We start from the raw sequence: 922,746 nt of genomic DNA on the forward strand, positions 1-922,746 counted from the left end.
GCTGATCGCCGAAATCGAGCACGTGGTTGGCGGTCACCGCGACAATTTGGATGGCATCATCGGGCGGCAGGTCCGCGCCCAGCGCACGCCCGACATACAGTGCAGTCGGCAAGTCCGAGTCGTGGGTGCTGCGTGTGTTGAGTGTCTCGGTCAGGTCGCCGGCATCAAACACGACGACCTGACCGGTGAGCGTAGGATCGGTCCACAGCGCGTCGATAATGATGACGCGGTCGTAACCGACCATCTGCTCCATAAGCGTGATTCCCCCGACAGACAGTTCGATGACGTCGATACCGCTGTCGGCGGGAAGCACGTTTCTAACATGCTCTGCCGTCAGCACGCCGACACCGTCGTCCATCAGAATCGGATTGCCGAGTCCGATGACCAGAACCTTCGGAGTCGTGCGTGCGTTGGACGTGGTCATGTTACTTTGCCTGCGTGTACTGCTCGCGCCGGTCGATCACTGTGCCGTCCGCGTCGCGAACCACGACCTCGAGCGGCATTTGTCCCGGCAGCGAGTGGGTCGCGCAGCTAAAGCACGGGTCGTAACTGCGGAACGCCATCTCCACCATGTTCAGGATGCCGTCAGTGACCTGACCCTTGTGGATCAGCGAACTCGCCGCCTTCTTGATGGTGTACGTGATGGGCGCGTAGTTGTTGGTCGTCCCGACGATCAGATTGACCTTGGTCAGGATGCCGCGCTCGTCCGCCTCGTAGTGGTGAGTGAGCGTGCCGCGCGGCGCCTCGACGGTGCCGATGCCAACGGTCGGCGTTTCGGTCGGGATAGTGCGCACGTTCGGGCTGGTGATCTCTTCGTCCGTCACCAGTTCGACCATGCGCTCGGCGGCGTACAGCAGTTCGACCAGACGCGCCCAGTGGGTTGCCAGCGTGTGGTGTACCGGCTTGCCGCCGAGCGTCGAGAAGAACTCCTCGTAGGCCTCCTGCGCCTTAGGCGTCGCCATGCCGTCGGCGGCGTTCAGGCGGCTGAGCGGCGTGCACGCATACATGCCGCTGTCCTTGCCATCCGTGAAGCCCTTCCAACCGATGACCTTGAGGTACGGATACTTGAGATAGGCGTAGGGTTCGACATGCTCGGCGATGTGTTCGGTGTAATCCTGCGCGGCGTACTTGGCGAACTCGTTGCCGTCCGGGTCGACCACGCGGATCTTGCCGTCGTAGAAGTTGACGCGGTTGTTCGCATCGACCAGCCCCATGTAGTACGTGTGCTGCGTGTAAATGTCTCCCACGATCAGGTCGACGTAGGCTTTGTTCGCCAGCACGATGTCGCGGAAGATTTGCAGCGACCACATCGCGAACTCGACGTTGGCACGCGCCACCTCCTCGATGAACGTGCGCTCCTCTTCGTTGATCGCTTTGCTCATGCCGCCGGGTAGGCCGCACACCGGATGAACCGCGCGTCCGCCGATGATCTTGATGACCTCGTGGTTCGTCTTGCGGGTGTTGATGACCTTGAGCCCGGCTTCGGTGCCGACCTTCGCCACCACGCCGAGGATGTTGCGCTGCGCGGCAGGGGCGTCCGGGCCGACGACGAAATCCGGCCCGCCCAGCGCGTAGAAGTGCGTCGTGTGATCGGTGCAGTAGAACGCGCTGTAGAACAGCTCGCGCAGTTTCTTGGCTGCTGACGGCGGATCGACCTTATAGAGGTCGTCGAGCGCCTTGGCCGCGGCCATGTGATGCGCTTCCGGGCACACGCCGCAAATCCGGTTGGTGATGCGCGGCATCTCTTCTGCGGGACGCCCGATGCAGAACACCTCGAACCCGCGCAGTTCCGGGACCTGGAAGTAGGTGTTCTTCACTTCGCCGTCGTCGTCGAGGAAGATTTCGATCTTGCCGTGACCCTCAAGCCGGGTGATGGGGTCGATGGTGATGCGCCGCTTGGTTGTTTCCATGACGGCCTCCTAGTCCTTCAGCTTGGGGTCGAGTTGTGGGATGTCGAGCACCGGAACGGCTTCGACGTGCCCGTTGTGCCGTTCGAGATGCGTGCGGCGCAGCATCGAATGGGCCAACCCGAACCGGTAGAAGTAGCCGGCAGGGTCGGGCAGGGTGTCGAGTACGGCGTCGATCTCTTCCGGCGTCTTGGCGTCAATGACCGATGCCAGCGCGGTGATCAGCTTGGCGCCGCCGTCGATCACGCCCTCGTTCGGCCCATAACAGCCGCGGCAGCCCATGTTGACACTCGGGCAAAGCGCCCCACAGCCCGCGCGGGTCGCGATGCCGGCGCAGAACAAGCCCTGATCGAGCAGGCACTTGTGCGGGTCGGGGATGATCTCGTACGGGCGATAGAACCGCGTGATGCGCTTTTCTTCACGCTCGCGCGGGCACTCGTCGCATACGGTGACGTCCATGCCGACGACCGTCCCCGGTGGGGGAAGCTCGCCGGACATGACCGCCTCGACCAGCGCCTGAATCCATTTTGCCTCGGGCGGGCAACCCGGCAGGTAGTACTCGACCGGTACGATCTGATCGAGCGTCCTGACCGTGTTCCAGAAGCCGGGGAGTGTCAGCCCGCCTTCTTCGACGGCGATTTCCTCAATGGGGATCACACCGTCTGGATTGTCGACCGTGGGCGCCTCTTTGTAGATGTAATCCATCATGCGCTTGCGGTCGGTGAAGTTCGCCAGACCGGGCATACAGCCTTCCATGGCGCAGCTTCCGAAGGCGACCATGACCTTCGACTTGCGCCGAAGCAGATGGGCCATCTCGGCGTTTTCATCGGTGCGGATAGCGCCGTTGAACAGCGTCACCAGAATGTCGCCGTCGGCCAATGCTTCGACATCCTCCTTCTTGAAGTCCATCACGCAGGGCCAGAACACGATGTCGAAGAAGTCGGCCACCGCGAGGATCTTCTCATGCAGCGCCAGAATGGCAATCTCGCAACCACCGCATGACGATGCCCAGTAGATCGCAAGTTTCGGTTTATCGGCCATGTGCTGCCTCCGGTTCGGGAACGGGCGGCGTGCGTGGCATCAAATCGTCGATGTTGTCCTGCCACGTTAGCGGCCCTAGCCGGGCGATGCGCTCAGTCATTTCTTTCACAACTTCGACAAAGACGATGCCTTGCGACGCCGACGCCCATCCGAGCTGAACGCGGTCGGGATGGACTCCTAACTGCGCTAAGGTACGGCGCAGCAGCGCGACGCGGCGCATCGCTTTGTAGTTGCCCTCTTCGTAGTGACACTGACCGGGATGGCAGCCCATCACCAGCACGCCGTCTGCGCCTTCACGCAGCGCCTTGATGACGAACGTCGGGTCAAGGCGGCCAGTGCACATCAGGCGTATGTCGCGCAGTGTCGCGGGATACCCGAAACGGCTTGTTCCGGCGAGGTCCGCGGCGCGGTACGAGCACCAGTTGCACAGGAACCCGATGATGACGGGCGCGTTGGTGCCCCACCCGGGATGATACTTGCTGTAATCCTCCATGGCTCGCCCCTTCTACACCGGTTCCGGCTGCATGAACGTGACCTTTTCATTGCCGTTGGGTCGAACGTCCCACAGTAAGCCGTCGATTTGCGACATGATCGAGTCGAACGTGAAGTGCTGGCCTTCGATGACCTGACTCGGACAGGCGGCGACGCACGTCCCGCAGCCTTTGCACAGCGCCGGGTTCACGCGGCTGACGCCGAGATCCGAGAGGAAGTCGATCGCGCCGTACGGGCACAGGTTGTTGCAGATGCGGCAGCCCGAGCACCGGTCCTCGTCGATGCGCGCCCTGACAGGCTCGACCTCCACTTCTCCACGGCCGATCAAGCTGAGCACGCGCGCGGCGGCGGCTTCACCCTGCGCCACGCTGGCGGGGATGTCCTTCGGACCTTGGCACGTACCGGCAATGAAGATGCCCTCGTTCATCGTTGCGACAGGGTCGAGCTTCGGGTGGCGTTCGGTAAAGAACCCGGCGTCGGAACAGCCGATCCCGAACATGTGCGAGACGATGTGGGCATCATGCCGCGGTTCCTGACCGACCATCAGAATGACCATATCGACCGGGATGCGCCGCTGCTTGCCGATCAGCGTGTCCTCCGCCTGTACGATCAGCTTGCCTTCTTCGCCGGGTTTGCGCGCGGCGTCGGTTACCTCGGCCGCGCGTCCGCGGATGAAGTGCGTGCCTTCTTCCATCAGCCGGTTGTAGAACTTCTCGTAGTCCTTGAAGGCGGTGCGCATGTCGATGTAGAAGTTGTAGACCTCGGCGTGCGTCTTTTCCTTCACCAAGTGCGCGAACTTGAGCGCGGCCATACAGCACGTCGCCGAGCAGTATTCGTTGGTGTTCTTGTCACGGCTGCCAATGCAGTGCAAGATCGCTACGCTGTGCGGCATGGTGAGTCCATCGCGCAGCACGACCTTTCCGGACGTAGAGCCGGACGAGTTGGTCATGCGCTCGAATTCCATGCTGGTAAACACGTTGGCAAGCCGGCCGTAACCGTACTGCGGCAATTGGGTCGCGTCGAACAGGTCGTAGCCCGTCGCCAGCACGATGTTGCCGACCGTCACGATCACGACTTCATCTTCTTCCTCGAAGTTGATCGCACCGGTCGGGCAGAACTTCTGACAGGCCTTGCAGCGGCCGTTCTTGAAGTAGATGCAGCTTTCGGTGTCGATCACCGGGTACTTCGGGACCGCCTGCGGGAAAGGACGGTAAACCGCCGTCCGGTAGCCCAAGCCGGCCTCGTAGACGTGATCGACAACCTTGGCCGGGCAGCGCTCCCAACAGTCGCCGCAGCCGGTGCACAGTTCGGTGTTGATCTTACGTGCCTTCTTCCGAATACGGACCGTGAAGTTGCCGACGTACCCGTCGACCTTTTCGACTTCGCTGTACGTCAGCAGTTCGACGTTCTTGTGCATGCCGACTTCGAACATCTTAGGGGTCAAGATACACGCCGCGCAGTCGAGCGTCGGGAACGTTTTGTCGAACTGCGCCATATGCCCGCCGATACTCGGCTCGCGCTCCACCAAGATGACCTTCTGGCCGGCGTTGGCGATCTCGAGCGCGGCGTTGATGCCGGCGATGCCGCCGCCAACCACCAGCGTGACCGGGTTGATCGGGGCACGGAACGGCTCAAGCGGCTGGAGCTTCTCGGCTCGGCTGACGGCGCCGCTCACGATCGACTTGGCTTTCTCGGTCGCGGCTTCCTTATCGTCCTGGTGCACCCAACTCGCGTGTTCACGGATGTTCGCCATCTCGAACAGATATGGGTTGAGGCCGGCTCGCGAGCACGCCCCGCGGAAGGTCGGCTCGTGCATGTGCGGCGAGCAGGCCGCGACGACCACCCGCGTCAAACCCTTCTCGCGAATGTCGGCCTCGACAAGCTCCTGTCCGAGGCTGGAGCACATGAACTTGTAGTCCTTCGAGACGACCACGTTGGGCAGCTTGCTCGCCCATTCCGCGACCTCCTCGACGTTAACCGTCCCGGCGATGTTGTGGCCGCAGTGACAGATGTAAACACCAATCTTTTCATCGCTCATGATTCATCTGCTCCGTTGCTGCCCGGCATCGGCAGGGCGTTCTTGTCGCGCCGTTTCGGGCGCTGGCGAGTCTGCTCGGCCGGGTGACCGATGGTCGCTAATGCCGGGCCGGCGGGAACCACTTCTGCACCGAAGCCGAGGTCGGCTTCGTTCAGGCCGAATGCGATGCCCATCAGTTGCGTGAAGAACAGGACGGGGATGTGATAGTCCGTGCCGAACATCTTGTTGACTTCGGACTGATAGGCGTCGAGGTTGAGCTGACACATCGGGCACAGCGTAACGATCGCCTGCGCGCCGTAGTCAGTCGCGTTCTTGAGAATGCGCCGGATCAGCTCGTAGGCCGTCTCTTCGCTGATCTGCGTCATGTGGCCGCCGCAGCAGTGGGTTTTCATCGGGAAATCCACGACCTCAGCGCCCAGCGTGGTCATCAACTCGTCAAGGTGCGTCGGGTATTCGGTGTTGTAGCCGGTTTCCGGCCGGACGATCAGGCATCCGTAGTAAGGCGCGACCTTGAGCCCTTCCAGTGGCTTGACGACCTTCTCCTTGACCGCGTCAAAGCCCACATCCTCGACAACGACATCGAGCAAGTGCCGTACGCGTACCGAGCCGGGGGTGTAGGAAAGCCCGCCGGCGCCCAACGCCTGACCGACCTGCGCGTTGAGGTTCTTGTACTTGCGCATGTAGTCGTTGGTCTTGCGAAGGTTGAGGAAGCACGCGCTGCATGGCGCCACGACATCCGCGCCGCCGTACTGGCTGTGGGCCAGCGACAGGTTGCGCGCTACGAGGCTGTAGGCTGGGAGTTGATTGACCGAGAAGTACTCGGTCGCCCCGCAGCAGTTCCAGTCGTCGATCTCGTTGAGGCGGATGCCCAGCGATTTGGAGACCACCTGCGTCGAGTCTTCGTACGCGTATGCTGCAGACTTCAGCGAACAGCCGGGATAATACGTGTAGGTGAGTTCACGGTCAGTCACGTCACACCTCCTGCCCGGCAAGCTGCTTGGCTTTGCTGAGTATCGCGCTGAGCTGCGGCATGTTCTTGATCTTCTGCGGCGTCATGTGCAGGCGGCCCTTGCGCAGCATCTGGAACCCCAGCCCTCCTTTCCGGACTGTGGCCAGCGGATGGTGGACGAGCTGGAAACGGGTCGCCAGTCCGAACTCGAAGCTGCGCCCGTACTGCTCGACGTAACCGATAAAACTCTCGGAGAAGGGGGCGTGGGCATCCTGATGGTAGTGTCCAGCCTGTATTGCCTTCTGCTTCAGGGTGTACATCAGGTCTGTGATGGGGATGTCCTGCGGGCACCGCACCGTGCAGTAGTAGCAGGACACGCAGAACCACGGGGTGTTACTGGTCAGCACGTCCTCGTCCATGTCGGCCATCAACATGGCGAATAGGCGCCGCGGGGTGGAATCCATGTCGCTCGCGGAGGGGCAAGAGCCCCCACACGTGCCACACTGCAGGCAGCCAATCAGCGTCTCCCCGCCGGGGGTTTCGGCCATGACCTGATCGAGCAGTCGTGTGGATGACGGAGTCGCCATACGTACCTTCCTCTACTCCTTGTGCCCCCGCGCAGTCGCATAACCAGCTGCGCTACGGGAAGCGGTTCAAGTCCGCGAGGAAGATCACGCAATAAGACGAGTGATCGCAACAAATATCGTAAAGAGCAAAACTACTTCCTCTATTCTATGACTATCGACTTGCAGCGGCTTTTCCCGTAGTGATGAACGTCACTCACAGCGTATGACATAAATCCGCTGTAAGTTTGCGTCTCTCGTGTTCGTGCGGAGCACGCATCCGGCTGCTGGGGTGTGGCATTCCACCAACGTGCGACCATAAGTCCGGACGGCCGGCGTTCTCGTGATAAGATTCAAGAATAGTGGACATGCAGCGGCAATTGGCCGCGTTGGGCATGTTCGGATCTCCGGAGGCCCTATGAACAATCGGATCCTCGTCACCTACGCGAGCCGGTACGGTTCAACAGCGGAGATTGCGCAGCGGGTCGGCGACGTGCTGGCAAAGCGTGGATACGCCGTCGATGTGCTGCCTTTGGCGGAGGCGACCGCGCCGGGAGACTACGACGGGTTCGTGCTGGGCGGGGCAATCTACTCCGGGCAGTGGCCGCCGGAAGTGTGCGAATTTGTCGGCAGCAACGAACATCTTCTGCGTGACAAGCATGCGGCACTGTTCGTTGTCGCGATTCGCCTTCGCGAAGCGGGCGAAGAGATGCGCCAGTCTGTCCTCAGTACCATCGACACCTGCCGGGTGATGGTCGAACCGGACACGATCGGTCTGTTTGCGGGGAAGATCGATTATGACACGCTGTCGCCGATCGTGCGTCTGCAGGTGCAGACCAAGAATCTGCCCGAAGGTGATTTCCGCGACTGGGCGGCGATCGAGGCGTGGGCCGACGAAGTCGCGGCAGCGTTCAAGCAGCCGCTGCCGGTGGAGCCAGTCGGCTCACCGACCGCGGTGATGGCTGCACCGGCGCCTTGTTGCAGCTGAAGGCAGCGATCAAAGCGGCCGCGAGCTATCCTCGCGGCCATTGAACGTCAATGCTTCGTAGACGGACGTCGGTGCTTAACCCGCGCCGATGGCGCCGCAGATGTGCACGTCGATGCCCATTGCGGCGAACATCGCGGCTTTGGCGGTGAGTGCATCATCCGCCGCTTGCGCGGAAGGCGCATACACGACGTTGAGGTGGTTCGCCTTGTGGCGCGCCATCATCTGATCGCGAGTCACGCCGTGCAGCACCGCGTGCATGATTGGCCATTCCGGCGATGTCGCCTGCCAGCGCCGCTCGGTCTCCTCGTAGGGAAGCTCGACCACTGATGCGCGGCCGAGGTCCGCATGCAGGCGTCCGTCCATCACAAAGACGCGGCTCCACACGATTTCGCCTGCTTTGCTGATCCCTTTGAGCGTGCCGCCCCCCAACCGGAAGTACATCGGATTTTGACGTTCGCTGAATGCGCCCGCGTATCCGCCGATGAAATGCGACGCCGGCGCGGAGCCTGAGATCAGGAACACCCACACGAAATCGTCCACGCCGTCGCCCGTGTAATGTTGACCCCAACGCACGTCGTGGAGAGTCGTCGCGGGATCATAACCTAGGGCGTTCCAGATACGATTGGTCACGAGTGCGTCGACCGCGCATCCTTCGTCAACCTCGTTGAAGTGGGGCAGCGCCTGACCGGCGTACAGCTCGTCGCCGGTGATCTCGTGAAACACCGGCGGGCGCTCGACATTGTTGAGCAGACCCTCGGCGAGATCGGATGCCGGAACCATATCCTTCAACCCTTGTTGATACTGGATTCCGATCGCGTCACAGCCGAAATCATTCGCGATGCGCAGCGCAGCGATGTACATCTTGAGCTGAGTCAGAATTTGCGCGTCGGTCAATTCGGTCGCCTCGTCGGTGCCGGTGACGAAGGTCATGCCACGGGTCTCCAGCCAGTTGCGGCACGCGAGTGCTTCTTTGTCCGGCACGCGATTCATCGCGGCCACCAGCGCCGACTGGCTCAGTCGTTCCTTGTAGATACCGGTTGGGTTCAGCATCTCGTCGTCGATGATCGCGTTGTACATGCCCATACAACCCTCATCGAACACGCCGATGATGGCCTTGCGCTGCTTGAGTTCTGCCGCCAGCCGCTGGCCGAGCGCAAGTGCGTCTGCGCTGCCACTCCCGTCCCAATCGCGGACGTGGCTGACATCATGCGTGATTACGCCTTCGCGCAGCCACTGACGCAGACCGTTGACGAAATACGGGTCGGTGAAGTCCTCGCTCCAGAGCGTGCTATAGCGCACGCCCATCTTGGTGAGCGATCCATTCAGGTTGAGCATGCCGACCAATCCGGGCCACTGTCCGCTCCAATTGGCGAGCGTGAGGATCGGGCCGCGATGGTCGCGCAGGCCGGCCAGAACATGATGGCTGTACTGCCAGACCGCTTCCGCGACGACCAGCGGCGCGTCGGGGGAAATGGACTGGAAAACATCCATGCCCATACGTTGGCTGTCGATAAAGCCGTGCTGGAGCGCAGCGTTGTAGGCGTGCGCACGCCGAATCGTCCAACCCTCTTTGGCGAACGCTTCGCCGATACGCTGTTCCATATCGGCTTGTGCCGGCCAGCATTTCTGATTAGCAGAAAGTCGCAGATCGCCGCTTGCAACAAGAACAACTTCATTGGGTCTAGACTGTATGTCATTCATCGGGTCGTGTCCTGACTACCGAAACAGTTGAATGCGGCCTCGCATATACACCGATGATAACGCAGCACGCGCAGGTCGGCATGACGCCAATGATCCCGGACCGCGTTCGACCTCGACCTGCGCGGCAAGCGCGAATACATAGAGGCAATCCTTTGCGCCATGGGTGGCATGAAGAAGGCCCATTTCAGCCGAAGCGAGGGCGCGCACAACAGCATTATTGGGTGTACGCCCCCATGACACCGGGAAACGGTCCGCTGTACAGTTGTCGGAAGGGCTACCGAATCGAGTTACAGGGAGCATGTCGGTCATGAATGCGAAGCGGGTACTCACAGTCCTGTTGATGTTCGCCGTGAGTTTCATGGCGCACGGACAAGCTGACAAGCCGGCCAGACTACGGGTAATGCAGCTTTCGTATGTGCTCGATGTCAGCGCGCTAGTTGATGTCGCGGTCGATGGCAACGTACTGTTCGAGGAGATCAGCTTTCCGTTCGTCACAGACTACGTCGTGTTGGCGCCGGGAGAGCACGAGCTGACGACATCGATCAGTGGCCGGGACGACTACGTTGCATCCCTGACGCTGACGCTGGAGGCAGGCACCGACTACTTCGTTATTGTCGAGGGCGACTACGCGCAAGGCGTGAATTACATGGTCATCGTACTCGGCATCCCACCTGATAGCCCCGCGCAAAGCGCTGCAATCGTGGCCAACCTCACCTCGCTCGCGATCACGGACCTTGCAGTCGACGACCAACTCGTCGTCGAGAGTGTCACACCGGGCGATTACGCGACACTCGCTCTCCCGAACGTGGAATTCGCGGTCTCGGGCAGTTTTGGCGACCAATCCTACAGCGAGACCTTCACTCCACACTCGAACACCCGACAGATTATCGCCGTGCGGCAGCAGCCGTCCGGCGAGCCGATGCAGATCTACGATCGGTCGAGCTGGCTGTCGGTCGCGGACTATCTGCGCTCGGTCGAAGAAGGCGCGCAGTTCTCGCGCGTTGCTGCGGCCATCGTCGCGTCAGGCGCGCTCGACGCCCTGAGCGACGATCATGCGTTCACGCTGTTCTTGCCGGTAAACGGTGCGCTGGACGGAGTCGATCTGCCGACAGATGCGGAAACATTGATCGCCCTGTTGTCCGATCACGTCGTTATCGGCAGTCTGTCGCCGTACTTGCTGCCCCGAAACGCGACGGTGACGACCCTCTCCGGGGCCGTGATCGCGCCCGATTTCGGCTCGACCCCTAGCGGCTACTGGGAAATCGACGGCGCACCGATCCTGTGGGACATTCGACTCCCCAACGGCGTGATCTACGGCATCGATGGCGTGATCGACCTGTCCCGGTAGCGCGCCTAGCCTCATACCCGTGCGGATTTCCCGGCCGCTCTGGGTGCACAGCCTCATGACACCGGGAAACAGCCCCCTGTACCGTAAACGGTGAGCGCCAATGTGCTCACCGTTTACGGTACAGGAGACAGCATCATGTGGAAGAAGCTCGGCCGCTTTGGTCTGATGTGTGCCATCCTCGCGTTCACACTCGTGGGCATGGTCGCGGCTCAGGCAGAAATTCCTTCGGTCACGGTGACGATTACGGCAGATGGACTAACCGCGCCGGGAGCCCTGCCGGAAGGTTACGTCAACGTGACATTCGACAACACATCGGAAGCGCCGTTTGTCGGTGTCGTGTTCCAGCTCAACGACGGCGTCACGATGGACGATGTGTTTACGTCTATGGCGGAAGGCGATCCGATGGGGTTCCTGCCGCTGGTCCGGCTGAAAGGCGGCCCCGGCGTCATGCCCGGGCAGTCTGTCACGATGACCTACGCGCTCGAAGCGGGCAACTATGCGCTGCTGAACTTCTTCGGCGAAATGCCGCAGGTGGCCGCGTTCAACGTCACCGAAGGCGAAGATGTCACGCAGGTCGAGCCGGCCACCGACCTAAACGTGGTCATGACGGACTTCGTCTTTGGCCTGCCCGCAACCCTCCCCGCAGGCAGTAGTGTTTGGCAGCTCATCAACAGCGGTTCGCAGTGGCATGAACTCGCCATCGCGCCGGTCGACGCCGGCACGACCGCCGAGGACGTGCTCGCGCTGCTGGCTGAAGGCGAGGAGTCGACCCTGCAGCAGTTCCCGATCCTGATGCCGATCGAGGCCGGCGGCACGGTCTGGGTCGACGTCGACCTCCTGCCCGGCACGTACGCCGTGATCTGCAACCTGCCCGATCTGGCGAACATGGAAGACATGCACATCCACTATGACCTCGGCATGATCCAGATCGTCACAGTGACGGCAGATACCGTCACCTATACCGACCCTAACGGCCTGTTCACACTGGATTACCCGGCGGCGCTGACGGCGGTGCGACCTGATCTTGCGGCAGAATTCGGGCTGCCCTTCCCCAGTGTCGCGTTTGCCGACAGCGACGACACCCTCGACTTGTCCACGACAGCGCAGCTTGTCCCAGAGGGGGGCTGGGGAATCGCCGCGATATTCATCCCGGAAGCGTTTTTCACCGCGATGGAGATGCCCGAAGATGCGCCGCTCATTGATCGGGCAACGGTCTTTGTCCCTCAGGAGGGCAATGCTGAAGGTTTGGTCGTGGCGGCGATAAACGAGATCACGCTGGCGAATGGCGCACCGGCAATTCAGGCCGAAGGCGCGGGAGAGACGGAGGACACCTATGTCGTGTTCACGCAAGCGGGCGATGGACTCTTTGTGATGGTGTCGATGATCTCAGCGCCAGGTGGGCGCACCGCCGAAATGGTGGATGGTTTGATGACGGTGGTCAACAGCATCCAGTTCACCGGCACGCTCGAAGACATCATGGCGGGTATGGACGGCGAATAACGAAATTGCACATAGAATGATGGGATGGGCGGCGGTGAGCTGCCCATCCGAGCGGAGTAGTCGCATGGACCGAACAGCCCAGATCCTGACGTTGCGCGACGGGCGTACGCTCGGCTATGCCGAGTGGGGCGACCCGAACGGCAGACCGGTCTTGCTGTTCGGCGGCAGCACCAGTTCGCGTCTGCTGCGCCCATCCGACACCGCCTCACTTACCGAGTCCGGAGTCCACCTCTATACGTTCGATCGTCCCGGCACCGGATTGAGCAGCAGGCAGCCAAACCGGACGCTGCTCGACTGGCCGGCAGACGTGCGCGACTTCGCTGATCAGAAGCAGCTTGGCCGCTTCGCCGTCATTGGCGGTTCACTGGGCGGCGCCTACGCCGTCGCGTGCGCGTATGCGCTGCCCGATCGCCTGATCTGCGCCTCGATCGTCAGTGGAGTGGCCGGCCTCGACGATCCCGACGTATTCGCATCACAGAATCGGGCGACCCAAACGTTGACGCGCATGGCCCAGCGGAATCCGAAGCTGTTGGCCTTTCAAAACAGCATGTCCCGGCCGTTGATTAGCAGCAGGTTCGGCAAACGTATGCTGCGCGCCGCGCTTGGCAACCTGCCCGCCAGCGATCTGGCGCTGCTGGATCGTCCCGGCGAGATGGACATCATGCACGAGAGCGTGCGCGAATGCCTGCGTCCGGGTGGCTCAGGCGCCGCCGACGATATGCGGGCTGTCGTGCTGGACTGGGGCTTCAATCTGGAAGACATCGAGACGAAGGTGTTCATCTGGCAAGGCGAGGACGACCCGCAGGCCACCCCAGCGATGGCGCGCTACATGGCGGCGCGGATTACCGACAGCGAGACCCGGCTGATCCCCGGCGCGGGTCATCTTCTGATCATCAGCCACTGGCGCGACATCGTGGCTCAGCTCGTCGGCTACTGGCGCAGCAAAGAAGTGTGAGACAGAGGAATTAGACCCATGCACATCGCGATCTTCGTTTATGGCACGTGGGGCGATATCCGGCCGCACGTCGTGTTGGGAACGGCGCTTCAGAAAGCGGGTCATGAGGTTCAAGTCGTCGCGTCGACGGGCTACGAAACGTGGGTGCGCGAGCGTGGGTTGGGCTTCTATCCCTTGACGACCGACGTCAACACCTTCACTCGAGAGAACGCGGCGCTCATGGATGCGGGCGTTGTGCGGCAGCTTCAAACCCTGCGAACGCGCATTGCGCCGATCTTCATGCAGATGGGACTCGAAGTGATGGAAGCGACCCGCGAATCCAACGTGCTGTTGACGGTCGAGTTCGGTCTCTCGCTCCTGTTCGACGTGGTGAAGGCCAACAACCTGAAGCCGATCTTCATCAACCCGGCACCGATCAACCCGACGCGCGCGTCGAATACTGTTCTGCCTGCTCGGCCGGGGTGGTTCCCCTTTGAGGGGTGGTACAACCGCTTCGGCTATACGGTGCTGCGGCAGTCGGCATGGCGGTCACTTGGCGGGGCGCGAAACGCGCTGGCGAAACAGCTCGGACTGCCGAAAAGCGGCTACCGGGACTTCCGCGCCCTAGTCGATACCGCGCCTGCGCTGACGACCGTAAGCCGGCACATCTTCCAGCGTCCGTCGGATTGGGGCGATCACTGGCAGGTGACCGGATTTCTCTTCGATGACGATCCGGATTGGACGCCGCCGGCGGACTTGGTCGACTTTCTGGCGGCGGGCGAAGCGCCGGTGTATGTCGGGTTCGGCAGTATGCCGGACGCCAACCCGGAAGCCACCACGCGAACCATCCTGAGCGCCGTGCGGCAAGCAGGCAAACGGGCCGTGATCCTCACCGGGTGGGCCGGCCTCGGCACGGAGGATGTGCCGGAAGACGTCTACATCCTCAAGTATGCGCCGCATCACTGGCTGTTTCCGAAGATGTCGGCGGTCGTCCATCACGGCGGCTCGGGCACGACTGCGTCTGGAATGCGTGCGGGTGTGCCCACGGTTATCGTGCCGCATGTCGGCGATCAAGGGTTCTGGGGAAGGACGGTCAAGGCTCATGGTGTCGGCACCGCGCCGATCCCGCGCAAGAAGCTGACCTCCGACAACTTGGCGGCGGCGATCACGGAATCGACCACGAGCCGCACTCTACAGGCGAACGCGCTGGCGCTCGGCGAGAAGATCCAGAGGGAGGATGCCCTTGCAGACGCGGTATCGTGGATGGAGCGATTCCTTACTTAGCGGCTGATTACGCAGACCCGGAAACGACCAAGGCTATGAAACGAACACGCAAGGTAGACCGCCGCCTTTGGCATCAAGGGTGGATCTCGCCATGATCGCGATTGAACGCCTTCCCGAGTCGTGGATGCGATTCGGAATCATAATCCTGTGCATCATCGGTGTTGTGATGCTGCTTATCGGCATACCCATCCGTTATGAGGCGCTGATGCAGGTGTGCGACGGACCGGAGTGCGCGCGTCGCGTACTGACCACCGGCGACCTAGCCGCAGTGGCCGACATGGGATGGACACAGCAGGGGTACGCGCTGTTCCAGCTCGCGACTGAACTCACGTATCTCGCGGTGATGGGGCCGCTGGCGGTCTTCCTGTTCCGCCGGCGCGATTCGCCGCAGCGCCACATGCCTGTGCTCACCGCCTACATCCTCGTGGCGCTGGCGACGATACTTATGCCGGAGATCACGCTGGCGTTGGCGCGGTCGGGCAACGGATGGTACCTCCTGTATCAGGTCGTCAAGTCCGTGGCGATGCTCGGGTTCTTCCTGTTTCTTTTTACATTCCCGGATGGTCGGTTTGTACCCGGGCGGCTGCGCTGGATGCTCGTGGTCCCGGCCGTAAGCGCCGGCATCTGGCTCGTTACGGGACTGCCGGAGTGGGATCAGGCCGAACGCACCGGAATCATGCTCACAATGGCCGTCTTGTGGACGGGCGTGATCGCGCAGATCTACCGCTACCGCACGACCTCATCGCAGGAAGCGCGCCAGCAAACGAAGTGGCTGCTCTTCGGTCTCCTCCTGGTAGTCATCGTGAACTTTGTATGGGTCATCGCGTTTCAATTCCTCCCACAAGGCGAGGACGATGCCGCTGGATCCCGGGTACTGTTCAATACCCTCGGCTTTCTCGTCCTGATGACCGGCCCGCTGTCGATCGCCATGGCGCTCACGTTCGGCATCCTGCGCTACCGACTGTGGGACATCGACCTCCTCATCAACCGCACGCTGGTCTATGCGCTGTTGACCGTCGTCGTGGTCGTGCTGTACGCCGCCGTCGTCACCGTGCTGAGTCAGGTGACACGCGGCGACAACACGCTGCCAGCGTTCGCCGCCGCTGGCGCGATTGCCGTGAGCTTTCATACTATTCGGGAACGGATTCAGCGTGCGATCAACCGGCTCATGTTCGGTCAGCGCGACGAACCACAAGCCGTGCTGCTTGAACTCTCAAACCAACTTCGAGCCGCCGTGCTGCCCAAAGACTTGCTGGAGTCCAGTGTCAACACCGTCGCGCGCACGCTGCGCGTCCCGTATGTGGCCATTGCCACTCAGCGCGGCGAGGCGCACAGCATGCAAACGGCGTTCGGACAAGATCGGACGCCGAAGCACGCGTTTCCGCTGATCCACCAGAATGAAGTCGTCGGTGAACTCGTGGTCGGTCAGCGTTCGCCCGGCGAACCGCTCAACCGCGCGGATCGGGCTGTTCTGGAGGGGATTGCCCAGCAGTTGGGCGCGGTCGTCTATGCGGTACGCCTGCAAGCCGACCTGCAAGCCGCCCGCGAGCGTCTCGTGCTCACCCGTGAGGAGGAACGCCGTCGAATCCGGCGCGACCTGCACGATGGATTAGGCCCGGCACTCGCCAGCCTGCCGCTCAAGATCGACGCGGCGATCGACCTGATGGAACAGGAGCGTCCTACCTCGGTGCGCTTGCTGGACGACGTCAAGCGTCAGTCGCAGCAGCTTGTCGCCGACGTTCGGAGTGTGGTGCACGATCTCCGCCCGCCGTCGCTTGACGAATTGGGGCTGGTCGAAGCGCTGCGCGCCGGGCTCGCACAGCTCGGTGCTCAAAGCGGCGGCCCGACCTTCAGCCTCGACGCTGATCGCTTGCCCGACGTCCTATCGGCAGCCGCCGAAGTCGCGACGTATCGGATTGCGCTCGAAGCCGCGACCAATGCGCTCAAACACGCAAACGCCAGACACTGTTGGATTACCTTGGGCGTGACGGGCGCAAACAGACTCGCGATCACGATCGAAGATGACGGGATCGGCATGCCGGCGACGATCGTACCGAACGTCGGACTGCGATCGATGCGTGAGCGGGCCGAGGAACTTGGCGGCACGTTCCAGATCGAGGCGGGCGGGCGCGGCGGGACCCGCATCGCTGGGACGATTCCCCTCCCGGAAAGGAATCATGCGCCATGAGTGCGCAACCGATTCGCCTGATAATCGTGGACGACCATACGCTCTTTCGCGAAGGACTTCAGGCGATATTCCTCACGGCAAGCGACATCGAAGTCGTCGGCGTAGCGGCCAGCGGCGAGGCCGCGGTGGAGCAGGCCGGTAATCTGAGGCCCGATGTCGTGCTGATGGACATTCAGATGGGGGGCATGAACGGCATCGAAGCCACACGGCGGATTCTGTCTGATCTACCGGATGTCAAAGTGGTCATGTTGACGATGCTCGAGGACAGCGAGTCGCTCATGGCGGCGATGGCCGCTGGCGCCGTGAGCTATGTGCTCAAAGGGGCAGACAAAGCCGAGGTCTTCCGTACGATCCGTTCTGCCGCAGCGGGAGAAGTCTTGTTCGGGCCGGCCATCGCGCGCCGTGTGACGGACTACTTTCGCAGTCTGAACAGCGTATCGCGGCGTGGCGATTCGCCGCCGGTTCCGTTTCCCGAACTCTCCGAGCGCGAACTCGAGGTGCTGGACCTCATCGCACGTGGGCTGAACAACCATGAAATCGCCTCGGCGCTCTATGTCACGGTCAAGACGGTCAGCAACCACATCTCGAATATCTTCAGCAAGCTGCACGTCGCAGACCGCGCACAGGCGATCGTCAAGGCACGGAACGCCGGACTGGGCGGGGAAAACGCGCGATGAACGATGACGAGCTTTGGAAGCCCGATCGCGTCGAAGCCCTCTATCAACGCTTGGCCGATACCGTCCGCGCACGCATGGAAGGCACGATCCGCCGGGAGTCTGAAGAGGATATGTGCATGTTCGATACCTTGTTTGAAGACGTTCTGCGTAACGAGAACGTCGGCCTGAGCCGCGCCGAACGCGAACGCCTCTATCTTCTCCTTCTCAATACGCTGTAATGGGGCAGCTGCCCTTGCTTACCCTACTGGCAATCGGATCGCGCGGCGACGTACAGCCGATCGTCGCGCTTGGGCGCGGGCTGCTTGATGCCGGATATCGAGTTCGCGTCGTCACGCTCGAGAGCTTCGAACCGATGGTGCGCGGGCAGGGGCTGGACTTCTTCCCGATCCCGGGCGACGCCGAAGCATTGACGCGCGAGATGATGGTCAATCAGATGCAGGGCAAGGGACTTCGTCTTCTGACCATGTTCCGCGGGATCATGCGCACGTTCGGCGCGTTGGCATCGCAGTACGAGCGCACGTTTGCGTCCCCTGACTTGCGTGACTCTACGGCGATTCTGAGCCAACTGCCGGGCGGCCTCTATGGCTACGACCTCGCCGAAAGTCTGGGCGTGCCGTATATCGCGCTGTCGGTGATCCCTCAGGAAATAACCGGGGCATGGCCGCTTGCGCTGCTGCCGATGCAGGCGTCCTTTGGCGCGTGGTACAACCGCCTGACGTATCGCCTCGGACAGCAGCTTGCGTGGCACCCGTTCCGGCGGTCCATCAATCGCTTTCGCCGTACACTCGGGCTGCCGCCGGCGTCCTTCTGGTGGGGCAATATGCGCCGTATGAGTTGCGAGCGAGTGCCGGTGGTGCAAGGATTTAGCGCGCACGTCATTCCTCAGCAGCCGGACTGGGGCAGTCACGTTCATACTACGGGCTACTGGACGCTGGACGAACACGACTGGCAGCCGTCGAAAGAATTGCTCGCCTTTCTGGAGTCGGGTAATGCTCCCGTGTTCATTGGATTCGGAAGCATGCCGGTCGCGGATCCGCAAAAGACCACCGCGCTGATCTTGGACGCGCTGGCGCGCTCCGGGCAGCGTGGCGTCCTCCATGCCGGTTGGGCGAATCTCGGTACGGCAGCCTTGCCTGACACGGTGTTTGGGCTTTCCTACGCCCCCTACGCGTGGCTCTTTCCGCGCATGGCGGCCATCGTGCATCACGGCGGGTCCGGGACGACAGGTTTGGCGCTGCGATCGGGGTCGCCCTCGCTGGTGATCCCCTTCACCGCCGATCAGCCATTCTGGGGCCGGCGCACGTATGCACTTGGTGTCGGCCCGGCTCCGATTCCGATTGCGACACTCACCGCTGAGAATCTCGCAGCGGCCATCAGCGTGATGGTTCACGACAGTGCGATGAAAGCGCGCGCGATCGCGCTGCGAGACGCCATGTCGGGGGAAGATGGCGTTCAGTCTGCTGTGGACGTGATTCAAGCGGAGCTTTCCGAGCGCCGCACCATGCGCTGAGATCCTCAACGCCGCGGCAGGGTTCGGTGCCCGGCCTAGATGCCATTTCATCTCGTACTGGCGTGCCCCCGGGAAGAACCGGGTGTGAGCGCTTCAGCCGGACCTATCGCGAGGAAGTGCTAGACATGCATCTATTACACTCGCTCAAGGAGGTTCGCCAACTGACTGACTCATGAATCGCCCGTTACAATCACAACCGACCGGATGACGCACTCAATGGATTGCCCCTTGCTTGTTACGCCGCATCGGCCACGGTAGATTCCACTTCTGACCGGTTGCAAAGACGGGGTAGTGACCACCAGTCGTCCTTCGGGTAACTGGCGGGAATGCCCGGGCATGTTGGCGGGCGGCGGGCATCCGCAGCCCGCGTAGCGTTCGCTCCAATGGCTCTTTCCGAGCGAAGAAGCGCAAGGCTGTGTCCGTTGCCGTCGGTCAACGAACCGACAAAGGCCGCGGGCGCCTTCGACTCGGCGTGATGAGCCGCGCGATGTCCTGCAGATCGGCAGACAACTCTTGAATTGCGTCGGAGAGGTTCACACGAGATACTCCCCACTGAAGATCGAATGCTTGTATTTCAGCGGATTGTCACGCAATGACTCGAACTTACCCGCTTCGTCACCCTAAATCGATAGATCACCGAGGGTGCCGAACGACAACAGATCGTAGTGCTTGACCTATGGACGAAAACCTGAATCACTACCTGTCACGGTGGAAATTGTCCGATCCGCAGCTGCTGGCGCAGACCCCGACTAGCCACGTCTATACGGTCACCCGCGCGGGGGATACTCTCGTCCTGAAGCTGCTGACCGAATACGGCTGGGAAGAACAGCGCGGCGCGGCGGCGCTGCGTCATTACGATGGGCATGGGGCGGTGCGGCTGTATGCGGCGGATGAGCACGCCCAACTGCTCGAATATGCGAGTGGCGACGACCTGATTTCGCTGGTCGAGCGCGGCGATGATACGGGCGCGACGCGCATCATCGCGGAGGTGCTGAACCAGCTTCACGGTGTGGCACAGGGCAAGCCGGCTGATGGCGTCTTTCCGCTAAAAGACTGGTTTCGGTCGTTATTCGCCAGAGCGGCGTCGGAGGATAACTCGATTTTCGCGCGGGCAGTGCCGGTTGCCGAGCGTCTGCTCAACGCACCGCGCGACGTGCGCGTACTGCACGGCGACGTTCACCACGGCAACATTCGCCAGAGCGCGCGCGGTTGGCTCGCGTTCGACCCGAAGGGGCTGGTCGGCGAACGCACGTATGACTGTGCCAATACGCTCTGTAACCCGTTTCGCGGACAGCCGGGTTACGACCCGCTCGTTCACAATGAGCAGCGATTGCTGACCAACGCGGGTATTCTGGCGGACACGCTCGGCATTGAGTTTCGGCGCGTGCTTGCGTTCACGTATGCCTACGCGTGTTTGAGCGCGAGCTGGTCGCTGGACGCTCGCGCGGAATCGCATGCGCGATGGGCGTTGAATATTGCCCAGATTATCGAGCCGCACCTCGACTAGTCAACGTCAAGTAGCGGGTACCTCGGACGTACATCGCTGATGATTCACACTTGGCCCGAGGGCGCCGGGCCGCCTCACCCCGCGTCGCGTATGTTCCGGTGCCTCTCTCGGAGTGGAGAAAAGAGTGTCCGCGTTGGCTGCCATCGGTCAGCTCGCCGGTGAAGTCGTGGGGGACGCCAGCGGGCGATTGGCTGGGATACTCGCCGCTTGACGCGAGCTCTTGGCGGTCCTTAATGCGTTCGTGCACATTGAGTTGAAGCACGCCTACCATCGCGCGGCTTTGAGGCGTCGGACCGCTGATTCGCACATCCGGCACAAGGCGAAAACGGACTGTCCGCTGTAATGCCCGACGAGGGTATGACGTATCGCAGTCAGTCGACGCGCGCGGTTTTCTGCGGCAAGGCAATTACTCGAACGTCTCGCCCGATGGCCCCGCGAGTGCTCGCTTCAATGCGTCCATGTAGTGCGCCCGCATCCGATAACTCACTTCGGCATCGGGCGCCAGCCCTTCTGCTGCATGCGTGACCCGCGGGTACACGGCCAGTTCGGTGGGGACGTCAGCCGCCATCAGGCGCTGAGCGTAGGTAATGATCTCATCCCGGAACAGATCAAGGGTACCGACACGCAGGTAAGTCGGAGGCATGGCGCTGACATCTGTCGCGCGTGCCGCCGCGGCGTAGGGCGATACGTCCGTTCCATTGTGATTGCCGAGGTAGAGTCCCCAAGCGTACAAGGACACCTTGCGGTAGATCATCTCGGCGCTGGTGCAGGGATCGCTGAAGGGTTAGATACGAGAAACCCTCGGCTGCGATGATTTGCGTGTGCCGGCGTGACGCAACGTTTTGAGACATCGTCGCGTGGCCGTTTGGGCGTGTTGTGATCGGGCTGCTCCGCGCCTTACGGTACATCCGGGCGATTCAAGGTGCGCTGATTCGGATGCGTCATGCAGCACATGAATCCCAGTTGGACCCGGCACGCGCGCACAGCCGGTCGCCGCTTCGCGCATCGAAGATCGTCACAGGTAACTGAAGCGCGTTTCACACGCGATCGCAGAGCTGTGATCCACTTCATTGCGTACAACATACGGCTTGCTATACTCGCACGATGCTCGCGCCCATCGTCGCCACCAAGCTGTTCATTCCACCGCCGCGAGCGAAGGATGTCTTCCGTCACGATCTGATCCAGGTTATGGGCGGGGGGCAAGACCGAAAACTGACCTTGATCTCCGCTCCTGCCGGCTATGGCAAGACGACGCTGGCAAGCGCATGGATCGCTCAGAGCCAAATCAAGGTGGCTTGGTACTCGATCGATGTCGCGGACAACGATCCTGTACGATTCTGGGATTATGCTATCGCGGCGATCCGGACCGCGTTTCCGGGAACGGGCGAGCAGACGCTCACGCTCCTCCACGAACCGCAGCCGCTGCCGATCGAAACGATTCTATCGACGCTGATCAACGAGCTCTCGGCACTTCCTGATTCAGTTGCGTTGGTCCTCGACGATTATCACGTCATCCAATCGTCGGACGTTCATGACGGGCTCGCGTTTCTGGTCGAGCACATGCCGTCGCAGCTCCGGCTCGTGATGACGACCCGAATCGATCCCCCGCTTCCGCTCTCGCGCATGCGCGTTCGCGGCGACCTGCTCGAAATACGGAGCGCCGATTTGCGCTTTCCGCCACCGCAGATCGCGCACTTCTTCACGAATGTCATGGGGCTGACGCTCTCAGCTGAGGACATTGCGGCGCTGGATACGCGTGTCGAAGGGTGGATCGCCGGACTGCAGTTGGCCGGTCTCGCTTTGCAAGGGAAGAGCAACCCGGCGGAATTCATCGCTTCGTTTGCCGGGGATCATCACTATGTGCTGGACTATCTGGGCGACGAGCTCCTTGATCAGATGCCGGATGCAATGCAGCAGTTCTTGCTGCAAACCAGCGTCCTTGAGCGGATGAACGCCGAGCTTTGCAACACCATTCTCAACGTCGCAGACAGCCGGGCTGTGCTGGATCACCTAGAGCGCAACCACTTCTTCGTCGTCGCGCTTGACGACAAGCGTCAATGGTATCGCTACCATCGCCTGTTTGGGGACTTCCTTCGTCACCGACTGGGGTTGAAGTATCCGGACCGCGTGAACGAACTGCACCAAAGGGCTTCCCAGTGGTTTGAGCAGAACGGCCTTCTGTCGGAGGCCATTGACCATGCGCTCGCGGCGCGCGACCACAGCCGGGCGGCCGCGCTAATTCAGGGGATTGCCGAGCTGCTCATCTGGCAGCGTGCCGAGCACAATACGCTGCTTGGCTGGTTGAAGGCGCTGCCGGACAGCGTCCTTCAAAAATATCCGCGTCTCTGTCTGTATCACGCGTGGGTACTCTATCTGACAAACCAGATGAGCGCAGCCGAACAGCGCATCCGGGATGCCGAGACTGCGTTGAGTCTCACGCCCGGCAATCAGGATCCGACGACCGCGGGGATGTTGGCTGCAATCCACAGCACGTTGACCGCCGTGCGCCATCGGTTTCCGGCGACGCTCACGCTGGCCCGGCAAGCCTTGGAACTCCTGCCAGAAGAGGCGGTCAGTTGGCGCTGCATGGCGGCGATCAATCTGGGCGTGACATGTGCGTACATTGGAGACGTTCAGGAGGCGACGGACGTCCTCTCGTATGCGATGGAGCTGAGTCAGGAAGTCGGCAGCGCCTTCGCGATGGTGTCTGCATTCTGGCATCTATCGTCACTGCAGTTGTCGCAACTGACGCTGCGTGCCGCCGAGAAAACCTGCCAGCAGCTAGAGAATGCGGCCCGCCTGCCGGGGTTGCAGCGTTTCCCAACCGCTGGTTATATGGTGCTGTTGTTGGGAGAGATCCATATCGAGCGCAACGAGCTTGTCGCAGCAGAGAAGTATCTGCAGGAGAGCGCTGAACAGATCAATCCGGAAAGCTTCCCGATGGCGCTGCTGCGGGCTTACGTGGGACTGTCGCGCCTCAAGACGCTGCAAGGCGATCTGGTAGGTGCGGGGGAGTTCTGGGAACTTGCGGAGCAGCTGGAACGGATGAGCAAGCTGCAAGGGCGCTCGACACAGCTCTCGATTGCGCGGGCGCGCCGGTTGCTTGAGCAGGGCGATTATTCCGCGCTCGACAAATGGGCGGCGGAAAACCAGTTGGGAGCCGATGACGCGATCGGTTACGACCGCGAAGGCTACTATCTGATGCTGGCGCGGTTGTATAGCGCCGTTGGGACGAAGATTGACAGCGCGCTTCATCTTCTGGAGCGACTGGTCAAGCAGGCCGAGGGCAGTCGACGTGCCGGAAGCATGATCCGCGCGCTTGTCTTGCAGGCTGTTGCGTACGATATCGCCAACGACCGTCAGAGCGCGGTGGAGTCGCTCGTGCGCGCATTGGTGCTTGCAGAACCCGACCAACCAGTTCGTGTCTTCGTCGATGAAGGACCATCTGTCGCACGGCTGTTGGAGGCGGTTATCGATTTGCAGCGGAACGGGCGTCTTCAGCCGTCTGTCTCGACCGATTACATATCGCGGTTGCTTGCGGCGACGGCGAAACGAAGCCAGCCACCAGCAGTGTCCCGTCGTCCGGTGGGGCACGTGCACGACGCGCTCAGCCTGCGCGAGGTGGAAGTGCTGCGCTTGCTGGCGGACGGACTAGACAGTAACGAAGTTGCGGAACGTCTCGTAATCGCTGTTGACACGGCGCGCAAACACATCAAGAACATTTACAGCAAGCTGGGCGTGCACAGTCGTTGGGAAGCCCTAAAGCACGCCGAAACGCACAGGTTGCTCTAGCGAAATACCCAACGTGGGGTATGACACTACCCCACGCCAGCGCGTACCCTGAGGTTGTTCAACTCGAATTGTTGTCCAATCGCAGGAGGCACTGCAATGGCGATCGAACCCATCTCTACACAACAACGCAATCCCGTCAACGCGGGCAGTCATGACGCCCCCGGCGCACGCGCAGCGCAGGCCGAGGCTCCTCAGACGGCGGTGCAAAAGCGGCGTCCATTTCGCTGGCTCGCCAGGCTTATGGTCGTTGTGCTGGGTCTGATCGCGGTCGGAACCGTCTACGAAGCTTTGGCAGAGCGTGCCGACATCGGCGCCTATCCTCCGCCGGGCCAGATGGTCGACGTCGGCGGATTCCGCATGCACATCCGCTGTATCGGCGCTGGCAGTCCGACGGTCGTCATCGACGCGGGCTTGGGCGATTGGTCCCTCGCATGGAGTGTGGTGCAGGCGCAGGAGGCGGCGACCACACGGGTTTGTGCGTACGATCGCGCCGGCATGGGGTACAGCGAAGCCGGTCCTCTGCCGCGCAGCGCGGAGCAGATCGCCGCCGAACTGCATACCTTGCTGGAGCGGGCCGGCGTCGCGGGACCTTACGTGATGGTCGGTCACTCGTTGGGCGGGTTGCCCGTGCGTGTCTTTGTCCACACGTATCCAGCTGACGTCGCCGGCGTCGTGCTGATCGAATCGATGAGCCCTCGACAGATGGCCGAGCCGTCGGATGCGGCCGCACGTGAGGCTGTAGGAACCTCCGGCGGGAGCGCCGTTCCGTCGCTGCTGGCGCGCATCGGATTGGTGCGGTTGCTGGCCGACCCCTTCGGTTTTGTACGCGATCTACAGCCCGAGGCACGAGCTGCATTTATCGCTTTCTCTGTAACTCCGCGATCGGTCCAGGCGTGGGCAGACGAAGGCGCAGCGCTGCCGATGAGCCTTGCACAGGCGGGTTCGGTGACGTCCTTCGGGGACCTGCCGTTGACCGTCCTGACCGGGAGGCTAAACCAGCAGACGGGCTGGCAAGCGATGCAGGCTGAGTTGCTTCAGTTGTCGCCGAACAGCCAGCAGATCGTTGTGGAAAACAGCGGACACAACATCCAGATGGATCAACCCGAGGCCGCCGTCGAGGCGATTGTCAACATGGTCTCGCGGGTTCGATAACCGCTCGCAAGACCGCGGCGTGCGCGAGGCAAGGTATAGAGTGCTGTGCCTCGCGCACTCTCCTCCAACATCTGACCGCCCGAATACGACAACATACACGAGGTGTGCAATGGCACTGGCAACATGGTGGGCTTCTGATCCCCTGCTCCAACTCGCTCCGCTACCGGGCTTTCAGGTCGCGCTGGCCGGCGATGACGAACACTTGGCCGCCCTCAATCGCATTTCCGTAGCGAACGTGAAGCAGCGCCGGCGCGCCGGTCACGTTCCGTATCTGGGGGTGGTGGGTACAACGGCGGTGACCTATGGCTGGATGGCGACACGCGAGGCCTCCATCGGCGAGCTGGACCTCACGTTCTCCGTCGCCCCGGGCGATCGCTATCTATGGGACTTCGCCACCCTGTCCGACTGGCAAGGACACGGGTTGTACCCGCGGCTGTTGAACGCGATCGTGCAGATGGAGCATGCCGAACGGTTCTGGATTCTTCATGCCCCGGAGAACCTGCCATCGGGGGCGGGAATCAAGAAAGCGGGCTTTCAGGCGGTAGGGCAGCTTTCGTTCCAACGCGACAACAGCCTCGGACTGATTCCGCTAGGCGACCCCGACCGCGCACGCATCGGTGCGGCCGTGCTGGGTGTCCCGCTGATTGCGACGAGCTTGAGCCCGTGCTGGCGCTGTGTCGAACGCGTGGTCTGCACATGTCAACGCGATCCCGAACGCTGCTCGTGTGCGGTTCAGGTCCGATCTTTCCCCACGACAATACCCAACGTGGGGTATGACACTACCCCATCTCCCCGACTACCGTAGGGATAGTCACAACGCAGACGATCGCGACGACCCCATTCACAGCAGTTAGATGGACGAGGCAGCGATGTCCCACCCGAAACGCGTCTACACTTTGCTCGGTGTCCTGATCCTCACGGGCATCCTGTCCGTCACTGCACCTGCGACCACGGCATCCGCGGAGAGCTTTCCGCTGCAGCAGGTTGATCGAGACAGCATCGATGCCTATGTTCGATCCAGAATGCAGGCCGCCAACATTCCCGGTCTGGCACTGGGTGTGGTGCGCGGCGACGAGATCGTCTACTTGCAGGGATACGGTATTGCCGGCGCGGATGGGCGACCGGTGACCGGACAGACTCCGTTCATCCTCGGTTCGACCACGAAGTCGTTCACGGCACTGGCTGTAATGCAGCTGGTCGAAGCTGGCCGAATTGACCTCGATACACCCGTTACCGCGTATTTGCCGTGGTTTCGTACGAAGGATGCATCAGCGTCAGCCCAGATCACCGTGCGCAATCTCCTGCATCAGGATAGTGGGCTGCCTGAGTTGGAAGGTCGTCAGGGCCTTGGGCGCAACGACCAGAGCGATACGGCGCTGGAGGACGGTGTACGCGAATTGTCCGGCGTGACGCTCCGCCACCCCGCCGGTCAGCACTACGAATACTCAAACCTGAACTACAACATCCTGGGCCTGATCGTGCAGACCGTGTCAGGGATGTCGTACGAGGAGTACATCGACTCTGCGATCTTCGCGCCGCTCCAGATGAGCCACAGCGCGGCGTCACCGACACATCCAGTCGCAGCGGGCCTCGCCACGGGTTATCGCTACTGGCTCTTCTGGCCGGTTGCGTTTGATGCGCCGTATCCACGCCACATGACTCCATCGGGCTTTCTGATGTCGTCGGCAGAAGACATGGCCCACTATTTGATCGCGCAGCTGAACGGCGGGGTGTACGGCGATGAGCAGGTACTGACTCGGCAAGGAATCGAGACACTCCATACTCCGGGTGCGCGGATCGGCGCTGAGAGTTCGTACGGCATGGGGTGGGTGGTTGAGGGGCAGCCCGGATCGACCAGACTGTGGCACAACGGGGACGTCAGCAACTTCCACTCCAATCTGCTGCTGCTGCCTGAACAGCACCTCGGGATCGTCGTGTTGGTTAACATTGGCGGCTTTCTCAACAGCAGCGCCATCAACATTCCGATCGAAGGCATAGCCGAAATCCTTGTCGGCAGCGGCCTGACCGCACGCACGAATCCGCCGGTGTCGGTCATCTCGCAGACGGTCATGCTGGCAGTGCTACTCGTCCCTGCACTCTGGGTCGCTGGATCCTACGCCTCGGTACGACGCTGGCAGCGCAATGGCGATCTGCCTCCACGTGGCCCGCGTCGTTTCTGGCAGTTCTATCTGCCGCTGACCATCGACGTGCTTCTCGCTGTATTCGCCTGGTTCGTCGTGCCGGCCCAGTTTGACGCGTCGATGGAGACCGTCGCGCTGTTCGCCCCTGACGCGTTTGCCGTCATCGCGATCGTGACCGTCGTGTCGATTGGCTGGGCAGTGGCGCGCACCGTCCTGACTCTTCATCCGCGGCGTTCGGGAGGTTATGCATCCGGCTGAACAACGAGCGCAACCCTATCGAACGAATTGTGAAGTCAGTCCGGAGTAGCTCAGCACATGTTGAGCAGCATAGAAGGTGGGCGAGTGCCATGTTCGTGAAGATCAGAATCAGAGGTCGCTTGAGGCAGGAGTGGTCGGATTGGCTCGAAGGGCTGGACGTCTCGCCTCAGGCCAACGGTGAAACGGTCTTGAAAGGATCCCTCACCGATCAGACGGCGCTGCTCGGACTGCTGAACCGCATTCACGGCCTCAATCTTCAGCTCATCGCCTTGACGATCTCGGAGCACGCGCCAGCGAACCACCGATGATCAATCACCACCCGTTAACCAGCAAACATAACCCAATTCAGGACAATGCTCACGAGGAGGAGCAAACAATGAACAACACAATGAAAGCCATGGTCTACAACCGCTACGGATCTCCGTCGAATGTCCTTCATCTTACGGAGGTCGCAAAGCCAACCCCGGTAGACAACGAAGTCCTGATCAAGGTCTACGCGACATCGGTCAATTCCGCTCAACTGCATCTCATCAGAGCCGATCCGTTCCTGGTCCGCATGAGCACCGGGATGCTCAAGCCAACCAAGACCATCCCCGGTGCCGACGTTGCCGGGCGGGTTGAGGCAGTCGGCAAGGATGTCAAGCGATTCAAGCCGGGCGATGAGGTCTTTGGCGACTTATCGAGCTGCGGCTGGGGAGCGTATGCCGAATACGTGTGTGCGGACGAAGGCGCGCTGATGCTGAAGCCTGCCAACATGACCTTCGCGCAGGCCGCTGCGGTGCCTCTGGCGGCTGTTACGGCGCTGCAAGGCCTGCGCAAGGGTCAGATCAAGGCGGGTCAGAAGGTCCTTGTCGTTGGCGCATCTGGCGGGGTGGGGTCGTATGCCGTGCAGATCGCCAAGGCTCTGGGCGCAGAGGTCACGGGCGTTGCCAGCACGAAGAAGCTGGACATGCTTCGCACGCTAGGCGCGGACCATGTCGTCGACTACTCGCAGGAGGATGTTACCCGCAGTGGCCAGCAGTTCGATCTGATTTTCGATGCCGCGGCTTTTCGTCCCTTCTCGGCGTATCAGCGTATCCTGAGCCCCATGGGGATCTACGTCTTCGCCGGGGGATCTACGTCCGGCATGTTCCGTACGATGCTGTTTGGGTCGATGCGCTCGAAGAGTGACGGTCAGCAGTTCGTGACCTTGAGGGCCGGCCCCAACCTGACCGATCTGGAGTTCGTGAAGGATCTCCTTGAAGCGGGCAAGGTCATCCCGTTCATTGATCGGTGTGTCCCGTTGAGCGAAGCAGCAGCGGCGTTGACCTATGTCGAAGATCGTCAGGTGCGGGGCAAGGTCGTCATCTCCATTGCGCAGGATCGGGACAATTAGCCCGGTTACAGGCAAGTCGTCGGAGAGAGGGTTACAGGCAAGGTGTTTCGCGAAGAGACACCTTGCTTGATTCTGATCGACAGCCAAAGTACAGAAACGGCGACTGTTTCAGTGTGCGCTCTGTTTCATAAGGCGTCGATGCGCATACGTGCCATCGCTCACTGTGCGCTGCCACACTAAAGACTTTGTGTTGCCTTGGTGCAGGTCTATACTTGATGTATCTCCGTCCCAATTATCGCCACCAAGCTCTATCTCCATCCGGCAGGGCGCAATCTCGTTCCCCGTGTGCGCCTCATCGAACGGCTCGATGCGGGCCTCCAGCGCAAACTGACGCTGATCTCCGCCCCGGCCGGGTTCGGCAAGACCACTTTACTGAGCGAGTGGCTCGCTCACATCGGAGTTTTCGCCGCTTGCCTTTTACTCGATGAAGGCGACAACGACCCTGCACGCTGGCTGCGTTACCTTATCGCCGCTCTGCAGCGTCCCGTCGAACACCCCGCGCACGCTCCCCAGCCCGTCGTGCAGCATCCAGTCCCACGAGGCGTCCGGGTTGCGCTGGGCGAACATCCCCAGCGGACCGTGCATGTAGTGGGTGACGTCCGACCCTGCCTTCGCCCCGATCACCGCCGGCAGCCCGCGCTGCACGTCCAGCACGTGGCGCGTTGTCGATCCGCTGGCCGTATGCGCGATGCGCCGAACATCGAGCGCATGTCATGTCCGTTCACGGCTTTGCGGGAGTCAACGCGCCCTCACGCTCGTAATTGACGATCAGGACTCCGCGTGGCGATACACTGCTCTCCGTGACCTCAAACGCCGCCGGAACGGTGCCGTCGGCAAATAGTCGCTTGCCGCTGCCTAACGTCAGCGGATAGATCTTGAGCCAGAACGCGTCGACCAGGTTATGCTTGATGAGGGTCTGAAGCAGGTTTCCGCTCCCGTAAACGTGAAGATTCGGCCCGGATTGATCCTTCAGCCTCGCCACGTGTTGTGCAATGTCGCCGCTGAGGAACACGGACGGTTGCCACGTATGAGAGAACATGGTGTTCGAGGCAACGTACTTGGTCGCTGTGTTGACCCCAGGCCATAGGTTCGAATGTTTCGGCCAGTAGGGCGCCCAGATGTCAAACGTCTTGCGCCCAATTAGGAGATCGAACGGCATGTTCATCTCCCGGCGTATGACCGCTCCCAGCATGTCGTCGGCATAGGGGCCGACCCACCCGCCATACGCGAAGCCACCGCTGGTGTCCTCCTCCGCTGCGCCCATCGACTGCATAACACCATCCAGGGAGACATGGGAGATTGCGATAACGCTTCTCATGACCGGGCTCCTTCGACAGCCGTTAAACCGGCGTCCAGCATAGCACGTGCGTTCGATGACTGGGAAGGTCTCGGCTTCGACGCCAGACACCGCGCGCGCAGATACACCAGCCTGTTGCCACCGGTCAGCTCACCGGTGAAGTCGCAGTATAGCTTTTATTCCCAATCGACGACGTGCAGCACTTCATCGGTCCAGTACATCAGGCGTGTTCCGTCTCTACTGACTATGGCACGACCGAAACACGTGGGCATCTCGAGTTGTCCGACAGGCGTTGACGCGGGACAGTAGGCGTTGTGTGCGCCATTCGCGTACTTGCAGGATATCACTGAGCGATGGGGCACCAGCGATCAGCAAGGGCAGAAAAGCAAAGACCGCCAGCAATTCTAGCGGTCTCGGCTCAGGAAGCCGTTCGGATAACTTCCTTTCGTGCGGGAGGGACAGGATTCGAACCTGCGAACCGGGTATAAGCCGGTTAACCGCTTAGCAGGCGGCCCCATTCGACCACTCTGGCACCCCCCCAAGATTTGGGACTTGCGGTCTGGCTAAAGGCGGAGGGAGTGGGATTCGAACCCACGGTAGCGCGGTGCGCTACGTTGGTTTTCAAGACCAATGCCTTAAACCACTCGGCCATCCCTCCATCCAGGCAGATCGGCCAAGCGTGAGCAGTTTAGCACAGCCTCACAGGCGGGTCAATGGGGCCTCGCGTGGCGTCCGCGTGATGGGGGTACAATAGAGGCGCTCGTGCCGCGCTTGATCCGGATGCTATCGTGGACGCTCTGCTGCTAATCGCCATTCTCCTGTATCTCATGTTCGTCATTTACGCCGCCAATCAGGTGCAGGCCGGCGTGTGGGAACCCAACATCATCCGCCTCTGTTTGATGTCGTTGGTTGGCCTGTTGTTCATCCTGGCGCCGTGCAGTCTTCAGGCGTTGATCCTCAGCAGCGATCCGGCTCTTGCCGGGCAGTTCACGCCGGTCAGCCTTCCCCATGCGCTGTTCGTCGCGGTATTCGCGGGTGGCGCTGCCTTGTTCTCGTATCAGCTCGTCCAGCGCCCAGAGCTGCGCGTGTTCGTTTCACGGTACGTCAAGCAGTTCAACCCCGACTCACCGGTACACTTGACGGCGATCGTCATGTGCCTGCTGGCACTGTCGGCCGTCGCGTTCGAGTTCATGCTCGCCGGTGGAGTCTCCGGCATTGCCGACTCCTACGCGCAGTCGGAAATCTCGCTGTGGTCGAGTGTTCTGGAGACGGCCTTGTTGACGGCAGCAGCGTTTCTCGGGGTAGGTTTCGCCATACGACGTGGCGGGTTGCCGTCGCTGGAACGGCTTGGGCTGCGCATCCCGACGCAGAACGACGCGATTGCCGGCGTGGCGTTAGGCATCGCGCTGTACGGTGTCTCGGCCATTTTCAGCGCGGTGTGGATCACCTTAAGCGACCCGCAGACGTTCGCGGAGCAAACGCGGGCGACGCAGGAAATCAACAGCCAGCTTGCGTCACTGCCGGTCGCAATTCTGGTCGGCGGCGGTGCAGCCATTGGCGAGGAGATCTTCATCCGCGGTGCCCTTCAGCCCATCTTCGGCCTCTGGCTGACGAGTGCATTCTTCGCCTTGCTGCACAGCCAATACCTGCTGACTCCCACGCTTGCGCTGGTGTTTGTGCTCGGGTTATCGTTCGGCAGGTTGCGTCAACTTCAAAGCACGACCGCGGCGGTCATTGCGCACTTCGTCTATAACGTGATCCCATTTGTGCTGTTCGCGTTTCAAGGGGGAATGAGTTGATCCGTACGTTCATCGTCGCGGCGGCGCTGTGGGTGGTCGCTGGCAGTGTCGCCGCACAGCCGGGGTCGCCGCTGGACCTGCCGACGGCTGTTCCGATCACGTTGACCCCGACAGAGACAGCGTCGCCCCCCAGCACCGCCACCCTAACCGCAACGTCTACGCCAACCGATACGCCTACGCCCACCGCGACGCGCACACCGACCGCAACCGTCTTTCGGACGCCCACCATCCATCCTTCGATCACGCTCGAGCCTGTGATGCCCGAGGTGCGCGCCGAAGTGCTGTTCCCGCTTGGCGTGGCCTTCGACGTGCGCTTCCGCGCGCCCGCCGCCGGCATGGACTGGGTGATCTACACGTGGGAGCAGGGCAGCGCGCGCGACCGGGCAACCGTCGACCTCGACAACATTGTCATCGGAGACGATGGTTGGGTGCGTATGACGGTGCTGTGGGAAATCCCCGCCGATCCGCCCGAGCCGTTCGTGCCGCTGACGTTCACATGGGCGTTTCAGCCGACGGCGCAGGCGCTTGAGACGGTCGCGATCGAAGTCGTCCTGACCGACCAACGCTTCGAGTGGGACGTGCTCCAACTCCCTGACGACGGAATTGCGATCGCCGTACCAGAGGGCGCGGTAACGACGGCCGCGATTGCCGCGCAGCTTGACCGTATCCGGGAGCTAATTGGGCCGACGAGTCGAGAAATCCCCGCGATGAAGCTGGCCCTTTTCGACTCGGCACGCGGGTCCAATGCCTGTACCGAGAATCCTGATGTCCAGAGCATCGTGTTGGCCGAGCGCCTCCCTTGCCGGATTACCGACGCGGACCGGATCTACGATCGGACGCGCTGGGTTCGACTCACGGCGCCGCGCCTCAGCGGAACGGTTGCGCAGGACGTGATCTCGGAATTTGTCATGCAGCGGGTGTTTGCTGAAGCGTTCGAGGCAGACACGACACCGCAATGGTTCAAAGTGGGGGCCGCGCAGTACTTCTCATCGGTCGGCAAGGCGCAGGCGCTGATCTCCGTGCGTGATGCCTTCCGCACCAACCGTCTGCTGCCATCGCTGGACGCTGCGCCTACCGACCCCGTTCGCGAATCGTTGTGGCGCGACCAGAGCTTCGGATGGGTCGTGTATATGACCGACCAGATCGGTCGCGACGGACTGCTGGCCGTCTTTGACGCGATGACCGATGGCGCCACGCTTGATGAGGCGTGGGCGGCAGTTTCAGGCGGGCAGACGACCGCCGCAATTGGGGCGGGGTGGCGAGCATGGATTTTCACGCCGCAGGCGGACATCGCCTACAGTGCGCCGCCGTTCGGCCCGCCGACGCCCACCGTGCGGCCTTCGCGAACCTTTACGCATACGCCGACACCGACCGAGACGTTCACGCCGTCACGCACGCCGACCGACACGCTGACGCCCACCGTCACCTTGACGTATACGTCAACAACGGCCAGCGGCTTCGCGCCGCCGACCCGCGCGCCGTCGCTGACACCATCCGATACCCCGACAGCCACCGCGACCCCGCGCCCTGCCGAGGTCTTCGAAGTCCCGTCGGAAGCCGAGCAGACGATGCCGACGGCAGCGATCGTCGTGGGCGGGCTTATTGCGGCTGCCGTCGTGCTGATCATCGCGATAACGTTGATTCTGCGCAGACGCTGAACGACGTACACTAGCGGTTATCGGACAACACGCAGATACACGGGGAAACATCACATGCCGGTAGACATCGGTTGGAGGGCAGGCAAGCGCCTGCTTGGCGTTCGCTACTACGGAAAGGTCGTCGCTGACGACGTGCGCGCGCAAACCGAACAGATGGGGGTGTTCGTCAAAGAAGGAGTCGCGCCGATTCACATGGTTATCGACGCGTCAGGCATCAGCGGTGTGGGGATCGGGTTGGGCGACCTGCGTTCGCTTTCAACGCCCAACTTCCCGGAAATCGGCTGGATGGCGATCATCGCGCCCAACGCCATGTATCGCTTCTTCATCTCGATCGGCGTGCAGTTCTCGCGCGGGCAGTACAAGTTCGTCAACTCGCTCGACGAGGCCGAGCAGTTCCTGATTGAGCAGGACGCGACGCTCGAGGCCGTCCTCGAGGCATAGCTCGCAGGGCAGCGGAACACGACCCTAGCCGCCGCGCGGTTATCCGCTACGATTCATGCGCCAGACGAACCGAGGCGTATGATGATCAACCTGTATGAATTGACCCGTCCCGAACTAGACGCGCTGTTGACAAGCTGGCAGCAGCCCCGTTTTCGCGCGGGGCAGGTCTGGTCGTGGCTGTATGACAAGCTGGCGGCCGACTTCGAGTCAATGACCGATCTGCCGGAGTCACTGCGCCGGCAGTTGAGTGAGACGTGCACACTCGGCGTGCTGCGCATTGCCGCCGAACGCACCAGCACCGACGGCACTGCTAAGCGTGTCTACGAACTGCCGGACGGGCAGCTCATCGAATCGGTACTGATGCCGTATGACGACGACCGGCGCACGGCTTGCATCAGCACACAAGCAGGATGTGCGATGGGCTGCGTGTTCTGCGCAACCGGCCAAATGGGATTCGCGCGGCACCTGAGCGCAGCGGAAATTGTCGAGCAGGCGGTTCACTTCGCGCGCCAGCTTCACCGCGAGGGAGAACGGCTCTCGAATGTCGTCCTGATGGGCATGGGCGAACCGTTCCACAACTACGATGCATCGCTGGCGGCCGTGCGCCGTTTGATGGCCGACCTCGGCATCGGCGCGCGGCACATCACCATCAGCACGGTCGGGTTGGTGCCGCAGATTCGCCAGTTTGCCGACGAAGGGCTGCAGGTTCGCCTCGCGATCAGCCTGCACGCCGCGACCGACGAAGAACGCTCGGCGCTGCTGCCAGTCAACAAGCGCTACCCGCTGGCCGATCTGCTCGACGCATGCCGCGAGGTTGTGGAAAAGACGGGTAGGCGCGTAACGTTCGAGTGGGCACTGATTGCCGGCGAGAACGATTCGCCTGAACAGGCTCACGCGCTGGGCAGCTTACTGACCAACCTCAACTGCCACGTGAATCTGATCCCCTTGAATCCAACCGGCGGCTACGCAGGTCGTCCGTCCGACCCGGCCGCGGTGCGCCGGTTCATCGAGATCCTCGAAGCGTATCACGTTCCGGCGACTGTGCGCGTCAGGCGTGGAATCGACATTGACGCCGGCTGCGGGCAGCTCAAGGCGGCGGTGCTGAGGCAGCGCGGTCGCGTTGGCATCGAGGACATCGACTAACGTGCTCACCGTCGGGGATGCGCTCGGGCTGGCCGTGTTCTCTGGCGCGCGCTGTGTCGCCGGCACGGCAGGGCTGGGCCGTGTGGTCCAATGGGTGCATAACGTCGGCGTGCCGGACGCGGCTAACTGGCTCAACGGCGGCGAACTAGTCCTGACGACGTACATCAATATGCCGCAGGACGCCGACGCGCAGGCCGCGTATCTCAGCGCAATGATCGACAAAGGGGTTGCCGCGCTTGGGATCGCCGTCGGCCGCTATACCGATAGCATCCCCCAGCACCTGTGCGACCTCGCCGAGTCGCACGGGTTCCCGCTGATCGCCGTGCCCTTCCAACTGCTGTTTGTCGATATCGCACGCACGATCAATCAGGCGATTGCACAGCGCGACCTGCGCGCGGCGCTAGACATCCATCAACGCCTGACTCGGCTTGTCATGCAGGAGGCCGGGCTGACCGAACTGGCGGTCACGCTGGCAACGCTGGTGCAGCAGTCGGTCAGCATTGAAAACGACCGCTTCGAGGCGTACGCGAGCCACAACCTTGCGCCAGTGGACGAGGCGCGCCGCTATACGCAGCAGCAAGGGCGCACTGACCCGCGGCTCGTCGCCGCGTTGGAGTCGCGCGGGTACCTGCCGGAAATCCGGCGCACGCTGCGCCCGATCATGCTGCCCAAAATGCCCGATGTAGGACTGGAGATGGAGCGTATCCTCGCACCGATCGTGCTGAACGGCGAGGTATACGGCTATCTGTGGATCATCGCGGACGGCAGCCCGCTGACCGAGCTTGAACGGATGGCGGTCGAAAGCGGGTCGACTGTCGCGGCGTTAATGCTGCTGCGCGAAGAACGCGCTCAGCGCGCTGCCGTCGAGGAACGGGCCGAATTGGTCACCCGTCTATTGTCGCCGCGCGCGATCGAGCGCGAGGACGTGTACGCCGACCGCGCCGCGCGCTGGGGGCTAAATTTGCGGGCGTCCTACCGGGTGGTTGTGGTCAATGGCGTCCGTCCGCCGCTGAACCCGCTGCTGGCACGCACCGAGCGGTGGCTCCAAGCGGCCGTTCTGAACGGTTTGGCGGGCATAAGCGCCGACCAGATCGTGCTGTTGGTCGAGGATTCGCCGGCGCTGGTGGATGCTGTGCGCCAGTGGATCGCCCAGATCGGGCCAGAGCGCGATGAAGTATGCGCTGCGATCAGCACGGCCGGGCGTGGGGTGTCTTGGGCTGCGCACGGACTAGTCGATGCGCAGGACGCGTTGATGTTGGGCGGACGGCTGGGCGACACCTCGTCGATCCTGTCCTGCGACGACCTGAGCTTTCCGCTGACGCTCTATCGCGCCGGGCCGGCAGCGCTCGACTCCAATCCGCACGTGCCTGCGCTGCGCGACTTACGCGCCGAGACGGGCGCCGACCTGTTCCACACCTTGCACGTCTATCTTGAACAAGGCGGGAGCGGGGTCGCGGCGGCGGACTCGCTGCACATCCATCGGTCGACGCTCAATTATCGTCTGGGCCGGATCGCCGAGGTCACCGGCACGGAGTTGAGCGACCCGCGGCAACGACTCGCGCTGCATACGGCGATCGTGCTGATGCTGCTATTCGATCCCGACGATCTCGCCTAGCGTGCACCGATGCGCGAATACCTTGATGCCATTCTTGAGGCACACGGGCTAGGGCGGGCTGGTCACGTGACACGTCCGGCCGACGGGTGTAACAACCCGATCTACGTCATAGACGATCGTTATGTCGTTCGTTTTGACGGACTCTTCAGCGCCGACGAGACCGACCCCGAAATCACCACACGCTTTGCCGGCGAGGCGTGGGTGTATGAGACACTTCGCAAATTCGACCTGCCAGTGCCGGACGTGCTTGCACTGGACGACCGGCGGACAGTCGCGCCGATGCCGTACATGGTGATGACATACGTGCCCGGACGCGCGGCGATCGAGAGCACGGCGTTGACAGCCCGTCAGCGTCAGGCGGTGGCTCGCGACGTGGGGCAGTTTCTCGCACGGATGCACAACGCGATGTCGTTCGATCAATTCGGCAAGTGGCATCAACTGCAAGACGGGACGCACATGGCGGCATGGGCGGAATGGCCGACGTCCTTCCTAGAGCGTTACGTGGACTGGTCGGAAGAACTCGGCGGTGCGGCAAGCCCCGATCTGGTGCGCGATATGCGGGCATTGGTGAACGCCGCGCGACCGGCGTTCGAGCAGGTGACGCGGGGTGTTATCGCGCACCGCGACGGACACCCCGGAAACATGCTGCAAGTTGACGGACGGCTATCGGGTGTTGTCGACTTCGAGTGGTGGATGGCCGCCGATCCGGCGTGCGATTTCGCTGTGGACGACCAGTGGGAGCAGTTTGGAGCAGGGTGCGTCGATGCGCTGTACGAAGGCTACACGTCGATCCGCCCGCTGACGCCCGGCCATGCCGAAAAGTCCCGCGTTTATCACTTGCTGCGGGACTTCGACGACATTGTTACGCGATTTGCCGCCGGCGATCGTGCGGCTTCGCAGGCGGCGGCGCGAGATCTGCGCACTAAGCTCGGTTGATCGCGGCTCGGATTTCGCGGGCGGTCTCGCCGAAATCGGACGTAAACGCATCCTCCGGGTGGCGCGGGCGGCGGATCGTCACCGGAATGTCCGCGACGATCTGTCCGGGGCGGCGGCTCATCACCAGCACACGGTCGGCCAGCAGGGTCGCCTCAGTGATGTCGTGCGTAACCATCAACACCGTTTGCTGCTCCCTGCGCCACGCCCGCAGCAAGTCGAAGCTGACTTGCTCGCGGGTGAGCGCGTCGAGCGCGCCAAACGGCTCGTCGAGCAGCAGCACGTGCGGCCGCTGCGACAGCACCCGCCCCAGCGCGACACGCTGCGCCATGCCGCCGGACAGCCCGCCCGGGTACGAGTTCGCGAACTCCGTCAGGCCCAGCATTTCGAGCAAGGCGTCGACTGTCTCCAACCGGTTCGCGCGGTCGACGCCTGCCAGCTCGAGCGGGAGCGCCACGTTGTCGCGAACCGTCCGCCACGGCATCAGTGTCGCGTTCTGGAACATCAACCCGATGCGTGGAGACGGCCCGCGCACGGTGGTGCCCTCCAGCCGAACCGCGCCCGCAGTCGGTGCAAGCAGTCCGGCGATCACGTTGATGAGCGTGCTCTTGCCGCAGCCGCTCGGCCCGACGAGGCACACGAACTGCCCGGGCGGAATATCGAACGACAGCGGACCGAGGGCGGGCAGGGGCTCGCCGTTCGGCTGTGTGAAGGTCACCGATAAGCTGCGGATTTCGAGCACGATGTGCGCCTAGTTCTCCGGCGTGGCCGCGATTGGCGGAGCGACCTCGTAGTCGATGCCCATCGGGACGTAGCCGTTGGTGTACGCGCCGGTCACGTCGAAATCGGCGGGGACGCTGCCCATCAGGGCCATCACGTCGCGCGTATTGAGCCACACATCATCGTTGATGATCCCGGTCAGCGGATGATCCCACAGATCGATCGTCGCCAGCAGTACCTCGAACTGCGCGAGTTCGGCGGGTTCGAACGCCTCGCGCAGGGCGTCACGGACTTCGACGCGTTTCTCGGCGAATGCCTCGGGGGCAGGGAAGGTGGCGAGCAAAGCGTCGAACTCGGCGGCGTAACCCTCAAGCGCGCTGACGAGTGCCTGCGACTGAGGTAGGTTTTCGACATGGTTCAGGCTGTGCAGGTAGGCGCGGGCGGGGTTGGTCGCCGTGTCGAACACGCCCTGATCGAACGCGATCGTCACCATCCAAAGGAGGTCGCCCTCGTTCTCCACCACAGTTTCGTTGGTGACGATGCCGTTGGAGGCGATATTGGCGATGTCGGCCACTTCCAGAACGGTGATACCGGATACGTCTCCACATTCCCCGGCGTCGATCCGGCGCTGGATCTCGAGCGGTTCGTTGTTACTGTAGACGACCGCGGCGTCTACGCCACCGGCGCACAGGATGTCCGGCGCGACATAGCCGATCGACTCAAGCTGGAGATCCGCTTCGGTGAGACCGGCGCTGGCGAGCAGCGCGGTGAGTGCGGTGTAGTTGGCGCCGAACGGCCCGGGAATGCCGACGCGCAGGCCGGCCAAGTCGTCGGGCGAGTCCATTTCGACGCCGTCGCGGGCAACCACGGCGACCGGGTACTGCATGAACCATGCATAGACATAGACCACCGGGATGTCGGCGGCGCGCGCAAGCAGTACCTGCTCACCGCTGATCAGCCCGAACTTTGGCTCGCCCTGTGCGATCTGGATCACGCCGAGATTCTCGTCGCCGTGCTGAATCTGCAGATCGTAACCCGCCTCGGCGAAGTAGCCCTCTTCGATGGCGACGTACAGCGGCGCGAATTGAACGTTGGGGATGAACGAGGCAAAGAACGGCAGTGGCTGAAGCGGCACATCCTGCGCGGCTGAACCAAGCCCGGTCACGGCAAGCAAGAAGACGAGCAGTAGGCGAAAACGGGATGTCATGCGCAGCTCCTCACAATCGGTAGACTCATTCGAACTGCTGCCAACGCAGCAAGCGGCGTTCCATCATCGTCACAAGGCGGTACAAGCTGAGGGCCAGCGTGGCCAGCAGGATCACGGCGACGAACACGAGCGGGATATCGTACTGCGAGAGGCCCAGCCGCACGAGATGCCCCAGTCCGGCGCTGCCGTTGATCAACTCGCCGACGACGGCGCCGATCACGCTCAACGTCGCCGCGGTCTTCAACCCGGTGAGCAGCACCGGCATAGCCGCCGGCACCTCAAGCTTGACGAACATCTGCCGGCGGGTCGCCTGCGAGACGCGCATCAGATCGACCAGCGTCGGCGGCACGTTGCGAATTCCGACCACCGTGCTCATCAACATGGGGAAGAACACGATCAGCGCGCTGGTGATGGTCTTGCTGGTGATGCCAGGAAACCAGATGACCAGCAGCGGGGCATAGGCGACGACTGGCGTCGACTGAAGCGTGACGATGATCGGCGAAAGCACGTCGTCCAGCAGCGGGCTGTGGGCGATGACGTAGCCGAGCGCGACGGCGAACAGGACTCCGAACCCTAGCCCCGACAGGACCTCGACCACGGTCGTCCAGATGTGCGGCCACAGGCGGCCCGAGCCGAACCAATCGACGAACTCGGCCCACACGGCGGCCGGCGCAGGGAGTTGATAGCTGGGGAACGCTTTCGACATCACGAGCAGCTGCCACGCGATCAGCATCAGCCCGAGCGTGACGATCCCCGCGTAGCGGCGGATCGTGCGCGGGGCGACGCGGCGGCCATAGCGCACCGGGATGCGCGTCAGGCGGACGAGCGGAAGCGGGAACTGCATCAGAAAACCCCGTTCAATACGACCGGGGCCGAGTGGGGGAGAACCGCATGCCGCCGGAGACGGCCAACATCATACCATGCGCGCATGCGAACTGGCAGCACAAGAGCGCCGTGGTACGGTACGTCCGGCGTACAGCGACCTTCTCCCATCCGGACTGTAACCGTCGGCCCCGGACTTACACCGGATCAGCCGCCGCTTCCGGTGTCCCGAATGCAGCGGGTCGCGGGCTGGGGGACGCTTATGCCCCGTCACCGCCGGTAGGGAATTCCACCCTGCCCCGAAGGTCTGTCGATTGAGTCGATCATATCACGACAATGGCGCGGTGCGTACGAACGGTGCGCCGGAACTTATGAGACGTTTAGCGAGGACGCGGCTATACTGATCAACAGAGTGTGACGACGGTGCTTTGGAGAGGATTTGCCGATGCGACTCCGCGCGGTGATCGCGGTGCTGGTGTTGATCGCGGCGGGCTGCCAGTCCGGGTCCCAGACCCGCGAGCCGATCGGGACGGTGACGCGGCCGGAATTGGTCGGCCTGATCGACTGGGAACGGTCGCCGCTGGCGGTCGTGTTTCGCGCGGAGGTGACGGCGGCGGACGCCAACGCGTTCGAGCGCCGCAACGACGTGGCAGACTGCACGATCTACGGCGACAACCGCGTCGTGTACACGCCGCCCGGCGGGCTTGCCGGACCGGTCGTGTTCCAGTCCGTCAGCGACGAGGCGATCCGGGTCTTTGTCGAAGAACTCACGCTGATCTACCAGTTCTACAATCGAGGCAGCGGGTTGGATGCGCTGGCGCCGGAAGACCGTCCGCCGTTCATCGAGACACTGCTGCTGGTGGTCAACGGGCAAGCGCACCGGGCCGATGCGCTCGGCGCGCTGCCGGATGGCTACTATCGGGACGTGGCCGAACGCTGTCGTGCGGTCGCCGACTCACCGGCCGAGCTGATCCCGGCGGCAGGCTATGTGTCGGTGCGGCCGATCACGTATAACCCCGAGCGCTCCAGCGTCGAGTGGGAATTGCCCGGCGAACTGAATCTGGCCGCGCTGACCCCCGACGAACGGGTGTGGGTTAGCGGATCGGCGATGCAGGACCTGTGGCGGATGCTGCGGATCTACGGCTCGGACGTACAGATCACGCAGGGTGAAGCGACGCTGCAAGCCGCCGTCGAGGTGCCGGGCGTGACGCGCTTCTCTCCGCCGCGGCCGTGAGTGCTGCGCCGACCATGCGTGTATAAGTGGACTGCTGCGACTTTTTGACATAAGGACGAATGCGATGAAGGTGCTGGTCACAGGCGGGGCAGGGTATATCGGGAGCCATGTCGTTTACCGGCTGATCGAGCGCCGGCACGACGTGACCGTGTTCGACAACTTGAGCGCCGGGCACCGGCAGGCGGTACATCCGCAGGCCACGTTCGTGCAGGGCGACCTGCTCGACATGGCCGAGTTGACGGCGACGTTCGACGCCAACCGGCGCGACGGCGCGCCCCCGTTCGACGGCGTGCTGCACTTCGCCTCGCACATTCAGGTCGGGGAGTCGATGCGCGATCCGTTCAAATACCTGCGCGACAACGTCAACGCGATCACCAATCTGCTCGAAGCGTGCATGACGACCGGCGTCGACCGCTTCATCCTGTCCTCGACGGCCAACCTGTATGACGCGCCCAAGCGCATCCCCATCACCGAGGACGAGGCGCTGATCCCCGGCAGCGTGTACGGCGAGACCAAGTACATCGGCGAGCGCTACCTCATGTGGATGGAACGCATCTACGGCCTGAAGTACTGCTGCCTGCGCTACTTCAACGCCAGCGGCGCGCACCCCGACGGCATCATCGGCGAGGACCACCGCCCGGAGACGCATCTGATTCCGCTGGTGCTTCAGGTTGCGCTCGGCCAGCGCCCGCACGTCGACGTGTATGGCACCGACTACGACACGCCGGACGGCACGGCGATCCGCGATTATGTGCACGTGACCGATTTGGCCGACGCGCACATTCTGGCGCTGGAGGCGCTCAAGGACGGCAAGAGCCGGGTGTACAACCTCGGCAGCGGGAGCGGCTATTCGGTGCTGGAGGTGATCGAGTCGGTGCGCCGCGTGACCGGCCACCCGATCCCGGTCAAGGACGCGCCGCGCCGGGCGGGGGATTTACCGCGTTTGGTGGCGGACAGCACGCGCATTAGCGCCGAGCTGGGCTGGGAGCCGATGTACGACACGCTCGACCGCATCGTCGAAACGGCCTGGGCGTGGCACCGGGATCATCCGGACGGGTATGGGGGGTAGGGGGACCAGAGTAAGGGGAGTCTGTACCAAGCTAGTACGTGGCCGGCAACTCGCTGTTACTAAATGAACAGCCGGTAATCGTAGGGTGGTGAGCCGAATCGCTCGAGCAGAAGACCGATTCGTGAAATCATTCCGGCAGTCTCTATTGTGGCTGGCAATTTGCTATACAGATCCATGTTGTTCCAATTCATCTTCGTAAGTCCAAGGATCTCTTGGGCCAACACGGCTAACGATGACGATCCCGCGTGTCTCGTTACTTGCAACGGGGTGGGAATGTGACGTCCGCCCAAGAAGTAGCGCCTCCCAGGGATCACCGCTTCGGTAACACCATGCGTCCAAAGCAGGGCACGCTTCGACTCCAGCAATATCGCTGTACCTCGTCGGATTGGGAAGTTGTCTGCTTGTAAATTACCATTCCTTGACGGGGTGCATGCGGTGAAGCGCAACGCGTGGTCGCTAGATATCTCGATCATGTCAACGGAAGCAATACCAGCGAACCCTTCGGTAAACCCAGCTACCTCGTCCCGTGTGAACCTAGTGTTCTTATGAATGACAATCCGCTTTGGCAGGCCTCGGCCAGCATGATAGAGTAGCTGTTGTGTGTTTTCAGCGGAGCGTCGTGCATCTTCACGTGACAGGTGAGGATTCTTTTGCCGATCGAAGAACGGATCCTCAACTTTACTCAGGCGATAGCCCAGTCCCAACCCGGCCGAGTCGAAGATGTGACTGCAACCCACAACAATTTGCCTTCCCTTTGGTGCGTTCCGAACGATCGAATAGCCTACGCCCATAAAGGCAGTATCTGCGTCTATGCTTTCAAGCGCCCACGGCGTGCGAAGCGCCTTTACATAAATTGCGAGACTCAACCACCACTTGATTCTGCATTGGTCGGGGTAGTTGATGGGTTTGTCGCGTAGGAATTGGGTCGCCACGCCATTCTGGACACAATACGCCTTTATTGAGTCGTGAAGGTCGAAGTACTCATGATCAACATCGTACCTAGTCCATTTCTCCCAGCGATCAGGAACGTAAATGATAATAGCTTTTGCTGTAGAACCTGCTCGTATACTGTCAATTAGCCTCAAGATGTGCTGATGAAGCATGCTCGCGCCTGAAACTACGTCGAGACCCTCATCAATTTCAGGGCACTCCAGCCAAAGATTGTCGGAAGGCTGAGGTATCCGAAGCGGGACTCCAAATGCCGAGCTGAAGCCGGGGTACTCCAGCAGATATTCGTCCTGTTGACGCCGTGGCTTTACACTAAATTGAAACGAGTTTAGAAACGTAGAGACTCGAGGTGTATCTAGCTTGGGACAGATCACGGCCAGTTGTATTTCTCGGCCGAGGACTCCGTCATTCAGTCGAAAATCATAAGGCTGATTTCGAGCCAATCCTCTAATTGGGTGAACGTCCTTGACGAAACCATCACCCTGCATGTTTCTGAAGACTAACGAGGGATCTCTGTACTCCGTTCCATGATGGCGTATCTGAGATTCGAGCGATTTCGGCAACGATATCGAGTTCTTCGCTCGAAAAGATGAGACGGTTGCTAGTGATGGTGATGATGCGTGGACTCGAAATTTCCAGCGTGCGCCTTGTGTTGGAAACTCGATTGTAGTTGATCCCGCTGGAAAGAGTTTATTGATCCAATCAGATATCGCCGCGTGATATTGGCCGTTATATTGTTTGGCCGTTAACTGGTAGTTGATCTCACGATCCTGATCGTTGGAAGCTGGATCGCCATTCCGTAGAAATCCCTTCATGCGGGGGGTAAACGACAAATACACATGATTGCTGAAAGTGCGAAAGTTAAGGACAACAGCATCGTGTATGTCAACAACGGTACCGCCCAGATTGACTGTCTCAGAAGACCTTAGGTTCCAGAGCTGCCAACTCCTGTGAAACCTGCCCATGCCAAGGTTTATCTCGGCTGAGAGGTACTTGCTTATCGCCTCTAGCAGGATGCCTGTAACAACGCTGTCCTCAAACTGAAGTTCTTTGGTGTCAATGTGCGTAATCGACACTTCAGTCGTAATTTGGCTGCCAAATGCCTGCCTAATATCGTCAAGCGTTCCTAGGGCTAGGACTTTCCCTTTGAGGAAACCCGCGGCAATTCTCCTGTCACCAATGAACGCTCGGATCTGCTTCCACGGGCTTTCTGTAGTCGACATCGAAACTTCAAACTGATATAGCTCTGCAGGGCACTCAATTTCGACGGCATTACTTCGAATAACAGCCGTTGGGGTGCCAGTACCTACTGAGAAAGGCGCTCCTGAGGTTGACTGCCGCTGAATTGCCTGGTTGCGGAGTGCATCTGCGCGATCTCGGAGTTCTGCCTGCAAGCACACTGTCCCGAGCCTAAGCATTACATCGTCAAAGCCCTCTGTTGAGATGTAGAACGCCTCGCGGTTGTTGGCCGCTGCCGTCTCAAGAAGAGTTATCACCGCATCATCTGGCTTCTCATTATCGTATCCACACCAGAACAATCTTCCGTTGCCAGGGGCTGCGTACGCTTGGGACAAACCGGACATCACTGACAGATCACGGCCACTGTATCCAATAACGATTAGATCGGTGTCTCGCAGGTGACGTACGAGGTGCGCTACGAACTCACTCTCCATTGATCTGACTTCTTCGGCCGTGTTCTTGAGTGCATCGTACCTGTAGTCTCCGTGGAGATAGACGTGGAGCAACTCATTGGCAGAGGGCTTTCGCTCTACTCTGTTTCTTGTATCCATTCCGGCTTCAATAATGGTGATCTGGGGATTGGTCATCGACCCCGCAACACGGGGCACTAGGCCATCAAAATTGGTTGTCCACACAGTGTCAACTACCCCAGAAAGGGCAAGCAGACACAGCACCTTGTAACCTACAGACGGTTTCGCCTGCCTGCTTAGCGATTGGAAGAACTTTGCCCTGTCGCTTGGGATTGGATAACATTTCTCGGCATAATAACCATACTCCTCGTTTGCCCCAAGATCTGGATACTCTTCTTGATCATTTAGCCAACGTTGTATCTGATCCCGCACTGCCTGGAGGGCAAGATTCGAAAGCTGATCCCTCAGACTAGGATTCTGTGAGACGACTATGCTTCGCTTCCACTGCCAAATGCAGTCGATAGCAGACGGAATGCCGGAGTTGACTGAAGCACCAGCTCCCAAGAGTATCGAGTACGGAGAACCTGTGTTGACTTCAACTGATCGAACCAGTGCATCAATAGTGAGTATCTTCAGCAAACCCTTAGCCTCGCCTCCTGCCATTCACCCCATGCGAAACCGAATTGCCATGTACCACGAATCTCGACCGCGGAGCACAAATCATCCACGCAGGCGATAGACCAGACATCTCCAAAAGATTCAGGTTTATGCGAAACTAATGTTATCACGAATCTTGGCTGGGTGATCAAGAGGTTAACGTGTGCACCAGGAATCTATGCACTTGCTACACCTACTCCTCTAGCGTGCTCGTGTCGCCTTCGGGCTGACCCAGTGCGCGGGCCTTGAGCACGCGGCGCATGATCTTCCCGCTGCGCGTCTTGGGCAGCGACGATACGAATTCGATCTTGCTCGGCACCGCGATCGGCCCGATCTCGTGGCGGATATGCGCCTTGAGCGCCTCGGACAGCTCCTCGCTGGGCCGCTGGCCGGCCACCAGAATGCAGTACGCGTAGATGATGTTGCCGCGCACGTCATCCGGGATACCGATCACCGCCGCCTCCGCTACCGCCGCATGGCTGACGAGGCCGCTCTCGACCTCCGCCGTGCCAAGCCGGTAGCCGCTGACCTTGATCACGTCGTCCACGCGCCCGATGATCCAGATGTAGCCATCGTCGTCCTTGCGTGCGCTGTCGCCGGCGAAGTACCAGCCCTCGTGCGAGAAACGGCTCCAGTACTGCATCTCGTACCGGTCGGGATCGCCCCAGATCGTGCGCAGCATCGACGGCCACGGCTGTTTGATCACCAGCAGGCCGTCCTCGTTGGGGCCGCACGGATTGCCCTCCTCGTCCACGACGTCCACGACGATGCCGGGGAAGGGGCGTGTCGCGCTGCCGGGCTTGAGGCCGACCACCGGCATCGGCGTGATCATGAAGCCGCCGGTCTCGGTCTGCCACCACGTGTCCATGATCGGGCAGCGTTCGCCGCCGACCACGGTGTAGAACCACTTCCACGCCTCGGGGTTGATCGGCTCGCCGACGCTGCCGAGCAGGCGCAGGCTGGAGAGGTCGTGCTGGCGCGGCAGGTCGTCGCCGTAGCGCATCAGGCCGCGGATGGCGGTCGGCGCGCAGTATAAGATCGACACCTTGTACTTCTCGACAATCTGCCACCAGCGGTCGTTGCCGGGGAAGTTCGGCGCGCCTTCGTAGATCACGCTGGTCGCCCCGAGGATCAGCGGGGCATAGACGATGTAGCTGTGCCCGGTGATCCAGCCCGGATCGGCCGCGCACCACCACACGTCGTCGTCCTTGATGTCGAACACCCACGACAGGGTGGTCGAGGTATAGACCTGATAGCCGCCGTGCGTGTGCAGAATGCCCTTCGGCTTGCCGGTCGTGCCGCTGGTGTACAGGATGAACAGCGGGTCCTCGGCGTCCATCTGCTCGGTGTCGGCGTCCGGGCTGGCGGAGGCCATCACGTCGTGCCACCATTGATCGCGGCCCGGCGTCATGTTTACGTCCTGCCCGGTGCGCTTCAGGCAAACGACGTGCTCGATGGTCGGCGACTTGGCGGCGGCCTCGTCGGCGATGTCCTTGAGCGCGACGATCTTGCCGCGCAGCCACGCCCCATCACAGGTGACCAGCACGCGGCTCTTGGCGTCGTTGATGCGATCGGCCAGTGACTGCTCGCTGAAGCCGCCGTACACGACGCTGTGCGGCGCGCCGATCTTGGCACAAGCGAGCATCGCGACGACGATTTCCGGCACGCGGCCCATGTAGATCGTGACGACGTCGCCCTTCTTGACGCCCAGCCCGCGCAGCACGTTGGCGAACTTGCCGACCTGCTCGTGCAGCCAACCGTAGGTGATCTCGAGCGCGTCGCCCGGCTCGCCTTCCCAGTAGTAGGCGACGCGATCACCCTTGCCTGCGGCGATGTGCCGGTCGAGCGCGTTGTGCACGATGTTGGTCTTGGCGCCGACGAACCACTTGAAGAACGGCGCGTTGGAGCGATCGAGCACCTGCTCCCACGGCGCGAACCACTCGAGCGCCTCGGTGGCGCGCTTACCCCAAAACGCCTCGATGTCGGACACGGCCTGCGCGTAAAGCGCCTCGTAGTCTTTGATCGTCGCGACAGCCTTGACCTCGTCGGACGGATGGAACCACTCAGAATTGTGCAGCGTAAACTCGTCGCTCATGACGGCACCTTTCTAGGTAAGTCTTTTTGTGGGTCTGGCTTGCCCTGACTTTAGCGAGAGAACAGGCTTTTGGCAAAGAACCACAGGTTGGCAGGGCGCTCGGCAAGGCGGCGCATCAAGTACGGATACCACGCCTCTCCATACGGCACGTAGACGCGCACCTGATACCCCTCGGTAGCGAGCTCGTGCTGGCGCTGCGGGCGGATTCCGTAGAGCATCTGGAATTCGAAACGTTCGGACGGGGCGCTGCGCGTGTCGATGCTCGCCTTAGCGGCTACGATCATTTTCTCGTCGTGGGTGGCGATGCACAGATACGCCGGCGGCGGTGCGGCGAGGTACTCGTCGACGATCTCGCGGTACTGCTCGTCTACGTCGCTTTTCTCCGCAAAGGCTACGGTTGGCGGTTCGAGGTACGCGCCTTTGCATAGGCGGATGTGCGCGCCTTCGCTGGCCAGCGCGCGCATGTCGTCCTTGCTGCGGTACAGGTAGCTCTGGATCACAGTGCCGACGTTGGTGAATCCGTACTCGTCGCGCAGCGTACGGTAGATGCGCAGGGTGCGCTCGGTGTAATCCGACGACTCCATGTCGATCGTCACCGGGATATTCCCCAGCGACTGGGCCAACGACAGGATCTCGCGCATGTTGCGGATGCACAGGTCTTCGCTGATATCGAGGCCGAGTTGGGTGAGTTTGAGCGAAACGCTGGCCTGCAGCTTGTCGGCGGCGATGGCGTTGAGCAACGCGACATACTCGGCCACGACCGCCTTGGTCTCGGCTTCGTTGAGCACGCTCTCGCCGAGGTAGTCGACGGACACCAGCAGCCCTTCGGCGTTCAGCTTGCGGGTCACGTCGATGACTTCAGATCGCTTTTCACCGGCGACGAAGCGCCGCGCCACGCGCCTTGCAAGGAAGAAGCGGGACATTAGCGCACGCGCCCAACGGGCGGCCGAAAGGTACAGCAGAAAACTGCGCAGCATACGCACTCCTCGCGCGCGAACGTCAGCGAACGCGGTTGATTATACGGAGTGTCGCGCCGATTCGGGAGGCGGGAGGATCAGATTCCGGGCTTTCGGCCGTTCATGCTGACCGGCAGCATATACGCCGACTGAAGCTGAGCTTGCAGCGAGTCGCGATCGACCCGCGATGTCAGGTCGAAGCTGATCGGCGAGACCGACACAAGCCCTTCGTGCAGCACGGTATAGATGTCGCTGTCCGGCTCGGCCGTCGACGGGTCGAGGTTCTGCGAATAGCCGACAGCGCCGTCAACCGTGAGGTCGCGGCGCGGTGGCCGCACCGGCCAGAACAGGCGCTTGCGGCTGATGCGGGTGACCTTCCACGGCGTCTCAGGCGTCGCACGGGCCGGCACTTCGACCTTGAGCACATCGACATCGGCCGGGCGCTTGTTGCCGTTGAGCAGCCATTCGCCAAACATGCGGACGAAGTGGGCGGCGGTGCTGAAGTCGACCTCGCGCGAGTAGGTCAGGTGCAGGTCTTTCGGGACTTGCAGCGACGCGGCCAGCGCCGGAATTCCGAGGCACGCAGCTTCAATCGTCGCGCCGACGGTGCCGCTGATGGTGACGCCGTTCCCGACGTTTTCGCCATAGTTGATGCCGCTGACGACCAGCGACGGCCAGCGTGGCGCGACTTCATAGACACCGTGCTGCACCGCTTGCGCTGGCGTGCCGTTCACGGCGTAGCCGGTAATCTCGCGACCAGCGATAGTGAGGGTGCGCTCGACAATGTTGCCGCGGCTGGTGATCGGCATACTGCGCGCGGTGCCGCTTTGTTGTTCGGCAGGCGCGACGATCAGAATGTCGGCGACATCCGCAAACGCGCCGGCCGATGCCCACAAGCCGGGGGAGTCGATACCGTCATCGTTTGTGAATAGGACTAAAGGGCGTTGAACTGACATCGTTGATCCTAAATCCGCGAGCGGTAGAACGAAACGTCACCCGCGGGTTTCCTCAGCATAAATCCAAATGTTAAATCCCAAGTATTAAAGATCCTTAAACATAGCGCGGCCAAGGCGTGATCATTGCGTTATCGACACACGTCAACCGGGGCGTTGATCGCGCCAGATCGGGACGTTGCCCAGCGCCCGCGACACGTAGATCGCTGCGTTGGAGAGCGGCGTATCGGCGTCGTCGTCGGCCATCGGTTCGACGGCATTCTTGATCTTGTGTCCGTTCTTCGCGCCGAGATCCAGTTCGTCCTCGATCGTGAGCATGTGCCTGAATGATTCAGGACCTACGCGCAGGTTGATTTCCGCGTGCTGTGACATCAGACGCTTGCCGCGATGACTCAACACTTCCGAGACGTATACGCTGTCGATGGCGCGCGACGGCACCGCCCACGTCGTGCGCCTACCCAACCGTGCGGAAATCGAGGACGTCGCAGGATCGACGACGATACGGGTTGGCTGACGGGCGATCTCGACGCTGTTCTTGATAATCAGGAAGACCAGTATTGTCGCGACGAATATGCCCATATACGGCAGCAGGTGGGGTGCGGGCAGCAGTGTTCCCGCGTTCGGCAGCGCCAGTTCGACGGTGAGTGACAGCACCGAAACGGCAATGAATACAACGGTCCACAAGCCGTACCACAGAATGCGGCCGACACGGCTGCGACGCCAACGGCCCGCCAGCGCGAACTCGAGCACGTCACCGGCCTGATGCAGCTCCCAAGTGCCCAAGTCGATCGGAAGCGGTGGCAGCGGTACAGGCTCTGCCGGCGCGTCATCGCTCGGCAGCGCTTTTGGGGGTATGACTTTGAGGGGCAGCCGCGTGACCCGTGCAAGCGCCTGTGCGGCCCGATTGGCAGCGAGGTTGTGCCGCGCGCCGTCCTCATCCTGCCAGCGTACCAGCTCCACCCAGCGCGACATCCGCTGCGCGGCAAGCTCCGGCTTGACCACGAACCCGAGCTGCCACGCCATCAACGTCGGCGACCAGCCCAAGACCACGCTTTTCAATTCGTTCAGCGTGACGCCGCCTGCCGGCAGTTTCTGCAGCCGATTGAACTGAGGGCTAGAGGTCAGCGTTCCGTCGATGACGGCTTCAAAGATGACTCTGCGCAGTCCTTCTGCTAGATCGACCGCCACCCAACGATCCGGATGAAGTTCGACCGATACGGACTGATCTGCGCTGACGACGGTGAATTGCGACATAAGAACGACGACTCTGAGGCGGGTATAGGCAAACAACGCTTGAAGAAGTGGTCGCTATTATCGCACAATCGCACATGATGACTAGTTGAATTTGTTTCGCGGGGAATCGAGGCGACATTGCGCGTTCTGCTGCAGCGAGTAACGCGGGCACAGGTAACGGTTGATGGCAACGTAACGGGTGCGATCGAGCACGGGTTCGTGGCGCTCGTCGGCATTACGCACACCGACACCGAGGCCGAGGTCGATGCTCTTGCCCGCAAGACGGCGGTTCTGCGCGTGTTTGACGACGACGACGGCAAGATGAACCGGTCGATTCTGGACATTGGCGGGGCGGTGCTGGTCGTGTCGCAGTTCACGCTCTACGCTGACGCTAAGGGGCAGCGCCGCCCCTCGTACTTGATGGCTGCCCGGCCAGAACAGGCAGAGCCGATGGTCGCGTTGTTCTGCCGCAAGCTGCGCGATCAAGGTGTACAGAAGATCGCGACCGGCGTGTTCGGCGCAATGATGCAGGTGGAACTTGTCAATGACGGCCCGGTGTCGATTTGGCTCGACAGTGTCGATCACACGAGTGCGGCCAAGCAGCAGTAGACGCGTGAACATCGGTTCCTAACGCTAATGGCCCGTGACCCACGCCCGGGTTTGAACGTATACTGAGTTGTGACTTACGCAGCGAGCAAGGGTTACCACGTGCGCAAGCTCCTCGTTCTTGTGTTGGCTGCGGTCGGCATCTTTGTCGGGTGCCAGCCCCAGCAGGCAACTCCTCCCGAAGACCCGATGAGTCTTCTGCAACGCGCGGCGGACGCCGTGCGCGGCGCTCAGACCTTTAGACTCTACGTAGAGCAGTCCGGCGATAACTACGTCATTCCGGTCGTGTTGGGCGGGGGCGTCGTCAACGTTCAGTTTCGGTTCGCGCGCGCGCAGTATGTCAATCCCGACACGCTGCAGGCCAGCGTACGCATTGTCACCGAATCGTTCCCGCGGCTTGCGATGGATGTCGAGGTGTTCAGCATCTCGGCAGAACAATGGTTCCGAGTATCGCAGCTCGACTGGGTGAAGGAAGACTTCGCGCCCGGCTTTAACCCGGTGGCGCTGATTGCTGAGGACAGCGGTTTTCAGGCCGCACTGACCAGCCTTGTAGACCTGGACTATCTTGGCCGGACAATCCTCGAAAACGGCGTGCAGGTCCACCATTTGCGCGGCGTGGCGAGCGGGCCAAAGGTAAGTGCGCTGGTCGTCGGCCTGCTCAACATACAGGGTTTACTGCCGCTCGAGGTCTTCCTCGACGCCGAGACCGGTTTCCCTGCGCGCCTGATCCTCGAACTGCCCGGGACCGCGCCGACTGCTGCAGACGAGCCGACCCGCTGGACAATCAACGTCTACGACATCAATCAGCCGGCCGATGTCGAGCCGCCGAACGGAGTGGACTGGACGGCGCCAGCGATTGTCGCACCGGCCACCAACGCGACCACACGGATCCCTGTCGAGGCGCTGGCGCAGCTCGGCATCCTTGCTTTGGTTCTCGGCACCGCAATCGCTGTCCCGGTACTTCTGTGGCCGCGACTGCGGACTGCGACCGCAGCACCGGAACAGCCCGCTGCCGTCCGGCCATGGCTGATCGTTGCGATCGTAAGCGTACCGGTGTTCATCGGGGCGCTCGACCTGACGGTCGTGTCCGCGTTCCTGCCGGAACTCATCGTCGATCTCGAGATTCCGCTGCAAACCGGACTCGACGATGCCGCATGGATCGTCAGCGGCTATCTGCTGGCGTATGCCATAAGCATGACGTTTATGGGGCGCGTGAGCGACCTTGTCGGACGGCGGATGGTGTATGTCGTTTGCCTCGGCGTGTTCGCGGCAGGGTCGATTCTGGTCGCTGTGGCGCATCTCGGCCCAACCGACTTCTTCCACAGCCTTGCGCTCCGCCTCGGGCAGGTGCCTGACCGGCCGAACATTACGCTCGCCGTGATCATTCTCGGTCGTGTGGTGCAGGCGCTAGGCGCCGGGGCGCTCGTACCGGTCAGCCTCGCGCTGGTCGCTGACGTGTTCCCGCCGATGCGTCGCGCGAGGGCCTTGGGCGTGATCGGCGCCGTCGATACGCTGGGCTGGGTGCTGGGCCACCTATACGGCGGGATCGCAGTGCAGTTCATGCCGTGGCAAGGATTGTTCTGGATCAATGTGCCGATTACCGCCGCCGCATTGGTGTTGATGTTGGTCGCCCTGCGTGGCGTGCCGGACGTGCGTGAACGAAGCCGGTTCGATTTCGTCGGTGCGCTCTTGATCGTTCTCGCGCTTGCCGGGCTGACGCTCGGCCTCGGCGCAAACATCGAAGTGGGCGTCGATGTATCCGGCTTCGAAGACCTTTCGCCGCTGCCGGCATACGCCGCACCGGTGCTGCTCGGCGCGGCGTTGAGTTTCATCTTGTTTATTTTCGTCGAACGACGGGTTAAGTCGCCGTTGATCGACTTGAAGATGTTCCGGCGAAGGGCGCTCTCGGTCGGACTGCTGGCGAACCTGTTCGTGGGGTACGTCTTGTTCGTGGGTCTCGTGACAGTCCCGATTCTGGTCAATGTCCGTCTGGAAGGCACATCGACGTTGCAGGAGACGGCGCTCGTCGTGGGCCTGATGTTATGCGGCCTAACCGTGCCGATGGCGATGGCGGCCTTCCCCGGCGGGTGGCTGAGCGAACGGATCGGCGCGCGGACGACGACCGTTGCAGGCTTGTTGATCGCCGCGTTCGGATTCGTGTTGGTCTGGCAGACATGGACCTACACGGTGTCGGATGCGCTGGTCGTCCTCGAAATGATCATCATCGGGGTCGGTATCGGCTTGACGTTCTCGCCGATCAGCGCGTCGGTTATTGACACTGCGGACGAGCATCATCGCGGGGTAGCGTCTGCGCTGGTGATCGTGCTGCGGCTCGTCGGCATGACGCTCAGTGTGTCGACGCTGACGGCACTGGCCCTCACGCGCGTGAACGCGCTGCTATCGGAGCGCGTCGGGGTTGTCCAGGGGCTAGAAGACATCAACGCCGCCGCGCAGATCACCGTCGAGGTATTGGCGGAGGTTGGACTGATCGCAGCAGTGCTGTGTCTGATCGGTGCGGGCATCGCGCTGCTGCTGCCGAACACCCGCACGAGTGGGGGGCAGTAGGGGCCGCGCGAAGGCACTTTGCTCTTGACCGCTCACCGCGATTGTGCTATCTTCTACAGCACATTGCGGGTGTAATTCAGTGGTAGAATGTCTGCTTGCCATGCAGAATGTCACGGGTTCGAGTCCCGTCACCCGCTCAGCACAACCCCGGCACACGCCGGGGTTTTTGTTTGCCTACGGTAAGTCTTCCGTGTCGTCGGCGCTGCGCCGGCGGATCGGCTGATCGTCCGGGTGCAGCGCACTGCCGGAGTATCCCATGTCGCGCAGGCGATCGTGTTCCAGCGATTCGAGCTGTGCAGCGACCCTACCGTAATCGGCAGGCGGGATTGGCCGGTCGGTGCCGTCGGGGCTGCGATAGACGTAGCCCGTGCCTGCGCACCAGTCGCAGTCGCCTGACTCGCCGGTGAAGTCGTCGGTTAGCCAGCCATATCCGTCGCACGACGGGCACCGCACTATGGAATCCGCCATCTCAGCCTCCGGTGCTGCCCGCTGGGATGTTTAGCGGCACGTATGGCCCCTGCGCCCACCAATCGGGGAACGGCTCGTAGTTTTCCGCGCTGAAGTACCAGTCAAAGATGCGCCGGGCGATCGGTGCGCTGACCTGCGATCCTTCGAGCGATTGGCTGACGACGATGGCGACTGCGATCTCCGGGTCTTCGGCCGGGCCGTAAGCGACAAACCATGCGTTCGGATAACGGGCGGTTTGCGCCGTGCCGGTTTTGCCGCAGATACGGTAGGGCGCGTTGTCGAATCGGATGTAGGCTGTACCGAGGTCTTCGTCAGCAATCGCGCCGCACATGCCAGTCTGGATTTCCTCCAGTACGCCGGGTTGGAACTCGATCGTATTGAGGACTTCCGGTTCGAAGGTCTGCGACACCGCTGCACCGTCGAAGCCGCCGACCTGCTTGACGATCGTCGGCTTGTAGACCGTGCCTCCGTTTGCGAGCGTCGCGACCACCACCGCCATTTGAATCGGCGGAACTGACACGTTGCGCTGGCCGACGGCGATACTGATGGCCTCGCTGGTGAAGCTCGGCGTGTCGAGGTCGGCGGCAGCTTCGACCGCCCCGGTGAAGATGCCATACGGTTCGCCGAGACCCAGCATGCGCGCATATTCGGCGAGCTTGTTGCCTTCGGCGTTGTATAACTCCGCCCCATACTGCCAGAAGAACGGATTACACGATGCCATAATCGCCTCTGCCGGCGTGATGTCGCCTGCCGGCGGGAATCCGTCGGTCTCGCGCCAATCTGGGCGGCTGTCGACGTCGTCTCCGACTGGGCGACCCTCCCAACGTAAGCCGCAGGTGAAGACGTCTCCCGGAGAGACAATCCCTTCGTTTAGAACCGCCGTCGCCGTAATTAGCTTGTAGACCGAACCCGGTGCGTAGCGCGACTGTGTCGCGTGATTGATGAATGGCTGGCGTGTATCGGCACTGACCTGCTGTAGCAGCTCGACGCGGCGAGCCGGTTCAGGCGACGTCGGATCGAACAACAGCGGGTCGAACAATGGAAAGCTGACCATCGCCAGAATCTCGCCGGTCTTGACGTTGAGCACCACCGCTGCGCCGTCGGCCGCGACCTGCGGGCTGCCCCATGTCGGGTACGCGAAGTCGTAAGCGTCCGCCATCGCCTGCGCCACGACCAACTGCAGCTCGCGGTCGATCGTCATCTGTACCGGTGTCGGCGCGCTGCCGCCGATGCTGGAGAATTCGCGCAAGATAACGCCGCCGGGCTCGGTAATGCGCAGGGTGCGCTCTGGCGTGCCTGCCAGCGCGCGCTCGAACATACGCTCGACGCCGCCCTGACCGATCAAGTCGCCCGCGCTGTAGCCGAGCGCCTCGTACTGCGCCTGCTGGTCGGCGGTGATTTGTCCGACGTACCCGGCGACATGCGACATCGCGTTGTTGCCATAATACGTTCGTGTTTCGCGGTCGAGCGTGATGCTCACGCCGCATGTGGACGTCAACGCGGCCTGATTGGCGTCGTAGACCTCGGCATTCAGCTCGGCCAGATAGAAGATCGTCTCCGGGAAGTTGGCGGCGAACAAGAGGTCAAAAGCAACGAACGGCCGGCGGGTCAGCCGCGAGATGAGCGCCTTGCACCCTTCTTCGTCCGTCATGTTCGCGCGCGCAGTGTACAGTGTCACCACGCGACCGCGCCCTGCCACGATCCGGCCGTTGCGGTCGTACAGGTTGGCGCGCGGGGCAAGGTCGCCGTCCGATGTCAACTCGCCGGTTGACGGGAGTTCGGCGAAAATGTCCATACTCGACCACGCCACACCCCAACGTCCACCATCGTTGACGAGGCGCATCGTCCGGCCAGTGTCGACGATCTGCCCGAACAGGCCGGATTCGATCGTCACGTCGTAAGTGACGGCGGCTGTCAGCCCTTGAAGATGGATATCGCCAACCGAAAAGTCGACGCCTTCAAGCCCCATCGCGGTGTTGGCAACGGTGTAGCGGTTCGAGAAGACCTCTTGCGGATACGTCTCCTGGCTTTGCCGGCTGAGCAGCGCCCACATCGCGGCGCTGTCAGCGCGATCCCAAGCGGTCAGAAATGCGTCGACCGTCTGACGCGCGCCCTCGTCTTGCGCAGAGAGCGGAACGACCAATGCGGCCAGCAGCAGCACGGCGGCGATCGTTCGGAATGCACGGGCGATGCGCATGCAGCCTCCAAGTCGTGCGGACATTCGGTAGCAACTATAGGGTGTGCGCCCCGCCGAGTCCAGCCGTTTGTGATATGATTGAAAGACGATTAGACAACGATTTCTGGGTGTTGTACCGCATGGCGCGTGTGATCATCTGTGTACTTGCGGTGCTCGTGCTCGGTGCGTGTTCGCTCGAACTTGAGACTCCGGCAGCTGGCGATGGAGAGATCGGGCGAGTTCACTCAGTGATTGACGGCGATACCATTGACGTAGATTTGAACGGTGAGACCGTCCGCGTGCGCTATGTCGGCGTCAATACGCCAGAGCGCGACGAAGTGTGTTACAGCGATGCAACCCGCGCCAACCGCGCGCTGGTGGAACGCCAGACCGTGCGTCTGGTGACCGACGTCAGCGACACCGACCGGTTCGGGCGTCTACTGCGCTACGTCTACGTAGGCGACACGTTCGTCAATCGGCAGCTGATCGCCGATGGTTGGGGCGAGGCCGTCCGGTATGATCCTGACGTGCGCTTCTACGATCAGTTCGTGCAGTTGGAGAGCGAGGCCGAACGTGCCGGCCGCGGTTGCCACCCGACTGGGATCTTCAATGATGGATCCACAACCCGCTAACGTTACACCCGATGTCGGACCTGACGCGGCCCGGCTTCGCGTGCTTTCAGGTCAGCGCAGACGCGTTTGGCTGTTGTTTCTGGCGGGTTTTGCCGTGTTCGCAACCGTCTTGACTGCGGTTGTGGCTGCAGCGGGACCTCACATTGGAGTGTTAGCCAATCTGGTTGCGATTACGGTCTGTTTGGTTCCGCTGCTTCTCGTGTCGTTTGCGGTCATGATCGGCACGGCGGCCGCGATTTGGGGCGTCGGGCGGCTGGATGCCGCCGCTGTGCGCCAGACCGCACGCGCGGAGAACGCGGCTGCGGATCTCGCTGAGCGCACGCGCGATGTCGCGCGCGCTGGCGGATCGCGGTTGATCGGTCTGTCGGCGGCCGTTGAACGGCTCGCCCCCCTCTGGAATATCTTCGATAGTGAGGAGACGAAAGGAGACGGTGATGGAGCCAAACGCGCAGCGGATGACACGCCTGCCCACCCGTAACGGTCCGGTTAAGTCCACCAATTCGGCTGAGAAACGCTCGCTAGTCGGCTACCTCTTGGGGGGAGTAGGGGGGCTTGCGCTTGGTCTGCTGAGTACGTACTTTTTCCGCCGGGCTTCCCACGAAAACGAAGAGGGTCCGCAGCCGATCCAGACTGCGCAGTTGTTCGGGCTTGCTCTAACGCTGCTGACGGTGCTGCGCCAGATCGCGGAGATGGGCAAGCCGCCTCATAGACGGGGAAGAGGATAGTTCGCTATGTGTGGACGATTTGTACTGACTGCCGATGCCGAGACTTTGCAGATGGCGTTCGATCTTGAGACCACGCCAGCCCCGCTGGTGCCGCGCTATAACATTGCGCCGACTCAACCCGTCGCCGTCATTACCAACGCGGCCCCCAAAGAGCTGACATATCATCGCTGGGGGCTTGTACCTTCGTGGGCGAAGGATATTTCGATCGGTAGCCAGATGATCAACGCGCGCGCCGAGACTGCGGCGGAGAAGCCGTCGTTCAAGAATGCGCTGCGCCGCCGCCGCTGTCTGATCCCGGCCAGTGGGTTTTATGAATGGCCAAAGAAGGGCCAAAACCCGCTTTTCATTCACCTTAAGGACAACTCGGTGTTCGCGTTTGCCGGCCTGTGGGAAATCTGGCGCAGTCCCGACGGTGACGAACTGCACACGTGCTCGATCCTGACGACCGAGCCTAACGACTACATCGGCCAGTTTCACAATCGCATGGCGGTCATCCTGCCGCGCGACCGCTACGCCGATTGGCTGTATGACGGCGAACTTCAAGCCGCGGAAGCGCTGTCGATTCTGACGCCAGTAGACGAAGACAAGATGACGGCGTACGAAGTGTCGAAACGGGTCAACAGCCCAGCCTTCGACTCGCCGGAGAACATCGAACCGCTTGGCACACAGGCGGGCTTGCTGTAATGCGGTTGGCCGTTGCGCTTATCCTGGTCTTCGCGCTGGCGGCATGCGAGGCGACGACCGTCCCACCCGCGCCGGTGACGCTTGACGCGCCGCTGGCGCCGGTTGCAACCCCGGTCGCACCGGCAGGCACGCCGCCTACGCCGGATCGGCCGACGCTGACGCTGGTGCCCAGCAATACACCGTTTGTCCCGCCAACTTCCACCGTGACCCTTGCGGCAGGCCCGACCGATGAACCGCTGCCGACTGACGACCCCAATCAGGTCGTCGTTACGCTGAACCCGCTGGTGATCACCGATGTCGAACCGCCGATCCGGATGCGGCTTCCCGAAGGCTGGACGACTGCGTCAGACGCCATCATCCTCCCGGAGTTTGACGGCTCCGGAGTGGTGCCGTTCGGCTACTATCGAGGTCCGATTACCGGTGGTACGGGCGTGATCACCGTGCTTTATGGGTTTCCGAATCTCGTGTACGGATACGGAGACCGCAGCGCTAACGTGTATTCCGACGCGCTGCGCCTGCTGTTGTTCGCCGTCATCGAACCAGAGTGCGAGTACTCGTTCGATGAAGAGCGCCCGTTCCGCATGGGCGAGCTCGCCGCGCGCGGCACGTACTATGCCGCCGACGACTGCCCGGACGGGCTGCCCAGCCTCAAAGGATGGTTCGCGGCGTTCAACGTCGAAGGACTGAACATCGCCGTTTATGCGTACGTCGAGCCGCTGGAGGCGTACGACGGCCCGGGCCGGGCCGAATTGGCGGCCATATTCGACAGCGTCACGGTTGACTTGTCGCTGCTTGCCACCGAGACTCCAGCACCATAACACGTGAGAACGTAAGGAACGCCCAGTGAACTGGATGAAACGAATCCTGCTGCTTGGCGCTGTATTGGGTTGCATATTCGCCCCGGCGCTTGCTCAAACAACCGAAACGCCGCCACCCGACGGCACGACCACGCCAACCGAAATCCTTGCGACCCTGCCGCCCCCCGAGCGCCCAACCGCGCGCACGACGCTGAGCATCGGGGCCATCGACGTGCAGTTGTACTTTGACGATATCAAGCAGGGCGGGGTGGGTGTGATTCATGTGGTCGGAGACGGGGTCACGGCGGCGCGCGCCGAGTGGCTGGGCGACATCATTCCGTTCTTCCCCGCCCGTGACGATGGCCTGTTCGCGATCCTGTCTGCCAATATCGAGCAGACATCTCGCGAGTACGACCTGACCGTGTACGTCGATACCGCGGTGGGGACGTCATCGGCGTCGACGCGTGTTCGCGTCGGGCAGGGCGGATTTGTCCGCAGTACGTTCACCGTGCCAACCGACCGATCGTACCTGATCGATCCCGAGATCGAGCGCGCAGAGTTCGCGCGGCTGTACGCCGTGTTTGAGGACAACATCGCGCCGAGACAGTGGGACGAGACCGGCTTTGCGATGCCGATCTTTGGCGAGTATACGTCGCCGTTTGGCGAGCTGCGCCTGTTGAACGAGGTTGTCGAGACGCGCCATACCGGATGGGACATGCGCGCCACTGTCGGCGTCCCGGTACAGGCTTCTGCGGCGGGAACAGTGGCGTTTGCCGGGGTGATGGACATCCGCGGCAACTACGTGATCGTCGACCACGGCCAAGGCGTGTTCAGCGGATACGCGCATTTCTCGCAAATTCACGTCACGCGCGGCCAAGAGGTCACCGCAGGTCAGGTGCTCGGCATGACCGGGAACACGGGGCGCAGCAGCGGGCCGCACCTGCATTGGGAGATGAACATCAACGGCGATTGGGTCGATCCGCGCACCGTCTCGCGGACGTGGCTGCCCTAACGCGACGCTAGTCTCGCTCGTCGAGCGCCGTGTAGCGCAAGAATGCGCGCTCTTGCTGGGTGATCTCGTCGGGGAAATCCAGATCGACCGCCGACTCAAGAATGCGATAGGCCTTCTTGATATAACCGCGTACCGTGCTCAGGCCGATTCCGAGTTCATCAGCGACCAGATACGCCGGCATACCGCCGAGCCACAGCTCGAGCGCCTCTTTGACGCGCGCGGTGAGCTGAGGAAATTTCAAACTGGGCGGAAGCACCGAGGCACGCTGCAAGCGCGGCGGGACTCCACGAACCGCACGCACAGCATCGGCGACACCGGGCGTAACGGTAAAGTCCCGTTTCTCTGAATACACGATTGCCCATCCGATACGCAGGTTGACCTCATGCTTGAGCAGGAAGGCCTTAGCGCCCTTGTCGGCTGCGGCAGCGACAAGGTCGAGGTCGAGCTGTTGGGCAAGGCACACGACGCGGCAGCGCGGCAGTTCTTCGCGCAGCTGTTCAAGCGTACGGCGCAGGTCTCCCGGGCCACCGACATGATTGGCGTCGATCAGCAGGTAGTCCGGTTGTTCGGCAATCGGTACCGTCTGCAGATGCCGCCACATGCCGTCGAGGCTGTCGGTGCGCAGGGTGACGCGAGTGCGCCGATCCCATGCCAAAAACGTATAGATCGCGTGGCGCGCATACGTGTCCGGATCGTAGATCAGCACTTTGAAGTTATAGCGCGTGATCGAGGTCATGGAAGCCCCCCGGCGTGTTACAAGTCCCCCGGAAGTATACGACCTTACGGCCCGTGTCGCAAAACCCGCCTAAGCCCGGCGCCAGTCCGGCGGGCGGTTTCGGATGCGCCACAGCACTCCGGCGGGATAACCGATCATCTTGGCGATATCGCCGACAACGCGGATTACGGGAACCCACAGCGCGGCTTTCAGCATGTCGAGCGTCCCGGCATAGGGCAGACCGCGCAAGACCGCTGGCAGCCGTGACCATGGCCGGCGGCAGTACGCCAGAGCTCCAACAGCGAACAGGCCCCACGCAATTGGGTGAACGACGAATCCCGCCGCAGCGATCAGCGGCGCGCCAACCACGTAGGTTGCGTAGCGGATCGCGTGACGTTTACGCCATAAATCGGCTTTACCGTCGCCGCGGGCGTAGAGTCGGTACTGCTTGTAAAACGCGCGCAGCGAGGTGCGCGGCCGGAAGTAGACGAGCGCGTCGGGCGCGAACGCGAACGGGCCGGCGATGTCCCGCATACGAAAATCGAAGACCAGATCCTCGCAGTAGTCGAGCCATTCCGGGTAACCGCCCACGCGTTCCCACGCGGATTTGGTGAACGCCACGCTGCGGCTGCTAGGAAGGAATGTGCTCGGGTCGATGTCCGCACGCTGAGGCAGGACGGTGGCGCCCATTGCCGCCTCGAACACCGTATGAACATCCGGCAGGAAGAAACCGGCGACGCACTGTACTGCCGCGTCGCCGTCGAACGGGGCTGTGAGATGCTCAAGCCAGCGATCGGTCAAGCGCACACCCGCGTCAGTCGCGGCGATAACATCCCCCGACGCCGCTGCGATGGCGAGATTGCGCCCCCGGCTGATATTCGCGCCATGCTCGATGCGCAGCAGAATTGGCAGTCGATCGGCGTAGCTCTCGATGATCGCCGCAGTTCGATCCGTGCTGCCGCCGTCAACGATAACGATTTCGTCCGGCACGCGCGACTGTGCCGCCAGCGACTCCAAGAGCCGCCGGATCGACTCGCCCTCGTTGAGGACGGTAGCGATCACAGAAACGCGCATGAACGGGCCTTTCGGCTTCGCAGCTAGGCGCGGTGCCGCTCTGCGAACGCCTGATGGAACGCGATGATCGCCTGCGTACCCTTATGGTAGAGGTCGAGGCTGAAGTGCTCGTCTGGTCCGTGCGCGCCGTCGGTGCTCAATCCAAATCCCATCAGGATCACGGGGAGGCCAAGCTCGCGCTGAAAGTCGGAAACAATCGGGATACTGCCACCTTCGCGCATGAACACCGGCCGGCGCCCCCATGCTTGCGTATACGCATCGATCGCGGCCTGCATCGCTGTCGAGTCGCGTTCGGTCAAAGCCGGGTCGCCGACATGGAGCAGCCTGACCTCGCTCTTGACGGTCGGCGGCGTGATCTGCGCGACATGCGCTTTGACCTTCTCGTAAATGTCATGGGGTTTCTGATCGGCCACCAACCGGCAGCTGATCTTGGCCATCGCCTTCGCGGGCAGCACGGTCTTCGCGCCGGCGCCGGTAAAGCCGCTCAGCATCCCGTTGACCTCCAAAGTCGGTCGTGCGCTGACACGCTCGCGCAGGCTGTAGTCCGACTCGCCCCACGGAGTCGTCAGTCCGGTAGCGCGCGACCAGTCCTCGTGCGCCCACGCCGTCTTCGCCAGCTCGTCGCGTTCTTCGGCGTCGAGCGGGCGCACGTCGTCATAGAAACCGGGGACGCTTACCGCACCGTCGGGATAGTGCAGCTTGGTAATGATTTCGGCCAGCGCCTGAGCCGGGTTGTGCACCGTGCCGCCGAAACCGCCGCTGTGCAGGTCGGTCGCCGGCCCCTGAACGTGGATCTCCATATAGGCGAGGCCGCGTAGTGCATAGACGATCGAGGGCTGCTCGGCCGAGTAGATCGACGTGTCCGAGATCAAGCAAGCATCCGCCGACAAACGGTCTTTGTACTCGGCGACGAACTGCCCGAGGTGGAGCGACGAAATCTCTTCCTCGCCTTCGAAGATGACCTTGATGTTGACGGGAAGCCCGCCTGTGTTGACGAGCGACTCGATGGCGTTCAGATGAGCGACAACCGGCCCCTTGTCGTCGGTACTTCCGCGTGCATACAGCACGGCATCTTTGACGACCGGCTCGAACGGATCGGTCGCCCAGCCGTCGGCCTCGCGGTCGGCGGGTTGAACGTCATAGTGCCCGTAGATCAGTACAGTTGGGCGATCGGCGCCGGCGGTCAACCATTCGCCGTAAACGATCGGGTGACCGTTGGTAGCGATCAGCTCGGCGGTTGGGAAGCCGATGCGTTTCATCTCGTCCACCAACCATTGTCCGGCGCGCTTGACCTCTCCCGCCAACTCCGGTGTGGTGCTCACCGATGGAATGCGCACGAGGTCGAATAGCTTTGCATTAAACCGGTCGGCGTGTGCCGCGGCGTACTCCTGAGGGGACATGAGGGCTTCCTGTGTCATAACCCGCGAAACAGGGTAGCATTATAGCAAATGGATCGTCCTCAAAAGGTGCTGAATGTCCGAGACGCTGAACCTGTCTCCAGATCATCTCGCCGTGATTTACCGGGTGTCCGGGATGATGAATTCCAGTCTCGACTTCGACACCGCTCTCGAAAACATCATGGGCGCGGTGATGACTGTCGTCAACGCGGAGCGTGGCTTCATGCTTCGCGTCGACGAAGCCACCGGCGAACCCAGTGTGCTGGTGGCGCGCGGCCCGACGAGTGATACCGAAGGCTACAGCACGACCATCGTCAATCAAGTCATCAAGACGCGCCAGCCGATGCTGACCAACAACGCGCAGTTTGACGACCGCTATCAGCCGGGCCAGAGCATTATCATCCGCGGCCTGCGCGCCATCTTGTGCGCTCCGCTGATGATTAAAGACCGGTTGATTGGCGTGATCTATGTCGACACCTCGATGCGCGCCGGAAACTTCACTCCCGGCGACCGCGATCTGCTGGGCGCCGTTGCGGCGCATGCGGCCATCGCGCTTGAGAATGCCCGGCTGTATTCGCTCGCTGTCGAACAGGGCCGCCTGATGCGCGAATTGCAGATGGCGCGCGAGATCCAGGAGTCGTTGCTGCCGCAGCACATGCCGCAGATGCCGGGTTACGAGATTGCTGCGCACTGGGAGTCGGCGCGCGAGGTGGCCGGGGACTTCTATGATGTGTTCGCGCTCGGCGACGACCATTTCGCGGTTGTGATCGCCGACGTATCGGACAAAGGCGCGCCGGCCGCGCTGTTTATGGCGGTCGCGCGGACGATGATCCGCACGATGGCGCACGCCGGGTTGACCGCGCTCGACACCCTTTCACGCACCAACGACCTCATCCTCGAGGACGCCGAGAGCGGCATGTTCGTGACGGTCTACTTCAGCATGTATCGCACCGGCGGCGCGGTCGAGCACGTCAATGCCGGCCACAATCCCTCGATCCTCTACCGCCACAACGAGAAGCGTGCATTTCTGCTTCCGCAGGGCGGGCGCGCGATCGGGTGGTTTCCGGACAATCCGCTGCGGCGTGACGAAATCCGCATGCAGCCCGGCGACATCTGCGTGTACTACACCGACGGCGTCTCCGAGGCGTCCAACAAATCGGATCACATGTACGGCGAGGAACGGCTGATCGCCGCACTCCAGCGCAGCGCACACCTGCCGGCTGATCAGATCCTCACGGCGATTCTGAAGGATGTCGATACGTTCTGCGAGGACGTCGACCCGTTTGACGATCAGACGCTGGTTGTCGTACGCTTCACCGGCTGAGCGCAACGTCGACCCGGCACCGGGGTTATGTGATTTGATGCCACAAGTGATCAAGTCCCCCTATGGTTTCCAGTAGCAACAATCAGAACCTACAAGCCTTCCGATGGGTTCTCATCGCCGCCGGTGTAGCCATCACGTTTGCGACCCTGTGGGCGATTCGCAGCATCCTGCTGCTGACGCTGGCGTCTGTCGTGCTCGTCGTGCTGGTGACGATGCCGGTGCGTTTTCTCGCACGCTACAACGTGCGGCGCGGGCCGGCCATTGCGCTTTCGCTGACCGCGATGACCGCTATCGTGCTCATGCTTGGGCGTGTCATGCTGCCGGAGCTTATCGAGCAGTTCAACACGCTCACCACCGAAATCTTGCCGGAGGGCGTGGTTCAACTCATCCAGAGTATCAACGAAGCTGAGCTGTTGGCGCCTGCGCCTTTCCCGTATCACATCTTCGACCATGCCGCGAGCTATAACCCGACACGCTGGGTGATGTTGGTCGCGCAGCCGTTGGCGTATCCGGACAGCTTCCTATATGAGTCGCTGCGCCCGCTGATCGAAAGCGTGCGGGTTGACGCGGACTTGGTCAACGAAGTAGCGCGTCAGATTGCGACGGCGATCGGTCAGATCGGCGTGTCGGTGCTGCCGTTCGTCGGCGATGTCGCCAGCACGGTGCTCAGCGCGCTGATCGTGATCTTCTTGAGCCTGTATTTCTTGATCGATCCCGGCGGCTATGCCGAAGGCATGATCCGTTTGTTCCCGATGTGGTACCGCGAGCGGGCGCGCACCATCATGTCCCAGATGTACGACTCGGTGCGGGGCTGGTTGGAAGGGACGTTCATCTCGATGATTTTCGTCGGGGTAGCGAGCTGGCTTGGGCTGAGTTTGTTGCAGCTTGAACAGGCGGCTGCACTGGGTGTATTGGCGGGGCTGCTCTCGTTCGTCCCGAACTTCGGGCAGCTGGTCGCCGTGATCGCCGCGATCGTTGTCGGCGTAGTGCAAGCGCCGGGCAGCGTGGGGTGGATCATCGTTGTCATTTACGGTACGTCCTTTGTGCAAAGCCAAATCTTTACGCCGCTGCTGTTCGGACAAAGTATCCGCATTCCCCCCGTACTTGTGCTGCTGGGCCAGATCGTGTGTGGTTCGCTCTTCGGCTTCTTAGGGATTTTGCTGGCCGTGCCAATCACGGCAATCTTCCAGATCCTTGTGCGCGAGGTCTATGTAGGAGATGTGCTGGGCGATCGTTCGGGGGCGCGCGGCTCGTCGCGCGGCCAGCAGACCGAGAAATCGCCCGCTGCGGACGACGGAAGCGAACTGGCGGCCGACACGGCCTGACCCTGACATTTGTGATGAACTTCGCAAACTGCCCTTGACACGGGAACGCTGAGGACTATAATGCCGCCCTTGTCGCTCAACTGCGACGTTAACAAACGACCGAACAGAGGATGACGGAGCGCGCGAAACGGCGGGGCTTCCGCCAGCGCGTACTCGTCGACGCATCGAGTGGTTGTGGGGCCGCAACGCGACAACCGAGACAAGCGCACTTGCTTGGGCAGATATCCCAATTAACCCAAAACAGTTTAAGAAACTGTTGAAAATGGGATTGACTCTCCAACGCGAGGATGCTAACCTGTTGGTCCCGCGCCGAACCGCCGCAGGTGGTTTTGTGCGCGATGCAGCTTAACAGCAGAAGAGTGAGACAGAAGAGCCCCGAGGTCATGAGAGGTCATGGCCTTGAGAAATTGATGGAGAGTTTGATCCTGGCTCAGGATGAACGCTGGCGGCGTGCCTAACACATGCAAGTCGAACGGACCCTTCGGGGTGAGTGGCGCACGGGTGAGGAACACGTAGCTTACCTGCCCTCAAGACTGGGATAACCCTGCGAAAGCAGGGCTAAAACCGGATAAGCTCACGAGGTACAGAGGCCTTGTGAGAAAATCTAAGGAGCTTGAGGAGGGGGCTGCGGCCCATCAGCTAGTTGGTAGGGTAACGGCCTACCAAGGCGACGACGGGTAGGGGGCCTGAGAGGGTGACCCCCCACACTGGGACTGAGACACGGCCCAGACTCCTACGGGAGGCAGCAGTGAGGAATATTGCGCAATGGGCGAAAGCCTGACGCAGCGACGCCGCGTGGACGATGAAGGTCTTCGGATCGTAAAGTCCTTTTCTGCGTGACGAGGAAGGACGGTAGCGCAGGAATAAGTGTCGGCTAACTACGTGCCAGCAGCCGCGGTAACACGTAGGACGCAAGCGTTATCCGGAATTACTGGGCGTAAAGAGCGTGTAGGCGGCACGGTAAGTCAACCGTGAAAGCTCCCGGCTAAACTGGGAGAGGTCGGATGAGACTGCCGAGCTAGAGGGTCGTAGAGGGGTGTGGAATTCCGGGTGTAGTGGTGAAATGCGTAGAGATCCGGAGGAACACCAGAGGCGAAGGCGGCACCCTGGACGACACCAGACGCTGAGACGCGACAGCACGGGGAGCGAACGGGATTAGAAACCCCGGTAGTCCGTGCCGTAAACGATGTGCACTAGATGTTCGGTCCTCTACGGGGGAGTGAGCGTCGCAGCCAACGCGGTAAGTGCACCGCCTGGGGAGTACGGTCGCAAGGCTAAAACTCAAAGGAATTGACGGGGCCCCGCACAAGCAGCGGAGCGTGTGGTTTAATTCGAGGCTACGCGAAGAACCTTACCTGGGTTTGACATCCCCTGACGGCGTATGAAAGTACGTTTCCGAAAGGCAGGGAGACAGGTGCTGCATGGCTGTCGTCAGCTCGTGTCGTGAGATGTTCGGTTAAGTCCGAAAACGAGCGCAACCCCCGGGTCTAGTTACAAGTGTCTAGACCGACTGCCTGCGACAAGTGGGAGGAAGGTGGGGATGACGTCAAGTCAGCATGGCCTTTACATCCTGGGCTGCACACGTGCTACAATGGCGCGCACAATGGGAAGCAAGACCGCGAGGTGGAGCAAATCCTGAAAGCGCGTCGTAGTTCGGATTGCAGGCTGCAACTCGCCTGCATGAAGCTGGAGTTGCTAGTAAACGCAGGTCAGCACACTGCGTTGAATACGTTCTCGGGGCTTGTACACACCGCCCGTCACGTCATGGGAGCTGGTCACGCCTGAAGTCGGGAAGGTAACCGAAAGGAGCCTACTGCCGAAGGCAGGGCTGGTGACTGGGACGAAGTCGTAACAAGGTAGCTGTACCGGAAGGTGCGGCTGGATCACCTCCTTTCTAAGCACAAATGGGGTGGGAGCGAAAGCTTACTGCCCGACCAAGCAAGACCCATCCGGGTCATGGTGCTCAAGACCGAAGGTCTCGTCTGTCTCACTGTTCTGCTGTTAAGCACAGCAGTTTTTCAATTTCTGAGTGGTTTAGCTACCTCACGGTGGCGTGGAGCGCAAGTTCCAGGCTACCGCCGGGCAGATAAACCGGCGCAGGTTAACAGCCGAATACGAGTAACGCGATACACGCAAGGGTGAAGCGGGGAGCGATGTGCTCCTTGCATCATCACTGTGTTCTCGAACAAGGAAAGTAAGGGCACACGGGGGATGCCTTGGTGTCTAGTGCCGACGAAGGACGTGGTACACTGCGAAAAGCTCTGGTCAGGGGTGTGCACCCGCGAGCAGCCAGAGATGTCCGAATGGGGAAACCCGGTCCGGGTCATGCCGGATCACGCTGAAAAGCGAGGGAACCAGGCGAACTGAAACATCTAAGTAGCCTGAGGAAGAGAGAGGATTCCGCGAGTAGTGGCGAGCGAAAGCGGAACAGCCCAAACCGGTGGACGCGTTCCACCGGGGTTGAAGGACTGACGGAAATCTGCGGAAGCGAAGTAGAAGGGCTTGGGAAAGCCGACCGAAGAGGGTGAGAGTCCCGTACACGCAGCGAAAGCAGAGGGTCAGAATCCTGAGTACCACGCGGCACGCTAACCGCGTGGGAAGCTGGGGGGTCCACCCTCCAAGGCTAAACACACTAGACGACCGATAGTGCAAAAGTACCGTGAGGGAAAGGTGAAAAGAACCCCGGCGAGGGGAGTGAAAGAGACTCTGAAACCGTGTGCTTACAACCAGTCAGAGGGGCAGCGATGTCCTGATGGCGTGCCTTTTGGAGAATGAGCCTGCGAGTGAATAGGTGTGGCAAGCTTAAGGCAGTAACAGCCGGAGGCGAAGCGAAAGCGAGTCTGAACAGGGCGGCCAGTCGCACTTATTCGACACGAAACCGGGTGAGCTATGCATGGGCAGGGTGAAGCGTGAGTAACATCACGTGGAGGCCCGAACTCACGTTTGTTGCAAAAAACGGGGATGACCTGTGTATAGGGGTGATATGCCAAACGAACTCGGAGATAGCTTGTTCTCCCCGAAATAGCTTTAGGGCTAGCGTTCGATGTCAGTGCCGGAGGTAGAGCACTGGATGGGCTAGGGGGCGTCCAGCTTACTGAACCCAACCAAACTCCGAATGCCGGACACTGAAAGTCGAGCAGTCGGGCTGCGTGAGATGAGTTTCGCAGTCGAGAGGGAAACAACCCAGATCCACCGCTAAGGTCCTGGAGTGTGTGCTAAGTGGGAAACGATGTGACCGTGTTTAGACAGCCAGAAGGTTGGCTTAGAAGCAGCCACCCTTTAAAGAGTGCGTAACAGCTCACTGGTCAAACGCGGTTGCGCGGAAAATGTAACGGGGCTCAAGCACACCACCGAAGCGAGGAATGCGAAAGCATGGTAGGGGAGCGTTCTGCGGGCGGAGAAGGCGAACTGGAAGGTTCGTTGGAGCGCGCAGGAGTGCGAATGCAGGCATGAGTAGCGAGAACACTGTGAGAACCAGTGTCGCCGAACCTCTAAGGTTTCCGACGGAAGGTCAGTCCGCGTCGGGTTAGTCGGGCCTAAGCCGAGGCTGAAAAGCGTAGGTGATGGACAAACGGTTAATATTCCGTTACCGGTTGCAGGGGAAAGTGGAAGGTCAAGGGAGACTCAGCCGTCGCAGTGGATGACGGTGGTAAGCGGGAGAGCCCGCGATGCCGTGCGCAAGCAAGAAGTGAGAGGTACCGAGATCCAAGAAAAGCCACAATCCATCGAAGCAGCCGCCCGTACCAGAAACCGACACAGGTAGAGGGGTAGAGAATACCAAGGCGAACGGGAGAACCCTCGTTAAGGAACTAGGCAAAAAGGCCCCGTAACTTCGGGAGAAGGGGCGCCTCCGAGAGGAGGCCGCAGTGAAGAGGCTCTGCCGACTGTTTACCAAAAACACAGGTCTCTGCGAATGCGAAAGCAGACGTATAGGGGCTGACGCCTGCCCAGTGCCGGAAGGTTAAGAGGAGGGGTGCAAGCTCTGAATCTAAGCCCTGGTGAACGGCGGCCGTAACTATGACGGTCCTAAGGTAGCGAAATTCCTTGTCGGGTAAGTTCCGACCCGGCCGAAAGGCGTAACGAGTGGAGCACTGTCTCAACGAGGACCCGGCGAAATTGAAGTACGTGTAAAGATGCGCGTTACCCGCAGCAGGACAAAAAGACCCTGTGGAGCTTTACTCTAGTTTGCCATTGCGCTAGGACGTTGATTGTGTAGGGTAGCTGGGAGCCAAGGAAGCGTGCGCGCTAGCGTGCGTGGAGGCAGCGATGAAACACCAGCCTGTTAACGTTTTGGCCCTAACCTACGTGTGACAGCACGGGGACAGTGGCAGATGGGGAGTTTGACTGGGGCGGTCGCCTCCGAAAGTGTAACGGAGGCGCCCAAAGGTTGGCTCAGGCGGAATGGAAACCCGCTGAAGAGTGTAAAGGCAGAAGCCAGCTTGACTGCAAGGCCAACGCGCCGAGCAGAGACGAAAGTCGGGCTTAGTGATCCTACGGCCCTGAGTGGAAAGGCCGTAGCTTACCGGATAAAAGCTACCCCGGGGATAACAGGCTAGTCTCGTCCAAGAGTTCATATCGACGACGAGGCTCGGCACCTCGATGTCGGCTCATCGCATCCTGGGGCTGGATAAGGTCCCAAGGGTTGGGCTGTTCGCCCATTAAAGCGGTACGTGAGCTGGGTTCAGACCGTCGTGAGACAGGTCGGTCTCTATCCGCTGTGGGCGTTGGGAGTTTGAGAGGATCTGTCCTTAGTACGAGAGGACCGGGATGGACGAAGCGCTCGTGTGCCGGTTGTCACGCCAGTGGCATAGCCGGGTAGCGAACTTCGGAGCGGAGAACCGCTGAAAGCATCTAAGCGGGAAACCGGCCTCAAGATGAGACTCCCCCTGAGACCGCATGGAGACGACGTGCTGGATAGGTCGGACGTGGAAGCGCAGCAATGTGTGGAGCGAACCGATACTAATGGTCGAATGACCTTGTTCAGAATGCGTGGTGATGCAGGGAGCAGATCGCTTCGCGCACCGGAGCGTGTGGAAAGTTACTCGTAGACGGCAAACAAACCGCAAAACGAATACCCGACCTCGTGAAAAGGCGAGGGAGGTGTGTTGGTGGCTAGAGCCGCGGGGGTACACCCGGTCCCATCCCGAACCCGGAAGTTAAGCCCGCGAGCGCCGATGGTACTGCACTGGCGACGGTGTGGGAGAGTAGGCCGCTGCCAACTCATCTTCCTCGCTTTTCTATTTCCACACCTCTCCCCTATTCAACCCCAAGAAGCAACCAGCCGCCAGTTAGGCGGCTGACACGAAGCTGAACCACTGGTCACGAATCGCGGGGCATGCTATCGAGCCATGCAGCGCTCGCGCGTGATGAACCGCGGCACCTTCTCATCACTCTCAACTTCCTACCTAGAGGACGTGTGTGCGCTCCATTTCGGCGTAACCCGCAGCACACTCGCGCCAGGCCTCGCCGAGCCGCTTGAATCCGACTTCAATGTCTTCGGGGCGGTGCGCTCCATAGTTCAGACGTACCGAATACGGGTCGGCCTGCCCGGCGTAAAAGATATTCCCGATGGCGTATCCAACACCGCGCTGCACTGCCGTCAGATACAGTTCGGCCGCCGTCGGCCCTTGATTTGGAAACCGTACCCATAGATACAATCCGCCAAGCGGCGTACGAAACTGCGTGCCAGCTGGGAAGTGCTTGCGAGCGGCCATTACGGCGATATCTCGCCGACGCTTAAACTCGCGGTTGTTGCGCTGAAGCTGCTGCGCCATTACACCCCGCTCGAGCATCAGATGAATTGCGCGCTGGTTCAGGCCCGGTGTCGAAATGTCCGCCGACTGCTTCACACGTACGATCCGTTGATGATGCTTGCTGTCGCTGATCACGTATCCGATACGAATCCCCGGCAGGAGCATCTTTGTAAACCCGCTGGCGTGGATAACGACGCCGTACTCATCGAGTGCACGCAGCGGCGGGATATGGTCGCCCTCATAGCGGAATTCGTGATATACGCCGTCTTCAAGAATCGTGACGCCGTACTGCATTGCTAGATTGATCAACTGACGCCGGCGATGCAGCGGCATGACGACACCGGTCGGATTCTGGAAGCTCGGCATGACGTAAATCAGACGCGGCTGGCGTTCGGCGATGAAAGCCTCGAGAATATCGAGCCGGATCCCGTCTTGGTCGATGGGGATACCCACGACGTTGAGCCGGCGCGTTCGCGCGATGTCCAGCATTCCCAGATACGTCGGATCCTCGGTGACCAGCGTCTCGCCCTCAGAGAGCAGGGCCTGAATAACGAGGTCGAGCGCTTGCTGGGTGCCGCCAGTGATCAGGATGTCACGGGTCGTGCAGCGAATGCCCAACGCGCTCACATAGTCGCGGACGGCGTTGCGCAACGGGCCGTATCCCTCTGGCGCTTCGTATCCGAGCGCACGCGTGCCGTCCCGCTCGAATACCGTGTTCATCGCGTCGCGAAGGTACTGCACAGGCAGCATCTCAACCTGCGGCGCACCCTGGCCGAAGTAGATCACGCCGGGCTGGCGCGCCATTCGCATCAGATCGCGCAGCGAACGATCGCTGCTGTTGGATTGGTCCCTAATGGAGTGAATCTGCGGACGCTCTGCGCGCTGTTCGTTCGTAACCTCACGCGCCACGAACGTGCCACGGCCGGCGTGTGCACTCAAGTAGCCCTCGGCGCGCAATTCGGCATAAGCATTGACGACGCTGATCCGGCTGATCCCAAGCGAATCGGCCAGTTCGCGGCTTGCCGGCAACCGCGAACCGGACGGCAGCGAGCCGCTGTCGATCTGTGCGCGGATGTGACGTATGAGCTGTCGGTAGATTGGCTCCTCGCCCTCTCGATCCAATGTCGAGGCAAGCTGTGACACGTTGAACATCGGTTAAATTCCGTCTATCTGATTGAATGAGTCCATTTCGGCCCATTATGCAACAAGATTACGATTGTGTACACAAAAGGCGCTCAAGAAGAGCGCCTTGCTGGTGCTGATTGTGGCTCCCAACACCTATCGGTGTCGCTTAATCAGTTGGATCAACTGCTGAATGCTCAATTCCGGTAGGGCGTGGCTCATGACCACCCGGTGCACGTTCGGCCCGTTGACGGGGATTGCGACATCTGGCGCATCCGCGACGACGAAGATTGGCTTCTCCCGGTTGTTGAAATGCCGCACAACCTGCTGCACAAACGGCGAGCGCATCGCCGCAAACGTTGCGATGACGATCAACCCCCAGCATTCCAAGCGCGCCTGATCGATCGCAAGGCGCCAATCATCCGAACCCACGGGAAGATACTGCTCGACCCAGACGGCCATCTGAGCGTCGTACAGCCGGTTAAACACCGGCGCGACCTTTGTCTCCCAATCGGAACGGGTGTACGCCATGAACAGGTGATTGACGAGTGCGCCGCTGCTCAATCCAGTCCCGACGCCGGTCGCTTTGAGACGATCCGTAAGCGTCGGAATGCGCGGAGCACCGGTCTGCAAGCGCACCGTGCCGGTATCCGTACGGTCCTGCAGCACGGTCGTAGCCTGCCGCCGATCGAGAAGCTGATCGGGAGTCATCGTGTAGTACATCGTGATGGTCTGGCCGATTCGGATGATGTCCCCCGGCTGGATCGGCATCTCGGCGGTGAGTTCGACGTCGTTCAGTTTCGAGCCATTCGTCGACCCGACGTCCTGTACGGAATAACCGGAACCGCTCCGAACCAGCTTGAGGTGCAGGCGGCTCATTTCCGGTTCCAGGATGATGATGTCGTTCATCGTGCCGCGCCCGATCAGAATGGTCTCGCCCTGAAGTGGGTGAACGGTCCTATTTGGCTGACCTTCGATCGCTACGACCAGATACGGGATGCCGGTTTCGGTTTCATCCATCTGCGAAGTGACGACCTGGTACTCGAGTGTGATCGAGTCGCCCAATTCGATCAGGTCGTTATGCTTCAATTCCCAGCAGTCGTTCACGCGCTGGCCATTGACGAAAGTACCGTTGCGGGAGTTGAGGTCGCACAACTCGTAGCCGTTGTCCACCTTGGACAAACGGCAGTGATCGCGGCTAACCTCGTTGTCGTCAATGATGACATGATTACGCATGCCGCGGCCGATCATGACAATATCCCCGCTTACCGGGAATGTTTGTCCGACCTTTGGCCCTCGACGCATGACTAGCTGGGCAGGCATGAAGGGTGACCTTGGTTCAACGCTAAGGCGCGCATAAGCGATACCAGTATAACCATGACGCGGAGGCGCACGCAATACGACGCGGCTTTCCCCGTGTATTCGCCCAATTATGACACACTTCGGCCCGGTTGACGTTATGAAACTTTAACATATCACTACAATGCAAACTGACCCGAGTCGAGTTCTTCTTGCATCCGCTTGGCGAGGGCCGGATTGTTTACGGCGAGTTGGGCGTTCACCCATTGCGAAAGGCCATGGAGTGCCGCGACGAATTGCTCGTCGCGGTCGAATTTGCCTGACCGGATCGATGCGCACAATGCCGGTACAAGCGCTGCCGGTGCGCGCTCGTCATCGCCCATCAGCACCGAGAGGACGTCGCTCTCGACTTTGGCAAGCTCAGATGCTGCGCCGATCTCGCGCGCTGCAACACGCAGCAGGTTGAGGGCCACCAGCGTTTGAAAGTAGAGCTTGGGCTCGCCTCGCACGACAGGAATGACAGCAGCCTCGATGTGGTGCCGCACCGCATCGATTAGCTCTTGAAGCATCGGCCGGTCGGTCATCTTGTCACCTTTGCCGGGAGGCGCTTGATCAGCGCCAGTGCCTCGGCTTGCATGTCCAGAGAACGCCGCCCCAGGCTGGCAAGCTCTACGCTTGGATCTGCACCAGACAAGTGGCGCTGTGCCTGGCTTAGGCAGATCACAGCCCACCGAACGTTGCCGAAGACCTCCCACCAGTCCACTGCCGAGCGGTCAACCTTCACGCCGCTCGCCTGCTCATAGTCGGTCAAAAACGCCTCGCGTGTCGTCAAGCCTGCCGCCCGCAGCGCGTCGCTGCCGAAGCGCCAATCGCGCATACACAGGTAGCCGAGTTCTTCAGCAGGGTCGCCTACATGGGCAAATTCCCAATCGATTACGGCGGTCAGTCCGTCCGGACCCACCAACAGGTTCCCCACCCGAAAATCGCCGTGGACGAATGTGATGCGCTGCGGCATGGGCACGTTGAGGACACACCATCGCAGCGCAAGCTCCAGCGCCGGAATATGCGCGTCTAGCGAGTCAAGCACATCGTATACGTCTGTGATGGCGTTTTGTGCAGGATTGTCAGAGGAGGGCCTGCGCAGAAAAGCCAGTGGTTCGGTGTGCCAGTCCAAGCTGTGGATGCGCGCAAGTTGCCGTGCCATCTGCTGGGGCAATACCGCACGCGCAGCGGCTAGTTCCGGCGATGTCATCACCTTGCGACCGATCGACACGCCCTCGACATAATCCATGATGAAGAACGGAAAGTCCAACGGCTCGCGAGAATCGCACAGCCAGCGCACCCGCGCACAGGCGATATCGTGGCGATACGCAGCTTGCATTAAGGCGAACTCCTGGGCCCGGGTCAACGCAGACTCGGTCATCGTGGTTGCCAGGTCGCGGCGCATCACCAGTCGTTCGCGGGTTCCGTCAGCGTAGGACGCGACGAACGCCCAACTGTCGCGGGACGCGCCTCCAGCGAGCGCTTGCAGGTCGCTCACCTCGACCGACACGCCTACCATGTCGGTCAGGTATTTGCCAAGGCGCTGCGCAAGGTCGCCGTGTTCCATGCTGGTCCTTCTACTCGGGTCGCGATGAGCTGTTCACAGGATACAATTTGTTCCAGCGCGAGCCGCACACGAATTGGGGAGCGGATATGTATGACTTCAGTATACCTACTCATATTCAGGACCTTGTAACGCGAATTCATCAGTTTCTGAAGGACGTCGTCATCCCGCTCGAAGCGCATGCCGGCGAAGATTCGGAAGACGGCCTCCCACTCGAACGCCTCAAAATTGCCCGCGAGCAGGCCAAGGCGGCCGGGTTGTGGTGCCCCACCATGCCGACCGACCTCGGTGGCATGGGTCTGTCAATCACCGAGATTATCCCGGTGTTCGAGGCCGCCGGGCGCAGCCTGCTCGGCCCGCTCGTCATGGGCTGCGCCGCGCCGGACGAGGGTAATTTGCACCTGCTGCACATGTTCGCCAACGCCGAACAGCGCGAGCGCTACCTCAAACCGCTTGCGACGGGCGAGACGTTCTCGGCCTTTGCGATGACCGAACCGGCGCCGGGAGTAGGCAGCGACCCGTCCATGCTCAAGACGACGGCGCACCGCGACGGCGATCACTGGGTCATCAACGGGCACAAATGGTGGACGACCAACGCGACGCAGGCCGATTTTCTCATCATCATGGCGCGCACCGACGACTCGGGCGGAAGATCGAGTGCCACGCTCTTTCTGGCGCCGATGGACACACCCGGCATCGAACTCGTGCGCAACATCCCACACCTCGGCGGGCCGGACTTCGGGGGTCATGGGGAGATTCGATTCAACGGATTACGACTGGGCGACGATGCCGTGCTCAGCGAGGTTGGCAGTGGTTTCGCGCTGGTGCAGGCTCGGCTCGGCCCTGCCCGACTCACACACTGCATGCGCTGGACGGGCATCGCGCAGCGCGCGCTGGAGATCGCAGCGCGTTACGCCAATACGCGTGAGGCCTTCGGGACCACGCTAGGCGGTCATCAGGCGGTTCAGTGGATGTTGGCCGATAGCGCGACCGAGCTGCATGCTGGGCGCCTCATGATGCAGCACTGCGCATGGCTGATTGAAAACGGCAAAGACGCGAAGCAAGAAATGTCGATGTGCAAGGTGCATGTCGCTGAAACCGTCAATCGGGTGCTGGACCGTGCGATACAGATATGCGGCGGGCTGGGGATCAGCCGCGATCTGCCGCTGGCACAGTGGTACGAGTCCGCGCGGGCGTTTCGCATCTATGACGGGGCGAGCGAGGTTCATCGAATGGTCGTCGCGCGCCGCATCCTGAAGGCAAATCGTGAGGCTTAGGCTAACTTCAGGCCGACTTCGACAGTGGTCCCGGTGTTAGGTGCGGACTGAATCGCGCATGTCCCGCCGTACAAATCCGCCAACCGGCGGACAATGGCCAATCCCAGCCCGACGCCCTGCTGCTCGAAAAGGTTGCGCTGAAATTGGGTATAGGCGCCGATGTTCTCTAGTTCACTGGGATACATGCCACGCCCTTGATCGGAGATAGTCACGATGTAGTTGTTATCGCGCACGAAGGCCAATACTTCGATCGGCGTACCGGGCTGCGAGAACTTGCACGCGTTGTCCACGAGTTCTGATGTGAGCTTGTGGAGGTTGTCGCTGCTTGCTGCTACCGGAACGCTCGAAATCTCGTGTCTGAGGTCGTCGAGGCGGTCATGGGACTTGCAGACCTCAACCGCGGCGTCGTAGATTGACCCGCCCGGATTCTCGGTCCGTTCCCGCGAGACGCCGTCTCGGCGCGCCCGATCCGCTGCTGTCATCTCAAGCTGTGCGTAAAATAGATAGTTCTCAACGAGGCGCTGAAGCCTTCGGCCAGAACGCTCGATGATGCGGGCGACATTCTGCACGCGCTCGACCTCTAAGCCGGCGGGATGATCCATCAACAAGAATTCGGCGCAGCTCAGGATGCCGGTTAGGGGCGAGCGCAGCTCGTGGGGCAGAGCATGCACGATGGTCTTGCGCAGGTCGTCCAGACGGTCGTCAGTGCGGTGCTTGATTTCCTCGCGCCGGCGCAAACGGGTTGCCACCGTGTCGAGCAGTTCGCGGTGCGTGAAGGGCTTGGCAATGTAGTCGTCTGCCCCGTGCGACATCCCCTTGCGTGCACTCGCGCGGTCGGCAAGTGCGGTCAAAAACACGAATTGCGTATCGGCTGTGCGGGCAGAACTCCGCAGTTCGAGCAGCACGTCCCATCCGGTGATGCCCGGCATCAATACGTCGCACAGCACGATGTCCGGATTGTGCTGCTGTGCCAGTTCAATGCCGACCATGCCGTTCGGCGCGTCGATAACGTCGTAGTCCTCGTACGACAGAATCTCGCAGATGTTGCTGCGGATATGGTCCTCGTCCTCGATGACCAGAATGAGAGACATGAATTTGGTTTACTCCGTTAATCGATTACCAGCCCCACGTGCCGGCGCCGCCCTTGAACGGCCCGACGACGTCGGAGGTGATCCACCCGCCGTAGAAATCGCCGGGCTGCGCTTCGACGGTTTCGCCGTCCACCGTGCAGCGATCCATGCGACCGGCATAGAATGCGATGTATCCCGCAATCGGCTCGAACCCCGGCGCTGGATCGAGATAGCCCCACGCCGCATTTGGTTCGATCCGATCGCCTACCGCGACCGCCCAATACGTCGCGCTGCCTTTGAACTCGCAGAAACTCGTACGCGGCGTGCGCTGCAAGTACTCCATCCGAATGTCGGACTGGGGGAGGTAGTACACCGGCGGGTGACTGGTCTCCAACACGCGATACGCTCCAGTGGTGTCGGCCAGCGTAACCCCTGCGATTTCGATGACGATTCTCTTCGATACCCGCTCGACTCGGGGCGGACGCGGATAGTCCCACACCGACTCCTGGCCTTGCGTGGGCTGTATACGCTTGGGGAAGATCATTGCGAACTCGTTGTGACAACCCAGCAGAAGACTGCAGTATATCAACCGACCTTCCTATTGTCGTCAACGAACGCCGCAGTTTAGAATTAAGATTCCCCGGGCGAGAGCGATTCTTATGTCAGTAGCCGACGAAATTAAGGCGAGACTCGATATTGTCGCCTATGTACAGCAGTACGTCCCGCTCAAAAAGGCGGGCCGGACGTACAAGGCGTGCTGTCCGTTCCATCAGGAGAAGACGCCGTCGTTCGTGGTCGATCCGGTGCGGCAGACGTGGCGCTGTTACGGGTCCTGCGCCACGGGTGGCGACGTGCTCAACTTCGCCATGCGCCAGCACGGATGGACCTTCACCGAGGCTCTGCGCGAACTCGCCCAGCAGACTGGGGTTCAGCTCAAGGCCCGAACGCCCGAACAGCGCCAAACCGACGAACGGCACGAATTCCTGCGCGGCCTGCTGCATTCTGCTGCCGAGCAGTATCACCGCTGGTTGATCCAACCCGATACCGTGCCGGGACATCACGCACAGGCCGCCCGCTCCGTGCTCGACTACGCACGGGTCAAGCGCGCGTTGAGCGACGAGACGCTCATCAAGTTCCAGATTGGCTTCGCACCTCCGGAGTGGTCGGGGCTGCTGACCACCATGAAGCAGATCGGCTACACCGAGGACGACATGATCGAGGCGGGAATGGCGGTCCGCAGCGACGCCGGTCGCATATACGACCGTTTCCGCAACCGGCTGATGATTCCGATTCGCGACGATCGCGGCCGTGTGATCGGGTTTGGCGCGCGTGCGCTCGATCCTGATGACAACCCGAAGTATTTGAACACACCGGAGACGCCCGTTTTCAACAAAAGCCGGACGCTGTTTGCGCTCGATACCGCGAAGGGCGCCATCCGCGACAGCGGCGCCGTCGTAATTGTGGAAGGCTACTTGGACGCAATCCAAGCGCAGCAGGCGGGCTTCGGAAACGTCGTCGCGCAGATGGGGACGGCACTTACCGACTCGCAGCTACAGCTCGTCGCACCGCGATACGCGCAGCGCGTGCTTTTGGCGCTTGACAGCGATGCTGCCGGCCAAAATGCCACCATGCGCAGCCTCGAAGTCGCGCGCCGGGCGCTGAGTCAGGACTTTGCCGGCCGCATGCAGATCGATATGCGCGTGTTGTCGATCCCCGGCGCCAAAGACCCCGACGACCTGATCCGCGAACAGCCCGAACTGTGGCCGCAGATTGTGGACGAAGCGCGCCCGGTGGCTGACTTCGTGATCGAATTCGAGACGCGTGACCTGTCGCCGCATGCGACGATCGTCGAAAAAGAAGCGGCGGCACGCCGCATCCTGCCGCTGCTGATGGCGTCCGAGCGTGAGCTGTACCGACAGGACAACCTGCAGAAGTTGGCTGCGCACCTGCGGATTGCCGAGAAGACACTCATTGGATGGGCTGCCTCGCAGCCCGCAGAGCCGAAGCCTATACGTCGTGCGCCCTCGCAGCCTGCGGCGCGCGATATGGCCCCCCCACCGGAGTATGACGAGTTCGGCGATCCCATGCCGGTCGACGTCGGGGTCGACGTCGCGCCGCCCGCGGCTCAACCGGCCCCGCGCATGCCCGCCCCGCAGGACGATCTGGCGCTGGAACGGTATTGCCTGCGCCGGCTAATCGAACAGCCCGCCTGGGCCTATGCGGCGAATCAGCGATTGCGTACGCTGTCCGAAGATAACCCGGCGCTTTCCGACGGGCCGCTGTGCGATCTGACCGACGAAGATTTCCTCGACAGCACGCATCGAACGATATGGTTGGCGATTCGCGGCGCGCTGTACACGGCGCAGGCCGAGCCGGCAGCCCACATTGAGAAGCGGCTCGACGCCGACAGCGCGGACGTACTGGCAGGGCTGCGCGCGTCCGACGCGGCGCACGTTCGTGCAAGTATCAAAGAACGGCTTGATGGGGACGCCGCCGCGCTTTGGGATGAGTTGAGCAAACGCACAGCGCCGGCATTCGACGCGAAAGAGGACCTGGTCGTCGCTGTGCTGCGGCTGCGAGCGGTGCGGATCGGCCGCGATCGTGAATCGCTGGCTGCACTGCTGGCAGAGTCCGAGGGCGACCGGGGGGAAACGCGGCGGCTGATGGCATCGTTGAACGTGTTGGCTCAGGCGGTGCGCCAACTCGACGCTGAACTGTCTCGGCGCATACGCTAGAATAGTCCGCACGCAGAGGGGGTGCGTTCATGCCTGATCCAAACGACTACGGCGACGATATTGATTTCAATGAAGATTTCGAGGAGGTTGAGTCGCCCGAAGAGGACGACGATCTTGATTCGATATCGCCGTCTGTCAGCGATGATGTCGACTTTCAGCCCGGTGCCGAAGAAGAGATCGAAGACGACCTGACCGAAGTACAGATCGATGCCGTCGTATCTACCGACGACCCGGTTCGCATGTATCTGAAAGAGATCGGCCTTGTGCCGCTGCTCGACGGGAACAGCGAGGTGTGGCTGAGCACACAGCTTGCCGCCAACACGATGCTGCAGTCGTTTACCGACAGACTCTCGGCACCGACAGTGCACGCCGGGTCGGATGATCCGGGGCTGCCGGCGCCGCACGAAGTCGTCGAGCTTGCGTATCACACGATTCTGCACAGCTGGAGCGAGATTCAGAAGCGGGCCGCTGCGCTGAAGGTCGAGGAACCGGATATCTTGCGGTTGATCGAAGAAGTGCAGGCCATCGCTGGCGGCGACCAGCCGGAAGGTAAGTCGTACGTGCGCAGCTACCTGCGTCAGCGCGATTGGGGACGCGACGAGGCGTGGTCGGACTATGCCACGCCGATTTTCGAGTTCATGCAGGGCTTCTACTTCGTGCCCTCGCACCTGCTCATCCAAGTCAAGTCCATCGTCCGCAAATCCGGCGAGCTTCCAGATGCCTCCGTGTTCAGTCGCTTACTCATGGATGACGAAGACGCGGTCGAAGACCTGCCTGCGATCTTCGAGGACATCGAACGCCGCGCGGAATTGGCGAGCGAGTCGCTGACGCGAGCGAACCTGCGATTGGTCGTCAGCGTGGCCAAACGGTACATGGGCCGCGGGATCAACTTCCTGGATCTCATTCAAGAAGGCAACATCGGGCTGCTGCGCGCCGTCGCGAAATTCGACCACACCAAGGGGTTCAAGTTCAGCACGTACGCAACGTGGTGGATCCGTCAGGCGATCAGCCGCGCGATTGCCGATCAGGCGCGCACGATCCGAATCCCCGTTCACATGGTGGAGACGATCAACCGGCTTGTGCGGGTGCAGCGCCAGCTTCTGCAGCAGAATGGCTCGGAGCCTACGGCGGAACAGATCGCGCTGGAGATGGATTTCTTGACGCCGGAAGAGACGAAGGCGATCAAGTACCTGAAAGAGCAGGGGATCCCGCTTGAAATGGGCTTGCAGCGCAAGCTGCGCCGCGCCGCGCAAAAGGTGCGGAAGATCCTCCGTGTGAGTCAGGAGCCGCTCAGCCTCGACCAGCCCGTCGGGCAGGAAGAAAGCAGCCAGTATGGGGACTTCATCCCCGACGATAAGACACCCGGGCCGGCGGAGTCGGCGACCCGTCAGCTCCTCAAAGAGCAGATGCAGCAGGCACTCGGCATCCTCAGCGACCGCGAGCGAGAAGTGCTCGAGATGCGCTATGGCCTTGTCGACGGTCAGGATCGCACACTTGAAGAGGTCGGCCGCTATTTCGGCGTTACGCGAGAGCGCGTCCGCCAGATCGAGGCCAAGGCGCTTCGCAAGTTGAGGCACCCGACCCGCAGCCGCCAACTGCGCGACTACCTTGATATGTAGCGATGGCCCTTCCACCGCCAACCTATTGCCCGCGCTGCGCCGCCGAACTCGTCACGCGTGAGGAAGGCGGCCGCATGCGGCCGGTGTGCCCCAACTGCGGCTACGTGCATTATGTCAATCCTGTTCCAACGGTCGGCGTGCTGATCGAGATGGACGGCGGCATTGTATTGATTAGGCGCGGCCACCCGCCGCATCAGGGCGAGTGGGCATTCCCGAGCGGCTATGTGGAAGCCGACGAGCGACTTGAAGAGGCGGCCGTTCGCGAAGCTGAGGAAGAGACCGGGCTGCAGGTTGAAATTCTCGAGCTAACCGACCTGAACAGCTACCCGGAAGGACCCCCGGCTAGCGGAATCATGGTGTTCTACCGCGCACGGCCGGTTGGTGGCGTGCTTCGCGCGGGAGACGACGCCGCCGACGTGCGCGTATTCGCGCCGGACGACGTGCCGCTAATCCCGTTTCGTACGCATCGCGAGGCGCTGGCCCGCTGGTTCGAACGCGCGGGCGTCGCATCACGGTCTCAGTTCGGTGAGCGTGTCGAGAGCGATGTCATCGTGCGGCCCGCGCACTCAGCAGACTTCCAGCAGGTGCTCGAACTGATCCGAACGATTCCGTCCAATCGCGAGCTTACGGATGGTCAGTGGGAGGCCGCGCGACAGCGCCTGCGCGAGGACTTGTCGATCGTGACGCTGGTTGCCACGACGCCACAGCAGCCCGAACTGATCATCGGGTGCGTCGTCATGAGCACGGCGCGCACGCTCACGTCGGGATACGGAGTTATCAACGATACCGCTGTCCTGCCCGCCTTCCAGCGGCGCGGGATCGGTGCGGCGCTGCTGGAAGGGTGTATGCGGCGCGCCGCGGAACTCAACCTCAACACCTTGATCGTCAACGAAGAGCGCGCCAACGAGGCCGCGCGCCGGTTCTACGAGTCGGTCGGGTTTAGCGAAAGCCCGGCGCTGCTGCTCAAACTACGCTGAGTTCTACGCCAAGTCTCATGGCGTATATACGCATCCGTAACGATGCGCCGTGCTACACTGTGCCACGAGACTCAACCCGCGCATCGGGGACGTGCGCGACCGGGGGCCATGTTCAAAGATATCTCCGATCTCATACGTTTTAACCCGCCGCAGCTCGGCTATGGCGTCGCCGTTACAGATATCGACGGAGACGCCGAATTCGAGTTCGTGGTCGCCGGCAACAACTTCCCCAACCGCGTCTTGAAGTGGAATGGACGCGCGCTGGTGGATCTTGTCGACCCGGTGTTGGCCGACAGCCAGCGTCAGGCGATCGGCGTCGCGGCGGCGGACATCAACGGCGACGGCCGCGAAGAGATTTATGTCATGAACACCGATACGTTTGGAGGACGCAAGCGCTTCGGTGACCGGCTGTTTCTGAACCGCGGCACGCGCTGGGTCGACCTGTTCGACCTTGAAGAGAATCAAGGGGTCATGAACCTCACGGCCGGACGATCGGTCGCATGTGTCGACCGCGACGGCAATGGACGCTACGGGTTCTTCGTCGCGAATTACGGCGGGCCGATGCGCTTCTACGAGCTTAACGACGAGGGATTCGTCGTCGATGTGGCGAGTAGGGTGGGCGTCGACCTGACGTCCGGCGGCAGGTCGCTTGTCTCTTTGCCGTTGGTCAGCTCGCGCATGGACGTTTTCGCCGGCAACGAACGCGGTGCGAACTTCTTGTTTCAGAACAACGGCGACGGCACGTTTATCGAGATCGCCGAGCGCGTCGGTGTCGCTGACTCGCTCGAAAACGTGCGCGGGGTCGCGGTACTCGACGCCAACGGCGACGGTCAGCTCGATCTCGTCTACGGGAACTGGGAAGGCCCGCATCGGCTGTTCGTGCGCACTCCGCAAGGGGTATTCCGCAACGTTGCCCCGCCCGAGCTGGCGCTCCCGAGCCGCGTGCGAACGGTCATCGCCGCCGACTTTGACAACGACGGCTACGAAGAGTTGTTCTTCAACAACATCGGCGAGCCGAATCGACTTTTCGGGTTCCGGGACGGCGAATGGACACGGCTAAATCCGGGGGCGGCCATCGAGGCTACCGGTCTCGGAACCGGCGCCGCTGTCTGCGACATCAACCGTGATGGCCGGCTCGAACTGCTGATCAGCCACGGTGAGTCCGCCATGCAGCCCGTCACGTTATACGCGCCGCACGCCAACCTCAGCCATTGGCTCCGGATCCTGCCGCTTACCCAATACGGCGCGCCGGCGCGCGGCGCGATCGTCAAGCTGCATATGCGCGAACGGTCGCAAATCCGCGCGATCGATGCCGGCAGCGGCTACCTTTGCCAGATGGAACCGGTTGCGCACTTCGGTCTCGGACCCGAGCCAGACGACGAACTTACTGTAGAGGTCCATTGGCCGTCCGGCGCGCATACGATCCTCGACATTGCGCAGATCGACCGAATGTATTCTGTCGAACACCCTGAATAGTCCAGCCCAAAGATGAGAAATGAGCACCGTTACGGTGCTATAGGCAGGACGGCGGCGGACGGTCCATCGCCGTCCGTGTTCATGGTGCCGAGCAGTATAGCGCTGTTGTCCGGCGCGAAGTTGAGCGACAGCACGGTTTGCGGGGACGGGAGCGGCACCTGCTGGATCGTTGTGCCCGTTGCGCGATCGACCACGATCAGAGCGTCAGGGTCGCGCGCCACGGCGGCGATCAGCGTACCATCGCGGCTGACACCGATGGTTAGCAGCCGATCGGCGACGGTGGCGATCAGCCGATCGGTTCGCGACTCGATATCGTACTCGTGCAGCTCTCCCGAGCGCAGCATGTACACCAGTGTACGGTCGTCGGCGAAGGCCATGCGCGCGATCGAAAGCAGCGGGATATCGCCTTCGCTCTGGCGTGCGGTGAACCAATCGAGCGTTTCGATGTCCCGAACAACGATCTCGTCGAACCCGTTGGCTGTCGCGTAGCGCGTGCCGTCGGGTGCGAGCGCGGCCGCAATCGCAGAGGCGCGCATGATGCCTTGCGGCTCGCGCAGTATGGCGCGCAGTTCGCTACTCCTCACGAAACGCCGGCCCGCCACACCGGTGAAAGCCCCGGACGTCACATCGACGAGCAGCAGCAGGGGCTGTACGCCGGTTGTAAGCAGAGTCAGGGTGTTTCCGTTAGGCAGAAATCCGAGCGTCTGCGCATCAAACTGGAGCGTGGAATACGTAGCGAGCAGCGACCAATCCGCCGTGTTCCAAAGCGCGATGTCGCCGTTCGCGTGGACGACGGCCAACCGCGTACCATCGGCGGTGAAGGCGACCGACGTCGCGATATCAACCGGGCCATCAAGCGTAGTGACGACCGAGTTGTCGCTGAGGCTGATGATCGTCAGGTCGTTGGGCAAGTCCATGTCTGCGACGAGGACGGCGCGCGCATCTGTGAATGCGACGGCGACGGTTCCGTCAGGCGAGGCGACTGCCTGCGAACCGTACCCTTCGACCGGCAGCGGCACCAGCTCGGGCTGCGCCGATGCCGCTGCCGATCCCAAAACAATACAGGCGAGAAGTAGGACGATCTTGCGTCGTAGCATGGTTCTCTCATTCATGTTCCCAAGCAGCGCGTGGTGCAACGTTAGCATATCTTGAAATCTCGCGCTGCTGATGCCGCGACTTCGCTTTACGGCCGTACACCCATGCGCTATAATCCGACCCATTCGAGGTGGGAATTTAACCGGGTGTCAATTTGACAAGCTATCCCGGTTATGTTAACCTCGCCTCGGCTAATTGTGCGAAATTGAACAAACGAAATCCGGGGGCTAGCCAATGGCTCTACAGCAGTTTGCGCCCATCGCCGTAATGATCGTTGTGGCGGTCGCTTTGGCGTTCATCATCCTGATGATTTCGCGCGTGTTCGGCCCACACCGGCCGACCTCGCGCAAGACTGCGCCGTACGAGTCCGGTATGAAGCCGATAGGCCCGGGTACGCGCCGGATGCCGGTTAAGTTCTACCTCGTCGCCGTCCTATTCATTCTGTTCGACATCGAAGTGATCTTTTTCCTCCCTTATGCCGTCGTCTTCCGCGACCTCGGCATTTACGGGTTGGTGACGATGGGCCTGTTCTTATTCATCCTCACGGTCGGCCTCGTATACGAGTGGAAGAAGGGCGCGCTGGAATGGGAGTAACACCGAAGCTCGGTAACCTCGGCGTTGTTACGACGACGCTTGAAACGGCAATCAACTGGGCACGCACGGGTGCGACATGGCCGCTGTTGTTCGGCCTCGCGTGCTGCGCCATCGAATACATGAGCACGCAAGCAGGGCGCTACGATCTGGCTCGCTTCGGCATGGAGCTGAACCGCGCCAGCCCGCGTCAGGCCGATCTGATGATCGTCGCTGGCCGCGTGACGCGCAAGATGGCCCCGGTCGTGCGCACCCTGTACGATCAGATGGCCAGCCCCAAGTGGGTCATCAGCATGGGCGACTGCGCCTCGTGCGGCGGTGTCTATAACAACTACGCCGTCGTGCAGGGCGTTGACGAGATCATTCCGGTCGACGTGTACGTGGCCGGGTGCCCGCCGCGCCCCGAGCAGCTGATGCACGGAATCCTCACCCTGCAGGAGAAGATCAAGGGCGAACGGATTCAGGAGTGGGCGAGCTAATGGTCAACATCGATCCCGCCAAGAATCCGGTTGAGGTTCTGAATTCCGCGATCCCGGGCGTTGTCCAGGATGTCGTCGAGTTCGCGGGTGAGACGACGATCGTCGTCGACCCGCAGCAGATCATCCCGGTGATGCGCGTGCTGCGCGACACGCCGGGACTCATCTTCAACTTCATGAGCGATGTGAGTGCAGTGGATTACTGGGAACCGGGCGGTGTATACGACCGGCCCGGCCGGTTTGCCGTTTGCTACCACATCTATTCGATGCTCTACAACGTGCGCCTGCGCGTGAAGGTTTACCTCGATGAGGACGAGCCAGAGGTTGAGACTGTCAGCACCGTTTGGCCGGCGGCGAATTGGCTTGAACGCGAGGCGATGGATTTGATGGGCATCACGTTCCTCAATCATCCCGATCCGCGGCGGCTGCTGATGCCGGACGACTGGCACGGCCACCCGCACCGGCGCGATACTCCGCTGGGTTACGAGACCGTTCAGTTCTCGTTCAACGCGGAAGAGATCATGAAGCACAAGCCGTTCGCCAAAGAGTAGGGTGAGTGACTGATATGGCTGTAAACACGGCTTCGGACGCCCCGATCACCGAGTGGCAGGGGAGCATCGAGGACATCAAGAATCTGGTGACCGAGCGCGCCTTGACGGGCGAGACGATGCTGCTCAACATGGGCCCGCATCATCCGTCGACGCACGGCGTGCTGCGCCTGCTGCTTGAGCTGGATGGCGAAGAGATCGTCACCTGCCTGCCGGACATCGGTTACCTGCATACCGGCATCGAGAAGACCATCGAGAGCAAGACCTACGAGAAGGGCGTCACCTGCACCGACCGTATGGATTACCTCTCGCCGATGTCGAATAACGCCGTCTTCTGTATGGCGATCGAGAAGCTGGTCGACCTCGACGTGCCCGAGCGCGCGCAGGTAATCCGCGTAATCTGCCTCGAACTCTCGCGTATTGCGAGCCATCTGGTGTGGCTCGGTACGCACGCGATCGACCTCGGCGCGATGAGCGTCTTCCTCTACTGCTTCCGCGAGCGCGAGAAGATCCTCGATATGTTCGAGATGCTCTCGGGCCAGCGGATGATGGGAAGCTATCTGCGTCCCGGCGGCGTGTGGCGCGACCTGACCAGCGACTTCATGCCCGCGCTGGAATCATTTCTCGATGACTTCCCCCGGCGTGTTGACGACTACGAAAAGCTGTTGACGTCCAACCCGCTGTGGTTGGATCGCACGCAGGGGATCGGCGTGATCGAGCCGGATGTCGCGCTGGCGTGGGGTATCAGCGGCGCGAGCCTGCGCGGCAGCGGCGTCAACTGGGATATCCGCAAAGCCATGCCGTACAGCGGCTACGAGCAATACGACTTCGACGTGCCGCTCGGCGAACACGGCGACGTCTACGACCGCTACATCTGCCGCATCAAGGAAATGCGCGAGAGCCACAAGATTCTGCGGCAAGCCGTCAAGCGACTGCCGTCAGCCAGCGGCGGATTCCGCAGCGACAACCGCAAGTTCGTGCCGCCTCCGCGGGCAGAACTCGGCCAGAGCATGGAGGCGGTTATCCACCACTTCAAGCTGTGGACGGAAGGTTTCAGCGTGCCGGATCAGGAAGTGTACGTCGCCATCGAAAGCCCACGTGGCGAGATTGGCTGTTACCTGCATGGCACCGGCGGAACCAGGCCGCGCCGCGTGCATTTCAAGACACCGTCGTTCATGCACATTCAGGCGATTCCTGAAATGTCGCGCAACCACATGATTGCCGACTTGGTGGCGATCGTCGGGAGCATCGACATCGTGCTGGGCGACTGCGACCGCTAACCCGAGGAGATCGACTGCCGATGAACACGCTGCAAGAGAAGTACGCAGATCGCATCGAGGCGACGCTTGCCAAGTATCCGGACAAGCGATCGGCTGTCATGCCGCTGCTGTACATCGCGCAGGAAGAGTACGGCTGGGTCAGTCCCGAGGGAATTCAGGATGTCGCCGAGGTGTGCGACATGGACCCGACGCAGGTCCAATCCATCGCCGGCTTTTACACGATGTACTCGGAAAAGCCGAAGGGGCACTATTGGCTTCAGGTCTGCACGGATCTGCCCTGTGCGCTCAAGGGCGCCGACAAGTTCCACAAGGAACTGAAGGAGCATCTCGGAGTCAGCGAAGGTGGCACGACCGAAGACGGTATGTTCACGGTCGAGCATGTCATGTGCCTCGCCGCCTGCGACAAGGCGCCGATGCTGCAGTGCAACTTCCACTACTACGAGAACCTCGACATGGAAAAGATGAAGGTCCTTCTGGAGCAGTGGCGGGCCGAAGTCAACGCGCAAGCGAACAAGTCGTAACGTAAGCCACAGGGTGAAGGTGCGCGTATGAGCCTCAACATTCTATTCCGCGAAAAGGACATCCCGAACATTCGGGAGTTCAGCGTCTATAACAAGAACGGCGGCTACGAAGGGCTGAAGAAGGCGCTCGGCATGAGCCGCAAGCAGGTGATCGACGAGGTCAAAGCGTCGAATCTGCGCGGGCGTGGTGGCGCAGGTTTCCCGACTGGCGTGAAATGGAGCTTCATCCCGCAGGACAACCCGATCAACTACGTCGTCGTCAACGCCGACGAGAGCGAAACCGGGACGTTTAAAGACCGTCAGATCATGGAGAACAACCCGCACCAGTTGATCGAAGGCGCGCTGATCTGTGCCTACGCGATCAAGGCCGCGGCGGTCTACATCTATCTGCGCGGCGAGTTCTGGGATGTCGCGCACGAGCTCGACAAGCACATCGCCGATGCGCGCAAGGCTGGGCTGTTCGGCCCGAAAGGCAAGCTCAAGGACGCAGACGGCAACCCGTTCAGGATTGACGTGTTCACCCATCTGGGCGCTGGCGCGTACATCTGCGGCGAGGAATCAGCCCTGCTCAACAGCCTCGAAGGAAAGCTGGGTCAACCGCGCGTGCGTCCGCCGTTCCCCGCCAATAAGGGCGGCGGCCTGTATGCCGAGCCTACCGTGGTCAATAACGTCGAGACGCTGGCTAACGTGCCGTGGATCATCAACAATGGCGCAGACGAGTACAAGAAGATCGGCGTGGGGACCAGTACCGGAACGAAAGTGTTCTGCTTGAGCGGCCACGTCAAGAACCCCGGCAACTACGAGCTTCCGTTCGGGATCACGTTCCGCGAACTGCTTTACGACTACGGCGGCGGCCCGCTGGACGGGCGCGAGTTCAAGGCGATCTTGCCGTCCGGTGGTTCCGGCCCGATCATCCGCGTGACCGACGAGGTGCTCGACACGCCGCTGACCTACGACGACCTGCGCAAGTTCAACTCGATTCTCGGCTCGGCGTCGGTGATCGTCATGGACGACACGACCGACATCGTATGGGTGGCGTCGAAAGTCACCAAGTTCTTCAAGCACGAGAGCTGCGGCAAATGCACGCCGTGCCGCGAGGGAACCTACTGGCTCGACAAGGTGCTCGACCGCATTCTTGCCGGCGAAGGAAAAGAGTCCGACGTCGACCTGATCATGAGCGTGGCGAAGAATATGCAGCCTACGACGCTGTGCGCGTTGGGCGAGTTCGCCGCCAACCCGATCATCTGGACGATCAACGCCTTCCCCGAGGACTTCAAGGCGTGGGTCGACGGAAGCAAGAAACCGGCTGAGGAGAAGGCTGTTGCACGCCCGGCCAGAGGCCGTGCGGCGACCGCCGCAACGCCCGCCGGCGACTAGATTTGGCGATGTCCGACTCGTCGCTGTGGCAGCGTCTGCGGGGATGGATCGTACCGTCCCGCGCCGAACGCCAACGGGAACTCGTGAGTCGGATTGAGGCGCTAACCCATGCGATCGGGTTGGACGCCAATGCCGCGGTGTTGTGGGTCAGCCGCGGCGAAGCGCTGCTCGCACTTGGGCGCGCGAAGGAAGCCGCCAGCGACTTTCAGCGAGCGCTGACGCTGGCGGAAGAGGATTTGAGAACGGAATCTTGGGGGGTGGTCGCGCAGGCAGTCCGCGATCGCGCCCTACTCGGGCTAGAGCAGTCGCAGGACAGCATCCGGGCTGCGCGTGCGGGGCAGAAACGGTAAAGGGTTGACCAGCCAATGGCAGAACAGAAACGCGTCACGATTACCATTGACGGCAAGGCCTATGACGTACCGGCCGGGCAGAATCTGGTGGATGCCGCCAAGAACGCGGCGGACAACGACATCCCCGTATTCTGCTATCACCCGAAGATGGCGCCTGTCGGCATGTGCCGCATGTGCCTAGTCGAGATGGGCACGGCAGAGCGCGACCCGAACACGCGCGAGGTGGTTCACGACGAGAACGGTAACGTCAAAGTCCGTTGGATGCCCAAGCTGCAAACCGCTTGCACGCAGTCAGTCAGCGACGGCATGTTCATCCGCACGTCGACGGAGCAGGTCATCGACGCGCGCAACAACATGCTCGAGTTCTTGCTCACCAGCCATCCGCTGGATTGCCCGATCTGCGACAAGGGCGGCGAATGCCCGCTGCAGAACTTGACCATGGCGCATGGTCCCGGCGTGTCGCGCATGGATTACAGCGACAAGATGCACTTGGACAAGCACGTCCCGTTGGGCGATTTGATCTTCCTCGATGAAGAACGCTGCATCCAGTGCGCCCGCTGCATCCGTTTCCAAGACGAGATCGTCGGCGACGATGTGTTGGCCTTCCACGAGCGCGGCCGCAGTCTGCAAATCATTACCAACAGCGACCCCGGCTTCGACACCTATTTCAGCGGCAACACGACCGACATCTGCCCGGTTGGCGCGCTAACCACCGCGGACTTTCGCTTTGGTGCGCGCCCGTGGGAATTGACCGAAGTCCCGAGCATCGACCCGTGGGACGCCGCCGGTAGCAACATCAGCTTGAGCACCCGCCTCGACCGCGATTTCGGCGGCCGCGCGATGATCAAACGCGTGATGCCGCGCCAGAACGAGTGGGTCAACGAGATTTGGATCAGCGACAAGGTGCGTTTCGGGCATCATTTCACGCGCGCCGAGGAACGTATCAGCGCGCCTCTGCTGCGCAGCAATGGCAACTTGAACGAGGTGAGCTGGACTGAGGCACTCGACACTGTTGCCGGTGCGCTCAAGGCTGCCAACGGCGACATTGGTCTGATCGTTGGCAGCGGTGCAAGCAACGAAGACCTGTGGGCGCTGCGACAAGTGGTCAACGGGCTGGGCAGCGAGCAGTTGGGCGCGTGGCCAGTGACGCATACCGGCGGCGATTTGATCACGCAGGTCGGTGTCGGCAAGGGGACGAACCTCGGCACGCTCGGTAAGGGCGATGTCGTGCTGATCGTCGCCAGCGACCTCGAGGAAGAAGTGCCCATCTGGCGTCTGCGCATCAAGCAGGCGCACGACCGCGGCGCAACCGTGATTGTCGCCAACGCCCGCAAGACCCGCATGGACGACTTCGCATCGCACACCTTCCGCTATGAGGCCGGCAAGGCGGCGCATTGGCTCGCCGACCTGAAGAAGTCTGCGCCCGCAGCCGCCGATGCAGCCAAGTCGGCAGCGAACCTAATTGTGCTGACCGGCGCCGAGGGCCTCACGCTTGAGGGTCATGCTGCCCTGATGCAGGCCGCGGCGAACCTTCTGATCGAAACCGACCACGTTGGCAAGCCCAACAACGGCTTGCTTTCCACATTCCCCGGCGCCAACGGCGTCGGCCAGTACTACTTCGGTTTCACGCCGGAGCAGTCGCTGGCGATGGCCGCCAAGCCGCCGAAGGTGCTGCTCGTTGCGCAGACCGATATTCTTGCCGACGACCCGACTGCGGCCACATGGCTCGAAAAGGTCGAGACGGTCATCAGCTTCAGCATGCTGCCTGATGGCATCACTGCGAAGTTCGCAAAAGTCGTGCTGCCGATCCAGAGCTTCGCCGAGCGCGACGGAACGTTCACCAATGGCGAGCGGCGCGTGCAGCGGTTCTATACCGCGCAAGGCCCGGTCGGATGGGCGCTGCCGCTGTGGCAGATCGCGACCCGGCTTGGCGAGAAGCTCGGGCAGGGCAATGCGAAGTTGTCCGCCGCCGCGGTGATGAAGGAAATCGCCGCTTCGGTACCGGCGTTCGAAGGCATGGACTACCGCGCGCTGAGCAGAGTCGAGAAGCAGTACCCGGATATCGGCGGGTCGGACAACTACTACTACGGCGGTACAGCCTACAAGAACAAGGGCGGTCTCGGTATGGTGATCCCGACCGCGGCCGACAGCGGCGACTCGGTGAAGGCCGGGAAGGTCAACCTGCCTGACGTGCCAAAAGCCGCGAAGGGCGAGTTCGTCATCATCCCGGCGACCCGCCTCTATAACCGCGAGGCGCAGTTCAAGCCGAGCACGTTGGTGCACCCACGCGTTATGGTTCCGTACGCCGAGATCAACAGTGCCGATGCCGCCAAACTGGGTATCAACAGCGGCGACGTCGTGCAGATCAGCGCCAACGGGGGCAGTGTCCGCGTCCGGGCGCACGTCAACGGCGGCGCGCCGGAGGGCAGCGTTGTGCTGCCGCGCCACCTGACCGATGAGCCTGTTCCCATGGCAATCTCCGTGGGACAGGTCAGCAAGGTCTAAGAGGAGACGGTCTGATGATGAGTCGCAAGATTTTCGGAATACCGCTGCCGTACATCCTCGGCGCACTGCTGGTGGGCCTGATCGTCACCGTCATTTTGATCCTGACGGTGGGCGTCGGGTTGTACAACATGCTGGCGGACGGGTCGTACAACACACCCATCGCCTGCGAGCAAAGCGAAGGCTGTCGTGTCCTGCAGCCGATCATCTTCATCCTGCTGTTCGTTGTGATCTTGCTCACCGGGTTTGCGTACACCACCTTGTTGGAGCGCAAGTTCATCGCGTGGTTCCAACAGCGCGTTGGGCCTAACCGGGTCGGCCCCGCCGGGCTGCTTCAGCCCGCTGCAGATGGCGTGAAGTTGATCTTCAAAGAAGATATCATGCCGGCGAAGGCGTATAAACTTGTCTACTTGCTGGCGCCCATGATCAAAGTCGTACCTATTCTGATCGTCATGGCCGTAACCCCACTCGGGCCGCGCGTGACGATCCCGTGGTTCGACGGCCTGTGGTACAACATCCCGTTGTTTGTGGCCGACATCAACGTCGGAGTCTTGTGGATCCTCGCGATCACCAGTATCGCGACGTATGGGGTCGCGTTGGCCGGGTGGTCGAGCAACAACAAGTACGCGATGCTCGGCGCGCTGCGGGCGACTGCCCAGATGATCAGCTACGAACTCAGCCTCGGTCTAGCGATGATCGTCCCGGTCATGCTGGCCGGCACGATGAGCGTAATCAGCATTGTCGAGGCGCAGGCCGGGTCGCCGCTGAATTGGTTCGTCTTCCAGAACCCGCTGGCGGCCGCCATACTGATGATTGCGCTCTTGGCCGAGACCAACCGCGCGCCGTTCGACCTGCCGGAAGCCGAGCAGGAATTGACCGCCGGATACATGACCGAATACAGCGGCATGAAATTCGCGATGTTCATGATGGCCGAGTATCTCGGCATGATCGCGTCGAGCTTGATCGCCGCGTCGCTGTTCTTCGGCGGCTATCACTTCTTCTTTGTCGAAAACGCGCCGTTCCTCGGCCCGGTGTTCATGATCGCCAAGGTGATCCTGTTCCTGATCGGGTTTATCTGGATCCGCGCCACGCTGCCGCGCATCCGTTACGATCGCCTGATGAGCTTCGGCTGGAAGGTCCTGCTGCCGCTATCGCTGCTGAGCGTGGTGTGGACGGCCGTCGCCGTGGTCATCGGGGACGCGTTCGGGCCGGTGGGCTACGCGATCGTCTCGGGCGCCCTGTTCGTGCTGCTGATCGGCGGCGCTTACTTCGCCTTCTTCCGCAAGCCGGAGGCCGATCCCGACGAAGGTGATGTCGAGTTCGACCCGGTGATCACGGGCGAGCGTCGCAGCCCGGGTTGGGTAGCCCTTCAGGCGATCGGCGGTATGCTCTCGGTACCATTCGTGCTGTACAAGAACACGATTGGGCTGTTGGATAAGCTGGCGACCCTCGCACCCGAGGACAAGCCGAAGGACAACGCCATTGAACCGACCGCCTCGGGCGATTCGTCCGGGGCCGGCGGCGCCGACTAGAGTTAGGGGACCAGACAGTCATGAATGTAATTCGCGGGTTTGCCACGACATTCAAACACCTGCTCGAAGAGCCGACGACGTTTAATTATCCGGAGCAGGTGCGCCCGTTTCAGGAGCGCTTCAAGGGGCGTCATCACCTGCGCCGCTACGAGAACGGCCTCGAGAAGTGCATCGGCTGTGCGTTGTGCGCAGCAGCCTGCCCGGCCGATGCGATTTGGGTTGAGGCGGCCGAGAATACCGACGAGGAGCGTTACAGCCCCGGCGAACGGTATGCCAAGACCTACGAGATCAACATGCTGCGCTGCATCTTCTGCGGTTACTGCGAGGATGCCTGCCCGACTCAGGCGATCGAGCTGGGCCACGAGCACCGTATGAGCTACACCGATCGCCGCGATGCGATCTACACCAAGCAGATGCTGATCGACCCGGTTCCGGAGGGCGGCCGCGAAACGCCGCAGGAGGTCGAGCCCGGCGCGTACAATCGCTCGATTCCGGACATGGAGAACCCGCTCTAAAGCGTCGATTTGAGGGACAAAGGCAGCGCCGGAGCATTGGAACTCTGGCGCTCCTTGTGTTAAACTGCACAAGCCGCTGAGGCCCGCGCAAGGAAGAACTGGCATGATTGAAGTCTACCTGTTTGGCGCCGTTGGTGTTTTGCTGATCACCACCGCCGCGTTGATGCTCTTAAGCGAGAACGCTGTCCACAGCGCCTTGTTTTTGATTGTCAACTTTATCGGCGTTGCGCTGCTGTTTCTGATGCTCGAAGCGCCCTTCCTTGCGCTCGTTCAGATTGCGGTCTATGCCGGCGCCATTATGGTGTTGTTCTTGTTCGTCATTATGCTGCTCGGTGCTGAGAAAACGGGCCGCGGCGCATCTATACGACGGTTCCCATGGTTGGCCCCACTTGCGATGGGGCTGACCGTTTTCTTCATCATTGCTGTCGGCTGGGCGATGACGCAGGGGCAGATCGACAGTCGGCAAGCGCCGCCGGGCAATGGCGTCGTGCGCTTCGTGCATGCCGCCCCGGCAGAAGCGATCGAACTGGCACAAGCGCCAGCAGCCGAAGAAGCCGCCACTAGCGAGACGCCTGCCGAAGAAGCACCGGCTGAAGAGACCGCCGCCGACACCGTACCGACCCGTCCTGATGTCGCCCCGCTGCCGGCCGACCGTGTGTTCACGCTCGCCGTGGACGGTGAGGTTATTGCGGATGCGTTCGCCTTTGGCGACGCCACCGACTTTATCGACCTCGAACCGGGGTCCCATACGGTGAGTTTGGCGAACGCCGACGGACAAGAGGTACTTTCCGCACAGCTCGATGTCGAAGCCGACGCGGTGCTGAATGTCGTTGTTGCCGGCGAGACGGCGTTAGACGTTATCGTCGCGCCACAGACCACTGAATCCGGCTTGACGATCATCAACGCCAATCCGTCTCCAAGTGTTTTGGAGATTGGCGATTTGCAGAACCCGCTGTTTGACGACAGTCGCGTCGTCAACCCGGTCGTCACGGAACTCGCTTACGGTCAGGCGGTGGAAGGACTGGATTACCCGCCGGGCTTCACCAACTGGATCATCTTCGAGGCGGGGCGCGCGGAAGCCGTTCAAGAAGGCAACACTGCGCCGGTGCTGTTCCGCTTCTCGGAAGTGATCGCACCGGCGGCGGGTGCTGACGGTGTGTATGTGTTTTCGCCGGATCGCCGGCCAGACGGCAACTTGCGCCCGATCGTGACCCCGCTCGATTTGTACGCCGCGACGCCGTTCGGTTCACCGAATGCGCTGGGCGAGCAGTTGTTCGTCGGGTATTTGCTGCCGTTCCAGTTGGTCGCGATGCTGCTGCTGGCAGCGATGGTCGGCGTTATCGTGATTACGTATCGCGGCGAGCACGTTCCGAAGCCGTCGCGCACGACACGCCGTAAGGTGAGCCGTCCGCTCACCAGTGTGATTGCGAGCCAAACCGGGGCCGAGCTGACAAGCGGCGCCCCGCAGCTTCCGGAACGTTCGGAGACTCCGGCTGGCGATTAGCCGGGCCGCTGCAACGGGGGAATGGACGAGATGGTACCAACTGAGGCATACGTCATCCTAAGCATGGTCCTGTTCGCGATGGGCACCATGGGCGTGCTCCTGCGGCGCAACGCGATCGTCGTGTTCATGTCGGTCGAATTGATGCTCAACAGCGCCAATATCGCGCTCGTGGCGTTCAGCCGCCAGTGGGGGCAAGCAGACGGTCACCTGTTTACATTCTTCGTGATGACCGTCGCCGCTGCCGAGGTCGCGGTTGGCCTAGCGCTGATCGTAGCGATTTTCCGCACCAAGCAGAGCATCAACATCGATGAACTGCACCTGATGGAAGGTTAAGCCGGATATGCAGAGTCTCGCGCTCATCGCGCCGCTGATTATCCTCCTGCCGTCGCTCGGCACGTTCATCAATTTCTTCTGGGGGCCGAAGCTCAACGAGCGTTGGTCGTCGCTGATCGGTATCACGGCCTCGGCGTCAACGTTCGTGGTGTGGCTGGTGCTGTTCGCGTATTTGAACGGCAACTACTACCAGCCGGCGATCGTCGACCCGCCGATTCTCGACGGCTGGATTCGCATCCCGTCGATCGGCCTCGAGATCCCGTGGCAGCAGCGTATCGACACGCTGAGCATGGCCATGATGGGCTTCGTGACATTTGTCGGCACGCTCATCCACATTTACGCCAGCGGGTACATGCACGGCGATCCGCGTTTCTCGCGGTTCTTTGCGTACCTCAATATGTTCCTCGCCTTCATGCTCATCCTCGTGTCGGGCAACAACTTGCTGATGATGTTTGTCGGCTGGGAAGGCGTGGGTTTGTGCTCTTACCTCCTCATTGGCTTTTGGTGGGATAAGAAGCACGGTGTCGGAATCAAGAACTCCAACGCAGCGCGCAAGGCGTTCATCGCCAACCGCGTTGGGGACTTCGGCCTCCTGATGGCGATCTTCCTCGCCTTCTGGACGTTCGGGACGCTTGACTTCTACAAGCCGACCGAGGTTACCAACCCGCACATGATGGAAACGCTCGCTTCTGGCGGCGGACATGGCGAGGAAACTCCGGCGGCTGAAGAAGGCGACCACAGTGAGGAAACCCCGGCCGGCGAGGAAGAGGGCGAAGGCGACCACAGCGGTTCAGCCGCACTGATGGTGTCGCTGACTTCCGACCTGACGCTCGAGCAGGAAGGCGACCACGGCGAGGAAGCCGCGGACAGCCACGGCGAAGAAGGCCACGCTGGGCCGGTGATCGAGCACACTGACAATGCGCACCTCGCGTTCAACCAATTGGGCATCTTTGCACAGGCGGAGAAACTGGCCAAGCTGGGCGAAGGCGAAACGGTCGACCGGGGCGATGGCACCACGATGGGCCGGATGGTCAACTTCGGCGCATTTGAACTCGATATCGACACCGTCATTACGCTGATTACGTTGTTCATGCTGCTCGGCGCAGCAGGCAAGAGCGCGCAAATCCCGTTGTTCGTCTGGCTTCCGGACGCGATGGCTGGTCCGACGCCGGTTTCGGCGCTGATCCATGCGGCCACAATGGTGACCGCCGGCGTCTACATGATGGTGCGCGCCAATTCGTTCTTCTACCTCGCCGAGTTCTCGTCACTGGTCGTGACGATTGTCGGTGTCTTGACGGCCATCATCGCCGGATACATCGCGATCGGCCAGTTCGACATCAAGCGCGTGCTGGCGTACTCGACGGTGTCGCAGCTTGGCTTTATGGTTGCTGCGGTCGGCATCGGCGCGTACGGCGCGGCGATGTTCCACATGATTACCCACGCGTTCTTCAAGGCGCTGTTGTTCCTCGGCAGCGGTTCCGTCATTCATGGCGTCGAGCACGGGCATCATCACGCGCACGAACACAAGCACAACGACCACGGGCACGACGAGCATCACGCCGAAGAATTCGACCCGCAGGACATGCGCAACATGGGCGGTTTGCGGCGCAAGATGCCGATTACGTACGCAACGTACCTGATCGGGACACTCGCGCTGGCCGGTCTGTACCCGTTCGCGGGTTTCTGGAGCAAGGACGAGATCCTTGCCGACAGTTGGATTGCCGCCATTCAGGACGGCAAATTCGCTGGCTTCATCGCGCTCGGATTGTTTGCCGCGGCCGCGCTCACGGCGTTCTACATGTGGCGTCAGATTGAGATGGTCTTCCACGGTAGCCCGCGCACCGAAGCAGCCGAGCAAGCCAGCGAGAGCGTGTGGACGATGACCGTACCGTTGATCGTCCTCGCGGTGCTCAGCCTGCTGGGCGGCTTCCTCAACATCCCGTCGGGCATCGGCCTGTTCAGCTTCGGCCTTCAGGGCATTTTCGGTGAACACACGTTATCGACGTGGCTGGAGTACAGCGTGCTGCACCTGCACGTCGCGTCATTCCAGCCGCTGATTGCGATCATCTCGCTCGTGTTAGCGGTCGCCGCGATCATCCTTGCCAACCGCATCTACGGGGCCAACAAGGCTATCAACAGCGAGGGCCTCGATCCGCTGGAGGCCAACCCGGCATCGCGGCGTGTCTTCGCACTGTCGAACGCGCGCCTGTACTGGGACGAGATGTACGACCGGCTGTTCATTACGCCGTTCAAACGGGTCGCAGCCTTCTTGGCGAATGTCGTGGATTGGGCGTTCCTGCACGATTACTTCCACGACACGGTGATCACGAAGGGCTTCAACGGGATCGGCCGTCTGCTCAGCCAGCCGGTGGATCTCGGCATCATCGACGGTACGGTGAACGGATTTGGACGTCTTGCGCGCTGGATCAGCGGCGGGTTGCGCCGCACGCAGACCGGATACGTGCGCGTTTATGCGGTGGCGCTGTTGATCGGCGTCGTCGCGGTGATTGTATTCATGCTGCTGCCTGTGCTTCAGGGCTAAGTGAGGGGTTCCGATGGATGTGACAGGGCTTTCGCTCGTAACGGTGGTGCTGTTTCTCCCCATGGTGGGGTTCAGCATCCTGCTCTTTATGAACGAGTCGACGCAGCGCCAGGCGATCAAATGGACGGCGTTCGGCTTTACGATTGCCACCCTCCTTGGTGCCGTCTTGCTGTGGTCGCAGTTTGACTCGTCGAACCCCGGCCTCCAGTTCGTTCAGCGCAACGATTGGCTACCGACCTTCGGCGTCAGCTACTACGTCGGCATCGACGGGGTGAGCTTGATCCTCGTGCTGCTGACGGCGTTCATCATGCCGTTGGCGGTGCTGGCGAGCCATGTCAGCCACATCTTCGAAGAGCGCGGCCGCGAGAAGCTGTACTACATGTTCATGCTGCTGCTCGAATGGGCGATGCTGGGCGTGTTCGTGGTGCAGGACCTTGTGGTGTTCTACGTGTTCTGGGAAGTCACGCTGGTGCCGATGTACTTCCTCGTCGGAATCTGGGGCGGTGAAAACCGCGTCTACGCGGCGATCAAGTTCTTCCTGTACACGATGGCCGGCTCGATCCTTATGCTGTTGGCGATCCTGTACGTCGGCAGTCAGGCCGGCACGTTCGCGCTGCCGGAAATCACGGCTGCAGTTCAATCCGGTGCCCTGACCTTCCCGTTCGACGGCCTGCTCAGCCCGCAGTCGTTCCTGTTCCTCGGCTTCTTCATCGCCTTTGCGATCAAGGTGCCTATCTTCCCGTTCCACTCGTGGCTGCCAGATGCGCATGTGCAAGCGCCGACCGCGGGTTCGGTCATCCTGGCCGGCGTTCTGCTAAAGATGGGAACGTACGGCTTCATCCGCTTCTGCATCCCGATGTTCCCTGAAGCGTCGGTCGAGTGGGCGCCAATCATCGGCCTCTTGGGCGTGATCGGCATCATCTACGGCGCGTGGGTCAGCTACGCGCAAACCGACATCAAGAAGCTGGTCGCCTACTCCTCGGTCAGCCACATGGGTTTCGTGGTGATCGGCATCTTCGCGCTTAACGCGCAGGGTCTGCAGGGCGCGACGATCCAGATGGTCAACCACGGTATCAGCACCGGCGGCTTGTTCTTGCTCGTCGGCATGCTGTACGAGCGCCGTCACACCAAGGCGATCGACGCATTCGGGGGCATCTGGAAGGCGCTGCCGCTGTTCGGCGCAATCAGCCTTGTGATTACCCTAAGCTCGATGGGTTTGCCCGGCTTGAACGGGTTCATCGGCGAGTTCACGATCCTACTAGGCACGTTCGGAAGCTCGGTGCTTGGCTTCGGCTTCGCGCTGTTCGCCACGCTCGGCGTGATCCTCGCCGCGGTCTACATGCTGTACATGTTCCAGAAGGTGTATCTGGGCGAGCTGGACAAGGAAGAGAACAAGAACCTTCCTAAGCTGGTGTGGCAGGAGATCGCCGTACTGGTCCCGGTACTCGTCATGATCTTCTGGATCGGCGTGCAGCCCGCCGTATGGTTCACCATGCTTGACGCTTCGACCAACAGCGTAGTCGCGACGGTCAGCCCGTTCCTGCAGCAGGTTGCGCACATCGCGCCTGCTGTCGCAATGCTTCCGTAAGGGGAGGAGCATGGATATTCCAAGCTTTGCCGACCTGAATCTGGGCGTCACCCTGCCCGCGGTCTTCCTCGCGCTGGGGACGACTGTCCTGCTGCTGATCGACGTATTCCTGCCCAAGGAGCGCCGTCACCTGACGGCGTGGTTCGCGCTGGCAGGTGTGCTAGTCAGCTTCGTGCTCACGCTGCTGAACTTCGGCAGCGGTGAGACGGCGTTGGCGGGGATGTTCGTCGCGGATTCCTTTACCGGCTTTATGAACTTGATCGCGCTGACCGCCGCTGCGATCACGATCCTGCTCAGCATCGACTACCTGAAGCGCACAGGCAACGCGCGCGGCGAGTTCTACTCGCTGCTGCTGCTGAGTACGGCCGGCGCCATGTTTATGGCGAGCGCCAACGACCTGATCGTCGTATTCGTCTCGCTTGAGCTGCTCTCGATCCCCCTGTACATCATGGCGGCGTTCCGGCTCAACAACGCCAAGAGCGAAGAGTCGGGCATGAAGTACTTCATCCTCGGCGCCTTTGCGAGTGCGTTCCTTGTGTACGGTTCCGCCCTGATTTACGGCGCGACCGGCACCACGAACCTGCCGGAAATTCTTGCGTCCGTTTCCGGGATCGTGGCGGAAGGCAGCAATGCCATCTTCTACCTCGTCATCGGCGCGGCGCTGATCGTGGTCGGACTAGGCTTCAAGGTGGCCGTCGTCCCGTTCCACATGTGGACGCCAGACGTGTATGAAGGCGCCCCGACGCCTGTCACCGCGTTTATGAGTGTCGGCGCGAAGATCGGCGGCTTTGCGGCGCTGCTGCGCGTACTAGTGACGGCACTGCCGCTGCTGGTCGCCGGTCAGGCCGCCGAGCCGATCTGGCAGAACACGATCATGATCGTCGCCGCCTTGACGCTGATCGTCGGAAACTTCGTCGCGCTGTCGCAAAGCAACATCAAGCGCATGCTGGCATATTCCTCGATCGCGCACGCGGGCTACATCCTGATGGCTGTTGCGGCGGCGGCAAACCCCGCCACGGCCGACTCCGCGACTCGCGGCGCGCTGGTCTACCTGCTGGCGTATACGTTCACCAACCTCGGCGCATTCGCGATTGCGTTGGCGATCGAGAAGAACGACGGCACCGGCACCGACCTCAAAGACTTCGTCGGTCTTGCCCGCAGCAAACCTGTACTGGCGGCGATCATGGCCGTCTTCATGTTCAGCCTGACGGGCATCCCGCTAACGGCCGGCTTCACCGGCAAGTGGTTCGTCTTCCAAGCGACGATGGAGGCGGAGTTGATCCCGCTGGCGGTTGTCGGCGTGCTGACGAGTGTCGTGAGCGCGTTCTACTACGTGCGCATCATCGTTAACATGTACCTCAGCGATGGCGAGGGCGATGAGGCCGCAGGCGCGACTCCGTTGGTCAATTGGGCGGTGTATATCTCGTTTGCCGGCACGCTGCTGCTCGGGCTGTTCCCGGTCCTCGCGACCAACCTGACTCAGTCGGTTACGCTGTTGGCTAGCACGGTACCGTAGCGCCCGCCTGCTCCGGTTCGGAACCCAACGCCCTCTGAACCCGTATGAGGATTCAGGGGGCGTTTTCTATGGGGTGTATAGATGAACGACCTGACCATCGATTCTGAAATGCGCCGGCGGCTGTCGGTGAACCGTGAAGGCAACCTGACCAGCGATCAGTGGCTCAAGCTGAGCTTGGTCCCGCTGACCGCAATGCTGTTCGTGTTCGTCCCTGCCGTGCTGCTGTTGACCATGCGATTCCGGGCGGCGGGCTTTGGCGTTGCGATGATTGGCGGCATCGGCCTGATGCTGGTGTTCGTCACGCAGCGGCTTGCGCAGTATGCGCGTCTACCGTTGTGCTACGAGGTGATGACGGCCGCCGCGAATCTCGACGCGGTTCAAAAAGGGACGTTCGATTTCGTCGACGAACGGGACGAAATCGTGCGCTTCACGCGCCACCTGACGGCAGGCTTGACGACGCGAAAAGACCGACCGTATCACGTCTACTACGTGACCGATGGGCGAAGCCGTGTGCTGCTCAGCCTCGCGCCCTACGTTGAGGGCGAGGCGCGCAGTTGGGAACCAACAGCGGTGTTCAAAGCGCGTTACGACAAGCGCGTGCAGGAGAAACCCAAGGGCAAACCCAAGCGGCGCTAGGCCGATTCAAGACGGTTGGCTTCATCCCACAAGTCATCGGCATACGGCTTGAACTCCGGGCCGAAGTCGTACATCTCTTGCGCATACTCACGCAGCAATCGCGGCGAACGCCCGCTCAGCGAGATGAGCTGTTCGTACATCGGGCTTTTGAGTTGCACGGGCAAAAGGCGCTTGGTGTCGAGCGCAAGCGCGGCCCGAATGTCCTCGGCCCGGCGGACGCGCCCGAGCGCTTGATGGAACAGTTTCTCGGCGCGTTCGAAGTCGCTTTGACGGGCGCGAACCCCGAATAGTCCGAGGTAGTGATATGTCGCTTCGGGAAGCGTGGGTGGGGTGATCCGCGAAGGCATTGCGTGTGTCTCCCTGCGGGGTTACGGTACGATGCGCCGCCGTACGGCGTGCGACGGTTGCAATTCTAAAGGAAAACCGCGAGAATCTGAATGGACGTACCGCGCATATACCGGGCCAACCCATACCGAATGTCAGATCGCACTCAACCGCTGCCAATCGCGCTGCTGCGGTGGCACGACCCCGAAACCGGTGACGAGCACTCTACCGACCTCTATGAAGGGGCGCGGCTGACGATTGGCCGCGCAGCCACCAACGAGATCTGCATCCCACAGCATCATGTCAGCCGGCAGCACGCCCAGATCGAGTATCAGGATGGCATGTTCCTGCTGACTGACCTGGGTAGTGCTAACGGTACGTTCCTCAACGATCAGTTGATCACGACACCAACCCCGCTGATGGCTGGCGACCGGATTCGCCTCTACACGCCCGAACTCGACTTTGTCGCCGTCACGTCCGAAGAGACCACCCAAAACCGCATCTCGACGGCCTTGGCCGCCGTTAATGACAGCGGCATTGTCGGTGTTCCGCGATTGATCTTCCTAAGCGGACCGCAAAAGGACGATACGGTCATCCTCAGCATGGAGGAGATCAAGATCGGCCGTGCGACACACAATCACAATTGGGAGATCGGTATACAGGATCCGTCGGTCAGCAGGCCCCATGCGCGGCTTGCGCGTATCGACAATGCGTGGGTCGTCTACGACCTCGGCAGCGCCAACGGCACGCAAGTTAACAGCGTGAAGGTCACCGAAAAAGGCAAAGTGCTGTCGGATGGCGACGTGATCACGTTCGGCAAAACGATGATGCAGTTCCGCACGCTCTAGCAATCAGTCGCGTACCAGCGTTACCACACTGTCCAGATAGTAGGTCTGTGGCGATAGGTCGATGGGCTGAACCGAATCGACGGCGTATCCGTACCGGACAAGGCGCTTGATGTCACGGCCTAGCGTCGCTGCGTCGCTGCTGACGTACACAATCCGGCGCGGTCGCAACTGCTGGCCGAGGGAATCCATGACGGTGAGGCTGAGACCATCCGACGGCGGATCGACGATCACGGCGTCAGGCGTTGACGCTGCCGAGGACTGGAGCACGTTTTCCACCGTGTCCTGGATGACCGTAACCCCCAGATCGGCTGTATTCTGCGCTGCATCCGCGGCTGCGGATGGATAGCTCTCTACTGCCGTAACCTGCGCGCCGAGCTTGGCCGCGCAGGCAGCAAACAGACCGACACCGCAGTACAATTCCAGCACGAACTCCCCGCCTTGCAGCGCCAAGCCGGCCTCTACCGCGTCAACCAGCGCGTCAAGCTGTTCGTAGTTCGCGCGTATCGCGCTACCCGCGGTGACCCGATACGGCCGCTCATTGACCATGACCGTCACGTGCAGATCCCCGATCAAGTTGACCGGCGTCAGGTCTGGCAGGATCAGGTTGACGCTTGCGGTGAAATCGAGCTCCAGCTCAGGGGCGTCTGCCTCGTCAATCACCGAGAGCACCATCATCGGTGCGCCTTCGGTGCCACGCACAAGCCGAACGCGCTCGATCTTTGCATCAGGTTCGAACTGAACCTTGCTGAGAACCTCTTGCAGTTCGGGGTGCAAGATGAGGCACGTCTCGATGACGACTTGGCGATCGTTGTCGAGCGAGGGCAGGGCGAGGCCGTCCGGGGTGATGGTGAAGCTCAACGAACTGGCGTACTGCCACTCCGATGGGCTGCGGATGATCGGCCTCAGCGTCCGCTCAAGAGTCGCCTCGTCCATTTCGCCGATCCGCATGAGCTGGTCGGCCAGCACGTCCTGCTTGAGCAGCAGCTGCGCATCATACTGAATGTGCTGCCACTGGCATCGCCCGCAGCGGCCCGGCCCGAAGTGCGGACACTCCGGGTACACGCGGTCGGCGCTGGCGTCGAGTAGGGTGACGCCTTCGGCGAAGAGCGCGCGACCTCGCGAGTCGACAACTCGAGCCTCGACACGCTCACCCGGGATCGTATACGGTACGAACACGACCTGCCCGTCCACGCGGCCGAGCGCGCGCCCGCCGTTGGCCATCGCCGTCAAATCAACCGTGATGATTTCGCTGCTTGGGTGTTGGGTCACGGCCGGGGGACTTTGAAGCCCTCTTGCAGCACAGCGGCCATGATCGCTTGGATTTCGCGCGGCATGTAACCGTCCTGTGCGTTGAGCAGCAGTTCGACACCGTTGTAATCCACCATCAGCTGATACGTATAGGGCACAGGGCCTTCGTTGATGATCGGGCCCAAGAAGTTCGCCTGAACCGCAAACAAGTTGACGGAATTGAGTACGTCGTTCAGCGCGCTGATCGATCTCAGATCGAGCTGGCCAGTCGCACCGTTTCGCGTCACAGTGCCGTTCGAGTCAATGATGATGGTCTCATCCAAGGTCTGGCCGGCTTCATCGGTCGGGCCACCGGTGCGGACGAGAATCACACGCGAGAACTGCGTTGCGCGCTCGGGGTCGACCGTCCCTTCCGCGACTAGTGTTCCGACACCGCCGGGGCGCGCGCCACCGGGATCGGGGACCTCCAGCGTGGGGATCGACGCCGGATCGAGTGTCGGCGGGCGCACGCTGGTGGGGAAATCATTCGGCACCAGCGGCTCGGCGGACGGATCGGGAGTCACGTCCTGCGCCTCGGCCGTGGGCGTCGGATTGTCGGTCGCGGCCGGCGCGCCGCCATCGCACGCCGCCAATACGACTAACGTGACCCATGCAAGCAAGAGTAGGGTGATCAAGCGACGAGATATCATGCGTTCAGTGTGCCGCAAAACAGAGGCGTGGGCAAGTTAAGTTTCGTGATTCTTGGTGGGGATGTATAATACGCGGGGATTGCGGCTGAACGACGAGGACGACCCGATGGGCTGGATGACGCGGATGCGCACGGTATTGTGGAGCGCGCTGATTGTGGTTCTGGTTGCCGGTGTGCTCGTTGCGGGCGCGCAGGAAGGCGATCAAACCGCAACGGAACCCGCGTTCGAAGCTGCAGTTCGGGCCGATCTCGAACTGTTGGCGGAAGAAGCCTACGGTGCCGGAATCCGGCCCGAGACGTGGACAGGAAACACTAACCTCGAAGCAGGCAACTACCTCGCGGACTTGTTCTATGACAACGAACAAATGGCCGACCGGGTATTTGGGCTGGGTGTGCGCCCGGACAACTGGTTTGGGGCATCCTCGCCGACCCCGTCGCTCATCGTCCGCAACATTCGCCACGACCTTGAACTCATCGCCGCGGAATTTTACGGCAGCAGAACAGCGCGCCCGGTGGAATGGATCGGCGCGCCGGCTATTGTGCGCTGCGACCGCGCACTACAGAACATCGTTCTCATTCTGGACCGCGACTACAATATTCAACCCGACACCGTCGAGGCTGTGCTGGACTATTGCACCGTCGTGAAGGCCGAAGTCGAAGATCGCATCTTTGGCGAGCTTCTCGACGATAGTATCGAGACGACGTTTACGCCGGAGTTGATTGGCGGCCTGCGCGGCGACCTCGAACGCCTGGCGGACGAGCGCCTCGGCCTCGACACCCGTCCGGACGGGTGGATCGGCAACCGCGTCGACGGGTCGCCCACGTTCATCAGCGACGTGTTTATCGACCTTGACACGCTGGCCGACAACCAGCTCGGACTGGATATTCGACCGGAGGATTGGGTCGGCGTGATCAGTGCGTCGCCGCTCGTGTCCTACCGCAGCATTCGGCTCGACATCGAGACGCTCGCCGACTTGACATTGGGCGAGGGCGTGCGCCCGCGCGGGTGGCAGGGGATCAATCCAGTTGTGCGCTGTGATACGACGCTGCAAACCCTGGTGACCTTGCTGGAGGCGCGCGTAGGGCCGATTGCCCAGGGCGTCGATGCGACACAGCCCGATAATGACATTTACTGCGGCCAACTGGCCGAACTCGCCATCCAGACCGCTGAGATCGAGGTGCAGCTCGAAGAGATCACCGGTGAGGTCGACGACGACTTGCTGTTCGAGTCGCAGAACGCGTTTTCCTACCTCGACGTAGCGGCGCTCGAATACATGGGCGTGATGCCGTTCAACACCGAATTCCGTCCGTGGTTCCGCAACTTCCAAGAGTCGAACATGATGTTCGTCACCGGTGACGATTTCGCCGTGTTCATCGACCGGCGTTGGACGACCATGCCGGAGGAGGCGTTCCGTTTGCTGCCCAACCTCGAGGGCCGGCGTCCGCGCACGTTCTGCGACGCCACGTGGTGCAACGGCCCGCAGCCGACGCCGACGCCCACCGGCTCTGGCCCGATCATCGCGCTGTTCGAGGCCGCGACGCCGGTCGCCACCAGCGAATCGGTGCCCACCGGCCCGGTCCCTGTCAACAAGACGCTGGTGACATGGAATAACATCCGCGTGACATACATCGTCGACAACCCGACCACCCGTGCGGTGCAGGTGGCGCTCGAAATCTGTGCGGAACCCGCCCAGATCACCTGCGAGCCGGTGTTGAACGTGTACGACGGTAACGCGGGCATCTTCAAGCCGATCATCCAGCAGTTCAACGGCCTGAATGTGTTCGAGTTGAACTACGGCTATCAGACGAACGTCATCGTTGAAGGTGCCACGCGCTACAGCCGCGACATCTTTATCAGCGAACCGGGACTGCGTTAGCAGTTCGCCCCGACCGATTATTGCGGGCCGTCACAACGACGGCCCGCTCTGTTTTTACAGGATGCACGCATGGACTTTGTTGCGGTTTGGTTAGGCGGGTTGGCTGGCATCGCAATACTCATGACTTTCGCATGGCTGTTGAGCCTGCGGCTCAACGATGCAAGTATTGTCGATATCTTCTGGGGAATGTGTTTTATGACGGCCGCGGTGGTTTATGCCGCCAGCACGCCCGCTGGCGACCCGACCCGCAAGGCGCTGTCGCTGATCGCCGTACTGGTGTGGGGCGCGCGCCTCAGCCTGCACATCGGCGTGCGCAACTGGGGTAAGCCGGAAGACTATCGCTACGCGGCGTGGCGGAAGCAGTACGGTGATGCGTGGTGGTGGCGCAGCGCACTCCAAGTATTCGCGCTGCAAGGCGTGTTGGCGTGGCTGATCAGCCTGCCGATCGCGGCGGCGCAGTTCAGCGCCACGCCGACGGGTCTGCTCGACGCCGTCGCAATGGTCGTCTGGGCGGTCGGATTTCTGTTCGAGGCCGTTGGCGATGCACAGTTGTCGGCGTTTCGACGCAACCCGGCCAACAAGGGGAAGGTCATGCAGGCTGGCCTCTGGCGCTACACGCGCCATCCGAACTACTTCGGCGATGCGGTGCAGTGGTGGGGGCAGTATGGACTGGCGCTTGCGGCCGGCGGCTGGTGGACGATTCCTGCGCCGATCTTGATGACGTACCTGTTGCTGCGCGTGTCCGGCGTGGCGATGCTTGAGCGGACGATCAGCGACCGCAGGCCAGAGTATGCCGAGTACATTCGCCGGACTTCCGCGTTTATCCCGCGGCCGCCGCGGCCGTAAGTCTGGCCCGGGTGCAGGCGCGTCCTGACGCGCTTAACCGAAGCGGCCGGAAATGTAATCGGCGGTCTCTTTCTGCGCGGGCCGGCTGAACAGCGTGTCGGTCTGTTCGTATTCGACCAACTCGCCCCACCGCGTATCCTTGCCGCCGCCCAAGTCTTGACTGCGGATGCTGTAGAACGCGGTGAAGTCGGAGACACGCTGCGCCTGCTGCATGTTGTGCGTCACGATGATGATCGTGTACTCCTGCTGCAGCTCTCGCATCAGCTCTTCGATGCGCTGCGTGGAGATCGGGTCGAGCGCCGAGCACGGCTCGTCCATCAAGATGATCTCCGGCTCGATTGCGATGGTCCGCGCAATACACAACCGCTGCTGCTGTCCGCCCGACAATGCCATGCCTGATTTCTTGAGGTCGTTCTTGACTTCGTCCCAGAGCGCAGCGCCTTTTAGCGATGTCTCGACGATTTCGTCGAGATGCGCCTTGTCGCGCACGCCGAGCAACCGCGGACCGTACGCCACGTTGTCATAGATCGACTTGGGGAACGGGTTAGGCTTCTGGAACACCATGCCGATGCGTCGACGAACCTCGACTGGGTCGATGTCGGACCCGTACAGGTTGCGCCCGTTGAACCGGATTTCGCCGGTGACGCGCGCACCCGGTACGAGGTCGTTCATCCGATTGATGGCGCGAAGCACGGTCGACTTGCCGCAGCCTGACGGTCCGATGAAGGCCGTAATCCTGTTCTTCGTTATCTCTAGGCCTGAGACGTGCACAGCGCGATACGAGCCGTAGAAGAATTCGGCGTCCCTGATCTCGATGGCGGCATCGTTGGTGGAACTCGGCATGGTACTAGACCCTCTGATTCACAGCGCGGTTGCGCAGATAAATGGCAACGGAGTTCATGGTAAGCAGCAGCACCATCAGCACGATGATGGCGGCACTGGCGTTGAAGCGAAACAGCTCGTCGGGCTGCCCTGTCCACGAGTAGATTTGCATCGGCAGGACGGTGAAGCGTGAGCCGGGGCCGGTTGGGTCGGTGTTGATGAACGTCGTGGCGATCCCGAACAGCGGCGCGGTTTCGCCAATGGCGCGGGAGAGGCCCAAGATCGTGCCGGTCAGGATGCCCGGGAGAGCCGACGGAAATACCTGCCGTGAAATAGTTTGCCAGCGGGTTGCGCCGAGGCCGTATGACGCCTCGCGAATGGTGGACGGAACAGCGCGCAGTGCTTCGCGTGCATTGATGATGATGACCGGCAGAATCAGCAGCGATATCGTCAAAGCGCCCGACGTGATGCTGCGGCCGCTGGTCACGCCCTCGAGCGTCCGGACGAAGATGGTCAGGCCCAACATGCCGTATATGATCGACGGCACACCGGCCAGATTACGGATGTTCGTTTCGATGATTCGGTTGAACCAGTTTTCGGTCGCGTATTCTTCCAGATAGATCGCCGCGCCGACGCCTAGCGGAAATGAGATCAAGACGGTCAGGAAAAGGAGCCACGCGGTACCCATGATCGCCTGGCGAATGCCTGTCTCAACTGGGCGCGACGAGAGCTGCGAGGTGATGAACCGGGTATCCAACCATGACTTGAAGACGAGTTCCGAGTCCGGGTAGTTCTCCGATACCTCATGTTCGATCGCCGCCCGGTTGAACAGGCTTTCGTGCAGCGGCCAACCCTTGTCGATCTCGGTTTTCACAATTTCCGCATCGATGATCGCACGCAGGACGTCTTCGTCCAGGTTGAGACCGAGCAGTTCGGTGAAAGCTTGGTTGCGTTCCGCTTCGGGAAGCTGCGTCGGCAGTGACTCGCGATACGCTTCCGGTACCTCGCCGTCGATGCTCTCCCCCAACGTCAGGCCGGTGAACGCCGCCGGATCACCCCTGTACAGGTTGTCGCGCACGATCACGAGCAGGCGACGCGGAATGTTCTCAAGCAGCACGGCCGCCAGTTGTGGCGACGACAGCTCGGCGAGCGGACGCTCGGCCAACGTATCCGGGTCGACTGCGTATCGCTGCGCCACCAGCCCGAACGCTTGATTAACGACGTTCAGCAGCAGCAGCGCAAGGACCACGATCGAGACAACCAGCGTAGCGAAGTAGATCCGCTGCATGGAGCGCGCGCGCGTGTTCCGCCGGTCGACGTGTGACCTGTAGACTCCCGAGTCGATCAGGTTTGGCATGTGCCTTAGTACCTTTCGCGTAGGCGGCGCGATATGAAGTCGCTGACGATGTTGAGCGCCAGTGTCGATAGGAACAGTGTCATGCCGACCGCAAAGATGCTCGTATAGTCCAGCGAGCCGTAAGAGATATCGCCGGTACTAATGCGCGCGATGTGGCCGGCCATCGTCTCGGCGCTCTGCCGCAGGTCGAACGTAAAGTTCGGGCCAGCGCCCGCGGCCAGCAGCACAACCATCGTCTCGCCCACTGCGCGCGACATGGCGAGTATGATCCCGGCCGAAATTCCGCTGGCTGCCGCAGGCAGCACGATTTTGGCGGTCGTTTCGAGGCGGGTCGCGCCTACGCCATAAGACGCCTCGCGGAGCGAGCGCGGCACGGCGCTGATTGCGTCCTCGCACATCGAGCTGATCAGCGGAGTAATGAGAATGCCAACAGTGATCCCTGCCGCCAGCATGTTCAGCGAGTTCAGCGAACTGCCGAACAGCAAGTTCTTCAAGGTCGGTGTGACGAACGTGAGGGCGAAGAAGCCGTACACGACGGTCGGGATGCCGGCAAGGATCTCGAGGATCGGCTTGAGCGTATTGCGTACGCCGGGTCGGGCGTACTCGCTCAAGTAGATCGCCGCACCGAGGCCGAGTGGAATGGCGACCGCCAGCGCGACGCCGCTGGTCAGCAGCGTGGCGGTGATCAACGGGAGGATGCCGAATTCGCCACCTTGAGGCTGCCAGAGCGTGTTGGAGATGAACTCGCCAAACGTTACGTAGTCCGGCAGCGCGATATTGGCCCCGGCACTGTGATCGTTGATCACCGAGCCTTGCGCGCCGCGCTCAACCGTGAGGATGTCCCCTTCGATCGCGGTAACAAGCATGATCTCGGCGTCGACTTCGATCTCTTCGCCGACTGTGAAAAGGTGACCGAATCCCTCGCTAACCACAAGTGACGTGTCGTCTGGAGGCAGCGCTTCCGCGACCTTTGCGAGGTCCTCCGTCATGGGAAAGATTTCGGCGCCTGCCGGGTGGGCCACTGCGTGCGTTTCCACTAGCCCGCGCGCCACGTCGACCGACGTCCTGCTGCGCGTCGTGATGCGCATGATTTCGCTGCCGACCAGCAGATACTGCTGGTTGCTGAACTGGCTGCTGTCCGCCAAGTACTCGATACGGAACGATGTTGCGCTTTCGCCGATGGCCGTAGTGAGCCGCGCCAGCGGTTGCTCCGCGGCGACCGGCTGACGTGCAAAGACCCATGTCCGGGCCTGAAAGAACGTGATCGTATTGCCGACAAGGACGAGGACGATGCCAATCGTGGTGAAGATCGAAACGATCCCGCATGCCATCAGAATCGCCCGAATAAGGTCCTCGCCCGGGCGGAAATGACGGGTCAGGTCGAGATCTTCCGCGGCCTTGAACACTTCGAGACTCGGTGCGACTGGAAGCTTCTGAGATTCGCTACCTTGCATTCTGGATCCCCCAACACCTGCAAGACTAAGTTCTCAAGACATGAAGAAACATAAGTTCATAACGATCACTCCAAGCACAGGAGGGGAGCGTGCCTCGAAGCACGCTCCCCCAGAGCAGAGGCCGATTGCTGGCCTCTAGCGTGAATTACATCGAACCGCTTGAGGTGTTCACCAGCGCCACAGCCAGCAGCTTGGCGACGTTGAAGACATACGGATTCGCCGGGAAGTAGCCGGTCGTGTCGATCGCATCCGGTACGCGGCCCATGTAGTAGAGCAGGTACTGGCCGACATGCGGTTTCTCGGCGATGACGTCGGCTGACGTGTAGATGAACAGCGGACGGGCCAGAACGTAAGCGCCGCTGGCAACGCTGTCGGCAGTCGGGGCCACGCCGTCGACCGCGACCAGCTTGATGCGGTCAACGTTCTCAACGTAGTAGGCGTAGCCGAAGTAGCCGATTGCGCATTCGTTCTGCGCCACACCGTCCAGCAGGACGTTGTCGTCTTCGTTCAGGTTGATCTGACTGGCGGCAAGGATCGGAGCGGTGTCCTCATCGAACACGACCTCGGTGAAGAAATCGAACGTGCCGCTGTCGGTGCCCGGCGAGTACCGGACGATCTCGCACTCGGGGAAGCCGGGGCGGACATCGGCCCACGTCACGGCGGTCGAGAAGGCAAGCGCCAATTCGGCAAGCGTCAGATCGTCGGCCCAGTCGTTGGCGGGGTTGACCACCACCGACAGACCGTCGTCGCCCACGCGGAACTCGACCGGAACGCGGCCGTTAGCGGCGCAGGCATCGATCTCGCTCTGGCGGATGGCTCGGCTGGCGTTGGCGATGTCGCTGGGGATTTCGGCTGCGCAGAAGCGCTCGTAGCCGGCTCCCGAACCAATGCTGTCCACAGTGATCTCACCCGTGAAGCCTTCGGCAGCGAACTCGGCAGCGATGAACTGGGATACCGGGAACACCGTCGAACTGCCGGCGTTGACGATGTCGCCAGTTACGTCTGCGGCGATGATCTCGGGGACTGCGATTGGAGGAACGATGACGCTGTCAATCACGTGGACGACGCCGTTGCTAGCCATCACATCTGCGGTTATGACCTGCGCCTGATCGGCATACACGCCCATGTCGTTGACGGTCAAGGTAATCGCGGCGCCGTTCACCGAGGCAACCGGGCCGGACACGACCTGATCGCTGCTTACGGCTGCACCCGCAACCACGTGGTAGGTGAGGACCGCGGTCAAGACTTCCGGGTTCGAGGTCACGTATTCGACGACGAAGTCGGGCAGCGCGGCGAACGCGTCATTGGTCGGGGCGAACACCGTAAACGGACCTTCACCGCTCAGCGTTTCGACCAAGCCCGCGGCTTCCACCAGACTGACCAGCGTCGAGAGATCCGGGTTGCTGGCAGCCAGCTCGACAATGTTCTGATCTTGAGCCATAACGGCGCCCGAAAGTGCAACCGCGATGACCAGGATTACCGCTAGTACACGAAACTTCTGCATGTGACTCCAGCTCCTCGCTAGCTTTGTACGTAACGTCGCGGTCAGGTCGTCCACGACTTCGAGCGTATGCTACCGACAGTTGTTTAACGCGCGGGGGCGGCCTATTTAAGACCTGAATCGAGCCGCCTTAACGTAAGCGCAAAGTCGGACCAGCGTCTTTAACAGTGTCTGAACGCCCCGATGATGCCTCGATTTCGAACCCAGCCACTTTAGATTGCGTATTACGTTGAAGATGGCTAGCGGTAGGCACGTTGTATCCACCCACTTTCCGGTGGTTTACAGAACGTCACTTATCCGTTACGCTGTCTAGGTGCTAGGATAGTCCTATATGGTTCATGAAGGGTCAACATAGGACCATTTCCGGCATTGGAACATTCTCAAATGTTCAAAGTCCGTTAGACTCAAGTACAATAGTCGTCTGCACACTTTCAGGAGAACGCGATACGTGGCAGTCAGTGCTTCCGCCCCCCATCTTACGCACCTGATCAAGCGCCCGGATTACGATCTTCAGGACGCCATCCAATCGAATCGTCTACGCGGACTTTGGCGGTTGATGACCGGTTACCGACGGCACTACTTCGGGGCCATCGGCGCTCAGGCCGTCGCAGTAGGCGCCAAGACAACGGCGCTTCTGCTGCTGAGCCTGTTCGTCGACGAAATCCTGTTTCGCGACGACATGATGACAATCGTGCCCTTCATCGCGCTCGGCTTCCTGCTGCTTGCGCTGACCGAAGGCGGCGGGTCATTCACAAGCAACCGGCTTGCGGCGCAGACGTCCGAGGGCGTTACGCTGCGGCTGCGCAATTACCTGTACGATCACTTGCAGCGGCAGACCTTCACCTATCACGACACCCACCCGACCGGCGATCAGGTCCAACGCGTGACGTCGGATGTTCGCGCGATCGGCGCGTTCTTCACCGAACAAGGCGTGTGGATGGGGCGCATCGTGCTCCTGTTCGTGGTCAACGTCGTCGCGATTGCGACGATACACGCTCCGCTCGCACTGGTTTCGTCGCTGGTAGTACCCATCGTGGTCCTCGTCTCGCTGTTCTTCTTCAAGCGCGTCAACAAGCGTTACGAGGAGATGCAGACGCAAGAGGCCGTCGTTTCGACGCGCTTGCAAGAGAACTTGACCGGCGTGCGCGTCGTCAAAGCGTTCGCGCGGCAGAGCCACGAGATGGAACGTTTCGATCAGGAGAACTACAAGCACTTCCTGAAGGGGCGTCGTCTGCTGATCATGCACTCGCTGTTCTGGCCGACCACCGACCTGCTGACCGGTTTCCATCAGATCATGGTGCTGTACCTCGGTGCGCGCCTGGCCCTGAACGGTGAGATAACCGCGGGCCAGTTCATCGCGTTCGCCGGCATGGTCGTCTACGTGATCCACCCGATGCGCAACCTTGGCCGTCTGATCGTTCAGGCGTCGGCGGCGATGGTCAGCTACGACCGCGTCATGGAGATTATCCGCAGCCCGCGCGAGCCGCTGGGCGAGACCGATACGCCGCCGGTTCCGGCCATCAAGGGCAGCGTCGAGTTCGACCACGTGTCGTACGAGTACGAGCGCGGCCTCCCGGTTCTCAGTGACGTGTCGTTTGAGGCTAAGCCGGGCGAAGTCGTCGCGTTGATGGGCGGCACGGGCAGCGGCAAGACAACTGTCATCAACCTGATGATGCGCTTCTATGAACACTCTAAAGGGCGCATCCTGATTGACGGCGTCGACCTCAAGGAATACCCGCGCGACTTCCTGCGCCGCAGTATCGGCGTGGTCGAGCAGGAACCGTTCCTATTCAGCCGCACCATCAAGGAGAATATCCTGTACGGCGTGGACAGGGCGGTCACAGACGAAGAAGTGTACGACGCGGCGCGTGCCGCGGCGATCCACCACGTGATCGAAAGCTTCCCACATGGCTACTCGACCATGGTCGGCGAGCGCGGCGTCACGCTCTCGGGCGGGCAGAAGCAGCGCGTGGCGATTGCGCGCACACTGCTGAAGAACCCGCGTATCCTCGTATTGGACGACGCAACATCTTCAGTCGACAGCGAGACCGAGGCGGCCATCCGCGATGCTATTCGCCAGCTGCTTCCGGGCCGGACGGGCTTCATCGTCGCACATCGCGTGCAGACGGTCATGAACGCCGACAAGATCATCGTCTTCGACAAGGGCCGTATCGTGCAGATGGGCACGCACGACGAACTGATCGCACAGGACGGCTTCTACCAGCGCATCTTTGACATGCAATCGCGCATCGAGGAAGAACTCGAGAGGGAACTCAACGCATGAGTGAAGTCGAACGTTTCGAAGAAGAGGAATTCAGCAGTCAACTCAACGGCGGAACGATCCGCCGTTTGATCGGCCAGCTGAAGCCCTACCGACGCGCTGTCGCCGTGTTCCTCGGTGCCGCGATGGGCGTGAGCCTGTTTGAGTCCTACTTTACGCTGCTGACGAAGCGCATCGTCGACGACGGCATCGTGGCGAACAACCCGGACGTATTGTTGGGCCTCGTGGCGCAGTACCTCGGCCTTATGGTGATCTTCTCGGCGATGGTGTTCACGTTCATCTACGTGTGCGGCATCCTCGGACACCGCGTGCAGTACGACATGCGCAAGCGCATGTTCGAGCACCTTCAGCGCCTGTCGTTCAGCTACTACGACCGCAAGCCGGTAGGCTGGATCATGTCGCGCCTCACCAGCGACCCCGAACGCGTCGCCAACGTGTTGACGTGGGGCTTCTTGGACGTGACGTGGGCGATCACGAACATCACGATGTCGCTGATCTTCATGGCGACCATCAGTTGGCAGCTCGCTCTGATCGTCGCGCTGCTGATGCCGATCATCATCCGCGTTGCGATCTGGTTCAAGCAGCGCATTCTGGTCGAGTACCGCAACGTGCGTAAGCTGAACTCGATGATCTCGGGCGAGTACAACGAGAGCATCACCGGCATCCGCGTGATCAAGTCGATGCGTCGCGAGAACAAGAACTTGGACGAGTTCAGCAACTTGACGCACAACTACCACCGCTCGGCTTACCGCGCGGCCTACATGTCGGCGCTGTTCCTGCCGACCGTGCAGATCATCAGCGCGATCGCCGTTGGCGCGGTGGCGTGGTACGGCGGCTGGCAGGTCAACACCGGCCTGTTGACCATCGGTGGCATTCAGGCGTTCGTCAGCTACATCACGTTCATGATGTGGCCGGTGCAGGATGTCGCGCGCGTGTATGCCGACCTTCAGCACGCGGTCGCCTCGGCCGAGCGCATGTTCTCGCTGCTCGACAGCGAGCCGGAAGTCGTGGACAAGGAAAACGCAGCCGACCCGAAGACTCTGCTCGGCGAGATCAAGTTCGAGAACGTCGACTTCTACTACGAGCCAGAGAAGCCGGTGCTCAAGAACTTCAGCTTGACCGTCAAGCAGGGTGAGACGATCGCGCTGGTCGGCGCGACCGGCGGCGGCAAGAGCACGATCGTGAACTTGCTGTGCCGGTTCTACGAGCCGCGAGCAGGCCGCATCTCGATCAACGGGACAGACTACACCGACTTCACGCTGCATGGTATCCACAGCCGTATCGGCATGGTGCTGCAGACGCCGCATCTGTTCAGCGGGACGATCCGTGACAACATCCGGTACGGACGCCTGGACGCCACCGACGAGCAGATCGAACAGGCGGCACAGGTGGCGGGCGCGCACGGGTTCATCTCCGCCCTCGAAAAGGGCTACGATGAGGAAGTCGGCGAAGGCGGCATCCTGCTGTCGGTCGGGCAAAAACAGCTTCTGAGCCTGGCACGCGCCGTACTGGCCGCGCCGGAAATCTTCATCATGGACGAAGCGACGTCGTCGGTCGATACGCTGACCGAAGCGCTTATCCAGCAGGGCATGGAGCAGATCATGAAGGGACGCACGAGCTTCGTGATCGCTCACCGTTTAAGCACGATCAAGCGGGCCGACCGCATTATCGTCGTCTCCGAAGGTCAAATTCAGGAGATGGGCTCGCACAGCGAACTGCTGCGCAAGAAGGGGTACTACTACAACCTGTACACCCAACAGTTCAGGCAGGAACTGGAACGCAGTTACGATGACGTGTTCCGCGTGTCCAGTGACGATGAATCGTCCGAGGAGTCGCTGGAAAAGGCCACGGCCTAGGTTGCGGCTTAGGAATTGTAACGGCGGGGCGTCCATCATGGGCGCCCCGTTTGCGTTCCGCGAACGCCGCGTGACCGCGACTGCGCAATCGCGGTACAATAGAACGATTGTTTCGGTAAATCCGGGGTCTGACCGTGCGGCGACTCGATGCGTGGCTCAAAGAGCATCCTGAACTCGTGCCGCTGATGGCGCGGCGCTGGGGACTCAAGCTGGAAAAGCGCAGCCAGAACGATCCTGAGGCGGTAGCCAAACAGATGCTCGAAGCCGCTAACGCGACGCGGGTCTACGACAGCTTGTCGCAGAAGGAGCGCGACGCGCTCAAGATGCTGAACGGCTCCGGCAACCGGATCGCCCAGCTCATGTTCAGCCGCCTGCATGGCGACGTACGCAAGATGGGCGCGGGCCAGATCGAGCGCGAAAAGCCCCACGAGAAGCCGGCCAACACGAGCGAGTCGTTGTATTACGCCGGCTTGATCGGGCTTGGGATCGACAAGCTGTCGTCCGGCCTCGGTCCGATCGTATACATCCCTGACGACCTCGCGTCCGTGCTGCCGTTCAGCCGTACCAGCTACAACCTCGATCCCGCTGCCGCGACACTCGAAGACCTCGAAGAAGACATTGATTTCGACGAAGACGAGGAATCAGACGAGGATTATCCGGAGGAGGAGGCGCCGGTACAGGCAGCGGCCCCGCGTGCGACTGCGCCAACGCCCGCCCCATCCCGTGAATCCAGCCCACCACCAACCAGCGCACCGGGGCGAATCCGCAAGCTGGACGGCGTCGAGAACCCGCGCGCAGCAGACACCAGCCTCGTCGACGATCTGACGACACTGTTGGCGTTCTTGCAGGTCATGACCGTTCGCATCAGCGGCACGTACGCGTTGGACGAAGCAGCGCGGCAAGTCCTGCGCCGGCAGCTCATCGTCAACGATCCACAGCGCCTCACATTTCTGTTCCTGCTCGGCATCTCCTCGGGCATGATCTATATCGAAGACGGTGTCGCGTACACCCAGCGCGATGTCGCACGGCCGTGGTTGGAAGCCAGTCGCGCTCAGCAAACGCAGCAGCTTGCACAGGCGTGGCGCACTTCAACCGACTATGTCGACCTGCTGCACGTGCCGGGGCTGAACGTCGAAACCGAGGGCTGGTCGTACGATCCGGTGGCCTCGCGTGGCGAGATTCTGAACCTGATTCAGGGCTTTGTACCCATTGACGCGGCGTGGGCAATCGACGAGTTCATCAGCGCGGTCAAGGACCGAGAGCCGGCGTTTCAGCGCCCCGGTGGCGACTTCGACTCGTGGTATATCCGCAGCGAGTCGGGCGACTACCTGAGCGGATTCGAGGATTGGGATGCCGTCGACGGCGCGCTGCTCGACTTTGTGATCACACAGCCGCTTCATTGGCTCGGGTTGCTCACGTTGGGCGACAATGCCGTGCAGCTAAACGCGTACGGGCGCGCGTTTCTCACCGATCAGCCGTTCCCGTCGCGCGCCGATGCCGACGAAAGGCCGACGCTCGACAGCGATGGCGTACTGCGTGTTAGCCGTGCGTTTTCGCGATTCGACCGCTTTCAGATCGCGCGCTTTACCACGTGGGTGAGTCCGGCCACGGCCGCCAAGCCGTACGAATACCGCATCGACGCGGCGGGCATTCAGCGCGGCGCGGCACAGGGGATCTCGACCGACCGGATTGCCAAGTATGTGCAGCGGGTCATGGGGCTGGAGCAGCTACCGGATACCGTCGCGCAGCTGCTGCACGTGTGGAAAGCAGGCGCGCAGGCGGACGTCTGGATCGAACAGGTCGTCGTCCTGCGCACGACGTCTATCGAAGTACTTGACGCGATCTGGGATAAGCCGCAGTTCAGGCGCTACCTCGGTGCACGGCTGGGCGATACCGCCGTGACAGTTCGCGCCGATCAACTCGAAGCGCTCGAGGCTGCGCTCGGCGCTGCCGGGATCGACGTCCAGCGGTCATAGATCGCCGGGGCCTACGCCCTGCTGCGGCTCCGGCGTCGGAACGAATTCGCCGGTAAGCTCGCGCACGTCCCAGACGCGGGCGGTGCCGTCCCAACCCCAGCTCAGCACGTGATCCTCACTCCGGTTCCACACCGCGCCGGTGACCAGCAGGTCGTGTCGAAATTCGCCCAGTTTCGCGCCATCATCCGTCCACAGGAATACGCTGTCGTATGACCACGAGAGGATGCGCGTTTCGTCGCTGCTGAAGCGCGCGCCCTCGACCCAGTCGATGTGCCGCAGGGTGAGCACTTCATCGCCGGACTGCGCGTCCCAGACCTTTGCCGTGTCGTCGGCAGACCACGAGAGGATGCGCGTTTCATCGGCATTCCACACGGCGCCGTCCACGAATGTGCGGTGCGGAAGGGTCAAGCCCGGCGCGAATGCCCCCTGCTGCCATACTTGGACGCCGCGTGACATTGTCCACGCCAGAACGCGGTCTTCGGTTGCTGTCCATGCCGCGCCCAACGCATCCCGCCCAAAGGCCTGCTCACTTAGGCGCTCCCCGGTCGAGGCGTCCCAGATCGTCGCGGTGCCTGCCTCGGCAAACGTCAGGATGTGCGTGCCGTCGTCGCTCCACTGCGCCGAGCGCACCACCGAGCGATGTTCGAGCCGGAGCTGCGGCTCGCCTGCCAGCGACCACTCGACTGCCGCGTCGCCACCCCACGATAGGATCGACTCGCCGTCCGGGGCGAAAACGACGCCGCGCACGGGGGCGGTGTTTTCGAGGCGCATGATCGGCTCCATGTCGTCAACCGACCACAGTCCGATGACGCTTGCGTCCGTCCACGAAAGGAACATCTGGCCGGAGCGATCCCACGACGCGCCGCGAACTGGCGATCCGTGATCGTAGACACGCGCAAGCTCGCCGCTCGCGTGATCCCAAAGCCGCGCCGTTCCGTCTTCCGATGTCGTCAGAATGTAGGTTTCATCGGGCGACCAGCCCGCCCACGTCACAACCGCATCATGCTCAAGCATCATCGCCGCGCTCTCTGCCCCCGCCGATCTGCTCGGCACAAGTAGTAGCAAGAGAAGTGCGGCCAGTACCAATCTCGTGTGGCTCACAGCGGACATCCCGTGGAAGTTCGTCAACCTGCTATACTACGCAAACGTATTCCGGCGAGTCCGCACGCGAACACTCCCGGACACCGATCGCCTCACATAGTACGATGGAATCGTGGTCAGCCGATGAGAAATGCGCATGAGAGGTTCTTGAAGGAAGTACTAATCGACGCTGATACGCTGCAGGCGCGCGTCGCCGAACTCGGCGAGCAGATCAGCACCGACTACGCCGATGACGAAGACCTGATTCTGGTGTGCATCCTCAAAGGCGGGGTGATGTTCCTAACCGATCTGGCGCGACATATCAACGTGCCGCACGAGATGGATTTCATGGCGGTGAGCAGTTACGGCCGAGGCGCACGCCAAACCTCCGGCGACGTTCGGATCGACATGGACTTGTCCGTCTCGGTGTCTGGCAAGCACGTCCTGATCGTCGAGGACATCATCGACAGCGGTTACACCCTGAGCAAAGTGATCGAAATGCTCAAGACACGCGGCCCGATCGACATTCGCATTTGTACCCTGCTCGACAAGTCGAGCAGGCGCAAGGTCGAGATCAAGGTCGACTATGTCGGCTTTACGATCGAGGACAAGTTCGTGTTCGGCTACGGGCTCGACCTCGACGAACGGTTTCGCAACTTGCCGTACATCGGGGTGGTAGACCTCGAAAAGCTGGGAATTGCGCCCAAATGAGTGGTGTGGTGCCGCGTCAGCCGGTGCGCCCGCTGATCTGGCCGGACATTGTTCTCGATCTCGCCGAGTCGCTGGCGGATTATCCCGAACCCATCTACGTGGTCGGCGGCGCTGTGCGCGATGCCTATTTCGGCCTTCCCGTCAAAGACCTCGACCTCGTGACGCATCGTGGCGCGACCCGATTGGCACGGCTGATCGCGAACACGCTGCACGGCGATGTGTACGTGATGGATGCCGAGCGTGACGTTGCCCGGGTACTGCTGGAGAGACCGGAGGGGCGACTGAACATTGACGTGGCGGCGTTGCGCGCCGACGATCTCCAGGGCGACCTGCGCGAGCGCGATTTCACGATCAACGCCATGGCCAGCCCACTTCAGGGGGACATGACCCTGCTGATCGATCCGATGGACGGCGAGACCGACCTGCGGCAGAAGCTGATCCGCCGCTGCAGCGAGCAGAGCCTCACGTCCGACCCCCTGCGGACGCTGCGCGCCGTCCGCCTGAGCTTGCAGCTCAACGGACACATCGAACGCGAGACGCTGGCCGATATGCGCCGACACGCCGGCGCGCTGTCGACCGTATCGCCGGAGCGGCTGCGTGACGAGGCCGTTCGTGTATTGGCCGGCATCAAGCCTTACGCTGCCATGCGCATTATGAGCGCGGTTGGACTGCTACCCGCCGTGCTGCCGGAGGTGTCGGTGCTCTCGTCTGCCGATCGCGACATGGTGTTCAGTGTGGTCGAACGACTTGATCAGATCCTCATTGCCATTAGTCCGCAGCGCAGCGACAATACCGCCGCCGCCTTCGGGCTGGGGGCGTTCGTGGTGTCGCTCGATCGCTTTCGCGCCGCATTGCAGGCGCACATCTCGGTGCAGTGGGCTAACGAACGGCCGCATCGCGCGCTGTTGATGATCGCCGCCGCACTTGCCTGCTCCATGTCCGACGCACCCTCGGTGGTCGAGCCGATGTGCGAACGGCTGCGTCTTAGCAATCCGGAACGGGCGCGGCTGACTGCCGTTCTCCGTGCCGACCGCACGTTGGTGACCGATCTGGAACGCCCGCTTGACGACCTGATGCTTCACCGGTACTGGTACGGGCCGCGTGACGCGGGCGTCGATGCGGTGCTGATCGCGTTGGCCGAGGAACTTGGCCGCGCTGGTGTAGCGTTGGATCAGGATCGGTGGGTACACGTGTTGGAACGCGCGCAGGTGATGCTTGAAGCGTTCTTTGTACGATCGGCCGAAGTGGTCGAGCCGCCGGCGGTGATCGACGGCCATACGTTAATGGCGACACTCGATTTGCGCCCCGGCGCCGTGGTCGGCAGGCTGCTTACAGCAATTCGTGAAGCGCAGGTTGTTGGACGCGTACACGATGCGGAAAGCGCGCTTGCCGTGGCCCGCGAGGTGCTTGGCAGTTAGCAGAAGTTAAGGCTGCGGCTTGTCCTCGTTGGCGCGCAGGTTGAGGCGTAGTTCGGCGTCGTCTTCCGGCACCATGAACGTCATCGCGATTCCGATCGGGTTGCGATCGCGTTCCGGCACCTTCTCGATCAACGACCACGGCATCAGTACCATGCGCGCGTAATCGGCGATACGGTCGGGTTCATAGCCGACTAAGTCGGGGAGGTTGTGCTGCTTGCCCCAATCGGTGTGGACGAGCTGGCGCACCACGAGGCGAGCAATCGAGATACGCGGTGCAAACCGATCGCCGCGTGACGTGAAGCTCAAGGTGAGCTGACCGAGATCGATCTTGGGCCACATGCCGGGTTTTGGCGTCATCATGATGGTGTCGATGGGCACCGGTGGCGACGTCACGCCGAACTCGGCGATCAGATCGTCCGCGGCGGCCTCAAGCTCAGGAAACATCATGAAGGGGAATCCTCTGCGTTTTCGGGTGCAGCCTCGGCGTGATGCTGGAAGAACCACAGCAGCGTGCTTCCGTACCGTCGTTCATCATAAGGCGAAAAGTGATTCAACGCTATAGGCGCGCGCTCCTTAGGGTCGATCTGCACGACGATCACACCGCCGGGCGCAAGCCACTGGGGAGTCGCATCCAGCGCGTGCAGCGTATCCGCCCACAAGGTGCGGTACTGCGGCGGAGCGACATAGATCACGTCACACGGCGTTACCGGCCCGGAGAGGACTTGAAAGGCGTTGGCGCGGCGCACTTCGGCGCTGCCAGCGAGGCCGGTCGTCTTGAGGTTGTCGCGGATCGTATCGATCGCGCGGCGCTCGAGGTCGACAAAGATGCAGTGTGCGGCTCCCCGGCTGAGCGCCTCGATGCCGACAGCGCCGGTACCGGCAAACAGGTCGAGCACCTGCGCATCATAGACTCTACGGCCGAGGATGCTGAACAACGCTTCTTTAACCCGGTCCATAATCGGGCGGGTCGTATCGCCGGGGACGAGTTTAAGCCGGCGGCCCTTGGCCGTCCCGGCAATCACGCGCGTGCTCATGGCGTGCCGCGCTCCACGGCCGTACGCGCGGCTTTCAGATTGCCGTGCGGTACGGTTACCGGCAGCGGCCTGCCGCATCCTACGACCAAGCGGCGGTTACCCATCGTATGAAGGCTGGCACGCACCGCTTCGCGCACACCGGATGGCGTTCCCGCGCGCATGTCCAGTTCCGCATCGAGTCCGCCGAGGATTGGGCCCGACCACATCGACCGACCTGCAGCCAGATCGGTTTCGCTGGACCGGTCGTCCCACGCAACGAGGGTCGCAGGTAGCCGCGCGAACAGGCGCGTCATCGCGGCCGCGCCTGCGAGGTACGCGATCCGGAGCCAAACGCCCTTTGGCGCGCTGGACAAGAGCGCCGAGTCGCCGGGGAGGCCAAACGACTCATACTCTGGTTCGGACAGGACGGTGCAGTCGGCCAGCTCGCTGACCAGCGCAATACCGCTTACGGCCGTACCGCGTAGGGAATCGAGAAACCGAACGGTCGACTCGGTCAACGTGTTCAGCCCAGTCATAAGGCGATCAGGGCGGAGGCGCAAATGCCGGATAAGCAGCTCGCGCCCAACCAATCGCTCGGCTTGTGTCAGCGGACTCAGGACACCGACAACCACCGAAACGCCCGTCATGCGCAGCCCGTCGATCACACCAGCGATGGTTTCGGTCAGCCGCCCCAGTTCGCCTTTGGATGGATCTGCGGGGCGCAGATCGGTCCAGTCAAGCGAACGGCGGATTGGCCTGCGAACGGCGATGCGTTCGCCGTCAGGTGCGCCGCGCCATTCTTCCTGCAGGCCGTAATCGCCGCCGGCAAAACTCCACGGCGGCGCGATCATGCACATATCCCAGTCGTAGCGCAGTTGAAAGTCGACGATGGCCTGCGCATAGTCGGCGGAACGCAAGTCATCGCCGGGAAAGGGCCGCCACACGGCAATCGGCGCTCGGTCGGCGGCTTCGCCCGCGAGCGTCCGTTCCAGCCGTTCGCGCTTTTCCATGACCGGATCGTGTTTCGGGTTAGGTCTCTGCTAGGCGCTGCTGCAGCATGCGAATAAGCATCATGTACCGGTCGTCGCGGGTTGTCGTCAGGTCGTTCGACGTCGCACCATGACGAATCTCGGCCAACATCTGCTCTGACAGCGTCTTGGCTTTCTCGAAGCTAGCCTTGGCACCCGCTTTGTCACCGCTGGCCCGCTGGGCCATGCCGAGGCCATAGTAGCCGTCGATGTTCGTGTTGTCGGACCGGATGATGTCGTTGAAGGTGCTGATTGCGGCGGAGTACTCGCCCCGAGACGCTTGCGCCCACCCGTCGCCGATCTTCTGATAGTAGGGATCGTTGTTGTTGCTGCTCATTCGTGAAGTCACCACCATGCTGTCATGCGCGCGGAATGTCGCGTGATTGTACTCGCAACAGGCAAAATGGCCAACTGATTCTATTCGCCACCCACGGCGATCACCTGAGGGAGGAGCAGCGTACGGCGTTCAGTGCCGCGGGTATCGCGGAAGCCAATCCGTTGCCCCGTCGAACACAGCGCTTCGCAGGCATACGCCGACAGCGCGACCTGATAGATCCCCGGCGGTAGGTCCGATGGAAGGCTCACGCGCCGCATGTCGCGGATCAGCGTTTCGGCTGGCCAGAGCCGCGAGGCGATCAGGCCGGGTGCTTGCGGGCCTGACAACAGCGCCCATGGTTGTTGATCGAGGTCGACAAGCTCCGCTGCAATCGTGACATTTTGGCCCGGCGCCAAAGCCGCCATCCAGAACAGCTCGAGGCTCAACATGCCGCCCGGTACCGGTGCGCTGCCGTCGATACGATAGGCCACTAGCGAGATTGGCCCGGCGTCCGCGCTGAGCAGCGATGCGTCCGCGAGTGAAGACAGACGGTCGGCGCGCAAGGCGATAGGCGCATCGGGAGATGCTGTGAGGAGGACGGCCGCGATCAGCGCCAACACGGCGATGCCGGTGAGTCGCGCTTCAGATACATCATAGCGAGGAAGCTCGCGGACGCGCGACCCTGACGTGAAGTGCACGATTGCTGCAAGCGCCACCGCACCGAGGCCGACGAACACCCACGCCAACCACTGTGCGGGAGTCACGGACTGTGCGAGGATAAGTGTTGCGCTTGCCGTCTGCGGAATGGCGATACGTATCAACCCGGTTTCCGGGTCGCGTTCGGTCGCCAGTGGAACGCCGTCAAGATACGCCTGCCAGCCCGGATAATGTGCCTGCGAAACAACGACAGTCTGAGGAGACATCGCCGACACTTGCCAAGCGCTGGCATGACTCTGTGTATAGATCGGTGTCACGCGGACGGGCGCACCCGGGCGAATGCGGACGAGCAGCGGCTGACGATACGACTCGACGAGGTTGGGATCGGCCCGTACTGGTTCGACCAGCGTTGTCGGGATAGCTTGCCCGGGGGGCAGGATCGCCGCGCCGAGGCCCTGCTGCTGGTGAGCGATCTGTGCGGTTGGTGAAAATTCGGTCGCGGTACCCACGCTAGAGACGAGCCAGACCGGCGCAGAGCCGACCGCCAGCCCGATCATTACGGCCGGGACGAATGCCCGGCGCAGTGCAGAAGGAAGCCGGTAACGCCACTCTGCCGCCGCTCCGGCCAACATGGCAGCGGCCGCATTGACGCACAGAAACCACCATGTTGCGGGCTGCACGACCGCGCCGACAAGGGTGCACGAGAGCAGTAACGCCGCAAGCACGATCGAGCCGCGCCGGGCTCGCTTGCGTGCCAACGTCAGCAGCCCGAAGCCTGCAAGCGCGAGGGCCGGGAGACCGGGGCCAAAGACGGGCGCCGGATTCAGCAGCGCAGGATCGTGCAACGTGATCGGAACGAGAAGATCGGTCAGCCTGAAGACCCGATCGTCGGGTATCGGGTTGTCGATCCACGTGACGAAACTGCCGTGCATCAGCGCGGGCAGCCAGAATGGCGCGAACAACATCGCTGCCGTGCCGATGCACGCGGCGACACGCACGGCAGCGACACGATTGACGAATAGCGCATAGGCGAGCGTCGACACGGCCGCGACAAGGGCGAGCGATGGATGCACGGCTGCTTGTAGTGTCAGCCCGACCGTGAGGAGTATCACGGAAACCCGCGTCGGCGCTTGCACGATACGGGCGCCTGCCCATAGCACGCTGGGAACCAGCGCCGCACTTACGACAAGCGGCAGGTCGCCGAGCGTGTGAGGCGCGGTATGGCCGACGAATGGACTGAGCACGTAGACCGTGGCTCCCAGCACAGCCGCCGTGGGCGAGACCAGCGCGCGTATCCAGCCGTACATCGTCATGGCTGCCAGCGCTAATGCTGCGGACAGGACAGCCGCCACCGCTGCCGACGTATCCCCGGTGAATAACTGCTCGACCACTGCGGCTAGGTACGCGGCCCCTTGAGGTATATGACTCGGGACCGGCGCACCGTAGCCGAAATTGGAGTGAGCCGACCAGCGCGGGAGGATCTGGCCCTCGCGCAGCGCGGCCGCAAGGTCCGAGGTCATGAACGCGCTGTTGTACAGGTCGGACACCACCGGTATGCCGGGGCGCACGATGATCGTCCACGCCATCGCCAAGCCGATCAAGCTTGTGAGCACGAAGCCCCAATCGATCTGGCGGCGCGATTGGCGCATCCATTGAGGAAGTTCGGCAGGGGTTGCGACCTCGTATTGCATAGCGTGAGTGTACTTCGTTTGCGCGCGTCGCACAGCGTCCTGCCTTGATCGCATCGGGTGCGGGTGCTATGCTGACAGCGAAAATGCCCGCTTGAGGGGTTATGCGAGTCCGCAACGCGACTTTAGACGATCGGGATGCGCTCCAACGCTTGTATGACGAACACTTTGCGTTCGTCCATTCTGCAGACCGGCGCGTGCGCCGGCAGACGAAAATCGACTGGAGCGACCGGTGGGATGGTGCGGTTTGGGTCGGAGTTGTCGACCGGCGTGTGGTCGGGTATGTGTCCGGGTGGCTGCGTGACGATGTGGAATGGGGCCCCACGGTATGGGTCGACCACATGGCGCTTGACGCCCATCACCCGTATCCCGGCCTCGGGCGGCTCATGATCGACACAATTCGGGCCAAGGCCTCCCGGTTCGAGTGCCGCTGGATCGTCGCCGACGTTCCGCGGGCTAGCCCAATCGAACAGGCATTCTGGTTAGCGCTCGGCGCGCACCGTGTGAATCGACGCGGTGCGCCCGGCTGTGATGTGATGAGACTTGCGATATGAGACTACGAGTCGCCGAAGAACGCGACATTGAGAAAATCGGCGGGATGTGGGAGAAGCTGGCGATGCTCCACCACGACCTCGATCCGGCCCTGCCTCCGGCAGCGATGGGTGGGGGGCGCGTCTACGCCCGCCGTCTCGCCAGCCGCCTCAACGATCCGTTGACGCGAATTGTGGTCGTCGAGGATGAAGACCGTCTCGTCGGCTTTGCGCTGGCAGTGATCGTGGATGTCATTCCCGATATGTTCGTACAAGAGAACAGCGGCTTGCTGGCCGACATCTTTGTCGAGGAGACATACCGTCGTTGTGGCGTAGGTCGGTTGATGGTGGACGACATCAAGGGATGGCTCAAGGCCAACGGCGTACGTCGGTTCGAGTGGCACGTCGCGGAGAAGAATCCGGCTGGACGCAAGTTCTGGGAGGCCATGGGTGGCGAACGCGTGATGGTCAGGATGAGGGCAGGCACCGGCTGACATGCGCGTTCTGCACCCCGTCACTCAGCGCGAGCATCTCGTTGCATCGGGCGTTTACCGCTACACCCGCAGTGGACAGCAGCTTGCCGGTTCCGAGCACTTCAGCATCCATGCCCTGCCGGACGGGTCGTGGTTCGTGCGCATCGATTACGACTGGCGCGACCTCGACCGCACCAGCCAGTTGATCGAGGCGTTGTACGATCCTGCGAGCGACGGGGGGAGGATTCAGCGTGTGGCGGCACAGCTCCATGCGCCGGATGGGATTCGCCGTGAAACGTTCGATTTCCACGCGCGCGCTGCGCTCGTTGGCATGAGCTCGCCAACCGGCGACCGGCAGGACGTCGAGGTCGCGCTTCGCGAAGGATATGTCGTGCTGCTGCTCAAGACAGCGCTGGTTGGAATACAGGTCGCGCGCTGGCCCGTGGCCGACGACGAACCCGTCATGGCATTCTTCGGGTATCGGACGCATCGCGGCGAGCCACTAATCTTGGATTCGCGCCGAATGCAAGTTGGCACCGACCAAGTCACCATCGCCGGTCGGACCTACGAGGCTGCCGTATTCGATGTCGACGGTGAGTTCACCCAACGTGTGTGGGCGACACCGCAGGGCGTCGTCTTGCGCAGGCAGATTGGCGAGATGGACATCCGGGTAGCGAACTTGGCGCTCGGCCAGAACGGAACGGTCGCATGATGAACCGCTTGCGCCGCTTCGGCGACATGCTCGGCCCGCAGCGCCTGACCGCACTTTTTTGTTGCTGGCGATCACGGGTCTGGCGAGCCTCATCCTCAACGCAGTGACCGGCCCGTGGGTGGTCACGGTACAGTCCGTGCTGCTTTTGGTGTTCGTGGGCGGCGCCGTCGGCATCATATTCTCCGCGCTCGACCCGTTCGATCGCGGCCGCTGGTTCGGCATCCTTACGCCCGCGTTCGGCCTCGTCGTGCTCGGCACGACGGTGTTCTACCAGCAGGCCGGGCTGTTCCTCGGGTTGGCGTTCGGTTGGATTGTCGCGGCGCAGTTCATCTTCAACCCGCGCGGGCCGATGGCCTATCAACAGGCCGTCAAGGCGATGCGCAAGAGCGACTATGAGACGGCCACCAAGTCGTTGGACGCGCTGATCCGGCAGGAGCCGAAGAATCCGGGTCATTACCGCTTCCGCGCCGAAATCCATCGACTCAACGGCAAGTTCAACGCGGCTAAACGCGATTACAAGAAGCTCATCGAGCTTGGGCCGGACCACGCCGCCGTCGGCTACAACCTGCTCGCCGAAGTGCATTTGCAGGCGGGCGAATTGAACGACGCGCTGACGGCGGGACGCAAGGCGTATGAACTCGCGCCGGACGAGTGGGTCGCGGCATACAACCTCGGCATGGTCGAGGACCGGTTGCGCATGAGCGAGGACGCGCTCACTCATCTCGATGCCGCGATCGAAACCGGCGTCCCTGATGCGCGGCACCGCCTGCTCATCCACCTGTATCGTGCGCGGGCCGCCGTGCGTCTCGGCCAGAACGAGCGCGCCGCGCAGTCACTGGACGATCTCAGACACGAGCGCCGCGCGCTGAAGGAATGGCGCAAGCTGCTGGCGTCCGATCAGGCGGACACGCTGCGCGCCGTTATTGGCAGCGACGTCGAAGCCGCCGAGCGCCTGATCGACGGCGAGCTTGAGTTGTCTGCATTGGGGAACTGACCATGAGCCGCCGCCGCCTGTTCGTCTATATCGGGATTGTCGTCAGCGGCGCGTTCGCGCTGCTGGGCGGTGTCGTGTTCATCGTGGGCATCCTCGCTGAACTGATCGGCCGAACCGAGCCGCAAGCCGGTGTCTCGCTTTCGGTTCAGTTCGCGCTGACCGGCCTATGTTTGTCGGGGGCCATGTTCGCGCTGTTCTTCGGGCTGGTCGCGGCGCTGATCGCACGGCAGGCACGCGAGCGCGGCGCGGGCTATGGTGCGGCTTACCGGTTGATCGAGTCGCTGCGATTTCGCGAGGCTGTGCCGGTGCTCGAACGGATGGTGCGTGAAGGCAATACCTCCAGCGAGGTGCTGATGATGTTGACTAGCGCCTACGGATATTCCGGCCAGTTCGGCAAAGCGCAGTCGACGGCCGATCAGGCGGTGCAGATCCACCCTGAAGACGCGCGCTCGTACATTACGCTGGCGACCGGTTACCGGCTGCAGGGTGCGTACGACGAAGCAGCTAGCGCGCTCAAGCAAGCACTGGAACGCGACCCGGATCAGGCCGTGGTATGGGCCGAACTCGGGTTTGTCCAGCGCTTCGCCGGCCGCGCCGATGAAGCCGTTCAGTCGTTTGAACGCGCCGCGCGCGATCCGCTGCCGCCGATGTACAGCGTACGCGTGAACTTTCACCTGACGCAGGCGTATCAGGCACAGGGCGACGCCGAACGGGCGGTACGATGTGCGGCACGCATGATGGCCGCGCGTGACGGACTGGCCGTATGGCAGGCCTCCATTCCGGCGTTGGCCGGCACGACCTACGGCACGGCGCTTCGCTACGAGGTCACCGATATCGACCGTGCGCTGGAAGACGCCGAGTCGGGCAGCGTGCGCTAACCATGCGCTTCGGCCGTATTACGACCGCCGTCTTTACTCAATTTCGCGCTTGGGACGGCGCAAGCCGTTCGGCGTTCATCCTTGCGCTGGTGTTGTTCGTCGTCGTGCTCGTGCTTGGCGGGCGCGTACCGCCCGAACAGCGCACGGCAGTATGGATCGGGCTGATCGGGCTGTTGGTCGTGATGCAGGGCATATTCCTGTACGCCAACCGGCACATGGTCACCGATGTCACGCGGGCGCAGCGGATGATCCTCGCGGGCGAATACGCCGACGCGATTGCCTTGCTTGAGCCCGCCCGCCACGCCGAGAAGCCCGACCCGCGCGCGCTCGTGCTGCTCGGTAACGCCTATCGGATGTCTGGCGATACCGTGCAGAGCCTCGAAATCCTGACAAAAGCCGTACAAATCGCGCCGCACCTTCAATTCGCTCGCTACAGCATCGGACGTACACTTATGGCGAATGGGCAGTATGCAGATGCCGCCGAAGCATTCGGCGCGGCCTTGGAACGCGGTGCGCCCGAGTTCGTGCAGGTCGATCTTGCCGAGGCGCGGATGCGCGCGGGACTTCCAGTCGCAGAAGTGGCGGTCAAAGACGGCGAATCGCACGTTACACTTATGGCGGCGTTGATCGCATGGAAAGGCGGTGGGGCGGCCCCTGCCGTCGATTTGATCGAGCGTGGGCTGGAACCGATCGCGCGCAATGCCGAGCGCTTCGCCCATACGCCTTATGGCGCCGCACTTCAAGCCGACGTGAATGCTCTGAACGCACTGCTCGCAGAAGGGTAGGGACACAATGGCCACTTTCTTCTTGAGCCGGGACGGCAACATCTCCGTCTTTAAAGTCGGGGTAGTAATTGCCATTGTCGGTGGCTTGCTCGTGGTGGGCGGGTTCATCCTCGCCTCAATCGAGCAGAACACGTTCCGCTCGCCGCTCGAAGTACCCATTCCCCCCGAGACAACCGTTCTCGCGACAGATGAGCTGTCCCCGGCCAGCCGGCGCATTTTCTACGAGAGCTTGCTTGAACCGGAAGATGTGTTTCGGTATTACGATCGGTTGTTGGCTGAGCAAGATGGAGTAGACATTAATGACCCGAATCGCGAACGGTGCATCCGCAATCCGTCGCGCGGCGATTTCGAGTCCTACACGCCCGGCGACGGCAGTGTGCCGTTCGAATACCGCTGCCTATTCCAGCAGATTTCGCTGCTCGGGATCGATAAGGCGACGTTGATCACCATTCAGCCGGGCGTGCGCAACGATGCGACCGGACAGAACTTCGAGGGTACGACGCGAATCGACTATGAGCAGTACTGGGAACCCTAAACCGGCGGCGGATACGCCACAGGCAAAGCGCCGCGGGTGGGGCGGGATTACACTTGCTGCGATCCTGATCGTGATTGCCGTGCTGGTCGGTGTTCAGATTCTTGGCGTGCTGTACGGCTTGCTGTTTCCGCCAAGCCCGCCGGTACCGGACTCGTTCACGCTCCTGCAGTCGACCAGCCCCAGCTACGGCGTTGACGACTGGCTGTATGCCTCCAGCGAGGATGCGTGCCGCGTCGTGCGCGACTTTGAGCGTGCAGGCGCGACGTGCACGGTCGCTCCGGGCGTATGCGACAGCGGTTTCGTACAGATGGACGAGCCGCGTGCCGGTGCAAACATCGCACGCTGCTCCGGCGAATTCCGCTGGTCGATTTTCGCGCAGCGGTACTTTGCCAACATCGCTGGCGGCTACGGCGACGATCAGCCGACCCGTATTCGTGTCGAACGCGAAATCTTCTGGACTGGCACGATTCCAGAGGCCGCACCGGTGCAGCTCAGCACGCCGGGCCTGCCGCCGCTCTCGACGCCCGTGCCGTAGCACGCCCCAATTGCACGGTATTTCGCCTGTTATCACGTCCAATTCTGCGCGATAATTCGCACATACACGGTGGAGTCTGCCGTGTTTTGAATCGTTACGACGATCCACAGAGTAGTCCAGAAATGGGAGGTGCGCCCGTGACGCGTGGCCCTCAACCGGTTCACGCATCGCGGAAGATTGCTCTCCGGGTTCGCAGTACTGTCGTCACATCTTGACCTGTCGAATCCAAGGAGCAGTTCACCGCGATGTTTGAAGCAGTCAGTCCTAAGGTCGATGTCCAGAACGTCGAGCAGACGATTCTCGAGTTCTGGCGTAATAACCGCATTTTCGAGCGCAGCATGTCGCAGCGCGAAGGCGCGCCGCGTTGGGTCACGTACGAGGGACCGCCGACGGTCAACGGCACGCCGGGCGTCCATCATGTATTGGCGCGTGCCTTCAAGGATATGTTCCCCCGCTATCGCACGATGCGCGGCCAGTACGTGCTGCGCAAAGGCGGCTGGGATACGCACGGCCTCCCTGTCGAAATCGCCATGGAGAAGGAACTCGGTTTCACGCGTAAGCAGCAGATCGAGGATTACGGCATTGCCGAGTTCAACGCCAAGTGCCGCGAGAGCGTGTTGAGCAACATCGGCAAGTGGGAGCGCTTCACGGAGCGCATGGCGTACTGGACCGACATCCCGAACGCCTATGCCACGCTGAACAACTCGTACATCGAGAGCGTGTGGTGGGTGCTCAAGCAGCTCTTCGAGAAGGGCCTGATCTACAAAGGCTTCCGTACCGTGCCGTTCTGTACGCGTTGCGGCACGCCGTTGAGCAGCCACGAACTGTCGCTCGGATACGACGACATCAAAGATCCGTCGGTATTCGTGCGGTTCCCGGTGAAAGATCAGCCCGGCGTGTACTTCCTCGCGTGGACGACGACACCGTGGACGCTTCCCGGCAATGCCGCGTTAGCCGTTGGCGCCGACATCCAGTACGTCGAAGTCGAAGGTCCCGCAGTTGAAGGCGGTACCGAGCGTCTGATCCTTGCCGAAGCCCGCCTGAGCGTACTGCGCGACCGTGACGCTTATACTGTCGTGCGGCGTATGACCGGGCGCGATTTGGTCGGCATGCGCTATGTGCCGTTGTACAGCTTCATCCCGGTCGAGCAGGATCACGCCTATGTCCTGACCGGCGACTTCGTCAGCACGGAAGACGGCACCGGCATCGTGCATATCGCGCCGGCCTTCGGCACTGACGACCTGCGCGTGGGGCAGGAGTACGGCCTGCCGTTGATCCGTACAGTGACCAGCACCGGCCACTTCATCGACGAGGTCGAACCTTTCGCGGGGCTGTGGTTCAAGGACGCCGATCCGGAGATCATCACCGAACTCAAGCGGCGCGGGCTGATGTACAAAAGCGAGAAGTACGAGCACAGTTATCCGCATTGCTGGCGCGACGGAACGCCGCTGATGTACATCGCGCGCGACTCGTGGTACATCCGCACGACCGAACATCGCGATACGATGGTGGCGCTCAACCAGACGATCAACTGGGTGCCGGGGCATGTCCGCGACGGGCGCTTCGGCAACTGGTTGGATGAACTCAAGGACTGGGCGCTCGGCCGCGAACGCTACTGGGGCACCCCGCTGCCGATCTGGATCGATGATCAGACTGGCGAAATGTTGTGTGTGGGCAGCGTGAAGGAACTCAGCGCGTTGGCCGGTCGCGACCTGTCCGATCTCGACCTGCACCGCCCGCATGTCGACAACATCACGTTCCCGAACCCGAACGGCTCGGGCGGGACAATGCGCCGTGTGCCAGAAGTCATCGATGTGTGGTTCGACAGCGGCGCAATGCCTGTCGCGCAGTGGGGCTACCCGGCCTCGAATCAGGCGATGTTCGAGGAGCAGTTCCCGGCCGACTACATCTGCGAGGCGGTCGATCAGACGCGCGGGTGGTTCTACACGCTGCACAGCATCGCATCTATGACGTTCAACAGCGTGGCGTTCAAGAACGTGATCTGCCTCGGCCACATCCTCGACGGCGAAGGCCAGAAGATGAGCAAGTCGAAGGGCAACGTCGTCGACCCGTGGGACGTGATGAACGCGCACGGATCGGACGCGATGCGGTGGTATATGTATACTGCCGGCCCGCCGGGCGAACCGCGCCGATTCTCGATGGATCTCGTAGGGGACGTCGTGAAAAAGTTCTGGAGCACGATCTGGAACACGTATTCGTTCTTCGTCACGTATGCCAATATCGCGGATTGGTCGCCGGCGTCGGGCGCGCCGCCCGCTTCCGAGCGTGACCCGCTGGATCGCTGGCTGCTCGCATCGCTTCACAAGCTGACGCGTGACGTCGGCAGCGCGTACGAGACGTTTGACGTTCCGGGAGCAACGCGCCCCATTCAAGCCTTTGTCGAGGATCTGTCGAACTGGTACGTCCGTCTTAGCCGCCGCCGCTTCTGGGATGGCGACGCGAGTGCCATGGCGACGCTGTATGAAGCGTTGGTCATGTTGAGCAAGCTGATGGCGCCGGCCGTGCCGATGCTCGCGGACTACTTGTACCGCGCACTGGTCATGCCGTTCGATGCGACCGCGCAAGAGAGCGTGCACCTCTGCGATTGGCCGGCATACGATGTGTCGTTGATCGACACGGCCGCCTTGTCCGAGATGGATCTCGTGCAGCGGCTGGTCAGCCTCGGCCGGGCCGCGCGGGATAGCGTCGAAATCGGCGTACGTCAGCCGCTGGCAAGCGCGGCGTTCGTCACCCGTAACGCGCAGGAACGGGCGGCGGTCTCGCGCCTGACGGCGCTGATCGAGAGCGAACTGAACGTCAAACGCGTTGAGACGCTCGACGGCGCTGACGATGTCGTGGAGTACAAGCTCAACCCGCTGCCGCAGGTGCTTGGCAAGAAGTTCGGCAAGGACTTCCCGCGGGTGCAGAAAGCGCTGCGCGAAGGCGCGCCGCAGCAGGTGCGCGCTTGGGCGCAGCAGTTGAACCGCGGCGAGACGGTCGTTGTCGAACTGGACGGGCAGACCTTCGAGGTCTCGCCCGGCGAGTGCGAAGTCAAGCAGGGCGCGGCACAGGGCTTCGCCGTGGCCGAGGAGGCCGGCCTGTTGGCGGCAGTCGATACGCGGCTCAACGACGACCTGATTCAGGAAGGGTTGGCGCGTGAAGTCGTACGACGTGTGCAAGCCACCCGGCGCGATGCCGACTTCAATGTCGAGGATCGTATCCATCTCGTCTACGAGGCGTCGGAAGGCCTGGCGCGTGCCATCGTCCGCTTTGCCGAGTACATCAAGGACGAGACGCTGGCCGTGACGTTGGAGGCGGCCACGCCTTCCAACGGTTTCTTCCGCGCGTCGTTCGTGCCGGACGACGACCCCAAGAAGGATACGTCGGTACGGGGCGAAACGCTCACGCTCGGGGTCAAGCGCGCCGTCTAATTGGCAATCCTGACCAAAGTCAAAGGCGGATCACACCACGTGATCCGCCTTTCTTGTCTGGTGCTGTGACCCGATTTGTGTATTGTCACTAAATAGGTTGCCGGATTTTCCGTATACTAGGCAAAACTCGCCAAGCAGCCCAACTTGCTATACTGGTTGGATGTACCGACTTGGGTGTTAGAAATGACCGATTCCAACACAGTATCGCTGCAGTACTTGCTGCGCACGGCGCTGCCGCCCGAGACCCGGCTTGTCGCGGGGCCTCCGGACGCTCAGATCAGTTGGGCCGTGGCGCTGCGGGCACAGCCCCCTGCCGACAACGAGCTGTATGGCGGCGAGCTGGCGCTGGTGCAGATGGATCTGCTGCGCAGCTTTGAGAGCCGCCTCAGCGTGACCGAGGTGGTTCAGCGCCTTGCGGACGCCAATGCTGCGGCGGTCGCGCTGCGCTTACGCGAGGACGTGCCGCCTCAAGCATTGAGCATCGCCAACCAGCAAAATGTCGCGTTGATCGTGCTGCCGCCGGATTCCAACATGGCTCGCGTCGAGCGCGAGGTCAACCGGCTGATCGTCAGCGGCGCAGCGCAGGTGACTCAGCGCGCGATCGAGGTGCAGCGCGAACTGGTGCGCGCGGCCGCAGAGAACCGCGAATTGGGCACGCTGCTGCAGATCATCGCGCGGGCGACCGGCAAAACAGTCGTCGTCCACGACGACGCCGGCGTGCAGACCGAGGTCGCGTATGCTGCAGGCCAGCGCCGCCCAATGACCGGATCGAGGGGTGCCGCTGCCGACTCGGCGACGATCGAGAGTTTCCAGCGTTGGCTCCAGCGCGAGTCGTCAAAGGCGCTACACAACGTCGTGTCCAGCCCGCTTGGCTACACCACCGCGCTTCAGGTCGAGAAGCGTGTAGCAGGATTCCTTTCGCTGGTCACGGGCATGTCGACGCTTGACGAGTTCGACCGATTGGTCTTGACCTACGGCGCGGAAGTCTGCGCGGTGCAGTTGGCCAAGACGCGCGCCATTGCCACCGCGGTCGAGCAAACGCGCGGCGACTGGGTGCAGATGTGGCTGTCCGGCACGTCTGCCGACGACGACATGCTGATGGCGCGCGCCGAACAGTCCGGCTTCGACCCCGACGCGCTGTATGTCACCGCGGCGTTTCGGGCGGTGTCGTCGTCCGGCATGCCGCTTCCGTTGGACTCGTTGATCGGGTTTGTGCGTGACGACCTCACGCGGCGGCAGATCGAATTTGCGACAGGGCAGTACGTCGACTTGATCGTGCTGTTGTATCCCCTCGATTCGCCGCAGGCGCTGGCGCGTGCTCGCCAGCAGATCGAATACCTACGCGAGCAGTTGCAGGTGCGCGCACCCGGCGGAGTCGTCGCTGCCGGCATCAGCCGCCCGGTTCAGGGCCTGCATGACCTGCGCGACTCGTATCGTGAAGCGAAAGACGCCCTGACGATTGCGCAGCAGCTCGGCGATGTCGACAAGTCGACGTATTACGGCGACTTGAAGCTGTATCAGCTCCTGCTGGGCGTCAAAGACCGCAGTTTGCAGCATCTCCGCCGCTTCTACGAGGAGGCGTTGGCCCCGCTGGTAGAGCACAACGACCGCAAGCAGGGCGACTTGATCCGCACCCTCAACGGCTTCTTCGATGCCAACGGCAACCTCGCCAAGGCGGCGTCCGACCTTGCGGTACACCGCAACACGCTGGTGTACCGGCTGGATCGCATCAGCGAACTGACCGGCCTCGACCTCAACGACCCGGAGAACCGGCTTATCCTGCACCTCGCACTCAAAGTGCAGCGCGTGTTAGCAACGCTGCCTCCCAGCTAGCCACGGCGGTTGAACGCCGCCGGACCGCACGGTATCCTCTAGCGGATTGGGAGGGTGCTGCATGACGAAACCGTGGCGCGTTCATCTCGCCAACTCCGCAATTGTTCATGTCGATCTCGTGCCGGGTAATCCCGAGCTGGTTGTTGCGTGGGCGCAGGACGGCATGGCCGCAGTCTATGACCTCGAACGTGGCAACGTCTACGGCACCGCGAACTTCGCCCTGCCTGACGGTCACGCTGAACGCTGGACGTACCTGCAAGGGTTCAGACTGCCGCACGTCGCGCGGTGGAGCCATGCGTGCAAGCCGCCGGTACACGTTTGGTCGATTGGCAAGCATGCCATCATCCACACCGGGGACGCGTCGTTCATGTTGTACACCGGCCCGGACGAACGGCCCAAGACTCTTACGTTTGATATCGAGCCGGACGCGTTCGCCGTCGATGCGGCCGCACAGATCGTGGCCGTGCTCGATTCCAAGGGCGCCCTGCTGATCGGCAAGATCGGTGGCGCGATCAAGACGATTAAGCCCGGTCTGCAACCTGCCGACGACCTACACTTGCTGCTGCAAATGAGTCCCCGGACACACCGGCTCGTCGCCAGCGACGGAACGCGGTTGGTGGTGATGGACGGCGGAAAGGTGAGCAGCAGGCGCGACCTGCATTATGCGTGCAGCAGCCTTGCACTGTCGCCCGATGGTACGCGCTTGATGACGTACGACGCCGACAGCGGTGTACTGCGAATGTACGATCCGGACGGGTTGAAGCTCACGCATCAACGGTTTGCAATCGACGTGCTGAGCGCGTCGGATGAACGTCAGCTGGTCGGATTCGCCGAACTGCCGCCAGTCAATGCGGCGCTCAGCGCTCTTGGGCTCGACGACAACGGTAGGTTCGCATTCGCGGTGTTCGGGCAGGTGTGCGGCGCGCATATCTCGCATCTGACGCCGACCGACACAGCCGCGGTCGTTGCGCCGCCGTCGACTGTTGATGCACGCAAGAACGCATCTGCACAGCCGCTTAAGACGGTGGCAGCGCCGGCATCGGCACCCAAGCCAGCGGACTCCAAGACGAACGCCGGATCGTCCTTCGCCAGTTCACCCGAATCGAAGAAGTCGGATCCGCCGGCGTCATAGCTCGCTGCAATCCCACATGAAACCACAGCGGGCGCAGCGAACTTTGCACGCATGCCGATAGACCGGTGCATCGCACGCCGGGCAGACCTCCGCAAGCGCGTAGTTGGGCACCGGCGGGATCGCTGGCCGCGGGTCGCGCTCAGTCGTCACGAGGTGCAGACGATGAACGGTGTGCTCGGTATCGGGGGCGTTGGGTTCGTGTGCTTGCATGCTGACAGAGTAACGGAAATCGCTTCAGGCCGCAACGCGAAGCCCTCCAAATACGTATGAATCCCATAGACAACTGCGGATTATGCAGGTGCGCCACGCGCTGGTCGCCTGCTGTGACGATACGATAGGGCAAGGACGAAAGCCATGACGTACTACACGGAAAAAGCGAAGTTTGACGATGTGATTCGCCCCGATTCGGGCTTCTACAGCGATCAGGAGCTGACGGGCTGCGGCGCGTATATTGGCGCGTCGGTGCAGTACCCGCTGGTCGGCGGCACGCCGACGTGGACTAAGCTGCTGATTGGCGCGGTGCTCAACTTCATTCCGTTCTTCGGGTCGATGGTGGTTGCCGGCTATGCGCTGCGCGCGACACGCCGCGTCGCACACGGCGACTACATGCTGCCCGAATGGGACGACTGGGTGAACGACTTCGTCCGCGGCCTGATCGTGACCGTCGGTGGGTTCGTCTACGGCCTTCTGCTGATGTTCTCGATGGTGCTGGTGGTGACGATCCCGGTTCTCATGATCTTTGCGTTTCCCATGATCATGTATCCGATCGCCAAGTTTGCGGTCACCGACGACGTTACGGCATTTGTCGATGTCGTTGGGGCGTACCGCGCGGTGTTCACCCGCCCGATCGAGGCGCTGATCGCGTCGCTTTCGTTCTACGTCGTGGCTCTCGTGTTCAGCGTCCTGATTGCGGTTGGGTTCGTGCTGCTGTTTGTCCCCGGCCTCATGATGGCGTTCGGTCTCACACTGGCCGTCGCATTCCAGACCGGATTGTACGGCCGGATGGCGGTCGACCGCTAAGCGAGACCACACCTAAACGCAAACGGCGCATCGTGTTGGATGCGCCGTTTTGTTTGAGGCGACGGCGGGAATCGAACCCGCGATAAAGGTTTTGCAGACCTCTGCCTTACCACTTGGCTACGTCGCCGTAGTTTCGTCATTATAGTGGAGTCTCGTATCGTAGGCAAGACGAACCACGCCTGCCACGAACTCTTGTCACCAAACCGTGACCAGCATCATGCGTTCGCCGACGGGGCAATGCGCTGGGCAAGCTGCGCGGCGGTGATCTCGGCTTCGACGTTGAAGTTGTACATCGCGCCTTTGCCCTTGTAGTATAGCCCGACCTGAAACAAGCCGGGATATCCCCGGAGTTCGCGTCGGGTCGGTTCGAACTGCGCGTCGATCGCCGGGCCGACGTCATACGTGCCGCGATACGAGAGCTTCGCGTAGTCGATGTCATAGGGCCGGCTGTTGAAGCGCCTCGGCCACCCCTGATCGTCGCAATCGAGTTTGAGCCCTTCGAGGAATCCAAGCGCTGGACGGTAGCCGGTCGCCACGATCACGGCGTCGATCGCGTGTGTCGAGCCGTCGGTGAGGATCACACTGTCCGTGGTGAAGCGCGCAGGCCCGTCGACGCAGACCACCTCACCGCGTCGCACAGCAGGGATCAGCTCGCCGCCACGGACCGCGACCGCGCCGCTTGTCGATCCTTCTTTCGGCGTTTTGATGCCGTGCAGCGCCGATTCCGGAAAGCCGAGCCTTTCGACGTAGTCCAGAAATGGCTCGCGGATGCGTTCGGGGAGCCAGCGAGTCGCCAGCATCCACGCATGTTTGCTCAAGCCCAACGGATAGCGCCGCCTGAGGGTGATTCCCGTCCGCATGCTCAACAGCGCAGGCTGTGTCGGCCCGTTACGCTGACCGATCTCCAGCGCGATATCGAGGCCGCTCGGCCCGTTGCCGACGATCAGGACGCGTTTGCCGGCAAACGGCTCCGGCCCGTGATAGTCGTGCGCGTGAATTCGATAGCCCTGAAACTCAGTCAGGCCGGGAACTGCAGCCGTATACGGGTTGCTGAATCGTCCAGTCGCAATCACGACATTGCGGTAACGTTCGTGGCCACGGCTTGACGTGACCTCCCACTCGTCGCCGGCCTGCTGAAGGCGCGAGACGTCGACCCCCAGCGTGATGTTGAGCCGATGCGCGTCGGCGAATCGTCCGACGTATCCGTGGTACTGCCTGCCGGTCGGGAACTCGCCCCACGAGAGCGGAAAGCGCCGGCCCGGCATGTGCGAGAAGTAGCGCGTGGTATTGAGGCGAAGCGAAGGGTACAAGCTGGCCCATGTCGAAGCAATGATGTTCGCCCGGTCGATGATCTCGTAAGGCAAGCCGTACTGTTGTAGGAAGTAGCCTGTGACGATCCCCGCCGGGCCAGCACCGATCACCAGAATCGGGTCGGATGCGTGATCGTTAGCCGTTGACTTCACTGAGGTGCATTCCTATAATACTCGGACGCGTTAGCCCGTTGGGCTATCTTTTTTCGTCAGTCATCTAGTTGAGGAGACGCCCGATGGGTCCCCTTCCCAAGCGCAAGATCTCGAAGGGTCGTCGTGACCGCCGGCGTGCCCATGACGCGCTCTCGCTGAAGCATCTCGTCGAGTGCGATACGTGTGGTGAGTACCACATCGCGCACCGCGTATGCCCGAAGTGCGGTTCATACCGCGGCCAGACCATCGTTCAGGTGACGACCGAGTCCTAACAGGTCGTCAGCGCAAGACCGTTTGCGGATCGCCCTGCTCAACCGAGCAGGGCGATTTTCGATTCCGCAGTTCCTACAACGACACGACGCGCGCCGAACCAACGGCCTTCGCCAGCGCGTTCCGCGAGTCGACCACCAACCGCGCCGTCGACTTGACGTGCGTGTAGTCGATCGCGGTGTGATCGGTCACCACGACGACGCAGTCTGCTTCGGCAAGGAGCGCATCACTGTACGGCGTGCTGGACAGTTTGCGTCCGTCTTCGAGCCGCAGGCTTGAGACGTGCGGGTCGTGGTAGACGACGTTCGCGCCCTTCTCTATCAGCAGCTGGAGGACGTCAAGCGCCGGGCTTTCGCGCACGTCGTCGACGTCCTTCTTGTACGCGACTCCCAGCACGACAACCCGTGAGCCGCGCACGGCCTTGCCGTCGTCGTTGAGCGCGTCTGATACCTTTGTGACAACGTACTTCGGCATCGACGTGTTGATCTCGCTGGCCAGCTCGATGAAACGCGCCGTGTAGTTCAGCGTCTTGAGCTTCCAGCTCAGGTACAACGGATCGATCGGGATGCAGTGGCCGCCCAGACCCGGGCCGGGGTAGAACGGCATGAACCCGAACGGCTTCGACTTGGCCGCCTCGATCACTTCCCAAACGTTGACGCCCAACCGGTCGCACATCAGCGCGATCTCGTTGACGAGGCCGATATTGACCGCCCGGAACGTGTTCTCCAGCAGCTTGACCATCTCAGCCGACGTCGGCGACGACACCGGAATGACGTGATCGACGGCAGTACTGTACAAGGCAACTGCGACCTCCGTACACGCGGGCGTCACACCGCCGACGACCTTTGGCGTATTGCGAACGCCATAGGTCGGGTTAGACGGATCGATACGCTCGGGCGAGAAGGCGACGAACACATCTTCACCGGCCTTGAATCCGGCGTCCCGGAACTTCGGCTCGATCAACTCGTCGGTGGTACCGGGGTAGGTGGTGCTTTCGAGGACGACGAGCAAGCCTTCATGCGCCACCTCGGCGACGGCCTCGAGCGACTGGATGACGTACGACATATCCGGGTCTTTGGTCTTGCGCAGCGGGGTGGGCACGCAAATGCTGATCGCGTCGACCGTCTCAAGATCGCGGTAGTTGGTACTGGCGACGAACTTGCCGCTCTGCACCAACGGCGCGAGACGTTCGCTGGGGATATCGCCAACATAGCTCTTGCCGCTGTTAAGCAGCGCAACCTTCTCCGCGCTGACGTCAACACCGACCACGTGAAAACCGACTTCTGCGAACTCGACCGCAAGCGGCAGACCGACATAGCCGAGGCCCACGATTCCGACCCGCGCGTCACGCGTGCCGATCCGCCTCAGCAGTTCCTCTTTGTGAGACATTGGAAAGACAGTCCTTCGATCAGACGAACATAGCGCGATTATAGTGCCTAGATTTGCTCGAAAGAACGGCCAAAGTAGGCCATTGTGTCGGCTACCGCCGGCTGGGCCACGGTGAGCAGGACAGTGCCGTCGTCTCCTGCACGGGCGAGCGCAAGCGGAATGGCGGTCGCAATATCCGGCGCGAATTCGACGCCGATGGTTCGCCCGGCCGAGGCCAAAGCGGCCCGCGCGGCGGAAAGCGCCGTTGACTCGTCGGGGAATCGTATCGTGATGTTACGCTCGCTCGCTGTCAGGATGAGGTGATCGGCGGCGGATGCCATCAGCCGGTATGTCGCTTCGATATCGCGGTCGGTCGGTACCGCCCCGACGATCACGAGCGGGTGTGTGATGCGCGCCCGAACGCTGTCGAGATAGACGTGCAGCGACAGCGGATTGACCGCGCCGTCGACAAACACCTGCGGCCGATCGCCCAGCTTCTCGCACCGTCCCGGCCAGATGGCGGCCTCCAGCGCGGGAATCGACTGCGGGACAAAGTCCCCCCACGATACGCCCGGGCGTGTAAGTGCAGTGTGCAGGTGATGCGCCGCATGCAGCGACAGGCCGGCGTTGTCCACCGCGTATCGTCCATAGAACGGCAGACGTGCGATCCGATCGGAGTCCGGTAGCTGCATCAGTACGCCACGCTCCCAATCGCCCACGTACTGCCCCAGATCGGACGAATCCAAGAACTGGACGCTGGCCCCGATGCGCTCGGCTTCAAGTCGGATTTCCGTTTCGGCGTCGGGATGCTGTGGCAGGCTCAGGCCATAACCGCCCGGCTTGAGGATGCCCGCCTTGTGCCATGCGATGCGCTCGATCGTCGGACCGAGGTAACGCGTGTGCTCAAGGACCATTGGCGTGAACAACGACAGTCGGTTCGGCACGAGAATGTTGTCGTCAAATCGGCCGCCGCGGCCAACCTCGATCACGGCCGTGTCCACATCGTTTTCATCGAACCACGTCAATGCCAGCGCGAGGAAGATGCCCTGCGGGCTGAGATATGTACCGGCAGGCAGGTCCGCGACGACCGCGTCGACCGCGGGCGCGATCCGATCGACAAGCCGCAGGAAGTCGCCGGGCGGAATCGCTTTGCCGTTCACGCGAATCCGCTCGCGGTAGCTGATCAGGTGCGGGCTGGTGACGGTGCCGACGCGATGGCCAAGCTCGCGCAGGATGCGCGCGGTGAGGATTGTCACCGAGCCTTTGCCTTTGCTGCCGGTAACGACCGCGTACTCGCGCTGACGGCGCGGAAGGCCGAGGCGTTCCAGCAGCGCACGAGACGGGGCGATTTCCCGCGTGTTCTCATCGAGGCCGCGCGTTTGCCAACCGCTGGCGGCAATCGACTCGAAGATATACGTTACGGCGTCGGTTTCGTTGTCGAACCGCATGCGATGCGCTCTGGTTCGCGAGGATTAGCTGAACGGATAGATGTCGATGCCGAGCGCGGTCGCGGCCGCGACGATCAGCGGCGCGATCAGCAGCGCCGGCAGGAAGTTGGCGACGCGCGGACGCTTGATGTCGAGCAGGATGAGCGCCAACCCGATCAGGATCAATCCGCCGGTAGCTGTCATCTCGGTCACCATCATCTCGCTCATGAACTGGCCGGCGAACGAGCCGACCAGCGCGAGGCCGCCCTGAACGATCAGCACGGTGAACACTGTGAACACGACGCCAAGCCCGAAACTCGCGGCCAGCGCCAGCGCGGCAAATCCGTCGAGCACGCTCTTGATCAGAAGCTGCTCGAAGCCGATCGGCAGGCCCATGCCATCCTGAATCGAGCCGAGGATCGTCAGCGGGCCGACGCAGAACAGCAGACTGGCGGTGACAAAGCCCGTGATGAACCGCTGACGCGCGCTGTTGATAGCTTGTGCGTCGTCTGTGTCGGCACTAGAACGCCCGCCGACCCGCCGCTGCAACCACGCGGCGAGGCGATCCAGCGCGGCGTCGATGCGCAGCCATTCGCCAAGCAGGCCGCCAATAGCGATGCTGAACAGCGGAATAACGATGTTGCCTGACGATTGGCCGTTGCTGATGCCAACGATGAGCGTGACGAGGCCGAGGCCGGTGACGACCGTCTCGCGCACCCGAGTCGGAAAACGGTCGCCGATTAGCATGCCGAGCACGCTGCCGATCAGGACGGTCAGCGCGTTGAGAAGTGTGCCGCCCATGCGGGCCGCGCCTTTCGCGTGCGAACTACTCCGATGCGGACGAGTTGGCGAGGCGCTCCGCGTACTGGCGCTTGAAGTACTCCAGATACTCGCCGGTCTTGATCTTGCGCCACCACCACTCGTTGTTGACGTACCAGTCGACCGTGGCTTGCAGCGCGCGCGGCCAATCCCACTGGCGCTTCCATCCCAGCGCGCGCAGCTTGGCCGCGTCCATCGCATAACGCCGGTCGTGGCCTTCGCGGTCGGGGACGTGACGGATCAGCGAGCGCGGCTTGCCCACAGCGTCCAGCATGGCGTGGACTACGTCGATGTTGAACTGCGTGTTCTCGCCGGCAATGTTGTACGCCTCACCCGATTTGCCGTGGTGCAGCGCGACGTCGATGCCGGTGACGTGATCCTCGACGTACAGCCAATCGCGCATTTGCCTGCCGTCGCCGTAGACCGGCAGCGGGCGCTCGTCGATGGCCTCGGTGATGAACAGCGGCAGCAGCTTCTCGGGGTACTGATACGGGCCGAACGTGTTGCTCCCGCGCGTAATGACGGTGTCCATGCCGTGCGTGACCTGATACGAACGCACCATCAGCTCGCCGCCAGCCTTCGCTGCCGCGTACGGGCTGTTGGGCAGGAAGCGGTCGTCCTCGACCGACAGACCGCTTACGATGTCCCCGTAGACCTCGTCGGTGCTGACCTGAAGGAATCGGCCAATGCCGTGCTTCTTGCCCTCGTCGAGCAGGATGTACACACCGACCACGTCGGTATGGACGAAGGCATCAGGGGCGAGGATGCTGCGGTCGACGTGCGACTCGGCGGCGAAATTGACGATGGTGTCGATGTCGTACTGCTTGAGGATGTGGCTTACCGCGGCGCGGTCGGCGATGTCGGCGCGCTCGAAGCGGTAGTTCTCTTCGTCGTCGATGGGCAGCAGATTGTCGAGATTGCCGGCGTAGGTCAGCTTGTCCAGCACAATGATGTTGTAGTGCGGGTACGTCTCGACCATGTAGCGCGCGAACGCGCTGCCGATGAATCCCGCCGCGCCAGTGACCAGAATGTTCTTCATGAGTCGCTGCCCTTCTTCTTCGGTGCGGTGGTGCTTGCCTTAGGCTCGTCCTTCTTCAGAACATGCGTCAGGAGCGCTTCGGCCACGCCGTCCTCGTCGTTCGACGGTAGCACAGCCTTGGCCGCGGCCTTGAGCTTGGCGTTGCCGTTGCCCATCGCCAGGCCGTGCCCGACAAGCTGGATCATCTCGATGTCGTTTTCGCCATCGCCGATGGCCATGACATGCGCCGGCTCGATCTTCATCTCCTTGAGGAGCAGCTTGAGGGCTGTGCCTTTCGACGCTCCCGTGGGCAGCAGTTCGACCGCTTCGGGGATCGCTTGAGTCAAGCGTGCCGATCCGCCGATCATGTGGCCGAGCTGCCAGCGCAGGTGCGTGATCTGCTCGACCGAGCCGCCGCAGAACATCACCTTGTTGATCGGCGTCGTGTCCAGCAGATTCTGAAGCGGGCCGACGACTTCCGGCAGCGGTTCGTCGTAGTGCTCGGTCAGCACGCGCGCCTCGGTAGTCATCCGGCGGGCGAGGATGCGCTTACCGCTGTAGCCAATGGCCTGCAGGCCGCGGTCTTCGACAAACGTGATGACCCGGCGCAGCAGATCGACGTCCAAGGTGCCGAGGTGCTTTTCGGTGCCGTCCGGGTAGGTGATGACCAGCCCCTGCACGAAGATGCCGGGTGTCGTGAAGCCGACTTTCTTGTAGATCACGTCGGCGGAGTTGCGTGTCTTGCCGGTGGCGATCACGATGTGGACGCCCTGCTCGTGGGCGCGCTTGACCGCGTCGGCGGTCTTGTCGGTGAGCTTGTTCTTCGACGTCATGATGGTACCGTCGACGTCGATGGCTACGAGCTTGATGTCGGGCTGATTCGGCATGCTCCCTCAGATCGTTAGTCGACCCGGACGACCGAATTGTCGCCGAGGTTCATCTTGTAGGCATTGGGTTTGGTGTTGTTGCGCGTCAGCGTCACCTTGCGCCCAATCAGGCTTTCCTGCAACCGCGCCGGCAGGTCGGTGATGCTCGACTCTTCGAGCACGATGCTGCGCTCGATTTCGCAGTTGCGGACGGTCACGTGGTGGTAGATGCTGGTGAACGGGCCGACGTAGCTGTCTTCGATGACGGTATGCTCGCCGATGATCGCCGGGCCGCGAACGGTGCTGTTGATGATGCGCGCTCCGGCCTGAATGGTCACGCGCTTGTCGATCTCGCTGTTGACGATCTCGACATCCGGTGCGATGGCGGGGCGCAGCTCATCCAACACCGCGGCGTTGGCCTCCAGCATGTCGATCGGCTTGCCGGTATCGTACCACCACCCGCCGTGGACGTACGGAAACACCGAGCGACCGTGGTCGATCAACCACTGAATTGCGTCGGTGATCTCGTACTCGCCGCGCTTGGAGGGTTGGATCGAGTTCACGGCTTCGAAAATGGTTGGGTCGAACATATAGATTCCGACCAGCGCCAGATTGCTCGGCGGGTCTTGCGGCTTTTCGATCAGGCGGCGAATGCTGCCATCCTCGCGCAGGTCGGCGACTCCGTAGCTGCGCGGGTTTTGGACCGCCTTGAGCACGATCTGGCTGTTCCATGCGCTGTCGGCAAAGTCGCGGATCAGGGTATGAATGCCGCCCTCGATGCAGTTGTCGCCGAGGAACATGACAAACCGGTCGTCGCCCAAAAACGGTTCCGAAATCTTGACCGCATGCGCCAGTCCATCGGGACTGGGCTGTTTGATGTAGGTGAGGTTGACGCCGAATGCGTCACCGTTACCGACACGGTGCATGATTTCGTCGGCGGTCGGGTCGCCTACGACGATCCCGATGTCGGTCACGCCGGCATCGCGGATGGTCTCGATGACCCGCACCAGCACCGGCTTGTTCGCCAGCGGCACGAGCTGTTTAGCCAGTGTATAGGTCAGCGGGTAGAGGCGTGTGCCTTTGCCCCCGCTCAGAATTAGGCCCTTCATGACCTGTGTCCCTTTCGCGTTCGGCTAGCGGTAGTCGGCACGGCGTTCGCGCGGGGCATCGGTCAGCACGGCGCCAAGCACACGCACATGCACGCGCTCGAGGGCTTCGGTCGCCCGCGCGAGATGGTCGCGGCGCGTGCTGCCCGCCTTGGCGATCAGGATTGCGCCGTCCAGCCGGACGCCCAACAGCGCGGCATCGCTAACGGCTAGCGCCGGCGGAGCGTCGAAGATGACATAGTTGGCGCGCGCCCGCAGCACGCCGATGATGTCGTTGAGGCGCGGGTTGGCGAACAAATCGGACGGACTGAGCGTGCTGGTGCCTGCCGGCAGCAGCGACAGGTTTTCGACCGCCGTTTGGACCAACGGCGGGTTGGACATCGCCACGTCGTCCGCAAACATCTCGCCGAGTCCGCGTGCGTTGTCCACTCCCCAAATGCGCTGCTGCTGCGGCTTGCGCAGGTCACCATCGACGAGGATTGTGCGATGGCCGGCAAGCGCAAACACGGCCGCCAGATTGGCCGTCGCCTCGCTCTTGCCGTCCGCGCCCTGCGCCGACGTGACGACGAAGGCCGTTACGGGCCGCGTCTGATCGAAGTTCATGAGATTGGCGCGCAGCGTCCGGTACGCTTCTGCGGCCGGGGAGCGCGGATCCTTGAGGGTGATCAGGTCTGGTGCCGCCATGTCTACTCCTTCGCAGATGGTAGCGGAATGGTCGCGAGAAGCCTGCCAAGTGCGAAATCGCCCGGCGACTTCAAGACGCGCAGCCGCCGACGTTCTAGCACGAAGATGATAACGACGCCGAGTGCGAAACCACCAACGGCACCCAACAGCATGTTCGCAGTTGTGCGCGGCCGGTACAGCGTGTAGCGCGGGAAATCCTGCGGCGTGGCGATGATCCGTTCGTTGATCGGCAGTTCGTCGTTCTGCCGGTTGCGGACATCGATCAGCTTCAAGCCCCACGCATAGGCGACCGTGTTCGCCCAGTCGCCGCTCGCGTCGTTGACTTCGATCCGGATCAGCGATTGATCGGGAATGGCCGAAATCTCGGTGCCAGCCTTGAGCGCCTCGGCGCTGATGCCCATGCCGAGCTCCTCGACGATTTCGCCGGCGATGTCCGTGCTGCTGAGATAGACGACGTACGAGCGCAGAAGGGCCGCATTCGCCGCACTGATCCCCTGACCGGATTGCGCCGGCTCGAAGATGACCTGCATGCTCGAGCGATAAACGGGGTCTTGGCGCGCGCTATAGAGCAGCATCGCGCCCGCGCCGAGCGCCGCACAGAGTACGACGATCCAACCGCGTTGTACGACGATCCGCCCGTATTCGAGCAGGCTCAATGCGCGCTAGCCCTCATCCACCGCCAAACGCTGTCATTCTACCCGTGCCAGCGGATTGCGGTAGGGTTAGCCTGACGTGTTGGCGCAGCGTGGGTCAGGCGTCCTGAGTCTCGTGCTGTCTAAGGAACGCGATCGCTTCGTCGTACGTCTTGAACCAGAGGATGTTGTTGCGCCGCGTGATGGCCGACAAGGTGCGTCCGATCGTTTGTGCCAGCGGTGTCGAACCGACGACGAGCCACTTGTCGAGCTTGTGATGCTGGAACACGCCGTCGAGTGCGCCGCGCAGGGTGTCCGTCAGCGGGAATGTGGGGCGTTCGCGCAGATCGACGAGAATGCAGAGCGGCTGGGGGGTTTGGTTGAGCAAGTCGAGCAGCACTTTGAATGCGGGAATGACGTCTTCGCGCTTGACTGCCGCCGCCCACCAAAGTTCTGCGGCAGGCAGGCCTTCCATCATCGTTGCGGTAACCGTACTCATGTAGGCATCCTCTAGAACAGCTTGCCTTTACGATACTCCCGCCTTCGTGTGATTCGCATTGAGTTTGCACAATGCGGCGAGAATTCATCTTTACGAGGCGTTGACAATCCGGTGTACACTAGAGACATGAGCGAGGTTATTGCCACCAACGAACGTAAGTCACGTTCCGACGCATTGCGCAATCACGAGTTGATTCTGTGCACCGCGCGCCGCCTGTTCGACGCGGATGGTGTCGGCAACGTCACAATGTCGGCCATTGCCGAGGCCGCCCAGATCGGCAAGGGAACGCTGTACCGCCACTTCCCCGATAAGTCGGAACTCCTGTTTGCTTTGATCGAGCATGAGTCGCAGTCGCTCGATGCGGCTGTGACCGAGCGCATCCAGAGCGGTGCGTCGTCAATCGACATGCTGCACTGGTTTGTCGATCAGGCGCTCGACTACGCGCTGCGCAACAACAGCCTCTTGTGCGAGGCCACGAATCACGCGGCGGGGGCCAGCCTAGGCCACCATTCGCGGGTATGGTGGCGCGACGTATTCTCGCGGCTTTTCGCTGCCGCTGGCGTCGCGCCTGATGAGGCATCGTACGCCGCGGATACGGTCTACATGATGCTCGATGCACACACCCTGTATTTCCAGCTCAATCAACTGGGGTACGACGTGGCCAGCATTCGCCGCAACCTGCACACCCTCATCAACCGCATCCGCGCGTCGTAACTCCGTGAGAATTCAATAAGCGGACACCGGTCCGTTTCCTAAGGAGCCTCTAACGCCCTTTTGCGCTGCCTGTGTGCTATTCTTTGTGGCGTAGCGGACTGTAGTCCGTTTATACATCACACGTACCCACAGGAGCATCAATCATGGCTGTTTGGCAGTTCGATCAGACCCATACCTACGCCGCCTTCACCGCCCGCCACATGATGGTCACCAACGTGCGCGGCCAATTCCAGAAGGTCGACGGTGTGCTGATCTATGATCCCGAGAACCCCAACGCGTCGACGGTAGAGGCGATCATCCACGTCAAGTCGATGGCCAGCACCGGCGTAGAGCAGCGCGACAATCACCTGCTCAGCCCGGACTTTCTGGATGCGGAGAAGTACCCGACGATCACGTTCAAGAGCACGAGCGTGAATGTCGATGGCGACGAGGGCACCGTGACCGGCGACCTGACGATCCGCGATGTGACGCGCAGCGTGACGCTGAAGGTCGAGAAGGCCGGCCAGCTCACCAATCCGTGGGGTCAGACGGTCGCAGGATTTTCGGCTAGTACAAAGATCAACCGTGAAGATTTCGGCCTGACGTGGAATATGGCACTTGAGGCCGGCGGCTGGCTCGTCGGCAAGGACGTCAAGATCGAGATTGAGGCCGAGCTGATCCTTGTGACCGAACCCGCTCCCGAAAGCGCGACGAACAGCTAGCACCTCATTTCTCCTGTCAAACACAACGCCCCGATCGCATCGCAGTCGGGGCGTTGTTTGTTCGCGGCACTGGCCGAATCAGACACGTTCGATCAATGTCACCAGCGCCGCGGACGAGTTAACCGGCATGGCGGCGGCCTCGCGGTCGATTCGTTTGATCAGGCCGCACAACACGTCTTTCGGCCCGAACTCGTAGAACTGCGTGATGCCCGCCGCGCGCATGACTTGTACCGACTCGGTCCAGCGCACAGACTGCGTGAGCTGTTGTCCGAGCTCGACCCGCACGGCCTCGGCGCTTTCGAGCCGCTCAGCAGTGACGTTGGCGATTATTGGAGTTGTTGGGGCCGCGAAGGGTGTCTCACCGACCGCCGCATTGAAGGCTTTGGATGCCGATTGCATCAGCGGGCTGTGCGCGGCGATGCTTACCGCGAGCTTTATGGCGCGCTTGGCTCCGGCGTCCTTTGCCAGCGTCATACCGAGTTCAAGCGCCGCATCGTCACCGGAGATGACGACCTGCCCGGGACAGTTGTCGTTTGCCAGCACCAGCGGCCGGCCCGCCTGCTCTGACGCCTGCGCGCACACCGACCGCACGACATCGGCATCGAGGCCGAGGATGGCGGCCATTGCACCGGGCTGCTGACGGCCAGCTTCCGCCATCAAGCGTCCACGTTCGCGGACCAAACGCACGCCGTCCGCAAACGCCAGCGATCCGGCGGCGGTCAGCGCGGTCAACTCGCCGAGGCTGTGACCGGCGACCAGCGCAGGAGCCGCATCGGGCCGCGCCTGCTGTAACGCGCGCAGCAGCGCGACACCCATCACGTACAACGCAGGCTGTGTATTGATCGTGTCGTTCAGCGCGTCTTCTGGGCCGTTGGCGCACAACGCGGCGAGATCGAAGCCGAGGATCTCCGAAGCCTCCTCGAAGGTCACGCGCGCAGCCGGGTAGGCCGCGATCACGTCCGCGCCCATGCCGACGGCCTGCGATCCTTGCCCGGGGAAAACAAACCCACTAGTGCTCCACACGGTCATTGTGCTGCTCCTCGCTTGAAGGTGGATGTTACTGGCATGTCTCAGTCATTTGTACCGCATCGGTATGCGGCTTGACGGTCACGACAATCGCTTCGTCCGGATAGAACGCACCCAGCAGGCCTTCCATGACCGTAATCGCCTGCGCCTGCGCATCGTCGAGGATACCCTGTTCGAGTGACTGATTTCGGAAATAGCGCACGGCAAAGCGGCGAGCCTGTACGTCGAAGTCCGGCGCAGGCGCGGCGAACAATCCCGTCTCGCGCGAGGCCACATAGGACTCCGATTCGTTCAAGAAGCAGTCGAAAAGCTCAGGTGGCGGCAGCGTAATACTGATCTGCTCGTTGGTTACGACCACGTCATCGTCGGAAAGCTTGCTTACGTCGATGCCGGCGGTGATGTTGCCGACTGCGACCAACACCAACTGATCGCGGTACAACCCGGCCAGCAAGGGCGGAAGGTCGCGTTCGGTGGTGATAATGCTGGAGTACGTGTAGCGCACGGTCGTCAGCTCGCTCACAAGGCGGATGCGCTCAAGCACGGTCGTCATGGTGATCGTCGGCGGCTTGTTCGGGTTGATGATAAAGTCCAGAATACCGAAGCGCACCAGGAACAACGCGAAGAAGAACATCAGGACGAGCAGCAGCACGCTGATGATCGTCCGCCGGCACCCGCCGAACGGGCCTGCACGCGGTGCTACAACTACGATCTTCTCTTTGTCTGCCACGCCTCACATCCTCGTCTAACACGCATTCGCTATGATACATGGTGAGCGCCAAACCGCCATGTCGGTGGCGGCGCATCGTACCTGAATACAGTACGCAGCGCGGGGCTGCAAAGGTTCACGATGAGTCATCCTGCAATAGTCGCCGTATTCGACGGCCACTGCGTGATCTGCCAGACGACGCGCCGAATCGTCGAAGCGCTCGACTGGTTCAACCGCATTGAGTTCCTCGACTTGCACAATCACGAGCAGGTTCGGGCGCGCTTCCCGCAGATCGACCACGCCGAAGCGATGGGCGAGATTCACGTCATTGCAGATCAAAACACCTATCGCGGCTATCGGGGTACGCGCCGGATGATGCGCGCCGTGCCGCTCGGCCTGCCGCTGTGGGTCGTGATGCGCCTGCCAATCATCGGCGATTGGGTCGGTCCGGCGCTGTATCGCTTCATCGCGCGCCGGCGCTACGCGATCAACCGGTTGTTTGGCGTCGACCTCAGCGAAGGCGACTGTGCCGACGACGTCTGCAAGATTCCCGGGCGCGAGGCGCAGAAGTGAGGAATCGTGCCGACAACGTCCGCAGTTGGACGATCGAAGAACTGATCCTGATCCTGATGCGCCAGTTCAAACGCCTCTTGGCCGAACGCGGCGCAGACCTGAACGATGCCCAGATGCGCGACTTGGCGCAGGCCGTCGCCGACAATCGCGGAGGCTCGACCGACGACACGCTCTCAACCATTCGCAATGCGTTGAACCGGGTGACAGCCGAGAGCGAGGCACTGCTCGCCGGTTGGGGGCTGACCTATACGGAGTCGCTGAAGACGTCGATGGAAGACATGCCGGGCTGGGATACCACGGCCGACTTTCTAAGCCTCGCAAACGAAAAGGTGAATGCCGAATTGCGCATTTCCGCAGGCTCGGCCCTGCGCCTACTATTGGGCGAAAGCGAGGCGCTGCGCAACGTATTGACCACGGCCACGCACGGCGCAGGCGATCCCGAAGATGTCGACGCCGTTATCGCGCTGCGCGCGATGGCTCACTTCTTCGGTGCGGATGCGACCGACTCGAAGGGCGTCCTCGAGGCTTCCGAAGCATGGCTTACCGCTAACGGCAGGTGACCGTGGGCTGTTGCGCGCGCGCCTGAACGCGCTCGAACTCCGCGACAAACTGCGCCGCCAGATCGGCATCAGCAATCAGGACGATGTTCTCGTCGTTGGTATCGGCGGCGCTGTTCGAGAAATTGAACGAGCCGAACACGACGATCTCATCGTCGATGATGAACACCTTGTGGTGCAAACGGTAGGGGTTGCCGTCGATCCGAATGTCCAGCCCGGCGCAGCGCAGCGGGGTCATTTGTGAGAACGATGTGTCCGCGCCGATGGTTTCGAATACACCCTCGACCTCTACGCCGTCCTCTGCGCGTTCGAGGATCGCGTCGCTCAGTTCTTCGAGCGTAAACGAAAACGCCATGAACTTGATCGACGACTCGGCGGCACTCAGCGTTTCAACAAGTACCGGGACGATGTCTGCCTCGGGTGCAAACAGCACCTGAACCGACGTGTCGTCGGCGATGAACGCCGCGTCGATGACCTGCGAGCGCTTGCGGCTGAATTCCCGATCGATGTACATCTCCTCGAACTCGGCTGTATAGGCCTCGGCGGCGCGGCGAAGCCGGAGCGCAACCATGTGATTATTGTTGCGATAGATGCCGTTCTGAGTGTAGTTCATCGAGCCTGTCCAGACCGTCGAGCCGTCGAGGATCATGAACTTGTTGTGCATCAGGCTTGATTTCTGATCGTACACAATCGGAATACCGGCATTGACCAGCGCATCGATCGTAGTATTGGAGTCCTCGATGGTATGTTCATTGTCCGAGACCATCCGCACGCGCACGCCGCGATTGTGCGCGGCGATGACAGCTTCGGTCAGGGCCGGGCTGTTCCATTCGAACGCCGCAATGTCCAGCGTTGCCTGAACTTGACCGATCGCAGCGACCAGCGGCATCTCCGCGCCGTTGTTGTAGTCAGCCGCATCGCGCGACACAGGCGCGGCGTTGAAGTACACCTGCCAGAAGTCTTTGCGCGCGCCGAACCCCTTCTGAACATTGAGTACTTCGAGCGTTTCCGGGCCGGGGATGTCGGCGATGGCAGTCGGCGGGGGAGGCGTCCAAGTCGGCGCACCTGTCAGCGTTCCAACGATGTCGACGCCGGTGAGCTGAGAGATAACGGCGGCGGCGACCAGCAGCACCAGCGTGAGCAGGCCGATCTGCGGGGTACGGGAGCTCGACTTCTGCTGGCGGGTGCGACGGGTCATGCACTACTCCTTGTCATCTGAGGTCTTGGCAGCCCGTGCATCCTCGAACGCACGGCGAAGCATATCGAACAGGTTGCGCGGCGACTGCGATTCGTCCGAGGCCGATTCGGGAGACATGTCCTGCACGTCGTGTGCGGCCAACTCGGGTTGATCGGAAGACGTCATAGGTTCCTCGACGGTTGGTGCAGGTGGCGCGATCTGTCCCTCGGGCTGAGGCGTTGGCTCACCTTGCGGTGTATATGCAGCTGCAGAGGGTTCGACGATCGCGTCTGCTGCTGGGACGGGCGGTTCCGGCTGAGCGTGCGGAGCGGCCTGAGCATCCATCGAGGCGGCGGAGGGTGCAGCGGCAAGTTGTGCCACCAACGTCGGTCCGTCGGTAGAACCAGATTGGATCAGCGCATCGACCGGCGTCGAAAGCGCGAGTTGCGATGCTAGCGAACGCAGTTGGTCTGCGCGTTGAGCGATTATCTCGGTGTCGCCCGCGGCGCTGGCGGCGACATAACGAGCCATCGACTTGAGTAAGCGGCGAAATGTAGTAAATGAATCCTCGCCATCGGCGCTCTGGGCATCGGCGCGGCTGAGCACGTCGGGAAGCTGGCTTTCTGCCCATTTGAGGAATGGGCCGGCCGTCTGGTCATCGAGATCCGCCGCAAGTGATTCGTCGGTATATAGGAGTTCAAGCGCGGTTTGGAGATCCATACGGCCCCCGTATAATTCCGGACTTCATGATACCACACGGGGAGGCTCAACACGCGTTGAGGAGGTGACATGACACGTATTGCAGTGCTGTCCGATATCCATGGGAATCTACCGGCGCTCCGCGCCGTCATGCACGACCTCGAGTCATTCACAATCGACCACGTTGTCGTCCCCGGCGATGTCATCAATTGGGGACCGTTCAACCGCGAGGTGATCGAGATCGTGCTCGACCGGCACTGGACGGTGATCCGAGGCAACAACGAGTACTACCTGCTCGACTACGACACCGACCGGCAGCCTGACCACTGGCGCACCTTTACGATGCCGCAGTGGCTCCATGGGCAGATGGAGCCGTACGTCGACATTATCGCCGGGTGGCCGGACACAATTCAGCTCCGCTACCGCGACGCTCCGCCGATCTATATGACGCATGGCTGGCCGGGCAACCCTTGGCGCGCTCCCCATCCGCTTGTTTCGCCTGAAGACGCCGAGCGTCAGCTCAGCAGCGTCGCCGAGACGTGGATGATTACGGCGCACAGTCACCTATGGCTCAATGACACGTTCGGCACGCGGCACATCTTCAACCCCGGCACGGTCGGCGTGCCGCTGGATCGCGACGTGCGTGCGAGCTACATGCTTCTGGAAGGCGACGATCGAGGCTGGCGCGCGACCTTCCGCCGCGTACCGTACGATGTCGACGCGGTCGTGCGCGAATTCGAGCGGCAGCAGTTCGTCGAACAGGTGGGGTCGGTCGGCCGTCTGGTCATCAAGGAGTTCGAGACGGCGCGGCTGTGGATGTACCCGTTTAATGCGTGGTACACGCTCCACCACCCCGGCACCAGTATGCGGCAGAGCGAGATCGACGCGGCCGTGGTCGACGCGTTCCTGCAGACCGACACCGACGATTTTGTGCCGCCAGAGTATAAGGCCTACAACCTGCGACCGTTCCCGTCCTAAGGCAAAAGGTGGAAACAATTCCGCGCTCGGTGCTACACTGGCCTATATTGGTCCGACAATCCACCGGCCGGTTTGACCCGCATGAAAGAAACCGACGCGATTATCGAGCGCATCAGCGCGATCAACAGCACGCATCAGCACCTCGAACTTGCCGTCGACGAGTCGCTCAAGTCGATCAAGGTCGGCCAGTATCTGATGGTGCGTGTGGGCGACCATTGGGATCCGTTCCTGCGGTCTGTCTGGTATCCGGTCGACATCATGCGCGACGGCAAGCTGGTCATCGAGCGCCCGCTGACCGAGACGTATGACGTCGGGCAGACCGTCAGCACGATTGGCCCTGCAGGCGATCACTTCCGATTCCGCAAGGGAATCCGCCACGTCCTCTTGATTGCGTACGACTGCCCGCCAACGCCGCTGATCATGGTGATGCCGTGGCTGATCCGCAATAACATCGCCGTGACACTGGTGCTGATCGGGTCGGCGATCGACTACGAGATCCACCACCTGCCGCCCGAGGTCGAGGTCATCGAGGGTGACACTGACCTGAACTGGCCGAATCAGGTAGTCACGGTGGGCGAGTCCGATCAGGTGTTTGTGTGCGCAGCACCGGACGATGAACGCTATCGCTTCTCTCGCGTCATGGCCAAGTTCCGCGAACGTCGCCATCAGCTGCCCAAGAACTACTTGTTCGGCGTGTTTCAGGGGTTTGCCTGCGGGCTGGGGATGTGCGACGTATGCGCAGTGCGCAGCCTCGAAGGCTTGAAACTCGCATGTATGAAGGGGCCGGCGTTCGATCTGGCGACCCTGCACCTTGAAGTCACACCGGCGCCGGTTGCGCCTGACGAAGGAGGCGGCGATGCAGCGTGAGCTGACCCGCGATCTGATGATCGGCACCCAAACCAAGCAGCCTTTCACCATGTCGACTCGAGTGATGAACGCGGCCGGCATCCTCGGCTTTGGGGACGTGTTCTCGAACCTCTACAACCTCGACCGGATCGGCGCGATCGTCACCAACCCGGTGACATGGTCGCCGCGTCAACCGGCGCTCGGCCCGCGCATGATCGTCAAAGAAGGCGGCGTGATGCTGCACACCGGCCTTCCCAACGGTGGCGTCAAGCGCGTGATCCGCGACTACGCAAGCCTGTGGCAGATGTTAGGCGCGCCGGTCGTGATGCATCTAATGGCGACATCCTCGCGCGATTTGCAGCGCAGCGTCGAGCGTATTGAGTCCGAACAGTCGCTGGCGGGCGTCGAGCTTGGCCTGCACGACGACATCACGTGGCGCGATGCGCAGACCTTTGTGCGCGTCGCACGCGAGCGATGCGAAAAGCCGATCATTGTGCGCCTGCCATTCCCGGGCTCGGGCGACGTGGCGCGCGCTGCCGTCGAAGGCGGCGCCGATGCGTTGGTGGCGACTGCACCGCCGCGCGGCACGGAGCGCGACCCGCTTTCGGGTCGTTTGATGCGCACGCGCATTTACGGCGGCCTCGTGCGCCCGATGGTGCTGCGGGCAGTTGGCAAGCTCGCCTCGCAGTTCCCGGACGTGCCGATTATCGGGGCGGGTGGGATCCTGTCGATGGAGGACGCGCGAAACTACCTTGATGTCGGTGCGGCGGCTGTCCAGCTTGACGCGGCGCTGTGGGTACGTCCCCGGCTTCTGGAAGATATCTCGCGCGATTTGGGCGGCGCGACCGTGACCCGGCGTACCGACTCGCTGCCAGACGAGTGGCGCCCGGGCATGGGGGACACCGAGGCGGAAGCGCTCGGCCTGAAATAGCCACATGACCGCGCTCTTCTCGGTGGTGATCCCGCACTGGAACGGCATCCGGTTTCTGCCCGACTGCCTCAATGCGCTCGCCAAACAGACCTATCCCGGGATCGAAGTCATCATCGTCGATAACGCATCCGAAGACGGGTCGCAGGCGTTAATCCGCGAGCAGTATGCGTGGGTGAAGCTAATCGAGCTACCCGAGAACCGCGGCTTTACCGGCGCGTGCAACGCGGGGATCGCAGCCTCGCGGGGTGAAGTCGTCGCCTTACTTAATAACGACACTGAGGTCGATCCGAACTGGGCCGAAGCGGTAATGGATACCTTCGCGCGGCATCCTGAGATCGGCTCGGTCGCCAGCAAGATGCTGCTGTTCGACAAGCGGGATCACCTGCATACCGCGGGCGACACGTTCAGCCGCGACGGGCGCGCGGGCAACCGCGGCGTGTGGCAGCGCGACGAAGGCCAGTATGACACCGAGGAGTACGTGTTCAGCGCGTGCGGTGGATCGTCGGCCTACCGACGCACGATGCTGGATCGGATCGGCGTTCTGGACGACACCTTCTTCTTCCTGATGGAGGATGTCGACCTCGGCTGGAGGGCGCAGTTGGCGGGTTGGCGGTGTCTTTACACGCCTAGAGCGGTCGTGTACCATCATCTTTCGGCGACCGGCGGCGGCGTTACTGCCAGTTACTATGCCGGCCGCAACACGCTCATCCTTCTTGCCAAGAACCTGCCCGCCGCGCTGTGGCGTCGATACGGCGGGCTGATTTTGAGGGCGCAGGTCAAAGAGGGATGGAACGCCTTACGAGCGTGGCGGGGCAAGGCCGCGCGTGCACGCCTTCGGGGGATGCTGGCGGGCCTGTGGCTCGCGCTGACCATCTGGCCGGTACGGCGGCGCGTTCAGGCGACCCGTACCGTCTCCATCGAGTACTTGGACAGCCTGCTGCTTCCGCCTCAGCCATGAGCGCCGCACAGGGGAGTGAATCGTTGAACGACACACCGCGCCCGTACCTTTCGATCGTGATTCCTGCCCACAACGAGGAAACGCGGCTTCCCCGCGCACTCGAGCGAATCGACGCGTTTCTCAAGACTCAACCGTATACGGCCGAGGTCGTGGTCGTCGAGAATGGCAGCAGCGACCGGACGTTCGAGGTCGCCCGCGAGCATGCGGTACGCCTGCCGTATGTCCGCCCGATGCAGGTCGATACGCGCGGCAAGGGTTTGGCCGTGAAGGCCGGCATGTTGGCGGCGACCGGCGACTTCCGTTTCATCTGCGACACCGACTTATCGATGCCCATTGAGGACATTGTCCGCTTTCTGCCCCCACAGACCGAGGGCTACGACGTGATGATCGCCACCCGCGAAGGGCCGGGCAGCGAGCGCGTGGGGGAACCGGCCTATCGGCATTTCATGGGTCGAATCAACAATTTCATCATCAAACTGTTCGCCGTACGCGAGTTTGAGGACACGCAGTGTGGCTTCAAGATGTTCAACCGCGCCGCAGCCGACGACCTGTTCGAAGTGCAGCTCATGACCGGCATCGGGTTCGATGTCGAGCTGATCTTTATCGCGCTGCGCCGGGGCTACAAGATTAAGGAAATTCCGATCACTTGGTACTTCGACGCCGACAGCCGTATGCGGCTGGTTCAAGATTCGCTGCGCATGCTGCAAGAGATCTGGCAGATACGGCGCAACTGGAGCAAGGGCCTGTATGCCCGGCGTGGGAACGACGGCTAGCCTGTCGATCGAGCGCGGCCTGTGGGCGGAAGGCTGCCGCTGTATCACCGGAATCGACGAAGCGGGGCGCGGTGCGTGGGCAGGGCCGGTTGCCGCTGCTGCGGTCGCGCTGCCGGCAGGGCATGAACGGGACCTAATGACGGTGTTGGACGGCGCACGCGACAGCAAGACAATGTCGGCCGCAGAGCGCGGCCGGCTCGCGGGCGTCATCAAAACGACTGCGCTGGCGTGGGGTATCGGCAGCGCGAGCGCGGCGGAGATCGACGAGATCGGGATTGTGCCGGCGACGCGCGAGGCGATGCGCCGCGCGCTCATCGAGCTGATCGGCAGCGGTACGAGTCCTGATGTGCTGCTTCTGGACTACATCACACTGCCCGAGTCGCCGGCAGCGTGCCGGCAGATCAGCCGCGCCAAGATGGACGCGCTGTCATTGAGCGTGGCGTGCGCCAGCATCCTCGCCAAAGATTGGCGAGACGGGGTTATGGCCGAGTTGGATGAACTACACCCGGGTTACGGATTCCGGACCAACAAAGGGTACGGCGGCGACAGCCGGTCGCTCCACCGGCGCGCGCTCGATGCGCTCGGTCCGTCGCCGCAGCACCGCATGACGTTTAGGCCGCTTGTCCAAAGGCGGCTGTTGTGAACGTCACGCTGGTGCACGACTGGCTCAACCAGATGGGCGGGGCGGAAGACGTGCTGCTCGAACTTGCGGCCATGTACCCGGAGAACCCGATCTACACCAGCATCTACGATCCGGCGCAGCTTCCCGCCGCGTTCGACGCGCTCGACATCCGTCCGCTCTGGATGGATCGCCTGCCGTCGGTCCACCGCAAGCACCAGCGCTATCTGCCGCTGTACCCGTTAGCGTGGGGCGGCTTCGAGCCGCCGCCGACTGATATCGTGTTGACCAACAAGTCGGGATTCTGTCACGGATTGCGCAAGCCGTCGGGTGCGGTCCACGTGTGCTATTGTCTTGCGCCGACGCGCTACGTATGGCAGTTCGATGCCTACATTCAGCGTGAAGGATTGGGTCGCGCGACGAGCGCCGCGCTTCGCCCGCTGATCTCGATGCTGCGGCACTGGGATTATGCTGCGGCGCAGCGAGTCGATCACTTCGTCGCGATTTCGACCGAAGTGCAGGAACGGATTCGTGCGTATTACAACCGCGAGTCGAAGATCATCTATCCGCCGGTCGATACGACACGCTTTTCGGCGGCACGCACCGACATTATCGGCGACTACTACCTGATCGTGTCGCGTCTGATCCCGTACAAGCGGATCGATCTGGCGGTCGCGGCGTGCACGAAACTGGGCGTGAACCTGAAGATCGGCGGTCGCGGTCGCGATCTGGATCGCCTCAAGGCATTGGCTGGGCCGACCGTCGAGTTCCTCGGCTATGTGCCGGACGACGATTTACCCGATCTGATGGCACGCGCTAAGGCGTTTATCTTTCCCGGCTTCGAGGACTTCGGAATTACCCCGGTGCAGGCGCAGGCCGCCGGCCGGCCCGTTATCGCATACGCGTCTGGCGGCGCGCTCGATACGGTCGTGCCCGGACTGTCGGGTGTCCTGTTCGAGGAACAGACTGTCGATTCGCTGGCAGATGCGCTGTCGGCCTTTGACGCGACGGCGTACGACCCGGCGGCGATGCAAGCGCATGCGCGCACATTCGACCGGGCAGTGTTCCGCGAAGAACTGGCGGCATTTGTCGCGTCGGCATGGCGCGCTCGCGACGGCTGATCGTATAATGGAACTAACTTGAGCCGGAACGGACTTGTACGCTAAGGATACATGAATGATGAGTCAGGCACGTTCCCCGCTTTCCAGTCAGGAGCGCCAGCAGATTCGCGCGCTGGCACGTTTCCTCTTGTTCGTGCTGATTGCCATCGCGTTGGCGGCGGTCGCGATCTCCGTGATCGTCAGCCTCGTGAACGGTCAGCCTGACGCCATCGTGGCGACATCGACGCCATAGCCGGTGCCGCGCGATTTCCAGCCCAGCGCCGAGTGGCGGGCGCGCATGGAACACGACTGCGGGTGCGCCCTGCCCGCAGAGGCTCGCGAGGCGATCGCGCTGTTCAACGCCGGCGAATACTACAAACAGCATGACGCGTTGGAAGCGCTGTGGGCGGCGACGGAGTCACCGGTTCGCGAGTTGTATCGCGCCATCCTGCAGATCGGAATTGCGTATTATCACGTCGAAGGCGGCAACTGGCGCGGCGCGCTGAAAATGCTGGATCGGGGGCTTCGCTGGGCGGACTTCGCACCCGAGACGTGCCAGGGTGTCGATGTCGAGGCTCTGCGTCGGAACGCGCGCCGCTTACGCCGGGCGATTGCCGAGGCTGGGCCAGACCGTCTGGACACCGTAGATCGTGCGCTGCTGACGCCTGTCCCGATGGTCTAGCGGGGCGCTACTGCTCGACGTAGAGCGACTTAATGTCGGCGTCCGTGAGGGTGTCCGAGTCCGCACGGTCGGCAAGCCGCTGGCACATGGCGTACATACGGTCGATGGTCGGGCGCGGCACGATGCCGGAGCCAATCGGCTGGTCGAGGAATAAGGCGCCGATGCCGCGAATGGGCAGCACTACGTAGATGCGCAAGTTCTTGATGCTGGTGTTCGTGCTGGGGGCCTCGGTCGGGTCGATGAACGTGTTGTTGCTCAGGACCAACTGCCCGCTCGAAAGCGCGCGCCGCACAAGGCTGTGCATATACTCGCTGATGTCTGGCGAGGCCGTACTGTGGCTGTCGAGCACCGCATGCTCAACCAGCGCGCCTTCGCTGTCAAACGCATAGGCACGATCAACCCGCGTTTCGCCAATCGCGAACCGAACCATCCGCGTCAGGACATTTTCAGACATGGTTCCCCTAATGCATCGGCGCGCAGCCGGGTTTTCCCAATGCGAGCATAGTACCACATTTGGCCTCAGGCTGACTACGCCCCCAACCAATGAGGGCTTGGGCGTGTCCTCAGGAGATGCTCACGGTCGTCATGATATAATCGGCCGCTGTTGTGAACGTATGGCTCCGCTTCGGTGAGCTTTTCGGGAGGTTGTAATGATGGGTGGCATTGGCGGGTTACTCGGCGCAGTTGCGGCCGTAGCGTTTCTTCTGTTCCTTGGTGGTATCGGCTTGATCGTCGTTTGGTCTTCGCAGAACCGCCCCGTACGCGGGCTGATTCCGCTGGTGGTGATCGCTCTGATCGCGGGTCTTGGTCTGTCGCTCGTCAGTCAAGGCGTGATCGTCGTCGAGCCTCAGCAGGTCGCGGTCGTATTCCAGACGTTCACCGGTGACCTCGATACGCCGCGGCGCTCCGGGACGCACATCATCGTTCCAGTGCTGCAAGAAGCCACGATCTACCCGATCAGCTTCCAGCAGTACACGATGTCCGGGGTTGCGGAAGAAGCCTCGAGAAGTGGAGACGATGCCGTTCAGGTGCGTACGATCGACGGCCAGGAAGTGCTGCTGGATGTGACCGTCATCTATCGCATCGACCCGCAGAACGTCAATATTGTGCACGAACGTTGGCAGAATCGGTATGAGGATGACCTGATCCGCCCGGTGCTGCGCGGCTTCGTCCGCGATGCGGTGAGCGGTTTCCGTGCCGAGGCTGTCTATGCCGACAGCCGTACGGTAATTCAAGAGGCGATCGAAGAAGCCACACGTCAGCGGCTTGAAGAAGAAGGCTTCGAGGTCTCTGACCTGATTATCCGCAACGTGACGTTCAGCAACGAGGAATTCGCGCAGTCCATCGAGCGCGTGCAGATTGCCGAGCGGCAGGCACAGGAAGCAGCCTTCCGCGTACAGCAGGAAGAGCAGGAAGCCGAGCGTGTGCGCGTGACCGCGCAGGGTGCACGTGACGCAGCCATCGCTCGCGCTGAAGGTGAGGCGGAAGGAATCCGCTTGCTCGCACAAGCTCAGGCCGAAGCGCTTGCGCTCGTGAGCGAACAGCTTGCCGCCAACCCGCTGCTTATCCAGTACGAATACATTCGCAATCTGTCGGACAACGTCGGGATTGCGCTTGTACCCAGCAACAGTCCATTCCTGTTCGACCTTGAGTCGCTCTCTAACGCGGCGACGGCGACGGGCGGCAATTAGCTCGCTCGGCCAGCCCGTCGTGGGAGGACTCAACAACCTGATATCTCACACCCCGTCCGGTCAACCGGACGGGGTTTCACGATGGGCACATAACACATGATCGACGAGAAGTCACTCAAGACTCTGGAATATCACAAGGTCCTCGAAAAGCTGATCGAGTTCACGTCTTTCAGCGGCAGCGCGGAGTTGGTGCGCGAACTGCGCCCGACCGACCGCTACGACGAGGCAGAAACATGGCAGCGCGAGACAGCCGAAGCCCGCGCGATGTTCGCCGACAAGGTCAACATCTCGCTTGGCGGCGTCTTCGACGTGCGCGACCTCGCCATCGGCGCGCAGCGCAGCGTCATCATCGAAGCGTCCGACCTGCTTAGCATCCGGTCGACCATGCGCCGCGCAACGACCATCAAACGTTCGTTGGGCCGCATGAAGTCGATGTATCCGATGCTGTCCGATCTGGCACAGCAGGCCGAGGAATGTATCGACCTACAGGATGCAATTGCAGCGGCGATCGACGACAACGCCGAGGTGAAGGACACGGCGAGCGCGCGCCTAGCGGTCATCCGGCGCGATCTCAAGATCGCGTTCGACCGTCTGCAGACGAAGCTCAACCGCCTCCTCAACTCTCACGCCAAGTCCGGTTTCCTGCAGGAACAACTTATCACGCAGCGTAACGGACGTTATGTCATCCCGATCAAAGCCGATCACAAAGGCAAGATTCCTGGCATCGTGCATGACTCGTCGTCATCCGGCGCGACCCTGTTCATCGAGCCGATCGAAACGGTCGAACTGAACAATCAGTGGCGCGAGCTTCAGCTTGAGGAAGAGAAGGAAATCCGCCGGATACTGCTGGCGCTGACCGATCTGGTATCTACCGACAGCGAGCGCATCGTGCGAACAGTCGAGGTGCTGGCCTACCTCGACCTCGTTTTAGCCAAGGCCCAGTATGCGGATCGAACCAAGTCCACGGAACCGACGCTGGTGCCGTTCATGGCCAAGCGTGGATCGTCGCCTGCGACTGAAGGGCGGCACCCCGGCAGCACGATCGAGCTGCGCGGCGCGCGGCACCCGCTGCTCAAGGGCAACGTTGTCCCGATCGACGTGGAGTTCGATGCCGACACATGGGTGCTTGTCATCACCGGCCCGAACACTGGCGGCAAGACGGTTGCCCTCAAGACCGTCGGCTTGATGGTGGCGCTGGCGCAAAGCGGGATGCATCTGCCAGCGGAGTTTGCCAAGCTGAGCGTGTTCGACGCGATGTTTGCGGATATTGGCGACGAGCAGAGCATCGAACAGTCGCTTTCGACGTTCAGCTCGCACTTGACCAATACCATCCGCATCCTCGACGCGGTCGATCAACACTCGCTCGTGCTGCTGGACGAACTGGGCGCGGGAACCGACCCGACCGAAGGCTCGGCGCTGGCCCGTGCGATCCTCAGCCACCTGCTTGATCGGCAGGTGACGACAATGGTCACTACGCATCACCCGGAACTGAAGGTCTACAGCGTCGAGACGCCGGGCGTACGCAATGCCAGCGTCGAGTTTGACCTCGAAACACTCGCGCCGACCTACCGCCTGATCGTCGGGTTGCCCGGGCGCTCGAACGCGCTTGCGATTGCCCGCCGGCTTGGGCTGGGCGAGTCGATCATCGAAGCGGCGCGGGGCATGGTTGCCACCGAGGACTTGATCGCCGACGATCTGCTTGACGAGATCCACCGCACGCGCGAGATGATCCGCCGGCAGAACGAAGAGGCCGCCGCCCTGCGTCAGGAATTGCAGGAGCAGCGGGATTCGCTGCAAGCGCGGCTGGACAAGATTGAAGACGAACGGCGCGACATCATCAACGCGGCACGCCGCAACGCCGAGACGGAATTGGCCGAGCTTCAGCGCGAGATTAAGCGCCTGCGCAGCGACATGCGCACGGCCGGGCTGCCTCTCGATGCGCTGCGATCCGTGCAGATGGGGGCTGATCGCCTGAACTCCCAGAACAGCGCGCCGGTCGAAAACGTCACCGAAGCGGTCGAACGCGACGAATGGCATCCGCGCCTCGGCGATACGGTCTGGTTGGCGACACTCAACATGGAAGGCGTCGTCACCGAGCTGTCGGGCAGCGATGTCGTTGTGCAGGTCGGCAAACTACGCGTCCGTGCCGACATCGGCGAACTGCAGAAGCGCGACGCCAGTAAGAAGCGCCAGATGAAGCGCGGTCAACCGCGCGTGTATGCCGAGACCGAGCCGAGCGTTCCGCGCGGAAAGTCGCCGGGGTTGGAGCTTGATCTGCGCGGGCAGCGAGTCGAAACGGCGTTGGAGCGGGTTGATTGGTACGTGGATGCGGCCTACAACGCGGGTCTGCCGTTTGCGCGGATCATCCACGGCAAAGGTACGGGCGCGCTGCGCAAAGCGGTGCGTGAGTTTGTGGAGTCCCATCGGCTGATCAGCAAAGTCGAAACCGCGCATCCTAACGAGGGTGGCGACGGCGTAACGATCATCCACATGGTGCCGACCACCTAGCGCTTACCCAACGTCGGCTGTTCAAACGACTGCCTCGTGCGTATTATTACGCTCAGGCAGTCGTTTTCTTTCCCCACGGGTACATGGTTCGTTTTCTGCTTTCACTGATTATCGGGTTGGTCATCGGTGTCATCGTTGGCCTTTACCTCGGCTGGTTCCAATTTCCGGTCGAGTATCTAGATAGTCCGATCAGCAGGCTCGACCCGCAGTATCGCGACACCTACACGGTGATGATCGCCAACGGCTATCGCAGCGACGGCGACGCGCTGGCAGCCATCGAGCGGCTGCGCGTGTTGGGCGTGCAGGACGTGCCCGATTTCGTCTACCAGCAGGCCGAGCGCTACATCGCCAACTCGCGCGATCTACGTGACATCCGCGCCCTGATCGCGCTCAGCGAAGGGCTGGGCCGCACCTCTGCGCAGTTCGACTCCTACCGTCAGGCGACGGTGCCGGAGGGGGGATGAGCGCGCAGATTCCGCGTGACAGCCGATACTACCGTCCGCGCCGCGCGCTGTCGTGGGGAGCGTTGATCTTCGGGATTCTCGCGGGATTGGCCGGCGGATTGTACTGGGCTTGGCAGGTCGCGCCGGTCGAGGAGACCGACACGGCGCCGTGGCAGTTGAACGCCCAAAGTCGCGCTGACTATGTCGTGGCGATCATGGTCGGCTATGGATACGACGGCGACCTCGGTGCGGCGGTGGCACGCTTGCTTGACCTGCGCCCGCAAGGCGATCCGGTGCAGTACGTCGCCGATGTCGCGTGCGACCTGGCGCGCTCGGGCTATGTCGACAGCGCCAGCGGCGAGCGCGCGATCCGCACCATGATGACGTTCTACCGCAATCAAGGGCGGGCCGGATGCGCCGACCAGCTCATCCCGCTGTTCGTGGGTCCAACTCCGACCCCGCCGTCCACCGTATTTGAAATCCCGACCCTGCCGCCCCCGCCGACCAAGACCGCCACGCCGCCATCCGACGTGGGCGATCCGGGCAGCACGCCAGTGCGGGTCGTGCCGACGGTGGTGCCGCAAGGCGCCTTCGATATCGTCCGGCTTGAACGGTTCTGCGATGCGGACACGCCGGGCCTGATTACCGTGCAGGTGCAGGAGCGCGATGGAACTCCACTGCCCGGCCAGCGCGTGCGCGCAAGCTGGCGCGACGGCGAGAGCGTGTTTGTAACCGGCTTGAAACCTGGGCGAACACGTGACTACGCCGATTTCGTAATGGAACCCGGTATCGGCTACACCGTCGATATGCCCGGCCAGAGCGATCCGTCACAGGTGATCACCAGCGAGTTGTGCAACGACGCGACGGGCCAGAACACCAATTCATCGTACCGGGTGGTGTTCCGTCCTTCATTCTAGTTGCTCGATCCGTCTTCGGCCAGCATACGAGCGAGAAACGCCTCGACCGCGTCACGCGCCTCGATGCTGCCAGTCACCGCGAACTTCTCGATGAATCCGTGCGGCGCTCCGTCGGGATACAGCACCTCGACCGTCACGCCCACATCGGCTAATCGCTCCGCGTAATGCTCGCTCTCGCTGATCGGCACGATGTTGTCAGCCGTGCCGTGAATCACGAGCGTCGGCGGTTCGCTGCCGTCGATCCACGCCAGCGGCGACGCATCGGCCCATGCCGCCTCAAGCTGTCGGGAACCAAGTTCAAGCAGATTGACCCCAAGATAGCCGCCGGTCACCCGCTTGAGCAAACCGCACCGGGCGGTGCAGGTCGTGAGGTCTCCGTACATGTAGTACGTCACCGCGGCACGGAACGTGAATTCGTTGGGCAGTGCATACGCGCAGCCGTCCAGCAGCGCGGGAAGGTCGTCGTGTGCGGCCAACAGGGCGGCGGCGTTGCCCCCGGCCGACTCGCCGATGATCGCCACCCGCGATAGATCGAATGGGTAGCCGTCCGGGTTGGTCGTTGTCCACGCCAACGCGCACACCACGTCGCTTATCGGCGTCGGGTAGGGGTGAATGGGCGCGAGTCGGTACTGGGGCGTCACGACCGCGTATCCGCGTTCAGCGAAATACGCCGCGTATGGCGCGAGGATCTCCTTGCGGCCAGCGACGTACCCGCCGCCGTGGATCATGAAAATCACGGGCAGGTCCGCGTCCTGAGGATAATCGGCGGGCAGGTAAACGTCCAACACCAACCGTTCATCGGCGGTGCTGAACGCGTGCGTAACCACCTGCACGGCAGGCTGGGGTTGGGCAAGCGCAAAGCCGCTGAGCGCCGCCAGAATCAACGCAGCGAGGCGATTCATTCGAGTGATACGGTTTGCACATCCTGCTTGACGTAGATGCGCGTGCGATTCGGCACGTCATGGAACACGTGCGTTCCGGGACCGACCTGCGCGCCTTCGCCGACCTTAACGCCGGGCATGGTCATCACATCGACCGACAGGAACGCGTCCTGACCGACAATCGCGCCAAGCTTTGACAGACCGGTATCGACGCGCGCGCCCTTAACGATCGTCGGAACGGGTCCGCGATCCATCCGTAAATTGGCGGTTGTACAGCCTGCGCTGAAGTTCACGCGCGGGGCGAAGATCGAGTCGAGGACCCGGCACGCGTGCAGCGCACAGTTGTCGGCCACGTAGCTGCGCGCGACCTCGGTGGTGAAACCGACGTCGACGTGATCCAGCACCATCGAATTGCGCACGAGCGCGTTGTTGCCGACGATCGACCCCGCGCCGACGTAAGCCGGGCCGACGACCGCTGCACCGGGGAATATGCGTGCGTCCGGACCGACGTACACATTCCCGATCAGCGATGCCGTCTTGGCGACGAACGCGCTGGGGTGGACGTTTTGACCATCAATTTGGCCGAGGAAGAAGTTCATCACGTCGAGCACGTGCCACGGGAACTTGAGCGCGGTCCACTGCCCGCTGTACCGGACGACGTAGTACGGGTGATCGGCCATCAACCGATCCATCGCGCGTTCGTAGTGATCGTCTGGCGTGGCAGCACGCGCGTATTCGGCCTCGATGGCCTCGATCAACCGGGCTGCATCGGCGTGGATGTGGGCCACGATACTGACGAGATTGCTCGGACGATTCTCCGCGCCGGGCTTCTCGACCATTCCGGTGATGCGGCCATCGCCGTCGACGATTAGATAGCCGCCGGGAAAGTAGTCCTCGCGCTCGACTCCGGCTAGATACGACCGCGACGGGTCGGCGCGGTAGCGGTCGAGCATTTCTAGATGGAGCGAACTGTCGGTCAAGTCGTGGACCTGTGTCACGTATATCGCTGGATGTTCCGACAGCGGCAGCACTTCGCCTGCGCGTAGCAAGGCGTCACCCATGCCCTTCGGCTCGGGCTGTGTGACGACTTGAACCCGCAGCCCTGACACGCGCGACGTCATGTCGCGGATAAGGTCGGTGTTCTCCGGGTTGCCGACAATCACGACGTCGCCGAACCCGAGTGCCGAGTAGCGCTGAAGCTGGTAGATCAGGAGAGGGTGTTCACCGAAACGGATCAACGACTTTTCGCGCAGCGGCCACATCCGCGACGACGCCCCTCCAGCAAGAACGATCAGATACGGTTTCTGCATAGGTCCACTTGTCCTCAGGTGCATCAAGTTGCGCGCGCGTTCAGCCCGCTGTAGATCAAGAAATTCTCAAGTTGGGCAAGATCATGGTCGCTCTGGGCGGCCGAGTGCGATTCGAACAACAAGCGCCCGCCGAAGTCAGCAATTTCCTCATTATTCCACAGGGCGCGATAATACATCAGGGCGTCCGCATCGAGATCCGCATTGCCACCTGCCTGCCGGTATCCCGCCAGAACGAGGTTGTTGGGGTCGGCGAAGAACACCAGATCGCGCTCTTTGGGCGCGTAAAGCATGTCGTCCCAGTCGATTAAGTACGGCTCAGGTCCAAACAAGATGTTGCCCCATGTCGGGTCGCCGTGGCAGACGACCATCGGAACGGATACTCGTCGCATCTGTTCCGCGGCGTGCCTGAGCTGTTCGATCTCGCGACGGAGCGCGCCCTCACACGGCAGCAGGAGGATCGCCGTAGCGTGGTGTACGGGATCTTGACTCTCCAATGCGGCAGGCAGCGCATCGAGCACGTTCTGCGCGGTATCGGCAGCCGCAGTGGAGAAATGCTCCGAGGTCAATGGTACGTCGAGCGACGCGGCGTGGATCTTCGCAATCAGTCTGCCGATCGCGACCGCCTGCTCCTCCGTCCACTCCTGCTCGCGGAGAGGCGTTGCCAGCAGATACGGAAAGAGCGCTGCGTCGAATCCGCCAATCCGAAACATCAAGCTCCCGGCGCGGGTCGGAACCGCGGACACCACGCGATCCGTGTTCAACGTCTCTCGAAGCGCCCGGCACGCGACGAGACGTTCGAGCAGCGATTCGTCCACGCTGCCGTAGATCTTGAGATGGAACGCCCCCTGTGCGCTGGCGACTTTGAAGCCCCAAGCCTCCTCGCCGCCGCGCACGAATGTCAGAAGAGGGAACTCGAACTCGAATTCATCGTGCAGGGCGGCTTCGATCGCCTTGGTGGGTATCGGTGGAGGAGTGCGCATGACTCGTCGGGGTGGCGTCGGGGTCGTGCAAATAAAGATGGCATAGACTATAGCGTGTTTCGGCAACGATTGGACGCGCCTTACCGATGTGGATCTCGCTCGACGGGCCGACCGCCAACGTATTCGGATACCTGCTGCCGGCCTATCCACTGCTGATCGGAACCGCCTGCACAGCGACCGCGCTGCTGGCACTGGCCCTGTATGCCGGATCGTGGGCGCCGCAGCGGGTGGCGACGATGGTGCTCGTCATGGCGGCGGGCGCAATTGCCGCTGGCAGGGTCGAATATGTGTTGTACAACGCGCAGTTCTTCGCTGACGACGTCGGAGTGGCTTTCAGCGTGGCGTCCGGCGGCCTTGAGCCGCGCCTTGCGCTGTTGGCGGCGGTCGCTTTGGGGGTGGCGTGGACGCGCCGAGCCGGTAAACCGGTCCGCCCGCTGTTGACCGCACTTGGCAGCGGGCTTCCGCTGATCGCGTTTGCGGCGTGGTGGGGCTGTGCCGCCGCGTCCTGCGCGTATGGCGTTGAGGTCGACAACCTGCAGAATTACCCGTCGTGGCAGGTCTGGGAAGCCGCCGGCGAGTACTTGATGGTCGCGCCGCGCTATGCCGTTCAGCCGCTTGGCATGGCGGCTTCCGCTGTGACAATTGCTCTCGTGCTATGCCTGCGTGCGCTTGGCGTTCGCGGCGCGAATCTGCTGGCAGCGGCCGTCATCCTTTGTTTTGCAGGCAGCTCTCTCCTCGGCGTCTTAAGAGGCGATCCGAACCCCATGCTGGCGGGGCTGCGGCTCGACCAGTGGGCCGATCTTGCCGCATGTACGGCAGGCGTTGCGGTCCTGATTGCCAACCGCAGATCGCGCATACGGGCCGCGTAGGGTGAGCGCGCAGGGAGCCTCGTCAGGTTCGCTATACTGAAAGTGGAGCGACATCTCAGAAGGGGCAAGCCGTGTACCGGAGACTGGCGACCGCGTTGTGCGCACTGCTGCTGACGTCTTGCGCCAGCATCGGCATTCCACAGCCGACGCCGACCGTCGCGCCGACGTTGACCCCCAGCGCCACGCTTGCGACAACGGCAGTTGCGCTGGTGCCGTCACGTACCCCGCGCCCGACGCTGACCAATACGACCCGACCCAGCGCCACGACCTCGCCACAACCCAGCACGACCCCGTCGCCCGAGCCGAGCGCGACCGCGGCGCCCAGTATCACGCCGTCGCGGACGGCCACGGCGACTCCGACGCTCAGCCTGACCCCGACAGCTTCACCGACCAACACGGTCCCACCGACAAATACGCCGTTGCCCACGCTTGGCCCGACCAACACATCCAGTGCCACGCATACGTTCACGCCGTCTCCGTCGGCATCACCGACGCCGACTGACACACCCACGCCTCTGCCAACCGAGACCCCGAGCCGTACTGCGACGTTTACCCCGTCGTTGACGCTCACCCCGCAGCCTACGGCCACGATCACGGCGACATCCAGCTTGACCCAGACGCCCAGCGTGACGGCGTCGATCACGGCGACACTGACGCGGACGCCGAGCCATACGCCGCAAGAAGTCGCCCCCACCATCGTCACTGTCGATCCCTTTTTCACGACTCCGGCAGCGACATGGACGCCGCGTGATACCGATACCCCCACGCCGACCGTGTTGTTCACACCGCCGGGGTTGACGATCGAAGCACCACCGGCCGTGACGCTCGGACCATCCGACATCGCGCCGGAGTCGCCGCTTCCGACGTTGACCCCCGGATCGGGCGATTCCAGCGCGCCGGAAGCGACCTCGACCCCAACGCTCACGCCGCCGCCGCGCGTGCCACCCGTAACTCCACCGCCGACCCTGTCGGTTGCGCTCATACAGGTGCTGCTGCCGCCTCCCGAGGCGGTCGGCGGGCTGCCGTTCCAAGTCGATCCCGGTGCCCTCAGCGCCGCGTCGCAGTTTGCAGAGTCGCCGTCGGACTATCAGCCGTTCCGCGTCCCCAACCCGGCCCGGCCCGGCGAGGCGATCGTGACTGACGAGTTCGGCGTGATGTACTGGGAGGTCAACGGTCAGCGCCGTGGTATGCCGGCGCCGTTTACGTCGTTCGGGCCGGGAAGTCTTGAGAACAGCGACAAGCTGGTGACGGCTGCGTCGTGGTCGCCGGACGGGTCGAAGATCGCGTTCGTTGTCGACAACCCGCAGCGCGGCGATGCCAACGACGGCGTGTGGTGGTGGGATACCGGCACCGGCGAGGCTTATCAGGTCATGCACAACTGCCGGCGAAACGTGCGCAACTGCCCGGACTTCGTGAACGCCGAAGGCGATCCGTACGTCAACCCGCCGGTGGGCGAACCCGAAGACTTCAACACCGGATGGTACGCGGTGTCGGTCAGTTGGTCGCCAGATGGAACCCGTTTGCTGGCGCGTTTGCGCATTCGAGAGGATGAACGGCTGGCGTTCATCGTGCTGCCGCTGGCCGCCGACGGCGAGTTCAAGAAGTTGCGCCGCGACGTGTGCAAGTACGAGTTCAGCGACTGGGCGTCCAACAGCCGGGCAGTCATTGTCGGTGGCCGCGACGCCACCGGGCAGCAGGTGCTGGGCGTGGTCGAAGTGCCGGAGAACGTGCCGCTTGATGGCGCAGTGGCTTGTGGCGACATCCGTCCGCTGGACACTACCGGCGCCAATACCGTGCGTGTCACCCCAGCCGTCTCGGTCTCGGGTACGCTGCCATCCGGTGTGGTCGAAGGGTCGGAATTCGAGGCAGGGCAGGAGTTGGTCGTGGCCAGCCCGAACAGCGAGGGCCTGAACCTGCGCACCGAACCGAACGCAGACGTCCCTAACGTCATCCGATATCTGCTCAACGGCGAATTCGTGCGCGTGCTGGCAGGGCCCTTCGATCAAGGCGCGCTGCGCTGGTGGCGGGTACGCACGGCGCAGGGTGAAGAAGGGTGGATTGTGAGTGCGATCGGCGGCACGCAAGTGCTCCAGATTGCGCCGTAATCACCCGCGCGATCATCGCTATTTTGTGCTAAAATTGAGGGAAAAGAGCGTCGGCTGCTCGCAGCCGCTCAACCCAAAGGACACCCATTCGTGGAACTCACCTGGTACGGCCACTCGTGCTTTCGCTTGACCGAGCGCGGAAGCATTTCCATCGTTACCGATCCCTACAGTGAGGAAATCGGCTTACCGCCGCTCAAGCTCAAGGGCGACGTCGTAACGGTCAGCCACGACCGCCCCGGCCACAACTGCGTCGATGCGGTTAAGGGCGCAAACTACGTGCTGCGCGGCCCCGGCGAATACGAGGTCGGCGGCGTGTTCATCTACGGCCTGCCGATGCACTTGGCTGATGACGACCGCACGCACCGCAACGTCGGCTATCAAATCCAGTACGGCTCGCTGTCGGTGCTGCACCTCGGCGATCTGGCGCACGTCCCCGACCAGTCCACCATCGAGACGCTCGGTGCGGTCAACGTGCTGCTCGTACCGGTCGGCGGCGGCAGCAGCTTGCGCGCCAGCATGGCCGCCGAGGTCATCGCGCTGATCGAACCGAATTACATCGTGCCAATGCACTATATGCTGCCTGACCTTACGGTGCTTCTCGACCCGGTCGACAAGTTCTTGAAAGAGATGGGGGTGAGCAAAGTGCAGGAAGACGATACACTTAAGGTGACGTCCGGCAGCCTGCCGGAACAGCCGCAGGTGATTTTGCTACGCCCGCAGGTGTCTGCCGGGTAGCGAGGAGTATGCGCCATGAGCGTAAAGCTGCTGATGAAGTGGGACATCAAGCAGGAACAACAGCAGGAGTACTTTGAGTTCGTCGTGCGCGAGTGGGGGCCGGGTTTATCGCGCTTAGGGCTTGAACTTATCGGTCTCTGGCTGACCACATTCTCCAGCGGCGACACGCCACAAATCATGGCCGAAGGCTTGACCGACGACCTTGCATCGATGCGCAAGATTCTCAAGAGTCCCGAATGGCAGCGGCTGCACGAACGGCTTCTCGAGTGCGTCACCAATTACAGCCAGAAAGTCGTGCGAACGTCCGGCGAGTTTCAAATCTGAAGGCCTGAAAACACAAACGCCCGCGTCGAACGCGGGCTTTGTTGTTTTATTGGGCGTATTCCTTTGGGGTCAGTCGGCCGCGGCGGCGGTGGACGGCGCAGCGCTTTCGGCCGGCTTAGAGGTCGGTTCAGACGCGGCAGGCTTGCTCTCGGTCTTGCTTTCGCCGCTTGCCTTGCCGTTTCTACTGCCCTTCGCGTCGGTCGTGTAGAACCCAGAGCCCTTGAAGATGACCCCCGCGTTCTGTACGACTCGCACGACCTTCTGTCCCGTTGCCGGATCGACGGCCAGAGCCTCGTCGGAGAACGATTGGCGGACATCAAACAACGTGCCGTCTTCACGGCGATAGGTATATACCGGCATCGGTCCTGTGACCTCACCCACTCATGGCGATTGTGAAACCTTGAATCTATCCACTATGATTCACTACTTTGGCGCTGACGTAAAGTGATCGGTGCAAAATTCTGATGCAGTTTTTATGCCATTCGGACTATTGAGGGACGTTTCGTGAAGCTCGGCATCATCACCGCAGAGATAGACTCCCGCAGCGGATGGGCGCAGTACTCGCTCGAACTGATCGCCGCGCTGCGCGAGCACGGTGTCGACTTGACGATTGTCGCGAGCAAGTCCGCTGCCGCTGCCGATTTCGCGATTCTCCCGCCGTTGGCGGAATCCCGGCCCGGACTAGTGCTGTCGCTGCTGCGGTCGCATGGCGCGGCCCGCTCGGCGCTGGCCACCTGCGATGTCGTTCACACCTTCGTCGAACCGTTCGCGCCGCTTGGCGTACGCGCAGCGGGTGCGCGCCCACACGTACTGACGGCACATGGAACCTATGCCGCGCTGCCGTCGATGCGCCGCTGGCCGATTGGCGCGCTGTATCGAAGAGCCTTCGAGCGGTCGACGGTCGCGTGCATCAGCAGCCACACGCAGGACGTGCTGCGCCAGCATGCTCCCGGCGCGCGCTCGGTCGTCATACCCAATGGGGTCAATGCGCAGGCATGGCAGGACGCGGCGCAGGGGGTGACACCTTTCGAGAAGCATGGGCCGATCCTGCTGTTCGTCGGGGCGGTCAAGCGGCGTAAGGGTATCCTGCCGCTGATCCGCGCGATGCCGGCGGTCCTAAAGCGTGTGCCGAACGCAACTTGTGTCGTGGTCGGATCGCTGACGTCCGAGCCGGAAACGGGGTCGGAAGCGGGCCGCTTGGTGGACGAACTGGGCTTGGCTGATCGCGTGCGGCTGATGGGGCACGTCGCGCATGCCGATCTTCTGCGTTGGTACAAGACGGCAGACGTGTTCGTGATGCCGTCGATGAACGACGGCCCTCGGTTTGAAGGGTACGGACTGGTGTATCTCGAGGCGGCGAGCCTCGGCGTGCCCTCGATCGGGACATGGGAGTGCGGCGCGCGCGATGCCATCGACCACGAAACGACCGGCCTGCTCGTCTCTCAAGCGCGTGTCGATGAGGAACTGCCTGCCGCGATCGTCAGCTTGCTCAGCGACCCGGACCGGCTTCGCGCGATGGGCGCCGCCGCGCTCAAAAAGGCAAATCGCTCGACGTGGCGAGATGCGGCGTCTCGGTATGTGGCGCTCTACGAGTCCGTACTAGAGGGTGCACCGTGAAGATCCTCGTACTTAGCGACCGGATTCCACCGGAGAACAGCGGTGGCGCCGAGAAAGTCGCGTGGACGTTTGCGCAAGGCTTGGCGTCACGCGGGCATGACGTCACCGTGCTTGCCGCGACCGACAAGGCCGTGTTTGAAGACTTGCGATCCGGCATCCCGGTACACCACGTTCATGCACGTTGGCGGCCGCGCTTCGCCGCGTACTGGTCGCTCTATCACCCGGGCGTGGCCGCACAGGTGGTCGCGAAGCTGGACGCCCTGCGGCCCGACCTCGTGCTGGCATTCAACATTCACACCGGGCTGACTTATCATAGCCTGACGCTTGCCAGACAACGCGGTATCCCCGTCGTCCACCACTTGCAGGACGCGATGACGTTCACCTACGGCAAACTGATCCACTTTGCCACGCCGGACGCCCGCTGCCCGGTCCGGCCCGAGCAGTATCGACTGCCACTGTTCTATAACCTGCGGAACTATCGGCTGCGCTACAACCCGCTTCGTAACGCGGCGATCCGCCGGGTGTTGGTCGGGGTCGATCGGTTGACGTGCAGCAGCGCGGCCCTGCGCGACGCGATCGTCGCCAACGGCGGGCGCGCGCCGGACGTCGTGCATCCCGGCGTCGACGCCGCAGCATTCGACGCGACGCCAGATGTCGTTGCGAAGCTGCGAAAGCAGCTCGGCCTCGAGGGCTGTAAGGTGATCCTCGTTGCCGGACGGCTGACGCCCCTCAAGGGCAGCGTCCAACTGCTGCATGCAGCCCGGCGCATCTTCCCTGACCGGCCAGACGCGCGCCTGCTGATCCTGACGCGCGCAACGCTGCCGCAGCAGGGGTTCTCGGATGACGCGTTCCGCGACGTGCTTCCTCAGATCGTCATGGGCGGGTGGCTGGAAGGCGAGATGCTGGCGGCCGCGTATCAGCTCGCGGATGTCGTCGCTGCGCCTTCGATCTGCCTCGACGTGTTCCCGACCGTGAACCTCGAAGCGATGGCGGCCGGCAAGCCGGTGGTCGCCACGTGTTTCGGCGGTTCGCCGGAAGCGGTTGCAGACGGCGTTACCGGCCACATTGTCCAACCATTTGACACCGTGGCCCTGTCCGGAGCGCTCGCGGCCTTGCTCGACGACCCCGCGCGTGCGGCCGCCATGGGAGCGGCGGGGCGTGCGCGTTTCGAAGCGACGTTCACCGCGCAACACGCCGCATTACGAATGGACGAGGTATGCCGTTCGCTTGTCAGCGGGAGCTGATCGTGTAGAGCGATGCGGAGCCGGGGCCGGGCTGCCACCATGCCAGCGTCAAGTCGCGCTCGTCGTCCACTGTCAAGTTCGGCCCTGCGATCAGGTTCGATGGAAGCGATGTGATCTCCTGCGCACCAACCAATGCCCCTGCCCGGAAGTACAGCACATGAAGGCGCAATTCCGTTATCGCTGCGGCGGCCAAGATGTCGTATTGACCGTGCGCCGGCGCGATCCAACTTGCCTCGGGCGCGCTGGCAAGCGAGGCAGCTTGAAAAGCAACACCGTGATTGAATCCGGTCTGGAACGGCTCTTCGCCCATGATGGGCGCGACCGGCGTGGCCGATCCCCAGTCCGTGCGATCGAGCGCGCCGGATACGATCAGCGCACGCGCGTACCCGACACTGGTCAGCGTATGGAATACGACATATCCGTGAGACTGGTCGATACCGGCACTCAGACCTGACAAGAGATCGCCGGTCGCCCCTACCCACGGCGCCGCGCTGACTCGCACCGGCTCGCTTAGGCCGGTATCGACGAGGCGCGCACGATACAGATCTTGGGTCTCCCCTTGAAGCCAGAACAACATCACGTCGCCATTGTTAAGCGCCGCCAGTGCCGGATAGTCGGCGTCAAGCTGCAAGAGCTGAGGCACACGGGGGCGACCGGCGTCATCGAGGCGGCTGGCTACCAGTGTAGGTTCGCCGCTGACGACCGCGCTCCAGACCGCCCAGGCGCCACCTTCAGGCATGTCAACCAAGTCGTAGCGCGTCACCGCGCTGTTCGATACCGCCAGCGCACCGAACAGCGACGCACCCTGCCGGTCGACTTGAGCGGCATACAGCGTACTGATGCCCGAGGCGTCACGGTCGATCCATGTAGCCAGCAGGCGGCTTGACGGAAGCCGTGCCAGCTGCAGACTGCGTGGCTGAGATGCAGCGATCTCGGTCTCGATGCGCTGAGCGTCGTCGTAAAGCACAAGCCGCTGCGTGGTGCCGACGGACTCGAACGCTGCGAAAGTCGTGTGTGTCCCGGTGGCAACTGCCGCTGGCGGGTCGATACTCGGGGCCGTCGTTAAGGCCGGGGCAAATCCCCACGTCGTCGCGAGTGTTGTTGCAGGCAGGCTCAAGGATGAGGCGGACGACGGCGTACCGGGCTCTGGCGCGCACGCGGCAAGGCTGAGGCCCGCGAAAGCAAGCGCAAGCAAAGTCCGCCGGACGCTAGACCTCGGTAAGGGGCGCAAATCCGTCCGGCCCGGTGTAGCGCACCGGCTTGGGTGCATAGTAAGCGATGGACTTGACGACGTATTCGGCGGCCTCGTGCGACAGATTCGTCAGTACCTGCTCTTCGCGCCCGAAGTACAGCGCCACGTGATATCGCTCGCCTTGCATCACGAGATTGCGGACGATCCAGCCAGACGGGCCTTTTTGACGCGCGGCGACGGCGACTTCGACCTCTTCGACGTTGTGCCACGGCACAACATCACCATTGACGATCACGTCGGTGCTGGCCGGATCGAATGCACGGCCGAGCGTCTCGCGTTCGCGTTCGCTCAAATTGTCGAGTGTGGGCCGGTAGTTGATTCGCTGTAGGTAGCTCATAAGCGCTTTCGCTTCATGGTCAGCGTGCGACGACATCCACCAAGATGATTGCTTCGTCGCTTCGGGTTCCGTCGGCGCGATAGGCGATCGCGTGCAGTGTGTGCCCGCCCGGCGTGCCCGCAATCCAGTTCATCGCGGCGCGGAAAGCCGGGACGGCGAAGCCGTCGGGCTGGCCCTCGTTGATCTGGATGTTGTCGACCAGAAACTCAACGCGGGCGATTCCAGACGTCTCGTCCTCGGCGAGGATGTCGACGGTAATCTCGCTGTCTTGCGCGATGCGTGCGTTGTTCTCGGGAAACAGAAAACGGACCCGGGGGATGTCGGGTGTCGGGACGGGGGTCGTCGTGGGTTCGGCTAGCGTGCATCCACCGAGCAGGGCCGCGACGACGAGCAGAATTGCGATCGCTGAGAAAGCAAATGGGGTGCGCATACACACCCCATTATCGGCAGGCAGTTCAGACGTGGCAAGTCTGGGTTAACGTACTCGGCGCGTGCGACCGTTGCGCTCCGGCGCTTCGTGCTCGCCCACGCCCACAAGATCGTCCGATTCTTTGAGCGCCAGCATGCCGCGTAGTTCGAACAACTGGTCGCGCAGGGCCGCGGCCTTCTCGAACTCAAGGTTGGTCGCCGCCGCTTTCATTTCCTTTTCTAGCTCCTTAGCCAGCTTGTGTAGATCGCTCTTCGCCATGGTCGTCAAGTCGTGCTGCTCGGCGTCGTGAAGGACACTCCCGGCCTCTTCCGCCGCCATGATCTTGACGCGGTCGGTCAAGTCGCGGATCTGCTTGACAATGCTGGCGGGAATGATTCCGTGTTCCTCGTTATACGACTGCTGGATCGCGCGGCGGCGCTCGGTCTCGCTGATGGCGTTGCGCATACTGTCGGTCATCACGTTGCCGTACAGAATCACGCGGCCTTCGATATGGCGGGCGGCGCGCCCGATGGTCTGGATCAGCGCGGATGTGCTGCGCAGGAAGCCTTCCTTGTCGGCATCGAGGATTCCGACCAGCGACACCTCGGGCAGGTCGATACCTTCGCGCAGCAGGTTGATCCCGACCACCACGTCGTACACGCCCATGCGCAGGTCGCGCAGGATTTCTACGCGTTCGAGTGTCTCGACCTCGGCGTGGAGGTAATGCGCCTTGATGCCCATTTCGTTGAAGTAGCCGGCCAGTTCTTCGGCCATTCGCTGCGTAAAGGTGGTGACCAGCGCACGCTGTCCCTTCTTGATACGTGCAGCGACTTCCTGCAGCAAGTCGTCAATCTGTCCCTCGACCGGCCGGACTTCCACAATCGGATCGACTATGCCGGTCGGGCGGATAATCTGCTGCACGACGTTGGTGCTGTGTTCGCGTTCGTACGGGCCGGGTGTCGCGGTCGTGTAGACCGTGAAGCCCATGCGCTCCTCGAACTCGGCCAGCTTCAACGGCCGGTTGTCCATCGCGCTCGGGAGTCGGAATCCGTAATCGACCAGTACCTGTTTGCGCGAGTAGTCGCCGTTGTACATCCCGCGTATCTGCGGCATGGTCATGTGCGACTCGTCGATGACGAGCAGGAAGTCGTCGGGGAAGTAGTCGATCAACGTGTGAGGTGGCGTGCCAGCCATCCGTTGTTCGAGATGGCGCGAATAGTTCTCGATGCCGCTGGTGAAGCCGACCTCGCGCAGCATCTCGAGGTCGTAGCGCGTCCGCTGTTCGATGCGCTGCGCTTCCAGCATCTTGTCCTGCGACTTGAAGAACGCGATCTGCTGTTCCAGTTCCGCCTCGATGTCGTTGACGGCTTTCTTCAACTTCTCTTGATCGGCGACGAACTGGGTTGCCGGAAACACGACGACCACGGGCTGCTCGGCCAGAATCTCGCCCGTCAACGCGTCGAAACGCGTGATGCGCTCGATGTCGTCATCGAACATTTGCACGCGGTACGCGGCATCCTCATAGAACGGATGGATTTCGAGGGTGTCGCCGCGGACGCGGAAGCTGCCGGGGGCCAGATCCATGTCGTTGCGCGTGTACTGAAGTTGAACGAGCCGGCGCAGAATCGCCTCGCGGCGCATGGTGTCGCCGACGCGCAGCTCGAGGATGTACTTGCCCCACGTCTCGGGATCGCCTGTGCCGTAGATGCACGACACCGAAGCGACGATCAGCACGTCGCGGCGGCTGAGCAGCGCGGCCTTCGCGGCAACACGCAGGCGCTCGATATGGTCGTTGATCTCGGTCTGCTTTTCGATGAACAGGTCGTAGCGCGGGACGTAGCTCTCGGGCTGATAGTAGTCGTAGTAGCTGACGTAGTATTCGACGGCGTTGCGCGGAAAGAACTCCTTGAACTCGGCGTAGAGTTGGGCTGCCAGCGTCTTGTTGTGCGCCAGCACCAGCGTCGGGCGTTGAAGCTGCTGGACGACGTGGGCGATGGCGAACGTCTTGCCGGTGCCTGTCGCGCCGAGCAGCGTCTGCTGGCGGTGCCCGTTGTGGATCCCGTTCACCAGCCCTTCGATCGCGGCCGGTTGATCGCCGGTGGGTTGAAAGTCGGAGACGAGCTGGAACTGCTGGTTCATGGCGTTCCTCCGCTAGAATGACGAACGAATGTTCGCAACCGGATGGACGATTGTACGCCATCTCCATCCCGCAAGCCAGACTCAAACGATGGGTTGTTTGACCGGATGGGAACAATTCGGTACTGTGATTCGTCTAGGATGATGTGATACCGAATCGTCGCATCGTCGACTGTGGAGACTATTCGCATGCCGTCAGTTCAATACGAGACACAGCAAGGCGTCGTGAGCGTAAGCATTGAACGTGGCAGCGACGGGCGCGTTACGGCGACGGTGGGCGAACGAACCTATCAGCTCTCGGCGGAGCGTACCCAGTCCGGCCGATGGGTGCTGGACTTCGACGACCGCACGGTCCAAGTGGCGACCGCGGCAGACGGATCGCGGCGGTATGCGCAGGTAGTCGGTGGGCCGGTGTACGCGCTCTCGATCGCCACGCCCTCCGCACGTCGCCGCGCGTCGGCGGGTGCAGAGGCAGGCCGGCTTACCGCGCAAATGCCGGGGCAGGTGGTCGACGTTCTGGTCGAACCGGGGCAAACCGTGACCGCGGGCCAACCCTTGATCGTGCTCGAAGCGATGAAGATGGAGATTCGCGTCGGCGCGCCATCTGACGGCGTCGTGCGCGAGGTGTTGGTCAAGGAGGGCGATGTGGTCGAGCGTGATCAGCAGCTTATCCAGATCGACGCACCGGACTCCTAGACTCGCTCGGCGCTGAGCAGCAGGCCCGAGAACTTTGCGCGATACAGCGCGTACTTCTTCTCGTGGTCGAACAGTTTGAACACGTCTTTGGTTACGGAGAACTCCGCGCCGCCGACGCGCAGCAGATAAGTCACGATACGGCGGTTGACCGGCTTGACGACGCGCTCCAGCGGTCCGCTGAATATGCTGGTCGTGCCTTCGCGAATATCGGCTGAAAGCCGCAGCCAATAGCGCGCAAAGGTGCTCATTACGACGGTGGCGCATACCGTCAGGCCGAGGCCAATCACGGTCAAAATGGCCGATCCGCGCAGTCCGCCGAATAGGCACAGGCTGGCCGCGAAGGCCAGCGCGACCACGATTCCAGTTCCGGTGAGGATCGAGCGTTGGCGGCGCAGTCGAAGGCGGTCAAGCTGCATCTCGCTCAATTTTCCGGTACGGTTCGCGGAGAGATCGTCCAAAGTGAATTCAAGCTCACGCATGAGCGCGGTGTCTGGCATAGAGAAGTCCGTTGTCCTCATCGCTGGCCGACCATTGTACAATCGGCGCGGACTGGCGGAAGAGACATTTGCCTGATGAGCATTATTCTCGGCATCGAAACATCGTGCGATGAAACCGCGGCGGCGGTCATCATAGACGGGCAGCGCATCGCGTCGAACGTCGTTGCGTCACAGGTCGACCTGCATGCGCAGTACGGCGGCGTATACCCCGAGGTTGCGTCGCGTGCCCACGTCGAAGCAATCGACCCGGTCGTCCGGCAGGCGCTGACGGATGCGGCGCTCAATGTCGACCGACTTGACGCCATCGCTGTCACGCGCGGTCCGGGCTTGGTCGGTTCGCTGCTGGTCGGGATCAGCTACGCCAAGGGGTTGGCGCTGATGTCCGGCAAGCCGCTGTTGGGGATTAACCACCTCGAAGGCCACATCTACTCGTTGTGGTTGACCCAGCCGCTGCAGGAGGCGAACTTTCCTGTCGTCGTGCTGATCGTCAGCGGCGGCCACACCGAGCTGGTGCTCATGCGCGACCACGGCGTCTATGAACGGCTTGGCGGGACGCTGGATGACGCTGCAGGCGAGGCGTTCGACAAGGTCGGGCGCGTGCTCGGACTGCCGTTCCCCGGCGGCCCGAATATTCAGCGGGCGGCAGAGGCAGGTCAGCCCGACGCGTATCAGTTCCCACGGGCCAAGCGCGATCAGTCTTTCGACTTCAGCTTCAGTGGGCTGAAAACGGCCGTCCTGCGCGAGGTGACGCGGATGTCTCCAAAAGGCCCAGACGGCGAGAAAGGCGCGACGCTCAGGGAAGGCGTATCGGTCCCCGATGCGGCGGCGAGCTTCCAGGCCGCGCTCGTCGATGCGCTTGTCGAAAAGACCGTGCGCGCTGCGCAGACCTACGACGCCAACGAAATCCTGCTGGCCGGTGGCGTCAGTGCCAACGCGCTTCTCCGCATGCAGATCAAGGACGCTGCGCAGCTCCCGGTACGCTATCCGCCGTTGAACCTGTGCACTGACAACGCGGCCATGATCGCGGCTGCGGCGCACTACCGGTTTACCGCCGGTCAGCGCGATTCGATCGCGTTCGACGTGCTGCCGACGTGGCCCCTCAGCCACCTCAACCATGCGCCGGTTGACGCTTAGCCTCGCGGCTGTCGTACTCCTATCCAGCATCGTCCTGTCGCGATCGACTGCCGATTTCGACCCTTTCCGCGCGGAAATTCTGGCTGACGCAGAGAGCTTGGCATTGGTCGGCGGCGCGGTCGTGATCGTAGACCGCGGCGAAAGCCGGGTGTGGACGTTCGGCACATCTGACGCCGAGCGCCGAATCCCGGTCGATCCCGACACGCTGTTTTCGACCGGATCGATTGCCAAGCCGCTGATCGCATTCTGGCTCGATCAGCAGCAGTTCGACACCAGCATTACGCTGAACGCGCTGTGGCCCGACCTCGAAATCGGCCAAGCCGGGTTGGTGACGGTCGCGCAAGCCATTGACCAGACGTCGGGCTTCCCCCGCGACGATTCTGCGTGGGTCGGGCGCACGGTCGATCCCGAGGGTGCGGCGGCGATCCTGCGTCAATACACACCTGTCGCCCCGGCTGGCGAGCGTTTCACGTACAACTCGGTCGTGTTCGCGCTGGCTGCGCGCGGCGCTGCACGTGACCTCGGCATGGCCATCCCGTGGATGCCAGACGGCGAGCGGCCCGCGACGCCGTTCGAGCTGGCCCTTGCCGGTGATCTCGCTGCGATCGAGTCGTTCGACCACGGCGTGATGTCCGCCGCAGTCGATGCGCGCGTGAACGCCACGCAGCTCGAGGCGCTCCTTCCGGATCTGATCGCATGGGCCAACGACGACGGATCGGTTCGATTGGGCGGGGACGCCCCGGAGCGTTCGTGCTGCCCGCTGGGCCGCTCGTTGCGTTACGCGAACGGGTGGTTCGTCGAACAGTTCGAAGGCTACGACGTATTCTCGCATCTGGGCAGCGCGATCGGCGGCACGGCGGTCGTCATGGTTGTCCCGGAACTGGCGCTTGGCGTGGCGGTTCTAGTCAACCAAGACCACAGCGAGGCATTCGTGCATGCCACGCGTTACAAGATTGTATTGCGTGCATTGGGGCGGGATACGCGTGCGGCCGACGTGCTCGTTCGCAGAGCACAGGCGCAGCGGGCAGCATGGGCGGCGCTGGCTGCGGAACTGGGCGTGGAAGGCGAGCCAATCGGGTACGGCGCGCTGACCTGGCCGACGGCGACCGTACCAGGGTCGGACCGCTGCCGGATCGTGCTGCGCGGGCCGCTGCTGGGGCAGTATATAGGCACAGACTGTACGAAACCTTAATTCGTTGAGGCGCGCATCGTGTGGCACGCGTCCTACGACGTGTTATAGTATCCACTATGGACGATGATCGCCTGCGCGAGTGGCTGCGTGGCGCAAAGCTGCGCGGACTAGACGGTTTGCTGCGGACCTCGCTTGATGTCGGGGGGCTGTGGGGGCCGCTGGCAGCCCAAATGCTGTATGTTGGCGAACCGATGCTGCGTCACGTCCTGCGCGGCGCGCCGCTGAACGATCTGGCGGAGTCGCTCGAAACGCCTGAAGGGGTCGCAAGACTCCGTCAGTGGTTGGATCAGGACTAGGCCGCACCCAAGGGGGGAAGGGTTGGATACAACAACTCAGGTCTTGTCGATCTTGGCGATATTGATCGGCCTGATCGTGACGGCGGTTGTGCCACAATTCGTGCGCCGCCGCCGCGATGCAGCGACGCTGCGCCGTCAGGCTGCTTATGCGGCCCTTCCAACAATGGCGACCGCCGCGGTTGAGGCCGGGCAGTCGATCATCGTCGGAATGGGCGATGCGGGCGTCGGCGGCGAGTCGACGCTGTTGGCGATTGCCGCAGAGGCCGTCGCCTATCACACCGTAGCGGTGGCTGCCTACGGCGATCGCATGCCGGCCGTCACGACCAGCAGCGGCACCGGCCTGCCGCTGGCGATCGAAGCCGTCCGTGCGGCGTTTCGCGATCATGGCATGCCTGTCCCGAGCGGCTCGACACGCTGGATTCCGGCGGGGCCGCGTTCATTGGCGTACGCCGCGGCGATGACTGCCTATGTCTCGGCCGATCGAAGCCCGACACAAATCATGGTCGGCCGGTTCGGGCCGGAAATCGCACTTGTCGGCGAAGCCTCGGTCCGGCGTGGCGCTCCCTTCATCGGGGCAACCGACCGGCTGGACGGGCAAGCGGTCGCTTACGCATTTTCGAAGACTCCGCTGATCGGCGAAGAGCTGTTCCAAGCGTCGGCCTATCTCTCCGACCGTGCTGTACGCCGTGGCGAGGCCGCGGCGATGGACATCCTGCGCTGGCTGCTGATCGCCGCGGTGATTGCCGTGGCGGCGGTGCGCATCGTCGGCGCGGGAGGTTGAGATGCGCTTACGGTTTGGCGCGGTGCTGGTCACCGCACTCACGATTGGCGTCGCACTCGTAACACTGGTCGGCCTGCTGGGCACCAACATCGGCCCGATTTCCGGGCAAATCGAACGCTTCGGCATCACAGATTTCGCACGCTTGCTCCTTCAGTTCGCGGCGGTCACGGCGGCGGTCGCGGTGCTGGTCGGTGTTGTCAACTTGATGGGTGTCCACCTGAGGCGGACGCGCCGCCGCGGGCAGGCCCTCTACAGCGCCGTGCTGATTCTATCGTTCGTCATTGTCCTCGGTTTCGGTATTCTCCCGCGCGACAATGAGGCGCGGGCTGCAGTCGACGCCGTGCAGATCGCGCTGGAAACGGCGTTCTCCGGGCTGGTGCTGTTCTCGCTGGTGTATGGTGCGGTGACAATTGCGAACCGCCGGCCAAGCTGGGCCAGCCTACTGTTCGTTGCGACGGTCGTCACGGTGCTGGTCGGAGCGCTGCCACTGCGCGGGCTTGAGCCGATTGCGACCGTGGCGGACTGGCTCAACCGTGTTCCGGTCGACGCCGGTGGACGGGCGATCTTGTTGGGCATCGCGCTGGCGACTGTGATTGCCGGCGTGCGCGTGTTGATTGGGCAGGGTCGTGCAACACGTGAATAGGCAGGGGCCGGCATGAACGACGAATTCGACCCAAACTGGCTTGACGACTCGGATCAGCCATTTTCGGCAGATGATGGTGGTATGGACTGGCTTGATAGTATCGGCGGTGACGGCGAGAAGACGCCTGAATCCGAAGATATCGGCAAGCCATCGACCGGCGAATTTGACTTCGAGACGTTTGCGTTCAGCGATGCTGATGCGGGTGAGGATAGCAGCGCATGGCTGGCGGATTTGTCTGACAACCCGTTCGACGTCAAGCCGACCGAAGAGCCCAGCGAAGACCCGGGTGAGATCCCCGATTGGCTGCAGACCGATTCCGAAATTCCCGCGTATTCAACGCCCGAGCCGGCGCCTGAGCCTGCCGCCGAGGATTTCCCCGACTGGCTGAACACCAGTGAACAGCCGGCAGCAAGTACGGGTGAACCGGAGCCGGAAGACGCCGGAGAGATGCTGGCCCCGTGGCTGCGCGGTGCCGATATCGATGAAGAGGCGCTGGACAAGCCTGCGGGAGAGCGCGACTCCGGCACGCTGCCGACATGGCTGCAGGGCGCCGACGACCTCGGGGCGGAAGACGCCAATGCCTTCCAAGCCTCGTTCGATGACGTGGAATTCGAGGTCGAGGAACCGATCGAAGAGTCGGAAGACCTCTCTTGGATGACCGAAGCAGACGATCAGGCGGACGCGCAGTCCGACGAGCTGGCGGCCCTCCTGTCGCAAGGCGAGGGCGATGCTGGCGTGGACGATCTGCTGTCCGGCTTACTGCAGCCGACCGATGCGCAGGGCGAGGGCGACGTCGACTTGCTTAGCCTGCTGTCATCGAGTGGTGGCGATTCGGGCGCGCTGGCAAAGCCGGGCACCGGGCCGCAAGGCGACATGCAGTTTGCGGAAGACGACGATTTCCTTGCGTTCGACTCGTCACGGCTCAATTTCGACGAACTGCTCGGTCCGAACCCGATCAGCCGGCCGGCTGACATGGAACTACCCGAGTCGAACATTCCCGACTTCCTCAGCGATGTATCGGTCAGTGAAGTGAGCGCGGCCGCCTTTATGCGGCAGCAGCAAGAAGACCGTCCCATCGAGGAGCTTCCCGACGATTTGCGGGCACTACTGGACGAAGGCGTGACCGCCGTCACTGCCGCGCCGGGGGCGCCTGTTCCGCCGCCAGTGCTGGTCACCGAGGCGCCGGCGGCCAAACCGTCGCCGGGCCGTCGCGAGGACAAAGGGTCGCGCGGGACCGAGCTGATGCGGTCGATTGCCGCGTCTGCCGGGACTGCGCAAGGCGCGTCGGCCCAACCTGTGCGCGCACGCCGCCGCCTGCGTTACAACGTGCCGCGCCTGTTGATCGCTGCGTTGGTCGCTGCTGCGGTGATCTTGCCGTTCCTCGACGTATTCGAGTCGCTGCGGTTTGTGCAGCTTCCGCCGGTCTTATTTGGCGAGAAATCGCCGGCCGAGGCCGCCTACGCCATAGTTGACGAACTGTCCGAAGGCGATGTGATGCTCGTGGCTGTCGACGCGTCGCCGGGCAGCTTGAGCGAGATCGGCGGGGCGATGACGGCTGTGATTGCGCATGCTCGTGCGCGGCAGGCGACGCCGGTGATCGTCAGCACCGATCCGGTTGCTCTCGTCGCGGCTCAGCGCATGCTCGAAGGCGTACTGCCGGAAGATACGCGCAGCAAGCAGATCATTTTCGGCCGCTATCTGCCGGGCGATTCGCTCGGTGTGCGCGACTTAGCAGAGAATCCGCGGGACGCTCTTGCGTTCGATCACGACGGGCACCCGACGGATCTTGAGATTGGCAGCGTCGCCGACCTTGACTTGGTCGTCATCGTAAGCGACCGAGCCGACGGTATTCGGCAGTGGTCGGAACAGCTTCAGCCGCTCATATCGTCGCCGCTGGTGTTTGTGGTGTCGGCGTCAGCCGAGCCGCTTGCACGGCTCTATGCCGACAGCTACGGCGCGCCGTACGTGGTTGGCCTGCGCGACAGTATCACCTATCGCTCGCAGTTGTCTGCCTACAGCGGCCCGGACGGCTTGATCGGCTTCGGCATCACACCGTCCGCCACGTTCACGTCCACGCCGACACCGACCAGTACGTTCACGCCGACGCCGACCAATACGCCGACGGCGACCAACACGCCGACTTCGACCCTTGAGCCAGCGGCGGCTCAGGCGACAGCTGATGCACTGGCAACCGCCCGTGTGACGCCGACGTTTACCTTTACGGCGACCAACACGCCGACCGCGACGGCGACGGCGACCGCGACGAGTACACCGACACATACGCTGACGCCGACCAATACGGCGACGCCCTCACGCACGCCGACGATCACGCCATCGCCGACGTTGACTTTTACGCCTTCGGCGACGTTCACCGCGACGTCTACGCCGACCGTGACACCGACCGATACGCCGACGGTTGAGCCGACGACCGGATCGACGCAGGCAGTATCGGCGACACCATCGCGTACCCCCTCCGCCACAGCGACTACCGGCCCGGCGGCCACCTCCACACCGACGCCCACGCCGACCAGTGCCGCCACCGATGATCTGGTCGCGGTCGTCATCGCACCCACGCGCATCAACGTGCGCGCTGGCCCGGGCACCAGCTTCCCGGTGATTGGCTCCGCCGGCCCGGGCGACCGCCTGCCGGTGCTCGGTTTCAACGAAGCTCGGACGTGGGTCAACGTGGAAGTGCTCGGCCCGCGCAGCGGTTGGGTGAGCGCATCGCTCGTGCGCATCGAAGGCGACACCAGCGCGATTCCGGTCGTCTCCGTGCCGAGGCCGGCGCTCGGCATGTCGGTCAACGCGCAGTTCGCTGACGCGGACGAGATGGATGAAGCGCGTTACAGCGCGATCTATGTCGGCGTGGTGGTATCCGCTGCGCTGATCATGATCGGGACGATCATCGGCGTCATTCGCGGCATCGCCCGCAGGAGGAAGTAGGTCATGCCCGTCTCCGAAATCGGCCTCTGGGCGGGCTTCATTCTGACGCTGCTGGTGTTCAGCGCGGTGTTGGGCGACAACATTCTGTACCGTCTCGCCGTGTACGTGTTTGTGGGCATGTCCGCCGGCTACGCGGCCATCGTGACGTGGAACAGCGTGCTCGTGCCGTGGATCCGTTCGACCATCCTCAGCGGCGAACCGCTGCGTGTCGTGCTTGGCGTGATTCCGCTGGCCTTGGGCGGGCTGCTGCTGTTCAAGTCTTCGACCCGCTTGAACCGGCTTGCCGGCCTGACCATGGCGCTGCTGATCGGCGTCGGCACCGCTGTCGCACTGATCGGCGCAACCAGCGGCACGCTCGTCCCGTTGACGCTGGGCGCGACCCGTCCCGGCCTCGACCTGCCGAGCTTTCTGGTCTCGATTGCCGGCGTGGTGTGTTCGCTGGTGTACTTCCAATATCTCGCTGTGCGAACGGCAGACGGGGGCAGCAGGCGCAGCCTTCCGATCTCGACGCTGGCCTTCTTCGGGCAGGGCTTCATCGTGATTACGTTGGGCGCGCTGTACGCTGCCGCGATACTCAGCAGCCTTGCCGTGTTCAGCGACCGTGTAGCGTATGTTCTCGAGTTTCTCAAGCTGGGTGGGGGATAACCGATGTCGATCCTCGCCGTAGATTTCGGGAGTGTACACACACGCGCCGTCCTTATCGATCAGGTTGACGGGACTTATGAGCTGATTGGCTTTGCGCGTACCCGTACGACGGATGGATTCCCCGCGTACGACGTCAAGGTCGGGCTCGATCGAGTTATCCAGCAGCTCACCGCATCGACGGGTCGTCGCTTCGTCAACGACACCGGCATGATCATTACACCGGAGCAGCAGGATCGGTCCGGCGTCGAGTCGTTCGTGATCACCGCAAGCGGCGGCCGTCCACTACGTGCCGTGATTGTCGGCCTGCGTGAAGACGGCAGTGTCGCCGCGGCACAGCAGGCCCTCTCCAACACGTACGTTGACGTGGTCGAAACGCTGTCTCTCGAGGACGGACGCGATCGTGACGAGCGGCTCAATGCCGTGCTGCACGGATATCCAAACATCGTCGTCATCACGGGGGGTGTCGAACACGGCGCCAGCGAGAGCGTGATGGAACTTGTCGAGAGTGTCAGACTGGCCGTAGCCGTCATGGACAAGCGCCGTCGCCCGCAGATCGTATATGCCGGGAACAGCAAGCTGGCTCCGCGTGTCACTGCGGCTTTTCAGGGTATCGGTGAGGTTGCGCTTGCGGCAAACGTACGGCCCGCCGCCGCCAAAATCGACGTGGCCCCGCTGCGCGCGCAGATGACCGAAGCGTTCAACCGGTTTGCAGAAACGCGCAGTTCAGGATTCTCCGATCTGGCGGCGCTTTCGGTCGGCGGCGTTCAGCCGACGGCGCGCGGGTACAGCGCGATCGCGTCGTATTTCGCCCGACTCAACGATGCGCGCGTCATCGTCGTCGACATTGGCAGCGCGGTCTCGATTATGTGCCGCGCAACCCCGCGTGAGTCGCAGTTTGCGATCCGCACCGATCTCGGGGTGGGCCACAATGCCCTGACACTTTTGAACACGGTCGATCCTCAGGACCTGCTGCAGTGGCTTCCATTTGCCGGGGCAGAAGAGGCGCTCCACACACACGTTTACAACAAGTCGCTGCGACAGGGCATCGTTCCATTTTCGCTGCGCGAGTCGTTTGTCGAGCACGCACTGCTTCGCACAGCGCTCAGAGAGATCGCTGAGTCTATCGGCGCTGGGCGCGGTCAGGCAGCGGATTTGGTCGTATTGGGTGGCGCAAGTATCAATGAGACTGGGCGGCCCGGCTATAGTATCTTGCTCGCCCTCGACGGGCTTGAACCGGTCGGCGTCACGCGCTTCTTGGCCGACCCGTACGGACTGACTGCCGCGCTGGGCGCGGTGGCTGGCCGGCGGCCCGACGCGGCCTCGCAGGTCGCGGATGGCAACGGCTACGCAAGTTTAGGGACGGCAATTAGCGTCGGCGGACGTCCCCGCTTTGACAAACCCGCGGTTGAAGTCACGGTGGAGGCCGACAACGGCGCCAAGACCACCGTGACGGTCAACGGCGGCCATCTTGTACGCATTCCAGTTCCAATTGGCGTAACGGCTGTCGTTCGCGCCCGAGTCGTCGGGCGCGGGCTTGATATCGACGGCAGTCGCAGCCAACGGTTCAAGGTGTACGGCGGCGGCGCGGGAGTCATCATCGACGCGCGCGGCCGGCCCCTTGCGCTCGATATGCCCGATGACGTCAAAGCCACCTTGATGCTGCAGTGGATCGCTGAAGTGACCGGCGACGAACCGCGTCCGGTCGAAATGCTTGGTGGCGGGTCGACGTTGTTCGGCGAACGACGCGCCGAAAGCCCGACCGAACCGTCGCGCGTGCGCCAGCGCCAGTCTCGGCGCGACCGCCGGCGCGGTAAGCGCCAAGAGCCGGAGGCCGAACCGGAACCGGACTTCGGCGACAGCGACACGACTATCGAGGATTTGCGCAATGCACTATCCTGAGCAGCGCCCAATCGTCAAGCTTGCGGTGATCCAGCGCCGCGTGACGCTGCCGGAGCAGGCAAGCGGCCTCGTCACCGTGCTGCCTGACCAGCGTGTCGATGTGCGCGACGTAGTCGTGCGCGGGCTGGTCCCGGGCGAACATCTCGTACTGGATGCAAAGGCGTACTTTCGCCTGCGTAAGGCGGAAGATCTCGCGCCGCTGCTCAGGGTGCGGGCCGACGATGAAGTCGATGAGATTACGGTGCTGGCGGGTAAAGAGTCGGGCCGTGGGCGCAAGTTATACTCCCCGGTACGCGGCCGGGTTGCCGCCATTGTGAACGGCCTGATTCTGATCGAGCAGCTCAACGACGTGCTCGATCTCGAGGCCGGTGTGCGCGGTCGCGTCAGCGACGTACAATCCGGTCGCGGCGCCGTGATCGAAGCGTCCGGTGCATACGTGCAGGGATTCTGGGGCAACGGTCAGCGCGCGATCGCCGTGCTGCGGGGCGAAGCAAGCACCGCGCTGGAAGATCTCGACGCCGACCAGTTCTCGTCGCCCTTCCACAACGTAATCGTCGTGGTGCGCCGTGGAATTACGCAGCGGATGATCAATGCGGCGCGTAATTTGGGCGTGTCGGGCCTCGTGGGGCCGTCCATGCCGGTATCGTTGTTGGGGCATGCGCTCGGCCAGCCGTTTCCGATCATGTTGACCGAGGCGTTTGGTGAAACACGCGTCAACCGCACGCTCAATCAGTGGCTGATCGAACACGAAGGTTCGCAGGTCGTTTTGGATGCATTCGAGCCGACCCCGTGGGATACACGCCGGCCGGAGATCGTGATGACCATCGCCCCGAAACCGGGCGAAACGCCGGTGCGCCCGAACTTGATGCTGACGCTTCGACCCGGTATGACCGTCCGGGTGATCGGCGCGCCGTATACCGGTATGTCTGGCGTAGTGTTAAATTTGCCAAGCGACCCGGTTTTGTTGGACAATGGGATGCGATTTGTGTGTGCCCAAGTCGAGTTAAGCAGCGGAGAGCGCATTTTTGCACCGCTGGCGAATATTGAGGTGAGCGGGCGGTAACTAGCGGGACTGCGGCCGTTCGGCCACCACCAGCGAGGAGACGGGAATGACCAACCGTAACGATGACGACTTCAACTTCGACGACGATCTGTTCGGCAGCGACTCCGGCGGGGCGGGCGACAGCGAATTCAGCTTCGACGATTCCGCTTTGGATGAACTCGGCGATATTGGAGAAGACGAGTTCTCGTTCGAAGACGAAGGAGGCGGCACTAACCGGACGTTCGTCATCCTTGCCTTCCTGATCATTCTGCTGTTCATCGCGGGCGTGGTCGCGATCATCTATTTCGCGCTGAATCGTGGGCCGACCGAAATCGACGTCACGCGCACTGCAATTGCTGAGTTCAACTCAACACAACAGGCGTTCCTTGAAGAGACCGGCACGGCGTCCGCGCTTGACGCGCGTTCGACCGCAACCGCAGCGGTGATCGCCGTGACGTCGACCGCCGAGGTGAACGCACTGTTGGCGACGGGTACCGCGCTGGCTATTCAGCAACTCGAGACACAAGGCGTATTCTTGACGCAGCAAGCCGCGACCCAAGCCATCATCGGGGCCACGCAGACGGCGCTGGCACAGCCCACGGCGACTCCTTCTCCTGATCTGACGCAGACTGCCGCGGCCGTGCAGACCGAGCTTCCGCCGCTCGTTGCCGCAACGGCGTTGGCGCAAACGCAGATCGCGGCAGATGCCGCTGCAACGGCGGCACAGGAAGCGGCCAATGCGGCCGCAACGTCGACGCAAGCCGCAGCGGAGTTTGCTGCAACGGCGACCCAGCTTGCCCTGCAGACGACGTTAAGCTCTGAGGAGGCGACCCAGCGCGCCATCGACGCGGCCAACGCCGCAGCGACCGCTGCCGCCCTGCAGACCGAACAGGCGGCTAACCCGCCGACAGCCACCGGTCAGATCACACCGGGCGGTATCAGCCCGGCCGACGTGCTGATGACGGCGACGGCTTTGGCACAGACCTTGTCGCCACAGACACCGGTATCCACGCCGGGTACAGTCGGGACACCGTTCCTTATCCCGACACTGCTGCCCGAAACCGGTCTGTTTGACGATATCACAGGCGCCGGGGCAGGGGGTATCGGCTTGCTCGCGTTGATCGCGCTCGGTCTCGTCGGTGTGATCATTGGTGCGCGCCGACTGCGCAAGTAACCGCCTATCCATGCACTATCGAAAGAGGGGCGATCCACCGCGGATCGCCCCTCTTATCTTGCATTCGAATGCGACTCATACCCTCGCCACTTCAACCACTTGCGAGAGAAACATCTGTGAGTCTCTCTGCGCCCAGCACGTCTCGCCTAGATGCGGCTGCGCACGTCCTCAACGGCCGAACGATACTTTGCGACGTTGGCCATCTTGATGTCCTCATAACCCCGGATCATATCGGGCAGCCGCGCCAGTTCGACCAGCGCCGCATGATTGGACGCGTCGAGGTCGCCGAGGTGGCGTGCAATCAGCGCTCGATACTCATCGATCAGCGCGCGCTCGACGCGTCGCACCTTCGCATAGCCAAATAGGTCGAACGGCGTCCCGCGCAGCCGCTTCATGCGCTTCAACAGGCCCAAGCCGGGATTGAACCACTGACCGAGTTTCAGTTTGCGCTTCAAGCCCCATCCGCGCAGCAGCGGCGGGTGTAGCAGGTATGACGTCTTCGCGCTCTCGCCGAACTGCTCGGCCAGCTCCGCCTTGACGTTATCCTTGAGGTGGAGCCGTGCGACCTCGTACTCGTCCTTGTAGGCCATCAACTTGAAGAGATAGCGCGCGACAGCTTCAGAAAGCGCAGACTCGCCCGGCAGCGCTGAGCGCTCCGCATCCGCGACCTGTTTGACGAAGTCGACATACAACTTTGCGTATGCGGCGCTCTGATACGCGATGAGTTCCGGTACGCGAATCGAGAGCAGACGCCGCAGTTCGCCTTCGGCGCTTACGCCGTCTACCAGCGACTGCGCTTCGGCGCTCAGGGGTGTCACGTAGGTCAGATCGCCGGCCCGCTTGGTTGGCAGCGCCTCGACCCATCCCGGCTCAATCACGTTGCGACGACCGACCCGGAACGCCTGTATGTTGGCCTTGACGGATACACCGTTCAGCTCGATTGCCTTTTCGATCGCTTCCGCAGTAACCGGAATGACGCCACACTGGTACGCCGCGCCGATCAGCATTAGGTTGGCCGGCATGTGCGAGCCGAACAGCGACTCGCTGAGCGCGATGGCGTCGAAATACACGTTAGCGTCGGGCGATGTGAACTCGTCAATCGCATTATGCAGATGCGCCATGCGCGGGTAGCCGACCTGAGTCGACGCGACCATCTGACCGGTCGGCACCATGCTCGAGGACACGATCGCGACGGTCTTACCGGGCTGGGCGTGGATCAGGTTCGCGTGCGACGTGCCGGTCAGCAAGTCGAACACGATGTACCCGTCGGCACTCCCGCGCGACAGCTTGTTCGATACGTCTGACGGGCCTTCAAGGAACTTGAGGTGGCTGACAACCGGGCCGCCTTTCTGGCTCAAGCCGGTCTGATCCAGCGACAGCACGGCTTTTCCGTCGATCAACGCGGCCGTACCGAGAATCTGGTTTACCGTGACGACGCCCGTGCCACCGATGCCCATCATGTACAGATTGGACTCGCCATTGACACGCAGCGTCGGCTCAGGCAGGGCCACGTCGACCTCGTAGATCGCGTGCGCGCGCTTGCCGTTCTGCGCCGGTTCGACTGTGATGAAGGCCGGACAATCGCCCTTCAGGCACGAATAATCCTTGTTGCACGACGACTGATGAATCTGCGTCTTGCGACCAAACTCGGTGTCGACCGGAAAGACGCTGAGGCAGTTTGACTTCTCGCCACAGTCGCCGCACCCCTCGCACACTGCCTCGTTGATGAAGACGCGGGTAGGCGGCTCGGGGATCAGGCCACGGCGCCGCTTGCGGCGCAGTTCGGCCGCGCAGTACTGATCGTGGATGAGCGCCGTAACCTCCGGCGCTGCAGCCAACACGAGCTGCGCTTCCTCGATCCGGTCGCGGTGCCACACTTCGACTCCCTCGGCCCATGTCGCATGGGAGGGGTAGTCCTCGGGTTCGGCCGACGTGACGATCATCTTCCCGACGCCTTCAGCCCGCAGAAGCTGCGTAAGCTGCCACACCGGAATCTGAACTTCAGGTTCCTGCCCGCCGGTCATCGCCACGGCGGAGTTCCACAGGATCTTGTAGGTCAAATGCGCCTTGGCGGCGACGGCTTGACGAATCGCCAGCGTGCCGCTGTGGAACAGCGTCCCGTCGCCGAGGTTCTGGAAGATGTGCTCGGTATCGGTAAACGGCGACGCGCCGACCCACTGTGCGCCCTCGCCACCCATCTGCGTCAGGCCGAAGATCTGATCTTTAGCCCGATCCATCAGCAGCGTCATCGTGTGACAGCCAATGCCTGCGGCGATCACCGCCCCTTCAGGGACGTTCAGCGTCGACGTATTGTGTGGACAGCCCGAGCAGTAGTAGGGCGTGCGTGCGAGCAGCGGCAGCGTCGTCGGAAGGGGCTGCTTGGCGATTTGATCGAGCCGGTCGTTGAGCACTTCACGCGGGATGCGTTGAGTCAACCGGCGGTAGAGAATGCCGGCGACATCGTCGCTGTCCAGCTCCCCGTACGGCTTGACCAATGGTCGGTCGTTCTCGTCGGTCTTGCCGACCACCTTCGGCCGGACGGCGAGATTGAAGAGCGCATCGCGCACGAATCCCTCGATGAACGACCGTTTCTCTTCGATCACGACGATCTCTTCAAGGCCGTCCGCGAACTCGCGGATCAGCGCCGTGTCGATGGGCGACAGCAGGCCGATCTTGAGGAGGCGGATGCCGTAATGGCGCAGCGTATCGTCATCGTCGATGCCCAGCTCGATCAGGGCTTGCCGCAGGTCGTAGTAAGTCTTTCCAGACGCGACGATACCGATCCAGTCGTCGCCACCGCGGACGACCACCTTATTCAGCCGATTCGCTGCACCAAATGCGCGGGCTGCTTCCAGCTTGCCCTCGATCATTTCGCGCTCGGTAGTCAGCGAATACGGGGTGAGAAGCTGCGGGAACTGCTGCGCGGCCCACGGCTTCCCACGGTACTCGAAGCCCGGATCGACGATCGGGTTGCGATCCTTGGCGATTTCAACAGTCGCGAATTCATCGGCGACGTTGGTCACGACCTTGAAGCCGACCCATAATCCGCAGTAGCGCGAGAGTTCGAACCCGTAGTGTCCCAAGTCGAGCAGTTCCTGCACATTGCCGGGGAACAGGATCGGCATCATGGCGTCGTAGAACTGATACTCGGTCGCAGACGGAAGGGTGGACGACTTGGCGTTCGGATCATCCCCGCCAAGCGCCAGTACGCCGCCGTATTTGCCGACGCCGGCGAAGTTGGCGTGCTTGAAGGCGTCACCACTGCGATCGACGCCGGGCGCTTTGCCGTACCACATGCCGATGACGCCGTCGTAGCGCGGGTTCGGCAGCAAATTGGCGAGCTGGCTTCCGAACACGGCCGTCGCGCCGAGGTCTTCGTTGACCGCCGGCACGAACCGCACGTGATGATCTCGCATGATCTGCTCTTGCTGGCCAAGCAGCAGGTCAAGCCCGCCGAGCGGCGAACCGCGGTAACCTGAGATGAAGGCCGCGGTGTTGAGGCCGCGCCGGCGGTCGGCACGGTGTTGATCCAGCGGAAGCCGCACGAGTGCTTGCGTTCCGCTTAAGACGATGATGCCGTCTTCCTGCAAGTATTTGGCATCAAGAGAGAAATCGGGTTTCCCCGTCAATTTGCGTTTGATCTTATGGTGTTTTTCGTGTCCCGGAAGTTCACCGGGAATCGGCTGTATCTGCTCGGTCATTCGCTCCCCAGTACACCCTGACCTCGGTCAATCCCATACTATCAGATTTTGTGCAACCTGCCAAAACAGGCATCATCACTTCTGTACGAATACGGCCGCTCGCGCTTGTGGACTATGACGACTCCGAATGCCGGCCAGTGACCGACTCCAGAAAGCCGACGATGCGCTGTGCCGATCTACCGTCATGATCCAGAGTCGGGTTGTAGATCGTCACGTCGATTCCGACACAGCTCGGCGACGCGATCATCGGACCGACAATCGCTGCCAGTTCATCCCAATCGAGTCCGCCGGGTATCGGATAGTCCACAGCCGGGAGCGCCTCGCTGGACAGTACATCGAGATCGAGGTGAAGCCAGAACCGCGCGACACGGTCGAGGAGCGCACCGAGCGCCGTGCGTCCGGCCGTCGACGCCTCTGCCAACCCGTTGATCGCCTCGGCGGGAATAACGATCGCGCCGGGCGGTGGGTTGGGCGATCCGTCACGCCGAGCGGCGTCTAGGTCGCGCGTGCCGATCAGCGCAGTATGGCGAGGACGGATCATCGGGGCGTGCCCGGAAAGCGCCGTCAGTTCGGCCGGGCCGCTGCCGGTGACGATGGCGAGGTCCATGTCGGCGGCTTCACCCGTCGGCGAGCTGATGCCGTCGTAGCAGTCGGCATGACCGTCGACGAAGACCAGACCGACATCGTCGCCGTACAACCCGTTCAAGGCCGCCGCTGTTCCGATCATCAGCGTGCAGCAACCGCCAATTAGCAGAGGGCGCTGACCGCCCGCCAGTAGATCGTGCACGGCGTCGCGGATTACGTGTGAGACTGCGACGACTTGCCGGTAGCCGATCATGCCGGTGGCAGGATCGCGTGTTGGATCGTCAATGCGAATCGGGAGGTCGCCGAGGTCGGGCAGTCCGAGGTGCGTAACGAGACCGGCCGCGCGTAAGGCGGCCGGTGCACGTTCACATCCGGCGAATATGCCGGTGCAGTCGATAGGAAGACCGAGGACAACCGTCGGCCCGGTCATCCCGCGGACGGCATCAGGCTCCGGGCGGCGGACACGACGTGTTCGGCTGTCAGCCCGAACGCTTCGTATAGCACTTCGTAAGGCGCGCTAGCGCCAAAGTGGTCGATGCCGATGGCGATGCCGTTCGCCCCGACGAACTTCTGCCAGCCGAGCGTGACACCCGCCTCAATACTGACACGGCGCGTAACGGATGGCGGGAGCACGCTGTCACGGTAGACGGCGTCCTGCTGGAGGAACAGCTCCCAGCACGGCAGCGAAACCACGCGAGCCTTGACGCCGCCCTCAGCCAACTGGCGCTGCGCGTCAAGAGCGATGCTGACCTCGCTACCGGTCGCAAGCAGGATGACATCTGGCGTGCCGTCGCTGTCGGCCAAGATGTAGCCGCCACGGGGGACACCGGCGCGTACGCGGTCGACTTCCGCGATGACCGGTAAGTCCTGCCGCGTTAGGCACAACACGGCCGGTCCGTCGACGGTCATCGCCGCCTTCCATGCTGCCGCCGTCTCGTTTGCGTCTGCTGGCCGGAAGACATGCAGGTTTGGAATCGTACGCAGGCTCATCACGTGCTCGACCGGCTGATGAGTCGGGCCATCTTCGCCAAGACCGATGCTGTCGTGCGTGAAGATGTACGCGGCCTTTAGCTTCATCAGCGCGCCGAGGCGAATCGCCGGACGCATGTAGTCGGAAAACGTCAGGAACGTAGCGCTGTACGGCCGGACAATGCCGCCGTGCAGGGCGAGGCCGTTAACGATCGAACCCATCGCGTGCTCGCGGACACCGAAGCGGATATTGCGAGCGGCTGGGGAGCCTTTCGCTGTGTGCTCTGCGCCGGAGATCAACGTGCGTGTGCTGCCCGCCAAATCGGCGTCGCCGCCGACAAACGTCGAGATGTGCTTGGCGATGGCGTTCAGTACGGTGCCGCCGGCGACGCGTGTCGCGGTCGCCTTCGCGGCGTCGAATGCCGGAATGTCGGCGTCCCAGCCTGCTGGGAGTTGCTGGCTCATCAGCAAGTCCCACTCGTGCGCGAGGTCAGGGAACTCGCTGCGCCACGCATCGAACTTGGCCTGCCACGCGTCTTCAACGTCGCTGCCTTCGTCCTGCGCCGAACGCATCAATTCGAGAACATCGCCAGGGATATAGAACGGCTCATGCGGCCAGCCATAGGCCTGCTTGGTCAAGAGAACTTCGTCCGCGCCGAGCGGTGAGCCGTGCGCCTTTGACGTGCCGGCCTTGTTGGGACTGCCGTAACCGATCACAGTCTTGATGATGATCAGCGACGGTTGATCGCTGTGGGCCTGCGCTTCTTTGATCGCGGCGTCAATGGCGTCGACGTTGTTGCCGTCGCGCACCGTGACGACGTGCCAACCCCACGCTTCATAGCGTCCGCCAATGTTTTCCGTGAACGCGATATCAGCCGGGCCGTCGAGCGTAATGTCGTTAGAGTCGTACAGGAAGATCAGCTTGCCGAGGCCCCAATGGCCGGCAAGGGCCGATGCTTCCATGCACACGCCTTCCATCAGGTCGCCGTCGCTGACCAGCGCATACGTGTAGTGATTGACGATCGTATGGCCGTCGCGGTTGAAGTGCTTGGCGAGGATCGCCTCTGCCAGCGCCATGCCGACGGCATTGGCCGCGCCTTGACCCAGCGGACCGGTCGTCGTCTCGATGCCGGGTGTGGCGAAGTTCTCGGGGTGGCCGGGGGTCTTGCTGTGGAACTGGCGGAACGACTTGAGGTCGTCCAGCGAGACATCGTAGCCGGTAAGGTGCAGCAGGGCGTAATGCAGCATCGAGCCGTGCCCTGCGCTCAGGATGAACCGATCGCGGTCGGGCCACGCGGGATTGGACGGGTTATGGCGAAGGTGTCGCGCCCACAGTGCATAGGCCATCGGCGCAGCCCCCATCGGGAGGCCCGGATGTCCGCTGTTGGCTTTCTGGACGGCGTCGATGGCGAGCGTACGTATCGTGTTGATCGCCTTACGCTCAAGCTCTGGTGATGGTGTCACTGTACGATCTCCGTTACAGCAGCAGTCGCATGGGGTTCTCGATCAGGCCCTTCAAAGCGAACATGAACTGACCGCCTTCGGCGCCATCGCTGACACGGTGGTCGACGCTCAGGGTGATCTTGATTCGCGTTCCGGCCGCTACCGTCCCGTCCGGTTTTACCACAGGTACTTTGCGCCCGCTGCCGATGGCGAGTACGCCGGCTTCCGGCGGGTTGATGACGGCGGTGAACTGATCGACGTCGAACGGGCCGAGGTTACTTGTGCTAAACGTCGCGCCTCTTGTGTCCTCGGGCTTGAGCTTGAGTTCGCGCGCGCGGTCGATCATCTCTTTGTTCGTTTGAGCTAGGGTGCTCAGGGACACCTTGTCGGCGTCCTTGGCGACGACGTAGATGACGCCGCCAACGTTGGCCGGCGCGACCGCAATGCCGATGTTGATGTGGCTGTGACGAACCATCTTCTCGCCATAGTAGTGCGTGTTGAGGTTCGGGAACTGACGCAATGCAAGCGCCGCGGCCTTGACGATCATGTCGTTGACGCTGATCTTGACACCCTTGTCGCCCAACGACGCGTTAAGCTGCGCCCGCAGCTCCAGCAGCGGATCGAGGTTGTACTCGCTGGTGACGTAGAACGTCGGAATCTGCTGGTTGCTCTCGGTCGTGCCGTTGGCGATCGCCTTGCGCATGCGCGACACGTCTAGCAGTTCGACCCCGTCCGCATCGGCCGGAATCTGGCGCAGGCGCACGATCGGGATGCCGGACGGGTCGCTAAATGTGCCGGACTGCGGAGCGGCAGCGGCGGTAGGCTTGGCGGACGGCGCCGCAGCAGGGGCAGCGCCCGGCTTAAACGACTCCACGTCGGCGCGAATAATGCGCCCGCCCGGGCCGCTGCCCGGAACCTGCGCAAGGTCGATGCCCTTGTCTTTGGCGATATTGCGCGCCAGCGGCGACGCCTTAATGCGCCCGTTCTCGGCCGTCGCGCCGTTCGTGGGTGCGGGCGCAGCGGGCGCCGGTTTCTCGGCCTCAGGTGCGGGGGTGGCTGCGGGCGTTTCGGCCTTGGCGGGCTTCTCGGGCGCTGGCGCTGCGGCAGCGCCGTTCGCGCCGATCTGCCCAATCACGGTGCCGCTGGAGAGCTCTTCGCCGATCTCGCCCTCAAGTGCCGTGATCGTGCCATCAGCCGGAGCTTCGACCTCTACGGTCGCCTTGTCTGCCTCGAACTCGGCGATGACTTCACCCTTTTTGACCGTGTCGCCGACCTGCTTGAGCCAATTCAGCAGCAGGCCGTCCATGCTCAGTACGATGTCCGTCATTAGAGAATCTCCTCCACGGCATCTAGGACTTTCTGGACGTTTGGCAGCGCCATCAATTCGATCTCGCGCGCAAACGGCAGCGGAACATCCATTGCCGACACGCGCTTGATTGGCGCATCCATATAGTCGAAGCAGTTGTCCTGAATCTGCGCGGCGATCTCGCTGCCGAAGCTGTACATCGGCAGGCTCTCCTCGACGATCACGGCGCGGTTGGTCTTCTTGAAGCTCTCGAACACCAGGTCCAGATCAAGCGGCCGCAGCCAGCGCAGGTCCACGACCTCGGCTTCGATCCCGTCTTTGGCAAGTTCTTTCGCGGCCGCAAGCGACCACTCGACACCGCGCGCGTACGTCACGAGTGTGACGTGCCGGCCTTCGCGTTTGATGTCGCCTTTGCCGATCGGTAAGGTGAAGTCAGGATCCTCGGTGACCGGCCCGGGCTTGGGATACAACGCAATGCTCTCGGTGAACAGCACCGGGTTCTCGTCGCGGATCGAGGCTTTGAGCATCCCGTAAGCATCCGAAGGCGTGGCCGGGCAGGCGACGTACAAGCCGGGGAAGTGCGCGAAGATCGGCTCTGGCGTGTGGCTGTGGGTGGCGGTTGCCTGATTGCCCCAGCCCGACGCGGCGCGGATGACGAGCGGCACGGTAAATTGGCCGTCGAACATGTAGTGGACCTTGGCGGCATGGTTGACGATTGCATCCAACGCAAGAAACGCGAAGTTGATCGTCATCATCTCGGCGACCGGGCGAAGCCCCGCCATCGCCGCGCCGACTGCCAGACCGGCAATCGCCATCTCGCTGATCGGCGTGTCCTTGACTCGCTTTTCGCCGAATTCATCCAGCAGGCCTTGTGTGACGCGATGCGTACCCTGCCAAGCGCCAACTTCTTCGCCAAAGACAAATACACGTTCGTCTCGAAGCATCTCCTCGCGGAGGGCAATGCGCAGCGCTTCGCGCATCGGCATGTTCTTGGAAGTCATATTTGAAGGATCTCCCGTTCGCGTGGGTGCTAGTCGACGTAGACGTTGCTGATGAGGTCTTCGTAGGTCGGGTCGGGGCTGTTCAGCGCAAACTCGACCGACTCGTCGACCGCTTGTTCACAGGCTTCGAAAATGCGTTCCAGCTCAGGCCCGATGTTCTTGTATTTGTCTTCGAGCATGCGGCGGAACAAGGTGATCGGATCGCGGTTTTGCTTCCACTCTTCGAGTTCCTCGGCAAACCGCTTGTCGTACGACTTGTCCGACACGCCGTGGCCCTTGTAGCGGTATGTCAGTGACTCGATCAAGACCGGCCCGTTCTGGCGTGCGTGCGCGACGGCATCGCTGACCGCGTCGTAGACTGCCATCACGTCCTGCCCGTCGATTCGCCCGCCGTCCTTGATGCCGTACCCTTCGGCGCGCATGTGCAAGCGCGTTTGGGCCGTCGAATCTTCAATGCGCGTGCCCATCGCGACGAAGTTGTTCTCGATGATCCACACGATCGGCAGCTTCCACGCCCCGCTCATGTTGACCGCTTCATGGAAGTAGCCGTTGTTGCTGGCGCCGTCGCCGATGAAGCAGATCGTGACCTCGTCGGTGTTGTTGTACTGCGAGGCAAATGCGATGCCCGCTGCCAGCGGCAGGTGACCGCCGACGATGGCGTAGCCGCCCCACATGCGGTGTTCTTTGCTCGCGATGTGCATCGACCCGCCCTTGCCGCCGCTTACGCCGTCCTTCTTGCCCATCATCTCGGCCATGATCGGGTTCGGGTGGACGCCTTTCGCCAATGCGATGCCGTGGTCGCGGTAGGCGGTAATCACATGATCGTCAGGCCGCAGCGCGGCGAGCGCGCCGACGCCGGTAGCTTCGTGCCCGCTGTACAGGTGCATGTAGACGCCGGTAATCTTCTTCTCCTGATACAGCTCGTCGCATCGCGTCTCGAACAAACGGATCAGCACCATTTGCCGATACCATTCGAGAAGCGTTTCTTTGTTCGGCTTTGCCATTGAGAATCCCCAGTCGCCAACGCCCCGCGCTGCACGCGGGCAAGGTCCGGAATCAAACGCGCTAAGTTTACCCGACGGCGGGAGGCCGGTCAAACGCCAACCGACGCATTCCCTACGTCATCGTAGGCAAGAAACGGACCGGTCGCGTGTTGTCCGGCAAGGCACAACGCTCATACAATGAGGGCATGATGGACGGTACTCAACGCTGGAGGAAGACCATAATGCGCCAGAAGATGCTGCGGATTCTCGTACTGAGCCTTGCTTTATTCTCAATCGTAGCAGTAGGGCCGGCAGCGGCGCAGCAGCCCGCCGCAACGCCACTGACCGATGCGGGAGCGACGGCTGATCAGCGACTGCGGGCGCTTCAGCTCAACCCCGAGGTCGTGGATGTCGTGGCGATTATTCCCAACAACGTGCTGCCCAGCGCGCTGCTGCGGGTGGTCAAACCGGATATCGACGTGTTCGAGCCCGACCCCACTCGGCCGTCGCGTTATGCGCAGGTCGATACGTTCGGCACTTTCACGCTGTTCACAGGCGAACAAGGCGAGGGGCTCCCTGCGCCATTCACCCCGTTCGCGCCTGCGGATCGCGCCTCGAACGACAAGCTGGTGACAGCCGCTGCATGGACGCCGGATGGCAGCACGTTGGCCGTTGTCGTCGATAATCCGGAACGCTTGGAAGCCAGTGAAGGCATTTACGTCTGGGAGCCCGGCGTCACCGGCGCCAACCAGATCTTCCATAACTGCCGCCCCGGCGCCGCCAACTGTCTGTTCTTCGTGAGCGCGCAGGGCGACCCATCGAACTGGTACGCTCGCAGTCTGTCGTGGTCGCCCGACGGCGAGCAGCTCCTCGCCCGCGTGTGGATGGCAAATCTGGAGCGTGACGGCTTCGTATTCCTGACACGCACCAGCGACCGGACGCAGCGCGGCCCGATCTGCCCGTACGAGTACAGCTCGTGGACGCCGGATGGCGGACACGTGATCGTGAGTGGGCGCGGCGAGACCGGCGCGGCGGTGCTCGGTCTGATGATCGCCGGTACGTGCGACGAGGTTCTGTTCGCGCAGGTGTCCGGCTCGATGTGGTTGCAGCACGGAGTTGCGGACGCCAACGGTTCGATTTTTGCATTGGGGCGCGCAAGCTACGACGCCGGTCCGATCCACATCGTCGACGGCGAGGGCGGTGTTCTCACCGAGCCGATCGGAATGACATCACCGGTCGAAGTGCAGTGGAATCCGACCGCCGACGCCGTGTTCGTTCGCACCGAAGACGGGCGCGCATACATCGCCTCGGTCAGCGGGCAGGTCATCGACGTGACCGAGTTCGTCGGTGAGGGTGTTCACGTTGCATGGATCGCACTGGCCGGATAACGACTCGGATCCAAACAAGACGACCCGGCATCAACCGGGTCGTTTTGTGTTCAGCGCTGATTTCCACCGCGATTACGCGATGGTCACTTCGTCGCACAGGTAAACGTCTTGAATGGCATTCAGCAGCGCAGCGCCTTCGGCCATCGGGCGCTGGAACGCCTTGCGCCCGCTGATGAGACCGGTGCCGCCGGCGCGCTTGTTGATAACCGCGGTCTTGATGGCATCCGCGAAATCGTTGGCGCCGCTGGCGCCGCCGGACGAAATCAAGCCAATGCGGCCCATGTAGCCGTTGGCGACTTGATAGCGGGTGAGGTCAATCGGGTGATCGCTGGTCAGTTCGCTGTAAATGCGCTCGTCCAGCTTGCCATACGACGAGCCGCCGGTGTTCAGCGCCTTGAACCCACCGTTGTTCTCGGGCAGCTTCTGCTTCACGATGTCGGCCTGAATCGTCACACCGAGATGATTGGCCTGACCGGTCAGGTCGGCGCTGGTCTCGTAATTGGTGCCGTTGACCTTGAAGGCGTTGTTGCGTGTGTAGCACCACAGCACGGTCGCCAAGCCGAGTTCGTGTGCATACGCGAAGGCCTCGGCAACCTCGATCAACTGGCGCGTGCTCTGATCGCTGCCGAAGTAAACAGTCGCGCCAACGGCGACGGCGCCCATATCCCACGCCTGCTTGATCGTGCCGAACATCACTTGGTCAAACTTGTTCGGGTAGGTGAGCAGTTCGTTGTGGTTGATTTTGACCATGAACGGGATGCGATGCGCGTATTTGCGCGCAACCGCGCCGAGCACGCCGAACGTCGACGCGACAGCGTTGCATCCGCCCTCGATCGCCAGTTCGACAATTTTGGCGGGATCGAAGTAGTCCGGGTTCTTGGCAAACGACGCGCCGGCGGAATGCTCGATGCCCTGATCGACAGGCAGGATCGAAAGGTAGCCGGTGCCGGAAAGCCGACCGTGGTCGAACATCTGCGCGAGTGAGCGCAGAACCTGTGGGTTGCGGTCGGTCTGGGTGTAGACGTCATCGACGAACGACGGGCCGGGCAGGTACATGCGCCCCTTGTCGATCGTGGTGGACGCGTGGTTCAGGTAGTAGTCTGCGTCACCGCCGAGTGCCTCGGCGATGCGGTCGATTGTGTACGTCTGTGAAGCGGTGGCGAGTGCCATAATGTGGTGGTCCTTCCCCTACGTGGCTTGCGGGATGCGGTCAAGTATACCGCCTCAATGGGTCGCCTCAAAGATGGAGCGTGCGCGCGAACGCTATGCAGGCAGAACCGCCACCAGTTCGATCTCGATACGTGCGTCGATCGGTAGGCGGGCGACCTGTACCGTAGAACGCGCAGGAGGCGAGACCGGGAAGTATTCGGCATAGATCGCGTTCATGTTCACGAAGTCGTTCATGTCGGCGAGGAACACGGTCGCCTTGACGACGTTGTCGAACGTGCATCCCGCGGCGGCGAGAACGGCCTTCAGGTTGGCGAACACCTGACGCGTTTGGGCCTCGATGCTCGGGCCGGCGAACTGTCGCGTGACCGGATCGACACCGACCTGTCCGGCGGTATACACCACCCCGTTGGCGATCACGGCATGGCTGTATGGACCAGCGGCAGGCGGCGCCTGATCGGTATGGACGATTGTCTTCATCGTGATGCCTCCGAGTTAGTAGATAAGATACGGTCAAGTTCGCGCTGCACGAGGAAGGGTTGTTCGTCGCGCAGCAGCGGCAGGCGGGCACGCGTGCGTGTGACCTGATTGAGGTCGATCGCCTGCGTAACCAGCATTTCGTCGAAATAGTGGCCGTGGGTGAGAAACTCGCCGTTCGGATCGACGACCGACGACCCGCCCCAGAAATTCTTGCCGTCCTCGTAGCCGACGCGATTGCAGTGGACGACGTAGTTGGTGAAGAACGATCCGTATGCCTGATTGGTCAGCTCGACCCAACGAGAACTGCCCAACCGGTCGCTGGCGTCGAGGCCGCGTGACGGACTGGCGCTGTGCAGCAGCAGCACATCGGCGCCGTCCAGCCACAACAAATACGGTGGGCTGACATGCCAGAAGTCCTCGCAGATCAACATGCCGACGCGGCCGAAGCGGGTGTCGAACGCGCGGATCGACTCGCCTTGATCGAAATAGCGGCCTTCGTCGAACATCGCATAGGTCGGCAGGTAGACCTTGCGGTGGACGTGCACGCATTCGCCTTGTGACAGGTAGGCGGCGGCGATGTAGTAGCGGTTGCGCGTATCGCGCTGTACGAACCCGAACATCACGTCGATGGCGCGGCTCGCGTCCAACAGCCGGCCGAACACGACGTCGGCCGCCGTTGCTTTGATTGCGACCTCCGGCACGAGATCTTGCACCTGATATCCTGTCAGCGACAGCTCCGGAAACACGATCAAGTCGACGCCTTGCGAGATAGCCGTCTCGATGTACTGCAAGTGCTTGTCGAGATTTTCGGAGACGTGCCCGAGCTTCGGGTAGATTTGGGCCAAACCGATGTTTACGCGCATGGGCGTGCCTTAGGGTTGTGTTTGCGTGCTGTTGATGCACAATCTACCCTATTGCGGACGGGTGGGCTAGGGACGGCTGTGACACGCTTCCTCACATTGGACGACGCGGCGGCGCTGATCGAAGACGGCATGCTGCTTGGAATCGGCGGAATGACGATCTATCGGCGTCCTGTCGCCTTCGTGATGGCCATGCTGAGGCGGGCCGGTCGCGCGCGAAGCCTGACGCTGTTTGGCTTCACTCACGGCTATGAGGCCGACCTTCTGGTGGGCGCGGGCTGTGTGACGGCAGTGCGTTCGTGCTATTTCGGCCTCGAATCGTTCGGCTTTGCGCCGATGTTTACGGAACGGGTGAGTCGCGGCGAGGTGCGGGTCATCGAAGAGACTGAGGCGAGCATCGGGTGCGGTCTCCGTGCCGCGACTGCGGGCATCGGGTTCATGCCGTCGACCGCTTGGATCGGCACCGACCTGCCGAAACTACGGCCCGATGTCGTGACCGTGACCGACCCGTATACCGGCGAAACGCTGACCGCGTTCCCTGCCATCCACCCGGACGTCGCCGTGCTGCACGCGCTCGAGGCCGACCAGTACGGGAACGTCGCGATCAACCAGAACGTCGCGATCGACCTCGAACTTGCCGCTGCCGCGAAGACCGTTATCGTCACCTATGAGCAGCAGGTCGAACGGCTTGAAAAAGCGCCTGACCGGATCATCCTGCCGGGCGCGGTGGTCGATGTGGCGGCGCTTGCGCCGCGCGGCGCGTGGCCGACCAGCTGCTACCCCTTGTATCCTCTCGACGGCGGAGCCCTGATGGCCTATGCAGATGCGTGCAACGCTGGCGAATTCGACGCGTATGTGAAGCAGTTGATTGCACGCGCCTAGTGTCGCGGCGTGCGCCATCCGGGCATCGTACTACTGAACGCTCATCCTTTCAGTCGATAGACTGCGACCGGGGTATACACCGGCCCGCCCCCCGTCAACTTGCTTTCGTACAGTGTGAATTCTGTCACCGGAAACGGTTCGCTCGACAGGTTTGCGTGCAGCGCGAGGAATCGCCGCGCGGCTTCGGCCACGGCGGCGCTGGCGTTCGGCGTGCGCGCGAGCGTGACGTGCGCCGAAAACGGCCCGTCGTCGGCCTGCAACTTCAGCGGGGCGAGCGCGACGTTGATCGATTCATGCAGCGATCCGAGCGACGCGGGTGCGCTCAGGCCGGCCCACAATACGCGCGGCGGCTTGCGCAGATTGCCGGGAAACCGTCCGACGCCCGTGATGGCAAGCTCCATCGGCGGGCCGGTCACCGCAGCGAGGGCGGCCCGTATCTCGTCGCTCTTGTCCGTCTCGCCGATGAACCGCAGTGTCACATGCATGTGAGCCGGCCTGACCCAGCGCGCTCCATCGAACTTTCCCGGCAGTGCAGCCAAAGTCCTTTTCACGGTCTCGGGCAGGTCGATTGCGACAAACAGACGCATCCTACAAATCCCATTCCGTATACTTTTTCGGCGGTCCGACCGTTCCCCGCACTCTACGCTATTCCAATTCTAACTTGCAACACGCGCCGCGCCGTCCTACACTGGAATGGCTACCAGAACAGCCGGGGGAGCCCGCGCAAGTGGGCTGAGAGGGTGCGTAACGCCGCACCGACCCTTGTACCTGATCCGGATCATACCGGCGTAGGGAGTGTGTCGATGAACGCGTCCGATCGCTTCAACTACGCCGCTTGGGTCACCCAGCGGCGTTTGATTTTGATTGGCGTTCCTCTGGCTGCGAACCGCTGTGGAGGAATCGCATGAACCGTCTTGTGCTCGTAATCGTCTTGCTGCTGGCCGTGCTACCTGTGTATGCCCAGCAGGATCCGCTGACGCTCGTCACCTACGACAGCTTCAGCGTTAGCGAGGACGTCCTCGCTGCGTTCACCGATCAGACCGGCATCGAGGTCGAGATTGTGCGCTTGGCCGACGCCGGCGCGATGGTGAATCAGGTAATTCTGACCAAGAACAATCCGCTTGGTGACGTTCTGTACGGGATCGACAACACGTTCTTGAGCCGTGGCCTGAACGCCGGCATCTTCGAACCTTACGAGTCGTCGGCGCTGGCTGATGTCCCCGAAGCGTTCGTGCTGGACCCCGACTTCAACGTGACGCCAGTTGCCTATGGCGATGTGTGCCTGAACTACGACGCGGCGTACTTCGGCGCGGATGGTCCGCCGCTGCCGACTTCACTCGTTGACCTGACCGAACCCGAATTTGAAGGCACGTTGGTGGTGGAGAATCCTGCTGCGTCGTCGCCCGGTCTGGCGTTTCTGCTGGCGACCATTGCCGCGTTTGGCGAAGCGCCGGACACTTACAACTGGCAGGAATACTGGGCGGACCTCGCGGCAAATGACGTGCTGGTGGTCGAGGGGTGGACCGAGGCCTACTACGGCGAATTCAGCGGCGCCAGTGACGGCGAACGTCCGCTAGTGGTCAGCTATGCGAGCAGTCCGCCCGCCGAGGTCTACTTCGCCGACCCGACGCCGGAGACCGCCCCGACCGGCGTCACGCTCGCGGAAGAGGCGTGTTTCCGTCAGATCGAGTTCGCCGGCATTCTGACCGGCACCGATCAACGCGCCGAGGCGGAGGCGTTCATCGATTTCATGCTGGGCCTCGAGTTTCAAGAAGATCTGCCGCTGCAAATGTTCGTCTTCCCGGTTAGTCCCGATGCCGAGCTGCCTGATGTGTTCGTGGAATACGCCGTGATCCCCGAGAATCCGGCCTCGATTGCGCCGGACCTAATCGAAGAGAAGCGCGAGGAATGGATTCAGACGTGGACGGAGATCGTCCTGCGCTGACGACTGGCAGTATCTTTACGTCACGCCAGCCAATGCGGGTGCCGTGGCGTACGCTAGCGGTCGTCCCGGTCGCATTTCTAGGAATCTTCTTCGTCTATCCGCTGGTCGTGGTGCTTGCGCAAAGCTTGACCGACCCGGCCGGCGGACTGGACTTGTCGGGCTTCGCGGAGATCGTGACGTCCGCGTATTACCGCGAGACGCTGTGGTTTACGACGTGGCAGGCCGTGCTGTCGACGGTCTTGACGGTGGCCGCTGCGCTGCCTGCTGCGGTCGTGTTCGTGCGCTTCAAATTTCCGGGCAAGTCGCTGCTTATGGCGCTCGCGACGCTGCCGTTCGTCCTGCCGACGGTCGTGGTCGCTGCCGCCTTCGACGCGCTGCTGGGCGACAGCGGCCTGCTCAACAGCGGGCTGATGGCCGTGTTCGGGTTGGAGTCCGCACCGGTGCAGCTTGAGCGTACGCTCACGCTTGTGTTGATCGCCCACGTCTTCTACAACTTCGCGGTCGTGCTGCGCATGATCGTGAGTTACTGGTCGAACCAGTCGCCGCAGATCGAGGAAGCCGCGCGCAGTTTGGGGGCGGGGCGGTGGCAGTTGTGGACGCGGGTGCGCCTCCCGATGCTAGCCCCGGCGATCAGCGCGGCATCGGTGCTGGTGTTTATCTTCACGTTTACCAGCTTCGGAGTCGTCTTGATCCTCGGCGGACCGCGGTATTCGACGCTTGAGGTTGAAATCTATCGGCAGGCGCTGAGCATATTCGACCTTCCGGTCGCGGCGGCGCTGTCACTGGTTCAGATCGGCCTGATGTTCGCGATGCTGCTTATGTATTCGCGTTTGCAGCGGCGGATCACCGTGCCGCTGCGCGGCGAGGCGTACGTGTCGCGCGTGCCGCATTCTTGGCGGGCCAAGTTGGGCGCGCTCGCGGTGATCGTGACGATGATCGTGCTGCTGCTGGCACCGTTGGCGGCGCTGATCGTGCGGTCGCTTACGACCGCCGGCGGGCTAGACAACTTCACGCGGCTAGCACAGAACCCGCGCGGATCGATCCTGTTCGTCCCGCCGCTGACGGCCGTCGGCAACTCGCTCGTATTCGCCTCCGTCGCGACGGTGCTGGCGGTCGGCTTAGGGTTGATCACCGCGGCACTGGTCAACGCCCGCCGATGGCGCTGGCTGGATGCGCTTTTCATGCTGCCATTAGCGACCAGCGCGGTGACGCTCGGCTTCGGCTATCTGATCGCGATGGGCAATCCACCGCTTAACCTCCGATCAAGCGCAGTGCTGATTCCGCTCGCTCACACGCTGGTGGCGCTGCCGTTTGTCGTGCGGGCGGTGTTGCCGGCGCTCCAGCTCATCCCCAACAACGTCACCGATGCCGCGCGAGCGTTGGGGGAGGGCCCGGCAGGCGTGTGGCGTCGGGTTCGACTACCGATCATCGGACGCGCGTTGGTGGTGGGCGCTTCGTTCTCGTTCACGGTAAGTTTGGGCGAATTCGGTGCGTCGCTGTTCATCGCCCGGCCCGACACGCCGACGATCCCGGTGGTGATCTTCCGGTTGTTAGGACAGCCCGGCGCAGCCAACTATGGACAGGCGCTGGCGATGAGTGTCATCCTGCTTGTTGTATGCGGCGCGGCGTTTGCTATTATCGAGCGACTACGAATCAGCGTTGCGGGTGTATTCTAGGTGTAGTGCCGTTGACCGGGCCAACGTCCCGTACCCTTATCGCAACGGCACCGTAACAATGGTATTATCGTACCGCGTTCAGCACGAGGCGCGGCTAGCGGAACACAGCGACTATATGCGAGTTCTCATCATCTCCGACATTCATGCCAACGTCACCGCGTTCGAAACCGTCTTGCGGGACGCCAAAGGCCAGTGGGATTACGTGTGGTGCCTCGGAGACGTGGTCGGTTATGGCCCGGACCCCAACGAGTGCGTGAATAAGCTGCGCGAGCTTCCACACCTCTGCCTCGCGGGTAATCATGACTGGGCCGTGCTCGACCGGCTCGACATCCGTACCTTCAACCCCGATGCGCGCCGCGCGGTCGACTGGACGCGCGAAAGCCTGACCGACGAGAACTTGCAGTGGCTCGAAGCGCTGCCAGTCACGTTCGTCATCGGCGACTACACGCTGGCCCATGCCAGCCCGCGCGAACCGATTCTCGAATACATACTCGAGACCAAGACAGCGGCGGACAACTTTCCGCACTTCGAAACACCGTACTGCGTCGTCGGGCATACGCATCAGCCGATGATCTACGAGCTGTTCGGCAGTTTTGGCGACGTCTCGATGAATCGTCCGGTGTATGGCCAGCCCCGCACGCTCAACGGCCGCCGGCAGATCATCAACCCCGGTAGTGTGGGGCAACCCCGTGACGCGGACCCGCGCGCCGCCTACTCCATCCTCGACTTTGAACATAACGTCTGGGAGCACCGCCGCATTCCGTACGATGTGTCGGCCGTCCAGCGCCGGATGCGTCAGCACCGTATGCCGGATCGGCTCGTCGCCCGCCTCGAACTGGGTATGTAGCGCGTGGAATCGCACGACCTCCCCGCCGAGGACATTAGCGGCAAGATGCGCGACTATCTTGTCGAGATTTACCGGTTGGCCGACCGCCTTGGAAGCGACGGCGAGTACGTCAGCACGTCCGCCTTGGCCGACTTGCTGCTGGTGACGCCGCCCGCCGTTAACCGGATGGTCAACCGCTTGCGCTCGCACGGACTCATCGAACACGCGCCGTATCAGGGGATACGTTTGACCAAGGCCGGCCAGCGCGAAGCCCGCATCCGCCTGCGCGGTCACCGGATCGCCGAGGTGTTCCTCGTCAACGTCATGGGATTCGGTTGGGAGACGATCTTTGACGAGGCGCAGCGAATGAGCACGGGCTTGACCCCTGCGCTGCTCGATCGCATGTACGAGATGGCTGGACGGCCGCAGACCTGTCCGCATGGCGAGCCGATCCCGGACACTGACGGCAATCTGCTGCCCCTCGACGATGTCACGTTGGCGGACGCGCAGACCGGCAAAAGCCTAGTGATCACGCGAGTTACGACGCGCGAATCGGATCGGCTGCACTACCTCAGCGCGCTCGGGCTAGTTCCCGGCGTCGAGCTGGTCGTGCACCATGTCGCCCCGTTCAACGGTCCGATGCAGCTCAAGCTGCATGACGAATATCGCATCATCGGCCACAACCTCGCCGAGCAAATCCGCGTACGCAGCGACTAGCCGAATCGAAAAACGGCGGACATCCCAATGTTCCGGGATGCCCGCCGCCTTTGCGGGGCGTTTACTCGTCCTTGATGTCGATCTTGGACTTGGTGCCGCCCTGCGCCACGTCGTCATCGGTGATTTCGCGGACGACTTCGATCTTCAGGCGCGCGACCGTGGCACCGACTGCAGCGATGATCGCGCCGATCGGGCCAGCCATCAGGCCGAGCACCGTACCGGCAATCGCGCCGACCGTCAAGGTCGTGTCAATCAGGACGCGGTCGTCAGCGGTTTTGATGATCAGGCGGCGGACGTTGCCCTGGCGAACCAGTTCCTGCACGCGTTCCACGACCTGATTGCCGACGCCTTCCAACTCTTCCGTGATGGTCTTGGCCGGCTTGTTCTTTTCGTCGCTCATGGTTAAGCTCTCCATACGTTGCGTTCGTTCGATCCTTGCTATACTAATCATACGCAGGGTCGGCCAGAAAGTTGCAGGCCAACCGTGTCCAAATTACGGCGGCCATCGGCGTGGAGTGTCTCATGAAGCGATCTTTAGTAGCAATGCTGGCTGTCCTGCTGGTGGCCAGCGGCCTAACCCTGTTCATTGCGCCAGAGGTGTCAGCCCAGCAGGTCGGTACCAACTGGATCGGGTCGTTCTGGAACAATACGGATCAATCCGGCTCGCCGGTTGTCACGAACGAGCCATATCCGAACGGCGTGTACTTTAACTGGGCCAGCGGCCCACCCTTGAAGGATCGCAGCACCCAGCCGGTCGCAGGTGTCAACGCAGACAATTTCTCGGCGCGCTTCATCTCCAATCAAGTGTTCGCGCAGGCCGGGACGTATACGTTCACCGTATATGCGAACGACGGCGTTCGGGTCACGCTCAATGGCCAGATCGTCCTCAATCAGTTCATTCCGTTTACGGGGACGTCGCCGAACTACGCAACGTACACCTTTACACAGACCGTCTCGGCCGGCCAGAGCCTCGACTTTGTGATCGACTATGTCGACTTCACCGGCGATGCGATTCTCGTGTTCCAGTGGGGTGTCGCCGGGGGCGGGTTCACGACCCCCACCGGCCCGACGGCGACGGCTGTTCCGCCGGCGCTCGGCAGCGTCAACCGTGTGCGCGGTCTGGCCGTGCGCACCGGGCCATATCTTGGCGCATCGATGGTGGCGGTCGCCCGCCCCGACAACGCGTATCCGGTGCTCGAGAAGAACTTCGACGAGGGTTTGTTCCCGTGGTACAAGATCCAGGTCGGCGATCGGATCGGCTGGTCGTCCGGGCGGTACCTCGAGGTGACGGGCAATCTGGATATCGTGCCCGAAACGCAGACGATCTTCGATCAGATCGATAACCCGACCGACCTGCCGCCGCGCTTGGATGTCATCGGCTATACGCGGTCGGTGATGAATATTCGCCGTCGCCCGAGCGAGCGCACCCAGCTTCTCGGTCAGGTGCCGTGGGGTGACCCGGTTCGCATTATCGGCCGCACGGTGCAAGGTGGGATGAATTTCTGGCTGCACATCCAGTACGAAGGAATCACCGGGTGGATCTATGCGCCGTACGTCAAGATCGAGGGGCTGATCGACGCCGTACCGATCCGCTAGAGAGCGAATGACACGAGAACGGGGTGCGACCGCGCACCCCGTTTCGATTCCTGCTACTTGACCTGCCAGAGCCTTACGCTGCCGTCCGCGGATGCGGTGGCGAGGCGCGTGCCGTCGGGCTGAAACGCGACATCGTTGACGGCCGAGTCGGCGGCGACGATGCCGACGATCAGCGCCGGCGAAGCCGGATCGGTGACGTCCCACACCGTCATTATTCCGTCCTGACGTGCCGCGACGAGGATCGGCGCAGTGGGGCTGAAAGCGACATCCGTCACCCAGTCGTTAACCTCCAGCGAGGCGATCTGCACGCCTTCGAGCCACAGAGTCACGTTGCCGTCGTCGCCGCCCGCGGCCAGCAGCAGACTGTCCGGCGCGTAAGCCAGCGACGTCACGGTCGCCGGGTGAGCTAGCGATGCAAGCACGGTGCCGTCGTTGGCGTCATACGTCAACGCGCCGGATGCGGGGAAACCGCCGGCGACCGTGATCTGCGCGCCGTCCGGGCTGTAGGCGACCGCCGTCACGCGCAGCGCGCCGACCGGCAGCTCGAAAAGCACGTCGCCGGTGGCTGCGTCTGCGACGCGTACGCGCCCGTCGCCGACGCCAAATGCGATGCGAGTGCCATCAGGGCTGATGGCGAGATGCTCGATCACGGCGTCGTAGCCGGTGATCTGCGACCGGACGGCAAGCGTTTCGTCCGATGTGTCCCAGACGATCAGGGTGCGGTCCCAACCGGACGTGACGGCGAAGTTCTCAGCGAACGCGGCGCCCTTCACAAACGAGAAGTGCTCATACGATTCGCTGACCTGCTCGCCATCCGCAAGCGACCACAGCCGTACCGACGTATCTTGACTGGCCGTCAGCAGGAGGGCCCCGTCCGGGCTGAACGCCAGCGCATTCACAATGTCCGGCGTCGAAAGCTCCGACGCGAACTGTAATCCGCCTGCCGTTGCCGGGGCGATCGGGGCAGGCGTGGCGGTCGCCTGCGCCGACGCGAAGCCGGCAACGAGCGCGGCAAACGTCACCGTGAGGAAGATCTTCTTCATTTAGCGTTCTCCGCTGTGCTTCAAGTGCGGGCCGAGTAGGGCGATGAATTCGTCCCATTTTTCTTCGTGGACGCCGTGCCCGCAATCGGCGACGATTTCGAGCTTGCCATGCGGCAGTCGGTCGAGGTAGACCTGCGCCGCCTCTGCCGGGTTGAGCGTGTCGCGATCGCCCAGCAGCATCAGGACGGGGCAAACCACGTGATGGGCGTTGCGCAGGCTGAGGTCGCCGCCTGCGTCGATCATGCCCTTGTAGCTCTCTTCCCATTGCTTGGTAAATGCGGCCCGGTTTGCGATGCCGTGCATTTGCACTTCCTCCGGCGTGATCCAGTCTCCCGGATATACCCGCACACGATCGCGCGAGAGCGGGCTGAGGTAACCGGTCGCGCCGATGGTCGTCACCGTGCGAAAGTGCTGCGGGGCGAGGCCGGCAGCGACCAGCGCGGCCTCTCCGCCGTCGGAATAGCCGATCAAGTGGACCGGTCCGGGATCGACCGCTTCCAAGTACGCCACGATATCGCGCGCGTCGGTCTCATAGAATGCCGGCGGGAACGCGCGCGGCTTCGGTTCGGAATAGCCGTAGCCGCGCAGGGTTAGGCCCAGCACGCGGTACGAGGGCTTCAGCCATTCGATCAACCGGCCGAATTGTTGCGACGCCGTCCCGACGAGGCCGTGCACGAGCAGCACCGGTTCGCCGGTTCCGCCGGTGTCGAGGTAGTGCAGGCGTGCGCCCGTTGACGTTTGCGCAAAGGGCATCGCCTACCTGCCTGTGTAGTCGCGCAGGTAGAGGAAATCATGACCAATCGTACGGCTGCCCAATTTGGCGACGTTGGGCATCGTCCGCTTGTAGTGGTTGATCTTCACACGCGCCCAAACCGACTTGACGAAACCCGCGTCGAAGCCCTCACTGACGACCTGCTCGACGGTATAGCGTTCGTCGACCAGCAGGTAAAGCACTTGATCGACGTCGTTGTAGGTAAAGCCAAGCTCGCCCTCGTCAGTTTGACCCTCCCACAAGTCTGCCGAAGGCGGCTTGTCGATGATCTGTTTCGGCACGCCAATGTCCCGCGCGATCTGGCGCACCTGTGCCTTGTAAAGATCGGCGATCGGTTGAAGCGCAACGCCGCTGTCGCCGTAGATCGTAGAGTAGCCCAGCAGGAACTCAGTCTTATTGCTGGTGCCCATCGGCAGCAGGCCGCGCGCGGCAGACTGGTCGTACAGAACGACCATGCGCATGCGCGCCATGATGTTGCCGCGGCGGATGTCCGACATATCGGGGAACTGGTGGATGAGCGAGTCGGCCATGTCGGTGATCGGCACCGTAATGCTCGGTATGCCGAGGTCCGCGATCACGGCTTCAGCATCGACCATGCTGCTCTCTGACGATGTGCGATAGGGCATGCGCACCGCCAACACGTTTTCCGCACCGAGTGCTTCGGCGCTCAGGTAAGCCGACAACGCCGAATCGATCCCGCCCGACAGGCCAAGCACGGCACCTTTGGCCCCGGCCTTCGCAATCTGATCGGCGATGAAGCCGGTAATCATACGCCGTGCAAGTGCGGTGTTGATCTCAAGACGGTGCAGCAGGTCCGGCATGCCATCTCACTCCATGGTGTGCGCCGTGGTCAGCATAGCATAGGGCCGCCGCGCAATACAGGGACGACGGCCCTACGGTCTGCCGGCACGACTCGGCGCAGTTTGAATTTACCGGCGGCCGACTGCCTGAGCGATGAAGTCGAACGGATACGGCCCGGGCAGGTCGCTGACGTCGTCGAGGCGCGCGCGCTGCTCGTCGCTCAGCGCCCAACCGACCGACTTGAGATTGCTCTCAAGCTGCGAAATCCTGCTCGCGCCAATAATCGGTGCCGTGACGCCGGGGCGATCCTTAACCCAGTTGAGCGCGACTTCCGCCGGCGTACGCCCTAGCTCGGCAGCGACCGCCTTCAACGTGTCGATGACCGACCACGTGCGGTCGTTGTCGTAGACTTCCCATCGCTCAGACCAGTTGTTGGTCGTGGCTTTCTCCACGCGTGACCCTTCCGGTAGCGACTGCATCCCGCGCGTGTACCGGCCAGTCAGCCACCCGCCACGCAGGGGCGACCACGGGATGATGCCGAGACCCTCGTTTTGGCAGACCTCGACGATCTCCCATTCGAGCGCGCGGTCGAGTAGGTTGTACAGCGGCTGAAGGCACACGAAAGGCTGCCAGCCGTTGGCGCGGCTGATGTCGACCGCTTTCTGAATCTGATGCGCCTTGTAGTTGCTGACCCCGATGTATCGCACTTTGCCCTGTTGGATCAGCAGATCGAGCGTATGCAGGGTCTCTTCCAGCGGTGTGATCGGATCCCAGCAGTGCACTTGATACAGGTCAATCACATCGACCTGCAGGCGGCGCAGGCTGGCCTCGACGCCGTCCATGATGTGTTTGCGGCTCAGGCCGATGTCGTTCGGGCCGCTCCCCATGCCGAACCGCACCTTGGTTGCGATGACGAAATCTTCGCGCCGCTTGCCCTTCAGCCATCGACCGACAACTTCCTCGCTTCCACCCTGCGAATACACGTCTGCGGTGTCGATGAAGTTGCCGCCCGCCGCGGCGAACATATCCATCATCACGTTACTGTCAGGTTCGCTCGCTTCTCGGCCAAACGTCATGGCGCCCAAGCACAATTCGCTGACCTTCAAGCCAGTACGTCCTAGCAACCGATACTCCATGAGAGTTTCTCCTAGCATCTGTACTCGTCGAGCTCGCATTTCGACTGTCACTATACCGCACGGCGCAAGCGCGGTGGCATGGCCTGACCGGTTGAGGGTTGGTGTTATTGCGCGGATTTCGTTTCTGAATATGATCTAGTCATCGTGTGAAAATCGAAATAGACGCGCGCGGAAGACCAGACCTTCGGGATGATGCGCCGAGGGTGACGTTGATGAGTCGGTCTTGGGGTTTCTTGGGTTCGCTCGCGCTTGTGGTTGGGCTGCTGTTCACGTTGTCGATCGATGCCAGTCGTTCAAGCGCGACCAGCGTCCACTACAATCTCTCCGAGGCTGAACGGGCCGAACTGGATCAAGAGTTCGCCACCAGTACGCCGGAGGACAGCGGCGACATCCGCGCCATTAACACCGCCACCAAGACCAAGACTCCGACGCCCACGCGCACGCCAACCCCGATCAACGTCGGCAACTTCGTGTGGGACGACCTCGATCAAGACGGTCGGCAGGATGCCGGTGAACCCGGCTTGGCCGGTGTAGTCGTGCAGCTCTGGAACAGCACCAAGACGCTAATGATCGACACCGACACGACAGATTCCAACGGAATCTATCAGCTTGTTGCGCCCACGCCCGGCAGTTACCGCGTCCGCGTGGTGCTGCCGTCTTTCAATGATCAGTTTACGGTCAAAGACAATGCAAGTGCCGGTGACACGCTGGACAGCGATATCAATCCGTCCGGGACGAACCTCGGGTTTACGGATACGTATGTGTTCGCGAGCAATCTGATCTCGATCGTGTCGATTGACGCCGGCATCATCAAGTACCGTACGGCGACCCCGACTCGCACACCGACACCCATTAACATCGGTAACTTCGTGTGGGACGACCTCGATCAGGACGGCCGACAGGATGCCGGTGAACCCGGCCTAGCGGGTGTTACGGTGCAACTCTGGAACAGCGCCAAGACGCAGATGCTGGATCAGAAGACGACGAACGCCAGCGGCAACTATACGGTTGTCGCCCCGCTTCCGGGCGACTATCGCGTACGGATTGTGCTGCCATCCGCGTTCGATCAATTCACAGTCAAGGACAACGCGACTGCCGGCGATACGCTCGACAGCGACTTTAATCCAACGGGAACGAATTTTGGCTTTACCGACATCATCAGCATCGCGTCGAATGTGATCAGCATCGCCAGTATTGACGGCGGAATCATCAAGTTCCGCACAGCGACCCCGACGCGCACCCCGACGCCCATCAACATCGGCAACTTCGTGTGGAACGATCTGGATCAGGACGGGGTGCAGGACGCCGGCGAACCCGGCCTGAACGGGATTACCGTGCAGTTGTGGAACAGCACCAAGACGGTGATGTACGACCAGAAAGTGACGAACGCAAGCGGGATCTATACAGTCGTCGCGCCGCTGCCGGGGGACTATCGGGTGCGCGTACTGCTGCCTGCTGGCGCGAGCTTTACAATCAAGGACTCGCCAAACGCGACGGACACGACAGACAGCGACATCAACACGAGTATTATCAGCACGAACTTCGGCTACACAAACGTCATTACGATCGCCAGCAATGTGATCAGCATCTCGAGCATCGACGCCGGAATCAAGAACGTTTCGGCCACACCGACCTACACCAAGACGTTCACCAAGACCCCGACCAAATCACCGACTCCAACCGCGACGGCCACCGATATGTTCAACCTTCCGCATGACGCACTCGCGTTGTACGGCAAGAGTGAGAACAAGTTCGCTTTCATCGACACGCTTGAGAATAAGCCGGACTCATCTCACATTACGAAGATCTCCAACAACGCCCCCATCAAGGGCAAGTTCATCATGGGCGATTGGAACGGGGATGGCCGCAAGACGCCCGGATTGTTCAAGTCGGGCATGTTCTGGTACACCAACTCGATTAGCGCGAGCGCCACGTGGTCGAACGTGTGGATGGGGGACTTTGACAAGTATCAGATCGTCGCCGGGCGCTTCTCGGTCATCGCGCCGAACGACTGTTTCGGTATCGTCCACATCAACCACGGGCAACCCAGCGCAGGCTACCCGCTGTATTTCACATGCGATCTGTCGCAGCTTAACCCGCCCAACGGTTTGGCGAGCCAGTGGCTCAACTTCGACCTGCCGGGTTCGGGCAAGGTGCAGTTCATCGCCGGTGACTGGGACGGCGACGGTATCGACACCATAGGTGTACGGCGCGCCGGCCTCATCGAGTGGAGCAACATCGTTCCGACACTCGGAACGGCCAATCCACAGGCAAGCCAACAGTTCGGCATGCCGCTGACCGAGTACTACGGCGATATCATCGCCGGTGACTGGAATGGCAACGGAATCGATACGTTCGGCCTGTGGTACAAGCAGAAGGGCAAGCTGTACTATCGCGACGACCTCCTCGCGAACCAGACATCCTACCTCAAGCAGAAGGTCAAGAAACCAGTTGGCATCGCTGCGGCATCCGCGTGGCGGCCCTCGCCGATCACGCGCGTCGAGACCGTGCCGGTACCGACTGCGCAGGCGACGGCGCCTGCGTCACAGGTCGAAGTGCCGACCGTACAACCGACAATCACACCGACGCCGTTCTACTTCCCGACGATCCTACCGTCGACTCCAAGTGCGGAACGTACCGTACTGCCGCTGATTACGCCGCTTCCGCCTGACGAGGAAACCGGATAGCGGGAATCGACTTGCGTTTGCATGACAGCTAGATAGTTCGCGGCTCGCTGGCAGGTTCGAACTGCACTTTGTTGGAGTTCCGCCCAGCGCGTGTTAACATGCCGGCGATCGCGCATCTTCACGGTTCCCGTAACATGGACGCCTTTCAACTCAAGATCAGAGACGAAGAACATCATCAACGGTGCGAGCACTTGCTCGACGCCATCCAGCGCCACGGTTACAGCGGCGCGGTTCTGTTCGACCGCGACTACATTGTCTACTACTGCGGATTCGCCTTTATCCCCACCGAACGCCCCATCGCGTTCGTCATGAACAGCAAAGGCGAACGCGGTATGCTGGTGCCGCGCATGGAAGTCGAGCACGCGCAGGCCAACGCGCTTATCGATCACATCTCTCACTATGTCGAGTATCCCGACGACCCGCACCCGATGGTGGCGCTCGGCAAGCTTCTCGACGAGATGGGGGTGACTGGCGACATCGGCGCAGATCAGCCGGGATATCCCCGAATCTACGGGTATCGTGGGCCGCTGCTCAGTGAACTTCAGACGGCACGGCCGATCACCGTGCACTCGATCACCGACGACGTCGAAGACCAGATGATGATCAAGTCGCCTGCGGAGATCGCGCTGCTGCGCGAAAGCCTGCACTGGGCGAATCTCGCGCTGCGGCTGTTGCAGCGTTACACCCGACCCGGCTTGACCGAGACCGACGTCGAACGTCGGGCCAGCGACGAAGCCACGCGCGCGATGGTCGATGCGATCGGGCCGGTATATCGCGGGTTGAGCATGGTCACTGCCGGTGCGTATGCCATCTACCGTGGCCAGATCGGACGCAGCGCGTCGATCCCGCACATGCTGGCCAACAACATTACGTTCGAAGTCGGCGACGTCATGGTCGGAGAGTCGACCGCGCCGATGTGGGGCTATATCTCGGAACTTGAGCGGACGTGGTTCCTTGGCCGTCCGTCCGACGCGCAAAAAAGGCTGTTCGATCACATGATCGGGGCGCAGGACGCAGCGTTCAAGGCGTTTGAGACGGCACGCTTGACGTGCGATGTCGACAATGCGGTGCGGGCATACTTCGCCAAGCACGACTTGCAGCCGTATTGGCGGCACCATACCGGGCACGCCATCGGCCTTCGGTCGCACGAAGGGCCATTCCTCGACCGGGGCGACAAGACCGCCCTCAAGCCCGGCATGATCTTCACGATTGAGCCGGGCCTGTATGCACCGGACATTGGCGGGTTCCGGCATTCCGACATGGTGTTGGTCACCGAGGGTGGCGCTGAACTGATGACGTTCTATCCGCGTGACCTCGACAGCATGATCATTCCGGTGTAATCGCTGTGGGGAAGTTTGTCCTTCGCAGAGTCCTGCAAGCGATACCGACATTCCTCGGGATCACGGCGATCGCGTTCATCATCATGGTGTCGGCGCCCGGCGACCCGATATCGCTGATTACGTTTAATCCGGCGCGCGATCCTGCGGCTATTGCCCGCATGGAACGGTCGTTGGGCTTGGATCAGCCGCCAGTCACTCAATACGTGTACTGGCTGGTCGGCAACGACTGGACCACGATTGATGTGGACGGTGACGGGGTCGGCGAAACCCCCGGCACGCGGCAGGGCCTGCTGCGCGGCGACCTTGGCCAATCGATTCGTTTCAAGCAGCCCGTCCTGAAGCTGATCGCCGAGCGCATTCCGGCAACCCTGCAGCTAGCGCTGGTCTCGCTGGTGGTCGGATATGGCATCGGTATCGGGCTTGGCGTGCTTGCCGCCGTGTTTCACAAGACGTGGGTCGACTGGTTGATTCGCGTCATCAGCGTAATCGGAAATGCGATACCGCCGTTCTGGCTCGGGCTGGTGTTGATTATCATTTTCAGCGTGCAGCTTGGCGTCCTGCCGATGGGTGGCATGCGCGACATTGCCAGCCGGGGCGGCTTCGATCTCGGCGAGACATTCCGTCACATGCTGCTCCCGGTCTTCGTGTTCTCGCTCAATACGGTGGCGTTCGTCTCTCGTTTCGTGCGGACGGAGCTGCTAGAGGTATTGGCCCAAGACTACGTGCGCACGGCGTACGCGAAGGGGCTTACCAATCGAACGGTATGGCTGCGACACGCAGCGAAGAACGCGCTTATCCCGGTGGCGACCTACGTCGGTGTGTCGATCGGCACGCTGCTCAGCGGTGCGGTGATCATCGAGCAGGTGTTCGACTGGCCGGGAATGGGGCGGCTTGTCGTAAATGCCGTATTCAACCGTGACTACCCGCTTGTAATGGGATCGGTGGTCATCGGGGCGATCATGTTCATCATCGGCATCATCTTCTCCGATTTCCTGTACGCGCTGCTCGACCCGCGCATTCGCTTGAAGTAGCGAACGATCCGAAAGAAGTACCATGTCCACGGTTGCCAACATCAACGACGAGACGCAGGACAGCAAGGCCCGTTCGCTGTGGCAAGACGCGCTGAAGCACTACGTGCGCGATCGATTGACCTTGTTTGCTTCCATCCTGCTGCTGCTGATGACGCTGGTCTGCTATTTCGCGCCGCCTGTTCTCGAAGACCTGCTCAACGTCGACGCAACGCGCACCAACACACCGGCCAGCTTCACGGCGCCGGGCGTTGACGGACACGTGCTCGGCACGGATCACCTCGGCCGCGACCAGCTCATCCGTCTGCTGTATGGCGGGCGGGTGTCGCTGGCCGTTGCCTATACCTCGAGCATCATGATCATCCTCATCGGCGTATCGCTCGGATTGCTGGCCGGCTTCTACGGCGGAGTCATCGACGACGTGATCACGTGGTTGGTCAACACGCTCAGTTCGGTCCCATCGACTCTGCTCTACATCGTGATCGCGGCAATCTGGCAGCCGCCGGTAGAGTGGATGATCGTCATCCTTGCGCTGCTGGGGTGGGTGGGTACGAGTCGTTTAGTCCGTGCTGAGGTGTTGTCGATCAAGGAACGCGAGTATGTGTTGGCTGCGCGGGCGCTCGGCGCGTCCGACTTCCGGCTGCTGGTCAGTCACATATTCCCGAACCTGATGTCGATCGTGATCGTCACCGGGTCGATCATCGCCGGCAATCTCATTCTTGTCGAAGCCGGCTTGAGCTATCTTGGCGTGGGCGTGCAGCCTCCGACGCCGACGTGGGGCAATATGCTGACCGACTCGCGCACGTATTTCGTGCAGGGCGTCCATCTGGTGATCTGGCCCGGCATCTTGATCCTCATTACGGTCATGTGCTTCTATTTGATCGGCGACGGTCTGCGCGATGCGCTCGACCCGCATCAGTCGCGGCACAGTAAAGCGTAATGCGTGCCCGAATGCGCCGCAGTCTGCTGGCAGTCGTTCTGCTCTTGTTGCTCGTGTCGTGCTCATCCAGCGGCTCGCGTGACGGCGAGCCGCTTCCGCTGACCCAAACGTTCGATCGAAGCCCGAGCGGCTTCGAATTCAAATACCCGACCGACTGGGACTACACGATTCCGATGCAGGGCGTGTTGTTCGCGGGACCAGTCGATGTGCTGGGCGGGGTCCCGGGTCCGCTGCTTGTGGTGCAGCGTGGCTTGCCGATCTCGATCCCGGGCAGCCTATCGGGTGCGCTGAACTCCTACTTGGAGGCCGGACCGCTCTCCGAACCGGACAACTGGCGCATCACGATTGAAGAGCGCGATACGACGCTCGACGGCCGACCAGCCCGGGTCGTCGATCTCGAAGGGTCGGAAGGACCGGAAGAAACCCGCATTCACTCGCAAATCATCGCCACCGCGTCGGACAACACATTCGTATACATGTTCATCCTCACCGTTCCGGCCAGTCAGCGCGACCGATTCGAGCCGACACTGCTGGCAATGCTTGAGAGTGTCCGCATCCTCGAATAAGGATTCTGTCGACTTTTTGTTGCGCATGCCGCCTCTTGGTTAGAATTCGCGTAATGCGGCCCCGTTCACTGTCGGATCCTTCGGCCGCAGTCAGAGGAGAGGCTCAACATGAAACGCGTTCTTGTCGTCCTAGCTTTGCTGGCAGCGGTCGTCATGCCGCTGTCGGTCATGGCCCAAAGTTCGGACACTATCGTGATCCGCGGCTTTGGCAACATCGCCACCTTCAACCCGCATATGACCAATGACGGTGCCTCGTATCAGGCGTTTTCTCTGCTGTTCCCCGCGCCGTTCCTGACCGACAGCTTCACGGGACAGGCGGTCCCGGGCTTGACGTCTTGGACGATTTCGGACGACGGCTTGACCTACACGTTCTCGATTGATCCGGATGCAGTGTGGAGCGACGGAACGCCAATTACGGCCGACGATATGATCTTCTCGATCAACGCGGTCAAATCTGACGTCAATACGGTGCTTGAGCCGAATGTCGCCTTGATCGATGCGGTCAACAAGATCGACGACAAGACGTATGAAGTTGTGTTGTCGGGCAATGATTGCTCGATTCTGAGCAACCTGAGCGCGATCCGCTTCGTGCCGGCACACAAGTTCGCCGGAGACTTCAGCGACTTCGAGGCCAGCGCGTTCTGGAACAATCCGGATGTCAGCGGCGGCCCGTACATCCTCGAAGAATGGGCGCCTGACGAGGGTCAGCGCTTCCGTGCCAACCCGGATCACTGGGCAGGCGAGCCGAACATCCCGTTCCTCGTGAACCGCGTCGTTGGTGATCAGGCAGTCGCCGTTCAAGGCATCCAGTCGGGCGATCTGGACTACACGTACTTCCAGGGCGACCTGTTCCAGCAGATTGCCGACACGAGCAACTTGCAGTATCAGTCGTTCTCCGCGCTGTCGGTCAACTTCCTGTCGCTCAACTGGGCAGACCCGACCAACCCGCAGTCGGCGTATGACGATGCTGGAAATCTGGTCGAGCAGACCCCGCACCCGATCTTCAGCGATCCGGCCGTGCGTAAGGCCGTGGTGATGGCCTTCAACATCGAGGACGTCATCTCGACACTCGGCGGCGCAGAGGGCGGCACACCGCTAGTCGGTCCCGTGGCTCCGGTTCTGACGTGGGCGTACAACAGCTCGATTTCGCGCCCGGACTACGACCCCGAGGGCGCTGCTGCGCTGCTTGAGGAAGCGGGCTGGGTTGACAGCGACGGCGACGGCGTTCGTGAGAAGGACGGCCAACCGCTCGCCTTCACGATCTCCTACAGCAACATTCTGCAGCACTTCGAAACGACGGCGCTGGTTGCGCAGGATCAACTAGAGGCCATCGGTTTCGATGTCGAGTTGGAGCTGGTCGAGTGGGCCAACTACATCGACCAGATTTACCTCGGTCAGGCGTACGATGCGACCCCGATGAGCAACAGCGGTGGCACGCAGACCCCGGACCCGAACGACTTCATGTCGCTGGTTAACAGCCGTGAGGACCTTGTCGGCGCGGGCAATAACCTTGCGTCGTACGTCAACCCCGAAGTCGACGCGCTGATCGACGCTGCGCGTTCGCTGCCGGGCTGCGATCCTGCTGCGCGTGCCGAGATCTACTACCAGATCCAGCAGTTGACGCAGGATGACGTAGCGTACAACTTTACGTACGTGCCGAACATCTTCCACGTTGCCAATAGCCGCGTCGGCAACTTCAACCCCGGCCCAGCGTGGGTGTTCTACGGATACACTGCGTACATCCACGAGTGGACGCTTCAGTAACGACGGCTAGCCAGAAGTCACAACAGCGGGGCGGCAGGGTATCGCCGCCCCGGCTTGTGGTTTCGTGACGGTTGAAACCCACAAAGCATTACAACCGACACTTGTCAGCATTTCCTCAAAATGTTGACCAGTGCATAGCTTCACGATATGCTCATCAGCCACCATCCTCAGTGCGATGGCAGTGTTACGTGAAAACGAAAGGTTATTGATCCATGCGCAAATCAGCTATAAGAATTGCGGCTCTCGTCCTTATCGTCGCGATGACGATGGGGACGTTCGGGTTCGCAGTCGCCCAAGAGGGTGACACGCTCAACATCCTGTACTGGCAGGCCGTTTCGACCATGAACCCGTACCTCTCCGGCGGTACGAAGGACATCGAAGCCGGCTCGCTGGTGCTTGAACCTCTGGCTCGCTACAACGAGCTGGGCGAGATGGTTCCGTGGCTCGTTGACGAGATCCCCACTGTCGAAAACGGCGGCGTCTCAGAGGACCTGCTAACGATCACCTGGACTCTCTCTGAAGGTCTGCTGTGGTCGGACGGCACGCCGGTGACCTCGGCGGACGTTGTGTTCTCATGGGAATACTGCACACACCCGGATGCGGGCTGCAACGCGCTTTCGAAGTTCACCGACGTGACGAGCGTTGAAGCGGTCGACGATCGCACCGTCACGATCACCTTCGGTGTCGCCAAGCCGTTCCCGTACGGTCCGTTTGTGGGCGCCGAAGCGCCGATTATTCAGGCAGCACAGTTTGCCGACTGTGTGGGCGCGAACGCGCAGAACTGCACCGATCAGAACTTCTACCCGATCGGTACCGGCCCGTTTGTGGTAACTAACTTCCTCGCCAACGACGTGGTCGAGTTCGCGGCGAACCCGAACTACCGTGAAGAAGGCAAGCCGTACTTCCAGCGCGTCGTCTTCAAGGGCGGCGGTGATGCAGAATCTGCGGCCCGCGCCGTGCTCGAGACCGGCGAGTTCGACTACGCGTGGAACCTGCAGGTCGTCCCGCAGATCCTCGACCAGATGGTCGCTGCGGGTCAGGGCCAACTCGTCGTATCGTACGGTACCAGCGTCGAGCGTATCCATATCAACCAGACGAATCCGGATTCCGAACTGGGTGACATGCGCTCGGTGTGGGTGGAAGATGGCTCGAATGCGCATCCGTTCCTGCTGGTTCCCGAAATCTGGCAGGCCATGTCGATGGCGATCGATCGCGATCTGATCTCCAGCCAGCTTTACGGCGCTGCCGGTCAGGCCACCTGCAACCTGCTGCCGGCCCCGGCGGCTTACGCCTCGCCGAACAACGATGCATGCCTGGTTCAGGACATCGCTGGCGCGAACGCGCTGCTCGATGGCGCAGGGATCGTCGACAGCGACGGTGACGGAATTCGTGAGTACAACGGCATCCCGCTGGTTGTGCTGTACCAGACGTCGACTAACGCCGTTCGTCAGGCCACGCAGGCGCTGATCAAGGACTGGTGGGCACAGATCGGCATCGAGGCGGAGCTGCGCAACATCGATGCGGCGGTGTTCTTCGGCAATGATCTTGCGAGCCCTGACACCTACGGCAAGTTCTACGCCGACCTCGAGATGTTCACGAACAACTTCAGCGGTACCGACCCCGAATCGTACATGTCGCAGTGGACGTGCGCGGAAATCGCTAGCCCGGATAACGACTACTTGGGCAACAATATCTCGCGTTGGTGCAACCCTGACTACGATGCACTGGTCGTCCAGATGTCGCAGACCGCTTCGCTCGAAGAGCGTGCTGCGCTGGCGATCGCGATGAACGACATGATCGTTCAGAGCGGTGCGATGATCGGTCTGGTGCATCGCGGTGACGTGTCGGCGATCAGCAACTCGCTCGAAGGCGTGCTGATGAACAGCTGGGACTCCGAGCTGTGGAACGCAGCTGACTGGACGCGTGGCAACTAGTACGCGGTGCGTGCTATAGCCTCAATGCAGTAATCGATCCCGGGGTGGGCCTGTCGGTCCACCCCGGGCCGTACTGTGCACTTAGGTATTCGCAGTGTTCACGAGGCAGTGACGTGTCGAAATTTATCCTGCGGCGGTTGCTCATCGCCATCCCAACCCTGTTCGTCATCAGCTTCGTCATCTTTGCCGTGCTGGAACTGTCGCCAACAGATCCGACAGGCAATCTGCCGCTGACGATCACGCCGGCGGAGCGCGAGAAAATCCGCGAAGCGCTAGGGGCGAATGACGCGTTTCATGTCAAATACCTGAAGTGGGTCGTGCAATTCGTGATCAACGAACCCCTCAACATCCTCGAGGCGACGACCGGAATCAAAGTCGGGGACTACGAGAACCGTCTGCGTTATCCGTCGTGGCAAACGCGCAGCCCTGTCATCGATCTGGTGATTCAAAGGCTGCCGCAAACGCTCTGGGTGGTCGGCACCGCGTACCTGCTCTCGGTACTGATCGCAGTACCCATTGGGGTCCTCTCAGCGTACAAGCCATATTCGATCTTTGACCAGGTCGGGACATTCTTTGCCATTGTCGGCTACTCGATACCCACCTTCTTCACAGGATTATTGTTTATTATCATCTTCAGCGTGAACCTGAAATGGTTCCCGTCAGTGTATGACACGACACATCGTGTCACCGACATGCAGAGCCTGCTGATCCAACTTCGGCAGATCTTCATGCCGACGCTGGTACTGGCGCTGTTCTTTACGGCGCAGATCAGCCGGTTCACGCGTTCGTCGATGCTCGAAAACCTGAATCAGGATTACATTCGGACGGCACGTTCGAAAGGCATTTCCGAGCGTACGGTGATCATGCGCCATGCCTTGCGTAACAGCCTGATTCCGGTCGTGACGCTGGTCGCGCTTGGAATCCCGTCGATCTTTCAAGGCGCGATCATCACTGAGCAGATATTTCGTGTCAACGGGCTGGGACAGCTGCTGATTATTGCCATTCAAGGCGGCGACCTGCCGACTGTGCAGACATTGACGTTCATCTTCGCTGTGCTCATCGTTCTGTTCAATATCGTGGCGGACGTGCTGTATGCGCTGCTTGATCCGCGCGTGCGGCTAAGTTAGCACTGTGGTTGGCCAACTATGACAGCATCCGAACCTGTAAACTCAAACATCGCTGCGGCAGCAAAGCCCGTTGCGCTTCAGAAGGCGGTCAAATCCCGATCGTTATGGTCTGACGCGTGGCGGCAGTTCCGCCGTCACCGTATGGCCATGGTCGCCTCAGTCGTGCTCGCTGTCATTGTCGCGATGGTGCTGGTGGGTCCGTATGTGTGGACGATTGATCCGACCCAGGTCAACATCGTCGACTCGTACTCCAACGGTTCGCCTGCGCATCCATTCGGGACTGACAACCTTGGACGCGACACACTTGCGCGCGTGATGCAGGGTGGCCGCATATCGCTCGCGATCGGCGTATCTGCGATGGCGATCTCGATCACACTAGGTGCACTTGTGGGGCTGCTGTCGGGGTACTTCGCTCGCCTGGATGGCCTCTTGATGCGGCTTACCGACATGTTCCTGTCGCTGCCGCTGCTGCCCCTGCTGCTGGTCATCACCATGTTGTTTCGCGACCCACTGCGCAAGACGTTCGGCACCGAGGCCGGCATCTTCATCCTCACCGTCACGATCATCGGCGCGCTGAACTGGATGACGACCGCGCGGCTCGTCCGTGGCGAGGTCTTGGCGATTAAAGAGCGCGAGTTTGTGCTGGCTGCTCGCAGCGTCGGAACATCCGACCTCGGCATTATTCGCCGGCACATCCTGCCGAACGTGATGAGCCCGGTCATTGTCGCGGCGACGTTCAGCATCGCCAGTGCCATCATCACCGAATCGGCGCTGTCGTTTCTCGGCCTCGGCTTCCCGCCCGACTTCCCGACGTGGGGCCGCCTGCTGTTCGACGGTAAGGACTTCATGACGCTCATCCCCGCGCTGGCGATCTGGCCCGGGACGATGATTTCGCTGACCATCCTGTGCGTCAACTTCATCGGGGACGGCCTGCGCGACGCTCTCGACCCGCGCCTGCGTGAGTGATAACGGCAGGCTGTTGGGGCTCGACAGTGCGCGAATCAAAAACAGCGCACCGTTTCACACGGTGCGCTGTTCTTTGTGTCAGGGTGAAGCCTAGCGGCTGGCCAACGGGACGTAGTTCCGTTCGGTGGCGCCGCTGTAGACCTGACGCGGGCGATTGATTCGGGTGGTCGGATCTTCGCGCATTTCCTTCCACTGCGCAATCCAGCCCGGCATGCGGCCGAGGGCGAACATCACGGTGAACATGTCGGTCGGGATGCCGAGCGCACGGTAGATGATGCCGCTGTAGAAGTCGACATTCGGGTACAGCTTGCGCTCGACAAAATAGCCGTCGGCCAGAGCAATTTCTTCGAGATTCTTGGCAATGCCCAGCAGTGGATCATTAATGCCAAGTTCGTCAAGCACGGCGTCGGCGGCGCTCTTGAGGATACGCGCGCGCGGGTCGAAGTTCTTGTAGACGCGATGGCCGAAGCCCATCAGGCGGAAGCCCGACTCCTTGTCCTTCGCCATGTCCATGTACTTCTTGTAGTCGCCGCCGTCGTGGTGGATCATCTCCAGCATGTTGATGACTTCCTGGTTCGCGCCGCCGTGCAGCGGGCCCCAGAGCGCCGAAATGCCCGACGCAATCGAGGCGAACAGGTTGGCCTGACTGCTGCCGACCATGCGGACGGTCGACGTGCTGCAGTTCTGCTCGTGATCGGCGTGCAAGATGAGCAGCAGGTCGAGGGCGCGCGCAATCACCGGCGAGACCTTGTACTGCTCGGACGGCACGGCGAACATCATGTGCAGGAAGTCTTCGGTGTAGTTCAGGTCGTTGCGCGGGTAGATGTACGGTTGCCCGATCGACTTTTTGTAGGCGAACGCGGCCAGCGTCTTGGCTTTCGCCAGCAAGCGCGCGATATTCAGGTCGACGATCTCAGGATCGAGCAGGTCGGGGTAGTAGGCCGACAGCGACACGATCATCGCTGACATGATCGCCATCGGGTGCGCGGTCGGCGGGAAGCCCTCGAAGAACTTCTTCATGTCTTCGTGGATCAACGTGTGATAGGTCAGCGACTTCTGAAACGAGGCCAGTTCCTCGGTGTTCGGCAGCTTGCCGTAGATCGTCAGGTAGCACACCTCGACGAAGTTCGAATGCTCGGCAAGCTGTTCGATCGGATAGCCGCGATAGCGCAGAATGCCCTCTTCGCCGTCGATGAACGTGATCGCGCTCATGCACGAGCCGGTGTTGCCGTAACCCGGATCGTAGCTGATCGCGCCGGTCTTGGCGCGCAACTTGGTGAAGTCGATGGCTACTTCGTGTTCAGACCCTTCAATAACCGGAAATTCATAGTCCTGCCCGTTAAGCGATAGTTTCGCAGTGCTCATGGAAAGCCTTTCCTTTCGCAAACTCTCGATCCCTAGACTGACATAAGCGTAATGGGATGCCGCTGGTTCAGACAAGGTAAATCGACATACGAATAACCGGACAAATTGTACCATTCTTGCAATGCCTGAGTGGATTCATGTGATGCCTGAAGCAGGACCGCGAAAGCCGTGGTCCGGTTCGCAGTCGGCGGAAATCTCACGCACTGCCCATGTTTTTGCGTTCTACTGGTTCGCACGCGTGCCAAGCACATGGGAAGGGAGCTTGTCATGAGCGAAGATCCTCGGGGCGAGCGTCATTGGAGCAAGCACACCGAGTACCTGAAATCCCTCATCACAGCCGAGAACAGTGCCATCATCAGCGACTTTGACGGCACGTTGAGCGCGTTTGCGGAACGACCGGATGGTGCCCGAATTCATCATCGCTCGCAAAGCGCGCTTGACCGGCTGAACGAGGCTGGCGTGCGGATTGCCTTGATTTCGGGCCGTGCGGTGGCCGACCTTTACAGCCGCTTCCCCCGCGATGAGATCATCTACTACGGTAATCACGGCTTCGAACGTTGGCGCGGTGGGGCGGAAGCGCCTGACCCGGGCGAGGACAACGCGCGTGCAGCCATCGCGACGTTGATCGACGCGCTGGATTTCAGTGATCTACCCGGAGTTATTGCCGAGCCAAAAGGGATGACGGCGACGATCCATTACCGGCTTTCGCCTGATCCGGCCGAAGTTCGTCACGCGATCGAAGACCGGTTGCGCCCTCTGACCGATTCGCTGGGACTGCGAATATCTCCCGGGCAGATGATCTGGGACATCAAGCCGGCAGAGCCGATCGACAAAGGCACGGCGCTCAGGTCAGTCATCAACGAATGCGGCTTACGTTCGGTGATATTTCTCGGTGACGATGTCACCGACTTGGCCGCGATGGACGTGCTGCGGGATATGACGGCGCACGCCAACGAACTACGCGGGGCTTCCGTCGGCGTCGTGCATCCGGAAAACGGCCCGCCCGATCTCGGCGACCACTGCGAGTACTTCGCTGAAGGTACCGACGATGTCGCCGACTTTTTGACATGGCTCGCGGACTGTATGCGCGCATAGCGGCGCGTATGGCATTATCACGCACCCATTGAATGGAGGAAAATCATGGCGGACGACTCCTCGCCACATCTGATTATCGTGTCCAATCGCGGCCCGTACGCGTTCCACAGCCGGGACGGGGAACTGGTGCCGGAGCGTGGATCGGGCGGCCTAGTGACCGCCATTATGGGCGTCGCCAAGACACAGGACGTGTTGTGGATCAGCTATGCGCTGAGCCGCGGCGACCGGCGGTGGGTCGCCCTGCGTGGAGACGGCGTTCATGCGATGGACGACATGCGCGTCCGCCTTATCGCGCCGGATCCATCCTCGTATAACGCCTACTACAACGTCATCAGCAATCCACTGTTGTGGTTTGTCCAGCATCAGCTCCACGATACGCCGCGCACGCCTGTGCTGGATGCCAGCCTGTGGCAAGCCTGGCAGGCATACGCCGATGCGAACAAGCGGCTCGCCGATGCAGTTGCGCAGACCGTGTCGCAGCTCAGCGGCCCCGTGATCGTAATGCCGCAGGACTACCACCTCTATCTGATGCCGCGCTACCTGCGCGAGCGTCTCGGCAACCGGGCAGTGATTCAGCCGTTTTGCCACATCCCGTGGCCCGGCCCGGACGCATGGCGTGTGCTGCCTCTCAAGATGCGCCGCGAGATTGTCGAATCGATGTTGATGGCGGATCGGTTCGGTTTCCAGACCGGCCGCGATGTCCGGCGCTTTATGCAGACGGCAGCCGATGTACTGCAGGGCGTCGCGGTGATGGAGAAGCAGCGCATCCTGACGTATCGGGGGCAGGTGCTTGAAGCCGCCCACTATCCGATTTCGGTCGACGTGGACGACCTATTGACCCGCCGCGAGACACCCGAGGTGAAGGAATACGTCCGCCAGATCAACGCTCGTATCGGCGATCGCAAACTGATCTTGCGCGTCGATCGCGTCGAACCGAGCAAGAACATCCTGCGCGGATTCCTCGCCTACCGAAACTTCCTGCGCGAGTATCCGGAGTTCCGGCGCAAGGTCGAAATGCTCGCGCTTCTCGTTCCCAGCCGGACAGAGGTCATCGAATACAAGCACTACCTGCGTGACATCATGGCGCTGGTCGGCGAGATCAACGCCACGCTGGGCGAGCCGGATTGGGAACCGGTGCAGCTCATGCTCGGCAACAACTATGACCGTGCCGTGGCGGCAATGACCCGCTACGACGTGCTGATGGTGAATCCCATCGCAGACGGGATGAACCTGGTCGCCAAGGAGGGGGCTGTACTCAATCAACGCAGCGGGCAGATCATACTATCCGAGGAAGCGGGGGCCGCAGAGGAACTCGGTGACGCGCCGCTGCTGGTGTCGCCCTATGACGTGTACGGCATGCGCGAGGCGATCAAGGATGCACTGACGATGAACGACGCCGAGCGCAACATGCGTGCGACCCGCTTGGCGGAGCAGGTGCGGCAAAACGACATCCACCAATGGTTCGGACGGCAGATCGAAGACGCGGTGCGCGGTGCGCGCTAGGTCAGGCATGCGCGCACCGCGACAACCGGTACGGTAACTACACGTACGTCGGCAGGAAGCTGCCGTGCGCCTCGATCAAGTCGTCGACGAGCGCCCATATCTTGTCGAGGGTCAGTTCCGCGGAAGTGTGCGGGTCCAGCATTGCGGCATGGTAAATGTGCTCGCGTTTGCCTGTAAGCGCAGCCTCGACCGTCAAACTCTGCACGTTGACATTGGTCTGCATTAGCGCGGCCAACTGCGGCGGTATCGCGCCGATCGTTGTCGGCTGAATGCCGTTCTTGTCGACAAGGCAAGGAACTTCGACCGCGCACCCTTGCGGCAGATTGTCGATTATGCCGTGGTTGGCGACGTTGCCGTAGATCACGCGCGGAATGCCGGTCTCCATGCTGTGAATAATGAGCGACCCGTATTCGACGCTGCGCTCCACGTGAATTGGAGCGTTGCGGTCTTCAAGCTCGGCGCGCAGCGCTTCCCAATTGGCGATCTGCACCTCGCAGCGGCGGATATACTCGTCAAGCGGGATGTTGTACTCCTCGATCAAGTCGGGGCGATCGCGCTTGATGAAGTAGGGTGTGTATTCGCTGAAGTGTTCGCTCGACTCGGTGACGAAGTAGCCGAGTCGCGTGAACATCTCGTAGCGCACCCGGTTCCAGTCGGGCACGCGCTTCTCTTCGACGACCTTGCGAATGAGCGGATATAGGTCTTGTCCCGTGTCCTTGTGCTCGAACTTGAGGTAGAACGCCATATGGTTGATGCCGGCGACGAGGTAATTGATGTCGTCTAGCGGGACCCCAATATCCCTGGAGAGTTCGTGCGCGGTGTGCGGTACGCTGTGGCACAGCCCGACGTTGGCGATATTCGAGCCGCGGTCGAGCGCCCACTGATTCATGCACATCGGGTTGACGTAGTTGATGAACAGCGCGTTAGGGCAGACCTCTTCCATATCGCGCGTGATATCCAACAGGACGGGAATGGTGCGTAGACCACGCATAATTCCGCCGATGCCAAGCGTATCGGCAATGGTCTGGCGTAGACCGTACTTCTTGGGCACCTCGAAGTCGATGACGGTGCCGGGTTTGTAGCCGCCGACTTGGATCATGCAGATGACGTAGTCGGCGTCACGCAAGGCTTGCTTGCGGTCGGTGGTGGCTGTGATCGTCGGCCGAGCACCGAGCGCCTCGGCGACCTTATGCGCGACGACCTCCGAGGTATGGAGCCGCTGCGGATCGATATCCATAAGCCGGATGTCGCTGTTGGCGAGCTCCGGGAAGCCGAGGATGTCCCCCAGCAGATTCTTTGCGAAAACTGTACTGCCCGCACCGATCAGAGCGATGTTTGCCATGCTGCGCGCGTCCTTTCCAAGGCGCTACTTCCGATCCACGACATAACTCACAGAGCCTTCCGGCTCGACATGCATGTGATACGACGCACCATCCGGCCACGTAATACGAAGTCTCTCAACCGCTACGCCCTCGGGGACGCCGAAGTGCGCGACCGAGGGGTCGCCGGAGAGGTAACCACTCCCGCTGCGAATCGTGCGCGTCATCGTCCCGACGCCGGTGTCGAGACGGATAACGGTACCGATCGCTTGCGGATTCATCGTGCCCGACCATCCAACATCGACCAGTATGTGCCGTCCGCCGCACAACTCGTTCTCAAACAGACGGGCCGCACTGAGCAAATTGTTCACGACGATGTCCTGATCGCCGTCGCCATCGAGGTCTCCGATGGCCATACCGCGTCCGCTCGCGGTGGAGTCCAGTGCCCAGTCCGGAGCTGGGACGAATCGACCGCCGATATTTCGAAACGCTTGATTCTCCTCCACCAATTCGCCGTTGGGCAGGTGTCCAAACAGGTCAGCAGCGATCATGCCGTTGACGACGTAGAGGTCGGCAAGGCCATCTGCATCGAAGTCGGCGAATTTCGATGACCAACTCCACCCTGTGGCGCTGATGCCAAGCTGGTCGGCGAGGTCACCGCTCACATTGATCGGCATCGTGCGCAAGACGTTTTGCATGACCTGTGGGTCGTCCTCGACCATCGGGTGCGCCATCATCGACTCCATGACCGGGCCCCACGCGGCCATCGTCTCGTCATCGTGCGAATAGGGCATCATGTCTGCGGCGTAGAGTTCGAGCCGGCCATCGTTCTCGAAGTCGACTGCGTCGTAGCTCATCGTGCTGTGCGTCATGATCGAAAACGGCTCGGTCTCGACCCATTCGCCGCGCCACAACCACGCGCTATCGACTGGCCCGAAGTCGTTTCCGACCAGCACGTCGAGCTGATTGTCGCCATCGATGTCGAAGAAGTACGTCACGAGTCCCTGTGCGTTTTCGGAAAGGCGCGACGCGACAAACTGCCCATCACGCTGTTCGTAGTAGGTGACGCCGGCGCGTCCGCTCAGCATGAACGAGTCGCGTAGTTTCATCTCGAGCTCCGCGTCGTAGCTGCTCGTGACGAGGTCTAGGTCACCATCGCCGTCCACGTCTGCCCATGCCATCGAATACGCCTGACGCGTGACGCCGTTGAGCGGCGTGCGAACGAACTGCGGGCGCCCCGTGTTGTCCAAAGAACCCGTCGAACGGAGCCACATCGGGGCGGCGAGCTGTGTCGTCAGCGTTATATCTAGCCAGCCGTCACCGTCGACATCGACTGTGTTTACCGCGCGGGTGGGCGTCTGTACGTTGATGCGTTGAGTAGTGAATCTTAATTCGCCGTCGTTCCACAGGACCGTGATCTGGGGCAGCAGATTGGCGAACACGATATCAAGATCGCCATCCTTGTCGAGGTCGCCGAGCGAGACCCCGGCGCCATTGCTCTCGAACATGACGACGGGGCGAATACTGGTGTCGGTCACGTGGTCAAGCTCGTGTTCGGCGAACCGCGCGCTGCATGAGCGATCCGGGGAAATCGGGGCCGAGACGACCGAGACACCGTCTTGAGCCGCCACCTGCGCAGAGAGAAGAACAATCGAAATCGTCAGAAGAAGGAAAACGTGCGTCAGCCTGTGTACCGATGCGAGGTGTATGTTCATGATGTCTGCCTATTCGATCTGGTTGTCCCGTCGATGCCGCCCGATGACTGGTGCCGGGCGGCATCGTCGGATGCCGGTCCTACGTTGGGTTTGAGCGCAGCCTGACATGCCGAACGTGCGGGAACTGCACCGCACGCAGGTTGACGGCCCGCACGTCAGATCGGCGTGCGGGCCGTTCAAGGGTTCTCTAGAACAAGCTGTTGACCTCGTCGTTGGCGGCAGGCAGAATGTCGGCGGCCGTCGCCTGACCGAGCATCACCGCATCCATCGCTTCCGTCATGATGGTGTTGATCTCACCGGCGTAGTCGGTGATCGGGAAGAGGAACGTGCCGCCCTCTTCCGCCGCCTGCTCGGTAAACGCGCTCACGTCGATGCCGTTGTCAGCACGCACCTGCAGCGACAGATCGGCCGCAGACGGGATAGCCGGGAAGACGACGCCGGACTCGCCAACGACAGTCTGGCAGGCCTCGGACGCGAGGTACTTCACCCACGCCCACGCCTCTTCCGGGTGATCCGTGCCGACATAGATCGAGTCAGCCAGACCGTTGAACATGCTCTTGCGGCCTTCCGGACCGGCCGGCAGCCGGGCGAATCCAACTTCGAAGTCGCTGCCGAGGTAGCTGCCGATCATCCACGAACCGTCGATGTTCATCGCGAGGGTCTGCGCCTGGAACAGGGCCAACGAACCGAGACCGGAGCGATCTTCGTACGGCGGCATGTAGCCCTTCTCCAGCGACAGATCGGCCCACCACTGGATCGTATTGATGAAGCGCTCGTCATCGTAGAAGTACGTATCGCCCCACGTGCCGTTGTTGTGCACCCAGCCCGTCGAGTTAGTGAACATCGACCATTCGGTCTGGCCGTACGGGTTGTTGCCAACCTGGCCGCCGTAGCCGTACTGAACGACATTGTCCTTGTCGAAGTCGGCGCTCAGGCCGTTGTTGCCATTGGCGTCGATCGAAAGCTGGGCGATGACCTGCTCGAAATCGCCGCCGTCCTCGTAGTTCCACGTCCACGAGTCGAAGATGGCCGGGTCAATGCCCGCCGCCTCGACCATCGCGACGTTGTAGATGACCGCGACCGTGTCCCAGTCCTTCGGCAGGCCGTAGCGCGCGCCGTCTTTCGTCCACAGGTCGGCGAGACCCGGGTAGTAGATGTCGGTCGCGACACCGTCGCGCTCGACCCACGGCTGAATGTCGTAGATCTGACCGAGTTCAACGAATTCCGGGTACTTCGCCAGATGATTCGTGAACACATCGGGTGCGTCGCCGGAGACAAAACCGGTCGTGATGCCGGTCCAGTAGTCATCCCAGCCGAGCTGATCGACTTCGACCGTGATGCCCGGGTTCTCGGCCATGAAGTTGTTCGCGCAGGTCTGGTACGGCGGAAGTTGGTTAGTGTCCCACAGCCAATAGCGGATGGTGACGTCCTGCGCGCTCACTGCGCCGATGACCAGCATCAGGGAGAGCGCCAAGACGACGAACGAGTACTTGCGAATGGATTTCATTGCTTGCCTCCAAGGCTTACTAACGTATGCAATCAAACGCGCTGCGCTCAACAACGCGGTGACCCCGAGAGTGGTGATGCGTGAGACTCATTTGAAACCGCTGAACTGGATCGAGTCGACAACGCGGCGGCCCAAAAAGATGAACAGCAGCATGGTCGGGATGATTGCGACAGCGGTTCCTGCCATCAGTCCTGTCCAGTCAGGCGCGCCCTGTGGCGTCTGCTGACGGAAGATTCCAAGCGCTACGGTCAGTACGCGGACGCTTTCATCACGCCCGACGAGCAGCGGCCACAGGTACTCGTTCCAACTGCTGATGAAAGTGAGGATGCCCAGCGTGAGGATCGGCCCTTGTACCAGCGGCAGCGCGACACGCCAGAACACGCCGAGCTTTGTCGCGCCGTCCAGCGTCGCCGCTTCGACCAGATCCTTGTTCAGGCTCAGGAAGAACTGGCGCATGAAGAACACCGCAAAAGGCGTCATCAGGAAGAACGGTGCCACGATACCGGGGATCGTACCGATCAGGTCGAGCTGACGCACCAGTACGAAATTCGGCACGAACACGACGATCGCCGGAACCATAAGCCCCGTGAGATAGAGGAAGAATATGACGTCACGGCCGGGGAACTTGAGCCGGGCAAACGCATACGCGGCCATCGTGCTGAACAGCGTTTGACCGACCGTGATCAGCGTCGACACGATGAACGAATTGCGCATGTACAGGAAGAAGTTCAACTGCCCGGCTGTGACGCCGGTGCTTCCTTCCGTGCCGACGTACTCAGACGGATCGATGAACCCAAGCACGCGCTCGAAGTTGAACGTCGTGAACTCGGTCGGAAAAAGCGATGACGTGTTGGTGAACACAGTCTGCGGTGTGGTCAACGCGGTGCGCAGTACCCACCAGAACGGGAACAACACGATTACAAGCAGCACCCCGACGACAAGGATCGTGAGCGCGTCCGAGATGCGGCGGTTACGAAGTGCGCGCCGATCTGCGTCTTCAGTGCTGGGAACGGTTGGCGTAACAACGGCCATCATCGGTCTCCTTTAGCTGTAATCCGCAAGGTCGGACTGGTTCGAGCGCAAGTACCGCATCTGAAGCAGCGTGACGCCGACGAGGATGATGAACAACACAACCGATGCGGCAGTCGCACGGCCCATGTTGATCCGACGCTCGAAGACCTGCTCGTAGATGTAGTAGATGATGGTGCGCGTGGAGCCGACCGGGCCGCCGCCGGTAGTCACGGCGATCGTGTCAAAGACCTGAAACGAGCCGATGACCGACGTCACAAGCACAAACACCAGCACGGGCCGAAGCAGCGGGAGCGTAATGCCGAAGAACTGCCGTGTGGCGTTCGCACCGTCGATCGCTGCCGCTTCATACAGCGACTTGGGGATGGTCTTCAGGCCGGCGTACACGAGGATGGCCGTGTAGCCGACATGCCGCCAGATATTGACCATCGCAATCGATGGAAGGGCCTGATCCGGCGAGCCGAAGAAAGGCTGATCTTGGATGCCGACCGTGTTGAGGACCACATTCATGATCCCGATCGACGGGTCGAGGATCCACAGCCAGAGCAGGGCCACAATGACGTTCGGCATCAGCCACGGCAAAATCACCAACCCGCGCAGTATCGACGACAGCGCTACACTGAACCGGTCAAGCAACACCGCGATCAGCACGGCGAGGACGGTTTGCAGCGGGATGTTCCAGAGCACATAAGCGACGGTTGTCCCTAATGAGCCCCAGAAGCGCGAGTCGCCAAACAGGTATTCGTAGTTTCCAAACCCGACGTATTCGGCTGGGGTCAACAGATTCCACTCGTAGAAGCTGATGAACAGCGCGCGAACGGCCGGCACGGCGAGAAAGATCGTGAACCCGATCACGCTTGGCAGGATGAGCACATAGGCCAAAAAGGTCTCGTGATCGGTAAGCAAGCGGATCAGACGCTGAAATAACGACGGTTGATCCAAGACACTGTGACTGGTAGACGACGCTGTCATAAACTTCTATCCCCCTCCCTAATTGACCCTACCTTGGCGCTGCCGCACCGCATGACGCGCGGATCACCAACTCTGTTTCCAGCTCTCGATAGACAAACTGGTTGGATTTGCCTTCGATCATGTCAAGTAGTGCACTCGCGGCAGCGCGCCCCAATTCGATTTCGGGCGCACGGACGGTTGTGAGTGCGGGAGTGAGGAATTCGGAGAAGCGCATATCGTCATAGCCGACGATGGCTATGTCGTCGGGGACTCTTACGCCCGCTTTCGCGCAGGCATGCAGTGCGCCGAGTGCCATCATGTCGTTCATCGCAAAGATGGCGGTAGGGGGACTAGGGTGAGCGAGGATCTGTTGCATCGCGGCAGATCCGGTATCCGGATCCATACGCCCCGATACGACGAGACTCATGTCGATTTCCAGCCCATTCGACTCAAGGACCGAGCGGAACGCGCCGAACCGTTCACGCATATGGTCGTTGTCAATCGGGGTATACGGGATGCAGCCGATTCGGCGGTGTCCCAGCGAGACGAGGTGCTGGGTCAACGCGCGAATACCCCCGCGGTGGTCGATGCCCACGGAGGGCAGGCGATGCTCCTCAAAAGTATCGAGTACAACGATCGGGTAGCCATCACCGTGAAGCGCCGACAAGATCGGACTTTTGGCGCGGACGTTGACCATTACCACACCGTCAGCCTGTCGGCCGCGCAGCAGGTTGTTGACAATGGTCAGATCCGCACCGGCGGGGATGCGCTCTACGAGCAAGCGGTAGTCCTGCTTGCCGGCAACATCGATAAGGCCGGTCATCACGTTCGGGATGTACGGATCGCGGAAGATTTGTGCGTGGGGGTCATAAAGAACGAGCGCGAGGACGTTCGATCTGCCTTGAACGAGCGCGCGTGCTGCGGCTTGCGGAACGTATCCCAGACTTGTCGCGGTCGAAAGCACGCGTTCGCGCGTAGTGTCGCTGACGTTGATCGATGTGTCGCCGGCAAGGATGAGCGAGACGGTGGTCTGGGAGACCCCGGAAGCATCTGCCACTTGTCGCTGCGTAACGCGTTTACGAACCACGGCCAACAATCTCTCAATCAAATAATACGTATTACTAATGCGTATTATCTTAAGTCACCCGCGGTTCCGCAAATGAGAGTTTCATGAGTGAGTGATTCAGGTAAGGAAGGTGGGACTTCGTTATCGATCGCTACGTCGCTGTATCGAGGCCGAACGTCGCGGTGTACACGGCGAGCGTGCTGTGCGCGGTCCGCTCCCATGTGAACTGGCCGACGTGCGCCCTTCCGCGCCTCGAATAGTCGGCGCGCAGTGCTGCGGAGTCGAGCAGGCGTACGATGGCATCCGCAATATGGTCCGGGCTTCGCGGGTCGACGCTCAAGGCCGCATCGCCAACCAATTCGGGCAGAGACGATGTGTTGGCGGCGACGACCGGCGTTCCGCATGCCATGGCTTCCAGCGCTGGAAACCCGAAACCCTCGTACAGTGATGGCAGCACGAACACATCGGCGATGCTGTACAGCGTCACCAGATCGTCGAATCCAACCTCGTCGAGAAACACGACATTGTCAGCGAGCCCGCGCCGTCTAACGTGTTCCACCAGCCGCTGCCGTTCGACATCGAACTGCGGCCGGCCGACTTTGACCAGCAGCGCGTCGGGATGCGCGCCACGCACGATCTGAAACGCGTCGACCAGCGCGCTCAAGTTCTTGCGCGGCGCTTCGGAACCGACGTACAGCACGAGCGGCGCGCCGTTGGGCAGGCCGAATCGCTTCCTCTCAAGTTCGACCGCTGGAAGAGGGCGAAAGCGCGTGTGATCGATGCCGAGGTGAACGACGTGAATGCGCTCGTCACTGATATTTAGAACGTCGATCAACGTATGCTTCGTATATGCCGAGTCGGCGACGATCGCATCGGCTCTGTTGAGGTTGCGCATGGCCAGCGAGTCGAAGAAGCGCTCCGCACGGTGGCGATAGTGGCTCAATTCGGGCACGTTTCGCAGCATGTAAGGCAGGATGTCGTGTACGGTAATGACCGTCCGTTCCGGACGCCGAAAAGTGAGCGTGGTGCCCAGCGTTTGCGAGGTAAGGTGTACGATCGTATCGGAAGCGTCCTGAACGGTCAGGGGGTACGAGCGAAAGAACGCGGAAACGTCGTAGCCGAGCGCCTTTGCAGCGCGCGCTACCCAACCCGGAATTGGCGTCGGATCGGGCGAATCCAGCGATGAGTCCAGGCCAGCCGCCTGATACGCGGCGTGCAGTTGTCGCGCATAGTTTGAGATTCCGCTGATTTCGCCGGCGTTCTTGGCGATGAGTTTGACGCGCATTGACTTACGCCCCCGCCAGACGTGTGGGATGATGGCTCATGATGGCATTCGCCTTGACACATGGGGTTCGAATTCGCACTCGTACGGAGTGCGAGGTATGACACAGACCGTTGCCTACAGCGAGGATTATAGGGTATTCCGTCGTTCCGCGCGCGCCGACGTGAGCTTCGGCTAAACGATGCGCTGATTGAACTCTACGCGCTCGCCATCGGGCCCGAGGATATTGAAGTAGCGGACGCCATTCTCCCAAAATGGCAGAAACACCGGCTCGGACTCGAGCGGAGACCACCCCTCTTCTAGCACGATGCGGAATGCAGCGTCGACATCGGCAACGTCCAGCGCAACATGGTCGATGTGGCCGCTCCGGCGCTGCCGAACTTCCTCCAGCTCTGCGCCGCACAATTGGTAGAGTTCGAGAGTCAGCTTGTCGAGCTGCATCATTACAACCTTCACGATCCCGTCACGTCTGGGCAATTCGCGGTACATGGCTTCGACAAAGCCGAGACGTTCGTAGAAGGCTTTCGACCGGACGATGTCGGTCACCGGCAGGCCGATGTGCTGAAGCCCTCGCAGGTTGGCGCCGAACATTTCTTATCCTCCAGCCTCATCAACGTCCGTATACATCGTCATGGAACGGAGCGAGAATGCGCTCGATTTCGGCCAGCATGTCAGGGGTTAGCTGCCAAGTGGCACTGGCGGCATTCTCCTCGATATGGGCAGGCGATTGCGCGCCGCAAATGACCGATGTCACGGCGTCCTGATGGATCAGCCAGTTGATCGCCACCTGACTCAGCGGTTTGCCGATCTCGGCAGCGAACGCGACAAGTTTCTGGCGAATCGCATAGTAGGTGTCAAAGTTCGAGCCGGACAGCTTTGGGTTGGCGGAGCGGACATCGTGTGAGTCGAACTGGCCCGCACGTTTGAACGTGTCGGTGAGCAGCCCCTGAAACAGCGGGCTATACGGGAAGAACGCCATGCCGTGCTGCGTACAGTAGGGCAGGATTTCTGCCTCTGTGCGGTATTCCAGCGGGATGCTGTGGTACTGCACCGGGTTGCGCTCAAGCAGGTTGTACAGCCCTTGATGCGACACGATCTCACCATAACGGCGCGCCTCGTCCATTTGTGCGACGGAGAAGTTCGATACACCGATGTGGCGAATCTTGCCCGCCTGTTGAATTGCGTTGAGCACCGCCATTGTCTCCGCAATGGGCGTCGACGGATCGGGCCAGTGGAGCTGATAGATGTCGATGTAATCGGTATCGAGCCGATCGAGGCTGTCGTCGATTTCCTGCCTGATACGATCAGGCGACAGGTCGTTGACGATCACACCATCGGCGTTCCACTTCAGGCCGCACTTGCTGGCGATCACGACACGGTCTCGTCTGCCGCTCAGTGCGCGCCCGAGGATCGTCTCGGCGTGACCGAACCCGTAGACCGGCGCGACGTCGAAAAACGTTACGCCGAGTTCGAAAGCGCGATGGATCGCGCGGATCGACTGCTCGTCGTCGCTTCCATTCCAGATCGCGCTGCCACCGGCTGCCCAACAACCGAAGCCCACGGCGGAGAACTGGATATCGGTACATGCGACTGTTTTGGTCTTCATGCTCTACGACCTTCCTCTAGGAAACGATCGTACACCTCAGGATTGGCGACGTGTTCCGGTCGTTGCCCGGTGAGCACGGCCAGTGCGTTCTGCGATGCCATCAGGCCCATGCGCAGGGTCGTCTCTTCCGTGGACGAGCCGACGTGCGGCGTGGAGATGAAGTTCTCGAGCGCTAACAGCGGACTGTTTGCTGGAGGCTCGACCGCGAAGGCGTCGAACGCGGCTCCGGCCAGATGGCCCGATTGCAGCGCTTCGAACAGCGCTTGCTCGTCGACAATGCCGCCGCGCGCGGTGTTGATGAGGAACGATCCGGGCCGCATTCGGGCGAGGCGCTCCCGGTCGATCAAACTGCGGGTTTCCGCAGTCAAAGGCAGGTGCAGGCTCACGATATCGCTGTCAGCCAGAAGCTGGTCGACCGAGGATGGCCGCGCGTTCAGCCTTTCGAGGATGTCTTGAGGCGGCGGATACGGGTCGTAGAAGACAACCGTCATACCGAACGCGAATGCAAGTTGGGCGACCCGCTGACCGATGCGCCCCATGCCGAGGATTCCGAGTGTCTTTCCGGCAAGTTCGCGACCTTTTAGAAGCGACCAGTCGGCGCGGCGCATCTGGCGATCCTGCCGCGGCAAATTGCGCGCCAGCGCCAGCATGAACCCGAGGGTCAGCTCCGCGACGGCGTTGGTGTTGCCACCGGGCGTATAGGTGACGACAACGCCCCTGTCGGTTGCCGCTGCGAGGTCGACGCGGTCATACCCCACGCCATAGCGGGACACCACCTTCAGCCGGTCGGCCCGTGACATTACGTCCGCGTTCACATCGTCTACGCCGAGGATAGCCGCGTCAATCCCGGCAATCAGGTCGGCAAGTTCGGCCGCCGAGTGGGGGTGATCGATCGGGCTGTTGACGATCTCGCAACCCGCGTCACGCAGTATCTGCTGGTGCGGGCCGTCCAGCTTGCGAAACGAACGGGTGGTGACCAGCACGCGCCAGTGTGTCATGGTTGATCTGCCTTATCCGTACTTGGGATTGTCCGCAACCTCTACGTGACCGCCAGCCTCGAGGATTAGCTTGCGAAACCCGTCCCGCTCGATGGTCCCGTAATCGTGGCCGGCATCACCTGCCCACGCCGCGAAGAACACGAACGGCACGGTGCCAATGTTGACGGTGCGATGCGCCCAATAGGGCGGGACGTAAGCGGCGGTGCCCGGTTTCATGAACTGCACGTCGGTGGCGCCTTCTTGTGTTTGCATCACCAGACACCCGTCGCCAGACAGGCCGAGGTACACCTCGCCTTCTTCCCGCCGAGCGTGATAATGCCCTTTCGTCATGTGGAACTCGTCGCCGACTTTGCCCGGATGGATGACGGTCGTGCAGTGCAGGATATGGCCTGCTTCCTCAGGCAGCGTCGTGACGTACACCTCGTACAGCAGGCGGTCGCCCTCGTCCGCGAGGATGCGCTCGACAGCGCCGGTATCGGCGAACATCGTCCGCATTTGACTGAGGTAGCGCTTGATAATCCCTGTCTCGGGCGTAAACACGCCGGTCCTCAGGTCAATCTCGGTCTTGAACGGTTGCAGGATAGCCATTTATGACCCTTTCTTGCCCAGAGCGTGCGGGATGTTGAGCCAATTCTGCTCGAAACCTTCGATCCACGCCTGTGTCAGCGGCGAGTCGTTCAGCCGCATAAAGACGTCGTACTGCATGACCAGTACTGGTGCGCCAGCGCGGAGGACGGCTTCGGCTTGTTCCGGGCTGCGGATCGAGGCGGCGGCGATTTGTGTCGTGACGCCGTGTCGCGCGTACATTGTGGCGATGTCGGACACCAGCCCATACGCGTCCACGTTCGCGTCCTGAATACGCCCGATGTACGGGGCGACGTAGGCCGCACCGGCGCGAGCTGCCAAATACGCTTGATTGAGCGTCGCAATGGTCGTGATCAGCGGTCTGAGGCCCTCGTCAGCGATCCTGCGGGCCGCCGCCATTCCGGCATGCGTGGCGATCAGCTTGGGGTGGATGTTGGGTGAAATCCGGCGCAGGTTGTCCATCTCGCGCAGGTAGTCGTCAGGGGTGGGGCCGTGAAGCTGCACGTAGAGCGGCACATCGACACTGCTGCACACATAGGCGACGACATTTTCAAGCGTACGCCCGTCGGCCGTCCAGCGTTCCATGATGGCCGGGTTGGTCGCGATGGCATCGGCGAGGCCGTAGTTGGCGGCCTGAATGGCCTGCTCGGGGGTGCCCTCTATCCAAAACTCCATGTTGACCTCCAGCCTATGCACTGCGAATCCGTCGGATCAGCTCCAACGTCGCTGCCGTCAGGTCTGCGATTTTGTCGAATGCGCCGGCCTTGATCCACCCGCTCTGAATAAGCTGGCTGCCCATGCCGACACACGCCACGCCGGCATCGAACCACTCGCGCAGGTTCGTTTCGTCCGGGGTGACACCACCGGTCGGCATGATCTTGCTCCACGGCCGCGGCGCAAGGACGGCTTTGACAAACCCCGGGCCACCCACCGCACTACCGGGGAACATCTTGACGAACTCGGCGCCGTGCTCCTCGGCGGCTGCGATGGTGTTGAGATCGCCACAGCCCGGGACGTACGGCAGCTTCCTCCGATTGCACATGCGCGCAACGGCCTCGTTGAACGTAGGCCCGATAATGAAGTTGGCGCCGTGGGCGGCATACAGCGCCGCGGTCGCTTCGTCCTCAACCGAGCCGACCCCGACGATCATAGTCGGGTGATTCGCCCGGCAGTACTTGACGAGCTGCGAAAACACTTCGATCGCGAAGTCGCCGCGGTTCGTGAACTCGACGACGTGGCTTCCCCCGGTCGACAGCGCGCCGACGACCTTCTGTGCGACGTCGGCGTCCGGGTGGTAGAACAGCGGGACCATACCGTCTTGAAGGATGGTGTTGTAGACAGTCATGCGATCGAACTGAGCCATGTTTGAAGTTCCTTGTTAACTTGGGCGAAGAGCAGATGCCGCTTCGTCGAGGCGCTTGAACACATCGGGTGTGAGCTGCAGGTGGAACACTTCGGCGATGACTTGTGTCCAACCGTGCAGGAAATAAACCCAACCGTCTTCGATCACTAAACCGCGCTGTGCGGCTTGCCGTTCTGCTTGGTGCATGAAGTCGAGCGCGCCGCGGTAGTTCAACTCCCACACGTAGCCGCCAAGCGGGAACGCCCCAGCGTCGGAGATCGGCGAGCCGGGGCGATCCTTGCCGAGGCCGGTGGCATTAATGACCAGCGATCCCGCGGGCAGATCTGCCATGAGCCGATCGTTTTCGGCAGCGGACTGGGTCAACCGATACTCGAACTCGATCGGCGTATTCAGCCGCGTGTGAATCTCCTTCAGCGCGTCAATCCGTTCCTGCGCGATGTCCGCCATGATCATGCGTGGAGGATACTCCCCCGTGTTCGACCGTTCGGCAAGGAAGATGCTAATCGCAATCGCCGCGCCGCCGGCCCCGAGGCATAATACATGCCCGCCGCTCTGGCGCCAGTGGTCGGCTGGAATGAAGTGGTCGAGTGCCAAGCCGGACGATATCGGGTCTTTGGCGTGCCCGCACAGTTTGCCGTCCTGCTTTGAAATTGACGAGATTTCGCCACAGATATCTGCGTAAGGATCGAGATAGTCGAACAGGTCGCGGCACGCTTCGAGCAGGTCGATCTTGTGAGTTGTCACCAGCGCGCCACGGGTCATCGGGTCGTCGCGAATGTGCTCGACGATCGAACGATAAGTGTCCGCCGGCGCGTGAATGGGCGCGTCGTAACCGACGATCTGCGCACCCAACCCGAGGATCTCAGACCATTTCGGGAAGACGCTCATAATGGATGATTTGGTGGTTGTCACCCCGATGAAGTACATGGTGGGTTGACGCTGTGGCGCAAGCATGGGGGCACCCTTAGGTTACATCGCGGCGATCTCGTCGTAGATCGGTTCTAGCGCCTCGTAAAGCCGGTTAAAGATCGGGTAGGCGCGCTCGTATGTTGCTTGCGCCGCCGGATTTGGCCTAACCGTCGACGCGATTTGGTTCATCGATTCGATCATCTCGAAGCCGGGGTACAGGCCGACCCCGACGCCGCCGACCAACGCCGCGCCCATCGAAGTCGCTTCTTCGAGGATCGCGAGACGGTGAATCGGGATGCCGTAGACGTCGGCCATGATTTGATTCCAGACCCGCCCGGCCGCGCCTCCGCCGATCACGCGCATCGCGTCAATGTGGGTACCCTGAGCACGAAACGCATCGAGAATGACGCGCAGGTTCATCGTGACGCCTTCCAACACAGCCCTAAGCATGTGCGCGCGCGTGTGTCGTATCGTCAATCCGACGAATCCGCCGCGCGCATGCGGATTCCAGCGCGGGCTCCGCTCCCCAAGCAGGTAGGGGAGGTAGAAAAGCCCCTCTGCACCGGGGGCGATCTTTTCGATCTCGAGATTGATGAGCTCGTAGCTGCTGATGCCAAGCCGGCTTGCTGCCTCCTTTTCGAAGGTCGCGAGTTGGTCACGCGTCCACTGGTATGACGCGCCTGCGGCCTGCATCGTGCCGGTTGGCATGACCATGTCGGGGATGACGTGGCCGAAGGTAAACGTCCGGAACTGCGGGTCGAAAATCGGCTTGGGCGTCGACACGGCAATCCATGACGACGAGCCAACGTAGTTGTAAGCAGAGCCTTCGCGGATAACACCGGCGCCTGCCGCCGCACATGCGCCATCACCGCCGCCGATGACGACTGGCGTGCCAGCGGCGACACCGACCTCGTCGGCTATGCCCGGCAGCACCGCACCAACCACCTCGACCGACTGCCGAAGCGCCGGTAGTTTTTCGATCGGGAGGCCAACGGCATCGAGGATCGCCGCCGACCAGGTACCGGTGCCGAGGTCGTACAGGTTCATACTCGACCCGTCCGAGGGATCGGTGACGAATTCCCCCGTCAGGCGCGCGACGATTGAGTCTTTGGCGTGGACGAACTTGTAAGTGCGGTCGTAGAGGTCGCGCTGGTGCTCGCGAATCCAAAGGATTTTCGCCAATGAGTACGACGCGCTGAGGCGATGCCCTGTGATACGGTAGACATCCTCGAATGCGACCCGCTCCCCGATCCATTTCTCTTGCGCCAGCGAGCGCTGGTCGGCCCAGATAATGGCGTTGCGCAGCGGGCGGGCGTCTCGATCAAGCGGGACTGCGCCCATCATCTGCCCACTGAAGGTGATGCAGGCGATGTCGTTTTTGGCAACGCGCGTTTCGGCGAGCAGCCGCTGCGTGGATTGGCAAACGGCCTTCCACCAATCGTCCGGATTCTGCTCGGCCCATCCGGTGTGCGCATATTCGGTTTGGTAAGGGTAGAAGTTCGCGCCGACGAGCCGGCCCTCGCGATCGTATAAAGTCGCCTTGTTGCCGGTTGTGCCGAGGTCATGCGCGATGATGAATTGGGCCATGATGCGTGTCTCGCATAGAACGAACTGCTTGACAATCGTATGCCGTGTACAGTATATTCCACGCAACCTGTAATTACAAGTCATTAGGGGCTATAACAAGTGTTAGATGCCCGCGACACAGTCTTTGCCAACCATCGTATAGACCCACTTAAGCCGGTCCCGTATCACGTGCAGGTATATCAGGCGATCGAGCAGATTATCGGCGCGTCAATGCGCCCCGGCGACCAGCTCCCCGGCGAACCGCGCCTATGCGAGCTGTTCGGCGTTAGCCGCACGGTGATCCGTCAGGCGCTCGATCAACTGCTGCGTGACGGATTGATTCTGCGCGTCATGGGCAAAGGCACGTTCGTGGCCGAGCCCAAGATCCCCGAAGGGCTTGTAGGCAGCGTGTCCGGTTTCCACGAAGACATGGTCGCTAAGGGCTACACGCCCGTGTCTCGCGTGCTGTTGCAGCAGCGGGTCAAACCGACCGTCAAGGTCGCCCGCAACCTCGAAATCAGTGCCAGCACCGACGTGATCGAACTGCGGCGAGTTCGTTATGTCAACGGCATTCCGATCCAACTGGTGTCGAATTACCTTCCGTATGCATCGTGTCCATCCGTATTGGATGCCGATCTGACACATCGGTCGTTGTATGGACACATGCGCGAGAAGTACGGCCTCGAGATCGCACGAGGGAAACGGATTATCGAAGCGGTACTCGCCAACGAAGAGGAGTCGGGCCTGCTCGAAGTGCCGATCGGTGCCCCGCTGTTGGTGGTAGACAGCGTCAGTTTCCTCGCAGACGGCACGCCGATTGAGTACTACCACGCCGTCCACCGCAGCGACCGTGCCCGGTTTGAGATCGAGGTCGCGCGGTCACGTCCGTAATTCATGTACGAGAGCACCACTGCCGGAGCCATCCGCGGTGTTCACCCTGACGGATTGAGTGAATGGAGTTCCTAGTTGAAGCGATCTTGTCCGAACGTTCCTACCAGCAATACCTCAAGTACTGTGCACAGGAGATCTACAATGCGTAAATTCACTGTCTTTGTCTTCGTCGCGGCACTGCTCGTGCTGAGCCTCGGCGTTACCGCGCAGGGCGAGTTTGCCGGCCAGACCATCGTCGTCGTCACCCAGACTGGCCGTTCGATCGGCGGACCGGTCGAGGACTTTGCCCCCGAGTGGGAAGCGATGACTGGCGCCGACGTGCAGCTTCAGCAGTTTGCCTTTGGCGAGCTGTACGAGAAGATGATCACCGCCTTTGAGACCGGTTCGATCGACTATGACATGATGATCTTCCCGGCCGACTGGGCAGGCGACTTCATGGCCCCGGGCTACCTTGAACCGATGCCGCAAGAATTACTCGATGCCCTTGAGCCGGACGACATCATCCCGCTGTATGCCGACCGGATCACGGCGTGGGGCGACACCGTATATGCACTTCCGTACGACGGTGACTCGCACATGATGTACTACCGCAAGGATCTGGTGAACCCGGAAAGCCCGTACGCCGCTGAATTCGAGGCCGAGTATGGCTATCCGCTCGATGAGCCCCAGACTTGGGATCAGTACTTCGACATCGCGACGTTCTTCAACGGCCGTGAGGTTGAGACCGCGGGCGAAATGCTGCCGATCTACGGTGTCGCCGAAGCCCAGCGTCGTAATGCCCAGAGCTACTGGGTGTATCTGTCGCACGCGGCCGGCTATGCCAAGACCCCGGGCAATCCGTGCTTCTTCTTCGACTGCGCCGATATGACGCCTGAGGTCAACAACCCCGGCTTCGTGCGCGCGCTGGAAGAATACGTCGCGCTGCGCGCCCTCGGCCCGGAAGAAATGATCAACTGGGACGTGGCGGACACGCGCGTTCAGTTCCCGGCGGGCATTAGCGTCTTCAACATCGACTGGGGCGACGTGGGCCCGATTTCGTACAACCCTGACGCGTCGGTCATCGTCGGTGATACCGGCTTTGCACCGCTGCCCGGTGGTACCGAATACTGGGATTCGCAGGCGGATGCGTGGGTAACGCCGGAAAGTGGCGTTAATCGCGCTCCGTTTATCGCGTTCGGTGGCTGGATCATCGGCGTGGCCGCGGACAGCGATGTCAAGGAAGCTGCGCTCGACTTTGCAGCCTTCATGGCGCGTCCGGAATTGGTCCGCCAGCTCGCGACCATCCCCGACACGGGTATCAACCCGTCGCGTTACAGCCAGCTTAACGTCGAAGACGTCTCGCTGTGGGTCGAGTCCGGCTTCGATGAAGAGGGCGCCGTGGACTACCTCAGCGCCATCCTCGAAGGCATCTCGCACCCGAACTATGTGCTCGACATCCGTATCCGCGGCAGCGCCGAGTACCTGAGCGTCCTCGATACCGAAGTCGCCCGTGCGCTGGTCGGTGAGATCACCGCGCAGGAGGCACTCGACAACGTGGCCGCGCAGTGGAACGACATCACTGACCGTCTTGGTCGCGAAGAACAGCTTGCGCAGTATCGCGCCTCCGTGGGTTACGGCGAGTAGCCGTTCAGAATAGTTGGCCGTTGGGGTGTGCATCTAGCACACCCCAACTCTTCATCCCACGGAGGAACCTAATATGGCGCGCCAAGCAAAAGCCGGAGATGCACCGTTCGACCGAAATGTTGTGATGAAACGCGTTTTTCTTTCGCCGGCGATCATAATTTTGCTGGCGCTTTCGATCTTCCCGCTGCTGTGGTCGCTGGGCATGAGCGTCACCGATATCCAGCGTGGCGACAACCGCGGTGCCGCTGCTGCGGCTGAAGCAGGCGAGGACTCCGGGTTTCTTGGCCTCGGGTTCAACATCACGCTTCAAAACTATCAGCGCATGTTCAGCGATCAACGCCTGCATTCGACAATACGCAATACGCTTGTCTTTGTGTTTTCAGGTGTGACCATACAGTACGTCATCGGCTTTGGCCTCGCGATGGTGCTCAATCAAGACTTCCGAGGGCGCAGCATCGTCAGGGTGATCTTCCTCATGCCGATGATGATGAGCCCGGTGGCGGCGGCGTATGCCGGGCGCATGATGTTCGACTCGAGCATTTCGCCGCTGGCGCAGTTCCAGCGCACGCTCACCGACACGTTGCAAGGTATCGGTGCGATCCTTCCGGGGACATTTCTGGATGACGCTGTCGTTCGCATCCCGTGGCTGACCGACGCGGGGTGGGCGCCGGTCACTATGGTGCTGATCGACAGTTGGCAGTGGATTCCGTTCGTCACATTGCTGCTGCTTGCCGGCATGCAGACCATCCCCGACGAATTGTACGAGGCGGCCAAAGTTGACGGGGCGAATTCGCTGCAGATTCTGCGCAGCATTACCTTCCCGATTCTGCTCCCGATTTCGGCGACGGTCATCCTGATCCGCGGCCTCGAAATCTTCAAGATCATCGACATTATCATGGTGACGACAGGCGGCGGACCGGGCAACGCGACCGAGTCGCTAACGATGTACATCTTCGACACGGCGTTGACGTTCGGCAACTACGGCTATGCCGCGTCGATCTCGTTTGCGCTGCTGGCGACGGTCATCCTGTTCGCCACCGTGTTCCTCGCCGGCATGCGACGCATCACGCCCCGATAGGAGGCCAGCATGAGACGCAATCGCAGCTTCCTCCATTCGGTCGCGCTGTACGGCATCGTGATCTTCTGGTGCTTTATCGTCCTGTTCCCGTTCTATTGGATGCTCTCGACTTCGTTTAAGACCCAGATCGCCGTCAGCCGTGGGCCGCGCTACGTGCCGCAGTTCGAACTGCCGTTTATAACGGTGACCAACGAGGACGGCGAACAAGAGCCGTTCAAGACGCCGGGCGACTTCACGCCGACGCTGCAGCATTGGAACGATCTATTCACGCGTGACCGCGACGAGGTCGTGCGTCACTTTCGCAACAGCTTGATTGCGGCGACCGGCAGCATGATCTTCTCGATCATCATCGGCTCAATGGCTGGCTACGGCCTGTCGCGCTTCCGGTACTACTGGGCGCGCTTGGGCTGGGACAACGACAACATCGCGTTTTGGATCGTGTCGAACCGGTTCCTGCCGCCGGCGTTGTTCGTGGTGCCGTTTCTGCTGCTGTACTCGACGCTGGGGCTCGTCGATAAGCACTTCGGCCTGATCCTCGCCTACACGATGTTCAACGTACCATTCGCCGTGTGGATCATGCGCGACTTCTTCAACGGCCTGCCCGAAGAGCTTGAAGAAAGCGCAATGATCGACGGCGCGACGCGCTGGGTGGCCTTCATCCGCATCGTACTGCCGTTGAGCGCGCCGGGCCTCGTGGCGGTCGCCATCTTCTCGTTTGTGTTCTCGTGGAACGAGTACTTGTACGCGTTGATGCTCACGAATTACGAGGCCATCACGATGCCGGTGCTCATCGCCGGACAGAACAATACACGCGGCATTCAGTGGTGGTTTATCTCCGCGCTGACGCTGACAGCCGTGGCGCCGGTGGTGCTGATCGGCCTTGCGCTGCAGCGGTACATCACGCGCGGCTTGGTCTCGGGAGCGATCAAGGGGTAGGCATCGCTCCGACCGAGACGGTATGAATCAACCGGCCCTGCCGAAAAAGGCAGGGCCGGTCTCTTGTTCCGAATTCCGGAGGCGCCTACTTAATCCCTGAGTGCATGAAGCTCTGGATGAACTGGCGCTGGAAGATCAGGAAGATCAACAGCAGCGGCGCCACGATGATCAACGTCGCCGCCATGATCAGGCTCCACTGCGCGCCGATGTCGGTCAACTGTGTGAAACGCAGCAAGCCCATCGTCAGCGGGCGGGCGTTGTCGCTGGTGACGACCAGCGGCCACAGCAGCGAATTCCAGTGGAAGCTCACACTGACCAGCCCGAACGCGATCAACGTCGGCCGGCTCGGCGGCAGATAGACGTGCCAGAGCAGGTGATACCAGCGGCACCCGTCGATTTGCCCGGCCTCGACCAGCTCGGTCGGGACTTCGAGGAATGCCTGGCGCATCAGGAACGTCCCGAACGCCGAGCCGAAGTACGGAATCGCGATTGCCAGCGTCGTGTCGTACAGGCCCAGCTCGCGAATCGTCACGAAGTTCGGCACGAGAAGGCTGGCCGTGGGAATCATCATCTGGGCGAGAATCAAGTAGAACAGAATCTTCTTGCCCGGGAATTCGAAATGCACGAACGCAAACGCCGCAAGCGGGATCGTGACGAGCTGCACGCCGAGGGTCGTCAGCACATACTGCAGCGTGTTCTGGTAGTACGATCCGGTCAGTCGGCCGTCTTCGATTCGCGGGAAGAACGGGGCCAGTTCGTTGACGATCTGATAGCTCTCGGTGGTTAGGTACTGGCCGAACCAGATGTCGCCGCGCCCGAGCGCGTCGTTTCGCGGCCGCAGAGATACGACGATCGCCCACAGCACCGGGATCGCCCACATGATGCACAGCGCGACCGTCAGCCCATTGACGAACCACTTTGAATAGCTGCGCGGTTTGGCCGGTCGAGCGCTCACGGTGGCAATGCTCATGCGCGTGCCTCGGTCGAACGTTCGGAGAGGAAGAAGTTGCTCAGCGTGAATACGAGCAGCAGCAGGATCATGACGACGGTCAGCGCGTTGGCGAACCCGTAGTTTTGCAGGATGAACCGCTGTTTGTAGATCTCGTACAGCAGCAGGTCGGCCTCTCCGGAGACGAGCTGATACGTCAACACCAGCGCGTGGTCGATGTTCTGAAACGCGCTGATGACTGCCACCACGCTGACGAACAGAGTCGTGCGGCGCAGCAGCGGCAGGGTGATTCGCACCGTCTTGACCCACCAGCTTGCGCCGTCGAGGTCCGCCGCTTCGTAAATCTCTGCCGGCAGGTTCTGCATGCCCGCCAAGTAGAAGATCATCAGGTAGCCCGCGTCCTTCCAGATCGCCACGATTATCAACGATCCGAGCGCAAGGTCCTTGTTGATGACCCAGTTCTGCGGGCCGGAGTAGCCAAACACTTGCAGCGCGCTGTTAAACAGGCCGTAGTCGGGTGTGAAGAAGAACAGCCAGATCGTCGCGGCACTGACCATCGGCAGCATGGTCGGGTAGAACAGCGCGACACGCGCCAACCCGATCCATTTCGCGGCGCGGTTGACCATCATCGCAAACAGGAACGCGAGCGCCATACTGGCCGACACCGTGACTACGGCGTATAGAAGCGTATTGCCCAACACGCGGAAGAAGATCGCACCCTCGTCGGTCGAGGGGTCGAACATGGCACGGAAGTACGCAAGCCCGACATCATGCGGGCCGCGTATGCTTCGACTCTCTACCTCAATGCCCGGCAGGTTGAGATCAGTTTCGCGCGCCCGGTCAGGGCGGCTGGGGTGGTAGTAGACCTGACTGCTGCGGATGACCTGAAACGTCGGGTAGATCGTGAACAACACGACGAACACCAGCGTCGGCAGAATCAGTAGATACGGCAGCGGACTCACCCGCTTGCCACGCCAGCGCGGGGTCCATTGGTGTGCAGCCATCAGGTCACCGTTTCGTCGCGATGCGGAGGACGACCGAGGAAACGTGACGGGCAGGGGGTGTACTGCCCCCTGCCCGAATCAGGTTACTTGAAGATCGCGAGGATCGAGTCGGCGCCTTCTTGTGCAGTCGCCATGGCATCGGCCGGAGCGACTTCACCGTTCAGGACGGCGAGGATTTGCGTGTGCAGCAGAGTGCGGACGTCATTGAGCGACTGGACCGAAAATTCACGCACGGCCGAATCCAGCATCGAACGGGCTTCGTCGACCTGCGGGTTGGCCGCGGCATATTCCGTCCACGCGTCAAGCTCGAAGCCGCTGTCGCGCGTGTTGTAGTAGCCGGTCTGGATGCTCCAATCGACAGTTTGCTCGGGAGCGGTCAGCCACTGCACGAAGTCCCACGCCGCCTGCGCGGTCGCGTCATCGATGCCGGCCACAAGGTACATGTTGCCGCCGCCGGTAACGGTGAATGCGCCGCCATCTTTGCCCGGCACGCCGCTCACGCCAACGGTGAAGTCAGCGTTACTGAGGATGCTGCGCAGCGAGCCGCTGCTGTGCACGATCATTGCCGTCGAGCCATCGGCGAACAGACCGGGCGCGTCGCCCCAGTTATCCTGCACGCCGTCGGGGGTGGCGCCGTAGGCTTGATACAGGTCGATCCAGTATTGCAATGCGCTGATGACGCCTTCGTTATCGAAGAACACCTCGACATCGCTCTCCGACACGATGTTCTGGCCTGCGCCCGCGGCGAACGGCTGGAAGACCCAATACGGCCAACTGTTCGGGATCAGGATGCCCTCGCGGGCATCGGTGGTGAGCGCCTGCGCCGCAGAGGCGAGTTCTTCCCAGTTTGCCGGGACGCTCAATCCTGCCTCGGCGAGCAAGTCGGCGTTGTAGTACAGCAGCACGGTCGACCGCTGGAAAGGCAGACCGTAGAGTTCGCCGGTGCCGTCGCCGTCATAGTCGTAGTAGCTGTTGGTTAGCCACGTCGGCGTGAAGTCGGCGAGGTACTCCTCGGACGCAAATGCGTCCCACGACTGGATAGCTTCGGCGTTGACGAGGTCGTAGATGTCGGTGGCCAGCATGATCGCGAGGGCCGGCAGATCGCCGCCACCTTCCTTGACGGTTAGCAAACGGTTCTTGACGTCCGCGTAGCCGCCTTCGAACGACCATTGGATGTCGACACCGGGATTGTCCGCTTCATACGCTGCGGCGTATCCATCGAGGATCTGCGTTACCGGGCTATCGACGGCGATGGGGAAGAAGATTTGCACGACTGTAGCGTCCTGCGCCTGCACCGCCCCAAGGGGAACGACCAGCGCAAAGACGAGCATAGCGATGAGTAGCATCCGATTCTTCATGTCGAAACATCCTCCAAGGAATTGGCCGACATTCCACAAACTGCCCCGGTGCACAGCGCAGATTATAGACCCCGGACCTATGCTCGGCTACTAACTTGAGGAGACCGAACACAACGTTGGACTTGGCCTCAATAACAGAACCGCCGGACCCATAAGGCCCGGCGGTTCACGCATTAACGTCTAGTGGTGCGGAAGCGTTACCAGCCGCGCTGGGCGATCTTCTGCTGCTCGGTCATCGAATTGACGCTGATGCCGACCATCGCCTCGCCGAGGTTCCGGCTGACCTTCGCCAACACGTCCGGGTTGTTGAAGTGAGTGACCGCCTCGACGATCGCCTTGGCGCGCTTGGCCGGGTCGCCGCTCTTGAATATGCCGCTGCCGACGAACACGCCGTCGACACCAAGCTGCATCATCAGTGCGGCGTCTGCAGGCGTCGCCACGCCGCCGGCGGCGAAGTTGACGACCGGCAGGCGGCCGAGTTCGGCCGTCTCCTTAACCAGCGCGTACGGCGCTTGGATATTCTTGGCGAACGTGAACATCTCATCCTCGTCCAACGAGGTCAGGCGGCGGATTTCGCCGAGCATCGTGCGCGCATGGCGCACCGCTTCCACGACATCGCCGGTGCCGGCCTCGCCCTTGGTGCGGATCATTGCCGCGCCTTCAGCGATACGGCGCAGCGCCTCGCCCAAATTGCGCGCCCCGCAGACGAACGGGATCTTGAACTTGTGCTTGTTGATGTGGTGCTCCTCGTCGGCGGGGGTGAGCACTTCGCTCTCGTCGACATAGTCGATGCCGATCGCTTCGAGGATCTGCGCTTCGACGAAATGGCCGATGCGCGCCTTCGCCATCACGGGGATCGTGACGGCCTTCATGATGCCTTCGATCATGTCAGGGTCGCTCATGCGCGCGACGCCACCGTGCGCACGGATGTCCGCCGGGATGCGCTCGAGCGCCATGACGGCGACCGCGCCCGCGTCTTCCGCGACCTTGGCCTGTTCAGGGGTGACGACGTCCATGATGACGCCGCCCTTTAGCATCTGCGCCAGCCCGCGCTTGACCGTCTCGGTGCCGGTCTCTCCGGTATTGTGCCCGTTGGTGTGTGTAGACATTCTTCGCAACCTGTGTACTCTCTCGGTCCTTCCACCCTAGGCTACGAAACCATGCGGTTCAACTGTATGTCCACGTATTACCAATGCCACCGGTTTTCGCTGAGAGTTGTTTGAAAGTCGATGGTTGACAGATGGCGACGAACGGATAGCGCGTCGTTGCAGCGGCCATCGACAAAGTTGCACTATGGATCGACGCCGGCACGATGTACTCTTGCGGCGTTCGACGCTCTACGCCAAGGATCTTCCATGCGACGCGATCTGCCGATCATCGCGCTGCTGTTCTTTCTGCCGCTGATCCTGTTCTGGCCGCAAACAGGCGGTGGGATGACGCTGCTGCCTGCCGAAAATCTGTATCAGTGGGAGCCGTTCTACACTTACCGGGACGAGGCTGGCGCGCCCGATTTACCGCACAACCACCTGCTGAGCGACCTCGTGCTGCAGAACATGCAGTGGAAGACCTTCACGCGCGAGCAGTTCGCTGACGGCGAAATCCCGTTGTGGAACCCCTATCAGTTCGCTGGAGTTCCGTTTCTCGCTGCCGGTCAGCAGCAGGTGTTGTATCCGCTCGGCGTGCTCTACCTGATCCTCCCGCTGGCGGCCGCGTACGGCTGGTTTACCGTCATCCATTTGTGGCTGGCGGGCGTGTTCATGTTCTGGTTTGTCCGCGCGTTGGGGACGAGCCGATTTGCCGCTGTGCTCGCGGCGATCACGTATCAATTGTGCGCGATGCTGGTGACGAGCGCCGTGTTTCCGATGATTATCGGCGCGGCGATCTGGCTGCCGTTGATCCTGCTGGCCGTCGAGTACATCATCCGGGGCAGGACACTGGCGGGCCGGACGGCTTCGCCGCTGTGGGCCGCTGTAGGCGCGCTGGCGGTCGGGTGCAGCGTCCTCAGCGGGCACGCCGAGTTGACGATTTACACCCTGTTGATCGCCGGTTATTTTGCCGGAGCGCGCTTGCTGGGGCTGCTGCTGACACGTCAACCTTCCCGGCCAATTCTCGGCAAGGCGGGATGGCTGCTCGGCATGGTCGCGGTCGGCTTGTTGCTGAGCGCGGTACAGCTTGTGCCGCTGGTCGAGTTCGTGCAAACCAACTGGCGGGCGGAACGCAGCAGCTTCGAGCAGGTGTTGAGCTATGCCCATCCCGCGCGCGATCTGATTCAGTTCATCCTGCCGAACTTCTACGGAAGTCCGGCACACCACGCGTACTTTGACTTGTTCGGCGGAGAATGGCAGCCTGCGCTGACCCAACCCGATGGTCTGCGAGTCATCGACTGGGGGATCAAGAACTACGTTGAGAGCGCGCTCTACCTCGGGATCCTGCCGTTAGCCGTCGCGGCGTTCGCGCTGCTTGCGCCGCGGCAATCTGAGCGCCCGCCGTACCGGCTGATCTTCGTGGTGCTGGGCGCGGCCAGCCTGACCTTCATGTTCGGGCTGCCCACGTATGCCGCGGTGTACGCTCTGCCGGGGATCAACCAACTCAATACGCCGTTTCGCTGGATCTACGGGCTGACGGTCGCTGTCGCGATATTGGCCGCGCTGGGTGCCGATGCCGTCGCCAAGAACCGTGCGCTCGCCCGCTACTTTGGCTGGGCGTTGATCGGCACAGGCGGGACGATGACCGTAGGGCTGATCGCCGCGCGCGTCACGTTCGATCTGTGGGCGCCAGTCCTCGAACCCATCATCATGGGCATGGAGAAAGCCAGCGGCGCGTTCAGCGACATGGCGATGTTCTTCAGCTACCAAGCACCCAATGTGTTGATCCTCGCAGCGGCGACGGCTGGCAGCGGATGGGTCCTGCTGCGCCTGTTCGGCGACATTGACCGCGTGCGACCGGTTACCGTCGGCGCAATTGCACTGCTGGCGGCTGACCTGATGCTGGCGTCGTGGGGCTTCAACGCGGCCAGCGATCCGGCGCTGCTAGAGTACCGTCCGCCCGCGCTGCAGGTCCTGATTGAACAAGGCAACGACGGACGATATCTAGTGCTCAACCGCGACGGCCAGCGCGACATTCTGCAAGCCAACATGACGCTCCGCGACAGACTCGGTGACGTGCGCGGTTACGACAGCATCATATCGTCGCAGTTTGTTGCGTACATGCGTGAGGCGTACCCGCAATCTCAGCTCGACTTCAACCGAATCTCCGCGCTGTACGGATGGATGGACGTTCCCGCAGTTCTCGGCAGCGCGCGCTTCCAACTGCTCGGCGTGCGTCACATCGTGACACATCTCGACACCGAGCTTGATGTCGCAGGATGGGTGGAGGTCTACAGCGACCGCGCGGTGCGGATCTACGAAAACGAGCAGGTGCTGCCTTTGGCGGCTGTACTGCCGCCAGACGTAGTAGCGAGGCCCCTCGACCAGCCACTTGAGCCGGCGATGTTCATCGACAATGCGGCGCAGCTCGTCTCCGATACCGGCCGCGAGCGCGTATACACAATCAATCCCACGGGTGAATCGATACTGTTCGTCAGCGAGACGTACGCACCGGGCTGGAAGGCGTTTGTGCGCGCTGCCGGCGCCCCGGAGACCGACGAACGGGAAGTGCCGGTTGAGCGCGTGTTCGAGAACTTCATCGGCGTCGCGTTGAACGATCAATCGCCGGTCGACGTGCGCCTGATCTACAGCCCGTCGAGTTTCCAGATCGGGGCATTCGGATCGGTGATTGGCGTGGCGCTTACCGTGCTGATGGGCGGAGTCTGGGCGTGGCGTGCGCTGTTCGACCGCCGCCCCGACGCCGGTGGCACACGCCTGATGCGCAACACCGTCGCGCCGATCATGCTGAACTTGTTCAACCGCGGGATCGACTTCGCGTTTGCGTCCGTGATGTTCCGCATCCTTGGCCCCGAGCGCGCGGGCGAGTACTACTACGCGATCGTCATCTTCGGCTGGTTCGACATCTTCACCAACTTCGGCCTCGATGTGTACCTGATCCGCGAGGCGGGCCGACTGCGTGAACAAGCCGCGGCGCTGTTCTCCGGCACGACCCTGTTCCGGCTGATCCTCGCTGGCGCGGCGATTCCTTTACTGCTGGCGTTTCTGCTGATTCGTCAGGCGCTGGCCGACCCTCTGAGCGGCGCCGTTCTGCTGACGATTGCGTTGTTCTATGTCGGTCTGATTCCCGGCAGCTTCAGCAAGGGGCTCACCTCGCTCTACTATGCGTTCGACCGCGCCGAATACCCGGCCATGGTGACATCGCTCACGACCATCAGCAAAGTGACCGGCGGAGTCATCGCGCTCATGCTGGGCTGGGGAATTGTCGGGCTGGCGGCCGTGAGCATCGTCACCAATGTCATCACGTTGGGCGTGCTGCTGTGGGGCGCGCGCGACATCCTGCGGACGACGCGTGGCGCCAAGCCGAACCTGACCGCCGTTCGCTCGATGGCCGGCCAAAGCTGGCCGCTGATGCTCAATCACTTCCTCGCCACCGTGTTCTTCCAGATCGACATCGTCATCCTCGAAGCGATGAAGGGCGAGCGGGTCGTCGGGCTGTACCGAGTGGCGTATTCATGGCTGCTGGCGATCAACGTCGTGCCGGCGTTCTACACACAGGCGCTGATGGCGACGATGAGCCGGCAGGCCGCCGATGACCGCGCCGCACTCCGTACTACGTACCGCATGAGCATCAAGCTGCTGGTGGGGATTGCGCTGCCTCTCGCAGTGACGTTCACCATCTTGGCCGAGCCGCTCACGTGGCTGCTCGGCGGATCGGCGTATCTCCCCGACGGGCAGATCGCCTTACAGATCATGATTTGGAGCATCCCGATCGGCTGGATGAACAGCCTGACGCAGTATGCGCTGGTCGCGCTGGACTTACAGCGCCGCGTGACGCGTGCATTTGCCGCTGCGTGTGCGTTCAACATCGTCACGAATCTGATTCTGATCCCCACATACAGCTATCAAGCCGCCGCATTTACGACGATCGCGTCGGAACTGGTGCTGTGTCTATACTTCGCGCGACTCATGCATGTCGGCGTCGGCGCTGTCGGCTGGGTCGGCATGTTGTGGAAGCTGTATGCCGCCGCCGGGACCATGCTGATGGTGACGCTGGTCGCCTCGGCGATTGCCCCGAATCTGGCTGCGGTGATGGTCGGCGGGGTGGCCTATCTCGCGGTGTTTGTGCTTCTTCGCCCGTTTGAAGCGGACGAGCTTGCGCGCCTCGGCCCGATGCTCCCCCGACGCGCCATGCGGCTTCTCGGCGGGGCAGCAGTGTAGCCAACCGGAGGCCTGATGACGCTGCTCTACTTCCCGATGTGGCAGGGTATGGGACGGGCCTGCACGTTAGAGCCCGCTGCGCGTGCCTTGCGCGACCATCTGGGCGATGCTGCCGAGACGATTGCGGTCCCAGTAGACTCCGCTGGTGACCTGATGGAACGCAGCGGCGTGATCGGACTGGATGTGATCGCTCGCCAACTCCGTGACGCGCAGCACGCACTGGAGATGCACGAACCACAGCGTCTTGCGACACTCGGCGGGGACTGTGGCATTGAGGTCGCCACGATCGGTTGGCTCAACAGCCACCTTCACGGCGATCTGACCGTAGTCTGGTTTGATGCCCACGCCGATCTCAATACCCCGGAGTCATCGCCTAGCGGCGCGTTTCATGGGATGCCGCTGCGGACACTCTTGGGTGAAGGCCCCGAAGTCCTCGCGCCGCTCGTGCCGCGGCCACTGTGGCCAGAGCAGGTGCTGATGGTCGGCGTACGCGAGTTCGACCCGCCGGAAGCCGACTATGTCGCCGACAACCGCATGCGTGTGTTTCACCCCCAGCGCAATGCTGCCGACACCGATTCGCTTTTCGCCGCGCTCACAGCGCTCGGAACGCGACCGGTCTACGTGCACTTCGACCTCGACGTGCTTGATCCCGCGGGTTTCCCGTACACCGAATTTGCGACCGCAGGCGGTCTCAACGTATCGGATGCGGTTCGGTTGGTCGCGCGCATCCTCGACCAGTATCAGGTCGTCGGGATGAGTTTGACCGAGTATGCCGACCCCAACGGCCACGGGCTTGATGAAATCCGCCCCTTGCTAGAGCAATTCGGCCGGGTTGCGCGGGGTTAGCGCCGCCGGACGGTCAACGGCACGCCCGGGCGGGGCTCGATCGTTGCGCCCATGTGCATGTGTGGATGGGCCGGCCCGGCGCTGAGGTCAAACCGCTGAAGGACCCGTGCGATGATGACGCGGGCCTCAATCTGAGCGAAATACGACCCGATGCAGTTGCGCTTGCCTCCCCCAAAAGGCAAGAACGTGTACGGCGCAATTGTTGTGCCGGGCGCAAAGCGTTCGGGGTCAAAGCGATTGGGGTCCGGCCAATACCGTGCATCGCGCTGCGTCAGAAAGATTGAATACACAACGCGCGTGCCTTTGGGAATCACATAGTCCCGGAACAGCAAGTCGAGGGCGGCCTTCCGGCTGCCGAGGTGTGCCGGCGGATACAGCCGAAGGGTTTCATCGACCACCTGACGCAGGTACGTCAGCCCGGCGAGACTGTCCGCAGTGGGTGTGCCGGTGCCAAGTACGCTGTCGATTTCCGCCACGCACCGCTGGCGTACGTCACTGTGCTGGCCGAGCAGGTGAAACGCCCACGCCAGCAGCGCCGTGATAGTGTCGTGCCCGGCGATCAGCATCGTCATCATCTGGTCGCGGATGTTGGCCTCACTGAAGCCTGACCGGATCATCAGGCTGAGCATATCGTCGCGGGACGGGTCGGCGTCCAGTTCGGCGCGGCGCTTGGCGATCATGCCGGCGAAGTACGCGTCCCACTGGGCGATGGCGCGCTTGTAGCCGGGGCGCGGTACGCCGCTCCAGAACAACCACAGTCCGGGTGAGATGAAGTCGACCATCTTGAGCAGCGGGTTCCACAGCGGCGGCATGTCGGGCCGGTGATCGACGTCGAACAGCGTGTCCAACAGGATAAGCAGGGCCATCTTGCGGACTTCGACAAGCAGGTCTTGTCTGGAACCGTCCGGCCACGAGTCGAGCACGCGATCGGTGCAGCGCACCATCGCATCCACGTACGACTCGATCATGCCTTTGTGCATCGCCGGTTGAAGCTGACGGCGTGCGTCGTCGTGTGTGGGGCCGTCTTCCACCAGAATCCCGTGCGACAGAAGCTGCGTGATCGGGTCGGTCTCCATACGCCACAGCAGGTTGTCGCGCTGTTCGACCAACACCCACCGGCACGCTTCGGGCCCGGAGAGCATGACCGGGTTGAACCCGGGCGCGTTAACGCGGAAGATGTCCCCGAGTTCATCGCGCATGACCGGTAGTGCTGCCATGACAGATCGTTCGCGGATGATCGCACGCAGCGCCTTAAGGCCGATCTGAGGCGTCGGGGTGGGGATGATTGCGGCGGACATGCAGTGCGGTCCTTGCGTGGTGGTGCGATCCGCCGGTTATTATCGCACGCTTCGGTTTGCAGTCTACGCAAAAAAGCCCCGGCAGACGAGATTGCCTGCCGGGGCGATGTTGTGGGGCTCGACTGAGGTTCCTACTCGTTGCGGCCGAACAGGCGCAGAAGGAACAGGAACAGGTTGATGAAGTCGAGGTACAGGTTCAGCGCGCCGTAGATGCTGACCTTCAGCACCATATTGCCGTCGTTCTGGATCGCCGGATCTTCGGCCATGCGCTTGATCTTCTGCGTGTCATAGGCGGTGAGACCGACGAAGATCAGGACGCCGAGGATGCTGATGATGTAGTCCAGCCCGCTGCTGCCGAGGAACAGGTTGATCAGCGATGCGACGATAATGCCGATCAGGCCCATCATCAGGTACTTGCCCATCGACGTCAGGTCGGACTTGGTCGTGTAGCCGTACACCGACATGATGCCGAACAGGATCGCAGTCGAGCCGAACGCCTTGAAGATCGTCGCGTCGGTGTACACGATCAACACGGACGACAGCATGACGCCCATGAGGCCTGCGTACAGCATGAACAAGCCGGCAGCCAGCGTCGGGCTGAGCCACTTACGCGACAATCCGATGCTGAGCACAATGACGAGTACGAACGTGCCAATGACCGAGCCGATCAAGAGGACTGGGCTGAGCCAAATACTCTCACTGCCGGTGGCAATGGCAGTCTCGATCTGGTTGCTTACGAAGAACGCAACGAATGCCGAGATGGCTAAGCCCAAGAACATCCAGACGTAGACCAAGCGCATCACGGAATTCATGGTGATGGTGCTTACCGGGCTGCTGGCGATCGCATAATCGCCGCCCGGCTGCATCCCAATGGGGGAGTCGTTTCTAAACAGAGCCATTCCAATGTCTCCTACCTCAGACTGACGACGCCATTATAGCGAGAAATTGTTAACCCGCCGTAAATTCCGTTTCGGCGCTACCCAAGAGTTTGGGGTTGTCAAAGCACCCAAAAGTTGTCCGGCGTCGTATTCCCTGTATAGTTGAGTTGGTGTGCGCGATACGCAAAGGGGAAGAAATGCGGCGCGGGACCATTTTCATCATCCTGTTTGTGTTGATTGCCGCGGCGCTCGTAGCCGCGACCACGCTGCTGCGCAGTCAACCACCTGTGGAAATCGATGTCGCTGTCGATCCGCTGGCCGAGCCGTGGCTGCGCGCCGCCGCGCTGGAATTCAACACGTCTGGCGTGACCGTCGGCGTGGGCCGCCCTGTGCGCGTCAACGTCATCGTCGCGCCGGGGATGCAGATCCTCAACGAGCCGTGGTCGTCGAACAACCACCCGGACGGCTGGATTCCGGCGTGGTCGGCCTTCGCGGCTGCCATTCGTATGTCCGTGACGACAAACACCGAGGCGCTGTCGCTGGCGCGCACGCCGTTGGTGTGGATGCGCGACGCGTCCGACGATAGTCCGATTAGTGCCCTGACGTGGGACGGTGTGCAAGAAGCTGCCGCCTCAAACCGTATCAACATCGCGTTTTCGTCGCCGTCGCTTTCGGTGCAGGGTTTCGCCGTGCTGTTGTCCGGCGCGGCGGACTTTCACGACTCGGGCGTATTGGCCGACGCGCAGCTAAACGATCGGGCGATGCGCGATTGGCTGCTTCCGGTGATCGAGAGCGTGCCGAGTTTCAACACCATCCCCAATGACGTGGCGCAGTATGTCGCCGGGCCGCAAGGCCGCACCGTCGACGTCGCGATCGGGCCGGAAAGCCAATGGCTGACCTCGCTGAGTGTGCTGGCACGCACCTATACGCCAGAGTTCGCTTATCCCGACTATCCGGTGATGTTCGATTTTCCGTACATCACGCTGTCGAGCGTCCAGACGACCGACGACGAGCGCGCCGCTTCGCAGGCGTTTGCGGCGTTCCTGCTGAACGGCGCGCAGCAGGGGGCGCTCGACACCTACGGACTACGGCCGGCAGTGGGCGAGCCAGCCGAGACGTCTGACGTGTTTATCGGCGGGGAGCGGTACGGGATCATGCGCCAGCTTCCAGTCAATCAGGCGATACAGCTTCCGCAGCCCAGCGCCATTAGCGGCCTGCGCCAGTGGATACTCAATAACGGCGGCTAGCCGGTCCCATGGTCGGTTTTCGAAGGAGTCATCGCATGTCGTTCAAACGGATAGTGCTCGTGATGCTGCTTGCGGTCGTCGTCCTCAGCGGATGCGATCAGGGTGGCGGATCCACTGGCGGAATTCCTGCCAACGCCATCCAGATTTCGATTGTCTATTCGCCCGAGTTCGCGCCGTTCATGCCGGGGCTGATGGATCAGTTCAACACGGCATACGCGGAAGGGCGCAACCCGGTCACCGGGGCGGCACTTGCGTCAGGCGAACGTCCGATTCACATCACAGGTCGAGACGGCTCGTCGGGCACCGTGATGCAGGGCATCGTCAACGCCATCATCGCGCCAAACAACCAGAATGTTGAACGCCCGACGATCTTCTCGCCGTCGGTCAGCCATTGGCTCGCGCTGGCGAATTTCCAGAGCGGCCGCCAGTTGTTCGACCTCGCCGATACGCAGGCGACCGCCCTCGCGCCGGTCGTGATGGCGATCTGGGAGAGCCGCCTGAACGCGATTCAGCAGACGGTCGGCTATGACGAGGTCGGTTGGGAAGAACTGCTGCAAGTCCTGAACAGCCCGAACGGTTGGCAGGACTTCAGCCTGCCGAACGCGCGCCGGCAGGTGTACTACGGGCACACCGACCCGTACGTCAGCTCGACCGCGCTGTCGACGCTGATCGCCGAGTTCTATGCGTCTGCGCGGACAAATGGCTTCACGGGCCGCGTGCTGACGCTCGACGAGGTGCGTGACGAGGATGTGCAGGAAGGCGTGCGGAACATCGAGCAGTTGATCCGCCACTACTCGCGCCGCACGACCGAGTTTCGCGAGTACATCGCACAAGGCACCGAGTATCTCGATTTCGTCGCGCTTGAGGAGAACGACCTGATCTACATCAATCAGGGCAAGACGTCGCTCAAGCCGCCTGAGCGCCTCGTGGCACTGTACCCCAAAGAAGGCACATTCTGGCACGAGCACCCGATGGGCATCGTCAACGCCGACTGGGTTACGGCCGAGCAGCGTGAGGCCGCGCGAGTCTTCGTCGACTTCATGCTGACCGAACCGGTTCAAGAACTCGTGATGGAGAACGGTTTCCGTCCGGCCAACCCGGCCGTCGAGCTGGCGTTCCCGTTCGTGCCGGAAAACGGGATCGATGTCGATGGACCGCCGGAGGTGCTGAACGTCCCCGATCCGGAAGTCATCGCCGAAATTCAGCAGAGTTGGGCGTTCGTCAAGAAGCAGGCCGACGTGCTGCTGGTGATCGACGTCTCCGGCTCAATGGACGGCGACAAGATCACGCAGGCGCGGGCCGCCGGGGAGGCGTTCATCAACGCCCTCGAAGTCGATAACCGTGTGGGCCTAGCCGTCTTCAGCGACGACTACCGCGAGCTTGTCCCCATGAATCGGCTGGAAAGCAACCTGAATCAGGTCCTCCCAGCGGTTCGCAACGTGCGTGCTTCCGGCGGTACCGAGCTGTATCTGGCGGTGCAGCGCGCGGTCGAGCAGATGTCGGCGATCGATGACGATAACCGTATCCGCGCGGTCGTGATCTTGAGTGACGGCCAGGACACGGGCACGCAGGGAACGACGCTGGCCGACGCGACCCGTGCGATCAGCGCGACGCGCGAAGACCTGAACCCGGTCATCGTCATTCCGGTGGCGTACGGCAGCGATGCCGACATCAACGCGCTCAACGCGATTGCCCGCGCCAGCGCGACGCGTGTCGCGTCTGGCGATCCGTCGAACATCGGGGCAGTGCTGGACATCATTTCCAGCTACTTCTAGGGTGGTCTTACGCGGCTGACTGGCGATCAATGTGTGACCCAGTCAGCCGTTTTCTACCGTACGCTTGACCTATCCCGGCAGATGACAACGGATAGGAACCGGTGTATCCGTTATAATGGCGCCGTTGAATGACCGGATTGAGGATGCCATGCGGGATCGGCGCCCCGTCGACGAACTCTCGATTGAAGAACTAGAACGCATTCTAGCCATCCGCAAGCGCGAACAGCGGATGCAGCGGCTTCAGCGGCTGAAGCAGGATGGCCGTGTTATGCACGCTGCGGCTGCTCCGGCCGAGGCCAATCCACAGAGCCTGCCGGTACAGGCCGCCACGCCCGCACCTGTACAGAAGTCGCCGGCCGCACCGCCGAGACCGGTGCCCCAGACATCGGAGCCGCGCTTCGAAGACGATCTGTTTACCGAGCGCCCGCCGGACGACCCCGAACGTGCGGCCCAGCGCAAGAGCGCTATCAATCGTATTCTGTTGGTGGTTGAGATTGCCGCTGTCGTCGGGCTGCTTTTCCTCGGCACGGGCATGATCATGTCCATCAGTGCGTTGGAACAGGAGACGCGCGCGGCGCAGGAACTGGCAAATCAGCAGCGCAGTGCGGGCATCCCCACGCCCCAGCCCACGTCGATCCTAACTGTCCGCATCGAAGACTATGTGCTGCCGGGCGGGCATGTCATCGAAGCCGACGATACCGTACGCTTCAACCTCGAAGAGTTTATTGACGATGTCCCCGCGCATCTGCGCGTGGCAGTCCAGCAGCAGGTGCTCCCGGTGAACATTGTCCGGCCGCCCGAGACGCCGGAGACCGCACGTTCCATAAGTATTCCTCGGCTCAACCTCGATCAGTCGATCGTACAAGGGACCGACTGGGAAGCCCTGAAGGAAGGCGTAGGGCAGGTGCAGAACGGGGCGTATCCCGCAGCGGCGACTGGCAACGTCGTGCTGGCCGCCCACAATGACATCTATGGCGAGCTGTTCCGCGACCTCGACCAGATGCGGGTGGGCGACGAGTTTACGGTCCGGACGAACTCGCGCACGTTCGTCTACCGTGTTCGTGAGGTTCGGATTGTCGACCCGACCGACACGTATGTGATGGACGATCAGGGTGTGCCGACAGTGACCTTGATCAGTTGCTACCCCTACCGCGTCAACAACAAGCGGTATATCGTAGTGGCAGACCGCGTCGACAACGCGGGCGCATAGAGCAGACAAAGGCACATTACACATGCCACCGAAGAAGAAATCTAGCGGCCAGAAGCGGATCAACAAGGACGTTCTCGAGCGCGCACGTCAGCAGGCCCGAGCGCTCGAAGAGCAGGACGACGACTCGGTTGCCGAGAGCGTGGAACCCGCCGAGCCGGTTTCACAGACGCCCGCGACGGCAGCGTCGTCAGCGCCAGTGCGGCGGAGTGTCTCGACGGCCAAACGCCTCCGCGAGAAGAACGAAGAAGCGCGTAAGAAGGCACTCACCGCCGAGGAGATCACCGAACTTTTGGCCAACCCGACCAAAGTCGTGACCTCCGATGAACTGCGTGCGCAGTACGGTTTCGTGTTAGCCGACCTGCGCAGCATGGGCATTTTGGCAGCGGCATCATTCGGGGTGTTGATCCTGCTGGCGCTGGTGCTGCCGCGCTAAGCGGGTGGTTGAGAGCAGTGAGGTTCGGCCAATCTCGACGACTGTTGAACAGTCCGAAACCCGGGACTAATTGCGCCGGCTTTCGAACGTTGGCCTAGTTGACCGTGGAGCAAGGGGTGATCGGAGATACGCAGGATCGTTGGAGCTCCGTCCCGGCCTTTGCAGGCTTGGATGACGTGAGTCTGCGCCGCATCAGCGCTGCTGGTCATCCGCATGCGTTTCAGGCGGGAGCCGAGATCTTCTGCGAAGGTACGGCGTGCGCGGGCCTGCACATCGTCACCGAAGGGTTGGTGCGCATCTACCGCATCAGTCCGGAAGGGCGTATGCACACCCTCAGCCTGCTGCGCCCTCCTGCGACGTTCAACGAAGTCGCCGCTGTGGATGGCGGCCCGAATCCATACAACGCCGTGGCCGTTACTGCAAGTGAAGTCGTGGTGATCGGCCATCACGCGTTGGTGGAACTGTTGGCGGAAGACTCCGCGTTCATGGCGCGCACGTTACAGTGGATGGCGCGCGTGAACCGCGACTACATCGAACGCCTCGAAGATATGACGTTCCGCAGCATCCCGTCCCGACTCGCCAAGCTGTACCTGCATGAGACAACCTACGCCGATCAAATCGGCGAATCACCGTCGCGCTTATCGCAAGAGGAAATCGCAGCGATCCTCGGCACGACGCGCGAGGTGGTAGGGCGCGCGCTGCGCGCGCTGCTGAACGCCGGCCTGTTGAAGAAACGGGGACGGCTCGTATTTGTCGCCGATCGTGAGGGACTGGAATGTCTCGCGGAGTCGAACGTCATGCCGCAGGCGATCCCCGAACGCTGACGGCCAACGCTTGCAAAACCGGCACATAAAAGACACACTTAGGCGACGACTTAACGCTGCAGGGGTGGCCGGCGATGAGTGAGCCGCGCGTACAGCGGGTGCTTTCCAGCGACGACCAGATCGCACCGAAGAAATACGAGTTTCGAATCGATTCTCGGCGCCTGATTGTGCAGGTCGAGCCGGATCTGATTGTCGGAAGGCGGCAGAATGACGAACCGGACGACGACGTCGATATCGACCTCGGCCGGTTCGGCGCGGGCGAACAGGGTGTAAGCCGCAAGCACGTGCAGCTTCTGGTCGAGGCCGGCGACGTATTCGTCACCGACCTTCAAACGACCAATGGCACGCGCCTGAACGGAAAGACCTTGCGCCCCGGTCAGCCGTACCGCTTGCGGGACTCGGACGAGCTGGAACTCGGGCGGTTGCGCCTGACGGTGCGGTTCATGTGGACGTAACCCGCGCACGAGCGCAGGTCGAAACGCGACGATAGGATCGAGTGTGTATCGCAGCTTCACGGATCGGCTATTAGGCGGGGTATGCGGTGGGATTGCCGGCGCATTCCGTGTCAACGGATGGATTGTGCGGGCGTTGTTCGCCGTTGGCGCACTGCTGACGTCCGGGGCGGTCGCGCTGTATTACGCCGCGCTTTGGCTGGCGATGCCGCAGGGTTCGCTGGTGGTCCGGCGCGGCGGCTTCATGTCGACCCTCGCCGTACTGCTGCTGGGCGTCATCATCGTCGGTGGATGGATCGCCGAGCGATATAACCTGCTGCCGATGCCGGCGGGCCAGAGCCTGTATCTGCCGGTCGTCGTCGCCGTCTTTGGGCTGATCCTGATCTTCCGGCAGGTGAGGGCGTAATGCGCGGTCAGCGGAACTTCCTCATCGGCCTGTTGGTGCTGGGTGTCGGCGTGGTCCTGATCGGGCAGGCGCTCGGCGTGTGGCCCGCCGGCCTCGGCGATCTGCTGCTGCGCGCGCTTCCGGCGATACTGGTCGCGCTTGGTTTGGGTGCCATACTGCGCGGGCGTGTCCCGTTCGCCAGCATCATCGCTCTCGCGATTACCGCGTTCATCGTCGTCAATATCGCGCTGGTCGCGTTTTCAGGTCGTGCCTCTCAACAGCGTACCGATCAGACCGTGGTCGTGGCAGAAGCCGTCAGCCCGAACGTGACGCTCGTCAGCATTGAGATCGCGCTGCTGTCGTCGGATCTCGACCTGGTGGCCGACACCAGCGGACAGCGCATCGTGAGCGGGCAGTTCGTCGGCAGCACTGAGAGCGCGGTGGATGTAACGTACGCGGATGACGGGACCGGGCGTGCGGTCTTGAGAATCACCGAGTCGCAACCCAACCCCTTCCCTGATCTTGAGGATGTCGGGCGCGGGCAGCTCGCGTTGACTCTGCCGGCGGGCGTCGGGCTGGATATTGCCGTGCGTGTACAGCAAGGCGCCGCGACATTGAACCTCGACCTGCTGGATCTCGAACGCCTGAACCTTGACGTCGTGCGCGGCGATGCAATCGTGAACTTGCCGGATTACCAGCCGCGTTCGCCGTCCGTCACGGCTGACCCGACCGCCCCGATCGGAACGCTGACCGTGGCAGACGGAGGCATCACAGTGGCCGTGCCCAGCGGTGTCGGCGCGCGGTTTGAACTCAATCGCGCTGGCAGCGGGATAGACCCCCAATACGACGCAACACTGTACAATTATCTGGTCGGTGATGTGCTCGAGTCGCGCAATTTCGACCGGGCAGCAACTCAACTGCGCTATGTCATCAGTGCGCGTGGCGCGATTCGCATTACCGAGATTGCCCGGTAGCACCCTTTTCACATTGTGAGTGGACTTATGCGTGAATCGTCTGGCGGCATTCACGGGATGCGCGCGTTCCTCGTGGTCTGGGCCGGTCAAGTCGTGTCGCTGTTCGGCACCGGTATGACCCGCTTCGCAATCACGCTGTGGGCGTGGGAAAAGACCGGCGAAGCGACTGCGCTCGCGCTCGGTGGCTTCTTCGGCTTCGTGCCGGGGATCATCCTGAGTCCGATCGCGGGTGCGCTGGTCGACCGCTGGAACCGCAAATTGGCGATGATGGTCTCGGACCTCATGGCGGCGGTGTCGACCGGCGCTCTCTTGTTGATCGTCTTATTGGCGGGCGCCGAGAAACTCGAGTTGTGGCACCTCTACGTGGCGCTTGCAGTCGCCAGCGCGGGGGAGGCATTCCAGTTCCCAGCATATTCGGCGGCGATCAGCACGATGATCAGCCCATCGCAGTACGCGCGCGCCTCCGGCCTGCAGAGCATCGCTGAGACCGCCTCTGGCATCTTCTCCCCCGTGTTAGGCGGCGTACTGTATGTCACCATTGGCCTGCAGGGCCTGCTGTTCATCGACATCGCGACATTCCTTGTCGCAATCGGGGCGCTGCTGATCGTCCGCATTCCGCAGCCAACCCGCACCGAGGCGGGCGTTGAAAGCCGGTCGGGCGGGTTCTGGACGGAGGTGATGTACGGCTTCAAGTACATCAAGGATCGGCCAAGCCTCCTCGGGCTTCAGCTCGTCTTTTTCGGCATCAACCTAACCGCGTCGTTCGTATTCACCATCATGCCGGCGCTCATATTGGCACGTACCGAGACGTCGCTCATTCCGATCCAGAATTCGACCCTTCCGGCAGTGGTGTCGGCGGGACTGAGCGATGGGGTCCTGCTCACAGGCGACAAAGTACTGCTCGGCGCGATCTTGGCCGTCGGCAGCGTCGGGGGATTGGTCGGTGGCCTCTTCCTCAGCGCATGGGGCGGCCCCAAGAAGCGCGTCCACGGGGTGCTGATGGGCATGTTCGGTTCGAGCCTGCTTGGGACAATGGTGATGGGCCTCGGACAAGTTGGTGTCGTGTGGGCGATTGGCGCGTTCTTCGAGTCGTTCTTCATTCCGATCCTCAACGGGTCGAATCAGGCGATCTGGCAGGCTAAGGTGGCTCCTGACGTACAGGGGCGGGTGTTTGCCGTTCGCCGACTCATCGCACAGATTTCGGTGCCATTGGCGATGCTGATGTCCGGGCCGTTTGCCGACTTGATCTTCGAGCCGGCCATGCAGCCGAGCGGTGCCCTTTCAGGTGCGTTTGGCTGGCTCGTAGGCACGGGATCCGGCGCGGGTATATCGCTGATGTTCGTTATCGCGGGTATACTCGGCATGATGATTGCGGCCGCCGGCTATCTCGTGCCTGCGATTAGAGATGCCGAGACCATCTTGCCCGATCACGCGATGGCGGCGGCGACCACCTAGACGGGAGGCCCACAGTGGCGAACCCAGCGGCTCTGCGACTGCATGTTCGCGGCGAATCTGAGGCTTTGGATGTTGTCGTCGACGAAACGCCGCTTGCGCTGGGACGGCGCGACAAAGACAGCGGCGTCGCACCCGGTATCGACCTCGGGCCATTCGGTGCGCGGCGTCATGGTGTGTCCCGCCATCACGCCGATCTGTTCAGCATTGACGGGGCGGTCTACGTCGAGGATCTCGGCAGTCGCAACGGCACGTACGTGAACGGCGAGCGCATCGCCCCGTATGTCGAGCATCGACTGTTTGACGGCGATTGGCTTCGCCTCGGGAAGTTGAATTTGCTGGTCAACTACGTCGACTGACGCGAGCTACGTACCGAGGATCCCCGCGATATCTTCCGCGGCGCGCTTTGCGGCATACAGGACGTAAGCCATGCGCGCGTCCTTCTCGGCCAGCACTGCCAGCGAGGCGCGACCGGCCGGATACACCACCATCACACCTTCTTCGGCTTCCATCATCAGGCGTTCCAGATCGCCTTGAGCGAGGCGTCCGAGCGTACGCTCGGCGAGGCTGATGAGCGTTGCAGACATGGCGGCGACTTGCGGACTGCTGGTTGGATTCTCGTGCGGGTTGTCTTCGTTGCCGGGTGGAAATGCAGCCACCAACAGCCCGTCCTTGTTGACGATCACCGCCGCCTTCACGCCATCGACAATCGCGTAGAGCGTACGGAGTTTCTCCTCAAGGGCGTCGCTTCGGTACTGCTGTTTCCGCATAACGGCCTCGGTCCATGCAGCCATGTGAGAGAGTCTGTTCAAAAGTGTACCACGTTACGCGCGGCGCAAGCACTTAACTCTACGTTCGTGAAGTGAGGATCGTCCGCGCGTCTTCGTCGGCCAGCGTGCCGAGGTAGTAGCGGTCGGCTTCGCTGAGAGGCGCCTTGAGCAGCAAGTCGGGGCGGTTGTCCCACGTGCGGCGAAGCTGCTGCCGTCGCCGCCAGATCGCGACGTCAGCGTGATTTCCTTGCTGAAGAACGGCTGGAACGGCCAGTCCATTGTACTCGGCTGGCCGGGTGTACTGCGGGCCTTCGAGCAGGCCGTCCGCGTGACTGTCGCGTTCATGGGCGCCTTCAGCCCCAAGCAGACCCGGCACATGGCGCATCACTGCGTCGATGACGACCATTGCCGCAAGCTCGCCGCCAGTCAGTACATAGTCGCCGATGCTGATCTCGTCGGTGATAAACAGGTCGTGGGCACGCTCGTCAATTCCCTCGTAGTGGCCGCATAGGAACACGAGCCGATCGTGCTGAGCCAGCTCGCGCGCGACCTCATGCGAGAGGAGCCGGCCCTGCGGTGACAAGTAAATCACAGGCGGCTTGTCCTCACCCAAGACGGCAGACACCGCGCGATCGAGCACGTCGACGCGCAGCACCATCCCGCCACCGCCGCCGTAGGGTGTATCGTCAACGGTGCGGTGGCGGTCGGTCGACCAGTTGCGGATGTCGTGGGCTTCGAAGGACAACAAGCCGCGGTCGCGGGCCTTCCACATCATGCTGCTGTTCATCGGCCCGTCGAACATTTCCGGGAACAGAGTCAGGACGTCAATGCGCATGACTACTTTCTGCCGAGCAAAATGCGCAAAGTCGCGGATGTCTCCTGCACGCGCCGGCTGTTCAGGCTAAAGCACTTGTTAAGGTCACGCCGGCGCTCGTTCAAGTAGCCTGCGGCAACCAACTGGCGCAAGTGGCGCGACGCGGCCGACTGGCTGAGGTTGAGCATGTGCTGGAAGTCCTGCGAGCACAACTCGTTGTGCTGCGTCAGCAAGGACAGGATGTGAAGCCGCGTGTCGTCTGCGAGTGCCGCGAGCTGGGTCAAGAGGTCGCGCAAGCTGAGCTCGGTGGACACGTTGGCAATCCCTTCCGGTACGCGCGCGCCGAAGATGAGGTAGGTTCGGCCCGCTTGGTCCGGTCCCGAATGCGAGACGTACGGACCGGTATGCAGCGACGGCACAAAGATGATCTCGTTGATCTGTTCTTCGTTGTGCAGGAAATTCGTCATGTCGCGCCCGGTGACGGCTTGAATAGCCTCCAGCGGGGTTAGGTCGGTCAAGTCGAGCTGGTCGAATAGGGCGACCGTCTCATACAAGACCGGGCGCGAGCGTTTCCACTCGTCGGCGAGGTATAGATCCCACATGCGCTGCAAATGATCGGCGAGAAACGCCCCGCACCGCTCCGGCGCTTGCAGCATGTCGAACGCCGCACCCACGTGCTCGGGGTCAAGTTCCTCGCCCTTCGCCGCCATGTGTTCGACAATATGCTTGACGAAGGTGGCACGGTTGGCCATCAGCTCGTCGACACTGACACCCATGTGCTCGGCAGTCTCGTCGATGTACTGGGCGACCGCGTCGGCGAAATCGTGGTGCCGCATACGCTCGATCAGATCGGGGAATTCCAGCGGCTCGTCGCTGAGAGGGATCATGTCCGCAAGGATACCGGCGACATGGTTGTCACGGGCGATCTCTGGGCTGAAGCTCGCCGCGGTGGCGGCGATCCAATCGCTTAGGCCTGAGCGCAAGTCCGCCATATTCATCAGCAGCATGGAGTTGATGAGCGTGCGTGCGGGGTAGACGGCGACGCGCACGGGCACGGTGCGGGGAGCAAGGACAAAATCGGTGCGAAACATAGTGGCGAATGCCTCCGTTATTCCGGTTTCCCGCAATTGCGAATAAACGCAAAAACAGCGTAACACGGATTGCGATGCGAGTCAAACGGTCGCCGCGCGGTGCCGGCATGGAACGAAAAACCCTCGCCTTCTGAGAAGCGAGGGCTGAACTGTTCGGAAGGAACTGCGGACTAGCTGGCGATCTTTTCGGCCTGCGCGTTGAGCGCGTTTTGCCGAGCGGTCGGGTGCAGCATCACAGCGATTGCCGCCTGAGCCGCTTGTTCGGCATACGACCACTGCCCGCCGTTGGGGTCTTCATCGTGATAAGCCGCGCACCCGATCAACCGTGCGGCTTCCTTACACAGATCGCTGACGATGCTCAGGTCGATGACATCTTGGCGCTTCCACCACTGGTTGACGACCTCGCCTGGTGCCTGAAGCACGGACGTATCGAGCAGTTCGGCAATCGCTGCCTGTTTGTTGAGGATGTCGCGGAACAAATCCCACTCGGCGCGCGAACTACCGGGTTTCAACACGGAGTGACGCCCATACTTCGCCTGATAGCGCGCACAGAGCGCGACCAACTCGGCGCTGTGACAGGCGATGTCGAGTGCCTTCCGTGTATCCATCGATGCCTCCCGGTAGTGTTAAATCTATATGTAGTGTTTAACACAGATTTAACCCATGATAGCACGATTCGGTAGGCTGTAAAGCAGGCAGAATCTGCGCGTTGGTTCCTGAGTCCTTACGGGTACTTGCGATTCAGCATGCGCGCATAAGGAATGGTCTCGCGGACGTGCTGCAGCCCGCAAATCCAGGCGACAGTGCGCTCAAGACCGAGGCCGAACCCCGCGTGCGGTACGCTGCCGAAGCGGCGCAGGTCGAGGTACCAAGCGTATGCATCGCGGCTGATGCCGATGGTCGACACACGCTGGTCGATCAACTCCGCGTCCCAAATGCGCTCGCTGCCCCCGGTGATCTCTCCATACCCCTCCGGCGCCAGCAGATCGACACTGCGGCACACTTCGGGGCGTCCCTCGACCGGCTGCATATAGAACGCCTTGACGGCGCTCGGGTAGTGATAGACGAACACAGGCCGGTCGAACATCTCGGTCAGCGCCGTCTCGTGCGGGCTGCCGAAGTCTTCTCCCCACTCGATCTTGAGCAGTTCCTTGAGTTCAGGATCGTCGGTCTGTTCGCGCAGAGTCGTCAGGCGCTCGACGGCTTCGTCGTAGCTTATGCGCGGGAACGGCGACACGATCGACTCCAGTTTCGCCACGTCGCGCTCGAGCAGCTCAAGTTCGGGACGGTGGAGTTCGAGCACCCGCTGGACGACCGCCGTGATCATCTGCTCCTCGGTGTCCATCAAGTCCTCGAGCGAGTAGAACGCCATTTCCGGCTCGAGCATCCAGAACTCGATTAAGTGGCGACGGGTCTTTGACTTCTCCGCTCGGAATGTCGGACCGAAGCAATACACCTTGCCGAACGCCATCATGTTGGCTTCGTTATACAGCTGGCCGGTCTGAGCCAGATATGCCGGTTCGCCGAAGTAGTCAAGCTCGAAAAGAGTCGTCGTCTCCTCGCCGGCGGCGGGTGTGATGATCGGTGTATCCACGAGCAGGTAGCCGTTGTTGTCGAGCCAGTTACGCAGCGTCGCCACGATTGTGGCACGAATGCGCAGGATCGCCCACTGGCGCGAGGAGCGCAGCCACAGGTGCCGGTTATCCATCAGGAATTCCGTTCCGTGTTCCTTCGGGCCGATCGGATAGTCCTGAGTGACCTGCAGCACCTCGAACGTCTTGATGTCCAGTTCGTACCCGCCGGGGATACCCTTGGCGCGCTCGTCCTTGCGGACCGTGCCGGTCACGACGACCGACGACTCTTGCGTTGCTTTGTCGGCGCGGTCGAACTCGTGCTCATCGAGGTTCGGCTTGAACGCAACGCAGTTGAGGATGCCGGTGCCGTCTCGCAGCAGCACAAACGCGAGCTTGCCCTTGCCGGTCTTGTTGTACACCCAGCCACGCACGGTCACGTCCTGCCCGACGTGCTCGGCAATGTCACGAATCGCGATTACAGGCGCCACGGCCCGCTCCTTTACAGTCACGCTGCTGCGAAAACGCCGGCATTATATCATGCACTAGGACAAGGTGATCTTTGGCAGGGTTACACATGTGCAGATCGCACAAAACTGCGTTACCCTTGATTCAACGCGAGTCATCAAGCGCGTCTAATTGCACCTTAAATCGAATAGGCGAAAATCAATGTTGTATCGTTTGGACGGAGGATAAGAAGATGCTCGGACATAGTCCCGCCAATTTCCACGTCGAGTATATGGATGTTGCACAGCACTGGTCGCCGGACTCCGAACGCTACGGCGGTGGAGACTGCCTTATTACGTTGATGCTGCATGGCTGGGAACTTGACCGCACGGTACTGATGGAATACAAGTGGTTCGGCGGAAACCGCCGTGTTCGTGTTTATCACTGCACGCTGACCCGTGCAGGAGACCGTCTGGTCATGCCCGTTGTGCACAACCCGTACGTCAACCGCTTGATCCGTACGATGCAGCTCACGGTCGAGCCGTTCGAGACGGGGAAGTTGAGCCGTGCCCAAACGGCGTAGCGGGCACGGTGTGATGTGAAGGCAACGCGACCTTTGTCGTTGTACGAGTCATCCTGGCAAGCGTAAGTTGAGACGCTGAAGCGCCCGCTCAGCAATAATACCGATCGCGCCGGCGATCGCCCGCGTCACGGGGGCGCCGCGTCCCGCCGCGGTGCTTTCCCCTGTTCTGTTCTGTGCAGACGAGAAAACAACGTTTCTCAATTGCGTTAGCGCGCGTACGGTCGTCGGAAAACGCGCCGCAGCTGCGGCGTCGATCGGCCCGTTAAGGCTCGCGCGGAACGGCACGCATCACGTCTGTCGCTCCCAAGTGCAGCGCTTCGGGCTGGATCCAGCGAAGAATTGGCCGGTCGTCCGCGAAGTGGAAGACAAACTCGTGGCGCTCCGCTCCCCCGACGAGCTGTGTTGAGAGGTGGAACGCTGCCTCGTCTACATCCCATGATCCGCGTGCGGCCCACTCGCCATAGTCGGTCGGTGTAACGCGCCAGACGCCGTCAAGCCCAGCCCGCAGCGTCATCGCACTTTCGTCCTCGTACTCGAACGTAACGGCGCCTTCGTTGGTGCTCATGAACGAAAGGCCGTAGCCGACCAGCGCGCACGGACGTGCGACGCTAACTGTGTGTTTGGCGGGCCAGAAGCTGGTGTGTATCGGTCTCAGCAGATGAAACGACATGCCACTGACATCGAACGCGATGTCCGGCAGCGGCGCGCGCGGTGCTGCTGACGGCATCGCTGCCCGCTCAACCGCGGCGCGCAGGGATGCGTGCACGGCATCGTCTGCCGGTAGTTCCGTGTCTGACACTGCGGCTGCTAGGATTCTGCCCTCGATGAGTTCGTACGGAATCGACTCGTAGACCTGTTCTGACGTACTCCCGTAGCTGGTGACGACAACTACCATATCGATTGCGGGCGCAACGGCGATGAACTGCCCACCCAGTCCAACCGCTGCATATAGAGAGGGTTTGAACAGCCACCAGTGATAGCCGTACCCGGTACGGTTCTCTGCATCGTAGAAAGGACACCTGCTCGGATCGGCACACCGTACGAAGTCGACCCAGGCTTGCGACACGAGTCGCTGGCCGTTCCACACGCCGCCATTGAGATACAAAGCGCCAATGTGTGCCATATCGTGAGGAGTGAGATGAAGCCCGAACGACCCAAGCGGCATGCCGACGTCATCCGTCCACCACGTGTAGTTCGTGATCTCCAGCGGTTCAAATAGAACCTCGTCGGCGAACTGCCACAGCGGCTTGTCGATTGAGTTCTGAATCGCGCCGAGCAAAAGGCACGAGTTGAGGTCGCAGTACTCGAACCGTCGATAGGGCGGATAGGTCGGCCGGCTCTCGGCGAACAGCAGGTCGGCGACAAACGCAGTGGCATCGCCGGAGTCCATCGCAGCACACTCGTTCCGGAATGTCGAACTGCACGAGATCCCGCTGCTCATCGCGAGGAAGTCGGCGACCGTGGCGGACCGCGCAGCGAGGTTGACTTCATCCGGCGCGAACTGTGGAAACAGCTCGATGATCGGCTGGTCGACCGAGTCAATCAACCCACGGTCGATTGCGATCCCGACGAGCGTAGCAGTCACGCTCTTTGTTGCCGACCACAGTTGATGCGGTCGGTCGGGCGTGTAGGGGTAATAGTAGACATCGAGCACGATGTGTCCGTGACGGACTACCGTAAGGCTATCGAGCGGAAGCTCGGCATCGTCGATGAACTGGAGCGCGTCCAGGAGCAGGGCCGAGTCCATGCCCTGCTGCTCAGGTGGTGAGACGGGCCACCCTGCAGAAGGGCGTGATAACTCGTCATCGGCCAGTGTCGGCGGGGTAACAGCCAAGGCGAATACGAGGCCGACTGTTATGAGTAGGGAACACGTTCTCATTTCGGTTCCCTCCTAGAGTGCAACGGATGGGGCGGCGAACTGCGGGTATCGACTGCCGCCCCATACTCTTCAACTTTGAATGAATCTGATCGTATCCAGTCGTCAATCGGAACTGCCGTCATTCACGCATCGACGCCTGAACCTGTTGCGTCGTTAGCGTTGCAGCGTGTACCCAGCCAACGAATGCGCGCTCGCCGTCGAAACGCATGTTGAAGAGCTGTCGATCATCGTTGCCAACAGTCCTCAGTTCAAATCGGAAGCTAACAGGCCCCTCATACCAGGCGCCCCGTGCAGCCTTCATACCAAACTCGGTCTCAACTGTTCTCCACACGCCATCGAGTCCGATAGGTATAGACATCTCCGAGCCGTCCGCGTAGGTGAGGGTCAGAACCGCTGTGTCCTCCTCGTCAAACGTGATGCTGAACGAGGCGATGTCGAGCGGTTGCCCCGAATACAAGTCGCGCTCGGCTAGCCAGAAGTGTGCATGCAGCGGGCGCTTGAAGTCGTACATGTGGCCGCTGATTGCACTCGCGATTTCGGGCAAGGGGGCTGGTGCGCCAGGCACCGGATTTGCCAAGATAGCCACTTCGGCGCTGAGCGCGCCATAGGCTTCATCGTCGACCGGCAGCGCCTCATCCGATGCAACTGAACCGAGGATGCGGTCTAGAAACACGCCGTATGCAATCTTCTGCTGTGCGGGATCCCAATCAATTCCGGGGCTGGTGATAACCCCGACGATATCCCTGTCTGGATTTACCAAGAGCATCTGACCCGTTAGATCCCACGACACGTATGTGCCAAAGTCGACCAAGAACCAATGGTGACCGAACCCCACATGGATGGGGTAGGATACATTGGCCGCTCCCATTGGCTGCTCAAAAAGACAGCTTTCAGGATCGACGCATGTGACAAAATCGATCCACGATTCTGAGACGACATCATTGTCCTCCCACTGTCCGCGGTGGAGATACAGGTAGCCCAGCTTAGCCATGTCGTACGGCGTGAGCCAGAGTCCTGCGGCGCCGAATGGGACATCCCGTTTGTCAGCCATCCATGTGTAATCTTGAATTCCGATTGAGGCAAACAGCTGGTTCTCTGCGAACTGCGGGACTGCATCAACAGTAACGTCCGATAGCACGCCCATCAGCAGGTCGGAATCGAAGGTGCAGCCGTTGTCAAAGACCTGTCCGTTCTCCAGATTCCGGCGGCCCTGAGCAGCGATCAGTTCAAACCTTGCCACCGCTGGATAGTCCGACGCTAGCGCATCGGGCTCGATGTTCAGCCAATCGCAGTAGAATCCACTACTCCACGCCAGCAACTCGCCAACCGTCACACCTACTGCCGGATTCAGCTCCAAAGGAAGAGCAGCGTTGGGGAGCAGCTCGCGTATCGGCTGATCGAGACTCGTGATCAGACCTTGGTCCATCGCGATGCCAAGTAGTGTGGCAGTGAATCCTCTTGTAGCACTTGCGAAATGATGCTTCATGTCCGCGGTGTACGGATAGTAGTAGGCGTCGAGCACCACATAGCCGTTGCGGATGACGGTGAGGCTGTCGATCGGCAGCGCTTCGTCTTCGATGTATTGCAGGGCCTCGAGCAGTTTGGCCGAGTCCATGCCTTGTTCTTCGGGGGTGGAAGTGCGCCACTCCGCACCCGGGAAATACGTGTCGTCTTGTGCGGTGGCTGGCAGTGCCAGTGACAGCATCGCCACCACACCCAATAGAACTGCCCAGCGGATACACGTTTTCATGGCGGTTCCCTCCTGAAAACGAAAAAGACGTTACGCGCTGTGGCAGGTAACGTCGGTATTCTGATGGTTATGTGTCAACAGCGCGGGGCAACCGGGCTAAGAGCGATTTGGCGCTCTACACTGACTTTATTACAGATCGTCTTACGCGTCTTGAGTCCAACACGACCAACACAGTGATGCGCGGAGGAAACCGCTCTCCGACGGGTAGCGGCTGAATGCGGCAGACTGTGACGAACCAGAGTGGGTCGATTAGGCCCGACGGCGATCGAATCTGAAGATTAGGATTGTCAACATTGCCGTGAGTCCGACAAACGAACCGACCATCAGCCACGCCCCGACGCTCGACCAATCGAAGTCGCTGTTGGAAAGGATGGCCGCGATCACGATCAGGACGAGCGAGCCGACCTGCGCCTGTAGGAGGATTCGCGCCGAACTCCACCTGCCGTCGCGCGCGATTCCGATCCCGACGACACCGGGCAGGACGAACAGCGCTGACATGACACGTGCAGTCAGCGGCGTCAGTGTCCACGGCCAAGACGGAATGAGGGTTGCAGGCGAGAGCATGAGCACGATGCTCACTACAGACAGAACCACGCCGATACTGCCAAACGCGAAGCGCACCGAGTTTGACAAATCGGGTTTCGGTACAGGCGCGCCGGCGCGCGCCACGGTGCGGTTCCAGTACCAGACGCCGACAAGAATTGGCGGAAGGCCGAGGTACAAGATGGCCCACAAAATGAACGCGATGTGCCCGGGCGTGAACCGATCCCAATGGAGCACGGTCGCGATGCCAAGGTAGGTCGCAAACGAAGTCACAGCCGGAAGCCCTAATGCCACGGTGTGCCATTGGCTTGCCCGAGCTACGCGGGCGAAGTAGTACACGCCGCCGAGGTACGCGGCCCCGAGCATCATTGCGGTCATGTGCGGGCGGACCGGCCACGCGAAGTGCTCGCCGCTGCTATCGGGGAACAGATAGAGGACCAGCCACGCGACGAACAGAAACGGGATGATAATGATGGCTAGAACACGCGTGACGGGCAAAACCCGATCCAAGCTCGGGTACCGGACGTTGCTGGTGTGGGCTGTCATGTCGTGCCTCAACAGGTGAAGGTTTAGCGCGCGGTTTGTCGTGCTGTCTCAGCGGGTGCTGCAAACATGCGGATACATTATCGCTGTTGCGCGATTCACGCACTATGGATTCACACCGGGCAAGACGGACAGACTGCACTCGACCCGTCCGAGCGGAGCACGGCGACCTACGTGTTATGATCTGTACCGGTAGCCGAGCTGACCGGAATGGCGCCGCGAACGAGCTCCATAACCGCGAACGTTTCTTCGCACGGGCTCGACGGTACGACAATGCCGGCACGCAGCGAATCGAGAGTGAACATGACGCAGTACATTGGGATCTTGACGGCGGGGGGCGACAGTCCGGGCTTGAATGCGGCTATTCGCGGCGTGGGCAAGACAGGGCAGAACGTCTACGGCATGCAGATTATCGGCTTTCGCGACGGCTTCCGCGGCCTCATGGAGAACCGGACCGTCACGTTGAACAGCTCGGCACTCTCGGGAATCCTGACCATCGGCGGCACAATTCTGGGGACAAGCCGCGACAAGCCGCAGAAGATGCCAATCGGCAACAAGACGATGGACATGACCGACGTGATGGTAGAGACCTACCACAACCACCATCTGGACGTGCTCGTCTGCTTGGGCGGTGGCGGCACGGCGAAAAACGCATATCACCTCATGCAGCACGGCCTCAACGTCATCACGCTGCCCAAGACGATCGACAACGATGTGGCGATGACCGATGTCACATTCGGCTTCGATACCGCACTCACGATTGCCACCGAGGCGATCGACCGCCTGCACAGCACCGCTCACAGCCACCATCGCATCATCGTCGTGGAGGTGATGGGGCATAACACGGGCTGGCTGGCGCTCGGCGCCGGGATCGCCGGTGGTGCGGATGTGATCCTGATCCCCGAGATTCCTTACAACGTCGAAAAGGTCGCTAGTTCGATCCGGCAGCGTGTTCGGGACGGCAAAGCGTTCAGCATCGTGGCCGTGTCAGAGGGTGCGGTCCCTGATGACCTGAGTATGCGGATCGAAGAAGTTGCCAAGAATGGCAAGGATAAGAAGAAGAAAAAGGCAGCGCTGGCCGAGCTTGAAGCCGAGCGCATGAACAGCACCCAGCGTCTGACACAGCAGCTTGAGCAGCTTACCGGGCTGGAGTCCCGCGTGACGATCCTCGGTCACGTGCAGCGCGGTGGCATTCCGTCGGCGGCGGATCGTCTGCTGGCGACGCGGTTGGGGGCGGCGTGTGCCCGTTACATCCACGAGGGACTGTTCGGAGTGATGGTCGCCGCCCGGGGTGATTCGACCGAGCCGGTTCCGCTGGAGCAGGTGGTCGGCAAACGCAAGATCGTCCCGCTGGATCATCCGTGGGTCGAAACGGCGCGCAGTCTCGGCGTCAGCCTCGGGGATTAGGAGAGCACGACAGCCGCGTCAATGGTCCTGAAGCCACTGCAGCGCAGGGGCCATCAACTGCGATCCAAGGGTGTTGACCTCGTCGGTATCGTAGTTGCGATAGTAGCACTCGACTTTCATCACGAGTGCGAGATGCAGTGTGTACAGGTGACAGCGCACGTCTTCGTCGCGGGTGAATGTCGTCTTTCCGTATGCCTTCAGGGTTTCGGTCATGCCGCCGAACGCCAGCGCACGGAACTGCGCTTCCATCAGCGGGTCGCCCCAGAGCGCGCGCTCGAAATCGACGATGCCGGTCACTCGGCCGTCCCTGACGAAGAGGTTCAGGTTCCAAGCGTCCCAGTGAACCAACTGCGGCACGACGACCTCATCGAGTGATGCAGCGTGTCTGAGAACGGTCGAACGGATCGCTTCGACGGGAAATCCCAAATCGGCGGATTTCCGCTGACCATCGCCCAGCACCGAATTGACGATTTTGATGAACGCCTCGCGCCATGTCGTGCCGCGCAGATCAGGGTTGCCGTCGTATCCGAAGGTGGCCCCAGTGAAGCCGTTGATCGCGCGGACGATCACGCCGATCTGATGGTCGACCTCCACTCGAACGGATTCGGCAAGCGCGCTGTAGACGTGTTCCAGATTGTCCCCGGCGACTTTCTCCATGAAGAAGTAGTCCGAGTCGCATGTGTCACGCGCGGTGTCAAACGAATAGATGTGCGGCACGGGGATGGCCGGGTTCTGGGCCACCAATCGCATCGTTTCGACCTCGGTCGTCATGATGTTCTTCTCGTAGGTCAGGACATCGGCGCCGACCGGCGGCGCGATCTTGAGGATGACGCTCCTGCCGTCGGAAAGCCTGACGTCATACGCGGCGTTGAACCACCCCCCTTTGAGTTCGGTCACCGACTCGGGCGCCGCGTCGAGCGTAAGGCCGTCGAAAGCCCGCTCGACCATCCGGGCGATCTGTTCGCGAGTCTTCTTGTTCTTCGTCTTGCTTTCCATCGTCGCAATCTTTGTGTGCGTTTGCTTCTCGTCATGCTGTGAAGCGTGAGTGGATTAGCCCGTCAGCGCCTTTGGACGGTACTGCACGGCTTCGGCGACGTGCGCCATCTCGATCGTATCGCAGTCGGCGAGGTCGGCGATCGTCCGCGACAGCTTCAGCACGCGGTGATAGGCGCGGGCACTCAATTGCATGCGCTTGACCGACAGGTCGAGCAAGGCTTGAGCTTCTTTGGTCAGCGGGCAGAACTCGGCGATCTCGCTCACCGTCATGTCGCTGTTGGTTTGCAGCTTGGGATGATCCGCGAACCGCTGCGATTGACGCTGACGGGCGCGGGATACGCGCTCTCGAATCCGGCTGGACGGCTCGGCCCGGTCGCTGCCCATCATCTTCTCGTGCTCGACCCGTGGCACAGTGATGTGAATGTCGATGCGATCCATAAGCGGGCCGGACAGCTTCGATTGATAGCGCTGCACCATGTTGGGCGAGCACGTGCAGGGCCGGAGCGTATCGCCGAAATACCCGCACGGGCATGGGTTGCGCGCGCCGATCAAGATGAAGTTGGCGGGCAGTGTGATGCTGTTGCGTGCCCGGCTGATCGTCACGACCCGGTCCTCGACCGGCTGACGCAGGACTTCCAGCGTAGGCTGCGGCAGCTCCGGCAGCTCGTCAAGGAACAGCACGCCCCGGTGGCTCAGCGTGATTTCACCGGGCTTAGGCGGATTACCGCCACCGATCAGCCCCGCCTGGCTGATGGTGTGGTGCGGCGCGCGAAACGGGCGCTGCCGGATCAAGGGCTGATCGGCCGAGAGCAGATCGACCACCGAATAGATACGCGAGACGTCCAGCGCTTCTTCGATGTCGAGCGCCGGCAGGATTCCCGGTACGGCGCGTGCCAGCAGTGTTTTTCCGACACCGGGCGAGCCGGTCATCAGTAAGTTGTGGCTGCCAGCAGCCGCGATTTCTAGCGCGCGCTTGACCTGTTCCTGCCCCTTGATGTCGGCGAAATCCACGATGCCGTCCGGTACGCTGTCGTCATCGCTGAATGGTGTCGGGGGTGTCGCCTCAAGCAAGTGCATGCCGTACATGTGCTCGACCAGCACCGCCAATGACGGCACGGCATAGACCGTCAGACCCTCGACCAATGCGGCCTGCGGGGCGTCTTCCGGTGCGCAATAGATCGTCGTGATGCCGTTCTGCACGGCGGTGTATGCCATCGGCAGCACGCCTTTGACGTGCCGCACGCTGCCGTCGAGAGAGAGTTCGCCAATGAACATCGCATCGCGCGTGGGTCCGGCAGGCATCTGATCGGTGGAGACCAGCACCCCGACCGCGATGGCGAGATCGTACACCGGGCCCTGCTTCGGCAGGTCGGCCGGTGAGAGGTTGACGACGAATACTTTGGGAGGGAATTGCAGACCGCTGTTCTTGATCGCGGCGCGAACCCGTTCGCGACTCTCGCGCACGCCGGCGTCGGGCAAGCCGACAATCGTGAACATTGGAATACTGCCGCGCGGGTTGAAGTCGGTCTCGACCTCGACGATATGCCCGTCAAGACCTTCCAGCGCACACGCCTTTACCACAGACAGCATTCGAACGTCCCCACTTTGCGACACGACTCGGCGGGGCAGTATATCACGACATTGCGGTTCCAAGACTCTGAGTCGAAGCTCGTATGCCAGAAATCAGCAGTCACGTTCAGATCATTACGGAGGCGGAAGCCGGACGATCTGATTGGCGCAGTGGACCACCCGCTCGGCACTCGAATAGGATGCCGCGATGTTGTCCGGCGGTTGGTAGTCGCGGCACTGCAACGCAGCCTCGCGGTTTTCGGCGATCACGGACTCGGCCCATGCGTCGCAAACCTCAGGCCACGTGTGGAGAATGCGTTCGCACCCGATCGACAAGTCCGTCCGCAACTGGCCTTCCGCATCCAGTCCGAGGGCTGACCCAATGAGGATGATCCCGACCAAGGCAAGGAACGCGGCCACGAGCAGCCACGTCGGCACAAGCCGGCGTTCTCGCGGCGCCCGTCCGATCCGTTCGAGGGCGGTGAACGCCAACGGGTGGTCGATCTGTTGAAGGAGTGCCGCGGCCTCATTGACCCGACCGGCGCGGTAGAGCGCGTGCGCGGCCTCGAAGTCGCGCAAAATCTGCTCGTGGTGGGGTGATGGAGTGTCGACCACAACGCAAGTCCATCTCAGGAGTCCAGCGAGGCAGCAGACAGTGTAACATGCCGCTATGGTCCATTGTAATTGACGCGTTGGCAACCCCGCCACAAACCCAACGCCCATCCGAATGCAAGCTCGTCGTAACGTCGACTGTGCAGCGTCACGGGGGCTTTCACCGTGGTTAGCTCGGATACCGCGAACTGACTCTGGACCTGTTCGGCCGAGCGATTATAATGATCCGACATCTCACCGCGCAGCACGCCCCGACGAACACTTGCGTAGAGGCGTCAAATTACCGTTTACAGCGCACAGCCGTGTGTGTATAATGCTCGGCCTGTCGTGCTCGGCTTGTCTAGGGACCGTCACTCATGAAGGTATCAACGTCCATCAAGACCCGCTGCCCCAAGTGCCGCGTCATCAAGCGCCACGGCCGGGTCATGATTATTTGCTCGAATCCGAAACATAAGCAGCGGCAAGGGTAAGGTTTAGCTATGGCGCGTATCGAGGGTGTCGACCTTCCGCGGAATAAGCGGGTCGAAGTTGCACTCACCTACATTTTTGGAATTGGGCCGACCCGCAGCAAACAGATTCTGGCTGCGACCGGCGTGAATCCGGACACCCGTGTGCAGGACTTGACCGAAGCGGAAGTACAGTCGATGCGTGAGTTCATCACTGGCAGCTTCGTGGTCGAGGGCGACCTGCGCCGCACGGTGTTGTCGAACATCAAGCGTCTGCAGGAGATCGGGTCCTACCGCGGTCTCCGTCACCGCCGGATGCTGCCGGTACGCGGCCAGCGTACCCGGACCAATGCGCGCACCCGCCGTGGTGTCCGCAAGACGGTCCCGGGCCGTGGTCGCAAGAAGGGCGGCAAGAAGTAACCGGCGTTTGAGATAGGGCTGTGCGGCGGGTTCCCGTAGTGCGCGGCCTTTGTCTATCCGTTCTCATGTTGATGCGCCCTGGGACATGACAGGGCGCATCGTGGCGTAATACCCTTTCTGGAGGAAGTATGGCACGCGGTAAGCAGGGGGCCAGCAGCCGTAAGGCGACCAAGAAGGTCGTAAAGAATATCCCTTACGGTCAGGCTCACATCTTTGCCACATTCAACAACACGATCGTGTCGATGACCGATCAGTCCGGCAATGTCGTGGCCTGGGCGAGCGCTGGTACATCCGGCTTCACCGGCAGCCGCAAGAGCACGCCGTATGCGGCTCGGCTCGCGGCACAAGCCGCCGCCGATTCGGCCGCGGGTCACGGGATGAAGGAAGTCGACGTGTTCGTCAAGGGCCCCGGCCCGGGCCGCGAGTCGGCCATTCGCGCCATTCAGGCCAGCGGCTTGAAGGTGCGGTCGATCACCGACCAGACCCCGGTGCCGCATAACGGTGTACGTCCTCCGAAGAAGCGCCGCGTCTAGTCTGCTGCTGCTTCTGTTGGGATACGCATTTACCTGTTCAAGGAGGACACCGGCGTGAATCTGACCCAAATGGTCTTGCCGCATAAAGTCGAAAGCGACGCGGCAACGCGCAATTATGGTCGCTTCGTCATCAGCCCACTCGAAAAGGGCTTCGGTCTGACGTTGGGCAACGCCCTGCGCCGTGTTCTGCTGTCATCGCTGCAGGGCGCGGCGGTGACCAGCATCCGCGTCAGTGATGTGCATCACGAATTCTCCGCGATCCCCGACGTTCGCGAAGACATGACGCAGCTGATCTTGCAGGTCAAGCAGCTTCGCGTGAAGCTCGACGGCGAAGCCGCGCGGCTCCGGTTGGAGCATCGCGGCGAAGGCATTGTGACGGCGGCCGACATCCGCTGCCCGCCCGAAGTACAGATCATCAACAGCGACCTGTACTTGTTCACCGTCGACTCCCCGAACGCCCATCTTGAGATGGAGTTTGAGGTGCGTGCAGGCCGTGGCTTCAGCCCGGCGGAAGAACGCGGCCGGCTTCCGATTGGCGAACTGCCGGTCGACGCCATTTTCAGCCCGGTCAAGCGCGTGAAGTTCGAAGTCGAACCGGCACGCGTCAACAACTTGACCAACTACGACCGGCTGATCCTCGAGATTTGGACGGACGGCACGATCCGCCCGCAGGATGCGCTTGCGCAGGCTGCGCAAATCTTAATGCGCCACCTGTCGGTCATCAGCGGCATGGATCCGACGTTCGATCAGTACACCCAGTTCGAGGCGTACGACGAGGCGCGCGAGCCGCTGCAGAACAGCAAGCGCTCGCAGCTTCACGACAAGATGATTGAGGAACTCGACTTGAGCGTTCGCGTGTTCAACTCGCTCAAGCGTACGGGCATCACCACCATCGGCGATGTGTTGGAGATGCTTGACCGCGGGTCCGACGCAATGTTGGCGATCCGCAACTTTGGTGAGAAGTCGCTCGACGAGCTGGTTGAGAAGCTCCGCGAAAAGGGTTACCTGCCATCGGAGCAGACCGAAGGCGAGTCCGAGTAAACACGTTAGGGACGGCGAGGAAGAATCATGCGTCACCACATGGCAGGAAAGCGGCTGAGCCGCGACACCGGGCATCGCAAGGCACTCCGCCTGAACTTGACCCGCGCGCTGCTCACGCACGAACGGATTGAGACCACACTGGCGAAGGCGCAGTTCGTGCGCGCCAACGTCGAACGGACGATCACGCTGGCGAAGCGCGGTCTGGCCAAGGCGGAAGCCGCGCAGCGGCCCGAGGCCGGCGTGCATGCGCGTCGTCTGGTCGCCAGCCGGCTCGGCAACGACCGCGAGATCGTGCAGAAGGTGTTCGATGTGCTTGCGCCGCGCTATGCAGAGCGCCCGGGCGGATATACCCGGATGTTCAAGCTGGGGCCGCGCAAGGGCGACAACGCCGAGATGGTGCTGATCGAACTGGTCGACCGCGGCGAGGCCGGCGCGTAGGACTCGTGCGCTATCGCGCGACCGTCGCCTATGACGGGCGAGCGTACTGGGGGTTTCAGCGACAAGCCGGAGACTCCCCGACCGTCCAAGGCGCGATCGAACACGCACTTGAGCAGATTACCGGCACGCACACCACGGTAATCGGCGCGGGACGAACGGACAGCGGTGTGCATGCGACGGGGCAGGTGATCGCCTTTGACGTGGAATGGGCCCACGGGCCCGCGACCTTAACAAAAGCGCTAAACGCCACACTCCCGACGGACATCAGCGTTCGCGACGTGTGCGAACGGCCCGGTTTTCACCCGCGATTTGATGCGCGAAGCCGGCGCTATCGTTACACGGTGCACACCGCCGACGTCCGCGATCCACTGCTTTGGGGCCGCGTATGGTGGCTGTCGCAGGCGTTGGAGATCGAGGCGATGCAGGCATGCGCGGCCAGCGTGATCGGCACGCGTGACTTCGCCACGTTCGGCCACCCGCCGCAAGGCGATAATACGGTTCGCACCGTGTTTGTCTCGCAGTGGAGCCAACATGCGGCGCCGATCGCGGGGGAGTTGTACGTTTACGAAGTCGAAGCCAACGCCTTCTTGCACCACATGGTGCGGCGGTTGGTCGGCATGATGGTCGATGCCGGGCGGGGTTGGATCAGCCCGGATGCGTTTCAAGACAAAATGCGCGCGGCAGACCTGAGCCTTGCGCAGCGCACCGCACCTCCCCACGGACTCGTCCTTGAGGCGGTGCGATATGACGACTAGAATATCGGGTCATTCAGTTGGAAGCGGTGAGGCGCTCGAAGCCCACCCGGAGGTAACGATGAGAGTCAAGACGTTTGTAACCACCCCGGCGGATGTCGAGCGCCGTTGGTGGGTCGTCGATGCGGAAGGGCAGACCTTGGGCCGCCTCGCGACGAAAATTGCTGCTGTCCTGCGCGGTAAGCACAAGCCGATCTTTACGCCGAACCTCGACACCGGCGACTACGTGATCGTGATCAATTGTGACAAGATCGCAGTGACCGGCAACCGTCTCGAAGACAAGATGTACTACGACTATTCCGGCTTCTTCGGCGGCATGAAGAAGGAGCGGATGAAGGACAAGATGGCCCGCCAGCCCGAGCGAATCGTGGAGTTGGCCGTGAAGGGCATGCTGCCGAAAGGCCCGCTGGGCCGTTCGATGGCGAAGAAGTTGAAGACGTATGCCGGCCCGGATCATCCGCACGCCGGGCAAAACCCCGAAGTGCTGAAGTAGGAGAACGGGCAAAATGGCTTCTCAGTATTATGAAGGTGTCGGCCGCCGCAAGGCTGCTTCCGCACGTGTCCGCATTTATCCCGGCGGCACGGGCAACTACGTCGTGAACGAGCGCGATGCGTCGGAATATCTGACGCGTCCGGGCGACATCGAGATCAGCCTCGAGCCGCTGCGGGTGGTCGGTCAGGAAGGCAACTACGACATTAGCGTGCACGTGTACGGCGGTGGTGTTTCAGGCCAGCGCGATGCGATCCGCCTCGGCGTGGCGCGCGCCCTGCTCGAGGTCGATGCCGACTTCCGCGGCCAGCTCAAGCCGGCCAAGCTGCTCACTCGCGATGCCCGCGTGAAGGAGCGCAAGAAGCCGGGTCTCAAGCGTGCCCGTAAGGCGCCGACCTACACCAAGCGTTAAGCTCGCACGCGAGCCGATTGATGCAATTTCAAACAGGCAAGGTCGTCCCCGATCTTGCCTGTTTTGCGTAATGCCGCAGCACAAGAAAGCGAGTTGAGCCATGTCACTATTGCCGCCGATGACCCGGGTGTTGGCCCGGCGGCCGGCGACCACATTTGCCGAAGGAATCACGACGCGCGGTCATCTAGGTGTTCCGGCGTACGAGGCGACCGTACAGCAGTTTGACGCCTACCTCGAAGCGATGCGAACGTGCGGCCTTGCGGTGACGACTCTGGACGCCGATGATCGCTATCCGGACGGACACTTCACCGAAGATGCCGCCGTGATCTTCGGCGATACGGCATTCATCTGTCGTCCCGCGCTGGCGAACCGGCGCGGTGAGGAAACGGCGATTGCGCAAGCGCTAGCCGGGCTGAATCTGGTGTATTCTAGCGGCGATGGCGTGGCGATCGAAGGCGGCGATGTGCTGTTCTGCGAAGATCGCGTGTTGATTGGTCTGAGCAAACGAACCAACCGCGCCGGCGCCGAGCAGCTTGCCGAGGCCATTCGCGACCGGCTTGGTTCCATACCGGTTGTGTGCGTGCCATTCGACAACGTGCTGCACCTCAAAACCGGTCTGACCGAACTCGCGCCGGGTGTTCTGCTCCACGACCCCGCCATGAAGTTGCACGAGCCGATCACATTCGCGAAAGTGATTACGCTTCCGATCGAGGAGGGGTACGCGGCATCGGTTCTTCCGATTGATCGCAGCACGATCATTATCGCTGATGGATATCCCGCGGTCCGCACGCTGGCAGAACAGCACTACGCTAACGTCATCGCGCTGGAGATGTCCGAGTTCGAGAAGATGGACGGCGGGCTAACCTGCCTCTCTCTCCGCTACTAAGGAGCATACGGGCCAATGTCGATCACTATCGCAGGGCTGGGGCCGGGGAGAGCTGAAGATATTACGCGGCGCGTATGGTCGGTGATCGAGCAGGCAGATACGGTTGTGCTTCGAACCGAGCGTCACCCGTGCGTGCCGGATCTGCCGATCCGTGGGACGCGCATCGCGTGTGACGATCTCTATGAAGCCCACGCGGCATTCGCCGATGTCTACGCGGCGATCGTGCAGCGCGTGATCGGGCTCGCACGTGATGGCGCCGTGGTGTACGCCGTGCCGGGTGATCCGGCAGTCGGCGAGTCCACAACGGCCATGCTGATCGACGCCGCGCGCGCGGCCGGAATCGGCGTCGAAATCTTGCCCGGCATCAGCTTCATCGAGCCGACGCTCGCGCTCGTCGGCGTCGACGGGATCGACGGAATTCAACTGCTCGACGCGCTCGTGCTCGGCGCGATGCACCACCCGCCGATCAACTCGGATGCGCCCGCGCTCATCAGCCAAGTCTACAGCCGACAGGTCGCCAGCGACGTAAAGCTGACGCTGATGAACCAATACCCGGACGAATTCGAGGTCGTGCTGGTACACGCGGCAGGTTCAATGGACGCACACGTCGAGCGCCTGCCGCTGTACGAAATCGACCGCAGCGCACACATCAGCCATCGCACCTCCCTGTTCGTGCCGGCCCTCGGTGACATGTCGAGCTTCGAACGCTTTCAGGAGATCATCGCCCACCTGCGCGCCCCCGAGGGCTGCCCGTGGGACAAGGAGCAGACGCACGAGTCGCTGCGCCGGTTCATCGTCGAGGAGACCCACGAGGTGCTCGACGCGATTGATCGGGGCGATTGGTCCGCGCTGGCGGAGGAATTGGGCGACGTGCTGCTGCAGGTCGTGCTGCACACCCAGATAGCGATTGACGACGGCGAGTTCCAGATGAGCGACGTGCTGCGCGCCGTCAATCACAAGATGATCCGCCGCCATCCGCACGTATTCGGCGATGCCGTCGCCAACAACCCCGATCAGGTCGTGACCAACTGGGAAGCGATCAAGCAGGAGGAGAAACAGGCGAACGGCAACCCGCAACCTGCGTCGATCCTCGGGGGTATTCCAGTAAGCCTCGCGCCGCTCGCGCAGAGCTATCAGCTTCAGCACAAGGCGGGCAAGGTCGGCTTTGACTGGCCGAACATCGTGCCCGTCTCAGACAAGCTGCGCGAAGAGCTGGACGAGTTCCTGAAGGCGGAAACTCCCGACGACCGGCTTAAGGAACTCGGCGATATCCTGTTCGTGGTCGTCAACCTCGGCCGGCACGTCGGTATCGACGACCCCGAGACTGCGCTGCGCCTGACCAACCTCAAGTTCCGTACACGCTTCCAAGCGGTCGAGGACGCCGTGCTGGCGAGCGGCAGGCCGTGGGCCGACTTCACGCTCGACGAACTCGATGCGTTCTGGAACGCGGCCAAGGCACGGGGTTAGTGGCTTGAAAGGCCATCAGTCGCGGAAAGTTCGGTACGCTTCATTTCAAGCAGGTCGTAGACGATCCGCTTTTCGATTCCACCTTCAATGACGTCAACGGTGACATAGCGACAGTCAGGCGACTGTCCACGAAACGCGTATCTGTCAAAGACGACTTCGCGCTCTATCACGGCAATCGTTTCGCGCAGCAGTGGGTCTTGAACGACCAAGGCTCGATCTGTTGCATGATATCTGATTCGATACTCGCACCCGAATGGCGAAGCGATGCGTCGTCGTTTCAAATCGAGTTCGGCTTCGGATACCGGTTGGCCGTCTGAGCGGCGTACAGATATCAGCTCCCCAGTTTCAAGTCTGTAAACGCGGAACTCAAACCCGAAGTCGAACTCGACAAGCCCGGATGCCAGGTCCCACGTCACGCTCTCATACGTCCAGCTTCGCGTCCAGCCAATCGTTTGGACTTTGAGGAACTCAAAGGTACGAAAGGACTCCGCAGTATCGAGGTTTACGACAAATCCGCCAAGCCGTGTCGTATACGCCGCAAAACGATTTGACGGGTCGATCTCGAACTGACGGACTTCAAAACCGGAAAGGTCGAAGACGATACGCCCGTCAACTGGATCGATCACTCGTAGGTCCTCATCGCGATAGGCGCTGACGACCAAGTAGCGACATCCCGGCGACCAACGTGGTCTGAAATCACCGCCAAAGGACGAATTGCTTTCAAATTCGAACTCGTATGCAAGCACGCGCAGCACGTCTGACGTTCCGGCGTCAATAAGCAGGATTCTCTTCGTCTCCGGCTCCAAGATTACGCGCGCGTTCTGCATGAACGAACGTACATTCTCTCTGTACTCGACTACTCGCGTTCCATAGGTGTAGACCCTGTAGTTTGTAGTGACGCATGGATAGTTGGAGCGTTCCACGGGAGCTTGCACTAAATAACCCGAGCTGCTCAACTCCCTCGGCCGGTTGAACTGATCGGTCAGGCCGACAAGCGCGCCGCTCGACATGTCATAGGCGGCGGACCCGAACGGCGGGATCGAAAGTACGCCGACGATCTGGTTGGCAGCATAGTCCCAGCGCACCGTGCCGGGCCTGAACGCCCGCGAGTTGCCGTCCGCTTCGCTTGTCAGCCAGACGTCGCCGCCGCCCAGATAGTGAATGTAGGCGCCGAACCGCGTCTCGACCAGCAGGCGCGTGCTGTTGGTATCCCACGTGAGCGGGTAGGGAATCATCCGCGCGCCTTCAAATACAGCGATCTCGCCGCCGTTGACCAGGTCGTAGACGACTGACGTATAGATCGTCACTCCGCGGTCGTCCGGCATGCCGTATGCGACGGAGACGTACTGGCATTCGGGCGACCAGCGGCCGACAGCGATGTCCGCGCCCGTGCGCTGATCGGTCAGCAGGCGGACCTCTGCACCGGTCGACCAATCGACAACGGCGGTCCGGCCGGGCTCAGTGCGGACAAACCAGTTGCGGTTGAAGAACACACCGCCCGAGTACGGGCAGTTGGCGGGGATGCCGTCATCCTGAGCAGCAGTCGAAATGAATGGACCAATAAGGAGAATAATCAGAAGTAAGGAGCGCACAGCGGTTCTTCCTTGATGAGCGACTTACTTCAATACTATCCTTGCCTTGACGCGCACACATTAACGAAGTAAGACCACGTCGCACACGATAACCCTACGAACAATCAATGATTAAAGGATGTCGCCAAGGCGAACGGTTAGGGCTGCACCTTCACCAGTTGCGGCACTGCAGGCGGAGTCGTCGGCAGCCAAACGACAAACGTTGTACCGTGGCCTTCGCCGGGGCTCTCGGCGTGGATGCGCCCGCCGTGGGCCGCGATGATCTCCTTCGCGATCGCCAGCCCGAGGCCAGTCCCGCGCCGTGGTCCGCGCGCCTTGTCGACCTGATAGAAACGCTCGAACACCCGCGATAGCTCGTCTGCCGGAATCCCGATGCCGCTGTCGCGCACTGCGATCTCGACGCCGTTATCGAGCGCGCGCAGCGCGATATCGATATGCCCGCCTTCGGGTGTGAAGTTGATTGCATTGCTAATCAGGTTGGTGATGACTTGCGCAAGGCGGTCGCCATCCACGGCTACGATCAGATGACCGGGCGTCGTGACGTTGAGCTGGACCTTCTTCTTCTGCGCCACAACTTCCAGCCGCTGCGACAACGCCCCCACCAAGCTCGACAGATCGATCCGGTCGAGATGCAGCGCGACTTGTCCGGCTTGAAGACGGGCCAGATCGGTCAGCTCGCTCACCATGCGGGTCAACCGGTCGGCTTCGCTGTAGATCACTTCTGCAGCGACGGCAGGCTCGCGCACTGCCCCGTCGATAATGGCCTGTGAATACCCCTGAATGGACGTTAGCGGCGTCTTGAGATCGTGGCTGACGTTGGCGAGGAAGTCGCGCTGGGACTGCTGGGTGCTTTGAACTTCGTGGGTCATGGCGTTGAACGCTTCGGCGACGGCGCGCACCTCTTTCGGCCCGCTGTGTGGCAGCTTGATGCCGTAGTCGCCCTTCGCCAGCGACTCGGCCGCGCGCGCAACAGACGCCAACGGTTTGCTGATCTGCCGGCTTATCAGCGCGGCCAGAATGAACGCGAATACCATCCCGATGATCGCGCTCTGGATCAAGGGGCCGGCGAGCGACGCGCCGAACTCGGCCAGCGCGTCGTTCAGCGTGCGCGTCGAACGAATCTCTGCCAGCACGGCGGTGAAATCGCGCACGCGGGTGCGCAAGCCGATGAACAGCCACTCCGCCCCTGTCGTCGTGTCAACGAAGCTGCCGAAGTATCCCTCGGCCAATTGCAGCGCAGCGAAGCGCGTATCGAGGCGATAGTTTGGGTCGCGTTCGAGACTGATCCCCGTGCCTTGCTCGAGCAGGCCGGCGGTGTCGAACTGAACGGTCGCCTCGGTGCTGTCGACGATCAGAATGCGCGTGTCGTTGTCTTCCGCAGCCTGCACGAGCTGCGCCAGCGCTAGTCGGCCGGTTACGCCGGGGACGACCTCGTCAAGGATCAACCGAGCGACCGACGCCAGCCGCTGATAGGACGTCAGCGGCGGCTCCGGCCGGCTGCTGATGAAGACCAGCAGCGCGCCGACGATCACCACCAGCGTGACGACCAGCAGCAGAAAGTAGGTGGCAAACAAACGCCAACGCAGCGACATCAGCGCGACTCCAGCTTGTAGCCCACCCCCCACACGGTCTCGATCGTGGGCCGCATGCCGTCCAGCTTGTGCCGCAGATGGGCAATGTGCACGTCGACCGTGCGGGTTTCGCCGGCGAAGTCGTAGCCCCAGACAACTTCGAGCAAGCGTTCGCGGCTGAATACGCGGCCGGGATTGCGCGCCAGCACGAGGATCAGGTCGAACTCCTTCATGCGCAGATCGACCTCCCGTCCGTCCACCATGATCATGCGGCGGTCGGGGTCGATCGTCAGGTTGCCGAGCGTGACAACTTCCGATGTCGGTGCGGACTTGCGGTCGGTTCGGCGCAGAATGGCCTTGACGCGTGCCAGAAGCTCGCGCGGGTTGAACGGTTTCGTCAGATAGTCGTCGGCGCCAAGCTCAAGGCCGACGATCTTGTCGATGTCGTCGCTGCGGGCGGTGAGCATAATAATGGGCACGTCGCTTTGGGCACGCACGCGCCGGCATATTTCGAGGCCGTCCATACCGGGCAGCATCAGGTCGAGGACGATCAGGCTTGGCTCGTGTTCGACAATATGGCGGAAGCCCGCCTGCCCGTCTGTCTCGTGCTTCACGAGGTAGCCGTCCTGTTCGAGGTACATGCGCGCCAAGTCGATGATGCGCTGCTCGTCGTCGATTATCAGGATCGTCTCAGTCATTGGCGCCTCTCAGGTCCGCGAGCCACGGCATCAATGCCTCGGCAAGAATGCGATTGCCGTTCGGATTCAGGTGCATATCGTCCGCGTAATAGAGCGCGGTCGCCACAGCCTCGGGTTGGCTGAATACATCGGCGGCGTCGAAACACGGTACGTCGATCTCCGTGCAGAGCGCCTGCATCGCCTCGCGCGCAGACGTTAGCTTCGCGAGCTCATCGGGCCCCATCACCGGTACGGTGATGTCCGAATAGACTTCTTCGCGCGTGGGGATCATGACCACGGCCAGCGTGCCACCCCATGATTCGACGCGCGCTTTGGCGTCGCGCAGCGCAGCCCGCGATTGCTCCAGCCCGTACTGCGTTTCGGCGCGGGTCATATCGAGGGCGGTGAGTTCGTACTGCTTGCCAAACTGCAACATGCCGCCCGGATACGGGGCGCTGTAGCGCGGCTCGTATGCGCGGTCGCCCGCAGGCAGTCCGGACCATGTGCCGGTCGTTAGCAGTTCCAGTACCGCACCGATAACCGTATTGCGTGCGATCCACGACCCGCCCGTGTCGGCAGATTCGTCGGTCGTCATCGGGTCGATGTCCCCGCGCCACGCGTGCAGCACGTAGTCGTCATAGAAGTCGTTGCCGAAGAACTGCCAGAGCACGATCGGTGGCTCGAGCGGCGCCGCAAAGTCCTCGATCATGCGCGCGTGGCTGAGGCTCCCGGTGACCGGCGTGCTCAGGTTGACGATCTGATCGCCGGACAGTGCGGCGAGTTGGTCGACCCAGCAATCGGCCTGCTCGGTGAAGCAGAAGCCGAACGAGTCGCCGACGACCACGATATCCGGCGCAAAGTCGACCGGCGCCGTTCGGAACCCGATTCCTTCGTCCGCGGGCAGGCCGTCGTCCCACAACTTGTGGGTCGTCAGGCTGAACGACACAGACGGGCTACCATACTGGAGCGCATTGTCGATGCCGGGCCGAAGCGCGTAGAAGTGATCGCGGTTCTCGCGCCACGCCGGCGTCCAAGACTCGCTGTAGGGCTGACCGGTCGTTACGTAGCGCGCCACCACACCGATCTGGCCGGGCAGGCGCGGCGCTGCCACCCGCAGTACAACTTCGAGCAGCCCCACGGTGACCGCGGCGATCACGACGATCCGGAACACGACAGACAGGACGCGGCGCATGCTATTCACCGAAGAAGTAGTATTCCATGATGTCGCGCACCAGCGGCGCCGCGACCCCCGAGCCTTCGCCCGCGTCCTCGACCACGACGACGACGGCGATCTCCGGCTCTTCGCGCGGCGCATAACCGGCGAACCAAGCGTGGGTCGTCGTGCCGGGCAGATTCTGGGCGGTACCGGTCTTGCCGCACACGCCAATCGCCTGCAGCGGCGAGTCGACGAACTGGTACTGTGCCGTGCCGGTATAGGCGGTCGTCACATCACACATGCCCCGGCGAACCGTATTCAGAACCTCGTCGCGTACGCCGATCTGTGAGAGTACCTCGGGCTGCGCCACGTAGCTGAAGTCGTCGAACAGGCCCGCCTTCTGCACGATGTACGGCTTGAGCAGATCGCCGCCATTGGCAATTGCGGCGGTCAGGCGGACGATCTGCAACGGCGTGACTTCGACCTCGCCTTGACCGATCGCCATCGACACGGCGTCAATAAACGACCACGGTACGCCGGTCTTGAGCCGGTATGAATCCGGGTCGCCGATGTTCCCGGCATCCTCCGGCACGTCCGTCAATCCGGTCGGCTGGCCAAGCCCGAACTGACGCAGCAGGGTCGGCATGAGGAACGGGTCGCGCAAATTCATCTGGTAGCCGACTTCGTAGAAATACGGATTGCAGCTGTTGGTTACGGCGCCAGCCAAGTCGAGCGTGCCGTGGCCGCTTGCCAGCCAGTCGGTGCGAGTGATCCCGTTTCGCGTCCACGATCCGCTGCACGAGAAGCGCGTATTGACCGAGTACACGCCTGATTCGGCCACGGCCATCGATGTCGCAATCTTCATCACCGAGCCGGACGGATAGCGGCCCTGCGTTGCGCGGTTGAGCAGTGGGAGTCGCGGATCGGTGCCGGTTTTCTCGATGATCTCCAGCGCCTGCTGTCGTCCGATCGACGGGTTGGGTGTGAACGCGTTGCCGTCGTACGTCGGGTAGCTCACCATGGCGAGGATTTCGCCCGTGCGTACGTCGATGACGATCGCCGCCGCGCCTTTGCTCTGCCGTCCCCACGTGTCGGCGTTCTGCGCGTAGGCGGTACTGATAAGCTCCAGTACGCGGGCCTGTAGGCTGGTATCGATGGTCAGCCACACGGCCTGCGCTTCTTGCGACGGGCGAACGCCTAACGAGCGCAGGCGCGTGCCATTCGGCAGGTCGAGCACAAGTTCGACGCGAGGGCGGCCCCGCAGCACCTCGTCCCAACTGCGCTCGATGCCGCTGCGGCCGAGGATCGAGTCCTGCGGGAAGCCCTCGCGGACGATCGCCGGTACGTTTTCGGGATCCACGTAGCCTACGCTGCCGAGAATGTGCGGCATGAGGCTTCCGTCCGGGTAGCGCCGGGCGGGGCGATTCCCGAATGTCGCCGCGCACTGCTGTTCAAGCGTCGTCGAATACTCGTTGTATGCGGCTGGCTCGATCAGCGCGATCTCGTTGACCCAGTCGGGGGGTGCAGCGTTCAAGCGTCGCATAATGACGTCTTGCTCGACTTTGGCCGCAGACGCCAGAGTAGAGACGCAGCCCGCCTCGTCGCGAATGCTGCGGCGCACGATGTTGACCGTCACAATCAGCCGGTCGTCTTGCATTGCAAGCACAATCCCGCTGCGGTCGTAGATGTTGGCACGGTTGACCGTCGCCGTAAGCAGACGAAGCTGCGCGCCTTGTTCCATTTCGCGGAAAACGTCACCCGGCGACCAAGCGACACGCCATTTGCGCTCACGGTCGTCAAACACGAGCGTCAGCTCGCGTTCGGGATCGGTGAACGTCCCGAGCAGGTCCGTTGTGAATGTCGCGTCGTACACGATCACGGCGACGCGCGGCGTGCTTGCATCGCGTGCGATCGCCAGTGGCCGGATCGTCAGCGCCGCGAGGGACATTGTCTCGGCAGCGTTCTCGTAGACCGCGCGGAACTGTTCGAGCGGTGTCGCGTCACGCGTGCCAAAGCTTATGAGGCTGTGCATCGTCCCGTAGTCTGAAGACTGCCATGCGAAGAGGAACGCATTCGCGGCGCGTTCGGCCTCGTCGAGGGTGAATTCCTCTGGGGTAGGCGAAGGGAATAGAGTCGGGAGCGGCTCAGTGTCGCTTTGCACGGGCTGGCAAGCCGTGAGGGCAGTGCAGATGAGAAGAGCGACTAGTGCAAGACGACGCACAACAGGGGTACCTTTTGAGTCCGGGGTTCGTAACCGAGCCGCAATCCTAAGTAAACCACACTTGGGCCTGTACGTCGGCTCGGTGGCAGGAATTTTACACACGATTTACGATTATAAGCCTTGACGGTGCGCATGCGCGATGGATCGAAAGGCGAAGCGTGGGAGAAGCGTACAGAGGACGAGCCGACGACCGCCGCTTTCGCGGGACACAAGCTGACATCACGTACAGTCTGAAACGGTGTGTTCACGCTCAGGAGTGTGTGCGGCGCTTGTCGAGCGTATTCGACAATCAGCGTCGGCCGTGGATCGACGCGAATGGCGCGTCGGCTGACGACGTACTTGAGGTCGTGCGACACTGCCCTTCCGGCGCCTTGCACGTCGACCGGCACGACGGCGGCCCCGAAGAATCCACGCCGACCGCAAACGAGGGTGTGCTGTGGGCCAACGGGCCGATCCAACTGACGGGTGATCTGCACATCGTCGGCGCGGGCGTTGACGTCGAGGGCGAGACGCGCGTTACGTTGTGCCGGTGCGGTCAGTCGAAGAACAAACCGTTTTGCGACAACTCGCACAAGGACATTCAATTCGTCGCCGAGGAGAAACCGCGTCCAGACGTGTCGCCTTTGACCGAACGCGAAGGCCGGTTGACCGTGACCGCACACAGCCGGGGTCCGCTGCAGTTGAGCGGCCCGCTTGAACTGCGCGGCTCCGATGGATCGCTGCAATACGCCGGGAACGAGTCGTGGCTATGCAGATGTGGGGGGAGCAGCAACAAACCATTCTGCGACAGCACGCACCGTCGCAACGGGTTTGCGGCCGACTAGTTCCTGCTTGCGCCGCGCGCGCTCTGCGTGCGTTCGCCGGACATCAGCACGACACCGCCTTCGCCCCGCGCTTGTTCAGAGGCGGCGACGAATGTCAAGTAGCCGGCCTGTACCGTGTGCTCACCTGGTATAGTGAACTGCGCCGTTCCTGAATTGAAGGTGGCTTGGTAGAGGCGAGGACCGAGACTGCCGACCATCACTAAGCCGATCGACGTGCCGTCGACTGCATTAACCGGACCGACGGTAACCGTCAGCGATTGGCCTGCCGCGACGAATCCGGGCAAGTGAATGGGCAGATCGCCCGTAAGGGGCAGCGCCGACCGACACGCGGCGAGCACCAGAACTAACATCAACGCCGCCTGCCAAACCGTGCGTCGGATGGGCAGATGGCGACTCGTCATCGTCCGCGGAGTTGTGACGATGGGCAGCGGATACGTACCGACCGAAAACCTGTTCATTGGCTCCCTTTGTAGAAGAGGGACGCGGCACTCTCTCACCGCATGTTAACCTAGATGCGGCCGACATTGGAAGTCTTACGCCTATTCCCTGCCCGTCATACTTGAGAACCGCATGAGAACGTGTCTTGACAGCGCCTCGGCTGACTGATAGGATAGCCGCTCAATCTAAGCCGGGGCCGCACCCTCGTCAGTAGGCAATGACGACCCCGAACCGAGTGTATGTGGCGAAAGTGCATCGGCATGCCGTTGCGGCTCGTCATTTCAGGAAGCACCGGGCGAACGGCGCAATTGCCGCAATTCGCCCGTTTGCGCGCCTGAAGCCAGCTACGGTACGAGTGATTTCAGCAGGGAGTGTTATGCCTACCATCAATCAGTTGGTGCGTAAGGGCCGCCAGTCTAAGAAGAGCAAGACCAAGGCGCCCGCACTGCAATACACGCTGAACGCCTACTCGCAGAAGCGGACGCGCCGCCGCAAGGGTGCCCCGCAGAAGCGTGGCGTTTGCACTGTCGTCAAGACGATGACGCCCAAGAAGCCGAATTCGGCGCTGCGCAAAGTCGCCCGTGTTCGTCTCTCGAACGGCCTCGAAGTCACGGCCTACATCCCCGGCGAAGGTCATTCGCTGCAGGAGCACAGCGTGGTGTTGGTTCGCGGCGGCCGCGTGAAGGATCTTCCCGGCGTCCGCTACCACATCGTGCGCGGCACGTTGGACTCGGACGGCGTGAAGGGCCGCTTGCAGGCCCGCAGCAAGTACGGCGCAAAGCGGCCCAAGGCCGGCGCTGCCACCGGTAAGAAGTAGCGAGCAGGTGTAACGATGCCAAGACGTAACAGCCCGCCGAAGCGCCAAGTTGCGCCGGACAACAAGTTTCACAGTGTGCATATCACGATGTTTATCAACCGCATGATGTACGGCGGCAAGCGCAGCACCGCCATGGGCATCATGTACGGCGCGATGGACATCATCGAAGAGAAGATGAACCGCAACCCGCTCGAGGTCTTCGATCAGGCGCTTCGCAACGTGACGCCTGCTGTCGAGGTCAAGCCTCGCCGTGTCGGCGGCTCGACATATCAGGTTCCCGTCGAAGTTGACACCGACCGGGGAGTGTCGCTGGCGATGCGTTGGCTGTTGGCCAATTCGCGCTCGCGGGCTGGCAAGGGTATGCCGGCCAAGCTCGCCGCCGAACTCATCGACGCGGCCAACGGTCAGGGGAATTCGATCAAGAAGAAGGACGAGACCCATCGCATGGCGGAGGCCAACCGTGCCTTCGCGCACTACAAGTAACACATTGACGATCGAGTGACAGCAGAGACAGGGCATGTCGAAGCAAACCGAGACTAAGCTGGACCTCGCAAAGGTCCGAAACATCGGCATCATCGCGCATATCGATGCCGGAAAGACCACGACCACCGAGCGTGTGCTGTACTACACCGGTATGGTGCATCGCATCGGCGAGGTGCACGATGGCGCCGCCACGACGGACTATATGGTTCAGGAGCGTGAGCGCGGTATCACCATCACCTCGGCGGCCGTGACTGCGGCGTGGAAGGGACACCAGATCAATGTGATCGACACCCCGGGCCACGTCGACTTCACCGCGGAAGTGCAGCGCTCGCTGCGCGTTCTCGATGGTGGCGTCGTCGTGTTCGATGGTGTCGCCGGTGTCGAGCCGCAGTCGGAGACGGTGTGGCGGCAGGCGGACGAATATCGTGTCCCGCGTATCTGCTTCGTCAACAAGATGGATCGCGTTGGCGCCAATTTCGCCCGCTGCGTACAGATGATCACCGACCGCGTAAACGGCAATCCGGTTCCCATCCAGATGCCATACGGCGAGGGCGATCAGTTCAAGGGAATTATCGACCTGCTCAAGATGGAACTCGTCACCTATGGCGACGATCTCGGGCAGGACATCCAGCGTCATCCAATCCCTGAGAGCCACCGCGAACAGGCCGAGACGATGCGCGCCGAAATGGTCGAGAAGATCGTCGAGAACGACGAATACTTGACCGAGAAGTACCTGATGGAAGAGGCGATCAGCGACGATGAGCTGATGGGTGCCCTGCGCGCAGCTACCATCGCCGGCAAGATTCAGCCGGTGATGTGCGGTTCGGCGCTGAAGAACAAGGGCGTCCAGCTCATGCTGGACAAGGTCGTCGAACTGCTGCCCTCCCCGCTGGATATCCCGGCGGTTACCGGCATGCATCCGAAGACCGAGGAGGCGCTCGAGCGCAAGGCTGAAGACTCCGAGCCGCTTGCAGCGCTGGTTTTCAAGATCATCACCGATCCGTACGTCGGCCGTCTCGCGTTCGTGCGCGTGTACTCCGGCGTCCTGCGGACTGGCACGACGGTCATGAACACGACGAAGGGTGCGCGCGAGCGTATCGGCCGTATCGTTCGCATGTTCGCCGACCGTCGCGAAGACATCACCGAGATCCATGCGGGCGACATTGCCGCGATCCTCGCGCTGAAGGAAACCTTCACCGGTGAGACGCTGGCGGCGCCTGATCATCCGATCGTGCTCGAGACCATCAAGTTCCCCGAGCCTGTCATCGAAGTCGCCATCGAGCCGAACAGCAAGGGCGATCAGGAAAAGATGGGCGAGGCGCTGCGACGGTTGGCGGAAGAAGATCCGACCTTCAAGGTCGAGGTCGACGACTCGCAAACCAAGCTGCGCGGCATGGGCGAGCTGCATCTCGAGGTGCTGGTCGACCGCCTGATGCGCGAATTTGGCGTGCAGGCGACCGTGGGCCGGCCACGCGTGGCATACCGTGAAACGATCACCCGCAGCGCGCGGATCGACACGATCTTCAAGCGGCAGTCGGGCGGTTCGGGCCAGTATGCCCGCGTCGTCGCCGAGTTTGAGCCGATGTCGGACGAGGACATCCGGGCCAGCAAGGACGGCTTCGCGTTCGTGGACGAGATCAAGGGCGGCTCTATTCCGAAGGAATTCATCCGCCCGACCGAGAACGGTATGCGCGACGCCATGCAGGGCGGCGTGCTGGCCGGTTACCCGCTCGTTGGTGTTCGTGCGCGCCTTGTCGATGGCGCGTCGCACGAGGTCGACTCGAGCGAAATGGCATTCAAGATCGCCGGTTCGATGTGCTTGAAGGAAGGCGTCCAAAAGGCGCATCCGGTGCTGCTCGAGCCGACCATGAAGGTTGAAGTTGTCGTTCCTGACGAGTTCACTGGCTCGGTCGTAGGCGATCTGTCGAGCCGTCGCGGTTTGGTTTCAGGCATGGAACCGCGCGGTTTGGGTGCGACCACCATCAGTGCGGCGGTGCCGCTGGCCGAGATGTTCGGCTATGCGACGAACCTGCGCAACATCACGCAGGGGCGAGGCACGTTCACGATGGAGTTCGACAAGTACACAGTGGCTCCGAACAGCATCGCCGACGAGATCATCAAGTCGGGTCGCTAATCGGGGCGCACGCCACCATCGAATCGTTCGTAGGCTAAGTTCAGACGCCATAAGCAAAGGATAGGACGCACAATGGCTGGGAAGTTCGATCGCAGCAAGCCGCACGTGAACATCGGCACCATCGGTCATGTCGACCATGGCAAAACGACGCTCACCGCGGCCATCACCAAGGTGCTCGGCATGAAGGGCAAGGCCGAGCGCATGAAGTACGATGACATCGATAACGCGCCGGAAGAAAAGGCCCGCGGTATCACCATCAACATCCGTCACGTGGAATACGAGACCGACGCGCGCCACTATGCGCACGTGGACTGCCCGGGCCACCGTGACTACATCAAGAACATGATCACCGGTGCGGCGCAGATGGACGGTGCAATCCTCGTCGTCAGCGCGCCTGATGGCCCGATGCCGCAAACCCGCGAGCACGTGCTGCTTGCGCGTCAGGTGGAAGTGCCGGCGATGGTCGTGTACCTCAACAAGATCGACCAGATGGACGATCCAGAGCTGCTCGAGCTCGTCGAGCTCGAACTGCATGAACTGCTCGAGAGCTACGGGTTCTCTGCCGATACCCCGATCATTCGCGGTTCGGCGGTGAAGGCCAACGACTCGGACAGCACCGATGTCAACGCGCCGGAGTATGAGTCGATCCTGAAGCTGATGGACGCGGTGGACAACTGGATTCCGACCCCGGCCCGTGATACGGAAAAGGCGTTCCTCATGCCGGTGGAAGACGTGTTCACCATTCAGGGCCGCGGTACCGTGGTGACCGGCCGTGTTGAGCGCGGTACCCTGCAGAAGGGTATGGAAGTCGAGATCCTCGGCCTGCGCGAAGAGAAGATGAAGACCACCGTGACCGGCATCGAGATGTTCCACAAGGAACTCGACTCGGCCGTCGCAGGTGACAACGCCGGTATCCTCCTGCGCGGCACCAAGCGTGAAGAGGTCGAGCGCGGCATGGTTCTGGCCAAGCCGGGTTCGATCACGCCGTACCGCAAGTTCATGTGCCAGGTGTACGTGCTGAAGAAGGAAGAGGGCGGCCGTCATAAGCCGTTCGTCAACGGGTACCGTCCGCAGTTCTACATCCGCACCATGGACGTGACCGGCACCATCACGCTGCCCGAAGGCGTCGAGCTGGTCATGCCGGGCGACGATGTCAACCTGCAGGTCGAGCTGATCATGCCGGTGGCGCTCGAGAAGGGCTCCAAGTTCGCCATCCGCGAGGGTGGTCTGACCGTCGGCGCTGGTGTCATCACGGACGTGATTTCCTAGGCCTCGCGGTCCGGGAAGACGAAGACGCTCAGATGCCGGGAGGCGCGCAATATCGCCTCCCGGCATTATCTCACGAGAAGATGGAGGCTGGCCGCAGGCCAGTGAGGTTAGCACATGGCGATTAAGAACAAGATCCGTATCCGGCTGAAGGCGTATGACCATCGGGTCCTCGACCAGTCGGCGCAGCGGATTGTCGACACGGCAGAGCGCGCCGGTGCACGGGTGGTCGGGCCAGTTCCTCTGCCGACGAAACTCGAGCGTTTCACCGTGCGTCGCTCGACCTTCATCGACAAAGATTCGCACGAGCATTTCGAAATCCGCACGCATTCGCGGCTGATCGATGTGCTTGAACCGGACAGCAAGACGATTGAGAACCTCACCCGTCTGAACCTGCCGGCCGGCGTCGATATCGAGATCAAGCTGTAAGTCACCCACCAACGCGCAACGCAAGCGGGTATAGTTCCGGCCCGCCGCTGCGGGTGTACGGGCCAGTACGCTGAGACAGATAGGGGGCGGGGACACGCCGAAGATCCCCGGCGCAAGAACGCGCAGCACCCCGCTGGAGGCAAACCGAATGAAGGGCATGATCGGCAAGAAGATTGGCATGACGCAGGTCTTTGATGACAACGGGAACGTCGTTCCCGTGACCATCATTCAGGCCGGCCCCTGCCATGTCACACAAATTCGCAGTAAGGACAAAGAAGGCTATGTCGCCGTGCAGCTTGGTTTCGCAGAGACCAAGCCGACCCGGCTGACCAAGGGCCAACTCGGTCACCTGAAGCGCAACAACCTGCCTGCGCTGCGCTACCTGCGCGAGTTCCGCATCAAGGACGGTGATGTGAACGTTGCAGAAGGGCAGGAGATCACCGTCACTGTGTTTGAGAAGGGCGAACGGGTCGACATCGTCGGCACGTCGAAAGGCCGCGGGTTCGCCGGCGCGATTAAGCGCCACGGCTTCCACCGCCAGCCGAAGACTCACGGTCAGTCCGACCGCGAGCGCGCGCCGGGTTCGGTGGGCCAGCGTTCCTTCCCAGGCCGCACGCTGCCGGGCCAGCGCATGGCCGGCCGAATGGGCAACGAGCGCGTCACGATTCAAAACCTCGAGGTCGTTCTGATCGACGCCGACAAGAACCTGATCGCCGTGCGCGGTTCGGTTCCCGGCGCAAAGAACGGCATCGTGATGATCAAGCCGTCCGTGAAAGCTCGTACGAAGTAGCGCGGGCGAAAGGTAACGGAGGGTATGACAATGCAGTTCCCGGTTAAGGATGTGAACGGCAAGCAGGTCAGCACGGTCGACCTGCCGGCCGAGATTTTCGGGATCACCCGTGAAGACCTCAACGTCGGTTTGATGCATCAGGCGTACGTGCGCCAGATGGCAAATGCGCGCCTCGGCACGCACAAGACCAAGACCCGCAGCGAGGTCAAGATCAGCACGGCCAAGATCTATCGCCAGAAGGGAACCGGTCGTGCGCGCCATGGGTCGCGCAACGCTCCGATCTTCGTCGGCGGTGGTAAGGCCCACGGACCGATCCCGCATAAGTACACCAAGGACATGCCCAAGAAGATGGTGCGCGCGGCGCTGCGTAACGCCCTGAGCGCGGCCGTCCTCGACGAGCAGTTGGTTGTGGTCGACAAGTTGAGCGTTTCGGCGCCCAAGACGAAGGAAGTCACCAAGGTCCTCAATGCTCTGGTCGGCAGCAGCTCAGCGCTGGTCCTGCTGGCTGAGCGCAACGAGAACCTCGAACGCGGTATCGGAAATCTCGACCGCGCCTTCTACCTGCGGGCGAGCTACCTGAACGTGCGCGACCTGCTGACGTATGACAAGGTTATTGTGCCGCTTGACGCACTCGACGTGCTGAAGAGCTGGCTTGGGACGGAGGGCTAAAGACGATGCCCGATTTGCACCTGTATGATGTGATCCGCCGCCCGGTGATCACCGAGAAGACGAATGTGATGACCGAGAACAACCAGTACGTGTTCGAGGTCGCACCGAACGCCAACAAGGTTCAGATCAAGGAAGCGGTGGAAGTGATCTTCGACGTTGCAGTCGTCAAGGTCAACACGATGGTGATGCCGTACAAGCGCGGCCGCCGCGGTCGGAAATTCTACCGCCGCACGCAGCAGTGGAAGAAGGCAGTCGTGACCCTCTCCGAGGGCGACACGATTAGCCTGTTCGAAGTGTAAGGGGCGGAGACATGCCGGTTAAGGTCTACAAGCCCACCTCGGCTGGCCGCCGAGGAATGACGGGCCACACGTTCGAAGAGATCACCAAGAGCAAGCCGGAGCGCTCCCTGACGGAGTCGCTTCGCAAGCGCGGTGGTCGCAACAATCAAGGCCGCGTGACGATCCGTCACCGGGGTGGTGGTCATCGCCGTCGCTACCGCGTGATTGACTTCAAGCGCAACAAGTTCGACTGCAAGGCGACCGTAAGCGCGATCGAGTACGACCCCAACCGCAGTGCGCGTATCGCGCTGGTGGAGTACGAAGACGGCGAGAAGCGTTACATTATCGCACCGCTCGGCCTCAAGGTCGGCGATGTGATCGGCAACGGGCCGCAGGCATCGCTGCGCCCGGGCAACGCGCTGGCGATCGCCGACATTCCAGTCGGCACGCAGATTCACAACATCGAGCTGAAGCCCGGCAAGGGCGGCCAGATGGCGCGCTCTGCGGGTGTCTCGGCGCAGCTGATGGCGAAAGAAGGCACGTACGCGCAGGTTCGCCTGCCGAGCGGCGAAGTTCGCCTTGTCCACGAGCGCTGCATGGCGACCATCGGGCAGGTCGGCAACGTCGATCATGGCAACGTGAACTTCGGCAAGGCTGGTCGCAAGCGCTGGATGGGCATCCGCCCGTCGGTTCGCGGTATCGCCATGGACCCCAACAGCCACCCGCATGGTGGTGGTGAAGGTCGCAGCGGCATCGGTATGAAGGCGCCCAAGACGCCGTGGGGTAAGCCGGCCCTCGGCAAGCGTACCCGCAGCAACAAGCGCACGAACCGTTTCATCGTGCGCCGGCGCGCCTAGTTCGGTTGGTCAGTGAGATAGGACGAGGACTAGGAAAATGGGTCGTTCGCTGAAAAAGGGACCGTTCATCGATCCCAAGCTGCTCTCGAAGGTCGAGAAGCTGAATACCGAAAACAAGAAGGTGGTGATCCGGACGTGGAGCCGGGCGAGCACCATCTTCCCGCAGATGGTCGGCCACACCATCGCCGTGCACGACGGCCGCCGCCATGTGGCGATCTTCGTGACCGAGAACATGGTTGGCCATAAGTTGGGCGAGTTCGCCCCGACGCGTACCTTCAAAGGTCACGTCGCGAAGGAAAAGAAGAAGTAGGAGCGAGGACAAATGGAAGTGCGTGCATACACGAAACATCTGTCCATCTCCCCTCGCAAACTGCGTCTGGTCTGCGACAAGGTGCGCGGCCTGAATGCGCTGCAAGCGCAGACGGTCCTGCGCTTCATGCCCCAAAAGGGCGCCGAGATGGTCAGCAAGACGCTCGCGTCGGCAATCGCCAACGCCGAGAACAATCTTGATCTGGACCCGAACAATCTGTTCATCTCGCAGATCTTCGCAGATGAGGGGACGCGCCTGAAGCGAGTGAAGGCAGGCGCACGCGGCCGGTACAAGCCGCGCGTTCGCCGGATCTCACATCTGACGGTTGTGCTGGGACAGCGGGAGAACAGCTAATGGGTCGTAAAGTTCATCCGGTAGGGTTCCGGCTCAAGGTCAACCGGGATTGGGATTCGCGCTGGTACGCGGAGGGCCCCGAGTACGTCGATCTGCTGAAGGAAGACCGCAAGGTCCGCAAATTCATCAGCAAGGAAGCGGAAAAGGCCGGTGTCTCGCGCATCGAAATCGAGCGGTTCCCGAATCAGGTTGTGGTGACCATTCACACCATGCGGCCGGGAATCATCATCGGGCGTGAAGGCAAGGCCGTCAAGAAGCTGCGCGCCGACCTCGAGACACTGACCAACAAGAAGGTCAAGGTCGAGGTCAGCGAGATCGACAAGCCGGATCTCGACGCCCAGTTGGTGGCCGCCAATATCGCGGGGCAGCTTGTCCGGCGCATTGGTCACAGCCGCGCCATGAAGCGTGCGGTGTCGCAGGCGATGCGGCTCGGCGCACAGGGCATTCGTATCGAGGTGAGCGGCCGTTTGGCCGGCGGCGATATGAGCCGCCGCGAGATGGTCAGCGAGGGCCGCGTGCCGCGTAACACGCTCCGTGCGTCGATCGACTTCGGCAAGGCGGAAGCTCTGACGACGTTCGGCCAGCTCGGCATCAAGGTCTGGATCTACAAGGGCGAAATCCTGCAGCAGGACAACACGCGGACGGACGAGAAGTCCGGCGTGTACGTCAGCTCGTAGTCGGCTGAGCCGCGTCCTCGCGTAAGGAAAAGGAGCAATCAAGCATGTTGATGCCTAAGCGCGTCAAATACCGTAAGCAGTTCCGCGGTCGCCGGAAGGGCACCGAGCTGCGCGGCGCCGCCGTTCAGTTTGGCGAATACGGCCTGCAGGCCCTCGAGCCGATCTGGCTGAGCAGCCGGCAGATCGAAGCGGCCCGCCGCGCGATGGTGCGCTACATCAAGCGCCGCGGCAAGATTTGGATCCGCGTGTTCCCGGACAAGCCGATCACCAAGAAGGCCGCAGAGACCCGCATGGGTTCCGGCAAGGGTTCGGTGGAATACTGGGCCGCAGTTATCAAGCCCGGACGCGTCCTGTTCGAAATGGGCGGCGTGGACGAGCAAGACGCACTCGAAGCACTGCGCCTGGCGGCGTTCAAGCTGCCGTGCAAGTGCAAGATCATCAGGCGGATTGACCCGATCAGCGGTCAGGAGGTCGGCTAATGGTGGACATCCGTGACGTTCGCAAGATGTCCGATGAAGACATCATGAACGCGATCGAGGACAACCGCGCCGATATGTATCAGCTGCGCCTTCAAAAGGCCAACGGCGAACTCAAGAACGAAAACCTGCTCCGGCAGAACCGTCGCGACCTCGCGCGTTTGAAGACGGTGCTCACCCAGCGGCAGGCCGGCAGCCCGCAGAAGGGGAATTAGCGATGGCAAACACTCGCCGCCGGTTGGTCGGGCGCGTCGTCAGCAACAAGATGGAGAAGACCGTCGTCGTTGCGATCGAACGCCGCAAGATGCACCGGGTATACAAGAAGATCGTCGTCTCGACCCGGAAGGTCATGGCGCACGATGAATCGAACGAAATTCAGGAAGGCAGCGTCGTTCGCATCGTCGAGAGCAAGCCGCTCAGCAAGAACAAGCGCTGGGTGGTGGAAACGGTGCTCGAGACGCCTGAGCTGATCGAGACGAGCAGCGCGGAGGCGTAAGTCATGATCCAAACTGAGTCTCGACTGAAGGTGGCCGACAACACCGGTGCGCAAGAACTGCTGGTGATCCGCGTGCTTGGCGGATCCCGGCGCAGGTACGGGTATGTCGGGGATATCGTGGTGGCCGCTGTCAAGCAGGCCACGCCGCAGAGCAGTGTCAAGAAATCCGCTGTGGTGAAAGCCGTGATCGTGCGGACTGCCAAGGAATACCGCCGCGACGACGGGTCGTACATCAAGTTCGACGACAACGCCGCGGTCATTCTGGCCGACGACCTGCAGAACCCGCGTGGGACGCGCGTATTTGGCCCAGTGGCGCGCGAACTTCGTGACAGGGGTTTCGTCAAAATCGTATCGCTGGCCCCTGAAACGCTGTAGGAGTAGTTGATATGCAGCGCATCAAGAAAGGGGATACCGTCGCGGTTATCGCCGGTCGCGATATCGGAGAGACGGGCAAGGTCCTCGAGATCCAGAAGAAAGACAATCGCGTGATTGTGGAGGGCATCAACCTTCGCAAGCGCCACCGCCGTGCCCAACAGGTCGGCGGCCGGCAGATCCCGGCGCAGATCGTAGAATTCAACGCGCCGATCGACCTGTCCAACGTAATGCTCGTTTGCCCGTCCTGCGGCAAGTCCACGCGTGTGGGCTATCGCTTCAAGGACGACGGCAATAAGGTCCGCTGGTGCAAGAAGTGCCAGCAGGACATCGATTAGGCCGGAGCGAGGTAACCCATGGCTGAGACCAAGACCGTGCCGGTGCTGCTCGCTCGCTACCGCGAAGAGATCGCGCCGGCCATGATTAACGAATTCAAGTTCGACAACGCGATGCAGGTCCCCCGCATCGACAAGGTTGTCATCAACATCGGAATGGGCGAGGCGATGGACGCGCCCAAGATGCTGGACGCTGCGGTCGAGGACCTGCGCCAGATCACCGGTCAACAACCGGTTATCACGCGCGCCAAGAAGAGCATCGCGCAGTTCAAGCTGCGTGAAGGCCGTGCGATCGGCGTCAAGGTCACCCTGCGCGGTGAGAAGATGTGGGCGCTGCTCGATCGGCTGATCAACGTCGCCCTGCCGCGTATCCGCGACTTCCGCGGCGTGCCCGCCAAGCTCGACGGCCGTGGTAACTTCACAATCGGTCTGCGCGAGCAGTTGGTGTTCCCGGAAATCCAGTTCGACAAGATCGACAAGGTCCGGGGAATGGAAATCACGATCGTGACCACTGCCCGCAACGATGAAGAAGGCCGTCGGCTGCTGAAGCTGCTCGGCATGCCCTTCCGCGAGAATTAGGACGGTAATCGATGGCGAAGAAGTCAATCGTCGTGCGCGAAACGCGGCGTAAGTATCAAGTGCAAGTGCGCAACCGCTGCAACAAGTGCGGGCGTCCACGCGGTTATATCCGCCGGTTCGGCCTGTGCCGTATCTGCCTGCGCGAAATGGCCCTGCGGGGCGAGATTCCCGGCTTGGTCAAGTCGAGCTGGTAAAGGGAGCGAGATACCATGGTGAATGATCCGATTGCCGATATGCTTACGCGCATCCGGAATGCGCTGATGGCGGGCAAGCCATCCGTCTCGATCCCGGTTAGCAAGCTGAAGCTGGAGATTGCGCGTATTCTCCACGAAGAAGGTTTCGTCGATGGGTACACGGTCGGCGAGGAAAAGCCGTTCGGTCTCATCCACATCGAGTTGAAGTACTACGGCCCCCGCCGCTCGCGTCGCCCGGTCATCACCAATATGACGCGCGTCAGCAAGCCCGGCCGTCGTGTATACCGTGGCAGCCGGGACCTCCCGCGTGTGCTCAGCGGAACCGGCATCGCCATCATGACTACGCCCCGCGGCGTCATGACGGCGGCGCAGGCTCGTCGCGAGCGCATCGGCGGCGAAGTCATCTGCTACGTGTGGTAAGCGAGGGACTGACGATGTCGCGAATTGGAAAGATGCCAATCGCTATCCCGCCCAAGGTCGACTTCAAGGTCGACGGCCGGGAGGTGACGGTAAAGGGCCCGAAAGGCGAATTAAAGCACACCATCCCAGAGGGTATTTCCCTTGAAAAGGGCGACGAGGGTGTGTACAACGTGGTTCGGTCGAGCGAAGCCCGGCAGGAGCGTGCGCTGCACGGTCTTACCCGTGCGCTGATCGCCAACATGGTGACCGGCGTGTCGACCGGCTTCCGCAAGACTCTGATCATCGAAGGGACCGGCTATGTCGCAGAAATGCGCGGCAGCAAGCTGGTTATGAAGCTGGGTTACTCGCATGAGATCCCGGTCGATGCCCCCTCCGGGATTTCCTTCGATGTCCCGAGCGACCGCAGAGGCACAGTGCTGCATATCGATGGTTTCGATAAGCAGTTGGTTGGGCAGGTCGCTGCTGATATTCGCAAACTCCGCCCGCCCGAGCCGTACAAGGGCAAGGGTGTGCGTTACGTCAACGAGACGATCCGTCGCAAGGCTGGCAAGGCCGGCAAGACCGGAAAGAAGTAGGGTGGGGCGTAGACAATGTCCGAAAAGACCAACAAGCACAAGCGCAATCAGCGTGATCGCCGCCACGCCCGTGTACGTTCGCGTATCGAGGGTACAGCGGTACGCCCGCGTCTGAACGTTTTCCGCAGCCTTGCCAACATCTATGCGCAGGTGATCGACGACGAGGCCGGCCGCACGCTGGTCTCCGCCTCGACCATCGACGCGGACGTCCAGACGCAGGCCAACGGCAAGAACAAGAAGGACGCGGCGAAGATCGTCGGCAAGATCGTCGCCGAGCGCGCCAAGGCGGCCGGGATCACGCAGGTGGTCTTTGACCGCGGTGGTTATCGTTATCATGGTCGTGTCGCGGCGCTTGCTGAAGGCGCCCGTGAAGCCGGCCTCGAATTCTAGACGAATCGGAGGAACGCATGGCTGACAAGCGCGAACGGCGCGATCGGCGCGACCGCGACGAAGAACGTGAAGAACTCGACGAGCGCGTAGTTGACATTACGCGCGTCGCCAAGGTGATCAAGGGCGGCCGGCGCTTCGCCTTCCGCACGGTGGTCATCGTCGGCGACAACAAAGGACGTATCGGCATCGGTGTCGGCAAGAGCCGCGCCGTGCCCGATAGCATTCGCAAAGGCTCCGACCGTGCACGCCGCCGCATGACCAAAGTGTCGTTGAGCGGCAGCACCGTCCCCCACGAGGCCACCGGCCGTTGGGGTGGTGCCCGTGTGCTGGTCAAGCCGGCGGCGCCCGGTACCGGCGTTATCGCGGCCGGTGGCGTGCGTGCCGTGCTCGAGGCGGTGGGCGTGCATGACGTGCTCACCAAGTCGCAGGGCAGCCCGAATCTGCTCAACGTGGCGATGGCGACCATCGACGCGCTCAAGCAGATGCGCAGCGCCGAAGAACTGGCGGCGATGCGTGGCAAGCCGGTCGATCAGATGCGCCCGTTCTGGGAGCGCGCTGCCCGGCAAGTTGCCGGCACCGCGCCGGCCGAGGAGGCGAAGTAATCGATGGCAAGCGACAAGAAGCTCAAGATCACGCTGGTGCGCAGCCCGATCGGCTACACCAAGAACCAGCGTGTCACCGCAAATACGTTGGGTCTCCGTAAGCTGCATGCGACGGTCACTCACAACGACACCCCGCAGATTCGTGGCATGATCAACGCGATCAGTCACCTGCTGCAGGTCGAAGAAGTCGAGCAGGAAGGCTAGGGTCGACATGAAACTACACGATCTGAAGCCCGCAGAGGGCGCTACGCGCAAGAAGACGCGCGTAGGCCGCGGTATCGCGGCAGGCAAGGGCAAGACCGCAGGCCGCGGCACCAAGGGCGCTGGCGCCCGCTCGGGTAAGGGCATCCCCCACTACTTTGAGGGCGGTCAGCTTCCGCTGGTTCGCCGTCTGCCGTTCAAGCGCGGCTTTACGAACATCTTCCGCATCGAGCATCAGGAAGTCCATCTGGGCGACCTGAACGGCTTCGATGCCGGCACGACGGTTACCCCGGCCATGCTGGCCGAAGCGGGACTGATCCGCAAAGCCGATCAACCGGTCGTCATTCTTGGCAACGGGGACATCGACCGGGCGCTGACGGTTCAAGCCCACCGCGTGACCAAGAGCGCCGCCGAGCGGATTGCGAAGGCGGGTGGCACGGTTCAGAAGCTCGAGTACCTAGTCACCGGTGCCCGCGCGACCGTCAAGAAGATGCGCAAGGAAGACCTCGCTAAACTGGCGGAGAAGGCCTAAGGATACTGACGACGGGTCGGAATCACGGTTCCGGCCCGTGCGTGTTTCTCTCACTTAGGCGACCTAGAGGAATTGAACCATGCTGCAAGCGTTTCGTAACATCTGGAAGCTTCCAGATGTCCGCAACAAACTGCTGATCACCGGGCTGATTCTGCTCATTTATCAGTTCGCCGCGCACGTGCCGGTTGTCGGTGTCGATCCGAATGCCCTGCAGTCGCTGCTCCAGCCCGGCGCAACCGGCGCCGGCCTGATCAACGTGCTGAACCTGCTTTCGGGCGGTGCGGTGCAAAACTTCAGCGTGATCGCGAACGGTGTGTATCCCTACATCACCGCGTCGATTATCCTTCAGCTGCTCATCCCGATCATCCCGCGCCTGCAGGAACTGCAGAAAGAGCCGGGTGGTCGCGATACCATTACCCGTTACACCTACTACCTGTCGATCCCGATGGCGCTGCTACAAGCGTTCGGACAGATCCAGATCTTCAATGCGCTGCTCGGCACTCAGCAGATCATCCCGGGGTTCGCCAGTAACTTCTTACTGACGGTCTCGGTCCTGTTCAGTATGACTGCCGGCACGATGTTTGCGGTCTGGCTCGGTGAGTTGATCACCGAACAGGGCATCGGCAACGGTATCTCGCTGATCATCTTCGGCGGTATCGTGGCACAGGCACCGGGCAACCTAGCACGGTTGGTCGCTGATACGGCAATCTCGCCGATCTGGAACATCGCGCTCTTCGTCGCTATCACGCTGATCAGCATCCTCGTGATCATCTTCATTCAGGAGGGTGAGCGGCGAATCCCTGTTCAGTACGGCAAACGCGTACGCGGAAGCCGCCAATACGGCGGGGCGCGCACGTTCATCCCGATGAAGGTCAACCCGGTCGGCATGATCCCGCTCATCTTCGCTCAGGCGATCGTGACGCTGCCCGCGGTTGTCGTCAGCTTCTTCCCTGAGGGCGCGGTCGGCAACTCCATACGCGACACGTTCGGCAACCAACAAGGGTTGCTATACTGGGCGTTCTTCTTCTTCCTGACCGTGTTCTTCACGTTCTTCTATGCGGACGTGATGATCGGCAATCAGGATTTGGCGAGCAACCTGCAGCGTAACGGCGGATTCATCCCCGGCACCCGACCGGGCAAACCCACGCAAGAGTTCATCACCCGCGTGACGCGCCGAATCTCGCTGGTGGGCGCCGTCTTCCTCGGTGTGATCGCCATCATGCCGGGCGTGGTCGACCTCGTCAACTCGGTGTTGTTCAGCGGTGCGTATACGGCAGGCGCATCGGCCAATGCGGCCAGCGTTCTGACCGGTTCGGGTCTCATCATCCTTGTCGGCGTCGTCATCGAAACCATGCGGCAGCTGGAAGCGCAGCTCGTGATGCGCAACTACCGCGGCTTCATGAAGTAGCCGGCATCGATCAGCAGTACATCTCGCGCTCGCGCTGCGGACACCGTGCCGGGCGCGAGCGTTTTGTTTTGCATGACATAAGGTGAGCACGACATGGGCGACCTCTTTCTGTTGATCGTCGGCGTTCAGGGCAGCGGCAAAGGCACGCAGGCTGCCTACCTTACCGAGCACTACGGCATTCCACACGTCTCTACCGGCGACCTGTTCCGCGCCATGCGCACCCGTACCGATCCGCTCGCGCAGCGCATCCAAGCGGAAATGGCGGCCGGCAAGCTGATCGACGATGCCACCACCAACGAGGTGCTGAAGGACCGTTTGGAGCAGCCCGATGCGGCACACGGCGCCCTACTCGACGGCTATCCGCGCAATCTCGTACAGGCGCAGTTTCTGACCGAGTACCTCGCCTCGCGCGGGCAGAAGCTCAACGCCGTGCTGCAGCTTGAACTCGACCTGTATACGGCGTTCAAGCGCAGTTTCGGGCGGGCGACTGCGAAGGATGGCCGTGCCTACAACTACTACAGCAAGGCCGAAGGCGTCTCGTGGTCGATCGAGCAGGATCCCGACAAGGAGTTCCCGCCCCGATTGATCGGGAAGGTAGACTCGACCGGCGAGTTGCTGAATCGCAGGCCAGACGATGCCAATGCCTTTGGCGTTATCGAACGGATCGAGAAGTTCTTGAGCGAGACACAACCCGTCCTGCCGTATTACCGCGAGCTTGGCTTGCTGCGTTCGGTGGACGCCAGCCTTGCGATTGACGAGGTGCGGCGCAGGCTGGTCGAGATTATTGAGGCTGTTCGATGAAGCTGTATCGCCCGCAGCCGCACGTCACGATCTCGCTGAAAGACGAGTCGGAGCTGCGGATCATGCGCGAGGCGGGGCGAATCGTCGCGAAGGTGCACGAGGCCGTCCGTCCGCTGATACGGCCCGGCGTCTCGACCGGCGAGTTGGATCGCGTCGCCGATCAGGTGATTCGCGATCACGGCGGCGTGCCGGTGTTCATCGGCCAGCAGAAGCCGAATTCGCCACCCTATCAGTTTGCGACCACGGCGTCTGTGAACAATCAGGTCGTTCACGGCATCCCGAGCGACACGCAGATCCTCAACGACGGCGACATCATCAGCCTCGACACCGGCGTGCTGTATCAAGGCTTTGTCGGCGACAGCGCGTGGACGTACGGCGTGGGTGAGATCAAGCCGAGCGTTCAGCGCCTGCTCGATACGACCGAGCGCGCGCTCTACGTCGGGATCGAACAGGCCGTCGTCGGGCGTGAACTGCGCGACCTGTCACGAACAATCCAGCAGTACATTGACGCGCAAGGCTACGGCATTGTTCGCGAATACACGGGACACGGGGTCGGCACCAAGATGTGGGAAGAACCGCAGGTACCAAACTGGTGGCCGCGCAACGCCAAGGGACGTTTGCAATTCGACAATGTCAAGCTCGTGGCCGGCATGACGTTCGCCATCGAACCGATGGTGTGCTCGGGGACCGGTGACGTGCGTGAACTTGACGACCACTGGACGGTCGTGACCGCTGACAACTCGTTGTGCGCGCACTTTGAACACACGGTTGCCGTTACCGAACGCGGCCCGCTAATCCTGACGACGCTGTAGCCGGCTACGCCGGGGTCAACCACAGATACCCATACGGTGGCAGCGATACTTCGCCTGAGAGCAGGTCGCTATCTGCGTCGAGCGCGTTTCGATAGGCTCCAGAACCCGGCAGGGTGATGGGGAGCGGTTCGTCGCTCAGGTTGTGCAGCGCCAAGAAGCGCGTCTCGCCCTCGGTACGCCAGAAGCAAAGCCCCCGGCTGGGGACTTCCTGCAGCCAGTCGAGACGGCCAGTCGCAAGTACCGGGCGATGTTTGCGCGTGGCGATCATGCGCTTGATCGTCCACAGCAGCGACGACGGATCGTTGCGCTGCGCCTCCACGTTAACGCTGGAGAATCCGAACTCGGGATCTTCGATCGGCGGTGCATAGAGCAGTTCGCGCGCCGCAGTCGAGAAGCCCGCGTTGGTGCCGGCTGTCCACTGCATGGGCGTACGTACGCCGTTGCGGTCCTCAAGGTAGATGTTGTCGCCCATGCCGATCTCGTCACCGTAGTACAGCACGGGCGAACCCGGCAGCGTAAACAGCATCGAGTTCATCAGTTCGATCTTGCGCCGGTCGTTGCCCATCAGCGCTGCCAGGCGGCGGCGGATGCCAAGGTTGAGGCGCATGCGCGGCTCCGGCGCATAGAACTCCCACATGAAGTCACGTTCCTCCGGCGTCACCATCTCCAACGTGAGTTCGTCGTGGTTGCGCAGGAATGTTGCCCACTGTGTGTCGGGAGGGATCTGCGGTGTCTCGTTCAGGATATCGACCACGCTCGACCGGTCGCCGCGTGCCAGCGCCATATACAGGCGCGGCATGACGGGGAAGTGAAAGCACGTGTTGAACTCCGGTGCGCTCGATGTCCCGAAATACGGGATCAAGTCGCGCGGCCACTGATTCGCCTCGGCAAGAAGGATCGTGCCCGGATGGCGCTCGTCGACGAAACGCCGCCACTCGGCGAGAATTTCGTGCGTTTCCGGTAGATTCTCGCAGTTGGTGCCTTCGCGCTCGATCAAGTACGGCACCGCGTCCACGCGGAATCCGTCGATCCCCAACTTGAGCCAGAAGTCGATGATGCGCAGCATCTCGGCGCGGACGGCGGGATTGTCATAGTTCAGGTCGGGCTGGCTGCGGAAGAATCGGTGCCAGTAGAACTGACCGCTGCCCTCGTCCCATGTCCAGTTCGACGGCTCGGTGTCCAGAAAGATGATGCGCGTGTCCGAGTACTTGTCGTCGGTATCGCTCCACACGTACCAGTCGCGCAGCGGCGATTCCTTCGAACTGCGCGCTTCCACGAACCACGGGTGATCGTCCGACGTGTGGTTGACCACCAAATCGAGAATGACCTTGATGCCCCGCCGGTGCATTTCGTCGACCGTGAACTTGAATTCCTCAAGATGGCCGAACTTCGGCAACAGGCCGTAGAAGCTCGAGATGTCGTACCCGTCGTCGCGCAACGGCGAAGGATAGATGGGGGTGAGCCACACACAGTCGATACCAAGCCATTCGATATAGTCAAGCCGTTGTCGAAGGCCGCGCAGGTCGCCATGTCCGTCGCCATCGCCGTCGGCAAATGCGCGCGGATATAGTTCATAGAAAATGGCGTTGGTGGCCCACGACATTCGAATACTCCGATCCTGACTCAAGAATAGGAATGAAGGTGTCTTCGCATTGGCAAGGCTCAAAGTTTGCCATAGCCTGGCCGGCGCTACAAATGATGCAGGCTGGAGACGTACTCGATGAGCGGTCTTAGGTCGGGTTCCTGCCCCTGCCGCGTCCCGATCGGATCGCTCATAGTGTCGTCACCGAGCAGGGCATGCGCGACGTTACGCCAGCCATGGGCGAGAGTTTCAAGGTCGTAGCCGCCTTCCATCGCAAAGACGATGCGCCCGCCGCACAGCACGTCGGCCATGCGGATCAGTTCGCGCGTTAGGCGGTCGTAGCCAGCGAGGCTAAGGCGAAGCTGCGCCAATGGATCGCGCCAGTGCGCGTCGAAGCCCGCCGAGACGATGATCAACTCGGGCTGAAAGCGCCGGGCTGCAGGCCAGACGATCTCGTTATAGATTCGGGCGAACCCGTGATCACCGACACCGGCAGGCAGCGGAATGTTGATCGTTGTTCCGCGCCCGCGTCCCGCGCCGACTTCCTCTGCGCGCCCGGTGCCGGGGTAGAACGGATACTGATGCGTGGAGACAAACAGCACATCCTCGTCGGCGTAGAACATATCCTGCGTGCCGTTGCCGTGGTGTACGTCAAAGTCCACGATGAGGACGCGTTTGATCCCATGCACACGCTGCGCATGTTTGACGGCGATCGGGACGTTACCGAGGATGCAGAAACCCATACCGCGCTCGGCCAGCGCGTGGTGTCCCGGCGGGCGCACTGCCGCGATCGCATTCTTCGCCTGACCGGTAAGTACGGCATCGACAGCCAGCACGACGCCGCCGGCCGATAGCCGCGCGACTTCGCCGGTTTCAGGCAAGGCGTACGTGTCCGGGTCGAACATGATTGTGCGCTCCTGCACCGGCAGCACGCTCAGCATGGTGCAGTAACTTGGCGTGTGAACGGAGCATATCAGTTCTTCGCTCACTTCATCCGGCGTCAGTTTCAACAATCGTGCGGCCAGTCCGCTTGTCTCAAGCTCGCGCCAAACCGCCTTGATGCGGCCGGCATGTTCGGGGTGGCCGGGATAGTCGTGATCGATGTAAAGCGGATGCGTGACGTAGGCTGTCGTCATGGTGAATAAGTCTCTCTAGCCGGCGTGCGGCGACGCGGCACAATAGCGACCGTCCGCGCGGGGGAGTGAGGCGGTCGAAGCAATTCTAGCACACGGGTGACGTACGCCTGCATCCCTACTTGACCAAATGGCGGCCCCCGCCAAGTTCGGCGACCGGGCGCTTGATGATGTACTCGAACCCGTTCATCGGGATGACTTCGGTCGTCCGGTAGGTGTGATCGATGGCTTGCAGAACCGGTACCGGATAGAACTGGGCGCGCAGGATGATCGCTCCGAACTGCTGGCGGTGGATCATCCGGATGAGCTCGGTCCCGTCGTACTGACCGCGCAGCCAGATGTTCAGCAGTTGGGTGGGATTCGACACGACATCGCGTCCCGCGCGGAAGCTGAACCCCGCCTCCTCGCTCAGCACCGGCAGTTCCGACTCGCGCACGATCGCGGCGATACGCTCGGCGTTTTCGTGATCTTGCGCGGTAACGAGATGCCCGATGTCGGAGTACCCGCCAGCAATCCGGCCCGCGGAGTCGTAGAACCCGTTGAGCGCGTTAGGTTCGATGCCCCACCACGCCGCAAGGTCGGAAAAGACCGGCCCGATCGTCGGCATCTTGAGCACGGCTCGCCCGTAGCCGACAAACAGCAGCGGCACCACGATCAGCGCCGACGCCGTTATTGCGGGCGCGAGCGGGCGGAATACGTTTAGAATGCGGGACAAATAGTTGAGCGGCAGCTTCAGATCGCCCGACAACCAGCGGCTGAACAGGATACCGCTCAGGATACACAGCGCGGCGACCGACGTCGCGAAGTAGCTGTCGCCACCGCCCCATGTCCCCGACGAGAACCCGCCCAGCGTGACGGCAATCACGAACCACACGGCGTAGAGCGAAATGCGGTCGAAGTAGATTTCGTAGACAATCAGGACGGCAGCAGGCACGATCAGGAAGCCGTGCAGCGCGAACCATAATCGAAACAGCCCCTCGACCTGCGGCCAGAACGTGCTGTTGACGTTGGCGACGATCGCTTGTCGCCACCATTCGCCGCCTGTGACGACGTACAGGCCGGCGAACACGGCCGCGCCGACAGCCCCGAACACGACGCCCCACGCAATTGCGCGGCGCGGGTTGCGCAGGAAGAGCCATACCAGTACCGCGATCGCGCTATAAGCCGCAAGCTGCTTGGTATATCCGGCGAGAATCAGCATCCCGAATCCCGCTGCCGTCAAGAGCCTTCGCCGGCGGCTGAAGACAAGGTGCTCGGCGCTGGTCAGCAGCACGACCGCCAGCGCCTCAAACATCACCATCGTCATGTGCTGGCGCAGCAGCGGTCCCTGCCGATACGTGATGTTGGACGCGAGAAACGCGAGGCCGGCCAACAGCGCAATCACGACTCGGCCGCGACCTGTGCGCCGCACGCCGTCACGGTAAATCGCGTAGGCGATTGCAGCGGCCGTAACCAGCGTACCGAGGAACCCGAGCAGGCGACCATACCAGTACTGCGGCCCGAACGCCCACGCGAACGGGATCGCCATGACGTGAAACACGGGCGGATAGTTGCTGGAGTAGAACGGATACGGCTCGACATCCCGATACGGTGATTGGCCCTGCGACATCAGGATCGTGTCGTAGAGCTCGAAACCTTCACCCTGATCGTAGTCGAACGGGAAATTGATGAGGTTGTTGGCGTAGACGACATATACCGCCAGATGGAATGCCATCACCACGAGCGCTGCGCCGATCAAGACCCAATGGGTCGACCGAAGAATCCGGGTCATTGACGCTTAGGCCTTTGCGCGGCCAAGCGGAATCAATGTCAGGCCGAGCACCGCGCCGACGCCCAAGGCGATCATGCCCACGCGCTGTGCCGGACCGATCCCTTGGTCGGACTGGCGGATGATGTCATACGCGATGAGCGCCCCGTTTCCAAGCAAGCCGACGGCAACCAGCGTCAGCCCGAGCAGGCGTTTGCTGAAAGTGAACTCAAGGGAAAACAAGTGTCTCATGCGCGTCCTTCGTCGAGCTTCTGACTCAGTGTCTTCAGCTTCTGTCCCGTCTCATACCAGCTGATGTCGCTCAAGCCGAGCTTCTGCCGGATTTCCGACTCGGGCATACCGGCACGCAGATCGTTGAGCGCGCACGTCCAGCGGCAAATCTCGAACGAAAGCTTAAACTTCAGTCCGGCGCGATCCCCGACAGCCGCAAGCACGTATTCGAGGTTGCGGGCCGTGCAGTCAAAGATGACCTGCGAGGGATGGTACTGGGACATGTACGCGTCATACAGCCCCAACCAGCGCGACGACACCGGGATCTTGCGCTCCTTGAACACGTTGCGCACCTTGAAACGGACCTCAAGCTCAGGGGCGGCGGGGTTGTCGCGCAGGACGTGCACGGGGGTCAGCTTCATGGCTTCGCCCTTCTTGATGCCGGTCTCCAGCAGGAGAGTTAGAAGCATTTCGGGCCGCGTATCCGGCTCTTTGCCGCGCCGGAACGTGAACATGCGCGATTCGCGCATACAGTCGGCAAGCTGCTGCTGCGTCAACACGTCCGACAAAGGCGCCGGCCCGCTGCGCTGTAGAATCTCTTTGGCCGGATCGAAACGGATCGCTTTCAGGTCGTGCAGCCAACGGAAGTACACCTTGAGCGTCGTCACCCTGCGCGCGTAACTCTTGCGGCTGCACGGTACGCCGCGGCCAAACTCGAGCCAGTTCAAGAACCCTTCGAGATCGCGTGTGGTGATCGTTCCGACCGGCGTCCCTTTGCCGAGATGCTGGCCGATCAGATCGAGATCGGCGGTGAAGGCTACGACGGTGTGGTCGGACTTGCCCTCTACTGTCAGGTGATCGGCAAACAATTCCCACGTTGCGTTGAACGGTGTTTGCGCTGTGATGTCCTCGGCACGGGTCGGGAAGTTCTGAAACAGCGGCAGTTGGCGATCGTTCATGTCACACCGCCTGCCGCGCAGAGATTGTGCCATACTTGTCGTGCTCGAGTAGGTCGGCGCGTGTGCGCTCGTCACGGCTGATGACCGACGGACTGAACGCAATATCGAACGCTGACGCAAATGCCGCGGCGATCGCGTCTGCCGACTGCTGCCACGTCACGTTTCGGCCCAGTGCTTCGGACAGCGTTACGGCGCGCCGGCGCACCTGAATCCGCGCGGCCTCACGCGTCTCATCGTCAGGGTAGGCCAGGGCATCACAGATGCGGGCAAGGTCTCCCGTGAGTGGCAGGCTGCCATGCTGCAGCAGTCCGTGCCGCCGCCGGACCTGCGCGCTGCCGATCAGCTTGCGGCCCTCGACGGTGATCTCATAGTGTGACGGGACTTCGAAGCACACTGGCCCGGGTTTGGCGGGCGAAGGTTCTCCGCGGCGCTCGGCGTGCGGGTCTGCTCCCAATGACTCGACTGCGCGCATCAGCGCGGCGCTGATCTGGCAGTAGCTGGTGACGATGTCGAGCGCCGACCACGGATGGTCCGATGGTACCGATACGCTGTAGGTCAGTTCGTCCGTGTGGAGGATGGCACGCCCCCCGGTCGGGCGGCGCACGATATTCCAACCTTGTAACACGATCCGGCTGTGATCCGCATCGGTCGCCTTCTGCCCGATTCCGAGCGACAAGCACGCGGGACTCCACGCGTAGAGCCGCAACGTTGGCGGTTGATCGCCGCGCCCTACGGCCTCGAGGATTGCCTCGTCTACAGCCATATTGCGCATACCAGACGCGGGCTCATCATAGATTAAGCGCCATTGACGCGATTTTTCGCTCAACCTATACTCTCCCTTAGATGACCGTAGTGTACTCACTCGCTCGGCCATCGCCAAGCATGGGTAAATCATGACGTCGAAACCACCGAATCCAGAACGCCAGCCATCGCCAGAAGACACGCTGGTCAGCGGTCGCACCGTCATCTCTACAGACGCGGGTCAGACCATCAAATCTGACATTGTCCCCCACGCGCCGGAGGTGATTCGCCTGCCACGCGCCGACCGTGTAGTTGGTGCCGGGGTGGGTCCGATGCCGACCCAGCCGAGCACGCCGCGCGTCAACCTGCCGCTTCCGCCGCCAGTTCCCCGGCCGAACAGCGCGCGCCAGCGTGCCTTCCATCGTCAAGCGTATGCCCGCAAGCCGGGCGGCGAATGGGCATGGTTGGTGATCGGTGCGGCACTGTTTGGCGTGGCAGTCGTCGTGAGCCTCGCGATGGTCGTGCTGGTTCGCACGGCGCGTTCGACGCCTGCGATCGTACCGACAAGCGAGTCGCCTATCATCGCGGCGTTGCCGACCCCTATCACATTTTTCAACGATGGTGGTCTGCTGGCGATGGGACAGGCCATCACGTTCGAGGACGGCACGCGCGTCATTCTCGAACCGTGGGACGGCCAATCTCGTCTTACCGTTCTGCTGATGGGTATTGACCGCCGCCCGGGCGAGCGCGGCCTGAGCTTCCGCACCGACACGATGATCTTGCTCAGCCTTGACCCGCAGACGGGCAACGCCGGCATGTTGAGCATTCCACGCGATATGTATGTCGAAGTGCCGGGCTACGGAGCGCGCCGCATCAACGAGCCGATGGTGCTCGGCGAACTGCGGCAGGTGGGATACGGCCCGCGCTTAGCGATGGAGACCGTTCAGTACAATCTCGGTATCCGCGTCAATCATTACGTGGTCGTCGACTTCAACGCCTTCGTCACGATTGTCGATGCCTTGGGGGGTATTGAGGTCGATCTGGCCTATACGATCAACGATCCGCTGTATCCGAACATGAACTACGGCTACGATCCGTTCTTCCTGCGTGCAGGTCATCATGTGCTAGACGGCATCACAGCGCTGAAGTACGCGCGCACCCGCCACGGCGACAGCGACATCAAGCGCGCCGAGCGCCAGCAGCAAGTGATCCTCGCCGTCAAGGACAAGGCGACCAGCCCGGAGATGATTCCGCTGCTGCTCGCCAATGCCGGTCAGTTGTGGACGGCCGTACGCGACAACTTCTATACCGATATGTCGCTCGAACAGCTCATCCAACTCGGGCTGTACATCAAGGATCTGTCGTTGGAGAACATCAACCGCGGCGTGATCGACTTCTCCTATCTCAGCAACTATACGACAGCCAGCGGCGCTGCCGTGCTGATCCCGAATCGGGCACGCCTCGGCGGGTTGATGGCACAGGTCTTCGGTACGACCTACAACCAGTAGGCAGTCACAAGAACGCAAACGGCACGGGATAATGCCCCGTGCCGTCTTTATTCAGAACCCCGCAATGCCGTGTGCCACTCTGTTTGAACCTGCATGTGCAGGTGGGAAGCTTTCCCCCGGGTCGCGTCTTGGCCACGCAGGCCTATCACGCTTGCCAGTGAAATGAGCCTCCCGTTTTGTGGGTGTTGGCCCAAACGCGATATGACATCACGCACATCGCAGGATACCGCAGTTATACCAGAATCCCGCCCCCGCAACAATATGGAGTACGGGGGATAATTGCCGACCTTAAGGCGCAGTGGCCTCACCCTTCTCGGGCAGCGGCGCAAGGCGGATGAACAGCTCCTCCAACTGGCCCGGTTCGGCCGGCGACGGGGCGTGTGCCATGACGTCGAGGCCGGACTGCGTCTTCGGGAACGCCGTGACTTCGCGGATGTTGTCGACCTGCGCGAACAGCATGACCAGCCGATCGACGCCCCACGCCATGCCGCCATGTGGCGGAACGCCGTACTCGAACGCTTCGAGCATGTGCCCGAACTGCTCGCGCGCGTGCTCCATTGTCTGCCCGATCAGCGGGAACATCTTCTCCTGCAATGCGCGGTCGTGGATACGGATGCTGCCGCCCCCGATCTCGTAACCGTTGCAGATCAGGTCGTACTGCGACCCGCGCGCCTTGCCCGGGTCGGTGTCGAGTAGCGGGATGTCTTCCGGCATGGGCATGGTGAACATGTGCTGGGAGGGGTCCCACCGCTGATGTTCTTCGTCCCAGTAGAACATCGGGAAGTCGATGATCCACGCAAAGGCGAGCTGCTTGGGATCGGCCAGTTCGAGCGTTTCGGCCAGCGAGCGTCGCAGCTTGTCTACAGCCGCCCACACCGTCTCGCGCTTGTCAGAAAGGAACATCAGGATGTCGCCGGGCTGCGCGCCGGTGCGCTCGAACAGCGCCAGTTTCTGCTCAACGGTGAAGTACTTGCCGATCGGGCCTTTGACTTCACCGGTCTCGTCAAGCGGAAGCGCCATGTACGCCAAGCCCTTCGCGCCGATCGTGCGCACAAGGTCCTCGAGCTCCTTCATCTGGCGCTTGAGACCCTCGCCGCTCAGAATCTGCGTCGGGTCGTCGCGCCGCACGTGCAGCCCCGGTCCGCGTACGACCTTGATCGGCTTACCGGCTTCGGCGTTCTGCTGAAAAATCGGGAATGCGCTTTGCCCGGCGATGTCGGTCACGTCGACCGCTTCGAGGTCATAACGCAGGTCGGGCTTGTCCGACCCGTAGGTTTCCATTGCTTCGGTATACGTCAGGCGGCGCAGGGGCCGGTACTTGAGCGGCATGTGCGGGACGACGCTATCGCACAGCGCGATCACCATCGCCTCCATGATCTGTATGACGTCCTCGCGTTCGACGAAACTTAGCTCCATGTCGAGCTGCGTGAACTCCGGCTGACGGTCGCCGCGCAGGTCTTCGTCGCGGAAGCAGCGCGCGACCTGAAAGTACTTCTCGTAGCCAGCCACCATTAGAAGCTGCTTGAGCTGCTGCGGGGATTGCGGCAGGGCATAGAACTTGCCGGGCTGCAGACGGCTTGGCACGAGGAAGTCGCGCGCGCCTTCGGGCGTGGTCTTGAACAGGATCGGCGTTTCGATTTCGATGAACCCTTGACCGTCCAAGAAGTCGCGCAGGAACTTCACCGTGCGGTGGCGAAGCACCATGTTCTGCTGCATGTTGGGGCGGCGCAGGTCGAGGTAGCGATACTGCATACGGCGCAGTTCGTCGATGTTCTCGTCACGATTGATGAGGAACGGAGGCACCTTCGACGCATTGAGGATTTCGACCCGGTCAGCCACGATATCGATCGTGCCGGTGGACATTTCGGGGTTGTCGGTGCCCTCGGGGCGGCGGCGGACGGTGCCGTGGACCTGCAGCACAAACTCCATGCGCGCCTGATGGCACACCGCGTGTGCTTCCGGCGTCGTTTCTTCGTCGGCCACGATTTGCACCAGTCCCCAGCGGTCGCGCAGATCGATGAAGATCAACCCGCCCTGATCGCGGCGACGATTGACCCAGCCCGCCAACGTAACGGTTTGACCGATGTGCGATTCGCGCAGTTCTCCGCAGGTGTGCGTCTTCATCATGGGTAAGTTCCGAGTGGGTGTACGACAGGATTACGGCGCATCAGGATAACACGTGCGCCAATAGACGACTAGGCGGGAGATGGAAACTCGCTGCCGAGCCATAGCATTTCGCGCATTTTGATGAACGGCAGCGCCTCGTTCGCGCGGCCGGCTAGTACACCCGGAGCAGCAATCCCTTTAGATACGCGCCTTCCGGAAAGGTCAGGGCGACGGGGTGATCTTCGCCGGGGCCGAGGTGGCGCAGGATTTGCGCCTGCCGGCCCGCGTCGGCCAGCGCGCCGAACACGATCTTCTGGAATAGGTCCTCGCTTATGGCCCCCGAGCACGAGAACGTCATCAGGTAACCGCCCGGCTTGATGATCCGGAACGCGCTCAGATTGATGTCTTTGTACCCGCGCGCGGCCTTGTCGACCTGCTGCTTATTCTGCGCAAATTTGGGCGGGTCGAGCACGACGACATCGAACTGTTCGCCAGCCTGATGCGCCTCGCGCAAGTACGAGAACGCGTCGGCCTCGATCAATTCGCCTTCGCTCTGGTTGAGCTCGAAGTTCGACCTCGCCAGCGCCAGCGCGTCGGACGACGAGTCGACGTTGACGACCTCGGCGCCAGCCAGTGCCGCGTGAACGCCGAATCCACCGGTGTAGCTGAACACGTTGAGTACACGCGCCGGCTTGATACGCTCGATCAATGTGTACAGCAGGCCGCGGTTGGGTGCTTGATCAAGGTAGTGGCCGGTTTTGTGCCCGTGGCGCACATCCACAAGTAAACGCGCGTTTTCCTGAATCTCGATGTGTTCAGGGGGCGCTTCGCCCCACAGCACACCGACCGACGGGCGAAGCCCTTCGAGCTTGCGGACATCGACATCCGAGCGCTCGAATACGCCGCGGGCATGCGTGAGGTGTGCTAGATGCTCGGCCAGCTCGGCCTTGCGCTGGTCGATGCCGAGCGTCAGCGCCTGCAGGACGAGCCAGTCGCCGTAGCGGTCGACGATCAGGCCCGGCAGGTAGTCGTTCTCCGCGTTGACGAGCCGGTATACGGCCCGCGGCCCGCGCTGCGGGCGATGACTGCGCGCGGTGACCGCCCGCTGCAGTTGGGCGTGCCACCATGAGTCGTCGATCGGCTCGTCGCGCCACGTCAGCAGGCGCACGGCGATCTGCGACTTCGGGTTGTAGTACCCACGCGCCAGCCACTCTTTTGCGCTGGATTGCACGTCTACGATGTCCCCGGACTGAGGATCGCCGGCGATGTCGGCGATGGCGCCGCTGAACACCCACGGATGCTGATTGCGGACGGGCTTTTCACGCCCGGCGACCAGAGTGATTTGGTTCACGTTATGCTCCGAATGCGAGGATCAGCGTTCGCACGCTGAGCACGAGGATGAGAAGGCCGACCAGCAGCATCATGCGGCGCACCGGGAGGCGTTTGCACAGCAAGGCAGCGAGCGGAGCCGCCGGCACGCCACCCAAGATGAGCCCGAGTACGGGCGTCCAGTCGAGCGTATGCGCCACCGTCGCAAACGTTGCCGCCTGCGCCAGCGTCACGAAGAACTCGGCAATACTTACGGTGCCGATGACTTTGCGCGGATTGTTGCCGTTGACGACCAGTGTTCCGGTGACGATGGGGCCCCACCCACCGCCGCCGATCGAGTCGAGGAATCCGCCGGCCGAGCCGAGAATGGGCGTTGAGGTCCGTCGCCAAATCAACGACGTGGACCCGAGCGACCGGTAGATGATGAGGCTGCCGAGGGCGGCCAAATAGACCGCAACGACGGGCTTGATGACGTCGGCCGGGATGTTCGAAAGCAATGCCGCTCCGATCACGCCGCCGAGGATACCGGCGACCGACAGACGAAAGAGCAGGCGCTTATTCACGTTGCCGATGCGATAGTGGGCGTAGCCCGATGCCGCGCTGGTGAATATCCCCGCGGTATGCGTAGCCGCGCTAGCCGCCACAGGGGGCAAGCCCGCGCTCAGCAGCAGCGTGGTCGATGTCGTCTTGTAACCCATGCCGAGGCTGCCGTCGATCAACTGGCAAACGAAGCCGATGACGGTATAAATCAAGAGTGTTTCCAAGGGGCCTCAAGATGACCTGCTTCGAGAATCGAACCAACGGTACTGCTTGCCGGCAAGACCTGCAAGACACGGTTTAGTAACGGCACACCGGCGCTGAACGCCCTTGTCCTGAAGGTCGGGCAGACCGCTGCCGCGATGTGACGTACAGTGTCTCACGATGGATCGCCTTGCGTCCTGTGACAATGATCACGCATAGGCGGTGCCGGACTACACTGGCTGGTCTGCTGCCGCCGTCATACCCTGAGCAATGGTGACAGTGTCGCGTCCCAGTTGGTCATTGTTGAAAGGACACGCGATGATTCTGCAGATTCTTCTCCTACTGCTTGGAGCATTGGCACTACTCCTCGCAATCGGTTGGCTGGGTCTGCAAGTCCCTTCGCCACCGTTCGAGCTCCCTACCGCAGGCGCGGATCCGCGCCGCGTGCCGATCCCGGCCGGACTACCGTCTCCGGTCGAACGATACGCGCGCATCCTGTTTGGCGAGAGCATTCCGGTCTTTGACACCGCGATGATTACCGGGCACGCCCGTCTTTCGCCATTTGGGCTGCCAATGCCAACCCGCTTCCGGTTCTACTATGATGTCCGGCGCAGCAGTCACTATCACGAGATTCATGTCACTTGGTTTACCCGACCAATTCTGCGCATCCACGAACGGAACCTCGAGGGTCATGTAACGCTTCACTTGTCGCTACTCGGGAGCGTTGACGACCAACCGAAGACGAACCGTGCCGGAATACAAGGGTACTGGGCGGAAGCGCTCGCGTGGCTGCCTTCCATCGTCCTGACCGACTCTCGCGTCCAGTGGGTCCCGATCGACGAGACATCCGCCCGTCTGATGCTGCCCGGTCTGGATGACGTCGAGGCGTTTACCGTACGATTTGACCCCAATACCGGCTTGATGACTGACGTCGAGACGATGCGTTATCAGGCGGAAGAACACACTGAACGGTGGCACTGGCACAACTCCGTCAGCGCGTGGGGCACGGTCGACGGTTTGCGCGTCCCGACGGCCTCGCCATCGCGCTGGAACGACTCCAAGCCGTGGGCGACATGGATCATCGACCACATTGCGCTGAACGCGGATGTGGCGGCGCGTTTCGCCCGATTCGGCGGCGAGATTACGTCTGCGGCAGGAGCGGCGCCTAGCCCGCAACCATCTGCTTGAGTCTCGCCTCGTCAATGATCGGCACGCCAAGCTGCCGCGCCTTGTCGGCCTTGCTGCCCGGCGACTCGCCCATAAGAACGTAGCTGGTCTTCTTGCTCACACTGCCAGAGATCTTCCCGCCGTGCGCCTTGATCATGGCCTCGGCTTGCTCGCGGCTCAACGTCGGTAGGGTACCGGTCAATACGAACGTTAGCCCGGCCAGCGAGTCCGACTCCGTCACCGGTGCGGCCGACGCGAACTGCACGCCCGCCTCCTTCATCCGCTGGATGAGATGGGCGTGCAGCGGATCGCTGAACCACGCCGCGATATTGGCGGCAAGGATCGGTCCGATGCCTTCGACTTCCTGAACTACATCGGGAGAGGCGGCGGCGAGCGCGTCGACCGTATGGAAATGGGCAGCGAGCGATTCCGCGACTGTACTGCCGACGCCATCGATGCCGAGTGACGACAACACCTGCGCCAGCGGCCGGCCTTTCGCTGTATCAATTGACTTGAGCAGATTCTCGATGCGCTTTTCTGCGAAGCCGTCCAGCCCTTGCAGGTCCTCTGCCGTGAGCGCGAACACATCCGCTTCGTCTTTGATCAAGCCGCGATCGAAGAAGAGCTTGACCGTCTGCGGTCCCATTCCCTCGATATCCATCGCCCCGCGTGAGACGAAGTACTCCACCTGCCGGAACACGCGCTCAGGGCACTGCGGGTTGGTGCAGTAGTAATCGACCGCGCCCTCCGGCTGAACCACTGGCGAGTCGCAGTGCGGGCAGCGGTCGGGCGGCGTGATCGGCGTCTCGTCACCGGTGCGCGCGTCGAGGATTGGACCGATGACGTACGGGATGACGTCGCCGCTGCGCTTGATCACGACGCGGTCTCCGATGCGGATATCGAGGTTCCGCACAAAGTCGTAGTTGTGCAGCGTCGCGTTGACGACCGTGACGCCGCCGACGAACACCGGCTCAAGCTGGGCCGTCGGCGTGAGCTTTCCCGTTCGTCCGACGTTGTGGGTTACGCCGACAAGCGTTGTCGATGCCTCCTCAGACGGGAACTTGAACGCCGTCGCTCCGCGCGGGTCTTTTCCCACAACGCCCAACTCGGCCGCGATGCGCAGGTCATTGACCTTGATCACCAAACCGTCGATCTCGTAGTCGAGTTGGTTTCTGCGGGATATCCACGTGGGTATCTGCTGGATAATGTCGGAAAGTGTGGGAAAGTGTTGGGAAGACTGTGGGATAGTAAAGCCAATATCCCGCAGGTATTCCAACGTTTCCCACTGCGTGCGTGTGGGATAACGGTCCGCAGCGACGATGGCGTAGATAAACGCGGTCAGCGGTCTGCCTGCCGTGATACGGGAATCTTTCTGCTTTAGGGTGCCGGAGGCCGTGTTGCGCGCGTTGACGTACAGCGGCAGACCCGCCTCTTTCTGCCGTTCGTTCAGCGTGGCGAAGTCGTGCTTGAGGAACATTACCTCGCCGCGCACGACCAGCCGAGACGGCACGTCGCGCGGCGATGCGGGATTCGCTGGAATCCGCAGTGGGATACTGCGGATCGTGCGGACGTTCGCCGTCACGTCGTCACCGACGAGGCCGTTGCCACGCGTCGCAGCGCGCGTCAGCACGCCGTTCTCGTACGTGATGACGAGGGTCAACCCGTCGAGCTTGGGCTCAAGCGTATAGTCGAGCTGCGTATCGGCCGGCAGCAGCCTGAGGTTGCGCTGCTCCCACTCCTGAATCTCGTCCTCGGTGAAGCAGTTCGACAGGCTCAGGATCGGCGCGGCGTGGGTGAGCTTGGGAAAGTCGCCCTGCAAGTCGCTGCCCGCACGCTGAGTCGGAGAGTCGGGCGTGATCAGCTCGGGATGGGCGGCCTCGAGCGCGACCAGCTCGTGATACAGCCGATCAAACTCGGCATCCGGAATAATCGGCGCGTTGAGGATGTAGTACCGGTAGATGTGCTCGTTGATTTCCTTGCGGAGTTCTGCGGCGCGTTCGGCGTCGTTCATCGGCCAGTCCTCAAGGCAGGGTAGCGGGTTCAAGATAGTTGGAGGCCGCCCATCCGCTGCGGCCCGAAGACGGATCGTCGATGCGCCACCACGTCAAGCCATCGGCTTGTGACGGGCCGTCGCCGATGATGAAGTAGGAACCTTCCGGCGCGCGGAAAAGGATTTGCGTGTCGACTACTCCGGGCTGACTGCGCACGTTAAGCTGTTGATCGCCGACGTCGACAACTCGAATCGTCTTGCCGATGGCGATTTGCTCCGGGGTCGGCGTAAAGACGATCGGCGGCAGGGTGGGGCCGATCATCGCAAGCTGGCTGGCGCGGGTTTGTTCGACCACCAGCACAGGAGCGCCGGCTTCGAGTGGCGCCGACTGCGCCGTAAGCAGCAGCTCGGGTGGCGCTGTGCGCACGACCAGCGTGATCGGCGCTGCAGGTGGCGTTTGGCCGCCCAGCGCGAGGAACGCGGCAACCGCGCCAGCAACACACAGAAGCGTTATCGCCGTCACGGCCGCGCACGACCAAAGCGGCGGCATCAGGCCCGGCGGACGGGGTGAGGGCGGTGCGTGCATTTAGCGGCCGCGCCCCTTGGCCCACGCGAGAAACTCGTCGGCGGACAGTGCATTCAGGACATCGCTGGCGGCTACCCAGCCTCGCCGTGCCGTCAATACGCCGTACGGGAGATAGTGCAGTTCCGTTGTCCGGTGCGCGTCGGTGTCGATGGCAATCTTGATACCCATTTCGACCGCGCGGCGGGCGTACTGCGCTTCAAGGTCGAGCCGTTGAGGGTTACTGTTGATTTCCAACGCTGTCCCGCTGCGCGCTGCGGCCTCGAACACGGCATCCATGTCGAGGTCAGCCGGTTCACGGTCCGGGATCAGTTGGCCGCGCGGATGCCCGATCAGGTCGACGTGCGGGTTTTCCAGCGCGTTCAGAAGCCGCCGCGTGATCTGCTCGCGAGGCTGCCGCAAGCTGACATGCAGCGAAGCCACAACGAAGTCGAGCTGTTCCAATACGTCGTCAGGGAAGTCGAGCGATCCGTCGGCAAGGATGTCCATCTCGGTGCCGTGAAACACGCGGATGCGCCCGTTCATCTCGGCGTCGACCTTGCGGACTTCCGCCTGCTGTGCCAGCAGACGCTCAATTGAAAGCCCGTTGGCGATGACCGCACCGCGCGAATGATCGGTAATGACGATGTACTTGCGACCTGCGGCCAGAGCCGCTTCAGCCATCTCGCGAATTGATGCGCTGCCATCGCTCCAGGTCGTGTGCATGTGCAGGTCGCCTTGCAGCGCGTCCAACGTCACGAGATCGGGCAGCGTGTTGGATTCGGCGGCGTCGATTTCGCCGGCGTCTTCGCGCAGTTCGGGCGCGATCCACGGCAATCCGACCTGCGCGAAGACTTCTTCCTCTGTGGCGCACAGAATTTTCGGCGCGCTTTCGATGATCTGCCGGTTGTCGTCGACCGGGCTGAACGCGTGCTCGTTGAGGCTCAATCCGCGCTCTAGCGCGCGCTCGCGCATGCGAATGTTGTGCTGCTGGCTACCGGTGAAGTAGGCGAGCGCCGTCCCCCAACGCTCCTTCTCCAACACGCGCAGGTCGACTTGCAGCCCATTGACCAACTCGACCGAGCTCTTGGTCGGACCTTGTCCGAGAATACGAGCGACGCGCTCCTGCGAGACGAACGCCTCCATCACGGCCGGCGCATCGTCCATGGACTTCACCGCGACGAGCAAGTCGACGTCGCCGATCGTCGGGCGCCCGCGTCGAATACTGCCGGCGATCGCACCTTCGACAACTTGCGGAAGTCCTCGCAGCGTGTCGAGGATTGCCTCTGCAGCGGGATACGCTTGGCCCAGCGGCGTTCGTCCGGTACGGCGCGAAAGCATCTCGATCCCGGCGATGATGTTGGCCTCGGACTTCTCGCCCATCTTGGGCAGGTCGCGCAGGCGGCCCGACCGCGCCGACTTCTCGAGGCTGGCGAGGTCGGTGATCCCGCGTTCTTTCCAGAACATCGCGGCCTTCTTGGGACCTACGCCATTAACGCGCATCACGTCGACCAGCGTCGCCGGGATTTCGGCGGTGAGCTTCTCGTAGAACTCAAGCTTGCCGGTTTCCAGCAGCTCTTCGATCTTCTCGGCCAACGTCTTGCCGATGCCGGGGACTTCGGTGAGGCCGCCTTCGCGCGCGATTGCTCGCAGGTCGCGCGGGACCTCGCGAATGCTTTCCGATGCGCGCCGGTAGCTGAGGACTCGGTGGATGATCTCTCCCTTGATTTCCAGCAGATCGGAGATTCTCTCGAACAGATCGGCAATGTCTCGATTGGTCAGGGTCACGGGGTGCTCCGCGTTGGCTGATCGCTGGCAGAATTATACCAGTTTACCGAACGGTTGTGCGGTTTTGCGCACGGAATCGCGTGGAGTGTTATACTCGCTGACGAACCGGCTAACGCAAAGAAAGGGCCACGTGCATGAGCGAACAAGTCGTCGACAGTTTGGTTGCTAACGAATTTGCGGTTGAACTGGACGGCACTCCGGTTGCTGGAGTGTTTCGCGTATCCGGGCTGACTCTGTTCAAGACCACCGTGGACACGCCCTTGGTGATTACCAAGATGGTGCAGCGCGACCCGGCTTCCGCGTTCAACAAGTGGCTCAAGGAGACCCTGAACGCAGTCGGAAAGGCCCCGACCCGCACCGTCGCGATCGTCGCAATCGACGACGGCGTGCCAACGCGGAAATGGATTTACTCCGACGCGCACGTGCAGTCCGTAACGTACTCGGATTTCGATACGGCTTCGTCTGAAATGGTGGAAGAGCGGGTCGTCCTGCATTACGGGTCGGTCACGCACGAATGGCTGACCTAGTCCCGTCGACGACCCACCCGGACTGAGCTTACGCCGGCGTCTCGGATTGCCCGACCAGCGCCTTGATCTTGGAGTCAATTAGCGACAGGCATTCGCCCGGTTCGGCGTGCCTGCCGATGTCGTGCTTGCTGAACACCTTTTCTCCGTTGACGCTGACGTCGAAGATGCCTTTGGTGCTCGGCACAAGGCGGAACGATCGAATATGGACCTCGAGTTCGCGTGTCTTGACGACTTCTTGGATGAGAGCAAGAGCGCGGTCTTGGTAGCCGCATGGGGCACAGTAGACAAGCTCGATATCGACAATACCGTTTTGCATCTGGTTTCTCCTGTGACTTGGTATGGCAAGCCACAACCGTACCAGCCTTGACTTGGTGCGACATGAGAATGCCAGACCGCACCGTGCGGGTTGATGGAACGCCGGATTCGCTTATCATTGGGGCTCTATCACCACGGACGAGACGACATCCACACGGCTAGGGGAGTACATGAACACGATTGATTTCCGCAGCGATACGGTCAGTCATCCGACCCGAAAGATGCGCGAGGCGATGGCCAACGCGGTCGTTGGGGACGATGTCTACGACGAAGACCCGACCGTTCATGCGCTCGAGGCCGAGTCGGCCGCGTTGTGTGGCAAAGAGGCCGGACTGTTCGTGTCCAGCGGCACTCAGGGCAATCTCGTATCCGTGCTTGTTCACTGCGGGCGTGGCGACGAGGTGATCCTCGGTGACAAAGCGCACACCATCGTCTATGAAGCAGGTGGCATCGCTGCACTGGGGGGTGTTATCCCGCACACCGTGCCGGTACATCCCGACGGAACGATGGCGCTTGACGACATCCGCCGTGCGGTGCGCGGCAACAACGTACACTTTCCACGCACCAAGTTGATCGCGCTGGAAAATACGCAGGGCACAGTCGGCGGGATGCCGGTCAGCGTGGAATTTACGCGCTCAGTGGCCGAGATTGCGCGCGAACACAAGCTCAAGCTGCATATCGACGGGGCGCGCATTTTCAATGCGGCGGCAGCGCTGGGCGTTAGCGCCAAAGAGCTTGTGGCCGACGCCGATTCGATGACCTTCTGCCTGAGTAAAGGGCTGTGCGCGCCGGTGGGGTCGATTATCGTAGGCGACCGCGCATTCATCGACGAAGCGCGCCGCGTGCGTAAGATCCTCGGCGGTGGCATGCGGCAGGTCGGCGTGATCGCTGCGGCTGGGCTGGTCGCCATCCGCGAGATGATCGACCGCATCCCAGAGGATCATGCGAATGCACGCACGCTTGCGCACGGCTTGTCCACGATCCAGCACATTCGTGTCGATCTCAGCCGCGTCAAGACGAATTTCGTGATGTTCGACCTGCTTGAGAGCGCGCCGGTAACGCCGGACGAGTTCGTCGCGCGGCTGCAGCGCGACCACAACATCTGGATGCGCCCATATCCCGGATTCAAGCGCACCTTCCGTGCCGTGACCCACTATTGGATTACGCCTGAGCGCATCGAGCAAACGCTCGGGGCCGTGCAGGAACTGCTGGCATGACGCCGTACGACGACCCGTCGCCGGATCCCTATCCTGAGCCCGCTTACGACGACTCGTACGACGAACCGTATGATGAGCCGTACGATCAACCTGACGCGACGGCCGAGCCTGAACCGGCATATCGCCAGTACCGCAGCACGACCGGCGATCCGACCTTCGGCTTTCTGCTGGCGCTCGCCGTCAGTATTGGACTTGCGCCGCTGATCGGAACCGGCGACCCCGCCTTGCGCTATACCTTGAGCTGGGGCGTGCTGGCATTGTTCGGCGTCACGGCGTGGCTGCTTGGAAACCTCAAGCCGATCGGACGCGAGCACCCGGAAAATATCGTGTGGGGCGTCGGGTTTGGCCTGCTGATCGGCGTGCCGGTGCTGCTGTTCGGCAGCGGACTGCTCGGCGGAGCAGTAAGGCGGATGTTCGGGACCATGACGGCAGGTGAACTGCTGGCGTTCCTGATCTTCGTAATGCCACTGGCCGAGACGCTGTTCTTCCGCGGAATTCTGCACGGCTCGCGCGCATTTTGGATGGTCGCCATCATGAGCGCGTTCTGGTCGTTCATCCTGTATCTGCCGCTGCTCGATATCGCAGCGTTTCCATTGGTCGCGGTCATTATCACGCTGATGCTCGTGCTGCTCAACATCATGTACGGCTACGTGCGAACGCGAAACGGCATGGCAGCTGCGTGGATCGCACAGATTGTCGCGAACATCGTCGTCTTCTTCGTACCCTACCTCGTGTCGTGACCGCAGCGCGCGGTGTGCTATACTCCCTATCAGAACATTTGAGTGATGATTGCCGCTTGAGATGGAGCCCGCCCGATGAAATTCATCGAAGCACCGACGACGTTCTACCTCGGCCGACAGTTTGACCCGCAGTCCAGCCGTTTGACGGACAACGTCGTGTATTACGACAGCCGCGATTTGACGACGCATGCGGTTGTGCTGGGGATGACCGGAAGCGGCAAGACAGGCTTGTGCATCACGATGCTCGAGGAGGCCATCCTCGACGACCTGCCCGCGATTATCATCGACCCGAAGGGCGACATCACCAATCTGCTGTTAGCGTTCCCCGATCAATCCCCGAGCGAGTTCGAGCCGTGGATCAATGTCGACGATGCTAGGCGCGCCAACATGAGCGTGCAGCAGTTCGCCAGCGACGAAGCAAGGCGCTGGAAGGCAGGGCTTGCCGATTGGGGAATCGTGCCTGACCGGGTGCGCTGGCTGAAGATGGCAGCCCGCTACAGCATCTATACACCGGGTTCCGACGCGGGCCTACCGATCAGTATTGTGGCGTCGCTCGCCGCGCCACGCGGTGGTTGGGCCGGCAACGAAGAGTTCCTGCGCGAGAAGATCAACGCCGTGACCACGGCGCTGCTCGCGCTGATCGGCGTTACTGCCGAGCCGGTCAAGGATGTCGAACATGTCTTGATCGCCAACATCTTCGAGCACAACTGGCAGGCCGGCCGCGACGTGACCATGCTCGACCTGATCGCGCAGGTCAAGACCCCGCCGTTCACCATGCTCGGTGCGCTGACCGTCGATCAGGCGATCAGCGAGCGACAGCGCTCCAAGCTGGCGATGGCCCTGAACAACATCATTGCCGCGCCGTCGTTCAAATCGTGGACCAGCGGCGAGCCACTCGACATCCAAAGTCTGTTGTATCAACCGAACGGCCGGCCGCGCGTGAGCATCTTTTACCTCGCGCACTTGCCCGATGCCGAGCGCATGTTCATTATGACGCTGCTGCTGGAAAGCATGATCGGCTGGATGCGCCAGCAAAGCGGCACGACGTCCCTCCGCGCCCTGCTGTATATCGACGAGCTGTACGGCTACTTTCCGCCGTATCCACGCAATCCGCCGACCAAATCGCCGCTAATGACGCTGCTCAAGCAGGCGCGCGCGTACGGCCTTGGCCTCGTCCTCTCGACGCAGAATCCGGGCGACCTCGACTACAAGGGATTGACCAACGCCGGTACTTGGTTCATCGGAAGGCTGCAGAGCGATCAGGACCGCGATCGCGTGCGCTCGGGCTTGCAGGCGCTCAGCGAAGGCGGACTGGACATGCGCGAGGTCGAACAGCTGATCGCGGAGATTCCGCCGCGCGTGTTCGTCATGCGCAACGTTCACGACACCGACGGAAGCGTCATGGTGCACAGCCGCTGGGCGATGAGTTATCTGCGCGGCCCGCTGACGCGGCAGCAGGTGATGGCTATGATGCGACCCCAACGTGAAGCCCTTCCGCCTGCACCGCCGCCGCGGGCAACGCCACCCCGTCCCGGGTTCGCACCTCCGCCCGGCGGCTCGTCAATGCCTCCGCCGCCCGGAGCGTTCGCGGCACAGGCGGCCGTCCCAATCGCGAAACCTGCTCGGCCTGCACCGTCAAGCGCCCAACCGTCGAACGGGTTGCTGCCCGCCCCGCCGCCGCTGCCGGCCGCAATCGTGCAGTATTTCTTCCCGGCGACGATCGCCGCGCAGCAGGCTGTCATCAACTACGATCAAGCGAACGGCGTACGCGCGCAAATGACCAGCCAGCCGCTGCTGGTGTATCGTCCTGTGCTGGCTGCGCAGGCGTCGGTGCGCTTTGCCGACAAGCGTGCCAACGTATACACCGCGCGGACATTCGCGTACTTCGTTCCAGAACTTGAGCGCGCCGGCCTGGTACAGTGGGAGAACTTCGCCGCCGAACCGGTGCGTATGGAAATGCTCGCGTCCCAGCCGTGGGAGGGAGTCTCGTACTACCTGCCGATCACCAATGGAATGGCGGATAGCAAGCGCCTCACCGAGCTCAAGCGTGATTTCGTCGATATGTTGTACGGCACGGCACGGCTGAACGTCAGGCTGAACCCGGTATTGAAGGTGTATGCCGATCCGGACGAGCCGCTCGGCGCATTCGAGGCGCGCGTCAAACAGGCAGCTCGCGAGAAACGCGACGAGGAAATCGACAAGATCAACCAGAAGTTCGCAACGGCAATGGATCGCCTCGAAGAGCGCAAGCGGCGCAAGCACGTCGAGCTGCGTTCCGAGGAGCGCGAGCTCGCCGCACGCCGGCGTGAGGAAATGTTCACCGTGGGCGAGAGTCTGCTCAGCCTGATGCGCGGGCGTACGACATACACTGTGTCGCGCATGAGCCGGGCATCGCGCTACCGGACGATGACCGACGAGCGGCTCAACGAGAGCAAGTTCTCGATTGACGACATCGAACGGCAGATGGGCGAGCTGGAAGCCGAGTACGAAAGTGCGTTACGCGAGGCCGGCGAGCGCTGGGCGCAAGCTGTCGAGCAAACGCAGGACTCGCCCATCTCGCCACTGAAGAAGGACATCTATCTCGAGGTGTTCGGTGTCGGGTGGCAGCCGAATTGGATGGTGGCCCTCGACGGGCAAACGGTGCTTCTGCCCGCCTTCGCGTGATACAATCGCCAGATGCCCACGCCGTTCAGCCATCTCGCCGTAGCCCGGCGGCTCCTCGAAGAGCCGATACTCGCCGCCGATCAACGATCGCTGCTGCGCCGCGAGCTGCCTGCGTTCTTGCTTGGCAGTGTTGCCGCAGATGCCCGTATTGAAGCTGGCGCACCTCGTGCGGCCACTCACTTCTACGAATATTCACAGCACATGACGGACGAGATGCCGTGGGAAGCCATGATGCGTCTCAACCCGTCGCTGTGGGAACCGTACGATGACGCCCACGCTGCGTTCGTCGCGGGATACGTCGGACACCTATCGATGGACGAGATCTGGTCGCGACAGATGGTTGGGCCGCACTTCGTCAACCGCGACTGGTCTGACCGCGAGCATCGTTGGGTGATGCTGCACGTCATTCTAATTGTGATGGACGAGCGCGATGTACAGGCCATCGCGAAAGGGCAGGGTGAGGCGCTCAGTTCGGCACATCCGCGGGCGTGGGCACCGTTCTTGCCCGATCCTGACTTGATCCGCTGGCGCGACCTAGTCGCCGGACAGCTGCTGCCCGGCGGGCGCAGCCTGACGCTGGACATCTTCGGGCCGAGGGCGGGGCGGACGGCAGACCAACTGCGGCAGCTACTTGACGATCCCGGTCGGATGCATAGCTCGCTGTGGCGATACATTTCCCAAGATTTCCTCGCAGAGACGGAGACCGCAATGTACGCTCACGTGGTCTCGCAGGTGGCGCTGTATCTCAGTCAGGCGACGATTCGCGTGCCCTAGCCGATCGCTCCACTGCGGCCAGCAGCGCCAGCATCCCCCAACCAAGAATCGCAAACCGATCCCAAATCGGGATCGCGTCAGTCAGGCCGAACACGGCGTGACTCAGAAGCCCGGCACACAGTGCCCTCGCGGCTGCACCCTGCCGCCGCGTTCCAGACGCGACGACGTACCCCACTGTGACACCTACCGACAGCGCCATCCAACCAAACACGATCAACCCCGGTATGCCGAGGTCGGCCGCGAACTGGAGCGCTTCGTTGTGCGGATGTGGCAGCAGCACGTGCTCATAGCCGGGGGTTGGGTACTCGGCGCGCAGGCTGCGGTAGAGGGCAATTCCGACTCCTGTCCACGGATGGTCGGTCAGCATCCGGTTGGCGCGCTCCCACATCACCGCGCGGTGCTCCAGACTGTTGCGACTGGGCCGGCCCGATACGGCGGCAAGCGCGTCTGCGCTCGCTGCTGGTGCCAGAAGTACGGCAAGGTTGCCCACTAACAGCACCGCGCCCGCGACGAGGACTGCCCAACGTATGCGTCGCAGCGGAACAACCGCAAACATGACGCCTGCGCTCGCGCCAGCGATGCCTGACAAGCTTTGCGAGAGAAAAAGAAGAGCTGCCAAGGCAGCGAACATCGCGGCGGTGACTACCGCATGCCAACCAGTCACGATCCGGTACCGGACCAGCGCGAATAGGGCGGGTACGATCCACGTCGCCGCGCCCGCCCACTCATTCGGATTGAAGCCGCCCGGCCATGCCGGAAAGTCCTGCCAGCGCGGGAACAGGACGGTGATGTTGGAGAATACTGAAGCTTTGCCCGTCCATTGTATGGCTGTGAAACCCATCATGAAAACGATTAGGACCACACCGACAATTGCCCATTTAATGAGGGTTCGAGCTGTGCGGTCCTGCCACCACAGTGGAATACGCAGCACCATCCACATCCCGATTGCAGGTCGAAACAGCAGAATCCAGCCGCGTGTCGCAAATGGAGCCGTATACATGCTCAGCACGTATAAGAGTAGTAGGGTAATCGCAGGGAGCGCTAATCGACTGCCGTACAGAGGCTTTCCAGCGCGGCCATGACGCATCAAGTCGTAGACAACTAGAATTGTCGCTGGGATCAGTAGGAATACCCAGTGATCTCGCTGAGGACTTGGTAACCAATGTGTTGCACTCAGCGCAATCCATAGGCTAAACTCAATTACGTAGTTGTAACTGCGATGTACCGATGATTCGTTCATGCTGCATTCATCACTTCATCACAGGCAGGAACGAGCTGACGGCTACGGGAACTTGAAATGACTTGCATCGTGCACACCAGAATGAAAATTTGGATTTGCACATCTAGGCCATACGATGGTAACGTAGAATCAAACTAGAATATCGGTATTGCGACAACTAGCAAATTGTTTCAAGGCGCCAACACTCCGGGGGAGTCTCAAATGAAGAACCTTACTGCATCCTCGTTTTCGCTATCTGCATTTCTGCAACGTACTCAGGGCAAGAAGGTCGTCCTGATCTATCCGTGGTCAAACCTCAAGACTCAATTTCTTTCCAGTTACCTCGACCAAGCCAAGGACGGCATATTGTACTATCGTGTCCCTGGCGAAACGGTAAACTTGGTGGACTGGATCGACGGAATGATCAAGGAGTTCCGCTCTGTCCTCGGCGACAAATTCGGGAAGAAGACCACCGCTGCCTTGTCTGAGCGGATACCCGCGCATATCGGTGAGGCGCTTGCCTCCGACCTCGGTACAGTGGTCAAGTCCGAAACGATCCTCTATCTAGACGACCTCGATCAGATCGACTTTGACGACGAGTTCAACCATTGGGCACAGGCGTTTGTGAGCGCGCTGCCCGAAAAACTCCAGCTCGTAGTCAGCGCGCGGATGCTCTCGCGTCATCCGTGGGATCACATGGTCGCGTCCGGCGAAGCGGTCGTTATCGGCGTCGAAACCCGCAAGAGCGCAATGGCATTCACGGTCGACTCGGACGGAAGACCGCAGCTCGAGTGCTACGCGTTTGGCCGTGGCAACATTCTGCTGAATGGCAAGCCGGTTACGACGTGGGAAGGGACGCTGCCGCGTACGCTGGCCTTCTTCCTCATCGACCATCCGCTTGTGACCCGAGACGAGATCTTTCAGGCGTTCTGGCCGGATCTCAGCGTGAAAGACGCAACCAACGTGTTTCACGTCACTAAGCGCAAGGTCAACGAGCGAGTGACGAACCGAATTGACGACGGCAAGCAATATGAACTCACGCAGTACACCAGCGGGTTCTACGTTGCTAGCGAAAAACTCGTCCGCCACTACGATGTTCAGGAGTTTCAAGAAGCGGTACAGCAGGCGCTGGTCGCTACCGACGACCGCCGCGAGCAAATGCTGTATCAGCGCGCGATCGACCTGTACCGTGCTCCGTTCTTGCAGACGGTCAATCAACCGTGGGCGAACGACCGTAGAGACGAGCTGAGGCGGTTGTACGCAGTTGCGCTGACGGGCATGGGCCGAATCTTCCTGCGCAAGGGCGAGATGAACCGCGCGCTCGGGTTCCTGTCCCGGGCCGCGCGCGAAGCGCCGGAACGCGAAGATGTGCACCGCGACGTGATTAGACTGTATCTTGAATTCGGCATGATCCACGAGGCGCGGCAGCAGTACGACGTCATGGAGCAGGTGCTCTCGTCGTCGATGAACTTGCAGCCAACCAAAGAAAGCCGTGCGCTGCTGGAGAGCATCAAGGCGCGCAGTTAGCAGAAACGATCGGCGCGCTGGCCGTGTTGACAAAGCCCGGCCAGCGCGCTATGCTACCTTTCAACGCGATATCTTCAACGACGTCGAGTCGGACAAGTACGCCTTGTAGCGACAGCACAGAGAACCAGCGGTTGGTGTGAAGCTGGTCTGATCGTCAAGGCGGAATGGCCCGAGGAGTCGTGAGTGCGAACACTATGGTTAGTAGCGCTCTCCGGCAGCGTCCCGTTATCATGACGCACGATATCGGCCGATCAGCTGGCCCGTATCGCAGAGCGCCTGCGGCTAAGCCCGTGGGAAGCAAGGTGGCACCGCGGGAACCCTGTCTCGTCCTTGATGGCGAACGGGGTTTTTTGTTTGCTGAATATGGAGGCGCAGAACATGGCTTTCGCACCAAGCCTGACCCGCGAGCGTGCCGATATCGTGCCGCGCCGAGATGAGGCGCTGGATCTGTTCCAACAAGGCGATCTGCTGCCGGTCTACCGCCGGCTGCTTGCCGATCTCGAAACGCCGGTTTCCGTCTACCTCAAACTCAGGCAAGCCGGCCAGCCCGCGTTCCTGCTCGAAAGTGTCGAAGGCGGGGAGCAGGTCGGCCGCTATTCGTTCCTCGGCGTGAACCCGCGTGTTGTCATCACCGTCAAGAACGGCGTCGCGACGCGTGTCGAAGGCGGCCAGGCGACGCGGACGCCGCTGGCACCGGGCGCCGATCCGCTGCATGCGATTAAAGCCGAGTTCGAGGCGGTGAAGCCAATACGTCTGCCCGGCCTCCCGCGATTTGTCGGCGGCGCAGTCGGCTTCGTCAGCTACGATGCCGTGCGCTACTTCGAACGCTTGCCGGAGACGGCCGCACACGATCTCGACGTCCCCGATTTGGCCTTTATGATCCCGGACACGTTGGTCATCTTCGACCATGCCAAACGCACCCTGATGGTGCTGACCAACGCACACAATAGTGGAAACCCCGAGGCCGCCTATCAGGACGCGGTGCGCCGCATCGACCAAATCGTCGCCGCGCTTGGGCGGGCCGTGCCAAACGTGCCGGTGCTGACAGACGCGGCCTCGACCCCGCCGGTGTCCAACGTGACTCAAGAGGAGTTCGAGGCGCGTGTAATCGCCGCAAAGGAGTACATCGCGGCGGGCGACGCGTTCCAGATCGTATTGTCGCAGCGACTGAGCCAGACGACTGCCGCGTCGCCCATCACCATCTACCGCGCGCTGCGGGCATCCAATCCATCGCCCTATATGTTCCTGCTCGATTTCGGATCGGATTTCGTGCTGATGGGTGCGTCGCCGGAAATGTTGGTGCGCCTCGAGGACGGGATCGCCACTACACGGCCGATTGCGGGTACACGCCCGCGTGGACGCACCGAGGCCGAGGATGACGCCTACGCCGAGGAGCTGATGGCGGATCCGAAGGAGTTGGCTGAACACGTCATGTTGGTCGATCTCGGGCGCAACGACATCGGTCGCGTCTCGGAGTACGGCAGCGTCAAGGTCACGCGCATGATGGAGGTCGAGCGCTACAGCCATGTGATGCACATTGTAAGTCAGGTGGAAGGGCGCGTGCGGCCCGGCGCGGATGCTTTCGATCTGCTGCGCGCGGTGTTCCCTGCGGGGACGCTCAGCGGCGCACCCAAAGTCCGTGCGATGGAAATCATCGAGGAACTGGAAGGCACGCGCAGAGGCACTTACGGCGGCGCAGTCGGCTATTTTAGTTATGATGGCTCGATGGATACATGCATTACGATCCGCAGCCTGCTGATGCAGGGGAGCCAAGTGCACTTGCAAGTCGGGGCAGGCCTTGTGGCTGACAGCGACCCAGCGCGCGAATACGAGGAGACCCTAAACAAGGGCAAGGCACTTGCCGAGGCGATACGATTTGCTGAACGGGGCTTGATGTAATGCCAAGGAGAACCCTGCAATGACACTCAAGCGAGTAATCTTTGTCCGTCCCGGCGAAACCGACTGGAACCACGCCGAACGTTGGCAGGGCTGGCTCGATACGCCGATCAACGCGCATGGGCAGCAGCAGGTCGAGAAGCTCGCGACGCTAATGCGCAACATCGGGATCGCCCGGCTGTACACCAGCGATCTGCGCCGGGCACGCCAAACCGCCGAAGTCATCGGCCAAGCGTGCGGTGTCACGCCGATACCCGATCCTCGCCTGCGTGAACGGAACATCGGGCGCTGGCAGGGCATGAAACTGGAGGAGGTTCACGCATGGTTCCCCGACCAGTACGAGCATTACGTCAATGATCGGTACACGTTCCGGATTCCCGAAGGCGAAACGCTGACGGATGTCGGCGACCGGATGGAAGAAGCATTCCACGAGATTGTCGCGGCGGGCGATGTCGAGACTATCGCGATTGTGACACACACCGTGTCAATCCGCGTATTGCTTTACCGGCTGATTCCCGGCTTCGACGCCGAGTCCGCGCGCCTCGGCAACAGCTCGGTCACGACGATTGAACCTAGCGCTACGGGTTGGCGAATCGTGGTCGCCAACGACATTTCGCACCTTGAAGGACTCGAAAGTCGCATCGCAGTGGAACTGGAGGACCACGGTTCATGATCCTCGTCATCGACAACTACGACAGCTTCACTTATAACCTCGTACAGTTCCTCGGCGAGCTGGGCGCGGACATCCATGTCGCGCGCAACGACGAGATTTCGTTGGGCGAGATCGCACAGCTTGATCCGAGCCACATCGTCATCTCGCCGGGGCCGGGGACACCGGACGACGGCGGCATATCGCTGGCGGCAATCCGCATGTTTGGCGAGTCCCGGCCCGTGCTCGGTGTCTGCCTCGGGCATCAGTGCATCGGGCAGGCATACGGCGGGATCGTCCACCGCGCCGGGAAGCTGATGCATGGCAAGACGAGCGCTATTCACCACAACGGGCGGGGCTTGTTCGCCGGCCTACCGAACCCGTTCACGGCGACACGCTATCACAGCCTTGTGGTAGACGAACGCACGCTGCCGGACTGTCTGGCGGTCACGGCGCGTACGGACGACGGCGTGATCATGGGCATGCAGCATAAGACACTGCCCGTGTACGGCGTACAGTTTCACCCCGAGAGCATACTGACGGTTGAAGGGCCGCGTATGCTCAAGAACTTCCTCGAACTTACATCGGTGCTGGCATAGGAGAGCGCACGTGACACAACGCAAGAACAGCCTGACCGGGGTCAAACCCTCGGGCACACCCCATATCGGCAACTACCTCGGGGCGATCCAACCCGCGCTGGAGTTGAGCAAGACGTATAAGGCCCACTACTTCCTCGCGGACTATCACGCGCTGACTACGATGCGCGACCCGGCGGAGTTTCGCCACGCGAACCATGAGCTGGCCGCGACGTGGCTGGCCTGCGGGCTCGATCCCGATGACGTTGTGTTCTACCGCCAATCCGATATTCCGGAGATCTTCGAACTGACGTGGATTCTCGCGTGCAACGCACCAAAGGGTCTACTGAACCGTGCCCACGCCTACAAAGCAGCGGCCGACGCCAACACCGAGACGGGCCGCCTTGTCGACGACGGCATCAACATGGGTCTGTACAACTACCCGATATTGATGGCCGCCGACATCCTGATCGCTGACACCGATCTGGTGCCGGTCGGGCAGGATCAGAAGCAGCACATCGAGATCACGCGCGACATTGCGATTGCGTTCAACGCCGTTTACGGCGACACGCTGGTGCTGCCGGATGGGCTGATCAGCGAGGAGGTGGCGACGATCACCGGGCTTGACGGACGCAAGATGAGCAAGAGCTACGGCAACGTGATCCCGCTGTTCGCGCCGCCCGACGAATTGCGCAAAACGGTCATGCGGATCGTCACCGACTCGCGCCGGCCAGAAGACCCGAAAGACCCGGATCAGGACAACATTTACGCGATCTACAAGCACTTCGCGGCGCCTGAACGCCTGGCAGAGGTGCGTGCACTGTACCTCAACGGCGGGTTGGCGTACGGCAAGATGAAGGCCGAGCTGTTTGAGGTGCTGAATGCGTATCTCAGCCCGATGCGTGCCAAGTATGATGCATTGATGGCTGACACCGCGCAGATCGACGCTATTCTGGCCGACGGTGCTGTCAAGATGCGCGAGATCGCCGCGGGAGTCATGGATCGCGTACGGGCGGCAGTCGGAAAATCCGCGGTACCGACCGTGGAGAAGGTGAGGGGACAGTAATGGAAACACGTCAAAGGATGGACATTCAGAGGGCGATCGACGTGATCGGCCGGTTCGGCCACTTGAGCGTGGCCGATGCAGAGGCCGTGATGGACCAGATCATGCAAGGCGAGGCGACCGACGCGCAGATCGGCGCGTACTTGATGGGCATGCGCATGAAAGGCGAAACGCACGACGAAATTACCGGCAGCGCTCAAGCGATGCGCGCTAATGCGTCGTACGTGCCGACCCGTCACAACAAGTTCGAACTGCTCGATACCTGTGGCACGGGCGGAGACCGCAGCGGGACGTTCAACATCAGCACCACGGTGGCGTTCGTGGCTGCTGGGGCTGGCGTGCCGGTCGCCAAACACGGCAATCGCGCGGCGTCCAGCAAGTGCGGCAGCGCTGACGTGCTGGCCGAGTTGGGCATCAGCCTCGACCTCACGCCGGAAGCGGTCGGTCAGGCAATCGACGAGGTGGGGATTGGCTTCTTGTTCGCGCCCAAGCTGCATCCCGCGATGCGCTATGTCGTCGCGCCGCGTAAGCAAATGGGCCTGCGCACGATGTTCAATCTGCTCGGCCCGCTGACCAACCCCGCCGGCGCACGCAATCAGCTTATGGGCGTGTTTGCGCCCGACTTGACCGAACTGTTGGCGACCGTGCTCGGTATGTTGGGCAGTCGCTCGGCGATGGTGGTTGCTGGATACGGCGGTGTCGATGAACTGACCACCACCGGCCCGAACCGCGTGAGCCACTTCGTTGACGGCGAGGTCAACTCGTATGAGCTGGACCCGCTCAAACTCGGTTTCCGTGCTGCGTCGATCAATGAACTGCTGGGTGGCGATGCGCCTGAAAACGCCAAGATTCTTCGCGGTGTCCTCGCAGGCAAGATCCACGATGCGAAGCGCGAGGTCGTGCTGCTCAATGCGGCGGCGGCGCTCGTTGCGGCCGGCAAAGTGAGCGACATTCTCGATGGCGTCGAGATGGCGACACAGTCGATCGACAGCGGCGCGGCGTTGGGCAAGCTCGATGCATTGATTGAGTTCTCGCGATCGGTATCCGCATGACGCAATTCGTCGCGACGGGTTCGGTGCTCGACAGAATCCTTGCGCACAAGGTGGGCGAGATCGACGCACTGCGCCCCCGCGCGGCCGACATTCGTCACGCTGCCGAACTGGCGCCGGCGCCACCGCCATTCGCGGCGTCGCTGCACAAGCCGACGGTCGCTCTCATCGCCGAGGTCAAGCGCGCGTCGCCGTCGAAAGGTCTGCTGATCGAAGACTTCGATGCGGTACGCATCGCCCGCGAGTACGAAGGGAACGGCGCGTCGGCAGTGTCCGTGCTGGCCGACGCAGAGTTCTTTATGGGCAGTCCGGACTTTGTGCGCGACGTCGCCGTTTCCGTCAGCCTGCCGGTGCTGTTCAAGGAATTCGTGATCGACCCGCTGCAAGTCGATCTGGCATGTTCGCTCGGCGCGAGCGCCGTACTGCTCATCGTCGCTGCGCTTGAAGATGTCCAGCTTCGTGACCTGTCGGCCCATATCGCCGCGCTCGGCATGGACGCGCTTGTCGAAGTCCACGATGAGCACGAACTGGAGCGCGCGCTGCGGATCGGCGTCGGGGTAGTCGGGGTCAACAACCGCGATCTCAAGACGTTCCGCGAGGATTTATCCATAACAGAGCGCCTCGCCACGCGACTGGATGGCGGGGTCACGCTGGTGGCGGAGAGCGCGATTCGGAGCCCCGACGATGTCGCGCGTATGGCACGTGCAGGGGCGCATGCCGTACTCGTCGGAGAAGGCCTTATCAAAGCCGCTGACCGGCCCGCAAGCGTGCGCCAGTATGCCAGTATAGAGCGCCCGGAGGTGGCGTCATGAAGGTCAAGATTTGCGGGGTTACGACGTTGGAAGACGCGCTGTTTGCCGCGAGGAGCGGCGCCGACATGATCGGGTTCAATTTCTGGCCGCGCTCCAAGCGATACATTGCAACTGCGGCCGCGGCGGAGCTTTGCGACCGGCTCCGGTCGCATCTGGGCGACACGTGCCCAGCCCTCGTCGGCGTGTTCGTCAATGCGGTAGTCAGCGACATTTCGCGCGTCATGGATGTCGTGGGCCTCGACTACGCTCAACTTTCCGGCGACGAGTCCGACTCGGTACTGCGCGAACTGCGCGGGATCGCATTTAAGGGCATCCGTCCGGCAACGCTCGCGCAAGCCGAAGAGGATTACTCGTACTTTGCGCCGGTCATGCCTGACGATCCAGACATGCCGTCGCTGCTGGTCGACGCGTCCGTAAGCGGGGAGTATGGCGGGACCGGGCAGCAGGCGGCGGACGAGATCGTACGGTGGCTGGTCGGGAAGGCCCCGCGTTTGCTGTTGGCCGGCGGCTTGACACCGGCGACCGTTGTGGAGCGCGTTCGCGCGTTTCACCCGTGGGGCGTTGACGTGGCAAGCGGCGTCGAAGGCGATCTACCGGGGATCAAGGATGCGCACAAGGTGGCCGCATTCATCGCGGCGGCACGCAGCGCGGCGTAGTCACTAGACCAAGCAAGGCGTTAGGAGCAAGCGACCATGGATCAGTACATCAAGACCGGGCTGACGGACGTGCCCGACGAACGCGGCTACTACGGCGAATTTGGCGGTCGCTTCGTGCCGGAGACGCTGGTCCCGGCATTGGACGAGCTTACTGCGGCGTACACCGAGGCGATCGCCGATCCGGCCTTCCATGCGGAGCTGGCCGAGCTGCAGCGCACGTACGTCGGCCGTCCCACGCCGGTGACCTATGCGCGCCGGCTGAGCGAGCAGTTGGGCGGCGCGCAAATCTACCTGAAGCGCGAGGACTTGGCGCATACGGGCGCACACAAGATCAACAACGCGCTCGGTCAGGCCTTGCTCGCGCGCCGAATGGGCAAGCAGCGCGTGGTCGCGGAGACGGGTGCCGGTCAGCACGGGGTCGCCAGCGCCACGGTAAGTGCGCTGCTTGGCCTCGATTGTCACGTCTACATGGGCAGCGTCGACATCGCACGGCAGGAACCCAACGTGTTCCGCATGAAGCTGCTGGGGGCCGAGGTCATTCCGGTCGAAAGCGGCACCAAGACGCTCAAAGACGCCATCAACGAGGCGCTGCGCGATTGGGTGACCAACGTGCAGACGACCTTCTATTTGCTCGGGTCGGCGCTTGGGCCACATCCATACCCGATGATCGTCCGCGACTTTCAAAGCGTGATCGGACATGAGGCGCGCGCGCAGATGCTCGAAATGGCAGGCAGGCTACCTGACGTGTGTATCGCGTGCGTAGGCGGCGGCAGCAACGCCATCGGCCTGTTTCACGCCTTTCGCGACGACGACGTCGAGTTCATCGGCGTCGAGGCCGGCGGGTACGGAATCTCGAGCGGTCAGCATGCCGCGCGCTTCGCCGACCCGGTCATTGGACGGCCCGGTGTGCTGCAAGGCACGCGCTCATATGTCATGCAGTCCCCGCAGGGGCAGATCTTGAACACGCACAGCATCTCTGCCGGCCTCGATTACGCCTCGGTCGGGCCGGAGCACGCCTTCTTGCGCGACACCGAGCGCGCGTTCTACACCTATGCGACCGACGAGGAAGCGCTCGCGTCCCTGCAAACTCTGAGCAGGACCGAAGGCATCATCCCGGCGCTGGAGAGCGCGCACGGGTTGGCCGAGGCCATCAAGCGCGCGTCGTCGATGCCGCGCAGCAGCATCATCCTCGTCAACCTGAGCGGGCGCGGCGATAAAGACTTGAACACTGTCATGTCCGCTTTGGAGATCGAGTAACGTGGTCGTCCTCGATGCCGCGTCAGCCTTGTTCGTCGATGCCGGAGGGCGCGTGCTGCTGCAGAAGCGCGACGACAGACCGGAGTTGGCATTTGCCGGCATGTGGACGTTCTTTGGCGGCGCGGTAGAGGCGGGAGAGACGCACGAGCAGGCCGTGTACCGCGAGGTGGCCGAAGAGTTGGGCTGGCACGCCCCGAAACTTGTCTACTGGACAACACAGGTGCGCCCGCACGTTACCGCGCCGGATACGCATGTCGTTCATAACCATATCTACGTCGGGCGGCTGACCGTGTCGCCGGCCGACCTGACGCTGGGCGAAGGGCAGGCGATGGCGCTCTTCGATGCCGATGCCGCCGTGTCGATGGAACTGGCATTCTGGCAGCACGAGCCGCTGCGCCGCTTCTTCCGTGATTATGCCGCAGGCACGTTGGAGATACCCGAATGACTACCCTACCACGCGAAGCCACCGGAGTCGCCGCCGTTGACGAGATGTTCGAACGCGCAAGCAGCGAAGGCCGCGCGGCTTTCCTTCCGTTCGTCATGCTTGGGTATCCCACGCTCGAGGAGTCGATCGATACGATCGTCCGAATCGCGGCGCTGGGCGTCGACGGTTTCGAGATTGGCGTACCGTTCAGCGACCCGCTGGCTGACGGTCCCACCATTCAACACGCGTCGCAAGTCGCGTTGGAGAACGGCGTGACGATCGAGATGGGACTTCAGGCCATCCGTGATCTCCGTGCGCGCGGCGTTAACCAACCCATGCTGCTGTTCACCTACCTCAATCCGGTGTTGGCTTACGGCCCGCGCTTTGCGCACGACTTGGCCGAGGCCGGCGCTGACGGGCTGATCTGCCCCGACCTGCCGCCGGAAGAGGCGGCGCTGCTAACGGGTATGCGCGAGCACGATCTTGCCCAGCCGTTCTTCCTCGCGCCGACCAGCAACGAGGGACGGATTGACGCCGCTGCCGGGGCCGCGCGCGGGTTCATCTACGTCGTCACCGTGACCGGCATCACCGGCGCACGCGCCGAACTTCCGCCTGAGCTGAACGACTATATCGGACGTATCCGCGCACGGACATCGACTCGGCTTGTGCTCGGGTTCGGCATCAGCACGCCGGAGCAGGTGCACACGCTGCACGGCTTGCTCGACGGCTACATCGTCGCAAGTGCGCTCATCCGCAAGGCGCCGGAAGGCGTGGACGCGGTTGTCGACCTCGCCAGAACGCTCAACGACGCGCGTCCGTAAGCGAAGGACTTGTGCAAGGTGTACGGAATTTGAAGGAGGCCGCCCCAACTGATTGACACGCCCCATCCGCCGCGATAAGCTCTGTGCCCATCGTTCGCCTGTGGGAATCCGCGCGTGTCGCACGCATCCTGCCGCACCTACGCCTATTATTACTTTACGGGCCACATAGGGGCAGGTTCGGCGTTGACCGCTGCGCGGAGGACGGCTCGCTAGAAGCGAACGTACACCGGAAATGAAAGGCGCAGAGCACAACGCTCTGCGCCTTTTTTGCTGGTTGGAGGGGATTGGGCGATGTCTCATTGGAGGAAGTTTCCATGATGGTGCGGGGCGTGCGCGGCGCAACGACGGTGGCGGTGAATCGCGCAGACGCGATCGTAGACGCCGCGGCCGAACTGTTGGCGGAAATGATCGAAGCGAACGGAATCATCGAGGACGAAGTGGCCAGTGTGATCTTTACCTCCACACCGGATCTCGACGCCGGTTTTCCGGCGCCGGCGGGCCGCAAGGTCGGTTGGTCGCGAGTCGCGCTGCTCGGGATGCAGGAATTGGGCGTGCCGGGGGCGACCGAGCGTACCGTGCGCATTCTGATCCACTGGAATACCGGCAAGGGCCTCGATGACATCGTTCATGTGTATTTGCACGGCGCACAGGCGCTCAGGCCGGACTTGACGCAGCGCCGGCAGGCGCTGCAAAGCGAGACCGTAGGCATAGACCCTGAAGGGGATCGATCATGATCATCTTGATGGCGGGCGAAAGTTCGGCAGAACACGTCGCGGCAGTTGCCGCTCAGGTTGAGCAAGACGGATACACCCCGCATGTGTGGTCGGGCCAGCAGACGATCGTCGCCGTCGTGGGCCACAGCGCCACACCACTGACACCTGCCGTCTATGAGCAAATGACCGGCGTCGAAAAGGTCACGCCGACGCGCGTCGCCTATACGCTGGCAAGCCGCCAGTTTCATGCCGAGACCACGCAGTTCCCGCTGAACGGCAGCAGCGTAGGCGGCGACAAAGTGCTGGTGATCGCCGGGCCGTGCTCGGTCGAGGGGCGTGAGCAGATTATCGAAACTGCGTGTGCGGTCAAAGAGGCAGGGGCGACCGCGCTCCGTGGTGGCGCATTCAAGCCGCGTACTTCGCCGTACAGCTTTCAGGGCCACGGCGAGCGCGGTCTACAGTGGCTGGCCGAGGCGCGCGAAGTGACCGGTCTGCCGGTCGTCACCGAGGTCATGGACCCGCACTTGGTCGAAATGGTCAGCCAGTACGCCGACGTGCTGCAAGTGGGCGCGCGCAACATGCAGAACTTTACGCTGCTGAACGCCGTTGGCCTCAGCCGTAAGCCGGTGCTGCTCAAGCGCGGGATGAGCAGTACGGTCGAGGACTTGCTCATGGCGGCGGAGTACGTGCTGGCCGGCGGCAATCATCAGGTGATGCTTTGCGAGCGGGGCATCCGTACGTTCGAGACGGCGACGCGCAACACGTTTGACCTGAACGCCATTCCTGTCCTCAAGAATCTCACACATCTGCCCGTGATCGCCGACCCGAGCCACGCGGTCGGCAAGAGCGAATACGTTGAGCCGGTCGCAAGGGCGGCGGTTGCGGCAGGCGCAGACGGGCTGATTGTGGAAGTGCATCTCGATCCGCCCAATGCGATGTCGGATGGCCGTCAGAGCCTGACCCCGGCGCAGTTCACCGCGATGATGCAGGCCGTGCGGCGGGTGGCCGCCGCGGTAGATCGGAGCGCATGACCCCATGGGGTTTGCATCGAAACAGCTTACCGTTGTTGGGCTGGGCCTGATGGGCGCTTCACTGGCGCTGGCGCTGCGCGGTTTTACCGATCAGATCGTGGGCGTGGATGTCGATCCGGTTGCGCGTGCATACGCGCTGAACAACGGCATCACCGACCGCGTCACGGACGACCTGCGCGAAGGTGTGCGCGACTCGGACGTGGTGCTGATGTGCGCACCGGTGCGGATCATCACACGCCTCGTCAGCGGACAAATCGGCTCGTACCTGCGCTCGAACACCTTGCTGATGGACATTGGGAGCACGAAGCGTGACATCTGCGACGTAATGGGCCGGATTCCGATTGGAATTCAGGCGGTTGGCGGCCATCCGATGACCGGCAAGGAAGTCAGCGGCATCGAGAACGCGGATGCGACGCTCTACGTCAACCGGCCTTGGGTGCTGTGTTCGACACGTCGTACCACCCCTGCGGCACGCATTCGGGCGCTGGATCTGGTCGAGGCGGTTGGCGCGATTGCGATCGAGATGGACGCCGACCGGCATGACAAAGTCGTCGCGGCAATCAGCCACCTGCCGTATTTGCTGAGTGTGTCGCTGGTGGCGACCGTGGCCAACGCCGCCGGAAAGACCCCGGAAGTATGGGACCTTGCGGCTGGCGGCTTTCGCGATACGTCCCGCCTTGCGGGCAGCGATATTCGCATGATGAGTGACATTCTGAGCACCAATCGGCAGGCGGTCGCCACGCTGTTGGCGATGTTCCGCGTGCAGTTGGGCCTGTTGGAAACGATGTTGATCGCGCAGGACGAGGAACAACTGACGGAAGCTCTGACGCCGCTGCGCGAGACGCGCATGGAATGGTCGGCAACGTACGAGAAGAGGACGCATGGCACGCGGAGATAAGCAGTGGAACGTGCGACCGTCGCCGGCGTTAGCCGGGACGACGACAGTCCCCGGGGACAAGTCGCTCAGCCATCGGGCCGTGCTGTTCGGCGCATTGGCCGACGGGACAAGCAGCGTGCGCGGGTGGCTTGCCGCTGGGGACACCGAGGCGTCGCTATCAACGATTCAGGCATTGGGTGTGCGCGTGGAGCGTCACGACCTCAACACGCTGACGATTTACGGCGGGGCGCTGCAGCCACCTGCCGGGCCGCTCAACCTCGTCAACGCCGGCACCGGGATTCGCCTGTTGGCCGGCATCATGGCGGGTCAGCCGTTCGCCAGCGTGCTCGACGGCAGCGAACAGCTTCGCCGCAGGCCGATGAAGCGCATCATCGAGCCGCTTAGCCGCATGGGTGCGCGGATCACGTCCAACGACGGGCGCGCGCCGCTGCGCATTGAGCCCGCGTCCCTGCACGGCATCCATTACGACATGCCGATGGCGTCAGCGCAGGTCAAGAGCGCGGTGCTTCTCGCCGGGCTGTTTGCCGAGGGCGACACCGTGCTGACTCAGCCGGGGCCGGCCCGCGACCACACCGAGCGCATGTTGACGGCGATGGGGGCTGATCTGACGGTCGATGGCATGACGTCGCGCATCCGGCGCGGCGGGGCGCTTCGCCCGTTCGACATGACCGTGCCGGGCGATGCGTCCAGCGCCGCTTTCCCGATCGTTGCGGCGGCAGTTGTGCCTGACAGCGATATCACCCTGACGGGCGTCAACCTGAACGACACGCGCACCGGGATCATCGACGTGCTGCGGGACATGGGCGCGGACATCACGGTGACAGAAACCGGACTCGAAGCGGGCGAACCGGTTGGCACGATCCGCGTGCGCCACGCGCCCCTGCGCGCAGTCGACGTGGGCGGCGAAGTTGTGGTGCGGATGATCGACGAATTCCCCGTGTTCATGGTCGCCGCATTGTGCGCCGAAGGCACGACCACCGTCCGAGATGCGCAGGAACTGCGCGTCAAAGAGACCGACCGGATCGCCGTGATGGCGGGGAGCTTCGCAAATTCGGCGCAGAGATCACGGAAACCGAGGACGGATTCTCAATTGCAGGGCCGCAGACGTTGCAGGGCGCGACGGTCGACTCGCACGACGACCACCGGATTGCCATGAGTTGCGCAGTTGCTGCGCTAGTCGCCAGCGGCGAGACGGTCGTGCTGGATGCCGGGTGCGCCGCCGATTCGTTCCCCGGCTTTGCCACGATCATGGCCGCGCTGGGTGCTCCGATTGTCGAGTTGGCTGGAGGTGGGCATGCCGACTAAGGTCGGAATCATCGGCTGGCCGCTGACAACAACGCTCAGCCCCGCCATGCACAACGCAGCGTTCAGGGCGCTGGGCATGGACTGGGAGTACGACGCGATGGCGATCCCGCCTGACATCGTGCGCGAAGGCATTCTCGAGCCACAGCGGCACGGATATGTGGGGCTGAACGTGACGATCCCGCACAAAGAAGAGGCGATGAAGTACGTGACGCCTGACGATGTCGCGCGTGCCGTCGGGGCGGTCAACACGATCGACCTGCGCGACATGACCGCGACCAATACCGATCTACTGGGGTTTCTGATGGACCTTGCGGCGCATGGCATTGACGTCTCAGGCAAGCGGGTTACCGTGCTTGGGGCGGGCGGCGCCGCGCGATCGGCGGTGGTTGGACTGTGCGGCGCGGGCGCAGACGTGCGCGTGGCGAGCCGCAGCCTCGACAAAGCACGTATGATGGTCGCCAACCTTGCCTTGAGCAATATCCGGCTTTCGGCGCGAGCGGTCGACATCGCCGATCTTGCGGCCGAGCCGACAGATGTGATCGTCAACTGCACGCCGGCTGGGATGCTGCCGGAGGTCGACGCGACGCCGTGGCCGGACCCGGTGCCATTTCCAGAGCAGGTGATTGTCTACGATATGATCTATAAGCCGGCCCGCACGCGTTTGATGCAGCAAGCCGAAGCGCACGGCGGCCGTGGCGTCGGCGGGCTGGGCATGCTGGTCCATCAAGGCGCGGCGGCCTTTGAACGTTGGACGGGAGTCACCGCGCCGGTCGACGTCATGTTCGAGGCGGTGCGGGCGCAGTTGGGATTGAATGACGTGAATCGTTCCGGGAATGACGAGGGCGCGCGCCGATGAGCGTACTCCGCTTTTTGACCGCTGGCGAAAGCCACGGCCCGATGCTGACCGCTATCCTTGACGGGATGCCGGCCGGCATCCCGTTGACCAGCGACGATATCGACGTGCAGCTTGCGCGACGGCAGCAGGGTTACGGCAGCGGCGGCCGTATGCAGATCGAGAAGGATCACGCGCGCATCACGGCAGGGGTGATGGCTGGACTCACAACCGGTGCGCCGATCGGCCTGTTGGTCGAAAACCGCGACTTCAAGAACTGGAAAGAAAAAGACATCGAGCCGATGACCATCCCGCGCCCCGGCCATGCAGACCTCACCGGCGCGGTCAAGTACGGCTACCGCGACCTGCGCCTTGCGTTGGAGCGTGCGAGCGCGCGAGAGACGACCATGCGCGTTGCCGTCGGCGCGATCTGCCGTAAATTGCTCGCGGAGTTTGGGATTGTGGTCGGCGGCTACGTGACGCAGATCGGCGGCGTTCGCGCCGAGCTTCCGGGCAATCTGACCTATGCCGAACGGTTCCGTTTGGCTGAGGAGTCGGATGTGCGGTGCCCGGTGGATGACGTCTCGGAGCAGATGCGCGAGGCGATCCGGCAGGCGAAGATCGACAAGGATACGCTGGGCGGGGTGATGGAACTCGTCGCGCTCAACGTCCCGCCGGGGCTGGGGGCGCACGTACAGCACGACCGAAAGCTGGACGGCCGCATCGTCGGCGCGATGACCAGTATTCACGCCATGAAAGGCGCCGAGATCGGCGACGCGTTCGCGCAGGCCGGGATGCCAGGGACGCGTGCGCATGATGCGATCGATTCGGTGGACGGCCAGCTCATACGGCGCACAAACCGCGCTGGAGGACTGGAAGGCGGCATCACCACTGGCGAACCGATCGTTGTGCGGGTCGCGATGAAGCCAATCGCGACGGTGCTTGCCGGTTTCGACTCGGTCGATCTGACGACCGGCGAGCCGACGCCGACGAAATACGAGCGCAGCGATTTCTGCGCGCTGCCGCGTGCCGTGCCGATCGGCGAGGCGATGCTCTCGATCGTGCTGGCGGACGCACTGCTCGAAAAGCTCGGCGGCGACAGCATCGAAGAGATGCGCCCGCGCTTTGACAGCCTGCGGCGCAGCCATATCGAGGATCTGCCGATGGACGCGAGACCGTGGCGCTTCGGGTATGAGTAAGCCGGCGAATATCGTGTTGACCGGATTCATGGGTACCGGCAAGTCGACAGTCGGGAAACTCGTTGCTGACGAACTGCGCATGTCGTTCGTCGACACCGACACGTTGATTCAGTCGCGTGCCGGACGCGCCATTCCGGCCATCTTCGCCGAGGACGGCGAGGCCGTGTTTCGCGCGATGGAGCGCGACGTTTGTGTCGAACTCGCCGCCCAGCATGGGCTTGTGGTCGCAACCGGTGGCGGCATGCTGGTCGATCCGCGCAACCGGGCGGCATTTGCAGCTACAGCGCTGATCGTGTGTTTGTGGGCATCGCCAGGCACTATCGCGGCGCGACTTGCTGGGAACAGCGGGCGGCCGTTGGCTGCTTCATGGCGTGCGCTCCTCGAACAGCGGACGCCGATCTATCGACAGCTTCCGCACCACCTCGACACGACAGGACGTGCGCCTGAAGACACCGCACAGGAGGTCATCGCGCTGTGGCAGTCATCCTGACCGTCCGGTCGCCGGACGGCGACTATCAGATCGTGATAGAGCGCGGAGTCGCGCGACGCGTCGCTGAGTTCAGTGCGCATCCGCGTGTGGCCGTCACGACCAACACCACCATCGCTCCGCTTCATGCGCAGACCGTCCTTGATGCGCTGCCGACTGCGCGTCTCGTCACGATGCCTGACGGCGAGCAGTACAAGACGCTGGCGACCGTCGAGGCGCTCTACCACGGCTACGTACAGGCAGGGTTGGATCGGCACGGCGCGGTCCTCGCACTCGGCGGGGGCGTTGTTGGAGACACGGCAGGGTTCGGGGCCGCGACCTACTACCGCGGCGTCGACCTGATCCAGATGCCCACGTCGCTGCTGGCGATGGTCGACAGCAGCGTTGGCGGCAAGGTTGGAGTCGATTTGCCCGAAGGCAAGAACCTCGTCGGCGCGTTCAAACAGCCAACCGTGGTGCTGATCGATACCGACTTCCTCGCGACGCTGCCGGAGGTCGAGTGGCGATGCGGCATGGCGGAAGTCGTCAAGGCCGGCTTGATCGGCGATCCGGCGATCCTCGATCCGTCGTTGTGGACATCGACACGCGCCGAGGACCTGATCCGACGTGCCGTGCAGGTCAAAATCGACATTGTCGAGGCCGATCCGTTCGAGAAGGGCGTACGCGCATATCTCAACCTCGGCCACACGTTTGCGCACGCGCTCGAGACGGTGACGCACTACGGCTGGCGCCACGGCGAGGCGGTCGGGCTCGGGCTGGTCGCCGCTGCGCACCTGTCCGCAGGACTCGGGATGTGTGACACGAGTCTGCCTGAACAGGTCGAGGCGTGGGTGCGTCAAGTCGGGCTGCCGACGCGACTGGGCGATGTCTCCGCTGATACGCTGTGGGATGCGATGGCGACCGACAAGAAATGGCGCGCAGGCCGTTCGCGCTTCGTGCTCATGCATGGCCCGCAGCATGTTACAGTAGTCGAGGACGTGCCGCGAAGCGCTGTCCTTGAGGCATTGGACAAAGTGAGCTGATGCGATGAGCCGCAAGATCCTGGTCCTTCACGGCCCCAATTTGAACCTGCTCGGTGTGCGCGAACCGTCGGTCTACGGCACGACGACCCTTGCCGACATCGATCGTGTATGCGGGGAGGTGGCAGCGCGTTACGGCGTGTCCGTCGAGTCGAAACAGTCGAACCACGAAGGCGCACTGGTCGATGCGTTGCACGTTGCGCGGACGTGGGCCGCCGGCGTCATCATTAACGCGGGCGCGTATACGCACACCTCCATAGCCCTGCGCGACGCCATCAGCGCGGTACAGCTCCCTACGGTTGAGGTGCATCTTTCGAACGTCCACGCGCGCGAGGCGTTCCGACATCAGTCGATGATCGCGCCGGTGTGCGTCGGGCAGATTGCCGGCTTTGGATGGCGCAGTTATCCCTTAGGTGTACAGGCGCTGCTGGAGTATCTCGAGATTCCGCTGCTGGCGGTGACTGACAGATGAGTGTTCTTTGGTGATAATTGACAATGCGTTGGCGGGTCTGGTCGGACAAGTGGACCGTTGGCGCAGTGATATTGCACAGCTAATCTCGTTACGATAATCGAGCCAGTCAGGGCATATTGGTGATGTTTGACAAGTCCACGATCCTCAGCACCGTCGAAAGCCAAAGTGTCGATTTCATCGACTTGTGGTTTACCGACATTACCGGTGAAGTAAAGAGCGTGACCGTGCCGGCGTCGCGCTTGCCGCGTGTCCTGGATCAGGGCGCGCACTTCGACGGTTCGGCGTTGGACGGCTTTGCGCGTGTAGCCGAGAGCGACATGCTGCTGGTGCCCGACCTGCGCACGTTTCGGGTGTTGCCGTGGAGCAGCGGCGGGACGACGGTCGCGCGGCTGATCTGCAGCGTACACACCTTGAGCGGCGACCCGTTCGTCGGCGACCCGCGCACGGTACTGCAGTCTGTGACAGCGGAAGCGCGCGACATGGGCTTCACGTTCGAGACAGGGATGGAGCTCGAGTTCTACCTGTTTAAGACGGACGGCGAAGGCCGCCCGCTGCTGGCCGCCACGACCGATGAGGCCAGTTATTTTGATATGTCGGGCGAGGCGTCACAGGCGATCCGCCGCGCGATGATCCGCGTGCTTGCGCAAATGGAAATCGGCGTGACGTCCGCTCACAGCGAAATTGGCAGCGGGCAGCACGAGATCGACCTGATGCACGACGAGGCGCTCGTCTCGGCCGACAATCTACTAACGGCGCGGGTCGTGTTGAAGCATGTCGCCGCGGAACACGGTCTCCACTGCACGTTTATGCCCCGTCCGCGCGGAGACATGCCCGGGTCTGGCATGCACACGCATCAGAGTCTGCACGCCGTGGATGGCGGCGCCAACGCGTTCGCAGACCCGGGCGACCAATACGGGTTGTCGTCCATTGCAAAGCAGTTCCTTGCCGGTCAGCTGCTGCATGCCAAGGCGATGTGCGCGGTGCTGGCGCCGCTCGTCAACAGTTACAAACGGTTGGGCACGAGCATTGAGGCGCCGGTGCACATCACTTGGGCACACATCAACCGCGGCGCACTGATCCGTGTCCCGGCGACCAGCGCCCGCCTCGAACTGCGCTGCCCCGATCCGAGCGCGAACCCATATCTGGCATCGGCTGTGATGCTTGCCAGCGGCCTTGACGGTCTCCGTCAGCACGCCGTCCTTCCCGCCCCCCTTGAAGAATCGATGGTCAATGTCGCGGCCAAACGCCGTCAGATGCCGAACATCCTGCCGCGCTCGCTCGGTGAAGCGCTCGACGAGTTGGAGCAGGACGACATTGTTCTCGGCGCGCTGGGGCCGTATGTCGGGGATCGCTACCTCGAAGCCAAGCGGCAGGAGTACCGCGAGTACAAGCGACAGGTAACGCGTTGGGAAGTCGAGCGATATATTACCCGGTATTAGGCAGCGTCAAGCAACCAGTGGATAGTGCTGCGCCGTCCGTCGTACATTCCCATGCGAGTAATGAGGGTTAGCGGTTTCTCATCACTCAGCACGTCACTCTAGTTACTGATTGCGACCCTGTGGATTTCGCGCAGAGCTGTGTCGCCTTCGGCTTGACGCACGACCAGCGATAAGCTGCACCCCCCGGCGCCGAACGATGCAGCGAGGATCGGGATGTCACCCAGCGCTGCGAACAGCTTCGCCGTCAATCGGGGTGCACTGTTGATACCGTCGCCGATGGCGGTCACGATGCTGACCTGTTCGACATGCCAGCGCATGGATTGGCCGGTCGCGTTGAGCTCGTGTGAGAGCGAATCTACTAGTGCGCTTACCGCATCCGGGCCGGCGCTGGGCGGAACGACGCATGTGATGAACGTGCGCTGCGCCGATTGGGTCGCGATCATCACGTCGGATGGTGTGCCGATCTCGCGCTGCATGTGCTGGTCGATCAGCTTTGCAATCTCGCCGTAGGGGCCGGAACGGTCAATCGCGAGGGACACGCCCGCAATCTGCGTGACGGACTTGATTCGATTGTCGGACGCAGCCTTGGCATGCACCACGGTGCCGGGAAGCTGGGGCTTGTACACGTTTTTCACACGAAGCGGAATCTGGTTCTGGCGCAGGGGCGCGACCATGCGGGCATGCAGGATGCGGGCACCGAAATACGCGAGCTCCGCCATTTCGGCATAGCTCAATTCGCGTATCACGCGCGCGTCGTTTACTTCGTGCGGATCGGCAGACATGATGCCATCGACATCCGACCACACCCACACCTCGGTGGCCTTCGTGCCTACGGCGATGATCGACGCGGTGTAGTCGCTGCCGCCTCGGCCCAACGTCGTCGGCTTGCGGTTGGGCGTCGCGCCGATGAACCCGGTTAGCACCGGCAGGATGCCGCGCTCGAGCATCGGGCGTAGGTCGCGGTCAATGCGTTCCTGCGTCAAAGCGAGGTTTGGGGTGGCCGCCCCGAAATTGGCGTCCGTGATGATGATGTCGGCGGCGTCGATGGCGACCGCGCGCAGGCCATGCTGGCGCAGCAGCACCGCGACGATCAAGGCGGCAAGGCGCTCGCCCATGCTCACCGCCGCATCGAGGTTCTCGGCAGAAAGCGCGTCGCGGTTTTTCTGGGTGATGCGCTGAAACGCACTCAGCAAGTCGAACAACAGCTTATCGAGGTCGGCTTGCAGCGCAGCCAATTCGGCCTTGCCGAGCGCCAACCCCTCAGCAAGCGCGAGATGCCGCGCGCGCAGATTCGCCGCGATTCGACGGTATCCGCGCTCGTTCCCAAACTGCGCCAGATGCGCCGCATCAATCAGCGCGTCAGTCACGCCGTCCAGCGCGCTGACGATCAACACGACATGATCCCACTGTGCTGCCTCGTGCAGCACGATTCCGAGCATTTGGGACAGCGCCGTTGTCGTGCCGACGCTTGCCCCACCGAATTTCATGACCAAAGTCGTCATCGAGTTCGCTTTGCCGCGCCTGGCCGCGTGGCCGCCTCCCGTTGTTCCAGGATGGGATTAGACGCTATAATCGCCACTGGCCCACCGGCCATCATCGTGACACAGACCAGCGATGCGGCACCGTACACCGCGCCGCGTGTGCGCTGGATTATACGGGTGAGACTTTCTCTATGGCAAATGCGAATGCTCCCGCCGCCGTTGCGGAACGTGCCGCAGGCGTGCGCTTCACAAAGGTTGGCAAGCTCTACTACTTCGACTACTCCGAGTATCCCGATCTTCAGCCGGGCGACTTCGTGATTGTCGAAACCGTGCGTGGTCGTCAAATGGGACAGGTGATGGGATTCACCGTGCCTGACGCCGGCCGCGATCTCAAGCCGATCCTGCGCCCCGCTACGCCGCGCGACCTCGTGCTGCGGCAGGAGTGGGAATCGCGGCAGGACGAGGCGCTGCAAGCGTGTGTCGAGCGCGCCAAGGAAATCGGCGGACTGCGCGACGTGCGTTTTCATGCCGCGCAGTACAACTATGACGGCAGCCTGCTGACGTTCCTGTTCAGCGCGGAGGATCGCGTGAACACGCAGCGGCTCTCCAACGACCTCAAGCGCCAGTTCGACACGGCGATCGAATTTCGGCAGATCGGCCCGCGCGATGTCGCCAAGCTGCTGGGCGGTTTTGGCGCCTGCGGCGAGCTGCGCTGCTGCTCAACGTTCCTGACCGACTTCAGCCCGATCAGCATCAAGATGGCGAAGATGCAGGGGATCTCGCTCAACCCCGAAGAGATCACGGGCATGTGCGGTCGTCTGCGCTGCTGCCTCGTGTATGAATACGAGCAGTATGTCGAGGCGCGCAAGCACCTGCCTAAGAAGGGCAAACGCATAGGAACGCCGCTGGGCGTGGGCAAGGTGATCGACCTTCAGCCGTTGGCCGACTTGGTGACGGTGTACATCGAAGAACAGGGTGTCAAGACGTTCACGCGCGAGGACCTGATCCCGCTGGACGAACTCGAAGCGCTGCAGCGCAAGGCGCAAGAGCCGTGCACCAAGCACGGCGAGGGCGAAGCGTGCGATTGCGGCCAGAAGCCGGGCGAGCGCAATCAGGACAAGCAGGGCAAGAAGAGGTCGGGCAAACGCAATGACCGACGCGACAGTTAAGCGCGTTCTTGGTGTTTTCGCTCACCCGGATGACTCCGGTTTCTTCTGCGGCGCATCGTTGGCGCGCTGGGCGGCCCTCGGCGCGCATGTTGTGATCGTCGTCGCCACCAGCGGTGGCAAGGGCAGCGCCGATCCGACGATGACCAGCGACAAACTGACGGCGATCCGTGAGGAAGAAGAGCGTAAAGCCGTGGCCGAACTCGGCGCGGCGGAAGTCGTGTTCCTTCGCCATACGGACGGCGAGCTCGAACCGAATCTGAAGCTGCGCCGCGAGATCACGCGGCAGATCCGGCGGGTCAAGCCCGACCTTGTGGTGTCGCTTGATCCGACGGTGTTTTGGTGGGGTACGGGCGGCATCAATCACCCCGATCACCGGGCGATTGGCGAGGCGACGCTTGCCGCAGTGTTCCCGACCGCGCGCGACCGTCTAAACTTCCCCGAACTTGAGGTTGACGAAGGACTGGACGTACACAAGACGCCGCTTGTTTACATCTCAGGTACGGCCGAGCCGAACGTGATCGTCGACGTTACCGAGTATGTGCGTGTGAAGTTGGCCGCATTGAAGCACCACGTCAGCCAGATTGCCGATTACGATGCGATGGTCGAGCGTATCACTAATCGTATGCTCGATCCGAGCGCCCCGCCGGATCAACCGCGCTATATCGAGCGCTTCCGCGTGATCACGATAGGATAATCATCATGAGCAAGATCGACTTTGTACCCGAAGCCGAGGCCCTGCGCGAGGAGATGATCGCCGTACGGCGTGACTTGCACATGCATCCCGAAACGGCCTTCGAGGAGGTTCGCACGGCAGGGATTGTCGCGGAGACGCTGTCGTCGCTCGGGCTGGAGGTCCAAACCGGGGTCGGCAAGACCGGCGTCGTGGCGATGCTTGACGGCTCGGACGATGGGCCTACGGTGCTTGTCCGTGCCGACATGGATGCACTCCCGATCGTGGAGGCGAACAAGGTCGCTTACGTCTCACAATCGGCGGGCAAAATGCACGCCTGCGGCCACGACGCGCACACGGCAATCGGTCTCGCTGTCGCGAAGATGCTCACCAAGCACAAAGACCGGATCCACGGGCGGGTCAAGTTCGTTTTTCAGCCCGCGGAAGAGATTGCAAGCGGGGCGCAGGCCATGATCAAGGACGGGGCGCTGGCCAACCCTCGGCCTGACGTCAGCCTTGGTCTGCACGTTTGGAATTCGCTCCCGGTCGGCAAGCTCGGCGTAGCCGACGGGCCGACGATGGCAGGCTCTTCCCTGTGGACGGCGACAATAACGGGCAAGGGATCGCACGGCGCTGCCCCGCATCTGGGTATCGATCCGGTGGTGTGCGCTGCGCACATTATCACCGCCCTGCAGTCGATCGTCGCGCGCAACGTCGATCCGATGGACACGGCTGTTGTCAGCGCGACTCAGGTCCACGCCGGCGACACGCACAACGTCATTCCGCAGACCGCCACGCTGACCGGCACGATGCGCGCCTTCAAGACCGAGGTTCGCGATCTGGTGACGAAGCGGATGGACCAGATTATTCACGGGGTTGCGGCTTCACTGGGCTGCGAGGCGGAATTCCATATCGAGCACCGAACTGGACCGGTCGTCAACCATGCCGATGTCGGCAGCCGCTTGCGTCCACTCTTCAGCAACATCGTAGGTGCGGAGAATCTCGACCTTACTACGCGGACCATGGGGGGCGAGGATATGTCGTTCTTCATGACTGAGGTGCCGGGCATGTTCTTCTTCGTGGGGTCCGCCAACGAGGCACGTGGCCTGAACTACGGTCACCATCACCCGCAGTTCGACATTGACGAAGACGCGCTGCCGCTTGGGGCGGCGTTGCTGGCGACAGCGGTCGCGGAGTATGTGATACCGGAATGACCGACTCTGTGGCACTCGAGTGGATCAGCGGCGACGGGTGGCTTGTATTGGCCGAACCCGACGATGACCCGTCGGGCGCGCTTCGGGCCAGTGCGTTGCATAAGCTTGGCGCCGACCGCGGGTTTGCGTTCCTCGGCCTCAGCGAATCGACCGGGGATGCCGAGATGGCCGATATGGAGGACCTTGGCGCGCCGACTGCGTACTTGATCAACGTAATGACCGAGGACGACGACACCATCGTGCGCAATTTGCGGGATGTCGGGCTCATCATGATTGATCCATCGGCCGACCCGCGCCGCATGCTCGACGCGCTCATCGGCACCACGTCGCTCGCAATGCGCGACGCTTACCTTCGCGGTGCGGTCGTCTACGCGGAAGGCCCATGTGCGTCATTATTCGGCGCATGCTGGCGATCGTCCGGTGGCGCGCTGCACGAAGGCTTAGGCTGGATTAGTGACGCCCAACTCGTGTTTGGTGTCGCCGATCAGGCGGAACTGCGCGCCACTGTCCGTCCAACGTTCGATACGCGCCCGCATACCGTCGCACTTGGAGTTCCGAGTGGATCGGCGCTCGCGCTCGGTCCCTCAGGCCAGATCGAGGTGTGGGGGCCGAACCCCATTTCCGTAACGCTCGGGCCGGGGATGATCCAGAACCCCACCAAGCCCTCCAACTAACGTCAGCCTGCATTTCGAGTTTACGCCGGGGAGACTGGCATGCCTGTCACGATTATTCTGGGCGCCCAATGGGGCGATGAAGGGAAAGGCCGTGCTGTTGACTACATCAGCGCGCAGGCCGATGTAACCGCACGCGCGACGGGCGGCGACAACGCCGGTCACACGCTCAATGTCGGCGAACGCCTTCTGAAGCTGCACCTCGTGCCGTCAGGAATCCTGCACCCGCATGTCGCGTGTGTATTGGGCAACGGCATGGTGATCAACCCGGTCAATCTGGTCAAAGAAATCGACGAACTGCGCGAATTTGGTCTGGACGTGTCGCCGGAACGGCTCAAGGTCAGTACGCGGGCGCACCTGATCACGGCGGCACATCTTGCGCTGGATCGGGCCAGCGAGCGTGAGCGCGGCGACGGCAAGATTGGAACGACCCTACGCGGGATCGGCCCAGCCTACAGCGACAAGGTCGACCGGCGGGGGATACGCGCTGGCGAAATGATCGACGTCGAAGCGTTTGCGCAGCAGCTCGAAGATGCCCTGTCACGTACCAACGCCGATCTTGCCCGGCGTGGTGCCGACCTGATCGACGTCAGTGGGGCCGTCGAGCGGTATGTCGAGGCCGCATCTCGCCTGCGCCCGTATTTGACCGACACGTCGACGCTCATCGACGACGCGCTGCGGGCCGGAAAGCGTGTTGTGGTCGAGGGTGCCCAAGGCACGCTGCTTGACGTGGATTTCGGCTCTTATCCGTTCGTCACCAGCTCCTCGCCCACGGTCGGCGGTGCGCTGACCGGCCTCGGCTTCGGCCCGACTCACGTCGATCGCGTCGTCGGTGTGGCAAAGGCGTTCTCGACGCGGGTTGGGAGCGGCCCCATGCCGACCGAACTCGACGGCCCGCTGTCCGACCGGCTGCGTGGGACCGGCGCCAACTTCTGGGACGAGTACGGGACGACCACCGGGCGCCCCCGCCGCGTGGGATGGCTCGATGGCGTGATCTTACGCTATGCGTGTGTCATCAATGGCTTTACCGAACTGGTGCTGACCAAGCTGGACATTCTCAGTGGATTGGAGTCACTCAAGATTTGCACCGCCTATGAAATCGACGGGGAGCGTACGACCGAGGTCCCCGCTTCGATCGAAGAGCTGGCGCGTGCGATTCCGGTCTACGAGACGTTTCCCGGCTGGGCAGAGGACGTAAGCGGCATGCGCCGCATGAGTGATATGCCCGCCAACGCCCGGCGCTACCTCGATGCGATTGCCGAGCTGTGCCGAACCCCGATCGACGTGGTCAGCGTCGGGCCGGAGCGCGCGCAGCTTGTCCATTCGTAGGGCGTACCGTGTTCAACTACCCCGGCGCTTTCGATCCATTCGCTTCCCGGCTGTATCCGCCGCAAACTGTCGTGTCGCTGGTACCCAGCGTCACCGAGTCGCTGTATGAGTTGGGCTTAGGGTCACGTGTGTTGGGTGTCACCGACTACTGTACGCGCCCGGCCGAACAGGTCCGGTACCAGACGCGGCTAGGAGGGACGAAGAACCCCGATATCGCCAAGATCGTGGCGACCGCTCCAGAGCTTGTGATCGTGAACGTCGAGGAGAACCGCCGCGAAGACGTCGATGCAATGCTGGCAGCAGGCCTGAACGTGTGGGTTACTCATCCGCGGACGGTTCGCGATGCGATCAACCTGCTGTGGACGATCATGTCGGTGTTCGAGGTGCCTGAGCGCTCGGAGCGCGTGCGTCACCTCGAGCGCATGTACGACTGGGTGTCGAGCGCGACGCGCGCCAAAGAGCAGGACGGCAAACTTCCAACCGTGTTTGTGCCGATCTGGCTCGACCCGTTGATGACGTTTAACGGCGACACGTACATTCATGACGTCCTCCATGTGTGCGGCGCGCTGTCGGTGTTTGTCGACCGCGAACGGCGGTATCCGCTGGCCGCCGATACCGGGGAAGGCGAAGCCTATGCGCCCGATGATCCGCGAGCTGCGGGGCGCGATGTGCGCTATCCGCGAATTCGGCTTGACGAGGTCGAGGCGGCACAGCCAGATATCGTCTTGCTGCCTGACGAACCATTCCAGTTTGACGAACAGCATCGAAGTATGTTCGAATCGTTAGATACTCCCGCTGCGCGGTTCGGGCGAATACATCTGGTGGATGGTTCCCTGTTGACGTGGCATGGGACTCGTCTGGCCGCTGCCCTGCAAGAGCTGCCGATATTGCTTGAGGTACCTGATGTCGACTCCCCCCGATGATCCGCGCAGCCACGGGCGCACGCCACCGACTCAAGAGACCCTGCTGGCGGCGCTTCACGAGATACGCTCAGCAGCCAACGCCGGCCTTTTGCACGTGAGCCAGATTGCCTCGGCCGGCGAGCTGGGCCGGCAGCAGAACGACCATCAGCGCGCCGCACTCCACGCCGTTCAGTCGATCCTGCGCGTCATTGAACACACGATCGGCCTGCCGTCGCATCGACCTGCAGCACGGGCAGCAAACGAACACTGGAATGCGCTGGAGCACTCCGACCCGCTCGACGATCGCTTCCAAGACGCGCCGGTCATGCTGGACGACCGGCAGGGCCGCGACGACCAGATGATCTCCTGAGACCCTAACGCACGGCGCACGTGTGCGCTACAATACGCGTGAGAAACCCCTGAGCAGAAGCTGACGCTGCTTGCGTTGGCTTGTGACGATTTGTACAATGGCAGCATGACTGTGGGAGGTCCCTGTGAAGCGGTTGGCCCTGCTCATCCTGATCTTGGCAATTCTCGGTGCAGGCGGCACGCTGACGGCGCTGACAGGCACGGACTGGTCGGCGACAGCGCTGCCGGGCGCCAAAGTACAATGTGCCGACCCGTCGTGTTCGGTGTTTCTCGCCGAGCCTTGGCAGGCGGGCCAGTTCATCCTGTTGGTGGGGTTCATCCTGTTCAATATGATCGGCATCGGCGCAACGCTTGCGATTGTGCTGTGGTTCCTCAACAAGCAGGTTGCCACCGTTCGGGCGCAGCCTTCCGCCAGCGCAGATCAAACGGCTTCGATCGAGAAGGCGTAGGATCTCAGCCTCGGTATTCGCACGAGGAGTAACATCGAATCCATGGCGACACAAAGTCCATCGCAGCGACCACGCCTGTTTATCAGGCTCGCGCTGACGACTGCACTGCTGACGATCGGACTGATCCTCTTTGGCGCCGTAGTCCGTGTGACGGACAGCGGCTTGGGCTGTAATCGTGACTGGCCGTTGTGCGGCGGCACGATTTTCCCGCCGCTGGACAACCTGACGGCGTGGATCGAATGGCTGCACCGGCTGTTCGCCATTCTGATCGGCTTGTTGGGCGTCGGTATGCTGGTGACGGCCGTGCGAGCTTTCCGTCAGCGGAACCGCGCCGTACTGTATGGGACAGTGGTAGCGGCAGTGCTGTTTCTGTTCCAGAGCATTCTCGGCGCGTTGGTGGTCAAGCTCGACCTGCCACCCACGATGGTGACAGTTCATCTAGGCACGGCGATGCTGCTGCTCGCGGCACTGCTGTTTGCGTATGTCGGGGCGGTGTACCGCCCGTCGGCATCCTACAGCCGCGATCACGTGAGTTGGCTGATGTTTGCGACGGCGGGTGTGTCCCTGCTGATCATCCTTACCGGCGCGCTGGTGCGCGGCGGTGGAGCGACGTTGGCGTGTATCGACTGGCCGCTGTGCAACGGCGAGGCGTTTCCGTTTGAGCAAGGCCCACTGCAAGTCGTGCACATGACCCATCGCTACGCGGTGCTGGCCTTGGGCGTGCTGTTGGGGCTGCTGGTGTGGTACGTTTATCGCTCTGGCCGTCCGTCGCTCTCGCGGTGGCTGGCGGTCGCTGCGCTCGTCTTCTACGGATTGCAGGCTGCGGTCGGGGCGCTGTTTGTCCTAATGGCAGCGGCCCCGCTGTGGGGAACCCTGCATGTGGGTTTGGCGGCTTTGACATGGGCCGCGCTTGTTCTCGTCTCGATTATCGAGACTGTCAACACGGGCTGGGTGAAGCTCGATAATCGTGAGGTGGAATGGCATCAACTGTCCGGGAGCAAGCTCCCCAGCTAGGTGACACACTCCGCAGCTATCTGGCGCTGGCGAAGCTCCGGATCGTGCTGCTGCTGGTGTTTACAACGGTTACGGCGATGTTCATCGCGGCCGATGGCGCGCCGCGAGCCGACATCCTGATCTTGACGACGCTCGGCGGGGCGCTTGCGGCAGGCGGGGCCAGCGCGGTCAACCAGTTCTGGGACCGAGATATGGACGCGAAGATGTCGCGCACCGCTCGTCGCCCAATTCCGGCCGGGCGCGTGTCCCCGACCAATGCCCTGATCTACGGTATTGCGCTCATCGCGTGGGCGACGTTTATCCTCTCGATGGTGAACTGGCTCACGGCGCTGTTGGCGCTGGGCGGGGCGTTCTACTACATCGTGATCTACACGATGATTCTGAAACGCAACACGGTCGTCAACATCCTGATCGGCGGTGGAGCAGGGGCGATGCCCGTGCTCGTCGGTTGGGCGGCAGTCACCGGGACCGTCGGCTTCGAGGCGCTCATCCTGTTTGCGATCGTGTTCTACTGGACGCCGCCGCATAGCTGGGCATTGGCGCTGCTGGTCAACACAGATTACGCCCGCGCCGATGTCCCGATGATGCCTGTGGCGCGCGGTGAAGAAGCGACGCGACAGCAGATTCTGCTGTACTCGGTGCAGCTTCTGTTGGTATCGGTGATGCCGTTTTTGTTCGGAACGCTCGGCGGGATCTATCTGGTTGGTGCGGTCGTGCTGGGCATCGGGCTGGTGTACATGTCGGTTCGCTTGATCCGGCTGAAGGACAAGGCCATCGCACGTGCGACGTACAAGTACAGCACGTCGTATCTCGCCTTCCTGTTTCTGTTGATGATTGTCGACCGCATCCTGCTTTAGCGCGTGCGGCGTCGGTCCCGAACACCGGGCCGTCGAAGGTCAGGACATCCCGAATGAGTAACCAAACGACTCGCAAGACATCGGTCTGGCCGGTAGTGGTCGCTGGCCTGTTTCTAGTCGGCTTTGCCGCGCTGTTCGTCAGCGAACTGCTGCAGTTGAGCGGCGGAGAATCTGGCTTGCCACCTGCCGACGAAACGCTCTCTTCGCAGACGTATCAGGAAGTCGTGGATGCACTGCTGGTCGACGCCGATGCCGAACGCGGGGAATCGCTTGTGCAGCGTTACGGCTGCGTGGCCTGTCATACGGGTGCAGGTGCGGATAACCGGCTGGCGCCGTATTGGACGGGCCTCGCCGACCGCGCAGCGGAGCGCCACCCGCCGCTATCCGCCGAAGCCTACCTCTATGAGTCGATCGTGTACCCCCGCGCGGTCGACATCGAAGGGTATACTGGCAACATGCCGTTGATCTATGGAAGTCAAATTCCCGAAGACGATCTCGGCAGCATCATTGCTTATTTGCTGACGTTTCGGGGCGATTCGGATTGAATCTTGACGCGCTGACCCTCTCGGCGCTGCTAGACGAATTGATGGATGTCATCGTCGGTGGACGAATTCAGGATGCCATCGACGTCAACGACGATTCGGTCGGCCTCGAGATCTACGCGGACCATCGGCGTCACTACCTGTACCTCAGCGCCGACCCGCAAACGCCGCGCGTGCATCTCGTCACGGACAAGCTGCGCCGTGGCCGATCTACGCCGACTCAACTTGGTTTGCTGCTGCGGCGCTATGTCGAGGGCGGGATGCTCACCCACATCCATCAACCGCCGTGGGAGCGCGTGCTGCACTTCGAAATCCTCGGCCCTGAAGGCGAATGCACGTTGATCATCGAGCCGATGGAGCGGCGGGCGAACCTGCTTCTCGTTCAAGACGGCACTATCCGCGATTGTCTGCGCCGCGTGGGATCGTCCGAGAACCGCATGCGTGTGAGCCTGCCCGGAAAGCCCTACGTCGAACCCCCGCCACAGGTTGGCAAGTTCGACCTGTTCGACATCGACGTAGAACAGATCGCCGACCTGTTCGCTGGAAATACCGACGCCAAGCTCAAAGCGTCGCAACTGCTGTCCCGGCGCGTGTTGGGCGTATCGCCGCTGCTGGCCCGCGAGATTGTGTTTACCGCGCATGGCGACACCGATATCCTCGCGCAGCACGTCGAAGCGGATGCTCTGTTCGAGGCGTTGAGCGCCTTGACTGCACCGCTGAAGGCGCGTGAGTGGCAGCCCGGCATCGCACATGACGAACGCGGTGTTACGGCGTTCACCGTGTATCCGCTAACCCACGTGGACGGCTGGGAGCGGGTCGATACCGTCAGCGAGGCACTGTCAACGTATTACGGCGCGCCGGTTGGACCGGAGGCTTACACGGCGGCCAAATCGCCGATCCGCACGATCATTGAGGAGGCAACGGCCCGGTTGTCGGCAAAGCTCGCGTCGCTGAACGAGTCGATGACCGACGATAGCGAGCGTGAGCTGCTCAAGCTGTCGGGCGAGCTGGTGCTGGCCTATCAGTATGCGATTCAGCCGGGACAAACCGAACTGAAGGCCGAGTATGAAGTTGGCAAGCCACCGTTAGCGATCAAGCTCAACCCCGATTTGACGCCGGTCGAGAATGCTCAGGCGTACTTCGCACGTTACAACAAGGCCAAGCGCGCCCTTGAAGACGTCCCCGGCCTGATCGCCGATACCGAAGCGGCGCTTCAGCACCTTGCCCAACTGCAGACCGATCTCGATCTCGCGTCCAACTGGCCGGAGATCGACGAGGTGCAGTCGGCGTTGATGGGGGCGGGATTCGCGCGGCGGGGCACGCTGAAGCGGCTCGGCGGCGGGACCAGCAGCGGTCCGCTGCGGTTGGTCACGCGCGACGGGTTTGTCATCTGGGTGGGACGCAACAGCCGCCAAAACGACCTTGTGACGTTCGGCAAAGGCAGCCCGGAGGATTTGTGGCTGCATGTGCGCGGCGTACCGGGCGCGCACGTCGTGATCAAGATGGACGGCCGCGCGATCCCCGACGACGTTACCACCGTTGCCGCGTCGATTGCCGCGCATTACAGCGCCAAACGCGGTGAGGCGAAGGCGCCGGTGGATGTCACGCGTGTGAAGTACGTCAAGAAGATCAAGGGCGCGGCGGCGGGAATGGTGACGTATCGCAACGAGACCACGCTGACGGTCGACGCGCAGTCCGAAAAGTCGTTCGAAAAGGAGCTGATGTTGTGAGCAAGCACGGTTTGAACAGCGACGCCCTGCGGATAAAGCCCGGCCATTCGGTCAAGCTCAGCCAGATCGACCCGCAGGGAGATGCCAGCCTCAACAAAGACAAGACGAAGTCGGTTACTGAGTCGCTTGAAGACGAGCTTTATGAACTGCAGTCGCGGCTCTATGCCGAGGGAAGGCAATCCCTATTGGTTGTCTTGCAGGCGATGGACGCGGGCGGCAAAGACGGGACAATCAAAGCCGTGTTTCGCGGCCTAAACCCGCAAGGCGTCGTCGTCACTCCGTTCAAAGTGCCGACGCCGATCGAACTCGCGCATGACTTTCTATGGCGCGTGCATCAGCGCGTGCCGGCCAAAGGGCAGATCGGCATCTTCAACCGGAGCCACTACGAGGACGTGCTGGTCGTCCGGGTGAACCAGCTGGTCCCCGAGAAAGTGTGGCGCGCCCGCTACAACCAGATCAACGAGTTCGAGCAGCTGCTTACCGAGTCCGGCACGCGTGTCATCAAGTTCTTCCTGCACATCAGCAAGGATGAACAGAAAGAACGCCTTGTCGACCGTCTCAGCAGTCCGGACGAGCAGTGGAAGTTCAGTACCGGCGACCTGCCTGTGCGCGAGCGTTGGGACGATTACATGAAGGCTTATGAGGATGTGTTCGAGCAGTGCAGTACCGATCGTGCGCCATGGTACGTCATCCCCGCCAACCGCAAATGGCAGCGCAACTACTTTGTCACACGCATCCTGATCGAGACGCTCAAGGATATGAACCCGCAGTATCCCGATCCGGAGCCGGGTCTGGACAAGGTCGTCATACCTGACTAGTGGCTTGTGATCCGTCGTGCCGCTTCGAGCACACTGCCGGCACTGATGTCGGTCACACACGGGTGATATTCGGGCAGGTCGGAGCCCCAATCGAGTACTCCGCAGCCCAAACAGGCGATGTCTGAGGTCAACACCGCGTGCCGGTCGGACGGACCCCACGTGCCGAACTCATGCACACGGGCTGGGCCAAACAGCGCTACGGTTGGTGTGTTTACTGCGGACGCGAGGTGAATAGGCCCGCTGTCCGGCCCCAGCACAACCAGTGAACGCGCGAACAGCGCCGCGAGTGTGCCGACACTCGTTTCACCTGCCGCAACAACAGCAGACGCTGACATCAATTCGGCGATATGCCGGGTCATCGGCAGTTCGTGTTCGCGGCCCGTCAAAACCACCGTGGCATCGAGTTGTTCGCTGAGCGTATCGCCCACCTGCGCCCAGCGCTCGTCCGTCCATTGTTTCGTCCATGTCCCGCTGCCGGGATGAATGCACACGATACGCGCATCAGCCGGCAAGCCACTGCGGCGAAGCAGACTTGACGCGTCATCGTCGTCGAGGCTGGAGAACGGATAGTTCAACCCCATCGCGTCGGCTTGGAGCGCACCTGTCCACGACTCGACCAACTGCAAACAGTTGACGACGGCATGTGCATTCTGAAACGGAATCCGTTCGTTCAGGAACGGGGCCACGTCCGGCAGGTCGAACCCGATCCGGCGCCGGATGCCGGCGAGATGCGCCAACATCGCCCCCCACCAGTGATCCGGCCTCAGAATCACGGCGCTGTCGTAACCGATCTTGCGCAGCATGCGGCTTGCTGTGACGGCCTGCACGTACGGCGAATGCGTGTGATGTTCTTCCGAGCGGCCGAAACCGGGGAAGGGGAGTGTCAACACACGTTCAACCTCGACTACGTTCTCAAGCACGGATGCAGCCCACGGCCCAACCAATGCATGCAGTTCGAGGTCGGGGCGAGCGGCCTTGAGCGCACGGATCGCGGGAAGCGTCAACAGCATGTCGCCGACGTGGTCGGGCCTAATGAGCAGCACGCGCCGGCTAGGACGCATGGGCGCGAAACGCACGTGTGCGACGATGCTGAGGAGTCTCCGGCGCAAGAGGTGCTTCAACGGCGGTTTGCGAAACGCCTCGCTGAGGGCGATGTTGCGGGCGGCCAGCGTGTCTCTATCCAATTCCGGCCTCCCGATAGGCGTTGGCAAGCGGGGCTGCAATGGCCTGCCACGAGTAGGTTTTGTTCACTACGGACATCGCCCGTTCTCGCATCGAAGCGGCGCGCTCCGGTTCGACAAGGACGCCCACGATGTGTTTCGCTAACTCGTCGGCGTCGTCGGCAATCAGCATACTGCTGCGAGCCTCTTCGGTCAGCCCTGCCGCGCCAGTCGATGTCGACACGATCGCGCAGCCAGCCGCCATGGCTTCAAGCAGTTTGAGGCGTGTGCCGCTGCCCATCCTCAGCGGTGCGACGTAAACGGCGGCAGCGGCGAGGTACGGCCCGACCTCCGGCACGAAACCCGTGACCGTCACGCCGTCGACTTCGCGCAGGCGATCGAGCCGTGAATGGGGCTGCTGACCGACGATCATGAAGCGCGCAGACGGGACGCGTTTGCGCACAGCGGGCAAGACATCGTCGGTGAACCACAACGCGGCGTCGACGTTCGGCCGATAATCCATTTTTCCGGTAAACACGATCGTGTTCGGGAAAACGTTGGGTGCGGGCGTGAGATTCGAGTAGTTGGCTGGGTCAATCGCGCTTGGAACGACGGCGATCGGGCGATCTGGACCCAACGCCGTAAGCGCGTCGGCATCCTCCTGTGACACGGCGACCACGAGATCGGACTGCGCCATCATCGCGTGTTCAAACCTCGCGATGCGACGCGATTGCACCCACGAGTAGGCCGCCATCGGCCAGCGCCGGAATTCAGATGCGTCAATGCCGGAGATCACGCGTTGAAGCCGGTACTCGGCGTTAAACGTATCGAACACACGTTTGAGCGACGGTGCGGCGTCGCGGACGATTGCAAGCGTCCACGCCATCTCGATGCCCTCGGCCTGCACGAGGTCGAACGTGTCGTGTTTTAGCATGTCGTGCAGCGAATTCGTGTAGTCATCGGAGGCGAGCCGGCTGGCGATGTCTGGCCGGCCGGTCACCAAGGAACGGATACGCTGCAGGAGCGTACGGTGAGGCGGCTCGCACACGCGAACGTCACGGCACAAATCTACTAGCGGTGTAGATTTCCAGTCGGTGCCCGGTTCGCCGTAGGTCAGCAGCGATACGCTGTGCCCGAGGCTGTGTAGGGCACGGATCAGGCTCAGGACGCGCAGTGCCCCGCCGGAGGTGGCAGGGTAGGGCAGCGCCGACGTCAGAAGCAGTACGTTCATGCGGCCACCACACGGCGGTACGTTTCAAGCGCAATGCGAGCGGAGCGTTCCCACGTGAAGCGTGATGCACGCTTCAGGCCCGCTTCCCGCTGGTCGTCCAGCCAAGCCGCGTCTTGACCTGCGACGCGACTGATCGCGTCAGCAATCGACTGCGGATCGTCGGGATTCACCAGAAGCCCGACCCCATCGACCACCTCAGGCAGCGAACCGCGGTCGCTCACAATCGGGACGGTGCCGCACGCCATCGCCTCAAGTGCCGGCAGCCCGAAGCCCTCGTAATATGCGGGCAGCAGCAGCGCCCGCGCTCCACTATACAGGGCAGGAAAGGCCGACCATGGCGCGCCGGGAATGTGAATCACGCCCGGAGTGGATCGGATTGCAGCCATGGAACGCTCGGCAAGCCAACCCTCCTCACCGACGATAGCCAGCAGTGGAATGTCTGTGATCGACTCGCGCGCGATCCGGTAGCCTTCGCATAACCCCTCGATGTTCTTACGCGGGCCGATCGTCCCGACAAACAGCAGATAGCCCGGCGTCAGGTCAAAGGGTGCTAGTCCTTTCGCGATGTCGTTGGCTTTGAGTGGATGAAACGCAGGATCGACGCCGTGATACTGCACGGTGATCCTGTCTAGCGGGACATTCAGCAGCTTGATCAGATCGTCACGCGTGGCGTTACTCACGGCGAGGATGTGATCGGCGTGTTCGACTGCCCACGCGATCTGATCGTTGTAGTAGCGCTGGCTGTCGGCCGTCATCTGGTCGGGATACCTCAGGAACGCCAAATCGTGCACAGTGATAACGTGCCGGCGGCCCCCTCGCCACGGCGGAATGAAGTCCGGGCTGTGAAGGACGTCAAACCTACCGCGCAGCAGTTCGGCCGAAAGCGCGATGCGCTCCAGCCGGTGATGCGGCGGCGTCCATGCGGTGAGGTGGGGAAGGCGCGGCTCAAGGAGTTCTTTGGCGCGGCGGCTCTGTACGATCGTCAACTGCTCCGGCGGATTCAAATCCACGATGGCAGAAGCGAGCGCCCGGATATAGGTCGATGTCCCACCGGCGCGGTAGGCGGTAAGTCGGGCGTCGAGGCCGATTCGGTTCATGCGCGTAGTATACGGCGCGCAACTTCAAGCGGCTAGGGGACGCGCACGGACGGGTCCGGTCCGACAAACGCGCTCAGGAGTTGGTCGATGGTGCCGTCGTTGAGCAGCACCAGCAGCGCGTTGTTGACGTGGTACAGTACGTCGCGCCGGTCGGCACTGACGGCGCCGGCGTAGAACTCGGCGGTGAGGTACTCGGCATGGCAGCAGGCTGCGATCTGACTGGCGTACTGCCTTGCAGTCATCGCGTCAATGATTGCGGCATCGGCCACGACGAATTCGGTCACGCTGCGAAGCGCAAGCTCGGCCGACTCGAACGTCACGACAGTGAGGTCCAGCACGCGGCGAGACCATCTGCGCGCTTCGGTATGGCCACGCGCCCCGAGTTCCACCGCGACGTGCTGACCAGCTAGGCTCCACCCTGAGTCGATCTCGTCATGGCTGATCAACACTAGGCCATCGTTGAGATACCCCCACGTATAGTACACGTCGGCTGGCACCACGTCCGCAACGCGGATGGCCGCGAAAGAGACGTCGGCGACATGCGTGCGCACGGCGTCGTACGCACTGTCGAAGTTGACCATCACGAACCGCGCCTCCAATCCAAGATGCGCCGCGACGGCCTTACCCAACTCGATGTCTACGCCTACGAAGGTGTCGCCTACGATGGACCCGAACGGCGCGTAGCTGGGGTCGATTCCGATGGTCAGCGTGCCGTCCGGAAAGACCTCGTCAACAGGCCCGACGCGATCTTGCTGCACCCACCACAGGGCGATCGTGAAGACAGGCAGCGCGAGCAGCCAACTGCGCCGGCGCAGCGTGCGGAGAAGCCCCGGCGGAATCACGGTGCGCTCCCCGTCGCATAGGCTTGCAGCGCGAAATACAACGGTTTGAGGTCGAAGTCGGTGGTCGCCAAGACGAACCCGTCGGGATAGCTGTTGGCCGGTGCCGGATAGCGAAATACCCACATACACTGTTTGATCAACCACGGCCAGTGCTCGCCCGCCCATCGGTAGGCATCGAGCGTGTTCGTCACGCGTTGAGCCGGGGTGACGGCGCCTGCCCAGCGCGGGTGATCGTTCCAACCGAATTCGGTGATCCACACGCCCATCGCCTCCAGACCGTATTCGACCAACACTTCGCGCAGCAGTTCCACGCGCCGGAAGTTGAGGCGGTCACGCGCCGGAGAATCCATCGCAGCCGACTGAAGGCCGTAGCTGTGCACCGCCAACCCATCAAAGTGCGATGCAGCGCCGGCGTCCAGCATGCCGCGCAGGTACAGTACATCCTCCAAGCCGGTCGTACTGCCGGCGGGTTCCAACGTCGGCGCTAGCGCCCCGGCAAGGATCGTCACGTTAGGCGCAGTGGCACGCACCGCTTCCGCGGTAGCGGCCAGCAGCGCCGTATACTCCACCGGATCGACCGGACGGAAGCCCCACTCGAACGTGAGGTTCGGCTCGTTCCAGACGATGATCGCCGCAAGGTCGTCGCGGTACCGCGACGCGAAGCGGGCGGCGTAGGCCGCGAAATCGTCATACGACTCGACTGGCAGTTCGTTGAACGTGGTCGGTGTGTCATCCTCGCGCTGACGTGCCCATTCCGGCACCAGCCCGAGCCGCGCGATCACACGGATGCCTTGATTGCGTGCGTGCCGGAAAATCCGATCCGGTTGGCTCCAGTCGTCCAGTCCGCGGCTTCGTTCGACATACGCCCACGGGAAGAATTCGACGATCGTGTCCGCGCCCATCTCACGAATGGCGCGCAGGGTTTGCTGCATGCGAAACTCCGGCACCTCGTCGATCAGACGGGTATGGATGCACAAATGTGGCGCGGTTGTCTCGACTGCTTGTGGCGGGTCCAGCGCGACATGCTGGGGCGCGGGTGCGACTTGCGCGATCAGCCATAGGGCCGCAAAGCCCTTCAGGCACCACACCGCGGTGTTGAGATTCAGCCAGCCCGGCCAGCGCCAAGTCCGCCCCGCGAATCGCATCGTCAGCCTTACGTGTCGTCATCTACGGCTGAGAGTACGAACAGGGCCGCATATCTGTCAACTCGTGAAGGGCAATCGTCGCTAAATGGTTGTCGTCGCGCCGGGTGTCGTATGCTATGCTGGCCTTCGAACACGTACACGAGGTGACTATGCTGTTCTCCCTCAACTATTCCACGGAGATGGCGGCCCTGCTGCGATCGGGCGAAATCGAGGTCGATCGCATCAAGTGCCCGGAGTGGCCCGACATGATCGCTGAGGCCAGCGCATACGGGCAGGTCTACGTGCACTTCAAACTCATGGCGGGGCAGGGGCTGCTCGCGGCCGCCTTGCTCGACAGCGTTGCCAAGTTCCGGCAGGAAACGGACACACCGTTCGTCAACACACACATTGGTCCGTCAGCGGCGCTATACCCACTGCCGAGCGACCGGAAGGCCGCCAAGGACGCGGTGCGGCGCTCGTTTGACCAACTCTCCGAACGGTTCGGGCCGGACGCCGTTATTGCGGAGAACGTGCCGTACCCCGAGCACTCGAGCAGCGACAAGGCCGCGATCGGCGTCGAACCGGAGTTCATCAGCGAGGTGATCGAGGAAGCCGGCGTCGGGCTGCTGCTGGACATCGGCCACGCGCGCCGCGTCGCCGAGCATTGGGCCATCGATCCGCGCGTATACATGAGTCGGCTGCCTGTCCACCGCTTGCGCGAAATCCACATTACCGGCCTCGGTTACAGCCCGCGAGGTACGCGCGTCGATCACATGCCAATGCGCGACGAAGATTGGGATCTGCTGCAGTGGGCGCTGGACAACGTGCAGAGCGGGAATTGGTCCAAGCCGTGGTCAGTCTCGTGCGAGTACGGCGGCGTCGGAGAGCCGTTCCGCTGGCGCAGCCGAGCCGACGTGATCGCGCGTGAAGCACCGCGCATGTTGGCGATGGTGCGCGCCGCACAGCCTGTGGCGGTGTCGCAGCTGAAGCCTACGGGTGAAGCGTGATGTCAACCCAAGTGGTACGCCCCGCCTCGACCACGACCGTCTCGCGGAAGCGGATGCGTCCGTTCGTCTCGCTGACGATCACGTCGTAGTCGTCGGCCTCGAGGTCGCCCAACGTGAAATCCTCGCGCCAGGCCGGATCCCGATTGATGAGCGGATCTGCAGAATATGTGTAGGCATAGCGCGGAATGCCGCCGGTTAACCCAGCACGCCGTACGATTACCGTGAGTTCAGTCGGGATTGTTCCGTCCGGATTGCGCACGCGCCCGGCGATCATCCCATAGCCGGGATAAGGCAGAATCCACCAGTCCGGATTGCGAGACGATCCGAAGCTGTCCGGGTTGCCCACGCGCACCTCGAGGTGCAAGTGCGGGCCGAACGCGACACCGGTACCGCCGACCACGCCGATCTTGTCGCCAGCCGCGACCCGCTCTCCGGTTTCGACGTCGACGCGCTGCATGTGCCCGTACAGTGTATAAACCGGCAGTCCGTCGAGAGACAAGATGTCGTGCATCAGAATCACGAGATTGCCGTAGTAGTTCGGGATCGGGCCAAACAGTCGCGTCCGGTCGTCGCCGGCGTAATACACCGTGCCGTCTGCGACCGCCAGAATCGGCGTGCCGCGCGGGTTCTGGATGTCCACGCCATGATGGATGGGCAAGCCGCGCAATTCGCCCATGCCGTATGGATATGTGCGGTCGACGTAGTCGACTTGCTCGCGTGTGAACGGCCGCTGAAACGCGAACATATCCACTGGGGCCAGCGTCGGCGTGAGCGACGGAGTCAGCGTATCCGTCGGAACCGGCGTTAGTGATGCCGTCGCGGTCGCGGTTGCCGTGTGGGTCGCCGTACGTGTTGGTGTCGGGGTATAGGTGAGCGTCGGCGGAACGCTGGTGGTGGGGATCGGTGTCGCGAGCGCGACACCTTGCACGGTAGGGGGGACGGTGACACGCACCGCCGTCGCGGCCTGCTCAGGCCGGCACCCGGCCAGAATCAGCACGCAGACGCAGAATATGAGACGACGCATCAATTACTCGAAGGGAACAGGACGATAGTCTCCGGTTGTTCGGCCGATGCGCGCCTCAAGGATGAGATCGGCCGCGGCCGCCGGCAATTGTAAGGCGGACAGGGCCGCATCGACTAGGGCGCGCAGTGGCGCGAGTCCGATCAACTCCGTGCGTTCAACTCGATGGCCGCGCGCCGCAGCAGCTTGGCGCACGGCGTCCAATGCAGTTAGCATGCCGGTTACGCGGAAGTCGATCAGGTTCATCGAGACCTGCGCGGTGCCGTTAACGAGCAGTCCCAGCGCCCGTACGCTTGGCATACCGCCCCCGGACTCGCGAATCTCACGCGCGATTTCCTGCGCGACCGACACATCGCCCGTATCCAGATACGCGTTGAAGGCGATCAACGGTCCGCGCGCGCCGACCGCAACGGCGCCCGCCGTTCCAAGCACGGCTGGACCGTAGTCCGGTGTGCGACTCGGGTCGGAAGCGATCGTCTCGACGAGCGCCTCGTACGGGTCGCGGCGCACCTGCGGCAGTGTGACCCGATCGGGCCGGAGCGCTGCCGCGTCGTAGAGAAACACCGGCAGCCCAAGTTCGGCGCCGACGCGTGCACCCAACGTTCGGGCGGCGGTGGCGCACTCCGCGAGCGAGACGTCACGCAGCGGAATCAGCGGCACGACGTCGGCCGCGCCGATGCGTGGATGCACGCCCGACTGTCGGCGCATATCGATCAGAGCCGCCGCTTCCTTGACGCCGCGAAATGCCGCCTCGGCAACGGCGTCGAGGCCGCCGACGAGAGTCACTACGGAGCGATTGTGATCGGCGTCGCTGGATACGTCGATGATGCTGGCACCGGGGACACGCATGGCGTCGACAATCGCCGAGACAATCTCTTTGCGCCGCCCCTCGCTGAAGTTCGGGACGCATTCGATCATCGGCATTGGGCTATCCGGGCTCATCCTCGATCCGGGGCGGCTCGCTTCCGGGCGGCAGGTCATCGAGCCCTCGTTCGGCTAGGCGCCTGATCGTGGCTTCGCCCAGTTCGCGGTTGTTGAGGCGATCGTACATGCGCGGGTTGGCGGTGCGGTCTACTGCATAGCGCCAGCGGTCGCGCCCGACTTCACGCAAGACCGAACGGCAGTTGTCGCAGCGCACGACGTGCTTCGTGGTCGGAATGCCCATCGAGCGCTCGCTGCGCGCCTCGATGTGCAGTTTGCCCTCTCCACACACCGGGCACGTGTCGACAACGAAACCGGCGGCGTAGCGGCCTGCGGCAGCAGCCCCGCGCAAGTAAAGCCACACGTAGCCGACGATCAACAGCAGGCCAAGCCCGGCGAACACAAGCTCTGGCCGAATACCGCCGCTGTCGTCACCCGACGGCGACGATTGAGATGGCACGGGAGTCGGACCAACAGGGGGCGGCGTAACGGTGATCACCGCCGCGATTTCAGTCTGGGCTGGCGTCTCCGATGGCGCTGCTAACGTCACGTCCTCGGTCGCAGTCGCAACGGGAGGCTCAGTTGGCGTCTCAGTCGCCGTGGCCGGAACGTCTGTTGGCGTGTCTGTCGCTGCCGGAGGTTCCGTCAGCGTCGCCGTAGGCGAAGGCGGGATATCGGTCGGTGTATCGGTTGCCGTGGGCGGCGCTGGTGAGGGTGTGCTCGACGGGACCGGCGTCTCCGATAGCGCAGGCGTGGCCGCCTCATTTGCCGCAGACGTTTCGGTTTGTCCTACCGAAAGGGCGCGTTCAGCCGTCTGTGAGACATCCACAGTCGCCGTTGGAAGCGGCGTATCAGTTGCCATTTCCGTTGGCGTTGCCGATGCCTGCTCGGTGGCTGTCTCGGTTGGGGTATTCGTCGGCTCAGATGTCGGGGTGAATGTGGCTGTTGCGGTTTCGGTGGGCGACTGTGTCGCAGTGGCCGTCGCGGTATCGCTCGGCGATGCGGTGGCCGTTAGCGATGGAGTTTCTGTAGGCGTGTCGGTTACGGTCGACGTCAGCGTCGACGTGGGCTCGGCCGATGCTGTTTGCAGCAGCGCAGACTGGAACACGGCAGCCGCGGTGCCCGTCTGATCGGGTGTGGTGGTCGCCGTGTTGGTCACCGTCGGCGTCGCTGAGGGGGTCTCAGTGGGTGTGTCGGTCGCCGTTGACGTCGCCGTGTCAGTGGCGGATGGCGTAATGGTCGGCGAGTCGGTGGCAGTCGCGGTTGACGTCTCGGTCGCCGTCGCGGACGGAGTGATCGTCGCCGTTGCGGAAGGCGACTCGGTCGCGGTTGCCGTGTCGGTTGGTGTCGATGTTGGCGTGGCCGTCGCAGTATCCGTCGCTGTCGGTGTGAACGTCTGGGTGGGCGAGTTGGTCGGTGACGGGGTTGCCGTCGCGGTGTTCGACGCGGTAAACGTCGGCGTCGGAGTCGGAGTATCGGTTGGGGTATGGGTAGACGTCGTCGTATTCGACGGCGTGAACGTCAGCGTCGGGGTGAGTCGGTTCTCATTCAGGACAGGCAGCGCTTCGAGATCGCTCGTCCAGTACGCAAGATCGGCGCGAATCCACGCGAAACCTTCGCTGTCGCGGATCATGACCCACGTGGAGTTCTCGTTGCGACCGACGGGCTCGAGTGGTTCACCCGGATACAACTGGCCCAAGCGCAAGTAGGTAATGCCCGGACCGGCGCGCAGGTAAGCGCTCACGGCCGATACGCGGACGTAATCGCCTTCCGGCGTGTTGGTCGGGAAGAACAAGGTCGCTGTGGCCGGCCCCGGTTCGATTGTTGGAGTGACGTTGGGCCCGATCACCGGCAGCTCGTCCACATCGACAGCCCACAGTACGAGATCGCGGCGAATCCACCCAAAGCCGCGGTTGTACCGCAGCAGCACCCACGTCGCGTCTTCGTTGCGGCTGACGGGAATTAACACGGCGCCGGGCACGACCTGCCCGACGGGGATGTAGAACTCGCCGGGACCCCCGCGCACGAAAGCGTCCTGCACCAGCAGAATACTCGACTGAGGCAGTGGGGTGATCGGTGGCGGGGTTTGGGCGCTGAGCGGCAGAAGCATCGCCACGGCGGCGAGCACTACGAGACAGGCCACGAGCAACCAGCGGAGTCTCACTGAACGTTCCTTAACGACACGCGCGCCAAGATCGTAGCACAGCGACCGCCGGCGCGCTAACCCTCCATCATATCGCCTTCGATGAGGAACTCGATCGGCGTTGCTGCGTTGACTTCATCAGCGAATAGACGGACTTGCCACCGGCCCGGTAGGAATTCGACATCCTGTGGCGTGACGTAGAACCAGATGCAGATTTGTTCCTGATCGCGGGGGGCTGTCCATGCATCGGTAAACACGAGTTCGTCATCGCGATACCACTGCGTGCGAAATACCGTCCCTGCGCGCAGATTATAGGCAATCCATGTGCCGTACAGGCGTGGCTCACCGGGGCCAAAGCGCGCCCGCGGTTCAAGCACGCATCCGGTCGCAGAGTCTACGATGGTCGTTGCCCCGGTCGAGACGTACAGGCGCTGCCCGACTTCGATCGGCCCGGTGATCGCCGACGGGTCGAACGTACTGCCCTCCAATTCCGGCGTCGGGGTCACGATCAGCATGAGCGTGGCGACCAACTGCACATTGATCCCGGCGCCCGCCGCAGATTCGGTGGCGAGCGCGGATACGCTCTCGACCATCCCGCTTGCTTCGGCGGTCATCATGTCGCCTAGAGTTGTCAGTTCGGCGGCCGCCGCCACGTTGCGCGCCGATAGCGTCGCAGCCGTATCTTCGCCGGCAAAGGCAGCACACCCGGCCATCGCCAGCGCGGCGGCAGCCAGCCCAATACGCGTCGTGAGAGTCTTCATCGCACCCGATCGACATTGTCGTGTCGCTGCATTGTAGCCCTTCACTGGATATGCGCCAGACCGGATGACAACCTTAACACGCGAGGAAAAGTCCGCTATCATGGCCCGCGTTTGGATACCGACAGACCTTCCACGCAAAACCGGAGCCACGTTCGATGGATACTCGGCGCAGACAGCGCACTTACGCAATCTTTGCGATCGTTATGGCGGGCCTGATGGGGCTGACCGCGATTCTGCCGGCACTTGCCCCGCAGACGGCCCCACAGCAGGTCATTGAGCCGACAGCAACACCTCAGCCGACCCTCCCACCGCCACCGGCGGATTTGTCGGCCATTACCTTTGACAACGTGTACCTGCATCCGTCTGCGTTGTTTCTCGTGAACTACCCGGATGGATGGGAGCCTGCGCGTCCGTCGAACAACGGGACGCAAGTTCAGGTTAACTTCGAGAACAACGAAGCCCTCAGCATCATCGAGACGTACGTCGAATACCCGGCCGAGCCGCCTGCTAACCTGCAGGACTTGAGCGCGCGCTACGACCAGAACACGCTTCAGCGTGGCTGGAGCCGGTACAACAGTTGGGCGGAGGTCGATCGCACGCTCGACACTGAGCGGAATGCCGTGGTGATCGACTTCGAACTTACGCTGCGCTCCCAGCCGTATCTCGCCCGCCACGTCGCAAGACTGACCGGCGACGGCCAGATCTACGTTACGCGCGTGGTCACGCCGAGCAATGCGCGTGCGCTGCTGCTCGATCTGTTGGCCAAGGCCGAGGGCTCGATTGCTCCGGTCGAACTCTATGAGGGTACGCCGATCCAGTGGAACGGCTACTACAGTGCAGAAGACAACGTGGTTATCCGGTATCCGAACAACTGGATTCTGCGCGATGGCGGCCCCGGCGAGCCGGTCACGATCGAAGGTTCGGGACAGGGCGTGCTGCGCATCGAGAGCGTCGCCGGTACGGTGATTGCCGACGAGGATGCCGCCCGCGAATTTGTCGCGGCGCTGCGCCCAGATGCCGAAATCCGCACGGTTGAGGCCGTCGAGCGTAATGGCGGCAGCGGCTTCGCCGTCTCATACGCGTATCGTACGCTCGAGGGCGAACCACAGAGCGCCGTCACCGTTCTGCTTAACGACGCCGACGACACGCTGCGCGTCGCTACGGTGCGCGTGCAGAACTTCGACGTCGACCTTCTGACGACCGAACCGACCGTCGCTGCGGTGACCGATGCCGCAGAGGTCGCGCGCACGTTCAACCTCTCGACCGGCCTCGGCTTCCCGGCATCAGATGATACGACCGAGGTCGCCGGGTAAACCTGCGCGTCCCGTCAGATAACCCCAATGACAAGGGCAGGCACTGTGAGGTGCCTGCCCTTGTTTGTTGTGTACCGGCGAAACGTCCTTTAAGATACTCAACAGGGGGTGACGATGCTTATTGACCTGCACGCCGACCTGTTTCTAAGCCCGGCCGATGTCTGGATCATGCCAGTCAGCACGGCAGGGGCGGCCAGCACTGAGGTGGCCGCTGACTTCAAGCGGTTTTTCCCCTCTGCGCTGGCGCAGTATCGCCTTGCCTGCGAAGTCGGGGACATGAAGCCGGGATCGCTGCTGTACCTGCGTGGCGATGGCGTCGACATCCTCGCGCTGCCGATCCGGCGGCATTGGCGCTCTGCTGCTGATGCGGACATGCTCGAGGCAGGACTTCAGAAGCTGGCCGACCGCTGGCCCGATCTCGCTATTCCGTCACTCGCGTTACCACGTTTCGCCAGCGCAGAACTGAACTGGGACGAGGGTGTGCGCCCTTTGCTTGACACCTATCTCGACCCGCTGCCCATTCCGGTGTACGTCCATCACAACCATCCGACGGACATGCGGCGCGGAGTCCGCCAGATCGAACAGCGCGTCACTCATACGCATTTTCGGCCGCCGTTCGAGCAGTTCTGGCGCGACCTCGGCCGCGTGATACGTACCGTATACGGGAAGTTCAGCACCCCAAGCGGGGAGGCGTTTCGCGCTGCGGTTGAGACTGGCGCACGGGTACGCCGGCTCGTCGTGACGCCGGATCGCGGACCGGCTTATGCGTTCTCGTCCGCCGTGCTGAGCGACTTTTGGACACAGGCGTTACACGCACGGCTTGTCTTCCCGCATCAATTGACGGGCGGCATGGAGCAGGCAGCATCCTATGTGTTTCCTGTGCTTGCTCAACTCGGCTACCTATCGACCGTGCGCGGCACGATGAGCGGCCGCGCAGAATCGGATGCGCTGCTCTTCACGCCGCCCGCGCCCAAAGGCACGACAATCCTCGCGGTGGAGGTCGCGCCATGATCGAGGCCGGCGCACGCATCTTCATCTCGTACGCCCGTGATGACGCCAAAGCGCTCGCGCTGCGCCTGCGCGACGACCTGCGCGCGGCGGGCTTAACGGCCTGGATGGATGTCGCCGATATTCAGGGCGGGGACAACTGGGCGCGCACAATCGAGCGCGTGATCGAGAGCTGCGACGTAGGGCTGGCGCTGTGCAGCCACAAGTCGTTTCAGTCGACGTACTGCCGAGCCGAACAGATGCGGCTCCAGCGCAAGGGCAAGCGCATCATTCCGCTGCTGGTGCAGTTGGACGCGGAGATTCCGCTGCACCTCGAACATCTCAACCGGCTCGACTTTTCGCAGCCTTCTCAATATGCCGAGCGCCTGCGCGACCTCTTGAGCGACCTCAATGTGGGGCGCGCGTTCGCAGCCTTGGGTGGCGACGACGTGCCAGAGGCCGGGCGCTCTGTATTTCGTCCGTCGCGGCTGCGCCGGCTTTCTGTTCCAGAAAAACGCGATGCGCCAGCCTTCAGGCGGGCCCTCGCCGATCTGCGGCGCGAGCCATGGCTGGGCGGACGGTCGTGGTGGACGTACTTCCTGTTTCACTATCTCGACATCGAAGCGGTGGCGAGCGTGCTGAATCAGGGCAAGCTGACAGCGCCACGTGCGCGCGGAACGCGCCGCTCGCAAGACGACACGTTGGGCCTGTACTTTCGCCCGCGAACGCCGGATATGTGGTTCCGCGAGGGTGTGCTGCAGGGTACGCCGCACCCTGAGCGCATCGCGGTGCCGGTGTGCCTGCTGTTCGACCTCGAGTCGACCATTTGCCTACCTGCGGCCCGCTTTACGTCGGGCGACCCACAGGTCGTCAAGCGCTCGTCAGCGACATCCGGTGCGCTGGCTGAGATGCCGTTCGAACTGATCTATCATGACGAAGCACCGAAACCGGCGGAGAAAGACGAAGTGCTGCGCAGCCGGCGCGCTCAGGTGCTTGTACCGTCTCCCTTGACATTGGAATCGCTGCAGCTCATCTGGTGCCGAAGCGACGCCGAGGCGGAAACGCTGAAGAGCCAATTGACAGATACCGCCCGGGATCAGTGGCGCCAGCACATCGTCGCACGGGCCGACTTTGCGTTGTTCTTTCGCAGAAGCGCCTACGTAGATCGCGTACTGCCCACCGCCGACGGTATGCTCGTCACGTTCTGGCCCGGCGAATTGGACGACCCGCATCGCGTCGAGATTCACCTCCAGCGCGCTGGCGGCGACGTGCGTGTGATAGAGCTACCCGCGCACGATTTGCGCCAGCCTGTGCGTATCGGCGGGCCGCCGGGATGGCTCGAAGACGGGGGCGAAGTTCGCGTAATGCTCGACGGCGCGCTCGGCGCTCGCGTGCGCTTCGAGCCGTTCAACGGCATCGTGTGAGGACTACAGCGGCGTGGACGATACTTGTCGCAGCACGGCCCGCAGCCCGAGAATCACAGACACGCCGGGGAGCCAGATCGCGCCGAACAGCGTGAACAGCGCCGCAATTGCCGCGACCTGATTGATCGAGTCGTCGCCAATGATCGGCGCGGAAAACGCCACGCTCGCGCCGATCAGGAACGCCATCATGCCAGCGAACCACGTCCCCCACGGGGGGTCGACGCGGACGTCCCCGACCAGATAGCCGTAGGACGTATCCTTGCGAAACCACAGCATGGCGAGGCACAGCCCGATCAATCCGACCACCAACCCGCGCGACTCGAGATCGATCGCGCCGAGGTCGAGCTGACGATAGACGAGCGCGATGGCTGCGAATCCCACGACCACGGCTTCAGCGGGCTGCATGAGGAGTGCTTCGCCGCGCGCTAGCGGCGTCCGCGATCCGATCAGGCCAACACCTCCGATCAAGGCGACCACCCCGATGCCGACGATGAGGAAAAGCGTCGGATCGGTGAGAGTCGGGCCGGGGATGTCGGTCAGAATAGGCGCGTAACGTACCCATGTTCCCCAGCACACGCCGATCAACGCTGCAAGCGGGACAAGCAGACGCTGCAGCGGCACCGCGCGCAGCATAACCAACCACAGCAGCAGCATTCCCATGAACAGTAGTGCGTGGCTGCCCATCGCACGGGTAACCAACGTACGCGGAATGTCGATCAGCGTGAACTGCGGATTGACGACGAGTGCGTAGAGCAGGGCGGCTAGACCACCGAGCGGTGCGACGCCATACAAGTCGCGAAGCCGCCAGCGGATGGCAAGATCGACGAGGGCGTATGCCAGCACGCCGTATCCGGCAAGGGTCAGGATCCAGTCTATGACCGAACGATCGGGCGGATACGACCACAGCAGCACCTCTGCGCCGATGGCCCAGAGGATCGCAAGCAGCAGACGCGGCAAGTGCCGCGCCAACTGCGGCGCCAACCCTGTTGGGATCATCCGGTCGTCTTCATCCCCGCCGCGATGCCGTTCACGGTCGCGAGGACGGCTTGCAGCGTATCGTCATAGGCGGGCAGATCCGGGTGCATCATGCGCAGGTCGGCCAGCAGCGCAACCTGAATGAAGTTGAGCGGATCGACGTACGGGTTGCGCCGGTCGATCGAGCGCTGCATCAATGGTGCTTTTTCGAGCACGCTCGTTTGGCCTGTGATGCGGCAAATCCAGTCGCACGTTTGCGCGTGCTCGCTTTCGATCTTGTTGAAGATCTCGTCGCGCAGCTTGGCGTCGCTCACAAGGCCGCTGTACAAACGGGCGATCCCCATATCGGCCTTCACGACGTCGAGCTGTACGTTATCGATCAGCGCCTTGAAGAACGGCCAGCGCTCGTACATCGTCTGCAAGGTCGTTTCGCCGTCAGGGGAGTCGCCGCAGAATGTCTTGCACGCATGCCCGACACCGTACCAGCTCGGGATGATCGCGCGGCTCTGCATCCAGCTAAACACCCACGGGATCGCCCGAATTGACTCGAAGCCGCCCTTGCTGCGCTTCGCGGGCCGCGAGCCTATGGGAAGCTGGGCAAGCTCGTTGATCGGCGTGGCTTCGTGCCAGTAGGTCAGAAAAGACGGCGTCTCGTAGACGAACTTGCGGTAGTGCGCGCGGCTCAGCTCCGACAGCGTGTCCATTACCGAAAACCAATGCGGGTCGATCCCGTTCTGCGGCGCTCCGATGGCGAGGATGGACGCATTCACGACCTGCTGGAGGTGACGGTAGGCGATGTCGGGATTGCCATACCGGTAGGCGATGACCTCGCCCTGTTCGGTAATCTTGATCGGCCCGGTCATCGAGCCGGGGGGCTGCGCGAGGATAGCACGATTAGTCGGGCCGCCGCCGCGCCCGATGCTTCCGCCGCGCCCGTGGAACAGGCATAGCGTTACGTTGTTCTGCGCGCACAGTTCAGCCAGTTCGCGCTGTGCCTGATACAGGTTCCAGTTCGACGCGACGTATCCGCCGTCCTTATTGCTATCGGAATACCCGATCATGACCTGTTGAATGCGCCCGCGCTTATCGAGATAGCGGGAGTAGACCGGATTGTCGAACAACCCCTGCATCACCGCTTTCGACCGCTGCAAGTCTTCTACGGTCTCAAACAGCGGCACGATGTCGACATGATCGGCGATACCGACCTCGCGCGCCAGCAGCAGCATGGCGAGAACGTCGCTCTGGTTCTGCGACATGCTGGCAATCACCGTATCGATCGCGCGCGGGCTGTGCTGCGCGTGGATGTCCGCGATCATGCGCCAAGTGGCGATCACACGATTTGTCGCGTCGCTGAAGGCAAGCTGAACTGGCAGCAGCGGGCGCGAATTGTCGATTTCGCGCGTCAGCAGGGCGATGCGCTCGGGCTCGGGCATTTCTGCATAATTGTCCGCCATGTGATAGCGACGAAAGACTTCGGTCAAGGCTGCGGTCTGTAGGCGGGCATCCTCGCGGATTTCGAGCGGTGCGAGATGCATCCCGAACAGGCGGACTTTGAGCATCAGCCGCTTGAGCGTACCCTCGGCGGCATGCACGCCGCGATTGTGATAGAGGCTATCCCACATGACCTGCAAGTCGTCGAGCAGCTCGTCGCTGCGGCGATACTGGCCATTCGCTAGCCGGTCGCTGATGCGCTGCAGATATTGACGGTACATTTCGCCGGCATAGCGGCCAGTGAATGGGTTCGATATACCGAGCCGCAGCAGCAGTTCTTCAGACACTGGGGCTTCGTCCAGTGACTGAGTCTGCCGGTCCCGCAGGTACTCGACCTCAGCCTGATACACCGTGCGCGCCCGTTCACGCATGACGTTAAGCGCCTCACGCGTAACGTCCGGCGTGACGTTCGGATTGCCGTCGCGGTCGCCAGCAATCCACGAGGCGAACTGGATCAGCGGGGCTGTGCCCGACCAGTCGTGAAGAGGAAAATGCCGGTTCAGGCTGTCGAGGAGGTCGAGATGCAGGTCCACCGTCACGTCCATCACAAAGCGCGTGATGAAGAATAGGCCGAACTCGACCTCGTCCATCACGGTCGCGCGTTGGGCGCGGTTGGGGCGCGTCTGCCAAAGCTGTTCGATTCGGCGCAGGATGTCGCGCGTCACCTGCGTCTGCTCACGAGGCAGCAGAGTTTGGCGCTCCAGCGCCGACAGCAGCTCACTGACGTCCGCGAGTTTGATCAGCACTTCCTGCCGTTTGGCTTCGCTAGGGTGGGCTGTAAAGACCAAGCGCACGCGTACGGAGTGTAGTAGTCGTTCGACTGCCGCGGCGTCACTGCCGGCATGCTTTAGGTCGAGGAGAGCAGAGTCGATCGTTTCAGCGAGCGTGCCGGCCGCTTCGCGCTCGCGCAGCACGCGCACGCGCTGGTGATCTTCCGCAATGTTGATGAGCTGAAAGTAGTTGGCGAACGCTTTGATCAAGATGCGCTTGTGTTCTAGCGGAAGCCTCCGCATGCGTTCAAGCAAGCGATCGGTCTCTGAGTCTTCGCCGGCGCGGCGCGCCTTGGCCGACATCCGAGTTTCTTCAACGAGGTCGAACGCTTCCTGCCCGTGCTGTTCTCGGATGACCAGACCGAGCAGTGAACCCAAATACCGAATGTCGCCGCTGAGCGAACCTACGGCGTCCAGAAGTTTCGGATCGAGTTGAAACATGGGATCCCGTTTACTGTTCTCACCCTTACGGTTCGGACTGGAGTGTGTCAGCGGTCATCAGTTCGCCCGGCGGGATAAAGGTGAATTCCGGGACGGACGCACCCGCAAGCATTTTCATCATAACTGATACTGCCGCAGAGGCGTACACCGTGCGCCCCGCCTCGACCGTTGCCTTGAAATACTTGCCTTCGCGGATGTAGCGCTGTGCCAGCACCTCGGCGTCGACGCTGCCGATGAGTACGTCATCGTATGGCACTCCGGCCGCCTCAAGCGCTTCCAACGCACCGAAGCCCCCGGCATCGTTAATGGTGAGAATTACGTTGAACTCGGTACCGTCGTTGAGCAGCGTCTCGATCGACTCTCGCGCCCAGTCAGGTGTGCCGCCCAGCACGCGTGCGACAATCTCGGCGCCTGGCGCAAACTCGAGTAAGCCTTCGATCATGCCGTCGGCGCGTTCCTTGACATCCGGCAAGTCGTCGTACGTCAGTACGACGACCTTCGCTGCGCCATCGAACCGATCGGAGACCAACTGCCCGATGTACTCGCCTGGGGCACGACCAAGCAGCGTGGCATCCGTCAGGACTTGCACGCCTCCATACTGCCCCATGTTGGACGCTTGCGAGACGAACGGGATGCGTGCGCGCCGGATTTCTTGCATAGTCGGTGCGATCAACTCAAGATCCAGCGGGCAAAGCACGATGCCTGTCGCATTGTCAGCGATCGCGCGCTCCAACAGCGTGAGCTGTTGATACGCGTCGCTGTCCGGGTCGTACACACGTGTCGAAACCCCTGCTTCGCGTGCGAACTGCGACAGTTCGCGCGTCAGTGCCGCGTGATACTCACTCGAGGTGTTGCATGGAATGAGAGCGATAAATCCGTCAGTGCCGAACACTGACTGCGCGATCTCGATTTCGTCTTCGGTCGGCAGATAGTCCTCGAGCCTGCCGCTCTCACCCAGCCGAATCTGGTCCGGGTCGTAACGGGGCCGTGACGCGATGGCCGTTCGGGTTTGAGACAGCGCGACCGCCTGTTCCGCGGTGGCCGCCGCCGCCAGGTTGGTGGCCGCCGTGGCCTGCCGTTCCTGTTCTGTTCGAACCAGCAGCAGCGTTACGCCCATTACGGCTACGATCAAGGTGACGATCGCTACGATTAGCCCGGTACGCAGACGATCCTGCGTCACCTGAATCGGCTGTGTCCGATTGATCACCGTATCCGCTGGCCGCGGGAACGAGAGTGTCGAGTGTTTGCCGACGGCTCTGTTGAGGTCAGTCGCCATATCTCGAACCGACGCATACCGGTCTGCCGGCGCTTTGGCGAGGGCGCGCAGGACAACCGAGTCGAATGCCGGCGGCAGGGACAGATTGCGCTCCGAGGGGGCGTCAGGATGGGTCTGCAAGTGTTTGAAAATGACCGGGATGACGTCCCCGTCAGACGATGAAAATGGGGGTGTTCCGGTCAACATTTCGTATAGGAGGCAGCCGAGCGCGTACACGTCCGAACGGAAGTCGAGGGCCTCGCCCTTGAGCTGTTCGGGCGACATATACACCGGCGTGCCCATGATCTGACCGGTCTTGGTGAAACCCGCCTCCGCGTCGACCAGCTTGGCGAGGCCGAAGTCAGTCAGGTAGGCATTGCCTTCCTCGTCGAGCAGAATGTTGGAAGGCTTGATGTCGCGGTGAATGATGCCCTTGCTGTGGGCGAGCGCAAGCCCGTGCGCGAACTGCTGGAACAGGCCGATGGCGTGCTCGTAGGGCATCGGGTCGCCTTTGAGCAGGTCTTCGAGCGAGCCGCCGCGCAGCAGGCGCATTGCCAGATACGCGTATTCGCCGGTGATTCCGTAGCTGTAAACCGGGAGGATGTTGGGATGCTCAAGCGACGCGATCAATTTGGCTTCCGACGCAAACCGCGCGGAAAAATCGCGGTTCTTGTCGGCCACGTCGTTCATCCGAATGACCTTCAGCGCGACATCGCGACGCATCAAGGGCTGTTCGGCACGATAAACGGTGGCCATGCCTCCGCGCCCAACGACTTCCTTGACGGTGAACTCACCGATTTGCTTGCCGATTAGGGCGTCGTGCGCCATGGTACTTTGATGCCTGTGCGATGTATCGACGCATGACGCGTGAGTATACCGATTGCGTGCGGCGATTCCAATTCGGGTGACCTACCGGCCCCTCGTCAATACCGACAGGCGTCTTTATAATGGCCCACGAGACCAACCACACGAGGACTGAGGTCTGCCAATGGCGGGGAAGCCCCTCAATTTCCAGCAGGTCATTTTGAAGCTGCACGAGTTCTGGGCCACGCACGACTGCGTGATCTGGGAACCGTATAACGTTCAGGTCGGCGCGGGCACGGGTAACCCGGCCACATTACTGCGCGTACTGGGCCCCGAACCGTGGCGAGTCGCGTATGTCGAGCCGAGCGTGCGCCCGGACGATGGCCGTTACGGCGAGAACCCGAACCGCATGCAGAAGTATTACCAGTATCAGGTCATCCTCAAGCCCGATCCGGGCAACCCGCAGGAGCTCTATCTCCAGTCGCTCGAAGCATTGGGGATCAACCCACGCGAACACGATATCCGCTTCGTGGAAGACAACTGGGAGAGCCCGGCACTTGGCGCGTGGGGGCTGGGCTGGGAGGTCTGGCTCGACGGCCAAGAGATCACGCAGTTTACGTACTTCCAGCAGGCGGGGGGCCTCGAATTGAACCCGCCTGCTGTCGAGATCACCTATGGTATCGAGCGAATCGTACTGGCGCTGCAAGGCCGCGATAGTGCGTGGGACATCGAGTGGTTGGGCGACCTGCAGTACCGCGACATGATGCTGCAAGACGAGATCGACCACTGCCGCTACTACTTCGATCTGGCGGACGTCGAAAACCTGCGCGAGGTCTACGATATCTACGAGGGCGAGCATAAGCGGTCACTGGAGGCCGCGGCGATCATCCCGGCCTACGACTACATCCTCAAGTGCAGCCACCTGTTCAACGTGCTGGATGCGCGCGGCGCGATCGGCGTAACCGAGCGCGCGTCGTACTTCCGGCGCATGCGCGATATGACGCGCAACATCGCCAAAGCGTACGTCGCGCAGCGCGAGTCGCTCGGATATCCCGTGCTGAAAATGGCGGAACGATGGGCTGGGCCAGCGCTGCAGACGCCGGCCGCCAACGCCTCGAAGCCGACTGCCCCGGCCGATGTCCTGATCGAAATCGGGGTCGAGGAACTGCCGGCGCAAGACGTAGACGACGCGCAAGCACAGCTCGAGCAGTCGGCCAGCAAGTTGTTCGACGATCTGCGCTTGGCACACGACGGTGTCAGTGTAATGGCGACGCCGCGCCGGCTCGTGGTTCATGCGCGCGGTGTTCAGCCCGTACAGCCGAATCAGACCACAGTCGAGAAGGGGCCGCCCGCCGAACGCGCCTTCAATGCCGACGGCACGCCGACGAAGGCTGCCGAGGGTTTCGCGCGGAGCCGCGGGATCGACGTGTCGGCGCTGACGGTGGAGGACATCGACGGCGGCAAGTACGTCATGGCGCGGGTTGAGCGTGCCGGACGCCCGGCGACCGATGTATTGGCCGAGGCGCTTCCCGCTTTCGTAGGCGCCATCAAGTTTCCGAAGTCGATGCGCTGGAACGAGACCAATCAGGCGTTCAGCCGGCCACTGCGCTGGATACTCGCGCTGTTCGGCGGTCATGTGATCCCGTTCGCGTTCGCCGGGGTCGCCAGCGGCAGCGTGACGCGTGGCATCCGCCCGTACGGATCGCCGGAACAGTCTGTCGCTAACCCGGAAGCATACTTCGCATTCGTGGCCTCGCAAGGCGTGGTCCTCGATCGCGAGGCGCGCCGTGCCACCATTGCCCAGCAGATCCGTGATCTAGCGGCGGGGGTCGGCGGCGTCGTGCCGGACGATCCGGGCCTGATGCAAGAGGTCGTCAACCTGATCGAAGTCCCGACTGCGGTTCGCGGTTCGTTCGACCCGGACTTCCTGACGCTGCCGCGCGATGTGTTGATCAACGTGATGCGCAACAAGCAGCGCTATTTCGCCGTGCAATCCGAGGCGGGCGAGCTGCTGCCGTATTTCATCACGATCCGCAACGGCGACCACGACCACGTCGACCTTGTCCAGATGGGCAACGAGCACGTACTCACGGCGCGCTTCTCGGACGCCCGGTTCTTCTATCGCGACGACGTCAAGGTGCCGCTGGACGGCTACTTGATGCGCCTGAGTACCCTGACGTTTCAGGAGAAACTCGGCTCGATGCTCGACAAGAGTCGGCGTATCGAGCGACTGGTGCCGATCGTCGCCCAAACTCTCGCGACACCGCGCGCCGATGTCGAGGTCGCTAAGCGTGCCGCGCAGATTCTGAAAGCCGACTTGGCGACGCGCATGGTCGTCGAGATGACGTCGCTGCAAGGTACGATGGGCCGCGAGTACGCACGTCTGGGCGGTGAGCCGGAGCCAGTCGCGGCGGCGATTTACGAACACTGGCTGCCGCGCAGCGCCGATGACAGCGTGCCGGCCTCGCCGGCAGGTGTGCTGCTTGCGCTGCTTGACCGGTTGGACAGCCTCGTGGGACTGTTCGGTGTCGGGCTTGCGCCAAAGTCGACCGCGGATCCATACGGGCTGCGTCGCGCTGCCCTCGGCATCATCCAGATCTTGACGCATCACGAAATCGACCTCGACCTGTCGAGCGTGATCAAGGACGCTGCCGCCGTGCAGCCCGTGGCGATCAGCGCTGAGGTGCGCACGCAAGTCGAAGAGTTCATCGCCGGGCGTTTGCGTGTATGGCTGAGCGACCGCGGCTTCGCGGCGGATGTGATCAGCGCCGTGCTTGCCGAGACGCCGAATAACCCGTATCGCGCACTGATCAACGTCGAACAACTTACCGAGTGGGTGGCCGACGACGGCTGGGCGGGAATTCTCGACAGTTTCGCGCGTTGTGTGCGCATTACGCGCGGCGAGACGCAGCGGTACATCGTGGACGAGTCGAAGTTCGTACAAGACGAAGAGCGTGAACTGCATCTGGCGTATCAGCAGTCGCGCGCGACGTTGAACGCGCACCCCGACGTGGATTCGTTCCTGTCGTCGTTTGCACCGATGGTGCCGGTCGTGCGCCACTTCTTTGGCGACGAGGCCGGCAAGGGCGTGTTGGTCAACACCGATGACGCCGACATCCGGCGTAACCGGATTGCGTTGCTGCAAGCGATCAGCGCGATGCAGGCTGGACGCGCCGACTTGAGCGCGCTCGCGGGATTCTAGCACCTACGGAGGATCGAGGGCGGCAATCGCCGCGTTCCCGAACGATTGATGCTGCGTCCCGTAAACATTCGCACCGATTTGGCGCCACTTGCCGATCTCATTGAGGTTGCCTTCGCAAGCTCGATGGATAGCAGCGGCCGGTCGGCACTGCGCGAAATGCGTACGATGGCGCGCTTGTCGTTTGGGATGCTCCCACTCGCGCGGCTTAACGATCTGACGGTTGGGATCAGCCTCGGTTTTGTGTGGGAGGAAGACGGCAAATTGGTCGGCAACGTATCGGTGTATCCTGCCAAACTGCCGCGCAGTATCGGGCCGTCGTGGATCATTGCCAATGTCGGTGTACATCCACTCTATCAGCGCCGCGGGATCGCCCGTCAATTGATGCTGCGCGCGATGGAGATGATCCACGAAAAAGGGGGCACTCAGGCTTTGCTGCAGGTGGACGATGACAATACTGCTGCAATCGAGCTCTACAAAGGCCTTGGATTCGCGTCGGAGCGGACGTTCACGACGTACAGGCGCAGCCCCTCGCTGCGCTTCCCCGACTCGCCGCTGACCGAGAGACCGTACATTCGCCGCCGCCGGCGAAGCGAGTGGAAGCAGGAAATGGCGCTCGCCGCGGCATTGAGGCCGGAAGAGCGTGGTGGGATCGGGTGGCTAAGGCCGATTGTGCCGGAGTTGTTTCGGCCGGATCTGCTGCGCGGCCTGCGCGATTTCGTGAACATGCGCTCGCTCGACCGCCTTGTCGTGGAACCGAATGCGTCTCAATTACAGTCGGTGATGTGGGTCGAGCGTGCGTTCGGCGCGACCGCGCGGTTGTCGCTTATGATCCATCCAAGCCGCGCTGGTGTCGATGACGAGGCGCTGCTCGGGTCGTATGTGCGGCAGTCCGGTGGCAACGCCCTCACCATTGAGCATCCAAAGGACGACGAAACCATCCATCCGGTGCTTGAACGATATCGCTTTTTCGAACAGCGCACGGTGATACACATGCGCTGGATGGCAAACTAGGGGGCACAATGGGCCGGATCGGGTTCTACTTGGCGTACGCGCTGCGCAATTTGTGGCGCAGCAGACGCTGGTCGACGTTTGCCGTTTTCTCTGTGGCGGCCGGCGTCGCAACGATGGTCGCGCTGCGCAGCCTCGGACTGGCAATCGGCGACTCGCTGGCGGCCGACGTGCGCGCGACCAACAAGGGCGACTTGACGGTGTCTGCTGGAGGCGCGCGATTCTTTTCTGCGCTTACGGACCCTTCGGACGACGCCAACAACTTCTCGCCGGACATGATCCGGCGTGTCGAGACGTGGGCTGCAGAGCGTGGTGGCGAGATTACGGCGTATCGCGTCAGCAGCGGAACCCAGTTGACTCTAGTTGGCGCCGTCACGGCAGGCCGGCCGCAGTTCATCAACTCGTATTTTATCGATCCCGATTCGTATCCCCTTACGAATGACGTGTTTGCAGAAGACCCACCCGGCGTGCCGTTGGGCGAGCTGTTAACCGGCGAAGGGAACGAGGTCGTCATTTCACGCAATTTGGCTGACCGTGAGTCGATCTCGGTAGGCGACGCAGTGCGAGTCAGCGGATCGGATCGGGACTTTGTCGTACGGGGTATCGTGCCGACGGCAGTGCAAGCCGGGTTCTTCCAGCTCGTATCCAACGAACTGCTGTCGGTGATATTCGGTTTTGCCTACTTCGACCGCGATGCCGTCGACGGTGTGCTCGACCTGAACATCGGCCCGAACCGGCTCGGAGTCATATTTCCCGATGGTACGCCGTTTGACCAGGTCGACGACTACCGCCGTGAACTGTGGCCGATCGTGTCCAATGGTCGCGTTTCGGTGAATTCGATCCGCACGCCGAGCGACATCCTCGAAGCGTCGGCTGTCATCTCCGATGTGCTCGGGCGCTTTATCGTCGTGCTTGGCCTCGGGGCGATGCTGCTGGGCGGGGTGGGCATCATCAACACGATGTTAGTACTTGTGCGCCGGCGCACTGAGGAGATCGCCGCGCTCAAGACGTTTGGCCTCAAGGGCCGGCAAGTAGCGATGATGTTTCTCGCTGAGGCGATGTGGATAGGCGTGTTCGGCAGCCTTGTCGGCGGCGTGTTCGGGGTCGCGCTCAGCGGCGTCGCCAACCGCTTCGGTTCCGATCTGATCCAACAACCGCTGTCGTTCAGAATCTACCCAGAGGCGATTCTGTTCGGTGGCGTTCTGGGGGTATTCGTCAGCGCCGTGTTCGGCATTCTACCGGTGCTGTCGGCGGCGAAAGTCCGGCCCGCCATCGTGCTGCGCCCGAACGACGTTTCGAACGTCACGGCCGGTTGTTTGCCGCGGCTTGCTGCTATCGGGTTTATCGTCATCGCGCTTGGCCTGATCGCTGGGCAGATCATCGGGTTCCCGCTGGTGGGGGTCATCGGCGTCGCTGTGACGCTGTTGATTCTCGGCATTTTGGCGTGCGTCATGTGGGCGATCGTGTGGCTGGTGGGCAAACTGCCATCGTTCGGGAGTGTCGACTTGCGGCTGGCACTGCGCGACTTGACGACCCGGCGGATGCGCACGGCGATCACGCTGCTGGCGCTGAGCGCCGGCATGTTCGCGCTGAGTAGTATCGCGTTCTTCGGCGAGTCGGTGCGCGATATCCTTCAGTTTTCGTTCACCAACACGCTCGGCGGCAATGTATTGATGTTCCCTGTGCTGCCGCAAGAACTCGCACGGCCGATCATCGATGGACGTCTCGACACGTTGGAGGGCGTCGAATCTCGTTCGCGGTTGATGATGTTTGCCGGTACGCTGCGCGACATCCAGCGTGCGGATGGTTCTCAGCCGCCGCGCATGGATTCGCTCAACATCAATGTCACCGTCCGTGACACGGACGATCCGAACTGGTCGATACCGGGGATCACGGCGGGCCGGTCGCTGACGGAGGCAGATCGCGGAACGCTGGTCGCCGTATATATCAAACCGCAGTTCACACCTGACGGCGAAGCGCCGGCGTACCGACTCGGCGACCGACTGACGATTTATCAATTCAGCAGCAGGCAGTCGCTCACGGTTGAAATCGTCGGGGTTGCGGACTCGTCGCCGACTGGCGGCTTCGGGGGACTGTGGCTGCCACCGGACCTCATCGCGCCGCGCTACGCCGACTTCACGCTCAACCTCGCCAAAATCGCGCCCGACAAACTCAACGACGCGCTGCTTGGCTTGTCGACTCTGCCGCTCGTGTTGACGTTTGATATCTCGTTCTTCGACGGTATCCTGACGCGGCTCATCACCCAATTCAGCGCGCTGCCGCTGCTCGTCGGCATTCTGTCGCTGGGCGCAGCGGCCGTGATCACGGCGAATACCGTCGCACTAGCGACGCTTGAGCGCCGCCGGCAGACCGGCGTGATGCGCGCCATTGGCCTAAAGGGCGGGCGCGTGCTGCGCATCCTGCTGCTTGAAAACGTGATCGTGAGCTTGCTTGGCGCGCTGATTGGGATCGGCTTGAGCGCGTTAGGCGTGTGGATGATGACCACCTTCAGCTTCGAGAGCGCAATTCTGATACCGCGCAGCGCGCTGCCGATTGCCGTGCTGCTCGTGCTGGTCGCCATCGGAATAGGGGCGTTTGCCACGTATGCCAGCGGGTCCGTTGCCGTTCGCGAGCGCATTATGAACACCCTGCGCTACGAGTAGTTCGATCTTGACTCTTTGGGCGGAGTAGCCCTATACTCCGCCTACAGAACGGGCCTGTAGCTCAGCTGGGAGAGCGCTACAATCGCACTGTAGAGGTCAGGGGTTCGAATCCCCTCAGGTCCATCCGCCTATAGACAGCCTCGTCGAACAAGAGCCAGCTTTCACGCTGGTTTTTGCTTTCCTATCCCCATCACCTCCATCATCTGAACTACGGATCCGTTCAGTTAATCTGCGCAAGGATGAAATTGGAGGCATAATTCGGCTCGGGTAAACCGCAACTCTCTCGACGATTTCGTGCAGCAGTTCTAATTGGCTACTGGCATCAATTCTCCCAAGCAACACACGGTGTATAAGTCATCAGTCTTGAAGCATATTCCTTCCGAAGCTGTGAATTCTGAAGTATAGAGATTCGCAGACTTGAGAAGCTTCATGATGGAACGCAACAAGAGGGCAGGGGATGTTCCTCAATTCTTGAAGTCGGCTTGTCTGACAGGGGTGGTAGGGCAATGAACACAATGGGTCGATCGCAAAAGAAGGCATCTAACGGTGGATGTTGAAAAGATAGTCGCGGAGCAGGAGCAAGCGTTTTCGGGTGTGGTGATGGTGCGGCAAGGCGGCAAGGTCGTCCATGCGAAGGGGTATGGGCTGGCTCACAGGGCGGAGGCAATCCCCAATAGGATTGATACTCGATTTGGGACAGCATCGGGTACAAAGACGTTCACGGCCACGGCGATCTGCCAACTGGCGGAAGCGGGCAAGATTGACCTGAGCGCGCCAATCAGCGACTACATCCGCGAAGGATTGCCCACTTATGACCCGGATGTGACGGTTCATCAACTGCTGTGCCACACATCAGGCATCGCCGATTACCTGCCCGATGACCTGAGCGACGAGGAGTATGCTGCGCTGTTCACGCGGTATCCGGTGTACACGCTGCGCGGGCCAGCCGACTATCTGACGATGTTCCCCAGCGGGATGGTTTTCAAACCGGGCGAACGTTTTGCGTACAACAACGGCGCATACATTCTGCTGGCGTTGCTGGTAGAAACGGCAAGCGGGATGCCGTACGCGAAGTACGTAGAAGAAAACGTCTTCGCTAAGGCAGGCATGAGCGACTCCGGCTTTTTCGAGTCCGACCGTCTACCCGCACGGACGGCGTTGGGCTATCTGGCAGACCAAGGCAACGGTACCGGGCGGACAAACGTGTTTCTCCTGCCGATCCGAGGGGGTGGCGACGGTGGAGCATATGTGACCGCGCCAGACATGTGCAAATTCTGGGACGCTCTGCATAGCGACCAACTCATGGGCAAGGTCATGCGTGAGCGAATGCTGGGCATTCAAGCTACCAACCCGGACGACCCGACGGATAGCTATGGCTATGGCGTGTGGATCGTAACCGACGCGGCCGGGCGAATCACCCGGTATGGCGCGATAGGGGAGGATCAGGGTGTTGTGTTCTCGTCCATCGTGCTGCCGCAGCACGACAGCTTGGTGACGGTCATCAGCAACACCAGAGAAGGGCCGACGTGGGCACTTGCTCGTGACCTCCGCACAGCAATCACGGAATGATTGGTTTGGGTGGGGAACCCCGCCCTCCAATCCAAACGGACTCACGCGTAAGTTCACCTCTTGACTATTCCGTAACCCACTTTGATTCGAACGGGCCGGTGCGGCCGCGGCAGCGTGGGATTCTTGACAATGCTCGCCGCACAGCTCGCCGGGTGACGGAGTCGTTACAGCATACGTGGGGCTGAAGCGGTAACATCACCGTCGCACATCTCAGAACGTGTCCAATCCGGTAGGTGTCTATGCGACAGAGCGTGCGCGCGTCCGTGATGGTGATCGTGTTTGCCATTGTCCTTACGGTATTGGTGATACTGGGGATTCAGAACGATTGGGGTGTGTTTCGCCGCCCAACGCAGGAGCAGTTCGAGAACCTGGAGGCGAAGAACGATGCGGCGTTCGAGGAGGGCGCAGCAGGTTTTGCTTCAGTGGACTTGTCGATCGCAATCATTCCGCCGTCGTCCTCGGACGAGACACGCCGCACCACGTTTCAACTCGACCGCATGGTGTATTACATCCGCGACGACAGCGAAGAGATCGATGTCCTCGAAGCGTGTATCGATGACGTGCGGCTTATCTTTGTGACGAAGGATGCGCCGCAGCCCGTCGACGGCGGTTACTTCTTCTCGGAACCCGTGTGCGTGAGCCCGACAGAAGATGATTTCATCGCGGAATCGATTGAGTACGCGGGTTCGTTCAGCATAGACAATCACTACAACATAATCCCCCCGATTGACCAGCCGTTTCGAATCGACTTGAGCAACGCCAGCACAATATCGCTGAATTTCTGGTATCCATACGACTCTTTCAATCTCGACACGGTCATTCAGGTGAGCTACAGCGTCCGTTACAGCGACGGCACAGAGGAACATGATGCGATCGAACCGTTTGTGCTGTGGAGTATCCAGACGTCCGGGACGCGGCTTTGGGACCTGAACCTGTTTGCCGAGCGAGAGGTCGAGTTTGGCGGCGACCTCAGAGAAGGCTATCTTTATCATCCTTATGGTGTTTTCGATACGATCGCCATCGAGTTTCAGCGCCCGCTTCTCTATCGATTGGCGTTCCCGTTCTTCATGATCGCGATGGTCCTGCTCATCAGCCTCGTGCCGCTGCTGGGTGAGCGCGACACGCTGGTCGACATTAGCGCGGCGATGTTGTTCGGTATATTCGGGTTGAAAGGCGTTCTTGGCCCGGGTGAGCAGATGGGGCAGACGCTTCTGGATATTGCCCTCATTTGCCTGTATGTGCTGTTGGTCTTCGCGGCGCTGTTGTTCTTTGCGTCCAGAATCAACATGCGCTGGCGGCGAGTGTCTACCAAACCCGAAGCCTAGACCCCGAAATCAGAACCGGCCAGCACTAGGCCCTTCCTGCGTCTCTCGCTCAGCACGATCCCAATAACACCGGCAGCACCATGGTGTGGACGAAGGGTTTCGTGTGCATCCGCACGTCCCCTCCTGCGGATTTCTTGACGAATGTGGAGCTTGCGGCTACTATCAATTATCAATAATCAATAGCTTCTCACCGAGTTTAGGAATTGACTGACTTCTACTCTCACAAAGCCTCGCCCAAGCTGTCTTCGTTGGCGGAGCAGGTCTACGATCACCTGCGACTGGCCGTTATCAGCAGCGCCCTCAAACCCGGCGAGAAGCTGGTCGAAATGGACATCGCGGCGCAAATGGGGACAAGTCAAGGTCCCGTCCGCGAAGCGCTGCAGCGTCTCGAACACGACGGACTCGTCGAGCGGCGCGCGCGCATCGGCAGTTTCGTTAGCGAACTCTCGTACGATGAGATGTACGAGCTTGTTTCAGTCCGAAGTTCGATCGAAAGCTTCGCGATCCGCCGAGCGTCGACGCGCATCACCGATGAACAGTGCGATGAACTCGACGACTTGGTCGAACGCATGGCTGCTGCTGGCACGAACAACGACATCATGATGCTGGCTCAGCTTGACATGAATTTCCACCGCCGCATCGTTGAACTTTCCGGAAGCACGACATTGCTCCGCGTGTGGTCTTCGCTGTCCAATCCTGTTCAACGATTCGTCGTTCAATCCCACATGGAGAAGTACACCGACTTTGTCGAGATCGGACTGCGCCATCGTCCGATCGTCGAAGCGCTTCGGGCACGTGACGGAGATGCCGCTGTCGAAAGCATTCAGACCCACCTGATGCTGATCTGGCAAGTGCTTGATCGAGAACCGAGAGAGTAGCTCTTACGCCCCGGGTTGCCGTGGATCAGCTCAGGGCGCAAGGCGTTATCCACGAAAACACCTTGTTTGGCATTAATCCCGAATGGGATCGGGATGATATGCGGGTGCTGAGGGGAGACAGGGAGGTGTCATGGGCGCAGGGAGAGGTACCGTTTCTGCACTAACTCACGGGGAATGTTCATCAGGAGAAAAACTATGAAGCCAAACAAGATGAGCCGTCGAGATTTCTTGCGTGCCGCTGGCATAGGGTTTGTGGCCACCGGCGCAGGTCTCTCGGTTCCAACCATGTTCGCTCAAGATGCGACTCCGGTTCCACTACCGGTGGGCGCTGCGGGCAAGCTTACCGTTATCCACCGTACCGAATACTTTGAAGTTGTTCAGCAGATGTTCCGCCAGACGGTCGAGACGTTCGCCTCGGCAAAGGGTGCCGACCTCGACATTTCTACGGCCAATCCTGAAATCTTCGGTGACTTCACCGCCAAGATGCTGGCCGCGGTGCAGGCGGGCAATCCGCCCGACATTGGCTACCACCAGTTGAGTATCCAGCAGATGTACTCGCTGGACATCGTCGAGGACGTCACCGACCTCGTTGACCAGTTAGTCGGCCTATACGGCGCGCCCATCCCCGCCCTCGCCGAGTTCAACGCCAAGATTGACGGGCGCTGGTGGGCAGTACCGTTCATGAGCTACACCGGCGCATGGTTTGCCCGCAGGGACAAGTTCGAGGAAAAGGGTATCGACGTCAACAGCCTCGATACGTGGGACAATCGCCGTGAAGCGTGCCTCGAAGTGTCCGACCCGTCCAACAACTTCTACGGTTGGGGTATGACGATCAACCGCAGTGGCGACGGACATGGCTTGATCTCGGGCGTTATTCAGGCGTTTGGTGGCACGTTCGTGGACGAGACCGGCTTGAAGGTAACGTTCAATTCTCCAGAAACCGTCGCCGCGGTCGAGTGGCTGAACGAGACGTATACGAGCGAGAAGTACAAGCCGATGCTGCCACCCGGCGTCGAGAGCTGGACGGACGTCAGCAACAACGAGCAGTATCTGGCTGGTACGGTAGCCATGACGTTGAACCAGCCCAGCGTATACGCTGCGGCCAAGGCGAACAATAACCCGATCTTCGAGCATACGGCCGTGCTCCATGCCCCGAAATGGCTCGATGGATCCCTGCCAGAAGCAGGCGGCAGTGGGTGGATCACGATCTTCAAAGGCGCGCCGAACATCGAACTTGCCAAGGAACTGGTCCTGGACTTGCTTGCGCCGGCCAACTACACGCCGATGGTTCAGAATGGCGGCGGGCTGTTCTTGCCTGCCTATCGCGATCTGTGGACCGAGGACGTGATGGGCGCGGATCCGAACTTCGAGGTCTTCCGCGAAATCCTGTTGAATCCTGAGGTCTTCTACGGCATGTCGCACCCGGCGCCGCCTAACGCGCTGGTCGACCAGATCAATGCAGCCTCGATCACGAGCCAGATGATGGCGAACGTGACCACCGGCGCCATGACCGCCGAAGAGGCCGTCGCGGACGCGCACAACAAGATCGTTCAGATCTTCGAAGAAGGCGGAGCGATGCAGTAGTCCCACAACGGCAGGGCGCGAATAGTCCGCGCCCTGCCGATCTGACTCACTCAAGAATACTCATTGAGACATTGCGAGGACATGATGAGCGGTCCGGCAAACACGCGTACGCGTATTCAGGTGGCAAACGCGCCGCCGGGGCTGAAGTTGAGCCGTTGGGAACGCTTTCTCGGTCGAGACTGGCGGGTAGCGTATCCATTCATACTGCCCGTGGTCATCTTGATGCTCCTGCTCATCTTCTGGCCGTTCGTGAACGCGATCCTGCTCAGCATGACCACGCGATCGGTCGTCACCCGATCCGATGTGTACGTTGGCCTCGCAAACTACGAACGACTGCTGCAGGACAGCGACTTCATCAGCGCCGTCGGGAACACGTTCCTGTTCACGTTTGCGTCGCTGGCAGTGAAATTCGTGGTCGGCATCAGCATCGCGCTGATCCTCAACAGCAAGCTGCCGTTTCGCAGCATCCTGAGCGGGTTGATGCTGCTGCCGTGGATTGTGCCGGAAGTTGTGACTGCGCTTGCGTTCCGCAGCATCTACGATCCGATCTTTGGCGGCCTGAACCCGATCTTGCGAACGCTGGGTGTCATTGACCGGCAAGTGGCTTGGTTGGCGGAACCCGGATTAGCGCTCCCAAGCGTGATCGCCGTAAACGTCTGGAAGGGCATACCGTTCTACACCATTCTCCTGCTCGCTGGTCTCAAGGCAATCGATCGTGAGCAATACGAAGCGGCCGCTGTAGACGGCGCCACAAGCATTAAGCGCTTCCGTTACATCACGCTGCCGGGCCTCCGCTATGTTATTGTTGTCACGCTACTCCTTTCGTTTATTTCGACATTCAACAGCTTTGGCCTAATCTACCTGATGACAGGGGGAGGGCCGGGCGGGGCAACGCGCGTCTACAGCATCCTCGCCTATGAAAAGGCCATTATCGGCCTGCGCTTCGGGCCGGGTGCCGCGACCGCCTTTAGCATGGCCCCACTCATAGCCGTGGTGATCTTCCTGCTTGCGCGTTTCATGCGACCCGAGCAGCAAGTTGAAAGTACAGAGAAAGTCTCGCGCAGCAGCGTGCTATATGCGTTTTCCGCCCGCCTACTCGGTTGGGCCATCGACCTCGTACTTCTCCCCCTAGAGCTGATCTCCGGCGTCGTGGGGCGGATCGGTACCATACTCTTTCCCCCGAAGGCACAAGGGATTCCGCGCCTCACCCGAAGTCAGCGTGAAGGAATCGGGCTGACCGGACGCCTGTTGATGCTCTCGGTGTTCCTGATCTTCGTGATGTTTCCGTTCTTCTGGATCATCATTACATCGTTCAAAACGGACTTGCAGATTCAGCGATTCGAGTCGATCTACTGGCCCAACCCGTGGACGTTCGAGCAGTATCGCTCGCTGCTCTTCGATACGCCGTTCGTCCGATGGTTCGGCAACACGGTCCTCGTCGCGACGACCAGCACGGCGATCTCGGTGGTACTTGCCGCGCTGGCCGCATATGCGCTGGCGAGGCTAAAGTTCCGCGGTGGCGGGTTGCTGACCACGCTTCTGCTGGTTACGTACCTGCTGCCGGGTGCGCTCATCTTCATTCCGCTGTATCGCATCCTGACCGAACTTGGCTTGATCAACACTTACGGCGCGTTGATACTCACGTATCCGACATTCTTGATGCCATTTGCCACATGGGTCATGATGGGATACTTCCGGTCGATTCCGGTTGAACTCGAAGAGGCGGCCCTTATCGATGGAGCGAACCGGCTAACCGCGTTCTGGAAGATCACGCTTCCGCTCGCGATGCCCGCCTTGCTCTCGGTGACGTTGTTCGCGTTCACAAACGCTTGGAACGAGTTCCTGTTCGCATTTGTGTTCATCACCAGTGAATCGCTCAAGACTCTGCCCGTCGGGCTGCAGCTTCTCGTGTTTGGCGACATCTATCCGTGGGGGCAACTGATGGCGGCCTCGCTGATGATGGCGATTCCCGTCGTTGCGATCTATATATTCGCGCAGCGTTTTCTCGTAGAGGGTCTGACGGCTGGCAGCCTGAAAGGTTAGTGGGCGATCATGAAGATCACGGATGTGCAGGCGTGCGTCATTGGCGAGCAGGTGCCGCACAGCGGAGGCAGCGTGTGGACGTTCGTCCGCATCTATACCGACGAGGGCATTGTCGGCACCGGAGAGTGCAACTCCGGCGGGCCGGGCGCATCTGGATTCGCGACCAAAGCGGCGATTATGGCGATGCGGGAGCGCATCATAGGTGAGGATCCGTTCAACGTCAACCTGATCTATGAGAAGCTGCGGCGCGGCGGCCGTTACGGCGGATCGTCGAACGCGCCGATCATCTTCGCGCTGACTGGAATCGACAACGCGCTGTATGACATCTGCGGCAAGGCGCTCGGCGTGCCGATCTACAAGCTGCTCGGCGGCAAGTTCCGCGACAAGATTCGGTTGTATGCCGACTGTCACGCAGGCGAGGAAGAGAGCGTGCAGGCGTACGCCGAGAAGGCGATCGAGCGTGTCGAACAAGGTTTCAGCGCCGTGAAGTTTGACGTGGACAGCACGGGCGTGGGCAAGCTGGACCCTTACAACTGGACCGTTGGCGCCAAAGAGATGACGCACATCATCGGCTTGATCGAGGGCTTACGCGATGCGCTCGGGTACGAGGTCGACCTCGCCATCGACTGCCACGGGCAGTTCGACCTGCCTTCGGCGATTACGCTGGCGAAAGCGGTCGAGCCCCTGCGTCTGATGTGGCTGGAGGAGCCCGTGCCGGCTGAAAACGTTGCGGCGCTGGCGCAGGTCAAAGCTTCGAGCAGTACCGTAATCTGCAGCGGCGAGAATCAATATACGAGATTCGAGTTCCTCGAACTCTTCAACGCGAAGGCGGTTGACGTCATCATGCCCGACCTCGCGAAGGCCGGCGGTATCGCGGAAGCCAAACGCATCGCGGATCTTGCCGACGCGAACTACATTCCGATCGCCCCGCACAACGTCTCGACGCCGCACGGCATGATGGCAGCTGCGCATGTGATGGCGTCCGTGCCGAACTTCCTGGTGCTTGAACTGCATGCGCTCGAAATACCGTGGTGGAACGACCTGTGTGATGGTGACAAGCCGTTCGTACAAGACGGCTTCATGACCGTTTCGGAGCGCCCCGGAATCGGCGTAGAATTGAACGATTCTGTCGCCAGGCGCTTGCTCTGGAACGGCGACACGTATTTCGACTGAGTCCGTGACGACGCAACTCCATTCGACTGCACGCATCAAGGAAAGAGACGATGACTGAACACGCGCAAGATGCCGCTCAACTGCAAGCCCGCTGGGACAGAATCCGCGTTGCAAACCTGTACGACACGCTCGACCGCATGGGCTATCCCGACCAATGCCTCGATCTCGGTATTCGGCCGCTGTCCATGCATCAGCATCTCGCCGGTCAGGTCGTGACCGTCAAAGGGTCCGCGTACCCGGTCACCAAGGGTGAGGAGTGGACGGGCGGTGGCGGTGTCAACTACTTCGAGAAGCTGCGCACACTGATGTATCCCGGGTGCGCGGTCGTCGTGGAATGCGGTGGCGAACTGCATGCCGGGAAGTTCGGCGAGATGACGAGCTGGGCGCTCCAACAGGGCGGAGCGCGCGGAATCGTCCTCGACTCGCTGATTCGCGATTACCTCGGGCTTGAGGTGATTCCCAACTTCACTGTGTGTTCGCGGGGTACGTCGCCGATCGAATCGTCGCAGCGCTGGCGAATCGACGACGTAAACGTCACGATCGGCATGCCGGGGACGTTGACCAGTCGTGTACGGGTGAGGCCGGGCGACTGGATCGTCGGCGAGGCGGACGGCGTCATCGTCGTCCCGCAAGAAATCGCGATGGAAGCGCTGGTGAAGGTTGAGGAGGTCGAGGCCAAGGAAGAAGGCATGCGGCAGGACTTCGCGCTCGGCATGTCGTTCGACGAGGCGTATGCCAAGTGGGGGCGCGCGTAGAGTCGCAAAACAACGCTCGCGGTGTCATCGGCGTGCTGCGAGCTGGACAGCGTTAGTTCGATTTCAGGCGGGAACGTGTAGAATCATGTTCCCGCTTGTTCGTCCAAGCGTGTGATCGTGATGACACGCGCGGGCGCGAACAGCGAACAAACGCACGTCGGCTACGCTAGTCAGGACGATACCATGGCGCACAGCCCGAATCTCCTCACCGAAGATCTCGACCACAGCGGCACGGTACGCACATGGCTGGCATGCGGGCCGATTGTGACACCGCTGCAGAATCTGGATCAAGTCGTCAACCCGGCCGGCAATGCATTCGGCGCCGGGAGGCGGTGGGCGCTGTCGTACTGGGCGTTCCACCCGGAGGTCCTCGCGCTGAAGTCGCGCGTGTATAGACTGATGCCCGCTCCCGACCTGCCTGTGCGTCCGGAGCTTGGGCAGACCGGGCCGGGTGGCGTGCCGTGGCGATCTGCCGCCGTTGCCGAGGATCAAGCTGTCGACTTCAGCGTCTTCAACTACCGGCCTAGCCACATGGAAGGTTGGCTCCACACGACGCTGACCGCCAAGAAGGCGCTGACTCTGTCTGCCGAGCTGGTCACCATCGGCCCGGCACAGGTCTGGGTAGACAGCGAACTGGTCGCGCAGTCGATGGCGTTCAGCTATGTCGAGCCCATCGTCTTCCCGTTCATGCTGGATGTCGGGTCGGGCACGCACACGCTGACGATACACGGCAGCATGGTCGGGTGGCGCGAGGCCCGCCTCGCGCTCGGGCTTCGGTTTCGCGGTCAGCCCGCGGTGACGACCGGTATTCCGATCGCTGGACACGACGCCGCAACGTGGCGACAAGCGGCACACGACCTCGATTGCGTGTACGCAGACCGGTTCGTCGTCACCGAACTGCCGGGACAGCTTACTCTGAGTGCAAACGCGCCGCATCCTGTGCCGGTGATCATTACGACAAGTCCGTCACGACCGCAGTTCAACCTTCCAGAGGTGGTGTCGCCTGACCTGCCCGAACACCGCACGACGGCGACGCTCTCTGTCGGCGGAACGGTCGACCTTCCGCTGACGCCGGAGCAGGTCGCGGCGTTGATGCGCTTGCGCGAAGCCCACAACGTGCAGGTTAGGGTTGGGACAACGGGTGATGCTCCCGTGTCCGTTACCCGACCGATCTGGGTGAGTTCGTTTCCCTATCACGATATTCCGCACGGCACGTACGACACGCGCCGCCACACCGCGCTGGAGCATCTCGCGCAGATTCGCTACGACGTGCTGGGAAGCCTCGCGGCAGTGACGCTTGGGCATACGCGGTTGATCGACGCCGATGCAGTCACTCTCGCGTGTCACTACCTCAATCAGCGGTACGACTGTGCCGATTTCTTCGCGTTGAGCCTGCTGGCTGCGCTCTACCATCATCGAGCCGAGCCAATCCTGCGTGACGACGACTACACGGCGATCGAGCGGGCCTTTCTCGGGTTCAAGTATTGGATCGACGAACCCGGTTTGGACGGCATGTGCTACATCACGGAGAACCACCAGATACTGTTCCATGTGACAGCTTACCTTGCGGGTCAATTCTGGCCGGACCGCATATTCGCCAACAGTGGATACACGGGGCGGCAGCAGATGGCCCGTTCGCGTCCGCGGATCGAGACGTGGATCCTGCGACGTTTGCGCGGCGGGTTTTCGGAGTGGGACTCGAATACGTATTTGACGATGGACACCTTCGCGATGCTGTCACTGGTGGAACTTGCCAACAGCGCGCGCCTGCGAGAAATGGCCGCAGCGCTGCTGCACAAGATCTTCTTCATGCTGGCGTCGCAGTCGTTCCGCGGGGCACACGGAAGCTCACACGGACGATGCTACGTGGATGGCCTGAAGACGGCCCGCGCGGATGCGACCTCCGGCATGCAGCAGATTGCCTGGGGGATGGGCAATTTCAACGGCGAGACTCACGCGACGTCGATGCTGGCCCTCGCCCAGCGGTATCGCGTGCCTGAGGTGTTACAGCGGATTGGTGCAGATGTGTCTGGCGAGCTCGTAACACGTGCGCGATCGAACGGGAGATTCCGTCCCCAGTTCGACATTCATCGTGGGGAGTGGGATATCCGCACGATCACGCGCAGGACGCCGACGTCGATGCTCGCCGCCGCAGTCGATTACCGGCCCGGTCAGCGCGGGATCCAAGAGCACTTGTGGCAAGCGACACTTGGTCCTGAAGCCGTAGTCTTCACGACGTATCCCGGCAACAACCAAGAGCATGGCAACGCGCGCCCGAACTACTGGGCGGGTTCCGCGCGTCTCCCGCGTGTCGGGATGCACGGCCGCACCGTGATCTGCCTGTATTCGCTGGATGCTGCCGTCGGCTTGGGGTTCAGTCACGCGTACTTCCCATGTGCCGAGTTCGACGAACACGTCATCCGCGGAGCGTGGGCGTTTGCGCGGCTCGGCGACGCATACCTCGCTCTGTGGGGAGATGGCCCGCTGGCGCTGTTGGACCGCGGACCGTACGCCGGCCAAGAACTGCGCAGCGAGAACGGTGGACATGCGTGGATATGCACGGTGGGCAGTGCCGCGGACGACGGGGACTGGCACACGTTTATCGCCAAGGTAGAGCAAAACGTGCCAATAGGGCAGGGGACGCGTGTCGAGTATCGTACGCCGGACGGCGAGTCACTGGTGTTCGGCTGGGAAGGGCATCTGAAAGTCGACGGGCGCGCCGTGGACTGGGCCGCGTTTCCGCACTACGAGAACAAGTACACGAGCGTCGACCTCGGCGCCGAGCGCATGGACATCTCGTACGATGGTGATGTACTGTCGCTTGACTTGGCCCGCGGCGGTGTACGCGCCGAAGCCCCGGGTACTGGCTAGCGCCATCGAGGTCGCAGATGCTCCTGCGCTACCCCAGAAATTGGACGAACTGCACCGTTCGAATGGTCCGTTTGTAACATCCCGTACGCGCAGACAGGACTACAATGGAATCTGGATCGTTGCGCCGGACCGCAGCATCCTCTGGTTTTGCGAACAGGGTATATAGACATGGTCAATCACAGCATTGTTGCCCAAGACCTGACTTACGCGTACGGTGACCTGACGGCCGTAAACCACATCAATTTCGAGGTGGGGGAGGGGGAGATCTTCGCATACCTCGGCCCCAACGGTGCGGGAAAGTCGACCACCATCAAGATGCTGACGGGCCAGATCCGGCCCAAAGCAGGCAAGGCCACACTTCTTGGCATGGACATCGCTAAAGAGCCGAACAAGGTGCAGCAGCACATCGGCGTGTCGTTCGAGACGACCAACCTGTATCCGCAGATGAGCGCGATCGAGAACCTCGCCTTGTTTGCGCGCCTTTACGGCGTCAACGCCGATGTGAACGACCTGTTGGATCGGGTCGGACTCGGTACGCGCGGCAAAGAGAGAGTCGAAGGGTTTTCGAAGGGCATGAAGCAGCGCCTGATGGTGGCACGGGCGATGGTAAACAAGCCGCGCATTCTGTTCCTCGACGAGCCGACCGAAGGCCTCGATCCGGTATCGTCGGAGGCGATCCGCGACCTGATCCGCGAAGCGCGTGCTAATGGCGCGACCGTGTTCTTGACCACCCATGATATGCACGAGGCCGACATACTCAGCGATCGGGTTGCCTTCATCAATCAGGGTGAGATCGTGGCCCTCGACACGCCGCACAAGTTGAAACAGAAGTACGGCAAGCGCCTGCTGAAGGTAGAGGTAGAGACTGCCGACGGCGGCATAGACGTGCGTGAAGTCACGCTCGACAGCGCCGAGACCGGCATTGCACTCAAGCAGTTGTTCGAAAGCGAAAAGGTCGTGACCGTCCACAGCGAGGAAGCGACACTCGAAGACATCTTCATCCAGATCACTGGACGGAGGCTCGCGGGATGAACGCTCGCATTCTGGGCACCCTGATGATGAAGGATCTGAAGCTATACTTTCGCAATCGATTCTTCGCCTTTATCACGATCGCGGGCGTGATCCTCTACATCGCGGCCTTTCATCTGCTGCCTTCAACAGTTGACGAGTCGCTTACGCTGGCCGTGTACGCCCCTTCGATCCCCGACACGGTGCTTGAGGTGTTGACCGGCAACGACATTACGATCGTGCCGATGGAATCGGACGCCGCGCTGCAAGAAGCGGTCGTCAACAACGAATACGTGGCCGGCGTTGCGCTGCCCGAGGATGTCGTCGGCAGCATTCTCTTGGGCCGGCCGTCCACATTGACCGTCTATTTCGCATCAGACGCGCCGCGTGAAATCGTCAACGCGATGCGCACCGTTCTGCGTCTCGCGTTCAACGAACTCAGCTACACCGTAGCCGGCGACCCGCTGCAGTTGGAATTCGTCGAGCAGATCGTCGGACCGGACCGGACCGGCGATCAACTCGCGATTCGCAATCGTTTGCTGCCGCTGATGGCGATCTGGCTGCTGGTCATGGAGACGATGGGACTGGGTAGCCTGATTTCGGACGAGGTCGAGCACGGGACGTTTCAAGCCGTGCTGGTCACGCCGGTCACGCTGGTCGGGATGTTCTCGAGCAAAGCGATCTTCGGCGTGGTTCTGGCGTTCGTGCAGGCCGCGCTGTTGATGGGATTGACCGGCAGTTTGGGCTGGGAACCGCTGCTGATCCTGACGACACTGCTGTTGGGGAGCCTTGTCGTGACCGGTCTCGGTTTTCTGATCGCGTCGGTGAGCCGCAGCATGATGAGCGTTATGGCATGGGGCATCCTCGCCGTCATCATCATGGTGATTCCGTCCTACGGCGTCGTGTTCCCGGGGACGGTTACGGGCTGGGTGCAGATCATCCCGTCCTATTACATGTTCGATACCATCCATCAGGTCGTCAATTTCGGCGCCTCGTGGGGTGCCGTGGCGAGCAACTTGGCCGTGCTGTTGGTCATGGGGATTGCCCTAATGGCCGCGGGTGTGGCCGTTATGGGCAGGAGGATACGATGAGCTTTCGTCGTGTAGGCGTGTTGTTTATGAAGGACCTTCGGTACGGGTCGAAGAACTTCATCTTCGTGTTTGCCGTCGTGATGCCGCTGGTCGTGTCGCTCGTGGTCGGCCTGTTGTTCGGCACGCTGTTCTCCGAGAAGCCTAAGCTGGGAATCGTCGACATGGGCGATTCCGAGTTGGCCGCATTGCTTGCTGCCGCAGACTTCCTCGCGGTTCAATCGTACGACTCGGAGGCCGATCTGACAGCTGCGCTCGAGACTGGCGGCGCTGAGGTCGGGCTGGTGCTGGCAGATGGTTTCGATGCGGCCCTGCGCTCAGGCGAACGCACCGAGATCACGTTCTTCGTCTGGGGCCAGAGTCTCGTGCGCAACCGCGCGATCATCAGCGCGGCCGTCGCCGACAGCGCGCTGGAGATCAGCGGGCGCGAGACGCCGATTACGGTCGACATCGTACTCGTGGGCGACCGGGCCGAAGTCTCTTGGCAGCAGCGACTGCTCCCGCTGCTGGTGCTCATGGCGGTCGTATTCGGCGGCATGATGGTTCCGGCGACATCGATGATCGAAGAGCGTCTGAAGCGCACGCTTTCGGCGGTCACAACGACTCCAATGTCGATGGCTGAGGTGTTCGCCGCCAAGGGGTTGATGGGTGTTGCGCTGTCAATCTTCTCCGGATTTGCGATCCTCACGCTAAACGGTGGGTGGGGCCCGCAGCCGATTCTACTCGTGCTTTTGCTGACGATCAGCGGCATGTTTGCGGCGGCCTTCGGGATCTTCGTCGGCTCGCGCGTCAAGGACATCCAAACGCTTTTCGCTCTGATGAAGAGCACTGGCATTCTTATTTACGCGCCGGCAATCGTCGCGCTGTTCCCGGAAGCTATTCCGCAGTGGATCGCGCGGCTGTTCCCGACATACTACATCATGCAGCCTGTGCTGGACATCAGTCAGGGTGGGGCAGGCTTGGGCGACATCGCGCTCGATTTGCTCGTCTTGTGCGCGATGACCGCAGCGGCGATCTTCGCGCTTGGGCGCACCGCCGAACGGCTGCAAGTTCGCGCAGCCTAAAACGCCGCGGCCTGAAGCCGGACGCTATCAAAATACACGGGCCACGGCTGCATCTCCGTGGCCCGCTTGAGGTGCTTGTCTACGCCTGACCGCTGATCAGGCGCGCGATCGTCTCCAGCGGCGCTTTCGGCTGGCGATCGTACGTCAGCAGGCCGTTGATCTCCTGCTCGACGTCGGTGAGCTGTGTGTAGCAGAAACCCTGCAGCACGGGCGACTTGTAGACCGCAGTCATGATTGCCGCCAACCGGTCGATGAAGTCGGCTTCGTCGCCGGCTGTCGAATAGCCCCAGCCTTCTTGCGCGGACTTCTTGTACGCGACGCCGCCAAACTCCGTCAACAAGATCGGCTGACCGGCATGCTCGACCCCACGTACGTAGAGATCGCGTTTAGCTGGCCGTGCGGCGAGCGTACTGGCGAGGGTCGCGTAACGTTCGGTCAATACCTCGCCACTGCTTTCGTAGTCATGGATCGTCAGCAGATCCGTCGTCGCGTGTTCCCAACCATCGTTCGACACCACGAGCCGCGTCCGGTCGAGCGAGCGTGTGAGGTGATACATCCCGTTCAGGTGGCTGATCTGCTTCGGGTCGCCGTTGAGGTCCGGTACTCCCCAGCTTTCGTTAACCGGCACCCACGCCACGATGCACGGGTGGTTGTAGTCGCGATCGACGGCTTCTTGCCACTCTGACGTGATGCGCTTGACGTACTCATCGGAGTAGGCGTAGGCATTAGCCATTTCGCCCCACACCAGCAAGCCCATCCGGTCGGCCCAGTACAGATAGCGTGGGTCCTCGACTTTCTGATGCTTGCGCGCGCCGTTGAAGCCAAGCCGCTGTGTGAGTTCAATATCCTTCTTGAAGTCGTCGTCGGCTGGGAACGTCAGAATTCCTTCGGGGTGGTAGCCCTGATCGAGCACCAGCTTCATCGTGTACGGATGGTTGTTGAGCCGTACTTGACCGCGCTCGATGCTGATCTTGCGCATGCCGAAGTAGGATGTGAACGTGTCGACGACACTGCCGCCGGCTTTGACTGTCACCGCCAAATCGTACAGGTTTGGATGTTCCGGCGACCAGACGGCCATATCGCGGCCAAACTTCACGACCTGAGACACCGATCGCATCACCGATTCCGGCTGGATGGTCCCACTGACAACCGGCGCTCCGCGATACGTCACGGACGCCTCGACCTCGATCTCGGTCGGGACTGCGCCTCCGAGGACGTACTCGAACGTCGCTGAGCGCGCATCGACGTCCGGCGTGATTTTGAGCGACTTGACATACGTCGGGCCGACCGGCTCAAGCCACACCGGCTGCCAGATTCCCGTCGTGCGCGTGTAGAAGATCGCCGCCGAGTCGCGCATCCAATACTGTTTGCCGCGCGGCTGATATACGTCGGTCGATACGTCTTCGACGCGCAGCACCAACGAGTTGCCCGTGGGCTTTAGCAGGTCGGTGACATCCACCGAAAACGGCGTGTGCCCACCCTCGTGGAAGACGGCAAACGTGCCGTTGACCCACACCCATGCGCGGTAGTCGACCGCGCCGAAGTGCAGTAGGACGCGCTTGCCTGCCCAAGAGTTCGGCACCTCGAAGGCGCGCTGATACCAGACGACATCGTGGAAGTCATTGGTGCCGATGCCGCTGAGCGGAGACTGAAACGTAAACGGAACAAGGATCTGCTGATCGAACGCCGCACCGGTGTACCACTTATCGGCGAGGCCGCGGTTGTCGTCATCGAAGGCGAAATGCCACGTGCCGTTAAGGCAGAGCCACTGATTGCGCACGAGCTGTGGGCGAGGATACTCGGAACGGGGAATGTCCATCTAAACGCCTCTTTCGCAATTTCTTGCTCAACAACGGACCTGCATACGATTTCATCGATGATGATAGCGCGTGCTGCAAAGACTGCCACACCAGTTTGATTGACGCTTGGCGGCAGTCAGTGGGTGATGATGTGGACCCGCAAGTTCTCCTGACGGTACTCGCCCGGTGTGACCTGCATTGCGCTGCGGAAGATTCGCCGGAAGTAGTCGGGATTGCGAAAGCCGCATCGCCCGGCGATTTGACTGATGGTCAATTCGCTGTTGAGCAGATACTCGCATGCCTTCTGTATCCGCCTGCGGTGGATGGCTTCGGTCAGCGTGCAGTGATACGTCTCGCGGAAGATGCGGCCGAGATAGTCGAGGTTGTAGCCGAGCGCTTCGGCGACCTTGCCGGCGGTGATACCACGGTCGAAGTTCATTCGAATGTAGTTGTGCGCCCATGTTGCCACGGCGTTGGTTGTGGCGGTCTCGGCGGTTTCGAGCGCCTGTTGACCGACTTCAAACAGCATCAGAAGCATCAGCATGTTGGCGGACGACGGCCGCAGAATTCCGGTTTCCTGCTCTGTCAGGAAGAACCGAAAGAGGCGCTCAAGCGCGTCAGGGCGGGGCATGTGCGAGTGCTGCGGAACGTCAACCGCAGAGCGGCGATCGACCTCGCGACGGGCGCGCTCCGGGCGGCCCTCCGGCACGTCGAAGTGGATCCAGTAGAAGCGCAGATCGGGCGGCATCGGTTTGGTGCTGCCGTGTGTTCGGCCCGGCCACAAGTGAAGTGTGCTTCCCGCCACGAGATGAAAGACCTGATCTCCCTCCCACATATCCAGTTCGCCCTGCACGACGAGGATCAACTCGTGCGAGTCGATTGTGCGGGTCGGGTGCATGGCATCCCCTCGGGAGATGAACAGCCCGGCGTTCTGCACCTTGATAGGGCTTTCCATCCAGACATGCAGCGTATGCGGACTCATGAGGAAGGCTCCGGAAGTCGGAATCGTACTGGTATTGTAGCATTTTGACGTTTGTTGGAGTGCACGTGGCGCGGGTAAAGTTGACAGTCAAATAGATACGCAGCAAGGAATCCAGACCATGGCATCCGTTAACGTTGAGTCACCGGTTCCTGTTGATTTACGCAAAGTACAAGTGACGGGCGGTCTTTGGCAGGAACGCCAGACCGTGAACCGCAGCAGCACGATTCCGGCAGTCTATCACCAGCTTGAGAAGACCGGGCGCATTGACGCGTGGCGCATGGATCCCAACCGGGAGCGCCCCAAGAAACGCAGCGTCATTTACATGTTTTTCGACTCGGACACGGCAAAGTGGCTCGAAGCCGTGGGCTACAGCCTCGCCACGCACCCCGATCCCGAACTTGAAGCTTTGGCCGATCGGGTGATTGACATGATTGCCGAGGCACAGCTCTCCGACGGCTACCTGAATACGTACTTCCCGATTCTCGAACCGGAGAATCGGTGGAAGAACCTGCGCGACTGGCATGAGATGTACAACGCCGGCCATCTCATCGAAGGGGCGATCGCCTACTATGAGGCGACCGGAAAGCGCAAGATCCTCGACGTGCTGCAGCGTTACGCAGACCACATCGAGTCGATGTTCGGCCCGCGCGAAGGCCAGAAGCATGGCTATCCCGGCCATCCCGAGCTGGAGCTGGCGCTCGTCAAGCTGTATCGCGCGACCGGCGAGATGAAGTATCTGAACCTCGCCAAGTACTTTATCGATGAACGCGGACAGCAACCGCACTATTTCGACCTTGAGGCCAAGGAGCGCGGAGAAGACCCCGCCGACTTCTGGTTTAAGAATTACCGGTACTGTCAGGCGCATCTGCCACTGCGAGAGCAGACCGAGGCGACCGGTCATGCCGTGCGCGCATGCTATCTGTATGCAGGCGTGGCCGACATCGCCCGCGAGACGAATGATACCGAACTGCTCGATCTGTCCAGACGGCTCTGGGACGACCTGACGACCCACCAGATGTACATTACAGGCGGCCTCGGCCCGGCGCATTCCAACGAGGGTTTCACCTTTGCGTACGACCTTCCGAATGAAACCGCCTACGCCGAGACATGCGCAGCGATTTCGCTCGCATTCTGGGCGCATCGGATGTTCCATATCGATCCGGACGGTCGCTATATCGACGTGATGGAACGTGCGCTGTACAACAACGTCCTGAGCGGCGTATCACACAGCGGCGATCACTTTTTCTACGCCAACCCGCTTGCGTCGTATCCGTACGTGAATCCCTACGAGCACCTGAGCGGCATTGCGACCGACGAGCACTACGAGCGGCAGGAGTGGTACTTCTGCCCGTGCTGTCCGCCCAATGTTGCACGGCTTGTTGCCAGTATCGGCGAATACATGGTCTCGGCCGCGCCGGGCCGCGTGTATGTCCACCTGTATAACGACAGCATTGCCGATGTCGATCTAGGTGGGCGCGCGGTTCGCTTGATCCAGCAGACGCAGTATCCGTGGGACGGCACCGTGAACATCACGGTTCGGACGGACAGCACCCAACGGTTCGACATGGCGCTACGCATTCCGGGTTGGTGCTCGCAGTTCTCGCTTGCGGTGAACGGCAACGGAGTCTCGGCCACAGTGGAACGCGGCTATGCCCACGTCGACCGCGAGTGGCACGACGGCGACGTCGTAACGTTGACACTGCAGATGCCGGTGGAACGCATTGCGCCACACCCGATGATCCGCCAGAACGCAGGACAGATCGCGCTCCAACGCGGGCCAATCGTTTACTGCCTCGAACAGGTCGATAACGGGCCGCGGCTAGCGAACGTGACTCTGGCCCGCGATGCGGCGCTGACGGCGGAGTTCGATCGAACGCTGATGGGCGGCGCCGTAGTGGTTCGAGGCTCTGCGCATCGCGTCGAGCCGCAGGAGTGGGCCGACGACCTATATCGCCCGCTGCCGGAGATGAGCCTCGTGGCAGTGCCGTTCGAGTTCAAGGCGGTGCCGTACTTCATGTGGGCGAACCGCGAGCCCGGTGAGATGCGCGTTTGGCTGCGCGAGTCGTAGTGCTATCGCACGCGCTGGATCGCGACGTCATTGGATATTGGAGCAAGAGTCATGAAATTTCAGCAACTTGGACAGACCGGCATACAGGTCAGCAGCCTATGCCTCGGCGCGATGTACTTCGGCTCGAGAAACGACGAGGCCACGTCGCACCGCCTGCTCGATCAATATGTCGATGCCGGCGGCAGTTTTATCGATACCGCCAACATCTATTCGCACTGGGTTGAAGGGTTCCGCGGCGGAGAGAGCGAAACGCTGTTGGGCGCGTGGATGAAGGCGCGAGGCAACCGAGACCGCATATTCCTTGCTTCGAAAGTCGGCTTCGGCTACGGTGACGTCCCTAAACGTCTGCGCGCAAGTGACATCCAGCAGGAGTGCGACAAGAGCCTGAGGCGGCTGCAAGTCGACACCATCGACCTGTACTATGCCCACGTCGATGATCGGACGACCCCGCTAGAGGAGTCGCTCGAAGCGATGAATCGGCTGGTCGACGCCGGCAAAGTGCGCTTTATCGGCGCGAGCAACTACTTGGCGTGGCGACTCGAGCAAGCGCGTTGGATCAGCGAAACGCGCGGGTGGGCCAAGTTCTGCTGCGTCCAGCAGCACTACACCTTCCTGAAGCTTCGCGGCGGCATGAACGTCGCCCCGCAGGAGATGGCGAACGACGACTTGCTCGACTATGTCGCTAACAGCGGGCTTACGTTGCTGGCCTACAGCGTGCTGCAATCGGGCGCGTATACGCGCCCCGAGCGCGGCTTCCGCAAGGAACTTCAGACGCCCGATAACGGCAGGCGGCTGGAAACGCTCGCGGCGGTGGCGGCGGAGACCGGTGCAACCGTCAATCAAGTCATCCTGAAGTGGATGATGAACCGCTCGGTCATCCCGCTCATCGCCGCCAGCAGCAGCGAGCAGCTCGCTGAGAACATCGGCGCACTGGATGTTGACCTCACCGCAGATCAAATGGACCGACTGAATAGGGCGGGCGTTGATTGGCCGGGTCGCTTAACATAGCTCGCACGCGACGTGCCATACGACTTGTGAACGTTCGCATTGGGTGTCTTGACAGACAGTCATGGGCGCGTTCTAATTTGTGGTCGTGCATACGATTTCATGCACTCGATTGTCCGGTCGGTACTGGTGCCGCCACGCATCCAACGCCCTATCACCATCATGGCGGACCAAGTTAGTTGAGTGTCTAGGAGAGGAGGTGCGTTCGGACTGACATCGCTGTCGCGGATCGCAAGTGATGCTCGCGCTCAAACAGCGCGCGACCGTCCGACACAAGACCTAAATACTGCACAATCGATCCAACCCATGAGCCCTGAGGTTCGAAGATTTGAGGAGCAGAAAGATGAACAAACGTCTGTCGTTAATCGTTTCCGTAACCGTGCTGCTGCTTGCCGCACTCGTTCTGTCCGTCCCCATGGTCGGCGCGCAGGATCCGGCGCCTGAACCGACCCCAATCGTTGCCGAGCTCGGTAGTGGCTCGATCAAGGTTTCCTTCTGGAGCGGTCTGACCGGTTCGGACGGCACGACCCTAAACGCGATGCTCGCAGAGTTCAGCGCCGAGAACCCTGAATACGCCATTACCCACGAGATCATTCCGTGGGCAACGATGTACACCAAGACGCAGGCAGCGTTTGTCGCTGGCAATCCGCCCGATCTGATGCTGATGCACGCGTCGGAAATCCCGCAATTCGCCGGCTACGGCGTGCTTGAGGACCTGAGCAGCTGGTACACGGCTAACGGCGGTTGGTTCCCGACCGACGACATCTCTGGCCCGACACTTGACGGCTTGACCTACAACGGCGCGATCTACGGCATTCCGCTTGACAATCACGGCCGCGGCCTGTGGATCAACAAGGAAATGTTCGAGGCCGCAGGCATTGATACCGATCCGGCGACAGCCCCGACGACTTACGAAGGCTGGGTCGAGCTGTTCCAGAAGCTGACCATCGACGTCAACGGCAACAACGCCCTGTCGCCGGACTTCGACCCTGAGAACATTGCAGTTTACGGTTACGCCACGGGTGAATGGCCGCGCGTGAACTTCCAATCGGTCCTCGCCCAGCACGGCGGCAGCATCCTGAACGAAGACGGCACGCAGGTCGTCGTCAATTCGGAGGCCGGTGTTACCGCACTTCAGCAGACCTACGACCTGATCTACAAGTACAATGTCGCGGCACCGCCCGCGGGTTTCGATTCTTGGCAGATGTTCCCGGGCCAGACGCTGGCAGTCATCCCGACCGGCACGTGGTTTGTGAACCATGCGACGACATCGGCCGAGTTCGAGTGGATGGCGTGGCCGCAGGTGCAGTGGGGTCCTGAGAAGGGCACGTGGTTCGGTCAGCACGTGTTCATGCTGCCGGTCGGCAGCTCCGGCGAGAAGCGCGAAGCCGTTGAGACGATCCTCCGTTGGATCAGCGACCATCAGGTCGAGTGGGCCGCGTCCGGTCAGGTGCCTGCCCGCCTGTCGGCACAGGCTGCGCTCGATCCTGTGAACTACCCCTCCAACATCTTGCTCGGCCAGGGGTTCTCTGAGTACGGAGTCCAGGATCCGAAGAGCACGGTGGTTCAGGAAATGTACGCCATCCTTGAGCCCGAACTTGGCGCCGCACTCGACAACCTGAAGACGCCGGAACAGGCACTCAATGATGCCGCCGAGCGGATGCAGCAGGCTCTCGACCGCGCGTTCTAGTAGTGGCACGATGGGTGTGAAACCGGCTGTAGTACCTGCCGGATCCGCCTAACGATCATGAAGGTGGTGGGCGGTAGATGTAAGCGATCTACCCCCACCACCCGGATGGGAAGGCCACGTAATCCTGATCGCCGCGTCGGGTGCTGGTTCGATATACTACAGTCGTACCACATGCCTGTCTCGACAGGTTGAATAGGCCGTTTTCTTGTAGAGGACCAGTTTGACATGACATCAATGACAGCTGGGCTGCCAGATGTAAATAGGCCCAAACCTCGGTTTACTGTTAGCTTGAAGAGGCGGGAGGCAATTGCTGCATATCTCTTCCTGCTGCCCTTCTTGGCCTTCTTTGCGGTCTTCACGGTTCGTGCTGTTATCAACGCCGTTCAGATCAGCTTCTACGAATACCAAATCTTGCGGCCCGCGCGTCCATACATTGGTTTCGACAATTACCTTGAGCTGTTCAACGACGACATCTGGTGGCAGTCCCTTGAACAGACCATCATATTCACGTTGATGACAGTGGCTGGCACTTCAGTTGTCGCCCTGATCAGTGCAGTTGCCGTAACGCAGCCCATCAAAGGTCAAGGTTTCTTCCGTGTCCTTCTGTACATGCCGAGCCTATTCTCGGTCGGCGCCGTTGGGCTGATCTGGGTGTGGCTGCTAAATACCCAGTACGGCGTACTCAACTACTTCCTGAGTTTCCTCGGTGTGAGGCCGATTGGTTGGCTCAGCGATCCGAATCTAGTCGTGCCATCGTTGAGCCTAACAACGGTGTGGTGGACGTTTGGGTTCCCCATGCTGATATTCATTGCAGGCCTACAAGGGATACCTGAAACACTGTATGAAGCCGCTCGGATTGACGGCGCTAACGGGCGTCAGGTCTTCTTTCGGATCACGCTGCCGCTGCTTCGCCCGACAATCCTCTTCGTCACGGTAACAGGCGTTATCGCGCACTTTCAGGTTTACGGTCAGCCCTTCATCATGACGACCGGTGGTCCGGGTCGCGAATCCTATACGGTTATCTACTACTTGTATCAGATTGCGTGGACGGCGTTCCGCATGGGCTACGGTGCGGCGATCGCCGTCGTCCTTGCCCTGATCATCGCAACTGTTACGGCCATCCAGTTCTTCTTCATCGGCCGGCGCGTGGAGTACTAGGAGGAGATCATGGGACACCGACTAAGAAATCTCCCTGCGTACACGTGGTTGATCGTGATGTCGATCTTCGTGATGATGCCGCTGCTCATCGCGATCTCGCAATCGCTCATGACGAATGCCGAGGTCAACCGCTGGCCGCCACAGATTATCCCGGCCAACCCAACGCTCGATAATATGCGTCAGGTGCTCACCCAGCAGGACCTGCGCATCGACGTATGGCTGCGCAACAGCTTGCTTGCGGCGACGGGCTATACGGTCGCGGTGCTCGTGCTGTGCGCACCCGCCGCGTATGCATTCGCGCGCCTGCGCTTCCCGGGCAACAATATCCTGTTTGCGATCCTGCTCATCACCATCATGATTCCGTCGCAGGTGACGCTGATCCCGAACTATCTATTGATGCGCGACTTGAAGTGGCTGGACACGTTTAACGCCCTGATCTTCCCGGGCGCGGCCAACGTGTTCGGCGTGTTCCTGCTGCGCCAGTTCTTCATGTCGATCCCGACCGAGCTTGAAGAAGCGGCGGTGCTGGACGGCGCGAGCTACTTTGGGCGCTTCTGGCATGTCGTGCTGCCGCTGTCGACGAATGCACTTGTCGCGCTGTCGATCTTCATCTTCCTGGGTCACTACAACGACCTGTTCTGGCCGTTCATCGTCACCAACAGTCTTGAAACGCGCACATTACCGGTTGGCTTGACGATCTTGAACTCCTCGTATGCAGGTCAGTACCGGCCGATGGTGCTGTCAGGAGCGGTCCTGTCCACCATTCCGATCCTGATCGTGTACGTATTGTTCCAACGTCGAATTATCCGCGGTGTGATGCTGACCGGTATGGCCGGGCGATAGATAGTACGGCCAAAAGGTCACCGAACGAGGCGGTGAGCGCATCGCCGTCTCGACATAAAGCGCCCGAACGCACGGCGCTCCCGTGAAGTCGAGTTCAGGACTACGATCTCTGGTTGTTGTTGCCCGAATACAGACCCAAATACCCGGTTCTGCCAATGCTGAAGGATAGAGGGTAATGTCCAATTCAAACGAGTCGCACGTCTACATCGACACCAATAGAGTCATCAGTGCCATCTCGCCGCTGCTGTTCAGCGGGTTCGCCGAGCACATGGGGCGCTGCGTCTATGAAGGCATCTACGATCCCGCGTCGCCACATGCGGACGCAAACGGCCTACGCAAGGACGTGCTCGCCGTCCTGAAAGAGATGAACTATCGCTCGATCCGCTATCCGGGTGGTAACTTTCTCAGCGGCTACCGGTGGGAAGACGGCGTCGGCCCGCGCGACAAGCGGCCCACACGCCGCGATCTCGCGTGGCGCTCGATCGAGACCAACCAGTTTGGCACCGACGAGTTCATGGCGTTCTGCAAGCAGATCAACACCGAGCCGATGATGGGCGTCAATATGGGGACTGGCACCATTCAGGACGCGGCCAATCTGGTCGAGTACTGCAATATGCCAGTCGGCACGAAGTACGCTGACATGCGTGCCGCTAACGGGCATCGCGACCCGTACGGCGTGAAGTACTGGTGTGTCGGCAACGAGATGGACGGCCCGTGGCAGATCGGGCATCTCGATGCCGTGGAGTACGGGCAGAAGGCCCGCGAAGCCGCCAAGATGATGCGCATGCACGACCCGTCAATTGAGCTCGTATTGTGCGGATCGTCGCATTCGAACATGCCGACTTATCCGGAGTGGGACCGTGTGGCGCTCGAATTCTGCTACGACCACGTCGATTACCACTCGATGCACTACTACGCCACCAACTATGAGGACGATACCCTGAGCTATCTGGCGCTCAGCGCGGAATTCGAGAGCTTCGTCGATACCCTCACCGGCGTGCTGCGCTACGTCAAGGCGAAGCGTCGCTCGAAGCGTGACGTCTACCTGTCATGGGACGAGTGGAATGTGTGGTACAAGGATCGCAGCGGTGACGGGGGCTGGACCGAAGCGCCGCACCTCAGCGAAGAAGTCTACAACCTCGAGGACGCACTCGTCGTCGCGCAGTGGATGAACGTGTTCCTTCGCCGCTCGGACGTGCTCAAGGTGGCGTGCCTTGCGCAGATCGTCAACGTGATCTCCCCGCTGACGACGACACGCGATTCACTGCTCAAGCACACGACCTATTACCCGATCGCGCTGTTTAACCGTCTCGCGTCCGGCGATGCGCTTGACGTCGCCGTTACGTCACCGACCTATGAGACGGAGAAGTTCGGCGCGATGCCGCTGCTCGACGTATCCTCGTCGTTCGATGCCGCGACTGGCAGTAACGCTGTCTACATCGTCAACCGCAGCCTGAGCGAGCATGTACCATTGACGATTCACTGGCAGGACCGCAAGCCGTCGAGCGTGAAGGGTGCGTATCAACTGGCCGGCACCGACCCGAAAGCCGTCAACTCGTTCGAGAACCCGGACGTCGTCGTCACCAAGTCGATTGCGGCGCCGGCGGTGCAGGACGGCCAGTCTCAGCTCGTACTGCCACCGCTGTCGTTCACGGTGTTGGAGTGCGGGCTCTAGACGGGACATCGATTGTGCACGGTGCTTGGGACCCTGCGAAGAGCAGGTGCGATCACCGGCGCCGGATTGGAGGGACGCATGAGAAAGACGTTGATCACCCTTTGCGCTGCTCGGCGTATGCTTCAGCCTCGCAACCGTGACTAACGCTCAGGATGCGGGCGAACCCGGCGTGCTGCGCAACCCGCTCAATCCGTACGGCGGGCCGGACCCGTGGATTCAATACTACGAGGGTTACTACTACCTCGCCACTACGACCGGCCGGTCCGAACTCGTCATGAGCAAGTCGGAGACGCTGGCCGGGCTTAAGACCGCCGTCCCTTACCGTATCTATTTCGAAACCGATCCGTCGCGCTGCTGTAATATGTGGGCACCCGAGTTTCACCTGCTTGATGGCCCGAACGGACCACGCTGGTACTACTACTACAGCGCCGGGACGTCTGGCACGCTCGACAATCAGCGTACTCACGTGCTGGAAAGTGAAGGCACCGACCCGATGGGGCCGTATACGTACAAGGCGCGGGTGTTCGATCCGGTCAATGACGTGTGGGCGATCGACGGCAGCATCCTTCAGCTAAACGGAAACCTATACTTCCTGTTTTCCTCATGGGTTGGGCCGAACCAGTCGATGTTCATCGCGCCGATGAGCGACCCGTGGACGATCTCCGGCCCGCGGGTACTGCTTGCCGCGCCGGAATACGACTGGGAGAAGTCCGGCGCTAACGTCACCGAGGGGCCCGTCGCGCTGTATCACGGCGACGACGTGTTCATCGTGTATTCGGCCAGCTACTGTGTGACGCCCGACTACAAGCTCGGGATCCTGCAATACACCGGCGGCGATCCCCTAAAGACCGAGTCGTGGGTCAAGTATCCCGAGCCGCTGTTTGAACGCTCCGACGAGAACAGCGTGTTCGGCCCCGGGCACAACGGATTCTTCATGTCGCCGGACGGCACAGAGTACTGGATCGTCTACCACGCGAACGACTCCGTCCAAGGTGTTTGCGATGATCGCCGGACGACGCGAGTTCAGAAGTTCACGTGGGGCGATGACGGTCTGCCGGTATTCGGCACGCCGGTACCGACGACCGAAGTCATCGAGGCGCCGTCGGGTGACAACGGGATCGATCCGGTGCCGGACTTCGGCGTTTCTCTCTCTCGCTTCCGCGCGAAGGGGTATGCCGAAGCGTATCTCGGACACTCCGCAGGCGTCGCACAGATACAGATTTCGCCAAACCCGATCGCCAACTCGGAGTTCTTCGTCGTGCCAGGACTGGCCGATCCTGAAGCCGTCTCTATCCGGTCAATCAGCCTGCCCGGGTTCTTCTTGCGACACCGGGACAACGCGATCGTATTTGCCGCGCATGACGGCAGCGAGACGTTCACCGAGGACGCGACATGGCGCATCATTTCCGGCTTAGCTGACCCGGAATGGATATCATTAGAGTCATACAACCGGCCCGGTTTTGTGGTCGGACAGCAGTTTGGGGTTGTCGCATTGGTGCCGGTGAGCGATACGATGTCGGACCGCATGAAAGAGGATGCCACGTTCCTCGAAGAGCGGTGACTCGTTTGCCGGCGCGGCGGACAGCGGGAATAGGACTGGACGATGTATACGATAGGCATTGACTTCGGAACGCTCTCAGGCCGTGCCCTGCTGGTGGATGTCAGCAACGGGCGCGAGATCGCCACGGCGGTCTTCGACTACCCGCACGGCGTCATGGACGAGACGCTACCGTCCGGTAAGCGGCTCGGCCCGGAATGGGCGCTCCAGCATCCGCAAGACTATCTCGACGTTTTCACGCATACCATACCGGCCGTGCTGAAGGAGAGCGGAGTCGATCCGGCTCAGGTCGTCGGGCTTGCCGTGGACTTCACCGCCAGCTCGCCGATGCCCGTCAAGGCCGACGGCACACCGCTGTGCTTCCTCGACGCATACCGTGACGAGCCGCATGCGTACGTCAAGCTGTGGAAACATCACGCCTCACAGCCGCAGGCCGATCGCATCAACGCAGTCGCGCGTGAGCGCGGCGAATCGTGGCTCAAGCGCTACGGCGGCAAGTACTCGTCGGAGTGGTTCTTCAGCAAGCTGCTGCAAATCCTCGACGAGTCGCCGGCAGTCTATCGCGCCATCGACACGTTCATCGAAGCGGCCGACTGGGTAATCTGGCAGCTTACCGGCGTGATGACCCGCAACACGTGCACTGCAGGGTACAAGATGCTGGTTCAGGACGGGCGCTATCCGTCGCCGGGATACTTTGCCGCGCTGCACCCGGATTTTGGAGATGTCATCGCGACCAAGGTGACCGGCGAGTTCGCGCCGCTCGGCGGTAAGGCAGGCTCGCTGACGCCGCAAATGGCGGAGAAGCTCGGGCTTCCTGCCGGGATCGCCGTGGCCGTCGCCAACGTCGACGCGCACGTCACGGCGCCGGCGGTCAAGGCGACCCAGCCCGGCGTCATGGTCATGATCATGGGGACATCGACCTGCCACATCATGTCCGGCGACTCGCTGCAAGAGGTCGACGGCATGTGCGGCGTGGTCGACGGCGGCATTATCGACGGCCTCTACGGGTACGAGGCTGGGCAGTCCGGTGTCGGTGACATCTTCGCGTGGTTCGTCGAGAATGCGGTCCCACCGGAGTACCACGACGCGGCAAAGGCCGCGGGGCTCAACCTGCACGAGTACCTTGAACGCGAGAGCGCCAAGCAGAAGCCCGGCGAACACGGCCTGCTCGCGCTCGACTGGTGGAACGGCAACCGCTCGACGCTGGTCGACACTGAACTCAGCGGCCTGCTGATTGGTGCGACGCTCGCGACCCGCGCACCGGACATCTACCGTGCGCTGATCGAGTCGACCGCGTACGGCACGCGCGAAATCATCGAAGCCTTCGAGGCTCGCGGCGTCGAAGTCAAGGAACTGGTCGCGGCGGGCGGCCTGCCAGAAAAGAACGCGCTTCTGCGCCAGATCTACGCCGACGTTACCGGCCGCGAACTGCGGCTGGCCGGATCGTCACAATCGCCTGCGCTCGGCTCGGCCATGCACGCCGCCGTTGCGGCAGGCGTGTACCCCGATATCCACGCGGCGGCCGAGAAGATGGGCAAGCTGAAGTCCGACGTTGTGCGCCCCATTGGCGAAAATCAAGCGATCTACGACCGGCTGTATGCCGAATACAAGACGCTGTACAGCTACTTCGGGCGCGGAGCCAACGACGTGATGAAGCGCCTGAAGAAGCTGCGCAACGAAGTACGGGGAGAGTGAGCCATGCTTCTGCCTGAACTCCGGCGTACCGTGTGCGACCTGCACGCCGAGCTTCCGAAGAACAATCTCGTCGCGTGGACGAGCGGCAACATCAGCGCGCGCGACCCGGAGACCGGCCTTGTCGTTATCAAGCCCAGCGGCATCAAGTTCCCCGACCTCACACCGGAAAACATGGTCGTCGTCGACATCGACGGCAACATCGTCGAATCCGACTACAAGGCGTCGTCCGATACCGCCTCGCACTGCTACATCTACCGGCACATGCCGGCAGTCAACGGTATCGTCCATACGCACTCGCGCTATGCAACCGCCTTCGCCACGCTGGCGCGCGAAATCCCGTGCGTGACGACCGCGATGAGCGACGAGTTCGGCGGACCGATCCCGTGCGGCGGCTTTGCGTTGATCGGCGGCGAGCAAATTGGGCAGGTCGTGGTCGACACGCTCAAGGGCAGCCGAAGCCCCTCATGCCTGCTGCAAAGCCATGGCGTATTTGCCACCGGGCCAAGCGCGGAGAGCGCCGTCAAGGCGGCTGTGATGACGGAAGACAACGCCGCGATCGTTTGGACTGCGCTGCAGATCGGCACGCCGCTGACGATCGCGCAATCGGACATCGACAAGCTGTACGACAGGTATCAAAACGTCTACGGGCAGTAAATCCTGAAAGGTGTGTGCAATCATGATCGATCTCAGCACCTATGAAATCTGGTTCTTGACGGGCAGCCAGCACCTGTACGGGCCGGAAACGCTCGAGCAGGTGGCGGCGCACTCGCGCGAGATCGCGGCCGCGCTTGACGCGGCGCCCGCAATCCCGACCCGCGTGGTCTTCAAGCCTGTGCTCACGACGCCGGAACAGATTCACGGCATTTGCCTCGAGGCGAACGCTACGCCATCGTGTGTGGGAGTCGTCGCGTGGATGCACACGTTCTCGCCTGCGAAGAACTGGATCGCCGGGCTGACGGCTCTGAAGAAGCCGCTGGCGCACCTGCACACGCAGTACAACCGCGACATCCCATGGGCAGACATCGACATGGACTTTATGAACCTGAATCAAGCGGCCCACGGCGACCGCGAATTCGGGTTCATGGCAAGCCGCCTGCGCATGAACCGCAAGGTTGTCGTGGGTCACTGGAGCGACACGGAAGTTCAGGCACGGCTGGGCGTATGGTCGCGGGTTGCGTGCGCTTGGGCGGACATGCAGGGGATGCGGGTCGCCCGGTTCGGCGACAACATGCGCTCGGTCGCAGTGACCGAAGGCGACAAGGTCGAAGCGCAGATGCGGCTCGGCTATCAGGTCTACGGCTACGGCGTTGGGGATCTGGTGGCGCAGGTGAACGCTGCCACCGAACATGACATCAATGCGATGATCGACGCCTATGAAGCCGAGTACGACGTGGCGCCCGATCTGCGGCGCGGCGGCGCACGCCACGACTCCGTTCGCGAAGCCGCACGAATCGAGGTCGGGCTGCGCCGGTTCCTCGACACGGGGCACTTCAAAGCATTCACGACGACGTTTGAGGACTTGCACGGTCTGGCCCAGCTTCCGGGCCTGCCTGCGCAGCGGCTGATGAACGACGGATTCGGGTTCGGTGCGGAAGGCGACTGGAAGACGTCGGCCTTGCTGCGCGCATCGAAGGTCATGGCCAGCGGCCTGCCCGGCGGTACCTCGTTCATGGAGGACTACACGTACCACCTCGATCCGGCCGGGATGCGTGTCCTCGGGGCGCACATGCTCGAAATCTGTCCATCGATTGCCGGTGGCAAGCCAAGTCTTCAGGTTCACCCGTTGGGCATCGGCGGAAAGGCCGACCCGGCACGCTTGGTCTTCGATACGCCGCCCGGACCCGCCATCAACGCTTCGCTGGTGGACATGGGTAACCGCTTCCGGCTTATCGTGAACGATGTTGACGTAGTGACTCCCGACCAACCGATGCCGAAGTTGCCGGTTGCTCGCGCGCTCTGGATCCCGCAGCCCGACCTCAAGCTCGGTGCGGCCGCGTGGATTTACGCAGGCGGCGCGCATCACACTGTCTTCAGCCAGTCGCTTACGGCGGAGTACATGGCCGACTTCGCGGACATCGCAGGTATCGAGTATGTTCGCATCGACACCAGCACGACGCTGTACACGTTCAAGAACGAACTGCGTTGGAACGAGATGTACTACGCCCTGGCCAAGGGGTTCTAGCACGCGCACGACGGCGAACGCCGGGAAAGCAGCCGAACGGTGAACACACTCAAAATCTACGCCGACCAGCCGGTGGGCAAGATCAATCGGCACATCTACGGACATTTTGCCGAGCACCTCGGGGCGTGCATCTACGACGGTATCTACGTCGGCGAAGACTCGCCAATCCCCAATGTGCGCGGCATGCGCTCCGACATCGTCGAGGCCATGCGCCAGATCAAGGCGCCCAATCTGCGCTGGCCGGGCGGATGCTTCGCCGATGTGTATCACTGGCGTGACGGCATTGGACCGAAGGCGCAGCGCCCGCTGCGGCTCAACTTCTGGGGGAACGCGCCGGAGACGAATGCTTTTGGAACGCACGAGTTTCTGGATCTGTGCGAGCAGATCGGCTGCGACCCGTACATTGGCGGCAATGTCGGCAGCGGCACCGTGCAGGAAATGCGCGACTGGATCGAATACCTGACTTCGAACTACGACAGCACGCTCTCCAACGAGCGGCGAGCCAACGGTCGCGAGCAAGCGTGGTCAATCCCGTTCTGGGGTATCGGAAACGAGAACTGGGGCTGCGGCGGCCTGATGACGCCCGAATACATGGCCGACCTGTACTGCCAGTATCACAACTTCATGAAGAACTACGGCGAAACGCCGATGATGCGGATCGCCAGCGGACTGGGCGGCAGCGACACCAACGCGGAAGACGTCGCGATCTTCATGGACCGCATCATGAACCGGCGCCATCCCGTGCGCACCGACGGCCTGAGCATCCACTATTACGTGTACCTGCCGAATCAGCCCCGGCACTCGGCAACGCAGTTTGGCGAGGCAGAGTGGTACGAGGTACTCAAGCTGGCGAGTGACATAGACGGTGTCGTCGCCAAGAACGCCGCGGTGCTGGACAAATACGATCCGGACAAGCGCATTTGGCTAATCGTGGACGAGTGGGGCGCGTGGTATCCGGTCGAACCGGGCACCAATCCGGCGTTTCTATACCAACAGAACTCGATGCGCGATGCGATTGTCGCCGCGCTGACACTGCATATCTTTCAGGACCACTGCGAACGTGTGCAGATGGCGAACATCGCGCAGACCGTGAACGTTATTCAGGCGTTGTTTCTGACCAAGAGCGAAAAGCTCGTTTACACGCCGACGTTCCACGTGTTCGACATGCTCAAAGGGCATCAGGACGCCACGGCACTGAGCTATGAGCTGGCAACACGTACAATCGACGTGGACGGCGCGCCGCTGGTTGGGATCAGCGCGGGCGCTTCGCGCGCGGGGAACGGCGATGTGCTGATCACGTTAGCCAATCTTCATGCAGGAGACTCCGCTCAACTCGACATCGAGTTGTCCGGCATGTCGGCCACGCTGGTCAGCGGCGTAGAGCTGTCGGCCGATCACATCACCGCACACAACACGTTCGAGGAACCCTCCCGCGTGACGCCGAGGCGCTTTGACGGCGCGGTGATCGAAGACGGCACACACATTCGCACGCAGCTTCCGGCCGCCTCCGTCGTGGCCTTGACACTGCGCTGAGTTGTAAGGAGCAGTGACCATGAGAGCAGCACGGCTTCACGGAGCACGTGATATTCGCGTTGACGCATTGAGCGATCCGGGTGAAGTTGGCCACGGGGATGTGTTAATTCGCGTTGGCGCGGTGGGAATCTGCGGGTCGGACTTGCACATGTACGAGGACGCCCGCATCGGAGATACCACGTTCGACACGCCGCTGATCCTCGGCCATGAGTTCATGGGCGAGATCCTCGCCGTCGGTGAGGGTGCGATCGGTGGGCATCATCAGCCGCTGGACGTCGGCCAGCGCGTCGCCGTCGATCCGTCGACGCCCTGTATGCACTGCGAAATTTGCGAGCTGGGCCACCCCAACCTGTGCCCGAACCACACGTTTTACGGCGTTTATCCAACTAACGGCGCGCTGTGCGAGTGCATGATCGTGCACGCGCGCAACTGCTTCCCGATCCCCGATTCAATCAGTAACGGCGCGGGTACACTGCTGGAGACGCTCGGCGTGGCCATTCATGCCGTCGACCTCGGCCATCTGCGCGTGGCCGACAGCGTCGCCGTGATCGGGTGCGGGCCGGTTGGCTTGCTCATCCTGAGGCTGGCGAAGCTGGCTGGATCGGCGCCGGTCTACGCGTTCGACAAGTTCCCGTGGCGAGTCGAGAAAGCGCGCGAGACCGGCGCAACCGTGTGGAACGTTGATGAGGTCGACCCCGTCACCGTTTTGCATGAGGCGACCGGCGGGCGCGGAGTCGATGTGGTCTTCGAAGCCGCATGGGCCGATCATTCCGTGCAGATGGCGGCAGACATGGCACGTGTGGGCGGGCGGGTCGTGTTGGTGGGTATCCCCGGTGATGACCAGCTCCATATGCGGCACGGCACGGCACGGCGCAAAGGATTGTCGATCATGATGGCGCGCCGCATGAAGCACACGTATCCACGAGCGATCAAGTTGGTCACTAGCGGTGCGCTCGATGTCGATGATCTGGTATCGCATCACGTCACGCTGGACGACGTACCGCGTGCGTTCGAGATGAACACGCACTACGAAGACAACGTGCTCAAGATCATCGTCGATATCAATTGAGCCGCTGAGGCGGACGCCTCTGGAGAGCGACATGCCAATCAAGATCGCTATGATCGGGGCCGGGTCGATCGGCTTCACGCGCCGCCTGATACTCGACATTCTCGCCGTGCCAGAGCTGGTCGATACGCAGTTTGCGCTGATGGACATCAACGCGCGCAATCTGGATATGGTTGCCCGGCTGTGCGGGCGTGATATCGCTTCCAATGACCTGCCCGCGACGATCCACACAACGATCGATCGGCGCGAGGCGATTGCTGACGCCGATTACGTCATCTGCATGATCCGGCAGGGCGGGTTGGACGCGTTTCAGATCGATATCGACATCCCGCTTATGTACGGTGTCGATCAATGCGTTGGCGATACGCTGTGCGCTGGCGGGTTGATGTATGCCCAGCGCACGATTCCGGTACTCCTTGGCATCTGCAAGGATATCCGCGAGGTCGCCAAGCCGGATGTGCTGTTCCTCAATTACTCAAACCCGATGGCCATGAATGTGTGGGCGTGCAATGCCTACGGCGGTGTGAACACGATCGGGTTGTGTCACGGCGTCCAGCACGGGCATCACCAGATCGCTGCGGTAATCGAACGGTGGGCGCACGCCGAAGGATTAATCGGTTCCGACGAACGGGTAACACGCAAGGATGTCGACATTGTCTGCGCCGGGATCAATCACCAGACGTGGTATATCAAGGTGCAGTGGCACGGCATGGACATGGTTCCCCGCCTGCTCGACCTGTTCGAGGTGCACCCGGAGTACCGCAAGACCGAGAAGGTGCGGATCGACATGCTGCGCCGGTTCGGCTACTACAGCACCGAATCGAACGGTCACCTCAGCGAATACGTCCCTTGGTACCGCAAGCGTGTCGACGAGATCCCTCAATGGATCGACCTATCAAGTTGGATTAACGGCGAAACGGGCGGTTACCTGCGCGAATGTACGGAACGCCGTACGTGGTTCGAAACGGAATTCCCAGAGTGGATGGCGGAAGAACCGCCGAAGATCAGCCCGTCGATCCGCAGCGAGGAACACGGATCGTACATCATCGAAGGTCTTGAGACAGGGCGTATCTACCGCGGACACTTCAACGTCGTCAATCACGGCCACATCACGAACTTGCCGGATGGGTGCGTGATCGAGATTCCGGGCTACGTCGACCTCAACGGCATCTCTATGCCGGTGGTTGGTGATCTCCCGCTGGCGTGCGCAGCGACTTGCGCGGCCAGCGTGCGGGTGCAGCAGATGGGGATGGAGGCGGCAGTTCGGGGCGACGTCACGCTGTTGAAACAGGCCATGCTGCACGACCCGCTGATCGGCGCAGTCTGCAGCACCGAAGAGGTGTGGCAGATGACTGACGACCTACTCGTCGCGCAGGCGCAGTGGTTGCCCAATTACGCAAAGTCGGAGATCGACGCCGCACGCGCGCGACTTGCCGCACATACAGCCAATGGCACACGCGTACAGCTGCGTGATGGATGGGCGGGTGCGGCAAGGGTTCCGATCGGCACAACTGGCTAGTTTTGGCTGATTACGGCCTAATCCTCCGGCCCCATGCCGGGCACGTAGGGCCAACCCTCGTCGTCCCACAGCAGGTGAGCGATGCGCAGCGTGGAGATTCCGCCCTGCACCTGATCGTAAGAGTGGTAGACGATGTAGTCGTTACCGTCTACACTGAAAATGCCGTTGTGACCCGGCCCGCGCCAGCGCCCCTGCGGCCATAGTATCTGAGTGCCGCCGTCCTCCATCATCGGGATGTCGTCGCGGTCGACATACGGCCCCGTGATCGACTCCGAGCGCCCCACACGCACGTTGTAGGTGCTGTTGATGCCGTTGCAGCACTGATCGAACGACACGAACAAATAGTAGTAGTCGCCCCGGCGGATGATGAACGGCGCTTCAATCGCGCGCGGGTGTTCAGCGCGCGAGGCGACGTCGTACAGCGTGTCGTCCTCGGCCGATTGCAGGCCCGTGTCGTAGTCGAGGCGGATCATCTTGATCCCGCTCCAGTGGCTGCCAAACACGAGCCAGGGCATGCCGTCTGCGTCCAGAGCGAGGTTGGCGTCGATGGCGTTCCAGTTCGAGTTGTGGTCGGACTTGACCACGATGCCGTGGTGCACCCATTCGTAGTCCGGGTCTGCATAGTCCAGCGACAGGTTGGTCGCCAGCCCAATCGCCGACCGGCTTGAGCCGAACGTCGACACAGAGTAGTAGAGGTGATAGCGATCGTTCCAGTACGAGATGTCCGGCGCCCAGATATCAGTCGCTCCCGGCACCCATGAGAAGACCTCCTCAGGATTGCCTTGGAAGACCGTGCCGCCCCGTGCGACGCGCCACGTACGCATGTCGGGCGAACGTTTCATGGGGACGCCAGTACCAGTGTGAAACAGGTAATAGTAGTCGCCGTGTTTGATCATCACCGGATCGTGCACGTTCATGATGGCCCCGCTGATGTCCAACGCGCCAGTCTCTTCCGCGCCTTGCGCCGCTGCCGCGAATGGCAGGAACCCTGCTGCACGCCCGCCAATCAGCGCACCCAACCCGAGCATGCCGCCTTTTAGGAACGATCTGCGTTTCATTCGTAAGTACTCCAAGCATTTTTGGCGCTGCGTCGAATGGCATCGCCATGAAATCGTATGCATTGGATTCTACGGCGCGATGCGGGTGCTGTCAAACAGCCGCTGTCCATGCCGAATGGTTTGTAGCAGTGCGTCGGAAAGCTTCTATGTAGAGTCGCGGACGATCAGTCTCGTCTTGCCGGACAGCCATGACCGCGGCATTCCGGGGTCCGCGATTCGCCGAAATAGGCTCTCGGCGAGCTTGCGACCGATTTCGACCGAGTCCTGCGCGATTGTGGTCAATGCAGGGCGAACGATACTAGCTTCGGGGATGTCGTCGAAACCCATGACGGCGATGTCTTCCGGAACGCGGAGCCCCGCCGCCTGAAAGCCGAGGATGGCGCCGATCGCCATCAAGTCGTTCAACGCGATGACCACCGAGGGAAGCTCGCTCGCTTGCAGGAGCTGGCTGGCGGCACGCTTTCCGCTCTCGATTGTAAAGTCCCCAATTGCGACATGCTCGGGATGAATCGTCAGCCCAAGCCTTGTCAGTGCGCCGTTGATAGCCGTCACTCGACGCCGGCCAGCATCGATATCGTCGCCGACACCAATCAAACCAAAGCGCCGATGCCCGCGCCCGTTGGCTAGCCAAACCGTCGCGTCGGCAAGCGATGTTTGATCGTCGTAGTGAACGACGTCGATCAGCGGGTGATCGATCTGATCGCCGAGCACAGCCACAGGGGTCTGTGTGCGGGCGATGAACTCCGCGAGGTCGGGTGTCCGCAAGTGAATCGGGACCATAATGACGCCGTCGACAGGCCGCCGCGTGACTGCCTCGCAGAAGTGCACTTCGTTGCGGTGCACATGATCGGTATTCGCAATCATTACGTCATAGTCGTATGACGTCGCGACGTCTTGTATCGACGCGACGATGGGGTGGTAGAAGCTGTTGGAGATATGCGCCACCATGACCGCGATCATCTGCGTCTTCTGTGTGCGCAGACTGCGTGCCAGCACGTTGGGGTGATAATTCAGTTCAGCGACCGCCGCCATGACACGCGTACGCGTCTCGTCGCTGATCGAAATGTTGGTGTTTGCCTTATTGAGAACGCGCGATACCGTGGGCTGGGATACCCCGGCCAATTCAGCGACATCTCGCATGGTCGCAGACCGATGCGGCCGGAAGGACTTCTTCTTCATCAGGTGTGGCTTTCGCGTCGCGATAATCCCTTATCTATATCATAAGTCACACTATGAAAGATGCGCTAGCATCAGCCGCCGGAAAACACGCGGATTCGCACGACCGGGCCGGATTAGGGTGTGATAGGACGTTGTAGCCAGGCGCGCCACGTCGCTAAGGCCGGGCGAGGTTGCCCGCGTTCGTCATACAGCCCGGTATCGCGCCACGCGATCGTCAAGTCGTTTCGCCCACCAATCTGTTCCCAAAGCGTGTCGTAGTCGCGCAGTACAAAGTTGACGACGAATGCGAACCTGTACTGTGCGGCGGCGGCAAGCGTAAGCGTGATCCATTCGTTCTGCAGCTCGGGTGTTCCATCGAGCTGAATCGGAACGCCAACGTCGATAACAAAGGATTGAGCCGGATAGCCGGTTTCCGAAACCGCCATCGGCTTATCGATCAATTCGGCGAGTTCATCGTAGATCGAATGCGGGATACCCTGTGTCATGAACCGCGTCATGTACGGATAGATCGAGAGCGCGACGATGTCTGTATAGTCGGCGATATCCGCTAAGGCACGCATCTGGTCGCCATGATTGGCGTCCGTATAGCCATCAAGCAGATCGATACCGGTGACTGAGACCATTACCGGAAGGTCGGGATAGCGCTGTTTCAGGTGCTCGTACGTCGCGCGGTGAAGCACCATGTAGGCGTCCCACAGGTCGGGTCGCAGTTTCACCAAGAGGTTCACTTCGATGCCAAACAGCACGAAATCAGGCTCGAAGAAGGCGATGATGCGGTCGGCGTAGGCTGTAAAGGCGCCGACGACATCCGGATGATCGAACCGGTAGCGGTCAAAAGGCGATGGCAGCGGCATATCCTCCTGTACGCCTCGGTATGCCGCCAGCCCGTCACGTAGGAAGTTGATCGGCGTGAACGTCACCATCACCTTGTGCGTATCCGGCGTCAAGCTCCGGCGCAGCGCCCAGTCATCCTGAACCGCTTGCGCGAACGGCTCGTCGGCCAGTGCTTCCGGCCACGGAACACCGTTGTCGAAGTGATGGACGATCAGGTCCGCGTCTTCCGCGATCCGGTCGTACGCATAGCGCACCGCGTCCACGCTGATCTCGTGCGGAAACGGCGTGAAACCGAGGTAGAAGGACCGGGAATCTGCCGGCTGAGCGGCGAGCGCCCAACCAGTGCACAGCCCTAGCAGAACCAAGACGAAGCGCTTCACGAGATTGCGGCGAACGCTATGGCCCTGCAGGGACCGGCAGCACGCCGCGCCCGGTCGCGCCCGGAGCGTAACGCAGCAGCACTTCGTTGATGTAAAGTGGCTCACCCGACGTTCCGGTGTGCTTGATCTTCACTATCACCTTGTCGGGCGTCGCGCCGGTGAGCGGATCGACAAAAATGGCACCGACTTGATCGAGACTGCGCGAACCCTTGTCTTTACTGCCGTCGAGGAACTTCACCTTGACCGACGCGGTTGCGTCCGTCTGCGCGCGGTCGGTATCGTGATCGACCGACAGGTGAAACTCGGAATAGCGTGTCGGGCCGGTGTCGTGGGGAAGTCCGCTCAGTCCAGTGAGCTTGTACTTGAGGCTGCTGGATTCACCCGGGCCGGTCTTGAAACGAAACTTGCAGTCGACCGGCGCGCCCTTGCAGACAACCTTGTCACCTGCGGTATTCGTCCCGCCGACCGTCCACGGGGCGAGCACCTTGACGGTGTCGCCAAAATCGGTGTTCGTAAGGAGTTGATAGCGCGATCCGAACTCGACGGAATAACTGCTTGCCGAGCTGAGGGTGACTTGAGATCCGACCTGTAAGTACGACTTTCCGGCTCCTAGCGGAACCCACGTGAACGATCCTGCACCGCTTCCGCCCGTTGAGCAGTAGTATTCCAGCAAGCTCCCTAACGTCGGGGTGGGGAGGATAGCCCGGTAGACTGCGATAACCGTGTTGTTCGATGCGCCGCCGTTCAAGCTGCTTTCGTACGTATCCACGACCAAGTCGATCTGGAACGGCGCATTGATCTCGAACCACACCGTGTCGGATGCTGCCCCGCACGACGGCGCGGGCTCGCCTGTCTGTGTCGTCGCGTCTTGCGCGCTTCCGATTACGATGGTTGCGTTCATCACTTCGCGGGCCGTCAGCAAGCGTCGGTTCGCAAAGCTGTCGTTGGCGGGGGCGACGCGCGGCTCTTGCGCACGAACGCTGCCGATCAAGACGAGTAGCGTAACGACAAAGACGATGACCCGTGAGCCGTACATAGCGTGGATCCTCAGATGATGTCCAACACCAAGAGTATATGGGCAAATTGAAATAGCGGCGCAAGTGGCGTAGGTACAGAAACGACGCGTGCCAGAGGTCGACCTCTGGCACGCACTCGAAAACGATGGTGACGGCAAGGCGAACCCGCCGCCCTTGTTACAGCCTACATATACACTCGGTACGAGAACGTTACACTGCCCGGGCTGACTGCGTCGACGCGCAGCACGCCGCGTTTGCCGCCATCCGTGATGAACCCGACGGTCTGGCCGAACGCCAGCCCCAGCGCATTCAAGCTGACGCCGTTAGCCGACGAGATTGCATCGTGGTGCGCCGAGTTGAAGTCGAGACCCACCGTCAGCGCGCCAATGCAGCTTGCCGTATCGGCTGAACACACGCCCGGCGCCGACATCGTGCCGCCGCTGAAGAACAGGTCGTCTCCACCGAGGCCGTCGAGGTTGATGCCTACGCCGCTGTTGAGGGTGATCGACCCGGCGCTGGATGTTGCCCGGTCAAGCTTGTAGTTGAAGATGAAGCTGCCGTTGTTCCCTTCGCCCGGCCCTTCACTGACCTCGTTGTTGAGGTCTGCGACGATCACCGTCGAGTAGAAACCGGTCGTTCCCGACAGAGTAACAGGCAGGTTGACGACTTGTGACTGGCCCGAGCCCAGACCCGGCGCTGGTATCGTGATCCCGGCAAAAACTGCGCCCGGCTCGAAGCTGGCCGCAAACGCGACCTGCCCGGTCTGTCCGGCGCCAGCGTTCTGCACCGTCACAGATACGTTCGTGAGCGTGCCCCATGTAATCACAGCCGGCACGGCGCTCAGCACCACGACATCTGGTTGGCTTGGGGTTGCGGTCGGCGCTGGCGTGCTAGTCGGACCGGGGGTGGGGGTCGGCGGGGCAGCGATGACCGGCAGGGTCCGCAGATCGCCCGCCACGGTGGCGAGATTAGGCGCGAGCGAGATCCAGCCTTGGAGCCCGCGGAAGTTCAGCACACCCCATGTCAGGTCGAGGTTTGCGCCGATCAAGCGCACTTGTTCACCGTTGCGAAGCTGGCCGAGGATGTCGTAGATTGTGCTCGGCCCGGTGCGGACGTTCAGCACCTGACTGACGACCGTCGCGTAGACGCCGTCGAGCGTGGGGGTGAAGGTCGGCGTGTTGGTCGGGCGAGGCGTCGGCGTTGCGATTACGACGGGTGGCCGGCCATCGCCCGCTTCCGCCACGCGAATGCCATCTTCGAACCGGGCCAACACCTGAGCGCCGCCGCTGGCCGTGAACTGTACGACCGCGACGCTGTCGCTCGTTTCGCCGAGCGGCAATCGTGACGGCGACAGGGGGCCTTGCGCACCGGCGATACTGGTCAGCGCAAGGATGCTCTCCTGAAGCGACTGCGGGCGCTGCAGCCCGGCTGCGATCAACAACACGGCGTCGTAGCCGGACGCTTCCAGCGCGCCCGGAACGCGGCCGGTTGCCCGCGCGAAATCGAGCACGAACTGCTCGCTGGCCTCATCGGTGAGCGCAAACGACCAACTCAGCGGCGCGATTAGCCCGTCTAGAAGAGCAGGCGATAGGCCGGCGCGAAACTCCGGATCTTCGGCGCCGCCGTACGCCACGATTCCGCTGTACTGAGCGGCACGCAGCCCGATGTAGAACTGGTTGGCGACATCTGGCGCACCATATAGCACGAGCGCCTGCGGCGTCCGCTGAGTGACGCGCCGGACGAGGTTGTCTACGGTCTCATTGGCCGGGTCGAAGATAATCGCCGTGCCGAGCTGCGCGCCGAGCTGACGGACGGCCAGCGCGAAGCCGACCTGACCCGCGGTGCCGCTGGGATCGAGCAGGACGGTCTGCATATCGGTGATCGAAAAATCACGGATGATAATGTTGGCGAGGGCCTGCCCGTGAAGCTGCTCCGCCGACCGCGCGCGGAACAGACGATCGGTGCTTTCGTTCGCCAGCAGCGTATCGTCGATGGCAGCTGTGAGCACCGGCACGCTCATGTTTTGTAGGGCCAGCAAGTTGTCTCGTACTTGGTCGCCTGTGGTCGGCCCGACCACCGCGACGACGCCGGCATTGGTGAGGTTCCCGATCGCCGTCGACAGCGAACCCTGAACATCAGGGCCTTGTATTACGGCATCCAGGCGATACTGCTGCCCGTCTGCGCCGCGCAACCCGCCGGCCGCGTTGATCTGATTGATGGCAAGCTGTGCGCCAGCGGACAACGGTCCGTCGGGCGCGTCAAGGATTCCGATGCGGAACGCGGGTTCCCCCTGCGCGCTCACCGTGCCTATGACGAGCAGCACCATCGACAGGAGCGCCAATAACCTGACTACGGTTCGTGCGTTCATGTGCAAATACCTCCTGATTTCCTTGGAGTATAGCCGAACTACGCCTTGCCGCGCACGTCGACGGCCATCCGGAGGGCCGACGTTGTTGTTTCTAGTCAACACGTTTACAATAGCGTTATCCATTTTTACGACATAACGAGAAGCAGACCTGCAAGAGGTACGTCCATGAGCGATGAAGTATTCCTAACTGCCGAAGGCGCCGAGGGCTTGCGCCGGGAACTGGAGGACCTTATCACCCTCCGTCGGCCCGAGCTTGCGCAGCGGTTGAAAGAGGCTGTCGCAGATGGCGATCTCAAGGAAAACGCGAACTACCATGACGCCAAGGAACAGCAGTCGTTCATGGAGGGGCGAATCCAGTACCTGCAGGATGTTCTGCGCCGCGCGCAGATTATCTCAAACGACGGGCCGTCCGACGTGGTCCGCGTGGGCAGCACCGTGACCATTCAAGAGGCGGGAATCGACGACGACGAAACCTACACCATTGTAGGCGCCGCCGAGGCCAACCCGAGCGACGGCAAACTGTCGGCTAAAAGCCCGATCGGTGCTGCGCTGCTCGGTCACAAGCGAGGATCGAAGGTTACCGTTGAGGCGCCGGGTGGAAAGATCGTGTTCAAGATCAAAGCCATCAGCTAGCTGTCACCGAAGCGCAGAACACAACGCCCCGCGTTCATGCGGGGCGTTTTCGTTTAGTCGTCGAGCGGGTCAAAGTCGGCCGTCCCGCCGAACGGATCATCATCGAACGGCGTTGGGTCCGGTTGTCGGGGCGGGGGCGCCTGCCGTGGAGGCGGAGCGACGATCGGCGGAGTGTACACCGTGCCGGATGATGTCTGGCTCGGCGGGGTGTACGGTGGCACAGGCGGCGGCGCGTACGGGCTGGGCGCAGGCGCGCTGATCGGCGCGTAGTTCATCGGTTCAGGTGCTGGCGCCGGTGCCGGCGCCGGTGCCGGCGCCGGTACATATGCTGGCGACGGGGCCGTGGCTGGTGAGGGGACAGCGGCGGTACCCTTATGCCACGCCTCCATCTTGATCGTCAGCTTGTCGAAGGTGGAGTTTGGCGCGGTCGCGGTCGGCGTTACCTCGAGCAGCGTTGCCTGTACGAGGATGCGATCGGTCTCAAGTGTCACCATCGTGCCGGGCTGGGCGAGGACGATGTCGGCGGCCGGATCCTTGACCTTCTCCTCAAGCTCGGTTCGCACTTCCGGCGTGCTGTAAGCCTTCTCCGACGCGAATACTTTAGCGATCTGATTTACGAAATCCTCTTTGTCGAACAGCCAGATTTCGACTGCTGCGACATCGTTACCGAGTTTCTTGGCAATCGCCGCGCCGCACTCGCCGAAGAACACCTTGTCGGCATTCTCGATGGCGAACGAGTCGTCGAACTGCCGGCCTTTGGTGTAGACCGACAAGCGCTGCGTCAGCGCCGCACCATATGGATTGGTCGGAGCGGCGGCGGCCGCCTCTCGACGCATTTCCTCTTCTTGGTGCCGTCGTGCGCGCATAGCCTCGATATTGGCTTTGCGCTGAATGTCCTCTTCGGTCTTTGGCCGGAGCGCCTCGCGGATCGGCAGCACCACGTTCGGCTTGATCAGGATACGCCACGCGATCGACACGATCACTGCCAGTACGATCGTGATGACGATTGCGAGCAGTAACATCAGAACATCGCTGATCGCCGAACCGGGTTTCGGAGCTTCACGTCCCTGCAGCGGCGAACCGTCGCTGTTGTACACTAACGGGCGTAATTCGATGAGCGCCGCCTGTACGCTCTCGTTGGTTTCGACAATGAGTCGTTCAACTGTGCCGGCGGGGTCTTCGACCAGTGCCAGATAGCGTTGAATGTCCGCGTCGTTATAGATCTCGGCGGCCTTTGCCGCGGCGATGAGCTTCACCCATTCGTCGCGCCACTCTTCCCGCAGTTGGTGAGGTGCGCCGTCATAATACCGGACCGGGTTGAGCACGTAACCCCAGAACAACCCGAACAACATGGCGAGGACGAGGGCCACGACCGTGACAATCGTCGGCATGTGCGGCTTCAGTACGATGACGTACACGCCATTGTACGAGTCGATCAGCCACTGACGTAAACCCTTCATAAGCGGTGTCTCTCCAAAATCGCGTTGCGGATCTACAGCGCGTGAAGCGCAAGCGAACAGAGGTTAGTATACTGCCATCTCAGGCGTGCTACAAAAAAGACCGCGGGACTAACCCGCGGTCTTGCGCTTGCGTTGTGTAAACTCGCCAGCGGGTTCGGGCTCGGCTTGCCGTCCCTTGCGCGAAGGAAGCCGCCACGCCGTATAGTTGCAGTCTGGGTAGCGCGAACAGCCGTAGAACGTGCGTCCGGACTTTGCCTTGCGCTGGATGAGTTCGCCGCCGTGCTCAAGCCCACACTGCGGGCAGGTTACGCCAGTCCGTTCGATATACGGCTCGGTATGCTTGCAATCAGGGTAGCGTGAACACCCGATGAACTTACCGAAGCGGCCGTGTCTGATGATCAGGTCGCCAGTGTTGCACGTCGGGCAAATCCGGCCAATCTTCTCGACCGGCTGCGTCCGCGGCGCGTGATCGCGCGCTTGCTGCAGGTGGCGTGCGAACTGGTCGTAGAACCCGTGCAAGACGGGGACCCACTCCATGTCGCCTTCGGCAACGCTGTCGAGTTGGCCTTCCATGCGGGCCGTGAACTGGTAGTCCATAAAGTCCGGGAAGTACTTCACCAGCAGATCGTTCACGACACGCCCGACCTCGGTCGGCACCAGTCGCTTCTGGTGGCTTTCCACGTAGTTTCGGTCTTGGATGACGCCCACGATCGGGGCGTACGTGCTCGGCCGGCCGATGCCGTATTCTTCGAGCGTCTTGACCAGCGTCGCTTCCGTATAGCGCGGGGGTGGTTCCGTGAAGTGCTGCTCAGGCACCACGCGAAGCAGATCGAGCATCTCGCCCGCCGTCATGGTCGGGATGATGCGGCCCTCGTCGTCGTCTTGCGCCGCATCCTCCTCGCGGGAATCTTGATACAGTGCCATGAACCCGGCGAACTTCATGGTGCGCCCGCTTACCCGCAAGAGATAAGGGCGGTCTGCCGCGTTGGGGCCTGCCGAGATGTCGACGCGGAGCGTGTCATACACCGCCGGCGACATCTGGCTGGCGAGGAAGCGCTCCCAGATCAGTTTGTAGAGCTTGAACTGATCGCTGGACAGCGTCCCCTTGAGCGCCGACGGTTCGCGCAGAACGCTGGTGGGGCGGACTGCCTCGTGCGCTTCCTGCGCGCCTTTGGCCTTGGTCTTGTACACAGGCGGGCGCGCCGGCATAAAGTCCTTGCCGTAGCGGTTCGAGATGAACGTCCGCGCTTCCTGCTGTGCCTGGGAACTGACCGTCGTGCTGTCGGTACGCATGTACGTAATCAGGCCGACGGTCCCAGCCTTGCCGAGGTCGACGCCTTCATAAAGCTGTTGAGCGACCGACATCGTGCGGCGCGCGTTGAATCCGAGCCGGCGCGATGCCTCCTGTTGAAGCGTGCTGGTCGTAAACGGCGCGGAGGGGCGGCGCTGCATAGTGCCGACGACGACGTCTTTGACCGCATACGTGCTGCGCTTCAAGGCGTCGACGTGCGGCTTGACGTCACCTTCCGATGTCAGCCCCGGGTCTTCGCCGTTGATCTTGATCAGGCGCGCAAGAAATGGCCGGTCGCTTTTGGCGCCGTTGGGGCGCTGTTTGCGCAGTTCGGCGTCGATCGTCCAGTATTCTTCGGTGACGAACGCCTCGATCTCGCGCTCGCGATCGACCACCAGCCGCAGTGCGATACTTTGGACGCGCCCAGCCGACAAACGGCCGCGCACCTTTTCCCACAGCAGCTCGGACACCTGATAGCCGACGATCCGATCGAGGATGCGTCGGGCCTGCTGCGCGTTGACCAGCGCCATATCGACCGAACGTGGCTGCCCAAAGGCGTCTTTCACGGCGGACTCGGTGATCTCGTTGAAGACGACGCGCCGAACACGGTTCTCTTCCATGTTGGCAGCGTTAATGAGGTGCCACGCGATCGCTTCGCCTTCGCGGTCCGGGTCGGTCGCGAGGTAAATCTCGGCGGCGGAGTCGGCCGCGCGTTTGAGTTCGGCGACGGTGTCGCGCTTGTCGTTCGGTACGCGGTACGTCGGTTCGAAGTCGTTTTCGAGGTCGACCGACAATCTGCTGCTCAATAGGTCACGAACATGACCCTTCGATGCCTTTACGACGTACCCCGGCCCGAGGTAACGGCCGACGCTCTTGGCCTTTGCCGGCGATTCGACGATCACGAGCTTGCCGCTGCGCCGCCCCGACGGGGATGACGACGGCGCGCCGTTCTTGCTGTGTGTGGACGCCGATTTCGATTTGGACTTCGACTTCGATGTCGTTGACTTGCTCGCCGAAGTTCCACTCTTGCGAGCAATTTTCGACGCCGCGGCCTTGCTGCCGCCCTTGCGCGCCGACGATGACGACTTTGCCGTCTTGGGCTTGCTCGTCGACTTCTTTGATGCGGCGCGACTTGGCTTAGCGGCTTTGCTCTTTGGCGGCGCAGTCATGCCTTCGTGCGCATCGGTGCGACCTGCGCGAAACAGCTTGCCCCCGCACACCTGACACGTCCCGGACGTCGCCGGCGAGCCGTTGTCCATGAAGATGGCCTGAGGCGCTTGAATTTCACGCTTGGTCTTGCACTTAAAGCAATAGGCTTCCATGTATGGAAGTGATCCTCACTGAATTGACGGGTGTTGACACTCACGCTTGCCGAGCAGCGTGGTTACAGATAGCGGTCCTGACCGTCGGTCTTGAGCCGGTCGACCACCCTGCGGATCTCTTGTGCCCGCTCACGCGAGCATACCAGCAGTGCATCCGGCGTGTCTACAATGATTAGGTCCTCGACGCCGTATGCGACCGTCAGTTTGTTGCTCACGATCAAGGTGTTGTGCGATTCCATCAGGATGATTTCGCCGCGGTCGCCGCGAATGCAGTTGCCATCGTCGTCGTGCGGGAGCACCTCGAATAGGGAAGACCAACTGCCGACGTCGCTCCACCCGATATCGATCGGAATGACTGCGATGTCCTGCGCACCTTCCATCACCGCGAAGTCGACCGACTTGCGGGGCAGGCTGTCCCAGATGTCGTTCAGGACGGAATCGTACTTATCGGTGTGAATCGCTTGACCGATCCGCTGCAGCCCTTCGTACATCTCATGCTGCTGACGCTCGAACTCCTGCATGGCCTTACGGACAGTCCAGATAAACATGCCCGAGTTCCAACTGTAACCGCCATCAGCGACGAACGAAAGGGCGGTTTCGTAATCGGGCTTTTCCCTGAAGCCGAGCGACCGGTAAGCTGCCCAACCGTCAAAATCGCCGAGGCGGTGACCCTGATGAATGTACCCGAAGCCCGTGGCGGGGTAGGTTGGCGTGATTCCAAGCGTCACGATGTGCCCGTGCTGCGCCACGTTCGCGGCGGCGCTCAATACGGAACGGAAAAGGTCCGGCCGCCCGATATGGTGGTCGCTGGTCAGAATTGCGACCGTCGCATCTGGATCGCGCGCCGCGACGTGTGTCAGGCCCAGCCCGACAGCGGCGGCGCTGTCACGCCCGTTGGGTTCGACAATGAAGTTCTCGGCCGGGATATGCGGCGCATCCGAGCGTAGGCCGTCGACCATCGCGCGGCCCGTTACCACGATGATGCGCGACGGATCGAACATGTGGCGCAGGCGATCGATGCTGGCCTGAAACAAGCTGCGCTCGTCGGTCAGGGCGAGCATTTGCTTAGGCATGCTTTTGCGGCTGAGCGGCCACAGACGGGTTCCCCCGCCGCCCGCCAGAATCATGGCGTAGAAGTTATCCATTGAAGCAGACGTATGAGAATGGAACTAGGTTAGAGCGCAATATTGCATGGGTCCCACCGATTGTGCAAGTCCCTTTAGCTCGAGCATCGTGAGCGCCGCGAGCGCCTCCCCAACGTCACATCCCAGTGTGCGGACGAGATCGTCGATGTGCAGCGGGTCGCCTCGTAGCAGGGTGTACACCTGCTGCTCGAACGGGTCGTCCGGCGCAACCGCGCTGATGGTCCGGCGCGATTCAACGACTTGCATAGACGGCGCAAGCTCGGACAGGATGTCGGCCGCGCTCATCACCAGCTTGGCACCGTCTTGGATCAGCCGATTACAGCCGCGACCCTGTACGTTGTTCAGGCTGGCAGGCACCGCGAATACATCGCGCCCCTGCTCGGCGGCGGCGGTGGCCGTCACGAGCGCACCGCTGCGTTCCGGGGCCTCGACGATCAGCACGCCGAGCGAGAGACCGCTGATAATCCGGTTGCGACGCGGAAAGTTCTGCCCGTCCGGCGGCGTGCCGGGCGCGAACTCGGTCACGAGCGCGCCGCTGCGCGTGATGTCGTCGGCAAGGCGCGTATGCTGGCGTGGGTAGATCATGTCGATGCCAGTACCCAGCACGGCGATCGTGCGGCCAGCCGCCTCGAGTGCGCCTGTGTGTGCCTCGAAGTCGATGCCTTGCGCCAATCCGCTGACGATCGTGAACCCGCTGCGTGCGACGTCGGTGGACAGTGCACGCGCGGTTTCTGCGCCGAGGCGCGTGGCCTTGCGCGTACCGACCACGGCCAGCGCGCGCTGATCGGCATCGGTCAACTCGCCTCGCACGTAGATCACCATCGGCGGGTTGGGAATCTGGCGCAGGAGGTACGGGTATTCTTCGTCTGCAAGCGTCACGAAGCGTGCGTCAAGCCGCTGCACGCGGGCGACCTCGCCGGGGACGTCGATATCGCGTCGGGCCTGTAGGACGCTGCGAACGACGAACTGCGGCAGCCCGCATTCGCGGAGATCTCGCTCAGAGGCATTCCACGCGGCTAGCAGCGACCCGAACTGCTGCACAAGCGAGTGCGCACGCGCTGCGCCGACGCCGCGAACCCGGCTGAACGCGAGCCAAGACGCGCGCTCGTCCAACGACGTCACGTTGGCAGCAGCCCCTCGATCAGCCGCACTCGAATGCAGCGGGCGGCCTTGTCGATGCCGAGGATGAACTGCGGAACGTCGGGGATGGTGTACTCGCCGTGCTGCTCGCTGCGGACGACATAGATATCGTTCGGCCCGGCTTCGATGATGTCGGAGACTTCTCCGATGTCGGCTCCGTCCTCGGTGACCACGCGCATGCCGATCAACTCGAACAGGTAGACCTCGTTCTCGCCAAGCGGGATCGCGTCCTCGATCGACACCAACACGGCCATGTTGCGCAGCCGTTCGGCCTCGTCGCGATCGTCGATGCCGTCTAGCGTGAGAAGCGCGAGATCGTGATGCGGGCGGACAGAACGAATCGTGTAGGGGCGAGGACTCGGGTCGAACGGGCCTTCACCGAGAAACACGCGCTTGAGCTTCGGAATTCGTTCGGGGTAGTCGGTGATGACGCGCATCCGCAGCTCGCCGCGAACACCGTGCGGGCGTGTGATTTCGCCGATCTGGAGGTACTTGAGGGGCCGGGGAGGCGCCATGACTGCAGCGCCTTAATCGATCTCGAGGATTACCCGCTTGTCGGCCGGAGCCACCACGCGCAAGAGCGTACGCATGGCATTGGCGATGCGACCCTGCTTGCCGATCACACGGCCCATGTCACCCGATGCAACCTTGAGATGCACGATCACCGAGCCGCTTGTCTCCTTGCGGCGCACGTTGACATCGTCCGGCGAATCGACCAACGATTGCGCAATAAGGCGGATCAAATCGTCTTCCATCTGACATCCTTTGGGTACGAATCTGCGCGGGCCGCGACAGCAGCGTGCTTCGGCGCCGCGCAGATCGGGTTACACACGGAGAATGAAGCGTTACGCTTCTTCTGCCTCGCCAGCGTCGTCGCTGGTCGCAGTGGCTGCCTTGGCTGCCGGCGAGCCAACCGGGGCGGGGTAGCTAGTCTTCGGGTCGACCTCGGTCGGCTGAATCGCAGCGGCCTCGGCCATCAGCGCGTCCGTCGACTCGCCTTTGCGCATGCGCTCGAACAGCGCCCACGTCCCGGTGCGCTTCATTACGCTGATCGCTGCCTCGGTCGGCTGGGCGCCGACACTCAGCCAGTACAGCGCGCGGGCGCTATCGACCACGTCGGTGCTGGGACGAGTGCGCGGATTATGGAAGCCGATGTTCTCGATGATACCGCCCGAGCGCTTCTGGCGCTGATCGGTGACGACGATGCGGTAAGCCGGCTGACGCTTGGCCCCGACACGCTGGAAACGGATTCGCAACATGCTTGTACTTGCTCCTTCTGAACACGATCGCAGCGTGGGGCTGCAGATTGTCCTAACCGAGTAAATTGGGCATGCCCTTCGGCATGCGGCCCTTCCGCAGTTGCCCCATCATGGTCTGCATCTGCTGGAATTGATTGAGTACCTCGTTGACGTCGCGCACCTGCGTCCCGCTGCCGGCGGCGATTCGCTTGCGGCGGCTCGCGTTGAGCACTTTCGGGTTGGCGCGCTCTTTCACAGTCATTGAGTTGATGATGGCCTCGACGCGCTTGAGCCGCTTGTCGAGATCCTGCTGGTCGATCTGGCCGGCCATTTGCAGCTTGCTCATGCCCGGAATCATGCCGAGGATCTGCGCGATCGGCCCCATGCGCTTGATCCGCTGAAGCTGTTCGAGGAAGTCCTGCAGCGTGAATTGGTTCTGCAGCATCTTTTTGGCCAGCTTCTCGGCCTCGTCTTCATCGAACTCGGCTTCCGCCTTTTCGATGAGCGTCATCATGTCGCCCATGCCGAGAATGCGGTCGACCAGACGGTCGGGGTGGAAGACCTCGAATCCGTCGATCTTCTCGCCCGTGCCGAGGAACTTGATCGGCACGCTCGTCACCGCGCGCATGGAGATCGCCGCACCACCGCGGGCATCGCCGTCGATCTTGGTCAAGATCAGGCCGGTGAGCCCGACGCGCTGGTTGAAGCCCTGCGCGATATTGACCGCTTCCTGACCGGTCATCGCGTCGGCGACGAGCAAGACCTCGGCCGGATGAGTCCGGCGCTTGATCTCCTCGAGCTCCGCCATCAGCGTGTCGTCGATCTGCAAGCGGCCGGCGGTGTCGATGATGCACACCGCCGCGTTTGCGGCTTTGGCGGCGGCAAGACCGCGCACCGCAATGTCGATCGGCTTGGCGCTCGTGCCTTCTTCGTAGACGGGCACTCCGATTTGCTTGCCCAGCGTCACCAACTGGTCCACAGCGGCCGGACGGTACGTATCGCACGCGACGAGGAAGGGTTGACGGCCTTCGCGGCGCAAGTGCACGGAGAGCTTCGCGGCGGTAGTCGTCTTGCCCGACCCCTGCAGACCCACCAACATGATGACGTGGGGTTTGGTGCCGCTGAAGAAGTTCAGCCGTCCCGGCTCGCCAAGAGTAGTCGTCAGTTCGTCATGGACAATTCTGACAACCTGTTGGGCAGGCCGCAGCGCCTTATGGACCTCGGCGCCAGCAGCGGCATCGCGCACGCGGCCGACGAAGTCCTTGACGACCGGCAGCGCGACATCGGCCTCAAGCAAAGCCATGCGCACGTCGCGCATGACCGTGTTGAGGTCGTTTTCGGTGATGCGGCCGCCTTTTCCGAGGCGGTCAAACGTCTCTTGCAGACGTTTGCTGAGGCCTTCAAACATGACGAATCGACTTGGTTCCCACGGGACAAGTGGCGGCCATTGTAGAGGAACGCCCTCGTTTCGTCAAGGTAAGCGCGCCCTGCCTTGACGGCGTCTAAAGGTCAACCTATACTGAACCAAACGATACTCAGTCTCAATAAGGGTAACACGATGAAACGAGTCATGGGGTTGGCTGTTCTGCTTGTGATGGGCCTGTACAGCTTTGTTGTCGTCGGGCAATCGGACAGGCTGACCGTTGTCGCCAGCTTCAGCATTCTCGCCGACGTGGTCCAAAACGTCACGCTTGGGCAGGCGGACGTTTCGTCGTTAATTCCAGTCGGTGCCGATCCGCACGGCTACGAACCGTCGGCACGCGATCTCGCGGCACTCAGCGAGGCGGACGTGATCTTCGTCGCCGGTGGCGGGTTCGAGGAGCAACTGCTGGACGCCATCGCAGGCGCCGCGCCGGACGTTCCCGTGATCGAAGCCTCCGACTGTGTTCAGGTGCGCTATTTCGGCATTGCATCCGATGTAGACGCGCATGACGAGACTACTACGGCGAAGTCGCCAATGGGAATTGACATTGAAAGCATATGTGACGCGGTTGACGCCAAGACAGCCGATGTCGACAGCCTCAAGGAGGCGATGGGTCTTGGCTCGGTGCGGGTCCCGGTAGACCTGAACCGTCCACGGTTCTTCGAGGCCGGATGCTCGCACAGTGACGCAGAGTCCGGACCGAATGCGGATGTCGAACACGGAGTCTGCGACCCGCACGTGTGGTCTGATCCGCGTAACGTGTTCTACTGGTCGCTCTTTATCGGCGAGGTCCTCGGCGTTCTCGACCCCGGCAATGCCGACCAGTATGCGGCTAATGCCGAGGAATATGCTTATGCGATTGATGATCTGGCGCGGCTTGAACTCGAAGCCGGCCTTGTCGCGATACCCCCGCAAGATCGCGTGCTGCTGACGAACCACGAGACGTTGGGCTACTTCGCCGAGGCATACGAGTTTGAGCTCGTCGGATTTGTGCTGCCGGGTGGATCGACGCTGGCGGAGCCGTCCGCGCAAGACCTTGCCGCGCTGATCGAACTGGTTCGTTCAAGTGGCGTGAAAGCGATATTCGTGGAGACGACGGTCGCGTCTCGGGTCGCCGAGCAGGTCGCGTCCGAAACGGGCGTGCCGATCGTGCCGTTGTACACCGACTCGTTGAGCGATGCGGACGGTGCTGCCGCTACCTATCTCGATTACATGGCCTATAATTTCACGACCATCACGGACGCGCTCGCTCCTTAGTCACGACTTGAGGCTCGTCATCGACATGCACAACCACGCAGTCGCAACCCTACCGGCACTCAAGGTCGAAGGTGTTTCGGCAGGCTACCCTGACGACCGGCGCGCGATCAGCGGCATCGAGTTCGAGGTGCAGCGCGGCGAGCGGGTCGCCGTGCTTGGGCCGAACGGGGCAGGCAAGAGCACGCTCTTCAAAGCGATTGCCGGTGTCATCCCGTTCACGAGCGGTCAGATATCGTTGTTGGGCCGCGACTGTCGGTCGAGCCACGACCTTATCGGCTACGTGCCGCAGGTCAACATTGTCGACTGGACGTTTCCCGCGACGGTTGGCGACGTTGTGATGATGGGGCGTGCGCGCCGCATTGGCTGGCTGCGCTGGCCGCGCCGCGATGACTGGGACGCCGTGCGCCACGCGCTCGACCAAGTCGGCATGCTGGAGCACATCGACCGGCGTATCGGTGCACTCAGCGGCGGACAGAAACAGCGCGTGTTCATCGCTCGCGCCTTGACCCAATCCGCCGACGTGCTGCTGTTGGATGAGCCGTTCAACGGCGTGGACGTCACGACGATCGAGGAGATCCTCGCCACGTTGGACCGGCTTCGCGATGATGGCGTGACTGTCATGGTCGCGACCCATGACATCGAGCTGGCGCTTTCCGAGTTTGACAAGCTTCTGCTGCTCAAGCGCACGCTGATCGCGTATGGCCGGCCTGCCGAAGTGTATACGCCCGAGCACCTGAAGGCGGCGTACGGTTCGCGCGTGAGCATCATGCACGACGGCGACCACACGCTGATCACAGTCGATGAACACGGGTGCTGTTAGGCACCAAAGGAACCGGATGATCATGGGGCAGTTCTTCGAGCCCTTGCAGTACGAATTCATGCAGCGGGCGCTGATCGCCGTCGTCATGGTCGGCATCATCAGCGGCGTCATCGGATGTTATGTGGTCGTCCGCGGTATGTCGTTCTTTGGTGACGCACTGAGCCACAGTATATTGCCGGGCGTGGCGATCAGCTACATCACGACCGGGGGAGCCGTCGGTGTCAACCTGTTCTTTGGCGGGTTGATCGCCGGGATTATCGCAGCGGTCGGCATCGGCTGGCTAACACGCCGCGAACGCCTCAAAGAAGATACGGCTATCGGCATTGTGTTTGTTGCGATGTACGCGTTAGGGATCGCGATCATCAGCCACGACAGCCGGGCCTACGGGCGCGACCTCGTGCACATCCTGTTCGGCAATGTGCTGGGCATTCAGGGTGAAGACCTTGTCATCATGGCGGTCTGTGGCGTGATTGTGCTGGCCGGTACGCTGCTGCTGTACAAGGAGCTTCAGATCATCAGCTTCGACACGAACCTCGCGCGGACACTCAAGCTGCCCGCCGAGGCCCTGCGACTGATCCTCCTTGCGTTCATCGCCGTGACGATCATCGCCAGCCTGCGTGTGGTCGGAATTGCGCTAATGCTCGCCATGCTGATTGTGCCGGCCGCATCGGCTCAGGTGATGGCTAAGCGGCTGCATCACATGATGTTGATCTCAGCGACACTCGGCGTCATCGGCGGTGTGATTGGCCTGCTGCTCTCGTACCATTTGGACATCGCTGCTGGCCCGTCGATCGTCCTTGCGATGACCGTCATCTTCGCAGCAATCTTCGGGCTGTCGCGCGCGTATCTGCGACTGCGGCCTGCGCCCCGCTAAACTAGAAGCTGTAAGCGATGAGTGATGAGACACTGCCCCAGTTCATCGCTTGCCCAGCGTTGCTAGGCACGGTAGCACGTCCTACGATATTCAACCAACCGCCTCGTTACGAAAACCGAAACAGGCGCTCGGCGTTGGCGGTCGTGGCCTCGGCGATCTGCGCAGGCGTCATCTGTTTGACCGACGCAAGCCGCTCGATAATCAGTGGGATATATGCCGGTTCGTTTCGCTCGCCGCGATGGGGCACCGGCGTAAGGAACGGCCCGTCGGTCTCTACGAGGATTCGATCCAACGGGGCGTCTGCCGCAATACGTCGGGTCTGATCGGCGTTCTTGTATGTGATCGGGCCAGTGAAGCCGATGTAGAAACCCGCCGCCAGCGCGCGCTCAACGAGCTCCGGCGGCGCAGAGACTGAGTGCAGTACGCCGGGAGCGTCGCGCAGCACTCCGCCGAGGCTGCCGGCCCAAGCCTCCAGAATCCGAACGACGTCCTCGCTCGACTCGCGGTTATGGATGATCACCGGCAGGCCAAGCTCGGCTGCGAGCTCAAGCTGCGCTTCGAATGCCGCGATCTGATCGTCCTTAGGGCTTTTGTTCCAATAGTAGTCGAGCCCGATCTCGCCGATGCTAACGACGCCCGACGAAGAGGCCAACTCCCGGATTGGGTCCAGCCGCGACGTCTCAAAGCCAGCCGTATCGTTCGGGTGATAGCCGACCGCGGCATAAACAGCGCCGGGGTATCTTGCCGCAAGGCTGACCGCTGTGCGACTCGTGTCAACGTTGACGCCCGGGTTGATGCACCGCGTGACGCCGACAGCGGCAGCACGCGCGACGACCGCGTCGCGGTCCTCGTCATAGGCGTCGAAGTTGAGGTGAATGTGTGTGTCGATCATCGGCGGCAGAGCGCGCGACGTGCTTTCAGACGCGTTCATCCTTACGTCAGTTCGCCGCTCTTGAGCGCCGCAAGGTCGGATTCGACCATCATCTGAACGAGTTGTTCAAACGTGACCTGCGGTTCCCAGCCGAGGATTCGGCCAGCCTTTTCCGGATTACCGATCAGCAGGTCGACTTCGGCAGGGCGGACAAACGCGGGATCCTGCACCGTGTAGTCTTGCCATTTGAGGCCGACGGCATCGAATGCCAGCTCCAACAGGCGCTGCACACTGTGCGTCTGGCCGGTCGCCACGACGAAATCATCCGGCGTGTCCTGCTGCAGCATCAGCCACATCGCGCGCACGTAATCCCCGGCGAAGCCCCAGTCACGCTGGGAGTCGAAGTTTCCGATGCGCAGCTCTTTAGCCATACCGAGTTTGATCTTGGCGGCATGATAAGTCACTTTGCGGGTTACGAACTCAAGGCCGCGGCGCGGGCTTTCGTGATTGAACAGGATTCCGCTGGAAGCATGCAGGTTGTAGCTCTCACGATAATTGACCGTGATCCAGTGGCCGTACACCTTGGCGACGCCGTATGGGCTGCGCGGGTAGAACGAGGTGGATTCGGTCTGAGGGACTTCCTGCACCTTGCCGAACATCTCGGAGCTCGAAGCCTGATAGAAGCGGATTGCGGGGTTGACCATCAAGATGGCGTCGAGCATTCGCGTAACACCCAACGCGGTGACGTCACCGGTGAAGACCGGTTGGCTCCACGATGTCTGGACGAAACTCTGCGCGGCAAGGTTGTAGACCTCGTCGGGCTTCACGTCCTGCAAGGCACGGGTCAGGCTGGTCTGATCGCTCATGTCCCCCGGCACCAGCGTGACTTGGTCCTGGATGTGACGGATGCGCTCGTAGCGCACGGTGCTGGTGCGCCGAACAAGTCCGTAGACCTGATATCCCATGCTCAGCAGGAACTCGGCCAAGTACGACCCGTCCTGACCGGTGATTCCGGTAATCAAGGCGCGCTTACTCATGCGTGTTCTCCTTTGACGCGGGTACGGCAGTCTTCCAGTACGTCCCGCAGGCTGCTCTCGAAAGAAATCTGGGGCGCCCAACCGGTAGTGCGGCGCAGTTTGGAGGCATCGCCTTGCAGCACCGGGATTGGGCTGGGACGAAGGCGACTTGGATCGACCTGCACGTCGACGTGTTTGCTCGACATACCCAGTAGCGTATCGAGCACGTATTGGATGCTGTATGCTTCGCCGGACGCGACGTTATATGCTTCGCCAGCCACCCCGCGCTCCATCAGTGCCGTATAGGCGCGCACGACATCTCGCACATCTGTGAAGTCGCGCCGGGCGGTCAGATCGCCGACGCTGATCACAGGGTCCTGTAACCCCGCCTCGATGCGCGCGATCTGCATGGCAAACGCTGGCGCGACGAACCGATCGCTTTGGCCGGGGCCGATATGATTGAATGCGCGGACACGAAGCGTCGGCATGTCGTGGCTGACGAAGTACTGGTACGCCAGTTGATCCTGCGCGGCCTTGCTCACGCTGTACGGACTGGTCGGCATGAGCGGGGTGGATTCGTCGGTCGGGAACGTTTTGACCTCGCCGTAGATTTCGGCCGAGCTGGTGATCAGCAGTCGCGGGCGGATGTCTACTTTGAGGCAGGCGAGGATCAGGTTCAACTGCCCGCGGACGTTGTTCTCGATCGTCTCCCACGGGTCTTCGAAGGACCGAGGGACAAAGGCTTGACCGGCGAGATGATATATGTGTTCCGGCCGCACCTCGGTGATGAGATCGAGCACTGCGGCTGGCTGACACAGGTCGACCTCATAACACGTAATGCCGTCCGGACCCGCACCTGCACCGGGAAGCTGAGTTCCGAACAGCTTGGTATCCGGAGCAGAGTCCTGAAGCCAGCGGGTGAGTATCCGGCCTACGAAGCCGCCTGAACCCGTAATCAGTACACGCAAAGTCTGTTACTTTCCCCCGGAGATACCGCACGCGGCGATTATAGCCGCTGACCGCGTGCGGTCTAGTCCTAAGGGGTGGAGCGCACGACCGGCGCGATCTGTACTTCCGTCGTAGCCGCCGTGCGATACTCGAAGACGAAGATGTCGGTATGCGTGCCCGGTTCAAGCGCAGCGCCGTCGATGATGCCCAGCACACCGTTCTCTTGGTCGATGACGTAGATGATCGACTCGGTCGTAGTGGGCGTCTGGATCGATGCTTTCCCTTCAGCGACGCCGACGACCGATACGAACACCCCGATCGGCAGACGGGCGCGCCCGCCTTCGTATTCATTCGGGACCTCGGAGGTCGGCGTCGGTTCAAGGGTCGGAGTTGCGGTCGGGCCGCCGACGATCTGAGGCGGTTTGACGGCGAAGCCTAATCCATAAAGTACGGTGGAGCTTTGTGTCAGGTTGATCAAGCGAACGCGTGGATCGTCGGATGAGAACGAAAGGTCGCCGTCCTCGAAGATGCGCGCGTTGATGCCGTTCTCAACCGTGCCGAAGATCACCACCGTGTACTCACCGGGATCGCCAAGCGAGAAGCGCGTATCGACAAGGGTCGCGCCGCCGGCCGGGAGCCTCGCCGACAAACCGAGCGTGTCGCCGAAGATTTCGACGGGTTCACTGCCGATCCTGTAGTCGAGGTCGACAAGCGCAATCTCGCCTTCGACAAAGATATCGACACCTTGCTGCGACACCATGATATTGACGAACCGGACGAGGTAGTCTGCTTCGATGGGCCGCCCGGTCTCGGTCGACAGCGTTTCGTCGACGGACACCTGTTCACCCAGCGTAACCGGCCCGTCTTCGGCGCCTGTCACGAAGAAGACGATGCTTTGCCCGCTTGGGATTGCGACATCTTCAGACAACTGCACGATATCGCTCTCGATGCTGTCATCACGGAAGAATAAGCGGGTCGAACCCGTGTCAAGAAGGGTCGGATTGCTCACGCCGCCGAGAGGGACAGCGCCGACGTCCTCCAGTGCCGATGTCCCGATGCCGGGCCGAACGGCCCGCGAGCCGGGTGCCGCGTTGACGAACACCACCCGCGACTTGCCCGGCGGCACTGCCGACAGGTCTTCTTCGATCCATACCCAGCGCATGTCCGCGACGGGGCCGAAGACTGCGAGGGTCACGATCGAGCCCGGGCGTGCGGTTACGGGCTGCGATGCGATATACGGCGTGGATGCGCCCAGATCGGCGCCAGCCGTGTACACGCTGAGCCGGTATTGGCCGGACGGATAGGTGACACGGTCTGTGGTGACGTTTGGCGCAAGACCACCGGTCAACAGCTCGCCGGTCAGATACACGTCGACTTCGCGTGCTTCGGTGCTCAAGTTGACCACGCGAAGCCCGAACTGACCGGGTACCGGTGCTTCAAATGTATATAGCAACGGGCGGTCGCGCGGTCCGGTGACGACCGCGATCGTGCTTGTCAGCGGCCGAACCCGGAGCGTGTCGTTGAAGATTTCTTCGGCGTCGTTAATGACGGTGAAGATCAGTTCTTGGCCGGGGATCGCGAAACCGTCGCTGACCCCGCCGAGTTCGAGAACGCTGCTGCTAGCCCCTGCCCGCACTTGAATGTCGCCGATGCCGGACATGGCGTGGACGAAACGCACCGAAGCCTGATCTTCGGCAAGGCGCGGTTGCGTCACGTCAAAGTGCTCGATGTGCAGTCCGCCCGCGTTATCGGGGACGACCACGGCATCGATAATCTCACCCGGCAAGAACTCGATGTCGACCGAAGCCAGCGGCTCGTCGGCCTCTTGTGCGCGTGACCGGACTTCCAACGTGTACGTACCGGGAATCACCGGCGTGATGCTGCTTGCCCGGCCAAAACCGAGACCGTTCAGCAGTGAATCGCCGGCGAGACGGGCGTCAAGAGCCCCGACATCGGGCGCTGCGTGTATCATGCGCAGCGAGGCGGTGCGCGTCATGGCGGAGATGTTCGAACCAAACACCGAGGTCGGGCGCGGTGTCGGGCGCAGGCGCGGTGTCGGGGCGGGTGTCGCAGTATCCGGTACCGCAGACGGCAGCGGAGAGGGTTCGGACGTCGGCAGCGCCTCCGGTGCGGCGGGCTGGCACGCGGCCAAGATCGTGATACAGAGCACGGCCACGATGCCGAGCAAGTTCCTCATGCAACAGCCCCCTTGATGCGCATGCGCGTCTCACGCTCAATATACCAGAGAGCGTCGGTACCTGTCACGGAATGTCAAAACAACAAAACACGCCCCGGCAGATTCCCGTCGGGGCGTGTTCCTCGTGATGAAGCAGCAATTCTACGGCGCCGGCGTCGCGGTAGGCGTCGGTGTCGCTGTCGCGTTGAACGTCGTATTGACCGGGATATCGGCGATGGTGATCGGGCGGCCGTTGAACGACAGCGTCGTATACAACGAAGCCACCCAGCCGACGAATCCATCGAACTCGACTTCCAGCCACGCGTCCGACCCGCTGCGGCTCAATACCCGAACCTGTGCGCCAAGTGGGACCTGCGTCAGGACTTCCGCATCGACGGTCGGTGTGCGGCGCAAGTTGAGGCTCACGCCGGGGTCGAGGCCGATCACGGTGGCGACGTTAACGCCGCGCAGCGGATCCTGCGTAGGCTGTACGAGCGGCGGCGCCCCAGCTGTGACCGCCCCACGGCGCGTCTCTTCGTCGACATCCGTGAGGAGATTCAACGCGCGAACCTCGTCCAGCGTGACCGAACGGCCGCGATACTCATAGCGCAGGTAAAGCGTTCCTGCCCAGCCGGCGATCGTACCGCCCTCTGCCGGCTCGAACTCCACAAACGCCCAATCGCCTGACTGCCCGATACCGACGAGTCGCGCATTCTGGCCCAACTCCATGCGGCCGAGCACCTCGCCGCCCGATTCCGGCGTGCGGCGGATGTTAAGCCCAACGCCCGGATCGAGGTTGAACACGACCGCTCGGGCGAAGTTTTCTGGCGGGGCCGGCGTAGCGACGATGGTGCCGGTGCTGCTGCCGGGTTGATTTTGCGGGACGGTTGGCAGGTCGCGCAGAAGTTGGCGATCGCCGCGCGGGTTGCGCAGGTCGACGTACAGCGAGTTAATCCACGCATTGACCTCGCCGTCCGCCGTCGTCAGCGAGACGTTGATCCAAGTGTCGACCGCTTCGAGATCCTGATTCGCTTCGGTAAGCAGCGTGACCGGGTCAACCCAATCGGTGCCGTCCGGAAGCGGGATCACGTCGCCGGTCAGGATGTCGATCGGGGCCCCGACACGGCCATTGACCGTGAATACCGTACCGGAGGGGGCCAAGCCCAGCGAACGGGCATCGGCGCGCGGATATTCGCGAAGCTGCAAGTTCGCGCCCGGATCGAGCACAACGCGCGCCGTCGGAAGCGACGGAACGGTGGGCGCCGTCACGATCGACTGGACGGTTGGCGCGGGTGACTGTGGGGCGGCAGTCGGCTGAGCGACCGCAACGGTTGTCGGAAGCGCGGTCGGTTCGGCGGACGCGAGCGTTTCGGCGGCGCCCGGTGCGCTGTTCATCGCCACCGCGAGGCTGGTCGGATTGACGTCCAGCCCGAATGAGCTGCCTTCGCGCACTGCGATCAAGTTGACATACGTGCCGCCATAGAAGGCGACCGCCGGGATGTTGATATCGGCAGCGACTTCGCCGACGGCCACCGACATCGTCAAAGCTTGGCGCGACGGTGACAGCGTCACGGCCTCGCTCGCCTCGCCGAATGCCAGCCCGGAAGCGATAGACGTTCCATCCTCAAGCGTCAACGACACGACCGACCCGGCGATACCATTGATCAGGCTGACCACCGCGCTGCGCGGTGAGACGCCTGCAACCGAGTCGGCAAACGCTGCTACGCGCAGGTCATCAAGCGACCCCACGGCGGCGACGGTCTGCGCGCCACCGACCTCGACTTCGACATCCGCAGTCGTGATCTCGGCGCCGCCCCCGGCAACGCGCAGCGTCGCGGTATAGCTGCCTGCCTCGACCGGAATGTGGACGCTGGACTCGCCGAACGCCAGCCCCGGTACGACAAGATCACCGTTGAACAGCACGTCGACGTTCGGAGCGCCGTCTGCACCGTGGCTCACGCGGACAAATCCGACATCCCCGGCCACGTTTACAGGCGCCTTAAGCAGGAGCGCCGAAGGTGCCGTCGCCGGCCCGTACAACACGAGCATGTGCGACGTGCGGCCCGCTAATGCAAACGGAGTCGCCGCAACGACCGGCGCATCACTGCTGCCGCCTTCCGGAACGACCGTGAACGTGTAGGTGTTCACCGGCACGTCGATGGTATTCAAGAAGCCGCGATAGGGCAGGCCGGTTGCGATGGTCTGGCCTTCGGCGATGACGTCAACATTCGGCGCGCCGTTCACGGCATGAATTACCATGAAGCGCGTCGTGGCGAGGCTGACTTCTGCCAGTGAATCCTCGAAGACGTCGAACGTCAGCGGATCGGTCGACGACGCGATCAGTGTGAGCGCGCTGTTGGCCGACGCCGGCACGACCTGTTCCCATAACGTGCTGCTGACACCTGCCAGCGTGACACGTACGGTGAGATCGGCGGCTGGCGTATCGACATAACCGGTCGACTGACCGTAACCCAAGTTCGAGGCGGTTAGGTTGTCATTGATGTAGATGTCAAGCCCGGCGACAGCCGGAATGACGTGGACGAGCCGAACTTGCGCGCCTGCGTCCTGAGCGGAAACGCCGATAGGCAGCGCCAAGAGCAGCACTGCGGCGGCCAACACTAGAATACGAAATGCTCGCATGGTCCCTCCTTCACGATGCAGATTACGTGCCCTCTTCCCACTGGTTGAGGTACGCCTGCTGCTGGGGTGTCAGGGTATCGATGCGAACCCCCATCGATTCCAGCTTCAAGCGTGCAATCTCCTGATCGACCTCTTGCGGAATGGTGTACACGTCGGGCGCCAAGCCCTTGGCATGCTGCAGCATGTACTCGGCAGCAAGCGCCTGATTGGCGAAGCTCATGTCCATGACGCTCGCAGGATGTCCTTCTGCGGCGGCGAGGTTGATCAGGCGGCCTTCTCCCAGCACGTAGACAGCCTTACCCCCAACGATATACTCCTCAACGAACGGGCGAACCAGACGCGGTTCACCTGCGCTCATCCCACGGAGTCCCTCGAGGTTGATCTCGACATTGAAGTGACCGCTGTTGGCGACGATCGCGCCGTGCTTCATGCGTTCGAAGTGATGGGTGTCGATGACGTTGATATCGCCGGTCGCCGTGACGAAGATGTCGCCGACTGCGGCGGCCTCGGACATCGGCATGACGCGGAAACCGTCCATGACCGCTTCCAGCGCACGCAGCGGATCGACTTCGGTGACGATCACATTGGCGCCCATGCCGCTCGCGCGGCTGGCAATACCGCGGCTGCACCACCCGTACCCGGCGACGACGACGTTGCGGCCCGCCAGCAGGATGTTGGTCGCGCGGACGATACCGTCGATCGTGCTCTGGCCGGTGCCGTAGCGGTTATCGAACAGGTGCTTGGTATTGCTGTCGTTTACCGCCAGCACGGGGAACTTGAGTGCGCCGTCTTTTGCCATGGCGCGCAGACGGATGACGCCGGTCGTCGTTTCTTCGGTGCCGGCCACCACGCCCTCGAGCAGCTCGCGGCGGTTCTTGTGCAGTTCGCTGACCAGATCGCAGCCGTCATCCATGGTGATTTGCGGGCGGTGATCCAACGCAGCCTTAAGATGGTCAAAGTAGGTGGCCTTGTTCTCGCCCTTGATCGCGTAGACCGGTATTTCGTCATGGGCGACCAACGACGCCGCGACATCGTCCTGCGTGGAAAGCGGATTGCTGGCGACCAGCACGATGTCCGCGCCTCCGGCCTGAAGGGTCTTCATCAGGTTCGCCGTTTCGGTCGTTACATGAAGGCACGCCGATACGCGCACACCCTTCAGAGGCTTTTCTTTCTCGAAGCGCTCGCGGATCGCGCGCAGCACGGGCATTTCATGTTCCGCCCAGTCGATGCGGAATCGCCCGCCCTCAGCGAGGCCGATATCTTTGACGTCGTGTTCAGTAGCCATGTAATCTCCTGTGTAGGCCGTATGATGTGGATGCGTGCGGCTTAGGGCACGTCGAGCAGTTCGTCGAGCAGTCCGTTATCGCGGAACGTTCCACGGAAACGCGAGACGAAGTCCTGCGGCGTGAAGTGGTGGCTCTGCGGCCCGATGTGTTCGAGAACGTAAGTCGCGCAAAGTGACCCGACCAGACCGCACAGCCGCAGCGGCCAGCCTGCCATCATCCCACGAATCAACCCCGCGCGGAAGGCATCGCCGACGCCGGTCGGATCGGCAACATGAACCTCGGGGAACGCGGGTACGTCCTCTTCGCCACCGTCGTGATAGATCGTCGAGCCGTGCTTGCCACGGGTGATCACGACAACGGGGATCTTCTTGCGAAGCATCTCGATATCGTACCCGGTCTTGCGCTGGATGATGCTCGCCTCGTAGGCATTGACCACCATCGCATACGCGCCTTCGAGATCGCGCGCAAGCTCCTCGCCCGAAAGGCGAGGCACCTGCTGGCTGGGATCGTAGATAAACCGAATCCCGCGCCGCCGGCACTCTTCCGCATAATTGGTCATTGCCTGCGGGTCATTCGGCGAGATCACGACCCACTCGGGCTTGTCCGGGTACACGTCGGCAATCGTAAAGTGGCTGGCCTTGGCCATCGCGCCGGCATAGAACGACGCGATCTGGTTGTTGTCGAGATCGGTGTTGGCAAAAAACGATGCAGTAAATACTTCGTCAAGCTGGCGCACGGTCGAACAGTCTACCCCGTGCGATTCGAGCCACAGCCGGTACTCGCCGAAGTCGCGCCCGACGGTGCCGAACAGCTTCGGCCGCACGCCCAACATCGCGAGCGAGTACGAGATGTTGGCCGCGACACCCCCCCAGTGGCGCGTCATCTCGTCCACAAGAAAACTGAGACTGACTTGATGCAAATCTTCGGCGATGATGTGTTCGACGAATCGCCCCGGAAAGCGCATCAGGTAGTCGTAGGCGATCGAGCCGGTCAAAATTACACTCATTTGGGGGTATCCGTGGTTTCCGGTAATGCCGCGCGAAACACGGGGATTATAATCTAACGATGGCATACGTCTATGAGCAATACTGGTTACGGAAAGGCGGCAGATGACACTTTTCGACGGAAATCGGCTCACACAGGATGTCATGACACTGCCGGTAGAAGCGATCCGCCGCGGCCAGTTCAGCGACAAGTATTTCGAGAACATCGTCACGATCTTGGCGGGTCTGTCCGACCGTGGCACCACGTTCGGCTCTTCGGTTGGCGACCGTGCGACGCGGTTCGCGGCGGTTGACGAACAGGTCGGCGACGTGGTTGTAGAAGCGCAGGTATTCAACCGCCGTTTGCCCTACGCGTTGGTGGGTGGCGTGGACGCCGCACTGGCGCTCCTCCGCCACGCCAGCGGCGTGCCCGGCCGGCCCGACTGCGACGACGCATGGCGTAGCTTGGAGGTCGAAGCCGTTCACGACGGGACCATCACGGAATACGACGGCCAGCCTGAGAACGTGCATCCTGTGATGCGCATTCGCGGCCGCTATCGCGACTTCGCCGTCCTCGAAACGCCGATCCTCGGTTATCTCACGCGAGTAAGCCGCACCGCGACCAACACCCTCAACGTACTGCGCGCGGCCGGCACCAAACCGGTCCTTTACTTCCCAGCCCGCTTCGATCTACCGGAGGTTCAGGCGGCAGATGGCTACGGCTATTGGCTTGCTGTGCAGCGGCACGCGTTCGAAATGTCCCAGCAGGCTGGACATCCAGTCGAGTATCGTGCGCGCGTCAGCACGGATGCACAGGGCCAGTGGTGGGGCGGCAGCGGCGGCGGAACCGTGCCTCACGCGTTGATCGCAGCATTTCTCGGCGATACAGCGGCGGCTATGGTCGCATTTGCCGAGCACGTGGCGTTGGACGTTCCGCGCATCGTGCTGGCGGATTTCAACAACGACGTGCTGCAGGCGACACGCGATACGCTGAACGCCTATTGGCCGCGCTACTACGCCGCGCTGCGCGCCGGAGATGGCGATCGTCAAGCGCGCTGGACTTTGACCGGCGTTCGTATCGATACCGCAGGCAACCTGCTGGATGCGTCGTTGACCGACGATACGGACAAAGGGGTGAGCGCCGCGCTCGTACGAGCCACGCGGCGCGCCATCGACGAATGGCCGGACACGTTAGCCGTGGGCGATGCCGAACTTGATGTGGCGCGGCACTACGCCGCAGCCGTTCAGATCATCGTCACGGGCGGCTTCAACATCGAGCGCATTACTGCATTCGAGAGTGACGGCGTGCCGGTCGATATGTATGGGGTTGGTTCGTCGTTGATGACTAACGACAAGACGACCAACACCGACTTCACGATGGACGTCGTGCGCGCCAACCTGAACGGCCGATGGGTAGACGTGGCTAAGGTGGGCCGTCGTGCAGGTTCACATCGGGGACTGCAAGCTGTTGATTTGAGCGAGCTGTAGCACATGAGCGACGAGAAGCGCGATTGGAGCAAGGGCGTACGGCTGGTGCCATCTAGGCAGGGTACGCGTATGGTGTCGATTCGTGCGCTGGTCGAGCGGGTGGTCGATCAGTTCATGCGTGAGTTTGGAGACGATCATCCCGATGTCGTGGCCGCAAAGACCCGGACCGAACGGCTGAAGCTGCTGCGCGATACCGTGCTGTACGTGACCGCCATCGAGTCGGCAGACTTGGATCAGGCCGAGCTGGCAGCGCTGACGGACGAGGCGTACTCGGAACTCTTTGGTTACGGCGGCCTCGACCGGTACCTTGCCGACCCGGCGGTATCGACTGTCACGTTCGAAGGTATCGAGAAGACTGCGGCGCGGTCGGGATTGGGCGAGCTGGAGCCTGCTGGCCGGGCGTTTGAGGATTTCGCATCCCTGCAGCGGGTGCTCGTGCGGATGCTGGCCGACGCCGATACGGAGCTGGGTCACAGTCCTTACTATGAAGTCGGTCTGACTGCCTTCGGGCGGCGCATGTGTCTCAATCTGGTGATGCCTCCCGCCGCCTCCCTGCCCGAAGGCTACATCCGGCTGCATCCGGCTGAACCGATCCCGCTTAATGCGTTCGCAGATGGCGAAACGACGCTGGCCGTGCTGCGGGCCATCGCCCGATCGTCGCACGGGGTGCTGGTTGTGGGCGAGGCGGACAGTGGCAAGACGACGCTCGCCGGCGCGTTGGCTCGCGAAGCTGACGCACGGTCAGTGCGTTCGATTGAGCGTGCGGGCGAACTTGCGCTGGCAGGTGGCGCAGAACGGTTCGTCGTGCAGTGGCCGAAGGACGACCGACCTCCGGTGTCTTTTGCCGAGACGGCCGCTGCCGCAGCGGAGCTGCCGTGCGAGCTGCTGGTGGTCGACGAGATTCGTGCCGACGAACCTGCCGCCGTGCTGCCGCTGCTGAATGCCGCCGGCGTTAACCGGCAGATCTGGACCTTTCGCGGCACAGCCGAAGCGAAGCGCCTTGCGCCCGCGCTGTCCATGCTGACCCTACGCGCCATGCAGGCGGCAGGGAGTGCCGACGGGCCGGCCAAGTCCGTGTTCGAGACGCTGCCGTTTGTCATCACGCTTCGGCGGCGCAAGGGCAGACTTGCGATTGTTGGGATCAGCGAATGGCAGGCGGACGAAGCCAGAGCGCCCAGCATGGTCGAGTTGTTGGGGCAGGGATGGAACGGACTTGAACCGACAGGCAAAGTGCCGCAGCGTGCGCTCGATGTCGATCCGACGCGATGGGCGAAGCCGTCAGAGTAGCTGCCCGGCGGCGGCCTTCCGCAGCGACTCGGTAAACGGGGGCCGCGCGATCCCGTACTCGGTGATGATACCGGAGACGTAGCGCGCGGGCGTCACGTCGAAGGCCGGGTTGCGCGCCCGGAAGTGATCGGGCACGAGTTTGTTGCCATAAGGGTTGGTGACCTCTTCGGGGCCGCGCTCCTCGATCGGGATTTCGCCGCCGCTCGCCAGCGACAGGTCGACGGTCGATGTCGGCGCGACGGTATAGAACGGGATTCTGTTCTCCTTAGCTAGCACGGCAAGCTGGTACGTCCCGATCTTGTTGGCGAAATCACCGTTGGCGGCGATGCGATCGGCGCCGACGAGCACCAACTGCACCTCGCCGCGCTGCATGAAGTAACCGGCCGCTGTGTCAGGCAGTATATCGTACGAGATTCCCTGCTGCTCCAGTTCCCACGCTGACAATCGCGCGCCCTGAAGCCGTGGGCGAGTCTCGTCGAGAAAGACGTGAAAATGCGTACCTGCCTCATGTGCGGCGCGGATCACGCCCAGCGCGGTGCCGTAGTCGACTGCCGCCAGCGCCCCGGTATTGCAGTGGTGCAGGACGGTCGAATCGTCGGTGATCAGGTCGCGCCCGTGGCGGCCGATCGCCTTGCAGATTTCCACGTCGGCGTCCGCCATCGACATCGCCGCATCGACAAGCGCGCGGCGGAATTCGTCGGCGGTGCGGTAGTCCTGCTGCTCGGCCAGCTTGAGCATCGTATCGACGGCCCACGCCAAGTTGACTGCGGTCGGCCGCGCGTTCTTGAGCAGACTGGCCGCCATCGAGAGGTCGGCGCGAATGCCCTCCGGTGAGCGTGCGAGGCTCGTGACTCCGGCCAGCGCCATGCCGAACGCCGCCGACACGCCAATCGCCGGCGCGCCGCGCACGGTCATATTGGTGATCGCTTCGGCGACCTGTTCGACCGTGCGCAAATCGACGGTTTCGAACGACCACGGCAGCGCCCGCTGGTCAATCATGCGTACGACGCCGTCCACCCAATCGACCGTGCGCATCAGGCCACTACCTCGCTTACGACCTCGACGCCGTTCAGCATCATCGAATACAGAAACACGATGTGGAGCAGGTCACCGTCATGCGGCACTGCGCCGATCTGCTGGGCAGTGTCGACAGGCAGATTGTACGTATCCACGGCGTTCACGGGTACGATCACCCGGACGCCGGCCCGCTGGTGTTGATTGGCTGATAGGCGCAAGTGCATGGCGAGCTGGTAAGTGCACAAATCCGTGCAGTCGCCGACGGCAATCCACGTCTTGACGTGTGCGCGGGTGTCGAGCCACGCCTGAAAGCCGGTCGCGAATGCGCTGTTGATGCTGTTCTTTTCGAACACCGGAATCGAGTCGAAGAAGGGAAGCGCGCGAAACGCATCCACCGTCTCGGCCTCCACCGTACCGCGGATGCAGTGCGGCGCATAGCTGGCAAACTCGACGGCGTCTACCGGGTGCGCGTCCTGTGTGAGGGCGATGTTGCGCACGCCGAGCGCCCACGCATCGCGGAGCAAAGCGGCAATCGGTGCGATGATGCCATCTACGCGCGGTGAGGCCAACGGGCCGACCGAGCAGAAGCCTTTAATGACATCGACGCTGACGATGCCAACCGCGTCTGGACCTGCTTGTGAAACAAGATCGCGCAGCGACGCCGGCTTGAGTGACTCCTGCCAATCCACGACCCACGACAAGAAAGGCCTGCTGCGTTCGATTAGGGTGTCGACATTCATCGGTTCCTCCTTGATCTTGGCGAGCAGGCCTATAGGGTTATATGGTACCGCGAAACGCCTATTGGAACGTTTCGACGATGGCTGCGATCCCTGTGATGCCGCGGTCGCTGACGGGCTGCGGCGAACCGCCGTCGACTCGATAGAGCACGGTGGGCGTGCTGCTTACGCCGAGCGACCGCGCGAGCCGCAGATCTGCCTCCGCTTGCGAAGCGTCCTGCGAGCAGCGTAGAAGTTGTGCGAAGTCGGTACCGGTGCGTTCAGCGATTCCCTGAGAGAAATTCGCGCCCGAGGTGCCGGACAAGACCAGTTCGTATGCCACTTCACTGGCATAAGCGTATGTGCCGGGCCGCTGTTCTTCAATGCACTCGAGCAGATTGGCGACTTGGTTCGTATTGGGGTTCGCGTTGGTGCCGGCCGTTGGCAGCGTGCGCATTTCGTAACGCGCTTGGCCAGTCTTCACGTAGTCGGAGATAAACTGATCCATCGTGGGCTTGTACTGCTGGCAAGCCGGGCAGTACCAGTCAAAGAACTCGACGATGGTGACACGGGCCTCCGGATTGCCGATGACGTAGCCACCATCCGCAAGGCGCTCGTACGGGATGTCAGAGAAGTACGCCTCGTCGAACGATGCGCGACCGCCGCGAGACGACACGAGCACCAACACAATGGCGATCAGCGCAACCGCGCCGATAATGGCGATCAAAAACGTCTGCTGGTTACTGCGTGCGGGGGCGGCCTTCGGGGTCGCGGCGGTCTTGCTTTTGGCTGCGTCAGCCATGGGAGACTCCTCAGTAATCACTCGGCGTGTCAGGTGGTAAGTCGAAATCGTAATACAAAACGGACGCGCGTCAAGCGGAGTTTACACTCTGATGACATTTGTAGGCGTGTCGTCAGAACTTTCTGATCAACGACTCACGTACGGACTTCGGCAGCGACTTGAACACCTGCTGATAAGCGTGTTCGATCATGTCCTCGATTTCCGGCGGTGGTATCGTCCCGTCCACGACCACCGTATTCCAATGACGTTTGTTCATGTGGTAGCCGGGTGTTACTGCGTCGTACGTCGAACGCAGCATGTCGGCGAGTACAGGTTCGCACTTCAGTGTGATGCGCGGTGGCGTGCTGCGTGGGTCGACCGACATCAGCGCGAAGATCTTGCCGTGCAAGCGAAACACCAGTGTATCGGCATCGAACGGGAAGTCGGACGTGACATACGGCAACGCGTCGCACATTTCGCGCAGGTCGTCAATCGAAAGCACGCTCATGGTCTGCCCTTAGCTCCCGTAAACGCGCTGGCGTTCGGCGGCCATGCGTTCGGCGAGGTCTTGCATGTACGCGGCGTCCTCGATCTGTTCGCGCCAGTCGGCTGGGATCGAGTCGAGGCCGAGCCGCGCTGCCTGAATCCCGCCGGCGATGCAAGCGATGCTGTCGCTGTCGCCTGTCTTGAGGTTGGCGCCGAGCCTGATCGTCTCGACGTACGACTCGGGACGCTGTACGACGCAGTACAGTGCCATCGCGATGGCCTCGTCACCTGTCCAGCCCGTGCCGATGTGGTACAGTGCGTCGACCGCGTTCGTCCAACCCAACACATGACCGATGCGGCGCAGCACGTCGAGGAATTCGTCATTCTGCGCTGAGGGGAGGTGCTGCACTTGCGCCACGATGTCGTCAGGCGATACCCCCTCAAGCGCGAGTTTGATCGCATACGCGCCCGCATTGGTCGCCGCGATCGCTGCGGGATGCGCGTGTGTGATGATGCCGCTGGCTTCAGCGACTTCGATCATCCGCGCCGGGTCGAATTGATAGAGATATCCGACCGGCGCGACCCGCATCACCGAACCGCACCCCTTCGACCCGTTAATCCCGCTTGTGCGCCAGTCGCGGGAGCGCTCATAGTTGCTCATGCCGTTCATGCATGTGGTGCCGGGTGCGCGCCGGTATTCGGGGTCGCTCTGCCGGTGGTTCCACACGACGAACCGCTCGCCGACCGCCTCCATGATCCGATCGATCGAGGCATCTAATCCGGCATCTAGGAGCCCTTCGGCAAGGGCTAATGTCATCTGAGTATCGTCGGTAAACCGGGCTGGAGCTGGCAGTTCGGTGATTCCGCTAGGACCATACTTCGCTTTGATGGCAGGCAGGTCCAAGAACTCGACGGGATAGCCGAGCGCGTCGCCGATTGCCAGTCCGAAGAGGATCGCTTCTGCATGTTGTCGACTCATAAACACCACCGTACACTAGAGGTGAACGTGCGTCCGAGCGCGCTGTTCAATCGTTCGAATCGTATCACGAAGTCTGTCGAATAGACCGGAGAAAGAGCATGTCGGCACACGGCATATTGAGTCATCCGTGGGCGCGCCGCGCCGGTACGGTCGTGGTCGCAGTGGCGATTTTCGCCGCGGGCGTCGCGTTCGGTAACGGAGGGATGGTCGGCGCTCAGGTCACGCCGAATACGCGCCCGCCCATCGAGGTTGAAGAGGACTTCGCGGCTTTCTGGGAGACCTATAACCTCATCAACAAGATCTACCTTGAGCCGGTCGAACGGCAAATGCTCGTCGACGGTGCGATCAACGGCATGGTCGAAGCATTGGGCGACGAGTTCAGCGGGTACGTCGAGCCTGAATTGAACGCGTTCGACTCCGATCTCAGCGGATCGATCAGCGGCATTGGCGCGGTGATCGAGCGCGACGAGGAATTGGGGCGTGTCCGCATCGTCAACGTATACCCCGGCACCCCGGCTGAACGCGCCGGTGTACTGGAGGGTGACGTTTTCCTCGAGGTAGATGGTATCGATGTCCGCAGCTTCAACGCCGACCGATTGGCGGCGCGCGTGCGCGGCCCTGAGGGATCGACGGTCAATCTTGTTATGGAGCGTGACGGCGAAGAGATCGAGTTCGCCATCCAGCGCGCTCGCATCACCATTCCTAACATCGAAACGGACGTCATCGGCGACAATATCGCCTACGTCAAGTTGTTCCAGTTCACAAGCGAGGCGCGGCGCCAGTTCGATCAGGCGATCTCGGAACTCGATTTGGACACGCGTAGCGGCCTAATCATCGACCTGCGCGGTAATCCCGGCGGTCTGTTGAGCAGTGCGGTCAGCATGGCAAGCGCGCTGATCGACGACGGCGTGGTCCTCTACGAACAGTTTGGTGACGGCACCGAGCAGATCTTCGAAGCGGACGGAACGTCGCTCGGGATTGACATTCCCATTGTCGTCCTCGTCGACGAGCGCAGCGCCTCGGCGTCTGAACTGGTCGTGCGCGCGTGGACCGACTATGACCTCGTCACGGTGGTCGGCACACAGACGTTCGGCAAGGGCGTCGTGCAGAGCCAGCGCGACCTCGTCAACGGCGGCGGCTTGCGTCTGACGGTCGCACGGTGGCTGTCGCCCAACCGCGAGTCGATCCACGGCGAAGGGCTGGTACCCGACGTCGTCGTCGAATGGGACGAAGAACTTCGCCGCGAGAACCCGGACGACGATCCGCAGTTGGACGCCGCGCTCAAGCTGTTCGAGTAGTACCCGCGTTGGTTAAGCGTTGGACAACCGGGGGCGGTCAGCTCGATCGCCCCCGGTTATTGTTCCTACTCAGGGCGCGCGGCCCATGATATACTTCTGCGCCTGAACACGTACTTTTCCCGTATTGAGGGTATTCTGCATGGCGGTAGCACTGCAAATCGCAACGATTATTCTCAGCATCCTGCTGGTCGTATTGATCCTGCTTCAGGTGCGCGGCGAGGGGCTTGGCAGCCTGCTCGGCGGCATCGAAATGGGTGGCATGGGCCGTACGCGTCGCGGCATCGAAAAGTCCGTCTTCCAGCTCACGATCGGGCTGGCCGCCGCGTTCCTTGTCATCTGCATCTTCTCGGCGGTCGTGACCCGGCAGCTCTAGTCGGGCTGCCGCGCTCCAAACGATTATGCTTAGCGGCCGTCGCTGGCAGCTGATACTCCTGCTCGCCGCCGCGGCCGTTTTTGCTGTCGCGGTCGTAAGCCGAGTCAATCGACCCGCACCGCCACCGACGGCGACACCGCGCGCAAGCGACACGCCATCTGCCGCTGCTGTGCCGACCGACGAGGGCACGCCGCTTCCGATCCCCGATCCGACCAGTATCCCGACACCGGCCATCTTGGCGCTCGCCTCGTCCGACGGCGTGCCGACCTACCGCGAAGGCTTGGTCGGGCAGGTACAGCGGTTGAATCCGTTGTTTGCGACGCTGAACCCGGTCGACGCCGACATCACAGCCCTCATCTTCGAAGGCTTGACGACCATCAACGCTTTTGGCGAGCCGGTGCCGGCCCTTGCGGAGAATTGGATCGTTTCGTCGAACGGCCTCGAATACGTCTTCACGCTGCGAAACGACATCGTGTGGCACGACGGCACGCCGTTTGACGCGGCAGACGTGGCCTTTACGATGTCACTGCTGCGCCACCGCGACTTTCCCGGCGACCGCGCCCTGCGCGACTTCTGGCGCACGGTCGAGACGCAGCAGCTGAACGACCGGCAGATTCGTTTTCGGCTGACTCAGCCGCTGGGTGCCTTTCCATACGCACTTCGTATTGGCATTCTGCCGGAGCACGTATTTGTTGGCATGCCGATCGAGGCGCTCGTGTCGCATCCGTTCAATTTCACGCCCATCGGTACTGGGCCGTATCAGCTTGAAGCACTGCGCGGCACGAGCGGCCAGATCGAGCAGGTCGACCTGCGGGTTGCGCCTAATTATGCGCTGCGGCAAGGCGCCGACATCCCGACCATCGACCGGTTCTCGTTCCGGCTTTATGTCACGTTCGACGAAGCACTGGCCGGCCTCGACGCAGGCGAGATCGACGGCTTGGCGACACGTTCGCGTCAGGAGCGTGTACCGCTGCAAGATCGCGCCGTCAGCGGGTCGGTGGTGCTGCGCAACGCGATCGAGCCGACGTTGGGCGCTGTGATCTTCAACTGGCAGCGCGAGACCACCCGTTTCTTCACCGAGGAACGCGTGCGGCGTGCGTTGCTGCTTGGCACGGACCGGCGGCGGCTTGTAGAGCGCACGGCGCTGTTCCAGCAAGCCGTGTTTGCCGAAGGACCGTTGGTTCCCGGTGGGTGGGCGTTCGATCCGTCCCTGTCGACGCCGTATGACATGACGCAGGCGCAGTTCTTGCTCAGCGAAGCCCGCCTCGATCAATTCGTGCCGGAAGAGGCCGAAGGCGAAACTCCCACGCCGGACGGCCCGCTGGGGTTCGTCCTGCTGGTCGCACAAGACCCGGTGTTGGAACCTGTTGCGGAGCAGATCGCCGCGCAGTGGACGGCGCTCGGGTTCGCCGTGGACGTGCAGGTGCTGCCTGTTGACGAACTACAAGAGCGGCTGGACGCCGGGTTGTTCGACGCCGCGTTGGTCGAGTTGACACAGCTCGGGACGGCGGACCCGGACGTATATGACTTCTGGCACGATGCCGAGTACCCCGATGGCAAGAATTACGGCGGTGTCAGCGACCGGGTCATCAGCGAACTGCTCGAGCGCGCACGGCGTGAGCCAAACGCGCTAAACCGGAAGAACCTGTATTTCGATTTCCAGCGCGAGTTCCTCGCCCGCGCGGTGGCCGTACCCTTGTATTACCCTTTGTACAGCTACGCGACGAGCACCCGGGTCGAGAACGTGCAGCTCGGGTACCTCGGAAAAGCGTCCGACCGATTTGTCAGTATTGCCGACTGGCATCTGGCGAATTGAGCTGGCGTCGCTCCTCGGTCAGGATGGTGCGTAGGTGAGCTTTTCGCGCGGCGCCGCTGAGCAGTTCGAGCTTTCGCACCCCTAACGGATCCACGATTTCTCTCAAGATGCGCAGTTCATCTGCAGTCGGCGGCGCGGTCTCGGCAAGACCGGGTGCGATGTCGAGCGTGAAACGCGTTTTGCGCTGTACTGACTCTACGGTGCTGCCGGGATGGATCGACGTTAGGCGCATCGTGCCGTTGGCCCAATCGAATTCACCGAGGTCGCTGACGAGATAGCGAGGCGCGTCCCCGCGTCGCCGGGCCGCATCTGAACCTAAACCGCTCCTGACGTCAAGCGACTCGACAAACGTGACCGGCGAGTGTCGCGGCACGTAGAAGTACACCCGAGACGAATAAACGGTGACGTCGGGGATTCCCCCGGTGCCCGGCAGACGCAACCGTGGTCGCTCGACATCACGGCCGAAGGCAATGTTGTTCGTGTTGCCGAACCGGTCGATCTGCGCCGGGCGAAAGAACTCCTTCGGGTGGAACTTGGGCAGCAGGTCGAGCGCTGCAGTGACGAATCCCGGGTGAATCAGCCCGTGCTCCATCCACGCCGATTCCTGCGTTGCAACCCCCAGCGGCGCCCACTCTTGACAAATCGATTGGCCGATTGCCGAGGCAAACCGCACGTTCGGAGCGTGGGTCTGCTGGGCAAGGATGAACCCGGCCATCACTAGCGGCGTGTTCAGCCCCTGAGCCAACACTTCGCCGTCTTCGACCTGCCGCGAGATGCATACACAAATCAGTTCGTCGACCGTCCAGTCGGTCACACTACGACCCTCGCTGCGGGAGGCGCACGAACGGGATGAGCCACGCGGTTTGGCGCTGATACTCGCGGTACTCGTCGCCAAACACGGCGATCATGCGGCGCTCCTCGTACAGCGACCCGACCACGAAGTAGATGGTCGCGCCGATGCAGAACCCGAGGTAGGCTCCACGCATAACAGTCACCGGCCACAGCGCCATGAGAGAAAACAAGTAGAGCGGGTGCCGCACCCAGCGGTAGATGCCGGTGATGCGCAGCGGTTCGGGCGGCAGCGGGAGCGGATCGCCAGCCAAATAGGCGCGAAGCTGAGACAGGCCGGCGAAACGGCCGAGGTCGACTTGCAGCAGCGATACGACCGCGCCGACGATGCCGACTGCTTGAATTGCGATGAGTACGGGCTCGAGGGACGCCGGAAGGATCCATATCACCGGTTCGCGCGCATCCAACAAGATCATCAGCAGTCCGATCGCGCCGAGGCCGGCGGCGGCGATTACGTTGAAGAGAATACGATATAATCCCTCGTAGGCACGGTCTCCGAAACGGGAGCGGAATACCGGCTTAAACGCTCCAGCAAGCCACGTATGTAGTACGCCGTAGCCGAGCATTGCCAGTAAGATGATCCACATTACTGCACCTTTCGGGGAGCTTTCCCATGAACATGCTCGACATTATAGCCAAGAAGCGCGACAAACAGACGTTGACCCGCGAGGAAATTGCGTGGTTCGTCGAAGCAGTCACGCGCGGGGACGCGCCGGACTACCAGACGGCGGCGCTCCTGATGGCGATCGTCATCAACGGGATGGATCACGACGAGACTGTGGCGCTGACGATGGCGATGGCGAATTCCGGCCGTGTGCTGGACCTGAGCGACATTACGCCGTACGCGGTAGACAAGCACTCGTCCGGTGGCGTGGGCGATAAGACCTCGTTGGTCGTGCTGCCGCTGGTCGCGTCGTGCGGTGTCAAGGTGGCTAAGATGAGCGGGCGTGGCCTCGGCTTGACCGGCGGCACGCTCGACAAACTCGAGAGCATTCCCGGCTACAACGTGAATCTGTCCGAGACCGAGTTTCGTGAACTGGCGAAGGCCAACGGGATCGTATTGGCCGGCCAGTCCGGCGAGCTTGCGCCTGCAGACGGCAAGCTGTACGCCCTGCGCGACGTTACCGGCACGGTGCAGAGCCTTCCGCTGATCGTCAGCAGCATCATGAGCAAAAAGATCGCAGCCGGCGCACGTGGAATCGTGCTGGACGTCAAGGTAGGGACGGGCGCGTTCATGAAATCCGTCCAAGACGGCGTCGAGCTGGCGCAGGCGATGGTCGATATCGGCGTATCGGCGCACCGCGATATGATCGCCATGGTGACCGACATGAATCAGCCGCTGGGCGAGGCGGTCGGCCATGCTCTCGAAATCCGCGAGGTGATCGATGTGCTGCGCGGCGACGGGCCGGCGGACTTCCGCGAGCACTGCCTCGAGGTCTCCGCGCATATGTTGTGGTTGGCTGGTCGCGGCGAACGGTGGACGGATTACGACCGCATCAACGACCAATTGGCGGACTTCCTCGACGATGGCAAGGCCTTCGCCACGTTCCGGGCGATGGTCGAGGCGCAGGGCGGCGATGTCGAGGTCGTCGACAACCCGGACCTGCTGCCACGGGCTGCATATGTCGAGACGATTCGTGCGGTGCAGGAACGATACATCGCCGGTGTCGACGCGGAAACCATTGCGCGCGTCGTGTTCGAGTTGGGCGGTGGACGTGAGAAGAAGACCGACTCGATCGATCATGCTGTCGGCGCCGTCGTGCATGTGAATGTTGGCGACGCCGTCCAACCCGGGCAAGCACTGGTGACACTGCATGCCAACGATCGTGACAAGCTCGCACGCGCGGTATCGCTTGTGCACAATGCAATCACCTATGGCCGCGACGAGGTCCCGCCACTCCCGCACGTTTACGAGACGTTTGTACGCAAAGCCAACCGCGCGGACTAAGGGAGCTTGACGAGCGTTTCCCCGGTGACCCGATACCGGTGAACCGGCGCGTCGCGCCAGCCGCCCGGATCGAACGCGATTGTCCCGTTGTAGCCCTCGACTTCGTAGCGGAGCACCGCTTCTAGTGCGTCGGCGCGCGTATCGGCGTCGGCCAGCGCTCCCCCTAGGAACAGCCCAGCATCGTAAGCCAGCGAAGCATGCAGTCTCGGCTCCGGAACGAAAAGCCCGCTGGCCTTTATGCGCCGCGCCAACGCTTCGTCTGGCAGCGCCGCGGCGGTGACGATCACTGGATCGGCGCCCGGGTTGAGGCGGGCAAACTCCCTCAGCGCAAACACGTCGCCGCCGTGGTCTTCGTCGTCGTCCCAGCGGTACGTGTCGAGCGGCACGACAGCCGGACCGATGGACACGTTGGACGGGGCCATCAGGTACACAGCCGCTACTTGCGGCGCCCCCCAACTTCCAAGTACGAGGGAAGGAAGCGTGATATACGACCGTAACGAGATGTGAACGTCTCGCTGCGCGAGCTGTGGCCCGGCCAACACCCATGCGACGATGGTTGGGTCGCGGTACGCTGCGTAGATGCGCACGTCGGCCTCGCGGCTTATGTCAATGGCATTGACAATCATGTTCGAACCGCTGTCCGCGAGTCCGAGCCTAAGCGCGTACAGTGCGTCGTAACCGACCTCGCGATAGCGCCCCTCGAACGGCGCCAGCAGCGCGATCCGCCGTGGCGGTTGGCTGGCCGGCGCACAGGCCGCGAGCGCGAGAGCGGCCGCAATTGCAGCCAAGACGAACCGCCTAACACCCATTAGCGAGGTGCTCTTCGTAGGTGGGTGCGAAGTCGTGAAATCCGTCGTCGCGGCAGTCGGCGCGGAAGTAGTAATACTCGGAAGCCTGTGGATAGACGACCGCACGCAAAGCAAGCAATCCCGGCGAGTTGATCGGGCCAGGCGGCAGCCCGCCGATCAGATAGGTGTTGTACGACGATACGACAGCGTTGTAGTCTGCGGCGGTTATCCGCGGCCACCAGCTCCCCCGCGAGTTCCCGAGGGCGTACTGCACGGTCGGGTCAGCGTCAAGCTTCATGCCGATGTCGAGCCGATTGCGGTATACGCCGGCGATTAGTGGCATCTCGCTTTGCTGCACGGCCTCGCGCTGCACGATCGACGCGAGCGTAACAGCTTCGTATAGTGAAAACCCCTGCGCGCCGAGGTCAGCGAGGATCAGCGCGTCTAGCGCCGATAGGAAGCCCTCGGCCAGCGCGTCGCGAACCTCTGCGACCGTCACGTCCGGAGGGAACTGATATGTACCTTCGCCCAAAAAGCCTTCTAGTCCTGCGCCGGGAGGCAAGCCGAAGCGTGCCGCGAGTTCGGCGGATGGTGCAGAGGCCGCCGCGAGAAAGTCACCGCCGGCGAAGTTGAACGCCGGGGTGTTGTCGATCGCTTGCGCGACCTCTTCAAGCCGCCACCCGGCCAACATGCGAAACGGGATATGGCTGCCGCGTGCGTCCGTCAACTGACCGGCGATCTGTGTCAGCGGATGCGTTTGCCTGACGAAATAGATGCCGGCCTGAAACTGCGTGTCCAGTCCTTCAGCCCGGGCGTAGTCGACGAACAACTCGGCATCGCCAATGACGCCTAGCGCTTGCAGCCCTTGACCGATGCTGGTCGGCGTGTCTCCGAACGCGACTTCAAACCGGCGCGGACGATCGTCGCTGCCGAACGGGGTCTCCAATTCGTCCGCGCGCCCGGCCAACGCGATTTGCGCGATCAACGAGCGCACCGTATCGCCGGGGCTGCGCCCGCTGGCGATTACGACCAGCGCGAATGCCGCTGCTGCCGCGAAGACGGCCAGCACCCCGAGGCCAATGATCCAACGAATTGCGCGCATCAGTCGGTGCTCCGGTCTATCGTGCGAGATGCGGGTTCTTCGGCGAGGCCGTCGCGCACCGCGTCCAGATAGCTCTGCAGCATCACGCGGGCGGCAAGGTCGTCGATTGGCGCGCGCGGGTCGCGGCGCATCCGGCGGGCGATCCGTTTGGCATCTTCACTCGTCATCTGCTCGTCCCACGTCACAACCGGCAGGTCGCAGACGTCGCGCAGGCGCTCAATCCACAATGCCACGGTATCGGCCTGTGTGTGTTCGCCCTCTGCTGCAAGCTCATCGTGCGGCATTCCGATCACCAACGCACCCGCGCCGTGTTCGGTGATAAGCCGCGAAATCGCCTCGAAATCGGCAGACCGTGTCGTGCGCGTAATGACCGTGACCTCGCGTGCCGTCAGCCACAGCCGGTCACTGACGGCAATGCCGATACGCTTAATGCCGTGGTCGATGCCAAGCAGCGGGGCGCGGATCATGGGTTCGTTTCTTCCCGAATGTCCACAGTGATGCGGAACGGCAGGATCGGGAGGGTGTCGCCAAACTGGGGAAACACACTGATGACCGGCTCGGAGCCGGGCGCCAGTTCCAACGTGCTGGCGAGGTAAAGCCGCGCATCCGGAAGCGATCGGCCGGCGAGAAACTGCTGCAGTTCAGCAGTGTCGACACTGCCGGAGATCATACCTTCTGCAAACAATTGGAACGTCACTTCGCCGTCGTCGGACAGGCTCATGATTGGGCCGCGTTCGTAGCGCAGCGTGCCGATGTCGAGGCTGCGCCCGCGCGAAATCTGTTGGCTGAGCGCGGCAAATCCCACGCGTTCGGCATCGCGCTGGTTGATGACGAGCGCCTGAACCACCGCCCGCATTTCGAGCGTCACCTCATTGGCGACATCGCCGACGTTCGCCGAGTACACTTGCCAGTCGCCGCGCTCGCTCTCGGGCGTGATGGCGATACTCTCATCGATGAAGAACTCGCCTTCGGCCAAGAGCTGACCGATGTCGGCCTGTGCCTGCGCCTGGATCTGCTGTCGTACTGCCGCGCGCAAGCGGTCGATATCGGATTGTGTCACCACGGGCAAGGTTCGGCTTTGTCCGCCGCTCAGAGGCAGCAGGTTGGTGACGGTCACGGTGTCGGCGAAGTCGGTGTCCAGCGCGGTAATGCGCGCCGCGGCGACGTTGCCGATCTCGCCAGCAAACTCGGGCAGCGCTTCTACCCGCACCTCGACGGAAAGCCCTTCGCCGCCGGGGAGCAGGGCGGTTGACAGCAGACGAAACCGTACGGGTGCGCCGTCAGCGGTGCTGACGATCGTACCGGCAGGAATCTCGCGCGGCGTCGCGGTCCGGTTCACAATTGTCACCGTGCCAGTGGCAAGCGTGTCCTCGCCGGCGAGGCGGCCCGTAGATGGGTAGGTGCCGGACTGCACGACCTGAACAAGTTGAAAGCGCGCGGGGATGCGTGAGTTCTCAACGTCGATGGCTTGCATTCGCGGCGACGCGCTGATGACGACATCGGCGACGATGTCGCGGCGGGCCAGTGTCAATGACACGGTTGCGCCGGGCAGCACAACGGTTGCAGCGAGCGCCAACACACCGGAGACGATCGCCAGCATGACCAACCGCGCGAAGAACGGAAGCGGAATGCGCGCCCCGGCCCGCACACGGCTTGCCAGCGGCATCAAATCTGCCGGGGTGGGCTCGTTCTTAGGCTTCTGACTCCGGTTGGCGAAGACCTTGCCCCGGCCGCGTTTCCAACGCCCGCGTTGCGACGCGCCGATAGTCTCAAAAGTGCTGATGTCCAGCTCGCGCGCGTACTCGATAATTTGCGGGTCGTGCGTTACGAACGCAACGCGGATGGCGCGGCGCATCGCCTCGCGTTGGACGAGCACGAGGTCGAGCTTGCGCGTGAGCGCCGTACCCACCTCCGGCCACACGATCAGGACGTGCTGTCCACGGAAAAATTGAAGCCGGTCGCGGACGGAATTGGCTTCCTCGCCGGCCTCGAGTTGGATGAATGCAGCGTCCTTCGGCATTACGCTCGGTGGCCGCCTTAGCGACCCTTTGCCGCCAGAGCGTCGCGCGCAGCTTGCAGCGCGTCTGCCAATTTCGACGGATCTTTGCCGCCCGCCTGCGCCATGTCGGGTCGCCCGCCGCCGCCGCCGCCGATAATGGGCGCAATCGACTTGATCAGTTCGCCGGCGTGGTAACCCTGCTTGGTCAGGCCGCCAGCGACCGACGCGAGCAGCTGTGGCTTGCCTTCGAAGACCGTGCCGATGACGATGACGCCGTCGCTTACGCGGCCCTTGAACCAGTCGGCCATTTCACGCATCACGTCCACCGGCACCCCGTCGACCTGTGCGACCAGCGTTCGGATGCCGTTTGTCGCCTCGGCCTCGCGCATCAATGCCTCGAACTTGAGCCGGGCCAGTTCGCGCTGAAGCGCGTTGTACTGCTTGCGGGATTGGGCTAACTCGTCCTGCAGCGCCGCAAGGCGGGACTGCGCCTCGACAGGCTTCGCACCAAGCTGCCCGGCGATGTGGTGCAGTGCCGATAGGTTGTCTTGAATGTATTCGACGGCCGCGCGCCCGGTCAAGGCTTCCACGCGGCGGATGCCGCTGCTCACGCTTCCTTCGTTGGTGAACACGAACGCGCCAATCTCGCCGGTTTCACGCACATGCACGCCGCCGCACAACTCATAACTGTAGCGCTGACCGTTCGCGCCGATGGAGACTGTACGCACGGTATCGCCATACTTCTCGCCAAACAGGGCCATCGCGCCTTCTGCGCGTGCCTCGGCAAGCGATTTGACTTTGGCGACGACCGCGTAGTTGGCCTGCACCGCGTCGTTGACCTCGCGCTCAATCGTGCGCAGCTGACGCTCGGAGACGCGGTCGCCGTGCGCAAAGTCGAAGCGTAGGCGATCCGGCGCGACGAGCGAGCCGCGCTGCTCGACATGCGTCCCGAGCTGGTTGCGAAGCGCGGCGTGGAGCAGGTGCGTTGCGGTGTGATTCTTGATGATGTCCGCGCGGCGCAGGCTGTCCACCGCGGCGGTGGCCTCATCTCCGACCTTGGGTTGTCCTTCACCGACCTCGCCAGAATGGACGATCAAACCGGCAACAGGGCGGCGGGTGTCATCAACCACGATCACCCAGTCGTCGCCGCTGATCGTGCCGGTGTCGCTGACCTGTCCGCCGGCCTCGACATAGAACGGCGTCTCGCTCAGCACAACCTCGACGCGGTCTCCGGCAATGGCCGACTCGATCGGGCCGCCTTCACCAAGAATCGCCAGGACGCGAACGCCTGCCACCGTCGTCGGACCGTAGGGCGAATACGCCACGCCCGATTCCGCGAGCGCGCCGCTGCTTCTGAGGTCGGCAAGCAGATCCGTGTAGGCTTCTGCGCTCTCGATGCGGCCGATGACCTTGCCGCCGCTCACGCGGGAGTGTTCGGCCTCGGCGGCGTTGAACCCGGCCAGATCGACGGTATAGCCGCGTTCTTCGCAAATGTCTTTGATGACCTCAAACGGCAGGCCGAGCGTCGCTTTGAGGTAGAAGGCCTGATCGCCCGGCAGCGTCCCGTCTTCGGGAAGCTGATCGAGCATCGCGTTTAAGAGGCTAACGCCGCGATCGAGCGTGCGACGGAACATCGTTTCCTCTTTGGTGATGACCGCCCTGATCTGATCGGCTTTGGCGGTCAACTCGGTGTAGTGTTCGCCCATGTGGTCGATCACAGATTGAGCAACGGTACCGAGGAACGGCGAGTCGAATCCGAGTTTGGTTCCGAACCGCGCGGCGCGGCGAATGACAAGGCGGCACACGGCTTGGCGGTTCTTCGCGCCCGGTTCGACACCGTCGGCGATCAGGAATACGGCGGCGCGCACGTGATCGGCGATAACGCGGTACGGCACGATATTGGCATCGCGGGTCGCGTCGCTGTGGCCGGTGAGCTGCTGCGTCGCCTCGATAATCGGCATGAACAGGTCGGTCTCGTAGTTGGCGAGCTTGCCCTGCACGATGCTGACGATGCGCTCAAGGCCCATGCCGGTATCGACACCGGGCGCCGGAAGCGGAACGTCGAACTGACCGCTGTGTTCGGGGTCTGGCGCGGTGCGGTTGAACTGCATGAACACGAGGTTCCAGATTTCGAGGAACCGGTCGTCTTCAACTTGCAGCATCTCGACGATGCTGTCTTCGCCTAACTCCGGCGTCTTGTCCCAATGAATTTCGCTGGTTGGGCCGCACGGGCCCGTATCGGCCATCTGCCAGAAATTCGTCTTGGGACCCATCCGCGCCACACGCTTCGGATCGACGCCGACATCGTTCACCCAGTAGCTGTACGCCTCGTCGTCGTTCTGATAGACCGTGTAGACCAACCGGTCTTCAGGCAAGCCGCACACCTGCGTCAGGAACTGATGCGCGTAGATGATGGCGTCGCGCTTGAAGTAGTCGCCGAAGCTGAAGTTGCCCAGCATCTCGAAAAACGTGTGATGCCGCGGCGACGGCCCGACGTTTTCCAGATCGTTGTGCTTGCCGGAAACGCGCATGCACTTCTGCGAAGTGGTCGCGCGCTTGTAGTCGCGCTTGTCGAGGCCGAGGAACACGTCCTTGAACTGCACCATGCCCGCGTTTGTGAACAGCAGGGTCGGGTCGTTGGCCGGCACAAGCGACGATGACTCCACCTGCTTGTGCCCGTGTTCTTCAAAGAATTCGAGGAAAGCCTGCCGGACTTCGGCACTGCTCATGGTTTTCATTCAGGGTTTCCTGTGCGCGACACGCGTGATGATGTCCTGCATTATAGTGCCCGTCATGCCGTGGTCACAAGGCAGGCTACCCCAATCTATGATGTGAACACTGCCACGCCGGGGCGGATTCCGTTATACTGCGGGGAATTGCAGTCAGCCCAATCCCTACAACGAGAATCCGCATGGTCAGCATTGACGAACAAGTCGAAATCTTGATGTCTGGCGCCGAGTACGGCGACCCGGAAACCAAAGTGACGATGGCTCGCGAACTGCGCGAACGGCTCATCGAGGCCGAAGAAGCGGGTCGGCCGCTGCGCGTGTACTGCGGTTACGACCCGCGCAAGCCCGATTTGCATCTCGGCCACACGATCACCATGCGCAAGCTGCGCCAGTTTCAAGAGCTGGGCCACGATGTGACGTTCCTGATCGGTACGTTTACCAGCCTGATCGGCGACCCGTCGGACAAGGATAAGGCACGGAATCAGCTTACGGTCGACGAGGTGCGCGAGAACGCCCGCACTTACGCCGAGCAGGCATTCAAGATCCTTGACCCCGACCTGACGCGCGTGCGCTACAACGACGAATGGTTGTCCACGCTCGACTTCGCCGACATCATCCGGCTTGCCAGCAATTTCACCGTGCAGCAGTTCTTGGTGCGCGAGAATTTCGCCAACCGCATCAAGGACGGGCTTCCGATTTACCTGCACGAGTTCTTCTACGCGCTGATGCAGGCCTACGATGCAGTAGCGCAGGAAGCGGACGTGCAGGTCGGCGGGCAGGACCAGCTCTTCAACATCGTGGTCGCAGGGCGCAAGCTCCAGCAGGGCCTTGGGCAGAAGCCGCAGGTCGCGATCATCATGGGCGAGTCGCTGCCCGGCACCGACGGCCACGAGAAGATGAGCAAGTCGCAAGGCAACCACATTCCGCTGCTGGGCGAGGCGTGGGACATGTACGGCAAGGTGATGAGCATCCCGGATGCGGCGATGCCCATCTACCACAAACTGATCCTCGGCTGGACGCCGGCGCAGCTTGCCGACTTCGAACAAGGGCTGAAAGACGGGTCGCTGCACCCGAACGAGGCCAAGATGCGCCTTGCGCGCGAAATTGTCTCGATCTACCACAGCCCGGACGATGCCGTGGCAGCACAGCAGCGCTGGGACGAAGTGTTCCGCAGTAAGGGCGGGCCGGGCATCCCCACCGACATCCCAACTGCAACAGTGACCGGCGACGAGCGTGTGGTCGACGTCCTGCGCCGTCTGAATATGGTCGCCAGCGGCAAGGAAGCCTCGCGGCTGATCGAGCAGGGCGGCATCCGGCTGGCCGACCAGCCTGTGACCGAGCTTTCGGCGGTGGTACGGGTCGTCGACCTGCCCGCGGTGCTGCAAGTGGGCAAGCGCAAATTCGTCAAGCTCATCACTGAAGACTAACCGCCGAACGCCGCTCAGATCCCGCATTTCTAACACCGTTCTAGCATATTGGACCGGTTTTCACGGTTGACACCGGGGGCTGGCGGTACTAGAATGCGAAGTGTTAACAGTGCGGGGTAGAGCAGAGGCAGCTCGTCAGGCTCATAACCTGAAGGTCGTAGGTTCGAATCCTGCCCCCGCGACTTTAGAGCCCACCGCCCGGTGGGCTTTGTCGTAGAACAAGGCGATGTAGCTCAGCCGGTTAGAGCGAACGACTCATAATCGTTAGGTCGTGTGTTCGAGTCACACCATCGCCAACCGAAAGCCCCCCGACGCGGGGCTTTTCGTTTCTTACACCTCGCACAACAGCAGATCGTCCCACGTCTCCCGCCTGCGTGCGACGTGCACCGTCGAACCGTCCGTCTCGATGACGATTTCGGCGGGGCGCACCCGCGCGTTGTAGTTCGAGGCCATGACCATCCCGTAAGCACCGGCATCCAGCACGGCCACCAGATCGCCCGGCTCGAGTGCCGGCAGCGGGACGTCCCGACCCAACACATCCGAGCTTTCGCACACCGGCCCGACAACTTGCACAGGACCGATCGACTCGCCACGGGCGATGACCGGGACGATGGCGTGTTTGGCACCGTACAGCGCCGGGCGCAGCAGCTCGGTCATACTGCCGTCGACGATGACAATGTGCTGCCCGCCTTGATGCTTGACGTATAGCACGGACGTCAGCAGCACGCCGGCGTCTCCGCTGATCGACCGGCCCGGCTCAAGCAGAATGTGGAACCCGGCAGCGCGCTGCGCCAGCACATCCATGAATTCGCGCGGACTTGGCAGGTGGCTGTGCGGATCGTACGCCAACGGTAGCCCACCGCCGACGTTGAGAGTCGTGATTCCGGCGTGCTGCTTGGCGATCGAGGTGGCCGTGTCGACCGCCTTGCCGGTCGCCTCCGTGTCGCCAAGTTGACTTCCGATATGCAGATGCAGCCCTTCGATGTCGATATGGGCGTATTGCTGCCGCCGCGCGAGGATCGCATCGACCACATCACCAGTCAGGCCAAACTTCGCCGCACCGTGGCCAGTGGCGATGTACGGGTGTGTGTTGGCAGTCACGTCGGGGTTGAGGCGCAAGGCGACCCTGACGCGCGTCCCCGCTTGCCCTGCAATCGTATTAAGGTATTCGAGCTCGAGCTCGTTTTCGACGTTGAACCAGCCGATTTGCTGTTCGACCGCCCATTTGATCTCGGCATAGGTCTTTCCGACACCCGCAAACACAATCTTTGCTGGTGCACAGCCGGCACGCAGCGCCCGATACGCTTCGCCGGCGCTAACCGCGTCGATACCGGCGCCCTGCTTCACCAGCGTTTCGAGGATAGCAAGGTTGCCATTCGATTTGGCGCTGAAGTGGATTTCCGCATCGAGCGGCGTAAATGCTGTGGCGATAGCGCGATAGTTGGCGGCGATGCGGCGCAGACTGTACACATACAGCGGTGTTCCGAACTGTGCGCCCAATGCACCGAGTTCGACGTCGTCTACGTACAAACGATCATCCAGAAACCGGATCGATTCGTTGAGCATGAATCCCTCAGGGTTGGGTGTTTGATTGCCAGCGCCATTGTAGCGCCACAGAGTGGGCGGGCAACGGCCAACTCATGCGAAGCCAAACATGATCTTGTATGCTACCGGTGTGCCGTTTACGATGACGGTACTGCCGTGGACAACACGCACGGGAAAGGTGCATGCCGTGGCTGATCTAGTAAGCGAAAACCGGCTGACGCGCGAATACGACGGCCTCCGCCGCCGCGAGTTCACCGTAATCACCGACCTGCTCGAGGTCCTACCAAACATCGATGGCCTCGATCCGGTCAACGCCGAACAGGCGCGTGACGCGCTGTTCCATGCCGACAATCCGTACCTAATCGTCTTTGTGGGCTCGTTTAGTTCGGGCAAAAGCAGCCTGATCAACGCGCTGCTTGGCTCCGGCGACATCCTGCCCGTCGGGCCGATCCCGACGACTGACCGAATCAGCATCATGCGCTTCGGGGAGCAGGCGTCACGTATCGTCAGCGGCGACATCGACACCGTTATGTATCCGGCGCCAATCCTCAACAAGGTCAGCCTTGTCGATACGCCGGGGCTGGAGAGCATCTTCCAGACCCACGAGAGTATCACGCGGCGCTTTCTCCACCGCGCGGACACGGTGTTCTATGTCATGCTGGCGACGCAGGCGATGAGTGCCAGCAGTCTGCAATCGCTTCAGACCCTGCGCGATTACGGCAAGAAGGTCATCATCCTCGTCAACCAGAGCGACCTCCTGAGCGAAGACGAGCGCACAGCCGTCCAGAAGTACGTGACGGAACACAGCCAAGCGCAGCTTGGTCTGCCGGTGCCCGTGTGGATGGTGTCCGCCAAGCTTGGCCTTACCGCGCAGACCGAGGACGATGAGGTGACGTGGCGCGCCAGCGGCCTCGGCCAAATCGAGCAGTATGTCGACTCGCAGTTGGACGACGCCGAGCGACTGCGCCAGAAACTGCTCACGCCGCTGCAGATCGCCGAGACAGCTGCCGCCCATGCTGTCGCGAAGTTGAAGTCGAACCAAGGTGCGCTCGATCACGCGCGGTCGATCTCAGAAAACGTCAAGCAGCAGCTTTCTGCACAGGAACGCGACCAGCAGCAAGTCATCCGCGACGCCGTTCAGCAAGTTGAAGCGCAGTTTGCGGAAGCGGCATCGCGCACAGGGTTGGCCGTCAGCGACATCTTTCAGCTCAACCGCGTGGTCGGCTCGGTGTGGCGTGGCGCACTCGAACTGGTCGGTATCGCCCGGCTGTTCCGCCGTGGTAAGACGCCAGAGTACGTCGTCAGCGCGTTCCAGCAGCGCGAAGTCTTCGCGCCGATTAACGGCCTCGGCCCGATCGTCGATAAGCTCGGCCCACAGCTCGAGGGCCGCGACCTAAAGGATTTCGACGAGCTGGCATCCTATACTCAGCGTGAGATCAAGGGGCTGCCGGCCGCGATTCAGGACAAAGTCATTGGCACGCCGCAGGCTCCGATCACGTACGACCGCAAACCGCTGCAAGAAGTCCGTCCCGTTCTCACGCGCTCCGAGGAAGACGTACGCAAGCTGGGTTCCGAGGACTTCGCGCGGTCAGCGCGGAGCGCGGTCGTCTACCTCGCGCTGTGGGAGCTGTTGATCGTCGTGTTCGGAGTGGTGATCTTCGCAAGCGGTGTGCTGGGCGACAACGGTCAAGCTACGCTCATCACGCTGGTTCTGCTGCTTGCGCTGGCGATGGTCGGACTGCTGATCATGCCGATTGTCGGGCGAGCCATCGCGGCGCGCCTCAAGACGCGCATCTTCGCGGTCCAGACCGAGTACGCTAAAGCGCTGCAGAAGGCCGCCGATGCGCAGCTCGAATATGCAATGCGCCTGCGACGGGACGCCACGGCACCCCTGACAAGACTGGTCGATGGACAGGCAGAGTTGCACAATCAGCAGTTGGTTCGGCTGCATGCCGTAGAGACTGAACTGAACCGCTTGGAACAAGACGTCAACAAGCTTGGACGTAAGAGCTTGTTCGGACTGCGAGGCTAACATGGTGCAAATGACCCCGGTGGGAACCGGCGCGCTCGAAGCGCTTCGTGAACAGACGATTCACCTGCTGACGGACATCGCTGCCGCGCTCTCCGGACTCAACGACGGCGCGCAGGCTGACCGGACGCGATTGCAGGATATGGCATCCGACCTGCGCGAGGCGTTCTTCCTCGTCGCTATCATCGGCGAATTCAACGCGGGTAAGTCCACGTTCATCAACGCGCTTCTGGGCGAGCCGCTGCTGCCGATGGGGATCACGCCCACCACCGAGGCGATTGAGTTGGTGCGGTACGGATCGCAGGCCGTTCGCGTCCCGACGGTTCGGCAGGACAGCAGCACCCGTGAATGGTCGCACCCGAACACCGGCGGACCGGGTGTCGCGTTGGTCGATACGCCGGGGACGGGTTCGGTATTCCAACGGCACGAGACGACTGCGAAGTCGTTCCTGCACCGTTCCGATCTGGTGATCTTCGTCCTGTCGGCAAAGCGCGCGCTGGCGGACGCGGAGCGCCTCTACCTCGACCTTGCCATGCAGTACGGCAAGAAGATCATCCTTGTCGTGAATCAGATTGATCTGCTAGATCCAAACGAACGGGAGACGGTCCGCCGGTTCATCGAGCAGCAGGTCAAGCAGCACCTGAACCTTGCCCCGCTGATCTTCATGGTGAGCGCCAAGGATGCGCTTGCCGGTGCTGACGGCGGCATGGGGGCGGTCAAGGCGCATCTACGCGGCGTGCTGGCCCAGACGCCGCCGGCCCAGCAGAAGCTGCTTGCGCAGTTGGACACCGCGGCGCAAGTCGTTCGTCGCTACGTCCGGCAGCTCGAAGACAAGTACGATGCCGTGAGCGCGGACTCGACGCGGGCAAAGACGATCCGCAGCGAGCTAGAACAGCAATCCATCTCTCTTGCCGATCCTCTGAAGTCTGCACGCCTCGAGATCGACAAGGTGTTTCTGGCCCTGCGCGAACGGGGAATGGCATTCATCGATGCGAACCTCAACGTGCGCCTATTCGGCGGGGCACCCAGCAAGGAACGCCTTCAGACGGAGTTTCACGATCAGGTCTTGGGCCGTGCCTCGCGCGACATCAGCGACGCGGCGTCCGCCTACGTTAACGCGCTCGTCGACAACAGCCGCGTGTACTGGCGCGGCGTGATCGACCGGCTCAACCGCCTCAAGGATGTTCTGGAGGGCGAGGTTGTGGGCTTCGACGCGACGACCTACGCGCAGCAGCGAGAGGGACTGGACGAAGCCATTCGGATCGCCGAGACCGAGCTGAAGTCGTACGAGTCCGGGCAGGTGATCGGCGATATGCACCGGCTGTTCGAGTCGAACCTGTCGGGTCTGCGCAACAGCCTGCTCAGCGCGTTTGGCGGCCTCGTCGTGCTGCTGCTTGGTCTGGCGGGCGGGGCGCTGCCCGGCGGTGTGGCTGCGGCGCCGCTGGCGATACCCGCCGTGATCGCCGGCGCGGTGCTCGCGCTTCCCGGCAGCCTGCTGATGATCCGCTATTTGCGGCGCATTGCCGTCGAGACGAAGCAGGACTTCAACCACCGAATCGACCGGCTGCAAAAGACCTATCACGCGGCGCTTGACGACCTCACCAGCAAGGAACGGTCGCGCCTTGCTCAGTACGGCATGCAGGTGCTGACGCCCATTTTCAGCCGGCTTGAAACGATTGCGACACAAAGTAAGGAACGGCTTGAGAAGTTCCGTACGTTTGACCAACGCATCGTTGTGCTGAAGAGCACCGTTGAGGCGGAATCCGCACCCTAAAGCAGAATACTCACGGGAACCTCATCTGCTGGTCGCGCGCGTATAACAATTGTGCGTATCCTGAGAAGCTAGGATAGGGCACTCTATCCGCGTGACCAGAATAGAGAGGGGATTGTCATGCTGCGATTGAAGATAGTCGCGATCGGTGCTGCTCTTGGCGTGCTGCTGACCGGGGTGGTTGGCGCGCAGTCAGGCCCGTCCGCGAGTGGACTGCTCTCGCCGAGGCACATTGCCTACGACGCGTCCGGAACGTTGTGGATCGCCGAGGCTGGGGCTGGTGGAGATGTAGCGACAGACGGGCCCCTCGGGCCCGCGCTTGCCGGGCTTACTGGACAGGTATCGACACTCGGCACCGATGGCACGCAGGCGGTATATGCCAGCAACTTGCCGAGTATGAACTGGGGCTTTGACGAGATCGTCGGTGTGCACGCGGCAGTACCGGTAGACGATCTGCTATACCTCGTTGTTGGCAATGGCGGCGGAGACGCAACGGGATCGTTGGGACGTGGCCTCGTACTGTGGGACATGGAGTCCGAGTCGATCGCCGTTTCGCTGGATACGCTGGCCGCGGAAAGCGCGCTTAACCCAGACGGCGAGATCATCGATAGCAATCCAATGGACATCGCCTTTGCGCCCGACGGCACGATTTACCTGGCAGACGCTGGCGCAAACACGGTTTGGCGTGTCGTACCGGGTGTCGCTGAACTTCAAGTATTCGCTGCTTGGACTGATAATCCCGTGCCGACGTCGGTTGAGGTGGATTCCGAAGGCTCCGTCTATGTCGGCTTCCTGAGCGGTTTCCCGCATGTCGAAGGCAGCGCACGGGTGGAGAAGTGGTCGAGCAGCGGGACGTTGGTCGAAACAATCTCCGGCCTGACGGCGGTTGTCGACCTTGCCATGGACTCGACCGGGTTGTACGCCGTGGAATATGGGCGTTATGGCGACAACGGCTTCATCCCGGCAACAGGACAGGTCGTGCGTGTGGACCCGGCAGGCACCCAACCCGTCGCCACCGGATTGAATTACCCGTTTGGTCTGGCGCTCTCGCCTTCGGGCGTATGGATGGTGTCGTTCGATACGAGCTTCGCCAACGCTCCGGGTAACGGCCGCGTCGGTTCGCTCGAAGATGCGGCCGCGGCTGGTGCGCAGGTGCCTCAGATCGCACCGACCGCCACGGAAGAAGTTGTTCCAGCGGCGACCGCTGAAGTGTCAGGATAGGGAGAACAAGTCATGCTCAAGCGCCCTGTCCCACTATGGGTACTTATCGTCGCCGTGCTGATTGCGTTAGGGGTCGGCTCGGTTGGCGGAGTACTGGGCTACACCTACTTTGTCGGCGGATCGGGCGAGGCCAGCCGCGACGTTAGCGCTGAGGGTGGCGATAGTTCGGCCGCCCCGGGCGCGACGACGTTTGTGCTCTCGCCTGAGAACTCTCAGGTGAGCTTCACACTGCTCGAGGACTTGCGCGGCGTGCGGACGACGGTCGTTGGCACGACTAACCAAGTCGGCGGAACGATCTCGGTCGACCTTGCGAATCCAGAAAATTCGTCGGTGGGTCCGATCGAAATCAATTTGCGCACGCTGGCGACCGACAACGAGTTTCGCAACCGCGCGATTCGGGCAGAAATCCTCGAATCGGCCCGCACCGAGTACGAGTTCACGACTTTTACGCCGACAGCGATTAGCGGCTTGCCTGAACGGGTCAGCGTGGGCGATACGTTTACGTTTACCGTTACAGGCGATCTGCCGATTCGCCAGATCACCAACTCGGTGACGTTTGATGTGACCATAACTTTGGTCTCGGAAACCGAGCTGACCGGATCAGCAGAGGCAACCGTCCTGCGCAGCGCGTACAACCTGCAAATCCCGACCGTGCCGGGCGTAGCGAACGTCACGGACGACGTGCTGCTGCAAATCCGCTTCGCCGCTGCGGCGCAGGCCCCTGCCGAGAGTTAGTACGCCCGGCTGAGATATGACGATCGTTAGCAAGCGGCGGCGTCCACGTGGACACCGCCGCTTTTCTGTGTGTACACTCGGTGCCGGACTTCGCAAGCAAAGGTCACGACCATGGCGCGCCCAGCCCGTCTTCAGCGGCTCAAGCGAGTACTCGTTCCGGTATCCGATCCTAAGACCGCACCGAGCTTGCTTCGCGCCGCCGCGTCGCTCGTAACGTACGACAAAGGGGAGCTCGTCGCCGTTACGATTGGCGGAGAAAACACAGAGGACGATTCGGAACTACGGGACGAGTTGACGCCCGCGATCAGCGAACTGCGCGAACAGGGATGGTCAATCCGTTTTGTGTCGCGCCTCAATTCGAGCGTGACCCGTGGCATCCTCGACCTTGCACGTGAAATTCGGGCCGATGCGATCCTCGTCGGACAGCGACGCGATCGGAAAGGAGCGTTCGACCTGTCGACGATAGTGGAGGGGCTGCTCACCGCGGCGCCTTGTGACGTACTGATCTACCAACCGGCGAAGTCGGCAGACGTCAAACGCATCGTGATGTTGATGAACGGCGCATCCGCCGGGCGCGCTGCCACCGCGGTCGGTGCGCAGTTGGCCGAGCAGCGCGGGATCCCGGCCGAAGCCGTGTTCGCGGTGAAGGGTTCAGATCTGCGGGACTCGGCACAGTCGGCGCTCGATCGAGTGTTGGCGGAACTTGAGAACGGAACGCACGTGGAGGGCAAGGTCGTCGAAGCGGAGAACACGGCCAAAGCGATCCTTGCACGTTCCGACGAGCACGCACTGCTGGTCACCGGTGTCATCGATCGACCGGGCGACCCCGATCAGTGGTTTGATAAGTCCGTAGGCGAAATCCTTGCAGATGCCGACGGACCCGTGCTCGTCACGACCAGCCTCAGGCGGCTAAGCGCGCCCGTGCTGTCACGCTGGTTCGCGTCACGGGTGGCATGGCTGCGCCCGCTGATGACCCGCCCGGAGCGCGAGGAGGTACTGTCGATCAGCGACAGCGCATCGCGGCCGTCGCTGGACTACGTCGTGCTGATCGTGATCTCTGCGATGATTGCGACGCTCGGCCTCCTGCTCGATAGCTCAGCCGTTGTTATCGGTGCGATGCTGATTGCGCCCTTGATGCAGCCCCTTATTGCAACCGCCGCCGGGTTCGCGGCCCCTCGCTTTCCCACCGCGCTGCATGGTCTTTGGACGCTCGTCGTCGGCATTGCCGCAGCCTTGCTTGTCGCGGGCTTGCTCGGCGTGCTCACGGCGACGACCGTACCTACGCAAGAGATGCTCAACCGGGGGGCGCCGTCGCTGCCGGACGCATTCGTCGCGTTGGCGTCCGGATTCATCGGGGCGTACGCGATGGCCCGTAAGGACATTCCCTCTGCGGCTGTCGGTGTTGCGATCGCCGCGTCGTTGATGCCGCCGCTATGTACGGTGGGCCTTGCCGCGGTCATGGGCGAGTCGGCTCTGGCGTCCGGTGCGGCCCTGTTGTTCTTCGTCAACATCGTGTGCATCGTATCGTCCACGGCCCTCGTGCTGACATGGCTCGGTATGGCGCAAGGCAAGCGTGAACGTCAATTCGCGCGCGTGTCGCTGGCGGTGCTGGCGTCGCTGTCGATTTTTGCGATCTATCAGATCGTGATCTTGACGCAGTCGCAGCAGGAGGACGAGGAAGTTGCGCAGCTTCTGCGCGACGGCCTTGCTCCGGCTGAGGTGGTAGACATCGAGACGACCGAAGGCGATACGCTTGAGTTCCTCGTGACGCTGCGTGTCGATTCCGATCAGCCGCTGCCCGACGCGGACCAACTTCTGACACCGCTCACGGAGCTCTCCGGGCAGCCGGTCGTGCTGCGCCTAATTCCCGAATACGTCTATACGGTTCGGTAGACGAACGCTAACGTGGCGCCATTCTCAACGCGCCGTCCAGCCGCACGGTCTCGCCGTTCAACATCGGATTGGCGATAATCGCCTCGACCATCTGCGCGTACTCTTCGGGACGACCCAACCGGGACGGGAACGGCACCTGCTGACCGAGCGATTCACGCGCGGCTTCGGGCAGTCCGGCCAACAACGGCGTGTCGAACAACCCGGGTGCGATCGTGACGACGCGTATTCCGACCCGCGAGAGGTCACGGGCAATCGGCAGCGTCATGCCGACGATTCCGCCCTTGGATGCCGAATATGCCGCCTGCCCAATCTGACCATCGAAGGCCGCGACAGACGCGGTGTTGACGATGACTCCCCGCTCGCCGTCGGCGTTCGCGGGTCTTTCGGCCATGACGGCAGCGGCAAGCCGGATAGCGTTGAAGGTCCCGATCAGATTGACGCGGATTACCCGCTCGAAGAGATCGAGCGCGTGCGGCCCTTCCTTGGTCAGGGTGCGCATCGCCGGGCCGATTCCCGCGCAGTTGACAAGTGCATTGAGGCCGCCGAATTCGGCCACGGCCAGATCGACCGCGGCCTGCAGTTGACCGGAGTCTGTGACGTCGACGCGAAAAAAGCGCGCACTGCTGCCGAGTGCCTGCGCATGCGTCAAGCCCACCTGTTCATTGACGTCAGCGATGACGACTTTGGCGCCCGACTTCACCAACCGAGCGGCGGTTGCGCCGCCCAGCCCGGAAGCCCCGCCGGTAACGAGTGCGACGATGGTTGAAAGCTGCATGTTGAAACAATCCTTTTCCGTATCTACAGACGATCACGCTTTACCTAGGAACTCGACTGAAAAGTCGAACGCGATGACATACGACTCGTCAAGCAGAAGTACCTTGCGCTTCCGCGACCGACCATGCTCGTCGTCTGATTGTGCCTCGCTCAAGATGCGGGTTTCGAGGCCGTGCGATTCGAGGACGGGTGCGAGCGTGTGGGCGAGTGGAAGCGGCATTTGACCGAGCAGGTCGCCGCCACCTTGCAGAAGCGAGAGCAGCGGCTTGCTCGTGTTCAAGTACTGGGGCGGGTGGCGCCATGGCCCAAACGCCGAAGCGTATGCCTGCATCAAATCGATGAACAAGGCACTGGTGTCATCGGGCGTGCCACGGAAGAACAGACCTGCGGGGTCGCTGTTGTAGGCCAGGAGCAGCGGGTGCTCGTCAAGAATCCTGATCGACCCAAACAGCCCAAGGCTTAGGTTGTGCTCTGCGACACCGATCGCGCGTACGACGTAGCGCCTCCGGTCGACCAGCGCCGGTTGGCCGGGGACTTCTTCCGCCGCCGCGACGATCAACTGAAGTGTTTCGGGCACCGCGTCGAGCTGCGCCATGATCAGTACGCCGAAGTGCGTATCGCCGGCAAGATCGTCGAGAAGCTGCTGCGTGCGCGGCATGGGCTATGTGCTGGGCCGCAGTTTGCCCGACAGCCACTCCGGATTCGGATGCCCGACCGTGCGCGCGTCCTGTACGACCGCGTCGACGTCGTAGGGCAGACTTCTCAGGTCAATCGACACATTGCCGTCATCGAACGTTAGGATGGCGTATTGTGCAAAGCCGGGCCGATCGAAGGACATCCCAACTGCGCCCGGGTTCACGATGTGCCAATGTCCGGCGATGCGGTTCAGCTGGCGGTGCGTATGCCCGCCGATGCCGAGCCGGCCTTCGCGGTCAAGCATGTAGTCGGCGACGAGTTCGTCCGGCGTCGAATCGGTGAGGAATGCTTCGTCGTCGCCGGGAACCGCATGGAAACCGATCACGACGCCGTAGCCGGGCACGTTGGTCGCTAACTCCCGACGCAGGAGGGTGCGCAAGAACTTGTAGTTCTCCCAGTCCAGCGCGCCCATCGACCAGTTCAGCATCGTATCTCGCGTCTGCAGTTCGCCGGCGAGCCGCTTGAGTTCGACTTCGTCTTGAGCCGCGCCGACGCGAAGCCGTTCGCCCCCGATCAGATAGCGGTCGGTGTTTCCGCCGATGACTTTGAATGTCTTACCCTCGTCTGCTTCGCCAAGCCGGCGGATGGTATCGACACACTCGAGCGGGCGCGGGCCGAAGGCCGCCAGATCGCCCAGACACCACGTGACATCGAACGGACCGCTAGCTGCCAGATCTTCCAGAATGACGTTCAGGGCAGCAAGGTTTCCATGGATGTCGGACAGCACGGCAAGCCGCATGTTCAGACCCTCTAAACGAGTTTGTCCTGATACTACCATAGCCGCTCAGCGGCACACAGCCGTCGACATTAAAAAAGTGTAACACCTTGATTTGGCGCAGTCTCTCCGCGTGCGTGGTATATTCACGGTAGCGCCAGTCGGGCCATTAGAGGAAATTGATTATGCGTCGTCTCGTGTTTGTCTGTCTGCTCATCGCACTTCTCGGAATCGCTGTGCCTGCTGCTACGGCCCAGACCGAGCAGGAACAGGTCTACACGGTGCAATACGGCGACACGCTGTATCGCATCAGCCTGCGTTTCGGCGTATCGGTTACGGCCATCGCCCAACGCAACAATATCGCCAACATCAACCTGATCTATGCCGGTCAGCGGCTGGTTATCCCCGGTGGCGGTGGGACCACGCCCCCAACCCAACCGACCAGCGCGCCGGGCGGTGGCACGCCGTCAGTGTATGTCGTCGTGCGCGGTGACACATTGGGCCGAATCGCCCAGCGCTTCGGCACGACGGTGTCGGCCATCGCGCAGTTGAACGGTATCGCCAACGTCAACCTGATCTTCGTCGGCCAGCGGCTGCAGATTCCGGGTGGTAGTGGCGGACCAGCGCCGACACAGCCCCCCGGTCAGCCCACTGCTGTCGCGACCGTGCCCGGTGGGGCCGGCTTGACGACGTTCGTGCTTGGCGGGCACATCCAAAGCTACGCGTTCGTAGACCAGATGCGCTCTGCGAAGATGACATGGGTCAAGCAGCAGCTTCGTTGGAACCGCGGCGATCCGGCAAGCGTGGCCGCGGGTGCCATTCAGGCGGCCCACGATCGTGGCTTCAAGATTCTGCTTTCGGTCGTCGGCTATCCCGAGCAGTTCGGGGGCAACCCGCAGCAGTACTATCAGGAATTTGCGTCGTTCCTCGCCGGTGTCGCGCAGCTAGGCGCTGACGGCATCGAGGTGTGGAACGAGCCGAACATCGATCGCGAGTGGCCGAACGGACAGGTCAACGGGGCCAATTACACCCAAATGCTCGCCGCGGCCTACAACGCCATCAAGAGCGCCAACGGGAACACGGTGGTGATCAGCGGCGCACCGTCGCCGACCGGGTTCTGGGGTGGGCAGTGCCAGGCGGCTGGCTGCGACGACAACATCTTCATCAGCCAGATGCGCAACGCCGGTGCTGCCAACTACATGGACTGCGTCGGTATTCACTACAATGAAGGTATCCTGCCGCCGACCGCGCGCAGCGGTGACCCGCGTGGAAACTCCGGCCACTACACGCGCTACTACGGCACAATGGTCGACCTGTACGCCGGGGCATTCCCCAGCAAGCCGTTGTGCTTCACCGAACTCGGCTACCTGTCGCCCGAAGGCTTTGGCCCGCTACCCGGCGGATTTGCGTGGGCCGCCGATACGAGCGTGCAGGAACAGGCGCAGTGGTTGGGCGACGCCGTCCGGCTTTCGCGCCAAGGCGGGCGTGTGCGCATGTTGATCGTGTGGAACGTGGACTTCACCTCATACGGCGAAGACCCGCAGGCTGGTTACGCAATCGTGCGCAACGGCCAGTGCCTCGCCTGCGCGACACTCGCTGCCGCGATGCCGTAGCCGGCACCCAGGCTCGCTTGAACAAACGCCCCCGTATCGAAGCAGGTACGGGGGCGTCTCTTAGGGGGCGACTGAGAAGACCTTGCACGTTGCGACGCTGTCGCAAGCCCCGCCAGAAGTCTCCTTACCCGATCCATTGCCGCCACTGCAGTGGCATCTCTTTGCCGAGCGCTCGTAGATACACACTGCACTTGCCGCAGTGAATCAGGAGCGCCTCGCGGTAGGTGTGGAACTGCCCGCCGAGCGGCATCATGAAGCCCCCGGCACGATCGACCGCCTTGGTCTGGAAGTCTGCATCCGGAATCGCATTGAGCGTGGCGTCCAGCTCGGCATCGAGCTGCGCGTACCACGCCACGAGTGCCGCGACGCTCGACTCGTACGACGGGTCGTCCGAGCGCATTCCCCACGGCATCTTGAGCGTCTTGAACGATTCGATGTACATGCGCTCGACATCGCCCATCTCCCGGCACCACTGGCCTAATGTCGGATTGCCGTCGATCTGAAAGCTCAGATCCGCATCGGTGAGCATCTCCATCATCTGAGTTCGCAGCGCGGTCGTCATGTGCAGGATATTGAGTTCTTGCGGGTTCATTCCGTGTCCTCCGCGGCAGATGTCTCACAACTCCATGGTACACCTGTTGTCAGGTGCCAGCCGAAGCGTACGAGCGGTCAGCCGATGCCGAGCGCGTCGAGGATGCGCGGCGTGATGTGCGTGAGGTCGCTGTACCCGTCGGCGAAGGCATGGCGCGCAGCCCCGATAACGACCGTCGGGACGGCATTCTCGGTGTGCTTCCCGTGATCGAGCGCTTCGAAATTGCCGTGGTCGCTGGTAACGATCATTAGCCCTTCGTCGTCGTCCCATGCGTCGAGCGCACCCGACAGCACACGGTCGATGGTCTCGATGAGCTTGACGCCATCCTCGAACGGCCCGCGATGGCCGATGATGTCGGTGAACCAGTGGCTGAAGAACGCGAAGTCGTACTTGCGCGAGACCTCGACCATGCGCCGGCCAGCGTCCTCGGGGGAATGGGTAGGAGCGTTTGGAAATCCGAGGTACTCGCGCCATGCGCGGGCCGTCCAGTCTTCGCTGAGCGCGTCGCCGCTGAGAAGATCGTCGGCGGTGTGCAGCGCAAGCCCGGCTGCCCACGCCGCATGTTGGATGCTCGAACGCAGCGTCTTGCCGCGGTTGATATCGTGGTGCAGGCGGGGCGGGTAAGCGTTGATCAAGTCCGCGCTGCGCCCTGCCTGAAGCACCGTCTTGAACAGGTTGGTCTCTTCAAGCAGTTGACGAGTCGGCGCGTCCGGCTTCGGCCCGTAGTGATAGCCTAGCCGCTGAGGCACGTTGATGCCGGTCAAGATCGCGGCTTGATTGCTGCCGCTCTGCGGACGGCCCGCGACGCCCAGCTTGGCGTCGGTCGGGATAAAGGCCGCACGGCCATTGTCTGAACGCACTGCCTCGGTCGTCCATCGTTGACCGGCGCTGAGCGATTCAAGGGTCGGAGTGTGTGCGGCGATCAGCGGATTGACGGTCGGGTCATCAGTGCCCAGGCCGACGCCGTCGATAAATACGAGCAGGACGTGCACGCCGTTAGCCCGCGATCAATGCGGCAAGCTGTTCGTTGGACGGCGGCGCATGATCGCGCCAAACTTCGTTCCCTGCGCTATCGATCAGCACGAACTCCGGCGTGAACGAGAATTTGAGCGCATCGCGAATCTGCTGACCGGTTTCGGAATGAATGTTCACGCGGACGATGTTGTAGTCGTCACCGAACTGCTCGGCGATCTCATCGACCTGCGGCCTGAAGACAAGGCACACGGTGCAGAAATTCGAGAAGAATTCCACCATCGTCGGTCTTCCGTTGCCAAGCAAGTCGTCCAGCGCCGCGGCGGAATCTACGTCGCCATCACCGGGCCGGAGCGCGAAAAATGCCCCAACAAATACTACGGCGATCACGACCTCGACCGGAATGATCCAGCGAAGTGCAATACGCCGGCGTAGGACCAGATAGGCCAGCGCCATAATGCCAGCGGCGATGAGCGGGAACGAGAATTGATTGAGGACGTTCATTCGGACGTGAGTTGAAGGTAGGGGTTATACCGGCGCTCTGCGCCGATGGTCGTCGCATCCCCATGCCCCGGTAAGACCTGTGTATCATCCTCTAGCGACATCAGTTTGTCAAATATAGAGCGAATGAGAGTGTCATGGTCTCCGCCGGGTAGATCGGTGCGGCCAATACTGCCTTGAAAGAGCGCATCGCCGCTGAATACGAGGTTCGCATCCGGCCACCAGAACGCGATATGCCCCGGCGAGTGGCCCGGCGTGAACAACGTCTTGAACGAGATGTTGCCAACGGTGATGGTCTCTTGCTCGTCGGTGAGCAGGCGGTCTGGCACAGCCGCTACGGGGAACGGCGTGCCGGTGAAGCGCAGTCCCTGTTCCGGCAGGCTGTTGAGCCAGCGCACGTCATCGGCGTGGATGTAGAACGGTGCGCCGGTCGCCTCTTTCACCGCCGCGCTGGCAAGCACGTGATCGAAATGACCGTGCGTCGCCAGAATCAACTTGAGCGTGAGATTGTTGTCGGTTAGCGTCTTCAACAGCAGTTCAGGCTGATCGACCGGGTCGATGAGCACCGTTTCACCGGTTGTGCTGTCCGATACGATGTAACAATTCGTGGCCGCGAGGCCAAGCGTGAGGACGCGGACTTCGAAGCTCATGGGGCCAATGCCTCGACCGCAGCTTCACGGCGGCGCAGCACGACATCGACAAGCACGCGAAGCTCACGGATTCGCAAGATGATCGCCATTCCGACGAACACGGCAGTACCGATCGCCGCGTTGGCCGCCACCTGAACGATCGTCCAAAGCAGCCCGCCCGGCAGGCCGAGCGCATCCCAAGCGGCGTTGAACGCAAAGATGACCACGCCCATCACCAGCGACGCAATTGTCACACGAACCAGCGTACGGGCAAGTGCGTCGCCTTCGATACCGGCCCAGCGGCGTCGCAAGATGAAGACCAAGATCCCGACCTCCGCCATCACGCCAAGCGAATTGGCGAGCGCCAATCCACCGACGAATCCGCGGTCGCTACCTTCTACTGTCGGGTCGATCGACAGCACGCCGCTCAATGCGAAAGAACCCACAAGGTTGATTGTCGCACCGACGAGCGCGGCGACAAACGGCGTGAACGTGTCCTTATCGGCGTAGAAGCTGCGTGCAACCACCTCCAAGACCGAATGTACGATCAGGCCGAGGCTGAAGCACACCAGCGTGCTGTAGACGAGCGCCGACGCCGATGAGTCGAACGCGCCGCGTTCTAGGAGTGAGATCAACGGTTGACCGGACACGACCAGCGCGACGGACGCCGGGATCGTCCCGATCAAGATGAACCGCACCGCGCCGGACATCGCCGACCGTTTGCCGTCGAGATTGCCGAGTTCGCTGAAGGCTGCCAGCGTTGGAAAGACCACGACGCCCATTGCGGTCCCAATCAACGTCTGCGGAATCTGCATCAGACGCCAACCCCAGTCGAGCGCGGCGACCGACCCCGTGCCCAGTCTCGACGCGATGTTGTTCATCACGAGGAAGTTCAGGCTGAATACGCCCAAACCGCCGATGCGCGGAATCATCAGCCGGATGATGCGCCACAACTGCGGGTCGCGCAGGCCAAGGCTGGGTGACCAGCGTGCTTTGAAGTGGATCAAGCCCGGCACTTGAATAACGAGGTGCATCGCAGCGCCCAGCACAGCGCCCATCGCAATTCCGTTCACGCCGAACGGCCCAAGGAGCACAATGACGCCGAACAGAATGCCGACGTCGAACATGATCGGTGCAAGGGCAGGCAGGAAGAAATGATTGTGGCTCTGCAAGATGCCCATGACGATGCCGCTGACCGAGAAGATCAGGGTGCTCACGAGCAAGAGACGCATCAGCTCGACGGTTTGCACTTGCGTTTCCGCGTCGAACCCCGGCGCAACAACCGACGACACCAACTGGGGTGCGAACACGAATACGATCGCGCTGACGACCAGCGTCACGGAGAAAATGAAGTTGATGACGTGGCTGGCGGTTCGCCATGCGTCGTCGCGCTTACCTTCGGCCAGCATACCGCTGAACACCGGCAGAAACGCGGTCGCCAGCGCGCCGCCGGAGATGAGCGTGAAGATCAGCTCCGGAATGCGGTTCGCGGCGACATAAGCGTCCCACTCACTGCCAAGACCGAACGCGTTCGCGATGACCACCGTTTGCAGCAGGCTGATGGCCTTCGCGACGGCGAAACTCACCATCACGACGGCCGTGGATCGCGCGATGCGGCGCGTCTGCTGATCGCGCGTCTCGGTTTGTGCCATGCTACGAGCCTGCCCCGTTGAGTGCGGATTGTGCCTGTTCGTAACGCGGGTTGCGGCGCAGCGCCGAGCGATAAGCGCTTTGGGCGCCAGCATTGTTGCCCAACGCTTCCAGCGCACGGCCTTGCCAGTAGTATGTCTCTTCGACGTACTCGGCACCGCTGGCGAGGTTCGCGTCGACGAGACTCAGGACTTCGTTGTAGCGCTGCGCGCCATAATACGCCTCGAACGGGCCGAACTGGTACCATGTCATGCGCCACGGCACACCAGCGACTCGCGCGCGGTCGAACGCCGATGCCGCGCGCTCGTATTCGCCGAGCATCACAAGGCTGCTGCCAAGATTGAACCAAGCGTGGCCGTCGGTGTTGTCCGCAGTGGCTTCGGCCGTTGCCTGCTCCAGCGCGATCTGGGCGGCCATGCGTTCGTCGGCGTGGTCGCCGAGCAGACGATTGATCAGGTCGGCGCGCTGCGGCTCGTACAGCACGACGAACGTGCGGTTGAAGTGCTTCCAATCTGCGTCCATCTGGGCATAGCCTTCGACGGTGTTTTCGCCGAGGAAGCTGTCCATGATGAGGAATTGTCCCTGATTGTCGTCGTAGCCGACAAGCGTGCGATAGTGGCCGAGCCAGTCGTAGCCCTCAAATCGAGCGCCAGTCTCCACCACAACCGGGAAGTTGTTGGCGAGCAGCGACTTCATCAATTGCACCGTGCCGCCGACGCGGGTGAGGGCATCGAGGTTGCTTTGCTCCTCGACAAACGCGACCAGTTCTTGAGGCGATACATTCTTGTCCTCGCGTCCGCCCGGCTTGAGGAAGGTTGCGGCGAACGCTTGATCTTGCGTCCAGCCATAGTAGCTGAGCGCCATTGTGATGTTCGCAGGGCCGCAGTTGTTCCACGTCTGCTCTTGATAGTTGAAGCCCGAGAGCTGCACGGTTCGCGGCAAGATGGTGTCGTTCGAGACCTGTACCGGCTCGGGAGTTGGCACAGTCGCGGCCGCCTGTGTGTCATCGGCTGGCGCAGCGGCCTCGGTTGTGGGTTCGGAGCTCGGCTGTTCGGTGGGCGCTGGCGTCGGTTCGATCGTCGGTGCGTTCGTGGGTTGTTCCGTCGCAACGGGTTGCGTCGGCTCGACCGTGGGAGCTCCTTCGGTGGGACTCGAAAGGCTCAGGCCGCTGAGCAAGTCCTCAGGCGAGACATCACCCCCGCTGGCTTCTGGTGTTGGCAGCGTATCGTCCGGGCCGGGGCGCGGCGGCAAGAACGCCTGCATAAACGGAAGCGCTTCCATGATTCGCTCCTGCTGTGCGGGCTCGAGCACGAAGCGAAACGCGGCAATCGCGCCGCCGATGCCCAGCATGCCGAGCACAAACATGCCGATCACACCCCATAACAGCCAGCGGGGCGGCCCTGCCGGCGCGGGTGAAAGAGGCGGATATGGGGACGCCTTCGCGCGTGGCCCCGGCTGTTCTGTCAGCGGGACCTGGCCCGCAGGCTGCTCGGTGGGCTGCGGAGGCTGGACAATTGGATCAGACGGCCGATATGCGGGCCGTGGCTTGGTATCTTCTATCTCGGTGTTATCGTTCATGGGTCGTCGGTACTCTCGGCTTACCGTCGGTCGAGTATACACGGGGCATTCAAACGCCGGTACGGTGATCCTACCGCGTTTCCCTCATCTACCGCGTCCGCCTGCCCGCTGACTTGCCGGCGCATAGCCGACGTCAGCCGCGCCTGACGGTAGGCGCTCCCGAGGCGGGCTGATAGAATGGCTCCGCTCTGTTGGATGAGACCGTCGCCGCATGCGCAAATACCGCAACCAGATCATCGTCGGCCTGCTGATCTCGCTGGCGCTGTATATCGCCGTGTTGATCGTGTTCGACAGTCAGGGACAGTTCACGGTAGGCGTCGTTCAGGCGCTCGAAGGCTTTCCGTGGATCGCGCTGCTGTGGATTGCACTGGCACAGACCGGGACTTTCGTCTTCCGTTTTTTCACGTGGCAGTACTACATGGGCGTAGTCGGCGCGCGGGATCGGATGAGCCTACTCGATAGCGCCGTCATTTTCGTCGTCGGGTTCGTGCTGGTCGTCAGCCCCGGTAAAGCCGCCGAACTGCTCAAGGCCGTACTGGTCAAGGTCAAGTCAGGGGTGCCGACGGCGCGCACCGTGCCTGTGGTGGTTGCGGAGCGGGTAGTCGACGGTATCAGCGTCATCATTCTGCTAGCGGTCGCTATGTTTGCGGCCGAAGAACAACTACAGCTTGGCGACTATCGAGACTTCAGCCGTGCGATCGTGTTTTCGTCTGCCGGGCTGATTATTTTCGGGCTGTTGGCCGTTCAGGTGCGTCCGCTGGGCGAATTAATCTTGTGGATCATTGACCGTCTCCCGCTAATCCGTCGGGCCAGTCACTGGTTTCGCGAGCTATATGAAAGCAGTCGGACGGTATTCAGCCTTCGTCATGTGTCGATCACGATGTTGTTCGGTGTTGGCGTTTATGCGTTCACTGCGCTGGCGTTCGTCCTGATCCTCGTCGCGTTCGGCCTTCCTCTGACGCTGACGCTGGTGCTCCAAGCGACGTTCATCGTCGGTGTATCGACGGCCATCGGCGCGCTGAGCTTCGTGCCGAACGGCGCAGGCGTGACCGAGATATCGCAGGCTGCGATGTTGATGGCGATCGTCGCGCCGCAGAACCCGGAACTCACCGTCGGCGTTGCCGCGGCGGCCGCGCTGCTGGAGGGATTCTTCCACAAGTGGTACCGTGTGCTGGTCGGGCTCGGGACGGCGTTCGTGTTCCGACAGCGCCTGTTCTCGCCCGCCGTCGAGCGCGAACTGGAGCTTGCCCAGTCGCACGGAACACACGCCGATCAGTCGCCGTCCGCGGCGTCCTGAACCGCGCACATAAGCGCCGCGGCGCGCGCAACCAGATCGTCTTCCGCCTCTGGCGCCTGTTCGATGACCAACGCTAGTGCCCGCGTTTGTCCGTCACCGGTCGTAAACGACGCCACGACCGAGCGCACCAGACTGTCACCCTGCGTGTCCGACGAGATGTAGAGCGCAGGGTCCTGCAAGGTACACGGAGGATCCACACGATCTAGCGCGGCGGTGCCTGTTCGTCGCAACACACTGGCTAGCCCGCGGGCAATTGTCGAGGTCACCACTGCCCGCGAGGCCTCCGCAGGCAGTACCGCCACGAACTCCGTTTCACCCGGCGCGCGCGTGCCTAGAAGCAATGACGGCACTGGCGCGTTGCCATCGTTTTCAAGCGTCGCGATCATCACGGCAAGTTCAAGCGGCGACCGAAGGGGCGCTGCGTCCGAGTCGGTCGCATCCGGCTGAGCAGTGGTCGGGATCGGGGCGGCGTCGAAGCCAGGAAGGCTTGTACGTGTGTCGAGACCGAATAGCTCGCGCACTTCGCTCATGCGCGCAGCCCCGACCTGTTCCGCGATCCAGTCGACAAACCCGGGACAGGCCTCCACAAATGCGTCTGCGACTGTTATGAGGGGCGTGTCTGCTCGGCCACAGCCTAACGCGGCCCGTTCGACGGTCTCGTCGCGCAGGCGGCCATCCACCATCCACGCGGCCAGCGCGGCGACACGCTCGGCGATCGACGAGGGATACGCGCCCTGTACCGCTCGGTTCACAAACGGGTTTTCAGGGGATCTGATCAACTGCGCCCACTCAAGGTCGAGAGTGACCGGGGCCACGCTCGGCTGGCTGACCATGGCCAACAGCCCGCCTGTCCTCGGATCAAGGACAATTGCGCCGCCCGGATCATCGGCAAGCGCCTGCCACGCCGCACGCTGCACCGTGTCGTCTACCGATAGCTGGATGTCGCTGCCGATACGCGGGTAATGCAGCAGGTTGTAATGCACCTCGGCCTCGAACGCGCCGTACAGGTCCGTGCCGGTCAGCAGCGCGTCGAATGCATTCTCGACCCCGCTCGTGCCGTACTGGAGGCTCGAGTACCCGACAAGGGCGTATAGGTCGGGCGTGATCACGGTGCGTGTAACTCGACCGTCCTCGTCGATGATAGACGCCGTCAATATGTCGCCGTCGCGATCGAACACCGTGCCGCGCACGATGCGTGCCGCTTCGTCGCGGAGCCGATAGTTGTACGATCCTTGCAGGACGGTCTCTGGGCCGGCGATCGCCCAGTAGCTGGTGGCGAGGAGCACCGCGGCAAAGGCCAGCGCAAGCGCGATGAACAACCGCTGCAGCGACGTGTCAAACCGCATAAGGATCCTCGGCGGACAGCCGGAGCAGCACCCCGACCATGACAAAGGACACCAGCAGCGAACTGCCGCCGTAGCTTACGAACGGCAATGTGACCCCGGTCAATGGGATCAGGCGCATCACGCCACCCAGAATGAGCAGGCTTTGCACGCCGATCACGAGCGTTAGGCCCGTTGAAAGCAGTGCCGAGAAGGGCCGATCGGTCAGGCGGATGCCCACACGGAGACCTCGCGCAACAAGCACCAGCAGCATCAATACGACGAACGCCGCCCCGAGCAGCCCCCATTCTTCAGCCACTGCCGCGTAGACCGCGTCTGAGTGTACGACAGGCACATAGGCGGGCGAACCCTGTCCAATGCCTTGTCCGAACGCCCCGCCGGCAGACACGGCGATCAAACTCTGAACGATCTGATATGCGCTGCCTTCCGCCTGCGACCACGGGTCGATCCAAATGTCGACGCGCTGCGTGACAACGGCGAACGTGTTGTATGCAAGGATTCCTGCTGCGACGATCAGGACCGTGCCGGCAGCCAACACCATCAGCCGTCCGCTCGCGGCATAGAGCAGCAGCAGAAACACCAGAAAGAACACGAGCGCCGCCCCGAGGTCGCGCTGCCAGATCAGCACCAGCAGACAGATTCCCCACATCAGCAGCACAGGCCCGATCAGGCGCGGCGAAAGGAATCCGCCTTCGAGTGCCCGGTTTGCGCGCGCGCTCGAGAGCAGCGGAAACTGCTCGGCGAGGTAGCTAGCGAGAAAGGCGACCAGCACGATCTTGAGGATTTCGGCTGGCTGGAAATACAGTCCAAATGCCCCTAGCCACAGCGTCGGCGCGCCCGGTTGACCCGACGGATTCACGCCGAATAGAAAAGACGCGAGCAGCAGGCCCAGCCCGCCGAAAAACAGCAGATAACGGAAGTCGCGCAGCAGGCGCAGCACTGTCGGCCATGCCGCCGAAAACACGAGCGCTGCCGTACTAATCAACAGCCAAGCCGCTTGCCGATCAGCGAACACTGGGGTCAATCGGTCGATGACGGCGATGCCGAAGCCGCTGAGCATCATGACCAGTGGGAATAGGAGCGGGTCGCGGTTAGGCAAGCGGCGCTCAAGCACGATGTGTCCACCAGCCGCCGCGGCGATCCACACAAGGATCGGAAGCCAACCCTGCGGGCCGGCTTCGCGCAAGATATTCAGCGCGGCGATGTTGACAGCCACGAACAGGCCGGCAACCACCAGCAGGACGCGCTCGGCGACAGCCTCGTGCCGGCTGGGATTCAGCGACCGTTGGCTCGACACGGCGGTACCTTAGGTCCCCGGATCGAGCCGGCTGCCCAGCAGGAGCTTTAGTTTGTCTGACGCCGCCGCAGGGATTCGCGCACGTGCCGTCATGACGACATTGTCCAGCGTGTGATGCGCAGGATAGTCTGCATCGACATCGAGGCGTTCAATACTGGCAGCGATGACGCGCTGAACATGGTCGATGTTCTTGGCCATCGTCGCCATGACGATCTCGGTGGTGACAGGCTCTTCAGACTCGTGCCACACATCGTAGTCGGTGATGTGCGCAATCGCGGCGTAGGCGATCTCCGCCTCACTGGCGAGGAAGGCTTCCGGTGCGGTCGTCATGCCGATGAGCTGGCCACCCCACGTGCGGTAGGTCCGGCTTTCTCCTCGCGTGCTAAAGCGCGGGCCCTCGATCACGACAAACAGCCCGCCGCGGTGCACGACCGCGTCCGGAACCTGTGCCGCGGCCGCCTCTGCAATAACGCCCGACAGCTCCGGGCTGAACGGGTCGGCCATTGACACGTGCCCGACGACACCGTCTCCGAAGAACGTCCGTCCGCCGCGCTCCGAGCGTGTGTTGTCGTAAATCTGATCGGGCAGCGCCAGATGCCCGGGTCGGTACGATTCGGTCAGCGATCCGCACGCGTTGGCGGCGAGGATGAACCGCACACCCAGCGATTTCAACGCGTAGATATTTGCCCGGTAGGGAACCTCCGAGGGAAGCAACGTGTGGCCTTCGCCGTGGCGTGGAAGAAACGCGACGCGCTTGCCGCGCAGCGAGCCGATGACAATTGGCCCGCTAGGCGATCCGAACGGAGTCGTCACGGTGATACTGACCTTGTCGCTGATTTCCGGCATGTTGTACAGGCCGCTGCCCCCGATGACCCCGATTGCTGCCGTTTCGGTCATTCGCTAGTTCTCCATCAGTTCGATCATGTATCGCATCTTGCCGATGCCAACGACATCGCCGTGCGTGACGATCGCCGGCTTCTCGACAGGGATTCCGTTTAGCGTTGTCCCATTACGGCTGCGTCGGTCTTCCAGCCACCATTGGTCGCTGCGGCGCGTGATGGTGGCGTGAACAGAACTGGCGAAGTTGTCATCGACGGGAATGGTGTTGGTCGGTGAACGGCCGAGGCTGGTCGTAGGCAAAAGCGGGAAGCGCTTGCCGGTTGGGACCATCTTGCTGTCGACTTCGAACATCACGACGAGATGGCCGAACGACCGGCGTTGAACCTGATGCTCGGCCGCCGCCGCCCGTAACTCGCGAACGAGCAGCCAGCCCACCACGCAGGCAAACACGACGATCAGCACGGCCGACGCGACGCGCAGACCGAACAGGACCAACTCCGCGTCCACCAGCCTACAACCCCTCGAATGTGTCCGTGGGCGGGGAGTGATGATTGTCGTCGTCAGGACGATCGTCGATGTAGATCAGCCGCGAACGACCGATATCGACGACGTCACCCGATCGCAGCAGGTGCTCGCGCACGCGGATGCCGTTGACGGACGTGCCGCGCGAACTGTTGATGTCGAACAGCAAAAACTCGTTGCCACGGCGGCGGATCTGGGCGTGATAGCGCGAGACGTAGGGATCGTCGACAACCACGTCATTATCGACCATGCGGCCGACATTGATGATGTCGCGATCCAGATCGACGCGTGTGCCGCCATTCAGGATCAGGTGCGGCTTGTGGCTGAGGTAGTCGGTCAGCGGCATGGTCACGGCGGTCAAGCCGAGCGTGCTGCCGTTGGTGTCGTCGCTGTGATTGGCGAACGCCAGCGGTCGGCGTACGGCGACGCCTTCTTGCGCGATGAGCCGAAGCGACGGAGCGCGGCTGAAGCGGTAATCTGCTTGCGAAGCGAGCGTGATCAAGTAGGTACACAAACGTTCCGCCAGGTCGGGATACTTGGCGACCAGCTTGTGGTGCAAATCAGGGGCGATCTGAAGGACGTAGCTGTCAGGGGCAAGCGGGCGGTTGATGCCTGTCGGGTCGAGCCTGAGGCCTTCTTCGAGCGCACGAACGAGATACAGCGCGAGGTCGAATACATTGACCTTGTAGCCGAATGCAGCCGCGAACGTGGTTTCTACCCACTGTTCGAGGCGCGACTCAAATCGAGACAGCCGATCATCGTTCATAGTATGCAGATTATAGTCCGGCGTTTGAAAAACAAAACCCCCCGCCGAAAATTCGACAGGGGGTCGTAGGCTGCGCTTAGCGTTCGCGGTAGATGAAGTTCGGCGACTGCGGGATGTTGGAAGCCCATGCGTTGGTGGTTTCGTAAGTCCCTTCGGCTGCGGTCCGAACCTCGTCGATCCAGTCGGCCAGCACGAGGCTCTTGGCGCGCTCGATCTCGGCCTCGGTGGCCTCGCGATTTTCCTTCGCGCGCACTTGGATGATATGGTAGCCGAATTCCGACTCCACCGGCCCGACGATCGCGCCGATCTCCGCATCACGTACGGCGTTTGCGAAAGGCTCGACGTAATTGGACACCGGTGCCCAGCCCAGCTCGCCGCCATTGGCGCCCGAGCCGGTATCAGTCGACGCGGCACGCGCCAGATCGCCGAACGATTCGCCGCTTTCGAGTGCGGCGATGATGTCCTGCGCCTGTTCCTCGGTTTCGACGAGGATGTGACGTACATCGGCGTACAGCGTTTCGTTTTCGGCGCTGCCGGACAAGTGATCAGCGACTGCTTTACGCAGTGCCCGTGTGCGCAGGACGTCCAGTACCGCGCTTTCGCTGGTGCCCGACTGACGTGCGATTTCCGAAACCAGCGACTGCCTTTGGTTCTCGAAGCTGGTCTGGACCTCTTCGGCGCTTCGGGTCGCCACGACCTCGGTCGGCGCGGGGGTGACTGTCGCCGTCGCTGTCGGGATCGGGGTGGCGCCCTCGATCGTCGGCGTCGCGGTTGGCTCGACTGTCGCGGTCGGTTCAGTCGTCGGTGTCGGCGAGACGAACGGAGTCGGCGTCATGGTCGGCTCCGGCGTCGCCGTGGGATCGGTGCCGATAAGCGCCACGGCCTCCGGATCATATCCGATCAGATCGTTGATGTACGCCTGAACATCCTCGTCCGTGACAGTGACACCCAGCTCCGCCGCGGCAGCTTCGATGAGCTTGTCGTCAACCATATCGTCAAGGACCCGCAGGCCCATGACGTCCGAGGTGTTGAGTTCGGACCAGTAATCCGCGTAAGGCTGCTGCTGGAGCACGAAGTTTCCGGCCTCTTCGACGGAAACACCGTTCTCTTCGACAATGTCGTTCAGGACATCGTTGATCAGCTCGATCTGCAGCGCACGTTCAATGCGCACCCGCTGCTGATATTCGCCGACCGAAATTGTCTCGCCAGCGACCGTAGCGACATTCTGGCTTGGGCGGATGAGGCCGTCCATGACGAATGCGATCAACAGCAGAATACCAATGATGACCGCTGCGGCGACAACGATCGTCAAGATCAGGCGCTGAACAGCCGCCTCGCGTTCGTGGCGGGTCTGCTCGTGATTGGGGTTGCGGCCAAGCAATCGATCGACACGGGTCGGTTCGATGTACTGCTTGACCTCTTTGGTCGCCGGTGCCTTTGGCAACGGCGTCGACTTGCGTTTCTTTGCCATGCGCTGCGTTCCCGATTTCGCTAGTCGTTGATGCTGACGAAGGGCAGCAGTGCCAGATGACGCGCGCGCTTGATTTCACGCGCCAGCTGGCGCTGGCAGCGTGCGCAGTTACCGGTCTGCCGGCGCGGCTTGATACGGCCCGACTCGCTGATGTATCGCTTCAGCGTCTCTACGTCCTTGTAGTCGAAACAGCGACCTTCTGGGCAGTAAGTGCCACGCCGCCGTCCGCCCGAGAACCCTCGTCCGCCACGGTCGCCGCGATCACCGCGATCACCGCGATCACCGCGGTCGCCACGGTCACCGCGGTCGCCACGATCACCACGGTCGCCGCGGTCGCCGCGGTCACCACGATCACCACGATCTCCACGGTCGCCGCGTGAACGGCCTTCCGATCGCGACTCAGCTGCCTTTTCTTGCTCGTTGTTCGTTTCTTCCACGTCCGTCATGGGTGGATCTCCTTCTTCCTTGGGGCTGTGCTGTCGTTGAATGCTAGATACCGAAATCGTCTTCGGGGTCGTCGTAATCGATGTCTGTGCCTTGACGGCGTTCGCCCAGCAGCTTCATGTCACGTGCGACGACCTCAGTGCGGAAATGCTTCTTGCCGGTTTCGTCTTCCCAACTGCGGGTCTGCAGCCGTCCCTCGATATACACCTGATAACCTCGGCTGAGGTGCGACTTGCAGATTTCCGCCAACCGGCCCCATGCCACGATGTTGAACCACTCGGTCTTTTCCTTGCGTTCGCCGTCGGGCGTCTGCCAACTGTGGCTGACGACAGCGACATCGAAGTTCACGACGGGCGCCCCGCTCGGCGTGTAGCGGAGTTCGGGTTCGCGGCCGACGTTTCCGATGATCATGACCTTGTTCAATCCACGTGCCATAGGAGTCTGCTTACGCTGCCTGCTATTCGTCCTTGCGGATAATCAGGTAGCGGAGGAGTGCCGGAGTCAGGCGCATGCTGCGGTCCAGCTCTTCGACATGTGCGCCGTCGATCGACGCATCGAACAGCACGTAATAGCCCTCGCGTTGGCGGTTGATCTCGTAGGCCAGCTTGCGGCGGCCCCAACGATCAATGCGGTTTACGGTGCTGGCGTTGTCCTGTTCGACAAAGCTCTTCACCTGATCGACGACTTCGTTGATCTGGTCGTCGGTGCCTTCAATGCGAACAATGAAGACGACTTCGTAGTCTTTAAGCACGGTTTGTGTCCTTTCCACGGATCACAGCCCCTCAGCGGTACGGGCGCACCGCCGGCGAGGCGAAAAGGTTGTGAGTGCCGCAATGCGCGGCCGACACGCCATATTACAGGGATGGCCTGTGCCGGTCAACGGCGAATGCTCCAGACGAACAGCGCCCCTCGATCGAGGGGCGCTGCCTGCTGTAACTCGTGGATGAGCGCGGAGGACTAGATGCCGCCGAACCGCTCGCGAACCGGTCCACGCTCCGGCCGGCCCGGAAATTCGCGCTCGAACAGTCGATCGAGGCGAACCGATGCTTCGGCGACGAGGCCGTCGGCAAGTTCCTGCGTGATGCGGCCGTTGGCGACCGCTTCAGCCAGCCGTTCGGTGAGCTGCGCAAGAAGATCGGCCTTGATGTCCTCGACGCTGGCCCCAGCGCCGGTGACGACGTCGCTGAGCGTCGCGCCATCAGCCAACTGCTGCCGGATTTCACGAAGGTCGAGGCCGGTGGCTTCGGAGACGGCGTTGACGACATGGCGGACCGAGTTGAGGATCGGCGCCCGGCGCATCCGTCCGGGCAGGTCGCCGCGGCCACGCTGCTCGACATCCTGTGCGCTTGCGAACCCGGCAAGGCTGAAGATCATCACGGCGGCGGTTGCAAACAGAACGAGGCGTTTGGTTTTCATGTTGGCTGTCCCTTCTCCTTGTACTGGCTTGATCTCAGGGTAGGTGGTACTCGTAATGAAACCTCTGTTCAATCGTAAACAGTTGGTAAAATGCGCGTGCGGAGGTGCGCGTCCTTGGACATCTCAATCATCATAGTCAGTTGGAACGTCGCTGACGACCTGCGCGCCTGCCTCAACAGTTTGGAAGACGCGGGGTCGGGTCGCTACGCCGTGGAAGTCATCGTCGTAGATTCCGCTTCGCAGGACGAGACTCCGCGAATCGTGCGCGAGGAGTTTCCACACGTCACACTAGTTGCGCTGGAACAAAATGTCGGCTTCACGCGGGGTAACAACATCGGGATGGCGCGAGCCACGGGGCGCTATCTGCTGCTGCTGAACCCTGACACAGAGGTTGTCGGCGATGCGGTGGCGGCCCTCGCCGACCTGCTTGAACGCGACTCCACGGTCGGGATCGCCGGCCCGCACACACTGAACACCGATGGCACGACGCAGTCGACGCGACGTCGCTTTCCCGACCGGCGCACGGCGATCTTCGAGACGCCGTGGCTGCGCCGCTTCGCCCCGAATCTGATTCGCCGATTTGAAGCCACTGAGATCGCCGACGACGTAACGGCAGATATCGACTCGGTACAGGGATCGTGCATGATGGTGCGCCGTGACGTCTACGAGCAGGTCGGCGGATTTGACGAAGGCTTCGTGATGTACTTCGAGGAGCTGGATTGGTGCTACCGCGCCAAAGCGGCAGGCTGGCGAGTCGTATACTGCGGCGGCGCGCAGATCGTCCATCACGGCGGGCGAAGCTCGGAGCAGGTCTCCGGTCGAAAGCATGTCCATTACAACCGCAGCAAGGTGCGCTACTTCTCAAAGGTGTACGGTCGCGGCTTTGGCGTACTTCTGGTCCTCGTGCTGAAATTCGTTTATGCGTGGCAGTGGATGCTTGAAGGTGCGAAGTGGCTGCTTGGCCGCCAGCGCCAGCTGCGCGCCGAGCGCCTTGCCGCCTACGGGCAAGTTCTCCGGTCAGGCTTATGATCCGGTCGCTGCGGATCGGGCTGATCACCGGAGAATACCCGCCGATGCAAGGCGGAGTCGGCCAGCACTGCGCGAAACTGGCGTCTGCGCTGACCGATGCTGGGCACAGCGTCAGCGTGTTCAGCGACCGGCGTGCGCGGACGCTTGACGACCGCGTCGCCGTGGATGCCATTGCAGTAGGGTGGGGGATCGGTGTCGCGCGGGAAATTCGACGTTGGGCAGTACGGCGCCACTTCGACATTCTCAATCTACACTTTCAGACCGCGGCTTACGGCATGTCGCCGTGGGTGCACTTTCTGCCTGACCGCTTGGAGCCCCAGTTTGTCACCACGTTTCACGACCTGCGTGTGCCGTACTTGTTTCCCAAAGCCGGTCCGGTTCGGCCGTGGATCGTGCGACGGTTGGCGCGGGAATCGAGCGGGGTGATCTGCACCAATCACGAGGACTTCGCGCAGTTGGCGTGGCACGGCCGGCGCAGCCTGATCCCCATTGGCAGCAGTATTCCCGCATCGCCGCGCGATGTCGCAGTAGTTCACGCTGTGCGCCATGCGATGGGTGTTGGAGACAGTACGTTTGTCGTGGCGTACTTCGGCTTTATCAACCACAGCAAAGGTGTGGATGTCCTGCTCGACGCCGTGAAAGAAGCCGTCACTTCGGTCGAGCGGCCCGTGCAGTTGTGGATCGTCGGGGACCCGCTCGGCGCCAGCGACCCGACCAACGAGACGGAAGTGCGCCGCATCGAACAGAAGATACGCGAACTCGGCCCAGATCTCACGACGCGGTGGACAGGGCCCTCTTCGGGAAGACGAGATCGCGGCCTACCTGCAAGCCGCAGATGCGGTCGCGCTGCCATTTCGCGATGGCGCATCGTACAGGCGATCGTCGCTGATGGCGGCGATCAACGCCGGTGTGCCGATCGTCACAACGCGGCCGATGGTCGCCATCGAAGCGTTCGTCGACAGCGAGAACATGCTCTTTGCAGAGCGCGATGACGCGCGCACGCTGGCGCAGCAACTTTTGCGCCTCGCCGGCGACCCAGCACTGGCGGATCGGCTGCGTGAAGGTTCAACGAAGCTTGCCGGGACCTTCGCGTGGCCGGGTATCGCTCAGGCGCATGTCGACTTCTTCTACAGCGTACTTGAGAGGCCAGCGTGACACGCCTTCGTGCAGCGGCCCCGGATCTTTTGTGCGTCATGGTCCTCGTGCTTGTTTGGGCGGCGTTCTTCTGGCGACTGCTGACACCGATCGCTGATCAGCAGGCCTCGCTCGCTCGTGGTGACTTTTCCGCCCAGTTTGTGGCGTTCGGGGCGTATCAGCACGCCCGCTTGAGCGCGGGCGAGGTTCCGCTGTGGAACCCGTACAACAACGGCGGGCTCCCGTTCATCGCTGATACGCAAGCGGCCGTGTTCTATCCACCGCGCCTGCTGACGATTGCGCTGACCAACCTGAGTGGCACGGGCTGGACATATCACACGCTCGAACTCGAGATGGTCGCGCACGTCCTCCTGTACGTGCTGTTGTTCTACGCCCTCGTGCGCCGCCTGACGGTTGGGAGTCCGTGGTCTCCGGCGGCGGCGCTCGCGGCGGCGCTGGTGGCGGGATTCGGTGGATTCATGACCGGATACCCGCCGCTTCAGCTCGCGCTGTTGGAGGCCGCGGTGTGGTTTCCAGCGGTGATGCTTGCGCTGCACGAAGCGACCCGCCGCAATCTCAACTGGCGCTGGACCGTTGCAGCGGGGTGGTTTCTCGGCATTAGCTGGATGGCGGGTCATCCGCAAACGAGTTTCTTCCTGACGTATGCCGCCGTGGCGTATGGGCTGTTCCGGTTGTGGACGATTCGAGCAAAGACTATCCACGCCGTCGCAGCAATCGTGCTGATAGGCGTGGTATCCTTAGGAGTCGTGGCTGTCACACTTTTGCCCGGCCTAGAGTATCTGATGCTCACCAGCCGCGCCGGGTTCGATTACGCTGCCAAGAGTTCCGGCTTTCCGATTGACCATCTGCTGCAAATCGGCGTGCCGCAAGTGGTCAGCCAATGGTCGCCGCTGTGGATCGGCACGGTGGGGCTGCTGCTCGCCGCGTTCGCCTTGACGCGCCCCAACCGAAATATCTGGTTCTGGCTCGGCGTCGTTGTCGTCAGCCTCCTCTTCAGCTTGGGCGCGAACGGGCCGTTGTATCCGGCGCTGTACAACGTCGTGCCGGGGCTGAGCTTCTTCCGTGGGCAGGAGCGCGCGGCATTCCTCGTCGCCAACGCGGCCGCGATCCTCGTCGGCTACGGCGCGATACAGCTTGGCTCGGCTGTGCCGCTGCGCCGCCGTGTGATTACGGGGGCCGTGGTTGTGTTCATCGTCGTCGTGTGCGCGCTCATCGTCGAGCCGAAGTCGTCGCCGCAGTATGCGCTGTTCGCCCCGCTGTCATTTGTCTTGGCGTTGTTGGCTGGCACAGCCTCGATCACACGCCAGTCGCGCATGATTGTCGTGCTTGTCGGCCTCATCGTGCTCGAACTGCTCGTCGTGCGCTTCAGCTCGACTAACTACGACTTGCGTCCGCCGGAGCAGCAAATCAACGCCAATCCGCTGATCGCCGAGGTACAGCAGACGATCGTGCCCGGGGAGCGCGTCGATGGCCGGCGAGTGCTGGGCGGCAACTGGGGCAGCTACTACAGTATCGCCGATATCCACGGCATCAGCCCGCTGTTTCTCGCCGGCCCTCAGGTCATCATCGAGGAAGGGCTTCCCGACGAGCGTGCATGGGAACTGTTTGCCGTTCGCTATGTGTACTCGGATTGGGAGGCGCTTCCCGTGCCGTCGGAGGCGATCGCCAGCGGCGAAGATGCTTCCGGCCTAGTCAACCTGCATCGGCTCACCGCGCCCCGGCCGTTTGCGCACTTCGTGTATGATGCCGTCGTGGTCGACACCGACGAGGACGCACGCGTGCTGCTGGCCGATCCGACTTTCAACCCGCGTACCACGGCGATCCTGCACCAGCCGCCGTCGCTGCCGCTTGGGATGGAACCACGCGAACATTACGCTTCGACGGTCACCTTGTTTGAACCGGAGTACATCATCATCGACGCCCAGTCGCCGGACAACGCCATTCTCTCGCTGGCGATGGTCGACTATCCGGGCTGGCGCGCGGCGGTAGACGGGCAAGACGCGGCACTTATGCGCGCTTACGGCGGGCTGATGGCCCTCGAACTACCGGCGGGCCGACATACGATCGAACTTCGCTACGAGCCGCTCACGTATCGGATTGGCGCGCTGCTCAGTACAGCGACATGGTTGATCTTGCTGGCTGGCAGCGTTGCTGCGGCTTTCGTTCGACTGCGGAGGACTCGGTAATGCGCGAGATGTCGCGCCCGCGGACCATTCTTGTGGATTGGGTGACCGGTCTCGATCCGCGCCTCATGGTCGCGGTGATCGCCGCGATCGTGGCCTTGTGTGGCGTGGCCATCGCGGTTGGCCTGACGGTGCTCGGCCCGTTGTACACCGGCGCGGCGGTCGTGGGCGGACTGGCCGGTCTGTACGTGCTGACCAGCGCGCAGGCCGCGCTGTACGGTGTCGTGGCAATCATGGCGCTGCTGCCGTTCGGTACGCTGCCGTTCAGTATCGGCTTCACGCCTACGCTGATCGACGTGATGATCGGTGCGTTCTTGATCGTGTACGGCGCACAGTGGATGGTGGGGAAGCGAAACGACTTCCGCACGACGCCGGTGCACGGGATGCTGGCGCTGTATGTACTGTGGATCCTCGCGTGCTTCGTGCTCGGCCTGCGTTATGCCGCGCCGACCAGCCTGATTCTACGCCAGTTCAGCGAGACGATCCTGATTATGCTGCTCGTGTTCGTGCTAGTCGATCTGCTGCGCGATCCCACGATGCTGCGGCGTCTGGTGCTGGTCGTGATCGTGTGCGTGGGCGTGCAGGCCGTTACCGCTCTGGTGCTGTACCGTCTGCCCGACGATCTCACCGAGCGCCTGCTACGTACGCTTCAGCGCATCGGGTATCCGGGCAGCAACATCATTCGCTACATCGAGCAGAATCCGGGCTTGCCGGAGCGCGCAATCGGGACGTGGGTCGATCCAAACACGCTCGGCGGGGCGTTGGCGATTGCCGGCACCATGATTGCGCCGCAGGTTTTCGCCCGGAAGCCAGTGCTGCGTTACCGCGTGCTTACGCTGAGTGTCCTCGGATTGATCGGCTTGGCCCTGTTTCTGACCTATTCGCGCACGTCGATGTTGGCGCTCGGCGTCGGGTTAGGGACAATCGCCATTGTCCGATATCGCCGTTTCTTGCCGCTGCTGCTCGCTGCCGGCGCGCTTATCTTGCTTATCCCGCAGGCACAGGATTACGTGCAGCGCTTCATCGATGCGTTCACCGGCGGCGATTTGGCGACGCAGATGCGTATTGGCGAGTATGGCGACTCGCTCAGGCTTATCGGCCAATACCCGATCTTCGGCATCGGATTCACCGGATCGCCGTCGATCGACCTGTACGCCAGCGTCGCCAGCATGTACCTCATCATGGCGAATCAGATCGGTCTGGTTGGGGTGGCGCTGTTCGCGCTCGTCATGATCGCCGTACTGATCTATGGATACGTGGCATGGAAACGCGTGATCGGTGACGACGAACTTGAGCCGATCCATCTCGGCTATCACGCCGCGCTGATCGCGGCGCTCGTCAACGGCATCGGCGACCTGTACTACTTCCGCATCGACTTTCAAGCGTCGATATTGCTTTTCTGGCTGACAGTCTCGCTTGCGCTGGCGACATCGCGCATCGCGTTGACGCGGGAATCAAAAGCCCCACCGTCCTAGGTGTACGGTGGGGCAGGCGATCGGAAAATCGCTAGAAGGTGACCGGCAAGGCGCCCGGGTTGGTGACTTGCAGGAAGTTCCCGCTGACCCAACCGATAACGCCGTTCACGTTGATCTGGTACCACGTCCCGGCGCTGTTCTTGCCGACAACCGGGAACGACTGGTTACGGGCGATCACGGCCAGAATGTTCTGCACGAACGGGTTCGGCGTGCTGCGCACATTCAGGAAGTAGCAGTTGACGACTGTCCCGGTCACGCCGGTCTGCTGCTGGCCGGAGTTGTTGTAGGTCACCGGCACCGCGCCGATATTCGACACGACCGCATAGTCCGCATTGATCCAGCCGCGCACGCCGCTGGGCAGGATGATCTCGACCCACAGCGGTTCGCCGGATGTCTTGCCGACGACCTGGAACGTCTGGTTGCGCGGGATCATCGTGATGACGTTGTTAACGAACGGGTTCGGCGCCGTACGTACGTTCAGGAAGTAGACGTTGACGACGTAGCCAGAGACATAGCCGCCGGGCTGCTGCTGGCCGGAGTTGTTGTAGGTCACCGGCACCAGATTGAGGTTGGTCACGTTGGCGTAATCGGCGTTGATCCAGCCGGTGCCACCGCCCTGCAGATTGATCTGCACCCACAGCGGCTCGCCTGAGGTCTTGCCGACGACCACGTGCACAGTACCCAGCGAAACCGTCGTCAAGATCTGACCGGTATACGGGTCGGGGATCGCACGCGCATTCAGGCTGCCTGTGGTGATCACGGCTGTCGAGACCGTTGCCGGCCCCGGGCCACCCGTGCCGAGCACCGGTACTGATGCAGCGTTGACGACCTGGACGTATTGTCCGGAAACCCAGCCCGCTTGGCCGCTGGGCGGGAGCAGGATCTGCCACCACAGGCCGTCCGAAGAACGCCCGAGGACTTGGAACGTCATCCCGCGGTCGACCACCGCGATGACTCCCGATTGGGTGGAGGGGGTCACGCGAACGTTGAGATGGTCGGCTGTCGTGACCGTAGCATTCGGCACGGCCTGAGCCTGAACCGGGCTTGCGGCGACGGACAGAACCGCCACGACAAGTAGGCTGATGAGTAGGGTGAAAGCACGCATGTTAGATACCGTCCTGTGAACTGATTTCACGCTTCGCATAATCTAATTATACGCTCATGTGTTACAGCCAATGCACGCCAACGCAACGCTCCCTATGCGTCGGCCAATTCTCGCCTGACGCAAACGCTACGATGATGCGGATATGGTTTGCAGCGTGTTTGAATGTGCTTAGGATGCGTTCTGCGCCACGCGAAGCGACTTCACGCGCGATTGCAGCTCGCCCAATGACAGCGGATGACCTGAATCAACGACCAACCAACCGCCAAAGCCGGATCGCGTCAGCACGTCCACAGTGTTGCGCAGGGCTGTTGCGGCGCTGTCGGTGGCGATCAACTTCACGGCTTCGTGTCCGGCCCAGCGCGCGATGTCGATCCCTTCGGCTGCCAAATGCGAGAGGTGAAGCGCAATTTGCAGATGCGGGTGATCTTCCAGCCGCGATCGTATAGTGACGGCATGGTCGGGGCGGGTCAACAATGTCGAGCAGGTGCGATCGGCAGGCATGAGCAGCAGATGCGCGCCGAGGGCGTAGGCGAGGTCGCACAGTGTCGCGCGCAGCTGCGTGATGAGCAGCTCGGCCTCCAGCTCGATCGAGGACTTGTACGGATGAAGGTCCGGCAGCACGCTGTCAGGCGCGTAGTGACCGTAAAAGACCACGCCCGCCGCCGACAAGTCGACTGATGCGGCCATGGCTCGACGCATGTGAACCAGCGACTTCTCCCGTACGTTGTAGTCCGGGTGGATCAACTGCGTGTGGCCGACACGGACACTTGACGTCGAGATACCCGCATCATGCAGCGTGTATGTTGCGGCAAGCACGTCGAGGGTTTCGTCTTCTCGATAGTTGAACTCGACGCCGTCGAAGCCAGCCGTTGCCGCCGCTCGTATCTGATCCTTTAGCGAACTACCGGGCAAGGCGCTGATATTGACGGCGAGACGATACACGGCAAGCTCCTAATGATGAGTCGCGGTGATTGTAAACGAGCGCCGTCCATCCGTAAGCACCGAGGGATCTGCCCTTGTATAATATGCACAACACGGCAGGAGGTGCCGCCATGACCCAGTTGATGACGATCGAGCGATTTATCCTGCAGCAGCAGGCACGTTTTCCCGACGCTACAGGGACGCTGACGAACCTGCTGTATGACATCGCGTTAGCCGCAAAACTGATCGCCAAGGAGATCCGTCGCTTTGGTCTGGGCGATGTCGTAGGGGCGGCAGGCACGGAAAACGTTCACGGCGAACGGCAGCAGAAGCTTGACGTGTTCGCGGATGAAGTGATCGTACGCATGAACGACCACACGGGCCGCCTCGCGGCCATGGCATCCGAGGAACATGAGGAGATCATCGAGGTCGCGCCAAGGTACAGCAGCGGCAAGTACGTCCTGCTCTACGATCCGCTGGACGGCTCGTCGAACATCGACGTCAACGTATCGGTCGGGACAATCTTCTCGGTCCATCGTCGAATCACGTCCGGCCCAGTCGGAACGCTGCAGGACCTGCTGCAACCCGGCCGGTCGCTGGCGGTGGCCGGCTACGTTATCTACGGTTCAAGCACGATGCTCGTGTATTCAACCGGCACAGGCGTTCACGGCTTTACGCTTGACCCGAGCCTCGGCGAGTTTCTGCTGAGTCACCCGGATATCCGGTATCCAGACAAACCGTTGTACTACAGCGCGAACCACGGCCACGAGAAGCACTGGACACCCGGCGTCCGGCGTTACATCAAAGAGCTTCAAGGATTGCACGGCCCGGGAAAGCCCCCGCTCAGCCACCGGTATACCGGTTCACTCGTCGCGGACTTTCACCGGAACCTGCTGCGTGGAGGCGTGTTTGTGTACCCGGGCGAGGTCGGCGGCGGGGAAAAGCCGAACGGCAAGCTGCGCCTGATGTACGAAGGGCAAGCGATCGCATTCATCGCCGAGCAGGCGGGTGGGCGCGCCTCGGACGGAATCGGCGACTTGCTGGACATTCAGCCACATGCGCTGCACCAGCGCACGCCCTGTTTTGTCGGCAACAAGGAGCTTGTCGACCAAGCAGAGGCGTTTGTCGCGCAGCACGACCACGAATGGCGTGCGCAGTATCTGCCGTATCGCCAGCGCGAGGCACATTTAGACACGCGATAACCCCACGGGGTTCCGACGGTCTGCTGACGACCTCCGTCGCAAATATCGGAAGTGATATAATGCGGCCTCATTCTGTACATGCGCTTACGCGATGGAGCACGCGATGAAACGAATCTCGCTGGGCACCGCCGCACTACTGTTCCTCTTGATGATGGCCGCGCCAGTGGCCGGCCAGTCAGGGAACCTGCTGCAAGATCCCAGTTTTGAAGCACCGGGAAACTTCAACGTTATCCTGAACAGCGTCGATGAAGGTACGGTCTTTGGCGTACCTGCCGCTTGGGATGGCTGGATTCTGACATCGCCGCGGACCGAGCCGTGGATGAACCTCGTACCGGACGGCTACCCGCATACCGGTCTCTTCAAGTTTGACGGTGGCCGATCGCTCAGTATTTCGCGCGGATTCGCGACGTTTACGACCGCCGTATTCCAGCGTGTCAGCGTGGCCGCGGGCAGCAACGTGCGCGGAAGCGCTCGCGCCTTCATGGAGCGCGGCAATTCGCCGCCGCCGGGCGCGCAGTTCCGGGTCGGTATCGACCCGAACGGCGGGTCGGATCCGCTCGCGCCGGGTATCGTGTGGTCGCCGTGGGTCGCTTCGCCAAACAGCTGGGTTCAGGCGACTGTCGATGCGACCGTGGGCGCCGGCGGGGCGGTGACTCTGTTCCTGTACTCGACGCAGACGTCTCCGACCAACCCCAATGCGATCTATTGGGATGACGCGACGTTGACACTGGGAGGCGGTGGCGCTGCCGTGGCCTCGGGTACGCCGGGGTCGGCAAACGTGCTGCCAACGCCCGCCTTCGCGCCTTTTGTGTTGGCGCAGGGCCAGCGCGAAGACGGATCGATCGTCCATATAGTCGTACCGGGGGATACGCTCGATGCCATTGCAGTTGCGTACCAGACGACACGTGACGAACTGCTGGCGCTCAACAACCTGACCAGTCGCAACTTCCTCCAGCTTGGGCAGGAGATTCTGGTGCGGCCACCCTTCACCGCAACACCGGCGGTTCAACCGACCGGGAGAACGCCGGTGCCGTCCCGTACGCCGTCTACGGCGCTCCAAACAAGCGTCGCAACGGCGGCACGGACGGTAACGACTTTAGCGACGACTTCGACGACGGCAGAGGCGACGTCTGACACCACCGCCGTTAGTTCGGCGGCAACGACGACGATCGAGGCCACGGTAACCACCGAGGCGACCGAGGTCATCCCGACGGAGACTCCCACGCCACCGGCCACAGCGACCGATCTACCCCCAGCGCCGATCACGCAGGTGGCACAAGCACCGACTGAACCGGTCGACGTGACCCGCATGTGTTTTTGGGCGTTCGATGACGTCAATCAGAATCGAATTCAGGAAGGCGACGAACAGCTCGTCGCAGGCGCGACCGTGCTGGTCGTGCAAGGCGGGACGCGTGTTCGTTCAATCACCACAACGGTCGATGATCCGGTATGTGTCGACGATCTCGAAGCTGGCGACTATACTGCCGAGCTAGAATCTCCCGACGGATACGGCCCGACTACGGCCGCGTCGCTGAATCTTCGCGTACAGGAGCTTGCGCGCACCAACGTTCGGTTCGGCGTTGCGCAAGGGATTCAGCCGGTCGTTCCACCGACCGCGCGGCCCGAAACCGAGAGCACGCCGCTGCCCACTCCTCTGCCGGCTGAAGCAGAAGCGCCTAACCCGCTTGAGCAGTACGGCGGTATTCTGGTGATTGGAATCGCGGTGGCGGTCATCATGGGCGGCGCGGCGCTCGCCCTGTTCATCCGAGGACGGTAGTTGATGGCACGGATAGCGTGTGCTGCACTCGCTCTCATCCTCGTTCTGTCCGCGGCGGTGGCGCAGGAATCCGGCGATGGTCAGTTCTGTGTGCGTGGCTTCGAAGATCGAAATGCAAACTTGACCCGTGACGCTGGCGAACCCCTTCTGACGTCGGGCATGGCGGCCGATTTGTTGGACGAATCGGGGATTGTGGTTGCAAGCGCGCTGCTCGCCGAATCGCCTACGGCGGCGCAAGGTGTCATTTGCTTCCAGTTTCTACCGCCCGGCCAGTACTCGATACAGGTCACAGCAGCCGAATATGTCGCCACGACACCGGATACGATGACCGTTACGCTGCGCGGGGGCGAGCTTCCAGCCGTTCTCGAGTTCGGCGCGCAGAGCATCGTCGACGCGCAACCACAGCCGACTGAGGCCACCGCGCAGGAATCGCCGCAATGGCCGCGCTTCCTGACGGCAGCAATCGGCGCGCTGATCGCGTTGGTTGTGATGCAGGCGATTGGGTTGGTTGTTTACCTGCTGCGCTTCCGCCGGCGCAAGCCCGTCAAGCCCAGCGTGACACAAACCGGCCAGTTCAAGCGCCCGCTAACGTGAGGGCCGCTGCTTCAAGAACAGCGCGCTGCGGGTGACTTCGATCGTGATCTCCCCGTGCTGATTGCGCCCGATGTGGCGCATCGTCACGATTCCCGCTTCAGGCCGCGAACGGCTCTCGCGTTTGTTGACGATCTCGGTTTCTACATGGAGCGTATCGCCGGCGAACATCGGCTTCGGGTGCTTGACGTTCTCGTAACCGAGGTTCGCGATGATCGTGCCGGCGGTCAGGTCGCCTACCGTAATCCCAACCACTAACCCCATCGTGAAGATCCCGTTCACAATCGGCCGGCCGAACTCGGTGCCCGCTGCGAATTCCGCGTCGAGGTGCAGCGGCTGACTGTTGAGGGTCAAGCTGCTGAACAGCACGTTGTCGAATTCGGTTAACGTGCGCCGCAGTTCGTGGGCAATGGTCATACCCACCTCAAGCTCGTCAAACGTTTTTCCGGCCATGAGCAGTCTCCACATTGCGCTGCGCCGCAGCGATTATAGCGCCGCCATGCAGAACGCCGGCATGGGGGGGACATGCCGGCGTTCCGTGGAGGGAGAGGCCAGTGTTAGTCTGGCCGAGAAGCAGAAGGTTTACACACGAGCCAAGGAGGGACTTACCACACCACTTCTGCTTCTACCTACCCTGTAATGTAATGAGATCCGCTAAAGCAGACGTGAATGCCCACTGAAGGGTACCTAAATCCGCTACGACCCCGGTTGACCGATCGGTGCAGTCTGTCCATCGGGGTTCGCCGGATCGACTGTCGGGACGAAGCCTTCGGGTGTGGGCGTGCCGTTGTCGCACCAGTCCTGTGCCACTGACCGCTTGCCGCTGACCTGCGGATCTGAGAACAGCCTGAGAGCGTTGGTGTACTGTGTGACCGCGGCGCATGGCGATCCATACGTCAGCGCATCGGCATAGAGCACGTAGTTGTTGAACAACAGCCGCTGCACCTCGCCGTTCTGGTAGTTTGGCGACAGGTTTACGACCTCTTGCAGCGCGTTGATGGCGCCGATGTAGTCGTTCGTCCCAACACGCGAACGCGCGCTGAGATAAAGCTGCGCGACGTAGCGCTCGAATTCGAGCCCTTCGGCGAGCGGCCCGAAGTCCTCAGCACGGTCGGTGAGATAGATCGCCTCTCCCAAGTCGCCTGTCCGGTAACGCTGGAGGGCTTCCGCGTTGAGCGCACGGGACATCAGACTGCGCACCAGCGCGACCTCGTAGTTCGGGTCGATGCCGACAATCACGTCGAGCTCGTCGATCGCGTCGAGCCATTGCCCAAACGAAACCGCGCTTTGGGCGCGTGCTAGCCGACCTGCGAGGTCGAACGGGTCTGACAAAGTGGCTGTTGCCTCGAGCGTGGGCGTAGCAGTCGGACCCGTGTCGGTGGGGGCAGTCGTAGGCGTCTGCGTTGGAGTGAGCGTCGCGGTCGGTTGAAGGATGAGGTACACCGCAGTCCCGGTCTCGAGCAAGCTGGGCAAGGCGGGCAAGCCGCTTTGTTGTGTCGCAAGATACTGGATACGGTAGCTCGCCAACTCAAAATTACCGCCCGCGATATCGGTAGACACGAGCTCGAACTGAAGGGCGGTGTCTGCATCCGAGGTCGTCGTGGCGTTGGATGCTGCCGTGCGTTGTCCGGTCGTCCAACCGGCGGTCGCGGACAAGCCCACGATACCGAGCGCGAAGATTCCCAGTACGCCGAAAATGAGAATCGCCGAGCCACAGCCCATACCGGACTGCGGTTGGTACATGCGCGGCCCATCCGGGTCAAGCGATCCGTAAACGGACTGTTCGCCTACAGGTTCTGGCGGTAGGGCGCGGACTGGTTGAGTGTCTTCGAGAGGATTGTTGGTCATACAGCGTCCCATGTGCTTGTGCCGACACATCGGCGACCGCCATTATACAGCCGTGGAACACCGCGTAAACCCGTGTGCGTTCGGCGTAGGTGAACCGCAAACAAACAGCCGGGCATGAGGTGCCCGGCTGTGCGGAAGCGATGAGCGCGTGAAGACCGCGGAGAATCTAGCGGTTGACGTTTACGTCCTGATTCTGCTGCTGCAGGATCGGTAGGGCGTTCGGGTCGTAGCTCTGGACGATCTGGTCCGCCGGCTGTTCGACCTCGGCGATGCCATTACGTACTTCGCCGATCATGCGCCCGAGCCGCTGCTCGAGATCACGCAGCGCATCGACGATATAGGCGTCGGCGTCGTTCATAATCTGTTCGGCGTCACGGCGTGCGCGGTCGAGCACTTCCCGGGCACGGGCTTGGGCTGCCTGCACCGAGGTGTCGTTATCGAGCATCTCGGCGCCCTTAGTCCGCGTATCCTGCAGGATACGCGCCGCTTCTTCATTGGCCTTCTCAAGGATGCGATTGCGTTCCGCGATGACGGTCGTCGCCTTGACGATCTCCTCCGGAATGGAAATGCGCATCTGATCCAAGATCGCCAGCGCACGCTCTTCGTCGACCACGGTATATTTGCTGAAAGGGACGTGACGTCCTTCGTCAATCAGATCTTCGAGCCGGTCAACCAGTTGCAGAATATCCATCAGTCCTCAACCTCTCATTCATCCGTTCAGTCGCGGATGCTTATGGTGTAGCCCGGTTCCGACTGAAGTGCACGCAGTTCCTGAAAGCGCGCGACCAAGGCCTCGTTCACAAAACCCGGGACCATTGTCGACACATCGCCCCCGAGTTCTGCGATTTCGCGAATGGTGCTGGAGCTGATATGGATGTGCCGTTCATCCGCCATGATCGAGACCGTCTCGATGTCGGGTGCGAGCTTCTTATTGGCAAGGCCCATACGAAACTCGAACTCGAAATCGGAGAAGACCCGCAGGCCGCGGATAATGGCCATCGCTCCGACACTTGCCACATAGTTTACAAGCAAGCCGGAAAATTTCGCAACTTCTACGTTTGGGATATGTCTTAATGCTTCTGCCGTCATTTCGATCCGACGCTCGACATCGAACAGCAGGCGCTTCTTTGGCAGGTCGTAGGCGGCGACGATGACCTTGTCAAAAACCTTGGCGGCTCGTTCCGCGACGTCGATATGCCCGTTGTGAATCGGGTCAAACGAACCCGGGTATACAGCGATACGACCTGCACCAGTCATCTGAATTGTCCTTCCGCCTCGTATTGCCTAGCTGACGTCGACTTCCGGGTCGTAGAGCATGGCGACCCGCTCTGCCAGCAGCCGATGTTCCGGCATCGTCAGGTACGGGTCTTCTTCGAAAAGCGTGCGTGCTTCGCGCTGGGCCATGTCGACCAAGTGCGGGACCATTGCGTGCAGCAATTGGAGCTTGCTGCGACCGCTCTGGCGCGTCCCGATCAGGTCGCCCGCGCCGCGCTGCTGCCAGTCGATTTCGGCCAACTTGAAGCCGTCGGTCGTCTCGGTCAGCGCCTTGAGGCGCGCCTCGGATTCAGGCGTATCCATATCGGGTACGAGGAAACACGTCGATTTGTGCTGCCCACGGCCAACTCGACCACGGAACTGATGCAGCTGCGCCAGACCGAACCGATTAGCGCCTTCGATGACGATGACGTTCGCGTTCGGCACGTCCACGCCGACCTCGGCGACCGACGTCGTCACCAGCACGTCGATCTCGCCGCGGCTGAAGGCGCCCATGATGTCGTCCTTCTCGGCAGGGCGCATTTTGCCGTGCAGCAAGCCGACGCGATAGTGGTAGAACACCTGACTGAGCCGTTCGAACTCTTCAACGGCAGACGCGGCTTCGATCGTGTCGGACGCTTCAACCAGCGGGTGCACTATAAATGCCTGCCGGCCTTGTTCGAGCTGCTCCTCGACGAAACGATACATCCGTTCGCGCTTAACGTCAGGGATGATGTAGGTATCGATGGGGGTGCGCCCCGGCGGCATTTCGTCAAGGACCGTCAGGTCAAGGTCGGCGAACAGCGTCAGCGCAAGCGTACGGGGGATCGGGGTTGCCGTCATCACCAAGACGTGCGGATTCGTGCCCTTGCCACGCAAACGCCCCCGCTGCTGAACGCCGAAGCGGTGCTGTTCGTCGATGACGACCAATCCAAGATTCTGGAACGTGACGCCTTCTTCGATCACGGCATGCGTGCCGATCACGATGTCGACCGAACCGTCGGCTAGGCCGGCAAGGGTAGCGCGCTTGTCGGCGGCGCTGAGCGCACTGGTCAGCAGGGCGACGCGCGGCTTACGGTCTCCCGGCGTCGCTTCGAGCTGGCGCGAGATGCTGCGGTAGTGCTGCTCGGCGAGGATGCCGGTCGGGGCCATCAACGCCGCCTGTTTGCCATTTGCATAGGCGAGGATCATCGCGCTGATTGCCACGGCAGTCTTGCCGGATCCCACGTCGCCTTGCAGCAGTCGATTCATTGGCGTGGACTTCGCGGCGTCATGTCGGATATCCGCGATCGCTCGCTGCTGGGCGCCCGTAAGCGGATAGGGGAACACGGAAGCGACGAAGTCATCCATGAACCCGTCATCCACCGGCAGCGGCTCTGCAGGTACGCTCTGCCACTCGCGCCGCGTTGCGAGTATCGACATCTGCATCAGAAGCAGTTCGTCGAACACGTACCGGTTTCGCGCGTGGGTCAGGTGGTCGTGACCCTCGGGGAAGTGCAGGTTCCTGATCGTCCAGCCCAACTCGGCCAGATCGGTGCGCTCAAGCACCGACGCGGGCATGTAGTCAGGCAGGTGTTCCGCCCAGTAGGTGACGGTGTCGCGCATCAAGCGACGCATCGTGCGCCCCGAGATGCCTTCGGTCAGCGGGTAAATCGGCACGATGCCGATCTGGCGCAGGTTCTCCGGGTCGATCTGTTCCCATTCCGGGTTGGCCATCTGTGGTTGACCCCGGAATGCGGTGACACGTCCGTGCAGGACAAATTGAGCCGATGGCTGGAACGTGCGGTTCAGGTAGTGCTGTCCGAAGAACGTGACGTGCAGCGTGCCGGTACCGTCGTAGAACTCGACCCACAGGTCTTTGCGCCTGCTCTTGATGGCCTTGAGTTCGCTTCGGCGGACCGTGGCGATAACGGTCGTATTCTGCAGTGGAACAAGCCGGGATATCGGGGTCAGGCGCGTGTAATCGTCATAGCGGCGAGGCAGCAGTGCCAGCATGTCCTCGATCGTATGCACGTTGAGGTTCGCGAGCGATTCGACCATCTTCGGCCCGATTCCGCGGACGGTCTCAACCGACGCACGGAGACCCCGCATGATGTCCGTTGCGGCTTCCGGGTCGACATTGGGCCGAGGCGAGCGTGGTGGCCGGGCCAGCCGAATCTCGGTCGGTATATCAAGCTGGCCGGTGTGCAGCACTTCGATAGGGTCGCTGACATCGAAGCTGAGGTCGCCATCGTCACCGCCGCGTGGGCGTTGTTGGTCACGCCGGTCGCGCTGCGTCCTGCCCTGCTGGCCGCGATCCGGCCGATTCTGGCCACCATCACGCCGCTGCTGTTCACCGCGCGGACGATCTGGCTTGCTGCGCCGCTCGTCACGCCGTCCCTGATCACGCGCTTGTTCATCGCGCTCTCGGCGGTCCGGGCGCGGTGGACGGTCCTGTGCTTGCTGCTCAGGCACGGCCCGCTCACGGGGCTCGGCAGACGGCTCGGGATGGGATGGACTCGTGTCGGGTGGAGTCGTTTCGACGGGGGCCGCAGGCTCCGGTGCCGGATTGGCCGCAGGTGTTGGCTGTTTCGCGGCGTCACCCGCCTCGAACACCTCGCGTTCGGTAGGCGGCTGGACCCGACCGGTCACGCGGTCTAACATGTAGTTTACGATTTGCAGGCGGCGCTCTCGTTCGCCGATGTCGTCGTAACCGCGCATCAGTGACGTGAGTTCGTCTACAAGCCTGCGCTGTTCGGGCCGACGTGCCTGTTCGTACGCCTGCATCGACCACGTCGAACTATAGGCGCGCAGTCCGCCGACCACGGCACGATTGTTGGCGCCTTGCTGACGCTCGAGCTTGAGTATCTTGACTAACTGTTCAATTGCTGAGGGCATGACGTTGTTGAGCTACGCCTTCCAGGATGTGCTGACCGAAGCAAACCCGAGCGACCCCGGACCGATGTGAACGCCGAGCGTCGGCCCAACCCGCAAGATCTGCGTCTCTTCGGGCAGGATATCGGCAATACGTTCCTTGACTTCTAGCGCGCCGTCGAGATTGTTTGAGTGGATTATCGCAAGCCTATCGATGGGTGCTTGCTCACGCAAGATATCTATCATGTGGTCGACGGCTTTGCCGAACGTGCGGACTCGCGCGGCGGCCAGTACTTCTCCCTCGTGCACCTGCAAAATGGGTTTGATCTGCAGCAGTGCGCCAATCCCGGCGGCAGCCCAGCCTACACGGCCCCCGCGCCTGAGGAATTCCATCGTGACCAGCGCGACGTACAGTGCTTGATTCTGTCGTACGCGTTGGATCGCGTCGAGCGTCGCCTCTACGTTTCCCGTCTGCGCTGCTACTTCGGCACCAATAATGACCTGCCATCCCATGCCGAGGCTGAGTTGCCCGCTGTCAATCAGCGTGTACTTGTTGGATGGCAGACCGGAACCGCCAATCCGGAACGAGTTATAGGTGGTCGATAGCTTGGCTGGGGTTACGATCGCAATGACGTGATCAGCAGACTCAGCTGCGCGCTGCAAGGCTTCTTCGGCAAGTGCCGGGGGAGGTGCTGCTGTGGTCGGATGCGAGGCCATTGCCGGAAGCTCGCGATAGAACGCTTCACGGTCAAGTTCCTTGCCGTCGTCGGCAAAGCTTTGCCCTCCATAGTTCACAAACGTGGGGACAACACCGATATCATGTTTGTCCACAATCTCCTGCGGCAAGTCGGCAACGCTGTCGGTAACGAACTTAATCTTCAAGAATGTCATGGGCCTCACCTATACGCGAACCTAGAATGACCAAACCACCGGCGTGTGGCCCAAGAAACGATGCCATCGCCGTAGTGCAACTGCTGAGAGATGGTGTCTGACCCGGGATTTCACCGTGCCAACGGGCCAGTAACTGCCGCGTCACTTCCGAGCGATGCACGCCTTCGGGCTGAACGATCACCGCGGACTCGAACGCGCTGAACCCCTGTGCGAACTCGATCAATTGGTCGATGATCTGAGCGCGCGTGCGAGCCTTTCCGGTCGTCACTAAATGTCCATCGTCGAGCGTGAGCAGCGGCCGAACGCCCAGCATCGACGACAATACGCTGTGTTCCGCCGGGATGATGCCATTATGGAGCAGCGTCTCGGTGGATTCAACATAGTATATCGAGAACACGCGGGTCGTCGTGTTACGAATATCGCGCACAAGCTGGTCGATCGTGCGACACGCTTGAGCTCGTTTGAGCGCACGCATGACCACCAGACCTTGACCGGCGCAGATCGTACGCGAATCGATCACGGTGATATCTTGCGGTCCGGCGCTCATCGCAGCAGTGCGGGCATTCACGAAGCTATCCGATAGCGCCGCGGATGCGGTGATGCAGACGACGGCGGATGCCTCGCTCTTGGCGGCGCGGAACACGCGATAATACTCTTCCGGGCCGGGCGGCACGATCGTCGATGGAACCGGCCGGCGAGTTGGGCTGTCGTATGCTGCGCTCCGCGCTGCGCTCAACGCCGCAGACGAGCGTTCGTCGACCGTCCGCCACGGCACAATGTGCAGCGGCAGACCCGCGCCAGAATCTTCTGCAAAGCCCGCGGCGCCGTCTGTGACGATTGAGCAATCCAGCATCGGCGTGAGTGCTATTCGATGCTGATGAGGTAGGGATAGAGCGGCTGACCACCCCGTACGACAACAATTTCGGGCCCCGGGAAGAGCTCGCCAAGTCGTTCACCAAGCCGCGCCGCTTGTGCTTCGCGCACGGCGTCGCCAAAGTACATGGTTATGAGTTCGGCCTGACTGGCATTCAGGTTCGTCAATACTTGTTCGACAACCGCATCCGGCGACTGGCCGGAGCCGACCAGCTTGCCGTCCAACAAGGCGATGATGTCGCCTTCTTCGGCAGTCACGCCATCCAGTGTGATCGTCCTTGTCGAGGTCGTCACCTCGATCGTGCGGACGGCGCGCACCGACGCCGCCATTTCGTCGGTGAGATCGTCGAGGTTAACGCTGCCGTTCGCGTTGATGTACGTCATCAACGCCGCGACACCTTGCGGAACTGTGCGGGTCGGGACGACCCGTACGGTCTTATCTGCGGTCAGTTTCGCTGCTTGCTCGGCTGCGAGAATGATGTTCTTGTTGTTTGGGAGCAGGACGATTTCGTCATTGGGGAGGCTGTTGATCGCCGTGAGGAAGTCCTCGGCACTGGGGTTCATGGTTTGGCCGCCGCTGATGACGACCGATGCCCCGAGCTCGCGCACCATGAGTTTGCGCATGCCGTCGCCTGCCGCCACGGTCACGACAGCCACGCCGTCGACCATCACCGGCGCGTCGTCGATGTCTTTCTTGACACGCTGCGCCGCCTGCGCTTCGTACTGGAGCTGCATGTTCTCTACGACAATGTCATCCAGCATCGCACCGGCTTCAATCGCGTAGCCAATCGGATGGGCAGGGTTGTGCACGTGAATATGGACCTTGATCAGCGTCGGATCGCCGACGACAAGCGTCGACCAGCCCATCGCTTCGAAGTCGCGCCGTACCCGAGCCACATCGAAATTCTCGCCGCGCATCAGGAACTGCACATCGTACCCGTAGCCGTCTTCGTCCTCGGGTTCGAGCTCGTCCTGCCATGTCCCGTCGTGGGTATCGGCAAACGACACATCGCGCGAGAGAAGGGTCTCGTGCAGCATGACGGGCTCGCCTTGCAACATGCGTGCCATGCCTTCGAGGATGTACACCAATCCTTGACCGCCCGAATCAACCACGCCCGCTTTGCGCAGAATGTCGAGCTGTTCCGGCGTGCGGCGCAGCGCGTCTTTGGCGGTCGCCAGCGTGACTTCCAACACGACCTGAAGGTCGCTGTCTTCTTGCGCAACACGATAGGCGGCTTCGGCGGCGGCTTTCGCAACCGTTAAAATTGTGCCCTCGACGGGTTTCTCTACCGCGCGGTACGCCTCTTCGGAAGCGGCCCGGCAGGCGTAAGCGAAGGTCGACGCATCGAAGACTTCGCGGTCTTTCAGCACGTTGGCGAATCCGCGCAGAATCTGCGACAGGATGACACCGGAGTTGCCGCGCGCGCCGAGCAGGGCGCCGCGCGCCATGGCATCTGCGACTTTTCCGACGTGCGGATCGTCCCAATCGGCGATTGCGGCATATGCCTTGCGCATCGTCAGCGTCATGTTGGTGCCGGTGTCGCCGTCCGGCACCGGGTAGACGTTCAGTTGATTAACCCGTTCGCGGTTGTGCTCCAGCCACGCCAGTCCAGACGCATAGAGGAACTTCAGCCTGAAACCGTCACACACGCGACGGGAGAGTTCTACGATCATTGGTACACCTCGCGATCCGCGGCGGGCGGATCGTATCTTGAATTACTTCACCGGGCTATGGTAGCATTTTCCAATCGGTATCGGCAAAAGTACGGGCATACTCCTATGGCTATCTGCGCAGTCTGCGGGAAGAAGCCGCAGTTCGGCAATTCTCGCAGTTTCTCGATGCGTGCAACGCGGCGGAAGTTTAGTCCAAATCTTCAGGTTGTGAAGGTTAAAGAGGGCAACACTTTCGTGCGCAAGACCATGTGCACCAAGTGCATCAAGGCGCTTGCAAAGGACGCGTAGCGCGACCGAAACATCACGACATTCGAGGAAGCCGGCTTGTCCGGCTTTTTCGTTTGACATTACGCGCCACCTCCAGCCGCCCTCCGCAGCGAGTCGAGCGCGCCTGCGATGCCGGTCGGGTCGCGAAAGATGGCGTTTCCGGCGACGAGATATGTCGCACCCGAGTCGACCGTGCGCCGGGCCGTCTCCCGATTGATGCCGCCGTCCGCGCCGATCTCAAACGACAGACCACGCCGAGTCGCGAGGTCGGCCAGGTGTCGAATCTTGTCGAGCGTGGGCTCGATGAGCCGCTGCCCCCCGAAACCCGGATTGACCGTCATGACCAAAACGATGTCTGCGCTTTCGAGAACCTCCTCGATGGCGGAAATCGGCGTGTGCGGATTGAGCGCGATGCCGGCCTTTGCGCCCAATTCGCGGATCCTCTGAAGCGTGCGATGGAGGTGAGGCGACGCCTCGACATGCACCGTGACATGGTCGGCACCGGCCTTTACGAAATCCTCGACGTAGCGCTCCGGTTCGATAATCATCAGGTGCACGTCGAGCGGCAACCGTGTGACGCGTCGCACGGCCTTGACAATCATGGGGCCGAAGGTGATGTTGGGGACGAAGCGTCCGTCCATCACGTCGAGGTGAAGCCACTCGGCGCCGGCGTATTCACATTCGGAGACCTGCAAGCCGAGCTGTGTGAAGTCCGCCGAGAGCAGTGAAGGAACTATTTTGGGTGGAGCCAACGATACTCGTCCGGTGATCCGCAAAGTGTTTCCAATAATATAACAATTGATAAGCACAGTTCGTTACGTTACTGCCTTACGTTATACTCGCGGCGTTCACATAGAGTAAAGCGCAGATCCAAAGGGGATTCAACATGACCATGCAGTATCGGCGGCTGGGCCGTACCGGCTTGAAGGTGAGTGCCTTGAGCATTGGGGCGTGGCTGACCTACGGAAGCAGCCGGGTCGAATATGACACTGCTGCCGCGTGCCTCCATGCGGCGATTGAGAGCGGGATCAACTTTATCGACGTTGCCGACATTTACGCGCGCGGTGAAGCAGAAAAGGTCGTTGGGAAGGCCATCAAGAGCTACGACCGGACGAGCCTCGTAATCAGCACCAAAGCGTACTGGGGGATGAGCGACGACGTCAACGACCGCGGGCTGAGTCGCAAACACATCATGGAGTCGGTCGAGAAATCGCTGAAGCGTTTCGACATGGAGTATCTCGATCTGTTCTTCTGTCATCGCTACGACGACGAGACACCCACCGAAGAAACGGTTCGCGCGATTGGCGACCTGATCGCGCAGGGCAAGATCCTTTACTGGGGCACGAGCATGTGGTCGGCGGCGAACATTGAGGAAGCGGTTGGCATCGCACGCGCCACCAACACCTACGCACCCGTCACCGAACAGCCGCTCTATAACATGTTGGACCGTGAACACGTCGAGGGCGAGCTCGAAGACGTGTGCGACAAGTATGGGATCGGGCTGGTGGTGTGGAGCCCGCTGGCGCAAGGCGTCTTGACCGGCAAGTATAACGATGGGATTCCAGCCGACAGCCGCGGGTCGAACGCCGACCCGAGCTGGTTCGGCAAGCAGATCGCCGAAGATCGTATCGATCGTGTTCGCAAATTGACTGCGCTGGCCGCAGACGCCGGCACGTCGACGGCGGCATTGGCGCTTGCGTGGGCGATGAAGCACCGCGCGATTTCGAGCGTGATCACCGGCGCGACCAAACCGGAACACGTTCACGACAACCTGAAGGCGCTCGATGTCACGATTACGCCGGAACTCGACACGGCCATCGAGGACATCTTGCAGAACAAGCCGGTGCGGCGTAAGTTCAACTAGCGGCCGTATGACCGGCGCGTGTCGGTAAGGAGTTGCCGTGCTAAAACACTGTTTGGTTGCCAACCGCGGGGAAATCGCCGTGCGTGTCATCCGCGCGTGCCACGCCCTCGGCATGTCGGCGACTGCAGTATATTCGACAGCCGACCGGCAGGCGCTTCATGTCGAACTCGCGGATTACGCCGTGGAGTTGGGGCCGCCGGCACCGGCCGAAAGCTATCTCGCTATCGAGCGGTTGATTGACGCGGCACGGTCGACCGGGTGCGACTGTGTGCATCCCGGGTATGGGTTCCTCAGCGAAAGCCCCGAGTTTGCCGAGGCCGTGCTCGCGGCGGGGTTAACTTGGGTTGGTCCGCCTCCCTCTGCAATCCGCGCCATGGGCGTCAAGACCGAAGCACGCCGCATCATGGAAGCAGCAGGCGTGCCGGTCGTGCCCGGCTACCAACCCGAGAACGCCAACGACGCCGACTATGACGCCGCAGCTCAGCGAATTGGCTTTCCGTTGATGATCAAGGCGGCTGGGGGTGGCGGCGGCAAGGGAATTCGGATTGTCTGGCGCCCCGAAGACCTTGCTGACGGTCTGGCCTCCGCGAGTCGCGAGGCGGAGAAAGCGTTCGGCGATCCACGCGTGTTCCTTGAACGATACATCGAGCGTGGCCGGCACATTGAGGTGCAGGTCCTCGCGGACGTCCACGGCAGGACGGTGCACCTGTTCGACCGCGAATGCAGCGCCCAGCGGCGGCACCAGAAGATCGTCGAGGAGTCGCCTTCGCCGATGTTGGATGCGCAGCAGCGCGAGGACATCTGCAGCGCGGCTGTGCGCGCCGCGCAGGCCGTCGGCTACGTCAATGCTGGCACCGTCGAGTTCATCGCAGCGCAAGATGGACAGTTTTACTTCCTAGAGATGAACACGCGGCTACAGGTCGAGCATCCGGTCACCGAGAGCGTAACTGGCATCGATCTGGTTGAGCTGCAGTTTCTGGTCTCCGACGGTAAGCCGATCCCGTTCGAGCAGCCAGATGTAAAGCAGCGCGGCCACGCCATCGAGTGCCGCGTTTACGCGGAAGACCCGCAGCGCAGCTTCCTGCCTTCGATTGGCACGCTATATACGCTCGACGTCCCGGCGGGGCCGGGCATCCGCGTTGACAGCGGTGTGCGCGCCGGGGACAAGGTCACGATCCATTACGACCCGATGATCGCCAAGGTCATCGCGTATGCCCCGACGCGAGAGGACGCGCGCCGCAAGCTCCTGTATGCCCTCCGACAGATGGTTGTGCTGGGTGTGACGACGAACGTTCGTTTCCTGATGAGGTTGCTGGACGATCCGATGTTCGCTGCGGGCAAAGTCGATACTACCTATGTCGACGCGAATCTGGGGAACCTGATCGACGACCCTGAAGCGGAGATCGAAGACGCCGTGCTGATCGCCTTGGCGCTAAGCGAAGCTGGTGCAATTGCGCCGGTCGATGCCGTCGCACAGCAGCGCGATCCGTATTCGCCGTGGGCACGATCGGACGGGTTCAGGTTGCATGACTGAGTGCTCCGGAAACCGACCGCTGCGCGTGCTGATGATCTCCAAGGCGTGTGTGGTCGGTATCTATCAGAAGAAACTTGAAGACATTGCCCGGCTTGGCATCGATTTGACGGTCGTCGTGCCGCCGTCGTGGCGTGACGAACGCGGCGTACAGACGCTTGAGCGCGTGTACGTTGACGGTTACGACCTGCGCGTGCTGCCCATCCGCTTCAATGGCAGTTTTCACCTCCACACGTATCGCGGGCTGGGACCGCTTGTTGCGGAGCTGAAGCCCGATCTCGTGCACGTGGACGAAGAGCCGTACAACGCGGCGACATGGCAGGCGATATGGCACGCGCGCCGTGTCGGAGCCAAAGTCGTCATGTTCAGTTGGCAGAACTTGCTGCGTCATTATCCTCCGCCGTTTTCGTGGGGAGAGCGGTGGGCTTTGGCACGCTGTGATCTGCTCATCGCGGGGACCGAAAGCGCCGCAGACGTATGGCGCGACAAAGGGTATTCCGGGCCGATACGCACGATGCCGCAGTTTGGCACCGACCCTGAGTTGTTCCGGCCGACAACGGAACAGCGGACTGCGTATAGACCATTCGTTATCGGCTACTTTGGCCGGCTCGTCCCCGAGAAAGGCGTGCACGTGCTGCTGGAGGCGGTGGCCGACCTCTCAGGCGACTGGCGGGCGATGATCGTGGGTGGAGGACCGGAACTGGGCCGGCTCAAGGCGCAGGCCGCGTCACTCGACATCGTGCAGCGCGTCGAGTTCCGTGCACAGGTGCCTTCCACTCAGATGCCAAACCTCTATCATGAGATCGACTTGCTGGTACTGCCTTCTCTGACGCGCCCGAATTGGAAAGAGCAGTTCGGCCGGGTGCTGGTCGAGGCCATGGCCTCCGGTGTGCCGGTGATCGGCACCGACAGCGGCGCCATTCCATCAGTCGTGCGCGACGGGGGGATTATCGTCCCTGAAGGCACTGCGTCGGTCTTGCGCGACGCTATCCAGTCGCTGATCGATCAGCCCGAGCACCGCCGGGAATTGGCGGAAAAGGGCAGGATGCGCGTCGTGGAGCAGTTCACACAGCAAACTGTTGCGAGTGAAACCGTGCTTGCGTACCGCGTGCTGTGCGGTGACGCGACAGGCTTGGCCCACCCCTTTCCATAACACAGCTAGTACCCGGGTACTGAAATTGCGACAATCGGTCGAGTTTGTGCGATTTGCCGAACCCTCACGTTGTGCCTACGATTCATGCGGCTATAATCCAACCTGACGCTGCCTTACGGTGGTTGTCGAATTTGTTTCTGGTTATGGAGCTCTCCGATGTTTAAGGGGTTTCAAATCTCGGCACGCGTCCAGTTCATGTTACTGGCTGTGTGTGCCTTCGTGTTATTGGTTCCCGGCGCTGTCCCAGTCGACGCCGCCGACTGCGGGCCGAACAATATTTGTTTCGTCGGCGTCTATCACGACAGCCGCGATCCACAGTATCGCACGCCGACCGGCGCCGCACCGATCAATGAGTCGGTCACGCTGCGTCTTGAAACCGTTGCAAACGATGTGCAATGGGTCGACCTGCGCGTATACAACACGCAGAACGCCAGCGAAACGTTCACGCCGATGTCGAAAGTCGCATCGTTCGACGATCGCGACTTCTGGGAGGTCGAGATCGCGACCGGCGGCGAGCCGAACATCCTATACTACTGGTTCCGCTTGACGGACGGTTCCGACGTCGACTACTACGAGGACGACCGCGAGAATTCCGCCTACAACCAGACGCTGTGGGGCGGCCCGGGTACGATGCAGGACAACTCGAGCGACGCGAGCTGGGCACTGACGGTCTACGACCCGTCGTTCACGACCCCCGATTGGGTCAAGAACGGGATCATGTACCAGATCTTCCCCGACCGTTTCCGCGACGGCGACCCGTCGAACAACAACCTTGCGGGTGAGTTCTTCTATAACGAGGCAGGCGGAACGATCGTACGATCGGGAACGGTCGACTGGAACACGGTCGTCTGCGACCCACGCGACCCCACGCTGACCGGCAACAACTGCACGGGTTCGTGGAGCCGTAACTTCTACGGCGGCGACCTTGCCGGGATCACCGAACAACTGGATTACCTGCAAGGATTGGGCGTCTCGGTGATTTACATGACGCCCGTGTTCGAGTCGCCGTCGAACCACAAGTACGACGCACGCGACTACAGCATCGTCGACGACAACTTCGGTGGCGACGCCGCGCTGGCGACCCTGATCACGGAAGCGCATAGCCGAGGTATGTACGTCGTGTTGGACGGCGTGTTCAACCATGTGTCTTCCGACAGCCCGTATTTCGACCGATACGCGCGCTACCCAACGGTAGGCGCATGCGAAGACGTCGCCAGTCCGTACGTCGATATGTTCGACTTCTTCCCCTATGCGGGAACGCCACCGGCCCCATGCAGCGACAATCGCGACTACAACAAGTGGTTCGGGTTCGACAGCTTGGCGGTGCTCGACAGCGCCGGCGCGTTCGCGCGCGACGCAGTGTGGGATAACGGTATCGTCCACCCGTCCGGCAAGAATGTCGCGGTCGGGCCGTATTGGGTCGCACAGGGCGCAGATGGCTGGCGGCTCGACGTCGCAAACGACGTCGACCCGGAGGGCATGTTCGGCGCGAACGATTACTGGGAGAACTTTCGCGACGCCATCAAGGCAGCCAATCCGAACGCCTATATCGTCGGCGAGTTCTGGGGCTTGGGAACGAGCTGGATCTCCGGTGGGGTTGCCGACAGGTATGTGCCGGCAGGCAGCAATCCGGGCGAGTGGGACGCCAACATGAACTATCAGCAGTTCTCGGCGCTGCTCAGCCTGTGGCGTGATACGCCGCTGACCGAGAACGACTTCAACAGCGGCTCGCTGCCCGGTGCAGTAGTCCCGATGGGCATGGCCGACTTTGTCGAGCGATACTTGAATCTCAAAGAGCGCTATGCGCCTGAGGCGTTCTACGCGCTAATGAATCTGAACGGCTCGCACGACACCAACCGCGTGCTGTTCTTGCTTGACGAAGGCATCCCCGCCACGCCTGCCGAGCTTGATCAATACCCAATCGATCCCGCACACTATCTGAGCGGGGCCGGTGTAGACGCGATCAACCGGCTCAAGGGGTTGTCGCTGATGCAGTACACGCTCCCCGGTGCGCCGCAGATCTACTATGGCACCGAGGTCGGGCTCGTTCAGCCGACGACGTACGCTGGCGGCAAGTGGGAAGACGATCCGTACAACCGTGTGCCGTTCCCGTGGCAGGACGCGAATCACACGGGGACGCCGTACTTTGACCACTTGCAGGTGGGCAGTCCGGTTCGCGCGGATCTGACCGCGTACTTCACACAACTTGGCAGCATCCGTAACAGCGTCGAGGCACTCCGCACCGGCGACGTGATCTTCCTGCTGAATGATGACGGAGCCAAGACGCTCGGCTATCTGCGCATCAACGATGCCAAGACGAGTGCGGCTGTCGTCCTCGTCAACCGTGACTCGACGGCCAAAGCGCTGACGGTAGACGTCTCCGGCTACCTGCCCGAAGGCGCGACGTTCGAGGACGCGCTAAGCCTCGCAACCGCCACCGTTACCGGCGGCGAACTCACGCTGACGGTTCCGGCCAACGGCGGAGCGATACTGCTGCCGCAGGTGCCCCTCAGCGGCGAACCCGGTGTGCCGACCGGGTTGAGCGCGACGCCGGTCAGCGGGACGCAGGTTGACTTGGCGTGGACGGCGTCGCCCGGTGCGGCGTCCTATCGCGTGTTACGCAGCTACGTCAGCGGCGGCGGCTATGTCGAGGTTGGCACCACAGCCAGCACAACCTACCCGGACACCACTGTGTCGCCGGGAACCAAGTACTTCTACGTGGTGGTCGCGATCGATGCAGGCGGTGTGGATAGCGATCACTCGAACGAGGCGAGCGCGACGCCGTTCTTCGACCTGTCTGGCGCGTATCTCAACGTTCAGTGGCCCCCGCTGCTCAACTACACGTTAAACACCGAGACGACAACGGACACCGTGTACGGCCAGTACTACATCGGTGGCGTGACGGACACGAACCCGGATTGCGTGCCCGGCGTGATCGCACAGCTTGGCTTCGGCACTGGCGATCCGATCACCGATGACTGGACGTGGTCGCCGATGGCGCCAAACGCCCCAACGTGTGCTGGGAGCAACGACGAAGTGCAGGGCACGATGAAGCCCAATGCCGTCGGGACGTTCGGCTATACGACCCGCTACAGCAGCGATGCCGGCGCGACGTGGTACTTCGCCGAGGATTTTCCGGGTGGAAGCCCGGACTGTCCAGTCGTCAATCATGGCGCTTCCGACGATACGCCGGTCGCCGTCTGTACGCTGAACGTCGCGGCGGGAGCAGATGTCACCGATCCGACCCCACCGACGCTGGTCAAGGACCACGACACCGTTGGCGAGGTTGGGCTGTCGTGGTCGGGTGCCACCGACGAAACCGCGATTGGCCTCTACCGCATTTACCGGAGCGGAGACGGCGGCGGGTCGTACCAGCAGATCGCCGAAGTCGATGATGCCGTGTCCTCCTACGAAGACACCACTGTCGCTGCAGCGCAAAGCTATCTGTACTATGTGACCGCTGTCGATACCAGCTACAACGAGTCGACGCCGTCCAATACGGTCGATGCGACGGCCGAAAACACGCCGGTTACAATCGTCATCAACGTGCAGGTGCCGGCGTTCACCCCGGCGGGCAGTGTCGTGCAGGCCATCGGCAGCATCGCGCCGCTCACCAACTGGGGCGCCGGTCTGGATATGGCGTCTGTCGGGGCGAATGAGTGGGAAGTCGAGATCGTCGTCCCTGAGGCGACGAGTTTCGAGTACAAGCACCGCCGTGACGCCTCGTGGGACAAGGTCGAGAAAGAGCCTAACGGCTACGATGAGTCGCCCAACCGGCAGTACACGGTTGGATACTACGAAGACGGCGATGTCGAACCCGGCAAGTACCAGATCAACGGCACGGTCGACAACTGGCGCGACGTGTTGGTCACCGGCGTCGTACCCGCCGACGGCGCAACCGACGTGGCGCGCAGCGCGGCGGTCGACGTGACGTTCAACAAGACCGTTGCGCCGTCGGCTCAGTACACCGTGACCGACGAAGGCGCGTCGTCAGTCCCCGGCGGATTCGTGCGGAGCGTCGATGAACTCAGCGTAACTTTCACGCCAGATGACGATCTTTGCCCGAGCGAAACCTATACCGTGGACGTTGCGGGCGTCTCGGCGGCTGGTGACGGCTTCCAGTTCACGCCGTTCCAGTCGACATTTACCACTGAAGCCGCGGCCTCACCGGTCGCTGTCACGTTCCGCACGACGGTCCCGACGTTCACACCTGTGGGCAGTACAGTGTATCTATCAGGCAACACGCCGCTGCTTGGTGACAACGTGATCGCCTCGGCAGCGGCCATGACGTACAACGGGATCGATGGCGTGTGGGAAGTCACGGTGAACTTGACCGAGTGTGACGAGGTCACCGTGTTCCACAGCCGCGGCTCGGCTGGGACAATCGAAACGGACGGCCCGACCGGGTTCGACCCGGCACTGCATGTGGTAACAGTCGTGGATGACGGCAGCGGCACACAGGTTGTCGATTTGACGGTGGAGAATTGGGAGGACGTGATCGTCACCGATGTATCGCCGGCGGACGACGCGGCGCAAGTGCCGGTGGATACGACGGTTGTCGTCACGCTCAACAAAAACATCGAAACTCTCTCGACCTTCGCAGTGGTCGATCAGTTTACCGACGCGGTTGCCGGGGCGTTCAGCTACAACCCGGTGGCGAGACAGCTTACGTTTACACCCGATGCCGACCTTGCCTTTGAGGTCGAATTCACGGTGACCGTGAGCGGGTTGGTCGCCGTCGACGGGGCCGTGCAGGTCGTCCCCAGCGTCACGACGTTCATCACCACCCCCAAGACCGTCGCAGTGACTTGGGCGCTGACCGTGCCGACTTTCACGCCTCCGGGCAGCACGATCTACATCTATGGCGATGTTCCAGAGCTGGGCAGTGGGTCGCTCAACACCGTGGCGATGACCCAGACCGGGCCGTCTACGTACGAGTTTGCCGCCAGCTTCCTCGAAGGCACGTCGATCAACTACGGTTTCTCGCGCGGGTCCGCAAACACCGAAGCCACCGCGGCGGACGGCGAAACGTCGTCCGGTGGAACAGTCGTGGTCGAGGCGGAGACCGGATTCGAGCAGACGGTGGATGTCACGGCTGGAAACTGGCGCGATCCGATCGTGCTCGACTTCAGCCCCGCCGATCTGTCGACCGGGAACGGAGTTACGACTCCGATCAGCGTGTTGTTCAGCAAGCCGATCGGTGCGGCCTCGACGTTTACGGTCGAAAACTCGGACGCCGGCGCGGAGACGGGTACGTTTGGGGTCGACGGACCCGGCACGACCGTGACGTTTACGCCGACGGTCGACTATCGCTACGCCGATACGATCACAGTGACGGTGGCCGGGATTGCCGGGGCAGCGACCGGCACACAGGAGGGGAGTGTCAGCTTCTCCTTCAAGACGGACTTCCTCGAACTGCTGGCTAATGCCGATTTCGAGGCGGATCCGCCCACCAAGCTGCTCGATCCTTGGACGATCAAGAACCCCACCGGCGACAAGCTGAAGTGTAATAGCACCGGCCCGCGTGCCGTGCCGACGACCAGTGGACTTTGTGCGTTCCTGTTCAAAGGTAGAGCAGCGGAGAACGCCAAGCTGCAGCAGACTGTCGACCTCAGCGGGATCACGTTCGTCGTCGGCGATCAGTTGATCTTCTCGACATACGTTGACAACGCGACCGGCATCATCATGTTCGCGAAGCTGAAGGTGAAATACGTCGGTGGCTCGAAGTCGACCGAGGCACTGGTGCTGGTGCCGACGGTCGGCTATCAACGGGTCACGGCGCCGGCTATCACGATCGCGAGCGCCGACGTCGAGACCGTCAAAGTGACGTTCAACCACAAAGCGACGAACGGCAAGACCTACATCGACGACGCGAGCGTCGCGCTCAGGCAAGGCAACGCACGGCGTGCGGGTGCGTCGAGCGACGTGCTGCCGGCGCCGAACGCGCCCGACGCGTGGCGCAGCAACTAGCGATTAGGTAGACTGACCGGGCAGGCATCGTAAGGTGTCTGCCCGGTCGTTTCTCACGAGGTCGATAACCATGTCTGGTCCGGCGGTGCTGCACGAACGCAGGATCGTGCTTGGCGTTTCCGGTAGTATTGCGGCGTACAAGAGCGTCGATCTGGCCAGCAAGCTCACGCAGATGGGCGCGCTGGTGGACACGGTAATGACCGACGCCGCCCAGCAGTTTGTGACTCCGCTGGCGTTCCAGTCGGTCACCGGGCGGCCGGTCTATACGAGCATGTGGCACGCCGACATGTCCGGCGGTCTGCCGACGCACGTGGCACATGTCGCCCTCGGCGAGAGCGCCGACGCCCTTATCATCGCGCCCGCTACAGCCAACACGATCGCCAAACTCGCGGCGGGCCTTGCCGACGACCTGCTCTCGGTCACGGCGCTGGCCTCGCGCGCGCCGCTGTTGATCGCCCCAGCCATGGACGGCGGTATGTACATGCACGACGCTGTACAGGCGAACATGCGCGTGCTTGCGGAGCGTGGGGCGTGGATCGTCGAGCCGGAGACCGGGCGATTCGCGTCCGGTTTGGTTGGCAAGGGCCGGCTGCCAGAGACCCCGACGCTGATCGGACATATCCGCCGGTTGCTGGGAAGGACGGGTCCGCTGGTGGGCCGCAACGTGGTCGTGACGGCGGGCGGCACGCGCGAACCGATCGACCCGGTGCGGTACGTGTCGAATCGGTCGAGCGGCAAGCAAGGCTATGCGTTAGCGCAGGCGGCGCTTGATGCAGGCGCAAGCGTTACGCTTGTCAGTACGGTCGACCTACCTGCGCCCTCAGGCGCCGTGCTGGTTTCGGTGTCAAGCGCACAGCAAATGCTTGAGGCTGTCCTCGACCATGCGTCGACAGCGGATGTGCTCATCATGGCGGCCGCCGTCGCCGACTACCGGCCGAAGGTCGTTGAGGCTGAGAAGATCAAGAAGGTCGACGGGACTTCTGGCTTATCGCTCGACATGGAGCAGACGCAGGACATTCTCGTGGAAGTCCATCGTAGGCGGGAGTCGAGCAAAGCACCGAAGGTCGTCGTCGGGTTCGCGGCCGAGAGCCAGGATCTGCTCGCCAACGCGAAGTCGAAACTCGCACGCAAGGGGCTTGACCTGATCGTCGCGAATGACATCACCGCCAGCGACGCCGGCTTCTCGGTGGATACCAACCGCGTGACGCTGCTGTCGGCGGATGGTGAGGTGCGCCCGCTTGCGCTGATGAGCAAGTCCGAGGTTGCAGACGAAGTTGTCGCATGGGCGGCTCACCGCCTGTCCTCAGTTGACTAGGTCTCATGCTGCTCGCTTACGTGGCGCTTGCGTGGCTGGCTGGAGTGTGGGCAGCATCGCAGTTCGGCGCACTGACAACGACGTTTTGGCTGTTGATCTGCGCGGGTGGCGTGCTGGCGTGCTGGGTTAATCGGCACGTTCGTGACTGGCGCTTGCTATTTGCCCTCGTCGCTGTGATTGCGTTGGGCGCGGCGCGCATGTCGCTTGAGCCGCGCAGCAGTGATATTGCCGCCTACAATGGCCTCGGCGGTGTGCAGATTGAGGGTACCGTGATCGAACCGCCGGACCGCCGCGATGCGTCCACGCGTCTGCGAGTCCAGACGCAGACTGTGAATTCAACCGGTGTCCCCGCGCCAACGTCCGGAATTGTGCTGGTCGACGCACCCAGCCAGACCCGTGCTGCGTACGGTGATCTGGTGCGCGTGTCGGGAAGGCTGCGTGCGCCGCAGGAATTCGACCGCTTTGACTACGCGGACTTTCTCGGCCGGCAAGGCGTGTTCTCGCTGATGGATCGCGTTTCCGAGGTCGAGGTCGTAACCAGCGGCGGCGGTTCGCCAATTGTACGGGCAGTTGCCGGCCTACGCGAAAGTATCGGCGCGCTGTTCACATCGCTGCTACCCGAGCCGCACGCCGGAATTCTCACCGCCGTTGTGACCGGAAACGAGCAGTATGTCGCGCCTTCTACCCGCGATGCTTACGCCGCTTCAGGCCTGTCTCACTTGCTTGCGGTAAGCGGCTTCAACATGACGCTCGTCGCGGGCTTCGCGCTGGCGTGGATTCGCAGAGCGCAGCGTCCCCTTCTGCCAGTGCTCCTCGGCCTGATGGCGCTGCTCGTTTACCTTGCGCTGGTCGGCTTTGCGGCGTCGGCCGCGCGGGCCGCGTTGATGGCGGCGCTGGTGCTGATCGGCCATGCGCTGCGACGGCAGTCCAACCTCGTCGTATCGCTTGGTTTTGCCGCAATCGTCCTGACCGCTTTGACCCCGGGGGCGGTGTTCGATGTCGGCTTCCAGCTAAGTTTTGCGGCGATGTTGGGCATCGCCGTGCTTCAGCCCCGTCTTGATCGAGCGCTTGAGCCATTCACGCTGCCGGAACGGCCGGCCACGCTGACTCTGACCGTCGTTCGGGGGTTCGCTGCCGCCGGCACGGTGACGATCTCGGCGTCTGCGCTGACGCTGCCCATTTCAGCGTCCGTGTTTGGCACATTTCCCGCCGCGACGTTGCTCACGAACATGCTGGTCGTGCCGCTGCAGTCCGTAATCCTGTTCGGGGGATTCGTGTTGATCGCCGCCGGTGCAGTGCCGATGCTTGGAACACTCGTGGCGAGCGCACTGCTCGTCCCGCTAGCGTGGATGACGACCGTTGCCGAACGCTCCGCCGCAGCGCAGACCAGCCTTGAGGTCAGCGTGCATCCAGTGATCCCGCTGACGCTCGTCGGCGCGGCGGTCACGACATCGCTGATCACGGCGACACGTCCCGCTTGGTTCGACCGTCTGCGCGACCGCCGCGTGCTCTTGTCCGGACTGGCGGCGTTGGGCGTTGTGCTTGGTCTGACGGGCGCTGTGATTTCGGGCCAGCCTGACGGGAAGCTGCACGTGTGGGTGCTGGATGTTGGACACAGCCACGGCGTGTTCATCCAATCACCCAGTGGCGCGCAGGTACTGGTGGACGGCGGGCGCTACCCGAGCCGATTGCTCACGGCGCTCGGGCAGCGGATGGCATTCTACGACCGGCACATCGACGCAGTAATCGTGACACACCCCGACCCGTTCGACATCGCCGCGCTGCCCGCCGTGCTTCGCCGCTACGAGGTCGACCACGTCTTGTATCACGGGCAGTTCAATGCGGGGGCTGAATTGGCGGAGATCGCGGCGCTACACCCGCTGCAGACCATCGAGGCCGGGCGGACAATCGACTTGGGTGACGGCGCGTACATTGAGGTCTTGCACCCCGATACCGTGCCGGATGCGGACGACGGCATCGCCGACGTTGCCGTGGTGCTGCGCGTGACTTACGGCGACATGTCGTTTCTGCTGCCGTCTGACGCCAACGCCGCAGCCCAGCGCGATCTGCTTGCGGCCGGGGAGTGGCCGCTGGCAACCGTTATGCTCCTGCCGATGCACGGCGGGGCGCGCGGGTTGGACTCGGATTTTCTCGATGCCGTGCAACCGCGCGTTACGGCGCTTCAGTCCGATCGCGCGAACGTATTGGGTGATCCTGACCCGGATGTGTTACGGTTGCTGCCCGACGTGCCGTTGTTCCGCACCGATCTGCAAGGCACGTTACACTTCTATACGGATGGAACTGAACTCTACGTCGAAACGGAGCGATGACCGTGCTGCCGCTAGTGACCTTCGCGCATATCAGTGATACACATCTCACCGGCAAGGATCATCCCGATTACCAGGCGCGTCCAAATCCGCACGAGACGGCCCGCACCGTGTTCGAGCAGATCAATACGCTGCCCGTAACGGTCGACTTCGTGCTGCACACCGGTGACGTCGGCCATGATCCAAAGCGCGAATCGGACTACATGACGGCGCGATCGACCATGAACCTGTTGCAGCCGCCGGTACACATCATCGCAGGCAACCACGACCGATCGAAGTGGCTGTACCGTACGTTAAACGGTCGCGTGCCGGACACGTATCACTATGCGTTCGAGGTCAACGGTGTGTATTTCGCGTGTCTGGATAGCAGCATCACGCATCAGGCCAACGGGCGTTTGGGCGACGCGCAGTTGACGTGGCTCGAAAGCATCATTGCGCTGCCCACCGATCAGCCGCTGGTGGTCGCCGTGCATCACCATCCCATCGCGCTCGGATCGCAGCCGATGGACGCGATCGGGCTGAACGACGGCGAGGCGCTGCACCGAATTCTGCGGGGCGCGCGGAAACGTGTGCGCTGCGTGCTGTTCGGTCACATCCACGAGGACGTGACCATCATGCGCGACGGTATTCTGTACGCCAGCGCACGCAGCACGTGGTATCAGACGCGCACGTGGCACCGTCAGAAGGACTTCACGCGCGACCCGGTTCAGGTTCCGGGCTATAGCCTCGTGTCGATCATGCCCAATGGCGATACGATCATTCGAGCCTACCGCGTGCCTTATCCGACCGGATAGGGATTCAGCGCAGCCCATCGCTCCGCCGACTCCCGTACGCGATCCTCGATGACGTCGACGCCGATGCCAGGGCCGGTCGGAACGGTGATGGTGCTGTCCGGGTTGAGCACAAACGGCGGCTCGGTGATGTCTTCGGTGAAGTAGCGATCGGTTGCCGAGATATCGCACGGTAGTGTAACGGCCGGAAGCGAAGCCAGCGCGACGTTGCCTGCGCGTCCGATCCCGCACTCCAGCATCCCGCCGATCCAAAGCGCGACACCGTGCTCGGCGCAAAGCGAGTAGATGGCGAGGCTCTCGGTGTACCCGCCGACGCGCGCCGGCTTGAGATTGAGAATCTTGAGCGCGCCGACCTTGAACGCCAACCGCAGATCCCCCACCGACTTCACGCTTTCGTCGAGGCAAATCGGCGTCTTGAGCGCGGCCTGCAGAATGCCGTGGTCGTGGATGTCGTCATGCGACAACGGTTGTTCGATCATCAGCAGATTGAACGCATCCAGCTTCTTGAGGTGGTCGGTATCGGCCAACGTGTAGGCGCTGTTGGCGTCCAGCATGAGTAGGATGTCCGGGTACTCCTCGCGCACTGCCGCCGCGACCCGCACGTCCCAGCCCGGCTTGATCTTCAGTTTGATGCGCGCGTAGCCCTGTGTTACGCGCTTGCGGACGATCGCCAACTGCTGATCGAGCGAGTCCATGATGCCGATGCTGACGCCGACCGTTGCACGCTCGCGGCTCGCGTGTTGATCCCCGAGCGTTTGCGTGAACAGGTCGACAAGCCGCATATCGTTGACTTTCGCGAACGCGTCCCATACCGCGGCCTCAAGCCCGGCCTTGGCGTGTGCATTTCCCCGTACGGGATGCAGCAGTGACGGCACGTGAGTCGGATGCTCGATACGCCGTCCGACTACTAGCGGGACCAGAAAATGGCGCAGGATGTGCATACCGGTCGCTACGGTTTCCGAGCCGTAACCGGGGTTGATTTCGACCGATGCTTCGCCCCAGCCCGTGACGCCCTCGTTGGTGCGCAGTTCGACAAGAACGCCGGCCTTGAAAGGCTCTTCGCCAAACGACGTGACAAACGGCTCGACGAACGGGATGTGCAGCGGGTAGAGGCGAACTTCCGAAACCGTAATGGCGCGCACGACGACCTATCCTTCGATGACGATACCGGCGAGTTGTTCGACAGCGCGAGCGAGCGCATGATTGCCTTCCTCGCCAAGCCCCTGTCGCTGAAGCACGTTATACATCCCGTGGCACATCGACGTAAGCGTGAGGGGCAGGCCAAGCTCGTCGGCGGCCTCCAGCACCAGACGCAGGTCCTTCTGCTGTAAGTCGATGGTGAAACCGGGCCGGAAGTCGCGCTTGATGACCTGCGGCCCGCGGTTATTCAGCATCCAGCTTCCACCTGCGCCGCCCCCGACCGCCTGCAGCGTGCGTTCGAGATCAAGCCCGGAGGCTTTTGCCAGCAGCAGCGCCTCGCTGGCCGCCAGCATGTTCGCCACACACAGAATCTGGTTGACGAGCTTGGTCGACTGCCCGCTGCCGGTCGGCCCGACATGCGTGATCGTCTTACCGATCGCATTCAGCACAGGTAGGGCGCGGTCGAACGAGGCGGCGTCTCCGCCGACCATGACACTGAGCGTTCCGCGTTCCGCGCCTTCGCTTCCGCCTGATACCGGCGCGTCCAGCATGGCAATCCCGCGCTCCGCCAGCTTCGCCGCGAACTCCCTCGTGGCATTCGGGCTGATGGTGCTTGAGTCGATCACAAGTGCGCCGGATGCCGCGCCATGCACAACACCGTCCTCGCCGAACAGGACGTGCTCGACGTCCGGCGTGTCGCTGACGCAGACGAGGACGATGTCGCTGCGGCGCGCGACGTCTGCCGGCGACTCAGCGGGCGACGCGCCAGCCTCGACCAGCGGCGTCATCCGTGCTGCGGTGCGGTTCCAGACGGTCGTCGGGAATCCTGCCTTGAGGATATTCGCAGCCATGCCGCGGCCCATGATCCCTAGCCCGATCACGCCAACTCGTTCCATGGGTCTGCTCCTTGATCGTGTAGAATGCTGACGTTCTAGCTTACCAGCCACTCGACATGTGTCGCTACACCGGGACGGGTATGAACGACCAAATCGTCTATCGAATCTTGACTGAAAACGCCGACCTCGAGCAAGCGTCACACCTCGAGGCGGTGATTTGGGGATGGGATGTGCAGTTCGCGTCGCCCACCAACGTCATGCGTGTGTCGGCGCTCAAGGGCGGCCTCGTGCTGTGTGCCTACGACCGGGGCGCGATGATCGGCATGTCGTGGGCATTCCCGGCGTTTACCGATGGTCAGTGGGTGCTTTGGTCGCATGTCGCCGGCGTGCTGCCCAATTACCGGGGGCAGGGGATCGGCGCGGGGATCAAGTGGGCGCAGCGGAAGTGGGCGCTTGAGCACGGATACCGCGAGATTCGCTGGACGTTCGACCCGATGCAGGCCGGGAACGCGAACTTCAACCTGCGCGTGCTCGGTGTTTCGATCAACAAGTATCTGGTCAACATGTACGGGACGTATGACGACGCGCTGAATCCGGGCCTGCCGACCGATCGTTTCGAGGCGCGCTGGGAGCTCGCGTCGGAACGCGTCGGGCAAGCGGAGCAGGGGAGGCTTCCGGTCGTCGATACGCTTCCGGATACCATGCTCGTGCGCGCCGAAGGCGACGGGATTGTCACACGGATGACCAGTTCACAGCCGTCGGCCTGTGTCGAGATTCCGGCCTCGTTCTCGACGCTCGGCAGGGAGAATCGCGGCCTTGCCGAACGCTGGCAGGCGGCTCTGCGAACGCAGCTTACCGACGCGTTCGAGCGCGGCTTCGTCATCGAGAATTTCGTGCGGCGTGACGGTCGGTGCTGGTACGTACTGAAGCGACGGGCGTTGTCTAGCTTGTGATCGAGTCGACCGCGGCCCGCAGCGCACGCCGCAGCTCACCAATGTCCGCGGGCACGCCGCCGCCCTGAGCCATCGCGGGCGATCCGCCGCCGCGTCCGCCCAACACACCGAGCGCCGTGTCAAGTACGGTGCGAGCATCGACCGGACAACCATCAGATACCGACACCAGCACGTTTGACCTTTCGCCGGGAACGCCGAGGATTGCGACGACTCCGGGCTGTTCGGTCAGCAGCTTGGCGAGCTGACGCAGGTCGGCAGCGCTATAGGATTCATTGGCGAATGCGACGACGCGGTGTTCGCTGCGGATTTCGGCGGACGACAGCAACGTTGCGGCTTTGTACTTCAGCAGTTCGCTGGCAAACGCGTTGCGCTGGCGCTGCTGGATTTTGAGGTCGTCTTGAAGGCGCGTCACGCTGTCGATCAACTCCGGTAGGCCGGTGCTCAACTGACCTGCCAGCGCCTGCGTAATGTCAAGGCGCTGACCGTAATCCTCGAGCGCTCGCTGTCCGCAGCGGAACTCGATGCGCGTTTTGCCCGCCTTGCGATCTGCGCGGATGACCTTGATTAGCCCGACCTGACCGGAGTTGGCAACGTGTGTCCCGCCGCAGGCCGTGTGATCGAAATCGCCGATGCTGATCACGCGCAGCGTGTCGCCAGTCACGTGATCTGGGATGCGACGAATCCGTACTCCTTCAAGCTCACTGCGCGGGATTTCACGCGCGATCACCGGAAGCCCGCCGAACACGACTTCGTTGGCAAGGCGCTCCGCCGCCGAAATGTGTTCGGCGCTCACGGTGCTGTCGAGGTCGATCGTCACGGTATCGGGGCTGAGGTGGAAGCCGACGGTCGCGGCGTCCGCCATCGTCACGAACGCCTGTGTCAGGACGTGCTGACCGGTATGCTGCTGCATGTGGTCGAAGCGCCGCGTCCAGTCGATCTCAGCATGGGCTGCGCCCGCTTGCAGGGCGCTGTCCAGCACGTGGATGACGGCCATGTCGTGCGGGCGCGTGAATACATCCAATACCGGAACGCCATTGATCGTCCCGGTATCGTTCGGCTGTCCACCGCCAGTCGGATAGAAGAAGGTGGCATCGAGGATAACGGCGGGGCGGCCTTCATACGCAAGAGCTTCAACGATTGATGCCTCGAATCGAGTGACGAATGAGTCGGTCAGATAATGTCGTTGGGTCATCAACGGTTTTGCGTCTTTGCCGCGCGGTACAATTCGGATGAGGCACGCATTGTAGCACGAACGGGAACTCGGACATGGCGCAGCAGTTCAGCGGTGTAATCTGCGCGGCGGTGACGCCGATGCGCGGCCTGATCATCGACCACGAAGCGTTTGCCATGCATTTGCAGACATTGGCGATGGAAGGCTGCCACGGTGTGCTCGTTACTGGGACAACAGGGGAGGGACCGTCCATCGGCCTCTCGGAGCGCCCGCAGCTCGTCAAGACGGCGGTGTCTGCGGCGAACGGGATGAAAGTGCTGGCGGGAACCGGATGCAGCAGTCTGACTGATACGATTGCCGCGAACCGAGATGCCTTCGACAACGGGGCCGACGCCGTCGTGATCGTGCCGCCGTTTTATTTTCGACGTGCGTCGGTCGATGGATTGTTCAACTACTACGTCGCCGTGATCGAGCAGTCGGTACCGGCCGACCGGTCCGTGATGCTGTACCACATTCCGCCTGTGTCAGGCGTGCCGATCACCGTACCTCTAGCGCAGCGTCTCTATGATCGTTTCGGTGATCGCATCAGCGGCGTGAAGGACAGCGGCGGCGACATGGCCTATACGAGCGCTCTGCTCGAAACCGTGCCGGGGCTTCCGGTATTTGTCGGTTCGGAACGCGTGCTGCTGGAAGGGCTGATGCTGGGCGCTGCCGGGTGCATCACCGCTGGCGCGAACTCGGCCGGCGCTGCGTGCGTGCGCGTCTACGACGCGTGGCGCAGCGGCAGTGAATCGGCCGGCGATCTGCAGTCCACGTTGAACGAATTGCGCGATGTAATGGAGTCGTATCCGCCCGGGCCAGCGGCGTACAAGGCGCTGCTGCGCCTGCGTTACGGCGGTGCAAGCTGGGACGTGCGGCCCCCGCTCGAGAACCACGGCCCGGATTCGGTCGACGCGATGATGGAACGCATCACGGCGCTCGATCTCGACCTTCTGCCGTGGATTGCGGGGTGACGCCACCACCAAGCAGGAAGCGTATCGCATCCGGAAACCGGCGTGCCCAACTTTCTTCGTTGTGTTCGCCGTGTTTGTCGCGTACGAGCATGAGCCGTGATTCGGGGATGCCGCGCCCGCGCAGCCGATCGTAGACCCCTTGAACGGCATCATTCATGCCATTGACGTACTTGCTGAAGCGACGCGGCAGCTCTTTTCCGCCGATATCGAGATACAGTCTCCCCACGTTCAGCGGCGCACGTCCGGCATGTTCCAAGGCCGCCCCGCGCGCGATCCACAGCGCGGGGCTCATGGCGGCTCCAAGGCCGAACACCTGCGGATACGCCAGCCACGCGTACAGCGATATCAGTCCGCCCATTGACGACCCCGCTATCGCGGTCGAATCGGACCCCGGCAGCGTACGAAACTCGGCGTCGATCATCGGCTTCAGCGTGTTGCAGATGAAACGGACATAGTCATCGCCGCGTGCCGCGCCGAATCGCGTCGACGTATACGGGTTGTATTCGGTAATGCGGGCGTCTCCGATGTTCGGGATGGCAACGACGGCGGCTTCCAGTCCCTCGTCATGCAATTCCTCGAACGTTTCGTCGACGTGCCACTCACCGGCAAAGCTGCTGACAGCGTCGAATACGTTCTGCCCGTCCTGCATGTAGATCACCGGATAGCGGCGAGACGACGATGCGTAGGACGGGGGAAGATAGACGAAGATGTCGCGCGCGTTGTCAAGCTGCGAACTGTAAACGTCAGGGCAAACGAGCACCGTACCGCTAACGGTGTGCTCGGCACGGCCTGACGCGTAAGGCGACCATGTCGGCATAGCGATACTCCTAGACACGCTGTGAGCATACGTCACAACGGGAAAATTCAGCGTAAAGCGATGGTTATGAGATGGCGCGTGCCAGCGCGATTGTACATCCCACCCGGAAAGCGGCGGTTTCGAGTAGGGTAGGGCCGTGGTTGAGCGCCTCGGACAGCGTAATGATGCGGTCGACAATGGGAAAGGCGGCGGCGATGCCTGCGTCACGGAGGGCGGCTGGATTCGCGGTCACCGATCCGGCGAACGCGAGCGTCGGCACACCGAACCCCTGCGCGCGCCGCGCAACGCCAATCGGCCCTTTGCCGCGCAAGCTTTGATCATCGAGGCGGCCCTCGCCCGTGATGACAAGGCGGTGACTCTGTACACGCTGGTCGAATTGCGCATAGTCAAGCAGCAGATCGACGCCAGACACCAGTTTGGCATTGGCGAACGCGAGTAGTCCGCCCGCGAGCGCGCCGGCGGCGCCTGCCCCCGGCTCGTGTGTGACATCACGTCCGGTCACCGACGTGGCAAGCGAGAACCAACGCGATAGGGCTGCGTCGAGCGATTCGACAAGCTGCGCGTCTGCGCCTTTTTGCGGGCCAAACACCACAGCGGCACCCTCAGGCCCCGTCGCAGGGTTGTCGACATCGGTCGCCACGATCACCTCGACGTTGGGCAAGCGCGGGTCAAGCCCGGTCGTGTCGATTTGGGCCGCGTTATGCAGCGAGATTCCGCCTGAACCAATCTCCGCCCCATCGGCCTGAGCGACACTCAAGCCCAGCGCCATCAAGCAGCCTGCGCCGCCGTCGGTTGTTGCGCTGCCGCCCACGCCGACGATCAGTCTGCTCACGCCCGCATCGAGCGCAGCGCGGATGAGTTCACCGGTGCCATGGGTCGAAGCGCGTCCTGCGTCAAGCTGATCCACCAGCTCCAAGCCTGAGGCGAGCGCCATTTCGATCACGGCTGTGCGGCCGTCCGGCAGCAGGGCGAAATCCGCATCGACCGGCGCTCCAAGCGGGCCGGTCACGCGGCGGGTCTCGCGTCTGCCGCCGTGGACGAGAAACGCATCAACCGTGCCGTTGCCGCCATCGGCAATCGGAAGCAGGTCTACCGCGTCGTCGAGGGGCGAAGCACGCAGTCCACGCGCGATCGCGTCCGCCGCGGCGACGGCGGACATGCTGTGTTTGAACGCTCCGGGTGCGACTAGAATCGCGCGCCGCCTCCCTCGGGGGTGCTCAAGCAGCCAATGCACAGGTTCGGGCAGGTCTGCTGCTTTAGCGCCCAGAACAGGAAGAAGTAGATGCCACCGACGATGCCCGTTACGATCGCGGGCCACATCGCAGGCGGAGTCTTCCCACCCCGAGCGCGCACCATACCGGCCACGAGCAGCGGGAAGGCGAACATCGATACGTTCAGCGCGAGTGTTTCGAGGTTGCAGTTGGCGGTGATGCCAAGTTTGCCAATAAGGGCGGACAGGATCACGCCGACCATGATGAGCGATGGGACAAGCTGTTTGTCGGGCACAAGCAGCATCGTGATGAAAGCGATGCCGAAGATGCCGTACAGCAATAAGTCAAGCAGCAAGTCGACACCGGGCCGCGGTGCAAGCGCCCGCAAGATCGCCTGCGGATCGACCGTGAGCTGGGCATACACCGGTGTGACAAAAATGAACAGCGTACAAACAAGAGACAAGCCGAGCAGCGTCTTGCGGCCCATCATGACCCCCCACGGCGGAAATCGTCACTGCGCCTACTATACCGCCTAAGCTGTTTTGGCACTAGTTAAGGGTCAGCGGCGAGGTACTGGGCGAGGGCGTCCTCTAAACGCAGCCCGGGCATGTACAGCACGGCGTTCATGCTGATTGCCCGTGCGCCGTCCACGTTGACCGGCATGTCGTCAATGAATACTGTGCGCGCCGGCACGACGTCCAGCATGTCAATCATGTAGCGATACGCGTCTGGGTCCGGCTTCATGTGGCCGATCTCGGCCGAGATCACAATGGGATCGAACAGGCGGGCAAGGTCAAGGCGGTCCAGTTTGTCCCGCAGAGCTGCGCTGTCGTTGCTCAGAAGCGCAACACGCCGGCCAAGCGCGCGCTGCCGCTCGATTAACCCGACGACATCGTCGGCAATCGTGTCTGCGCTGAAGTAGTCGGCTTCCAGTCGCGCAAGCTGATCGCGATCGAGCTTGAGCTGACGGGCGACGAAGTCCCAATGCTCCTGATGCGTAATGCGCCCGAGCTGTGCTTGCCGCCACGATTCGCTTCCGTGAACGATCGACTCCACGGTTCCCAACCTTCGGCCCAATGAGCGATCCCATGCGTGACGCGGCGCGTGAGTCTGTGTCTGGACGATCACGCCGCCAAAGTCGAATACGAGAACGAATCGCATGTTTCTTGAGACTCCGAACATCTCTTTGTCACGCCGCATTGTACCCGATGGATTTGCCTAGAATCGCAGCAGGAGCAAGGTCACCTTGCTCCTGCTGCGTACTGGGGAGGTGGGCATCAGGCCCTCTGGGGATCTAGGCCTGATTCGTCTGAAGTTCGTAGGACTTGGTCTCGCCCGTTTCGTGCGGGGCGAGCCGCTTGCCGAGACTGGTGAGGCCGCGGCCGAGCGCCATCAGGACTGGACTCCGGCGGCTATCGGTCAACTGGCCGTCTCGACTGGACCGCGCGGCCTTGAGCAGCTGCTCTTGGCGTTGTTTCGCGAGCGTTATGTTGAGGTTCAGTGTGTCGTACATGGTCGGGCTCCCTGTTTGTGTGTGTTCTGTTGCTCGTGTGATATCTCTTGTACGCATGCTTCTGCATGCGGGTTGCAGTCACTTGGCGGTCATTACGATGCCAGTTGCCGATACTCCTCTGCGCCGCGCTCGTTCTGCTGCGGCTCGGCTTCGAGCCAAGCACCGAGGCGGAGTAATGCGCTGCCGAGATCGCGGCGAAGGTCCGGCGTGCGGTTGCCTTCAGCGGCACGGGCAAGTCGATACTGCTCTGCACGGTGTCGCATGCGTTCTTCCCGCTCGCGCAGAAGTTCGTAGTCGTAGCGTGTCATGGTGAGCCTCCTCGACTCGATCGGGCCGGTGTGGATCGGCCGTTCAACTACTGATACGTATGGCGCCGCAAGATCGTTCAAAACTGTCCGATTCGTTTGGCGCTGGCGTGTCTCGTGTTGTGAGGAGTGCTGGGGACGGCCGGCAGACGAGGGCTCTGCACAGCCGGGGTTACAAGGGGCTGGTTAGCAGAGGTTGTCCGCGGAGTGGCCGATGACCTGCGCTCCGAAGGCGAATTCCAGTTTGCCAATGGCGTTGCATGTAATCATTACGATTGACCCTCCTTCCATGTCGCACGTTATCGCGTGAACATCACTTGTACGACATGACACACAGTAGCACGACCTGTCGTGGCCTGTCAACAACCATCGTGACCCTAAAAGTGGGTGATGGTCTGTGCCACGCCACTAGCGTACAAGAGAATCGCGGCTGAGGCTCACCGGAATCCAATATATGTCCCCACAAATGCGGGGTATCATTGGGCCGTGTCGCGATTAGACGTTGTAGCAAGGACAGCATCATGGCGCAGGCCCCAATGACGATCGAGGAATTCAGCCAGACCGCACGCGGAATAGAGTCGGAAGTTCGGCGTGTGATCGTGGGCCAAGAGGACGTGATTCGCAGCGTCCTGATCTGCGTGCTTGCTGGGCGCCATGCCCTGCTTGAAGGCGTACCGGGTTTGGGCAAGACCCAGCTTATCCGGACCCTTGCCGACGTTCTCGACCTCAAATTCTCGCGCATCCAGTTCACACCGGACCTAATGCCGGCCGACATCGTCGGCACCGAAATCGTCGAGGACGACGAGGCGGGACGCAAAATCTTCCGCTTCCGCGAGGGGCCGGTGTTCGCCAACTTGCTGCTGGCCGATGAGATCAACCGCGCATCGCCCAAGACTCAATCCGCACTGCTGGAAGTCATGCAGGAGCAGACGGTGACCGTGGCAGGGCGGGTTTACCGCCTTGAGTCTCCCTTCTTCGTCATGGCCACCCAGAATCCGCTCGAAATGGAAGGGACCTATCCGCTTCCGGAGGCGCAGCTCGACCGATTCCTGTTCAAGATCGACGTGAAATACCCGACTGTCGATCAGCTCATCGGTATTTTGGAGCGCACAACGACTAGCAGCCACCCGCAGGTTCAGCGGGCAGCAGACGGCAAAGCCATCGTCAAGATGGGCATGCTTGGGCTGGATACCCCGATTGCCAGCCACATCAACCGTTTCGTAGCCCAGATTATCGTCGCGTCTCATCCAGATCATCCTGACGCGCCCGAGCTTGTCCGGCGCTACGTGCGCTACGGCGCCAGTCCGCGCGGCGCGCAGGCGCTAATCATCGGCGCGAAACTCAACGCATTGTTGGAAGGCCGGTTCAACGTCGCCTACGAGGATGTCAAAGCCGTTGCCGTGCCGGCGCTGCGCCACCGCGTGCTGCTCAATTTCGAGGGATTGTCGGAAGGTGTTACGCCGGACGAGATCGTGCGCGAGTTGTTCGGCGCGGTTGAAAAGGCTGCCGTCTAGCCAACGTTCAGACCGAAGTGCTTGAGCACAGCAGCGAGCACAGCGTCGGGGTCAACGCCGTCGCGCGCCCAGTCGAACGCGACATGTTCACGCCCACCCACGCCGGAAGCCGCTACCTGAACCGGGCGCCATACGGCGATGCCGGCGGGGTTATGCGGGCCGTACCGCGCCGGAGAGGTCGGTCCCATGATCATGACGGTCGGAACGTTCGCGGCCGCGGCAGCGTGGGTTAGGCCGGTGTCGAATCCGATGTATCCGACGCCCAGTGAGGCGAAAGCCAAGAGTTCGAGCTGAGTAAGCTTACCCACCGATTGCGGTACCGCCGCATCGAGATGGGATTGCACTGCGTAAGCCGCGTCAGAGTCACCCGGGCCGGCAACCAGCATCACTTCGAGACCGGCAGCGCGCAGCCCCTCGATAACCCGCGCTATCCGTTCTGGGGGGTAGCGTTTCGATGCCATCGACATGCCGGGATTGTTCCCGCCAGACGCGTTGACTACAACGTACCGACCTGATAGGCCGGACGCGGTGAACTCGGTGCGTGCGCGCTCCAACGCGGAAGCCGGGATGTCGATATGCGTCGTAGCATCGCCGACAGGCAGCCCAAGGGCCCGAATGGCATCGAGATAGATGTCTGCTTCGATTCGCTCTTCGGTCGGGTCGATACGCGCCCGAACGTTGTAGCCGAAGCCCCGGCCGTCGCTGTCGAGCCCGGCGCGGACCGGGATGCCGGTCAACCACAGCGAGAGGCTGGCGCGCGGGGAGCGCACCAGCGAAACGGCGAGATCGTAGCGCCCGCGCCGCAGCGCCCGCACGAACTTCAGCAGGGCGCTCGGGGTGGCGCCGGGCACAGCCCATGGGCCGATGTCGATCAATGCATCGAGCATGGACTGCTGTTCAAGGACGGCGCGCGACCACGACCCGACGGCCCACCCGATGTGTGCATCGGGGTAAGCACGGCGCAGCGCGACCAGCACAGCCGTCCCATTGACGACATCGCCGATGCAGCACGGCAGCACGATCACGATGCGGCTCGGGGCGGCACGCTCCGTGGGCGGCCGGGACGACAGCAGCCGGCCCAAGATCGCATACAGCCACGTCACGATGCGCCGCCTACCCGTCGTAAATGACCTTCACGGGCCGGATCTTGTAGATGACGCGCACTTCGGTCGCGCGCCGCTTGTGATCCGAGCCGAAGAAGTCGGGCCGTCCGAAGTAACGGTCGGAGAGGTAGTTGATGTGTTCGAGTCCGCCTTCTTCGGTCACTTCCGCGACTTCGCCGCGCACCTCAAGGTAGCGGTATGGATCGTCGGGATCGACGAACAGGACCGTCACTTTAGGACGCGCTGTCATGTTCTTGTCTTTTGCCCTGCCACGCGCGGTGTTGATCCAGATGTACTCACCGTCCCAACTGAACCAGACCGGGTTGGCCTGCGGTTGATAGTCTGGCATCAGCGTGACCAACGTCACCACAATCGGGCGCTCCAGCAAGTCTCTGGCGGCTTCGGGTATTTCGACGGACACATCGGCTCCTATCGTCGTTGCCAGCGGAATGAACGCGACGGCATCACGCCGCCGATGACGCTGTAGCTCTCGCCACTGCCGCGTACCACCACCACGCGCCAGTCGACATCGTGCTGGACGCCATCGGGGGGGATCAGTTCAGGCGGCAACCTGAGCGAGGTATTGCGGGTCACCTGCGTGTACTGCAGGCCCGCAGTTCGATCGGTAAACTCGATATAGTAGTACTCGTCGTCTGCCAAGACACCGACACTGACCCACTCGAGCGTGATCGGGCCGGAGACGATCGATCCGTTTGGCGGATACACGGTGATCGGCGCGTTGTAGGTTGGCGTCGGGGTCGGCGTCTCGTTGCCCGACGGCGTGGGCGACAGCGTCGGGGTCGCGGTCGGCAGCGGCACGTTGACGCATTGCCCGATGTTGATGCGAACAACGCAGTCCGGCCCACCGCTGCGATTATTGAAGTCGCACCCGCGGAAGATAATCTCGGGGTTGAGGTTCGCCAGCACCTCGAGCTGAGTGTTGTACAGGGAAGCGATTTCCAGAATGGTCTGGCCTTCTTCAACCCGATGACACGAGATCTCGGTGTTGGGCGAGATGGGCTGCTGTACCTGCACGCCCCGCGTTCCCATCATGCTGACGGTGGCTTCATATCCAGGCGGGGTGGGCGTTGGCGTGCGCCGCGGGATGAGGATCTCCTGCCCTACCGGTAGATTGTCGGCACTCGGGATGTTGGGGTTGAGCGCGAGCACATCGGGAATCACGCGGCCATCGGTGTAGCCGAAGCGCTCGATGACTCCAAACAGCGTGTCGCCCGATTGGACGACGTATGTGTATGGCCCCGGCGTCGGCGTGGCCGTATCGGTCGGGGTTGATGGGAGCGGCGTGGCCGATGGAGTTGCCGAAGCCAGCCGTATGGGACCGACTGTCGGCGGGCTAGTGGGTGAGATGGACGCTGTAGCCGTTGGTCCGTCGGACGTCGGCGACGCGGTCGGCGTGCTGATCGACTCTACCGTGGGCGTTGGCTGCTGCGGCGTGAAATTGCACGCTGCTAGCACGAGCACGAGCGATATACCGATCACAATCAGTTGGGACTGAACACGTAGAAATCGCATAGCCTATTCCTCTCCGCGCCCTTCCCACGTAAACGCGCGGATGGCGGTTGCGCTGCGTGCCGAGTCCGGGTCGCCGTGCTCGGCGATCGAGACCGACCACGCATATTCAAATTGACGCGCTTGGGGTCCCTGCCACTCGAGCGGGACGACCAAGAATAGATCGGTCGTCTCGGCGAGGTACAGCAGGCCCTGCGTAAGGGACTGCACCTCGACCAAGTACACTTCGCCCGGCGCGAGCGCGCCGGTTGCCGCCCACCGCAGCGTTACGACCTCGTCACGGCGAAAATACGCGCGCGCATCCGGGCTGATTAGGCTCGGAGCGTTGAAGGTGGCGGTGGCGGTCGGTGTCGGGGTTTCACTCCCTGATGGCGTGGGCGACAGAGTCGGCGTTGGTGTCGGGGCGGGCACGCGGATAATCTCGCCCTCGCGAAGCGCGACCGAACAGGTCGGCCCGCCAAACGTTTGACCCATTTCGCACTGCGAGAACGTCAGCTGCGGGTTGAGCAAGTCGAGCGCGTTGATCTCGGTCTCGAACTGCGCGATGATCGAGACGATGGTATCGCCTGCCCGCACCTGATAGTTCTGCACGCCCGGCGGGTTGGTCGGCGTTGGACGGAAGAACGGGTCAAACTCCTGTGTCTGTCGGATCTCTTCCTCCGACAGCGCGCTCGGGTCGGCAGAAGATAACTCGATCGAGGTCGTTTGTGCACCGCTCTGTGCTTCGGGGATTGCGGCCGGATCGTCGGTCGGGGTTGGGTACGGCACAATAATCTGTTGACCCGGGCGCAAATCGTTCTCGTCGTTCAGGTTATTGAGCGTCACAACGAGTGGGATCACGTCAAGGCTGCGGTGCCCGCAGCGTGACACGATCGCGATCATCCCATCCCCCGACTGGACGTTCTGGATGCATGGCTCCGGTGTCGGGGTCAAAGTGATCGTCGGGCTCGGGCTCGGCGAGACCGTTGGGCTTGCTGTCGGAACGCCTTCGGTTACAGTCGCCAAGACGACCGTGGGGCGCGCCGTCGGGGACTCGTTCGATTCGACAACCGCTGGCGAAGTAGGCTCGGGCTGGAGCAGCGGTGCGGCGACGATCACAGACGCACCAACGACCACAATCAGCAGTAGTAGGGCGATTCCGGTCATGTATGCGCGTGCCTTGCTGCGCAAACTGTCTTCGATGAGGTCGGTTTCGCCGTAGCGAAAGTCGTACTCCGTCGAGCGATTGGTAGGGGAGGGCTGCTGGCCGACTTCCACGTCGACAGCTTCGAGCGAAGCACCACAGTTGTAGCAGCTCGTGGCCTTGCCAGAGTTTACCGATTCGCAGATCGGGCAGCGCTTGCTCGCCTTGCTCAACCTCGATTCCTTCCACGCACAACGCGCCGTCATTATAAGGGCGCGCCGCGGTCGGTGCGAGGGAATCATCGTGGCAGGCGATGTCACGTAGGGATAGAATCGGGTGTTTACGCAACCGAGGGCAAGTCATGTCTGATTCTGTACAGATCCGCAAGGTCGAGACCAAGGCGGATCACAAGGTCTTTCTCGAATTCCCGTGGCGGATCTACCGCGCTGACCCGAACTGGGTGCCGCCGCTGCTTTCAATGCGCCGCGACGTGGTGTCGAAGGAGAAAAACGCCGCGTGGGAGTACATGGAAGGCGACTACTTCATTGCGTGGCGGGGCGATGAGCCCGTCGGCACGATCGCGGCGTTCATCAACCGGCGACACAACGAACATTGGGGGACGAACGTCGGCTTCTTCGGAGCCTTCGAAGCGATCGATGACGAATCTGTCGCCCACGCCCTGCTGCAAACGGCATGCGATTGGGTGAAGGCCAAAGGGTTTCCGTCAATCATCGGCCCGCAGACATTCACCACCCACGAAGAAGTTGGACTGCTCATCGATGGCTTTGAACAACCGCTCCTGCTGATGAGCTACCACCATCCGTACTATCAACGGCTGATCGAGAGCTTCGGCTTCGTCAAGTCGATGGACATGAACAGCTTCTACTACGATTGGGACATGGTGGCAGATGAGGGCACCGAGGAGCGTCTCGGCAAAATCGTCGAGTGGCGTATGAAGAAGGGCAATATCACAGTTCGCCCCTCCGACCCGCGCCAGCGCCGTGCGGACTTCGAGATTATCAAGCAGCTTTACAACGACGCGTGGGACAGCAACTGGGGCTTCGTACCGCTGACTCCGCGCGAGCTTGATGCCATGGTCGAAAGCCTCGGTCTCGTCTTCAACCCGGACTGGACGTACTTCGCGTTCATCGAAGGGAAACCTGTCGGCCTGATCATGTCCGTCGGTGACTTCAATCAGGTGCTAAAGCATGTTCGGCCCCGCCCCGGCATTCCCGAACCGATTTCACTGATCGGGGCGCTCTGGCACTGGAAAATCCGGCCCAAGATCACCCGTGTCCGAGTTCCACTTCTCGGGGTCGTGCCCGAGCACCGTAACAAGGGTGTCGATCTCGTGCTGGTCTATCATCTGATGAAGGCGCTGCGAAATACGGGGATACAAGCGGCGGACTGCGGATGGATTCTCGAGACCAATCAGGACATGGCAGGCACGCTGCGCGGGCTGGGTATGCCCACCTACCGGACGTACCGCATCTATCAAAGAGAACTCTAGGCCACCAGCGTTCAGTGGCTGGACAGTATCTTTCGTTTCACAACGCTACGGCTGGGCTGTAGGGTTGACCACACTCATCCCTCAGCACGTTCATCGCATTCGTTTACGGCTGCAGCGCGCTGCGGACCGCTTCCTGCGCGTTCAATTCACCGGTGATCAGGTCGATCCACGCGGCTTGCATCGCGCGCGCCGATCCGCCTGTTCCAACCAGTTGATCGGCAGCGAATGCATTGGTCATCAGGTCTGAAAGCAGCACGTTCTCAAGTCCGGGGAACGACCAGCGCCGTAGGGCATTGCGCTGTGTCGGGGGAATTGATACTGCTTGCGCGAACGTGCCGTGGCGCTCGGCGTTCATCATCCAGTTGATGAAGCGGCCCGCGATGGCCTGCTGTTCGGGATCTTGCGTAACGATTACCCACATCCACGCGTCGATGCTCGATACGGGATCACCGGTCGAGGTCGGGATGGACGAGAACGCAGTCGCACGTTCGGTGTCGGCGAACTGAGCGAGCTGGCTGGTCTTGACGACTCCAGACGGAATCTGCCCGGTCGCTACCGCCCTCGAGTATTCGCCCGGGGACGAGTAGTCTACCGAGCCCGGCACGATCAGGTCTTCGGTACGCAGCATGTCATAGAACGAGAATACAGCCTCGACGGCAGCTTCGGTCAGCGCGCCCTGCGAGTCGAGGATGCCACCCGCCGCGCTGTACTGGAGCCACAGCACGTCAGCGATGCCGCTCGAACTGGCTGCCGGTACGACCAGCGGACGGTCCAGATCGAACACGGCGTCGAACGTCATGCGATCGACCGGTTCGTTGTCGGCGTCGTACGCGAACAGATAGAGTTCGGCGAGGTAGGGCAGGGCGTACAACTGGTCGTCGGCGCGCCCAAGCCGCAGCGCGGCCGGGAACAAATCGGCGATGACGGCCGAGGCAACTCGTCCTTCAATGGGCTGAATCAGACCGTCTTCGACTGCTCTCACAAGATCGCTGCGCCGGAGCAGGGTGATATCCGGGAGTGCGCCGGGAGCCACACTGCTCGCGCTGCGCAAGATGGCCATGATTCCACCAACGTCGCTTTCCGCCTTGCGCCGCAGGTCGACGACTATCCCGTCTTGCGTGTTAGAGAATTCGGCGATATCCGCCTCGACGATGGCGGCCACCGCGTCGGCATTGGCCGGCAGCAGCGTGTCCGGAAACCATATCGTCAGCGTCGTCGGTTCAGGCGTCTCAGCAGTTGGCGATGCCGTTGGCGTCACGGTCGGAGTGGCCGCCGATGTCGGCGTCGCCACGGCCTGTTCGGCTGGGGCTGCCTCAGGCGTCGCGCTGCATGCCACCGCGACAACCATGACGAAAACCGCTGAGAGTGCGCTATGCCGGAACATGGTTCGAAATGAGATCGACAACCGCTTCAGGCGTGTCCGCAAACTGCACGTGCATCCAACCTTCATGGTGCATGAATTCCGACCGGCCTGTAATGTCGATGATGGGCCGCCAGAAACTGCCGTAGCACACCGTAGAACGGCGCGGCATGTCGCCAGCCCGCATCAACTCGGATGCATATACCAATTCGTTTAGCGTTCCCAATCCGCCGGGCATGACGACGAACGCATCCGGCACGAGCACGAGGTGCTCAAGTCGCGCGCGCAGCGTCTCGAACGGGCGGACTTCGGTCAGATACGGGTTGGGTTTCGAGCCTCGCTGGCGTTCAAACGGGAGACAAGTCACGCCGATGGTCGTTCCGCCGACCTCATACGCGCCTTGGCTCGCTGCCGTCATCACACCGTTGTAGCCACCAGTCATGACGGCGTACCCGGCCTGCGCTAGCAGGCGCCCGACCGCGACGCTTTCCTGATACACCGGATGAGCAGGGGTCGGAAGTGCGCTCCCGAATACCGCGACGATCTTCACGATAACCTACTCCGACGATTTCCGTTTAAGCATCGGGCCGACCGGTTCGCCGCCGACCAGATGCATGTGCACGTGGTAGACCTCCTGGCCGCCGTGTTCGCCGCAGTTGACAATCAGCCGGTAGCCCGATTCCGCGATGCCCAGATCTTCGGCGATGCGCCGGGCGGCGGTGAACATGCGCCCAAGCGTCATTTCGTCCTCAGGCGTCACGTCCGACACAGTCGGGATCTCTTTGTTCGGGACGATCAAGATATGTACGGCACGTTGGGGGTTGATGTCCCAGAACGCGGTGACGAGATCGTCGCTGTAGACCTTCTTCGACGGGATTTCGCCCGCAATGATCTTTGAGAAAATGGTCGGCATGGGGCCTCCTTACTTGCCCTTGAACACGGGCGCGCGCTTTTCGAGAAACGCACTCACGCCTTCTCTGAAATCTTCGGTCGTGAACATGACAGCTTGCACGCGTGCCTCGTAATCGGCAGCGTCGTCAAGATCGCGCTCTGCTGCCCGATAAATCGCGCGCTTGGTCATACCGATTGCCCGGGTGGGCAGCGTGGCAAGCTTGTGGGCGAGAGCAGTCGTTTCTTCGTGCAGCGACTCGGCCGGTACGACGCGATTGACGATGCCCGTCACCAGTGCCTGATCGGCGGAAACGCGGTTCTTCGCGTCGGCCAGCAGCGCGAACTCGAGGGCTTTAGCAGTGCCGACGGCGCGTTGGAGCAAATACGTCAGGCCGCCGTCTGGCACGAGGCCGATGTTCACGAATGCCGCAAAGATGAAGCTAGCCGCATCTGATGCAATTCTCAGGTCGCAGGCGAGTGCAAGGCTAGTACCCGCCCCTGCCGCTGCGCCGTTGATGCTGGCAATGATCGGTTTCGGCATGGATCGCATCTGCTTCGCAAGCGTGTTCAGTCCCGCTCGCAGATAGTCCGTGATCGGGACGTCAGGGTTGGCCTGAATTTCGGCAAGGTCTGCGCCGCTGCAGAAACCGCGCCCCTCGCCAGTGAGGACGACTGCACGTACATCGCCATCGCGGTCGGCGGACTTCAGCGCCGCCTTCATCTCGTCCATCATCGGCGTGGTCAGCGCGTTGAACGAGTCGGGACGGTTAAGTGTGATGGTGGCGACACCGTCACCGCTCTGATATCGTATGAACTGGTACGACATGCTGCGCTCCTTCTCACGGGTCGTATGGCCCGGACGAATGCAGGCGGACATTGTACCATCGAACTAAGAACGGGGGTCAGAATCAGATTATGCGCGGCGCAGACGAACACCGCGAGCGAGCAGGAACAGAGCCGGTTACCTTCGCTATCGTAACGGTGAGCGACACCCGTACGCCGGACACCGACCAGAATCGGATCTATCTTGAGCGCCGCCTGACCGAAACCGGACATCGTGCTGGACCCTATCGCCTGATCAAGGACGAGCCGCAGCAAGTGGCCGATGTACTGGACGCGCTGGCATCAACGGCAGGCGTGCAGATCATCCTGTTCAACGGCGGTACCGGCATCGCCCCACGCGACACGACGTTCGATGTCATTAGCGCGAAGCTCGAAAAGACGCTGCCGGGGTTCGGTGAGCTGTTTAGAATGTTGAGCTATCAGGAGGTAGGCGCTGCGGCGATGCTCAGCCGTGCAACGGCGGGCGTGTATCGGGGTAGGTTCGTGATCTCGGTGCCGGGCAGCCCCAATGCTGTCGAGGTCGCGTTCGAGAAGCTAATCCTGCCGGAGATCAACCATCTGGCGTGGGAAGTGATTCGCAAGCAGTAACGTCGTCTACCCGGAATCCCGACCGTTTGGGGTGCGGCACACCCTATACACACGACGCCGAGATTGTATAATGTCAGGCGAACAGGAGAGGTGCCGGAGCGGCCGAACGGGCTCGTCTCGAAAACGAGTATAGGCGATGAGTCTATCGAGGGTTCGAATCCCTCCCTCTCCGCACGAAAGGAAGTTATCCGAACAGCTTCCTGAGCCGAGACCGCTAGAATTGCTGGCGGTCTTTGCTTTTCTGCCCTTGCTGATCGCTGGTGCCCCAGGTCGTACTCGCTCCGTGATATCCTGCAAGTACGCGAATGGCGCACACAACTCCAAACGTATCTTTCCCGCAGGGTCAACGACGACCCTCTCAACCATATAACGCAGCAGTTCTTTCTGGTCGCTGCGTTCAAGGCGATTATACACGATACCCACCTGCGCGATGATTTCGAGCGCCGCGTCAAGATTCTCGATGTAGACCTGCTGTTGCCCTTCCAACCCTTCCAAACTCATCCGAATACGTGAGCGGCGATCCTGCCATTCCTGCCATTGCATGTCCCATAGGCTGTCTGTCACTTTTCCGGCTGCGTAGAGTCGCATCAGCCGAACTTCTTCGTCGTCGATCGACTTTAGGGCAGCCAGCAGTTGCGCGCGCTCGTCCGGGCGCAGATGCCCCATCGCCTCCGCAATGTCATCTGTATATGCAGCACGAATCAGCGGGATCAGGTCGGGATCAACCTGTACGCTCTGCAAGGCCTCTGCCATCTGTCCGTCAATACTGCTACATAGGAAGTTGATGCCGCTGCGCGCGATGCAGTAGTAAGGGGTTCCTCCGCCCGGACGAGACGCGTTGGACGTGGAGCAGGTCAGACGGGTCAAATCCTGGGTGTCAGGCGCGCTGTAGTAGATCAATCCCTTGAGCAGATAGTCATGGCGACGTTCACGTCCACGTTTCCGGTCGCGTTGCTCGAGAATTGCCAGTCCACGCTCAAAATCTTCCGTCGTGACAATCGGTTCCCAGTTTCCTCTGATGGACTTTGGGGGTATTTTTCCCGCACGACTGGTCACCCATCCAGCATACGTCCAGTTGTGGAAGATTGCCGCAAGCGTACTGGTATTCGCGACCCGTTTGCCATGCTTCTTGACGTGAACAAATGGACGCCCGCTTCGATACGTGTGCCCTTTGGCGTGGAGGGCCTCACAAATCTGCTCCAGCGTCAGCTCGTTCTGCAGCAGCAGATCCCAAGCATAGCGCCAAAGTGAGGCGCGTTTTGGGTCTTGCTCGATCCAGTGGGTGTGCCGTCCTTGAAGCTTTTTGGCTTCCCCAAACACCTTGTCTTCCACATTGCGGTAGCCATCAGGTGCAACCCCACAAAAACCACCACTCTGACGCTTTGCCTGCAACCCCCCTTTCACACGAATCCCCAAGAGCGCTGACTCGCGTCGCGCCAACGTGAAGGACAGCGCTACGATGACCCGATCATCCGGATCCATTGGATCAAGATCAGGCGAATTGGCGAAGCGCACAGCGACACCGAATTCATGCAGCTCGTCAATTGCGCGAAGGGCCTCCGTATCGTTCCGTCCAAAGCGGTCAGCGCGTTCCACGATGACATGTGAGAATCGACCAACACGGGCATCTGTCAGCAGTCGCTGATATCCATCCCGATTCGGTGTCTTGCCCGTAAGCACGTCAATGTACTCGTCGATCACGGACAGTTCAGAGTGCTTGAGCACATTCTCTTCGATGGCAAACCGCTGTCGAGCGCGTGAAAGTTCCGGCTTCTGGTTCTCGTCGCTGCTTGTCCTCAAGTAGATCGCCCATCCCGGTCGGGGTGGGGACGGTGCCTGTCTCTTTCGCCTGTTTGTAGCCATCGCTCTGCCGCTCCTACACAGCATGTGTCTTCGGTTCTTGTTCACGATACTGCAACTCGCCGCGAAGCGAATTTTCGGCGCGGATTTCTGTGATTTCTTCTTCGGAATCGCATGGATATTGGACGGCGGCAAGAATTCGCGCGACGCGGAGTACCCGCTTGATCATCACGTCAGGGGATTCAGAGAGTCCTGAAGTCTGAAGTCCTGTTGTCGAACTCACTATGTTCATGCAGGACCTCCTGAACTTCCCCGATATCGCGCCAGATCATCGTTGAGTGCCTGACCCAGCTGGAAGGCGACTTGGGCCGAAGCGTATGTGATACATTCCATGAAATTTCCCCCGGCGACTCGACTTGTCACCAGCGTAAGGCAGCGAGCGCGGTCTGGAATGCAACGTAGCCGCACCGTTTTGCTGGCCATTGGCTCGTCGACTCCGGATAGCAATCCGTTTCGATTGTCGCAGAGGGCGCGATCGTAAGGTGGCGAGGACTACAGCTTACGGTTGGCAGAATTGCGGGGCTGTCGGGATTCGCCAAGCCGGGAGCTCGGAGCATCGCGTATACTGTGCAGTGACGGTCGGCTAGCACCGGAGCAGCCCGGATGACGAACTGTTCACCACCGAGATGACCTACGACCCGGCGGGACGCGTGACGACGATCCACCACCACCGCGACGTGTCCGGCACGCCGCAGACGCTGGCTCGCTTCGACTACACGGTGGACGCGCGCGGCAACCGGACGCAGGCGGTCGAGCAGCGCCAGCCCAGCGGCGGCGGATCGCTCCAGCCGCAGACCCACGTCTACACCTACGACGGTGTCGAGCGTGTGACCGGCGCGACGACGTATCCCAACGCCACGCCGACCGGCACGCCGATCCGCACGTTCGCATACGCCTACGATCTGGCCGGCAACCGGACCAGCGCGGCGCTCAACGGCACGCCGACCAGCTACAGCTACAACACCCGCAATCAGCTCACCGGCGACGGGACGCACACCTTCAGCTACGACAAGAACGGCAACCGGATCTCCGACGGCACCCTGACAACCGTCTGGGATCGCGCCGGCCGGATGCTCTCGCACGACGGGCATGGCTACGCCTACGACGGCGAGGGGCGGCGCATCGCGCAGACCGCCGGCGGATCGACCACGCGCTACGTGCTGGACGTGCAGCGCGGGCTGCCGGCGGTGATCGGGGCGAAGGCGGGGTCGGACGTGACGCACTACATGCACGGTCCGCTGGGGATGTTCGCTCAGCGCAACCCCGACTCCTCGTGGGACTGGATGCTGCACGACGGGTTGGGCAGCGTGCGCGGCGTGTTCGACGGGACGCTGCAAAGCGCGGCGGAGTACGATCCGTTCGGCGAGCCGATTTTCGCGCCGGTCGGCACCGCGTACGGCTTCACCGGCGAGCTGACCGACGGCAACGGGCTGGGGTATCTGCGTGCGCGGTATCTGGCCCCCGCACTCGGCACGTTCGCCTCGCGCGATCCGTGGCGGGGGAGCGCGTCCGCGCCGCGCACGTGGAACGGTTACGCATGGGTCGAGGGGAACGTCGTCAACCGGGTGGATCCGGGTGGGAAGCAATCGACCGGATTCGCACCCTACTCAGGCTCCGAGCCGGATGTCGTGTATACCGTGAATGCGGCATCAGGCGGATCGAGCTGCGGCAATCAGTCGAGTGTACCGGTGCGGACCAAGGAGTCGAAGCTGGCCGAGCGAGTGTCGCAGGGGTTCGCGCGTACGCGAGATGCGTTCGAGCAAACGCAAGGCTTCCCCATTATTCTGCCGGATGGCGACGGAGGCATGCCACCTCGGCCGGAATGTGGTGTCGAGTTCGTCAGGGGGTTGCGTGAGTATGCGGAACTGCTCGCCGACTGCCTCGCTGGGGAGTGTGCTGACCTTCCCGACGGTTCTGCTCCAAAGGATCTTCCCGACGCTCTCGCGCGGTTAGTGGAATATTCATCAGCCCAGTGCCCTGAATCGAGCACCACGGAGCTCGTCGATCATATTTCCGAGGTACTGCTGAAGTCACGCGGAGGACTCACCATCTGGGACGCCGCGCGTGTAACAACGCGGCATCCACTCGATTCCTTCTCGGCCGGTCTCAATCCAGATATCTGGGAGGCTAGCGGACAAGTTCACCACTTCTGGTCGTATCTGAACACCGTTGCACAGGGAGGTCCGATTGGATATGGAGTGGCTATGGCAGCCGATGTAATCCATGAATGCGGTCTGGAGAATGTCGGGATCCTGTTCGGGCGTGGTCCAGTTGTCGGTACAGTGCAGGATGCACGTCTGACGAGTATCGCGGTGCATTTGGGGGTATCCGTTCACCTTGGGCTGGATCCAGACGGCTTGGCAGCAGCGATTCGTGAGCAGCTAACACAATCTTTCAGCGGTCCGCTGGCTCATTGGTATTACCAGCCACTTTCTCCGTGTCAAGGCTTAGGAACCATTGACTCAATGTTGCGTAGCGGGGAATGAAGTAGATGAACAGTCACTTGCTACGTGCAACGCGCTACGCCTCAGGGACCGCGTTGGTAATGATCGCTGGGATTGTATTCCTGCTTGCTCACGGGGTCGGCTCAACTCGCGTCCTGCCTTCACGATCAGATCAACTCATGGAGCTTTGGGCTTGGCTATTGCTGATTCACTTGGCAATGCTGTCTGCTGGGCTACTTTGTTTTGCGAGTTTGGGCTCACTGCTGCGCACACGATGGTTCCGACTCGCGTACTCGGTGTGGATTGCCCTAACGTTGTTTGCGATCGTTGTTCCCGTCTTTGTGGAGCCTTGTGAGGAAAGAGGAGCCACGATTGTATGCTATCCCGACGGGGGTAACACAACATACTTCCGAGTACTTGACAACGGAGTGTTGGTGCGACAATCGAAGTGAGATGGAATGCTCGCAACCAGCTCACGAGCGACGGGATGAGCGCATTCAGCTACGCCTACGAACCTCACCCCCCGGCCCCCTCTCCAAAAGGCGAGGGGGAGAATGGCCCACGGCGCTTTCGCCCCTCTCCCCGCTTGCGAGGGAGAGGGGTTGGGGGTGAGGGGCCATTCGCAAAGCGCGGCGGAGTACGATCCGTTCGGCGAGCCGATTGTGGCGCCGGTGGGAACCGCGTACGGCTTCACGGGCGAGCTGACCGATGGGAACGGGCTGGTGTATCTGCGTGCGCGGTATCTGGCGCCCTCGCTCGGCACGTTTGCCAGTCGCGATCCGTGGCGGGGGAGCGCATCCGCGCCGCGGACGTGGAACGGCTACGCGTGGGTCGAGGGCAACGTGGTCAACCGGGTCGATCCGGGTGGGATGCAGTCCATTACGTCGACTCCGACGCCGACACCGACAGTATCGTGTCCGCAAACGCCGCAACCCACGTTCATGTCTATTGCACCAACGGCGACATCCACGCCGGACCCGACGCTGTTTACTGCTGCAGTGCTCCAGCAGACCGCAACGCCAACTGCACCTAATGGCCTCATGTCGAATCAGCCCGAAATGGTTCCGACGCCGGCAGGAGACTACCTTGAAGAGTATTGGGCGCGAGAAAAACTGCGGGGCAATCCCGACGTTGTCGGCTTTCTGGCTGCGCTCACAGGTGGTCTGATACTTACCGGCGCAGCTATTGTCGCATGGCCTGTGGTTGGGCCAGCGGTTGCGGCGGCAGCACGGTTCGCGGCCACAAACCCCTTTACTCGCGGCTTCATTGCTGGAGGCACGGCGGAAATGGCCAAGCAGGTCTTCTTGGAGGAGACTCCCCTCAACGAGATTGACGCTTGGGACGTTATGGTGTCCGGCATCGCCACAGGAGCAGCGGTTGTGTTGCCATCAAGGGCAATTGCGAATATCGAAGGACCTTGGTGGGCGATAGAAGTTCTGCGGCTAAACGCAATCGTCGCAACACTGGGTGCTGGTGAGATTCTGAAGGGTGATGTTCCATTGGTTGCCGAGGGCTCAGAGGGGCAGCAGTCATCCATCTGGATTTCGCCCTACGCAACTCATTTGCAGCAATTTGCACCCGGAGGTCTCTTGTCCGACATTGCATGGGAGCTACTGACAACAATCTCCGAACATCTACTGAATGAGCAAAGGTGAATCGATGCGCGTTGAGTTGGCTTTACTGTTGGTGATCATCACGATCTTTGCAGACATCGATATCGGCTGGAATCTGATCCAGCTACAAGCGATCCGCAAGGGTTTGGTTTCAGGCTCAATCGGTGTCGTTGGCCCATGTCTGCGCGCACCATATCTAGCGATCTATCGTTGGCTTCGAGTGAAAGGGTATGAGAAGTCACAACCCTGGAAAGTTCTTGGAACTCTGACCATAGTCGGGTTGTCTCGTGCAGTTCTGATTGCGATGTTGATCTACTGGCACCTGGATCCTCGTTCCAACACATCTACACTAGACAATGTAGTTCTCGTCGGCTCGTTGTTAAGTCTTGCGTTCTTCCTTGGTGCCGGCTGGATGCGCGCATGTTCTAGTGACAAACTGAAGCTGCAAACCTGATCTTGATGGTGCGGACCAGCGCGGCGCTCAACGGCACACCGATCAGCTACGCCTACAACACCCGCAACCAGCTCACGAGCGACGGGACGCACACGTTCAGCTACGACAAGAACGGCAACCGGATCAGCGACGGAACGCTGAGCATGGTCTGGGACCGGGCGGGCCGGATGCTCTCGCACGACGGGCACAGCTACGCCTGCGACGGCGAGGGCCGGCGCATCACGCAGACCGCCGCCGGATCGACGACGCGGTACGTGCTGGACGTGCAGCGCGGGCTGCCGGCGGTGATCGGGGCGAAGACAGGCTCCAATGTGACGCACTACATGCACGGACCGCTGGGGATGTTCGCCCAGCGCAACCCGGACGGGTCGTGGGACTGGATGCTGCACGACGGCTTGAGGAGCGTGCGCGGCGTGTTCGACGGGACGCTGCAGAGTGCGGCGGAGTACGATCCGTTCGGCGAGCCGATTGTGGCGCCGGCCGGGACCGCGTATGGCTTCACCGGCGAGCTGACCGACGGCAACGGGCTGGTGTACCTGCGTGCGCGGTATCTGGCGCCTTCGCTCGGCACGTTCGCCTCGCGCGATCCGTGGCGGGGGAGCGCGTCCGCGCCGCGGACGTGGAACGGCTACGCGTGGGTCGAGGGGAACGTGGTCAACCGGGTCGATCCGGGTGGGATGGCGGCATGTAGTCCGAATCAGCAGAGCGGTTCTTCGGGGGTCGCTGACGTACGTGAGCTACAACGAGAAGTGCACAAGCCCAAGCGAGCCGGTCGTCCATCGGCTCTGTCGTGTGGACCGAACAAGACGATTAACATCGACGGCGGCTGTGAGGACGCCGGAGGCGGGCAGGCAAGCGCGGGAAACCCCGGTAGTGGTAGCTGGGGCGGAGGCTGGAGCAGTATCATCGCTACCATAGACCTACAAGCGATCCTGATCGCTCTCGGCCTTGCGCCGGTATTGGCCGAAGCGCTAGAGCGGCTCTTCAGTGGCGTGAATGACGTGATAGCCCAACTCTCCGAGGCAGGTGTAGCGATCCCGCTACCGAACGTCGGCGGTCAGGCTGGCACAGCCCCACAAGCCAGTGCAACAACCATTCCCGATACGGACGAGCAGGATCGCAGCTACCCGATAACTCGCGATGTTCCTGATCAGCCCGATTGCCATCCAATAGTCTGGCCGGCACCGATCTGGAAGTCACTGGGAATCAATGACGAAGGGGTGTTCGATTCAACTCACGATCGTCCTGGCCCAGTGCTAGAACGGCGTACGCGACAGCGCGATACGGACGTGACGAAAGCCTACCGACAGAAGAACAGTGTGGCAATTGGCGAAACTAGGGGACAAATCCATCATAAATGGCCTTTGTACCTCTATGGCCCAGATGAACCGTCAAACTTGGTGTTCTTACCGCTGGCCGAGCATACTGCGTGGCATGCCGAACTACGTAGACAAGGAGTCACGGGAAACATGTATTACGATCCACCAGGGACCAAGTACTGTGTCGTACATCACAACTAGCGATCGACGTATCATTGAGGAGCTGCTGGCTCAGTACGATATCGCGGTGCTTCAACCCGCCAGTGACCAACGCCGCGAAGATGCCGCCCGCGTATTCCTTGGAATGCTCCATGGTTCGGTAGCGATTTCGGAATCAGCACAGGTGTGGTTATGGGAACAGGTCGAATCAGCACATCCGAGGCTCTGCAATCCATGTTTGCGTATTCTGTTGGAGATGGATAGTCGCCTGCCACCTACGTCGGGTCTGTCACACGACTTCAAGCGGCTCAGAGCCTTAAGCCTGTCCAGGACAAATCTGTTCGAAATGTGGCGCCGCTATCCGCCGCCCCCGGAAACCGTGGAGGAAATCATCAGACATCGCACATGGGCATGTGATATCCTGCTCGAAGTAGAAGCGGTAACTCACTTCGATCGCTTCCGCGAGCTCAGTAGTCTGGCGCTGTCTCCCTTGACGGATTTGTGGTTGATCGACAGCCTTGTGCCGGTGTGGTATCACGGTCGCGCAGTCGAACTTCTAGAAGCGGCGATAGACGGTGTTCAGCACGGCAACTACAAATCCGATGGCTACACGTGTTCGGTGCTTGCTAGGTCTGTCGCATACGTTTCGCTGTTGGCTAGGCCCGAACCAGACGCGCGGTTGCGAACGATGTCTGATGATGAGAACCCAATAGTTGCAGGACATGCCCGCGTCGCACTTGCAATGCTAGGTGACCCAAAGGTGGTCCACAAGATATCGGAAACTCGGCTTGATATGGCAGACACAGACACTGAAATCATGCTGAATGCAGCATACTTTCTCGGATCGCCCATCTGTATCCCGATGCTTTTCGACGTTGCCAAGCAAGGCCCTCTCATTGACGACATGGGCGAAACCCTGTGCAGCACAGCAGCGTTTGTCATCGAAGCGATCACCGGAATAAGGATACGAAGCACAGATAACAGCGAGTTGATCGTATCACGTGTCGAAGAGATCCAGTCGATGATCCCACAGCTCGGTGACGACAGACGGTATTATCGTGGTCATCCCTTGAACGCGCTTCACTTCCGATCCAGGCTTTCACCGTTCGGTGGACTCGAGTCAAGTGCTGGATATTGGGGGTTACTGAGCACTATTGGTATTGATGTCGGGTATCGGCAGCGGTACGACGTAATCCACAACCTCCCCGCGTTAGACAAATGGGATGAAATTGCTGCAACATGGGACAGTAACCATGAGCCCGGCCGCTGGTACTTCAAGGGGAAGCTTGTGAGATGATGGCTTCACCGGCGAGCTGACTGACGGCACCGACGCAAAATCTCCCCCTCGCCAAATCGCGAGGGGGAGCCACGGTACACAGCGAGTGCCCTGCTCCGAACGGATAGGGGCAGTCACGCGTATACTGTGTGGATGACGAACTGTTCACCACCGAGATGGCGTACGACCCGGCGGGACGCGTGACGACGATCCACCACCACCACGACGTGTCCGGCGTGCCGCAGACCCTCGCTCGCTTCGACTACACGGTGGACGCGCGCGGCAACCGGACGCAGGCGGTCGAGCAGCGCCAGCCCAGCGGCGGCGGAACGCTCCAGCCGCAGACCCACGTCTACACCTACGACGGCGTCGAGCGCGTGACCGGCGCGACCACCTATCCCAACGCCACGCCGACCGGCACGCCGATCCGCACCTTCGCCTACGGCTACGATCTGGCCGGCAACCGGACCAGTGCGGCGCTCAACGGCACGCCGACGAGCTACGCCTACAACAACCGCAACCAGCTCACGAGCGACGGGACGCACACGTTCAGCTACGACAAGAACGGCAACCGGATCAGCGACGGCACCCTTACGACCGTCTGGGACCGGGCCGGCCGGATGCTGTCGCACGACGGGCACAGCTACGCCTACGACGGCGAGGGCCGGCGCATCGCGCAGACGGCCGGCGGATCGACCACGCGCTACGTGCTGGACGTGCAGCGCGGGCTGCCGGCGGTGATCGGGGCGAAGGCGGGGTCGGACGTGACCCACTACATGCACGGACCGCTGGGGATGTTCGCCCAACGCAACCCGGACGCGTCGTGGGACTGGATGCTGCACGACGGGTTGGGGAGTGTGCGCGGCGTGTTCGACGGGACGCTGCAGAGCGCGGCGGAGTACGATCCGTTTGGCGAGCCGATCGTGTCACCCATCGGCACCGCGTACGGCTTCACCGGCGAGATGACCGACGGCAACGGGCTGGTGTATCTGCGGGCACGTTACCTCGCCCCCGCACTTGGCACGTTCGCCTCGCGCGATCCGTGGCGGGGGAGCGCGTCCGCGCCGCGGACGTGGAACGGCTACGCGTGGGTCGAGGGGAATGTGGTCAACCGGGTCGATCCGGGTGGGATGCAGTCCATTACGTCGACTCCGACTCCGACACCCACTGTATCGTGTTCGCCAACGCCGCAGCCTGCGCTCGTGTCTACGCCACCTGTGGCAACATCCACGCCGGATCCGACGCTGCTTACTGCAAGCACCAGCCAGTCGACAATTTCTCCACAAGCAGCGCCGCGTCCCACGTTGTACACCGTTGCCGCAAATCAAGTACGCGACCAGATCGCGGCAGGCATGGCTGCCCCTCGACCGACATATACGCCAACTCCGCCTGCCAGTCCGACGCCGTTGGGGCCACTCATTCCTACACAGACGCCCACTGCACCTCCGTCACGTGGACGGGGTGTTTGGAACACATACGGGCATTTCCGTAACGTGATCGAGCAGCAAGCGAGCGTACAAACTCCTACTACACCTCCACCATCTGGACAGGTTGTTTGGAACACGTACGGACAGTTCCGCAACGTGATCGAGCAGCAGGCGAGCTTAAGGGTATTCATGATCGGTGCACGTTTGGATGCATCTGCAATGCTGCTTGGTGTAGGTGTTGACGTCAACTTGGAACTCCACTTCGTGCCCCACCACTTCTTGCCACAGTACTGGGGACGCAGATATGTGTTCGCAACAGCCCTGTCTGTTGGGTCGCAGTTCTCGTTGGGCAAGACAGGAATTGATACATCTGTAGGACCGATTGTCGGATCAGTTGATAGTGCGAGTGTTGGGACCGACAGCGAAAACACTCAGTCGATCGGGGGCGGGAACGTTAGTCTGCCGTTTTTGGGTCCCAACCTAGAGATCGATGTCTCTGGAAACGAAGCTGGCGAGGTGCTTTACCTTGGATTTGGCTTGCGTGGCGGTGACGCTGTACCGATCACTGTTTATGCCAATCTTTCAGGAACCACATCACTCGATTTTCCGGAATCTCGAGAACCCTACCCGGACTATCTGTGGTCGCCGCCGGGTCTACGCCTAATGCCGCAACGATAACGGAGTATTGAGGTAGCCAACATGAGTTCAGTCGTAGCAACGGCGCTATTCGTCTACTTGGCACTCGGTATAGGTCTAGTCGTCACCAGTATCCATAAACGAATCTGGGACGTCGTGCGACGTGATGGAGTAGTACGCGAGGACCATTTCGGAGTTGGCAACCCAAATCGGGATTGGTACTTCAACAAGAAAATGGCAAGCGCGATCTACTTCGCTGTAATCTCGATCCGCTTCGTTGGCAAGATCCTCCTTATCGTCAATACTGCGTACCTCGCAATTGCGGTCTTGGTCGAATTGTTCGCCACTATAACCGGGAGTCGATAGACGAGATCGGACGTGATGCACTACATGCACGTCCGCTGGGGATGTTCGCCCAGCGCTTGTGGCGCCCATCTGAATCGCGTATGGCTTCACCGGCGTTGAGCGACGGCAACGACGCAAAGTCTCCCCCTCGCGAGATAGCGAGGGGGAGAACGGTACACAGTGAGTGCCCTTCTCCGAACGGAGTGGGGCACTCAAGCGTATACTAGGTGCATGACGAACTGTTCACCACCGAGATGGCGTACGACACCAAACCTAATCCCCCGGCCCCGTCTCCAAAAGGCGAGAAAGAGGCCGGCCGACAGCGCTTTCGCCCCTCGCCCCTTGAGGGAGAGGGGTTGGGGGTGAGGGGCCATTCGCAAAGCGCGACGGAGTACGATCCGTTTGGCGAGCCGATTGTGGCGCCGGCCGGGACCGCGTACGGCTTCACCGGCGAGCTGACCGACGGCAACGGGCTGGTGTATCTGCGCGCGCGGTATCTGGCCCCCGCCCTCGGCACGTTCGCCAGTCGCGATCCGTGGCGAGGGACGGCGTCCGCGCCGCGGACGTGGAACGGATACGCGTGGGTCGAGGGGAACGTGATCAACCGGGTGGACGGGAGTGGGATGCAGAGTTGCTTCAGTAGCGGCGGTACATCTGTGTCGCAGCAGACCTCCGCGCCCCTCACGTCGACACCCTATGCGCCGACCACCACGTCAACACCGGTCTATACGCCAACGTATACGTCTACTCCAACCGACACGGCCACACCGACTCCAACGGCGACGGCTACGAGTACGCAAATCCCAACTCTGTATCCCACATCCACGCTGACTCCCACCCATACACCGTCTCTAGTGCCGTCTGCGACATCCACACCAAGCAATACCCCTACCCCTACGCCCACAATCGAGCCGACGTCCATAGAACCCGTGCTTACCGCTGTCCATCCGACGATCGAGGCCCAGCGCCGCGTATATGCAAGCGACGCGGTCATGGTGCTTGGTTTCAGGGGCGACCTAACTTTCAGCTTGCTAGGACTAGGGGCAGATTCCAACGTGGAATTACTTGTGGCACCAGATTCGTTGCTGAGTGGAAACCTTCTGGACTTGGCTACTAACGCCGCCGGAATCCAGTTTACTCGAGGGATAGAAGCGAAAGTCTTTCCCTTAGGCGAAACTGGAGTAGGCGCATCGGCTGGAGTAGTCGTAGGGTTCACTAGACGCGGATTGTTGGGCAAGAGTGGTCAGTCCGTTGTCGTGGGTGGGGGAAATGTACAGGTTCCATTCTTTGGCCTCGGACTAGAAGCCGACGTGTCGCTCGGCTCCGAATCGTCGTATCTCTACATCGGCGGTTCGGTCGGTGCAAGAGTGCATCCTTCGCCGCTTTCTCTCTACGTTGAGGTTTCCGAAACGCACTCATTGAACGTAGTCAGAGAAGCTCTGAATTTGCTTCCTTTCCCGTTCAATTGGGTCTTTAGCAGTGTCGATGCGCTAAGGAAAATCCTTGGTCAGTGAGGTACGATGTCAGTCGCTATCCACATCACATTGATTGTTCTTGCACTACTGCCTGCCTTGTTGGTCTGGCCAGCATCGAACCGGGCGGTTCGACTTGGCCTCAAGCTGGCAAACCAAGATGAGCCAGTCGACTGGGTACCAGACAACAGAAGGTCGTTCTACAGTTGCGCGTTCATTGTCGGCGGCATAACTGGGCTGATTGGAAGCTGTGGGATTATCAGCACATTTGTGTGCTACATCCTATCCCAGCTTGCATTGCCAAGTGGCGTCTAGGTCCTGCAGCAGGGAGGCGCGGCGGAGTACGATCCGTTTGGCGAGCCGATTGTCACGCCGGTGGGGACCGCGTACGGCTTCACCGGCAAGCTGACCGACAGCAACGACACAATACCTCCCCCTCGCCTTCTCGCGAGGGGGAGAACGGTACACTGCGAGTGCCCTTCTCCGAACGGAGTGGGGCACTCAAGCGTATACTGTGTGGATGATGAACTGTTCACCACCGAGATGGCGTACGACCCGGCGGGACGCGTGACGACGATCCACCACCACCACGACGTATCCGGCGTGCCGCAGACGCTCGCCCGTTTCGACTATACCGTGGACGCGCGCGGCAACCGGACGCAGGCGGTCGAGCAGCGCCAGCCCAGCGGCGGCGGATCGCTCCAGCCGCAGACGCACGTCTACACCTACGACGGCGTCGAGCGCGTGACCGGCGCGACCACCTATCCGAATGCCACGCCGACCGGCACGCCGATCCGCACGTTTGCCTACGGCTACGATGTGGCCGGCAACCGGACCAGCGCGGCGCTCAACGGCACGCCGACGAGCTACACGTACAACACCCGCAACCAGCTCACCAGCGACGGGGCGCACACCTTCAGCTACGACAAAAACGGCAACCGGATCAGCGACGGCACGCTGAGCACGGTCTGGGACCGCGCCGGCCGGATGCTGTCGTACGACGGGCACAGCTACGCCTACGACGGCGAGGGACGACGCATCGCGCAGACGGCCGCCGGATCGACGACGCGCTACGTGCTGGACGTGCAGCGCGGGCTGCCGGCGGTGATCGGGGCGAAGGCGGGGTCGGATATCACGCACTACATGCACGGACCGCTGGGGATGTTCGCCCAGCGCAACCCCGACTCCTCATGGGACTGGATGCTGCACGACGGCTTGGGGAGCGTGCGCGGCGTGTTCGACGGGACGCTGCAGAGCGCGGCGGAGTACGATCCGTTCGGCGAGCCGCTTGTGGCGCCCATGGGGACGGCGTATGGCTTCACCGGCGAGCTGACCGACGGCAACGGGCTGGTGTATCTGCGCGCGCGGTATCTGGCGCCTTCGCTCGGCACGTTCGCCAGCCGCGATCCGTGGCGAGGGAGCGCGTCCGCGCCGCGCACGTGGAACGGCTACGCGTGGGTCGAGGGAAACGTGGTCAACCGGGGCGATCCGGGTGGGATGCAGAGCGCCACACCGACGCCGACACCCACAGTTTCGTGTCAGTCAGCACCGCAACCACAGCCGGTCTCTACACCGCCGCCGATGTCAACACCGACCGCGCCGTACGATCCGACGCGGCGAGTCGCAGGTATCAGCGAGCCAACGATCACACCAGTGCCAACGCCACGGATTGTCAGTACTCCGGGACCTACCCCACTCGAGTGGAACCGTCTAGTCGAGTACTATGTACGCAAGTGGAACCGGTTTGACCCGGCGGACTGTGACAGTAGGATACAGATGTGCGTTACGCTATCAGACGCTGAGTTCGCCGCTACTTTACGGGCGATCATCACACATGAGCTACCAGGAGGCCATGTTTTAGAAGGTAACCACGAATGGTTCGCAGAAACCTTATACCGACTTGAACTTGGACTTGCTAGCGACACAACGCTTGGAGCAGCCAACCTCCGGCCAAGCACAGTTAAGGAACTGTTTGAGGGCCGGTTGGGTCGGGAATTCGATCCCAGATCCTTCGATCCCACACGTCTGCGGGGTCTCAGGGATGAGTGGGAGGCAATTAACGAGGATAAAAACGCCTTTGCCGACTTCATGTGGCGACCGGAGGTGTTTGTTGACCTGGCAGCCGCAAACCTCTATCGCGGCACTCTGCGGATGAATAGAGATGGTCAAGCGCCATCGATCTTCAGCATGAGCATGTGGTACAACGAAGGCATCTATGCGGCCAAATTCCCACTGGCATCAAGCAGTTCCATTGACAAGGCCACGGGGTATGCCAACGCGGTTCTAGACCTGATTCTCAAGGAACGTTCTCCGTGGTCAAATCGCTTTGGCACAGTTGGCGATCTGACAGCGTTTTATGTACTAGAGGAAGCCCGGTACGTTCAGCAGGACCTTCGACTTAAACTGCTGTGGAGCAATCGCCCATGAGACGTAGCGTGCAGAAGTTTGTGATCTTCGTTCTCCTCGTTGCTACCGCATGCTCCGGTGGCAACGAGGGGCGATTGGTCGGGGAGTGGATCATTTTTGTGTGCGATCTTCCGTTATGGTCGCTGAACATCTACAAAGTGCGTCCGGATGGATCTGAGCTTACTCAAGTACATACTTCCGACGACTATCGTATGCATTATTCGGGCTTCTCAGTCAGCGCCGACGGGACAGAGCTGCTGTACATCGAGAACTATCAGCTGATTGCGATGTCATTGAGTACTGGGCACAAGCGGCGACTGCTGCAAGGCTCCACTCAAACCGGATTCGACTCCGACTTTGTATATGATCAGGAGACTGATCAATTCGTTGTAGACACGTCAATGAACCTCACTGGGGATGTGAGTGGACGACTTTACCTGTTCAACAATGCCAGTGAACCTAAACTAAACAAAGCAATACCCGGCATTGAACTGGGTCTCGGGTCATTGGTTAGCACGTCATTGACTGGCGCAATAAGCAACGCGATCTCTATCGTGAATCTTGAAACTGATGAGGTCGACCAATATTTGATCAATCCGCGTGACTATGATGGACTTCGGCTCGGTCGGACACAGACTTCGCCCAATGGAGAATTCACGTTGTTTGAGATCGAGCAGAGGCGTCAGTCTCCCGATTTTGACGCGGCGAGTGAATTCATTCCGGCTTTGAGCTTTTCCCCTACGTTTCGATATGATCTCTATCGAATGGATAGCCGCACCGGAGAGATCAACCGTATTGCACAGGGCATACAAAGCCGTGCCCTCATCTCACCTGACGGGGAGCAAATCGCCTACTCGCAATACAATGATGAGGTGAATGAATATCGCCTGATTATCAGTCGTCTCGATGGTAGCGATCCAACAGTGGTGCTGCGTCATCCATGTATGCGTGCACTTGGGTCATGGAGCCATACCCCACGTCCGCAGCGAGCCGGACAGCAGTTCACCCAGCCCGCAATACCGCTAATACAGCCACCTGCACCGCCCCCACCGGCGAGCTGACCGACGGCAACGGGTTGGTGTATCTGCGGGCGCGGTATCTGGCGCCGGGGCTGGAGACGTTTGCCAGCCGCGATCCGTGGCGGGGGAGTGCGTCCGCGCCGCGGACGTGGAACGGCTACGCGTGGGTCGAGGGGAATGTGGTCAATCGGGTTGATCCGGGTGGGATGGCGGCCGGCATCGCGGCGTGTGAAAGCTCCGCACCCAGTGTCGAAGTCAGTACGCGCAGGGCTGCGACAGGTGCATCTTCATCGGTCGTTGGAGTTGCCTACCTTGCAAGTCCGCGACCCGCAGCACCGTCGCTTGACATTTGCATGATCCTCGCTGAAAACGCGCGTGCTACTGCAGGTGCAGGAATCGGTAGCGAATTGATTTCGCAAATTGATGGTCTGAAGGCTCTCGGTTGGCTTGGTATCGCTGTCGAAGGAGTCGAACTGGCGTGCGCCTTGAAGCAGGGGGATGCTGGCGCAGTGCTCCGACAAGGAGCTGAGATGCTTCTTGGCCTTACACCCACCGGTCTACTTTTGGACGTCATTCGTTTGTTTAGTGGACTCAATTTGCGCGAGAACAACACGCCGCCTCATTTGCCCTTTGAGCACAACAGCAGATTCATGGAGTGCAGCATGAAGCCCGGTTTCCGGGGAGCAAGAACGTATGAAGCACTAGGAGAGATGTGGAGTTGGCACTGCGACGGGAGCAATTGCCATCCGGTTCCTGAGCAAGCCTTCATAGCCATGCAAGAGGCGTTGCCGAGCTTCTTCGTAGAGGACGGCCGGTTGGGCAACCTGAGCAGGGATCAGATTCGTTATCTGATGGATTGGTTGGCTGATCATCCGCAAGTAAAGGATGCTATACGGCAAGAACCGTGGACAAGCCGCAGCGACAGAAATGATCGCTTGAATGCCACCCTGACATTCTTGCTTGCTCAGCACTATCTCTGGGGTGGTACGACCGATGACTTGCGCAACGGCGCTGGTTGGAGCGACCTAAGTGAAGAATACTTTTCACTCAATTACTGGGAGGCGCGTCGGAAACCAAGTGGCGCCTTGTACGATCCACGACCCGAAGTCGTATTCCCGGGATTGTTACGCGATTTGGAGTCGCTAACATGGGTCAACCCGCTCCTCGCCATGGATTGCAGATTCGGCTATCGTCCTCGTGACTAGCCTTAAACAGGGAGAACAGTAAAATGTGGCTCACGATGGTCATGATCACGCTCAGTCTCATCTTTCTGCCAACTTCTGGCTCCATACCTTGGGTACAGCAACAATCGTTGCGTTTTTCTCAGACGTATATCGATCACATGGTTGCTCCTATTTGGAAAGTCAAGGCTGGACCGTCAGGCCAAGGTGCCTTTATCGCATACGACACACTGCCGGTTGTGATCGAGTATCTTGACTTCGATCTACGACGCCCCACGCTGAGAGTTGAACTTGAAGGTGGAGTTATCAATGGGTTCGAGGTAGATCCAACGGGAAATACAGCAGCGGTGCATGTCGGAGACCAACTCTATCTGGTATCCAATGAGGGGGAAGACGTCTTTCAAGTACCGCTCTCGGATCCATTCGGACCCTTCGGTTTCGGTTTTAGTCCACGCGGCGACCTGTTATACGTAGCGCCATGGTTCCGACCAACGACGGAGATTTGGGACGTTGTGTCGACAACTCATATCCGAACGGTGCCAATTGCCGGCGATTGGATCGCTTTCAGCCCTGATTCGAGTCTGATGGCGATCGCTCAGGAATATGAGGGTCGTATCGTCGTCGTGTCGACGCGGAGCGAGAACCCGGTGTCCGTGGTCGCCCGGCCGTCGCGTTCGCTGGAGGACAGGCGTCGACTGGACGACGTTGAAATCTTGAGCATCGGTTTCATTGGTGATTGTGATATCGCGTATGTCTATAAAGGCGCGGTCGCTTTCACGAACGGAGTGAGGACCCTCAAGTGCGGTGAATCTGGATTGCCAACGCTGCCTGAGGAGAACGTGTTTGAGACGGGATCTACCACGGTGGAGATCATCGACCGCAAGGTATACTTTCCACAACCCAACCTCAACCAGATCACTGTCTATGATATTGCGTCAGGCGAGCAATATGACTTCAGGGGTTGGCCTGACAGGATCAGCCCTGACGAGTCGTATTGGATCGAGTTCTTCCCTGAGAAGTGGATCGTCCATTCTCGAGTAGACGAGTCTACATTCGATCTTGTGACGGATTGCTTCGACTGCTCCGTGCTGATCGCGGACAACGGAAACACACTCGTGTTTTGGGACGAAAGCACGATCGAGATTTGGCAGGCAAGTAGCGATTGACGTAGTAAGAGGTGTTTGCCCGCGTGTTTGGCAGTACTGGCCGAGGGTGCAATGAGAGCGCCACACCGATCCGCACGTTTGCCTACGACTACGATCTGGCCGGCAACCGGACGAGTGCGGCGCTCAACGGCACGCCAACGAGCTACACGTACAACAACCGCAACCAGCTCACCAGCGACGGGACGCACACCTTCGGCTACGACAAGAACGGCAACCGGATCAGCGACGGCACGCTGAGCACGGTCTGGGACCGGGCCGGCCGGATGCTGTCGCACGACGGGCACGGCTACGCCTATGACGGTGAGGGACGACGCATCGCGCAGACGGCCGCCGGATCGACGACGCGCTACGTGCTGGACGTGCAGCGCGGGCTGCCGGCGGTGATCGGGGCGAAGGCGGGGTCGGATATCACGCACTACATGCACGGACCGCTGGGGATGTTCGCCCAGCGCAACCCCGACTCCTCATGGGACTGGATGCTGCACGACGGCTTGGGGAGCGTGCGCGGCGTGTTCGACGGGACGCTGCAGAGCGCGGCCGAGTACGATCCGTTTGGCGAACCGATTGTGGCGCCTATCGGGACCGCGTACGGCTTCACCGGTGAGCTGACCGACGGCAACGGGCTGGTGTATCTGCGCGCGCGGTATCTGGCGCCTTCGCTCGGCACGTTCGCCAGCCGCGATCCGTGGCGGGGGAGCGCCTCCGCGCCGCGCACGTGGAACGGCTACGCGTGGGTCGAGGGGAACGTCGTCAACCGGGTGGATGCGAGCGGGATGGCGGCGGGCATCGCGGCGTGTGAAAGCTCCGCACCGCTGATTGAAGCCCTCAAAACCACAGCGCGCTCTTCTACAGAATACGACGGAGTGTCCCACTACACGCGGGGCATCGGACTAAGCGCGACGATGCCTTTCCCTTACTCTGACGACGAAGACGATAAGACCCCGCTATTCCCGCTGACCACAGTAGAAACAAGGACGCCGGAACAGATGGAGAGAGACCGGAAACTGTGCGAAAAGTGGGCCAACGACATCAAGCGTCTGCTTGAGAATCTATTACGGCGGATTAGCGACATGCGTCTTGATCGGCACAACCTGTGGGACATAAGGCTCCTGGATCCTCCTCAAAACAGCAGGATCATTAACGGCAAGTACGTGGGGACATGGAAAGGACACAGAGATCAAGCTGTAGGGTTGAAGTCAGGTATCGAGACTCGTATTGAAACGTTCAAGAACGGCCCGCCTCATGCTCCTCCGTGCCGAGATCCGGACAATCATGTGTCATCTACCCAGTCGGTGTTGGCTACTATCGATATCGAGGCTGTTATTCCGGATCGGGTTGCACAGCAGGAGCAAAGCGACCAACCTCAAACGCCACCCGACCCGATCCCATTCCAACAAGTCCCTGTGGACCCTCTTTACATTCCTTGCGATGCAGCTTGTCAGCTCGCGCGGTGGCTGCTATTGATTGGTGCAGCAGGTGGACTGGCAGGTGGCGCAATACTACGTGTGCAGTAGACCGCGGGTTGACTGATGTAGCTTGGCATTGTGCGGATAGGAGAAAGACCTTGGACGAGCGCGATTTTCAAAGAACGGCTTGGTGGGGTGTGTCTTGCCGGGAGATAGAACAACGTCAGGCCCCTCCAATGGATGCTCCATGCCATGAATTCAACCGAATTCGTGATCCAACCGACCATGGACGAGTCATGGCTTGCTGTAACCTCGGCGAATACTCTAACGTCGATTCAGTTGTCGCTGTAGTCTCGGACAGTTCGAGAGGTAACGTTCAACGACGTTCTAGAGCAGTATCAGCGATCTACGGTCGATCATCATAGGTCTCCTTACGAGGCCTCAGCCGAGGCGGAAGTCAGCCGCTCAAACCAAGCATTACGGGTTAGCTGCACAAGGGGGCCTAAATGCAGGACGAAAGACTCGGATGGAGTGCTCTGCTTCTACTCACCGGCGCCGCCATACCTGGACTTCGGAGTCTCTACGAACTTACCGTAGACGAGCCAAGACCTGACAACCTCGACTTTGAGGCCGACTGGATTGTCGCCGCCGTTCAAGACGTGATGGCGCATGTCGAAGCTGCGTACTCTCGTGGCGAGAGGTTCTACCTAACACTAGATCCGATCTCTGAGCTGTTTGTACGGAGTTCAGGGAAGTACGGCCTGGAAGCGACCTCGATCGCCGAGTGGCTTAGTGATGCAGTGTACGCAATCCATCGAAGTCAGAGTCGGGCCATTGAGACCCTTAGGTCAGAGGCTAGGAGCCAACATATCGCTAGTCGAAGGGGAACAGTTTCTGGACACGAGATTCCTGACGAAGCCATAGATGCACTCGTGGCTGCATTCGACAACTTAGGATCCCAGCTAGTGCTCGTCAGCGACACTGCGGACCTCACTGAGTCGTTCATCGAGTCTCTGGTTGGTTTAGGACTGTTCGAGGAGAGCGTCCACCAACTGGATCGCCTAAATCCTTGGACGATCGGTGGCGACATTGATGACCTTCGACAAGCCGTGCAGATTGAAGTACTTCGGTGCATCCAGGCACATACGATCCAACGTTGGATACGGCACATAGTTGAGGTCATGTCGAAGGACGAGTTGGCAATAGGTTTCCGTGCGTTGTTCAGCATTGAGGAGGCAGACGAGGTGGTGAGATACATAAGCGAGTATCGAGCAGCTTCTTGACACAACACGACAACCAGTGGCATAGGCTGATCGACTGACAGCCTATGCCCGTATCAAGGTGAGCCGCGTGGCTGGTAAAGGACACATACGAACGCGATGAGCAACTATTTACAGAAGCAAGCCGAAGCGGAGACGAACTGGTGGGAAGCGGTCGTGCTCATTGGCGGCGGTACCATCCTTCCTCTGGTTCCACTTTATGCCCGCATCACGTATCTTGCTGCGCCTACGACTTGGCTGCCGGAAGCTGCCGCAATAGCTCTCAATTCCATTGAGACCAAGCTCGAGTCTGTAGGTGTTTCATTAGTACCCCTTTCCCGCGTATTCGATATTCTCGCTTCGGATCACTATTGGCTCGTTCATCAGACCTTTGTGACATGGGTCAAATCGTGGCAGAGTTTTGGACGATCAGGTCATGCGGTTGAACTTGCGCGCACTGTGTTGGACTATGTGAGCCGACCTGATGTTTATCCATCGATGGACGCGGTTGAGACCGCTGCGCAGCGACGGGCAGTGAACCTGATCCGCGGGCTTGGAGAACACCTCCGTATGGGCCACCAGGTAGTGGCCGCATTAGCGACGTTGTTTAAGGCCGGGGTATTCGATCGTCAAATTAAGCAGATGGGCCGGATACAAGAACTTGCCCAGTTGTCGCATCATCCGCCGTTTGAGACGACGTTACTCCAAGTGACGGCCGCCATGCTCGAAGATTATATCGTTCGAACCTGGGTACATCAGACAGCCAAGACAGTTCAAGCGAATGTAATCGAAAGCGGTTTCCGAAGCCTGTTCGGTGATGTTGGCGCCGCTCAAATGCGCGGAGAATTCGATCGTCTGCTCAACGAAAGAATTTCGTAATCAGCGACGGCACCCTGACAACCGTGTGGGACCGGGCGGGACGGATGCTCTCGTACGACGGGCACAGCTACGCCTACGACGGCGAGGGGCGGCGCATCGCGCAGACGGCCAGCGGATCGACGACGCGCTACGTGCTGGACGTGCAGCGCGGGCTGCCGGCGGTGATCGGGGCCAAGTCAGGGTCGAATGTGACGCACTACATGCACGGTCCGCTGGGGATGTTCGCCCAGCGCAACCCTGACGCGTCGTGGGACTGGATGCTGCGACATGACGCCGGCGCGCGGCTGTTGGCGCAGTTCGGTTACGAAGTGGACGCGCGCGGCAACCGGACGCAGGCGTTCGAAGCGCAGCGGCATCCGGGCAGCGGCACGACCATCATCGACCAGAGCGACGACGCGGTGTACTACTACGGCGACTGGACGACCGCGGGCGGCTTCCACGTCACCGCGCAGCCGTATGCCTCGTTCCGCTTAACGTTCGCGGGGAATGAAAACGTCGAACTGACGATGGGCGAAGGGCCGGATCACGGCTTGTACGACGTGTACATCGGCGGGTCGCTTTGGCAGAGCTTCAACGGCTACGCCGCCAACGCCGGCGAGCGTGTGATCCCGATCCCCCTGTCGAACGACGGACCGTTTACGCTGCACGTCAAAAACCGCGCCGACAAAAGCTCGTCATCGTCCGGCCACGTGATGCGGTTCAAGCAGCTGTCGGTGGACGCCGAGTACACGCTTCAGACCCTCTCCTACACGTACGATGCCGTGTCGCGCGTGCTGGGCGCTGACTATTATCCAGGGGAGAATACTGCCTCGACACCGGCGCAGACGTTCGCCTACGGTTACGATGTCGCCGGCAACCTCACCGACAACAACGGCACGGCGCGGACGTTCAACAAACTGAATCAAATCAGCAGCGGCGGCGTGACCTACGACGCCAACGGCAACATGACGCACGACGGCACGAACGTATATACATGGGACCGCGCCAACCGGATGCTGGATGGAGGCGGAATCTCGTATCAATACGACGGGCCAGGGCAATCGGGTTGAACAGCGCACCGGACCGAAGGCCAGTCCATTCACTACACGCTACCTGCTCGATGTACAGCCCGGCCTCGTGCAGGTGATCCGAGCCATTGCGACCACCGGTTTTCCGCTGCCGGACATTCAGCACTACGTCCACGCGCCGGGCGGGATGCGCATGGCATCCAGCACGATCGAATTCTGGACCAGCCTGCTGCCGGACGGCCTGAACAGCGTACGCAGCGAGGTGCGCGATTCGTTCATCGTCGACGCATCCGGCGGGTACGAACCGTACGGCGTGCCGGCGGATGTCGTCGGGACGTTCGAGCAGCCGTTCCGCTTCACCGGCGAGATGCGCGACGCGAACGCGCTGCAGTATCACCGCGCACGGTACTATGCGCCGTCACAGGGCGTGTGGACCGCCCAAGACGCACTCGAAACCGAGAATCGCTACAATTTTGCCAACGGGAACCCGGTCAATCGGACCGACCCCAGCGGCTATTGTGCGCAGCCCACGCAGTGGTGGAATCCCGTGGATGCGAACTGTTACTACTCGGCGGCTGGGCTGGCGCAGCGTTACAGTGCCGGCGATCCCGAAGCCTACCAGCGCTGGTTCGACGAATTCATCACATGGCCCTGGGCTAATCTCAAGCTGCTTGAAGGACTGGCTTCATCGGTCGACGTGACCGGCGCCGCTCGGCAGTTCCTGGAGAACGCGGCTATCATCCCCTCGCTCCTGCTGCGCGACCCGGAGACGACGCTGCTGGCGCTGCAGATCGTGGCGTGTCAGAACAACATTGGCGTTCCGGCAGGGTTGGTCGGATCGGTTGGTTCGGGTGCGTTTCCCCGCCCCGGTGTCCAGCCCGGGCTGCGGGTAGGGCCGTACGTCACGGTCGGTCTGTTGGGCGTCCTGCTGGCCGGGCTGATCGTCCTGCCGTTTGCCGTGCCGATTGGGGATACTGCCCAACCTGACGGGAGCCCAGAGGCAGATTGCGACCCCAACTGTGTCGTTCGAGGCGGAGTTGCCGCTGTAGGTAGTTTTTCTGCTGGATATGCGTTGCGTACTTCGCCGCCACTCATATACGGTTTCTCGGTGCAGTATCCGCCCGGAACGCGACTGGGGCAACTTGCCCGCGCAGGCCTCCACAACAGGCAGTTGAGCTATGCTCGTGATCTCGAAGTAATTGCTGCGGGGAGCGGCTTTGGCTATCGCGTCTCCATTCCGATCACCACTGGATACGGACCCTACCACACCGCTGCACGCAGATAGAGCCACACCGCCAACGCATCGCACAAACCGCCGGCAGGCGCGAACGCACGCAGGTGTGTCCGGTGGGCGGGGACGCTCCCGCCCACATGCCACATCGCACCGCAAGGCGCGATGTGGGTGCGCCACGTAGAGGCGCACGTCAGCCCCCACCGGCGCCTGAGGTGGCCAGCTTTTAGCTGGCGGGTTAGCCTAAGGTGGTGCGGGAGCCCAGTGACCGGTAGGAGCACGGGTCGAAGCGACGTGTTACACATCCACCCGCTGGCACCTTAGGCTGACCGACCTCCAGCCTACACGAGCGTTGGCACCCTGCAGGTCACGAGTCGCGCGCCCTCCGCACGTGTGTGTGCCAGGCTCGAGGGCAACTGGCATACTTGCCCTTGAGCCACCCGCATCGCCAGAACCCTTAGCTTGCCGTCCTGCCAGGACTTCGGTCGACTGGGCGCCGCAGCAGGGCACGACGGCTCGTCCACAGACCGCCATGGCCGCAAACACGGTCCGTACATAGCAGTGGCAGACTGTAGTAGTTCTCAACCGCGCGCGAAGTCCACGGTGTCGGCAGCGTCGCTAAAGTCCAGTGCGCGCCGTGACAACGCGAAAACGGGCGATGCATCGCTGCACCGCCCTGCGTTCATCCCGCTGCGGACCTAGAACGGGATGTTGCTGTCCTCGCCCGCGTCCGAGCCGGCATCGCCGTTCTCTGCGCGGTCCAGCAGGACCAGCCGCGTGGCGTCCACATCGACGCTGGCCTGCGCCGTGCCGCTCTGGTCGGTCCACGCCGACGGCCGCAGCCACTCCGCGCTCACCTGCACCAGCGAGCCTTTCCGGACGTACTGCGTCGCGATGTCGGCCAGCTTGTTCCAGCAGTTCACCCGAACCCACAGCGTCAGCTTCTCGCCGGCGCGGTTCTTGCGGCTGACCGCCACCGAGAACGACGCCACGCGCTGCTCACCCACGTCACGCACCTGCGGATCACTGCCGACGAACCCCGTCACCTGCGAATTGATGCTGGTACCCATGATAGTGCTCCTTCGCGCGTTTGCGCTGTCTCGTCCATCGGCCTCGTGCCGATGTCTGACCAGCACAACAGCAGGCGGAACAGCCGGGCCGTCACCCGCAGGGCGCTCCCTGTTTTTGTTGAGTGAAACGGCGCCAGCCAGACAAAAACAGGGGAAGCGAAATCCGCAGGATTTTGACGGCGGGCGCGCCTGCTAGGATGGTCAGAGACCCATCGGCACGTACTGGCGGCATGGAGCGACAGCCGTCAGCGAAGAGATCATGGCTGCCAGCGATGCAGCGTGAGGGTTGTCAGGCGATCCGTGCGAGACGGGAGCTGGCGCATTCGTCGTTCTGGCGCGTCAGGCGTGCGCGCTGGCGGTGCTGATGCGATTCGGGGATGGAACACGGCCGGCTTGCGGCGAGTCTGAAAGAGCGAGCGCTGCGGTAAGCGGAGAGCCGTCCGGCGTGGCGCACCGGCAGGGCGGCAGTCGAGGAGGACCACGGCTCACGCCGACCGTGCAGGCGTCACGCCCGGCCGGGGCGGGATCGCACCGTCTAGGAACGCGGTGACGGAGGCGGTGTCGGCGCATCGCCCTCATTCGGGAAGTAGGCGCCACGGAAGACGTACTGCGACGGGTTCCCGCTGTACCGAACGCCTTCGTACAGCGCACCGGTGAAGTGATTCATTCAGCCAGCAAGTTCGATGGACATTCGGACTCATGGTATGAGGTGCAACAACGCCCCACCCTCAGTACGCCGGGGCATGCCCGCCGGCGACCCGAAGGGCGACCGGTGCGCGGCTGAGCGCAGCGGCACCCGCCCACGCCGCGCACCGAGTCGAAGCCGCCCGCGGCTTTCGCCGGTGGGGTGGCGTGCTGCATTGCGTGGCGCGTTGCACCGGAGATGCACGGGGCGGGCCTATGCGGGATGGCCGATTGGACGGCCGTAGGGAGAAAGGTCACGGCGACATTATCCCGGTTTGGAACCCAACCGCGTCCCTTCGCGAACAATACGCGTACGGTGCGGGGGAGCATGCAGCGATCCGGTGTCCGGCGCTCACTCCTCCGGCGGGGTCTGCGACTGGGTGCATCCACCGAACGGATCGCACGGCGGACCGATGATTCCCCAGTCCGGATGGCGCGCCGACGCATCCGCCGCCTGCGTCACGTTCAGCCCGTCCGAGGCCCGCAGCGTGTAAATACGATAGGTGCTCCCCGCCGTGGCCGATCCGGCGTTCAACCGGTTCGACGCGAACGCCACGCTCGCCCCGTCCAGCGACCACGCCGGCTCGCGATCATCCACCGGGTTGTTCGTCAGCCGCACGGCGTTCGAGCCGTCCGCGATCATCCGGTAGATCTCATCGTTCCCGTCGCGATTCGAGGCGAATACGATCTGCGTCCCGTCCGGCGACCAGCGCGGATCGCGGTCGTCGGCGCTGTTGGCCGTGAGCTGCACCTTGCCGCTGCCGTCGGCGTTCATGGCCCAGATCTCGTTGTCCCCGCCTTCGTCGGCGGTGTACACGATCTTGCCGGAGGCGGCCGACCAGTGCGGCGCGCGGCTGTTGACGGTGGTCGCGGTGAGCGTCTGCACGCCGGTGCCGTTCAGGTTGACGGTGCGGACGACGTATTTGGTGTTCGATCCGTTGGGGCGGTAGGCGTAGGCGAGCTTGGACTCGTCGGGCGACCACGCCGGCTCGGCGTACGTGCCGCTGGACGTCACGACCGTGCTGGTGCTGCCCTGATCGTCGCTGTCGAACACGTACACGCCGCCGGACGCGAATTGTCCGCTGCCGGAGTTGACGACAACCGCGACCCGATTGCCGCTGGCGAGCGCCGGATCCACACCACCGGTCAGATAGAACGTATCGCCGCCGGAGACGTTCAGGCCGCAGATGGCGTTCATAAAACCCATGCCGTCCGGTCTCATGCACGTCCCGTAATACGCGATCTGCCCACCCCCGCCGGTCTGCGTCGGTGCGGGGGTCGGCGTCGCGGTGGGGGTCGGAGAGGGAGTCGGGGTGAACGTGGCGTTAGGGGTCGCGGTCGGAACCATACACGGCCACGTTCCATACGTTGGGCAATCTTCAGTCAGAGGCTCGCCGGGCGGATCTTCCGCCCAATTGTTGACTTGACCGGGATATGCGAGATTAAAGAACGAAATAGCATCATCGCTGCCGGCGAGCCGATCTACATAGAAGGCCAGTCCCAAATCGGGATAGGCAATGACGATAAGATCTGGTATCGCGGTCCTCGCGGGGTTGTCAATCGTTGCAACCGGAGGTGGACCGAAAACTTCAATGACTACATCAACCGTTGTATTGAGTCGACCCTTCAACTGGTCTACTACACCGGATTTGATTTGAACATCGATTGCAGAGCCTAATAATAATAGTGGCAGACTTGGTGCGTACCATTGAATCCGATCCGGTTGAGAAAAGTACTGGATGCTGGCATCAACTAGTGAATTGATTAGTTCCTGTTCTGTAGTAACGTTGGGCTGGATACCGAGGAAGCAGTTTCGCTGGCAGCTCGGACCACTGAACAGCCCAAGCAACGCTTGACCATCCTCCGAAAGGGGTTGAGACACAACCATAAACGAAAGGAACACACATACAGCGATTGCCGCGGCGTACTTAGCGATGCGGGAAATCATACCGACCCACCTTTCCACTCTACGGGTAATCAAAGCAATCGATATAGATTGGGAAGCCTACATCCACGCCAAGCTGTGGCCACAGGGTAATTGGATCAATTAACGTTATAAGGCCGTAGGCATTTCTTCGAGTGGCTGTCCGAAGTGTCTTGTAGAGAGTGAAGTAGTCTTGGAACGTAGGGTCGAAGTATTTCAAGCCATTATGCGGTTCATCTGCCGCAATCGACAGAATCGGAAGTTCGACTCTGCCCGAGACATAATATGCGCTGACGTCCAGATGGAATTCAGCCGTCGGTACCGAAGTCAGGCCACTATTGCCGCTTGATCCGATTTCTGCGGTAGGCTGTAGAGGCGGGTACTGATGACGTGCGGGTGTTGCGACCACAGTGACGGAATCCTGGTGAGCGTATGCAATGTAAACCCAGCCAAGATTCACGCTGGTGCTCGGGTTGTTGATCGCCTCGTCGAGAAGTGTCTGAAACTCATTCTGCTGCATTGATGGTGACGATTTCAGACGCTCAAGCGTTCCAGCAGGAAGATCCTGCAACCGAATACGGTACACGGTGAATCTGCCAAGATTCGCATTATTCGGGGCTTCACTGGGCAAGTATTCCGTATCAACAACCCAGAGTTCCGCGTTGGCTGGAATGATGAGCGGGTAACTTACGGGGAAGCCGGGAGGATTGACGTCGCGTGAACACACCGGTAGTGCCGTTGGGTTTCCGCGCTCCACGAATTCTCCATTGCTCAATCTCGCTTCAGGAGTACCCGCACCGGGTTGCATCGGCAGCGGGAAGACGGTGGCCAGCTGCGCGTCGGAGAGGGTTGGGGCGACTGTTGGAGACGGCGATGGCGTCGGCGTTGGCGTTGGCCCCAACGGCGTGTTAGTGGCGAAGGAAATCGTCGCCGTGGGCGCGGGCTGGCACAGGTCACCGCCGGCGTCGCGTGCGCCGGTGCAGACCGGCGTCCCGTTCCAATCCGGCCGCATGCCGTTGTCTGGCGGGGGAAGGGCGATCGTCGCCACCGTGGTCGGCTGCCCGACCGGCGCGCCGTTGGTCGCCACCCGCTGCACGAACAACCCCGCACCGCTCGGCGGAAACGTCGTCCCCGACCCCACGATTGGCTGTCCACCGAAAGCGACCGCCACGCCGTCCGGGTCCCAGTTGGGGTCGGTGTACCAGCCGTCGGCCAGCGGCGTCGGCAGCGACCCGATCCCGTTCGTCACGCCGATCAGGCGCAGGCCGGGCGTCGGTGCATAGGAGCTGTACACGTACTGGTGCTGCGCTGGTGACCGGTCGACGTCCCTATAGCAGCCGTCGTTCAAGGGGGCCAGCGCGATGAGCGTGATGTCTGAGACCTGCCCGTTTTCCCATTTCAGTGTGCGCAGATCGCAAATCAACTCATCTTCAACTACATAGCTGATGTGCGTGCCGTTGGGTGACCACGACGGATACATGGCGTTCTCGATCACGAACGAAACAGTCGGCGTCGTATCGAGATCGCTCAGCACGTACAGGTCGTACCGGTTGTTTGCAGAAACCCAGATGCTGAACGCCAGCTGCGTCCCGTCCGGCGACCAGTTCAAGTAGGTCTCTTCGGCGGACGTGGTGGTCATGCGCTGGATCGAAGTCCCGTCGATACTGGCGATGTACAGGTCCGGCGTGTCGGCCTGTTCGTTGCCCAGCGCGGCCCTCCCGACGAACGCGACCCTGTTCAAATCCGGCGAGAGCGCCGGGTAGTCCAGGTCGCAGAAGCCGATCGCGACCGATCCGCACCCAGACAGTGACGCGATGGTGTATTCCGCCGTGCCGTACACCGGGCCACTGCCGTCAGGATAACGCCAACTGATCCCGTGCCGATAGAGATGTACGATCTTCGAGGCGACCGTGCGCGGACCGATCATCCCGTCCGGCGGGGCGATCTCGGGCAGAGGCGCGACGAACGGCCGACGCTTCGGGACAAACGTCGACGGTGCGGCGGTTGACCGGCTGCCCGTGAACAGATCGCCATTGGCGTCGCGCGGCTCGACCGACCACGTATGCGGCACGTCCACGTCAAAGCCGGGGATACCGCTGTCGAGATAGGTGGCGAGCGCACAGAGGTCCGTCGTACAGATGTGGCGCGCGGCGTAGGTGTGTGCGAAGTACGGCTCACCGTCACGCAGGACAGAGAGGCGGTAGGACTGGGCCTGCGGATGAGGCGTCCATGCAAACACGATCTCGCCCCGGTATACCTCTGTTTGAGGTGCGGGCGAGAGCAGGGTTAAGGGTGGCGCGTCGGTTTCAGGAATGCTGGGAATGCCGCGGAACCCGCCCAGCGGATCGGGCGGCTGCGGCGTGCCGGGGATCGGCAGTAACGGCGCGGGGGTCGCAGGTACGGGATCGGCGAGATTACCCCCTCCCGACAAGACGAGCAGCATGACGACGAACAGCGCGGCGATCCGGTGCATGGCGCGGCCTTATTACAGCGATGCGCGGGCGACTTGTCACCCAGCGTAACGAACAACGCAGTGAGATGGTCAGTACCGTTTGTATGACGCGCATGTGACGGATGTCACACATCGTTATAGGACGCCCGCTACCAGTCCGGGTCGTCCTCGAAGGCGGACGAGTTGACCGGCGCGCCCGGATCGCTCAGCCCGCCGCCCAGCCCGGTCGTGATAATCACGATGTCCTTGTCCCCGTTCAGATCGCGCACCGCCGCCAGCGTCGACTGACTCATATCCGCCGACTGCCACGCCATGAACCGGTACTCGCCCGGCTGACCGCCTGTCAGCATCGACGCCGGCCCCGGCGTCCACGTCCCGTCGCTGAACGTCATCGGCCGCACGTACGTGTCGTCGAGCCCGTTGGTGTCGCGCGTGTAGGCGATCTTGTCCCCCAGCGGCGACCACGCCGGCTGCTTGTGCGTCTTGTCGGTCGTTTCGGTGAGCTGCTGGCGCTGCTGTCCGTCACCGGCGTTGAGCGCATCGGCATCGGCGAACATCACGTACAGCTCCTTGTTGCCGTCACGGGTGGACGCGTACACGATCCAGTCACCGTGCCAGTCGGGATAGTCGTCGTGACCGTCGGTCCCGGCGCGATGCGTGAGATTGACGCGCGAGCCGGCGAAGCCGCCGTCGCTGAGGGCGTGCTTGTAGATGTCCTTCTCGCCGTCAGCGTCGGAGACGTAAGCGAGGTACAGCCCGCTGTCGGCCCACGCCGGATAGTCCTCGTTCTCGGCCGGCGTGTCGGTGCAGACGACGGCCGAGGTGGCGAGTGTGAGCAAGCAGACGTCGGAGGCGGTGCCGGTGCGGCGGGTGAAGGCGATGCGCGTGTGGTCGGGCGACCAGACCGGCAGCTCGTCGCGGACGTTGGAGTCGGTGTTGGCCGTCAGCCGCTGGACGAGCGGTGGCGACACGCTCAGGTCGGCGGCGTAGAGGTTGAACGCGCCGGCGGTGTTGGCGGCTGGCTCGGGCCGGTTGGAGTGGTACAGCAGCCATCCCGCGCCGGCGGATGGGACCGGAGTCGCGGTGGGGGTCAGTGTGTTGGTCGGCGTTGGAGTCGGCGTTGTAAATGTAAACGTGGGCGTGAGCGTCGCGGTGGGCGTGGGTTCGATCAATGCTGACACGGAGGTGAGTATCCCTAAATCGTTCACAGCGTCGAAGTAGAAGATCTGGTCGTTGAGTGGATTGAGATCAAACCTTCCAGTTTTGATAAATGGGGGGGTGTTCAACAAACTACCCGTTTCACTGTCCCACACCTGCAAACCGGCCTGGGACGTAGATATCACGAACTGATCATCATGGGACCATACAAGTTCACTTACGCCGATACCGGTCTGGAATGTGGTTACAACGGTATCGGTAACAGTGGAGACAACGAAAATACTACCGTCGGTATGCCCGATCGCAAGCAGAGTGCCACTACTGTTCCACGCGACAGGCAAGGAGATAGCCTCCGGCGCGCACTCATCACATACGGTAGTTCTACCGGGACTACTCGTGGATGTATTTGCCAAAGTTGCCCCATTGAAATAGCCACTCGTGGCAGCGATCAGGTTGCGCTGAGGGTCAGGGTGCCATGCCATGCGATAAGCACCCACAACGTAATCGCTGGCGCGAATGAATTCATACGTTGTCCCATCCCTGAATTCCAGGCGTGGAGTGGTCCCATCACCTCCAATTGCGATTAGACTTCCGTCTGGACTCCATGCAATTGATAGGACACCCATAAAAGTTGATACTACGAACTCTTCCAGCAAGGCGCCAAGTGGTTGTGTGCCTATGGAAAAGTCGAGAACGCGAATTCTGAAGTCGGTACCCGCCACCGCTAAACGATTACCATCGGGACTCCACGCAGCATCGAAGAGCAATGAGTGGGGAGATTGCATAGGAAGGTCTAGCGTGGTAATGAGATTGCCGGTCATCCCATCCCATATCACAACCTGATTCCCTACCCCAACAACATATTCGCCATCGGGACTGTACTTTAGTGATGCTATGTCAATATCACCCTGCGTCTGTACGGATTGAACGCTCAGAAGTACGATCAACAGTGACAAGCTGAACCGCAGCATGAAAGACTCCTCACCAATCGTAGTACTGGAAGAACATGCGCAGGTTCTCCTGCATCCAGCAGAAGCGGTCATCGCCATGACCGACTGGAACAATGCTGCAGTCCATGAACACACGGCCAGTTGGAAGCTGATCATTCGACGTGTTGTCACTGAAAGCTGACGAACTGGCGCCTTCGACCGTTCTGTACACCCAGTTCAGGAACATATCCGCGCCCGTTTCTTCCTGCTCAGTCGATTTCTTCAAACCGACGTCGCCAACATTGATGGCGGCAGGATGTTCGAGAACCCATTCGTAGATCACACAGGGATTCTGTTGGAAGGCGGTGACGACATAGGCTCCGCTGGCATCATCACACGCTCCGAATCTGTCGGGGGCGGTGACCGAAATGGGCATATCCCAGCCCGTTACGCCACGCTCCCAATCGGAGATTTCGACATATCGCAGTGGAGATTCCGGTGGGCATAATGATCCGAGAGAAGGCTTGGTGCCATCTGCACAGATGGAGAGTGGAAAGTTCGCCGCTGAAATATTGTGCTGCCCGGCCGGGTCAAGATTATTAATCTGCCTTTGTACAAAGTCAGGCAAGAGTCGTCTCGTGATGAAGCCAAACACGAATTGGGTTTGTGAGTTGGCGCCTCGCAGTGCTCTGGCAGAGTTGCTGGTCGGGTCGGAGTTGGCGAAGTTGGGATCGTCCAGACAACCGATGAACCCGACGCCGCTGGACAAAGGGCAGGGCAGGGTGCTTGTCCCGTTCGCCGGAGTCGCGAACGTGGAGCGATACAGAAAGACATGCCCGAGTTCGTGGGTGATCGTGTGTTCTGATAGCTGAAACTCATCACCACACGCTATCTCTGCAAACCGGGGGTCGGAACCGGTCGGAATGAGCTTGTCTGTACGACAGCTCGTTGGATTGGCGATCGTCGTTCGGCTGAAGTGTAGCCTGTTGGTCTCTGCTAGGAACAGTACTCCTTGAAACGCCTGCTGAGGGGTAACGTGTCCTAGTTCGAGTTCGTTTGACAACAGGCAGAAGGCGTTAGCGGAGGTAAGTACGCCGCGTAGGATTGCCTCAAGTTCGGCGAATGACCACAGGTTGGTGTTAGACGCATCGATGATGTTGACGCCGTAGGATGCCAGATAGCTCTCGATGTCTTCGATGGTTGTTACGGTCGGCGCACTTTCGATTACGCAAAAGTCTGGCATCTGTGGCGGCTGGGGCTGGCACTGGGGTTGAATGGTGTAAGGCGGCACGGTCGGGTCGCCCGTCAGCTTGGGGTTCACCGAAACGCCGCTGCTCACGCTCGGCGTGTTGTTGTCGTTGCCCCACCAGTTGTTGGCCGCGTCAAGCGTCACGACGTCAGCTCGCAGATTAACGATGTCCGAGACGCCGTCGGGATCGGCGTAATTGCCGTCGATTACAGAGTACGTCACTGTAGCACTGCCAGCGGCATTCTGGTTCGCCCCGGCATTGCCGTTCAATATGCCACTGCCGTAGTCGCCGCCATTGCTGATGAATCGACTGCATGTTGCGGTGACGGTGCCGCCACCGTCATTCTGGATTCCCGCTCCGCCGCCTGCCTGATTGGCGCGGATCGAGACGCGTTCGAGCAGTAATTCGCCGCGGTTGTAGATTCCGCCGCCGCCGCTGTCTGCGATGTTCTCGGCAATCTCACTATCGAAAATTCGTAGGTCACCTTGATTGGAGATTGCGCCACCATAGTCGCCAGATCCGACGGCCGCGCGGTAGTCAGTGTCGCGAAGGGTCACGTGATGCAATTGCACCGAAGCACCACCTGGAACTATCAGCATCGGTACGGCGGTGCCAGCGCCAACCAGATGCGCATAGTTGCCGTGAATGACTACGTCGTATGCGATAATGATCGGGCTGTCGATCAGAAACGGCGACTGCGCCTCGTCGGGCATCAAGTAGATGATCTCGGTGCCGGGGTCGGCCAGTTCGGCGCGCAGGCGGTCGGTGTCGCCGAACGAGACGATTTCGACGGCCTCGCCGTCGTTCGGTTCGCTGGACTGGCGCGTCTCGGGCCGTAAATCAGGAAAGCTGGGCATCGGTGTCGCGCCCAACTCGGCGGTCGATTCGGGGTCGGGAAGATCAAACCGCGAGGCATTCGGAGCCGAGGGCGTCACCGCCGGCGGCGTGGGCTGAAGGCCTCGGAATCCGCCCAGCGGATCGGGTGCTTGCGGCGTGCCGGGGATCGGCAGCAGGGGAACGGGGGTCACGGGCACGGGTTCGGCGAAGTTGCCCCCTCCCGACAAGACGAGCAGCATGACGACGAACAGCGCGGCGATCCGGTGCATGGCACGGCCTTCTGACAGCGATGCGCGGGCGACTTGTCACCCAGCGTAACGAACAACGCAGTGAGATGGTCAGTACCGTTTGTATGACGCGTATGTGACGGATGTCACATACCGTTATCCAGTGACCACCCGCACCGCCTCGCTTGCGTCGAACGGGAACAACCCGTGTCGAGTGATGCGTGGGGTACTATCACCGTATAGGTACTCCTACTCACTTCGTTGGCAGAGGGACGGATGCGGCGTACTGCCGCGCACCGTCAACAGCCCGCTGCATCGAGCCTTCGCTCAACCATCATCACCGCAACCGATCCCTCGCTGCCAAGGACGTCGCGGCTCGCGAAGGCTACTAGATGCCGCTGCGTGTCGGTGAGCACCGAATACGTGCGCTTGTCCGCCACCTCGACCGTCAGCACGCCGTCCAGTAGGCTCACCGGTGTCGCCATCCGGCTCAGTCGTCCGAGCAGAGGCAGTCGGTCGCATATCGCCTTCCACGCGACCGCCGCGGGATCCGACCTGTCCGGCGCTGCGCCAGCATCGCGCAAGAGACTCGGCGGTGGCCAGACGATGTCCGTCGCCGTGTCCACAGTCTCGTTCTGCGGGACCGGAATCGGTTCGACCTTTAGCGGCGAGATCTTCCGTTCGCCGGCGCGACCGGTCTGCTTCCACGCCCGCAGGATCCGGCGCACATACGCGAGGCTGCGCTTCTCATAGATGACCGCCTCTTGAATCGCATCCCGGACCCATCCGGAACCGCAATCTTTAACCAGGTCCGTGACGACCTGCGTGGCCATGGAGCTCAGCGCACCGATATTTCCCTGAAAATCATCAAGCACAGATTGAAGGCCAGGATCGGCGGCAGCGGATGCGGACGCAGGCGCGGGCTCGCGCGCGTTCTGGATCTCTTGAGTCTTATTACTCTGACTCTGATTCTTTGATTCTGATTCGGGTCCAAAATCTGCACCACCGTGGTTCAGAATTTGCACCACCGGTAGTGCGGGATTTGTACCACCGTGGTCCAAACCGCGCACCAGGGGTGGTACAGGATTTGCACCACGTGGTGCAAAGATTTGACTACCCTCACCGCAGATCGTATACCGGTTGCTGGTCAGATCGCCCTGCCCGCTCGGCTGCGCTTGTTTGCACAGATAGCCGAGGTCGATGAGCGCCTTCACCGCGCCGATCGCCGACGTGCGGCTGGTGTTGGCGTCGCGTGCGATCGTGGCATAGCTCGGGAATGCGGACGTGGTATCGCTGCCGAGGCGGCGGGCGATGACCGCATAGATGCGCAGCTGGAGCGCGGTCAGTCGCGGATCGAGCAGGACGGCGTCCGGGATGCGCGTGAACGGAATGATCGTCGCGCTCATGACGCACCACCGATCGGGGTGGCGTTCTCAGATCGATTGTGGCGAAAATCCGCGGCGCGAATCGTCAATCGTTCGGCACGATCGGACCATCAGATGGCAAACAGGCATGGGGCAATACAGGATCGGGAAGCATGAGGTCCCTCCAGCAGCAGGCAATGTGGAACTGGGGCCGCGTCGAAGAAACGCAGCGCGAATTCGGATGTCAGTTGCAGGAGGGCGGGGGCTGTGCTACATTGTGATTGTCGAGTTCACAATGTAGCACAGTGGTTCCCTGCCCACCTGCTTTCCCGCACGTGGGCCTTTTGTTTGTTCAAGGCGGATCGCGTACTCGTTTCATGCCGTCATCTCCAAAAGGTTCACGCGCGTGAACCTTTTACTTCGCGGATAAGTGTTTGAGTGCCTCAGAAAGCACCCGCTGCAACGCCTGAAGGCGGGCAAATGCGATATCGGCGTCACCTTCCTGTTTGAGCAGGGCTTTGGCGATGTCGCCGGCCGATAGTGCGCTGATTGTTTGTGTCATCTTCGCCACCTTGACCGCCGCTCCTGGCAGCCTTTCGGACATTTCATTCTCGTTGTCCTCCATCTCGTTCCCCTCGCAAAGCTCTTTGATCTGTTTGCCCGACAGACCCAGGTCGATGATCTGCCTCACAACTTCTGCGTGATACTCCTGTGCGAGACTCAGTACGGGGCGCAGCTTGAATTCCTCGATGTTGTGCCGGTCTGCCAGCTCCAGCGCCTCGTCCGACAGCCGGAGAAGGTTCTTGATGTAGCTGAAATACGTCTTCTTCATGCCGCCCATCGCGCTGAGGATCGCTTCGGTGTATTCGCGCTTGCCGCGCAGATCCAGGTCGAGCGCCTGCCGGTAGAAGTCGTTGGTGACGGCGCCGTCCGGGATTTCGTAGCCGTGCACGGTGAGCAGCAGGAGGGCAGCCTGTCGGGCCATCGCCACCGCCGACAATCCGCTGCGCGCCGTGTTCTCGCGCGCCTGCCGGAACACCGACGTGTTCTCGGTCGGGATCACGATGCATGGGATCATGCCGTCTCCGCTGTAGTTCGGGATGAAGTCGCGCAGCAGCCAGCTCGCCCAGTAACGCCGCTCGCCAGTCTCGATCCGAAACTGCTGCACGACACCATGCGACACGTCGACCACGGTCAGCGGATTGACCTGTCCGTCGTCGCGGATCGTGACGGCGAGGTTGACCAGATCGTGCAGCAGCTGCTCCTCCGGCGACAACTGAACGGCCGGATCGTCGGGAGCGTCGGCATCGGGGTTTGGCAGCAACTCGAGCACGTTGCTGAACGGCCGTCCGCGCTGCCGTGCCGAGACCTGCACGAGCTGGACCAATCCGCGCAACGCCTGCGTCGGCGTCATCCGGCCAGCGTGGAAGTCGAAGTGCAGATGCTCTGGCAGCACGCGCCGTGGCTGAATGGGATCCGGTCGCACCATTTCGAGCAGCAGTCGCTCGACACGAAGGCCCGTATCGGTGAACTGCGTTTGGCCGCCCACCAGCATATCGGCGGTGACACTGTCAAGCAGTTCGTCGATGCGCTGGTTCTGACGTTTCATGCCGCACCGCCTGCCATGATCTGCACGAGCCGGATGACGATGCTCATGTACGCCTTGCTCGCCGGCGCGTGCGGATCGTAGGTGAAGATGCTCTGGTGGCACTGATGCGCGTACGACACCGCTTCATTCACCGGCACGACGCCAAGCAGCAGCGGCCCGAGCACTCGGTGCGCCTTGAGCTCGTCAAGCAGGTATTTGTGCCCACGCACACGCGCGTTCATCTTGGTGACAAGGATGCCGCTGACGCGCAGGTTCGGCTGACGCCAGCCATCGCGGATGTCATTGATCTTGCCGATCACGCTCATCAGACCGACCGTTTCGAGATAGCGCGGCTCGACCGGCACAATCGCGTCTGTGGCAGCGATCAGCCCCATCTCAGTCATCAGCGAAAACGACGGCCGCGTGTCGATGACGATCGCGGCATAACGGTCAGCGATCTGGTTGAGAGGATCGGCGAGGCGGTACGGTGCGCCGGCCAGGCTGTTCAGTTCGCGCTCAGCGCCTTCAAGCAGCGACGAGGCCGGCAGGACGTGCAGGTCCGCGTCCCACGTCGACGGCACCAGGCATCCGAGCAAGGTCCGCGCTGCGCTCTGTCGGTCGGCCATCAGGACGGTGTACAGACTGTTGTCTGCGCCGTAGTTCTTCGACCCGGTGGTGACCAGCGTGGCGTGCGCCTGACTGTCGGTGTCGATCAGCAGCACACGCGGGTTGGGTGCGCCGGCGTGTCGCAGCATCGAGACGATGCCATACGCAGCATTGGTGGATGATGTCGTCTTAGACGTGCCACCCTTGTGGTTGGTAAATACGAAAACGCGAGTCATGTGCCATACCTCTCGAACCCAACATCCTGTCGATTTCGCTGCGGCTGGCGAGTGCTTCCCGGACCTGTGGTAGAGTGGCATCCGGAAGCCTTGCTGACGCGAGCAGCGAGCTTCTAGGTGGGCGGAGGAAGGCGCACCTCCTCCGTTCACCGCTAAAGCCGATCTAGTCTAGGGTTGAGAGGCGCACGAGATGTGCGTGATAGGGGAATTGGATGCGTTGGATAAGAGTTGAGCGACTTAAGCGAGGGGATTGTTCGGTTAAGTTCCTGTCTCTCCCGCAGCAGCGTAATCAGGTGTCCACAGGGACACCTGTTTGTTTGACGGAGGAATCGTGACCGAACCCATCTGTAAGCCGCGGCTTGATGCCGTACTCGACTACCTGTTGACCCGGCGGTCGCTGCCTACCGCCAAGATGACCGGCCCCGGACCGGATGATGCCGAACTCGAACTCATCCTGCGCGCGGCGACCCGCGTGCCCGATCACGGCAAGCTGGCCCCGTGGCGCATTCACGTGGTTCGCGGGGAAGCGCAGCACACGCTGGGGAAGGAGTGGGCCGCAATTTTTGAGCGCGACCATCCCGATGCCAGCGATGAGCTCATCGAATCCGAGGCCGGGCGCCCGGCCCGTGCCCCGTTGCTGCTGATCGTCAGTACGCGCATCGAGAACGTGCAGCGAATTCCCCGCTTTGAGCAGCTTCTATCCGGCGCGGGAGTGTGCCTGAACGCGATTCACGCGGCCAACGCGCTCGGCTTTTTCACGACGTGGATCACCGATTGGCCGTCGTATCACCCGGACGTGAAGGCCGGCCTGGGTATTCCGGAGAGCGACGAGATTATCGGGCTGATCTACGTTGGCAGCGCGCTTCAGCCGACCGACGAACGCCCGCGACCGGCGCTTGAGGACATCGTGAGCTATCTGTAAACAGAACAGGCCGGTCGCGCGACCGGCCTGTTGCTTTGTTCAAGACGGCGCTGCTTATGTGTCTTTGAGCAGCGGGGCGCAGCACAGCACGAGCTGTTTGGCGGCGCGCACCTCATCGAGGCGAGAAACCGGCGTCTTGTGCGGCGCACTGAGCAGCAGCTCCGGGTTCTCCTTGGCTTCCTGCGCGATCTTCTTCATCGCTGCGATGAACTGATCGAGTGTTTCCTTCGTCTCCGTCTCGGTCGGTTCGATCAACAGCGCCTCGGGAACAATTAGCGGGAAGTAGTTGGTGGGCGGATGATAGCCGTAGTCCATCAACCGCTTGCTGATATCCAGCGCGTGGACCTTTTCCACGCCTTCAAAGTGGCCCTCGATCACGAACTCGTGCCCGCAGGCGCGATCGTACGGCACGGTGTACGTGTCGCTAAGCCCAACGCGGATGTAGTTCGCGTTCAGTACGGCGTGGCGCGACACCTGATGCAGACCTTCGCCGCCATACGCCCGGATGTAGGAATAGGCGCGGGTGTGCATGCCGAAGTTCCCGTGGAACGCCTTGAGCCGGCCAATCGACTTCTCTGGCGTGACGAACCCGTACAGCGGGGCTTCCTCGTCTGTTCCCGGCTCGACTATGTCGACGTGCGGGGCAGGTAAGAACGGCTTGAGCTTCTCGTTGACGCCGACCGCACCCGATCCGGGGCCGCCGCCGCCGTGGGGCGTGCTGAACGTCTTGTGCAAGTTGTAGTGCATGACGTCAAAGCCGAGCGCGCCGGGCTTGACCACGCCCATCAGCGCGTTCATGTTGGCACCGTCCATGTACATCAAGCCACCTGCGTTGTGGACAAGCTCGACGATCTTGAGGATGCCGCGCTCGAACAGACCAAGTGTACTGGGTACGGTGATCATCATGCCGGCGATGTTGTCGCGCTCCGGCCCTTCGCAGACCTTCTTCAGCGCCTCAATGTCGACGTCGCCTTTGTCGTCCGCCGGCAGTTCGATCACGCTCAACCCGGCCATCGTGACGGTGGCGGGGTTGGTCCCGTGCGCGCTGTCCGGGACGAGGATCTTCGTCCGCTGCGGCTCGCCGCGGTCGATGTGATATTTCCGGATCATCAGGATGCCGGCGAATTCGCCATGCGCGCCCGCCGCCGGGTGCAAGCTCACGGCGTTCAGTCCGCTGACTTCGGCCAGCCACTGCTGTAGCTGGTACATTAGCGCAAGCGCGCCTTGCGCGCCTGCCTCGTCCGTCAGCGGATGCAGGCCGGCGAACCCCTCGTAGCGCGCCACGTCTTCGTTGATCTTCGGGTTGTACTTCATTGTACAACTGCCGAGGGGATAAAAGCCTTTGTCGATGGCGTAGTTCAACTGGCTTAGCCGCACGAAATGACGGATGACCTCCAGCTCGCTGACTTCTGGAAGCATGAGTTCCGTGCGCAGCATGTCTGCCGGCAGCGGGTCGGACTTCGGCACGTCGAGGCTGGGCAGGTTGGTGCCGATGCGGCCCGGCTGACTCAGTTCGTAAATCGTCGGTTCGTGCGTCATGACAGTGCCCCGAGCGTCTCAACCAATGCGTCGATTTCGGCTTTGCTGTTGGTTTCCGTCACGGCGATCAGCATGTGATCGACCAGATGCGGGTAGTCGGTGCCGAGGTCGTACCCGCCGACGATTCCCTGCTCAAGCAAGGCGGTATTCACTTTCTCCACCGGCACCGGGCACTTGACCACGAACTCGTTGAAGAACGGCAGCGTGCGGTCGACCGAATAGCCAGCGAGCTTATCGATCTCCGCAGCGGCGTAGTGGGCTTTGTGATAGCACAGCTCCGCGACTTGCCGCAGGCCGTTCTTGCCCAACAGGCTCATGTGGACACACGCCGCCAGCGCCATGAGACCCTGATTCGTACAGATATTGCTGCTGGCTCTCTCGCGCTTGATGTCTTGCTCGCGCGGCCTCAGCGTCATGACGTAGGCGCGGCGGCCATCGCTGTCGATTGTCTCGCCGATGATGCGGCCGGCGATCTTGCGGACATACTCCTGCTTGATGCTGAAGAAGCCGAGGTACGGCCCGCCGAACTGCAGGCCGACGCCGAGGGGTTGGCCCTCGCCGACCGCGATGTCCGCGCCAAGTTCGGCAGGCGACTTGAGCATGCCGAGTGCGACGGGATTGACCACCGTGACGAGCAGCGCGCCGACGGCGTGTGCCTTTTCGGCCAGCGCCTTGATGTCTTCGATCTGCCCGAAGAAGTTCGGGTACTGGATTGCGACCATCGCCGTGTTGTCGTCGATCAGGGCGGCGAGGTCTGCCATGGACCGGGGCTGATCGTCGCCGGCAATCTCGATCTGCCTGCCCTGATGGTACGTGCGCACAACGTCGCGGTACTGCGGGTGGATATTGTGGCTCAGGACGATCTTGCTTCGCTTAAAGCGGCTGACATCAAGTGCAACGGTGACCGCTTCGGCTAGGCTGGTCGCGCCGTCATAATGGCTGGCGTTGGCGGCGTCCATGCCGGTCAGCCCGCACATCATTGACTGATACTCGAACACGGCCTGCAGTGTGCCTTGGCTGAGTTCGGGCTGATACGGCGTGTAGGCCGTGAAAAACTCGCCGCGCAGCAGAATGTGATTGACGGCAGACGGGACGAAATGATGATACGCTCCGGCGCCACGAAAGACCGCGAAGTTTCCCGCGTGGTCGTTGGCTTCGGCGTACGCCTTGAGTTCCGCGGCGATTTCGTATTCGCTGAGGGCAGGCGGGATGTCGATCTTGGGAAAGCGATGGCTCGCCGGCACGGCATCGAAGAGGTCTTCGATCGTGGTAACTCCGATCGCCGCGAGCATCTGCTGGCGATCTAGCTCGGTGTGTGGGATATACGACATAGGGTACGCGCTTCTCTACTCGAGGACGCCCGTCGACGCGAGCGCCTTGTTGGCCATCTTTCGCCAGAATGCCGACGCCTCAGGGGCGTTCGCAAGCTGGCGCGCCGCGTCGATGAAGTCGTCCGGCGTGTCAATCAGATCGAAACAGCGTGCGATCGTCAAAGCGGGTTGAGGGCGTTCAGCCAGCGTCAGGTCGGCGCCGGCCGCGATCGTGCCCTCGTTCAATACGCGGAAGTACCACCCCGTGCGACGGAGAGCGTACACGCGGTCGTGTAGGTCGCGCTGGTTCCAGCGGCGCGAAACCTTCCAGCACGGGTAACGCGGCCCCGTCACCTGCAGGGTCAAATCGTCCGCAGTGTAGACATCACCAACGCATACGGTGGTTTCGTCCTGCCTGTCGATCGTCAGGTTCTCGCCGAATCCACCGGCCTGCACGTCGAGATGGGGCAGCTCGGCTCGCCAGGCAGGATAATGCGAGCTCGCGTAACCGAGCACCGCCTTGTCCGGCCCACCGTGGTTCTTGGTATCCGCCTGACCGTCACCTGAAACGCCCAATGCCGCGATGTGCAGTGCGCCAGCGACCGGGAACTTCCATATCCCAGACGTCCACGCTGCTTCACGACCGTCCGGTGCGTCGTGGAGGATACGCGTCTGAGGTTGGCCGACGTTGACCGAGACGACGCGAACCACGGCCTAGCGATCCTCGCAGTATTTGGCGTACGCAGCGGCATCCATCAACGCGCTGAGGTCAGGCGTGCCATCCACCTTGATCTTGACCAACCACGCCTCGCCATACGGATCGGCGTTGATCGTCTCAGGCGAGTCGACCAGCGCCGCGTTAGTCTCGGTGACCGTCCCGCTGACGAATGAATAAATCTCGCTCGCAGCCTTTACGGACTCCACATTCGCGATTTCAGCACCTGCACTCACCGTATCGCCTTTGCCGACTATATAGTCGACGAACACGATGTCGTTGAGCGCGTCCTGCGCATAGTCGCTAATGCCAATGGTGGCGACATCGCCATCAATTCGAACCCACTCGTCGCTCTTGGCGTACTTCAGGTCTTCGGGAAATTTCAGGTCCGCCATGACTCATCCTTTCGATCCACACACCATCTCACTGGGGAGAATGCTAGAAGCATAACGAAAACAGGGTGCGCCACAAAACCGCTGTGTACGCACCCTGTCGGACAGCCTTCAGAGTGACCCGTGGACGAATCCCGTGAGCCTGAGAGTTTCGCGCGTGGTGACGCGGATCACGCAGCGCGCTTGCCCCTTCGGCGGCCGGGCAATTGCCCGACACTCTCTTCGTCTACGATCGAACTGGGCAGAATTCTACCGACCGGCACGCGAACGCGCAACACCGCGATGCACGCCGCGGCAGGCTACTCGTCGTCGCTGATGACGCCGAACCACGTATACAATACAGTGCGCGACGCCGGCGTGAGCAACAAGTTGAAGCACAGGTGCCCGGTTGCGTCAGCAACGAGCGTCGGCCGCATGAGCAGTGTGCCGTCTCCTTGCAGCCCAAGGGCGATATAAGCCTCGCCGGTCCCGACTTGGCGGGTGGTCTGCAGTCCCTCGACGGCAACAAGCCGGCCGAGGACCCGCCGCAGTTCGTCGATACGCGGGCGGAGCGCCAGTTCGATCGGTCCGTGAGAGATCGCGAGCGAAACGTATGTGCCTTCCTTGCGCATGCTGAGTTGAGGCCGGAAGGGAGCGTCGATGGAAGATGAAAATGTGAGCAGGCCGGATGTCTGGTCGTCCGTGTAGACGTCAAGCGGGTGGAAGTTGCGCATTACAGCCTCGTGTGTGGCCGGGAGGGTCTGTTACAATCTTCACAATTGAGGAAGCGAGGTGAAATTTACCATGTCAAGTGGCCCGACGCAAACGGCCGGCACGGCCCGGGTATCCCCCGTGCTGATCGGTCTTATCGTCATGGCAGTCTTTGCCCTGATCGTCGTTGCTGCGCTCGCGTTCATCTCCGGTCAGCAACCACAGGACGGCGACACCGTTGACACCGGGGCGGCACTCGTCGGCCCTGGGGCATACTCGACCGGCGTCACGGAACTTGAGCCGAAAGCTGTCGATCCATTCACGCTGCAAAGCGCCGGCGGACCAGTCACGCTCGAGACCTTGCGCGGGGGTTATACGCTGATCTATTTCGGCTACACATACTGCCCGGACTTCTGCCCCTCGACCATGACCGACTGGCGTGTGATTCGCCGCGCGTTGGGCGAGGATGCAGATGACGTTACGTTCATGCTGGTCAGTGTAGACCCGGCCCGCGACACGCCGGATGTCCTTCAGTCGTACGTTGCCCACTTTGATCCTGCGATCATCGCTGCAACCGGAGACGACGCGTCACTGACCGAGTTGGTCGAACAATTCGGTGCGTTTTACGACATCGTCGAGGGCGGCGAGGCGCCGTTCTACATCGTCAGCCACACCACGTCGCAGTTCTTGGTCGATCCGAATGGGAATTTCATCGCAGTTTACGCGTTTGGAACGCCGGTTGACGTCATCGTGGCTGATCTACAGTCTAGGCTGCAGCAGTAGCACTCCTAGCTAACGAATAGCGCCCCGGTCGCCCCGGGGCGCTGTGTTTTCTTGGCCACAAGTCGAATCTCGCACGACTTGCTGCCGAGCTGTGTTGCGCTGGGCGAGTGATGAACTGTGGCAGATTCTCATCACTCAAGATTCAGCACTTCCAACTTCTTACCTAAAAGATGGCGTTGTGGCCGGTGAGGTCACGTCCCACGATCAGCAGATTGATCTCGTTGGTGCCCTCGTAGGTGTAGACCACCTCGGCGTCCAACATCAGCCGCGCGATGTGATTCTCGAGCAGAATGCCGTTGCCGCCCAACGTCTCGCGCGCCAATAGCGCGACCTGCCGCGCCTTGCGCGCGTTGTTGTACTTGGCCATTGACGCGATGCCCTCGTTCAACTGGCCGGCGATGAGCAGGTTGCCAATCTGGAAACACAGCGCGCGCGCCAACGTGACTTCGGTTGCCATGTCGACCAATTTCTGCTGGATGAGTTGGAAGGCGGCGATTGGCTTGCCGAACTGCTCGCGGTTCTTGGCATACTCCAGTGCCATCTCGAAAACGCCGGCAGCGACACCGGCCGCTTCCCACGCTACGCCGTACCGCCCGACCGTCAGCACCTTGCCCACGTCCCGGAACGAGCGGACTTTCTCGAGCCGGTTCTCTGCGGGGACCTTTACGTTGTTCAGCGTGATGTCGGCATTCAGCACGGCGCGCTTGCCGATCTTGCCGTGGATGTCGGTGATGATGACGCCGGGGGTGTTGTTCGGGTCTTCGATCACGAATCCGCCGAAGTTTCCCTCGTCATCACGCGCCCACACGATGAGTATGTCCGCGATCGACGCATTGCCGATCCAGCGCTTTGCGCCGTTCAGCACGTAGGTGTCGCCGTCACGGCGCGCCGTGGTCTGCAGGTCGACCGCATTGCTGCCGCGGTCGGGTTCGGTCAGGGCGAATGCGCCGATCTTCTCGAGGCGGGCCATCGGCGGGAGCCAACGCTCGCGCTGTTCGTTGTTGCCCAGCAGGCCGATGCTGCCCATCGCCAGCCCGCTGTGCACGCCGTAGAACGTCCCAATCGACCCATCGCCCTTCGCCAGTTCATAGCCAACAAGACCCACTGCCATCGGGTCGAGGCCCGCGCTGCCGAAGCCCCGAATCAAGCCGCCCATGATCGGCAATTCCTTTAGCGCGCGGGCAATTTCCCACGGGAATTCTGCCTTCTCCCAGTAGGGGTTGATCTTCGGCATCACGACATCGCGGTTGAACCGCCGAATCTGCTGTACAAGCGCCTTGTGCTCGTCAGGCAGAAAACTGTCAAGTTTCAGGTAGTCGAACCCGGCGATTTCTTCCGCTTCCAATACGTTTTCCATAGTGTCCTCGGTGCACTCCCGTCGAAATACTGGTTCCGACGACCAATAATCGAATCGTGATTTGATTATATGCGAGTTGACGCGAATCAACACGGGAGACTCATTGAAGTCTCCCGTGCTACTCAGCTTGCAGGTGGGTAATTGAACGTTGATCTACTTCTTCGTCGTAGCCTTATAGAACCGGCTCAGAACCGCTGCCTTCTCCGGCGCGACAGCCCGCCCGCCGATCGAAAGACCGCTCAGGTTGACTGAGGACAATCGATCCGACCCGCAATAGATCGCGAGTTCGGTGCCTTCCGCCGTGTAGTCCGACTTCACATACGCCAGTCCGGTGTACGTCCCTTGACTGTCGATCGCGCAGCTCGTCACAAGCCCGATCACCTTGCCGCGTGGGTCGACCACAGGATCGCCCTGATGCGCCTGCCGGCTGCCTTTGGCGAGACCGAAGCGGACGACTTCCGCGTCACGAGTCTGCTCGCGTTTGGCAGATGCGGCCTTGCCGACGAAGAACGGCTTCCACACCTTGACGTAGTTGGCAAATCCGGCGTCTCCCGGTGTCAAATTCTGCGGTCCTTCCAACTCGTGCCCGTACAGCGGCAGACCACCTTCCGTACGCAAGCTGTCGCGGCTTGCCAGTCCGCATGGCGTCGCGCCCAACGCGATCAACCGCTCGAACAGCGCGGCAGCCTGATCGGGATGGACGAACAGTTCGTAGGCGACGCGCTCCATCGTGTATCCAGTACGCGAGACGATCAGGTCGAACCCGTCGAGTGTGGCATGGGTCACACCGGCCCACGCCAGCGCCTTGAGGCGGGCTTTCGTGGCATCGTCGGACTGCATCGCCTGCAGGATATTAAGGCTGATGGGGCCTTGCAAAGCGACGTCGACGCGCTGGTCTGCGCCCGAGCTTGGATCGCGCAGGTCGCGCAGTACCGCAACCTGCGGCCCGGGCAAGCGTCGCTGCGGCACTTCCGGGTCGATGACGACATCGCCGCGTTGAGCGGCATTCAGCCATGCCCAGACCTTGTCATTGTTGGACGCGTTCACTACGACCAAATAGTGCTGATCGGCGAGGCGGTAGATCATCAAGTCGTCGAGCGGGATGCCGTGCACGTCGAGGAAGTACGTATAGTGCGACTCGCCGACCGCCAAGCCGGGGACATCGTTGGTCGTCACCGCGTCGAGGAATGCGGCTGCACCCGGGCCGCGCACATCGAACACGCCCATGTGTGTCACGTCGAAGATGCCGGCGCTGCTGCGAACCGCCGCGTGTTCCTCTTTCACCGACGTATACCATACCGGCATATCGTAACCGGCGAAGGGCGTCATCCGCGCGCCGAGCTGCTTGTGCAGCGCGTGCAGCGGCGTCGTGAGCAGTTCTGAGGACTCGGCAGGTGACCACGTGAACACGTTCTGCGGAGCAGCCGCTGAGACCGCGTGCGCACGCTGACCAACATAGAACGGCTTGGCCGCGAAGCCCTCGCCCTCTGAAAGCGGAGCCCGAGCGGTGACCCGGCCGTCGACCGTGACTTCGACCGGCCCGGGCAGCCGTGCCGCTACGTCTTCCGGGTCGATGATTACGAACGCGTCAGAGAGTGACCGGAGCCACGTCACGGCACGCCCGACCTGACCTGAGAGCTCGAGCGCGTACTCGGTTGAGCTCGTTCGGGTCACGTGGCCTTGCGCCAATTCGCGCCCTTGCAGGTCGAAGATGCGCGTTGGCTGTGAAGCGCCGATCTCCAGCGCCACGATATCGCTGGTAAGCGCACCGTTCAGGAAATTCGCTGCATGTTCGCCCTGCACGATGATACGCTGCGGGTCGTCCGAGACGGTGTCCAGATATGCGAAGTGCGGGTAATCGTCGGCGACCGCATCAGTGTCGATGCCGACACTGGCGGCAAGCTCGCGAACGCGGACGCGTGCCGTCTGAAGCACGTCGAAGTCGATGCTGGCGCGGGTGATGTCACGCTTGCGGCCGCTGTAGCTGAACGGCACGCACGCCAGCAGTACATCCGCGATGATGTCGGCCAGCGCCAGCGTTTCGGCGTCGCCGAATCCGCGTTGGGTGATCCACGGGGTACCGAGGCGAATGCCGCTCGGCCTTAGCGCGGACGTGTCGCCGGGAATCGTCTGCCGATTGCAGACGACACCGCACAGGTCAAGGATGCGCGCGGCCATGTCGCCGCTCAGCGGCGTGCCGTCCGGGCCGACTACCGACTTACAGTCGACGTTCAAGAGGTGGGTCGTGGTGCCGCCGAAAGGAATGCGCAATCCGCGCTCGCGAAGCCGGTCGGCGAGTGTCACTGCGTTGCGAACGGTCTGCTGCTGCAAGCTGACGAACTGCTCGGTCCGTGCGAGTTTGAGCGCAACAGCCAGCGCCGCCATCGCGTTGATGTGCGGGCCGCCCTGTTCGCCGGGGAACACGCCGCGGTCGATCTTGGTCGCCAGCGCCTTCTTGTGCGTGATGATGACCGCGCCCCGTGGTCCGCCGAGAGTCTTGTGAGTCGTAAATGACACGACGTCGGCAATCCCGACCGGGTTGGGGTACGCGCCCGCGGCGATGAGCCCCGCGACATGCGCGACATCCGCCAGCAGGAACGCTCCGACCTCGTCGGCGATGGCACGGTACCGTGCCCAATCGGGGACGTGCGGATAGCTTGAATAGCCGCCGATGATCATTTTGGGGCGGTGCTGCAGCGCGAGTGCGCGCATCGCATCGTAGTCGATCTGCTCGGTTTCCGGGTCAATGCCGTAGCTGACGATGTTGTACTGCTTGCCGCTCCGGTTGACCGGGCTGCCGTGGGTCAGGTGGCCGCCTTGGATGAGGTCCATGCCCATGACCGTGTCGCCGACCGTGAGCAGGGCAGAGTACACCGCGTTGTTAGCCGGCGCGCCGCTCAACGGCTGCACGTTGACGAACAGCTTGTCGGGGCCGTAGTGCTCTGTAGCGAAGAGCTCCGCCGCCCGCCGCCGCGCGAGCGACTCGATGATGTCGGCGTACTCCGTGCCTTTGTAGTAGCGTTCGTCCGCGATGCGGCGGTACTCGGTCAAGCGCGCGCCGTAATCGAGAATCTCGTCCTCGGTCAACTGCCGCGATGCGTCGAGCGGATAACCTTCGGCATAGATGTTGTGGAACGCCGAAGACAGCGCTTCCCGCACCGCATGCGGAACCGTGCTCTCAGACGGAATCATGATTAAGTAGCGGGCTTGACGCGCGGTTTCATGTCGGATCAGATCAGAGACGTCCGGATCGATGTCCGCTAACGCACCGCGAAACAGATAATCTCGTACCCCGGATTGAACCGTCATCAGGAGGCTCGCCTTCTCTGCGTTCAGCAACGCCGGGAGTCTATCATACGCTCCGATCACTTTCTATCAGCAAGCGCCGCGCCGATCAGCGCCAGCGAGCCGGCCTGAAATTGCATGAACGTCACCATATAGTAGTCGAACTGGCCGGCCACCAGCAATGCGACGAAGGCGGCAGTCAACGCCGACCGATGTATCGAGTATGGGCGGCGAAAGGCTCCGATCAAGGCGGCGAGCACCGCGGCAAAGACAAGCACGACGCCTACCAGCCCGTATTCGCCAGCAATCGTCAGCACGATGTTATGCGGGTAGTTGCCTTGTACGATCGACCCGCGTTCGTACAGGATATAGGCCGACCGCCAAGGGAGGTTTCCGGCCCCGACGCCGGTTAGCGGACGTTCCGAAATGGCGGTCAGGGCGGCGCTGTTCAGTTCAGTGCGTTCGGCTGCGCTGTACTGCTCGGTCGTCTCAACGCCGACGCCGGCACGCGCAAGAAGGAAGGGCTGATAGACAGCTGCGAAGGCGACGGCCACGACAATCGCCCACGCACCGACGACGGCGGTGCGCGGACGGGACACGCCCGGTGACCGCATCACGAGGATTAGCAGCGCAAGCGCGCCGACAGCGAACCCAAGATACGCCCCGCGCGAAAACGTAAGTAGGAACGACCACAGGACGGCCGCGCCGATGACGAGTGCGACCATCAGCGGCATGCGACGGTGGATCAGCCACGGCACGCTGGCGAGCACGGCCGTGGCAAGGAAGCCGGCCAATACGTTCGGATGCGGCAGCAGGCCGTAGGGGCGCAGCAAGCGGATCCCTTCAGCTTGCACGACGCTGATCCGTGCCTGCTCCAGTTCAATCGGAAACTCGCCGAGCGTGCTCCACAGTCCGCCCGCCGCCCCCTGCAATGCGACTTGCTGCCCGACCAAGGCGGCGTGCCAGAGCGCACCGAAGAGCAGCGCCGACGTAATCATGCGCGGCGGCACGCGGACCGAGGCGACGGCCAGCGCAAACAGAATCGCGACGGCCAACTGCATGCTGGCGCCCAGCGCAAGCTGGGGATCGGCCTCCCTGCGGAATGCCCACGACGTTGACAGATACGACCACACTGCTAGCATAAGCAGCGACGCGGCAAACGCCCATCCCGTTCGGGTACGGATGAGCGTGCGAAACCCGCAGAATCCGCCCAACGCCCACGTCAATACGGCGATACCTGCGGGCAGCGCAAATGCAAATCGCATGAAGTAGTATGGCGTTGGGATGCTGGGGTGGGCCGGAAAGCGATACCACAACGGCCACAGCATCAAGGCGGCGAACGCCGGCGCGAAGACAACCCACCGGCGAAGGCTGGGAGCGACGGGTGCGGTGCTTTCAGCTTGACGAGCCATGCACGTGCTACTCTCGGCTGACATGGGTAAATCCCCGGGCAGATGCTACAATAGGCGTGTTGAATAATCCAATCGAGTGAACCCTATGGCGCCTTCCGCGACTCAAGGAGCACAGCAGCACATGACGAACTGGACGTCGTTCGAATCTTTCCTGAAAGACGCCTTGAATACTCCGATTGAGTCGCGTCAACCGCTGGTCGAGCAGCTTCTGAGGCAGCGGGCGAGCTTCCCGTGGATCGAGCATGACACGGCGACGTTCATTTTTGCGCGGCCGGGGGCAAGCCGTGTCGCCGTCAACCTCGACACCATCCGGCGCGACCCGCCGTTCGTCCCGATGGAGAACCTAGCCGGCACGACGCTTTGGTACGTGTCAGTCAAGTTCAAGCCGGACGATCTGCTCGACTACATGATCGTCATCGACGACCCGATGACGTCGGTCGCGCGCGATTCCAACATCGTCGCGCGTGTCAACAAGTACTGGCACAGCGATCCCTACAACCCGACGATCATCAGCACACGGCAGATGTCCGTGTCTGTGCTGCGTATGCCTGAAGCGCGCCCGTTCCCGGATTGGGAAAAGCTGCACCGGGTGCCGCACGGGCGCGTCGACGAGCATTCCGTGCGCAGCGTGCAGCTCAATTTCGGCGGCCGCAAGTGCTGGGTGTACACGCCGCCGGACTATGACGGCGGGTACGAGCCGCTGCCGCTGATCATCTTGCTCGACGGCGAATGGGCGAGTGGGCCGATGCAGGCGAACTTCATTGCGGATGCGCTCTACAAACACAATGCCGCCGCACCGGCGATCCTCGCGATGATGCAAAGCGGCGATCAGACGACCCGCGACAAGAACTTCCTTGCCAACGATCGGCACTACCAGTTCCTGATCTCGGAGCTGCTGCCGTTCCTGCAGACCGAATATCGTGTCGACCCGGAAAAGATCGGCATCGGCGGTGTTGGGATGGGCGCGATTGCGAGCGCGCACGCTGCGCTCAAGAATCCGGCCGTGTTCAGCCGCTTGATCATGCTGTCGCCGCCGTTGGGCGAAGGCAAGTCTGCGGCCGAGCTGCGCCAGATCGTGCGCCGGTTCGATGGCGCGGAGAATCTGCCGGAGCGAGTCTTCCAGTCGGTTGGCCGTTACGAAGGCGCGGCGCGCTTCGTACAGCCGGGGCGCGAGCTTCGGTCGCTGCTGAACCGGCGTTCGAACGAAACCGCGTACAAGTACGTCGAAATTGGCAGCGGGCACAGCCTTGTGGCTTTCCGGAGCGTGCTGCCGGAAGCACTGGCGTGGGTGCTGCCCGTCGATTAGGCCGCGCGCTAGTCGAAGATTTCGGTGACAGTGAGCCGGTAACTCCCTGCCGACAGATACCCATTGATGCGCACTTGATACAGGCCGTCTTCTGGCAGCTCTGCTTCGAAGTACGCGCTGAGCGTGCCGCCGCTGTCGTCGCCTTCGATCAGAACCCGCCCATCCGGGCCGATTACCGCCGCATACGGGTCGATCGGCGAACCCTCGAGCGGATCGACGGCCACCAAGATCCGCTGTCCGGCGCGCCCTTGCAGCGGGAAAAAGTCGTATTCGTCGATCGATAGAGTCCCGTTAGTCACCAGAATCGGCAGCGTTCCCGGAACCGGCGTTGGCGTGCCACCAAGATCGAGATAGCGGAAGATGATCTGGTACTGGCCGATGGTGTCGGCGCGCTGCGGGCGGACGCGCAAGTAGTACAGCCCGGTTTCCGGTGCGCGCACGCCGGAGATCAACGGGGAACGCGGTCCTGCGCCTTCGGCATCGATGCCGATCAGTTCACCGCGCGCACTCGTCATTTCCAGTATCGGCGCGATGCTGCCGTCCAGCGGTGTGACTCCTGCGGTAATGAGATCGCCCCGGGTTAGGCTGAGATGCCAGATATCGCCGGTCGCCGGCCGCAAGAGGGTCGAGATTTCGCCGCGGTCGGCGCGCAGCGCGCCCTTGAACACGAACTCGCGCACAGCGCCGCTGCCATACGAGAACGTGTAACTGCCTGTCGTTTCGCCTTCGCCGCTGACAATAGCCGTGTACGGGCCGTCGAGGAGCGCAGTAAATGGCGAGATGAGCGCTTCGCGGACGGTGGGAGAAAGGTTTCCCACGACGGCGAACACCGGCGCGCCGTCCGGGTCGATCAGCTCTATGCGCGGGATGAGCGAGGACTCGGCTGCGGCACTGACCGCGATGGATACGATGTCTCCGGCGCGCAGCGCGAAACTGTGGACTTCGATATCGCCCGGCTGTTCGATCTGGCCGACGACGGGCTGTTCTATGCTGACCCGCTCACCAGGCGCGGCCGTCGGATATGTCGGCGTCAGCACCGGCGTCGCGATCGTGGCTGTCGGCGTCAAGTTGTAGGTCGGCGTGATCGCGACTGGGGCGTCATACACCGTCAGGTCGATGGCATACGTGCCGGGCTGGCCGTTCGGAGCAACCTGTATCGAGTATTCACCGTCTGCCGGCAGCCTCAGATTGCGCAGGACCGCGTTGCCATTGTCGCTTTCGGAGTCGGCTGCAATCGCGACCGCGGCCGGATCGAAGATAGTCATCACAGCCTTGAGGTCGCCGTTGATCACGTTGAGGCGCAAGCGCACGTATTGGCCTTCAGTTCCGCTGAAGGTATAGACATGCGCCTCGTCAACCGGCTCGAACTCGGCAGGGCGTGTCGTGCCGTTGGCAAGTTCGCCGACGAACCGGCCGAGACCTGCATAGGCGGGCGTCGGTGTCGCAACACCGACTACGACCGGAGGGAGCGTGAATGTTGGCGCAGGCCGTGGTGGCTCCTCGGCGACGGTCAATCCCAGCTGATAGGACCCTGCGCCCGTGGCTGCGCGTGCCTCAAGCGTGTACGTCCCGTCACCGCCTAACGTGAGTTCGAGGACGTCAAGGCCGGTTGCGATAGGCAGGCCAGTGGGGTTCAGCAAAGTCAACTCGACTGCGGTCGCGGTGCTTACGCTGCGGATACGAATTCGATCGCCGGCCTCGGCAGGGAGTACCCAGCGCTCGACCTCGCCGGTGGTGAGTTCGCTCTCGATGGGTTCCAGCGGCAGCAGAATGCGTGTCTGATCTGTGCTTTCAAGCGCCGGTACGGTCGCCGGTGTCGAGGGCGGTGGGACGGACGACGCTGCAGTCTCGGACGGGAGCTGCATGCGAGTCGGAAGCTGCGCCGTTTCCTCCAGCGTTTCGCACCCCGCGACGACCAGCACGATCACCCCGATCACCAACCACCGCATCAATGCACCTCACCGCTCATTTGCCGAAGCCACCAAACGATAGCACACGGTTCGGCGCTTGACGATGATGGTGTTCGGCGTCACACTCAGGGCATTTGGTGAGGGGAAACGATGACTTCTCAACGCGTTCGGCGGGCGATGCTGTTCATGCCGGGGGACGATCGGCGCAAAATCGAAAAAGGCGCATCTGCCGGTGCCGACTCAATCATCATGGATCTCGAAGATGCCGTCACGCCTGCCAACAAACCGACGGCCCGCGCGACTGTCGCATCGGCGTTGAGCGAGGTTGATTTCGGCGGCATCGAACGTACTGTGCGCCTCAATCCGGTTTCGGCTGGTGAACTGTGTGAACTTGACTTAGAGGGCACAATCGACGGGCGGCCCGATGCGTATGTCCTGCCTAAGGTCGAATCTGCAGCCGGCATTTCGCAAGTCGACTCGTGGCTTGCGGCAGCAGAGCAGCACCGGGGCTGGCCTTCGGGCGCGATACGTTTGATCGCGATCGTCGAAACGGCAATGGGCGTCGTACGCCTCGCAGAGATTGCCGCTGCGTCGCGCCGGCTGGATGCGCTGGCGTTCGGCGCAGAAGATCTTGCGGGTGACATGGGAGCCGTTCGCACGCAAGGCGGGCATGAGTCGCAGTATGCGCGCAGTGCGGTCGTACTGCACGCCAAGGCGTTCGGCCTGCAAGCACTCGATACGCCGTTCATTGACTACAAGGCGGACGAAACGCTGCTCGTCGCCGATGCGCAGGTCGCGATGGAGATGGGATACACCGGCAAGTTCGTGATCCATCCGCGGCAGGTGAACCCGATCCAACAGGTCTTCACGCCGACAGCAGAACAGATCGACCGTGCGCGCAGGCTGGTGGCTGAGTTCAACGCCCATGAGGCGGCAGGCGAGGGTGTGTTCGCGTTTGAAGGCAAGATGATCGACATGCCGATGATCCGCGCGGCGCGATCGGTGCTTGAGCGGGCGCGCGCCGCAGGAATCCGTGTCTAGAATCTCAGGCCGCACGTGGCTCGTGATCGTGGCGCTGCTGCTGGCGGCCGCGACTGTACGCATTCATAATATCGACGCGCAGAACATCTGGGCGGACGAGGGGTTCACCTACTTCGCCACACAGGCGCCCGACTTGGTGGGGCTGCTGCGCTCCGACGTTCACCCGCCGCTGTACTTCGGCGCGATGCGCTTATGGACGGGCTTTGCTGGAACCTCCGAGATGGCGCTGCGATTGCCGTCAGCGCTGGCAGCTTTGGTGTCGGTCGCACTGGTATTTCGGCTTGCGCTCGATCTAGTCGAGACGCGCGGCAGGCGTGCGGGACCGGTGTTCGCCGCGCTGGCAGCGTTGGTGATGGTACTGTCCGATCTCGAGGTTGATCTCAGTCAAGAAGCGCGGATGTATACCGTGCAGTCGGCCCTGTCGGTCGCGGCAGTGATCGCCTACGTTCGCTGGCTCAAACACGGCCGGCGGAGCATGTTGATCGTGCTTCTATTGAGCAGTGCGGCGCTGGTGTATGTTAATTACCTCGGCGCGTGGGTTCCGATCACGATTGGACTGCACGCCGTTCTCACCATGCGCCCGCGCCGAGCGTTCCCGGTGGTCGCCGCGCTGGCCGCTGCTGCTGCCGCCGTAGTCCCGTGGCTGTTCACCGTTGGCGTGCAGCAGATCGGAAACGGCGCAGGGGCGGATCGTGCCGACCCCGCCACGTGGGACACTCTGCTGCGCTATCGCGATATCTGGTTCGGGCAGATGTGGCCGCTGACATTGGGTCTGCTCGGGGTCGGCGCAGCCACGTTGTTCAGGCTCTTAGCACGGACACAGGATCGGCGCATCGGCGTACTGCTGGTTCTGTGGATCGCGCTGCCGTTGGCGTTGACGTGGATCGCGACCAATTTCGTGCCGGTACTCGCGGCACACCGCATTTCCCACGTCACGCCAGCCATCGCGCTGTTGATTGCGCTGGGCCTAATGCAGTTTCCAGTTGGAGCGCGAACGTTCATGGTCGCTGCGATTGTTGTGTCCGGCGCTACGTCAGTCGACTTCTACCGCGTCAAGGGGCCGTGGGAGCAGTACGTCGGCACGGTTGCGTCGTTCGTGCGTACCGACGAACTGGTGCTCATGGAGATCGGCGGCGGGGATTCGATGCTGGAGTATTACTTCGATCGCGTGCTGCCCGACGGTACCGATCTGCGGTCGCTGAAACGATGGCGCGAGGGCCAGCCGACGACCTTCGCCGAGGAACTGCCGCAGGTTATTGAATCGTACGACACCGTGTGGCTGCTGCACTGGAGTTCCGAGACACACGTCTTCGATGTCTTGCGTGAGGCCGGATTCGTACAGACGATGCAGCGGACCACGCAGCACATCCAGGACAGTAGGCTGGACAGCTATCGGTTCGATCGCGTGCAGGAAAGCGACGTTGGCCGCATCGGCCCGCTGGTGCTGAGGCGCGCAAGGCTTCTGCAGAATCGCGGGCGTATCGACTTATGGTGGTCGGTCCAATCGCCCGTGACGGAAATGCTGGTTACAAGCGCGTTCCTGCTCGACGCGGACGGCACGCTGGTCGCGCAGATGGACAGCCCGCCGATGATGGGCGAGCGACCCGCATCAAGCATGCTTCCGGGCGACGTGGTATACGACCCCAAGGTACTGACCACACCTGATGGTGCGCCTCTGCCAAGCGGGACGTATCGCGCTGGCGTTGTGGTCTACCGGTTTGTCGACGGCGGGACGGAAAGACTCTTGCGCCCTGAAGGGGGCGACACCCTCGATCTTGGGGAATTCACGATCGACTAGCGGTACAACTCCGCGCTCATCGGCTCGTTGATGGGCCGCGTCAGATCGAACACTTCGAACTCCAGCGAAGGGAGCGACAGAACTGCGTAGCTGTGCGATGTCGAGCGTGCGCTCTTGAATGTGTAGAGCGAGCCCGGGTTTACCGCACAGCCGCGGCTCACACGAGCATACAGCGGCACGTGCGTATGGCCGGTCACCAGCACGTCCACCTTCAGCGACGCCAGCATCATATCCAGCAGCGTATTGGAGATGTGGTCGCGGTACAGACCCCACAAATTGTTACCCGGCTTACCGTGACACAAGTACACCAACGTCGAACCGAATCTGCCACGCCAATCGATCGGCAGAGACTGGATGAACTCTGCATTCTCGGGGCTCAGGCTGGCATCCCACTCGTCATGGTTGCCTCGAACGGAAATAATACCCATCTCGCGGACTCTCGTGACCACGGCGTTCCATTCGGGGCCGCGACCAATAAGGTCACCCGCACACAGGATGTGCTGTACGTGATGGTACTTGGTCAGTCGTTCTAAGGCGGTGTCTAAGGCGCGTAGGTCTCCATGGATGTCCGAAATGATTCCGAGTTCCATCCGTTAACCCTGTCTTTCGCAATGTGGAGATTATAGCGCAGTGGGGTTAGAACCGTGTAATCAATTTCCGGCGTTATTGCGTTCCTCGACCGACCACAGCCTTACACTATTGTCACCGCTTCCAGTGACGAGCATGGTTCCGAGCGGGTTGAACGCGGCGGCGAGAACCGGCTTGGTGTGCGCATTCAGTGTCGCGATGGGTTCGGCCTCGTCCGTGATGAGTACTTTGGCATCCCAAAGGCGAACGAGGTTGTCACGCCCTCCGGTAGCTAGCAGCGCATAGTTGGTTGTGAGGGCGACGCAGTCCGCTCCGCCATCATGGGCAAGCACTCTACTGCGCAGGTTGCCCTCACTGGACCACGAATTCAGGTTGCCATCCCGGCTGACTGCATGTGCTACACGACCGCGCGTGTTCAGGGCAAGGTCGCGCAGCGCGTCGGTGTAGTTTGCTACGACGCGGGCCGTCCCGCCCTCGTAAACATTATGGCGGAGCAGCTTGCCGTCCCGGCCGGTGCTGTACACCCATCCCGAGTCCCAGATTACGGCCGTGACTTCAGCTGCGTGCCGGTCCGGCATGATCGCTGAGGTCCCGGTCGCAATCTCCCAGATGCGAACTTCGCCTTCGCCTGTTCCAACTACAACGCGCCGCTCGTCTCCGCTGAAGCATACGCAGGTCAGGGAGTCGTCGGCTTGGAAGGTATGTGATCGGGTCGGCGCCGCACGAATGTCCCAGAGTCTCAGCCAACCGTCGGCGCTGGCTGCGGCAATCATCTTTCCGTAGCGGCTGAACGCGATGTTCTTGACGGGCGCGTCGAAGCCGGTTAGCCTGAACGTCGGCTGAGCACCGAACGAACGGACGTAGAGGTTGACCTGCTGCCCGGTCGCGACGGCGATCGTTTGTCCGTCGGGCGACCAGCGTACCGCCGTGACCCAGCCTGTGCGCACCTGCGCGACGGTGGAGAGCAGAGAGACGTTTGCTGGCGATAGCGTTGGCCGCACCGGTGACTTCTCCTTCGTTTGCGAACTACTATACTCCTGTGCTACGGCGTAGGCATAATTAGAACACTCCCATATAATGCCCCACCATGCACATTGGATTGAACGCGCACCTTCTGAGCGGAGACGCCAGCTATCGGGCGGCTGGAATCGCCGGTTACATGGCCAACGTCATGCGCTGGCTTCCGCGTGTCGTGCCTGACGACTGGCGCTTGACCGCGTTCGTCGGGGCACAGTTCTCCGCCAACTTGGACGGCTTTGTCGTACAGCGCAGCACCATCGACACGAGTAGCCCGGTAAAGCGCATCGCATGGGAGCAGGTGGTCCAGCCGTGGGCAGTGCGCAGCATCGACGGTTTGCATGCGCAGGCGTTTGTTTCGCCCGTGCTGTCACGGGTGCCGACGATCGTCAACGTCTACGACCTGAGCTTCGTCCACTATCCGCAGGTGCTGACTGCTGCGCGCAGGTTATACCTGCGCATGCTGACGCCGCTTTCGTGCCGCCGCGCACGACGTGTCATCGCCATTTCGCAAAGCACCGCTGACGATCTAGTGAGCGTGTTTCGCATCCCTCGTGACAAGATCGACATTGCCCTCGGCGCGCACGATCCTGAACGGTATCGCCCGCTGCCGGAAGCCGATGTCGAAGCGTTTCGTGCGGCGAAGAACCTGCCGGATCGCTTCTGGCTGTTTGTCGGGACGATCGAGCCGCGCAAAAATCTTGTTCGTTTGTTGACGGCGTATGCGCAGCTTGATCCTAACGACCGTCCCCCGCTGATTATCGGGGGCGGAAGGGGTTGGCTCGCCGACGACGTATTCGAAGCTGTCCGTCGTTTCAACCTCGAGTCCTCCGTCCGGTTCGTTGGTTACGTGCCTGTTGAAGACTTGCCCCTCTGGTACAATAGCGCCGAATTGTTCGTGTTTCCCTCAGTTCACGAAGGCTTTGGCCTGCCCGTGCTGGAAGCGATGGCGTGCGGGACGCCGGTCGTCACGTCAAATGTGTCGTCGCTGCCCGAGGTCACCGGGGATGTCGCGCTGGGCGTCGACCCGCACTCGGTCGACGACCTTGTAAGTGCGCTCCGGCGTGCCAACACGGACGAGGCTTGGCGACTGAAGGCGGCTCGGGCCGGTATCGAACGGGCCGGGACATTTAGCTGGACCGAGACTGCGCGCCAAACGGTGGGTGCGTATCGCAAGGGTTTTGAATGAACGCGCAGAAGGCGAATTCCGCCGCGCAAGTGGAGCTCTTCCCGTGGCTTGATGTCGTGCTGGCGTTGGCCGCGTTTGCCGTAGCTTACGTCGTGCGCTACCAGCTTCAGATTATCCGCCCCGTGCTTGAAATCAACACGACGACGTTCGAGCCATACATCCCGTATATGGTCGTATACGTCGTGTGGCTGACGATCCAGTATCGCGGGTCTGGGCTGTACCGCCACGTGCGCGGTAGGGCCTACATGCAGGAGCTGTTCACTGTCGTCAACGGTGTGACGAACGCGACTGTTGTCGTGATGGCGCTCAGCTTCATCTTTCAGCCGCTGTTCTTCAGCCGCTTGATGCTGGTCTGGGTTGCCGTCTTCACGGTCGCGCTGCTGGGCGGCGCGCGCATCGTCAAGCGCATGGTTGATGCTCGACGCCGAGCACAGGGAATCGGTGTGGAGCGTGTGCTAATCGTTGGCGCTGGCGAGGTGGGGCAGGCCGTACTGCGCACCATGTTGGCACGCAAGGAGCTTGGCTACGTGCCGGTCGGATACCTCGATGACGACCCGGAAATCGGCGCGACGGATTTGGGACGCGTGCGCGGCCTCGGCGGCTTCTCGAACTTGGCGGCCATGATCGAGCAGCATCGAGTCAATCTGGTCGTGATCACGTTGACATGGTCGCACCACGATCAGATTCTGCAGATGGTGGACACAGCCCGCCGTGCAGGTGCCGACGTACGTGTCGTACCCGATCTGTTCCAGCTCAACCTGCGGCAAGTTCAGGTTGAGAATCTCGATGGGATCCCGCTGCTTGGCGTGACGGGCAAGCCGAAGCTCAAGGGCATCGAGCGTTTGCTCAAACGCGTCATGGACGTGCTCTTGATCTTAGTCGCACTGCCGGTCATCTTGACCGTATTCGTACTCGTGGCGTTGGCGATACGGCTCGAGAGCAAGGGGCCAATTATCTATGCCCAGCGCCGCATCGGGGAGAACGGCAGGCCGTTCACGATCTATAAGTTCCGCAGCATGATTCCCGACGCCGACAAATATCAGCAGGAGATGATCTCGCAGTACGATCAGGATCCGCTGCACCCGAAGTTCAAGGATGATTGGCGTGTCACCCATGTGGGGAAGTTCATCCGTCGTACCAGCCTCGACGAGCTGCCGAATCTGATCAACGTCGTACGCGGTCAAATGAGCCTGATTGGTCCGCGTCCGCCGACGCCGGACGAGGTGGCGATGTATAAGCCGTGGCACCGGCAACGGCTGGAGACCATGCCCGGGATTACCGGGCTCTGGCAGGTCAGCGGCCGCAGCGAGGTGCCCTTCGACGAGATGTGCCTGTTAGATATTTACTATATTGAGAACTGGTCGATCAGCCTTGATGTACAAATACTGATGATGACCTTGCCCCGCGTATTGATGCGGCAGGGGGCGTACTAGGAGGCTTTATGGCTGGCGAACCACTGCTGTTGGACGAAACCGTGCGCCGCAAGCTCGACTCGCTAAGTCTGGTTGCGCGGCACGTCCGCGCGGGTGTAATGAAAGGCGACCGCCGTTCGCGCAAGCGCGGCACCAGCGTCGAATTCGCCGACTACCGCAACTACGTTCCGGGTGACGATTTGCGCCGGCTGGACTGGAATGTCTACGCCCGCAGCGATCGGTCGGTCATCAAGCTGATGGAGGACGAGGAAGACCTGGCCGTCCACATTATCGTCGACGCTTCGGCGTCGATGGACTTTCCCAACGACATCGACGGCGCGGAATTCAACAAACTGCTGTTCGCCAAGCGCCTTGCTGCGGGGCTGGCGTACGTCAGCCTCGGCGAGAACGACCGTCTGACGATATCGACACTCGTCGACGCGGATGGATTCGGTCCATCGCGAGGGCGCCAGCACACGGTGCGTATGCTGCGCTACCTGCACGAGGTCAAGGGGCACGGCGAGACCGATCTCGACGGACTGCTGAGCGACTACGCGGCCAAGGCGGCCCGCCCCGGGTTGCTCTTTCTGATTTCCGACATGTTCAGCACGTCCGGCTTTGCCACTGGCCTCGGTAAGCTGGCTGGGCGAGGCTATGAGATCGTGGTCGTTCACGTCCTCAGCCCTGACGAAGTCGAGCCAACGGTCGCCGGCGACCTGCGTCTCGTGGACAGCGAGACCGGAAACGCGCAGGAGGTCAGCCTCGACCCGGGTTTGCTGGCGCTGTACCGTCAGCGCCTCGAACAGTGGCAGGCGGACATTCGCGCCGAGTGCATGCGTCGCGGCGCGGTGTATGTCACGGCGTGCACCGATCAACCGTGGGAACGGATTGTGCTACAGGATTTTCGGCGCGCCGGAGTGGTGCGCTAGGCGGAGGGATCGTGTCCATCATCACCATGAAGTTCGGCGGGACATCGGTTGGCAGCGCAGACGCCATCAGCAATGTCATCCATATCGCCAAACGCGAGCGTGCAGCGGGAAACCGGCCCGTCCTCGTCGTATCGGCGATGTCCGGCGTAACCGACAGCCTGATCAACATCATCGGGCTGGCCGTAAACGGCGACAAGTGGGGCTACCTCAGCGAAGCGCAGAAGCTGCGCGACCGGCACGAGGAGGCGCTCAACGCGCTGACCAGCCCCGGAAAAGCCCGCGATACGGTGTCGCTCACGCTCAATAAGCTGATCGACGAGGTCGTCGAGATTTGCCACGGCGTCAACATCTTGAGCGAGGCGTCTCCGAAGATCAGGGACGCAGTCGTAAGCCACGGTGAGCGCTTGAGCGCGCGCCTCGTGGCGGCAGGGTTGGCCGAGCAAGGCGTGGACAGCCGCCCGCTGGATGCAACGCAGTTTGTCGTGACGGATGACAAATTCGGCGCGGCGGCGCCGTTCTGGGGCGAAACGCGGACTCGGATCGAGTCCGGGCTGATGCCGCTGATTGAGTCAGGCATTACGCCGGTGCTGACCGGCTTTATCGGCGCCACGCCGACCGGCGCCGTTACGACGCTGGGTCGTGGTGGCAGCGACTTCAGCGGCGCGATCTTCGCTGCTTATACCGGTAGTTCCGAGTTGGTGATCTGGACGGACGTGGACGGTGTCATGACGACCGACCCGCGAATCGACCGCCGCGCGAAGGTGATCCCGCAGGTGTCGTATACCGAAGTGGGAGAGCTGGCATATTACGGGGCAAAGGTATTACATCCGAAGACCGTGCAGCCGATCCTCGATCTCGAGATGCCGCTTCGGGTCCGCAACACGTTCAACTACGACCACCCCGGTACGCTGGTGACGCCGCAAAGCGAACCGTCGACAACGGTCATCAAGGCGGTCACGGCTGTGCGCAACGTATCGATGCTGACCGTGGGCGGGCGCGGCATGATCGGCGTGCCCGGCATTGCGGGGCGGGTATTCACGGCAGCGGCGCGCGCGAACGCGAATATTCTGATGATTTCACAGTCTTCGAGCGAACAGGCGATGTGTATGGTCGTGACCGACGAACGCGCCGCCGCCGCTAAGCTGGCAATCGAGGAAGACCTCGACGCGGAGATCGCGCGCAACAACGTCGAAGAGATCTCCATTCGTGACGATATTGCCATTGTGACGGCGGTGGGCGCAGGCATGCGCGGCACGCCGGGCGTCGCAGGCCGCGTGTTTCAAGCGATGGGCACAGAGGAGATCAACGTGCTCATGATCGCGCAAGGCAGCTCGGAGTGCAGCATCTCGTTCGTTGTTGCCGAGGCCGACCTGAAGCGTGCCGTGACGAACCTGCACGAGCTGGCAATCTAGGCGGACTGGCGCGTCATTTCTTAAATTGAGTTGCGCGGTATTCGGCGAATTGATCCTGCAGCTTCAGGCGCTGATACTTGCCGGTGGTCGTCACCGGCACTTCCGTGCCGAACACCACGACTTTCGGCGACTTTTCGAACGTGAGCCGGTCGCGGCAGTGGCGCAAGACGTCGTCCTCGGTCACCTCGGCGCCCTCGTTTAGCACGATATACGCGCCAACTTCTTCGCCGTAGTAGTCGTTTGCGAAAGCGACTGCAAGTGCCACGCGGACGCCGGGAATTTCAAGCATGACTTCTTCGATCTCGAACGGGCTGAACTTGACCCCGCCACGGTTGATGAGTTCCTTGATTCTGCCTGTGATAAAGAAGTAGGTCCGACCGAGCTTGTCGCGCTTGAAAAACCCTTCGTCGCCGCTGCGAAACCAGCCGAACTTGAACGTCTCGGCGTTGGCATCGGGACGCTTGAAATACCCGTGCATGACATTGTGTCCGCGCACGCAAATCTCGCCGCGCTCGCCTTCGCCGACGGGCTGACCCGCCTCATTGAAGATCGCCATCTCGTTGACGCCAATCGGGAGGCCGATGCTCGGGTATCCGAAGTCTTGCAGCCACGCCTGATGCTCGTTCCACGTGATGTCAATTGGCAGGAAGCAGCTGTAGCAGGTCGTCTCGCTCAGGCCGTAACCATGCAGGATCGGAATTCCAAACGTGTCCTCGAAGTCGCGGGCGAGCGCGACCGACAGCGTGCCTGCGCCGCAGACAAAGTGTCGGAAGTGCGTCAGGCCGCGCCGGTGTATTCCCTCGCCAAACAGTGGCAGACCCGACGCTTGCTGCTCGCGTGCTTGTTCGAGCAGGAACTGAAGCAGTGTCGGCACAACGCTGACGATGTTGACGCGTTCCGCAATCACCGTCCGCCAGAACGTCGAGACTGAGAACGCGCGGTTGAGGACGACCGAACCGCCGACCAACAGCGGCGTCACGAGCGTGACGACGATGCCGTTGACGTGGTGAATGGGCAGCACGCACATCAGGCGCTGATTTCCCGTGATGGACTGCGCCGAGGCGATTCCGTGCGCGTCGACGAGCAGGTTGTACTGGGTGAGGACAACGCCCTTCGGTGCGCCGGTGGTCCCGCTGGTATAGACGAGCAGTGCCTCGTCCTCAAGCGTCGGGACGCGCGGGCTGACGTAGACCGAGTCGTCACTGGACTTGACCGGCGCGCCGTCGCCAAGATAGGTATAGGGCAGATTCTTCACCAGAGTCTGGAAGTGCGGGATGTCCTCCACCGGCTCTCCACCGACCTGCACGATCGTCCGGATGTTCGGCGCGCCCAAGCCATCCGACTCCGGTCCGTGAACGATCTGGACGGCGCGCTCCATATATTCGCTGCGCACCAGCACGACTTTCGCCTCGCTATTGCGTAAGATGAACGCGATCCGCCGGTCGTCTTCGGTTACGTTTTGTGGGGCGACGCATGCTCCAATCACCCAGCACGCGAAATAGATCAACACAGTGTCGCTGTGATTGTGCGCAATGGTAGCCACACGGTCGCCGCGCCGGACGCCCAGATCGTCGTGCAGCATGTTGGCGACTTGATGTACGCGCGCGTTGAACTCGGCATAGCTCAACTGCTCGCGGCTGCCGTCGCGGTCGAGGAAGATCAGGTATGGCGCGGACGACGACGTTTTCGCGTGCTGCGACAAGAGCTGACGGATGTTGAAGTGCGGCACCAAATGCAGCGACGGCGACAGGCCGTTTACGGTCCGTGCCTGAGCGATCAACGCGCGCGTACGATCTTCTGCGATCGAGGCATCCGTCATTACTCGTCTCCACTCTCGGTTGGCTCAACGTATAGTTCGATTATACCCGCTGGGCGGACATAGGGCAGAGATGGCGGCTGCGTCAGGTAAGCGTTGACCATGATTGGGCCGCGTTTCTGGTACACTCGAAGCGAGGTTCAACACTAGGTCACGACTGACGTATGACAACTCCGCCGATTCCGGATGACTACGAAGACGACGACGTCCCGTTTCAGCTTCCCAAAGCGGACAACTATCGGGATGACGACCGGCTGAGCGACAGTGAACTGCGCGCACAGGATCAACCGCTGCGCGCCGAGCCGACTGCGGACCTCGATCAGCCCGTCAGCGACGACACGGACGAAATCCCGGCGGATGTGCTGGAGCAAATGCGTACGACGCGCCGCCCGGTGATGCCGCCGCCGACGGCGAGGCCATCGGCCGATGAGGACGTTCACTTCAGCGTGCCCCATACGGTGCGCCACCGGCCATCCGACCATCCCGATACGCCGACGCTGATTGGAACGGGCGGGCTTGATCCGAATCCCGACATGACCGTGCGCCGGGTCGATGCGACGATTCAGTCGCCGGTCGCGCGTCCGCCAGATGCACAGTTTCAGCGTCCGCCGGCGGGCCAGACGATGGCACGTCCCGGCTATGCGCCACCGCCGACACTCGTTGGCGCGCCACCGGTCAAGGCGCAGGGCAGTGCCCGTAGGAAACTGCCTTCGAAGCGCCGCCGAGGCCTTCGGCCGGGGTGCGTTGCGATTGCGTTAGGCGTGATCGTCACCCTATGCGGCGGTTTGACCTTGCTTACCGTCCTGATCGGCGGTATCGCTTACGCCCGCGTGGGCGATCTGCTAAACGAGCGCCTCGCAAACCTCGACACGTACAATCCGTTCCAGACGACGTTTCTGCTGGACCGCAACGGACGCGAGCTGTATCAGATCATCGGCGAAGGGCGCCGTACTCGCATTCCGCTGGCCGAGATTCCCAAGTTCGTCATCGACGCGACCGTGGCGACGGAGGATGACGAATTCTGGACGAACATCGGTATCGATATTGCGGCGACGACGTTGGCTGTCACGAACTTCGTCACGGGCGACGTAAACACGGCAGGCGGCAGCACCATCACGCAGCAACTCGTCCGGAATGTGTTGTTCGATGCCGCGTACCGCAGCGAGCGCACCGCTACCCGCAAGGCAGAAGAGATCGCCCTCGCCATCGCGCTCACCACGCGCGAAAGCAAAGAGCGCATTCTCGAGCTGTACTTGAACGAGATCTACTACGGCAATCTGGCGTACGGCATCGAGGCGGCTGCGCAGACATTCTTCAGCAAACCGGCACGCGCGCTCACGTTGGCCGAATCGGCCTTGCTCGCCGGTCTGCCGCAGGCCCCGCGCGACCTCGACCCGCTCAACCCCGACCCGGCAGTACAGAGCGCAGTTTACGACCGCTGGCGGCTTGTGCTCGACTTGATGCTGTCGGAGGACTTCATTACGCAAGCGGAGCACGACGCCGCGCTGCGGGATGGATACACGCTTGTGCCGCCCGAGCCGCCGCTCAATGCGCCTCACTTCACGTTCTTCGCTCGTGATCAGTGGCAGCAGCTCATGGAGTCGCTAGGGTACTCGCCCGATGTCATCGCTGCCGGTGGTTTCCGCGTCTACACCACGGTCGACATTGAAATCAACAACATGGCGCAAGCCGCCGTGCGCGAGCAGATCGCGCGGCTAGGCGCGAACAACGTGACCAATGGCGCGGTCGTCGTCCTTAAGCCGATCACAGGTGAAATCCTCGCCATGGTCGGCAGCGCGGACTACGACAATGAGGCTATTGATGGCAGCTTCAATGTGACGTTGGGGCTGCGCCAACCTGGCAGTACCGTCAAGGCCTTCACGTATGCGGCGGCGCTCGAACGCGGTATGTCCCCGGGTGACGTAATCTGGGACACGCGGACCGAAATCGGCATCCCCGGACAGCCGCCTTACGTGCCGGTCAACTACGACAACACCTTCCACGGTCCGATGCGCATGCGTACTGCGCTTGCCAACAGCTACAACATCCCGGCGGTGCAAACTCTGCGCCACAACGTGGGCGTGGCCTATTACATCGATTTCGTGCGCCGTTTGGGTATGACCAGCGTCACTGGCGATCCAAGTCTGTACGGACTGTCGATTACGTTGGGCGGCGCCGAGGTCAGCCCGCTTGAGCTGACGCGCGGGTTCTCGGTATTCGCCAACGAGGGCGTGTTTGTCGACTCCGAGGCGATCCTATGTGTGCTGGACAGCGACGGAAGGATCGTCTACCAGTACGAGAACGCCTGTCCTTCCGGCACGCCGACACCGCAGACCGTTGACCGCTCACGGCTCACCGCCCGCGTGCTCGATCCGCGTATTGCGTATCTGATCTCCGATGTCCTCTCGGACAATGCGGCCCGCAGCCAAGCCTTCGGCTCGAATTCGATTCTACGCACGCCGTTCCAATCTTCCGTCAAGACCGGTACGACCAACGAGGTCAAGGACAACTGGACGGTCGGATTTACACGGAACGTGGCCGTTGGTGTGTGGGTCGGCAACAGCGACGGGTCGCGCATGGTGAATACGTCTGGCGTTACCGGCGCGGCGCCGATCTGGAATCAAGTCATCACGACGATCTACAGTAACAGCCGATGGCTCGATCAGTTCAAGTTCCAGGGTCAACTGCTGCCCGATCAGGCAGGCGTACCACAAGGCATGTCGCGCCGTTCGATTTGCGATGTACGGGCCTTGCAGGATCCCGCGGGGGGCTGCCCGGCGCAGGTCACCGAATGGTTCTTGGACGGGCCGGCGGGTGTTCCCGACGGTTCGGGCGGGCTGGCGTATCCGCAGCAGCAGCCCCCGCCGCAGCCCGACCCGAACAGCTCGGCGCAGCTTGTCAGCCCCGGGGTGTATCAGTCGTGGGTCACGCGGCTGTCGCCAGAGGTATCGAACGCGATCCAATTCAGCGTTGCGCCGGGCCAGAAGCGCCCGCCTGCGCCGATCTACTGCCGTGTACCGCCATCGCTGCTTGGCAGCGCGTCCAACGCGCAGCAGCAGCTGTTTATCGCGCCGCCGCCGGATGGCAATGACGCGGCCGACGCGGAGTCCTATGCACGCTCGCGCGGGCTGGCATTCTTGCCTACCGTCGAGTGCTCGGCCGACCTGGCTGCGGCGGGTGGGGGATTCGGCAGCCTGCCAAGCGGCGTCGTCAACGCGAACGTAACGTTTCCGGCGCCGGGTGAGGTGCTCGGCGGCGTGCCGGTGCCGATCCTCGGTACGATTGATTTCGCGCCGGGGCAGGTCAGCGTATATCGCTTCCTCATCCGCGGCCCGCAGTTCCCGGAGTGGACGATGATTGGCGAGCAGCACAACAACCCGGTCGTCAACGGCCAGCTCGAAGTGCTGTATCCACCGTATGTGCCGGGGGCGTATGAACTTAAGCTCGAAATCCTCGCGCCGGATTCAAGCCTAATTCAGGTGCCGATCACCGTACCGTTTAACGTTCAGTGAGCCTGTGTCGTGTGGGCGTTGGGAATCGAGTAAAATAGTGAGGATTGCGCCTCAGTAACGCTGAGGCGCAACGTATTCCATCCGAGACTCCGAGTGAACTGCTAACATCCGTGGTTCGATTCGATACCTACAATGCCAGCGCGCACCTCGTTCGTCAGCTTGAGGCGTCGGGAACCGCAACCGTGTCTCATGACGGCGGGGACAATATGCTGGTCGAACTGGCAGACGGCCACAGTGTCAGCATCCATTTGATCGAGACGCGGATACCGCCGTACGAAATCCGCCTCAATTTGCAGGACAACGGGTCTGCCGACATACACACCTTGTTTATCCTGTGGGGCGCGATGTTTTTGCCCGACGACGGCGAACTCTTTCGTCCCGATCCGTGGATGATGGCGCTGGTGATGCTGTATGGCGGTAAGCTGTACGCCTTTGACGTTTACGGCAAAGACATACGCATTTTCCCAACCTTCTTCGACCCGATCGCACCGGGCCTGTATCACGTGCGGTATGGCGATGACATCGACGTCACACGCTTGGGCATTGGCGAGTCGACGATGGTGTATCCGGACTTGCGCGGCACGTGGAAGATCGCCGACTTTGAGGGGATTGTTCCGCCGCGCCGCAAGCACCGGGCAGAGCATGCGCGTCCGCACCGACGTCACCATGCCGCGAAACGTGTCGAAACACCGTGGGAGATCTTGGGCGTAGGGCGCTCAGCCAAGCGTGACGAGGTCAAACACGCGTACCGTAAGCTCGCCCGTCACTTCCATCCGGACCTCAATCGCTCGCCGGATGCCACCCACATGATGCAGAAAGTGAACCTAGCGTATCAGGCCGTCCTCAGGGAGCTCGGCGACGACCCGTCGGGCGGGCGTTCCTAGACTCCGGTTGCACAGGCGATCGTTAAGAGTCTATAATCTCATTCCAATGTACTGATTTCATCAAGAGCGACCTCCCGCATGGCAACTGTAGATGCTCCGGTACTTCCTGAGACGGAGATCATTGTGGATCATCAGCAGCTTATTGAACGACTGAATGCATTGACGCATCGGATTGACCGGTTGCGCCTGCTTTTGAAGATGGTGGCGGAAATGACTGGCGCCTCCAACGTAGCGTTTACCTCGCCTGACTTGTGGAACACGATCTTTTGGGTTCATGAGACTATCGTCGTCGACGACAAAACGCTCGTTGGGAACACGGTGGTATCCAATGAGGTCACGCCCGACCTTGTCGAAGCCGTGCGCGTCGCGGACGTCAACCCGTTCGACGCTAACCCGGACTTCTTCGTCGCACGTGAATTCGGCGTCAAGAAGGTCATGGCGCTGAGGGCGGACAAATCGCTGTGGGGTTTCTTCCTGTTCCGGGAAGACGACATCCACGTTCCGGACACGGAATGGTTTGCTTATGTGCTCAGCGTGTTGAGGATGGTCGCCACCGAGCACGTAACGTCGTCAAATCAGACCAAATTCGTCAATGAGGTTGCCCACGATACAAAGGGCGTTTTGGCCGCCGTTACGCTTGCCGCGGACTTCATGAACGAAGATCTGCAGAAACTCAAATTGACGCGCAAGTTCACGCGGCAGCTTGGACGGCTGTTTGAATCGGCCCAGCAAGCATCGAGCCTCATCGACAATGGGTTCGGTTTCGGCAAGTACGATCCCGAGACGGATCAGATTCAAATGTCTCTCAGCGAAGTCGACCTGTTTGAACTGCGCCGCGGAATCGTCGAACGTTTCCAGCTCGTCGCCAAGTTCCGCAACATCAACCTGAAGCTGCGCGGCGGACGAGGCAAGGCGGTGGTAATGGCCGATCGCGAACTGCTGGCACGTGCCTTTACCAACCTCGTACAGAACGCGTTCAAGTTCACGCCCCCGGACGGGACCGTGACGATGGATATTCAAAAAGGCGACCCGGTTGTGGTCACTGTCGAAGACACAGGTGTCGGGATCGCACCGGAGCATCACGAGGCGATCTTCCAGCGCAAGTTCCAAGTTGAGCAGAGGTCGCAGTACCGTGCCAAAGGGCACGGCCTTGGCCTGTTCATCGTTCGCAAGATCGTCGAGCAGCACGGCGGTACGGTGCATGTCGAGAGCGAACTGGGCGCGGGCGCCAAATTCGTCGTGAAGCTCCCGGTGAACGGCCCAGCCGGTTACTACGAAGACTTCTAGTCACCCATCGCTATGCCCATCTCCGTACTGCCCGACCACGTCGTTGCGCAGATTGCCGCAGGCGAAGTGGTCGAGCGTCCCGCATCGGTTGTCAAGGAACTGATTGAAAACGCACTCGACGCTGGCGCCGCGACCGTATCGGTTGCGGCTGCCGGCGGCGGCCGCCGGCTGATTCGCGTTAGCGACGACGGCAGCGGCATCTCGAGCAAAGAAGTGGAGTTGGCGTTTGCGCGGCACGCCACAAGCAAATTACGCACCGCGGACGACCTAAGCCATTTGGAGACGCTCGGCTTTCGAGGCGAGGCACTCTGCAGCATCGCGGCGGTCAGCCAGGTGACGTGCCTCTCCCGCTCTCGTGACGAGACAACCGGCGTGAAGCTGGTCATCGAGGGCAGCGAGGTCGTCATGCGGTCGACTGTGGGCGCGCCCGCAGGTACGATCATTACGGTCGAAAACCTGTTCTACAACGTCCCGGCACGACTGAAGTTCCTCAAGGCCGAGTCGACCGAGCGCCGGCTGATCACGCAGATGGTGATGCAGTTGGCGATGGCATTTCCGTCGGTGCGTTTCGTCCTTGAACATGACGGGCGCGAAGCGTTCCGATCAACGGGAAGCGGGAGCTTGGAGGACGTCGTCGTTGCGGCCTACGGCGTCGATACCGTGACGCACATGCTCCCGGTCGACAGCTCAGGCGGAACTATCGCTGTCCGCGGGCTCACAAGCTCGCCGGAAGTCACACGTACGGACCGATCACGTATCCACATCTTCGTCAACGGGCGTGTCGTTCACGACACCAGCCTGACGTATGCGATCACACAGGCGTACACCGGGGTACTGGAAAGTGGCCAGTACCCGACGTCAATCGTCAAGATTGCACTGCCGACCGAGGATGTGGACATTAACGTGCACCCGACCAAGGCGGAAGTCCGGTTTCGCGATCCATCGGCGGTGTTTGCCGTCACGCAGCGCGCGATTCGCGAGGCGGTGGGCGGCATGGCATCGACGCGCCGTGACGGTGGCTGGCACGACGCAGGGCGTTCGCTCTTCGGCACGATGCGCACGCAAACAGGCGGGGGCAGCGCGTCTTTACCGCAGCGGGACGAGGCTGACGACGTCCAGCCGCGCACAGTCCGCGAATCCACAGAGTCGCCTGCGGTAATCGACGAGCTCTCGCCCGAACGACCCCGCACACTGCCCGTGCTGCGGGTCGTCGGGCAGATGGGCGCGCGTTACATCGTCGCTGAAGGTCCTGCCGGGATGTACCTGATTGACCAGCATGCGGCACATGCCCGCGTGTTGTACGGTCAGCTTATCGACGCGATTGAATCGGACGCCCTGCAGACGACTGAGGAAATCGTCGGGACAGCGCACGTCACGGCAGCGCAGCTTCGCATGATCGAACAGGCCGAGACGCTCCTCGAACGCTGCGGGGTCGCCTGCGAGCCGTTCGGGCCGCAGACTGTGCGAGTCGTCCGTGCGCCCGATATCCTGAGCGGCGTCCCGGCCGACGAGGTGGTCGCCGTGATTCTTGATACGCTGAACCATGACGACCCCCAAGACAGGCTGATTCGTGGCTTGGCCCATGTCGGTGCCGTGCGCACCGGCCAGGTACTTGCCATGGATCAAATGCAGCAGTTGGTGCGGCTGTTGGAACGCACACCCGAACCGCTGGTTAGCCCGATAGGTACACCGACGCTGCTGCACCTCAGCAGCGATCAACTCTCGCGTGAGTTTGGCCGGCGCGGCGGGAATTAGGCGCCGGTTGTTTCAGATAGCGCGGCCGTGCGTTCGGCGTGAAGCTGCTCAAGCACGTCAATCAGACGCAAGCGCCATAATCCATCGCGATCCTGATCGAACTCGACCGCGGTTCGCGTCACGCTGATGCCTGACCCAAGACGTTCCGCCAGTGCATCGCGGTTGACCTCGGCCAAGTACGGCAGCCTGATTCGTACCATTGTGTCGCGCGCTTGTACGCCCGTCGCGCCCGCCTGCTGCGCAAGCAGCTTGACCTCGATCTGGTAGAGCAGGCCGTCGACGGCAAGCGGCAGCAGACCGAACCGATCGCGCAGTTCGTCGCGCAGGGCATTGACGTCATCCACCCGCGACAACGCGCCAATCCGCCGGTAAATCTGCAGCCGAAGCGCCATCTCCGGGATCCAGTCGTCGGGCAAGTAGGCCGGAATCGGGAGGTCGATCACCATGCCGGGCGCGCTCACGGCGAGACCGGCGGTATCGTCTGGGTTGCCCTTAAGGTGATTGACCGCTTGCGCAAGAAGCTGCGTGTACAGATTTAGGCCGACTGCGGCAACCTGACCGGTCTGCCGGGTGCTGAGAATGTCGCCCGCGCCCCGGATTTCAAGATCGCGCATGGCAATCTGCAGCCCTGCGCCCAGCTTGGTGTGCTCGGCGAGGGTTTCCAGACGGGCGAACGCCTCGTGCGTGAGCTTTCCGCTGTCGTAGAAGAAGTAGGCGTACGCCTGCTGCGCGCCGCGCCCGACCCGGCCGCGAATCTGGTACAGCTGAGACAAGCCGAACCAGTCGGCGCGATCGACGATGACCGTATTGACGTTCGGCATATCGATGCCGTTTTCGATGATTGCGGTTGAGAGAAGAATGTCGTATTCGCCGCGCGCGAACTCCGCGATCACCGATTCGAGGTGTCGTTCGCCCATTTGCCCGTGGGCCGTCACGACGCGCGCTTCCGGCACGATATCCTCGATTCGCATACGTACAAGGTCGATCGAACCGATTCGATTGTGAACGAAGAACACCTGTCCGCCGCGTTCCATTTCGCGCAGCACTGCCTGTCGCACAAGCGCGTCGTCGAACTGCCCGGTGTGGGTGATGACCGGAAGGCGCTCCTCAGGCGGCGTCTGAATCATGCTGATGTCACGCACGCCGGTCAGCGTCATGTACAGCGTTCGCGGAATCGGCGTGGCGGTCAGTGTCAGCACGTCGACCTGTGTGCGCAGCTTCTTGAAGTGTTCCTTCTGCTTAACGCCGAAGCGCTGTTCCTCGTCGATGACGACCAGCCCGAGGTTCTTAAAACGGATGTCGTCAGACAAGATGCGGTGAGTCCCGATGACGATATCCACGTCGCCCTTCTCAATCTCCTTCGCGACTGCGGTCTGCGCGGCCTTTGTCCTGAACCGGCTCATCAGCTCGACACGCACCGGCATCGAAGTCAGCCGGTTGCTGAACGTCTCGTAGTGCTGCTGAGCAAGGATCGTCGTGGGCACGAGTACCGCGACCTGTTTGCCATCGCCGACGGCCTTGAACGCCGCGCGCAGGGCGACCTCGGTCTTGCCATAGCCGACGTCTCCACAGATCAGACGATCCATCGGGATCGCCTGTTCCATATCGGCTTTGACCTCGCGCAGCGCCCGCAGTTGATCGTCGGTTTCCACGTACGGGAACGACGCTTCAAGCTCATGTTGAAGCACGCTGTCTTCGCTGAACGAAAAGCCGTGCGCGGCAGCGCGTGCGGCATACAGCTGCAGCAGGTCGCGTGCTTCGTCTTCGGCGGCCTTGCGCGCCCGATGCGCGACCTTCAGCCAGTCCTGCTGGCCGAGGCGGTGAACGGTTGGCGGCTTGTCGTCTACGCCGATGTAGCGAGAAAGCCGATCGGCATGATGGATCGGGACGTAAACCTGATCGCTCCCTGCGTAATCGACGACCAGATACTCGCGGCTGACGCCGTCCAGCGTGCGATGGTGCAGCCCGGCGAACTGCCCAATGCCGTAGTCTACGTGCACGACGTAGTCCCCCTCACGCCAGTCGGCATAGTCCGACTCGGGCGGGCGCGCGGCACGCAGTGTGCGCCTGCGCCGCTGTTCTGGGCGGCCCCACCCGAACAGCTCGGCGTCGGTCAGAACATCGATGCCACCGGCGAGGGCGAGCGTCCAACCCTCCTGAAGCGTACCGTTCACCAGCACCGCGCTTCCCGCTTCCGGCGAGATCGGCAGGTCGTTGACGGTCGTGAGCGCCCGTTCGATCCCCTGTTGATACCAAACGTCGCTGACGCGCGCCGTCTGCTGCGTGACAAGAATTGCACGCCCGCCTTCGCGCATCACGGTGCGCATGTGCGACATGGCGTTCTTGAGCTGACCGCCGAACCGCTGCCCCGGGCTGAACCACGGATCAGGCTCGCCGCTGGCGCGCATCGTCACCACCGTGTGCGCGGACAGGCTGGCATCGAGCGCATCCCGCGCGACATACGGCGCGGGCATATCCGGCGGCAGAAGACCAGCGGCGATTCCGCGCCCACGAGTCTCGTCCGCGGTTTTGTACAGCTCATCCAGCGTAAGGTTGAACTCCTCGGGGTCTTCGATGATGACCAGCGTGCCGGACGGGGCATAGTCGAGCAGCGATGCGGGAGCGGCATACACATACGGAAGATAGTGCTCCATGACAGCAAATTCGCTGCCAGAGCGCAGGGAATCGAGGTCGGGGCGCGGAGCATTCTCGTTCTCGGCCTGTTCGAACCACGCGCGCAAGTGCGCGGCGACGGGCGGTGTGAGCTCTGGCAGCACCTCACGCGCCGGAGTAATCGCGACGCTGTCGATGTGGTGGATGGTGCGCTGTGTCGCCGGGTCGAACTGGCGCAGGCTTTCGATCTCGTCGTCAAAGAACTCTAGGCGGACGGGAAGCGGAGCCGTCACCGGAAAAATGTCGAGGACCCCGCCGCGCCGGCTGAACTGACCCGGTTCAATCACCAAGCCGGCAGGCGCGTAGCCGAGGCTGACGAGCCGTGCGACCAGTTTGTTGAACGCGAAGACCGAACCGCGCTCGATGTTGATCGTCGCGCGCCGAAACGCACTAAATGGGATCGTGCGCTGGATTAGCGCGCGCGCCGACGTGACGACAAACGTCGGGGCCGACTCGATATCACTGCCTGCCAGTGCATGCAGCGCTTCCAGACGAGCGCGAATAGCGGCGTCGCCCCACGGCGCGCGCTCGAAGAAGTGCGGCGCGGGCTCGGCGAATCGGTACACCGAATCTGGCGATCCCAGCCACACCGGCACCTGGCCACTCACGTCGTAAGAACGCTTGATGCGCGATGTCACGAAGATCACCGGGCCAGACCAACTGCGCGCGAGCGCTGCGGCGAAGAACGGCCGTGCCGAGCGCACGACGGGCCACTGTCGCTCGCTGCCGCTAAGCTGTGCGAGGTGTCGCCGAACTTCCGGTTGTTCAAGAAACAGGTCGATCAGGCCAGTTAGGTGCATGAAGTAACGACCAATCCTCTCAACGCAGTGGACTCGGGGCAACACAAACGCGCACGTTTGCAGAAACGGCGTGATGTGCAGCTATTCCGTTCCCTCAATTATATCAGGAACTTGCACGCGTCGGGATGGACGTTCTATGAACCGCTGCGGGATGCGCCATTTGGATGAACGGCCGCAATGGCAGGATCGGCGTTGAGCAGCGAGAAGCGGAAGCGCCCGCCGCCGCCGAGTTCATTGCTTTCGGCCCAGATCCGCCCGCCATGCGCGGTGACGATGTGCTTGCAGATGGCGAGGCCGAGGCCAGTGCCGTCCTTGCCGGAGCGAGATGGATCGACCTGATAGAAGCGCTCGAAGATGCGTTCGACCTGATCGGGCGAGACGCCGGGGCCGTTGTCGAGCACGCTGACGACCACTTCTTCCGCAGACGTCTCGGCCTCGATGGTGACCGCGCCGCCCTCCGGGGACCACTTCATGGCATTATGCAGGAGGTTGACGACGACTCGCTGGATGAGATCGCGGTCGCACAGGACTGTGAGCTTGGCCGGAATGTGTTTCACAATGGTGAGGTGTTTGCGCTCGGTCTGGTTGACAAGGCGTTCGACCGCGCCGTCGACAAGTTCGTGGAAGTTGACCTCGACCATGCGTACGATCGCCTGACCGGACTCGATCATGGACAGGTCCGCCATCGACTGGACGAGCCACAACAGCAGGTCGGTCTCGTGCGCGATGGCGCGCAGGCTCGAGATGCTTTCCTTGCGCTTGGGTTTGTCTTGGTCGTGGAACAATCCGTCGATGATGAGCCGGATGTTGGCGATCGGATGCCGCAGCTCGTGACTGATGTTGGCGACCATGTCGCGGCGCGAGCGATTGAGCCGCACGAGGTGGGTGATGTCGTTCAACGTGAGGCACACCAGCGAGTCGCTGCCAAGCGGGACGAACCGCGCGCGAACGAGATAGATGTCGTCATCGATGGTGACTTGTTCTTCGATGACATCGTCATGATATGCAAGCACGTTCTCGACGAGGGACACAATTGAGGGGCTGGCGGTCAAGGTTTCCAGATGGACGCCCGCTTGCGCCGAGCCGAAGATCGTTGCCGTGGCGGAATTGGCGAGCACAACCCCCATCGCCTCGTCCACGATGATCAATGCATCGTCAGTTGCGTTCAGCATGACGTTCATCATCGCGATCTGGCGCGTGAACTCGCTGCTCTGGTTGACGTACGTATTCGAGTCTGCTTCGGGGATATTGCCGGTCGCCAGCGACTGCTGCAGACTGACGAGCGCGGCGTCCCGTTTGCGCAGCGTCCCGTCGAGCGCGGTCAATGCAGATTGACGGCTGGCGAGCGTCGCGCGGACCGTTGCGAGCGTCGCTCGCATGTCGCGCATTTGGCCGCGCTGGCGGAGCGCAACCCAAGCGAGTGCTGCTGTAGATACGACCAGCAGCACAGCAATTACCTCAAGCATTCTTCAGGCCCTCTAATAGGGGCTAACCCTCGAACCGATATCCCACGCCGCGTACCGTCACGATACGCCGAGGATCGGACGGGTCGTCCTCCAGCTTTTCTCGCAGCCAGCGGATGTGAACGTCGACCGTGCGTTTGTCCACGAAGTAGTCATACCCCCACACCTTGGTGAGGATGAGATCGCGGGAAAGCACCGCGCTGCGATTGCGCATGAGCTCCGCGAGCAGATCGAACTCCTTGTTGCTAAGCTTGATCTCGTCGCTGCCCTTGAAAACACGGCGCCCTGTCAAGTTCAGCCGTAGATCGTTCGAGATGATCTCGTCCTGCTGTACCATGAGCTGACCCGGCGCGCGCCGCATGACGGCCCGTACGCGCGCCAACATTTCGCCCAAGCCAAAGGGCTTGACGATGTAGTCGTCCGCGCCGCTCTCCAAGCCGACAATCTTGTCGATCTCGTTGCCTCGCGCGGTGATCATGATGATCGGGATGTGCGAGATCGTAGAGTCGTGCCGAACCATGCGGCAAATAGTCAACCCATCCAGTTTCTTCAGCATGATGTCGAGGATGATCAGGTCAGGTACTTCGCTTCTGATCTTCTCGAGGCCGGTCTCGCCATCCGTCGCTGTCAGGACGTTAAACCCCTCGCTGCGCAGATTCGACGCCAAGTTGTGCAGCAGGGTTTCGTCGTCTTCGACGACCAGCACCTTAGGCATATTCCCCTCACGGACTTCGGAGCGCCTTAACATTATCGATGACCTTCACTAAATCCCGTTTAAGGTTCGCGTCAACTCTGTTAAAGGCTCACTCGTTCCACGCCCGCACACCGCCGCGCCCAACCGCAGCTTTGACCCCACGCCGAATGGAGCGTTCGAGAGCTTCCGCGGCAAACGCACCGATCAAGCTGGGATCGGCATCGACTTCACCGGTTGCTAGCGCGAAGATGGTGTCGCCGTCATACATCGTATGCGCGGGTCGAACGGCGCGCGCCAGTCCGTCATGCGCCATCTGAGCGACCTTATTGGTGTGCTCCTTGCTGAGCTTGGCGTTGGTCGCAACAACCCCGATGACCGTCGCTTCTGCGCCGGGTGGCGTAAGGTGAGTTTGCCGCATCCACTCGAGCATGTTGGCGTAACCGGGGGCATCCGGAAAGCTGCGCAGGCCCGCGATAATCGAACCGTCCGACTCGATCACATCGCCTTGGCAGTTCACGGCGGCCAGTGCTGCGACGATCAATCCGCCACCGAGATCCACCGCGGCGGACCCGACACCCCCTTTGGTGGCGAATTCGTTGCCACGTGCGGCGCCAACGCGGCAGCCCGTGCCGACGCCGACGCTGCCAAGCGCAACTGGACCGCCGCTCGCGGCTTTGCAAGCGGCGTAGCCCATTTCTGCGGTTGGGCGACTGTGCGGGTTGCCGATCGCGAGGTCGAAGACAATCGCTGACGGCACAATCGGGACCATGATTCCGCCCCGTGTCTCATACCCGTGCCCGTGCTGCTCGCACCACCGCATGACCCCGTCGGCGGCGGCAAGCCCAAACGCGCTGCCACCCGCCAAGCACACCGCCGACACATGTTCGACGAGGTGCATCGGCGCCAGCAGGTCGGTCTCGCGTGTGCCGGGTGCGCCACCGCGCTGATCAACGCCGCCAACCGTACCGTCCGGACACAACACCACGGTACAGCCCGTCAAGCCCGACTCGTCTGTGACGTGTCCCACGCGTACGCCATGAACCGCGGTCAACGTGTCATTCATCGCTGTCGTCCAGATTCCGTATGATTTCGCCGTCATCGAGCAGATCGGCATCGCCTGTGTCCGGATAGAGGATGGATTCGGCGGCGGCGGCATCGGCGATGTCGACCAATACGTGAATTGCGCCCAACGCACCGATATAGATGCCGAGGGCGTCGCGCCCGGCTTCGGCGTGGATCAGGGTTGCGATGCCTTCATGTTCGAGGCGTCCGGCCACGATATGCGCGTCCGGCCGCGAATTCGTCACGTAGACGCTTTGCCAGTGCGGAGAATGATCCTGTGGGCGGAGAGCTGTCATGCTGCCTTCACATCTTGCTCGTCGGCTTGATTATAGGGCAGCACGACAGTGCGTGACAAACTCAGGCGGAGCGGATCACGTCCACCCGTACTTGATGCTTGAGGAATTCAGCCGCGGTTTGCACCGGAACCGCATAGCCAACCTCGGGGCCGGTGATCATCGTGTTTATGCCGACCAACCGACCTGACGCGTCCAGCAGCGGGCCGCCGGAGTGGCCGGGCCGCAAGCTCAGGCTGAGGGCGATCCACGCGGATGCGCCGCCGTACTCCGGCAGACCATCGACGAGACCGATGACTGTCCCTGCAGTCGCCGCGCCGATGGTGCCGAACGGATGGCCGATGGCGACCACCCACTGTCCGGAGCGCACGGCCCGAGGTTTGCCAAGCGTCACGCACGGTAGGCCATGCGCCTCGACGATCACTGCGGCGAGATCCTGCGCAGGGTCGATGGCGGCGACCGCGCCGCGCAGGGTCTCACCCGTATCGAGCGTGACGCGCAAGTCGCGCGCATGCTGGACGACGTGCGCGTTGGTCACGATCAATCCGTCCGGATGCCAGATCGTACCTGCTCCCACGCCCGTGCTGAGATTCGAAATCTGGACAAGACTGCGACGGCCAACCGCGATCAGGTCGGCCATCGCTTCGTCGAAGGCGGGCAGCAGCAGCGGCATGATACGTTACTCGCGTTCCGCGATTGTCACCGGAATGTCCTGCGCCTGCCCGCCACGGATCACGCGTACCGCCACCGACTTGCCGATACGGTCGCTGTTCAGAAGCACCATCAGCTCATCCAGCGAGCGGGTACGCTGTCCGTCCAGCGCGACGACGATGTCACCTTGATACAGCCCGGCCGCATCAGCTGGGCCGCCGGCCTCGGTCGCCACGATCAGCAGTCCTGTCCGCTGGCCGATACTATCTGCGAGCGATTCGGTCAAGCGCATGGCCTGCAGGCTTACGCCGATAAATCCGCGTTTGATCTTGCCGTGTTCCGTCAACTGACCGAACACCCGCTCAAGCGTCGATACCGGAATGGTCAGGCTCGTGCCGGCGGCAACCGCCGAGGTTGTAAGACCTACGGCATGCCCGGAAGAGTCGATTAGAGGCCCGCCGCTGAAGCCCGGGTACATCACCACATCCGAGTGAATCGCACCATCCAACATGACTCCTCCGCCGCCGCGCGAGTAAGCGAAGCTGAAGCCCCCACGCCGCGGGCGGTCGTCCTCGCCGGACGGTTCGCTGGAGCCGATGGCACTCACGATTCCGGCGCTGGCTTGTTCGTTCTTCCCCGGTCGTCCCACGGCCATCACCAGATGCCCGACGCGAATATCCTTCGTCGAGCGCGCGATCGGGGTCAATCCGCCTTGCACGCGCAGCACGGCGATGTCTGTGGACGGGTCGCGGCCGACCAATTCGGCAGGTACGGACTCGCCGGATGGCAGCCCAATGCGAATCCCTTCGCTGCGTTCGACGACGTGGTTGGCGGTAACGATTGCCGTGTCCGTCCACGCGATACCGCTGGCAGGCAGCCTGCGGCGGGCTTCCACGCGGACAATGCTGCCGGCGGCTTGTGCGACCGCATCGGCGAGGGCGTCACTAAATGCTTCAAGTGAGGTAGGCATGTGCTACTCCGTTTCTAATCGCAAATCGTGCGACGCCCACAGCATGCCACATACAGCACCGTGCTCGGATCATCAGCGCTGGTGGCGCGGGCCTATCCAAACGGGTAGGGCGTTCCCGACCGGACGCACGAACGCATATAGCGCAACCCGTAACGCGCCATTATGATTGGCTGGTGACTTGATACGTGGAGCCGGTATGCGTTCTAGCCGGATGCTGCTGATCGGTTTGATCCTGCTCATCGCGGGTGGAGCCGCAGCGACCGAAGTGATGCAGGCGACGACCTGTACTGTTGAAGCGGACGAAGTGGTCGACGGCACGCTGTTTGCCGTCTGTCGCGACCTCACCATCGATGGTCGTGTCGACGGCCCTGTGATTGCCGCCGCCCTGACCGTCCAGATCAACGGAACAGTGACGGATGACGTTTACCTGTTGGCAAGAAGTGTCGACGTTACTGGCACGCTCGGGGACGATGTCCACGCGTTTGCCGGGTCGATTCGGATGCTGGCCGGATCCTCAATTGACGATGGCGCACTGCGCACGGTGAGCGCCGCGGTCCAGGTGTCGGACGGGGCGCGAATCGACGGCGACATCCAGACCGTTGCATTGCAGTTGGAGCACCGCGGCGACGCCGGGCGTGACTTGATGTTCACGGGGACGTCGTTGGCTGTCTCCGGCCGCGTTGTCCGCGACGTTCACGCTTCGGTTGGCGATGCGCGCGAGGAGATGGCGCCGCCGTTGGGCTTGACCCTGCTGTCTGTGCTGTTTGGAATCGAGCCCGCACTCCCGGGTCTGACGATTGAGGAGGGCGCGACAGTCGGCCGCAATGTCGATTACATCGCCGCGGCACCGGCGCGCATCGACGGCAGTGTGGGCGCCGACATCACCTACACGCTGGCGAGCAACTCGCCGACGATTGAGGAGTTGGTGGCTGAGGAGAGCCGCAGCGACGCGCTTCGTCAGTTCTTTGGCCAAGTCGTGCAAGACATCGTGGCGCTCACAGTCCTTGGCAGCATCGCGCTCTTGGTGGTTCCACGCGTCGTGCAGAGACCGGCACGTGCGGTGGGCAAGCAGGTAATCTCCAATACGATCGTCGGCGGCGTGAGCCTGTTGCTCGCCCTGCCGATAACGGCGTTGGCGCTGATTGTGAGTGTGTTCGTCGTCGCGGTTTTCGCGTTGATTCGCATCGACTCGCTCACGGTCGCATCGCTCGTGACCTTCGGTATCGTAGACATTGGCGGGGTGGCGATCTTCCTGTATGTGGCGGCGTACGTTGCGCGGGTCGTCGTCGCGGCCGCCGTGGGGACGATCATCCTCGAGCGTGTATCGGCGAAAGACCTTACATCGCGCGACTGGATGCTTGCGACCGCGGTCGGCGCGACCGTCATCGCGCTGTTGTCCGCCCTGCCGACGGTTGGGTGGGTATTCAACTTCATCTGTATTGCGATCGGCTTCGGTACGCTGGTTCGGATGTTTGTGCGCTATCTGCGGACGAGCACGCCACATGCGGCCGCGCCGGTGCGACTGGTATTGACTCCGGGCGCAATCACGCTGTCACCGCAGCTCCCGCCGCCGTTGGTCGACGAGACGCCGCCGGCACGCGGAATGGACAACCTTCCCGAAGGCTTTCGCTGGTGGGATGATGAGTAATTGTGTTCTTTGTGGTGTAATACGCGTATAGAGGGCGCGCTTAAGCGCGTCATGTCGTGAAGAGTAGGACATGAAGACAGCCATCATCGGCGCTGGGGTCGCAGGCCTCGCCGCAGCATGGGATCTCGCTAGAGCGGGTCACGAAGTTGTGGTCTTTGAGGCCGCCGACCGAGTCGGCGGCCTAGCCAGCGGCTTTAAGGACGAGTCTTGGGCGTGGTCGCTTGAGAAGTTCTATCATCACTGGTTCGAGACGGACGCGGACTTGCTGCGATTTGCGCGCGAGCTTGGCCTTGACGAGAAGATCATGTTCCCGCGTCCAAAGACCAGCTATTGGCTCGACGGCAAGATCTACCGTTCAGAAATGAATCTATCGACTCTGCAGCTTCCGCTGTCATGGATTGGACTGATTCGCCTCGGGCTGGCCGGCGTGTTTCTCAAGCTCACGCCGTGGTGGCAGCCGCTGGAGAATACGACAGCAGATGCATGGCTGCGGCGATGGATGGGCAACGAGGTTTATACCAAGTTATGGTGTCCGCTGCTGATCGGTAAGTTTGCCGACCGCTACCGCGACGTGAATATGGCGTGGATGTGGGCGCGGATCAAGGCGCGCAGCGTCAAGCTTGGCACGTATGAAGGCGGCTTCCAGTCCTTTGTCGACGACGCGGCCGACGTGGTGCGCAGGGCGGGTGTCGATATTCGACTGTCGACGCCGGTGACATCGCTCGAGCAGGTGTCGGCAGGCTGGCGACTCACCGCTGCGAACACGGACATCATCGTCGACCGTGTGCTTTCGACATCATCGCCTTCCGGGCTGCTGAAGCAAGCGCCCGCGCTCGCCAATACCGACTATGGCCGCGCTGTTGCCAGCTTGGATTCGATCGGCGCGGTTTGCGTCGTGTATGCGTTGAAGCGCAGCGTACTGACCGATGGCACATACTGGCTCAACCTGCCGGCGGCGTCGGCGGACAAGGCCAAGAACCCGTTTCCGTTTCTTGCTATGGTCGAGCATACCAACTGGCTGGACAGCGCAAATTACGATGGTGACGTACTGGTGTACTGTGGCGATTATGCCGACCCGAACCACGAGTACTTCACACTCTCGGACGAGGACATGATCGACCGGTTTGCGCAGGCGTTCAAGACCGTGAATCCCGACTACGAGCCGAGCTGGATCCGCAAGGCGTGGGTGTGGCGCGCGCCGTACGCACAGCCCGTGCCGAAGGTCGGCCACTCGGCCTGCATCCCTGATCTGGCTACACCGCTTCCGGGGTTGTGGTGGGCGAGCATGAGTCAGGTTTACCCGTGGGACCGCGGCACCAATTACGCCGTTGAGATCGGTCGGCGCGCGGCGCGGCGCATCATCGCCGAGGCGGGCACATGACGCGCCAGCGGTTGGGAAGGATATTCGCCGGCACACATGCCGGATGCAGTTCTTGTGCGATTTGGGCCTAAAGGGGGCGAAATCCATGAAACACATTTGCGTGATTGGTACCGGGTATGTGGGGCTGGTTAACGCGACCTGTTTCGCCGAGCTGGGCAACATGGTCGTGACCGTCGACATTGACGAACGCAAGATCGCCGCGCTGAACAACGGCGAAATGCCGATCTACGAGCCGGGGCTGGCCGAGATTGTCGATCGCAACGTGCGCGCGGGCCGTCTGTCGTTCACGACATCCTACGAAGAGGGGATGCGTGACGCCGAGTTCGCGTTTATCTGCGTCGGCACGCCAGAAGGGGACGACGGCGAGGCGGAGCTGAAGTACGTGCGGTCAGCGGCCGCTAGCATCGCGGCTCACATGACGCATCCGCTCATCATCATCAACAAGTCAACGGTTCCGGTTGGAACAGGCGACATCGTGGCAAACGTCGTGAAGAATAATCTGCCACAGCCCATCAAGTTCGCGGTCGTGAGCTGCCCGGAGTTCCTGCGCGAAGGCGCGGCGGTGCAGGACTTCATGTTCCCGGATCGCACCGTCCTCGGCTCGATCGAGGAAGATCGCTGGGCGGCCGAGGCGGTCGCGCAGTTGTACCTACCACTTCGGGCGCCGATTGTGATGACCGACCTGCGCACGGCGGAGATGATCAAGTATGCGTCGAATGCCTTTCTGGCGACGCGCCTGAGCTTCATTAACGAGATCGCCAACATCTGCGAACGGCTTGGCGCCGACGTGATCGAAGTGGCGCAAGGCATGGGGTTCGACAAACGGATCGGGCACCACTTCTTGCAGCCCGGAATTGGGTATGGCGGAAGCTGTTTCCCGAAGGACGTGAAGGCTCTGACGTTCATGGCCGCGGAAGCGGGCGCGCATCCACAGCTTCTGAACGCTGTGACCGACATCAACAAGTTCCAGCGCAAACTGGCCGTCAACAAGCTGCACGACCTGCTGGGCGACTGCAGTGGCAAGACGATCGCCATACTGGGGTTGGCGTTCAAGGAGAACACAGACGACATCCGCGAGTCGCCGTCGTTGGACATCGCAAAGACACTGCTTTCGCGCGGTGCGATCGTACGCGGTTACGATCCTGTGGCCATGGAGGCCGCAGGTGACGCGATGCCGGACATCATCATGTGCGAGAATGCGTATGACGCTGTCGCCGGGGCGGATGCTGTTCTGATCGGCACGCCGTGGAACGAATTCAAGCAGCTTGACCTGGCGCGGTTGCACACGTTGTTGAACCAGCCGATTATGGTCGACGGGCGCAATATGTACGATCCACAGCGCATGAAAGCGCTAGGTTTCCAATATCGCGGTGTCGGCCGCGGCTACAACGGTGACGACTAGGGCGTCATCGGGTTCTCGTTAGCAAGACATAAGCAAACGCCGGGTATGGTTCCGACTACCCGGCGTTTGTCGTATAATCCGCCGTGCGAAATCAATCGAAACGACAGGTGTCCTACGTGACAGTACAGAGGCACGTCCTTGACAACGGTCTCGTCGCCATCCTCAAAGAGGTTCAAAGCGCCCCACTGATTAGCTGGTGGGTGCTCTACCGCATCGGAAGCCGCAACGAGCCGACGGGTAAGACAGGCATCTCGCATTGGGTCGAACACATGATGTTCAAGGGAACCGATGCGTTCCCCGCCAAAGAAGTCGACAAGATGTTCGACCGGCTTGGCGGCACGTGGAATGCCCAAACCTCGTTCGACTACACGGCGTACTACGAGACCCTCCCTGCAGACAAGATCGACCTTGCGCTGCGCCATGAGGCGGACCGCATGGTTAACGCGCGCTTCGATGTCGAGGAGGTCGAGTCCGAGCGCACCGTCATCATCAGCGAGCGGCAGGGTCTCGAGAACTCGCCACTGTTCTGGCTCGACGAGGAGATTTCGGCCGCGGCATTCCGCGTGCACGGGTACCATCACGAGATCGTTGGCGACCTGCACGATCTGCGCACGATGACGCGCGACGATCTGTATTCACACTACCGGCGCTATTACGTGCCCAACAACGCGATTGTGGTCGCCGTCGGAGCATTCGACCCGGACGACATGCTTGCGCGGATTCGCCAGCACTTCGGCGCAGTTCCAGCAGGCGACACGCCGGTGCCGTTCGTGCGCCCCGAGCCAGAGCAGCAGGGCGAACGGCGTGTCGTGGTCGAGCGACCGGGCCATACGGCGTTTCTCGAATACGCCTATCGTGCGCCGGCCGCCAGCGACGACGACTTCTATGCGCTGACGATCCTCAACAGCATTCTCACCGGCCCAGATGGTCAGATCGACAACAAGACGAGTCGCTTATACCGTGCATTGGTCGAGACCGAAATCGCCGCATCAATTGGTGGCGGGCTGGTCCCGACGGTCGATCCGTACGTGTACTCGATCATCGTGACGCTGCGCGATGGACGAACGATCGCGGAGGCCGAAGCGGTGCTTGAAGCGGAGATTGCACGCCTGATCGCCGGCGACGTATCGCAAGCGGAGGTCGACAAGGCCAAGAAACAGGCTCGGGCCTCGTTCGCGTACACGACCGAGACGGTGACCGGACAGGGTTACTGGCTGGCGTTCGCCGAGAACCTCGGCTCATACACGTGGTTCGAGGGGTATATCGACAGCCTCGATCAGGTGACACTGGATGACGTGAAATCGGCGGCGGTTCGCTATCTGCGGCCGAAGAACCGCGTGGTCGGGCACTTGATCCCGACCGGACTTCAAGACGGAGCACACGACGAGGACGATGATGACGCAGAATAACGTGGCGCACGCTATGCCGAACTCGTCCAACATTACCCGGACCGTGCTCTCCAATGGCGTCACGGTGCTGGTGCGCGCGAATCCGAGCGTGAAATCGGTGGTGCTCGTCGGACAGATGCGGGGCGGCTCGCTTTACGAGGCGTCGCAGTACAACGGGCTGGCCTCCATGACCGCAGCTAGCCTCATGCGAGGTACGGCGGCCCGCGACTTGCAGACGATTGCATCGCGCCTGGAGGACATCGGCGCGGACTTCGACTTCGCCGCGGGCGTGCATCACGTCAGCTTCGGCGGAAAGGCGCTTGCGGAAGACCTGCCAGTGCTGATCGATACGCTGTCTGACTGTGTGATGCACCCGGTGTTCCCGTCCGATCAGGTGGACCGGTTGCGCGGCGAGGTGATGACGTGGCTGCAGTACAGCCTGCAAGACACCCGGCGGCAGGCGGCGCGCGCATTCCGCGAGTCGCTTTACGATGTCTCGCATCCGTACCACTATTCGCCGCGCGGCACGTTGGAGTCGCTGCCCGGGATCGACGCGCAGATGCTCAAGCAGTTCCACGCGTCGAACTACGGCCCGGAGGGCATGACCATCGTCATCGTCGGCGCGGTGGATCCCGCCGAGGCCGTCGATGCCGTGCGCGCCAAGCTGGAGATGTGGGCTGTGCCGGATCAAGCGCCGGCGCGGTCTGCCGGTAGTGCAGCGAACGTTGAACGGACTGTCCACACGCATGTGCCGATCCCCGGCAAGACGCAGTCGGACGTGGTCATCGGCGTTGTTGGGCCCGAGCGACGCAGTCCGGACTTTCAGGCGGCGCGGATCGCCAACAGCATTCTTGGCGAATTCGGCATGATGGGGCGTATCGGAGACGAGGTGCGCGAGAAGGCCGGCATGGCCTACTATGCGTACTCCAAGCTCGAAGGCGGCTACGGGCCGGGCGCGTGGTCGATATCGGCAGGGGTTAATCCCTTGAACGTCGAGCGTGCCGTCGACCTGTCGCTGCAGGAAGTGCGCAAAATGGCAGATCAGCTTGTGACTGAAGCCGAGCTTGACGACAACAAGTCGTACTTTGTCGGGCGGATGCCGCTGCAGCTTGAAACGAACGAGGGGCTGGCCAGTGCAATCCTGTCGATGGAGACTTACGAGCTGGGGCTCGACTATCTAGTGGATTACCCGGCGCATGTCAACGCCGTGACGGCCGACGCCGTGCGCGAGGCGTTGCGTACCTATTGGGTGCCGGATGCGGCGGTGGTCGCTGTGGCAGGCCCGGCCGATCAGGGGTAGGGCAGTTCTTGTACGTTGTATTGTGAGGTCAGTATCGTGAAACGAATGATCGTGGTTCTGCTTGTGGCCGTTCTCGGGATGGGGCTTGCTGCGCAGGCACAGGATGAGGAACCGCTAACGCTGCTGATGACCCCGCCGGATCTCGACTCGTTCAAATTGACGCTGGTCGCGAATGGCTTTCAACGTCCGCTGTTGGTGACCCATGCCGGCGACGGGTCGGGCCGGGTGTTCATCGTCGAGCAGACCGGGCGAGTGTGGGTATTGAAGGACGGCGAGATCGGGAGTTCGCCGTTTCTCGACCTCAGCGATCGTGTCACCCAAGCCGTTACGCGCGGATACTCGGAACTCGGGCTTCTCGGGTTGGCATTCCATCCCGAGTTTGTCGACAATGGCCTGATGTACGTGAGCTACAACGATCGCAACAACACGTCGATCGTGTCTCGCATTCAACTTGCCGAGAACAACCCTGACGTTGGCGATCGCTCGACCGAGCAAGTCCTAATGACCCTGCGTCAACCGTACCCGAACCACAACGGCGGTCACATCGCATTTGGCCCGGACGGCTACCTGTATATCTCATTCGGTGACGGCGGATCGGCCGGCGATCCGCTCGATACCGGTCAGAACCCTGCCGACTGGTACGGCAGCATCCTGCGGATCGATGTGGACTCGGGCGACCCATACGCCATACCCGAGGACAATCCGCACGTAGCGAACCCGTCGTTTGCGCACGAGGTCTGGTCGTACGGTCTGCGCAATGTGTGGAAGTTCAGCTTCGATCGCGCGACCGGCGATATGTATTTGGCGGACGTCGGTCAGAACGTGTGGGAGGAGGTCAACTTCCAGCCTGCGGACTCGACCGGTGGCGAGAACTACGGCTGGTCCGATTACGAGGCCAGTGCGCCGTACGCCGTCGGCACGGTGCCGCCGGGGATGGTGTATCCGTTCGCTGAATATCGTCACTCGGCCGGGCACTGTTCAGTATCCGGCGGATACGTGTATCGCGGCACTCAGCTCCCGCAGCTTCAAGGCGTTTACTTCTTCGGCGATTTCTGCACCGGACAAATCTGGGCAAGCTGGCGCGACTCTGCTGGCACATGGCAGACGGCCGAGGCGATGGACGCCGGATTCCAGATCAGTGCGTTTGGCGAGGATGAAGCCGGCGAGCTGTACGTCGTCAACTACAACGGCGAAGTGTATCGTGTCGATCCCCTACAATAGGGGAGGCTTGTGCTAGACACCCTGACGTCACCTATGCTATACTACCGGGCGCATCATGGTGGGTGTAGCTCAGTTGGTTAGAGCGTCTGGTTGTGGCCCAGAAGGCCGTGGGTTCAAGTCCCATCACTCACCCCACAGAATCGACGAAAAGACCCCGGCAGTACGCGGGGTCTTTCTTGTCGTTGGGCAGATCACGGTGAACTTAATACGCGCGCCGGACTTTCACCGCATGCATCCGCGCATACAGCCGATGTCCATCGCGCTTGCGCGCCGGAGCGGCGACCGCTTCTTCAACCGCGACCGCTGAATCGACGCGTACCGGCATTGGAACAACCGCGACTGGCTTAGGCGCATCCGGTCGAGAGAAGCTAATTGGCTCGGGGCGGTCGAACTGCTCTTTCGAGTAGGCCTCAAGCTCCTGCGTTTCGCTCGGCTTGGGAAGTCCAAACACCTCGAATACGCTGATCCGCGACGTATCGTGGACCTTGTCGCGCTTGGTCGTGGACGGCGGTGAGGCGACCGGTGCCTCGGATGGGGTTGCGTACTGAGCGACAACCGGTGCTGTGTCGGAGACGCGCGGCGGTGACGTGTCTTCCAGAGGGTTGACCGCTGGTGCAGCAGCGACAGCGGCCTCAACTGGGGGCTCGCCCTCCGTCTGCGATGTTTTGGCTTCGACCGGCTCGGTCGATTCTGCGGCGGGTTGTTCGGCAATATCTGGCGCCTTGGCCTCCACAGGCTCGGTCGCCTGCGGTACGGGTTCGCCTATTGAGGGGGCAGCCACGGCAGCAGGGACATCGGCGGCAGGTGTTGGCGGTGTCTCAGCGATTGGCGGAACGATTGGGGCAGCAGGTGGTCCGACTACGACTTCTGGCGTGGTCGACTCAACGACGAGGAAATCTGGTTCAGCCGGTACGTTGACTTCAGGCACCGACGCTGCGGGCTGGGCGGGAGCAGGTTCAGCCGGCGTGGCAGGGGTGACGAGTGGGCGCGGCTTGGTATCGTCGGGCTTGAATGCAGGCTCATCGAACGTAGCCGCTGGCTGGGGTTTGGTAGGCTGGCGCGCCTGCCCCTTAACTAACGCGGCGCTGCCCTCCGCTGTGTCGCCATACGGGTGGCGCGGGCGGTACGTGGCGCGCGCTTCGACGCCCGGGTCGTCTCGCATGAGCGACTTGGCTTGAAACGTCTCGACTTCCTTCGACTTCGTGATTAGCCGATACAGCCCGCGCAGGCTGTCGATGATGATCGCCTCTTGACTGCGCCCCGCGCTACCGCCAAAAAGTCCGGCGCGATAGCTGAACGTCCACTGCACGATCGTGCCTTCAGGCACTTCTTGGAGCCGGACGGTTCCTTTGTTGTCCCGATACGAACCGCCCTCGACGATCTTGTATTCGTAGCCGAAGCGGTCGTACCACGCGGTGATTTCGAGAACGACATCGCGCCCGCGATCAGGTGTGATGCGCAGGCGAGCCCCGGGCTGGATCTTCGTGTTGGACGTAAGCATGGTCGTCGAGCGACAGTTGGCCTGCCACTCGGCGTTGCGCTTGAGATCGCCCACGAAGTGCCATACCCGTTCGGGTGACGTCGGAATCAAGATTCGATGGTCTATGAGGTTCATCGAGTGCGTGCCTTGGACGTCTGCGGTACTTCGCTAGGTTTGAAAGTTATGTTACACTCGCCACGAATTGTAACACGGATTAGCGAAAGTCTGCATGTAGTGCCCGGTCCCGGCCTTGTATTTGCGTTTGCCCTGGCGACCCTCTACGGCGCTCTGTTTCACTTCATCTTTGGCGGCGATGCGCGCCGGCTTGCCGTGTTTCTGTTGGCGAGCTGGATCGGATTTGCGGTCGGTCATGTTATTGGTGTCATCGCCGGTATCGAGCTCTTGAGTCTGGGTGGCCTGCGGGCAGCGGCCGCTAGCGGTGGATCTCTCCTTGCACTGATGTCTGTGCGCGCCTTGACCACAGGGCAGCGCAGACGCCGTCCTGCACGCTGAATGGCGGTGTTCAGTTGACTGAAGCGAAACCGAAACCGAAACTGACGAAGGTTCTGCGGGCGGTCGTCATTGGTTATGCTGCGTTTGTCTTGATTCTGATCGTCGTCGGTGTGTTAATCGCTCGGGCCGATCCTGAGCGTGCCGCTTCGGTGATTGCCTACATACGGGACTTACTGCTTGTCGTAATCTTTGCCACCACGACAGTCGTATTGCTTGGAACAGCAATTCTTGTCTTGCAGATCGCCGCGCTTGCTGGCGTCCTGAAGATTCAGACCGATGCGATCGTCGGTGAGATACGCGGCGCTGTATCGGCCGTGCGTGGTGCCGCAGTCTTCGTTGCAGAGACCGTGGCTTCGCCTGTGATACGCGTCATGGGATTTATCGGCGGTCTGTTCGCGTTCTTGCGGGAGATCACGGGCCTGCGCCGGGCGTTGAGGCGCAAGCCGCCTAGCCAGTCTTGATTCTCGCGATGGCAACCGGGATCGCCCGTGCCACATCGCTCGCCATCACACCCGCCGCTTCACCGATCTGTTCCGCGGCGATCACCCCGGCCAGCGCGTGAACGTAGACCCCTGCGGATGCGGCGTCGATCTCGCTCAATCCCTGCGCAAGCAACCCTGCAACAGCCCCTGCCAGCACGTCCCCCGTACCGGCTTTTGCGAGCGCATCCGTTTTGAACGGGCTGACTCGTACCGGTTTGTTGGGCGCGGCGATAAGTGTATGGGCGCCTTTCAGAACCGATACCACGCCAGCTTCTGCCGCCTGCGACGCCGCTGCGAACCGATCTTTCTGAACATCGTCTGTGGACGTCCTCAGCAGGCGCGCCATCTCGCCGGGATGCGGCGTGATTACGGCGCGTTTTGGGAGCAGGTTCGCCCAAGATCCTTGGCCGGCAAGCACGTTCAAAGCATCGGCGTCCAATACCAGCGGCACATCGGGACGGGACTCTCGAACGTAACTCAGTACCGCGAGCGTTCGCCCGGCCGCAAGCTCGGAACTGCCAAGCCCGGGTCCGATCAGCACGACATCTGCGGCATCGATCGAATCGCGCAGCATGTCGTCTAGCGCGTCGTCGCCGAGCGGGAGCCAGATCGGCTCGAGAATTCCGCCCTGTATGGAGCGCGCAACCGATGCAGGCGCGGCGACTTCGACCAGACCTGCGCCCACACGGTAGGCACCGAGCGCGGCGAGTCCCGCGGCGCCGGGCAAACGGTCCGAGCCGGCGATTACAAGCACGCGGCCAAAGGTCCCCTTATGTCCGTCGGCCGACCGGGAGGGCAGGAGGCCACGCACATATTCGTTGCCGAGCAGTATCCCGCTGGCGAATTTGGCCGGCTTCACGTCGTCGGGCAGGTCTAGTGGCGCGACGATCACCCGGCCTGCTTTGAGGACGGCATCACCAGTCAGCAGCCCGGGTTTTGCACCGATGAACGTAATCGTCTCGTCGGCGGTCAACGTCACAGCGTCACATTCACCCGTGAGCGTATCGACTCCGCTCGGGCAGTCTACGGCCAACACGCGCACTGTCGGGCGCAAGACTTGGCCCGGTGCCGTCGGGTCAATCGAAGGGCTTGCGCGCCTTGCCGATGCGCGTTCGTTGAGCGCTTGCCGTACGTGTCGAAGCGTGCGCTGGGCTGTGTCGCGCAGAGGGAGACGAATGCCAATTCCGAACAGCGCGTCGATGACGAGATCGGCGCTAGCGGTCACGTGCTTGGCCACCCGTCCGTCGCGGTCGTCTTCTGCGTAGGCAGCGAACACGCCGCGATCGAGCGCATGCTGCATAAGTGGGTCGTCGTCGCGCCGGTCGAGGAGGTAGAGGCGAATCTGCGACCCGGCAAGCTGCTCGGCCAACCGCGCTGCGGCTACCAGTCCATCGCCTCCGTTATTGCCCTTGCCGACAAGAACGGTAACGCGCGGGCCAGAGACGCCGTCGAGCATCGAAACAGCGCGAGCCGCGATTTCGCGGCCCGCATCTTGCATCATCTGGTCATATGTGTAACCGGCGTCGTTTGCCGCCTGTTCGATCTCACGGATCTGTTCGGGTGTGAAGATCCAGAGGGTCATGATAGTTCGACTTAGTGATCGCGCTCGACGATGTATCGGGCCAGCGCGATCAGCTCGTCCTTGGCCGGGCTGTCGCTCAAGACTTCGAGCTCGTTGATGGCCGAATCGATCAGCATTTTCGCCTGTTGTTTGCCCTCGGCGACGGAGTTTCCTGCGAGCGCTTTGGCCTTGATCGACGAAACGACGTCGGCGGTGGAGCCTCCGTTGACGGACGCAATGCCGCGGCCCTGCTTGAGGTCTACGCCGGCGGTCTTGCCCAGCTGCGTCTCATCCGCAGTCAAGTCGAGGATGTCGTCCACGATTTGGAACGCAAGCCCGATGTTGAAGCCGAAGCGGCCGAGCGCTTCCGCTACACGGTCGCTGGCGCTGGCGGCACGGGCACCCATCAGCGCGCCGGCACGGAACAACGACGCCGTCTTTCGGGCGATGATGTCCATGTAGACCTGACGGGTGAAGCGCTGCTCTTTGACCGCCTGTGCCTGCAGCGTCTCGCCTTCAACGAGCGCGACTGTCGCTTCTGCCAGAATGACGTTCATGCCTTGGTGCGGCGCCATCAACTCATAGACCTTCGTAAATAGAAAGTCCCCGGTGAGAAGGGCAAATGTGCGGCCCCAGATCGCATTGACCGAGGGCTTTCCGCGCCTGACCACGCCGTGGTCGTTAATGTCGTCATGCACTACGCTTGCCGTATGGACCAGTTCCAACGCGGCCGCCAACGAAATCACGCCATCGACCGCCTTGCCTCCACTCGCCAGATGGCTGAGCAGGACGAGGCGCGGGCGTACCCGCTTCCCGCCGGCACTTAGGATGTGGCGGCTGGCATCGTCCAGGATGGAAACATCACTCTTGCACGCCTCGAGCATGCGCGCTTCAACCGCGGTTAACCCTGCCTCGATGATCTGGGCGGTAGGGTGGGCGGGAGGTTCGACGTCAAGCCGAGCCACTGCGTTCATCGCCATGGGGCGTCCTTTGCTCTAGGCTTCGCGTTTGTGACTTTCAGAACTATCTAAAACTATTTTACACATAGTATGAAGGTGGGTCAACCAATCTAGCCCAGTCCATAGATCACATTCAACCAGCGTTCATTCAGCGGCACTTGCCTTCATATCTCCACCGGCGCGGGTCGATTCATAGATCATATTATGGCCAAGGCTGGCCCGATCGTATAGACCTAGTGACGCTGCAAATGGGGTAGATCGCACATCGGTGCGGCGGCTTTCCCCAATGAGTAGGGTTGCGTCAGGGTGTCAAACGTTACTATTCGCATCCGCCGATAGTCTGGCACAACTGGCGGATATGCAGGCGGTCGTGCTGCGCGGTGAAGTAGGCCATCTCGAGGAACGTGGTGGGCCCGAAGATGCTGTGCCGTGCCGATCGATTCCAGGTTGCAGGAGTCACGGTTTCGATGAAATCGATCGTGTTCTGGCGTTCTTTCAAGAACACGTATGGCAGCAGTGCATGTGCCGATCGGAACAGCGGATAGTCGGACGGCGCAGGCGGATCGGTGGGCTGAGTAACGAACGGGTCAACTTCGACCGCGATGCGTTCCAACCGTGGGCGATGAACGTTTCGCTCGTACTCGGTGAGGTGGCACATGATCTCAGCCGGCGACCACTCCTCCGGAAATGGGTGCTGATCCCAATATCGTGGCGGCATATCCGCGACGACTCCGAATATCGATCCGAGGTTGCCCAACCACTGCGGCACGATCGCGCGACTTGTGATCGCAGGTGGCATCCAGTCGGGTAAGCACGGAATGTCATCGAGGAACTGATCAAGCGTTTCCCAGTTCAGGTGCCGCGTATGCAACCCGACAATTCCGGCAGCCTCGACATCGTAGACAGGTTCGTCACCGACCATCACGGCTTCGTCCGGTTCCAGCCCGCAGCGGGCTAGAATCTCGCCGTAGTAGGCCGGCGACGGCTTGGTGAAGTGCATGTTGTCGGCCGTGGTGACGAAGTCGTAGTATGTGAAGTCGCCCGGGAGCCCCGCCCAAATTAACCGCTGCCGAATCGCTTCCTCGGGGTACACCGGATTCGTGGCGATCACGACCTTGTAGCCGGCACCGCGCACCCGGTCGATGACGACCTCGGCCGCTGGGGCAGGCGAGGTATTGGAGCGCAGTTCCTTGTACTCGGTCTCGTAGAACTCCGTGAACGCCTCGCTCAGACCTTTCGCAGACAGCGGCAAGATGCGGTGCAGCAGCATCCAGTAGACATCGAGGTTGGTCTGCCAAATGTTGCGCGGGCCGGCCATGATCTGAACGCCTTCGCGCAGCTGTTCGCCCGGCTCGATGTTCCAGCGTCGCTTGAAGAAACGGTTGATGCGCGAAACATAGCCCGTTACGAACTCGGGGGTAGGATTGCGCAGCAGGGTGTTGTCGAGGTCGAACAACACCGCCTTAATCACGTTCGTCGTCCTCGAGCGCGCGCCGGAAAAGGTCGAGGCCGGAGCTCTCCTGTGCGTCTTGCGGGCAACCGACATACGGGTCGGGGATCGGAATGTCGTGCTTGAGGCAGTGCGCCGAAACCGTGATCTTGCGCCCGAAGCCGAGCATTCCTTTAGAGATGATCAGCGTCAGTTCCATATTTTGGGAAGCGTTGGCGTTCAAGATGTCCGGCACGGGGCATTTGCTGCAGTCACTTGGCCGCCAGTGCAGCGAGTTTGGATTGAGTTTGGCGAGCCGGCATTCCTGTACACTGCGCCCGCGAAAATAGTCCTCGTAATAGTGTTTGCATTCGCGGCCTGCGGGTGTCTTCATGGGTGCGTTGCCTCCACACGCTAGGCGAAATACTGCAGCGCCAATCGTACACGCTCCTCGACATCGTCCGGCGCGTCATGCGGCAGGGCCTGAACGGCCGACTGCGCCTCAACGATGCTGTAGCCCAGTGCCACCAGCGTATCGATGACGTCGCTATTGATGTCGTTGAACGCCATGACCGGCGCGGAATCCAGCCCGACCGCAAGTTTGTCCTTGAGCTCGAACAGAATCTTCTGCGCAGTCTTTTTTCCGATGCCTGGCACCCGGCTCAAGATTTCGGGGCGGTCGGCGACGATGGCATTGCGCAGGGCATCGCCCGATAGTGTGCTAAGGATTGCAAGCGCGACCTTCGGGCCGACCCCGCTGACGGTGAGCAGCGTCTCAAACAGGTCGCGTTCGGCGGGCGTCATGAAGCCGTAGAGCGTCATCGACTCCTCGCGCACGACCATGCTGGTATGCAGAATCAGGTGCTCGCCGATGCTACCCGTGACCGTCGGCGGCCCGTAGACTTTGTAACCAACTCCTCCGCACAACAAGATCACGTGGTCACGCCCGTCGACCGCTACGGTACCCTGAAGAAGCGCAATCACTGCCATCCTCCGATCGCATTGAACCGCGCGCTGTGAATATCGGTGATAGCCACGGCGAGCGCGTCGGCCGCATCGTCAGGGCGGGGGATCTTGTCGAGGTTGAGCATCATGCGGGTCATTTCCTGCATCTGCTTCTTGTCGGCGTTGCCATATCCGGTCAAGCTCTGTTTGATCTCGGCTGGTTTGTACTCCGTAATTGGCAGCCCCGCTTGATGCAGTGCCAGCAGGATTACGCCGCGTGCGTGGGCGACGTTGATGCCCGTCGTCACGTTCTTGCCGAAGAACAGAACCTCGACGCCCGCACGATCAGGCTGGAACTGCTGGATCACCGCCGTCAGCGAAGTGTAGATCGTTTCCAGCCGCTCCCAAAGCGGCGTGTGCGCAGGTGTCGAGATAACATCGTAGGAGACTGCTTGCAGCGCCCCGTCGGGGAGTTCTCGCACCAACCCGTAACCGACAATCGCCGTTCCGGGGTCGATGCCCAGTGAAAGCACCGCGTTAGGCCGTTTCTAGCGCGGCGATGACGGAGTCGCTCACAAGTAGGTTAGACGCTACGGACTGCACGTCGTCCAATTCCTCGAGCGCTTCCTGCAGCTTCATGTTGGCGACGGCCCGCTCAACCGGCAGTTCGGTTTCGTTGCTCGGTTTCCAGAACAGCTCCGATTCGTCCACCGTGTAGCCCGCCTCGGTAAGAGCGTGCTCGACAGCGGCGAGCATCTCGCGCGGCGTATAAACCGAGAAACCATCATCTTCTTCGACGACGTCTTCAGCGCCTGCGTCCGCGGCGGCCATGAAGAGCGAGTCGAATTCGACACCGGCAACGGCGATCTTGATATACCCCATTTGGGTGAACTGCCACGCGACCGATCCCGCCGACGCCAACGATCCGCCGGCACGGTTGAACACGCGCTTGATGTCGGCCAAGCTGCGATTCTTGTTGTCGGTGAGGACGTCGATCATGAACGCGATACCGTCGGTCCCGTAGCCCTCGTAGGTGATTTCTTCCATCGCGGCGCCTTCGAGCTCCCCGGTGCCACGTTTGATCGCACGCTCGATGTTGTCACGCGGCATGTTGGCGGCACGCGCCTTGATGATTGCGAGCTTGAGCTTCGCGTTGGCGCTTTCGTCCCCGCCACCATCGCGCGCGGCCAACATGATGTCACGGGCGATTCGGGTGAATATCTTTCCGCGCTGCGCGTCTGCGGCCGCTTTGGCACGCTTAATGGTAGACCACTTACTATGGCCGGACATCGTGAGCTGCTCCGAAACTGTCGTGGTTTTGGCTGATTATGCTATTATAGCCGACGGCCCTAGCCAAGTCGAGACGGGTGCGGCTGTGCAGCTTTAGCGCGCCCGCGCAGAGATGACGTACTTGGCAGGCAGTCGAAAGGTCATGCTGTGGAACCCCTGACGTACGAAGCACCGCAACCCATGTCGCTCAATCTGCAGCGAACTGCGTGGGCGGTGCTCATCGCGTCGTTCGTCGCGTTTTGCGCCCTGATCACCGTGTCGGCGCTCGGACTGTACAACTTTCTCTTTCAGTCTACTGTGCCGATGGCAATCTATGCAGAGGTCAGCCGCGGTTCGCTGGGAATTACCGGCGCCGACCTGCGCGAGGACGTCGAGCGGGGCTCACGGGTTATCAGCATTGGCAATATCGTGCGGCCCAATGAACAGGAATCGCAGGGTGTCATTGCGCTGCGCGATCCGCAGCTTGACAACCAGTTTGTGGGCAGTGTCGCGCTCATCGGTGAGACGACGTCGACTGCAGTCCGCACGGCCGAGCGCCCGCGTTTCGAGTGGGGTACGTCTGGCTATGTCGCCACGTTTGGCTCGGCTCAGGGGCGTTTCGAGGTCATACTTGCCAGTGGCTTGCCGCGTTCCGCGGAATTGACGATTCGCTCTGCACAGGGAGCGCAGGTGCGCGTTCGCCAGCCCGGAAGGTACGACATCGAGTTCCGCGACGAGACCGTGACGGTGTTCAGCCACGGTGGGACAGCATCGTTGATTCCTCCGGCGCAGAGTGTCGAATACGCCATTACGACAGGCAGCGGCAGTGAGTACTCGTTGCAGTCGGGTGTCCTACGGGCACTGGTGCCGACCATTAACCTGATTCAAAACAGTAGTTTCGAAGACGTGATGCTGCAGTCAGACCGGAGTGCGCCCTTGAACTGGGCATGCAGCCACACCAACGTCGAGGTCAACGCGCCCCGTGGGACATTCACGGTTCAGAATCAGGATGGACGCAGCGTGCTCAGCATGTCCCGTGCCGGGGGGGCCCTGAGCAATGGCGAGACGATCTGCCAGCAGGGTTTGGCACGTGGCGAAGTCTGGCAAGACATTTCGCAGTACGAGACGCTCAACCTGATAGCAGAACTCAACATCGCGTATCAGTCGCTTCCAGTGTGTGGGTTCGTCGGTAGCGAGTGCCCGCTCATGGTCCGCATCGACTATATCGACGCCAGTGGCGATCAGGGCGAGCTTATCTTCGGCTTCTACTCCCTGCCCGGCCCACCGGAACGCTACGCCCAGACGTGTGAAAGCTGCCGGGGACCACACGTGCGCCTGCAAGAAAAGGCGTGGTACACCTTCGACAGCGGCAATCTGCTCGCTGGCTTCACTTCCGATCAACGCCCGGTGGCCATCTCACGGATTCGTTTCTACGCGTCCGGCCACCAATACGAAACACGGGTCAGCCGTCTCGAACTAACCGCCACCGACGTCAATCCTTAGTGAATCAAACGACCCGCCGGTTTAGGCGGGTCGCGGTTGTCTAGCAGAGTTGGACTAGAGACCGCTTCTGCGAGCGTCCTCTTCCGTCCACTGATTCAACGCGGTCCGCGCCACCTTCGGAGCGCGCGCTCGCGCGGGACCTTCAACGAACCCGAACGCGAATGAGGCGAGCAAGGCGATGCCCAGAATACCGAAGCCGATGGGCAGGATCGCAGCGCCGTGCCCGCTGAGCAGCCCGGTGAGAACCGTCGGCAGAATCGCGACGAAGCCCATACACGCGATCAGGTTGAGTATCCGCGCGGGCAGCCCCCCATAGACCTTTTCGCGTCGTTCCGAACTGCGCGCAGTCAGTGGACCCGCAGTGAGGGCAAACGCGCCGCCTACGAGCAGCATAAGTGTCGTCGAATCCATGAGCCGTACTGACCCCCTCGGAAATTATCTAGGTCGCGACTCGGCCCCAGACATACGTCGGGCCGAGCCGCATGGTTTGTAGACTAGAACAGCGGGTAGATGATCGGTGCCAACACAGATGAGCCACCCGCGACGATAATCAGCCCGAAGATCAGTAACACGACGATCATCGGGATCATCCAATACAGCTTCCGTTGCCAAAGAAAGGTCATCAGCTCGCGCATGATGCCGACGCGGCCAGCAACCGCGTTCGAACCCACCGAACCCTTCAGCTCACTGGGAAGCGTGTCGTGGTCTTGTATGAATTCGGTCATCGGTGGGACTCCTTCGTGCAATCTGGGTAGCGGATCGGCTAGGGGCGACCAGGATAACCATCAGACGACGCGTGGCGCCTCAACTACAGTCGGTATCTACTTCAGCGGGCAGGCGCAGTTCATACACCTGCCCGTTCAGCCGAACTTGCTAGAACAGCGGGTAGATGAACGGCGCGAGGAAGGACGAGCCACCCGCGACGATGATCAGGCCGAAGAGCAGCAGTACGACGATCATCGGGATCATCCAGTACAGCTTACGCTGCCAGAGAAACGACATCAACTCGCGCATCACGCCGACGCGTCCGGAGACTGCGTTCGAACCGCCCGAACCCATCAATTCGCTAGGAAGTTTGTCGTTATCGGTAGAAAGCTCGGTCATGGTCGGGGTTACCTCTTCTGGCCTACGATTTGGATGGCTTGCGTACGAGCAGCGTTTCCATGACCAACAGGTCGATGTCGCTGTTTACGAACGTGTTCAGAGCGTTTGCCGGCGTATTCACGATCGGCTCACCGCGCAGGTTGAATGACGTGTTCAACACAACAGGCACGCCGGTGAGCTGCCCGAACCGCTCGATGACTCCATAGTAGCGCGGATTCGTCTCGCGCTCAATCGACTGCAGCCGTCCGGTTCCCTTGTGCACAACCGCCTGTATCTCATTCTGCTTCTCTTGGCGCACAGGGGCGACCATCAGCATGTAGCGCGGGGCTTCGTGCTCTTGTACCTCGGGATAATCGAAATACTCACGGGCACGGTCGCGCAGGATGACCGGCGCAAACGGGCGGAACGGCTCGCGGAATTTGATCTTCGTGTTGACGACTTCCTTCATCGCCTCGGTGCGCGGGTCGGCAAGGATTGATCGTGCGCCAAGCGCGCGCGGGCCCCATTCGAAGCGACCTTGCATCCAGCCGATGACCTTGCTGTTGGTCAGTTCCTCCGCTACCACGTCGAGCAGCTTGTCGGGGTTGTCCTCAAACGACTCAAACTTGATCCCGTTGTCCGTAAGCACCTTGGCGATTTCGCCTTCGGTGTAGGATTGGCCCCAGTACGCGTGTGGCATGACCCACTTGCGCGGCTTGTTGAGCACGACGTGCCACGCCCAAAGCGCAGCACCCAGCGCGCCGCCATCGTCACCCGATGCGGGCTGGATGTAGATTTCCTTGAACGGAGTCTCGTTCAACAGGCGCCAATTGGCCTTGGTGTTAAGCGCGACGCCGCCGGCCATGACCAGCGTGTCGAGGCCGGTCTTAGCGTGTAGGTGATGGCAGATCGAGATCAGGGCGTCTTCGGTGGCCTTCTGGATCGTCGCTGAGACGTCCGCGTAGTGCTGGTTCAGCTCCATCGCGGCGCGCTCGCTCGCCCGCTCAGGGTTCGTCTCCATCGTGAAGAAGTCGGACTCTGCTGGGCGTGGTTCACCGAACAGGTCGACAAACTTTTGGCTGAAGCTGCTGTCCGCCGAATGGGCGAAACTAAAGTAGTCGAGGTTGAGCCGGAAGCTGCCGTCGTTGGGATTAAGATGGAAGACCTTCTCCATCTTGTCCATGTAACGCGGTGTGCCGTATGGCGACATGCCCATGACCTTGTACTCGCCGTTGTTGACCCGGAAGCCGAGCCACGCGGTGAAGGCCGAGTAGAGCAGGCCGATCGAGTGCGGAAAGCGCTGTTCGGAGAACAACGTGATGTCGTTGGTGCCGGTCTCGCCATCCCAGAAGCTGCGTGCCTGACCGAGCGTCGTTGTTGTCCACTCACCGACGCCATCGCACGTGAGCACCGCGGCTTCCTTGAACGGAGATGCGAAGAACGCGCTCGCGGCGTGGCTCATGTGATGGTCGCAGAACATCAGCTTGTTCGGGTCGATGCCTAGCCGGTTGACGATGATGTTCTTCGCCCACAGCTTCTCGCCCATCCAGGCGAAGATCGCCTCGCGCCACACGCCCGCCGACTTGGGGAACGTGTTCAGCGTGGTCTGCAAAATGCGTTCGAACTTGTGCAGCGGCTTCTCATAGAAAACCACGTAATCAAGGTCGTTGACGGTAATGCCCGCCCGCCGCAGGCAGAACGCGATCGCCTGAATGGGCATGCGGTTGTCGTGCTTGCGGCGGCTGAAACGCTCTTCCATCGCCGCAGCAACCAGTTCGCCGTCACGAATTAATGCAGCGGCGGAATCATGGTACAGCGCCGAAATTCCGAGAATGTACATTTTTGCCTACCACTGATTCCGAGCGGATTTGATGTCTCGACCTACAGGATGGCGCTCTACCCAGCCGACTTCACCCTTACGCTGAAGCGGGTCGGTCAAGAACCGGGAGATCAGGCCAAACGGTATGAGGATGGTGTAGTAGAACGCAGTGATGATTACGCGTCCCTGTACTTCGCCGATGATCTTCGAGATCAACTTAAAGCGTTCCCAACCAAGTTTTATCCCTGAAGGCACGACATTTCCTCGGCGGCAGCCTATCTGGTCGATGAGTCAGCGGGTCATCATATCACCCGCGCCAAATGAGCGTCTAGTCAGAAGTCCGACGATTGACCGACGCCGAACGGGCGCCCTGTGTCGCCTACGGCTCGTAGTAGCTCTTCCCGTGCAGCGCCTCAGGAAGATAGTCCTTGTCGGAGTACATCTCGTAGCCCTCGCCGTAGCCTAGCTCCTTCATCAGGCCGGTTGGGCTGTTTCGCAGCATCAACGGGATCGGCAGGTTACCATGACGCTGCACATCTTCCAGCGCCGCGAAATAGGCGTCGCCTGCCGTTCGGCTCTTGGCCGCAAGCGCCAGATATGCCGCGCCCTGCGCAAGGTTGAATTGACATTCCGGTAATCCAACCGTCTCTACCGCGCGGAAGACCTCGTTGGCGACGACCAGCGCCGTTGGCTGAGCCAGCCCCACGTCTTCGCTGGCGAAGATCACCATCCGGCGTGCGATGAACTTCGGGTCCTCTCCGCTGTTCACCATCCGCGCAAGATAGTAGAGCGCAGCGTCGACCTTGCTCGCACGCATCGACTTGATGAACGCGCTGATCGTGTCGTAGTGCTCTTCGCCGGCGCGGTCGTAGCGCAGATGCTTGGACTGCAGCGCCGCCTTGAGGTGTTCGAGCTGCAGCACGTCAACCGGGTAGAGCGAGTGCGCGGCTTCGAGGACGTTGAGGGCTTGCCGGGCATCGCCATTGGCGTAGCGTGAGAGGAAGTCGACGGCATCCGGTTCAGCGTCGACGGCGAGCGCTTCCAGCCCGCGCCGCACCACCTCAACCAGTTCCTCTTCCGTGAGCGAGTTGAGCACAAAGACCTGCGACCGTGAAAGCAGCGCCGAGTTCACCTCGAAGCTCGGGTTCTCCGTCGTCGCTCCAATCAGGATCAGCGTGCCGTCTTCAACGTACGGAAGCAGAAAGTCCTGCTGCGCTTTGTTGAACCGGTGGATCTCGTCCAAAAACAGCACGACACCGCGCTCGTCGCGCTCGTCCGCGCTGTCGAACAGAGTCGGTGCCTTCTTGACGGTCTCAACAATTTTCCGGATGTCGTCCTTGGACGCCGACACCGCCGACAGCCCGACAAAACGCCGCCCGGTCTGAGTCGCAATGATGCGTGCGAGCGTCGTCTTTCCGACGCCCGGCGGCCCCCAGAAGATCATCGAGTGGACCGCTTGATTCTCGACTGCCGCGGTCAGCGGCTTCCCCGGCCCGATCAAGTGGCGCTGACCGATGACCTCGTCCAACGTCTGTGGACGAAGCCTGTCAGCGAGTGGTGTGGAAGGTACGCGAGTCGTCATGCCAACGATTCTATAGGCGCTTCGCCCGTGCCACAAGCGCGGCTCCGTGGTACAACTAACCCGGACAATCACGGCTAGGAGCACCCCATGAACAAGCGGACAATGCTTGTGATTCTTGACGGCCTCGGCATCCGCGAGATGCTGCACGGAAATGCCGTCAAACAGGCCACAACACCCAATATCGATCGCTGGATGACTCAGCTTGAACGGTCGATCATCGATGCCTCGGAAGAGGCTGTCGGGTTAACGCCGGGACAGATGGGCAACAGCGAAGTCGGTCACCTGAATTTGGGCGCTGGCCGCGTCGTGTATCAAGACATCACGGCGATCAACGTTTCGGTCCGCGACGGCTCGTTCGCCACAAACGCCACCCTGCTCGGCGCGCTGGACGCGGCGCGGTCGAAGGGTGGTCGCGTTCACCTGCTGGGTCTCGTGAGTGACGGCGGTGTGCACAGCCACATCGACCATCTGATGGCCCTGCTCAAGTTGACCAGTACCAGCGGATTGCAGACTTTCGTGCACGTCATCACCGACGGGCGCGACACGCCGCCCACCAGCGGGGTGGGGTACGTTGCACAGGTCGAGGCTGCGCTGGCAGACCGGCCTGACGCCAAAATCGCGACCGTTTCGGGCCGTTACTATGCGATGGATCGCGACAAGCGATGGGAACGTACGCAGCGTGCATTCGACGCGATGGTTCACCGGCGCGCGCCAGTTGCAGACAGCGCCGTCGATGCGATAAACGCATCTTACGCCCGCGACGTTACCGACGAGTTTGTCGAGCCGGTCATCATCGGCACCGACAGTGACGCCGCGATCAGGCCGGGCGACAGCGTGATCTGCTTCAATTTCCGCGCCGACCGTATGCGGCAGATTGTTCAGGCACTTGTCGTTCCGGAACGCATTTCGTTCCCGGGCGCTGCTGTGAACGGCCTGCATGTAGTGACGTTCACCGAGTACATGGACGACCTTCCGGTCGCGGTCGTATTCGGCAAGGACAGCCTCGTCAACACGCTGGCCGAGGTGTTGAGCGCGTCGGGGCTGCGCCAGTATCACAGTGCTGAAACCGAGAAGTATCCGCACGTCACGTTCTTCTTCAACGGCCGGCGCGAAGATCCGTGGCCGGGAGAAGACCGGCGGATTATCCCCTCGCCAAAAGTTGCCACATACGACCTCAAGCCAGAGATGAGCGCCTACGAGCTGACCGAAGCCACGCTGGAGCGCATCAATGCCGGAATTGATGACTTCATCCTGATCAACTACGCCAACCCGGACATGGTCGGGCATACCGGCGATCTATCTGCGGCCATCAAGGCGGTAGAGACGGTCGACGAATGTGCCGGAAAGATCGTCGCCGCCTGGAATGCTGCCGGCGGGGTCGCAATCGTCACGGCGGATCATGGCAACTGCGAGCGCATGATTGAGGAAATGACAGGCCAGCCTCATACTTACCACACGACCAATCCGGTATCGCTGTTCGTTATTGGCGAAGGGTACACCAAGCTGCGTCCACGCGGGGCGCTGTGCGACGTTGCGCCGACCGTGCTCGATCTGATGGGCGTGCCGCAGCCCGCTGAGATGACGGGACACTCGCTCATCGAGCGCGCTTAGTTTACTACTGCGAACGAACCGGCCCGATCCATGCAGATCGGGCCGGTTCGTTTGGTGTTAGCGGGCAACGGGGTCTTCCACGGCAGGTTCCGCGGGGCGCCGTCGCGCAGCCGGGTTGACGATGATCTTGACGCTGCGATCGTATGTGAAATACGACCATACCCAGTTTAGCAGCACGCTGAGGCGGTTGCGGAAACCCAGCAACCACAGCAAGTGCAGCATCAGCCACGTCAGCCATGCGATGTAGCCCGTGAGTTGAACGCGATTGAACGGCCACGCGACGGCCCGGCTGCGCCCGATTGTCGCCATCATGCCTTTGTCGAAGTAGACGAACGACTTGGCTTCGCGTCCTTCTAGCGCCGCGACGATGTTGGCCGCGGCGATCTTCGCCATCTGGATCGCAACCGGAATTACCTGCGGGTGCGGCTGGCCGGTCGCGGGATCGACAAGATACGCCATATCTCCGATGACGTATACCCCTTCGAGTCCGACAGCCGTCAAGTCTCCGTTGACCGGAATCCGCCCGCCCCGCTCGAGTGAGACGCCGAGGCTGCGCGCAAGCGGCGATCCCTCGATACCAGCCGCCCAGACCAGCGTGTGGGTTTCGATGGTCGTGCCGTCAGACAGGGACACCGCACCGGGTCTCGCGTGCATGACCTTCACGCCGAGCCGCACGTCGACACCGAGCGACTCGAGCTGGCGGACAGCCGCCGCGCGGAGTCGTTCGGGATAAGGAGCCAATAGCCTGTCGGTCGCCTCGATCAAGACAACCTTTGGTTCTAGGTCGGCGATCTGCGGATACTCGCGCTTAAACACGAAGTTGTACAGCTCGAACAGCGAACCCGCTGTTTCAATGCCGGTCGCACCCCCGCCCACAACGACCATGGTCGTCATCGCACGACGTGCCTGTGGATCGTCCGTCCACGCGGCTGCCTCGAACTGTCGCAGCACATGGTTGCGGAGTTCAAGGCTGCCTTCGAGCGTCTTGATGTCGAAGCTGAACCGTCCGATTTCAGCATTCCCGAAGTAGCTGGTTACGGTCCCAGCGGCCAACACCAGATGGTCGTACGGTTCGATCACACTGCCGTCGTGTGCAGTCATAGTGACTGTCTTCGCGTTTGTATCGATCGCACTGACGGTTCCTAGCAGGAATCGCAAGTTCGATTGGCTGCGCAGGATGCCACGGACCGGATACGCGATGTCGCTGGGATCGAGCCCGCAGGTTGCAACCTGATACAGCAGGGGGGTGAACGTGTGGTAGTTGTTACGGTCGACGAGCAAGATATCGACCGGGGCTTTGCGGAGCCCTTTCGCGACGTTCAAACCGGCAAAGCCTGCACCTACGATGACAACTCGCGTGCGCTGCGTTTTCATCGGACGCCTCCTATTCCCTCGATTACCCCATCGTATCAGATTGTGAACTTCGTCACAATAAGTCCGGGCCGTTCGGCAGATGTTCTCACCAACTATTGGGGCGTTATAATCATCGCCTGAATTCGAGAATTGCACAGAACGAGATGGTGAAATGCCCCGCGCACTCCTTAGTGTGTACGACAAGACTGACCTCGTGCCATTCGCGGCCGGGCTGCACGAGATGGGCTGGGATCTGGTCGCCAGCGGCGGTACCGAAAAGGAACTGGTCGCTGCCGGTTTGCGCACTACGCCCGTGGAGCAGTTGACAGGCGAGCCCGAGATGCTCGGCGGGCGCGTCAAGACGCTGCATCCCGCGATCCACGCCGGCCTCTTGGCGCGCGATCGTGATAGCGACAGGGCAGAGCTGCAGGCGCATGGCTACGCACCGATCAACATGGTTGTTTGTAACCTGTACCCGTTTAGCCAAACGGTCGCGCGGTCCGGGGTAACGCTTCCTGACGCCGTCGAGCAAATCGACATCGGTGGCGTGACGCTCATACGTGCAGGGGCCAAGAACTTCTTCAACGTGGTCACGGTATGCGACCCATTCGACTACCCGCGCGTGCTGGCCGCACTGCGCGCCGCCGGTGAGGTCGATATGCCGATGCGCCGCGAGCTAGCGGTCAAGGCGTTTTCTCACACGCGGGATTACGATACGGCGATTCACGCGTACTTGGCCCGCGCGGCAGCGCCCGTAGTGACCGAGGACCAGCCTCTCCCCGACCAGCTCTCGATCGCCGTTCACAAGGTGGAAACCCTGCGTTACGGCGAGAATCCGCACCAGTCCGCGGCGTATTACAGCACATCCGAAGGGGAGGGGCCATTGGGAGGCATCCTGCTCAGCGGAAAGGCGCTCAGCTACACCAACATTCTCGACGTTGACGCTGCGTGGCGCGCGGCTTCCAGTTTCGATGAGCCAGCGGTCGTGATCGTGAAGCACTTGACTCCGTGCGGAATCGCCGTAGGGCAGACCATTGCCGAGGCGTTTCCGAAGGCGCTGGCGTCCGATCCGCTGTCGGCATTCGGCTGCGCCATGGCTGTAAACCGCGAGGTGGACGAAGCGTTCGTTGATTCGCTTGGATCCCTGCTCATCGACGACCTTGCCGCGCCCTCGTTTTCGCAAGGAGCGCTAACGATACTGTCGTCCAAACGCAAGAACTGTCGCCTTATGCAGATCCCGATCCCTTACAGCGGTATCGACCTCGAGATCCGGTCGGTGCATCGTGGTTACCTCGTACAGCACGCGGATATCGGCGACCCGGACGGCACGCAGATGAAGGTGGTCACGAATCGACCGCCGACCGAGGACGAACTGGCCGCAATGAAGTTCGCGTGGAAGGCGATGCAGCACGTCAAGAGCAACGCGATCGTCATTGCAGGCAAGGATGCGACATACGGCATTGGCGGCGGCGTGACGAGCCGAGTGGACGCCGCGCGATTGGCGGTGACGAAGGCAGGCGAGCGCGCGAAAGGCGCGGTCATGGCGTCGGATGGCCTGATCCCGTTCGCTGATGGCCTGGAGGCCGTCGCCGAGGTCGGAGTCACGGCGGTGGTTCAGCCGGGCGGGAGCATCCGCGACGCCGAAGTCATCGAGGCGGCGAACCGCTACAATATCGCGATGGTCTTCACGGGTGTACGACACTTCAGGCACTAGGCCGCGCGGGTGGCTCGGAGATAATAAACGGGGCGGACCACTGGTGATCCGCCCCGTTTAGTTGCGGTCGCAACTCGGCACTAGGCCTTCGCCTTGAGCTCCGAGAGCCGTTCCGCATTCTTGGCAAATGATGCCGACATCTCCGCAAGCGAGTCGCGCTCGCGTTGGACGACTTCAGGCCGCGCACGGCTGGTAAAGCCCTCGTTGGCCAGCATCGACTCGCTCTTGGCGATGCGCGCCGCCAGCGCTGTTTGTTCTTTCTCGAGACGTTCGATCTCTGCCGCGTAATCGATCAGGCCGGCCATCGGCAGATAGAGCACAGCGTCGCTAACCACGACCGATGCCGAGTCTTCTGGCGCGGCTGAGACGAACGTCACCGCCGGCACGTTGCACAGCCGGGCGAATAGGAACGCATGCGTCTCGATATTGGCGCGATGGCTGCCCGGATTGATCGCCGCCGTCACCTTCTTGCTTGGCTCGACGCCGTATTCGGACCGCACGAGTCGCACACTGCGGATCATCTCGATCAGCACGTTCATATCCGCTTCAGCTCGGTCATCGACGCGAGATGTGTCCAGCGTCGGCCACGGCGCGACGATGATCAGCCCGCTGCGAGCCGGCAGATAACTCCAGATTTCCTCGGTCACGTACGGCATGAACGGGTGCAGCAGGCGCAGACTGGCTTCCAGAACGTGGAACAGCACGTTCAACGTCCGGTCGCGTGCCGCGGTATCCTCGCCATACAGCGCATTCTTGCTCGCCTCGATGTACCAATCCGCGAACTCGTCCCACAGGAACGCCCGGATCTGGCGCCCTGCCTCACCGAACTGGTAGATGTCGAACAGGTGCTGCACACTGTCGATCAGCCTATTCAGGCGGCTGAGTATCCACCGCGATGGCACATCCAATTCGCCCAATGCGGGCAGTGAGGGCGTGAATCCATCCGGCAGCGCGGACGTGACGAAGTTGGTCATCTGCCACAGCTTATTGACGAACTTCCACTCGCTCTCGACACGGTCGACATCGAGGTTGACATCGTTGCCGGGCGTGCCGCTGGTGATCAGCGTCAGGCGCAGCGGGTCGGTGCCGTACTTATCCATAATGTCGAGCGGATCGACGACGTTGCCAAGCGTCTTGCTAATCTTGCGGCCGAATTTGTCGCGGACGAGGCCATGCAGGTACACCGTGTGGAACGGAGCCTGATCGGTGAACCACAGCCCGAACATGATCATGCGCGCCACCCAGAAGAACAGGATGTCGTGCCCGGTCTCCATGACGTGCGTTGGGTAGAAGCGCTTCAGATCGTCAGTTTGCTCTGGCCAGCCCAGCGTGCTAAACGGCCACAAGCCGCTGCTGAACCACGTGTCGAGCACGTCGTTGTCCGGCGTCCAGCCATCTCCAGCGGGTGCGGTCTTGCCAACGTGAATCTCGCCGTTCGGCCCATGCCACGCCGGAATCCGATGCCCCCACCACAGTTGGCGGCTGATGCACCAGTCCTCGATATTCTCGAGCCAGTGGAAGAACACCTTCTCGAAGCGTTCGGGCACGAAGCGGATCTTGCCCGTGCGCACGGCGTCGAGCGCCTTGTCGGCCAGCGGCTTCATGCGCACCCACCACTGCTCGGACAGCAGCGGTTCGATCACTTCGCCGCCGCGTTGGCTGCGTGGCACGACCATCGTGTGCTCTTTGACCTCGATCGTCAGGCCGGCGGCCTCCATATCAGCCCATATAGCCTTGCGCGCATCGAAGCGATCCAGACCGGCGTACTTGCCGCCGTTCTCGTTGATGGTGGCATCCTTGTTCATCACGTTGACCAGTGCAAGGCCGTGCCGCTGACCAATTTCATAGTCGTTGAAGTCGTGCGCAGGCGTGATCTTAAGCGCGCCGGTGCCGAATTCGCGGTCGACATACTCGTCCGCAATGACCGGGATTGGTCGGTTCAAGACAGGAACGCGCGCGGTCTTGCCGATCAGGTGACGGTATCGATCGTCCTCGGGATGCACGCACACGGCGGTATCGCCCAGGATGGTCTCAGGACGGGTCGTAGCGACTGGCAGGAAATCACCCCCGTCAATCGGGTATTTGAAGAAGTACAGCTTGCCGGCCTCTTCCTCGCGCTCCACCTCGACGTCGGAGACGGCCGTCTGCAAGCCCGGCGACCAGTTGACGAGGCGCGGGCCGCGGTAAATAAGCCCCTGCTCGTGCAGGCGGATGAACACGTCGTTCACCGCGCTCGACAACCCTTCGTCGAGCGTGAACCGTTCGCGCGACCAGTCGCACGACGCGGCAAGGCGGCGGAGCTGTCGCGTGATGGTGCCGCCAGCCTCGCGCTTCCACTGCCAAGTCCGCTCGATGAAGGCCTCGCGGCCGATGTCGTGACGTGAAGTGCCTTCGGCCTCGAGAAGCCGCTCGACCACCAGATGGGTGGCGATGCTGGCGTGGTCGGTGCCGGGCACCCATAGGGCGGCTTTGCCGCGCATACGCTCATAGCGGATCATAAGGTCTTCGAGCGACGCGAACAAGGCGTGACCGATATGCAGCGCTCCGGTAATGTTGGGCGGCGGCATCGAAATGACAAATGGCTCGGCGTCTGGTCCGGCAACTTCCGGCTTGAACCAGCCTTCGCGCTCCCAGCGCTCGTAGATGCGCTGTTCGGCCTCGGCAAAGTCGAAGTTTTTGGGCATGGGTTCGGGCATGTGTGTGCTCCTGACTCTCTAGCGGCTCGCGGATAACGGCTTGCGTGCGACGAGCACCCGCTCGGAACGGTCGGGTTCGTCGGTGATGTCGGAAAAGCCCTGCTCGAGCAGGACGACCTTGACCTCGTCGGTCGACAGCGGGCGGTAGCGTACTCGCCGCTTTACCGTCGTGTAGCCGGGGCGCTCGCTGCCCTGTACGATGAACAGGTTTTGCGTCGCCAGTACCGGCGGACCATCGTGCCATTCCCAAATGTCGAACGTGATGAACTCGCTTCCATCGTCGTTTTCGTGTACGAAACCGGGGATGAACTGGGGCCGATCCTCCATGAACGGGGCGAAGTCGCGCATTCCGATGACGAGCACGCCGCCGGGACGCAGCAGCTCGTGGAAGATCATTAGGGTCGTCTCGATCTCCTCGTCCTCGAGCAGATGAGGCAGGCTGTTGCCCTTGCACACGATCGCGTCGAACGGGCCGCTGACGATCTCCTGCAAGTGCAAGAAGTCGATCCGCTCGAACTGGATCTTCTCCAGCACGCCGTATTGTTCAGCGATTTCGCTGGCTTTGCGCAGCATGCCTGCGCTCGGGTCGCACGCCACGACATCGAAGCCCAGCTTAGCCAGCGCGACGGACTGTGTGCCCGCGCCGCAGGCGGCGTCGAGCACGCGCTCGACGCCCTTGTTGCGGAAGATCGCGCGCAGTGACAAGCCCTCGCGGTCGAGCTGGGCTTCCCAATCTCTGTAGAACAGGGGATAGTGCTCGGCGATCGAGTCGTAGAACGCGTTTGTGTCGTTGGTCCGCTGCATCGCGTACTCCAGAAAACAAAAAGCGCCATTCACCACACAAGGGCGAAAGGCGCAAGCTCCGCGGTACCACCTTGATTCCGTGTCGGGAAGACACGGCACTCGAACGCTGTAACGGGCTGGCCCGGCGCGGCTTACCCACGACGCGAGTCGCTTCTGCCGCGCAGCTCATGGGTGACGTTCGTTCGAACCGGATCGGCGGCCGCTTTCAGCCAAGGCGGGCGCTCTCTGCGCGGGGTCGCGAACTACTCTTCCCAATCGGTGCTGTTATGGGTATTGCGATGTGTGATCACTGTAGCACGGGGCCGTCGCAGGCGTCAATCCCTCGGATTTGGGGCAAGTGACGGTAACACGCTCACCGTTGTATTTCGGTCGGAGGCGGCTGTATCATCCCACATAGCTTAGGTTAAGGGTTTGAGTGCGAACGATGCAGGAATGGGTTGTACTGGCGGCGGTAATGCTGCTCGGGCTAGCGGGCTATTGGTCGCTGGTGATCTTTCCGAAGCAGCGCGAATTCAGCAAGCGGCAACGGCTGGTTCGCACGCTGGCAGAGGGCGATGAGGTCATCACCGCCGGTGGATTCATCGCGCAAGTCATCGAGATTCGCGGTGACGAGGGCATCGCCGTGATCGAGATCGCGCCGGGCGTACGGGTCCGCGCTGTAACGGCATCGCTGCTTCAGCAGTTCGATCCCGAAGAACTGGCTCGCAACGCGCAGATGGGCCGCCAAGCGGAAGAGGCCGGTGAACAGCATGCTTAGCTTTGTGCGCCGGCAGCTTGAGGCCAGCATGTAATGAAGCGTACGGTGCGCTGGTTCACGCTCCTGTCATTTGCAGCGGTCATCGTTGTTGGTGTGCGTCAGTCTTCTGTCGCGGCTCAGGGTATACCGACGGTTGCTCAGGCAGACGGCGCCGAATCAACCGGGATTCCGCTCGAACTGGTCGATCTTTCCGGGCTGACGGCCGCCGACACCGCGCTGCTGATTGACCAACTGATACTGACGACCGCTCAGGTCGAGCGTGGCGTGTCGAGCACCACATTGTCGGACGCGGTGCCGCCGCGCCATTTGCACCCGGTGACAAGCCAGCCGTTTACAACAGTATTGACCGGTGCTGCCGTTGCGCACGCTGAAGCGCACTTTGACTCGATCACTGGCAGCCACCGGGTCGACGTTGAACTGAGTGATGCTGGCGGCGAAGTGTTGGCTACGTTCACGGAGTCGCGTATCGGCGAGGCGATGGGCATCGTCGTTGACGGGCGAGTCGTGTCGGCGCCGATTGTCCGCACCCGGCTCGGTAAGCGATTTGTCGTCGAAGGCAGTTTCAGCGCGGAGGAGGCGCGAGAACTGGCGGCTCGGCTGATGAATGCGAGCCCATTGCCGCGGGACGCTTTCCCGGATATCAGCGATCTCCAACTTCTTCCGGTAGATTTCAGCTTGATCGTAGACTCAATCGGTGCGATTCTTCTTCTCGTTGTGATCCTGCGCTTGTAGAGTCACCGACCACATAGCATCAATCGTTCAGTCAGAGGGTGGAAAGACCGGCGCACGAAGCCGTTCTTGCCCTATGTACTGCCGGACGGGTCTATCTTCTGGCTCGCACTCATTCCTCACGGGCACAACGCGGCCTATGCCAATTCAGCCATGTGGCTGATCACGGCAAGCGGCCAACAGGGAGAGGTTATCGATGACACGTTATTACCGATGGATGGTACTCGTTACCCTCCTAACGGCATTTGCGATCTGGGTCGCGACGCCGCTGTCCAACGGGTTCACGCTCGACACGGACAACGACGGCCAGCCCGACCTCGCGATCAATGAGCAGCCCCTAGGCCTCGATTTGGTTGGCGGCGTGCGCGTGCTGCTCGAAGCTGCGTTGCCATTCGGGACGTACTCCCGTGACGACTTGCAGCGCGCTGCCGAAAATGTCGAGCGCCGCGTCAACGGCCTCGGACTGACTGAGGCGACGGTACAGGTCGTCGGAGACACGCGCATTCTGGTCGAACTGCCGGGTGTAACCGACAAGCAGCAGGCCGTCGATACGATCAAGGCTACGGCGCTGCTCGAGTTTGTCGACTTCGGCGGGCTGAGTGGGGGTGAGGTCTCAAGCCTGATCGATCAGCGCGTGCTCACCACTGCGCAGGATCAACTGCTGCGCGCGCGTGAAGAGGCAGGCGATGCGGGCGCGCGGGCGTTTGCACCGACAATTTTGAACCCACGTACAGGTCAGCCGTTCAGCACGGCATTGACCGGCGCCGACCTTGCGGCGGCAGCGGCGCAGTTCGACATCAACTCCGGTGACTTCTACATCGCTGTCGAACTGACCGACGCAGGCGCAGCAGCGTTCTCAACCTACACCGGGTCGCGGGTTGGTGAGCCAATGGCGATCGTGCTTGACAGCGTCGTGCTGTCAGCCCCGTACATCCGCGACCGGCTCGATCGACGGTTCGTCATCGAAGGCGACTTCACCCAGGACGAAGCCAACACCCTCGCGCTTCAACTGCGCAGCGGTGCGCTTCCGATCCCGCTGCGGGAAGAGGCCGTGACCGACGTCGGAGCGACGCTCGGGCAGCAGTCCGTCAACCTGAGCATCCGCGCCGGCATCATCGGCGTGATCGTCGTGTTGACGTTTATGGTGTTGTATTATCGTGTTCCAGGCACCGCGGCCGCGCTGGCGTTGCTCGTGTTCGCAGTCCTCAATCTCGCAATATTCAAACTGCTGCCGGTCACGCTCACACTGCCAGCGATCACCGGGTTCCTCATCTCGATCGGGACGGCGGTCGACGGCAACATCCTGATCTTCGAACGCATCAAGGAAGAACTGCGGGCCGGCAAGCCTCTCGGCACCGCGCTCGACAACGGCTTTAGCCGGGCCTGGGGCTCGATCCGGGACTCGAACACGTCGACCATCATCATCTGCGCGGTGCTCTTCTTCTTCGGCCAAACGCCCGGAGCAAGCGTAGTCAGCGGCTTCGCGATCACGCTGATCCTCGGCCTGGTCATCAACCTGTTCACGGCCACGATTGTGACGCGGACATTCCTCTATATCCTCGCGCAGTGGCTGCAGAAGCCGCTGACCGAGCGCAAATGGCTGTTGGGCGCGTAGGCGCGGGCAAGGACGACACACATGTTCAACTTGGTAGAACGCCGGCGCTGGTTCTTTCTTCTCTCGGCCGCGGTCATCCTGCCCGGCATCATCGCGATGGTCTACTCGACGCTCACCACTGGTGCGCCGTTTCGGCTGAGTATCGAATTCGTCGGTGGGAGCATCTATGACCTGCGATTCGAGGAAGAAACGGTCACGGAGGACGCCCTGCGCGACGTGTTCGCGCGTTACGACGGCGCGAACGTCACGGTTCAGCGCAATGTCGACAGTGGCGGAAACGAGCGATGGTCGGTACGCGGTTCGTTTCTCGAGCAAGCTGTCGTCGACGACTTGTTCAACGATCTCGAATCAATCGCCCCGCTCGACCGCGAGAGCACGTTGACGGAACGTGTTAGCGAGACGATCGGGGCGGAAGTTGCTCGCGCGGCGTTCTTCGCCGTGTTTGCCGGCGGAGTTATCGTAACGCTGTTTATCGTAGTCGCATTCCGTACAGTACCGAAGGCGTTGCGCTACGGCCTGTGCGCGATTGCGGCGATGATCCACGACGTGCTGGTGGTCATGGGGGTTGCATCGATCGCCGGGCTGCTGCTCGGGTGGGAGGTCGACGCGCTGTTCCTCACGGCCGTATTGACCATTCTTGCCTTCAGCGTGCAGGACTCGATCGTATTGTTCGACCGCATCCGCGAGAACATCCCGCGCTATCTGGGCGAACCGTACGAGACCATCGTCAACCGTAGCATCTGGGAGACGATCCACCGCTCGCTCGCGACGCAGCTCAACGCGTTCTTCATCATGGCAGCGATCCTGCTGTTCGGCGGCGACACCATCAAGCAGTTCATCGCCATTCTGTTCATTGGACTGTTGAGCGGGACGTACTCGTCGATCTTTACGGCCGTGCCGCTGCTGGTGGCGTGGGAGAAGGGCGAAATCCCGCTGATGTCACGGCTTGGGTCGCTTGTCCCGCCGCCGCTTCCTGTCGAGGAGTAGAAGCTGCCGATGTTTGCTGCTGTTCTATCCGATCGCCTCGGCGTGACCGCCGACTATCGGAATCCTGTGCCGGGAGCGCATCAGTGTTTAGTGCGCGTGATTTCGGCCGGTATCTGCAACACCGACCTCGAATTGGTGAAGGGTTACATGGGGTTCCGCGGGGTGCTCGGGCATGAGTTTGTCGGCATTGTCGAGCACGGGCCAGGGCATCTGATCGGCCGGCGCGTGGTCGGGGAGATCAATGTCGCGTGCGGTAAGTGCGATATGTGCCGCGATGGCGTCCCGTCACAATGCCGGAATCGCACCACCGTGGGGATCGACCGGCACGACGGTGCGTTTGCCGAGTATCTCGCGCTGCAGACGAACTGCCTGCACGTAGTCCCCAACAGCGTGAGCGATGACGAAGCGGTGTTTGTCGAGCCGTTAGCGGCGGCGCTTGAGATCCTGGAAATGGAGCCGATCCGTCCAACGGACGAAGTCGTGTTGATCGGTGCTGGGAAGCTGGGCCTGTTGTGTGCGCAGGTCATCAAGCTGACCGGCGCGAGGCTTCGCGCGGTCACACGGCGCCAACGGCAGGTCGACTTGCTGCGCAAGTGGGGGATCGAGCCCGTCCGCATCGACGACATTGCGCCGGCGAGTGTCGATGTCGTCGTGGATTGCACCGGGGCCAGCGAAGGTTTCGCCGCCGCGTTATCGCTGGTGCGGCCGCGCGGCGTTATCCACCTCAAATCGACGTACGTCGGCCTGCCTCTTGCGGACCTAACCAAAGTCGTGGTGGCTGAAGTTCGTGTGATCGGAAGCCGGTGCGGTCCGTTCCCCGCAGCACTGCGGCTGCTGGAAACGAAGGCTGTCGACGTGCTGCCGCTGATCGATGCACGCTATCCTCTGCGGGAAGCCGTGACGGCCTTCGAGCACGCGGCACGGCCCGGTGCGCTCAAGGTTCTGCTGGACGTTACGCCGCGGGAACGGTGAACGAAAACGTCGAGCCGCTGCCCGGCGCGCTGTTGACCCAGATGTTGCCGCCATGCGCTTCAACGATTGTTCGGCAGATGGCGAGACCGAGACCGGTGCCCTGAACCCGATTCGCGTGATCGGCGGCACGGAAGAACTTGCGGAACATATTAGGCAGGTTGTCGGCGCTAATGCCGTCGCCCGTGTCTGCAACGTCGACCTGAACCATACCGTTGTCGGCGCTGTGCGCGGTGACCTTCACCGATCCACGAGGCCGGTTGTACTTGATTGCGTTCGTCAGCAGGTTGAGGACGACCTGCTTGATCTTGCCCTTGTCTCCGACGACGGCGGCTTCCGGTACCTCGAGGCTGATCTCGATTTCGCGACCGGCGGCTTGCGGCTCGACAATGGCCATGCAGTCGCGGATGAGCGGATAGAGGTCGACCACATCGCGCTCGATCTCCGCCCGTCCAGACTCGAGCCGCGCGAGGTCGAGGAAGTCCGACGTCAGCGAAATCAGCCGGTCGGTCTCGTCCTCGAGCAGATCATGGACCTCGTCACGCTTATCGGCAGGTAGGGTTGGGCGCTTCAACAAGTTGACACTGGCCTTCAGCGCTGCCAGTGGCGTACGCAGTTCGTGCACCATTTCCGAGATGAAATCACTCTGCATGAACAGGCGGGCATTCTCGATAGCGACACCTGCTTGGCTCGCCAATATCGTCAGCAAGTTGATGTCTTCACCGGTGAAGCGGCCGCCGATTTTATTGACGGCCTGCACGACGCCGATCACGCGCGTGTGCGTCTTGAGGGGCACGCCCAACAGGTTTCGAGTCTCGAACTTGATTTCCTTCTCAATGTTTCGGAAGTGGATTGGCTCTTTGGTCACGTCCTCGATGACACGCGGCTCGCCATGTGAGGCAATCCAGCCGGCGATGCTGCGGTCCATCGGGACGACGATCTTCTCGGTTTCCTGCGGGCGTAGGTTCGAAGCGATCTCGAAGCGCAGCTCGCCCGTCGACGGGTCGATCAGGAGGATCGAACACGCCTCGACTTTCACGACATCGACGACAGCCAGCACGATTTGCTGCAGCAGTGTCCGGTACTCGAGCGTCGAATTCAGATGTTTGGTGATCTCGAGTATTTTCCGATAGTCCTCGAGCTGCTGCTCGGCGTCGGCCATAGCGTAGGTATCACCCCGGGATCGTCTGGGCGAGCTTCATGAACTGATTGGCGATCACGGCGCCGGGTTGCTGGAGTACGATCGGGTTTCCCGCTTCCATCGCCTGATATGCGATTTCGGGTGCGGCGGAAATCATCCCGGCGACCGACTGTCCCAAGCGCGCTTCGACATCGGTCCAGGTGATCATGCCACGGGCCAACGGCGTGCGATGGATGACGACGATGTGGATCGGCTTGTTGAAGTCGTTCTTGATCGCCTCGATCAGATGCTCAGCCGCAGCGATAACCATGGCGACCGGCTCGACGAGGATGACCAACTTGTCAAGTGACGGCAGCATGCGCGCTGTCAGCTCACTGTATCCTGCGCCGAGGTCGATCACGATCGGGTTGCCAATCGCCTTCAAGCCGCGAATGATCGCGTTTGCAGCGTCCGGCGTAAATCGCAGCTGCGCCTCGCGCGGATCGGCAGATGCGGCCAACAGGCGCAATCCGCTGCCATGCGTGACGAGGTTTTGCATCAGCAGCGGCGCTTTGATCTCGTTGACCGGCTTGCTCAACACGTTCGCCATTCCATCGAGATTTTTCAGGCCAAGCGACATGCCGGCGTGTCCTGCGCCAAGCCGGAAGTCGACCAGAATCGGACGCCCCTTGTTTTGCTGGTGTGCCGCGGCGAGGTTGACGGCAACCGTGGTTGTGCCGATGCCGCCCTTCGCGCCTAACACGCCAACAGCGACCCCTTGCGGGCGCACGCTCTGCGAACTGGTCTGGTTGCGAGCGAGCACGGCCTTAATGCGTGATGCGAGCTCGGCAGGGTGGGTCGGCTTCGTCAGGTAGTCGTCAGCCCCGGCCTCAAACCCGGCGACCTTGTCGTCGATCAAGGTCTTGGCCGTGAACATGATAATCGGAATAGGCCGTGTCTCGGGGTTTGCCCGCAGCCTGCGGCACACTTCGTAGCCATCCATGTCCATCATCATGATGTCGAGGATGATCAGGTTCGGCATCTCTGCCAGTGCTTTGGACAGCGCCTGTACACCGGAATTGGCAATAGCCACGTCGTAGCCCTGCCGTTTCAGCATCAGGCTGATCAGCTTCAAGCTCTCGACGTCGTCATCGACAACCAGAATCTTTTCGGACATTGTGCGGCTCCTCCGCAGTTATGATAGCGAGTATCGCTCTCCTGCGCGATAGGTTGCCGACGCGGGTTTTGCAGTGCGGAATGATTTCGGGCGCTTGTTCGCACTGCCGCACGCGTCTTCACGCAGGGAGTCAAACCGTTCCATCGTTGTAACTATCAGCATAACATGCCCTGCCTCAACTCGGAATTGAGGCGGAGGAGCATACACCACCATTTCGTCAGTCAGCCGCGCGCCGATGACACGCCCCTCATACTTCGTCTGTAAGTCGAGGTCGCCGATTTGACGGCGGACCCACGGCGAGGTTTCGTCGATGCACAGCTCCGACGTCTCCAAGTGTGTAAGGGGATTGTACAGCACATACGTGATAAAGTCGCTAACGACTGGCCGGGTTGTGGCCAGCAGCATGAACCGCGCTGCGATTCGAAAGGGGCTAATCACGCGACCCGCACCTGCACGACGCAGCGATTCGTCGTCGGTCGGAACGCCCTCGAAATCGGATATGCCACTGCGCCTCAGCCCGCTGGCAAACCGGCCGTTCTTGGTCACCACAAGGACCGCATCGAGCAGCGGCATGCCCTCGGTCAGCATGTAGCCGATCACGATGCTCGGCATGATCACCCGCGTTGCCGCGGCCTCGATACGTATCTGCCGCTCTGGCTCCTCATAGGGTTTCACGGTCCTCAACACGCGCAGCGCTCATATGTGATCTCGTATGACCGCGCCTCAAGTACGCCGCGACCAATGACCGGGGAGGGGGTCTTGAACGGCGTTTCAACCAATGCTATACTGCTGCCGTCTACGCCACCGTAGCTCAACGGCAGAGCATTCGCTTCGTAAGCGACAGGTTAAGGGTTCAAATCCCTTCGGTGGCTCTCCAACGGCCTGCATGCTCTGATGCAGGCCGTTTTCGTTCAGGGGGCACGGGTGTGAGCACGCAGCACGAGATAGGCGTACCGTTTACGATTGGCGTTGCCGGCGGGACAGGCTCAGGCAAAACCACCGCCGCCATGGCGATCGTAGAACGGGTCGGCAGCGACAAAATCGCGTATCTTCCCCACGATGCATACTACCGCGAGTTAATCAACCTTCCACCCGATAAGCGCGCTACGGTGAACTTCGACCATCCCGACTCGCTGGATACGCCGCTGATGATCGAGCATATCAAGCGTCTGCGCGACTGGGAGCCTGTGGAGATCCCGGTCTACGACTTCACGATCGATGCGCGCACCGACCGCACGATCCACGTCGATCCCCAGCCGATCATCCTGGTTGAAGGGATCTTGATTTTTGCCGAGCCGGAGCTTCGCGATCTGCTCGACTTCAAGATCTTCGTGGATACCGACTCCGATATCCGCTTTATCCGCCGCCTCCAACGTGACATCCGCGAGCGTGGCCGCTCGGTCGACAACGTGATTGAGCAGTATCTTCGAACGGTGCGGCCCATGCACCTTGAATTCGTTGAGCCAAGCCGCCGCTATGCCGACATCATCATTCCGCAGATGGGCTTCGATCATCCGGCGATCGACATGGTCGCTGATCGGGTTCGCGCGCTTGCCATGCGTGGTACGCCGCCACACCTAAGTCGTTCCTAAGGCGTCACAGATAGGTCGCTGAGAGTCGTGTGTTTCCGGCGGTAGAAAGTGCTATATTGCGATTATTGTTACTTTCTGCACAATCTACAAAGAGGTGCGCACCGTGTCCGGAATCCGTGCTGGTCAGCTCGTCAACATTCTCGCGTTGGCGGCCGTTGTCGCTTTCAACTTCATCTCTCAGTCGCTGCCGCTGAACGGCCAGACCAGCGCTGAGATCGCGAACCGCTACTCGAACATGCTGTACTTCCCAGCCAACTATGCGTTCAGCATCTGGGGAGTCATCTACACGTTCCTCATCATCTTCGGCGTCTATCAAGCGCTTCCCAGTCAACGTGATAACCCGGCCGTTCAGCGTATCGGCTACCTGTTCGCGGCCAGCAGCGTATTCAACATCGCATGGCTGACGTGCTTCCACTACAACCAGTTCGCACTCAGCATGGTAATGATGCTGCTCCTGCTGGGCACCTTGCTGGCGATCTACATCCGGCTTGGCATTGGCGTGTCCGAGGTGAGCCGCGTGACGAAGATTGCCATCCACGTTCCGTTCAGCATTTACATCGGCTGGATTACTGCCGCGACGATCGCCAACGCCGGTTACCTGCTGGTCGATGCGGGTTGGGATGGGTTCGGCATTTCATCCGAGGTATGGGCCGTTATCATGCTCACGGTCACGGGAATCGTCGCCGCCGGCATGGTGTGGCTGCGGCGCGACATCGCTTATGGATTGGTGATTGTTTGGGCGGTTAGTGCGATTGCGGTCCGTCACGGCGCCATCTCGAGCGTCGCGGTGGCTGCCGTGGCCGTCGCCGGGCTTACCGCCGTGCTGGTCGTCCTAGTCGCGCTGCGGATGTTCGGTGGCGGCTCGTCACCCGCCGTAGCAGGTTCCGCGCGCGCATAACACTCGACACTACAGGCATCGAATCAAGGCGCTCGGGGTTCATCCGCGAGCGCCTTTGTGTTTAGAACTCAGCCGGGTTCCGCACTTGAACGGGCCGGCCCTTCACAAGGATGTCGCCGTTCGCGTCGCCATTGAGCGCCCAATCGTCGTTGGCGACAAGGTTGACCCAAAAATCGCCGCGCACCTTCAGACCCGGTAGATTGTCGCGGTCGGCCTGACGATCGTGGCTGATCTTGCGGATTTCGGCCACTTTAGCCATCAATTCCTGCTCGGATACACCGGTGTCGCCGACTCTGCTTCGGAGCGGAACGTTAAGTTCGGTCTCCGCGCGCGTGATCAAGCCGTGCATTACGCCGAAGTTGATGGCGATATCGAAGAGCAGCGCGAGGCTCAACGGAAGCTGAATCCCGCGCGGCGTCGCGCTGATCGACAACATGCGATCCCAATACGCCTCCGTCGCGACCTCGTTTTGGACGATGCGCATCGCGTCCTCGTCGGCTGCGGCGACAAGCAGGTCGTGCATGCGCTGGTCGTCGCGCAGTGCAGGATCGCGCGCGAGGATGCGCGGCAGGTACTCGTTGCGCAGCATGTCGGCAACCGGCGTAATCGACCGTTCCAAGTAGCGGCGAATAACTGTCCCCAAGCTCCCGCTTGAGAGCGTGAACTGAAAACGCCCGTAGCTAACGATTCCGGTGTCGTAGTTCTGGTAGGCCGGGTAGCCTTTACCCTCGAAGACATGCGTAATGGCAAATGCGGCCCGGCGCACACGCTCCAGACCAAACACGCCGGTGATGGGACGAGTAGGGACCGGCAGCGGCGCTTCTGCCCCGGCGCGGGTAACGGTAAATACGAACGTCCGCTCGCTGTAGACCCCATAGCCCTGTTCACTGCAGTCCCCGACGATGTCAAGCAGATCGTCGCGGATATAGCCAACAGCGCCGCCGTGGAAAGTCAGCTTGAACCACTGATAGATCTTGCCGTCCTTGGCTTTGTTCTCGGCATCGGGCGTGACGTCGAGGATTCGCAAGCTGTCCATGCCGACCGGCACCGTGAACGCGACCTCAAAATTGGTGCCGGGACCGGAACGCACGTTGACTTCGGTGACGGATGGGATATGTGGGATGCCCCGCACGACAGCGACACAATCAGACATGGTAGGCCCCCGTAACATCACGACTGACATGACACATGCTTCGGATTGTAGCGCAAGTTCCTAGATTAGGCGTCCATAATAGCCGGAGTGCTTTGTACGATGATGCGCGATAATCACACTGTCGAATGCAGGCGAATCAGGCGAATACCTCCCATGACTCGATTGAATCTCTCTCTTGTCCTTGTCTTGCTCGTCACCGCGATGGCCTCGGCGCAATCCCTGCCGCCAGCCCAAGTCGTCAACGACGAAGGCGGGCCGGTCGTCATCACAGGCTCGGTGGCCTATACGAGTCCGTTCTTCACGTCCGGCGTTGCCTCTCCACTCGTGATCCTCGAAGACCAAGCCGGATTTGTGGATCGCAATGAGTACTTTGTCTTTCCGCCAGAATCGCAAACGCTGGGTCAGATCACGTCCGACTTCTATACATCGCCGTTTACGTACAGCGTCGCCCTGCCCATCGAGCCACAGGGGACCCTGCGGGACGTTGACAACGACAGCGAGCAAGAAGTCGGTGTCATGGTGTTCGCGGTGGCCTACTGGAACAACGTGTGGGGCGATCCGTTCTTAGAGGAACGCGACTTGTCCGGCGGTGGCTGGTCGACGGCCTATGCCTCAACACGCATCAGCGAAGACCCCGAGAAGCGGATGGAAATCATCGGCGGCAAGTTTCTGATCTTTGCGCCCGAACCCGGCCAGGGCTTCCCGAGCGGATTCGGCGCTGATGGACTACTGTTCACTGATGACGACCCGATTGTCGAGGTGCCGCAGGGGTATTCGGTCGTTGACATGGACAGCGAGCCGTTCGTCTTTGACCGTTCTCAAGAGCAGGTCATCGATTTGATCGAGCCTGAAGGCGCGGCGCTGGTCGACTACAGCGGATTGAGCTATACGGATGCGTTCGATGCGATGGTCGAAAAGCTGCGCAACGAGTACGCGTTCACCGAGTACAAAGGGCTGGATTGGGACGCGGTGGTCAAGAAGTATCGCCCGCGCTTCGAGGAGGCCGACCAACGCGGCGACCGCCAGCTTTATCTCGACATGCTCTCCGAGATTATCTGGGGCTTCCCGGATGGACACGTCAGCGTGCGGCCCTTCAGCCTGTTTGTCGATCGCGTCCGTACAGCCGTCGAAGGCGGCGTGGGGATTGCCATTCGCGAAACCGACGACCGCGAGTCCTACGTCGTCTTTGTGACGCCGAGCAGCCCCGCCGCGCAGGAGGGAATCCGCCGCGGTGCGCGCATACTGGCCGTCGATGGCCGACCGATCGAGGACGTCATCGCGCGGACCAATCCAATCAGCGAGACGTTTAGCACCGAACACAACCGGCGACTCGCGCAGGCGCGCTACGCGTTGCGGTTCCCGCTCTCCACCGGCAGCGTGGAGATCACATACCAGAACGCCGGATCATCGCCCGTCACCGCGACACTTCAGGTGGTCAACGAGTTCGACAGCTTCTTCTACAGCCCCGAACCGGCGTTTACCGGTTACGAACTCCCACTGGACTTCCGTGTATTGGACAGCGGCTTGGCCTACGCGAAGATCTACTCGTTCAATGACAACGACCTTCTCACGATTCAGCTGTGGGAGCGGATGATCCGTACGGTGATCGATCAGGGCGCGCCCGGCCTGATCATCGACATGCGCCAGAACGGGGGCGGCAACGGGTTCATCGCCGATCAGATGGCCGCTTACTTCTTCGACGAACCGCTGGTGGTCGGGTCGCGGGGGTACTACAACAAAGAGGCGGGGGAGTTCATCTTCGACCCGCGCTCGGTACAGCGGATGTACCTGCCGGCCGATGACCTTCGCTACTTCGGACCGGTCGTCGTTCTGATCGGGCCCGATTGCGCCAGCGCATGCGAACGATTCGCCTATGACCTCTCGCTCGAGGACCGTGCCGATGTTGTCGGACATTATCCGACCGCTGGCCTTGGCGGCAGTGTGGACGACTTCGTGATGCCCGAGGGCGTCATCGTGCGCTATACGGCGGGACGCTCGCTCGACGCCGACGGCAACATTCATATCGAGAGCCTCGGTGTGCCGCCCACGGTTCGCGTGCCGGTCACGGTCGACACGCTGTTGTCGGACGGCGATCCGATCCTTGAAGAGGCCGAACGCATCCTGCTGCAGTTTTAGGCCGTTTGCCGGGGCCGTGCCGATCGCAGGGGCGGCCCCGGGTTTCGTTTTGAATGAAACACGAACTCTGTTTGAGTGAAAGTATACGAAAATGTTCGACTCTTTATGTTTAAGCGGTATAATGCCGGTTATATGATGAGGTTAAACGCGCCAGATCAATTGGCTATGGATCAAGAGATGGTTTGGAACGTCGAACAATTCAATAATGTCACCGTGCTCAGTTTGAAGGGCGCGTTGAACGGGGACAGCGTAACGTCAATTCAAGACGCCGTACTCAGTCAAATTCAAGAAGGGAAACAGGTTCTCCTCGACCTCGCGGCAGTCCCTTACTTGTCCAGCGCGGCGCTGCGCTTTCTACTCTCTCTGTACCGCACAATTCGCGACAAGAACGGCACGATGGCCTTGGCGGGCCTGACGGACGATGTTTCAGACGTCATGTCGATGACCGGCTTTCTCGACCTGTTTCGTACGTACAGCGACCGTGGAACTGCTCTAGCGCTGATGTAACGCCCCAATGCTCCAGCGCCAACCTATTGATCAACAGCCGACGCATACGCACGAAGGTTTTCGTTTGCGCGCCGGTAAGCCGTATCCGTTTGGCGCGACAATTACCCCCAGCGGCGTGAACTTTGCCGTCTTCTCGCGGTATGCGACTGAGGCGTGGCTCGTCCTGTATCACAAGGGCGCACACGAGCCGTATGTTGAGATTCCGTTCTATCCGGAGTTTCGCGTCGGCCACGTGTTTGCGATGCAGGTGTTCGACATCGACATCGAGGATCTCGAATACGGCTACCGGATGAACGGTCCACACAAACCGCGTGAAGGCCACCGGTTCGATCGCAACAAGGTCCTGCTTGACCCCTACGCCAAACTAATCAGCGGTCGGGACGTGTTCTGCGAGCCGCCCGACCCCGACAATCCGTTCCCGCACCGCGCGCAGATCCTGCTGGACGACTACGATTGGGGAGACGATCAACCGCCGAACATCGCGCTTGAGGACCTCGTCATCTACGAAATGCACGTGCGCGGCTTCACGCGGCATCCCTCCAGTCAGGTGCATTACCCGCCGGGCACGTTCGCGGCCGTCCGCGAGAAGATTCCCTATCTCCTCGAACTCGGCGTCAACTGCGTTGAGCTGATGCCTGTCTTCGAGTTTGACGAATATGAGTACGACCGAGTCAATCCCCTGACCGGCGAGCGGTTGATTAACTATTGGGGCTACAGCTCGCTCGGGTTTTTCGCGCCGAAGGCGGGCTACGCCGGCACGGGCCGGTACGGGATGCAGGCTGACGAGTTCAAGACGCTCATCAAGGCGCTGCACCAGAACGGCATTGAAGTTATCTTGGATGTCGCTTTCAACCACACCGGAGAGGGCAACCACAAGGGCCATACGATCAGTTTTCGCGGGCTGGACAACAAAACGTACTACATGCTGGGGCCGAACGGCGAGTACCTGAATTTCAGCGGCACGGGCAACACGCTCAACTGCAACAATCCGGTCGTGCGTGACATGGTGCTCAACTGCCTGCGCTACTGGGCCGCGGAATATCATGTCGACGGGTTCCGCTTCGACCTTGCGACGATACTGGGCCGCGACACCAACGGCATGCCGCTGGCGAATCCGCCTTTGCTAGAGGCTCTCGCCCACGATCCGGTGCTGGCGAACTGCAAGCTGATTGCTGAAGCGTGGGACGCGGGCGGGTTGTATCAGGTTGGGACGTTCCCCGCGTACGGGCGTTGGGCGGAGTGGAACGGAAAATACCGCGACACGATTCGGCGGTTTCTAAAGGGCGACAGCGGGCAAGTGTGGGAAGCGGCAGAACGCATACAAGGTTCGCCGGATATGTATGGCGAGCGTGGTACGCGTGCTTCGATCAACTTCGTCACATGCCACGACGGGTTCACGTTGATGGACCTCTACAGCTACGATCGCAAGCGCAACGTCGCCAACGGCGAAGACAACTTCGACGGCCACAATGATAACCACAGCTGGAACTGCGGGGTCGAAGGCCCGACGAACGACATCGATATCCTCGCCTTGCGTCGACAGATGGTCAAGAACGCCGTCGCCGTCCTATTCCTTAGCCAAGGCGTACCGATGATTTCGATGGGCGACGAGGTCGGTCACACCAAACACGGCAACAACAATACCTACTGCCACGACAACGAACTGAACTGGCTCGATTGGACGTTGATTGAGAAGAACGCCGACCTGTTCGAGTTCTTCAAGCATGTCATCGCCTTCCGCAAGGCACACCCGATCCTGCGCCGTCGCCAGCACTTCACCCATCGCGACGAGGTCGGCAGCGGCTACCCGGACATTAGCTGGCACACGACAAAGCCATGGGTAACGGACTGGTCGCAGCATAACCGTACGTTGGCGGTGTTGATGTGCGGCAAGCACGGCGCGCAGTCTGGCGTACGCGGTGCCGCGCAGGATGACTACGTGTACATGGCGATGAACGTCCACTGGGACGATCACCGGTTCGAGATCCCGTCGCTCCCCGATGGTATGTCGTGGTTCCGGTTTTGTGACACGTCGGCCCACTCCCCACATGACGTCTGTGTACCCGGCGACGAAACGGTGCTTGCACAGCAGCGATTCGTGACGGTGGCCGGGCGCTCGATCGTGATTCTCGTCGGTAAACCAACGCCCAAGGCGCCGCGCTCACGCCGTCGCACATTGTCGTAACTGCGCGCGGCGTGCTATCCTTCGAGACACGCTCCTTGGGTCGAGTTGAAAGCTCTCGCGAATGAACCAGACAACCGGTGGATCGGACATCACCACACTGATCGCGCTGTACGGGATTGTGGCGTTGGCCGCACTGTGGCTGGCGATGATTGTGTGGACCAACCGCGACATGCGCGCCCGCTCGCGTGATCCATTGGCGCAGGTGTTCGTCACCGCGATTGTCGCGCTGCTCAACATCCCCGGCCTGTTGATCTATTTCCTGCTGCGCCCGCGCGAGACGTTGGCCGAGGCCTACGAACGCTCGCTGGAGGAAGAGGCGCTCTTGCAGGAGATCGAAGAGAAGCCGACGTGTCCGGGTTGCAGTCAGCGTGTTCAGGCCGGTTGGCAAGTGTGCCCGCACTGCCACACCAAGCTCAAGAAGGCCTGCCACAAGTGCGGCAACGCGCTGGAACTGCCGTGGACGATCTGCCCGTACTGTGCGGCACAGCAGGTCGTAACGAGCACGGCGGACGCCGGGACGGTCCGATCGACTCCGGTCACGGATACGGGGCGAGCGGCGATGGCCGAGCCACGCCGGCGCCGGCGCGACCTTCAGGCGGGGCGCACAGAACAGACCCCGTCGCTGGAGTTTGTAGACGGCGAGTAACCCGCCGTGATTGAACGGCTGGGGTGGAGCGTCCGCTAGCCCGGGAACGACTCCCCGATTCGGTGAACCTTCATCAGATTTGTCCCGCCGCCGAGCCCGAACGGCACGCCAGCTACGATGACGACGATATCACCTTGCGCGGCTATTCCCGCAGCTTGTGCTTGCACTGCGACAACACGGATCATCTCTTCGATCGTCTGAAACTGATCGACCAGCAGCGGGATCACGCCCCACACGAGCGCCATTCGGCGGTACGTCGATTGGCGCGGTGTAACGCAGAAGATCGGCGTCGTGGGGCGTTCGCCGGCGACGCGCTGCGCTGTAAAGCCGGTGAGCGAGGCCGTGACGATGGCCTTGGCTTTGAGCGCCTCTGACACTTGGAACGTCGATTCACAGATGGCGTCAGCGATGCGCTCGACGCCTTCGAGATGCTTGTCGTCCTGCGTGCGGCCGGCGGGCAGGTGAGCCTCGGCGTTACGGGCAATATGCGCCATCATGCGCACGGCTTCTACGGGATAGTCGCCGGATGCCGTTTCGTTGCTCAACATCACGGCGTCTGTGCCATCGACGATGGCGTTGTAGACATCGCTGGCCTCGGCGCGGGTTGGGCGGGGGCTGTGCTCCATCGAACTGAGCATCTGCGTGGCCGTAATGACGGGCTTGTTCACCTTATTGCACAGCGAGATGATGCGCTTCTGATGGTATGGCACGTTCTCGGCGCCGATCTCGAGGCCGAGGTCGCCGCGCGCCACCATGACGCCGTCCACGCCCGCCAAGATCGACTCCATGCGGTCAAGGGCTTCGTGCTTCTCGATCTTCGCAATGAGGCCGACATCCTCGTGGCCGAGATGACGCATCAGCCATCGCATCTCCTGCACGTCGTCGGCGCTGCGGACGAACGACATCGCGATGAAGTCTGTGCCTTGTTCGAGCGCGAACTCGACATCCTTACGGTCCTTGTCGGTAATTGCGCGCATGCGATGTTTCGCTTCACGCGCCATGACCCCCTTGCGCGACGTCAGATTGCCGCCGATGACGACCGTACAGTTGAGCTGCTGCGTGGAGGTCGAGTCGACCTTGAACTCTAGATTGCCGTCGTCTAGCAGAAGCGTCATCCCCGCGAGAACATCTGTGATAAACTCGGGGTGGGGAAGCGGAATGATGTTGTCAGTGCCGTCGGCCTTCTCATCTAGCGCCATCACGACCTTGTCGCCCGATTTCAAAGGTATGCCGGCACCTTTGATCTGGCCGATGCGGATTTTGGGGCCTTGTATGTCGCTTAAGACAGCAACGACCGTGCCCTCTTCGGCCGCAATGCGGCGAACTCGTTCGATACGCGTGGCATGGTCGTCATGCGTGCCGTGGCTGAAGTTAATGCGCGCGACGTTCATGCCGGCGCGGATCATTTGTCGCAGAGTCTCCTCGTCTGAAGACCTCGGGCCAATCGTCGCCACGATCTTGGTCTTTTTTCCACTGAAGAGCGGACTGGTCACGGTACCACATCCTTTCGCAAGTCAGTGCAAGACTATGCCCAAGATTGTTCTGCAGGGCAATAGTGCGAAGTATACAGTACCCGGCCTGAAGTGCTTATCGGTCGCTAAGGCGGAATTCATATCCGGTTCCAACGAATTCGTTACCACTATATGGGTCTGTAACGACTGGTAGAACGGTAAATGACGACATACTTGCCAAACTCCTGGGAATACCAACTGCTGGCTTGGGCAGAACAGGCCCAGCAGTCGCGCCGCGATACGGTGACGGGCGAGTCGGCCCCGGGGCTGTCGTCTGCGTATGCCTATTGTGCAGCTGTCACACGTCAGCACAGCCGCACGTTCTACCTCGCCAGCTCCATGCTTCCTGCCGATAAGCGGCGCGCCGCGCGGGCGTTGTATGCGTTCTGCCGTGTTACCGATAATATTGTCGATCATCCGCAGGGCGATCCAGCAGCAAACTTGGAGGTGTGGCGTGCGCGCCTGAATGCGTCGAACGCCTACCCGAATCCTGTTATCGTCGCGTGGACCGATGCGAAGACACGGTTCGGTATCCCGAGCGGCTACAGCGACCAGCTCATTGACGGGGTCAAGCGCGACCTGACTCAGAAGCGCTACCAGACTTTTTCGGATGTCGCGGAGTATTCTTACGGCGTTGCATCGACCGTGGGCCTGATGGCGATGCACATCACCGGGTTCAGCGGGGACGAGGCCATTCCGTATGCCGTTCGGCTCGGTGTTGCGCTGCAGATTACCAACATCCTGCGTGACGTGGCGGAGGACTGGAAAGCCGGTCGCGTGTACCTGCCGCAAGACGAACTTGCAGACTTCGGCCTTTCCGATGCCGACATCGGCGCGGGACGTGTTACAGACCGGTGGCGCCGCTTCATGCGTTTTCAGATTCAGCGCAACCGCGCCCTATACAACGACTCGTGGCGCGGAATCGCACTACTCGACCCGGACGGCAGGCTTGCGATCACCGCGGCAGGCAAACTGTACGACGCCATCCTCAGCGACATCGAGCGGCACGACTATGATGTCTTTAGCCGGCGGGCACACGTTCGCTTGACCGGCAAGCTCAGCCGTCTGCCGACGATCTGGTGGATGAGCCGGCGGGCACAGCAGCATTAGGCGACAGGCCGCCAAGGAAGGCGCTCTCCATGCGTTATTTTGGGTTTCTGGCTCGATTTGTCATCCTGCCGTTGGCCGTCCTGCGCGCCTTGCTTTGGTGGGACCGCAGGCGTGGCCGGTCCATGCCCGAAGAACTGACAAACTGGCCGGAAGACAAGGTGCTGCTCGCACATGCGGCGGTTGCAGTAGCGTACACGACGATCTGGGACAACTATCTGGTTGCGTCAAAGATCTGGGGCTACGACCGCAAGCTCGTAACAGGCATTCGATTGGGGTGGGTGCCGATTGAGGAGTACTCGTTTTTCGTTCTGCAACCGCTGCTGACTGGTTCGCTGCTGCAGACTATGGCACGCCGCATCGAAGCGGACCCGCCGACCGGGAACACGATGCCGGTGGAGCGCGCAGCGGTGACCGCCGGGATCGGCGTCGTTTGGGTACTGTCGCTGCTCGGACTGTTAAAGGGCGGCCCGCGCCTGCGCTACTTGACGCTGATCACAAGCTGGGCGCTTCCGCCGATCATGCTCCAAACGGCTTTTGGCGGCGACATCTTGTGGCGCCATCGCAAGATGATTGCCAGCGCGCTGATCCCTGCATCGCTGTATCTCGGTGCCGCCGACAGCCACGCGATCGAAGCGGGAACGTGGAACATCAGCCCCAAGAAGACGCTGGGTCTGAATGTCATCCCGCACCTGCCGGTCGAAGAGTTTCTGTTCTTCTGCCTCACCAACACCCTCCTCGCATTTGGCGTGACGCTGGTCCTCTCGAAGGAGAGTGAACAGCGCCTGCCGGAATTTCTTAAGGTGCGTTATGAACGATTCAAGGCGCGATACATATCGCGAAACCACTAGACACGTTGACATCTGGGCGTTCAATCGCCGGGTGTCGCGGGAACTGCTCTCATGGAATATCGTCAACATCGCTGCTGGTGCTGTGCTCAGCACGAAAGGTGTTCTGCTGCGGGCTATCGGGTCGCAGAGCATCGGTTGGGGGTTGATCAACATCGGAATCGCCGTTTTCGGCCAGAAGGCGGCGAATCGGCGCAGGGAGTCGCTGCCTGATCCCGACTCGCCCGACGTACAAGCCCGAGAACGGCGCAATCTGACTCGCTTGCTCGCCATCAATGCTGGTCTTGATCTGTTGTATATCTGGGGCGGCTTCCGCTTAGCGCGGAGGCGTGGCGCCGGTCCGCGCACGGTGGGAATCGGCATCGGAATCATGGTTCAGGGGCTGCTGCTGTACTTGTTCGACAAGTCGCTGCTTCGAGACCTTGAGCCGGCGCCCGTCGAGAAACCCGCGTTTGAGGAACCGATCGGTTCGATCGGGATGACGCATGTTTCCGACAACTGATGCGTTCACGGGCGACGAACACCGCCCGTTCACACTGGTGGGCCATCGCGGGGTCGTCCTGTTGGTGCATGGATTTCCCGGAACGGCTGACGATCTGCGCCCGTTGGCGGAAGAACTCCACGCCGCGGATTGGACGGTCGAGGCGATGCTGCTGCCCGGGTTTGGGCCGGAGATCGCCGTACTCTCGAGCAAGACGGCGCTGGATTGGAAGGCGGCGGTGGTCGACAAGCTCGGCCAGCTGCGCCGGCGCCATGGCCGCGTCGTGGTCGTTGGGCATAGTCTGGGCGGCGCGCTGGCGATTTCGGCATCCGCCGGGCAGTCGCTAGACGGTCTCGTTTTGCTTGCACCCTTTCACAGGATTAATCACATCCTTTGGCAGGCGCTGCCGGTCCTGCGATTCGTCATGCCTCAATTCAAGCCGTTCAGATTGTTCACACCCGATTTCGATGATCCTGAGTTTCGCAAGAACACGGCGCGCATGATGCCGGGAATAGACCTTGACCGTGACGATCATCGCACGGCGGTGCGCGACTTCGCCGTGCCGGTCAACCTGTTCGCCCAAATTCGTGCGGCGGGCGTAGAGGCATACGCCAGCGCGCCCAAAGTGCACTCCCAGACGCTGGTCGTGCAGGGCCGTGAGGACACGCTTGTGCTGCCGGCCAACACGCGCAAGTTGGCCGCGCGTCTGGGCGGTACCGTACAGCATGTCGAGATTCCCGGCGACCACAATCTGAATGCCCGCGACAAGCGATCGTGGCCGCACGTTCGAGATGCCGTGCTGCGGTTTCTTCAGGTGCCCGAGGTCGAAAGGGCGCCCGCGTGATCCGGTATTTGCGTGGTGTTTCCGATCCGTCGATCTATCACGGTTTCGGCCGCAAACCGCCGTACTTCGAGGGCTGGTATTTCAAGCACGTCAGCGCCGATCGGAGTCAGCGGTGGGCGATCATCCCGGGCGTGTTTTACGCGGAGGATTCATCGCAAGATCATGCTTTCGTGCAGGTGCTGGACGGCGTGCAGGGCTGCGCGTCTTATCACGAATATCCGGTAGAGGCGTTTTGGGCGGATCGCACGCGTTTCGACATTCGCGTCGGTCCGAACTGCTTCAGCAGATCGTCGCTGACAGTCGACCTCGTAGGCGAGCGAACTGTGTCCGGGACGCTGGAATACGTCGAGCACACCAACTTGCCATGGACCATGCTGCGACCCGGTATCATGGGGCCGTTTGCCTACATTCCGGCTATGGAGTGTTATCACGGTCTCGTCAGCTTGGACAACCGTATCCGCGGCTCGCTTGTGATTGACGGCGTCACGGTCGACTTCACCGACGGAGTCGGTTATCAGGAGAAGGATTGGGGGACGAATTTCCCATCCGCGTACATTTGGCAGCAGAGTAACCACTTCAGCACGCCCGGCTCGTCGCTAAGCGCGTCGATTGCCCGCATTCCCTTGTGGGGTCTGAACTTCCCGGGTTTCATCGTTGCGATGTGGCACCATGGACGGCATTATCGCTGGGCGACGTACACCGGTGCGACGGTTACCCGGCTTGCCGTGACGGATAGCGCAGTGGAGTGGATCGTGCGCGACCGCAATTTCGTGCTGCAAATGCACTCGCAGCGCGCTCAAGGCGGCCTGCTGAAGGCCCCGATTCGGACGGAGATGCACCGCCGGGTTGACGAGACCATGAACGCGCGTATCCACGTTCGGCTGACCGACCGAGCCGGGCGCGTCATCGTCGACGATGTCGCTGAATGCGCCGCATTGGAGGTCAACGGCGAGATTCACAGGCTGGTGACGACATGATCGCTCGCATCGAGGCGATGCAGCTTCGGATGGCCCCCGCGGTGTTGGTCGCGGTCGGCGCCTGGGTGCTTTCGATGATTGCGCTCCCGATCGCACGGTGGGTAGCGGGCGATGGCGTTATTCCGGCGATGACGACCGTGAGCGCCTTGTTTCAGGTCTCGGCGGTGCTGATTGCGCTCCGCGCTACGTGGTCGACTACGCGTGTCGCAGCGACTTTCGCTATCGTGGCAGTCCTGACGTTTGGCGCGGAATGGCTTGGGTCGACGACCGGTGTGCCCTTCGGCGACTATGCGTATACCGATGGTCTGCAACCGCAGGTCGCAGGCGTGCCGCTGCTGATCCCGGTCGCATGGATGATGATGCTTGGCCCGTCGTGGGCCGTCGCGCAGCGGGTCACGGCTGCGCTTCCTTTTGGTCCGCTGCGCACGATCGCGTTTGCTGCGATAAGCGGTGCCGCGATGACCGCGTGGGACCTGTATCTCGACCCGCAAATGGTGGCGTGGGGCTTCTGGCAGTGGGCTGAACCCGTGGGGTACTTTGGAATTCCATGGGTCAACTTTGCGGGGTGGTTCGTCGTGTCGTTTCTTGTGACGTTGACCGTGCGACCTGCGCCGGTTAATGCACCCCCGCTGCTCGTCATATACGCCGTCGTGTGGGTCTTTCAGGCGATTGGCATGGCCGTGTTCTGGGGACTGGGCGGGCCAGCGGTGTTCGGCTTCGCCTCGATGGGACTACTCTTGGCTCTCAGTATCCGCAGGCGCGGCCGGCTATGAACGGCCTAGTGTTCTTCGCCTTCGGGTTCTTCTGCGGGGCGCTTCCGCTCGCCGTGTGGCTGGGACGCGTCGGCCTGCGCCGAGACATCCGCGAGGTCGGCGATCGGAACCCCGGCGCGTTCAACGTGATTCGCTCCGGGGGACTGGCATGGGGCGGCCTTGCGATCGTCCTAGAAGTGTCCAAGGGTGCGCTTCCAGTCGGTATCGCCGCGCAGGTCGTGGGTTTGTCCGGTTGGGAGCTTGTGCTCGCGGGGATCGCCCCGGTGCTCGGTCACGCGTATTCGCCGTTTCTTGGGTTCCGAGGCGGTAAGGCCGTCGCTGTGACGCTAGGAGTCTGGATCGGGCTGTCGCTGTGGACTGTGCCGGTCGTAGGCGTGCCTTCGCTCGTCGTCTACACCCTGTTCACCACTGTGAGCGGGTGGGCGGTCATGCTTACGATGGGCAATATCGCGGTCTTGTTCGTGCTCGTAGACGCACGCTGGGAGTGGTGGATCGTGCTGGCTGTGAACATCGTGGTATTTGGCGTCAAGCACGCACTGGATCTCCAGAAGCCACTTCGAGTAACGACGCCGGCTAAGCGCCTGCGCAAAGACTGAACGGCTATGGTCCTGCTCGGTTTTTCGGCTGCCGCGTTGGTCGTGATCGCCCTCGTGATGATCACGAATGTCCTGCTGTTCCCCCGACTGCGTGCCGCGAAGGCTTCTAAGGAACTGCACGGGGTGTCGGTAATCATTCCCGCGCGAAACGAAGAGGACCGGCTTGGCGTTACGCTAACGAGCCTCGTTTCGCAGACGACGGCTGACGTTGAGATTATCGTGCTCGACGATCACTCGACCGACCGTACCGCCGAAATTGCTCGCGCGTTTGCGCCGCGCGTCAAGACGATAAGCGGAACCCCGCTGCCGTTAGGTTGGACAGGGAAGAACTGGGCATGCCAGCAGCTGGCCGACGCGGCGCGCGGCGATGTCCTCGTATTCACCGATGCAGACGTACTGTGGACGGATGGCGGGCTTGCCGCAGCGGCGGCGGAATTCCGGCGGACGCGCGCCGATCTGCTCAGTATCTGGCCGACCCAAATCACGATGTCGTGGGCAGAGCGACTGGTCGTCCCGCTCATCGCACTTGTCATCTTCGGCTATCTGCCCGTTCTTGCGGTACATCGTGTACCGATCGCTGCGTTTGCCGCCGCGAATGGACAGTGTATGCTGTGGCGTCGTACAGCTTACGACCGGGTCGGCGGGCATCGGACCATCAGAGGTTCGGTGCTGGATGACGTCTTGCTGGCCCGTCAGGTCAAGCGGGCAGGGCTCCGCCTGCGCAACGCTGATGGCGCAGGATGGATCTCCTGCCGTATGTACGAAGACTGGGGCTCGGTGCGACGTGGATTCGCCAAGAACATCCTCGCGGGGTTTGGCGGCCCGATTCCGCTCATTGGCAGCATCGCGTTCCATTGGATCGTATTCTGGTGGCCATGGCTGTGGCTGTTTTCCGGCGGAGATGTCACAGCGTCGCTCGCTGTGATCGGGGCTGGAATCGCTGTGCGACTGGTGTCCGCCGCCGCGACGCGGCAGCGAACGCTTGATGCGCTTTTGATGCCGCTTTCCGTCGGCCTGATGACGGTCATCTCGTTCCAGGCGCTGTACTGGCACTTCGCGCGCGGAGGGCCGGAGTGGAAAGGACGCAAGGTTGCAGCGTAGTCTAGACAGCGCTGGGCGGCGTATCGTCGTAATTGGTGCAGGCATGGGCGGCCTCAGTGCCGCGATCCGCCTGCAGGCCGCAGGCTGCACCGTGACGGTGCTCGAGAAGAACCCCGCGATCGGCGGCAAGCTTAACCAGCTCATGCAGAATGGCTTCCGGTGGGACACTGGCCCGTCGGTGATTACGATGCGCCCGGTATTCGAGGACCTGTTTCGTGCCGCCGGCAAGTCGCTCGACGAATACGTAACCCTCGTGCCAGTCGACCCGCTGACCCGCTATTTCTGGCCCGACGGCACCCGGCTCGACGTGACCGCCGATTTGGAGCACATGGCGGCCGAGCTGGATCGCAGGTTTCCGGGTGACGGAGACGGATACCGGCGCTACCTCGACTACGCCGCCGAAATCCACCGGATCACCGGGCCGGTTTTCATCTACTCTGGGCCGCCGCGACTGTCGAGTTTCCTGCGTGTGCCGGTGCGCGACTGGCTCAAGGCTGACCCATTCCGGACGATGAGCGGCGCAATCGACTCATTTGTGTCATCTCCGCAGCTGCGCCAACTCCTGGGGCGGTTCGCGACGTACGTCGGTGGCAGTCCGTACTTGGCTCCAGCGACTCTCAACGTCATCGCGGCGGTCGAATTGATCGACGGCGTGTGGTATCCGCAAGGCGGCGTGTACGCGCTCGGTGAAGCGTTCCGGCGCTTGGCCGTCGATTTGGGTGTCGACATTCGTACCAACGTGGGCGTGCGCCGCGTGGTCATGGAAGGCGGTCGCGCGCGAGGTGTCGAACTGGCGGATGGAACCCTGCTGCCCGCGCACGCGGTCGTGTCGAACGTCGACGTCGCCGCGACATATGAGACCCTCCTTCCGGATATCCCCCACACGCGCAAGACGTACACGCGTCTGGGACGCCAAGAGCCGTCGTGCAGTGGGTTCGTGCTCCTGCTCGGGATCGACCGTGAAACGCCGGAACTTGCCCATCACAACGTGCTGTTCAGCGCCGACTACCGATGCGAGTTCGACCAGATCTTCAGCCAGCGCATACCGGCCGACGACCCGACGGTGTACATCGCCATAACGAGCAAGACGGACTCGGACCACGCGCCGGCGAACATGGAGAACTGGTTCGTGCTGGTCAATGCGCCAGCACTGGACTCGTCGTTCGACTGGCGCGACTATGCCCCGGCATATCGCGACCGCGTGCTCGACGTGATCGAACGATTCGGGCTTCGCGTCCGCCAGCACATCGTCAGCGAGACGATACTCACCCCGCTTGATCTGCAGACGATGAGCGGAGCATTCCGGGGTGCGCTATACGGCGCGTCGGCCAACAGCAGGTGGACCGCGTTTCGTCGGCCGCACAACCGCAGCGCGGACATTCCCGGCCTGTACTTCACCGGCGGAACGACACACCCCGGCGGCGGCGTTCCCATGGTGACTTTGTCCGGCAGGGTGGCGGCCGACATGGTGCTGGACGATCTGTCGTGAAGTGCTTCTACGCAGATGGTTTCGTGCTTCCGCTGCCTGAAGGCCATCGATTCCCGATGCGCAAGTACAGCCGCCTGCGCGAGCGACTTCTCGAACAGGGGATCGTATCGCCGGAAGACCTGATCGTACCGCCACCGGCCACCGACACCGAGATTCTCCGCTGCCACGACAGCGCGTATCTCGACAAGGTGGTACACGGCCGGCTGAGCGACGCCGAACAGCGGCGCATCGGCTTTCCGTGGTCGCCGCAGATGGTCGAGCGTTCGCGCCGGTCCGCAGGGGCGACCTTGATGGCTGCGCGGACGGCACTTGGCGGGGCGGGAATCGCGGCCAACCTTGCTGGCGGTACCCATCACGCTTGCCGCGATCACGGCGAAGGCTTCTGCGTGTTCAACGACGCCGCCATCGCCGCCCGCGCCATGCAAGCGCAAGGGCTTGCGCAACGCGTGATCGTGATCGACATTGACGTGCATCAGGGCAACGGAACTGCCGACATCGTCGCAGGCGATTCGAGTATCTTCGCGTTCTCGGTTCACGGCGAGCGGAACTTCCCGTTTCGCAAGATCGCCGGCGACCTCGATATCGGGCTTCACGAATCGATCACCGACAACGAATACTTGGAAGTCGTTGCAGAAGGAACGCGCCGGGCGATTGCGATGTCTGGCGCGGATTTTGCGATCTACATCGCGGGCGCCGATCCGTACGAAGGCGATCGACTGGGCAAGCTCAGCATCAGCAAGCAGGCGCTGGCCCAGCGCGACGCACTTGTATTAGACTTGTGTGCGCAGCATGCTATTCCGGTAGCCGTCGCCATGGGAGGCGGCTATGCACCCGATGTAGAAGACATCGTCGACATTCACCTCGCGACGATTCAGATCGCCAGTGAGAGAGCGCGCCGTTGGACAGCGTACAGCTAGACACGATCCGTCAATCGCTCCGCAAGCAGTTGAACGCCATTGTCAGCGTGCAAGCATGTTATCTGCCGCCGCATTCGCCGCAGGTTGTCGTACATACGTGGACCGGTGTCGTTATTCACATTCAGATCGTGACAGCCCCCCTCAAGACGCGATCGGTCCGCCGCATCGTGCAAGAGGCGACCGACTCTGGAATTGGCTCGCTGTTCATACTCGACCGCGAGCTGCTCCCGGCCCCAGACCTTCGGACAACGGTTCCGGAATGGCTGATGGCGATACATGCGCTCGCGCACGAACGTATCTACTGTGTGAGCATAGGGGAACGCGGCGTCGTGATCGAGCAGCTTCACTTCGAGCCGATTGGCGCGACTGGTGACATGGCCGCACGCTACGGCCCCGCCGTAAAGCTGGAGCGACTGCGCTATCTGCGCACGATCGTCAAGCCGCGCTACATACGAGGCGAATGGCAGATTGCGGACTTCGGGGTCGACGCGTTCTGGAAGGACCCGCACGAACCGCGCCATACATCTGCGGGTGCGCACTACTACCGCCCCGATCCGCGCGAGTACCAGTGGAAGTCGTGGAGCAGCACGGGTTGGGACCAGCCTTCGACTCAGGACATTCCCCGGCCCGCCATGCCGGTGCGAGACCGCATCGCCACGGCCTACGAACTGCTGGAGGTCGAGCGTGGCGCGACCAAAGAAGAGGTGAGCGCGGCTTATCGGCGCTTGGCCTTGGATTTCCACCCGGACACCAGCACGCTCCCGTCCGCGGAGGCGGAAGCGAAGTTCCGCGCGTTGAGTGAGGCTTACGAAGCGATCCAGCGAGCCAACCGCTGGAAGTAGAACGCAAACGGCCCCGGCATATTGCGACCGGGGCCGTCTGCTATCCGTTTTCGATTGGCGCGGTTAGGCGGCCAAGAACGGTGCGATCACCAGCGACACGATGGCCACCAGCTTGAGCAGAATGTTGAGCGACGGGCCGGACGTATCCTTGAACGGATCGCCAACGGTGTCACCGACCACTGCAGCCTTGTGCGGGTCGCTCTTCTTGCCGCCGAAGTTGCCGCGCTCAATGTACTTCTTGGCGTTGTCCCATGCGCCGCCGGCGTTTGCCATCATGACTGCGAGCATGAAGCCCGTGATGAGCGAGCCGAGCAACACGCCGATCAGCGTTTCCGTGCCAATGAACGTTGCGAACTGCGTGCCACGGGCCAGCCGAGCGCCAACCGCCACAAGCACGGGCACGGCGACGGCGATTACGCCGGGCAGGATCATCTGGCGGATAGCACTATCGGTGCTGATGGCGACGCACTTCTCGTAGTCCGGCTCAGCCTTGCCTTCCATCAGTCCGGGGATTTCCTTGAACTGGCGGCGGACTTCCTGCACGATGCCACCCGCCGCCTTGCCGACGGCGACCATCGTGAGGGCGCTGAAGACGAACGGCAGCAGACCACCGATGAACAGGCCGGTAATCAGGCGCGGATCGGTGACGCTGACCATGAACGCGTTCGGATCGGTCGTGATATCCGCTTCACCCGTAATGACCTGAATGAACGCGGCTGTAAGCGCGAGAGCCGTCATTGCGGCGGAGCCAATCGCGAAGCCCTTGCCTGTCGCGGCAGTGGTGTTGCCGAGGCTGTCGAGGGCGTCGGTGCGTTCGCGAACGCTCTCGCCCAGTTCCGCCATCTCAGCGATACCGCCTGCGTTGTCGGCAACCGGACCGTAGGCGTCGGTCGCCAGCGTGATACCCAGCGTCGCGAGCATACCCACTGCGGCCATCGCAATGCCGTACAGGCCGCCGAAGCCAAAGGCGACTAAGGTCGCGGCGACGACGACCAACACCGGCGCCATCGTGGACTGCATGCCGAGCGCGATGCCGCGGATGATCACGATGCCGGGGCCGCTTTGCGCCGACTCGCTGAGCTGCAGCGTCGGGCTGTACGTGTCAGATGTAAAGACTTCGGTGAAGAAGCCGATCAAGACGCCGGCCAGCAAACCGCTGATGGTCGCCACGATGATGCCACCCGCCTCGTTGCCGAGGATCAGCGCGCCGAGCACGATGACGGCCACTGCCACGCCACCGCTGGCTGCATACACGCCGCGGCGCAAGCTGGCGAGCAGGTCGCGTTGAGTCGCGCCTTCCTGAGTTTTGACGAGGAACGTGCTGCCAATCGAGATCAGCAGGCCGAACGCCGCCACGAGTAGGGGAAACGCCTGCTTCTCTGGATTGCCGGCACCGGCAGCCGCCGCGGCCAGTGACATCGTCGCAATGATTGAGCTCGCATAACTCTCGAACAGGTCGGCGCCCATGCCCGCCACGTCACCGACGTTGTCGCCGACGTTGTCCGCGATCACGGCCGGGTTGCGCGGGTCGTCTTCGGGAATGCCGGCTTCCGTCTTGCCAACCAGATCCGCGCCGACGTCGGCCGCCTTGGTGAAGATACCGCCGCCGACGCGGGCAAAGATCGCGATCGAGGTCGCGCCGAAGCTGAAGCCAGCGAGCGCATTGACCGCGTTGACGGGATCAATGGCATTGAAGATGATGAACAGCAGCGCGATACCCAGCAGCGCCAGACCGACCACCATGGTCCCCATGACGCTGCCGCTCGCGAACGCAACACGAAGACCCTGATTCAAGCTGTTCGACGCGGCTTGTGCCGTGCGGACGTTGGCGCGAACGGCAATGTACATACCGAAGAAGCCGGTCAGACCCGAGGCGATTGCGCCCGAAAGGTACGCAAATGGGGTCAGCGCCGTCATGCCGCCGTCGCCGTCAGCGAAGCTGAGCAGCAGCAGCACGACGAATACGATGACGACGAGGATGCCGACCGAACGCAGCTCGCGCTGCAGGAATGCCTGCGCGCCGCGCTGAATATAGCCGGCGATCCGGGTCATCTTCTCGTTACCAGCAGGTTGTGCAAGGATCCACCGACGCTGGTAGACGGCGAACCCGATGCCAATCACTGCCGCAATCAGCGTCAGCCATTGGGCGTTCTGTGCTAAGAAGTCCATGTTTCCCCTCGCAAACGAAGTGAGTGTAAAGCCGGCCACATGAGGCGAATGGTACCTGAAATTCGCGCTTTAGCAATAACCGGATCAAGACAAGCTCTAGACTGCGCTAGGGCAGAACTGCTTGGCAGAGTCCGCCTGCAATCGCACGTCCGATTGCTTCGCCCACGAGGTCGTGTCCGCGCTGGTTCCAGTGCGTGTCATACGTGTAATACACCATCTCGCCGGACGCAGCCGCGGTTTCAAGGACAGGAGTCAGGTCGATGGTCGCAAGGCCTTCGGCTTCGGCTCGCGCGAGGACGGCATCGCGCTGATTGCCGCGCGCCGCCAGCAACGCGTCGAAGGCGAGGGGTTCTTGACGCTGCGCAAGTTCGCCACTGTCGTTGAGGAGGGTGAGTTCGGCCTTCTCGATGAGCCTCGCCCGGCCCGCCTCGCTCAAATAGGGGAGGTAAACGTGGCTCTTGACGGGGAAGTACGCCAGCACGACGCACGCATCCGGCGCCTGTTCGAGGATGCGACGCCAACTGCGAGCCGTGAGATTGAGGTTGGCGGAATCCGCATAGGTCTCGACCGCGCCGGTGTTGGCCCACACGTACCCTTCGAGAAATGCAATGTCTTGGGCGCCGCCAGCCAATTCGACCTGCATGGGATACCGCTCGTCGCGTTCGGCAATTGCCGATACATCGGTTGGAATCATCTCGCGGTCGGTCACTTCGGACGGCGGCTGAAAGTCGCGCCCCCGACTGGTGACGGCGTTGGACAAGTCGTTGCCTTCGAAGAAGCCGATCACGACGATGTCCACGTCGGCCGCGTCGCCGTACAGTTCGAATGCCTGCATTTCCTCGCGCGGCCCGAAGCCACGGAAGCCGAGATTGCGCACCGGCCTGTCGAGCGCGGAGGCGAGCGCATCCGGCCACGGTCGTCCGACGTTGGCCGCTTCGGTAAACGAATCGCCCAGCGCGACCACGGGGTAGCGGTCGGCGGTGCGGTGCGGAACCCGGAAGCCTTCAGCATCCCACGCCAACCAGTGAATACTCAACGGCTGATTCGGATTCTCGACCGGGCGCATCCACGGCCCTTGATGGTAGAAAATGTCGCCCATCGCCACGGTGAACTGGATTGTATTGGGCCGAAGCTGGGGGAAAAACAGCAGTGCGGCACCGACGATGATGAGCGCAAATACGATACCGACGCCGATCAGGATGATGTTGAGTAGGCGTGGACTCAGGCTCGTGGGCTGTGTGGACGAGCTCAATGATGTGCCTTTCTGCAAGTGCGGTCTGGTATATCCCGGGTCGTGCGTGCACACAAGGCGCAATCCTGCGATCCTGCTATACTTCGACGCGAAAGGACGGGTATGACGCGAAACAAAGCGACCGGAGATCAAGGCGAGAGGCTCGTGTGTGCGTACCTCGAAGCGCGTGGGGATGAAGTCCTCGCGCGAAACTGGCGCTGCACTGAAGGCGAGATCGACATTGTCGTGCGTCGTGGCGACGCGCTGGCGTTTGTCGAGGTCAAGACGCGACGGCGCGGCGAGGCAGGTGACGCATTCGCCTCGATCACAGAGCGCAAGCGCGAGCGCATGATTGCGGCGGCGCATCGATATGTCGCTGAGATTGGCGCAGAGTCGGCGCCGTGGCAGATCGACGGCGCGGCCGTGCTGCTGCGCCGGGACGGCACCGGGCAGGTGACCTATGTGGAGGACATCCTTGGCTGGTAAGCCGCTGATTGTCATCCTCGGCCCTACGGCGGTCGGCAAGACGACGCTGGCGATCGACTTTGCGACGCAGGTCGGCGGCGAGATCGTCAGTGCCGACAGCCGCCAGATCTATCGCTACATGGATATCGGGACGGCCAAACCTACGTCGAGCGAACGGCGCGCCGTCCCGCACCATCTGCTCGACAGGGTCGACCCTGATGACGACGTGTCACTCGCCGATGTGCAACGATGGACGTACGAGGCGATCGACAATATCCATCAACGCGGGAAGCTGCCGCTGCTCGTCGGCGGAACGGGGCAGTATATCAGCGCGGTCATCGACGGGTGGGGTATTCCACAGGTGCCACCCAATGCCAAACTGCGCCGCGAGCTGGAGGCCGCAGCGGCACGCGAAGGAGCGGACGCCCTTCATGCCCGCCTGCGCACGTTTGATCCGGCCGCGGCCGACGCGATTCCGTACCAGAACGTGCGCCGGGTCGTGCGCGCGCTCGAAGTGTGTATCGAGACGGGCCGGCCCATCAGCGAGCTGCAGCGAAAGACTCCGCCGCCGTTTGCGGTTGCCGTAATCGGACTCACACTGGGGCGCGATGCGCTGTATGCCCGCGCCGACTCCCGCGTCGACCAGATGATCGCAGCCGGATTCGTCGACGAGGTCAGGATGCTGCTCGACCGCGGCTACTCGCGCGGTCTTCCGTCGATGAGCGGCATCGGCTACAAGGAGCTTGCAGCACACCTCCTCGACTCGGTGCCGCTCGACGATTCCGTCGCTGCGGTCAAACACGCCACACATGACTTCATACGCCGCCAGTACACGTGGTTCCGCAAGATGGGAGAGCGTGTCCTGTGGCATAATGTGGAGGATGTGGATACACGGGATTGGGTTCGGCTCTTGGATCGGCTGACCAGCGCATGACTCCGTTTTATCGTTCACGCCGTGGCTCGACGGCTTTCGGTGTGCTCTTGATCGTCGTACTTTTTGTGCTGGCCGGGCAGAACACGTTCTCGGACCTGTTCGCGCGCTTCTTGATTGACCTGCGCCCGAGCTGCGAGAATGCCCGCGGGGTGGTCGCGCGGGAATCGCATCAGTCGTTGATCGCGCGCGCGGCGGCACAGCGGCGGTCGCCGTTTCGCGTCGAACTCGAGATCGGCGCGTATCCCACCACGCCGGAAGGTTCACTGGTCGTGCGGATCATCCTCACCAACACGTCGATGGGTACCGCACCGTTCCTCCTTTCGGGTGGCGTCGCCGTGAACAACCCGGCCATCGACGGGTTCGGATTGCTCACGACCACGGCGCAGGTGACCGCACCGGCAGGCACAAACGCGCCGATTCCAGAGAGCAACATCCGCCTGCTCGTTCCGCTTCAGACCTGTGTGCAGTACCTTACATTGTCGGTTGCCGATCTGCAGACGTTCGGGATCAACCCCGGCAGCGTGCTGCGCGCATACTATCGCAACGCGTCGACCGGCTTGATTCAGACCAGCAGCCCGGGCATTTTCGTTGATCACGGCTTATGGACCGGCGTAGTCGAATCAGCATCCGAGGCAGTTCCAATCACACCGTCGGCAAACTAATGAGTTCGCCCCAAAAATGCTATAATGGGTGGAAATTCGTAATGTGTGATCATTGGCGACACACGGAGAAGATCGAATGTCAGATGCGAAGCGCAGCGCGCCGTCGCTGATCGTACTGGACGGACCGAACGCGAATCACGCGTACTCGATTGACAAAAGCGAGGTCGTGATCGGGCGCGAAGACACGTGCGACATCGTACTCAACGAGCGCCAGATTTCGCGCGAACATGTGCGGATCTTCGAGAGCGACGGCCGCTATTTCATCGAAGACAAAGGCAGCCGAAACGGCACGTGGATCAACGGCAAGAAGCTGGAAAACGCAACGCAAGAGCTGTACGACAACGACGAAATTCACATCGCGTTGGCGGTGCGCTTGCAGTTCGTCGGCTCGGGCGCGACGGCACCGCTTCCGTTCGAGGTACCTGAAACGCTCAACGGCCGGCTCAAGCTGGACCGCGAGGCTCGGCGCGTGTTCATTCAGGATCAGGAGCTTGATCCGCCGCTCAGCTTGCCGCAGTACCGCCTTCTGGAGCTGCTCTACTTGCACGCCGGACGTGTGTGCACTCGCGAGACGGTGGTCGAGACCGTGTGGCCGGACGTGGTGGGCGAGGGCGTTAGCGAACAGGCTATCGACGCGTTGGTGCGCCGTTTGCGCGACCGGCTTGCCGAGATCGACCCGGAACATCAGTACATCGTGACCATGCGCGGCCACGGCTTCCGCCTCGATCAGGGGTGAGATTTGCGATTACTGCAGCTTTAGGCACTATGGTAGTAACAGACGTGCGCCCCACGATTGGGACGCTCGTCTTAGTTCTGTGCTTTGCGCTGCAGTTTGACAACCGGCCCGTCACGCCCGTTCGTAGAACGCCCCGCGCGAGGCCGACGAGATGTAGAGCGCGGGCGTCTTGCCGGTCTGCGCATGGTATTCGCGTTCGACATGCGTGACGAAATCGTCGGCACCCTCGGCCGAGACGAGCGCTACACCGCAGCCGCCAAATCCGGCCCCGGTCATGCGTGCGCCGAAACATGCATCATGGCCGCGCGCTGTCTCGACGATCGCGTTGAGATATTCGGTCGACACTTCGAAATCGTCACGCAAGCTGACGTGACTTTCGTACATCAGCGCGCCAAGCCGCGGCGCATCGCTGGCGCGCATCGCCTCGAATGCGTCCAGCGTTCGCTGATTTTCGGTGATCACGTGCCTGCAGCGACGACGCGTCAAGTCATCGAGTTCACCGGCGCGTGCCGTGAATGTGTTCACAGAAACGTCGCGCAGTGCCTTCACGCCGAAATGCTTGGCGCCGGCCTCGCACTGCTGGCGACGCTCGTTGTATGCGGAGTGGACCAGTCCGCGCCGCGTTGAGGTATCCAACACGACAACCAGTGAATCTGTCGGAAGCGGGGCAGGGCTGACCTCCAGCGACCGACAGTCGATCAGCAGCGCGCTTCCAGCCTGCCCGGCGGCCGAGATCGTCTGGTCCATGATGCCGGTCTGCAGGCCGAGCCAATCGTTTTCGACCGCTTGCCCGCGCCGCGCCATCTCGATCGGATGCCACGGCATGTCGGCAAGGGCACAGAACGCGGCGCCCGCCGCCATCTCCAGCGCAGCGGACGACGATAGCCCCGCGCCAACCGGGATGTCGCCCTGAATGACGCCTTGCCACCCGTGCACGACGATGCCGTCGCGGGACAGCATGCGCGCCATTCCTTTGACGTACTCGGCTGGAGAGTGTTCGCCGCGGACGATCTTGTCGATCGGAAACGACTCGCTGCGGTCGAAATCTGCGAAGTGCATTGCGACCTGAGCGGTCTCAGATCGCGAGAATGCGATCCAGATTCCACGCTCGATCGCCATCGGAAGGACGAAGCCGTCGTTGTAGTCGGTGTGCTCGCCGATGAGGTTAACCCGCCCCGGCGCGAACGCGATCCACTCGGCTGCGTGGCCGTAACGCTCGTAGTACGCTTGCAGCGTCACCTCACGCAGACGGCTCATCGTCGTCCCCCATGTAGTGCCGGTCGGGCACTGCCTGCAGCCGCGTCGCCGCCTGTTCGGGCGTGATATCCCGCTGCGCCTCGGCCAGCAGCTCGAAACCGACCATGAACTTGCGGACCGTGGCAGACCGGAGCAGTGGTGGATAGAAGTGCGCGTGAAGCTGCCAGTGATCGTTGGCCTCGCTGTTGAACGGCGCCCCGTGCCAACCCATTGAGTAAGGGAACGATGTCTCGAACAGGTTGTCGTAGCGGACGAGCAGCGCCTTCATTACGTCGGCCAATCCGTCGCGCTGTGCCGCGTCGAGATCTGGCATGCGGCGTGCATGTCGGCGGGGTATCACGAGCGTCTCGAACGGCCACACCGCCCAATAGGGTACGACGGCGATCCATTCGGTATTCATAGCGACGACGCGCTCCGGGCGATCCTTTTCTAACTGCGCATAGTCAAGCAGCAGCGGAGTGTCGTGCTGGGCAAAGTACGCACGCTGACGCTCGTCTTCGATGCGGGCTTGGTTGGGAAGGAAGTCGCTGGCCCACACTTGACCGTGCGGGTGCGGATTCGAAGCCCCCATGGCCTCGCCGCGATTCTCGAACACTTGCACCCACTGATACTGATTGCCGAGGTCCGCGGTCTGCGAAGCCCACATATCAACGACACTGCGAATGGCCGGGGTAGACATGCGCGCGAGCGTCAAGTCATGGCGCGGCGAGAAGCACAGCACACGGCATGTCCCGCTGACGATGTCTGCCTCGAACAGCGACTCCGTGTAATGCTGATCGGCCGGCGCATCCGGAAGCAGCGCGGCGAAGTCGTTGGTGAACACGAACGTCTCCCGATAGTCCGGGTTCACTTCCTGATTGGCCCGCGTGTTGCCCGGACAGAGATAGCAAGCCGGATCATAGCGGGGCCGGGTCTCGGCGGGCGGGCGCTCGACTTGGCCTTGCCACGGCCGTTTCGTCCGGTGTGGCGATACGAGGATATAGTCGCCCGTCAGCGGGTTGAACCGCCGGTGCGGATACTCGGACAGGAGCGCCTCGATCATCTATGCGCCCTCAATCGCGGCTTGCCACGTTTCCATCGATGCGCGGTCGGGGCGGGGCAGGTCGGTACGGAATTGCCACGTTTCGACATGATCGACCGACGCGCCCGGCTCAAGCCAAACCAGCGGTCCGAGCGTCTCGACCTCGAGGAAGTACTCGTTGGTGAACAACTCGGCCGAGCACCCGAAGTCGGGATAGTCGGCGCCCAAGACAACATCGAAGCGCTTGATAAAGGTCGCGGCCGGCTGCCAATAGGCGAGCCAACCGGCTTCGACCAGCGTGCCCATCTTCTGCGGCGGTTGACCGGGTACACCGTCAAGCATGATGCCCGTCGGTGCATACGACCAACGCGGATCGCCCAAGTCGGTGTACGCCCAACACACGAGGCTACCGGCGGGAAGTAAAGTCTCAGAGTGCGGGCGGCGCTCTGGCAGCGGCATAACTGCTCGCCCGCCGAGTGGCATCACGGACAGCGCCCATGGCGCAACCCGGACCGGCCACACCCCGCGGTTGATCAACGTATGTGAGACCACGACCTCGGTGCCCTGCGGCGCGAGCGAAAGATCGAGCTGTTTTTCGATTTGAGTTTTGGCGTCGACCGAGCGGACTTGCAGCGTACCGGGCCGGGCTGACTCCACCTCGATCGGGTCGTTGTCGGGGATGTATGTGATATCCGTGTCTTCGGGCGCGATCCAGAAGCGGTGCCCGCCAACCAACTTCCATGCGTTCGCCGGCAGGGCCCGTGCGGCGTCGTACTGCTCGCCGAAGAGATTGACATCCAGCGACGGGCCGTAATGCAAGATGCGCGGGCCGAAACTGGCACTAACGACTACGTCGGCGCTTCCGTTGCCGAGATGAACGCATCCCGGCCAGCCACGGTATTCGATCTGTTGAGCCACGACACAACCACCTTATTCAAGTGCAACGCGCACCGAGGCCGAGTGCAGCCGCGGCGTGGTCGCAAGGACGACAGCTTCGCCCTGAGTATGGCGCGATTTGAGATAAACCGCACCCTGTCCACCAACCAACGGGAAAGACGTTTCCCCGAAGATGTCTGCGGGCCCATCGACCTCGAGCGTCACCATTGCGATCGCGTATGGCAGCACGTTCCCGTAATGATCGGTGATTCGGAAGGAAATGCGTGTCATGTCGATTCCGTCCGCCTTGATAGCGGCGTCATCGGCCGTAATTTCGAGGCGGGCCGGTACGCCGTCGGCGGCGACAGATTGCTCGATGACTGCCTTGTCCCCCACGAAGCCGACGACCCGCAGATCGTTCCACGGCTGTGCAAGGCGAATCGCCAGATCGGTCAACAGGATGGGCGGGTGCGGAAGGTGCGGGAAGTGTTCGCGGTCGGGATAGAATTTGCCTTGCGGCACGTCTCCGACATGCGCTTCGACATAATCGCAGTTGGTGAACACCCGCACCGGCAGGACCGTGTGGCCCTCGTCGTAGTCGCCGGCCTTCCAGCCGGACGCGATCTTGAGCACCGGCTTGACCTGCGGCGCCGTTTGGCTGAGATACGCGTACGCGGCGTATTTCGGCAGACGGAAGATGTCCATCACGCCGTGATAGCAGATGCGGTCGCCGGCGCCGAACTCCCGGTGCGTGTTGTAGTCGAACGCGCACCAACCAATTGCGCCGCTCACGCCGCCCATGCCTCGCGCCCGGTCCTGAATGCGCGCATGGCGCAGCGCGTGTTCAACCCGGCGCGCGTCGTGATCCCATGTCTTGGTCGGGAACATATGCCCGCTGTACTCGGTGACGAGATGCGGCGTGTGCTCAGGCTCGACGATCGTGTTGGAGAAGTCGTTGAATGTATACACGTCTTCGAGGAATTCCGAACCGAGGAAGAACCGGACGCCGCCGGTCTGGCGGGTCGGATCGAGTGTGCGGGCGAGGGCGTTGGTTTGGGTATAGAACGGCGTATTGTCCCATGACTCGTTGATACGAACACCCCACATGATGATAGACGGGTGGTTACGGTCGCGCTCGACCATCGCGCGGACATCGCGCAGCGCCAGCGACTGCCAGTCCTCATCGCCGATGTGCTGCCATCCCGGGATCTCCTCGAACACCAGCAGGCCGATCTCGTCACATCTGTCGAGGAAGTGCGGCGATTGCGGATAGTGCGACGTGCGGACGATGTTGACGCCCAGCTCGTCTTTGAGAATGTCGGCGTCCTTGCGCTGCAAACGGGCGGGCGCAGCAGCGCCAATGAACGGGTAGTTCTGGTGGCGGTTGAGGCCGACCAACTGCAAGCGTTCGCCGTTGAGATAGAAGCCGTCGTCCTTGAAGCGCGCTTCGCGGAACCCGAAGCGTGTCCACTTGCGATCCTGCGTGGAACGCTGCTCGTTCCCGAGATGGACGATCATGCGATAGAGCTGAGGATGTTCGGGCGTCCACAGCACGACAGGCGGCAGGTCGCGCAGCGTGACGGTCACCGTCTGCACGCTGTCGGGTTCCAATGTGACTGGGTGCGGTGTTTGCGTCCATCCGTCAGACTGCTCGATTCGGTCCTCGCGGCCGTACGCGATGTACAGCGACAGGTCGCGCTTATCGGCACTAACGTTACGCAGCGTGACGTCGACCTCGAGGTACGGCGAAGCGGTGAGGACATCACGCGGCTTAACGAACACGTTTTCGATGTGCGCAGTCTCGACGAGGCGGAGGGTGACGTCGCGGTAGATTCCGCCGAACACGAGGTAATCTACGGTGTGCCCGAATGGAGGGACATCCTTCCGTTCGGTCGAGTCGACGTACACGGTCAGCAGATTGTCGCCCGACTCGTTCAGGTGATCGGTGATATCGAGCGTGAACGGGACGAAGCCTCCGCGATGCTCCGGGAATGCATGCCCGTTGATACGCACGGTGGCGGAGGTCATGACGCCTTCGAACTCGAGGTGCGCCCGGCGGCCGTTCAGCGGCTCGGTCAGCGTGAAGTGCTTGCGGTATGTCGAGACGAATTGATACTCCTCGTCATCGAAGTTGTGGTATGGCAAGATGACGTTGGAGTGCGGGACGGTAACGGCGACAAAACTCGAGTCTGGCGCCGAGTCCGCGACGTGCTGCGCGCAGTACAGCCAGCCCTGATTGAACGGGAACGTGCTTCTCACTGTCAGTCCTTTGTAACATAAGCGGCCGAAGCCGCTAGATCATTGCTACTTGCCTGAGCCGAGCGTCAGCCCTTGAATGAAGTATCGCTGCACGTGCCGCCGAAAAGTCAAACTTACTCAGGGAAGAAACTACCGCCGAGGCAGCCGCGGCACGACGTTGGTCAATATCTCGTAATTAATCGTCCCGGTGCGCTCGGCAAGTTCATCTACCGAAATGTACTGATCGCCTTGCCGCCCGAGCAGCACGGCTTCGTCACCGATGCCGACCTCGGGGATATGGTTGACGCTGACGATCGTCTTCTCCATGCTTACCCGCCCGAGGATCGGGGCGCGTTGGCCGTGAAGCAGAACCTCGCCGAAATTGGGCGAGCGCCGGAATCCGTCACCGTAACCGACGGCGAGAATAGCCACCTGTTCCTCGCGTTCGGTTACGAACGTATTGCCGTAGCCTACCGGATGTCCCTTCGGCAGCGTACGCACTTGCGCGACCACCGCTTTCCATGTGAGTGCAGGCTGGAACCCGATTGGCACCTGGATCTCAGGCGAGGGGGAATAGCCGTACATCGCAATTCCGACGCGAACCATCGAGAAATGATTCGAGGGCGAAAGCAGCGTCGCGGCGCTGTTGGCGGCGTGCACGTACTTGAGTTCGAACCCGGTTGCCTTGAGCGGACGCACGACGTTGTTGAAACGCACGACCTGCTCGGCGGTGTGGTCGGCATCCGAGTCGGCCGATGAGAAGTGCGTATACAGGCCCTCAATCTCAAGGTAAGGGAGACTGCGCAACTGGCGGAACAGTGCCATCGCTTCCTCGGGCAGCAAACCGAGCCTGCCCATGCCCGTGTCGACTTTGATGTGCGCCTTGACCCGTTGCCCGGCATCGCGCGCGGCGTGATCGTAAGCTTGCGCTTGTTCAACGTCGTACAGCGTTAGGGTGAAATTGTGTTGAATCGCAAGCCGAACATTGTCGTACGGCACATAGCTCATGACCAGCACGGGTGCAGTGACTCCGGCGGACCGCAAATCCTGTGCCTCGAAGACGTTCGACACGCCAAGATACTCCGCACCGTTTGCCAGCGCCGTTTGAGCGACTAGAGCCGCGCCATGTCCGTAGCCATCCGCTTTGACGACGGCCATCAGCGTGACGTTAGGGCCAACCATCTGCTTGAGCAGCTTCACGTTTGTGGCGATTGCGCCGGCATCGACCTCGATCCACGTAGGCCGGCCTGATCCCATCGTGCGGCGAATCAATGTGCGGCGCACGGTCGTCGTCCGGTGATGGTCCTGCTTGACCAGTCCTTGCGAAATCTCCGCGATTTCATCCTCCGGCCCGCCTTTGACCAACACAACGTCGTTCGACGTCAGGCCAAAGCGGCCAAAGAGCGTATTCAGCGCGCTGACGGCGCTGTACGAATTGTAGACCTGCTGTTGATTGAAGCCCCACTCGAGGGCGCTTCGGCTAACAGCGGTCGCGGTCGCGCCATGCGTGATGAGTGCATCTACGCAATCGGTGACTTTTTGGCCGATCAGGCGCGGTCCCTGCGATTCGTACTCGCCTTGGGCGTCAAACTCACCGAGGATCGCGTATGCACTGCCGCGCGTATCGCGCACCGATCCGAGCCAGTCGAGCGCGGCCAGCATCGACTCGGTGTTCGACCGGTGCGAGTCGTCCACGATCAACGAGTTGTTGATCCCCAGTATTGGCTGCATGCGGCCGGGCAGAGGTTCGAGCGAGGTGATCGCTTGCAGGACATCCTCGACCCGCATACCCGCATGTACGACCGCCACCGCCAGCGTGAACAGAATCGCATACAGATTATGCTTGCCGAGGAGCGGGCTCCAGCAGCCGAGATAACGCTTTCCGTCGTAGAGCAGGTCGAAACCAGTTCCCTGGATTCCGACGATCACGTTGTAAGCCATGAAGTCGTTGCCGAAACTGTCGATGCTGACCGTGATGGCCGCGGCTTCGGTGGCTTCCTTGGCGAAGCGTGCATACTCGTCGTCCGCATTGATGATTGCCAAGCCGGTACGATCAAGACGGGTGATGATGCCGGACTGGTCTTCCGCCAACCGCTCGATCGACTCGAACGCGGCCAAGTGCGCATGATGTACGTTGGTCAGGATTCCAACCTGCGGCGATGCTACGGCAAGCATGGCCTCGAGTTCGCCGGGATGATCGGTTGGCAGGCGGATGACTGCGTATTGATGTTCAGGCAGCAGCGTCGCCAAGCTGACAGGAAGCGCGCTGCGGTTGGCCACGTCGACGTTTAGGTTCGAATGTACCTGAAAGCGCGTTTTGAGTACGTGTTCGAGGGCGTGAATGGTGGTCGACTTGCCGGCCGACCCGGCGACGCCAATCAGCGTGGGCTGATACCGCTTCAGGATGAACTTTGCCCACGACAGCAGCGAGCTTTGGGTGTCGCGGACGATGATGACGGTGACGGAAGACGTGTCGCAGTCTGGCACGCGAGAACATAGCACGCCAGTGACGCCGTTCTGGATGGCGCGTTCGATGAAGCGATGCGTGTCTCCCTGTGGCGTGACTGTGGCAACGAACAGTTGATTGGGGCCGCTGGGCTGCGGCCCCAAGCACAAGCCTGTGAAGATCTGCGAGACAGGTTGGCCGTATAGCTGTCCGTTCCCCGCTTGCAGCAAGTCATACAGGCTGATCATGCGACTTGTCTCGTCCCCCGACTACGCTCGCAATAAGTCGTGTCGCGGCCACTCGTGATGGCAGCACGGTTCCTATCGCGGAATGTACAGTGGCACGCCCGCGTAGATCAAGTTCAGGTTCAGCAGGCGGTTCGCCTCGGCAATGCGATAGATGTTGACCCCGAAGCGAGCGCCGATGCGGAACAGTGTGTCTCCCCGCTGAACGTAGTAGTACTGCCCTCCGACTGGCGGATACCAAGGTCCGGGTGCAGACTCGAAGACCGGCACGCGCAGTCCCTGATTCGGGTAGATCACGCTCGTGATGAGCCCGTTTGCGCGCTTTATCGCGTCAACGGTCGAGTTGTACTTCACGGCGATCTCGCTCAAGGTATCACCGGGACGCACAATGTAGTAGACGCTTGTGCCGCTCGCGGGGGGAGGTGTGGTGTCGGTGCCCGGAGGCGGAATAATGAGCGACTGCCCGTAGTAGATGTAGTTGGGATTGGCGATGCCGTTGGCCGCCGCGATGGCTCCCACAGTCGTCTGGAAGCGCGCAGCGATCTTGGCGAGCGTGTCCCCTGGTTGCACGATGTAGGTCTGCTGTGCAGACACGACCGAAACCATGACAAGAGTACAGACAAAAACAACGAATAACTTCAGCGCGCGACGCCCGTTCATCCGGACCCCCTATGCGTCAACTCTCACTCATTAAGAGTATAACGATAACGCGCCCTAAATACACACAATGTACGCGACTAGCGCATCCATGTTTCGTCGAACGCGGCACCGCAGCTCCGGCAGTACTGCGCGTTGAGCTCAACCCATGCGCTGTTGCCGCAGCTCGGGCAGTAGCGCCGCGGGAGGCCATCGCCGAGACGAGTCTCGACTCGATCGACGTATGGCTTGAGCTGGATTAACGAGGCACCGAAGAACCCGCCTCCGGCCCGGGGCTCGTTTCGGGTCGCGATGCCCACGACGGCGTTGTCGCGGTTCGTGATCGGTCCGCCGCCGGCATCCCACAGTGAACCGACATCGGTTCCGAACCAGCGCTCGCCGTCGGAGGCGGCCACACAGCGGCCTTGCAGCGGCGTTTGGCCATAGCCATGTATCGTGATGAACTGATCGGGCAAGACCTGCGCACCGGAATCCACGTTGAGCAGGTTCGAGACGGTGTGCGGCGTGTCGATCAACGCGAGATCGAGGGCTGGAGACGACCATACCACCGTGCCCTGCAACTGCTGCTGGGGCCCCAGCAGTACACTGACCGTAGTACATGCACCGACCACGTGACGCGTCGTGACGACGAGGCCGCTTCCGCTGACGAAAAAGCCCGAGCCATCGCCATGGGGACCACCCGAGACGCCAAGCACCGGGAAATACCCGCCAAGGTTGGTCTTTGCGGCCCGCGGCGTACCGGAAAGCGGCGCTGTCGGCTTGGGTGGGGCCATTCCGGGCGGCGGAGGCATCGTCGTGCGGCCGAGGCGGCGCGATGCCTCGACGTTGTGCGGGTCGAGGTCGAGCGCCATCATAAGACAGGCGCGCTTCTCCACCGACGTGAAAAACGAATCAGACAACGTGACCCATGCGCGCGCCCGCTGCTCGGGAAGCAGGTTGGCCTGCCGGATGAGCCTGCGCAGGCGGTCGCGTGCCACTTCGGTTCGCCCGTGCTGCAGTTCATAGAGTGCGGCGTCGATCTCACGTTGAATAGGCATCGCTGTCTATCCCGTTCTTCTTGACGTAGGAGTCGGGCACTTCGATTCCCAGAAGGCTCCAGAGGCGGTTGACCATACCGCGATAACGCATGCCTCGGCTGAGCAGGATCATCGTGAGTGGGAACAACGTCGCGCACAGGATGATCGAACCCATGCCCCCGGGCGTTGACGGGTCGGGCGCGGTGTATCGGAACAGCTCGGGCAGGATGTAGAACGAAACCATCGTCAGCAGCCCGGCCGTTGTGCTGATGACCACAACGCGGCGATTCTTGCGGAACGAGGAGCGGTCAGCGATATCGACGCCCTGCACATTCCAGACGATCAGGACGCCGAACAAGCAGATGAACTGCGTCACGATTCCGCGTGCGACATCGAGGTTGGCGTCGTTCATGGCGTAGGTCAAGGCAAACAGAACGGTCAGGACGACCGCGCCGACAAATCCGCAGACGACGAGGTAGTCCACGACATCGCGACGGAAGTCTTTGATGAACTTAGGCCGGATGATGCCGAACGCGATAAACGTCGCCGGCATGTTCACTGTACCGAACGACGCCCAACTCATCTGAATCGGCGTAATCGGGAAGGGCAGCATCATGAACCCGACGAACACGAACAGCAAGATGTTGTACAGGTTGCGTGCCATGAACATCTTGGTGGTGCCAAAGATGGTCTGTGTAATCTCGCGCCCTTCGAAGAACGCGCGCGGCAGTGTGGACATCGCGTTGTTCAGCAGCACGATGTCCGCAACATCTTTGCTGATCTGAGTGCCGTCGTTCATCACCACGGCAAGGTTGGACGATTTCAGCGCGGGGACGTCGTTCACGCCATCGCCAACCATTGCGACGTACTCGCCCTCGTGTTGGAGCGCTTTGACGAGTTTCTGCTTGGTTCCGGGCTCGATCCGTGCGAATACGCTGCCTTGCCGCGCGGCGACCTCGAAGTCCGCCTCCGTCATGTGCTCGAGCTGATCGCCGGTGTAGGCGTACGTCGTGTCCATACCCGCTTGGTGCGCGATGGCGCGAACCGTCTCGATGTTGTCCCCGGAAATCACCTTTAGCTTGACGTCCAGATCGCGGAATTGGGCCAACGTATCCTGGATATCGTCGCGTATGTGATCGTCCATGACGACGAGCGCAACTGGCATCGCGTGCTGGGTATCCATCACCGAATCGTCTGGTAGTTCGTCCAATCGGGCAAATCCGAGGACACGCATGCCTTGAGCGGAAAGTTCGCTTGCCTGCACCAGTGCATCCTGACTGGTGATCAGCCGTTCAGGAGCACCGAGGGCGAGAGTCGTGTCGTTGAACTGGATGGCGCCCCATTTCCGGCCGGATGTAAACGGAATCTCACGCACTTTGTGATATCCGTTCTGCGACGTGTTTTGCACATACGTACTGACAGCGCGCGCTGTCGAATTCAAATGGCTGAGGCTCTCGGTGTACGCCTTGAGCATCGGGCGGATTTCGGACTCGGCGTGCCCATTGAGCGGGATAATCTCGACGACTCTCAGCCGGTTCTGCGTAAGCGTACCGGTCTTGTCGAAGCACAGCACCGTGACGTTTGCCATCGACTCGACCGCGTTGGTCCGCTGGATCAACGTCTTATGCCGGCTGATCCGTATCGCGCCGAGCGTGAGCGACAGCGTCGCCACCAGCACGAGACCTTGTGGAACGAGGCTGGTAATGAACACAACGAGGTTGCGGACGGCATCCAGCATGATTTCGCCGCGCAGCAGGCTCGCAACAAAGAGCATCGGCGACAGCACGAACATCAGGATGATCGTAATCTCCACGATCACCGCGATCTTGCGCTGCGTCGGCGTCAGTGTGTTCTTGTACGCCTTGGCAATGGTCGAAAGCCGGTTGATGGTCGTCTCTGCGCCGACCTTGTTAGCGCGCATCACGCCAGACCCGGCCACGCAGAACGAGCCGGAAGTGACCTTGTCATCCGGCAGCTTGAAGACCGCGTCAGACTCGCCAGTCAACTGCGACTCGTCAACCTCCAGCGAATCGCTAGTCACGACGAGGCCGTCCACCGCGACACGATCTCCGGGCTCAAGCGCGATTAAGTCGTCGAGGACGATGTCTTTGATGTTGATGGTCTGCAAGGTGCCGTCACGGTAGACGCGCGCTTCCTTGGCCGCAAGCGCGGCCATCCTGTCAAGCTTGCGCTTCGCCTGTATTTCCTGCACCATACCCAGAAGCGAGTTGGTCACGACGCTGAAGCCGGCGAAGAATACCGTAGCGTAGTCCTGCGCCAGCGTGACGATCAGCAAGAGCGTGAAGAGCACGAAATTGAACAGGTTGAAGACGTTGTCGCGGGCAATCTGCAGATAAGAGCGCCCCGATCGTGCTTCAAACTTGTTGGTCTGTCCGCGCCGCACGCGGTCGGCGACTTCGGCCGCAGTTAGTCCGGTGAGCAATGGCACCGATCCCTCTTGAGTAGTATGGAACGCCCCGATTGTATATCACAGCGACGCGACAAACGATATGCGACGCCTCGTGTGCAGTGGGATGGAACTTTGGTGATTTCACACAAACAGAACGCTGGGCTTACGATTGCAGGGGTTGCTGGCCGAAGGTTAAAATCAGGTAAAGAGTGTAAGGAGCCAATGTGCCCACAATTCAGGAGTTCGTGGCGTGACGTATCGCGGCACCTTCATGTTTGTCCTTCACAGTCATCTGCCGTATGCGCGCCTTGCGGGGCGCTGGCCGCATGGCGAGGAATGGATACACGAGGCTGCAGCGGAGACGTACGTCCCACTTCTTGAGACTCTGTACGATCTGGCCGAGGAAGGCGTTCACTACAAGATCAACATCGGCATTACGCCGATCTTGGCCGAACAGCTTGCCGATCCGCTGATCTTGCAGCACTTCGAAGAGTATCTGGACGAACGTATTGCCGCAGCGCGGCGCGATATTCTGTTCTTCAGCGGCCTGCCTGTCGACTCTGAACAGCCCCTGCGTGCCGAAGGCCGCGTGGTGGTCACGGATGAGAAGCAGACCGCGATCGATTCGCGCATCGTCACCGAACAGCGTGCGGCAGTCGAGGCGGAAGCCGAGGCCGGCGGCAACCCGCCGCGTCCGTCAGTCGTGACGACGTATGAGCCGGTGCCAACCGCCGAGCCGCACCTGCGCTATCTTGCCGAGTGGTACAAAATCCACTACGAGAACGTGAAGCGTGCGTTCAAGAATCGCTTTGGTCGCGACATTATCGGCGCGTTTCGTCAACTTCAGGACGACGGTTTCGTCGAGATCATCACCAGTGCCGCCACGCATGCCTATCTGCCTCTGCTCGGCCGCGACAGCACGATCTCGGCACAGCTTCAAGCGGGAAAGGCGTCGTATCAGCGGTTGTTTGGACGGCACGCGCGCAGCTTTTGGCTGCCGGAGTGTGCGTATCGGCCGGCGTACTACTCGCGTGGGCAGCTGCGAGTCGGGCTGGAGACATTCCTCGCGGAGCAGGACTTTACGGTCTTCTTCACCGAAGCCCAGACGATCACAGGGGGACAGCCGATAGGAATGGCAGCTGGCGACATCGTCGGCCCTTATGGGCAGATCAAGCGTCGCTATGTCATCCCGGCCGTCAACGACATGCCGAAGCGCGATACGTCGACGTTTCAAGCGTACTTCGTGAGCGACAGCGCGGCCGGAGAGGGTGCGCTGCATCACTCCGGGGTCGCCATACTCGGGCGCAATGCCGCGACCGGCCAGCAAGTGTGGAGCGCCCACCTCGGGTATCCCGGCGATTTCGATTATCGAGAATTCCACAAGAAGGCCGGAACCAGCGGATTCAAGTACTGGCGGGTCACTGGTGCGAACTACGACCTAGCGGTGAAGGACTACTATCACCCGGACTGGGCGGCATACAAGGTCGAGCAGCATGCGGAGCACTTTGCCCATCTCGTGGCCGACCAACTTCGCGAGCACTATACGGAGACCGGTTCACCCGGCGTCGTCGTCTCGAGCTATGACACCGAGCTGTTCGGCCATTGGTGGTTCGAAGGCGTGCTGTGGATTGAAAAAGTGCTTAGGCATCTGGCGAACGACCCGAGCATCGAGCTCAAGACCGCGAGCGAGTACGTGCATGCGGAACCGCCGTCGAGCGTCCTTCACATTCCTGAGAGTTCGTGGGGTGCAGGTGGCAATCACTTCACGTGGAACAACACGGACACCCGTTGGATGTGGGCGCCGATCCACGAAGCAGAACTTCGCATGGAGGGGCTTGTCATTCGCTATCCAGACCCCACGCCGGAGGAATGCACAGTGCTCAATCAGGCCGCGCGAGAGGCGCTCCTGATGCAAAGCTCGGATTGGCCGTTTCTTGTGACGACGGGGCAGGCCCGCGATTACGCCATTCAGAGATTCAATCAGCACCTCGAACGGTTCACGAAGCTGGCCGATAGTCTGGATCGCAAGAAGCCGGATGTGGCGCTTGCGGAGCAGTACTTCGAACTCGACAAAGTGTTCCCGGACATCGACTATCGATGGTTCCGCGCCCGCGAGTAAGCCTCTATGCCTGTATCGCCTGCCTGCTGATTGCGGTGTTGACCGGATCCGCGGCGGCGCAGCAGGACGATTCCGTCACCACGACAGTGATTCTGCCCGGCACGGAGGTCACTGGCGTCATCAGCGCCGGCGCCTTGTTCGACGTGTGGGAGTTCGAGGGCCGAGCGGGCGAAGAATACCGCGTGGAAATGACCGGTTCGGATGGACTGGCGCCGTTGGTCGGACTGCGTAGCACCAGTGGCGACATCGTGGTCGCAAGCAACGTCTTGGCCGACGGATCGACCGCCGAGTCCGAACCGAACGGGTCTGCCCTCCTCCTATTCGAGATCCCCTCAGACGGGTCGTACGCGCTGATTGCCACACGGGCTGGCGCGTCCACTGGCAGGACGACAGGATCGTACATACTCCGTTTCGACCTTATGCGTCAGCCCGAACCAACGCCGGACACCCAAGCCGACGTCACTTTCCGCTGTGGCGACGATGTCTTGCCTGCCGCTCTGGCTCTCATCGTTGGCGATCAGGGCGAGCAGGGCGATGGACTCACGGTGACTGTATTCGGGTTGGATGGGTTCGTGCCGGTAGTGCGCTTGGATCGCGGTGACGGCCAGTCGCCGTGCGTCGACGAGAGTGCGGCGCTGACTAGTGATGAGTGGTTCGTCGCGAGCCTGCCAGATGGCACTGAGGTTACGTTCGACGACTCGAACAACGAGGCATCCGTACTGTTACGCCACGAGCATGGTGACACGCCCGTGCCGGTCACGATTACGATCGGAGGGCGCGGGACTCTGTCAGGTGCGTTGGTCGTCGTGGTCGAGGGGCTGACCATCGAGCGCGAGGGGGACGTGGACGCGGTGGTGGTCCAGCCCGGGCCGCGCGCTCGCGGCAGCGACATGATCCTGTGGATGCTCAGGGCTGGCTTTTCCCGTCTCGACCCGCTCATTGAGGTGGCCGAGGGGGCGGCATGCGCCGATGTCGGGCTACGCACGTGTGACGAGAGCTTGCGCGGCGTGTCCGTAGCACGGCGTAACGGCGCGGAGACCGTCTGGCAGACCGACCGGCTTGACAGCGTGGGACGGTTAACCCTCAGCGAACTAGCCGGCGTCGAGACGAGGCTGTCCAGTGGAAACCCGCGCACGACGGGCGGCTACACGCTCGTCCTGTACGTATCGCTGCCAGCCGAGCGTTGAAGCTGTGTGATGATCCTCGTTGTGTTCTAAGCTATACTTTGTGATATGTTGTATTCGGTCAAGCGACCGCAACACCATCCGCAGCATTTGTCGAGGAGCATGCTGTGAACTGGCTGATCGCAGAAGACGAAGCCGATATTCGAAATTTGGTCGGAATCATGTGCACGGTGTGGGGGCACACGCCGATCACGTTTGAGTCCGGCCAGAGAGTCTGGGAGTGGCTGGATCAAGTCGAAGCCGGTGAAATCACGACCGGCTTACCCGACTTTGCCCTCATGGACATTCGAATGCCCGGCCGGCGCGGCAGCGAGCTTTCCCAGCGCATGCGCTCGATCGAGGCGCTGAAAGGCATTCCGATTGTGCTGATGACGGCCTTCGTTCTGGGTGACGAAGATATCGACCGGATCAAGCAGGAATACGGCGTCGATCACATCATCAACAAACCACTGCCGGACTTCGATCGGCTGGGTACCGTGCTACACGACATTATCAAACAGAAGCAGGAGGCATAGTTGGGCGGCCCGGGCGATCCGCCCGAGATCGTACGTGTCGAGGGGATCGGCGAGAACACCGGCAATCTCTTCGAGCGCTTGTTGGGCGGAGTCAGACAAGGATCCAAACCCGGGCGCGCGTCGGTCGACAAGCAGCGCCTGTTGGAGCTGCGTGCCGACCGGCTGAGCCAAGCACTGCGAGACAAAGAGCACGATCTCGAACGCCTACGCGGGGCGCTTAACTCACTGGAAGACGGTGCGCTCGTACTTGACGCTGACGGCAGCGTGGTCTTCATGAACGGCCCAGCACGCGACCTGATCGGGTTTGAGGACGACCTGTACAACAGCGAGTTTGGCATGGCGCTAAAGGGGATTCAGGCACGTGCCTCAGACGCGGGCGGCGTCACACCGTCCGATCAGCCCGAACGCATCGAAGTCCACGGCCAACCACTCGTGCTGAGAACTGCCGCCATCACCGGCGACGAGGGGCAAGCGCTCGGAACCGTCGTATTCGTGCGCGACGTCAACAGCGATCAAGTCTCCAAGCAGCTTCGCAATCACTTTCTGACGTCCATTTCGCATGAGCTTCGCACGCCGATGCAGGCGGTCAAGGGCGCGGCGGACTTGCTCATCGGAAAGGTTCAGGACGATCCACGCTCGGCCCAGCTCGTCGAGACGCTGGCCCATAACGTCGATGTCCTCGACCGGATGGTCGTCGAGATGCTCGACTTGGCTGAAATGGGTGCCGGCACGTTCCAACCGTTGGTGGGGCCGGTCGACTTGCCACGGCTCATGTCGAGCATACTGCACGGGATGATGCCCGACGTGCGTCAGGCACAGCTCGAAATACGTCTGATGGTCCGCAATGCGGTCGCACTCGAATTCGAGGCTGACGAGGCGCGCCTGCGGTGGGCAGTCGGCCATTTGCTCCGGAATGCCATTCAGTACACCGAACCGGATGGCTGTATATGGGTGGCCGTCGGTCTAGACGATCCTGCCGGCGAGGCGATCGCGATCGACATCGTGGATACCGGCGTCGGCATTTCCGACGACGATTTGCCACGCATCTTCGACCGCTTCTACCGCGGCACGGCCGTCGCGGCAGACGGGTCGCGGATCGAGCCGCGCGGGTTAGGACAGGGGCTGTTCATCGCCCGCGAAGTCGCGGCGGTGCATGGCGGTACGGTCTCGGTCGAGAGTCAGGTCGGTCGTGGCAGCAGCTTCACGATCGTGCTTCCGCGCAACTATTTCGACTAACAGCTATCCACAGAGGTGACGCGTCACAATGACCGAACCATGGACGTCCGATCACGTTCAGCGCGTGCTTGACGAATTGGCAAGCGATGTTCAGATCACACACTTTTCCGAGTCTACTGCCACGTCACAGCTTGCGGCCGAGCAAATCGGTTGTGAGTTGGGACAGATCGCCAAGAGCATTCTGTTCATGGTCGATGGCAAACCGGTGCTTGTGATCGCGTCGGGCGACCAGCGCATCGACGACCGCAAGCTGGCAGCACGCTTCGACGTGTCTCGCAAACGCGTTCGCACGGCAACGGCCGATGAATGCGTGGCGATCACCGGCTATCTGCCCGGCGGCGTGCCCCCGTTCGGGCACAAGACCCCCGAGCTGACGCGATTCATCGATCAGTCGCTGGGTCGTTACGAACTGGTCTACGCAGCGGCAGGCAGCAGTACGTCGATTATGCCAGTCGGCTACGAGCGGCTCGTCCACCTAGCGGGGGGGCAGGTCGCTGATTTCGCCAAAGACAACGGAACGAGCGACGCTCAGGCTTGACGCCCGAAGTATCCGAAAACACAGCGAAGCACTTCGAGTTCGCTGGTCGGATTCTCGCGCCCAACGTCCAGCTTCTTGGTGCGGTTGTTCGCCTCGAGCAGTCCGCTGTTACTCTCAGCGCCAATCTCCGGAATCAAACGCGAGAGCTGGACGAGCATCGAAGCGCGATCGTTGATCATTTGCCGCGCCTCTTCATCCTGCACGAGAATCATGCTGTCAATCTCGGCCTTGACTGCGCGAGCCGTAACGTTGGCTGGCGATGGGCGCGTCAGCCGGACGATAAACGCAAGCGACGTGACGATGGCCTGTTTTAGCGCCAGCTTGTCAGGTACGCCGAACGGCTGGCCGGGCGGGAGGCTCGGGTTGTTGAACGCGGCGCTGCTCAAAGCTACGCCCATCGCACGCAAGATGTCGAAACTGGTCGTCAGGCGGTCCTCGCGCGGGCGAGTCGCCCGTTTCAACTCGGTTGCAGCTGCCAGCGCTTTAATTAGGTCGAGGATCGCCGCCCGAATTTGTGTGCGGTCGGCCTGGCCGAGCGCGCCGCCCAAACCCGACAGCATCGACTCGACGTGATCGGCCTCAAGCTCGTTCCGGTCGATGAACATGACGTTCAACGCACCGAGCAGGCGCCATGTAATCGCCGCACTGCGCAAAAACGTGGCGAGATCCTTGCCGGACATCAACTGATAGATGTAACGCGTAATCTCGAACTGAGCGCCGCGATCAAGGCCGAACTCGCGCGATAGATACGCGAGGATCTGTGGGTGCTCGCGGGCCGGCGCACTGCGTACGAACGTCCGCAGGATGGCCATGCCATCGGCCTTTTCAAGTGCGGGTTTGGTGCATGCGGCCACAAGCTGCCGCGCCGCGTCGACAAAGCTGACTTTCTGTTTTTCGGCGGCAGCCCCGAAGTTGACGGTCGTCTCCGCCGCCGACGCGATGTTGTTGGTCGTAAGCATATAGGCGACGAGCCGTGCCAGAGACGGAGTCGGGAGCACGCTCACAATGTCCGGCGTCGCGCGAATAATCGAAATCACGTCGGTGGCGACGACGTCGACCGGCGGGGACGGCGTGCGTTCAACCAAACTGCCGAGGCCGGCCATTGCCAGCGGCGCGCCGACGATTCCCTGTTCGTTGAGGGAGGCGATAGCGTTTGGGATTTCCTCGGCCGCGATGGGCGTGTCGGTAAACAGTCGTTCCACGACACGTAGATACAACAGCTGCTTTTCGCCCACATACAGCGTCTTGGACTGCATGCGCAGCTGCGTACCGAGCGCAGCGTAGTCACCGATTGCCAGCTTGATACGCAAGAGCTGGAAACTCCCTTGCTGGCCAAGGATTTCGAGCTGATCGGGCGTGAAACCATCCGCCACCTGCCCGATATCGGCGCGCGTATGCTCGTCGGCCTCGAGCGCTGCCCGCGCGAGCGCCGACAGCACGTCTGTTTCCAGCAGGTCAAGGCGATCGTACTGTCTCGCCCAAAGGGCGAACTGGGCGATCAGGCGCGCGTCCAGATGGGATCCGAAGGCACGCGCCGCCTTCAGTAGGACGCCGGGAGGGGCTTGACCGCTTTCCGGCTTGAGCACGTTAAGGAACGTCGAAACGTCTTGGGGCAGCAACCCTTGAATTGTCGGTGCGCTCAGGAACTGGCGCGCGTTGTCGACATCCATCAAGTCGGCGATCATCAGGAACAGGTCGTTAGCGAGGTCCGACCCCTTGGATGCAAATGGCACGAGAGTTTCGAGCAGAGGGCGACTGACCTCCCGCAAATTGGCGATACGGGCGGATGCGATTAAGTCCGGGATCAGGTTCGACAGTCCTGACAAATCACGAGCTTCAGCGAGCGCACGCGAACCCATCAGGGCCGCCCTTTGGGCGAGCTGCTGCCACCGCAGCCGGGATGGAAGTTCTACGTCTTTTGCCAGCCAGCGCGTAACCAGACGATACACGTCCGGCGCTTCGCCCTTGTGACATGCGGATGCGAGTTGGATGAGCGCGTCGCGCTCGAGTTCGGGGAACTTTACAAACAAGTCCGCGACCGGGTCTGCATCTGTCACGGCGTGCATGACCAGCGCGAGCTGCAGAAGATGGCGCGCATACGCCGCGCGCAGCGAGTCGGAAAGCGTGGGATCGGTTCGCAGGATCGTGGACGCGTCTTCGTGGCTGACCGGCTGACCGCTTGACAGCGCGTCGTCCACCTTCAGGCGATACGATCCGTAGGCCAACGCCTCAGCAAGCCGGTGTCCTTGGCTCAAGTACCAGCCCGCGGCAGGAGTCATGGCTGTGGTACGTTCGATCACGAGGCTGGTGTCGAGGCGAAGCTGGCTCATCACGAACCGGGCGTAGTCGTCCCGAATCGGCACGCCGAACGTTTGCCCCGAGACCCAGTCGAAACGCACGACGTCGGCAGAGCTCACCGCCTCACGTGCGAAGCACACTTGACACTCGACATCCTCATGCGTCGCCGAGTCGGTGGTGAATGTGACCGCGAAACGAACCGATGGCGGGAGCATGGCCAACAAGCCATCGACCAGCTTAAGTCGCTGCGCGACATCGGCCGGTGCGTTTTGTATGACGAGCCGCACCCCCTGAATGATCGCCGCCATCATCTGTTCGACGCTGTCCATCCGGTTGCCGGTAATCGACAGCAGGGTCAGCATGTCCTCCGTCTGCTGCTCGGGTGTGATCGGCAAAAGGTTGGTCAGTGCGATGGGAAGCAACTCGGGCATGCGGCCCGCGATGTTGGGTGCCGTAGTATCAAGCATTCCGATCAACGCGCGGAGATTCCCCTGCATCGCGCGCAGTGTGTCGGAGGGCAGAATGATATAGTGCCCAAGGGGCTTGCCGTCCGGATTACGCATCACGTGAACGGCAAAGAACTGCCCACCTGCGCTGTCACGCAGCAGCGTCAACGACTGCGGCAGCTCGGCGGCTGACAGGGGAAAACGATCGGTCAGCCGCGCGATCAACTCCTGAGTCACTTGTGCTGTACGAGCCGCTACCTTCAAACTGCCCTTAGCGTCTCCACGGGTTGTCACGAGGGATATATAGAAGTGCTCCAGCGTGTTGCGCACCGCTGCCATGAGCAGTCCCTTCAGTTGAGTTCGGGATACGGCTGTGCGTTGCCCGGCGATTATAATTCATCGAACTATTCTATCCCAAACCGGGGGGACGGATGACCGAAGTACGGGCACTGTCGTCAGGGCAGGTCGCGCGCGCCGCCCTTGTAGTACTGCTGGGGTTCCTCGCCAGCGGTGTGTTGGGTGTGGTACGTACAGCCGCATACTCGGCCAGCTTCGGCGCGTCGGCTGAACTCGATGTGTTCTTTGGTGCTCAGCGTATCCCGGAACTGCTGTTCACGCTGGTGGCCGGCGGGGCGCTCGGCTCGGCGTTTATCCCGGTATTCACGCGCTTTCTCGGGCGGAACGACGCGGACGCGTGGCGACTCGCGTCGGCCGTAATGTCGTGGTCGGCGGCGGCGACGGGGCTATTCGGCCTCGTGTTAGCCGTCACGGCCCCGCTGTACATGCCGATCCTCATTGCCGACGTGCCTCCAGAATACCAGCAGCTTGCGGCGCATCTCGCACAGTGGATGCTGATTACGACCGTCATCTTCTCTGCCAGCGGGCTGGTGATGGGCATCCTAAATGCTCATCAACAATTCACACTACCTGCTCTGGCGATCAGTATGTACAACCTCGGGCTGATCTTCGGCGCACTTGTGCTCACGCGCGTTATCCCGACCGAAAGCGGACCGTTTGCCTACGCGTCCCAGAGCGGCGCCAACGTGTACGGGCTGGCATTTGGCGCAATCCTCGGTGCGCTGCTGCACCTTGCCGTTCAGGTCCCGGGCCTCATACGCGTTCGTGCGAAGATTCGGCCGCTGCTGCGGTTCGATGTCGAGGGCAGCGGCCGCGTTCTGCGTCTGATGCTGCCGCGCGTTCTGGGCTTGGCCGTAACGCAAATCAACTTTCTCGTGAACGTGTTCTTCGCGACGCGCATGTCCGAAGGCAGCAACTCGGCGATGAACGTCGCCTGGTTCATGATGTTCTTCGCTCTCGGGGTGATTGCCCAGAGTGCCGGTACAGCCGTTTTTCCCACCCTGTCGAAGCTTGCCGACGCGAACGATCTTGAAGGGTACAGCGATCGGCTTGTCGACGCGCTGCGCGGTGTAGCTTTTCTCGCGATCCCTGCATCCGTCGGCTTGATCGTGCTCGGCGGTCCGGTGATCGCGCTGCTGTTCGAGCGCGGGGAGTGGACGTCTCAGGCGACACAGGCGACGGCGTGGGTGCTCGCTTTCTTCGCGCTCGGCATGATCGGGCACGCGTTCCTTGAGATACTGTCACGTGCGTTTTACGCCTTGGGCGATACCCGAACACCGGTGGCTGTCGGCGTGATGGCGCTTGTGGCGAACATCGTGCTCAGTATCGTGTTCATTCAGTTTATCGGGGATCCGGCCACCATCGAGCGCACACCCGCCGCCGGTTTAGCGTTGGCCAACTCGGTCACGACCTTGTTGGAAGCCGCGCTGCTCTGGTACCTGTTGGGCCGACGCGTGCCGCAACTGCCGACGCGCCGCGTCGTGGAAATGGTCGCACGAGCGTGTGCGGCAGCCGCCGTGATGGGGGCCGTAGTCGCCGCTGCTGCGGCGCTCATGTCCAGCCAGCACACACTCGTGATTGTGGCCATTTGCGGGCTGCTTGGGGCGGCCGTTTACTTTGTCGCGGCTCAACTGGCTGGCGTGCACGAAGCGCGGTCAATCGCTTCGTCGATTATCCGCCGCGTTGCCCGTCGCAGTTAACGCCTGAACAGCACCACCGGGTCCATCCGGTTGGCGATCATGCGCCCGGTACTGGTTTCGTTCGGGTTGTTCCATGCCCGAATCTCGAGATGCAAGTGGGTGGCCTCGCTGTTGCCCGTGTTTCCGCATCCTCCGACCCGCTGATTTGGCTGGAGGACCTGCCCGGCCTGCACGTCGATCGTATTCAGGTGCGCGTATATCGTGAAGATGTGGTATCCGGTAAGGTTGCGCCGCTGCAATTCTGCGCGTGTCGACGCGGGAAGCTGGTCATGCAAATAGCGGACAACGACGTAATTCCCGTAACCGAACCCCCATGCGGGATCTTGCAGAACGGCCGGGTCGTTCAAGCGGCGTCCCTGCGACAATACGTTGGGCTGAGCCTGTGTACACGCAGTACAGCGCGTAACCTGCACGACCAATCCACCGGTCGGCCCGGCCAGCACCGGTTCTCCGGTCACTGCGCCGAGGTCCCACCCGTAGTGGATCGCGGCGAAATTGGGGTCGGTATTCCAGTCGCGGACCCACCATGAGTGTTCCATCGGCGCCGGGTAGGCGTCCAAGTACGCCAGCCCATGCCGCTCGACGTCTCCGACATACCGCAGCAGGTCCTCACGTATCCAGCCTGTCGTGCCCTGCGCCTCGACGTTCACCCACTTGAAACGGCTCGCGCGATTGTGTTCAGGCTGTGCGCCTACAATCCGGCAGCGCGTGCGGTGCGGGAAGCGCCCGACCGGTTCAAAGACCGTACCCGCACCGCGGCGGACGTTGACTCCGTCACGTCCCATGGTTAGCGCGTGGCCCTCTTCGCCGGATGGGGTTGGCATAGGCGGTACGGATTCAGGCTGCGAATCGGTCGGCTCTGCGGGTTCGGTCGGTTCAGGGCGCGGCGGGGCAGGCGTCGGGTCGGGAACGTTGGGCGTAGGCATGATAACGGTACGCGCGAGCGCAAATGCCTGCGTGCGCTGAGGAATGAATCCGTAGCCGAATGCGGATCCATCGCCCTCGACGGCGATCAGGTCGTCACGCACCCAGCCTTGGCGACCGTCGCCAAAGTCCAAGTTGAGCCATTGGTAGACCTTGCCGTCCTTTGCGCTCCCGGTAGAATCCGCCTGAATGGCGAGAATATCCGCCTGCAGACCGACCGCAACACGAAACAGCAGTTGGTTGATGACCGCGGGCCCAGTACGAACGTTGACCTCGCGAATGGCCGGAAAGTCAAGGTTGCCGAGGACAGTGGCGATAAAGTTTGCCATCGAAGTGCACCCCCCACGCAAGGTTGTCTGCTCTGAATCATACACCAAGTTCAGTGGCAGGGCAGCACGACGGCAAGCGGGTGGGCTATACTACTGCGCGTGTTCGAGCACAGATGCGAGGACTCATCTTGACCAGCAATCAAAAGAAACTTGTGCAGTATCACCTCGCACGACTCAAGGATCGGCGTCCCGAGGCGCGTCTTGAGGCCATCAGCGAACTGACCGAGCTCGGCGATCACGACGCGCTTCCTGCGCTTCAGGCCCTGTTTGAGACCGATCCCGACATTAGCGTCCGCCGCGCGGCGCAGCACGCTGGCCGGCAGATCTATTTGCGGACGCGCAAGTCGGGCGAAGGCGAGTAGGGCGGGACGTGTCGAATTGATGGTGGTTACGGCATAATCTGGTCCATTGACGTGTGGCCCACCCAGAACATAGGAACTGATATGGTTGACATCACTATTCGGGCAGAAAGCCCGGAGGCCATGGAGACGGATGCGCTTGTCGTTTTGGTGCCTTCAGGCGCGCAAGCGGCAGCCTCGTTCGGCGCAAGTGCGATCGACGCGGCTTTGGGGGGCCTCATTGACCGACTTCTCAACGCAGGCGACTTTTCTGGCAAGGCTGAGCAGACCGTCGTTCTCTATCCGCCGGAATCGATAGCATTCAAGCGGGTCGTCTTGGTTGGACTCGGAAACGGCGATCTCCCGTTAGCGGAGCAGATCAGACGCGCTGCCGCGGTGGCAGGCAAGCGGGTGCAAGACTTAGGCGCGAAGACCGCAGCGATCTACGGTCTGCCTGATCCGATTGACATGACCGCAGCTGCCGTTGCCGAAGGTGTGATGCTCGGGCTATACACGTTTGACGGCCTTAAGTCGAAGTCGGCTGACTCGAACAAGCTCGAACAAGCCATGATCGTTTGCTCCGAGGACGTGGTACAGCGGGCTGAGGCGGGTGTGCGTACCGGCACAGCACTGGCTCGCGCGGCGTCCCTCGCTCGGGATCTGGCGAATCTCCCGCCCAACGTGTGTACACCCGCGTATCTCGCCGAGACGGCGGTTCGGATCGCTGGAGAGCGCGGCTTGCAGATCGAGGTGCTGGAACGGGGTCAGATGCAGGCACTGCAAATGGGCGCGATTCTGGCTGTAGCACAAGCCGCCCACAATCCGCCGCGGTTCATCGTACTGCAGCACAATGCCCATCGTTCCGCCGACCTGGACACACTTGTGCTGATCGGCAAAGGCGTGACGTTCGACACCGGCGGCTACTCGCTGAAGACGCGCGACGGCATGATCGGTATGAAAGGCGACATGTCTGGCGCAGCGGCGGTCCTCGGTGCGATGCAGGCCGTTGCGGAGTTGGCCGTCGACAAGCACGTTGTCGGCATCATCCCCGCGTCGGAGAATCTAGTGGACTCTGCTGCGTATCGCCCGCAGGACGTCATCACGGCGTCGAATGGCAAAACGATCGAGATCATCAGCACTGACGCCGAAGGGCGCCTGCTTCTGGCCGACGCGCTGGTGTATGGCAAACGGTTCGCGCCCGATGCGGTGGTCGACATCGCCACGCTGACCGGTTCGGCGGCGTCCGCTCTTGGGGGTGTGTATTCGGCGGTCTTTACGTCGGATGCAGAGCTGCGCCGCGCGCTCGAGCGCGCGGGCAATTCGGTATACGAGCGCGTATGGCCGATGCCGATGGCGCCCGAATACCGCAAACAGATCGACAGCGACACGGCGGACATGCGCAACAGCTCGACGGTCGCGAAGGCCGGTGCAAGCGTGGCCGCTATGTTCCTTGCCGAGTTCGTCGATTATCCGGTATGGGCGCACGTGGACATGGCAGGCACATTTGCCGATTCGGGAGCGAGCGCGTATATCCCGGCAAAGGGCATGTCGGGTTATGGGGCGCGCCTGCTGACCCAATTTGTCATCGAATGGACGACACGTAAGGGAGCGTAGACGTGGCTACATTTCTCGGAATCGATATCGGCGGCTCTGGGATCAAAGGGGCAGTCGTCAACGCGGCCGACGGAGAACTGGTGTCCGAACGACTGCGCGTCGATACGCCTCAACCTTCGACGCCAACCGCGGTCGCTCAGGCGGTGAAGACGCTGGTCGAGATGGCGGCGTACTCGGGGCCGATCGGCTGTACGTATCCCGGGATTGTCAAAAACGGCGTCATGCTTTCTGCCGCGAACGTAGATGCCGCTTGGATCGGGTGTGACGGACAGACCTTGTTCAAAGATGTCGTGCAAATGCCGTTTGTCGTGCTCAACGATGCCGATGCGGCAGGCGAGGCAGAGATGGTCTTTGGCGCCGGAAAGGGCAAGATGGGGGTAGTCATCATGCTCACGTTCGGCACAGGAATCGGAAGCGCGCTTTTTCTCGACGGCAAGCTCGTGCCCAATACAGAGTTCGGCCACCTGCACATGGGGAACAAGATCGCCGAGGCGCGCGCGTCGGCGCGGGTCAAGGAAGAGAAAGAGATGTCGTGGTCGAAGTGGGGTCGGCGTGTGCACGACTATCTCACTCATCTAGAGCGGATCTTCACGCCGGATATGTTCATCATTGGTGGCGGCATCAGCAAGCGCTTCGACCGGTTTGTCGAATACATCAACATCAACGCGGAGATCGCGCCGGCACATTTCTACAACGACGCGGGGATCGTCGGTGCCGCGATGGCTGCCGCTGCCATTTTCCCAGCCCCGTCTGCCGGAAAGAAACAGCCCGAGTCAAAGGGCAAGTCAAGTTAGAGGGACGAAGCTTCCCCAACGCCGGTTCGTATAGACCAACGGGACTTCGTCGAAAACGGAGGCAGCCACGATCTCGCCGACAAAGATCGTATGATCTCCAGCTACAACCGTTTGCGCTGTGCGGCAGTCGATCCACGCCAGTGCGCCGTCGAGCAGCGGCGATCCCGTTTCGAGCGTAGAGTACTCGACGCCTTCGAAGCGGTCGACGATGTCCGGAATCATGCCAGCAAAACGCCGAGCGACTTCCTGCTGACTTGACGACAGGATGTTGACGGCGAAGTGGCCCGCAGCCATCAGCACGGGGAGTGAGGCCGCCCGGTGACTGATGCACACGAGGATGAGCGATGCGTCGAGACTGACGCTCGAAAACGAGCTGACCGTCAATCCATGAGGCCGGCCATCATGTGTCGTCGTAACGACCGTGACCCCGGATGCCCATTTCGCAAGCGTATTCCGGAACAGTTCCGCGTCAATTCCCATGAAGCCCTCGTACCCTTGTCGGCTATGGCCCTGCGGCAGCAATCCGTCGACTATACCCGACAGCGAATCGTGATACCAGTTCGCTAAAGCGGCCAACGGTGCCTAACAGCCCGGCTTGTGGCAGAATTGGTGGCGCCGCGTGAGTTTGTGCGTATTCGCCGCCACATCCGTGTAAAATCTGTCGACCACGATACCGCATATCGAGACTCGTCCATGACCGTACGCCCAACGTATTCGATCGTTGCCCCCGTCTACAACGAAGAGGGGAATGTCCCGCGCCTCGTGTCTGAAGTGACCCGCGTCATGGACTCGACGGACGAGCCATGGGAGCTGATTCTCGTCAATGACGGAAGCCGCGACAAGTCGCTCGATGAGATGCGTGCCGAGGCTGCGAAGAACCCCCGCGTGAAGATCGTCAACTTTGCGCGCAACTTCGGTCATCAGGTGGCAGTGACCGCCGGCATCGACTTCGCGTCCGGCCGGGCGGTGGTCTTGATCGATGCCGATCTGCAGGACCCGCCCGAGGTTATCCTCGAGCTGATCGATCGCTGGAAGGCGGGCTACGAAGTGGTGTATGCGGTTCGTTCGGAACGTAAAGGCGAATCGTGGTTCAAACGCGCAACGGCCAAGATGTTTTACCGCGTGATCTACCGCATTACCGACGTCCACATTCCGCTAGATACCGGCGATTTCCGGCTGATGGACGAGCGCGTCGCCCACGTGCTGCGGACGATGCGCGAGCACAACCGCTTCATTCGCGGCATGACGAGCTGGGTCGGGTTTCGTCAGACCGGCGTGCAATATGTGCGCGAGGCGCGTACGATCGGCGAGACCAAGTATCCGCTGCGCAAGATGATGCGATTTGCTTGGGATGCCGTGACGGGATTCTCGTTCTTCCCGCTTCAGGTGATGATCTACGTGTCGCTCGCGTTGGGCCTGCTGGCCGTGTTGGCGATACCGGTTATCGCACTGCTGCGCATCCGGTTCGGACCAGAATTCTTCGGCGGCCAAGCGACGACAATCGTGGTGCTTTTGCTGCTCGGCAGCTTTCAGCTTTTCTTCCTGTTCGTGCTCGGGCAGTATGTCGCACGTATCTATGACGAAACGCGCGGACGACCGCTGTATGTGGTAGCATCAACAGAGAATGTCGAGCCAGACAAGGACTCAGGGGGAGATCAACCATGAGCGACCTCCCGGACGATCTGAAGCGCGATATAGACCGCTATCAGCAGCTGGTGCAGACGTATGAGGCGCTAGATGCCGAGATTGACGACCTGCTGGCATCCTATGGCGGCGCCGTAGATCAGATGAACGACAGCGACAAAGCGCGCTACCGTGGGCTGTTCCGTCGGCGCGACGAAACACTGAACGAAATGCGCGTCATGGAACTGGATCTCATCGACTCAGAAGACAATCCGTGATCGACCCCGACGAGCGTGTCCTTGTTTGCGTTATCAACCGCAAGCGTGATTTTGTGCGCCTGCGTGACGAGCAGTGGTACCGCATTCCGGTCGGGCGCTTTCCTGAAGGCATCGATGCAACGTATCTCGCGTTTTTCTTCAGCCGGGCTTTCGGCGCGCTGAACGGCGCGGTGCATTGCTACGCAAGGGTGACAGGCATTGAGCTGAGCTACCGCAGTTGGGTGCTGCCGGACGAGCCCGACCATCCGCGCGCACAGGCTGTATACTATCGCGTCGCGCTCGGCCCAATTACCCGTAAGCATCCACCCGTTTCCAACCCGACTAAGCATCGCATCTCGTTCATCCGAACGCGCTGGGATTCATTTCAGTCGGCGCGAACCGTTGATGATCTGTACGTGCGCTAGAGTAAGCGACGTCAATCGAAGGTCGTCCGCGGACAGACTATAATTGTGAAGGTCACTGCTGCAGACAGGCACCACCTGAAAGGACAACTATGGCCGAAAGCGACAGCGGAATCATGGTCACTTTGGCAGTTATCGGCGGTACTGGCAAAGAGGGCAGCGGGCTGGCGATGCGCTGGGCGCTCAACGGCTATCGTGTGCTGATCGGCTCGCGCGATGCACAACGGGCGGTGGCGCGCTGCGGTGAGCTGAATAACGAACTGGGCGGGGATTATCTTACTGGTATGGCGAACCCGGATGCCGCGGCCGCTGCAGACTTCGTCGTGGTTTCCGTGCCGTTTGACGCACAGCCTGAGATCGTCGAGTCAATCAAGGCGCATACTGCCGGCAAGATCGTCGTTGACTTGACCGTGCCGTTAAAGCCGCCGCATGTTCGCACTGTGTTCGTGCCGCAAGGCGATGCCGCCGCGCTCAATACGCAGCGTATTCTCGGCCCGGATGCGCGCGTCGTAGGCGCGTTCCACAACGTAAGCGCGGGCAAGCTCAAGGATCCGAATACGGACGTCGACTGCGATGTGTTGGTGTGCTCTGACGATGACGATGCCAAACGAGACGTAATTCGGTTGGTCGAAGCGGCTGGAATGCGCGGCATCGACGCTGGCCCGCTGGCCAATGTTGTCGCGGCCGAAGCATTGACCCCGGTGCTCCTGCACATCAACAAAGTGTATGGCGTCAAGGGGACAGGGATTCGAATCACAGGACTTCCCTCGTGAGCGATCGGCGCGTAACGCTGTGGTCGGTACCGGGGATTCCGCTGATTCACGCGGGTGACGACCTCGCGGACATGATCATCGAAGCAATACATCGGGCCGGGGAACGTTTGATCACCAACGACGTGCTTGTGATTTCGTCCAAGATTGTCTCCAAAAGCGAAGGCCGCATGGTCGACCTGCGGACGGTCACAGCATCGGACGAGGCGCAGGCGCTCGCCAGCAAGACGGGCAAAGACCCGCGAATCGTCGAGCTGGTCCTGCGCGAATCGGCGAGCGTATCGCGCGTGGCCCCAAACGTGCTTGTGACCACCCACCGGCTCGGGTTCACGAGCGCCAACGCGGGAATCGACCAGAGCAATATCGAAGACGGCGATACGCATGCGCTTCTGCTGCCGGTTGACCCAGACGGCAGCGCGTCGGCGCTGCGAGATCGTATCGAAGCGCTCACGGGTGCCGTGTGTGGTGTAATTATCAGCGACTCGCACGGTCGACCGTTTCGCGTGGGCAACATCGGCGTGGCGATTGGCGCGGCAGGGGTAACCACAGTGCTCGATCTGCGCGGAAGCGAAGATCTGTATGGACGGCCCCTCCGCATTACCGTAAGCGCGTACGGCGATTTGCTGGCGTCGGCAGCGCACCTGATCTGCGGAGAGGGTGCGGATGGCTTGCCAGTCGTGCTCGTACGCGGTATCCCCTCAGTCGGTCCGTATGGTTCGGCAGCAGACTTGAATCGGCAGCCCCAACATGACCTTTATCGCTAATCCCGATGCCCGAGAACGGGTCGAGTCGCTGCGCGCGATCATCTACGGCAGACGTTCGATTCGCCGGTATACCGGCGAACGCGTCCCGCGCGATGTCGTGACTGCGCTGCTGGATTCCGCCATTCGCGCGCCATCTGCGCACAATCGTCAGCCGTGGCGCTTTGCCGTGATCCAGGACGACGCGGCGAAGCGATCACTGGCGGCTGCAATGGGCAACCGACTGCGTGCAGACCTTGAGCGCGACGGCGTGTCGCAAGAAGCCATCGAGGCTGATGCCGGGCGGTCGTATGCTCGGCTGACCGGCGCCCCTATCCTTATCGTATTGTGCCTGACCATGCGCGACATGGATGCGTATCCCGACCCGATCCGGGCGGCCCACGAGCGCACCATGGCTGTTCAGAGCGTGGCGATGGCCGGGCAGAACCTGCTGCTCAGTGCTCACGCCTATGGGCTGGGAGCCTGCTGGATGTGCGCGCCGCTGTTCTGTCAGGATGTCGTGCGCACAACCTTGGGACTTGATGCGGACTGGGAGCCGCAGGCGATCGTCGCGGTGGGAGCGCCGGCAGAAAGCCGGTCGCGATCTCGAAACCCGTTGGAAGAAAGTGTCGTGTGGCGGTGAGTACAGAACTGCGCGTTGTGTTGTTTGTTGGCGGCGTAGGCGGGGCCAAGCTGGCCGACGGGCTGAGCCGCTGCCTGCCGCCCGGCGCGCTTCGAATCGTCGTCAACGTGGGCGACGACTTCCGCCGCTACGGGCTGAAGATCTGCCCCGATTCCGACACCGTGCTGTATACGTTGGCTGGCAGGGTTGACCCGGTAAACGGGTGGGGTGTGGCCGGCGATACGTCGACTGTGCTGCAAGCCTTGGTCGAAATGGGTGACGACGCGTGGTTTCGCCTCACGGACAATGATCTGGCGACGCATATGTATCGTACGCAGCGGATGGCCGACGGCGCGACACTCACACAAGTGACCGCGGAATTGGTAAGCGCGATGGGTGTGGACATCGACATTCTCCCTGTGACCGACGCGCCGGTTCCGACCCGAGTCCTGACAGCGGATTACGGGGAACTCGACTTTCAGGAGTACTTCGTCCGCTATCGCTGGCAGCCCGAGGTCAAGTTCGTTCGCTACGTGGGCGCGGAAGACGCAAGCGTAACTGCCGAAGTCGCTGCGGCCATCGATTGGGCGACGTGCATCGTCCTTGCGCCGTCGAACCCGTGGCTGTCGATTGGGCCGATTCTGGCCGTCGGCGACATGCGCGAGCGACTCCTTGCGCGTGACGTGCCCCGTGTCGCGGTGACGCCGATTATCGATGGCAAGGCGGTTAAGGGGCCGGCGGCAAAGCTCATGGCCGAGCAGGGTCTTGAGGTCAGCGGGCGCAGCGTCGCCGACTTCTACGGGGCGTTATTGACCGACTTCATTGACGATGTTCGCAATCCGATATTTGCACGGGATGGAATGAACGTCGTTCAGCGAGATACGTTGATGCTTGAGCCGACAGATCGCATGCGCTTTGCGAGCGAATTGATCGGCTATATCGGGGAGCAAATCCGGTGAGCGTGTGGGTGGTGTTGCCCGTCAAACCGCTAAACCGTGCGAAAAGCCGGCTGGCCGACGTGTTGTCGGCCGATCAGCGCCAGCGCTTCGCTGAGATGACGCTCCGGCACATACTGGAGACAACCCGTTCTGCGCGGCAGGTCACCGGTACGTTGGTGATCAGCCGTGACAATAAGGTCCTGAGCATTGCTCGCGACTTTGGGGCGCGCACGGTACAGGAAAGCGGCCAGCCTGCGCTCAACCCGGCCCTGATGCGCGCGACGCAACTGCTCGCCTCTTGGAACGCCGGCTCGATCCTCGTACTGCCTGCGGACGTGCCGCTCATCGGAATTGACGACGTCACGGACATGATCCGTTTGGCGGGAACGCACGAGCAGTGCGTGGTCATTGCTACCGATCGACTGCACGACGGAACCAACGCGCTGTTGGTTAGGCCGCCCGGGCTGCTTGAATATGATTACGGCCCGGGCAGCTATCAGCGACATCTCGATCAGGCGCACGTGCTGGGCGTACACGTCGCCGAGTATCATTCGCACAACTTGCAGTACGACCTCGACATCCCCGAGGACATCGACGCGTTCTATCAGGCCGTCTTTGGCCGTACCGTGCCGGACGGCGTATCGCTCGCCGAAGCATTCGATGAGCTGCAATCCGCATTTGAACGGCGGATGATGGGCTAGGCATGTTCAAGCGGTTAGGTCTGTTCCTGCCCGCGCAGATGCCGCTGCCTGACGCTATACGGGTGGTGCAGTACGCAGAACTGCGCGGATTCGAAGCCGTCTGGCAAGCAGAGCGTATGCTGCTGCGGGACTCATTGGTGGTACTGGCTGCGCTCGGCGCCGTGACGACGCGCATCAAGCTGGGTACGAGCGTGCTCGACCCGTGGACGCGCAACGCCGGCCTGCTGGCCACGTCCCTCGTCACGCTCGATGAGCTTGCCCCGGATCGAATACTGTGTGGATTGGGCGGGTGGACGGACGCGGAAGCCGCTCGTGTCGGGATTGAACGCGATCGGCCGCTGCTTGCGCTGCGCGAGGTGGCAAATGCGTTGAGCGAGTTGATTGCCGGGCGATCGGTGTCTCGCAGCGGGGAATTCGTAACGCTCGTTAGCGCGCAGATTCCCGAACACGAGATGCGGCTGCAAAGCCGGCGTATCCCGATCTACCTTGGCGGCACTGCGCCGCGTACTCTCGCGCTGGCCGGCGAGCTTGCCGACGGGGCGCTGCTCAATTATCTCGTTACGCCTGCTTATACGCGGGCGGCGCTCGACGAAATCCGGCGCGGTGCGGCTGTCACGCGCCGGCCCATCGAATTTGTCGACCGGTCGCAGTTGATCGCATGCTCGGTCAATCGCAATCGCGCGCAGGCGATGTCCGAAGCACGGCGGTTCGTTGCTGGCGCCGTGTTGGCTCAGCCGGCCTTAATGCAGGCCAACGGTGTCGCCACGTCGCTGATCGATTTGGTCACCCGGACCGCAGCAGAGTCGGGCTTGGACGAAGCGGCTCGCCTCGTGCCCGAAGAAGTCCTGCTAGCGCTGATGGCCGCCGGGACACCTGACGACGTTCGACGCAAGGTCAACGACTATCTGGACGCCGGGGCAACATCGCCGGTGTTGTACTGCATCGGCGAAGACGTCCGTTTCATGATCGACGTGTTTACGGACCCCTACCTATCGTGACCGCCGTATGGGGACGGATCGAGCGTGCGCTGCCGTGGATCTACGCGGGGGCTACGGCTGCCGCGGTGTGTGTCTATGCGTTGCTCGGCGCGAGGTTCACGGGCGGCGATCCGTTAATGCCGGTTGACGACGCATATATCCATTTCCAGTACGCATGCCAGTTCGCGTCAGGCGAGCCGTTCGTCTACAACCCGGGTCAGCCACCGACATCAGGCGGAACGAGCTTGATCTATCCGATCCTGCTTGCGGCCGCGTGCGGAACTGCAGACCACGGCCTCGGCGTCAGCATCTGGGCTGCAGCCATCGGGGCGTGCGGTCTGTTCGTCGCCGCCGAGTGTGTGCGGCAGCTTGCGCTGCGGTGGGGACGTCTGCGGGGCATCGCCGCCCTGTTAGGGTTCGCGGTGATCGGCGGCGCGATGACGTGGCACGCCGCAAGCGGGATGGAAACGCTTCTGGTCGGCGGCTTGATGGCAGCCACGCTGCTGATGTTCGATAACGTGTCAGCCTTGCAGTTCGCCGTCGCGGCTGCGCTTCTCGCCGTGAGCCGGCCCGAAGCTGCGGGATTCGCAATACTGGCTGGAACCGTTTTTGCTGGCCGCGCGGTGGTACAGCGCAGATGGCGTGCTGCTGCGCTCGTGTTTCTCGTACCGCTGGCTGCCGCTGGTCTGCAGCCTGCCCTAAACCTGCTTGTCACTGGCGGCTTGGGATCGTCCGGAGGGCAGTCAAAATCACTGTTTTCGGTGGTGCCATTCGATCTCAGTTACGTCGCGGAGCGCATCGCCGAGAACGTTGCGCGCCTATGGGCGCAATTCGCAATCGGCGCGGACGCACACGGACACTGGATCTTGCCTCCGCTTGTGGGTCTTGCCGCCGTAGTCGGTGCGATGATGCTTGTCCTGAGGCGTAACCTGAGCGGCCTGCTCGTGCTGGGATGGTGGGCCGCAGGCTTTGCCGCGATCGCAACACTCGACACCGCGTTCTGGCACTTCAACCGCTATTCGGTGCCGCTGCTGATCGTCGCCTTTCCTGCTGTGGCAGCGGCGACCTTTCGGCTCGATAGACGTGCAGCGACGGCTGTCGCTCTCGTCGTATGTGCGTTCGCCGGCCTGACCCACGTCACGTTCTTCGACTTGTATCGGATCAACGTCGAAAACGTCGCGCGTCAGCCGCTGGCGATGTCGCGATGGATCGCCGCCAACATTCCCGGTGAGTCGGTCGTGGCGGTGCACGATGTCGGGCTCATTCGGTTCGTCGGTGGACGCACGACCCTCGACATGGTCGGGCTGACGTCGCCTGACGCCGCCGACTCGTGGCGCAACGGGCCGGGAGCGGTGGGCGAATACCTCGACCGGCAGCAGCCCGAGTATGTTGCTGCCTACACCGACGCGCGCGGCCTGCGCTATCTAGCCGATTCGTTGTACGGCCCACCACTGGTCGGTTTCGACGCGCCCGTCGATCTTGCGACGAACGTTGCGCTTGGTGGCCCATTTCAGGGTGTATACCGGCCCGATTGGACTCGTGTTCAGACTGCGCCACCCCTGCCGTCGGCGCTGCTTGATCACGTGGAGGAGGGCGCTCTGTTGGACTTTGTCGACCTAGCGGACATCGAGAGCGAACGTGCGCACAGCTACGCGTGGTCGAACACAGCGCGTCTCGCCGGTTTTGCCAGCGAGTATTACGACCTCGACGTGACAGGCTGCGGCGAATCCTGCCGGTGGCGGGATGGTGGCCGGGTTATGTCGGGCGCGGAGTCATTCACATTGAGTGCGCCGGAGAGCGGTGATTTGATGCTGCTTAGCGTCTATCACGCGACTGCGCCGGTGACGATGACGGTCCGGGTTGACGGCGCCGACCTTGCGACCCGCACTCTGCCGGCCATTCCGGGTCAGTTCATCGTGGTGCCGACGCGGCTCCCTGCCCGCGACCGGGGCGGTGGGCTGCGCATCGAGGTCGATTATTCACATGCCAGCCAAGTCGTCACGCCCTATTGGCATGGGGTCTATGCGGCCGCGCCCTTGTCGACGGCCTCCGTCTCGATCGAGTTCGCGCAGGCGGGGGTAGGCGTTGAGCCGGAAATCGCGCGCGATGGCGACATTTTGACGGTCTCGATGGATTTTCTAAACGAGGGTGGCGCGACGGGCGACTACCGACGTTTTGTCCACGTGTACGCGCAGCTTGACCAGCCGCCGGTCCTGCAAGACGATGCCTATCCGGGCGGCGGCGCGCTTCCTCCGGGCATCATGCCGCTGGGCACGACTTCCGATCAGGTTGTGTTAGACTTGGCGGCATTGCCTGCAGGGCGCTACACGGTGGCGATCGGGTTGTACTCGCCCCTTACCGGGGTGCGCACGCCGCCATCTGTGACGTGCTGTTGGACCGTGGACGCAGATCGCGTTCTGATCGGAGAGGTCGTCATAGGCGACGATGGATGACGTACGCGCAGTGCTAGTCGCAGTTGGCGAGGCGGCCGACGGGTCGGAACCGTTCGCGCTGGTGACCGTCGTGTCGACGCAGGGTTCGGTGCCGCGTGAGGCCGGCGCAAAGATGCTCGTGCGGCAGGACGGATCGGTGATCGGTACAATCGGCGGCGGCGCAATGGAAGCGGATGCGATTCAAGAGGCGCTTGCGGCTCTTCAAGATGGTCGTATCCGCGAAAAGACGTACACGCTCAACAGTCTCGAAGCGGGTGATCCAGGTATCTGTGGCGGTACACTGCGGGTCGTGGTCGATCCGGTGCGGCCGGCACCGCGACTGCTCGTAATCGGCGGCGGCCACGTGGGGAGCGCCCTGTGTGAGCTCGCGAAGTGGGCGGGGTTCCAGGTCATTCTGTCTGACGATCGCAGCGACTATTGTGGGCCGCATATCGTGCCGGATCTCGCCGGGTACGTCGTGTGTGATCCGGTAGATATCGTGTCGCGGACCGTGATTGACGAGGGCACGTTTGTCGCCGCGGTGACGCGGGGCCTGCCGGTAGACGAGCGACTGCTGCCCGCGCTGCTCGCGACGAAAGCCCCGTACGTCGGCCTAATCGGCAGCAAGCGGCGGATCCACCTGACGCGTGAGGCTCTTGCGCGAAGTGGTCTCGGGCTGGACTTGCTGAATCGCTTGCGCGCGCCAATAGGGCTGGATATCGAGGCACAGACACCGCGCGAAATCGCGGTGAGCATTCTTGCGGAAATCATTATGATACAGCGAGGTGGTTCAGGTCGATCCATGTCGCAGCAGGACACGTGACAGCGACCGTCGATCCGATGGTACAAGCAGTGGCGAGACGGTGAAGATTCTTTTTGTCAGCGACACGGTTGTCGCTCAGTTGGAGAACGCCGCAAACCTCAGGCGCAGGTACGCTGACGTCAAGCTTGTCGTCAGCTGTGGAGACATGAGCGCGGCTTATCTCGAATTCATTACATCGGTGCTGGGTGTACCGCTGTTCTACGTGCGTGGCAATCACGACGAAATGTACGACCAGGAACCGCCCGGCGGTGTCGATCTGCACCGGAGGGTGGTGGAATTCGGAGGATTAACCTTCGCAGGCATTGAGGGGTCGATACGCTACAATCAGGGTAAGATCCAGTATGACGATTGGCAGGTTGCCAACATGGTTGCCCGGTTTGGGCCTTCGCTGCTCCCGCGCCGTTATCGCCGAGGGTACGGGGTCGACGTGCTGGTGACACATTCGCCGCCGAAGGGTATTCATGACCTGGATGACAGGCCGCACCACGGCATGCGGGCGCTGTTGTGGTTTATGCGCTGGTATCGTCCGCGCTACATGGTGCACGGGCATGTGCACACGTACGATAACCGCGTAAAAACACGAACCGACTATCTGCAAACGCATATCGTAAATATCAACCCGTATACGGTGCTGGACATCGAACCCGTAGCTCGAATCGAAGCACACTAATCTTGAGGCCGAAGCATGTGGAAGACCTATCACAACGTCGCCTCCGCTGACGAAGCGGTGGACTTGCTCGCACAATACGGACCGCGAGCCAGAGTCGTAGCCGGCGCGACAGACCTGTTGATCGAACTTGAACGCGGGACGCGCCCGCACCTCGAGGCGCTTGTCGACGTGTCGCGAGTGGCGGAACTGGTCGGCATTGAGGAGACCGCGGACTCGCTGATTCTTGGCGCCATGGCGACGCACAACGACGTTGTCGCCAGTGATCCGATCCGGCGCTTTGCGCTGCCGCTCGCGCAGGCCAGTTGGGAAGTCGGCGCGCCACAGATTCGCAACCGGGCGACCATCGCCGGCAACGTTATCACTGCATCTCCAGCCAACGACACGATCTGCCCGCTGATGGCTCTAGACGCGTCGGTCGAGCTGCGTTCGGTGCGCGGCACCCGTACCATCCGCCTCGCCGAGTTCTATACCGGACTGCGTAAGACCGTCATGGAACCGGATGAACTTCTCGTCAACATTCGCGTGCCCAAGATGACGGCGAGTCAGCGCGGGATTTTTCTCAAGCTCGGATTGCGGCGCGCGCAGGCCATTTCAGTCGTGAACTGCACCGTACTGCTGACGTTGGACGCCGCATCCATCGTGACCGACGCGGTCATTACGCTTGGGAGTGTCGCGCCAGTGATTATTCGCGTGCCAGACGCCGAACTCCAACTTATCGGGCAGCCGCTTACGCCCGAAGTGATGTCGCGCGCAGCACGGGCCGCTGCCGCGGCGCCGTCTCCCATCGACGACGTGCGTAGTACGGCGGCATATCGGCGCGAAATGATCGGTGTGCTGGTGCATCGGGCACTGCGTATGCTAGCGCAAGATGCAAGCGTGGCCCCGCCTTCGGACGCCGCCATGCTGTGGGGGGCGGAGCCTCATCCGGTAATCCAGCGTGCGAGCACGTTGGCTGACGGTGATCGGATCGAGGTCGAGATCAATGGTGTTCCCCGCCGGTTCGACCGCGGACACGACTGTACACTGCTCGACTTTCTGCGTGAAGCGGCCGACCTTCCGGGCACGAAAGAAGGATGTGCCGAAGGGGAATGTGGCGCATGCACCGTGCTGCTGGATGGAGCGGCAGTGATGGCCTGTATGGTCCCGGCGGTGCGCGCCCATGGCGCGCGTGTGACGACGGTCGAAGGCTTGAAAGTCGGTGACCAACTGCATCCGGTTCAGGCGGGCTTCATTGCGGAGGGGGCGGTGCAGTGCGGCTACTGTACGCCGGGGTTCCTTGTCGCCGGGGCGGCTCTGCTGCACGAGCATACGGAACCCACCCGTGCGCAAATCGAGCAGGCATTCAGTGGTAATCTATGCCGCTGTACCGGATATTATAAGATCATCAGTGCGATGCAATCCGCATCGCAGAGCCACGGGGTGACGGAGGCGACCGATGTTTCAGCAGACTGATCCACTCGCGAAAGATGAATCGCAGTTACGACGCAGTCGTGCATGGCTTGGCATTGTTGGCCTTATCCTTACGATCGTGTTTGGCGTAGTGGCTTATATCCTCAGCGCGCCACTGTCCGAAAACACGCAGCGATTTGTGGGACAGGTCGACCCGAACATTTGGCGCGTCATCGTCGGGATCGCGCTGTTCTTCATCTGCATGATGATTATGGCCGTGATGTTCGCGATGATGGTGCCCAAGTCGAAGGAGAAATTCAGCGACCGCGAGATGAAGAAGGACAAGCGCGAAATCCTTGTTTCTGCGGCGGCGAAGAAAGCGCGGCAGCAGCAGGTGCGCAAGCAGATCGCGAAGGCGCGTCGAGAAGGCAAATAGCAACGTATGACGGAATCGACGCTCAAGCACGTTGGCCGCTCCGTCGGCCGGATCGACGCATACGGCAAGGTTACGGGTGAAACCCCCTATCCCGGCGATATTACGGTCCCGGGGCAGTTGTGGATGAAACTTCGCTTCAGCGACCACGCCCACGCTCGAGTCGTCTCCGTCGATACGTCGCGCGCTGAGGCGATGCCCGGCGTACACGCGATATTCACGGCGCGCGATGTGCCAAAGAACGAGTATGGGCTGATCATCAAGGATCAGCCGGTCTTGTGCGGCCCGGGCAGCGGCATTGAGGGCGCCGACATCGTGCGTACGACGATGGACTGCGTTGCAGTGGCAGTTGCCGACAGCGAAGCGCAAGCGGCTGCGGCCCTCGCGGCGGTCGACATAGTCTACGAGCCACTGCCGCCAGTATTTGACTTCCGTACAGCCATGGAACCCGGGCAGCCTCAACTGCACGCCGGCAACGCCAACAACATCCTGTGCCACTTTCGCATACGCAAGGGTGTCCAGCAAGCGGGTTGGGACGCCGCGGACGTTGTCGTGGAGGGGGTCTACGAGACTGGCTATCAGGAGCACGCCTACCTGCAGCCCGAGGCCGGACTTTCGTACATCGATGACGAGGGTCGCATTACCGTGGTGGTCGCGGGCCAATGGACCCATGAAGACGTCTGGCAGATCAGCCACGCGCTGGACGTCCCCGAAGAGTCGGTGCGGGTGATTTACCCGGCCATCGGCGGGGCGTTCGGTGGCCGTGAGGATATGTCCGTTCAGATCGTGCTGGCGCTAGCGGCGCAGCGGCTGAGGCGCCCGGTGAAGATCCAGTGGTCGCGAGAGGAGTCGATCCTTTTTCACCATAAGCGGCATCCATTCTCGATTCGGGCACGCTGGGGCGCCACACTTGAGGGGAAGCTGGTCGCTATGGAGGCCGAGGTGCTGGCGGATGCCGGTGCCTACGCCTACACGTCGACCAAGGTTGTCGCCAATGCGTGTCTGCTCGTCAGCGGGCCCTACGAGTGTCCGAACGTGCACGTCGACACGTACGCGGTCTACACCAACAACATTCCGACTGGGGCGTTCCGCGGGTTTGGCGGGCCGCAGGCGTTGTTCGCCGCCGAGAGCCAGATGAACAAACTGGCTGAAGCGCTCGATATGGACCCGGTCCACATCCGCATGATCAACACGATACGGGAAGGCAGCGTGACGTCCGTGCAGACACCCCTCCCGCCCGGCGTGAGCATGCCGCAGGTGTTCGAGCAGTGCGCGCTCGAAAGCTACTGGACGCGTGAGGGGGCATGGCACAAACGCGATCTCGAACAGCCTGCGGAAGCGTGGCGCAAGCGGGGGGTCGGAATTGCCGGCGGCTACAAGAACGTCGGCTATTCGTTTGGCTTTCCTGAGCACTCATGGGCCGCGATTGAGCTTCACGGCAAATCGACGATCGACCGGGTGGTCTTGCGGGCTAACGGAGCTGACGTCGGGCAGGGTGCACACACGGTATTCGTGCAGATGGCGGCCGAGGCTGTAGGCGTACCGATGGAGCGCGTCGAGTTGATCGCGTCCGATTCGGCGAGCGTCGGGTCATCGGGAAGTGCGTCCGCATCTCGATTGACGTTCATGGCGGGAAATGCCATTCGCGGTGCGGCTGAGAAGGCACTAGCCGCATGGAAGAGCGAGGATCGTCCGGCCGTCGGCTTGTTTGAGTATCGCCCGCCCCGTACCTCGATGTACGACCCCCGAACCGGAAAGTCCGAGCCGAACTTCGCGTATGGCTATACTGCGCAGGCGGTCGAGGTCGAAGTCGATATCGAGACCGGGCATATCGAAATCATCCGTGTCGTAAGTGCCAACGACGTTGGCCGCGCCGTCAACCCGCAGTTGGTCGTTGGACAGGTAGAGGGAGCAGTCGTCCAAGCGCAGGGCTACGCGGTGATGGAGAACCTCGTCACGCGCGAGGGCAGGATCCTGAACCCGTATCTGTCGACCTACTTGATCCCAACGATTATGGACGTCCCACACGAGGTCAAATCAGTCGTGCTGGAGTATCCCGACCCGATTGGACCGTGGGGGGCACGGGGAATGGCGGAGATGCCGCTGCTACCGTTTGCGCCGGCGCTCGCGGCGGCGGTGCATGACGCCACCGGCGTTTGGATCGACACGATTCCCATGACGCCCGAGCGCGTGGTCGCGGCGCTTCGGGCGGCAGGGATTGGCGCAATACCGTAGAATGGTTCGACGGCACACTGCGCACGGCTTATCGGCTCGACTCCAACCATGAAATTTACCGATGCGTTTGGCATTGAGAAGGGCGCGGTCGTCTCGCTAATCGGCGCTGGCGGCAAGACGTCCCTGTTGGTCGGTATCGGCTACGAACTCGCGGAGGCAGGGTGGCGGGTACTCGCTGCTGCGACGGTTCCAGTTCCAGAGGAGCAGCTCTCCCTATTCCCTGCGGCGCTTCATGCGGAAACCGACCCTGCGACCGTGTCGCGCACTCTGAGTGAGGTGCGTTTCGTAGTGCTTCACGGCGGCATTGTCCGCAAGCGGGCGCTGGCCGTGGATCCCGGGCTGCTCGACGCGCTGCTTGATCGGATCGACTCGGATGTGATGCTGGTAGAGGCCGACACTGCAGCAGGACTGCCGTTGAAGGCGCCTCATAATGGCGAGCCACAGCTTCCCAAGGCGACGACGTTGGTGATCCCTGTCGCGTCGTTTGCCGCGGTCGGGCAGGCCCTCAACGATGAGAACGTCTACAACGCGCAAGCGATGATTGATCGCTGTGGTTTTCCCCTCAACGGCTCCATCCGCCCGTCATGGATTGCGCAGGTCATACGAGACGAACAACTTGGCATGTCCGGTGTGCCGCGCGGAGTTCGCACAATCGCGTTCTTCAACCAGACTCCAATGACCCCGTACAACCGGGTGCGGGCACGTATCGCGGCGAAGATCGCGCTTCGGCACAGCACCCTGCACGCTGTCGCGTTGGGTGAGGTCCGTGGACACGAACCCGTGCGAGAAGTCCAGCGCCCCGTCGGTGCGGTCGTGCTGGCGGCCGGAATGTCGACCCGAATGGGTCAGCCGAAGCAGCTGCTGCCGTGGCGTGACAACCGCACGATCATCGAGCACATCGTCGAGCAGTTGATCAAGGCGCGCGTCGACCCGATCGTGGTGGTAACCGGGCACAACGCTAAGGAAGTCAAAGCCGTTCTCGCACCATGGGACGTAACGGTTGTCAACAACCGGGCATATAAGACGGGCGAGATGCTGTCGTCGCTCAAGACCGGCCTTGCAGCGATGCCGGCGCACACGGCGGCGGCTCTCATGGTGCTGGGCGATCAGCCGGCACTTCAGACCCGCGTCGTCAATCGAATCGTGCTGACCCATGCCGAGGCGCAGCACGAGTTGATCGTGCCGAGTTACGATATGCGGCGCGGGCATCCGGTCTTGATCGGGCGGCGCTACTGGAACGAAATCATAAGCCTCGGGCCAAGCACGACGCCGCGCGTGTTCTTCGATCGGTTCGCGGATCACATTCACTACGTCGAGATCGACAACGACAGCATTTTGCGCGACATCGACACACCGCAGGATTACGACCGCGATCGCGGTATCGACCGCGGCGAACGCCGCCGCTAGGCAAGAAGTTGAGAATGCTGAGTGTTGAGTGATGAGTGCATGTCAGTCCCGGCACGCGCTGAATTCCTCGAGGCCTGAGATTCTGATTGCCAGCGTTCGAAAACCGGCATAAGGGCAGTGTGGGACGCGATGCGTGAAGCGGTCAGAGTCACGTGCGGCGTTTCGCTGTAGGAAAACGGTGTTCATTGCCGTTCGTGTGAACTCAAGCGTTCTTGAACAACTCGGCTGACGCTTTCGCGTGGCGTTCCAGCAGCACAGGCAGATCCACGGGGACGACTTGACCGTCCGCGACGACGACCCGCCCATTGATCATCACCATGTCGGCGCGGTGCGGGCCAGACAAGATGAGCGCAGCGACAGGGTCGATGGACGTGCCTGCCATTGGCACCGTGTCGATGCGGAACGCGGCGAGGTCTGCTGCCATGGCGGGGGCAAGCGCGCCGATGTCATCGCGGCCTAACACCAATGCGCCACCCAGTGTGGCGAGTTCGAGCGCCGTGCGCGCACTCATTGCGGCAGGGTTGGCCGACACAGCACGCTGCATCAGCAGGGCTTGCCGAGCCTCATCCAACAAGTGACCGCTGTCGTTCGATGCCGATCCGTCGACACCGAGGCCGACTGGGACGCCCTTGGTCAACATCTGTGCGATGGGAGCAATTCCTGACGCGAGGCGAGCGTTCGAACACGGACAGTGCGCGACACCGGTTCCGGTCCGCGCGAATAAGTCGATTTCGTTCGAGTCAAGCTGAACACAGTGCGCATGCCAAACGTCATCGCCGACCCAGCCCACGCTTTCGGCGTATTCGCCCGGACGCATACCGAAGTGTTCGAGGCTGTAGTCGATGTCGCTGACGTTCTCTGCGAGGTGCGTGTGCAAGCGGACGCCCAACGCGCGCGCCATCGTCGCTGCCTCGCGCATCAGGTCTTGCGAGACATTGAACGGCGCGGTCGGTGCGATCCCCACCCTAGTCATGGCGAAGCGGTCGGGATCGTGAAACGTCTCGATAGCGCGCTGCGTGTCGCGCAGGATGTGCGGCTCAGGCTCGCACAGCGAGTCGGGCGGAAGCCCACCCAACGACTCGCCGACGCTCATCGATCCGCGCGTGGGATGAAAGCGGAATCCCATATCGCGCGCGGCCTCGATCTCATCGTCGATGCGTGCACCGTTCAAGTACAGGTAGAGGTGATCACTGCTGGTCGTACATCCCGAAAGCATCAATTCGGCGATCGCCATCTGCGTCGACACACGAATCATGTCGGGCGTCAGACCATGCCAGATCTTGTACAGCGTGGTCAGCCATCCGAACAACTCGTTCTCCTGCGCCACCACGCGGGTCAGGTTTTGGAACATGTGATGGTGAGTGTTGATCAGCCCCGGCGTGACGATGTGCCGGTCGAGTCTGATCGTGCGGTCGACAGTCGTGTCTCGGAAGTCATCCGGTGCGCCGATCGCTTCGACGGCATTGTCGCGAATCAACAGTGCGGCATTTCGGATTTCAGTGCGCGTCGCATCCATCGTCACAAGCGTGTGGATCGGAGAGAGGAGGGTGGTTGTCATGTCTGCGCGCCTCCGCCGGTTTGGTTGAATGCCGCCTTCACAGTCTGCTGAATCAGCATCGTGATCGTCAGCGGGCCGACGCCGCCGGGCACCTGTGTGATGGCGCCGACGACGTCACGCGCCGACTCGAGATCGACGTCGCCGACATAGCGGTAACCCTTGTCCGTCGATGGATCTTCGACTTTATTGGTCCCGACATCGATCACCGTACAGCCGGGCTTGAGCCACGCGCCGCTGACATAATTCGGGCGGCCCACAGCGGCAACGACGACATCTGCCCGCGCCAAGTAGTCTTGCAGGTTCTTGGTGCGACTGTGGCACATCGTGACCGTGGCGTTGGCTTCCATCAGCAGCAGCGCAATCGGCATGCCAACGATGTTGCTGCGCCCGATGACCACGGCATTCGCGCCGCTCAGTTCGACACCGAGGTCGTGCAGGATGACCATAATGCCGGCCGGCGTAGCAGGGAGGAACATCGGCGTGCGGCCCTTCATCGCCAGCCTGCCGATGTTGAGCGGGTGGGCGCCATCGGCATCCTTTTCGACGCGGATGATCTGGAGTACGCGCTCCTCGTCAATGTGCTTGGGGAGCGGAAGTTGAACGAGGATTCCGTGCACTTTCGGGTCGTCGTTGAGCTGGCTTACGGCCGATTCGACATCTTCCTGCGACGCGTCAGCCGGAAGCACGTGCGCGTAGCTGGCGACACCGACGCGTTCGCACGCCCGCCGCTTCATCCGCACGTACATCTGCGAGGCCGGATCGTCCCCCACGAGAACGACGCCGAGGCCGGGCGGGTAGCCGTGCTGAGTCTGAAACGACTGTGCGTCGTGGGCGATCTGCTCGCGGATGCGCTCAGCGATCGGGTTTCCGTCGATGATCTTTGCCGTCATGGGGTCTCCTGTCTGGTTGTGCGGCAGCTGCTAGTCACCGGCCAAGCGGCGCAGTTCGTAGAGCTTCGTGAGCGCCTCGATCGGCGACAACTCGTCGATGTTGAGCGTGCGAATCGCGTCAATTGCCGGATTCTCGTGGGTTTCGAAGAAACTGAACTGCTTTGCTGGCGCGGCCTTGCGAACCTTGAAGTCGCTGCCGCGTTCTTCAAGTTCGCGCAGAAGCTGTTCGGCACGGTCGATCACCGGTTTGGGCAAGCCTGCAATCTGCGCGACATGTACGCCGTAGCTGCGGTCGGCTCCGCCTTCCATGAGCTTGTGCAGAAACACAAGTTCGCCGTGGTCCTCGACGGCGGCGACGTTGTAGTTGCGCGTGCGTGGCAAGATGTTGGGGAGTTCGGTCAGTTCGTGATAGTGCGTGGCGAACAGCGTGCGGCAGTTAAGGCGCGGGTGGTTGTGAATGTACTCGACCACGGCTCGGGCGATCGCCATGCCGTCATACGTCGACGTGCCGCGGCCTACCTCGTCGAGGATGAGCAGACTGCGGCGCGTCGAGCCGGTGAGCAGACGCGCTGTCTCGACCATCTCGACCATGAACGTCGATTGCCCCGCATGGATCTCGTCCTGCGCGCCGATACGCGCGAAGATGCGGTCGACCAGCCCGATGATCGCCTCGTCGGCTGGGACGAAACTGCCGATCTGCGCGAGCAGGACGATCAGCGCGACCTGCCGGATGTACGTCGACTTGCCGGCCATGTTCGGCCCGGTGATGATGTGCACGCGCGACATGCTGTCGAAATGGGTATCGTTGGGGACATAGCGCGTGCCCCCGGGCAGCGTGCGTTCGACCACGGGGTGACGGCCATCGTGGATGATGAGGCGATCGTCGTCCGTCAACTGGGGCCGGCAGTATCCTTCGCGCACGGCCACGTCCGCCAGTGCAACCAGAACATCCAGATGGGCGATTGCGCGGGCTGTCTTAAGCAGCGCGCGCGAGTGCCCGCCGATTTCCTCGCACAGCGCCTGAAACACCTGACGCTCGACGCTGAGAATCTGCTCCTCGGCGTTGAGGACCAGCGCTTCGTACTCCTTCAGGTCTGGCGTGATATACCGCTCGGCGTTGACCATCGTCTGCTTACGGATGTAATCGTCGGGCACTTTTGCCGTGTTGGCGTGCGTGACCTCGATGTAGTAGCCGAAGACCTTGTTAAAGCCGACCTTGAGCGACGAGATACCGGTGCGCTCGCGTTCGTACGGTTCGAGGTTGGAGATCCAATCGCGGGCGTCGCGGCTTGAGGCGAGAATCGCATCGAGTTCTTCCGAGAATCCCGGCTTGATCGTACCGATCGCGTCGGGGCGGGCCGGCGCGTCTTCCGGAATCGCTCGTTCGATTAGTTCGACGACTTCTGTAACCGGGTCGAGCGTATTGACCAATGCCTCGAATGCGGACGCGCCGGAGATAGCCTCGCGCAGGGCAGGGACAGCTTTGAGGCTGACGGCCAATCCCAGCAGGTCGCGCGGACCGGCGCGGCCGATGAGCAAGCGGTTCGTCAGGCGTTCGATGTCGGACACGGTGCGAAGCTGGTCGCGCAGGTAGGCACGTACCGTCTCGTCTTGGGTGAGGGCTTCGACAGCATCTAGGCGCGCGTTCAACCGTTGAAGGTCGAGCAGGGGCTGATTGACCCATCCGTGCAGCAGGCGCGCGCCCATCGGCGTCACGGTGCGGTCGAGCACGGATAGCAAGCTGCCCTTAGTCGTGCGGCTGCGCGCGGTCTCGACCAGTTCGAGGTTTCGCCGCGTAAAGGCGTCGAGCACCATGAACCCTTGTGTGGAGTAGGGGCGCAGGCTCGTGAGGTGGGCAAGGCTGCCACGGTGAGTCTGGCGCACGTAGTGGATGATCGCGCCCGCCGCGCACACGGCGTTTGGCAAGTCGGTTAGGCCATAGCTGTCGAGCGAGCGAGCGCCGAAGTGGTTGAGCAGCGTTTGTTGTGCCGACGCGAACTCGAAAACCCAGTCCTGCTGGGGCGTAAGGCTGCTGCCCGGTGGCAGCGAGACTCCAAGTTCGGCCCACGTCTGAGGCATGATAACCTCGGACGGGGAAAGGCGGGTCAGCTCTTCGAGAACCTGAACCGCAGCATCTTCGCCGTTGATCTGAGTCGTGGCAAATTCGCCAGTCGAGACGTCGACATAAGCAACCCCTGCGCTCTTCCACTCGCGCTCGGCCGGCCGGCCGATGGGGACAATTGCCATCAGGTAGTTGGGGCGGTTGTCGGCCAGCATGCCCGGTTCTATAACGGTTCCCGGCGTGACGACCCGCGTAACCGCGCGGTCGACCGGCCCCTTGCCGTCGGGTTCGCTGATCTGATCGCAGATTGCGACGTGATAGCCGCGCTCGACGAGTTTGGCGACGTAGCCCTCGGCCGCGTGATACGGTACGCCGGCCATCGGAACGCGCGGGCCCTCGCTGCTGAAGTTGCGGCCGGTTAGCGTTAGGTCCAGCTCGCGCGCAGCGATTTCCGCGTCGCTGTCGAACATCTCGTAGAAGTCGCCAAGGCGGAACATCAGGATCGCGTCAGGATGCTGCGCCTTGATATCGAGATACTGCTGGCGAATTGGAGTGACTTTGGCCATGTAGTTACGTTGGGGTCGCGGATGATCCGTCCGGATTGTAACACCAGCGCACGGGCTAGGATAGGCGACGGTGCTCCGGTATACTCCCGCTATAGGTTGATCTTCTTGCAGCTTGGAGCAACAGTGTGTCGTCAACGATTAAGGAACTAGGTTTCGTGTTCCGGGAACCGAGCACGCAGTCGCGCTCGCTCGTGGCCCGCGACCATGAAACGCTGTCGCCGTCCTATACCCGGTCCTACGGCTTCGTCATGAGTCACGGCAAAGGATCGACCATCTGGGACGTCGACGGCAATCAATATCTTGACTTTGCGGCAGGAATTGCCGTGCTGGCGACGGGTCATGCGCATCCGCGTGTGGTTGAGGCAGTGACACGACAAATTCAGAAGTACGGGCACATCGGCGCGACCGACTTTTTCTGCCCGCAGCAGATTGCCCTTGCCGAACGGCTCCAGCAGATCACGCCGATCCAGAACGCAGCCGATCCGTCCGACAAGCTGGTGTACTTCGGCAACAGCGGCACCGAGGCGGTTGAAGCCGCGCTCAAACTAGCGCGCTATCAAGGCCGCCAGTACGTGATCGGCTTCTACGGCAGTTTCCACGGCCGCAGCATGGGTTCGTTGTCCGTGACGGCGAGCAAGTACGTCCAGCGCGCACACTACACACACATCCCCGGCGGCGTCGAGCACGTGCCGTATCCCGGCAAGCATTACACCGAGCGTGCCAAGCAGGACAGTTACGATTGGGGCGACACGGTTCAGTACATCGAGGATTTCGTGCTCAAACGCAAGCTGCCTGCGCAGGAGGTCGCCGCGGTTCTCGTGGAGCCGATTCAGGGTGAAGGCGGCTACATGACGCCCCGCGACGACTTCTTCCCGAAGCTGCGCGCCATGTGCGACCGGCACGGCATCCTGCTTATCGTCGATGAGATTCAGTCGGGTATTGGCCGCACCGGCAAGTGGTGGGGGGTCGAGCATTACGGTGTCGAGCCGGACATCGTGTGCACGGCCAAAGGCCTCGGCAGCGGCCTGCCGATCGGCGGCATCATCGCGCATCGCGACGTCATGGGGAAGTGGGTACCGGGTGCGCATGCCAGTACGTTCGGCGGCAATCCGGTCGCATGTGCGGCAGCACTGGCTACGTTGGACGTCATCGAAGAAGACGGCTTGCTGGTCCATGCCGCGTCGTTGGGCGCCTATGGGCTTGAGCGCCTGTCCGCCTTCAAGGCGGCGCATCCGTCGATACAGCGGGTGGACGGCCGCGGGCTGATGATCGGAATCGAGTTCACTGGGCCTAATGGCGAGCCGCTCGCCAAATTCCGCGATGAAATCGTCGACCTGTGTTATGCCAACGGATTGATTACGCTGGCGGCAGGGACGAGCACGCTGCGCATTGCGCCGCCGCTGGTCATCCGGCGGGACGAGTTCGAGATGGGACTCGACATCATCGAGCGCGCGATCTCGGAAATCGAAGAGGCCCACTGGGATCAGCTAGCACACCGGGGCCAAGCGTGATGCCAGACAAGGTGCCGTACAAAGCAGCAGATCTTGTCCGAATCAATTCGGTCGAAGACCCGCGTATCAGCCCGGACGCCAAGTGGGTCGCGTTCGTCCGCGTCAGTGCCGACCTCGAAAAGAATACGTATCTGCGCAACATCTGGGTTGCGTCAGTCGACGGCGCGGACCTCTACGCGCTGACCCGCTCCGGCAAGGATACGCAGCCGCGGTGGTCGCCGGATGGACGCTGGCTCGCGTTTGCGTCAGGCCGGGGCGACAAGCCGCAGATTCATGTGTTTGACATGACCCGCCCGGGAGAGTCGCGGGCGGTGACGGCGATGCCGAACGGCGCGTCGGCTCCCGCATGGTCGCCAGACGGGTCTCAGCTCGCGTTCGTGTCAAGCCTCAATGCCGACGAACGAGCGCACGAAGATGACCCCGAAAACGCGCCGAAGCCGGCCGATGACGCCGACCAGAAGAAGACCGACCCCCGTACGATTCGCGTGCTGCCATACCGCACCGGAACCACATACAACACGGATCGGTTCGCGCAGGTGTACGTCATGCCGTTTTCTGCCGAGGACGCACCACCAGCCAAGCCGCGCCGACTGACCGGCGAGGACGCATCATACGCCGAGCCGGTATGGTCTCCGGATGGACGTTGGTTGTACACGGCGCGCGCCGAACAACCGGGCGGCGATGAACCCTTCCGGCAGTCGCGAGCCTTTCGCATCGAAGTTGAAACGTCGGCGCTCGAACAGCTCACGGACGCGTCTCACGCCGCGGACCGACCGCTTCCGTCGGCATCGGGCCGCTGGATCGCCTACATGCGCCACCCGAACGAGAAGATGGCGATCCGTTATTCGAGCCTCGCCGTACAGGATACGGCATCGGGCGACGTCCGAGACATTAGCCTCGAGGCCGACCTGCTGCCCGCGTCGTTCGCGTGGGCGGGTGACGTGCTGTACTTCAGCGCGCAGACACGAGGCGTGTCCACGATTTATGCCTACGATCCACAACCGGGCGACCTGTCGCCGCGCATAAAGGGCGAGTTCCGCGCCGATCGCTTTGATGCTGCCGCCAATGGCCTTGTGGCCTATGCGGCGTTCGACGCTTCAGCGCTCTGTGAGCTGTACGTGCGGCACACGGATATCGAACGCAGACTCACGCGCTTCAACGGCGAGCTTGTCGATTCGACGGAATTCGCGCGCTTCCAACACCTGACGTGGTCGCCGGAGTCCGGCGTTGAATTGGACGGGTGGCTGCTGCTGCCGGTCGGCTACAAGCAGGGCACGCGCGTTCCGCTCGTGTGGGACATCCACGGCGGCCCGCACATCATGTGGAGCCCGCACTATGAGGGCGAATGGGCGAATTGGCAGGCGGTCGCGGCAGCGGGCTATGCCGTCTACTTCGGCAATCCGCGCGGAAGCGCAGGTTACGGCGACGCGTTTCAGCAGGCGATTGAGGGCAAATGGGGTCCGCTCGCGTATTCCGACCTGATCGCCGGGCTGGAGACGGTCCTCAAGACCGATGTGATCGAGGCTGATCGCGTTGTTGTGATGGGCGGCTCGTACGGTGGTTACATGACCGCGTGGACGGTCGCGCACGATCACCGGTTCAAGGCGGCTGTAGCAGAGCGCGGCGTCTACAATCTGCTGAGCTTTACGGGGACGACCGACATCCCGTCGTTCATCCAGAACGAGTTTGGCGTCGAACTGTGGGAAAACGGCCCGTGGCTGTGGGAGAACTCGCCGCTGGCGCACGCGCACCGAATCAAGACACCGCTGCTGATCATTCACAGCGAGAACGACTTTCGGGTGGCGATTAGCGAAGCCGAGCAGTTGTTCACGGTCGTCCGACGCAGCGGGACGCCGGTGGAATTCGTGCGCTATCCGCGCGAAGGGCATGAGTTGAGCCGAAATGGCGAGCCCAAACACCGTATCGACCGCTTGCAGAGGATCGTCGAGTGGTTCGATCGCTGGATCAGGAAAGAGTGACCGCGTTGAAGTATCCGACCGAATAGCCTAGAATCGACGGCTCAAGAGCGGAGGACACGATACATGCTGAAACGAGTGCTGACGATTGTTGCCCTGATTGGTGTATTGGCGGTAGGCACAACCGTCTACGCTGGCGACACGGTACTGACGAACAACACCGGTACGGCGAGCACAATCTGGTTCATCAGCGGCGAGGCGTCGCTGGTGATCAACGGCTTTGACCTGACGGCGCGCAGCATCCAGACACCCGTCTTGGTTGATCGCATCAGTATCAGTGTGCGGACGCCGCGCCCGGGCGTGCCGGTCGAGGCAGTCATCTACGAAGACGCCGACGGCGGTTCGCCGCGAAACGCGACACTTCTCGCCCGCAAGACAGTCACCATTGACGCGGCAGGTGTGTTCAACGTCGATTTTGACCCGGCGATTGAGGTCAAGCGCCCGTTCCTGTGGGTGGGTTTTTATCTGCCGGTCGACTTCGAGTTCCGCGCCGATACGCAGGGCAGTTCGGTGCTGACGTACTGGGGCTGGACGCCGGGTGGTACGTTCGACCTTGCCAACCTTGGGAGTGCCGCCGTATTCGGTCCATCCGACGGCAGCGCGCCGGTGAACATCACGATGAACGGTGTCGCTCGCATCACTGCAGAGATCGTCACCGACGGCTCGACGCCTACGACCAACCTCGGCACAACCGCCGGTATTCGCCAGATCGTCGGTGATCCAAACACGAATCTGTCGGTGATGGCGCAGTACCCGGTGTGCTCGAACGTGACGTTTGACAGCGCGGACGTGATCGTGACCTATCAGGACGCCATCGATCTGTACTGTCGCGAAGTCGGGGAAGGGCTGCTACCCAAGGAACCCACTGGCTACAAACAGCGAGGTCCGTTGTACGACGTCTACGTTTTTGGCATCGAATCGGGCCTGGTGCCGTACCCGTACCCGGTCACGCACTGCGTTCGCCCGCGTGACAAGCAGGTCGAGGATGCGGTGATCGGTCTGGCGTACGGCGCCCCGCGCGAGTGGCGTATTCTGCCGACTGTCCGCTTCGGTGCGGTGGTGTGCGCCGAAATGACGCATGCCGGTTTCGTTTCGCTCTTCACGCCGCGATAGGCTGAGACGTCGATGCGAATTGAGACGAACGAATCACTCGTAAAGCGCAACAAGGCTTGGTCGGGACGACTGTTCATCGTCACGCTGGTGGTCATTATCGCGTCGTTCTTCCTGCTCAACAGCCCGTTCCTGACCGAAGGGATGTCGGAGGACAGCGTGCTGCTGGTGTCGCTGGTGTTGCCGGCCGTCCTGCTGCCGGTGGCATTTATCGCGACCGTGTTTTCGATCCGCATGACTAACATGTGGGTGCGCCAGCCCCGGCCTGAACGGATGCTCGAAGACAACCTCAAGGGAATTGGCAAGTCGGCGGTGCTGTACAACTTCTATCACTTTCCGGCGCGGCACGTGCTGATCACACAGGCAGGGGTGATGGCAATGGTCACGCGCTTTCAGGACGGCAAGTACCGCGCCCATGGTGACAAATGGTCATCGGCGCGAGGGGCGTTCAGCCGCGTCTTGAGCATCATGCGGATGGATGGAATCGGAAGTCCGTCACTGGACGCGCAGATCGCCGCGCAGCACGTTGACAAACTCCTGTCGGACATCAACCCGGACGTGCCGGTGTATCCAGTCGTCCTGTTCATCGACCCGCGTGCCGAGTTCGAGGTATTCGAACCAACCGTGGCGGTTCTGCACATCAGCAACAAGCGCAGTCCGAACCTCAAGGAGTGGATCAAAGGGCTCCCGAAGACGGAGCATACGCTTACACCCGAACAGATTGCTGAGTTCGAGAACAAGACGCTTCGCGGAAAGAAATAGGTGCGCGTGGCCGGGATTTCCGACGTGGCAAGGCAGCGAGCACACGCGACAGCGGCAGAGACTGCGCCGACGCCCGATCTGCGCATCGTTCCCGTGGCGGCCCTTCGCCCGCACGAAGATCACGACAGCCAGCGAGCGCTTCCACTGCTGGAACGACTGCGATCGGCTGAGGTCTTCACCAATCCGGTGATTGCCGCGCCGATTGATGGGTCGTCGGATCTGGTCGTGTTGGACGGCTCGAACCGTGTGTATTGCTTCACCGAGTTGGGTTTGCCGCACATCCTGGTGCAAGTTGTCGAGTACGACACGCCCTGGCTTGAGCTCGGTGTATGGAATCACGTCGTATCTGATCTGTCATGTGACGGGCTCCTGCTGCTCGTGGGCGGCCTTGAAGGCGTGGCCGTTGGCTCAGACGCGGCAGAGCGACCGCTTGCAACGCTCGTGAAGACGGACGGGGCACGCCACGTCCTCGTCGCCGCTACGTCGAGCATACGGGACCGGCGGGCGCTCTTGCGCGAGGTCGTTCACCTGTACCAGCAGCGCGGCACGCTGAATCGAACGGCACACAGCGATCCAGTCCAGGCATTCACGGACTTTCCAGATGCGGCGTTTGCCGTGCTGTTTCCCCTGTTTTCCCCGGCGGAGATCATCGAAGCTGCAGTAACAGGTGCGTACTTGCCGCCGGGTATCAGCCGGCACATCGTACACGGGCGGGCTGTGAAATTGGATTATCCGTTGTCGGCACTGCGGGATCCTGACCAATCGCTGGACGCGAAGAATGCGGCGCTTCAAGGCTGGATGCATCGCAAGTTTGCGAATCGTGGGGTGCGCTATTATGCTGAGTCTACATATCACTTCGATGAGTAGGACGCCATGATCAGGACCACACGAGAGGCGCTTCAACAAACAATACTAGCCGGAGATGATGAGTCATACCGGCTGATCCGCTTTCCGGCAGGCGCGGTGACGGTGGCGGCCGGCATCGTGGCTGAGGTTGGATCGCCGTTCTGTGCCATGATTGTCGATCGGTATGAAGTGACGTTGATTGTGCCGGAAGAAGCTGTCGAGGAATTCGCCGGCCGTCTGCACGGCGCCACGATGGAGTCTGCACGCTACCGCCTGATTACCTTTGATGTTGTGCTGCCGCCGGATCTCGTCGGCTTTATGGCCGCCGTCAGTGCAGCCGTCGCGCGCGCAGGTGTGAGCATTCTGCCGTTCGGCGCGTACAGCCGCGACCATCTCCTGGTGCGCGCATCGCAATATGACGACGCCATCGCTGCGCTGAAGTCGTTGATCGAGAACGCCTAAATGGTTGAAATCCCGCTGTTTGATCAGGGCGGCACACCGCAGCCCCGCGACCGAGTGAAGATCGAGTCAGTTCAGGCAGTGCCGTACCCCGATCGGTTCCGGGTCTGGGTTGAAATTAAGGTGACGCCGTTTCTTGAGCGGCCGAACCTACTCCTCACGCTGCACGACGACCACGACAACTTGATTGCCGAGCTAGACGTCATCGAGACGATGCACGCGAACATGGAGTTCACTATGCATCTGCGCGGAATAGACGAGCCTGCCGGTGCTTACGCGCTAACCGTCGAGCTTTTCTATGAAACGCGCAATCCTGTTCACGACTCGCAGGTCGTCGGGTTTCTCATCCCCGAAATCGATGGTGACAGCGGGGATACGCGGTGATTTGGTTGACGCCCGATGTCGCGCGGGGCATCGTCGCGCAGGCGAGGGACAACGCTCCGAACGAAGCGTGTGGGGTGCTGCTCGGCCGTGCGGGACATGCGCCCCGCCGCGTGCCTCTGACGAACATCGATCCTAGCCCACAGACCGGATATGCTGCCGATCCCAGCGAACTTGCGACTGCCTTGATGCGCGCGGTCGCAGACGGCGAGCAGCTGCAGGCGATTTATCATTCGCACCCGAATGGTCCGGCGATTCCTTCACGCCGCGACATCGCAGATTGGGGCTATCCTGATAGCGTGATGTTGATCGCCGGGCGAGACCGCGACAGCTACGCTCTGGCCGCGTGGAAGGTCGCATACGGTCGAGTCGAGCGCGTCGAACTGCACGTCGGCGATATCCGCCCGGTGGAAAGCGACCGCCCTGCCTATTCATTTGTTCAGCGGGCGGTGCTTGTTATGGCTGCCGTGATTGCTGCGGCGGTGGTCGTCGCAACTGCGGTGACGCTGCTGCCGCCGCCTGTCGTACCGTAGGGGGAACACAAATGGATGCTGTGAGCGTGCTGCTCGTAATTGTCATCGGCCTGGTTGCTGGCGCTGTTGTCAATGCGTTGAGCGACGATCTGCCGAGGCGTATTCGCCCGCAGCTTCCACATTATCCGGACGGTGAGCCGAGGCCCGTGACCGCGTGGCTGGGTGTCACGGCGTTCCTAACCGGACAGCGTCGTTCGTCAGGGGGCTCGGCGCTGTCGTGGCGACATCCAGTCACGGAGATCGCGCTTGTGCTCCTCATGCTGCTGACTGTCTCGGCCGCGCGGCAGCGGGCGGACTATTCCGATCTTCAGCTCGTTTTCTGGCTCTTTCATGTGACAGCGCTAGTGTTAGTCACGGTCATCGACATCGAACACAAGCTGATCCTGTTTGCCGTGATTAACCCGTTCGTCGTCGTGGCGATTCTCGATGCGCTCCTTACGCAGAACAATGCTCCGCCAGCGATCGTCGAATCGCTGATCGGCGGACTCGTCGGCTACGGTGTCTTCTTCCTGCTGTATCAAGGCGGATTTCTGTTTACGCGCATCATGAGCAAACGGCGCGGCCGCGAAATCAAGGAGGTCGCGTTCGGCTATGGCGACGTGATGTTGGCTAGTGTTGTCGGCCTGTTGATCGGATGGCGGCTTTTCCTGTTCAGCATGTACATCACGATTATCCTCGGAGCGCTGGGAGCGCTGTTGTTCATCGTGTCGCGGCGGCTCTTGGGAACGCGCTACAGTGCGTTCACGGCGCTGCCGTACGGGCCGTACATCGTTGCCGGCGCTCTCGTCATGATATTGTTCCCGACGCAGGTCGGCGGGCTGCTACTGGGCGGCTTCTAGCTCTAGCTCGGGATGGCGCTCGATGATCCCAACGCCAAGAACTCGCGGTCCATCGTAGATCACCGCGCCCTGACCGGGCGTGATGTCGCGCACCGGAGCGTCAAACACGACGCTAAATCGATCCGTGCCAAGCGGTGTGACGATCGCTGATGCGGGGCGCGCCTTGTACCGAATTTTGACCTGAGCGCGAAACGGCTCGTTTGATGGAGGACGTCCGGCGATCCAACTCACGCGGCTGGCGGTTAGCGTGTCGTGCCCGAGCTGCTCGCGCGGGCCGATCACGACGGCGTTGCGATACGGATTGACTGCGATCACATACATGGGCTCTGATGCATACACATGCAGGCCCTTGCGCTGGCCGATGGTGTAGTTGGCGACGCCGCTGTGTTCGCCGACGATGGTGCCGTCACGTAGTACGATTGGCCCGGGCTGCATCAGTTCGGGCGCGTTTTCCTTCAGAAACCGGCGGTAGTCGCCATCGCCAAGGAAGCACAGATCCTGACTGTCGTTTTTGCTGGCCGTCGGTAGACCGAAGCGCGCGGCAAGCTCGCGGATTTGCGGCTTGGTGTAGTCGCCGCACGGGAACAGGACATGCGCGAGCTGCTCCTGCGACAGCACGCTCAGCACATAGCTCTGATCCTTCGCTTCATCCACGGCTTGTTCGAGAGCGTAGCCGTCCCCCGACTGCACGACCCGCGCGTAGTGGCCGGTGGCGAGGAAGTCGGCGTCGAGCGCCATGGCGTGCGAATACAGCCAGTCGAAACGGATGCTGCGATTGCACTCGATACACGGATTGGGCGTGACGCCGGCACGGTGCTGTTCGATGAAGAAATCGACAATCGACGCCTTGAACACGTCACGGGTGTCGAGAACGTAGAACGGGATGCGGAGTTGGTCAGCGATCCGGCGTGCGTCGTCCAGTTGGCCGGGAGTGCAGCAGCGATTGTGGGTAGAGCACGCTTCGTCCATAGACGGCTCGGCCCACAGACGCATCATCATTCCGACGACATCGTAACCCTGCTCGACCAGCAGCGCCGCTGCGACTGAACTGTCGACTCCGCCGCTCATGGCGACGACAACACGCTTGGGATTAGTACTCATATTCCTCAGTGCAATACAACTTGCGCGGCGCGATGCCGCGCGACCTTACGATACTCGGGCCGAGCGCAGGTGCGAGGGAAGACTGCGCAAGCGGCTCACGCTCTCTTTGACCGCGCCGACCGCGTACTCGACATCGTCGAGCGTGGTGTGGACGCCGACCGATAAACGCAGGCTCCCGATCGCCTCATCTTCACTAAGGCCCAACGCCAGCAGCACGGATGATGGCTCGGGACTGCCGGTTTTGCACGCGCTGCCGCCGCTGGCCGCGACGCCGCGCATGTCGAGGTGCATTAGAAGCTGCGAACTGTCGACGCCCGGAAACACGAAGCTCGCGTGCGAGGGCAGGCGATGTTCGTGTTCGCCCGTGAGGATGGAGTCAGGCACCTCGGCGAGTACACGATCGATGATCGCATCGCGACATCGGCGCAGGTGTTCGACACGATCGGCGTGTTCTTCATACGCGATGCGAAGCGCCTCAGCCATGCCGACGATGAAGGGCGTGTTGTGGGTGCCGGCGCGCAATCCGCGTTCGTGGCTTCCACCAGACTGCGCCGGCGAAAGCTCGACACCCTCACGGACATACAGCGCTCCGACGCCTTTGGGACCGTAGAACTTGTGCGCGCTCAAAGACATCATGTCTACACCAAGCACGTTGACGTCGAGCGAAAGCTGACCTGCGGCCTGCACGGCGTCGGTATGAAACACGACCCCGCGATCGCGCGCTGCCTCTGCAAGCTGCGGGATGGGAGCAATCGTACCGATCTCGTTATTGGCGTAGATGACGCTGGCGACTGTGGTTTCGGCAGTCAGTGTCGAAACAAAGTCCTCGACGTCCACTTGCCCTGTCCGGCTGACCGGGATCAGCTTCATGCCGAAGCCCTGCATCGCGGCAAGCTGCTTCACGGTCGCGGTAACCGCGCTGTGCTCGACGGGCGTCGTAACGAGGTGTGTTCCCTTGCCCTGAGCGCGCGCTGTCCATGCAGCACCGCGAATCGCGAGGTTGTCGCTCTCTGACCCGCCGCTGGTGAACACGATCTCCGACGACTTACAGCGGAGAACGCTGGAAACCTTCTCGCGGGCACGCTCGATCGCGGCCTCGGCCTTGCGGCCGTAGCTGTGCGACGATGACGAGTTGCCATACACCTCGCTGAAGTAAGGTGCCATCGCCTCTAGGACGCGCGGATCGACCGGTGTCGACGCCGAGTGATCAAGGTAGACGTCACGGCGTGCGGCCATTTTGTAACCCTCATTTCCCTCTGGCTGTTCGCATTGTACCCCTGAACCAATTCGAATGTCAGGATAGTTTGTCCAATAGCGTATGATGCGCCGGAGGTGTATAGTCCTGATCATTGCGTTTCGGTTTATTGAGGAGCGAGTGTATATGGTCGCAATTCAGCACATTCACGGCCGCGAGGTCCTGGATTCCCGCGGCAACCCCACGGTCGAGGTCGACGTTCGACTGACCGATGGTACGCTTGGCCGGGCGATCGTGCCGAGCGGCGCTAGCACCGGCGAGCACGAGGCGCTCGAACTTCGTGACGGTGATAGCAAGCGTTACGGCGGCAAAGGCGTCCTTAAGGCCGTTGAGTCGGTAAACTCTGTGCTCGCACAAGCACTCGCCGGCACAGACCCGTTCAATCAGGTCGCGGTTGACCAGGCGATGCTCGATTTGGACGGAACGCCGACCAAGAGCAAGCTGGGTGCGAACGCGATTCTCGGCGTCAGCATGGCCGTGGCGCGCGCTGCCGCAACCAGTGTTGGGCTGCCGCTCTACGCGTACTTGGGGGGCATTCATGCGCACGTGCTGCCGGTTCCGATGATGAACATCATGAACGGCGGGAAGCACGCGATTGGCAGCACCGACTTTCAGGAGTTCATGGTGATGCCGGTCGGCGCTGGCTCGTTCGCCGAGGCGCTCCAGATGGGCGTGGAGATCTATCAGGCGCTCAAGAAACTGCTGCACAAGAAAGGACACGGCACAACTGTCGGCGACGAAGGCGGCTTTGCGCCGAGCCTCGGCAGCAATCAGGCGGCACTCGACGTCATTATGGAAGCGATCGCATCGGCAGGGTACAGCGCAGGGGACCAGGTCTTCATTGCACTTGACCCGGCGACCTCGGAGATCTACAAGGATGGCAAGTATCACCTCGAGATTGAGGGCAAGTCGCTCTCGGGTGAAGAGATGGTCGAGTTCTGGGCCGATTGGGCATCCCGGTACCCGATTATCTCGCTGGAAGACGGCCTCGCAGAGAATGACTGGGCCAACTGGAGCCGGCTCGTCGCCGCTATCGGCAATCGGGTACAGATCGTCGGCGACGACCTGTTGGTCACGAACACCGAACGCGTCAAGCGCGCGATCAAGGAGAAGGCCGCCAATTCGCTGCTGTTCAAAGTCAACCAGATCGGTTCGCTGACCGAGGCCCTAGCGGCAGCGCAGATGAGCCAGCGGCACGGCTGGACGGTCGTGACTAGCCACCGCAGCGGCGAGACGGAAGACAGCACGATTTCCGACCTTGCCGTAGCGATGAACGCTGGACAGATCAAGACCGGCGCACCGGCCCGTACCGACCGCGTGGCAAAGTACAATCAACTGCTTCGCATTGAAGAGCAGTTGGGATCGGCCGCAACGTATGCCGGACGTGCCGCTTTTCCGAACTTGGGGATGGCGCTCGACTAGGGCGGCTTCTTGACCCCAGCCAGCGGCCGCTTTACAATCCGTCTGACGCCCCCGTAGCTCAGTGGATAGAGCAGTCGCCTTCTAAGCGAAAGGTCGTAGGTTCGATCCCTACCGGGGGTACAGTGGAAGAAACGAAGGCCGGGCAGCACGCCCGGCCTTGTTCATTTAAACCGATTTCATCGCTTTGACGATTGCCTTTACGCGCGGGTCGCGCTTGGCCGCCGGCACACGTATCTCGAGTTCGGCAAGCACCTCGACCGCCTCAGGTCGCCGCCCAAGTCGCACGAGCAGTTCCGCCGTGTCCGCGCCCAATTCGATGCTTTCCGGTACTTCTCGAAGGGCTTCGCGATAAAGCGCGACCGCCTTCTCGATGGCCGACTGATTGTGATTGGGGTCGGCGTCGTATCTGGCTTCAAACCGCTCTGCAAGGAACCGAACCGCCTCGAGGTAGCCAGCCTGAATATCCTGTCTGCGAGTGAGGATCCAGTGATCGTCGTGGCCCTTCAAGAATGGCCCGCGGTACAGGTCGAGGACGCGCTGATAGTCAACTTCCGGATGTTCGTTGGACAGGTCGCGTGCGCGGATCAGAGCTTGTGTCCACTCGAACGCATCGTAGTTGATGAGCAGGCTTGGCTTGATTCGATAGGTGCCGTTTTGGTGTTCCAGTACCTCGAAATCGAAGGCGCGATGCAGCCTGCGTTTGGTAACATGAAACACGTTGGTAGCCTGCGCATCGGACAAGTCCCCCCAAAACGCCCGGTGGAAGTCGTCGCGGGTGATGACACCGCGATCGACCGCGAAGAACAGCAGCAGGCGCGGCAGGTGGCCCTCCCAATCCGTAATCAATTCGTCGTTGAAGAACACGAAGCCGGGGCCGAGCGCGAAGATGTCGAGCCGTCCGGTCGGTGCCTCGGGGCTGTGCTGCACCGCTTGCGTCACGACGCGGTCGTCATCGAGGATGATGGCGCGCGTTTGAGCGATCAGCGATACCCATGGGAAGCGAGGCTGTGACCGGCCATTGAATACGGTGATGTAGCGGTCGGGGAACTTGACGATCAGCTCTTCGAGGAAGCGGATCGTGCTGTCGGTCGCTGCGGCGAAGTCGTAGTCGTCCAGGATCAGGACGATGCGGTCGCCCTCGACCTGCTCGAAGTCCTTGAGCAGTCCCTCGATCGCCGCTTTACGAAACGCGCCCATGTTCTTGCCGATCATGGCATTTGCGGCGCTCGCATGGATGCCAAAGCTGGATGTCTGTGCGCTCAGGCTATCAACAATCCGGTCGAATAGGGTGACTTCGTCGAACGTTTCGGAAGAGAATGGCACGTAAAGCGTCGTCAGATCCGAATCGTTAAGGAGCGCTGCAGTCAGCGCGGTGCGATACTTGCTGTCAGGCTGTAGAATAACGACGCGAGCGTGTTCAGAGTACTCGCGAAACTTGCCGATGATATCGTGTATCTTGGTCTCGATCACGGCTCACTTATCCCTACTAAAGCTTGCGAACTTACGAGGTCGATTATAGCGCGTCGCTCAGATTTTGTCACACTTCACGTTTCTGGATTGTAAGAGGCTGCATAAGTGACAAGTCAACCCGAAGGCAATACCGAGACGAAACCCGGCCGTCCGCTGGGGCTCTCACTTGCGATTATCCTGAGCGTGGGGCTGTATGTCGTCCTGCCGATGTTTCAGCTCATCGTACAAGTAGGGTTGCAGGAACGCATCAGCCAGATCGACTCACCCATTGTCGTCGACGGGCAGGAGCTGACAGCAGGCGCGTCCGGTGGTTCGTTTGTGCTCGTTGGCGAGTCGGAGTTGATCGTGCAGACGGTTGCCGCCGGCGTATTTCTGGTTCTGGCAATCTTCGCCTGGCGCGGGCGTCCGCGTGGAATCCGTACTGCATTCACGGCAGCGGTGCTTCTGTATGCAGGCGTAACCGCGTACGTGACTGCCCGCACGCTGTTGGCGCGCAGCGACATCTCCGCCGGCATCAGCTCCGCCGACGACCTCGTGCGTCAGCTGCTATGCGGCGTGCTGGTGACAACCGTGCTCATTCCGCTATATGTGGTGTGGTATATCAATCGTGCCCCGGCGCGAGCGTTCTACCGGGGCACGTATGCCGTCGAGGAGACAGCGCGCTAGTTCGCCGACTTGCCGCGCGATTCCATCTCGAGTCGAACCAGCTCGCGGCGAAGGGTCTTGCCAACGGCCGACTTTGGCAGCTCGTCGATAAACGAGATGCGGCGCGGCACTTCGTACGGGGCAAGGTGTTCGCCTGCAAACTGGATGAGGTCTGCCTCCGTAACCTCAGCGCCTTCGGCTTTGACAACCCACGCCTTGAGCGTCTCCTGCCCGGCCTTCTCAGGGTGCGGCACTGCCGCTACACCAACCTCTGCCACGGCGGGATGATTCTTGAGCACCTTTTCGATCGCATTCGGGTATACGTTGAACCCGCCGATGAGGGCCATATCCTTCTTGCGATCGACGATGTAGAAGTAACCGTCCTCATCCATGCGGGCAATATCGCCCGTATACAGCCACGTCTTGCCGTTGTGTTCGCGCAAGACCTTGACCGTCTCGTCCGGCATGTTGTGATATCCAAGCATGATCTGTGGGCCGGCCATCAGCAGTTCACCGACCTCGCCGACTGGCACGTCCGTCTCGCCGTCGTCAAGGCTGACGATGCGCATGTCGGTATCCGGCAGCGGCAGACCGATTGAACCGACGCGGTTCTCGCCTCGAAGCGGGTTGACGTGGGTCGCCGTTGGCGCTTCGCTCATGCCGAAACCTTCAAGCAGCGTGCCGCCGCTCAGGCGCTCGAACTCGACCTTGATCGAAGGCGGCAGCGGCGCCGACCCGCTCAGACATGCGCGTACAGAGCGCAGGCTGAGTTCGCCAGACTGCACCTTCGGATGGGTGTTGATGGCGTTGTACAACGCGGGGACGCCGTGGAACAGCGTAGGCTTGAACTTGTGGATACAGTCCACCACCTCGTTGATCTCGCGCGCATTTGGGACCAGCACAATGGTCGATCCCAGCTTGGCGGCCATCGCCAATACGGCGACCATGCCGAACACGTGGAAGAACGGGATCGCGCCGAGGAATGTCTCCTGTTCGCCGGGTACGCCGTCGACCGCCAGAAACGATTCCTGCTGAAGCATGTTGGCGACAAGATTCGCGTGGGTAGCGACTGCTGCTTTGGAAACCCCGGTCGTGCCGCCGGTGTACTGGAACAACGCGATGTCGGCAGGCTTGACAGTAACGCTCGGCTTTTTCCCTGCATACGCCGTGAGCAAGTCCTGCAGCCAAACGTCTCCGCTCGGCAGCGATTCGATAAAGTGTCCGTCTTTCTTCTCGCGTGCGATCTGGAACAGGACTCTCGCGAGGGGCGGAAGGTATTCTTTGACGTTGGTGACGATGACAGTCTTGATATGCGTCTTTGGCTGAGCACGTTTGACGACTTTGTAGAACATGCTCATCGTAATGATGATCTCGGCGCCACAGTCTTTGAGCTGATACTCGAGTCGATCGGCGGGGTAGGTCGGGTTTGCGGCCGCTACCGCGCCGCCGGCCTTGAGCACGGCAAAGAATGCGATGACGAACGCCGCGATGTTGGGCATCATGAGGGCAACACGATCGCCCTTCTTTAGCCCAAGGTCAACAAGCGCACACGCCAATGCATCCGACTGGCGGTCGAGTTCGCCGTAGCTCAGGTTCGACGCGACGCGACCGATCAAGGGTAGGTGCGCGCTCGTGATCAATGCGGGGTGATTGGGGAGGCGTTTCGCCGTTTCCTGCACGAAGTGATGCAGCGGGACGTCAGGGTAATTCAGCGTGTGCGGCGTTTTCTCGTGGTAGAGCTTGAGCCACGGTCGGTCAGCGTAGGTAGTCATACGTGTTATGAACTCCGTTTCTCTTGTGTTGATGGCGCAGAAGCCCCACCTGAATTTGGCACTGAGTATAGGCCAATTGACCGCCTTCGTAAACGACTCCCAAGCTACTTCGGCGCAGTGCCGGCAGATGCCCAGTCGCGCCAACGCGGCGGAATGAGCGCGACGGTGCCGTCACGCTTCACGCAAATGTGGCGTGTTTCTCCGGTCGCGTGCACGTCGCCGGTGTCTGCATTGGTCACCTGATAGACAAAACGCATGCCCCGGCTTTGTACCTCAGAGATCCAGCACCGCACGCGGATCTGCTGGCCGTAGACTGCTGGGCGCGCATAACGCACATGCGCCTCAGTCACGGCGAGATTGAACCCGTCCTCTTCGAAGCGGGCATAGTTCTCGCCACGCTGGCGCATGTACTCGCTGCGCGCCTCCTCGAAATAGACGAGGTACTGGCTGTGGTGGACAATCCGCATGGCATCCGTCTCGGCGTATCTGACCCACAGGACGGACTCGGCGACGAAGCGGTCGGTTGGCAGCATTGGCAACCCCTGAGAGTAGTCGAAGCATCTGGGAAATTGTACCGCGTTGCGGCGGCGGACGGCTGGTGTCGGGGTATACTTCAGGCCTCGACTCGATGTCGACATCAACGTTCGGCCGGTGTGAGGTAATGGCAATGCGCAGGCTCAGTTTGACGGTTGCAGTGGTTCTCGCGGCAGTGTTCGTGTCCGCTAGTGTATATGCTCAAGGCGACGATCCCCTCGCCTTTTATGATGGTATCGAGACATCGCGGGCGGACGACGGGGGCTTCGTACTCGGAAGCCTTGACGCCCCTATTGCAGTCGTCGTGTTCGCCGATTTCATGTGCCCGCATTGCCAGACGTATGTCGAGACTACGCACGAATTCATCGACGCGTTTGTCCGCACAGGCCAAGCACGGCTTGAGTATCGGCTGTACCCCATCGTTCACCCGACGTACTCGGCGCTTACGGCGCAGTTGGCAGAGTGTGCCGAGGTACAGCGCGACGGCGCGTTCTGGCCTGCGCATGACGTTCTGTACAGCCTCGCGGGTGAAGGTCAGATCGGCCCTAACACCTCGGAAGCGCTTGCAGAGGCTCTCGACTTGGATGTCGCGAAACTGGATACATGCGCCGCCGACGCCTCGCAGTACATCACCGACCTCGATCTTGGCACGGCTCTTGGCGTCAGCGGGACGCCTGCAACTGCGGTGCGACTTGAAGATGGCACGTTGGGTTGGGCGTACCTGCGCGACCAAATCTTCAACCGCGGCGGTCTGCCCATCAGCCTCTTGACCGAAATCGTTGAGGCGGAGGACGTATCGTCGGTGGTGATTGTCCCGTCGCCGCTCTTGGCAAGCCTCGTGACGGACTCGGGGTGCGCAAACCCGTGCTGGCAGGGGATTACGCCGGGGCAAACGCTGTTGATCGACGCGCTTGACATCATCCGCGATGATCGCCAGCATGTGGAGATTACCGAGACATCGACCGGCGACGCGGACGCACTGACGTGGCGCCGATTCGACAGCCGACTCAACGAGCCAAACTACATCATCGCGAATGCCGCCGGTGAGGTCGACATTATCTCGCTGATCGATGTATCAGATTACGGACTCGGCGATGTGGTCGACAATCTCGGCGACCCGTCGTTGGCGCTCGGATTCAGCACGGATGACGGCAGCGCGGTTCTGTATATCATCTACCCGGATATCGCGACGATCGTCATCGTCTTGACCGCTCCGGACGACGGTTTGAGCGAGGAAAGCCTTGTAGTTGGCGCGCAGTACTTCTCTGACGATGCGATGGCGCTGTTGCTTGAGGATGCGGGCGCGGCCGAATGGACGGGTTACGACGGCCTCGACGACTACATCCGTTAGTCAGGCTTGTGGCGTTGGGCGAGCTCAGCCTCGATATCGGCAAGGCTTACGCCCAGCTCCGACCACAGTACGAGTAGGTGGTAGAGGAGGTCGGCACTCTCGGAGACTTGGCGAGGCTTGTCCTGCGCAAGCGCCGCGATGACGACCTCCACCGCCTCTTCTCCGACCTTCTGGGCCATCTTCGGCAGCCCGGCGTCGATGAGCGTGTTGGTGTAGCTGCCCGCCTTCGGGTGGCTGCGCCTATCAGCGATTAGGGTTTCGAGCCGATTCAAGATACTAGTCACGGGTGCTTTCCTTACGGAGTACACGGTGGAAACATGAGATTTCACCGGTGTGGCAGGCTGGCCCTGCGGGTTCGACCTCGATCAGCAGCGCGTCCGCGTCGCAATCCACCAATATACGAACGACGCGCTGGGTGTTGCCACTCGTTTCGCCTTTGTGCCACAACGCCTGCCGAGACCGACTCCAAAACACGGTCTCGCCAAGCTCCAGCGTCATCTGGAGCGACTGCCGGTTCATGTAGGCCACGGTCAGCACCTGCATGGTAGCAGCATCTTGTACGATCGCCGCGACCAACCCGTTCGAGTCCCACTTAATCTGGTCAACGCTGACTGCGTCCACGCTATGTGTTCTCCCAGCCGGTCATGCGCACAGATACCCCACGTTCATCCAGATAACGCTTCAGGTCGCCGACGCGCAGTTCGTTGAAGTGAAACAGACTTGCGGCCAGCGCCGCGTCGGCGCCGCCCACCGTCAATGCGTCTGCGAAGTGTTCGGCGCTGCCCGCCCCGCCTGATGCGATCACGGGGATCGTTACGGCTTCAGCGACAGCCGCGGTAAGTTCGAGAGCGTAACCCGCTTTTGTACCGTCTCGATCCATACTTGTCAGCAGTATTTCGCCTGCCCCGCGCGATTCGCACTCTCTCGCCCACTCGACCGCCCGCAGCGGCGTAGGGATGCGCCCACCGTTGATGTGTACGATCCACTCGCCGTCGATTCGCTTGGGATCGATGGCAACGACGATACACTGGCTCCCGAATGCCCACGCTCCAGCGTCAATCAAGTCGGGCGTGCGAACCGCCGCGCTGTTGATCGAAACCTTATCTGCTCCGGAGAGCAGCGTATCGCGGATGTCGTCGATTGTACGAATGCCTCCGCCGACACAGAATGGGATGAACAACGTGTCGGCGACACTGCGGACCATTTCGAGCGTCGTGGCGCGTCCTTCGTGCGACGCCGTGATGTCGAGGAAGACGAGTTCATCGGCGCCTTCACGGTCGTAAAACGCGGCCTGTTCGACCGGATCGCCGGCATCGACAAGGTTGACGAAGTTCACGCCTTTTACGACCCGCCCGTTGTGAACGTCGAGGCAAGGGATGATGCGCTTTGCCAACATGACTAAGCTGATCCTTCTCGTATCGCGTCTTCCAGACGAATTGCGCCCGTGTACAGCGCCATTCCGATGATGGCGCCGGCAACCATGCCGCTGCCAGCAAGCCGGCGAATGTCGTCGAGCGAACTCACACCGCCCGACGCTATAACGTTCAGCCCGGTATCACGCGCCAGTGCAACGGTTGCGTCCACATTCACACCGGTGAGCATGCCATCGCGCGAGACATCGGTGAATAGCGCGTGCCTGACACCGACAGCGGCGACAGCGCGCCCCAGCTCTGCCGGGGTCGTCTCGGACTGCTCGGTCCATCCATGCGTGGTCACTTTGCCGTCTCGTGAGTCAAGCCCGATACACACGCGATCTGCCCCAAAGGCGTTGACCGCCTCGCGCACCAGCTCGGGGTTGCGCACGGCCACCGTCCCGAGGACGACGCGCGCCGCACCGCACTCAAGCGCAGTAGTCACGTCGTCAAGCGAGCGAAGCCCGCCGCCAAATTGCACAGGAAGACCGACCGCGGCGATCACCTCTAGCACGTGCAGATTGTCGTTGGCGCGTGCGAATGCCCCATCGAGATTGACGACGTGCAGCCATTTTGCCCCACGGCCAGCGAAGTCCTGTGCGACGCGTACCGGATCGGTGCTGAATACGGTCGTGTTCGCGTCGACACCTTCCTTGAGCCGCACGACTTGACCGGACTTGAGATCGAGCGCCGGGTAGATAATCACGCGATCGACTCCTGCGCGAGCTTCAGGAAATTCGAAAGCACCGTGAGGCCGGTGATCTGGCTCTTTTCCGGGTGGAACTGCACGCCAAAGATGTGGTCGCGCTGGACGGCGACACAGAACGGCCCACCGTAGTCGACGGTCGCTGTGATGTCGGTCGCGCGCTCAGGTATGCAGTAGTAACTGTGAACGAAGTAGGCATAAGGCGCATCTGGCAGGTCGCGAAAGATCGGGGAATCGCGCACGACATCGACCTGATTCCATCCCATGTGGGGAACTTTGAGCCCCAGTGTCGGCGAGAAACGCGTGACGCGTCCTGCCAACAGGCCGAGGCCGTTGTGCCTGCCCATTTCATCGGAGTAGTCGAACAGGAACTGCATCCCCAGACAGATACCCAGATATGGCACACCGCGCCGAACTGCGTCGATGACAGCGGAAGCTAGTCCGGTCTCGTTCAGGATGTGCATGCCTGCGCCAAACGCACCGACACCGGGCAAGATGATCGAGGTAGCCCGTTCGAGGGCCTCAGGGTCGCGCACGATCTCGACGTCATGCGCATCGAGGTGGCGCAGGGCATGCATCACACTGCGCAGATTGCCTGCACCGTAATCGACCACTGCCAGCATGGACACCTCGCTTTCCTCTTTCAGGAAACGAAACGCCCGCGTCGAACTGCGCGGGCGATACCTTGATTGACACGGTAAAGCTGGACTCAGTTCAACGCGGAGCCTTTTTGATGCAACCGTGGTGATGCGTCCAGTACGTAAGCATGCGCGAAGTATATCGGCGCACCCGGTGCTTGTCAACGCGGCCGGCGGCGGTTAGCATCGGGTGCGTGCGCAGCGGTCAGCGGCTGTTTGGCCCGCAGCGCAGCCATAACGACCCATATCTGAAGGCGATCGGCAGATGGAACACTTCATCATTGAGGGTGGGGTACCGCTTCGGGGATCAGTTCGCCCGGGTGGGAACAAGAACGCGATACTCAAGATGCTGCCGGCATGCATGCTTACCGACGAGGCGGTGACCATCCGCAACGTCCCCGACATTCTCGATGTCCGGGTGACGCTGGAGATCATGCACCGGCTTGGCGTCGACGTGGAATGGCTGGACGCGACAACGTTACGCGTTCGAGCCGCCGACATCAAGTCGGACACGCTCGACCCGTCGTTGGCGCAGCGAATCCGCACCAGCTTCGTCTTTGCCGGTCCCATGCTGGCGCGTACAGGGGCGATCACGGTCCCGATGCCCGGTGGTGACGTGATCGGTGAACGGAGGCTTGATACGCACGTCTCGGCACTGCGCAAGCTCGGCGCCAGTGTGCACTACGAGCGCGGAATGTTTGCCATGTCTGCCGAGAAGCTGACCGGAGCGGCGATCCTGTTGAGCGAAGCGAGCGTGACGGCAACCGAAAACGCCATTCTGGCCGCTGTAATGGCCAGCGGCACCAGCGAGATCAGCAATGCGGCGAGCGAACCGCACGTTCAGAATCTTTGTCACATGCTGGTGGCGATGGGGGCGCAGATCGAGGGGATCGGCTCAAACCGCCTCACCATCCACGGTGTGGAACGACTGCATGGCTGCGATGTGCGAGTCGGCGCTGACTATATGGAGGTTGGTAGCTGGATCGGTGCGAGCGTTCTTACCGGTGGCTCGATCCGAATCGTGGACGCCGATCCGGGCGTCTTGTCGATGGTTGAGCTGGTGTTTGGCCGTCTGGGCGTCCAATGGACGGTGGACGGCGAAGACATCGTCGTGCCGGAGTCGCAGAACCTCACGATTACGCCCGACCTCGGTGGCCGTATCCCGATTATCAAGGCACAGCCATGGCCGGCATTTCCCGCCGACCTAATGAGCATCGCGCTCGTGATCGCCACGCAGAGCCGCGGCGCGGTGATGTTCCACGACTGGATGTTCGAAAGCCGCTTGTTCTTCACCGACAAACTGGTACAAATGGGCGCGCGCATCACGCTGTGCGATCCGCACCGTGTCCTCGTCCAAGGCCCGACTGCGCTAACGGCGGTTCCGATGGTTACAAGCCCCGATATTCGCGCGGGCATGGCCATCCTGCTGGCGGCGCTCGCGGCCCCGGGTACGACGCGTATCGCCAACGTTAGGCAGATCGACCGGGGCTACGAGCGTGTCGAGCAGAAACTGCGCGACCTCGGTGCGCGGATCGAGCGCGTGAACGAAGGCCCGCAAGACACGCGCGAAATGCCAGTCTTTTCGTTTGAGCACTAGGCTTGTCGGTGGTTAGCCGAGACCGTTGCGGCTCCCAACAGCCGATCCGTTGGTCCCCTCGGTGTCAGGCTCGACGTCGAAGCGCTTGAGCAAATCCTGCGTACGCTCGCTGTAGAGCGCCACGCGTTCGCGCTCGAGCTGCCAAAGGCGCTGAACACTCGTGTTGAGCGGTCCCAATTCGGCTTGAATGGCCTGCACCGTCTTGAGGAAGTCGGCGAAGTCCTCGTCGTGACGGCGCCATACCTCGTCGTTAGAGAGCGTGTACTGCTTCCAGCGCTTCTGATCGTCGGTGCGATAGTCGTTCCACTCCTGCCGGAAGCGGTCTTCGCTGAGGCGCTGCATTTCCGCAACCTCGTTGATCCTGCGCTCGAGCCGTTCGCCGATACGGTGGAAATCGTCAATGATCTGGCGCATCGAACGGTACGCCTCGGACCACGTCTCGAAGCGCGCGATATTCTGTTCCATCGCCCGGTCGTGTTCCTCGAAGCGCTTGACCAACGCGGCAACTTCTTGATCGCGCTCCTGAAGCATGAGCGTCTGCTGGTCAATGAACTGCTGAATCTGCTCGCGCCGTTCGCGATCGGTGTTTGCGATTTCCTGAATACGCCGTTCGTTGCGCAGCGACAGGTCTTCGATCAGTGCGATCTTCGGGCGGACCGCGTCCAAACCCTTGCGCAGCTCGAGCAGCTGCGCCTCGAGTTCGGAAATGCGGCGCGCGTCCTGCCGGCGCTGCTCCTCGAGATAGGCGATACGGCGGTCAGGGTCTTCGAGGCGCTTGCCGAGATCCTCGAGCCGGAGCTGCATGTCGGCAAGCTGCCCGGCAAACCGGTCACGCTCGTGCTGGAAGGCAGGGATTTCGCCGGTCTGGCGGGCGATCCGATCCGACTTGTCATCCAGTTCGCGGACGATACGCAGGATCTGTTCACGATTGAGTTCGGCAAGGCGCTGTGACTCACGTTCCGCGTTCAGTCGTTTGGTTTCGACGGACTCGATCATCTGGCGCATGTCGCGCCGCATCTGGTCGAGCGCTTCGTTGGTCGCTGTCGTGGGGACGTAGTCGGAGCGAATCACCGACTGGTCTGATTCAAGGCTGTTGAGGCGCCGGGTCAAGTTCGCGACAGCCTCATTTTGCTGGCCGAGCCGTTCTTCCAACGTTGCGATGGTTGTGCGGTCGCGCCGTCGCTCTTCGTCGAGCCATTCAATGAGACGCAAGGCCTGCTGGATGTCCATTGATTGCATCCCGTTCAACGTGCACAACTGCCAGATTATACCACACGGCCCCGGCCGCCTTTATTGTATGCAATCGGCGCTAGAATGGAGTAGGGCAATCACAGAACGGCAGGGCTGCCATGATCTCGACCCGCACCGATTTGGAACGATATGAGCTTGATCGGCTCGCGCCGTACGCGTTCGCCAGCGCAAACAGCCGCGGCAGGCTGTCTCCTGAAGAGGAACCGCGGTACCGAACGGTGTTCCAGAGAGACCGCGACCGGATCGTTCACAGCGCCGCGTTCAGGCGACTGGAATACAAGACGCAGGTGTTCGTCAACGACGCCGGTGACTACTATCGAACACGCTTGACACATACGTTGGAAGTCGCGCAGATCGGCCGCACGGTGGCGCGTGCGCTGGGCGCCAACGAAGACCTTGTCGAGGCGATCTGCCTTGCGCACGACCTAGGACATCCGCCCTTCGGTCACGCCGGGGAGGAGTCACTCGACCGCCTGATGCACGATCACGGCGGTTTCAACCACAACGCGCAGAGTTTTCGTGTAGTCACGGTCCTTGAAGAGCGTTACGAGCGGTGGCGTGGACTGAACCTGACCCGTGAGACGCTGGAGGGCATCGCCAAGCACGAGGCATCACTAGATCTCAGCGGATTGATGGGGCTGGACCCGACGACGCGGGGGACGCTGGAAGCACAGATCGCCAACATCGTTGACGAACTCGCGTACGGCGCGCACGATCTCGACGACGGGCTGTTATCGGGGCTGATCCGCGCCGAACAGCTTGAAGACCTCGGTATCTGGCGTGTACTCCGCGATCGAGTCCAAATCGGCTCGGAGCCGATGACGGACGTCCGCCGGCACTACGTGATCCGGGAGCAAATCGGTCTATTGGTCGATGACCTGCTTGAAACCACGGCTGAGCGACTAAGATCGCTCAAACCGCAGTCGCCGACCGATGTCCAGAATCTTCCCGAGAACATCGTGCAGTTCAGCGAACCAATGCGCGATTACAGCAAAGAACTCAAGCGGTTTCTGTATGCCAATATGTATCACAGCCCAAGCGTGATCACGGTCGCACGGCGATCCGACCGCATCATCCAAGGTCTGTTTAGCAGCTACGTTGCCGAGCCGCGACAGCTGCCGAGGGCGTGGCAAGCGCGAATTGGCGCGGACAGCGTGCATCGAGTCGTCACTGACTACATTGCATGCCTCACCGATCGAAGCGCAGCGCTGGAGTATCGTAGGATGTACGACGCGTTGACGCACCCGTAAAGTGCTATACAATTCGGACAGGTTAGGCCAACAGGCACACTCAATGTCAACAGAGACCGTACTGAACGACCGTTACGTCCTGATCTCCCAGCAGGGATCGGGCGGGATGGCCGTGATCTATCGCGCGACCGATCGTCTGTTGGGCCGTACGGTCGCGATCAAGATTCTTCGCCCGAGCATGACTTCTAACCCGGAGTTCATCGAGAAGTTCCAGCTTGAGGCGCGCAACATCGCCCGGCTATCGCACCCGAACATCGTGACTGTTCACGATGTCGGGCGTTCGATTGGGCCGAAAGGCGAGATGCATTATATGGTCATGGAGTTCATTGAAGGCTCCGACCTCAAGCACATCATTCGCGAGGCGAATCAGGCCAATGGCGACAACGGGTTGACCATCGAGCAGGCGCTTCACTTCGGCATAAGCGTATGTGCCGGCATCGGCTTCGCGCATCGAGCCGAGATTGTCCACGCCGATGTCAAACCGCAGAACGTGTTGATCACGAACAATCATCAACTCGTGAAGGTGACAGATTTCGGCATTGCGCGTGCGCTGAGCGAAACCCAGCCCGGAACGCGCGAAGACGTCGTGTGGGGAAGCCCGCACTACTTCTCGCCGGAACAAGCGACTGGCGAGCGGCCGACGCCCGCGTCGGACGTGTATTCCATCGGCATCGTCATGTTCGAGATGCTGACTGGCAAGCTGCCATTCACCGGTACCAACCAGCGTGATTTGGCGCGCGCGCACGTGAAGGAAGAGCCGCCGCTCGTCTCCGATTTGGCGACGGGTATTCCCGATAACCTCGTTCGCATTGTTCGTAGGGCGATGGACAAGTCGCCGGCAGCACGCTACCGTGACGCCGACGAATTGATGAAGGTGCTGCTGACATTGCGCGACAGTCTGCGCGGTATCGGCACGGGGCAATCGCGCCCGATGGCCCCGCCGCCGAACGCGCCTCAGCCACAGCCTCAACAGCCTGCTGCGCGGCCCGTTCCGATCCGGCCCGGAACTGGCCCGATGGCGCCGATCCCGGCGCCGAGGCAGGATTCGCGCGTTAACCCGGCATATCCGGTGCCACCGCACCAGACGGGTGCCGTGACGCCTCCGCCTCCGACGGTTCGCCCGCAGATGCCGCCGGGCCAGGGCGCACCGATGACGCAGCGATTTAACGCGGCGCCGGAAGCTCCCGGACAGATGTCCAATCTGTCGTCGGTTCGGCCGCAGACCCATCGGATGTCACAGCCGGCGTCGTCACTGACTCCGCCGCCGCAGCCACCGGTGGATCCGACATTCTACAACTCGCGCGCGATGCGGCCCATTGCGCCTGCAGAGCCCCCGCGCCCGTTGTTCGACCCAGTCACGATTGCCCTCGCGGTTCTTGCACTGGTGGCTGTCGCGTGTCTGATTCCGCTGTACCTCGCGGTGCTGCAGGCTCGCGGCTAACGATAGTTGCGCAGTGCGTTGAAGGCCGCGCGGGGCGACCCGCTTGGGCCGAGCAGGCTGAAGTAGCACTCCTCAGGCCGGAACACCGCAAACTGGCAGCCATTGAAGTTGAACAGGAACATTGGCCCGACGTAGCCCAGTTCATCGGCGAGCGCAAACGCCCGAGGCACATAGTTGGCCTGTTCGATCAGGCTGTTGTAGGTGACGTATACGAACTGCTCTCCGGGCGAGTCAGTGTCCTCGCTCGTCCCCCATCCAAACTTGGTCACCCACAGCGGGCGCTCGTCACCGTTGGCGTTCATGATGGCGCGATAGTCTTCGAGCGTGTTTTTGAAGAAGAAGCTGCGATTCTCGTAGTGGCTTTCGACACCGACCGGTCGCTGGCAGCAGTCGGCATCCGGCGGATTGCCGAAGCCGAGCGCATGAACGGCGATAGCGTCGGATATCTCCTTTAGCCCGAGATCGTACAGCGACTGCAGGTACAGGCGATCGTTGAGAGCATTCACGCCGTCGTTGAAGCCGGTTGGCGCGAGGCCGGCAGACACGATGTACGCACTTGGGTCGACGGCCTTGACCGACTGCCACGCCACGGTGAGCAGTTCGAAGTAGCTCGCCGGGTCGATCCGGTGCACGTCGCTCGACCACTCACGCCGCAAATTCGGCTCGGACCAGATTTGGTACGCCCCAACGCGCCCGGCGAAGTGCTCCGCCATCACGCTCATAAATGATCCGAACATTGCGAAGTCGTCTGGTGGGCCGCCTTCAGCTGTCGATGTTCGTGCCCACTGAGGCGATCCGCTTACGGTCAACAGGATGCGTACTCGCCGGCGCGAAAGCGCATCCACCACCTGATCGAGTACGACGAAGTTATACACGCCCGGCGACGGTTCGACCTGCGCCCAGCCCACGTCAATCTTCACCCAGTCGAGCGGCAGTTCGGTTACGCGATCGATGACGACCGTTGGGGGCTGATCTTGGACGAAGATCGAAATACCCAGCCCAAGCTCGGCGTACGGAAGCGCAGGCACGCTGCCGTCGTCGGCGCCAGCCGCAGCCGAACTGTCGCGCACTATGAGCCGCTGCCCGACGAGGATGACGTCCGGATTGACGATGTTGTTCAGCCTGATCAGCTCCGTAACCGTTGTGCCGTTGCGCCGAGCAACCGAAGCTAACGTATCGCCGGGCAGCACGAAATCCGTGACCGGCGCGGACGTAGCCACCGGGCCTGTGGGGCGAATAGTTGGCCGTGGGGTGGGGGTGGATGACGATGATGTGCCGTCCGGGATCACAAGCCGCTGGCCGACGCGGATGCGATTCGGATCCGTAATACCGTTGACTCGAATCAGGTCGTTGGACGACACTGCAAAGCGTCGCGCGATACTGAACAGCGTGTCTCCGGGTTGAACGATGTACGTCTGTCCTTCGGGGGTCGCCGTGGGCGTAGTCGACTGTGCGTGGAGGGAAGCGGAGGGGCCGACCAGTACAGCGAGGAGCAGGCCAAACCCGACCAGAATCATGTACCGCCTCAGCATGCCATGTCCCCCGCTTTGGTTCGCGTTCGCGCCACGTCTTCCCGTATTATAGCCACAGCAGCTTGTACCAGCACATTAGACCCGTGCACGCGCTGGATATTGCAGTCTATACTTCGCTTTCAATTACCCGTGGGGCAGAGTATGCAGACCGCCGGAAAACTGCTTCTAGGATTCTCGTTGATCGCCGCTATTGCCGGTGGATTGTACCTTGCGTCCGAGGTGTCGCGGACACAATCGTTCGACGCCATGTTCCCGCTCGCCTTTGTGCTATTTGGGGTCGTCACCGCTGCGACGGCGGGTGGAATATACCTGTTTGCGCGCGGCGAACAGCGCGACGCGGCGCATGTCTCGGAGACGTCGCTACAGCGTAAGCTCGTGGATGCACTAGGGTTGGCCGAAAACGCAACATTCGCCAAGCTGGCGGAGGAACTGCACGTTCCGGTTGGTGAGGTCGGCGCGCAGATTCGCGAGTTAACTGCTATCGATGTCCTGCCGGCGGCGATCAACTGGGAGACGGGTATCGTCTACCCCAAGCCGGGGGGATATCTGCAGGAGACGGCGGCTTGCCTACATTGCGGACAGCCGCTGCCCGACGGGGAGATACCGCATGTGTGCCCGGTGTGCCGTACCGAACACTACGACGTATAACGTGCGCAAGAACCTAATCTGCGGTATGCTGTAACGTATGACTTGATGCCTTTGGTAAGGGGAATTCGCATGCCATCGGAACTGTACGAGAAGATTGTGTCACAGCGTGGCGGGTTAGAGAAACTGATTGCCCGTATCCCGGGCTTCAAGGGATATCAGGAGAAACAGGCGCGGCGTACGGCGGATCGACTCTTGCGCGATCACATTTCCGAACAGCTCGATCAACGTTTGGACCGCCTCATCCGGATCGAGAAACGTGTCCTCGATGGGGGCGGGCTAATGATGATGAGCGCAACACGCAGCGCAAAGACCAAACTGCAGACCTACCGCGATCGGGTCAAAACGGCTGCCCCGAAGTACGACGGCATGTGGGCGCAGATCAAGATCGGCACCGAAGAGTTGGACAAGATCTACGCGTTCGACGAGGCACAGCTCTCGTACCTAGACTCGATTGACGCGGCCCTCGACATTCTAGAGAAGTCGATTGGTTCCAACGAAGACATGCGGGCGGCGCTCGATGGGCTTACCGCTGCGGTCGAAGAAGCCAACGACGCGTTCCAACTGCGTGACGACGTAATTCTGGGCTTTGAGACTGAGTAGGCACAAGGAGCTGCTGAACCATGCCGCGAATTATCGATGTTGTCGATCATACCAACGTCGCTGACGAGGAGCTTGTATTTCGCGTTCCTCAGCAAGGCAGCGGCGACCTGCGCTTTGGGTCGCAGCTGATTGTCGGCGAAAGCCAGGCGGCGATCTTTGTGCGCGCCGGGCAGGCTCTGGACGCGTTTGGCCCCGGGCGTCACGTTCTTAGCGTTGCGAACCTGCCGATCCTTTCCGGTTTGATCGGGCTGGCGACCAGCGGGCGCACGCCGTTCACCGCGGACGTCTACTTCGTCAACCTTAAGGATATGCCGCAGGTCGGCTGGGGTACCTCGAAGCCGATTTATATTGAGGTCAAGACCGGTCTTGGCATCATGCTGCTGCGCACGCACGGCGTGATGGAGATTCGCGTAAACGAGCCGATGCGTTTCCTCAAGCAGTACGGCATCGGCAAAGCGATCACCACGATGCGCGATATCAAGGATCGCCTGCAGACGATTCTTCTGGGCGAGATCAATTCGATACTGCTCAAGTCGGGCGTAGAATCGCTGATCGACGCTAACCGCGTGCTGGAGGAGATCGAAGGCGCGGCGCTGGTCAATCTGAACGAGAAGTTCGATCAGGTCGGCATCGAGATCAAGGCGTTTGAGGCGAACCCGTTCGACACCGTCAACGTGCCGGTCGAAGATCTACGCGACCTTGTGCCGCTCGAGGTATGGCTGAACGTGCTCGAACGCAGCAAGCGGCTGGACATCGGCATGGAGGCGGCGCGCAACCCGGGCGTCGGCGGCGCGCTTGCTGGCGCAGGCGTAGGTCTCGGCGTCGGACAGGGGCTGGCAGGTTCGCTCAACCCGCAGGCTGGCAACAGCGAACTTTCCGCGCTGCAGCAGCAGATGGCCCAGCAGCAGATGATGATGCAGCAGATGATGATGCAGATGATGCAGAATCAGCAGGGTGGCAAACCGGCCGAAGCTGCGCCGGAACCCGAAGCTACGAATCCCACAACGCGTGAGGAAATCCAGGCGTTGATCGACCAGTTGGAAGCACGCCTTGCATCCGGCGAGATCAGCGAAGCAGTGTTCACTCGCTTGGTCGCCAAGTGGGAAGAACGCCTCAAGCAGCTGTAAGGTCGTCGCTGACGAATGGAATACGACTGCCCGGCCCCGTGGTCGGGCAGTCTTCTTTGTGCAGATTGGAGCATTATGCGTGGCGAATGGGTCGCGATCGACCTCGAGACAACCGGCCTAGACACGGCAAAGGACAAGATCATCGAGGTCGCCGCCGTTCTCTTTCGGGACGGCGTTGAGGTCGACGCATTCGAGTCGTTGGTCAACCCCCGGCAGGCGATTCCTCAAATCGTCGCAGATCTGACAGGTATATCGAACGATACGATCGCCGGCGCGCCTGAGATCGAAGCCGTGCTGCCGGATGTGATCCGGTTCGTAGGGCGACGTCCGGTCGTCGCGCATATGGCGTCGTTCGACATATCCATACTACGCGGGCAGCACAACATCTTGCCGGAGAACCTCGTGATCGACACGCTCGACTTGGCGTCGATCCTAATGCCGCGAACCGCGCGGGTCAATTTGCGCAGCCTCGCGCTCGAATTGGGCCTCGAGCTGCACAACGCGCACCGGGCGCTGGCGGACGCGCGGGCGAGCGGCCTGCTCTATGGCCGTTTGTGGGAGCTTCTTGTCACCCTGCCGCGCGACCTGATTGAGGAGCTGGCGTCGGCGGCGCGGCAAATGCGCTGGCCGTCGACCGCGGTCTTCGAGGCGGCCATCGGCGAAACGAGGGCCACGGTTCCGTTTCGGACGCACCTGAACGACCTGAGTGCCGAACAGCACGTGAGCGGCCCGGTGTCGGCCAAGCCTGTATCGGTTGACACGCTGTTTGTCGCTGGTGGCGCTGTATCGCGGGCGTTCACCGAGTTTGAGACTCGACCTCAGCAGCAGGAAATGGCCGATGCGATTGCGTCGACGGTCGAAGACGGTGGCGTGCTGTTGGTCGAGGCGGCGACCGGAGTCGGCAAGTCGCTGGCATACCTGTTTCCAGCGGCAATGTGGGCACGCCAAAGCGGACGCCCCGTGGTCGTATCGACCCATACGATCAGCCTTCAGGAGCAATTGATGCGATCGGACGTCCCCCGCCTTCAAGCCGTGCTTGGAAGCGACGTCCGCGCCACCGTCCTCAAAGGACGTTCCAATTACCTGTGCCTCGCGAATTTCGAGCGTTTTCGCGACCGGGGGCCGCGCGACCGCGACGAACTCATTATGCTCGGCCGTGTGCTTGTGTGGCTGAACGATGCGGGGAGCGGCGATCGCGGTGAACTGCCCTTGCGCGGCCCGCAAGACAACGCATTGTGGCGCAGGCTGAGTGCGGACGACGGATTCGGGTGCAATCCCGCCTCGTGTGCGGTCACGCGGCTTGGCGTGTGCCCGCTGGCAAGCGCGTATCGGCGGGCCACGGTCGCCGACATCATCATCGTCAATCACGCGCTGCTGGCGACCTCCGCGCTCGACTCGTACATCGATTACGACACGGTGGTCATCGACGAAGCGCACAATCTCGAAGGTGCGGTGACCAACGGGGCGTCACGCTGGCTTGACGAGAACATGGCCCTCGAGCCGGTCAAACAGCTTGGCAGCTACCGCCGCGGCGACCTCGCGGCCGTGTATCAGCGGCTCAAGGCGCTCGGGATTGACGACGACACCGTGATGCGGGTCGAGCGGTTCGTCGAGCTGGTTGCGGGGTCGCTGGCTGGCTTTCAAGCAGCGCTCAGAATGGTCTTTCAGCGGCTGGTCGAACTCAGGGAACACCTGATCGACCGTGCCGGACAGGACCAGTTTCTTGGTGTTCGTGTGCTTCCTGCCGTATTGCGCGAGCCGGAGTTTGCGACAGCGTTGGCGGCCGGGCGCGATCTAAATGAATTCGCGGATGGGATCGGGCCGGAGCTTGAGAAGTTCAACCGACGCATCCATTCAATCGCGCAAGAAACGAATGACTCGCAGCTCCGCGACCTCGTGAACTCGCTGCAGTCGCAGCGGATCGCGCTGAGCGAAGCCGCGGATCTACTGGGCGGCCTGCTGTCAGACACACACGACAACTGGGTGTACTGGTTAAGCGGCGGAGACGGCCAGTATCCGATCGCGGTCAATCGCGCACCGATCGACATTGGCACAGCCCTTGAAGCGACGTTGTGGCGGCGGCGAAGCGTTGTGCTGACTAGCGCGACGCTGCGCACGGGGCGCGACTCGGAATCGTTCGACCATGTCAAGGCGAGGCTTCAGGTTCCCCCTGCGCGTGAACTTGCGCTTGGGTCGCCGTTTGACTACCGCAAGAGTGCGCTTGTCTACATCCCGACAGATGCGCCACCGCCGAGCAATCGCGAAGGACACCAGCGATCCATCGACACCGCGCTCATTCAGCTTGCGGTGGCGCTCAACGGGCGCGTGATGGCGCTCTTCACCAGCCACGCCCAGGTTCGGCAGACAACTCGGAACGTCTCGGCCCGGCTGGGTATGGTGGGGATACAGGTGTTCTCGCAAAGCGAAGGCGGCAGCCGCCAGACTCTCATCGAGCAGTTCCAGCGCGCGGACAAGGCGGTGCTGCTTGGAACGCGATCGCTGTGGGAGGGCGTGGACATCGCAGGCGAGCAGTTGAGCGCGCTTCTGATCGCCAAGCTGCCATTTCCCGTCCCGAACGAGCCGATCGTGGCGGCCCGCTCCGAGCAGTACGCCGACCCGTTCAACGACTATTCCGTGCCTGAGGCGGTCCTGCTGTTTCGACAGGGCTTTGGCCGGCTCATCCGCTCGGCGCAGGACCGCGGGATTGTCGCGGTTCTGGACAGTCGGATTCTCACGGCCCGTTACGGCCGTGCGTTTCTTGATTCACTGCCCGATGCGCAGGTCGTCAGAGGACCGCTTGACCAGCTTGGTGCAGAGGCGCAGCGTTGGCTCCCGGACGTCGGCAAGGCGTCGAATTAGGTGCTATTCCGCAGATTGCGATTCGCGCCATTTTCGGGTAAAATACAGAACAAATGTCAGACAATCTTGGGCCAAACCGAGGCCAGTTCGTCACCTGCCCGACGCATCATGCTGCGGGCCGGTGTCCTGATTCGAGGAACGCATGACAGCCACCAAAGAGCGTAAGACCGCGGGGACCCAAGTCGCCGCGTACACCGAGTCCAACATTCAGGCACTTAGCCAGTTGGAACATGTGCGCAAGCGCCCCGGCATGTACGTGGGCGGGACGGACATCCGCGCGCTGCATCACCTCGTGTATGAAGTCGTCGACAACGCGATCGACGAAGCACTCGCCGGTCGGTGTGACACCATTGTTGTAACGCTGCACGACGACAACTATGTATCGGTCTCCGACAATGGCGTCGGTATTCCGGTGGGCTTGCACGAAAAAGAGAAGATCTCGACGCTGGAACTCGTCATGACGCGTATCGGCGCAGGCGGCAAGTTCGACAGCAGCGCCTATAAGGTCTCGGGTGGTCTACACGGTGTGGGCGTCTCGGCGGTGAATGCGCTGTCCGCGCACTTGACTTCGGAAGTGCGGCGCGATGGATTTCTGTGGCGTCAGGAGTACCGGCAGGGTATTCCTGTCACGCCGGTTGAGAAGATTCGCCCATTAGACGATGACGAGTCGACCGGTACCACTCAGATATTCCAAGCGGACTACACGGTGATGGACCAGAACGAGTACAGCTTCTCGACACTGGCCGCGCGGTTCCGCGAAATGGCATTCGTGACTCGCAAGGTCACGATGACCCTTCGCGACGAGCGCGTGAAGCCGATCGCGCGCGAGATCACGTTCTACTTCGAAGGCGGCCTCGCTTCGTTTGTGCGCTACCTCAATCGCAACCGTGACGCGCTGCACGACCCGGTCTATGCGGATCGCGATGTGGATTACACGAACGAACACGGCACATATACCGTGGGTGTCGAAGTTGCGTTCCAGTACACAGACGCTTCGACGGAAACCGAGATCGCGTTCGCCAATACCATCAATACACCGGACGGCGGGTCACATCTGACGGGTCTTCGCTCGGCGATTACCAGCGTCATCAACCGGTACGCGCGCAAGAACGGCTACATCAAGGAGAAGGACGCCAACTTCAGCGGCAGTGACACGCTCGAGGGGCTTACCGCGATCGTGAGCATCAAGCATCCCGATCCGCAGTTTGAGAGCCAGACTAAGGTGAAGCTGTTGAACCCGGAGGTTCAGGGCGCGGTCTCTCAGGTCGTCAGCGAAGCCCTGGCCGACTTCCTTGAGCTGAACCCGCGTGAAGCACGCAAGATCGTCGACAAGTGCATGACGAGCAAGCGTGCACGCGAGGCGGCGAAGAAGGCGCGCGACCTGGTGCGCAGCGGGCCCAGCCTACTGGAGAGTTCGACCCTTCCGGGCAAGCTCGCCGACTGCTCGGCACACGGCGATGGCGCCGAGGTCTACATCGTCGAGGGCGACAGCGCAGGCGGCACGGCCAAGCAGGGGCGCGACCGGCATTTCCAAGCGGTTCTCCCTCTGCGCGGGAAGATCCTAAACACCGAGCGTGCACGCCTCGACAAAATGCTCGACAACAACGAGATCAAGGCGCTGATTTCTGCGCTTGGGACGGGTATCAGCGACGACTTTACCCTTGAACGCCTGCGCTACAGCCGTGTCATTATCATGACTGACGCGGATGTGGACGGGAGCCATATCCGTACGCTCCTGCTGACGTTCTTCTTCCGTCACATGCGCCCACTAGTCGAGTCGGGACATTTATACATCGCGCAGCCACCGATCTACCGGATCAAGAGCGGTAAGGATTTCGAGTACATCTACAACGAAGCTGGTCTGCACGAACAGGAACTGCTCGCCAAGGCGCTCAAGCGCTTCAAGAACCCCGAGCGGGTGCAAGTGCAGCGCTATAAGGGTCTGGGCGAAATGAATGCCGACCAGTTGTGGGAAACGACCATGAACCCCGAAGCCCGGACGCTGCTGCAGGTGACGATCGAAGATGCCGCGGAGGCCGATCGAGTGTTCGACATGCTCATGGGCAGCGCTGTCCCGCCTCGCCGCCGTTTTATCCAGACCCACGCCAAGCGCGTACGCAATTTGGACGTCTAGCGCCGTCCTTCACGAGCTCAAACAAACGCGCCGCTGAAATCTCAGCGGCGCGTTGCTTTTGGCCTAGTTTGGACGGGCAGACGAGCCCGAATGCGACGTGTCCCGACGCCGGGACGGACGCCGCCGCCGCGAACGGCGAGCGCTGTTGCCGTTCGACGACGAAGCGCCGGTGCTGCGGGCCGGGGCCTCGTTGGCGGGCGCGGCCGCGGCCAGCGCATGATAAGGATGGTCTGCGACCACCGGCACACGCAGGCGGATCAACTTCTCGATGTCGCGCAGGTACGCACGTTCTTCGCTGTCGCAGAACGAATACGCGACGCCCGACGCCCCGGCGCGCGCTGTACGGCCGATGCGGTGCACGTAGCTCTCAGGCTCGTTCGGTAGATCGAAGTTGATCACGTGCGTGACGTCCGCGATGTCCAGACCGCGCGCCGCGATGTCCGTCGCTACAAGGACGCGAGTGCGGCCCTGCCTAAAGTCCAGCAGCGCGCGTTCGCGTGCAGATTGCGACTTATTCCCGTGAATGGCATCCGCACGGATCGAGTCACGGTCGAGCTGCTCGACAAGCTTGTTTGCCCCGTGTTTGGTCCGCGTAAACACCAGAACGCGCCGAATCTGCGAGTCTTTGAGCAAATGCACAAGCAGAGCGCGCTTGTCTTTGCGGCCGACAAAGAAGACGGACTGATCGATGAGTTCGACCGTTGTCGCCTGTGGAGTCACCTCGACATAGGCCGGATCGATCAAGATCGAGTTTGCCAGTTCTTGAATGACGGACGGCATAGTGGCCGAGAATAGCAATGTCTGACGCCGTTTCGGTAGCGCCGCAATCACCTTGCGGACATCGTGGATGAACCCCATGTCCAGCATCCGGTCGGCCTCGTCGAGGACAAACACGTCCAGCCGATCAAGACGGACGTATCCCTGGTTCATCAGGTCCAGCAGGCGACCGGGGGTGGCGATCAAGATGTCAACGCCGTTGCGAAGCGTGGTGACCTGATTGTTCTGACCGACACCGCCGAAGATGACGGCAGATCGGAACGGGGTGTAGCGGCTAAAAGACCTGAATTCGTCCTCGATCTGGGAAGCAAGTTCGCGCGTGGGCGTAAGCACCAGCACGCGGATGGCTCGTCTCTCGGATTGGCGCTGTGCACGCGCCGCCAGCATGCGTTCGAGGATGGGAAGCGCGAAGGCGGCGGTCTTGCCGGTTCCAGTTTGCGCGCACCCGATCAGGTCGCGGCCGGAAAGTACCGGCGGAATGGCCTGTTGTTGAACAGGCGTAGGTGTACGGTAACCCTTTTCATTAACTGCCTTGAGCAGCGGGTCACTTAGTTTCAAGTCTGTGAAGTGCATTGAACCTCGGGAAATGTGTGAAACCTCAGTGTATCACGAGACGCGCATCCCGAGAAGGCTGGGGCCGCAGCCGGCAGCAAGTGAAGCGCATACGACCCTGAACATTCATAACCAACGACGCCGGGAAAGACCTGTGCAGATGGTCCTCCCGGCGTCGCTGTTATCGGTTCAGATCGCGGCGCTAACCCCCGGCCATTGCCCCGATAATTCGAAAGATCTGCGACCCGTTCGCCACCTCGGGTGGGACTTCAGCGTCCGGCGATTCGTGCGACAGGTCCTCGTCCATCGCAAAGAATCGAACGAATGCTCGACGCTCGTGCGTCGCCACATCGCGAATGGTCCCGCGAAGCATCGGATATGTGGCTTCAATAGCGTCTATGATGCGACGCTGCGTCACTGGGGCTTCGACTTGGAGTTCGACGACGCCGGTGACCTGCGCGAGTGTCCGAAGGTGGGTCGGAAGTGTGACGCGAATCATGGCAAGACTTGAACCTCGACCGACAATACGGGCGGAAGGTCGCGGACGATCGGCGCCCACGTATCTCCGGAGTCGGCGGACGCGTACACCTGACCGCCAGTTGTCCCGAAATATACGCCACACGACTCGAGGGTGTCGACCGCGAACGCGTTGCGCAGGATATTCACATAGCAGTCGCTCTGCGGCAGGCCATTGCTCAGCGCCTCCCATTCGTTACCACCCGAACGGCTGCGGTAAACGCGTAGCTTGCCATCGGGCGGGTAATGGTAGGAGTCGCTGAGGATCGGGACGACATAGATCGTCTCGGGTTCGTGAGCATGCACCGCGATCGGAAAACCGAAGTCGGATGGGAGGTTTCCACTCACTTCGTGCCACAAGTCGCCGGCGTTGTCCGTGCGCATAACATCCCAATGCTTCTGCATGAACAGCGTTTCGGGCCGAGACGGATGCATCGCGATACTGTGGACACAGTGTCCGACTTCAGCATCGGCGTCGGGAAGTTCAAATTCCGACCGCAAGCCACGGTTGATTGGACTCCATGTCTCGCCGCCATCGTGAGTGCGGAAGGCTCCTGCCGCCGAAATCGCGACGTACATCCGCTTGGGATCGTTGGGGCTAATCACGATGGTGTGCAAACACATCCCGCCTGCGCCGGGCTGCCATAGATTGCCTTTGACGTCGCGCAGACCGGCTAGTTCGGTCCATGACTTTCCGCCATCGGAAGTGTGGAAAAGCGCGGCGTCCTCGACGCCAGCGTACACCGAGTCGGGGTCAGTGGGGGAGGGTTCCAAGTGCCAGACACGCTTGAACTCCCACGGGTGCTGCGTACCGTCGTACCATTGGTGCGTGCCGGGGTTGCCCTTATAGACGAACTCGTTGTTCATCGCCTCCCACGTCGCGCCGCCGTCATCGGAACGCTGGATAACCTGCCCGAACCACCCGCTGGTCTGCGATGCATAAAGCCGGTTCGGGTCCGATGGCGTCCCTGTGACGTGAAATACCTCCCATCCCGGAAAGTGCGGTCCGTCGACCGTCCAATCCTTGCGCCGTTCGTCCGAGCGCAGAATGAATGCGCCTTTGCGCGTGCCCACCAATACACGAACGCTGCTCATACGTCTTTACCCCCGGAATGCCTTAGTTGGTCAATTCAGAATAGAACTTTTGTTCTCGTTTGTCAATGAATCGATGTGACGGTTCGTATCTACAGACACGGTCCACTCGACCTGCACGCCGCGAGCTTGAGGTGAGGGTCGCCGTACGCCCTCGCGGCGCCTGTAGGGCGGGATCGTACGATCCCGCCCTGTTGCTTTCACCGCATCGGCTGTGTTGTGGCGCACTTGCAGCAAAGACTCATGTGCGCTGCGCACTGGCCTAAAGGACGTATCGCGTCAGGAACGAATTCGAGAACTTTCCGTTAGGATCGTACCGGCGTACAAGTTGTTCAAAGTCGTGGCGCCGATCGTACTGGGCACGTACGTAGTTCGGCGCAAGGGTATACACTTTTCCCCAATGTGGGCGAAGGTTCAAAGGCGCCAACTTCTCTTCGACAAGCGACGCCAGCCGCTCGACGTCGGCTTGCATGGGCTTCCACGTGAAATGGATGCCAACGCTTGCTCGTTCGTAATGCGGGCTCATCCAGAGGTCGTCGGCGGCAACAGTTCGGATCTCGGAGATAAACAGCACAGGTGCAAGCGTTGGGCCAAGCTCGCGCAGCAGATGGGCAGCCCGCCCGAATTGTGCGCGGTCGATGAAGTACTCGGTCTGGATCTCTTCGCCGGCACTGGGCGTGAATCCAACGCGAAAGTGCGGCAGACGCTCATGCCACGCGCCAATAACTCCCATCTGTTCAGTGCACGGCTCGGCACTTGAACCCGGCAGGGGGTGGACATTGCTGCCGGCCGGTGATGCGCCCAGATCGCGCAGCGGCCCGCCCGTGTCTGAGTCGCCGGGCATAACCGATTTCAACCAAACCTGATTGATCCGGTCGCTCGACCAGTCCGTGAAGAAGCTCACACTGTACGCGCTCGCCTGAATAGCGTCGAACTGCGCAACCGCCTGCTCAAGCGGTAGATCGAGGTAGACGTTCTGGCGCATCTCGAATCGTTGCACGACCTTCAAGGTTATGCGCGTTACGATGCCGTAGGCGCCAAGCCCAACGACAAGGCCGGGGAACTCATCCGGGTGATCCTTGCGGTTGCGCCGATGATTCGTGCCATCTGCGGCGACAAACTCGATTTCCTCCACAGCCGTGGCAAGGTTGCCTTGCTCTTGACCGGAGCCGTGCGTTGCCGTCATACACGCGCCGATAACGGAGATGTGCGGGAGCGACGCCATGTTGTGCAGCGCATATCCACGCTCGTCCAAATAGCTAGCGAGCTGCCCATACGTAACGCATCCCGTAACCGTGACCCGGCCCGCCTGTGAATCGAGTTGGATGTCGGTCTCGAAGTCCCTGAGAGAGACCAGCGTGCCCTCGGTGTCGGCGATGGCGTTGAACGTGTGACGCGTACTCACAACGCCGACTCGCGCGTTTGTGGCGAGGATGCCCTGTAAATCTGCAATGGTACGCGGATAGACCACGCGTTCCGCGCGATAGCTGTAATTGCCTGACCAATTGTGTTCGGGTTGCGTGTTCATCGACCGAGTCTTTACCCTTTAGCGTTGCGCCCAGTTCCGCCTGTAGTTGTGCGACAAGTCTACGCGACATGCAGCGATCTCGCATGGGGACGACTGCCGTTATTGGGTGCTGGTCAAGCGCAATCCAACGATGCCCCCGACAAGCATCAGCAGCGACAGCAGCTTCAGAACCTCTCGTGACTCCCCGAAGAAGAGCATCCCAAGCACCGCAGTTCCGGCGGCGCCAATGCCCGTCCAGATTGCATAGGCAGTTCCGACCGGCAGAGACTTCAGGGCTTGTGAGAGCAGTACCATGCTGAGCACGAGGGAGATGAAGAAGATGACGGTTGGAACGGGTTTTGTGAAGCCTTCCGACTGCTTCAACGTCACCGCCCACACTGTTTCGAGGAGTCCCGCGACGAATAGGATGACCCAAGCCATGTCGTACTCTCCTGCTGCGAACGTTGGGGTCGTCCCCAGGAAAACACGGCATACAGTGGGTCGTCCCACAGTAGGGTCGATTGCGATACGGATGGCGCAGTCTCGACCCTGAAATTATAGTGGCTGTGTGGGACCTAATCCATGCTTAGTTGATCGATGCGAGGACGGGCAGCACTACGCAAATCGATTGTCATGCTGCCCGAACCCTTGCAACAATTCACGGATTTGACCGCATCGCTCTTGCCTGAGGCATCACGCCCTTGAGTCGAAGCGAATTCGTGACCACGAATACCGACGAAAACGCCATCGCGCCGGCGGCGAGCATTGGCACCAGCAGGCCCAGCATCGCCACGGGAATCAGGATGATGTTGTAGAAGAACGCCCAGAACAGATTCTGGTAGATCGTTCGCATCGTCATGCGGCTGATGTCCAGCGCGCGCAGGACGCCACCTAGATCGCCGCGCATCAGCGTGACGTCTGACGCTTCGATGGCGATGTCGGTCCCGGTGCCGATGGCGAGGCCGAGGTCGGCGCTGGCCAAGGCGGGCGCGTCGTTGATTCCATCGCCGACCATTCCGACGACCTCGCGCGGGCCTTGCAACTGCTTCACGGTGTCGGCCTTGTCGGACGGCAGGACGTCAGCGATGACTTCCGCAATCCCCAACTTGCCGGCGATGACGCGCGCTGCCGCAGCATTGTCTCCGGTGATCATTACCGGCTTGAGCCCACGCCGAATCACTGCCGCAATCGCTTCTGCTGCCTCCGGCTTCAGACTATCTTCGACGGTAATCACGCCGGCAAACACGCCGTCGATGGCGACCGCGACGACGGTTTGCGCCTTCTGCGCCGCCGCGTCCAGTATCGGCATCGCGCGTTCCAGTCCACTGACATCTTCGTCGGACATGAGTCGCATGCTTCCGACCAGAACGCGCCGTCCTTCTGTGGTCGCGACCACGCCGCGGCCCGCGCGGGACTCGAAGTCGGCGGGTTGGCCCAGCGCCAAGCGGTTCTCTTCGGCGCACTTCACGATCGCGGTCGCAATCGGGTGTTCGCTGCCCCGCTCGGCAATTGCGGCAAAGCGCAGCACGTCCGATGCGTCGAATCCGTTCTCGGCATGAACGTCGGCGACCACGGGCTTGCCTTCGGTCAACGTGCCGGTCTTGTCAAATGCGATCGTTGTGAGCGCGCGCGCACGCTCAAGGGCTTCGCTGCTGCGGAACAATACACCTTGTTCAGCCGCCTTGCCGGTGCCCACCATAATCGCGGTCGGCGTCGCCAGTCCAAGCGCACACGGGCAGGCGATCACCAGCACCGCGACCGCGTTCATCATCGCTTGCACGAACGTCGCCTGACCGATAACGAGCCATCCCACAAACGTGAGTGCTGCCAGCACCAGCACAATCGGGACGAACACGCCGCTGACCTGATCGGCCACGCGTTGAATTGGCGCCTTGGAACCCTGCGCCTGCTGCACGAGGCGGACGATCTGCGATAGCACCGTTTCCGGGCCAACTCGCGTGAGTTGAACGAACAACTGACCGTCGAGGCTGATTGTTCCCCCGACGACTTCGCTATCACCTGCACGGCGCACGGGCAGCGGCTCGCCGGTGAGCATCGACTCGTCGACGTTTGACACGCCGCTTACGACTACGCCATCCGCCGGAATCCGCTCGCCGGGGCGGACGACCACCGTGTCGCCGCGCAGCAGTTCCTTGACGGGGACTGTGCGCTCAGTTCCGTCAATGAGCACGGTAGCGGTCTGCGGAGTCAGATTGAGCAGCTTGCGGATTGCATCCCCCGTGCGGCCTTTCGCGCGCGCCTCGAGGTACTTGCCAAGCGTGATGAGGGTGAGGATCGCCGCCGCTGTCTCGAAGTATTCGTCTGTTCCTACGACGTCGCTGTAGCCGAATACCTGCCCGAGGACGACGATCATGCTCCAGATGTACGCGATGCCGGTGCCCATGGCCACCAGCGTGTCCATATTGGCAGCCCCGTTACGTGCTGCCTTCCACGCCCCGTCGAGATACTGCCGGCCGAGCGCCACGACCACCGGCGTTGTGATGGCGGCGAATACGAAGGGCCAGCCCGACCACATCAGCCACGGGAAGGCATCCATCAGCGCTGGCACGGCGTGCATGAGGTGTCGGGCCATGCTCACGACAACCAGCGGCACGGTGAGCACAAGCCCGAAAATCAGCAGGCGGCGCTGCTGCTCGATCTCCTCGTCGCGCGCCTTGCGCTCGGCATCGGCGTCAGCGTCGTCTTCGAGTTCCAGAACACCATACCCTGCGCGTTCAACGGCTGCGATCAAATCGCCGCGGCGCGCGGTGCCGGCCTTGAGCGACACAGTCGCATGTTCTGTGGCGAGGTTTACATTGGCGTCGACGACACCGGGCACCTTCTTGAGCGTCCGTTCGACGGTACGAACACACGCGGCACACGTCATCCCTGTGATCGGCAGGTCGAGCGTTGCCGTCAATGTGCCAGTGGCGTCGGTGAGGGATTCCACATTAAGCTCTGCGGCTTCAGTCATATTGAGCGTACTCGTGATGATTATCCAACGGTTGCTACGGTAACAGACGTGTCGTTCGAACGCCTGCCTTACGAATCTTCGATCTGCGTGCGGACATGCTCCGACCAGAGTTCGCGAAAGTCCTGCGCGCCGATGATATCTTGGCTGACCGGCGCAAGCTGTGCAAGCGAGAACTTGCGGAAGTCTTCGAACGCCTTCTCGACGAAATACAGCATCTCATAGGCTTCGAGCCGTGCCCCGGCGAGCAGACCGACTAGTGATGCAGCATACGCGATTAGGCAGGTCAAAACAAGGAGCGCAGGCGGCCACGGCACTGGAATAAGAAGCAGAGACAGCAGCGTCGGGACAACTAACGCGCCGGCAAACGCAAGCCCCCGCAGGCGTGGTTCAAGCCGAATGCGGGCCTCCGAATCCGTGATCGGCTCGACCGTAGCGCTGAGCAGGCACAGCGCGGACGTTCGCCTGCCGCGTGCGAACAACGACTTGCTGGTCGTGGCCATGCGGAAGCCGCCATCAACCGGGTCGATGTAGTATCGGCGTCCCTCGGCAAAGGCATCGCGCATGTGCAGGCGTTGGGTACTCGGCGTAGCGGCAGCGTCCAGCGTCCGTGCCACGGATTCCGCAGGGATAGCGACGTTCAAGTGAATGGGACGGATCAGGCGCATAGTCAAGCGGGCAAGGTATACTGTCCGAATGTAGTGTACCGTCACGTCACGGCAAAACACTATGTCTTGCCGTGACCTGACAGCTTTTCAGCGGCATAACAGGAAGCCGGTGTGCGGATGTCTGAGATGTATCCTCTCGTGGAATTGGGCGGAAGCGGGCCGGTCATCAACATCGCGTTGGCGAACGGCTTCCCGCCTGAAACGTATCTGCCGATGCTTCGCCCGTTGATGGAGTCGTTTCGGGTCGTCTGTCTGCTGCCGCGGGCGATGTGGCCCGGGCAAACACCACCGGCTGTTCTCGGCGACTGGAAAACGGATGTTACCACGGATCTGCTGGCGGGAATCGAGCATCACAGTCTACTCAATGTGATCGCGATGGGACACTCGTTCGGCGGGATTGCGTCCGCGCTTGCAGTTAAGGAGCGCCCACACGCCTTTCGCGCGCTGATTCTGCTTGATCCCACCATTCTTGAGCCGGCGCTGATCGCGGACCTCGCACAGCTTCGCGCGTCAAACGCTCCGGCCGATGCATATCCGCTGGCATCTCGCGCGTTGCGGCGGCAGGACGTGTTTACGCACCGCAGCGAAGCGTTCGACTATTTCCGCAGCCGCGGCGTCTTCAAGGACTGGAACCATGCCGCGCTGTCGCAATATGTCGACTCGGGGCTTCTTCAAACAGATACTGGCTTCGTGCTGGCTTGGCCGAAGGAATGGGAAGCATACTACTTCCGCACAATGTACTTGAAGTTCTGGGACGAAATACCGGCGCTCAACGGCATAGTTCCTACGTTGATTGTTCGCGGCGAGACGAGCGACACGTATGTGGCACAGTCAGCGGCCGAGGTCGCGCGGCTGTGGCCGGAAGCCACGCATGTCGAGGTCGTCGGCGAGGGGCACCTCTTCCCGCAGACGGCTCCCGAGCAAGCGTCAGAAATCCTTCGAGACTGGTTATTGTCGGCGCTTTAGGAACGTCGAGAATTGTCTCGTCTTTCGTGTTCGGCGCCGAAGGCTCGGGTGTTCGAGGCCGGCGCAGCGGGCGGATGACCGAGGCGTAGACGGCGAAGCCCAGCACCACCGCCGACAACGCGAGCCACAGCAGCGCCCAAACGGCCGCCGGTAGTGGAAATACTTCGGCCGAAAAGGCAGCCGCATCGTTGCGCACTTGCCCCAAGGTCGCACCGCTGTTGTCGACCAGCGAGCGCACGTCAAGCAGTGCGTTAAGGCCGGTCAGCATCGCGAGCACGTTCAAAACCAGCACATTCACGATCAGTGAGAGCTTCCACGCCAGACCGAGCAGTGCGAATCCGAAGCCTACTCCGACGAGCAGCGCGGTGATACGTCCTTGCTCGTCAGGACGGGCATACAGGATGCTGAACGCGATCAGGCCAACTCCGAGTACCGCCGAGATCATCCGCGTACGGCGCCACGTGTTCGTCAGGTAGAACAGGGCCGCGCCAAAGAGTGCCGCGCCTACGTAGCCGGCAGGCAGGATCAGCGCGCGCGCGCCGCCGCGAGTTGTGGCCACTCCCGCGCCGGATGGATACACGACGAACCCCAGCACATCGCCGCCGGTGACTTCTGCCGCGATCCCGTGGCCGGCTTCATGCACGTAGGTCACGAACAGGCGCACGGGGTACATCGCCGGGTCGAGTGCCGGCGTGTTCCACGCAACGATAATGATGACAAGGGCTACCGCCGCCAGCCAAAGCGCCCGGCGACGAAACTGCACGTCGAGTGACATAGATGTCCCGCCAACCTCACAGGTCTGATACTATTATGACCTATCCGTGTTCAATAGGGGATACGTGTGAGCGGCTCAATACGTTTCGGAACGGTCGGCGCCCCGTCTTCAACTCCCGCGTCAGGCACGGTCGCGGCCATCCAGCACACCAAGGCGCTTGGGCTAGAGCACCTTGAAATCGCGTGGGTGCAGAGCGTCAGCGTGACGGACAAGACCTGCGCGGAGATCAAGGCGGCGGCTGAGGACAACGGCATATCGTTGAGTATCCATGCGCCGTACTTCATCAATCTGAACAGCCAAACCCCGGAGAAGATGGCCAACAGCGACGCGCGCTTGCTCAAGGCGGCCGAGAAGGGGTTCCTTGCAGGCGCGAAGGACATCGTATTTCACGCGGCGAGCTATCACGGCAAGCCTCCCGAGGACGTGTACCCGATTGTGCGCGACCAACTGGCGATGTTGGCAGCCAAGCTGAAGAAGGAAGGCGTGGCGGTCACACTGCGGCCCGAGACGATGGGACGTGTCGCGCTTTTCGGTTCGCTTGAGGAGTGCGTACAGCTTGCTAGAGATGTCGAGGGCGTAAAGCCGTGTATCGACTGGGCGCACCTGCATGCGCGTCGGACGGACGGGTCGTTCAACAGCTACGAGGAGTTTGCGGCCGCATTGACCTACGTGCGCGATCAACTGGGTGAGGACGCACTGCAATCGGTGCACTTCCACCTCAGCGGCATCGAGTACACCGACAAAGGCGAGAAGATGCACCTTCCGCTTAATGAGGCGGACCTGCGCTACCGTGAACTGCTGCAAGCGTTCGTGGATTTCGGAGTCAGCGGTACGGCAGGCGTCGAAGCCCCCGATCCGTTCCACGTCGCAGACGCGCTTGTGTTTCAAGCCACATACAAGCGGCTGAGCGGCTTCGCACTCGCCGGCTCGAACGAGTAGCTACAACGCGAAGTAGGGCAGACTGGCGCGCATGTCGTCTACGCTGTCCATTTCAAGCACCATCCACGTCGGATGGGTGACCTGCCTAAGCTTCGGCAAGATCTCGTGATAGTCCAGCACACCATCGACATAGTCGAACCCGTGATGCTCGTCGATCTTGCCGTTGTTGTCGTTCAGGTGGAAGTGGGTGAGCCACGGACTCATCGAGTCCAGCCAGTGCTGGATGGTGATGCCGGGGTCGCTGAATATCGCCGCGTGCCCGACATCCAGACACGCGCCGAGCAGCGGATGATCAATGTCCTTGAGCAGCTTGGCGATGATCTGCGGCTCGTATTCCCACATATTCTCGATGAGCACGCTCACGCCGAGACGGTCGGCGGTTGAGGCGAAATCGCCCCAGAAGTCGACGTTCCGTTGGTGCCACCCAACGCGGTAATAGTCGTTCCTAATTGTCGCAATGAAGTTGGCGTGTACCACCATCCGCCTAGCACCGACGGCATCGGCGGCTTCAATCGCTTGGGTGAATCGCCGCCGGCACAACGCGTTAACCGCCTCGTCGACGCTGCCGGTGGCCATGTCATAGAACGGACCGTGGATAGACAGCGGAACGTCTCGCCCGGCAAGTGCTCGTTTCACGCGTGCGATCGTGTCTGAAGTTGGGGCATCGAGCACTTCAGGGAACGCGAAGTGCATGAGTTCGATTCCAACCTGAAACTCGTCGGCCAGCTGACAGACAGCATCGAGGTTGTTTTGGCCTGCACTCAGCAAGACGGTATCAACCACAACTAGACCCTAATCTCAGCGGCGCAGCGATGCACAGGATGCGCAGAGAGTGTACACCGAAACCCATTCACTCGCATGCCGGCAGGCTACGGGCAGGTTTCGGGCGGCACGGCGCCGGTCGGCGACCAGTAGATTGGCATGTTGCCGTCCGCGCCCGCGATTGTCGTAGTGCGGCCCGATTCAAGGTCGACGATCGTTGCACGGTATCCGGATCGCAAGGCAAGCCGAGTACCGGTCGCGTCGAATGCCGGATAGTCCGGATACGGGACATCGCGTGCAGGCTCAAAGGCAGTGATCGAGGTCTCGCCACTTACCGTGGCGGGAACCGTCCACAACCGATGCGACGTCTCCCCGCCAATACTGCGCGCGCTGACGAGCAGGTCACCGGAGGGTGTCCATGTCTGATCGAGCGACAGACTGTAGGCGAAGGTGATCTGGTACGGTCGGGCTTGCGGCGTGTTTGACACGGCCCAATACGTATCGTTGCTTGGGCTAGGCGAGTAGGTGAACGCGATCGTCGCTCCATCCGGCGACCAGCGCGGCGCACGGACGCTGCCGTCAGGGAATGCAGTCAGCCGGTACTTGGCGGAAGCATCTGCGGCAACGACCCACAAGTCTGCCTCCATGACTAGATCGGCGTCGTCAGGGACGGGTGTGCGCTCAGGCTCCGGTGTTCCCTCGTATGGGTCGCGAGGATCGTAGCTGACGTACGCAAGCCATGCGCCGTCCGGCGACCACTGCGGCGTATGTTCGCGTCCGGTAACGCTGTACGTCTCCGGTGCCCCGCCTGAGGCCGGCACCCATGCCACGTGAAACGCGCGCTCAGGTTCTCCGTCGAGGCCATCGCGGATGAGCGTGAACGCGATGCGCGTCCCGTCGGGCGACCACGTCGGCTCCCACACGCCCCACTGTGATGGAGGCAGCTCATCGTAACTCACCAGCTCGATTGGTAGGCGCCTCGCATCGATTGGCACGACATAGGCCTTAGGTAATCCATCGGCCTGTGTCAGGGTTGCCAAGACCGAACACCCGTCGGGCGCGAATCCCCAAGCGGTGTGAATGCCGCTCCCGATCGTTCGCGTGTCAACCATTCCCTGATCCGGGTCAAGTATCAGGATTGCCGATTGAGTGGCATCCGTCGTCGTCAGCCGGTCGCGCTCCTGTGCGCCCACAGAGCCGAACAGGATCGATAAGAGCAGCACCATGCCGACAAATCGTCGCATCTGGTCGCCTTCAACCTCGGGTCGTATTCTCCGATCGTCTCGACTATAATCCTGGCACGTTCCGCTTCGATACACAACCCGTTCTGCACACGAGACACAGTAATGTCGTTAAACCACGCGACTTTGGCGTTTATCGGTTCCGGGGTCATGGGTGAAGCCATGATTCGCGGCGTCTTGCATCGCGAGTTGGTGCCGCGTACGCACATCGTGGCGGCGGACCCGCATGCCGAGCGGATCACCTATCTGCACGACAAGTTCGGCGTCGAGGTCACTCACAGCAATCGCGACGCCGCGCGCACGGCCGATATCGTCATCCTTTCAGTGAAGCCGCAAGCCATGTCGATTGTCCTGCCTGAGCTTGGGGGCCAGCTCAAGCCCGATGCCCTCGTGATCAGCATTGCTGCCGGTGTCCCTCTTCATGCGCTGAGCCAGGGCTTGTCGAACCAGCACGTCATCCGCGCGATGCCCAATACGCCGGGGCAGATTGGCGAGGGCATCACGGTGTGGACGGCGATGCGCGACGTGTCCGGCAACCAGCGCCAGCAGGCGAAGGAACTGCTCGGCGCGTTGGGCGAGGACATGTACGTGGAAGACGAGCGTTTCCTCGACATGGCGACGGCCCTCAACGGCACCGGCCCGGCGTATGTGTTCATGTTCATGGAAGCGTTGATCGACGTTGGCGTGCATATGGGCTTGTCACGGCGCGATGCCGAACGGCTAGTGCTGCACACCATGCGTGGTTCGGTCGAGTTCGCGATGCAGTCAGACCAGCATCCGGCAGAGCTTCGCAATCAGGTCACCAGCCCCGGCGGCACGTCGGCCGAGGCAATCTATCATCTCGAGAAGGGCGGTCTGCGGACCGTCATCGCGGATGGTGTTTGGGCAGCATACCGGCGTTCGCGCGAACTTGGCGAGTCGTCTGCCAAGCCGTGACGTCCGGGATGTGGAGTTTGTGAAAAAGTGGACAAAAAGTTGAGCGTCAATTACAATCAACCGACTTTTGTCCATAACGAAAATCATATAGGTCGTTGGCAGCGAAAGGGTGCGAGGCATGGCTGAAGGCTCCAACTTGTACGATGCAATTCTCAAGCAGATCGAGGGATTTGCGCCGTCTGTCGAGTCCACAGACGTCGGTTACGTCCTGGAAATCGGCGACGGTATCGCACGTGTGTCCGGTTTGGACACCGTGCGACTGAGCGAACTGGTACGCTTTGAGAACGGCACGCCGGGGATCGCGTTCAACCTTGAGCGCAATATCGTCGGTGTCATCATCATGGGCGACTATGATGAGATTCAGGAAGGCGACGAGGTTCGGCCGCTTGGTCGTATCGCGTCCGTGCCGGTCGGCAAGGGCTTGGTGGGCCGCGTCGTGGACGCGCTCGGTCAACCGATCGACGGCAAGGGGCCGATCCAGTCAGACGGATTCTACAACATCGAGCGCATCGCGCCGGGCGTGATTGACCGCCGCAATGTGTATCGGCCGGTACAAACCGGCATCCTCGCTATCGACGCCATGATTCCCATCGGTCGCGGCCAGCGCCAGTTGGTCATCGGCGATCGTCAGGTTGGAAAGACCGCTCTGGCCCTCGACACGATTCTGAATCAAAAGGGTCAGTCGATGTACTGCATTTACGTCGCCATCGGCAAGCGCCGTGGCGAAGTGGCGCGCCTTGTGTCGACGCTCGAACAGGCCGGCGCCATGGAGTATACGACGGTGGTCGTGGCGTCCGCTTCGGACTCGGCCGCTATGCAGTACATTGCACCGTACTCAGGCTGCGCGATCGGCGAGTGGTTCATGGAAAATGGCATGGACGCGCTGGTCGTATACGACGATCTCAGCAAACACGCGTGGGCGTACCGTCAGGTGTCGCTGCTGATGCGCCGTCCGCCGGGTCGTGAAGCCTACCCGGGCGACGTTTTCTATCTGCACAGCCGCCTTCTTGAGCGCGCCGCTCAGCTTTCCGAAGCCCGTGGTAACGGGTCGCTGACCGCGCTGCCGATCATCGAGACGCTGCTGGCCGACGTATCGGCCTACGTGCCGACCAACGTGATCTCGATTACTGACGGCCAGATCTACCTCGAGAGCGAGCTCTTCTACGCGGGTCAGCGTCCGGCGTTGAACGTCGGTATCAGCGTGAGCCGCGTGGGCGGTGACGCCCAGACCAACGCCATGAAGCGTGTCGCCGGTGGTATGCGCCTCGACCTTGCGCAATTCCGCTCGCTGGCCGCGTTTGCGCAGTTCGCAAGCGACCTCGATGCCGCCACCCAGCGCCAGCTCTTCCAGGGTATGCGTTTGACTGAACTGCTAAAGCAGCCGCAGTATCAGCCCCTCAAACTGTCCGACCAAGTGGCGCTGATCCATGCAGGCAACAGCGGGCAGCTCCAGAAGATTCCGGTTGACCGGATTCTGGAATGGAAGGAGCGCTTCCTGAAGTTCTTTAACACTCAGTACTCCGAGGTGGCTAGCCGCATCGACACTGAAGCGAAGTGGAACGACGAGGTGAAGGCAGGTATCGACGGCGCGATCGCCGCGTTCATGGATACTTGGAGCTAACCGATGGCTTCCACCCGCGAAATTAGAAAGCGCATCCGAAGCGTAAAAAACATCGGGCAGATCACCCGAGCGCTCGAGGCGGTTTCAGCGTCGCGCGTGCGTAAGGCGCAGGCTCGCGTGTTGGCTAGTCGTGCGTACGCGGAGAAGGCCTGGGAAATCCTCCTGAACGTACAGGCCGCAAGCCAGGGCGGAGGGGCGATGCACCCACTGCTGACGAAACGGGACGACATCAAGTCGATCATGATCGTGCTTGTCACGTCGGACCGTGGCCTTGCCGGGGCATTCAACAGCAACATCATTCGTGTTGCTACGCGCTTCGCTAAGCGATTGGGTAAGCCGGTGCGGTGGGTGTCGGTTGGGCGCAAGGGGCGCGATGCGCTTATTCGCGCCAACCAGAACATCGTCGCGCAGTTTTCCCTTTCCGCCGAACCGCGCGCCAGCGAGATGACGCCGGTCGCACGCCTCGCCATCGACGAATTCCTGAGCGGTACGGTCGATGACGTGTTCATCGCCTACACCGACTTCATCAACACGCTGACGCAGCGGCCCGCCGTGTTGGGGTGGCTTCCGCTTATCCCGCACGAGATGGACGACAAGGTTGCGGCCGAGTACATTAAGCATGTGCCAGGCGTGACCACGAATAAGCTGGACTACGAGTTCGAGCCAAGTCCGCAGGCCATTCTCGAGGAGATCGTGCCGCGCTTCACCGAACTACAGCTGTATCAGGCCGTACTTGAAAGTCAGGCCAGCGAACACAGCGCACGCATGGTTGCCATGCAAAACGCCAGCGGAAACGCCGATCAGCTCGTTCAGGACCTGACCTTGGTCTACAACAAGGCCCGCCAAGCGGCGATTACGAGTGAAATCCTCGACATCGTCGGCGGCGCCGAAGCGCTCCAAGCCACAATTGACACCATCGAAGGCGCGATCATGCCCGATCTTGTCGCGCATGTCGTGTAGTAGCGATCACCCGCAACTTCTCAAGGAGAATCTACTCAATGGCTGAAGTAGAAGGACGCATTACCCAAGTGCTCGGCGCGGTGGTCGACGTCGAGTTCCCAAGCAGTCAACTCCCCGATCTTTACGATGCTATCCGCGTGCCGCGCGAGGGGCAGGAAGACCTGATTCTCGAGGTCGAGCTGCACATCGGCAACAACACGGTGCGCTGTGTCGGTATGGATACCACCGACGGCTTGGCTCGCGGCACAAAGGCGTTTGCAACCGGCGCCCCGATTCTCGTTCCAGTCGGTGAGGCTGTGCTCGGTCGCGTGTTCAATGTGCTGGGTCGCCCGATCGACGGTGGCGAGGTCGTATCCGATGACGAGCCGCGTCGGCGCATCCATACGACAGCGCCGGACTTCGAAGATCAGTCGACCACGATCGAAGTGTTCGAGACCGGTATGAAGGTGATCGACCTCGTCGCGCCGATGACGCGCGGTGGCAAGGTCGGCATCTTTGGCGGCGCAGGCGTCGGCAAGACTGTGACCATTCAAGAACTGATCAACTCGATCGCCACTCAGCACGAGGGGCTTTCGGTGTTCGCCGGCGTCGGCGAGCGTACCCGCGAAGGTACGGCGCTGTATCACGAAATGGAAGAGGCCGGCGTGCTTCCGAAGCTCGCGATGGTGTTCGGTCAGATGAACGAGCCGCCCGGCGTGCGTCTGCGCGTTGCGCTCAGCGGCCTTGCGATGGCCGAGCACTTCCGTGACGAAGGCAAGGACGTGCTGCTCTTCATCGACAACATCTTCCGCTATTCGCTGGCTGGCGCCGAGGTGTCCGCGCTTCTTGGCCGTATGCCGTCGGCAGTAGGGTACCAGCCAACGCTCGCCGACGAGATGGGGCAGTTGCAGGAGCGCATTACCTCGACCCGCGCAGGCGCTATCACGTCAATGCAAGCCGTGTACGTGCCCGCCGACGACTACTCCGATCCTGCACCGGTGGCCGTGTTTACGCACCTCGACGGCACGATCGCGCTGGAACGTTCGATCGCCGCACGCGGTCTGTTCCCGGCCGTCGATCCCCTTGGTTCGACCTCGAAGATCCTCGACCCGCTGGTTATCGGCGAGGAGCACTACCGCACGGCACGCGAGGTTCAAAGCTACTTGCAGAAGTACAAGGACCTGCAGGACATCATCAACATTCTCGGTATCGACGAGCTGTCCGACGATGACAAGCTGCTGGTCGCCCGCGCACGCAAGATCGAGCAGTTCCTTACCCAGCCGATGGTTGTGGCGGAACAGTTCACCGGGCGTCCGGGCCGCTATGTGAAGGTCAAGGATACCGTGCGCGGCTTCCGCATGATCCTCGATGGCGAGGTCGATCACATTCCTGAGCAGATGTTCTATATGGCAGGTACGATTGACGAGGTGATCGAACGCTACGAACAGTCCGAGCTCAACAACTAACGGAGGCCGTTATGCCAATTGCGGTTGAAATCGTTAGCAAAGAGCGCAAGGTGTTCGAAGAACTCGAAGCCGACATGGTCGTCGTTCCGGCCTCCGAGGGCATCATGGGTGTCCTCCCGCACCATGCGCCGGTGCTCACCACATTGGGTTACGGTGAGTTGATCGTGCGTAAGGGCCCGGCCGAAGAGCGTTTTGCGATCTATGGCGGCGTCGTCGACGTGCGGCCCACCAAGGTGACCATCTTGGCCGAACTCGCTGAGTCGTCATTCGAGCTTGACATCGAGGCTATCGACCGTGCCCGCGAGGAAGCGGCGCGCATGATGGCTGAAGGGCAGGCTGGGCTGTCGGAAGCGGCACGCCAGCAGATCAACATGGCGATGCGGCGCGCCGAGTTAGCGCACAAGATCGCATCGCGGGCGCAGAGCCGCCCCGGCATTCGCATCGTCGAGCAAGAGTAGCGGCGATCGAAGCGCTCAAGAGAAAACACATCAGCGCCCGGGGTGCAGTGCGTCGTCCCGGGCGTTGTTTTTTCGTGTCCGCCATGTACATTACCGCCATCACCACTCGCTCAAGAAAGCCGCACAATGCTCGGTAAGAAGCTTGGTGTCGACCTCGGGACGATCAACACGCTGATCTGGGAAGCGGGCCAGATCGTGCTGCAGGAACCGTCACTCGTCGCGCTCGCGGCGGAAGAGGATTTGCGTCGTATTCCGGTCATCGAGATCGGTCAGCCCGTGCGTGAGATGCTCGGCAAGGTCGACAGCGAAGACATCCAGATCGTGCGCCCGCTGCAGAACGGCGTGATCGCCGATTACGAAGTCACTGAGGCGATGTTGAGCTATTACTTCGGCAAAGTGACCGGACGTGTAAGGCTGTTCAAGCCGACCGTAATGATGTCCGTTCCGTATGGCGTTACCAGTGTGGAGCGACGCGCGGTCTACGAGGCGGCACTGGCCGCAGGCGCGCGGGAGGTCTTCACGATCCCGGAACCGCTGGCAGCTGCGATCGGGGCAGGGTTGCCCATCGCGACGCCGGCGGGCGATATGGTCGTCAATATCGGCGGCGGTATCACCGAGGCCGCCGTGCTATCGATGAACGCGATCGTGCGCGCTGAAAGCGGACGCGTCGGCGGGTTGCGCATGGACGACGCGATCATCCAGTACGTCCGGCGCAAGTTCCAGCTTAACATTGGACAGCCAACGGCGGAGGCGGTCAAAATCCAGGTCGGGGCGGCAGTACCCCTGCCGACACCGCTGGCGATGGACATTCAAGGACGTGACAGCCGCACCGGGCTGCCGCGGTCCGAACGAATCACGACCGGCGAAGTCGTCGAGGCGCTGCAAGAGCCGTTGGGTCAGATCGCCACCGTTGTGAAGAACGTTCTTGCCGCAACACCGCCGGAACTGGCGTCGGACATCATTGACCGGGGAGTTATCCTTACCGGGGGTGGTGCGCTGCTGCGTGGAATTGACCAGTACCTGACGACCCAGGCAAGCGTACCCGTCTATCGTTCAGAGAACCCGATGATTGCCGTGGCTTCCGGAGCAGGGCGCGCTCTAGAGGACCCGGCGCTCCAGCGTAGAATCGCGCAGAGTTAGCGTTTCCGCCTAGATCAGTTCACCCTCAACGTAATACGTCATACGTTGCAGCCCGACAACCGGGTCGATGTACTGTACTTGTACGTTGGCTGGCACGCTCAGGTTGATCGGCGCGTAGTTCAGAATTCCGCGCACGCCTGCCGCCACGAGATGATCGGCGACATCTTGAGCATACTCAGCGGGCACGGCGATCATTGCCAGCCTAATGCCGCGCGTCTCGATTGTGGACTGAAGTTCGGTGAGGGGCTGAACGACAAGGCTCTCCACCCGCTGGCCGACTTTCTCTGGCGCGCTGTCGAACAGGCAGCTAATGTGGAATCCGCGGTCGCCAAACCCGCGATAGCGCGCAATGGCCTTACCGAGGTCGCCGACGCCGACCAGAGCGACTTCCCACTCGCGGTCGACGTGAAGCACCTTGCGCAGGCGATCCTGCAGGAAACCGATCTGATAGCCAGTACCCTGTTTGCCGAAGCCGCCAAAGTGCGACAGATCCTTGCGAATCTGCGCCGAGCTGATGCCAAGCCTCTGGCCCAGCTCATGCGACGACGTGATCTCTTGCCCTTCTGCCGCAAGGCGGTTGAGCGCCCTGAGATAGATCGGTAGACGACCAATGACAATATCAGGGATATTACCGCTGCCGTTGTTTGAGGCCATTTACACCTAAACCGGGGCTCGTTTGTGAAAAGTGTATCATGCGCAACATCATATCATTGTTTCCCTGATTGTGCTACCACCCGGGGCTCGCTTAGGTGACTGCGCGATTTGGTGATACAATGCTCTCGATCTACGTGCCTGGCAGCACTGCGCGACTCCCGGAAGTTGGGTGCATGACATCGGAACAACATCCCGACCGTGAGGTCAACCCTCATCTGCTTGATGTTCAGGACAGTATGCTCGATGGCCTCAGCCAGCTTGCCGACTACTTCGGTTTCAGCAAGGTTATGGGCCAGCTCTACGGCGTGCTGCTGCTCAACGGGGAGCCGATGTCGCTGGATGACCTGATGGACCGGCTCGATATCTCGAAGGCCAGCGTTAGCATGAACATGCGCACCCTCGAGCAGTTGGGAATGGTACGGCAGGTGTGGCTGCGAGGGCGAGGCGATCGTCGCAAGTACTACGAGGCGGAAACCGACCTGCTTCAGATCCTCACGAACATTCTAAAGGGGCGCGAACTGCGCGAGGTGGATCGCGCGCTTAACGTCCTTCAGGACAATATCAAGACACTCGAGCACGCGCGTGGCTCGATGAACGCGGCAGATCAGCACACCGCCGACCTGTATATCGATCGCATTACCGAAATGCAGGCGTTTTTTCGCTTTGCGCAGCTCGTGATGACGACGATCCTCGGCCGGCTCAACGAGCTCAAAGTCGACCAAATCTCGCGCATCGACCTCGGCTAAGACTCTTCCGAGTTCACGTAGATCGAGCCAGCGATGGCGCGGGCGATCGTCTCACTTCGACCGTTTATTTCGACGTCCAGCGAGTCGAAGTCCTCATTACACGACACCAGCAGGATCTCATCTCCGAGTCGGATCTCGCGCGCAGCGAGATGCTGTAGGATCTCCGCGCTACCGCCGTCAAGCCGGGCGACAATGCCAGCCGAGCCGGGCGTCAGTTGGGTAAGCTGCAGCGCCGACACCGGCGTGACGACTCCTTCTGCAGTCGGGATCGGATCACCATGCGGGTCGATGTCCGGCGTACCGAGCTTTCGGTCGATTGCTTCGACGAACCGATCGGACACAGCGTGTTCAAGGCGTTCCGCTTCGTCGTGGACCTCGTGCAGGTCGTAGCCAAGCTCGCGCACGAGATACAGCTCGATGAGACGGTGCCGGCGGATCACGGCGAGCGCCACGCGTTCGCCTTCGTCCGTCAAGCGCATACCGTAATACTTCTGATAGTTCAGTAGACCTGCATCTTCTAGGCGCCGCGCCATGTCGGTCACAGACGGCGCTGTGACGTTAAGGCGTTCTGCGAGCGCATTCGTCGACACGCGCTCGGTCACATGCTGGAGCGTGTAAACCGCTTTGAGAAAGTTCTCTACCGACTCCGACGCATTCGGCCCTGCAGCAGACTTGTGTGCACTCATGAAGCATGCCCTGTCGACTACGCTGGCAGATCCATCCCGAAGCTGTCGCGCATGAAGTGCGTCTGGCTGTCGATCGGCTCGTGTCCCGGCACGGGAAGGATCGGGTGATACGTTCCGCTCGGATCAAGGAGCCAAGCACCATCGGTATTCTGTAAATCCGTGTGCAGGATTCGAAGCAGACGACGCTGCAGGCGCGGGTCAATTACCGGGCTGACGATCTCTACGCGATTATACAAGTTTCGCCGCATGAGGTCTGCGCTGCCGATATAGATTCGCCTGTCCACTGGTGCGTTCTGGAAATAGTAGACCCGCGAGTGTTCGAGATAACGGCCGGTTATCCCTATGACTCGAACGTTTTCGCTCATTCCAGCGAGCCCGGGTACCAAACAGCACAGACCGCGCACAATGAGGTCGACTTTGACGCCACATTGCGACGCGCGGTAGAGGTGCTGGATGATCCGGTCTTCTTCGAGCTGGTTCATTTTCATGATGATGCGGGCGGGCTTGCCCTGCAGTGCGGCGCTTGCCTCGTTGTCTATGAGTTGAAGCATCGAGGGCAGCAGGTATTCCGGAGCAACCAGCAGACGCTTGTACTGGGTCGCAGGCGCGAAACCAGTAAGCCGATTGAAGAGACGGGTGGCGTCGTCCGCGAACTCCGGGTTGCATGTGAACAAGCCAATGTCGCTGTAGAAGCGGGCTGTGCCGCTGTTGTAGTTTCCTGTCGCCAAGTGCACGTATCGACGCAGACTTTCGCCTTCCTTGCGGATAACCAGACAGATCTTGCCGTGAGTCTTGATCGCGAGCTTTTCGACACCGTAGGTGACGTGAACGCCTTTCTCTTCCAGCTGGCGCGCCCACTCGAGGTTGTTCTCCTCATCGAACCGGGCTTTAAGCTCCACCAAGACGGTCACCTGCTTGTCGTTCTCTCGTGCTTCGATCAGCGACTGAATGAGCGGCGAGTCGCGGCCGATACGATAAAGCGTCGCTTTGATGGCAACCACGTCGGGGTCGTGTGCAGCAGCCTTGAAGAACTCCTCGACCGGCGCAAACGAGTCATAGGGGTGGTGGATCAAGACGTCACCCTGCCGGATCGTTGTGAACATGTCCTGACCAAGCTGGAACGGCTCAGGGATCCGCGGCGTGTATTTGGGGAATTTCAAGTCTGGACGATCAACCGCCGCCAGTTCCGCCAGACTGGCTGTACCTAACGCGCCATCCACAATGTACACGTCGCGATCGGGCACGACTTCCAGCTCTTCGGTCAGACGTTGAAGCATCACGTGGCTGATCGTATCTTGTACGGTGAGCCGGACGACCGCGCCGAAACGTCGTTCGCGCAGGCTGTTCTCGATCAATTCGCTAAAGTCGAACCCCTCGTCCTCTTTCTCGTGCTCGTAGTCGATGTCCGCGTTGCGCGTCACGCGAAAAGGATGGTGCTCGACGACCCTCATACCGGGAAATAGCAGGTCGAGGTTGTCCGAAATCACGTCTTCGATCCAAACAAACTGGATGCCGTCGGAAGCAGAGCTATCCTTGTACCTGCGCCGCACAAGGTTGATGTCCACAAGACGCGGGAGCGTTTCGGGAATCTTGATGCGGACAAACTCGTAGAGCTCCGGATCGTCAGGCTCATTGGGGTACGCAAGGAAGATCGCGATGTTCATGCTCAGGTTCGAGATGAACGGGAACGGGCGCGCGCTGTCCGCGGCCAATGGGGTCAAGATCGGATAGATCTCCTGCGCGAAGTACTCTCGCAGCATCGCGCGGTCGTCGTCGTGGAGGTCCGAAGCGTGCTGTACGTATACACCCGTCTGCATGAGCTGCTCGAGCAAGTCGCGTGTGATTCCGCGCAATTCGTCAAGCAGGCCGAGCACCCGTTCACGTATGGTGTAGACCAACCGTTCCGGCGCGAATCCGTCCGGCCGGGACGTGTCGATCTCCATTCGGATCTTCTTGATGTACGACGATACGCGTACCATGTAGAACTCGTCCAGATTGCTGCCAACGATCGAGACGTAACGGATGCGTTCAAGCAGCGGGATGTCTTCGTCGCGTGCGAGCCCAAGCACGCGGCGATTAAACTCAATCGCGCTGAGTTCTCGATTGATATAGTTGTCTGGGTTGAGAGACGGCAGTTTCGGAAGCATTGAGGTTCGGTAAACGTATTTTCCTCGGAAGCTAGACGATTGTGGCTGATGCGAGACATTGGCGCAAGCACGGGAACGAAAACAGGCGGGCACGTGCCCGCCTGTAATCCCACCGCGCGGCAATTACGCTTCGGCAAGTTCGCTAAGCGTCTGTTCCAGCAGTTCGACCGCAGAGCCCAGTGTCTTGGCATCGAAGGCGAACTTGACGCCGGCCGCGGCAAAAAGGTCCGGAAGTCCCACAGTGCCACCCAGAGCCAGCGCGGACCGGTACTTCGCAACGGCGGAGGGCTGGTCCCGTTTGGCGTTGCCAAACACTTGTACCGCGCCCAGCTGTGCCAGCCCATACTCCACGTAATAGAACGGAACATGGAAAATGTGCAGCTTGCGATGCCAACCTGTCGCCTTGATGTCGTCTAGTCCGGTGTAGTCGATCCCACGCATGAACCGATCCCAAATCTGCGACCATTGTGCGTCGCACTCCGCAGGGTCCATGGCCGCCTCGGCGTTTTCATAGACCCAGTGCTGAAACAGGTCGACGACGGCCATATACGGCCAGAAGCGCAGAATGGTTTCGAGATGCTCGGTGCGGGCGCGTGAAGCCTCTGCTGGATTGTAGAAGCCGCCGTATTCGGTGGACAGATAAGGCGCAGAGAGCAGCTCCATCGCCATCGACGCGACCTCGCAGAACTCCATCGGCGGGTTCTTCTGCTGGAAGTAGGGTAGGTCGGACGATGCGAACGCATGGAATGCGTGGCCGCCTTCATGCAGCATGGTCTGCACGTCGTCGTGCAGGCCGACCGAGTTCATGAAGATGAACGGTCGCTTGGCGACCTCGAAGTAGGTGCAGTAGCCGCCCGGCGCCTTGCCCTTGCGATTGTCGAGGTCGAGCAGGCGCTCGTTTGCCATTGTCTCGAAATAGCCGCCGAGGACGGGATCCACATGATTGAAGATCGCACCCGTGCGTGCAATCAGGTCGTCGACGCTCGCGAACGGCTTGAGCGGGTCGGCGCCAAACGGGTCGACTTCGGTGTCCCACGGCTTGAGGGTCTCTAATCCGAGGGCGGCGCGCTTGCGTTCGAAAATGCGTTGGGCTGCAGGTACCACAGTTTCTTCGATGGCTGCACAAAACGCCTTGGCGTCGTCTGGCGTGTAGTCGAAGCGATGGTACTGTTTCCACCTCAGATCGCGGTAGTTGCTGAAACCTGCATTCTTGGCCATCTGAACGCGCAGCGTGAGGAATTGTCGCCACAAGTCGTTGAACGCGGCGCGGTCGGTGAGGCGACGTTCCATGGCGAGCCGCCACGCGCGTTCGCGGCGCTCGCGGTCCCGGTCGTGCTGGACCGGCGTCAACTGCGCCAGCGTCACCTCTGCGCCTTCCCACTCGACGGTCTGCGCGCCGCTCAGCTTGTCGTATTCCAGACTAACCTTGCTCTCTTCTGTCTGCAGGGGGAGGTTCTCCTCACGGAAGATTTCGAGGTCGGATCGCATGTTGCGGAGCGGTATCTCGAAACCGTCTAGCTCGAGCTCGCTGCGGACAAGCTTTTCGCTCAACTTGTTGTTGGCCATCGCAAGCGGCGGGTAGACCTTCTCCATGTAAGTGTTGTAGCGCCGTTCGGCAACCTCATCGGTTGTGTCGACGGTGGTCGCCACCGAGATGCGGGACAATACTTCCATGGCGACGCTTGCGATCGCCGACCACTCGCCGAGCCACGATTCGAGCGTTGCTGCGTTCAAGTCGGCCTCGTAGAGCGCGGCGAAGAACGGTTCGTAGTCCTCCCAAAGCCAGTCCAGTGCCTGTGTTGCGTCGGTTGGTGCGGTAGCGGTCATTACGCCCTCTCAAATGAATTACAACGTTGGAAACAGTTTAACAAAGTTCCGGCGATTCGTCACTAATTGCACCGAGGTTCGCCGTGAGTCCAGCGCGCGTGTTCAACGATTCCGGGAGTAGCAGATTGTCGAGCAGTCGAACCGATCCAACTCGGATCGCGGACACCACCAACACGGGACCATCAGCCGCTCCGGCCACGGGTGCGAACGTGGCCGGAGCGACGATATCAACGTAGTCGATGGACGCGATGCCTGCAGCATGCAGCACGCCGCGTGCTGCCGAACAGAGTGCCTCAATCTCACGTGTTCCGCTGTCATACGCCGCCGCCGCGTTCAACAGCGCGCGATGCAACGCCGGGGCGATGCGTCGTTCGTCTGCAGACAGGAACCGGTTTCTTGAGCTGCGTGCAAGTCCATCGTCCTCGCGCGCTGTGGGTATCACCGCGATCGACACGGGGACGTTGAGGTCGTGGACCATTCGGCGAATGATCGCAACCTGCTGCGCGTCTTTCTGACCGAAGTACGCCATGTCCGGACGGGTCATGTTGAGCAGCTTAAGCACCACCGTGGCGACGCCGTCGAAGTGGGTGGGACGCGCGGCGCCTTCGTACATCGATGCAATTTCACCGACTTTGACCGTCGTCTGGAAGCCTGCCGGGTAAACGACATCACCGGTTGGTGCAAAGAGGATGTCGACACCTTCGGCTTCTAACATCGCTCTATCGGCTTCGAACGTGCGTGGATAACGCGACAAGTCTTCGTTTGCGCCGAACTGAGTGGGATTGACGAAGATCGTGGCGATCACCGTTGCGTGTTCGGCACGTGCTGCTCGCACCAGCGCCAGATGGCCGTCGTGCAGTGCCCCCATGGTCATTACCACCCCGACGGAACCGGCCACACTCCGTCGTGCCGTCTGCAGTTCGCTATGCGTCGTGATGACGCGCATAGTCGTCGGCCTCGTTCTCACGGCGCAGGGCAGCCAGCACGTCCGGACTGAGCTTGAAGGAGTTCTCTGGCGCGGGAAACGTACGTGCGGATACCTCAGCGGCGTACTGCCTCAGACCAGCGACGATGGACTCCCCATAGTTGCCGTACTGCTTGGCGTGTCGCGGCAGGAAGTCGCCGGCAAGTCCGAATAGGTCATGGAAGACCTGCACCTGTCCATCCGTATGCGGCCCGGCGCCGATGCCGATTGTTGGCACGCGAAGCTGTTCTGTGATGTACGCCGCCAATTCGGATGGCACAAGCTCGAGAACAATCGCGAACGCCCCTGCATCCTCGAGCGCCAATGCGTCGCGCAGAAGCTGTCGCGCAGGCCCGAGTTCACGCCCCTGCACGCGGAATCCACCCAACTGATTGACGCTCTGAGGAATCAGGCCAATATGCCCCATGACGGGGATGCCGCTGTCCACCAGACGCTGTACTGTCCATGCGATGTTCTCGCCGCCTTCCAGTTTCACGGCGCTTACACCGGCGCCTTGCATCAGATTGGCGGCATTCTCCATCGCCTGCTCAGGCGAAATCTTGTAACTCATGAACGGCAGGTCACCGACAACGAGCGCGCGAGACGTGACTCGCGTGACGATCTCGGCGTGATACACCATTTGCTCCGGCTTGACACGCACGGTCGACTCGTGACCTTGTACGACCATTCCGAGCGAGTCCCCGACAAGGAGCATAGGAATTTCAGCCTGCTCGGCGAGACGCGCCGAAGTTGCGTCATACGCCGTCACCATCGTGATCGGCTCACCGGCGTCCTTCATTTTCTGTATGTCTTGGATCGTTAGTCTTGCCATTGTTGTTCCCATTTTTCCAGTAGTGTGACGACGGTCGAAACATCGGCGCCGCGTGCGGCGAGCAGCGGAATGGCTGCGCGCGCGAGGCTCAGGTAGGTCGCGTAGCCCTCGCCCGATGCCTTGAGCGCGGCCAAGTGCCCCTCGACCGTCGATAGATCGCCTCTCGCCAATGGGCCGGTCAGCGCGCTCTCAGCCGATAGCCGGCTGAGATTGTCTACTGTTTTCCGCAGAAGCGGCAGGAGCGCTTGCTTCGCCAGCGCACGGTCAAGCCCGGTGTGCTCCAACATGCGCTCGGCCATCGCAAATAGCACGACGGTGAAGTTACTGGCCGTGCTCAAACCGGCGTGATACAACGCCTTCGACTCTGGACGTATATCGAACGGAACTCCTTTCCAAGCCTTTACCAGACTGTACAGCCATTGGCTTAGGCGCGGATGATTGGATTCGATCGCAAATACGACGCCTTCGAGGAGTGCTGGCGACTCTTCCACGGTGGGGATTGGCACCGCCGGATGCAGTCCGCCGATCGGGCGCGTTGGTTCCACGGCGTGGAGGGCGTGCATGGAATGAAAAACCGGAGGTATGAGCGATGGCCGCGGAGCTTTCGATCGCGGCGAGGTCCTGCGCTACCAACGCGATCGCGTCATCAGGAACCGTAAGTAGTACGAGATCCGCTCCGGCGACTGCATCGGCGAGCGATACCGGCGTTGCCGCGCCCAGTTCGGATGCAAGAACATCGGCCCGCCGCGACGTGCGGCTGAATACCGTGCAAATACGGCAGCCGGCCTGCGCCGCAGCACGCCCGAGCAGCGATCCGACGCGGCCCGCCCCCACAATTGCTACCGCCGGCATGGCGTCGTTCATCTAGCGTCCGCCGGGGGTTGGGGTCGGCGCCGATCGCCGAATGTAGATGGTTACGCTGCACGACTCGCGCAGGGTGTCGGTGATGTCGAACACAGCAAGGCGGAACTGGTACGTCCCTTCCTCATAGATGATCGGGTTAAACTGGCTGAGCACGCCAAGCGTCTCGACTGGCTGCGTGTAGCTTTCCATAGTCGCGTAGCTGCCGCCGGTCAACTCGCCGGAAATCTCCAGCTTGTACGTCGCAAAGTCGGAGGTGAATGCCGTACCTCGGACTTCGATCAGGTTCTGAATCACCTGACCGTTGGCTGGTATCTGCAAGAACGCCCCGGGAGAGGTGCACCCGACTGGACTTGGTGCCGGCTCAATCGTGCCGACTGGCGTCGCAGTTGGCGTGGGCGTGATCCGCACTTCGTTGTTGTCGAAGCCAATCAGCGGGACGGACTCCTCGTCGATATCGACCTGCGAGAGCGGCGCAGCGGTCGGCGTGTTGAAATCGATGTCGACGATGACGTCTTGCACCTGTGGCGCGAGATCGAGTGTCGACCTTAGTGTTGGCGCGACAGCAACCTGAATAGCGACAACAAATAGGATGCTTTCGACCAGCAAGACAAGCGTCGTCAAGGCGTTGGCGCGTGCGTACCGTGCGAGGTCGCGCTGCAGCTCGAAGCGCGTCGCGTGCAGCTCGTAGTTGGCGCGACCAAGCCGGCGCAGCGTGAGCAGGAGAGCGATGCCGGCGAAGATGTACAGCCCGATCGCTACCTGTTCGATAAGGAATACGACGAACGCCATGCGCAGCCTTAAATTCGCGCCAGTACACCACGCACGATGGCACTCAGCTTCGGCACGATGACCTTGCCGGTCTCGAGCACTTCTTCATGGTTGGCGTCTTGCGGGCTGTCGACAACGTCGATTCCCTTGTTCGTAATGGCCGAAAAGGCCAGCACACGCATGCTCATTTGACGGGCGACCAGCACCTCGTGTACGGTGGACATGCCAACGGCATCCGCGCCGAGAATTCTTAGCATGCGAACCTCGGCCGGGGACTCGAATGTGGGACCTGACAAGCACGCGTACGTCCCTTCATGAATCGCTAGGCCGAGCACGCTGGCGACGTCTTTGGCGGTGGAGCGGAGCACCGTGTCGTACGGAGTCGACATGCCAATGAACCGCTCGCCCAGCGCGTCGTCGTTAGGGCCGACAAGCGGGTTTGCACCAGCCATGCCGATGAAGTTGATATGGTCGTTGAGCAGCATGATGTCGCCGGCTTCGTACGACAGATTGATGCCACCGGCCGCGTTGGTCAAGATGAGCGTCTTGACGCCGAGAAAGTGCATCACGCGGATCGGAAACGTGATCTGCTGCGGGGTATACCCTTCGTAGAAGTGCGCGCGCCCTTGCTGGCACACGACTTGCTTGCCTTCGAGCGTGCCAAACACCAGCCGGCCGCTGTGGCCGTGCACGGTCGACCTCGGCCAGCCCGGAATGTCTTCGTATGACACGGCAATACGGTCGGAAAGCTCGTCGGCCAGCACACCGAGGCCCGAGCCCAAGACGAGACCAACGTCGGGAACGCGATCGGTAACCTTGCGAATCGCCTCCACGGCGGGGCCATAGTGCGGGTGAGTGGTCACGTTTAGTCGTCCTTAGGCGTTCGGCGAAGGCAGCATATCAAGGTAATCGGAAGTCACGATGTCGTCCGCCTCGATCGAGAGGATGTGCAGCATCTCCTGTACATGGGCGGCCTTGAAGTCGGCGTCTCGTGCCGACCACGTGCGCGACTTGACCTCGATGTACATACCGGGCTGGGCAGGCTGAAGCACCTGATCGACATTGATGTAGAACTGCACGCCTCGGTAGGTGATCGACCAGCGGCGGCGATCCTTGTCCAGCGTGCGCTCGGAGTCGGCTTGGAAATACTCTTTGTAGAAGCGCAGCGGCTGAGTAGCTGCGGCGATGAACCGAGATCGTGACAGCGCGATCGTCGAGTCGATCTGCCGGTCCTTTTCGGGCGAGGTGTAAGTCAGGCGAGTGCGTACGTCCTGAATCTTGCCGTCGTCGTCGACCTTGTCGTCTTCGCGATAGCGAACCCGGCCCGCTTTCGGGTCATCGAACATGAAGTATGTGTCGTGCTGACGATAGTGGGTCGTCCGCAGGACTTCGACATCTGGGTGATCAAGCAAGTTCTCGATGACCGACGGGTCGCGCAGCACCGCCTTCACCTGAATCTCGAAACTCTCGCCACGCTCCACGCCGACCGAAACGGCAATCAGTTTGCTCAACACGTTGCGCTGGTATTCGCCAAGGAATGCGCCGATGCGCGTCGAATAGCCAACCGCTTCGATCCGCAGTGCCTGTTCGTCAATCGTCGTCAGGCGCCGGTCGCGCATCAGGAATGCGCCGTTTACGAGCGTATGTGCGACATCGGACGCCTTTGACGCATAAACGATGCGCGAATAGACGTTGTCCGGGTTAAAGTCGTAATGCGGGACGTTGTGCAGCGGCTGTGAATCGACGACAATGATATCCGCTGCCTTGCCTACTTCCAGCGTGCCCACGCGGTCGGTCATGCCAAGTACTTTCGCGCCGCCGCGGGTCGCCATGGTGAGCGCCATCTTGGCCGGCACGGCTGTCGGGTTGAAGGTCTGGGTCTTGGCGAGCAGCGCGGCGAGGCGCATTTCCTCGAACATATCGAGGTCGTTGTTGCTCGCGGGGCCATCAGTGCCGATCCCGACCGTGACTCCGTTGTCGAGCAAGTCTTGAACGCTAGCAATCCCGCTGGCCAGCTTCAGGTTGGCACTAGGGCAGTGCGCAACCGCGGCGCCCTTCTCGCGGAAAATGCGCATTTCGGTTTCGTCGATCCATACGCAGTGCGCGGCAATGACCGGAATTCTGAAGAACCCGATCTTGTTGAGCCAATGCACAAGGGTCTGCTTGTAGGTATTGAGGTGATCCTCCGCCTCGGACCGGGTCTCGGCGATGTGGATCATCATCGGAACGCCGTACTCAGCCGCCAGCTCGACGCACTTGTCCAGCGTCTCCTGCGTGTTCGAGTAGGGGGCGTGCGGCGCGACTGCCGGCGTGATCAGAGGATGGCCTTTCCACGTTTCGATGAACGTGCGCGCGTAAGCGAGGCTCTCTTCGTAGCTCGCCGCATCCGGCGCCGGGAACTTGAGCACGGTCTCACCGAGGACGGCCCGCATGCCAACCCGCGCGGTTTCGGCCGCGATATCGGCCTCGAAGTAGTACATGTCGGTGAACGTCGTGACGCCGCCTTTGATCATTTCTGCGCACGCCAACTGTGTCCCGACGCGGCAGAAATCCGGGCTGACGAACTCGCGCTCGGTGGGCATGATGTATCCGTAGAGCCACACGTCGAGGCGCAGGTCGTCGGACAGCCCGCGCAGGAGCGTCATAGGAACGTGTGTATGCGTATTGATCAAGCCGGGCAGAATATACTGCCCTCGGCACGGGACGATCGTGTCGCTGCTGTAATGCGCGAGAATCTCGTCTGTCAGGCCGATCGCGGCGATCTTGCCGTCGTGTATTGCGACGGCCCCGTTCTGAAGGACGTCATACGCGTTATTCATCGTGACGACGACACCTTCAGTTAGGATCGTATCAACCCGCTGCATCGTGGTATCCTTTGCGGTGTTGCGCCGAGTGATGCGCGACATTATACATCAACTCCGCGTGACACCCGGGCGTGCGCGGACGAACGCCACAGTGAGGGGACGGCGTGACGGTATTCAATCGACTGCGCAGCATTCTCGAAGCCGGATTAGTCGGCCTGTTCTTTGTGCAAGCGCTGCGGGCAGCGGTCAGCTTCGTGTACAGCCGGACGGCCAGCGCGTCGATCTTCCCCGCGCTCAGCCCGGCCACCGTTGATCCGAGTTTGCCGGGTTTGGTGTCGCCGTCGGCTGTGCAATCGGAGCTGATCGTATTAGGGATCGCATGCGTATTGCCGCTCCTCGCGATTGGGCTGGGACGCTGGCGTTCGACACTGCTGCTCGCCGGGCTGGCCGTGGCTGGTGCGCGCCTCGTTATGGCGCTGCCGTCTGTCGGGGTGTCGCCTGCAATAGGCGCCTATCTGACGGTAGGTACCGGATTGTTCTGGGTGGCCGTCTTCGTTCGCCACCGGCACATTCACCTGCCATACGCCTTTGTGATTGGGTTTACGGTCGACCAACTCCTACGGGCCGCTGGTAACACCCTCGACCCATCGCTGTCGACCGGATACGGCTCAGCGCAGATTGTCCTGAGCGCAGTTCTGGTCGTCGTCACTACAGCAAACTTCATTCGGCCGCCAAGCCTTAACGTCGAAGATTCACGCGGGTTGTTTACGCTGTGGGGCGGGTTTGGACTGGGTGGACTGCTGTTCTTGCAGCTTGCGCTGCTAGCTTCGCCCAACGCCTCCGCCGCACGATCCGCCTACGATTACACGATCTTGGTACCCGCGCTAATCGCCGCGACAGCGCTCCCGCTTGTTCCCGCCGTTCAGCGTTCGGCTCGCGGGATCGTGTCGCTGTTCGACTCATCCGTACAGGGCTGGGTATGGATGCTGATTCTCGCCTTGTTCCTAGTGATCGGAACACGTGTTCAGGGCGCGGTGGGCGCAGGAGCCCTTGTCGCTGCGCAGTTCATTGCGTCATTGACGTGGTGGTGGCTCGTGCGCCCGCAGGCCGAGAAAGAGCGCAACGCCAGCGGCATGTGGATGCTGGTCACTGTCGTCGTTTTCGCGTTGTTCGTCGTAATGGACTTGTTCACCTTCGAATACGCGTACGTGCGGGAGTTCGCGGGTCAGTTCGAGTTCTTGAACCGGGTGATCACACCGCTGCTGCGCGGCTTCCGCGGTTTGGGCCTCGCCGTGCTGATCGTAGCGGTGGTCACGGCGTCCTTGCCGGTGATCGCAAGCCGGCGACGTGCGGCATGGCGAGACGGATCTGTCGTGTCTTCGCTGGTGTCGCTGCTTGTGGTGGCCGTACTGGTCGTTCTCGGGGCCTTCCTTTCGCGGCCACCGGTCGTGGAACCGTACGAGGGCGGCGAGTTTCGCATCGGCACGTATAACATACACGCGGGCTACAACGAATTCTTCCATACCGATCTAGAGGCAATTGCGCGCACCATCCAACAGAGCGGCGCAAATGTCGTTCTACTCCAAGAGGTTGAAGCTGGGCGGCTGACGAGCTTCGGTGTCGACCATACGCTTTGGCTTGCGCGCAAAGTCGGAATGGATCGGCGGTTCTACGCCACAAACGAGGGATTGCAGGGCCTTGCCGTACTGTCGAACGTCGAGATCGTGTTCGACGATGGGGTGCCACTGACCAGCGAGGGCCAGCAAACAGGCTTGCAACGCGTCGTGCTGCAACCGGACGACCGCCCGATCACGCTGTACAACACGTGGCTTGGCGTATTGCTGGAAGGCGTTGGCGGTACCGTCTCGGAGCAGGAACAGGATCAGGTTCGGCAGCTCAATGAAATTCTGTCGATCATGCTCGCTCACGGCGAGGGCAGCATTGTTTCGTTGGGGCGGATCGTTGTCGGCGGGACGTTCAACAACGTGCCATCGTCCGACCTCATTCTGAGGATGCGCCAGACGAACCTGACCGATCCCTTCGCCGATCAGCCGCAGGCGACCAGCCACACCTTCGTCCAGACCAGCAGACGCGCGCGGCTGGACTACTTGTTCACAAATCTGCTGCCCCTCGGTGCAGTCGTGATCGACTCGTCGGCTTCCGACCATCGTCTCGCGGTCGTTAGTCTCGCCTTGCGCTAATCGCCTCGTTCGGCGAAGTCCTGCACGGACCTGCCGCCGACTTCGAAGAGACGCAGGGCATTGGCCGCTGCGGCGTGGCCGGCCGTGCGAATCGTGCGCCCTGAGCCCGTCGCAAGCCGGTGGCCGTTCAGCGAAACCGCGACCATGTAGGTGCGGTCGTGGTCTGGCCCTGTCGATTGGACGACCTCGTACGCCGGCGCAATGTCCAATTCCGCCTGCGTCAGTTCCTGAAGCCGGGTGCGGGGATCCTTGTCGAGCGCATCCTGAAGCACGCGGTGTTGAAGCACGCTTAGCCGGGGGGTGACGACGGTCTCCGCGGCGTCCATGCCGAGGTCGAGGTACACGGCACCCACGACGGCTTCGAACGACCGGCACAGGATCGTGTCTCGCTCGCGCCCGCCGTTGCGTTCTTCGCCGCGGCCCATGCGCAGATACTCGCCGAGCTTGATCGAACGGGCAATCTCGGCCAGTGCTTCAGTTCTTACGAGTGCCGAACGGATACGGGTCAATTCACCTTCGGAGAGGTCGGGAAACCGATAAAACAGCATACGCGCCGTAATCATGCCGATGACCGCGTCCCCGAGGAACTCTAGTCGCTCGTAATCGACTACCTCATCATCGGGGTGCTCGTTGACGTACGAGCTGTGCGTGACTGCTTGCAGCAGCAGCAGCGGGTTGTTCATGCGAACCCCGAGGTCGTGCTGAAGCTGATCGAGGTCCATCCCTAGACTCGCCTGAATACGAGACTGACGTTGTGGCCGCCGAAGCCGAACGAATTGCTCATCACGACATCAATCGGCATCTCGCGAGCTTGATTTGGGACGCAATCCAAATCGCACTCCGGGTCCGGTTCTCTGTAGTTGATGGTCGGCGGGGCAACATTGTCGCGGATAGCCAACAGTGCGAACACTGCCTCGATTGCCGCTGTCGTGCCCATGCAATGGCCGGTCATGCTCTTGGTCGAACTCATCGGCACCTTGTATGCAGACTCGCCGAACACGGCCTTGATTGCCTTGGTTTCCATGGCGTCGTTAAGTGCAGTTGCCGTTCCATGCGCGTTGATGTAGCTAACCTGATCCGGCCGCAGAGCCGCCGTGCGAAGCGCCTCTCTCACTGCGCGTGCCGCGCCCAAGCCGTCGGGCTGCGGAGCAGTGATGTGAAACGAGTCCGACGTCGTGCCGTAGCCGACAATCTCGCCGTATATGTGCGCGCCCCGCTTGGTGGCATGCGCCATCTCCTCGAGGATGAGCACGCCGGCACCTTCACCGAACACCAAGCCTGAACGATCTTTGCTGAAGGGGCGGCTTGCTTGCTCCGGTGTGTCGTTGTCCCGGCTGCACGCCCCGATACGGTCAAACGCGGCAATCCCCATTGGCACGATCGGGGCCTCGCCGCATCCGGCGACTGCCGCGTCGATCCGCCCGAGCCGGATCATGTCTGCTGCATGGCCAATATTGTCAGCGCCGGTGGCGCATGCGGATGTCAACACATAAGACGGGCCGACAAATCCGTACTCGATGCTGATATGTGCGCTCCCGCCGTTGCCCATAAGCATCGGGATCGCAAACGGGGTGATTTGCCGCGGATCGCCGACTCTCTGAAGTTCCTGTACTTCTTCTACGAAGCTTGAGACGCCGCCGACTGCCGAGCCGACAAACGTTCCGATTCGGGTTCTATTCTCGTCCGTAGCGACCAAGCCGCTGTCGAGAATCGCTTCGCGCGCCGCTGCAGCGGTCAAGTGCTGGAAACGGTCACGCCGCCGGACCTCTTTAGGCGACAGCGCAATGGTTGGATCGAAACCCTTCGCCTCCGCGGCGATCTTCACGGCGTAGTTCGTGACATCGAAGCGCGTAATCAAGCCGGTGCCGGATCGACCGTTCTTGATGTTGTCCCATGTCTCTGCCGCCGTGTTGCCGCACGGCGATACGACGCCAATGCCTGTAACCACGACCCGACGGTCCATAATTCTCTCCCAAACACGGCCGAGTAGTATTCGAAATCTGCGGCGTATATACCACACACCGACCCGCTCGTGCTAGCCGTCAGCGCGCCGATCTGCGTCTCCCGGGATGTAGGTGCCCTCGATCCACGTCGCTCCGTCCTCGCCGATCTCCTGCTTCCAGACTGGAACAATCTGCTTGAGCCGGTCGATTCCGTAGCGGGCCGCTTCGAAGCAGCCGTCGTCCCGGTGTGGAGACGTGCACGCGATGAGCACCGTCGTCTGTCCGACGTCAAGGCTGCCGAGCCGCTGAACAATTGCGATCCCTACGACCAGCGGCCATTGAGTCCGGATTTCTGCGGCTACCTGCTGCATCTTGGCGAGGGCCATCGACTCGTAGGCCTCATATTCCAGGCGCGACGTCTTGGGTTGATGGCCGGGACGCGATGTCTCGCCGCGAACCAGCCCTGAGAACACGCATGCCGCCCCGACCGAAGGCGGGCTGATCTGCGCGAGCAGGTTGTCGATGTCGATCGGTGCGTAAGGGAGCAGATAGACTTCCGGGCGGTCAGTGCTGCCGCCGCTAACGGGCGGAAACAGCGCCACCGTATCGCCGTCGCGAAGCTCGACATCTCCCTGTGCGAATTCCTCGTTCAAGGCGGCGATCGCGTGGGCGATCGACCGCGCCGCTGCGGGATGCTGCGCTGCGAGGTGCGAACGGAGATCGCCGATTGCGGCGCCATCGCCGAGACTGACTGTCAGCCGGCCAGCCCCGACTTGGTCCTTGAGGGTAGCAAAGAGCAAGACGTTGATGTTCATCGGCGCATCTCCGCATCGTTAGCACGATAATCGCCGTGAATGCCGCCGGTTTTGCTCAACAGCCGTATTCCCTCAATGCGCATCTCGCGGTCGACGGCTTTGGCCATGTCATAGATGGTGAGTGCGGCGACGCTGACGGCTGTGAGGGCTTCCATCTCGACGCCGGTTTGCCCGACTGTCCGTGCTTCGGCCGTAATGTGAACGTACGGATCTGCGTCAGAAGACAGCTGGATGTCCACGTCGATCTTCGACAGTGCAATAGGGTGGCACAGTGGAATGAGTTCGGACGTTCGCTTGGCTGCCATGACGCCGGCGATCCGGGCGGTGGCGATCACATCTCCCTTTTTAAGCGAACCGGCGCGGATAAGGTCGAGCGTTGACGGTTTCATCGTAACGCGGCCCTCGGCGATGGCTGTACGGGCGGTCGAAGGCTTGTCCCCGACGTCCACCATGCGCGCGTTGCCCACCGAATCCAAATGGCTCAAGTCACTGCTCATCTCAGGACTGGTCCTCTCATCTTGTGACGGCTATCGGGCACTTGTATACTACTCGCAGTTATGTCCACTCGTAATCCCCTGAATATCTGACGGAGCAGTAGCGTGGGTATCTTTCGTCGCGGCATGTCAAAGACACGCCAATCGTTTTTTGGTCGCCTTGCGTCGGTATTGGGCGGCGGCGGCACGATCGATGACGACACTTGGGACGACATCGAAGCCGTTCTGATTCAAAGCGACCTCGGGGTGCACACGGCACAGGCCGTCGTTGAAGACTTGCGAACAAAGGCCAACCGCGAAGGCATTCGCGACCCGGAACGTCTGCAGGCCGCGCTGCGACAAGTGTTGAAGGAACGCTTGCGCTTCCCCCCGACCATGAACATCAGTGGACGCGAGCTGTCGGTCGTGCTGATCGTCGGTGTGAATGGCAGTGGCAAGACGACGTCGATCGCTAAGCTGGCACACCGGCTGAAGCTGGCGGGTCGAAAGGTCATGTTGTGCGCAGGCGACACGTTCCGCGCCGCAGCGATCGAGCAATTGCAGAAGTGGGGCGAACGAGTCGGAGTACCGGTCATCGCAGGGAAGCAGGGCGGTGACCCTGCTGCATTGGTGTTCGACGCCGTGACTGCCGCGAAGGCGCGTGGGATCGACGTATTGATCATCGATACGGCGGGAAGGCTGCATAACAACGCGAACCTGATGGACGAGCTTGCTAAGGTCAAAGCCGTGTGTAGTCGGGTGGTTCCGGACGCGCCTCACGAGGTGTTGCTCGTTCTTGACGGTACGACCGGCCAGAACGCGCTGGAACAGGCCAAGAAGTTCGGCGAAATTGTAAACGTCACCGGCGCGATCGTGACCAAGCTCGACGGTTCGGCGAAGGGCGGTATGGTGTTCGCCGTATTTGAAGAGCTTGGACTGCCCGTGCAATATGTTGGGCTGGGCGAAGGCATGGACGATATGGTGTTGTTCAATCCCGAGAACTTCACGCTCAGTTTGTTCGGAGAGAACTAGGCCGTCTGAGTTCAGCATGGCAGACGCAATCACCAGCCTCCAAAACCCGCGCATCAAACAAGTGCGCCGCCTGCGCGATCAGCGTGCGCGTGTCGAAGAAAGCCGCTACGTCATCGACAGCCGGCGTGATTTGGCGCGAGCACTTTCCGCCGGTCATCAGGTGGACTATGTGCTGGTCGAATCGTCTCTGTTCGGGTCGTTGAGCGATGTGCCGCTCGACGTGCAGATTCCCGTATCGGCGCAGGCGATGGACAAGGCCAGCTATCGGGACAACAGCGACGGGATCACCGCCGTGATGGTGCGGCCGGCCGTGCCCGGAGCAGCGGATTTTGCGCGCGCGTGGCGCGGCCCCGTACTCGGGCTCGTCGCGCTGGAAAAGCCCGGAAATGTCGGGGCGCTTCTGCGCACAGCAGATGCAGCCGGCTTTGGGAGCGTGGTCCTGATCGATTGCCCGATTGACGTATACAACCCGAACGTGATCCGCGCGAGCACCGGCGCAGTGTTTCTGAGAAACGTGTACGAGATGACGACGGCTGAGGCGCAAGAAGTTTTTTCGGCGTGTGACTTGCGCATGTATGCCACGCATCTCGATGCGGCGACTGACGCGTTCAGCGTCCGGTTCGTCAAAGCCAGCGTACTCTTGATGGGTAAGGAAGACGCCGGCCTCCCGAACGAATGGCTTGCTTTCGCGGACGAACGGATCATCATCCCGATGGCTGGTCAGATCGCGGACTCGCTCAACGTGGCGGCGGCAGGTGCGGTGCTCATGTACGAAGTGTATCGGCAGACGCGTATTCAGTAAGGGTGGCCCGTCGTGAGTGTCACAGTAGGGCAGTTCAAGGAACTCAACACCATTGTGGGAAACCTTTCGCGCCGCCTCGCGATTGCCGACTTGGCGCGCAAGGTCGCCGAACTTGAGGAGCAGTCGGGCGAGGCTGAGTTCTGGAACAGCCCGGATGCAGCGCAGAAGGTCATGCAGGAGATCGCGCGGCTTAAGGCCCGCATCGAGCCGTGGCAGAAGTTACAAGCCCGAATCGCCGATGCCCTGGAGCTGTCGTCCCTTAATGACCCTGACCTCGAAGGCGAACTCGACGCCGAGTACGCAGACTTGCAGATTGTCGTAGACCGCATGTCGATACAGGCGTTGTTGAGCGGGCCAAACGACCCGCGTGACGCGTTCCTAGCAATCCATGCGGGCGCTGGCGGCACCGATTCTCAGGACTGGGCTCAGATGCTCGAACGCATGTATCTGCGCTGGGCGGAAGACAACGGCTACAAGGTTGAGGTGATCGAACGCAGCGAAGGCGAAGAAGCTGGGATCAAGAGCGTGACGCTGGGCATACGCGGCAACTATGCTTACGGCTACCTGCGCAGCGAGCAGGGGGTGCATCGCCTTGTCAGACTGAGTCCGTTCGACTCTGCGAGCCGCCGCCACACGTCCTTCGTAAAAGTCGAGCTGTGGCCGGACATCCAAGACGACATCGACATCGAGATTAGCGAGAAAGATCTGCGCATCGACACGTACCGTGCCGGTGGGGCAGGCGGACAGCACATGCAGAAGAACGATACGGCTGTTCGGATCACGCATCTTCCGACCGGCATCGTAATTCAGTGTCAGAATGAGCGTAGTCAGGCGCAGAACCGCGAGCGTGCGATGATGATCCTCAAGGCCCGCCTTGCTGATCTCGAGCGGCAGCGGCAAGACGCTGAGTTAGCGGCCCTCAAAGGCGAGAACGTCAACGCAGAGTGGGGTAACCAAATTCGCTCGTATGTGCTTCACCCGTATCAGCTGGTCAAGGATCATCGGACCAACCACGAATCGGGCAACACCACGGCCGTGCTGGACGGACGCCTCATCGACTTTATGGAAGCTTACTTGCACATGAAGGTCGACCAAGCGAATAACGGTAAGTAGGCGACGCACTTCTTCAACTGATCAGGGAACAAACCGCTGAGCCATACCTCACATCAGTCAGTCGATCAAGCCTGCGGCCCGAAGATTCACGACGAATCGCAGACCCACCTCACTTCCACTGCGGAAGAATACGGCAGGATAGCCCATCGGGGCAGGGATAGTGATTGACTGCGGACCTTCGTACTCGATGCCTGTCCACACCTGAACCCAGCTACCCTCTGGCAGATAGACGACAGCCTCGTCCACATCAGGATCAAGTACCGGCGCAACAAGCAGTTCATCGCCAACCATGAACTGCTCAAAGACGAAGTCGTACGCGGCAGGGTCATGGGGGAACACCAGCATCATTGGGCGGACAACAGGTAGACCGGACGCAGCAGCCTCGCTGACGAGAGCGGATCGGTAGAACCCCCACGCCTCATGGATTCTCGCAGCGCGGGCGAACTGCTCGATTGACTGATCATCGTCGTAGATCTGGGCATTCTGGTCGGGGCGGTTTCCTTCATGGGTTCTAAAAACTGGCGTGAACGCATTCAGTTCACTCCACCGACCTAGCAGTTCACGAGTCCGGTAGTAGTTGGCGATCGGGTTAGTGATGGTCGTGTATCCTCCGATATCGCTGTGATTGAACGCGAATCCCGCAAGGCCAGACGAGAGCAAGCCCGTGACCGCTGACTTGATCCCGTCGTACGCGTCCCACGCGACCATTTGATCGCCGAGCCAGAACAGGGACGTGTGTGTGGGACTTTCGCGGTACCCGGACCGCATGAAATAGACAATCTCCTCGCCGAGGCCGGCCGCAAGCTCCTGGTTGAACTGCGCCCAGAGTACGGGGTAGTGGTTGTGTGCGGTGTCGCCACTGGCCCCGTCAAACAACACCGCGTCGACCGGTAGACCCTCGCCGAAGTCGGCCATCCAGCCCGCAGCGCCAGTGGCACGCACCTGTTCGCTCAACACGTCGCGATACCACGCCGACGCTTCGGGATTCGTGAAGTCAATCATTGCAGCGGAGAAGTCGGTGTTGCGAAGCAGATATGGCGATGCATCCTGTCTCCTAACGACGTAGCCCTTCGAGACCGCTTCTTGGTACAAGTTGCGACCGCCGCCTGGCTTCTCTGAGATATCCGCTAAGTACGGGTTGACATAGATCAGCAGTCGAACGCCGTCATTCGCCAACTCTTCGCTGAGACTGTCCCAAGCTGGATAGTGCATTGTGTCCAGCTGCCAGTTCCACCAGAGTTGGCTACCGAAGCTGGTCTCCCGTCGTCCGACCCAATCTTGTAGCCACAACGCGGTGACTGGCACTTCGTGTTCCCGCAGCCGGCTGTAGATGTCGCGGACACGTTCGGTCCCGCCCTGCAACCCGATGATTGCACCGGCGGTGATCCAATCTGGAAGGGGAGCCATTCGACCAATCAGCTCGGTATAGACGCCCACTAGCTCGGAAGGGGTCTCTCCGTAAAGGAGCGTCCCGCGGACCTCGTTGCTGTAGACTGTGACTTGAAGGCGATCGTCCGCACGCATGTCAAAAGCGCTGTATTCGTCATTCCAGAGCAGAAACCCACGCTTCTGATCGGTGAGAAAGTACGGAACAGGAGCATATGAGTCAGACCACGTCCCGCCGGCCCCGGCCTGCAGGTCGGCTCCTAGGGTGAGCGGCTGGATGCCACGGCCGATACCTTGTTCGCTGACGAATATCGGCACGTACTGACCTTTCATGTCAAGCAGCGTGTACTGAGTACCGAAGCCAAGGACATGTTCGTCAAGGGCGGTTGCGCTTGTCAAGTAGAGCCGATTCAGATCCTCCCGATCAACGGATAGAGAGAACTCGAGAGCATTACGGCTTCTCTCATAGAGGACGAGATGGTAGCGAGCAATCGTGCCATCGTCGCACGCAAGAGTCCCTTCGACGTGGGTGCCGGTGTCGGCCTGCGAAATGCGATCAACAGACTGGTCACCGCACAACAGCGTCCGATGGTCGGTCACCCGATAGTGTGCGCGTGACTCGTGGAATTCAGCCATGCCTGCTCCGGCGGCTACGAATGGGACGCCCGGCACGCTCTCCCAGACGATTGCCTCCCGATCGGGCAGATGCGTGACGCGAATTATCGCAGCGACGGGATCCCACTCGATCTCGAAACTGCCCTCAACATATTTGAGCGGCGCCGTGTTCTGCGTCCTTTGGGAAGCCGACTGCACCAGTTGACCTTCGACTGGCCGAATGCGGTAGTCGTCCGTGACGCGGACGGCGACCACATAGCCAATTGCCACCAACAGGACGATCACGGTCACCGTGAGGCAACCACAACCAATCTGACGCGCTTGTTTCATAGACGCGTTCCGCTCAACTCGACCAAACAACGGTTCGGCCACTATCACGATCGTAAGCCCGGTCAACGATCGGCGACAAGCGGCCATTAGCGCCACGTTTGGCGATGTGTGGACCGAGATTCTCGGCGAGCAGTCAAACTTGACGTGCTGGACCGCGAGGCGTATAATTCCCGATTACTGATGCGTAGCGTATGGTGCGATTCACCTAAGCCAGCGTCGCCTAATCTCGGCTGACGGCTGGCTTCGTATTCGTTAGCACCCCGATATGTTACAGAGTGGTCCCCGCAGGTTCTCGACCCGTTCCAATATGCTGTAGGAGGATGCGCCTTGGCGGCGAAAGATTTTAGCGCACTACGCGTGAGCCTCGCCTCGCCTGAAACGATCAAGAAGTGGTCGTATGGCGAAGTCACCAAGCCGGAAACGATCAACTACCGCCGACTGCGCCCGGAAAAGGACGGGCTGTTCTGCGAAGCCATCTTTGGCCCGACCCGCGACTGGCAGTGCTACTGCGGGAAGTTCAAGAACATCCGCTATAAGGGTGTCATCTGCGACAAGTGCGGTGTGGAAGTCACCCGCTCGGTCGTGCGCCGTGAGCGTATGGGCCACATTCTGCTGGCCGCGCCGGTCGCGCATGTGTGGTACACGCGCCGTGTGCCGAGCTACCTTGGTCTGCTGCTCGACATCAGCCGGCGCAATCTCGACCGCGTGCTGTATTTCGCGCAATATGTCGTGACGGGCGTCGACGAGGACAACCGCGAACGTGCGCTCAAGCGTATCGACCGCGAGATTCAAGCCAAAGAAAACGAGCTGGGCGACGACATTAAGTCGCAGATGGTCAACATCCGCGACGAACGCGATCAGCAGCTAGACGCCTTTGAACTTCGTGAAGCCGAGATCTCGCGCCACTACGAAGAAGAATTGGCCCGCCTCACGGATAAGCTGATGCAAGAAGCGCAGGCGGTTCAGGTTCGCGTGGAAGGTATGCGCGGACAGAAGGCAACTGCTGCGATCATGCTCGAAGCAGCCGACATGACCGTTGTTGCTAAGGGCGCAACGGTAACCAACGACCACCTCGTCACCGTCCAGCAGGCCGTCAATGACTACCTGAATGAACTGCAGCTCGAGATTGAGTCGCAGCGTCGTCAGGCGTTGGCCGACCTTGAAACCGAGCGGGACACGGTGAAGCGCGCCGCGGCCGAGGGCCTCGACGTACGTATGAGCAAGCTGCAAGAGCGCATGAGCGACGTGCTCAAGGCGGCTAACGATGCCAAGCGCGAGCTGCAGGACCTGCACGTTCTTCAGTTTCTGGGCGAAAACAAGTATCGCGAGCTCCGCGCCAAGTTCGGCCAGGTATTTCAGGCGGATATGGGCGCTGAGGCATTCCACAAGATCCTCAAGAGCCTCGACCTCGACAAGCTGGCCGAAGAGCTGTGGGCCGAGCTTCGCAACAACAAGAGCAAGCAGCGTCGCAAGAAGGCCACAAAGCGTCTCAAGGTGGTAGAGAGCCTGCGCCGCAGCCACAACCGTCCCGAGTGGATGATCCTCGAAGTCCTGCCGGTCATCCCGCCCGACTTGCGCCCGATGGTGCAGCTCGATGGCGGCCGCTTCGCGACGAGCGATCTCAACGACCTGTACCGCCGCGTGATCAACCGCAACAACCGTCTCAAGCACTTGCTTGAGCTGGGCGCGCCGGATGTCATTGTCCGCAACGAAAAGCGGATGCTGCAAGAAGCTGTCGACAGCCTTGTCGACAACAGCCAGCGCGGGCGGGCGCTCAGCCGCCGCGGCCGTCGCGAGCTGAAGTCGTTGAGCGATATGCTCAAGGGCAAGAAGGGGCGCTTCCGCCGCAACCTGCTCGGAAAGCGTGTCGACTACTCGGGCCGTTCGGTCATCGTCATTGGCCCGCGCCTGAAACTGCATCAGTGCGGCCTGCCCAAGACGATGGCGCTGGAGCTGTACCGCCCGTTCGTCATCAGCCGGCTCGTTGCCGATGGATACGCGCAGAACGTCAAGGGCGCCAAGCGCGTTATCGAGCGCGAGCGGCCGGAGGTCTGGGAAGCGCTGGAAGAGGTCATCAAGGCCCGTCCGGTCCTGCTGAACCGTGCGCCGACCCTGCATCGCCTCGGTATTCAGGCATTTGAGCCGATCCTTGTCGAGGGCAAGGCCATCCAGATTCACCCGCTGGTCTGTTCGGCGTTCAACGCGGACTTTGACGGCGATCAAATGGCCGTGCATGTGCCGCTGAGCGAGAACGCGGTTCGCGAGGCACGCGAGCTTATGCTGAGCACGAAGAACCTGCTCAAGCCCGCCGACGGCCAGCCGATCGTCGGCCCGGCTAAGGACATGGTGCTCGGAATCTACTACCTGACGATGGACCCCACCGTCGAAGTTGTCGCGCGCAAGGAAGACGCCGGCAAGTATCGCAGCATCGACGTCGTGTGGGACGACGATGTGCGTGTCGGCGTGGCGAAGCGGGCTAACGGTTACTACTGGGCGATGCGCAACGACGTCACGAAAGCCACCGTGTTCTCGGACATCACCCAGACTGACGAGCGTGGCCGGACCCGCGTTTCACGCAAGGCGACCGACGTGACGATAGATGCGCTGCTGGCCGGTGACATCGATGTCGCGTTGTTCAACGGCTACGAGATGGACAAGCTGATGCAGGAGCGCGGTCTGTATGACCGCTTGGAAATCACGAACCTGCACGAGCGCCGGTTGGTGTCAGACATCGATGAGGTCGAGTACCTGTACCGCCTCGGCGAAGTCAAGCTCCACACGCCGATCTTGCTCGGAAACATCTACGACAACCAGCCTGCACAGCCGCGACCGGAGATCACGACTGTTGGCCGTGCGCTGTTCAACCGCATCCTGCCGGACGAACTGCGCTTCGTCCAGAAGACGTGTGGCAAGAAGCAGCTTCAGGATCTGGTTGCGAAGTGCTTCCAGCGAATCGGCTCCGAGCGTACGACCGACTTGGTGGACGACATCAAGAACCTCGGCTTCTACTATGCGACCGTTTCAGGGACGACCGTCGCCGTTAGCGACCTGACCGTCCCCGACGAGCGCGAGAAGATTCTGACCGACGCAGACAACATGGTTCAGACCGCCGAGCGCGAATACCGCCGTGGCATGCTCTCCGAGGATGAACGGTATCAGCGGACGGTCGACGTGTGGCGCGAAGCCAAGGATGACCTCGAAAGCCTGATGAAGGACACGCTCGATCCGTATGGCCCGATCGCCATTATGGCGCTTTCCGGCTCAACGAAGGGTGGGTTCGGTCCAATCACGCAGTTGGCCGGTATGCGCGGTCTGATGTCCGATCCGTCGGGTCGAATCATCGACCTGCCGATCCGCAGTCACTTCCGCGAGGGACTGAACGCGCTCGAGTACTTTATCTCGACGCACGGTGCGCGTAAGGGCCTTGCCGATACGGCGCTGCGTACCGCCGACGCAGGGTATCTGACTCGCCGCTTGGTGGACGTTGCGCAGGATGTGATCGTGAACCGCACCGACTGCGGAACCAACCGCGGTCTGGCAATTCGCCGCAGCGACGATGTCGCCGGGCAGACGCTGTTCGAGCGTATCGTCGGCCGTTCTGCGTCCCATGACCTGCATGATCCGGAATCCGGCGTGCTGCTGGTTGCGCGCAACCAGATGATCGACGAGGATGTCGCTGAGCAAATTCAGAATTCGAAGGTTGAAGAGGTTCTGGTTCGCAGCCCGATGACGTGCGCGTTGATCCATGGCATCTGCGCGCTGTGCTATGGCCGCGACCTCGGTCGTGGCGACATGGTTGGGATCGGGTCGGCCGTCGGGATCGTAGCGGCCCAGTCGATCGGCGAGCCGGGCACGCAGCTGACCCTGCGGACGTTCCACAGCGGTGGTACGGCGCAGACCTCGGGCGACATCACGAGTGGTTTGCCTCGTGTCGAGGAGCTTTTCGAAGCTCGCAAGAAGCCCAAGGGCGAAGCGGTCATGACCGACATCTCGGGCACGCTGCACCTGATCAAGAAGGAAGGCGTGCGCTTCGCACAGGTGACCAACGCGCAGGTGTTCCGCACTGAGGTCAAGATCCCCGAAGGGTGGGCTATCGAGGTCGAGGAAGAGCAGGACGTGAAGTCCGGCGCTGTCCTTGCCCGTGCGCCGGAAGCCGACGGGGCGATTACCGCCGAGATGGATGGCACGGTCCACATCGAGGATCGCACGCTGTACCTGCGTTACGAAGTCGTGACGACGGAGGAGTACGAAATCCCTTCGAACGCACGTTTGATCCCGGGGATCGAGGACGGTATGCAGGTGCATGCCGGCCAGCAGTTGACGGACGGCGCCAAGAACCCGCACCGCATCCTGCACGTGATGGGCGAAGACGCGACGCAGTTGTACTTGCTGACCGAGGTGCAGAAGGTGTACCGCGCGCAAGGCGTGAACATCGCTGACAAGCACTTCGAGATCATGATCCGCAAGATGCTTTCGAAGGTGCAGATCACGCATGGCGGTTCGACCGAACTGCTGCCGGGTGAACTGATCGATCGGCTGCAGTTGATCGATCGCAACGAGCGCGTGATCGCCGAGGGTGGTGAGCCTGCCAAGGCGGCCCCCGTGCTGCTGGGCATTTCTAAGGCCGCGCTCAACACCGACAGCTTCCTTTCGGCGTCGAGCTTCCAGCACACCATCAAGGTGTTGGCTGGCGCTGCAATCGAAGGCAAGGTCGACCGGCTCTACGGCCTCAAGGAGAACGTGATCATCGGCAAGCTGATCCCTGCCGGCACGGGCTTCCATACCTATCAGGATCGCGAGCTGATTGCGCCGAATACGACCCTCGAGTCGCAGGGCGCGCTCGACCGTGACACCGAACTCTTCGACGAGTCGGACATGGACGAGAGCCTGAGCATGAACTAGCACGATCTTCGTGCGGAAGAATCAAACGGGACGGATCACAGCGATCCGTCCCGTTTTGTGTGCCGAACCTGTCTGCAGCTGACGATCGACTACTGTGGCTTTTGTGACAGAACGGACCCAATGTCGTCGCCACGGCGAACCGCCACGAACGGGATACCTGCGCTGCGCAGCGCGGCGCGTACAGGCTCGGCAGTCAGAAGCGAGTTGAACGACCCGGCATCGACCAGAACAACCGAAGGGCGAATACCGCGCCGCTGGAGTCGTGCAGCACGCGGAACCCACGACGGATCGACCGATGCCGTTACGATGATCAAGGTCGTGCCGCGCGTGAAGTACTGGGTCTCCATTTGCAGCATGCGCTCAAGCGTTTGCTCCGACAGACTGCGGGCAATAGACAGCGCCTCAAGCATGTCGTTGAGCTGTCGGCGTGACCGGTCGGGCTGGAGGACGCGCCGAGTCGGGATGTGAGCCATGAAGCCCACCGACCGGTCGCTATTCAAAAAGTGCGTGGCGATCGATGCGCTGCACACGGCGACGTACTCCTCGGTCGAGGGCGGAATGCCCGGCGCGCGCGGTATGATCGGGCCGATCCCGTTGATGCGATGGATTGACGGGTCTTCAACCAGTGTTTGCGCAGAAAAGTCGGCGAAAAGCCAAAGGTCGACGATCGGATCGATCTCGAACTCCTTGACGATCAGTTTTTCTTTGCGCGCCGTGCTGCGCCAGTGAATTCGGTTGATGCTGTCGCCGGGGACGTAGTCGCGCACGCCTGATGCATTGGTCGTAATGGTTGGCGAGCGTTTGCGCTGGGTTTCGCCACCCGATGCGAAACCGGCAGGCAGCGCGAACCGCTTCATCGACACGACTTCAGGGAAGACGACAATGCGCCGTTCGCCTTTGATCACGCGTGGCGAGACGAAGAACCCGAACGGATCGCCGCTCACGATGGTGAGGCCACCTAGCCGGAATTCCCCGCGCGAGACGCACAGCGTTTTGACGGTCCAATGGTAACGGCCTCGTGCGGGCAGCGCCGGAACAACGTGGCTGGCGCGATGATTCGGGAGGGTCGAGTGGTCCCGTATTTCGAGCCACAGCTTAGGTAGGAAGGCGGTATTGCGCACTGAGAACGCTTCTTCGATCGACTTGCCGACCTGAGCAGCTTGGGCATGCGTGCGTCGCGAAATCCGCACCCATCTCACGGCAAAGACCGCCCAGACAAGCGAGATGAATAACAGCCCGCCTAACAAATATGCTACGTTGAACAGCACCGACTCGCCGGTGAAAAGCCCGCCCAACAAGCTGGCGGAAATCATGATGTAGATAATGTTGCGGCGGTTGGAGTGCGTTGTCATCGCGCTTAGCGGGCAGAAGCACCCGGCACCGGCGTGTATTGCAGGACCTCTTGCACGATGATCCGAGTGTTCTCGTCGCGATCGTTGGCAATAATGCGATGCGCGAGCGTGACTTCGGCGAGCGCCTTGACATCGTCGGGGACGACATAATCACGTCCGGCCATCGCGGCGCGGGTCTGCGAGCAGCGGAACAGCGCCAGCGAACCACGCGGGCTTGCGCCGAGGTACACCTTCGGGTGATTGCGCGTCGCATTCACGATCTCTACGATGTACCGTTTGATCTCCTCGGCAACATACACATCGCGGACCGCCGCTTGGGCGGCAGCCAGCTCCTGAACTGTGACGACCTGCCGCATATTGTTGATCGGATGCTCGTACTGCTGGGCGCTCAGCACAACCAATTCTTCTGCCGGGCTCGGGTATCCGAGTTGAATACGGATCAGGAAACGGTCGAGCTGTGCTTCTGGAAGCGGGAAGGTGCCTTCGTACTCGATCGGGTTCTGTGTTGCGATGATGAGGAAGGGGTCGTACATCTGGTAGGTATGACCGTCAACCGTGACCTGCCGCTCCTCCATCGCTTCAAGGAGCGCCGACTGGGTCTTAGCAGTCGCGCGGTTGATCTCGTCTGCGAGTACGATCTGGGCGAAAATGGGGCCCGGGCGAAACTCGAACTGACGCGACTCCTGATTGAAGATGCTGACACCGGTGACGTCCGAGGGCAGCATGTCCGGCGTGAACTGAATGCGGCTGAACCGAATGCCCATCGAACGCGCCAACGCCCGCGCCAGCATGGTCTTTCCCACGCCGGGGATGTCCTCGAGGAGAATGTGGCCCTGTGAGAGTAGTCCGAGGACGGTCAGGCGGATTTCGTTGCGCTTCCCGAAGATGACTTGTCCTACCGACTGTACGATCCGTTCGGCGACAGTCTGAACTGTCGCAACGATGTTTTGGACGTCTCCGGGTGTGCGGGTTGCGCGATCATTCATCGTGTGCGTTCACTCGATATTCTGGCTTGCGACATTATAGTGGTAGAAATGCTTCGGGAGACCACGGTCTCCCTACGGCACGAGTACGTAAAGCTCACGTCTTGACCCCAGTATACCGCCTCGATTGTTTTTGCGCGCCGTCGGATTTCTGCTACAATGTGATGGTTATTTGCACCTAAAACGCATTCGCAGAAACCACTCGAGAACGGGAGCGGACGGCCAATGGCGAAATCGCGGACGGAGTTGATGGTAGATCGCTTGCGCGATCTGCACGCGGCCGGGCCCGGCATGGAAGCTTCCGCTGTGATCAGTGTCGATGGGTTGAGCATTGCCTCGTCGCTGCCTGTCGGCGTAGAGGAAGACCGTGTCTCTGCGATGTCTGCTGCGATGCTGTCGCTGGGCGAGCGCATTTCCGTGGAGCTTCAGCGTGGCATGCTCGAACAGGTTTATGTACGCGGGAAAAAAGGGCTGGTCGTCCTCGTTTCCGTAGGGAGCGAGGCGGTCTTGACTTCTCTTGTTCGGGAAGACGCCCGGCTCGGGCTGATCTTCCTTGAAATGCGCCGGGCAGCGGACGATCTCGCCGAGCTGATTTAACGCCCTCGGTCGCGTTCCCTGCGTCGTTCTAGCGTTTTCCGGCGGGCCCATGTGGCCCCGCCGCGTTTTTTGTGTAATGCGTAACGAGGCGTCTGCTCAATGTCGAATCCGAAGTACGTATTCCTTACCGGCGGTGTGGTGAGTTCCGTAGGCAAAGGTGTCACGGCCGCTGCCATCGGACGAATCCTCAAGGCACGCGGCCTGAAGGTCGCCATACAAAAGCTCGACCCGTATCTCAACGTGGACCCTGGTACGATGAGCCCGTATCAGCACGGCGAGGTGTTCGTCACGTCCGACGGCGCCGAGACCGATCTCGACCTCGGGCATTACGAGCGGTTTATCGACGAAGAGCTGAACAAGACGTGCAACGTCACCGCTGGCCAAGTCTACAGTCACATCATCGGAAAGGAACGGCAGGGCGACTATCTCGGCGGAACCATCCAAGTCGTCCCGCACATTACGAACGAGATCAAGCGGCGAATCAAGATGGTCAGTCTCGACAGCAGCCCGGACGTGGTGCTCGTTGAAGTCGGCGGCACGGTCGGGGATATCGAAGGGCAGCCCTTCCTTGAAGCGATTCGTCAGATGCGCCAGAATCTCCCGCGCGAAGACACGTGCTACGTACACGTGACGTTTCTTCCCCATATCGGGGCGACAGGCGAGCTTAAGACCAAACCGACGCAGCACAGCGTGCGCGATCTACGCAGCGTCGGTATCCAGCCGCACGTCATCATCGCCCGGACCGACTATCCTGTCAGCAAGGACGTAACGCAGAAGATCGCGCTGTTCTGCGATGTCGACGAGTCCGCGGTTATCCCGTTGGTGACAACCGATCTGCTCTACGATGTACCGCTGGCCTTGGAAGATGCCGGTTTGGGCGATTTCATCGTCAAGAAGCTTCAGCTTGATCGTGTTGCCAAGACGCCCGCGCTCGAGGACTGGCGCGCGATGGTGCGGCGCATGCGCCAGCCAAGACGCACGGTCAGAATCGGGATCATCGGGAAGTACGTTGAGCTCCATGACGCGTACATGAGCGTGAAAGAGGCCGTGTTCCACGCGGCAAGCCTGCTCGAAGCCAAGGCGGATATCGCTTGGATTCACTCCGAGAAGCTGGAACGCGGGCGTGATCTCGAAGAACTTGAGACTCTCGACGGGATCATCGTTCCCGGCGGATTCGGTCAACGTGGGATCGAAGGTAAGGTCCTTGCCGCTCGGTATGCACGCGAACACAAGGTGCCGTACCTCGGGCTGTGCCTCGGCATGCAGACCATGTGCATCGAGTTCGCGCGCAACGTGCTGCACCTCGAGGACGCCAACAGTGCGGAATTTGAGAGCACGAGCGAACACAACGTGATCGACCTCATGCTCGATCAGAAGGACGTGACTGAGCTGGGCGGTACGATGCGACTGGGGCACTATGTGTGTAAGCTCAAGCCGGACACCGCCGCGTGGGAAGCCTATCGCAAGCTCGAGTCGGTCTCCGAGCGGCACCGTCATCGGTTCGAGTTCAATAACGAATACCGTGAGGCGTTCGAGCAGGCAGGCATGGTCTTCAGCGGCCTAAGCCCGAACGGCACCCTCGTTGAGATTGCCGAAGTCGGAGACCATCCGTACATGCTCGGGTCGCAGTTCCATCCCGAGTTTGCGAGCCGGCCCAACAACCCCCATCCGTTGTTTGTCGGCCTTGTCCGTAGTGCCCTGCAGCGTCAAGCGATGCCGCAGAAACCCGCCGTAACTGAAGGATAAACTCCATGTCACTCAAGTCGTATATCGCCGCTATGCCCAAGGTCGACCTTGGCCTGACGTTCGAGGGCGCCGTTCCGCTCGCGTCGTGGCTGAGCCTCGCCGATATGAACGAAATACCGCTGCGGTCGAAGCAGGTCGCCCCGATCGTGAAGGTGCTCGAGTCGCCTGATCCTGCTTCGCTTGACGGGCTCTATAGCTCGCTTGGCGAATGGGTCTTCAACATCGAGGATCTCGTGCGATTGGTCTATGACGCAGGTGTTGCGCTGGCCAAGCAGAATGTCCTCTATGCTGAGATGTCGATCACTCCGACGCGCTACACCGCCAGTGATGTCACGTTTGAGTCGCTGATGGAAGCCCTCAGCGATGGCCGTCAGCGGGTTGAGCGCGGATGGGGGACGAAGATCGGCTGGGTTTTCAACATCCCGCGAGACGAGGCACGCCGTGCCGACGAAATCGTTCGTTCGGCAAACAGTCCGGCAGGCCGCAAGCATGCGGTTGTTGCGGTGGGGCTGAGCGGCGACGAGACCGATCAGCAGTTGGTGAATTACGAGCGTGCGCTCACCGGTGCCGAGCGGAAAGGGATCGCACGCGTAATCCGCGCAGGCGAGCAGACCGGCGCACTCGGCATCCGCGAAGTGCTTAACGAACTCCCGGTATCGCGGATCGTAACCAGCTTTCCAGTTGCATCTGATGCCGAGCTTCTAGCCCAGCTTGCGGGTTCGGACGTGACGGTCGATGTTGCACTCGCGCTCGCGGAAATGCTCGGTACGAGCGGCTCGGGCGTGAGCTACCCGCTGGCGGAGTTAGTCAATGCGGGCGTGTCCACCACAGTGACGGCATTGGCGCCGGCACGCTTGGGCAAATCGACCGGCGATGTGTTCGAAGCCGCCGCCGACCTCGGGCTGGATGTCGATCAGATTGATGCGCTGGTACTGAATGCGGTCGCTGCTTCCGGCCTTGATGACGACGAACGGGTGGCACTTGCGCAGCGCATCCGCGATGCGCAGAGCGCACTTCGCGCCGAACAGCTTGCTTAGGAGGACGCATGAGTCTGAAGGATCGAGTAGCCATCGTAACTGGCGCGAGCCGGGGAATTGGGCGGGCGATCGCTATGGACCTCGCCGCGCGTGGCGCATCGGTGGTGGTCAATTACAACGCCAGTCCCGGTGCCGCAAACGAGGTTGTCGAGGCGATTGCGGCAGCAGGGGGAAACGCGATCGCCGTTCAAGCCAACGTGAGCGACGAGGCGCAGGTTGAGGCGCTGTTCAAAGCCGCAATCGATACCTACGGCAAGGTCGACATCCTCGTGAATAACGCCGGTACGACGCGCGACAACCTGATCATCCGCATGAAGCCCGAGGATTTCGACGCGGTGATCGAGACCAACCTCCGAAGCGCGTGGTTGTGCTGCAAGGCGGCAATTGGCGCGATGATGCGCAAGCGGTACGGCCGGATCATCAACGTGAGCAGTGTGAGCGGTGTGGTCGGGCAGGCGGGACAGACCAACTACAGCGCTTCGAAGGCCGGCATGATTGGCTTGACCAAGTCGCTGGCACGCGAGTACGCCAACCGCGGCATTACTGTCAACGCCGTCGCGCCCGGGTTCGTATTGACCGACCTGACGAAGGACCTCCCCGAAGACCTCGTCAAGCAGCTCAACGCGGTCATTCCTGTCGGACGGTGGGGAACGGTCGAAGAAGTCGCAAGAGCTGTCGCGTTTTTTGCCGCAGAAGATAGTGCGTACGTGACAGGGCAAGTGCTCAACGTCGATGGTGGCATGGCGATGTAGGGTGCTGCCCGACACACCGTGCTTTGTGTCACGACAACAGGTGCGTCAGCGGACGCGCCTGTTTCGATTCAGTGCCTCGCTGAATTGGAACTTGTGTTCGCATCTCCTGGCAGGATAGCGTTACAATAGACACACTGAAGGAGGGCCAGCAGATGCCGTATCCTGCCTAAGATGTCAGGAGAGCGGCGCAGCTGGAAGTGAGGAACGGATGACGTTCGACCGTGATAAGCTGAAACAGCATCAGGCAAACCGCGAGGCATGGGAGCGCGAGACACTAGGTCCGACGCTTGACAGACTGCCTGAGCGGCGAGATCGTTTCGTCACACAATCGAGCGTGCCCATCAATCGGCTGTACACGCCCGCAGATGTGCCAGACCTCGACTATGAGCGCGATTTAGGCAACCCCGGAGAGTATCCATTCACGCGCGGGATTCACGCTACCGGGCACCGCGGGCGGCAGTGGACGATGCGTATGTTCGCCGGCTTTGGCACGGCAGAGGAGACCAACGCTCGCTTCAAGTATCTCATCTCGGAAGGCAACATGGGCCTGTCCGTGGCCTTCGACCTGCCCACCTTGATGGGGTACGATACGGACGCGCCAGAAGCATTGGGCGAGTTCGGGTCGTGCGGTGTCGCCGTGAGTTCCCTCGAGGACATGGAAATCCTGTTCGACGGTATCCCCCTCGAGCAGGTCACAACCAGCATGACGATCAACAGCCCGGCCGCCGTGCTGTGGGCCTACTACATCGCTGCGGCAGAAAAGCGCGGAATCAATCCGGCGCGGCTGCGCGGGACACTACAAAACGATATTCTGAAAGAGTTCATCGCGCAGAAAGAGTACATCTTCCCGCCAAGACCGTCGATGCGCCTTGTCACCGACACGATCGAGTACGGGACGCGGCATCTTCCCGAGTGGAACACGATCAGTATCAGCGGGTATCACATCCGCGAGGCAGGCAGTACGGCAGTGCAGGAGCTGGCCTTCACGCTTGCCGATGGGTTGGAGTATGTGCGCTGGGGTCTTGAGCGTGGTCTCGATATTGACGAGTTCGCGCCGCGTCTGAGCTTCTTCTTCAACTGCCACAACGACTTCTTCGAGGAAATTGCGAAAATGCGCGCGGCGCGCCGAATTTGGGCACGGGAGATGCGCGAGACGTTCGGAGCACGCAACCCGCGGTCATGGTTTATGCGCTTCCATACCCAGACCGCGGGCGTAGCGCTTACCGCACAGCAGCCGGAAGTGAACGTAGTCCGGGTGGCAATTCAGGCGCTCGCAGCGGTCCTTGGAGGTACACAGTCACTGCATACCAACAGCTTGGACGAGGCATTGGCCCTGCCAAGCGAACACGCGGTTCGGATCGCGCTGCGTACTCAGCAAGTCATCGCCGAGGAGACTGGCGTCGCGAACACCGTCGATCCGCTCGGCGGGAGCTACTTTGTCGAGGCGCTGACCGATCAGATCGAAGCCGAGGTCTACGCCTATTTCCGGCGAATCGAAGAGTTGGGCGGCGTGCTTCCCGCCCTCGATGCCGGGTTCTTCCAGCAGGAAATCGCCGACGCAAGTTACCGGCATCAGCAGGAATTGGATCGCGGCGAACGCACGATTGTCGGCGTCAATCGGTACGTGACCGATGAACCATTGCGTATCCCGATTTTGGAGATGGATCCGAACGGCTATCAGCGTCAAGTCGAACGCCTGCAGCGCCTGCGCGAACGGCGCGATGCGGGGCAGGTCGAGCAGTCGCTCAACCGGCTTCGCAACGCGTGCGACGATCGAAGTGAGAATCTGATGCCGTACCTGCTTGATGCGGCGCGCGCCTATGCGACGCTCGGTGAGACGATGGCCGTGATGAAGCAGGCATTTGGTCTGTATCAGGAGCCGATGTCGATCTGACATCAGCAGAGCCGCTACCGGTCGAGAAGCCGGCTTCGAGGTAATCGAGACGACACGATACGAGGGGGAACCATGCCGCGGATGATCCTGATCGACGGTCATGCGGTTGCGTACCGGCAGTTCTTTGCGCTGCCCGTCGAAAGCATGTCCACGCGCGGGGGAGAGCCGACTAATGCCGTCTTCGGGTTCACGCGCATCCTGCTTGACATCCTGCAGAAAGACCGGCCCGACTACCTTGCGGTGAGCTTCGACATGGGGCTGAGCGGGCGCGACGCGCTGTTCGAGGAGTACAAGGGAACGCGCGAGAAAATGCCGGACGAACTCCGGTCGCAGCTCGAGCGTATCGATGAAGTCGTGCGTGCCTTCAATATCCCTGTATTGACGCTGGATGGCTACGAGGCCGACGACGTTATCGGTACGGCAACCCTGCAGGCTGAAGCGCAAGACGTGGCGTCGCGGATAATCACGGGCGACCGAGATCTGCTCCAGCTTCTCAGTGACCACGTTACAGTTCAGCTGCCGTCGCGCGGGGGGCCGGACGAGATCTGGGATGTCGGCAAGTTCGTCGAGAAATATGGGCTGCAGCCGGGGCAGTTGGTGGACCTCAAGGCGCTCATGGGCGATTCCTCCGACAACATTCCCGGTGTGCGAGGCATCGGTGAGAAGGGCGCTACGAACCTCCTGCAAACGTATGGGTCGCTCGATGCCGTCTACGCGGCAGTCGATGAGTTCAAAGGCGCGCTGGGGAAGAAGCTGGTCGAAGGGCGCGACATGGCGTACATCAGCCAGCGCCTAGCGCGCATCCAACGTGACGTGCCAATCACGCTCGATCTCAACAAATGCGTGGCACACGACTACGATGCCTCTGTCGTGCTCTCGGTGTTCGAAGCCCTGAACTTTCGTTCTCTGCGGGACAGGCTCATCAAGATTTCGACCCCGACGCAGCAAACACTGTTCGGCGACATGGAAACACCTGCCGCAGCATCGGACGAACCCGCCGCGCTGGACTTTGAGCCGCCCGCGCGCGCGGCCGACGTGGTCGAGACGGTGGTCGTTCGAAGCGAAGCCGCGCTTGCCTCGATGATCGAGGACTTGCGGGCGCGGGGTGAAATCGCCGTCGATACCGAGACTACCAGCCTCGACGCGATGATCGCCGAACTCGTCGGTATTTCGCTTTCAGGGGACGGGGTGCGTGCGTACTACATCCCCGTCGGGCACACGGCGACGGCACAGCTTCCGCTGGAGACCGTCGTTCGGGCGCTCAAGCCGGTGCTGGAGGACCCGCAAATCCCCAAGTACATGCACAACGTGACTTACGATCTCGTCGTCTTGCGCAGGCATGGCATCGACGTTCGCCCGATCGCGATGGACACGATGGTCGCCGAGTGGCTCCTCAACCCGATCAGCCGCAATCTGGGGCTGAAAGACCTCACGTTTGCGCGCCTGCGCGACGATAACAACCGTCCGATCTTCATGACGCCGATTTCCGACCTGATCGGCACGGGAAAGAAGGCGATCTCATTCAGCGATGTCGATGTCGAGCAAGCGGCGCCGTATGCCGCGGCCGACGCCGCCATGACACTGCGCCTTGAACAGCAGCTTTCGCGTGAGATTGCCGAGGGCGGGCTCAAGGAAGTCCACGAGGCACTTGAACTGCCGCTGCTGCCCGTCGTCGTGTCGATGGAACAGGCCGGCGTGGTGCTCGACACCGGATTTCTTGCGCAGATGAGCGAGCGCCTCGGCGAGCAGTTGGCCGGGTTGGAGCAGCACATCTACGAACTCGCCGGAACGACCCTGAACATCAACAGCCCGCAGCAGCTCAGCGATCTGCTGTTCGGCAAGCTCGGTCTCCCTACCAAGGGCATCGGTAAGACCTCGCTGGGCTACACGACGAATGCCGCCGTACTGGACGAACTGCGCGACGCGCACCCCGTTGTGGGCGCCATCCTCGAGTACCGCGAGTTGTCGAAGCTCAAGGGGACGTACGTCGACGCCCTGCCCGCGTTGATTAACCCGTACACCGGACGTGTTCACACCAGCTACAACCTTACCGGGACCAGTACGGGGCGTTTGTCGAGTAGCAACCCGAATTTGCAGAACATCCCGATCCGCACCGAGGTCGGGCGGGAAGTCCGCCGGGCCTTCATCGCGCCTGAGGGCCATGTGCTGCTGTCGGTCGACTATAGCCAGATCGAACTGCGGGTGCTAGCGCACATCAGCGGCGACGATACGCTGAAGCAAGCATTTTACGACGGCCAAGACATTCACAGGGCCACTGCCGCCGCCGTGAACGGGATACCGCTGGAAGACGTCACCTACGAGCAGCGCAGCTTTGCCAAGCGGGTGAACTTCGGCCTTATTTACGGCATGGGCGCGTTCCGCCTCGCCCGAGACAGTGGCTTGACGTTGGCTGAAGCCGAAGACTTCATCCGGCGGTATTTTGCGCGCCTTCCCAAAGTGCAGGAATACATTCAGGTGGCGAAGGAACGCGCACGGTCACCCGAAGGGCTTAAGACCCTCGCCGGGCGTAGCCGCACATTTCCCGCGCTGCTCAATCCACGGGCAAGCCGGCAAATGGTTCAGGCCGAGGAGCGCGCGGCGATCAATCTTCCCATTCAGGGGAGCGCTGCCGATATCATCAACCTCGCTATGATCAAGCTGTACCGCGCACTGGCCGCGGAACGATTGCAGTCGGTGATGATCTTGCAGGTGCACGACGAGCTTGTACTGGAAGTCCCTGAGGATGAACTTGGGCGGATCAAGCCATTGGTCGTCGACACGATGGAATCGTCGTATCAGCTCGACCCGCCGCTCAAGGCCAATGCCGAGGTCGGAACGAACTGGCGAGACATGGAGTGATGCCGGTCGCGCCTAGTTGGGAACGATCAGGTCACCTTCGCCGTACACTTTGCCGGGCTGGATCGTAATCGGCCCGCGCAGGTCAGGCGTGGCGAACAAGTCATAGGTTGTGGCACCGGTCACTCGAACGGGCACGATTTCGCCTACGGGCAGCTCGCCTTCGACGATGACGTAGCCGTCGATTTCGGGCGCATCACGAAAACTGCGGCCCACGGTGACGGTCTCTCCGTTGGGAACGTCGACTTCGTCCACGCCAATGTCGTAACCCTCGACCAAGATATCCATCGACTTCCCGACCCACTTCTGGTTCTTGGCCAGGCTGATGCCCTGCTGCAGCTCCATGAGGCGATGCCAGCGCTCCTCCTTGACGTCGTCATCGACCTGATTGGGGAGCGTTGCGCTGGGCGTGCCGATCTCGTAAGAATACTTGAACGCGCCAACCCGATCGAACTCGAGGTCTCGTACGAACTTGAGCAGCCCATCAAATTCCTCGTCGGTCTCGCCCGGGTAGCCGACGATGAACGTCGTCCGGACCGCGAGATGCGGGATCGTCGTGCGCAGCTTGCCGATGGTGTCGTAGACCCACTCGACGTTGGCCGGGCGTTTCATCCGCTTGAGCGTTTCGCGGTGGCCGTGCTGCAGGGGAATGTCGAGGTAGGGCAGAACCTGCGGGTGTTTTGCCATCGTCTCCATGAGCCGATCGGTGACGTAACCCGGGTACGCATACATGACGCGAATCCACGGGATTCCGGGAGCAGCCTCGACGATCCGGTCCAGCAGGTGAGCAAGGCCGTCCTTCAAACCGAGGTCGTAGCCGTAGTCTGTGGTGTCTTGAGCGATGAGCAGCAGTTCCTTAGCGCCGAGTTCCTGAAGCTTAACGGCCTCAGCGACGATTGACTCGATCGGCCGGCTGACGGCAGTGCCTTTGATCTTGGGGATCGCGCAGAATGCACAGGGCCGACGGCAGCCGTCCGCAATCTTCAGATACGCACTCGCGCCTTGGACACTGGCGCGCAGGACCCCGCGCTCGTCTAGGCCGACGACCGGCGCGTCGGTCGGGAGGTGATACAGCGGCTCGGGGTGCTTGCGCGCGCGAAGCCGGGTCACGAGGTCGAAGATGTCCATCCAGCGGCGCGTACCGATGACGCCATCGAGCCCCGGGACATGCTGTACAAGCTGTTCACCGTACCGCTGAGACAGGCAGCCTGCGGCGATGACCATCTGATTGCTTCGTTTTAGCCCCACCAACTCACGCAGCGCCGAGATTGACTCTTCCTTGGCGGCGTCGACAAACCCACACGTATTCACGATTAGGACTTCGGCTCGCGAGGGATTGTCCTCGGCATGCATGCCGTTAGCGGACATGATCTGAGCCATGCTCTCGGAGTCGACAGTGTTCTTGGAACACCCGAGGCTGAGCAGATAGTAATTGCCTTTGCGATTCCTACGCGACATGGACTGTTTCCTGTTGGACTGGCGTGATTATAGTGACAGATGAGCCGCGGTCTACGGGGACTTGGTCGCCGTGACATTAGGCGGCGTGACGCGCGGCGGCACAACCGCCGATGGGGTCGGCGTGGCAGCTGGTGTTTGAGTCTCGGTCGGCGGCGGCGGTTCGGTTGACGTTGCCGACACGGTCGGCGTATGTGTCTCGGTCGGCGGCGCGATTTCTGTCGCCGTGAACTCTGGCGTGACCGACGCCGTTGGCGACAGCGTTGGCGTCGGGCTTGGGCCGTCTGTCGGCGTTGGAGTTTGTTCGGCAAGCAACGTCGCAGCGAGCGATTCCGGGGTTAGTGAGGGCGTGGGCGTGACATTCTCAGTCGGTTCGAAGCCGGGGCCGGTCTGAATGGATACGCTGCCGTTAGGCCGGAAGACGACCTCAACCGCTTGCCCGCGGCCCCCGAACTTGGGTTGCGGAACACCGTTGTACGTGACGACGAGCGATTCGGCGTTGCTACTGCTCAAGATGATCTCGTTGACCGCGCGATATTCGAGCGTCAGCTCTTCCGGCGCCACTAGACCGGCGAATAGCTCGGCGCCGTCCACAACGAGGCGAACCCACGCGCGTTGGGTGAAATCGACGGTGACCAGCACCGGCTCGCCTTGATAGTTCTGCTGGCTGCGGACTTCCAGCGTTGGCGTGCGAACTGTTGTAGGGGAGGGGCGCGGCGTGAACGTCAGCGTCGGTGGTAGATCGGCCAGCTCGCCGCTGTTCGGGTCCTGCACGACATCCTCCGTAACGGTCGGTGTGCGCTGCAGCAGCTCTAGGGCGATAAACGCGATTACGATCAACGATGCTGCGGTGAGCGTCACGATGACCAGCACATTCAGCACGCCGCGACCACGGCGCGACCGGCGCGCTCGTCGACTGCCAAACGTTTCCGGGCGGGACGCGTTAGTAGGGTCGCCGCTTGCCAAGCGAGCGCTCGACACGGTAGGCGGCCGTGCATCCACAGAGGCCGGGCGAACGTCGGCCCCGTTGTTCCGCGTGCTCTTGCTGGGTGGCCGGGCGCTCGATCGGCGCCGGTTGCGGGTGGGACTCTGCGAGTCTGCGTAGTGCTGCAGGATTTGCTCGGCGTCCAAACCGAGAAATGTCGCATAGTTCGACAACATGCCGCGTATCTGCGCTGGCGAAAGCTCAGGGAACGTAAACGTGCCCTGTTCGAATGACTCGAGAGTCGCAGTGGGGATGCGAGTCTTCGCGCGCGCGTCGTCGAGCGTCAGCTCGCGCTCTTCGCGTGCTTTGTGAAGAAGTTGACCGAGAGAATACGAGTCCATTTGTGCCTAACAAAACAGCCCCGCGCGGTATGCGACGGGGCTATTCTATCACTTGAATGCGCCGAATTTAGGCGTCAGCACTGGCCTCGGTCGCTTCGGGTTCGACGGTTTCCGTATCGGTACCCTCCGCTGCGACTTCGAGAGCCTCTGCATCAGACGCACCGGAGGCTGCGGCTTCGCGCTTGGCGAGGAACTCGTTCAACTCCTCCTCGCGCACGATCGTAATCTTGAGCATCGGTGCAGTTTCGGTGCCGAGGCGAACCGGGACGTCGTGCGTGCCGACTTCGCGCAGCGGCTGCTGGCTGATACGGCGGCGGTTGATGTCGATGCCGGTGACGCGGTTCAACTCGTCGGCAATTTCCTGTGTCGTGACTGAGCCGAACAGCTTTCCGGTGCTCGCCGCGCGGCGCCCGAAAATCAGCTCGACACCGTCGATCAGCTTCGCCAGCTCGTTGAGGCGCTCTTCGAGCGCTGCACGCTTGATCGCCGCCTGTTCGCGCAGACGGGCAGCCCGCTTGAGTTCGCCTTCGGTTGCCTTCACAGCCCTGCCGCTGGGAATCAGGTAGTTGCGGGCAAAACCGTCCGCAACGTCAATGACCTCGCCCTCGACGCCGTGCTTGTAAACGTATTCCAGCAGAATGACCTTCATGCCCGTGTCCTCAGATGATTAATCGCCCGCATCCGGCCCGGAAAGCAGGCGCGATTCAATGGTCCCGTGCGAAACGTGGAGGCGATTATACTGGCACGGGGAGGCTGTGCCAACCCTAAACTGGTCGCTAACCCCGCGTGCCGATTTGTTCAACACCGATGCGCGTGATCGATGCCGTGCCAGCGGCGATGAATCGGTCGAGTTCGATCTGAACGGCGTTGTTCGGACCGAGATAGCGCTGGGGATTCCTAATACGCAAATCCTGCTCGGTGACCCGCATCGGGACGTACGTTCCGGTGTTCCAGTCGAATACGCTCAGTTCGGTGTTCTGAAGCTGCGCCGACCCGCGTTCGACACGGACTATGAGCTCGTCCACCTCAGCCAAGACGCTTGTCGGTACTGGTGTAAACCGATAGGAGACCTTGCCTCGGGCTAGATAGCTGATGAGATTTGGCGTCGATTCGGTAGCGGCCTCGTCCTCCAAGAGCAGCCAGGTAAACTGGTCGACCGAAATGCGATCGCTTTCGCCCGGTGCGGCTTCAAGGTCGGCATCGAGCTTCACGATGTACAGGGACGTATCGACTGCCTGCCGTGCGCTGCTGGAGACAATTTCTTCTGTGGGGGCCGACTCTGTCCAGCCGACGAGATAGACACCATCCCCGCGGGATGTCGTACTGAACTGGTCGACGATGAACGTCGACAAGAAGGTTTGACGCCGCTGTTCGGCCTGGTCGATCGTTGACGATGTCTGCGGGAGGCCGAAGAATACTGCGGAGCGGTATGATTCTGCGCCGATGATGTCGCGTGCCGTTTGATCTGGCCCGGTCATCGATTCTCGGCCGCGCGAGATGAAGCGCGATTGGGACGGCGAATAGTACGCGACGGCGTTCTGGACCGGCGCTGCCGGAATCGGCGTCGCAGGATTCCGGACAAGATCGACATCTATGAGCCGGATTTCGCCCGGCATGAGGGGGGAGTCTAGGCGGTGCGCACCGGCGCGTGTCAAGATCACTGGATCGAGCAACGGGACGGTAAGCTCGTTGCGTACCGAACCACGCACCTGCAAGATGTCTTCTGCTGCACGGCTGACGACCGAGACACGCCCATTGATGTCGGGTCGTTGAATTGCTCCGTCCGTAACGAAACCTGCCATAAAGCTTGCATCGACCGAAAAGTCCTCGGCCGAGAACGTATCGCTCTGAGAGATCTGTAGGGGGCTGGCCTGATTGGTGAAAAAGCCTCCGGCGGCTGTACGCAAGAGGGGCCGCAGGGCACGTCCGTCCTCGACAGACAAATCGTAGTTGGCGCGCCGCGGGCTGAGCACGCCGACAAGCTGCCGCAAGTGTGCGTCCTCGGCATCCGGCCACGATTCGATGATCGACAGCCGGCTGAGCGTGACATCGGTGCCGCGCAGGTTGAAACCCGTGACCCAAGCCGCGATTGTAAACACGGCAATCAGTCCCGGAACCGTTAGCCAAGCAAACTCGCGGCGGCCGATACGGGATAGGACAAAGTAGTTGACCGGGCCGATCAATGCGACGTAGGCCAGCAAGAATGCCAGCATAGTCAGCGCCTCAGGAAGCGCGGTAACGCCCGGCAGAATTTCGATTGCGGTGTAGCCTTGGCTCAGGTTCAAGAAACCGAGATTCCACGCCGGCCGTGGCGCGCGGCTTGTGATCATGGACAGCCACAGCGTGTCGAGGCCGGGCCATGACGTGAATGGGGCAGAGGCCGGGTCAAACGCGACGTAGTCCACGATGCCGGCGCCAAGCTCACGACGGGCGATCAACGGGATGCCGCTGCTGTCTGACACCAACACGCGGCCGCTTTCCTGCAAAGATCCCGTGGAAACCACCGAATCCGTCTGCGCGATGGCCACGGCCGAGGAAGACCACGCCCTCAGTGCCGCAAAATCGCTGCTCACAACACTAGAATCGGGCACGATCGGAAGCAGAGGTTGCAGTCCCGCTGCTGTGGGCTGCCACTGTGCCCCGCCCACAACGATCAGATGGCCGCCGTGCGTTACGTAATCCTCGATGGCATCTCGCTGACGGGTGGTCAGTGCGCCAGTGTCGGCCGCGGCGATGTACAGTACGTCTGCTGCCTGCAATCCGACCTGATGATCGGGCAGATTCTGCGTAAAGACATCCGACTGTGTGACCGATTGCCCATACGCGGCAGCAGCTGAAAGGTTGGCGGTGCGGCCCAGCGTGTCACTAACTCGGACGTATAACCGCTCCTGCGGCAGGACAGCACGTACCGACGTTTCGGCTTCGGCGGCAATCAAGCCTTCGTCGGTTACCACTTCAATCCGGACGGTATCGGCGAAAGAGCGCAGTCCGACGTACAGCGTGAGCGCCTGCTGCGTATCCGGGCCGATCGAAACGGGTGTACGTGACGTGTGCGTTAGTCCACGCGAGCGCTCCGGACGGGCAACGATTTCACCAGTGAAGCTACGTGTACCGGCATTCTCGAGGCGAATGGCGAGTGGCGTCCACATGTTGTCCCGGAAACGCCCGGCAAAGCCCGCTTCGACGTTGACCGTCAGCGTGACGAGCCCTGCGTTCTGCGCGCCAACCGGAGGCGCAAAGGACAGGATGCTCAGCAGGGCCAGGACAAAGATCAGGCGACGTTTCACGTGTTTACCTCAGACGCTTGCTCGACGGCATACTTATTCGCGCGGCAGTGGCGGTGGACCATCGAAGAACAAACTCCACCACATCTCCCACGTCTGCGGCTGATCAATACCGGACTCGAATTCGCCGGTGTTGATCGGTGGTGGCGTCGGGGTAATCGAATCCGCGGAGGGGATCGGCACGAACAGCTTATCGCCGGGCCGGATCATCTTGCCGCGGCCGCGCGCCCAGTTCTCGACGTAGAAGTCGCTCAGCGAGTAGTCGCGTTCAGCCAGCAGTACGGCCTGCTCGGTTTCGAGCTGGGCAATCTCCAATTGCACGAGTTCATATGCTTCTTGGAGAGGTCGCCCTTGAGCGATGCGCGCGCTGAAATTGATCGTGAGCAACAGGCCGACCGCCAACACCACTGCGAACATGATTTGCAGGCTCGACACCTGCGTGCTGGCGCGTGTCGCTGGTCGTTGACGCTGGCGCGCAGGCGGTGCCTGAACGGTGGGTGGGGGACTGTCGCTGCTCATATAACCATTCTACGCGCATCCCAGCGACCAAACAAAAACCCGACACAAGGGTCGGGTTTTCTGCGTGATGCCGAAGGTGGGAGTCGAACCCACACTCCCGTAAGGGAACTACGCCCTGAACGTAGCGCGTCTGCCAATTCCGCCACTTCGGCCTGTGTGTGCGCAGTATAGCAGAATTGCGCTTCGTGTCAAGCAAGAACAAGGCGTGGGTTGATCGTCTTGCTGGGCGGCTGTGAAATACCCTCAAATCGTGTAGTATTGAGAGCAGGCCGCAAGGCGGAAAAGCAAAGGAAGCCGAGATGATCAGACTCTTGCGACATGCGACTATGGGGCTTCTCCTGGTACTCAGTTCGATTGTCGTATCCGCACAGACGGCGACAGCCACGCCGGCCGCCACTGGGCCGACTTCGAACGTGGCGATCTTCTATGTTGCATGCGAAACGACAGGTGTCGTCAACTTCACCGGGCAGATGCAGGCGGGGTATGACGTCTATTACCAGCTGTTTTCTGGCGCGGGCGGCTCCGGCACTGCCCTGAGCGGGCTGCGGCGAGCAGTGGTCAATGGTGCCTATGCGTTTAGCGAAGTCGTAACGTACAGCGGCGGCACCGTCGCGGCAGGCGCAGTCGGAAGCGTAAATGTCTCGATCGCGCGCGAGACAGACTCGACACGTTCGATCTACTCGACGACGGTCAATGACCTTCAGGACGGGTGCGCATCGCCGCAGAATCCGGTCGGCACCAGTACCGATCTCGGTGACACCGGCACATCAACCACGACGCCGGTGAACACGACTCCGATCCTCTCTCCGTTCGGCGGCGAGCTCAACCCGGGCTACGTACCTACGTCTCCAGACACTGTCGTAATCGGCGCGCGCGACTTCAGCGATCCGCGGCAAGAGACGCCGGGGCTGATCTTCGCCGAGTGCGACGACTATCCGATCGCCAACCCGGGCCTAATCTACGACACGGATCGCGTCGTCGTGTTCTGGTCGTGGTTTGCCAAGACGCCCGAACAGGTTCAGCAGCACATTGACAACGCGATCTACGAAGTCGGTTACTTCGGGTCCAACCCATTCCTGCGGCCCGTCGTACGCACGCCGATTCAGCAGCGTGGCCGGGACTGGTGGGTGTTCTACTACGTCGATCTGGGCTTCGTGCGCCCGGGGACATACCCGGTCGCGTACGGTGTGCGCTGGGAAAACCCGATATCGGATGGGTATGACGATTACGGTCCCGGTACGGCGAACGAACGAATCGACAGCAACTGCGACTTCACCGTGGTACCGAATCCTTCGGGAATTACCCCGTCATACACGTTCCCGTGAATCTAGCCGATTCTGCACAGACGTTGTTTGGTGTCGAACTGACCGAGTCTCAGCTCGGTCAGTTCGACCGTCTCACGGCTGAACTGCTGCTGTGGAACGCACACACTAACTTGACCGCGATCACAGACCCGCAGGAGATCGTTCTCCGGCATTATCTGGATTCCCTTTCGCTGATCCCGGCGCTGAAGCTTGCGGACGGGATGCGGCTCGCGGATGTGGGCAGCGGGGCAGGATTTCCCGGCCTCGCGCTGCAGATTGCGATACCAAGGCTGTATACCACCATGATCGAGGCGACAGGGAAGAAGGCGAGATTCATCGCGCATGCGATTGATGCGCTCGGCCTTGATCGTGCCCGCGCCCTTGCTGCGAGGGCCGAGGACGCCGGGAGGAACCCGCATCAACGGGCGAAGTACGACATCGTTGTGGCGCGGGCAGTTGCGCGACTCCCCGTGCTGGTCGAGTATCTGCTACCGCTTGCCAAGGTCGGCGGGGTGTGCGTGGCGATGAAAGGGACAACCGCCGAGGCCGAGACCATGGATGCGCAAGGCGCACTAGCGACGCTCGGCGGTGAAGTCGAACGAATCGACCGGGTTGAGCTGCCCGGGCTCGATGACCCGCATTTCCTCGTCATCATGCGAAAGACCAAGGCAACGCCGTCGGGCTTCCCCCGCAACTCCGGCATTCCGTCGAAGAAGCCGCTCACATAGGCGCGCCCTTGCGGGCGTACGTGGTTCGCCAGCCCTCCGCTGGTATAATCCATTTAAGGTGAATAGAACGCTATTGGAGAGAATGCTCATGGGTGCAGTGGATCAGCTTGATTCCGCGCTTACGCCGTCGTTTACACCTGAACACGAGGCGCTTCAATCGCTTGTCCGGCGGTTCGCACAGGAGAAGATCAAACCGATTGCGGAGCAGTTCGACGAATCCGGCGAGTTCCCGCTTGAGACGATTCGCGAGATGGGCCGCCTCGGGCTGATGGGCATTGAGGTGCCGGAGGAATATGGCGGCGCCGGAATGGATACGCTGGCGTACGTAATCACGATGATCGAAGTCGCCAAGGCGGATGCTAGCCACAGCACGATCTTGAGTGTCAATAATTCACTGTACTGCCATGCGCTCATGGCTTTCGGGACCGAGGAGCAGAAGCAGCAGTTTCTCGTTCCGGTCGCCAGCGGCGAGAAGATCGGGGCATACAGCCTGACCGAGCCGATGAGCGGGAGCGATGCGGCGACGATGTCGAGCCGCGCGGTCTTGAGTGACGATGGCACGCACTACGTCATCAATGGGCGCAAGTCGTGGGTGACCAGCGGTCCGGTTGCAGATTTCATGATTCTCTTCACGATGACTGATGCGGAGCGCGGCAACAAGGGCATTACGGCGTTTCTGATCGACGCCGCGCAGCCCGGCCTCAAGCGCGGCAAGAAGGAACCGAAACTCGGCATTCGAGCAAGTGCGACGAGCGAAATTCTCTACGAAGACTACCACGTGCCTGTCGCGAACGTGCTGGGTAAGGTCGGTGAAGGGTTCCGCATCGCGATGCAAGTGCTGGATGCCGGACGCATCGGGATTGCGTCGCAGGCGCTGGGTATCGCGGAAGCGGCATACGAGACGGCGCTCGAATATGCGCGTATGCGCCACGCGTTCGGTGGCCCGATCGGGCAGTTCCAGATGATTCAGCAGAAGGTCGCTGACATGCGCACCCGGATTGAAGCATCACGACAGTTGATCTATCACGCCGTGCTGGCCAAGGCACGTGCCAAACAGACGGGCGGGCGTTACACCACCGAGGCGAGCATGGCCAAACTGTTCGCCAGCGAAACGGCCGCGTTCGTCACAGACGAGGCGCTGCAGATTCACGGCGGAATGGGATACTCCAAGGAGCTTCCGCTGGAGCGCTACTATCGAGACGCACGCATTACGCGCATCTACGAAGGCACGAGCGAAATTCAGCGCATGGTGATCGCCCGCAACGAACTGGGACTGCGGTAAATGCGTGGCAGCGGATTTTTCGAACACGGGCCGGTCGATGTCGTTCAGGTGATCGACGACCTGGCGGTACCCGAGCCCGGTCCGGGCGAAGTCCGGGTTGCGATCAAGGCAGCGGCCCTCAACCGGCTTGACCTGTGGGTGCGTGACGGGTGGCCGGGCCTCGAACTGCACATGCCGCACATCACCGGCAGCGATGGTGCGGGCGTGATCGACACGCTGGGCGCTGGCGTATCAGGGTATACCGCGGGTGATCAGGTCTGTATCGACCCGACGATTGTGCCAGCGGACAGCCCCGCGTTGATGACCGGCATGGAGAATCAGAGCCGCATCGCCATTCTGGGCGAACACGTCAGCGGCACGGCGGTTGAATACCGCTGCATTCCGGCCCGTAACTTGCTTCGGTTGCCCGATGGCGTGACTTTCGAAGCCGCTGCGGCGGCAGGGCTCGTGTACGTGACGGCGTGGCATTCGCTGATCACGCGAGGTGGGCTTCGCGCGGGTGAGACCGTCCTGATCGTCGGGGCGGGTGGTGGCGTGAATACGGCGAGTATTCAGATCGCCAAACTAGCCGGTGCGCGTGTCATCGTCGTGGGTAGCAGCGCTGAAAAGTGCGAGAAGGCGGCGGCGCTTGGCGCGGACGTTACGATCGACCGGAGTAACGTGCCGTCGTGGAGCAAAGAGGTCTTCCGGCTGACCGATCGGCTTGGCGTGGATGTCGTCGTCGACAATGTCGGGCAAGCAACGATGTTCGACAGTATCCGGTCGGCGCGAATCGGGGGTCGGATTCTCGTGGTCGGAAACACCAGCGGCCCGAAATTCGAGCTCGACCTGCGCTACATCTTCAGCAAACACCTGTCCATCATTGGCAGCACGATGGGGCCGCATCAAGATTACGTGCGGGTGATGAATCTCGTCTTCTCCGGTGCGCTCAAGCCGGTAGTGGGGGCGGTGCTGCCGCTGGAGCAGGCTGGTGAGGGGCATCGGATCCTTCAAGCGGGCGATACCTTCGGCAAGGTCGTCATTCAGGTGTAGACGGTGGGCGAGACGCTGACTGAGACCGAGATCAAGCTGTGGGTTGACGATGTCCAACCGGTACGCGTGCGGCTCGAAGCGGCCGGCGCCGAAATGACTGCGGACCGGGTCTTTGAGCGCAACATCCGATACGATGACGTCGACGGTTCACTGACCACAGCAGGAGCTGTGCTGCGGCTCCGTTATGATACGCGGGCGCGCCTGACCTACAAGGGGCCGGGCGAGATATCCGGCGGCGTAATCTCGCGGTTCGAGGCCGAGGTCGAAGTCAGCGATTTCGATATCATGAACCTGATCCTGACGCACCTCGAATACCGTCAGGTGTTCGCCTATGACAAATATCGAACTTCGTATCGGTTTGCCGGATGCGCGGTGACGTTGGACGAACTGCCGTATGGCCAGTTTGTCGAGATCGAAGGCGACCGTGACACAATCGAAACGTGCCGCAGGCGGCTCGAACTGTTGACCGCACGTCCCGTTCCACACAGTTACGCCGGTGCGTTCGACCTCGTGCGGCAGAACATGGACCTGCCGTTCGCAGACGCGACGTTCGAGGCGTTTTCAGGGCTCGTTCTGTCTCCCCACATCGGAGATTGGCTGACGGAAGGCGGAGATCACGATGCAGCGAAGTAAGGCCGATTGGGAGCGCGAAACGCTGCAGCCTGCCTCAAGGCGTGCGCCACTCCGCCGCGCGACATTTGAGACGACGTCTGGAATTTCAATTGATGACCTGTATAGTCCTGAAGACGTCGATGTGGATGTCGAGTTCCCCGGGGAGTTTCCGTTTACGCGCGGCATTCAGCCGGGCATGTACCGGTCGCGCTTGTGGACAATGCGACAGTATGCGGGCTTTGGCTCGGCAGAAGAAACGAACGTGCGCTATCGCTTTCTGCTTGCACAGGGACAAAGCGGCTTGTCAGTGGCGTTTGATCTGCCGACCCAGATCGGCTACGACGCCGACGATCCCATCGCTGCAGGTGAGGTGGGCAAAGTCGGCGTGAGCATCAGCAGCATCGAGGATATGGATCGGCTGTTCGACCAGATACCGCTCGATCAGGTGTCCACCAGCATGACGATCAATGCGCCGGCGGCGATCTTGCTGGCGATGCAGATCGCGCTTGCACGGCGGCGGGGTATCGATCCGTCCAAACTGCGCGGCACGATCCAGAACGACATCCTGAAGGAGTACGTCGCGCGGGGAACGTACATTTTTCCGCCGGCTCACTCTATGCGCCTGATCACCGACGTGTTCAAGTACTGTCGCGAGCACGTGCCGAGCTGGAACACGATCAGCATTTCCGGCTATCACATTCGCGAGGCAGGCAGCACGGCGGTACAGGAAGTGGCGTTTACGCTCGCGAATGCGGTCGCGTACGTGGAGGCGGCAATCAGCGCCGGGCTATCCGTCGACGAGTTTGCGCCGCAGCTCTCGTTCTTCTTCAATGCTCACAACAATCTGCTAGAAGAAGTAGCGAAGTTTCGGGCGGCACGCCGGCTCTGGGCGCACATCATGCGCGATCGATTCGGCGCGCAGAATCCGCGTAGCTGGATGCTTCGCTTCCACACTCAAACCGCGGGCAGTACATTGACCGCGCAGCAGCCTGAGAACAACGTCGTTCGTGTCGCGCTTCAAGCGTTAGCGGCGGTCTTCGGGGGCACGCAGTCGCTGCATACCAACAGCATGGACGAGGCACTGGCGTTGCCGACCGAGAAGTCGGCACAAGTGGCCCTTCGCACACAGCAGGTCATTGCGCACGAATCCGGCGTTGCCGACGTTGTCGACCCCTTTGCCGGGAGCTATTATGTCGAGCACCTGACCAACGAGATCGAAGCGCGTGCGAAGGATTACATACAGCGCATCGACGAGTTGGGCGGTGCGCTTGCCGCAATCGAGCGCGGGTACATCAACGCGGAGATAGAGTCTGCCGCCTATCAGGCCCAGCGGGCGATGGAAAGCGGCGAACAGATTGTCGTCGGGGTGAACGAGTACGAAACCGAGGAACTGTCACCGCCCGATCTACTGCGCGTAAGCGCCGCCGTGGAAGAGAACCAGAGGGTTCGCCTAGCAGACCTTCGGGCGCGGCGAGACAATCAGTTGGTCGCTCAGAGACTCGATGCCGTCCGAGATGCCGCACGCAGCGGGGACAATCTTATGCCGGCATTTGTGGACGCGGTGGATGCCTACGTTACCCTCGGCGAAATCTGCGGCGTACTACGTGCCGAATTCGGTGAATACCAGCAGAAATCCTACGCATAAACGTGACCGGACAACAAACGAGGCCGCTGAACCCAGCGGCCTCGTTTCGTTCGCGGCGGAGCCGTTGCCTACTCGTCCGAACCACCGTGTGGCTTGTACGACTTGATGATCGGCTCGGCAATATTCGACGGCACGCGATCGTAATGAGAGAACGTCATCTCGTAGATGCCACGCCCGCCGGTCATTGAGCGCAAATCGTTGCTGTAGCGCAGCATCTCGGCCAGTGGTACCTGCGCACTGACCACGCTCTTGCCGGTCTCGGTTGTATCCATGCCTTGAACGCGCCCGCGCCGGGTGTTGAGGTCGCTCATGATGTCGCCCATCATCGTTTCGGGAACGGTGATCTTGACATTCATGATCGGTTCCTGCAGCACGGGACCGGCCTCGTGGAATGCCTCCTTGAATGCTTCGCGTCCGGCGATTTGGAAGGCGATGTCCTTAGAGTCGACCGGGTGCATCTTGCCGTCGTAAACGACAACGTGGACATCGACAACCGGGTACCCGGCGATGACACCGACCGGCAGCACTTGCTGAATGCCCTTGTTTGTCGAGTCGAGGAACTGGTCGGTAACCGCGCCGCCGGTGACCTTGGTATCGTAAACGAAACCGTTGCCGGGATTCGGCTCGATGTACAGCGTGATTTCACCGAACTGGCCGGCGCCACCCGACTGCTTCTTGTGCCGGTACGTAGCGTCCGCCTTGCGGGTAATCGTCTCCTTGTAGGGGACCTTGGGGATCTCGGTGATCACGTTCAGCCCGAGCTTCTCGGCCCGGGAGAGCGCGACCTGAACGTGGATCTCGCCCATGCCCTCAAGCACGATCTGGCTCGTATTCGGATCGTTGCGCCATTTCAGCGTTGGGTCGGCTTGCGTCAAGATACCGAGGACTGAGCCGATCTTGGTTGCGTCTTGCTGCGTCTTGGGCTGAAGCGCCACGGAATACAACGGATCGCTGAAACCCGGCGAGACGATCGTGAAGTTCTTGTCACGGTCACCGATCGTATCGCCAGTCTGTGTATGCTGAAGTTTGGGAACCACACCGATGTCGCCGGCGTGCAGAATCGGCAGCGGGATCAATTCCTTGCCGCGCATAGTGCTGAGCTGGCCGAACCGTTCCTCTTCGCCTTTGGAGTTGTTCCAGTTGCGGCTGTCGGACCGCAAAACACCCGAAAACAGCCGGACGAACGACTGCGTGCCGACAAAGCGGTCATTGACAGTCTTGAAGACATACGCGGCAAGCGCACTGTCGTCCGACTGCGGCGGCATCATGTATTCGATCTCGGTGCTTTCGCCGCGATGCACGCCCACACGGCGGATCGACGGCGGAGACGTGTAGGCAACCAGCGCCTCAAGTACGGGATAGGTGCCGATGTTCTTGGTGCCGCTGGTGACGAACACGGGTACGGTGTTCAGTTCGTGATTGCGAGCAGCCTTGCGCATGCCGTCCCGGATTTCGTCGCTGCTGATGACTCCCTCGGAGAAGTACTTCTCCATGTATTCATCGTCAGCCTCGGCCGCGGCTTCCATCAGCTCACGATGGGCCTCTTCGACCAACGAGACCATGTCGGCCGGGAGATCGGAGCGATCTTTGCCGGCGTCATAGTACGCTTTCTGCGTAAGGACGTTGACTACGCCCTTGAAATCATGCTGCTGCCCGACCGGCAACATGACCGGGATGAACTTGTGATCCGCGAACGAAGCGCGCAAACCTTCCAGCGTGCGTTCGAAGTTCGCATTTTCGCGATCCAGCTTGTTGATGACGACGATGATCGGTTGTTGGAACTGTTTGGCATACTCCCACGCCAATTCGGTTCCAACCTCGACGCCAGCAACCGCGTCCACGACAACTATGATCGAGTCGGCAACTCGGATCGCGTTGCGGACTTCGCCTTGAAAGTCGGCAAAACCCGGTGCGTCGAGGACGTTGATCTTGTAGTCGTTGAATTCGATCGGGATCAGCGAGGTGGAAACAGAGATCTGGCGCTGTTGCTCATCGTCATCCCAGTCGGACACGGTCGTGCCGTCTTCGATGCGCCCGAGGCGGGTGGTCGCGCCGGAGTTGAATAAGAGGGCTTCCACCAAGGACGTTTTGCCGCATCCTTGGTGGCCCACTAAGGCGACGTTGCGAATCTGATCCGTTGTGTATTCCTTCATAACAAAGGTCTCCTGAATTTTGGGGGTGCGGGGGCACCCGAACGCGATACATTTTATGGCCGCGTTAAGGTGTTGTCAAAAAGGGAGGATGAATGCAGTCTGCCGTACGTGACACGTATCACATCTGTGCCAGAAGTACTGGAATTGAGACGGGAACCCCGTCTGCGGCGCGCCCCAATTGCGGGTATACTGCGAAGTGATGCCGTTACTAGGTTACTGCTCACGCCCGCACTGAAATTCCTTAGCACTTGAAGAGGAGACAATGGCTCGGGTCATGCACATCGCCGAAGTGGGGCTGCGGGTGAAAGATCTAGCTGGAGTGGTCGCCTTTTACCAGAACGTGTTGGGGTTGGAACTCGTACACTCCTCTCCTAACTTCGTCTTTATGAAGGCGGGTGATTTGGATTCCCCACTCGGTCGAGGCGGACATCCACAGTATCTCGTTCTGTTTGACCGTGATGTCGCGCTGGATGTTACTTTGTCCACGCTCGACCATCTGGCCTTTGAAATTCCGCTCGAACAGTTTGACTCAGAACGGGCGCGCCTAGAAGCGATGGGCCTCCTCGAACGGGTGCGCGTCTGGAGCGGTGTTGGTTCATTTCTGCGGGCACGCTCGCTGTTCTTCAGCGACCCTGAAGGCAACACCATTGAATTGATTGCCCATGACCCATCTGTAACCTAGACGATTGTCCGAGCCGATTTCTGAAGGCGCTGCGCCGTGTTCCGCCTCGATGGTGCAAATGAAGGAGGCGAGGCATACGCCTTCGTCAGTGTATCTGTGAGCCCAGTAGGATTCGAACCTACAACCAACTGATTAAAAGTCAGCTGCGCTGCCATTGCGCCATGGGCCCGTTCCTTTGCATTATAGAGATGCACACCGCTTGTGGCAATGCAGAGCCTCAAACTATGAGGGAACATCATGGCCGTCGATCCGATCAGCCTGCAAGTGTTTGCGAATGTATTCGCGGCGGTACCCGAGGAAATGGGCGCTGCGCTAAGGCGCGCGTCCTTTAGCCCAAACATCCGCGAACGGCTTGATTTCAGCTGCGCCATTTTCGACTCGAGTGCGCGTATGATCGCTCAGGCGGCGCACATTCCCGTTCATCTTGGCAGTATGCCGGCATCGGTGTTGTCCGCGATTGACACGATCCCCGAGTGGATGCCGGGCGACACGGTGGTCGTCAACGACCCCTACCACGGCGGGTCACACCTGCCGGACATCACGTTAATCTCGCCCGTGTTCGTCAACGATCGGCTAGAGTTCTTCGTCGCGAGCAGGGCGCATCATGCCGACGTCGGTGGCATGTCGCCGGGTTCGCTTCCGCTCAGCACCGAGCTGTATCAGGAAGGAGTCATCATCCCGCCTGTTAAGCTGGTCGAACATGGCGTGCTAAACGCGGCGCTGTTTACGCTCCTGACGGTCAACGCGCGGGGTGGCGACGAACGCACCGGTGACTACGAGGCGCAGTTGTCCTCCAACCGGACAGGCGCTAAGGCGCTCGAAGACCTCGTTGCTACGTATGGGCTGGACCTATTGCGCGAACATGCGGACGCTCTGATCGAGTACACGCGCCGGATGACCGAAGAGGTCATTCGCGGGCTGCCGGATGGGACGTATCGTTTCACCGACTACATGGAGGGCGATGGAACGTCGGACGACCTCCACGCTATCTGCGTCGAACTTCGCATAGAAGACGATCGGATGATTGTGGACTTCGCCGGATCGTCCGCCAGCGTGCGTGGAAATGTCAACACCGTGGAAGCCGTCGTGAAGTCTGCGGTGATGTACTGCATTCGACTGCTGGCCGGGTCCGATTACCCGTTTAATGCCGGAGCCTTCGAACCCGTTGACGTCCTCGTTCCACGCGGGTCGATGCTGAATGCTGAATTTCCCCGTGCCGTGGCGGTAGGCAATACCGAGACGTCGCAGCGGGTGGTCGACGCCGTGCTTGGTGCACTGGCTCAGGCCACACCGGATCGTGTACCTGCGGCAAGTCAGGGCAGTATGAACAACATCACGATCGGCAGCGGCGGGCTCGTATACTATGAGACCATCGCAGGCGGAATGGGTGCGGGGCCGTTCGGACATGGAGCGAACGGACGCCATAGCCATATGACCAACACGCGCAATACGCCGGTGGAGTCGCTAGAACGGTCGTATCCGCTGCGTGTGCTTCGTTACGGCTTGCGGGACGGTACTGGCGGCGCTGGCGTGCATACTGGCGGGGCAGGGATTGTGCGCGAGTACGAGATCACTACAGCGGCGACAGTTACGATCAATTCCGAGCGGCGGAAACTGCAGCCTTACGGAATGCAGGGTGGCGCCCCCGGGGCGGCGGGCAAAAACCGGCTGATCGGAAACGACGGCACAGAAACGGCCCTTGCCGCGAAAGCCACAGTATCAGCGGTTCCCGGCGACCGAATCATCATATGGACGCCCGGAGGTGGCGGATGGGGCATGCCGAAGGACGCATGACTGCGCTGAATTGGGTCGAGCAGGGTTCCGGTCAGGTTGAGCGGCGCGGGGACGGAGAATACCGCATGCAGATCTCGCCTCAGACTGCGAATGGCTATGCCAATGCACAGATCGCGGACTATGCCGATCGACGAGGCCTTTGCCTGACGCCCCCGATCGAACTGGAGCTTGATGCGCGCTTCGACGGTATTCCGGTGGGCACGGCAGGGTTCGGCTTCTGGAACGCGCCATATGGGGCGAAGGTCACCGATCTTCGGTTGCCAACCGCGGCGTGGTTCTTCTTCTCTTCAGAACGGTCGAACATGGCGCTGGCGGTGGACCGCAAGGCGAACGGCTGGAAAGCCGCAGTGTTCGCGCCGCGCTTGCCGCTGCTCCTGCCCCTGGTTCCAGTCGCGCCGGTGGGGTTTCTGCTGATGCGCATTCGCCTGCTCCATCGCATATTCTGGCCGCTCGGCCAACACGCGCTTGGCGTTGCAGAGGTTGACATGCCACCCGATACGATGTTTGAGCGCACGCACTATCGGCTGCTTTGGCTGCCTGACCGTACCGAGTTCTATGTTGGCGGAGCGCTGGTGCTCACCGGAGCGTCGCCGCGTGGTCCGCTTGGATTCATTGCGTGGATTGACAATCAGTACGCCGTTGTGACGCCACAGGGCCGCTTCGGTGGCGGAACAGTCGATATCTCCGGGGACCAGTGCTTGACGATCGACGGTCTCAAGATGCGCGTCCCATAAACATATCTCACGCGACCCTAAACCGAAAAACGCGGCGATTCCGGTATACTGAGCGTCCTTCTCCACTGGACAGTTGCCGTGAGCTACCGCGACTTCGACGAATTCCTCATCCGGCTTGAACAGGACGATCACGTCGAGTCTGTCGGTGACGTTGGCGGCAAGCATGCTTCGAGACGACGCGGGCGCACACCGGTCGCGGTGTATGTCGATCAAGTGAGCGGCGCCAAGATCGTCCAGCACGCATTCGCAACCCGTCGACGAGTCGCGTGGGCGCTTCAGGTCGAACGGATCACGGAGGTCGCCTCCCGGCTTGATCGCATGCTAGATTTGTCGAAGCCGCACACGTTCTCATCGCTGATGGACCGGGCTTCGGACATCATGTCTTCGCTGCGGATCATGCCATCCGTGCGACGCCGGACGAACAGCGATTTGCAGTCGATTGACGTCAAGACCGTTCACCGTGTTGCAAGTGTCACGGATGAGCCACTGGTCGGGACGGTGTTTCTCGAACGCGACAATCGCCCGTATTGGGGTGTCCAAGTCGTTCCGGGCAATTTCGTTGACAGCGTGCTGGTCCAAAGCCCCCATCGCTTGGACGTAGGAGAAAGTGTAGCTGTCACGCTTGGCGGCGATCCCGGCGCGTTGATCGCCGCGCTAATGCCGCTTCCATCCTCAGTCCACCGGAGCTACTTCACGGGTTGGCTGCGCAAGCGACCACTTGAGACGGTGCGCCTCGACGATCCGCCGGTCGATGTGCCGGTCAACGTTGACGGAGTGCTGGTCGGTACCGTCGAGCGTGTTGAAGCCGCCTCGCATGCGTTCGCGTTTCCAGAGAAGACCCAATACGCGGCATCAGTCGCAGTTCGTGATGTGCGGCTCAATCCCAATGCCGTGCTGGTCTCGCTCAGCGAGCGTGATGCGACCGTCCTTAGCGACGCGATGATCGAAATCAGTCTGCCGCTGATTCGCCTCGCCGTGCCCGAAATGCGCGCTGTCAGTGTTCACGGCGGTGTGGCCCGCATCGAAGTCGATGGGGACGAAAGCGCGGCGCTCCGAAGTGCATACACGTTTCTCGCTAGCCCGTTTGCCGACAATGTCCGATGGATTGTGACGACCGTATCCGGTGACGATAACTCGCGCGTGCTGCCTGACGCCCTTGTCCTACAGCGCAAAGCGACGGTCGCGCATCCGGAACATGGCAGGAGTGTCACCGTGTTTGTGGCAGGGAAGTCCCCGGCAAAGTCGACAAACGCCGCTGCGTGGATGCCCGAGTATGAGTTGGCTGTAACCGCTTGGCGTGATGCCAGCGATCGATTGGAGGAATAGCGTGGGAGCGCAGCTTCAAGGCGAAGAGAAGTCCAGCTACGTTCAGAACATGTTCGGACGGATTGCTGAACGATACAACCTGATGAACCGTCTCATGACACTGGGACAAGACCAGCGTTGGCGGCGTTTCGTCGTCAAGCAGGGCAACATCCCGGACGCCGGCGCTGTGCTCGATCTGGCCACAGGTACGGGCGATATCGCGTTCGAGGTCGCGAGTTCGCATCCGAGTGCACAGGTAGTAGGTGCCGACTTCGCTCTGCCAATGATGTACGTCGGGCAGCGTGACCCTCGAGGCGGGTGCGTTCAGTGGTGCGCGGCAGATGCGATGAATCTTCCATTTCCGGACCGCGCGTTCGATGCGGTGCTGTCAGGCTATCTGGTCCGTAACGTCGTGGACATACATCAAACGCTGAGCGAACAGGTTCGCGTGCTGCGCGAGGGTGGGCGCGTCGTGATACTGGACACGACGCCGCCGCGGGGACCACTCAGGCCGTTCATTCTCGCGTACTTGAAGTACGGGATTCCACTGCTTGGCCGCTTGATTGGAGGACGCAACGCAGCCGATGCCTACCGTTATCTGCCGGAGTCAACTCAGGCGTTCAAGACGCCTGAGGAGCTGGCCGGCCTGATGGAAGCGGCAGGGATGGTGAACGTCGGATATCGAACCTTTATGTTCGGAACGATGGCCGTGCACTGGGGCGAGAAACCCACTCGCCCCGCGCGCTGACCCCTTATTCGGAGGACGCCGGGCCGCGTCCATCGCGGTGGCGAAACACGATGCGTCCGCGCGACGGATCGTAAACGCTCATCTCGACTTTGACTTTGTCGCCCGGGGCGATGCGGATGTAGAACTTGCGCATCTTGCCGGAGAGATAGGCGAGAATGCGGTGCTTGTTGTCCAGCTCGACCATGAACTGGGCGTTTGGCAGCGCTTCGATGACGGTGCCTTCTACTTCGATCTTATCGTCAGCCATAACACTCCTATGTTGCAGATTCGGGGCTAATGCAATAGCCGCTACCGGGACACCCGGCAGCGGCACTGGATCAGAGACTTGGGATCGGCGCGCAGGGCTAGCGAGTGCTAGCGGCCGCCGACTTTCACCTGACGACGGCGGGCGCGGCGAATCGCCTTCTTGTGCTCGATACGGCGCAGTTCACTCTTGCTGATGTGCCAGCGCTTACGGCGGACGGTGCTCAAGATGCCCGCGTTGGTCACACGCTTGCGGAACCGGCGCAGGAGTTGTTCCTGTGATTCGTTCGGCTTCAAACGGACAGTTGCCATGTACTCTCACCCCCTTTCGTCAGAATGTGTGTCGCTTCGTTTGCCGATAAGCAAACGAGCAGATTACGCCTCGGCCTCTTCAGCAGCCTCGACAGGTTCGGCGGCTTCAGCCTCCGCGGCGTCGTCGGCCGCCAATTCTACTTCAGGCTCTTCGACCACGCTATGGTTGACCTGAACCGAGCCCATGAGCGACGACAGAGGCCGTTCGGGGTTCTGTTCCTGCCAGCGGAAGCGTTCTTCTTCGGTGACATCCTTTAGGCTCAAGCCCAGGCGCTGCTTGTCCGACTCGATGCTGATGACGCGCATCAGCAGGCGTGCACTCTCGTAGATGACCTGGCTGGGATGCGTGGGCGGGGTGTCCGCAATCTGGCTGACGTGCAGCAGCGCTTCGATACCCGGATCCATGCTGATGAACGCGCCGAAGTCGGCAAGGCGGGATACGGTGCCTTCGACGAGCTGGCCGACGTGATACATTTCTTCGACCATCGACCACGGGTTGGGCTGCAGGCGCTTCAAGCTGAGGCCGATACGCTTGCCCTCGTCATCGAGGCGAAGGACATACACCTGGACCTCGTCACCGACTGCCAGCACTTCCTTCGGATGCTTAACGCGATGCCACGCCAGCTCGGAGATGTGGATCAGGCCGTCGGCGCCACCGAGATCGACGAACGCGCCAAAGTCGCGCAGTCCGCTGACGATACCACTACGGATCTCGCCTTCCTTGAGTTCGCCGAGCAGCGATTCCTTGCGCGCGTCGCGGCTGTTGCGCTGGGCTTCGCGCTGGCTGAACACGAGGCGACGGCGCTTGCGATTGACCTCGATAACCTTGAGGTTGATCGGCTGGCCAACCAGACGTGATAGGTAAGCGCGGCGATCGTCTTCGCTCAAGCCACGCGGCAGGTCTGCGACGTGACTGGCAGGTACGAAACCGCGTACGTTGCCGAACAGGATGATCAGGCCGCCGCGGTTGGCGTCCGCCACGAACCCGGGCCACACTTCCTGCGATTCGAGCAGCTCTTCTGCTTTCTTCCAGTCCTCGCTCTGGCGAGCTTGTGAAACGGACAGGACGAGATTACCGTCTTCGTCTTCGATGCGGATGATCGTGACATCGATTTCCTGCCCGACCTGAAAGTCCTCAGGATCGGCACTCATCTTTTCGAGGTCGTTGCGATCGACGAAGCCGTCGCGTGCGGATCCCACGCCGACAATCAGCCCTTTGTGGCTGACCGACAGCACAGTTCCAGAGACGGTGTCGCCGCGTTCAAACTCCGCAGCGGCATAAGACTCTTCTAGAAGCGCTTCAAAATCGGAATCGTAGGTTGTAGCGAGTGCGTTCTGCATGGGTGGCCCCTCCGACAAAATGGTGCTCGGCCTGCAGGCAATAGAAAACTCGGTCAATCCAACCCGATAGGCCGGACTGCCGAGCAAGAGCGTGCACCTTGATAACGGAGAATAAATCCAGCGAATCAAAGCGCAGGCCTCACGTCTGCGCGTCCTCTATTGCCCCCCGAGGATCGGGCGGAATTCTACAGAAATGCTCACGCAATGTCAACGCTGTTTCCCCCGTATTGGCACTAATTGGTAGCTTGGCGTCTGCTACGATTGGACGTGCGCCACGTTCACAAAAATGAAGACGAGCATTTCCGGGAGTATCTGCGTTGACAATCCAGCAGGACCTCGACCTGCGCTGGCTTGCGCGGCGAGTGATGAAACACCGCAGGGCGGCACTGCTATCGCTGTTTTTCGGGATGGTTGGTGGTGTGACTACCGCGGCAGAGCCCTATCTGGTCGGCACGCTTATTGACGAAATTCGCTCGGGCGCCGAGCAGGGAAGACTGCTGGAGTTCGTATTGCTGATTCTGGGCATCGCTGCCGTGAACCTGTTGGCCTACAACATGCTGCGGCTGTACAGCGGTGAGGTTGCATACTCGGTCGATTACGACCTGCGGCAGACCGCGTTCGAGAACATGGTCCGTCTCGATCAGGACTTCTATCAGCGTTATTCCAGCGGCGACCTGCTCTCGCGAGTTCACAACGACATGAACGTGATCTGGCGCCTGAACGCCCTCACATTCCTGCGCCTTGGCACGGCCGCGTTCATGCTCGCGACAACGTTCGTATTGCTGGCACAGATTAGTTTGGGTTTGTCCCTGATCGTGTTCGTCGTGCTGACAATCTCGACGATCATACAAGTCAAGGCGGGTCTTGCTCTGCGCGTCATCTTCGAGGACGTGCAAGATCAGGGCGGCGTGCTGTCGGGGTTTGTCCAAGACTCGGTCACAGGAATCCAGACAATCAAGACGACCGGGCGCGAAGAAAGCGTCGCGGCTAAGTATTACGACGAGAACATGACGTACCGCCGCAAGTGGTTGCGCTTCCGGCGGCGCAACGAGCCGGTCGGCATGCTGCCGAACATGGTGAGCGAATTGACGGCCGCCATCGTAGTGATGATCGGTGGGGTCATGGCGATCGACGGCGCGCTGTCGGTTGGGGACTTCACCAGCTTCCTGCTTTACCTCGGGGTTACCAGCGTTTGGCTGTTGAACCTCGGCACGGTGTATCAACGGTATCAGCAAGCCAAAGGCGCACTGAACCGCATCGCGCCGCTGCTGCAAGAATCGAAGATCCAGTCGCCAGAGCATGCGATCGTGATCGATGAGCCGGAGGGCGATATTCGCTTCGAGGGCGTGAGTTTGACGCTCGACGGCACCCGCGTACTTGACGACATAGATCTGCATATCGCCGCAGGCGAGTTCGTTGCGATTGTCGGCCCGACCGGCTGTGGAAAGTCGCAGTTGGTGAACTTGCTCGCGCGGATCACCGATCCGACCGAGGGCAGCGTGCTGATCGACGGGCATGATGTCCGTACGCTCGATCTCGAGATGCTGCGCCACATTGTCACGTACGTTCCCCAAAGCACGTTCTTGTTCAGCCAGCGACTGGACGCGAACATCGCCATGGGAGAGACGGACGTGAGCGAAGACGACCTCGAGTCGGCAGTGGAGCGGTCGCGCCTCAGCAACGATCTGCCGCAGCTGACGCGCGGCCTCGAAACACTCGTGGGCGAGCGAGGTGTGATGCTTTCAGGTGGACAAAAGCAGCGGGTTGCCATCGCGCGAGCACTCGTGCGTGACCCCAAGATCCTCGTGCTCGATGATGCGCTCTCAAGCGTGGATACGCATACCGCGGCCGAAATCCTCGATGAGCTTGGCGAGGTCTTGGAGCAGCGTACTAGCATCGTCATCGCGCATCGTGCCGCCACAGTGCGTGACGCAGATCGAATTGTCGTGATGTCGCAAGGGCGCATTGAAGCCGTGGGAACTCACGATCAACTGCTCGGACGAAATGCGTTCTATACGCAGTTGGTCGAACGTGAAATGATGTTGGAGAACTAGCTCGCCATGACGGTAATGCAACCGATCGCGTCGGTCGAGCGCGCAGAAGGAACGACGTTTAGCGACAGCTACCTGCTGTGGATGTTGGGTAAGTTCCTGCGTCCGTACGTGTGGCATTTGGCGTCTATTGGCGCGATGTTGGTCGGAGTGACGCTTCTCTCGCTTATTCCGCCGCTGATTATCCAGCGTGCGGTCGACGGACCCATTGCTAGCGGCGACACCTCCGGTCTCGTGCCGCTCGCCATCCTGTACACGTTGTGTGTGCCTGGGATCTTTGGCCTTCGTTTCCTGTACACCTACGTACTGCAGACTGTGGGTCAGAACGCACTAGCGGCGATTCGTCAGCGGCTGTTTGAGCACGTGTTGTCTCTTGACTCGCGTTACTTCAACACCACACCGGTCGGCCAAATCGTTTCGAAGCTGACAAGTGATGTCGAGACGCTCACTGAGCTTCTCTCGACCAGCATCGTAATGGTTGTCAGCAACGGGGTAACGCTGCTCGGCCTTGTTGTGGCCATGCTGCTTTTGAACTGGCAGCTCGCCGTAATTGGGCTGGGCGTTATTGTGCCGATGGTGCTGGCAACGATCTACTTCCGGCGTGGAATCCGACAGTTGTCTTCCCGCCTACACCGCATCGCCGCCGATTACCTGGCGTTCAACAACGAACGGTTCGCCGGCATGTTGGTCGTGCAGCTGTTCGGTCTGCAGAAGAAGAGCATCGAGCAGTTTGACGAGCTGAATCGCGCGCACCGGGACACACACATGGTGCTGCGTGATACCTATACGCGCTACTCATCGTTCAACATGGCGATGTCGGCGATAGGGCTAAGCCTTGTACTCGTCGGCGGCGTAATCGGGATTGCGAACGGCTGGGCCACGGTCGGAATCCTGCTGGCCATGATCCAGTATTCGCGGCGCAGCTTTGAGCCGATCTTGCTGCTTGCGGACCAGTTCTCGCAAATCCAGATGGCGCTGTCGGCCGGGGAACGCATGGCGCGCTTACTCCGCGTTGAAACCTCGATCCCCGAACCGGCTCAGCCGAAGCATGTCGTCGGCACCGAGAAGGAAATCACATTCGAGGACGTCACGTTCTCGTACGAGCCGGGTGCTCCGGTGCTGCGCGGGGTCAACCTGCACATTCCGGCCAACCAGCGGATCGCCATTGTCGGCGCGACAGGGGCAGGCAAGACGACTTTCGCGGGCTTGATCTCGCGGTTCTACGACGTGGATGAGGGGCGCATCTGCATCAACGGCGTCGACGTACGAGATTTGAGCAGTGCGGAACTGCGCGAGCTCGTAATGGTCGTCCCGCAAACACCGTACTGCTTTCACGGGACCATTGCCGAGAATCTGAAGCTGTTCGATCCGACAATTGACGACGATCGGATGTATGAGGCTGCCAAAGCCGCCTACGCCGCTCCGTTTATCGAGGCGCTTCCGGGCAGGTACAACTTCAAGTTGATGCCGGGTGGGGCGAATTTGTCGCAGGGACAGCGACAGCTTCTGGCGCTCGCCCGCGCACTTCTTCACAGCCCGCAAAGCATTCTGGTGTTGGATGAGGCGACCAGCAACATCGACACGGAGACCGAAATGCTGATCCAGCAGGCACTGGATGTCGTGCTATCCGGCCGAACCAGCATTGTCATTGCGCATAGACTGAGCACGGTCAAGAACAGCGATCGAATTCTGGTGATGCAGCGCGGCGAGATCGTAGAAGACGGGACACACAACGACCTGATGCTGCGCGGCGGCTTGTATCGCGCGCTCTACGAACGGCACTTCATTGACGATGCGGTCTAGGGTTCACGTCGACAAGATGAGCGGTTGAGTACTGTCTGCATACGGCATCTAGTGTAGGGCGAATATTCCAGTACAATCGGTCAAGCTTCCGGCATGAGTGAGAGGTTGTTCCCATAATGCGTCGATGGCCGCTGTTTCTGATTCTTTGTGCGGTGTTGTTGGTGACACCCGCTGCTGCGCAGCAGACCGGGGCGGACGCGGCCGAGTATGCCGAGGCGCCTGCAATCGTGACATCTGCCGGGACACCGGCGGAGCTGTGCGACTCGTATGAGGCCCCCGAGCGCGCGGCCGAGCAGTTCACCACTGCCGAAGACGTCCTCGAGCCCGGCGTCGACTATCGAGCCGTGTTTTGCACGGATGCCGGTGCGATCTATATCGACCTGCTTGAGGACCTCACGCCGCTGACGGTCAACAGCTTCGTGTTCCTCGCCTACAACGACTTCTACAACGGTACGATCTTCCACCGTGTCATTGCCGATTTCATGGCGCAGGGCGGCGACCCGACCGGCACTGGGGCAGGTGGCCCCGGCTATCAGTTCGCTGACGAGCCAGTGCCGTTTCTGTTCTTCGACCGTCCGGGTTGGCTGGCGATGGCCAATGCCGGGCCCGGAACGAACGGATCGCAGTTCTTTATCACCACGGCGACGGCACAGCATCTGGACTACCAACACACGATCTTCGGAGAGGTGTTGGAGGGGCAAGACAACGTCGACTCCATCCTGCTCCGCGATCCCGAGGCCGGTGGCGACGCGACGACTCTGAACGCGGTCCTCATCGTCAAAGATCCCACCCTGGTTGAATCGACGTACGCCGTACCTGAACCCCTAACGAGCGAAGCTATTGCGACGGCGCTCGGTAGTGACAGCGTGATCGCTGCCGCGGCGTCGTTGTTCGGGAATTTTCCGGCGCAAGAGGTCGCGGTGACGTCGGATAGTCAACCGGTCGCAGACGTCGCTGCCGCGCTGCCTGCGGCGGCGCGTGGGGCGCTTGTCGAACTCGCGGAGCTTTACGAGATCTCAACGGTGTTTCGCTCGGAAATGGCCGCAGTGAATTGCAGCCTCGACATCATCCCGTTTGTGTCGATCGGCTACACGCTGTACGAGACGCCCGATGCAGAGACGGCTGCCGCTGCGCTCGAAGATCCGGCGTTGACGACACTAGGAATTGCCAATGGGCAGACGCAGGTGGCCGGTTTTGCATACGGCAGCCCGGTGTATGTGGGTGAAACGTCCGGCTGTGATGCGACGGCGACGGCAGGGCGGGTGTTCTACACACGCGGGCGCTACATCGTGGAGGCCGAGACGGTGCTTCCAGCCGACTCGCCTTATACACCGGACCTGATCATCGGACGCCTCTCGTCGATCATCTTCGACCGCGCCCTTTCCGACGTCATGCGGTCCGACATTCGGTAAGTACCGCGCATCACTGAGACTGAAAACGGGGCCGATCGGCCCCGTTTTTTTTCGTTGTGGTAGTTGCGACTACTTCGTGCTGGTCGGATCGAACGCGTCGCGGACGCCGTCTCCGATGACATACAGGCACAGCACCGTGACCCAGATGCACAGCCCCGGCGGCAGGATGAGGTGAACGCCTCCTGCGCGGACATATTCCTGCGCATCGGTGAGCATATTGCCCCACGTCGCCTGCGGAATCTGAACCCCGAAGCCGAGGAAGCTGAGACCAGCTTCTGCGAGCATCAAGCCGCCAATTGAACGCATCAGCACGATAACCGTGATCGAGATCAGGTTCGGGGCGATGTGGATGAACATGATTCGCCAGACCGACGCGCCGAGAGCGCGAGCGCTCAGGACGTAGTCGAGATTGCGTATCTGAAGCGTTTGACCCCGTATCAAGCGCGTGACGCCTGTCCAACTGATTAACGCAATTACGAAGATCAGCGACTCGGCAGTCGGGCGGAAGAGCGCAGCGATGAGGATCAACAGGTACAGCGCGGGGATCGAGTCCAGCGTCGTGATGACCCAGTTCATGATGTCGTCGACGATGCCGCCGAAGAAGCCCGTGATCACGCCGAGGGTCAAGCCGACCGAAATCGAGATGATCGCGCCGAAGAACCCGATACCGAGGCTGACGCGCCCAGCATGCAGCAAACGCGCAAGCTGATCGCGACCGAGATCGTCTGTGCCCAGTATGTGGCCGGGGCTGCCCCAGCCCTGCATGCGGTTAAACGCATCGGTCGTGTTCGGGTCGATCTGCAGAATGTGCTGGGTGATGAGCGGGCCGAACAGAGCCAGCGTACTCAGCACAAGCAAGACGATCGCCGCGAACATGGTAAGCCGGTCGCGGAGCAATCGGTATATGGCACGCTGGAACAACGACTTGCTGACAATCGCCTCTTCGAGATTCGGCTCACCGAGCTGTGTGATCGAGGTGGCCTTAGATGTGGATGCCATATCGCGGGTTCCTCGCCACTAGTCGAAACGAATACGGGGATCGATGATCCCGTAGAGGATGTCAGATAACAGGTAGCCCAAAATGGTCGAGATCCCTGCGAACACGGTAGCCGCCATCACGATCGGGTAGTCTCGACTCGTGACTGCGGCGACGACCGTACGCCCGACGCCGGGCCAGTTGAAGATTGTCTCGGTGATTACGGCGCCTCCCCAGATACCGGCAATGGCCGGGCCAAGGAATGTCGCAATCGGGATCAAGGCGTTACGTGCGCCATGGCGCAGCCAAACCGTGCGGCTGCTCAAGCCTTTGGCCCGCGCTGTGCGCATGTAGTCCTGTGACACGACCTCCAACATCGATGCGCGCATAAACCGCGAGTAGGCGGAAATACCGCCGGTCGCAAGCACAAACGTTGGGAGGATCAGGTACTCGAGCCGCTGGAAAATCGGCGGACACGATGGATCCAGTGTTACGCGACATCGGTCGCCGAGTGGCAAGATCTGAAGCTGCGCACCGAAGATCAGCAGCAGCAAGATTGCCAGGAAGAAGATCGGAACGGCGTCAAACACCACGGCGAGGATGCGCGTGATGTGATCGAACCAGCGATCATGGTAGACCGCGGCGACCACGCCGACCAAGACGCCAATGGATGCGCCCACGACCAGCGATGCGACACCGAGTTCGATCGATGCGGGCAGTCGTTCCAAGATGATGGGTAATACTGCACGGCTTCGAACAAACGAGATGCCGAAGTCACCGCGCAGGATGCCGCGCCGGTCACCGGGGGGTAGGGGTTCTCCGTTCGGGCCAGTATGCCCGATCAAGAAACTCCGGTCGGCAATCTTGTCACCGTCCGTGTCCCAGCGCAGCCAGTCATCGCCTGCGAGCCAACGGAGGTACTGCACGGGGATCGGGTCACTGACGCCGAGCTGGATCTTCAGCGCCTCGACTTCGGCCGGCTTGAGGTTTGCACCGAATGCGAGTGCAGCGACTGGACCGCCGGGCGTGATCGCCATGAGAAAGTAGGACAGGATCGTAATCCCGAAGAAGATCGGGATCGCCTGTATCACGCGGCGAAGTACGTATTTATACATGGTTCGAACCCTAACACTAAACCAACAGCACAGCAAAAACACCCACCTAAGGGCATCCCCCCTCCACAGGTAGCGGAAGGGGGATGCTGATGCTCAGATTAGGCGCCTAGACCGTGCTTACGGGGCGACGAACCAGGATTCTTCATTCCACAGAACCTCGAGCGAAGCCTGTGGGCGCGGGTCCCAACCCTCGATGCTTAGCTGACCAACGGCAAGGGTCTGAGCGATACCAATCCAGATCCACGGGCTTTCATCGTGGAGGATGGTGTACGCTTCGCCGTACAGGGCCTTGCGCTCGTCGATATCGCAGCCGGGCAGGGCCCGGGCGGTATCGAGCAGCTCGTCAACACGGGCGTTGTAGTACGAGCCGGTGTTGAATCCGCTGCCGGGGATATCGGCTTGCGTCGAGAAGGTGGCGCTGACGCCGTCCGGATCAAACGGGAAGCCGAAGCCCCAGAAGATCATGATCGCATCGTAGGTCTGGCCGGTCAGGTCGTCGACGAGCACGTTGAAGTCGATCGCCGAGAAGTTGACCTTCACGCCAAGACGGCCCCACTGATCCTGCAAGAGGACGCCAAGGGCTTCCTGAGAGGTGTTGCCAGCATTGGTCAGCAGTTCGAATTCCATTGGCGAACCCGCGAACGCCGGATCGACCGACAGGTAGTCGCAACTCACGCATTCACGCACGCCATCACCGTCTTCGTCGACCCATCCGGCCTCGTCCAGAAGCTGGTTGGCCATGTCAGGATCGAACGGATAGACCTCAAGGTCGGTCGGGAAGGCCCAGTCATCAGGGCGGCTGTGGGTCGGCATCTGGATGCCAAGGCCTGCGAACACGCCTTCATTGATCTCCGCGAAGTTCATGCCGTAATTGAGCGCCTGGCGAACTTTCAAGCCGCCGGGGGTCGCAACGCCGTCAAGGGTGTAGCCACCGAAGATCGGATGCTGGCTCTGATCGAGGCGATTGCCTTCTTCGTCAAGTGCCGGCTGCGGGTTGTTCGGGTCGGCCATGTTGAAGCTGAGGAAGCGGGTGTTTGCGCGGGTGCTGTAGTGGCCGTAATACTCGCCGTTGGCAACGCGCTCGCCAAGTTCTGGAACGCGGGCAGTCGGAACGCCCATGTAGGTCAGCTGACCAACAAGGAACTGCTCAGTCTGAACCGTCTGATCTGCAACGTTCTTGTAGATCCAGCCCTGAGGGACCACGACGCCATCGACCCACTCAGTGTTGGCGGCCAACGTGACCTGTTCGCCCGGACGGAAGTTCAGGAAGTTCCACGGGCCCGCAGTCACCGCCGGGTTGAGGTTTTCTTCGCTGTCGTTCATGTCAGCACGCTCAGGGAAGATCTGGTTGTAGTAGTGGGCCGGAACAACCTGCAGGGCACCAGCGCTATCGATGGCGTTGCAGTCCGGGTTGTTGAACGTGACGACCACGGTCGTCGCATCGGGCGACTCGACGTTGGCGATGATATCGCGGAGGTCGACGAACGAACCGGAGAGGTTGACCGACGGATCCTGCACCGAATCCCAGAAGTACTGGACATCGGCGGAGGTGACGGGGGTGCCATCGCTCCAGAACAGGTCGTCGCGCAGCGTGAAGGTGTAAACGAGGTTGTCATCCGACACGGACCAGTCGGTCACGAGCGCCTGTTCCGCGCCGGGAGCCCAGAAGCCGGTCTCGTCATCGAGCCCGATGAAGTCCGGGAAGATGCGGCCGATGATCGTGTTAGAGGTTCCATCGTTCGACAGAATCGGATTGAACGTGGCGGGGTCAGCGCCGAAGTTCGGCAGGATGAGCGGAGTGCCGGAGGCGGCAGTCGGCTCGTCCTGAGCGGCGACCGGCACAACCAATGCTGCGATAAGCAGCATCAGCATGCCTGCAACCACGATGCGGGAAAGATGCTTCATGTGACTTTCTCCCCATGTACTTGAGACTATAGGTTCGGCGCCCCAGTGCACCGAATGCGCCCGGCAAACCGGGCGTGGACTTACAATATGGCACCCACGATGATCCACCGCAGGCGTCCCGTACGAAATCCACGCTAGAAATTAACACATCCGGTTGGGTTTTCCAGCGAAAACCTGTTGGGTTTCTGTTAGTTTACACGCTCAACTGGGCTTGGGATGTCCATCTCAGGCACTGCCACGGGGTTCGGAAGCGTGAACTCGAAGCGTGATCCCGCGCCAATACTGCTCGTTACCGAGACTTTGCCGCCATGAGCCTCTACAAGCTGCCGCACGATCGATAGTCCGATGCCGGTGCCTCCAGTGGCACGGGTACGGGAGGGGTCGGCGCGGTAGAAGCGCTCGAACACGTTCGGCAGGTGTTGCGGTGCTATGCCTGAGCCGTTATCGGAAACGCTCACGGTAGTCTCTGAGGCGCTGCTAACCAACTCCACCGTGATTGTGCCACCTGCCGGTGTGTGTTCAACGGCATTTGACAGCAAGTTCGTCAGCACCTGCTTGATCCGATCAGGATCGATGCGATGAAACGCGGGGAAAGCTGTGTCGACGTGCATACGAAGCTTGTGCGATTGACCACGGCTGTCGCCGAAAGACGTGCATACTTCGAAGATCAGTCGGGTGACGTCGCAGATCTCAGGCCGGAGATGGAGCTGACCGGCCTCAGCGAGTGTGAGTGTCTGCAGGTCTTCGACGAGACGCGTCAGAAGCTGAGACTCGCCATACAGCGAGTCGAAAAGCTGCACGCGAGGCTCGATAACCCCATCGCGCAACCCTTCCATGTAGCCCTGAATGTTTGAGAGCGGTGTACGAAGTTCATGCGCAACGTCGCTCACCATATTTCGGCGAAGCCGTTCGGCCCGTTCAAGGCTGTCGGCCATGTTGTTGAAGGACTTTGCGAGCGCACTGATTTCGTCATCCGCTTTGACGCGCACGCGCTGGTCGAGGTGACCATCTGCCATTTTTCGCGCCGCAGTGGTCATCTCCTCGATGGTAAGCAAACGAGGGAGCAGCAGCAGTGTAACAAGCGCGAGCGCTACAACGCCGGTAATGATGACGACGATCGTAATTACGCGATTGACGGACGTGACGTATTCCTGCTGTAGGCCGGCGGTCGCCTCGTCGTAATACACCTCGACCACGAGACCCTCGCCAAAATCAGCGCGGGCGATGCCTTGTCCGATCTCTTCGACGAACAAATTGCGGGCTTCGTCGGACTGGATCAGGAATCGCTCAAAGCGTTCGGTGACGCTGGTAGAAGCCAGCCAACCCGACAACGCCGACGTGGCCGCGATGATAACGATGGTTCCGACGGTGATCTTGAACCTAAGGCTTTTGAGGAGCGGGACTGTACGTGAACCGGTAGCCCACGCCAAAGACCGTCTGAATGCACTCTGCAATATCTCTGTCATGCTCGAGCTTCCGCCTCAGATTCATGATGTGATAGTCGACCGTACGCTCTAGGCTCTCGGTGTCGGAACCGAATGCGCCCTCGAGCAGCTGCTGCCGGCTAAAGACCCGGCCGGGCTCGCGCGCCATCAGCACGAGCAGCTTGAACTCGCGTGGTGTCAGCGTGATTTCCTGGTCGCGAATACGGACTTCGTGCCGGGCGAGCGAGACGGTAAGGTCACCGAACTGCAGCAGATCTTGCGAGTCTCGCTGAAGCGAGCGGTTGCGTCGCAGGACAGTCCGCACGCGCGCGACGAGCTGCCTCGGGCTGAATGGCTTCGTAACGTAGTCATCGGCTCCAAGCTCAAGGCCCAGCAGGATGTCGTCTTCAGTCGAACGGGCCGTTAGCATCACGATCGGAATGTCGTGGTTTGTCCGGAGGATTCGCGTGACATCCAGACCGTCGACGCGGGGCAGCATGAGGTCTAGCACGATCAAGTCCGGCTGCTTCTCGCGTGCCACGTCGAGAGCGTCACGACCGTTGTCCGCGGTCAGCACTTGCCAGTGCTCTTTTTCGAGATAGGCCTTGATGAGGTCGACGGTCATCGGATCATCGTCGACGACGAGGATACGTGGTGTGGCCATGACGTTGTTCGGCTTTCAACTTCCTTGGGATGTTGTGAATGATTATACAGCCAGTTTCACGAGGGCAGGAATTCGGGCTTGACTTCCGCGTACGTCTGCTAGAATCCTGCGCACTGGCCGAGAACGACCTTACACCCTCCGAGGAGCTACAAACCATGCTTCACCCCCATGTTGTGGTGGCTGAAGGCGAGACCATTCACGGTAAGGGTTTGGTTGCGGTTGCGTTGATCAAAGCGGGCGAGTTCGTAAGCAAGCTGGAACCCTTCCAGCCCCACTATGACATAGCTGATGTGATGGCAAAGAGTCCCGAGGACGTTGATCACATACTGCACGTTGCGTACCAGAATTCTGCGACGACTCTGGTTGCCGAACAGGGCGACGAGCGGTTCATGAACCATAGTTGTGATCCGAATACGTGGTGGGCTGACGACAATACGATGGTAGCCCGTCGCGACATCCTTCCAGGTGAAGAACTTACTTACGACTACGCCACAACGGACATCACGATACCGTTTGTCATGACGTGCCACTGCGGCGCGACAAACTGCCGTGCTGTAGTCACAAACCGCGATCACGTGAATCCCGATTGGCAGCGCCAGTACGGCGAGATGCTTCCAGCGCATACGCTTGCTGCAGTACGCGCGGCTTCAAGCGCCGGGCAGGACGTCGCTTAGTGGACTAGTGGGTGAGGACGCGCGTGCTGTCGCGGCCCCAGCTCAGGACGACCGCGTCCCGCTCCTTGAAGGATGTCGTACGCTGGCCGAGTACATTCTGTACCCGCACGTTGACCGTCTGCCCGCCGCCTATGCGCACCATGTAGCGCGTATCGGTGCCCATATAGTGCACGCTGATGACATGACCGGCAACGGAGTTCACGGCATCGACGCGCGCCGGGCGATCTGAGTCGCCTGAGGCCTCGTTGTAGGGCCGAATCGCGATGCGTTCAGGACGTACCGCGAGCGTTACTTGCTGCTCAGGCTTGACAGTATCTTCCCACGCGCCGGCGAGTTCGGTCTCCCCGTTGATGTCGACGTACGCGTAGTCGTCATCTGCGATGTTGACAGTCCCACTCAGGAAATTCGTTTCGCCGATGAAATCGGCAACAAAACGGGTCGCCGGGGACTCGTAAATCTCCTCGGGCCGCCCCACTTGCAACAGCTCACCGCCGTTCATCACTCCGATTCGATTTGCCATCGTCAGCGCTTCTTCTTGATCGTGCGTGACATAAACGAACGTAATGCCGACCTGCTGCTGCATTTCCTTAAGCTCGAGCTGCATTTCGCGCCGGAGTTTCAGGTCGAGCGCACCCAATGGCTCGTCGAGCAGTAGGACTTTCGGCCGCTTGACGATTGCACGGGCGAGCGCGACGCGTTGCTGCTGGCCGCCCGACATCTCGCGCGGTTTCCGGTTCATCGCGCTCGGAAGACGCACGAGTTCGAGCGCTTCGACTGCGCGCTTCTGTGCTTCCTGTTTCGGCACACGATCCATCTGCAGCCCGAACATGACGTTCTGCAGAACGGTCATATGTGGGAAAAGCGCATAATCCTGAAACACCGTGTTGACCGGACGGTAGAAAGCGGGAACGCCCTGCATCGGACGGCCATCGATCAGGATCTGGCCGGACGTGGGCTGCTCAAACCCAGCAATCAGACGGAGTGTCGTTGTCTTGCCGCATCCGCTTGGCCCCAAGAGGGCAAAGAACTCGCCGTCGTAAATATCGAGGTTCAGGTTATGAACTGCTCGAACGGCGTTGGCTTCGCCAGCACGGATGGGGAATTCCTTATGTACGTCAATGAGCTCGACTTTTGCGTCTGCCATGGGTTTGTCCTGTAGTGGTATGAGCTTGCGCGCATCAAGAGGGGCGAGGTATCGCGTACCTCGCCCCTCGTAGTAGGTTTCGGGACGACTAGCTACATGCCAGTCATGATGACGACTTCGTCCCAAGCGTCGTTGTAGAGCTGCTCCGCCTCTTCACCGACGTCGAGGATGAAGTACATCGAGTCCAGCGTCTCCTCCGGCGGGTTGCCAGCGGGGTTGGCAAGGAAGTCCGGATCGATCAGGTCGCCCTCAACTGCCTCGCGATTGGGCGATGGATAGTAGATCGTGTTGACGATGGCAGCATGGACATCCTTGTCCATCATGTAGTCCATGAAGACCTGCGCCAGTTCAGGATTCGGTCCGTCCGCCAGCAGCACGATACTTGTGAGATCACGGATGGCGCCGACCTGCGGGACGGCGTAGCGCAAGTTGTCACACTCGCACTCGGAGATCTGCTGGAACACATCGCCGCCGTATTCGACCGCGATATCGACTTCACCCTGCGCGAGAAGGGCATCCCCGTCGTCGCCCGCGATGGCGACCACGTTACTGCTGTTGTCGATCAGGAACTGCTTGGCCTGATCGATCTCGTCGGGGTCAACCGAGTTCGGTTCGAGGCCCAACACACTCAGCGCGATCGAGAGCATCGCGCGTGGGCTGTCCACCCACGCGACGCGACCCTCATAGGTGAAGATCTGTTCCCAGGTGGTGATTTCTTCGCCGGTACGGTCGATGTCGTAACCGATGCCCGTTGTGCCCCACACGTAGGGTACAGAGTGCATGTTGCCGGGATCGAAGTAGGGATCAAGGTAGATCTCGTAGTTATTGGCGAGGTTCGGGATGTTGTCGTGGTCGATCTCAGCCGCCAACCCCTCGCGAATCATGATCGCAACGGCGTAATCGGTCGGGAAGGCGATGTCGTAGCCCGGGTTGCCTTGACGCAGGCGGGCAATCAGCGACTCGTCGCTGTCGTAGACGTCATAAAGCACGGTCACACCGCACAACGCCTCGAAATCTGCTACGGTGTCATCGCCGATGTAGGTGGCCCAGTTGAAGATGCTGAGCGTCTGTCCTTCGAAGCCTTCAGGGCATGTCCACGCGGTGTCGACGGCGGTTTCGACCGAGTCTTGTGCCACTGCTCCTGTCAGGAGCGTGGCAAGAACTATGAATGCAACGAGAATACGCATGGGTTTCCTCCTCTTGATGTGGGCTACTGGCGCGTGTACGGGCGATCGGCGTAACGGTTCTGCAGCATGAGGGATACGCCGACGACGATGGTTGAGAACACCAACATGAGCGTCGACAGGGCGTTTACCTCGGGCGTGACGGCCGTCTTGATCAGACCATACACAAACATGGGCAGGGTGGTCGTGCCGACGCCGGCGTTGAAGAACGTGACCACCAGATCGTCCATCGACAGCGTCAATGCCAACAGGCCGCCGGCGACGATGCCCGGCATGATGAGCGGCAGCGTAATCCGACGGAACGTCTGCCACGTGTTCGCGCCGAGGTCGTTGGCCGCTTCTTCGAGCCGCGGATTCATGTTGGCAAGGCGCGCGCGCACGACAATCGCGACATACGAGATGTTGAACGCGACGTGACCGATGATGATCGTTCCAAAGCCGGGAGTCGCCCGCATACCCGCGGACGTGTCAAGGAAATCGAACACGATCTTGAAGAAGATCGCCAGCGATACGCCCTGAGTGATTTCCGGTATGACGACCGGCAGAAACATGAGACCGTCTACGATTCGCTTGCCCGGGATTTGGCTGCGCGCGAGGCTTAACGCGATCATCGTTCCGAGCACGGTCGCGATCAACGTGCTGACCAATCCGACCAGCAGTGTGTTCGACAGCGCCTGCATCATCAGTTCAGTGGAGAATCGCGCCTCGGTGCCCATGACGCCGCTGAAGATATTCGTGTACCAGCGCAGCGTAAATCCCTGCCACGTGTCGACCGAGCGGGAGTCGTTGAAGCTGAACAGCACGAGGAGCAGGATGGGAGCCCACAGGAAGAAGTAGGCCGTGAGCGGAGTTGCGACAAGCCCGACCTTGCCGACCGACCGAACCACCATACCGAACCGCACGTTATCCGCACGGGTGATAGCGGGGCTGTCGACGGCGGAGCGCGTAATCACAGAGTTGCCCACGTTACTTCTTCTCCTCACCGAAGCGCGCATAGACCAGCAGCGCGACGACAACGACCATCATCATTACGACCGATAGTGCGGCGCCGAGCGGCATGTTTCCGTTCCCGCTGTACTGGTTCTGGATCAGGTTGCCGATCATCAGTCCGCGGGTACCGCCCAGCAGATCGGACGTGACAAACGTCCCGATTGCGGGAATGAACACCAGAATGCAACCGGCGATCACGCCCGGCATCGTCAACGGGAGCATGATGCGCCAGAACGACGTCACGTCGTTGGCACCGAGATCGTTCGCCGCCTCGATATACCGGTGGTCAAACCGGCTGAGGGACGCGTAGATCGGCAAGACCATGAACGGCAGGAATCCATACACCAGACCGAGGACGACCGCGAACTCCGTGTTGAGGAGGTTGAGCGGCTCGGTGATGATGCCGGTGTTCAGTAGTGCGCTGTTTATGAGCCCTTCACGACCCAAGATCACGCGCCAAGCGTAGGTGCGGATCAGGAAGTTTGTCCAGAAAGGCAGAATGACGAGAAACAGCGCAAACTGCCGCCCGAAAGCGGTCTTGCGACGCGTGATGAAGTAAGCGAGCGGGTATCCCGCAACGAGGCAGATTGCCGTAGTGAGCAGCGCGACCAGAATACTGCGCTGAAGGACAATCCAGAATGTGTCGAATACGCGGGTGTACTGATCGAAGGTGAATGGCAGTACCGCTGAACCGCCTGATCCCCGGCTCATCAGGCTGATGATGAGGACGATGATTAGCGGCAGAAGGAAGAAGAGGCCCAACCAAAGCAAGGCGGGCAGGGCAAGCAGGATGCCCCCGGCCTTATTTTCGCTGTGAGTCGTCACTCGGGCGGCCAAGTTCCGTGCTCCTGATTGTAGATCAACTTGCAAGACAACATGATGAATTCTCCCGTCTGGAGGCGAAAGGATGTGTCGCGTGGCTGAGGGGAATATCTTAGCGCATGATGCGCAGGATTCAAGTTAAAACATCGCCATTTTGACCCGTGGCAACGTTCAATACGATATTGTGCGTCGAATACATTGAAATTAGGTTAGAATCAGCATACGCATGATCTTCGACAAGAAACGATTCTCGAAACTGGTTGGACAATCCACTTACGTGATGAATGAAGCACAGACCACGGCAATCGAAGCGGCCGTTTCGGGTCATGTGTTCGCGTCCGGGCCGGCAGGCTCCGGCAAGACGACAGCGGCCATAGAAGTCGTTCGCCGCTGGGTTCACGGCGGAGCGCGAACGTTCGAAATCGTTGTTATCGTGCCGCAGCGAACGCTGGGCCAGCGCTACCGCGATGCCCTCCCTGACGTACGTGTAGAGATCACGACGTATGCCAGCATCGTGCGTCGTGCGCTAGACCTGTTCTGGCCCGCTGTGGGAGATCAGTGCGGACTGGGCGTCGTGCGCGAGCAGCCGCTCTTCCTCACGAGCGAGACGGCCACAGCGCAGATGGGCCTTCTGCTCGATCCCATGATTGACGATCGACGCCTGTTTGACAGCGTACGAATGCCACGTCTTCGGATCTACGGCCAGGTCCTCGATAACTTAAACAAGTCGGCGCTGGTCGGTTTTCCGCACGACGAGATCGGCAACCGACTGAAGGGGGCGTGGCTGTACGAAGATCAACAGGCACGCATGTATGACGACGTTCAGTTCGCCGCTTCGACCTTCCGCGCATACTGCATTGAACATGGCTTGCTAGACTACTCGCTTGCTGCAGAGCTGTTTCAGCGCCACGTTGTTCCGCTAAAGTCGTTCCGAACTTGGGCCGAGCAGTCAATGCGCAGGATCGTGTACGACAATCCGGAAGAGGACGTACCTGCTGCGCACGATTTCGTGCTCGGATTCCTGGAGTCGGCTGCGGCATCGATTGTTGCTTATGACAAAGGTGGAGGAATTCGCCGTTTCTTGGGTGCCGATGAAGTCAGCGCAGGGCGCTTCGCCGCGTCGGCCGACGTGCAAGTTGAGTTCGTCGAGCCGGTGACGCCGGCACGGCGCTTCGAGCCATTGGTGTCCGCGTTAGAGAGCTACTTCATTGGCGCCCGATCGGTATCGAGCGAGGCGGGGTCCGGCGACAGCGTTGAACTGATCGCATACCGGTTCCTTCCGGAGATGTTGGACGGTACGGTGCGTCAGATTGGCGATCTGATCGATGTCGAAGGCGTGGATCCAGACGACATCTGTGTCGTCACTCCATATTTGAGCGATGTCGTCAGATTTGCGCTGGAAACCCGACTTCGGACGCGGAACATACCGTTTCGGTCCACCCGTCCCTCGCGCCCGCTGAACAGCGAGCCGATCGCGAATGCGGTGCTGGTGGCGGCGTCGACTGCGTTCCCAGCTTGGCACATGCCGATCGAACGCACGCAGTTCGCCGCGGCGCTTGTAGAACTGATCGATGCCTGCGATCCAGTACGCGCCGGCCTGCTGGCGGCGACGCTGCGTGTCGGGAGGCCGTTGGCTGAAGCTGACAGCCTTTCGGATCAGCTTCGGCGGAGATTGCCCGACTCGGTCCTCGAAAGTTATGAGCGAATGCGCGTGTGGCTGGTCGATGCCGCCCACCGACACGACGCCTCCTCAGAGCTTGCCACGCTGCTTGGTTCGTTCTACTCCGAAGCACTGACACAGCCGGGTTTTCGGCTGTATGAGCGGCCTGAAGCCGGTCACGTGGTCGCAAACTTGATCGACGCGCTTGCGGAACATATCGAACTTGCAAAGGCGATGGACCGCGATGTCTCGGGGGCGGATCTGTTCGGTGGGTTCCTGTCCGGACGGTTGGGTCAGCAGGGGCTGGTCGATCCGCGCGGAACACTGACACAGCCTTCCGTACTCGTGGGTCCGGCGCACACGTTCCTGATGCTGAATCGAGCCGTTGCCCATCAGTTCTGGCTGGATGTCGGCAGCAGTGGATGGACCGAGCGGTTGCATCAACCGTTGGGGCAGCCCTATGTCCTTTCTCGACAATGGCCGGCAGGGCGCGTATGGACCAGTGTTGACGACGCAGCGGCCAACGCGCTCGGCAGCGCGCGACTTGTCAGTGGATTACTCCGGCGCTGCACGGAGCGGGCATGGTTGAGCTACTGCGTCTACAGCGAACAGGGTATCGCGCAGCAGGGGCCATTGCTGAGCGCACTGCAGGCCGTGCGCCTTGAGGCCGAAGTGGGTGGGGGAGGCGCATGACGACAGCTGACTTCATACCACGCAGTGGCCAACTCGAGGTGCTCCGGTATCGCGGAGGACGCCTCGCGGTGGCGGCCGTTCCCGGAAGCGGCAAGACCCGGACGCTGGCGGCGCTCGCCGCCGACCTGATCTCGGAGCGCGCAGTCGGACCGGGCCAAGAAGTCCTGATCGTTACGATGACCAACTCAGCCGCCGAAAACTTCGCTTCTCAGGTTGCGGGCTTTGTGACGGCGCGCGGCCTGATTAGCGGCGTCGGATATCGTGTCCGGACAATTCACGGTCTCGCAAACGATATCATTCGCGACCGGTCTGCACTGGTAGGATTGCCGCAGTCGTTTCCGATCCTCGACGAAGCCGGTGCTGAACAGACTTTGCTCGAAGCCGTCTCAGAGTGGCTGCGCGCCAATCCGAACTGGTTTGTGCCGTATTCTGCCAATCAAGACCCCGGCTCCGGCGCACGCCACGGCATGCGCTGGCGCGATCGCTTCGAGCGTATGGTGCGCGCCTACTTGCGCGAGGCCAAGGATCTGCAGCTCTCGCCAGACGAAGTCGCAGGGCTGGCCGACGAGTCGGATCCCGCCTTCGCGGCGCTTAACGCTGCTAACGCCGTGTATCGGCTGTATCAGGCTGCCTTGAATTATCAGGGTGCGGTCGACTTTGCCGACCTGATCCGCCTGGCGCTCGAGATTCTCAATCGTGACGCAGACTACCGCGCCGTGCTCGCCAAACGTTGGCCGTTTGTGTTGGAAGACGAATCACAGGACAGTTCGCGCCTTCAGGAGCTTCTTCTGCGCAGATTGACCGAGACGGACGGGAATTGGGTGCGGGTGGGCGACCCAAACCAGGCCATCTACGAGACGTTTACGTCGGCAAGCCCCGAATTCTTGCGGCGCTTTCTGCGGGAGGCAGGCGTCGCAGTTGTCGAGATGGCGTACTCGGGCCGGTCGGCAGAACCGATTATTGCCCTCGCAAATCGCCTGTCCGTATGGTCGCGAGAAGATCATCCGTGGGACGAGCTGAGGGCGATGCGTCCGCTCGAACCGCCGCTAATCCGGCCAGTTCCCGACAACGACCCTCAGCGAAACCCGGCAGCGGAGTCTGCCCGTATCTACCTCGATGCGGAAGCACGGACGCCAGATGAGGAACGTGAACGCGTTGTAAGTTCGGTGGTTCGCGCGATCGAGGCGGATTCGAACACGTCGATCGCCGTTCTTGTGCCCAGCAACAGTGACGGCGCCAAGATGGTCGAATTGCTTGGCCAGCGTGGTGTACCGTGCCGGGAACTGCTGAGGACGACATCGAAGACCCGGACTGCGTTGGCAGCGCTGGTTAGTCAGATCAAGGCCATTGCAAAGCCCTACGAGACGCGGCCGCTGAGCGAAGCGTTCTTGGCATACGCCGATCTCATGCAGACAGTGCCATCCGACGAGCGACGTGCGTTGGAGCAGGCGGCAGATCGACTGCTGTCGGTTCAACCGGAGGATGTGTTGTTCCCGCAGAACGCCGAAGCCTTTGCGATTCCTTCTGCGGTTGAAGAGGTGCTGCAGTCTGCACCTGGCGCGCTGGCCCTACTCATACAGTTTCTGGAGAATCTGCGGTCATGGCATTGGGCTATCGTGCTCCCGATTGATCGGCTGTTGCTGACCGTGGCGGTCGATCTGTTTCGCGAGCCGTTTCAACTCTCTGTCGCATACTCGGTAGCTGGTGCACTACGACGGGAACTTGAACTTTCAGGCTCGGCGTCGATTGGCCATGCTATCGCATACCTGAGCGACATCGTGGACAACCGGCGGACGGTGTACGGTATCGGTGATGACGCGGTCGATCCGACTGCTGCGGGGGTAGTCACCGTGGCTACAATGCATAAGGCGAAAGGGCTTGAGTGGGACCGCGTCTACCTCATGTCTGTAAGTAACTATGAATTCCCGGCTGGCGACCCGGACGACATCTATCGGGGTGAGCATCCGCTTGTACGTGACAGTCTGAGCCTTGAAGACGAGATTATAGCGCAGGTGCAAGCCCTTCACTCTGACGTGGATTATGTCGAGGGGGCGGCGTCACTGCGTGCGCGCTTGAACTACGCTGCGGAACGTCTCAGGCTGCTGTATGTTGGGATTACGCGGGCACGTCGGGAGTTAGTCATAACGACCAACAGCGGGCGCGGCCAGGCACGTCCGGCCGTGCCTCTCATCGCGCTCGAGAATTGGCTGCGGAACCAATGACGAACACGATTTCACAGTCAACCATTCGGGATTTCTTGACCTGTCGTTACCTATATCTATTGAAACATAAGCGGGGTCTCGTGCCTGCCACTGAAGACTCTGCCGAAGGGAGCGAGCGGCAAGTTGCAGCACGGCGAGGACAGCAATTTCACCGTGCGGCACAGCAGTACTTTTCAGGACTCGATAGCGATTCAGTGCAGTCTACGATACAGGACAGCGCGGTCCGAGCTTGGTTCGAGCAGTTCGTTGACCGCGGGATCATCGGAGTGCCCGACAATCGAAGCGTTGAAGCATGGGTTACCGCACCCCTTGCGGACCGCGTGCTGGTCGCACGCTACGACCTGATAGCGTGGGACAGTGACAGACTCGTGATCTGTGACTGGAAGACCGGTTCACGACCGTCAGAGGACCCGCGCACGCAGATTCAGACCATAGTCTATCGTTATGTAGCCGCCCGAGGCGCACGCGCCGCAACGGGTGTGGCATACGCACCAGATCAAATCGAAGTTCGCTACTGGTATGTGAGAGACTCGGCGCCGGTTCTTCAAATTGCGTATAGTCAAGAGGAATTTGAGCGTGATAAAGCACACCTCGAGGCGTTGATTGCTGAGGTCGCCTCCTGCACTGACTTCCCCAAGACCGAGAATCTCGAAGCATGCGGGGCCTGCTTGTACAGGGCCGTGTGCCGTCCGGATGTCCCGGCCCGTGCGTGGCTGCCTGACGACGACGATTCCCTCGTGCCTGATGACGCAGGATGGAGCGAACTCTAGACACAGAATCAGCGGCCCGCGGGCCGCTGATCTGCTAGTCGACGTTCGAGATGACCTAACGCTCAGGCCTGTACCGTAGGCTGAGTGATGAGGTCGAGCCGTTCACCCACAATCTTGAATGCCGCGAGCGCCCTGTCGAGCTGGTCGTGCGAGTGGCTTGCCATGTAGCTGGTGCGCAGCAGGCTCTGGTTGGGTGGGACACCCGGCGGAATCACGGGGTTGGTGTAGACGCCTTCTTCGATGAGTGCTCTCCACGCCAGAACTGTTCGGAACTGGTCGCGGATGATGATGGGGATAATCGGCGTGTTGCTTTGGCCGATGTCGTAGCCCAGTCCACGTAGACCGGCGCGCATGTATTCTGCGTTGTCCCAGAGTCGCTCAACAAGTTGTGGTTCGTTCTCCATGATGTCGAGTGCCGCCAGCACGCTTGCTGCAGCGGGCGCAGGCAGTGCGGCGGAGAAGATCAGCGACCGTGCATGATGTTGAATGTAGTGGATAACCTCGGCGGAACCTGCGATGAATCCGCCAATTGAGGCAAACGACTTGCTGAACGTGCCCATGATGAGGTCAACGTGCTCGGTAACGCCGAAGTGTTCGGCCGTTCCACGACCACCGCCGGTTACACCGATGCCGTGCGCATCATCAATCATGATTCGTGCACCGTAGTGTTTGCAGATCTCAACGATTTGGGGTATCGGAGCGATATCGCCACCCATACTGTACACGCCGTCTACGATGACAAGCTTTCCGGCTTCGGCGGGCAATTGACTGAGGACTTGGTCGAGCGAACTAATGTCACTGTGGCGGAAGCGCTTCAACTCGCCGCGGCTGAGCATACAGCCATCAACGATGCATGCATGCGCATCTTTGTCGATGATGACATAGTCGCCTTTACCGACGATGGCAGAAATGGTGCCGACATTCGTTTGATAGCCGGTCGAAAAGACCAGCGCCGCTTCTTTGTTCACAAAACGTGCAAGGCGGCGATCGAGTTCGAGGTGCAGTTCCAGCGTACCGTTCAGGAAGCGCGATCCGGTGACACTTGTACCGTAGCGATCCAATGCGTCATGAGCGGCGGCCCGTACCCGTGGATCGGTCGTCAGGCCGAGGTAGTTGTTCGAGCCGATCATGACCACTTCTTTGCCTTCAAAGGTCGCGGTCGTACCTTCGGAGTCACTGAGTGCGCGGAAGTACGGGTAAATGCCAAGCTCCATGGCTTCTCGGGCTTGGGTGAAGGCGGCAGCCTTCGCGAAGATATCGGCCACTATGTTTGACTCCCTAGCAATACTCAGACGGGTGTACGCCCCGCTTAGTCGGGGCGTTGAGACATTCCTCGCTTGCTGAAGAATGGCGAATGACGAAACAAAGGGGAAGTGTAGCGTATGTTCATTTGCCATTCAACTGACGGGTTTTGGTTTTGCGCTTGCGGGGCGGCGCGATGCGTCGGTACAATACGATGCGTGAGTACCGGGTGGAAAGAGGAGACCGCTGGATGTCATCGTTGTTGTTTCGGCGCATATTGGTGTGGGTGATCGGTATGGGCACGGGGTTTGTGCTCGGCCTGTTGATTATCACATTCCTGCTACCTGCGCTGAGTCCGGATCCGAACGCTCGCGCCATTTCGATTCAGCAGTATGGGATCATTTACTTCCTGACTACAGTCGTTCCGCTCGGGTTGATGTTCGTAACGATCCTGGATCGTTATCTGGATACGCGTATTCTGCCCGACTAGTTGCGGTGTAGGTCGTGGGGCTGGCGAGGGTCGGATTATCCGGCCCTCTTCCGTTTCCGGGCCACGTGTGAACGTGGCATGAAACAGATCTCTAAAATTCGCATAGTCATTGTGGTTTGCGGAGGTGAGAGGTTTTTGCAGGTAGGCATACCTACAGTATTTTCATGACTAAAACGTCTCAGGTAAGCAAGTTCTACAAGCTACCCATTGAGGAACGGCGTTCGATCGTAAGTGCGTTCGCCGGGGAATCATTACCGTTCGATAGCGTATTGTCGCTGCCGACTGCCGACCACATGATTGAGAATGTGGTTGGGGTGTACGGCCTTCCGTTCGGCATCGCGACTAACTTCGTCGTGAACGGAGTGGAGCGACTGGTCCCGATGGTGGTTGAAGAGCCATCGGTGGTGGCAGCAGCGAGTTTTGCTGCGAAGTTGTTTCGTGCAGGCGGGGGGTTTTCAGCACAGGCTAACGATCCCATGATGATCGGTCAGATCCAGGTTCTGGACGTGCCCGATCTGAGTGCTGCAAGCGAATCCGTACTGTCGAACAAGGTAATGCTGCTTGACGCTGCGAATCGATCCGCAGGTAGTTTGGTCCGGCGGGGTGGGGGTGCTCGGGACATTGAAGTTCGTCCGTTCGCAGATTCGCCAGTTGGTCCGATGCTGATTGTGCACCTCTTGCTTGACACCGTGGATGCAATGGGTGCCAACGCGATCAACACAGCGTTGGAAGCTATTGCACCGGATGTCGAGCGAATTACTCGTGGACGGGTTGTGCTGCGGATCTTGAGTAACCTTACCGATCGGCGCAGGGTCCAGGTGAGTGGTCGTATCCCGGCTTCGGCGCTTGGCGATAGCGTGGAGAGTGGCCGTGCCGTTGCGCGTGGTGTTGTCGAAGCGTGGGCGTTTGCGCATGTCGACCCGTATCGAGCCGCTACGCACAACAAAGGCTTGATGAACGGCGTCGATGCGGTGGTGATCGCGACTGGTAACGATTGGCGTGCGGTCGAGGCAGGAGCGCACGCCTTTGCTGCACGTAGCGGCTCGTATACTAGCCTGTCGCGCTATCGCCAAGATGAACATGGCGATTTGATCGCTGAGCTCGATATGCCGCTTGCCGTCGGCATCGTAGGTGGCGCGACGAAGGTTCATCCGATGTCCCAGGTCGCCTTGCGAATCTTGGGCGTCGAGACCGCGCGAGAGCTTTCGACGGTAATCGCATCCGTCGGATTGGCTCAAAACTTCGCTGCGCTGCGTGCGCTGGCTACTGACGGAATTCAGAAGGGGCACATGCGGCTCCACGCGCGCCAACTGGCAATCGCTGCCGGTGCGGTCGCGGAGGAGGTGGAGCATGTGGCTGACGTACTGCGTAAAGACGGCGAAATTCGCCTTGAGCGCGCCATCGAAATTGTCTCGTCATTAAGGGAGTCCTGAGTATGGAACACGGAGCGCGCGCAAGCGCCCAGACGGACGGATCGCTTTTGATGCGGCCGATTCAGCAAGTTGGGATTGTCGGCTACGGTGCGTACGTTCCCCGTTACCGGCTGCCCGGCTCGGAAGTCGCCCGGGTGTGGACCAATGGTCTTGGCGGATCACCCGTGACAGAAAAGGCTGTGGCTGGGCTTGATGAGGACGTCACGACGATGTCCATCGAAGCGGCACGCAATGCGGTCGCCCGGGCAGGTGTAGATCCCCGCCTGATCCGTGCAGTGTGGGTTGGAAGCGAGAGCCACCCGTATGCTGTGAAGCCGACCAGTACGATCGTTGCCGAGAGCATCGGGACCTCCGCAAACATACAAGCCGCGGATTGGGAATTCGCATGTAAGGCCGGCACCGAGGCGGTTCAAGCCTCGATTGGTATTGTCGGCAGTGGAATGGGAGCCTATACGCTTAGCATCGGCATGGACACCGCACAGGGCCGACCGGGAGATGCGCTCGAGTACACTGCTGCTTCCGGCGGTGCGGCGTTCCTTATTGGGCCGGCCTCGGAAGCCGTCGCTGTGTATCAGGGCAGCTACAGCTATGTCACTGATACACCGGATTTCTGGCGTCGTTCAGGAGAGACGTTTCCGAGCCATGGCGACCGCTTCACCGGCGATCCAGCATACTTCAGCCACACGCTGTCGTCCGCCGCGAAGCTCATGGAACTTATGGGGACCAAGGCTACCGACTACACGCATGCTGTATTCCATCAACCGAACGTGAAGTTCCCGTCGCGCGCAGCGCAGATGCTCGGATTCACGCAGGAACAGATCAAGCTCGGTCTACTCGCCGGCGAGATTGGCAACGTGTATTCCGGCTCGTGCATGACCGGGCTGACCGCGATTCTGGACGAGGCGAAACCCGGCGATCGTATTCTCATGGTGAGCTACGGTAGCGGGGCGGGTTCAGACGCATTCGACTTGCTCGTTACCGACCGCATCGAGCAGGTCCGAGGGCGTGCGCCATCCACCCGTGATTACATTAGCCGGCGCACGGTGATTGACTACGCTACGTACACCCGCTATCGCGGCAAGCTGAAGGACTAGGGACATGACAGATGTAGCAATTGTCGCAGCTGCACAGACTGAAGTCGGCGAACATTGGTCGGCCGGCCTGCGTGACCTCGGTTCGGACGTCATCGGACAGGTGTTGGACACCGCGGCAGGGCTTCGGCCGGACCTCATGATCGTGGCTAACGCATTCGGGTCTACCATGAGCAGCCAATCTCAATTGGGCCCACTGCTAGCGTCAATCAGCGGCCTAACCGGTGTAGAGACGTTTACTGTAGAGGCAGGGGATGCCAGCGGCGGCGCGGCGCTGCGTGCAGCCTATCTGGCAGTCCAATCGGGAGCGGTGGAGACCGCACTGGTGGTCGGTGTCGAAAAGTCGACTGACAGCATCGCAAGCGCACGTGTCGCTGCGCGAAGCGTCGCTCTTGATGCGGACTTTGAGGCCGCGCACGGGCTAACACTGTCCGCTCAAGCGGGCCTAGTGATGCGTCGCTATATGCACGAGTACGGTGTGGGCCTTGAGGCCTTCGAAGGCTTTTCGATCAATGCGCACGCAAATGGCCGGACAAACCCGCGTGCGATGTTCCGAAACGCGTTGAAACCGGGCGCGTTCTCCAAGGCCGGCATGGTTGCTGATCCCGTTACACTGTTCGACGGCGCCCCAGACGCAGACGGTGCAGCGGCGGTTCTGCTGACACGAGTTCGCAACACCGCCTCGGGTAAAGTTGTCATTGCAGGAAGTGGGGGAGCGAGCGACAGCCTCGCGATCCACAATCGCAAGACACTGCTGTCACTCGAGGCAGTAACGAAGTCAACACGTGCAGCCTTAGCACAGGCCGAAGCGTCACTCGAACAGATCGATCTGTTTGAACTGCACGACTCGTTCACTATCGCGTCGGTACTGGCGATAGAAGCTATCGGCCTCGCCGAGGCTGGGAAT

Annotated in this window: 799 protein-coding genes, 13 tRNA genes, 3 rRNA genes, 1 other RNA gene, 9 pseudogenes, 3 riboswitches and 2 other annotated features (2 of these 830 running past the window's edge); of the genes and pseudogenes, 462 read left to right on the plus strand and 363 right to left on the minus strand. The window is 61.5% G+C overall.

What is annotated here, in order from left to right:
• The 7 genes in view from IPM16_01995 to IPM16_02025 are tightly spaced (at most 12 nt apart) and all read right to left on the minus strand, a layout consistent with a single transcriptional unit that may run on beyond the window.
• Nucleotides 1-424 carry the 5' portion of a hydrogenase maturation protease gene (locus IPM16_01995; protein ID MBK9121884.1) on the minus strand. Its footprint begins 92 nt before the window's first position, so 424 of the gene's 516 nt are visible here — the first part of the coding sequence; it begins with the start codon at nt 422-424; its stop codon lies beyond the left edge, outside the window.
• Nucleotide 425: 1 nt separating this feature from the next.
• Nucleotides 426-1,910, minus strand: a complete 1,485-nt coding sequence (locus IPM16_02000) for a Ni/Fe hydrogenase subunit alpha (protein ID MBK9121885.1) — start codon at nt 1,908-1,910, stop codon at nt 426-428.
• A 9-nt stretch (nt 1,911-1,919) separates the two neighbouring features.
• A complete protein-coding gene (locus IPM16_02005) occupies nt 1,920-2,948 on the minus strand; it encodes an oxidoreductase (GenBank protein MBK9121886.1) in 1,029 nt (342 codons plus the stop codon).
• Nucleotides 2,938-3,441 carry a hydrogenase iron-sulfur subunit gene (locus IPM16_02010; protein ID MBK9121887.1) on the minus strand — a complete coding sequence of 168 codons (504 nt, stop codon included), beginning with the start codon at nt 3,439-3,441 and terminating at the stop codon, nt 2,938-2,940. Before IPM16_02010 ends, IPM16_02005 begins: the two co-directional genes overlap by 11 nt.
• A 12-nt stretch (nt 3,442-3,453) precedes the next feature.
• A complete protein-coding gene (locus tag IPM16_02015; GenBank protein MBK9121888.1) occupies nt 3,454-5,478 on the minus strand; it encodes a CoB--CoM heterodisulfide reductase iron-sulfur subunit A family protein in 2,025 nt (674 codons plus the stop codon).
• Nucleotides 5,475-6,449 carry a CoB--CoM heterodisulfide reductase iron-sulfur subunit B family protein gene (locus tag IPM16_02020; protein ID MBK9121889.1) on the minus strand — a complete coding sequence of 325 codons (975 nt, stop codon included), beginning with the start codon at nt 6,447-6,449 and terminating at the stop codon, nt 5,475-5,477. The genes IPM16_02015 and IPM16_02020 overlap by 4 nt, the downstream gene beginning before the upstream one ends.
• Before the next feature lies 1 nt (nt 6,450).
• Nucleotides 6,451-7,014: a 4Fe-4S dicluster domain-containing protein gene (locus tag IPM16_02025; protein MBK9121890.1), complete on the minus strand. Its 564-nt coding sequence runs from the start codon at nt 7,012-7,014 to the stop codon at nt 6,451-6,453.
• Nucleotides 7,015-7,408: 394 nt separating this feature from the next.
• Between IPM16_02025 and IPM16_02030 the strand changes: the two genes are divergently transcribed.
• Complete coding sequence (locus IPM16_02030; GenBank protein MBK9121891.1) at nt 7,409-7,978, plus strand: flavodoxin domain-containing protein; 570 nt, start codon at nt 7,409-7,411, stop codon at nt 7,976-7,978.
• A 75-nt stretch (nt 7,979-8,053) separates the two neighbouring features.
• On the opposite strand, the gene IPM16_02035 is transcribed toward IPM16_02030, so the two are convergent.
• Complete coding sequence (locus IPM16_02035; protein MBK9121892.1) at nt 8,054-9,679, minus strand: fucose isomerase; 1,626 nt, start codon at nt 9,677-9,679, stop codon at nt 8,054-8,056.
• A 307-nt stretch (nt 9,680-9,986) separates the two neighbouring features.
• Between IPM16_02035 and IPM16_02040 the strand changes: the two genes are divergently transcribed.
• The 9 genes from IPM16_02040 (at nt 9,987) to IPM16_02080 (ending at nt 20,627) form a co-directional block, all read left to right on the plus strand.
• Nucleotides 9,987-11,027, plus strand: a complete 1,041-nt coding sequence (locus tag IPM16_02040) for a fasciclin domain-containing protein (protein ID MBK9121893.1) — start codon at nt 9,987-9,989, stop codon at nt 11,025-11,027.
• Nucleotides 11,028-11,162: 135 nt separating this feature from the next.
• On the plus strand, nt 11,163-12,527 hold the full coding sequence (locus IPM16_02045) for a hypothetical protein (GenBank protein MBK9121894.1): 1,365 nt from the start codon (nt 11,163-11,165) through the stop codon (nt 12,525-12,527).
• Nucleotides 12,528-12,591: 64 nt separating this feature from the next.
• Nucleotides 12,592-13,482 (plus strand): alpha/beta hydrolase, encoded by an 891-nt coding sequence (locus tag IPM16_02050; protein ID MBK9121895.1) that lies wholly within the window; start codon nt 12,592-12,594, stop codon nt 13,480-13,482.
• Between the two features lie 18 nt (nt 13,483-13,500).
• Entirely contained in the window at nt 13,501-14,745 is a 1,245-nt protein-coding gene (locus tag IPM16_02055) for a glycosyltransferase family 1 protein (GenBank protein MBK9121896.1), read from the plus strand.
• Between the two features lie 91 nt (nt 14,746-14,836).
• Nucleotides 14,837-16,933 carry a GAF domain-containing sensor histidine kinase gene (locus IPM16_02060; protein ID MBK9121897.1) on the plus strand — a complete coding sequence of 699 codons (2,097 nt, stop codon included), beginning with the start codon at nt 14,837-14,839 and terminating at the stop codon, nt 16,931-16,933.
• Complete coding sequence (locus tag IPM16_02065) at nt 16,930-17,610, plus strand: response regulator transcription factor (protein MBK9121898.1); 681 nt, start codon at nt 16,930-16,932, stop codon at nt 17,608-17,610. The genes IPM16_02060 and IPM16_02065 overlap by 4 nt, the downstream gene beginning before the upstream one ends.
• Entirely contained in the window at nt 17,607-17,828 is a 222-nt protein-coding gene (locus IPM16_02070) for a hypothetical protein (protein ID MBK9121899.1), read from the plus strand. Before IPM16_02065 ends, IPM16_02070 begins: the two co-directional genes overlap by 4 nt.
• A 14-nt stretch (nt 17,829-17,842) precedes the next feature.
• Nucleotides 17,843-19,120: a glycosyltransferase family 1 protein gene (locus IPM16_02075; GenBank protein MBK9121900.1), complete on the plus strand. Its 1,278-nt coding sequence runs from the start codon at nt 17,843-17,845 to the stop codon at nt 19,118-19,120.
• A gap of 676 nt (nt 19,121-19,796) precedes the next feature.
• Nucleotides 19,797-20,627: a 3'-kinase gene (locus IPM16_02080; protein MBK9121901.1), complete on the plus strand. Its 831-nt coding sequence runs from the start codon at nt 19,797-19,799 to the stop codon at nt 20,625-20,627.
• Nucleotides 20,628-21,033: 406 nt separating this feature from the next.
• Here IPM16_02080 and IPM16_02085 read toward each other — a convergent pair whose 3' ends face one another.
• Nucleotides 21,034-21,381, minus strand: a complete 348-nt coding sequence (locus IPM16_02085; protein MBK9121902.1) for an alpha/beta hydrolase fold domain-containing protein — start codon at nt 21,379-21,381, stop codon at nt 21,034-21,036.
• A gap of 350 nt (nt 21,382-21,731) precedes the next feature.
• On the opposite strand from IPM16_02085, the gene IPM16_02090 reads away from it, so the two are divergent.
• From IPM16_02090 to IPM16_02115, 6 genes are all read left to right on the plus strand, one after another.
• Nucleotides 21,732-24,419 (plus strand): hypothetical protein, encoded by a 2,688-nt coding sequence (locus IPM16_02090; GenBank protein MBK9121903.1) that lies wholly within the window; start codon nt 21,732-21,734, stop codon nt 24,417-24,419.
• A 96-nt stretch (nt 24,420-24,515) separates the two neighbouring features.
• Nucleotides 24,516-25,571 carry an alpha/beta hydrolase gene (locus IPM16_02095; protein ID MBK9121904.1) on the plus strand — a complete coding sequence of 352 codons (1,056 nt, stop codon included), beginning with the start codon at nt 24,516-24,518 and terminating at the stop codon, nt 25,569-25,571.
• 109 nt (nt 25,572-25,680) lie between these two features.
• Nucleotides 25,681-26,376: a GNAT family N-acetyltransferase gene (locus IPM16_02100; protein ID MBK9121905.1), complete on the plus strand. Its 696-nt coding sequence runs from the start codon at nt 25,681-25,683 to the stop codon at nt 26,374-26,376.
• Between the two features lie 64 nt (nt 26,377-26,440).
• Nucleotides 26,441-27,970: a serine hydrolase gene (locus IPM16_02105; GenBank protein ID MBK9121906.1), complete on the plus strand. Its 1,530-nt coding sequence runs from the start codon at nt 26,441-26,443 to the stop codon at nt 27,968-27,970.
• 89 nt (nt 27,971-28,059) lie between these two features.
• The gene (locus IPM16_02110) at nt 28,060-28,278 is read left to right on the plus strand and encodes a hypothetical protein (GenBank protein MBK9121907.1); all 219 of its coding nucleotides are present in this window, start codon (nt 28,060-28,062) and stop codon (nt 28,276-28,278) included.
• 80 nt (nt 28,279-28,358) lie between these two features.
• Nucleotides 28,359-29,345, plus strand: coding sequence for an NAD(P)-dependent alcohol dehydrogenase (locus IPM16_02115; GenBank protein MBK9121908.1), 987 nt, complete (start codon nt 28,359-28,361; stop codon nt 29,343-29,345).
• Between the two features lie 417 nt (nt 29,346-29,762).
• Here IPM16_02115 and IPM16_02120 read toward each other — a convergent pair whose 3' ends face one another.
• From IPM16_02120 to IPM16_02135, 4 genes are all read right to left on the minus strand, one after another.
• Nucleotides 29,763-29,999 (minus strand): hypothetical protein, encoded by a 237-nt coding sequence (locus IPM16_02120; protein ID MBK9121909.1) that lies wholly within the window; start codon nt 29,997-29,999, stop codon nt 29,763-29,765.
• A gap of 67 nt (nt 30,000-30,066) precedes the next feature.
• Complete coding sequence (locus IPM16_02125; protein ID MBK9121910.1) at nt 30,067-30,663, minus strand: dihydrofolate reductase family protein; 597 nt, start codon at nt 30,661-30,663, stop codon at nt 30,067-30,069.
• A gap of 429 nt (nt 30,664-31,092) precedes the next feature.
• Nucleotides 31,093-31,182 (minus strand) — tRNA-Ser (locus tag IPM16_02130).
• Between the two features lie 30 nt (nt 31,183-31,212).
• A tRNA-Ser gene (locus IPM16_02135) sits at nt 31,213-31,300 on the minus strand.
• Nucleotides 31,301-31,430: 130 nt separating this feature from the next.
• On the opposite strand from IPM16_02135, the gene IPM16_02140 reads away from it, so the two are divergent.
• From IPM16_02140 to IPM16_02165, 6 genes and pseudogenes are all read left to right on the plus strand, one after another.
• Nucleotides 31,431-32,441, plus strand: a complete 1,011-nt coding sequence (locus IPM16_02140; GenBank protein ID MBK9121911.1) for a CPBP family intramembrane metalloprotease — start codon at nt 31,431-31,433, stop codon at nt 32,439-32,441.
• A gap of 149 nt (nt 32,442-32,590) precedes the next feature.
• A pseudogene (locus IPM16_02145) lies at nt 32,591-32,680 on the plus strand (halocyanin).
• Between the two features lie 1,473 nt (nt 32,681-34,153).
• Nucleotides 34,154-34,540, plus strand: a complete 387-nt coding sequence (locus IPM16_02150) for a hypothetical protein (GenBank protein ID MBK9121912.1) — start codon at nt 34,154-34,156, stop codon at nt 34,538-34,540.
• A 78-nt stretch (nt 34,541-34,618) separates the two neighbouring features.
• Nucleotides 34,619-35,683, plus strand: coding sequence for a 23S rRNA (adenine(2503)-C(2))-methyltransferase RlmN (gene rlmN / locus IPM16_02155; protein MBK9121913.1), 1,065 nt, complete (start codon nt 34,619-34,621; stop codon nt 35,681-35,683).
• Between the two features lies 1 nt (nt 35,684).
• The gene (locus IPM16_02160; protein MBK9121914.1) at nt 35,685-37,298 is read left to right on the plus strand and encodes a PucR family transcriptional regulator ligand-binding domain-containing protein; all 1,614 of its coding nucleotides are present in this window, start codon (nt 35,685-35,687) and stop codon (nt 37,296-37,298) included.
• A gap of 9 nt (nt 37,299-37,307) precedes the next feature.
• Entirely contained in the window at nt 37,308-38,234 is a 927-nt protein-coding gene (locus IPM16_02165; protein ID MBK9121915.1) for a phosphotransferase, read from the plus strand.
• Here the strand turns inward: IPM16_02165 and IPM16_02170 are convergent.
• The 3 genes from IPM16_02170 to IPM16_02180 are packed head-to-tail and all read right to left on the minus strand — an operon-like array spanning nt 38,221 to nt 41,002.
• Nucleotides 38,221-38,973, minus strand: coding sequence for an ABC transporter ATP-binding protein (locus IPM16_02170; GenBank protein MBK9121916.1), 753 nt, complete (start codon nt 38,971-38,973; stop codon nt 38,221-38,223). The genes IPM16_02165 and IPM16_02170 overlap by 14 nt on opposite strands.
• A gap of 9 nt (nt 38,974-38,982) precedes the next feature.
• On the minus strand, nt 38,983-40,158 hold the full coding sequence (locus IPM16_02175; GenBank protein ID MBK9121917.1) for an ABC transporter substrate-binding protein: 1,176 nt from the start codon (nt 40,156-40,158) through the stop codon (nt 38,983-38,985).
• A gap of 25 nt (nt 40,159-40,183) precedes the next feature.
• Nucleotides 40,184-41,002, minus strand: a complete 819-nt coding sequence (locus IPM16_02180; protein MBK9121918.1) for an ABC transporter permease — start codon at nt 41,000-41,002, stop codon at nt 40,184-40,186.
• A gap of 133 nt (nt 41,003-41,135) precedes the next feature.
• A riboswitch (FMN riboswitch) is annotated at nt 41,136-41,291 on the minus strand.
• Nucleotides 41,292-41,425: 134 nt separating this feature from the next.
• Between IPM16_02180 and IPM16_02185 the strand changes: the two genes are divergently transcribed.
• Together IPM16_02185 and galE are read left to right on the plus strand one after the other, a co-directional pair.
• Entirely contained in the window at nt 41,426-42,214 is a 789-nt protein-coding gene (locus IPM16_02185; GenBank protein ID MBK9121919.1) for a hypothetical protein, read from the plus strand.
• Nucleotides 42,215-42,278: 64 nt separating this feature from the next.
• A complete protein-coding gene (gene galE / locus IPM16_02190) occupies nt 42,279-43,283 on the plus strand; it encodes a UDP-glucose 4-epimerase GalE (protein ID MBK9121920.1) in 1,005 nt (334 codons plus the stop codon).
• Nucleotides 43,284-43,342: 59 nt separating this feature from the next.
• Here the strand turns inward: galE and IPM16_02195 are convergent, their stop codons facing one another.
• The 5 genes from IPM16_02195 to IPM16_02215 all read right to left on the minus strand — a co-directional run bounded on the left by IPM16_02195 (nt 43,343) and on the right by IPM16_02215 (nt 51,795).
• The gene (locus tag IPM16_02195) at nt 43,343-46,543 is read right to left on the minus strand and encodes an SIR2 family protein (protein MBK9121921.1); all 3,201 of its coding nucleotides are present in this window, start codon (nt 46,541-46,543) and stop codon (nt 43,343-43,345) included.
• 187 nt (nt 46,544-46,730) lie between these two features.
• Entirely contained in the window at nt 46,731-48,632 is a 1,902-nt protein-coding gene (gene acs / locus IPM16_02200) for an acetate--CoA ligase (protein ID MBK9121922.1), read from the minus strand.
• A gap of 50 nt (nt 48,633-48,682) precedes the next feature.
• Nucleotides 48,683-49,609 (minus strand): proline dehydrogenase family protein, encoded by a 927-nt coding sequence (locus IPM16_02205; GenBank protein MBK9121923.1) that lies wholly within the window; start codon nt 49,607-49,609, stop codon nt 48,683-48,685.
• A gap of 77 nt (nt 49,610-49,686) precedes the next feature.
• Nucleotides 49,687-50,544 (minus strand): 5'/3'-nucleotidase SurE, encoded by an 858-nt coding sequence (surE, locus tag IPM16_02210; GenBank protein MBK9121924.1) that lies wholly within the window; start codon nt 50,542-50,544, stop codon nt 49,687-49,689.
• 141 nt (nt 50,545-50,685) lie between these two features.
• The gene (locus IPM16_02215; protein MBK9121925.1) at nt 50,686-51,795 is read right to left on the minus strand and encodes a hypothetical protein; all 1,110 of its coding nucleotides are present in this window, start codon (nt 51,793-51,795) and stop codon (nt 50,686-50,688) included.
• A gap of 117 nt (nt 51,796-51,912) precedes the next feature.
• Between IPM16_02215 and IPM16_02220 the strand changes: the two genes are divergently transcribed.
• The 3 genes from IPM16_02220 to IPM16_02230 all read left to right on the plus strand — a co-directional run bounded on the left by IPM16_02220 (nt 51,913) and on the right by IPM16_02230 (nt 55,082).
• Nucleotides 51,913-52,383: a D-tyrosyl-tRNA(Tyr) deacylase gene (locus IPM16_02220; protein MBK9121926.1), complete on the plus strand. Its 471-nt coding sequence runs from the start codon at nt 51,913-51,915 to the stop codon at nt 52,381-52,383.
• A 99-nt stretch (nt 52,384-52,482) separates the two neighbouring features.
• Nucleotides 52,483-54,945: an MFS transporter gene (locus tag IPM16_02225; protein ID MBK9121927.1), complete on the plus strand. Its 2,463-nt coding sequence runs from the start codon at nt 52,483-52,485 to the stop codon at nt 54,943-54,945.
• A gap of 65 nt (nt 54,946-55,010) precedes the next feature.
• Nucleotides 55,011-55,082: transfer RNA gene (locus tag IPM16_02230), tRNA-Gly, on the plus strand.
• A gap of 37 nt (nt 55,083-55,119) precedes the next feature.
• Here the strand turns inward: IPM16_02230 and IPM16_02235 are convergent.
• Both IPM16_02235 and IPM16_02240 read right to left on the minus strand, forming a co-directional pair.
• Nucleotides 55,120-55,413, minus strand: coding sequence for a hypothetical protein (locus tag IPM16_02235; GenBank protein ID MBK9121928.1), 294 nt, complete (start codon nt 55,411-55,413; stop codon nt 55,120-55,122).
• Between the two features lies 1 nt (nt 55,414).
• The gene (locus IPM16_02240) at nt 55,415-57,610 is read right to left on the minus strand and encodes a hypothetical protein (GenBank protein ID MBK9121929.1); all 2,196 of its coding nucleotides are present in this window, start codon (nt 57,608-57,610) and stop codon (nt 55,415-55,417) included.
• 119 nt (nt 57,611-57,729) lie between these two features.
• On the opposite strand from IPM16_02240, the gene IPM16_02245 reads away from it, so the two are divergent.
• The 5 genes from IPM16_02245 to IPM16_02265 all read left to right on the plus strand — a co-directional run bounded on the left by IPM16_02245 (nt 57,730) and on the right by IPM16_02265 (nt 61,439).
• Complete coding sequence (locus IPM16_02245) at nt 57,730-58,221, plus strand: thermonuclease family protein (GenBank protein MBK9121930.1); 492 nt, start codon at nt 57,730-57,732, stop codon at nt 58,219-58,221.
• A complete protein-coding gene (locus tag IPM16_02250; protein MBK9121931.1) occupies nt 58,199-58,699 on the plus strand; it encodes a hypothetical protein in 501 nt (166 codons plus the stop codon). Before IPM16_02245 ends, IPM16_02250 begins: the two co-directional genes overlap by 23 nt.
• A 253-nt stretch (nt 58,700-58,952) precedes the next feature.
• The gene (locus IPM16_02255; protein ID MBK9121932.1) at nt 58,953-59,630 is read left to right on the plus strand and encodes an SOS response-associated peptidase; all 678 of its coding nucleotides are present in this window, start codon (nt 58,953-58,955) and stop codon (nt 59,628-59,630) included.
• A complete protein-coding gene (locus IPM16_02260) occupies nt 59,630-60,448 on the plus strand; it encodes a hypothetical protein (protein ID MBK9121933.1) in 819 nt (272 codons plus the stop codon). The genes IPM16_02255 and IPM16_02260 overlap by 1 nt, the downstream gene beginning before the upstream one ends.
• 25 nt (nt 60,449-60,473) lie before the next feature.
• Nucleotides 60,474-61,439, plus strand: a complete 966-nt coding sequence (locus tag IPM16_02265; GenBank protein MBK9121934.1) for a M23 family metallopeptidase — start codon at nt 60,474-60,476, stop codon at nt 61,437-61,439.
• Between the two features lie 7 nt (nt 61,440-61,446).
• Here IPM16_02265 and IPM16_02270 read toward each other — a convergent pair whose 3' ends face one another.
• From IPM16_02270 to IPM16_02280, 3 genes are all read right to left on the minus strand, one after another.
• Nucleotides 61,447-62,175 (minus strand): response regulator transcription factor, encoded by a 729-nt coding sequence (locus tag IPM16_02270; protein MBK9121935.1) that lies wholly within the window; start codon nt 62,173-62,175, stop codon nt 61,447-61,449.
• Between the two features lie 69 nt (nt 62,176-62,244).
• Complete coding sequence (locus IPM16_02275) at nt 62,245-63,228, minus strand: glycosyltransferase (GenBank protein MBK9121936.1); 984 nt, start codon at nt 63,226-63,228, stop codon at nt 62,245-62,247.
• A gap of 23 nt (nt 63,229-63,251) precedes the next feature.
• Complete coding sequence (locus IPM16_02280) at nt 63,252-64,646, minus strand: dipeptidase (protein MBK9121937.1); 1,395 nt, start codon at nt 64,644-64,646, stop codon at nt 63,252-63,254.
• Nucleotides 64,647-64,701: 55 nt separating this feature from the next.
• On the opposite strand from IPM16_02280, the gene IPM16_02285 reads away from it, so the two are divergent.
• The 5 genes from IPM16_02285 (at nt 64,702) to rrf (ending at nt 72,495) form a co-directional block, all read left to right on the plus strand.
• Nucleotides 64,702-65,949 carry a SpoIIE family protein phosphatase gene (locus tag IPM16_02285; protein MBK9121938.1) on the plus strand — a complete coding sequence of 416 codons (1,248 nt, stop codon included), beginning with the start codon at nt 64,702-64,704 and terminating at the stop codon, nt 65,947-65,949.
• A gap of 62 nt (nt 65,950-66,011) precedes the next feature.
• Nucleotides 66,012-67,274, plus strand: coding sequence for an AI-2E family transporter (locus IPM16_02290; protein MBK9121939.1), 1,263 nt, complete (start codon nt 66,012-66,014; stop codon nt 67,272-67,274).
• A 407-nt stretch (nt 67,275-67,681) separates the two neighbouring features.
• Nucleotides 67,682-69,168 (plus strand): 16S ribosomal RNA (locus IPM16_02295).
• Nucleotides 69,169-69,458: 290 nt separating this feature from the next.
• Nucleotides 69,459-72,257, plus strand: a 23S ribosomal RNA gene (locus IPM16_02300).
• Nucleotides 72,258-72,378: 121 nt separating this feature from the next.
• Nucleotides 72,379-72,495 (plus strand): 5S ribosomal RNA (rrf, locus tag IPM16_02305).
• Together the 16S, 23S and 5S rRNA genes form the textbook arrangement of a ribosomal RNA operon.
• Before the next feature lie 184 nt (nt 72,496-72,679).
• Here the strand turns inward: rrf and IPM16_02310 are convergent.
• The 4 genes from IPM16_02310 to IPM16_02325 form a co-directional block, all read right to left on the minus strand.
• Nucleotides 72,680-74,179 (minus strand): PLP-dependent aminotransferase family protein, encoded by a 1,500-nt coding sequence (locus IPM16_02310; GenBank protein MBK9121940.1) that lies wholly within the window; start codon nt 74,177-74,179, stop codon nt 72,680-72,682.
• 126 nt (nt 74,180-74,305) lie between these two features.
• A complete protein-coding gene (locus IPM16_02315; GenBank protein ID MBK9121941.1) occupies nt 74,306-75,472 on the minus strand; it encodes an FHA domain-containing protein in 1,167 nt (388 codons plus the stop codon).
• Between the two features lie 155 nt (nt 75,473-75,627).
• Nucleotides 75,628-76,032, minus strand: a complete 405-nt coding sequence (locus tag IPM16_02320; GenBank protein MBK9121942.1) for a hypothetical protein — start codon at nt 76,030-76,032, stop codon at nt 75,628-75,630.
• Nucleotides 76,029-77,057, minus strand: coding sequence for a phosphotransferase family protein (locus IPM16_02325; protein ID MBK9121943.1), 1,029 nt, complete (start codon nt 77,055-77,057; stop codon nt 76,029-76,031). The genes IPM16_02320 and IPM16_02325 overlap by 4 nt, the downstream gene beginning before the upstream one ends.
• Before the next feature lie 86 nt (nt 77,058-77,143).
• On the opposite strand from IPM16_02325, the gene IPM16_02330 reads away from it, so the two are divergent.
• Nucleotides 77,144-78,331, plus strand: a complete 1,188-nt coding sequence (locus IPM16_02330) for an acyl-CoA dehydrogenase family protein (protein MBK9121944.1) — start codon at nt 77,144-77,146, stop codon at nt 78,329-78,331.
• Here IPM16_02330 and IPM16_02335 read toward each other — a convergent pair.
• Nucleotides 78,328-79,422 carry a response regulator gene (locus tag IPM16_02335; GenBank protein MBK9121945.1) on the minus strand — a complete coding sequence of 365 codons (1,095 nt, stop codon included), beginning with the start codon at nt 79,420-79,422 and terminating at the stop codon, nt 78,328-78,330. The two genes, IPM16_02330 and IPM16_02335, sit on opposite strands and share 4 nt — an antisense overlap.
• A gap of 25 nt (nt 79,423-79,447) precedes the next feature.
• Entirely contained in the window at nt 79,448-79,945 is a 498-nt protein-coding gene (locus tag IPM16_02340) for a DUF427 domain-containing protein (protein MBK9121946.1), read from the minus strand.
• Nucleotides 79,946-80,060: 115 nt separating this feature from the next.
• Between IPM16_02340 and dnaG the strand changes: the two genes are divergently transcribed.
• The 5 genes and pseudogenes from dnaG to IPM16_02365 all read left to right on the plus strand — a co-directional run bounded on the left by dnaG (nt 80,061) and on the right by IPM16_02365 (nt 86,208).
• Nucleotides 80,061-82,136: a DNA primase gene (dnaG, locus tag IPM16_02345; GenBank protein ID MBK9121947.1), complete on the plus strand. Its 2,076-nt coding sequence runs from the start codon at nt 80,061-80,063 to the stop codon at nt 82,134-82,136.
• A 29-nt stretch (nt 82,137-82,165) separates the two neighbouring features.
• Nucleotides 82,166-82,411 (plus strand): annotated as a pseudogene (locus IPM16_02350) (RNA polymerase subunit sigma-70).
• Between the two features lie 363 nt (nt 82,412-82,774).
• Entirely contained in the window at nt 82,775-83,755 is a 981-nt protein-coding gene (gene rpoD / locus IPM16_02355) for an RNA polymerase sigma factor RpoD (protein ID MBK9121948.1), read from the plus strand.
• Between the two features lie 2 nt (nt 83,756-83,757).
• Nucleotides 83,758-84,732, plus strand: a complete 975-nt coding sequence (locus IPM16_02360) for a GNAT family N-acetyltransferase (protein MBK9121949.1) — start codon at nt 83,758-83,760, stop codon at nt 84,730-84,732.
• A 108-nt stretch (nt 84,733-84,840) separates the two neighbouring features.
• Nucleotides 84,841-86,208 carry a CRTAC1 family protein gene (locus IPM16_02365; protein MBK9121950.1) on the plus strand — a complete coding sequence of 456 codons (1,368 nt, stop codon included), beginning with the start codon at nt 84,841-84,843 and terminating at the stop codon, nt 86,206-86,208.
• Between the two features lie 29 nt (nt 86,209-86,237).
• On the opposite strand, the gene IPM16_02370 is transcribed toward IPM16_02365, so the two are convergent.
• Nucleotides 86,238-87,305: a WD40 repeat domain-containing protein gene (locus tag IPM16_02370; GenBank protein ID MBK9121951.1), complete on the minus strand. Its 1,068-nt coding sequence runs from the start codon at nt 87,303-87,305 to the stop codon at nt 86,238-86,240.
• Nucleotides 87,306-87,537: 232 nt separating this feature from the next.
• Here IPM16_02370 and IPM16_02375 point away from each other — a divergent pair, with 232 nt between their 5' ends.
• The 16 genes from IPM16_02375 (at nt 87,538) to IPM16_02450 (ending at nt 105,114) form a co-directional block, all read left to right on the plus strand.
• Nucleotides 87,538-87,897 carry an NADH-quinone oxidoreductase subunit A gene (locus tag IPM16_02375; GenBank protein ID MBK9121952.1) on the plus strand — a complete coding sequence of 120 codons (360 nt, stop codon included), beginning with the start codon at nt 87,538-87,540 and terminating at the stop codon, nt 87,895-87,897.
• Nucleotides 87,888-88,373 (plus strand): NADH-quinone oxidoreductase subunit B, encoded by a 486-nt coding sequence (locus IPM16_02380; protein ID MBK9121953.1) that lies wholly within the window; start codon nt 87,888-87,890, stop codon nt 88,371-88,373. The genes IPM16_02375 and IPM16_02380 overlap by 10 nt, the downstream gene beginning before the upstream one ends.
• Entirely contained in the window at nt 88,373-88,921 is a 549-nt protein-coding gene (locus tag IPM16_02385; protein ID MBK9121954.1) for an NADH-quinone oxidoreductase subunit C, read from the plus strand. Before IPM16_02380 ends, IPM16_02385 begins: the two co-directional genes overlap by 1 nt.
• Before the next feature lie 14 nt (nt 88,922-88,935).
• Nucleotides 88,936-90,198 carry an NADH dehydrogenase (quinone) subunit D gene (gene nuoD, locus IPM16_02390; protein MBK9121955.1) on the plus strand — a complete coding sequence of 421 codons (1,263 nt, stop codon included), beginning with the start codon at nt 88,936-88,938 and terminating at the stop codon, nt 90,196-90,198.
• A gap of 20 nt (nt 90,199-90,218) precedes the next feature.
• Complete coding sequence (locus tag IPM16_02395) at nt 90,219-90,719, plus strand: NAD(P)H-dependent oxidoreductase subunit E (protein MBK9121956.1); 501 nt, start codon at nt 90,219-90,221, stop codon at nt 90,717-90,719.
• 27 nt (nt 90,720-90,746) lie between these two features.
• Entirely contained in the window at nt 90,747-92,096 is a 1,350-nt protein-coding gene (nuoF, locus tag IPM16_02400; GenBank protein MBK9121957.1) for an NADH-quinone oxidoreductase subunit NuoF, read from the plus strand.
• 8 nt (nt 92,097-92,104) lie between these two features.
• The gene (locus IPM16_02405; protein ID MBK9121958.1) at nt 92,105-92,446 is read left to right on the plus strand and encodes a tetratricopeptide repeat protein; all 342 of its coding nucleotides are present in this window, start codon (nt 92,105-92,107) and stop codon (nt 92,444-92,446) included.
• Between the two features lie 15 nt (nt 92,447-92,461).
• Nucleotides 92,462-94,951, plus strand: a complete 2,490-nt coding sequence (nuoG, locus tag IPM16_02410; GenBank protein ID MBK9121959.1) for an NADH-quinone oxidoreductase subunit NuoG — start codon at nt 92,462-92,464, stop codon at nt 94,949-94,951.
• Nucleotides 94,952-95,079: 128 nt separating this feature from the next.
• Nucleotides 95,080-96,480, plus strand: a complete 1,401-nt coding sequence (gene nuoH / locus IPM16_02415; GenBank protein MBK9121960.1) for an NADH-quinone oxidoreductase subunit NuoH — start codon at nt 95,080-95,082, stop codon at nt 96,478-96,480.
• Nucleotides 96,481-96,500: 20 nt separating this feature from the next.
• Nucleotides 96,501-96,995 carry an NADH-quinone oxidoreductase subunit NuoI gene (nuoI, locus tag IPM16_02420; GenBank protein ID MBK9121961.1) on the plus strand — a complete coding sequence of 165 codons (495 nt, stop codon included), beginning with the start codon at nt 96,501-96,503 and terminating at the stop codon, nt 96,993-96,995.
• Between the two features lie 103 nt (nt 96,996-97,098).
• Entirely contained in the window at nt 97,099-98,499 is a 1,401-nt protein-coding gene (locus IPM16_02425; protein MBK9121962.1) for an NADH-quinone oxidoreductase subunit J, read from the plus strand.
• Nucleotides 98,500-98,529: 30 nt separating this feature from the next.
• The gene (gene nuoK, locus IPM16_02430; GenBank protein MBK9121963.1) at nt 98,530-98,832 is read left to right on the plus strand and encodes an NADH-quinone oxidoreductase subunit NuoK; all 303 of its coding nucleotides are present in this window, start codon (nt 98,530-98,532) and stop codon (nt 98,830-98,832) included.
• 7 nt (nt 98,833-98,839) lie between these two features.
• Nucleotides 98,840-101,374, plus strand: a complete 2,535-nt coding sequence (locus tag IPM16_02435) for a hypothetical protein (protein ID MBK9121964.1) — start codon at nt 98,840-98,842, stop codon at nt 101,372-101,374.
• A gap of 13 nt (nt 101,375-101,387) precedes the next feature.
• Nucleotides 101,388-102,962: an NADH-quinone oxidoreductase subunit M gene (locus IPM16_02440; GenBank protein ID MBK9121965.1), complete on the plus strand. Its 1,575-nt coding sequence runs from the start codon at nt 101,388-101,390 to the stop codon at nt 102,960-102,962.
• 10 nt (nt 102,963-102,972) lie between these two features.
• Nucleotides 102,973-104,478 (plus strand): NADH-quinone oxidoreductase subunit N, encoded by a 1,506-nt coding sequence (locus IPM16_02445; GenBank protein ID MBK9121966.1) that lies wholly within the window; start codon nt 102,973-102,975, stop codon nt 104,476-104,478.
• A gap of 81 nt (nt 104,479-104,559) precedes the next feature.
• Entirely contained in the window at nt 104,560-105,114 is a 555-nt protein-coding gene (locus tag IPM16_02450; protein ID MBK9121967.1) for a hypothetical protein, read from the plus strand.
• On the opposite strand, the gene IPM16_02455 is transcribed toward IPM16_02450, so the two are convergent.
• Nucleotides 105,111-105,461: a hypothetical protein gene (locus tag IPM16_02455; protein ID MBK9121968.1), complete on the minus strand. Its 351-nt coding sequence runs from the start codon at nt 105,459-105,461 to the stop codon at nt 105,111-105,113. The genes IPM16_02450 and IPM16_02455 overlap by 4 nt on opposite strands.
• A 129-nt stretch (nt 105,462-105,590) precedes the next feature.
• Between IPM16_02455 and IPM16_02460 the strand changes: the two genes are divergently transcribed.
• Complete coding sequence (locus tag IPM16_02460) at nt 105,591-106,286, plus strand: FHA domain-containing protein (protein MBK9121969.1); 696 nt, start codon at nt 105,591-105,593, stop codon at nt 106,284-106,286.
• 3 nt (nt 106,287-106,289) lie between these two features.
• Here IPM16_02460 and IPM16_02465 read toward each other — a convergent pair whose 3' ends face one another.
• The gene (locus IPM16_02465) at nt 106,290-107,555 is read right to left on the minus strand and encodes a class I SAM-dependent RNA methyltransferase (protein ID MBK9121970.1); all 1,266 of its coding nucleotides are present in this window, start codon (nt 107,553-107,555) and stop codon (nt 106,290-106,292) included.
• Nucleotides 107,552-108,208, minus strand: coding sequence for a hypothetical protein (locus IPM16_02470; GenBank protein MBK9121971.1), 657 nt, complete (start codon nt 108,206-108,208; stop codon nt 107,552-107,554). Before IPM16_02470 ends, IPM16_02465 begins: the two co-directional genes overlap by 4 nt.
• Before the next feature lie 76 nt (nt 108,209-108,284).
• On the opposite strand from IPM16_02470, the gene IPM16_02475 reads away from it, so the two are divergent.
• Both IPM16_02475 and IPM16_02480 read left to right on the plus strand, forming a co-directional pair.
• Nucleotides 108,285-110,099 carry a hypothetical protein gene (locus tag IPM16_02475; GenBank protein ID MBK9121972.1) on the plus strand — a complete coding sequence of 605 codons (1,815 nt, stop codon included), beginning with the start codon at nt 108,285-108,287 and terminating at the stop codon, nt 110,097-110,099.
• Between the two features lie 69 nt (nt 110,100-110,168).
• Nucleotides 110,169-110,945 (plus strand): DUF1295 domain-containing protein, encoded by a 777-nt coding sequence (locus IPM16_02480; GenBank protein MBK9121973.1) that lies wholly within the window; start codon nt 110,169-110,171, stop codon nt 110,943-110,945.
• 33 nt (nt 110,946-110,978) lie between these two features.
• Here the strand turns inward: IPM16_02480 and pstB are convergent, their stop codons facing one another.
• From pstB to pstS, 4 genes are all read right to left on the minus strand, one after another.
• A complete protein-coding gene (pstB, locus tag IPM16_02485; protein MBK9121974.1) occupies nt 110,979-111,788 on the minus strand; it encodes a phosphate ABC transporter ATP-binding protein in 810 nt (269 codons plus the stop codon).
• 4 nt (nt 111,789-111,792) lie between these two features.
• Entirely contained in the window at nt 111,793-113,055 is a 1,263-nt protein-coding gene (gene pstA, locus IPM16_02490; protein ID MBK9121975.1) for a phosphate ABC transporter permease PstA, read from the minus strand.
• A gap of 74 nt (nt 113,056-113,129) precedes the next feature.
• Entirely contained in the window at nt 113,130-113,990 is an 861-nt protein-coding gene (gene pstC / locus IPM16_02495) for a phosphate ABC transporter permease subunit PstC (GenBank protein MBK9121976.1), read from the minus strand.
• A 733-nt stretch (nt 113,991-114,723) separates the two neighbouring features.
• Nucleotides 114,724-116,082 carry a phosphate ABC transporter substrate-binding protein PstS family protein gene (gene pstS / locus IPM16_02500; GenBank protein MBK9121977.1) on the minus strand — a complete coding sequence of 453 codons (1,359 nt, stop codon included), beginning with the start codon at nt 116,080-116,082 and terminating at the stop codon, nt 114,724-114,726.
• A 553-nt stretch (nt 116,083-116,635) separates the two neighbouring features.
• Between pstS and IPM16_02505 the strand changes: the two genes are divergently transcribed.
• The 3 genes from IPM16_02505 (at nt 116,636) to IPM16_02515 (ending at nt 122,192) form a co-directional block, all read left to right on the plus strand.
• Nucleotides 116,636-118,363: an ABC transporter ATP-binding protein gene (locus tag IPM16_02505; protein ID MBK9121978.1), complete on the plus strand. Its 1,728-nt coding sequence runs from the start codon at nt 116,636-116,638 to the stop codon at nt 118,361-118,363.
• Nucleotides 118,360-120,216, plus strand: coding sequence for an ABC transporter ATP-binding protein (locus tag IPM16_02510; GenBank protein ID MBK9121979.1), 1,857 nt, complete (start codon nt 118,360-118,362; stop codon nt 120,214-120,216). Before IPM16_02505 ends, IPM16_02510 begins: the two co-directional genes overlap by 4 nt.
• A 134-nt stretch (nt 120,217-120,350) precedes the next feature.
• Nucleotides 120,351-122,192 (plus strand): hypothetical protein, encoded by a 1,842-nt coding sequence (locus IPM16_02515; GenBank protein MBK9121980.1) that lies wholly within the window; start codon nt 120,351-120,353, stop codon nt 122,190-122,192.
• On the opposite strand, the gene IPM16_02520 is transcribed toward IPM16_02515, so the two are convergent.
• Nucleotides 122,187-123,209, minus strand: coding sequence for a hypothetical protein (locus tag IPM16_02520; GenBank protein ID MBK9121981.1), 1,023 nt, complete (start codon nt 123,207-123,209; stop codon nt 122,187-122,189). The genes IPM16_02515 and IPM16_02520 overlap by 6 nt on opposite strands.
• A 207-nt stretch (nt 123,210-123,416) precedes the next feature.
• Between IPM16_02520 and hpt the strand changes: the two genes are divergently transcribed.
• Nucleotides 123,417-123,983: a hypoxanthine phosphoribosyltransferase gene (gene hpt / locus IPM16_02525; GenBank protein MBK9121982.1), complete on the plus strand. Its 567-nt coding sequence runs from the start codon at nt 123,417-123,419 to the stop codon at nt 123,981-123,983.
• On the plus strand, nt 123,980-125,401 hold the full coding sequence (locus tag IPM16_02530; protein ID MBK9121983.1) for a CCA tRNA nucleotidyltransferase: 1,422 nt from the start codon (nt 123,980-123,982) through the stop codon (nt 125,399-125,401). The genes hpt and IPM16_02530 overlap by 4 nt, the downstream gene beginning before the upstream one ends.
• Before the next feature lie 6 nt (nt 125,402-125,407).
• Here the strand turns inward: IPM16_02530 and IPM16_02535 are convergent, their stop codons facing one another.
• The 5 genes from IPM16_02535 to IPM16_02555 all read right to left on the minus strand — a co-directional run bounded on the left by IPM16_02535 (nt 125,408) and on the right by IPM16_02555 (nt 130,106).
• Nucleotides 125,408-125,848 (minus strand): hypothetical protein, encoded by a 441-nt coding sequence (locus IPM16_02535; protein ID MBK9121984.1) that lies wholly within the window; start codon nt 125,846-125,848, stop codon nt 125,408-125,410.
• Nucleotides 125,845-126,435 (minus strand): 16S rRNA (guanine(966)-N(2))-methyltransferase RsmD, encoded by a 591-nt coding sequence (gene rsmD, locus IPM16_02540; GenBank protein ID MBK9121985.1) that lies wholly within the window; start codon nt 126,433-126,435, stop codon nt 125,845-125,847. The genes IPM16_02535 and rsmD overlap by 4 nt, the downstream gene beginning before the upstream one ends.
• Nucleotides 126,432-127,424 (minus strand): hypothetical protein, encoded by a 993-nt coding sequence (locus tag IPM16_02545; GenBank protein ID MBK9121986.1) that lies wholly within the window; start codon nt 127,422-127,424, stop codon nt 126,432-126,434. The genes rsmD and IPM16_02545 overlap by 4 nt, the downstream gene beginning before the upstream one ends.
• A 19-nt stretch (nt 127,425-127,443) precedes the next feature.
• On the minus strand, nt 127,444-127,779 hold the full coding sequence (locus IPM16_02550; protein ID MBK9121987.1) for a tetratricopeptide repeat protein: 336 nt from the start codon (nt 127,777-127,779) through the stop codon (nt 127,444-127,446).
• An 80-nt stretch (nt 127,780-127,859) separates the two neighbouring features.
• Nucleotides 127,860-130,106 (minus strand): hypothetical protein, encoded by a 2,247-nt coding sequence (locus IPM16_02555; GenBank protein MBK9121988.1) that lies wholly within the window; start codon nt 130,104-130,106, stop codon nt 127,860-127,862.
• A 101-nt stretch (nt 130,107-130,207) separates the two neighbouring features.
• Here IPM16_02555 and IPM16_02560 point away from each other — a divergent pair, with 101 nt between their 5' ends.
• From IPM16_02560 to IPM16_02615, 12 genes are all read left to right on the plus strand, one after another.
• Complete coding sequence (locus IPM16_02560; GenBank protein MBK9121989.1) at nt 130,208-130,657, plus strand: GNAT family N-acetyltransferase; 450 nt, start codon at nt 130,208-130,210, stop codon at nt 130,655-130,657.
• Nucleotides 130,654-131,127 (plus strand): GNAT family N-acetyltransferase, encoded by a 474-nt coding sequence (locus tag IPM16_02565; GenBank protein MBK9121990.1) that lies wholly within the window; start codon nt 130,654-130,656, stop codon nt 131,125-131,127. Before IPM16_02560 ends, IPM16_02565 begins: the two co-directional genes overlap by 4 nt.
• A gap of 1 nt (nt 131,128) precedes the next feature.
• Nucleotides 131,129-131,818, plus strand: coding sequence for a hypothetical protein (locus IPM16_02570; GenBank protein ID MBK9121991.1), 690 nt, complete (start codon nt 131,129-131,131; stop codon nt 131,816-131,818).
• Nucleotides 131,819-131,879: 61 nt separating this feature from the next.
• Nucleotides 131,880-132,812, plus strand: coding sequence for a tetratricopeptide repeat protein (locus IPM16_02575; GenBank protein ID MBK9121992.1), 933 nt, complete (start codon nt 131,880-131,882; stop codon nt 132,810-132,812).
• A 2-nt stretch (nt 132,813-132,814) separates the two neighbouring features.
• A complete protein-coding gene (locus tag IPM16_02580; GenBank protein ID MBK9121993.1) occupies nt 132,815-133,690 on the plus strand; it encodes a tetratricopeptide repeat protein in 876 nt (291 codons plus the stop codon).
• Nucleotides 133,691-133,692: 2 nt separating this feature from the next.
• Entirely contained in the window at nt 133,693-134,475 is a 783-nt protein-coding gene (locus IPM16_02585) for a CDC27 family protein (GenBank protein ID MBK9121994.1), read from the plus strand.
• A 7-nt stretch (nt 134,476-134,482) separates the two neighbouring features.
• On the plus strand, nt 134,483-135,010 hold the full coding sequence (locus IPM16_02590; GenBank protein MBK9121995.1) for a hypothetical protein: 528 nt from the start codon (nt 134,483-134,485) through the stop codon (nt 135,008-135,010).
• Nucleotides 134,988-135,545 (plus strand): hypothetical protein, encoded by a 558-nt coding sequence (locus IPM16_02595; protein MBK9121996.1) that lies wholly within the window; start codon nt 134,988-134,990, stop codon nt 135,543-135,545. Before IPM16_02590 ends, IPM16_02595 begins: the two co-directional genes overlap by 23 nt.
• 245 nt (nt 135,546-135,790) lie before the next feature.
• Nucleotides 135,791-138,976, plus strand: a complete 3,186-nt coding sequence (locus IPM16_02600) for an isoleucine--tRNA ligase (GenBank protein ID MBK9121997.1) — start codon at nt 135,791-135,793, stop codon at nt 138,974-138,976.
• A 183-nt stretch (nt 138,977-139,159) separates the two neighbouring features.
• Nucleotides 139,160-140,809, plus strand: a complete 1,650-nt coding sequence (locus tag IPM16_02605; protein ID MBK9121998.1) for a helix-turn-helix domain-containing protein — start codon at nt 139,160-139,162, stop codon at nt 140,807-140,809.
• 61 nt (nt 140,810-140,870) lie between these two features.
• Complete coding sequence (locus IPM16_02610; GenBank protein MBK9121999.1) at nt 140,871-141,941, plus strand: hypothetical protein; 1,071 nt, start codon at nt 140,871-140,873, stop codon at nt 141,939-141,941.
• Between the two features lie 354 nt (nt 141,942-142,295).
• Entirely contained in the window at nt 142,296-142,961 is a 666-nt protein-coding gene (locus IPM16_02615) for a DUF4013 domain-containing protein (GenBank protein ID MBK9122000.1), read from the plus strand.
• A 56-nt stretch (nt 142,962-143,017) separates the two neighbouring features.
• Here the strand turns inward: IPM16_02615 and IPM16_02620 are convergent.
• Nucleotides 143,018-143,088, minus strand: a tRNA-Cys gene (locus tag IPM16_02620).
• Between the two features lie 88 nt (nt 143,089-143,176).
• Nucleotides 143,177-144,424, minus strand: coding sequence for an NAD(P)/FAD-dependent oxidoreductase (locus tag IPM16_02625; protein ID MBK9122001.1), 1,248 nt, complete (start codon nt 144,422-144,424; stop codon nt 143,177-143,179).
• An 83-nt stretch (nt 144,425-144,507) separates the two neighbouring features.
• Here IPM16_02625 and rpmF point away from each other — a divergent pair, with 83 nt between their 5' ends.
• Complete coding sequence (gene rpmF, locus IPM16_02630; protein ID MBK9122002.1) at nt 144,508-144,696, plus strand: 50S ribosomal protein L32; 189 nt, start codon at nt 144,508-144,510, stop codon at nt 144,694-144,696.
• Between the two features lie 73 nt (nt 144,697-144,769).
• Here the strand turns inward: rpmF and IPM16_02635 are convergent, their stop codons facing one another.
• The 9 genes from IPM16_02635 to IPM16_02675 form a co-directional block, all read right to left on the minus strand.
• Complete coding sequence (locus IPM16_02635) at nt 144,770-146,083, minus strand: nucleotide sugar dehydrogenase (GenBank protein MBK9122003.1); 1,314 nt, start codon at nt 146,081-146,083, stop codon at nt 144,770-144,772.
• 47 nt (nt 146,084-146,130) lie between these two features.
• On the minus strand, nt 146,131-147,510 hold the full coding sequence (locus tag IPM16_02640) for a hypothetical protein (GenBank protein MBK9122004.1): 1,380 nt from the start codon (nt 147,508-147,510) through the stop codon (nt 146,131-146,133).
• Nucleotides 147,511-147,534: 24 nt separating this feature from the next.
• Nucleotides 147,535-148,290 (minus strand): DUF554 domain-containing protein, encoded by a 756-nt coding sequence (locus IPM16_02645; protein MBK9122005.1) that lies wholly within the window; start codon nt 148,288-148,290, stop codon nt 147,535-147,537.
• A gap of 25 nt (nt 148,291-148,315) precedes the next feature.
• Nucleotides 148,316-149,347, minus strand: coding sequence for a dTDP-glucose 4,6-dehydratase (gene rfbB / locus IPM16_02650; GenBank protein MBK9122006.1), 1,032 nt, complete (start codon nt 149,345-149,347; stop codon nt 148,316-148,318).
• On the minus strand, nt 149,344-150,213 hold the full coding sequence (locus tag IPM16_02655; GenBank protein ID MBK9122007.1) for an HAD family hydrolase: 870 nt from the start codon (nt 150,211-150,213) through the stop codon (nt 149,344-149,346). Before IPM16_02655 ends, rfbB begins: the two co-directional genes overlap by 4 nt.
• Nucleotides 150,214-150,227: 14 nt before the next feature.
• Nucleotides 150,228-151,301: a glucose-1-phosphate thymidylyltransferase gene (locus IPM16_02660; GenBank protein MBK9122008.1), complete on the minus strand. Its 1,074-nt coding sequence runs from the start codon at nt 151,299-151,301 to the stop codon at nt 150,228-150,230.
• Nucleotides 151,302-151,325: 24 nt separating this feature from the next.
• The gene (locus IPM16_02665) at nt 151,326-151,982 is read right to left on the minus strand and encodes a CpsD/CapB family tyrosine-protein kinase (GenBank protein ID MBK9122009.1); all 657 of its coding nucleotides are present in this window, start codon (nt 151,980-151,982) and stop codon (nt 151,326-151,328) included.
• Nucleotides 151,983-151,984: 2 nt separating this feature from the next.
• On the minus strand, nt 151,985-152,638 hold the full coding sequence (locus tag IPM16_02670; GenBank protein MBK9122010.1) for a hypothetical protein: 654 nt from the start codon (nt 152,636-152,638) through the stop codon (nt 151,985-151,987).
• A gap of 94 nt (nt 152,639-152,732) precedes the next feature.
• Nucleotides 152,733-153,113, minus strand: a complete 381-nt coding sequence (locus IPM16_02675; protein MBK9122011.1) for an STAS/SEC14 domain-containing protein — start codon at nt 153,111-153,113, stop codon at nt 152,733-152,735.
• A 126-nt stretch (nt 153,114-153,239) separates the two neighbouring features.
• Between IPM16_02675 and IPM16_02680 the strand changes: the two genes are divergently transcribed.
• The gene (locus IPM16_02680) at nt 153,240-153,827 is read left to right on the plus strand and encodes a helix-turn-helix transcriptional regulator (GenBank protein MBK9122012.1); all 588 of its coding nucleotides are present in this window, start codon (nt 153,240-153,242) and stop codon (nt 153,825-153,827) included.
• Between the two features lie 143 nt (nt 153,828-153,970).
• The gene (locus IPM16_02685) at nt 153,971-154,528 is read left to right on the plus strand and encodes a polyisoprenoid-binding protein (protein ID MBK9122013.1); all 558 of its coding nucleotides are present in this window, start codon (nt 153,971-153,973) and stop codon (nt 154,526-154,528) included.
• Nucleotides 154,529-154,606: 78 nt separating this feature from the next.
• Here the strand turns inward: IPM16_02685 and fabD are convergent, their stop codons facing one another.
• Complete coding sequence (gene fabD, locus IPM16_02690) at nt 154,607-155,557, minus strand: ACP S-malonyltransferase (protein MBK9122014.1); 951 nt, start codon at nt 155,555-155,557, stop codon at nt 154,607-154,609.
• A gap of 28 nt (nt 155,558-155,585) precedes the next feature.
• Nucleotides 155,586-156,281, minus strand: a complete 696-nt coding sequence (locus IPM16_02695) for a DUF4230 domain-containing protein (protein ID MBK9122015.1) — start codon at nt 156,279-156,281, stop codon at nt 155,586-155,588.
• 120 nt (nt 156,282-156,401) lie between these two features.
• Here IPM16_02695 and IPM16_02700 point away from each other — a divergent pair, with 120 nt between their 5' ends.
• A complete protein-coding gene (locus IPM16_02700) occupies nt 156,402-156,833 on the plus strand; it encodes a DUF393 domain-containing protein (protein ID MBK9122016.1) in 432 nt (143 codons plus the stop codon).
• Complete coding sequence (locus IPM16_02705; GenBank protein MBK9122017.1) at nt 156,830-157,393, plus strand: hypothetical protein; 564 nt, start codon at nt 156,830-156,832, stop codon at nt 157,391-157,393. Before IPM16_02700 ends, IPM16_02705 begins: the two co-directional genes overlap by 4 nt.
• Here the strand turns inward: IPM16_02705 and IPM16_02710 are convergent.
• Nucleotides 157,380-158,588 carry a phospholipase gene (locus IPM16_02710; protein MBK9122018.1) on the minus strand — a complete coding sequence of 403 codons (1,209 nt, stop codon included), beginning with the start codon at nt 158,586-158,588 and terminating at the stop codon, nt 157,380-157,382. The two genes, IPM16_02705 and IPM16_02710, sit on opposite strands and share 14 nt — an antisense overlap.
• Before the next feature lie 3 nt (nt 158,589-158,591).
• Entirely contained in the window at nt 158,592-159,287 is a 696-nt protein-coding gene (locus tag IPM16_02715; GenBank protein MBK9122019.1) for a hypothetical protein, read from the minus strand.
• Between the two features lie 69 nt (nt 159,288-159,356).
• Between IPM16_02715 and IPM16_02720 the strand changes: the two genes are divergently transcribed.
• From IPM16_02720 to IPM16_02760, 9 genes are all read left to right on the plus strand, one after another.
• Nucleotides 159,357-160,244: a metallophosphoesterase family protein gene (locus IPM16_02720; protein ID MBK9122020.1), complete on the plus strand. Its 888-nt coding sequence runs from the start codon at nt 159,357-159,359 to the stop codon at nt 160,242-160,244.
• 81 nt (nt 160,245-160,325) lie between these two features.
• Entirely contained in the window at nt 160,326-161,111 is a 786-nt protein-coding gene (locus IPM16_02725; protein MBK9122021.1) for a hypothetical protein, read from the plus strand.
• Nucleotides 161,101-162,021 (plus strand): nitronate monooxygenase, encoded by a 921-nt coding sequence (locus IPM16_02730; GenBank protein ID MBK9122022.1) that lies wholly within the window; start codon nt 161,101-161,103, stop codon nt 162,019-162,021. The genes IPM16_02725 and IPM16_02730 overlap by 11 nt, the downstream gene beginning before the upstream one ends.
• Before the next feature lie 4 nt (nt 162,022-162,025).
• On the plus strand, nt 162,026-162,979 hold the full coding sequence (locus IPM16_02735; GenBank protein ID MBK9122023.1) for a glycosyltransferase family 2 protein: 954 nt from the start codon (nt 162,026-162,028) through the stop codon (nt 162,977-162,979).
• Nucleotides 162,976-163,752, plus strand: a complete 777-nt coding sequence (locus IPM16_02740) for a glycosyltransferase family 2 protein (protein ID MBK9122024.1) — start codon at nt 162,976-162,978, stop codon at nt 163,750-163,752. The genes IPM16_02735 and IPM16_02740 overlap by 4 nt, the downstream gene beginning before the upstream one ends.
• Nucleotides 163,727-164,395, plus strand: coding sequence for a ribonuclease HII (locus IPM16_02745; protein MBK9122025.1), 669 nt, complete (start codon nt 163,727-163,729; stop codon nt 164,393-164,395). Before IPM16_02740 ends, IPM16_02745 begins: the two co-directional genes overlap by 26 nt.
• Nucleotides 164,392-165,492 (plus strand): glycosyltransferase, encoded by a 1,101-nt coding sequence (locus IPM16_02750; GenBank protein ID MBK9122026.1) that lies wholly within the window; start codon nt 164,392-164,394, stop codon nt 165,490-165,492. The genes IPM16_02745 and IPM16_02750 overlap by 4 nt, the downstream gene beginning before the upstream one ends.
• Before the next feature lie 55 nt (nt 165,493-165,547).
• Nucleotides 165,548-165,724 carry a hypothetical protein gene (locus IPM16_02755; protein MBK9122027.1) on the plus strand — a complete coding sequence of 59 codons (177 nt, stop codon included), beginning with the start codon at nt 165,548-165,550 and terminating at the stop codon, nt 165,722-165,724.
• Nucleotides 165,725-165,727: 3 nt separating this feature from the next.
• Nucleotides 165,728-166,153 carry a DUF309 domain-containing protein gene (locus tag IPM16_02760; GenBank protein MBK9122028.1) on the plus strand — a complete coding sequence of 142 codons (426 nt, stop codon included), beginning with the start codon at nt 165,728-165,730 and terminating at the stop codon, nt 166,151-166,153.
• A gap of 7 nt (nt 166,154-166,160) precedes the next feature.
• Here the strand turns inward: IPM16_02760 and IPM16_02765 are convergent, their stop codons facing one another.
• Nucleotides 166,161-166,607 (minus strand): hypothetical protein, encoded by a 447-nt coding sequence (locus tag IPM16_02765; protein MBK9122029.1) that lies wholly within the window; start codon nt 166,605-166,607, stop codon nt 166,161-166,163.
• Between the two features lie 196 nt (nt 166,608-166,803).
• Between IPM16_02765 and IPM16_02770 the strand changes: the two genes are divergently transcribed.
• The 4 genes from IPM16_02770 (at nt 166,804) to IPM16_02785 (ending at nt 171,712) form a co-directional block, all read left to right on the plus strand.
• Entirely contained in the window at nt 166,804-167,844 is a 1,041-nt protein-coding gene (locus IPM16_02770) for a prohibitin family protein (protein MBK9122030.1), read from the plus strand.
• Nucleotides 167,845-167,940: 96 nt separating this feature from the next.
• Nucleotides 167,941-170,352 carry an endonuclease MutS2 gene (locus IPM16_02775; protein ID MBK9122031.1) on the plus strand — a complete coding sequence of 804 codons (2,412 nt, stop codon included), beginning with the start codon at nt 167,941-167,943 and terminating at the stop codon, nt 170,350-170,352.
• An 83-nt stretch (nt 170,353-170,435) separates the two neighbouring features.
• Nucleotides 170,436-170,816: a hypothetical protein gene (locus tag IPM16_02780; protein MBK9122032.1), complete on the plus strand. Its 381-nt coding sequence runs from the start codon at nt 170,436-170,438 to the stop codon at nt 170,814-170,816.
• The gene (locus IPM16_02785; protein ID MBK9122033.1) at nt 170,813-171,712 is read left to right on the plus strand and encodes a hypothetical protein; all 900 of its coding nucleotides are present in this window, start codon (nt 170,813-170,815) and stop codon (nt 171,710-171,712) included. Before IPM16_02780 ends, IPM16_02785 begins: the two co-directional genes overlap by 4 nt.
• On the opposite strand, the gene IPM16_02790 is transcribed toward IPM16_02785, so the two are convergent.
• The 3 genes from IPM16_02790 to IPM16_02800 are packed head-to-tail and all read right to left on the minus strand — an operon-like array spanning nt 171,709 to nt 174,883.
• Complete coding sequence (locus tag IPM16_02790; protein MBK9122034.1) at nt 171,709-172,614, minus strand: alpha/beta hydrolase; 906 nt, start codon at nt 172,612-172,614, stop codon at nt 171,709-171,711. The two genes, IPM16_02785 and IPM16_02790, sit on opposite strands and share 4 nt — an antisense overlap.
• Nucleotides 172,611-173,903 carry an NTP transferase domain-containing protein gene (locus IPM16_02795; protein MBK9122035.1) on the minus strand — a complete coding sequence of 431 codons (1,293 nt, stop codon included), beginning with the start codon at nt 173,901-173,903 and terminating at the stop codon, nt 172,611-172,613. The genes IPM16_02790 and IPM16_02795 overlap by 4 nt, the downstream gene beginning before the upstream one ends.
• 23 nt (nt 173,904-173,926) lie before the next feature.
• Nucleotides 173,927-174,883 carry a phosphotransferase gene (locus IPM16_02800; GenBank protein MBK9122036.1) on the minus strand — a complete coding sequence of 319 codons (957 nt, stop codon included), beginning with the start codon at nt 174,881-174,883 and terminating at the stop codon, nt 173,927-173,929.
• Nucleotides 174,884-174,969: 86 nt separating this feature from the next.
• On the opposite strand from IPM16_02800, the gene IPM16_02805 reads away from it, so the two are divergent.
• Nucleotides 174,970-175,752 (plus strand): prolipoprotein diacylglyceryl transferase, encoded by a 783-nt coding sequence (locus IPM16_02805; GenBank protein MBK9122037.1) that lies wholly within the window; start codon nt 174,970-174,972, stop codon nt 175,750-175,752.
• Nucleotides 175,753-175,807: 55 nt separating this feature from the next.
• On the opposite strand, the gene IPM16_02810 is transcribed toward IPM16_02805, so the two are convergent.
• On the minus strand, nt 175,808-176,395 hold the full coding sequence (locus IPM16_02810; GenBank protein MBK9122038.1) for a hypothetical protein: 588 nt from the start codon (nt 176,393-176,395) through the stop codon (nt 175,808-175,810).
• Here IPM16_02810 and IPM16_02815 point away from each other — a divergent pair.
• The 3 genes from IPM16_02815 (at nt 176,361) to IPM16_02825 (ending at nt 178,916) form a co-directional block, all read left to right on the plus strand.
• A complete protein-coding gene (locus IPM16_02815) occupies nt 176,361-177,857 on the plus strand; it encodes an SH3 domain-containing protein (protein MBK9122039.1) in 1,497 nt (498 codons plus the stop codon). The genes IPM16_02810 and IPM16_02815 overlap by 35 nt on opposite strands.
• A 90-nt stretch (nt 177,858-177,947) precedes the next feature.
• Nucleotides 177,948-178,592 (plus strand): MBL fold metallo-hydrolase, encoded by a 645-nt coding sequence (locus IPM16_02820; GenBank protein ID MBK9122040.1) that lies wholly within the window; start codon nt 177,948-177,950, stop codon nt 178,590-178,592.
• Nucleotides 178,593-178,607: 15 nt separating this feature from the next.
• Entirely contained in the window at nt 178,608-178,916 is a 309-nt protein-coding gene (locus tag IPM16_02825; GenBank protein ID MBK9122041.1) for a hypothetical protein, read from the plus strand.
• Nucleotides 178,917-178,985: 69 nt separating this feature from the next.
• Here IPM16_02825 and IPM16_02830 read toward each other — a convergent pair whose 3' ends face one another.
• Nucleotides 178,986-179,276: a hypothetical protein gene (locus tag IPM16_02830; protein ID MBK9122042.1), complete on the minus strand. Its 291-nt coding sequence runs from the start codon at nt 179,274-179,276 to the stop codon at nt 178,986-178,988.
• A gap of 144 nt (nt 179,277-179,420) precedes the next feature.
• Between IPM16_02830 and IPM16_02835 the strand changes: the two genes are divergently transcribed.
• Complete coding sequence (locus IPM16_02835; protein ID MBK9122043.1) at nt 179,421-180,533, plus strand: glycosyltransferase family 4 protein; 1,113 nt, start codon at nt 179,421-179,423, stop codon at nt 180,531-180,533.
• Entirely contained in the window at nt 180,530-181,777 is a 1,248-nt protein-coding gene (locus IPM16_02840) for a glycosyltransferase family 4 protein (protein MBK9122044.1), read from the plus strand. Before IPM16_02835 ends, IPM16_02840 begins: the two co-directional genes overlap by 4 nt.
• Here the strand turns inward: IPM16_02840 and IPM16_02845 are convergent.
• From IPM16_02845 to uvrB, 4 genes are all read right to left on the minus strand, one after another.
• On the minus strand, nt 181,764-182,894 hold the full coding sequence (locus IPM16_02845) for a hypothetical protein (protein ID MBK9122045.1): 1,131 nt from the start codon (nt 182,892-182,894) through the stop codon (nt 181,764-181,766). The two genes, IPM16_02840 and IPM16_02845, sit on opposite strands and share 14 nt — an antisense overlap.
• Before the next feature lie 91 nt (nt 182,895-182,985).
• Entirely contained in the window at nt 182,986-183,366 is a 381-nt protein-coding gene (locus IPM16_02850; GenBank protein ID MBK9122046.1) for a hypothetical protein, read from the minus strand.
• A 19-nt stretch (nt 183,367-183,385) separates the two neighbouring features.
• Nucleotides 183,386-183,796, minus strand: coding sequence for a hypothetical protein (locus IPM16_02855; GenBank protein ID MBK9122047.1), 411 nt, complete (start codon nt 183,794-183,796; stop codon nt 183,386-183,388).
• 45 nt (nt 183,797-183,841) lie between these two features.
• Entirely contained in the window at nt 183,842-185,914 is a 2,073-nt protein-coding gene (gene uvrB / locus IPM16_02860; protein ID MBK9122048.1) for an excinuclease ABC subunit UvrB, read from the minus strand.
• A 186-nt stretch (nt 185,915-186,100) separates the two neighbouring features.
• Here uvrB and IPM16_02865 point away from each other — a divergent pair, with 186 nt between their 5' ends.
• Entirely contained in the window at nt 186,101-186,607 is a 507-nt protein-coding gene (locus IPM16_02865) for a biotin/lipoyl-binding protein (protein ID MBK9122049.1), read from the plus strand.
• On the opposite strand, the gene IPM16_02870 is transcribed toward IPM16_02865, so the two are convergent.
• On the minus strand, nt 186,604-187,104 hold the full coding sequence (locus IPM16_02870) for a hypothetical protein (protein MBK9122050.1): 501 nt from the start codon (nt 187,102-187,104) through the stop codon (nt 186,604-186,606). The genes IPM16_02865 and IPM16_02870 overlap by 4 nt on opposite strands.
• Before the next feature lie 75 nt (nt 187,105-187,179).
• On the opposite strand from IPM16_02870, the gene tsaD reads away from it, so the two are divergent.
• Genes tsaD through IPM16_02920 form a run of 10 tightly spaced genes read left to right on the plus strand, consistent with a single transcriptional unit; the run spans nt 187,180 to nt 198,853 of the window.
• Entirely contained in the window at nt 187,180-188,238 is a 1,059-nt protein-coding gene (tsaD, locus tag IPM16_02875; GenBank protein ID MBK9122051.1) for a tRNA (adenosine(37)-N6)-threonylcarbamoyltransferase complex transferase subunit TsaD, read from the plus strand.
• Nucleotides 188,219-189,430: a beta-lactamase family protein gene (locus IPM16_02880; GenBank protein ID MBK9122052.1), complete on the plus strand. Its 1,212-nt coding sequence runs from the start codon at nt 188,219-188,221 to the stop codon at nt 189,428-189,430. Before tsaD ends, IPM16_02880 begins: the two co-directional genes overlap by 20 nt.
• 56 nt (nt 189,431-189,486) lie before the next feature.
• Nucleotides 189,487-189,726, plus strand: a complete 240-nt coding sequence (locus tag IPM16_02885; protein ID MBK9122053.1) for a hypothetical protein — start codon at nt 189,487-189,489, stop codon at nt 189,724-189,726.
• 22 nt (nt 189,727-189,748) lie between these two features.
• Nucleotides 189,749-190,507: a hypothetical protein gene (locus IPM16_02890; protein MBK9122054.1), complete on the plus strand. Its 759-nt coding sequence runs from the start codon at nt 189,749-189,751 to the stop codon at nt 190,505-190,507.
• Between the two features lies 1 nt (nt 190,508).
• Entirely contained in the window at nt 190,509-191,150 is a 642-nt protein-coding gene (locus tag IPM16_02895; GenBank protein ID MBK9122055.1) for a hypothetical protein, read from the plus strand.
• A gap of 12 nt (nt 191,151-191,162) precedes the next feature.
• Nucleotides 191,163-194,093: an SH3 domain-containing protein gene (locus tag IPM16_02900; GenBank protein ID MBK9122056.1), complete on the plus strand. Its 2,931-nt coding sequence runs from the start codon at nt 191,163-191,165 to the stop codon at nt 194,091-194,093.
• 3 nt (nt 194,094-194,096) lie between these two features.
• Nucleotides 194,097-194,738 carry a hypothetical protein gene (locus IPM16_02905; protein MBK9122057.1) on the plus strand — a complete coding sequence of 214 codons (642 nt, stop codon included), beginning with the start codon at nt 194,097-194,099 and terminating at the stop codon, nt 194,736-194,738.
• A 3-nt stretch (nt 194,739-194,741) separates the two neighbouring features.
• The gene (locus tag IPM16_02910; GenBank protein MBK9122058.1) at nt 194,742-196,637 is read left to right on the plus strand and encodes a glutamate mutase L; all 1,896 of its coding nucleotides are present in this window, start codon (nt 194,742-194,744) and stop codon (nt 196,635-196,637) included.
• Entirely contained in the window at nt 196,624-197,700 is a 1,077-nt protein-coding gene (locus IPM16_02915) for a hypothetical protein (GenBank protein ID MBK9122059.1), read from the plus strand. The genes IPM16_02910 and IPM16_02915 overlap by 14 nt, the downstream gene beginning before the upstream one ends.
• 46 nt (nt 197,701-197,746) lie before the next feature.
• A complete protein-coding gene (locus tag IPM16_02920; GenBank protein ID MBK9122060.1) occupies nt 197,747-198,853 on the plus strand; it encodes a hypothetical protein in 1,107 nt (368 codons plus the stop codon).
• Nucleotides 198,854-198,999: 146 nt separating this feature from the next.
• On the opposite strand, the gene IPM16_02925 is transcribed toward IPM16_02920, so the two are convergent.
• The 6 genes from IPM16_02925 to IPM16_02950 form a co-directional block, all read right to left on the minus strand.
• On the minus strand, nt 199,000-202,554 hold the full coding sequence (locus IPM16_02925; GenBank protein ID MBK9122061.1) for an indolepyruvate ferredoxin oxidoreductase family protein: 3,555 nt from the start codon (nt 202,552-202,554) through the stop codon (nt 199,000-199,002).
• Between the two features lie 112 nt (nt 202,555-202,666).
• Nucleotides 202,667-203,569: an arginase family protein gene (locus tag IPM16_02930; protein MBK9122062.1), complete on the minus strand. Its 903-nt coding sequence runs from the start codon at nt 203,567-203,569 to the stop codon at nt 202,667-202,669.
• Nucleotides 203,566-205,572: a transketolase gene (gene tkt, locus IPM16_02935; protein MBK9122063.1), complete on the minus strand. Its 2,007-nt coding sequence runs from the start codon at nt 205,570-205,572 to the stop codon at nt 203,566-203,568. Before tkt ends, IPM16_02930 begins: the two co-directional genes overlap by 4 nt.
• A 13-nt stretch (nt 205,573-205,585) precedes the next feature.
• Entirely contained in the window at nt 205,586-206,878 is a 1,293-nt protein-coding gene (locus IPM16_02940; protein MBK9122064.1) for a 2-oxo acid dehydrogenase subunit E2, read from the minus strand.
• On the minus strand, nt 206,878-207,843 hold the full coding sequence (locus IPM16_02945; protein ID MBK9122065.1) for an alpha-ketoacid dehydrogenase subunit beta: 966 nt from the start codon (nt 207,841-207,843) through the stop codon (nt 206,878-206,880). The genes IPM16_02940 and IPM16_02945 overlap by 1 nt, the downstream gene beginning before the upstream one ends.
• 44 nt (nt 207,844-207,887) lie before the next feature.
• Entirely contained in the window at nt 207,888-208,862 is a 975-nt protein-coding gene (locus IPM16_02950) for a pyruvate dehydrogenase (acetyl-transferring) E1 component subunit alpha (GenBank protein ID MBK9122066.1), read from the minus strand.
• A 221-nt stretch (nt 208,863-209,083) separates the two neighbouring features.
• On the opposite strand from IPM16_02950, the gene IPM16_02955 reads away from it, so the two are divergent.
• The gene (locus tag IPM16_02955) at nt 209,084-210,229 is read left to right on the plus strand and encodes a hypothetical protein (GenBank protein ID MBK9122067.1); all 1,146 of its coding nucleotides are present in this window, start codon (nt 209,084-209,086) and stop codon (nt 210,227-210,229) included.
• A 72-nt stretch (nt 210,230-210,301) separates the two neighbouring features.
• On the opposite strand, the gene IPM16_02960 is transcribed toward IPM16_02955, so the two are convergent.
• The 3 genes from IPM16_02960 to IPM16_02970 all read right to left on the minus strand — a co-directional run bounded on the left by IPM16_02960 (nt 210,302) and on the right by IPM16_02970 (nt 212,739).
• Nucleotides 210,302-211,399 (minus strand): class I fructose-bisphosphate aldolase, encoded by a 1,098-nt coding sequence (locus IPM16_02960; GenBank protein MBK9122068.1) that lies wholly within the window; start codon nt 211,397-211,399, stop codon nt 210,302-210,304.
• A gap of 93 nt (nt 211,400-211,492) precedes the next feature.
• On the minus strand, nt 211,493-211,876 hold the full coding sequence (locus tag IPM16_02965) for a RidA family protein (GenBank protein ID MBK9122069.1): 384 nt from the start codon (nt 211,874-211,876) through the stop codon (nt 211,493-211,495).
• Nucleotides 211,873-212,739, minus strand: a complete 867-nt coding sequence (locus IPM16_02970) for a carbon-nitrogen hydrolase (GenBank protein ID MBK9122070.1) — start codon at nt 212,737-212,739, stop codon at nt 211,873-211,875. The genes IPM16_02965 and IPM16_02970 overlap by 4 nt, the downstream gene beginning before the upstream one ends.
• Nucleotides 212,740-212,817: 78 nt before the next feature.
• Between IPM16_02970 and IPM16_02975 the strand changes: the two genes are divergently transcribed.
• Nucleotides 212,818-213,618, plus strand: a complete 801-nt coding sequence (locus tag IPM16_02975; GenBank protein MBK9122071.1) for a CoA transferase subunit A — start codon at nt 212,818-212,820, stop codon at nt 213,616-213,618.
• A 41-nt stretch (nt 213,619-213,659) separates the two neighbouring features.
• Here IPM16_02975 and thpR read toward each other — a convergent pair whose 3' ends face one another.
• A complete protein-coding gene (gene thpR / locus IPM16_02980) occupies nt 213,660-214,205 on the minus strand; it encodes an RNA 2',3'-cyclic phosphodiesterase (GenBank protein ID MBK9122072.1) in 546 nt (181 codons plus the stop codon).
• A 114-nt stretch (nt 214,206-214,319) separates the two neighbouring features.
• Nucleotides 214,320-214,430: riboswitch (TPP riboswitch) on the plus strand.
• A gap of 92 nt (nt 214,431-214,522) precedes the next feature.
• Between thpR and IPM16_02985 the strand changes: the two genes are divergently transcribed.
• Genes IPM16_02985 through IPM16_03000 form a run of 4 tightly spaced genes read left to right on the plus strand, consistent with a single transcriptional unit; the run spans nt 214,523 to nt 218,782 of the window.
• Nucleotides 214,523-215,563, plus strand: a complete 1,041-nt coding sequence (locus IPM16_02985) for a thiamine ABC transporter substrate-binding protein (protein ID MBK9122073.1) — start codon at nt 214,523-214,525, stop codon at nt 215,561-215,563.
• Between the two features lie 32 nt (nt 215,564-215,595).
• Nucleotides 215,596-217,239, plus strand: a complete 1,644-nt coding sequence (locus IPM16_02990) for an iron ABC transporter permease (protein ID MBK9122074.1) — start codon at nt 215,596-215,598, stop codon at nt 217,237-217,239.
• Nucleotides 217,240-217,297: 58 nt separating this feature from the next.
• Nucleotides 217,298-218,086 (plus strand): metallophosphoesterase family protein, encoded by a 789-nt coding sequence (locus IPM16_02995; GenBank protein MBK9122075.1) that lies wholly within the window; start codon nt 217,298-217,300, stop codon nt 218,084-218,086.
• A gap of 3 nt (nt 218,087-218,089) precedes the next feature.
• A complete protein-coding gene (locus tag IPM16_03000; GenBank protein ID MBK9122076.1) occupies nt 218,090-218,782 on the plus strand; it encodes a metal-dependent transcriptional regulator in 693 nt (230 codons plus the stop codon).
• Between the two features lie 61 nt (nt 218,783-218,843).
• On the opposite strand, the gene IPM16_03005 is transcribed toward IPM16_03000, so the two are convergent.
• Complete coding sequence (locus IPM16_03005; protein MBK9122077.1) at nt 218,844-219,182, minus strand: DUF4342 domain-containing protein; 339 nt, start codon at nt 219,180-219,182, stop codon at nt 218,844-218,846.
• 122 nt (nt 219,183-219,304) lie between these two features.
• Here IPM16_03005 and IPM16_03010 point away from each other — a divergent pair, with 122 nt between their 5' ends.
• Nucleotides 219,305-220,378 (plus strand): SH3 domain-containing protein, encoded by a 1,074-nt coding sequence (locus IPM16_03010; GenBank protein ID MBK9122078.1) that lies wholly within the window; start codon nt 219,305-219,307, stop codon nt 220,376-220,378.
• 53 nt (nt 220,379-220,431) lie between these two features.
• On the opposite strand, the gene IPM16_03015 is transcribed toward IPM16_03010, so the two are convergent.
• The 4 genes from IPM16_03015 to IPM16_03030 form a co-directional block, all read right to left on the minus strand.
• On the minus strand, nt 220,432-221,421 hold the full coding sequence (locus IPM16_03015; protein MBK9122079.1) for a WD40 repeat domain-containing protein: 990 nt from the start codon (nt 221,419-221,421) through the stop codon (nt 220,432-220,434).
• Nucleotides 221,422-222,174 carry an alpha/beta hydrolase gene (locus IPM16_03020; protein ID MBK9122080.1) on the minus strand — a complete coding sequence of 251 codons (753 nt, stop codon included), beginning with the start codon at nt 222,172-222,174 and terminating at the stop codon, nt 221,422-221,424.
• A 3-nt stretch (nt 222,175-222,177) separates the two neighbouring features.
• Complete coding sequence (locus IPM16_03025; protein MBK9122081.1) at nt 222,178-223,014, minus strand: NAD+ synthase; 837 nt, start codon at nt 223,012-223,014, stop codon at nt 222,178-222,180.
• Between the two features lie 108 nt (nt 223,015-223,122).
• Nucleotides 223,123-224,130: an aldo/keto reductase gene (locus IPM16_03030; protein MBK9122082.1), complete on the minus strand. Its 1,008-nt coding sequence runs from the start codon at nt 224,128-224,130 to the stop codon at nt 223,123-223,125.
• Between the two features lie 212 nt (nt 224,131-224,342).
• Between IPM16_03030 and IPM16_03035 the strand changes: the two genes are divergently transcribed.
• The 9 genes from IPM16_03035 (at nt 224,343) to IPM16_03075 (ending at nt 236,482) form a co-directional block, all read left to right on the plus strand.
• Nucleotides 224,343-226,817: a hypothetical protein gene (locus tag IPM16_03035; GenBank protein ID MBK9122083.1), complete on the plus strand. Its 2,475-nt coding sequence runs from the start codon at nt 224,343-224,345 to the stop codon at nt 226,815-226,817.
• A 134-nt stretch (nt 226,818-226,951) separates the two neighbouring features.
• Nucleotides 226,952-228,157 (plus strand): aminopeptidase P family protein, encoded by a 1,206-nt coding sequence (locus IPM16_03040; GenBank protein MBK9122084.1) that lies wholly within the window; start codon nt 226,952-226,954, stop codon nt 228,155-228,157.
• Between the two features lie 5 nt (nt 228,158-228,162).
• Nucleotides 228,163-229,188, plus strand: a complete 1,026-nt coding sequence (locus IPM16_03045) for an ABC transporter permease (protein ID MBK9122085.1) — start codon at nt 228,163-228,165, stop codon at nt 229,186-229,188.
• 22 nt (nt 229,189-229,210) lie between these two features.
• Nucleotides 229,211-230,125, plus strand: a complete 915-nt coding sequence (locus tag IPM16_03050) for an ABC transporter permease (protein MBK9122086.1) — start codon at nt 229,211-229,213, stop codon at nt 230,123-230,125.
• Nucleotides 230,126-230,136: 11 nt separating this feature from the next.
• Nucleotides 230,137-230,691, plus strand: coding sequence for a hypothetical protein (locus IPM16_03055; GenBank protein ID MBK9122087.1), 555 nt, complete (start codon nt 230,137-230,139; stop codon nt 230,689-230,691).
• Nucleotides 230,692-230,799: 108 nt separating this feature from the next.
• Nucleotides 230,800-232,455 carry a hypothetical protein gene (locus IPM16_03060; protein MBK9122088.1) on the plus strand — a complete coding sequence of 552 codons (1,656 nt, stop codon included), beginning with the start codon at nt 230,800-230,802 and terminating at the stop codon, nt 232,453-232,455.
• A gap of 212 nt (nt 232,456-232,667) precedes the next feature.
• Nucleotides 232,668-234,389 (plus strand): peptide ABC transporter substrate-binding protein, encoded by a 1,722-nt coding sequence (locus IPM16_03065; GenBank protein ID MBK9122089.1) that lies wholly within the window; start codon nt 232,668-232,670, stop codon nt 234,387-234,389.
• A gap of 113 nt (nt 234,390-234,502) precedes the next feature.
• Nucleotides 234,503-235,516 carry an ABC transporter permease gene (locus IPM16_03070; protein MBK9122090.1) on the plus strand — a complete coding sequence of 338 codons (1,014 nt, stop codon included), beginning with the start codon at nt 234,503-234,505 and terminating at the stop codon, nt 235,514-235,516.
• Between the two features lie 18 nt (nt 235,517-235,534).
• Nucleotides 235,535-236,482, plus strand: coding sequence for an ABC transporter permease (locus tag IPM16_03075; protein MBK9122091.1), 948 nt, complete (start codon nt 235,535-235,537; stop codon nt 236,480-236,482).
• 90 nt (nt 236,483-236,572) lie between these two features.
• Here IPM16_03075 and IPM16_03080 read toward each other — a convergent pair whose 3' ends face one another.
• A complete protein-coding gene (locus IPM16_03080; GenBank protein ID MBK9122092.1) occupies nt 236,573-237,847 on the minus strand; it encodes a citrate synthase in 1,275 nt (424 codons plus the stop codon).
• A gap of 267 nt (nt 237,848-238,114) precedes the next feature.
• On the opposite strand from IPM16_03080, the gene otsB reads away from it, so the two are divergent.
• Both otsB and IPM16_03090 read left to right on the plus strand, forming a co-directional pair.
• Nucleotides 238,115-238,942, plus strand: coding sequence for a trehalose-phosphatase (gene otsB / locus IPM16_03085; protein MBK9122093.1), 828 nt, complete (start codon nt 238,115-238,117; stop codon nt 238,940-238,942).
• Between the two features lie 45 nt (nt 238,943-238,987).
• Entirely contained in the window at nt 238,988-240,445 is a 1,458-nt protein-coding gene (locus IPM16_03090) for a trehalose-6-phosphate synthase (protein ID MBK9122094.1), read from the plus strand.
• 37 nt (nt 240,446-240,482) lie between these two features.
• Here the strand turns inward: IPM16_03090 and IPM16_03095 are convergent, their stop codons facing one another.
• From IPM16_03095 to xylB, 15 genes are all read right to left on the minus strand, one after another.
• Nucleotides 240,483-241,787 (minus strand): alpha-glucosidase/alpha-galactosidase, encoded by a 1,305-nt coding sequence (locus IPM16_03095; protein ID MBK9122095.1) that lies wholly within the window; start codon nt 241,785-241,787, stop codon nt 240,483-240,485.
• Between the two features lie 24 nt (nt 241,788-241,811).
• Nucleotides 241,812-243,479: a CRTAC1 family protein gene (locus IPM16_03100; protein MBK9122096.1), complete on the minus strand. Its 1,668-nt coding sequence runs from the start codon at nt 243,477-243,479 to the stop codon at nt 241,812-241,814.
• Between the two features lie 187 nt (nt 243,480-243,666).
• Entirely contained in the window at nt 243,667-244,986 is a 1,320-nt protein-coding gene (locus IPM16_03105) for a sugar ABC transporter substrate-binding protein (GenBank protein ID MBK9122097.1), read from the minus strand.
• Nucleotides 244,987-245,073: 87 nt separating this feature from the next.
• Nucleotides 245,074-246,018 carry a carbohydrate ABC transporter permease gene (locus tag IPM16_03110; GenBank protein ID MBK9122098.1) on the minus strand — a complete coding sequence of 315 codons (945 nt, stop codon included), beginning with the start codon at nt 246,016-246,018 and terminating at the stop codon, nt 245,074-245,076.
• Between the two features lie 12 nt (nt 246,019-246,030).
• The gene (locus IPM16_03115; GenBank protein MBK9122099.1) at nt 246,031-246,987 is read right to left on the minus strand and encodes a sugar ABC transporter permease; all 957 of its coding nucleotides are present in this window, start codon (nt 246,985-246,987) and stop codon (nt 246,031-246,033) included.
• 28 nt (nt 246,988-247,015) lie between these two features.
• Nucleotides 247,016-248,023, minus strand: a complete 1,008-nt coding sequence (locus IPM16_03120; GenBank protein MBK9122100.1) for a LacI family DNA-binding transcriptional regulator — start codon at nt 248,021-248,023, stop codon at nt 247,016-247,018.
• A 160-nt stretch (nt 248,024-248,183) separates the two neighbouring features.
• On the minus strand, nt 248,184-249,317 hold the full coding sequence (locus tag IPM16_03125; GenBank protein MBK9122101.1) for a glycosyltransferase family 4 protein: 1,134 nt from the start codon (nt 249,315-249,317) through the stop codon (nt 248,184-248,186).
• Between the two features lie 171 nt (nt 249,318-249,488).
• The gene (locus IPM16_03130) at nt 249,489-249,905 is read right to left on the minus strand and encodes a VOC family protein (protein ID MBK9122102.1); all 417 of its coding nucleotides are present in this window, start codon (nt 249,903-249,905) and stop codon (nt 249,489-249,491) included.
• Between the two features lie 19 nt (nt 249,906-249,924).
• Complete coding sequence (locus IPM16_03135; GenBank protein MBK9122103.1) at nt 249,925-250,920, minus strand: aldo/keto reductase; 996 nt, start codon at nt 250,918-250,920, stop codon at nt 249,925-249,927.
• Nucleotides 250,917-251,918, minus strand: a complete 1,002-nt coding sequence (locus IPM16_03140; GenBank protein ID MBK9122104.1) for a phosphoglycerate dehydrogenase — start codon at nt 251,916-251,918, stop codon at nt 250,917-250,919. The genes IPM16_03135 and IPM16_03140 overlap by 4 nt, the downstream gene beginning before the upstream one ends.
• A 12-nt stretch (nt 251,919-251,930) precedes the next feature.
• Nucleotides 251,931-252,506, minus strand: a complete 576-nt coding sequence (locus tag IPM16_03145) for a glucose-6-phosphate isomerase (protein MBK9122105.1) — start codon at nt 252,504-252,506, stop codon at nt 251,931-251,933.
• Entirely contained in the window at nt 252,507-253,178 is a 672-nt protein-coding gene (locus IPM16_03150) for a hypothetical protein (protein MBK9122106.1), read from the minus strand. It abuts the gene before it with no gap.
• A gap of 13 nt (nt 253,179-253,191) precedes the next feature.
• Nucleotides 253,192-253,866 carry a bifunctional 4-hydroxy-2-oxoglutarate aldolase/2-dehydro-3-deoxy-phosphogluconate aldolase gene (locus tag IPM16_03155; GenBank protein ID MBK9122107.1) on the minus strand — a complete coding sequence of 225 codons (675 nt, stop codon included), beginning with the start codon at nt 253,864-253,866 and terminating at the stop codon, nt 253,192-253,194.
• A 15-nt stretch (nt 253,867-253,881) separates the two neighbouring features.
• Nucleotides 253,882-254,820, minus strand: coding sequence for a shikimate dehydrogenase (locus IPM16_03160; GenBank protein MBK9122108.1), 939 nt, complete (start codon nt 254,818-254,820; stop codon nt 253,882-253,884).
• A gap of 15 nt (nt 254,821-254,835) precedes the next feature.
• Nucleotides 254,836-256,362 carry a xylulokinase gene (xylB, locus tag IPM16_03165; protein ID MBK9122109.1) on the minus strand — a complete coding sequence of 509 codons (1,527 nt, stop codon included), beginning with the start codon at nt 256,360-256,362 and terminating at the stop codon, nt 254,836-254,838.
• 99 nt (nt 256,363-256,461) lie between these two features.
• Here xylB and IPM16_03170 point away from each other — a divergent pair, with 99 nt between their 5' ends.
• The 4 genes from IPM16_03170 to IPM16_03185 all read left to right on the plus strand — a co-directional run bounded on the left by IPM16_03170 (nt 256,462) and on the right by IPM16_03185 (nt 260,869).
• On the plus strand, nt 256,462-257,232 hold the full coding sequence (locus IPM16_03170) for a GntR family transcriptional regulator (protein ID MBK9122110.1): 771 nt from the start codon (nt 256,462-256,464) through the stop codon (nt 257,230-257,232).
• A gap of 141 nt (nt 257,233-257,373) precedes the next feature.
• Entirely contained in the window at nt 257,374-258,855 is a 1,482-nt protein-coding gene (locus IPM16_03175) for an extracellular solute-binding protein (protein MBK9122111.1), read from the plus strand.
• Between the two features lie 73 nt (nt 258,856-258,928).
• Nucleotides 258,929-259,933, plus strand: coding sequence for a sugar ABC transporter permease (locus IPM16_03180; protein MBK9122112.1), 1,005 nt, complete (start codon nt 258,929-258,931; stop codon nt 259,931-259,933).
• A gap of 9 nt (nt 259,934-259,942) precedes the next feature.
• Nucleotides 259,943-260,869 (plus strand): carbohydrate ABC transporter permease, encoded by a 927-nt coding sequence (locus IPM16_03185; GenBank protein MBK9122113.1) that lies wholly within the window; start codon nt 259,943-259,945, stop codon nt 260,867-260,869.
• Between the two features lie 85 nt (nt 260,870-260,954).
• Here the strand turns inward: IPM16_03185 and IPM16_03190 are convergent, their stop codons facing one another.
• The 4 genes from IPM16_03190 to pdxS all read right to left on the minus strand — a co-directional run bounded on the left by IPM16_03190 (nt 260,955) and on the right by pdxS (nt 265,289).
• Nucleotides 260,955-261,749 carry a carbohydrate ABC transporter permease gene (locus IPM16_03190; protein ID MBK9122114.1) on the minus strand — a complete coding sequence of 265 codons (795 nt, stop codon included), beginning with the start codon at nt 261,747-261,749 and terminating at the stop codon, nt 260,955-260,957.
• Between the two features lie 86 nt (nt 261,750-261,835).
• Nucleotides 261,836-262,822 carry a sugar ABC transporter permease gene (locus tag IPM16_03195; GenBank protein ID MBK9122115.1) on the minus strand — a complete coding sequence of 329 codons (987 nt, stop codon included), beginning with the start codon at nt 262,820-262,822 and terminating at the stop codon, nt 261,836-261,838.
• A gap of 83 nt (nt 262,823-262,905) precedes the next feature.
• The gene (locus tag IPM16_03200) at nt 262,906-264,180 is read right to left on the minus strand and encodes an ABC transporter substrate-binding protein (GenBank protein ID MBK9122116.1); all 1,275 of its coding nucleotides are present in this window, start codon (nt 264,178-264,180) and stop codon (nt 262,906-262,908) included.
• 197 nt (nt 264,181-264,377) lie between these two features.
• Complete coding sequence (pdxS, locus tag IPM16_03205; GenBank protein MBK9122117.1) at nt 264,378-265,289, minus strand: pyridoxal 5'-phosphate synthase lyase subunit PdxS; 912 nt, start codon at nt 265,287-265,289, stop codon at nt 264,378-264,380.
• A 246-nt stretch (nt 265,290-265,535) separates the two neighbouring features.
• Between pdxS and IPM16_03210 the strand changes: the two genes are divergently transcribed.
• A complete protein-coding gene (locus tag IPM16_03210) occupies nt 265,536-269,504 on the plus strand; it encodes an oligosaccharide flippase family protein (protein MBK9122118.1) in 3,969 nt (1,322 codons plus the stop codon).
• A gap of 15 nt (nt 269,505-269,519) precedes the next feature.
• On the plus strand, nt 269,520-270,350 hold the full coding sequence (locus IPM16_03215) for an arginase family protein (GenBank protein ID MBK9122119.1): 831 nt from the start codon (nt 269,520-269,522) through the stop codon (nt 270,348-270,350).
• Here IPM16_03215 and IPM16_03220 read toward each other — a convergent pair.
• Both IPM16_03220 and IPM16_03225 read right to left on the minus strand, forming a co-directional pair.
• Nucleotides 270,347-271,648 (minus strand): cytochrome P450, encoded by a 1,302-nt coding sequence (locus tag IPM16_03220; protein MBK9122120.1) that lies wholly within the window; start codon nt 271,646-271,648, stop codon nt 270,347-270,349. The two genes, IPM16_03215 and IPM16_03220, sit on opposite strands and share 4 nt — an antisense overlap.
• A 131-nt stretch (nt 271,649-271,779) precedes the next feature.
• Nucleotides 271,780-272,460, minus strand: coding sequence for a Bax inhibitor-1/YccA family protein (locus tag IPM16_03225; protein MBK9122121.1), 681 nt, complete (start codon nt 272,458-272,460; stop codon nt 271,780-271,782).
• Nucleotides 272,461-272,723: 263 nt separating this feature from the next.
• Between IPM16_03225 and IPM16_03230 the strand changes: the two genes are divergently transcribed.
• The 10 genes from IPM16_03230 (at nt 272,724) to IPM16_03275 (ending at nt 281,637) form a co-directional block, all read left to right on the plus strand.
• On the plus strand, nt 272,724-273,773 hold the full coding sequence (locus IPM16_03230; protein ID MBK9122122.1) for a substrate-binding domain-containing protein: 1,050 nt from the start codon (nt 272,724-272,726) through the stop codon (nt 273,771-273,773).
• A 35-nt stretch (nt 273,774-273,808) separates the two neighbouring features.
• The gene (locus tag IPM16_03235; GenBank protein MBK9122123.1) at nt 273,809-275,548 is read left to right on the plus strand and encodes a substrate-binding domain-containing protein; all 1,740 of its coding nucleotides are present in this window, start codon (nt 273,809-273,811) and stop codon (nt 275,546-275,548) included.
• A gap of 148 nt (nt 275,549-275,696) precedes the next feature.
• The gene (locus IPM16_03240; protein ID MBK9122124.1) at nt 275,697-276,758 is read left to right on the plus strand and encodes a sortase; all 1,062 of its coding nucleotides are present in this window, start codon (nt 275,697-275,699) and stop codon (nt 276,756-276,758) included.
• 22 nt (nt 276,759-276,780) lie between these two features.
• The gene (locus IPM16_03245) at nt 276,781-277,191 is read left to right on the plus strand and encodes a hypothetical protein (GenBank protein MBK9122125.1); all 411 of its coding nucleotides are present in this window, start codon (nt 276,781-276,783) and stop codon (nt 277,189-277,191) included.
• 116 nt (nt 277,192-277,307) lie between these two features.
• On the plus strand, nt 277,308-278,015 hold the full coding sequence (locus IPM16_03250) for a Crp/Fnr family transcriptional regulator (GenBank protein MBK9122126.1): 708 nt from the start codon (nt 277,308-277,310) through the stop codon (nt 278,013-278,015).
• A 74-nt stretch (nt 278,016-278,089) separates the two neighbouring features.
• The gene (locus IPM16_03255) at nt 278,090-278,470 is read left to right on the plus strand and encodes an FHA domain-containing protein (GenBank protein ID MBK9122127.1); all 381 of its coding nucleotides are present in this window, start codon (nt 278,090-278,092) and stop codon (nt 278,468-278,470) included.
• Between the two features lie 43 nt (nt 278,471-278,513).
• On the plus strand, nt 278,514-278,873 hold the full coding sequence (locus IPM16_03260; GenBank protein MBK9122128.1) for a PspC domain-containing protein: 360 nt from the start codon (nt 278,514-278,516) through the stop codon (nt 278,871-278,873).
• Complete coding sequence (locus IPM16_03265; GenBank protein ID MBK9122129.1) at nt 278,873-279,826, plus strand: hypothetical protein; 954 nt, start codon at nt 278,873-278,875, stop codon at nt 279,824-279,826. Before IPM16_03260 ends, IPM16_03265 begins: the two co-directional genes overlap by 1 nt.
• Nucleotides 279,827-279,883: 57 nt before the next feature.
• Complete coding sequence (locus tag IPM16_03270; protein ID MBK9122130.1) at nt 279,884-281,281, plus strand: MFS transporter; 1,398 nt, start codon at nt 279,884-279,886, stop codon at nt 281,279-281,281.
• Nucleotides 281,282-281,295: 14 nt separating this feature from the next.
• A complete protein-coding gene (locus tag IPM16_03275; protein ID MBK9122131.1) occupies nt 281,296-281,637 on the plus strand; it encodes an FHA domain-containing protein in 342 nt (113 codons plus the stop codon).
• 6 nt (nt 281,638-281,643) lie between these two features.
• On the opposite strand, the gene IPM16_03280 is transcribed toward IPM16_03275, so the two are convergent.
• The 5 genes from IPM16_03280 to asnS form a co-directional block, all read right to left on the minus strand.
• A complete protein-coding gene (locus IPM16_03280) occupies nt 281,644-282,072 on the minus strand; it encodes a roadblock/LC7 domain-containing protein (protein ID MBK9122132.1) in 429 nt (142 codons plus the stop codon).
• Nucleotides 282,073-282,127: 55 nt separating this feature from the next.
• On the minus strand, nt 282,128-282,883 hold the full coding sequence (gene trmD, locus IPM16_03285; GenBank protein MBK9122133.1) for a tRNA (guanosine(37)-N1)-methyltransferase TrmD: 756 nt from the start codon (nt 282,881-282,883) through the stop codon (nt 282,128-282,130).
• Between the two features lie 2 nt (nt 282,884-282,885).
• A complete protein-coding gene (locus tag IPM16_03290) occupies nt 282,886-283,953 on the minus strand; it encodes a winged helix-turn-helix transcriptional regulator (protein MBK9122134.1) in 1,068 nt (355 codons plus the stop codon).
• A 170-nt stretch (nt 283,954-284,123) separates the two neighbouring features.
• Entirely contained in the window at nt 284,124-284,561 is a 438-nt protein-coding gene (locus IPM16_03295; GenBank protein MBK9122135.1) for a hypothetical protein, read from the minus strand.
• Between the two features lie 116 nt (nt 284,562-284,677).
• Nucleotides 284,678-286,015, minus strand: coding sequence for an asparagine--tRNA ligase (gene asnS / locus IPM16_03300; GenBank protein MBK9122136.1), 1,338 nt, complete (start codon nt 286,013-286,015; stop codon nt 284,678-284,680).
• Between the two features lie 209 nt (nt 286,016-286,224).
• Between asnS and IPM16_03305 the strand changes: the two genes are divergently transcribed.
• Nucleotides 286,225-286,554: a hypothetical protein gene (locus IPM16_03305; GenBank protein MBK9122137.1), complete on the plus strand. Its 330-nt coding sequence runs from the start codon at nt 286,225-286,227 to the stop codon at nt 286,552-286,554.
• Between the two features lie 262 nt (nt 286,555-286,816).
• Here IPM16_03305 and IPM16_03310 read toward each other — a convergent pair whose 3' ends face one another.
• The 3 genes from IPM16_03310 to IPM16_03320 form a co-directional block, all read right to left on the minus strand.
• Nucleotides 286,817-288,301 (minus strand): serine hydrolase, encoded by a 1,485-nt coding sequence (locus IPM16_03310; GenBank protein MBK9122138.1) that lies wholly within the window; start codon nt 288,299-288,301, stop codon nt 286,817-286,819.
• Between the two features lie 250 nt (nt 288,302-288,551).
• On the minus strand, nt 288,552-290,183 hold the full coding sequence (locus IPM16_03315; protein MBK9122139.1) for a serine hydrolase: 1,632 nt from the start codon (nt 290,181-290,183) through the stop codon (nt 288,552-288,554).
• Between the two features lie 249 nt (nt 290,184-290,432).
• Complete coding sequence (locus IPM16_03320; GenBank protein ID MBK9122140.1) at nt 290,433-291,272, minus strand: hypothetical protein; 840 nt, start codon at nt 291,270-291,272, stop codon at nt 290,433-290,435.
• A gap of 300 nt (nt 291,273-291,572) precedes the next feature.
• On the opposite strand from IPM16_03320, the gene IPM16_03325 reads away from it, so the two are divergent.
• Nucleotides 291,573-292,676, plus strand: coding sequence for a 6-phosphofructokinase (locus IPM16_03325; protein ID MBK9122141.1), 1,104 nt, complete (start codon nt 291,573-291,575; stop codon nt 292,674-292,676).
• Nucleotides 292,677-292,694: 18 nt separating this feature from the next.
• Here the strand turns inward: IPM16_03325 and IPM16_03330 are convergent, their stop codons facing one another.
• From IPM16_03330 to IPM16_03340, 3 genes are all read right to left on the minus strand, one after another.
• On the minus strand, nt 292,695-293,672 hold the full coding sequence (locus IPM16_03330; protein MBK9122142.1) for an aminoglycoside phosphotransferase family protein: 978 nt from the start codon (nt 293,670-293,672) through the stop codon (nt 292,695-292,697).
• Nucleotides 293,673-293,726: 54 nt separating this feature from the next.
• On the minus strand, nt 293,727-295,262 hold the full coding sequence (locus tag IPM16_03335; GenBank protein MBK9122143.1) for a YifB family Mg chelatase-like AAA ATPase: 1,536 nt from the start codon (nt 295,260-295,262) through the stop codon (nt 293,727-293,729).
• 114 nt (nt 295,263-295,376) lie between these two features.
• A complete protein-coding gene (locus IPM16_03340) occupies nt 295,377-295,856 on the minus strand; it encodes a hypothetical protein (GenBank protein ID MBK9122144.1) in 480 nt (159 codons plus the stop codon).
• Between the two features lie 353 nt (nt 295,857-296,209).
• On the opposite strand from IPM16_03340, the gene rpmJ reads away from it, so the two are divergent.
• From rpmJ to mazG, 10 genes are all read left to right on the plus strand, one after another.
• Entirely contained in the window at nt 296,210-296,323 is a 114-nt protein-coding gene (rpmJ, locus tag IPM16_03345) for a 50S ribosomal protein L36 (GenBank protein MBK9122145.1), read from the plus strand.
• 9 nt (nt 296,324-296,332) lie between these two features.
• Nucleotides 296,333-296,719, plus strand: coding sequence for a 30S ribosomal protein S13 (gene rpsM / locus IPM16_03350; GenBank protein ID MBK9122146.1), 387 nt, complete (start codon nt 296,333-296,335; stop codon nt 296,717-296,719).
• A gap of 128 nt (nt 296,720-296,847) precedes the next feature.
• A complete protein-coding gene (rpsK, locus tag IPM16_03355; protein ID MBK9122147.1) occupies nt 296,848-297,252 on the plus strand; it encodes a 30S ribosomal protein S11 in 405 nt (134 codons plus the stop codon).
• Nucleotides 297,253-297,321: 69 nt separating this feature from the next.
• Complete coding sequence (locus tag IPM16_03360) at nt 297,322-298,293, plus strand: DNA-directed RNA polymerase subunit alpha (GenBank protein ID MBK9122148.1); 972 nt, start codon at nt 297,322-297,324, stop codon at nt 298,291-298,293.
• A 39-nt stretch (nt 298,294-298,332) separates the two neighbouring features.
• Nucleotides 298,333-298,731, plus strand: coding sequence for a 50S ribosomal protein L17 (rplQ, locus tag IPM16_03365; protein MBK9122149.1), 399 nt, complete (start codon nt 298,333-298,335; stop codon nt 298,729-298,731).
• 5 nt (nt 298,732-298,736) lie between these two features.
• Entirely contained in the window at nt 298,737-299,486 is a 750-nt protein-coding gene (truA, locus tag IPM16_03370; GenBank protein MBK9122150.1) for a tRNA pseudouridine(38-40) synthase TruA, read from the plus strand.
• A gap of 58 nt (nt 299,487-299,544) precedes the next feature.
• The gene (rplM, locus tag IPM16_03375) at nt 299,545-299,976 is read left to right on the plus strand and encodes a 50S ribosomal protein L13 (GenBank protein ID MBK9122151.1); all 432 of its coding nucleotides are present in this window, start codon (nt 299,545-299,547) and stop codon (nt 299,974-299,976) included.
• Nucleotides 299,977-299,989: 13 nt separating this feature from the next.
• Nucleotides 299,990-300,385 carry a 30S ribosomal protein S9 gene (gene rpsI, locus IPM16_03380; GenBank protein MBK9122152.1) on the plus strand — a complete coding sequence of 132 codons (396 nt, stop codon included), beginning with the start codon at nt 299,990-299,992 and terminating at the stop codon, nt 300,383-300,385.
• Between the two features lie 100 nt (nt 300,386-300,485).
• Nucleotides 300,486-301,271: a hypothetical protein gene (locus IPM16_03385; protein MBK9122153.1), complete on the plus strand. Its 786-nt coding sequence runs from the start codon at nt 300,486-300,488 to the stop codon at nt 301,269-301,271.
• Between the two features lie 15 nt (nt 301,272-301,286).
• On the plus strand, nt 301,287-302,738 hold the full coding sequence (gene mazG, locus IPM16_03390) for a nucleoside triphosphate pyrophosphohydrolase (GenBank protein MBK9122154.1): 1,452 nt from the start codon (nt 301,287-301,289) through the stop codon (nt 302,736-302,738).
• On the opposite strand, the gene IPM16_03395 is transcribed toward mazG, so the two are convergent.
• The 5 genes from IPM16_03395 to IPM16_03415 form a co-directional block, all read right to left on the minus strand.
• Complete coding sequence (locus IPM16_03395; protein ID MBK9122155.1) at nt 302,735-304,330, minus strand: hypothetical protein; 1,596 nt, start codon at nt 304,328-304,330, stop codon at nt 302,735-302,737. The genes mazG and IPM16_03395 overlap by 4 nt on opposite strands.
• Before the next feature lie 137 nt (nt 304,331-304,467).
• On the minus strand, nt 304,468-305,922 hold the full coding sequence (locus tag IPM16_03400) for a HAMP domain-containing protein (protein MBK9122156.1): 1,455 nt from the start codon (nt 305,920-305,922) through the stop codon (nt 304,468-304,470).
• Nucleotides 305,922-306,599: a response regulator transcription factor gene (locus tag IPM16_03405; GenBank protein ID MBK9122157.1), complete on the minus strand. Its 678-nt coding sequence runs from the start codon at nt 306,597-306,599 to the stop codon at nt 305,922-305,924. The genes IPM16_03400 and IPM16_03405 overlap by 1 nt, the downstream gene beginning before the upstream one ends.
• Nucleotides 306,592-307,770 (minus strand): hypothetical protein, encoded by a 1,179-nt coding sequence (locus IPM16_03410; protein MBK9122158.1) that lies wholly within the window; start codon nt 307,768-307,770, stop codon nt 306,592-306,594. The genes IPM16_03405 and IPM16_03410 overlap by 8 nt, the downstream gene beginning before the upstream one ends.
• A gap of 1 nt (nt 307,771) precedes the next feature.
• Entirely contained in the window at nt 307,772-309,955 is a 2,184-nt protein-coding gene (locus IPM16_03415) for a hypothetical protein (protein MBK9122159.1), read from the minus strand.
• Between the two features lie 158 nt (nt 309,956-310,113).
• Here IPM16_03415 and IPM16_03420 point away from each other — a divergent pair, with 158 nt between their 5' ends.
• A complete protein-coding gene (locus IPM16_03420) occupies nt 310,114-310,779 on the plus strand; it encodes a CDGSH iron-sulfur domain-containing protein (GenBank protein ID MBK9122160.1) in 666 nt (221 codons plus the stop codon).
• Here IPM16_03420 and IPM16_03425 read toward each other — a convergent pair.
• Nucleotides 310,776-311,237 (minus strand): hypothetical protein, encoded by a 462-nt coding sequence (locus IPM16_03425; protein ID MBK9122161.1) that lies wholly within the window; start codon nt 311,235-311,237, stop codon nt 310,776-310,778. The genes IPM16_03420 and IPM16_03425 overlap by 4 nt on opposite strands.
• A 356-nt stretch (nt 311,238-311,593) precedes the next feature.
• Here IPM16_03425 and rpsL point away from each other — a divergent pair, with 356 nt between their 5' ends.
• The 28 genes from rpsL to map all read left to right on the plus strand — a co-directional run bounded on the left by rpsL (nt 311,594) and on the right by map (nt 328,474).
• The gene (gene rpsL / locus IPM16_03430; protein ID MBK9122162.1) at nt 311,594-312,034 is read left to right on the plus strand and encodes a 30S ribosomal protein S12; all 441 of its coding nucleotides are present in this window, start codon (nt 311,594-311,596) and stop codon (nt 312,032-312,034) included.
• A 15-nt stretch (nt 312,035-312,049) separates the two neighbouring features.
• Nucleotides 312,050-312,517, plus strand: a complete 468-nt coding sequence (gene rpsG, locus IPM16_03435; protein ID MBK9122163.1) for a 30S ribosomal protein S7 — start codon at nt 312,050-312,052, stop codon at nt 312,515-312,517.
• Between the two features lie 34 nt (nt 312,518-312,551).
• Nucleotides 312,552-314,651: an elongation factor G gene (gene fusA / locus IPM16_03440; GenBank protein ID MBK9122164.1), complete on the plus strand. Its 2,100-nt coding sequence runs from the start codon at nt 312,552-312,554 to the stop codon at nt 314,649-314,651.
• A gap of 72 nt (nt 314,652-314,723) precedes the next feature.
• On the plus strand, nt 314,724-315,920 hold the full coding sequence (gene tuf / locus IPM16_03445; GenBank protein ID MBK9122165.1) for an elongation factor Tu: 1,197 nt from the start codon (nt 314,724-314,726) through the stop codon (nt 315,918-315,920).
• A 114-nt stretch (nt 315,921-316,034) separates the two neighbouring features.
• Entirely contained in the window at nt 316,035-316,346 is a 312-nt protein-coding gene (gene rpsJ / locus IPM16_03450; protein MBK9122166.1) for a 30S ribosomal protein S10, read from the plus strand.
• Nucleotides 316,347-316,494: 148 nt separating this feature from the next.
• Nucleotides 316,495-317,136 carry a 50S ribosomal protein L3 gene (gene rplC, locus IPM16_03455; GenBank protein ID MBK9122167.1) on the plus strand — a complete coding sequence of 214 codons (642 nt, stop codon included), beginning with the start codon at nt 316,495-316,497 and terminating at the stop codon, nt 317,134-317,136.
• 30 nt (nt 317,137-317,166) lie between these two features.
• Complete coding sequence (gene rplD / locus IPM16_03460; protein ID MBK9122168.1) at nt 317,167-317,805, plus strand: 50S ribosomal protein L4; 639 nt, start codon at nt 317,167-317,169, stop codon at nt 317,803-317,805.
• Nucleotides 317,806-317,810: 5 nt separating this feature from the next.
• Nucleotides 317,811-318,104 carry a 50S ribosomal protein L23 gene (rplW, locus tag IPM16_03465; GenBank protein ID MBK9122169.1) on the plus strand — a complete coding sequence of 98 codons (294 nt, stop codon included), beginning with the start codon at nt 317,811-317,813 and terminating at the stop codon, nt 318,102-318,104.
• A gap of 11 nt (nt 318,105-318,115) precedes the next feature.
• Nucleotides 318,116-318,940, plus strand: a complete 825-nt coding sequence (rplB, locus tag IPM16_03470) for a 50S ribosomal protein L2 (protein ID MBK9122170.1) — start codon at nt 318,116-318,118, stop codon at nt 318,938-318,940.
• A 37-nt stretch (nt 318,941-318,977) separates the two neighbouring features.
• Nucleotides 318,978-319,250 carry a 30S ribosomal protein S19 gene (rpsS, locus tag IPM16_03475; protein ID MBK9122171.1) on the plus strand — a complete coding sequence of 91 codons (273 nt, stop codon included), beginning with the start codon at nt 318,978-318,980 and terminating at the stop codon, nt 319,248-319,250.
• Between the two features lie 12 nt (nt 319,251-319,262).
• Nucleotides 319,263-319,604: a 50S ribosomal protein L22 gene (rplV, locus tag IPM16_03480; GenBank protein ID MBK9122172.1), complete on the plus strand. Its 342-nt coding sequence runs from the start codon at nt 319,263-319,265 to the stop codon at nt 319,602-319,604.
• Entirely contained in the window at nt 319,604-320,281 is a 678-nt protein-coding gene (gene rpsC, locus IPM16_03485; GenBank protein MBK9122173.1) for a 30S ribosomal protein S3, read from the plus strand. Before rplV ends, rpsC begins: the two co-directional genes overlap by 1 nt.
• Before the next feature lie 44 nt (nt 320,282-320,325).
• Nucleotides 320,326-320,760, plus strand: a complete 435-nt coding sequence (gene rplP / locus IPM16_03490) for a 50S ribosomal protein L16 (protein MBK9122174.1) — start codon at nt 320,326-320,328, stop codon at nt 320,758-320,760.
• Nucleotides 320,760-320,972, plus strand: a complete 213-nt coding sequence (gene rpmC / locus IPM16_03495; GenBank protein MBK9122175.1) for a 50S ribosomal protein L29 — start codon at nt 320,760-320,762, stop codon at nt 320,970-320,972. Before rplP ends, rpmC begins: the two co-directional genes overlap by 1 nt.
• Nucleotides 320,973-320,974: 2 nt before the next feature.
• Nucleotides 320,975-321,253, plus strand: a complete 279-nt coding sequence (gene rpsQ, locus IPM16_03500) for a 30S ribosomal protein S17 (protein MBK9122176.1) — start codon at nt 320,975-320,977, stop codon at nt 321,251-321,253.
• A gap of 3 nt (nt 321,254-321,256) precedes the next feature.
• Nucleotides 321,257-321,628, plus strand: coding sequence for a 50S ribosomal protein L14 (gene rplN, locus IPM16_03505; GenBank protein MBK9122177.1), 372 nt, complete (start codon nt 321,257-321,259; stop codon nt 321,626-321,628).
• An 11-nt stretch (nt 321,629-321,639) separates the two neighbouring features.
• A complete protein-coding gene (locus tag IPM16_03510; GenBank protein MBK9122178.1) occupies nt 321,640-321,963 on the plus strand; it encodes a 50S ribosomal protein L24 in 324 nt (107 codons plus the stop codon).
• Nucleotides 321,964-321,981: 18 nt separating this feature from the next.
• Nucleotides 321,982-322,539, plus strand: coding sequence for a 50S ribosomal protein L5 (rplE, locus tag IPM16_03515; protein ID MBK9122179.1), 558 nt, complete (start codon nt 321,982-321,984; stop codon nt 322,537-322,539).
• Nucleotides 322,540-322,550: 11 nt separating this feature from the next.
• Nucleotides 322,551-322,733: a type Z 30S ribosomal protein S14 gene (locus tag IPM16_03520; protein ID MBK9122180.1), complete on the plus strand. Its 183-nt coding sequence runs from the start codon at nt 322,551-322,553 to the stop codon at nt 322,731-322,733.
• Nucleotides 322,734-322,748: 15 nt separating this feature from the next.
• The gene (gene rpsH, locus IPM16_03525; protein MBK9122181.1) at nt 322,749-323,153 is read left to right on the plus strand and encodes a 30S ribosomal protein S8; all 405 of its coding nucleotides are present in this window, start codon (nt 322,749-322,751) and stop codon (nt 323,151-323,153) included.
• 14 nt (nt 323,154-323,167) lie between these two features.
• The gene (rplF, locus tag IPM16_03530; GenBank protein MBK9122182.1) at nt 323,168-323,728 is read left to right on the plus strand and encodes a 50S ribosomal protein L6; all 561 of its coding nucleotides are present in this window, start codon (nt 323,168-323,170) and stop codon (nt 323,726-323,728) included.
• 15 nt (nt 323,729-323,743) lie between these two features.
• Complete coding sequence (locus tag IPM16_03535; protein ID MBK9122183.1) at nt 323,744-324,118, plus strand: 50S ribosomal protein L18; 375 nt, start codon at nt 323,744-323,746, stop codon at nt 324,116-324,118.
• A 17-nt stretch (nt 324,119-324,135) separates the two neighbouring features.
• Nucleotides 324,136-324,720, plus strand: a complete 585-nt coding sequence (rpsE, locus tag IPM16_03540) for a 30S ribosomal protein S5 (GenBank protein ID MBK9122184.1) — start codon at nt 324,136-324,138, stop codon at nt 324,718-324,720.
• Nucleotides 324,721-324,723: 3 nt separating this feature from the next.
• Nucleotides 324,724-324,924 (plus strand): 50S ribosomal protein L30, encoded by a 201-nt coding sequence (gene rpmD / locus IPM16_03545; GenBank protein ID MBK9122185.1) that lies wholly within the window; start codon nt 324,724-324,726, stop codon nt 324,922-324,924.
• Between the two features lie 7 nt (nt 324,925-324,931).
• Nucleotides 324,932-325,453, plus strand: coding sequence for a 50S ribosomal protein L15 (rplO, locus tag IPM16_03550; GenBank protein MBK9122186.1), 522 nt, complete (start codon nt 324,932-324,934; stop codon nt 325,451-325,453).
• A gap of 79 nt (nt 325,454-325,532) precedes the next feature.
• The gene (secY, locus tag IPM16_03555) at nt 325,533-326,861 is read left to right on the plus strand and encodes a preprotein translocase subunit SecY (protein MBK9122187.1); all 1,329 of its coding nucleotides are present in this window, start codon (nt 325,533-325,535) and stop codon (nt 326,859-326,861) included.
• A 93-nt stretch (nt 326,862-326,954) separates the two neighbouring features.
• On the plus strand, nt 326,955-327,662 hold the full coding sequence (locus IPM16_03560) for a nucleoside monophosphate kinase (protein MBK9122188.1): 708 nt from the start codon (nt 326,955-326,957) through the stop codon (nt 327,660-327,662).
• The gene (gene map, locus IPM16_03565) at nt 327,659-328,474 is read left to right on the plus strand and encodes a type I methionyl aminopeptidase (GenBank protein ID MBK9122189.1); all 816 of its coding nucleotides are present in this window, start codon (nt 327,659-327,661) and stop codon (nt 328,472-328,474) included. The genes IPM16_03560 and map overlap by 4 nt, the downstream gene beginning before the upstream one ends.
• Before the next feature lie 4 nt (nt 328,475-328,478).
• Here map and treS read toward each other — a convergent pair whose 3' ends face one another.
• The 6 genes from treS to IPM16_03595 form a co-directional block, all read right to left on the minus strand.
• Entirely contained in the window at nt 328,479-330,077 is a 1,599-nt protein-coding gene (gene treS / locus IPM16_03570; GenBank protein ID MBK9122190.1) for a maltose alpha-D-glucosyltransferase, read from the minus strand.
• 86 nt (nt 330,078-330,163) lie between these two features.
• Nucleotides 330,164-331,192: a histone deacetylase gene (locus tag IPM16_03575; protein MBK9122191.1), complete on the minus strand. Its 1,029-nt coding sequence runs from the start codon at nt 331,190-331,192 to the stop codon at nt 330,164-330,166.
• Between the two features lie 115 nt (nt 331,193-331,307).
• Entirely contained in the window at nt 331,308-332,960 is a 1,653-nt protein-coding gene (locus tag IPM16_03580) for a hypothetical protein (protein MBK9122192.1), read from the minus strand.
• A 6-nt stretch (nt 332,961-332,966) separates the two neighbouring features.
• Nucleotides 332,967-333,188: a hypothetical protein gene (locus IPM16_03585; protein MBK9122193.1), complete on the minus strand. Its 222-nt coding sequence runs from the start codon at nt 333,186-333,188 to the stop codon at nt 332,967-332,969.
• A complete protein-coding gene (locus tag IPM16_03590; GenBank protein ID MBK9122194.1) occupies nt 333,185-334,126 on the minus strand; it encodes a site-specific integrase in 942 nt (313 codons plus the stop codon). The genes IPM16_03585 and IPM16_03590 overlap by 4 nt, the downstream gene beginning before the upstream one ends.
• A gap of 1 nt (nt 334,127) precedes the next feature.
• Nucleotides 334,128-334,889, minus strand: a complete 762-nt coding sequence (locus IPM16_03595) for a lipoate--protein ligase family protein (protein MBK9122195.1) — start codon at nt 334,887-334,889, stop codon at nt 334,128-334,130.
• A 130-nt stretch (nt 334,890-335,019) separates the two neighbouring features.
• Between IPM16_03595 and IPM16_03600 the strand changes: the two genes are divergently transcribed.
• Nucleotides 335,020-336,375, plus strand: coding sequence for an LCP family protein (locus IPM16_03600; GenBank protein MBK9122196.1), 1,356 nt, complete (start codon nt 335,020-335,022; stop codon nt 336,373-336,375).
• A gap of 52 nt (nt 336,376-336,427) precedes the next feature.
• Here IPM16_03600 and ssrS read toward each other — a convergent pair.
• The 4 genes from ssrS to IPM16_03620 form a co-directional block, all read right to left on the minus strand.
• A non-coding RNA gene (gene ssrS, locus IPM16_03605) (6S RNA) lies at nt 336,428-336,603 on the minus strand.
• 60 nt (nt 336,604-336,663) lie between these two features.
• A complete protein-coding gene (gene aspS / locus IPM16_03610; GenBank protein ID MBK9122197.1) occupies nt 336,664-338,502 on the minus strand; it encodes an aspartate--tRNA ligase in 1,839 nt (612 codons plus the stop codon).
• 151 nt (nt 338,503-338,653) lie between these two features.
• Entirely contained in the window at nt 338,654-339,832 is a 1,179-nt protein-coding gene (locus IPM16_03615; GenBank protein MBK9122198.1) for a class I SAM-dependent rRNA methyltransferase, read from the minus strand.
• 1 nt (nt 339,833) lies between these two features.
• Nucleotides 339,834-340,574, minus strand: coding sequence for a sulfite exporter TauE/SafE family protein (locus IPM16_03620; protein ID MBK9122199.1), 741 nt, complete (start codon nt 340,572-340,574; stop codon nt 339,834-339,836).
• A 295-nt stretch (nt 340,575-340,869) separates the two neighbouring features.
• On the opposite strand from IPM16_03620, the gene IPM16_03625 reads away from it, so the two are divergent.
• Nucleotides 340,870-341,739 (plus strand): hypothetical protein, encoded by an 870-nt coding sequence (locus IPM16_03625; protein MBK9122200.1) that lies wholly within the window; start codon nt 340,870-340,872, stop codon nt 341,737-341,739.
• Here the strand turns inward: IPM16_03625 and ligA are convergent.
• From ligA to polX, 3 genes are read right to left on the minus strand one after another with little or no spacing between them, the layout of a single operon-like run.
• Nucleotides 341,717-343,729: an NAD-dependent DNA ligase LigA gene (ligA, locus tag IPM16_03630; protein ID MBK9122201.1), complete on the minus strand. Its 2,013-nt coding sequence runs from the start codon at nt 343,727-343,729 to the stop codon at nt 341,717-341,719. The genes IPM16_03625 and ligA overlap by 23 nt on opposite strands.
• A 10-nt stretch (nt 343,730-343,739) precedes the next feature.
• The gene (locus IPM16_03635; GenBank protein ID MBK9122202.1) at nt 343,740-344,294 is read right to left on the minus strand and encodes an SH3 domain-containing protein; all 555 of its coding nucleotides are present in this window, start codon (nt 344,292-344,294) and stop codon (nt 343,740-343,742) included.
• Nucleotides 344,295-346,058, minus strand: a complete 1,764-nt coding sequence (gene polX / locus IPM16_03640) for a DNA polymerase/3'-5' exonuclease PolX (protein MBK9122203.1) — start codon at nt 346,056-346,058, stop codon at nt 344,295-344,297. It abuts the gene before it with no gap.
• Between the two features lie 134 nt (nt 346,059-346,192).
• On the opposite strand from polX, the gene IPM16_03645 reads away from it, so the two are divergent.
• Nucleotides 346,193-346,585: a hypothetical protein gene (locus IPM16_03645; protein MBK9122204.1), complete on the plus strand. Its 393-nt coding sequence runs from the start codon at nt 346,193-346,195 to the stop codon at nt 346,583-346,585.
• 28 nt (nt 346,586-346,613) lie between these two features.
• Here the strand turns inward: IPM16_03645 and IPM16_03650 are convergent, their stop codons facing one another.
• Nucleotides 346,614-346,901, minus strand: a complete 288-nt coding sequence (locus IPM16_03650; GenBank protein MBK9122205.1) for an Rdx family protein — start codon at nt 346,899-346,901, stop codon at nt 346,614-346,616.
• A gap of 169 nt (nt 346,902-347,070) precedes the next feature.
• Between IPM16_03650 and ltaE the strand changes: the two genes are divergently transcribed.
• From ltaE to IPM16_03670, 4 genes are all read left to right on the plus strand, one after another.
• Nucleotides 347,071-348,117: a low-specificity L-threonine aldolase gene (gene ltaE / locus IPM16_03655; GenBank protein ID MBK9122206.1), complete on the plus strand. Its 1,047-nt coding sequence runs from the start codon at nt 347,071-347,073 to the stop codon at nt 348,115-348,117.
• Nucleotides 348,114-348,857 (plus strand): hypothetical protein, encoded by a 744-nt coding sequence (locus tag IPM16_03660; protein ID MBK9122207.1) that lies wholly within the window; start codon nt 348,114-348,116, stop codon nt 348,855-348,857. The genes ltaE and IPM16_03660 overlap by 4 nt, the downstream gene beginning before the upstream one ends.
• A 75-nt stretch (nt 348,858-348,932) precedes the next feature.
• A complete protein-coding gene (locus IPM16_03665) occupies nt 348,933-351,521 on the plus strand; it encodes a DUF87 domain-containing protein (protein MBK9122208.1) in 2,589 nt (862 codons plus the stop codon).
• Nucleotides 351,522-351,533: 12 nt separating this feature from the next.
• Nucleotides 351,534-352,295, plus strand: coding sequence for a zinc dependent phospholipase C family protein (locus IPM16_03670; protein MBK9122209.1), 762 nt, complete (start codon nt 351,534-351,536; stop codon nt 352,293-352,295).
• On the opposite strand, the gene IPM16_03675 is transcribed toward IPM16_03670, so the two are convergent.
• Nucleotides 352,267-353,295 carry an O-antigen ligase family protein gene (locus IPM16_03675; GenBank protein MBK9122210.1) on the minus strand — a complete coding sequence of 343 codons (1,029 nt, stop codon included), beginning with the start codon at nt 353,293-353,295 and terminating at the stop codon, nt 352,267-352,269. The two genes, IPM16_03670 and IPM16_03675, sit on opposite strands and share 29 nt — an antisense overlap.
• 441 nt (nt 353,296-353,736) lie before the next feature.
• Between IPM16_03675 and IPM16_03680 the strand changes: the two genes are divergently transcribed.
• The 21 genes and pseudogenes from IPM16_03680 (at nt 353,737) to IPM16_03780 (ending at nt 373,638) form a co-directional block, all read left to right on the plus strand.
• Nucleotides 353,737-355,041, plus strand: a complete 1,305-nt coding sequence (locus tag IPM16_03680) for a hypothetical protein (protein ID MBK9122211.1) — start codon at nt 353,737-353,739, stop codon at nt 355,039-355,041.
• Nucleotides 355,042-355,115: 74 nt separating this feature from the next.
• Nucleotides 355,116-355,376 (plus strand) — a binding site (T-box leader).
• A gap of 43 nt (nt 355,377-355,419) precedes the next feature.
• The gene (trpE, locus tag IPM16_03685) at nt 355,420-356,940 is read left to right on the plus strand and encodes an anthranilate synthase component I (protein ID MBK9122212.1); all 1,521 of its coding nucleotides are present in this window, start codon (nt 355,420-355,422) and stop codon (nt 356,938-356,940) included.
• Between the two features lie 19 nt (nt 356,941-356,959).
• Entirely contained in the window at nt 356,960-357,610 is a 651-nt protein-coding gene (locus IPM16_03690; protein MBK9122213.1) for a histidine phosphatase family protein, read from the plus strand.
• Nucleotides 357,607-358,185, plus strand: a complete 579-nt coding sequence (locus tag IPM16_03695) for an aminodeoxychorismate/anthranilate synthase component II (protein MBK9122214.1) — start codon at nt 357,607-357,609, stop codon at nt 358,183-358,185. Before IPM16_03690 ends, IPM16_03695 begins: the two co-directional genes overlap by 4 nt.
• 10 nt (nt 358,186-358,195) lie before the next feature.
• Complete coding sequence (locus IPM16_03700) at nt 358,196-359,227, plus strand: tryptophan--tRNA ligase (GenBank protein ID MBK9122215.1); 1,032 nt, start codon at nt 358,196-358,198, stop codon at nt 359,225-359,227.
• A 17-nt stretch (nt 359,228-359,244) separates the two neighbouring features.
• Nucleotides 359,245-360,276 (plus strand): anthranilate phosphoribosyltransferase, encoded by a 1,032-nt coding sequence (trpD, locus tag IPM16_03705; GenBank protein MBK9122216.1) that lies wholly within the window; start codon nt 359,245-359,247, stop codon nt 360,274-360,276.
• Nucleotides 360,273-361,085 carry an indole-3-glycerol phosphate synthase TrpC gene (gene trpC / locus IPM16_03710; protein ID MBK9122217.1) on the plus strand — a complete coding sequence of 271 codons (813 nt, stop codon included), beginning with the start codon at nt 360,273-360,275 and terminating at the stop codon, nt 361,083-361,085. The genes trpD and trpC overlap by 4 nt, the downstream gene beginning before the upstream one ends.
• The gene (locus IPM16_03715) at nt 361,082-361,741 is read left to right on the plus strand and encodes a phosphoribosylanthranilate isomerase (GenBank protein ID MBK9122218.1); all 660 of its coding nucleotides are present in this window, start codon (nt 361,082-361,084) and stop codon (nt 361,739-361,741) included. Before trpC ends, IPM16_03715 begins: the two co-directional genes overlap by 4 nt.
• 36 nt (nt 361,742-361,777) lie before the next feature.
• Complete coding sequence (gene trpB / locus IPM16_03720; protein MBK9122219.1) at nt 361,778-362,998, plus strand: tryptophan synthase subunit beta; 1,221 nt, start codon at nt 361,778-361,780, stop codon at nt 362,996-362,998.
• A 1-nt stretch (nt 362,999) separates the two neighbouring features.
• A complete protein-coding gene (locus tag IPM16_03725) occupies nt 363,000-363,443 on the plus strand; it encodes an NUDIX domain-containing protein (protein MBK9122220.1) in 444 nt (147 codons plus the stop codon).
• A gap of 44 nt (nt 363,444-363,487) precedes the next feature.
• Nucleotides 363,488-364,243: a tryptophan synthase subunit alpha gene (locus tag IPM16_03730; protein ID MBK9122221.1), complete on the plus strand. Its 756-nt coding sequence runs from the start codon at nt 363,488-363,490 to the stop codon at nt 364,241-364,243.
• Between the two features lie 317 nt (nt 364,244-364,560).
• Nucleotides 364,561-364,977, plus strand: coding sequence for a chorismate mutase (gene aroH, locus IPM16_03735; protein MBK9122222.1), 417 nt, complete (start codon nt 364,561-364,563; stop codon nt 364,975-364,977).
• Complete coding sequence (aroF, locus tag IPM16_03740) at nt 364,974-365,987, plus strand: 3-deoxy-7-phosphoheptulonate synthase (protein MBK9122223.1); 1,014 nt, start codon at nt 364,974-364,976, stop codon at nt 365,985-365,987. The genes aroH and aroF overlap by 4 nt, the downstream gene beginning before the upstream one ends.
• 4 nt (nt 365,988-365,991) lie before the next feature.
• Nucleotides 365,992-366,885: a prephenate dehydrogenase/arogenate dehydrogenase family protein gene (locus IPM16_03745; GenBank protein MBK9122224.1), complete on the plus strand. Its 894-nt coding sequence runs from the start codon at nt 365,992-365,994 to the stop codon at nt 366,883-366,885.
• Nucleotides 366,869-368,190, plus strand: a pseudogene (aroA, locus tag IPM16_03750) (3-phosphoshikimate 1-carboxyvinyltransferase). The gene IPM16_03745 and the pseudogene aroA overlap by 17 nt, the downstream one beginning before the upstream one ends.
• Nucleotides 368,180-369,046, plus strand: a complete 867-nt coding sequence (gene aroE, locus IPM16_03755) for a shikimate dehydrogenase (protein MBK9122225.1) — start codon at nt 368,180-368,182, stop codon at nt 369,044-369,046. The pseudogene aroA and the gene aroE overlap by 11 nt, the downstream one beginning before the upstream one ends.
• Nucleotides 369,043-370,221 (plus strand): chorismate synthase, encoded by a 1,179-nt coding sequence (gene aroC, locus IPM16_03760; protein ID MBK9122226.1) that lies wholly within the window; start codon nt 369,043-369,045, stop codon nt 370,219-370,221. Before aroE ends, aroC begins: the two co-directional genes overlap by 4 nt.
• A complete protein-coding gene (locus tag IPM16_03765; protein ID MBK9122227.1) occupies nt 370,214-370,711 on the plus strand; it encodes a shikimate kinase in 498 nt (165 codons plus the stop codon). The genes aroC and IPM16_03765 overlap by 8 nt, the downstream gene beginning before the upstream one ends.
• Nucleotides 370,696-371,730 (plus strand): 3-dehydroquinate synthase, encoded by a 1,035-nt coding sequence (gene aroB / locus IPM16_03770; protein ID MBK9122228.1) that lies wholly within the window; start codon nt 370,696-370,698, stop codon nt 371,728-371,730. The genes IPM16_03765 and aroB overlap by 16 nt, the downstream gene beginning before the upstream one ends.
• Nucleotides 371,731-371,734: 4 nt before the next feature.
• On the plus strand, nt 371,735-372,199 hold the full coding sequence (aroQ, locus tag IPM16_03775) for a type II 3-dehydroquinate dehydratase (protein MBK9122229.1): 465 nt from the start codon (nt 371,735-371,737) through the stop codon (nt 372,197-372,199).
• Nucleotides 372,200-372,321: 122 nt separating this feature from the next.
• Nucleotides 372,322-373,638, plus strand: a complete 1,317-nt coding sequence (locus tag IPM16_03780; protein MBK9122230.1) for a glutamine synthetase — start codon at nt 372,322-372,324, stop codon at nt 373,636-373,638.
• 98 nt (nt 373,639-373,736) lie between these two features.
• Here IPM16_03780 and IPM16_03785 read toward each other — a convergent pair whose 3' ends face one another.
• Nucleotides 373,737-375,140: an aspartate kinase gene (locus IPM16_03785; GenBank protein MBK9122231.1), complete on the minus strand. Its 1,404-nt coding sequence runs from the start codon at nt 375,138-375,140 to the stop codon at nt 373,737-373,739.
• Between the two features lie 170 nt (nt 375,141-375,310).
• Between IPM16_03785 and IPM16_03790 the strand changes: the two genes are divergently transcribed.
• The 13 genes from IPM16_03790 to IPM16_03850 all read left to right on the plus strand — a co-directional run bounded on the left by IPM16_03790 (nt 375,311) and on the right by IPM16_03850 (nt 386,853).
• A complete protein-coding gene (locus IPM16_03790; GenBank protein MBK9122232.1) occupies nt 375,311-376,288 on the plus strand; it encodes a stage 0 sporulation protein in 978 nt (325 codons plus the stop codon).
• On the plus strand, nt 376,269-376,982 hold the full coding sequence (locus tag IPM16_03795) for a PIG-L family deacetylase (GenBank protein ID MBK9122233.1): 714 nt from the start codon (nt 376,269-376,271) through the stop codon (nt 376,980-376,982). Before IPM16_03790 ends, IPM16_03795 begins: the two co-directional genes overlap by 20 nt.
• Nucleotides 376,983-376,987: 5 nt before the next feature.
• Nucleotides 376,988-378,172, plus strand: coding sequence for an amidohydrolase (locus IPM16_03800; GenBank protein MBK9122234.1), 1,185 nt, complete (start codon nt 376,988-376,990; stop codon nt 378,170-378,172).
• The gene (locus IPM16_03805) at nt 378,169-378,846 is read left to right on the plus strand and encodes a hypothetical protein (protein ID MBK9122235.1); all 678 of its coding nucleotides are present in this window, start codon (nt 378,169-378,171) and stop codon (nt 378,844-378,846) included. The genes IPM16_03800 and IPM16_03805 overlap by 4 nt, the downstream gene beginning before the upstream one ends.
• Before the next feature lie 39 nt (nt 378,847-378,885).
• Nucleotides 378,886-380,172, plus strand: a complete 1,287-nt coding sequence (locus tag IPM16_03810) for an adenylosuccinate synthase (protein MBK9122236.1) — start codon at nt 378,886-378,888, stop codon at nt 380,170-380,172.
• 8 nt (nt 380,173-380,180) lie between these two features.
• On the plus strand, nt 380,181-381,095 hold the full coding sequence (locus IPM16_03815) for an ABC transporter substrate-binding protein (GenBank protein ID MBK9122237.1): 915 nt from the start codon (nt 380,181-380,183) through the stop codon (nt 381,093-381,095).
• Nucleotides 381,076-381,444: a hypothetical protein gene (locus IPM16_03820; protein MBK9122238.1), complete on the plus strand. Its 369-nt coding sequence runs from the start codon at nt 381,076-381,078 to the stop codon at nt 381,442-381,444. The genes IPM16_03815 and IPM16_03820 overlap by 20 nt, the downstream gene beginning before the upstream one ends.
• A 124-nt stretch (nt 381,445-381,568) precedes the next feature.
• Nucleotides 381,569-381,892: a hypothetical protein gene (locus tag IPM16_03825; protein MBK9122239.1), complete on the plus strand. Its 324-nt coding sequence runs from the start codon at nt 381,569-381,571 to the stop codon at nt 381,890-381,892.
• Between the two features lie 42 nt (nt 381,893-381,934).
• Nucleotides 381,935-382,906 (plus strand): heme A synthase, encoded by a 972-nt coding sequence (locus IPM16_03830; protein MBK9122240.1) that lies wholly within the window; start codon nt 381,935-381,937, stop codon nt 382,904-382,906.
• A complete protein-coding gene (locus tag IPM16_03835; GenBank protein MBK9122241.1) occupies nt 382,870-383,763 on the plus strand; it encodes a protoheme IX farnesyltransferase in 894 nt (297 codons plus the stop codon). Before IPM16_03830 ends, IPM16_03835 begins: the two co-directional genes overlap by 37 nt.
• A 53-nt stretch (nt 383,764-383,816) precedes the next feature.
• Entirely contained in the window at nt 383,817-384,308 is a 492-nt protein-coding gene (locus tag IPM16_03840; GenBank protein ID MBK9122242.1) for a cytochrome c, read from the plus strand.
• Complete coding sequence (locus IPM16_03845) at nt 384,305-386,035, plus strand: NFACT family protein (GenBank protein ID MBK9122243.1); 1,731 nt, start codon at nt 384,305-384,307, stop codon at nt 386,033-386,035. Before IPM16_03840 ends, IPM16_03845 begins: the two co-directional genes overlap by 4 nt.
• Nucleotides 386,032-386,853: a polyphosphate kinase 2 family protein gene (locus IPM16_03850; GenBank protein MBK9122244.1), complete on the plus strand. Its 822-nt coding sequence runs from the start codon at nt 386,032-386,034 to the stop codon at nt 386,851-386,853. The genes IPM16_03845 and IPM16_03850 overlap by 4 nt, the downstream gene beginning before the upstream one ends.
• On the opposite strand, the gene IPM16_03855 is transcribed toward IPM16_03850, so the two are convergent.
• From IPM16_03855 to IPM16_03875, 5 genes are read right to left on the minus strand one after another with little or no spacing between them, the layout of a single operon-like run.
• Nucleotides 386,850-388,037 carry a glycosyltransferase family 9 protein gene (locus IPM16_03855; protein MBK9122245.1) on the minus strand — a complete coding sequence of 396 codons (1,188 nt, stop codon included), beginning with the start codon at nt 388,035-388,037 and terminating at the stop codon, nt 386,850-386,852. The two genes, IPM16_03850 and IPM16_03855, sit on opposite strands and share 4 nt — an antisense overlap.
• Nucleotides 388,030-389,244 (minus strand): glycosyltransferase, encoded by a 1,215-nt coding sequence (locus IPM16_03860; protein MBK9122246.1) that lies wholly within the window; start codon nt 389,242-389,244, stop codon nt 388,030-388,032. The genes IPM16_03855 and IPM16_03860 overlap by 8 nt, the downstream gene beginning before the upstream one ends.
• Nucleotides 389,241-390,341 carry a glycosyltransferase family 4 protein gene (locus IPM16_03865; protein ID MBK9122247.1) on the minus strand — a complete coding sequence of 367 codons (1,101 nt, stop codon included), beginning with the start codon at nt 390,339-390,341 and terminating at the stop codon, nt 389,241-389,243. The genes IPM16_03860 and IPM16_03865 overlap by 4 nt, the downstream gene beginning before the upstream one ends.
• A gap of 32 nt (nt 390,342-390,373) precedes the next feature.
• Entirely contained in the window at nt 390,374-391,183 is an 810-nt protein-coding gene (locus IPM16_03870; protein MBK9122248.1) for a transporter substrate-binding domain-containing protein, read from the minus strand.
• Nucleotides 391,180-392,328, minus strand: a complete 1,149-nt coding sequence (locus IPM16_03875; protein MBK9122249.1) for a cellulase family glycosylhydrolase — start codon at nt 392,326-392,328, stop codon at nt 391,180-391,182. Before IPM16_03875 ends, IPM16_03870 begins: the two co-directional genes overlap by 4 nt.
• A gap of 116 nt (nt 392,329-392,444) precedes the next feature.
• Between IPM16_03875 and IPM16_03880 the strand changes: the two genes are divergently transcribed.
• Entirely contained in the window at nt 392,445-393,314 is an 870-nt protein-coding gene (locus IPM16_03880; GenBank protein MBK9122250.1) for a DUF692 family protein, read from the plus strand.
• On the opposite strand, the gene IPM16_03885 is transcribed toward IPM16_03880, so the two are convergent.
• From IPM16_03885 to IPM16_03900, 4 genes are read right to left on the minus strand one after another with little or no spacing between them, the layout of a single operon-like run.
• A complete protein-coding gene (locus IPM16_03885) occupies nt 393,298-394,338 on the minus strand; it encodes a peptidoglycan DD-metalloendopeptidase family protein (GenBank protein ID MBK9122251.1) in 1,041 nt (346 codons plus the stop codon). The two genes, IPM16_03880 and IPM16_03885, sit on opposite strands and share 17 nt — an antisense overlap.
• Nucleotides 394,339-394,341: 3 nt before the next feature.
• Nucleotides 394,342-395,259 carry a glutamate formimidoyltransferase gene (ftcD, locus tag IPM16_03890; GenBank protein ID MBK9122252.1) on the minus strand — a complete coding sequence of 306 codons (918 nt, stop codon included), beginning with the start codon at nt 395,257-395,259 and terminating at the stop codon, nt 394,342-394,344.
• Nucleotides 395,260-395,263: 4 nt separating this feature from the next.
• Nucleotides 395,264-397,420: a hypothetical protein gene (locus IPM16_03895; protein MBK9122253.1), complete on the minus strand. Its 2,157-nt coding sequence runs from the start codon at nt 397,418-397,420 to the stop codon at nt 395,264-395,266.
• 56 nt (nt 397,421-397,476) lie between these two features.
• Complete coding sequence (locus tag IPM16_03900; GenBank protein MBK9122254.1) at nt 397,477-398,160, minus strand: hypothetical protein; 684 nt, start codon at nt 398,158-398,160, stop codon at nt 397,477-397,479.
• Nucleotides 398,161-398,315: 155 nt separating this feature from the next.
• Here IPM16_03900 and IPM16_03905 point away from each other — a divergent pair, with 155 nt between their 5' ends.
• The 3 genes from IPM16_03905 to IPM16_03915 all read left to right on the plus strand — a co-directional run bounded on the left by IPM16_03905 (nt 398,316) and on the right by IPM16_03915 (nt 401,884).
• Entirely contained in the window at nt 398,316-399,473 is a 1,158-nt protein-coding gene (locus IPM16_03905) for a hypothetical protein (GenBank protein ID MBK9122255.1), read from the plus strand.
• Nucleotides 399,474-399,587: 114 nt separating this feature from the next.
• A complete protein-coding gene (locus IPM16_03910) occupies nt 399,588-400,484 on the plus strand; it encodes a hypothetical protein (protein ID MBK9122256.1) in 897 nt (298 codons plus the stop codon).
• Complete coding sequence (locus IPM16_03915) at nt 400,481-401,884, plus strand: DUF4433 domain-containing protein (GenBank protein MBK9122257.1); 1,404 nt, start codon at nt 400,481-400,483, stop codon at nt 401,882-401,884. Before IPM16_03910 ends, IPM16_03915 begins: the two co-directional genes overlap by 4 nt.
• A gap of 3 nt (nt 401,885-401,887) precedes the next feature.
• On the opposite strand, the gene IPM16_03920 is transcribed toward IPM16_03915, so the two are convergent.
• Genes IPM16_03920 through IPM16_03930 form a run of 3 tightly spaced genes read right to left on the minus strand, consistent with a single transcriptional unit; the run spans nt 401,888 to nt 407,644 of the window.
• Nucleotides 401,888-402,880 carry a hypothetical protein gene (locus IPM16_03920; GenBank protein ID MBK9122258.1) on the minus strand — a complete coding sequence of 331 codons (993 nt, stop codon included), beginning with the start codon at nt 402,878-402,880 and terminating at the stop codon, nt 401,888-401,890.
• Nucleotides 402,877-405,561 carry a phosphoenolpyruvate carboxylase gene (ppc, locus tag IPM16_03925; protein MBK9122259.1) on the minus strand — a complete coding sequence of 895 codons (2,685 nt, stop codon included), beginning with the start codon at nt 405,559-405,561 and terminating at the stop codon, nt 402,877-402,879. Before ppc ends, IPM16_03920 begins: the two co-directional genes overlap by 4 nt.
• 25 nt (nt 405,562-405,586) lie before the next feature.
• Nucleotides 405,587-407,644 carry a protein kinase gene (locus tag IPM16_03930; protein ID MBK9122260.1) on the minus strand — a complete coding sequence of 686 codons (2,058 nt, stop codon included), beginning with the start codon at nt 407,642-407,644 and terminating at the stop codon, nt 405,587-405,589.
• A gap of 160 nt (nt 407,645-407,804) precedes the next feature.
• Here IPM16_03930 and IPM16_03935 point away from each other — a divergent pair, with 160 nt between their 5' ends.
• The 15 genes from IPM16_03935 (at nt 407,805) to IPM16_04005 (ending at nt 429,851) form a co-directional block, all read left to right on the plus strand.
• A complete protein-coding gene (locus IPM16_03935; protein MBK9122261.1) occupies nt 407,805-410,822 on the plus strand; it encodes a glycine--tRNA ligase subunit beta in 3,018 nt (1,005 codons plus the stop codon).
• Nucleotides 410,823-410,870: 48 nt separating this feature from the next.
• Entirely contained in the window at nt 410,871-411,833 is a 963-nt protein-coding gene (locus tag IPM16_03940) for a GNAT family N-acetyltransferase (GenBank protein ID MBK9122262.1), read from the plus strand.
• A gap of 8 nt (nt 411,834-411,841) precedes the next feature.
• Nucleotides 411,842-414,493, plus strand: coding sequence for an FtsX-like permease family protein (locus IPM16_03945; GenBank protein MBK9122263.1), 2,652 nt, complete (start codon nt 411,842-411,844; stop codon nt 414,491-414,493).
• Nucleotides 414,494-414,543: 50 nt separating this feature from the next.
• A tRNA-Ala gene (locus tag IPM16_03950) sits at nt 414,544-414,616 on the plus strand.
• A 423-nt stretch (nt 414,617-415,039) separates the two neighbouring features.
• Nucleotides 415,040-416,062, plus strand: coding sequence for a serine hydrolase (locus IPM16_03955; protein ID MBK9122264.1), 1,023 nt, complete (start codon nt 415,040-415,042; stop codon nt 416,060-416,062).
• Between the two features lie 239 nt (nt 416,063-416,301).
• The gene (locus IPM16_03960; GenBank protein ID MBK9122265.1) at nt 416,302-417,387 is read left to right on the plus strand and encodes a hypothetical protein; all 1,086 of its coding nucleotides are present in this window, start codon (nt 416,302-416,304) and stop codon (nt 417,385-417,387) included.
• Between the two features lie 203 nt (nt 417,388-417,590).
• Nucleotides 417,591-418,265 carry a GntR family transcriptional regulator gene (locus IPM16_03965; protein MBK9122266.1) on the plus strand — a complete coding sequence of 225 codons (675 nt, stop codon included), beginning with the start codon at nt 417,591-417,593 and terminating at the stop codon, nt 418,263-418,265.
• A 195-nt stretch (nt 418,266-418,460) separates the two neighbouring features.
• Nucleotides 418,461-419,849 (plus strand): extracellular solute-binding protein, encoded by a 1,389-nt coding sequence (locus IPM16_03970; GenBank protein MBK9122267.1) that lies wholly within the window; start codon nt 418,461-418,463, stop codon nt 419,847-419,849.
• Nucleotides 419,850-419,933: 84 nt separating this feature from the next.
• Nucleotides 419,934-421,892 carry an ABC transporter permease subunit gene (locus IPM16_03975; GenBank protein MBK9122268.1) on the plus strand — a complete coding sequence of 653 codons (1,959 nt, stop codon included), beginning with the start codon at nt 419,934-419,936 and terminating at the stop codon, nt 421,890-421,892.
• A gap of 9 nt (nt 421,893-421,901) precedes the next feature.
• Nucleotides 421,902-423,065 (plus strand): mandelate racemase/muconate lactonizing enzyme family protein, encoded by a 1,164-nt coding sequence (locus IPM16_03980; protein ID MBK9122269.1) that lies wholly within the window; start codon nt 421,902-421,904, stop codon nt 423,063-423,065.
• A 50-nt stretch (nt 423,066-423,115) separates the two neighbouring features.
• Nucleotides 423,116-423,820 carry a dimethylmenaquinone methyltransferase gene (locus tag IPM16_03985; protein MBK9122270.1) on the plus strand — a complete coding sequence of 235 codons (705 nt, stop codon included), beginning with the start codon at nt 423,116-423,118 and terminating at the stop codon, nt 423,818-423,820.
• 183 nt (nt 423,821-424,003) lie between these two features.
• Nucleotides 424,004-426,691 carry a hypothetical protein gene (locus IPM16_03990; GenBank protein ID MBK9122271.1) on the plus strand — a complete coding sequence of 896 codons (2,688 nt, stop codon included), beginning with the start codon at nt 424,004-424,006 and terminating at the stop codon, nt 426,689-426,691.
• A gap of 168 nt (nt 426,692-426,859) precedes the next feature.
• Nucleotides 426,860-427,723: an ABC transporter ATP-binding protein gene (locus IPM16_03995; GenBank protein ID MBK9122272.1), complete on the plus strand. Its 864-nt coding sequence runs from the start codon at nt 426,860-426,862 to the stop codon at nt 427,721-427,723.
• A complete protein-coding gene (locus IPM16_04000; protein MBK9122273.1) occupies nt 427,720-428,790 on the plus strand; it encodes an ABC transporter permease in 1,071 nt (356 codons plus the stop codon). The genes IPM16_03995 and IPM16_04000 overlap by 4 nt, the downstream gene beginning before the upstream one ends.
• Nucleotides 428,787-429,851, plus strand: a complete 1,065-nt coding sequence (locus IPM16_04005) for an ABC transporter permease (GenBank protein MBK9122274.1) — start codon at nt 428,787-428,789, stop codon at nt 429,849-429,851. The genes IPM16_04000 and IPM16_04005 overlap by 4 nt, the downstream gene beginning before the upstream one ends.
• A 79-nt stretch (nt 429,852-429,930) precedes the next feature.
• On the opposite strand, the gene IPM16_04010 is transcribed toward IPM16_04005, so the two are convergent.
• Together IPM16_04010 and IPM16_04015 are read right to left on the minus strand one after the other, a co-directional pair.
• Complete coding sequence (locus IPM16_04010) at nt 429,931-431,670, minus strand: glycoside hydrolase family 2 (protein MBK9122275.1); 1,740 nt, start codon at nt 431,668-431,670, stop codon at nt 429,931-429,933.
• Nucleotides 431,671-431,786: 116 nt separating this feature from the next.
• Nucleotides 431,787-432,632 (minus strand): helix-turn-helix transcriptional regulator, encoded by an 846-nt coding sequence (locus tag IPM16_04015; GenBank protein MBK9122276.1) that lies wholly within the window; start codon nt 432,630-432,632, stop codon nt 431,787-431,789.
• 118 nt (nt 432,633-432,750) lie between these two features.
• Here IPM16_04015 and IPM16_04020 point away from each other — a divergent pair, with 118 nt between their 5' ends.
• The 13 genes and pseudogenes from IPM16_04020 (at nt 432,751) to IPM16_04080 (ending at nt 450,624) form a co-directional block, all read left to right on the plus strand.
• Nucleotides 432,751-434,700, plus strand: a complete 1,950-nt coding sequence (locus IPM16_04020) for a glycoside hydrolase family 127 protein (GenBank protein ID MBK9122277.1) — start codon at nt 432,751-432,753, stop codon at nt 434,698-434,700.
• A gap of 51 nt (nt 434,701-434,751) precedes the next feature.
• Nucleotides 434,752-435,708: an aldo/keto reductase gene (locus IPM16_04025; GenBank protein ID MBK9122278.1), complete on the plus strand. Its 957-nt coding sequence runs from the start codon at nt 434,752-434,754 to the stop codon at nt 435,706-435,708.
• Between the two features lie 340 nt (nt 435,709-436,048).
• Complete coding sequence (locus IPM16_04030; protein MBK9122279.1) at nt 436,049-437,395, plus strand: ABC transporter substrate-binding protein; 1,347 nt, start codon at nt 436,049-436,051, stop codon at nt 437,393-437,395.
• A 288-nt stretch (nt 437,396-437,683) separates the two neighbouring features.
• Complete coding sequence (locus IPM16_04035) at nt 437,684-438,553, plus strand: sugar ABC transporter permease (protein ID MBK9122280.1); 870 nt, start codon at nt 437,684-437,686, stop codon at nt 438,551-438,553.
• A 9-nt stretch (nt 438,554-438,562) separates the two neighbouring features.
• Nucleotides 438,563-439,396 (plus strand): carbohydrate ABC transporter permease, encoded by an 834-nt coding sequence (locus IPM16_04040; protein MBK9122281.1) that lies wholly within the window; start codon nt 438,563-438,565, stop codon nt 439,394-439,396.
• A 175-nt stretch (nt 439,397-439,571) separates the two neighbouring features.
• On the plus strand, nt 439,572-441,071 hold the full coding sequence (locus IPM16_04045; protein ID MBK9122282.1) for an alpha-N-arabinofuranosidase: 1,500 nt from the start codon (nt 439,572-439,574) through the stop codon (nt 441,069-441,071).
• A gap of 106 nt (nt 441,072-441,177) precedes the next feature.
• Nucleotides 441,178-442,149 (plus strand): annotated as a pseudogene (locus IPM16_04050) (glycoside hydrolase family 43 protein).
• A gap of 525 nt (nt 442,150-442,674) precedes the next feature.
• On the plus strand, nt 442,675-444,324 hold the full coding sequence (gene araB, locus IPM16_04055; protein ID MBK9122283.1) for a ribulokinase: 1,650 nt from the start codon (nt 442,675-442,677) through the stop codon (nt 444,322-444,324).
• 3 nt (nt 444,325-444,327) lie between these two features.
• Entirely contained in the window at nt 444,328-444,978 is a 651-nt protein-coding gene (locus IPM16_04060) for an L-ribulose-5-phosphate 4-epimerase (protein MBK9122284.1), read from the plus strand.
• A gap of 22 nt (nt 444,979-445,000) precedes the next feature.
• Nucleotides 445,001-446,506, plus strand: coding sequence for an L-arabinose isomerase (araA, locus tag IPM16_04065; protein ID MBK9122285.1), 1,506 nt, complete (start codon nt 445,001-445,003; stop codon nt 446,504-446,506).
• Between the two features lie 39 nt (nt 446,507-446,545).
• The gene (locus IPM16_04070; GenBank protein ID MBK9122286.1) at nt 446,546-448,039 is read left to right on the plus strand and encodes an alpha-N-arabinofuranosidase; all 1,494 of its coding nucleotides are present in this window, start codon (nt 446,546-446,548) and stop codon (nt 448,037-448,039) included.
• Nucleotides 448,040-448,058: 19 nt separating this feature from the next.
• Nucleotides 448,059-449,108 carry an alcohol dehydrogenase catalytic domain-containing protein gene (locus IPM16_04075; GenBank protein ID MBK9122287.1) on the plus strand — a complete coding sequence of 350 codons (1,050 nt, stop codon included), beginning with the start codon at nt 448,059-448,061 and terminating at the stop codon, nt 449,106-449,108.
• A 31-nt stretch (nt 449,109-449,139) separates the two neighbouring features.
• The gene (locus IPM16_04080) at nt 449,140-450,624 is read left to right on the plus strand and encodes an alpha-glucosidase/alpha-galactosidase (GenBank protein MBK9122288.1); all 1,485 of its coding nucleotides are present in this window, start codon (nt 449,140-449,142) and stop codon (nt 450,622-450,624) included.
• 17 nt (nt 450,625-450,641) lie between these two features.
• On the opposite strand, the gene IPM16_04085 is transcribed toward IPM16_04080, so the two are convergent.
• From IPM16_04085 to IPM16_04105, 5 genes are all read right to left on the minus strand, one after another.
• Complete coding sequence (locus IPM16_04085; protein MBK9122289.1) at nt 450,642-451,682, minus strand: arabinan endo-1,5-alpha-L-arabinosidase; 1,041 nt, start codon at nt 451,680-451,682, stop codon at nt 450,642-450,644.
• A 144-nt stretch (nt 451,683-451,826) separates the two neighbouring features.
• The gene (locus tag IPM16_04090) at nt 451,827-452,861 is read right to left on the minus strand and encodes a LacI family DNA-binding transcriptional regulator (GenBank protein ID MBK9122290.1); all 1,035 of its coding nucleotides are present in this window, start codon (nt 452,859-452,861) and stop codon (nt 451,827-451,829) included.
• Between the two features lie 113 nt (nt 452,862-452,974).
• A complete protein-coding gene (locus IPM16_04095) occupies nt 452,975-454,075 on the minus strand; it encodes a hypothetical protein (GenBank protein ID MBK9122291.1) in 1,101 nt (366 codons plus the stop codon).
• Between the two features lie 16 nt (nt 454,076-454,091).
• A complete protein-coding gene (locus tag IPM16_04100; GenBank protein MBK9122292.1) occupies nt 454,092-455,111 on the minus strand; it encodes a hypothetical protein in 1,020 nt (339 codons plus the stop codon).
• 164 nt (nt 455,112-455,275) lie between these two features.
• The gene (locus IPM16_04105) at nt 455,276-457,459 is read right to left on the minus strand and encodes an ABC transporter substrate-binding protein (protein MBK9122293.1); all 2,184 of its coding nucleotides are present in this window, start codon (nt 457,457-457,459) and stop codon (nt 455,276-455,278) included.
• Between the two features lie 165 nt (nt 457,460-457,624).
• Between IPM16_04105 and greA the strand changes: the two genes are divergently transcribed.
• Entirely contained in the window at nt 457,625-458,092 is a 468-nt protein-coding gene (gene greA, locus IPM16_04110; protein ID MBK9122294.1) for a transcription elongation factor GreA, read from the plus strand.
• A gap of 53 nt (nt 458,093-458,145) precedes the next feature.
• On the opposite strand, the gene IPM16_04115 is transcribed toward greA, so the two are convergent.
• From IPM16_04115 to ffh, 8 genes are all read right to left on the minus strand, one after another.
• The gene (locus tag IPM16_04115) at nt 458,146-459,552 is read right to left on the minus strand and encodes a hypothetical protein (protein ID MBK9122295.1); all 1,407 of its coding nucleotides are present in this window, start codon (nt 459,550-459,552) and stop codon (nt 458,146-458,148) included.
• Between the two features lie 108 nt (nt 459,553-459,660).
• Entirely contained in the window at nt 459,661-462,165 is a 2,505-nt protein-coding gene (gene topA, locus IPM16_04120; GenBank protein MBK9122296.1) for a type I DNA topoisomerase, read from the minus strand.
• Nucleotides 462,166-462,227: 62 nt separating this feature from the next.
• Entirely contained in the window at nt 462,228-463,310 is a 1,083-nt protein-coding gene (locus IPM16_04125; GenBank protein MBK9122297.1) for a mannose-1-phosphate guanylyltransferase, read from the minus strand.
• A gap of 24 nt (nt 463,311-463,334) precedes the next feature.
• A complete protein-coding gene (dprA, locus tag IPM16_04130) occupies nt 463,335-464,432 on the minus strand; it encodes a DNA-protecting protein DprA (GenBank protein MBK9122298.1) in 1,098 nt (365 codons plus the stop codon).
• Nucleotides 464,429-464,965 carry a 16S rRNA processing protein RimM gene (gene rimM, locus IPM16_04135; protein ID MBK9122299.1) on the minus strand — a complete coding sequence of 179 codons (537 nt, stop codon included), beginning with the start codon at nt 464,963-464,965 and terminating at the stop codon, nt 464,429-464,431. The genes dprA and rimM overlap by 4 nt, the downstream gene beginning before the upstream one ends.
• A 12-nt stretch (nt 464,966-464,977) precedes the next feature.
• Nucleotides 464,978-465,205 carry a KH domain-containing protein gene (locus tag IPM16_04140; protein ID MBK9122300.1) on the minus strand — a complete coding sequence of 76 codons (228 nt, stop codon included), beginning with the start codon at nt 465,203-465,205 and terminating at the stop codon, nt 464,978-464,980.
• Nucleotides 465,206-465,295: 90 nt separating this feature from the next.
• On the minus strand, nt 465,296-465,709 hold the full coding sequence (gene rpsP, locus IPM16_04145; GenBank protein MBK9122301.1) for a 30S ribosomal protein S16: 414 nt from the start codon (nt 465,707-465,709) through the stop codon (nt 465,296-465,298).
• Between the two features lie 52 nt (nt 465,710-465,761).
• Nucleotides 465,762-467,096, minus strand: a complete 1,335-nt coding sequence (gene ffh, locus IPM16_04150) for a signal recognition particle protein (protein MBK9122302.1) — start codon at nt 467,094-467,096, stop codon at nt 465,762-465,764.
• 150 nt (nt 467,097-467,246) lie between these two features.
• On the opposite strand from ffh, the gene IPM16_04155 reads away from it, so the two are divergent.
• Genes IPM16_04155 through IPM16_04165 form a run of 3 tightly spaced genes read left to right on the plus strand, consistent with a single transcriptional unit; the run spans nt 467,247 to nt 470,062 of the window.
• Nucleotides 467,247-468,368 (plus strand): zinc ABC transporter substrate-binding protein, encoded by a 1,122-nt coding sequence (locus tag IPM16_04155; GenBank protein MBK9122303.1) that lies wholly within the window; start codon nt 467,247-467,249, stop codon nt 468,366-468,368.
• A gap of 25 nt (nt 468,369-468,393) precedes the next feature.
• On the plus strand, nt 468,394-469,188 hold the full coding sequence (locus IPM16_04160) for a metal ABC transporter ATP-binding protein (protein MBK9122304.1): 795 nt from the start codon (nt 468,394-468,396) through the stop codon (nt 469,186-469,188).
• Nucleotides 469,189-469,210: 22 nt separating this feature from the next.
• Entirely contained in the window at nt 469,211-470,062 is an 852-nt protein-coding gene (locus IPM16_04165; GenBank protein ID MBK9122305.1) for a metal ABC transporter permease, read from the plus strand.
• 106 nt (nt 470,063-470,168) lie between these two features.
• On the opposite strand, the gene IPM16_04170 is transcribed toward IPM16_04165, so the two are convergent.
• From IPM16_04170 to IPM16_04200, 7 genes are all read right to left on the minus strand, one after another.
• Entirely contained in the window at nt 470,169-470,954 is a 786-nt protein-coding gene (locus tag IPM16_04170; protein MBK9122306.1) for a TatD family hydrolase, read from the minus strand.
• A 41-nt stretch (nt 470,955-470,995) separates the two neighbouring features.
• Nucleotides 470,996-471,970, minus strand: a complete 975-nt coding sequence (gene gmd, locus IPM16_04175) for a GDP-mannose 4,6-dehydratase (protein ID MBK9122307.1) — start codon at nt 471,968-471,970, stop codon at nt 470,996-470,998.
• The gene (locus IPM16_04180) at nt 471,967-472,917 is read right to left on the minus strand and encodes a GDP-mannose 4,6-dehydratase (protein ID MBK9122308.1); all 951 of its coding nucleotides are present in this window, start codon (nt 472,915-472,917) and stop codon (nt 471,967-471,969) included. The genes gmd and IPM16_04180 overlap by 4 nt, the downstream gene beginning before the upstream one ends.
• Before the next feature lie 68 nt (nt 472,918-472,985).
• On the minus strand, nt 472,986-475,094 hold the full coding sequence (locus IPM16_04185; GenBank protein ID MBK9122309.1) for a DUF4397 domain-containing protein: 2,109 nt from the start codon (nt 475,092-475,094) through the stop codon (nt 472,986-472,988).
• Between the two features lie 141 nt (nt 475,095-475,235).
• On the minus strand, nt 475,236-477,713 hold the full coding sequence (locus IPM16_04190; protein MBK9122310.1) for a DUF4397 domain-containing protein: 2,478 nt from the start codon (nt 477,711-477,713) through the stop codon (nt 475,236-475,238).
• 22 nt (nt 477,714-477,735) lie between these two features.
• Nucleotides 477,736-478,998 (minus strand): adenosylhomocysteinase, encoded by a 1,263-nt coding sequence (locus IPM16_04195; protein ID MBK9122311.1) that lies wholly within the window; start codon nt 478,996-478,998, stop codon nt 477,736-477,738.
• Between the two features lie 41 nt (nt 478,999-479,039).
• On the minus strand, nt 479,040-480,005 hold the full coding sequence (locus tag IPM16_04200) for a carbohydrate kinase family protein (GenBank protein MBK9122312.1): 966 nt from the start codon (nt 480,003-480,005) through the stop codon (nt 479,040-479,042).
• Between the two features lie 103 nt (nt 480,006-480,108).
• On the opposite strand from IPM16_04200, the gene IPM16_04205 reads away from it, so the two are divergent.
• Together IPM16_04205 and tadA are read left to right on the plus strand one after the other, a co-directional pair.
• On the plus strand, nt 480,109-481,470 hold the full coding sequence (locus IPM16_04205) for a nicotinate phosphoribosyltransferase (protein MBK9122313.1): 1,362 nt from the start codon (nt 480,109-480,111) through the stop codon (nt 481,468-481,470).
• A 3-nt stretch (nt 481,471-481,473) separates the two neighbouring features.
• On the plus strand, nt 481,474-482,757 hold the full coding sequence (tadA, locus tag IPM16_04210; protein MBK9122314.1) for a Flp pilus assembly complex ATPase component TadA: 1,284 nt from the start codon (nt 481,474-481,476) through the stop codon (nt 482,755-482,757).
• Here the strand turns inward: tadA and mtnA are convergent.
• The 5 genes from mtnA to IPM16_04235 form a co-directional block, all read right to left on the minus strand.
• A complete protein-coding gene (gene mtnA, locus IPM16_04215) occupies nt 482,749-483,792 on the minus strand; it encodes an S-methyl-5-thioribose-1-phosphate isomerase (GenBank protein MBK9122315.1) in 1,044 nt (347 codons plus the stop codon). The genes tadA and mtnA overlap by 9 nt on opposite strands.
• Entirely contained in the window at nt 483,792-484,514 is a 723-nt protein-coding gene (locus tag IPM16_04220; GenBank protein MBK9122316.1) for a cysteine hydrolase, read from the minus strand. Before IPM16_04220 ends, mtnA begins: the two co-directional genes overlap by 1 nt.
• Before the next feature lie 58 nt (nt 484,515-484,572).
• Nucleotides 484,573-485,292, minus strand: coding sequence for a thioredoxin domain-containing protein (locus IPM16_04225; protein MBK9122317.1), 720 nt, complete (start codon nt 485,290-485,292; stop codon nt 484,573-484,575).
• A gap of 112 nt (nt 485,293-485,404) precedes the next feature.
• Nucleotides 485,405-485,779: an MmcQ/YjbR family DNA-binding protein gene (locus IPM16_04230; protein ID MBK9122318.1), complete on the minus strand. Its 375-nt coding sequence runs from the start codon at nt 485,777-485,779 to the stop codon at nt 485,405-485,407.
• A 9-nt stretch (nt 485,780-485,788) separates the two neighbouring features.
• Nucleotides 485,789-486,736, minus strand: coding sequence for an ADP-ribosylglycohydrolase family protein (locus IPM16_04235; GenBank protein MBK9122319.1), 948 nt, complete (start codon nt 486,734-486,736; stop codon nt 485,789-485,791).
• A 98-nt stretch (nt 486,737-486,834) separates the two neighbouring features.
• On the opposite strand from IPM16_04235, the gene IPM16_04240 reads away from it, so the two are divergent.
• From IPM16_04240 to IPM16_04250, 3 genes are all read left to right on the plus strand, one after another.
• Nucleotides 486,835-488,034, plus strand: coding sequence for a S41 family peptidase (locus IPM16_04240; protein MBK9122320.1), 1,200 nt, complete (start codon nt 486,835-486,837; stop codon nt 488,032-488,034).
• A gap of 139 nt (nt 488,035-488,173) precedes the next feature.
• The gene (gene secG / locus IPM16_04245) at nt 488,174-488,407 is read left to right on the plus strand and encodes a preprotein translocase subunit SecG (GenBank protein ID MBK9122321.1); all 234 of its coding nucleotides are present in this window, start codon (nt 488,174-488,176) and stop codon (nt 488,405-488,407) included.
• Nucleotides 488,408-488,432: 25 nt separating this feature from the next.
• Entirely contained in the window at nt 488,433-490,223 is a 1,791-nt protein-coding gene (locus IPM16_04250; GenBank protein MBK9122322.1) for a peptide ABC transporter substrate-binding protein, read from the plus strand.
• On the opposite strand, the gene IPM16_04255 is transcribed toward IPM16_04250, so the two are convergent.
• The gene (locus IPM16_04255; GenBank protein MBK9122323.1) at nt 490,192-491,037 is read right to left on the minus strand and encodes a hypothetical protein; all 846 of its coding nucleotides are present in this window, start codon (nt 491,035-491,037) and stop codon (nt 490,192-490,194) included. The genes IPM16_04250 and IPM16_04255 overlap by 32 nt on opposite strands.
• A 1-nt stretch (nt 491,038) precedes the next feature.
• Entirely contained in the window at nt 491,039-491,659 is a 621-nt protein-coding gene (locus IPM16_04260) for a DUF1295 domain-containing protein (protein MBK9122324.1), read from the minus strand.
• Between the two features lie 26 nt (nt 491,660-491,685).
• On the opposite strand from IPM16_04260, the gene IPM16_04265 reads away from it, so the two are divergent.
• The gene (locus tag IPM16_04265) at nt 491,686-493,020 is read left to right on the plus strand and encodes a thymidine phosphorylase (GenBank protein MBK9122325.1); all 1,335 of its coding nucleotides are present in this window, start codon (nt 491,686-491,688) and stop codon (nt 493,018-493,020) included.
• On the opposite strand, the gene IPM16_04270 is transcribed toward IPM16_04265, so the two are convergent.
• From IPM16_04270 to alaS, 5 genes are read right to left on the minus strand one after another with little or no spacing between them, the layout of a single operon-like run.
• The gene (locus IPM16_04270; GenBank protein MBK9122326.1) at nt 493,017-493,808 is read right to left on the minus strand and encodes a hypothetical protein; all 792 of its coding nucleotides are present in this window, start codon (nt 493,806-493,808) and stop codon (nt 493,017-493,019) included. The genes IPM16_04265 and IPM16_04270 overlap by 4 nt on opposite strands.
• A gap of 10 nt (nt 493,809-493,818) precedes the next feature.
• Nucleotides 493,819-494,910, minus strand: coding sequence for an endolytic transglycosylase MltG (mltG, locus tag IPM16_04275; GenBank protein MBK9122327.1), 1,092 nt, complete (start codon nt 494,908-494,910; stop codon nt 493,819-493,821).
• Nucleotides 494,910-495,377, minus strand: a complete 468-nt coding sequence (gene ruvX / locus IPM16_04280) for a Holliday junction resolvase RuvX (protein MBK9122328.1) — start codon at nt 495,375-495,377, stop codon at nt 494,910-494,912. Before ruvX ends, mltG begins: the two co-directional genes overlap by 1 nt.
• Complete coding sequence (locus IPM16_04285; GenBank protein MBK9122329.1) at nt 495,374-496,930, minus strand: baseplate J/gp47 family protein; 1,557 nt, start codon at nt 496,928-496,930, stop codon at nt 495,374-495,376. The genes ruvX and IPM16_04285 overlap by 4 nt, the downstream gene beginning before the upstream one ends.
• Before the next feature lie 17 nt (nt 496,931-496,947).
• Nucleotides 496,948-499,647 (minus strand): alanine--tRNA ligase, encoded by a 2,700-nt coding sequence (alaS, locus tag IPM16_04290; GenBank protein MBK9122330.1) that lies wholly within the window; start codon nt 499,645-499,647, stop codon nt 496,948-496,950.
• A gap of 173 nt (nt 499,648-499,820) precedes the next feature.
• Here alaS and IPM16_04295 point away from each other — a divergent pair, with 173 nt between their 5' ends.
• The 3 genes from IPM16_04295 to IPM16_04305 all read left to right on the plus strand — a co-directional run bounded on the left by IPM16_04295 (nt 499,821) and on the right by IPM16_04305 (nt 501,361).
• Nucleotides 499,821-501,065 carry a tyrosine--tRNA ligase gene (locus IPM16_04295; GenBank protein ID MBK9122331.1) on the plus strand — a complete coding sequence of 415 codons (1,245 nt, stop codon included), beginning with the start codon at nt 499,821-499,823 and terminating at the stop codon, nt 501,063-501,065.
• A 110-nt stretch (nt 501,066-501,175) separates the two neighbouring features.
• A tRNA-Met gene (locus IPM16_04300) sits at nt 501,176-501,247 on the plus strand.
• Nucleotides 501,248-501,287: 40 nt separating this feature from the next.
• A tRNA-Met gene (locus tag IPM16_04305) sits at nt 501,288-501,361 on the plus strand.
• Between the two features lie 34 nt (nt 501,362-501,395).
• On the opposite strand, the gene lysA is transcribed toward IPM16_04305, so the two are convergent.
• Nucleotides 501,396-502,631, minus strand: a complete 1,236-nt coding sequence (lysA, locus tag IPM16_04310) for a diaminopimelate decarboxylase (protein MBK9122332.1) — start codon at nt 502,629-502,631, stop codon at nt 501,396-501,398.
• 166 nt (nt 502,632-502,797) lie between these two features.
• Between lysA and IPM16_04315 the strand changes: the two genes are divergently transcribed.
• From IPM16_04315 to IPM16_04335, 5 genes are all read left to right on the plus strand, one after another.
• The gene (locus IPM16_04315; protein MBK9122333.1) at nt 502,798-504,642 is read left to right on the plus strand and encodes a dynamin family protein; all 1,845 of its coding nucleotides are present in this window, start codon (nt 502,798-502,800) and stop codon (nt 504,640-504,642) included.
• 1 nt (nt 504,643) lies between these two features.
• Nucleotides 504,644-506,413: a dynamin family protein gene (locus IPM16_04320; protein ID MBK9122334.1), complete on the plus strand. Its 1,770-nt coding sequence runs from the start codon at nt 504,644-504,646 to the stop codon at nt 506,411-506,413.
• A gap of 117 nt (nt 506,414-506,530) precedes the next feature.
• Nucleotides 506,531-507,631 (plus strand): ScyD/ScyE family protein, encoded by a 1,101-nt coding sequence (locus IPM16_04325; GenBank protein MBK9122335.1) that lies wholly within the window; start codon nt 506,531-506,533, stop codon nt 507,629-507,631.
• A gap of 12 nt (nt 507,632-507,643) precedes the next feature.
• Nucleotides 507,644-508,366 carry a YceI family protein gene (locus tag IPM16_04330; protein MBK9122336.1) on the plus strand — a complete coding sequence of 241 codons (723 nt, stop codon included), beginning with the start codon at nt 507,644-507,646 and terminating at the stop codon, nt 508,364-508,366.
• 111 nt (nt 508,367-508,477) lie between these two features.
• Entirely contained in the window at nt 508,478-510,259 is a 1,782-nt protein-coding gene (locus tag IPM16_04335; protein MBK9122337.1) for a DUF389 domain-containing protein, read from the plus strand.
• A gap of 7 nt (nt 510,260-510,266) precedes the next feature.
• On the opposite strand, the gene IPM16_04340 is transcribed toward IPM16_04335, so the two are convergent.
• From IPM16_04340 to IPM16_04350, 3 genes are read right to left on the minus strand one after another with little or no spacing between them, the layout of a single operon-like run.
• Entirely contained in the window at nt 510,267-511,034 is a 768-nt protein-coding gene (locus IPM16_04340; GenBank protein MBK9122338.1) for a 3-hydroxyacyl-CoA dehydrogenase, read from the minus strand.
• A gap of 33 nt (nt 511,035-511,067) precedes the next feature.
• Nucleotides 511,068-511,691: a hypothetical protein gene (locus IPM16_04345; GenBank protein ID MBK9122339.1), complete on the minus strand. Its 624-nt coding sequence runs from the start codon at nt 511,689-511,691 to the stop codon at nt 511,068-511,070.
• 3 nt (nt 511,692-511,694) lie between these two features.
• Nucleotides 511,695-512,468 carry a metallophosphoesterase family protein gene (locus IPM16_04350; protein ID MBK9122340.1) on the minus strand — a complete coding sequence of 258 codons (774 nt, stop codon included), beginning with the start codon at nt 512,466-512,468 and terminating at the stop codon, nt 511,695-511,697.
• A gap of 161 nt (nt 512,469-512,629) precedes the next feature.
• Between IPM16_04350 and IPM16_04355 the strand changes: the two genes are divergently transcribed.
• Nucleotides 512,630-514,057 (plus strand): LysM peptidoglycan-binding domain-containing protein, encoded by a 1,428-nt coding sequence (locus IPM16_04355; GenBank protein MBK9122341.1) that lies wholly within the window; start codon nt 512,630-512,632, stop codon nt 514,055-514,057.
• Nucleotides 514,058-514,181: 124 nt separating this feature from the next.
• Here IPM16_04355 and IPM16_04360 read toward each other — a convergent pair whose 3' ends face one another.
• From IPM16_04360 to IPM16_04385, 6 genes are all read right to left on the minus strand, one after another.
• Nucleotides 514,182-514,649, minus strand: coding sequence for a DinB family protein (locus tag IPM16_04360; GenBank protein MBK9122342.1), 468 nt, complete (start codon nt 514,647-514,649; stop codon nt 514,182-514,184).
• A 77-nt stretch (nt 514,650-514,726) separates the two neighbouring features.
• Complete coding sequence (locus IPM16_04365; protein ID MBK9122343.1) at nt 514,727-515,641, minus strand: hypothetical protein; 915 nt, start codon at nt 515,639-515,641, stop codon at nt 514,727-514,729.
• A gap of 4 nt (nt 515,642-515,645) precedes the next feature.
• Nucleotides 515,646-516,125 (minus strand): hypothetical protein, encoded by a 480-nt coding sequence (locus IPM16_04370; GenBank protein ID MBK9122344.1) that lies wholly within the window; start codon nt 516,123-516,125, stop codon nt 515,646-515,648.
• Entirely contained in the window at nt 516,122-516,772 is a 651-nt protein-coding gene (locus IPM16_04375; GenBank protein ID MBK9122345.1) for an MBL fold metallo-hydrolase, read from the minus strand. Before IPM16_04375 ends, IPM16_04370 begins: the two co-directional genes overlap by 4 nt.
• The gene (murJ, locus tag IPM16_04380; GenBank protein MBK9122346.1) at nt 516,769-518,403 is read right to left on the minus strand and encodes a murein biosynthesis integral membrane protein MurJ; all 1,635 of its coding nucleotides are present in this window, start codon (nt 518,401-518,403) and stop codon (nt 516,769-516,771) included. Before murJ (IPM16_04380) ends, IPM16_04375 begins: the two co-directional genes overlap by 4 nt.
• Nucleotide 518,404: 1 nt before the next feature.
• Nucleotides 518,405-519,766, minus strand: a complete 1,362-nt coding sequence (locus tag IPM16_04385) for a C39 family peptidase (protein MBK9122347.1) — start codon at nt 519,764-519,766, stop codon at nt 518,405-518,407.
• 424 nt (nt 519,767-520,190) lie between these two features.
• Between IPM16_04385 and IPM16_04390 the strand changes: the two genes are divergently transcribed.
• The gene (locus IPM16_04390) at nt 520,191-521,276 is read left to right on the plus strand and encodes a flippase-like domain-containing protein (GenBank protein ID MBK9122348.1); all 1,086 of its coding nucleotides are present in this window, start codon (nt 520,191-520,193) and stop codon (nt 521,274-521,276) included.
• Here IPM16_04390 and IPM16_04395 read toward each other — a convergent pair.
• The 10 genes from IPM16_04395 to IPM16_04440 all read right to left on the minus strand — a co-directional run bounded on the left by IPM16_04395 (nt 521,252) and on the right by IPM16_04440 (nt 529,375).
• Nucleotides 521,252-522,622 carry a hypothetical protein gene (locus tag IPM16_04395; protein ID MBK9122349.1) on the minus strand — a complete coding sequence of 457 codons (1,371 nt, stop codon included), beginning with the start codon at nt 522,620-522,622 and terminating at the stop codon, nt 521,252-521,254. The genes IPM16_04390 and IPM16_04395 overlap by 25 nt on opposite strands.
• Nucleotides 522,612-523,916: an FtsW/RodA/SpoVE family cell cycle protein gene (locus tag IPM16_04400; GenBank protein ID MBK9122350.1), complete on the minus strand. Its 1,305-nt coding sequence runs from the start codon at nt 523,914-523,916 to the stop codon at nt 522,612-522,614. Before IPM16_04400 ends, IPM16_04395 begins: the two co-directional genes overlap by 11 nt.
• A 9-nt stretch (nt 523,917-523,925) precedes the next feature.
• Complete coding sequence (gene mtnP, locus IPM16_04405; protein ID MBK9122351.1) at nt 523,926-524,813, minus strand: S-methyl-5'-thioadenosine phosphorylase; 888 nt, start codon at nt 524,811-524,813, stop codon at nt 523,926-523,928.
• A 3-nt stretch (nt 524,814-524,816) separates the two neighbouring features.
• Complete coding sequence (locus tag IPM16_04410) at nt 524,817-525,263, minus strand: FHA domain-containing protein (GenBank protein MBK9122352.1); 447 nt, start codon at nt 525,261-525,263, stop codon at nt 524,817-524,819.
• Nucleotides 525,264-525,267: 4 nt separating this feature from the next.
• On the minus strand, nt 525,268-526,044 hold the full coding sequence (locus tag IPM16_04415; GenBank protein MBK9122353.1) for a DUF3662 domain-containing protein: 777 nt from the start codon (nt 526,042-526,044) through the stop codon (nt 525,268-525,270).
• A gap of 76 nt (nt 526,045-526,120) precedes the next feature.
• The gene (locus IPM16_04420; GenBank protein MBK9122354.1) at nt 526,121-527,515 is read right to left on the minus strand and encodes a peptidylprolyl isomerase; all 1,395 of its coding nucleotides are present in this window, start codon (nt 527,513-527,515) and stop codon (nt 526,121-526,123) included.
• A gap of 20 nt (nt 527,516-527,535) precedes the next feature.
• Nucleotides 527,536-527,961 (minus strand): 30S ribosomal protein S18, encoded by a 426-nt coding sequence (locus tag IPM16_04425; protein ID MBK9122355.1) that lies wholly within the window; start codon nt 527,959-527,961, stop codon nt 527,536-527,538.
• 43 nt (nt 527,962-528,004) lie between these two features.
• Nucleotides 528,005-528,394, minus strand: a complete 390-nt coding sequence (locus IPM16_04430) for a single-stranded DNA-binding protein (protein ID MBK9122356.1) — start codon at nt 528,392-528,394, stop codon at nt 528,005-528,007.
• A gap of 22 nt (nt 528,395-528,416) precedes the next feature.
• Nucleotides 528,417-528,710, minus strand: a complete 294-nt coding sequence (gene rpsF, locus IPM16_04435) for a 30S ribosomal protein S6 (GenBank protein ID MBK9122357.1) — start codon at nt 528,708-528,710, stop codon at nt 528,417-528,419.
• Nucleotides 528,711-528,916: 206 nt separating this feature from the next.
• Complete coding sequence (locus IPM16_04440; protein MBK9122358.1) at nt 528,917-529,375, minus strand: hypothetical protein; 459 nt, start codon at nt 529,373-529,375, stop codon at nt 528,917-528,919.
• 114 nt (nt 529,376-529,489) lie between these two features.
• Here IPM16_04440 and IPM16_04445 point away from each other — a divergent pair, with 114 nt between their 5' ends.
• The 5 genes from IPM16_04445 to IPM16_04465 are packed head-to-tail and all read left to right on the plus strand — an operon-like array spanning nt 529,490 to nt 535,217.
• On the plus strand, nt 529,490-530,404 hold the full coding sequence (locus IPM16_04445) for a glycosyltransferase family 2 protein (GenBank protein ID MBK9122359.1): 915 nt from the start codon (nt 529,490-529,492) through the stop codon (nt 530,402-530,404).
• Entirely contained in the window at nt 530,401-531,396 is a 996-nt protein-coding gene (locus IPM16_04450; protein MBK9122360.1) for a glycosyltransferase family 4 protein, read from the plus strand. The genes IPM16_04445 and IPM16_04450 overlap by 4 nt, the downstream gene beginning before the upstream one ends.
• Entirely contained in the window at nt 531,338-531,559 is a 222-nt protein-coding gene (locus IPM16_04455) for a hypothetical protein (GenBank protein MBK9122361.1), read from the plus strand. The genes IPM16_04450 and IPM16_04455 overlap by 59 nt, the downstream gene beginning before the upstream one ends.
• Nucleotides 531,556-533,745 carry a YfhO family protein gene (locus IPM16_04460; protein ID MBK9122362.1) on the plus strand — a complete coding sequence of 730 codons (2,190 nt, stop codon included), beginning with the start codon at nt 531,556-531,558 and terminating at the stop codon, nt 533,743-533,745. Before IPM16_04455 ends, IPM16_04460 begins: the two co-directional genes overlap by 4 nt.
• Complete coding sequence (locus tag IPM16_04465) at nt 533,745-535,217, plus strand: O-antigen ligase family protein (protein MBK9122363.1); 1,473 nt, start codon at nt 533,745-533,747, stop codon at nt 535,215-535,217. Before IPM16_04460 ends, IPM16_04465 begins: the two co-directional genes overlap by 1 nt.
• Nucleotides 535,218-535,248: 31 nt before the next feature.
• On the opposite strand, the gene IPM16_04470 is transcribed toward IPM16_04465, so the two are convergent.
• Both IPM16_04470 and IPM16_04475 read right to left on the minus strand, forming a co-directional pair.
• Nucleotides 535,249-536,322, minus strand: a complete 1,074-nt coding sequence (locus IPM16_04470; GenBank protein ID MBK9122364.1) for an SH3 domain-containing protein — start codon at nt 536,320-536,322, stop codon at nt 535,249-535,251.
• Between the two features lie 168 nt (nt 536,323-536,490).
• Nucleotides 536,491-537,264: a hypothetical protein gene (locus IPM16_04475; protein MBK9122365.1), complete on the minus strand. Its 774-nt coding sequence runs from the start codon at nt 537,262-537,264 to the stop codon at nt 536,491-536,493.
• A gap of 110 nt (nt 537,265-537,374) precedes the next feature.
• On the opposite strand from IPM16_04475, the gene fbp reads away from it, so the two are divergent.
• From fbp to IPM16_04490, 3 genes are all read left to right on the plus strand, one after another.
• Nucleotides 537,375-538,445, plus strand: coding sequence for a class 1 fructose-bisphosphatase (gene fbp, locus IPM16_04480; GenBank protein MBK9122366.1), 1,071 nt, complete (start codon nt 537,375-537,377; stop codon nt 538,443-538,445).
• A gap of 103 nt (nt 538,446-538,548) precedes the next feature.
• The gene (locus IPM16_04485) at nt 538,549-540,222 is read left to right on the plus strand and encodes a LysM peptidoglycan-binding domain-containing protein (protein MBK9122367.1); all 1,674 of its coding nucleotides are present in this window, start codon (nt 538,549-538,551) and stop codon (nt 540,220-540,222) included.
• A 3-nt stretch (nt 540,223-540,225) separates the two neighbouring features.
• Nucleotides 540,226-540,816 (plus strand): hypothetical protein, encoded by a 591-nt coding sequence (locus IPM16_04490; protein ID MBK9122368.1) that lies wholly within the window; start codon nt 540,226-540,228, stop codon nt 540,814-540,816.
• Here the strand turns inward: IPM16_04490 and IPM16_04495 are convergent.
• The 8 genes from IPM16_04495 to IPM16_04530 all read right to left on the minus strand — a co-directional run bounded on the left by IPM16_04495 (nt 540,808) and on the right by IPM16_04530 (nt 550,206).
• A complete protein-coding gene (locus IPM16_04495) occupies nt 540,808-541,266 on the minus strand; it encodes a MaoC family dehydratase (GenBank protein ID MBK9122369.1) in 459 nt (152 codons plus the stop codon). The genes IPM16_04490 and IPM16_04495 overlap by 9 nt on opposite strands.
• 243 nt (nt 541,267-541,509) lie before the next feature.
• The gene (locus tag IPM16_04500; GenBank protein MBK9122370.1) at nt 541,510-542,661 is read right to left on the minus strand and encodes a hypothetical protein; all 1,152 of its coding nucleotides are present in this window, start codon (nt 542,659-542,661) and stop codon (nt 541,510-541,512) included.
• Between the two features lie 166 nt (nt 542,662-542,827).
• On the minus strand, nt 542,828-543,352 hold the full coding sequence (locus IPM16_04505) for a hypothetical protein (protein ID MBK9122371.1): 525 nt from the start codon (nt 543,350-543,352) through the stop codon (nt 542,828-542,830).
• A gap of 26 nt (nt 543,353-543,378) precedes the next feature.
• A complete protein-coding gene (gene coaD, locus IPM16_04510) occupies nt 543,379-543,918 on the minus strand; it encodes a pantetheine-phosphate adenylyltransferase (GenBank protein ID MBK9122372.1) in 540 nt (179 codons plus the stop codon).
• 27 nt (nt 543,919-543,945) lie between these two features.
• On the minus strand, nt 543,946-546,792 hold the full coding sequence (gene recG, locus IPM16_04515; protein ID MBK9122373.1) for an ATP-dependent DNA helicase RecG: 2,847 nt from the start codon (nt 546,790-546,792) through the stop codon (nt 543,946-543,948).
• 12 nt (nt 546,793-546,804) lie between these two features.
• Complete coding sequence (locus IPM16_04520) at nt 546,805-547,659, minus strand: DegV family protein (GenBank protein MBK9122374.1); 855 nt, start codon at nt 547,657-547,659, stop codon at nt 546,805-546,807.
• Nucleotides 547,640-548,512 carry a DegV family EDD domain-containing protein gene (locus IPM16_04525; GenBank protein MBK9122375.1) on the minus strand — a complete coding sequence of 291 codons (873 nt, stop codon included), beginning with the start codon at nt 548,510-548,512 and terminating at the stop codon, nt 547,640-547,642. Before IPM16_04525 ends, IPM16_04520 begins: the two co-directional genes overlap by 20 nt.
• Before the next feature lie 11 nt (nt 548,513-548,523).
• Complete coding sequence (locus tag IPM16_04530; protein MBK9122376.1) at nt 548,524-550,206, minus strand: DAK2 domain-containing protein; 1,683 nt, start codon at nt 550,204-550,206, stop codon at nt 548,524-548,526.
• 105 nt (nt 550,207-550,311) lie between these two features.
• On the opposite strand from IPM16_04530, the gene IPM16_04535 reads away from it, so the two are divergent.
• Nucleotides 550,312-550,494, plus strand: a complete 183-nt coding sequence (locus tag IPM16_04535) for a 50S ribosomal protein L28 (GenBank protein MBK9122377.1) — start codon at nt 550,312-550,314, stop codon at nt 550,492-550,494.
• Nucleotides 550,495-550,553: 59 nt separating this feature from the next.
• Here IPM16_04535 and IPM16_04540 read toward each other — a convergent pair whose 3' ends face one another.
• Nucleotides 550,554-551,243: a ribulose-phosphate 3-epimerase gene (locus IPM16_04540; protein ID MBK9122378.1), complete on the minus strand. Its 690-nt coding sequence runs from the start codon at nt 551,241-551,243 to the stop codon at nt 550,554-550,556.
• Between the two features lie 122 nt (nt 551,244-551,365).
• Here IPM16_04540 and IPM16_04545 point away from each other — a divergent pair, with 122 nt between their 5' ends.
• The 7 genes and pseudogenes from IPM16_04545 (at nt 551,366) to IPM16_04575 (ending at nt 565,427) form a co-directional block, all read left to right on the plus strand.
• A complete protein-coding gene (locus IPM16_04545; GenBank protein MBK9122379.1) occupies nt 551,366-552,337 on the plus strand; it encodes an aldo/keto reductase family protein in 972 nt (323 codons plus the stop codon).
• Nucleotides 552,338-552,368: 31 nt separating this feature from the next.
• Nucleotides 552,369-553,871, plus strand: a pseudogene (locus IPM16_04550) (ATP-grasp domain-containing protein).
• A gap of 19 nt (nt 553,872-553,890) precedes the next feature.
• On the plus strand, nt 553,891-555,021 hold the full coding sequence (locus IPM16_04555; GenBank protein ID MBK9122380.1) for a glycosyltransferase family 4 protein: 1,131 nt from the start codon (nt 553,891-553,893) through the stop codon (nt 555,019-555,021).
• 156 nt (nt 555,022-555,177) lie between these two features.
• A complete protein-coding gene (locus tag IPM16_04560) occupies nt 555,178-560,991 on the plus strand; it encodes an alpha amylase N-terminal ig-like domain-containing protein (protein ID MBK9122381.1) in 5,814 nt (1,937 codons plus the stop codon).
• Nucleotides 560,992-561,061: 70 nt separating this feature from the next.
• Nucleotides 561,062-562,306, plus strand: a complete 1,245-nt coding sequence (gene coaBC, locus IPM16_04565) for a bifunctional phosphopantothenoylcysteine decarboxylase/phosphopantothenate--cysteine ligase CoaBC (protein ID MBK9122382.1) — start codon at nt 561,062-561,064, stop codon at nt 562,304-562,306.
• A 5-nt stretch (nt 562,307-562,311) separates the two neighbouring features.
• Nucleotides 562,312-564,636, plus strand: a complete 2,325-nt coding sequence (locus tag IPM16_04570; GenBank protein MBK9122383.1) for a ComEC/Rec2 family competence protein — start codon at nt 562,312-562,314, stop codon at nt 564,634-564,636.
• Nucleotides 564,633-565,427: a metallophosphoesterase gene (locus IPM16_04575; protein MBK9122384.1), complete on the plus strand. Its 795-nt coding sequence runs from the start codon at nt 564,633-564,635 to the stop codon at nt 565,425-565,427. Before IPM16_04570 ends, IPM16_04575 begins: the two co-directional genes overlap by 4 nt.
• On the opposite strand, the gene menC is transcribed toward IPM16_04575, so the two are convergent.
• Nucleotides 565,412-566,557 carry an o-succinylbenzoate synthase gene (menC, locus tag IPM16_04580; GenBank protein ID MBK9122385.1) on the minus strand — a complete coding sequence of 382 codons (1,146 nt, stop codon included), beginning with the start codon at nt 566,555-566,557 and terminating at the stop codon, nt 565,412-565,414. The genes IPM16_04575 and menC overlap by 16 nt on opposite strands.
• A gap of 15 nt (nt 566,558-566,572) precedes the next feature.
• Nucleotides 566,573-567,460, minus strand: a complete 888-nt coding sequence (locus IPM16_04585; GenBank protein ID MBK9122386.1) for an NAD(P)-dependent oxidoreductase — start codon at nt 567,458-567,460, stop codon at nt 566,573-566,575.
• A gap of 80 nt (nt 567,461-567,540) precedes the next feature.
• Between IPM16_04585 and IPM16_04590 the strand changes: the two genes are divergently transcribed.
• Nucleotides 567,541-568,353 (plus strand): GNAT family N-acetyltransferase, encoded by an 813-nt coding sequence (locus IPM16_04590; GenBank protein ID MBK9122387.1) that lies wholly within the window; start codon nt 567,541-567,543, stop codon nt 568,351-568,353.
• Here the strand turns inward: IPM16_04590 and IPM16_04595 are convergent.
• Entirely contained in the window at nt 568,343-569,545 is a 1,203-nt protein-coding gene (locus IPM16_04595) for a hypothetical protein (GenBank protein MBK9122388.1), read from the minus strand. The two genes, IPM16_04590 and IPM16_04595, sit on opposite strands and share 11 nt — an antisense overlap.
• Nucleotides 569,546-569,619: 74 nt before the next feature.
• On the opposite strand from IPM16_04595, the gene IPM16_04600 reads away from it, so the two are divergent.
• Nucleotides 569,620-570,537, plus strand: coding sequence for a dihydrodipicolinate synthase family protein (locus tag IPM16_04600; GenBank protein ID MBK9122389.1), 918 nt, complete (start codon nt 569,620-569,622; stop codon nt 570,535-570,537).
• Here IPM16_04600 and IPM16_04605 read toward each other — a convergent pair.
• From IPM16_04605 to IPM16_04630, 6 genes are all read right to left on the minus strand, one after another.
• Nucleotides 570,494-571,354 carry an alpha/beta hydrolase gene (locus IPM16_04605; protein ID MBK9122390.1) on the minus strand — a complete coding sequence of 287 codons (861 nt, stop codon included), beginning with the start codon at nt 571,352-571,354 and terminating at the stop codon, nt 570,494-570,496. The two genes, IPM16_04600 and IPM16_04605, sit on opposite strands and share 44 nt — an antisense overlap.
• A 64-nt stretch (nt 571,355-571,418) precedes the next feature.
• Nucleotides 571,419-572,513, minus strand: a complete 1,095-nt coding sequence (locus IPM16_04610) for a glycerate kinase (GenBank protein MBK9122391.1) — start codon at nt 572,511-572,513, stop codon at nt 571,419-571,421.
• 26 nt (nt 572,514-572,539) lie between these two features.
• Nucleotides 572,540-573,055 carry a hypothetical protein gene (locus IPM16_04615; GenBank protein ID MBK9122392.1) on the minus strand — a complete coding sequence of 172 codons (516 nt, stop codon included), beginning with the start codon at nt 573,053-573,055 and terminating at the stop codon, nt 572,540-572,542.
• Between the two features lie 62 nt (nt 573,056-573,117).
• Nucleotides 573,118-573,726, minus strand: a complete 609-nt coding sequence (locus tag IPM16_04620; protein ID MBK9122393.1) for an HAD family phosphatase — start codon at nt 573,724-573,726, stop codon at nt 573,118-573,120.
• A 133-nt stretch (nt 573,727-573,859) separates the two neighbouring features.
• The gene (locus tag IPM16_04625; GenBank protein MBK9122394.1) at nt 573,860-574,078 is read right to left on the minus strand and encodes a hypothetical protein; all 219 of its coding nucleotides are present in this window, start codon (nt 574,076-574,078) and stop codon (nt 573,860-573,862) included.
• 92 nt (nt 574,079-574,170) lie between these two features.
• Nucleotides 574,171-574,386: a hypothetical protein gene (locus IPM16_04630; GenBank protein MBK9122395.1), complete on the minus strand. Its 216-nt coding sequence runs from the start codon at nt 574,384-574,386 to the stop codon at nt 574,171-574,173.
• 533 nt (nt 574,387-574,919) lie between these two features.
• Here IPM16_04630 and IPM16_04635 point away from each other — a divergent pair.
• Nucleotides 574,920-575,897 carry a MoxR family ATPase gene (locus tag IPM16_04635; protein ID MBK9122396.1) on the plus strand — a complete coding sequence of 326 codons (978 nt, stop codon included), beginning with the start codon at nt 574,920-574,922 and terminating at the stop codon, nt 575,895-575,897.
• Here IPM16_04635 and IPM16_04640 read toward each other — a convergent pair.
• The 4 genes from IPM16_04640 to IPM16_04655 are packed head-to-tail and all read right to left on the minus strand — an operon-like array spanning nt 575,894 to nt 579,886.
• Nucleotides 575,894-577,000, minus strand: a complete 1,107-nt coding sequence (locus IPM16_04640; protein ID MBK9122397.1) for a glycosyltransferase family 9 protein — start codon at nt 576,998-577,000, stop codon at nt 575,894-575,896. The genes IPM16_04635 and IPM16_04640 overlap by 4 nt on opposite strands.
• Nucleotides 577,001-577,010: 10 nt before the next feature.
• Nucleotides 577,011-577,409 carry a PPOX class F420-dependent oxidoreductase gene (locus tag IPM16_04645; protein MBK9122398.1) on the minus strand — a complete coding sequence of 133 codons (399 nt, stop codon included), beginning with the start codon at nt 577,407-577,409 and terminating at the stop codon, nt 577,011-577,013.
• Nucleotides 577,410-577,429: 20 nt separating this feature from the next.
• Nucleotides 577,430-578,533, minus strand: coding sequence for a LysM peptidoglycan-binding domain-containing protein (locus IPM16_04650; protein MBK9122399.1), 1,104 nt, complete (start codon nt 578,531-578,533; stop codon nt 577,430-577,432).
• A gap of 3 nt (nt 578,534-578,536) precedes the next feature.
• Complete coding sequence (locus IPM16_04655) at nt 578,537-579,886, minus strand: hypothetical protein (GenBank protein MBK9122400.1); 1,350 nt, start codon at nt 579,884-579,886, stop codon at nt 578,537-578,539.
• A 128-nt stretch (nt 579,887-580,014) separates the two neighbouring features.
• Here IPM16_04655 and IPM16_04660 point away from each other — a divergent pair, with 128 nt between their 5' ends.
• Complete coding sequence (locus tag IPM16_04660; GenBank protein MBK9122401.1) at nt 580,015-581,163, plus strand: hypothetical protein; 1,149 nt, start codon at nt 580,015-580,017, stop codon at nt 581,161-581,163.
• A gap of 103 nt (nt 581,164-581,266) precedes the next feature.
• Here IPM16_04660 and IPM16_04665 read toward each other — a convergent pair whose 3' ends face one another.
• From IPM16_04665 to IPM16_04680, 4 genes are read right to left on the minus strand one after another with little or no spacing between them, the layout of a single operon-like run.
• Entirely contained in the window at nt 581,267-582,511 is a 1,245-nt protein-coding gene (locus IPM16_04665; GenBank protein MBK9122402.1) for an extracellular solute-binding protein, read from the minus strand.
• Between the two features lie 22 nt (nt 582,512-582,533).
• The gene (locus IPM16_04670) at nt 582,534-583,073 is read right to left on the minus strand and encodes an LOG family protein (GenBank protein MBK9122403.1); all 540 of its coding nucleotides are present in this window, start codon (nt 583,071-583,073) and stop codon (nt 582,534-582,536) included.
• Nucleotides 583,074-583,079: 6 nt separating this feature from the next.
• Nucleotides 583,080-583,436 (minus strand): histidine triad nucleotide-binding protein, encoded by a 357-nt coding sequence (locus tag IPM16_04675; GenBank protein ID MBK9122404.1) that lies wholly within the window; start codon nt 583,434-583,436, stop codon nt 583,080-583,082.
• Between the two features lie 9 nt (nt 583,437-583,445).
• Nucleotides 583,446-584,240 (minus strand): enoyl-CoA hydratase, encoded by a 795-nt coding sequence (locus IPM16_04680; protein MBK9122405.1) that lies wholly within the window; start codon nt 584,238-584,240, stop codon nt 583,446-583,448.
• Nucleotides 584,241-584,329: 89 nt separating this feature from the next.
• Here IPM16_04680 and IPM16_04685 point away from each other — a divergent pair, with 89 nt between their 5' ends.
• The 3 genes from IPM16_04685 (at nt 584,330) to IPM16_04695 (ending at nt 586,096) form a co-directional block, all read left to right on the plus strand.
• On the plus strand, nt 584,330-584,845 hold the full coding sequence (locus IPM16_04685) for a MogA/MoaB family molybdenum cofactor biosynthesis protein (GenBank protein MBK9122406.1): 516 nt from the start codon (nt 584,330-584,332) through the stop codon (nt 584,843-584,845).
• 84 nt (nt 584,846-584,929) lie between these two features.
• A tRNA-Ser gene (locus tag IPM16_04690) sits at nt 584,930-585,017 on the plus strand.
• A gap of 746 nt (nt 585,018-585,763) precedes the next feature.
• Nucleotides 585,764-586,096: a hypothetical protein gene (locus IPM16_04695; protein ID MBK9122407.1), complete on the plus strand. Its 333-nt coding sequence runs from the start codon at nt 585,764-585,766 to the stop codon at nt 586,094-586,096.
• A 117-nt stretch (nt 586,097-586,213) separates the two neighbouring features.
• Here the strand turns inward: IPM16_04695 and IPM16_04700 are convergent.
• Together IPM16_04700 and IPM16_04705 are read right to left on the minus strand one after the other, a co-directional pair.
• Nucleotides 586,214-586,732: pseudogene (locus tag IPM16_04700) on the minus strand (recombinase family protein).
• Nucleotides 586,722-586,937: a hypothetical protein gene (locus tag IPM16_04705; protein MBK9122408.1), complete on the minus strand. Its 216-nt coding sequence runs from the start codon at nt 586,935-586,937 to the stop codon at nt 586,722-586,724. The pseudogene IPM16_04700 and the gene IPM16_04705 overlap by 11 nt, the downstream one beginning before the upstream one ends.
• A gap of 394 nt (nt 586,938-587,331) precedes the next feature.
• Here IPM16_04705 and IPM16_04710 point away from each other — a divergent pair, with 394 nt between their 5' ends.
• The 17 genes from IPM16_04710 (at nt 587,332) to IPM16_04790 (ending at nt 609,458) form a co-directional block, all read left to right on the plus strand.
• Nucleotides 587,332-589,191 carry an RHS repeat-associated core domain-containing protein gene (locus IPM16_04710; protein MBK9122409.1) on the plus strand — a complete coding sequence of 620 codons (1,860 nt, stop codon included), beginning with the start codon at nt 587,332-587,334 and terminating at the stop codon, nt 589,189-589,191.
• Between the two features lie 566 nt (nt 589,192-589,757).
• Nucleotides 589,758-590,804: an RHS repeat-associated core domain-containing protein gene (locus tag IPM16_04715; protein MBK9122410.1), complete on the plus strand. Its 1,047-nt coding sequence runs from the start codon at nt 589,758-589,760 to the stop codon at nt 590,802-590,804.
• 4 nt (nt 590,805-590,808) lie between these two features.
• Nucleotides 590,809-591,216: a hypothetical protein gene (locus tag IPM16_04720; protein MBK9122411.1), complete on the plus strand. Its 408-nt coding sequence runs from the start codon at nt 590,809-590,811 to the stop codon at nt 591,214-591,216.
• 5 nt (nt 591,217-591,221) lie between these two features.
• A complete protein-coding gene (locus IPM16_04725; protein MBK9122412.1) occupies nt 591,222-592,736 on the plus strand; it encodes an RHS repeat-associated core domain-containing protein in 1,515 nt (504 codons plus the stop codon).
• Entirely contained in the window at nt 592,717-593,991 is a 1,275-nt protein-coding gene (locus IPM16_04730) for a hypothetical protein (protein ID MBK9122413.1), read from the plus strand. Before IPM16_04725 ends, IPM16_04730 begins: the two co-directional genes overlap by 20 nt.
• Before the next feature lie 128 nt (nt 593,992-594,119).
• On the plus strand, nt 594,120-596,075 hold the full coding sequence (locus tag IPM16_04735; GenBank protein MBK9122414.1) for an RHS repeat-associated core domain-containing protein: 1,956 nt from the start codon (nt 594,120-594,122) through the stop codon (nt 596,073-596,075).
• Nucleotides 596,076-596,096: 21 nt separating this feature from the next.
• Nucleotides 596,097-596,399, plus strand: coding sequence for a hypothetical protein (locus IPM16_04740; GenBank protein ID MBK9122415.1), 303 nt, complete (start codon nt 596,097-596,099; stop codon nt 596,397-596,399).
• Between the two features lie 341 nt (nt 596,400-596,740).
• Nucleotides 596,741-597,892 (plus strand): RHS repeat-associated core domain-containing protein, encoded by a 1,152-nt coding sequence (locus tag IPM16_04745; protein ID MBK9122416.1) that lies wholly within the window; start codon nt 596,741-596,743, stop codon nt 597,890-597,892.
• Between the two features lie 474 nt (nt 597,893-598,366).
• On the plus strand, nt 598,367-600,277 hold the full coding sequence (locus tag IPM16_04750; GenBank protein ID MBK9122417.1) for a hypothetical protein: 1,911 nt from the start codon (nt 598,367-598,369) through the stop codon (nt 600,275-600,277).
• Nucleotides 600,278-600,285: 8 nt separating this feature from the next.
• Nucleotides 600,286-601,317 (plus strand): hypothetical protein, encoded by a 1,032-nt coding sequence (locus tag IPM16_04755; GenBank protein MBK9122418.1) that lies wholly within the window; start codon nt 600,286-600,288, stop codon nt 601,315-601,317.
• Nucleotides 601,318-601,334: 17 nt separating this feature from the next.
• Nucleotides 601,335-602,480: a hypothetical protein gene (locus IPM16_04760; GenBank protein ID MBK9122419.1), complete on the plus strand. Its 1,146-nt coding sequence runs from the start codon at nt 601,335-601,337 to the stop codon at nt 602,478-602,480.
• A gap of 23 nt (nt 602,481-602,503) precedes the next feature.
• Nucleotides 602,504-603,622, plus strand: a complete 1,119-nt coding sequence (locus IPM16_04765; GenBank protein ID MBK9122420.1) for a hypothetical protein — start codon at nt 602,504-602,506, stop codon at nt 603,620-603,622.
• Nucleotides 603,623-603,645: 23 nt separating this feature from the next.
• Nucleotides 603,646-605,136, plus strand: coding sequence for an RHS repeat-associated core domain-containing protein (locus IPM16_04770; protein ID MBK9122421.1), 1,491 nt, complete (start codon nt 603,646-603,648; stop codon nt 605,134-605,136).
• Nucleotides 605,137-605,534: 398 nt separating this feature from the next.
• Nucleotides 605,535-606,311, plus strand: coding sequence for a hypothetical protein (locus IPM16_04775; protein MBK9122422.1), 777 nt, complete (start codon nt 605,535-605,537; stop codon nt 606,309-606,311).
• A 96-nt stretch (nt 606,312-606,407) separates the two neighbouring features.
• The gene (locus IPM16_04780; GenBank protein MBK9122423.1) at nt 606,408-607,166 is read left to right on the plus strand and encodes a hypothetical protein; all 759 of its coding nucleotides are present in this window, start codon (nt 606,408-606,410) and stop codon (nt 607,164-607,166) included.
• A gap of 44 nt (nt 607,167-607,210) precedes the next feature.
• Entirely contained in the window at nt 607,211-608,215 is a 1,005-nt protein-coding gene (locus IPM16_04785) for a hypothetical protein (protein ID MBK9122424.1), read from the plus strand.
• On the plus strand, nt 608,166-609,458 hold the full coding sequence (locus IPM16_04790) for an RHS repeat-associated core domain-containing protein (GenBank protein MBK9122425.1): 1,293 nt from the start codon (nt 608,166-608,168) through the stop codon (nt 609,456-609,458). Before IPM16_04785 ends, IPM16_04790 begins: the two co-directional genes overlap by 50 nt.
• Nucleotides 609,459-610,102: 644 nt before the next feature.
• Here IPM16_04790 and IPM16_04795 read toward each other — a convergent pair.
• The 8 genes from IPM16_04795 to IPM16_04830 form a co-directional block, all read right to left on the minus strand.
• Entirely contained in the window at nt 610,103-610,474 is a 372-nt protein-coding gene (locus IPM16_04795; GenBank protein ID MBK9122426.1) for a single-stranded DNA-binding protein, read from the minus strand.
• Between the two features lie 1,036 nt (nt 610,475-611,510).
• Nucleotides 611,511-612,506: a PD40 domain-containing protein gene (locus tag IPM16_04800; protein MBK9122427.1), complete on the minus strand. Its 996-nt coding sequence runs from the start codon at nt 612,504-612,506 to the stop codon at nt 611,511-611,513.
• A gap of 619 nt (nt 612,507-613,125) precedes the next feature.
• Complete coding sequence (locus IPM16_04805; protein ID MBK9122428.1) at nt 613,126-615,555, minus strand: PD40 domain-containing protein; 2,430 nt, start codon at nt 615,553-615,555, stop codon at nt 613,126-613,128.
• 128 nt (nt 615,556-615,683) lie between these two features.
• Entirely contained in the window at nt 615,684-616,715 is a 1,032-nt protein-coding gene (locus IPM16_04810; protein ID MBK9122429.1) for a PD40 domain-containing protein, read from the minus strand.
• 958 nt (nt 616,716-617,673) lie between these two features.
• Nucleotides 617,674-619,977, minus strand: a complete 2,304-nt coding sequence (locus tag IPM16_04815; GenBank protein MBK9122430.1) for a hypothetical protein — start codon at nt 619,975-619,977, stop codon at nt 617,674-617,676.
• Between the two features lie 257 nt (nt 619,978-620,234).
• Nucleotides 620,235-621,341, minus strand: coding sequence for a DnaD domain protein (locus IPM16_04820; GenBank protein ID MBK9122431.1), 1,107 nt, complete (start codon nt 621,339-621,341; stop codon nt 620,235-620,237).
• A gap of 373 nt (nt 621,342-621,714) precedes the next feature.
• Entirely contained in the window at nt 621,715-622,908 is a 1,194-nt protein-coding gene (locus IPM16_04825; GenBank protein ID MBK9122432.1) for a ParB N-terminal domain-containing protein, read from the minus strand.
• Nucleotides 622,905-623,729: a ParA family protein gene (locus IPM16_04830; protein MBK9122433.1), complete on the minus strand. Its 825-nt coding sequence runs from the start codon at nt 623,727-623,729 to the stop codon at nt 622,905-622,907. Before IPM16_04830 ends, IPM16_04825 begins: the two co-directional genes overlap by 4 nt.
• A 331-nt stretch (nt 623,730-624,060) precedes the next feature.
• Here IPM16_04830 and IPM16_04835 point away from each other — a divergent pair, with 331 nt between their 5' ends.
• The gene (locus IPM16_04835; GenBank protein MBK9122434.1) at nt 624,061-624,651 is read left to right on the plus strand and encodes a nitroreductase; all 591 of its coding nucleotides are present in this window, start codon (nt 624,061-624,063) and stop codon (nt 624,649-624,651) included.
• Between the two features lie 54 nt (nt 624,652-624,705).
• Here the strand turns inward: IPM16_04835 and gcvPB are convergent, their stop codons facing one another.
• From gcvPB to IPM16_04860, 5 genes are all read right to left on the minus strand, one after another.
• The gene (gene gcvPB / locus IPM16_04840) at nt 624,706-626,190 is read right to left on the minus strand and encodes an aminomethyl-transferring glycine dehydrogenase subunit GcvPB (protein MBK9122435.1); all 1,485 of its coding nucleotides are present in this window, start codon (nt 626,188-626,190) and stop codon (nt 624,706-624,708) included.
• Nucleotides 626,187-627,521, minus strand: a complete 1,335-nt coding sequence (gene gcvPA / locus IPM16_04845) for an aminomethyl-transferring glycine dehydrogenase subunit GcvPA (protein MBK9122436.1) — start codon at nt 627,519-627,521, stop codon at nt 626,187-626,189. Before gcvPA ends, gcvPB begins: the two co-directional genes overlap by 4 nt.
• 15 nt (nt 627,522-627,536) lie before the next feature.
• Nucleotides 627,537-628,211: an MOSC domain-containing protein gene (locus IPM16_04850; protein ID MBK9122437.1), complete on the minus strand. Its 675-nt coding sequence runs from the start codon at nt 628,209-628,211 to the stop codon at nt 627,537-627,539.
• A gap of 3 nt (nt 628,212-628,214) precedes the next feature.
• Nucleotides 628,215-628,601 carry a glycine cleavage system protein GcvH gene (gene gcvH / locus IPM16_04855; GenBank protein ID MBK9122438.1) on the minus strand — a complete coding sequence of 129 codons (387 nt, stop codon included), beginning with the start codon at nt 628,599-628,601 and terminating at the stop codon, nt 628,215-628,217.
• A 125-nt stretch (nt 628,602-628,726) separates the two neighbouring features.
• Nucleotides 628,727-628,841: riboswitch (glycine riboswitch) on the minus strand.
• A gap of 65 nt (nt 628,842-628,906) precedes the next feature.
• The gene (locus IPM16_04860) at nt 628,907-629,320 is read right to left on the minus strand and encodes a hypothetical protein (GenBank protein ID MBK9122439.1); all 414 of its coding nucleotides are present in this window, start codon (nt 629,318-629,320) and stop codon (nt 628,907-628,909) included.
• 70 nt (nt 629,321-629,390) lie between these two features.
• Here IPM16_04860 and IPM16_04865 point away from each other — a divergent pair, with 70 nt between their 5' ends.
• Nucleotides 629,391-630,080: an SCO family protein gene (locus IPM16_04865; GenBank protein ID MBK9122440.1), complete on the plus strand. Its 690-nt coding sequence runs from the start codon at nt 629,391-629,393 to the stop codon at nt 630,078-630,080.
• Nucleotides 630,081-630,243: 163 nt separating this feature from the next.
• Here IPM16_04865 and IPM16_04870 read toward each other — a convergent pair whose 3' ends face one another.
• The 3 genes from IPM16_04870 to IPM16_04880 form a co-directional block, all read right to left on the minus strand.
• Nucleotides 630,244-631,437: an acyl-CoA dehydrogenase family protein gene (locus IPM16_04870; GenBank protein MBK9122441.1), complete on the minus strand. Its 1,194-nt coding sequence runs from the start codon at nt 631,435-631,437 to the stop codon at nt 630,244-630,246.
• A 153-nt stretch (nt 631,438-631,590) separates the two neighbouring features.
• Entirely contained in the window at nt 631,591-634,746 is a 3,156-nt protein-coding gene (locus IPM16_04875; GenBank protein MBK9122442.1) for a serine hydroxymethyltransferase, read from the minus strand.
• Nucleotides 634,747-634,802: 56 nt separating this feature from the next.
• Nucleotides 634,803-636,134, minus strand: a complete 1,332-nt coding sequence (locus IPM16_04880; protein MBK9122443.1) for an O-antigen ligase family protein — start codon at nt 636,132-636,134, stop codon at nt 634,803-634,805.
• Between the two features lie 121 nt (nt 636,135-636,255).
• Between IPM16_04880 and IPM16_04885 the strand changes: the two genes are divergently transcribed.
• Nucleotides 636,256-637,440 (plus strand): esterase family protein, encoded by a 1,185-nt coding sequence (locus tag IPM16_04885; GenBank protein MBK9122444.1) that lies wholly within the window; start codon nt 636,256-636,258, stop codon nt 637,438-637,440.
• 8 nt (nt 637,441-637,448) lie between these two features.
• Here the strand turns inward: IPM16_04885 and IPM16_04890 are convergent, their stop codons facing one another.
• Nucleotides 637,449-639,389, minus strand: coding sequence for a PPC domain-containing protein (locus tag IPM16_04890; protein ID MBK9122445.1), 1,941 nt, complete (start codon nt 639,387-639,389; stop codon nt 637,449-637,451).
• A 111-nt stretch (nt 639,390-639,500) separates the two neighbouring features.
• Here IPM16_04890 and IPM16_04895 point away from each other — a divergent pair, with 111 nt between their 5' ends.
• The gene (locus tag IPM16_04895; protein ID MBK9122446.1) at nt 639,501-640,391 is read left to right on the plus strand and encodes a CoA ester lyase; all 891 of its coding nucleotides are present in this window, start codon (nt 639,501-639,503) and stop codon (nt 640,389-640,391) included.
• Nucleotides 640,384-642,189, plus strand: coding sequence for a glycosyltransferase family 39 protein (locus tag IPM16_04900; protein ID MBK9122447.1), 1,806 nt, complete (start codon nt 640,384-640,386; stop codon nt 642,187-642,189). The genes IPM16_04895 and IPM16_04900 overlap by 8 nt, the downstream gene beginning before the upstream one ends.
• Here IPM16_04900 and IPM16_04905 read toward each other — a convergent pair.
• Together IPM16_04905 and IPM16_04910 are read right to left on the minus strand one after the other, a co-directional pair.
• Nucleotides 642,186-642,779, minus strand: coding sequence for a YfcE family phosphodiesterase (locus tag IPM16_04905; protein MBK9122448.1), 594 nt, complete (start codon nt 642,777-642,779; stop codon nt 642,186-642,188). The two genes, IPM16_04900 and IPM16_04905, sit on opposite strands and share 4 nt — an antisense overlap.
• Before the next feature lie 60 nt (nt 642,780-642,839).
• Nucleotides 642,840-643,778 carry a hypothetical protein gene (locus IPM16_04910; GenBank protein MBK9122449.1) on the minus strand — a complete coding sequence of 313 codons (939 nt, stop codon included), beginning with the start codon at nt 643,776-643,778 and terminating at the stop codon, nt 642,840-642,842.
• A gap of 86 nt (nt 643,779-643,864) precedes the next feature.
• Between IPM16_04910 and IPM16_04915 the strand changes: the two genes are divergently transcribed.
• The 4 genes from IPM16_04915 to IPM16_04930 are packed head-to-tail and all read left to right on the plus strand — an operon-like array spanning nt 643,865 to nt 648,736.
• Nucleotides 643,865-644,983 carry a glycosyltransferase family 4 protein gene (locus IPM16_04915; GenBank protein ID MBK9122450.1) on the plus strand — a complete coding sequence of 373 codons (1,119 nt, stop codon included), beginning with the start codon at nt 643,865-643,867 and terminating at the stop codon, nt 644,981-644,983.
• Nucleotides 644,980-646,416, plus strand: coding sequence for a sugar transferase (locus tag IPM16_04920; GenBank protein ID MBK9122451.1), 1,437 nt, complete (start codon nt 644,980-644,982; stop codon nt 646,414-646,416). Before IPM16_04915 ends, IPM16_04920 begins: the two co-directional genes overlap by 4 nt.
• Nucleotides 646,417-646,424: 8 nt before the next feature.
• Entirely contained in the window at nt 646,425-647,324 is a 900-nt protein-coding gene (locus IPM16_04925; GenBank protein ID MBK9122452.1) for a DUF58 domain-containing protein, read from the plus strand.
• 11 nt (nt 647,325-647,335) lie between these two features.
• A complete protein-coding gene (locus IPM16_04930) occupies nt 647,336-648,736 on the plus strand; it encodes an aspartate kinase (protein ID MBK9122453.1) in 1,401 nt (466 codons plus the stop codon).
• Nucleotides 648,737-648,749: 13 nt separating this feature from the next.
• Here IPM16_04930 and IPM16_04935 read toward each other — a convergent pair whose 3' ends face one another.
• Nucleotides 648,750-650,555 carry an acyl--CoA ligase gene (locus IPM16_04935; protein MBK9122454.1) on the minus strand — a complete coding sequence of 602 codons (1,806 nt, stop codon included), beginning with the start codon at nt 650,553-650,555 and terminating at the stop codon, nt 648,750-648,752.
• Nucleotides 650,556-650,716: 161 nt separating this feature from the next.
• On the opposite strand from IPM16_04935, the gene IPM16_04940 reads away from it, so the two are divergent.
• The 4 genes from IPM16_04940 to mutL all read left to right on the plus strand — a co-directional run bounded on the left by IPM16_04940 (nt 650,717) and on the right by mutL (nt 657,990).
• Nucleotides 650,717-654,064 carry a transglycosylase domain-containing protein gene (locus IPM16_04940; protein MBK9122455.1) on the plus strand — a complete coding sequence of 1,116 codons (3,348 nt, stop codon included), beginning with the start codon at nt 650,717-650,719 and terminating at the stop codon, nt 654,062-654,064.
• 110 nt (nt 654,065-654,174) lie between these two features.
• On the plus strand, nt 654,175-654,948 hold the full coding sequence (locus IPM16_04945; protein ID MBK9122456.1) for a J domain-containing protein: 774 nt from the start codon (nt 654,175-654,177) through the stop codon (nt 654,946-654,948).
• 78 nt (nt 654,949-655,026) lie between these two features.
• On the plus strand, nt 655,027-656,235 hold the full coding sequence (locus IPM16_04950; protein MBK9122457.1) for a HAMP domain-containing histidine kinase: 1,209 nt from the start codon (nt 655,027-655,029) through the stop codon (nt 656,233-656,235).
• A 12-nt stretch (nt 656,236-656,247) separates the two neighbouring features.
• Complete coding sequence (gene mutL, locus IPM16_04955; GenBank protein ID MBK9122458.1) at nt 656,248-657,990, plus strand: DNA mismatch repair endonuclease MutL; 1,743 nt, start codon at nt 656,248-656,250, stop codon at nt 657,988-657,990.
• On the opposite strand, the gene mfd is transcribed toward mutL, so the two are convergent.
• The 7 genes from mfd to IPM16_04990 all read right to left on the minus strand — a co-directional run bounded on the left by mfd (nt 657,987) and on the right by IPM16_04990 (nt 666,596).
• Nucleotides 657,987-661,463 (minus strand): transcription-repair coupling factor, encoded by a 3,477-nt coding sequence (gene mfd / locus IPM16_04960; protein ID MBK9122459.1) that lies wholly within the window; start codon nt 661,461-661,463, stop codon nt 657,987-657,989. The genes mutL and mfd overlap by 4 nt on opposite strands.
• Before the next feature lie 134 nt (nt 661,464-661,597).
• Complete coding sequence (locus IPM16_04965; GenBank protein MBK9122460.1) at nt 661,598-662,929, minus strand: hypothetical protein; 1,332 nt, start codon at nt 662,927-662,929, stop codon at nt 661,598-661,600.
• Between the two features lie 22 nt (nt 662,930-662,951).
• Nucleotides 662,952-663,641: a response regulator transcription factor gene (locus IPM16_04970; protein ID MBK9122461.1), complete on the minus strand. Its 690-nt coding sequence runs from the start codon at nt 663,639-663,641 to the stop codon at nt 662,952-662,954.
• Between the two features lie 88 nt (nt 663,642-663,729).
• Nucleotides 663,730-664,683, minus strand: coding sequence for a P1 family peptidase (locus IPM16_04975; GenBank protein ID MBK9122462.1), 954 nt, complete (start codon nt 664,681-664,683; stop codon nt 663,730-663,732).
• Nucleotides 664,676-664,978: a DUF2007 domain-containing protein gene (locus tag IPM16_04980; GenBank protein ID MBK9122463.1), complete on the minus strand. Its 303-nt coding sequence runs from the start codon at nt 664,976-664,978 to the stop codon at nt 664,676-664,678. Before IPM16_04980 ends, IPM16_04975 begins: the two co-directional genes overlap by 8 nt.
• Nucleotides 664,979-665,039: 61 nt before the next feature.
• Nucleotides 665,040-665,648 (minus strand): trypsin-like peptidase domain-containing protein, encoded by a 609-nt coding sequence (locus tag IPM16_04985; GenBank protein ID MBK9122464.1) that lies wholly within the window; start codon nt 665,646-665,648, stop codon nt 665,040-665,042.
• A gap of 6 nt (nt 665,649-665,654) precedes the next feature.
• Nucleotides 665,655-666,596: a trypsin-like peptidase domain-containing protein gene (locus tag IPM16_04990; GenBank protein MBK9122465.1), complete on the minus strand. Its 942-nt coding sequence runs from the start codon at nt 666,594-666,596 to the stop codon at nt 665,655-665,657.
• Nucleotides 666,597-666,792: 196 nt separating this feature from the next.
• Here IPM16_04990 and IPM16_04995 point away from each other — a divergent pair, with 196 nt between their 5' ends.
• The 7 genes from IPM16_04995 to IPM16_05025 all read left to right on the plus strand — a co-directional run bounded on the left by IPM16_04995 (nt 666,793) and on the right by IPM16_05025 (nt 675,071).
• Complete coding sequence (locus tag IPM16_04995) at nt 666,793-668,244, plus strand: polymer-forming cytoskeletal protein (GenBank protein ID MBK9122466.1); 1,452 nt, start codon at nt 666,793-666,795, stop codon at nt 668,242-668,244.
• A 70-nt stretch (nt 668,245-668,314) separates the two neighbouring features.
• Nucleotides 668,315-669,625 carry an NAD(P)/FAD-dependent oxidoreductase gene (locus IPM16_05000; protein MBK9122467.1) on the plus strand — a complete coding sequence of 437 codons (1,311 nt, stop codon included), beginning with the start codon at nt 668,315-668,317 and terminating at the stop codon, nt 669,623-669,625.
• Between the two features lie 85 nt (nt 669,626-669,710).
• Complete coding sequence (locus IPM16_05005) at nt 669,711-671,027, plus strand: UDP-glucose/GDP-mannose dehydrogenase family protein (protein ID MBK9122468.1); 1,317 nt, start codon at nt 669,711-669,713, stop codon at nt 671,025-671,027.
• A gap of 116 nt (nt 671,028-671,143) precedes the next feature.
• Nucleotides 671,144-672,436: an insulinase family protein gene (locus IPM16_05010; GenBank protein ID MBK9122469.1), complete on the plus strand. Its 1,293-nt coding sequence runs from the start codon at nt 671,144-671,146 to the stop codon at nt 672,434-672,436.
• A complete protein-coding gene (locus IPM16_05015) occupies nt 672,420-673,715 on the plus strand; it encodes an insulinase family protein (GenBank protein ID MBK9122470.1) in 1,296 nt (431 codons plus the stop codon). Before IPM16_05010 ends, IPM16_05015 begins: the two co-directional genes overlap by 17 nt.
• A 36-nt stretch (nt 673,716-673,751) precedes the next feature.
• The gene (locus IPM16_05020; GenBank protein ID MBK9122471.1) at nt 673,752-674,936 is read left to right on the plus strand and encodes a PQQ-dependent sugar dehydrogenase; all 1,185 of its coding nucleotides are present in this window, start codon (nt 673,752-673,754) and stop codon (nt 674,934-674,936) included.
• 58 nt (nt 674,937-674,994) lie between these two features.
• Nucleotides 674,995-675,071, plus strand: a tRNA-His gene (locus IPM16_05025).
• A gap of 67 nt (nt 675,072-675,138) precedes the next feature.
• On the opposite strand, the gene IPM16_05030 is transcribed toward IPM16_05025, so the two are convergent.
• Nucleotides 675,139-676,551, minus strand: coding sequence for an SRPBCC family protein (locus IPM16_05030; protein MBK9122472.1), 1,413 nt, complete (start codon nt 676,549-676,551; stop codon nt 675,139-675,141).
• A gap of 51 nt (nt 676,552-676,602) precedes the next feature.
• Nucleotides 676,603-676,788, minus strand: a complete 186-nt coding sequence (locus IPM16_05035) for a hypothetical protein (protein ID MBK9122473.1) — start codon at nt 676,786-676,788, stop codon at nt 676,603-676,605.
• Between the two features lie 155 nt (nt 676,789-676,943).
• Between IPM16_05035 and IPM16_05040 the strand changes: the two genes are divergently transcribed.
• On the plus strand, nt 676,944-677,390 hold the full coding sequence (locus IPM16_05040) for a hypothetical protein (GenBank protein MBK9122474.1): 447 nt from the start codon (nt 676,944-676,946) through the stop codon (nt 677,388-677,390).
• Here IPM16_05040 and IPM16_05045 read toward each other — a convergent pair.
• From IPM16_05045 to IPM16_05075, 7 genes are all read right to left on the minus strand, one after another.
• Nucleotides 677,377-678,993 (minus strand): NAD(P)H-hydrate dehydratase, encoded by a 1,617-nt coding sequence (locus IPM16_05045; GenBank protein ID MBK9122475.1) that lies wholly within the window; start codon nt 678,991-678,993, stop codon nt 677,377-677,379. The genes IPM16_05040 and IPM16_05045 overlap by 14 nt on opposite strands.
• A gap of 11 nt (nt 678,994-679,004) precedes the next feature.
• Nucleotides 679,005-679,952 (minus strand): polyprenyl synthetase family protein, encoded by a 948-nt coding sequence (locus tag IPM16_05050; GenBank protein ID MBK9122476.1) that lies wholly within the window; start codon nt 679,950-679,952, stop codon nt 679,005-679,007.
• A 298-nt stretch (nt 679,953-680,250) separates the two neighbouring features.
• The gene (locus IPM16_05055) at nt 680,251-681,402 is read right to left on the minus strand and encodes an HAD-IA family hydrolase (GenBank protein MBK9122477.1); all 1,152 of its coding nucleotides are present in this window, start codon (nt 681,400-681,402) and stop codon (nt 680,251-680,253) included.
• Nucleotides 681,395-681,754, minus strand: coding sequence for a hypothetical protein (locus IPM16_05060; GenBank protein MBK9122478.1), 360 nt, complete (start codon nt 681,752-681,754; stop codon nt 681,395-681,397). Before IPM16_05060 ends, IPM16_05055 begins: the two co-directional genes overlap by 8 nt.
• Before the next feature lie 20 nt (nt 681,755-681,774).
• Nucleotides 681,775-682,344, minus strand: a complete 570-nt coding sequence (gene ruvA / locus IPM16_05065) for a Holliday junction branch migration protein RuvA (GenBank protein ID MBK9122479.1) — start codon at nt 682,342-682,344, stop codon at nt 681,775-681,777.
• The gene (ruvC, locus tag IPM16_05070; GenBank protein MBK9122480.1) at nt 682,341-682,838 is read right to left on the minus strand and encodes a crossover junction endodeoxyribonuclease RuvC; all 498 of its coding nucleotides are present in this window, start codon (nt 682,836-682,838) and stop codon (nt 682,341-682,343) included. Before ruvC ends, ruvA begins: the two co-directional genes overlap by 4 nt.
• Before the next feature lie 4 nt (nt 682,839-682,842).
• Nucleotides 682,843-683,595, minus strand: coding sequence for a YebC/PmpR family DNA-binding transcriptional regulator (locus IPM16_05075; protein ID MBK9122481.1), 753 nt, complete (start codon nt 683,593-683,595; stop codon nt 682,843-682,845).
• A 180-nt stretch (nt 683,596-683,775) separates the two neighbouring features.
• On the opposite strand from IPM16_05075, the gene IPM16_05080 reads away from it, so the two are divergent.
• A complete protein-coding gene (locus IPM16_05080; GenBank protein ID MBK9122482.1) occupies nt 683,776-685,077 on the plus strand; it encodes a hypothetical protein in 1,302 nt (433 codons plus the stop codon).
• Between the two features lie 54 nt (nt 685,078-685,131).
• Here IPM16_05080 and IPM16_05085 read toward each other — a convergent pair whose 3' ends face one another.
• The 6 genes from IPM16_05085 to IPM16_05110 all read right to left on the minus strand — a co-directional run bounded on the left by IPM16_05085 (nt 685,132) and on the right by IPM16_05110 (nt 689,561).
• Nucleotides 685,132-685,488, minus strand: a complete 357-nt coding sequence (locus IPM16_05085) for a hypothetical protein (GenBank protein MBK9122483.1) — start codon at nt 685,486-685,488, stop codon at nt 685,132-685,134.
• 83 nt (nt 685,489-685,571) lie between these two features.
• Complete coding sequence (locus tag IPM16_05090) at nt 685,572-685,802, minus strand: hypothetical protein (protein ID MBK9122484.1); 231 nt, start codon at nt 685,800-685,802, stop codon at nt 685,572-685,574.
• Nucleotides 685,803-685,950: 148 nt separating this feature from the next.
• Nucleotides 685,951-686,136, minus strand: a complete 186-nt coding sequence (locus tag IPM16_05095; protein MBK9122485.1) for a hypothetical protein — start codon at nt 686,134-686,136, stop codon at nt 685,951-685,953.
• Nucleotides 686,137-686,203: 67 nt separating this feature from the next.
• Nucleotides 686,204-688,000, minus strand: a complete 1,797-nt coding sequence (locus IPM16_05100) for a carbamoyltransferase (GenBank protein MBK9122486.1) — start codon at nt 687,998-688,000, stop codon at nt 686,204-686,206.
• A gap of 6 nt (nt 688,001-688,006) precedes the next feature.
• Nucleotides 688,007-688,234 (minus strand): hypothetical protein, encoded by a 228-nt coding sequence (locus tag IPM16_05105; GenBank protein ID MBK9122487.1) that lies wholly within the window; start codon nt 688,232-688,234, stop codon nt 688,007-688,009.
• A 124-nt stretch (nt 688,235-688,358) separates the two neighbouring features.
• On the minus strand, nt 688,359-689,561 hold the full coding sequence (locus IPM16_05110; protein ID MBK9122488.1) for a replication-associated recombination protein A: 1,203 nt from the start codon (nt 689,559-689,561) through the stop codon (nt 688,359-688,361).
• A gap of 87 nt (nt 689,562-689,648) precedes the next feature.
• Here IPM16_05110 and IPM16_05115 point away from each other — a divergent pair, with 87 nt between their 5' ends.
• Nucleotides 689,649-691,172 (plus strand): 2,3-bisphosphoglycerate-independent phosphoglycerate mutase, encoded by a 1,524-nt coding sequence (locus IPM16_05115; protein ID MBK9122489.1) that lies wholly within the window; start codon nt 689,649-689,651, stop codon nt 691,170-691,172.
• 57 nt (nt 691,173-691,229) lie between these two features.
• Here IPM16_05115 and IPM16_05120 read toward each other — a convergent pair whose 3' ends face one another.
• Nucleotides 691,230-692,546 (minus strand): NAD(P)/FAD-dependent oxidoreductase, encoded by a 1,317-nt coding sequence (locus tag IPM16_05120; protein ID MBK9122490.1) that lies wholly within the window; start codon nt 692,544-692,546, stop codon nt 691,230-691,232.
• A gap of 151 nt (nt 692,547-692,697) precedes the next feature.
• On the opposite strand from IPM16_05120, the gene purH reads away from it, so the two are divergent.
• Nucleotides 692,698-694,239, plus strand: coding sequence for a bifunctional phosphoribosylaminoimidazolecarboxamide formyltransferase/IMP cyclohydrolase (gene purH / locus IPM16_05125; GenBank protein MBK9122491.1), 1,542 nt, complete (start codon nt 692,698-692,700; stop codon nt 694,237-694,239).
• An 80-nt stretch (nt 694,240-694,319) separates the two neighbouring features.
• On the opposite strand, the gene IPM16_05130 is transcribed toward purH, so the two are convergent.
• Both IPM16_05130 and IPM16_05135 read right to left on the minus strand, forming a co-directional pair.
• Nucleotides 694,320-696,935 carry a valine--tRNA ligase gene (locus IPM16_05130; protein ID MBK9122492.1) on the minus strand — a complete coding sequence of 872 codons (2,616 nt, stop codon included), beginning with the start codon at nt 696,933-696,935 and terminating at the stop codon, nt 694,320-694,322.
• A gap of 18 nt (nt 696,936-696,953) precedes the next feature.
• The gene (locus IPM16_05135) at nt 696,954-697,739 is read right to left on the minus strand and encodes a class I SAM-dependent methyltransferase (protein ID MBK9122493.1); all 786 of its coding nucleotides are present in this window, start codon (nt 697,737-697,739) and stop codon (nt 696,954-696,956) included.
• Nucleotides 697,740-697,774: 35 nt separating this feature from the next.
• Nucleotides 697,775-698,007, minus strand: a binding site (T-box leader).
• A gap of 156 nt (nt 698,008-698,163) precedes the next feature.
• Between IPM16_05135 and IPM16_05140 the strand changes: the two genes are divergently transcribed.
• The 5 genes from IPM16_05140 to IPM16_05160 all read left to right on the plus strand — a co-directional run bounded on the left by IPM16_05140 (nt 698,164) and on the right by IPM16_05160 (nt 702,799).
• Nucleotides 698,164-698,496, plus strand: coding sequence for a preprotein translocase subunit YajC (locus tag IPM16_05140; protein ID MBK9122494.1), 333 nt, complete (start codon nt 698,164-698,166; stop codon nt 698,494-698,496).
• Between the two features lie 33 nt (nt 698,497-698,529).
• Entirely contained in the window at nt 698,530-699,228 is a 699-nt protein-coding gene (locus IPM16_05145) for a hypothetical protein (protein ID MBK9122495.1), read from the plus strand.
• Between the two features lie 193 nt (nt 699,229-699,421).
• Entirely contained in the window at nt 699,422-700,840 is a 1,419-nt protein-coding gene (gene secD / locus IPM16_05150) for a protein translocase subunit SecD (protein MBK9122496.1), read from the plus strand.
• 21 nt (nt 700,841-700,861) lie between these two features.
• Nucleotides 700,862-701,827, plus strand: coding sequence for a protein translocase subunit SecF (gene secF / locus IPM16_05155; GenBank protein MBK9122497.1), 966 nt, complete (start codon nt 700,862-700,864; stop codon nt 701,825-701,827).
• Nucleotides 701,828-701,836: 9 nt separating this feature from the next.
• Complete coding sequence (locus IPM16_05160; GenBank protein MBK9122498.1) at nt 701,837-702,799, plus strand: alcohol dehydrogenase catalytic domain-containing protein; 963 nt, start codon at nt 701,837-701,839, stop codon at nt 702,797-702,799.
• On the opposite strand, the gene IPM16_05165 is transcribed toward IPM16_05160, so the two are convergent.
• The 3 genes from IPM16_05165 to IPM16_05175 are packed head-to-tail and all read right to left on the minus strand — an operon-like array spanning nt 702,780 to nt 705,768.
• Nucleotides 702,780-703,958, minus strand: a complete 1,179-nt coding sequence (locus IPM16_05165) for a GAF domain-containing sensor histidine kinase (GenBank protein MBK9122499.1) — start codon at nt 703,956-703,958, stop codon at nt 702,780-702,782. The genes IPM16_05160 and IPM16_05165 overlap by 20 nt on opposite strands.
• Nucleotides 703,959-703,968: 10 nt before the next feature.
• Entirely contained in the window at nt 703,969-705,093 is a 1,125-nt protein-coding gene (locus IPM16_05170) for a response regulator (protein ID MBK9122500.1), read from the minus strand.
• Nucleotides 705,094-705,111: 18 nt separating this feature from the next.
• Nucleotides 705,112-705,768 (minus strand): hypothetical protein, encoded by a 657-nt coding sequence (locus tag IPM16_05175; GenBank protein MBK9122501.1) that lies wholly within the window; start codon nt 705,766-705,768, stop codon nt 705,112-705,114.
• Nucleotides 705,769-705,893: 125 nt separating this feature from the next.
• On the opposite strand from IPM16_05175, the gene IPM16_05180 reads away from it, so the two are divergent.
• The 3 genes from IPM16_05180 to IPM16_05190 all read left to right on the plus strand — a co-directional run bounded on the left by IPM16_05180 (nt 705,894) and on the right by IPM16_05190 (nt 707,583).
• Nucleotides 705,894-705,965 (plus strand) — tRNA-Thr (locus IPM16_05180).
• A 72-nt stretch (nt 705,966-706,037) separates the two neighbouring features.
• The gene (gene udk, locus IPM16_05185; GenBank protein MBK9122502.1) at nt 706,038-706,685 is read left to right on the plus strand and encodes a uridine kinase; all 648 of its coding nucleotides are present in this window, start codon (nt 706,038-706,040) and stop codon (nt 706,683-706,685) included.
• A gap of 103 nt (nt 706,686-706,788) precedes the next feature.
• On the plus strand, nt 706,789-707,583 hold the full coding sequence (locus tag IPM16_05190) for a tryptophan-rich sensory protein (GenBank protein MBK9122503.1): 795 nt from the start codon (nt 706,789-706,791) through the stop codon (nt 707,581-707,583).
• A 61-nt stretch (nt 707,584-707,644) separates the two neighbouring features.
• Here the strand turns inward: IPM16_05190 and IPM16_05195 are convergent, their stop codons facing one another.
• Entirely contained in the window at nt 707,645-708,736 is a 1,092-nt protein-coding gene (locus IPM16_05195) for an SH3 domain-containing protein (protein MBK9122504.1), read from the minus strand.
• A 153-nt stretch (nt 708,737-708,889) separates the two neighbouring features.
• Between IPM16_05195 and IPM16_05200 the strand changes: the two genes are divergently transcribed.
• The 4 genes from IPM16_05200 (at nt 708,890) to IPM16_05215 (ending at nt 714,210) form a co-directional block, all read left to right on the plus strand.
• Nucleotides 708,890-710,872 (plus strand): PDZ domain-containing protein, encoded by a 1,983-nt coding sequence (locus IPM16_05200; protein MBK9122505.1) that lies wholly within the window; start codon nt 708,890-708,892, stop codon nt 710,870-710,872.
• Nucleotides 710,873-711,049: 177 nt separating this feature from the next.
• On the plus strand, nt 711,050-711,379 hold the full coding sequence (locus tag IPM16_05205) for an STAS domain-containing protein (protein ID MBK9122506.1): 330 nt from the start codon (nt 711,050-711,052) through the stop codon (nt 711,377-711,379).
• A 7-nt stretch (nt 711,380-711,386) separates the two neighbouring features.
• Entirely contained in the window at nt 711,387-713,564 is a 2,178-nt protein-coding gene (gene glgX, locus IPM16_05210) for a glycogen debranching protein GlgX (GenBank protein MBK9122507.1), read from the plus strand.
• A gap of 61 nt (nt 713,565-713,625) precedes the next feature.
• A complete protein-coding gene (locus IPM16_05215; protein MBK9122508.1) occupies nt 713,626-714,210 on the plus strand; it encodes a zinc ribbon domain-containing protein in 585 nt (194 codons plus the stop codon).
• Between the two features lie 35 nt (nt 714,211-714,245).
• On the opposite strand, the gene pyk is transcribed toward IPM16_05215, so the two are convergent.
• Nucleotides 714,246-715,703, minus strand: a complete 1,458-nt coding sequence (pyk, locus tag IPM16_05220; GenBank protein MBK9122509.1) for a pyruvate kinase — start codon at nt 715,701-715,703, stop codon at nt 714,246-714,248.
• A 180-nt stretch (nt 715,704-715,883) separates the two neighbouring features.
• Between pyk and IPM16_05225 the strand changes: the two genes are divergently transcribed.
• From IPM16_05225 to IPM16_05275, 11 genes are read left to right on the plus strand one after another with little or no spacing between them, the layout of a single operon-like run.
• Nucleotides 715,884-716,831: a squalene/phytoene synthase family protein gene (locus tag IPM16_05225; GenBank protein ID MBK9122510.1), complete on the plus strand. Its 948-nt coding sequence runs from the start codon at nt 715,884-715,886 to the stop codon at nt 716,829-716,831.
• Between the two features lie 29 nt (nt 716,832-716,860).
• Nucleotides 716,861-717,679: a lycopene cyclase domain-containing protein gene (locus tag IPM16_05230; GenBank protein MBK9122511.1), complete on the plus strand. Its 819-nt coding sequence runs from the start codon at nt 716,861-716,863 to the stop codon at nt 717,677-717,679.
• Nucleotides 717,639-718,178: a hypothetical protein gene (locus IPM16_05235; GenBank protein MBK9122512.1), complete on the plus strand. Its 540-nt coding sequence runs from the start codon at nt 717,639-717,641 to the stop codon at nt 718,176-718,178. Before IPM16_05230 ends, IPM16_05235 begins: the two co-directional genes overlap by 41 nt.
• A complete protein-coding gene (locus IPM16_05240) occupies nt 718,162-719,001 on the plus strand; it encodes an alpha/beta fold hydrolase (GenBank protein MBK9122513.1) in 840 nt (279 codons plus the stop codon). The genes IPM16_05235 and IPM16_05240 overlap by 17 nt, the downstream gene beginning before the upstream one ends.
• On the plus strand, nt 718,998-719,978 hold the full coding sequence (locus tag IPM16_05245) for a hypothetical protein (protein ID MBK9122514.1): 981 nt from the start codon (nt 718,998-719,000) through the stop codon (nt 719,976-719,978). The genes IPM16_05240 and IPM16_05245 overlap by 4 nt, the downstream gene beginning before the upstream one ends.
• On the plus strand, nt 719,975-720,751 hold the full coding sequence (locus IPM16_05250) for a carotenoid biosynthesis protein (protein ID MBK9122515.1): 777 nt from the start codon (nt 719,975-719,977) through the stop codon (nt 720,749-720,751). Before IPM16_05245 ends, IPM16_05250 begins: the two co-directional genes overlap by 4 nt.
• Nucleotides 720,748-721,347, plus strand: a complete 600-nt coding sequence (locus IPM16_05255) for a glycerol-3-phosphate acyltransferase (protein ID MBK9122516.1) — start codon at nt 720,748-720,750, stop codon at nt 721,345-721,347. The genes IPM16_05250 and IPM16_05255 overlap by 4 nt, the downstream gene beginning before the upstream one ends.
• A gap of 6 nt (nt 721,348-721,353) precedes the next feature.
• Nucleotides 721,354-722,448 (plus strand): glycosyltransferase, encoded by a 1,095-nt coding sequence (locus IPM16_05260; protein ID MBK9122517.1) that lies wholly within the window; start codon nt 721,354-721,356, stop codon nt 722,446-722,448.
• Nucleotides 722,438-723,937, plus strand: a complete 1,500-nt coding sequence (crtI, locus tag IPM16_05265) for a phytoene desaturase (GenBank protein ID MBK9122518.1) — start codon at nt 722,438-722,440, stop codon at nt 723,935-723,937. Before IPM16_05260 ends, crtI begins: the two co-directional genes overlap by 11 nt.
• Nucleotides 723,934-724,854 (plus strand): histone deacetylase, encoded by a 921-nt coding sequence (locus IPM16_05270; GenBank protein MBK9122519.1) that lies wholly within the window; start codon nt 723,934-723,936, stop codon nt 724,852-724,854. Before crtI ends, IPM16_05270 begins: the two co-directional genes overlap by 4 nt.
• Nucleotides 724,836-725,696, plus strand: a complete 861-nt coding sequence (locus tag IPM16_05275) for a J domain-containing protein (GenBank protein ID MBK9122520.1) — start codon at nt 724,836-724,838, stop codon at nt 725,694-725,696. Before IPM16_05270 ends, IPM16_05275 begins: the two co-directional genes overlap by 19 nt.
• Before the next feature lie 63 nt (nt 725,697-725,759).
• On the opposite strand, the gene IPM16_05280 is transcribed toward IPM16_05275, so the two are convergent.
• Together IPM16_05280 and IPM16_05285 are read right to left on the minus strand one after the other, a co-directional pair.
• Complete coding sequence (locus IPM16_05280; GenBank protein MBK9122521.1) at nt 725,760-727,865, minus strand: sodium-translocating pyrophosphatase; 2,106 nt, start codon at nt 727,863-727,865, stop codon at nt 725,760-725,762.
• A gap of 106 nt (nt 727,866-727,971) precedes the next feature.
• Complete coding sequence (locus IPM16_05285) at nt 727,972-729,117, minus strand: hypothetical protein (protein MBK9122522.1); 1,146 nt, start codon at nt 729,115-729,117, stop codon at nt 727,972-727,974.
• A gap of 102 nt (nt 729,118-729,219) precedes the next feature.
• Between IPM16_05285 and IPM16_05290 the strand changes: the two genes are divergently transcribed.
• From IPM16_05290 to IPM16_05305, 4 genes are all read left to right on the plus strand, one after another.
• Nucleotides 729,220-729,582, plus strand: coding sequence for a YraN family protein (locus IPM16_05290; protein ID MBK9122523.1), 363 nt, complete (start codon nt 729,220-729,222; stop codon nt 729,580-729,582).
• Nucleotides 729,557-730,495, plus strand: a complete 939-nt coding sequence (gene miaA / locus IPM16_05295) for a tRNA (adenosine(37)-N6)-dimethylallyltransferase MiaA (GenBank protein ID MBK9122524.1) — start codon at nt 729,557-729,559, stop codon at nt 730,493-730,495. The genes IPM16_05290 and miaA overlap by 26 nt, the downstream gene beginning before the upstream one ends.
• 47 nt (nt 730,496-730,542) lie before the next feature.
• The gene (locus IPM16_05300) at nt 730,543-731,157 is read left to right on the plus strand and encodes a hypothetical protein (GenBank protein ID MBK9122525.1); all 615 of its coding nucleotides are present in this window, start codon (nt 730,543-730,545) and stop codon (nt 731,155-731,157) included.
• A gap of 76 nt (nt 731,158-731,233) precedes the next feature.
• A complete protein-coding gene (locus IPM16_05305) occupies nt 731,234-731,893 on the plus strand; it encodes an FHA domain-containing protein (protein ID MBK9122526.1) in 660 nt (219 codons plus the stop codon).
• Nucleotides 731,894-732,004: 111 nt separating this feature from the next.
• Here the strand turns inward: IPM16_05305 and galK are convergent, their stop codons facing one another.
• From galK to IPM16_05345, 8 genes are all read right to left on the minus strand, one after another.
• Nucleotides 732,005-733,150, minus strand: a complete 1,146-nt coding sequence (gene galK / locus IPM16_05310; protein ID MBK9122527.1) for a galactokinase — start codon at nt 733,148-733,150, stop codon at nt 732,005-732,007.
• On the minus strand, nt 733,134-734,192 hold the full coding sequence (locus IPM16_05315; GenBank protein ID MBK9122528.1) for a UDP-glucose--hexose-1-phosphate uridylyltransferase: 1,059 nt from the start codon (nt 734,190-734,192) through the stop codon (nt 733,134-733,136). The genes galK and IPM16_05315 overlap by 17 nt, the downstream gene beginning before the upstream one ends.
• A complete protein-coding gene (locus IPM16_05320; GenBank protein MBK9122529.1) occupies nt 734,193-735,089 on the minus strand; it encodes a hypothetical protein in 897 nt (298 codons plus the stop codon). It lies immediately after the preceding gene.
• Between the two features lie 12 nt (nt 735,090-735,101).
• On the minus strand, nt 735,102-737,306 hold the full coding sequence (locus IPM16_05325; GenBank protein MBK9122530.1) for a glycoside hydrolase family 2 protein: 2,205 nt from the start codon (nt 737,304-737,306) through the stop codon (nt 735,102-735,104).
• Nucleotides 737,307-737,435: 129 nt separating this feature from the next.
• Nucleotides 737,436-739,979, minus strand: a complete 2,544-nt coding sequence (alr, locus tag IPM16_05330; protein MBK9122531.1) for an alanine racemase — start codon at nt 739,977-739,979, stop codon at nt 737,436-737,438.
• Between the two features lie 72 nt (nt 739,980-740,051).
• Nucleotides 740,052-740,570 (minus strand): LysM peptidoglycan-binding domain-containing protein, encoded by a 519-nt coding sequence (locus IPM16_05335; GenBank protein MBK9122532.1) that lies wholly within the window; start codon nt 740,568-740,570, stop codon nt 740,052-740,054.
• 143 nt (nt 740,571-740,713) lie between these two features.
• Entirely contained in the window at nt 740,714-741,670 is a 957-nt protein-coding gene (locus tag IPM16_05340) for a trypsin-like peptidase domain-containing protein (protein ID MBK9122533.1), read from the minus strand.
• Complete coding sequence (locus IPM16_05345) at nt 741,654-744,098, minus strand: HAD-IC family P-type ATPase (protein MBK9122534.1); 2,445 nt, start codon at nt 744,096-744,098, stop codon at nt 741,654-741,656. The genes IPM16_05340 and IPM16_05345 overlap by 17 nt, the downstream gene beginning before the upstream one ends.
• Before the next feature lie 211 nt (nt 744,099-744,309).
• Between IPM16_05345 and IPM16_05350 the strand changes: the two genes are divergently transcribed.
• The 5 genes from IPM16_05350 to IPM16_05370 all read left to right on the plus strand — a co-directional run bounded on the left by IPM16_05350 (nt 744,310) and on the right by IPM16_05370 (nt 749,651).
• The gene (locus IPM16_05350; protein ID MBK9122535.1) at nt 744,310-746,178 is read left to right on the plus strand and encodes a DUF1957 domain-containing protein; all 1,869 of its coding nucleotides are present in this window, start codon (nt 744,310-744,312) and stop codon (nt 746,176-746,178) included.
• Complete coding sequence (locus IPM16_05355) at nt 746,157-747,365, plus strand: hypothetical protein (protein ID MBK9122536.1); 1,209 nt, start codon at nt 746,157-746,159, stop codon at nt 747,363-747,365. The genes IPM16_05350 and IPM16_05355 overlap by 22 nt, the downstream gene beginning before the upstream one ends.
• Before the next feature lie 104 nt (nt 747,366-747,469).
• Nucleotides 747,470-747,877, plus strand: coding sequence for a response regulator (locus tag IPM16_05360; protein ID MBK9122537.1), 408 nt, complete (start codon nt 747,470-747,472; stop codon nt 747,875-747,877).
• Nucleotides 747,878-749,113, plus strand: a complete 1,236-nt coding sequence (locus tag IPM16_05365) for a PAS domain-containing sensor histidine kinase (GenBank protein MBK9122538.1) — start codon at nt 747,878-747,880, stop codon at nt 749,111-749,113.
• Between the two features lie 28 nt (nt 749,114-749,141).
• Nucleotides 749,142-749,651, plus strand: coding sequence for a YbaK/EbsC family protein (locus IPM16_05370; protein MBK9122539.1), 510 nt, complete (start codon nt 749,142-749,144; stop codon nt 749,649-749,651).
• Here the strand turns inward: IPM16_05370 and IPM16_05375 are convergent.
• A complete protein-coding gene (locus IPM16_05375; protein ID MBK9122540.1) occupies nt 749,642-752,734 on the minus strand; it encodes a hypothetical protein in 3,093 nt (1,030 codons plus the stop codon). The two genes, IPM16_05370 and IPM16_05375, sit on opposite strands and share 10 nt — an antisense overlap.
• 92 nt (nt 752,735-752,826) lie before the next feature.
• Here IPM16_05375 and murJ (IPM16_05380) point away from each other — a divergent pair, with 92 nt between their 5' ends.
• Nucleotides 752,827-754,452: a murein biosynthesis integral membrane protein MurJ gene (gene murJ / locus IPM16_05380; GenBank protein MBK9122541.1), complete on the plus strand. Its 1,626-nt coding sequence runs from the start codon at nt 752,827-752,829 to the stop codon at nt 754,450-754,452.
• On the opposite strand, the gene IPM16_05385 is transcribed toward murJ (IPM16_05380), so the two are convergent.
• On the minus strand, nt 754,449-755,705 hold the full coding sequence (locus tag IPM16_05385) for a M23 family metallopeptidase (protein MBK9122542.1): 1,257 nt from the start codon (nt 755,703-755,705) through the stop codon (nt 754,449-754,451). The two genes, murJ (IPM16_05380) and IPM16_05385, sit on opposite strands and share 4 nt — an antisense overlap.
• A 128-nt stretch (nt 755,706-755,833) precedes the next feature.
• Here IPM16_05385 and IPM16_05390 point away from each other — a divergent pair, with 128 nt between their 5' ends.
• The 3 genes from IPM16_05390 to IPM16_05400 all read left to right on the plus strand — a co-directional run bounded on the left by IPM16_05390 (nt 755,834) and on the right by IPM16_05400 (nt 758,451).
• The gene (locus IPM16_05390; GenBank protein ID MBK9122543.1) at nt 755,834-756,067 is read left to right on the plus strand and encodes a HEAT repeat domain-containing protein; all 234 of its coding nucleotides are present in this window, start codon (nt 755,834-755,836) and stop codon (nt 756,065-756,067) included.
• Nucleotides 756,068-756,148: 81 nt separating this feature from the next.
• The gene (locus tag IPM16_05395; GenBank protein MBK9122544.1) at nt 756,149-757,657 is read left to right on the plus strand and encodes a leucyl aminopeptidase; all 1,509 of its coding nucleotides are present in this window, start codon (nt 756,149-756,151) and stop codon (nt 757,655-757,657) included.
• Between the two features lie 2 nt (nt 757,658-757,659).
• Complete coding sequence (locus IPM16_05400) at nt 757,660-758,451, plus strand: ROK family protein (protein ID MBK9122545.1); 792 nt, start codon at nt 757,660-757,662, stop codon at nt 758,449-758,451.
• Here IPM16_05400 and IPM16_05405 read toward each other — a convergent pair.
• The gene (locus IPM16_05405) at nt 758,443-758,931 is read right to left on the minus strand and encodes a flavin reductase family protein (GenBank protein MBK9122546.1); all 489 of its coding nucleotides are present in this window, start codon (nt 758,929-758,931) and stop codon (nt 758,443-758,445) included. The genes IPM16_05400 and IPM16_05405 overlap by 9 nt on opposite strands.
• A 213-nt stretch (nt 758,932-759,144) precedes the next feature.
• On the opposite strand from IPM16_05405, the gene IPM16_05410 reads away from it, so the two are divergent.
• From IPM16_05410 to yqeC, 16 genes are all read left to right on the plus strand, one after another.
• Complete coding sequence (locus IPM16_05410) at nt 759,145-760,116, plus strand: glycosyltransferase family 2 protein (protein ID MBK9122547.1); 972 nt, start codon at nt 759,145-759,147, stop codon at nt 760,114-760,116.
• Entirely contained in the window at nt 760,113-760,352 is a 240-nt protein-coding gene (locus IPM16_05415; protein ID MBK9122548.1) for a hypothetical protein, read from the plus strand. Before IPM16_05410 ends, IPM16_05415 begins: the two co-directional genes overlap by 4 nt.
• Nucleotides 760,349-760,756: a hypothetical protein gene (locus IPM16_05420; protein ID MBK9122549.1), complete on the plus strand. Its 408-nt coding sequence runs from the start codon at nt 760,349-760,351 to the stop codon at nt 760,754-760,756. Before IPM16_05415 ends, IPM16_05420 begins: the two co-directional genes overlap by 4 nt.
• An 89-nt stretch (nt 760,757-760,845) precedes the next feature.
• Nucleotides 760,846-761,526 carry an NADPH-dependent F420 reductase gene (gene npdG, locus IPM16_05425; GenBank protein MBK9122550.1) on the plus strand — a complete coding sequence of 227 codons (681 nt, stop codon included), beginning with the start codon at nt 760,846-760,848 and terminating at the stop codon, nt 761,524-761,526.
• Nucleotides 761,523-762,287 (plus strand): coenzyme F420-0:L-glutamate ligase, encoded by a 765-nt coding sequence (gene cofE, locus IPM16_05430; GenBank protein MBK9122551.1) that lies wholly within the window; start codon nt 761,523-761,525, stop codon nt 762,285-762,287. Before npdG ends, cofE begins: the two co-directional genes overlap by 4 nt.
• Nucleotides 762,271-762,906 (plus strand): nitroreductase family protein, encoded by a 636-nt coding sequence (locus tag IPM16_05435; protein ID MBK9122552.1) that lies wholly within the window; start codon nt 762,271-762,273, stop codon nt 762,904-762,906. The genes cofE and IPM16_05435 overlap by 17 nt, the downstream gene beginning before the upstream one ends.
• Entirely contained in the window at nt 762,897-763,844 is a 948-nt protein-coding gene (locus IPM16_05440) for a 2-phospho-L-lactate transferase (protein MBK9122553.1), read from the plus strand. Before IPM16_05435 ends, IPM16_05440 begins: the two co-directional genes overlap by 10 nt.
• On the plus strand, nt 763,841-764,524 hold the full coding sequence (gene cofC, locus IPM16_05445; protein MBK9122554.1) for a 2-phospho-L-lactate guanylyltransferase: 684 nt from the start codon (nt 763,841-763,843) through the stop codon (nt 764,522-764,524). Before IPM16_05440 ends, cofC begins: the two co-directional genes overlap by 4 nt.
• A gap of 2 nt (nt 764,525-764,526) precedes the next feature.
• On the plus strand, nt 764,527-765,522 hold the full coding sequence (locus IPM16_05450) for an LLM class flavin-dependent oxidoreductase (GenBank protein MBK9122555.1): 996 nt from the start codon (nt 764,527-764,529) through the stop codon (nt 765,520-765,522).
• Nucleotides 765,519-767,954 (plus strand): hypothetical protein, encoded by a 2,436-nt coding sequence (locus IPM16_05455; GenBank protein MBK9122556.1) that lies wholly within the window; start codon nt 765,519-765,521, stop codon nt 767,952-767,954. The genes IPM16_05450 and IPM16_05455 overlap by 4 nt, the downstream gene beginning before the upstream one ends.
• On the plus strand, nt 767,947-768,756 hold the full coding sequence (locus tag IPM16_05460) for an XdhC family protein (GenBank protein MBK9122557.1): 810 nt from the start codon (nt 767,947-767,949) through the stop codon (nt 768,754-768,756). Before IPM16_05455 ends, IPM16_05460 begins: the two co-directional genes overlap by 8 nt.
• Nucleotides 768,757-768,796: 40 nt before the next feature.
• Nucleotides 768,797-769,426 carry a metallophosphoesterase family protein gene (locus IPM16_05465; protein MBK9122558.1) on the plus strand — a complete coding sequence of 210 codons (630 nt, stop codon included), beginning with the start codon at nt 768,797-768,799 and terminating at the stop codon, nt 769,424-769,426.
• Nucleotides 769,427-769,441: 15 nt separating this feature from the next.
• Nucleotides 769,442-770,878: an FAD binding domain-containing protein gene (locus IPM16_05470; protein ID MBK9122559.1), complete on the plus strand. Its 1,437-nt coding sequence runs from the start codon at nt 769,442-769,444 to the stop codon at nt 770,876-770,878.
• Nucleotides 770,862-771,251, plus strand: coding sequence for a hypothetical protein (locus IPM16_05475; GenBank protein ID MBK9122560.1), 390 nt, complete (start codon nt 770,862-770,864; stop codon nt 771,249-771,251). Before IPM16_05470 ends, IPM16_05475 begins: the two co-directional genes overlap by 17 nt.
• A 6-nt stretch (nt 771,252-771,257) precedes the next feature.
• A complete protein-coding gene (locus IPM16_05480; GenBank protein MBK9122561.1) occupies nt 771,258-773,483 on the plus strand; it encodes a xanthine dehydrogenase family protein in 2,226 nt (741 codons plus the stop codon).
• 48 nt (nt 773,484-773,531) lie between these two features.
• Nucleotides 773,532-774,890 carry a putative selenium-dependent hydroxylase accessory protein YqeC gene (gene yqeC, locus IPM16_05485; GenBank protein ID MBK9122562.1) on the plus strand — a complete coding sequence of 453 codons (1,359 nt, stop codon included), beginning with the start codon at nt 773,532-773,534 and terminating at the stop codon, nt 774,888-774,890.
• 202 nt (nt 774,891-775,092) lie between these two features.
• Here yqeC and IPM16_05490 read toward each other — a convergent pair whose 3' ends face one another.
• Genes IPM16_05490 through mutS form a run of 3 tightly spaced genes read right to left on the minus strand, consistent with a single transcriptional unit; the run spans nt 775,093 to nt 779,966 of the window.
• Nucleotides 775,093-776,448: an 8-oxoguanine deaminase gene (locus tag IPM16_05490; GenBank protein MBK9122563.1), complete on the minus strand. Its 1,356-nt coding sequence runs from the start codon at nt 776,446-776,448 to the stop codon at nt 775,093-775,095.
• Nucleotides 776,445-777,338, minus strand: coding sequence for a bifunctional 5,10-methylenetetrahydrofolate dehydrogenase/5,10-methenyltetrahydrofolate cyclohydrolase (locus IPM16_05495; protein ID MBK9122564.1), 894 nt, complete (start codon nt 777,336-777,338; stop codon nt 776,445-776,447). The genes IPM16_05490 and IPM16_05495 overlap by 4 nt, the downstream gene beginning before the upstream one ends.
• Nucleotides 777,339-777,368: 30 nt before the next feature.
• On the minus strand, nt 777,369-779,966 hold the full coding sequence (gene mutS / locus IPM16_05500; protein MBK9122565.1) for a DNA mismatch repair protein MutS: 2,598 nt from the start codon (nt 779,964-779,966) through the stop codon (nt 777,369-777,371).
• A gap of 248 nt (nt 779,967-780,214) precedes the next feature.
• On the opposite strand from mutS, the gene IPM16_05505 reads away from it, so the two are divergent.
• From IPM16_05505 to IPM16_05545, 9 genes are all read left to right on the plus strand, one after another.
• Nucleotides 780,215-781,477, plus strand: a complete 1,263-nt coding sequence (locus IPM16_05505; protein MBK9122566.1) for an aminotransferase class III-fold pyridoxal phosphate-dependent enzyme — start codon at nt 780,215-780,217, stop codon at nt 781,475-781,477.
• Complete coding sequence (locus IPM16_05510) at nt 781,474-783,456, plus strand: S9 family peptidase (protein MBK9122567.1); 1,983 nt, start codon at nt 781,474-781,476, stop codon at nt 783,454-783,456. Before IPM16_05505 ends, IPM16_05510 begins: the two co-directional genes overlap by 4 nt.
• A 63-nt stretch (nt 783,457-783,519) precedes the next feature.
• On the plus strand, nt 783,520-784,566 hold the full coding sequence (locus IPM16_05515) for a hypothetical protein (protein MBK9122568.1): 1,047 nt from the start codon (nt 783,520-783,522) through the stop codon (nt 784,564-784,566).
• Between the two features lie 12 nt (nt 784,567-784,578).
• Complete coding sequence (locus IPM16_05520; protein MBK9122569.1) at nt 784,579-785,325, plus strand: NERD domain-containing protein; 747 nt, start codon at nt 784,579-784,581, stop codon at nt 785,323-785,325.
• 24 nt (nt 785,326-785,349) lie between these two features.
• Nucleotides 785,350-786,192 carry a hypothetical protein gene (locus IPM16_05525; protein ID MBK9122570.1) on the plus strand — a complete coding sequence of 281 codons (843 nt, stop codon included), beginning with the start codon at nt 785,350-785,352 and terminating at the stop codon, nt 786,190-786,192.
• Between the two features lie 6 nt (nt 786,193-786,198).
• A complete protein-coding gene (locus tag IPM16_05530) occupies nt 786,199-786,633 on the plus strand; it encodes an ACT domain-containing protein (protein MBK9122571.1) in 435 nt (144 codons plus the stop codon).
• The gene (locus IPM16_05535) at nt 786,634-787,014 is read left to right on the plus strand and encodes a hypothetical protein (protein ID MBK9122572.1); all 381 of its coding nucleotides are present in this window, start codon (nt 786,634-786,636) and stop codon (nt 787,012-787,014) included.
• Complete coding sequence (locus IPM16_05540) at nt 787,011-787,544, plus strand: M67 family metallopeptidase (GenBank protein MBK9122573.1); 534 nt, start codon at nt 787,011-787,013, stop codon at nt 787,542-787,544. Before IPM16_05535 ends, IPM16_05540 begins: the two co-directional genes overlap by 4 nt.
• Before the next feature lie 11 nt (nt 787,545-787,555).
• Nucleotides 787,556-788,383, plus strand: coding sequence for a prepilin peptidase (locus tag IPM16_05545; GenBank protein ID MBK9122574.1), 828 nt, complete (start codon nt 787,556-787,558; stop codon nt 788,381-788,383).
• Here IPM16_05545 and mnmA read toward each other — a convergent pair.
• Nucleotides 788,366-789,484, minus strand: coding sequence for a tRNA 2-thiouridine(34) synthase MnmA (mnmA, locus tag IPM16_05550; protein ID MBK9122575.1), 1,119 nt, complete (start codon nt 789,482-789,484; stop codon nt 788,366-788,368). The genes IPM16_05545 and mnmA overlap by 18 nt on opposite strands.
• Nucleotides 789,485-789,529: 45 nt before the next feature.
• Nucleotides 789,530-790,720, minus strand: coding sequence for a cysteine desulfurase (locus IPM16_05555; protein ID MBK9122576.1), 1,191 nt, complete (start codon nt 790,718-790,720; stop codon nt 789,530-789,532).
• 145 nt (nt 790,721-790,865) lie between these two features.
• Here IPM16_05555 and eno point away from each other — a divergent pair, with 145 nt between their 5' ends.
• Together eno and IPM16_05565 are read left to right on the plus strand one after the other, a co-directional pair.
• Complete coding sequence (eno, locus tag IPM16_05560; GenBank protein MBK9122577.1) at nt 790,866-792,161, plus strand: phosphopyruvate hydratase; 1,296 nt, start codon at nt 790,866-790,868, stop codon at nt 792,159-792,161.
• A gap of 47 nt (nt 792,162-792,208) precedes the next feature.
• A tRNA-Arg gene (locus IPM16_05565) sits at nt 792,209-792,281 on the plus strand.
• A gap of 45 nt (nt 792,282-792,326) precedes the next feature.
• On the opposite strand, the gene IPM16_05570 is transcribed toward IPM16_05565, so the two are convergent.
• Nucleotides 792,327-793,631, minus strand: coding sequence for a hypothetical protein (locus IPM16_05570; GenBank protein MBK9122578.1), 1,305 nt, complete (start codon nt 793,629-793,631; stop codon nt 792,327-792,329).
• A 105-nt stretch (nt 793,632-793,736) separates the two neighbouring features.
• On the opposite strand from IPM16_05570, the gene IPM16_05575 reads away from it, so the two are divergent.
• Nucleotides 793,737-794,297, plus strand: coding sequence for a hypothetical protein (locus tag IPM16_05575; protein MBK9122579.1), 561 nt, complete (start codon nt 793,737-793,739; stop codon nt 794,295-794,297).
• Here the strand turns inward: IPM16_05575 and IPM16_05580 are convergent.
• A complete protein-coding gene (locus tag IPM16_05580) occupies nt 794,294-796,048 on the minus strand; it encodes a long-chain fatty acid--CoA ligase (GenBank protein ID MBK9122580.1) in 1,755 nt (584 codons plus the stop codon). The two genes, IPM16_05575 and IPM16_05580, sit on opposite strands and share 4 nt — an antisense overlap.
• Nucleotides 796,049-796,152: 104 nt before the next feature.
• Complete coding sequence (locus IPM16_05585) at nt 796,153-796,581, minus strand: acyl-CoA thioesterase (GenBank protein ID MBK9122581.1); 429 nt, start codon at nt 796,579-796,581, stop codon at nt 796,153-796,155.
• A 134-nt stretch (nt 796,582-796,715) separates the two neighbouring features.
• On the opposite strand from IPM16_05585, the gene IPM16_05590 reads away from it, so the two are divergent.
• On the plus strand, nt 796,716-797,933 hold the full coding sequence (locus tag IPM16_05590) for a thioredoxin domain-containing protein (protein MBK9122582.1): 1,218 nt from the start codon (nt 796,716-796,718) through the stop codon (nt 797,931-797,933).
• On the opposite strand, the pseudogene IPM16_05595 reads toward IPM16_05590, so the two are convergent.
• From IPM16_05595 to hisH, 4 genes and pseudogenes are all read right to left on the minus strand, one after another.
• Nucleotides 797,930-798,476 (minus strand): annotated as a pseudogene (locus IPM16_05595) (bifunctional phosphoribosyl-AMP cyclohydrolase/phosphoribosyl-ATP diphosphatase HisIE). The gene IPM16_05590 and the pseudogene IPM16_05595 sit on opposite strands and share 4 nt — an antisense overlap.
• 79 nt (nt 798,477-798,555) lie before the next feature.
• Nucleotides 798,556-799,329 carry an imidazole glycerol phosphate synthase subunit HisF gene (gene hisF, locus IPM16_05600; protein ID MBK9122583.1) on the minus strand — a complete coding sequence of 258 codons (774 nt, stop codon included), beginning with the start codon at nt 799,327-799,329 and terminating at the stop codon, nt 798,556-798,558.
• Nucleotides 799,330-799,331: 2 nt separating this feature from the next.
• Nucleotides 799,332-800,051, minus strand: coding sequence for a 1-(5-phosphoribosyl)-5-[(5-phosphoribosylamino)methylideneamino]imidazole-4-carboxamide isomerase (hisA, locus tag IPM16_05605; protein MBK9122584.1), 720 nt, complete (start codon nt 800,049-800,051; stop codon nt 799,332-799,334).
• Nucleotides 800,048-800,674: an imidazole glycerol phosphate synthase subunit HisH gene (gene hisH, locus IPM16_05610; GenBank protein ID MBK9122585.1), complete on the minus strand. Its 627-nt coding sequence runs from the start codon at nt 800,672-800,674 to the stop codon at nt 800,048-800,050. Before hisH ends, hisA begins: the two co-directional genes overlap by 4 nt.
• A 280-nt stretch (nt 800,675-800,954) precedes the next feature.
• Between hisH and murA the strand changes: the two genes are divergently transcribed.
• A complete protein-coding gene (gene murA, locus IPM16_05615; GenBank protein MBK9122586.1) occupies nt 800,955-802,286 on the plus strand; it encodes a UDP-N-acetylglucosamine 1-carboxyvinyltransferase in 1,332 nt (443 codons plus the stop codon).
• Nucleotides 802,287-802,298: 12 nt separating this feature from the next.
• Here the strand turns inward: murA and IPM16_05620 are convergent, their stop codons facing one another.
• Complete coding sequence (locus IPM16_05620; protein MBK9122587.1) at nt 802,299-803,516, minus strand: hypothetical protein; 1,218 nt, start codon at nt 803,514-803,516, stop codon at nt 802,299-802,301.
• A 119-nt stretch (nt 803,517-803,635) separates the two neighbouring features.
• On the opposite strand from IPM16_05620, the gene IPM16_05625 reads away from it, so the two are divergent.
• Together IPM16_05625 and IPM16_05630 are read left to right on the plus strand one after the other, a co-directional pair.
• Nucleotides 803,636-804,787, plus strand: coding sequence for a deoxyguanosinetriphosphate triphosphohydrolase (locus tag IPM16_05625; GenBank protein ID MBK9122588.1), 1,152 nt, complete (start codon nt 803,636-803,638; stop codon nt 804,785-804,787).
• A gap of 43 nt (nt 804,788-804,830) precedes the next feature.
• Nucleotides 804,831-806,228 carry a protein kinase gene (locus IPM16_05630; GenBank protein MBK9122589.1) on the plus strand — a complete coding sequence of 466 codons (1,398 nt, stop codon included), beginning with the start codon at nt 804,831-804,833 and terminating at the stop codon, nt 806,226-806,228.
• Here IPM16_05630 and IPM16_05635 read toward each other — a convergent pair.
• Nucleotides 806,225-807,760: a LysM peptidoglycan-binding domain-containing protein gene (locus tag IPM16_05635; GenBank protein MBK9122590.1), complete on the minus strand. Its 1,536-nt coding sequence runs from the start codon at nt 807,758-807,760 to the stop codon at nt 806,225-806,227. The two genes, IPM16_05630 and IPM16_05635, sit on opposite strands and share 4 nt — an antisense overlap.
• A gap of 141 nt (nt 807,761-807,901) precedes the next feature.
• Between IPM16_05635 and IPM16_05640 the strand changes: the two genes are divergently transcribed.
• From IPM16_05640 to IPM16_05660, 5 genes are all read left to right on the plus strand, one after another.
• A complete protein-coding gene (locus IPM16_05640) occupies nt 807,902-808,408 on the plus strand; it encodes a zinc ribbon domain-containing protein (protein ID MBK9122591.1) in 507 nt (168 codons plus the stop codon).
• Between the two features lie 69 nt (nt 808,409-808,477).
• Nucleotides 808,478-809,008 (plus strand): hypothetical protein, encoded by a 531-nt coding sequence (locus IPM16_05645; protein ID MBK9122592.1) that lies wholly within the window; start codon nt 808,478-808,480, stop codon nt 809,006-809,008.
• Between the two features lie 20 nt (nt 809,009-809,028).
• Nucleotides 809,029-810,135, plus strand: coding sequence for an SPFH domain-containing protein (locus IPM16_05650; GenBank protein ID MBK9122593.1), 1,107 nt, complete (start codon nt 809,029-809,031; stop codon nt 810,133-810,135).
• Between the two features lie 75 nt (nt 810,136-810,210).
• Entirely contained in the window at nt 810,211-812,994 is a 2,784-nt protein-coding gene (locus IPM16_05655; GenBank protein MBK9122594.1) for a 3'-5' exoribonuclease, read from the plus strand.
• A 142-nt stretch (nt 812,995-813,136) separates the two neighbouring features.
• Nucleotides 813,137-815,128 (plus strand): type IIA DNA topoisomerase subunit B, encoded by a 1,992-nt coding sequence (locus IPM16_05660; GenBank protein ID MBK9122595.1) that lies wholly within the window; start codon nt 813,137-813,139, stop codon nt 815,126-815,128.
• A gap of 63 nt (nt 815,129-815,191) precedes the next feature.
• On the opposite strand, the gene IPM16_05665 is transcribed toward IPM16_05660, so the two are convergent.
• The 8 genes from IPM16_05665 to IPM16_05700 all read right to left on the minus strand — a co-directional run bounded on the left by IPM16_05665 (nt 815,192) and on the right by IPM16_05700 (nt 824,952).
• Nucleotides 815,192-816,478 (minus strand): DEAD/DEAH box helicase, encoded by a 1,287-nt coding sequence (locus tag IPM16_05665; GenBank protein ID MBK9122596.1) that lies wholly within the window; start codon nt 816,476-816,478, stop codon nt 815,192-815,194.
• A 181-nt stretch (nt 816,479-816,659) separates the two neighbouring features.
• The gene (locus tag IPM16_05670; protein ID MBK9122597.1) at nt 816,660-816,956 is read right to left on the minus strand and encodes a MoaD/ThiS family protein; all 297 of its coding nucleotides are present in this window, start codon (nt 816,954-816,956) and stop codon (nt 816,660-816,662) included.
• Nucleotides 816,953-818,068, minus strand: a complete 1,116-nt coding sequence (locus IPM16_05675; protein MBK9122598.1) for an exo-alpha-sialidase — start codon at nt 818,066-818,068, stop codon at nt 816,953-816,955. Before IPM16_05675 ends, IPM16_05670 begins: the two co-directional genes overlap by 4 nt.
• A 259-nt stretch (nt 818,069-818,327) precedes the next feature.
• Nucleotides 818,328-819,593, minus strand: coding sequence for an FAD-binding protein (locus tag IPM16_05680; protein MBK9122599.1), 1,266 nt, complete (start codon nt 819,591-819,593; stop codon nt 818,328-818,330).
• Between the two features lie 99 nt (nt 819,594-819,692).
• Nucleotides 819,693-820,013, minus strand: a complete 321-nt coding sequence (gene sugE / locus IPM16_05685; GenBank protein ID MBK9122600.1) for a quaternary ammonium compound efflux SMR transporter SugE — start codon at nt 820,011-820,013, stop codon at nt 819,693-819,695.
• A gap of 217 nt (nt 820,014-820,230) precedes the next feature.
• Nucleotides 820,231-822,546: a copper-translocating P-type ATPase gene (locus IPM16_05690; protein ID MBK9122601.1), complete on the minus strand. Its 2,316-nt coding sequence runs from the start codon at nt 822,544-822,546 to the stop codon at nt 820,231-820,233.
• Between the two features lie 68 nt (nt 822,547-822,614).
• Nucleotides 822,615-823,160 (minus strand): hypothetical protein, encoded by a 546-nt coding sequence (locus tag IPM16_05695; protein ID MBK9122602.1) that lies wholly within the window; start codon nt 823,158-823,160, stop codon nt 822,615-822,617.
• Between the two features lie 835 nt (nt 823,161-823,995).
• Complete coding sequence (locus IPM16_05700) at nt 823,996-824,952, minus strand: M50 family metallopeptidase (protein MBK9122603.1); 957 nt, start codon at nt 824,950-824,952, stop codon at nt 823,996-823,998.
• A 66-nt stretch (nt 824,953-825,018) separates the two neighbouring features.
• Here IPM16_05700 and IPM16_05705 point away from each other — a divergent pair, with 66 nt between their 5' ends.
• Nucleotides 825,019-825,891 carry a TIM barrel protein gene (locus IPM16_05705; GenBank protein ID MBK9122604.1) on the plus strand — a complete coding sequence of 291 codons (873 nt, stop codon included), beginning with the start codon at nt 825,019-825,021 and terminating at the stop codon, nt 825,889-825,891.
• Here the strand turns inward: IPM16_05705 and IPM16_05710 are convergent, their stop codons facing one another.
• The gene (locus IPM16_05710) at nt 825,892-826,674 is read right to left on the minus strand and encodes a sugar phosphate isomerase/epimerase (GenBank protein ID MBK9122605.1); all 783 of its coding nucleotides are present in this window, start codon (nt 826,672-826,674) and stop codon (nt 825,892-825,894) included.
• An 86-nt stretch (nt 826,675-826,760) separates the two neighbouring features.
• The gene (locus IPM16_05715) at nt 826,761-827,897 is read right to left on the minus strand and encodes a PD40 domain-containing protein (protein MBK9122606.1); all 1,137 of its coding nucleotides are present in this window, start codon (nt 827,895-827,897) and stop codon (nt 826,761-826,763) included.
• A gap of 102 nt (nt 827,898-827,999) precedes the next feature.
• Here IPM16_05715 and IPM16_05720 point away from each other — a divergent pair, with 102 nt between their 5' ends.
• From IPM16_05720 to IPM16_05745, 6 genes are all read left to right on the plus strand, one after another.
• Nucleotides 828,000-828,830 (plus strand): pyrroline-5-carboxylate reductase, encoded by an 831-nt coding sequence (locus tag IPM16_05720; GenBank protein ID MBK9122607.1) that lies wholly within the window; start codon nt 828,000-828,002, stop codon nt 828,828-828,830.
• Nucleotides 828,831-828,948: 118 nt separating this feature from the next.
• Complete coding sequence (locus tag IPM16_05725; GenBank protein ID MBK9122608.1) at nt 828,949-830,451, plus strand: F0F1 ATP synthase subunit alpha; 1,503 nt, start codon at nt 828,949-828,951, stop codon at nt 830,449-830,451.
• A 3-nt stretch (nt 830,452-830,454) separates the two neighbouring features.
• Entirely contained in the window at nt 830,455-831,411 is a 957-nt protein-coding gene (gene atpG / locus IPM16_05730) for an ATP synthase F1 subunit gamma (GenBank protein ID MBK9122609.1), read from the plus strand.
• Between the two features lie 38 nt (nt 831,412-831,449).
• Entirely contained in the window at nt 831,450-832,856 is a 1,407-nt protein-coding gene (gene atpD / locus IPM16_05735; GenBank protein MBK9122610.1) for a F0F1 ATP synthase subunit beta, read from the plus strand.
• A gap of 11 nt (nt 832,857-832,867) precedes the next feature.
• On the plus strand, nt 832,868-833,314 hold the full coding sequence (atpC, locus tag IPM16_05740; GenBank protein ID MBK9122611.1) for an ATP synthase F1 subunit epsilon: 447 nt from the start codon (nt 832,868-832,870) through the stop codon (nt 833,312-833,314).
• A 126-nt stretch (nt 833,315-833,440) separates the two neighbouring features.
• On the plus strand, nt 833,441-834,454 hold the full coding sequence (locus IPM16_05745) for a rod shape-determining protein (protein ID MBK9122612.1): 1,014 nt from the start codon (nt 833,441-833,443) through the stop codon (nt 834,452-834,454).
• 9 nt (nt 834,455-834,463) lie between these two features.
• Here the strand turns inward: IPM16_05745 and IPM16_05750 are convergent, their stop codons facing one another.
• Nucleotides 834,464-835,108, minus strand: a complete 645-nt coding sequence (locus IPM16_05750) for a redox-sensing transcriptional repressor Rex (protein ID MBK9122613.1) — start codon at nt 835,106-835,108, stop codon at nt 834,464-834,466.
• Nucleotides 835,109-835,281: 173 nt separating this feature from the next.
• Between IPM16_05750 and IPM16_05755 the strand changes: the two genes are divergently transcribed.
• On the plus strand, nt 835,282-835,854 hold the full coding sequence (locus tag IPM16_05755; GenBank protein MBK9122614.1) for a helix-turn-helix domain-containing protein: 573 nt from the start codon (nt 835,282-835,284) through the stop codon (nt 835,852-835,854).
• Here the strand turns inward: IPM16_05755 and IPM16_05760 are convergent.
• From IPM16_05760 to IPM16_05800, 9 genes are all read right to left on the minus strand, one after another.
• A complete protein-coding gene (locus IPM16_05760; protein ID MBK9122615.1) occupies nt 835,851-836,540 on the minus strand; it encodes a metal-dependent transcriptional regulator in 690 nt (229 codons plus the stop codon). The two genes, IPM16_05755 and IPM16_05760, sit on opposite strands and share 4 nt — an antisense overlap.
• A gap of 17 nt (nt 836,541-836,557) precedes the next feature.
• Nucleotides 836,558-838,687: a polyphosphate kinase 1 gene (gene ppk1 / locus IPM16_05765; GenBank protein MBK9122616.1), complete on the minus strand. Its 2,130-nt coding sequence runs from the start codon at nt 838,685-838,687 to the stop codon at nt 836,558-836,560.
• A 123-nt stretch (nt 838,688-838,810) separates the two neighbouring features.
• The gene (locus IPM16_05770) at nt 838,811-840,514 is read right to left on the minus strand and encodes a M3 family oligoendopeptidase (protein MBK9122617.1); all 1,704 of its coding nucleotides are present in this window, start codon (nt 840,512-840,514) and stop codon (nt 838,811-838,813) included.
• 37 nt (nt 840,515-840,551) lie between these two features.
• A complete protein-coding gene (locus IPM16_05775) occupies nt 840,552-841,460 on the minus strand; it encodes a pantoate--beta-alanine ligase (GenBank protein ID MBK9122618.1) in 909 nt (302 codons plus the stop codon).
• Nucleotides 841,438-842,310: a 3-methyl-2-oxobutanoate hydroxymethyltransferase gene (gene panB / locus IPM16_05780; GenBank protein ID MBK9122619.1), complete on the minus strand. Its 873-nt coding sequence runs from the start codon at nt 842,308-842,310 to the stop codon at nt 841,438-841,440. The genes IPM16_05775 and panB overlap by 23 nt, the downstream gene beginning before the upstream one ends.
• Entirely contained in the window at nt 842,298-842,855 is a 558-nt protein-coding gene (locus tag IPM16_05785) for a DUF2520 domain-containing protein (GenBank protein ID MBK9122620.1), read from the minus strand. The genes panB and IPM16_05785 overlap by 13 nt, the downstream gene beginning before the upstream one ends.
• 319 nt (nt 842,856-843,174) lie before the next feature.
• Nucleotides 843,175-843,963: a hypothetical protein gene (locus IPM16_05790; protein ID MBK9122621.1), complete on the minus strand. Its 789-nt coding sequence runs from the start codon at nt 843,961-843,963 to the stop codon at nt 843,175-843,177.
• An 8-nt stretch (nt 843,964-843,971) separates the two neighbouring features.
• The gene (locus IPM16_05795) at nt 843,972-844,805 is read right to left on the minus strand and encodes a purine-nucleoside phosphorylase (protein MBK9122622.1); all 834 of its coding nucleotides are present in this window, start codon (nt 844,803-844,805) and stop codon (nt 843,972-843,974) included.
• A 12-nt stretch (nt 844,806-844,817) separates the two neighbouring features.
• Entirely contained in the window at nt 844,818-846,806 is a 1,989-nt protein-coding gene (locus IPM16_05800) for an amidohydrolase family protein (protein MBK9122623.1), read from the minus strand.
• Nucleotides 846,807-846,910: 104 nt separating this feature from the next.
• On the opposite strand from IPM16_05800, the gene IPM16_05805 reads away from it, so the two are divergent.
• Entirely contained in the window at nt 846,911-848,947 is a 2,037-nt protein-coding gene (locus IPM16_05805) for an endonuclease/exonuclease/phosphatase family protein (GenBank protein MBK9122624.1), read from the plus strand.
• Here IPM16_05805 and rnc read toward each other — a convergent pair.
• The 4 genes from rnc to moaC form a co-directional block, all read right to left on the minus strand.
• The gene (gene rnc, locus IPM16_05810) at nt 848,944-849,669 is read right to left on the minus strand and encodes a ribonuclease III (GenBank protein ID MBK9122625.1); all 726 of its coding nucleotides are present in this window, start codon (nt 849,667-849,669) and stop codon (nt 848,944-848,946) included. The two genes, IPM16_05805 and rnc, sit on opposite strands and share 4 nt — an antisense overlap.
• Before the next feature lie 2 nt (nt 849,670-849,671).
• Complete coding sequence (gene fabF / locus IPM16_05815) at nt 849,672-850,910, minus strand: beta-ketoacyl-ACP synthase II (GenBank protein MBK9122626.1); 1,239 nt, start codon at nt 850,908-850,910, stop codon at nt 849,672-849,674.
• A 72-nt stretch (nt 850,911-850,982) separates the two neighbouring features.
• Entirely contained in the window at nt 850,983-851,705 is a 723-nt protein-coding gene (gene moaD, locus IPM16_05820; protein ID MBK9122627.1) for a molybdopterin converting factor subunit 1, read from the minus strand.
• The gene (gene moaC / locus IPM16_05825) at nt 851,702-852,202 is read right to left on the minus strand and encodes a cyclic pyranopterin monophosphate synthase MoaC (GenBank protein MBK9122628.1); all 501 of its coding nucleotides are present in this window, start codon (nt 852,200-852,202) and stop codon (nt 851,702-851,704) included. Before moaC ends, moaD begins: the two co-directional genes overlap by 4 nt.
• A 123-nt stretch (nt 852,203-852,325) precedes the next feature.
• Here moaC and ftsY point away from each other — a divergent pair, with 123 nt between their 5' ends.
• From ftsY to prfB, 3 genes are read left to right on the plus strand one after another with little or no spacing between them, the layout of a single operon-like run.
• A complete protein-coding gene (gene ftsY / locus IPM16_05830) occupies nt 852,326-853,210 on the plus strand; it encodes a signal recognition particle-docking protein FtsY (GenBank protein MBK9122629.1) in 885 nt (294 codons plus the stop codon).
• A 16-nt stretch (nt 853,211-853,226) separates the two neighbouring features.
• On the plus strand, nt 853,227-854,012 hold the full coding sequence (locus IPM16_05835) for an RNA methyltransferase (protein ID MBK9122630.1): 786 nt from the start codon (nt 853,227-853,229) through the stop codon (nt 854,010-854,012).
• A 12-nt stretch (nt 854,013-854,024) separates the two neighbouring features.
• The gene (gene prfB, locus IPM16_05840) at nt 854,025-855,125 is read left to right on the plus strand and encodes a peptide chain release factor 2 (GenBank protein MBK9122631.1); all 1,101 of its coding nucleotides are present in this window, start codon (nt 854,025-854,027) and stop codon (nt 855,123-855,125) included.
• Between the two features lie 57 nt (nt 855,126-855,182).
• Here prfB and IPM16_05845 read toward each other — a convergent pair whose 3' ends face one another.
• The gene (locus IPM16_05845) at nt 855,183-857,456 is read right to left on the minus strand and encodes an alpha-glucosidase (protein ID MBK9122632.1); all 2,274 of its coding nucleotides are present in this window, start codon (nt 857,454-857,456) and stop codon (nt 855,183-855,185) included.
• Between the two features lie 327 nt (nt 857,457-857,783).
• On the opposite strand from IPM16_05845, the pseudogene IPM16_05850 reads away from it, so the two are divergent.
• The 3 genes and pseudogenes from IPM16_05850 to IPM16_05860 all read left to right on the plus strand — a co-directional run bounded on the left by IPM16_05850 (nt 857,784) and on the right by IPM16_05860 (nt 862,358).
• Nucleotides 857,784-858,191 (plus strand): annotated as a pseudogene (locus IPM16_05850) (DNA-directed RNA polymerase subunit beta').
• Between the two features lie 96 nt (nt 858,192-858,287).
• Nucleotides 858,288-859,832 (plus strand): annotated as a pseudogene (locus IPM16_05855) (DNA-directed RNA polymerase subunit beta').
• 870 nt (nt 859,833-860,702) lie between these two features.
• Nucleotides 860,703-862,358, plus strand: coding sequence for a hypothetical protein (locus IPM16_05860; protein MBK9122633.1), 1,656 nt, complete (start codon nt 860,703-860,705; stop codon nt 862,356-862,358).
• An 89-nt stretch (nt 862,359-862,447) separates the two neighbouring features.
• Here IPM16_05860 and IPM16_05865 read toward each other — a convergent pair whose 3' ends face one another.
• Together IPM16_05865 and IPM16_05870 are read right to left on the minus strand one after the other, a co-directional pair.
• A complete protein-coding gene (locus IPM16_05865) occupies nt 862,448-863,710 on the minus strand; it encodes a DUF58 domain-containing protein (GenBank protein ID MBK9122634.1) in 1,263 nt (420 codons plus the stop codon).
• A 5-nt stretch (nt 863,711-863,715) separates the two neighbouring features.
• The gene (locus IPM16_05870) at nt 863,716-864,696 is read right to left on the minus strand and encodes a MoxR family ATPase (protein MBK9122635.1); all 981 of its coding nucleotides are present in this window, start codon (nt 864,694-864,696) and stop codon (nt 863,716-863,718) included.
• 222 nt (nt 864,697-864,918) lie between these two features.
• Between IPM16_05870 and IPM16_05875 the strand changes: the two genes are divergently transcribed.
• The 6 genes from IPM16_05875 to polA all read left to right on the plus strand — a co-directional run bounded on the left by IPM16_05875 (nt 864,919) and on the right by polA (nt 873,578).
• A complete protein-coding gene (locus tag IPM16_05875; protein MBK9122636.1) occupies nt 864,919-865,290 on the plus strand; it encodes a roadblock/LC7 domain-containing protein in 372 nt (123 codons plus the stop codon).
• Nucleotides 865,291-865,389: 99 nt separating this feature from the next.
• Complete coding sequence (locus IPM16_05880) at nt 865,390-867,036, plus strand: CTP synthase (protein MBK9122637.1); 1,647 nt, start codon at nt 865,390-865,392, stop codon at nt 867,034-867,036.
• A gap of 5 nt (nt 867,037-867,041) precedes the next feature.
• A complete protein-coding gene (locus tag IPM16_05885) occupies nt 867,042-868,073 on the plus strand; it encodes a hypothetical protein (protein MBK9122638.1) in 1,032 nt (343 codons plus the stop codon).
• An 8-nt stretch (nt 868,074-868,081) separates the two neighbouring features.
• Nucleotides 868,082-868,825 carry a 3-oxoacyl-[acyl-carrier-protein] reductase gene (fabG, locus tag IPM16_05890; protein ID MBK9122639.1) on the plus strand — a complete coding sequence of 248 codons (744 nt, stop codon included), beginning with the start codon at nt 868,082-868,084 and terminating at the stop codon, nt 868,823-868,825.
• A 208-nt stretch (nt 868,826-869,033) separates the two neighbouring features.
• Nucleotides 869,034-870,719, plus strand: coding sequence for a methylmalonyl-CoA mutase family protein (locus tag IPM16_05895; protein ID MBK9122640.1), 1,686 nt, complete (start codon nt 869,034-869,036; stop codon nt 870,717-870,719).
• A 72-nt stretch (nt 870,720-870,791) separates the two neighbouring features.
• On the plus strand, nt 870,792-873,578 hold the full coding sequence (polA, locus tag IPM16_05900; protein ID MBK9122641.1) for a DNA polymerase I: 2,787 nt from the start codon (nt 870,792-870,794) through the stop codon (nt 873,576-873,578).
• A gap of 12 nt (nt 873,579-873,590) precedes the next feature.
• Here polA and rimO read toward each other — a convergent pair whose 3' ends face one another.
• From rimO to IPM16_05930, 6 genes are all read right to left on the minus strand, one after another.
• Complete coding sequence (gene rimO, locus IPM16_05905) at nt 873,591-875,033, minus strand: 30S ribosomal protein S12 methylthiotransferase RimO (GenBank protein ID MBK9122642.1); 1,443 nt, start codon at nt 875,031-875,033, stop codon at nt 873,591-873,593.
• Nucleotides 875,034-875,084: 51 nt separating this feature from the next.
• Nucleotides 875,085-876,356, minus strand: coding sequence for a DUF4115 domain-containing protein (locus IPM16_05910; protein ID MBK9122643.1), 1,272 nt, complete (start codon nt 876,354-876,356; stop codon nt 875,085-875,087).
• A gap of 67 nt (nt 876,357-876,423) precedes the next feature.
• The gene (rplI, locus tag IPM16_05915; protein ID MBK9122644.1) at nt 876,424-877,005 is read right to left on the minus strand and encodes a 50S ribosomal protein L9; all 582 of its coding nucleotides are present in this window, start codon (nt 877,003-877,005) and stop codon (nt 876,424-876,426) included.
• Between the two features lie 127 nt (nt 877,006-877,132).
• Nucleotides 877,133-879,643 (minus strand): hypothetical protein, encoded by a 2,511-nt coding sequence (locus IPM16_05920; protein MBK9122645.1) that lies wholly within the window; start codon nt 879,641-879,643, stop codon nt 877,133-877,135.
• Nucleotides 879,644-879,676: 33 nt separating this feature from the next.
• Nucleotides 879,677-880,159, minus strand: a complete 483-nt coding sequence (locus IPM16_05925; GenBank protein MBK9122646.1) for a hypothetical protein — start codon at nt 880,157-880,159, stop codon at nt 879,677-879,679.
• Between the two features lie 68 nt (nt 880,160-880,227).
• Nucleotides 880,228-880,311: transfer RNA gene (locus IPM16_05930), tRNA-Leu, on the minus strand.
• A gap of 147 nt (nt 880,312-880,458) precedes the next feature.
• Here IPM16_05930 and IPM16_05935 point away from each other — a divergent pair.
• The 6 genes from IPM16_05935 to IPM16_05960 all read left to right on the plus strand — a co-directional run bounded on the left by IPM16_05935 (nt 880,459) and on the right by IPM16_05960 (nt 886,762).
• Complete coding sequence (locus IPM16_05935; GenBank protein MBK9122647.1) at nt 880,459-881,484, plus strand: hypothetical protein; 1,026 nt, start codon at nt 880,459-880,461, stop codon at nt 881,482-881,484.
• Complete coding sequence (gene rsmG, locus IPM16_05940) at nt 881,481-882,191, plus strand: 16S rRNA (guanine(527)-N(7))-methyltransferase RsmG (GenBank protein MBK9122648.1); 711 nt, start codon at nt 881,481-881,483, stop codon at nt 882,189-882,191. The genes IPM16_05935 and rsmG overlap by 4 nt, the downstream gene beginning before the upstream one ends.
• Before the next feature lie 88 nt (nt 882,192-882,279).
• Nucleotides 882,280-883,473 carry an acyl-CoA dehydrogenase family protein gene (locus IPM16_05945; GenBank protein MBK9122649.1) on the plus strand — a complete coding sequence of 398 codons (1,194 nt, stop codon included), beginning with the start codon at nt 882,280-882,282 and terminating at the stop codon, nt 883,471-883,473.
• Nucleotides 883,474-884,505, plus strand: coding sequence for a zinc-binding dehydrogenase (locus IPM16_05950; protein MBK9122650.1), 1,032 nt, complete (start codon nt 883,474-883,476; stop codon nt 884,503-884,505).
• A 3-nt stretch (nt 884,506-884,508) separates the two neighbouring features.
• Nucleotides 884,509-885,138 (plus strand): class IV adenylate cyclase, encoded by a 630-nt coding sequence (locus IPM16_05955; GenBank protein MBK9122651.1) that lies wholly within the window; start codon nt 884,509-884,511, stop codon nt 885,136-885,138.
• Nucleotides 885,125-886,762 carry a methylmalonyl-CoA mutase family protein gene (locus tag IPM16_05960; GenBank protein ID MBK9122652.1) on the plus strand — a complete coding sequence of 546 codons (1,638 nt, stop codon included), beginning with the start codon at nt 885,125-885,127 and terminating at the stop codon, nt 886,760-886,762. Before IPM16_05955 ends, IPM16_05960 begins: the two co-directional genes overlap by 14 nt.
• A gap of 68 nt (nt 886,763-886,830) precedes the next feature.
• Here the strand turns inward: IPM16_05960 and IPM16_05965 are convergent, their stop codons facing one another.
• Nucleotides 886,831-888,915 carry an elongation factor G gene (locus tag IPM16_05965; protein ID MBK9122653.1) on the minus strand — a complete coding sequence of 695 codons (2,085 nt, stop codon included), beginning with the start codon at nt 888,913-888,915 and terminating at the stop codon, nt 886,831-886,833.
• Between the two features lie 274 nt (nt 888,916-889,189).
• Between IPM16_05965 and IPM16_05970 the strand changes: the two genes are divergently transcribed.
• Entirely contained in the window at nt 889,190-889,597 is a 408-nt protein-coding gene (locus IPM16_05970; protein MBK9122654.1) for a VOC family protein, read from the plus strand.
• A 97-nt stretch (nt 889,598-889,694) separates the two neighbouring features.
• On the opposite strand, the gene IPM16_05975 is transcribed toward IPM16_05970, so the two are convergent.
• Nucleotides 889,695-889,766, minus strand: a tRNA-Lys gene (locus IPM16_05975).
• Nucleotides 889,767-889,834: 68 nt separating this feature from the next.
• Here IPM16_05975 and IPM16_05980 point away from each other — a divergent pair.
• The 4 genes from IPM16_05980 to IPM16_05995 all read left to right on the plus strand — a co-directional run bounded on the left by IPM16_05980 (nt 889,835) and on the right by IPM16_05995 (nt 894,178).
• On the plus strand, nt 889,835-891,391 hold the full coding sequence (locus IPM16_05980) for a hydantoinase B/oxoprolinase family protein (GenBank protein MBK9122655.1): 1,557 nt from the start codon (nt 889,835-889,837) through the stop codon (nt 891,389-891,391).
• Nucleotides 891,388-892,125: a hypothetical protein gene (locus IPM16_05985; GenBank protein ID MBK9122656.1), complete on the plus strand. Its 738-nt coding sequence runs from the start codon at nt 891,388-891,390 to the stop codon at nt 892,123-892,125. The genes IPM16_05980 and IPM16_05985 overlap by 4 nt, the downstream gene beginning before the upstream one ends.
• Nucleotides 892,126-892,203: 78 nt before the next feature.
• Complete coding sequence (locus tag IPM16_05990) at nt 892,204-893,451, plus strand: UbiD family decarboxylase (GenBank protein ID MBK9122657.1); 1,248 nt, start codon at nt 892,204-892,206, stop codon at nt 893,449-893,451.
• On the plus strand, nt 893,426-894,178 hold the full coding sequence (locus tag IPM16_05995) for a ubiquinone/menaquinone biosynthesis methyltransferase (protein ID MBK9122658.1): 753 nt from the start codon (nt 893,426-893,428) through the stop codon (nt 894,176-894,178). Before IPM16_05990 ends, IPM16_05995 begins: the two co-directional genes overlap by 26 nt.
• 4 nt (nt 894,179-894,182) lie before the next feature.
• On the opposite strand, the gene infA is transcribed toward IPM16_05995, so the two are convergent.
• The 3 genes from infA to IPM16_06010 form a co-directional block, all read right to left on the minus strand.
• Nucleotides 894,183-894,425, minus strand: a complete 243-nt coding sequence (infA, locus tag IPM16_06000; GenBank protein MBK9122659.1) for a translation initiation factor IF-1 — start codon at nt 894,423-894,425, stop codon at nt 894,183-894,185.
• A gap of 107 nt (nt 894,426-894,532) precedes the next feature.
• Entirely contained in the window at nt 894,533-894,733 is a 201-nt protein-coding gene (rpsU, locus tag IPM16_06005; protein MBK9122660.1) for a 30S ribosomal protein S21, read from the minus strand.
• 63 nt (nt 894,734-894,796) lie between these two features.
• The gene (locus tag IPM16_06010) at nt 894,797-896,074 is read right to left on the minus strand and encodes a S1 RNA-binding domain-containing protein (GenBank protein ID MBK9122661.1); all 1,278 of its coding nucleotides are present in this window, start codon (nt 896,072-896,074) and stop codon (nt 894,797-894,799) included.
• A gap of 317 nt (nt 896,075-896,391) precedes the next feature.
• On the opposite strand from IPM16_06010, the gene IPM16_06015 reads away from it, so the two are divergent.
• The 3 genes from IPM16_06015 to IPM16_06025 all read left to right on the plus strand — a co-directional run bounded on the left by IPM16_06015 (nt 896,392) and on the right by IPM16_06025 (nt 901,340).
• Nucleotides 896,392-898,128, plus strand: coding sequence for an ABC transporter ATP-binding protein (locus tag IPM16_06015; GenBank protein ID MBK9122662.1), 1,737 nt, complete (start codon nt 896,392-896,394; stop codon nt 898,126-898,128).
• 6 nt (nt 898,129-898,134) lie between these two features.
• The gene (locus IPM16_06020; GenBank protein ID MBK9122663.1) at nt 898,135-899,928 is read left to right on the plus strand and encodes an ABC transporter ATP-binding protein; all 1,794 of its coding nucleotides are present in this window, start codon (nt 898,135-898,137) and stop codon (nt 899,926-899,928) included.
• Between the two features lie 116 nt (nt 899,929-900,044).
• Nucleotides 900,045-901,340, plus strand: a complete 1,296-nt coding sequence (locus tag IPM16_06025) for a peptidylprolyl isomerase (protein ID MBK9122664.1) — start codon at nt 900,045-900,047, stop codon at nt 901,338-901,340.
• A 69-nt stretch (nt 901,341-901,409) separates the two neighbouring features.
• On the opposite strand, the gene IPM16_06030 is transcribed toward IPM16_06025, so the two are convergent.
• From IPM16_06030 to IPM16_06050, 5 genes are all read right to left on the minus strand, one after another.
• The gene (locus IPM16_06030; GenBank protein ID MBK9122665.1) at nt 901,410-902,339 is read right to left on the minus strand and encodes an ABC transporter permease; all 930 of its coding nucleotides are present in this window, start codon (nt 902,337-902,339) and stop codon (nt 901,410-901,412) included.
• A gap of 18 nt (nt 902,340-902,357) precedes the next feature.
• Nucleotides 902,358-903,431 carry an ABC transporter permease gene (locus tag IPM16_06035; GenBank protein MBK9122666.1) on the minus strand — a complete coding sequence of 358 codons (1,074 nt, stop codon included), beginning with the start codon at nt 903,429-903,431 and terminating at the stop codon, nt 902,358-902,360.
• A gap of 117 nt (nt 903,432-903,548) precedes the next feature.
• Nucleotides 903,549-905,336 carry a hypothetical protein gene (locus IPM16_06040; GenBank protein MBK9122667.1) on the minus strand — a complete coding sequence of 596 codons (1,788 nt, stop codon included), beginning with the start codon at nt 905,334-905,336 and terminating at the stop codon, nt 903,549-903,551.
• Between the two features lie 188 nt (nt 905,337-905,524).
• Nucleotides 905,525-906,667: a HAMP domain-containing protein gene (locus IPM16_06045; GenBank protein ID MBK9122668.1), complete on the minus strand. Its 1,143-nt coding sequence runs from the start codon at nt 906,665-906,667 to the stop codon at nt 905,525-905,527.
• A gap of 49 nt (nt 906,668-906,716) precedes the next feature.
• Nucleotides 906,717-907,424 (minus strand): response regulator transcription factor, encoded by a 708-nt coding sequence (locus tag IPM16_06050; GenBank protein MBK9122669.1) that lies wholly within the window; start codon nt 907,422-907,424, stop codon nt 906,717-906,719.
• A gap of 155 nt (nt 907,425-907,579) precedes the next feature.
• On the opposite strand from IPM16_06050, the gene IPM16_06055 reads away from it, so the two are divergent.
• Nucleotides 907,580-908,098: an SET domain-containing protein gene (locus tag IPM16_06055; GenBank protein MBK9122670.1), complete on the plus strand. Its 519-nt coding sequence runs from the start codon at nt 907,580-907,582 to the stop codon at nt 908,096-908,098.
• 4 nt (nt 908,099-908,102) lie between these two features.
• On the opposite strand, the gene IPM16_06060 is transcribed toward IPM16_06055, so the two are convergent.
• From IPM16_06060 to IPM16_06075, 4 genes are all read right to left on the minus strand, one after another.
• Nucleotides 908,103-909,242: an ABC transporter ATP-binding protein gene (locus IPM16_06060; GenBank protein MBK9122671.1), complete on the minus strand. Its 1,140-nt coding sequence runs from the start codon at nt 909,240-909,242 to the stop codon at nt 908,103-908,105.
• Between the two features lie 92 nt (nt 909,243-909,334).
• Nucleotides 909,335-910,429: a spermidine/putrescine ABC transporter substrate-binding protein gene (locus tag IPM16_06065; GenBank protein MBK9122672.1), complete on the minus strand. Its 1,095-nt coding sequence runs from the start codon at nt 910,427-910,429 to the stop codon at nt 909,335-909,337.
• Between the two features lie 23 nt (nt 910,430-910,452).
• The gene (locus tag IPM16_06070) at nt 910,453-911,316 is read right to left on the minus strand and encodes an ABC transporter permease (protein ID MBK9122673.1); all 864 of its coding nucleotides are present in this window, start codon (nt 911,314-911,316) and stop codon (nt 910,453-910,455) included.
• Nucleotides 911,317-911,392: 76 nt separating this feature from the next.
• Nucleotides 911,393-912,127, minus strand: coding sequence for an ABC transporter permease (locus IPM16_06075; GenBank protein MBK9122674.1), 735 nt, complete (start codon nt 912,125-912,127; stop codon nt 911,393-911,395).
• A gap of 337 nt (nt 912,128-912,464) precedes the next feature.
• On the opposite strand from IPM16_06075, the gene IPM16_06080 reads away from it, so the two are divergent.
• Genes IPM16_06080 through IPM16_06090 form a run of 3 tightly spaced genes read left to right on the plus strand, consistent with a single transcriptional unit; the run spans nt 912,465 to nt 917,583 of the window.
• Complete coding sequence (locus tag IPM16_06080; protein ID MBK9122675.1) at nt 912,465-914,591, plus strand: hypothetical protein; 2,127 nt, start codon at nt 912,465-912,467, stop codon at nt 914,589-914,591.
• Nucleotides 914,588-916,813 carry an ATP-dependent helicase gene (locus IPM16_06085; GenBank protein MBK9122676.1) on the plus strand — a complete coding sequence of 742 codons (2,226 nt, stop codon included), beginning with the start codon at nt 914,588-914,590 and terminating at the stop codon, nt 916,811-916,813. Before IPM16_06080 ends, IPM16_06085 begins: the two co-directional genes overlap by 4 nt.
• Entirely contained in the window at nt 916,810-917,583 is a 774-nt protein-coding gene (locus tag IPM16_06090) for a PD-(D/E)XK nuclease family protein (GenBank protein ID MBK9122677.1), read from the plus strand. Before IPM16_06085 ends, IPM16_06090 begins: the two co-directional genes overlap by 4 nt.
• 62 nt (nt 917,584-917,645) lie before the next feature.
• Here the strand turns inward: IPM16_06090 and IPM16_06095 are convergent, their stop codons facing one another.
• Nucleotides 917,646-918,797 carry an aminotransferase class I/II-fold pyridoxal phosphate-dependent enzyme gene (locus tag IPM16_06095; GenBank protein MBK9122678.1) on the minus strand — a complete coding sequence of 384 codons (1,152 nt, stop codon included), beginning with the start codon at nt 918,795-918,797 and terminating at the stop codon, nt 917,646-917,648.
• A 278-nt stretch (nt 918,798-919,075) separates the two neighbouring features.
• Between IPM16_06095 and IPM16_06100 the strand changes: the two genes are divergently transcribed.
• The 4 genes from IPM16_06100 to IPM16_06115 form a co-directional block, all read left to right on the plus strand.
• The gene (locus IPM16_06100) at nt 919,076-919,315 is read left to right on the plus strand and encodes a hypothetical protein (protein ID MBK9122679.1); all 240 of its coding nucleotides are present in this window, start codon (nt 919,076-919,078) and stop codon (nt 919,313-919,315) included.
• Nucleotides 919,316-919,479: 164 nt separating this feature from the next.
• On the plus strand, nt 919,480-920,748 hold the full coding sequence (locus IPM16_06105; protein MBK9122680.1) for a hydroxymethylglutaryl-CoA reductase, degradative: 1,269 nt from the start codon (nt 919,480-919,482) through the stop codon (nt 920,746-920,748).
• Between the two features lie 2 nt (nt 920,749-920,750).
• Complete coding sequence (locus IPM16_06110; protein MBK9122681.1) at nt 920,751-921,842, plus strand: hydroxymethylglutaryl-CoA synthase; 1,092 nt, start codon at nt 920,751-920,753, stop codon at nt 921,840-921,842.
• 4 nt (nt 921,843-921,846) lie between these two features.
• Nucleotides 921,847-922,746: the 5' portion of a hypothetical protein gene (locus tag IPM16_06115; GenBank protein ID MBK9122682.1), read on the plus strand. It continues 255 nt past the right edge of the window; only the first 900 of its 1,155 coding nucleotides appear in the window; its start codon is at nt 921,847-921,849; its stop codon lies beyond the right edge, outside the window.

The organism is Candidatus Flexicrinis affinis, from assembly GCA_016716525.1.
GTDB lineage: Bacteria > Chloroflexota > Anaerolineae > Aggregatilineales > Phototrophicaceae > Flexicrinis > Flexicrinis affinis.

Excerpts from the sequence above, each read along its gene's own strand:
- IPM16_02000 (MBK9121885.1), bottom strand. The coding sequence starts at position 1,910 with ATGGAAACAACCAAGCGGCGCATCACCATCGACCCCATCACCCGGCTT.
- IPM16_02005 (MBK9121886.1), bottom strand. The coding sequence starts at position 2,948 with ATGGCCGATAAACCGAAACTTGCGATCTACTGGGCATCGTCATGCGGT.
- IPM16_02010 (MBK9121887.1), bottom strand. The coding sequence starts at position 3,441 with ATGGAGGATTACAGCAAGTATCATCCCGGGTGGGGCACCAACGCGCCC.
- IPM16_02015 (MBK9121888.1), bottom strand. The coding sequence starts at position 5,478 with ATGAGCGATGAAAAGATTGGTGTTTACATCTGTCACTGCGGCCACAAC.
- IPM16_02025 (MBK9121890.1), bottom strand. The coding sequence starts at position 7,014 with ATGGCGACTCCGTCATCCACACGACTGCTCGATCAGGTCATGGCCGAA.
- IPM16_02030 (MBK9121891.1), top strand. The coding sequence starts at position 7,409 with ATGAACAATCGGATCCTCGTCACCTACGCGAGCCGGTACGGTTCAACA.
- IPM16_02035 (MBK9121892.1), bottom strand. The coding sequence starts at position 9,679 with ATGAATGACATACAGTCTAGACCCAATGAAGTTGTTCTTGTTGCAAGC.
- IPM16_02040 (MBK9121893.1), top strand. The coding sequence starts at position 9,987 with ATGAATGCGAAGCGGGTACTCACAGTCCTGTTGATGTTCGCCGTGAGT.
- IPM16_02045 (MBK9121894.1), top strand. The coding sequence starts at position 11,163 with ATGTGGAAGAAGCTCGGCCGCTTTGGTCTGATGTGTGCCATCCTCGCG.
- IPM16_02050 (MBK9121895.1), top strand. The coding sequence starts at position 12,592 with ATGGACCGAACAGCCCAGATCCTGACGTTGCGCGACGGGCGTACGCTC.
- IPM16_02055 (MBK9121896.1), top strand. The coding sequence starts at position 13,501 with ATGCACATCGCGATCTTCGTTTATGGCACGTGGGGCGATATCCGGCCG.
- IPM16_02060 (MBK9121897.1), top strand. The coding sequence starts at position 14,837 with ATGATCGCGATTGAACGCCTTCCCGAGTCGTGGATGCGATTCGGAATC.
- IPM16_02065 (MBK9121898.1), top strand. The coding sequence starts at position 16,930 with ATGAGTGCGCAACCGATTCGCCTGATAATCGTGGACGACCATACGCTC.
- IPM16_02070 (MBK9121899.1), top strand. The coding sequence starts at position 17,607 with ATGAACGATGACGAGCTTTGGAAGCCCGATCGCGTCGAAGCCCTCTAT.
- IPM16_02080 (MBK9121901.1), top strand. The coding sequence starts at position 19,797 with ATGGACGAAAACCTGAATCACTACCTGTCACGGTGGAAATTGTCCGAT.
- IPM16_02085 (MBK9121902.1), bottom strand. The coding sequence starts at position 21,381 with ATGATCTACCGCAAGGTGTCCTTGTACGCTTGGGGACTCTACCTCGGC.
- IPM16_02090 (MBK9121903.1), top strand. The coding sequence starts at position 21,732 with ATGCTCGCGCCCATCGTCGCCACCAAGCTGTTCATTCCACCGCCGCGA.
- IPM16_02095 (MBK9121904.1), top strand. The coding sequence starts at position 24,516 with ATGGCGATCGAACCCATCTCTACACAACAACGCAATCCCGTCAACGCG.
- IPM16_02100 (MBK9121905.1), top strand. The coding sequence starts at position 25,681 with ATGGCACTGGCAACATGGTGGGCTTCTGATCCCCTGCTCCAACTCGCT.
- IPM16_02105 (MBK9121906.1), top strand. The coding sequence starts at position 26,441 with ATGTCCCACCCGAAACGCGTCTACACTTTGCTCGGTGTCCTGATCCTC.
- IPM16_02110 (MBK9121907.1), top strand. The coding sequence starts at position 28,060 with ATGTTCGTGAAGATCAGAATCAGAGGTCGCTTGAGGCAGGAGTGGTCG.
- IPM16_02115 (MBK9121908.1), top strand. The coding sequence starts at position 28,359 with ATGAAAGCCATGGTCTACAACCGCTACGGATCTCCGTCGAATGTCCTT.
- IPM16_02125 (MBK9121910.1), bottom strand. The coding sequence starts at position 30,663 with ATGAGAAGCGTTATCGCAATCTCCCATGTCTCCCTGGATGGTGTTATG.
- IPM16_02150 (MBK9121912.1), top strand. The coding sequence starts at position 34,154 with ATGCCGGTAGACATCGGTTGGAGGGCAGGCAAGCGCCTGCTTGGCGTT.
- rlmN (MBK9121913.1), top strand. The coding sequence starts at position 34,619 with ATGATGATCAACCTGTATGAATTGACCCGTCCCGAACTAGACGCGCTG.
- IPM16_02165 (MBK9121915.1), top strand. The coding sequence starts at position 37,308 with ATGCGCGAATACCTTGATGCCATTCTTGAGGCACACGGGCTAGGGCGG.
- IPM16_02175 (MBK9121917.1), bottom strand. The coding sequence starts at position 40,158 with ATGACATCCCGTTTTCGCCTACTGCTCGTCTTCTTGCTTGCCGTGACC.
- IPM16_02180 (MBK9121918.1), bottom strand. The coding sequence starts at position 41,002 with ATGCAGTTCCCGCTTCCGCTCGTCCGCCTGACGCGCATCCCGGTGCGC.
- IPM16_02185 (MBK9121919.1), top strand. The coding sequence starts at position 41,426 with ATGCGACTCCGCGCGGTGATCGCGGTGCTGGTGTTGATCGCGGCGGGC.
- galE (MBK9121920.1), top strand. The coding sequence starts at position 42,279 with ATGAAGGTGCTGGTCACAGGCGGGGCAGGGTATATCGGGAGCCATGTC.
- IPM16_02195 (MBK9121921.1), bottom strand. The coding sequence starts at position 46,543 with ATGGCAGGAGGCGAGGCTAAGGGTTTGCTGAAGATACTCACTATTGAT.
- acs (MBK9121922.1), bottom strand. The coding sequence starts at position 48,632 with ATGAGCGACGAGTTTACGCTGCACAATTCTGAGTGGTTCCATCCGTCC.
- IPM16_02205 (MBK9121923.1), bottom strand. The coding sequence starts at position 49,609 with ATGCTGCGCAGTTTTCTGCTGTACCTTTCGGCCGCCCGTTGGGCGCGT.
- surE (MBK9121924.1), bottom strand. The coding sequence starts at position 50,544 with ATGTCAGTTCAACGCCCTTTAGTCCTATTCACAAACGATGACGGTATC.
- IPM16_02215 (MBK9121925.1), bottom strand. The coding sequence starts at position 51,795 with ATGTCGCAATTCACCGTCGTCAGCGCAGATCAGTCCGTATCGGTCGAA.
- IPM16_02235 (MBK9121928.1), bottom strand. The coding sequence starts at position 55,413 with ATGGCGGATTCCATAGTGCGGTGCCCGTCGTGCGACGGATATGGCTGG.
- IPM16_02240 (MBK9121929.1), bottom strand. The coding sequence starts at position 57,610 with ATGCGCATCGCCCGTGCATTCCGAACGATCGCCGCCGTGCTGCTGCTG.
- IPM16_02245 (MBK9121930.1), top strand. The coding sequence starts at position 57,730 with ATGGCGCGTGTGATCATCTGTGTACTTGCGGTGCTCGTGCTCGGTGCG.
- IPM16_02250 (MBK9121931.1), top strand. The coding sequence starts at position 58,199 with ATGATGGATCCACAACCCGCTAACGTTACACCCGATGTCGGACCTGAC.
- IPM16_02255 (MBK9121932.1), top strand. The coding sequence starts at position 58,953 with ATGTGTGGACGATTTGTACTGACTGCCGATGCCGAGACTTTGCAGATG.
- IPM16_02260 (MBK9121933.1), top strand. The coding sequence starts at position 59,630 with ATGCGGTTGGCCGTTGCGCTTATCCTGGTCTTCGCGCTGGCGGCATGC.
- IPM16_02270 (MBK9121935.1), bottom strand. The coding sequence starts at position 62,175 with ATGACCTCGATCACGCGCTATAACTTCAAAGTGCTGATCTACGATCCG.
- IPM16_02275 (MBK9121936.1), bottom strand. The coding sequence starts at position 63,228 with ATGCGCGTTTCTGTGATCGCTACCGTCCTCAACGAGGGCGAGTCGATC.
- IPM16_02280 (MBK9121937.1), bottom strand. The coding sequence starts at position 64,646 with ATGACACAGGAAGCCCTCATGTCCCCTCAGGAGTACGCCGCGGCACAC.
- IPM16_02285 (MBK9121938.1), top strand. The coding sequence starts at position 64,702 with ATGTCCGAGACGCTGAACCTGTCTCCAGATCATCTCGCCGTGATTTAC.
- IPM16_02290 (MBK9121939.1), top strand. The coding sequence starts at position 66,012 with ATGGTTTCCAGTAGCAACAATCAGAACCTACAAGCCTTCCGATGGGTT.
- IPM16_02310 (MBK9121940.1), bottom strand. The coding sequence starts at position 74,179 with ATGTTCAACGTGTCACAGCTTGCCTCGACATTGGATCGAGAGGGCGAG.
- IPM16_02315 (MBK9121941.1), bottom strand. The coding sequence starts at position 75,472 with ATGCCTGCCCAGCTAGTCATGCGTCGAGGGCCAAAGGTCGGACAAACA.
- IPM16_02320 (MBK9121942.1), bottom strand. The coding sequence starts at position 76,032 with ATGACCGACCGGCCGATGCTTCAAGAGCTAATCGATGCGGTGCGGCAC.
- IPM16_02325 (MBK9121943.1), bottom strand. The coding sequence starts at position 77,057 with ATGGAACACGGCGACCTTGCGCAGCGCCTTGGCAAATACCTGACCGAC.
- IPM16_02330 (MBK9121944.1), top strand. The coding sequence starts at position 77,144 with ATGTATGACTTCAGTATACCTACTCATATTCAGGACCTTGTAACGCGA.
- IPM16_02335 (MBK9121945.1), bottom strand. The coding sequence starts at position 79,422 with ATGTCTCTCATTCTGGTCATCGAGGACGAGGACCATATCCGCAGCAAC.
- IPM16_02340 (MBK9121946.1), bottom strand. The coding sequence starts at position 79,945 with ATGATCTTCCCCAAGCGTATACAGCCCACGCAAGGCCAGGAGTCGGTG.
- dnaG (MBK9121947.1), top strand. The coding sequence starts at position 80,061 with ATGTCAGTAGCCGACGAAATTAAGGCGAGACTCGATATTGTCGCCTAT.
- rpoD (MBK9121948.1), top strand. The coding sequence starts at position 82,775 with ATGCAGGGCTTCTACTTCGTGCCCTCGCACCTGCTCATCCAAGTCAAG.
- IPM16_02360 (MBK9121949.1), top strand. The coding sequence starts at position 83,758 with ATGGCCCTTCCACCGCCAACCTATTGCCCGCGCTGCGCCGCCGAACTC.
- IPM16_02365 (MBK9121950.1), top strand. The coding sequence starts at position 84,841 with ATGTTCAAAGATATCTCCGATCTCATACGTTTTAACCCGCCGCAGCTC.
- IPM16_02370 (MBK9121951.1), bottom strand. The coding sequence starts at position 87,305 with ATGCTACGACGCAAGATCGTCCTACTTCTCGCCTGTATTGTTTTGGGA.
- IPM16_02375 (MBK9121952.1), top strand. The coding sequence starts at position 87,538 with ATGGCTCTACAGCAGTTTGCGCCCATCGCCGTAATGATCGTTGTGGCG.
- IPM16_02380 (MBK9121953.1), top strand. The coding sequence starts at position 87,888 with ATGGGAGTAACACCGAAGCTCGGTAACCTCGGCGTTGTTACGACGACG.
- IPM16_02385 (MBK9121954.1), top strand. The coding sequence starts at position 88,373 with ATGGTCAACATCGATCCCGCCAAGAATCCGGTTGAGGTTCTGAATTCC.
- nuoD (MBK9121955.1), top strand. The coding sequence starts at position 88,936 with ATGGCTGTAAACACGGCTTCGGACGCCCCGATCACCGAGTGGCAGGGG.
- IPM16_02395 (MBK9121956.1), top strand. The coding sequence starts at position 90,219 with ATGAACACGCTGCAAGAGAAGTACGCAGATCGCATCGAGGCGACGCTT.
- nuoF (MBK9121957.1), top strand. The coding sequence starts at position 90,747 with ATGAGCCTCAACATTCTATTCCGCGAAAAGGACATCCCGAACATTCGG.
- IPM16_02405 (MBK9121958.1), top strand. The coding sequence starts at position 92,105 with ATGTCCGACTCGTCGCTGTGGCAGCGTCTGCGGGGATGGATCGTACCG.
- nuoG (MBK9121959.1), top strand. The coding sequence starts at position 92,462 with ATGGCAGAACAGAAACGCGTCACGATTACCATTGACGGCAAGGCCTAT.
- nuoH (MBK9121960.1), top strand. The coding sequence starts at position 95,080 with ATGCTGGCGGACGGGTCGTACAACACACCCATCGCCTGCGAGCAAAGC.
- nuoI (MBK9121961.1), top strand. The coding sequence starts at position 96,501 with ATGAATGTAATTCGCGGGTTTGCCACGACATTCAAACACCTGCTCGAA.
- IPM16_02425 (MBK9121962.1), top strand. The coding sequence starts at position 97,099 with ATGATTGAAGTCTACCTGTTTGGCGCCGTTGGTGTTTTGCTGATCACC.
- nuoK (MBK9121963.1), top strand. The coding sequence starts at position 98,530 with ATGGTACCAACTGAGGCATACGTCATCCTAAGCATGGTCCTGTTCGCG.
- IPM16_02435 (MBK9121964.1), top strand. The coding sequence starts at position 98,840 with ATGCAGAGTCTCGCGCTCATCGCGCCGCTGATTATCCTCCTGCCGTCG.
- IPM16_02440 (MBK9121965.1), top strand. The coding sequence starts at position 101,388 with ATGGATGTGACAGGGCTTTCGCTCGTAACGGTGGTGCTGTTTCTCCCC.
- IPM16_02445 (MBK9121966.1), top strand. The coding sequence starts at position 102,973 with ATGGATATTCCAAGCTTTGCCGACCTGAATCTGGGCGTCACCCTGCCC.
- IPM16_02450 (MBK9121967.1), top strand. The coding sequence starts at position 104,560 with ATGAACGACCTGACCATCGATTCTGAAATGCGCCGGCGGCTGTCGGTG.
- IPM16_02455 (MBK9121968.1), bottom strand. The coding sequence starts at position 105,461 with ATGCCTTCGCGGATCACCCCACCCACGCTTCCCGAAGCGACATATCAC.
- IPM16_02460 (MBK9121969.1), top strand. The coding sequence starts at position 105,591 with ATGTCAGATCGCACTCAACCGCTGCCAATCGCGCTGCTGCGGTGGCAC.
- IPM16_02475 (MBK9121972.1), top strand. The coding sequence starts at position 108,285 with ATGTATAATACGCGGGGATTGCGGCTGAACGACGAGGACGACCCGATG.
- IPM16_02480 (MBK9121973.1), top strand. The coding sequence starts at position 110,169 with ATGGACTTTGTTGCGGTTTGGTTAGGCGGGTTGGCTGGCATCGCAATA.
- pstB (MBK9121974.1), bottom strand. The coding sequence starts at position 111,788 with ATGCCGAGTTCCACCAACGATGCCGCCATCGAGATCAGGGACGCCGAA.
- pstA (MBK9121975.1), bottom strand. The coding sequence starts at position 113,055 with ATGCAGCGGATCTACTTCGCTACGCTGGTTGTCTCGATCGTGGTCCTT.
- pstC (MBK9121976.1), bottom strand. The coding sequence starts at position 113,990 with ATGCTTGTTACCGCGATCGAAGGGGACATCCTCACGGTTGAGCGCGGC.
- pstS (MBK9121977.1), bottom strand. The coding sequence starts at position 116,082 with ATGCAGAAGTTTCGTGTACTAGCGGTAATCCTGGTCATCGCGGTTGCA.
- IPM16_02505 (MBK9121978.1), top strand. The coding sequence starts at position 116,636 with ATGACCGGTTACCGACGGCACTACTTCGGGGCCATCGGCGCTCAGGCC.
- IPM16_02510 (MBK9121979.1), top strand. The coding sequence starts at position 118,360 with ATGAGTGAAGTCGAACGTTTCGAAGAAGAGGAATTCAGCAGTCAACTC.
- IPM16_02520 (MBK9121981.1), bottom strand. The coding sequence starts at position 123,209 with ATGATGCTTGAGCATGATGCGGTTGTGACGTGGGCGGGCTGGTCGCCC.
- hpt (MBK9121982.1), top strand. The coding sequence starts at position 123,417 with ATGAGAAATGCGCATGAGAGGTTCTTGAAGGAAGTACTAATCGACGCT.
- IPM16_02530 (MBK9121983.1), top strand. The coding sequence starts at position 123,980 with ATGAGTGGTGTGGTGCCGCGTCAGCCGGTGCGCCCGCTGATCTGGCCG.
- IPM16_02535 (MBK9121984.1), bottom strand. The coding sequence starts at position 125,848 with ATGATGTTTCCTGAGCTTGAGGCCGCCGCGGACGATCTGATCGCCGAG.
- rsmD (MBK9121985.1), bottom strand. The coding sequence starts at position 126,435 with ATGAGCACGCGCGTGATTGCCGGGACGGCCAAGGGCCGCCGGCTTAAA.
- IPM16_02545 (MBK9121986.1), bottom strand. The coding sequence starts at position 127,424 with ATGGAAAAGCGCGAACGGCTGGAACGGACGCTCGCGGGCGAAGCCGCC.
- IPM16_02550 (MBK9121987.1), bottom strand. The coding sequence starts at position 127,779 with ATGAGCAGCAACAACAACGATCCCTACTATCAGAAGATCGGCGACGGG.
- IPM16_02555 (MBK9121988.1), bottom strand. The coding sequence starts at position 130,106 with ATGCAATACGAGGTCGCAACCCCTGCCGAACTTCCTCAATGGATGCGC.
- IPM16_02560 (MBK9121989.1), top strand. The coding sequence starts at position 130,208 with ATGCGAGTCCGCAACGCGACTTTAGACGATCGGGATGCGCTCCAACGC.
- IPM16_02565 (MBK9121990.1), top strand. The coding sequence starts at position 130,654 with ATGAGACTACGAGTCGCCGAAGAACGCGACATTGAGAAAATCGGCGGG.
- IPM16_02570 (MBK9121991.1), top strand. The coding sequence starts at position 131,129 with ATGCGCGTTCTGCACCCCGTCACTCAGCGCGAGCATCTCGTTGCATCG.
- IPM16_02580 (MBK9121993.1), top strand. The coding sequence starts at position 132,815 with ATGAGCCGCCGCCGCCTGTTCGTCTATATCGGGATTGTCGTCAGCGGC.
- IPM16_02585 (MBK9121994.1), top strand. The coding sequence starts at position 133,693 with ATGCGCTTCGGCCGTATTACGACCGCCGTCTTTACTCAATTTCGCGCT.
- IPM16_02590 (MBK9121995.1), top strand. The coding sequence starts at position 134,483 with ATGGCCACTTTCTTCTTGAGCCGGGACGGCAACATCTCCGTCTTTAAA.
- IPM16_02595 (MBK9121996.1), top strand. The coding sequence starts at position 134,988 with ATGAGCAGTACTGGGAACCCTAAACCGGCGGCGGATACGCCACAGGCA.
- IPM16_02600 (MBK9121997.1), top strand. The coding sequence starts at position 135,791 with ATGTTTGAAGCAGTCAGTCCTAAGGTCGATGTCCAGAACGTCGAGCAG.
- IPM16_02605 (MBK9121998.1), top strand. The coding sequence starts at position 139,160 with ATGACCGATTCCAACACAGTATCGCTGCAGTACTTGCTGCGCACGGCG.
- IPM16_02610 (MBK9121999.1), top strand. The coding sequence starts at position 140,871 with ATGACGAAACCGTGGCGCGTTCATCTCGCCAACTCCGCAATTGTTCAT.
- IPM16_02615 (MBK9122000.1), top strand. The coding sequence starts at position 142,296 with ATGACGTACTACACGGAAAAAGCGAAGTTTGACGATGTGATTCGCCCC.
- rpmF (MBK9122002.1), top strand. The coding sequence starts at position 144,508 with ATGGGTCCCCTTCCCAAGCGCAAGATCTCGAAGGGTCGTCGTGACCGC.
- IPM16_02635 (MBK9122003.1), bottom strand. The coding sequence starts at position 146,083 with ATGTCTCACAAAGAGGAACTGCTGAGGCGGATCGGCACGCGTGACGCG.
- IPM16_02640 (MBK9122004.1), bottom strand. The coding sequence starts at position 147,510 with ATGCGGTTCGACAACGAAACCGACGCCGTAACGTATATCTTCGAGTCG.
- IPM16_02645 (MBK9122005.1), bottom strand. The coding sequence starts at position 148,290 with ATGGGCGGCACACTTCTCAACGCGCTGACCGTCCTGATCGGCAGCGTG.
- rfbB (MBK9122006.1), bottom strand. The coding sequence starts at position 149,347 with ATGAAGAACATTCTGGTCACTGGCGCGGCGGGATTCATCGGCAGCGCG.
- IPM16_02655 (MBK9122007.1), bottom strand. The coding sequence starts at position 150,213 with ATGCCGAATCAGCCCGACATCAAGCTCGTAGCCATCGACGTCGACGGT.
- IPM16_02660 (MBK9122008.1), bottom strand. The coding sequence starts at position 151,301 with ATGAAGGGCCTAATTCTGAGCGGGGGCAAAGGCACACGCCTCTACCCG.
- IPM16_02665 (MBK9122009.1), bottom strand. The coding sequence starts at position 151,982 with ATGGCGGCACCAGACCTGATCACCCTCAAGGATCCGCGCTCCCCGGCC.
- IPM16_02675 (MBK9122011.1), bottom strand. The coding sequence starts at position 153,113 with ATGAGTACGGTTACCGCAACGATGATGGAAGGCCTGCCTGCCGCAGAA.
- IPM16_02680 (MBK9122012.1), top strand. The coding sequence starts at position 153,240 with ATGAGCGAGGTTATTGCCACCAACGAACGTAAGTCACGTTCCGACGCA.
- IPM16_02685 (MBK9122013.1), top strand. The coding sequence starts at position 153,971 with ATGGCTGTTTGGCAGTTCGATCAGACCCATACCTACGCCGCCTTCACC.
- fabD (MBK9122014.1), bottom strand. The coding sequence starts at position 155,557 with ATGACCGTGTGGAGCACTAGTGGGTTTGTTTTCCCCGGGCAAGGATCG.
- IPM16_02700 (MBK9122016.1), top strand. The coding sequence starts at position 156,402 with ATGAGTCATCCTGCAATAGTCGCCGTATTCGACGGCCACTGCGTGATC.
- IPM16_02710 (MBK9122018.1), bottom strand. The coding sequence starts at position 158,588 with ATGACCCGTCGCACCCGCCAGCAGAAGTCGAGCTCCCGTACCCCGCAG.
- IPM16_02715 (MBK9122019.1), bottom strand. The coding sequence starts at position 159,287 with ATGGATCTCCAAACCGCGCTTGAACTCCTATATACCGACGAATCACTT.
- IPM16_02720 (MBK9122020.1), top strand. The coding sequence starts at position 159,357 with ATGACACGTATTGCAGTGCTGTCCGATATCCATGGGAATCTACCGGCG.
- IPM16_02725 (MBK9122021.1), top strand. The coding sequence starts at position 160,326 with ATGAAAGAAACCGACGCGATTATCGAGCGCATCAGCGCGATCAACAGC.
- IPM16_02730 (MBK9122022.1), top strand. The coding sequence starts at position 161,101 with ATGCAGCGTGAGCTGACCCGCGATCTGATGATCGGCACCCAAACCAAG.
- IPM16_02735 (MBK9122023.1), top strand. The coding sequence starts at position 162,026 with ATGACCGCGCTCTTCTCGGTGGTGATCCCGCACTGGAACGGCATCCGG.
- IPM16_02740 (MBK9122024.1), top strand. The coding sequence starts at position 162,976 with ATGAGCGCCGCACAGGGGAGTGAATCGTTGAACGACACACCGCGCCCG.
- IPM16_02745 (MBK9122025.1), top strand. The coding sequence starts at position 163,727 with ATGCCCGGCGTGGGAACGACGGCTAGCCTGTCGATCGAGCGCGGCCTG.
- IPM16_02755 (MBK9122027.1), top strand. The coding sequence starts at position 165,548 with ATGATGAGTCAGGCACGTTCCCCGCTTTCCAGTCAGGAGCGCCAGCAG.
- IPM16_02765 (MBK9122029.1), bottom strand. The coding sequence starts at position 166,607 with ATGTCTGAAAATGTCCTGACGCGGATGGTTCGGTTCGCGATTGGCGAA.
- IPM16_02770 (MBK9122030.1), top strand. The coding sequence starts at position 166,804 with ATGATGGGTGGCATTGGCGGGTTACTCGGCGCAGTTGCGGCCGTAGCG.
- IPM16_02775 (MBK9122031.1), top strand. The coding sequence starts at position 167,941 with ATGATCGACGAGAAGTCACTCAAGACTCTGGAATATCACAAGGTCCTC.
- IPM16_02780 (MBK9122032.1), top strand. The coding sequence starts at position 170,436 with ATGGTTCGTTTTCTGCTTTCACTGATTATCGGGTTGGTCATCGGTGTC.
- IPM16_02785 (MBK9122033.1), top strand. The coding sequence starts at position 170,813 with ATGAGCGCGCAGATTCCGCGTGACAGCCGATACTACCGTCCGCGCCGC.
- IPM16_02790 (MBK9122034.1), bottom strand. The coding sequence starts at position 172,614 with ATGAATCGCCTCGCTGCGTTGATTCTGGCGGCGCTCAGCGGCTTTGCG.
- IPM16_02795 (MBK9122035.1), bottom strand. The coding sequence starts at position 173,903 with ATGCAGAAACCGTATCTGATCGTTCTTGCTGGAGGGGCGTCGTCGCGG.
- IPM16_02800 (MBK9122036.1), bottom strand. The coding sequence starts at position 174,883 with ATGCGCACTCCTCCACCGATACCCACCAAGGCGATCGAAGCCGCCCTG.
- IPM16_02805 (MBK9122037.1), top strand. The coding sequence starts at position 174,970 with ATGTGGATCTCGCTCGACGGGCCGACCGCCAACGTATTCGGATACCTG.
- IPM16_02825 (MBK9122041.1), top strand. The coding sequence starts at position 178,608 with ATGAGCGTAAAGCTGCTGATGAAGTGGGACATCAAGCAGGAACAACAG.
- IPM16_02830 (MBK9122042.1), bottom strand. The coding sequence starts at position 179,276 with ATGCCGGTATATACCTATCGCCGTGAAGACGGCACGTTGTTTGATGTC.
- IPM16_02850 (MBK9122046.1), bottom strand. The coding sequence starts at position 183,366 with ATGAGCTACCTACAGCGAATCAACTACCGGCCCACACTCGACAATTTG.
- IPM16_02855 (MBK9122047.1), bottom strand. The coding sequence starts at position 183,796 with ATGCGCACCCCATTTGCTTTCTCAGCGATCGCAATTCTGCTCGTCGTC.
- uvrB (MBK9122048.1), bottom strand. The coding sequence starts at position 185,914 with ATGAACCAGCAGTTCCAGCTCGTCTCCGACTTTCAACCCACCGGCGAT.
- IPM16_02865 (MBK9122049.1), top strand. The coding sequence starts at position 186,101 with ATGCCGTCAGTTCAATACGAGACACAGCAAGGCGTCGTGAGCGTAAGC.
- IPM16_02870 (MBK9122050.1), bottom strand. The coding sequence starts at position 187,104 with ATGCCAGACACCGCGCTCATGCGTGAGCTTGAATTCACTTTGGACGAT.
- tsaD (MBK9122051.1), top strand. The coding sequence starts at position 187,180 with ATGAGCATTATTCTCGGCATCGAAACATCGTGCGATGAAACCGCGGCG.
- IPM16_02880 (MBK9122052.1), top strand. The coding sequence starts at position 188,219 with ATGCGCCGGTTGACGCTTAGCCTCGCGGCTGTCGTACTCCTATCCAGC.
- IPM16_02885 (MBK9122053.1), top strand. The coding sequence starts at position 189,487 with ATGGACGATGATCGCCTGCGCGAGTGGCTGCGTGGCGCAAAGCTGCGC.
- IPM16_02895 (MBK9122055.1), top strand. The coding sequence starts at position 190,509 with ATGCGCTTACGGTTTGGCGCGGTGCTGGTCACCGCACTCACGATTGGC.
- IPM16_02900 (MBK9122056.1), top strand. The coding sequence starts at position 191,163 with ATGAACGACGAATTCGACCCAAACTGGCTTGACGACTCGGATCAGCCA.
- IPM16_02905 (MBK9122057.1), top strand. The coding sequence starts at position 194,097 with ATGCCCGTCTCCGAAATCGGCCTCTGGGCGGGCTTCATTCTGACGCTG.
- IPM16_02910 (MBK9122058.1), top strand. The coding sequence starts at position 194,742 with ATGTCGATCCTCGCCGTAGATTTCGGGAGTGTACACACACGCGCCGTC.
- IPM16_02915 (MBK9122059.1), top strand. The coding sequence starts at position 196,624 with ATGCACTATCCTGAGCAGCGCCCAATCGTCAAGCTTGCGGTGATCCAG.
- IPM16_02920 (MBK9122060.1), top strand. The coding sequence starts at position 197,747 with ATGACCAACCGTAACGATGACGACTTCAACTTCGACGACGATCTGTTC.
- IPM16_02925 (MBK9122061.1), bottom strand. The coding sequence starts at position 202,554 with ATGACCGAGCAGATACAGCCGATTCCCGGTGAACTTCCGGGACACGAA.
- IPM16_02930 (MBK9122062.1), bottom strand. The coding sequence starts at position 203,569 with ATGACCGGGCCGACGGTTGTCCTCGGTCTTCCTATCGACTGCACCGGC.
- IPM16_02940 (MBK9122064.1), bottom strand. The coding sequence starts at position 206,878 with ATGACGGACATCGTACTGAGCATGGACGGCCTGCTGCTGAATTGGCTC.
- IPM16_02945 (MBK9122065.1), bottom strand. The coding sequence starts at position 207,843 with ATGCCGATGCGCGAAGCGCTGCGCATTGCCCTCCGCGAGGAGATGCTT.
- IPM16_02950 (MBK9122066.1), bottom strand. The coding sequence starts at position 208,862 with ATGGCAAAGCCGAACAAAGAAACGCTTCTCGAATGGTATCGGCAAATG.
- IPM16_02955 (MBK9122067.1), top strand. The coding sequence starts at position 209,084 with ATGCGCCAGAAGATGCTGCGGATTCTCGTACTGAGCCTTGCTTTATTC.
- IPM16_02960 (MBK9122068.1), bottom strand. The coding sequence starts at position 211,399 with ATGGCACTCGCCACCGCTTCACAGACGTACACAATCGACCGCATCGCC.
- IPM16_02965 (MBK9122069.1), bottom strand. The coding sequence starts at position 211,876 with ATGAAGACAATCGTCCATACCGATCAGGCGCCGCCTGCCGCTGGTCCA.
- IPM16_02970 (MBK9122070.1), bottom strand. The coding sequence starts at position 212,739 with ATGCGCGTAAACATCGGTTTGGCCCAAATCTACCCGAAGCTCGGGCAC.
- thpR (MBK9122072.1), bottom strand. The coding sequence starts at position 214,205 with ATGCGTCTGTTTGTCGCAATCGACCTGCCCGAGACCGTGAAAAGGACT.
- IPM16_02985 (MBK9122073.1), top strand. The coding sequence starts at position 214,523 with ATGAACCGTCTTGTGCTCGTAATCGTCTTGCTGCTGGCCGTGCTACCT.
- IPM16_02990 (MBK9122074.1), top strand. The coding sequence starts at position 215,596 with ATGCGGGTGCCGTGGCGTACGCTAGCGGTCGTCCCGGTCGCATTTCTA.
- IPM16_02995 (MBK9122075.1), top strand. The coding sequence starts at position 217,298 with ATGGTATTATCGTACCGCGTTCAGCACGAGGCGCGGCTAGCGGAACAC.
- IPM16_03005 (MBK9122077.1), bottom strand. The coding sequence starts at position 219,182 with ATGAGCGACGAAAAGAACAAGCCGGCCAAGACCATCACGGAAGAGTTG.
- IPM16_03010 (MBK9122078.1), top strand. The coding sequence starts at position 219,305 with ATGAAGCGATCTTTAGTAGCAATGCTGGCTGTCCTGCTGGTGGCCAGC.
- IPM16_03015 (MBK9122079.1), bottom strand. The coding sequence starts at position 221,421 with ATGAAGAAGATCTTCCTCACGGTGACGTTTGCCGCGCTCGTTGCCGGC.
- IPM16_03020 (MBK9122080.1), bottom strand. The coding sequence starts at position 222,174 with ATGCCCTTTGCGCAAACGTCAACGGGCGCACGCCTGCACTACCTCGAC.
- IPM16_03025 (MBK9122081.1), bottom strand. The coding sequence starts at position 223,014 with ATGCCGGACCTGCTGCACCGTCTTGAGATCAACACCGCACTTGCACGG.
- IPM16_03030 (MBK9122082.1), bottom strand. The coding sequence starts at position 224,130 with ATGGAGTATCGGTTGCTAGGACGTACTGGCTTGAAGGTCAGCGAATTG.
- IPM16_03035 (MBK9122083.1), top strand. The coding sequence starts at position 224,343 with ATGAGTCGGTCTTGGGGTTTCTTGGGTTCGCTCGCGCTTGTGGTTGGG.
- IPM16_03040 (MBK9122084.1), top strand. The coding sequence starts at position 226,952 with ATGGACGCCTTTCAACTCAAGATCAGAGACGAAGAACATCATCAACGG.
- IPM16_03050 (MBK9122086.1), top strand. The coding sequence starts at position 229,211 with ATGTCCACGGTTGCCAACATCAACGACGAGACGCAGGACAGCAAGGCC.
- IPM16_03055 (MBK9122087.1), top strand. The coding sequence starts at position 230,137 with ATGCGCCGCAGTCTGCTGGCAGTCGTTCTGCTCTTGTTGCTCGTGTCG.
- IPM16_03060 (MBK9122088.1), top strand. The coding sequence starts at position 230,800 with ATGAAACGCGTTCTTGTCGTCCTAGCTTTGCTGGCAGCGGTCGTCATG.
- IPM16_03065 (MBK9122089.1), top strand. The coding sequence starts at position 232,668 with ATGCGCAAATCAGCTATAAGAATTGCGGCTCTCGTCCTTATCGTCGCG.
- IPM16_03075 (MBK9122091.1), top strand. The coding sequence starts at position 235,535 with ATGACAGCATCCGAACCTGTAAACTCAAACATCGCTGCGGCAGCAAAG.
- IPM16_03080 (MBK9122092.1), bottom strand. The coding sequence starts at position 237,847 with ATGAGCACTGCGAAACTATCGCTTAACGGGCAGGACTATGAATTTCCG.
- otsB (MBK9122093.1), top strand. The coding sequence starts at position 238,115 with ATGAGCGAAGATCCTCGGGGCGAGCGTCATTGGAGCAAGCACACCGAG.
- IPM16_03090 (MBK9122094.1), top strand. The coding sequence starts at position 238,988 with ATGGCGGACGACTCCTCGCCACATCTGATTATCGTGTCCAATCGCGGC.
- IPM16_03095 (MBK9122095.1), bottom strand. The coding sequence starts at position 241,787 with ATGGCAAACATCGCTCTGATCGGTGCGGGCAGTACAGTTTTCGCAAAG.
- IPM16_03100 (MBK9122096.1), bottom strand. The coding sequence starts at position 243,479 with ATGAACATACACCTCGCATCGGTACACAGGCTGACGCACGTTTTCCTT.
- IPM16_03105 (MBK9122097.1), bottom strand. The coding sequence starts at position 244,986 with ATGAAATCCATTCGCAAGTACTCGTTCGTCGTCTTGGCGCTCTCCCTG.
- IPM16_03110 (MBK9122098.1), bottom strand. The coding sequence starts at position 246,018 with ATGGCCGTTGTTACGCCAACCGTTCCCAGCACTGAAGACGCAGATCGG.
- IPM16_03115 (MBK9122099.1), bottom strand. The coding sequence starts at position 246,987 with ATGACAGCGTCGTCTACCAGTCACAGTGTCTTGGATCAACCGTCGTTA.
- IPM16_03125 (MBK9122101.1), bottom strand. The coding sequence starts at position 249,317 with ATGCGCGTCAAACTCATCGCCAAGAACGCCGGCGAAATCAGCGGAATC.
- IPM16_03130 (MBK9122102.1), bottom strand. The coding sequence starts at position 249,905 with ATGTTCGGCGCCAACCTGCGAGGGCTTCAGCACATCGGCCTGCCGGTG.
- IPM16_03135 (MBK9122103.1), bottom strand. The coding sequence starts at position 250,920 with ATGAAGACCAAAACAGTCGCATGTACCGATATCCAGTTCTCCGCCGTG.
- IPM16_03140 (MBK9122104.1), bottom strand. The coding sequence starts at position 251,918 with ATGACACACTGGCGCGTGCTGGTCACCACCCGTTCGTTTCGCAAGCTG.
- IPM16_03145 (MBK9122105.1), bottom strand. The coding sequence starts at position 252,506 with ATGGCTATCCTGCAACCGTTCAAGACCGAGATTGACCTGAGGACCGGC.
- IPM16_03150 (MBK9122106.1), bottom strand. The coding sequence starts at position 253,178 with ATGGAGTTTTGGATAGAGGGCACCCCCGAGCAGGCCATTCAGGCCGCC.
- IPM16_03155 (MBK9122107.1), bottom strand. The coding sequence starts at position 253,866 with ATGGCTCAGTTCGATCGCATGACTGTCTACAACACCATCCTTCAAGAC.
- IPM16_03160 (MBK9122108.1), bottom strand. The coding sequence starts at position 254,820 with ATGCTTGCGCCACAGCGTCAACCCACCATGTACTTCATCGGGGTGACA.
- xylB (MBK9122109.1), bottom strand. The coding sequence starts at position 256,362 with ATGGCCCAATTCATCATCGCGCATGACCTCGGCACAACCGGCAACAAG.
- IPM16_03175 (MBK9122111.1), top strand. The coding sequence starts at position 257,374 with ATGCGTAAATTCACTGTCTTTGTCTTCGTCGCGGCACTGCTCGTGCTG.
- IPM16_03180 (MBK9122112.1), top strand. The coding sequence starts at position 258,929 with ATGGCGCGCCAAGCAAAAGCCGGAGATGCACCGTTCGACCGAAATGTT.
- IPM16_03185 (MBK9122113.1), top strand. The coding sequence starts at position 259,943 with ATGAGACGCAATCGCAGCTTCCTCCATTCGGTCGCGCTGTACGGCATC.
- IPM16_03190 (MBK9122114.1), bottom strand. The coding sequence starts at position 261,749 with ATGTGGGCGATCCCGGTGCTGTGGGCGATCGTCGTATCTCTGCGGCCG.
- IPM16_03195 (MBK9122115.1), bottom strand. The coding sequence starts at position 262,822 with ATGGCTGCACACCAATGGACCCCGCGCTGGCGTGGCAAGCGGGTGAGT.
- IPM16_03200 (MBK9122116.1), bottom strand. The coding sequence starts at position 264,180 with ATGAAGAATCGGATGCTACTCATCGCTATGCTCGTCTTTGCGCTGGTC.
- pdxS (MBK9122117.1), bottom strand. The coding sequence starts at position 265,289 with ATGTCTACACACACCAACGGGCACAATACCGGAGAGACCGGCACCGAG.
- IPM16_03210 (MBK9122118.1), top strand. The coding sequence starts at position 265,536 with ATGCGACGCGATCTGCCGATCATCGCGCTGCTGTTCTTTCTGCCGCTG.
- IPM16_03215 (MBK9122119.1), top strand. The coding sequence starts at position 269,520 with ATGACGCTGCTCTACTTCCCGATGTGGCAGGGTATGGGACGGGCCTGC.
- IPM16_03220 (MBK9122120.1), bottom strand. The coding sequence starts at position 271,648 with ATGTCCGCCGCAATCATCCCCACCCCGACGCCTCAGATCGGCCTTAAG.
- IPM16_03225 (MBK9122121.1), bottom strand. The coding sequence starts at position 272,460 with ATGAATTCCGTGATGCGCTTGGTCTACGTCTGGATGTTCTTGGGCTTA.
- IPM16_03230 (MBK9122122.1), top strand. The coding sequence starts at position 272,724 with ATGCGGCGCGGGACCATTTTCATCATCCTGTTTGTGTTGATTGCCGCG.
- IPM16_03235 (MBK9122123.1), top strand. The coding sequence starts at position 273,809 with ATGTCGTTCAAACGGATAGTGCTCGTGATGCTGCTTGCGGTCGTCGTC.
- IPM16_03240 (MBK9122124.1), top strand. The coding sequence starts at position 275,697 with ATGCGGGATCGGCGCCCCGTCGACGAACTCTCGATTGAAGAACTAGAA.
- IPM16_03245 (MBK9122125.1), top strand. The coding sequence starts at position 276,781 with ATGCCACCGAAGAAGAAATCTAGCGGCCAGAAGCGGATCAACAAGGAC.
- IPM16_03255 (MBK9122127.1), top strand. The coding sequence starts at position 278,090 with ATGAGTGAGCCGCGCGTACAGCGGGTGCTTTCCAGCGACGACCAGATC.
- IPM16_03265 (MBK9122129.1), top strand. The coding sequence starts at position 278,873 with ATGCGCGGTCAGCGGAACTTCCTCATCGGCCTGTTGGTGCTGGGTGTC.
- IPM16_03270 (MBK9122130.1), top strand. The coding sequence starts at position 279,884 with ATGCGCGCGTTCCTCGTGGTCTGGGCCGGTCAAGTCGTGTCGCTGTTC.
- IPM16_03280 (MBK9122132.1), bottom strand. The coding sequence starts at position 282,072 with ATGGCTGCATGGACCGAGGCCGTTATGCGGAAACAGCAGTACCGAAGC.
- trmD (MBK9122133.1), bottom strand. The coding sequence starts at position 282,883 with ATGCGCATTGACGTCCTGACTCTGTTCCCGGAAATGTTCGACGGGCCG.
- IPM16_03290 (MBK9122134.1), bottom strand. The coding sequence starts at position 283,953 with ATGTTTCGCACCGATTTTGTCCTTGCTCCCCGCACCGTGCCCGTGCGC.
- IPM16_03295 (MBK9122135.1), bottom strand. The coding sequence starts at position 284,561 with ATGGATACACGGAAGGCACTCGACATCGCCTGTCACAGCGCCGAGTTG.
- IPM16_03305 (MBK9122137.1), top strand. The coding sequence starts at position 286,225 with ATGCTCGGACATAGTCCCGCCAATTTCCACGTCGAGTATATGGATGTT.
- IPM16_03310 (MBK9122138.1), bottom strand. The coding sequence starts at position 288,301 with ATGGACTCGGCCCTGCTCCTGGACGCGCTCCAGTTCATCGACGATGCC.
- IPM16_03315 (MBK9122139.1), bottom strand. The coding sequence starts at position 290,183 with ATGAAAACGTGTATCCGCTGGGCAGTTCTATTGGGTGTGGTGGCGATG.
- IPM16_03320 (MBK9122140.1), bottom strand. The coding sequence starts at position 291,272 with ATGACAGCCCACACCAGCAACGTCCGGTACCCGAGCTTGGATCGGGTT.
- IPM16_03325 (MBK9122141.1), top strand. The coding sequence starts at position 291,573 with ATGACGCAGTACATTGGGATCTTGACGGCGGGGGGCGACAGTCCGGGC.
- IPM16_03330 (MBK9122142.1), bottom strand. The coding sequence starts at position 293,672 with ATGGAAAGCAAGACGAAGAACAAGAAGACTCGCGAACAGATCGCCCGG.
- IPM16_03335 (MBK9122143.1), bottom strand. The coding sequence starts at position 295,262 with ATGCTGTCTGTGGTAAAGGCGTGTGCGCTGGAAGGTCTTGACGGGCAT.
- rpmJ (MBK9122145.1), top strand. The coding sequence starts at position 296,210 with ATGAAGGTATCAACGTCCATCAAGACCCGCTGCCCCAAGTGCCGCGTC.
- rpsM (MBK9122146.1), top strand. The coding sequence starts at position 296,333 with ATGGCGCGTATCGAGGGTGTCGACCTTCCGCGGAATAAGCGGGTCGAA.
- rpsK (MBK9122147.1), top strand. The coding sequence starts at position 296,848 with ATGGCACGCGGTAAGCAGGGGGCCAGCAGCCGTAAGGCGACCAAGAAG.
- IPM16_03360 (MBK9122148.1), top strand. The coding sequence starts at position 297,322 with ATGGTCTTGCCGCATAAAGTCGAAAGCGACGCGGCAACGCGCAATTAT.
- rplQ (MBK9122149.1), top strand. The coding sequence starts at position 298,333 with ATGGCAGGAAAGCGGCTGAGCCGCGACACCGGGCATCGCAAGGCACTC.
- rplM (MBK9122151.1), top strand. The coding sequence starts at position 299,545 with ATGAGAGTCAAGACGTTTGTAACCACCCCGGCGGATGTCGAGCGCCGT.
- rpsI (MBK9122152.1), top strand. The coding sequence starts at position 299,990 with ATGGCTTCTCAGTATTATGAAGGTGTCGGCCGCCGCAAGGCTGCTTCC.
- IPM16_03385 (MBK9122153.1), top strand. The coding sequence starts at position 300,486 with ATGTCACTATTGCCGCCGATGACCCGGGTGTTGGCCCGGCGGCCGGCG.
- mazG (MBK9122154.1), top strand. The coding sequence starts at position 301,287 with ATGTCGATCACTATCGCAGGGCTGGGGCCGGGGAGAGCTGAAGATATT.
- IPM16_03400 (MBK9122156.1), bottom strand. The coding sequence starts at position 305,922 with ATGTCGCTGCGTTGGCGTTTGTTTGCCACCTACTTTCTGCTGCTGGTC.
- IPM16_03405 (MBK9122157.1), bottom strand. The coding sequence starts at position 306,599 with ATGACTGAGACGATCCTGATAATCGACGACGAGCAGCGCATCATCGAC.
- IPM16_03410 (MBK9122158.1), bottom strand. The coding sequence starts at position 307,770 with ATGCGCCGCGTCCTGTCTGTCGTGTTCCGGATCGTCGTGATCGCCGCG.
- IPM16_03425 (MBK9122161.1), bottom strand. The coding sequence starts at position 311,237 with ATGAACAGGTTTTCGGTCGGTACGTATCCGCTGCCCATCGTCACAACT.
- rpsL (MBK9122162.1), top strand. The coding sequence starts at position 311,594 with ATGCCTACCATCAATCAGTTGGTGCGTAAGGGCCGCCAGTCTAAGAAG.
- rpsG (MBK9122163.1), top strand. The coding sequence starts at position 312,050 with ATGCCAAGACGTAACAGCCCGCCGAAGCGCCAAGTTGCGCCGGACAAC.
- fusA (MBK9122164.1), top strand. The coding sequence starts at position 312,552 with ATGTCGAAGCAAACCGAGACTAAGCTGGACCTCGCAAAGGTCCGAAAC.
- tuf (MBK9122165.1), top strand. The coding sequence starts at position 314,724 with ATGGCTGGGAAGTTCGATCGCAGCAAGCCGCACGTGAACATCGGCACC.
- rpsJ (MBK9122166.1), top strand. The coding sequence starts at position 316,035 with ATGGCGATTAAGAACAAGATCCGTATCCGGCTGAAGGCGTATGACCAT.
- rplC (MBK9122167.1), top strand. The coding sequence starts at position 316,495 with ATGAAGGGCATGATCGGCAAGAAGATTGGCATGACGCAGGTCTTTGAT.
- rplD (MBK9122168.1), top strand. The coding sequence starts at position 317,167 with ATGCAGTTCCCGGTTAAGGATGTGAACGGCAAGCAGGTCAGCACGGTC.
- rplW (MBK9122169.1), top strand. The coding sequence starts at position 317,811 with ATGCCCGATTTGCACCTGTATGATGTGATCCGCCGCCCGGTGATCACC.
- rplB (MBK9122170.1), top strand. The coding sequence starts at position 318,116 with ATGCCGGTTAAGGTCTACAAGCCCACCTCGGCTGGCCGCCGAGGAATG.
- rpsS (MBK9122171.1), top strand. The coding sequence starts at position 318,978 with ATGGGTCGTTCGCTGAAAAAGGGACCGTTCATCGATCCCAAGCTGCTC.
- rplV (MBK9122172.1), top strand. The coding sequence starts at position 319,263 with ATGGAAGTGCGTGCATACACGAAACATCTGTCCATCTCCCCTCGCAAA.
- rpsC (MBK9122173.1), top strand. The coding sequence starts at position 319,604 with ATGGGTCGTAAAGTTCATCCGGTAGGGTTCCGGCTCAAGGTCAACCGG.
- rplP (MBK9122174.1), top strand. The coding sequence starts at position 320,326 with ATGTTGATGCCTAAGCGCGTCAAATACCGTAAGCAGTTCCGCGGTCGC.
- rpmC (MBK9122175.1), top strand. The coding sequence starts at position 320,760 with ATGGTGGACATCCGTGACGTTCGCAAGATGTCCGATGAAGACATCATG.
- rpsQ (MBK9122176.1), top strand. The coding sequence starts at position 320,975 with ATGGCAAACACTCGCCGCCGGTTGGTCGGGCGCGTCGTCAGCAACAAG.
- rplN (MBK9122177.1), top strand. The coding sequence starts at position 321,257 with ATGATCCAAACTGAGTCTCGACTGAAGGTGGCCGACAACACCGGTGCG.
- IPM16_03510 (MBK9122178.1), top strand. The coding sequence starts at position 321,640 with ATGCAGCGCATCAAGAAAGGGGATACCGTCGCGGTTATCGCCGGTCGC.
- rplE (MBK9122179.1), top strand. The coding sequence starts at position 321,982 with ATGGCTGAGACCAAGACCGTGCCGGTGCTGCTCGCTCGCTACCGCGAA.
- IPM16_03520 (MBK9122180.1), top strand. The coding sequence starts at position 322,551 with ATGGCGAAGAAGTCAATCGTCGTGCGCGAAACGCGGCGTAAGTATCAA.
- rpsH (MBK9122181.1), top strand. The coding sequence starts at position 322,749 with ATGGTGAATGATCCGATTGCCGATATGCTTACGCGCATCCGGAATGCG.
- rplF (MBK9122182.1), top strand. The coding sequence starts at position 323,168 with ATGTCGCGAATTGGAAAGATGCCAATCGCTATCCCGCCCAAGGTCGAC.
- IPM16_03535 (MBK9122183.1), top strand. The coding sequence starts at position 323,744 with ATGTCCGAAAAGACCAACAAGCACAAGCGCAATCAGCGTGATCGCCGC.
- rpsE (MBK9122184.1), top strand. The coding sequence starts at position 324,136 with ATGGCTGACAAGCGCGAACGGCGCGATCGGCGCGACCGCGACGAAGAA.
- rpmD (MBK9122185.1), top strand. The coding sequence starts at position 324,724 with ATGGCAAGCGACAAGAAGCTCAAGATCACGCTGGTGCGCAGCCCGATC.
- rplO (MBK9122186.1), top strand. The coding sequence starts at position 324,932 with ATGAAACTACACGATCTGAAGCCCGCAGAGGGCGCTACGCGCAAGAAG.
- secY (MBK9122187.1), top strand. The coding sequence starts at position 325,533 with ATGCTGCAAGCGTTTCGTAACATCTGGAAGCTTCCAGATGTCCGCAAC.
- IPM16_03560 (MBK9122188.1), top strand. The coding sequence starts at position 326,955 with ATGGGCGACCTCTTTCTGTTGATCGTCGGCGTTCAGGGCAGCGGCAAA.
- map (MBK9122189.1), top strand. The coding sequence starts at position 327,659 with ATGAAGCTGTATCGCCCGCAGCCGCACGTCACGATCTCGCTGAAAGAC.
- treS (MBK9122190.1), bottom strand. The coding sequence starts at position 330,077 with ATGTCGTGGGCCACCAACGCCATTTTCTATGAACTATATCCGCGCGCA.
- IPM16_03575 (MBK9122191.1), bottom strand. The coding sequence starts at position 331,192 with ATGACGACAGCCTACGTCACGCATCCGCTTTACATCGATCACGACTAT.
- IPM16_03580 (MBK9122192.1), bottom strand. The coding sequence starts at position 332,960 with ATGACCCGGATTCTTCGGTCGACCCATTGGGTCTTGATCGGCGCAGCG.
- IPM16_03585 (MBK9122193.1), bottom strand. The coding sequence starts at position 333,188 with ATGAGACACTTGTTTTCCCTTGAGTTCACTTTCAGCAAACGCCTGCTC.
- IPM16_03590 (MBK9122194.1), bottom strand. The coding sequence starts at position 334,126 with ATGAACGATCGCCAACTGCCGCTGTTTCAGAACTTCCCGACCCGTGCC.
- IPM16_03595 (MBK9122195.1), bottom strand. The coding sequence starts at position 334,889 with ATGGCTGTAGACGAGGCAATCCTCGAGGCCGTAGGGCGCGGCGATCAA.
- IPM16_03600 (MBK9122196.1), top strand. The coding sequence starts at position 335,020 with ATGACGTCGAAACCACCGAATCCAGAACGCCAGCCATCGCCAGAAGAC.
- aspS (MBK9122197.1), bottom strand. The coding sequence starts at position 338,502 with ATGATGAAGACGCACACCTGCGGAGAACTGCGCGAATCGCACATCGGT.
- IPM16_03625 (MBK9122200.1), top strand. The coding sequence starts at position 340,870 with ATGATTCTGCAGATTCTTCTCCTACTGCTTGGAGCATTGGCACTACTC.
- ligA (MBK9122201.1), bottom strand. The coding sequence starts at position 343,729 with ATGAACGACGCCGAACGCGCCGCAGAACTCCGCAAGGAAATCAACGAG.
- IPM16_03635 (MBK9122202.1), bottom strand. The coding sequence starts at position 344,294 with ATGCACGCACCGCCCTCACCCCGTCCGCCGGGCCTGATGCCGCCGCTT.
- IPM16_03645 (MBK9122204.1), top strand. The coding sequence starts at position 346,193 with ATGAGCGAACAAGTCGTCGACAGTTTGGTTGCTAACGAATTTGCGGTT.
- IPM16_03650 (MBK9122205.1), bottom strand. The coding sequence starts at position 346,901 with ATGCAAAACGGTATTGTCGATATCGAGCTTGTCTACTGTGCCCCATGC.
- ltaE (MBK9122206.1), top strand. The coding sequence starts at position 347,071 with ATGAACACGATTGATTTCCGCAGCGATACGGTCAGTCATCCGACCCGA.
- IPM16_03660 (MBK9122207.1), top strand. The coding sequence starts at position 348,114 with ATGACGCCGTACGACGACCCGTCGCCGGATCCCTATCCTGAGCCCGCT.
- IPM16_03665 (MBK9122208.1), top strand. The coding sequence starts at position 348,933 with ATGAAATTCATCGAAGCACCGACGACGTTCTACCTCGGCCGACAGTTT.
- IPM16_03670 (MBK9122209.1), top strand. The coding sequence starts at position 351,534 with ATGCCCACGCCGTTCAGCCATCTCGCCGTAGCCCGGCGGCTCCTCGAA.
- IPM16_03675 (MBK9122210.1), bottom strand. The coding sequence starts at position 353,295 with ATGTATACGGCTCCATTTGCGACACGCGGCTGGATTCTGCTGTTTCGA.
- IPM16_03680 (MBK9122211.1), top strand. The coding sequence starts at position 353,737 with ATGAAGAACCTTACTGCATCCTCGTTTTCGCTATCTGCATTTCTGCAA.
- trpE (MBK9122212.1), top strand. The coding sequence starts at position 355,420 with ATGGCTTTCGCACCAAGCCTGACCCGCGAGCGTGCCGATATCGTGCCG.
- IPM16_03690 (MBK9122213.1), top strand. The coding sequence starts at position 356,960 with ATGACACTCAAGCGAGTAATCTTTGTCCGTCCCGGCGAAACCGACTGG.
- IPM16_03695 (MBK9122214.1), top strand. The coding sequence starts at position 357,607 with ATGATCCTCGTCATCGACAACTACGACAGCTTCACTTATAACCTCGTA.
- trpD (MBK9122216.1), top strand. The coding sequence starts at position 359,245 with ATGGACATTCAGAGGGCGATCGACGTGATCGGCCGGTTCGGCCACTTG.
- trpC (MBK9122217.1), top strand. The coding sequence starts at position 360,273 with ATGACGCAATTCGTCGCGACGGGTTCGGTGCTCGACAGAATCCTTGCG.
- IPM16_03715 (MBK9122218.1), top strand. The coding sequence starts at position 361,082 with ATGAAGGTCAAGATTTGCGGGGTTACGACGTTGGAAGACGCGCTGTTT.
- trpB (MBK9122219.1), top strand. The coding sequence starts at position 361,778 with ATGGATCAGTACATCAAGACCGGGCTGACGGACGTGCCCGACGAACGC.
- IPM16_03730 (MBK9122221.1), top strand. The coding sequence starts at position 363,488 with ATGTTCGAACGCGCAAGCAGCGAAGGCCGCGCGGCTTTCCTTCCGTTC.
- aroH (MBK9122222.1), top strand. The coding sequence starts at position 364,561 with ATGGTGCGGGGCGTGCGCGGCGCAACGACGGTGGCGGTGAATCGCGCA.
- aroF (MBK9122223.1), top strand. The coding sequence starts at position 364,974 with ATGATCATCTTGATGGCGGGCGAAAGTTCGGCAGAACACGTCGCGGCA.
- IPM16_03745 (MBK9122224.1), top strand. The coding sequence starts at position 365,992 with ATGGGGTTTGCATCGAAACAGCTTACCGTTGTTGGGCTGGGCCTGATG.
- aroE (MBK9122225.1), top strand. The coding sequence starts at position 368,180 with ATGCCGACTAAGGTCGGAATCATCGGCTGGCCGCTGACAACAACGCTC.
- aroC (MBK9122226.1), top strand. The coding sequence starts at position 369,043 with ATGAGCGTACTCCGCTTTTTGACCGCTGGCGAAAGCCACGGCCCGATG.
- IPM16_03765 (MBK9122227.1), top strand. The coding sequence starts at position 370,214 with ATGAGTAAGCCGGCGAATATCGTGTTGACCGGATTCATGGGTACCGGC.
- aroQ (MBK9122229.1), top strand. The coding sequence starts at position 371,735 with ATGAGCCGCAAGATCCTGGTCCTTCACGGCCCCAATTTGAACCTGCTC.
- IPM16_03780 (MBK9122230.1), top strand. The coding sequence starts at position 372,322 with ATGTTTGACAAGTCCACGATCCTCAGCACCGTCGAAAGCCAAAGTGTC.
- IPM16_03785 (MBK9122231.1), bottom strand. The coding sequence starts at position 375,140 with ATGACGACTTTGGTCATGAAATTCGGTGGGGCAAGCGTCGGCACGACA.
- IPM16_03790 (MBK9122232.1), top strand. The coding sequence starts at position 375,311 with ATGGCAAATGCGAATGCTCCCGCCGCCGTTGCGGAACGTGCCGCAGGC.
- IPM16_03795 (MBK9122233.1), top strand. The coding sequence starts at position 376,269 with ATGACCGACGCGACAGTTAAGCGCGTTCTTGGTGTTTTCGCTCACCCG.
- IPM16_03800 (MBK9122234.1), top strand. The coding sequence starts at position 376,988 with ATGAGCAAGATCGACTTTGTACCCGAAGCCGAGGCCCTGCGCGAGGAG.
- IPM16_03805 (MBK9122235.1), top strand. The coding sequence starts at position 378,169 with ATGACCGACTCTGTGGCACTCGAGTGGATCAGCGGCGACGGGTGGCTT.
- IPM16_03810 (MBK9122236.1), top strand. The coding sequence starts at position 378,886 with ATGCCTGTCACGATTATTCTGGGCGCCCAATGGGGCGATGAAGGGAAA.
- IPM16_03820 (MBK9122238.1), top strand. The coding sequence starts at position 381,076 with ATGTCGACTCCCCCCGATGATCCGCGCAGCCACGGGCGCACGCCACCG.
- IPM16_03830 (MBK9122240.1), top strand. The coding sequence starts at position 381,935 with ATGGCGACACAAAGTCCATCGCAGCGACCACGCCTGTTTATCAGGCTC.
- IPM16_03835 (MBK9122241.1), top strand. The coding sequence starts at position 382,870 with ATGGCATCAACTGTCCGGGAGCAAGCTCCCCAGCTAGGTGACACACTC.
- IPM16_03840 (MBK9122242.1), top strand. The coding sequence starts at position 383,817 with ATGAGTAACCAAACGACTCGCAAGACATCGGTCTGGCCGGTAGTGGTC.
- IPM16_03860 (MBK9122246.1), bottom strand. The coding sequence starts at position 389,244 with ATGAACGTACTGCTTCTGACGTCGGCGCTGCCCTACCCTGCCACCTCC.
- IPM16_03865 (MBK9122247.1), bottom strand. The coding sequence starts at position 390,341 with ATGAACCGAATCGGCCTCGACGCCCGACTTACCGCCTACCGCGCCGGT.
- IPM16_03875 (MBK9122249.1), bottom strand. The coding sequence starts at position 392,328 with ATGCGATTCGCGGGGCGGACTTGGCGCTGGCCGGGCTGGCTGAATCTC.
- IPM16_03880 (MBK9122250.1), top strand. The coding sequence starts at position 392,445 with ATGCTGGCCTTCGAACACGTACACGAGGTGACTATGCTGTTCTCCCTC.
- IPM16_03885 (MBK9122251.1), bottom strand. The coding sequence starts at position 394,338 with ATGCGTCGTCTCATATTCTGCGTCTGCGTGCTGATTCTGGCCGGGTGC.
- ftcD (MBK9122252.1), bottom strand. The coding sequence starts at position 395,259 with ATGCCGATGATCGAATGCGTCCCGAACTTCAGCGAGGGGCGGCGCAAA.
- IPM16_03900 (MBK9122254.1), bottom strand. The coding sequence starts at position 398,160 with ATGAAGACTCTCACGACGCGTATTGGGCTGGCTGCCGCCGCGCTGGCG.
- IPM16_03905 (MBK9122255.1), top strand. The coding sequence starts at position 398,316 with ATGGATACTCGGCGCAGACAGCGCACTTACGCAATCTTTGCGATCGTT.
- IPM16_03910 (MBK9122256.1), top strand. The coding sequence starts at position 399,588 with ATGCTTATTGACCTGCACGCCGACCTGTTTCTAAGCCCGGCCGATGTC.
- IPM16_03915 (MBK9122257.1), top strand. The coding sequence starts at position 400,481 with ATGATCGAGGCCGGCGCACGCATCTTCATCTCGTACGCCCGTGATGAC.
- IPM16_03920 (MBK9122258.1), bottom strand. The coding sequence starts at position 402,880 with ATGATCCCAACAGGGTTGGCGCCGCAGTTGGCGCGGCACTTGCCGCGT.
- ppc (MBK9122259.1), bottom strand. The coding sequence starts at position 405,561 with ATGTTTCAACTCGATCCGAAACTTCTGGACGCCGTAGGTTCGCTCAGC.
- IPM16_03930 (MBK9122260.1), bottom strand. The coding sequence starts at position 407,644 with ATGGCGCACGACGCCCTAATCGGCAAGCAAATCGGTGAGTTCACCGTC.
- IPM16_03935 (MBK9122261.1), top strand. The coding sequence starts at position 407,805 with ATGGCGGGGAAGCCCCTCAATTTCCAGCAGGTCATTTTGAAGCTGCAC.
- IPM16_03940 (MBK9122262.1), top strand. The coding sequence starts at position 410,871 with ATGCTGCGTCCCGTAAACATTCGCACCGATTTGGCGCCACTTGCCGAT.
- IPM16_03945 (MBK9122263.1), top strand. The coding sequence starts at position 411,842 with ATGGGCCGGATCGGGTTCTACTTGGCGTACGCGCTGCGCAATTTGTGG.
- IPM16_03960 (MBK9122265.1), top strand. The coding sequence starts at position 416,302 with ATGCGACAGAGCGTGCGCGCGTCCGTGATGGTGATCGTGTTTGCCATT.
- IPM16_03970 (MBK9122267.1), top strand. The coding sequence starts at position 418,461 with ATGAAGCCAAACAAGATGAGCCGTCGAGATTTCTTGCGTGCCGCTGGC.
- IPM16_03975 (MBK9122268.1), top strand. The coding sequence starts at position 419,934 with ATGAGCGGTCCGGCAAACACGCGTACGCGTATTCAGGTGGCAAACGCG.
- IPM16_03980 (MBK9122269.1), top strand. The coding sequence starts at position 421,902 with ATGAAGATCACGGATGTGCAGGCGTGCGTCATTGGCGAGCAGGTGCCG.
- IPM16_03985 (MBK9122270.1), top strand. The coding sequence starts at position 423,116 with ATGACTGAACACGCGCAAGATGCCGCTCAACTGCAAGCCCGCTGGGAC.
- IPM16_03990 (MBK9122271.1), top strand. The coding sequence starts at position 424,004 with ATGGCGCACAGCCCGAATCTCCTCACCGAAGATCTCGACCACAGCGGC.
- IPM16_03995 (MBK9122272.1), top strand. The coding sequence starts at position 426,860 with ATGGTCAATCACAGCATTGTTGCCCAAGACCTGACTTACGCGTACGGT.
- IPM16_04000 (MBK9122273.1), top strand. The coding sequence starts at position 427,720 with ATGAACGCTCGCATTCTGGGCACCCTGATGATGAAGGATCTGAAGCTA.
- IPM16_04005 (MBK9122274.1), top strand. The coding sequence starts at position 428,787 with ATGAGCTTTCGTCGTGTAGGCGTGTTGTTTATGAAGGACCTTCGGTAC.
- IPM16_04010 (MBK9122275.1), bottom strand. The coding sequence starts at position 431,670 with ATGGACATTCCCCGTTCCGAGTATCCTCGCCCACAGCTCGTGCGCAAT.
- IPM16_04015 (MBK9122276.1), bottom strand. The coding sequence starts at position 432,632 with ATGAGTCCGCATACGCTGCATGTCTGGATGGAAAGCCCTATCAAGGTG.
- IPM16_04020 (MBK9122277.1), top strand. The coding sequence starts at position 432,751 with ATGGCATCCGTTAACGTTGAGTCACCGGTTCCTGTTGATTTACGCAAA.
- IPM16_04025 (MBK9122278.1), top strand. The coding sequence starts at position 434,752 with ATGAAATTTCAGCAACTTGGACAGACCGGCATACAGGTCAGCAGCCTA.
- IPM16_04030 (MBK9122279.1), top strand. The coding sequence starts at position 436,049 with ATGAACAAACGTCTGTCGTTAATCGTTTCCGTAACCGTGCTGCTGCTT.
- IPM16_04040 (MBK9122281.1), top strand. The coding sequence starts at position 438,563 with ATGGGACACCGACTAAGAAATCTCCCTGCGTACACGTGGTTGATCGTG.
- IPM16_04045 (MBK9122282.1), top strand. The coding sequence starts at position 439,572 with ATGTCCAATTCAAACGAGTCGCACGTCTACATCGACACCAATAGAGTC.
- araB (MBK9122283.1), top strand. The coding sequence starts at position 442,675 with ATGTATACGATAGGCATTGACTTCGGAACGCTCTCAGGCCGTGCCCTG.
- IPM16_04060 (MBK9122284.1), top strand. The coding sequence starts at position 444,328 with ATGCTTCTGCCTGAACTCCGGCGTACCGTGTGCGACCTGCACGCCGAG.
- araA (MBK9122285.1), top strand. The coding sequence starts at position 445,001 with ATGATCGATCTCAGCACCTATGAAATCTGGTTCTTGACGGGCAGCCAG.
- IPM16_04075 (MBK9122287.1), top strand. The coding sequence starts at position 448,059 with ATGAGAGCAGCACGGCTTCACGGAGCACGTGATATTCGCGTTGACGCA.
- IPM16_04080 (MBK9122288.1), top strand. The coding sequence starts at position 449,140 with ATGCCAATCAAGATCGCTATGATCGGGGCCGGGTCGATCGGCTTCACG.
- IPM16_04085 (MBK9122289.1), bottom strand. The coding sequence starts at position 451,682 with ATGAAACGCAGATCGTTCCTAAAAGGCGGCATGCTCGGGTTGGGTGCG.
- IPM16_04090 (MBK9122290.1), bottom strand. The coding sequence starts at position 452,861 with ATGAAGAAGAAGTCCTTCCGGCCGCATCGGTCTGCGACCATGCGAGAT.
- IPM16_04100 (MBK9122292.1), bottom strand. The coding sequence starts at position 455,111 with ATGTACGGCTCACGGGTCATCGTCTTTGTCGTTACGCTACTCGTCTTG.
- IPM16_04105 (MBK9122293.1), bottom strand. The coding sequence starts at position 457,459 with ATGAACGCACGAACCGTAGTCAGGTTATTGGCGCTCCTGTCGATGGTG.
- greA (MBK9122294.1), top strand. The coding sequence starts at position 457,625 with ATGAGCGATGAAGTATTCCTAACTGCCGAAGGCGCCGAGGGCTTGCGC.
- IPM16_04115 (MBK9122295.1), bottom strand. The coding sequence starts at position 459,552 with ATGAAGGGTTTACGTCAGTGGCTGATCGACTCGTACAATGGCGTGTAC.
- topA (MBK9122296.1), bottom strand. The coding sequence starts at position 462,165 with ATGGAAGCCTATTGCTTTAAGTGCAAGACCAAGCGTGAAATTCAAGCG.
- IPM16_04125 (MBK9122297.1), bottom strand. The coding sequence starts at position 463,310 with ATGGATAACTTCTACGCCATGATTCTGGCGGGCGGCGGGGGAACCCGT.
- rimM (MBK9122299.1), bottom strand. The coding sequence starts at position 464,965 with ATGGCGCCTCCCCGGCCCCTCAAGTACCTCCAGATCGGCGAAATCACA.
- IPM16_04140 (MBK9122300.1), bottom strand. The coding sequence starts at position 465,205 with ATGGAAGACGATTTGATCCGCCTTATTGCGCAATCGTTGGTCGATTCG.
- rpsP (MBK9122301.1), bottom strand. The coding sequence starts at position 465,709 with ATGTTGCGAATCCGTTTCCAGCGTGTCGGGGCCAAGCGTCAGCCGGCT.
- ffh (MBK9122302.1), bottom strand. The coding sequence starts at position 467,096 with ATGTTTGAAGGCCTCAGCAAACGTCTGCAAGAGACGTTTGACCGCCTC.
- IPM16_04155 (MBK9122303.1), top strand. The coding sequence starts at position 467,247 with ATGAAACGAGTCATGGGGTTGGCTGTTCTGCTTGTGATGGGCCTGTAC.
- IPM16_04160 (MBK9122304.1), top strand. The coding sequence starts at position 468,394 with ATGCACAACCACGCAGTCGCAACCCTACCGGCACTCAAGGTCGAAGGT.
- IPM16_04165 (MBK9122305.1), top strand. The coding sequence starts at position 469,211 with ATGGGGCAGTTCTTCGAGCCCTTGCAGTACGAATTCATGCAGCGGGCG.
- IPM16_04170 (MBK9122306.1), bottom strand. The coding sequence starts at position 470,954 with ATGATCGACACACACATTCACCTCAACTTCGACGCCTATGACGAGGAC.
- gmd (MBK9122307.1), bottom strand. The coding sequence starts at position 471,970 with ATGAGTAAGCGCGCCTTGATTACCGGAATCACCGGTCAGGACGGGTCG.
- IPM16_04185 (MBK9122309.1), bottom strand. The coding sequence starts at position 475,094 with ATGAGGAACTTGCTCGGCATCGTGGCCGTGCTCTGTATCACGATCTTG.
- IPM16_04190 (MBK9122310.1), bottom strand. The coding sequence starts at position 477,713 with ATGCGAGCATTTCGTATTCTAGTGTTGGCCGCCGCAGTGCTGCTCTTG.
- IPM16_04195 (MBK9122311.1), bottom strand. The coding sequence starts at position 478,998 with ATGGCTACTGAACACGACGTCAAAGATATCGGCCTCGCTGAGGGCGGG.
- IPM16_04200 (MBK9122312.1), bottom strand. The coding sequence starts at position 480,005 with ATGAGTGTAATTTTGACCGGCTCGATCGCCTACGACTACCTGATGCGC.
- IPM16_04205 (MBK9122313.1), top strand. The coding sequence starts at position 480,109 with ATGACACTTTTCGACGGAAATCGGCTCACACAGGATGTCATGACACTG.
- tadA (MBK9122314.1), top strand. The coding sequence starts at position 481,474 with ATGAGCGACGAGAAGCGCGATTGGAGCAAGGGCGTACGGCTGGTGCCA.
- mtnA (MBK9122315.1), bottom strand. The coding sequence starts at position 483,792 with ATGCGCACGGTCGATTGGGTGGACGGCGTCGTACGCATGATTGACCAG.
- IPM16_04220 (MBK9122316.1), bottom strand. The coding sequence starts at position 484,514 with ATGAATGTCGACACCCTAATCGAACGCAGCAGGCCTTTCTTGTCGTGG.
- IPM16_04225 (MBK9122317.1), bottom strand. The coding sequence starts at position 485,292 with ATGGCTGACGCAGCCAAAAGCAAGACCGCCGCGACCCCGAAGGCCGCC.
- IPM16_04230 (MBK9122318.1), bottom strand. The coding sequence starts at position 485,779 with ATGAGCGTGCTTTCGATTGACGACCTGCGCGAAATGTGCGACGCGTTG.
- IPM16_04235 (MBK9122319.1), bottom strand. The coding sequence starts at position 486,736 with ATGAGTCGACAACATGCAGAAGCGATCCTCTTCGGACTGGCAATCGGC.
- IPM16_04240 (MBK9122320.1), top strand. The coding sequence starts at position 486,835 with ATGTCGGCACACGGCATATTGAGTCATCCGTGGGCGCGCCGCGCCGGT.
- secG (MBK9122321.1), top strand. The coding sequence starts at position 488,174 with ATGGCGGTAGCACTGCAAATCGCAACGATTATTCTCAGCATCCTGCTG.
- IPM16_04250 (MBK9122322.1), top strand. The coding sequence starts at position 488,433 with ATGCTTAGCGGCCGTCGCTGGCAGCTGATACTCCTGCTCGCCGCCGCG.
- IPM16_04260 (MBK9122324.1), bottom strand. The coding sequence starts at position 491,659 with ATGTGGATCATCTTACTGGCAATGCTCGGCTACGGCGTACTACATACG.
- IPM16_04265 (MBK9122325.1), top strand. The coding sequence starts at position 491,686 with ATGAACATGCTCGACATTATAGCCAAGAAGCGCGACAAACAGACGTTG.
- mltG (MBK9122327.1), bottom strand. The coding sequence starts at position 494,910 with ATGCGCGCAATTCGTTGGATCATTGGCCTCGGGGTGCTGGCCGTCTTC.
- ruvX (MBK9122328.1), bottom strand. The coding sequence starts at position 495,377 with ATGATCCGCGCCCCGCTGCTTGGCATCGACCACGGCATTAAGCGTATC.
- IPM16_04285 (MBK9122329.1), bottom strand. The coding sequence starts at position 496,930 with ATGCCGAAGGACGCTGCATTCATCCAACTCGAGGCCGGCGAGGAAGCC.
- alaS (MBK9122330.1), bottom strand. The coding sequence starts at position 499,647 with ATGAAAACCATGAGCAGTGCCGAAGTCCGGCAGGCTTTCCTCGAATTC.
- IPM16_04295 (MBK9122331.1), top strand. The coding sequence starts at position 499,821 with ATGGTCAGCATTGACGAACAAGTCGAAATCTTGATGTCTGGCGCCGAG.
- lysA (MBK9122332.1), bottom strand. The coding sequence starts at position 502,631 with ATGCTCAACGAATCGATCCGGTTTCTGGATGATCGTTTGTACGTAGAC.
- IPM16_04320 (MBK9122334.1), top strand. The coding sequence starts at position 504,644 with ATGGTGCAAATGACCCCGGTGGGAACCGGCGCGCTCGAAGCGCTTCGT.
- IPM16_04325 (MBK9122335.1), top strand. The coding sequence starts at position 506,531 with ATGCTGCGATTGAAGATAGTCGCGATCGGTGCTGCTCTTGGCGTGCTG.
- IPM16_04330 (MBK9122336.1), top strand. The coding sequence starts at position 507,644 with ATGCTCAAGCGCCCTGTCCCACTATGGGTACTTATCGTCGCCGTGCTG.
- IPM16_04335 (MBK9122337.1), top strand. The coding sequence starts at position 508,478 with ATGGCGCGCCCAGCCCGTCTTCAGCGGCTCAAGCGAGTACTCGTTCCG.
- IPM16_04340 (MBK9122338.1), bottom strand. The coding sequence starts at position 511,034 with ATGCAGCTTTCAACCATCGTCGCACTCGTTACCGGCGGGGCTTCCGGG.
- IPM16_04345 (MBK9122339.1), bottom strand. The coding sequence starts at position 511,691 with ATGCCGCGCACGCAGCAGCTTCTCGACGATCTTGCCGGCGATACGCAC.
- IPM16_04350 (MBK9122340.1), bottom strand. The coding sequence starts at position 512,468 with ATGCGGCTTGCCGTGCTGTCCGACATCCATGGAAACCTTGCTGCCCTG.
- IPM16_04355 (MBK9122341.1), top strand. The coding sequence starts at position 512,630 with ATGCGTCGTCTCGTGTTTGTCTGTCTGCTCATCGCACTTCTCGGAATC.
- IPM16_04360 (MBK9122342.1), bottom strand. The coding sequence starts at position 514,649 with ATGAACCCGCAAGAACTCAATATCCTGCACATGACGACCGCGCTGCGA.
- IPM16_04370 (MBK9122344.1), bottom strand. The coding sequence starts at position 516,125 with ATGAACGTCCTCAATCAATTCTCGTTCCCGCTCATCGCCGCTGGCATT.
- IPM16_04375 (MBK9122345.1), bottom strand. The coding sequence starts at position 516,772 with ATGAGCTTCGAAGTCCGCGTCCTCACGCTTGGCCTCGCGGCCACGAAT.
- murJ (MBK9122346.1), bottom strand. The coding sequence starts at position 518,403 with ATGGCACAAACCGAGACGCGCGATCAGCAGACGCGCCGCATCGCGCGA.
- IPM16_04385 (MBK9122347.1), bottom strand. The coding sequence starts at position 519,766 with ATGTTTGTGCTCGGCATGCTGGGCATCGGCGGCGCGATTGCCGCGTTT.
- IPM16_04390 (MBK9122348.1), top strand. The coding sequence starts at position 520,191 with ATGCGCAAATACCGCAACCAGATCATCGTCGGCCTGCTGATCTCGCTG.
- IPM16_04395 (MBK9122349.1), bottom strand. The coding sequence starts at position 522,622 with ATGCGGTTTGACACGTCGCTGCAGCGGTTGTTCATCGCGCTTGCGCTG.
- mtnP (MBK9122351.1), bottom strand. The coding sequence starts at position 524,813 with ATGACCGAAACGGCAGCAATCGGGGTCATCGGGGGCAGCGGCCTGTAC.
- IPM16_04415 (MBK9122353.1), bottom strand. The coding sequence starts at position 526,044 with ATGAACGATGATCGGCTGTCTCGATTTGAGTCGCGCCTCGAACAGTGG.
- IPM16_04420 (MBK9122354.1), bottom strand. The coding sequence starts at position 527,515 with ATGGCAAAGAAACGCAAGTCGACGCCGTTGCCAAAGGCACCGGCGACC.
- IPM16_04425 (MBK9122355.1), bottom strand. The coding sequence starts at position 527,961 with ATGACGGACGTGGAAGAAACGAACAACGAGCAAGAAAAGGCAGCTGAG.
- IPM16_04430 (MBK9122356.1), bottom strand. The coding sequence starts at position 528,394 with ATGGCACGTGGATTGAACAAGGTCATGATCATCGGAAACGTCGGCCGC.
- IPM16_04440 (MBK9122358.1), bottom strand. The coding sequence starts at position 529,375 with ATGAAAACCAAACGCCTCGTTCTGTTTGCAACCGCCGCCGTGATGATC.
- IPM16_04450 (MBK9122360.1), top strand. The coding sequence starts at position 530,401 with ATGATCCGGTCGCTGCGGATCGGGCTGATCACCGGAGAATACCCGCCG.
- IPM16_04455 (MBK9122361.1), top strand. The coding sequence starts at position 531,338 with ATGGTCGCCATCGAAGCGTTCGTCGACAGCGAGAACATGCTCTTTGCA.
- IPM16_04465 (MBK9122363.1), top strand. The coding sequence starts at position 533,745 with ATGCGCGAGATGTCGCGCCCGCGGACCATTCTTGTGGATTGGGTGACC.
- IPM16_04470 (MBK9122364.1), bottom strand. The coding sequence starts at position 536,322 with ATGCGTGCTTTCACCCTACTCATCAGCCTACTTGTCGTGGCGGTTCTG.
- fbp (MBK9122366.1), top strand. The coding sequence starts at position 537,375 with ATGACCCAGTTGATGACGATCGAGCGATTTATCCTGCAGCAGCAGGCA.
- IPM16_04485 (MBK9122367.1), top strand. The coding sequence starts at position 538,549 with ATGAAACGAATCTCGCTGGGCACCGCCGCACTACTGTTCCTCTTGATG.
- IPM16_04490 (MBK9122368.1), top strand. The coding sequence starts at position 540,226 with ATGGCACGGATAGCGTGTGCTGCACTCGCTCTCATCCTCGTTCTGTCC.
- IPM16_04495 (MBK9122369.1), bottom strand. The coding sequence starts at position 541,266 with ATGGCCGGAAAAACGTTTGACGAGCTTGAGGTGGGTATGACCATTGCC.
- IPM16_04500 (MBK9122370.1), bottom strand. The coding sequence starts at position 542,661 with ATGACCAACAATCCTCTCGAAGACACTCAACCAGTCCGCGCCCTACCG.
- IPM16_04505 (MBK9122371.1), bottom strand. The coding sequence starts at position 543,352 with ATGGATATTCTGCAACTGGTTGACCGGCTCGAAGATCTGATTGACGAA.
- coaD (MBK9122372.1), bottom strand. The coding sequence starts at position 543,918 with ATGACTGGTGCAGGTCGTATCGCTGTATACCCGGGTTCGTTTGACCCG.
- recG (MBK9122373.1), bottom strand. The coding sequence starts at position 546,792 with ATGCCCTCAGCAATTGAACAGTTAGTCAAGATACTCAAGCTCGAGCGT.
- IPM16_04520 (MBK9122374.1), bottom strand. The coding sequence starts at position 547,659 with ATGACATTCTTGAAGATTAAGTTCGTTACCGACAGCGTTGCCGACTTG.
- IPM16_04525 (MBK9122375.1), bottom strand. The coding sequence starts at position 548,512 with ATGCTGGATTGCTCAATCGTCACAGACGGCGCCGCGGGCTTTGCAGAA.
- IPM16_04530 (MBK9122376.1), bottom strand. The coding sequence starts at position 550,206 with ATGATCGTAGAACTCTCCCGTCGCGTGTGTGACGGTTTCAGGCTGAAG.
- IPM16_04535 (MBK9122377.1), top strand. The coding sequence starts at position 550,312 with ATGGCTATCTGCGCAGTCTGCGGGAAGAAGCCGCAGTTCGGCAATTCT.
- IPM16_04545 (MBK9122379.1), top strand. The coding sequence starts at position 551,366 with ATGCAGTATCGGCGGCTGGGCCGTACCGGCTTGAAGGTGAGTGCCTTG.
- IPM16_04560 (MBK9122381.1), top strand. The coding sequence starts at position 555,178 with ATGTTTAAGGGGTTTCAAATCTCGGCACGCGTCCAGTTCATGTTACTG.
- coaBC (MBK9122382.1), top strand. The coding sequence starts at position 561,062 with ATGTCTGGTCCGGCGGTGCTGCACGAACGCAGGATCGTGCTTGGCGTT.
- IPM16_04570 (MBK9122383.1), top strand. The coding sequence starts at position 562,312 with ATGCTGCTCGCTTACGTGGCGCTTGCGTGGCTGGCTGGAGTGTGGGCA.
- IPM16_04575 (MBK9122384.1), top strand. The coding sequence starts at position 564,633 with ATGACCGTGCTGCCGCTAGTGACCTTCGCGCATATCAGTGATACACAT.
- IPM16_04585 (MBK9122386.1), bottom strand. The coding sequence starts at position 567,460 with ATGGAACGAGTTGGCGTGATCGGGCTAGGGATCATGGGCCGCGGCATG.
- IPM16_04590 (MBK9122387.1), top strand. The coding sequence starts at position 567,541 with ATGAACGACCAAATCGTCTATCGAATCTTGACTGAAAACGCCGACCTC.
- IPM16_04595 (MBK9122388.1), bottom strand. The coding sequence starts at position 569,545 with ATGACCCAACGACATTATCTGACCGACTCATTCGTCACTCGATTCGAG.
- IPM16_04600 (MBK9122389.1), top strand. The coding sequence starts at position 569,620 with ATGGCGCAGCAGTTCAGCGGTGTAATCTGCGCGGCGGTGACGCCGATG.
- IPM16_04605 (MBK9122390.1), bottom strand. The coding sequence starts at position 571,354 with ATGCCGACATGGTCGCCTTACGCGTCAGGCCGTGCCGAGCACACCGTT.
- IPM16_04610 (MBK9122391.1), bottom strand. The coding sequence starts at position 572,513 with ATGTCCGCCGTCGCCGCGGCGGACGCGATCGCGCGTGGACTGCGTGCT.
- IPM16_04615 (MBK9122392.1), bottom strand. The coding sequence starts at position 573,055 with ATGATGGGCCGCAAGACGCTGCTCGGCTTGTCTCTTGTTTGTACGCTG.
- IPM16_04620 (MBK9122393.1), bottom strand. The coding sequence starts at position 573,726 with ATGCGATTCGTTCTCGTATTCGACTTTGGCGGCGTGATCGTCCAGACA.
- IPM16_04625 (MBK9122394.1), bottom strand. The coding sequence starts at position 574,078 with ATGTACGACACACTGAACCTCAACATAACGCTCGCGAAACAACGCCAA.
- IPM16_04630 (MBK9122395.1), bottom strand. The coding sequence starts at position 574,386 with ATGACACGCTACGACTACGAACTTCTGCGCGAGCGGGAAGAACGCATG.
- IPM16_04635 (MBK9122396.1), top strand. The coding sequence starts at position 574,920 with ATGACGATCGAGGAATTCAGCCAGACCGCACGCGGAATAGAGTCGGAA.
- IPM16_04650 (MBK9122399.1), bottom strand. The coding sequence starts at position 578,533 with ATGCGATTTCTACGTGTTCAGTCCCAACTGATTGTGATCGGTATATCG.
- IPM16_04660 (MBK9122401.1), top strand. The coding sequence starts at position 580,015 with ATGTCTGATTCTGTACAGATCCGCAAGGTCGAGACCAAGGCGGATCAC.
- IPM16_04665 (MBK9122402.1), bottom strand. The coding sequence starts at position 582,511 with ATGGTTGTCGCGGTGGCATGCAGCGCGACGCCTGAGGCAGCCCCAGCC.
- IPM16_04675 (MBK9122404.1), bottom strand. The coding sequence starts at position 583,436 with ATGCCGACCATTTTCTCAAAGATCATTGCGGGCGAAATCCCGTCGAAG.
- IPM16_04680 (MBK9122405.1), bottom strand. The coding sequence starts at position 584,240 with ATGTCGTACCAGTTCATACGATATCAGAGCGGTGACGGTGTCGCCACC.
- IPM16_04685 (MBK9122406.1), top strand. The coding sequence starts at position 584,330 with ATGCGCGGCGCAGACGAACACCGCGAGCGAGCAGGAACAGAGCCGGTT.
- IPM16_04695 (MBK9122407.1), top strand. The coding sequence starts at position 585,764 with ATGGCGACGTTCACGTCCACGTTTCCGGTCGCGTTGCTCGAGAATTGC.
- IPM16_04705 (MBK9122408.1), bottom strand. The coding sequence starts at position 586,937 with ATGAACATAGTGAGTTCGACAACAGGACTTCAGACTTCAGGACTCTCT.
- IPM16_04710 (MBK9122409.1), top strand. The coding sequence starts at position 587,332 with ATGACCTACGACCCGGCGGGACGCGTGACGACGATCCACCACCACCGC.
- IPM16_04720 (MBK9122411.1), top strand. The coding sequence starts at position 590,809 with ATGCGCGTTGAGTTGGCTTTACTGTTGGTGATCATCACGATCTTTGCA.
- IPM16_04725 (MBK9122412.1), top strand. The coding sequence starts at position 591,222 with ATGGTGCGGACCAGCGCGGCGCTCAACGGCACACCGATCAGCTACGCC.
- IPM16_04740 (MBK9122415.1), top strand. The coding sequence starts at position 596,097 with ATGAGTTCAGTCGTAGCAACGGCGCTATTCGTCTACTTGGCACTCGGT.
- IPM16_04765 (MBK9122420.1), top strand. The coding sequence starts at position 602,504 with ATGTGGCTCACGATGGTCATGATCACGCTCAGTCTCATCTTTCTGCCA.
- IPM16_04775 (MBK9122422.1), top strand. The coding sequence starts at position 605,535 with ATGCAGGACGAAAGACTCGGATGGAGTGCTCTGCTTCTACTCACCGGC.
- IPM16_04780 (MBK9122423.1), top strand. The coding sequence starts at position 606,408 with ATGAGCAACTATTTACAGAAGCAAGCCGAAGCGGAGACGAACTGGTGG.
- IPM16_04785 (MBK9122424.1), top strand. The coding sequence starts at position 607,211 with ATGCTCTCGTACGACGGGCACAGCTACGCCTACGACGGCGAGGGGCGG.
- IPM16_04790 (MBK9122425.1), top strand. The coding sequence starts at position 608,166 with ATGGAGGCGGAATCTCGTATCAATACGACGGGCCAGGGCAATCGGGTT.
- IPM16_04795 (MBK9122426.1), bottom strand. The coding sequence starts at position 610,474 with ATGGGTACCAGCATCAATTCGCAGGTGACGGGGTTCGTCGGCAGTGAT.
- IPM16_04800 (MBK9122427.1), bottom strand. The coding sequence starts at position 612,506 with ATGGTTCCGACCGCGACCCCTAACGCCACGTTCACCCCGACTCCCTCT.
- IPM16_04805 (MBK9122428.1), bottom strand. The coding sequence starts at position 615,555 with ATGCACCGGATCGCCGCGCTGTTCGTCGTCATGCTGCTCGTCTTGTCG.
- IPM16_04815 (MBK9122430.1), bottom strand. The coding sequence starts at position 619,977 with ATGCACCGGATCGCCGCGCTGTTCGTCGTCATGCTGCTCGTCTTGTCG.
- IPM16_04820 (MBK9122431.1), bottom strand. The coding sequence starts at position 621,341 with ATGAGCGCGACGATCATTCCGTTCACGCGCATCCCGGACGCCGTCCTG.
- IPM16_04825 (MBK9122432.1), bottom strand. The coding sequence starts at position 622,908 with ATGAAACGTCAGAACCAGCGCATCGACGAACTGCTTGACAGTGTCACC.
- IPM16_04830 (MBK9122433.1), bottom strand. The coding sequence starts at position 623,729 with ATGACTCGCGTTTTCGTATTTACCAACCACAAGGGTGGCACGTCTAAG.
- gcvPB (MBK9122435.1), bottom strand. The coding sequence starts at position 626,190 with ATGACGCACGAACCGACGATTTACGAACTGAGTCAGCCGGGCCGCATC.
- gcvPA (MBK9122436.1), bottom strand. The coding sequence starts at position 627,521 with ATGTCGTATATCCCACACACCGAGCTAGATCGCCAGCAGATGCTCGCG.
- IPM16_04860 (MBK9122439.1), bottom strand. The coding sequence starts at position 629,320 with ATGCGCAACTTCCACCCGCTTGACGTCTACACGGACGACCAGACATCC.
- IPM16_04865 (MBK9122440.1), top strand. The coding sequence starts at position 629,391 with ATGTCAAGTGGCCCGACGCAAACGGCCGGCACGGCCCGGGTATCCCCC.
- IPM16_04870 (MBK9122441.1), bottom strand. The coding sequence starts at position 631,437 with ATGGAAAACGTATTGGAAGCGGAAGAAATCGCCGGGTTCGACTACCTG.
- IPM16_04875 (MBK9122442.1), bottom strand. The coding sequence starts at position 634,746 with ATGACGGTTCAATCCGGGGTACGAGATTATCTGTTTCGCGGTGCGTTA.
- IPM16_04880 (MBK9122443.1), bottom strand. The coding sequence starts at position 636,134 with ATGGCTCGTCAAGCTGAAAGCACCGCACCCGTCGCTCCCAGCCTTCGC.
- IPM16_04885 (MBK9122444.1), top strand. The coding sequence starts at position 636,256 with ATGACGAACTGGACGTCGTTCGAATCTTTCCTGAAAGACGCCTTGAAT.
- IPM16_04890 (MBK9122445.1), bottom strand. The coding sequence starts at position 639,389 with ATGCGGTGGTTGGTGATCGGGGTGATCGTGCTGGTCGTCGCGGGGTGC.
- IPM16_04895 (MBK9122446.1), top strand. The coding sequence starts at position 639,501 with ATGACTTCTCAACGCGTTCGGCGGGCGATGCTGTTCATGCCGGGGGAC.
- IPM16_04905 (MBK9122448.1), bottom strand. The coding sequence starts at position 642,779 with ATGGAACTCGGAATCATTTCGGACATCCATGGAGACCTACGCGCCTTA.
- IPM16_04915 (MBK9122450.1), top strand. The coding sequence starts at position 643,865 with ATGCACATTGGATTGAACGCGCACCTTCTGAGCGGAGACGCCAGCTAT.
- IPM16_04920 (MBK9122451.1), top strand. The coding sequence starts at position 644,980 with ATGAACGCGCAGAAGGCGAATTCCGCCGCGCAAGTGGAGCTCTTCCCG.
- IPM16_04925 (MBK9122452.1), top strand. The coding sequence starts at position 646,425 with ATGGCTGGCGAACCACTGCTGTTGGACGAAACCGTGCGCCGCAAGCTC.
- IPM16_04935 (MBK9122454.1), bottom strand. The coding sequence starts at position 650,555 with ATGACGGATGCCTCGATCGCAGAAGATCGTACGCGCGCGTTGATCGCT.
- IPM16_04940 (MBK9122455.1), top strand. The coding sequence starts at position 650,717 with ATGACAACTCCGCCGATTCCGGATGACTACGAAGACGACGACGTCCCG.
- IPM16_04950 (MBK9122457.1), top strand. The coding sequence starts at position 655,027 with ATGGCAACTGTAGATGCTCCGGTACTTCCTGAGACGGAGATCATTGTG.
- mutL (MBK9122458.1), top strand. The coding sequence starts at position 656,248 with ATGCCCATCTCCGTACTGCCCGACCACGTCGTTGCGCAGATTGCCGCA.
- mfd (MBK9122459.1), bottom strand. The coding sequence starts at position 661,463 with ATGCACCTAACTGGCCTGATCGACCTGTTTCTTGAACAACCGGAAGTT.
- IPM16_04965 (MBK9122460.1), bottom strand. The coding sequence starts at position 662,929 with ATGCTTGAGGTAATTGCTGTGCTGCTGGTCGTATCTACAGCAGCACTC.
- IPM16_04970 (MBK9122461.1), bottom strand. The coding sequence starts at position 663,641 with ATGCCTAAGGTGCTGGTCGTCGAAGACGACGAAACCCTGCTGCACAAC.
- IPM16_04975 (MBK9122462.1), bottom strand. The coding sequence starts at position 664,683 with ATGAATGACACGTTGACCGCGGTTCATGGCGTACGCGTGGGACACGTC.
- IPM16_04980 (MBK9122463.1), bottom strand. The coding sequence starts at position 664,978 with ATGACAGCTCTCCGCCCACAGGATCATTCTCCGCACTGGCAAAGCGTC.
- IPM16_04985 (MBK9122464.1), bottom strand. The coding sequence starts at position 665,648 with ATGCCGCTGCTGCTGCCCGCCTTCGACGAAGCGATGGCCGACCTGATC.
- IPM16_04990 (MBK9122465.1), bottom strand. The coding sequence starts at position 666,596 with ATGCCTACCTCACTTGAAGCATTTAGTGACGCCCTCGCCGATGCGGTC.
- IPM16_04995 (MBK9122466.1), top strand. The coding sequence starts at position 666,793 with ATGCGTTCTAGCCGGATGCTGCTGATCGGTTTGATCCTGCTCATCGCG.
- IPM16_05000 (MBK9122467.1), top strand. The coding sequence starts at position 668,315 with ATGAAGACAGCCATCATCGGCGCTGGGGTCGCAGGCCTCGCCGCAGCA.
- IPM16_05005 (MBK9122468.1), top strand. The coding sequence starts at position 669,711 with ATGAAACACATTTGCGTGATTGGTACCGGGTATGTGGGGCTGGTTAAC.
- IPM16_05015 (MBK9122470.1), top strand. The coding sequence starts at position 672,420 with ATGATGACGCAGAATAACGTGGCGCACGCTATGCCGAACTCGTCCAAC.
- IPM16_05030 (MBK9122472.1), bottom strand. The coding sequence starts at position 676,551 with ATGAACCTCATAGACCATCGAATCTTGATTCCGACGTCACCCGAACGG.
- IPM16_05035 (MBK9122473.1), bottom strand. The coding sequence starts at position 676,788 with ATGACCGACCGCAAATCCGATCCAGCTCGCCAACAGAAACACGGCAAG.
- IPM16_05045 (MBK9122475.1), bottom strand. The coding sequence starts at position 678,993 with ATGACCCTCTGGATCTTCACACCCGAACAGATCCGTGAGATCGAACAG.
- IPM16_05050 (MBK9122476.1), bottom strand. The coding sequence starts at position 679,952 with ATGGCGATGAACGCAGTGGCTCGGCTTGACGTCGAACCTCCCGCCCAC.
- IPM16_05060 (MBK9122478.1), bottom strand. The coding sequence starts at position 681,754 with ATGAAGACACCCGCAGGCCGCGAATGCAAACACTATTACGAGGACTAT.
- IPM16_05075 (MBK9122481.1), bottom strand. The coding sequence starts at position 683,595 with ATGTCCGGCCATAGTAAGTGGTCTACCATTAAGCGTGCCAAAGCGGCC.
- IPM16_05080 (MBK9122482.1), top strand. The coding sequence starts at position 683,776 with ATGTCGCTCAATCTGCAGCGAACTGCGTGGGCGGTGCTCATCGCGTCG.
- IPM16_05085 (MBK9122483.1), bottom strand. The coding sequence starts at position 685,488 with ATGGATTCGACGACACTTATGCTGCTCGTAGGCGGCGCGTTTGCCCTC.
- IPM16_05090 (MBK9122484.1), bottom strand. The coding sequence starts at position 685,802 with ATGACCGAATTCATACAAGACCACGACACGCTTCCCAGTGAGCTGAAG.
- IPM16_05095 (MBK9122485.1), bottom strand. The coding sequence starts at position 686,136 with ATGGGTTCGGGCGGTTCGAACGCAGTCTCCGGACGCGTCGGCGTGATG.
- IPM16_05100 (MBK9122486.1), bottom strand. The coding sequence starts at position 688,000 with ATGTACATTCTCGGAATTTCGGCGCTGTACCATGATTCCGCCGCTGCA.
- IPM16_05110 (MBK9122488.1), bottom strand. The coding sequence starts at position 689,561 with ATGACGACTCGCGTACCTTCCACACCACTCGCTGACAGGCTTCGTCCA.
- IPM16_05115 (MBK9122489.1), top strand. The coding sequence starts at position 689,649 with ATGAACAAGCGGACAATGCTTGTGATTCTTGACGGCCTCGGCATCCGC.
- IPM16_05120 (MBK9122490.1), bottom strand. The coding sequence starts at position 692,546 with ATGAAAACGCAGCGCACGCGAGTTGTCATCGTAGGTGCAGGCTTTGCC.
- purH (MBK9122491.1), top strand. The coding sequence starts at position 692,698 with ATGCCCCGCGCACTCCTTAGTGTGTACGACAAGACTGACCTCGTGCCA.
- IPM16_05130 (MBK9122492.1), bottom strand. The coding sequence starts at position 696,935 with ATGCCCGAACCCATGCCCAAAAACTTCGACTTTGCCGAGGCCGAACAG.
- IPM16_05135 (MBK9122493.1), bottom strand. The coding sequence starts at position 697,739 with ATGCAGCGGACCAACGACACAAACGCGTTCTACGACTCGATCGCCGAG.
- IPM16_05140 (MBK9122494.1), top strand. The coding sequence starts at position 698,164 with ATGCAGGAATGGGTTGTACTGGCGGCGGTAATGCTGCTCGGGCTAGCG.
- IPM16_05145 (MBK9122495.1), top strand. The coding sequence starts at position 698,530 with ATGAAGCGTACGGTGCGCTGGTTCACGCTCCTGTCATTTGCAGCGGTC.
- secD (MBK9122496.1), top strand. The coding sequence starts at position 699,422 with ATGACACGTTATTACCGATGGATGGTACTCGTTACCCTCCTAACGGCA.
- secF (MBK9122497.1), top strand. The coding sequence starts at position 700,862 with ATGTTCAACTTGGTAGAACGCCGGCGCTGGTTCTTTCTTCTCTCGGCC.
- IPM16_05160 (MBK9122498.1), top strand. The coding sequence starts at position 701,837 with ATGTTTGCTGCTGTTCTATCCGATCGCCTCGGCGTGACCGCCGACTAT.
- IPM16_05165 (MBK9122499.1), bottom strand. The coding sequence starts at position 703,958 with ATGGCCGACGCCGAGCAGCAGCTCGAGGACTATCGGAAAATACTCGAG.
- IPM16_05170 (MBK9122500.1), bottom strand. The coding sequence starts at position 705,093 with ATGTCCGAAAAGATTCTGGTTGTCGATGACGACGTCGAGAGCTTGAAG.
- IPM16_05195 (MBK9122504.1), bottom strand. The coding sequence starts at position 708,736 with ATGTCTGATTGTGTCGCTGTCGTGCGGGGCATCCCACATATCCCATCC.
- IPM16_05200 (MBK9122505.1), top strand. The coding sequence starts at position 708,890 with ATGACTCGATTGAATCTCTCTCTTGTCCTTGTCTTGCTCGTCACCGCG.
- IPM16_05205 (MBK9122506.1), top strand. The coding sequence starts at position 711,050 with ATGGTTTGGAACGTCGAACAATTCAATAATGTCACCGTGCTCAGTTTG.
- glgX (MBK9122507.1), top strand. The coding sequence starts at position 711,387 with ATGCTCCAGCGCCAACCTATTGATCAACAGCCGACGCATACGCACGAA.
- IPM16_05215 (MBK9122508.1), top strand. The coding sequence starts at position 713,626 with ATGAACCAGACAACCGGTGGATCGGACATCACCACACTGATCGCGCTG.
- IPM16_05225 (MBK9122510.1), top strand. The coding sequence starts at position 715,884 with ATGACGACATACTTGCCAAACTCCTGGGAATACCAACTGCTGGCTTGG.
- IPM16_05230 (MBK9122511.1), top strand. The coding sequence starts at position 716,861 with ATGCGTTATTTTGGGTTTCTGGCTCGATTTGTCATCCTGCCGTTGGCC.
- IPM16_05235 (MBK9122512.1), top strand. The coding sequence starts at position 717,639 with ATGAACGATTCAAGGCGCGATACATATCGCGAAACCACTAGACACGTT.
- IPM16_05240 (MBK9122513.1), top strand. The coding sequence starts at position 718,162 with ATGTTTCCGACAACTGATGCGTTCACGGGCGACGAACACCGCCCGTTC.
- IPM16_05250 (MBK9122515.1), top strand. The coding sequence starts at position 719,975 with ATGATCGCTCGCATCGAGGCGATGCAGCTTCGGATGGCCCCCGCGGTG.
- IPM16_05255 (MBK9122516.1), top strand. The coding sequence starts at position 720,748 with ATGAACGGCCTAGTGTTCTTCGCCTTCGGGTTCTTCTGCGGGGCGCTT.
- IPM16_05260 (MBK9122517.1), top strand. The coding sequence starts at position 721,354 with ATGGTCCTGCTCGGTTTTTCGGCTGCCGCGTTGGTCGTGATCGCCCTC.
- IPM16_05280 (MBK9122521.1), bottom strand. The coding sequence starts at position 727,865 with ATGGACTTCTTAGCACAGAACGCCCAATGGCTGACGCTGATTGCGGCA.
- IPM16_05290 (MBK9122523.1), top strand. The coding sequence starts at position 729,220 with ATGACGCGAAACAAAGCGACCGGAGATCAAGGCGAGAGGCTCGTGTGT.
- miaA (MBK9122524.1), top strand. The coding sequence starts at position 729,557 with ATGTGGAGGACATCCTTGGCTGGTAAGCCGCTGATTGTCATCCTCGGC.
- IPM16_05305 (MBK9122526.1), top strand. The coding sequence starts at position 731,234 with ATGTCAGATGCGAAGCGCAGCGCGCCGTCGCTGATCGTACTGGACGGA.
- galK (MBK9122527.1), bottom strand. The coding sequence starts at position 733,150 with ATGAGCCGTCTGCGTGAGGTGACGCTGCAAGCGTACTACGAGCGTTAC.
- IPM16_05315 (MBK9122528.1), bottom strand. The coding sequence starts at position 734,192 with ATGATCGAGGCGCTCCTGTCCGAGTATCCGCACCGGCGGTTCAACCCG.
- alr (MBK9122531.1), bottom strand. The coding sequence starts at position 739,979 with ATGATCAGCCTGTATGACTTGCTGCAAGCGGGGAACGGACAGCTATAC.
- IPM16_05340 (MBK9122533.1), bottom strand. The coding sequence starts at position 741,670 with ATGCCTATTCAACGTGAGATCGACGCCGCACTCTATGAACTGCAGCAC.
- IPM16_05355 (MBK9122536.1), top strand. The coding sequence starts at position 746,157 with ATGGTTCCGCGCCCGCGAGTAAGCCTCTATGCCTGTATCGCCTGCCTG.
- IPM16_05370 (MBK9122539.1), top strand. The coding sequence starts at position 749,142 with ATGACCGAACCATGGACGTCCGATCACGTTCAGCGCGTGCTTGACGAA.
- IPM16_05375 (MBK9122540.1), bottom strand. The coding sequence starts at position 752,734 with ATGGCAGCGGTGCGCAACACGCTGGAGCACTTCTATATATCCCTCGTG.
- murJ (MBK9122541.1), top strand. The coding sequence starts at position 752,827 with ATGACCGAAGTACGGGCACTGTCGTCAGGGCAGGTCGCGCGCGCCGCC.
- IPM16_05385 (MBK9122542.1), bottom strand. The coding sequence starts at position 755,705 with ATGGCAAACTTTATCGCCACTGTCCTCGGCAACCTTGACTTTCCGGCC.
- IPM16_05395 (MBK9122544.1), top strand. The coding sequence starts at position 756,149 with ATGGTTGACATCACTATTCGGGCAGAAAGCCCGGAGGCCATGGAGACG.
- IPM16_05405 (MBK9122546.1), bottom strand. The coding sequence starts at position 758,931 with ATGGGAATTGACGCGGAACTGTTCCGGAATACGCTTGCGAAATGGGCA.
- IPM16_05410 (MBK9122547.1), top strand. The coding sequence starts at position 759,145 with ATGACCGTACGCCCAACGTATTCGATCGTTGCCCCCGTCTACAACGAA.
- IPM16_05415 (MBK9122548.1), top strand. The coding sequence starts at position 760,113 with ATGAGCGACCTCCCGGACGATCTGAAGCGCGATATAGACCGCTATCAG.
- npdG (MBK9122550.1), top strand. The coding sequence starts at position 760,846 with ATGGCCGAAAGCGACAGCGGAATCATGGTCACTTTGGCAGTTATCGGC.
- IPM16_05435 (MBK9122552.1), top strand. The coding sequence starts at position 762,271 with ATGACCTTTATCGCTAATCCCGATGCCCGAGAACGGGTCGAGTCGCTG.
- IPM16_05450 (MBK9122555.1), top strand. The coding sequence starts at position 764,527 with ATGTTCAAGCGGTTAGGTCTGTTCCTGCCCGCGCAGATGCCGCTGCCT.
- IPM16_05460 (MBK9122557.1), top strand. The coding sequence starts at position 767,947 with ATGGATGACGTACGCGCAGTGCTAGTCGCAGTTGGCGAGGCGGCCGAC.
- IPM16_05470 (MBK9122559.1), top strand. The coding sequence starts at position 769,442 with ATGTGGAAGACCTATCACAACGTCGCCTCCGCTGACGAAGCGGTGGAC.
- IPM16_05475 (MBK9122560.1), top strand. The coding sequence starts at position 770,862 with ATGTTTCAGCAGACTGATCCACTCGCGAAAGATGAATCGCAGTTACGA.
- IPM16_05480 (MBK9122561.1), top strand. The coding sequence starts at position 771,258 with ATGACGGAATCGACGCTCAAGCACGTTGGCCGCTCCGTCGGCCGGATC.
- yqeC (MBK9122562.1), top strand. The coding sequence starts at position 773,532 with ATGAAATTTACCGATGCGTTTGGCATTGAGAAGGGCGCGGTCGTCTCG.
- IPM16_05490 (MBK9122563.1), bottom strand. The coding sequence starts at position 776,448 with ATGACAACCACCCTCCTCTCTCCGATCCACACGCTTGTGACGATGGAT.
- IPM16_05495 (MBK9122564.1), bottom strand. The coding sequence starts at position 777,338 with ATGACGGCAAAGATCATCGACGGAAACCCGATCGCTGAGCGCATCCGC.
- mutS (MBK9122565.1), bottom strand. The coding sequence starts at position 779,966 with ATGGCCAAAGTCACTCCAATTCGCCAGCAGTATCTCGATATCAAGGCG.
- IPM16_05505 (MBK9122566.1), top strand. The coding sequence starts at position 780,215 with ATGAGTCACGGCAAAGGATCGACCATCTGGGACGTCGACGGCAATCAA.
- IPM16_05515 (MBK9122568.1), top strand. The coding sequence starts at position 783,520 with ATGCTGAAACGAGTGCTGACGATTGTTGCCCTGATTGGTGTATTGGCG.
- IPM16_05520 (MBK9122569.1), top strand. The coding sequence starts at position 784,579 with ATGCGAATTGAGACGAACGAATCACTCGTAAAGCGCAACAAGGCTTGG.
- IPM16_05530 (MBK9122571.1), top strand. The coding sequence starts at position 786,199 with ATGATCAGGACCACACGAGAGGCGCTTCAACAAACAATACTAGCCGGA.
- IPM16_05535 (MBK9122572.1), top strand. The coding sequence starts at position 786,634 with ATGGTTGAAATCCCGCTGTTTGATCAGGGCGGCACACCGCAGCCCCGC.
- IPM16_05545 (MBK9122574.1), top strand. The coding sequence starts at position 787,556 with ATGGATGCTGTGAGCGTGCTGCTCGTAATTGTCATCGGCCTGGTTGCT.
- mnmA (MBK9122575.1), bottom strand. The coding sequence starts at position 789,484 with ATGAGTACTAATCCCAAGCGTGTTGTCGTCGCCATGAGCGGCGGAGTC.
- IPM16_05555 (MBK9122576.1), bottom strand. The coding sequence starts at position 790,720 with ATGGCCGCACGCCGTGACGTCTACCTTGATCACTCGGCGTCGACACCG.
- eno (MBK9122577.1), top strand. The coding sequence starts at position 790,866 with ATGGTCGCAATTCAGCACATTCACGGCCGCGAGGTCCTGGATTCCCGC.
- IPM16_05580 (MBK9122580.1), bottom strand. The coding sequence starts at position 796,048 with ATGACTACCTACGCTGACCGACCGTGGCTCAAGCTCTACCACGAGAAA.
- IPM16_05585 (MBK9122581.1), bottom strand. The coding sequence starts at position 796,581 with ATGCTGCCAACCGACCGCTTCGTCGCCGAGTCCGTCCTGTGGGTCAGA.
- IPM16_05590 (MBK9122582.1), top strand. The coding sequence starts at position 796,716 with ATGCGCAGGCTCAGTTTGACGGTTGCAGTGGTTCTCGCGGCAGTGTTC.
- hisF (MBK9122583.1), bottom strand. The coding sequence starts at position 799,329 with ATGTTGGCAAAGCGCATCATCCCTTGCCTCGACGTTCACAACGGGCGG.
- hisH (MBK9122585.1), bottom strand. The coding sequence starts at position 800,674 with ATGCTGGCAGTGGTCGATTACGGTGCAGGCAATCTGCGCAGTGTGATG.
- murA (MBK9122586.1), top strand. The coding sequence starts at position 800,955 with ATGGAACACTTCATCATTGAGGGTGGGGTACCGCTTCGGGGATCAGTT.
- IPM16_05620 (MBK9122587.1), bottom strand. The coding sequence starts at position 803,516 with ATGGACATCCAGCAGGCCTTGCGTCTCATTGAATGGCTCGACGAAGAG.
- IPM16_05625 (MBK9122588.1), top strand. The coding sequence starts at position 803,636 with ATGATCTCGACCCGCACCGATTTGGAACGATATGAGCTTGATCGGCTC.
- IPM16_05630 (MBK9122589.1), top strand. The coding sequence starts at position 804,831 with ATGTCAACAGAGACCGTACTGAACGACCGTTACGTCCTGATCTCCCAG.
- IPM16_05635 (MBK9122590.1), bottom strand. The coding sequence starts at position 807,760 with ATGCTGAGGCGGTACATGATTCTGGTCGGGTTTGGCCTGCTCCTCGCT.
- IPM16_05640 (MBK9122591.1), top strand. The coding sequence starts at position 807,902 with ATGCAGACCGCCGGAAAACTGCTTCTAGGATTCTCGTTGATCGCCGCT.
- IPM16_05645 (MBK9122592.1), top strand. The coding sequence starts at position 808,478 with ATGCCATCGGAACTGTACGAGAAGATTGTGTCACAGCGTGGCGGGTTA.
- IPM16_05650 (MBK9122593.1), top strand. The coding sequence starts at position 809,029 with ATGCCGCGAATTATCGATGTTGTCGATCATACCAACGTCGCTGACGAG.
- IPM16_05655 (MBK9122594.1), top strand. The coding sequence starts at position 810,211 with ATGCGTGGCGAATGGGTCGCGATCGACCTCGAGACAACCGGCCTAGAC.
- IPM16_05660 (MBK9122595.1), top strand. The coding sequence starts at position 813,137 with ATGACAGCCACCAAAGAGCGTAAGACCGCGGGGACCCAAGTCGCCGCG.
- IPM16_05665 (MBK9122596.1), bottom strand. The coding sequence starts at position 816,478 with ATGCACTTCACAGACTTGAAACTAAGTGACCCGCTGCTCAAGGCAGTT.
- IPM16_05670 (MBK9122597.1), bottom strand. The coding sequence starts at position 816,956 with ATGATTCGCGTCACACTTCCGACCCACCTTCGGACACTCGCGCAGGTC.
- IPM16_05675 (MBK9122598.1), bottom strand. The coding sequence starts at position 818,068 with ATGAGCAGCGTTCGTGTATTGGTGGGCACGCGCAAAGGCGCATTCATT.
- IPM16_05680 (MBK9122599.1), bottom strand. The coding sequence starts at position 819,593 with ATGAACACGCAACCCGAACACAATTGGTCAGGCAATTACAGCTATCGC.
- sugE (MBK9122600.1), bottom strand. The coding sequence starts at position 820,013 with ATGGCTTGGGTCATCCTATTCGTCGCGGGACTCCTCGAAACAGTGTGG.
- IPM16_05690 (MBK9122601.1), bottom strand. The coding sequence starts at position 822,546 with ATGACTGAAGCCGCAGAGCTTAATGTGGAATCCCTCACCGACGCCACT.
- IPM16_05700 (MBK9122603.1), bottom strand. The coding sequence starts at position 824,952 with ATGTCACTCGACGTGCAGTTTCGTCGCCGGGCGCTTTGGCTGGCGGCG.
- IPM16_05715 (MBK9122606.1), bottom strand. The coding sequence starts at position 827,897 with ATGCGACGATTTGTCGGCATGGTGCTGCTCTTATCGATCCTGTTCGGC.
- IPM16_05720 (MBK9122607.1), top strand. The coding sequence starts at position 828,000 with ATGTCGTTAAACCACGCGACTTTGGCGTTTATCGGTTCCGGGGTCATG.
- IPM16_05725 (MBK9122608.1), top strand. The coding sequence starts at position 828,949 with ATGGCTGAAGGCTCCAACTTGTACGATGCAATTCTCAAGCAGATCGAG.
- atpG (MBK9122609.1), top strand. The coding sequence starts at position 830,455 with ATGGCTTCCACCCGCGAAATTAGAAAGCGCATCCGAAGCGTAAAAAAC.
- atpD (MBK9122610.1), top strand. The coding sequence starts at position 831,450 with ATGGCTGAAGTAGAAGGACGCATTACCCAAGTGCTCGGCGCGGTGGTC.
- atpC (MBK9122611.1), top strand. The coding sequence starts at position 832,868 with ATGCCAATTGCGGTTGAAATCGTTAGCAAAGAGCGCAAGGTGTTCGAA.
- IPM16_05745 (MBK9122612.1), top strand. The coding sequence starts at position 833,441 with ATGCTCGGTAAGAAGCTTGGTGTCGACCTCGGGACGATCAACACGCTG.
- IPM16_05750 (MBK9122613.1), bottom strand. The coding sequence starts at position 835,108 with ATGGCCTCAAACAACGGCAGCGGTAATATCCCTGATATTGTCATTGGT.
- IPM16_05755 (MBK9122614.1), top strand. The coding sequence starts at position 835,282 with ATGACATCGGAACAACATCCCGACCGTGAGGTCAACCCTCATCTGCTT.
- IPM16_05760 (MBK9122615.1), bottom strand. The coding sequence starts at position 836,540 with ATGAGTGCACACAAGTCTGCTGCAGGGCCGAATGCGTCGGAGTCGGTA.
- ppk1 (MBK9122616.1), bottom strand. The coding sequence starts at position 838,687 with ATGCTTCCGAAACTGCCGTCTCTCAACCCAGACAACTATATCAATCGA.
- IPM16_05770 (MBK9122617.1), bottom strand. The coding sequence starts at position 840,514 with ATGACCGCTACCGCACCAACCGACGCAACACAGGCACTGGACTGGCTT.
- IPM16_05775 (MBK9122618.1), bottom strand. The coding sequence starts at position 841,460 with ATGCGCGTCATCACGACGCATAGCGAACTGCAGACGGCACGACGGAGT.
- panB (MBK9122619.1), bottom strand. The coding sequence starts at position 842,310 with ATGGCAAGACTAACGATCCAAGACATACAGAAAATGAAGGACGCCGGT.
- IPM16_05790 (MBK9122621.1), bottom strand. The coding sequence starts at position 843,963 with ATGGCGTTCGTCGTATTCCTTATCGAACAGGTAGCGATCGGGCTGTAC.
- IPM16_05800 (MBK9122623.1), bottom strand. The coding sequence starts at position 846,806 with ATGCAGCGGGTTGATACGATCCTAACTGAAGGTGTCGTCGTCACGATG.
- rnc (MBK9122625.1), bottom strand. The coding sequence starts at position 849,669 with ATGGACCTCGATCAGCTTCAGCACGACCTCGGGGTTCGCATGAACAAC.
- fabF (MBK9122626.1), bottom strand. The coding sequence starts at position 850,910 with ATGGACCGTCGGGTCGTGGTTACAGGCATTGGCGTCGTATCGCCGTGC.
- moaD (MBK9122627.1), bottom strand. The coding sequence starts at position 851,705 with ATGAACATCAACGTCTTGCTCTTTGCTACCCTCAAGGACCAAGTCGGG.
- moaC (MBK9122628.1), bottom strand. The coding sequence starts at position 852,202 with ATGAGCAGTGACTTGAGCCATTTGGATTCGGTGGGCAACGCGCGCATG.
- ftsY (MBK9122629.1), top strand. The coding sequence starts at position 852,326 with ATGTCAAAGACACGCCAATCGTTTTTTGGTCGCCTTGCGTCGGTATTG.
- IPM16_05835 (MBK9122630.1), top strand. The coding sequence starts at position 853,227 with ATGGCAGACGCAATCACCAGCCTCCAAAACCCGCGCATCAAACAAGTG.
- IPM16_05845 (MBK9122632.1), bottom strand. The coding sequence starts at position 857,456 with ATGAAACAAGCGCGTCAGATTGGTTGTGGTTGCCTCACGGTGACCGTG.
- IPM16_05860 (MBK9122633.1), top strand. The coding sequence starts at position 860,703 with ATGGCGCTTTCCGGCTCAACGAAGGGTGGGTTCGGTCCAATCACGCAG.
- IPM16_05865 (MBK9122634.1), bottom strand. The coding sequence starts at position 863,710 with ATGACAACGCACTCCAACCGCCGCAACATTATCTACATCATGATTTCC.
- IPM16_05870 (MBK9122635.1), bottom strand. The coding sequence starts at position 864,696 with ATGAATGATCGCGCAACCCGCACACCCGGAGACGTCCAAAACATCGTT.
- IPM16_05875 (MBK9122636.1), top strand. The coding sequence starts at position 864,919 with ATGGCGAAATCGCGGACGGAGTTGATGGTAGATCGCTTGCGCGATCTG.
- IPM16_05880 (MBK9122637.1), top strand. The coding sequence starts at position 865,390 with ATGTCGAATCCGAAGTACGTATTCCTTACCGGCGGTGTGGTGAGTTCC.
- IPM16_05885 (MBK9122638.1), top strand. The coding sequence starts at position 867,042 with ATGTCACTCAAGTCGTATATCGCCGCTATGCCCAAGGTCGACCTTGGC.
- fabG (MBK9122639.1), top strand. The coding sequence starts at position 868,082 with ATGAGTCTGAAGGATCGAGTAGCCATCGTAACTGGCGCGAGCCGGGGA.
- IPM16_05895 (MBK9122640.1), top strand. The coding sequence starts at position 869,034 with ATGACGTTCGACCGTGATAAGCTGAAACAGCATCAGGCAAACCGCGAG.
- polA (MBK9122641.1), top strand. The coding sequence starts at position 870,792 with ATGCCGCGGATGATCCTGATCGACGGTCATGCGGTTGCGTACCGGCAG.
- rimO (MBK9122642.1), bottom strand. The coding sequence starts at position 875,033 with ATGTCGCGTAGGAATCGCAAAGGCAATTACTATCTGCTCAGCCTCGGG.
- IPM16_05910 (MBK9122643.1), bottom strand. The coding sequence starts at position 876,356 with ATGGACTCGTATTCTCTCGGTCAACTTCTTCACAAAGCACGCGAAGAG.
- rplI (MBK9122644.1), bottom strand. The coding sequence starts at position 877,005 with ATGAAGGTCATTCTGCTGGAATACGTTTACAAGCACGGCGTCGAGGGC.
- IPM16_05925 (MBK9122646.1), bottom strand. The coding sequence starts at position 880,159 with ATGAGCAGCGACAGTCCCCCACCCACCGTTCAGGCACCGCCTGCGCGC.
- IPM16_05935 (MBK9122647.1), top strand. The coding sequence starts at position 880,459 with ATGATCAGACTCTTGCGACATGCGACTATGGGGCTTCTCCTGGTACTC.
- IPM16_05945 (MBK9122649.1), top strand. The coding sequence starts at position 882,280 with ATGGGTGCAGTGGATCAGCTTGATTCCGCGCTTACGCCGTCGTTTACA.
- IPM16_05950 (MBK9122650.1), top strand. The coding sequence starts at position 883,474 with ATGCGTGGCAGCGGATTTTTCGAACACGGGCCGGTCGATGTCGTTCAG.
- IPM16_05960 (MBK9122652.1), top strand. The coding sequence starts at position 885,125 with ATGCAGCGAAGTAAGGCCGATTGGGAGCGCGAAACGCTGCAGCCTGCC.
- IPM16_05965 (MBK9122653.1), bottom strand. The coding sequence starts at position 888,915 with ATGAAGGAATACACAACGGATCAGATTCGCAACGTCGCCTTAGTGGGC.
- IPM16_05970 (MBK9122654.1), top strand. The coding sequence starts at position 889,190 with ATGCACATCGCCGAAGTGGGGCTGCGGGTGAAAGATCTAGCTGGAGTG.
- IPM16_05980 (MBK9122655.1), top strand. The coding sequence starts at position 889,835 with ATGGCCGTCGATCCGATCAGCCTGCAAGTGTTTGCGAATGTATTCGCG.
- IPM16_05985 (MBK9122656.1), top strand. The coding sequence starts at position 891,388 with ATGACTGCGCTGAATTGGGTCGAGCAGGGTTCCGGTCAGGTTGAGCGG.
- IPM16_05995 (MBK9122658.1), top strand. The coding sequence starts at position 893,426 with ATGCCAGCGATCGATTGGAGGAATAGCGTGGGAGCGCAGCTTCAAGGC.
- infA (MBK9122659.1), bottom strand. The coding sequence starts at position 894,425 with ATGGCTGACGATAAGATCGAAGTAGAAGGCACCGTCATCGAAGCGCTG.
- rpsU (MBK9122660.1), bottom strand. The coding sequence starts at position 894,733 with ATGGCAACTGTCCGTTTGAAGCCGAACGAATCACAGGAACAACTCCTG.
- IPM16_06010 (MBK9122661.1), bottom strand. The coding sequence starts at position 896,074 with ATGCAGAACGCACTCGCTACAACCTACGATTCCGATTTTGAAGCGCTT.
- IPM16_06020 (MBK9122663.1), top strand. The coding sequence starts at position 898,135 with ATGACGGTAATGCAACCGATCGCGTCGGTCGAGCGCGCAGAAGGAACG.
- IPM16_06025 (MBK9122664.1), top strand. The coding sequence starts at position 900,045 with ATGCGTCGATGGCCGCTGTTTCTGATTCTTTGTGCGGTGTTGTTGGTG.
- IPM16_06030 (MBK9122665.1), bottom strand. The coding sequence starts at position 902,339 with ATGGCATCCACATCTAAGGCCACCTCGATCACACAGCTCGGTGAGCCG.
- IPM16_06035 (MBK9122666.1), bottom strand. The coding sequence starts at position 903,431 with ATGTATAAATACGTACTTCGCCGCGTGATACAGGCGATCCCGATCTTC.
- IPM16_06040 (MBK9122667.1), bottom strand. The coding sequence starts at position 905,336 with ATGAAGCATCTTTCCCGCATCGTGGTTGCAGGCATGCTGATGCTGCTT.
- IPM16_06050 (MBK9122669.1), bottom strand. The coding sequence starts at position 907,424 with ATGGCCACACCACGTATCCTCGTCGTCGACGATGATCCGATGACCGTC.
- IPM16_06055 (MBK9122670.1), top strand. The coding sequence starts at position 907,580 with ATGCTTCACCCCCATGTTGTGGTGGCTGAAGGCGAGACCATTCACGGT.
- IPM16_06060 (MBK9122671.1), bottom strand. The coding sequence starts at position 909,242 with ATGGCAGACGCAAAAGTCGAGCTCATTGACGTACATAAGGAATTCCCC.
- IPM16_06065 (MBK9122672.1), bottom strand. The coding sequence starts at position 910,429 with ATGCGTATTCTCGTTGCATTCATAGTTCTTGCCACGCTCCTGACAGGA.
- IPM16_06070 (MBK9122673.1), bottom strand. The coding sequence starts at position 911,316 with ATGGTGGTTCGGTCGGTCGGCAAGGTCGGGCTTGTCGCAACTCCGCTC.
- IPM16_06075 (MBK9122674.1), bottom strand. The coding sequence starts at position 912,127 with ATGAGCCGGGGATCAGGCGGTTCAGCGGTACTGCCATTCACCTTCGAT.
- IPM16_06080 (MBK9122675.1), top strand. The coding sequence starts at position 912,465 with ATGATCTTCGACAAGAAACGATTCTCGAAACTGGTTGGACAATCCACT.
- IPM16_06085 (MBK9122676.1), top strand. The coding sequence starts at position 914,588 with ATGACGACAGCTGACTTCATACCACGCAGTGGCCAACTCGAGGTGCTC.
- IPM16_06090 (MBK9122677.1), top strand. The coding sequence starts at position 916,810 with ATGACGAACACGATTTCACAGTCAACCATTCGGGATTTCTTGACCTGT.
- IPM16_06095 (MBK9122678.1), bottom strand. The coding sequence starts at position 918,797 with ATGGAGCTTGGCATTTACCCGTACTTCCGCGCACTCAGTGACTCCGAA.
- IPM16_06100 (MBK9122679.1), top strand. The coding sequence starts at position 919,076 with ATGTCATCGTTGTTGTTTCGGCGCATATTGGTGTGGGTGATCGGTATG.
- IPM16_06105 (MBK9122680.1), top strand. The coding sequence starts at position 919,480 with ATGACTAAAACGTCTCAGGTAAGCAAGTTCTACAAGCTACCCATTGAG.
- IPM16_06110 (MBK9122681.1), top strand. The coding sequence starts at position 920,751 with ATGGAACACGGAGCGCGCGCAAGCGCCCAGACGGACGGATCGCTTTTG.